The organism is Pseudomonas abietaniphila, assembly GCF_039697315.1.
Lineage (GTDB): Bacteria > Pseudomonadota > Gammaproteobacteria > Pseudomonadales > Pseudomonadaceae > Aquipseudomonas > Aquipseudomonas abietaniphila_B.
Genome location: NZ_CP155619.1, coordinates 5,511,554 through 6,421,699 on the forward strand (window position 1 = coordinate 5,511,554; position 910,146 = coordinate 6,421,699).

Below are 910,146 nucleotides of genomic sequence, written 5' to 3' on the forward strand. Positions count from 1 at the left end.
CTTCAATCGACGTTCAAGGAGGCTGCCGCAGTAGGCGAGGGGAATGTTGATCAGGCAGTAGAAGCCCGCGAGCATCAGGTAATCCTGCACGAACATGTAGTCGCTGGCGGCGAGGTTCTGCGCGGTGCGGGTCAGGTCGGCCAGGCCGACGACGGACACCAGCGATGAGGCCTTGATCAGCAGGATCATCTCGTTGACCAGCGCGGGCAGGGTCAGGCGCACGGCCTGGGGCACGCGGATGCGGATCAGCATCTGGCTCGCGCTCAGGCCCAACAAGCCCGCCGCTTCCAGTTGACCGCCAGGAATGGCAAGGAACCCACCGCGCATGATTTCGGCGGTGTAGGCGCCGGCCGCCAGCGACAGGCCAATGATAGCTGCCACGGTGGGCGAGACATTGGGCAGGCCGATACGCGGCAGGAAGTAATAGATGAACAGCAACTGCACCAGCAGCGGAATGCCACGGAACACGAAAATGTAGGCCCCGCCCAGACGGCGCAACAGGGGAATCGGCGACAGCCGCAGGCTGCCGACAACGATGCCGATGACAAACCCGATCGCCAGCGCGGCGATGGAAACCTGCAACGTCACCCACAGGGCGCCGAGCAGTAACGGTGCGTTTTGCTGCAGCAAGGGCCAATCAAACACGGTGTGACTCCAGCGTATAAATCAGATGCCAGACGCCGAACCCTGTAGGAGCGAGGCTTGTCCCGCGATCGGCTGCGAAGCAGCCGTAAATCCATCCGCCCCGGTCGTGTCAGATACACCGCATGCGTAGAATTCACGACGACTTCGTCGCCGATCGCGGGGCAAGCCACGCTCCTACAGAGAAGCGTGGCGTTGCTGAGAACGTGGCCTTACCAAGTTGGCTCAAAATCACCCTTCGGCACGTCCATCTCGGCGCCCAGCCATTTCTTCTGCAGCGCCGCCAGACGGCCGTCCGCGTGCATCTTGTTCACCGCAGCATCCAGTGCGGCGATCAGGCTGTCGGCGTCGGCATCTTTGCGGCCCAGGTAGGCGAAGTAGGATTTCTTGCCGAACGGCGGTTGCACCACTTTGTACAGATTGGCTTTCTGCGCCGCGACGTAGGAGATGTTCGGCAACGAGTTGGCCACGGCAACGATACGCTTGGCCGCCAGGTCGGCGTAGGCCTGGTTATTGTCGACGTACTCGCGAATGGTGACCTTCTCCGGCAGGGTCGCGGCGAAGGTTTTCAGCTCTTCCAACTGCGCAGACCCTTTACCGGCACCCACGGTTTTGCCCGCGATGTCCTCAGGCTTCTTGATGCTGTCGTCCTTGGCACCGACCATCAGCGCCACCGTGGCTTCGGCAATCGGTGAGACGAAGTGATAACGCTCTTTACGGGCTTTGGTGACGATGATCGGACCGGCGACCACGTCGAATTTCTTCGCCTCAAGGCCTGGCAGCACGCTTGGCCACGGCAGGTCGAGGAACTTGATCTTGACCCCCAGCTCCTTGCCCAGTTCTTCGAACAGCTCGGCGTTCAGGCCTTTCTGTTTACCCGCGTCGAGAAAGTCGAACGGGGCGAATTGCATTTCGGTACCGACCACCAATTCACCGGCTTTCTTCACGTCGGCCAGTTGGTCGGCGTGAGCGGCCAGAGGCACTGCCCCCAAGGCAAAAGCTGCCAGAGCGGCGGCGATGCTCAGGCTTTTGAACGTCTTACTGAACACTTTCTTACCAACGCAGGAATCGAGTTGCATGGGGTAACTCCTTCAGATGCAGTGTTGTCGTCGTTATGTGGGGCAGAGGTGGTAGCTCGTGCTGCAGTTAGCGTGCCATACCGGTATATACAACCACTCAAGCCTTCAGCCGAAGATTTTCCCCGGATTGAGAATGCCCTTGGGGTCGAAACTGCGTTTGAGCTCGGCCATTGTCTGCAACGCTTCGTCGCTGACCGAGTGATGAAGAAACTCGCGCTTGAGCAGACCGATGCCGTGTTCAGCGGAGACTGCGCCACCCAGTTCGCCGACCGCGCTATAGACCAGCTCCTCGATTTCGTAGACCGGCGCCGGTTGCGGCAGCGACTGGCAGTCCACGGTCAGGTGCAGGTTGCTGTCACCGATGTGGCCGAAATACACGCTGTGGTTACCGGGCCAGCGCTCATCCAGGCGTTGACGGCACAGGTCGGCGAAGTCCCCTATCTGACCGATCGGCAGGCTGATGTCGAAATTCAAAGGCGCCAGACGCACCGGGAATTCGCCGGTGGCTTCGCGGATCTTCCACAGGCTGCGAGCCTGGGTCTGTGACGTGGCGAGGATCGCATCGACAACTTCGCCCGCCTCGATGGCGGCTTCCAGCGTCTGTTCCAGCACGTCGCTGGCCGCCGAGGACTCCAGCAGCACGTACAGCGGATGATGGTCGGGCATCGGCGCGACCGGGTTTTCCAGCCACGACACACCCATGCGGAAGAAGTCCTGCCACATCAGTTCATACGCCTGCGGCGTCCCGGCGCTGCGCTGGATGCGACGCAACAACGCGACCGCGCTGGCGTAATCGGGCAGGGCGCAGAGCAGGGTGGTGGACTGCCCCGGCTGAGGCGCCATCTTCAACACCGCACGGGTAATCACCCCAAGGGTGCCTTCGCTGCCGATGAAGCACTGTTTTAGGTCATAGCCGCAGTTGTTCTTGATCATCTTGTTCATCAGGTTCAATACGCGACCGTCGGCGAGCACGACTTCCAGGCCGAGCACCAGATCGCGGGTCATGCCATATCGAATCACGGCATTGCCACCCGCATTGGTCGCAATATTGCCGCCGATCTGGCAGGAGCCGCGAGCGCCCAGGTCCAGCGGAAACAGGTAGCCGGCGTCGGCAACGGCCTGCTGGATTTCCTGCAGCGTGGTACCGGCTCTGACGGTGACCGTCGCCGCTGCCGTGTCGATTTCCTCGATGCCGCGCAGGCGATCCAGCGACAGCGCGATGTCGGTGGCGCGGGGCACCGCGCCGCCTGCCAGGCCAGTCATGCCACCTTGCGGCACGACCGATTGCCCGGCGGCGTTGCAGATGCGCAGGGCAACTGACACCTGTTCGGTGTCTTTGGGCAGGAGCAGCGCGGCTGGGCAGGTCGGCGCGTGGCGGGTCCAGTCGCTGTAGTGCCGCTGGCTGATGGCATCGCCGGTCAGCACCTGCGCATCGCCCAAGGCTGCACGTAACTGGGTGAGGGTCTGTTGCAGGTCGCTCATGTCATCCACTCACGGTAAAGGTGGCGTCAGGCTTGCGGCTGGCGCTCAATTGATTCAGGTCCGGCTGACCGAGCAGGGTCAGGGCCAGCCGCAGTTCGTTCGCCAGCAAATCCAGCGCATGGCCGGCGCCAGCTTGCCCGCCGACGGCCACGCCGTAGAGGGTGGCGCGGCCCAGCAACACGGCGTCCGCACCCAGCGCGCAGGCCTTCAGGACGTCGGTGCCGCGCCGGACGCCGCTGTCGAGGAGGATGCTGAGCTTGCCTTTGGCGACATCCGCGATGGCGGGCAGGCAATCGAGCGCGGCGGGGACGCCATCCAGTTGCCGACCGCCGTGATTGGTCACCACAATCCCGTCCAGCCCCAGGTTCACGGCCTGTTCGGCGTCTTGCGGGTGCATCACCCCCTTGAGCACCAGGCGATGAGGCCAACGCTCCCGCAAGCGGGCCAGGAACGCCCAGCTCAGCTGCTTCTCCATCTTTTCACCGATGAAATGTGCGGCGCCGGCAGCATTGCGCTGGTCGGCCGGCAGGTAGCGGTCGAGGTTGGCCATGCTCGGCATGCCGTGCGGCCACAGCGCCTGCCTGATCCAGCGCGGGTGGTGCAGGACGTCTAGCTTGTTGCGCAGGCTCAGTTGGCGAGGGCGAGCGAAGTTGCGCTTGTCCCATTCGCGGTTGCCCAGCAGCACGGCGTCGGTGGTCAGCAGCAAGGTTTTGCAACCTACCGCCTCGGCGCGCTGCAGCAAGTCCTCTTGCACCGAGGGGTCGCTCATGCTGTACAGCTGAAACCACAGGTTCACGTCGGGCACGGCGGTGACGATTTCTTCCATCGAGCGGGTCGAAACGGTGCTGAGGGAAAAGGGCAGGCCGCGCTCGGTGGCGGCGCGGGCAAGATGAATGTCGGCATCGCGGTGCAGCATGCCGTTGTAGCCAGTCGGTGCAATCGCCATCGGCAGCGCCAGTTGTCGCTCGAACAGCGTGCGGCGTGTGTCCGGGGTCTGCCAGGGAACCAGCGTCCTTGGCAGCAGGCTGACCTCGGCGAACGCCTGGCGATTGCGCGCCAGGGTCAGCTCTTCTTCGGCGCCGCCTTCCAGATACTCCCAGGCAAAATGCGGCAGGCGCCGACGGGCCATGTGAGCCAGTTCGGCAATGCTGTGCGCACGGAGAAAATCGGTACCGGCGTGATAGCGACGCATGACAATCCTTGGGGAAGCTGTATAGACAGCTAACGCAAGATGCAGGCCAGTTCAGCGCAGGAAGCTGGCGCTTGGGCTGCCATCATTCCTGCAGGAAAAACGCTTGGGCGTTGTCACCAAAAGTTGCACCGATTGAGGCCGGCCTGCCCGGTACTGGGGCGTCCCGAAACCCTGCGCGATCACTGTAGGAGCGTGGCTTGTCCCGCGATCTGGCGCGCAGCGGCAGCAAACCCGACGGACGCGGTGTGCCAGATAAAACCCAAGAGCCTAACCTTACTGCCGCTTCGCGCCAGATCGCGGGGCAAGCCGCGCTCCTACATGGATGGCGAAGGTTTACGCACGGCACATTAAATGCTTCACCTGTCTATACAGCTTGTCCGACCCTCAACCGACAGGAGCTCGCATGACCGCTCACACCCATCTCCCACTGATCGACATGGCCGGCGTTCGCGAAGGCGACCCGGCGGCGGTCTCCCGTGCCGGTGAGGCGATTCGCAAGGCCTGCGGCGAAACCGGGTTTTTCTACATCATCAACCATGGCGTGCCACAACCCGTGATCGACACCGCCATGGCAGCGGCGAAGACTTTCTTTGCCTATCCGGCGGACGTGAAGCGTCAGGTGGCGGTGAACAAACGTCACCGTGGCTGGCACGCACTGGGCGGTGCGCTAATGTACGAAGCGACCAAGCCGGACTTCAAGGAGTTCTTCAGCATGGGGCTTGAACTCCCGGAAGACGATCCCTCTGTGCTGGCGGGCGAGGCCTTGCGTGGCCCGAATCAATGGCCGGACTTCATGCCGGAGTTGCGCATGGCGCTGGACGCCTATTACGAAGAAATCGGCCTGGCCGGCGCCGACCTGCTCAAAGCAGTCGCGGTAGGGCTGGGGATCGAGCCCGGTTTCTTCGAGCCTAAATACGGCAAACGCTTGCAGCGCACACAGATGGTGTACTACCCGCCGCATCCGCCGATGGCCGAGACCGATCAGTTCGGCGTTGCACCGCATACGGACTACGGTTGCATCACGTTGCTGTATCAGGACAACAGCGGTGGTCTGCAGGTCCGTGAGCTTGGCAGCAACAACTGGATCGACGCCACGCCCATTGAGGGGAGTCTGGTGGTCAATGTCGGGGATCTGCTGGCGCGCTGGTCGAATGATCGCTTCCGCTCGACGTTGCATCGGGTGATCAATAAATCAGGGCATGAGCGGTATTCCATTGCCACGTTCTACGATCCGACGTATGGGGCGGTGGTGGATCCGTGTGATCTGGGGATCGATGCGGCGACCAGCCTTTACCCACCCGTGGCGGCGGGGAATTACATCCTCAAGCGCATCGATGATTCGATGGCGTATCGCAAGAAGGCGCAGTGACCTGCCTTTCATTTTTTTTGTGGGAGCGAGCTTGCTCGCGAATGCGGCGGGTCAGGTACATCGGAGCTAGAGGGTGTATCGCTTTCGCGAGCAAGCTCGCTCCCACAGGTACTGGGTGGGTCAGGCAACCTGTCTTTCACAGACATATCTCCATCGTCCGGATGCAGCCAAGAGCGAGCTCACTCCTACAGTGTTTTGCGTCAGGCATAAAAAAGGGGAAGCAGACCCAGATCTGCTTCCCCTCTTGCAGCTTGCAGCTGCTCTTTAAATGACCGCCAGAATCGCCTGGGTCACGGCCTCGATGTTGCGCGTGTTCAACGCCGCCACACAGATACGGCCAGTGTCCAGCGCGTAGATCCCGAACTCGTTGCGCAGGCGATGCACCTGCTCGGTGGTCAGGCCCGAGTACGAGAACATCCCACGCTGACGCGCCACGAAGCTGAAATCCTGGCCGGCGGCGTTGTTCGCCAGACGGTTCGTCATCTCTTCACGCATGGCACGAATGCGCAAACGCATTTCGGCCAGCTCTTCTTCCCACTTCTGACGCAGCTCAGGGCTGTTAAGCACGGCGGCGACGATGGTTGCACCATGGGTCGGCGGGTTCGAATAGTTGGTGCGGATCACACGCTTGACCTGCGACAGGACACGCGCGGTTTCTTCCTTGGATTCGGTGACGATCGACAGCGCGCCCACACGCTCGCCGTACAGCGAGAACGACTTGGAGAACGAGCTGGAGGCGAAGAAGGTCAGGCCCGAATCAGCGAACAGACGCACGGCGGCGGCGTCTTCGTCGATGCCGTCGCCAAAGCCCTGATAGGCCATGTCGAGGAACGGCACGTGGCCTTTGGTCTTCAGGACCTCCAGGACTTTTTTCCAGTCGTCCAGGGTGAGGTCAACGCCGGTCGGGTTGTGGCAGCAGGCGTGCAGAACCACGATCGAACCGGACGGCAGGTTCTGCAGGTCTTCCAGCATGCCCGAGCGATTGACGTCGTGGGTGGCGGCGTCGTAGTAACGGTAGTTCTGCACCGGGAAACCGGCGGTTTCGAACAGGGCGCGGTGGTTTTCCCAGCTCGGGTCGCTGATGGCCACAATGGCGTTTGGCGACAACTGTTTGAGGAAGTCAGCGCCGATTTTCAGGGCGCCGGTGCCGCCGACGGCCTGCACGGTCATCACGCGGCCAGAAGCCAGCAGTGGCGATTCGGCACCGAACAGCAGGGTTTGGACGGCTTTGTCGTAGGCGGCGATGCCATCAATCGGCAAGTACCCGCGCGGAACGTGTTGAGCGACGCGAATGTCCTCTGCTTCGGCAACGGCACGCAGCAGCGGAATTTTCCCTTCTTCGTTGCTGTAAACGCCTACACCCAGGTTGACCTTGGTGGTACGGGTATCGGCGTTGAATGCTTCGTTGAGGCCCAGGATAGGATCGCGTGGTGCCATTTCGACAGCGGAAAACAGGCTCATTTTTGCGGCGGCTCTGAATGGGAGTGAATGGGTCGCATCGCTCCGGCCGAATGCACTAGAGCGGTGCACAAACGGGGAGTCAGTATAGAGAGCATCGCGGGCGGGGGCGACAGGTCGGGGCTGGTTTTTTCCGGGTTTTTCCGATTATTTTCGACCATTAGTCATGTGACGCTGACTAATGTCCTGAGGATGGCTTGAAAGCTGGCGTTATGGACACCATTTGTAGTCCCATCATTCTTTTCTTCGTACGTCTTTTCCTTTGACGGGATCAGTCGTCCGCGCTCATTACGCTCTGGCCCGGAAGTCTCCTTCAGGCGAGAGCGAACACAGAGGTAGGTTATGTCCGAGTTTCAGCTCGTTACCCGTTTTGAGCCGGCCGGTGACCAACCGACGGCGATCCGCCAACTGGTCGAGGGCATCGACGCGGGGCTGTCGCACCAGACCCTGCTGGGGGTGACCGGTTCGGGCAAGACCTTCAGCATTGCCAACGTCATCCAGCAGGTGCAGCGCCCGACGCTGGTGCTGGCGCCGAACAAGACGCTGGCCGCTCAACTGTATGGCGAATTCAAGGCGTTCTTCCCCAACAATGCCGTTGAATACTTCGTGTCCTACTACGACTACTACCAGCCGGAAGCCTATGTGCCGTCGTCCGACACCTTCATCGAGAAGGACGCGTCGATCAACGACCACATCGAGCAGATGCGGTTGTCGGCCACCAAGGCGTTGCTGGAGCGCAAGGACGCCATCATCGTCACGACCGTGTCGTGCATCTACGGTCTGGGCAGTCCGGAAACCTACCTGCGCATGGTGCTTCACGTCGACCGTGGCGACAAACTCGACCAGCGCGCCTTGCTGCGCCGCCTGGCCGACCTGCAATACACCCGCAACGACATGGACTTTGCCCGGGCGACCTTCCGCGTGCGCGGTGACGTGATCGACATTTTCCCGGCGGAATCGGACCTGGAAGCCATCCGCATCGAGCTGTTCGACGACGAAGTCGAGAGCCTGTCGGCCTTCGACCCGTTGACCGGCGAAGTCATCCGCAAACTGCCGCGCTTTACCTTCTACCCGAAGAGCCACTACGTCACGCCACGGGAAACCCTGCTGGACGCGATGGAAGGGATCAAGGTCGAGTTGCAGGAGCGCCTGGAATACCTGCGCGGCGCCAACAAACTGGTGGAAGCGCAACGTCTGGAGCAACGCACCCGGTTCGACCTGGAGATGATCCTGGAGCTGGGCTACTGCAACGGCATCGAAAACTACTCGCGCTACCTGTCGGGTCGTCCTGCCGGGGCGCCGCCGCCGACTCTCTACGACTACCTGCCGCCTGACGCACTGCTGGTGATCGACGAATCCCACGTCAGCGTGCCGCAGGTCGGCGCCATGTATAAGGGCGACCGCTCGCGCAAGGAAACGCTGGTGGAATACGGCTTCCGGCTGCCGTCGGCGCTGGACAACCGGCCGATGCGCTTCGATGAATGGGAAAGCGTCAGCCCGCAGACCATTTTCGTATCTGCGACACCGGGCCCGTACGAAGGCGAGCACGCCGGGCGAGTGGTCGAGCAGGTGGTGCGTCCGACCGGTCTGGTCGACCCGCAGATCGAGATTCGTCCGGCCCTGACGCAGGTGGACGATCTGCTGTCAGAGATCCACAAACGCGTGGCGCTGGAAGAGCGGGTGCTGGTTACCACGCTGACCAAGCGCATGTCCGAGGACCTGACCGATTACCTGGCCGACCACGGCGTGCGGGTGCGTTACCTGCACTCGGACATCGACACCGTGGAACGCGTCGAGATTATCCGTGACCTGCGTCTGGGCACCTTTGATGTGCTGGTGGGGATCAACCTGCTGCGCGAGGGCCTGGACATGCCCGAGGTGTCCCTCGTGGCGATTCTCGACGCCGACAAGGAAGGCTTCCTGCGTTCCGAGCGTTCGCTGATCCAGACCATTGGCCGCGCGGCGCGTAACCTCAATGGGCGGGCAATCCTGTACGCCGACCGCATCACCGGCTCCATGGAGCGGGCAATTGGCGAAACCGAACGCCGTCGAGACAAGCAGATCGCCTTCAACCTGGAAAACGGCATCACCCCGAAAGGCGTGTTCAAGGACGTCACCGACATCATGGAAGGCGCCACCGTGCCCGGCTCGCGCAGCAAGAAGCGCAAGGGCATGGCCAAAGCCGCCGAAGAGAACGCCAAGTACGAAGCCGAGCTGCGTTCGCCGAGCGAGATCACCAAGCGCATTCGTCAACTGGAAGAGAAGATGTACCAGCTGGCCCGCGACCTGGAGTTCGAAGCCGCGGCACAGATGCGCGACGAAATCACCAAGCTTCGCGAGCGGTTGCTCGCAGTTTGATCGCAGGTTGAGCAAACGAGGAATTTCTGTGGGAGCGAATTCATTCGCGATGGTTGTACAGGCGGTGCACCTCTGGCGCCTGATCAATTTTTCGCGAATGAATTCGCGCCCGCAGGTTCTCTGCACGGCATACGGCTTGATGAGATCCCCGTAGGAGCGCGCTTGCCCGCGATTACGGTTTGACTGTCAATACATGAGTTGCAGGCAGACAGCTATCGCGGGCAAGCGCGCTCCTACAGGGAAAGACCTCAATGCGCCGCGCCACCCTTGATCCCCTGCGGCAGCTTCCTGGTCAGCATCACTGCCAGCATGCTGATCCCCAGTGCAATCCCGACGAAATGAAACGCATCGTTGTAGGCCATGATTGCCGCTTGCTGGTGGGCGATTTCGCTAAGCTTGCCCAGCGCGGCCGTCTCGTTGCCCAGCCGGTCCGTGAGTTGTGCCATGCGCTCAGCGACCTGCGGGTTGGCGGGGGAGATGGACTCTCGCAAGTAGTCAAAGTAAGTCTTGGTCCGTGCATCCAGCAGGGTCGCCAGCAAGGCAATGCCGATGGCGCCGCCGAGGTTACGCAGGATGTTGAACAGGCTCGACGCCGACCCTGCGTCCTGGGGCTGAATGAACGCCGTGGCAATCAGCGAGATGGTCACCATGATCAGCGGCTGACCCAGCGCGCGAACGATCTGGATCTGATTGAATTGCGGACCGGCGAAATCAGGGTTCAGCACGCCCGATGAAAAACTCGCGATCCCGAACAGGCCAAAACCCAAGGTGCAGAGCACCTTCGGCGAAATGATCTTCATCAGTTGCGGCACCAGCGGAATCAGAAACAGCTGGGGAATGCCCATCCACATGATCACTTCGCCGATCTGTTGCGCGTTGTAACCCTGTATCTGCGCCAGATAAAGCGGCAGCAAATAGATCGAACCGTACAGCCCAACGCCCATCCCGACACTGGAAATGCTCGACAGCCCGAAATTGCGGTTACCGAGGATGCCCAGATTGATCAGCGGTTTGGGTTTGGAGAACTGGATGATTACAAAGGTGATCAGGCTGAGCAGGGCGATGCTGCCCAGGCTCACGATGAGGTTGGATTCCAGCCAGTCCTTGCGATGGCCTTCCTCCAGAAACACCTGAAGACAGCCCAGGCCGACGCCAAGGGTGACAATGCCGGCGTAGTCGGTGCTCTTGAGCAACTCCCAATGCGGCGCCTTCTTTTCAAGCCCGTACATCAGACCGGCGATCATCACCAGACCTGGCGGGATGTTGATGTAGAAGATGTATTCCCAACCGAAGTTTTCCGTCAGCCATCCTCCGAGGGTGGGGCCGATGGAGGGCGCGAAGGTGGCAGTCATGGCAAACAGCGCCATGCCTTTTGCGCGATGGTGTTCGGGGAGTTTGATCAACGTCAGGGTAAACGCCAGCGGGATCAACGCGCCGCCTGTGAAACCCTGCATGGCGCGAAACACGATCATGCTCTCCAGGCTCCAAGCCATCGAGCAGAGCAGGGACGAGACCAGAAATCCCAGTGACACCCACACCGCCAACCGTCGCGCTGACAACAGCTGCACCAGCCAGGCGGTGAGCGGGATCATGATGATCTCGGCCACCAGATAGGACGTGGAAATCCACGAGCCTTCTTCGAGGGTCGCCGACAGCGCGCCTTGAATGTCCTTGAGCGACGAGTTGGTGATCTGGATATCCAGCACCGCCATGAACGCACCGAGCATCACGCTCATCACCGCGATCCAGTCGCGCCGGGTCGGCTCACCGACCGCGCGGATCAGCTCGTCACCGGCCACTGTGCGCGTCGTTTGCAGGTTTAACGTTGACCGAAACCGTCACCGACATGCCGGGACGAATCTTGCCGTGCAGCGGATTATCGGCCGCGAATGTCAACTTCACGGGAATGCGCTGCACGACCTTGGTGAAGTTGCCGGTGGCGTTGTCCGGTGGCAGCAGGCTGAACTGTGCGCCGGACGCGGCGAACAGGCTGTTGACCTGCCCCTTGATCGGCGTGCCGGGGAAACTGTCGAACGTCAGCTCGGCGGACTGGCCGATCTCCATGTGCTCGATCTGGGTTTCCTTGAAGTTGGCCTGCACCCAGATGTCTTCATCGGGCACGATGGACATCAGGTATGCACCCGCCTGCACGTACTGACCGTTGCGCGCCGCGCGCTGGCCGACCAAGCCGCTGATCGGCGAGTGGATCTCCGTGCGCTGCATATTGATCTCGGCTTGAGCCAGATCGGCGCGAGCGGTGGCGATCTGCGCGTCGAGGCGCTTGATATCGGCGTTCAGCGCGTTGACCTGCTGACGCTGGCTCTGCGCGTCGGCCTGGGCCTTGGTGACTTGAGAACGTGCGACATTGCTGTCGGCGGTCATGGTGGTGACCTGCGCTTCCGACACGAAGCCCGGCGTGCGCAGCTTTTGCAGGCGTGCCAGGTCGATCTGCGTGCGGCCGAGCGTGGCTTGATTAGCCTGCACTTGCGCGTCGCTGGCCGCGATGAGGCTGGACTGCTGGGTCAGCTTGCTTTGCGCCTGCAGACGTTCGGCTTCACGCGTGGCGAGGGTGGCCTGCGCGCGGTCGATCGCCAGACGGAAATCATCGGGTTCCAGACGCACCAGCAACTGACCTTTTTCGACGTGCTGGTTGTCCTGCACCAACACCTCGGTGACGCGCGCGCCTAGCTGGCTGGACACTCGGGTAATTTCGCCCTGTACGTAGGCGTTATCGGTGGTTTCATAAAAACGTCCTTTTAAATACCACTGGGCAAAGAAGGCGAGGGCGATCAACAGGACCACCCCGAAGAAGATGAACAGGCGGCGTTTCAGTTGGGCAGGCATGGTCATTCTGGATGATTGGAATGTAAGGAAATTTATCAGCAAAGAAGGTCTGGCACCTAGCCATCGTTGAAATAATGACTGGAAGTGATAATTCGGTATTCATTTATGGTGCCGAGTGATGGACGGGCTACGCTGAGTTTCCACCTGCGCGAATCTGTCCCGTGATCCGGTTCCGGCGCTGGAGCCGCGAGGGCTGCGCCTGTTAAGATTCTCGGCTTGTTCGACCTATTCGGAATTTTCCATGACCACCGTTCGTACCCGCATCGCGCCATCGCCTACCGGCGACCCCCACGTTGGCACGGCTTACATCGCACTCTTCAACTATTGCTTTGCCAAGCAACATGGCGGCGAATTCATCCTGCGCATTGAAGACACCGATCAGCTGCGCTCGACCCGCGAGTCCGAACAACAGATTTTCGACGCGCTGCGCTGGCTCGGCATCGAATGGAGCGAAGGCCCGGATGTCGGCGGTCCGCACGGCCCGTACCGTCAAAGCGAGCGTGGCGACATCTACAAAAAATACACCCAGCAACTGGTCGACGCCGGTCATGCCTTCCCGTGCTTCTGCACCGCCGAAGAGCTGGACCAGATGCGCGCCGAGCAGATGGCCCGTGGCGAGACCCCGCGTTACGACGGGCGTGCGCTGCTGCTGTCCAAGGAAGAAGTCGAGCGCCGTCTGGCGGCAGGCGAACCGCACGTCATCCGCATGAAAGTGCCGAGCGAAGGCGTGTGCATCGTGCCGGACATCCTGCGCGGTGAAGTCGAAATTCCGTGGGACCGCATGGACATGCAGGTCCTGATGAAGACCGACGGTCTGCCGACCTACTTCCTGGCGAACGTGGTCGACGACCACCTGATGGGCATCACCCACGTGCTGCGCGGCGAAGAGTGGCTGCCGTCGGCCCCGAAACTGATCCTGCTGTACGAATACTTCGGCTGGGAAAAACCGGCGCTGTGCTACATGCCGCTGCTGCGTAACCCGGACAAGAGCAAACTGTCCAAACGCAAGAACCCGACCTCGGTGACGTTCTACGAGCGCATGGGCTTCATGCCCGAAGCGATGCTCAACTACCTGGGCCGGATGGGCTGGTCGATGCCGGATGAGCGCGAGAAGTTCTCGTTGCAGGAAATGGTCGACAACTTTGACCTGAACCGCGTCTCACTGGGCGGTCCTATCTTCGACATCGAGAAACTGTCCTGGCTCAACGGCCAGTGGCTGCGTGAGTTGCCGGTCGAGGAGTTCGCTGCGCGTGTTCAGAAGTGGGCGTTCAACAGCGACTACATGATGAAAATCGCGCCGCACGTTCAGGGACGCGTGGAAACGTTCAGTCAGGTCGCACCGCTGGGTGGTTTCTTCTTCGCCGGGGTCGTCAACCCGGACCCGAAACTGTTCGAGCACAAGAAACTGTCGCCGGAGCAGGTGCGTCAGGTGATGCAGTTGATCCTGTGGAAGCTGGAATCGCTGCGTCAGTGGGAGAAAGACACCATTACCGGTTGCATTCAGGCGGTGGTCGAGCACCTCGAGCTGAAGCTGCGCGACGCCATGCCGCTGATGTTCGCCGCGATCACCGGTCAGGCCAACTCGGTGTCGGTGACCGATGCCATGGAAATCCTCGGTCCGGACCTGACCCGCTTCCGTCTGCGCCAGGCGCTTGACCTGCTGGGCGGCGTTTCAAAGAAAGAAAACAAAGAGTGGGAAAAGCTGCTCGGCGCCATCGGCTGAGTGACGCCCGACCGCCGTGCGTAGCCGAACCCGGGCGCACGGTGGCCGAGCAACTCCCTGATTCTTCAGGGGAGGGCGGTAAGTGATTGTTATCCCGGAAAATTCTTTTGGAATTTGTTGAAAAAAAGTTTGACAGGTATGTGGGTCGCACTTAATATGCGCCCCGTCCACACGGCAACACAGAAACACGGCGGCAACGCAGGGTGATCTGAGAGTGTAATGTGGGGCTATAGCTCAGCTGGGAGAGCGCCTGCATGGCATGCAGGAGGTCAGCGGTTCGATCCCGCTTAGCTCCACCAATTTAGAAGCGTCAAGGTTGGCTACACTGCCTTGAGGTTTGTACCGCAAAATCGGAACCAGCACCGATTCAGGTACACAAGGGTTACGTCCCCTTCGTCTAGTGGCCTAGGACACCGCCCTTTCACGGCGGTAACAGGGGTTCGAGTCCCCTAGGGGACGCCAGTTTTACCGAGTGATGCCAGCAGGCTGATCTCCGTCGAGAGACGTAAATCCGGGGCTATAGCTCAGCTGGGAGAGCGCCTGCATGGCATGCAGGAGGTCAGCGGTTCGATCCCGCTTAGCTCCACCAAATTTGCCAGGGTTCGTTAATGATGTTCATGACGAACCTGACTGAAGGTTTTGCGTCCCCTTCGTCTAGTGGCCTAGGACACCGCCCTTTCACGGCGGTAACAGGGGTTCGAGTCCCCTAGGGGACGCCACGATTTCTCGCTCTGCGAGACCAAGGGTCATTCGATTATTGAATGGCCCTTTTGTTTTTCTGGGGTTTTATTTTCCCTTCCTTCCGTTGATGACCACGGCTCGTGGTTTCACATCGCGACTTGCCATCCCGCATGATGCAGATAATATTACTGCCATCATCCCGGAGGCGGACATGAACGATAAAAAAGCACAAACCCGCGAACGTATTCTCAATGCGGCCAGCGTCGCATTGATCGCACGCGGCCCGGTCGAGCCCAGCGTCAACGAGATCATGGGCGCGGCGGGGCTGACAGTGGGTGGTTTCTACGCGCACTTCGACAGCAAGGAAGCCTTGATGCTCGAGGCGTTCAACCAGTTGCTCGGCGAGCGACGGGACATGGTTGCGAAAATAGACGACCAGCTTCCCGGCGAAGAGCGGCGCGCTCTGCTGGCCGCGTTTTATCTGTCTCGCAAACACCGTGATGCCGAAGATCACGCCTGTCCTCTGCCCACGGCGATCGGGGAGATGGCGCGTCTGTCGGATGATTTTCGCGGCGCGTTATCCGAACACATCGAGCTGATGGTCGCGCAGCTGGCCTCCAGCCCGGAAGAAACCGACAAGACCCTGGCTGACATTGCCCTGATGCTCGGCGGTCTGGCGCTGGCGCGAGCGCTGGGCCCCGGCGAGTTGTCAGACCGTGTGCTGCGTGCCGCCAAGTCGGCCATGCAGTGAGGCGTTCGCGACAGAGGCGGACTCTGCTGACGCGCTTTTGGTTACACTGCCCGCGAACGAACTAACGAGGGGCAGGAACGAGCATGGTCTGGGATCTGGCAACGCCATTCGTCATCGATCTGCACGTGGGCGAGGACGACATCGATGGATTGGGGCACGCCAACAATGCGGTGTACGTCACCTGGCTTGAGCGCTGCGCGTGGCGCCATTCACAGCAGTTGGGGCTCGATCTGACCGAGTACCGGCGACTGGATCGGGCCATGGCCGTGGTCCGGCATGAGATCGACTATCTGGCCAGCGCCTATCAGGACGACGAACTGCAATTGGCGACCTGGATCGTCGATTGGGATCAGCGCCTGAAGATGACCCGACGCTTTCAGCTCAGGCGGCCCAGTGACGGCGTGACGTTGCTTCGCGCGCAGACCACCTTCGTGTGCATCGAATTGTCCACGGGCAAGCCCAAACGCATGCCTGCTGAGTTCATCGAAGGGTATGCGCCTGCTTTACAGACGGTAGCGTCCTGACGTCCGGCGCCTTCGGCCCGTTCCCAAGCACGCCGCCACTGCGTAAACTGCCGGACTTTTTTCGAGTGTGACCCCATGCAAATTGCTCTGGCGCCCATGGAAGGCCTGGTCGACGATATTCTGCGCGATGTGCTGACTCAGGTCGGCGGCATCGACTGGTGCGTGACCGAATTCATCCGGGTGACCGAGCGTCTGTTGCCTGCGCACTATTTCCACAAGTTCGCCTCCGAGTTGCTGACGGACGCCAAGACCCGCGCGGGCGTGCCGCTGCGCGTGCAGTTGCTGGGTTCGGACCCTGTGTGTCTGGCAGAAAACGCAGCCTTTGCCGCCGAGCTGGGGGCTCCGGTGATCGACCTGAACTTCGGTTGCCCGGCCAAGACCGTCAACAAGTCGCGGGGCGGGGCGGTGCTCTTGAAAGAGCCCGAGCTCCTGCATTCGATCCTCAGCCATGTCCGCCGCGCGGTGCCCGCACACATTCCGGTCACCGCCAAGATGCGCCTCGGTTACGACAGCACCGAGCCGGCGCTGGATTGCGCCCGTGCGCTGGAAGCGGGTGGCGCCGAACACATCGTCGTCCACGCCCGGACCAAGGTCGATGGTTACAAACCGCCGGCGCACTGGGAATGGATCGGTAAGATCCAGGACGTGGTGAAGATTCCGATCATCGCCAACGGTGAAATCTGGACCGTCGACGACTGGCGTCGCTGCCGCGAAATCTGCGGGGCGCGGGACATCATGATCGGGCGCGGTCTGGTCGCACGTCCCGATCTGGGGCGGCAAATCGCGGCGGCAGAAGCCGGGCGCGAGGTCGTCGAGATGACCTGGGAGGAGCTGCAACCGCTGTTGCGCGTGTTCTGGCTGCAGGCATTGGCAAAGATGACCCGCGTGCAGGCGCCAGGGCGTCTCAAGCAGTGGGTGGTGCTGCTGACCAAAAGCTATCCCGAAGCCGTCGTCCTGTTCGATGCGTTGCGCCGTGAAACGGACTGCGAGCGCATCAGCCAGATGCTCGGTGTGGTCGAACAGGAAGCTGCCTGAAAAAATTTTCATAGCGACTCTTGAAACAGAAGTGACCGTCCCTATCTTGGGATTACGCGATGCCGAAGTCGGGTCGCGGAGACAACCACTTGCTGATTTATCAGGAGATTATCATGACTACCGCTTTCTCTCTGGCTCCCCTGTTCCGTTCTTCCGTGGGTTTTGACCGCTTCAACGACCTGTTCGAATCGGCGGCCCGTAACGAGTCGGCCAGCAGCTACCCTCCCTACAACGTCGAGAAACACGCAGACGACCAATACCGCATCGTCATCGCGGCTGCGGGTTTCCAGGAAGAAGACCTTGAGTTGCAGGTCGAGAAGGGTGTGCTGACCGTCACCGGCAGCAAGCGCGACAACACAGCGGAAGGCGTGACCTTCCTGCATCAGGGCATTGCCCAGCGCGCGTTCAAGCTGTCGTTCCGTCTGGCCGACCACATCGAAGTGCAAAACGCCGCACTGGCCAACGGCCTGCTGAACATTGACCTGTTGCGCCTGGTGCCTGAAGAGGCCAAACCAAAACGCATCCAGATCAATGGTCAGAAAACCCTGGCGCACTGATCCAGACGCCAGCCATAAAAAAGGCGCCCCTCGGGGCGCCTTTTTTGCGTGGGTTGACTGCCCGCTTATTGCCGCTGTGGGACTTACAGGACTCTTTCACGCAACAACGCTTCAAACCCCGCCACGGGCAGCGGCTCGCTGAACAGAAATCCCTGATAGAAGTGGCAATCCAGTTGTGCGAGAAAATCCAGTTGTTCCTGTTTTTCCACCCCTTCGGCGATGATTGCCAGATTAAGGCTGGCGGCCATGGCGACGATTGCGCGGACGATTTCGGCGTCGTTGGGGTCGCTGGTGGCGTCGCGAACGAATGACTGATCGATTTTCAGGGCGTCCACTGGCAGGCGCTTCAGGTAGGTCAGCGATGAATACCCGGTGCCGAAATCATCCATGGCGAAGCTGATGCCCATGTGTTTGAGCTTCAGCATTTTGGCGATGGTGTCGTCCAGATTCTGTATGACGATGCCTTCGGTGATTTCCAGTTTGAGCAGGCGATTGGGCAGTTCATAGGTGTGCAAGCAGCGTTCGACGCGCTCGACGAAATCCGACTGGCGAAACTGCCGTGGGCTGATGTTCACGCACAGGCTGAAATCGTCGACATTGATCAGCCCTTTGTGCAGCAATTCGCTGCCGGTTTTGCAGGCTTCTTCCAGAATCCAGTTGCCAACCTCAAGGATCATCCCGCTCTCTTCCATGACCTGAATGAACTGGTTGGGCGCCAGATGACCCAGGCTCGGGTGTTGCCAGCGCAGCAGCGCCTCGGCGCCGATGATGCGATTACCTCGGGTGTCCACCTGGGGTTGATAGGTGAGGCTGAACTCGCCGCGTGCCAGAGCCTGGCGCAAGTCGTTTTCCAGGCGCAAGCGGTCGCTGGCCGCCTTCTGCATGGTGCTGTGAAACATCTGTATCGCGTTACGGCCCGAGTCCTTGGCCCGGTACAGCGCAATGTCCGCGCGCTTGAGCAGGTCGGCCGGAGTCGAGCCGTGGTCGGGAATCAACGCCACGCCAATGCTGGGCGTGACCTGCAAGCGGTGACCGTCGAGAAACATCGGCTCGGAGAGCAGCTCACGCAAGGTGTTCGCCAGGCTTTGGACCTGATCGACGACCTCGTCCCGCGATCCCTCCAGTCCGCTGATCAGGACGACAAACTCGTCGCCTCCCAGCCGCGCCACGGTATCTTCAAGCCGAACGCTGGCTTCCAGTCTCGCGGTGATGATCTTCAGCACACTGTCGCCGACCGGGTGCCCCAGCGAATCATTGATGTGCTTGAAATGATCCAGGTCCAGGAACAGCAGGGCACCGCGCAGGCTGTGGCGTTTGAGCAGGGCAATCTGCTGGCTGAGGCGGTCCATCAGCAATGCGCGATTGGGCAGGTTGGTCAGGGAGTCGTGGTAGGCCAGATGCTGAATCTGGGCCTGCGCGTTCTTCAATTGACTGATGTCACGCGCGGTGATGAGCAAGCATGGGGTGTCGTCGAGCAACAGCGGGTCGATGGAGACGTCGACCGTGATGAGTTCACCGTTCTTGTTGCGCCCCAGCAACTCACGGTTACGCACTTTGCCCTGTTCTTCGATTTCCTGAATCAACCGCGTGCGTTGGGTGATGTCGGCCATGATCGAGAATTCGAACACCGTGCGGCCGACGACATCGCTGGCGCTGTAGCCGGACAGGCGAGAAAAGCCGTCGTTGACTTCGATGTACCGGCCGGAGTCCCGCTCGGTGATGATGATGGCGTCCGGGCTTGAGTGAAAGGCGCGGGCAAACTTCTCTTCACTGGCCTTGAGTGCCTGCTGTGCCCGCTTGTGTTCGGTGTTGTCGATGAAGGTGCTGAGCAGATAAAGGCCGTCGCTCAAGCTTATTTTCTGAGTGTAAAGCGTGCCGTCGTGTTCGCGGCCATCGCGGCTGCGCCACTGGCTTTCCAGGCTGGCGGCTTCGTCGCTGGCGAAGGTTCGGTCCAGCGCCAGTTGGCGTTGCAGGGAATCGATCCAGAGCCCGATTTCCAGCGTGGTACGGCCCATGCACTCGGCCATCGGCCAACCGAAGGTGGTCTCGAAATGGCGGTTGGCGTTGCAGATCAGGCCGTCTTCGAAGCGCGTGAGCAGGACCACGTTGGGGCTGAGGTTGAACAGGGTCGCGAAGTGTTTCTCCGATTCTTTCGCGGTCAACGCCAGGTCATTTGGTGTGAACAATGGGCTGTCAGCGGTTATGGGCATGTGATCACGAGCCTTCAGAGAGTCAAGCCGGTATGTCGATCAGTAAGCATCACCGCTCAGGCAACAGTTGCCTGGGCATCGAGCAGCGTCATGAACGCCTTGGCGGCGTTCGACAGCGTACGTTCCGTGTGAACAATGTAGCCTAGCTGGCGGCGCAGCTGTATGCCCGGCAATGGAATGCTGGCGACTTGCTCGTCGAGCATGGTTCTGGGGAGCACGCTCCAGGCCAGCCCGATGGACACCATCATCTTGATCGTCTCCATATAGTTGGTGCTCATGGCGATGTTGGGCTTGAGCCCTTGCGCCTCGCACAGGCCGCTGACGATGTGATGGGTGAAGGTATTGCCGCCCGGAAACACGGCAGGGTAGCGGGCGATGTCGGCCAGGCTGACATTCGGCATCGTGGCCAGCGGGTGTTCTGGGGCAGCCACAAAGTCCAGTGGGTCGTCCCAGACCCTGACCGCCTTGACCAGCGAATGGGGCTCCGGCGCCAGAGTGATCACCGCCAGTTCCGCGCGCCCGTGCAGGATCTCCTCATAGGCGACCTCGGAATCCAGAAACTCGATATCCAGCGCCACATCGGGATAAGCGCGGGTGAACGCCCTCAACACTGGTGGCAAGCGGTGCAGGCCAATGTGGTGGCTGGTCGCAAGGCTCAGGCGGCCGGTGACCTCGCCGGTCAGGTTGGTCAGCGCCCGCCGGGTATCGTCCAGTACGTTGAGGATCTGGTAGGCGCGGGGCAGAAGGGCCCGTCCGGCCTCCGTCAGGCTGACTTCCCGACCCAGACGGTCGAACAGGCGTACATTGAGTTGCTGCTCAAGCCCGGCAATGCGTTTGCTGATGGCGGGCTGAGTCAGGTGCAGGCGTTCACCGGCCCCGGAAAAGCTGCCGGTCTCGGCAATGGAAATAAAGGCATTGAGGTTCGCCAGGTCCATCTCGAATTCCTATTGGTTATCCAAAGCATGAAAAATATGAATTTGAGTTATTTAAGCATATTCCCTAGCATCTCCCCCACAAGCCAAGGGGTCTTTGAATCGTCACCGTGATGACGATGACCCAAGGCATAGAAACAAGCTGATGAGGAAATCGTCTGATGGCCGGCAAAACGCTCTACGACAAGCTCTGGGATTCGCATTTGGTCAAACAGCGCGACGATGGTTCGGCGCTGCTGTATATCGACCGTCACATCATTCATGAAGTGACCTCACCACAGGCGTTTGAGGGCTTGCGCCTGGCTGGCCGCAAACCATGGCGCATTGACGCCAACGTCGCCACCGTTGACCACAACGTGCCGACCACCCCGGACCGTAAGGACGGCGTCGACGCCATCGTCGATCAGGTGTCGCGCCTGCAGGTCAAGACCCTGGACGACAACTGCGACGAATACGGCATCACCGAATTCAAGATGAACGACGTGCGTCAGGGCATCGTCCACGTCATCGGCCCGGAGCAGGGCGCAACCTTGCCTGGCATGACCGTGGTCTGCGGCGACTCTCACACCTCGACGCACGGCGCCTTCGGTGCGCTGGCCCACGGCATCGGCACCTCCGAGGTCGAGCATGTGCTCGCCACGCAGTGCCTGGTCGCCAAGAAAATGAAAAACATGCAGGTGAAGGTCGAAGGCAAGCTGCCGTTTGGCGTCACCGCCAAGGACATCGTCCTGGCGATCATCGGCAAGATCGGCACCGCCGGCGGTAACGGCCACGCCATCGAGTTCGCCGGCAGCGCGATTCGCGACCTGTCCGTTGAAGGCCGCATGACCATCTGCAACATGTCCATCGAGGCAGGCGCTCGTGTTGGTCTGGTGGCCACCGACGAAAAGACCATTGCCTACGTCAAGGGCCGTCCTTTCTCGCCAAAGGGCGAGCAGTGGGACATGGCTGTCGAGGCCTGGAAAAACCTGGTGTCGGACGATGATGCGGTGTTCGACACCGTGGTCGAGCTGGACGCCACCCAGATCAAACCGCAAGTGAGCTGGGGCACGTCGCCGGAAATGGTCCTTGCGGTCGATCAGCATGTTCCTGATCCTGCGAAAGAAACCGATCTGGTCAAACGTGGCTCGATCGAGCGCGCTTTGAAGTACATGGGCCTCAAGGCCAATCAGGCGATTACCGACATTCAGCTGGATCGCGTGTTCATCGGTTCGTGCACCAACTCGCGGATCGAAGACTTGCGTGCTGCCGCCGACATCGCCAAAGGCCGCAAAGTGGCCTCGACCATCAAGCAGGCGATTGTCGTCCCGGGTTCGGGTCTGGTGAAAGAGCAGGCAGAAAAAGAAGGCCTGGACAAAATCTTCCTCGAAGCCGGTTTCGAATGGCGTGAGCCAGGGTGCTCGATGTGTCTGGCGATGAACCCGGACCGTCTGGAAAGTGGCGAGCATTGCGCGTCCACTTCCAACCGTAACTTCGAAGGCCGTCAGGGTGCCGGTGGTCGTACTCACCTGGTCAGCCCGGCGATGGCAGCGGCGGCAGCGGTCAATGGCCGTTTCGTCGATGTCCGCACCATGAGCCAGCAATAAGGAGCCCCGCATGAAGCCTTTTACTCAACACACAGGTTTGGTCGCTCCGCTGGATCGTGCCAACGTCGACACCGATCAGATCATTCCCAAGCAGTTCCTGAAGTCGATTCGTCGCACCGGTTTCGGTCCTAACCTGTTCGATGAATGGCGCTATCTGGATGTGGGTCAGCCATACCAGGACAACTCCAAGCGTCCGGTGAACCCTGATTTCGTGCTGAACCACGAACGTTATCAAGGCGCCAGCGTGCTGTTGGCCCGCGAAAACTTCGGTTGTGGCTCGAGCCGCGAGCACGCGCCGTGGGCGCTGGAAGAGTACGGTTTTCGCAGCATTATCGCGCCGAGCTACGCCGACATCTTCTTCAACAACAGCTTCAAGAACGGCCTGCTGCCGATCATCCTGAGCGAAGCAGAGGTCGACGAGCTGTTCAAGGTGGTCGAAGCGAACCCCGGTTATCAGCTGAAAGTGGACCTGCAGGCACAGACCGTGACCCGCGAAGACGGCACGGTACACACCTTTGAAATCGACGCGTTCCGCAAGCACTGCCTGCTCAACGGCCTGGACGACATCGGCCTGACCCTGGTGGATGGCGATGCAATCGCGACGTTCGAGGCCAAACACCGCGCTTCGCAGCCTTGGTTGTTTCGTGACTGATTGAATGTGTGTCGTCTGGACGATTCGCGAGCAAGCTCGCTCCCACAGGTTCGGCGTTGGACCTTGAATGAGGTGTTGAGGGGCAAGCTGACTCCACAGGTTCGGCGCTGGACATTGAATGAGATGTTGAGGGGCAAGCTGATTTCCAAAGGTTTGATGTTGGACCTGAGTAACGCGGTCCTGTGGGAGTGAGCTTGCTCGCGAAGATGGCCTGACAGTCACCCGACATGGTCGGATTGGTCGCAGGCCTGTGGTACCCGCTTTTTCAATCGGCGCTCCTGAAGCGCCGATGCACTTATTGAAACGAGGATGTTATGAGCAAGCAGATTCTGATTCTCCCAGGTGATGGCATTGGTCCGGAAATCATGGCCGAAGCGGTCAAGGTGCTGGAACTGGCGAACGAGAAGTATCAGCTGGGCTTTGAACTGAGCCACGACGTCATTGGCGGCGCAGCCATCGACAAGCATGGCGTGCCGCTGGCCGACGAGACGCTGGACCGTGCCCGTGCTGCCGACGCCGTCCTGCTGGGCGCTGTGGGTGGACCGAAGTGGGACGCCATCGAGCGCGACATTCGCCCTGAGCGCGGCCTGCTGAAAATCCGTTCGCAACTGGGCCTGTTCGCCAACCTGCGTCCGGCGATCCTGTACCCGCAATTGGCCGACGCTTCGAGCCTCAAGCCTGAAATCGTCTCGGGCCTGGACATCCTCATCGTTCGCGAGCTGACCGGCGGTATCTACTTCGGCGCGCCACGCGGCACCCGCGAGCTGGAAAACGGCGAGCGTCAGTCTTACGATACCCTCCCGTACAGCGAGAGCGAGATCCGCCGCATCGCTCGCGTCGGTTTCGACATGGCCCGTGTACGCGGCAAGAAACTCTGCTCGGTGGACAAGGCCAACGTACTGGCGTCCAGCCAGCTGTGGCGCGAAGTGGTCGAGCAAGTGGCCAAGGACTACCCGGATGTCGAGCTGAGCCACATGTACGTGGACAACGCCGCCATGCAACTGGTCCGCGCGCCGAAGCAGTTCGACGTGATGGTCACCGACAACATGTTCGGCGACATCCTGTCCGACGAAGCCTCGATGCTCACCGGTTCCATTGGCATGCTGCCGTCGGCGTCGCTGGACTCGAACAACAAGGGCATGTACGAGCCTTGCCACGGGTCGGCGCCGGACATCGCGGGCAAGGGCGTGGCCAACCCGCTGGCCACCATCCTGTCGGTGTCGATGATGCTGCGTTACAGCTTCAATCAGCACACCGCAGCCGATGCCATTGAGAAGGCCGTCAGCCTGGTGCTGGACCAAGGCCTGCGCACCGGTGATATCTGGTCCGAAGGTAATGCCAAGGTCGGTACGCAGGAAATGGGTGACGCCGTAGTCGCCGCGCTGCGCAATCTGTAATATCTCGGGCCCACTGCCGCAAGATCGAGTCGAAAGGCTCTCTGCGAGGAGGGGCCCCACTTTTAATTAAGGTGTAGTTGCGATGAAACGTGTAGGTCTGGTCGGTTGGCGCGGTATGGTTGGTTCCGTGCTCATGCAGCGCATGCTGGAAGAGCAGGATTTCGATCTCATTGAGCCGGTTTTTTTCACCACCTCCAACGTCGGCGGACAAGGTCCGTCGGTGGGCAAGGACATTGCGCCGTTGAAGGATGCCTACAGCATCGACGAGCTCAAGACCCTGGACGTGGTACTGACCTGTCAGGGCGGCGACTACACCAACGAGGTGTTCCCGAAGCTGCGTGAAGCAGGCTGGCAGGGTTACTGGATCGATGCGGCGTCGGCCCTGCGCATGCAGGACGACGCGGTGATCATCCTCGATCCGGTCAACCGCAAGGTCATCGACCAGCAACTGGATGCCGGCACCAAGAACTACATCGGCGGTAACTGCACCGTCAGCCTGATGCTGATGGGGCTGGGCGGCTTGTTCGAAGCCGGTCTGGTCGAGTGGATGAACGTCATGACCTATCAAGCGGCCTCCGGTGCCGGCGCGCAGAACATGCGTGAGCTGATCAAGCAGATGGGCGCGATCAACGCCTCGGTTGCTGACGAACTGGCGAACCCTGCCAGCGCGATTCTGGACATCGACCGCAAAGTGGCCGAAGCCATGCGCGGCGAGAGCTTCCCGACCGAGAACTTCGGCGTGCCGCTGGCGGGCAGTCTGATTCCATGGATCGACAAGGAACTGCCGAACGGCCAGAGCCGTGAAGAGTGGAAAGGTCAGGCAGAGACCAACAAGATTCTGGGCCGCTTCAAAAGCCCGATCCCGGTCGACGGCATCTGCGTGCGCATCGGCGCCATGCGTTGCCACAGCCAGGCGCTGACCATCAAGCTGAACAAGGATGTGCCGATTGCCGACATCGAAGGCATGATCAGCCAGCACAACCCGTGGGTGAAGCTGGTGCCGAACAACCGTGAGGCGAGCATTCAGGAACTGAGCCCGACGTCGGTGACCGGCACGCTGAACATTCCGGTAGGGCGTCTGCGCAAGCTGAACATGGGTTCGCAGTATCTGGGCGCGTTTACAGTGGGTGACCAGTTGTTGTGGGGTGCCGCTGAGCCGTTGCGTCGTATGTTGCGGATTCTGCTGGAGCGTTGATTCGCTTTTTGTGTTTCAAATAAAAAACCGCCTGTTAGGGGCGGTTTTTTTATGGGTTTGATTTGGGGGCGGCCTAGGTGTGTCTTATCCGTGTTTTTTGGCGGCGCGGGGAGGGTTTGGCCTAACGGCCAAACTGTTTCGCCTTCGGCGAGTTACTTGAAAGCCGGAATGCCGGACCATCCCCACGTAACTAAGGGTCAGGCTCCTGGTTTGGCCTCGACTTCGTCGAGGTACCGTAACGAAGGCGACGCTCCGTGGGCCCGCGCCGAACGGACATCCCTGTCCTGACGGCGCTCTCGCGGCATCCATGCCGCTCGACCCACTCCACGCCACCTGCGTTCAGCCTGCACCCAAGTCGCGTTTGGTGGTGTCTGGACTGTCGCGCACAAGAGGAGTGCGAGCTGGAGCTAACGCTCATCGCATCTCGATTCATGCATCCATCTCCCGCACGCCACTCTTTATTGTAGGAGCGTGGCTTGTGTCTGGGCCGCATCCGGACGATCTGCCGGGAACCGGCAGCAAGACCTGCGCATTCGCAGTGTCAGGAATAGTCGAGTCGCCTGATTTTGCTACCGCTGCGCGGTAGATCGTCCGGATGCGGCCCAGACACAAGCCACGCTCCTACAGGTATCGCGTCGCCCTGATATTCCTGCTCCTGCTGTTGATTTTGCTCTTCGACATCAATGGTCCAAAACGCCACCAATCGCGACTTGGCTGCAGGCTGAACCCAGGCGTAAAAAACGCCGCCGCAAGACTCTTCAAACCTGCTCCGGCGGCGGATCATCCTTACGCCGACGAAACAACGTCCCGCGTTTCCAGTGCTTCCCAAACCGGATCCCCGGCGCTTCGATGTAGCAATGGGTCAACATCGACACCACCACCACGGCGATGACCACAAAGAGCATCAGCAAGTTATCGTTCAGCGCAGTCCCCGTGCTCAGATAACGCACCATCGTGCCGCTGGTTTCGCCCGGCCGGTCGACCAGCCATGACAGGCCGCTGAACTTCGCCGCCAGCGTGATGACTGTCGCCAGCACGAATATCACCGCCGCATGGGTCAGGTAAATGGACAGCCACAACTTGCCCAGCGCCGGGAACAACCGCAGGCGCAGGAGTCCGGACACCAATCCGGCCTCATAAGAAAAAATCAGCACCGCCGCGCAGAACAGCAGCCCAAGCTCGATGGTCAGCGGCGGTTCGCCCTGCGTCATGACCCAGTAAATCGCTGCCAGCACACCCACCTCCAGCACCGTGGCGAATGCCGGACCCGGCACCGAGTCATGTAGCCGCACGTACAGGCGGTAAGTGATCGCGCCGGCAAAGAAACACGAAGCCCCCCACAGCACGTTGCGCGGGATCAGGTTGAAATCCTTGTACAGCGCGATGAACGCCAGGACGCACAGCAGTGAAAACAGCTTTCGCGCCAGGCCCGGCAGGGAGAACAGGATCAGCGCGAAGATCACCCACAGATAGAATTCGACACTGATGAACCAAGAGGGGTAGTTGAACGACAGGGCATTGAACGTCGGCCACCAGGCCTGGATCAGCAGTAGATTAGGCAGGATCTCGCTCGGCGCGCGGTCGCCGCTGAATGCCGGGTAATTCAGCGACAGGCCATATCGCTCCATCACCAGTTTCAGGCACTCGAACCCGATGAAAAACAGCAGCACGGCGACGTGCAAGGGCACCACGCGACAGGTTCGCGTGATCATGAACTCGCCCAGTTGGCGAGGCGTGGCCAGGTGACCGATGTAGCGCCGGTAAATCAGAAAACCGCTCAAGGCGAAGAAGAAGCCCACGAACTGGCTGGCGTTTCTGAAAAACGTCAGCTCCGTGATGCTGCGCTCAATGTGCGAGTGATGAACGATCAGCGCGACGGCACACAGGCCGCGAAAGCTGTCGAGCACGAGAAATCGCTTCATCTTACGGGTCCTTTTGCAGATGAGTGTAGACCGTGGATGGCAGGTGGCTATCGGCGTCTGATGTCGCCTGAGCTTAAGGAACAGCGTGTGAAAAAAACGCGAGGGATGGTTACCACCTTCGGCACTGGAGGCTGAATGGTCGGTGAGGCAACGAGGATGTCTGGAGCAGCCCGGGGATCCGGGGCAGAACGGAGTATGCCTGAGTGAACCGAGGAGCTGCCAGATTCAGCGGCGAAGGCGAGGCGTGCACTCGTGGCAAAATGTAAAGATCCCACAATATGGGATAGCAATTTACATATTGAGATAATTCTGTTTCCGGGTTTATAGTTCGCCCCGCATTCACTCATTAATAACAATCAGGTGAAGCCATGCAGGCGCAATTGATCGCGCTCGATTGGGGAACGACCTCCCTTCGTGCGTATCGACTCGGCGAAAACGGCCGGGTACAGGAACAACGCTCGCTCAGCGCGGGCATCATGCAATTGCCTTCTACCGCTCGCAGGGTTGCCGGCCAGCTGTGCAGCGACGGTTTTGAGCTGGCATTCGATGAAGCCTGTGGCGATTGGCTCGACGCCCAGCCGAGCTTACCGGTCATCGCTTGCGGTATGGTCGGCAGCGCTCAAGGATGGCGGGAAGCGGTTTACCAGCAGACGCCAGCTAGCGTTGCGGCGCTGAGTTCTGCGCTGGTGACGGTGCGCAGCGTGCGCGGCGTCAATGTCCACATTGTTCCTGGCGTGCTGCAACGCTCCGAACTGCCCAATGTCATGCGCGGTGAAGAGACGCAGGTTCTGGGCGTTCTCAGTGCGTTGCCCGCCGAAGAAAAGGCCAGGCCACTGTTGATCGGGTTGCCCGGCAGCCACTCGAAGTGGGTGAGGGCGGTCGACGGTCGCATCGTTCATTTCGATACCTTCATGACCGGCGAGGTCTATGCCGCGCTGTCCAGTCACACCATCCTCGGCCGCACGATGCAGCGCAGCGATGCGTTCGACGTCGTTGCCTTCGACCGTGGTGTCGCCGTCGCGCAATCTCCGGAAGGCGCCGCAGGCCCGCTCTCGACCATATTCAGCTGTCGCACCCTCGGCCTTACCGGCGCCTTGGCCGGTACCGCGCAACCCGATTATCTGTCCGGTCTGCTGATCGGCCACGAAATCGTGGCGTTGACCCAGTTGCTGCGCCAGCACGAGACCGATCTGCCGTCGGTGATTCTGATCGGCAGCGGCCCGTTGCTGGAGCGCTATCAGCGCGCACTCGACGCCAATGGCTTCCCACAGGTGACGCTGGCCGAACAGGCCACCGAACGAGGCCTGTGGCAGGTCGCGGTCCAGGCCGGTCTGATTTCATCCACTTCTGCGGCCGCTGCCCGGCCCCTTCACGTAGAGAACTGAGATGCTCAAACAAGCCCTCGCGCAAAACGGTCTGGTCGCGATTCTGCGCGGCCTGCGCCCCGAAGAAGCCCCGGCGATCGGTGACGTCCTGTACACCGCCGGTTTTCGCGTCATTGAAGTTCCGCTCAATTCCCCTCAACCGTACGACAGCATCCGTCTGCTGCGTCAGAGCCTGCCCGCCGATTGCCTGATTGGCGCAGGCACCGTGCTGACCCCTGAGCAGGTGCGTCAGGTCAAAGAAGCCGGTGGACAGGTCATCGTGATGCCGCACAGTGACCCCGAAGTGCTGCGTGCCGGCAAGGCCGAGGGCCTGTTCCTGTCCCCAGGCGTGGCAACTCCGACAGAGGCCTTTGCCGCCCTGGCTGAAGGGGCCGATGTGCTGAAAATGTTCCCGGCCGAGCAAATGGGGCCGGCCGTGGTAAAGGCGTGGCTGGCTGTGTTGCCGGCGGGCACTGTGCTGCTACCGGTTGGCGGAATCACTCCGGACAACATGAAGGTTTTCCTGGACGCCGGTGTTTCAGGCTTTGGTCTGGGTTCGGGGCTGTTTAAGCCTGGCCTGAGCGCCGCAGACGTCGCCGAACGCGCGAAGGGCTATGTCGCCGCCTGGAAACAGTACCGCCCCAACGGCAAGTAACTCGCATTGCGCATAGCGGCTTCGAGTAGCAGGCCGCGATTACCGGTTTCGAATAGCTTCGAATACAAGAGAGACAAGACATGAAAATCACCAAACTCACGACCTTCATCGTTCCACCGCGCTGGTGCTTCTTGAAAGTGGAAACCGATCAGGGTGTCACTGGCTGGGGCGAACCCGTGGTCGAGGGGCGTGCGCATACGGTTGCTGCGGCTGTTGAGGAACTGTCCGACTACCTGATCGGCAAAGACCCACGCAACATTGAAGACATCTGGACCGTGCTCTATCGCGGCGGCTTCTACCGGGGTGGCGCGATCCACATGAGCGCGTTGGCGGGTATCGATCAGGCGTTGTGGGACATCAAAGGCAAGGCACTCGGCGTGTCGGTCAGCGATCTGCTGGGCGGTCAGGTGCGCGACAAGATTCGTGTCTATTCGTGGATCGGCGGCGACCGTCCTGCCGATACCGCACGGGCGGCGAAAGAAGCCGTGTCCCGTGGTTTCACCGCCGTGAAGATGAACGGCACCGAAGAACTGCAATTCCTCGACACCTTCGAGAAGGTCGATCTGGCCCTGGCCAACGTCGCCGCCGTGCGTGATGCGGTCGGTCCGAACGTCGGCATCGGCGTCGACTTCCACGGTCGCGTGCACAAGCCGATGGCCAAAGTGCTGATGAAGGAACTGGACCCGTACAAGCTGATGTTCATCGAAGAGCCGGTGCTCAGCGAAAACTATGAGGCGCTGAAAGAGCTCGCGCCGCTGACCAGCACCCCGATTGCCCTGGGCGAGCGCCTGTTCTCGCGCTGGGACTTCAAGCGCGTGCTGAGCGAAGGCTACGTTGACATCATCCAGCCGGACGCCTCTCACGCAGGCGGCATCACCGAAACCCGAAAGATCGCCAACATGGCCGAGGCCTACGATGTGGCGCTGGCGCTGCATTGCCCGCTGGGTCCGATCGCGCTGGCGGCGTGCCTGCAACTGGACGCGGTCTGCTACAACGCGTTCATTCAAGAGCAGAGCCTGGGCATTCACTACAACGAGAGCAACGACCTGCTCGACTACATCAAGAACCCTGAAGTCTTCGACTACGACAAAGGCATGGTGAAGATCCCGAACGGGCCTGGCCTGGGGATCGAGATCAACGAGGAATACGTCAAGGAACGCGCGGCCATCGGCCACCGCTGGCGTAACCCGATCTGGCGCCATGCCGACGGCAGCTTTGCCGAGTGGTGATTGCTTGCGCGGCCTGACGCTGCAAACGCGCAGGCCCCATTCGCGAGCAAGCTCGCTCCCACAGGTTTTGTGTCAGCCAGACGTCCTCCTGACATCCCCGACTTCGGTGGGAGCGAGCTTGCTCGCGAAGCTTCTAAAACAGACACACACGAATCCAGACCTCAGATAAACATAAAAAGAGGCATTCCCCATGCGCACACAGACCTTGCCGGAGGCGCGGGCGATCACCGCCACGCCGACACGCAAACGCTTTTTCATCATGGTCCTGCTGTTCATCACCGTGGTGATCAACTACCTGGACCGTAGCAACCTGTCCATCGCCGCGCCCGCGCTGACCAGCGAGCTGAACATCGACCCGGTACACGTGGGCCTGGTGTTCTCGGCGTTCGGCTGGACCTACGCCGCCATGCAATTGCCCGGCGGTTGGCTGGTGGATCGCGTTCCGCCACGCATTCTCTACACCGTCGCGCTGGCCTTGTGGTCGATCGCGACCATCTTCCTCGGCTTCGTCGGCAGCTTCGTCGGCCTGTTCGTGCTGCGCATGGCGGTCGGCGCGCTGGAAGCACCGGCGTATCCGATCAACAGCCGCGTGGTCACCGCCTGGTTTCCGGAAAAGGAACGCGCCACTGCCGTCGGCTTCTACACCTCGGGCCAGTTCGTCGGCCTGGCGTTTCTGACCCCGGTCCTCGCCTGGTTGCAAGCCACGTTCGGCTGGCACATGGTGTTTGTCGCCACCGGCGGCGTGGGCGTGATCTGGGCGGTGATCTGGTACATGGTCTACCGCGAGCCGCGCGATTTCAAAGGCGTCAATCAAGGTGAAATCGATCTGATCAAGGACGGCGGCGGTCTGGTCGACATTCAGACCGACACCGAAAAAGCCAAGACCGGTTTCCGCTGGAAGGATCTGGGCATCGTCCTGACCCAACGTAAACTCTGGGGCATTTACCTCGGCCAGTTCTGCCTGAATTCGACGCTGTGGTTTTTCCTGACGTGGTTTCCGACCTATCTCGTGAAGTACCGCGGCATGGATTTCATCAAGTCGGGTCTGTTGGCGTCGTTGCCGTTTCTGGCGGCCTTCGTTAGCGTCCTGTGCTCAGGGTTCTTTTCCGACTGGTTGATCCGTCGCGGCCACACCGTGGGTTTTGCGCGCAAGCTGCCCATCATTGCCGGGCTGCTGATCTCCACGTCGATCATCGGCGCCAACTATGTGGAATCGACACCTCTGGTGATCGCGTTCCTGGCCCTGGCCTTTTTTGGCAATGGCCTGGCGTCGATCACTTGGTCGCTGGTGTCGACGCTGGCCCCGGCGCGTTTGCTGGGTCTGACCGGTGGCACCTTTAACCTGATCGGTAACCTGGCGGCCATTGCCACCCCGATCGTCATTGGCTTTCTGGCCTCAGGTGAGTCGTTCGCGCCCGCGATCACGTATATCGCTGTGTTGGCGTTGCTCGGAGCGCTTTCCTACATTCTGCTGGTGGGCAAGGTCGAGCGAATCGAGCTGGATAATCCGCGCTGACGATTGGCATGCACCCAAGCCGACGACGATAATGCCGCCGGCTTTCTGATTCGATAAGGCGTGATATGCAAGATTCTTCCGACACCACGAGCGAGACGGGTAAAGACACGGCGCCGACCGGCACGCAAACGCTGTTGCGGGGGCTGGGCGTGGTGCAGGCGGTCGCCAGCGGCGCCCGGGACCTCAAGGAAATCGCACGGCTGATCGGGACGACAAAAAGTACGACGCACCGGCTGGCCAGCTGTCTGGTGGAGGAACGTTATCTTCGCGTCTTGCCACAAGTGGGCTATCTGCTCGGGCCGAAGCTGATCGAACTGGGTTTTCAGGCGCGTGAAGAGTTGCCGTTGGCGATGCTCGCGCGTCCCTTCCTTGATGAGTTGTCGGCGCTGACGGGTGATACCATCCATCTGGCGATTCGTGACGGGGACGAGGTGCTGTATCTGCACAAGAACCCCGGACGTAATGGTCCGGAGATGCGTTCACGGGTAGGCCACCGGATGCCGCTGGCGCGCACCGGCATTGGCAAGGCGCTGTTGCTGGACAGCCCGGAAAGCGAATGGCGCCGACTGTATGACCTGAGCGTGCCGGAAGTGGCGAGGAACCCGTTGTGGCCTGCGCATCAGGAGCAGACCTGGGAACAGGTGCGCGACCGGATGCACGAGTACGTGAAGGGCGGTTACGCGTTCGATCTTGAGGACAACGAGCCGTCGATCCGCTGTGTCGCCGCGCCGGTTCGCGATGCCAGCAAACACATCGTCGCGGGGATCAGCATCGCCAGCACAGTGCCGTACATGCCGCTGGAAAAGATGGCCGAGCTGGTGCCGGTGATCAAGGAGACGGCGGCGCGCTTGTCGGCGGAGTTGGGTGGGTAGCGGGTACTGTTCGCGGTGTCGCGTGACCCTGTGGGACCGAATTCATTCGGGATGGGATGTTTCGGCCGATGAAAGTGTGTCGGATGCTTCGACCTCTCCCGAATGAATTCGGTCCCACAGGTTTCGCCCCACGCCATGCGGGGCGACTTGCGTTTACGCTTTCAACGTCGCCATATCGATCACGAACCGATACTTCACATCACCGGCAATCATGCGGCTGTACGCCTCGTTGATGTGCTGGATGTCGAGCATCTCGATGTCGCAGCTGATGTCGTGTTCCGCGCAGAAATCCAGCACTTCCTGAGTTTCTGCGATGCCGCCGATCAACGAACCCGCCAGTACGCGACGCTTCATCACCAGATTCGCCGCGTGCAGGGCTGGATCGACTGGCTCGATCAGGCCGACCAGAATGTGCACGCCGTCGAAGCGCAGGGTTTCCAGGTACGGGTTCAGGTTGTGCTGCACCGGAATGGTGTCCAGCAGGAAGTCGAAGTGGCCGGCAGCGGCTTTCATCTGCTCGGCGTCGGTGGATACGATCACGTGATCGGCGCCCTGACGACGGGCTTCTTCGGCCTTGCTCGCCGAGCGGGTGAACAGCGTGACTTCCGCGCCCATGGCTTTGGCGAATTTGATGCCCATGTGACCCAGGCCACCCATGCCCAGTACGCCAACCTTGTCACCGGCTTTCACGCCGTAGTGCTTGAGCGGCGAGTAGGTAGTGATGCCGGCGCAGAGGATCGGTGCAGCGGCGGCCGGGTTCAGTTTTTCCGGAATACGTACCACGAAGTGCTCGCTGACCACGATGCTGCTGGAATAGCCGCCCATGGTGTTGGTGCCGTCGATGCGGTCCGGCGTGGCGTACGTCAGGGTCGGGCCTTCGAGGCAATACTGCTCAAGATCCGCAGCGCAGGCTTCGCAGTGAAGGCAGGAGTCAACCATGCAGCCGACGCCGACCAGATCGCCAACCTTGTGCTTGCTGACGTTGGCGCCGACTTCAGTGACCTTGCCGACGATTTCGTGACCCGGCATCAGCGGGTAAACGGCGATGCCCCATTCGTTACGCGCCTGATGGATGTCGGAGTGGCAGACGCCGCAATACAGGATCTCGATCGCCACGTCGTCAGGGCGAGGGCTGCGGCGGTTGAAGGTCATGGGGGCGAGGGGAGTGGTGGCCGACTGGGCGGCATAACCGATGGCTGTGTACATGTGTAACCTCGCATAACGTTGACAGTGGAGGCGGTGCATTCTCCTCAGCAAGGCCTTGACCGGCCATGACCATTCCTCTGTGTGTCATGCCTAATCCTCCGAACCTGCCTGATTGGGTGATGCGCAGAGCGGCAGATCTGCGATCATTGCAGTGTCTAATCCTCCGTCACGGTTACTCATGCTCCTGACGTCCCGTTCCGATGCCAACGCCACGCTGGTTTCGCTGATCAAGCCCCTGTCCCACCGCCCGGGCTTTCTCGACAGTGGTTTGCCCGGTGTGCAGACCATGTCGTGGAGCTATTACGTTGCCAGTTGCCCGCAAATCTACGAGCCCAGCCTGATCATCCTCGCGCAGGGCAGCAAACTGGCGCGCCTCGGCGCGCGGACGTTTGAATACGGTGCTGGGCATTACCTGGTGCAGGCGCTGTCAGTGCCGTTCATGTGCGAAACCTTCGCCACCACGGAAGAGCCGTTGTACGGCGTTTCGGTCGCCATTGACCGCATCGTGCTCGGTGAGCTGGTGCAGGCCATGGCATTGCCCGTCGATGCCTCGGTCAAGGCGCAGACGCCGGAGTCCATGAACTCGGCCGAGCTGGACGCGCAGATGCGTGAGAGTGTCGAGCGGTTGCTGCGTTGCCTGCACGACCCGATGGATTGTCAGGTGATGGGCCCGGCTCTGGTGCGCGAGGTTTTGTATGCGGCGCTGCGCGGACCGCAGGCGGGCGTGTTGCGAGCGCTGGTGGAGCAACAGGGGCATTTCGCGAGGATCGCCGCTGCGTTGCAACACCTGCGCGATCACTACAGCGAAGCGCTGAGCGTCGATGACCTCGCGCGTTGCGCCAACATGAGCACCTCGACTTTTCATGAGCATTTCAAGCGCAGTACGTTGCTGTCGCCGGTGCAGTACCTCAAGCGCCTGCGTCTGTTGAAGGCGCAGCAAATGCTGATCGGCGAAGGCATGGGCGTGGCGCAGGTCGCGCACAAGGTGGGGTACCAAAGCACGTCGCAGTTCAGCCGCGAATACAAACGGTACTTTGATCGCAGCCCGGGAGAAGAGGGCGCCCAGTTGAGGGCTTCTGCGTGACGGCCCGCCGCTGAACATACTGTGGGAGCGAATTGATTCGCGAAAAATGTTTCATGCGATGAAGGCGTGTCGGCGTGACCTCCGTATCGCGAATGAATTCGCTCCCACAGTGAGGTTTCGTTACCCGTCATCGTCCGGTTGACGCCCACAAAAAAAGGCGCCAACCAGGGCGCCTTTCTCTTGTCGCTTGCAGTTCAACGCTTGCCGCTGCGTCTGTTACATATTCGGGTAAGTCGGCCCGCCCGCGCCTTCAGGGGTGACCCAGGTGATGTTCTGGGACGGATCCTTGATGTCGCAGGTCTTGCAGTGAACGCAGTTCTGCGCGTTGATCTGGAAGCGCTTGGCGCCGTCTTCCTGAGTCACCACCTCGTACACGCCCGCCGGGCAGTAGCGCTGCGCTGGCTCGTCGTACTTGGGCAGGTTGACGCTGATCGGGATGCTCGGGTCCTTCAACTTCAGGTGGCAAGGCTGTTCTTCTTCGTGGTTGGTGCCGGAGATGAACACCGAGCTCAGCTTGTCGAAGCTCAGTTTGCCGTCCGGTTTCGGGTAGTCGATCTTTTTCGAATCGGCTGCCAGCTTCATGCACGCGTAGTCAGGCTTGTTGTCGTGCAGGGTGAACGGAATCTTGCCGCCGAACAGGTTCTGGTCGATGAAGTTGAAGGCGCCGCCCAGCACCGGACCGAACTTGTGGATCGCCGCGCCGAAGTTGCGGCTGGCGAACAGTTCTTCGTGCAGCCAGCTGCCTTTGAAGGCTTCGACATAGGTGTTCAGCGCATCACCGCCTTGATTGCCGGCGAACAGCGCGTCTGCCACCGAATCGGCGGCCAGCATGCCCGACTTCATCGCGGTGTGGCTGCCCTTGATCTTGGCGAAGTTCAGCGTGCCCAGATCGCAACCGATCAATGCGCCGCCCGGGAAGACCATCTTCGGCAACGAGTTCAGGCCACCTTTGCAGATCGCGCGTGCGCCGTAGCTGATGCGCTTGCCGCCTTCCAGGTACTGCTTGAGGATCGGATGATGCTTGAGGCGCTGGAACTCGTCGAACGGCGACAGGTAAGGGTTGGCGTAGGACAGGTCAACGATCAGACCCACCACCACCTGATTGTTTTCCAGGTGGTAAAGGAAGGAACCGCCGGTGTTCTCGGTGCCCATCACGTCCAGTGGCCAGCCAGCGGTGTGCACCACCAGGCCTTGCTGGTGCTTGGCCGGGTCGATTTCCCAGATTTCCTTCAGGCCGATGCCGTAATGCTGGGCGTCGGCTTCGCTGTCCAGATTGAAGCGTTTGATCAGCTGCTTGCCGATGTGGCCACGGCAGCCTTCGGCGAACAGCGTGTATTTGCCGCGCAGCTCCATGCCAGGGGTGTACAGGCCTTCTTTCGGATGGCCTTCGCGATCGACGCCCAGATCACCGGTGATGATCCCGCGGACCACGCCGTTTTCATCGATCAGCGCTTCCTGAGCGGCGAAGCCGGGGTAGATTTCCACGCCCAGGTTTTCAGCCTGCTGCGCCAGCCAGCGGCACAGGTTGCCGAGGGAAATAATGTAGTTGCCTTCGTTGTGCATGGTCTTGGGCACGAACGCGCCAGGGACCTTGGTGCCCGCGTCGGCGCTGGTCAGCACATAGATGTCATCGCCTTTGACGGGCGTATTCAGCGGTGCGCCGAGTGCTTTCCAGTCAGGGAACAATTCATTTAAAGCGCGAGGTTCGAACACCGCGCCCGAAAGAATATGAGCGCCGACTTCAGAGCCTTTTTCCACCACGCAGACGCTGATTTCCTGGCCAGCTTCGGCGGCCTTCTGTTTCAGACGGCATGCGGCGGACAGCCCTGCGGGGCCGGCTCCGACGATGACGACGTCGAATTCCATAAATTCGCGTTCCACTGGCTATCTCCTGATCAAGGCTCAACGGGTATTTTTTTATAGGTTGCTCAACCGACGCACGTAAACGGTTTGCCCGCGCGTCATCTCAAAGGGGCGCATTATATCTACACCACCTTGCAGGTCCAATACAAACGTTTGTTTGAATCGGCTGAAACCCTGATAAATCATAGGGAGACGGCTCATGACTGGCGTTTTTGTCGTATTGACCGGAATAGGCGTTCCGGTCAAGATACGGGCGGTTTTGCGCTCGCCGTAGGCTGAACGTCAGACCGGAGAACGCCTCTAAAAGCAACGCGACGGTGTGCGCGCGATCCCCTTCGATGTCTCTGCAGGGCAGGCGGGGTGCAGTTTACACGCCGGGTGGTGGTATGGCTTGGATTGCCGGGAAGGCGCGGTTGTTTTTTGCCGAACTCACCGTTAAGCAACGACGAATACGCTGTTTTCAGAGGTGTTCTTTACACTGACGTGTAACCATCGCCAGGCCGGGCCTGGCGACTTCTTTTCACCGGAGAGTAACGAGGAATCCATGAAGGTTCTTGTAGCTGTCAAACGAGTGGTCGACTACAACGTCAAGGTCCGCGTCAAAGCGGATAACTCCGGCGTCGATCTCGCTAACGTCAAAATGTCGATGAACCCCTTCTGCGAAATCGCTGTGGAAGAAGCCGTACGCCTGAAAGAGAAGGGCGTTGCGACCGAGATCGTCGTTGTTTCCATTGGCCCGACCACCGCTCAGGAGCAGTTGCGCACTGCTTTGGCGCTGGGTGCCGACCGCGCCATCCTCGTTGAATCCGCTGACGAGCTGACCTCACTGGCCGTGGCCAAGCTGCTCAAGGCTGTTGTCGATAAAGAACAGCCGCAACTGGTCATCCTCGGCAAGCAGGCGATCGACAGCGACAACAACCAGACCGGCCAGATGCTGGCGGCCCTGAGCGGTTACGCCCAAGGCACCTTCGCCTCCAAAGTTGAAGTCTCTGGCGACAGCGTCAACGTCACCCGTGAAATCGACGCCGGTGCGCAGACTGTTTCCTTGAAGCTGCCCGCCATCGTCACCACCGACCTGCGCCTGAACGAGCCGCGCTATGCGTCGCTGCCGAACATCATGAAGGCGAAGAAAAAGCCGCTTGAAGTCCTGACCCCTGACGCACTGGGCGTGTCGACGTCCTCGACCAACAAGACCCTCAAGGTCGAAGCCCCAGCTGCCCGCAGCGCGGGTATCAAGGTCAAATCGGTGGCTGAACTGGTCGAGAAACTGAAAAACGAAGCGAAGGTGATCTGATGCCTATTCTCGTAATCGCTGAGCACGAAAACGGCGCAATTGCTCCTGCCACCCTGAACACCGTTGCCGCTGCTGCCAAGATTGGCGGTGATATTCACGTCCTGGTCGCTGGCCAAAACGTGGGCGCTGTTGGTGAAGCCGCCGCGAAAATCGCTGGCGTGGCCAAAGTGCTGGTCGCTGACAACGCGGCCTACGCCCATCAGCTGCCGGAGAACGTTGCGCCGCTGGTTGCCGAGCTCGCCCCCGGTTACAGCCACGTGCTGGCCGCTGCCACCTCCAACGGCAAGAACATCCTGCCGCGTGTTGCCGCCCAGCTGGACGTTGACCAGATCTCCGAGATCATCTCGGTGGAAAGCGCTGACACCTTCAAGCGTCCGATCTACGCCGGTAACGCCATCGCGACCGTTCAGTCGTCGGCGGCCATCAAAGTCATCACGGTTCGTGCCACCGGTTTCGACGCCGTTGCTGCTGAAGGCGGCTCTGCAGCAGTTGAGTCCGTTTCGGCTGCACACGATGCAGGTAAGTCATCCTTCGTCAGCGAAGAGTTGGCCAAATCCGATCGTCCTGAGCTGACCGCTGCCAAAATCGTCGTTTCTGGCGGTCGCGGCATGCAGAACGGTGACAACTTCAAACACCTGTACGCGCTGGCTGACAAGCTGGGTGCTGCGGTCGGCGCTTCCCGCGCAGCCGTCGACGCAGGTTTCGTACCCAACGACATGCAGGTCGGTCAGACCGGCAAGATCGTGGCGCCGCAGCTGTACATCGCTGTCGGTATCTCCGGCGCGATCCAGCACCTGGCCGGCATGAAAGACTCCAAGGTGATCGTTGCGATCAACAAAGACGAAGAAGCGCCGATCTTCCAGGTAGCCGACTACGGTCTGGTCGCGGATCTGTTCGAAGCTGTACCCGAGTTGGAGAAGCTGGTCTAAACCAGCCGTCTGACTTATAAAGAGAACCCGTTCGTTTCGGGCTGCTCGAAAGCGCTGATCATCGGCTGTTGTGATGATTGATGCCTTCCTCAGCCTCGACTGAACGGGTTTTTTATTGGGCCGAAAAAAGGATGCAGTTATGTGGTCGCCAAGGCAGACCCTGACGTCGCTGATCGCCGGGCTGATGTTGCCATCGATGGCAGCCGTCGCGGCGGGCAAATGCGAGCGGCTTGTTGTCACCGGCAGTCCCGATGCGCCTCCTTATCTGTGGCGCGACCCGCAAGATCCGAAGCATCTGATGGGCGCCAATGCCGACCTGCTCAAGGAGGCGGCGACTCAGATCGGCGTCAGGGTCGAGCTGCTGTTTGCCGGTAAACGCAGTCAGGCGCTGGAAGAAGTGCGCACCGGACGGATGGATCTGCTGGCTGACACACCGCTGAATGCCAGTGAGCTTGAGTCGCTGGATTTCATCCATCCGCCCATCGCGCAAAACGAGATCATGGTCTGGACGCGCGCGGGGCATGCGCAACCCTTCAATTCGCTGGCTGACTTGAATGGGCATTCGGGCGCGATCTCCGAGAAAACCCGCCTCACCTCGACGTTCGAAAACGCTTCCAAAGAGCATTTGACCCTCGCGAAACAGCCGAATCTGACTCAGGCGTTTCAGAAGCTCATGCTCGGGCAGGCGGAGTTCGTGCTTGCCGGACGCTACGCGGGCATGGCATTGACCCAGACCCTTGGGATGTCCAAGGACCTGCAGGCGCAACCCTTGCCCGTCGACAAGCCAGGACTGTATCTGGCGCTGTCGTTCAATTCGGCGTGCAACGATCCGTGGTTGCGCGGACAGCTGGCAAAAAAAATGACAGAATTGGCGGCTTCGGGCCGCTCCAGTGAAGCGGTCGCGCGCAACCTGGAGTTGTGGAAGGCTCAGTTGCAGCAGCCCGCCAGCACTCCCAATCAGTAGGAACGTTTTTTGAGCTTTCTTTTGAGAACACGACCTTTATTCGTTGCCATGGCCATCGCTTCATTGTTCGGCTGTGCGAACGATCCCGCGCCGAACGAGCAGCTGAAACTCACGGAGCAAGCCGTCGCCCAGGCGACTGCAGTGGGGGCCACTGATGACGAGCCTGACATGGTCACGGCGCAATCGAAGCTGACTCAGGCGCGGGCCGCCATGGCGAAGAAGTCCTATAAGGATGCCCGCATGTTGGCGGAGCAAGCAGAACTCGATGCGCGACTCGCCGAGGCGCGGGAGCTCACAGAGAAGAGTGACGAACAACTGGCACAAGTGAACGCGCGTCTGGATCGCTTGCGCAAGCAATTGGGAGCGGCGCAATGAACCGTCTTCCTCGTGTAGTGAGTGTTTGCCTGTTGTTGGCCAGTGCCGGGCTGTATGGCTGTGCGGGCCATCAGAACAGCGAAAGGGCATTGCAGAGCGCCAGTGCCGACTTCCAGAAAGTGAAGGGCGATACCAACGTGCTGCGCAGCGCGCCGAAGGACGTGATCCGTGCGGGTGAGCTGTTGGCCAAGGCCGAGCGTCTTTCAGGATATGCCGGCAGCTCCGACGACGTGAGCCATTACGCTTATCTGAGTAGCCGCTACAGCGCCATCGCTGCGGAGCACAGTCAGTTGCTGCTGAATCAGGAAAAACTTGCGCGTCTTGAGCTTGAACGTCAACGCCTGCAGTTGGCGCTGCGCGAGGCAAAACTTTCGGGTGCCCAGCAGCAAGGCAAATGGGCGCAAGACCAGGTCATCAGTCTCTCGACCCAGCAGAGCGAGCGGGGGTTGGTGATGACTCTGGGCGACATGCTGTTCGACACCGGGCGGGCTGAGCTCAAAAGCTCAGCGAACCGCACGGTGCTGAAGGTCGTGCAGTTCTTGCAGTTCAACCCCAAGCGCGTCGTGCGGATCGAGGGCTATACCGACAGCACCGGCGACAGTCAGGAGAATCTGCAATTGTCGCGTGACCGCGCACAGGCAGTTGCCGATGTGCTCTCGGACCTTGGCATCGAGGATGAGCGCATCCAGGTGGAAGGGTACGGCGACCAGTTTCCGGTTGACGTCAACACATCCGAGCGCGGGCGAGCACTTAATCGGCGTGTAGAAATCGTATTTTCTGACGAGAAAGGTCACCTCAGCGCCGCTCGCTGAAAAATATTTTCCTCAAAGCCCGGTTTTTTTTTCGAAATGCCGGGCTTTTTTGTTCGTAAAAACAGGTGATTTGGCAGGTATGCCACATAAAATTTTTTGTCACACTCATGTAGGGCTAGCCCTTACCTAAACTGTCCCCGTACACTTCTTAACTGTGCCGGTGATCTTTTGCGCTGATCGCCACGCTGCCGACCTGCGAATCTGCGAGGAGGCAGTTTGAAAGAGTGAAGTCGAGGGACGCAAAGTGACCAATCTTCTGCTGTATCAACGTATCGCCCAGCAGCTGGCCGACGATATTCGCCGGGGGGTATATCAGCCTGGCGAGCGTGTGCCGTCCGTGCGGAAAATGAGTTCTCAGCTCAACGTCAGTCATGCCACGGTATTGCAGGCGTATGCCAATCTTGAAGATCAGGGGTTGATCCGGGCGCGTCCCCAGTCCGGCTATTACGTTCACCAGACGCCCGCGCTGACGGCGCCGACGCCTGACATCGCGCGGGTTGAGCGGCCAGGCCTGGTGACCCGGGCCAGCATCATTCAACAGGTACTGGTGGAGGCGCGTCGCGAGGGCGTTTTTGCGTTCGGCGCCGCCGTGCCTCACATCGATTACCTGCCCCTGCGCGCATTGCATCAGCAACTGGCCAAGGTCACTCGTTTTCAGAGTCCGCGGGCCTTCAATTACATGTTCAGTCCGGGGTTCGAGCCGTTGCGCCGTCAGGTGGCGATCCGGATGCGGGATGCCGGCGTCGTGGTCGATCCTTCTGAAGTGGTGATCACCCACGGTTGCGTGGACGCGCTGCAGATGTCGCTGCGTGTGCTGACCCGTCCTGGTGATCTGATCGCTGCCGAGTCGCCGACCTATTACGGCCTGCTGCAACTTGCGGACTTACTGGGTTTGAAGGTGATCGAGATCCCCAGCGATCCCAACACCGGTATTAGTCTTGAGGCCTTGCAACTGGCGGCGAACCAGTGGTCTATCAAGGCGCTGGTGATGACCTCTCGGTTGAGTAACCCGCTGGGCAGCACAATGCCGGAAGAGCGGCAGAAGCATTTGCTGCGTCTGGCCTCGGATTTCGACATTCAGGTCATCGAGGATGATATCTACGGTGAGCTGATGTACGAGCAGAACAAGACCAAAGCGTTGAAGGCGTTCGATCGTCTGGGGCGCGTGATTTACTGCTCAAGTTTCTCCAAGACGCTGTCGCCGGGGGTGCGCATCGGCTGGATGATCGCGGGCAAATATCAGGCGGAAATCCAGCGCTTGCAGACATTCAGTACCCATTCGGCGTGCAGTGTGACGCAAATGGGGGTCGCGTCTTATCTTGAGAACGGCGGCTACGACCGGCACCTGCGCTACATTCGTCAGGAGCACCGCAAGAACCTGAGCGCGTTCCAGCTCGCCGTGCAGCAGATGTTTCCTGAGGGTACGCAAATCAGTCGCCCGGCGGGCGGATTCATTTTGTGGATCAGCCTGCCGGGCCGGGTTAACACGCAGGAACTGCATGTTCGTGCGCTGGAGCAGGGCATCAGCATCGCGCCTGGCTTGATCTTCAGCAATACAGAGCAGTTCAATCACTGCATACGGCTGAACTGTGGTTTGCCGTGGAATCGCGAAGCGGAGAGGGCGCTGATGACCCTCGGCATGTTGGCCAAGCAGCTCTGTCAGGACGCAGGTCAAACGTGGTGATTCAGATTCAGTGAACTCGCGCGTGTAACTGTTTTTCACATATTCGAGGGGCCGACCGACAGAGCATTCACTTGTCATCGGCCATGCAAAGAGCCAGCATATTGGCTTCTGCCTATTCCTGCCGTTGACGTTATGAAAACACTGCGTTGTCTGGGTGTGCTTTCGGTGCTTTTTCTGACGGCTTGTGATGCCGACAAGGCGCCTGCGCCACCCGCTAAAGTTGTCGCTACGGCGGCTGTTGCGGTCCCTGGGGTCAAAACGGTGCAGGCACCGGAGCCTGTAGAAAAAGCTGCGGCGACGCCCCCCGTGCATGAGGCGCCCCCGGTGCATGAATTGGCGCCTAACGTGTCCGCCGTTCGCGTCATGGCGGCCAGCAAGCCTGAACCGTCGAAGATTGATGTATCAAAAAAAGCATCGACGCCCGCCAAGGCGGCGGGAATCGAGCAAAAGACGCCCAGCGTGAACGCCAAATCCGCCAAGGTCAAAGCGGATAACGCCGAAGTCGCTAACCGCGCGCCCGTTGCAAACAAGAGCAAATCGCCTGCGCAGGTGGTCAAGGACACAAAACTGCCAAAGCCTTCTCTCGATCTGAGTTTGCCTCCCGAGATGGTCAAGCAGATGACGCCTCCACCCAATGTCATTACCGCTGGGGCAAAGTCCAAGTCCCCGTCTGGCGGCGCCAAGCCGCTGCTACCCAAAATGTTTCCGGACGGCAACAGTGACCCTGATTTCCAGCTTCAGGGCCGTTTATTGAGCAACGAAATGCAGTTGCAGCTGCGCAATGAGGCTCGCAAGGAGGTTGAGGGGGCTGCTGTGGATTTCACCTTCAAGCAGTAACCTGGCTCGACTCCGTACCGAATCCTTCATTTTCAAACGCGCGTTTTAGCGGGTAAGATCCTGTCTTCTCTCATTGCCTCTCAAGAGGATGTTTCCATGGAATGCCGTCCGGGCTGCGGCGCTTGCTGCATTGCGCCTTCGATTTCGTCACCGATCCCGGGCATGCCTCAAGGCAAACCTGCGGGAGAACGATGTCTGCATCTTTCAGTCGACATGCTGTGCGGCATCTTCGGCCAGCCTGAGCGGCCTCTGGTGTGCAGTCAGTTTGTTGCGGATCCCGAGGTGTGTGGCGGCAGTTCAGAAGAGGCTATCCGGATACTGGGGTGGTGGGAGCAGGCTACGTCGGTCGCATGAAGGCGATGAGTCGTTGAGTCGAGACAAATGAACTTCACAATAAGGAATAAGACAATGGGTTCGCTGTACCGGATTGCATTTGGAATTGGCATGACTGTATGGGTCGCCAGCGCTGCTCAGGCGGAGAGTTGGACGGTTGCCAAGAACGAGGACGGCATCAAGGTCTCTCTCAGCGATGTTTCAGGGTCGCAATACAAGGCCTACCAGGGCGTGACCACGATCAAGGCCAGCGTCGCGAAGTTACGCAGTTTGCAAGAGGATGTCGCGGGCGCTTGTGCATGGGTTCATGAATGCAAGACGCAAAAAATCCTGAAGCACGAAGGTGACAAGACCTGGACTTACTCCCAGTTCAATACCCCCTGGCCGGTCACCCCGCGTGATTCGGTGCTGCAGATCACCACGGTTGAAGGGGCCGACGGAAGCCTGACTCGCAACCTGCTGGGTCAGCCCACATATATTCCTGAAGAGAAGGGCTTTGTGCGCGTGACTCAGGTCGAAGGTTTCTGGAAGCTCGTTCCCAAAGGCGCCAACGAAACAGAGGTGACCTATCAAGTGCATACCGAGCCGGGCGGCAGCGTGCCGTCGTGGCTGGCCAACAAGTTTGTGGTGGACGCGCCGTTCAATACGCTCAAGGCATTGAAAGAGCGCGCAGAGAAGTAAAACCGGTACAGTTTTCTCCAAAATGAAAAAGGCTGCCACTGGCAGCCTTTTTTGTTTCCGTATTAACCGGGTAGCGAAACGCTTACTTGCGCTCGGCCAGTGGAACGATGTTCCGAGAAACTTCACCGGTGTACAGCTGGCGCGGACGGCCGATCTTGTACGGGCTGGACAGCATTTCTTTCCAGTGCGAGATCCAGCCGACGGTGCGTGCCAGAGCGAAGATCACGGTGAACATGCTGGTAGGAATGCCGATCGCCTTCAGGATGATGCCTGAGTAGAAGTCGACGTTCGGGTACAGCGAGCGCTCGATGAAGTACGGATCGGTCAGCGCGATCTCTTCGAGGCGCATGGCCAGTTCCAGTTGCGGATCGTTGGTGATGCCCAGCTCGCGCAGGACCTCATCGCAGGTCTGCTTCATGACCGTGGCCCGTGGGTCGCGGTTCTTGTAGACGCGGTGGCCAAAGCCCATGAGCTTGAACGGATCGTTCTTGTCCTTGGCCTTGGCAATGAATTTGTCGATGTTCGACACATCGCCAATTTCGTCCAGCATGGTCAGCACGGCTTCGTTGGCGCCGCCGTGGGCAGGGCCCCAGAGTGCGGCGATACCGGCAGCGATACAGGCGAACGGGTTGGCACCCGAAGAGCCGGCCATGCGGACGGTGGAGGTCGATGCGTTTTGTTCGTGGTCGGCGTGGAGGATGAAGATCCGGTCCATGGCCTTGGCCAGCGTCGGGCTGATCGGTTTGATCTCGCACGGCGTGTTGAACATCATGTGCAGGAAGTTTTCCGCGTAGCTCAGGTCGTTGCGCGGGTACATCATGGGTTGACCCATGGAGTACTTGTAAACCATCGCTGCCAGGGTTGGCATCTTGGCAACCAGACGGATCGCCGAGATTTCGCGGTGCTGCGGGTTATTGATGTCCAGCGAGTCGTGGTAGAACGCGGAGAGCGCGCCCACTACGCCGCACATGACGGCCATCGGGTGAGCGTCGCGACGGAAGCCGTTGAAGAACGTCTTCAGTTGCTCGTGCACCATGGTGTGGTTCTTCACGGTGACAACGAATTGGGCTTTCTGCTCGGCAGTCGGCAATTCGCCGTTCAGCAGCAGGTAGCAGGTTTCCAGGTAATCCGACTGTTCGGCCAACTGCTCGATCGGGTAGCCGCGATGCAGCAAAATGCCGTTGTCACCGTCGATGTAGGTGATCTTGGATTCGCATGAGGCGGTCGACATGAAGCCTGGGTCGAATGTGAAGCGTCCGGTGGCGGTCAGGCCGCGTACGTCGATTACATCGGGACCAACGGTGCCGGTCAGAATGGGCAGCTCGACGGGGGCTGCGCCCTCGATGATCAACTGCGCTTTTTTGTCAGCCATGTGGCCTCCTATTTATGCTTCAAATCATCAGACAGGCCCCCCACGCAGGGCCCGCATCACTATAGTGAGATAAATTCTAAAGTCAATTTGCCAAAAGTCTTGTGGCAGAAGGCTTTAAGGCGAGGTTTTCCTCGAATTTCCCTGCCATTTACGCCTTTTATTCCGCTAAAGCAATCAGCCATTAGGGGAGGGTATGCGCGTTGTCATTAGTTGGCTAACTGTCTATACTCGTTGCCCGACCGCCAGGGGCTTTGAGACCTGTTTTTCTGGGGGTCGCACTTCCTGGGTAGTGGGTACCTGACCAGTGCACTTCCCAACAACTTGCCCTGATTCCTAGGGGCTCTTCAGTGTGAAAAAAAGCCGTGAAAAGCCAACGACCTGTAAACCTAGACCTAAGGACCATCAAACTCCCCATTACCGCGATCACGTCGATCCTTCACCGTATCTCCGGCATCATCCTCTTCATCGGCCTCGCTTTCATGCTCTACGCACTGAGCGCGTCGCTGGGTTCTGAAGAAGGCTTTGCCAACGTGAAGTCGACCTTGACCAGTCCGCTGGCCAAGTTCATCGCATGGGGGCTTCTGTCTTCCCTGCTGTATCACCTGGTGGCGGGCATTCGTCACCTGATCATGGATACGGGAGTCGGTGAAACGCTGGAAGGCGGGAAGCTGGGCTCGAAAATCGTCATCGTCGTTTCTCTGGCGCTGATCGTTCTGGCGGGAGTTTGGATATGGTAACCAGCGTTACGAACCTGTCTCGTTCGGGCCTCTACGACTGGATGGCGCAGCGCGTCTCCGCTGTAGTGCTCGCGGCTTATTTCATTTTCCTGATCGGATACCTGATCGCGCACCCTGGCATCGACTACGCCACGTGGCACGCTCTGTTCTCCCATAACGCAATGCGCATCTTCAGTCTGCTCGCCCTTGTGGCCCTGGCCGCTCACGCCTGGGTTGGCATGTGGACCATCGCGACCGACTACCTGACTCCCATGAGTTTCGGTGAGTCCGCGACAGCGGTGCGTTTCCTGTTCCAGGCGGTGTGCGGCATTGCGATGTTCGCGTACTTCGTCTGGGGTGTGCAGATTCTTTGGGGTATCTGATTCATGGCTAAAATTAATACCATCTCGTTCGACGCCATCATCATTGGCGGCGGCGGCGCAGGCATGCGCGCTGCGCTGCAGCTGGCTGAGGGCGGCCATAAGACCGCTGTAGTCACCAAGGTCTTCCCGACCCGCTCGCACACCGTTTCCGCCCAGGGTGGCATCACCTGCGCCATCGCTTCGGCCGACCCGAACGACGACTGGCGCTGGCACATGTACGATACCGTCAAGGGTTCCGACTACATCGGTGACCAGGACGCTATCGAGTACATGTGTCAGGAAGGCCCGGCTGCGGTCTTCGAGCTGGACCACATGGGTCTGCCGTTCTCGCGTACCGAAACCGGTCGTATCTACCAGCGTCCGTTCGGTGGTCAGTCCAAGGACTTCGGCAAGGGCGGTCAGGCTGCACGTACGTGCGCTGCGTCCGACCGTACCGGTCATGCACTGTTGCACACCCTTTATCAGGGCAACCTGAAAGCGGGTACCACATTCCTGAACGAGTACTACGCGGTCGATCTGGTCAAGAACCAGGACGGCGCGTTCGTGGGTGTGATCGCTATCTGCATCGAAACCGGCGAAACCATGTACATCAAGGCCAAGGCCACTGTACTGGCCACCGGCGGTGCGGGTCGTATTTACGCGTCCACCACCAATGCCCTGATCAACACCGGTGATGGTATCGGCATGGCACTGCGTGCCGGTGTTCCGGTTCAGGACATCGAAATGTGGCAGTTCCACCCGACCGGCATCGCTGGCGCAGGTGTACTGGTCACCGAAGGTTGCCGTGGTGAAGGTGGTTACCTCATCAACAAGCATGGCGAGCGTTTCATGGAGCGCTATGCTCCGAACGCCAAAGACCTCGCAGGTCGTGACGTCGTTGCGCGTTCCATGGTCAAGGAAATCATCGCCGGCAACGGCTGTGGCCCGAATGGCGACCACGTCATGCTCAAGCTCGATCACCTGGGCGAAGAAGTGCTGCACAGCCGTCTGCCAGGGATCATGGAACTGTCCAAGACGTTCGCGCACGTTGACCCGGCGGTCGCGCCGATTCCTGTTGTTCCGACCTGCCACTACATGATGGGCGGCGTTGCCACCAACATTCACGGTCAGGCCATGACCATGGACGCCGAAGGCAAGGATCGCGTGATTCCTGGTCTGTTCGCGGTCGGTGAAGTGGCGTGCGTATCGGTTCACGGTGCCAACCGTCTGGGTGGCAACTCGCTGCTCGACCTGGTCGTGTTCGGTCGTGCTGCCGGTCTGCACCTGGAAAAAGCGCTGTCCGAGGGTATCGAATACGCCGACGCCAGCGACACCGACATCGATGTTGCATTGGGTCGTCTGAACGCGCTCAACGAGCGTACCGAAGGCGAAGACGTCGCCACGCTGCGTCGCGAGCTGCAGAACTGCATGCAGAATTACTTCGGCGTGTTCCGCACCGGCGAATACATGCAGAAGGGTATTGCCCAACTGGCTGATCTGCGGGCACGTATTGCCAACGTCAAGATCAACGACAAGTCCCAGGCTTTCAACACCGCGCGTATCGAAGCGCTGGAGTTGCAGAACCTGCTGGAAGTCGCCGAAGCAACCGCAGTGGCTGCTGAAGTGCGTAAAGAGTCCCGCGGCGCTCACGCCCGTGAAGACTTCGAAGATCGCGACGACGAAAACTGGCTGTGCCATACCCTGTACTACCCGGGCGAGAAGCGGGTTGCCAAACGTGCAGTCAACTTTGCGCCGAAAACCGTACCGGCGTTTGAACCGAAAATTCGGACTTACTAAGGGTGGCCGCTATGTTGAAAGTCGAAGTTTATCGCTACAACCCTGACACCGATTCGGCGCCCAAGACCCAGGTCTTCGACGTTGATACCGGTGGTAAGGACCTGATGGTCCTGGACGTGCTGGCGCTGATCAAAGAGCAGGACGAAGGCTTCTCGTATCGTCGCTCCTGCCGTGAAGGCGTCTGCGGTTCCGACGGCATGAACATCAACGGCAAGAACGGCCTGGCGTGCATCACGCCGCTGTCTTCCGTGGTGAAAGGCAACAAGCTGGTGGTGCGCCCACTGCCTGGTTTGCCGGTCATTCGTGACCTGGTCGTCGACATGAGCATCTTCTACAAGCAGTACGAGAAGGTGAAACCATTCCTGCAGAACGACACGCCGGCCCCGGCCATCGAGCGTCTGCAGTCGCCAGAAGAGCGTGAGAAGCTGGACGGTCTGTACGAGTGCATTCTGTGCGCTTGCTGCTCGACTTCCTGCCCGTCGTTCTGGTGGAACCCCGACAAGTTCCTCGGTCCAGCTGCACTGCTGCAAGCCTATCGTTTCCTGGCTGACAGCCGTGACACCAAGACCCAGGAGCGTCTGGCTTCCCTGGACGACCCGTTCAGTGTGTTCCGTTGCCGCGGGATCATGAACTGCGTGAACGTCTGCCCGAAAGGCCTGAACCCTACCAAGGCGATCGGTCACGTGCGCAGCATGCTTCTGAAGAGCGGTATCTGAGTTCGTAGCAGCATCGAAGCATTTGTAGATTTGTAAATGTTGTACCCGTAAACGCTGCGGCGCGGGCTTCAACCGGCGCCGTAGTTTTAACCTGAGCAGCAGTCATTTGGCCGCAGCTCTTATTTTGAAGAAATGAGACCAGCAGGGGCATCCGGGCTGGTACCCGGACTATCTGCGTGATCCTTAGCGGCTTGGTGCAGTCAGCGACTTGATACATTCGCTGCATGGACTTTCAAGTTTGCAACGGTGTCGACGCCGGTGGTGTCCCCTAACCGAGGGTGACCAAGCATGCAAGAAAGCGTGATGCAGCGCATGTGGAACAGCGCCCACCTTTCAGGTGGTAACGCTGCCTATGTGGAAGAGCTCTACGAGCTCTACCTGCACGACCCTAACGCTGTGCCAGAAGAGTGGCGCACCTACTTTCAGACGTTGCCGGCTGACGGCAGCACTGCCACCGATGTATCGCACTCTACGGTTCGCGATCATTTCGTGTTGCTGGGCAAAAACCAGCGCCGCGCTCAGCCGGTCTCCGCCGGTAGCGTGAGCAGCGAACACGAGAAGAAGCAAGTCGAAGTGCTGCGACTGATCCAGGCATTCCGTATGCGCGGCCATCAGGGTGCGCAACTCGATCCTCTGGGTTTGTGGAAGCGTACTGCGCCAGCTGACCTGTCGATCAACCATTACGGTTTGACCAACGCTGACCTCGATACCACCTTCCGTGCCGGCGACCTGTTCATCGGCAAGGAGGAGGCGAGCCTACGCGAAATCGTCGACGCTTTGCAGAAGACATATTGCCGCACCATCGGCGCCGAGTTCACGCACATCGTCGATTCCAACCAGCGCAACTGGTTCATGCAGCGCCTCGAAAGCGTGCGTGGCCGTCCAGCATACTCCGCCGACATTCAGAGCCACTTGCTCGAGCGCGTCACCGCGGCTGAGGGCCTGGAAAAATACCTGGGTACCAAATACCCGGGTACCAAGCGTTTCGGTCTGGAAGGCGGCGAAAGCCTGATCCCGATGCTGGACGAACTGATCCAGCGCTCCGGGTCCTACGGCACCAAGGAAATCGTGATCGGCATGGCCCACCGTGGCCGTCTGAACGTGCTGGTCAACACCTTCGGCAAGAACCCGCGCGAGCTGTTCGACGAGTTCGAAGGCAAGAAAAAGGTCGAGCTGGGTTCCGGTGACGTGAAATACCACCAGGGCTTCTCGTCCAACGTCATGACCACCGGTGGCGAAGTTCACCTGGCCATGGCCTTCAACCCGTCTCACCTGGAGATCGTTTCTCCGGTGGTCGAGGGTTCCGTGCGCGCCCGTCAGGATCGTCGTAATGACGCCACTGGCGAGAAAGTGCTGCCGATTTCCATCCACGGCGACGCTGCGTTCGCAGGTCAGGGCGTCGTGCTGGAAACCTTCCAGATGTCGCAGACCCGCGGCTTCAAGACCGGTGGCACGATCCACATCGTGATCAACAACCAGGTCGGTTTCACCATCAGCAACCCGCAGGACGCTCGCTCCACCGAGTACGCGACCGACGTTGCCAAGATGATTCAGGCGCCGATTCTCCATGTGAATGGCGATGACCCTGAAGCCGTCATGTTCGTGACCCAGCTGGCCATCGACTACCGCATGCAGTTCAAGCGTGACGTGGTAATCGACCTGGTCTGCTACCGTCGTCGCGGTCACAACGAAGCGGACGAACCTAGCGGCACCCAACCGTTGATGTACCAGCAGATCGCCAAACAGCGCACCACCCGTGAGCTGTACGCCGATGCGCTGGCTGCCAGCGGCGTTCTCAACGCTGAAGCGGCTCAGACCAAGGTCGACGAGTACCGCAACGCGCTGGACAACGGCATGCACGTGGTGAAAAGCCTGGTCAAAGAGCCGAACAAGGAATTGTTCGTCGATTGGCGTCCGTACCTGGGCCACGCCTGGACTGCGCGTCACGACACGCGTTTCGACCTCAAGACCCTCCAGGAACTGTCGGCCAAGCTGATGGAGCTGCCGGAAGGTTTCGTGGTTCAGCGCCAAGTCCAGAAGATCTACGAAGATCGCCAGAAGATGCAAGCCGGTGGCCTGCCAATCAACTGGGGTTATGCCGAAACCATGGCCTACGCCACCCTGGCGTTCGAAGGTCACCCGGTTCGCATCACCGGTCAAGACGTCGGTCGCGGTACGTTCTCGCACCGTCACGCCGTCCTGCACAACCAGAAAGACGCGAGCACCTACATTCCTCTGCAAAACCTGTATGCCGGTCAACCTCGTTTTGACCTGTATGACTCGTTCCTGTCGGAAGAGGCGGTACTGGCATTCGAATACGGCTACTCCACCACTTCGCCAAATGCGCTTGTGATCTGGGAAGCCCAGTTCGGTGACTTCGCCAACGGTGCACAGGTCGTGATCGACCAGTTCATCACCAGCGGCGAGCACAAGTGGGGCCGTCTGTGCGGTCTGACCATGCTGTTGCCACACGGTTACGAAGGTCAGGGTCCTGAGCACTCGTCGGCACGTCTGGAGCGTTACCTGCAACTGTGCGCCGAGCACAACATTCAGGTGTGCGTACCAACGACCCCGGCACAGATCTACCATCTGTTGCGCCGTCAGGTGATCCGTCCGCTGCGCAAGCCGCTGGTGGTGCTGACGCCGAAGTCCCTGCTGCGTCACAAACTCGCGATCTCGACGCTGGAAGATCTGGCCGAAGGCTCGTTCCAGACGGTCATCCCGGAAATCGACACCCTCGATCCGGCCAAGGTGACCCGTCTGGTTCTCTGCAGTGGCAAGGTTTATTACGACCTGCTGGAAAAACGCCGTGCCGAAGGCCGCGAAGATATCGCCATCGTGCGTATCGAGCAGCTCTACCCGTTCCCGGAAGACGACCTGATGGAGGCCATCGCGCCTTACACCAACCTGACCCACGTGGTCTGGTGTCAGGAAGAACCGATGAACCAGGGCGCCTGGTACAGCAGCCAGCATCACTTGCGTCGTAGCATCGGCAATCACAACCGCAACCTCGTTCTCGAGTACGCCGGCCGTGATGCTTCTGCTGCCCCTGCTTGTGGCTACGCTTCGATGCACGCCGAACAGCAGGAAAAACTGCTGAAAGACGCGTTCACTGTTTAACGCCTTCGCGCACTAGAAACCGAATTAAGGAATTACAGACAATGGCTATTGAGATCAAAGCCCCCTCTTTCCCGGAATCCGTTGCCGACGGCACCATTTCCAAGTGGCACAAACAGCCGGGCGAAGCGGTAAAACGCGACGAACTGCTGGTCGACATCGAAACCGACAAGGTGGTTCTCGAAGTACTGGCTGAAGCTGACGGCGTATTGGCGTCGATCGTGAAAGGCGAGGGCGACACCGTCCTGTCCAACGAACTGATCGCCACCCTGGACGCTGGCGCCACTGCATCGGCCGCGCCTGCTGCCGCAGCGGCCCCGGCTGCAGCGCCTGCCGCTGCTGCTGCACCTGCTCCTGCTCCTGCCGCCGCTGGCGACGAAGACGCCATCGGCGCTCCGGCTGCTCGCAAGCTGGCTGAAGAAAACGGCATTGCACTGGCCAGCATCAAGGGCACCGGCAAAGACGGTCGCGTCACCAAGGAAGACGTCGTTGCTGCCATTGAAGCGAAGAAATCCGCTCCGGCAGCGGCACCTGCTGCCAAGCCAGCCGCTGCACCGGCTGCTGCTCCTGTGTTCGCCGCTGGCGACCGCACCGAGAAGCGCGTTCCGATGACCCGCCTGCGTGCCAAGGTTGCCGAGCGTCTGGTTGAAGCTCAGTCCACCATGGCCATGCTGACCACTTTCAACGAAGTCGACATGACTGAAGTCATGGCCCTGCGTTCGAAGTACAAGGATCTGTTCGAGAAGTCGCACAACGGCGTACGCCTGGGCTTCATGTCGTTCTTCGTCAAGGCCGCCACCGAAGCGCTGAAACGCTTCCCGGCTGTCAACGCGTCGATCGACGGTTCCGACATCGTTTACCACGGCTATGCCGACGTCGGTGTTGCTGTTTCCAGCGACCGTGGTCTGGTGGTTCCGGTTCTGCGTAACGCAGAGCAGATGAGCCTGGCTGAAATCGAAGGCGGCATCGCCACCTTCGGCAAGAAAGCCCGTGACGGCAAACTGTCCATCGACGAGATGACCGGTGGTACCTTCACAATCACCAACGGTGGTACTTTCGGCTCGATGATGTCGACCCCGATCGTCAACCCGCCACAAGCGGCCATCCTGGGCATGCACAACATCGTTCAGCGCCCAATGGCAATCAACGGTCAGGTTGTAATCCGTCCGATGATGTACCTGGCACTGTCCTACGATCACCGCTTGATCGACGGTAAAGAAGCTGTGACGTTCCTGGTGACCATCAAGAACCTGCTGGAAGACCCGGCTCGTCTGTTGCTGGATATCTGATTCAAGGCAGCTGCAAGCCGCAAGCGCCAAGCTGCAAGAATAAGCAGCCTGGCGCTCGTGCTTGGGTCGTCGCAACATCCTAATGAACAGGCTGCAACTCGTCTGTAGAGCATCACGGATCAGCTTGCAGCGTGTGGCTTGAAGCTCGCAGCTAAAGAGGAACTCTTTTTTATGTCCCAGAAATTCGACGTGGTAGTGATTGGCGCAGGCCCTGGCGGTTATGTTGCCGCCATCAAGGCCGCGCAACTTGGTCTCAAGACTGCCTGCATCGAGAAGTATCAGGATAAAGAGGGCAAGCTCGCTCTCGGCGGTACCTGCCTGAACGTAGGCTGCATTCCTTCCAAGGCGCTGCTGGACAGCTCGTGGAAATTCTACGAAGCCAAGAACCAGTTCGGTGTTCACGGTATCTCGGTTGGCGACGTGAAAATCGACGTGGCCGCGATGATTGGCCGCAAGGCACAGATCGTCAAGGGTCTGACCGGTGGCGTTGCCAGCCTGTTCAAGGCCAACGGCGTCACTTCCCTGCAAGGCCATGGCAAGCTGCTGGCCGGCAAGAAAGTCGAGCTGACCAAGCCTGACGGCACCACCGAAGTCATTGAAGCCGACAACATCATCCTGGCTTCGGGTTCGCGTCCGATCGACATTCCACCGGCTCCGGTCGATCAGAACGTCATCGTTGACTCCACCGGTGCTCTGGAATTCCCGGCAGTGCCTGAGCGTCTGGGCGTCATCGGTGCGGGCGTTATCGGCCTGGAACTGGGCTCCGTGTGGGCACGTCTGGGTTCCAAGGTCACCGTTCTGGAAGCGCTGGAGAAGTTCCTGCCTGCCGCTGACGAAGCCGTCTCCAAAGAAGCACAGAAGACCTTCACCAAGCAGGGTCTGGACATCAAGCTGGGCGCTCGCGTCACTGGCTCGAAAGTCAACGGCAATGAAGTGGTCGTCAACTACACCGATAAAGACGGTGAGCAGAACATCACGTTCGACCGCCTGATCGTTGCCGTAGGCCGCCGTCCGGTGACCACCGATCTGCTGGCCTCCGACAGCGGCGTCGACATCGACGAGCGCGGCTTCATCTTCGTCAACGATCAGTGCGAGACCAGCGTTCCTGGTGTCTACGCGATCGGCGACGTGGTCCGTGGTCTGATGCTGGCACACAAAGCGTCGGAAGAAGGCATCATGGTTGTCGAGCGCATCAAGGGTCACAAGACCCAGATGAACTACGACCTGATCCCGTCGGTTATCTACACGCACCCGGAAATCGCATGGGTCGGTAAAACCGAGCAGACCTTGAAGGCCGAAGGCGTTGAGGTTAACGTCGGCAGCTTCCCGTTCGCGGCGAGCGGCCGTGCGATGGCGGCGAACGACACTGGCGGTTTCGTCAAAGTCATCGCTGACGCCAAAACCGACCGTGTACTGGGTGTACACGTCATCGGCCCAGGCGCAGCAGAACTGGTACAGCAGGGCGCGATCGGTATGGAATTCGGCACCAGTGCCGAAGACATCGGCATGATGGTCTTCTCCCACCCGACGTTGTCCGAAGCGCTGCACGAAGCTGCTTTGGCTGTGAATGGCCACGCCATCCACATCCAGAACAAGAAAAAACGCTAAGAAAAAAACCACGACGGACCGCCCGTCGTAGGCCTTGCTCGCAAGGCTTACCGCGGAAGGTCCGTTGGACTCGAACTCCCGGCGGGTTCCGGATCGGCACTCATGTGGCGGTCCAGGCCCTTCCGGGAGAAGCGGTCACAGGTGGTGCGGCACGCTTAGACGAGCAGCACCGAATGCGCAGTACCTAACGAAGACGGTAATAAGCATGAATCTTCACGAGTATCAGGGTAAGCAGCTGTTTGCTGAATACGGCCTGCCAGTATCCAAGGGCTTTGCAGTAGACACCCCGGAAGCAGCAGCAGAAGCGTGCGACAAGATCGGCGGAACCGAATGGGTCGTCAAAGCCCAGGTTCACGCGGGTGGTCGCGGTAAAGCGGGCGGCGTCAAGCTGGTTCGCAGCAAGGAAGACGCAGCTGCGTTCGCCCAACAGTGGTTGGGCAAGCGTCTGGTCACTTACCAGACTGATGCCAACGGCCAGCCAGTCACCAAGATCCTGGTTGAATCCTGCACTGACATCGCCAAAGAGCTGTACCTGGGCGCTGTAGTGGATCGTTCGAGCCGTCGTATCGTGTTCATGGCTTCCACCGAAGGTGGCGTGGACATCGAGAAAATCGCTCACGAAACTCCTGAGAAGATTCTCAAGGCCACGATCGATCCACTGGTTGGCGCTCAGCCATTCCAGGGTCGCGATCTGGCATTCCAGCTGGGTCTGGAAGGCAAGCAGGTCACTCAGTTCGCCAAGATCTTCGTCGGTCTGGCCAAGCTGTTCCAGGACCACGACCTGGCCCTGCTGGAAGTGAACCCGCTGGTGATCAAGGCTGACGGCGATCTGCACTGCCTGGACGCCAAGATCAACATCGACGCCAACGCCATGTACCGTCAGCCTAAGCTGAAGGCTTTCCACGACCCATCGCAAGATGACCCACGTGAAGCCCACGCTGCAAAGTTCGAACTGAACTACGTGGCACTGGAAGGCAACATCGGCTGCATGGTCAACGGTGCTGGCCTGGCCATGGGTACCATGGACATCGTCAACCTGCACGGCGGCAAGCCAGCCAACTTCCTCGACGTAGGTGGTGGTGCTACCAAAGAGCGCGTGACCGAAGCCTTCAAGATCATCCTGTCCGACAGCAACGTCGCCGCAGTACTGGTCAACATCTTCGGCGGCATCGTTCGTTGCGACATGATTGCCGAAGGCATCATTGGCGCGGTGAAAGAAGTCGGCGTGAAAATCCCGGTCGTTGTTCGCCTTGAAGGTAACAACGCTGACCTGGGCGCTAAAGTACTGGCAGAAAGCGGCTTGAACATCATCGCTGCTACTAGCTTGACCGACGCTGCTCAACAAGTCGTCAAAGCTGCGGAGGGCAAATAATGAGCGTCCTGATCAACAAAGACACCAAAGTTATCTGCCAGGGCTTCACCGGCTCGCAAGGTACTTTCCACTCCGAACAAGCCATTGCCTACGGCACCAAAATGGTTGGCGGCGTGACCCCAGGCAAGGGTGGCACCACTCACCTGAACCTGCCGGTGTTCAACACCGTTCGCGAAGCGGTAGAACAAACTGGCGCTACCGCCAGCGTGATCTACGTTCCGGCTCCTTTCTGCAAAGATTCGATCCTGGAAGCTGCTTTCGGCGGCATCAAGCTGATCATCTGCATCACCGAAGGTATTCCTACCCTCGACATGCTGGATGCCAAGGTCAAGTGCGACGAGCTGGGTGTTACCCTGATCGGCCCTAACTGCCCAGGCGTGATCACTCCGGGCGAGTGCAAGATCGGCATCATGCCAGGTCACATTCACTTGCCAGGCAAAGTCGGTATCGTGTCGCGTTCCGGCACCCTGACTTACGAAGCTGTGAAGCAGACCACTGACGCCGGTTTCGGTCAGTCCACCTGCGTCGGCATCGGTGGTGACCCGATCCCTGGCTCCAACTTCATCGACATCCTGAAGTTGTTCCAGAACGACCCACAGACCGAAGCGATCGTCATGATCGGTGAGATCGGTGGTTCGGCTGAAGAAGAAGCGGCTGCCTACATCAAGGCAAACGTGACCAAGCCAGTCGTTTCCTACATCGCCGGTGTGACCGCTCCTCCGGGCAAGCGCATGGGCCATGCGGGCGCGATCATCTCCGGCGGTAAAGGCACAGCAGACGAGAAATTCGCTGCACTGCAAGACGCAGGCGTAAAAACCGTGCGTTCGCTGGCAGACATCGGCAAAGCCCTGGCTGAGCTGACCGGTTGGGAAATGAAGAAGTAAGCATCGCTTGCTGATCATTGTCTGATCGACAAAGGCCACCTTCGGGTGGCCTTTGTGTTTTCCGGGATCACGAAACCCGGCCTGTAGGAGTGAGCTTGCTCGCGACCAGAGGTATCAGGCACCGCAAGACCGAATAGCGGCATAGCAATCAGCCGTTCGCCCGTGCGCTCCTATTTAAGCAGGCAGCCGCTCTCCCGAATGTTGTAGGTTTTTTCCGATATGCGACAGCCATGTGCATACATCGGTCGCCCCGCCCTGTATCGGTGCGAAAAATAGGGTAGGCTAGCCGCCATTTTGCGTGGCCGACCCCCATAAGGAGCCGCCGCGCGCAGACGGGTCTGTTCTAAAAGGACGGGCAGCATTTCCCTCACCCTCAGGGAAATCCTCTTCTTAATTCCGATTCAGCAGTGTGGTTTCTTTGATGAAAGTGTTGAAAGGTCAGGACATCCTGGCGCTTGGCTTCATGACGTTCGCGTTATTCGTAGGTGCTGGCAATATCATCTTCCCCCCTATCGTTGGTCTACAGGCCGGTCCGCACGTGTGGATGGCGGCGCTGGGCTTTCTGGTAACGGCGGTAGGCCTCCCGGTCGTGACCGTTGTCGCACTGGCCAAGGTCGGCGGGGCCATGGACGCGCTGAGCAGTCCGATCGGCAAAGTCGCCGGCACCGTGCTCGCGGCAGTCTGTTATTTGTCCGTGGGGCCGTTGTTCGCGACGCCGCGCACGGCCACCGTGTCCTTTGAGGTCGGCCTGGCGCCGATCACCGGCGAAAGCCCGCTGGCGTTGTTCCTGTACAGCCTCGTGTACTTCCTGCTGGTCTTCTGGATCTCGCTCTATCCCGGCCGCTTGCTCGACACCGTCGGGCGCTTCCTGGCGCCGTTGAAAATCATCGCACTGGCGGTATTGGGTATCGCAGCCTTCGCGTTGCCTGCCGGTGACGTCGGGATTGCACAGCCTGCGTATGTTGCCGCTCCGTTCTCCCAGGGCTTCATCAATGGTTACCTGACGATGGACACGCTGGGCGCGCTGGTGTTTGGCATCGTCATTGTCAATGCCATCCGCTCTCGCGGCGTGGAGTCTCCGAAACTGATCACGCGCTACGCGATCATTGCCGGTCTGATTGCCGGGCTGGGTCTTGCGCTGGTCTACATCAGCCTGTTCCGTCTCGGCGCCGGGAGCCATGCCGTCGCTGCAGGTGCCACCAACGGCGCAGCGGTGCTGCACGCCTATGTGCAACACACGTTCGGCACGCTGGGCAGCGGTTTTCTCGCGGTATTGATTTCCCTTGCGTGCCTGGTCACGGCGGTGGGCCTGACGTGCGCTTGCGCCGAGTATTTCAGCCGACTGCTGCCGCTTTCCTACAAGACCCTGGTGATCCTGCTGGCGGCGTTCTCGTTGTTGGTCTCCAACCTGGGCCTGACCAAGCTGATCCAGTTCTCCATTCCGGTGCTGACCGCTATCTATCCGCCGTGCATCGCATTGGTCGCTTTGAGTTTCTGCAAGGATTTCTGGCAGTCACAAGGACGCGTCGTTGCGCCGGTGATGCTGGTGTCGTTCGTATTCGGCACGGTCGACGCGGTCAAGGGGGCGGGGTTTGCAGATAACCTGCCTGATGCGCTGGCGCATTTGCCATTGAGCGAGCAAGGGCTGGCTTGGTTGATTCCGTCGCTGATCACGCTGTTCGTGGCGTTCGTGGTGGATCGCATGCTGGGTCGACGCAGCGAAGCGCTGGCCTGAGAGGAGGGCGGCGGCGTCAATTCATGGCGGCGCTGCTTAACTTGAAGGTATAAAAAATAAAGCCCGCGCAAGCGGGCTTTATTTTTGGGAAACTTTGGAACTTACTGCTTAGTTGGTGCAGGCGCCTGTTCGTTAGCCTCTTTTGCGCGCTCTTGAGCGGCTTCGGCATTCTTCTGGGCAGCTTCCTGACTTTCTTTGGCGGCGTCGTTCACTTTGTCTTGAGCCTTTTGCATCGACTCCTGAGACTGTTGGGCGGCCTTGTTGGCATCTTGCTGTTTATCCTCGGATTTTTTTTCGCACGCGGCGAGGCCCAAGGTGGCAGAAAGCATGAGGGCAATGGCTAAAGTCTTACGCATGGGTATTTCTCCTTATTGAACATCTACGAGCCTTCGAACGCATGCTTATTCCGTTAGTTCCATCGTGCGCCCCAATAAATGAATAACTGTTTCAATGCTGTTACGCGGGAAAGCGATTTCCTGCGGGTTAAACGATTTTGCTTGCGCTGTCACACACGATCTTAACGGGGGCAGTTAAAGACCTGACGAAGAATGCGCGATCACATTGCCCACGCTCTTGAAATCCCCGACCCAGCCCCCACCTTGATGACAACCCGCCGTTCGGCCTGAGCAGTGCACCGGACGGCTACCCCTATTTGTGTGGACTGATTGGAGTTTGATGACCATGAGTGTGGAAACTCAAAAGGAAACCCTGGGCTTCCAGACCGAGGTGAAGCAACTGCTGCACCTCATGATCCATTCGCTGTATTCGAACAAGGAGATTTTTCTCCGCGAGCTGATTTCCAACGCCTCCGACGCGGTGGACAAGCTGCGTTTCGAAGCGCTGTCCAAGCCCGAGCTGCTGGAAGGCGGCGCTGAGCTCAAAATCCGTGTGAGCTTCGACAAGGACGCTCAGACCGTCACCCTCGAAGACAACGGCATCGGCATGAGCCGCGAAGATGTGATCACCCACTTGGGTACCATCGCCAAGTCCGGCACTGCCGATTTCATGAAGAACCTGACCGGCGATCAGAAGAAAGACTCGCACCTTATCGGTCAGTTCGGCGTGGGTTTTTACTCCGCGTTCATCGTCGCCGATCAGGTTGAAGTGTTCAGCCGTCGTGCGGGTCTGCCGGCCAGTGAAGGCGTCCACTGGTCCTCCAGAGGCGAGGGCGAGTTTGAAGTCGCTACCGTGGAAAAGGCCGATCGCGGTACGCGCATCGTGCTGCACCTGAAGAAAGCTGAAGACGAATTCGCCGACGGCTACCGCCTGCGCAACATCATCAAGAAGTACTCCGACCACATCGCCTTGCCGATCGAGCTGCCGAAAGAGCAGGTCGCTGTCGAGGGTGAGCCTTCGCCTGTGCAGGAATGGGAAACAGTTAACCGTGCCAGCGCTCTGTGGACCCGCCCTCGCACCGAAGTGAAGGATGAGGAATACCAGGAGTTCTACAAGCATATTGCTCACGATTTCGAAAACCCGCTGGCCTGGAGCCACAACAAGGTCGAAGGCAAGCTGGAATACAACTCGCTGCTGTATGTGCCGGCCCGTGCCCCGTTCGATCTGTATCAGCGTGAAGCGCCGCGCGGCTTGAAGCTGTACGTGCAGCGCGTGTTCGTCATGGACCAGGCCGAGTCTTTCCTGCCGCTGTACCTGCGTTTCATCAAGGGTGTGGTCGACTCCAACGACCTGTCGTTGAACGTCTCGCGTGAAATCCTGCAGAAAGACCCGATCATCGACTCGATGAAGTCCGCGCTGACCAAGCGCGTGCTGGACATGCTGGAAAAACTGGCGAAGAACCAGCCGGAAGAATACAAAGGCTTCTGGAAAAACTTTGGTCAGGTCATGAAAGAGGGCCCGGCCGAAGACTTCGCCAACAAGGAAAAGATTGCCGGTCTGCTGCGTTTCGCGTCGACCTCCGACGACAGCGGCGAGCAAAGCGTTTCCCTGGCCGAGTACTTGGCCCGTGGCAAGGAAGGTCAGGACAAGATTTATTACCTCACCGGCGAAAGCTACGCGCAAGTCAAGAACAGCCCGCACCTGGAAGTCTTCCGCAAGAAAGGCATCGAAGTGCTGCTGCTGACCGACCGCATCGACGAGTGGCTGATGAGCTACCTGAGCGATTTCGACGGCAAGGGCTTCGTTGACGTGGCACGTGGCGACCTGGACCTGGGCAAGCTTGATTCCGAAGAGGACAAGAAAGCCCAGGAAGAAGTGGCCAAGGACAAAGAAGGTCTGATCGAGCGTCTGAAGGCCGCGCTGGGTGATACGGTCAGCGAAGTGCGCGTCTCGCACCGTCTGACCGACTCGCCTGCGATTCTGGCCATCGGCGAGCAGGACCTGGGCCTGCAGATGCGTCAGATCCTGGAAGCCAGCGGCCAGAAGGTCCCGGATTCCAAGCCGATCTTCGAATTCAACCCGACTCACCCGCTGATCGGCAAGCTCGACAACGAGCAGAGCGAAGAGCGCTTCGGCGAGCTGTCGCACATTCTGTTCGATCAGGCAGCGCTGGCCGCCGGTGACAGCTTGAAAGATCCGGCTGCTTACGTGCGCCGTTTGAACAAGCTGTTGGTAGAACTGTCGGTTTAACATTCGAGTGCAGACAAAACCCGCTTCGGCGGGTTTTGTCATTTGGTATTCCTTCATTCTCAACAGCAGGAGTCAGCAATGAGCAACGTAACTGTGCAGTCCGTGGTGTATCAGATTGACGGGCAGAGCTACGAAAGTCGTCTGGTCTTCAGCGAAGGCGCTAACGCAGTGCCAGGGCTGGTCATGGCACCTAACTGGATGGGCATCAGCGAAGACGCCGAGCAGATCGCCAAAGAGGTGGCGGGTAAAGGGTACGTGGTGCTGCTGGCTGACCTCTATGGCCAGAACGTTCGCCCGAAAAACGGCGATGAAGCAGCGGCGGCCATGATGCCGATGAAAAACGACCGCGCCTTGCTGAACAAACGCATGACGGCAGCGCTGGAGCAGCTGACCGCGCAGACCGTTGCAAAGGTGGACAAGGCAAGCCTTGCCGCATTTGGTTTCTGCTTCGGCGGCTGCTGTGCGCTGGAACTGGCACGCACAGGCGCGCCGCTGAAAGCCGCCGTGTCGTTCCACGGCACGCTGGACACCACAAACCCGGCCGATGCGAAAAACATCAAAGGCAAGGTCCTGGTATTGCACGGCGCATCCGATCCATTGGTGCCGAAAGAGCAATTGCCAGCGTTCGAAGCCGAAATGAATGCCGCCAACGTCGACTGGCAGCTGCTGAGCTACGGCGGCGCGTTCCACTCGTTCACCGATCCGCATGCCAACAACCCTGGCGTGCAGATGTACAACCCGACGGTGTCCAAACGTGCGTTCACTGCGATGCACAATCTGCTGGATGAGGTGTTCGCGGGCTAACACACGGTTGTAGGAGTGAGCTTGCTCGCGATTGCGTTGCGTCATGCTCTGATGTGGTGAATGAACGGACGCCATCGCGAGCAAGCTCACTCCTACAGGGATTACGGTTTATTTTTTGCCTGACGGCAACTCAATCCGCTCCACTTCTCCGGCCACTGTCGGCCAGTCTCCCGCCGCCCATTTCGCCCTTGCCTGATCGATCAAGGCCGGATCGCTGGCAACGAAATTCCAGTTCATCCTGCGTGGCCCATCCAGTGGCGCACCGCCAATCAGTACTGCATGGGATTCGCTTTCAGCGCTCAGTGTCGGTTCGTCACCTGCATCCAGTACGACAAGGCTGCGAGGCTCGACAGGCTCGCCATCCAGCGACATGTCGCCCGCTATCACGTACAACGCACGTTGCTCATGTTCTGTAGGAATCAGCAGGGTCGTTGCCGTCTGCATCTTCACTTCGGCATACAGCGTCGGCGACAAGACCGGAACCGGTGACTCAAGGCAAAAGCCGTTGCCCGCGATCATGCGGATGCTGATGCCCAGGGTGTCGCTGACGGGCAAGGTCGTGGCCGGATGGTGGCTGTAGTGGCCAGTGCCTTGCTCGTGAGTTTTGGGAGATGCCAGCCAGACTTGCAGGCCGTGCAGCCGCGACCCACTGTCGTGAAGCGCCTGCGGCGTACGTTCGATATGCGCGATCGCACTCCCGGCAGTCATCCAGCTGACCTCGCCCGGCATAACGTGTTGATCGCTGCCGAGGCTGTCCTTGTGCTGGATCTGGCCTTCGAACAGGTAGGTGAGGGTCGACAGGCCGATGTGCGGGTGTTGGCGGATGTCCATGCCGCGGCCCGGCCCGTAGGTGGTTTCCAGCATGTGGTCGAAGAACACGAAGGGTCCGACGCTGCGGCATTGAGCCGAAGGCAAGGGGCGCAGAATCGGCTGGCCTTCGACGTCTTCCGCGCGGGGTTTGATGGTCAGCATGGCGAGGCTCTCGTTGGGCGTGGCGACAGAATACAAATCATAAATCCAATCGTATGGATCGTCTGTGCTGCCGTTTCAAACCTATCGGATATTCCCCGCTCGGGTTGTTGAATTTTCGTTAGATAATTATCGGAAACCCCCTACAGAGATCATGGTTATAGCCGATATCTGGGGCGACAACCGACTGCTCTTTTTTCGATGCAGGGAATTTGGGAAGGACCCACTATGACCGTCAGAAACATGAATATCGCACCTCGAGCGGCTCTCGGCTTTGGCGTGCTTGCGCTGTTGGTTTTTGGGCTGGGCGTCTTTGCATTGATGCAGATGGCCAGCATGCGAAAGCAGTCGGATCTGGTGGAGAGCAAATGGCTGCCCAGCGTCATGGAGCTGGGCACGATGGGCCAGGACCTGATGCGGATCAGGACGTTGACGCTGCGGCTGATGCTCAACCGCGGCGCTGACGCATTGCAGGATAATTACACCAAAATCGATCATCTCAAGACCGGATTACAGTCCACCGAGCAAAATTATGTCGCGCTTATCGGGTCGCCCCATGAGCGAGAACTGTACGACGGTTTTGCCGCCGCGAAACAGGCCTACTTTCAGCGGCAAACTCGCGTCATGGACTTGTCCCGGCAAAATCAGATGGATGATGCCTTGCAGGTCGTCAACGGCGAAATGAATCAATACGCCGACAAAATGACCCAGGCGCTCAACGAACTGACGGCGATCAACAAGAAAGGCGCGGGTGAAGCGACCGATCTGGCCCAGCAAGTCTTCGGCAATGCCCAGAGTTGGGTGATGGGCATGATCGTGCTGACCGCGCTGATCACACTGGTGCTCGCGTGGGGGTTGACCCGCAGCATCGTGCAGCCGCTGGCCCAGGCGCTGGGCATCGCCCAGGTCATCGCAGCCGGTGACCTCACCGCTGATATCGTCGTTCAGGGGCGCGACGAACCCGCGCGGTTGCTGGAAGCGCTGAAGGCTATGCAACAAAGCCTGCGTCGTACGATTCTGCGGATCTCTGATTCGTCCAGTCAGCTCGCTTCGGCGTCGGAAGAACTGAGCACAGTGACCGAAGACTCCACGCGCGGTCTGCACCAACAGAGCCTGGAAATCGATCAGGCCGCCACGGCAGTCAACCAGATGACCGCCGCGGTGGAGGAGGTTGCGCGCAATGCCGTGGCGACATCCCAGGCGTCCGGCGAGTCGGATCGCATCGCTCAGCGCGGGCGCCATCAAGTGAGGGAAACGGTGGCGTCTATTGGTAGCCTGGCCCATGACGTCACTCAGGCGGGCGATCAGGTGGAAACCTTGGCGCAGAAGGTCTATGGCATCAGCAAGGTGCTGGACGTGATCCGTTCTGTGGCCGAGCAGACCAACCTGTTGGCGCTCAACGCTGCCATTGAGGCGGCCCGTGCGGGTGAAGCCGGCCGGGGTTTTGCGGTGGTCGCGGACGAGGTGCGTGCTCTGGCCCATCGCACTCAGTCGTCGACTCAGGAAATCGAGCAGTTGGTGGGCGATATCCGCCAGGGCACCGATCAGGCCGTGGCCGCCATGCAAGGCAGCAACACCCGTGCGCAATCCACGCTTGAACTGGCGCAGTCCGCCGGGGTTGCGCTGGACGAGATCGCAGCTGCTATTACCTTGATCACCGAACGTAACGTGGTCATCGCCAGCGCGTCCGAGGAGCAGGCGCAAGTGGCGCGGGAAGTGGATCGCAACCTGACCAACATCCGCGACATCGCGCTGCAGAGCTCGGCGGGTGCGAACCAGACCAGCGCTGCCAGCCATGATTTGTCGCGTCTGGCGACGGATCTGAATGGCATGGTGGCGGCGTTTTCGGTTTAAGCACAATGCGATTCATGTGCACGCGTGCGCTAACCCGCGAAAACGGGGTGTCAGTCGGCACTGGATCGTTCGGTCAGGCGCATCGCTAGCGAGCGTGCTTCTACAAAGGCGACCACTGGCCAGCCACAAAAAAGGCGCCCCGAAGGGCGCCTTTTTCAGTGCTGCGTCCGGCTGAATTACTTGCCGGTCCAGCGCTTCATCACCAGCGTGGCGTTGGTGCCACCGAAGCCGAAGCTGTTGCTCATGACCAGGTTGATCTCGGCGTTTTCGCGAGTCTTGGTCAGGATTGGCAGGTCAGCCACTTCCGGGTCCAGCTCGTCGATGTTGGCCGAGCCGGCCATGAAGTTGCCTTCCATCATCAGCATGCAGTAGATCGCTTCGTGAACGCCTGCGGCGCCCAGCGAGTGACCCGACAGGCTCTTGGTGGAGCTGATGGCTGGCGCGTTGTCGCCGAACACTTCACGCACACCTTTCATTTCCGCGACGTCGCCGACCGGGGTCGAGGTGCCGTGGGTGTTCAGGTAGTCGATCTTGCCGTCGACGGTGGACATCGCCTGCTGCATGCAGCGGATGGCGCCTTCGCCGCTTGGAGCGACCATGTCGTAACCGTCGGACGTTGCGCCGTAGCCGACCAGTTCGGCGTAGATCTTCGCGCCGCGGGCCAGCGCGTGTTCCAGCTCTTCGACCACGACCATGCCGCCACCGCCGGCGATGACGAAGCCGTCACGGTCGGCGTCGTAGGCACGCGAAGCCTGTTCAGGGGTTTCGTTGCGCTTGCTCGACAGTGCGCCCATGGCGTCGAACAGGAACGACTGGCTCCAATGCTCTTCTTCACCGCCGCCGGCGAACACGATGTCCTGTTTACCCATCTGGATCTGTTCCATGGCGGTACCGATGCAGTGAGCACTGGTGGCGCAGGCAGAAGCGATGGAGTAGTTCAGGCCCTTGATCTTGAATGGCGTCGCCAGGCAGGCCGAAACGGTGCTGCTCATGGTGCGGGTCACGCGGTACGGACCGACGCGCTTGACGCCTTTCTCACGCAGGATGTCCAGCGCTTCCATCTGGTTGAGGGTCGACGCGCCACCGGAACCGGCGATCAGGCCGGTCCGAGGGTTGGAGACCTGCTCTTCGGTCAGGCCGGAGTCGGCGACCGCGTCTTTCATGGCCAGATAGGCATAGGCGGCAGCGTGACCGACGAAGCGGTAGATCTTGCGGTCGATCAGCTCTTCGAGGTTGAGGTCGATGGAGCCGGAAACCTGGCTGCGCAGACCCATTTCGGCATATTCCGGATTGAAACGGATGCCAGGGCGGCTTGCACGCAGGTTGGCGGAAACGGTGTCTTTGTCATTGCCCAAGCAAGAAACAATGCCCAGACCAGTGATAACGACGCGGCGCATGCGGATACCCTTAGAAATTGTCAGTGGAGGTGAACACGCCGACGCGGAGGCCTTCGGCGGTGTAGATTTCGCGACCGTCCACGGTCACCGAACCGTCGGCGATGGCCAGGTTCAGTTTGCCTTTGAGGACGCGCTTGATTTGAATGTTGTACGTGACTTTTTTGGCAGTCGGCAAAACCTGACCAAAGAATTTCACCTCGCCCGAACCCAGCGCACGGCCACGGCCCGGCAGGCCTTGCCAGCCCAGGAAGAAACCGACCAGTTGCCACATGGCGTCCAGGCCCAGGCACCCCGGCATGACCGGATCACCTTCGAAGTGACAGGCGAAGAACCACAGGTCCGGAGTGATATCCAGTTCAGCGACCAATTCACCTTTGCCGTACTTGCCGCCTTCTTCGCTGATATGAGTGATGCGATCAATCATCAGCATGTTGGGGGCGGGCAGTTGCGCGTTACCTTGGCCGAACAGCTCGCCGCGACTGCAGCGCAGCAGATCTTCCCGGGTAAAGGCGTTTTGTTTGGTCATGCGAGCTCCTCGATAATCCTGTGCGGCAGGGTGTGACAATGCTTACCCCATCTGACCAGCGGGTCATTCCTCAGCTGGCAGCCTACTCATAGACTATTGCGTTGTAATGAAAGTCACAGCACAGGCGAAATGAATGTACACCTGTGCACTGAAATTTTCCGTCCGCGCGTCGGCGCAGTTCGATCACGGCACACAAGACTGCCGCAATTTATCATTTATCGCCAGTCGCAGATGCCTTAAAGGTCAGCCAACGCTGTAAAACCTGCTGTAAATCAGTACGTTTGAACGGTTTGGCGAGGTAATCGTTCATGCCTGCCGCCAGGCATATGTCGCGATCACCGTGCCGGGCGTTGGCGGTCAGGGCGATGATCGGCAGCGTTTCAAGCCCCGGTAGCTGGCGAATTCTGCGGGTGGCTTCGTAGCCATCCATGACCGGCAAGCGGCAATCCATCAGGATCAACGCGTATTTTTCCTGGCTGGCCATGCTCACGGCTTGCGCGCCATCCCCCGCGACACTCACCTGAAGCCCGAGGCTGCGCAGCATGGCTTCAACCACCGTGCGGTTGACCGGGTTGTCCTCGACCAGTAACACACAGCCATCGCGTTCCTGGGGAATTTCGCCGACCGCGCCCGGTTGCGGGGCGGGTTCTTCCTGCTGGACCCGTTGCAGCGGAATCTCCAGATGGAACACCGAGCCCAGTCCCTCGCTGCTTTCTGCGTACAGCGATCCGCCCATCCGTTCCGCCAGATTGCGCGCGATCGGCAGACCCAGCCCGGTCCCGCCGTAGCGCCTTGAAATAGAGTTGTCGGCCTGCTGGAACGCGTCGAACATGGACTCCAGCAGTTCCGGAGAAATACCGATCCCGCTGTCGCGCACCGCGCAGGTAAAGAGAATGTGTTGCGCGTCACTCTGACGCCAGGCGGTTTCGACCCGCACGCTGCCGAACTCGGTAAATTTCAGCGCGTTGCCGATCAGGTTGACCAGGATCTGGCGGATACGCGTCGGGTCACCTTTGACGCGCAGCAGATCCAGCCCAGGCTGCACATCCAGTTCGAGCGCCAGGCCCCGCTGTTGCGCATTGTGGGCAAACGCCTGAACCGAGGTCGCAATCAGGTCGGCCAGGTTGAACGAAATGTTTTCCAGCTCCAGCGCGTCACGCTCGAAGCGGGAGAAGTCGAGGATGTCGTTGATCACCCGCAACAGGTGCTCGGTGGACTCGGTGGCCAAGGCGGAATATTCAGCCTGCTCCTCGGTCATCTTCGTCGTTTCCATCAACTGCAGCATGCCGAGCACACCATTCATCGGCGTGCGCAGCTCATGGCTCATCATCGCCAGAAACTCGGACTTCGCGCGGTTGGCGCGCTCCGCCTCTTCGCGGGTTCTGATCAACTCGTCCATGGCTTGTTTCTGTTCACGACTGGCTTTCTCCAGGCCCAGCGCCAGGTTGTTGATATGGCGGGCAAGATCGCCCAGTTCGGCGTCGTCGGCCACCGGCAAGGGGGTGGTGTAGTCACCGTGCTGGATGGCCTTGACCGCATCGCTCATGGCACTGATGGGCTGAGACAGGCTGAGGGACAGGCGTCTGGCCAGGATGTAGGTAAAGAGGAGGGCAAACAACGCAAGGATCCCGGCCTTCAACAGGATTTCCTGTTCGCGCAGGTTGAACGCCTCGCTGGACATGCCCACCAGCACGCGCCCCAGATAGTCTTCGACGGGGACGCTGGCCATGTCGTCGCTTTCGTCCAGGCGATTGCCGTCCTGCTTGACCTGTTGCAGGCGGATGGGTGCCTGAAAGATTTCCATCTGCCGCGAATGCGCCCCGTCGGGCGCTTGCTCGACGTGCACCAGCACTTTGCCAGTGTTGTCCTGAACCTCGAGGAAGCGCACGTGGGGCGTGCTCATGGTGGCTCTCATCAGGCTCTCGAGGACGTCGTTGTTGCCCACGATCACGCCATATTCCGACGCCGGCGCCAGCTGGTTCGCGATCAACTGGCCGGTGTGGTTGAGCTCCTGACGCAGGTCCTGAATGCGCACTACGGTAAAGAAGCTGATCAATAACAGCGTCAGCAGCAGGGCCGGGCCCAGACTGAGAATTTGCGTGCGGGTGCTGATGTTCCAGCCACGTTGTGTCGTCATGGCCTGATTCCGGCTTTCGTGGGCTGCTTCATGTGAAGCGGCTCACGCAATAGAGACGGTGCAGGTGCACGGGTGTGCCATGGAATCGAATCTCATCGGGAAAGCGACCTCACAATAGCTCATCGGATGGGTTGCGGAATTTTCATCCGGGGCGCGCATCTTAACCGAGCTGTAGGTAATTTCATTGTGAAGAGTAGGGCTTCGGCGAGATGCGTGCCGCTGTCGTGTTTTGCCGCTGGTGGCGAGCCCGGCGCTCCGTATAATGCAGCCATCGCCAGTTCTGATGGCTCTAGATGGATTGTTTTATGACCCAACAGCAACCGATCGCAGTTCTGGGTGGTGGCAGCTTCGGGACAGCCGTGGCCAACCTGCTGGCCGAGAATGGCCACCGGGTCCTGCAGTGGATGCGTGATCCCGAACAGGCTGAGGCGATCCGCGTCAACCGCGAGAACCCGCGCTATCTCAAGGGCATCAAGGTGCTCGAAGGGGTCGAACCGGTCACCGACCTGCAGCGCGCATTGAGCGACAGCCAGCTGGTCTTCGTGGCATTGCCTTCCAGCGCGCTGCGCAGCGTGCTGACACCGCATGTCGATTTGCTGACGGGCAAGATGCTGGTCAGCCTGACCAAAGGCATCGAAGCCCAGACCTTCAAGCTGATGAGCGAGATCCTCGAAGACATCGCGCCGCAAGCGCGCATCGGTGTGCTGTCAGGGCCCAACCTTGCACGGGAAATCGCCGAGCACGCGCTGACCGCCACGGTGGTCGCCAGTGAGGACGAGGAGCTTTGCCGTGAGGTCCAGGCGGCGCTGCATGGCCGTACCTTCCGCGTGTATGCCAGCGCCGACCGGTTTGGCGTGGAACTGGGCGGGGCCCTGAAGAACGTCTATGCCATTATTTCCGGCATGGCCGTGGCGCTGGGCATGGGCGAGAACACCAAAAGCATGTTGATTACCCGCGCGCTGGCGGAAATGACCCGTTTCGCGGTCAGCCAGGGCGCAAACCCGATGACCTTCCTGGGCCTTGCCGGGGTGGGGGATCTGATCGTGACCTGTTCGTCGCCGAAGAGCCGCAATTATCAGGTGGGTTTCGCACTGGGTCAGGGGCTGAGCCTGGATGAAGCCGTGACCCGGCTGGGCGAGGTGGCAGAAGGCGTGAATACGCTTAAAGTGCTCAAGGTCAAGGCGCAGGAATTGCAGGTTTACATGCCTTTGGTCGCCGGGCTGCATGCGATTCTCTTTGAGGGCCGCACGCTGGAGCAGGTCATCGAGCTGTTGATGCGGGCGGAACCCAAGACTGACGTCGATTTCATCTCGACCAGCGGTTTCAACTGATTTCATTGCCCATCCGTTTTCACGTCCATGGAGAAGCCCTTGAACGAGTCAAAACTCAAGCAACACGAATCGATTCTGCTGCGCATCCTGTGGATGCTGGTGTTTTTAGTGGTCTGGCAGGTGGCCGAGCTTGTCCTGGCGGTCGTGGTGCTGGTGCAACTGGCGTACCGGTTGTTCTATGGGGCGCCCAGCCTGAGCCTGATGTCTTTCGGGGACAGCCTGAGCCAGTTTCTGGCGCAGATCGGTCGTTTCGGCACCTTCCACACCGATCAGAAACCCTGGCCATTCGCCGACTGGCCGGCACCGCGTCCGCCGGAAGGGGAAGCGCCCCACACCGTTCCCGCCGCCGCGCACCCGGTTCGCGATGAGGAACCGAAGCTATGAAAGTGTGGATTCTGCGTCACGGTGAGGCTCAGAACCGGGCGCGCACGGACGCTGAACGTGAACTGACGGACCACGGCCGCGAAGAAGTGCTGAGCAGTGCGGCGCATCTGCTGGGCCAGCCGTTGCGCTGGATCATCGCGAGCCCCTATGTGCGTGCGCAGCAGACAGCGGAACTGGTGCGCCAGGCCCTCGGGTTTACCGATGCGGTGGTCACGGTGCCTTGGCTGACCCCGGACAGCGACCCACGCAAGGCGCTGTCCAACCTGGACCTGTACGCCTCGGACAACGTATTGATCGTCAGCCATCAGCCGCTGGTGGGTTCGCTGATTGGTCTGTCGGTGCATGGCAATCTGCAAACCGCTGAGCCGATGCACACCGCCAGCCTGGCCGAGCTGGAAGCAGATTTCCCGCTGGCGGGTGCGATGGAGTTGGTCAGCGTTCGGCATCCCGTCTGAGCTGCGACCGTTTCACCAGCAGGCGTCTGCCCCAATCGATCGTGCAACTTCAATAACAAGGACAAACCATGAGCCTATGGCGTGCAACACCCAATCTTGATGCCCTCAATTCGATGCAGAAAAACACCATTGGCGAGATGCTCGACATTCGTTTCGAGGCCTTTGACGAACAATCCCTGACCGCCAGCATGGTGGTCGATCATCGCACGCATCAGCCTTACGGATTGCTGCACGGCGGCGCATCGGTGGTACTGGCGGAAACCGTGGGTTCGTCGGCCAGCTATCTGGTCATCGACACCAGCAAGTACTTCTGCGTCGGGCTTGAAATCAACGCCAATCACCTGCGCGGCTTGCGCAGCGGTCGGGTGACGGCGGTGGCGCACCCCGTGCATATCGGCCGTACCACCCACGTCTGGGACATCCGCCTGACCAGCGACGAAGGCAAGGCCAGTTGCATCTCCCGGCTGACGGTCGCGGTCGTTCCCCATGGTGAGCAGCCGCCCGCACGCTGATCGTGCGTGCGCATGACCGGAGTGTCATCGCCGATGGCAGTTCCGGTCATTGCCGCGTCACCCCGCGGCTGCGCACAATTGCCGCCTGTTCAAGGTTCTCTGGATGCGCCGGCATGACCCAACCTGTGTTTTTCGCTCACGCCAATGGCTTCCCCTCTGCAACCTACGGCAAGTTGTTCGCCGCGCTGGGTGATGAGTTTCAGGTGAAGCACCTGGATCAGCACGCCCATGACCCGCGTTTTCCGGTGACGGATAATTGGCCCAATTTGGTGGACGAGCTGGTTCACCACTTGCGCGAACAGCCGCAGCCGGTGTGGGGTGTGGGGCATTCACTGGGCGGTGTGTTGCATTACCATGCCGCCTTGCGCCATCCCGAGCTGTACCGTGGCGTGGTCATGCTCGACTCACCGGTCCTGACCCGTTTCGACCAATGGATGATCCGTGCCGCCAAGCGGTTTGGCTTCATCGACCGCATTACGCCTGCCGGTCGTACGCTTGGACGCCGCGAAGTGTTCAGCGATCTGGACGCCGCGCGCCGTTACTTTTCTGGGAAAAATTTGTTCCGTCGGTTCGACCCTGAGTGTTTTGAAGCGTATCTGCTGCACGGTTTGCAGCCCGATGGTGAGCAGTTGCGCCTGCGCTTCGATCCGGCCACCGAGATCAGCATTTATCGCAGCGTGCCGCACACCAGCCCTGGAATGGCGCGTCATTTGCGAGTGCCGCTGGCGATGGTCCGCGGCGAGCACAGCGACGTGGTGCGCCGGCATCACGCGATGTCAGTGAAAAGCATGCGCGAAGGCGAGTATCTTTCGGTACCGGGCGGGCACATGTTTCCGCTCGAGCACCCAGAGGATACCGCGCAGATGCTCAAGAACCTGTTCTCTCGCTGGTCCGCTCGCAGTCGCGCCGCCAACGACCTGCTGGCTGGCCAGCGAGCCCGCGCATGAGCTGTTCTGTCGAAGAGGTGCGTTTGAGTCTGCCGCACATCGAGCTGGCGGCGCATTTGTTCGGGCCGCAGGACGGTCTTCCAGTGATTGCCTTGCACGGGTGGCTTGATAACGCCAACAGCTTTGCGCGTCTGGCACCCAAGCTCAAAGGCCTGCGGATTCTGGCACTGGACATGGCGGGCCACGGTCATTCCGATCACCGCCCTGCAGGCGCCGGATACGGCCTGCCGGACTACGCCCACGACGTGTTGCAGGTGGCTCAGCAGATGGGCTGGGAGCGGTTTTCGCTGCTCGGGCATTCATTGGGCGCCATCGTTTCGGTGATCATCGCGGGTGCATTGCCTGAACGCATCAACCGTCTGGCCTTGATCGACGGCCTGATTCCGCCGCTGGGCGAGCCTGAAGGCGCCGCTGAGCGTATGGGCGCGGCGCTGCAGGCGCAACTGACGCAATCGAGCAAGCGCAAACCGGTTTATGCGGACATGGATCGCGCGGTCGAGGCGCGGATGAAAGGCGTGGTCGCGGTCAGTCGCGAGGCGGCCGAATTGCTGGCTCAGCGTGGCTTGATGCCGGTGCCTGGCGGTTACACCTGGCGCAGCGACAGCCGACTGACCCTGGCGTCGGCGACGCGTCTGACCCGCGCTCAGGCGCTGTCCTTCGTCAACGCAGTCCGCTGTCCGGCGCAGCTGGTGGTGGCGGAGGAGGGCATGCTGGCGCAGAACAAAGCGCTGCTGGAGAGTGTGCCGTTCGAGGTGACGGCATTGCCGGGCGGGCATCATCTGCACCTCAATGACGAGGCGGGTGCATCCGCTGTTGCAGACTGTTTCAATCGGTTCTTCGCCGTTCCTTGACTTGCGCAACGCAACTGTCGAGGCTGGGCGGGTTGAAACAGGAGACTGCATGATGGACCACCGCCCACGCCCGACGATTTCACCTTCCCGCACGCCGCACCATTGTGCGGCATTTGTTTGCCACCCGAATTTCACCCCATGAGCGCCCCTATGCATTTATCACGTGCGCTGGGGATGCTGCTGTGCCTGTCCGTTTACGCCAATGTCAGTCAGGCGGCGGATGTTACCGGCAGTCAGGACTTTGCCAATCTGCCACGACCGACGGATGCCGAGATCGTCGATTATCGGCCAGCCGCCGAGCTTGAACGTAACTACCCGATGGGCTCCATTCGCAAGATCAGCGGCCAGTTGCGTTTCGATGGCCAGGTCTCGTCGCGGGGCAACGCGACCTCCGTGACCTATGAATTACCGCCTGAACGCTCCGCCGACGAGGCGTTTACCGCTGCCCGTGAAGCGTTGCAGAAGCAGAACGCCCAGCTGTTGTTCTGGTGCCAGGCGCGTGACTGTGGTGAAAGCAGCCTGTGGGCCAACGAGGTGTTCGGCAATTCCAGGCTCTACGGTGCCGACAGCGGGCAGGCGTATTTACTGCTGCGCCTTGCCGCACCGGACAACGACACCCTGGTCGCGCTGTACAGCATCACGCGGGGTAATCGCCGGGCGTATCTGCACGTTGAGCAATTTCAGGCCAGCGCGCCGCTCGGGGAGTTGCTGCCCACGTCGGCGACCCTGCTGCGGGAGCTGAAAAGCTCGGGCGATTTGAACCTGCCCATGCTCACTGGTGCACCCGCCGAGCCGTGGATCACGTTGTTGTCACGTGGACTTAACCTGGACAGCACGATTCGCGTGACGCTCTCCGGCGCGCAGAACGATGCCTGGCGCGATGCGCTGGTCAGCAAAGGCGTTCGCGCGGCGCGGCTGGAGTCGGGCAGTGCACAGACGTCGGGACTGACCCTTGAACTGATTCGCTGAGACGCGCTCTATCAGAAGCGTTTCAGTGGGCCATGGGGCGAGCCGCAAGGTTCGCCGTTATGCTCATCATCTTGACTCCCTTAATCTGCGGAATAATCCATGCTCAATAACGATCGCCTGTTGGTGCAGATTCTTCTGCTGGCGTTGCTCGGTGCGTGTTTGTGGGTGATGGCTCCCTTCTGGTCGGCGCTGTTCTGGGGCGCAGTGCTGGCGTTTGCCAGTTGGCCGCTGATGCGCCTGTTGACCCGTGCGCTCAAAGGACGCGAGTCGCTCGCGGCAGGCATCCTCACCCTGGGGTGGATGCTGCTGGTGGCGGCACCGCTGGTGTGGCTGGGTTTCAACCTGGCGGATCATGTGCGCGACGCCACGGCCTTCGTGAAGGACGTGCAGGTCGACGGACTGCCAGATCCACCGACCTGGCTGGCCAGCATTCCCTTTGTCGGCGAACGGCTGGTGGGGTACTGGACGACGATCGACCAGCAGGGCGCGGCCATGCTGGCCAGCGTCAAACCGTATCTGGGACAGGTCGGCAACTGGCTGCTGGCGCGCAGCGCGCAGATCGGCGGCGGCATTCTCGAACTGACCCTGAGCCTGGTGTTCGTGTTCTTTTTCTATCGCGACGGGCCGCGTCTGGCAGCATTCGTGCTCAGCCTGCTGGAGCGGCTGATCGGTGATCGCGCGCAGTACTACGTCGATCTGGTGGCCGGGACCGTACAACGCGTGGTCAACGGGGTGATCGGCACGGCGGCGGCTCAGGCGGTGCTGGCGTTGATCGGTTTTCTGATCGCGGGTGTGCCCGGTGCGCTGGTGCTGGGGATCGGGACCTTTCTGCTGAGTCTGGTGCCGATGGGCCCGCCGCTGATCTGGATTCCGGCCACGGCCTGGCTGGCCTGGAAGGGTGAGTACGGGATGGCGATCTTCCTCGGCTTGTGGGGGACGTTCATCGTCAGCGGCGTCGATAACGTGCTCAAGCCTTACCTGATCAGCCGCGGCGGCAACCTGCCGTTGGTGATCGTGCTGTTAGGCGTGTTCGGTGGCTTGCTGGCGTTCGGCTTCATCGGTCTGTTCATCGGTCCGACGTTGCTGGCAGTGGCCTACAGCTTGTTGCTCGATTGGGTGGGTGACAGTCGGGCGCGGCAATTGCCGAAGTAGGCGAGAGCGCACTCTCAAAACCGCCGTCGGGCTATGTCCGGCGGCGGTTTTTTGTTTTCAGGCAGACGTACTGACGTATTTACCGGCCGTCGCGCTGCTGTTGAGGTTATAGCGATCGCTCAACGCCGCGACCATGCGGTTCAAGGCTTCAGTGGCCTGCGTCGTGGTCTGTTGCTGGCGGCTGCTGTCGGGCGTCATCGCGGCGGTCAATTCGTCGGCGGTGATGCTGCCGTCGCCGTCACTGTCCAAGCTGCTGAACAGATCGCTGGAATCCTGCGCGGGCGGTGGAGGCGGCGGTTGCTGTGTCTGCAGGCTGGCGGTCAGTTCGTCGAGGCTGACGTTGCCGTCCTGGTTGGTGTCCAGCGCATCGAACACTTGGGTGCTGTCGGCGCTGCTGTCCGAGCTGCTCAGCGCGGCGGTCAGTTCGTCACTGCTGACATTGCCATCACCGTCGGTGTCCAGGGCGCTGAGCAGGTCCTGCGCTTCATCGGCGGCGGAGCCTGCGTCCGTCTGCATGGGAGGCGGTGGCAGTGGGGTCATTGACGCCAGTTCGTCGGCATCCAGACTGTCGTCGTCATTACTGTCGAGGTCACTGAACGCTTTGCTCAAGCTGACGGTGATGCCGCCTTTGGAATCAGACGTCAGGGCCGAACTCAATTCGTCCTTGTCGATGCTGCCGTCGCCGTTGGTGTCGAGTTTCTTCAGCAATTCGTCGGCGAACTTCTTGCTGTTTGTGGTGCTGGTTGTACTGCTTGAGCTGACGTAACTGGAATAACTGCTGCTGCCGCTGACGCCTGTGATCATCGGACTGACTCCCCATCAGATGGATAAAACCGGCTCAGTGCACCGGCTTATGCAGCGTCTACGGGGCGCGTGTCGTGGGTATGTGGGGTTTGTAACGAGGGGCTTACGCAGGCGGGGCATGCATCGAGTTCACCCTGTGGGAGCGAATTCATTCGCGATACGGTGACGAATCTGACGCGGATGTACTGGATGTACCGGCCTCTCGCGAATGAATTCGCTCCCACAGAAACAGGCATTCGGCTCAAGCCGTCAGGGTTTCAGATTCGTGGCAGGTCCAGCACGGCTGTCAGACCGCCGCCCGGTGTCTCTTCCAGGCGAAGGTCGCCGCCCATGCGTCGGGCCGCTTCGCGGGCGATGGTCATGCCAATGCCGACGCCGCCCGAATTACGGTTGCGCGAGCCTTCGACCCGGTAAAAAGGCTCAAACACCGCTTCGCGCAGGTTGGCAGGAATACCGGGGCCACTGTCGACCACGCGCACCACCAGGCGGTCGCTGGCGTCTTCAATCATCACCCTGGCGTGCCCCGCGTAGCGCAGTGCGTTGTCGATCAGGTTGTTCAGGCAGGACCGCAGGGCCATGGGCTGCGATTTGAGGGGGCGACACGTGCCGCTGGCCTGCACGTCGTCGCCATTGTCCTGAGCGTTTTCGGTGAGCGATTCGATCAAGGCCTGCACATCGAAGTACTGCAGGGCTTCGCTGGTGCGCTGCTCGTTCAGGTAGGTCAGGGTCGCGTCGAGCATGGCGATCATGTCGTTCAGATCCTGGGTCATCTGCCCGTGCAGCTTGGGCTCTTCGATTTGCTCGACGCGCAACTTCAGCCGCGCCAACGGTGTGCGCAGATCATGGGAAACGGCGGCGAGCATGCGCCCACGTTGTTGTACCTGTTCGCGGATGCGTTCCTGCATGAGGTTAAAGGTCAGGGCCGCCTGACGGGCTTCGCGCGGACCATTGAGCGACAGCGGCAGGCTGTCGAGGTTTTCACTGAGGCGCTCCGCTGCCTCGCTCATGCGACGGATCGGCCGGCTCAGTGCCTTGGCGCCGAACCAGGCGGCGATCACCAGGCTGATCAGTTGAAACAGCAGGGGAATAAACGGAACCCCCAGAATCGGCGGGCGTCCGGGCGGGGGTGGTGGCGGGCGCAAGGCGTCCATCGCGCTGTCTGCAAGCGTGCCGTCCTGCCGGGCAGGAGGCGGTGGTTGCGGGGGATGCCCGGATTGCCCGGACTCCCAGCGCGCGTCGGGCGGTGGCATCTTCGGCCCGTAGTAGTGAAACCAGGCGAAGGCGAGCAGGTGTGCCAGGATGATCGCCAGCAGCGCACCCCCGAACAATCGGGCAAACAGTGTGTCGGCGGAGCGGATCAACCAATATCCCTGGCGTCGAACATATAGCCTTCGCCACGTACGGTCTTGATCAGTTGCGGGGACTTGGGGTCGTCACCGAGTTTTTGCCTGAGGCGCGACACCAGCAGGTCGATGCTGCGATCGAACGCTTCGATCGAGCGGCCACGTGCAGCATCCAGCAATTGCTCGCGGTTGAGGACGCGACGCGGGCGTTCCAGGAAGACCCGCAGCAACCGGAACTCGGCGTTGGAGAGCGGCACGACCAGCCCGTCCGGCGCGGTCAACTGGCGCAATACGCTGTTCAGGCGCCAGTTGTCGAAACGCAAGGTGGTGCGTTCTTCGGTGCGGTCGTCACGGACGCGGCGCAGGATGGTCTGGATCCGGGCCACCAGCTCACGGGGCTCGAACGGCTTGGCCATGTAGTCGTCGGCTCCCAGTTCCAGACCGATGATGCGATCGGTGGGTTCGCAACGGGCGGTCAGCATCAGGATGGGAATATCCGACGAACTGCGCAGCCAGCGGCACAGTGACAGGCCGTCTTCGCCCGGCAGCATCAGGTCCAGCACGACGACGTCGTAGGTTTCTTCTGCCAGTGCTTCTCGCATGGCGTTGCCATCGGTCACGCCGGTGCTCTGGATATTGAAGCGTGCCAGGTAATCGCACAGCAATTCGCGGATGGGGACATCGTCATCGACGATCAGCGCGCGGGTGGTCCATCGGCGCTCGTCAGCCTGTGCGTTGGCGGTATTGCTGTCTGAGGTTGTCTGCATGTTGCTGCCGCCATGTGATGCCGCCGGGGTGGGCCGCGGGTAAGTAACGACGCTGCCATGCTACTTCGCTGGCGAGCGGGGCGGAAGGGTGAGGGGGGCAGGTGTCGGTGGATTGTCGTGAATGTATCAAGAAATGTACAAGGATCGGGTTTCGGCGTTGCGCTGGGCTTTTCTGGCATCGGGGTTGTGGGTTTATCTGTTATCCAGGGTGGCGCTGATAGGTTTGGTTCTGCCTAACGGCAGAACAAATGCCCGCACCACCGCAAATACGGATATTGATCGTTCCCACGCTCCGCGTGGGGATGCATCGCAAGACGCTCTGCGTCCAAGTCGACGCGGAGCGTCAATCGGTGCGTTACCACGCGGAGCGTGGGAACGATCAAAAATAACCCCGGATCTATCCTCCAAACCAAGCCCCAGTGTAAATCCGCTTTTTACGGCCTCCGGTCCAACAAAACCGCCAGTCTTTACGCTTTCTTTATGCCCCGAACCCCCTCTCGGTCTCGTTCCTTTACACCCTGCGTGAGGACAATTCCTACACACGGCAATCGCCGTATGACGGAGAGTTTTTTCATGAGCGTTCTGGATGGGGTGTCACTGCTGTTGGCGGCAGGGTTGTTCGTGTACTTGCTGGTCGCGCTGCTGCGTGCCGGCCGGGTCGAGGAGTGACGGCCATGCACAGTTATGACTATCTGCTGATTCTGGCCTTCTTCGCGCTGGTGCTGCTGCCCGCGCCACTGCTGGGCCGTTTTTATTACAACGTCATGGAAGGCAACCGCACGTTTCTAACCCCGGTCATGGGTCCGGTCGAGCGCGTGTGTTATCGCCTGTCGGGCGTCGACCCCAAGGTCGAGCAAAACTGGAAAACCTACACACTGGCCCTGCTGGCGTTCAACCTGGCGGGTTTTGTCGCGTTGTTTGCGATCTTGCTGTTCCAGGGCGCCTTGCCGCTTAACCCCCAAGGCTTGCCGGGGATGGAGTGGTCGCTGGCGTTCAACACGGCGATGAGTTTCGTCACCAACACCAACTGGCAGAGCTACAGCGGCGAAGCCTCGCTGAGCTACCTCAGCCAGATGGCCGGGCTGACCGTTCAGAACTTCGTCAGTGCGGCCACGGGTATTGCGGTGCTGGTTGCGTTTTGCCGGGGCATCGGTCGTCGTTCGACACAGAATCTCGGTAACTTCTGGACCGACATGACCCGTGCGACCCTTTATGGGCTGCTGCCGTTGTGCATCATCATGGCGCTGTTTCTGGTCTGGCAGGGCGTGCCACAGACGTTCGCTCACTATGTCGACGCTATAACCCTGCAAGGCGCCGACCAGACTATTCCACTGGGCCCGGCTGCCAGCCAGATCGCGATCAAGCAACTGGGTACCAACGGCGGTGGCTTCTTCGGGGTCAACTCGGCGCATCCGTTCGAGAACCCGACCGCGTGGAGCAACCTGTTCGAACTGGTGTCGATCATCCTGATCCCGGTAGCGCTGGTGTTCACCTTCGGCCACTACGTCAAAGACATGCGTCAGAGCCGCGCCATCGTGGCCTGCATGTTCGTGCTGTTCCTGATCGGTGGTGCGACTGCGCTGTGGGCTGAATACCAATCCAACCCCGCGCTGAACATTGCATCGGTCGAGCAGACCGCGCCGATGGAAGGCAAGGAAACCCGCTTCGGCACCACCGCGACAGTGCTCTGGGCGACGGCCACAACAGCCGCATCCAACGGTTCGGTCAACGGCATGCATGACAGCCTTAACCCGCTGACCGGCATGGTCGCCCTGGCGAACATGATGGTCGGTGAGGTGATCTTTGGCGGCGTCGGTGCCGGTCTCTACGGCATGTTGTTGAACGTGCTGATCGCGGTGTTCCTGGCCGGTCTGATGATTGGCCGTACCCCGGAATACCTGGGCAAGAAGCTGCAGGCGCGAGAGGTGAAGCTGCTGGTCGCGACCCTGATCGTGATGCCGGTCGGCGTGTTGGTGTTCGGTGCGCTGGCGGCCTCGTTGCCAGGCCCGGCGGGTGCTGTGAGCAACCCGGGTGCCCACGGTTTCAGTCAGTTGCTTTACACCTACACCTCGGCCACGGCCAACAACGGCTCGGCGTTCGGCGGTTTCAGCGCCAACACCCTGTTCCACAACCTGATGCTCAGCCTGTCGATGTTCATCGGCCGCTTCGGCTACATCCTGCCGGTGCTGGCGTTGGCGGGCAGTCTGGCGGCGAAGAAGACGGCGCCTCTGGGCCAGAACAGCTTCCCGACCCATGGCCCGCTGTTCGTCACACTGCTGACCGTGACCATCCTGCTGGTGGGCGGCCTGACTTTCCTGCCGACCCTGGCGTTGGGCCCGATCGCCGAACACTTGAGCCTGGGCTTCTGAGGACTGAATCATGAATATGCAAGCTCCTGTAACAAAGAGTCCTGCCACAAGCGCCGACCAACAGCCGACTGCCGCACCGGTCAAGACCGGCTTTGCAGATCTCTGGCGTCCGGCGTTGATCCAGGCGTTCGTCAAACTCGATCCGCGCCAGTTGCAGCGCGCGCCGGTGATGCTGGTCGTTGAACTGACGGCCATTCTCACTACGATTCTGTGCCTGATCCCCAACCCGGCCGTGCCGACGTTCGTTGCGGTACAGATTGCCGTCTGGCTGTGGTTCACCGTGTTGTTCGCCAACTTTGCCGAAGCCTTGGCCGAAGGTCGCGGCAAGGCTCGCGCTGACAGCCTCAAGGCCGGTACTGAAGGCCTGAAAGCGCGTTTGCAAGGCGCCACTGGCGGCTTTCTGATGGTCAATGCCAGCACCCTGCGCAAGGGTGATGTGGTGCGCGTCGAAGCGGGGGAGTTGATCCCCGGTGACGGTGAGGTCATCGAAGGCATTGCCGCCGTCAACGAAGCAGCGATCACGGGCGAATCCGCGCCGGTGATCCGCGAGTCAGGCGGCGATCGCTCGGCGGTCACCGGCAACACGCGTCTGGTGTCTGACTGGCTGCTGGTGCGCATCAGCGCCAACCCTGGCGAGTCGACCCTGGACCGCATGATTGCGTTGGTAGAAGGCGCCAAACGCCAAAAGACTCCCAACGAAGTCGCGCTGGACATCCTGCTGATCGGCTTGACCCTGATCTTCCTGCTGGTGGTGGTGACCCTGCAGCCATTCGCCCATTTCGCAGGCGGCAACCTGCCGCTGGTGTTCCTGGTCGCGCTGCTGGTCACGCTGATTCCGACCACCATCGGCGGCCTGCTGTCGGCCATCGGTATCGCCGGGATGGACCGTCTGGTGCGCCTGAACGTCATCGCCAAATCCGGCCGTGCGGTTGAAGCAGCGGGCGACGTCCATGTGCTGCTGCTGGACAAGACCGGCACCATCACCTTCGGTAACCGTCGTTGCGCAGCGGTGTACGCAGCGCCTGGGATCACCGCCAAAGAGCTGGGTGAGGGCGCATTGCTGGCGTCGCTGGCTGACGACACAGCGGAAGGTAAATCGATTGTCGAGTACCTGCGTGCGCTGCACCCGATGATCGAGCCGGCGCCGAGCCAGCTGACTGCGGTGCCATTCAGCGCCGAAACCCGATTGTCGGGCGTCGACTACGACGGTCGGGTGTATCGCAAAGGTGCTGTGGATTCGCTGCTCAAATTCCTGGGCCGTGATCGCAGCGATCTGCCGCTGACCCTGTCGCGGGAAATCGACAAGATCGCCAAGACCGGCGGCACGCCGTTGCTGGTGTGCGGCGACGGCAAATTGCTGGGCGCCATTCACCTCAAGGACGTGGTCAAGCCGGGTATTCGTGAGCGTTTCGAAGAGTTGCGCAAACTGGGCATTCGCACCGTCATGGTGACCGGTGACAACCCGCTCACCGCCGCTGCGATCGCTGCCGAGGCCGGTGTTGACGACGTGCTGGCCGAGGCCACCCCAGAGAAGAAACTGGAGCGCATTCGTCAGGAGCAGAACGACGGTCGTCTGGTGGCGATGTGTGGCGACGGTGCCAACGACGCCCCGGCGCTGGCTCAGGCCGACGTCGGCATGGCGATGAACGATGGTACGCAAGCGGCCCGCGAGGCGGCCAACATGGTCGACCTGGACAGCGATCCGACCAAGCTGCTGGACGTGGTCCAGATCGGCAAGGAATTGCTGGTCACCCGAGGCGCACTGACGACCTTCTCGATTGCGAACGACGTGGCCAAGTATTTCGCGATTCTGCCGGCGCTGTTCGCGGCCATCTACCCGCAGTTGGGCGTGCTGAACGTCATGCACCTGGCCAGCCCGCAGAGCGCGATTCTCTCGGCCATCGTGTTCAACGCATTGATCATCGTCGTGCTGATTCCGTTGGCGCTGCGTGGCGTGCGGGTTCAGGCGGCCAGCGCCGCGCACCTGCTGCGTCGCAACCTGCTGATCTACGGTCTGGGCGGCATCGTCGTACCGTTTGTGGGCATCAAGCTGATCGACATGCTGCTCACCGGGCTGCATCTGGTTTAAGGGTCACGGCACTGCCTGCGCTGCGGGCGAACGATCGTCCGCAGCGCCTAACTTGATTGAGGATTGAATGATGTCCAGTGTATTGCGTCCGGCTGTGAGCCTGATCGTTCTGATGACCCTGATCACCGGCGTGGCTTATCCGCTGGTGGTCACCGGGGTCGCCCAGGTCGCGTTCCCGGAACAGGCCAACGGCAGCCTGGTGTATGACGATCAGGATAAGGTCCGGGGATCGGAACTGATCGCCCAGAATTTCACCGGAGAAGGGTGGTTCCATTCGCGTCCGTCAGCGGGCGCCTATGCGACCGTCTCCAGCGGTGCGAGCAACCTGTCGCCGAGCAACCCTGCCTTGGCGACGCGGATCACCGATGATGCGACCAAAGAGAAGGTTGATAATCAAGGGCCCGTGCCGTTGAACCTGCTGACCACCTCGGGCAGTGGTCTTGACCCGCATCTTTCTCCTGACGCGGCGGAATATCAGGTTGCGCGGATCGCGGCAGCCCGTAATCTGCCACGCGATTCGGTGCAAAAGCTGATTGCGGCCAACACCTACAGCCCGCTGATCGGGCCGCCGGTGGTGAACGTCCTGGCTTTGAATCAGAGCCTGGAAGCGCTACCGTCACAGTCAAGATAAACACCGGCCCTGTAGGAGCGTGGCTTGTCCCGCGATCTGCTGCGAAGCAGTAGTAAAACCAAGCGCCTGTGTAGTGTTAGACACACAACAACGATGCACTTGCTGCCGGTTCCCGGCAGTTCGCGGGACAAGTTGAAGCGCCACCCCGGCAGCTCCTACAGTGATGAGCGGCAGTACAACAACGTCATCAACGCAACAGGACAACCATCGTGAACACAAACAGCCGTGCTGACGCCTTGCTGGCCAATCTGCCCAGGGATGACCGTGGGCGGCTGAAGGTGTTTCTCGGCGCCGCGCCCGGCGTGGGCAAGACCTTCGCCATGCTTCAGGCGGCGCACACCCAAATGCGTCAGGGCGTTTCGTTGCTGGTCGGCGTTGTCGAGACCCACGGCCGCGCCGAAACCGAAGCCTTGCTGGGCGGCCTGCCGCAATTGCCGATGCTGCGCTCCGAATACCGGGGCGTGATGCTCGAAGAAATGGACCTCGACGGTTTGCTGCGCGCCAAACCGAAGCTGGTACTGGTCGACGAACTCGCCCACAGCAACGCACCGGGCAGCCGTCACGCCAAACGCTGGCAGGATATTCAGGAACTGCTCTCAGCCGGTATCGACGTCTACACCACGGTCAATGTTCAGCACCTGGAAAGCCTTAACGATCAGGTGCGCGGCATCACCGGTGTGCAGGTGCGCGAAACCTTGCCGGACTGGGTGCTGCAGGAAGCCTACGAACTGGTGCTGATCGACCTGCCGCCCCGCGAGCTGCTGGAGCGGCTGCGCGACGGCAAGGTCTACGTGCCGGAACAGGCGAGGGCGGCCATCGATGCATTTTTTACCCAGACCAACCTGACCGCGCTGCGCGAACTGGCCATGCAAACCGCCGCCGCACAGGTGGATAACGATCTGGCGCTGGGGTATCGGCAGTTGGGCCAGTCCGCGCCCGCGGTGCGCGGCCGGCTGCTGGTCGGTGTGGATGGCGACGCGCAGGCTGAACGGCTCGTGCGTCATGCCAGTCGCGTGGCACAGCGCAGGCACCTGCCGTGGAGCCTGGTGCACGTTGACAATGGCCGGTTTTTCGATGAACTGGCGCGCACGCGTTTGCAGAATGCGCAGCAACTGGCGGAACGGCTTGGCGGGGAAGTGGTGGTGCTGCGCGCCCCGGAAGTCGCGAAAACCCTGATTCAGCACGCCGCCGAACGTCGCGCCAGCCTGGTGCTGGTGGGGCAGTCACGGCCTTTGCTGCGTCGTCGGGTGTTCGGCGGCGGGCTGGCGGCACGTTTACTGCGCAACGCCCACGGCCTGGAGATCAACGTGCTGGACAGCGAGGCCCGTGCCGACCAGCCACGCTCGTCCACGCCCCGTGCGCTGCAATGGTTCGATTACCTGCTGGCGGTGGTGGCAACGGTCGGTGCCAGTGCCCTGGCGTGGGCGGTGTCCAGCGTGCTGGCGTTGCCCAACATCTCACTGGTGTTTCTGGCGGCGGTGTTGTTGGTGGCGGTGCGCAGCAGCGTCGGGCCCGCGATGGTCTGCTCGGTGCTGTCGTTTCTGGCGTATGACTTTCTGTTCATTCCGCCGAATTTCTCCCTGAGCATTCAGCGCGAGGAAGACGTGCTGACCTTGCTGTTTTTCCTGATGATGGCCGCGTTGACGGGCAATCTCGCCGCGCGCCAGCGTCGACAATTGCAGGCGTTGCGCGATACCCAGCAAGAAACCAGCGAACTGCTCGACCTGTCCAAACGACTGACCGCCGCAACAGATCGCCAGGCGGTGCTCAGCGCTGCCGAACAGCATCTGGCGGGCTGGAAAGAGTTACAGGTCTGCGTGCTCGACAGTGACAAGCAGCAGGGCTGGAAGGTTGAAGCAGGCGGCTCGGTCGAATTCTCCGAATTTGAGCGCGCGGCGGCAGACTGGGCCTGGCAGCACGGCCAACCTGCGGGCAGGGGTACCGGGACATTGCCGTCGGGCGATTGGTGGTGGCTGCCGCTGTGGGTCGACGATGCGCCGCTGGCGCTATTGGGCGTCAAACCGAAAGAAGGCGAGGCGTTCAGTCCCCAGCGTCGGCGGCTGTTGACGGCGTTGAGCCAACCACTGGGACAGGCGCTGGCCCGCGCACGACTCGCCGAAGACCTGGAAGCGGCGCGTCTGCATGGGGAAACCGAGCAACTGCGCAGTGCATTGCTGGCCTCGGTGTCTCACGACCTGCGCACGCCGTTGACGGCCATGCGCGGCAGCATCGACAGCCTGTTGGCGTTGGGCGAGGCCATTCCGCTGGAGGATCGCCGAGAACTGCTGGAAGGTACGCGCGATGAGGCCGAGCGCCTGGACCGTTACATCCAGAACTTGCTGGACATGACTCGACTCGGCCACGGCGCATTGAAGCTGGCGCGCGACTGGGTGTCGCCGGGGGACATCGTCGGCAGCACCTTGAACCGGCTGCGTGCGGTACTGTCGCCGTTGCAGGTCAGCACCGATCTGCCCGCGGACCTGCCGTTGCTGTACGTTCATGCCGCGCTGATCGAGCAGGCGCTGATCAATGTGGTGGAAAACGCCGCGCGTTTTTCGCCGGCTCACGGCCGTTTGCAGATGCAGGTGAGCGCAACCCACGATGAACTGATCTTTGCCGTCAGCGACGAAGGCCCGGGCATACCGGAGGCCGAGCGGGCGAAGATCTTCGACATGTTTTACACCGCTGCGCGCGGTGACCGGGGCGGACAGGGCACAGGGCTCGGGCTTGCGATCTGTCAGGGCATGGTCGGGGCGCACGGTGGGCGTATCAGCGTGGGTGACGGCATCGAAGGCAGGGGCACGTGCATCAGCCTGCATCTGCCGTTGCAGGCACAGCCTCAGGCAGAAATGGAGCAAGCAGTTTGATCGCGCACCGGGTTACGCTGGTGTACGGTAATGGGAAATCATGGGTAACGGGAAAAGCATGAACCAGGCGGCAACCATTCTGGTGATCGATGACGAGCCGCAGATTCGCAAGTTTCTGCGCATCAGCCTGTCGTCACAAGGCTACAAGGTCCTGGAGGCCGGCACAGGGACGGAAGGGCTGAGCCAGGCGGCGCTGAACAAGCCTGATCTGCTGGTGCTTGACCTTGGCTTGCCCGACATGGACGGTCAGGACGTCCTGGCGCAGTTTCGCGAGTGGTCGGCGGTCCCTGTGCTGGTGCTGTCGGTCCGAGCCAGCGAAGGTGAAAAGGTGCGCGCACTGGATTCCGGCGCCAACGACTACGTGACCAAGCCGTTCGGTATTCAGGAGTTTCTCGCGCGGATTCGGGCCTTGCTGCGTCAGGCACCGGAGACGGGGCAGGTGGAGTCGGCGTTGGTGATCGGTCCGTTGACCGTCGATCTGGCGTATCGACGCGTCATGCTGGACGCCGTCGAGGTTGCCCTCACGCGCAAGGAGTACGCGGTGCTGGCGCAGCTGGCGCGGCATCCGGGGCGGGTCATCACCCAGCAGCAACTGCTCAAGGACATCTGGGGGCCGACCCATGTCGATGACACCCACTACTTGCGCATCGTGGTCGGGCATCTGCGTCAGAAACTTGCGGATGACCCTGCCGCACCCCGGTTTATCGTGACCGAGGCGGGGGTGGGGTATCGGTTGGTGGAGAGCTGATTTCCGGGTCAAAAGAGAAAAGCGCGTTGCGCGATTAGGTCCAGAACAGTCTGGTGCAGGCTGAATATATCCCCGGTGGGAGTTAGCTTGCTGACGAATACGTCGTGTCAGGTATATCAATGGTGATTGACACACCGCCTTCGTCAGCAAGCTAACGCCTACAGGTTTGCGGCAGTCAGAAATCTCTCACTCCCGCCACTATTCGCTATTTCCCTCAATGCTCCCGCTCATAGCGATCCAGCGTGTCGCGCGCGATTTCGCGGCCGAGGGCGATGAGCTCCGGTGCTTTGTAGAATTCGAAGAAGCGGCACACGCGCTTGGGGACGTTGATCAGGATGTCCGGCGGGTAACCGGCGATCTTGTACTGCGCCAATGACGTCTGCATCACCTCGAAACTCTGGTTGATCAGGTCCAGCAGGGATGCGGGGCCCACGTTGTCGACGATGATCGATCCACTGGCAGACTTTGGCGCACCCGCCGCCTGGGGTGCTGCCGCCGGTTGCTGACCCTGCGGGTCGGCGGATTCCGGGTCGCTGCCACCCAGCCAGGGATTGGACGGCAAGGTGGCGGCGGTCGCCTTGAGGCTGTCCTGTTCGAGTCGCAAGACATCATCGCCCGCCACGTCCATTTTGCGACGAAACGGCAAGTGCGAACCGATGGAGCTGATCAGGCTGTCGAAGCGCTTTTTCACGGCAGGCGGGCGCTCGATCACGGGCAACTGGTACTGCTTCTGGTTGGTCGAGTTGAGGTTGACGGCCACGATCAGGTCGCAGTGGCTGGACACCACCGGCACGATCGGCAACGGGTTGAGCAGACCGCCGTCCACCAGGGTGCGGTTGCCCTGAACCACCGGCGTGAACAGGCTGGGAATCGCGGCCGAGGCGCGCATGGCCGAGTGCAGGTTGCCTTCCTGGAACCAGATTTCCTGTTGGTTGGTCAGGTCGGTGGCCACGGCGGTGTAGGGAATGCGCAGGTCCTCGATATTGATCTCACCGACGATCTCGCGAATCTGCCCGAAGACTTTCTCCCCACGAATGGCCCCAAGCCGAAAGCTGACGTCCACCAGGCGCAACACATCCAGATAATCCAGGCTCTCGATCCAGGCTTTGTATTCGGGCAGTTTTCCTGCGGCGTAGATCCCGCCAATCACTGCGCCCATCGAGCAGCCAGCGATGCAGGCAATGTCATAACCCCGGCGTTCCAACTCTTCGATGACCCCAATGTGCGCATATCCCCTGGCACCCCCGGAACCCAAGACCAGCGCAATTCTTTTTTTCATGTACAGGCTCCCCGTTGCAATGGTTCTACCCTACGCCCAAGGCCGCAGCGATTCATCTGGTCTTTGTCGAGAATCTCCCACGCCGTCGCGCACGAACGTGCGGATGTCGGCGTTGCCTGCGAAAAATGCCGGTATCTTTTTTGGATGGCGGATGTAATCTTAATGCGCGGGCAGGTGGCTGTGCTGTCCGGCCCTACTCATTTTCAAGCAGAAGGAGTCACCCGATGCCCTTGGTCAGAATCGACGTTGCTGCTCAAACCTCTTCCGACACCGTTACGGCGATTGGCGATGTCATCTACGAAGCGATGCTCAGCACGGCCAATGTGCCTGAACACGACAAGTTCCAGATCGTCCATCGCCATGCTTCGGAAGAACTGGTTTACCCGGCGGCGGGGTATCTGGGCGTGACGTACACCCCAAACATCGTGTTCATCCAGATTACCTGGAACGAGGGGCGAAGCATCGACGTCAAGAAAGCGTTCTACAAGGCCGTGGCGCAGGGGATTCACGACCGGACCGGGCTACGACAGGAAGACATCTGGATCAACCTGGTCGAGGTCAAACGCGAAAACTGGTCGTTCGGCAACGGCGACATGCAGTACGCCCCGAAGGACTGATCAATACCCGCGCCCACGCGCGGACGCGGGCGGCAGATCACAAGGCGTTCATGATCAACGCCGACGATAGAAATCGATAGGCTCGGACGGCCGAGTGTGGCACTTTTGCATCGCCGGGCCGTCAAAGCCGCATCATCGATTTCCATTGTTGAGGTAACACCGCATGAAAGCCTGGATCTGCCTGCCTTTGCTTGCCCTCGTTCTCACAGGCTGCGCTGGTAAAACCGCCTACCGCGACACCTGCGCCACGAATCTGGATGCCGCCTGGCATGAGCTGGATCTGGCCAAGGCGGAAGGTTTCGCCGGTACGGTCAGCTACTCGAAAGCCTTGTCGTTGCTGACAGGCGCCAAGACCCAGCAGCAATTCGAGGCGTTCGAGGGCTGTTCCGAGAAAGCCGAGAAAGCCCGTTTCTATATCCGTGAGTCCCGCGCCGGTCGGTAACTCGGGTCGGGTGCCACGTCATTCTCTGTGGGCGCGAATTTATTCGCGAGAGGCCGGTCCAGGCGCAGTAGCTTGATTGCCTGATCCATCTCATCGCGAATGAATTCGCGCCCACAGTGTTTTCATCCGCTGGAATTCTCTGATCAATCAGCGAGCCTTCACCTCCCGTAACAAATAGTCCCCAATCGCTTCATCCGCTCTGGCGAAAAGGCCTACGCTGAATTTAAAGTGGCGACACGTCTGGCATCTTCTGCAGTCCTACTAGCCATGAGCAGTCGCCTGGGGAGGCTTTCCAATGGGCAGAAAACTGGATGCTTGTCTAAACGCGATCAATGAAGTGGTGCTGGGCAAGGAGCCCCAGGTTCGTCTGGCCATGACGTGTCTGCTGGGCGGCGGCCATCTGTTGATCGAAGATTTGCCCGGCATGGGCAAAACCACGCTCAGTCACACGCTGGCGCGGGTATTGGGGTTGAGTTTTCAGCGCATTCAGTTCACTTCCGACCTGCTGCCGGGGGATATTCTCGGCACCTCGATCTTTGACCGGGAAACCGGCCAGTTCACCTTTCATCCCGGACCGATCTTCGCCGAACTGGTGCTGGCCGACGAGATCAACCGGGCGACACCGAAAAGCCAGAGCGCCCTGCTCGAAGCGATGGAGGAGGGTCAGGTGACCATCGAGGGTGCAACCCGTCTGTTGCCGGATCCCTTTTTTGTCATCGCCACGCAAAACCCGTTCAGCCAGGGTGGCACGTTTGCTTTACCCGAGTCGCAACTGGACCGGTTTCTGATGCGCTTGTCACTGGGCTATCCGGCGCGCTCGGCGGAAAAGGCCTTGCTGTTGGGCGAATCGCGACGCGAGTTATTACCGCGCATCGAGCCGATTCTCGACCACACTGAACTGGCCGCCCTGCAGGAAGAGGTGCGTCGGGTCCGGGCGAGCGATGCACTGGTGGATTACGTGCTGCGGTTGGTGGATGCGACGCGCAGCCAACCGCAATTTGCCTACGGATTGTCGCCTAGGGCGAGCCTGGCGATTCTGTCCGCTGCGCGGGCGTGGGCGCTGTTGGTCGGGCGTGATTACGTGATACCTGAAGACGTTCAGGCGATTTTGCCGGCGGTGATTGGCCATCGCCTGCGCGAGCGTTCCGATCCGACCGGGCACGGCGGCGGAGCGTTGGTTCAATGGCTGCTGCGTGAGGTGCCGGTGCTTTGATGCCACAGTTGAAACCGGTCTGGCAGCGCTGGGTGGGACGTCGTATTCCCCCGGCGTCGCGGATCGAGCTGGATCACCGCCGAATCTTCATACTGCCGACCCGGGTCGGCGGTACGTACGCGTTGGTGCTGTTTTTACTGTTACTGGTGTCGATCAATTACCAGAACAGCCTGGCCTATGGTCTGACCTTCCTCATGGTGTCGGTGGGGATCCTTGCGATCCTCCACACGTATCGCAACTTCAGCGGCCTGATCCTCAGCGCCAGCAATGCCCGTTCGGTGTTCGTCGGGGAGCCGGTGCAATTGCGCCTGCGGCTGGAAAGCAGCTCCAGCGGTCATCAGGCCATCGCGCTGGGCTGGGACAGCGAGCAACTGGAACAGACCGATGTCGATCCCGAGCGTCAGGTCGAAGTCGCATTGACGTTGCCCGCCGTTCATCGGGGGTGGTTGCGGGCGCCGCGTCTGCGGGTTGAAAGCGTGTTTCCGTTAGGTATTTTTCGCGCCTGGAGCTGGCTCGACCTGGAACAGACGGTGCTGATCTATCCGCGCCCGGTGCCCGGCAGCATGCCGTTGCTGAAAGGGGTGCAACCTCATGCCGAAGATGACGGTCAGGCCACGCAGGGGCAGGGCGTCGATGACTATCAGGGGCTGCGCGCGTGGCAGCCCGGCGATTCGATGCGCCGCATGCACTGGAAAGCCTGGTCGCGCGGGCAGGGGCTGATGGTCAAGGAGTTCACCGACCTCAGCGGTCACGACTTGTGTCTGGATTTCATGGCGTTGGGCGGCGACATCGAAGAGCGCCTGTCGCGCCTGTGTTACTGGGTGCTGGAATTGTCCCAGCGTCAGCAACCGTTCGCCTTGCGCCTGCCGGGTTTTCTGTCCGCCGTGGACAGCGGAGACGCACACCGTGAAGCCTGTTTGCGGCAATTGGCGCTCTACGGCGTGCGGGCATGAGCATGAGGTGGTCATGACGTCGACCCATCTTGCCCAACCGATTCCGCGCGTCAGCCTGAACTGGCTGTTGATCGCCCAGGCACTGGTCATCGTACCGTTCGCGCTGCACATTCCCGTTTCCCTGATCGTCTTGTGGCTGGCCTGCACGTTCTGGCGCATCCAGATCTTCCGCATGCGCGTGCCGATGCCGGGCACCTGGGTCAAGTCGGGTTTGCTGGTGGGAACAGCGGGCGGGATCTTTCTCGCGCGGGGCAGTCTGGTCGGGCTGGATGCCGGGGCGGCGCTGCTTATTGCTGCGTTCATCCTGAAAATGCTGGAGATGCAGACCCGGCGCGACGCGCTGGTGCTGATTTTCCTGGGGTTCTTTTGCGTTGCCGTGGGCTATCTGTTCGAGGACGCGATGCTTTGGGGGCTGTTCACGCTGCTGCCGATTGCGACCTTGCTGGCCGCGCTGATCGGGCTGCAACAATCGGCGGTGTCCAGTAAACCTGCGAGCACCTTGATGCTGGCGGTCAAGCTGCTGTTGCAGGCGGTGCCGCTGATGCTGTTGTTGTTTCTGTTCTTTCCGCGCCTGGATCCGTTGTGGTCGCTGCCGCAACCCAGCAACAAGGCGCTCACAGGGCTGTCCGACAGCATGGCGCCGGGCGACATCGCCGAATTGAGCAAGTCCGCTGCCCTGGTGTTCAGGGCCAGTTTCGAGGGGGCCACGCCGCCGCGCAATCAGCAGTACTGGCGGGGCCTGACACTGGAGCAGTTCGACGGCCGGCGCTGGTCGCAATCCTCCCGCGCGCAAGTGCCGGATGCGCCTGACTGGCACAGGGGAGGCGAAAAGCTCAGTTACAGCATTGTCATGGAACCGACCGGCAAACCGTGGCTGATGGCCCTGGATGTCGGTGAGGTCGAACTGGCCGGCGTTCGCCAGATGAGCGATTTTCGCTGGCAGCGGCGACGCCCGATCGATCAGTCGATGCTTTACAGCGTCACGTCCTGGCCGGATGCCGTGCGTGAAACCGTCCTGAACGAAGGCGGGCGGATGCAGAACTTGCAACTGCCCGCCAAGGGCAACCCTGAGACGCGCGAGTTCGCCGCCGATCTGCACCGCCGCTACGGCAAACCCGACGCGCTGGTGGACGCGCTGCTGTCTTACTTCACCGGGCAGCCTTTCCATTACACCCTCAAACCGCCCGCGCTGGGTCCCAACAGCATCGATGACTTTCTGTTCGGCAGCCGCGCCGGATTCTGCGCCCATTACGCAGGCGCAATGACTTACGTGCTGCGGGCCGCAGGCATTCCCGCGCGGGTGGTGGCCGGCTATCAGGGCGGCGAGCTGAACCCGGATGGCAACTACATCAGCGTGCGCCAGTTCGACGCTCACGCTTGGGTGGAATACTGGCAGGCGGGCGTTGGCTGGCGCAGTGTCGATCCAACGGCCGCCGTGGCACCTGCCCGGATCGAGCAAGGCCTGGAGCAGGCGCTGGCCGCCGATGAAGATTTCCTGGCGGACTCACCGATGTCGGCGCTGCGTTATCGGCATCTGGCCTGGCTCAATTCGATTCGCTTGAGTTGGGATAACCTCAACTACGGCTGGCAGCGCTGGGTCCTCGGCTATCAGGGACAGCAACAACTGCAGGTGCTGGGCCGCTGGTTCTCCGGGTTCCAGGCGCCGGTCTTTGCCGGGGGCGCAGTGGTCATCCTCGGGTTGATCGCGTTGTGGCTGTTCAAGCCGTGGCGACGGGAAAGCGATTCGCAACTCCGTTTGTTCAACGCTTTCGAACGACTGCTGGCGCGCCATGGTCTCAGACGTCAACAGGGCGAAGGCGCGCAAGCGTTCGCCGCGCGTGCTGCCCAGCGTTTTCCGACCCATGCGGACGCCATCGAAGGTTTTGCCCGCGAGTTCGAAGCGCAACGTTATGCCGGCGTTTCCGGTTCGGCCGCCCAATTGCGTCGACGTTTGAAATACCTGCGTCGCAGCTTGCCCTGGCGCCTGTCGGCAGTGAAGGACAGGCAGCGTTAACTGACACCATAGGAGTGCCTCATGTCTGCCATGGTCGATCACTTGATCGCCGAGATTCTCAGCCTCAACGTCAAGTTGCTGGCGTGTCATGCGCGCCTAGTCGCGTCCACGGACAGTGAGGCGCTGCATGATCTGCGCACCACTGTCCGGCGTCTGCGCAGCGTGCTTCGGCCCCTGCGCGGGTTGCCAGGCATGGAGCAGGTCGAGGAGGCTGCCAAAGGGGTGGGTGACCTCACGACGCCCCTGCGCGACATGCAGGTGCTGGCCGCTTACCTGCGCGTGCAGGGTATGGATCAGGCGGCCGTCAAACGGGAGAAGTATCTCGCGACAGCCTGCCCTCGGGTCGCCAGCTCGGCTGAGCTCAATCGCTTGTTCGGGGTGCTGGACCAGCTTCCTTCCTTTCTGCGCGCGCAACAGCGCCATGGTCTGCTCAAGAAGCTGCGCCAACGCATCGAAAAGCGCATGGACAAGCAGTGGAAGACCCTGCGTGAAGCCATGGCGGATCCCGCCCATGATCGACACCGTCTGCGGTTATTGATCAAGCGCGTCCGGTATGCGGCCGAAGCGTATCCCGAACTGAGCCACCAGCCAGACGGCATGCAGAAGCGCCTTAAATCGGCCCAAGGTGCGCTGGGTGACTGGCATGACCATCTGCAATGGCTGGCGCAGGCTGTGCAGCAAGCCGATCTGGCGCCCTGCGTCGCCGGTTGGGAACTGGGGATTCTGCGCGCCGAAGAGAAGTCCGACAAAGCGCTGGAGCGGCTGTTTCACGCCTGCTTTGGTGACGCGCCTGCACATTGATCCCGATCAGGCCGCAGGATTGGCGCAAATGAGCGCTGTCCTGTGGCCGATGCCTCGATAAGATCCTGCACTTCACTCACCGATTCGTTGGCTGCCACATGGAGTGCGCATGACATTCTCCCAATTGCTCGAAGCCGTTCGCGATAATCCGCAGTCGGTGACCATTCCCGCATCGTGGTCTCAGGGCCGTTCGTGTTTCGGGGGCCTGATCGCGGCGCTGCAGTTCGAGGCCATGCGCGCGAAGGTGCCGGTCGATCGGCCGGTTCGTTCACTGGCGATCTGTTTCGTCGGCCCTCCGGCGATCGACACGCCGATTTCATTCGACGTCGAAATCCTGCGCGAGGGCAAAGCGGTCAGTCAGGTGCTGGGGCGTGCCGTGCAGAATGGCGAAACCGTGACATTGATTCAGGGCAGCTTCGGCGCACCTCGCGAATCGATGATTGCGGTTGACGCCGAACCTGCGCCTGCGCTCAAACCCGTGGAGGATGTCCCGGCATTCCCGTTCATTCCCGGGGTGATGCCTGAATACCTGCGTTTTATCGACATGCGCTGGGCGTTGGGCGGTCTGCCGTACACCCACACGAAATCGCCGGCCATTGGGGGCTACGCGCGTTTGAAGGATGTTGAGGAGGAGAAACTGACCGAGGCGCATCTGCTCGCGCTCGTCGACAGCTGGCCGCCTGCCGTATTGCCGCACCTGAATAAGCCGGCGCCGGGCAGTTCGCTGACCTGGACCATCGAGTTTGTGCAGCCTTTGCCTGAGCTGACGACCCGTGACTGGACGCAATACAAGGCGGTGATCGAGCACGCGCGTGACGGTTACGGCCACGTGGCAGCTGGATTGTGGACGCCAAAAGGGGAGCTGGTTGCAATCAGCCGTCAGACCGTGACGGTGTTCGGATAGACGCCGCGATGTTGCACCGCAAGCATTTCAATTCGGGAACTCAATACGTGAGTCGCCCACCCGCCCGAGACCTTACTGGCCTCGGGTTTTGATGGCCTGCGCGGCGACCAGACCCAGCACGCCGATGGCGGCAGACGTCACGCTGGCACTCAGGGCGCCGTCGAGCAAGAGCAGGCCTGAGACGATCGACAGCGGAAACGCCAGGGACGACAGCACCAGATTGGACGGCAGGCCGGATTTGTTGGCGGCCGCGAAGAAGTCTTCAAGGTGCAGGTTGGTAATGAACTTGGGCATGATGATGACCTCGCAATGCCTGAATAAGAACCGTTTTCGATGGGTTCAGAATAGGCCCGCAACCGTGGGACGGCGAATCGAGGTTTGCTATCGGTGTGATAGGCGGCATGGGGGAAAGGTAATGGGTCTTACCTCGTCACCTTCAACTGCCCGATGGCCGTATTCAGTTCGCCCGCCAAGGTCGCCAGTTCATCGCTGGTACTGGCCGAGTCGACGGTCTGGCGCACCGTCCGTTCGGTGACGTCGCGGATGCTGACCACCGCGCGATTCATTTCTTCAGCCACCTGACTTTGCTGCTGCGCGGCCACCGCAATCTGGGTGTTGCTCTCACGCATTTGCGCGACCGCTTCGGTGATCGCTGCCAGTGCTTGCCCGGCTTCCCGCGCCTGCTGTACGCAGTCGTCGGCCTTGTACGAACTCTCCTGCATGAAGTCCACGGCATCGCGAGTGCCGGACTGCAGGTCCGACACCATGGTCGTGATTTCGTCGGTCGAGGTTTGCACACGTCTGGCCAGGTTGCGCACCTCATCGGCGACCACCGCGAATCCACGGCCCATTTCGCCGGCCCGTGCGGCTTCGATAGCGGCGTTGAGCGCCAGCAGGTTGGTTTGTTCGGCGATGCTGTGAATCACGCTGACCACGCTGTTGATCTTCTGGCTGTCCTCGGCAAGGCGCTGGATCATGCTGGCCGTTTGCTGCACGCCATTGGACAGCCCGGAAATCGACGCCTGCACCCGGTCTACCACCTCTTTACCACTGCCTGCGAGCGTGTCGGCATGTTGTGACTGGTCGCGGGTGGCGCTGGCGTGCTGGGCGATGTGATAGACGGTGGCGGTCATCTCGTTGATGGCGGTGGCGACCTGATCCGTTTCGCTCTGCTGGCCCAACATGCCCTGACGGACATCGCTCATGCCTGAGGCCAGATGCACCGCACCTTGATCCAGACGCGCCGCCGATTGCGCCACGGTGCCAACGATGCGTTGATAGCCCGCCTGCATGGCATTGAAGGCTTTGGCCATCTGTCCGACCTCGTCTTCACCGGCCAGCGGCACTCGGGCGGACAGGTCGCCACTGCGCTCGACGTGCAGCATCACGTCCTTGAGGGTGTTGAGGTGAGTCAGCAGGAAGCGGATCAACAGTTGTGAGGCCCCGAGCATGATGAGCATCAGCACGAACACGGCGATGGCGTAATGGCCGGCGTGCTCGGCCAGCAGTTGGTCGAACGAAGGAGGTGCGGCGAGGGGCGGGAGGCTTGGAGCTGCTTGCCCGCCAGGCCACGCCGCCAGCAGCTGTTGCCGGGCCTGATGAAACGCTTCGGCGTCGTCGGCTCGGGCGCGTTGTTCGATATGAAGGGCGTAAAGCACCAGCAGCAGGGTGGTGATGAACGCGACGGCGTTAACCGCCCAGAACTTGTATTTCAGCGAGATGTTGCTCAACCAGCGGCCCATGAGAAAGCTCTTCTGTGAGTTGCACGTGTCGGCGATGACACGTGGCAAGGCAAGGTGCCAGCATTCTCTCAGGGGAACCGGTCAGTCGCGTTGATCTGGATCAATGTCCGAATCCAGCTCGATCGCCGATGATTCGATCACCGGTAACGAGAAGAACGCGCGGGCGCATGCCGTCGTATGAGCGGCAACGTCGGCTTCGGTTTCCCCGCGGTGCAGCGCGACTTCGCGCAGTACTTCGGGAAGGTACGCCGGCTCATTGCGCCCGTTTTTCGGCTTGGGGCGCAGGCTGCGAGGCAGCAGGTAGGGGGCGTCGCTTTCCAGCATCAAACGGCCACGAGGGATGTCGCGCACCAGCGGGTGCAGGTGAGTGCCTCTTCGCTCGTCGCAGATCCAGCCGGTGATACCAATGTGCAGGTCCATGTCCAGGTAACTGAACAGCGCGCGCTTCTCCCCGGTGAAGCAATGCACCACCGCAGCCGGCAATTGATCCCGATAATCCCGCAAGATCGCCAACAGCCGTTGATCGGCATCGCGTTCGTGCAGGAACACGGGCAACTGAAGGGCGACCGCGAGGGCCAGGTGCGCTTCAAGGACCTTTTCCTGTTGCGGGCGGGGCGAGAAATCGCGGTTGAAATCCAGTCCGCATTCACCAACGGCACACACTCGATTTTCTTTTAACAAGGCATGCAACTGTTTCTCGGTCTCGACGGTCCAACCGCTCGCCGAATGGGGGTGTACCCCGGCGGTGCTGAACAACCGCTGGCCGCTTTCGTCCAGTTGGCGGCACATCTGCAACGCCTGTTCGCTGCCTTCGACGCTGGTGCCGGTGAGGATCAATTGAGCCACGCCCGCAGCGTAGGCCCGGTCGAGAACATCCCGCTCTTTGGCGGCGAAGCTTGGGTTGGTCAGGTTGACGCCGATGTCGATTAGTTGCATGGTGCACCTCAGGCCGGAGGCCGAGAAGAATACCAGAGCGATTGAAGCGATAAAAAAACAAGCAGTCTCAACTGCTTATAATTATTAGATCCCTGTGATGTTGTTGGCTGCAGAACCCGTCTGCGGCACGTGCGCCTGCCCAACACAGACTTCAAGCCCGTTTTTTCGGCATTTTCCCGGAGCGTCAATGATCCGAGCCTCGCTGATCTCGTTGCTGTGCCTGTTGCTGGTCCCCACCCACGCCAGCGCGCGCCCCGCCGGACCACCGGTCGTGATCAAGAAAACCCAGATCCGTGACCTTGCCGCCATTCGCAGCAGCAAAGTGCTTCGCGTATTGGTCAACCAGAGCCGCAACAGTTCCGGCGAAGTGCAGGGTGAGCCCATCGGCGTGGAGTATCGCCGTCTGCAAGCGTTCGAAAAGTACCTCAACGGTCACGCCAGAGATGGCCAGAAAGTCTCCATCAAACTGATTCCCAAAGCCAAGGACCAACTGCTTGCCGCGCTGCAGCGCGGGGAAGGCGACATGGTCGCACCCGGCGAACTGCTCGATGCCAGTGCCGCGCATTATGTCGATGCCACGGAGCCGGTGGTCAGCCATGTGCCGCTGGTGGTGGTCGGGGTGCGTGGCGAACGCAGTTTCAAACACCCGGAACAGCTCTCGGGCCGCACGCTGATGCTCGCCAATGGCAGCGCGGCTGACGAGGCCATTGTTCAACTCAACCAGAAACTGGCGTTGCGCAAGTTGCCGCCGGTGAAGATCGAATGGGTGGATCCCAGTCTTGCCGTCGAAGACGTGCTGGAGATGGTTGAGGCGGGTATCTATCACCTGACCGTGGTTGAGCGGCCAATTGCCGAGCGCTGGGCGCGGGTCATGCCCAAGCTGCGGATTGACCGTTCGGTGGCCTTGAGCGATCCCGGCGACATGAACTGGTATGTGCGCAAGGATGCCGTGATGCTGCATGCCACGGTCGACCGCTTCCTAGAGACCTACGAGCCGCCGGCGAATCAGGATGTGGCGTTCCAGAAAGCCTACAAGGACCTTTACCGCGTTCATTACCCGCTGGCCCGCGAAGACCGCCAGCGTCTGGAAAAACTGCGCCCGACCCTGCAACGTCACGCCGATGCACAAAAGATGGACTGGCTTGACCTCGCCGCGCTGGCGTTCAAAGAGTCAGCGCTCAATCCGGTGGCGAAGGGTGGCAGCGGCGCAACGGGGCTGTTGCAGATCACCCCGTCGGCGGCGCAGCGGGTGGGGGTGGACAACATTCATGATGTCGATGGCAACGTGCAGGCCGCGAGCAAATACCTGGCGATGATCCGACGCAAGTTTTTTGCCAGTCCGAAAATCAATGAACGCGAGCGGATGGCGTTCACGCTGGCAGCCTACAACCTTGGGCCTGAGCGGGTGCAAGCGATGCGCACTGAGGCAAAGCGTCAGGGCCTGAACCCCAATCAGTGGTTTTTTCAGGTCGAGCGCGTGGCGATGGAGCAGGTGGGGATGAACGTGGTGAGCTACGTTAACAGTGTGAATAAGTACTACCTGGCCTATGACCAGGAGCGCAGTTCACTGGAGAGTCCATCCGCACGGAAGGTGGCGGTAAGAGAATAATCGAATTAATCGATGCTTATGACGCGTTTTTTGCGATTTTCATATTTGTTAATCCGATTATCATGGCGCCAATCCTTCTTACCAAATGGAATTAAATGCCATGAACGCTACTCTCAAATCGCTGTTCTCCACTCGCGCCGGTTACGGCATCGCTGTCCTGCGCATTATCGTCGGCATCATTTTCATGGCTCACGGTAGCCAGAAACTGTTCGGCATGTTCGGCGGCTACGGCCTTGAAGGGACGGGTCAGTACATGGCCAGTCTGGGGCTGAACCCCGGTTACCTGATGGCGCTGTTGTCGGGCAGTGCGGAATTTTTCGGCGGCCTGGCGTTGTTCCTGGGCCTGCTTGTACGCCCTGCGGCGGTCGTGTTGATCGTAATGTTGGTGGTGGCGATTCTTTCGGTCCACATTCACAACGGTTTGTTCATGGCCAATAACGGGTTTGAGTTCGGTCTGGCGTTGCTGGGTGCTGCGATTGCGGTGTTGATCGAGGGCGCCGGGCGGGTGTCGCTGGATCGGTTGATTGCCAGCAAGTAACGGCTAGCGGTTTTTCTGAAGAATCCCGGTCTTTTGAGATCGGGATTTTTTTTGGGATGCTTTTTTGTGTTTTGGTTGGCGGTGAATGTCTGTTGTCTGTGTTGGCGCTGATGGGGCCTGGCTAACGCCAGACCTGTTTCGCCTTCGGCGAGTTACTTGATAACCCCAAGTAACCAAGGGTCCAGGCTCCCGGCTTGGCGACTCCTTCGTCGTCGTTCCTTCACTCCGGCGACGCTCCGTGGGCACGCCGCCATCGGCCATCCATGGCCGGGGGCGGCTCTCGCGGCATCCATGCCGCTCGGCCCACTGCGCTTCGCCTGCGTTCAGCCTGCACCCAAGTCGCGTTTTGTGGTGCCAGACCTGCTGCGGTATGAAGATCAAAAGCCACAGCGCGCTTTGCGCTGCTTAGATTCCACACCTCACTCGTTGAATAAACATGAAACCTGTAGGAGCGCGCTTGCCCGCGATCTGCCGGGAACCGGCAGCAAATCCTGTGTCTGCGGTTTACCTGACACTGCCGAGGTGTTTGGCCTTACTACTACTTCGCAGCAGATCGCGGGCAAGATGAAACGCCACCCCGGTCGCTCCCACGCCCTCCGGGCAGAAGCAGAGCAGGGCAGCAACCTTGCTCACTGTTCGCCTGGCCCTGGCTCTTGATGCAGCAGCAGTCCCGCTGCCATCTGATGCGACTCGGGTCCAGGCTGGGTGGAGGCGACGCGCAGCGCGCTTTTTATCCCTGATTCCGAGAAAAGCCACCCACCACCAATTGACAATCCCCAAGCCGCTTCTCTAGGATGCCGCTCATGCGCCGATTTAAACAGCTACTTGCGGGGCGCCTGATGTCGTGAAAACGCCGTCGAAATTCCGCTAAAGCGCTGGTTCGGTGTTGCCTCTCACCGCTGCCCAGCGGAACACTGAGGCAGAGAAAACACACGATGAGCATTCAATCCAATCCGCGCCCCCTCGTTCGTCTGGCGCCTATCGCCAGTCAATTCAATCGCCGTAATCCCAAAATCCTGCTGGGCGGTTCCCATCAGCCTACGCTGTTGCGGTACCTCGATGGCTGGCCCCGTCGTCAGAACGGCCCCCATGCGTTTCTCATCCAGTTCATCGACGCCAACGAATCCCTTGAACGCTTCACCAATGACCAGTTTGACCTGGCCGTCGTGCAGGCGCCTTGCGCCGAGCATGCAGACGCGGTGATCCGGCATCTGACGCGCATTGCCCGCCAGGGGCTGATCACGCGTTGCTGATGAAGGGGTTCTAAGGTAATTCACGCCAGACTGGCGCACGGCCAGGCCGCGTACAGGACAATCGACGACGTTTGTTCAGGTCGACGTAGATTCAAATCGTAGGGAAGCGGCGGGAGGGGGAGTGACTCTCTTCTGGCGTTTACCCTCGACTTCAGTAAACGCCCATATGCGATACAGACCGCTCGGCAGCAGGGCGCGGCCGCGCGGTGGTGAGGTAACTGCAAACGTTTCAGCGCACCATTAGCACCACGCGACCCCGGACCGGATCATCGTCCAGATGGTTATGCGCCTTGCCGAATTGCTCGAATGGCCAGGTGCGATGGATGTCCGGCTTGAGCAGGCCCTGAACGGTCAGTTCATTGATCGTCTCCAGCGCGCGCTTCATTGCAGGCCCATCCTGCTCGATACCCAGTTCAGGTTTGCCGGTGAAATTCTCCAGGCAATGCACGAAGAAACGCATGTTCTTCCGGAAAGCCTGCAATGCCGGGAACGGCGTCTTGTTGCCGCCGCGCAAGCCATACAACACGAGGCTGCCGCGTGGGGCGAGGACGTCGCCGAGCATCGACATCTGCATGCCGCCAAAGCCGTCGAACACCGCCTCGATACCTTGACCTTTGGTCAGTGCTTCGATGCGCAGGCAAATGTCGTCTTCCTCGGTCACGATCACACGCTCGGCGCCATTGGCCAGCAGGTATTCGCGGTCCTCGGCATGTTGGGTCGCCGCGATGACACGTAGGCCCAGCGCCTTGCCCAGCTGCACGAAGGCAATACCGGGGCTGTAGGCCGCGTCGGTCACCAGCACGGTCTGGCCGGGTTGCACCTTGGCCAGCTCGACGAAGGCGAAGTACGCCAGCAGCATCGGCGTGTAGTGAACGCTCGCCTCGACCGGGGTCAGGGCGTCGGGGTAACGGGTCAGCGCGTTGCGCGGAACCAGCACATGGTCGCCGCACACCGGGTAATCGTTGGCGCTCATGGCCTTGAAGCTGGCGACTTTATCGCCCACTTTCAGGTCGGTCACGTCGCTGCCGACGGCTTCAACGATGCCGGCCATTTCGCTGCCGATACCCGCAGGCAACTGGACGTTGGTCAGGGCAAGGTTCTGCCGCCACAACACATCGTCCCAGCTGATACCGATGGCTTCGGCACGAACCAGCACTTCCTGTGGACCCGGCAAGCGGTCAGGTTGCTCCTCGCAGCTGAGCACATCGGCTTTGCCGAAGCGGTGAAATTTGATGGCGCGGGACATTTCCAACCTCGTCTCATGTGATTAAGGATGTAATGACTGTATCGACGCAGGGCTATTCACACTATTTCTCTCTGTCGATACCCGACATGTCCGATATCAATTGCGATCTCGGGAACTGTCGATAGGGCACGGACGGGCGCACGCCGGGCCGTGTGGGTTTATGATTCGGGCGCGGGATACCCATCACCTTTTTGAACACCGGGGACTGACTATGTCGTGTGATGTGCGCTTCAAACAGGCGTGTGAGCAGTTGGGTTATGACTTCGACGGTGAGATCAGGATTGGCGGCAATTACGTGCCACTGGTCCGTCATGAGGATCAGATTTACATCAGTGGGCAGATTCCTCGCGTTGGCGACACGGTGGCCGTCATGGGGCGGGCCGGTGCTGATGTCACGCTGGAACAGGCGCAATTGGGCGCGAAAATCAGCGCCTTGCGCGCCATTGCGTTGCTGCAGCGCAGCCTGGGCAGCCTCGACAAGATCAGGCGCGTGCTGCGCATGACCCTCTTCGTGCAATGCACCGACACCTTCACTCAGCAGAGCGAAGTGGCCGATGGTGCGTCCGAGTTGTTGTTCTTCGTGTTCGGTGAGGTAGGCGCGCACACCCGCAGCTCGGTCGGGGTGTATCAGTTGCCGAAGAATGCCACGGTGGAGATGGACCTGATTGCCGTCGCCGAGTAACCAGGCTTATTCAGCTCTGTGTGGGGGAAGGCTTCGATTGGGTCTGCGGCTCATTTCCCCCATGCCGCCAACACAGACTCCACAAAATGCCTGACCTTGGGCAGGCGATAGCGGTCCTGCGGGTACATCAGCCACAGCGAGCGACTCGGGGGTTGATAACTCTGCAGAAGCGGCACCAGCCTGCCGCTCTCCAGGTCTTCGCTGATCAGTACGTCCGGCAGCATCGTCACGCCCATGCCAGCCAGTGCGGCCTGGCGCAGCGCTGGCGTGCTGTTGACGATCATGGGTCCGGACACCGGGATTTCCATCACGCCTTCAGGACCGGTGAGTTTCCATAGTTTATCGGCTGCTCGCCAGTCGTCACCGGCCGGGTAAGCGAACGAGAGGCAGCTGTGGGCGCGCAGGTCGTCTGCCGTCAGGGGCGTTCCGCGCCGTTCGAGGTAAGCCTTGGAGGCGCAGATGGTCAGCGTGTAGTCATTTAGCGGGCGTGCGATCAGCGCAGACGATTCGAGATTGCCCAGGCGAATGGCGGCGTCGAACCCGTGCTCCACGAGGTCCATCGACTGGTTACTCAGCACCACCTCGACTTTGATTTCCGGGTAGCGCAAGACGAAATCGCTGAGCATCGGCGACAAGCGTTCGGCACCGAACGCCGGTGGTGCGGTGATGCGCAACGTCCCGCTGGGTTCGGTCTGCAGGTGTTCGGCCATGCGTTCGGAATCTGCCACCAAGCCCAGCACCTCTACGCACCGACGGTAGTACTGAACACCGAATTCCGTGAGGTTCTGTCGACGGGTCGTACGTTGCAACAGGCTGACCCCGAGTCGTTGCTCCAGCGCTTTCAGGTGATTGCCGACCATCGTGGTGGACATTTCGCACTGCCGCGCCGCCGCCGTCATGCTGCCGCTCTCGACCACGCTGACGAACACGTTCATTGCCTGAAGGACGTCCATTATCAAGCCCTGCTTTAAAGTAACTCAAGAAAGGCGCTCTTTATACAACAAATCGGGTTAACGATACTGGCTTCACTGAACCGTGATGGAGCAATGGACATGACCGCCGCCTGCCTGATGAACACTTACAAACCGCTGCCCTTGAGCTTCGTCAGAGGTGAGGGCGCGCGACTTTGGGACGACAGCGGTCGCCAGTATCTGGACGCTGTGGCGGGCGTGGCGGTGACCAATGTCGGGCACAGTCACCCGTGGATCGTCTCGGCGATCAGCGAACAGGCCGGTTTGCTGCTGCATACCTCCAATCATTACCGCATCGACTGGCAACAACGGCTCGCCGCGAAGCTCACACAGCTGTCCGGGCTGGAACAGGTGTTTTTCAACAACTCGGGCGCTGAAGCTAATGAGACGGCGCTCAAGCTGGCTCGTTTGTACGGCTGGGCAAAAGGGATCGAGCAACCGCTGGTGCTGGTGATGGAAAACGCCTTTCATGGGCGCACGCTGGGTACTTTGTCGGCCAGCGACAATGGCGCAGTGCGCCTGGGGTATCAGCCGATGTCCGGGGAGTTCGTCAAAGTGCCGTTCGGCGACATGGACGCGATCAGACAGGCTGCACGGACTTACGGCGATCGCATCGTCGCGGTGCTGCTCGAGCCGGTTCAAGGCGAGGGCGGCGTCACGCTGCCGCCGCCGGGTTATTTGAAAGCCGTGCGGGCTCACTGCAGCCAGAACGGCTGGCTGATGATCCTCGATGAAATCCAGACCGGCATCGGCCGCACCGGGCACTGGTTTGCGTTTCAGCACGAAGGCATCGTGCCGGACGTCATGACCCTGGCCAAGGCGCTGGGCAACGGCATCCCGATCGGCGCCTGCCTGGCGTCCGCCGCGGTGGCGAGATTGTTCACGCCGGGCAGTCATGGCAGCACGTTCGGCGGCAATCCGCTGGCATGCCGGGTGGGCTGCACGGTGCTGGATATCGTCGAACAGCAAGGTCTGTTGAACAATGCGGCAGGTCAGGGCGAACGGCTCCTGACACGTTTGCGTGAGGTGCTGGCCGGGCATCCCGATGTGTTGCACATTCGCGGGCTGGGTTTGATGGTCGGCATCGAGCTGACCCGACCCATTCGTGACCTGTGCCTGACCGCCGCCCAGGACCACGGTGTGCTGATCAACGTCACGCGCGGACACACCATCCGGCTGTTGCCGCCGTTGATCATTGATGAAGGGGATGTGGAGCGGATCGTCAGCGGCGTAGTGGGGGCGTTGGGATAGTCGACGGGCTGCGCCTGGCTGGATGCCGTGGAAGCCTGGCTAACACACCGGGTCCCACGGCCCTGCGCCGGCTCAAAAACAGTGACTGAGTGGCGTTGGAAGAGCGGCTACTTCGCGGACAAGTTCATGATCATTGCCACCGTCAAGTACAGCCTGGGTGCGATGCTCGACAGGTCGGCGTATTCGTCGTCGGCGTGCAATCCGGCGCCGACCACGCCCATGGTTTCCAGCACGGCAGGCTTCTGGCTGTCAGGCACGTACGCGTATCCGGCGTCGGTGCCGAAACGCATGGCGATCGGTTCGAGGGTGCGGCCGATCTTGCCGTACAGCGTCTGGGCGGTTTTCGCGAGGCCTTCCGACGCGGGGTTCTTCACCAGCGGTGGGCGACCTTTGTCGAGGCGAAAACTCACTTCCGTTCCGTCGATCAGCTTGTTCTGCACGATGCGTTGACCGTCAGCCAGCACGCGGTCCGACTCGCTCAGGTCCGAATAGCGCATGTCGCCTTCGGCCGCTGCGCTGGAAGGGATGATGTTGCGCTTCTCGCCGCCCTTGATCAGCGTCCAGTTCACCGTCGTGCCTTTGGCCTGATCGCCAAGATCTTTAAGTTGAACCAGTTGATGGGCCAGTTCCATCGCCGCGTTGCGCCCGGCTTCAGGCGCGGAGCCTGCATGCGAGGACTTGCCTTTCACGTCCACGAACACTCCGTTGATGCCGTTGGTGGCGACGGTGACGGCGTCTTTGTCGGGCGGTTCGTACGAGAACACGTAGTCATGTTTTTTCGCCAGATCGGCGATGATTTTCTTCGAGCCCGACGAGCCTGTTTCTTCGTCCGGGTTGAACAACACGGTGATGGTGCCGAAGTCCTTGAACTTCTGATCCTGCAGCAGCTTGAGCGAGTGCAGCACCATGGCCACGCCGCCTTTCGCGTCGGCCACACCGGGGCCGTAGGCGTGCTGACCATCAACGCGGAACGGCCGTTTCGCCGCAGTGCCGGGTCCGAACACGGTGTCGTAGTGAATCATCAGCAAAAAGGTTTTAGTCCCGTTGCCCTTGATCGTGCCGACGATGTTGTCGCCTGCCGAGGGCGTGGCCGGTGTGGTTTCGACGGTCGCCCCCAGTGCCTTGAGCCGTTCGACCAGCACCGCGCTGACCGTCTTCAGTCCTGCGGCTTGTCCTGTGCCAGTGTCGATGTCCACCAGTTGTTTGACGGTTGCAAGGTAAGGGGTCTGTTCGGCTTCGGCTTTTTTGAGCAGTTGATCGGGCGGCAGGTCGGCGGCGAACGCCAGTGAGCAGAGCAGAGAGGCGGCGACCGCGGTCGCCAGAGAGGTACGTCGAACGAGCATGCTGGATCCCTCAGATGGTGTGCGAGTCATCTTCTGATACCTGAGCGGCCCGGCTCGTTCCCTGATGTCTGCAGACAGGCTCGCGTCATCGCTGACGCGAACCTTCCAGGTCAAGGCTGAAGCGAGGGCACAACCTGGGCGGGCGCCCCGGCAACCTGCTGCAACGCAGGCCGAAGCGCCGAGTCTTCCAGCTTCACGGGGGCCGACCTGACGGCGCCATCAAGGCTGCGGTAGCGCACGTACGTGTCGCTTGAGGACAGCACTTGACCTCGCTCCACATGGCGTTGGCCATTGATCACGTAACGAATGGTCTGTTCGCGTCCCGCGTTGCCTTGTGCCTGCAGGTCCTGAGCCAGGACTTTCATCGACTCATCGATACTGGCGTTCAGCACCGTGGTCACGTTCGCCAGATCGAGCTGGCCGTCGTCGATGCACGACGTTCCACATCGCCGGAACGACTGGCTGAAGACCTCAATACGCGCGTGATAGAGCGCCGAGCCGGCGATGTCCTGAAGCTCGACTTCGTTGAGCAGACTGAAGCTGCCACGGTCGGGCGCCAAAACGATGCTGGGGCGAACCACGAGCCGGCCGGCGATCGAATTCTGCGCTTGCTTGAGACCCGCTTCAGCGCTCGCTTGCCGGTAACGCTGCTGCAACTGGTTATCGAGGGGATTACCCGCCAGCAACGATGCCATTGGCTTGGCGTCTTTTTCGGCTTCACTGCGGGCGTTGCTCTCAAGCGCGCCACTGCCCATTTGCGAGTGAAGCGCGCCCAGCACCAGGAGTCCGGCAAGTCCCGCACCGTGCGCCGCATTGGCAGCGTTCTGGCTGGTCTGCTGGGCGGCCATCGCGGTCTTGGCGTCAATCACCATCGAGGCGGTGACGAAGTCCTTCGCCGGCATCTGCACGTCAACCTGCAGCCCGTGATCGTTGATGTAACGCATCGCAGCAGGGTCGTTGAAGCTTCGTGATGGCGCCGGGGACTGGGCGCAACCGCCCAGCATCAGCCCGAGTGCCGCCCCTATGCCAATGTGCAGGCCTGTCCTTAGGCTCAAGCGCTTCATTTATTGAACGCAGACAGGATTTGTTGACGGCTGCCATCCAGCGCCTGGTAGAAGGCATTGGACAGGTTGCTGTAACCCGGCTGGTCCCATTCACCCTGCGCAGGCTGCACCACGACAAACGGCTTGTACCACACCAGTCGGCTGTCCTTCGGATCGACCAGCATGCCAATCCCGCCGACTTGAGGGGTAGGAACGCTGGTCGGCACGACGCTGTAGTAACTGCGGAATGCACCGGTGGTGGTATAGGAAATCAACAGAACGCGGTCTACGCCGTATTTGCTTTTCAGGTCACTGATGTTGCGCGCCAGGTAGCCTTCGCGCTTTTCTGTTTCTTTGAATTTTGTCAGGTCGATCGCATCGGGAATGCGCTTGGCGTTGAGGCCTTTGGCTTTCAGGCTGGCGACCACTTCATCCGGCAGGCTTTCAAGGTCGTGCAATTCCCAGGCGCTGACCTGATCGCTGAGCTTGCTGTTCACGCCTTTGTTGATCGCCAGATCCAGCAGCCCCTGATTGCCGGTCAATGCCAGTTGTGGCGCTGGCAGCGGGCTCAAGGCGACGCCGATGATGGGGTCCTTGTCATTCCAGAATTGGGCGTCGAGGTCGATGGGTTTCTGGACGAAGCTGGAGCAGCCGGTCAGAACGGCGGAAGCGGACAGCAAAACGAAGACAAGGCTGTAGCGGATGAGGCGAGCGATCATGGGCAAATCCCTTTGAGTGGGTCGAACTTTCTGATGTCATGATGATGGCGTATTGCGGGTGGCATAGTGCCATAACTTGTGATTATTTGGCGCCAATTTTTTGATGAGCGGTCGTCCGTACCCATCCTGCGAACGAGACGACAGTGGTGTGACGGGCTTTCATACGCCGATGGCCGTAGAATCCTGCCTCTGAAATTGGGTTTTTGAGGTTGCAGAGGTGGAATTACAGCAGGGCTTCGTCCTGACTCGGCATTGGCGCGACACCGACGCGGGGACGGAGGTCGAATTCTGGCTGGCAACCGATCGCGGGCCCAGGCGCCTGCGGTTGCAGCCGCAGATCTCCACCGCCTTCATTCCCGAACAGCACCGCGAGCGTGCCGAAGCGGTGCTGCGCAACGAGAAGGGCGTCGAACTCAGGCCGCTGGAACTGTGCGATTTTCGCCATCGTCCCGTTCTGGGGTTGTACACCCGCCAGCATCGCCAACTGATGAACCTGGAAAAAGACCTGCGCCGTGCCAGCGTCGACGTCTACGAAGCCGATGTGCGTCCGCCCGAGCGTTACTTGATGGAACGCTTCATCACCGCGCCGGTGCAGTTCAGTGGCACACCGGACGCTCAGGGCGTGCTGCTCGACGCGCAGATGAGACCGGCCCCGGACTACCGACCGACGTTGAGGCTCGTGTCGCTGGACATCGAGACCACCGAGCGTGGCGAGCTGTATTCCATCGCGCTGGAAGGCTGCGGTGAGCGTCAGGTGTACATGCTCGGGCCGGCCAATGGCGATGTCTCTCAGGTCGATTTCAAGTTCGATTACTGCGACAGCCGCGAAGGGTTGCTGGAAAAACTCAATGAATGGCTGGCGCTGCACGATCCCGACGCGATCATTGGCTGGAACGTGGTGCAGTTCGACCTGCGCGTGCTGCACGAGCACGCCCGGCGCCTGAATGTACCGTTGCGCCTGGGGCGCGACGGTGAGGCCATGGGCTGGCGCGAGCATGGGGCGCGCAACAACCACTATTTTGCCTCGGCGGCGGGGCGTTTGATCATCGACGGTATCGAGGCGCTGCGGTCGGCAACCTGGAGTTTCCCCTCGTTCAGTCTGGAGAATGTCGCGCAGACGCTGCTGGGCGAAGGCAAGGCGATCAACAATCCGTACCAGCGCATGGACGAGATCAACCGCATGTTCGCCGAGGACAAGCCGTCGCTGGCGCGTTACAACCTCAAGGACTGCGAACTGGTCACGCGGATTTTCGAGAAAACCGAGCTGCTGACGTTTCTCCTGGAGCGCGCCACGGTGACCGGATTGCCCGCCGACCGCAGCGGAGGTTCGGTCGCGGCATTCGAGCATTTGTACATGCCCTTGATGCATCGCCAGGGGTTCGTCGCGCCGAATCTGGGCGAGCGGATGCCGGAGGCCAGTCCCGGTGGTTTTGTCATGGATTCGCGCCCCGGTCTGTACGAGTCGGTGCTGGTGCTGGACTACAAAAGTCTGTATCCGTCGATCATCCGCAGCTTTCTTATCGATCCGGTGGGCTTGATTGAAGGCCTCAAACATCCGGATGACAGTGACTCGGTTGAGGGCTTTCGCGGCGCGCGGTTCTCGCGCACCCGGCACTGTCTGCCGTCGATCGTTTCACGGGTAGCCGAAGGTCGCGAAGCGGCTAAACGCGAGCGCAACGCACCGCTTTCGCAAGCGTTGAAAATCATCATGAACGCGTTCTACGGGGTGCTCGGCTCCAGTGGCTGTCGCTTCTTCGACACCCGTCTGGCCTCGTCGATCACCCTGCGCGGGCATCAGATCATGCGTCAGACTCGCCAGCTCATCGAAGCGCAGGGTTACGAGGTTATTTACGGCGACACGGACTCCACGTTCGTCTGGCTCAAACGTCCCCACGGCCAGGAAGAAGCGGCGCAGATCGGCAAGGCGCTGGTCAAGGGCGTGAACGACTGGTGGCGCGAGCATCTGCGTGACGTCTATCAGCTGGAAAGCGCGCTGGAGCTGCAATTCGAAACCCACTTCAAACGCTTCCTCATGCCTACCATACGAGGGGCCGAGGAGGGCAGCAAAAAGCGCTATGCCGGCCTCGTCACACGGTCCAACGGCGAGGACGAAATGGTCTACAAAGGCCTGGAAACCGTGCGCACCGACTGGTCGCCCCTGGCGCAGGCCTTCCAGCAGGAGCTGTATCTGCGCATCTTCAACCGGCGTCCCTATCAGGATTACGTGCGCGACTACGTGCGTCGGACGCTCGCGGGGGAACTGGACGATCAACTGATCTACCGCAAACGCCTTCGCCGCCCGCTGGACGACTACGAACGCAACGTGCCGCCCCACGTGCGCGCCGCGCGAATCGCTGACGCGTACAACCACGAGCATGGCCGGCCTCTGCAATACCAGAATCGCGGGTGGATCAGCTACGTGATCAGCGTCGCAGGCCCCGAACCCCTGGAAGTGCGCAGCGCACCGATCGACTACGACCACTACATTACCCGGCAACTGCAACCGATTGCCGACGCGATCCTGCCGTTCGTGGACGACGATTTCGAAACGCTGATCGGTGGGCAGATGGGGTTGTTTTGAAGTGGGTGACCTCCCGGGGGCTTTCGCGAGCAAGCTCGCTCCCACAGATTCTGGGACTGCCACGGCATCTGGGTCTGCCCGCTACCTGTAGGAGACGTCGGAGGTTACGACGGCAGCGAATGCGGTGTGTCAGTCAACGGTGATGTCACTGGTCCACCGCCTTCGCCACTGTCGTAACCTCCAGCAGCTCCCACAGGTCTTACGGCAGCTACAGGTTCTGGGTCTGCCCGGTTGAGAGGTCTTGAGGCAGCAACAGATTCTGTGGTCTACCCGCTCCCTGTAGGAGACGTCGGAGGTTACGACGGCAGCGAATGCGGTGGGTCAGTCACCGTTAATGTCACTGGTCCACCGCATTCGCCACTGTCGTAACCTCCAGCAGCTCCCACAGGTTGTGTGGTGGCCACGACCTCTGGGTCTACCCGGTCCATGTAGGAGACGTCGGAGGTTACGACGACAACGAATGCTGTGGGTCAGACACCGTTGATGTCACTGCCGCATCGCATTCGCCACTGCCGTAACCTCCAGCAGCTCCCACAGGTTCTGGGACTGCCACGACATCTGGGCTTACCCGGTCTAGGTGGGAGACGTCGGAGGTTACGACGGCAGCGAATGCTGTGTGTCAGTCACAGTTTTCATGGTTGATCCCACACGCGGCTTTGTGGTTAGGGGAGGGTGATCCTGTACTCGTCCAGCTTGGCCTTCTGCTCCGCCAGCACGTACTTCTTGTTGGCAATCTGCGAGAACTTCACAAAGTCGGCCTTGGCGTCGTCCTTGTCGCCCAGATGGTCGTAGGCGATCCCGCGTGCGTAGTAACCCCAGGCGTAGTCCGGTTGGCGCTGAAGGCCGGTGCTGAAAGCTTCGGCTGCTTCTCGGTATTGACCCAGGTCCGTGAGCGCAAGGCCCAGATGGTAGTAGGTCGGCATGTGGAAGCCAGAACCCTTGCCAGCTTCACCCAACCCGTTGTCGAGGTTGTACTGCACCAGCTCGAGGGCTTTTTTCGGGTTGCCGGCGCCACGGTACATGTAACTCAAATCCAGGTTGTCGCGTGGGTCGGGCTTGACCGCCAGCTGCATGGATTTTTCCTTGGCAGTCACGGCTTCGGGAAAGCGCTTCAGGTTGTTATAGGCATCAGCCTGTACCGCGTAGATCACGCTTTGCAGTGAGGTGGGAAGCGCATTTTTCTGCAGGCACAATTCACCTTCTTGCAGCACCAGCGTGTAATTTTCGGCTTTTGACGCTTGAAGCTGATTACGGCAGTGAGCCAGGTTGGCTTTCTGCGGGTTCTGCATCCCGGCACACCCGGTGAGGATGACGGAGCAGGCGATCAATGCGGGCCAGCGAGCAGTCATGAAAAACATCCTTGTCAGTCCAGCAGGTGGGCGTTGAGGTCAGGGCGATAGACCTGCAACAGCGGCGCGGTCACGGTGCCTTGTAGCGAGCAGAACACGGTGGTGTGTCCGGCAAGCGGCGGTTTACTGTCACCTGTGTCAACCATCAGCACCCGGTCAACAAAACCAAATGGCGTGGCGACGCCGGGACCGGTCAGCCCCTGGGTGCGCCATTGGCCGATCGGGTCACCAACGCGGCGAATTTCTGCGCGGGTAATGGCTTTGCCCTGAGTCACGAAACGCGCGTTATCAACGATCAGCGGCTTGAGTTTTGCGGCAACTTCCTGCGGTGTGCCATCGGCCACGAACCCCCAGAACAGGAAGTTTCCGACGTCTTTAATGGTCTCGGCCTGGTTGTAGTAGCCGACCATGCGCACGCCGTTGATGGTCAGGGGCGTTTCGAAGTGTTGGTACGTGCCGCCTTCCTGCAGCGGACTCATGATAGTCGGCGCCTTGACCGAGCCATAATCGCTCAGTCGCAGGGTGTCGGCAGGCAGTCGGGCGTCGCGCAGGCTTTCGAAGAAACGCGCATCACAACGTGAGAATTCAGTGAACAGTTGTTCAGGCGTGGTGACGGTCTGGGCATGGGCCGTGGAGGCAACGGCGAGCAGGGCAACGCCGGTAAAAAGAGGGCGGAACATTTAAATCATCCGTGACGGGGAAAAGGAGTCTGTCGGCCTCCGGGTCGCGAACTTTAACGAAAGAGGCTTGGCGAGAGGGGGCATGGTTGCAGAAACGCCCCGTTAAGAACCTCGATGGCGATCATCCAGATCGCCATCGAGGGTTTGCATTATTTCGCGCCAGACAGCGCTGGCGACTTGTTCACCCGCTCTGCGGGCACCGTCAGAATCAACAGGCCGCCGACCACCAACACAACGACCATCAACCACACGGCGGACTCGGTGTTGCCGCTCAGTTGTTTGGCGTAGCCCACCAGATACGGGCCAAGAAAACCGGCGAGGTTGGCGAAGGAGTTGATCAGTGCGATCCCGGCGGCGGCCGCCGCGCCTCCCAGGATGGCGGTTGGCAGGTTCCAGAACAGCGCCGGAATGGCGAGGATCCCCATATTGGCGATGCACAGCGCGAAGATGCCCAGCGTCGGGTTGTGTTGCCAGACGATCGACAGGCTCAGACCGATTGCGCCCAGGGCGTACAACAGCATCAAGTGCAGGCGGCGCTCGCCGGTGCGGTCTGAATGACGGCTGACCAGAATCATGCTGACGACGGCAAAGAGGCTCGGCAGTGCCGACATCAGGCCGATGCTCAGGTCGTTCTTGACCCCCATGTTGTTGATCAGCGTCGGCATCCAGAAGCCCAGGCCGTACATGGCGAAAATGTCGCAAAAGAAAATCAGGCTCATGACCTGCACCAGCCGGTTGCCGAACAACACGCGCAAGGACATGTGGCTCTTCTGCTGCGACTCGGCGTCGATCAGCGTTTTCACATGGTGCCGCTCTTCAGGGGAAAGCCATTTCGCCGACTGCACGTTGTTGTCGAGCTTGGTCACCACCAACATCGCAATCAACACCGTCGGAATGGCTTCGATGATGAACAGCCATTTCCACGCCGCCAGCCCACCGACCCCTTGCATGGTTTGCAGGATAAGCCCCGAAATCGGCCCGCCGATGAACCCGGCCAGGGCGAGGGCGATGTAAAACACGCCCATGATCCGACCGCGTCGTTGCGACGGAAACCACAGGGTCAGGTAATAGATAACCCCGGGAATGAAGCCCGCTTCGGCAACCCCCAGCAGAAAGCGCACCAGATAAAACTGCCACGGCGAACTGACGAACATCGTCAGCGCGGAAATAATGCCCCAGGTCGCCATGATCCGCGCGATCCACAGGCGCGCGCCCACCTTGTGCAAAATCACACTGCTCGGCACTTCGAACAGGAAGTAACCGAGAAAGAACACGCCTGCGCCAAACCCGTATACCGCGTCGCTGAAGCCCAGTTCCTGAGCCATGTGCAGCTTGGCGAAGCCGACGTTGACCCGATCGATTGACGCAGCCAGATACCCCAGCATCAGGATGGGCAAAAGGCGCCAGGCGATCTTGCGAAAGAGGGTGTCTTCGTAAGTGGCAGCACCTGCCACTGTCCCCGCTGACGGGGATGCGCTGTGTGTGGTGTTCATGTTCTGGCCTTTTTCTTGGAGTTATCGGGTGCAGAGCGTTAACGGGGTTAAACGGTGATCCGTGAAGGCATCACATTCGATAAAAAGCACGGGCGTTGTTGGCGAAGATGTTGTCGACAGCGACTTGATCCAGGTCGGACACGGCATCGAGTACGCCCGCGAACAGCGTTTCGAAACGGGCGCTCAAGCCCGAGACCGGCAAGTTGCTGGCGAACACCGCGCGCTCGCTGCCGAAGATCGACAGTGCGTCGCGCAGGACCTGACGATTGGAGACCGGGTCCCAGCGGCCACCGCGCAAGCCCAGTTCCGAGAGCTTCACGTAGACGTTGGGCGCGTCCGCCAACGCTTCCATCCCTTCGCGCCACGCCGCCAGACCTTCTTCGGAACGGTCCAGCGGCAGGCCGGTGTGATTGAGGATGATGCGAATGCCGGGAAACTGCTTCGCCACATCTGCGGCTTCCAGCAGGTGCCAGAAGGGCACACGCAGGTCCCAAGACAATCCGAAGTTTTCCAGCTGCGACAGCCCTTCTAGCCAGGCGGGATCCTGGAGGGTGCCTGGCTGGCCTTGCACTGAAATACCCGGCGCTGAAGCCGTGACCGGTTTGGAGCGGATGCCACGCACGTGCGCAAAGGCCGTGTGTGCGGTCAGCACCTCGATCAGGTCGGGCTGGGTGAACGACACGTGTGGCACCAGCACCGTCGGCAGGCCGGTGCGTTCGCGCAACTGATGCAGCCACCGGGTCTCTTCAACCTGCTGGGTGCGCGAGCGCTCCGCCTCGATGTGCACCGTGCCCACGATGCGATAGCCCTCGGTGTCCGCGCGGTAGTCGTCTGGCAAATAGTTACGGCGAAGTTGTTCGTACGGTCCTAGGAAAAACTGCTCGCCCAGATAATCCTGCTGCAACCACGGATAGTTGCCTTGGGACAGATCCCAGCAATGATGATGCGCGTCGATCACCTCAAGGGTGCGCGGATCGCGGCGGTCGGGGTTCATGATCTGCACACGTCAGTGCGGGCGGGAGGAGTGAAGCGAAGCATGACAATGACCTCGATGACTGACTTGTTGTTATGGGATGAATATGGAGGCGTTCGTCATGCCGAACCAATGAGTATTTGAGACCCCTGGATAACGAGGGGTTATAGCGACACTTCACGGCATACCTTTTGCTTTGCTAGCTACCAGAAAATAAATAGCTAGCAATATGCACAAGGACCCTCATTCATGATTGCGACTTCACTCCGTGCGGTGATCACCACTCCCCATGCCGAGGCCAGTGCTGCCGGGCTGCGTATTCTCGAGGCCGGAGGGACGGCTATCGATGCAATGCTGGCTGCCAGCGCAATGCTCAGTGCCGTTTTCCCGCACATGACCGGGCTGGGCGGCGATGCGCTGTGGATGATCCACGACCGCAAGGTGCGCACCATCGTGGGGATCGGGCAGGCAGGCATGCGCTTGCCTGACGCGGGGAGCATAGGGTTGCGGGGACCGAGTTCGGTGGCTAGCACTGCCGGTGCGTTGGCCAGCTGGCAGACGGCGGCCAATATCAGCCGACATGAGTGGGGTTCGCGCTTCGGTTGGGCTGACGTGCTCGGTGACGCGGCAATGATGGCGGACCAGGGCGTGCCGGTGTCGCAGTCTCAATTGTTCTGGCAAACGTTGCGCCAGCCATTGATCGAGCAGTTGCCGGACTTGCACTCGCTGTGCCGCACAGAAGGCCGCTGGATGCGCGAGGGCGATGTGTTGCGTCAGCCGGCGCTGGCGAACACCTTGCGGCATCTCGCGCATCATGGCGTCGAGGACTTCTATCGGGGCGAACTCGCGACTGCCTTTGGCGAGGCATTCGGGCGGTTGGGGTGTGGGCTGACCCAAGCTGATTTGCGTGCGACCCAGGCGCCGGAGGTGGCGCCGATTTCAGTGCGTTACCGTCAGGGAGAGTTGTTCAACGTCGCGCCGCCGAGTCAGGGCCTGTACACCTTGCAGGCAATGGGTGCGTTGCAGCACAAGTCGCTGGCGGGGATCGGCAATGGCAGCGCGGCTTATTACCACCTGTTGGTGGAGGCGATCAAACAGGGCCTGCTGCGTCGTAACGCGGAGCTGTGCGACCCCTCGCACAGTGACTGGAACTTCGCGGCCAGCCTTTCCCCCGACAGCACTCGATCCTATGCCGCGGCGATAGACGATCAGCGGGCCTCGCCCTGGAACGAACCGGGTCGTCCGGCCGACACCATCTGGATGGCGGCCACGGACCAGGAAGGCCGCACTGCATGTCTGATCCAGAGCCTGTTTCATGACTTCGGCTCCGGTTGCATCCTGGGTGACACGGGCGTGCTTTGGCAGAACCGCGCGGCGGGCTTCAATGCCGACCTCGCGCATGTCAACGGTTGGGCGCCCGGCAAGCGTCCGGCGCACACGCTCAACCCGTCCAGCTATCTGGCGGATGACGGCCGCCGATTCTTCTTCGGAACCCAGGGCGGCGACGGTCAGCCACAGACCCAGATGGTGCTTGCCACGCAGTTGATCGATTACCGCCAGCCCGTTGATCGTGCGCTGCGCATGCCGCGTTTTCTGTTGGGTCGCAGCTTTTTCGACAGCACGGACAACCTGAAACTGGAAAGCGATATCAGCCCCGACAGCGTTGCGGGGTTGGCAGAGCGGGGCCATGAAGTGGAACTGATCCCGGCGCAAAGCCCGATGACAGGCCATGCAGGGATCATCAGCATCGAACGCGACGGTTTGCTTCACGCCATGCACGATCCCCGTGGCGAGGGGGTCGGGTTGGGGCTGAAGGCATAGCGGTGCCGATGGTTAAACGACCACCGCACGCCGGGTTTGCCGTGCCTCGGGCACTGGCGGATAATGCTGCCCGTTGCCCCGCCCGCCACCCCTGCGCGCGGCAGAAGGTTTTCTGCAGAAACGAGGAATGGATGGGCTTGAGCACTGTCACCGCCAAACAGCTTGAGGTTCAGCGCATCGTCGATGCGTTGTACAAGGCCATTGCCCAGCACCGCCTGCCGCCCGGCACACGGTTGATCGAAGCGCAGATCGTCGAAACCCTGCACGCCAACCGCAACCATGTGCAGGCCGCGTTGCAGCGCCTGGCCTTGCAGAAGGTGGTCACCATCGAGGCCAACCGTGGCGCGATGGTGTCGCAGCCGACGGCCAAGGAGGCGCGGGATATCTTCAGCGCCCGACGCGCCATTGAGCGCGCGATCGTCGAGTCCATCACCCCGGCGATCATGCGCAAGCAGCGCCAGCGCATCGCAACCCACATGAACAACGAGCGCAAGGCCACCAACGACACCGACCGCCGGGCGATCGTGCGTGAGCTGAGCGAGTTTCACCTGATGCTCGGCGCCATCTGCGGCAACAGCGTGCTCAGCGATATACTCGGCAACCTGATGGTGCGCAGTTCGCTGATCGTGGCGTTGTATCAGCGCAACGACGTGCCGTCCTGCGCGTCGGACGAGCATCAACAGATCATCACTGCCCTTGAAGAAGGCGACCATGAGAAGGCCGTTGCCGTGATGCTCGAGCATCTGGATGAGCTGGAAGGGCAGCTGGCGCTGGAAGCGTCGGCGCCTGAAGAGTTCAACCTCAAGCAAGCGTTGAGTGACTGAAGACGGCGTCTGATCGAAGCCACTCGCTTGATAAAAAAATCACCTGTGGGAGTGAGCTTGCTCACGAACGCGTCATTCGATGCGCGGGAGATGGGGTGGATGGACCGGCCCTTTCGTGAGCAAGCTCACTCCCACAGGGCATCCCCGACCTGCGGAATTGAGCCCCAAACTCGCGTTGAGTGAGTGATGTCAGTGCTGAAACACGTGTCTGAGCCATCGGGTATGAGCAACCGGCCTTGCGGCCGCTCAAACGTTCGCTTCCCGTGCTTGTAGCCCATCAGTGGTGCGCTGATTTCAGCAATGACTGCGGCAGGTGAGGCGGCATCGAAGACGATGAAGTCTGCGTTGCAGCCCGGCGTCAGCCCGTAATCTTTCAAGCGGAGCATTCGCGCAGACTCGCTCGAGACCCAGCCCATGCACTGCAGCAACTCCGCCGCCGTGCCCATCTGGCTGACGTTGGCGAACAGGTTGGCCTGGCGCACCAATGAGGCGTCGCCGTAGGGCGTGAACGGGTTGCCGATGTTGTTGGTCGACACCGAACAGGTGACCCCGCATGCGTGCAGGTGCGCCAGCGGTGCGAGGCCTCGAGGCTTGTTGTGAAAGTGCTCGCGGCCGGTCAGGAACAGGTCGGTGCTTGGCAAACAGGTCACTTGCACGCCGGCTTCGGCGAGACGTATCCCCAACCCGATCAACGTTTCCATCGGCAACGTCGACAGCTTGGTGACGTGCCCGACGGTTACCCGCCCACCCCAGTTGTGTTGCTCCGTGCAGCGCGCGACGTGCTCGATGGTCATCCCTTGGGGGTTGAGATCGAAGTCCAGGTGCAGGTCCAGATCGCAGTCGTATTCCATGGCGAGTTCGAACAATCGGTCGATCTGTGCCAGCGGATCGTTGTCGGTATAAGGGCAGCCGCCCAGCACCGACGCGCCATTCTCCAGGCCGTAACGCAAGAGCGCCTCGGTGCCGGGATTGTTGAGCATGCCTTCCTGCGGAAATACGCAGATCTCAAGCGTGATTGCCCACGCGTAATCGGCCTGCAAGCGGCGGATCGCATTGAAGCCGGTCAAGCCAATCTGCGGGTCCAGCTCGACATGGGTGCGCATGTGGGTGGTGCCTTGCAGGATCGCCTTGTCCAGCACCTGCCTTCCGCGCTGATACACATCCTGCTCGGTGAATTCAGCCTTGGCGGCACGTGTCTGTTGCACGGCTTCGGCCAGGGTGCCCGCCTGCAACTGGCAGCGCTGCATGATGCAGGCCTTGTCCAGGTGGATGTGGGTTTCGATCAACCCGGGCAGCAGCAGTTGACCCTTAAGATCGAGGGTTTCACAGGTCGTGATATCCCGACTCAGTGCTTCGACGAAGCGTCCGTTCTCAACGTAAAGCGTTGCGAGGCCGGACGCTTCGCCCACGCGGGCATGAGTAATGATCAAGGCGTTCATGCGCAGGCTCCTTCGCCCAGATAGGCCGCAGCCAGTTCAGTGTCTTCGCGCAGTTCGGCGGCGCTGCCGGACTTGATCACGCAGCCGGTTTCCAGAACATACGCACGGTCGGCGACTTGCAGCGCAAGGTTGGCCATCTGGTCCACCAGCAACAGTGTCACGCCTTCGTCGCGCAGGGCGGCCAGCGCGTCATACAGTTCGCCAATCATCGACGGCGACAGGCCCAGCGACGGTTCGTCCAGCAGCAGGATTTTCGGTTTCGCCATCAGTCCGCGACCCACCGCGACCATCTGTTGTTCGCCGCCCGAAAGCAGGCCGGCCGGGCTGTCGATCCGGTCACGCAAACGCGGGAAACGCGTGAGGATCGCTTCGATTTCCGCCTCGGCATCGAACGCTTCGCGCCGTGAATAACCACCCAGCAGCAGGTTGTCGCGCACGCTCAGGTACGGGAACACCTGACGACCTTCGGGGACCAGCGCCAGGCCCTGTCCCGCGATGCTGCTGGCGCTGGCCTGTTCGATGTTTTCGTTGTCCAGCAGGATGCTGCCGCCTGACGCACGATGCAGGCCCGCCAGGCACTGCAGGATGCTCGATTTGCCCGCGCCGTTGGCGCCGAGAATCGCCACCAGCTCGCCGGGGTTGACCACTAGATTGACCTTGTTCACCACGGGCGCTGCACCGTAGTCGATGACCAGATCCTTCACGTACAGGCGCGCGTCGTGACTGCCGTTCCAGGCTTCATCGCGGGGTGTCGCCTGATACTCGGTTCCGCCGAGGTAGGCGGCGATCACTCGCTCGTTCTGCTGCACTTCCAGCGGCGTGCCGACCGTGATCGGCTTGCCCGCGTCCAGCACCAGCAGGCGTTCGGACACCGACATGACCAGCGCCATGTCGTGCTCGACCAGCATCACAGTCAGACCATAGCCAGCCAGTTGCTTCAACAGGATCGCCAAGGCATCGGTGTCACGGCGGCTCAAGCCCGCAGCGGGTTCATCCAGCAGCAACACCGAAGGCGCCGTTGCCAGCGCCCGGGCAATTTCCACCAGGCGACGGTCGACGTGGGGGAGGTCGTCGGCGGCGATGTTCACCGCGCCGCGATAGCCCACCAGTGCCAGCAAGTCCAGTGCAAGCGAGCGTTGCCCGGCGGTGGCGCGATTGAAGATAAAACCCAGACGGCCTTTCTGCATCGCCACCAGCACGTTGTCCAGCACCGACATCTCGCCGAACAGCTGGGTGGTCTGGTAGGTCCGTGCGATCCCGGCGCGAGCCGTTTTCCAGGCGGGCAATCCGGCCAGCGGCTGGCCGAGTTCGATCTGTCCACTGTCCGGGGTGTAGAAGCCGCTGATCATGTTCAGCACCGTCGTTTTGCCCGCGCCGTTGGGACCGATGATGCTGGTGATGCTCCCGGCCGGCGCGTGCAAACTGACGCCCTGCGCCGCCTGCACGCCGCCGAAACGGATGCCGATGTCGCGAATGTGCAGGCCATCGCCCTGCGCGCGAGTGCTCAGGAAGTCAGCCATGCGTTTAGCGTTGATCTGGCCCGGCGGCGTCAGTAGCGTCGGTTTGATCCAGCGACGGGCGAGGGAGCCAAGCAGGCCGTTGGGGGCGATCCACAGCACCACCAGCAGCAACACCGAGAAAATCAGCAGGCGGTATTCGGCGAAATCCGACAGCAGTTCCGGCACCAGCACGATCAGCAAGGCGCCGAGCACCGGGCCGAACAAGGTGCCGCTGCCGCCGACAATCACAGCCAGTACGAACAGAATCGATTGTGAAAACGGAAACGACTCCGGGTTGATGAACATCAACAACGGGGCCAGCAAGGCGCCGGCCAGTCCCGTGAGCAGCGCTGACAGTGCGAAGGCCAGGGTTTTGCTCACGACCGGATTGAACCCCAGCGAGCGCGCAGCGATTTCCGACGCCTTCACCGCCCGCATTGCCTTGCCCCAGCCACTGTGGTGCACGCGCTGGTAAAACGCCAATGCGCCGATCATCAGGGCGGTGGCGATCAACGCCAGCAAGATCGACGGGTCCATGCCCGCAAACGCCGGCAACGGGATACCCATCAGCCCATTCGAACCGCCTGTGACGTCACGCCATTCGATCAGGCTGTGGTGCACGACAAACGAGAACGCGATGGTGATCATCGCCAGATAGGGGCCGGTGACGCGCAGCGCGGGAATGGCCAGCAACGCGCCGACACCACCGGCCACCACGCCCGCCGCTGGAACCGCCAGCCACAGCGGCAAGCCCGCGAGGGTCATCAATGCCGAGACGTAGGCGCCGATGGCATAGAAGGCGATGTGGCCGAAGGAGATTTGTCCGCTCAGGCCGATCAATACATTGAGGCCGATACCGACCACGGCGGCCAGTGCACACAGGGTGAAGACCAGCAGGGAATAGCTGTCGAGTGTGAAGATCGCAATCACGCTGACAAGGGCCAGCACGGCGATGGACGCAGGGCCTAACAGGGGTTTCATGTCTTTCATACTTTCACCAGTGCCTGGCTGCCAAACAGGCCGTTGGGACGAATCGCCAAGGCAAGAATCACCAGTGCGAAGGTAAAGATCTGGGTAAACGCCGAGCCGAAATACAGGGTGATCAGCGCTTCGGTCAGGCCGAACAGCAGCCCGGCCCCGAACACGCCGCCGGCGCTGGAGATGCCGCCGAGAATCGCCACCGCGAAGGCCTTGAGGCCGAACAACATGCCCATCTCGGCGTTGACGCTGAACAGCGGGGCGATCAGCAGACCTGCGATGGCCGCGAACACCGTCGAAACCGCAAAGGCGATGGCCACCACGCGATTGACGTTGATGCCCATCAGCATCGCTGCCTTGGGGTTCTGCACGCAGGCCTCCAGCACCTTGCCCAGACGCGTGTAGCGGCGCACCAGGAACAGCGCAAGGGCGATGGCCGCGCCCATCAACGGAATCAGCAGCTGCAAGGCGCCGATGCCGTTGCCGAACACCTCGACCTTGAGGTTCACCAGGCTGCTTTCAAATTGACGCGGCTCTTTGCCAAAGGTGAACAGCGCCAGGTTGTCCACCAGGATGCCGCCCGCCACCGTCGCCATCAGCCAGGCTTGGGAGCCACGGCTGTGGAACGGCCGCACCAGCCACCGTTCGATCACCAGGCCGTACAGCGCGCTGAGCAACAGTGTCAGCGGCAGCGCCAGCCACAGCGATAAACCCCACGTGATGCACAGCGTGTAGCCCAGCACGGCGCCGACCATCATCGCGCTGCCCTGAGCGAAGTTGACGGTGCGCGAGACCACATAGGTCAGGTGAAAGCCCAGGGCGAGCAGGGCGTACATGCTGCCCAGACCGAGGCCGGTGACGATGGCGGCGGTAAACATGGCGTGATTCCTTAGCGTGCGGTGATGGCGTCAATCAAGGCTTGAGCGGGACAATCTGGTCGCCGACGAAATGGGTGAACACGTAGTCGTCCGGCCCCAGTGCGTCATGTTTCTGTGCCGTGAACGGCTGCTTGTAATCCTTGATCAGGCCGTCGTAGTCGGTGATGCCGTAGAAGCCGTCGCGTACGGCTTTGCCGTCGGTGCTGCCCGCCTTTTCGATGGCCAGTGCGCTGAGGTGCAAGGCGTCATAGGCGTTGGCGATGCCGACCGCGGGTGTCACGTCCGCCAGGGTCTTGATCTGTGGGTAGGCAGTCTTCAACGAGGCCAGCAGGGCGTCGCCTTTGGCGTTGTTGTGCTCGGTGAACACGTACGTCTGGATGAAGTGCACGCGCGAGGCGCTCGGTCCAGCCAGTTCGCCGAAACGTCCACCCGCAGGGCCCCAGTGCGACACCACCGGCACGTCCCAACCCATGCGGTCCAGTGACTTGACCACCTGCGCCGAGGGGCCGACGTTGCCGACCATCAGCAGGGTGTCGGCGCCTGCATTTTTCAATCGGGTCAATTGCGGGACCACGTCCAGATCGCTGTCCTGAATGCGCTCGACACCGGCATTCTCAAGACCGCGTTTCTCCAGCGCGCGTTTGAAGCCAGCCTCGTTGGATTCGCCCCAGGGATTGTTGATGAGGATCATCCCCGGCTTCTTCATGCCCTGGTCAGCGCCATATTTCACCAGCGCTTCGTCAACGAGTTCGTCGACGGCCGAGACGCGGAACACGTAGTTATCCGCTGCGCAATTTTCGGTGATCTTGGTCCCGGCCGCCCAGATGCCCATGAACGGGACTTTCAGCTGGTTCGCCAAAGGCACGATGGCCAGCGAAACCGGCGTGTCGAGGCCGCCGAACAGCACGGTGACCTTCTCCCGCTGAATCAGCTCGCGGGCGGCGAGCATGCCTTTGGACGGGTTGCTTTCATCGTCCCGGCGCACCAGTTCCAGCGGGCGCCCCAACACCCCGCCGTGGGCATTGACCTCATCGATGGCCATGGTCAGACCACGGGTCAAGGCTTCCCCGGATTTCGCAGACTGCCCGGAGAGCGCCGCTACCAGACCGACTTTGATCGGCGGTTCTGCCGCCTGGGCGCCGGTGGACATCGCAAGGGTCAGAGAGAAGGCCGCAGCCGTGGGGGACAACAGACGCTGCAGGGTTGGAAGCCGGAATGACATGGGTAACGCTCCTGATTGCTAGCACTTGTAAAATTATTGCTAGCAAGTAGGATGCCAGTCCAAAGACGCCTTGAAAGCGCAGGTTGCGGCCATCATCGCCCGTGATATCGCTCCAAATTAAGGCGCTTCGCACCACGTAGAGGCATACGGACCGTCAGCGGTCATCATCGAGTCAGGAGAGCGGGTTATGTCAGAAGTGAATAAAGACGTTCAGATTGTTAGCAATTTTCTTGAGGCTTCGATGGCACCGGACCCGGTCCGCGCCGCGACTTTCATGAGCGACGACGTGAAGATTACATTTACCGGCGGGCGCGCCATGCCCGATCCGCAAACCATCACCGCGTTCAACGGTTCGCGCTATGCGTGGGTGAAAAAGGCACTGGGCAATTTCGACTGGATGGACCGGGGTGATCACACCGTGGTGTATTCCAACGGCACCCTGTACGGCGAATGGCCGGACGGCCGCAGCTTTTCCGGTAACCGTTACCTGGACCGGTTTGAAGTGCGCAATGGCAAGATCACCCGGATGGACGTGTGGAATGACAGCGCGGAATGGATGCTGATGCCTGAGATTGGTAAGGCCTGAGAATAACGTTCGTAGGCCAAAGCGCATCGAAAAACAAAATCAACAGCAGGAGCAGGAGCAGGAGCAAGAGCTGATCGTTCCCACGCTCCGCGTGGTAACGCATCGAGTGACGCTCCGCGTCGACGTGGACGCGGAGCGTCTTGCCATGCATTCCCACGCAGAGCGTGGGAACGATCAAAGCATCGGATATTGCGACTCGGGTGCAGGCTGAACGCAGGCGGCGGGCCCACGGAGTGTCGCCGAAGTGAAGGTACCTGGACGAAGTCGGGCCAAACCGGGAGCTTCAGACCCTTGGTTACTTGGGGTTATCAAGTGACCCGGCGAAGGCGGAACAGTTTGGCCGTTAGGACAAACCCGGCCCGCGCCGCGCAAAAAAAACCGGATAAGGCACACAATCCAGGAGCGGCTCACCACTTCTCGCCAACCTCAAACCCCTGCACAAAAAATATTTCTCATCCGCATGGAATAAACCCCCTTCGACAAACGTTTACCTTCACTGCCCACACCAATCGGTGACAGCAGCGGGAGCCTGGAAGGTTTCTGGCGTTTGCTCCCTACTCGAAAAACAATCAAGGAGTTCACCATGCTGAAGAACATCATCCTCACCGCCGCCGTGGCCCTGACCTGCGCTTCCAGCCTCGCGTTTGCAGCCAGCCCGGCGATGACCGGCAAGACCGACAAAGGCGAAGTGCTCACCGATCACAAGGGCATGACTTTGTACACCTTCACCAAAGACAGCGCCGGTAAGTCAGCCTGCAACGGCGACTGCGCCAAAGCCTGGCCGCCGTTGATGGCCGGTGCTGACGCGAAAACCGAGGGCAAGTACACGGTGGTGACCCGAGACGACGGCAGCAAACAGTGGGCCTACAACGGTATGCCGCTCTACACCTGGACCAAGGACACCAAGGCGGGCGACACCACCGGTGACGGCTTCAAAGACATGTGGAAAGTCGCTAAACCGTAAGCGCGAACCGGGTTTCACGCCTGCGGGATCCAGCGATATTTGATGGAAGAAAGGGCGACTGCAACTGGTCGCCTTTTTCATATCTGGAAAAGCAAGCGCTTGCGTGAAACGTTTCAGCTGTTCTAGAGTGTTTCGAATTGATTCTCCAAAGCAGTTCCCGAGCGCCGCCCGATCACGAGGTGGCCCAGGCATAAAAACAAAAAGCCTCGAGGATACACATGAACAGTTTGCCTGCTCTGTCTTCACGCGTTTTCATGGCGCCTGACGCACTACCTATCCACGCTGCGGACGCTCGGTCATGAGCGCCGTCCTCGCTGAGTCGCCGATGCCCGTGCTGGAAATGGCCGCCATTTCCAAGACCTTCAACGGCCTGCGCGTGCTCAAAAATGTCGCCCTCAAAGTCTATGCCGGTGAAGTCCATGCACTGATGGGCGAGAACGGCGCGGGCAAATCGACCCTGATGAAAATCCTCTCCGGCGCCTATCAGGCCGATGCCGGTGGCGAGATTCGCGTGGGTGGTCGGACGTTACCGGCGTTCGATCCGCTGACTGCGAAAGCCCAGGGCATTGCGGTGATCTATCAGGAGCTGAGCCTGTGCCCGAACCTCAGCGTCGCGGAGAACATTTACCTCGGGCGTGAGTTACGTCGGGGCTGGAGCATCGACCGCAAGGGGATGGAGGCGGGGTGCACCGATGTGCTGGCACGACTGGGCGCCGACTTCAAACCCTCGACCAAGGTCAGCGTGCTGTCGATTGCCGAGCGCCAATTGGTGGAGATTGCCCGCGCGCTTCACGCCGAGGCGAAGATTCTGGTGATGGACGAACCGACCACGCCGTTGTCTTCCCGCGAAACCGATCGCCTGTTCGCGTTGATCAAGCAACTACGTGATCAGGGCCTGGCGATCATCTACATCAGCCATCGCATGGCCGAAATCTACGAGTTGTCGGACCGGGTGTCGGTGCTGCGCGACGGTGAGTACGTCGGCATGCTGGCGCGTGACGCGTTGTCGGCGGATGCGCTGGTCAAGATGATGGTCGGCCGAGACCTGTCCGGTTTCTACAAGAAAGAACACGCGCCGTATGACCCTGGCGAAGTGGTGATGCGCGTGCGCGACATGGCCGATGGCAAGCGGGTGAAACCCTGCAGCTTCGATCTGCACGCGGGTGAAGTACTGGGCATCGCCGGGTTGGTCGGGGCAGGGCGCACGGAGCTGGCACGCCTGATCTTCGCGGCCGATCCACGCACCTCTGGCAGCCTTGAAGTCGCGGGCAAACCCGTGCCGGAGCTGCGTAATCCCACCGACGCGATTCGGGCCGGCGTGGTGTATCTCACGGAGGATCGCAAGGCCCAGGGCCTGTTCCTCGACATGAGCGTGCGCGACAACATCAACGTCTGTGCCTGCGTGCCGGACGCTCATGCCGGCGGTGTGCTGGATCGTGGGCGCGGCGCGCAACGGGCAGTCGAGGCGATCCGGTCACTGTCGATTCGCGTGGCGTCGGGCAAGGTCAACGTTGGTGCGTTGTCCGGCGGTAACCAACAGAAGGTGCTGCTGGCACGGTTGCTGGAAGTCAAACCTCATGTGCTGATTCTCGACGAGCCGACCCGCGGTGTGGACATCGGCTCGAAGTCCGAGATCTACCGGATCATCAACGAACTGGCCAAGGCCGGGGTCGGTATCGTGGTGATTTCCAGTGAGTTGCCGGAGATCATCGGCACCTGTGACCGCGTGCTGATCATGCGTGAAGGGCAACTGGTGGCGGAAGTCGGCGGCGCGTCGGGGCAAGAGATTTCTCAGGAACGGATCATCGATCTGGCGACTGGGGGTGAGCAGGTGGCTGTTCAAGCCTGAAACAACGGCAGTCCCCTGTAGGAGCTGACCGAGGTTACGAGGCCTGCGAAGCGGTGTGTCAGCCAATGAAGATAGTGGATCAGCTACCGCATCGCAGGCCTCCTAACGTCGGTCAGCTCCTACAGTGACCGTGTCATTGACACTTTCTACAACAATAAAAGGAGGCCAGGCCATGAGTCTGACCCTGGAAAACTCGCCAAGCGTGGCGGCCATCAGCAAGCGTGAACGTGTGCGCGAGCTGATGCGTACCATAGGCATGCTGCCGGTGCTGATCCTGCTTCTGGTGGGCTTCGCGCTGATGACCGACAGTTTCATGAGTTGGCAGAACCTGTCGATCATCACCCAGCAGGCCTCGGTCAACGTGGTGCTGGCAGCGGGCATGACCTTTGTCATTCTCACCGCCGGCATTGACCTGTCGGTCGGCGCGATCCTGGCAGCCTCTGCAGTCGTGGCTTTGCAAGCGTCGATGTCGCCGCAGTGGGGCATGCTCGGGATTTTCGCCGGAGTCGGGTTTGGCTTGCTGCTGGGCCTGGTGAACGGTGGGTTGATCGCCTTCATGCGCCTGCCGCCGTTCATTGTCACCTTGGGTGCTCTGACTGCCATGCGTGGCTTGGCGCGTCTGCTGGCGGACGACAAGACGGTCTTCAACCCTGATCTGCCCTTCGCGTTTATCGGCAACGACTCGGTGCTCGGCGTGCCGTGGCTGGTGATCATTGCGGTGGCCGTGATCGCCATTTCCTGGTTCATCCTGCGCCGCACGGTCATGGGCGTGCAGATCTATTCGGTGGGCGGCAACCCCGAAGCCGCGCGGCTGTCCGGGATCAAGGTGTGGAAAGTGCTGCTGTTCGTCTATGCCGTGTCCGGCGCGCTGGCCGGACTGGGCGCCGTCATGAGCGCGTCGCGACTGTTTGCCGCCAACGGCCTGCAATTGGGGCAGTCCTACGAGCTGGACGCCATCGCAGCGGTGATTCTTGGCGGCACCAGTTTTACCGGTGGCGTCGGCACCATTGGCGGCACGCTGATCGGCGCGCTGATCATTGCAGTGTTGACCAACGGCCTGGTGCTGCTTGGCGTGTCGGACATCTGGCAGTACATCATCAAAGGCATCGTGATCATCGGCGCGGTGGCCCTTGACCGCTATCGTCAGTCCGGTGCGCGAACCTGATTCATCGCTTTGGCGTCACGCGTTTCAAACTATGGCTCTGACAATAATCACAAGAGAGAAATCATGAACTTCAAACGCAAATTCCCTGCTGTCGTATCCCTGTGCCTGGCGGCGCTGTTGTCGCAAGGCGTCGAAGCCCGCGAATTGAAATCGGTGGGCATCAGTCTGGGTTCGCTGGGCAATCCTTACTTCGTGACCCTGGCCGACGGTGCCAAGGCCAAGGCGCTGGAGATCAACCCCAACGCCAAAGTGACCTCGGTGTCTGCCGACTATGACCTGAGCAAGCAGTTCTCGCAGATCGACAACTTCATCGCTGCCGGTGTGGACCTGATCCTGATCAACGCAGTCGATCCTAAAGCGATTGCCTCGGCGGTCAAGAAGGCACAGGCGGCCGGCATCAAAGTGGTTGCGGTGGACGTGAGCGCGGCGGGTGTCGATGCGACGGTGCAGACCGACAACGTCGAGGCCGGCAAACTGGCCTGCCAGTTCATCGTCGACAAGCTCTCCGGCAAGGGCAATGTGATCATCGAGAACGGTCCTCAGGTCACCGCCGTGACCGACCGGGTCACGGGCTGCAAATCGGCCTTTGCCGCCGCACCGGACATCAAGGTGCTGTCGGACGATCAGGATGCCAAGGGCTCGCGCGACGGTGGCTTGAATGCCATGCAGGGTTACCTGACACGCTTCCCGAAAATCGACGGCCTGTTCGCGATCAACGACCCACAAGCCATTGGCAGTGACCTGGCAGCCAGGCAACTGAAACGCAGCGGCATCGTCATCACCTCGGTGGACGGGGCGCCGGACATCGAGCACGCGCTGAAATCCGAATCGTCGATACAGGCATCGGCCAGTCAGGACCCTTGGGCCATGGCGCAACAAGCGGTGGTCATCGGCAATGACCTGCTCAATGACAAGAAACCGGCTGAAGCGGTGACCCAGCTCACGCCGAAACTGATCACCCGCGACAACGTCGGTTCCTACACCGGCTGGTCGAGCAAGCGCTAAAACGCTAAATCAGACACACCGCCAAGAGAGTGAACGCAGTGGTCAAGATGGAGGATGTGGCGCGACGGGCCCGGGTGTCGACGTCGACGGTGTCCCACGTGCTCAACGGCACGCGCAAAGTCAGCCCGGAAACGGTGGACGCGGTGCAGCAGGCGGTACGCGAGTTGGGGTACATCCCCAACACGCTGGCCCGCTCGCTGGCCCGCTCGCGCACCAATACCATTGGCGTAGCGATTTCGGCGCTGTCCAACCACTACTTCAGCGAGACCGTTCACGCCATCGAAACCGAGTGCGCGCGCCACGGCATCATGATGCTGTTCGTCGACACCCACGATGATCCCGTGCATGAACTGCACGTGGTCAAGGCGCTGCATCACCGTCGGGTCGATGGCATCCTGCTTGCGCCGTCCAGCGATCCGCAGCACGCCGCGTTGGAGTACCTGCAGGCCAACGCAATTCCCACCGTGCTGGTGGATCGCATGGCCACCGGAGGGTTCGATCAGGTCGGTGTGGAAAACCTGCAATCGACTCGCGAGCTGGTAGCGCATCTGATCGGTCACGGCCACCGGCGCATCGGCATGATTGCCGGGCACCGTGGGCTGAGCACCACCGAAGAGCGCATCGAAGGCTACCGTCAGGCGTTGGCGGATGGAGGCCTGGCGTTCGATGACGCGCTGCTGGTCGATGGCGAGTCCAACAGTGAGTCGGCACGGCTGGCCGCGCAGCAGTTGTTGGGGTTGCGTGCACCGCCGAGCGCGATCATGGCCGCCAATAACCTGATGACCATCGGTGCGATGCATGCGCTGCGGGACGCGAGGATCGCGGTGCCCGAGCAGATGGCACTGGTGGGATTCGACGATTTTGACTGGGCAGATTTTTTCCTCCCGCGCTTGAGCGTGATCGCCCAGCCCGTGCAAGCGTTGGGTGAGCGTGCGGTGCAGTTGCTGTTGCAGCGCATCGAGAGCCCGGAAGGACCGATACAGGCGGAGCGTCTGGCTGCGACGTTGCGCCTGCGAAATTCATGCGGATGCCCGTGAGTGCGGCCGCTGACAGGAAATAACGTTGATGAGTGAAGCTGTCTCTCTGGGCATTGATCTGGGCACCTCGGAGCTCAAGGCCATTCTGCTCGATTCACAGGGTAAAGTGCTGGCGCAGGCGGGCGCGCGGGTGAGCGTCGACCGCAGGCAATCCGGCTGGTCGGAACAGCATCCGGCGGATTGGTGGCAGGCGTGCCTGGCCGCGCTCGGGCAATTGCGTGCAGAGCACCCGACAGCGTGGGGGCGCATCGCGTGCATCGGGCTGTCCGGGCAGATGCACGGCGCGGTGTTGCTGGATGCCGCCAATCAGGTGCTGTACCCGGCCATTTTGTGGGACGACTCGCGCGCCGTGGCTGAGGCCGAGCACCTGAATCACGAGGGTGCCAACTACGCGCAACACACTGGCAGCCTGGCGATGGCGGGATTGACGGCGCCCAAGCTGCTCTGGCTGAAACACCACGAGCCGCAGGTGTTCGGGCAGATCGACTGCGTGCTGTCGCCCAAGGATTACTTGCGCCTGCTGCTGACGGGCGAACGCATCAGCGATATGTCCGATGCGGCGGGCACGCTCTGGCTGGATGTGGCGCGACGGGTGTGGCACGAACCCATGTTGCACGCCACTGGACTGACACTCGCGCAGATGCCGACCTTGCTGGAAGCCGATCAGCGATCCGGCGGCTTGACTGAAGCGTCTGCGCGGGTATTGGGTCTGCCGATTGGATTGCCAGTGGCAGCGGGCGGCGGTGACAACCCGGTGTCGGCCGTGGGCATTGGCGCGATCAATGCCGGCGATGCGTTCGTCACCTTGGGCACCAGCGCGGCCATCGTTGCGATCACCGATCACGCAGCGGGCAATCCCTTGAGCGCGGTGCACAGTTTTTGCCATGCGCTGCCCCATCGTTGGTACACCATGGGCGCCATGCTGGCCGGTGCCAGTTGCCTGCGCTGGGTGACGCGCCTGCTCGGCCAGCCGGACGAGCAAACCTTGCTGGCGCGGGTGCAGGCCGAGTTACCCGTCGAGCATTCGGTGGCTGTTGCCAATCCCTTGTTCCTGCCTTACCTGGCAGGCGAGCGAACGCCGCACAACGACCCGTTGCTGCGCGGCGGTTTCATGAACCTCGGACACGACAGCACGCCTGCGATGCTGGGGTACGCGGTGCTGGAAGGCGTCGGCTTTGGTCTGCTGGATGCAATGAATGCAGTGCTTTCAGCCGGTGCCACGATCAACGGCTGCGCCTTGGTGGGCGGCGGCGCGCGCAGTGAATACTGGGCGCAGTTGCTGGCCAACATTCTTGATCTCGAGGTCTACACCCTTCACGGCAGCGAGCTAAGCGCGTGCATCGGTGCGGCCAAACTCGGTTTTTTGGCGATCGGGCAGGGGAAGGATCTGTTGCAGTCGGGCATGCCGGTCAAGGCGAGGTATCAGCCCCAGTCCGCCGTTCAGCCCGTACTGCGCGAGCGCTATGCGAAGTTTCGGGGGTTGTTGTCGGCGGCGCAGGGTTTGCGATCGCGGTAGGCAAAGTCCGGGATCGCCGCAATAGGGGTGGGAGCAGTCCGAGGTTACGAGGGTCTGGGCCGCACTCGGACGAACGCGGTGGGTCATTCACCAATGCGGCCGCTGACCCACCGCATTCGCCAGCAAGCCGGCTCCCACAGGTTTTGCGTCCGTCGCGAACCATCGATTCGCCGCAGTAGGTGTGGGAGCAGTCCGAGGTTACGAGGGCCGCGAAGCGATAGGTCATCCGCACTCAATGGCACAGATCCACCGCCTTCGCGAGCAAGCGGTTGCGACCTAATGATCTCGGACACCATTCATGGGCGATACGATTCGCCTGTTAACGTTCGATCCGCCCTCAAGACTTCGTTTCTTTCGTCCCAAGCACGTCGCGAATACTGTCGATGACGTTGCCGTCCTTGATGACATCCTTCAGCCAGCCTTCAAGAGGCATATTGCCCCATTTGATCGCGCGCTCGATCAGGTAAGGCACCGGGCTTTGCGGTTCGGTTTGTTTGAAGAACTGTGCGACGCCCGCCAGCAGGGTGAATGCCTCATCGCGGGTGAGCGGGGTGGTGCGCAGCGGAGCCGTAACGCTCTCTTTGGCGGTCATGGTCATGGCGGGGCCTGCGGGGGGGAGATCGTTCGCTTGCGCAGTAGGCTCGGGATGAGCCAGCGGTTCAGGGACGTTCAGTTCAACGCCACGGTCCTTGAGCAGTTTTTCGGCCAGTTGCGCGGCACGGGACAGGATTTCGATCAAGGCGGCGAAACTTGGCGCCTCATGACCGAACAGCTGATCGGCTGTCACCTGCAACTGACGGCAGGCGTGCAGGCTGTCGTTGATTTCAGCCGCTTTACGCACGAAGTGCTCTGTGTCGGTCAGGACCACCGAGCGCTGGAAGATTTCGGCGTTGATCTTTCCTTCGTCCAGCGCGGTTCGCATGGCCTGTTGATTCTGCAGCGCCAGGTTTTCGATATGACGGGATTCGTCATAGCGCAACAAACCAAAGTGGTCCCCTTGGGTGATGGGTAAGCCGCCAACCACGTCGGCCAGTGTCGTTTTAAGCCATGCCAACCGCGCGGCGCGTTCTTCCAGGCCTTCATCGAGCGCCGGGTAGAGGTCATCCCAGAACCGCTGCAGAATCCGCTCGGCCAGGGTGAGACCGAAGGTGATCCCCACGAAGTGATATTTGTGCGCCAAGGCTTCACTGAGCCAGGCCACGAGCATCAGGTCTTTGCTCTGCCGAGCAAGGCCCTGTGCGGCCAGCGTGATCGTCAGGTCCCAATCCGATGATTTCAGATCGGTCTGCCAGTCACCCTGGGTCAGATAATCCGGGTCTGCCCGACGGGCCTCTTTGACGTTATCGAACAGCGTGGAAAAGCTCAGGTCTTCGCCGCTGCCTCCATCGATGGGCGCTGTCAGTTCGGTCAGTGAAAGGTCGTTGAGAAATTCAGACATGGTCAACTCGGGCATTTAAAAAGAACACCACGCCGATGGATTCGGCATGGTGTCGAATACGGACCCTCGCCAAGGGCGAAGGTCCATGGTGCTTACGCGATCACGCAAAAACCTTGTTGGCGGTACGGTCCCAGCCGCCAGTGACGTTACCGCCACCCTGGCCGTCGGCACGGCTCTGCTGGGTGTAGGTGGTTTTGATGCGCGCGAAGTTGAAGCTGATCTCTTCGATCGGCAGGTCGCTCACGGCCTTGTCTTCACCGTCCTGATTGCCTCCGGCAATGGCTTTGACCGACGAGACGACAACCTCTTCCAGGTTGATCGTGAGGTAGGTCAGCTTGTCGCCGCCAGCGCGGTTGACGTTCAGCTGGATCTTGGCAATGTGAGTGCCTTTGCAGCAGGCTTCGAACAGCTTCGCGGAGGCTTTGTCGACCGCTTTGCGAATGCTGAAATCGCTCAGCGCAACGCGCTCGGACGAAGCACCGCCCGAGGAACTTGCGGTTGCCGAAGTGGCTTGAGTAGCGCCGTACTCATAGCCCAGCACTTCGATCCAGTCCTTGTGCTTGTCGTCCAGTACTTCACCAGGAATCCCGTCGATCTGAATATATGCGTCAAATGCCATTTCTTACTTCTCCATTTCTTACATTTAAGGGCTTGCCTTACCTGCGGCCAGACCGCAGCCCCTCGGTTTGACCTTCTTGATCATTCAAGAGAGGTCGGTTGCCGCTGCCTCAGCCTCCGCACGCAGAGGCTCAGGCGCCGGTTTCTTCTGAGTGACTCGCGCGCTCAGTTGAGTGCGCGTACCTCGATTTCTACCCGCCGATTGGGCTCCAGGCATTGAATGAGTTGAGCTCTGGGCAACTGCATGTCGCATTTGACCAGTGGCTTCTCACTGCCTTCGCCCACGGCCTCGACCAACTCGGCGGGCACGCCCTTGCCGACCAGATAGGTCTTGATGGTCTGCGCGCGTTGCTTGGATACCTGAAGGTTGCCCTGCGGGTCGCCCAGTTGGTCGGCGTGCCCGGCGATGATGATCTTGCCGATGTTCGGGGTGCTCAACAGCTTGCCGGCAATGGCACTCAACTGGCTCTGGCCCTCGGTTTTCAGGCTTTGGAAGTCGGCTCGGGCAAACGCGAACAGGGTGTCCGATTCCAGGGTGATGGTCTCGATCGAGCGCAGCGATTGCGACAGCAGGCTGTTGATGTAATTGCGTGAGCTGGAAGTCAGGAATGCGTTGTCCAGAATCCTGGGCACATCGGGCTCGTGGATCTGATCGCTGTAGAAATTTACCTGACGGCTGGCCAGCTCATAGTCGGTACCTGAATTCGGAGCGGCAGCGTCGGCTGTCATGCTCTTGCCGGTCTGACGGGCAATGGCGGGGTACCAGTAATCAGGAATTCTGGCTTTGAGAAACGCAGGGTCGGCCTTTTCGCGTTGCGAGCGCGAGAGCATCACGTAGGTCTCCAGCGTGGCCTTGCCGAAATCGGCGATCGATTGAGCCCGGTTGTCATTTGGCAGGGCACGGGGCTCAACGCTGTCGACCCCGGTGACCGGTAGCAGGTCCTTGGCGTTACGTTGATAGACCTTGATGGTGGTCAGCAGGTACAGCGAGCGCGTCAGGTTGTCCGCCGTCGGTTTGAGCATCACGGTTTCGAGCCGGCTGAAATAGCGGCCGCGCAGCACAGGTTCGATTTTGTACCCTTGGTAAAGGCCCAGACGCAGACGCAACGGGACGCCCTGATCGTGATGCCGCGTGTAGTAATCAGCGGTCCAGAAACGCAAACGGTCGAGGGTCTGCCAGGCCGTGTACTGTTGCGGCGTTGTTTTGTCCTGAGCCGCCGCTGCCGCCAACTGCGTGGAAATCGTTTCGATCTCGGTCTTGTTGTTCCAGTATGACCAGCCCCACACGCTGCAAAGCAGCAGCGCGATCAGACTGGCGCCACCCACCCAGGCGGCCTTGCGGCGACGCTCGCGGAAGTTGGTGGTGTACAGCGCGACCAGATGCTGGTCCGGAATGATGACCTTGCGAAACAGGCTGTTGATGAACAGCGGTTGCGGCTGTGCGTTGCCATCGACCGACGCGTGCTCGGCCTCAAGGTGAAAGCGTTCGCTGACGTGCCGTGTGTGACCGCCCAGCTCCGGCGCATCGGCGTCCAGCGCACTGGTGAAATAGAATCCGCGCAGCAGCTCCGCGCTTTGATAGGGATTGGCACGGAGCAGGGCGTCGACGAACAGCTGCATCCGGGGTTTGAGCGCGGCCAACTCCAGCGGGAAGCGGTAAACGGCCGAGTCCTGACGGGTGATCTGAATGTCTTGCAATACCAGCTGCTGGCTGGCTACGCCTTGCCAGTACTGGATCAGCTCATCCATGGCCACGCCAAAACGCTGACCCCAATCGGCGGTTTCGTAATCCTTGTGCGTGAACGTTTTGCCCATCACTTCGCCACGTGCCACTTCGTCGAGCCGACGATAGAAAGCACTGAAACCGGGTACCAGGTCGCATTTAGTGAACACCAGATAAACCGGCAGACGCACTTCCAACAGCGAGTGGGTTTCCTGAATGCGCTCACGTAGACGTTTCGCCAGTCGCTCCTGATCCTCCAGCGAGGCCTGCAGAATGTCGTGAATGCTGACGGTGACGATCAGACCATTGAGCGGACGGCGCTGACGGTGTTGACGCAGCAATTGCAGGAACGCACGCCACTTGCCAGCTTCTTCCTGGTTGTTCATGTACCGCCCGGCAGTGTCCAGAAGGACCGCTTCGGAGCTAAAAAACCAGTCGCAGTTGCGCGTCCCGCCAAGCCCTGCAACCCGAACGCCTTCGCGTTCGGCATACGGGAAGTTCAGGCCGGACTGATACAACATGGTGCTTTTGCCTGCCGCAGGCTGGCCCACCACCAGATACCACGGCAATGCATATAGCGCGTCCTTGCCAGCGGTGCCGCGTGGCTTGTTGCTGTGCAGGCGGTCGATACTCTGCAACAGGCGCTCACGCAGCAGGCTGACCTCTTCGCGCTCGGCGGGGCTGGCGTTGAGCACAGCTTGATCGGCGTCGTCGCGCAGCAAACCCTCCAGGTTGTGGTGTCGCGACGCGCCTCGGTACAGCAGCAATACATAACCGGCCGACAGCAGCAGGAACAGCCCGATGCCTGCCAGCAGACTGTGCAACGAATTGAAGTCCAGCGCGCGACCGATGGCCCAGACCAGGAAGATCGTCAAAAAGAAGCAGACCCCCAGAATGTAGGGCTGGTAACGCAAGCAGTAATATTTGATCTTGTTCATACAGACTTCATATCCGGCGCGTCGACAAAGCGGTCGATGACGTCAAAGAGAGGGCGTTCCATGCTAGGAAATTCCGGCGGCTGATGGTGTTCGTCGAACGTCGCGAAATTGGCCAGCACGTCGTAGTTTTGGGTGTGGTCGCTGTTGCCCGTCAGCACGGCATAAAGACCGTGGGTGCTTCTGGAGGGGAAGCAGAACAGTTTCGGACGCATGAAATCGTCCGCCAGCAAGCTGACTTGCGGTGACACTCGGTGTGCATTCATCCGCGTCAGCCAGTCGACCCACAGGTCGGCAGTCGGGTTTTTCAATCCACGTTCGGCGGGCAGTGGCAGGCAAATACTTGGCGCATCCGCATGGCGCAACGGGCGACGCAGCGCAGAGAGCCGGGTCAGCACCGCGTGGGTAATGAACTCCGGATACGAATGCTTCAGCGCATCGGCGATGTCCCGCAGGTTGAAGTTGCGCAGAAACTTTTCGTGTACCTGGCGAAACAGCGCAAAGTCCTGCCCCTGCAAGGGGCGCAGCGCCTTGATCTTGTCGAACAGAAGCGCCGGCTGTTCTCCCTGTACACCCAGATGCAGCAGCGATCTGATCTGTGTGCAGAACAGTTCGCTCAACGTGAACGGGTTGATCAGGCGCTCGTTCTCCACGGCTTTCACGGTCTGAAAAATGAAGAACGGATAGCGTCGCTGGCTAGCATCCATCGAGCTGATCAAGCCTCCCAGCAGCCAGTTTCCAGAACGGGCCCGGTAGGAAAAAAAGCACAGTGGCAGACGGTCGAACAACGCGCGCCAGTCTTCGCGCGGATGAATCGCCGCTAGCGAGTCCTGAAGCCAGCCGTCGAATTCCCGGACTTCGTCAGCGGCGCCGTGCAGGCTGACGAAGTCGGCGCTGGCCGGTATTTTCCCGAAGCAACCAATCATTGGCCGCTCCTTGGGTGCAGGGCTGAACGCTTCACTTGGTTCGCCCGTCCGCGACGCTGACCGGCGTGTTCAGTGCGCTCAGCGCCTTGACGTTAGCCAGATCGGTCAACTTGACGCCGCCGTAGTTGCGCACGGCCAGGCTCACCTGGCCAGTTGCAGTGGTCCAGCTGAAGCGTTGCTGAATGCCGTCCAGATCGACGACCCGCGCGCTGTCGTTCATCCGCAGCAAGCCCCAGCGTCCGGGGTAATCGAACACGGTGATGCGTTCGCCCGTCAGCGTCACGACGTCCAGACGAGCGCCGGGTGCTGTGGTGGTGCCCGGCCAGGAGAAGCGGCTCCAACTGGTTTTGCCGTTGCGGTAGTGCTGTTCCTGACCGTCGAGGGTGAAGATGATGTCGGTGAAGTTAGCCGACGGCTCCAGCATGATCTCGAAGCCATTTTCCTTGTCGGACAGGCTGGCGATGACCTCGCCCAGAGAGCTGGCCTTGTCGATGCTGCTGACCATGTTCGGGTTGACCAGCGGCGCGGCTTTGGCGCTGCTGCTCATGCCCAGGCCTTCACCGCCCGACAGGTTGCCGATTTCATTGCGCTTGAAGTTGGGGAGCAGGCCTGATTCGGGGTCGACGAACCGCTGAAGATCCTTGACCGATGCCTCGTTGCGACTGCCGGCGGCGATCGGGTAGCGGTGGGCCATGACCTGTTCCCACGGCTTGGCAATCTGCTGCGCCCAGGCTTTGGCGATCTGCTGGCCGGCCGGGTCGCGCAGGGTTTCCCAAGCGAACTGGATCGGCAGGCTGAACAGACTTTGCAGCGACGCCGACAGGCTGCCCTGGCTGGTATCGACCGTGGTCTCCACGTAGTTACGGACGTTGGTCACTTCGCTCGGCTGGCCTTCCAGCGTTTCGCTGATCAACTGTTTGCTGCTTTTGCCGACATCCTGCGAGCGCTGGATGTTGTTCATCCGCACCTTGAGTTTGCGCAGCGCGGCCAGGTAACGATCCATGATCGTGCTGTCTGCGCCCTCGGCATTCTGGGCGGCAAACACGCGGGAGACCGGCTCGAAGCGCTTCGCCAGGCTGCCGTCGTCAACGGGCGGCAGCGGCGAGAGCAGTGCTGCCGAGGACTTATCACGGCTGTCGAAAAGTCCGGTGACCTTGCTCCAGAAGGTGTCCTGCGGTTGGGTGCCGGGTTGCTGCGCCTCGCGGGGCGCGGGCAGGTCCCACTGGGTGTTTTCATTGACCGCCGACAGGAGGGTCTTCACGGGAGAGTTCTGAACGTCGCTCAGCAACGACAGCTGTTCTGTCGCGTTCGCCATGTCGGTGAAATGACGCACGCCGACACCGTTGAGCAGTGTGTACCAGACCTGTGCGTAGTCACGCTTGTAGCGCGTCATGAACTCGCGCATGAAGTTGGCTTTCTGCACGATGCTGTCGCCGCCCTCACCATCGAGCACCCAGTCGGATTCGTTGCGCAAGTTGCCCGACACCAGTTTGATGAGTTCCGGTTTCACGAAACCCTCCCAGCCTTGCCGAGTAAAGATCGCGGGCACCGCCTCGGCGCCATACAGCAATTGGCGACCCGGTAACGGCACCAGGTCATTAAGGTTGATGGCCGGAAACTGGCGGCTGGATTCCAGCTGCAAACGCAGGTATTCACGGTCCACCAGCGAGCTTGAAATCATGAATGACTTGAGGCTCTTGCGCGTGCTTTCTACCAGTTGCTCATTGCGCGGCAGGGCAGGGGCCTGACCGTTCTTGAGCAACTGCACGTACATCGGCGTGTTGTCTTCGATCACCTGATCGCTGACCGGGCTGGCGTCGGTTGCCGTGCTGGCCCACGCCACCGGCAATGCGGCGCTGACGAACTCCGGATCCGGGTGCACGTTCGGTTGGGTCAACATCAGGTACAGCTTGAGCGAGTTGTAGGACTCGATGATCGACGCGACCTGCTGCTCGTCCAGACGGCCCAGCATCTCTTCCGACAACGACAGCCCACCGGTGGTGGCCGACAACTCGGCGGCATCATTGGCCGTCGCAGGATTGCGCAGGTCGGCCAGTGCGCTGTTGCGGGTCTTGCTCGCGGCGCCTTTGGCTATGCCCTTGAGGCGATTGCCGGCGTCGGAGGCGCTGCGCGGAATACTGCTCAGCGTCGGTTTGCCAGCGTTTGCATTGAGGTTCTGCACCGCCCGGCCAATCACTTTCTGACCTTTGGCCGCTGGTTCGATGGCCTTGCCGTTGCCCGTTGCGAGTGGGGTCTGCGGGTCCATTGCGTTGGCGAACTCGTTGAACGCGCGCATCTGCATTTGCAGTTTCAGCGCCACTGGTTCCAGCGCCTGGCTGCGCAGTTGTTGAAGGTAGGCAGACTGGGCGACGGCATAGATGTCCTCGCCCCGGTACAGCCCTGCGCTCAACTGCAACGGCACACCTTTGACGCGATGTTTTTCGATCAGCGCCAGTTCGTCGCGGAGCAATTCCAGCCCCTCACCCGCGGCCATGCGTTGAGCGCGGTCGGGAGCGTTTTCCAACTCGTCGATCTTGTGCTGCAGCGCCGCAATCCATTGCCGGTTGTTCTGGAACGCCAGCGCCTGCCAGCCAATAAAGGCCAGACCCACCAGTGCAGCGAGTGCGATCACGGCAGGGCTCAATGAAGTGTCACGCCCGGTTCTCGACTGATAACGGATCAGCTCTCGGTCGGGAAAGATGACGCGGCGGAACGTGTCGGTGATGAAATAACTGCGGTCGCCGACCTTTTTGCCGCTCGCTTCGGCAACTGCCAAGCTGTCTTGGGCAGGGTGCAGCGCGAACGACTCGGCCAAATCGTCTTCGTACACCTGGCTCAGTTGCTGATCAGTCTGCAAGGCGCTGGTGAAATAGAGGCCGCGCAACAGCAACGGGGTGCCATGGCTGGCAGGCTGAGTGAAGTGCTCCAGGAACTGTTCGAGCACACCCGACAGTTCGGCGAAGTAGTTCGGGAAATTAAGCAACGCACTGTTGGCATCGGACCCCAGAGTGATCATCTGAGCGTCGACGTGCCGCTGGATTCCGTTGTGCAGATTCGCCAGTTTTTTGTCGAGCACGGACCGCAGACCATGGTTGCGTATCTCTGACAGCCCGAATGTCATGCCCAGCGGCTGCTGACGCTCGGTAATGTCCAGCCCGTCGAATGCCTGATTGAAGCCGGGCAACTGGTCCGTCTTGCTCAGCATCAGGTAAATCGGTGGATTGGCGTCCAGGCAGCGCGCGTATTCTTCGATTCGGGATACCAACTGCGTGGCCATCTGGGCGCGTTCGTGCGCTGTAGCCGCTAGCAGTTCCGGCAGACTCACAACCAGTACCAGACCGTTGACGGCTGCCTTTTTACGCTGCTTTTTGAGTAACTGAAGAAATGCGGTGAACTCACTCGCGGACTGGTCGTCGCGCAGGTAACGTCCGGCCGTATCGATCAGCACCGCATCAGGGCTGAAGTACCAATCGCAGTGTTGGGTGCCACTGTCGTTATCGTTCTGACTGCTGGCGATGCTGGCAGACAGGCCCGAACGCGTGAGCAGGGAAGTCTTGCCCGCCGCTGACATGCCGATGACCAGATACCACGGCAAGTCATACAGGGCCGAAGAACCGCCGCCGCCCGCAGAGCGGTCGGCGCGCAGCATGGCAATCGCATGCTTGAGCCTGTCCCTGAGCACTTGTTGGTCGCGGAATTCACCGTTTGATTTCAGCGACCGGTCAACCTCGATCTGCACCAGGTTTTCAAGGTTGTGCTCGGTGCGGATGCGCTTGTACTGGCGCAGGACGATCACCAGCAAATAAAACGCGCTCACGATCGCCATCGTTTCGAGCACATGGTCGCGCGACCATTGCAGGCGCGGGGCCACGAACCAGCAAATCATCAGGCTTGCCAGCCACATCACGATGACGAGGAACCAAAAGCTTTTTAACGCACGAAGTAGTGTTTTCATGTCTTCCTGACTCGGTTACCTGACCATTGCTCAGGCACTGAACAGCTGGCTGATGTGTTCTGACAGTGCGGCGACGTCTTTGCCCAGCAACCAGTCCAGCGTCAGGTACACACCCACGCAGACCAGCGCGATGAGCGCCAGATAGAGCCAGACGGGGACTTCGTGTCGCAGCATCTGCGAGACCTGATCGGGCAGCGCCCAGTCGGGCGAAAGCGCTTTGGGGGTTTTGCGATAACGCGCGATGTCCTGACCGAGGGTGTTGGCCAGATAACGCAGCTGATCCTTTTCGCTAAGGCCGAACTTGCCTTCGAAACCCAGCGCCAGACACAGGTGATAGACCTCCAGCACATCAAGGTTGGTTTTGACATCTGCGCGCAGAGCGTCAATTTTTTCGAAGAAGCCCTGGCCCGCCAGATGCACGCCGAAATAGCGGAACTGCAACGGCGACAGCTCGAAGTGACGACGCAGTTCGTTGTCTCCCGAGCGCAACACGCTTTCATCCAGAAAGGCACACAGCGCGTATTGGGTGTCCTTGACTTGATCGACGCTGTAATTGGCGCTGCGGGCATCGCGTTCCAGCGTGGTGAAGAATGCGTCGACACTCGCTTCGAACGCGCTGATCGACGTGACCTGACGGCCGCGACGCACGATCAGCGCCATGCTGATGAAGTCCTGCACCAGATCTTTCAGGGTGGGTTTGGCGACAGGGGCGTTCGTTGCCCCCTGTATCACGGCTTCGTTCATTTGAGTACCGCCATCAGTTCAAGCTTGAGGTTGGTGAAGGCACTGGGTGCATAGAAAGAAATGGCCTGGGCACTCATCATGCGTTCGTAGACCCGACCATGAGGTTCGATGGAGAAATAATGGTTATCCAGCCGCACGGGAATGGCGTTTGGCAGGCGCGTGGAGTGATTGAGGGTGACCCCCGGCATGGCGCTGTTGACGACTACTTCGATGTCTTCCGGCGAGCCGACCTTGAAGGCGCGCGGCACGAGCTCCAGCAGGCTGGAGCCGGGCATGTCCGCGTGCACGGAAATGTAGAAATCCGCCTCGGCCAGACGCGGGTCATGCAACTGCCCTTGCCAGTACGACGGTTTGGTCTGCGTGAGGTTGATCACGATGCACTGGTTCGGAATCACGTTATCGAGCAGCACCCGGATCATCTCGTCCAGCTTGACCAGAGAAGCCGCCGGGTCGTGATGGTTGTACTCGGGAATGTCGTTGAGCTCAGTATCGAGGGAGAACGTCAGCAGCCCGCCCGCCAGCTCTGCCAGAAACAGGTACAGGCGCTCCGGGTGCAGGCGCGGGTGTGCCAGCAAATGGGCCAGGTTCGGGTAGGCGCGGTTCACGGTGTTGAGCAGCCAGAACAGCGTGACATCGCTGGAACCGAACTCGGCGATCTGGTCGGCACGCTCGCGGCGGCGACCCGACAATGCCTTGCTTTTGGATTGCAGCGCACCGAGCAGACGCTTGCCCAGGCCGATCAGGGTTTCGTGATTGCCGAGGTGCAAGGTCGGATGCACGAAGTGCGTGTCCAGATTGAAGCCGCCAATGTTGTTGCGTGACAACCGCGCGACCGGGCAATAGCTGTAGCCATCCAGTGTGTCGCCGTCGATCAGCATCACTACATTTAGGCGCAGGCTGGTGATTTCGTTTTCCAGGTCGCCTTCGTTGAGGTCGGGCAGGGTGTCGAATTGCTTGCGAAAGCGTCGCGCGCTCTTCTGCTCCTGTCCGTCCTCGACGTAGTTCAGACCGAACGGCTCAGGCAGTTTCAACGCGGCATAAACCTTGAAATCGTTGCCTTTGAGCAGCTCCCGAAGATCGCGGGCAGCAGGAAGCGGATCGTGCTGTGGGGCGTCGAACAGGGTCCCGTCGGGAAATACCAGTTTCAGCCGTTTGAGCTGCAGCGAACCATTCGCCAGCGCTTCCTCATCGATCTGCAACGCTTGAACGCCCCAGTGAAAGGGGGTATTGCGCAATGTCGACTCGGCCAGTTGGTGCTGGTGAAACTCATCCTGATATTGGAAATGTTGTGGCAAAAGGAACATGCCTTCAGACCACATCACGCGGCTCTGCTTACTCATGAACGCCTTCCAATAGTGAATCGAATTTTGACTGCATGCTCTTCTGTGCAGAATCGGTGGCGGTGTCTTCTGCTTTCTGCACCAGCGCGTCCTGCACCTGATGTGTCAGTGTCGGTTTCGCAGGGTTTTCGGGCATGGTGTTGCTCTTGGCCAGTTGGGCTTCAGTAGGCGGCTTTTTCAGGACGTCATCACCCCGCACTGCGACCATCTGGTTGTTGTCCACGAGTACGCGTAAACCGTCCGATGAAAACCAGATGCCGTCCTTGCGCAACGAGTTGGCGTCGAAGGCGACTTTCCAGCGGCTTTTCTCCTCCGAGCGGAAGAACGCCGCCACGCCGACGTAACTGGCGGCCTTGTTCAGCGGCCACCGGTTGTTCTGACCCATGCCGGGAAGCAGCGTGATCTCCTCGCTGTCGATCAACGTGTTGCCGAGCGCTTTTTGCGGGTCATCCCACAGTGAGTCGGCGTCGGTCGAGGCAAAGCGCTCAAGGGCCGTGAGCTGGTACACCCGCAAGACGACCGAGAGCGGTTTGCCCGACTCGTCGGGGTTCAGCTGATTGCCGCCGTCGGACGTCAGGATGACGTTCTCTTTGTCGCCGAACAGCATGTCGCCTGCCCAGGTGTCGTCCACGCGCTTGCTGGCCCGGTCAGTGATGCCGCAGGCCGTCAGCGCCATCATCATGGCCAGAACGGTCAAGCCTTTTGTCCAGCCTGCGCTGGTACGTTCCATGTTGTGCATCTTCATGACAGCTACCTATGAATGCTCAAATCAGGTCAGGCGGTAGGCGAAGTCGCCGTCGCTGCCCAGTTCGATGTCCAGACGTTGAATCGGTTTGTCCTGAGCCATGCGCTCCAGCACATGCTGGGCAAGTTCGGGCATGAGCGTCTTGGACAGAATGTTGTCGATGTTGCGGGCGCCGCTGTCGACCTCGGTGCATCGCGCTGCAATGGCCGCGACCAGCGATTCGTCGTACCCCAGCACCGCCTGATGATTGCGTTCGAAACGCTTGCGGATACGTTCCAGTTTCAGCCCCACGATGCTTTGCAGGATCGCGTCTTTGACCGGGTAGTAAGGCACGATGGACAGACGGCCCAGGAACGCCGGCTTGAACACCTGGTTCAGTTCGTCGCGCAGCCCCTCGACAATGTCTTCAGGGCTCGGTTGCTCGGCCGCGTTCAGGCACCACTGCATGATCCGATCCGTGCCGGTGTTGGAGGTGAGGATGATCACCGTGTTGCGGAAATTGATCTCGCGGCCTTCGCCGTCGTCCAGGACGCCCTTGTCGAAGACCTGGAAAAACAGCTCCAGCACGTCCGGGTGCGCCTTTTCCACTTCATCGAGCAGCACGACGCTGTAGGGCTTGCGCCGCACGGCTTCGGTCAGGACACCGCCTTCGCCGTAGCCGACATAGCCGGGCGGCGAGCCCTTGAGGCTGGAAACGGTGTGCGCCTCCTGGTACTCGGACATGTTGATGGTGATGACATTGCGCTCGCCGCCGTACAGCGTGTCGGCCAGCGCCAGTGCGGTTTCGGTCTTACCGACGCCGCTCGGGCCCAGCAGCAGGAACACGCCAATGGGCTTGTTCGGGTCTTCCATGCGCGCGCGGGAGATCTTGATGCGCTTGCCGATCTCCAGCAGCGCATGGTCCTGGCCCAGCACGCGCTCACCGAGCAGGGCGGGCAGACGTTGCACGGTCTCGATTTCATCGCGCAGCATCTTGCCCAGCGGGATGCCGGTCCAGCCAGAAATCACTTCGCCGATGGTGCCGCCGTCGACCAACGCATGGACCAGAGGCTGTTCGCCTTGAACGGCCGTCAGCTCGGCGCGCAGGGCAGCAATCTCATGGGCGTCCGGCGTCTCGCTGGCGCTGGCGCGAGCCAGTTTATCGACCAGTTCAAGCTCGCTTTTCCACTGGTGTACGAGGGTTTCACGGCGCTGCGTTGCCGCCTGCAACTCATCGTTGAGCGCTGCGAGACGACGGGAATGATCACTGCCCTTGGACGCTTCCTGTTGCAGCACCGTGATTTCCGACTGCACGTTTTCAATGAGCCGTTTACAGTCTTCCAGCGGGCCGGGTTGGGCGGACTGCGCCAATGCCACGCGCGCACAGGCGGTGTCCAGTACGCTGACCGCTTTATCCGGCAGCTGACGCCCGGTGATGTAGCGGTTGGACAGACGAACAGCCTGCACCAGCGCTTCGTCCATCACCGTGACTTTATGGTGCTCCTGCATTTTGCCCAGCAGGCCGCGAAGCATGTGAATGGCTTTGTCTTCGTCCGGCTCTTCGACTTTCACGACCTGGAAGCGGCGGGCGAGGGCGGCGTCTTTCTCGAAGTACTTCTTGTACTCCGCCCAGGTCGTCGCAGCGATGGTGCGCAACTCGCCGCGGGCCAGTGCAGGCTTGAGCAGGTTGGCGGCGTCGTTCTGACCGGCCTGGCCACCGGAGCCGATCAGCGTGTGCGCTTCATCGATGAAAAGAATGATCGGGTGCAGGCTGCGCTTGGTTTCTTCGATCACCGACTTCAGGCGATTCTCGAATTCGCCCTTCACGCCAGCGCCTGCCTGCAACAGGCCCAGGTCCAGCGTGTGAATCGCCACACCCTTGAGCACCGAAGGCACGTCACCCTGCACGATGCGCAGCGCCAGGCCTTCCACGACTGCGGTTTTGCCGACGCCCGCTTCACCGGTGAGGATCGGATTGTTCTGCCGACGGCGAGTGAGAATGTCCACCATCTGCCGCACTTCGAATTCACGACCGAGCACCGGATCGATCCGGCCTTCACGCGCGCTCTGCGTCAGGTTTATGGTGTACTGATCAAGAGCGGGCGTTTTGCCGTTGCCCGCGAGTGGCCGACCGGCGCTGGCGTCCAGGGTGCCCAAGGGTTGCGCCAGGCGCGACTCGGGGCTGTCTTGCACCAGTGCCGCGAGATTGACCCGCAGGTCGTCGGCGTTGATTTTCTCAAGCTCCGCTGCCGAGCCAATCACCACGCGGCGCAGTTCGTCGTCATCGAGCAACGCTTGTATCAGGTAGCCGGTACGGATCTGGCTCTGACCGAACTCGATCGAGGCCAACAGCCATGCCTGCTCGATCATGCGGGTAATGTGAGGTGAAAGAGCGGGCGTGCGGGTATTGCCCTTTTTGAACGTGCCCAGTGCCGTCACCAACTGCGCCTGCAAGCGCTCAGGCACGACATCGTAGTGACGCAGAATGGCCGGCAAATCGTTGTCGTCGCCTTCCAGCAACTGCAACAGCAAGTGTTCGACTTCAACGTCGTAATGATGCTCGGAAAGGCACAGGGCGGCAGCGCCTTCTGTGGCTGTGCGACTGGTTTCGTTGAGCTTGGCGAACAGCGACTTCAGGTTCACAGGGAGACCCCATCAAAAGGAATGTGGAAAACGGCGCAACGGTCAGGCTCGACCTCAACGCCCGGGCGTTTGAGCCAGCCCAGCCAGCCCAGTGCGACATTGCCCTGACGGCCCAGGCGGGCGAGGGGCATGGCCTCACGCGCAAGGGTCGGCGCAATCTGAAAGTCCAGATGGGCACCGACGTAAAAGCGCACCAGCTCGACCAGCCTTTGGTAATCCTCGGTGCCGGGCTGGAAGCGCTGATAGTCGGCGAGCTGCAACGGGCCGATGTCAATGCGCACACAAGACTGGTAATCCCAGACACGGTTGCCCGCCACGGCGCTTTGTCCCAGGACAGCATTCTTGCGCCCCAGTTGGGTCCACTGGCTCACATCGAGCTTCAGCCAGCGCCCCGCGAACTGGCTGACCTTGAACGGCAGCGAGAAATAAAAGCCGAGCATGACTTGCAGGTTCAATGCGTTGCGCGGCTTCTGCGTGAACAGGCCGGAGAAATAGCTGAACAGTTCCCTACGCAGAGGCGAGGATTGCTTGCCGAATTTGCGTTTCTGCGCCTCGGGGCCGAAGCCCACCAGATTCAACAGGTAGCGGTCGAAGTTCGAACTGCCATTGCGCTCGTACTCGATGTAGAACTTGTACTTCTGCCACGCTTCGTAAAACAGCGTGGTCATGCGATGGGAGAACAGGTCGAGAAACGCGTGCGCGGCGTCATCGCGATACTGAATGTGGCGCTCCATCAACAGCTCGGTGTACGGACGCGGCAGCACGCCGGACGGACCGACCAGCCCCATGAACGTGACCTGCACTTCGGACAGCGGCAGTCCGGCCGCCGAGACGTTGCCCTCGCGCTCGAATTTCAGATCGCTGACTTCGCTCGCCGGAAAGTTGAGCGACAACTGCGAACGGAAGCGCAGCGGGTCCTCATGGGGCCGTGTCTGCAGGTCCATGCGCCCGTTTCTGCTGTAGTGCAGGCGGAGCAAACGCACCAATTGAAAGAATTCGAATCGGTGCGGCTCAGCCCTTGCCTGGTCAATCAGACCAGGGGTTGATCGCCGGTTCGCGGGGGCCATTGGACCACTCTCTTTTCACGCTGCAAGGTGCGAAGGGTTAATTGGGTAAAACTGTTGATCGAGCAGTACTGTCCGAAGAAATGGTCCAGCACCATGCCGAACAGAAACACGCCGCTGCCGGTGTATTGGCTTTCATCGAGGGTGAGGGTGATGCCGACCCCGCGAACGAAGTTCGGGCGCGGGTGACCGATGCGCGCCACAACCGGCTCGCTGTTAACCGAAACGATGCCGTTGATCTGTTTGCGGATCGCCGAGGTGTTGCGGTAGTTGTACAGCGACAGCAGCTCCAGAAGGACTTCGCGTCCGTTGGACACCAGCGACATATGGTTCAGCGACAAGTGCGAGATCAGGCGCCAGATCACCCCGTTGCCCAGCGGCACGCGCACCGACGGGGTGGGTTTACGCAGGCAGCGAATGTCGTTGATCACCGAGTTGGCAGGCATATTGAAGTCCCCGCGCTCGCCGCCGAAGGGCAGCATCAAGGGAACGTCCCGGTTGCTGCAGGTGAGGCGGATGCTCAATGTGTCATTGTTGGAATCGATCAGTTCCAGATCACGGTCGACCACACGGATGAACACATTCGTGCCGTCGTTTTGCCGAGTTTGCACCGGGCGACGTCGAGCGATCCAGAAACTGTTACCGGACCCCTGATCGGCACGGGGTTCGAAAAACGGCGGGCAGGTGTCGACCTGATCGATCCCGCCAAGCTTCTTGACTCGCCGCACACGGTCAATGGACACCACCTCGGCCGACTCATGCAGGCGCACGTCCGGAGTCACGGCGTATTCGTGCTGTGCGTGCGTCAATTTGATCGGCTCGGCCTGTTGCCGGAACAGATTGATGATCGGCGTGCAATTGAGCTTGAAGTTGTTACGCCCGATGTTCTGCGTCAGGCGCGCCAGACGGTCGTTCAGGTCGTAGTCGGAAAAGTAGAAATTGATCTCGATCTTTTCCAGTGCCTTGCCCGCCAGGATGCGGCCGAAACCGGACAGGTCGAAGAACATGAACTTGTCCGGGAAGGTGAAGTACTCATGCAACAGGCGATAACCCAGGAATGAACGCTCCGAATAATCGACCAGCCCTTCATCCAGACCGTAACCCACGGCTTTCAGCGCGCCGACAGGCAACGTCACCTCACGGCTGCGGCCTTCATCCTCGAACGTGACGGTCGCTTTGGCCAGATTATTGAACAGCAACTCATACAGCTGCAGCATCAAGGTGCTTTCGCCATCGAGAAAAAAGCGAAGGCTGTCCAGTTCCATCTGCCCGAACAGCGCATCGGCAGTCGTGCTCAAGCCGATGCGCAGACGCGCGACCAAATCGGCGCTGTGGCCGTTGAAAGCCGAGCGCTCCATTTCAACAAAGGATGCCTGTTGCACGGTGATCGGCCAGAGCTCCACCGGGTAGCACGTACGGAACTTGCACACCACGCCGTCGACCGGATTGGCGTGCATCTCGGTATGCCGTGCGACACGATAGGCTTCGGTGACTTTTTCGTTCTTGCCCATGCTGAATTCGACAATGGACATCGACGGGGTCGGGCGCAGGTAGTGCGGGTACAGCACCTCAAGGAAGGACTCGACGATCTCCGGAAACTCATCGTCGAGCTTCTTGTGAACGCGGGCCGCCAGGAACGAAAACGCCTCGATCAAACGCTCGGTATGCGGGTCCTCACAGTTATCGCCCTCAATGAGCAACCGTGACGCAATTTTTGGATACTGGCTCGCGAACTCCTGGCCCAAAAAGCGCAGGTGCGACAGTTCCTTTTCGTAATAGGGGAGCAGGTCGTCGAGCATCAGTTGAGGTTCTGTACTTTGTATTCCTGGGTATTGACCTGCAGCACCGCGTCAAAGGAAACCTGACGCGAGATGTCTTGCAGGCGCAGTACGGCGTCCACGCGGAAGGTCAGCATGCGTTGGCCGGTTTGTTGTGCCAGTAGCTGTACTTTGACGCTTCGAAAGCGACGGTCGCCGACCGAGATCGCTTTCTCCAGTTGTCGCTGAATCAGCAGGCGGTCCTGCGGGTCGAGCACGCTCTTACTGGTGAAGTCAGGCATGCCGTAATCGAGGATCGTGCCGCTTAACCCGGTAAAACCGTCGAGCTCTTCAGCCACCAGAGACTGACGAGTGTTTACCAGGATCTCCAGGTCACGGACGATGCTGGCCTTGTAATCGGCCAGCGAACACAAGCGTTGCGACGACGCTTCGATGGACTGGTGTGGACGGTCGTCCAGCAACCTGTCCAGCAGTGACGGCAACAACTTGTGTTGGCTACTCATGATGCCTCCCTGGCAACGACATCGATCAGCCGCGTGTGGACTGTGGCAACTCTGCAACCAGTCGCAGGGACGCGGTCAGCTCGTCCAGTTGATAGTGCGGGCGCAGGTAGGTGACGGCCTTGTAGACGCCAGGTTTGCCAGGCACTTCGAAGACCTCGGCGCGCGCTTCGCGCAGCGGGAATTTCGCCTTCGCTTCCTGGCTCGCGGTGTCGTCGAGCAGCACGTAGCTGGACAACCACTTGTTCAGGAACAGTTCGACGTCCTTGCGCGACGCGAAGCTGCCGACCTTGTCACGCATGATCGCTTTCATGTAGTGAGCGATACGCGAGGTGGCGAAGATGTACTGCAGCTGTGCCGAGAGCCGCGCGTTGGCGTTGGCGATATCGGTGTTGTACTGCTTCTGTTTCTGCGTCGACTGCGTGCCGAAGAAAGCGGCGTAATCGGTGCCTTTGCAGTGCACCAGCGGGATGAACCCAAGGTCCGACAGCTCTTTTTCACGGCGGTCGGTGATCGCGATCTCGGTCGGGCACTTGAGTGCGATTTCGCCGTCGTCGGTTTTGAACGTATGCGTCGGTAAGCCTTCGACCAGACCGCCGCCTTCCACACCCCGAATCGCCACGCACCAGCCATAACGCGAGAACGCATCGGTGACGCGCGTGCCCAGTGCATAGGCGGCGTTCATCCACAGGTACTTGTTATGGTCGCGGCCATCGACGCTTTCGACGAAATTGAATTCCTCGACCGGCGTGGTATCCGGGCCATACGGCAGACGGCCCAGAACGTGGGGCAAGGTCAGGCCGACGTAGCGCGAGTCCTCGGAATTACGGAAGGACTTCCACTTGGCGTATTCGACGGTATCGAAGATCTTCGCCAGGTCACGCGGGCCGGACATGTCGGTGAACGAGTCCCAGCCGAACAGCTCAGGCGACGCCGCAGAAATGAACGGCGCATGGGCCGCAGCGGCCACATGGGAAATCTCTTCGAGCAGGTACATGTCTTCAGGGTTGCGATTGAACTCGTAATCGCCCAGCAGCATGCCGAAAGGTGCGCCACCAAAGGTGCCGTACTCTTCCTCGTAGATCTTTTTGAACAGCGCGCTCTGGTCAAACTCGGATGAGGCCTTGAGATCGCGAACCAGGTCTTTTTTCGAGGCATTGAGCAGATGAATCTTCAGCGTGGTGCTGGTTTCGGTCTGATCGACTTGATACTTCAGGCCTCGCCACGACGCTTCCAGCTGCTGGAACTCGCGAGCGTGCATGATCTCGTTCATCTGCTCGGAGAGCATCGAATCGATTTCGGCGATCCGCGCGTCCAGTACGGCGATCAGGTCTTTGCTGGGCGTCATCTCGCCTTCCAGCACCTGGCCGACCAGCTCGCCGATCAGGTCACGGGTGCGGGTGCGTTCGGTCTCGGAACGCGCGACACGGCTTTCGGAAATGATGCTGTCGAGCAGTGACGACTGTGGCGCGAAGTTTTCCACTTCAACCAGATCGGCGTCCTGCTGAGCCACGGTTTGTTTATCGTTCATCGTCGTGCTCCTGCTTACTCTTTGGCATCGGTGGCTGGAACGGCGGCTTCACGACCGAATTCCTTGCCCAGCGTTTTCAGCTTTTCAGTGTTCTGCAACACATCCATCAGCAGCTCTTCGAGCTTGTCGTTGCCGCCCATTTTGTTGCGCAGGTCAGCCAGCTTGTTGCGGACTTCCAGCAGCTTGCGCAGCGGCTCGACCTGCTTGACGACGTTTTGCGGCTCGAAGTCTTCCAGGGTGTTGAAGTTGAGCTCGACACCCAGTTGCGTACCGTTTTTCGCCAGCGTGTTATCCACCCGATACGCCAGACGTGGCTTGATGCCTTTGAGCACGCCGTTGAAGTTGTCGCGGTCGATAAAGATGAACTTGCGGTCCTTGAGCTTCGGCAAAGGCTCCAGCGGATTACCAGAGAAATCGCCCAGCACGCCGACGACAAAGGGCAGCTCTTTCTTTTCCTGAGCGTCGCCGATGTCCACGTCATAAGTAATGTGGACCCGAGGGGCGCGAACGCGGTCGAGTTTGTGCTGGGTACTTTCCTTCTTCGCCATCGTGATCTCCTGTGCGAGTAACTCGCTGCAAGTCATTTGCGTGCCGGCCCGACGTTGAGCCGGCCGCGTTACAGTCCTTCGATCGTCATCAGCAGGCGCTGACGGATCTCATCGTTCATTTCCATGATGCTGTCGCGCCCCACCAGCTCTTCAAAGCTGGCGTTGCCTGCAATCTGAGTACTGCTGCGGATCACCGAATCGTCCGGCAGCGTCGAACGCACCGGCGAGCTGATCACGCAGAAGGGCAGGTCGCCGAAGTCCTTCAAACGCTCGAAACTGACCGGGAACCGCAGACCTTCAAACAAACGGCCGAGCCCCGGCGATTTGCTGACGCAATAGAACAGCACCAGGTAATGCACGACGAAGCGATACAACTCGGCACTGCTGCGGTTCGGGTCTTTGATGACCTTGCGAAACTGCGCCAGATCGAAAGAGTTGAAACCCACTACCCAGCGCGTCGGGCTGGTGATGCGGATGGACTGGCCGCTGGGCTCCAGCACCTTGTCGTATTCAAGGGGGAACAGCTCAGGCGTAGTGCTGATCAGGTTAAGCGGCACTTCAAGTTCACTGACCAACTGGAACGGAGAGGCCGCGCCAATTCTGTCGTACAACGCTTTGAGCTCTTTGAAGTGATGCTGGGTTTCCCGGCCACTGCTTCGTTGTGCGCCTTGCAAGTATTCGCCAAACAGGTTCTGCGGACGGATCAGCAAGGACAGCGTCGCGAGATAGTCCGAAGCTTGCGCCTTGAGCACGTCGGAAATCGCTCGCGTCTGGCTTCGCAGCTTGATCAATGCTTCTACATCAAACGTCTGAGTCATCAATACATCGTCCTTGAACCCTTCGCTAAAGCCGCCCGGACAACCACAGGGCAATGAGAAGGGCTACGTATTTCTCAACCGGCACACCTGTTCGAGAAGTTCGATTTTGGACAGACAGCATCGCGAAATCGACCCGCGCAAAAAGATGGAAGTGGGGTGCTAGCACATCAATATTGTCTAGCCAGTAGCGTCAGCTCAGGCACCATTTCGTGTAGGAAAGTTCCTACGGGCGGCAAGTTTTTCTCGTTTTTGATACACATCGCAATGATGTCTGAGTGCTATTAGTTACGATTCTGATACACCTGCTTGCCGCTGAAAGCCTTATATATCAACGGCTACAGCGATTTTTTGGATCCCATCATGGCGCTCAAATAAAAGATGAAAAAGGTGAACCGGTTCACCTTGAACCCTGACGTCTCGACGGAATATTTGAAGCCGAAGCGAATGTTCGCTGAGCTCAGTGATGGCAACCTTGGCCGATGGCGGAGGCGGAGGCGAGGGACCAGGCCGAGATAGGCTTCGATTCGAAAACAGGCCTCGTTGCGAGGGCAAGGGTTACGCCAGAACCGGTATCACGGTATAACGCCGCCATCGTGCTGGCCGGTTTTGCGTGCTGAAGGAGAGCGTGCCACGGAGCTTGTTAAACCCTTGGCATTTTTCGAGATGACCGGGTAGCAGCGAACACGTCATAGGGAGTCTTATCAATGCAATGGTTGCGCCGTGTCAGAGCCTGTTTGAGTCGTAACGAACCTGGAAAGGCGTCAGAGTCGGCGGTGCGCCCGTCGCAGAGGCCAGAGGATCTAACGTCGAGCCGGGTGCAGCAGAACTTGAGCGGATTGCCGGTCAACATCGCGCCCGAGCCGCTCTCAATGCCTTTGCCCGGCTGTCCGCCGCTGATGGAACAGGACACCGAGCTGCGCAATCGGTATCTGGCCTACGTGACGCACGCTCAAGAGGTCGGTCCTCAACGGATGACAGAAGCCGACCGTGAAAGAGGGCGTCTGTTGGCGCGACAATGTCACAGCCGGGCGATCGACCTGTCTTGCGCGAAGGCGACTGAACAGTGGATCGGGATCTACGGGTACATGCAGTGTGCGGCCATCGCAGCGTTGTTCGCGGAAGGGCCGACATCGGTGACTTTCATCGAATATCGCAAGGACGTGGATCACTACAGGGATTGGCCGCAGGTCAGCGGGCAGGTTCAGGCCTTCGATCTGTACGTGGATTCGTTTACCGTCAGACGTCAATAAGACAATGTTTTGCGCCAGAGAACGGTCATGTGCTGCCGGTAATTCGCAGACCTCAAGTACTGCGTGCATCCTTGCAATCGTCGTAGACCCACGCGTGTTCGTCGGCACCACGTAGCAATTCCGCGATGCGCGCCATGTTCACGGTCGTTTCGCTGATGTTCTTCATATCAGCGTTTCGTATCGCGCCATCGACTCGGACAAACGCCTCGCGAGGAACGCGTTTGCGTGCCCCAGCGTGCGCAAGATCTGCCCCGACTCAACCAGATAATTCGCTCTCTTGGCGTGCGCCCACGTCGCGGGTACTGATTGAAGATTGGTGATCCGGTCACACAGCTTGATGGCCGCCGCTTCTTTCGAATGCGCAGCGATGGCCCGGAAATACCGGTCTTCGGAAAACGGCACGATCAGGTTTTTGCTCAAGCTCGCAACGACCGAGGCGACCTGTTCGCCAAAGCGTTCGGCTATCGCTGCCTGCGTGATGGACGTGTCCTCGATCACGTCATGCATCAACGCGGCGGGCAACGCAATTTCCAATGCACCGACTGACTCTTCGCGATCGGCAAAAATCAACTCGTTCGCCACCATTGCCACGTGCGTGGAGTAGGGCAGTTGGGTTCCGGTCATCGTCTGCCCGAGATGAGCCTGAGAAGCGAAAAGCCAGGCGTTGTTGTAGAGGTGTTGCAGGTCCGTGGTTTGCATTGAAGCTCCTGGGGGAATCGTTGGTGTTGATGCTGGCCCCGGCGCTCGCCATCAGGGCCGCGAACGCATTGATTCACGAAACGCTCTTAATGCAGGCGTCTCACCACCTGTTAATTCGATCGCAAACGTTGCATACGCCTCTTCAAGTTCGCCGTATTGCTGGAGGTTTTTTTCAGTGAAGAGATATCGACCAGGCACCTCTCGAGTTTCAAGTGGCTGGGAGATCTGCTCTGCCTTGGCCAGCGTTAACAGTGGCTTGAGAGCTGACCAAAGCCTGATGGCTTCCGGGTCCAGCGGGGCGTGCAACTGGAGTTGCGCTTCCAGTGCGATGGCTTTGGCTTTGAGTAGCGTGAGGTTCATGGTCGTACCCGAAGAAGCTGTCCGGATTGAGCATCCCGTCTGAGAGATTGACTCGCTGGCGGCTTACCTTCTCGAAAGGCTCTCTGGCGGCTGCCCATCCGGTAACTGGATTTTCAGCCCGTGTGCGTAGGATTATATAGCTGTCCCTCTTCTAGTTCCTGGCCTCTCGATGAGCAGCTCATCCAGCTGTCTGCGTCGGCATCTGGTGACGAACGTCAGTGCGGCGTTGAGATCTTTTTCAAAAAGGTCAAACTTTGCGCGATCAATTTCGTAATACTCTTCATATTCGATCATGTCATTTCTCACCGGAAATGCTATATAAAACTTTCCGGACGTTTCTTCTACTCCTAGTGAGAAGCGTTCCTCGCGGTTAAAGTAAGTGTCAGTAAATTTCATAAGGCCCTCTACGGTATGGACTCGTTGTAAATCGATCCGAAATAAATTCGTCTCTGTGGAATATGTTGTATCCGTCGGCTGATAGGCCATAGAGAATGTCCAAGTGGTAGGTCCCGCTCAGGATCGTCAGCTGGCACCTAGGGTGAAGACAATGGCTCTTCCCCCATGGATTAAGAGATCCATCAATAGTTCTTCCATCAATGAAGCATTCCTCCGACAGGGGAGTATCAATCTGACGAGGGGCGGGGTTTGCGCAATGAGTTTTGAGTACTTCAGACAGTGTTTAGCTCAATGCTCTCATTCTGCCCCCCGACCTGATGACCCCGCGCGGGTCGTTCAAATTATTAAACATGATCAGGAACGTAGTCAGGGCCGTTAAGCTTGTCCCGAACGTGGTGTGCTGTACGCACCAGGGGACCCCACAAGCCTGCATTGCTGTTCCAGGGAGCACCCGCCCAGCGCTGGTCAGCGGTCAACTCAGCCCTGCGTTCAACCAGGCGCTGTTTGAGAGTAACTGAGACAGCACTCAAATCAAGGGTGGGCAGCGCTGCATATGGCCCGTCTGGTTGCGCTGCCTTTTTCGTGAGGCAATAGCAATAGTACCAGATCCAGCGTTGAGCCATATAGACTGCTCGATTTGGGTCTGGATAACTTTCCAGCAGTTTTACCAAGGCCCGGACAAACTCTGCTGGGAATGAAGCGTCGCAGGCGTTGAATTGCGGCATGAACAACTGATCGAAAGCGACGACAACATTCTGAGGTTCGGCGTTGTCATCTTTGGTTTCGAGAAAATAAAAAGGCTCGCCTGCGAGGAATCTGTCGAATTCATCGTGATGCAACGCAAGCTCAAGTACGTTGGCAGTTTCCTTGTCCACGGGGTACTCCATTGTTGCGCTTGCTTTGCCTGAGGGAGGATGAGTTTATAAGGTAGTCATCAGCATACGAGTGTGTGTGTGCTTTAACCATACAATTTTTCTACCTGCCGACAGGCATCCCTGATGCGTCGCAGCACGCTCCCATCCACTGCTTGCGACCGCAGCGGAAGTGGCGGACACGCAGCTCTGATGTCGAGCGTGAGAGCAATCGCTTCTCCGCGAGTAATCGAGAGGCATGGCGTATCAAACTGACTATTCGAGGACGCTAGTGTGGTCGGTGAATGTTTTTTCCATTTCGCTGCCTTAAGAATGCAGAGCGAAGCGACCTATTAAGTGCGATTTAATGCTGCGCCAGTAAACGCGTTCTTTATCATCATCTCGCTAGTGGTACATCGTTGTTTTGTCGGAGATTTTAGAGTAATTGAGCAAGTCTCAATGTTTATGACGTGGCGTAAAAAAGAGAAGCTTAAAATAATTTAAAAGTCCAAATCGATTTTTTTTATTTTTTTGCTTTTTGCCAGCGCTCCGATGTCAGTTGCCTCGTCGGCACTAAGTTCTTTAAAAAAAATATCGAGGCAAGGGGCCAATAAAAACGTATCGATTTCACCATCGGTTGCATCATGCACCCAGTAGTAGACCTCACCCGTTAAGCAGCTGATACAGAATTGATCGCCTGTTGGTGATTCGCCGAACGTATAAGTATTGTTAGGTATCCTGCCCGAATACATCTGGTTGCGATAGTGTATGTTGTTTTCATTAGTGGTGTTTCCGTAAATAATATCAAGATAATAAGTATTTGCACCTATCCGTATCTTGGCGCCCCGAGTAAACATAATGCCTTCAATAAAATCGGCTGCTAGATCAATTAATATTTTGTTTGGGGTACAGCCCGCAGGGAAAAAATTGTGATTCAGGCGCGGTGTCGACGCTGTGCGTTGGGCTCCCAGCTTAATAATTATGCTTTTACTGATTTCTTTCATTTTGCTCTCAACTCAGACCCTGATCCGATGTGTGGATGTTGCCATTGAGACTGGATGGTATCAGCTGAATTGTTCTGCTATCAAGGCGATGCGGCGTCAGAGAGAACTGCCAGAGTAACTACATTCGGACGTTCGGGTGTCTAGCGTTACTTTTATTTCTGATTCTTGGCTTCTTTTGTCATTTCTTTCATCATTTTATATGATTCTGAGCCACGGACTCCGATAGCTGCCAATGCAAGCAGGAGTCGGTTCAGGAGGGGGTGGGCCATATTGACATCCCTTGTCGGTGTTTTAGTTGGGTTTCGCTGACCTAGTTATCCTGAGACCTGAATTCACGCATCCATTTCAGAGCTGGCGTCTCACCTCCCGTGAGCTCAATGCAAAAAGTTGCAAACGCCTGCTCTAACTGTTCGTACGCCTGAAGCCCTCTTTCGCTGAACCAGTATCGTCCTGGAATCTGTCCCCACTCCCAAGGCGTGGTGATTACCCCATCCTTAACAAGCTTCAGCAACGGCTTCAAATCAGCGTACAGTGCTGACGCTTCGACGTCTTTTTGTGAAAATTCAATGAGTGTTTCTTCTAATTTTCCTGCAGATATCTGAAGATCTTCGGTGTTCATTATTAGTTTCCAATGCTGTCAATATTTTTCGCTGGCGACCAATAGCTTCTGTTTGGAATCATATATTACATGGCGCCGCCGGTTCGTTCCTGGATAACCGCTGCCGAGCCGCCAGTAGGGTCAAGTCCCACAGGCTTGACGCCGTTTTCGGCATTCCATGCGGTGGCAAGACCCTCCTGCAACGTGGACAGGCAAGCCGGGAGGCCTTCGTAGAAATATTCGGCGATGGCCGCCAGTCCTAAGCCCATGAGGATCAGGTTGCCGACTTGCAAGCGAATACCGCTGCCGACCATGGCACCAGGAAGTGCGCCTGCACCGTGAGCGAGAAAGCCCACAGCGCCGCCCATTGCACCACCCACGGCCACGCTCCCCCCAGAATCATCATTTCCTGAACCAGTTTGAGCAACGCCGGCCAATGTCCGCGATGTTGATCGAGGTCTATTCGCGGGAGAGGTCCATTTGCGTCACCGGGTGAAAGAGACCCATTGCGTACACGACGTTATCGATCCGGTTGGATGGCTGATGAGTCGGACATTCATTTCGAAAGCACTTAAAAAAATTAGCTATGTAGTGTGATAACTGTATCTTTTGCTTTTGTCGGTTTTCCATATAGAGCAGGGACTCAACGTCCGTTAACTTTGGTAGAACCGGTCTATTTCAGGAGCGCGCTCATGCAGTTGGCGGGCAAGTTCTTGTATATGCTCGGACCATGCAACGTTTTCAACCCATTCTTCGGGCATTCCAGAGACGCCATACAGCGCTCCCGCCAGTTGGCCTGCGACCGCCGCGACGCTGTCAGCATCATCGGCCAGATTGGCAGCCAGCAGCACTGCATCTTTGAAATTATCGGTATTCCAGACGGCCCATAGCGCAGCTTCCAACGTATCGATGACATAACCTGAAGAGCGGATCTGATCGCGGTGTTTTTGTTTGTACTCGCCAGCGTTGATGATCGTCGCCCGAGCCTGTAGTGGCCGAACCATCGGCGTACACATTTCTATTTTGTCTGCACCGTTGAGCGCCAGATGCAATTGAGCGCTGAGAAGCTCACAGCAGCTCAATGCTTCCGGCGCTCGGTGAGTGGCCCGGCTTTGGGTCTGAGCATCTCTCCATGTGGAGGACAGCAAGTGGCGTCTGAAAATAGCAGTGGGCGCCAATCTGATAATCGAGCCATTTCCCGCCGTATCAGGGTCAATGTTGCCGATCCAGTCCAACCTTTGCTTAAGCCATCCATCCAGCGCCGCGCGCGTCGCATTGCCAATATCGAAACAGACGCCATTCACGCTGTTTTCCCCGTGCTTGTACCACTTACACAACCTGTCCAGATAGTCAGCTGTGTCGAACTTCTGATGCGCCAGATAGGTTTCTGCTAAGCAGAGCGCCATACTCGTGTCGTCCGTCCATTCCCCCGGTTTCAAATTAAACGGACCACCGCCAAGCATGTCGTTAATATGGTTTGCATCGCGTGGTAAAAATTCGAGGGTGGTGCCTACCGCATCGCCTATAGCCAGACCCAATAGAGCACCTTTGGCTCTGTCTAGAGACTGAGCATCAGTAAGAGAGGACGGACGAGACTTTTGCCACTCGGGCTCCACATAGCCTCTACTCACCGTTTCGCGTGGCGAAGCTGTCGGGAGCAAGTGGTTGTATCGGTAAGCGTATTCGGTAACGATCAGCGTCGAGCTGTGCAAGTCAATCATGGAATTTCTTCCAGTAGGAGATGGGTCGTGGAGCCAGATTCAATCCGGTTCAATACTTTGAAAGTCGTTCCGGGTGTGTACAATACTTCAGCCTCAGGAAGATGCGTAAGAAAGCTGATATCTTTGCCAGATACTCCGCGCACGACCATCTGTGTGTTGCCTTTAAATGGCGTTGTCGCTGATGAGCTAAAGAATGCCCTGTCCGCTTCCGTTGCTACCATGTGCATTCGGTCCAATACTGCTACTGCTTTTGGCAAATCGGGCCCGCGGTACGTTTCAAAACCGTTAAACCGCGGCAACCGTGCCGGCCCCTCTATTGCATGATGAGCAAAAGCTTCTATCTAAGGAGTGATCGTACCCGCGCGCACATTAAACTCCTTGTAAAAATCATTAGTAGAGTAGCCATACAGCGCGCCTATTTGCAGAAATGCGTGTCATCTCCGTAATTGTTGGAATGGTATCTGTCAGCTCAGAGGTTCTGACATGGTCAATTCCTTTTTATCGCGATGAATCGCCGATTACATTTTTGGGCAAGTCTCCGGGCCGAAGGTTATCTCGGTAATCGGCTCGGCCTGGGTGCTGGAGTAGCTGTAGGTGATCGTGTTCCCAAGCTCAAGCAAGAGTAGATAGGCCGTCTGGCTGCACAGCGCTTTCTGGATCTGCTGAGTCAGGTAGCTCTCGAAGTACCCCCGCTCGCCAGGGCGATTCTCAAAGCCATAAAGCGTGATGTTATAGAGCACGTTGTGATTGGCGTAGCTGATGTTGTCGATCCGGGTTATCGGGTCGAGCATGATGGGGACTTGTTTCTGTTGCTCGGCGATAACGCTCTTCAGCGCTTGCTCACTGTCTTGAGCGTACATAGGTGTGTTGCAGAAAATGGCTGCGGTAAGGGCAAGCGTCCAAGGCTAGGTCGGAGCGGGTTCATATCAACGTTCCTTGTCGTCAGTTGCACACGCGTCGATTCACGCGTGCGTCCTAAGGTTCTGTGGCGCAAACGAGTGCGCTCAAAACCCATGCTTTCGCAACGCCAAAGGCTCAGTCCGGCAGTTTTATCTTCAGCCCACGACCAGACTGTATCGCGACGTAGTAAGCATCCTTGAGGGCCCGTGCGAGATCGGGGTCTTCCTCTTCAAACTCCTTGGATGCAATGGCGCCGATGCTGAGCTGGTGGAGTTTGGATTTATCTTTCTCAACGCCTTCGAATACCGCCTTCACGTACTCCAGCTGTCGCAGGAGCATGTCATAGACAGGAAACTGCGGGCACCCGTTGCGACGGTCAATGGTTATGGCGATCGCTTTTTCGACATAGCCGAGTGGTGTGGTTGGATTCATGGTGTTCCTGGGCTGATCAATTTGAAGAGTTCTTTCTGTCCGGTCGTCATCTGCCGAGCGCCCCCTATTGCATCAAACGGCTGCGACGGAACGGACCAGGTATCAAGCACTGGCGCTGATGTGCTTCGCAGTAGCGTAACTTTCTCTGTGCTCTGATAAACATTCACGATTTTGGGTACAACGATGTCAGTTTTGTAAATCTGCCCGAGAGGGTTGATACCCAGTTGCGAAGGAATGATATCCGGAGTCGGAGAATACCACATACCCTGACGACCTCCGGGTACCTGATACTGCCAGAGCGTTTTGCCGCGATTGATGGTCTCGACGCTAACGGGTTTGGTGAAGTCCAATCCGTTCATGTAACCCTCGTAGTCTTTGGCCGCGTAGCCTTGGGACTCGAAGAAATTCACCGCGGTCTCTCTATTTCCCCGGATGTTTATATCCTGTATCAGATCGCCTGTCCGCCCAAACTTCTTGTTCAGATAATCGCGACGTGACACAGCAGGCTCAACGACTTCCTCAATGGGATTGACTGCCGGCTTGCTTGGCAGGAGATCATGTACGACCTCACGCTCAACCTTCTTCAGCGGCGCCACATCCTTCACCTGCAACTCCGGCTCAGCCAGAATCCTGCTCTGATTCTTACCCAGCCAGCTCGCAAACTCCTTGTTTGAAATACTCGCCTGAAGCGTGGCACTGCGCGTCGCAATGCTCTCCATGCTGTTCATCACGCCGGCCTTCATCTGCCCGCGCGTCAAATAGGTCACGATGGCCGTGAGCAGCAACAGAACCAATTGCTCCTGCCCGCGAGCGAGCTGTCTGGCAGCGCGTTCGGTACGTTCCTGGATCTGCGCTGAAGAGCCGCCAGTTGGATCAAGCCCTGCCGGTTTGAGTCCGTCTTCGGCATACCAGGCCGTTGCCAGACCTTCCTGCAGAGTGGACAAACAGGCTGGTAGCCCTTTGTAAAAGTATTCCGCGATTGCCGACAGGCCCAGCGCCATCAGGATCAGGTTGCCAACTTGCAAACCGATGCCAGCACCTGCCACTGCTCCCGGGGCAGCTCCGATCCCGAATGCCAGAGAGCCAGCAGCGCCGCCAACGGCACCACCCACCGCAACGCTCCCACCCAAAATCATCACCACTTCCTGCACCAGCTTGAGCAATACCGGCAGGATTTCCTTGATGTTGATCGACGCCCACTTGCGGGTAAGATCAGACTGCATGATCGGGTAGGAGAGGGCCATCGCCTGCCGGACATTGTCGATCCGGTGGCCACCCATCGCGCCATACGCCTGGTTCGCGCCATTGCTGACCCGGCGGGTGAAACCGTCCCAGCCGTCATGAGCGCTCTGCAAACCCTGGCTGACGCTCTGGTTCAGTTCGCTGAATTTATGGTCCAGGTTTCGTTCGATGTCGTCCCAGCTGGGGACGTGGGCTAAAAGGTCCATTTACACATCACTGTCCTTGAGTGAAAGCCGCTTGCCAGATATCGGCCATTAAGTTGCGATGTTCGATATCACCGAGCCACTAGTGGCAGGTAAGACCATCACTTGCGCATTAAATTTCAGAATGGGCTGCATTTTTCTCATCTACGTTACACTCGGCAATGATGTCATATGAATATCAACTTCCACTGATATACCCATAACCCACTGTCACACTTCAATTTAGTCGTTACCAAGGCTGCTGATTTTTCTCCGAATATTGCGGGAAGAGTGAACCCGAACACTGCGCATCACTTCGCAAAAAGCGGTTTTTGGGTTGACACGACGCAGCCCGCAGGTGTCTCCTTCCTCGCTTTCGAGCATCTGTAACATTTTTGAGACTGTGCTCCGATTCTCAATTTTGATGCACTGGTGGCACTTTCGTATTGTTTGGCGGTCGCATTGTCCAGCCGTGGCAATGCGCGCGCTCGTCGAACGACTTGAGCAGTCGCCTGGCAATGCAAACTGATCGCGCAGTGCACGTGTATTGGTCGGCGCATGAATAAACGCAGCGGTGGTCAGTGTCTTACACAGCGCTCGGAGCAGTGCTACGGGTGTTAGTGCGTTCGAGTGTCGATGCGCACTGGATTAATCAGTGATAGTGCGACGGGATAGCTGTTCCCCGGTTGCTCGTAACCTGTTGTTGCCGAGCATGGCGGTAGCGTTGTTCCCCATGCCTCCAAGGAGATACACATGTCGATGGACCTTGCCGCGTTGCTCTCACCTCAGAACCGGCGTCTGTTCAAGTTCAACAACCTGGCTAACCCTGAACAGCAATTGCTGATCGAGTCCTTCAAGGGACGCGAAGGGTTGTCGCAGGCATACAGCTTTGAACTGCTGCTGGTCTGCGAGGATTCCGGGGTCGAGCTCAAGTCCATGATGGGCCAGTTGGTTACCATCGAAATCGAACTCGCGACAGGGTCGCCGCGCTACCTGGCCGGTTACCTGACCCGCTTCGCCAGCATTGGCAGCGACGGCGGCATGGCGCGCTACACCGCGACCTTGAACCCTTGGTTCTCGATGCTGAAAAACCGGTTCGATACGCGGATTTTTCAAGGCAACACGGTCGAGGAAGTCGTCACTCAGGTCTTCGCCCTGTGCCCGGCGTTTTCCCGGCATGAGTTCCGCTTGACCAAACCTCAAAAGCGCTACACCTACATCACCCAGTACCGTGAAACCGACTTCAACTTTGTCCAGCGTCTGCTGGAAGAAGAGGGGATGTTTTACTACTTCGAGCACACCGCCGAAGGCCACACCATGATCATCTGCGATGATTCCAGCACGCTGGTGCCATTGCCTGAACAACCGCAGATCCGTTTTCACACCGCCTCCGTCACCGAGACTGCCGACTCCATCACCCAGTGGAGCGGCAACCGTCAGTTGCAGTCCGGCAAGATCGCCGTCCAGACCTTCGACTACCGCCAGCCGAAAAACCGGCTGCCCGTGTCGATGAACAGTCTGAACAAGCAGGGCGATGTCGAAAATTTCGAGATCTACGACTTCCCCGGCCAGTACACCCACGGCACCTACGACGAGGGTGAAGCGCTGGTCCGCCTGAGGGTCGAAGCGCTGGAGCTCAAGGGCAAAAGTTTCAGCGGCGCGAGCAACTGCCGTGCGATGAAACCCGGCTACACCTTCGAGCTGCTGCAGCACTACGACCACGATCAAGGCTCGGCCGAAGACCGCCAGTTTTTGCTGATGGGCGTTGAAAGCGAAGGCCACAACAACTACCTCAACGGCCATCAGGCGAGCTACTACAACACCTTCACCTGCGTGCGCAAAAAGATCCCGTTCCGTCCGCAACTGTCCACGCCACGGCCGACGATTCCCGGCCCGCAGACCGCCATCATCGTTGGCCCACCGGGCGAAGAAATCTTCACCGACGAACTGGGTCGCGTAAAAATCCAGTTTCACTGGGACCGCAACGGCCAATACAACGACCACAGTTCCTGCTGGGTCCGCGTCGCCCAATCCGGCGCCAGCGGCGGTTTCGGCAGCATCCAGATCCCGCGCGTGGGTGATGAGGTCGTCGTCGTTTTCCTCGACGGCAATCCCGATCGCCCGCTGGTCATGGGCAGCCTCTACAACAGCCAGAACACACCGCCCTGGTCGCTGCCCGCGAACAAAACGCAAAGCGGGTTTCTGACGCGGTCGACGAAAGGCGATGGCGGCACGGCGAACTTCTTCCGCTTTGAAGACAAGTCCGGCGCCGAGCAGATCATCATGCACGCCGAACGCAACATGGACACCGAGATCGAGGTCGACGAGAGCCATCACGTCGGCGCGAACCGAACCATTACCGTTGGCGGTACGCACACCGAGACGATCAAGAAAGACACCGTGATGAATGTGCAGGAAGGCTCGTTGACGATTCAGGTCGACAACCAGTTCATCCAGGTCAGTGCCAAGCAGCACATCATTCTTCAGGTGGGCGATAGCAGCATTACGCTGACGCCGGATGGGATTGAGATCAAAGGCAACACGATTTCGACGGTGAGCACCGGTACGACGCAGATCACCGGCGCGCCAGTGCGCGTGAACGATTAAAGGTGTGTAACGGATGACAAGGACCAGTATTTATGACCGTATCTCCGAGCGACGCCTGGCGCTTGAAGAGGCGGCGCGTGTTGAACAGCAAAGCCCTCCGCCCGTAATAGAGACTGAACCTGAGCCAGACCCCGTCGCGCCTCTGCGCGACACGCCCAGTCGGTTCAGCTTTGGCGGCTTTGACTTGTCGTTGCCTGAAGGCTTCAGCTTTCGAGATATCCAGACAACCATCGAGCACGAAGGCGAGCCTGTGGTGCTGACGATCAAGCGTCGAGACGTGCGTGAGGGCGCGACGCTGAGCGGACTGATGGACGAAGCGATGCAGACCTTCCGCAAGCTTTATCCCCAGTTACGGATCATCCGTGAGCGTGACTGCACACTCGCGGGTAGCGCCGCGAAAGCCGTGGATTTTCACTTCACAATGGGGCACGCGGAACGACATGGCAGGCTCGTGGGCAGCATTGTTCCGGTGGCTGAACGACAAGCATCCCAGTGGCTTAGCCTCTCGTGCGTGATTGACCCGGTCAAACCCAGCCTGAGCCTTTGGCTCGTCGACTTCGACAACATGCTCTCAGGCATGGTGACCCGCTGAACCCGATTTACTGATTTCAGGAATGAATTTCACATGGACTATGAGTTGCAGGAAGGCAGTGTTGCGCTGCCACAGGGATTTCAAGATCGCACAGTCAACATGTTTGTGCTCGGCGCAAGCATTCCGGCGCCCTTGAGCATCACCATTTCACGGGACAACCTGCTGCCCTCAGAGCTCCTCAATGCCTATGTGGACCGCCAGGTAAAAATGCTGGCTTCCAAGCTGCGTGGCTACACGTTGCTGGGCAAAAAAGCAGTGTCCCTGTCGACCATTGCGCCCATCGACGGCGTGCAGATCGACGCTTATTACATGAACGAAGGACGACCTTTCTTTCAGCGCCAGGCCGCATTTTTGATCGAGCCGGGCCGTGCGCTGATTTTCTCCACCACCGCTCAGGCTGACTTCAGTGCCCAGCAGAACGAGGACTGGCAAAACCTGTTGTCCAGCTTCCAGCCTCGTCATCACACTCCGGCCACGACCGACTCCAACGAACAGGAGTAACGCTCATGTTCGAAGCAGCCCGGTTCGGCGACGACATTTCACACACCAGCGCGCTTGGGGGATTCCTCATCGGCGCTGCGCTGGGGATCGCACTCGTTGCGACCGTCGCCATTGCGACCTTTACTTGCGGATTCGGCGTCGCTCTTCTGGCGGGCCTTGCAGCAGGCATAGGAGGTAGCCTGCTCACTGCCGCAGGGGAGGCGATAGGGAGTATGTTCTCATCGCCCTCCGGAACGATCGTCACAGCCTCACCCAATGTTTTCGTCAACAGCAGGCAGGCGGCGCACGTTGCGCTGAGTCTGGGAGCATGCAGCAAGCATCCGGGTCCGGTTCAGGTTGCCGAAGGTTCGACCAACGTATTCATCAACGGCACGGCGGCGGCGCGTAAGGGCGACAAGATCACCTGTGGCGCGACCATCTCCAGCGGCTCGGACAACGTGCTCATTGGAGGCGGCACTCAGCGGTATCTGCCGGTTGACGATGAGATCCCCGGCTGGCTGCGCACAACGGTAGACATATTGATGGCCGTCGCCGGTGCGGCGGGCGGTATCGCTCAGCTCATCAAGGCCGGCAGTCAAGCGGGCATGAAAGCCATCATGCCGTGCGTCATGAAATTCACCGCAGGCTTCGTTGCGGGCGAAGTTGCCAGTCGCTACGTCGTCGGCCCGGCCATCGAGGGTGCGATTGGTGGGCTGACGGGTAATCCGGTTGACCTGACCACCGGACGCAAAGTTATTCCCGATGAAACCGACTTCAGTCTGCCGGGCCTGATGCCGATTGAGTGGTCGCGTTTCTATGCCAGTGACCTGACCGTCGACAGCATCCTGGGGCGCGGCTGGGTCCTGCCATGGGAACAGAGCCTTCGCAGAAGCGGGTCCTTCGTCTATCTCACCGACAATCAGGGCCGCAGCGTTCCCTTCGTTAACGTGCAGCCGGGTGAGCGGGTGTACAACCCTCACGAGCAGGTCTATCTGGTCTGCACCGAGGGCGGTCACTACCTGCTGCAAACCCTCGACAACATCTTTTTCTACTTCGGTGAGGTCCCGGACGACAACACCGCCGTGCCGTTACAGCGCATCGAAAACGCACTCGGCCATTTTCTGCATTTCACCCGCACGGTCGATGGGGTGCTCACCGACATCAGTGCTACGGGTGGCACTCGTGTGCACCTGCATTACGACAACCCGCTGGGCCGCCTGACGGATGTCAGACGCGTTGCCGACAACGAAGCCGTTGAAACCCTCGTTCAATACCGCTACGACGACAACGGTCAGCTCACTGAGGTGATCAATCGGAACGGCGATTCGATGCGCCGCTTCAGCTACGCCGAAGGCGTCATGGCCAGCCACAGCAACGCGCTCGGGCTGAGTTGCAACTACCGTTGGGAAATTCTCGATAGCCAGCCTCGCGTGGTCGAGCACTGGACCAGTGACGGCGAGCACTTTCACTTTCGTTACGACTTCAAACAGCGCACTTCATGGGCGACCGACGTGCTGGGCCGTGAGCTGGAAGTCCACTACAACGCAGATCATCGCGTCATCGCCAGCCGTGATTACGGTGGCGAACACTACAAGATCGACATAGACGACAGCGGCAACATGACCGGCCTGACGCTGCCGGACGGCAATCGCCTGAAGCTCAAATACGACGAATATTCCCGACTCATTGAGGAAACTGACCCGCTGGGCCGTAGTGTCAAATACGCCTATCACCACCTGACCACGCTGGTGTCGTCGGTTTCGTACCCGGACGGCAGCGTCTGGAAGGCGCGCTACGACGACAAGGGCAACCTCATCGCCGAAATCGATGCACTCGGCCACAAAACCGAGTACCTCAACAGCGACGACGGTCTGCCGCACACTATCATCGACGCAACGCACAAATCCAAATACCTGTGGTGGAACGGCCTCGCGCAGGTGGAGCGTTTTCAGGACTGCTCAGGCAAAAGCACCTTCTACACCTACGACGACCGCGCTCACCTGATCGCGGTCACTGATGCGCTGAATCAAACGACAAAGCTCGAACGCAAACCCGACGGCGAAGTGCTGCGAATCGATCACCCAGACGGTACTGCAGAGTCCTTTACCTACAACGCCCTCGGCCAGGTCCTGACGCACACCGATGGCAAGGGCCAGACCACGCGTTTACTGCGCACCGCTCGCGGATTACCCAGCAGCCGACAGGACGCTAAAGGTCAGCGCATTCGATACGAGTACGACAAAGCCATCCGCCTCACCGCACTGGTTAACGAAAACAACACGGCCTATCAGTTTGCCTACGATGCTTCAGATCGCCTGATCGAAGAAAAACGCATCGACAACCTGACACGCCGTTTCAGCTACAACGTGGGCGGGCATCTGACGCGGGTCGATGAAATCGGCTATGGCGAGCGGGCCGAACGTCCACAGCGCAGCACTGAGTTTGAGCGCGACACAATTGGGCGTTTGCTTGCCAAGCTCAACGATGATGCACGTCAGGACTACACCTACGACGAAGGTGATCGCCTGCTGTCCATCGCGCGCTTGCCTACATCGATTGGTAAAAAACTCGGCGTCGGCGAAGAAACACTCTCGTTCGAATACGACCTCCTGGGCCGGCTAATCAAAGAGACCACACCCCAAGGCGCCCTGGACTACGAATACGATCCACTGAGCAACCTGACCACGCTGACCTTACCGACAGGCCAACACCTCAATCACCTGTACTACGGCAGCGGTCACCTGCACCAACTAAACCTCGACGGCCTGCTCATCAGCGACATGGAGCGCGATGACCTGCACCGCGAGGTCCTTCGCACCCAAGGCAAACTCACCAGTTGCTTCGGTTACGACGCCATGGGTCGCAAAAGCTGGCAGTTTGCATCGACGATGCCGGCTGAAAAGCTTTCGCAGATTCTGAACCCCGGCGACAACAGCCTACTGGTCGAACACGCGCAAAACCCGATCCACCGCCGCTACGAATACGACCCGGCCGGCGAACTGATCCGCACCCTCGACAAACTGCGCGGCGAGATCAAATACGAATACGAAGCCAACGGTCAGTTGCACAGCCGCGACACAGGCAAGCTCGCCGATAGCGAAGAGTTCAGGTACGACGCTGCGGCGAACAGGCTGAACTTCAACACCAGTCAGTTCGATCAGGTCAAAGACAACCGCATCAAGCGCTGGCGCGACCAGGAATATGCCTACGATGCGTGGGGCAACCTGATTGAAAAGCGGGTAGGGCTGAGCAAGCTGCAGACGTTCAGTTACGACTGCGAAAACCGTTTGGTCAAAGCTGAAATGCTGGTTAACGGCAAGCTTCAGAGCGTCGGCACCTACCGCTACGACAGCCTTGGGCGAAGAGTCGGGAAAACCTCCGAAATTGACGGCCAGACCGAACACAAGCATTTCCTTTGGCAAGGTCTGCGAATGCTGCGCGAAGAAACGCCGTGGCAGAGCAGTCTTTATGTCTACGAACCTGGTAGCTATGCACCGCTGGCGCGAGTGGACCAAAACGAAGGTGAAGAGAAGAAAAAGCTTTACTACTTTCACACCGACCAAATCGGCACGCCGCTGGAAATGACTGACGTTGATGGCAGCATTGTCTGGCAGGCGACGTACAAGGCTTGGGGCGAGGTTGAAACGTTTGCCGTCAACGACGTCGAGCAGAATCTGCGGTTTCAGGGTCAGTATTTCGACGACGAGACAGGGCTGCACTACAACACGTTTCGGTATTACGATCCGCAGGTGGGACGGTTTATTACGCAGGATCCGATTGGACTAAGTGGTGGGATCCACGTTTACCAATATGTCTTAAATCCCATCGACTACATTGACCCCTTGGGTCTTTCATTTAGTTCGGGTAAAGGTACACACAACGCCATCGCCACGCTTTATGATAGTGAAGGAAACGTAAAGGCGACCGGAGCTTGGCGCAGTGGCAACATGACGCCAGACGAGGCTGCGCTAGGTTTTCCAAAAAGCACACTTGCAACTCATACTGAAGCGAGGATTACCCGTGAACTACATCCGCAAGCAGTGGCAGGTGATCGACTCGTTATTGAAGGAGAATACCCTCCTTGCAATAGCTGTAAAGGTAAGATGAATAGCTTTAAAGGCGCTACGGGGGCAGATGTGGAGTATAAGTGGCCAGCCGGCAAGGGAGAGTCTGCAGAAACATGGAATGCCAAAGCGAAAGGCGCCAAGAAACTACCTATGTCAAGTTGTGGTTAATAAGGAAAAATATCAATGAAGAAATTCCTCGCCTCGGCGATAAAATGCTATAAAGAAGACGAAGTTTTAACCGTTGCATTGGGGGATGATGCCGAAGATCCAGATAATTTCTTAATTATTACGCGTCTAGACGACGAAGATAACGCTAGCGTAGATGATGGAATTGGCCTTCTGACAGATCAAGCTAAGTATGAGAAGTCCGGAGTTATAGCCAAGGTAATTTTGAGGTTGAATAAGCTGGAGATAGTAGTGAAACCTGAGTTTACGGAGTTTTATGGCTGCTCAAGTATTGTTGCGGAGTTTTTACCGAATGATAATGAGCTTTCCATAAATTACCTCAGTTTAAAAAAAGCGCTGCACCATATGTTTAGCGGTAGTCAAGTGGATTTTATTGTATAGCAGGTTAGACCATGTTCGGTCGTTTAATAGCGCGTCAGTGTTGTATCTCTTAATATAGAGTTTGCTTGACTTCTGGTGATGTTTAAGGGCGCAACGACCTGCACCGCGAGGTCCTTCGCACCCAAGGCAAACTCACCAGTTGCTTCGGTTACGACGCCATGGGTCGCAAACGCTGGCAGTTCGCATCGACGATGCCGGCTGAAAAGCTTTCGCAGATCCTGAACCCCGGCGACAACAGCCTGCTGGTCGAACACGCGCAAAACCCGATCCACCGCCGCTACGAATACGACCCGGCCGGCGAACTCATCCGCACCCTCGACAAACTGCGCGGCGAGATCAAGTACGAATACGAATACGAAGCGAACGGCTAACTACACAGCCGCGACACAGGCAAGCTCGTCGATAGTGAACAGTTCCGATAGGACGCTGCCGCGAACTGTTTGAACTTCAACACCAGCCAGCTTGACCGGTCAAAGACAACCGCATCAAGCGCCGGCTTACCATCGTTAAAACTCAAGCCAATAGGACCATGTTTTGTACGTTTTCAGCAGGTAAGCGCGACGCCCCGGCGCCGTTACCCGTGGTCCCGCAGCCTGAGCGCTGAGATCGAGGAGGCATCGCGTTTTTTACCGAATTCGCCGCGAATGCGCGCGATCTCTTCACGCAGCTTGTCCCGTACCAACATCTGGTCGTGCTCGGACAAGGATTCATACCAGCGGCGCTGAGCCGATCGGGTCGATGCGTCGTGCCCCCGGTCAGGAAGTGCGGACAGTATGGATTGAACAAAATCAGAGGCGGGGTCGGTTCCGTCCTCGGCGCGGTTATCCTTTGCGGCCGGGTCCATCGAGTTGCTCCTAATGACCGTCGTACGACGGGAAGGGGAATCACAGTCATCAAAAAATGGATGGATATCATCTTGCCTTGCGGTCATTAAAACAATACGGGCACTCGGGAAAAGTGACCGAGTCCGCAATGGGTCAATGCACCGCCCAGGACCGTGGCGCCGGTGTGTGAGTAAATTTCGAGATGCCTTTGACCCAGAAACGTCGGTGTGAGGTTTCATTGGGTGGCAGCAGCGGCTGGCTGGACCATTGATGCTGGCGCTTGGACTCTTCGCGCCATGCTTTCCACTCCATGGCTTCTGCGGTGTCTTTCGCTGCGCGTTCGTCATCGAACCAGCCAATCACAGAAACTTCGCCATGATCGCGGCCGTGTTCTACCAAGAGAAAAATGTCGTGCATACCTGTGCCTTTCACTGATCAAGTCCAGCCCACCTTTCGGGCTCTACTGATGGCTTATCGACACCGATGGAAGAATGTTTAGGTTTTGAAACACTCGCGCTGACCAGCGGTGCCGCGCGCCAGAGCGGCACACGATGGATCAGGGGTTGTTATTTAGGCAGGGGCGTCAGGATTTCCCCGTTGTCGTCCAGCAGGATGAACACCAGCAGTTTTGCCGGCTGGGTGGTGCTGGCGTTTCTGGATTCGTAGTGCTTCGAACCGGCAGGCTCGTACCAGGTCTGACCGGCCTTGTAAGTGATCGCTTTGCCGTCGTTGACCCGCGAAATCACCTCGCCCTCCAGCACATAGGCAATCGCACTGCCGCTGTGGCTATGGGGGATGGACACTTGCCCGGGTTTGTAGTCGACGGTCAGCACCGTGGCTTTTTTACCCGGCGCGTTGAGCATCGGGTGAGTCTCCAGCACGGTGACTTTCTCGTGTTCGGCATCGTGGGCTTGCGCGTTGAATGTCATTGGCAGCGAAAGGGTCAGGCAAGACAGGCTGGCTGCGAGCAATCTGATCGGGTTCATGATCGGTCCTCAGTGAACGAAGTGATAGATGACACGCTATGCCTGCGTGCCCATCCGTCACACCGCCAATCTGGGGAAAGATCATGAGGCCAATTTCAAATCGGGTACTTCACAGGACTGAAATGGGGTAATCCACGATCAGGCGAAACTCGTTCTGGTCACCCTCGGCCTGGTCGGCGTTGCCGCGATGCCACGCCTGACGGATACGAAACGACAGGTTTTTGGCCGGCCCGTCCTGTATCACGTACTTGGCTTCCAGGTTGGTTTCGTGGTGCTTGCCGTCTTCGCCGTAGCCATAGGCTCGGTAGGGGCTGTCGACGGCCATTTTGGTCCCGTCGATGTCGCGACCGTTGGCGTAGCGGGCCATGAAACTCAGCCCCGGAATACCGTAGGCGCTCATGGCCAGGTCATAGCGCGCCTGCCAGGATTTCTCGCCCGGGCCGTTGAAGTCGGAGTACTGAATGGAGTTGGCCAGGAAGATCGAATCGCCGGTCGTGCCCGGGCCGTTATCACCGAACGCTACATAGTCGAACGGCTCGTCCCCATGGACTTTCTGGTAGGCGAGGGTAAAGGTGTGACCGGCCATGAAGTTATAGGCCGCAGCCAATGACCACGTGGTGTTGTCGATGCTGCCCGCCTTGGCCTGGCCTTCATCGAGCGTGCGGTAAATGTTGAAATCGAACGTCAGCGACTGATCGCTCGGCATGGCCAGTACATAGTTGGCGTTACCGTAATACTGTCGCCAGATGTCCTCAAACTCCGATCCGTACAACTGGACGCTGAGGGCGTCATTGATCGCGTACTTGCCGCCAACGAAATCGACGCTGTTGGTCGTGACGTTGGCATAACTGGCAAACAGCTCATTGCTTGCGCTGGTGTGTTGTGGACCGTTGCCGGCCGTGAAGTGTCCGCCCTCAAGGTCCAAGCCGGTGATTTCACTGCTTTGGAGACTGAAGCCCGTCGCGGTTTGCGGGAAAAGCCGTGTACCGCCCGCTGCGAACACCGGTGCGGTGGGTTGCAAGGTTCCCCATTTGAGTTCGGTTTTGGATAGGCGCGCTTTAAGGGCGCCACCTGCGGTTGAAAACTCGTCTTCCGGACTGCCGCTGCTGTCCACCGGGATGTTGCCGGTGCCCGAATGCCCGGCGCCGCCATCCAGTTTCAGGCCGTACCAACCGTAAGCATCGACGCCGAATCCGACGGTGCCCGGCGTAAAGCCGGAACTGAAGTTGGCCATGGCCGCCTGGGACCAGTCCCGTCGGTCCCCAGCGCCACTCTTGCCGTCGCGATTGAAGTAATAGTTGCGTAACAGCACATTCAGTTTTGCGTCTTCGACAAAGCCTTTGGCATCGGCCTGATCACTGACGAAGGGTTCTGCTTCTACGGATTGGACATATCCTGCTGAAACCGCCAGGGCGATCAGGCTCAGGCTTATCACTCTCATAATGGCATTACCTCTAGGGTCTTTGAGGCAGCTTGCTATTACTTCAATCAGTAATAACGCCAACTGGCCCGCAAGACGCAAAGGATAATCGGTGATTTTCAGTTCGCCACTTTACGCGCGCAATCAACACGCCAACGGCAGGTTTTCTGACGATTGGTTTAGTTAACAGGCAATTAACCCGTTTTTCTAAAGTGGAGGTTCATCCATGGCACTGCGTTTCCGACGATCAGCGCGTACCCGGCAGGCTGCACCGTTCGATGTCGCTTTCGAACGCCACCTGGCGCACGAAACGATTGGTGAGCAGGCCGTTGAGGTTTTCATTGCTCGGTTTAGCAAAGTGTTCGGACATGGCCTGGCAGGATTTCCACTGAACGCTGATTACCCACACGTCACTGTCGTTTTCATCCTGGCTCAGGGCACTGTGCTGGCAACCGGGGAGGCGCTGGAGGTTGCTGACGACTGTGTTCAAGTATTCGCCCAGCTCTTGCGAGCGGCCGTGGGCTGCGTAAATTCGGACCGTATTGCTGGCTTCCTGGTTTTCCGGGGTCATGCAGGTTCTCCATCGCACCGAGATCGTTCTCAACCGTTGCCATATTAGTGGGGACCGGCGCAATTGCCAGTATCCAATAGAGCAATTGACCAGGAGACCAATCAAGGAGAGGGAGTCAGGAATGAATGATCGAGCTTGCTCACGGTTTTAGCGGATTCAACCCCGTGTGCGGGATGACAGTGCGCTGTCGTAATCAAGCTCGATAGGGGAGCGTGTGAGAGGGCGTAGAATTATTTACTGCCGCTGGATCCACCGCTGCCGCCGCTGGTGCCGCCACCGCCGCCGCTGCCGCCCATGCCATTATCGTTGCTCATGCCGCCACCCTGACCGGCAGTGCCATTGCCGTTCGAACTGCCCATGCCCTTGGTGCCGGGTGTGGAACTGTTTCCGGTTTTAGGGGTGCCGTCTGTGTCAGGACCCTGACTGCTGGTGCGTGGACCAGTGGTGTTCGAATCGACCGGGTCGGTCGGCCCCGTGGAGCCCGCGAAAGCGGAACCCGTCGCGACGGCGAGGAGGCTGGCCAGGGTCAGCGCGGTCAGTTTTGACTTGATCATGATGTGAATCCCTTTGTTGTCGTGGATACACATTGGTCTGGTGGCCGTCAGCAGACGTGCAGTCTTGCCGACAGACGGTCATCTGTTCGTGATGGCTGAAAAAAGCAGAGGCCGCAAAACCTCGAAACAAATCTGACGAAAGAGGCCATCGCGAAATAAACGCTGCCGAGGAAACCCGAGCGTGCGGGGCGGTCCTTTTGCCTTCTGATTGTCACAATTGAACCGAGAATGGGGCCTGTAGACCGCATATTTGTGCTCGATGTGGCGCATTGATATTAAATTCCCCCGAAGTAGACAACCCCCGTTTTCTTCAATGAAAACGGGGGTTTTGTTTTTACAGCCTGTAGGAAATCACCTACATCACGAGGCTAATTTCGACTGGTGTCTAAAGACTGTCATCAAACAGAAATGTTTCGGGTTTTAAATCTGCATCGGGTCTTCAACTGTGACCGCACAACACAAATTCTTCTGCTGAGGTATTGCCGTGAATCTGCTGACAAAAACACGCCTGTCGCTCCTGCTGGCTTCGATGTGCCTGACTGGAATGGCACACGCTACGGACGTCACTGGTGCTGGTTCGAGCTTCGTTTTCCCTGTCATCTCCAAATGGGCGACCGACTACAGCAAGAGCACTGATACCAAGATCAACTACCAGTCCATCGGTTCGGGCGGTGGTATCGCTCAAATCAAGGCGGCAACCGTGGACTTCGGCGCTTCCGATGCTCCTATGAAAGCCGAAGAGCTGGACTCGCTTAAGCTGGGTCAATTCCCTAGCGTGATCGGCGGTATCGTTCCGGTCATCAACGTGGAAGGCATCGAAACTGGCAAGCTGGAACTGAGCGGCAAGGTCCTGGCTGACATTTTCCAGGGCAAGATCACCAAGTGGAACGATCCAGCGATCGCTGCACTGAACAAAGGCCTGAAGCTGCCTGAAACCAACATCACCGTCGTTCACCGTTCTGACGGCTCGGGCACTTCGTTCAACTTCACCAACTACCTGGCCAAAGTCAGCCCGGACTGGAAATCAGCGATTGGCGAAGGCTCTGCCGTTCAATGGCCGGTCGGTGTAGGTGGCAAGGGTAACGAAGGTGTGGCTGCTTACGTAAAACAGATCAAAGGTTCGATCGGTTACGTTGAGTTCGCCTACGCCAAGACCAACAACATCTCCTATGCCAAGCTGGAAAACTCGGCTGGCAAGGTTGTCGAGCCTAGCGCCAAGGCCTTCGCAGCAGCCGCTGCCACTGCCAAGTGGGAAGACGCCAAAGACTTCAACCTGATCATGACCAACGCCCCGGGCGCTGACGCATGGCCAATCACGGCGACCACCTGGATCATCATGTACAAGGAACCGAAGAACGCCGAGAAGAGCGCTGCTGCGTTCGACTTCTTCAAATGGTCCCTGGAAAAAGGTCAGGCTCAAGCCGAGTCGCTGGACTACGTACCTCTGCCTAAAGAGCTGGTCAGCAAGATCGAAAACTACTGGAAAACCGAGTTCAAGAAGTAACTCGACGTTATCCGGCTTACCCCTGTCATCGAGCGCTCGGTGACAGGGTTTCCTTGCGAGTGGACCCACCATGACTGAAAACACCCAATATATGTCCGCTGTGATTCCGGATGTGACATCCGAGAGCGAAAAACGCGCGGCCCGCGATCACCGACACGACGCCTGGTTCCGGCGCACGATGCTGGGAGCGGCTCTGTTGGTGCTGCTATTGCTGGCGAGCATCGCCGGCTCGACACTCTGGGGCGGTGCCCTGGCGTTCAAAACGTTTGGCTTTGAATTTCTTACCAGCACTGAATGGGATGCGGTCAACGGCCATTTCGGCGCGTTGGTCCCGATCTACGGCACCTTGGTGACATCCTTTCTCGCGCTGCTGATCGCCGTTCCGGTGAGTTTCGGCATCGCGATTTTTCTGACTGAAGTGGCGCCGCCCTGGTTGCGGATGCCGATTGCCTCCGCGGTCGAACTGCTGGCGGGCATTCCTTCGATTATTTACGGCATGTGGGGCCTGTTCGTGTTCGGCCCGTTCATGGCCGAATACATGGCGCCCTGGATCAACGACAACCTCGGCGCGCTGCCGCTGATCGGTCAGATCTTCCAGGGTCCGCCACTGGGCATCGGCATGCTGACCGCCGGCATCGTCCTGGCCATCATGATCACGCCATTCATTACCTCGGTGATGACCGAAGTGTTCCGCAGCGTACCCATCGCGCTTAAAGAGTCGGCATACGCCCTCGGCGGCACGACCTGGGAAGTGGTCTGGGACATCGTTCTGCCTTACACGCGCTCGGCCGTGGTCGGCGGGATTTTCCTGGGCTTGGGTCGCGCACTGGGTGAAACCATGGCCGTGACCTTCGTGCTCGGTAACGCTCACCAGTTCTCCGCGTCTCTGATGATGCCGAGCAGCTCGATTGCGTCGGTGATCGCCAACGAGTTCAGCGAGGCTTATACCGACCTGCATCGCTCGTCGCTGATCGCGTTGGGCTTCCTGCTGTTTGTCGTCACTTTCATCGTGCTGGCGATTGCCCGTCTGATGCTGTCCCGTCTGTCGCGCAAGGAGGGTCTATGAGTAAGCCCGATAACGAAAACCTGTACCGGGCCCGCGCGTTCAAGAACATGATCGCGATGGTCCTCAGCTGCGGCGCCACCGTCTTCGGTTTGCTGTGGCTGGTGTGGATCCTGCTGACCACCATCATCAACGGTTTCCAGGCACTGAACCTGCGTCTGTTCACCGACATGACCCCGCCACCGGGTTCGGCCGGCGGTCTGGCCAACGCCTTTTACGGCAGCTTCCTGATGTCCGGCATCGGCCTGTTGATCGGTACGCCGATCGGCCTGATGGCCGGTATCTGGCTGGCGGAATTCGCCCGTCACTCCAAGCTGGGCAACGCGGTTCGCTTCATCAACGACATCCTGCTGTCGGCGCCTTCGATTGTGCTGGGCTTGTTCGTGTACACCGCCGTGATCCTGCCAGTCAGCGCTCTGACCAACCATCAGGTCGGCTTCTCGGCCATTGCCGGCGCGCTGGCCCTGGCCTTGCTGGTGATTCCGGTCGTGGTCCGCACCACCGATGAGATGCTCCAGTTGCAACCGTCGACCATGCGCGAAGCGGCACTGGCGCTCGGTGTGCCGCAGTGGAAGCTGACCCTGCAGATCGTGCTGCGCGCCGCCAAGGCGGGCGTGGTCACCGGTGTGCTGCTGGCACTCGCCCGCATCACCGGCGAAACAGCGCCATTGCTGTTCACCGCCTTCGGTAACCAGTTCTGGAGCAGCAACGTTCTCAAACCGATTGCAAGCGTTCCCGTGGTGATCTTCCAGTACGCGATGAGCCCGTTCGATGACTGGCATTCCCTGGCCTGGGCCGGTGCCTTGATTCTGACCTTGTTCGTACTGGTGCTGAGCCTCAGCTCCCGTCTTCTCCTTTTGCGCAATAAGGCATCCTGATGAATAACCTTTCCCTTGCCGACGAAAAAACCAAGATTCAGGTACGCGGCCTCGATTTCTTCTACAACGGTCATCGCTCGCTGAAATCGGTCGACATGACCATTCCAGAGAAGCGCATCACCGCAATCATCGGTCCGTCGGGTTGCGGCAAGTCGACCTTGTTGCGCGTGTTCAACCGCATCTATTCGATGTACCCGAAGCAGGAAGCCAAGGGTGAAGTGATCCTGAACGGCGAAAACATCCTGGCCCCTGGCTATTCGATGAACCGCCTGCGCAGTCACGTGGGCATGGTGTTTCAGAAGCCGGTCCCGTTCCCGATGTCGATTTACGACAACATCGCCTACGCCGTGCGTCACCACGAAAAACTATCCCGTCGCGAGATGGAAGAGCGTGTGGAAGAAGCCCTGCGTGGCGCGGCGTTGTGGGATGAGGTGAAAGACAAGCTCAAGCAAAGCGCGCAGAGCCTGTCCGGTGGTCAGCAACAGCGTCTGTGCATTGCACGGACCATCGCGCTGCGTCCACAAGTGTTGCTGCTCGACGAACCGACCTCGGCGCTCGATCCGATCTCCACCGGCCGCATCGAACAGCTGATCACCGAGCTCAAAGAGCAGTTCACCGTGGTCATCGTGACCCACAATATGCAGCAGGCGGCGCGCTGCTCGGATTACACCGCGTTCATGTTCATGGGTGAACTGATCGAGCACGGCGACACCGACACCATCTTCACCAAGCCGTCCAAGACCCAGACCGAAGACTACATCACCGGTCGTTTCGGTTGATGCCGTAGGCAACTGACGGCATGGACGCCGTCATCTGTAAGCGCGTGGGTTGTGTCTGGCCGTCTTTGTAGGAGCGTGGCTTGTCCCGCGATCTGCTGCGTAGCGGCAGTAACACCTGCATACGCCGCCAAACTGACACTACCGTATCGCCAGGTTTTACGACTGCTGTGCAGCAGATCGCGGGACAAGCCACGCTCCTACAGGATCGGGTTTCAAGCCATGCGCTTGGCGACTCGCGTTTCATCCCAGCGGGGCAGGGATGATCGTGCTGTGATCCCCCATGAACTGCTCCAGTCGTTTGCGCAGCCAGCGCTCTGCAGGATCGGTGTCCATCACGCTCAGCCAGACCATCGACAGCTCCAGATTGGGCGTGATGAACGGCAGCGGCTCTCCTCGCAATATCCCCGTCTTGTTCAACGCCAGCGTCAAGTGATCCGGCAGGTTACACAGCAGGTCCGTGCCGGCCATGAGAGCCGGCAGCGTGCTGTATTGCGGCACGGACAGCACCGCTTTGCGCTTGCGTCCGATCGCCGCCAGCCACTCATCCGCGAAGCTCGAAATATTGGCGACATGAGACACCACCACATGCGGGCGTGAGCAGTATTCGTCCAGCGTGATCGGTTCCTGCGAATCATCGGCCCGCGCGACCATCGGCTGCATGGTGCGCAGCAGTTTTCGCTTGGCATTGGCCGGCAGTTCGCGGGTCAGGCATACGGCGACGGTAATCTCACCGGACATGAGCAGATCTGAGACATTCCAGAAATTGACCTGTTTGATGACGATGACAATGTCGGGCGCTTCCTCGCGGATCGCGCGCAGCAAGGGCGGCAACAGGCTGTACTCGACGTCGTCGGACAGGCCGATGCGAAAGGTCATGTCGCTGCTGGCCGGATCGAAATCCCGGGTCAGGCTCAGGGCCACGGACATGGCGTCGAGCGCTGGCGACAGATGATGAATGATCTCGTTGGCCCGCGCGGTGGGCTCCATCCGGTGGCCTACGCGGATGAACAGCGGGTCGTTAAACAGCGCGCGGAGACGGTTCAAGGCGGCGCTGATCGTGGGTTGGCCGAGGAACAGTTTCTCGGCGGCACGGGTCACGTTGCGCTCCTGCATCAAGGTTTCGAACACCACCATCAGGTTGATATCGGCCTTGCGCAGCTCATTGCGATTCATACATCGTCCCCGTAGGCCGGCATGTGTCATCCATTTTGTAACGAAATGATGGGCAACAGTTTATGGATCGCCGTTGGTTCACGTCCAGCGCAACCCAATGTTTCGTGAATCAAGGGGCTAACCGATCAGGCGGGGATCAACGCCAGGAGACGTCGGAGGTGACGACGGCAGCGAATGTGCTGTGTCATTCAGCATCCATGCTCCTCTGGCGCCGCGTTCGTCTGATCTCGGCGACTTCAAGTCGTCTAATGCAGGTCTTGCGCCCACGTGGGATCAATCCCAATGAACTTCCTTCCAGCCTCGTCAGTCAGCATGGAAACGCTCATCATGAGGCTCGACATTCCATGCAGATTTCCTTGAAAGGTCAGGTTGCGCTGGTCACCGGCGCCAGTTCAGGGCTAGGGGCGGGCGCGGCAAAAGGGCTGGCAGACGCCGGAGCGGCCGTGGTGATCAACTACCACTCGCAATCCGAACCCGCTGAAAAGCTGGCTGAGCAGATACGTGCCGCAGGCGGACAAGCCATTGCCGTGGGTGCCGATGTATCGAAGGAGGACGAGGTCGAAACGCTGTTCGCCGAAATCATCAAGGCCTTTGGCAGGCTCGACATCCTCATTGCCAATTCCGGTTTGCAGAAAGATTCGCCCATCGCCGAGATGACCCTGGAAGACTGGAACACCGTCATCAACGTCAATCTCACAGGCCAGTTTCTCTGCGCGCGGGCCGCCCTGCGCCAGTTCGCCCGGCAAGAAATCCGTCCCGAGGTCTCCCGCGCTTTGGGCAAGATCATTCATATGAGCTCGGTGCATCAGGTGATTCCGTGGGCCGGGCACGTCAATTACGCGGCGTCCAAAGGCGGGGTGGACCTGCTGATGCGCAGCATCGCTCAGGAAGTCGGCGAGCAAAGGATCCGCGTGAACAGCATTGCGCCCGGCGCGATCCGTACCGCGATCAACACGAAGGCCACGTCCGGTGACGCTGAAAAGAAACTGCTGGAGCTGATTCCTTACGGGCGTGTTGGCGAAGCTGAGGACGTCGCCAATGCGGTGGTCTGGCTGGCGTCCGACGCGTCCGATTATGTCCACGGCACCACGCTGTTCATCGACGGTGGCATGAGCCTGTACCCGGAGTTCCGCAACAATGGTTAACCCTGCGGGACACCCTCAACAGCCTCAGAACGGCTTACGCGACGAGGCGCAGAACCCCATCGAGAACCACGGCATCATCGGTGACATGCGCAGCGCCGCACTGGTCGCCGACACCGGCAGCATCGATTTCTGCTGCTGGCCCGATTTCGACAGCCCCAGCATTTTCAGTGCACTGCTCGACACGCCGGACGCCGGGATCTTCCAGTTGTCCCCGCTGTTGCCCGACGCCCGCCGGCAGCAGCTGTACTTGCCGGAAACCAACGTCCTGATGACCCGCTGGATCGCCAAGGATGCGGTCGTTGAAGTCACCGATCTGATGCCGATTGCCTCCGATGTCGATGACTTGCCGCGCCTGGTCCGTCGCATTCATGTGCGCCACGGCACGGCGCGCGTGCGCATGCTGTGCCGGGTGCGCCACGATTACGGCCGTGCGGACACTCAGGCTCAGATGGCGGGCGAGGACGTGCTGTTCACTGCTCTTGAGCAACCAGCCCTACGCCTGTCAGCGACCACGGCCTTAACGATTGAAGGGCAGGCGGCCGTCGCCGAGTTTGAGATGGAACAAGGCGAAATCGCTGAGTTCATGCTGGGCGGTGCAGACGACGAGCAGGTCAAGGCCACTCGATGCGACTGCGACCTCAAGAGCACGGTGAATTTCTGGCAGCACTGGAGCCGGCATTCCAACTACCGGGGTCGTTGGCGCGAAACGGTCAATCGCTCGGCGCTGGCGCTCAAATTGTTGACCTCACGCAAACACGGCGGAATCGTCGCTGCGGCCACTTTCGGACTTCCGGAAGAAGAGGGCGGCGAGCGCAATTGGGACTATCGCTACACCTGGATTCGCGATGCGTCCTTTACGGTCTATGCGTTCATGCGCCTGGGATACACCGAAGAGGCCAACGACTTCATGAAGTGGGTGCGCGAGCGCATGGGCGATTGCTGCGAAGAATCCACCCGGTTGGGCATCCTCTATGCGCTGGACGGCCGTGAAGAACTTCCGGAAGAGAATCTTGAGCACCTGTCAGGTTATGGCGGCGCAACGCCGGTGCGCATCGGCAACGAAGCGTACAAGCAGACGCAGCTCGACATCTACGGCGAGTTGATGGACGCAGTTTACCTGGCCAACAAGTACGGTGAAGCGATCTCCCACGAAGGCTGGAAACATGCGACCCGGCTGGTCAATGATCTGTGCGAGACCTGGAACACCAAGGACGTCGGCATTTGGGAGATGCGCGGGGACGATCAGCATTTCCTGCACTCCAGGCTGATGTGCTGGGTGGCGCTGGACCGCGCGTTGCGCCTGTCGCTGAAACGTTCGCTGCCCGCACCTTTTGAAAAGTGGGACAAGACACGCCAGGCGATTCACGATGACATTTGGGAAAACTTCTGGGACCCGGAACTTGGGCATTTCGTCCAGCACAAGGGCAGCAAGAACCTGGATGCGTCGATGCTGTTGATGCCGCTGGTGAGGTTCGTCGGCGCCAGCGATCCCAAGTGGATCAAGACGCTGGAAGCCATCGAGCGCACGCTGGTGCGCGATGGCATGGTGTTCCGCTACCGCAACGACGACGATTACGGGGATGGCCTGAAGGGTGACGAAGGCGCCTTCGTGGCGTGCTCGTTCTGGTACGTCGAGTGCCTGGCGCGGGCCGGACGTATCGAGCAGGCGCACCTCGAGTTCGAGCAACTGCTGCGCTACGCCAACCCGCTGGGCTTGTATGCCGAAGAATTCGACACCCACGGCCACCATCTGGGTAACACGCCGCAGGCGTTGAGTCACTTGGCGCTGATCAGCGCGGCGAGTTTTCTTGATCGCAAACTCGAAGGCAGCCAGACGCTCTGGCAGCCCTGAACAGAGGAGAAGTGTCATGGCTCACGCGTTTAAGGTCGGCGATCACGTACGCTGGAACTCTGATGTCGGGCATGTGACAGGTAAGGTGACCAAGGTCCATACCAAGGACTGCGAATTCATGGGCCGCCACCGCCCCGCGTCGCAGGACGACCCGCAGTACGAAGTCAAAAGCGACAAGACCGGGCATCTGGCGATGCACAAGGAAGGGGCGTTGGAGAAGGCGTGAGTATGTTGGGTGAGCGCGTTTGGTAGCGCTTCAACCGTCGGCAAGCGCGCTCCTACGGCCAGTGGCCAGATCAAGGGCCTAAAACGTGTCGCTTGCCCGCTTCTGCCGAAGGCGTAGGAGCGTGGCTTGTCCCGCGATCTGCCGGGTACCGGCAGTAAACCCGGGGGATGCGGTCTTGCTGACACACCAAGTTGCCTGACTTTACTGCCGCTTCGCGCCAGATCGCGGGACAAGCCTCGCTCCTACAGCCTGCGGCAGAAGTCAAAAGCATTGAGACGTGTCGTTCGCCTGCGCCCAGAATCAAAGGCCTTGAAACGTGTCGCTGGTCCGCTTCTGCCGAAGGCGTAGGAGCGTGGCTTGTCCCGCGATCTGCCGGGGACCGGCAGTAAACCCGGCGGATGCGGTCTTTCTGACACACCGAGTTGCCTGAATTTACTGCCGCTTCGCGCCAGATCGCGGGACAAGCCACGCTCCTACGGCCTACGGCCAGAATCAAAAGCCTAGAACGTGTCGCTTGCCCTGCGGCCAGAATCAAAAGCATAGAAACGTTTCGCTCCCACGCTTCTGCTGAAGGTGTAGGAGCGCGCTTGCCCGCGATCTGCCGGGCACCGGCAGCAAACCCGGCTGATGCGGTCTTGCTGACACACCGAGTTACCTGACTTTACTGCCGCTTCGCGCCAGATCGCGGGACAAGCCACGCTCCTACGGCCTACGGCCAGAATCAAAAGCCTAGAACGTGTCGCTTGCCTGCTTCTGCCGAAGGCGTAGGAGCGTGGCTTGTCCCGCGATCTGCCGGGCACCGGCAGCAAACCCGGCTGATGCGGTCTTGCTGACACGCCGAGTTACCAGACTTTACTGCCGCTTCGCGCCAGATCGCGGACAAGCCTCGCTCCTACAGCCTGCGGCAGAAGTCAAAAGCATTGAGACGTGTCGTTTAGCCTGCGGCCAGAATTAAAGCTCAGAATCGTGTCGCTCCCACACCCTGCGGGCAGACGCATTACGCGCTACTTGGCCCTTAACTCATACCCCACCGGCAACGTTTGCAAATCGAACCGGTCGGCGATTGTTCCGCAATAACTGGTGCGCGCCAGGTACGCGCCAGGTCCTTTCAGATACGCGTCAATGTTTTCCACTTCCTCGCACAGTTCAAAGGTCCGGTTCTGCAGGACGCCCGCTGCCTGGGCCGAGCGCAGGGCACCGTTGGGGGTCCAGTCGGAGATGATCAGTGATCCCTGCGGGGCTGATTTTTCGTAGCTCAGGACGAACTGCTCGGCGGAGCGGTCTCTCAGGTAGGGCGTCATGAAATAGTGGATATCGTCCCTGAAGGGCAACGCTTCCTTGTGGGTTGGCAGATTGACGACGCCGCTTGAATAGATGGCGAAGACCGCCAGAATGGTCACCGGCGCCGCCAGCGGAGAGGCATTGACCAGCGTCGCAGCTGCGGTGCGTTGCAGCAGGGCCTGCAGTTGTATCACGCCGAGTATGCTCAACAGCACGGCGCCCGGCAGGAAGAAGGTGAAGCGATCGGTGACGTTGTAGGAGACGGCGAAGATGAAGTTCATCATCGCCGCGCACCATAACAGGCGTAATTTCGGGTTGTTGGGGAACACCACCAGCCCCAGCAATTGCGGCCCGATTAACGACAGCATCAACAGCATGACGGAGTTTTTCTCGTGCCACATGTCGTCGAAGCGGAACAGCGACCCTTGCCAGCTTTGTTCCATGGCGCGGTCGGGAATGCCGATCAGGTAGCGATGCCCGATGTCGTAAAGCCCGACGCCAGCTCGCAGCTCGTTGGCGACGCCGGGGAACGCCACGCTGAAGCCCAGTGCAAACCCAGGCAGCGTGATCAGTGTGCGCCATTTGTGCTGCCACAGCAGTTGCACGTACAGCGGAAACAGCACGATGAAGGTCAATTGATGAATCGCCGCTGCAAGCCCGGTCAACACGCCGATCAGGAACAACTTCTGCAACGCGCCCAGGCGAAACTTTTCATCGAACTGCAGCATGTAGGCCAGCGTGACGAGTACCGCGTGCAACAGGTAAACCTCTGCCTTGGTCGAGACCCAGAACACGCAATGGCACAGGATCGCGGCGGCGGCGGAGAGCAGAGCAAGCTCCGTCGTGGCGCCCACGCCTTTGGCCAGGCGGTACATGGCCCATGCCAGCGGTATCAGCAGCAGCGAGTTCATGAAACTCAGCACCAGCGGACCGAACCCGGCGTAAAGCGCGGTGGTCACGAACAGGTAAAGCGGATGGTCGAGCGGTCCCAGGGTCTGGCTGAAATACACGCCTTGGGACGCATCGGCGAGGAAGATGCCGTTGTCCATCCATTGAATCGGCCCGCTCGAGGCGAGAAAACTGGCGATGATTGCCCCGATCACCAGCAGCAACGGAATCACCGTTGCCGCTCGATAACGTACTGCTGCCATCATGAACTGCACTCCTGTCCCTGTCTTACGCTATGAATCGTGTGATTGAACCGGTTGGCCTTCGGGCGTTCTTTCGCCGTTGAGCCTGAACAACATCAGCGCGCCAATGGCCACGGCGAACCACAGCGTGGCCAGGCGAATCAGCACCGTGGCCGCCACCGCGTCGGCGCTGTTCATGCCTTTCCAGACCAGCAGGCCGACCATCACCGCTTCTGCGCCGCCGAGGCCGCCGGGCATGAAACTCACCGCGCCAGCCAGCATCGCGAGGGCGTACACGAACACCGCGAAGGTCAGCGGAATGTCGGCGCCCATCCACTTCAAAATCCAGTCGAAGGCCAGTGCTTCGGCGCTCCAGGCGATCACGCTGAGGATCGTCAGGCCGAGCATCAGGCGCAGGCGATGACACTGTTGGGCGTGCAGCAACACCTCTAGCAGGTGCCGCAGCAACCCGATGACTCTGCCGCCTTCGGTCGGCACCATCAGCGTCAGGCGTTCGAGCAAACGACGCTGCGACAGCACCAGCAAACCGACCATCACCAGTGCGACGCCGACCACGATCATGGGCAGCGCTTCGGGGTACAGCGACAAACCGAACAGCGTCAGCAGCACCACCGCGAACAGGTCCGACAGTCGCTCGCTGAAAAACGCCGCAAAGCTCTGCGGATACGGCACGCCCCAACGCTTGAGCAGCACGCCGCGCAGGGCTTCACCGGCCTTGCCGGGGGTGGTGGTCAAGGCGAATCCGGCGAGGTAAATGTTCAGGCTCGGGCGCCAGGGCATCGGGTGACCCAGCACCTTGAGGTAGGCCTGCCAGCGCACGAAACGCAGGCCGTAGTTGACCGAGGACATAAAAAGCGCGATGACGATGCCGACCAGACCGACTTCGCTCACCGCCGCGCCGACCGCATGCCATCCGCCCCACAGCGAGAAGCCCAGGTAACCCAGCGCTGACCCCACCACCGACAGCAACACGGCGCGGTAACGCCAGCCGGACAGGTGCAGCTGTTCCTGTGAGGCAACAGGGTTCACAGGTTCAGCCTCTTGAACACCGGTTGCGGGATCGAACGAATGATCAGCATGATCAAGCCCCAGAACCCCGGCGCGTAAAGGGTGGGTACTTTGTTGGCGATGCCTTTGACGATCCGTTGCGCCACTTGGGCCGGTTGCGCGAGCAGCGCGGCGGGCAGCGACAGGCCCTGAGTCATCGGCGTGTCCACGAACCCCGGTTTGATGGTGGTGACGTGAACCCCGACCTTGAACAGCCGCGCCTGCAAGCCTTCGCAATAGGTCGACACGGCGGCTTTGGCGCTGCCATACAGGTAGTTCGAAGGCCGTCCGCGGTCTGCTGCCACCGACGAGATGATCGCCAGGCTGCCGCAACGCTGGGTTTCGAACTGCATCGCCAGGCAGGTCAACAAGGCGATCACCGAGGTGCAATTGTTGGCGAACTCGCGCAAGGCGAGATTGACGTCGCGTTCGCAGGCTTTTTGGTCGGGCAGGGTGCCGTGGGCGATCAGGGCGATGTCGATCTGACCTAGGGCAGTCAGGCATCGTCCCAACATCAGCGGGTGAGCGTCGATGTCGTTGGCGTCCATCTCGTGCAGGGTCACGTTCTTCGCCCCGCGCGACTTGAGGTCGGCGGCGGTCTGCTGCAGTTTGTCGACGTTGCGCGCGACGAGGAAAAAATCGCTGCCTTCGCTGGCCCACAACCGGGCGCAGGCGCTGGCGATGGCCGAGGTAGCGCCGATGATCAGCACTTTTTTCGATGCGTTTTTCATAACAGTACGCGGCTCCAGAAACGGGACATCAGGGAGGGATCGCGCAGCGCTTCCAGTCGCTCCCAGGCGGGGTACGCCTGACGAAAGTCCGCGCCGCTCATATGGGCATCCTTGGCCGGATACAAGCGGCCTCCCGCAGCCCGGACGATGTCGTCCAGACGCGGGAATACAACGTTTTCCAGGTGTTCGCTCTGCGGGAAGTCCAGCGCCAGTGACGTGCCCGGCATCGGGAACGACAACAGGCCCGGCGAACGCACATCACCGCAACGTTTGAGCACGGCGAGAAACGAGCCTTGCCCGGAATCGGCAATCGCCCGCAACAGTTCACCCATTGCAGGCTCGGCATTGGTCGTCGGAATCACGCACTGATACTGCTGAAAACCCCGGCGACCGTAGATGCGGTTCCAGTGCAGGATCCGGTCGAGCGGGTAGAAAAACGGTTCATAGGCACTGCGTCCGAGGGTTCGTTGACTCGGGTGCACACGCCAATACAGGTTGTTGAGGGCACCAAGCGAAAGTTTGTTGATCAGCGAAACCGGCGGGGTGATCGGCATGCTGAGCTTCGGCCGCCGACCGACTTCAAGCGAGCCATATTGCGCGTGATCACCGACGATGAACACCCCGCGTCCGGTGTTGGCACTTTTGGCCAGGCAGTCGACCCACGCCACGCTGTACTCGTGTTTGTCGTCGAGTTCGTCGGACAGGCTGAAGAACTCCGCCAGATGGGCGAAGCGCACGGTGGTGGTGTCGATCTGGCTGGCGCGAATCGGCATCAACTGGAGTTCTGCCCAGTGAATGATCCCGGTCAGACCAAGACCGCCAATACTCGCTGAAAACAGCGATGCGTTGACGCTGGGCGAACAGACCATTTCCGGCTGCCCGTGGCGCAACAGCCCGAAGCTGCGAACGTGGCGGCCAAAGGTGCCGCGCACATGATGGTTCTTGCCATGCACATCGTTGGCGATGGCGCCGCCGACCGTGGCGTACTGGGTGCCCGGCGTCACCGGCAGGAACCAGCCGCGAGGAATGGCAACCGCCAGGACGTCGGCCAGCGTGATGCCAGCCTCGACCTTGAGCACGCCGCTGTCCCAATCCGCCTCGATCAGACGATCCAGCGAGCGCATGTGCAGCACCTGATCACTGGAGGCCAGGCAACTGTCACCGTAACTGCGGCCGTTGCCATAGGGCAGGCTGGTGCTGTGCTCGCCGATCACCTTGTCCAGATGCGCGGGCAGATCGTCCAGCCACACGCAGCTGTGGCCTCGCTGCGGATTGTGGGGAAACCGTCCCCAGGAATACAGCGGTGCGCTCATGCGGCAATCCAGAACATCAGGAGGAAGACAGCGCCGATCAACTGGCTGGTGCGGTCACGAATCGCGAACACCACCGGGTCTTCGTTCATCAGGCCGCGATGGGTCAGCATCCACACGCGGGTCACCCAGAACAGCAGAAGCGGGCAGGCCAGCCAGATGACATGAGGGGTGACGTACAGGGCAGTGGTTTTGGCGTCCTGGATGTACAGCGCCAGTACCATCACCGCCAGATAACCCGACGAGGCACCCAGTGAGGCGATCATGTCCAGATCGCCAGGGTAGTAGCCGCGTCCGCGGGCCATGGTGGTGACTTCGCGCACCCGCGCATCGCGTAATTCGGCGTAGCGTTTGACCATGGCGAGGCTGAGGAAGATGAACATCGAAAACGCCAGGATCCAGAAGGTCAGCGTCAGGTTGAATGCCGCCACCCCGGCGATGATCCGTGAGGTGTACAACATGGCAAGTACGATCACGTCTACCGCCATCAGGCGTTTGAGTTGCAGGGAGTAGGCGAGGGTCAGAGCGTAATACGCCGCCATCACGGCGGAGAACTGCCACGGTAAAAGCAACAGCGCTGCACCGAATGCCGCGAGCAATAGCGTGGGCACGGCGATCAACCCGGCCTTGATCGACAGGCGGCCGCTGGCGAAAGGACGATTGCATTTGCTCCTGTGGTGACGGTCGTCGCACAGGTCCAGCAAGTCGTTGAGGATGTAAACGCTGGAGGCGCAGAGGCCGAAGCAGAAGAAGGCAAACACTCCATCCCGCATCAGGTCGAACTGGGTGAAACGATGAGAGGCGAGCAAGGGCACGAAGATCAGGGCGTTCTTCAGCCATTGGTGCAAGCGCATCGCCCTGCGCCAGTCGCGCAGGCTGGCCGTGTTGGTGCGCAGGGTCGGCTCGACCTGAGCCATTGCCTTGACGCGCCCCTCGACGCCAGGATCCGGGTTAACCACGTAGGCCTGGCGAGACACCGTCCAGATCGGTAAATCATCTTTGGAGTTGCCGATGTAGTCGAAGCCGCCCTCGCCATAATGCGCAACTAACAGGTCGCGTTTGTTATTGCCGGACAAGTTACGGTTGGCGTTGGAGGCCAATACCAGATCGAACAGTTGTAAATGCTCGGCAATACGCTCCGCCAGGCTTACATGGCTGGCCGTGGCGAGCACAATCATTCGTCCGGTGGCCTTTTCGGCAGTGATCAGTTCAATGATCTGCGGGTCATACGGCAGCACGGCGACATCGATCTGCGTCTCCAGCGCCAGGCCTTCCTTGAGCGCAGCCTTGCCCTTGAGCAGCCAGCCCAGCAGTTTGTATACCTTCAACGGCTGGCTTCTGACGAAGGCCATCGCCGTTTCCATCAGCAGGTCCGAACGCAACAGAGTGCCATCCAGATCAACTACCAAGGGCGGGAAAGTTTCTTGAACTCTTCCCTGAATTCTTGCCATGTCGAATGCTCCGTAGCGAGTCCATCCGACTATAAACAAAAACGTTTTTTCACAACTTCATTTAAATTAAATGGCTTGCCGATACTCGGCGGGCCGTTGGCGTCAGAATAAACGGCGCACAGGTGAACAAACTTTTCGCGATGAGGGTTTCACTTTTGAAACACTCGGCGTCGATTAATTGGCGACCAACTAATGACTGTAAACCGGTTGAAACCCGGCCTTGCGCAAATTGTGTTGCGACAGCAGGCGCATGACGTAACCGATCTTGATGAGGGTCGGGCCGATGATGGTCATGGCGTGCAGACTGATCAGCTCAAACAGATTCAGCTGCAGATCCAGCAGGTAGGCGCCGACGATGCCCGTCAGCAGCATGGCCAGGCCGACCAGCAGAACCCGGGTGGAGAGGCGCAGGACGTTGGCGGGTTGGAGGAAGAAATCAAACATGGCGGTAACTCCTGTTCAGTGAAGGCATGGCCATTGCCGATGCCATTACTCAAGCTGTATCAGTATCCATGCCAGTTTTAGTGTGCTTGCAGATCATGAGGTTGCGTGCAGTGAGTCAAAACGACCTCTAATACTCGCTGTCGTTTTAACCTGCGCGGATGTCATAATGACCGCGTTTTCGCCTTCCTCATCTGGATCGCTGCATCTGGAGTCCGCATGACCAATCCCCTGTTGCTCGCGCTTGTACCGCTTGTTGCCGACCTCTCTCGTGATCTCCCGGATGACGAGCGCTACCGCCGGCTGTTGCGCTCATTGCGCCAGCTGTTGCCGTGCGATGCCGTGGCCCTGCTCAAGCTTGAGGACGATGTGTTCGTGCCGCTGTCGGTGGAGGGCCTGAGCCCGGACACGCTGGGGCGTCGTTTTCGTCTGGGCGAACATCCGCGCCTGGACATCATTGCGCAGAATCGTCAGCCGACGCGTTTCTCCACCGACTGCGACTTGCCGGACCCTTATGACGGGCTGGTGGACGGGCTGCACGGGCATCTGGAAGTGCACGACTGTCTGGGCTGTCCTCTGTATGTGCAGGACACGTTGTGGGGATTGATCACGCTGGACTCACTGGACCCCTCCAGTTTTGGCAGCGTCGATCTGGACAACCTGCAAGCGTTTGCCAGTCTGGCGGCAGCCACGGTGATGGCCAGCGAGCGCATCAACCAGTTGGCGCGCGGTTTCGAGGACCAGCGGCAACTGGCAGAGGTCTACAAGCGAGCGGCGGGCGGGCGAGGGCCGCGAGAGCTGATCGGACAAAGCGCGGTGCATAAACGTCTGCAACAAGAGATCCAGCTGGTGGGCAACAGCCCGCTGACCGTGCTGATCACCGGTGAAACGGGCGTCGGTAAGGAGCTGGTGGCCGAAGCCATTCACCTGCAATCGCCACGTGCGCAGAAGCCCCTCATCAGCCTGAACTGCGCCGCGTTGCCCGAAATGCTGGTCGAGAGCGAGCTGTTCGGCCACGTCAAAGGCGCGTTTTCGGGCGCCGTGAGTGGGCGAAGCGGCAAGTTTGAACTTGCCGATGGCGGTTCTATTTTTCTGGACGAAGTGGGGGAGTTGCCGCTGCCGGTTCAGGCCAAACTGCTGCGGGTCTTGCAGAGCGGACAATTGCAGCGCGTCGGTTCCGATCAGGAGCACCATGTTGACGTGCGCATCATCGCCGCGACCAACCGCGACCTCGCCGAAGAAGTCCGCGCCGGGCGTTTTCGTGCCGACCTCTATCACCGCTTGAGCGTGTACCCGCTGGTGGTGCCTCCGTTGCGCGAGCGGGGCCGCGATGCCTTGTTGTTGGCCGGTTACTTTCTGGAAGAAAACCGCGCGCGGATGGGACTGCGCAGCCTGCGCATGAGCGCCGAGGCGCAGAAGATGCTGCTGGCGTACCCATGGCCGGGCAACGTTCGTGAGCTGGAACACCTGATCAGCCGTGCAGTGCTCAAGGCGCTGTCGAGTCACCCTGAAAGGCCGCGAATCCTCACCATCGAGCCTCAGGCGCTGGGACTGGAGGACGACATGCAGATTCCAGCCACCGCGCCGCCAGCGCTTGCCAGCGCCTCTCCTGTGGTCAAGCCGGGAGAAGGGTTGAAAGAAACCGTCGATGCGTTCCAGACGGTGGTGATCAATGATGCGTTGGCGCGCCATCAGGGCAAGTGGGCCGAGGTAGCCCGGGAGTTGAACCTGGACCGGGCGAATCTCAGCCGGCTGGCGAAGCGGTTGGGGATTCGCTAGGTAGACAATTTTTCACACGCTGCAGCAGTGAATGCCATCCCTGTAGGAGTGAGCTTGCTCGCGAATGCGGCATGTCAGTCGCATTCATAGTGACTGGCGCTACGCATTCGTGAGCAAGCTCACCCCTACAGGGATCTACGTGGGGCCTGTGAGCGTGAACGCTTACACCTGGATATCGATTGCATTGAACACGCGGCAGAAACATGGATTTCTGTTAGCAACACCGAACCTGTGGGAGTGAGCTTGCTCACGAAGGCGCAATGCCAGTCGATATCAAAGTGACTGACATGCCGCATTCGCGAGCAAGCTCACTCCCACAGATCAGTCTGCTGACAACCGTCAACGTTCCGGACGGGTATGGAAATCCCCTTTTTCCGGCACCATTTCGGTGCCGGGTTCAAAGCCGGTCTTGGGGTTGCAGCCTTCGTCGACCGGGTCGCAGTCGGGCTCCACAGGGTCGGGAACCGTTTCCGGAAATGTTACGTCTTGCGCGTTTACGTCAGGGTTTTCGGGGCGTGAACCGCTCATGATCTCCTCCAGCCAAAGGCGACAGTGGTTGGAGGAGTCAAGCACATGGATGCCAAGGTCGTGGGATAAAAGGCCTCAGCGGTGGGCAATGTCTTCCAGTGCCAGGTTGCGCGTCCGTGGACCGAAGGCGCCGATGGTGATGATCACGATCAGCATGCTGATGACGATGAACGTCAGCACCCCTGGCGTGCCGAAATGGTCGAGGAACAGCCCGATCAGCAGGCTGCTGAACACGGTCGACAGTCGACTGAACGAGTAGCAGAACCCCACGGCGCGGGCGCGGATGTTGGTGGGAAAGAGCTCGCTCTGATACGAGTGGTACGCGAAGCTCAGCCAGGCGTTGCAGAACGTGATCATCACGCCGCAGACAATCAGCCCGGCCGCGGTGCTTTGCTGGGCGAACAAGGTGCCAAAGACCATGGCGCCCAGGGCGGAGCCGACGATTTGCCATTTGTTCTCGAAGCGGTTGGCGAACTTCACGAACAGCAGCGGGCCCAGCGGGTAGGCGAGGGTAATGATGAAGGCGTACGCCAGGCTGTGCGTCACGCTCACGCCTTGCCCCGAGAGCAACGCGGGCAGCCAGTTACCAAAGCCGAAGAAGCCGATGGCCTGGAACACATGGAACACGATCAGCATCAAGGCCCGGCGGCGATAGGGCGGCTGCCAGATGTCGGCGAAGCGGCCTTTGCCTTCCACCGCAACGCTGTGGGTCTGCGGTTCGTCCAGCGCCTGGCCATGGTCTTTCACGCAGCGTGCTTCGAGGTCATCCATGATCTTTTCGGCTTCGGCAAAACGCCCATGCTGAGCCAGCCAGCGGGGCGACTCGGGCAGCCGCGAGCGCAACCACCAGATGAACAGCGCAAACACCGCACTGGCCAGCACCACGAAGCGCCAACCGGCGATGCCAAACGGGTCTTGCGGCACCAGCCACCAGGACATCAGCGCCACCGAAGGCACTGACAGAAACTGGACGAAGAAGGCGAACGCGAACGCCGAACTGCGCATGCGCTTGGGTACCAGTTCCGACAGGTAGGCGTCGATGGTCACAAGTTCGATGCCCAGGCCGATGCCCACCAGAAAACGCATGCAGATGATCCCCAGCGCCGAGGTCTGCATGCCCATCAGCACGGTGGCGACGGTGTACCAGATCAACGCGAAGGTGAAGATCGCGCGGCGACCGAAGCGGTCGGCAATCGGGCTGAGCAAGCTGGCGCCGAGGAACAGCCCCAGAAAGGTCGCCGACGCGAATGCGGCCTGATCGGAGAAACCGAATACGCCTTGCGCACCGGTTGCAAAGAGACCGGCGCGAATCAGACCGGGGCTGATGTAGGCGGTCTGGAACAGGTCGTACAGTTCGAAGAAGCCGCCAATGGACAGCAGCGCCACCAGCTTCCAGATCGTCGCCACGGCGGGCAGACGGTCGATGCGGGCGGAGATCAGCGCGGCGCGAACCGGGTCGACGCCATCAGTGGGCTGTTGCGAGGCATCAGAGGTGCCAAAGGTTTGAGACGGGGAGGACATTATTGTTTTCCAGATCCGTGGGACGACGCATGTTAGAGCTTTTACAGAGATTCAAGACAAAACATTTCTGCGAGTTTAAGCTCCGTGGCTGATTAATAGCATTCGCCGGACTCCCGTGAAATACAGACTCCCGACCACCGCAACCGCTCCGTTCTGCCCCTCAGCCGTGACCGACAGCGTGGCCATCCCGGCCAACGCGTCCTTTCTGCGCAAAATGATGCTGTTTGTAGGCCCCGGCCTGCTGATCTCCATCGGCTACATGGACCCCGGCAACTGGGCCACGGCCATCGAGGCGGGCTCGCGTTTCGGTTATGCGTTGCTGTTCGTCGTGGTGCTGGCCAGCCTGTCGGGCATGGTCCTGCAGAACCTGTGCTCGCGACTGGGCATCGCCACCGGCCGCGACCTCGCCCAACTGTCCGCCGAGCGCTACAGCCATCGGGTCGGGATGGGGCAATGGATTCTGGCCGAACTGTCGATTCTGGCGACCGACCTTGCCGAAGTGCTGGGCGCCGCGCTGGCGTTTCATCTGCTGCTGGGGGTGTCGATTACCACGGGCGTGGCGTTGACCGCCTTCGACACGGTGATCGTGCTTGCGCTGCAAGGCGCCAACTTCCGTCGTCTGGAAGCGATCGTGCTGGGCCTGATCGCGACCATTGCCACCTGCTTCTTCATCGAACTGGTGCTCATCAAACCGTTCTGGCCGGACGTCGTCGCGGGCCTGAAGCCGTCGTGGGACGTGCTGAGCCAGCAAGAGCCGCTGTACATCGCCATCGGTATTCTGGGCGCCACCGTCATGCCGCATAACCTGTACCTGCACTCATCGGTGGTGCAGACCCGGGTCAACGGCACATCGGTGGAGAGCAAGGCCAGCGCGATCCGCTATGCGCGGGTCGACACCATTGCTTCGTTGAGCATGGCGCTTGTGATCAATGCGGCGATCCTGATCCTCGCCGCTGCGGCGTTCCACGGCACCGGCCATGCCGATGTGGTGGAAATCCAGGACGCTTACCACCTGCTCGACCCGCTGGTGGGCGGTGCACTCGCCAGCGTGCTGTTTGGTGTCGCGTTGCTGGCGGCGGGGCAAAGCTCGACCTTTACCGGCACCATCGCCGGTCAGGTCGTGCTTGAGGGTTTTCTCAATGCCAAGATTCCCTGCTGGCAGCGCCGCTTGATCACCCGTGCACTGGCATTGATCCCGGCGCTGATTGGCGTCATCTGGTTCGGTGACGGCGCGGTGGGCAAGATGCTGGTGCTCAGCCAGGTCGTGCTCAGCCTGCAACTGCCATTTGCGCTCTGGCCCTTGATTCGCTTCACCAGCGACAAACAACTGATGGGCCCGTTCGCCAACAACGCCGTGACCAAGACGCTGGCCTGGGGACTGTTCGGCTTGATCTCGGCGGCCAACCTGGCGTTGATGTTCTTCTGGATCAGCTGATCGTTCCAACGCTCCGCGTGGTAACGCCTATCCCGACGCTCCGCGTCCTGGGCGCATTGACGCAGAGCGTCAGGGTCTGCATGCCCACGCAGAGCGTGGGCACGATCAAAAGAGTTTGCCCGGCCTCTAGCCCTGATCGTTCCCACGCTCCGCGTGGTAACGCCGATCCCGACGCTCCGCGTCCCAAGCGCGTTGACGCAGAGCGTCAGAGGCTGCATGCCTACGCAGAGCGTGGGCACGATCAAAAAAGGGTGTGCCCGACCTTCAACTCAACAAAATCCCCCGCGCCATCCCCGTCGCGGCGATGACGATGATCACCATCAATGCCGCTTCCATGTGGCTGATGCGCGCGAAGCGCCGTGAACGGGAGGTATCGATGGGTTGGTTGCGCTTGAATGCGATGCGCCATTTGATCAGAGCAAACATCGGCACTACTTCCAGCGCGAGAATCGCGACGAATGCCGTCATTTTCAGGTGAAACAGCGGCTGATGCAGGTAATAGAACGAGCCTTTTTCCAGTCCCCCAAACGCCCGAAATGCACCTGTGATCAGCAGCAGCCCGGCCGACAACCCCCAGATGTTGTCGACCACGAACACATCTCGAAAAGAGCGCGGGTCGTCGGTGCGCAGCCGCCGCAGCGCCCGCCCTCGCGCCAGAACCGCCGCCAACGCAAAGCCGAAAGCCAACAAGTGCAACGCAGCCACAACCCATTTAATGAGCATGGTTCAACTCCCCCGAGCGATGTCTAAAGCAAGCGTCAACAGAGCAAGCTTAGCGGGTCGTGGGCGTTATGCCTTGTTGCTGACTTCACGACGTCGTTATTGAAAAGGTCCGATGCAAATCGATGTCATCTTTCATGTTTTTCGCTACTGCGCTTGCGGCTCGGGTGCACGAAGTCGATGTAAAAAGCGGAAATGCCAAACACCGATATTGCAGAAACAATAATCAGACCGATGACTGAGTTATCCACGTTGATAATCCATCAAGACGCCCGCAGGCAGAGACGCTATTGATCCCTTAAATACTCTGCGTCGCAATGAATACGACGGTATCTTTACGCGCGTGATGAGTACCATGACGCGACTTATACAACCCTGGCATCGGGCGGATATAAAACAACCGCAGCGCGAAGTTTGTCTGCACCGAAACAACTCATGCCCACGAACTCCTGATGGCTGACCGGCATGTATTGGCAATCCATCGCCAGACGTTGCTGACTGTGATCGACGTCAGGGTCATGCAAGTACACGAAGTCGGCGTCGCAGCCGGCGACCAGCACCCAGTGCGGGGCCTTGGAACGGGTGAGCCGATAGCTGCTGATCAGGACAAGCGCGAGCGCATGGCTCGTTTGCAGGTGCAGCAGGTCGAGTGCAGTGCTGCCCAAATGGCGCACCTGGCTGTCTGCCAGTTCGCGACTGAACTCCTCGTGCACCAGGCGCATGACCTCGCGTTTTTCCTCGCTGCGCACGCCTGCCAAAAACAGCGGGCCTTTGACCGACACCTGCAGCCCGACGTCGAAGCCACGGCGTAGCGCCGCCAGCGCCAGCCCCTGTGGGCTGCAGCCGCCATGGCCTGAGGTCATGAACACGGTTGTGGCCTCTCGCCAGATCTGCACCTCTTCATGGCGCTGCATGGAACGCCCTGGCTGCAAGGCCTTCATGGCCATCAACAGGCACGCGGGCCCACAACTGAAATCCAGCGTCTGCGCGTAGTAGGGCACTTGGCGAGGAACGCTCACGGCGAAATCGCGGATGCGCTTTTCGTAGCGCAGTGCCGGAGCATGGTCCGCGTAGTAGTCGTCGATGTGATCGAACAGGCGATAGCCGTTGCGCTCGTACAGGCGGATCGCCGACGGATTATCGGGCCGCACCTCAAGGCGCAGATAAGCGCACTCGCGGTCCATCGCGCAACGTTCTGCCTGCTCGAGCAATTGCTGGCCCAAACCCTGGCCACGAGCGTGTTCACTGATGGCCAGCGAGTACAGCCGGCCCAGCGAAGTGCCGCGATGAAACAGCACCAGCGCGTAACCCGCCAGCCGATCCTCGGCTTTTGCCACCAGCAGGCATGCATTGGCGCGACTGACCATCCACTGAAAGTTGCGCGCATTCAGCCGATCGGTTTCAAAACACTGATTTTCCAGGGCCAACAGTTCGTCTACATCGGACAGTTGGGCGAGGCGATATATAAAGTTCATGTCGGCGACCGTAAAGAGTGAGTAACGAAACGGGACATTTCTACAAAGCCATGGTTTATAGAAAGGACTTGTTTCCCGAAGGATCCACTCATGAATGCGGTGCCGGTGAAGACCGAAGTATCAACACACGCTCAACGTTCGGCAACTTTTAATATTGAATCGCTGCGTGCCATCACTGGCCAGAGCCAATTGCTCATTGTCGTGGAGCGTCTTGAGGACTGGGCATCCTACTTGCCCAGCGAAGACCTCATCACAGCGCAGGACTATCTCGAAAACCCGTTGCAAAGCACCGCCGGCAAACGGGTCCAGGTGATCAATCTGTGTCGCAGCTATCGCTACCTGGGGCATGGTTATTACTGCTCGTTGCTGGCCGAAGCGCGGGGGCACAACGTGATTCCGTCGGTGAAGACCATCAGCGAGCTGACGCGCAAATCCCTGTACAGCCTGTCGCTGGACGATCTGGATAAACGTCTGGAGCACGCGCTGCGCGATCACCCTTACGATGACACTGAAGGTTTCACCCTGACGCTTTACTTCGGACAGACCGACCTTGCCCCGTTGCAGGACCTGGCCAGACAAGTGTTCGAAGCTTTTCCCGCACCGATCTTGCTGGTGGAATTTCGCAAGCGCGACAGCTGGCACATCGCAGGGATCAAGACGGGGTCCATGACTCGCTTGCGTGATCATCAGCAGGACCAGTTCGCCCAGTCGCTGGACAGCTTCAGCCGCAAGATCTGGCGCCAGCCACGTTCGCGCCGCACGTTTCGCTATGACCTGGCGATCCTGCACGACCCCCAGGAGGCATTGCCGCCTTCCAACCGGACAGCCCTGGAGAACTTCATCCGCGTCGGCCAGCAACTGGGCGTCGACGTCGAGCTGATCGAGAAAAAGGATTACTCCAGACTCGCCGAGTACGACGCATTGCTGATTCGTGAAACCACCAGCGTAGACAACCACACCTACCGGTTCGCCAAGAAAGCCGAAAGCGAAGGCCTTGTGGTGATGGACGATCCGGCCTCGATCTTGCGCTGCACCAACAAGGTGTATTTGACCGACCTGCTCAAGCGTCATGGCCTGGGCATGCCCGCAACGGAGGTGCTGTACAAGGAACGACCCGATGAACTGGAGCAAGTGGCGAGGCGCCTGGGCTTTCCGCTGGTGCTGAAAATTCCCGACGGCTGCTTCTCCAAAGGGGTTATCAAGGTGCAGAACGCTCAGGAGATGCAGGAGGCAGCGAGCACGTTGTTCGAGCACTCAGTGCTGTTGCTGGCGCAGGAGTACCTGTACACCGAGTACGACTGGCGGATCGGGGTACTGAACCGCAAGCCGATTTTTGCCTGCCAGTACTTCATGTCCAAAGGGCATTGGCAAATCTACAACCACAAGGCCACAGCCGCCGACATCAACGGCGAATGCCGCACACTGGCCATTCACGATGCGCCCAAAGCGGTGGTGGATCTGGCTGTCAGGACCGCCAACCTCATTGGCGACGGCCTGTACGGGGTGGACCTGAAACAGTCGGGGGATCGAGTAGTGGTGATCGAGGTCAACGACAACCCTAACCTGGATGCGGGCATCGAAGACGCCTGGCTGCAGGACGATCTGTACGTGCTGCTCCTTGAAGAGTTCATACGCCGACTGGACGTCAAGCGTCGCGGTCTGGCGAGCTGAGGCCTTGATCAAGTACCACCGCCTCGAAGCGGGCACCTTGCGCGAATGCGCTGAACAGGACGCAAGCGTTCTATGGTTCAGTCATCCCGACACAGCGGAAAAGGCGATGCTGCTGGAGCGTTTTCATCTCGATGATCACGCGCTGGCGTCGGCACTGGACCCTGACGAAGTCTCGCGCATCGAGTTTCACCCCAACGCGTTGTTCATGATCTGGAAGCGCCCGGAAAACTATTCGGGCCAGGACAGCTTCTGTTTCGACGTTTCGTCGTTCGGGCTGTTACTGAGTCAGGAGCACATGGTGTTGATCTGCGCGGATGACAAGCAGATCAGCGATCTCACGCATTCGCGTCCCATGAGCGAGCCGCTGGATGTGGTGCTGGAAGTGCTGTTCCACAACATCCACCACTACCTGGGACACCTGAAGGTCATCAAGATGATCGCCCGTGAACTGCAACAGCAGTTCAATGCTTCGATGGACAGTCGCCATCTGGTGCAGATGTTCAACCTCAGCGAAAGCCTGGTCTATTACATCAACGCCATCGACAGCAACGGCTCGGTGCTGACCCGGCTGCGTAATCATGCCCACAAGCATCAGTACTCCAGCGACCGGCTGAGCCTGATCGAGGACATGATCATCGAGAACGAGCAATGCCATAAGCAGGCGAAGATCTACTCGACGGTGTTCGCAAGCCTCATGGATGCGCGGGGCAATCTGGTGAACAACAACACCAATAACCTGCTGCGCAAGCTGACGTTGATCAACGTGGTGTTCTTGCCGTTGAACCTGTTGGCGGGGATTGGCGGGATGTCGGAGTACAGCATGATGACCACGCCGATCCCTTGGTGGATCAGCTACCCGGCCTTGCTGGTGGGCATGGCCGGGTTGGGCGTGGCAATGGTGGTGGTGCTCAAACGATTGGCCAACAGCAAGGCGTGAGCGACGCGTTTTTGCTCAGGCGGTCAGTCCGACGCCTGAAGCCCTTTCTGCTTCATCACCAGGTTCTTTTCCTTCTTGTACTGCAGCGCGACTTCCGGCGCAGGGCCGCTCTTGCCGGTTTCCATCCACAGACGCATGCGGCTGGCGTCGGCGAAGTGCGTGAACTTGCCGAAGGCGTCGAGAATCACCACCGACACCTGACGGTTCGCCATGCTGGTCAGCAGTACCAGGCAGTGACCCGCCTGATTGGTGAAGCCGGTTTTGGTCAGCTTGATGTCCCAGTTGGATTTGCGGACCAGATGGTCGGTGTTGCTGAAACCCAGGCTGTAGGTCGGCTTGCGGAACGTCACGGTTTTTTCCGGGGTGGTGCTCAGCTCGCTCAGCATCGGGTAGCTGCGTGCCGCCAGCGCCAGCTTGGTCAGATCACGAGCGGTGGACACGTTGAATACCGAGAGGCCGGTCGGCTCCATATACACGGTGTGGGTCATGCCCAGCGCCTTGGCCTTGGCGTTCATCGCCTTGATGAACGCCGGATAGCCGCCCGGATAGCTGTGGGCGAGGCTCGCCGCGGCACGGTTTTCCGAGGACATAAGGGTAATCAGCAGCATGTCGTGGCGGTTGAGTTCGCTGCCCAGTTTGACCCGGGAAAACACACCTTTCATTTCGGCGGTCTGCGAAATGTCCACCTTGACCATCTCGTCCATCGGCAGCTTGGCGTCCAGCGTGACCATGGCGGTCATCAGCTTGGTCACCGAGGCGATCGGCACGATCACGTCCGGATTGCTCGAATACAGCACCTGGCCGGTTTTCAGGTCGGTGATCATGGCGCTGCCGGACGCCAGATGAAGATTGGCAGGGTCACGGTTGAAAGCAGCGGGTTCGTTCGCAAGGGCACTGGTGGAAAGTGCGGAGCCTGTAAGTGCAAACAATAGGCCGATAACGGATGCGCGAATTTTCAAGAGCAAAGCTCACTTATAAGAGGTAACGATGTGGAAGGTCGCAGTTTCATCAAGAGCGACAACAAGATCGGCGCATTTTAGGAGCATGTTTCCGAGTATGTCGATGGGGCGCACAGGACGTTTAAGTAATAAAAGCAGGTTGTATGGCATTCGTTCAGGTTAAGGATCCAAAAAGCCTGTATTTAAACGGGTTGCTTCGATATTCATGGCACTGCAGCCGGTCACCGATTAGCATTCCACGCCATTGATGCTCATCACTCACATTTGACCTAGGAGTTGCGCAATGCCCAAAGGGTTTATCAGCAAGGATTACGCCGCGTTGGTGTTCATCGCGGCGATCGTTGCGGTGCTCTTGCTTGTCACTGGCCTGTTCGTGAGACCTTCCGACTGGGCGGGCTGGATCCAGGCGATCGGTTTGATCGTCGGGCTGATGATGGCGGTGGCGGTGCCGGCGATTCAACGTCGCCAGGAACTGGCCGCTCAGCAAAAACAGGTACGCGACCGGGAAACCGGATACGCGCGGCGCATGCAGTACCTGTGCGGCGAACTCAATGAGCTGCTGGCCAAAATCACGGTCAACCTCGTTCACCTGCGCGCAACAGACCGCCATCGCCTGCAACGCACGCTGGAGGATTACCTGCACCGTCTGTTCGAATCGCACAAGCTGGACCAGAACGACGACCGCGTGGTCATTGCCCACGAACTGCGGCTGGTGGCCAACGAGATCATCGAAGAGATGGAAAGCGGCCGTTCCGACCGGGTCGTGCTGGGCGCTCTGGAAAAACGCCTGCAGAAGTTGGCACACCGTTGCCAGGTCAATGCCACTCAGGCCGAGAGAATCTGAGGGCGTCAAATCAAGGGCAAAAAAAAGCCCGCGTCAGGGGATGCGGGCTAAAGGGAAGTGCGGAGCAACGCACGATTTCAGGGAAGAGCGAATTCGGTTTCAGCTGTTGAGCTTGCGGGTTTCCATCTGCTGCGACAGCGCCTGGGCGGCCGGCAAGGACAGGAGTGGACCACTGACGGGCTCGCCGTTCTGCATCAGGTACCAGCAGGCCAGCAGACCGCGCTCACGAAGCTGTGCGGGAACTGCGCTGCCAACTACCGACATGATTTGAACCTTGGTCATAAGTGCCTCCATCAATCTATGGGGCTACTTTACGGCGCGATGACAACGAGCAGAAATCACTGCTCTCGATAGTCGTCATTGATGCGCCGGAGGTCAGATTTTTGGGAGGAGGAAGCGTAAGGGCGTGCGAACCGTCACACGGTCGCGTGGCGCCGACTTCAGAAAAAGCCTGTGCTGACGATTAGCTCGACGGTGACCGTGTCACCCGGTCAGTCAACGACCTGATCCAGCATGGCGATCACTTCAGATTCGGACAGCAGGCCTTTCTCGACCAGATTCTGCGTCAGCAAGGACACAAACTTGGCGGTGCGGTGGCCTTCCAGACTCTTGAGTTCGGTGAGGGCGTTGTAGACTTTGCTGGAGGTGCAGAGTCCGGTGGCGCGATGCGGGTTTTGTGTCGGCATGGACATCCCTTCTTATTGATGACTGACCCAATGGCTGCAGTAAGTGCAACTGTGCCGAGTATGAGCATCCCGATCGATCAGCACTGTTCTGGTCGCGACCTGTTTTATCGCAGTGAGCACATCGTCAGCTGTCCGCGAGATGAAAGAACTTTCATCTCGATGACTTCAAGCAGGCGAACAAGCGCAAAACACTTTGCGCAGAAAATAACAACCCCGCCTGTTGAGCGGGGTCGGGTATTCAGGTGACTGCCGATCGGCGACCGGCAACTGTCATTGCGGGTGCGCTGTTACCAGCGACCGCCGCCGTGATAATAACCATGCGGTGGGCCGTAGTAGCGGGGTGGGCCATAGTAACGAGGGCCGTACACAACCGGACGCTCAACGACGTAGGCTGGCTGGTAATAAACAGGCGGTGGCGGCGGCGCGTAATAGACAGGTGCCGGCGCCGCGTATACAGGTGCGGGCGCGGCATATACAGGGGCAGGCGCCGCATAGACAGGACCGGAAGCCACTGCCGCGCCCACTACACCGCCGACGACTGCGCCAATGACTGCCGCTCCACCCCAGCCCGGGCCGCCGCCATGGGCTTCAGCCTGACCTGCGAGGGCGAGGGCACCTAACAACAAGGCAACCTTGGGGATGTGACGAATCATGACTAATCCTCGATCAGTCCCGTTGTCGCGAGCCTGCGTTACGCTCAGGCACTGCCACGGGATAACTACTCAGACAACGAATTCCGGAATATCTGCGAAGCCGTTGCGTAAATTTTGTGTAAGGTATTCGATAACTATGATGACAATTGCTGCGTTGACAGGCGCAAGCAACTGAATTCTACGCCTTTCTCAAGGCGTTACCTAATACCGTTCAGGAGATTTCATGTCCGTTACTGCAAGCAAGGAAACGCTGTTGTGTATGTCGCTCGCTGGCCGACCGGGCAACTTCGGTGTGCGCTTTCATAACCATCTGTATCAACAGTTGGGCCTGAATTTTTATTACAAGGCTTTTTCTCCCACCGACCTGCCCGCCGCCATTGGCGGCATGCGTTCGTTAGGTATTCGCGGGTGCGGGGTTTCCATGCCCTTCAAGGAAGCGAGCATTGCCTTGGTCGACGAACTGGACGCGTCAGCGGCTGCCATCGACTCGATCAACACCATCGTGAACACCGACGGTCATTTAAAGGCGTACAACACGGACTACATCGCCGTCGCGCAACTCATCGAGACCCACAACGTGCCACGCACGCGGTTTGCACTGCGCGGCAGCGGCGGGATGGCCAAGGCGGTGGCGTGCGCCATGCGCGATGCCGGGTTCAGCGACGGGCTGATCGTAGCCCGTAATGAACAGGCGGGCCGGGCGTTGGCGCAAACCTGCGGGTTTGAGTGGCAAGCCGATCTGGGCAGTGAACGGCCACCGCTGCTGGTCAACGTCACGCCGCTGGGAATGGCCGGCGATCAGGCCGACACACTGGCGTTCGAGGCGGCGGCCATCGAAGCCGCCGATACGGCATTCGACGTGGTGGCGACGCCTGCGCGTACGCCCTTCATCCGCCACGCCGAACGGTACGGCAAGCGTTTGATCACGGGCGATCAGGTGGCGGCCATCCAGGCGCTGGAGCAATTCATTCTTTACACCGGCGTGACACCGACGCAGGAGCAGTACCAAGCGGCTGCAGCGTTTGCGCGGGGCGTCTGACCCGCGCTGCCTGACGAGCGGTTGCGCGATCAGCCTTCGAGTTTGGCCAAACGCTCTTCCAGCGCTGCAATCCTGCCTTCCAGTTCTTCCACCCTGTCCGCCAGCGCCGAGCCGCCACCGCTTGAGCGCTCGGGCGGGTTGTGGCGTGCAGCCAGAATGACCTCCATGTCGGCCGGATCCCCGAGCGCGTGCATGTAACGGTCTTCGCGCTGCCCGGCCTGTTTCGGGATCAAGACCGCCAGGCCGCGACCGATCAGGCGTTCCAGCTGATGAATGACCGCATCGGTGTCCTCGAAATCATGCATGCGGTTGCTGCGCGTCAGCAGCTCATGGACCGTCTGCGGGCCACGTAACAGCAGCAACCCGGTGAGAATGACCTGCGCGGGCACCAGCTCCAGGGTTTTGTCGACCCGGTGCTCCCAACGGTCGGCGCGGCTGCCCATGACCAGGCGAGTCAACTGCTGGCTTTCCAGCGCGCGCAAGCTCTGGCCGACCTGGCCGGGCGTAAGGTTCATCACCGGTTCGCGGCTGGTTTTCTGATTGCAGGCCAGCACCAGTGCGTTGAGCGTCAGCGGGTACGTTTCGGGATTGGTCGCCTGTTTTTCGATGAGGCAACCCAGAATGCGTACTTCGGTGCTGTTCAGTTTCAGCGTTTCTGAACCTTCGGCGGTGTTCTCGGCGTTGCTCTCAAAATCCGGCTCGGTCGACATGGCCCTTTCCCTAAGCGTTAAAAAGGCTATGAGGGTAGGGGCTGGATGAGGTAAAAGACAAGCCGCGTTCGCATGCTCGGCATGCCTTTCAATGCGATTCTTTCTATCAGGAACTGCCCATGACTATTTCCCTGTACGCCGCTTCGATTCCTGTCTTCAAGCAAATGCTGACCGCGCTGGGTGCTGTCCTGGCCAAGGGTGAAGCCCACGCCACGGCCAAAAACATCCAGCCAGACGCGCTGCTGCAGGCACGCCTGTTCCCGGACATGTTCCAGCTGGTTCGCCAGGTGCAGATCGCCGTCGATTTCGCCAAAGGTGCAGGCGCACGTCTGGCTGGCGTTGAAATGCCGAAGTATGAAGACACCGAAACCACCTTTGCCGACCTGCAGGCGCTGCTGTCCAAAGTCCTGGCGTTTCTTGACACCATCACGCCTGATCAGGTGAACGGTCACGAAGAGCGCGAAATCGTTCTGCGTCCGGGCACCGACAAGGAAAAGCGTCTGAGCACCCAGAACTACCTGCTGCATTACTCCCTGCCGCAGTTCTTCTTCCACGTCACCACCGCCTACGACCTGCTGCGCCACAACGGCGTTGAAGTCGGCAAACGTGATTACATGGGCACGTTCTGACCTGCTGTCCAGGCAGGCCGGACTGAACGTCTGAACTGCGCCGCCGTCTGAACCTCTCAGGCGGCGGTTATGCTCATTGCTCTGGATTCGCCGGCCCTCCGTGTGCCGGTCTCTGATACCATCCGCGTTCCGCTTATTGTCACCCTGACCGACCTCTCTTCACTGACGGGTCGTTTTGTCGTTCTGGAGTTTTAATGTTTTTCCCCATCTATCTGTTGTCGGCTGCCGGGTTCACGGTGCTGACCACGGAGTTCGTCATTGTCGGTCTGTTGCCGGCCATCGCGCGCGATCTGGCCGTCACGATCCCCCAGGCCGGCCTGCTGGTCACTTTGTTCGCCTTCACCGTGGCCTGTTTCGGTCCGTTCCTGACCGCGTACTTCTCGCGCTTCGAGCGCAGGCGCCTGTTTATTTCGGTGCTGATCATGTTCGGGGTCGCCAACGCGGTGGCGGCAATGGCGCCGAACATCGGTGTGATGGCGATAGCGCGGTTGATACCGGCGCTTGGTTTGCCGGTGTTCTGGGCGCTGGCCAGCGAGACCGCGGTTGATATCGTCGGACCGGATCACGCCGGACGCGCAATTGCCAAGATCGGCTTCGGCATCGTCTGTGCCACGGTATTCGGCATCCCGGTCGGTACGCTGATTTCCGACGCGTTCGGCTGGCGCAGTGCATTTGCGATTCTGTCGGTCGTGGCTTTCGCCAAGGCCCTGCTGTTGTTTATCTATCTGCCGCAGAGCGTGCACAAGGATCAGGCATCCTTTCGCAGCCAGTTCCGGATCCTGCGCAGCCCGGTCATGCAGGGCCACGTCCTGTTATCGGTGTTGGTGTTCAGCGGCATGTTCACCGCGTACACCTATCTGGCGGACATGCTCGAGCGTCTGGCCGGTTTCAATGGCACCGTCGTCGGCTGGTGCCTGATGGGCTTCGGTGCAGTCGGTTTGTTGGGTAACTCGCTGGGTGGACGTTTGGTGGATCGCCATCCGCTGATTGCCAGTCTGACGTTTTGCACGTTCATGATTGGCGGGATGGTCATGGTGGTGCCGAGCATGCATTCGCTTCCGGCGCTGGCCCTGGCCCTCGCGGTATGGGGCGTGACCCAGGCCGCCTTGTTCCTCGTCAGCCATGTGCGCTTGATGAAGGCAGCGCCACAGGCTCCGGCCTTTGCCGCTTCGCTGAACATTGCCGGGGCCAACCTGGGCATCGGCATTGGCGCGATCATCGGCGGTCGGGTCATCGATCACCTTGGCCTGGCCAGTCTGGGCTTCGCGGCGGCGGGGATCATTCTGTTGTCGATCCTGCTGGCGTTGCTGTTGATGACCGCCAAGCCACGCGCCGCTGACTGCGGCGCCTGATCAGTCGGTGAACAGCTGGCGCCGGGCACCCTCGGTGATGGCGACGATGCCGGGGTGCTTGACCTTGCGCTCGACCGAGATCGCGTAAAACGACTCGGTCACGGCGTCGGTCTGACCAATCAGCTCGACGTCGTACTGCTCCATCACTTCATCGGCTATCACGCTCGGCGCAATGAAAATGCCGCTGCCCGACTTGCCGAATGCCTTCATCAAGGCGCTGTCGTCGAACTCGCCAACGATCTTCGGCTGCACATTCTGCTCGGCGAACCAGCGCATCAAACGACTGCGCACGACCGTTTGCTGGCCGGGAATCAGGAGCGGGGCACCCTGCATGCCATGGGGGAAATCCTTGCCATACGTCGCTGCCAAGGCTCGTGTCGCGAAAAAGCTGACGCCACATTCCCCCAGCTTCTGGCTGTACCCTTTGATGTCCAGGTGTGAAGGCATGGGGCTGTCGGAAATCACCAGGTCCAGGCGCTGGATCGCCAGGTCCGCCAGCAGGCGTTCGAGCTGATCCTCCCGGCAGGTGATGCGTATCGGTTCGCTCAGCGCCATCGTCGGCGCGATCAGGCGATAGACGATCGACTTGGGCACGACATCAGCGACGCCTACGCGAAACAGGATCTGCTGCTCTTCCGGCTGTGCGCGCAGCAAGGCCTCGAGATCCCCGCCCAGTTGAAACATCTGCTCGGCATAGGGCAGGGCGGTGCGACCGGTTTCAGTCAGCTCCAGCTGACGCCCGACGCGCTTGAACAACTCTACGCCGTAGGTCTGTTCCAGCAGGCTGATCTGTCCACTGACGGTCTGCGGCGTCAGGTTCAACTGCTCGCATGCCCGCACGATGCTGCCGGTTTTGGCGACCACCCAGAAGTAATGCAGCTGTCGGTAATTGAGCATCTGTTGTCTCTGAACGTTGGATACTTCGTAAAAAACGAAGTATACGCCTTAAAAATACGAATTTTACTGAAGTGTTTGTCTCTCTAAACTGCCGGCTTATCTCCTCCAACAGAACCTGGACAACCGGTATATGGAATATCTTCTGCAATTGGCGGCCAGCCCCACGGCGTGGGTGGCCTTGGCGACCCTGGTGGTCATGGAAATCGTGCTGGGTATCGACAACCTGATCTTTATCTCGATCCTCACCAACAAGTTGCCGGTCCATCAACGCACCAAGGCGCGTCGTATCGGTATCAGCATGGCGTTGATCCTGCGTCTGGGTTTGCTGACCACTGTGGCGTGGATCGTTCAGTTGACCGAGCCCGTGATTGAAGTGTTCGGCCAGATGTTCTCCTGGAAAGACATGATCCTGATCGCCGGTGGTCTGTTCCTGGTGTGGAAGGCGACGACCGAGATCCACCACAGCGTCGACATCAAGAGCGAAGAAGAGAAGGCGATGTCCAACACCGTCGTCATGGGCATGGCCGCCGCAATCGGTCAGATCCTGATGCTGGACCTGGTGTTCTCCATCGACAGTATCGTCACCGCCGTGGGCATGACCGAACACTTGCCGATCATGATCATCGCCGTGATCTCCGCCGTGATCGTGATGCTGGTGGCCTCGGAGCCGTTGGCGAAGTTCATCAACGACAACCCGACTGTGGTCATGTTGGCGCTCGGCTTCCTGATCATGATCGGCATGACGCTGATCGCCGAGGGCTTTGGCGCCCATGTTCCTAAAGGCTATGTGTACACCGCCATGGCGTTCTCGGCCTTGATCGAGGGCCTGAACATGTTGGCTCGACGCGCCAGACAAAGGCGCCTCGAAGCCGAAGCTCAGGCAGAGAAAGCTTGACGGCAGGCTGGAATGAAAAACGGTCGGGGATGAGGTTCATCACCGACCGTTTTTTTTGCTGCGTTTTAAGGGCTGATCCTGAAGGTTCAATCTTGGTCAGTGCGCGGCGGCATGACGGTGTTTGGACGCTACAACCGGTGCCGCCTTTGCTGTGTCAGCGCTCCGGTAGTGCGGATGGTGGCGACGGGAAATTCGCAGCACACCCCATAGCATGGCTGCGGCAACCGCCAGCCAGCCAACGATCAACATCACAAGGGTCATTCCGAGGCTCATGGGTTCCTCCGGCTTCTTCGCTTTCGTCTCTTTGTAACCGACAGTCTAGTACGCCGGTTGTTGCTGAAAATTGACCGATGGTATGAAACGCATGACTGTTTTGTTCTATCGGCGCGTCCTGACTGCGTAATGAGGCTATACCCGAGGCGTTGGCGGCTCTATGATCGGCGTCCAGGCCGGGTCGTGGGTTGCCCGGCACCTGACAAGTGAGTGAAAAATGTCTCGATGGGATGTCTCTGGAACCAAACGGAAATGGTTGGCGCTGGGTATGGTCTTGGCCCTGGCCGGTTGTGCGGATCCCCATGCCTATAAACCGGGCGTTCCGGCGCAATACAAGCGCCTGCCAGACCGCGTCGAGATCAACTCGGTGCCCTTCTTCAGGGGCAAGGCCTATCAAAGCGGGCCCTTCGCACTCGCCAGCATGCTGAGCGTGCACGGTGTACAGACCACGCCGGGTTTGCTTGAGAAGCCGTTGAAATTGCCAGGCGCTGAAGAAAAGCTCGATCAGAACATGGCGAACCTGGCGCGCGAATACGGTTTCGTCGTATACCCCGTCGATCATCAGTTCCCTGACCTCCTGGCTCAAGTCTCGGCGGGTTACCCGGTGCTGCTGCGGTTCTCCGAAGGCTCGATGTGGTGGAAAGATCAACGCTATGGTGTGTTGGTGGGCTTCAATCAGAACAAGCGCACCGTGCTGATCTATACCGGGATGGGGCGCCTGACCATGAGTTTCGAAGAGTTCACCTCGGAGTGGGACAACGCTGGCAATTGGGCCGTGCTGGTGCAGAGCCCTCGTCAGCTTCCGGTCCCGGTCGATCGCGAACGCTGGCTCAGGGCTGCCAATGATCTGGCCCAGGCCGGACAAGAGCAGGCGGCGGGCGAAGCGGTCAAGACGCTCAATAACGCGCATTGATGATGCGCGTTATGGTCTCTGGGTGTTGAGTCAGAACCCAAGCTTATCCCGCAGGCTGTAATACCACGCACCCAGAGCGGTCAGCGGAGTCCGCAGAATCTGTCCGCCCGGGAAAGGGTAGTGAGGCAGGCCGGCGAACGCATCGAACCGCTCCGCCTGCCCGCGCAATGCCTCGGCCAGCACCTTGCCTGCCAGGTGTGTATACGTCACGCCGTGACCGCTGCACCCTTGGGAGTAATAGATGTTGTCGCCCAGTCGACCCACCTGCGGCAGGCGCGACAGGGTCAGCAGGAAGTTTCCCGTCCAGGCGTAATCAATCTTCACGTCCTTCAATTGCGGGAACGCCTTGAGCATCTTCGGGCGAATGATTGCTTCGATGTTCGCCGGGTCGCGCGCGCCGTAGACCACGCCACCGCCGAAGATCAGGCGCTTGTCACCCGAGAGCCGGTAGTAATCGAGCAGGTAATTGCAGTCTTCGACGCAGTAGTCCTGGGGCAGCAATGTGCTGGCCAGTTCTTCGCTCAGCGGCTCGGTGGTGATGACCTGCGTGCCGCATGGCATCGATTTCGCGGCCAGCTCCGGCACCAGATTCCCCAGATAGGCGTTGCCGGCAACGATGATGAACTTCGCGCGTACCTTGCCTTGCTCCGTGTACACCACCGGATTGGCACCACGCTCGATGCGAATCGCCGCGGACTGCTCGTAAATCGTACCACCCAGCGACTCCACGGCAGCCGCTTCGCCCAGCGCCAGGTTCAGCGGGTGGATGTGGCCGCCGCTCATGTCGAGCATGCCGCCAATGTACTGATCACAGGCCACCACTTCACGAATGCGTCGCTGATCCATCAATTCCAGCTGAGTGTGGCCGTAACGCTCCCAGAGTTTTTTCTGGGACTCCAGATGGCCCATCTGCTTGTCAGTGATCGCCGCGAATACGCCGCCGTCTTTCAGGTCGCACTGAATTTGATACTGCGCTACGCGCTCGCGGATAATGCGACCGCCTTCGAACGCCATCATGCCCATCAGCTGCGCTTGCTTGGGTCCGACGGTGCGCTCGATCACATCGATATCGCGGCTGTAACTGTTGACGATCTGTCCGCCATTTCGGCCGGACGCGCCGAAGCCGACTTTCGCTGCCTCCAGCACCGTGACCTTGAAACCGTTCTCCAGCAGAAAGAGTGCGCTCGACAGACCGGTGTAGCCGGCGCCGATGACGCACACATCAGTCTCCACTTCACCTTGCAATACCGGACGGGCAGGGGCGGGGTTGGCGGACGCAGCGTAGTACGACTGCGGATATGCGGTGTTGGTCATCCTGGAAGCCCCTGTCTAGTATATTTTACGAATGCGCCAATCCTACCTGAGATGAAAAGCCGCCACCAGCGGGTCGGGAGGATAAAGTGTCCTAAATATGTGCCACTTGCTTAGGGCTTCGGCTAAAAAATCAGAAATTTCAGGGGGTTATCAAAACGGCGCTGTTGACAGGCTGTTGAATATCAGTAGAATGCCCGTCCACAGCAGGCACGTAGCTCAGTTGGTTAGAGCACCACCTTGACATGGTGGGGGTCGTTGGTTCGAGTCCAATCGCGCCTACCAGACAAAATCCGCTCTGCTGGGCGGTATTAAAAAGGGCGACCCGAGTGGGTCGCCCTTTTTGCATTCTGAGTCGCATCAAGCGACGCGCAGTTATTCTGCTTTGCCCCGCGTGATCCGCCCGGCTTTGATCTCGTCGACGTAGGCTCGTAGCCGGTCGGCGTCCTTGTATTGTTGGTTCATCAAGTGGAGCACGGCGACGACGTCGACGTCCTTGACACGTTCAGCCAAACGACTGATTTCGCCCGCCGTGCTTTCCAGATTTGCCGCAATCGCGTTCAGGTCGCGCTTGAGCTCCAGCGCGGATTTCTTCATTCCCACGGTCATCTTCCTCAAAACCGAAAGGGCAGAGCGGATACCGAATCCGCCCTGCTCCTTTTATTAACAGCGCTTTGTAACAGGCGCGTGATGATACGCGACCTGTCGACGGTTTTGAGCTGCCACCATACAGGCGAGATTATCGTCCGGCCAAACGAGCAGATGGCTCTCGGTCTAGCCTCCTGCACCGCCAGCGCTGGAGGCGCCGCCTGACGAGCCTTTCGATCCGCTTCCTGTCGAGCCGCCGCCCGTCGTATCGCCACCGGGCAGGTCGGCATCATTGCTGCCGCCGGTTCCGTTGCTCATGGCGCCCGTATTCATACCACGACGAATACCGGTGGCGGGATCGCCTTTGTCCATGTCAGTCCCTTGCCTTTGAATATCGTTGCCCTGTGTCCTTGGGTCGAGGCCGGTTTGAGACGGCGGAGGACCCATGTCGGGCGAGGTGGAGCCAGCCATGGCCGCCAGTGAAGTAAACGTGAGGGCGCAACCCATCGCCAATGCCGCAATTGATCTGTTCATCAGGTGATCTCCATGTCTTTGGTCCTAACTGCACATTGGTCCTTCGGACTTCAAACATAGTGCCATCATCGCGACCAGCGGCAGTCGCATCTGACGTCCTCACGGTGTGTTCGCGCTGTCCAGCGATGACGGCAACAGTGGCGCGTCACCCAGGCTGCCTTCAATCTGACCCGCCACATAATAAACCCCGGCCAAGACGCCGAACTCCGGGTTGTCGATCAGGCTGCGCTTCTTCTCGTTGAGCGCGGCATAGAGGCTGTTGCGTAACTGCTCTTCCATTTCGGCTCGCTCGTTCTGGTGAGCGATAGCCCCGAACCCCGCCATGCCGGCAGAGATCATCAGCCCAGCGACGCGACCCACCGCTGCAGCAATGGCGCTGGCCGCCCCTCGCGGGGCGAGGCTGGCTTCGAGCTTCTCGCTGGAGTGAATCGCCACCGAAGAAATCCCGGCATCAGGCCGACCGGCGTCGGGTCCATTTGCCGCCTTATGAACCCGGTCGATGAGCGCGAGGTAGGCGGGCATCTTTGCCAGCGGTTCGGCGTGGGTCAACTGATACAGCGTTGCGTTGTCCGTGGAAGGTGGTGCCAGCGTGATGGCGGGAATCGCGTTCAAATGGGCGTCGAACTGCTCGCTCGGAATGTTGTAGCGCTGGGCAATGGGAGGCAGCTGCTGGCCCAGCAGTTGAATGTAGTAGGCCGTCGCCTGAGCGGTGACCGCATCGGGATCGATCTGCTCGGACACCGGGTCGAGCACCCGCTCGTGGTATTGGTCCTGCAGGTAGGCATCCAGCCGTTGCGCCGGTGTCTGCTCACCTTTCTGGCTGCTGACTTTGTACCAGCTGACTTTCACCGTGAGCCACTGCTGGGTCCAGTAGCCCGTAAACCAGGGGATGAAGTCGGACTCGGTACGCTGATAGACGCTGTCCATCCAGCTGTCCATGGTCTGCGTGGCGTAGCGCCGGGCAGGTGCGGTGGCGGTCTTCGACGCGGCCAGTATCTCCTGGTCGACCTGATGCCAGGTCTGGGGCGAAATCTGAACCGCAGCGGGCGCGGCTTTATGGGCGGACGTGCAGCCCGTCAGCATCACCAGCAGCGTAATGATCAGGGCGCGCACGTTCACGATGGCAATCCCTTGGGTGTGACGAGGGCGATGGATCCGACGACGTCGATCAGCGCGTCGCCCTGCGGTTTTTTCAGTATAGGGCGCGAAAAGTGCGGGGTGCCGGATGCACTGTGCGTGCTGTCCTCGCTGGCGGGCATTGGTCGCTGCAAAAAATTCGCATATTCATAGGGTTAGTGTGAAAAAAGACGTTGACAGCTATTTGAATATCCGTAGAATGCCGACCCACAGCAGGCACGTAGCTCAGTTGGTTAGAGCACCACCTTGACATGGTGGGGGTCGTTGGTTCGAGTCCAATCGCGCCTACCAAACAAAATCCGCTCTGCTGGGCGGTCCAAAAAGGGCGAATCGAAAGATTCGCCCTTTTTTGTTGTCCGCCATTTTCTCTCAATGTCTATCTTCCACGTTCAACCGTGCCGGTCCTCTCACGGCTTTTCTGCGGTTCTTACCGCCGGCGGTTCAGAAAAAAAATCCTGATTTTTCAATCTATCGCCTGGACCTTTTGCCACGATGCGCGATCATCAGTGCATGGATATCGAAAGGAGGTGCGTATGTTAAGTCGGTCCCTGACCCTCGCCATTCTGTTTGCCGTGTCCAGCCCGTTGCTGGCGGCGGACAGTGATACCCCGCTGGGCCAAGAGCGGGGCAGGTCTCGTCCGTTGATCATCATTGCCTCGAGTTCGGTGGACCCGACGTTGGTAAGCCTCAAGAAGAGCCTTGAAGAGCCGGCCAATAAAGAGGCTTTCGCTAAGCGCAGCATGGTGCTTTACACGATCGTGAACATGATCGGCCAGCGTAACGGCAAGGACATGGACGCCCAATCGACCATGGCGTTGATTCGTGATCTGAAGCTGGGCGCCCGGTCGGGCGATCAGGCACAGGTGATTCTGGTCGGCAAGGACGGGGAAACCAAGATAGACCACAAGGGCAATATCGATCCCAAGGAAATCTTCAGCACCATTGACCAGATGCCGATGGCCGAGAAGGAAGCCGCCGCGCCTGCGCCCGTTGCGCCCGCCGCCGAACCCAAATCGACAGCCCAGGGTGGGAAACCCGGTAAAGGAGGCAAGGCCGCGCCGGCCGCCCCCGCTGCGCAGCCCGATGATTGATCGGCTGTCAGTCAATGCACCTGCCGGCGCCGCGTTGAGTCTTTGCTGCTAATATCGCTCCTTTTTTATCGAAAGGACTGTCATGAAACACTGGGCGGGAGCTGTAGCGCTGGCAATGCTGGCGGGTTGCATGGGCTTGAATCAGACGCGTTCGGCGGGTCCGGCGCAGGTGTATTCCAGTCAAAAGCCAGCCGCTGCGGTCGCTGAATGCGTCAAAGTGACCTGGGCCAATGTGCAATTGTTCGGTGACGTCGCCGATGTGTTCATGGACAAAGGCAATCCGGGCGAATTCACCGTCTATACCACTGAAGGCGAATACTTCGCTGACGTGATGGGCAAGGGTGCGTCAACGACCATCAATTACTACGCGAAACCGGGCGCCAAGGCCGTCGACCAGCGCGGTGCGGTATTGGCGACCTGCCTGTAATCGACCAATCAGACGCAACAGTACGACGTTCATTCGCGGGGCCATGGCAGGGCGATGCCTGCGTATCGCATGACAGTGTTTCCCGCGAATGAATGTGCTCGTAATGTCATTGGCCGGCAATCGGACCTTCTGATTGGTTACACCGGCTTCCTCACATCGGTGGCGTCACGCCATTCTCTCCCGCGGAGACCGAGACGGCGTTCAATGCACCGTCTTCGGCTTTCTGTGCCTGCAAAACGACTTTCACGCCGGGCTTGAGCAGGCTTCGGTCGGCGGGCACCAGATTGACGATCGGCACGTCATCCGGGATGACAATCTTCTTTTGACCGCCCTTGTAGTTCACCGTGATGGTGCGACCGTTACTCATCACCAGGTCACCCACCGAGCCGTTGGTCATGGTGCTGTCCTTGCCCAGATCGAACGCCCGGTGACCATCGCCTGTGCCGGCCATTTCAGGCGGGAACACATGAACCTCGAGTGCCTTGAGCGTGCCGTCCGGCTGTGGAACCGCCGCTGAGCCGATGTAGCTGCCGGGTTTGATCTCGGACACCTGGGCAAGGGTCACGCCACGGACCTGGGTGTCCTTGGTCAAATTTATCTGCAGGTCCTCACCTCGGTTGCTATGCATCTTGAGCAGGTCTCCTTCGACGGCGGTAATCGCCCCGCGTACCCGAGTCGGCTTGGCATCATCGGCGTTCGAAGGTGCGGCGATCATCAGCGCCGACACCAGCAGGCTTGATACCAGAAAGGTGTCACGCAGTCGTTTGCCAGTGGTTGTTTTCATGGGATCACAGTCCTGTGTGGGTTAACGAGTGCCGAGCTTAGCGCTGCTGGTGAGTGGGGTGGATGACATCACTGTCAGAAATGCTCGACCGCGCCCGTTCGGCGCTCGACAGCATGCGTCGGACTGTCTTCCTTTACATAGATTAATTGCATAGTCATTTAGACTAAAAATGAATTTAAGTAATTAAAAATCAGATGATAGGGTTTTAAGCAGGTCCTGATTCCGTAACGAACGGTTATTAAGGATTTCAGGTGACCGCGCCCATTTCATTCATTTGGTAAAGGAACACCCATGGCCGTATTCGATCATCTGAGCCGCCGCCGTCTGCTGGGGTTGGCGGGCGCTGCACTGGCTTCACCCTTGTTGCTGTCGCTGCCGCGCGGGGTCCTGGCTGCCGATGAGCATGCCGAACATGCGGCCCATGGTGCAGAAGCGTCGGGTGAACCAGCGGGGACGGGAGATTTCATTCGGCTCGACCAGCCTCGTGCCCTCAAGCTCGCCATTAACCTCAATGCGGTGTGCCTCGCGCCGGTGGTGATTGCCCACGGGCAGGGGTTCTTCAAGAAGCACAATCTGGATGTCGAACTGGTGAACTTTGGCAACTCCACAGAAGTGTTGCTGGAGGCCATCGCCACCGGTAAGGCGGATGCAGGCATCGGTATGGCGCTGCGCTGGCTCAAGGCGCTGGAGCAGGGATTCGACGTCAAGCTGACGGCGGGTACGCATGGCGGGTGCCTGCGCTTGCTGAGTGCTGCCAACGGTGGGATCAGCCGGCTGGAAGACCTCAAGGGCAAGGCGATCGGCGTGACCGATATGGCCAGTCCCGACCGCAACTTCTTCTCAATCCTGCTGAAAAAACACGGCGTCGACCCGGTGCGCGATGTCGAGTGGCGGCTGTATCCCTCCGACCTGCTTGGAACGGCCCTTGAGCGAGGTGAAGTGCAGGCCGTCAGCGGCAGTGATCCGTTCATGTACCGGCTGATCAATGCCGGTAAGGCACGGGAGCTGTCGACCAATCTGGTGGAGGAGTACGCCAATCTCAGCTGCTGCGTGGTGGGCGTCACCGGCAAGCTGGCCAGGGACGAAAAGCGCGTAGTGGCTGCCTTGACGCAGGCGATTCTGGAAGCCCACGACTATTCGGTCAAACACCCTGAAGAAGTCGCCAAGGGATTTCAGGCATACGCCCTGAATACGACGACCGAAGAAGTGGTGGCCATTCTTCATGACCACACCCACGGCCATCATGCGGTCGGTGCTGCTTTGACGGCGGAAATCGCGACCTATGTACGGGATCTCAAGACCGTCGAAGTGATCCGTCAGAGCACGGATGCCAATACATTCGCCGGGGAGATCACTGCCGATGTCTTCAGCTGAGTGGGTAGAGGCAGTCACGCCGGTAAAGGCCTCATCGCCGCGTCTTTGGTTGTCAGGGCTGGTGGCTCCGTCGGCCTGGATTACAGCGGCGGCGTTGGTTGCGTGGTGGCCCAATGCGACGCGTCAGTGGCCGATGACGCAGGGATTGGCCAACCTTTGCCTGGGAATCGCCGCGCTGATTATCCTGGCGGTGATGCTAGGTCGATGGTCTGAGCGGCTGGGAAGGCGGATGCGGTCTTACGGCGCCTGGCTGATCGCTTTACCGATTGCGTTGAGCCTGTGGGAGCTGTTCACCGCCAAGCTCGGCTGGTTGCCGGTGCCGTTCTTCGCGCCGCCTCAGGCATTGTTGGACGTCTATGTCGAAGACTGGCCGCGCCTGGCCGACAGCCTGTTGCACTCGGCGATTCTCCTGGGCAGCGGCGTGGCGGTCGGTGCGCTGACCGGGTTTATTGCCGGGGTGGCCATCGGCTGGTCACGCAGCATCGGTTACTGGCTGCACCCGGTGTTGAGAATCCTCGGGCCGGTGCCCTCTACGGCGCTGCTGCCGCTGTGCTTTTTTCTGTTCCCCAGCAGTTGGAGCGCCAGCGTGTTTCTGATTGCCCTGGCGACCTGGTTTCCGGTGACGGTGCTGACCTGGTCCGGGGTATCGAGTGTCGATAAGGCCTACTACGACGTGGCGCGTACGCTGGGCGCAACGCAACGCTTTCTGATCTTCAAGGTGGCAATACCAGCAGCGCTCCCCCACGTGTTCGTCGGGTTGTTCATGGGGTTGGGCGCATCGTTCTCGACGTTGGTGGTGGCGGAGATGATGGGCGTGAAGTCCGGCATTGGCTGGTACCTGCAATGGGCCCAGGGTTGGGCGGCGTACGCCAACATGTATGCGGCGCTCTTACTCATGGCGCTGGCGTGTTCAGGCCTGATTTCCGCATTGTTTTTAATCCGTGACCGGCTACTGGCCTGGCAGCAGGGAGCAATGAAATGGTAAGCACCGCGCGTGCGGCAAGTGCCGGGCAAAGCCCAGGCCTGGCGTTGCACATCGATACACTCAGTCATGGATTTTCCCTGGAGGGGCACCGACTTCCGGTGCTGGAGCACGTATCGCTCGATGTGGCGCCGGGAGAGTTCGTCGCGCTCTTGGGGCCGTCCGGGTGCGGTAAATCCACGCTGTTGAGATTGGTCGCGGGTCTGGAAACGGCTGATCGAGGAACGTTGCAGGCTGACGGCACCGAGATCACGGGCCCCGATCCCAGTCGCGTGGTGGTTTTTCAGGACCCGACCCTCTATCCCTGGCGCAAGGTCTGGGACAACGTTGCCTTGGGCCTTGAAGCCCAAGGGTTACTCAAGACGACGCGAGGGAAGGTCGATCAGGCGCTGGCGAAGGTGGGCCTGAGTGAGTTCGCGCGTGCTTATCCGCGGCAATTGTCGGGCGGGATGGCGCAACGTGTGGCCTTGGCCCGGGCGCTGGTGAACGAGCCGCGCTTGCTGATTCTCGACGAACCGCTGGGCAAGCTCGATTCATTGACGCGCATCGCGATGCAGCAGGAACTGGTCGATCTCTGGCAGCGCCAGGGCTACACCGTGCTGCTGGTGACCCACGATGTCGAAGAGGCGTTGCTGCTGGCCAATCGCGTCATCGTATTCAGCGATCGGCCGGCAACGATCAAGGCTGAGCTCACCATCGAGCGCGACTACCCGCGACACCGGGACGATCCGTATCTGCTGGACTTGCGCAAAGAGATTCTCGGTCTTCTGGGGTTGGGCGAGCGCTGGTAGAAGTCGGCGAGCGCGCTGTTTCGAGTAACAGCGCGCTCGAGGTCTGGAGGGTTACTGCTGCAACGAGATGGCGGTGTTGGCCAGTTTCGGCTGATTGAACATGCTGACCAACACTTCATCAAGCACCGACGACGCGCCCCATGGACGTGGGTCGTTCAGGATCGCGACGACGACCCAGGTGTTGCCGTTGCTGTCGCGGCTGAAGCCGGCAATCGCACGGACGGTATTCAGGGTGCCGGTCTTGATGTGTGCTTCGCCCCGCAAGGCGGTCCGTTTCAGGCGTTTGCGCATGGTGCCGTCCATGCCTGCCAGCGGCAGCGAGCTCATGAACTCTGCCTGATAGGGGCTGTTCCACGCGGCTTGAAGCATCTGCGCCATTTCACGGGCGCTGACCCGCTCGGCGCGAGACAGACCTGAACCGTTTTCCATGACCAGATGCGGCGCGGTGATGCCTTTTTTCGCCAGCCACTGACGAATCACGCGCTGCGCGGCCTTGGCGTCGTCGCCGTCGGCCTCGTTGCGGAACTCCGATCCCAGGCTCAGGAATAGCTGCTGGGCCATGGTGTTGTTACTGAATTTGTTGATGTCGCGAATGATCTCGGCCAAGTCTGGCGAGTAGGCTTTGGCCAGCAACTTTGCGCCGCCAGGCACGACGTCCAGACGGTCCTTGCCGAGGATCGTGCCGCCCAGTTCCTGCCAGATGGCGCGCACGGCGCCGGCGGTGTAGGTCGGATGATCGAGCAGCGACAGATACGTCTGCGAGTTGCAGCCGTCGCCCAGTTGGCCGGACACCGTGACCGTAATGCCGCCATCGGCCTCCGGAACCGGGTTATACAGGACGTCGCCTGTGCACTTGTTCGAGGACAGCGCCTTGACCTGATTATTGATGTGGATCGCGGCAATCGGCGGCTCCACCGACACCAGAATCTTGCCGCCATCGTTGCGGGTCACGAAGCGCAGGGCCTTGAGGTTGACCATCAACGAATCCGGGCGAACCAGAAACGGCTTGTTCTTGTCATTGCCGTCGTCATCGAACACCGGCAATTGCGGCTGAATGAAGTGGCTGCGGTCCAGGACCAGATCACCCGTGATCTGTTGCACACCGTTGGCGCGCAGATCACGCATCAACAGCCAGAGTTTCTCCATGTTCAGCTTCGGATCGCCGCCTCCCTTGAGGTAGAGGTTGCCGCGCAACACGCCATTGCTCAGCGTCCCGTCGGTGTAGAACTCGGTTTTCCACTGATGGGTCGGGCCGAGCATTTCCAGCGCTGCGTACGTGGTCACCAGCTTCATGGTCGAAGCCGGGTTGACCGACACGTCGGCGTTGAACACGGTCGGGGTGCCTGGCCCGGTGACAGGCAACATGACCAGCGACAGGGCGTTGTTATCGAGCTTGCTCGCCTTAATGGCTTCTTGAACCTTGGGAGGCAGTGCGGTGTTGATCGGGGCAGCAGAAACGCAGAATGAAATCGGCAGGAGCAGGGAGGCGAAAAACAGGGGACGCAAAGACTTGATCATTCAATAAAACCCTACTGCGCAAAGGCGGGAACAGATGAGGGGATGGATTCCCTCGTGACGTAAAAAAGGAAGCCGAAAAATGTCGACCCTGAGGGCTGAAACATGGCGACCTGATAAAGCGGCATTATGCCCCAAGCTTTCGTGACTTGCGCCGGGGGACGGCCGTCAAACCCGGCTATTTTTTCAAATGCCACCGGATTGTCACGTTAAAACGCGATTTTCTGTGCTGCGTCATCGGCCGATGACGCGGGTTTCGGGCTTTTGTGCGGCCAAGCTGGTAGAGTGCCGCCCGATATTTTACTTTTGAGGATGTTTCCATGGCGACTAACCGTTCCCGCCGTCTGCGCAAAAAACTATGCGTGGATGAATTCCAGGAGCTGGGTTTTGAACTGAACCTGGATTTCAAAGAGAACCTGGACGATGCGGAGATCGACGCCTTCCTCGACGCCTTCCTGACAGAAGCGATGGATGCCAACGGTCTGGATTACGTCGGCGGCGATGACTTCGGTCTGGTCTGCCTCGCCAAACGTGGCTCGGTCACCGAAGAGCAGCGCGCAATCGTTGAAAGCTGGTTGAAGGCTCGTGAAGAGCTGACCAAGGTTGAAGTCACCCCGCTTCAGGACGCCTGGTACCCGGAAAAGCCAATCAACAAGCCTGCCTGATCGCAGTCGAGTTGTTGAAAAGGGAAGCAGGCGATGAGCCTGCTTTCCTTTTTTACGTTCACTGCTCTGTAAACCGCTTGCTTGTCGGCTGCCGCTGCATCAACAGTCCTTGTTCTAGGGCGGCCATTGCCTTCATCAACGCCTCGATGTGGGCCGAAATGATCGACGCTGAAGCGGCTGCGTCACACGCCTCTTCGAGTCGTTCACACAGATCAATGACGGTGCGTGCGCTGATGATCCGGGCCGCGCCTTTGATCTTGTGCGCGACGTCCTTGATCGCTTCTGTGCTGCCTCGCGCGCTCACTTCGCCCAATTCTTTGACATCGTCCCGACTGCTGGTGATCAGCTGGCTGATCAGGTGCTGAATCATTTCCGGACGGTTACCGGTCAATGCTACGATACTTGCCATGTCGAACGCCGCGACGTCTGGCGTCGGGTGCTGGCTGCCTGGTCTGGCGCCCACCCGAGACAATCGGTCGTTGAGCGCGGTCAGGCTGATCGGTTTGAACAGGCAGTCGTCCATTCCGGCGTCACGGCAGCGCTGCTTCTCCTCAGGCTGCGCGTTGGCGGTAAAGCCGAGCACGGTGCACGGTGCCTGTGTGTGCTCACGCTCATGGGTGCGTATGGCCCGCGTCAGGTCGTAACCATTCATCACCGGCATGTTGCAGTCGACGATCACCAGATCAAAACGGCGGGCCAGCCACCGCTCCAGGCCTTGAGCACCTTGTTCGGCGACATCGCAGCGATGGCCCAGGAAACCCAGCTGCTGGCACAGCAGCAGGCGATTGGCCGGATGATCGTCGACCACCAGAATGTCCAGCGTCGCGCAGGCGCGCTCATCGTTCTCCCGCACGGGTGCGAGATTCGCGACCGGATCGAGCGAGGTCAGTTCGAACATCATTCGAACCTGGGTGCCCTGGCCCGGCTGGCTTTCTAGGGACAGTGTGCCGCCCATCATTTCGCACAGGCTGCGGCAAATGACGAGGCCGAGCCCTGCGCCGGTCCGGGCGAGGTGGCCGCTGTTGTCGGCTTGTGCGAAAGGGGCGAAGAGGCGCAACTGGTCCTCTTCGGTGATGCCGATACCGCTGTCCTGAATGATGACTTCCAGACGGATCTGTTGCTCGTGAGGCGAGTCTTCAACCTGCAGGCTGATGCGGATCTGGCCCTGCTGGGTGAACTTGATGGCGTTGCTGATCAGGTTGGAGAGGATCTGTTTGAAGCGCAGGGGATCGATCAGCACGTCGACGTTGATCCGGCTGTCCAGATCCAGTTGCAACGTCAGGCTCTTTTGACGCGCGAGGCCATCGAACACCCTGACCACCGATTCCACGAGCTGGCGCAGGTTGGCGCGCTCGGGGCTCAAGGTCAGGCGCCCGGATTCGATGCGGGCGATGTCGAGAATGTCGCCGATCAGTTCCAGCAGGTCCTTGGCCGAACTGTAGGCGACCTCAATGGCGGGGCGATCGAGTTGACCTTGATCCGCCCGTTTCAGCGCGAGCTCCAGCATCCCGATGACCGCATTCATCGGCGTGCGTATCTCATGGCTCATGGTGGCTAGAAAGGTGCTTTTGGCGCGATTGGCGTCATCGGCTTGCTGCTTGGCGGTCTGCAATTCCTCGATCAACTGGCGTCGTTCACTGATGTCGATCCAGCCGCCGATGATGCCCTGCACCTTACCCAGCGAGTCGCGAAAAGGCAGGATCCAGTGATAGATGGTCAATGACCGGTCGCCGATGTGCAGTGATCGGTCAAGGATCAGTGGCGTGTCCTGCTCCATGACGGTCTGGTAGTCCGCGACATACTGTCGTGCTTCCTGGGCATCGCTCAGTACGCCATCCAGGATCGTCATTCCGATCACGTCTTCGCGTTTGGCGGAGAACGCGGTCAGGTAGCTTTCGTTGCACATCTGCAGCAGGCCATCGCGGTCGCGCACGTAGATCGGGTGCGGCGTGCCGTTGACCAGTGCGCTCATGAACTCGAACTGGTCGCTCAAAGCACGCTCGGCGCGTTCGCGTTGTTTGATCTGACGGCGCATCCAGGCATTCCAGGCCAGCGAGCCGAACAGCAGAAGGCTGGCGCCGGCGACGATCTGATAGACCAGCAGCTGGTAGTCCTGCCACCCGCCGCGGCCAGGTGGAATGTAGGTCCGCCAACGGTTGTTGATCACCGCGAGGTCTTCGGGGGCGATGCTCGACAGGGCCTTGTCGATAATGGCGCTGAGTTCCGTGGCATTGCGGGAGGTCGCCATGGCGATGCGGGCGGGCTCCTGGCCCACGGTGACGCGCATTTGCAAGGCATCGTGAAGGGCGCGAGAGGACAGGAAATAACTGGCGCTGAAAAGCGAGGTGATCGTGCCTTCCACTCGGCCGTGAGCGAGCATGTCGAGGGCCTGAGCGGGGTTGTCGACTTCCACGGGATAAATACCGGGGTAGGCCTGCTGCAGGTACGGCAGGATCGGGCTGCCCAGGGTCAAGGCGACGCGTTTGCCGTCCAGTTGGTCAAGGTTGGCGGGGCTGGAGGTTTGCTTGCGGGTCACCAGCACGAACGGATTGTCCATGTACGGGCGGCTGAAGTTGAAGCGATTCTCACGCTCGTCGCTCTGGACCATCGCACCGATCAGATCGGCCTGACCCTGACTGAGCCGGTTCATCATGTCGTTCATGCTGGGCGCGTGGGTGACCTCGAATCGCAACCCGGTCCGAAGTCTGATCAGATCGAGCAGGTCGGCGGTCACGCCGCGAAAATTGCCGCTGGCGTCAAAGAAGGTGAGCGGGGCGTAGGCATCATTTATCACCACCCGGATCGTTGGGTGCTGGGCGATCCAGCGCTCTTCACGCTGGGTCAGTTGCAACTTCTGATCGGTCAGCATCAGGTCGCTGCCAGCGCCCCAGCGCTTGGAAATGGCGATGCGCTCCTCAATGGGAATGCCCTTGAGGATCAGGTTCACGATCTCCAGCAACGGGGTGTTGTCGGTCCGCACCGCGAAGCTGAAACCATTGGCTTCGTGCTTGCCGAAATTGGCCATCTGCACGTTGTTGAGGTAACCCTTGTTGATGACGTAGTGCGTAGAGATGGCGTCGCCCAGGAAGACATCGGCCTGATTGAAGGCGACCGCGTTGATCGCGCTCTGAAACGAGGGAAAGGTCTGCAGGCGCGCTTTGGGGTACAGCGCCGCGATCTCTTCGGGGGGCAGGTAGTGATACGCCATGCTCAGCCGCAGGGCGTTGAGACCGTCGGTCAACGGGCGGCTTTCGCCGACGCGCGTCACCAGAACCGGTTGGTCGACCGCATAGGGCGATGACAGCGTGATGTTCTGGTCGGCCGCTTCGTAGCCATTGGCGCTGCCGAGGAGGTCGATCTCGCCGCTCGCCAACGCCTGGATGGCGAGGTCGCGGGATCCATAGCGCAACACCCTGACCGGCAGGTCCAGCGCGCGCCCGAGGATGCCGACGTAATCAGCCGTGAAGCCTTCGTAGTCGTGACCGGTGAGGGTCATGTCGAAAGGGGGGTAGTCCGGTGCTGAGGTGCCCAGAATCAATTCGCGTTTGTTGCGTACCCACTGCCATTGGGTTCGGTCCAGCGTCACGTCCATGTGCGCGGGGTTGGAGCGACTCAGCAGGGTATAGCGTTCGGCCGCAGCGGGGTCGGCCTGGGTTGTGATGCTCAGGCACACAAGTACGGCCGCTATCCAATAGTCCTTTATCCCCTTCGACATCCTGTTTCTCACACTAGCGCGTTGCGTTTTGCCATCTCGATAAGTTCTACCAGAGTCTTGGCTTTGAGTTTTTGCATCAGGCGGGTTTTGTATGTACTCACGGTCTTGTTGCTGAGAAACATGCCCTTGGCGATTTCCTTGTTTGTTCGGCCCTGGGCAAATAACTGCAATACCATCAGTTCGCGGTCATTGACCAGCTTGAAGCGTTCGAGTTCGTTTGGGTCGCCGACTTGTGCGGCGGCGGTGGCGAGCGCCTGGCTCGGAAAATAATTGTAGCCGGAAAGTACCGCTTTCACCGAACTCACAAGTTCAGTGAGGTCTTCCTGCTTGCAGACATAACCGGCGGCGCCCGATTGCATGCAGCGAATGGCGAACAGGCTGGGCGCTTGCGCCGTTAGCACGAGAATCTTTGCGGGAAGGTTCATCGCATTGAAGCGCGACAGCACTTCCAGGCCGTCCAGTTTGGGGATGCTGATATCGAGAATGATGAGGTCTGGCATGCATTCGCGCACCATCTGCATGGCGTCCACACCATTATCGGTCTCGCCGACAATCTCGTAATTTTCGTTTTCCAGCAGCATCCGGATGGCCATGCGAATGACCGGGTGATCGTCAATGATAAAAACTGAGTTCATGATTCAATCCATAACAAGCAGCGAAGAATGCGCGCACCATATCCCAGATGTTCGAAGGCGCACATGAAGAGAAAGGGCCTGCGGTGGTATATGGGAAAGATCCTACAAAAATTACCGCATTGACGTACGTCAATATCCATCGGGCTCATAAATGTTTAAAAAAGTCGAGGTTTTCCAAGCTGAAAAAGTTGTCAGGATAAATATGTTTATTTCGAATAGTCATGATCTCGCTCAGGCGTTTATCGGCGACGCACCATCTAAGCGATTGATTTTTTCACGCTGGAAACCTGTGCGAGATGGCTGCGAACAATTCAGCGTACAAACATAGTCGTTATTCGCAGTTGGGTGCAGTTAAGTGTCCGTGAAATGTTCAAGATGCGTCAGTGATCACCGTCCGTTTGCGCAATGAGTCGCAGGAGTTCCAGCGTGTTCAGTGGCTTGTTCAGGCTGCCCAATAATGGAACGCCTCGCGCCCGGGCCTGGCGTTCGATGTCGGCCAGTTGAGCCGCATCCAGGCCGCTGAGCAGCACGGCATGCTCGATCAATCCTTGCTGGCTGGCCTTCTCCACCAGATCGATACCGCACATGTCCGGCAGGCGCTGGTCGCACAGCAGCAGGTCATAGGGTTTGTCGCTCCGTTCTAGCGCGGCGAGCGCTTCATGGGCATTCAAGGCCGGTGTCAGCAGATAAAGGCCATGGTTGTTGAGCAAAATCTGCAGGGCGATGAGCTGGAACGGGTGATCTTCTACCAGCAGGATTCGCAGGTTGCGTTTGAACATCGGTCTTCCCAGGCTGAGCGACAAACCCTGATCGGGCGCAGCCACGGGGCAGGGCGCTCGACAGGAATGGTTGCGAATGAGGTCGGCGAGCAGGTAATGACTCGAGTCTGCCGGCGTTAACGAGCTGGCGGATTATTCGGCAGAGGTGTGAAGGCGGCGATAGGACGAGTCTGATTGGTGCGTGGGAAACATCCGAAGATTCGGTTTTCTTTTCCGGATGTCATGGAAAGAAAAGCCCGAACTCCTGACGGAATTCGGGCTGCTGAATGATCGGGCTGCTTCGGTCGCGTCGATCCTTGGCGGTTCAGATCGGGCTCGAACGGCCCGTCATCTCGCGAGCCATTTCGCTGGCGTAACTGTCAGTCATGCCTGCGATGAAATCGATGACCCGCAGGAAGGACGTGTGCAGGGGCGCCTTCGGGTCCGGCGCGCTGTTGCCCAACAGATCAAGAATGCGCCGGCTCTTGAAGGACGGGGTATGCCCCCCAAATTGCTCCAGTGCGGCGCCGCAGAACGCGTTCAACAGAATCTCCAGCGTGGTGTAGGCGCCAATCTCGTGCAGGGTCTTGCGTTTGTCCTGGAAGATTTTCTTGCGTGCCATGTCCTTGGCATTCAGAACGCAGCGCTTGGCCGGACCGTGCATATGTTCCACCAGGTCGCCCTGCAAAGTGCCCGCGAGCAACGCATCCTGTTGCTCGACGAAGGCGCGCGCGGCCGCGTTGGTCAGGTGTTCGATCGCTTTGCCGCGCAGGATGGCCAGCTTGCGTCGACGTGAATCACCTGGGCCGAGTTGACGATAGGTCTCGGGCAGATCGTCGCCCACCAGCCCCAGCAGCAGGGACTCCACTTCCGGGTAGGTCAGCAACTCCATCTCCAGCCCGTCCTCAAGGTCAATCAGGGCGTAACAGATGTCGTCGGCGGCCTCCATGAGGTAGACCAGTGGGTGGCGCGCCCAGCGCTGTTCTTCCAGCTGCGGAAGACCGAGTTTGTGAGCGATCTGCTCCAGGATCGGCAACTCGCTCTGATAGCAGCCGAACTTGTGCTTCTTGTACCCCAGAGAGTCGGCGTGTCGGGCCGTCCATGGGTATTTCAGGTACGTGCCCAGTGTCGCGTAGGTCAGGCGGGTGCCCCCTTCGAACTGGTGATATTCGAGTTGAGTCAGGACTCGGAAACCCTGCGCGTTGCCCTCGAAATTGAGGAAGTCGTTGCGCTCCACTTCGCTCATGCCGTCCAGCCAGCCGCGTCCGGCCGCTTGCTTGAACCAGTTGCGAATCGCGTCTTCACCGGAGTGGCCGAACGGTGGGTTGCCGATGTCATGGGCCAGACACGCCGATTGCACGACCATGCCCAGATCGCTTGGCTCGCACCAGTCGGGCAGGGCGCTGCGAAGGGTTTCGCCGACACGCATGCCCAGCGAGCGGCCCACACAGCTGACTTCCAGGGAGTGGGTCAACCGCGTGTGAATGTGGTCATTGCTGGTGACCGGGTGCACCTGGGTCTTACGCCCGAGGCGGCGGAAGGCGCCAGAGAAAATGATCCGGTCGTGGTCCTTGTGGAACGGGCTGCGCCCCAGTTCCTCAGGGCTGTGCAGGGTTTTGCCAAGGCGCTCGCGGGTGAGCAGGGTTTGCCAATCCAAGGCCGGTACTCCATCGGGTGATTACCGGCCTAGCTTCCCGGTTCGTCTACCGGGCTGCAAGCAGAAGATGGTGTCGAGGGCGGGATTAAAACCCTGCCGCGTCGACGTCGATCAGCAACAGGCGCTGTCCGTTATCAAAGAACTGCCCGGCGGTGAGGCAGTACTGGTTGCTGGTGGCGTCGCGGTAGGTGTTGGACAGCGTCAATCGGCGCTCATGCCAACCCTCGGCAAGCAGATGATAGAAGTACGGGCGCCACGACCAGTTATGGCCCAGGTAGCGGGTATCGGCCGTCCACGCCCCATTGCGCCGCTCCAGGTTGGGGGTGAGTTGCGTGCCGTGCCGGTCACACTGATAGAACCGCAGCAACCAGGGGTATTCCTGCACGTCCGGCAAGTCACCCAATGGCGCGTCGCCCTCGGCCCAGGCTTGCAGGCGCAGCATCAGCTGACTGAGCTGTTTGCGCAGGTTCATCAAGCGCTCGCGCTCGACCACTTTCTGCATCACGTAGCGATCGCGCAGTTCGGCGAATCGTTCGACAAACGCGTCGGCCGCAAAGAACTCCATTTCGGCTTGGGCGAAGAGAAAACCCTGCACATAGCGTGAGCCACACTCCAGCGCGAAGTGGAGTTCGGCCTCGGTTTCGACACCCTCGGCGATGATCCAGCAGCCGGTTTTTTCAGCCATCTGAGCCAGCGCTTTAACCACATCGCTGCTGGGTCCACCGCGGGCAGCGGCCTGAAACAGGCGCATGTCCAGCTTGAGAATGTCCGGCTGTAAGGCGAGGACGCGATCAAGCTGCGAGTAGCCGGCGCCGAAGTCGTCGATTGCGATGCGCGCGCCAGCTTCACGGTAACGCGCCACGACGTCACTCAAGCGCTGGCTGTCGCCGCCCAGTTCGGTAATCTCGAAGACAATTCGTTGAGCAGGGATGCCGTGACGCTGTAACTGTTTGAGGCTCGGCAATGGTTGGCCGGGGCGCAGGCGGCTGATCCAGCGAGGTGAAATATTAAGACTCAGGAACCAGTCGTGGGGGACCTCGTGCAAGCGCCCCAAGGCGTTATCCCGGATCAGGCGATCCAGTCGACGCAATTCGGCAGCGGGGCGTTTGGGGTCTGCGAACAGGGGGCCGACCGATTGCAGGCGGCCGTCATCCTGACGCAGGCGTCCCAAGGCTTCTACCCCTGCAATACGGCCTGTGGCGGTATCGATGAACGGCTGAAAGCAAGCTAGCGGTTGCCCATCGATCACATGGCCTCCTCATGAGTGGTTATTGGCTGTGTTGTTCTTGCACCACGCGCGCGACATTGCCAGACGCAACGACGCGCCTTTGTCCGATGTGAACCATTGGACAAAGGCGCGGGTCAGGTTTGTTTGCAAGAATGCAGCCAAAGGGCCAGCTCAAGGACGGCGATTGCGACCCTGAAGGACGAGCCTGATCAGCGGCATGAGGGTGGCGCTGAGTTTAACCAGCCGCGTGACGCTGCCGCTACGCTTGCTCCGCGCACCCTTGCCGGTCAGGAAACCCAGCAGGGAAACGATGCCGACTCCCCACAACGGCGCGTGTTTGATGCCAAGTGAACCGGGAAAGTCGTGGGCCATGCCGCGCATACGGTGCAACGGACGCATCAGCTGGGCCGATTCGTGACGAATCTCCTGGCGGTGCATTTCCATGCGCAGGCGAATCAACGCCTTTCGCAGTTCACGACGATTATGGGTCTGAGGCAATTCAGGCAGGCTCATGGCATCAGTCGCTCGCGGTCATTGGCCAGTTCTTCCAGCGTGGAATGGAAGGGTGAAGACTCATCGAAAATCGCTGCCTTTAAACGCATGGCACAGAACAGTGCGGCAAGCGTATAGAACGCGCACAGGCCGATGATGCCGGCCAGACGGTAGCTGTCCCACACCAGGATCAAAAGCAATGCCGACAGCCCGATGAGCAGCAGAAGGGCGAACACCAACGCCAGCCCGGCGAACAACAACAAGCTGACGGTGCGGGCTTTCTGTTCCTGCAATTCAATGCCGAAAAGCTCGACATGGCTGTGCAGCAGACCCAGAAATGCCGCGCCCAGACGGCGCGGCGAGGACGTGTGATCGGTCTCGGATGGACCTGTTCCCGGCGTCATATCAATCAGCGCCTTGTGGCCAGCAGGCCCAGAAGGAACCCGACACCGGCGGCAATGCCGACGGACTGCCATGGGTTGTTCTGAACGTATTCTTCGGTCGCAACGACCGCTTCCTTCCCGCGCTCGCGAAGGGTTTCTTCGGCAAGGGCCAGCGTTTCGCGGGCGCGCAGCAGACTTTCGTTGATTTGATCGCGCAGTACGTCAGCTTGATCGCCGGCGAGGGAGGCCGTGTGCGCCAGCAGTTTTTCCGTGTCGGCAACCAGTGTCTGGAAGTCTGCCATCAAAATGTCCTGGGCTTTCTCTGCTGATGGGCGAGCCATGGTGTTCTCCGTTGGGGTGGCAATATGGGATTTCGAGTATGGCGCATTACTGAAGGTTCATTCCAATTGCCGTAACTTGTCTGCATCGCGGCTGGTACAGCTTTTGCTGTGGGATGGTGCGCCAGGGAGGCGGCGCGCTCCAAAGAAGAGCGCGCAGTGTCGGCAACGTTGACGAGACGTTGCTTCATCACCTTAAAACCGAGAAAAACATTTAAGCGTTCGATTTTTCTGTCTGCCGTTGTGCACCAAAGCGGGTGGGTTTGGCTTTTTTCTGCTCCGTATTGGTGCTGATTGCGCGATAGGGCAGGGGCGTTGTTCCGCTTTGGTGCTTTTCATTAATTGCAGGCCTGCCCCTCGATGGAAAATGTTCAAAGTGCTGTGGACACCCTCGTCCACAGTACCAATACCCTGTTCATTCTGATCGGCGCTGTGATGGTTCTCGCCATGCACGCCGGTTTCGCCTTTCTTGAAGTCGGCACCGTCCGGCAGAAGAATCAAGTCAACGCACTGTCGAAAATCCTCAGTGATTTTGCGGTGTCGACCCTGGCGTACTTCTTCATTGGCTACTGGATTTCCTACGGCGTGAGCTTCCTGCAGCCTGCAGCGGTCCTGGCCACCGATCACGGTTATAGCCTCGTCAAGTTTTTCTTCCTGCTGACCTTCGCTGCGGCGATCCCCGCGATCATTTCCGGTGGTATCGCCGAGCGTGCGCGGTTCGCCCCGCAATTGTGCGCAACGGTGTTGATCGTGGCGTTTGTCTATCCCTTCTTCGAAGGGATGGTGTGGAATGGCAATTTTGGCCTGCAGTCGTGGTTACGAAACACGTTTGGGGCCAGCTTCCATGATTTCGCCGGCTCCGTGGTGGTGCACGCCATGGGCGGCTGGCTCGCATTGGCGGCGGTGATGTTATTGGGGGCGCGCAACGGCCGTTATCGCGATGGCAAACTGGTCGCGTATCCGCCCTCCAGCATTCCTTTTCTCGCTCTGGGGTCTTGGATTCTCATCGTCGGCTGGTTCGGTTTCAACGTGATGAGCGCCCAGACGCTGGACGGCGTGAGCGGCCTGGTGGCGGTCAACTCATTGATGGCGATGGTGGGCGGCACGGCGGCGGCCTTGCTCGTCGGTCGCAATGACCCCGGGTTCTTGCACAACGGACCGTTGGCAGGTCTGGTGGCGGTCTGCGCGGGTTCCGACCTGATGCACCCGGTCGGCGCCCTGGCCACCGGCGTTATCGCCGGTGCGCTGTTCGTCTGGTGTTTCACGGCCGCGCAGGTGCGCTGGAAAATCGACGATGTGCTGGGCGTCTGGCCGCTGCACGGCCTCTGTGGTGTGTGGGGCGGTATTGCTTGCGGCATCTTTGGCCAGACAGCGCTCGGGGGAATCGGCGGGGTCAGTCTGATCAGTCAACTGATCGGCAGCGCAGTGGGCGTGCTTATCGCGCTGGCAGGCGGGTTCCTTGTTTATGGCGTGATCAAGCTGTGCCTGGGGCTGCGATTGAGTCAGGAGCAGGAGTATTACGGCGCCGACCTGTCGATCCACAAGATCGGTGCCGTCAGCCACGATTGAGGCGTGGTGTTGCCACTTGGCTATGCTTATCCGCGAACGGGTAAGCACGGCCCTGCACAGTGTTGCGCCAGGCGCTTGCCCGTCGACCTTCCTGATTTGTCGCGATCCAGTGGATCGCGTCCGTAGTAGGAGCAGTCGATGGAACGCATTTATTCCCTTCAAGGGCTGAGGGGCGTCGCCGTGTTGGGCGTGGTGCTCTTTCACATGACCGCGGTGGAACACAAATATTCAGGCGGGGACATTCTGTTGCCGCCTTTCCTGGATTTCTTCCAGCTCGGTGTCGATCTGTTCTTTATTGTCAGTGGCTTCGTCATGGTGATCGTCAGCCGGGGGCGGTTCCAGAGCGTTGCCGAGTCAAAGCGTTTTTTGTTCAACCGCGTGTCGCGCATCTACCCGACCTATTGGCTGTATTACGGTCTGACACTGGCGATGCTTCTGGTGCAACCGGGCATGGTCAACAGCACCCACGGCTCGTCGAACCTGCTGATGTCATTCCTGTTGCTGCCCAACGATAAAGTGCTGCTGGTAATGGTGGCCTGGTCGCTGCTGTTCGAGCTGTGGTTCTACTTGGTGTTCACCGGCCTCATGTGCTTTCGCGAACGTTGGCTGCCTGCGTTTCTTGTCGGCTGGGCAGCGGTGCTGCTGACCTTCAATAGCTTGCAGAATTGGCAGGACTACAGCCCGGCCTTGCAAATCATGCTGCACCCCTATGGGCTTGAGTTCATCGCGGGCGTTGCGCTGGCGTTGCTGTTTTACAGTCGTCACAGCGCAAAGATTCCGACGTCGCTCGTCGGTGCTGCGCTGGTTGCCGCGTTGCTGCCGGGTATTGGACTGATTGGCTACTTCCGGTTGTTCGACGGCGTGGGCATGCTGCGGATGTTGGCGGTGAGTGCGGTGTTCGGCACGCTGATCTTGGGGATGGCGCTGTTGGAGCGTCGTCGGCACCTTCGAATGCCTGCTGTTCTGGTCGCGGTGGGGGACATGTCCTATACCGTGTACCTGTCGCATCTGCTGGTGCTGGGTGTGATCGGGCGTGTCTGGCAAATGGTTGGCGCGCGGCCTGACTCGCTGTTGGACAATGTGCTGTTCTCGGCGCTGATGATGACGGCGGTGTTGTGCTACGGCTGGGTCGGCTATCGCTGTTTCGAAAAACCGGTGCTGGACCGCTCCAACGATTTTTCCAGACGGCGCTTCAGGCTCGACGGCATTTCAGGGCGGGCCTAAACTGGCGTTCCCGTGTCTTGCTCGAAGGGTTTCGTCATGCCGCCGGAATGCCAACTGTTCGGTACGCTGGGTTGTCACTTGTGCGAAATCGCCGAGGCTGAGCTGATGCCCTTGGTCGAGCATGGTCTGCTGGTGGAATTGATCGATATCGCGGAAAGCGAAGCCATGAACGATGCCTATGGCCTGCGGATTCCGGTGTTGCGGCGCACTGACACCGGTGCCGAACTGGACTGGCCGTTCGACACCGGGCAGGTGGTGATGTTTTTGCGTTAGGCCAGAACGGCCTTACAGATACTGAGTGTCCACGACCATGGCCTTGGCCACGGCTTCTTTTTGCGCTTCGCTCATGCCATCCCAGACGTGAACCTTGGCGTAGTAGCCAAGGCCTGCGACGACGTAAAGGCTAAGAGTGAACACGATGAACACCGACATGAAGGTCCAGCGGCCGACATCGCGCTCTTCGTCAGAGAACGATTGCGAATAGCTTTCTTCGCTCTCGGCAGTGGTACCGGTGGACAGGCGTTTGATCCATTGAAACAGTTGACCCAGCATGGCGAAACCTCAAAGTTTGAAATAGAAAATCTGTCGTGGGCAGTGCAAGACACCGGGTGTCTCGAGTCTTCAGTGCCGACGTTGCAAGTCCGGCGTGGGCGCATGGCGCGCTGTACAAACGCTGAAAACGAAAAAAGCCCGTCGAGGACGGGCTTTCTTTTTATGAGTTCAGGTCTGGCAGGCGTTTTCGAGGTCGACCTTGAAAAGGGTCGTTTACGTTCGGTTTCGCGCCTGCTTGCCGATTTGGAAACATTTTAGAACAAATCAAATGCAGCATCTACCGCTGTCATGTAGATGTCAGACAACTGGTACGCGATTGCCCTGCGACATTTCGTCACGCGCACGGGTAAGGCCCAGAAACAGACGCTCTCCGGGGTGAAGAAGCTGCCTTGACCGCGTCGCTCGCACAAGCTGGAGACACTGGGTAATAATGCCGCGCTTGTCGCGTCTGCCATCCCGATCCGAGTTGACCATGTCCGAACCCGTTTTCACGCCCGCCCACCGTCAGGCCAGTACCCTTTATTTACCACCGGGACCGTGGCTGACGGTACTCGATTGCCTGTGCGAACGGTTCAGTGCCATCCCACGTGAGCAGTGGCTCGATCGTATTGCCCGTGGCCGCGTGCTGGACGGCGAGGGAAATCCGATTGCAGTGGACTTGGCGTACCGCGAGGGGCTGCGCATTCATTACTTCCGTGAAGTGCCCAACGAAACGCCGATCCCGGTGCAGGAGACGATCCTGTATGCCGATGAGCATCTGGTGGTCGCTGACAAGCCGCACTTTTTGCCGGTGACGCCCGCCGGCGAGTACGTCGAACAGACGCTGCTTCGACGCTTGATCCGCACGCTGGACAACCCGGACCTTGTGCCGCTGCACCGGATCGATCGACACACGGCGGGTCTGGTGTTGTTCTCCGCCAACAAGCAGACCCGTTCGGCTTATCAGGCCTTGTTTCCGACCCGTCAGATCGACAAGCGATACGAGGCCATTGCCCGTGCGCTGCCCGAACTTGAATTCCCGCGGGTGCACAAAAGCCGGCTGGTCGATGGCGAACCGTTCTTCCGCATGCAGGAAGGGGAAGGGCAGAGCAACACCGAAACCCGCATCGAAGTGTGCGAAAAAAATGGCGAATTGTGGCGCTATGGCCTGTACCCGGTGACGGGCAAGAAGCATCAGTTGCGGGTGCACATGGCGGCACTGGGAGCAGGGATCTGTAACGACCCGTTCTATCCCGAGGTGATCAAGGACGCGGCGGATGATTATGACAAACCATTGAAACTCCTGGCTCAGGGCTTGCGGTTTGTCGATCCGGTCAACGGCCAGGAGAGGATTTTCGAGAGCAGGATCACGCTGGATTGGTAAGGGCATCCGGGCATGGCATGGACCCTTCGAGAAGCCGTGTTTTTGTCAGGCACTCAGCATCTGTGGGAGTGCTCGGGCCTGCATATCATCCAGCTCACTGACCGCGACGGCCGTCTGCCGTCAGGCTGACCCGCATCCAGGCAAATTTGCCGCCACGAATCACCAGCACCTGATCCTGAGGAATCTCCAGCAAGGGGACTTCGGCGTCGGGCACCTCAGTCAACAGCGCCAGGCAGCTTCGTAGCACGCCCGCATGAGCCACCAATACGGTATCGCGCTGCAGCGACTTCAGCAGGCTGCCGACGCGTTCAAACACGTGGGGGTAGTTCTCGCCGTCCTTGGGGATGAAATTCAGCGGGTCGGCCTGACGCGCCTCGAAGCGTTCAGGCTGACGCTCGGCAATCTGCTGCCAGTCCATGCCTTCCCACTCACCAAAATTGATTTCAATCAGGCGGTCGTCAGTGCGGTAGTCCGCCACATCCAGGCCCAGTTGCCGGCGAATGATCTCCATGGTCTGTCGGGTTCTGCTCAACGGGCTAGCGATGAAGTCCACGGATGCATCCGCTGGCAACAACCACTTCAGGCAAGTGCCTGACACCACGGCCTGACCCTGGCCGACCTCATTAAGTGGAATGTCCTGGCGACCTTGCAGCAGGCGCCTGGCGTTCCAGTCGGTTTCGCCGTGTCGGATCAGGTAGAGCGTTGGAGCGTTGGGGTCATTGATATGCATTGAAAATTCCGGTCGAGAAAACGGTTTGTTCGTGGGTGTCCAGGGCTGCGTGAATTCTTAACGCAGTTTGCTTGGACAACGTTAATAAATAATAGAAATGATAAAAATTTGAACTGACTATCCCGGATGGGTTGCGCACTAGCGTTGAACCGATGGGCCGGCGACAGGGTCCGTAGATTCGTGCCTGGAAAACAAATCTGATTTGTGGCTCGCGCGCTGTTTGGCGTCGGGCGACATGGCGATACTTCGAAAGACGTTGATTTTTAAAAACTGGCCCACGGATGGCCGTCGCGAGGTTACAAGATGATTGTGTTGCGCCGATGTGCACTGCTGATGACCGCTGCCGCGTTGCTCAGCGCCTGCGGTGAGTCTTCCAAATTACCTTTTCAAGCCGGTGTTGGCCCCAAACCGCAACTGCCCGAACCCACCAGTTCTGTCATCCCAACCTTGAAAGTGTCCAAGGCGGTGGGCTGGAACGGCAGCGATACGCCGAAAGCGCCGGACGGCTTCAAGGTTCAGGCGCTGGCGGACAATCTTCAGCACCCGCGCTGGCTGTACAGCCTTCCGAACGGCGACGTGCTGGTGGCTGAGAGCAACACGCCACCCAAGCCTGAGGGCGTCACCGATGGCGGGACGGGGTTGATGGCCTGGGTCAAGCGCACGGCGTCGGGCATTGTGATGAGCCGCGTCGGCGCCGAAGCCCCGAGTGCCAACCGCATCACGATCCTTCGTGACGCTGATGGGGATGGCAAGGCCGAGGTGCACAAGGTGTTCATCAGCGGGCTTATGTCGCCGTTCGGCATGGCGCTGGTGGGCAATGAGTTGTTCATCGCCAACGCCGACGCGATCGTCAAGGTGCCTTACACCGACGGCCAGACCGAGATCAGCGCCACACCGGTAAAAGTCACTGATCTGCCGGCGGGCCTGAACCATCACTGGACCAAAAACATCGTGGCCAACCGTGACGGGTCGAAACTCTATGTCACGGTGGGCTCCAACAGTAACGTCGGCGAAAACGGGCTTGAGGCGGAAGAGGGCCGAGCCGCCATTTGGGAAGTCGACGTCAAGAGCGGGCAGAAACGCCTGTTCGCCAGCGGCCTGCGCAACCCCAACGGGCTGATCTGGAAACCGGGCAGCGATGAGCTGTGGACCGTGGTCAACGAGCGCGACGAAATCGGCAGCGACTTGGTGCCTGACTACCTCACGTCGGTGAAAGACGGGGCGTTCTATGGTTGGCCGTGGAGCTATTACGGCAATCATGTCGACAGCCGCGTGCAGCCGTCGCGTCCTGACATGGTCGCCAAAGCCATCGCGCCGGATTATGCGCTGGGCACCCATGTGGCACCGTTGGGCCTGACGTATTCCGATGCCCGAGGCATGCCACAAAACTTTGCCGAGGGTGTATTCGTCGGTGAGCACGGCTCGTGGAACCGCAATCCGCAGGCGGGTTATAAGGTGGTCTTCATTGGCTTCAAGGATGGTCAGCCTTCGGGGATGCCGGTGGACTTCCTGACCGGCTTCCTGAATGCCGATGGCGAGGCGCAAGGTCGGCCGGTGGGCGTGATCCTGGACAAGCAAGGGTCGTTGCTGGTGGCCGACGATGTGGGGAACCGGGTCTGGCGTGTGAGCCATGGTCGGTAGGAGAGGCTTCGGGATGCCGGGTTTTTGATGTTGGGCGGTAGTCGTCACCTGGCGTGCCATCGATCTGCGAGGTAAGGGCAGCGAAGCCGGCGACCGCAGTGCATCTGGGGCGTCGGTGCGGCTGGCTTTACTGCCGCTGCGCGCCAGATCGCGGCCGTCGTAACCTCCGACTGCTCCCACGCCCTCCGGGCAGAAGCGGAATCGCGGTCTGCCCTACGCCCTCCGGGCAGAAGCGGGATTGCGGCCTCCCCCACGCCCTCCGGGCAGAAGCGGGATTGCGGCCTCCCCCACGCCCTCCGGGCAGAAGCGGGATTGCGGCCTCCCCCACGCCCTCCGGGCAGAAGCGGAGTTGCGATAACCGCCCGATCGCGATCTGACGGTCTGCCGATTGTTTTGATCTGGCCAGAGGTCGTAGGAGCGTGGCTTGTCTCTGGGCCGCATCCGGACGATCTGGCGCGCAGCGGCAGTAAATCCAGTAGACGCGGTCTGTCTGATTCACCGCGCTAGATGATTCGAGACCGCCGCCAGGCTAAAGCGTCAGGTGCTCTCCCGCGCCAGGATCTCGTACCCGGTCACCACCACTTCGGACGGTCGCGGCAGACCTTCGCGGCGGGCGTTGGCGCCCGCCAGCAGCAGTTCACCCGCCCGACGGCCGATTTCATAAGGGTCTACCGCAATGGTGGTGATGCTGGGCGTGCAATAACGTGAAACTTCGAAGTCGCCGAATCCGGCCACCGCAATGTCACGCGGCACGTCCAGGCCACGGCGGTGACATTCCATGATTGCGCCAAAGGCTGACAGGTCGCTCACGCACATCACGGCGTCTGTGTCGGGCCACCTCTCAAGCAGCAGGGCCACGGATTCGCCGCCATGACTCATGGTGATCGGCGATTCCCCATGTTCGATGATCCGCGGTTCCAGCCCCAAGGCGCTCAACGCGATCAGGTAACCACGCTGGCGCTGTTGGCCGCGATGGTCGAGCATCGAAGCGCCTCCGATGAAGGCGATGCGCCGGTACCCCTTGTCGTGCAGATGACGAACCATGGTCGCGGCGGCGTCGGCGTTGGAAAAGCCCACCGACTGTTCGATGGGGTCGTCCGGCACGTCCCAGGTTTCGACCACCGGGACTTGCGCTTGGCGCAGCATCTGCCGGGTGCTGTCCAGGTGCGAGCTGCCGGTGAGCATCACCCCCAGCGGCCGATGCCGGAGCAGAGTGCGGACCAGTAGCGCTTCCTGTTCAAGGTGGTAATCGGTGTCGCCAAGTAACAGGCACAAGCCCTGCTTGCTGACCACGTCGTTGAGGCCGCGCACGGTGTCGGCGAAGTTGGAGCTGACCAGCGAAGGCACCAGGGCGACGACGAACTCGGAGCGTCCGCTCGACAGCATCCCGGCCGAGGCGTCCGGCAAGTAGCCGAGGCTGTCGATCGCCGCTTGCACCCGTTGAGTCGTCGAGGGCGACACATCCCGACCGGCCAGCACCCGCGACACGGTCATCTTGGAGACGCCCGCCAGTTTGGCGACATCGGCCATTCGCGGCACGGCGCCGGATTTTTCGGTTTCCTTGACACTCATAGCGTGTGGCGACTTCCTGAATGAGACGGGCGAGGGCGGGCAATCGAGCGCGCACCGGGGCGATTATATAGGCTGTAATTGACCGCCGGGTCGCTGCTGCGCATCTCGCGCGCGTTTTCAGACTACGCAAGGTTGCGCAAACCCGGCAGTTTAGGCTGCGCATTGGACGCGGTGCCTGCTTGTGGTGTATTCCGCCCACTGTTCCATTACTCAGTCCACCACTCACTCCATCACCGGTTGGCCCGATGAATTCTTCTACTCCTTCTCACCGTCATGTCATCGGTATGTGGTTGATGGCCAGCGTAGCACTGGCGTTTGCCAGTCACGACACGGTGTCCAAAGTCCTGATTCTTGCGCTTCCCGTGATATTCGTGGCGTGGGCCCGCTACCTGATTCACACGGTGCTGGTGACCAGTGTCATCCTCAGGAACCGGGCGAAGAGTGGGGAAAAGAAGGTTTTTCACACCCAACGTCCCTGGCTGCACCTGCTCAGGGCAGTGGTGCTGCTGGCCGACAGCCTGACCTTTTTATTCGGCCTCACCCATGTGCCGTTGGCGGAGTCGACAGCGCTGGTGTTTCTCGCGCCGGCCTTCGTCACACTCTTGTCGCCTTTGCTGTTCGGCATCAAGGCCGACCGCTTGCAGTGGCTGTCGGTGATCGTTGGCTTCGTGGGCGTCCTGGTGGTGATCAACCCGACGGGGGATGGCTTCTCGTTGTGGATGCTGTTTCCGCTGGCGACGGCGTTCTTCTTCGCGCTGTATCAACTGCTGACGCAACTGGCGAGCGAGTCTGACAGTCCCTGGGTGTGCAGCTTTTACGTCGGCGTGTTCAGCACCGCATTGCTGAGCCTTGCCGTGCCCTTTTTCTGGGTGTCGCCCAGTGCCTCGCAATGGGTGCTGCTGTTGATTCTCGGCGGCATGGGGTTGTCGGCGCACTTCCTGATTTCCAAGGCCTACCAGTACGCCTCGTCCTCATTGCTCGCGCCGCTGGGTTACTTGCAGATCGTGTTCGCAACCGGGTACGGCATGCTGTTTTTCGACAGTTACCCGGTCATGTCATCAGTGTTCGGCATGGTGCTGATCTGCCTGAGCGGATTGCTGGTGTACGTCAAGCGCGCATCGAACGCCCTGGCGAACTGAGCCTGCCCGGGCTCAGCGGGAAAACCGTCGCGCACCCGCCACACACAGAATCACGGCGACGGTCACCGCCAGCATGCCGAGGCTGACCTGCTCATGCAGCAGCGTCGCGGCCAGGGCCAATCCAAAAAACGGTTGCAACAATTGAAGCTGTCCGACGGCGGCGGTCCCACCCTGCACCAGACCCCGGTACCAGAACACAAACCCGATCAGCATACTGAACAGCGACACGTAGCCCAGGCTGAGCCAGGCGGGCAGCGAAATGTGCGCCAGCGAAGGCGGCGCGGTGAACCCGGTCAGGGTCAGCATGACCGGCAGTGACAAAATCAGTGCCCAGCAGATCACCTGCCATCCGCCCAGTGTCTTCGAGAGCTTCGCGCCTTCGGCGTAGCCGAGCCCGCACACTAGAATCGCCACCAGCATCAACAGGTCGCCGACGGGCGAGGCCGTTAGCCCCTGCGACACGGCAAAGCCCACCACCACTGCGCTGCCCAGTGTCGAAAACACCCAAAACACCGGCCTCGGGCGCTCGCCACCCCGCAACACGGCAAAGGCCGCCGTGGCCAACGGCAGCAGGCCGACAAAGACGATCGAGTGCGCCGAGGTTACGTATTGCAATGCCAAGGCGGTCAGCAGGGGAAAGCCGACCACCACACCCATGGCGACGATGAACAAGGGGAACAAGTGTGACGTTTCAGGGCGCTTCTGCTTCAGCAGCATGAGCATGCATAGCGCCACGACGCCCGCGATGGAGGCGCGGGCGACGGTCAGAAAGACTGGCGCGAACTCCAATACCGCAATGCGGGTTGCCGGCAACGACCCGCTGAAGATGATCACGCCGATCAGTCCGTTGAGCCATCCACTCGATGCCTTTTCGATGCGGCGGTGCTGCAGGTTCGATGCCTGTGCCATGTGCGACGGACTCGATGATGACCGGCAAACGAGGCGCGACGAATTTCGCGTTCGGTGAAGCGGTCGGTTGTGCGGAATCAATCCTAGGGCGCAGAATCATGACAATCAAAAAATTGTCATGGATACATCGCCCATGCCTCGTGCCCGCTACAAATCCATCGTCGACCGCTTCGCGAGCGAGATCGCATCCGGTGCGCTGCCGCCCGGCACACGTTTACCCACTCACCGACAGCTCGCCGAGCAGCAGGGGCTGGCGCTGGTGACAGCCTCGAGGGTCTACGCGGAGCTGGAAGCGATGGGCCTGATCAGTGGCGAAACAGGGCGCGGAACGTTCGTGCGGGAAATCGCACTGCCGCTCAGTCATGGCGTTGATCAACAGGCCACTGCTGCAGGCATGCTGGACCTCAATTTCAACTACCCGGCATTGCCGGGTCAGGCCGAGTTGCTGCGTGGCGGTTTGCGGCAGTTGGCGTTGTCGGGCGATCTAGAAGCCTTGCTCCGCTATCAACCGCACGCCGGACGAGGGCACGAGCGCGCCTGTATCGCCCGGCATCTGGGTGACCGAGGGCTGACGGTCGAGCCAGAGGAACTGCTGATCGTCAGTGGCGCGCAGCATGGACTGGCCACTGTGGTCATGGCGTTGTTAAAGCCGGGGGATGTGGTGGCGGTCGATGCGCTGACGTATTCCGGATTCAAGGTCATCGCCGAGGCGTATCGGCTGGAACTGGTGCCGATTCCGCTGACCGATCACGGCCCGGATCTGGAGGGTCTGGAGAGACTGTGTCACAAGCGACGGATCAAGGCTGTCTATACGATGCCGACCCTGCACAATCCCATGGGCTGGGTGATGGAGTTGCCGTGGCGCGAACGCTTGGTGAGTATCGCGCGGACTCATGGCTTGATGCTGATCGAGGACGCGGCCTACGCCTTTCTCGCCGACGAACCGCCGGCCCCCTTAAGGGCGTTGGCGCCGGAGCTCACGGTTTACGTTTCGGGTTTCTCCAAGAACATCGCCACCGGATTGCGGGTGGGGTATGTAGTCGCGCCGCTGCAATGGGTGCCCGCCATGGAGCGCGCGATCAGGGCGACCACCTGGAACACTCCGGGTGTCATGACGGCGCTGGTCTGCGGCTGGATCGAAGACGGCACGGTCGCCAGGTTGGAGGCGCAGAAACGCGACGATGCCCGGCACCGCCAGAAGCTGGCCACGAAGGCGCTGGCGGGGCTGGAAATTATCAGCCATCCGTCTTCGTATTTTCTGTGGCTGCCCTTGCCGGAGGAGGTGCGCGCCGATCAGGTGGCCGTTGCTCTGCTGTCGGAGAATATCGCTGTGTCGACCGCTGAGCCGTTCGCGATTTCCAGCCCGGTGCCCCATGCCATCCGTCTGGCACTTGGCTCCCTCGAACTGGAGGCCTTAGTGCAAGCCCTGCATAAAGTTCGCCAAGTCATCGGCAACTTTGCCTGGTGAGTTAGTCTGGATAAGCATATTGAAAAGTTGCTTTATTCGGGAAAACGTAAAGGACTCTTTCCGTGTACGTACCATTCGTGAAATCGATAGTGAACATCAAGGATTGAGAGTTCTTTTTTTCCAGCAAAGGAGCAGGATAGAGCCATACCGAACTGGCTTTAGAAGGATGCCCCGCGATGAGAATTTCAACGTTACTGACTCTTGTCGCTGTACTGGCAGGTGGCGCCGCTGCCACTGCTCCGGCCTACGCTTCCGACTACGTTTCCAAGGAGCAGGCCTGCCACTTCCTTCCCGTGGCAGACAGCACCTTTGCCCTGAAGCACACTCAGTCTGTCGGTGTTCTTTACAGTGAGAACACGGTCGCCACCCTTGAGTACCTTGAGCGTTACCACGCGGTTGCGTTGAAAGGGGTCAAGAACGGTGCACTGGATCCACGTATTCGCAATGCCTTCGTCAACAGTTCCGATCCCAAACTGGCCATTGAGTGGCTGCACGGGTCGTTAGCGAAGGAGTTTGCGTCGGTCACTGTCTACGAAAACCTGGATGCGCTGATGCAGGCGCGTCCGGATGTGGTGGTGATGCTCGACACTTACAGCCAGTTGGTGACTCAGCGTAACAGTCAAGTCGAGGCGCGGTTTGTTGCCAAGTTCTATGACTCGAACCTGCAGTACATCGGCAAGGCGGAAGGCGTAGGTGCGAAGGCGCTGACGTCGGTCTGGGTGCATGACAAGGCAGCGCCGGAGATCGCCGCTCAAATTGACTCTCAACGTGACCTGCAGATCAATGCGCTGAAGCAGTTCGACATGTCCCTAAAAGCCCTGGTGACCTCGGGTGAGGTGGCTCAGGTCGCCGGCAACTGACCGTCTGCTGGAATAAAAAAACCGCTGTCCTGACGACAGCGGTTTTTTATTTTGGACGACGCCTGATCAGTGACTGTCCGGCAAACCATAAGCGATCACGTAGTCCCCGCGATCCGCCGACTGGCGTGCACCGCCTGCCGTGATGACGATGTACTGTTTGCCGGTTTTCGGCGAGACAAAGGTCATCGGGCCGCCCTGGCTGCCCACGGGCAGACGGGCTTTCCAGGCTTCTTCACCGTTGGCGCTGTTGAAGGCGCGCAGGTAGTAGTCCTGCGTACCGGCGATGAAGATCAGGCCGCCTTGAGTGGACAGCGTGCCACCCAGCGTCGGCATGCCGATTGGCAGCTGCATGTGCATCTTGATGCCCATCGGGCCGGTGTCCTGCACGGTGCCGACCGGAACCTGCCAGGCAATCTTCTGCGTCTTCATGTCAATTGCGGTCAGGGTGCCGAACGGTGGCGCCTGACACGGAATGCCGACGACCGACAGGAAGCGGTTCTTGTTCACCGCATACGGCGTGCCTTTGAGCGGCACAGCGCCCATGCCAGTGTTCAGCGCTTCACCGCCCGAAGAGGCTTTAGCGTCCTTCTGCTGTGGCACCATCTGGCTCCACAGGCCCAGACGCATGTCGTTGACGAAGATGAAACCGTGTACCGGGTCCGTCGACAGGCTGCCCCAGTTCATGCCGCCCAGCGATCCCGGAAAGCTCAACGAAACGTCGGTGCCCGGTGCGGTGTACAGACCGTCATAACGCATTTTCTTGAACGAAATACGGCACAACAGCTGGTCGAACGGGGTCGCGCCCCACATGTCGGATTCGGTCAGCGTTTGCGCGCCGATTTCCGGCATGCCCACCGATTTCGGCTGCGTTGGCGAGTAAGGCTCGTTCGGGATGTTCGACGGCTTGACCGGGACTTCCTTGACTTCCGTCAGCGGCTGGCCGGTGTGGCGGTCCAGCACATAGATCTGACCGGCCTTGGTGCCGATGACGACCGCTGGCACCTTGCTCCCGTCCTTCTTGGTGAAGTCGATCAGGCTGGGTTGCATCGGCAGGTCGAAGTCCCACAGGTCATTGTGGACGGTCTGATACACCCACTTTTGCTCACCGGTGGTCGCGTTCAGCGCCAGCACCGAGGCGCCGTAGGTGTGATCCAGTTTCGTGCGTTCGACACCGTAAATGTCGGTGGACGAACTGCCCATCGGCAGGAATACGGTGTTCATGGCCGGGTCGTAAGACATCGGCGCCCAGCTGTTCGGCGTGCTACGTACGTAGGTGCTGTCGGCGGCAGGGGCTTTCTTGTCTTCAGGGTTGCCCGGGTCGAACGCCCAGCGCATTTCGCCGGTGACCACATCGAAACCACGGATGACGCCGCCTGGCATGTCGGTCTGCACGTTGTCGGCAACGCGACCGCCCACCACCACAGTGGTGCCCGCCATCAACGGTGCGGACGACAGTTGATAATAGGAGTCCGGGACGTTGCCAAGACCTGCTTTCAAATCCACCTGGCCGTTGTTGCCGAAGCCTTTGCAGAACTCGCCCGTGTCGGCGTCGACAGCGATCAGACGCGCGTCGATGGTGTTGGTCAGCAAACGACGCTGGCAGTTGGCACCGGCCGGGACGGTCACGGGAGCGGCTGGCGTGCTGCCGTCAGTGGGTTGAGAGACGGCGGCGGTCGCGTCGAAATATGCGAGACCGCGGCAACGCTGCCACACCGCCGACTTGGCGTTGATTTCGTTCTTCCACAGCTGTTTGCCGCTGTCGGCATCCAGGGCGATGACGTTGTTATGCGGCGTGCAGATGAACACCTTGTCGCCGATTTGCAGCGGGGTCATCTGGTCTTCCGCGCCGTTGCCGTCACTGATGGCGATGTCGCCGGTGCGGTAGGTCCAGACCGGCACCAGTTGGGACACGTTGCTGCGATTGATCTGGTCCAGCGCCGCAAAACGGCTGCCGCCTTCGTCGTTGCCATAATGCGCCCAGTTTTTCTGCGCCTTCGCCGGATCGACTTTGGTCAGGGCAGGGCCGTCACCGGTCGGCGACACCGACGCGTGAGGCTGAAACATGCCCCAGAAACCGGCTGCCATGGCGATCGCCAGCAGGCCGCTCAACAGATAACCGCCTCGGCCGCCCGGCAGACCATTAGCCTTGCGCAGTGTCGGGTAAACCAGCGCCACCAGCAGGCTCAATACCGCCAGCGCGAACAGGCGCGAGACCAGTGGCCAGAACACCAGCCCGGCATCCACCAGCGCCCAGATCACGGTCAGGACCATGACCGCGGCGAACAGCCAGGCGCCTGAGACGCGCTGTTTGAACAGCAGGAACGCCGAGGCGACCATGCCAAGACCGGCCAGCAGGAAATACCAGCTGCCGCCCAGCGTGACGAGGTAACCGCCACCTGCTGCGAAAAGTAATCCAAAAACAAGCACGCCCAGTGCGACGACCCAGATGGGCCAGCGACTGACGGATGCCGAAGGTCGAGACGTTGTCATGTTGCGTGATCCTGCTGACGCTGAGCGTTGTACGAACGCTCAAGGGATGGGGAGAACGGTTCTTCAGCACGACGGCCGCCCGGTTGTCAGCGCCGGACAGGTGTCGAATGGTAATTAACCAGTTAGTTAATTTGGTAAAGATATCAAAAAACGACCGGCCTGCGGCAAATTGTCCGGGATAAACAGTGTTGCGCAATGGGTAATAATGTCAGGGCAAACCGCCTTCCAATGGGCCACAACGCCTGTCCATTTGAACTATCGCGCTCGCCGGACGCCCTAAACTGCGAAATATTCAGCCGCAGCTGCACCAAGGGGCTTCCATGGACAAGCAGGAATTAAGCGACCGCTATCGCGGTTACATCGACTGTCTCAATCGTCAGGACTGGCCGGCACTGGGTGAGTTCGTCGATCAGGACGTTCATTACAACGGGCAACGTATCGGGTTGGCCGGCTATCGAAAGATGCTCGAGAACGATTTTCGAGCCATCCCGGATCTTCGGTTCAACATCGACCTGCTGATGACCGATCCGCCGCACGTGGCCGCGCGGCTGTGTTTCGACTGCACACCGGTAGGCGAGCTCTTCGGCGTGCAGGTCAATGGACGGCGTATTCAGTTCACCGAGAACGTGTTCTACGCGTTCAGGCAGGGGCGTGTGTGCAATGTGCATTCGGTCATCGACAAAGCAGTCATCGCATCGCAGCTTCTTCCCCCGACGTCAAATGACCGCTAGCCCCTACATAAGGAGCGAGTGATGAGGGCGCAGCGGGAATGCCTGCAGCGCCATCCGTGCGATGAGGTTCAGAGGGTTCACTTCAGTAAAGCGGTGCCAGCGGATCAGCTTCGGCCACTGTTCGCAGAATCGGTTGCGGGTGAGTCCGAGTTGGTCTGACGAGCGCCGGAACGGTCATCGGACAGAAATTCGCGCAGTCGTTGCTGCAAGCGCGGAATGGCCTGATCCATGTCCAGGAAGGCACTCACCGCCTTGATTTCCCAGCGCTGTCCCTCATCGCCAAATACCACTTGCTCGAAGGTTCCGGTCGGCACCTCGGCGACGAAGAACCAGGTGTCGAGGCCATTCACGCCCTGTCCGGGATACACCCGTTTCCAGACGATCCAGCCGGGATCAAGCGCCAGTCCGAACTCTTCGTGGGTTTCGCGCAGCGCGCATTGTTCAGGCGTCTCGTTGTCTTCACGGCCGCCACCGGGCAGGTCCCACAGACCGGGCCAGGGGATCGCCGGTGTGTCGTCGCGCAGATAGGTCAGTAGATGGCCTTCGCAGATCACGGCGATTTTGGCGCCGGAGAAGGGCGGGTGGGAAAGGGGTTGGGACATGCGACAGTTCACCTCAATGCGGCAACGTGAAGAACAGGGCGTCGAGGGCATGCAGTGAAATGTCACTTGAGCGTCTGCAGGGTAAACACATACCCTGAACCGCTCTCACTCATGCCCGGTCTCATCATGACCCACAGTGTCGTCTCGCTGCGATCCCTGTGACGCAGTGACTGACCGTAATGGCCCATCAAGAGGTTCGTTTCGTGACCAAAGCAGCTTATGTTCCCCCGAAAGTCTGGAAAAACGAGGCCGCGTCCGGTGGCCAGTTTGCAAGCATCAACCGTCCCGTGGCCGGTCCTACCCATGACAAAGAACTGCCCATCGGTGAGCATGCCTTGCAGCTCTATTCGCTGGCCACGCCGAACGGCGTCAAGGTCACCATCATGCTTGAGGAGCTGCTGGCGCTCGGGCACAAGGACGCAGAGTACGATGCCTGGCTGATTCGCATCGGCGAAGGCGACCAGTTCTCCAGCGGCTTCGTCGACATCAACCCGAACTCCAAGATTCCGGCACTGCTGGACCACAGCACTACGCCGCCGACGCGCGTGTTCGAGTCCGGTTCGATCCTGCTTTACCTTGCAGAGAAGTTCGGCGAGTTCCTGCCGACCGATCTGGCCGGGCGCACCGAAACCCTGAACTGGTTGTTCTGGCAGATGGGGGCGGCGCCGTATCTGGGTGGCGGGTTCGGGCATTTCTATGCGTACGCGCCGGAGAAGATCGAATACGCGATCAACCGCTTCACCATGGAGGCGAAGCGTCAGCTGGACGTACTGGATCGTCGCCTCGGCGAGAGCCGATACATTGCGGGCGATACCTTCACCATTGCCGACATCGCGATCTGGTCCTGGTACGGTCAGCTGGCGCTGGGCAACGTCTATTCGGCAGCCGAATTTCTGGCGGCCGAGGAGTACACTCATGTGCAGCGCTGGGCGAAAGAAATCGCCAAGCGACCCGCTGTGATCCGTGGCCTGCGAGTGAACCGGACTTGGGGTGATGAAGACAAACAGGTGCCAGAGCGGCATTCTGCTTCGGACATCAGCTGATCCCGTAGGAAACGTCCGAGGTTACGAGGGCATGGGCCGCATTTCGGACGAATGCGGTGGGTCAGCCAATAGTGATGTTGGCTGACTTGGCGCCTTCGCGAGCAAGCTCGCTCCCACAGAGGGTGTGTCAGCCGCGAATCCGGATTACGCCGCGATACCCGTAGGAGACGTCCGAGGTTACGAGGGCAGCGAATGCAGTGTGTCAGCCATGGTGATGTCGGCTGAGTTGACGCTTTCGCCAGCAAGCCGGCTCCCACAGGTTAGATGTCGACCACAAATCACCGGACCACACATGACCCGTGGGAGACGTCGGAGGTTACGACGGCAGCGAATGCGGTGGGTCAGCCAATGGTGATGTCGGCTGACTTGACGCTTTCGCCAGCAATCTGGCTCCCACAGAATCGATGCCCGGCACAAGCCTGTGTCACCCCACAGTCCAGACGGGGGGCAGCCGCGAATTCAAGTGACGTCGCAATCTCTGCAGGAGACGTCCGAGACGCCTGAAGGAGTGGTAATCTTCCTCGGTCCATCGTCAGGCGATGGTTGGAATCGTTGAGGAATGCACGGGCCATGATGAAAAACACTCCTTACCCGCAGGGCGTCGACACGCCGATGACCAGCAGCGCGATCTTCATGGTGGCGACGCTGGCGCCCGGTGAAGACGCTGCGCAGAAAGTCCGAAGCTGGTGCGCGGACATTGCCGGGCTCGTGCGCGCTGTCGGTAAGCGCGTACCGGATGGCAACTTATCCTGTGTGTGCGGTTTCAGCTTCAATGCCTGGGACCGGCTGTTCGGTAGTACCCGGCCTGCTTCACTGCACAACTTTCGCGAATTCGGCGTGGAAGGGCGCAAGGCAATCGCCACGCCGGGCGACATCTTGCTGCATCTGCGGGCCGACCGCATGGACCTCTGCTTCGAGCTCGCCACGCAACTGTTGTCACCTTTGGGCGACGCGGTTCAGGTAGTTGACGAGGTGCACGGATTCCGCAATTTCGACATGCGCAGCATGATCGGCTTCGTCGATGGCACCGAGAACCCGGTGGGCAACAGAGCCGTCGACGCGACCATTGTGGGTGACGAGGATCCGACGTTTGCCGGCGGCAGTTACGTGATCGTGCAGAAATACCTACACGACATGGAGGCCTGGAACCGTCTGACCGTAGAGCAACAGGAACTCGTCATCGGTCGCAAGAAACTGTCCGATATCGAACTCGACGATTCGGTAAAACCGAGCAACTCCCACAGCGCGCTGACGGTGATCGAAAAGGACGGAAAAGAGGTCAAGATCCTGCGCGACAACATGCCGTTCGGCCGTCCCGGCTCCAATGAGTTTGGCACCTATTTCATCGGCTATGCCCGCTCGCCCGAGCCCCTGGAGCAGATGCTGGAGAACATGTTCGTGGGTCGGCCTGTCGGCAATTACGACCGGTTGCTGGATTTCAGCAAAGCGGTGAGCGGGACGCTGTTTTTTGTCCCGTCCTCGGACTTTCTTGAAGCGTTGGGCGACTGACGGATCAGTCGCGTCATCCGTGGCCGCGTGAGGGGGCCGCAGCCTCGGATGACTTGCCTGTCAGCTTCTCAGGTCCGTGCGCTTGTCACCGGACGGCACCTTGTCCTTTTCATCCGGAAGAAACTCGCCTTCCAGTTGCAGTTCGCCAATGCGCACGTTCAGCGCCTGCTCGACATGGCTGACCGCTGGCTTGTCGTGCAGATCATCGACCAGCAGCCACAAGCGCGGCAGGTTCTGAAAATACGCATCGTCGATTTCCACGTCCCGGGTCAGTTCACGGTCGGCTCGCCAGAGGCACACGCGTTGTGCCGTCTCCGGGTCTTGAGGCCAACGCTCTGAGGTGGTCAGCCAGACTTCGTGATAGTCCTGCAGATCGATCTCTTCGAGTTTTTCCAGCGCAATAAATGTATTCACCGTGTCACCTGTAAGCGAGTGGATTCCATAAGCACAGCGTCGTGCGCGCTGTGCGTGCCCCCATGCATCAGCACCGTTCCAGAGGCGTACAGGGTATAGGGCCGACATTGAGCCCATGAGTTCCATGAATATGCCGTTCGTCAGACACTCGATGCGGGACCTGACCGTCACGCGAACGCAGGGCCAGTCGACAGCCGCTGTCCGACGAAAACCAAGACATACGGCCGAAAAGCCGGATAATGGCCGCCAAATCGTTTTCTCGTTTCGGTAATCCCCCATGGAAATCAAGGTCAACTTTCTCGACAATCTCCGACTTGAAGCCAAGTTCGATGACTTCACGGTGATTGCCGATCAGCCCATCCGCTACAAGGGCGATGGTTCGGCACCGGGGCCGTTCGATTACTTTCTGGCGTCATCGGCGCTGTGCGCTGCCTACTTCGTGAAGCTGTACTGCGACACGCGCAACATCCCCACCGAGCACATTCGTCTCTCGCAGAACAACATCGTTGACCCTGAAAACCGCTACAACCAGATCTTCAAGATTCAGGTCGAACTGCCGGCCGATATCTCCGACAAGGACCGCCAGGGCATCTTGCGCTCCATTGACCGCTGCACCGTCAAGAAGGTCGTGCAGGCTGGGCCCGAGTTTGTGATCGAGGAGGTCGAGAACCTGGACGCCGATGCCCAGGCGCTGTTGATGCCTGCTTCGACTTCAGAGTCCGGCACCTACATCGCGGGCAAGGACCTGCCGCTGGAGCAGACCATCGCCAACATGTCCGGCATCCTGGCGGGTCTGGGCATGAAGATCGAAATCGCCTCATGGCGCAATATCGTGCCCAACGTGTGGTCGCTGCACATCCGTGACGCTCACTCGCCGATGTGCTTCACCAACGGCAAGGGCGCCACCAAGGAAAGCGCGCTGGCGTCGGCGCTGGGTGAGTTCATCGAGCGGCTCAACTGCAACTTCTTCTACAACGATCAGTTCTGGGGCGAAGACATCGCCAACGCCGAGTTCGTGCATTACCCGGACGAGCGCTGGTTCAAGCCCGGCCCCAACGATGCGCTGCCGACCGAGATCCTCGACGACTATTGCCTGGCGATTTACAACCCGGACGGAGAATTGCTGGGGTCGCACCTGTACGACACCAACTCCGGCAACACGCAGCGTGGCATCTGTTCGCTGCCCTTTGTTCGCCAGTCAGATGGCGAGACTGTGTATTTCCCGTCCAACCTGATCGAAAACCTATACCTGAGCAACGGCATGAGCGCGGGCAACACGCTGGCCGAAGCGCAAGTGCAGTGCTTGTCGGAAATCTTCGAACGCGCGGTCAAACGCGAAATCCTCGAAGGTGAAATGGCGCTGCCGGACGTGCCGCAGGACGTGCTGGCGAAGTACCCGAGCATCCTAGCGGGCATCAAGGGTCTGGAGGAGCAGGGCTTCCCGGTGTTGGTGAAGGATGCATCGCTGGGCGGGGAATTCCCGGTCATGTGCGTGACTTTGATGAACCCGCGCACGGGCGGTGTATTCGCGTCTTTTGGCGCCCACCCAAGCCTGGAAATCGCACTGGAGCGCAGTCTGACCGAATTGCTGCAGGGGCGCAGTTTTGAAGGGCTGAATGACCTGCCACAGCCGACCTTTGAAGGCCAGGCGGTGATCGAGCCGAACAATTTCGTGGAGCACTTCATCGACTCCAGCGGTGTGGTGTCGTGGCGTTTCTTCAGTGCAAAGCCGGATTTCGAATTCGTCGAGTGGGACTTCTCCGGTTACGGCGAAGACTCCAATGCCCAGGAAGCGGCCACGCTGTTCGGTATCCTCGAAGGCATGGGCAAAGAAGTGTACATGGCGGTTTATGAGCACATCGGTGCCAAGGCCTGCCGCATCCTGGTGCCGGATTACTCGGAAATCTATCCGGTTGACGACCTGATATGGGACAACACCAACAAGGCCCTGCAGTTCCGCGCCGACATCCTGAACCTGCACAGCCTGAGTAAAGTCGGCCTGCGCACGCTGGCCAAGCGCCTGGAAGACAGCGAGCTGGACGATTACACCGACATCAAGACGTTGATCGGCATCGAATTCGACGACAACACGGCGTGGGGGCAGTTGACCATTCTGGAGTTGAGGCTGCTGATCTACCTCGCGCTGCAGAAGTTCGAACAGGCGAAAGATCTGGTAGAAGCGTTCCTGCAATACAACGACAACACGGTCGAGCGCGGCTTGTTCTACCAGGCCGTCAACGTTGTGCTGGAGATGGAACTGGACGACGATCTGGAACTGGCCGACTACGAGGTCAACTTCCGTCGCATGTTCGGTGACGAGCGCATGGACGCCGCCATCGGTTCGGTGAACGGCAGTATGCGTTTCTACGGCCTGACCCCGACCAGCCTGAAGCTCGAAGGGCTCGACCGGCACCTGCGGTTGATCGAAAGCTATAAGAAGCTGCATTCGGCACGGGCCGCCACCGTGGCGTCGTCCCGCTGACTGCAGTGACAGGAAAAGCACCCTCGGGTGCTTTTTTGTTGGGCGCATTGCGGCTGAGCATGCGCACGTTGAACGACCCGATGTCAGGAGGAAGACGAACATGAACAAAGACATTGAACGCATTAACGGGCAGTGCCATTGCGGCACGGTGCGTTTTGAAGTTCGGTTGACCGATGGGCTGCACTCCGCCCGCCGTTGCAACTGCTCGTATTGCCGCATGCGAGGCGCGGTGGTAGTGAGTGCGCAACTGTCGGATCTGACGATCACGGCCGGCGAGGAGGCGCTGACGCTTTACCAATTCAATACCGGCGCTGCAAAGCATTTCTTCTGCTCGGTCTGCGGCATCTACACCCACCATCAACGCCGCTCAAGCCCCGATCAATACGGGATCAACGCCGCGTGCCTGAACGGAATCAGCCCGTTCGATTTCGAAGAGGTGCCGGTCAATGACGGCGTGCTTCATCCGCTGGACAACCCGGAACGGGGAAAGGACGGGGTGGTCGGTACGCTGAAATTCATTCCGGTCGCACCCTGACCGGGGTCAGGTGCCTCTCGGCGTTTGTCTGGCCGCGCTCAATGGCGATTGATTGATCGCCGGTCGGGACCGTCGCCGGGGCGATTGATGGGGATGCGCCTCGGCTGGGTCTCGTCAGGCACGACCCGTAGCAGAAAGACAATCAGCAATCCGTTTTCGAACGTCGCACCCTGAACTTCGATGTGGTCCGCCAGGTGAAACACCAGGCGGAATGCGCCGTGGGCGATGCCCTGATGCAGGTAGGTCGCGCCTGCGTCGGTTTCGCGTTTGCCGCCACAAATGGTCAGCACACCTTTTTCGATTTGCAGGTCCAGCTCGTCTGCCGAAAGGCCGGCGGCGGCGACGACGATCCGGTAATGGTCGTCGCCATACCGTTCAACGTTATGAGGTGGATAGCAATGGGCTGTTTCGGTGTGCAGCGCCGACTCGAAAAAATCGTTGAAACGGTCGAAGCCCACTGACTGGCGAAACAGCGGTGCCAGTGTACTTGCAGTAGCCATGTCGCAATCTCCTGGGCGTGGCGCAAGTGATCAAGACGCGAGTCGCTTTTCGGCTCAGCACGCTACTCAGTAAGGCTCACCGGCAGGAAAACACAAGCGGCTCCGCGAAATTTCGTCGTCATCACACGCCGCATCCGGGGAACCGCACGCGCCATGATCAGGCTCAGACAGCGGCTTCGAAGATGTCGAGCAAGTCCTGCACGGTGCTTTCCAGATACTTGCCAGCCCGATAATCCGGTTTCACGGCGTCGCCACCGTCGATGACGGCGCGCGGTCGTTCGATGAACCGACCGACGGGCTGGAATTGATGGTTCAGCACCAGCACGAACGGGATCGAAATCCGCTCAAGGTTCAGGCGCTGTTTCAACTCGTTTTCGGCGCGTCCCTTGGTGATAACCCCGAGCTGGATGTTCGGTTGGGTGCGTTGCAGGTAGTCCATGACCGTGACGTTGATCTGGCAATCGGGGCACCACATCTCGCCTGCCACGAGCAGATGGAAATGACCTTTAACGTCGCGCAAGCGCTGCAGCGTTTGCGGTTTGATCGCCTCAGGTTCGGCAATTTTGGCCTGAATGGCCTGCACTGCGGCGATTTCTGACGGCAGGCCACGGCGGACAAACGCGTCAAAATCCTCGGCGAACTCGAACAGTTCCTGGTACGACTGCATGCTGATTACTCCAAGAAGGACAGGGCCACATCCCAGCAGAATTGTCGGCCAGCGGCAACCGCGTCGAGGCGTGCGGCTCGCTCGCAGCCATGGGTTGGCGCAGAGGGCTGAACGAACAGGAGGGTGCTCAAACGCTGCGGTATCAAACGTGACCCCGCCAGTATTTTGAATGCCTTCGACCAACCCTTGTCAGAAGGCGTAACCGTTACTGTGAGGTGCACCCATGAATCTGCCGAAGCGTATGCGCTACATCGAAATTACCCAGCCCGGCGGGCCGGACGTGTTGAATCTGGCGGAGGCGGATGTTCCGGCGCCTGCTGAGCATGAGCTGTTGATCAAGGTTCACGCGGCCGGTATCAACCGTCCTGACGTCATCCAGCGCGCAGGCCACTATCCCATGAAGCCTGGCATGAGCCCGGTGCCCGGCCTTGAAGTGGCCGGCGAAGTCGTGGCGTCGGGTTCGGCGGTTTCGGGTTTCAGTGTAGGCGACCGGGTCTGTGCGTTGACCAACGGTGGCGGCTACGCAGAGTACTGCGTCGTTCCCGCGACACAGGCGCTGCCGATTCCGGAGGGCGTCGAGATGATTCAGGCGGCGGCGATTCCTGAAACCTTCTTCACCGTCTGGGCCAACCTGTTCGAACTGGGCCAGGCCCGCGAAGGCTCAACCGTGTTGATCCATGGCGGCACCAGTGGCATCGGTACGACAGCGCTGATGTTGTGCAAGGCGTTAGGGATCAAAGCCTTCGCGACGGCGGGCAGCGAAGCGAAATGCGAGCAGATCCGCGCCTTGGGCGGCGAAGCGATCAACTACCGCGAAGCAGCGTTCGACGAGGTCATCGCCAGGCAAACCGGCGGCAAGGGCGTTGACGTGATTCTCGACATCATGGGCGGCAGCTATTTCGAGCGTAACCTGGCGTCGCTCGCCCGGCGTGGACGCTTGGTGGTCATCGGCTTTTTGGGCGGGGCCCACGTCAAGGACCTGAACCTGGCGGCGCTGAGCGATAAACAGGCCTCGGTCACCGGTTCAATGATGCGTTCGCGCAGTGTCGAGGAAAAAGCCGAGATTGCCCGCGCCGTGCACGCCACGGTCTGGCCGTTGCTGAAGCAGGGGCAATGCCTGCCGATCATCGACCGGGTCTACCCGCTGGCCGAGGCGGCCAACGCCCATCGGCGGATGGAAGAGGGCGATCACATCGGCAAGATTGTGCTGAAGGTCGTGTAGGGGATGCGGGATTGGCGCGCCGACGATGGGCCGGTGCGCCAGCGAAAACGGAATCAAGCGGGGTCAGCCACCCCTTCTACCAGCAACATGCGGTAATCAGCGCCTTTGAAGCGATGTTCACGCGCAGCCTGATAGGCCGGGCTGTCGTACCAGGCGCGGGCGGCGGCCATGTCGGGGAACCGCAGGATCGCAACGCCTTCAGCCGATGGACCTTCCAGCACGTCGAGCGCGCCGTAAAACGCCAGGCGAGTGATGTCGTGACCCGCGCGCGCGGCCGGTGCGGTGTCTGCGTACTGCTTCATTTCTGCGGCATCGGTGGTTTTTTCGCGGATAAAAATAACGTAGGCGGACATGCGGGTTCCTCGGTGAGTTCAGAAATAACCCCTGCGGTGGCAGGGGCCTTGTCGGATGTAACGCCAGTCCGTTTCAGCGCAGGGCGTCGACGATCGCTTTCGCCAGTGCGCCACCCGATGCCGGGTTCTGCCCGGTCATCAGGCGACCGTCAACGACGACCTTCTCCTGCCAGACATCGGCCGCCGAATATACGGCACCTTCGGCGCGCAGCGCATCTTCCAGCAGAAACGGAACATCCGCCTGGGCATAACCGAGCTCTTCAGCGTTCGAGAACCCGGTCAGCCTGCGACCCTGAACCAGCGGCGTACCGTCTTCCAGTTTGACACCCAGCAGGGCAGCAGGGCCGTGGCAGACGGCCGCGACGATCTTGCCTCCCTGCCAGGCGCGTTCGATGGCGCGCTGGATCTGCGGGTTGTTGGCGATGTCGACCATCGGGCCAAGGCCGCCAGGGAAGAAGATCGCGTCGTAATCCAGTACATCGACTTGCGACAGCGGGCGGCTGTTGCCCATGCGGCGGAACGAGGCGCTCTGGCGGAACGCCACTTGTGCGGGGTCCTTTTCGTCATATCCGTCTTCTGGCGGGGTGCCGCCCAGCAGCGAGGCGTATTCCACGGCGACGCCGGCTTGGGAAAAGACTTCATACGGGTGAGCGATTTCGGGGAAGAAATACCCGGTGCTGCGGCGGTTAGGGCCGATTTCAGCGGTGTTGGTCACAACGAACAGCACGTGTTTGATGCTCATGGTCATTTCCTCGAACGTTAAGAAGGTCTGGGTTGAATGTCAGCGTTGAAGCGCGTTGCATCGCAGCGATGCCGAATCGTCTCTCGCGGGAGTTGGTCGATCCGTCTGGATGCGCTAACTTTGCCCCATGCCCAGATATTCGAGAAATTTACTTATCTGATTTTAGATATTCACAGAGCATTATGAGTCATGCGATACGACCTCAATCTCTTACCGGTCTTCATGGCGCTGATGGAAGAGCGCAGCGTTACCCGCGCCGCTGCGCGTCTGGGCATTACCCAGCCTGCGTTGTCGAACGCACTCAATCGGCTGCGCGACACGCTCAAGGATCCGCTGTTCATCCGTGAGCGTTATGGCATCAAGCCTACGCAGTTCGCTGAGGAAATTGGCCCGGTGATCCTGGAAACACTGGCGAAGCTGGATGACGTCATTCTGGGACGCCAGCATTTCGATGCCGCGACCTCGACCCGTGTGTTCAACATTGCGCCGAACAGTTATGTCGAGATCGTGCTGATTCCGAACGTGGTGGCCAGGCTTCGTCAGTTGGCCCCCGCGATCAAGGTATCGTTGGCGCCCTTTGGCGCGGATCTGACCGAAGCAGGGTTGGTGTCAGGCACAACGGACATGGCACTGGGCCGGATTGTCGATCCGCCCGATAACCTGGTTGTTCAGCACCTGATGGACGACGGGCTGGCGTGCGTGGTGCGCGCCGACCATCCCGACATCGGCGACAGCCTGTCTCGGGAACAGTATGAGCAGCTGCGGCATGTCAACGTGTTGCCGCCGGGGCGCATGAGGGTCGGCCTGTTTCAGGCACTGGAGCGACAGGGATTGCGGCGTGAACTGGCGATCTCGGTGACGCATTTTCTGGCGGTGCCGGAAATCATTGCGGTCACCGACTACTGCGCGACGCTGCCTCGGCTGATCTGCAAGCAGATCGCCAAGGACCCGCGACTCAAGGTCATTGAATCGCCGGTGGACCTTGGCACCTTCCCCGTGGACATTGCCTGGCACGTTCGCTATCGCAACGACCCGGCGCACCTGTGGTTTCGCCAATTACTGGTCGAAACGGCTGCCGAGCTCATGAACCCGGACTGATCCGCAAAAAGGGGCCCGATGTCGGCTCACGCGTTTTCGTTGCCCGGCCGGGTGAACGAATAGCGGTCGATGTCGACCCGCAGCGTCCAGCCCTGATGCTGCCAGTAGCGCGCAGCGGACTCGTTGGTTTTGAACACGTCGAGGTGGCATTTGGCGATGCCCAGAGCTTCGAGGCTCGACAGGCAGCGCTCAACCAGTCGGTTGGCGATGCCCTGACGCCGATACTCCGGAAGCACCAACAGGTGCTGCAGGTAACCGCGACGCCCGTCGTGGCCAGACATGACGCAGCCGCAGAGGCCCGTTTCGCTTTCAGCCACGAATTCCGCCACGAAGCTAAGGCCAGGGTTACGTTGCAGATAGCGGGCGGTCGCATCGCGGGAATCGGCATCGCGCAACGAGATGCCGGGGGTGTCGCTCATGAGGGCGATGACGGCATCGTAGTCGTCCATTGTCATGACACGGATGTTGATCATGGGAAAACCTGTCGACAGTCGGGACGGGCAGGGTAGCAAAGCGTTGCGCTGCTGATGTGACAGCGGCGTGTCAGCTGCGCCACTGCGCGTGAAAGTCTCCCTCTATCAACCACCAATGCTTTGACTATTAGAACTCTGGCTGATCGGGTCTACCCTTGATCTAGCGTCGGCCAAGGCCGTCCAGTTGAACCTGATAAGGCGATAAGAATAAGCACCTTGTGCTACTGAGTTCCCTCATCGTCGTCTTGAGCCCGTAAGGCAGAGGCGCTCGATGGATATGACCAAAGGTAGATCAAAACATGGCAACTGAATCGAAATGCCCGTTCAACCACGCTGCTGGCGGCGGCACAACGAACCGCGACTGGTGGCCGAATCAACTGAACCTGAAAATTTTGCATCAGCACTCCTCGCTGTCTGACCCGATGGGTGAGGATTTCGACTACGCCAAGGAGTTCAAGAGCCTGGACTTCGACGCAGTGAAGAAAGACCTGCTGGCCGTCATGACCCAGTCGCAGGACTGGTGGCCAGCGGATTTCGGCCACTACGGCCCGTTCTTCGTGCGCATGGCCTGGCACAGCGCCGGCACCTATCGCACCGCCGATGGACGCGGTGGCGCCGGTTCGGGGCAGCAACGTTTCGCACCGCTCAACAGCTGGCCCGACAACGTCAGCCTCGACAAGGCCCGCCGCCTGATCTGGCCGGTGAAACAGAAGTACGGCCGCAAGATTTCCTGGGCGGACCTGATTGTCCTCACCGGGAACGTCGCGCTGGAGTCCATGGGCTTCAAGACCTTCGGTTTTTCCGGCGGTCGTCCTGACGTCTGGGAGCCTGACGAAGACGTGTACTGGGGTGCTGAGACCACCTGGCTGGGGGGTGAAGAGCGCTACGGCGCGCACAAGGAGATGGAGCAGCCCGGTCAAGGTGATCTGGTGGCCGAGCCGTCCAAGCACGGTGAAGAACACAGCCGTACCGATGGCGATCGTATCCTCGAAAACCCGCTCGCGGCGGTGCAGATGGGGCTCATTTACGTCAACCCGGAAGGCCCCGATGGCCATCCCGATCCGGTCAAGTCGGCCCATGACATCCGGGAAACCTTCGGCCGCATGGCGATGAACGACGAGGAAACCGTGGCGCTGATCGCCGGGGGTCATGCTTTTGGGAAAACACACGGTGCAGGTCCTGCCGACAACGTGGGGCCAGAACCTGAAGCCGCAGGTCTTGAAGAGCAGGGGCTTGGCTGGCGCAACGCCTTTGGCACCGGGAAGGGCGGCGATACCATCACGAGCGGCCTGGAAGTGACCTGGACGTCCACGCCCACCCGGTGGAGTAACGAGTACTTCGAAAACCTCTTTGGTTTCGAGTGGGAGCTGACCAAAAGCCCGGCGGGCGCCAATCAGTGGAGCCCGAAAGGCGGAGCCGGGGCTGGCAAGATTCCCCATGCCCACGACCCGAGCAAACGTCAGGAACCCAGGATGCTGACCTCGGACCTGGCCCTGCGCTTCGATCCGGCGTATGAGCAGATCTCGCGGCGTTTCCTGGCCAATCCCGATCAGTTGGCCGACGCGTTCGCCCGTGCCTGGTTCAAACTGACCCACCGTGACATGGGGCCGCTGGCGCGTTATCTCGGGCCGGAAACGCCCACCGAAGAACTGCTGTGGCAGGACCCGCTTCCCGATGTCAGCCATCCGCTGATCGACCATGACGATGCCACCGCGCTCAAGAGCAAGATCCTTGAGTCGGGTCTGACCGTCTCGCAACTGGTCTCGACGGCTTGGGCGGCGGCTTCCACCTTCCGTGGCTCCGACAAGCGCGGCGGCGCCAATGGCGGGCGCTTGCGTCTGGCACCGCAGAAGGATTGGGAAGCCAATCAGCCTGAGCAACTGGCGAACGTGCTACGGACGCTGGAGCGCATTCAGGGCGAGTTCAACGGCGGGGCCAGTGGCAAGAAGGTCTCACTGGCGGACCTGATCGTCCTCGCGGGTAACGCGGGTGTCGAGCAGGCTGCGAAAAATGCCGGTCAGACGGTCAGTGTTCGCTTCTCGCCGGGCCGCACCGACGCTTCCCAGGCCCAGACGGATGTCGAGTCCTTCGGCTTCCTGGAGCCAATCGCCGATGGTTTCCGCAATTACCTCAAAGGCCAGTATCGGGTGTCGGCCGAGAAGTTGCTCATCGACAAGGCTCAACTGCTGACCCTGTCTGCGCCGGAAATGACGGTGTTGCTGGGTGGCCTGCGCGTCTTGGGGGGCAACGTGGGAGGCAGCAAGCACGGCGTCTTCACCACGCGACCTGACGCGCTGACGAACGACTTCTTCAAGAACCTGCTGGACATGAGTGTGGAGTGGAAACCGACGTCGGCCAGCAACGACACTTTCGAGGCGCGCGACCGCAAGACCGGTGAGGTCAAGTGGACAGGCACCCGTGTCGATCTGGTGTTTGGCTCCCACGCGCAGCTGCGGGCATTGAGTGAGGTGTATGGCAGCGCGGACGCCCACGAGAAGTTCGTCAAGGACTTCGTGGCCGCCTGGGCCAAAGTGATGGAGCTGGACCGTTTCGACCTTCGCTGACACGCGGGCCGACCTGAAACACAACGCCTCCCATGTGGAGGCGTTGTCGTTTCTGGCCTGTGGCGCGCAGCGGCAGTCAGACCTGCAAACGCGGTCAACCTGATCCACCACCCTGGAAATTTGCATCTGATCCGTATTTTTTAGTCAAACCTGGCGCTGTATTGAAACAGCGATCCGCCTCACACTGGCAACCACTCCAGACCTCTTTGGCGAGGCTGACTGGAGGGATGATGCGGTGTGCACTCATCTGCACCGCAAACCTGTCATTGAGAGGAGGCCCTATGGCCAAGATGACGATTTTCCTGCTGGGCTTCCTGGCCCTGACCATCACCATTGGCATGCTGGCGACCATTCCGCCGGGCTGATGCAGACGCGGCGTCCCTGCAGCTCGGCCACACCACGCCACATTTGTTCAGCCTGCACACAGGTCGCTCTTTGTGGCGTCTGGGCTGCTGCAGTATGGAAATCAAAAGCCAGCGCGCGCCTTGCGCTGTTGAGATTCAACACCTCAATCGTTGAATAAACATAAAACCTGTGGGCGTTAGCTTGCTGACGAATGCCGTTGCTTCAATTAGCGATCAACCACCGGTCATGTTCATGAATCGGACCACCTGAGCATCATCATTGACTTCAAAGTTATGCCGATACGGTTTAAGTTTCATGGCTTCGATGATGGACTGTTCCAGTTTTCCCTGGTCGCCCGGAAAGTTGCGCAGCACGCTTTTCAAGTCTGCGGAATGTTCATTGCCAAGGCACAATAACAGGCGGCCTTCAACCGTCAGGCGCACGCGGTTACAGGTGGCGCAGAAGTTGTGGCTGTGTGGAGAAATAAATCCGATACGCATGTGGGGTGCGTCGGCCGGGCGACAATACCGCGACGGGCCGCGTGTGGATTCGGCGGAATCGATCAGCGTGTGTTTTTCGGCAATCAATCGGCGGACCTGATCGCTCGAAAAGAAAGATTCGGCACGGCTGTGTTCGCTGATGACGCCTAACGGCATTTCTTCGATGAAAGTGATGTCCAGGTGTCGGGCGATGGCGAAGTCGACCAGGTCGTTGATCTCGTGATCGTTGCGGCCCTTCATCACGACGCAGTTGAGTTTGGTGTTTCGAAAGCCTGCGTCCCACGCGGCGTCCAGTCCTGCGATCACTTTGTTCAGGTCGCCGGTGCGGGTCAGCTCCCTGAAACGCGCCGGCTCCAGGCTGTCCAGGCTCACATTCAACCGTTTCAGGCCCGCTGCGCGCAGGGGGTGTGCGAGTTTTTCCAGTTGCGAGCCGTTGGTGGTCATGCACAGTTCCTGCAACCCCGGCAGTCCGGCGATGCGTGCACACAGGTCGACGATGCCCGGGCGAACCAGTGGTTCTCCGCCCGTCAGGCGAATCTTGCGGGTGCCCAGCGCGACGAAACTCTGTGCGACCTGAAACAACTCCTCGGTGCTGAGCACCTGCTGACGGGGCAAAAACGTCATGTTCTCAGCCATGCAGTACACGCAGCGGAAGTCGCACCGGTCCGTGACCGACATCCTCAAGTAATCCACGTTCCTGGCAAAGCCATCGGTGAGCACGCGCTGGGACATGTCAGCCTCTTTTCGTTATGTGGCGCGGGAGGTGGGCGTGCATTTCAAACGTCTCGATAACGTGACCGCCCGCAACGCTCTATCAGGGGTGCAGACTAATGGGCGGCTATTCACCTGTCCAATCACTGATAATGACCAGACGATAAGCCGTATCTATGACGGGCGCTATTTAAACATTCGTAGCGGTGCTTAACCCTTATGTATAGGTTTTGCCGAGTGATAGACATCGCTTATTGTTTGGTCATTCCTAGCGATTGGACAGCGTTTTAGTGGGCGCGTACTGTCGGCTCAGGCCAGATTAGTTCACGAAGTTAGAACGCACTGGCTCCTCTTTTAATGAAGTAAAAAACGTTGTAAGTCCGTCCTTGATACAGGTCGCGTATTTGATTGCGCGACCCTGGAGAACTCGCATGAGCCAGGTTGATCGTTATAAGCCTTATAAAGGGGCTGCCGCTGGATGGGGCGCTTTAATTGCCGTGACCAAGAACTGGTTGGGCAGTGAAAACGCATTCAAGAACATTCGCGCGATGCTTAAAACCAACCAGAACGGTGGGTTTGATTGCCCCGGTTGCGCCTGGGGCGAGTCGCCGGAAAACGGCATGGTCAAGTTTTGCGAGAACGGCGCCAAGGCGGTGAACTGGGAAGCGACCGGTCGTCACGTCGATCCGGCGTTCTTCGCCAAATACAGCGTTTCGGCGTTGTTGGAGCAGTCCGATTACTGGCTGGAGTATCAGGGGCGTCTGACCCATCCGATGCGTTACGACGCGGCGACCGATCATTATGTGGAAACCAGCTGGGAAGAAGCGTTTGCACTGATCGCGCGTCACCTCAAGCAACTGGATTCCCCCGATCAGGCCGAGTTCTATACCTCGGGCCGTGCCAGCAATGAAGCCGCGTTCCTCTACCAGCTCTTCGTGCGCGCCTACGGCACCAACAACTTTCCGGACTGCTCGAACATGTGCCACGAGGCCAGTGCCGTCGGCATGTTCGAGTCCATCGGGGTGGGCAAAGGCACTGTCGTGTTTCATGATCTGGAAAAGGCCGATGCGATCTTCGTGATTGGCCAGAATCCCGGCACCAACCACCCGCGCGTGCTTGAACCGTTGCGCGAGGCGGTAAAGCGTGGCGCTCAGGTGGTGGTGTTCAACCCGCTGAAGGAGCGGGGGCTGGAGCGTTTTCAGCACCCGCAGCACCCGCTGGAAATGCTCAGCAACGGCTCGGAACCCACGAATACCGCGTACTTTCGTCCTGCTCTGGGGGGCGACATGGCTGCGACTCGCGGCATGGCGAAGTTTCTGCTGGAGTGGGAAAAACAGTCGCTGGCGACCGGTGGCGAACCGGTCTTTGACCGTGAGTTCATCCGCGATCAGACGTCCGGCCTGGATGAGTACCTGCGTGCCGTCGAAGCGACGCCCTGGTCGTTGATCGAAGCGCAGTCCGGCATGGCGCTTTCGGATATCGAAAGGGCGGCGCGAATGTACGCCAAGGCCAAGCGCGTGATCATATGTTGGGCCATGGGTCTGACCCAGCACACGCACTCGGTGCCGACCATTCAGGAATTGATCAACCTGCAGCTGTTGCGCGGCAACATGGGCCGCGAAGGGGCGGGCGTGTCTCCGGTGCGTGGTCATAGTAACGTGCAAGGCGACCGCACCATGGGCATCAACGAGATTCCGCCGACGTGGCTGCTTGACGCGATCGAAACCCGCTTCGCGTTCAAGGTGCCGCGCGAAGAAGGGCACAACACCGTGACTGCGATCAAGGCGATGGAAGAGGGCCGGTCCAAAGTCTTCATCGCCTTGGGTGGCAACTTCTCGCAAGCGACCCCGGACAGCCCTCGCACCCATGCCGCGCTGCGCAATTGCGACCTGACCGTGCAGATGTCGACCAAGCTCAACCGTAGTCATCTGGTGATCGGCAAGGACGCACTGATCCTGCCAGCCCTAGGCCGTACCGACATCGATCTGCAAGCGACCGGGCCTCAGGGCATCACGGTGGAAGACACCTTCAGCATGGTCCACATCTCCCACGGCCAACTGCGTCCCAAGTCCAGATTGATGAAGTCCGAGCCTGCGATCATTGCCGGCATCGCCGCCGCCACGCTGGGTGCGCACCCCATTGACTGGCACTGGGTGATCGAGGATTACAGTCGCATTCGCAACCTGATCGCCGACGTGATTCCGGGTTTCAGGAACTTCAACCAGCGACTGCTCAATCCGGGCGGTTTTCACCTCGGCAACGCAGTTGCCGACCGTCAATGGCACACCAGCACGCAAAAGGCGCGGTTCATTCCCAGCGCATTGCCCGAGCACCTGGTCAATGCCGCCATTCGCAGCCTCAAGGACACACCCGACCTGATCCTGCAGACTCTGCGCTCCCACGATCAGTACAACACCACCTTGTACGGGCTGGACGACCGCTATCGCGGGGTCTACGGCATGCGTGAAGTGGTGTTCGCCAACGAAGAAGACATCCGCCGTCTGGGCTTCGAACCGGGCGAAAAAGTCGACATGATTTCGCTGTGGAACGACGGGCGCGAGCGTCGGGTGTCAGGTTTCACTCTGATCGCCTATGACATCCCCAAAGGACAGGCGGCGGCGTATTACCCGGAAACCAACCCGCTGGTGCCGCTCGACAGTTACGGCGACCGCACGTTTACCCCGACCTCGAAGTTCATCGCCATCAAGTTCGCCAAGGCAGCGCAGAGCAGCGTGATTGTGTCTTCGGTCGCCTGACGCGCCGGGCGCCTGTTCGGGCGCCCGGCCTTTCAACGCTCAATCCGGTTCAGTGGCCGCAAGCCTGGCGCTTGCAACGGCAGGGCGGCGTGCACGCCTGCCGCGTCAAAAAGGGGATACCACCATGTTCAATATGCAGGCACTTGACCTGGCACGCATGCAATTCGCGTTCACGGTGTCGTTTCACATCCTGTTCCCGGCGATCACCATCGGCCTCGCGAGTTTTCTCGCGGTACTCGAAGGGCTGTGGCTCAAGACAGACAACCCGGTCTATCGCGAGCTCTATCAGTTCTGGTCGAAGATTTTCGCGGTCAACTTCGGCATGGGCGTGGTCTCCGGCCTGGTAATGGCGTACGAGTTCGGCACCAACTGGAGCCGGTTTTCTGATTTTGCCGGGAGCGTGACCGGACCCTTGCTGACTTATGAAGTGCTTACAGCGTTCTTTCTCGAAGCCGGTTTTCTGGGCGTCATGCTGTTTGGCTGGAACCGGGTCGGGCGCGGCCTGCATTTTTTTGCCACCGTGATGGTCGCCATCGGCACCCTGATCTCGACCTTCTGGATTCTCGCGTCCAATAGCTGGATGCAGACCCCTCAAGGCTTCAGCATCGTCGACGGTCGCGTCGTCCCGATGGACTGGCTGGCCATCGTATTCAACCCCTCGTTTCCGTTTCGCCTGGCGCACATGGCCATCGCCGCCTTCATCGCGACCGCTTTCTTCGTGGGATCGTCGGCGGCCTGGCACCTGTTGCGCGGGCATGACACGCCGCCTATTCGCAAGATGCTCTCGATGGCGATGTGGATGGCGCTGATTGTGGCGCCGATACAGGCGGTGGTGGGTGACGCCCACGGTCTGAACACCCTCGAGCATCAACCGGCGAAGATCGCCGCCATTGAAGGCCACTGGGAAAACGTGGGTAACGGACCGACTCCATTGGTGCTGTTCGGGTTGCCGGACATGGAGGCAGAAAAGACCCGCTATGCGATCGAGATTCCGTACCTGGGCAGCCTGATTCTGACCCACAGCCTGGACAAGCAGATCCCGGCGCTCAAAAGCTTTCCCAAAGAGGACCGGCCCAACGCGACGATCATTTTCTGGAGTTTCAGGGTGATGGCCGGCCTGGGCATGCTGATGATCCTGACCGGCCTGCTGGGCCTGGCGCTGCGTCGCAAAGACGCGTTGTACACGAACCGCTGGTTCTTGCGTCTGGCGCTGGTGATGGGGCCTTCCGGGTTGATCGCCTTGCTCGCCGGCTGGATCACCACCGAAGTGGGTCGTCAGCCCTGGGTTGTCTACGGGCAACTGCGCACGGCCGACGCCGTGTCCAACCACTCCGTCGCGCAGATGAGCATCTCGCTGGCGCTGTTCGTGATCATCTATTTCTCGGTATTTGCCGTTGGCATCGGCTACATGATGCGCCTGGTGCGCAACGGTCCGCAGCCGCACCACGACCATCCGCCCGTGGGCGGGCCCGGGCATGACCGCACGCCGCGCCGGCCGTTGTCCGCTGTCACCGAACCGCTGGAATCCAGCGACCACGCACACTGAAAAACAGGACTTCAATCATGGGTATTCAAGGCATAGACCTGTCGTTGATCTGGGCGTGCATCATCGCGTTCGGGGTCGTGATGTACGTGATCATGGACGGCTTCGATCTGGGTCTCGGCATTCTGTTTCCGCTGATCGCCGACGAGCAGGAACGCGACGTGATGATGAACACCGTCGCGCCGGTCTGGGACGGCAACGAAACGTGGCTGGTCCTGGGCGGCGCGGCCTTGTTCGGCGCCTTTCCGCTGGCCTATTCGGTGATTCTGGAAGCGCTTTACCTGCCGTTGATTCTGATGCTCGCAGGCCTGATCTTCAGGGGCGTGGCATTCGAGTTTCGCTTCAAGGCCAGCGCCGAAAAGCGCCACATCTGGGACATGGCGTTCATCGGTGGATCCTTGCTGGCGACGTTCTGTCAGGGCGTGGTCGGTGGCAGCTACCTGGCGGGCATCCCGGTGGTGAACCGACAGTTCGCCGGCGGCTCGCTCGACTGGCTCTCGCCGTTCCCGCTGTTTTGTGGCGCGGGGCTGATCGTGGCCTACGCGTTGCTCGGCAGCACCTGGCTGCTGGTCAAGACCGAAGGCATGCTCGAATCGAGAATGCGCCATTACACCCGACCGCTCGCGTTCGCGCTGGCCGGTGTGCTGGTCATCCTCTGCATCTGGACGCCGATCCTGCGCCCTGAACTCGCCACTCGCTGGTTGACGCCGGCGCACGGTACCGTGCTGGCCGTTCTGGTCGGGCTGGGCGTGCTGTCGCTGATCTTGCTGCTCAAGACGCTGAGCAAGCGTCACACGCACTGGCCGTTCGTGTTCACGCTGGCGCTGGTGTTCCTCAGCTACATCGCATTGCTGGTCAGCCTCTGGCCCAACATCGTGCCGCCCTCCGTCACCTTGTGGGACGCCGCCTCGCCGCCACAAAGCCAGCTGTTTGCGTTGATCGGCGCTTTGTTCATCCTGCCCGTCATCCTGATGTACACCTTCTGGAGCTACTACGTGTTTCGCGGCAAGGTGCGCATCGGTGAGGGTCACCACTGAGTGAGGTGAGAGGCATTGTTCGCTGCATGACATTTACTCCCGGCTGCATTTCTGTATAACTTGTACAAAACTATTCCTCTGTACAGTTTTATTGCAGCCTGCCAGTGGGCGTCCGATGACGGACGGCCACTGAAAGTTGGAGAAAATCATGCTCAAGCGTTTGCTGCTGTGGATGTTCGTCGGGTTGGCAGGGTGTTCAGGTGTCGATGTGCAGCAATACCGGCAGGAACAGCCGACGCTGGAGCTTCGCCAGTTTTTCACCGGGCATCTCGATGCCTGGGGCATGTTCCAGAAGCGTTCCGGAGAGGTCACCAAGCGCTTTGTCGTGAAGATCCATGGCTATCCCCGCGGCGACCAGATGATCCTCGAAGAAAACTTCACGTACAGCGACGGTACCCGGCAGCAACGGATCTGGACACTGACGCCTGACGGTGCGGGACGTTGGCGTGGACGTGCCGCCGACGTGGTCGGTGAAGCCCTGGGTGAAGTGGCGGGTAATACGCTGCACTGGACATACGTGCTCAGCCTGCCGGTGGACGGCAAGGTGTATCAGGTCGATTTCGACGACTGGATGTACCTGATGGACGACAGCACGATGATCAACCGGTCGACCATGAGCAAGTTCGGGGTCGAGGCCGGTCAGGTGACGCTGTTTTTCCGCAAACAACCTGAGCCGCCAACCCCGGTTACAGCGCCTGACGCGCAGGAGATCGAGCAATGACCCTTACCGAGTTGTGTGCCTGGGTGGCGTCCGGGCAGGGACCGCTGGAACTTGAGTTGCTGTCGATCGAGGGCGGCATTTATCTGCTGCAAGCGCGAGTCGGTTCAACGGTTCATCCGATCAAGAACCCCGCGGGGCAGGCGATGCAGCTTCGTTCGGTGACGCACGCCCGTGAGGTGCTCAAGGATTTGCCAGCGCCCGTGCCCTTCTATCTGGTGCATTGCGTGGTTCACACCGAAATGTGCGGGTTTGACCATGGGCCTCAAGAGCCTTTGCGCGTTCCCCTGGCGCTGGACTCGGCCTGGTGACAACGGTGCGCAGGCTGTGTCTGGTCCTGGGCGATCAGCTTTCTTTCGATCTGGCCGCGCTGCAAGACGCGGACCCTGCGGTGGACGAAATCCTGCTGGCGGAAGTGCTCGAGGAGGCCACCCACGTTGCGCATCATCCGCAGAAGATCGTGCTGGTGTTCAGCGCCATGCGTCATTTCGCGCAGGCACTGAAGCAGCGCGGCTATCGCGTGCATTACGTCACCCTGGAGGACGAGCACAACACCGGCTCGCTGGCCGGTGAGCTGCAGCGCTGGCAGACGCTGTTGCAGCCGCAGGAGGTTCATCTGACCGAGTGCGGTGACTGGCGTCTGGAGCTGTCACTCAAGCACGGTGGCCTGGTGACTCATTGGCACAGCGATACGCGCTTTCTCAGTTCCCGCGCCGATTTTGCCGCCTGGGCGAAAGGCAAGAAGCAACTGCGCATGGAGTTCTTTTATCGGGAGATGCGACGCAAGGGCCATGTGTTGCTCAACGGTGACGGCACTCCGGTGGGTGGCGCGTGGAATTTCGATGCCGAGAATCGCAAGCCGTTGCCCAAAGGCGTCACCGCGCCGTCGCCAGCGCGATTCCCTACGGACGCCATCACCGACGACGTGCTCGCGCTGGTCAGCAAACGCTTTGCCGATCATTACGGCTCGCTCAAGGACTTTGATTATCCGGTCGACCACGCGGGCGCGCAGACGCTCTGGGCGCATTTTCTCGATCATGGCCTGGCGTCTTTCGGTGACTATCAGGATGCAATGGCGACTGATGAGGCCTTTCTCTTTCACTCGCGCATCAGCGCGGCCTTGAATATCGGGCTGCTGGACGTGCGGCAGTTGTGTGCCGATGTCGAGGCCGCCTACTGGGCTGGGCGGGTTGCCCTCAATGCCGCGGAGGGCTTCATCCGGCAATTGATCGGCTGGCGCGAGTACGTGCGCGGCGTGTACTGGCTGCTGATGCCCGATTACGCCGAGCGTGACTTCTTCGGCAACAGCAGGCCGCTCCCTGAGTTCTACTGGACGGGCGAAACCCGCATGAACTGCATGAGCCAGGCCATCGGCCAGAGCCTGCAGCATGGCTATGCCCACCACATTCAGCGCCTGATGGTGACCGGCAATTTTGCGCTGCTGGCGGGAATTTCCCCTCCGCAGATCTGCGAGTGGTACCTGGCGATCTACATTGATGCCTTCGACTGGGTCGAGCTGCCCAACACGCTGGGCATGGTGATGCATGCCGACGGCGGTTATCTGGGCTCCAAGCCTTACTGCGCAAGCGGTCAGTACATCAATCGCATGTCCGATTACTGCCGGGGTTGTGCGTACAGCGTCAAAGAAAGTACCGGCGAGAATGCCTGTCCATTCAATGCGCTGTACTGGCATTTCCTGATGCGCCACCGTGATCTTCTGCAGCGCAATCAACGCATGGCGATCATCTACAAAAACCTGGGGCGCATGAGCGAGGACAAACAGCAGGCGCTGTGGCAGCGTGGCGAAGACCTGCTCGCCAGACTCGACGCAGGGCAGTCGTTGTGAAGAAGAGCGAATTGCCATCCAAGGTCTGCGTCGTCTGCGGGTTGCCCTTTACCTGGCGCAAGAAATGGGAGCGCTGCTGGGACGAGGTGCGCTACTGCTCCGAGCGCTGCCGCCGCAACCGGCGTTCATCGGCAGGCGATCACTCGTGAAGAATATCCAGTCGCTTCAAGCGTGAGGCCAGCGTCGTGGGTTTGACGCCCAGCAACTCTGCGGCGCCTCCTTTGCCAAACAACTTGCCGTTCGCCGCTTTGAGCGCGGCGTGGATGTTGTTGCGTTCCAGCTCGCGCATCTGGTCTTCGGTGAGGAAACCCTGTTCGGGGAGTGCGCTTTGGATGGCACTCGGGGCGGCCTTGGGTTCATCCGGCAGGTCGAGGTTAAGATCGGCACCGGTCGAGGTGATGAGCGCGCGTTCGATGACGTTCTGCAGTTCGCGGATGTTGCCCGGCCAGGAGTAATGCTGCAGGCGCTCGATGTCGCTGTTGCGCAGTCGGCGGCCAGGCATGTTCAGGCGTTTGCCGACTTGCTTCAGGAAGTGCGCAGCCAGCGGCGCGATGTCCATCGGGCGGTCGCGCAGGGCAGGGGACTGGATGGGAAAGACGTTGAGCCGGAAGTACAGGTCTTCACGAAAATGCTTGGCCCCGACTTCCTGTCGCAGGTCGCGATTGGTGGCGGCGATGATGCGCACGTCGACCTTGCGCGTGCGTTCTTCGCCGACGCGTTCGAACTGACCTTCCTGCAGCACCCGCAACAGTTTGCTTTGCAGCTCCAGCGGAATTTCGCCGATCTCGTCGAGGAACAGCGTGCCGCCGTCGGCCAGCTCGAAACGCCCGACGCGGTCGCGCACCGCGCCGGTGAACGCGCCGCGTATGTGGCCGAAGAACTCGCTCTCGAACAGCTCGGTCGGAATGGCCGCGCAGTTGACCCGGATCAGCGGGTGCGCGCTGCGACGGCTGGCCTGGTGAATGGCCCGAGCGATGAGTTCTTTGCCGGTGCCCGACTCGCCGTTGATCAACACGCTGGCGTCGGTAGGCGCGACCACGTCGATCTGTTTGATGATCTTCAGGATCGGCGCGCTCTGGCCAACGATCTCACGGAAGTTGTGCTCAATATGGATTTCTTCCTGCAAGTAGGCGTTCTGGTCTTCCAGGCGCTGCTTGAGGTTTTTCAGTTCGTCGAGGGCGGTCTGCAGTTGAGTTTCGGTGCTGCGCCGCTCGGTGATGTCGCGAAACACCACCACCGCCCCCGCGATACGGCCATCGGAGATCACCGGGGTGCTGGTGAATTCCACGGGGAAGAAGCTGCCGTCGCGGCGCCAGAACACTTCCTGTCGACCCTCATGCACCACGCCGTCGTGCACGGCCTTGTAGATCGGGCATTGCTCGACCGGATAGTGGCTGCCGTCCTCATGGCTGTGGTGATGAATGCGGTGGATGTTCTTGCCAATCATGTCCTTGACTTCCCAACCGAGCATGCGTGCCCCGGCGGGGTTGACGAAGGTCGCCAGGCCCTCGCTGTCGATGGCGTAGATGCCATCGCCCACCGAGCTGAGCAGCAACTGGTTGTCGCGTTCCGATTCCTGAAACAGGTTAAGGATGTTGCGCCACTCGATCAGGCCGCCGCGCATGGTGCGCTCGGTGTGAGCCTGATCCTGCTGGTACTTCTGCTGACTGGCCTCGCGCATGACCAGAATCAGCTGCGGGCTGTTTTTGACCTGCAGCGTCGTGGCGGAAATTTCCAGCTCGATGCGCTCGCCGGTCTTGATGTTGCAGCTCAAGTCGTCGGTCCAGCCTCGGCCCTTGTCCATCACCGCCTGCGTGAACACGATCAGATCCGCCAATTGATGACCGAACAGTTTGCTCACCGGCAACGCCAGCAGCTCTTGGCGCGGGTAACCGAGCAGCTTGCAGGCGGCGATGTTGAGGTCGCCGAAGTGGTCGGTGAACGGGTCGAGCAGGGCGATGGCTTCGGCGCAATGCTCGAACACCATGTGGCGGGAGGAATAGGCGAGGTCGGCCCAACCGATCAGCGAGTCTGGCTCGTTCATGATTACGAAATCTCGTGATGTGTCGCTACGAATATTCGTATTTCTACGGGAATGCGTAATGCCCTGAAAGCATCAGAACGCTGACAAATAACCGGATCAGATAGGGATCTTCTTCGAAATCAAGCAGTTAATGCCTGATGAAAACGGTTTTTATTTTTTGGCACGGCGTTCGCTCTACCCAAGTGTCACCCGGTGAACGATCCAGATCACCGATAACACCTGAACGGAGCGACGACATGCCAAGCGTAGACATCAACCACTATCAAGACGGCGACTTCCTGGTCAATTACGAAGAGAAGGTCTTCGAGGACGTCAAAGCCGAGCCGGGCGAAAAAGCCCTGCTGACCTTCCACACCATCGCATTCGAAGGGTCGATCGGCCTGGTCAACATGCTTCAGGCCAAGCGTCTGCTGCGCAAGGGTTTCGAAACCAAGGTGCTGCTCTACGGACCGGGCGTGCAACTGGGCGTGCAACGCGGCTTTCCGACGCTGGGCGCCGAGGCGTTTCCGGGTCACCTGGCGGTGAACAACCAGATCAAGGCGTTCATGGCCGAGGGCGGCGAGGTGTACGCCTGCCGCTTCGCGTTGCAGGCGCTGTACGGCCAGACCGAAAAGGCGCTGATCGAAGGCATCCGTCCGATCAACCCGCTGGACGTGATGGACCTGCGCCTGCTGATGCGCCGTGAGGGCGCGATGATCATTGATACCTGGACGGCCTGACGTCTCGGTGATCGTTCTCACGCTCTGCGTGGGAACGATCAGACCCTGTGGGAGCGAGCTAGCTCGCGAAGAGGTCCGCAACCGCCCTGCAAGAAGTGGCCTCAATCACTGTTACCTGAAACAACCAGGACAACCCCATGACCACCATCCGCGCCGCCGCCGTTCAGTTCAGTCCCGTGCTGTACTCCCGCGAAGCCACCGTCGCCAAGCTGTGCAATACCTTGCTCGAGCTGGGTCGCGAGGGTGTGCAGTTTGCGGTTTTCCCGGAAACCGTGGTGCCGTACTACCCCTATTTCTCTTTCGTCCAGCCGCCGTTCGCGATGGGCAAGGAACACCTGCAACTGCTGGAACAATCGGTCACCGTGCCCTCTGATGTCACCCGGCAGATCGGCGAGGCCTGCCGTGAAGCGGGCATCGTCGCGTCCATCGGCGTGAATGAACGCGAGGGCGGCACGATCTACAACGCGCAGTTGTTATTCGATGCCGACGGCACGCTGATTCAACACCGCCGCAAAATTACCCCGACCTACCACGAACGCATGGTCTGGGGGCAGGGCGACGGTTCCGGCCTGCGCGCAGTCGACAGCGCCGTGGGCCGCATCGGCTCGCTGGCCTGCTGGGAACATTACAACCCGCTCGCCCGTTACGCCTTGATGGCCGACGGCGAGCAGATCCACGTGGCGATGTTTCCGGGCTCTCTGGTGGGCGACATCTTCGCCGAGCAGATCGAAGTCACCATTCGCCATCACGCCCTCGAGTCCGGCTGTTTCGTGGTCAACGCCACGGCGTGGCTCGACGCCGATCAGCAAGGCCAGATCATGCAGGACACCGGCTGCGCCCTCGGCCCGATTTCCGGCGGCTGCTTTACCGCCATCGTCTCGCCGGAAGGCAAGTTACTCGGCGAGCCACTGCGCAAGGGCGAAGGCTGGGTGGTGGCCGACCTGGACCTGAAGCTGATCGACAAGCGCAAACGCATGATGGATTCAGTCGGGCATTACAGCCGCCCGGAATTGCTGAGCTTGCTGATCGACCGCACGCCGACGGCCAAAGTCCACGAGCGCGCTGCGCATCCCATGGCCTCGTCTCACACCGCGGCCACTGCCGAGGAGTTCGATCATGCAAACCAATGAGCTGCTCGCCGAGCTGCAATGCCACGGCGTGCGCTGGCCGGCTGCGCAAAACGGTCTCTCACGCCAAGGTGGCGCCGGGCCTTCGGACCACAAGGCGCTGACCTTTGGCGAGCGGACCATGATGGTGCCAATCCTCAATCAGGCGTCGCAAAGCTCGCCGTATCAGGCTCAACCCAGCGCTGATGGCAGCCTGGCGCTGATCTTCCGTGAAGGCCTGCAGGTCGGTCAGGTGAAAATGCCGGGCGTGCCGAATTTCTACAGCCGCAGCACCGCCGACGGCATTCCCTACTGGAAGATTGCGACCCTGCACAGCAGCGACGTGCTGGCGACCACCGTCTTGCAGCACTGCATTCGTTTCAATGATCGCAGCACCTCCTGCCAGTTCTGCGCCATCGGCCAGTCCCTGGCTGCGGGCAAGACGATTGCGCGTAAACGCCCGCAGCAACTGGCCGAGGTGGCAAAAGCCGCCGTCGAGCTCGATGGCGTCAAGCACATGGTGATGACCACCGGCACGCCGCAGACCCCGGACCGGGGCGCTGCGATCCTCTGTGAGTCGGCCGCTGCGGTAACGGCGGCCGTCGACCTGCCGATTCAGGCCCAATGCGAGCCCCCGGACGATGACATCTGGTTCGAGCGCCTCGCCGACAGCGGCGTCGTCTCGTTGGGCATGCACCTGGAAGCCGTCACCGATGAAGTGCGCCAACGGATCATGCCGGGCAAGGCCGAAGTCCCCTTGAGCCGCTATTTCGAAGCCTTCGAAGCGGCGGTCAAGGTGTTCGGTCGCGGTCAGGTCAGCACCTACATCCTTGCCGGCCTGGGCGACAGCGAACGCGCGATCACCGACATGAGCGAACGTCTGAGCGCCATGGGCGTGTACCCGTTCGTGGTGCCGTTTGTGCCCATCGACGGCACGCCGCTGGCGCATCACCCCAAACCCGACAGCGCGATGATGGCCCGACTGTACCCGCAGATTGGCGCCAGCCTGCGTCGCCACGGGTTGCACTCGGAAAATATCAATGCGGGCTGCGCCAAGTGCGGTGCGTGCTCGGCGCTGAAGAATCACGAATAGACCTTTTGCGCCTCGGGAGACGGATCATGCAGAACCTGGCCTTTGCCCTCGTAGACAGCACCTTCGAACCTTTTCGCGCCGGTGAACTGGTGGTCAAGCCCGCCACGGAACACTGGGAGAAACAGGCGTATTTCGCATTGCGTCGCTCGGTGTTTTCCGATGAGCAACAATTGCTGCCGCAGGACAAGGACAGCCACGACTTTCAGGCCATTGCCATTGTGGCGCTGGCGGGCAGTTGCGGCATGGCGGATCAGGTGGTCGGCGCTGTGCGTATCTATCAGCGTGAGCCGGGGCTGTGGTTCGGCGGGCGGTTGTGTGTGGCGCAGGCCTACCGCCGTCACAGCATGATCGGCAAGGCGCTGGTCAATGAGGCGGTCTCCCGGGCCAAAGACCTCGGGTGCGAGGTGTTCCACGCCACGGTGCAAGCGCCCAACGAGGCGTATTTTCATGCGCTGCAGTGGCGGACGCTGGAGCACCTCGAACTGCTCGGCCAGCCGCACTGCCTGATGCAGGCCGATCTGGCTAGCTACCCGCTGATGCCGCGTCAGGTTTCGCTGCGCGCGTTGAAGGTGGCTCGCCATGACTGACTCATTGGATTTGAGCGCGCTGCTCGACGTCCTGCGCAACACCCCGGCCATGCTGTCCAAACAGGCGATCCAGCAACCGGCGAAGTTGATTGGCTGCGCTGACAAACAGCTGACTCGCGCCCAGCTGTATGCACTGCCAGGCGACGACACTGCGGCCATTGCGTGTGGCGATCATTTTCAGCTGCTGGCGATCGAAGGCATGTTGCCGGGCTTCGTCAAGGCCGCGCCCTGGTTCGCCGGTTGGTCGGCGGTCATGGCCAATGTCAGCGACATCACCGCCATGGGCGGTCGCGCCACGGCGGTGGTCAATGCGTACTGGCACCACGACGATGTCGCCGCCCAGGAAATCCTCGCCGGCATCCGCGCCGCTTGCGACGCCTACGGCCTGATACTGGCGGGCGGGCACACCAGCCTCTCGGAACACAACCCGACGGCGTTGGCGGTGGCGATCACCGGTATTGCCAGCAAGCTGCTGTCGACGTTGCACGTCAAACCGGGTCAGGTCATCGCCATGGCAGTCGATCTGGAAGGGTATTGGCATGCCGACAGCACCTATTGGAAAGCCTTCGAAGGCGTTCCTGCCGAGCGTCTGCGCAGCAAGCTGGAAGTGCTGCCGCGACTGGCCGAAGCGCAAATGCTGCACGCGGCCAAGGACATCAGCAATGCCGGTGTGCTCGGCAGCCTGTTGATGCTGCTGGAGACCACCGGTTGCGGCGCAGACATCGATTTGCAACGGCTGCCGTGTCCTAACGATGCCGACGCTGATTTTGACTGGGCCCGCTGGCTGCAAGTGTTCCCCAGCTATGGCTTTCTCATGACCCTGGATGAAGCGGACTGGCCCAACGTTCAGGCAGCGTTCGCCTTCGAGGGTCTGCGTTGTGAGCGGATCGGCAGCGTCACCGACAGCGCCGAGCTCACCGTGCAACACGGCCTTCAACGCCGCACGTTCTGGGACCTCAACGAGCAGCCGTTCACCGGATTCGGTTATCGCGATCTCGACCTTTCCCCTTTGACTACCCATCAGGAGCACTGACATGCCCGCCGTCAATTTCAAGATCCGCTGGCCCAATGGCAAAGAGGCCGCGGGCTATTCGCCTTCCACAGTCATCTACGAGCATGTGCAGGAGGGCGCCTGCTACCCGCTGGCGGAGTTTCTGCAGCGCATCGAAGTCGGTCTGAACAACGCGTCCGAACGGGTCAAGGCGGTCAAGGGCTTCTACTGCAGCTCGGCCATGGACACCCTGAGTTCGCTCAAGGGCCAGGCTCACTATCAAGGGGACGGGCAGGTGGAAATTCTCAGCATGCGGACCGAAGGCGGCGGCCGGGTGACGGGCGCCGGGTGGAGTTCTTTTTGATTCAACACCATCCCCTGTGGGAGCGAATTCATTCGCGAGCGGCGGTACATCCGAACCATTTCGGTTGGTTTTGACACCGCATCGCGAATGAATTCGCTCCCACAGGAAGACCGCGATTCTGCCGCACAAATTGCCGTAGCCCATACATTTTGACTTTCATGACTTGCACCCTGGAGGCCCCGACCATGCCCAGTTCAATCACTACCCTCAAAACACCGCACCACAGCGTCATCATCGTCGGCGGCGGGCAGGCCGGGCTGTCGGCCAGTTACTACCTGCAACAGCAGGGCGTGGACCATCTGGTGCTGGAGAAACACAGCGTGACCCACACCTGGCGCAATCAGCGCTGGGACGCTTTCAGCCTGGTCACGCCGAACTGGCAGTGCGCGCTGCCAGGTTACCGCTACAGCGAGGAACATGGCGGCCAGGATCCCCACGGCTTCATGAAGAAAGACCAGATCAACGACTATCTGGCCGGCTTCGTCAAAACCGTTAACGCGCCCGTTCGTGAAGGTGTTGCCGTCAAGCGAGTAGTCCCGCGTGCCGCCGGTGGCTTCGAGGTGCACACCTCCCATGGCGAGTTCACCGCCGATCAGGTGATCTGCGCATCCGGCGGCTATCACACGCCGATCATTCCGCGTCTGGCCGAGCGTCTGCCGGTGGGCATCACCCAGATTCACTCCGAGCAATACCGCAATCCTCAAGCCCTGCCGCAAGGCAATGTGCTGGTCGTCGGTTCCGGTCAGTCTGGCGCGCAGATTGCCGAAGACCTGCACCTGGCAGGCCGCAAAGTCTTTCTGGCGGTAGGCGACGCACCCCGCTGTGCGCGTTTCTATCGTGGCAAGGACGTGGTCGACTGGCTCGCGGAAATGGGCTACTACCGGATCGGTGTCGACACTCATCCATTGCGCGAAGGCGTGCGCGACAACACCAACCACTACGTGACCGGCCGCGACGGCGGACGGGACATTGATCTTCGCAAGTTCGCGCTCGAAGGCATGGAACTGTTCGGTCGACTGGAAGGGTTGCAGGGTGACGTGTTGCAGTTTTCCGGCAATCTGAGCGACAGCCTGGACAGCGCCGACGCGGTCTATAACCGCATCAACGGCTCTATCGATAAATACATCGCCGAACACGGCATCGATGCGCCTGCGGGTGAGCGTTACGAGCCGGTGTGGACGCCCTCGCAAGAGCGCCGCGAACTGAATCTGGCGGAGCAGGGCATCACCAGCATCATCTGGTGCATTGGCTTCACCCCGGATTTCACGTGGGTAGAAGCCCCGGTGTTCAACGGTCGCGGGCATCCGGGTCACGTGCGTGGCGTGACGGCGCAGCCGGGCCTGTATTTCCTCGGCCTGCCATGGCTGTACACCTGGGGCTCAGGCCGTTTTTCGGGCGTGGCGCGAGATGCCGAGTACGTGGTGGAGCACATCGTCGGTGCCGTGGCGGAGCGTAAGGTCGCCAATCGATAAACGCGCTGAACGGTAGGAGCGTGCGTGTCGTGTTCCAGACGCAGCGCGCTCCTACAGGTCAGGGGACATTGACCCACTGACTGCCGCTCATCAGGCAACAGTGGCGTTCACCCTTGACGATCATTTGTAACGGGACAATACTTCGCTCAGATTCATATAGATGACTACATAACTACAACAGCGAAGCGCCTATGAACCGTCTATCCAGTGATGTCCGTCTGCCGCTCTATCAACGTCTGCGTGATCAATTGGCCGAGCAGATCGCCAATAACCGTTGGCGTCCGGGCGAAGCCATTCCTACTGAAGCCGCTTTGTCGAGCGAGTATTGCCTGTCCACCGGCACGGTGCGCAAGGCCATCGACATGCTGGTCAACGAAAACATTCTGGAGCGCCAACAAGGGCGGGGCACGTTCATTCGTCGCCCGCAGTTTCAGTCTTCGCTGTTTCGTTTCTTCCGTTTTCAAAGCGTGTCCGGCGAGCGTCAGGTGCCGGAGAGCCGCATTCTGTCCATCGAGCCGGTGATGGCGCCGTCCGCCGTGTCCCAAGCGTTGGGCCTGCCGCTCGACGCCCCGGTCATCCGCATGATCCGCTTGCGTCTGCTGGACGCGCAACCGGTGCTGGCCGAAGAAATCTGGCTGCCACAGGTTCAATTCCAGACCCTGCTGGACACGGATCTGAGCCGGCACGGTCCTTTGCTGTACCCCATCTACGAAGAGCTTTGCGGCCAGGTCGTTGCCTATGCCGAAGAGACGTTGACCGCCGAGTCGATCAGCGAGGTGCACGCGCGCCTGCTGCAAGTGCCGGTCAACAGCCCGGTGGTGGTGATTGAGCGCCTGGCGCGCAATTACGCTGGCCAGCCGCTGGAATGGCGCCGTTCGCGCGGGCACGCCAGTCATTTCCGCTACAGCGTGGATATTCGATAACACTGCCTGCCCGGTCCGACGCGAACGGGCCGGGGAACGCTGATCTTGTGGGAGCGAATTCATTCGCGAGAGGCCCTTGGGATCAAAACAACTCTGCCGTTTGGAAGATCTTTTCGCGAATGAATTCGCTCCCACAGGAACAGCGTTCGCCACCGGGATTTGCTTAAAGCCTGTCATTGAGAACGGGCTCAACAACACTGCCGCTTCACACCTTCATAAGGACAAGAACCATGTTCAACTGGTATCGCCAAGTCACTCCTCGGGAGCGTAAAACGTTCTGGGCCTGTTTCGGCGGATGGTCGCTGGACGCCCTTGAAGTCCAGATGTTCGGTCTGGCCATTCCGGCGTTGATTGCCGCTTTTGCCTTGAGCAAAGGCGATGCAGGCCTGATCAGTGGCGTGACACTGGTCACCTCGGCGCTGGGCGGCTGGGTGGGCGGGACGCTGTCCGACCGGTACGGTCGCGTGCGCACCCTGCAATGGATGATCCTCTGGTTCTCGTTTTTCACTTTTCTGTCCGCATTCGTCACCGGCTTCAGTTCGCTGCTGGTGGTCAAGGCCTTGCAGGGCTTCGGCATCGGCGGTGAATGGGCGGCCGGCGCGGTATTGATGGCCGAAACCATCAACCCGAAATACCGGGGCAAGGTCATGGGCACCGTGCAGAGCGCATGGGCCGTGGGCTGGGGGCTGGCGGTGGGCGTGTTCACCCTGATCTACTCCTTCGTGCCGGCCGATATCGCCTGGCGCGTGATGTTCCTGGTCGGCCTGCTGCCATCGCTGCTGATCATCTGGGTGCGTCGCAACGTCGAAGAACCCGACAGCTTTCAGCGCCTGCAGAAAGAAAAAGCCATTCCGCAGAGCTTCTTCAAATCCTTGGCCGGTATCTTCCGTCCTGAGCTGATCCGCGTGACGCTGCTCGGCGGCTTGCTCGGCCTCGGGGCTCACGGCGGTTACCACGCGGTCATGACCTGGCTGCCCACCTTCCTGAAAACCGAACGCAACCTGTCGGTGCTCAATTCCGGTGGTTACCTGGCGGTGATCATTTTTGCCTTCTGGTGCGGCTGCGTGGCCAGTGGCTTTCTGATTGACCGCATCGGTCGTCGCATGAACATCGTGCTGTTCGCCCTGTGTTGCGTCATCACCGTTCAGTGCTACGTGTTTCTGCCGTTGACCAACACCCAGATGCTGTTCCTCGGTTTTCCGCTGGGCTTCTTCGCGGCCGGCATTCCGGCCAGCCTCGGCGCGCTGTTCAACGAACTCTACCCGGCCGACGTGCGCGGAGCAGGGGTCGGCTTTTGCTACAACTTTGGCCGTGTGCTGTCGTCGGTGTTCCCGTTCCTGGTCGGCCACATGAGTGAGTCGATGTCGCTGGGTTCGGCCATCGGAATCGACGCCGGCATTGCCTACGGCGTTGCGGTGATCGCCGCGCTGTGCCTGCCGGAAACCCGCGGCCGCAGCCTGGAGGACAGCGCGGCTGTTGCCAAGGGTTCGGCGCGCAGCGAGAAGACCAGCGCCTGATGTTTTTCCTGCGCGGTGGCCGGGTTCAAACGCTTGGCGCCGCGCTTTATTCGATAGATGAGACCCATGTCCGATACCTTTCCCGCGTCGATTCTTGGCATCGACGGCCACGCACACGTATTCAGCAGGGAGCTGGATCTGACATCGGCACGACGCTATTCACCTGACTACGACGCCACGCTGGCGATGTATCAACACAACCTGCAGGGCCACGGATTGAGCCATGGCGTGCTGGTGCAGCCGAGCTTTCTCGGCACCGATAACCGTTACCTGCTCAACGCCCTGCGCCAAGCGCCGGAACAATTGCGCGGCGTGGTGGTGGTTGACCGCGAGATCAGCCGCCGTGAGCTGGACGAGATGGACCGCCTGGGTGTGGTCGGTATTCGTCTGAACCTGATGGGCAAGGCACTCCCGGACTTTTCCGAGCCTCAGTGGGCCGTGCTGTTCGGTCACATCGCCGAGCTGGACTGGCATGTCGAACTGCATCGTCATGTCGCCGATCTGCCGGGCTTGATCCGGGCCTTGATGCCGTTCGGCGTGAAGGTCGTCATCGACCATTTCGGCCGGCCGGATGCGCGGCTGGGCCTTGATCAGCCGGGGTTTCGCGAGCTGCTGGAATTAGGCCTCGGCGGCCGGTTGTGGATGAAAGTGTCCGGCATCTATCGACTCGAAGGCAGTGAGCCTGAGAATCTTGATTTCGCCCGCGCCGCGATACCGTTGCTGGTGCAGAGCTTCGGCCCGCAGCGGTTGGTCTGGGGCAGCGACTGGCCGCACACGCAGCATGAAAGCCGCGTGAGTTTTGGCTCGGTGGTCGAGCAGTTGCGGGCGCTGGAATGTTCGCCGCAAATCATGCGCTCATTGCTGATCGAAGCGCCGCAAGTGCTGTTCGGTTTCGCGGTGGTTGAGGCCTGAGTTGAAGACCGATTTCTAGATGCAGAGATGAACCTGTGGAAGTCAGCTTGCTCCCACAGGTACTGCATCTGCTGGCCCACTTGCAGTGTGTTCTCAGGCTACATCAACGGGTCTTCCACCCGCCGCCCAACGCCACCACCAAGCCCACACTGGCCTGCAACCGACTGGTGTCCACCACCTGCAACCGCCGTTGCGCCTGCAAGGCGGTGGTCTGTGCCGTCACCACGTCCAGGTAATTCACGGCCCCCGCTTCATAGCTGCTCATCGCCATGCGCTCGGCGCTTTGTGCCGCATCGACTGCCGCTTTCTGGTCTTGGGCTTCCTGCTGCAAATCACGTAGCTGACCGAGATTGTCTTCGACTTCGCGCACGGCCTTGAGCACCTGACTGTGATACTGCGCGGCTGCTTCTTCAAACTCAGCCCTGGCCTGTCGTTCGTTGGCGCTGCGGCGGCCACCGTCAAAGATCGGCAGGTTGACCAGCGGTCCCAACGCCCAATACCGGTTGGCCGCTGCGAGCAGGTTCCCGCTGCCTTGGGTCTGCCCGCCGAGCAGCCCAGTCAGGCTGAAATCCGGGTACCACGCCGCTTTCGCCACGCCAATATTGGCGTTGGCAGCGAACACCCGACGCTCGGCGGCCGCGATGTCCGGCCGCTGTTGCAACAGGCTGCCGGGGAGGGCTTGGGGAATCTCGGGAAGCGTGAGCGGCGCGGCGTCATGGACGAGGGCAAAGTCGCTCGGCAGCACACCCACCAATTCGGCGATGGCGTGTTCGCTGAGGTTGCTCTGGGCGGTGACATCGTCCAGTTGCGCCTGGGCTTCGGCCAACTGGCTCTGGGCGCGGGTCAGGTCCAGTTCCGACGCAATCTTGCCTTCGTAGCGGTCGCGTGTCAGTTGCAAGGCCTGGCGGTAGTCGTCCAGTGACGTCTTGAGAATCCGGCTTTGTGCGTCCAGTCCGCGGGCCTGCACGTAAAGTGTCGCGAGCTGGCGTTGCAGGCTCAGTCGCGCCACCGCCAGATCATCCGCCGAGGCTTGTGCCTGAGCATCACCGGCGGCGACCTGATTGCGAATCTTGCCCCACAGGTCCGGGTCGAAGTTCAGGCTGAAGCCCGCCGTGTCGCTGTTGTAGACCGAAGGCTGGGTGTCGCCGCGCAACGGCCGGCGATCCGACTGACGCTGTCGCAGCGGGGCGACGCTGGCGTTGACCTGAGGAAACAACCCGGCGTGCAACTGGCTGGCGTAGGCCTGCGAGGCATCGTAATGGGCCAGCGCTGCCGCAAGGTCAGGATTGGCCTTGAGCAGCTGTTGTTGCAGGTCGTTCAGTTGCTTGTCCTCAAAGACCTGCCACCACTGCGGCTGGATGCGGTCTGCGGGTTGCGCCGTGTGCCAGGGCCCGGCTTGCTCTTTGTAATGCGCGGGCAGTGGGATGTCTGGCGCATGGTACGTCGGTGCCAGCGAGCACCCCTGCAACGTCATCGCAATCAATAGCGCGAAGCCTTCAAGCCTTGGGCGCATGCTCACCTCCCGCGTCGGCCAACTGAACCGGGTCGTTTTCACGCAACGCATCGGGCGGGTTGTCGATCACCTTGTCGGCCGCCTGAAGCCCCTGATCGATCACCAGCCGATCTCCCAGGTCCATCGCGATATGGATGTTGCGCAGGTGCACATGCCCCGTCGTGTCCATGGTCGCCACCTGCGTGCCCTTGGCACGGAAGATCAGCGCGCTGGCAGGGATGCTCATGCCGTGGCTGCCAGCGCTCACCGGCAAGGTCGCGTCGGCGTAGTCGCCTGGCAGCAGGGCACCGTCTGGGTTGTCGGCAACGAATTGGGCGAGCAGGGTGCCGGAGCGCGGATCGATCGCCGTGGAGTCGCCCATCAGTGTCGCGGTATAGGTCTTGCCGGGGTGCTCGGGCACGCTCAGTCGCACCTGCATGCCTGGACGGATGACGCTGGCGTAATTCTGCGGAATCGGCACATACAAACGCAGGCGATGGGTGTCGGCCATGCTGAACAACGGCGTGCCACCGCCGTCGTCAGCCTTGATCAACTGACCGATGTCGGTGTTGCGCGCCGTGATGGTGCCGCTGAAAGGCGCGCGAATGGTCTTGTAGGCAGCAAGGTCGGACAGCCGCTGACAGTCGGCTGCGGCCGCTTGCATGTCGGCCTTTGCGGCGGTGGCTGCGGAGACTTTCTCATCCACTTCCTGTTGCGACACCGAATGCGTCGCCAGCAGATGTTGCCAGCGCGCGGCGGTGGTTTCGGCAATCCGCGCGGTGGCCTGTTGTTGCGCGAGGTGGGCGCGGGTCTGGGCCAGTTGCTGATCGAGTTCCGGGCTGTCGATCTGCGCGAGTACCTGACCGGCCTGAACCTGGGTGCCGATGTCCGCGCTCCAGTCTTTAAGGTAACCGCTGACCCGGGCGTTGATCGACGCCTTGCTCCACGCTTCCAGGCGCGCCGGCAGTTGCAGGGTGTCGCCCTGGGCGTTTTGCGATGGCGACACCACGGTCACCACTGGCACCGACTGGCTTTCGGTCCAGGCGGCGACAGCGTGTTCGTGCCGCGTGCGAGCCGCCAGCCCGTTGGCGACCAGCAACGCCGCCAGGGTCAGGCCGCCCACGCCGGTGAGCATCAGGCGCTTGCTCGAAGGGACTTTTTCAGACGACATGGGGTGTTTCTCCATCAATGGCGCGGGTTTCAGAGTCGGCAGACTTGGGCTGCGAATGGCGGTGTACAAGGCTGAAAACCACGGGCACGAACAGCAGGGTCGCGGTGGTGGCGAGAATCAGCCCGCCAATGACCGCGCGTCCCAGCGGCGCGTTCTGTTCCTGGGAAATTGCCAGCGGCAGCATGCCGATGATCATTGCCAGCGCGGTCATGCACACCGGGCGGAAACGGGTGTAGCCGGCCTCCAGCGCCGCCAGCAGCGCATCACCGTGTTCGGCCAGACGCTCGCGGCAGAAGCTCACCACCAGAATCGAGTTGGCGGTCGCCACGCCCATACACAGGATCGCGCCGGTCAGCGCAGGCACCGATAACGAGGTGCCGCTGAGGAACAATATCCAGACGATCCCGGCCAGCGCCGCTGGCAACGCCGTGATGATGACGAACGGATCGATCCACGACTGGAAGTTGACCACGATCAGCAGGTAGATCAGCACCACGGCGCCGAGCAGGCCCAGGCTCAGACCGCTGAAGGCTTCATGCAATGCGTCGATCTGGCCGTGCAGGCTGATCGTCGCGCCCTTGGGCCGCAGGTGTGCCATGTCGTCGATGACCGTTTGCACGTCCTTGGCTACGCCGCCCAGATCGCGGCCTTGCACGTTGGCGAACAGGTCCAGTGTCGGCTGGATGTTGTAATGCGTGACCACTGCGGGGCTGTCGACCCGCTTGATCGTCGCCAGGCCACCCAGGATCTGCGACTGACCGTCGCTGCCTGTAATCGGCAGGGCTTCCAGGGTCGGCAGGCTGTCCAGACGGTATTGCGGGGTGGCCGCGACCACCGAGTACGACACACCGTTTTTCGGGTTCAGCCAGTACGTCGGCGCCACCTGCGAGGTGCCGGCCAGCGAGGCGCCGAGGCTGGTGGTCACGTCCTTCTCGGTGATGCCCAGTTGCTTGGCGCGCAGGCGATCGACGTCCACTTGCAGGGAGGGGTAACCGGTGGACTGCTGAATGCGCAGGTCGGCGATGCCGGGAATGTGTTGCAACCGGCGTTGCAGTTCCACGGCGTAGGCCCGATTCGCTTCGCCGTCAGGCCCTGAGATTTTCAGGTCCAGCGGGGCCGGGGCGCCGAAGTTGAGGATCTGGCTGCTGATGTCGGCAGGCATGAACGCAAACTGGCTGCCGGGGAAGCTTTGCGGCAGCGCTTCACGCAGGCGTTTGACGTAATCGGCGGTCGGCGCGTGATTAGGCTTGAGTGTGACCTGAATGTCTCCGTCCTGTGGGCCGATGGTGCCGCTGCTGCTGTAGGCCATGTCGATGCCGCTGAGCGGAATGCCGATGTTGTCGATCACCGTATCCAGTTCATCGGCCGGAATAATTTCGCGAATCCGTTGTTCGATGCGGTCAAACGCGGCAGCGCTTTCTTCGATACGCGTGCCCAGCGGCAGGCGCACATGCATCGACAGCGCGCCCGCGTCGGTGGCCGGGAAAAAATCCTCACCCAGGCTCGGCAACAGGGCAAAGCTGGCGAGTACACAGGCGAGAAACCCCAGCAGAAAGGCCTTGCGCCGCTTCAGCGCCAGACCGAGCAGCCCATGGTAGGCGTCGCGGATCGCCGAAAAACGGTGTTCGAAGCCCTGCTGGAAACGCAGCGCGCCACGCAGCAATACGTTGCGCTGCCGACCATGCTGATCGCCCTCGTGGTGATTGATGAACGGATCTTCCGGATGATGCCCGGCGCCGCCTTCCAGCACGTGAGGCTTAAGCAGAAACATCGCCAGGGTCGGCACCAGTGTGCGCGAGAGCAGGAACGAGCTGCCCATGGCGAAGATGACCGCCAATGCCATCGGCCGGAACAGGTAACCGGCAATCCCCTGAAGCATGAACATCGGCACGAACACGATGCAGATGCACAGCAGCGAAACGAACGCGGGGCCGACGATCTGTCGCGCACCGTCCATGATCGCGTCCTTGACGGCCTTGCCTTGCTCCAGGTGCCAGTTGATGTTCTCGATGGTCACCGTGGCGTCGTCCACCAGAATCCCCACGGCCAGCGCGAGCCCACCGAGGGTCATCACGTTCAGTGTCTGGCCCGTGACCGACAGCAGGGCAATGGCCGACAGCACCGCCAGTGGAATCGATGCCGCGATGATCAGCGTCGAACGCCAACTGCCGAGGAACAGCAGGATCATCACGCTGGTCAGCAGCGCCGCGATGATGCCTTCCCGGGCCACGCTGCCGACGGACTCTTTCACAAAGACCGAGGCGTCGCCCAGCAGCGAGGTCTTCAAGGCGGGCGGCAGGGTTTCGTTGATCAGCGGCAGCATGTTGCGGATGTCGTCGACGATCGACAGGGTCGAAATATTGCCGTTCTTCAATGCCGGCATCAGCACCGCCCGACGCCCGTCGACCCGCACGATGTTGGTCTGCGGCGGCGAACCATCACGCACGTGCGCCACCTGGCCGATGGTGATCAGCGCACCGTCGACGGTCTTGATCGGCAAGTCGTTGAGTTCGTCGATGGCTTTCGGGCTGTTGTTCAGCAGCACGGTGTACTCGTCGCTGCCCATCTTGGCCGTGCCCACCGGAATGATCTGATTGCCCGCCGCCAGCGCGTTACCGACGTCTTGCGCCGACAGGCCCTTGGCAGCCAGCGCCTGCGGGTCGAGGTCGAGGGTTATCTGGCGTTGTTTCCCGCCCATGGGCGTCGGCATCGCCAGACCGGGCACGGCGCTGAGCGGCAGACGGATGCTGTTCTGCACCAGATCGCGAATCCGCGCTTCCGAGAGCGTCGGACTGGAAAAGGCCATCTGCAGAATCGGCACGGTCGAAGCGCTGTAGTTGAGGATCAGCGGCGGCGTGATACCGGCCGGCATCTGTTTCAGCACGGTTTGTGAAACCGCTGTCACCTGCGCGTTTGCGGTGCGGATGTCGACGCCCGGCTGGAAGAAGATCTTGACGATGCCCATGCCCGGCAGGGACTGCGACTCGATGTGCTCGATGTCGTTGACCGTGGTACTGAGCGAGCGCTCATAGGTGTAGATGACCCGACCGGCCATGGCGTCCGGCGACAATCCGGCGTACTGCCAGACCACCGCCACCACTGGAATGCCGATGTCGGGGAACACATCGGTAGGCGTCTTGAGGGCCGCCATGGGCCCGACAATACAGATGAAAATCGCCAACACGATGAACGTGTATGGCTTGAGCAATGCAGTCTTGACCAGCCCGAGCATGCCGGAAACCTCCCATTTCGAATGAGCGCAGTCTTGGTGCAGGCGCCTAACAGGCAGCTTTCAGCCGAATGAACAAATAGTTAGTCCGGCACACAAGGAGCTTTCATGGGGGATTCATTTGTTGTTCATCCGGCGCACGCGCAGCCTTGCTCCATCGAAATTCACCCTGCGCCACAGGGACTTTTTCAACTGCTGAGGGTTGTGTCATGAATGCCAAATCGTTGCTGTTTGTTCCGATGTTGGGTCTGGTCGCTGTGCTGTCCGCCTGCGCCGGTCCGATGCCTAAGGCTGGCCCAAGTGAGGCGTGGATCGGCTTGCAGGAAGAACCTTCCGGGGTACTGATGGCGGAGGATCTGGACGGAAAACGCTTGAATGACGGCCGTTATTTCGACGTCAAACCCGGGGCGCACACGCTGGACGTCGATCTGATCGTCGAGGGCAGCGGTGATGACGGGCAGATGAATTGTGAAGCGGGTATTCGCTTTGACCAGTTCAAGGCCGGTGAGCATTACAAACTGGTGGAGTCGAGTCTGGGCGAGGAGTATCGGGTGAAACTTGAGGATTCGAGCGGGCATCAGATCGGGCACAGCAAGGATTTCACCTGTATGCCGGGGTGACCTGACGTTTCTTTCACCACTGGTGTTTGTTGAGCCCATGGCGGGAACGTCATGGGCTTTTTTGTTAATGGTCCCCAACGCGTCCTGTTTCGTTTTGTTGCGTCGGATAGGCGTGTCCAAAGTGATCACCAATAATCCCCAGCGATTGACGCATGATGAACTCAACGAAAGGAAGCTGAGGGCCATGGGACCAGATGATCAAAGAATTGCAGATGAAGCGCTGCTATTCGCTAAAGCAAATAGAAGGGAGATTGCGAAGAGGCTGACGGATACTTCGATTTATGTGCCGGAAGAGTATCCCGTCTCTATATTTATGGCAGGCTCGCCCGGAGCGGGCAAGACAGAGGCTTCGCTGGAGTTTCTGGCCAGGTTCGAAGCCAGATCGGTCCGAATCGACCCTGATTTGTTGAGGGCTGAAATACCTGCCTACTCATCAGGCAATTCGTATCTGTTCCAGCGTGCCGTTTCGGTTTTGGTGGACAAACTTCACGACCAGGTTTTGAAGCAAAATCAGTCGTTCCTGTTGGATGGCACGTCGGCGAACTTCGAGACGGTAGCTCGTAATATTCCCAGGTCTTTGAGGAGGGGGCGATTCGTCCTGATTTTGTACGTTTATCAAGACCCTGAATTGGCGTGGAGATTTGTGACTGCAAGAGAGCAGGTAGAGGGCCGTAACATTCCTTTGAGCGAGTTTGTCCGACAGTATTTCAGCGCGCGCAACGTTGTGAACCGACTCAAGATAGAGTTCGGTCACGCGGTCACAGTCGACATTCTTATAAAAAATGAGAGCGGATCAACACGCCTCTACAAGGAGAATATCCAGCGCATTGACGATCACGTACCTGAAATCTATGATCAATCCTCGCTTGAAAGGACGCTGGACGACATGAGGGATATCAATGAACCCGTCTGAAAAGAACGACCAGGAAATGAAGAGGTCATTGTCTGACTTCGTCCGCAACGCGACCTCCGAAGAAAAGGAACGCGTTTATCAGGAGGTCATGAAGAAGGCGTGGGAGCGGCAGGATCGGATCATCGAGAAAGCCCGTAACATGTGACCTGAATTCGATACAACAAAGCCGCCCTTGAGGCGGCTTTGTTGTATCACCCCAACGCCAACACCTGCCGACACTCCAACACCAGACTCGCCCCGCCCGAAGGACTGTTGCCGATCCGCAATTTAAAACCATGCAGGTTGACGATCGCCGCGACGATAGACAAGCCAAGCCCGAAGCCGCTCTGCTGGTTGCCGGTTTCGCTGCGGTAGAAGCGCTTGAACACCGCCTCACGTTCGGCATCGGGAATGCCAGGGCCGGTGTCCTGGACTTCGATGAACGTGGTATCGCCTTCGGCTCGGGCGATGAGCAAGACCTGGCCACCGGGGGGGGTGAACTTGATCGAGTTGCTGAGCAGATTGGACAGGGCCTCGAACAGCAACGCCCTGTCACCGACCACAGGCGGCAGGTGCTCGGCTATTTTGAGTTGCAGTGCGACACGACCTTCTTCCGCGAGCGGCAGGTAGAAGTCGTACAGCTCGTGCAGCAAAGGCAAAGGGTCCATCTGACTGAACGCCGAACGGCGCTGGTGATCTTCCAGTTCCGAAATCCGCAACAGGCCTCGAAAACGTGCCATCAAGGTGTCGGCGTCGGCGATGACCTGCGCCATTTGTTCGCCTTGGGGCGAATCTTCTGCGGACTGTTGCTGAATGCGGTACAGCTGGGCACGCAATCGGGTGAGCGGGGTGCGCAGGTCGTGGGCGATGTTGTCGCAGACGCCTTTGACCTCGTTCATCAGGCGTTCGATACGGTCAAGCATGGCGTTCACGATATCCGCCAGCATGTCCAGTTCGTCGCGCCGATTCGAGACCGGCAAGCGTTTGGTCAGATCGCCCGTGACGATGGCTTCGGCGCTGGCCTGGATCGCACCGATACGCCGCAGCGGCCGTTGACGCAACAGGTGCCAGCCCAGCGCGCCGGGAATGATCGTCAGCGAGATACCCCACAGCAACGCGCGCAGGATCAGTGTGGTCACGGCAAACAGCGAACCGTTGTCACGCACCAGCACCAGCCAGCGATTGTCCATGGTGTGGATCGCGACGGCATCGCAGCTGGCGCGCGGCACGTCCGGATCATCGGAGTCGATGCAGGTGTCCAGTTCCTGAATTTCGCCGGTGAGCTTCAGTCCTTCAGGAATCTCGTGGACGGGTCCGCTGATCGGCTTCAAATCCTTGTCGAACAGGCCATAGGCATCGACGGAGCGGATGTCGAACTTATCGCTGGTGTGCAGAGCGTCGTCCAGCTGTGCACCCTCGAAGCGCGAGAACAACTGTTGGCGCTGCATCAGGGAGTGACGGGCGAGGGTGTTGAGGTAGCTGGTGACTTCCCAGTACAGCACCCCCATGAGGATGCTGCTCCAGGCCACGAACAGGAAACTGTACAGCGCCAGCAGACGGCTGCTGGAGGAGCGCCAGCCCTTAGACGGGTTCGGCAATGACATAACCTGAGCCTCGAACGGTACGTATCAGCGGCGTCAGGGTAGGGGGATCGATTTTCTTGCGCAAGCGACCGATGTGTACGTCGATCAGGTTGGTGCCTGGGTCGAAGTGATACCCCCAGACTTCTTCGAAGATCATCATGCGGGTGATGATCTGGCCGCTGTTGCGCATCAGGAATTCCAGCAGTTTGTACTCGGTCGGCAGCAGGTTCAGCGGCTGGCCGGCACGGCTGGCTTCACGGGTGATGAGGTTCAGTTCGAGGTCGCCGACCTTGAGCATGGTTTCGGCCTGGGTCACCGGGTTGCTGCGTCGCAGCAGGACCTCGACGCGGGCGGCCATTTCATCGGACGCGAAGGGTTTGGACAGGTAGTCATCACCGCCGGCACGCAGGCCACGGACGCGCTCGTCGACGTCGGACAGGGCGCTGATCATCAGGATCGGCGTGGCAATCCCCAACGCGCGCATGGTCGTGACAATGGCCAGGCCGTCGACTTCGGGGAGCATGCGGTCCAGGGTGATCAGGTCGTAGTCGCCGCTGACCGCGCGTACCAGGCCTTCGCGGCCGTTGTCGACCCAATCCACTTGAAGGCCGTGGCTGCTGAGTTCAGCAACGATTTCCTTCGCGGTGACGGCATCGTCTTCGATTGTCAGGATTCGGGTCATTGGGATGTCTGAACCACGTAGTGACTGAAGGCTTTATTTTGCCTTTAAACGTAGCCGGTATTTCTTAAAAATAATTTAAGAAGGTCCAGGTGCCTTGTTTTCCCGCTCAACACCGACTTGTAGGAGCGCGCTTGCCCGCGATTGCGGAGTGTCATGCGACAACAATGTTGCCGACTAACCGCAATCGCGGGCAAGCGCGCTCCTACAGGATCTCAAGTGCTCTTACGTGCTGCATCACCCTTGCGTTCTGTCTCTTCACGATCCAGGCCAGCGCGCTGCTTTTGCTGGGATGCCTGCTTCTGCGACCCCTGTTTCTTCGGCGCGCCACTTTCGCTGCGGATCTGCGCGTGGCTGATCAAGGCAAAGATAAAGCTGCCGCCGATGATGTTCCCGGCGAGCGTGGGGCCTGCGAAGACCATCCAGAAATCCTTCCACGGCAGTTCGCCGGCAAACACCAGGTAAGACACCTCGGCCGAACCGACCACGATGTGGGTGAAGTCGCCCAAGGCCATCAGGTACGTGATCATCACGATGATCGCCACTTTGGCTTCTTCCATGGACGCGATCATCCAGACCATCGTGGCGATCATCCAGCCTGAAATGATGCCTTTGGCGAACATGGTGCCGACATCGTTTTCCATGACCTTGCGGCCGATTTCCAGAAAGGCCAGGTCGGTCTTGCTGTCGAAAATCGGCAAGTGCAGCATGACGTAAGCCACCAGCAAGGTGCCGCACAGGTTGCCGACCAGCACCACCGACCACAGCCGTAACAGACGACCGATGTTGCTGAGGGTGAATTTGGTCATCACCGGCAGAACCGCCGTGATGGTGTTTTCGGTAAACAGTTGCTGGCGCGCCAGGATGACCGCCAGAAAGCCCGCGCTGTAACCCAGGCTGGCAATGGCGTGGAAACCTTCGCCGTCCGGCAGCCTGGAGTTGAGCAACCCCATGGCCATCAGGGACAAGCCCATGGTCAGGCCCGCCGCCAGCGCCGACCAGAACAGCGCCGCGACATTGCGCTCCAGTTCCTGATCGCCCTGCATGCGAATGGTCTCGTGCAGGACCGCGGCGCGGGGCGGCTGGTTTTCATCGATGTCGCGCTCTTCTTCGGGCGTGAGGCCCGGGGTCTTGCCGTCTTGTTCGCTGTCCATGGTCGATCTCGGTGTTCTTCAGGGAGGGAACGGCGAGTGCGGCCCGTTGGGGCCTGTGCCGTGCTGAAGGTTCAGACCCGATTCGTTTACCGTCGTTCGCCATGGCCTGCTGCTTGTACGCACGGTTTGTAGATGCGTATGTCGTCGATGGGGGCGTGTCAGGCTCCAACGATGTCGCCGGCATCCCGGATCGCGGGACAAGCCACGCTCTTACAGGTTTCAGTCAGCGAGTCCGGCGCTGTCAATCCGCACCACACCCGCCGCAGCCAGATCCTTCCACGCCTTGTCCAGCGAACCGTTCAGGTCGATGGCCTTGCACGCGTCGGCAATGATCCAGGTATTGAACCCTGCTGCCCGTGCATCCAGCGCCGACCAGGCGACGCAGAAGTCCAGTGCCAGCCCGACCACGAAGACGCTGTCGATGCCACGTTCCTTGAGGTACCCGGCCAGTCCGGTCTGGGTAGTGCGGTCTGCTTCGACGAATGCCGAGTAGCTGTCGATCCCGGCATTGCAGCCCTTGCGCAGAATCAGTTGTGCATGGGGGATATCGAGGTCGGCATGCAACTGCGCGCCATGGGTGCCCTGGACGCAGTGATCCGGCCACAGCGTCTGCGGGCCGTAGGGCAGGGTGATGCTGTCGAACGGGGTACGCCCGGCGTGGCTGGAGGCGAACGAGATGTGATCGACCGGGTGCCAGTCCTGAGTGATCACGACGTTGCGAAACTGCGCGCCGAGGCGGTTGATCACCGGCACCAGCGTATCGCCAGCCGTGACGGCCAGCGCGCCACCGGGCATGAAGTCGTACTGCATGTCGATGACCAGCAGCGCGCTGCGCGGGTCAGAGGGCAAGCGGTTGAGGGAAGCGGTCATCAGCCATGTCCTTGATGAAGTGTTTGAATCAAGTGCAGCCCTGTGGGAGCAGACCCCCACAGGAACTACCCGGTGCCCTCAGGCAAACACCCGAATCGGTGCGCCCGCGTGCCAGGCCTGGATATCCTCGATCATCTGACTGAAGAACATCCGGTAGTTGTTTTCGGTGACGTAACCCACGTGCGGCGTGGCCAGCAGGTTGGGCAGTGTGCGGAAAGGGTGATCCGCCGGCAACGGCTCGACGCTGTACACGTCGAGTGCGGCGCCAGCAATTTTCTTCTGCTTGAGGACTTCGATCAGCGCGTCTTCGTCAACGATCGGCCCGCGCGCGGTGTTCACCAGATACGCGGTCGGCTTCATGCGATTCAACGATTCGGCGTCCACCAGCCCACGGCTGCGATCGCTGAGGACCAGGTTCACCGAGATCACGTCCGATTGCTCGAACAGTGCCTGCTTGCTGACGTAGGTCACGCCGTGTTCGGCGGCGCGCTCTGCGGTCAGGTTTTCGCTCCAGGCGATCACCTTCATGTCAAACGCCAGGGCGTAGCGCGCGATCTTCTGGCCAATGCTGCCCAGCCCGACGATGCCCAGCGTCTTGCCATACAGGTCGCTGCCGATCCCGATCTGCCAGTTTCCGGCACGCAAGGAGTTGGCCTCGTCGACGATGTTGCGCGTAACGGCCATGATCAGTGCCCAGGTCAGTTCCGGGGCGGCGTATTTGTAGCTGTCGGTGCCGACGACGGTGATGCCCAAGCGTGCCGCAGCCTTGAGGTCCAGGGCGGCATTGCGCATGCCGCCAGTCACCAGCAGCTTGAGGTTGGGCAGTTGACTGAGCAGGGCGTCGTCGAAGACCGTGCGTTCGCGCATCACGCAGATCACGCTGAAGTCTTTCAAGCGGGCGGCCAGTGTCGCGGTGTCGGCAGGATAATCGTGAAGGAAGCTGACCTCGCCGATGGGCTTGAGCACTGTCCAGTCCACGACGTTTTCAGCCACGGATTGCCAGTCATCGAGCACGGCGATTCTCAGCGTGGAACCCTGAGTCATATCAGTTAGGCCTCGTTCAAGGAGCACATTGGATGTGTGGCGCTCACAGTACGCCTGAGCCCGTCGGAGTGGAACCCTGAAAGCGCCTGGGATCGAGCTCGGCTTCTGGGCAGTGGCGAGATTTCAAGCGTTATAGGGATACGCTGTGGGAGCGAATTCATTCGCGAAACAGGTTCCAGACGACACAAATACGTTGTCTGTGCCGACGCATCGCGAATGAATTCGCTCCCACAGGGGATGGGTGTCAGGCCTTGAGTGTCGCGGGGCCTGGCCATTGGGCCTAATTAAACAATCCTGCCGCGATGTTGATCGAGAACCCCAGAATAGAGGTGTTGAACAGAAACCCGATCAACGACTGCGCCAGCACCACTTTGCGCAAATTCCGGGTCGCGACACCCACGTCGGAAGTCTGTACCGCCACACTGAGGGTGAACGAGAAGTACAGAAAGTCCCAGTAATCGGGGTTCTGTTCGCCGTCGGCAAAGCGCAGGGCAGCGTCTTCGCCGCTCCAGGTGTAGAACATGCGCGCGTAATGGAGGCTGAAGATCACCCCGATCAACAGCCAGGAGCCGAGGATGGTGAAACCGGTGAAGGCGTAATGCAGCGCTTTGTCGCTGGCACTCATGCCCTTGATCCCGGCGAGCTCCAACACGATGGCGGCAAGGCTGGCGATGGCGGCGACGCAGACCACCATCAGCACCAGTCCGGCATTTTCATCCTCGACCTCGGCGATCCGTCTGACGTCCTCGGCGTTGGATTTGAACGTACGTACCATGATCAGAATCATGTAGATCCACCCGGCGACGTTCCAGGCGATCAGGCATTTGCTGGTCAGGGTGATCTGGGGAGCGATGAACGCAGATGCGATACCGGCCGCAGCACCAAGGGCAGTGGCGATAGTCAGGCGAGGGTGGGTCTGGGTGAGATGGGGCATAGACGACTTCACGGCAGTGATATGCGGCAAACATAGCATGCGCGGATCGACAAGGCGGCAGGGAAGAAAAACGGCGCGCAAGGGGTTACGCGCCGGTCGCCAGTTGGCAATGAACGTGGAACGGTTTCAAACAGCCTCAGCGGCTTAACGCACCAGGCAAGGCTGCTTGTTGTTGAATGACCAGTTGGGAACGAGGAACTGCATGGCCACGCTGTCATCGCGTGCACCCAGGCCCATGCCTTTGTACAGTTCGTGCGCCTTGGCCACCTGGTCCATGTCGATTTCGATGCCCAGACCCGGTTTCTTCGGCACCTGCACATTGCCGCCGACGATCTGCAGCGGCGCCTTGGTCAGACGCTGGCCGTCCTGCCAGATCCAGTGCGTGTCGATCGCAGTGATGTTGCCCGGAGCAGCTGCGGCGGCATGGGTGAACATCGCCAGCGAGATGTCGAAGTGGTTGTTGGAATGCGAACCCCAGGTCAGGCCCCACTCGTTGCACATCTGAGCGACGCGCACCGAACCCTGCATGGTCCAGAAATGCGGGTCGGCCAGCGGGATGTCCACCGATTGCAGTTGAATGGCGTGGCCCATTTCACGCCAGTCGGTGGCGATCATGTTGGTGGCGGTGCGCAGGCCGGTCGCGCGGCGGAACTCGGCCATCACTTCGCGGCCCGAGTAACCGTTTTCAGCGCCGCACGGGTCCTCGGCGTAGGCCAGCACCTTGTGCTGATCGCGGCACAGGCGGATGGCTTCTTTCAGCGACCAGGCGCCGTTCGGGTCCAGGGTAATGCGCGCTTTCGGGAAGCGTTCGGCCAGCGCCGTGACCGCTTCGATCTCGGCATCGCCGCTGAGCACGCCGCCCTTGAGTTTGAAATCTTCAAAACCGTATTGGGCGAACGCTGCTTCGGCCAGGCGGACCACGCCTTCCGGCGTCAGTGCCTCTTCGTGACGTACGCGGAACCACTCGTTGTCGGCGTCGTTCTCGGTGCGGTACGGCAGGTTGGTTTTCTTCTGGTCACCGACGTAGAACAGGTAACCCAGCATCTTCACTTCATCGCGTTGCTGGCCTTCGCCGAGCAGGGCCGCGACCGGCACTTCCAGGTGCTGGCCCAGCAGGTCAAGCACCGCCGCTTCGATGCCGGTGACGGCGTGAATGGTGATGCGCAGGTCGAAGGTCTGCAGGCCGCGGCCACCCGAGTCACGCTCGGCAAAGGTGCGGCGCACGTCGTTGAGGATCTTCTGGTAATTGCCGACGGTGCTGCCGACGACCAGGGAACGGGCGTCTTCCAGCGTTTGGCGGATTTTCTCGCCGCCTGGAATTTCGCCGACGCCGGTGTGGCCCGCGTTGTCCTTCAGAATCACGATATTGCGGGTGAAGTACGGGCCGTGGGCGCCGCTCAGGTTGAGCAGCATGTCGTCGTGGCCTGCAACCGGAATGACGTGCATCTCGGTGATGACTGGGGTGCTGCCGGAGTGCTGTGTGGTCATGGCTAAATCCTTGGGTTTACAGGGCGCCGCGAGGGCGCCGTCAAAACGAGGTTCAGAGTGTCAGGAGTGGCTGGGCGTGGCATCGACCTTCGCCACCGGCACGGCGCCGGGCTTGGGCTGAGTGCGTACGGTGAACACCAGAATCGCCGCGATGATCGAGGTGGCGGTGAGGCCATACAGGCCACCCTGGATTGATCCGGTCTGTTGTTCGAGGATGCCGAAGGTCGTGGGTGCAACGAAGCCGCCCAGGTTGCCCACCGAGTTGATCAGGGCGATGACGCCTGCTGCGATGCGCGCATCGAGATAGCCCTGCGGGATCGGCCAGAACAGCGACGACGCAGATTTGAAGCCCATGGCCGCAAAACAGATTGCCACGAAGGCAAACACCGGACCCCCCGTGGTGGACATGAACATCCCGGCGGCTGCGATCAGCAACGCTGCGGCGACCCAGGCTTGCTGGTGCTTCCACTTGGCGGACAGCGCGGCGAAGCCGTACATGCAGACGATGGCGATGAACCAGGGGATCGAGTTGTACAGCCCGACCTGGAAGTCGCTCAGGTCACCCATCTTCTTGATGATGCTCGGCAGCCAGAAGGTGGCCGCGTAGATCGTCAGCTGAATAAAGAAATACATCAGGCAGAACAGGATGATCTGCGGATCCTTGAGCAGCTTGCCGATGGACAGTTTCACCGGGCTTGCGGCTTCGCGGGCTCGTTGTTCGGCGTCAATCGCGTTGACCAGCGCATCTTTTTCGGCAGCGCTCAGCCATTTGGCGTCGTGCGGCTTGGAGTCCAGCCAGAACCAGACGAAGAAGCACAGCACCACCGAGAACATGCCCTCGATGAAGTACATCCACTGCCAGCCATGGAAACCCAGACCTTCGATCTGCAGCAACAGGCCGGAGAGCGGGCCGGAAATCAGCGAGGCGAACGCGGAACCGCTGAGGAAGATGGCGATGGCCTTGCCGCGCTCCACGCCAGGCAACCAGCGGGTGAAATAATAGATCACGCCCGGAAAGAAGCCGGCTTCGGCAACACCCAGCAGGAAACGCAGGATATAGAAGTGGGTTTCGGTCTGGATAAAGGCCATGCCGCACGCAACCAGGCCCCAGGTGAACATGATCCGCGTCAGCCAGATGCGTGCGCCGACTTTCTGCAGAAGAATGTTGGAGGGCACTTCAAACAGTGCGTAAGCGATGAAAAACAGGCCGGCACCGAAACCATAGGCGGCAGCGCCAATGCCCAGATCGTGTTCCATGTGACTACGAACGAAGCCGATGTTGACCCGGTCGATGTAGTTGACGATGAACATGATGACGAACAAAGGCAGGATGTGGCGTTTGACCTTGGACACCGCTGACAGCAACGCGGAATCGGGGGCGTCATTCACCCGGGATGAGGATGTGTTCACGCTGGTTAACTCCCACTGATTATTTTTATGCGGGTTGTTACTTCGATTGTGTGTGACAAGGTGTGTGCGCCTTGTTGCCAGTCATCATACAAGTACGATGGCGCTCTGCAAGCGATTTTGCGGGACTTGCGGGAAATATTTCGGCGGCATAGGCTTGCCTGTCTGACAAGTTGGATGAGTGCTTTCGCAGGCTTGTGAGGCCCGGATTTGCGAAGGCTGAAGAGGTGGAGGCGGTTGATCGAGGCGCACGGTCCGCGATGTTCTCTTGACCTGTCACATTGAAAAAATACAAGTGAGTCAACGCCGTTTTTTGGCTCATACCCGTCACTGATCGGACAATTTAGTCATGCAAACCTCTGAACGAGCGATTCCCAAGCGCCGCCAGCACAACCTGGCGACCGATCTGGTCACCGACCTCAGCCAGCGCATTCTGATGGGTTCGATCGCACCCGGCGAAAAGCTGCCTTCCGAAAGCGAGATCGTGCGCGAGCACGGCGTCAGTCGCACGGTGGTACGCGAGGCGATCTCCAAGCTTCAGGCGTCGGGGTTGGTGGAAACCCATCAGGGCAAGGGCACGTTCGTCCTTGCCCGCTCGGAGCAGAGCGGGTTGCATTTGAAGGTCGAGACGGCGTTCAGCGTGCGTCACATCATCGAGCTGAGGATGGGTCTCGAAACCCAGGCGGTCGCGCTGGCGGCGCAGCGTCGCACGCCCGATCAACTGACGAAGATGCGCGTGGCGCTGGACGATTATCAGGATTTGCTCGCCAAGGAAGACAGTTGCGTGGAAGCCGACCGGCGTTTTCACCTGTTGATCGCCGAGGCAACCGGCAATCCTTACTTCGTCGAGATCCTGCAGAATCTGGGCAGCGCAGTCATCCCTCGCAGCCGCATCGCTTCAAGCGAACGGGCGGGCAGCAGTCTCACCCATCATGCGTATCTGGCAAACCTCGAACATGAAGCGATACTGGCCGCCATTCGCAGGCAAGACCCGGATGCTGCGCGGGCGGCGATGTGGACGCACCTGAGCAACAGTCGCGAGCGGCTGGCGCCGGTGGAGTGACTGCATCACCGGCGAGCGCCCGAATCCCTGTGGAAGCGAATTCATTCGCGAAAAATTTGCCAGACGACAAGGATGTGTGGCCTGAACCGGCGAATCGCGAATGAATTCGCTCCCACAGTGGAGGCGTGCGGCTTTAATCTGCCGAACCCAAAACCCCCATCATCACGCCCATCTGCCACTCGAAATACGGGTTGAACGTCAGTCGCGCAAAGACCTTGCCCGGTTCGCGATGCCCCCAGTCCGAATACCACACCGGTTCGCCGTTCAAGCATTTTTGCATGTCCTCGGCCTGCTGACCGTTCCAGCAGATTCGCTGTTTCCCGTCCTTGCCGTACAGGGGATCATCCGGTGAAAACATCAAACCCATGTGCGAGAACTGGGCGATGCGGTTTTGCGGCAGGTAGTCATTGCGCACCAGCACCCGGGGCGTTTTCGCGGCGGTTGCGGGGGTGTCGCCGTACCAGATCAACCGACTCTCCGGGTGGCTGAATCGTGTATTGAACGAGTCGAGTACATACGCGGTGTCGAGCACCGAGTCGTGCTGGGTAATCGCGATAAATACGGGCTTGCTGTAGGGGCGGTCCGCCAGATGGTCCTGCGCCAGTTGCGCACTGCGGTAGAACTGGGCGAAGCCGTTGGTGGGCACATTCAGGTAACGCACTGGCGTTTGCATGGGACGGACACCGTCATTCGGACTCGCCAGCCAGGGCCGAAACCAGCCGATATATTGCGTGAGCCAGGCGTAGGTGTTTTCCGGCCTGAAGGCAGGGGAAAACAGCACCAATCCCTCAATTTCCGGGTGCTCGTAGGCGTAATCCAGCACCAGATTGGCACCAGTGGAAAAACCGCCGAGATACACTGCGGGCACCTCGCTTTTCATGATTTGCGCCTGCTCGCGCACCACCTGCTGCCATTGCTTCAAGGTCACATCGAGCATGTCCGCAGGCTTGCTGCCGTGCCCAGGCAACAAGACCGTGCGCACCAGAAATCCCTGCTCGGCGAGCGTTTGCCCGACATCGTTAAACGAAAAAGGTGAATCCCCAAGGCCATGCACCAGAAGAATGCCTCGCTTGGCAATGCCACGGGGCCGCCATTCACGAGGGGCATTCCACGACAGCTCCGCATTGTGGTCGTCGGTCTGAAACGTACGATTGGCCTGGAGCCACTCGAGGGTCTGTTGACGATACCCGGCAAAACTCGCCTGACCCAGCGGCACATCACTGGAGGCGCAGGCTTGCAGGGTGAGCAGTGAGAGGAGCAGGGCTAGGCGCGGTAGAGGCAAGTGGAAGTCTCGCAGGCTGGAGGTGGCAAAGCAGCAGTCGTTCTAAACGTCCAGTTGGTCAGGACGGATTCCGAAGGCCTTGGCAATCTTTTCACGTGTGGCTTTACGGGGGCGTGCTACCGACTCCTGTTGCGCATACGCCGGTTGCGAGATACCGAGCCTTGTCGCGACTTCTTCCTGCGTCAGGTCCAGGTGTTCTCGCCAAGCCCTGATAGGAGTGGAACCGTCGACGATCTGACTGACGACTTCATGCGGAATAAGATCATTCCCGCCGTGCTGATGGACGTATTCGTCATAAGGAATGACCACGAAGGCAGGTTTACCATCGGGACCGTTGATTATCTGAACGTTATTAGTAGGTGCGCTCATCGCGTTTCTTTATCTCCTGAATACTGACGATTTTGATGCCGCCGTCCCAATCGAACAGGACCCGATAATCGCCCACCCGCAGTCTGTATCCATAAGCGTGATTGGCCAGGTTTTTTACATTGACGACGTTGGGCATTTCTTCCAGTCGGGTGATTGCATCCCTGATCTGAACCTGATGTCGCGAATGCAATTTGAGGAGCTGTTTCACGGCCTTCCTTGTCCATGCGATCCTGTTCATAAGCTCCTATAAGACTTAAATAAGTCTACTGTTGATATTACTTATAGTGAGCCGGCCATGCTAGCGGTCAATCGCACTCAGACCAAGAATCAGGCAGACTCCCCCAACCAATAAAAACATGTCGTGATGTGTATGAATCTTCAATCGCCTCGCTCGAAGGACGTGCCCCATGTTTGCCCTTGATCATGCCCTGGCCCAGGACATCGTCGATCGGGCAATGGCGATCCTGCCGTGCAATGTCAACGTGATGGATTACCTGGGCATCATCATTGGCAGCGGTGAGGCCGAGCGGTTGTATACGCGTCATGAGGGCGCTCAATTGGTGTTGGCCAACAGCCGCGTGGTGGAGATCGATTCGCACACGGCCAAGCAGTTAAACGGCGTCCGACCAGGCGTGAACCTGCCGCTGATGCTGGATCAAAAGCTGGTCGGGGTATTGGGCATCACCGGCGAACCGGACCAGGTACGGGTGTACGCCGAGTTGGTCAGGATGACCGCCGAGATGCTCATGGAGCACCGTCGTCAGCAGGCCGATCAACAGTGGCGGCATCAGCGCAGCGAAGACCTGCTGTCGCGGCTGCTGTTGGGTGACAGTGCGCTGCACTTGATCGACGAGGCGGAACAATTCGGGTTGCAGCCGCAGTTGCCGCGTCAGGCCGTGCTGATCGAGCTGCCGTCAGAGGCGGCGTATGCCGGGCAGCTTGCGGCGTGGCTCAACGGCCGTTATGCCAACAGCTGGTGCGTGTCCTGCGAGCCCAGCCTGGTGTATTGGTGCCGCGCGGTCGGTAAAGACCGCGATGACGCGCTGCTGCTGGAACAGTTCGATGAGCAAGGCTGGCCGGTGTTGCGCATGGCGACGGTCGACCCTTCGGCGGATCTTGAGTCGCTGCGCAACGCCTGCGCCGCGGCCCGCGACCTGCTCGATTACGCCCGCCACGTTCAGCCGCAACAAAAACTGCTGCGCCTGGCGACTCACCGGCTGTCGGTGCTGTTCTGGCGCAACCGGCATGACTGGCTGGCCGAGGGCGTGGCCGAGCCGGTCATGAAATTGCAGGGCAACGGGCAATTGCTCGATACCTTGCGCGCCTGGTTCGATTACAGCGGCGAAAGCCAGGCCTGCGCCGATGCGTTGGGCATTCATCGCAACAGTTTGCGTTACCGGCTGGAGAAAGTGGCCGAGGTTAGCGGCTGCGACCCGTATCGCACCGATGACCTGTTGCGGCTGTACCTGGGCATGCAGATGGTGGCGCGGTGAAGCCGCGCGCGTGATGTTTTGTTCGGATGAACAACAGGATGGCTTGGCCGTTGTGCGAAGGTCAGGCGGAAAACATGGCCGGTAGTGAGAAGATCGCGACTATCGAACAAGGAGAACACCATGAAAATCGTCATTGCCCCGGATTCCTTCAAGGACAGCCTCAGCGCGCAAGGTGTGGCTCAAGCGATCGCTGCGGGTCTGCGTGACGTCTGGCCGGATGCACAGCTGATGGAATGCCCCATGGCCGATGGTGGTGAAGGCACCATCGAGGCGGTGCTGGCGGCGTGCGACGGGCAATGGATGAAAAACCGGGTGACCGGACCGCTGGGTCAGCCGGTGGAGGCGCAGTGGGGCTGGCTGGCCGACACCCGCACCGCCATCATCGAAATGGCCATGGCCAGCGGCTTGCAGTTGCTGACCCTGGAGCAGCGCGACGCCACGGTCACGACCACCTACGGCACCGGCGAGCTGATCGCCGCCGCGCTGGAGGCTGGCGCTCAGCGCATCATCCTGGCCATTGGTGGCAGCGCGACCAACGATGCGGGAACCGGCATGCTGTCGGCCCTCGGCGCGCGTTTTCTGGACAGCAATGACGAACCCTTGCCGCCGGGCGGGTTGGCGCTGAGCAAGGTCGTGCGGATCGAGATCGAGCACATGGACCCGCGCCTCAAGGATGTCCAATTCCAGGTCGCCGCTGACGTCAACAACCCGCTCTGCGGTGCGCAAGGCGCCTCTCATATCTTTGGGCCACAAAAAGGCGCGTCGCCTGAGCAGGTCCTGGCGCTGGATGCCGCGCTGGGTCACTTCGCCAAACAATCAGCCCGCGTGCTGGGCAAGGACGACAGTGAGCATCCCGGCAGTGGCGCCGCAGGGGGCATGGGCTTTGCGGCCAAGGCCTATCTCAACGCGTCGTTCCGGCCTGGCGTGGAAGTGGTGGCCGATCTCACCGGTCTGGCAGACGCCCTGGAAGGGGCCGATCTGGTGATCACCGGGGAAGGGCGTTTCGACGCCCAGACCTTGCGCGGCAAGACGCCTTTCGGTGTCGCCAAAATCGCCGGACGCGCGAACGTCCCTGTGATTGTACTGGCGGGCACACTGGGCGACGGTTATGCCGATCTCTACGAACACGGCATCAGCGCCGCCTTCGCCCTGACCAGTGGCCCGATGACGCTGGACCAGGCCTGTCGCAATGCCGCGACATTGCTGCATGACCGTGCTCGGGATCTGGCGCGCGTGTGGGCGCTGGCCGCGCGCTAGGCGTTCGACGCCGCCACTCATCATTCGCGGCGATCCATGGCGTACCGGCCAGGCCGACCGCAGGCATGAGCGTTTGGGTGGTTGTCATGAATGCGAGAGGTCGCCGTTGTTATTGTTGAAAGCGACCTTTCTCGTACAGCGGCTGGGGCCTGCGAATCAGTTGTCGCCCAGGCAGGCGTTGCCGTTGGTTTCGTAGCGCAGGGTGTGCGCCTTGCCCATGTGGTCCACATAACCCAGGTCCACCGGACGTACGCCGCAGAAGTTCAGCTTCGGTGCCTTGGTTACTTCGGCGATGTCGACCTGGGTGCCGTAGGTGTATTCCTGAACCTGCGGCATGTTCTTCACGTCGGCGTTCGCGGTCAGTGCGAAGCTGCTCAGCGCGGTCAGAGTCAGGGCGATCAGTGTGGTTTTCATGGTGGGCTTCCTCATATCGAGTGGATGACTTTCTTGAGCCCGTATGACGAAGCGCGGCGAGGGTTATTCCATACGCCAGAATATCTTTGTGCCCATGCAATAATCCGTGGGTTGAGCGTGTTCGCGAACGCAGCGGCGCAGCAAACAGATAACTGCCTGATGTCCGCCTGCTTCGCGAGCACGCTCGCAGGTGCGGGGTCTGGATACAACGTTGTGTATCGACGCGGACCCTGTAGGAGCCGTCCGAGGTGACGAGGGTCTGGGCCGCACTTCGGACGAATGCGGCGGGTCATTCACCGACGATGCCGCTGACCCACTGCATTGTTCAGCAAGCTGACTTCCCCAGGATAATCGCCATTGGCCGCAGGGCTTTACGACTGCTTCAGCTTCTCCAGCACCTGCTCGGTCGTCCACAACGCACTGGCGATGAACCGGAAGTTGATCAGCGCGGCATGGTAACCATCGCCTTCGGGTATTTGCGGGGCGGCGGTCGCATCACGTACCACAGCGACTTCGAAGCCTTGCTCGACCAGATCGCGCAGGTGAGATTCGACGCACAGGTTGGCGGCCATGCCGGCAAGAATCACCTGAGACACGCCTTTCTTGCGCAGTTGCAGGGTCAGGTCGTTGGTTTGCGGGCTGTACACTTTGTGCGGCGAACAGATGATGGTCTTGCCGTCGAGAATGAAAGGCTTGAACTGCGGCATGAAGTCAGCGCCGGAACTGTCGAAGCCGCTCAGGTCAAGCGGCGAAGCGCGGTCGAACATGCCGATGTCGTGCATCATTTTTTCCAGCGGTCCGCCGTGCTCCCACTCATGGTCGCAAGGGTAGTAATAGTGCGGCGAGATGGCGACCGCGATGCCGGCGTTCCTGGCGGCTTCGAACAGTTGGCCCAGGTGACCGACCACACCATTTTCAGTGACGCTGTTGCCCACCAGCGGCCAGGCCACGCCTTCGGGGCTTAGAAAGTCGACCTGCGGGTCGATCACGACCAACGCCGTGCGCGACAGGTCGAGCTTCATGCCGACCTCAGGCAATGCAGGGTTGATGGGGTCTTGATAGATCGCTTTGACGCTGTCGGGATGGCTGGAATCAGTGCTCATTGTGAGGCTCCTCGGATTGGAATAACCTCTTGCGGGCTCGGCCGACAGGTGCGCGGTGGTGGCCAGCAAGGAGGGTTATCCTCGACCAATGCGCCGCGGGAGTTTTGTCCCGGCGTCCGCCTTTTTTGCCCGAAGTGACTCAATGGACGCGTTATCCGAGTTTTTCGACCGAATCCACATGAACGGACGGCTGTTTTACGCCGGGACCGTGTTCGACACCCTGGACATCAACAAGCCCGACGGCACGGCCTTTATTCATATCGTGGAGAACGGTGGGCTGGATCTGATTCGTCCCGGACATCCGCGTATCGTTCTGGACGGACCGACGGTGTTGCTGTGTCCGAGCACCTGCCGCTACGCGCTGCAACCGACCACTGAACAGGGCGCCGAGATCCTCTGCGCGACGTTCGAGTTCGGGGTGAGCATGGGGCGTTCGTTTCCGCTGGGGGTGACCGACACGCTGGTGTTCCCGTTCAGGGACATTGATTCTGTGGTGCCCGTGATCCAGGCGTTGCTGGCCGAGTTCAGAGGGCAGCGTGCCGGGCATCGCAAAGGCTTGAGCGTGCTGTTCGAATACATTCTGATCGTGCTGGTGAGGCGGGCAATCGAGACCGGCATGATTGCCAGAGGCGGGCTGATCGCCATCCTCGATCCTCAACTGGGTAAGGCCATCAACGAGATTCACCTGAACCCCGACCGCGACTGGAGCCTCAAGGATTTGGCGCAAGTGGCCTGCATGTCGCGGAGCAAATTCTCGGCGCAGTTCCTCAAGGTGGTGGGCGTGTCGCCCATCGCCTACCTCACCGGCTGGCGGATGAAACTGGCCCGGGACCTGATGAAGCAGGGTGTGAAGCTGAAGGTCATTGCCGCATCGGTGGGCTACAGCTCACAGGCGGCGCTGACCCGTGCGTTCGTGCTGGAAATGGGCCTGCCGCCTGGGGAATGGCTCAAGCGGCAAGACTGATCAGGCGACGCTCAGTTGCACTGTCGGGATGGGCTTGCGCATCAACGTGCCCACCAGCACCGCGGCGAACAGACCGACGATTCCTGCGACCCACAACACCGATGCGAATCCCGTCACAAACGCCTGCTGCGCCAGCGGCTGAACCACCTCGCGAGCGCCGGCACTGACGGATTGCAAGGCAGCCGTCATGTCCCCGGCCACCACGCGGGACGCAATGAATTCGGCCTGATCAAGCCAGGCGGGCGCAGTGTTGTGCAGGTTGATGTCCAGCGCATTCAAGGTGTGGCTTGCGAGCAGCGCACCGTAAATGCCGACCGCCAGCATGATCGCGCTAAAACGCATGGTGGTGCTCATGCCCGACGCCATGCCGGTGCGTTCGCGGGGCACGCAGGCCATGATGTTTTTCTGCGTGTCCCCGTTGAGCAGACCTGCACCGGCGCCGGTCACCGCCATGGCCAGTGCAAACGCCGGGTAGCCGCCGATTGACGTTGCCCAGGCGCACAACAGGTTGCCGGCGCTGACCAGCGTCAGCCCCAACGCCATCATCGCCGCCGGCGACAGATGGCGCGACAGTCCTGGTCCCAGACGCGGGAAAAACAGCATGGTGATTGCGAACGGCAACATGCCAAGCCCTGAATCAATCGCGCTGAAACCCAGACCGTTCTGAAGGTAGAACGGAAGCAATGTCATCATCACCTGCGCGCACCCAGCGTAGGCAAACATCCCCAACAGTGCGCCGACGAACCTGGGCGATTTGAACAGCTGTAAGTCCACCATCGGGCGGCGTTGCACACGTTCAGCCAGAAAAAACAGTGCCAGCAGCAGGCCGCCGCCCATCAGGCGGGCAAAGGTCAGCGGGTTCTCCCAGCCGATCCGGTTGGCCTCGATCAGGCCCCAGATCAGGCTCAGCAGACTGGCACTGAAAAACAGGCTGCCCCACGGGTCGAGGCGCGCCGATTGTTCGTTGCGTGATTCACCGATGTTGCGCATCACCATGCTGAGCAGGATCAGGCCGACCGGCAGGTTGAGAAAGAAAATCCAGCGCCAGCCGAGCAGCTCGGCGATCAATCCGCCCACCGTCGGCGCAGCGGTCATCGCCACGCCCATGCACGCGCCCCAAAACGCCCAGGCCTTGGCCCGCTCGGCCTCGTCATGGAAGACATGGCCGATCGTCGCCAGTGCCGAGGTCAGCAGCAGGGCTGCACCGACGCCTTTGATGGCACGTGCAATGTCGAGCAGCAGGATAGTCGGCGCCGCGCCGCAGCCGACCGACGCCAGAATGAACAGCACCAGGCCGGTGAGCAGCATCTTCTTGCGTCCGAACCGGTCGGCGAGGCTGCCCGCAGGCAGCAGCAATGCCGCAAAGGCCAGCATGTAGGCGCTGACCACCCACTCAATGTCGGCGAACCCGGCGCCGAGGTCGCGCGCAATACTGGGCAGCGTCACCGCAACGATGTTGGTGTCGAGCACGATCAGCGAACACACGCCGGAGGCGGTGAGCAGTGTCATGCGAGGGCTGATGATTCGGGCGCTGGCTGACGGCATGGCGATGACTCCGGCGACAACTTAGGTTCTAGCTAATGTTTGCGATACTGGTCTGCAGGCTCACGCCTATTCTGGATTGGCCGCGGGTTCACAATACCGCTGGATGGCCTATGCTTCGTTACCCGAACCGAACGTTTTTATTACCTTTCAGGTAACGACCGATGGAAATTCGTCACTTTCGCTACTTTCTTGCCGTCGCCCGGCACCGACACTTCACCCGGGCAGCCGAGCAGTTGGGCATCGCGCCCCCCACGCTGACCCGGCAGATTCAAGACCTCGAAAGCGCGCTGGGCACTCGACTGTTCGTGCGCGAGCAACGGGAAGTCCGCCTGACCGATGCCGGTCGCGCCTTGCAGATCGAAGCGGAGCTGGCCGTGCGGCAATTCGAAACGGCGCAATACAACGTGCAGCGCGCCGGGCGTGGCGAGGCGGGGAGAATCGAGCTGGGGTATGTCGCGTCTGCGGTGTTCTCAGGTGTGCTGCAGCGTCAGGTCGGAGAGTTTCGCCAGCGCTACGCCGATGTCGATTTCATCCTCACCGAGTACCTCATGCCGGCCTTGCCCCGGATGATCGAAGAAGGGCGGCTGGACGTGGGCCTCATTCGTTCGCCCATGAGCCTGCCGGAGTCCGTCAGCGCGGTGAAGCTGCTGACCGAGGGCTTTGCTCTGGCGCTCCCGGCCAGCGCCTGGCTGTGCAAGCTCAAGGTGATCAACGCCATACACTTGCAGGCGGAGACATTCATCCTTCCCGAACAGATCTCCGGAACACTGGAAGTCGCCGCCCAAGGCGGCTTCGCCCCGACGCTGGGCCCGCAGCCCGGCGGTCTGGTGTCGGTGATTGCCTTGGTGAGTCTCGGGCAGGGCGTGGCGGTGGTACCGGAGTCAGTGGTCGATCACATCACCTTGCCGAACGTCGTATTCAGGCGCATCGAAGACTGTCAGCCGACCTCGTACCTGTCATTGATCCACCGGCGCTACGAGAAAGCGCCGGCGGTCACGCGCTTCATCGAGCACGTAAAAGCGTCTCGCGAGCGGTGATCAAGCGTGTCGGGCCAACAGGCCTTTTAGCACGCTCTCAAGGCCGACACGGCCTTTGCGCGGCAGGCCTTCGAAGCGAATCCAGCCTTCGTTGAAACCGTCGAGCATCTGCATGCGCGGCACCGGGTTGCTCATGCCTTGCGAGGTGAACAGTGCGTGCCAGGTCTCCCGAGGAACGACTTGCATGGTCACCGGCTTGCCCAGCAGTTCAGTGAACGTTTCGGCGATCTGATTGGGCGTGACGTGTTGCTCGCCCTCCAGTTCGACGATGCGTTTGCCGAACCACTGTTCCTGCAACAACTCGGCCGCGACGCGACCGACATCGGCCGTGGCAATCATCGGTACGGGCTTGTCCAGCGGTTGTAAAAAGCTTGGGATCACGCCGGTCTGAACGGCGGGCTCGACGTCCCACACGCAGTTTTCCATGAACCAACCGGGCCGCAGAAACGTCACGGGCAGTTCAAGCGAACTCAGGCGTTGTTCCAGGTATTGCAGTTGATTCAGCAGATTAGCCTGAGTGGCTTGGGCGCCGATGGTGGAGAGGCACACGACTTTGCCGGGACGAGCCGCGGCCAAGGCATCATGCAGGTGGGCGATGACCTTGCGGGTTTCTGGAAACCCTTCGGACGGTGAGAAATTGGGTGGCAACAGGACGAACACCGCCGTGCTGTTCTGAAAAGCCTGCGTCAAAGCAGACAGGTCGTCCACGTCGGCGATTGCGACATCGCAACCTTGCCTGGCCCAAGGCTGGCCTTTCTCGGCACTGCGCACCACCGCGCGCACCGGCTTGCCCGCTGCCAACAGGTGACGCGCGACTTCGCTGCCCACTTGCCCGGTGACGCCCATGATTGTGTACATGCTCAATACCTCATCGAGGGCGACCTCGCGTCGCCGATTCGGGCAGTATTACGCCGGCGTGGTTGATTCTCCGATAGCATGAGTGTCATTGAATGCATGCCAAGGAGTCACTAATGAGTTTTGACGGACGTTTGGCGAGCGGGATGGGGGTTCTGTCGGCCGTGGTCGATACCGGCAGTTTTGTGAAAGCGGCCGATGTGCTCGACATGACCCAGTCAGGCGTGAGCCGCGCCATTGCTCGCCTGGAGGCCCGGCTGGGCATTCGGCTGTTTGATCGCACCACGCGCTCAGTCAAGTTGACCGATGAGGGGCGACGGTTGTATGAGGACATCGCGCCGCTGCTGGCCGGCTTGGAAGAGGCAGCGACACTGGCGTCAGGCAGTGCCACGGCGGTACGAGGGCGTCTGCGGGTCAACGTTGATCCGTATTTTTCCCGGCTGATTCTGGCGCCGGCGCTGGGCGACTTCATGGCGACTTATCCTGAACTGGAACTGGATCTGCTGACTCGCGAGCAACTGGGCGATCTGGTTGCCGATGGGGTCGATCTGGCGGTGCGGTTTGGCGAGCAACCGTCGTCTTCGCTGATCGGGCGACAGTTACTCAAGACCCGCGTCTTGACTGTGGCATCGCCGGCTTACCTGAAAAAGCACGGTCGGCCAAAGCATCCCACCGACCTCGAAAGCCCCGAACATGTGTGTATCGATTTTCGGGATTCGCAGACCGGACGGCCGTTTCCGTGGGAATTTCATCGGGGCGCCGAGCGACTCATCGTCAATACGCGCGGGCGCCTGATGGTCAATGATGTGGGTACGATGCACCGCATCTGCGAAGAAGGGCAGGCCGTGGCGCAGGTGCTGGAGCTGGGGGTAGAGGCCGCGATCAGCGACGGACGGCTGATCGAGCTGTTTGCGGACTGGCCGGACGAGTACTTCCCACTGTACGCGTTGTACCCGTCTCGGCATTTGCCGCCGGCGAAAGTGCGCGCCTTTCTGGAATTCGTGGTCGCGCTGAGCCGCTGATTCCTCCCGCTGATGGGCTTAGCCTTTGGCGGCCTCTCCAGCTTCTTCGTCCATGCGGTCGGACTCGAACAGTTCCGCCAGTTCGGTTCTGGCCTCCAGCGCACTCTGCATGACTTTCGCGGCGTCGTCGTAGATCAGGTGCTGGCGATTGAGCACCTGTTCGTCGTGACGCTTGAACCGGGCGATGCGCGCGGCCGCCTGCGCTTCGCTCAAGCCCAGGCCGATCAGTGTGCGGCGGGTCATCTCAAGGCTGGAGTAGAAGGTTTCCCGCACGGCTTGCGCATCCAGGTCTATCAGACGATGGACGTGCTGGCGGTTACGCGCCCGGGCAATGATCTTCAGGTGCGGGTACAGCTTGCGCACCAACTCGGCGGTCTTGATGTTGGTGTCCGGATCGTCGGTGGCAATGACGAAATACTCGGCCTGATCAACCTTGGCCGCGCGCAGGATCTCCGGGCGCAACGGGTCGCCGTAAAACACCGGCACATTACCGAAGCTTCGGGTGAACTCGATGGTTTCCACCGACGTGTCCAGCGCCACGAACGGAATCTTCTGTGCGCGCAGGATACGCGCGACGATCTGGCCCATCCGGCCCATGCCGGCAATGACGACGCGAGGGTTGTCGGATTCGATTTCGCGGTATTCATCCGGCACGGGTTTGTGCACTGGCTTGGGCTTGAGCCAGCGCGCCAGGACCAGCAGCAACAGCGGAGTCAGCGCCATCGACAGGGTGATGGTCAGCACCAGCGTGTCGTACAGGCCCGCATCGAACAGACCTTTGTCACGACCGATCTGGAACACCACAAAGGCGAACTCACCACCGGCGGCCAGCACCAAACCAAGGCGCAACGCGCTTTGCTTGCCCAGACCACCGGCCAGACGACCGACCACAAACAGCAAGGGCAGCTTGAGGCCGATCAGCAAAAGGGTCAGACCTAGCACGAGAATCGGCGAACTGAACAACAATCCAATATTGGCGCCCATGCCGACGCTGATGAAAAACAGGCCCAACAGTAGCCCTTTGAACGGCTCGATCTGTGATTCAAGCTCATGGCGGTATTCCGAGTCAGCCAGCAGCAGGCCGGCCAGAAACGCGCCCAAGGCCATGGACACGCCGACCAGGTCCATCAGCCATGCCGTACCGATTACCACCAGCAACGCCGTGGCGGTGGACACTTCCTGCAGCTTGGTCTTGGCGACGATGCGAAACACCGGGCGCAGCAAGTAGCGACCGCCGACCACCACGATGGCGATGCCGCCCAGCACTTGCAGGGCGTGACGCAATGAGTCGCTGGAGGTGGCGTTGTGATCGCCACCCGCGAGCATCGGCACCAAGGCAATCAGCGGGATGGCGGCGATGTCCTGGAACAGCAAAATGGCGAAGGCGAGGCGGCCGTGCGGCGCGTTCAGTTCCTTGCGCTCGGCCAGGCTTTGCAGCCCGAACGCCGTCGATGACAACGCCAGGCCCAGACCCAGTACGACCGCGCTGTTCAGAGGCTGGCCGAAGCCGAAGAGGGCGACGGCGCCGATCACGACACCGGTGAGCAGCACCTGCGCCAGGCCAACCCCAAACACCGATTTACGCATGACCCAAAGCCGTTTTGGCGACAGCTCAAGCCCGATGATGAACAGCAGCAGGACTACGCCCAGCTCGGAGATGTGCGAAACGCTCTCCAGATCGCCGATCAGGCCGAGGCCTGCGGGACCGATGATCACGCCTGCGATCAGGTAACCGATGACCGCGCCCAGTTGCAGCCGTTTGGCCAGCGGTACGGTCACAACGGCGGCGAGCAGGAACACGACTGCAACCTGCAGCGGGCTGCCTTCATGGGGCATTGGGGACTCCTTAACAAAAACAGTGAAATTTCCTACACAACTGGGCGTATTAAACCACGTCATAGTGACAAGGAACGCCGACCGAGACGCTTCGCCGCAGGTTCGGCCGGCGCTTCGGGGTGCCAGCAGCGCTTCGAGGGCGTAACATGTCGGGCGCATTCGCGTCGCGCACACGATTTCGACCGTTTTCAGGAAACCGCAATGACCAACAAACAGCGTCTTATTTATTCGATCATCATCGCCCTGAGCGTGCTGGTCATCATGCTCGGCCTGTCGCACCTGCAGACTATCGGCGTGCTCGACGAGAAGACCTTCCAGTACATCGCCATTTTCGTCGCGGTGGTGGTTGTCGTCCTGAACGGCGTCTTGCGTCGCAAGGTCAAGCGCTGATTGCGGACACCTCATTCCGGCCACGTTTCTTTGACCGGTTTTCGGCGGGATCGGGCGTTTTTCTGCGCCCGCCAGAGGACTGCATCACTCGGTTACACAACCTCGCCTGAACTATTTTTTTCTCCGGGAACTCCAAAAATTCGCATGTCATAAAGCCCGCGAAGGGAAATGGAGTTCAAACATGATTAAACAACTTACCGCTGCCGTCCTTGCCACCGCTGCACTGACCACTGCTCAATTTGCCTTGGCAGACAAACCCGCCCCGGGTTGGATCACCATCGAAAAAGCGATCGAGAAGGCCAAGTCGGCGGGCTACACCGAGATCTACAAGATCGAAGCGGACGACCATGGTTACTGGGAAGGTGAGGGTCGCAAGGCGGACAGCCTGACGTATGAGTTCCGCATCGACGCCACCTCCGGCAACGTGTTGCGCGACCAGAAAGACTGATTCGACGGCGCTCAGCCGCTCGTTCGCGTCACCCGCGGGAACATCGCGCGATGTTCTCGCTCTGTGGCTTCCTGGCTTTACTCCTCCCATCGAATCCGACACCCTTGCCATCCTATTTCACGTCAGCAGGAAGCGGCGCATGAGTGTGCGGATCGAATTCAAAAGCAATCCAGACGAAGATGAACGCCTACAGATCCTTGAACCGCTCAAAGCGTACAACGCTGAGAAAGCGGGTGATGGGTTGTCGGAAAAGTTCGCGTTCTTTGTGCGAGACGAGAACACCGATGCGGTCTTGGGTGGTTTGCATGGACGGATCCTTTACCGCTGGCTGTTCATCGAATTGCTGGTCGTCCCCGAACAGGCGCGTGGGCAGCGGATGGGCAGCCAGTTGATGGACAGGGCCGAAGCATTTGCCCGTGAGCGGAACTGCGTCGGGATCTGGCTCGATACCTTCGATTTCCAGGCACCGGAGTTCTATCGCAAACACGGCTATGAGGAATTCGGCCATCTGGATGACTACCCGCCGGGCCACCAGCGCCTGTTCTTCCAGAAACGGTTGATGCCGTTGGTGAAGTGATCGGCGTTTACGCCGATCGCCCTGCCACAAGCCGATCAGTTACCGGAAACGCGCCGGACTGTAAGGCGCTGGATCGGTAAACGTCGGCTTGCCCGTCATCATGTCCGCCAGCAGTCGTCCCGTCACCGGCCCGAGCGTCAAGCCATGATGAGCATGGCCGAAGTTGAACCACAGACCCGGATGACGGGGCGCCTCACCGATGACCGGGCGCATGTCGGGCAAGCACGGCCTGCGCCCCAGCCACGGTTCGGCGTCCAGGCGCTCACCCAGCGGATAAAGCTGGCGCGCGATGGCTTCGCAGCGACGCAGCTGAATCTCGTTGGCGGGCGCATCACTGGCCGCGAACTCAACCCCGGTGGTCAGCCGAATGCCACGTGCCATGGGCGCCAGCACATAACCCGCCTGCGCGTCGATCACGGAGTGCTCCAGCGTGGCGCCTGGTTGTGACGCGTAGTGCATGTGATAGCCACGCTTGATCGCCAGCGGAATGCGATACCCGAACCGCGAAAACACGTCCGCCGATTGTGGACCCAACGCCACGACCACCTGCCGGGAATTGACCACCCCGTCCTCACTGTCGACCCGCCAACCTTCAGCCTGCTGACGCAGGCTGCGTGCATCACCTTTGAGCAGCACGCCGCCACGTTGCACAAACAAGGCGGCGTAACCGCGCACCAACGCACCGGGATCGGTCACGCTTTTCGGGTCGAGCCAATGGATGCCGCCCACGGCGCCGCTGAGGTTTGGCTCCCGATCACGTAATTGAACCGCATCGAGGATGTCGTAGCGCAATCCGTACGCAGCGTAGGTTTTAGCATCGGCGACGGCCAGATCGAATTCGCGCTGATCGCGGTAGAACTCGATCCAACCTTTGGCGCGCATCAAACCGGTCATGCCCGACGCCTCTGCCAGCAGGTCATGCTCCGTGACGCAGCGCTCGATCAGCGGCAGCATGGCGCGGCTTGCCTTGGCCAGGTTGTCGGGCGAAGACTGCCGCCAGTATTGCAGCAGCCAGGGCGCGAGGCGTGGCAGAAAAACAGGGCTGAAGCGCATCGACGACTGCTGGTTGAGACCGTAGCGCAGCAGGCGCGACCATTCGCGAGGGAACGCATAGGGAATGATGCTGGAACGCTCGATCAGGCCCGCGTTGCCATGACTGGTGCCCCGGCCGGGTTCGTCACGATCAAGCAAGATGACGCTCTGGCCTGCGGCTTGCAGGTGCAGTGCGGAACAGACGCCGACAATACCGGCGCCGAGAACGAGGGTCTGACAATCCATGGATCGATCCTTAATCGGCTGAAGGCGAACGTGAGGCAGTCGCCGTCGCGCAGTTTACCCATTTGCTGGCGCACAGTACTCTCCAGACGCTTACGTTCTGTTCGGCTTCCACTTCCAATAATCACACCGGAGCTTCAGATGTCTTCACCCCGCGATCCCGTAGACACCCAGTCGATTTCCTTCAGCGACCTGACCGAACTGCTGCGCCAGATATTCGTGCGCCACGGCACATCGGCTGAGGTGGCGGCCGTTTTGGCCGAAAACTGCGCCAGTGCGGAACGCGACGGGTCGCACAGTCACGGGATCTTTCGAATCAAGGGTTACCTGTCGTCACTGGCGGCAGGTTGGGTCGATGGCCAGGCCGTGCCGAAGGTCGAGGATGTCGGTGCCGGTTTCGTGCGGGTGGACGCAGGCGGTGGCTTTGCCCAGCCTGCGATGCAAGCCGCCAAGGCGCTGCTGATCGAGAAAGCACGCACGGCCGGCATTGCAATCCTGGCGATCCGCAACTCGCACCATTTCGCCGCGCTGTGGCCAGACGTCGAGCCTTTCGCTCAGGAAGGGCTGGTGGCGTTGAGCGTGGTCAACAGCATGACTTGCGTGGTCCCTCATGATGCGCAAAAACCGTTGTTCGGCACCAACCCGATTGCTTTCGCTGCGCCTCGTGCAGGGGGCCAGCCTATTGTTTTCGACATGGCGACCAGCGCCATTGCCCATGGCGACGTGCAGATTGCCGCGAGGGAAGGGCGCATGTTGCCACCGGGCATGGGCGTGGATCGCGCCGGACAGCCAACCGAAGACCCCAAGGCGATCCTGGACGGCGGCGCCCTCTTGCCCTTCGGCGGTTACAAAGGGTCGGCGTTGTCGATGATGGTCGAGCTGCTGTCTGCCGCATTGACCGGCGGCAACTTCTCATTCGGTTTTGACATGTCCACCAAACCGGGCGCGCAAACCCCATGGACCGGCCAGATGATCATCGTCATTGATCCGGACAAGGGCGGCGGTCACGCGTTTGCCGAGCGCAGCGAAGAACTGGTCAGGCAGATGCACGATGTGGGTCAGCAGCGCATGCCCGGCGATCGCCGGTACCGGCAGCGTGAACAATCCCTGGCAGAGGGAATCGTGCTGTCGACAGATGATTTGAATCGTCTCAGGGCACTTGCCAGCGTTTAAGCCCGCAGTATTGGCAGCCTGCCCGGACGCTTCAGAACAACCGGGCTTTCCTGGGCGACGTTCAGGCGCATCAGATGCTGGCTGTCGAGGGCCTCGTTGGACGATTTGCTGGCGTTGCCACATGGCATGGCCAGTGCGCTGGCACTGACAGCGGCCAGAATCAATGTCACCAGTAACGCGATGATGGTTTTCATGGTTTAGCCTCGCAAACAGGCGAAAGCGCTCCCGAAAGGCGGCGCTTATGAACCTTTGCAGGCTATGTCCCAGAGCCGTCCTGGCGTTATTCGAATACTGCCCCGTTCTTGCCTGATGCTGCTTCGTAGTGCTGACCATCGATGTCGACTGCTGAGAGAACAGGCTTTGTCGATCCACGACATCGGGCGACCGCTCGTCGAATCATGACTTGCGTTTAGAGGGCGATGAAAATACTGTATGTTTAAACAGTATTCAGTGAAAAGGGATCGACCATGCTCATGAATCAAGCCGAAACCAGCATTGCATTCAACGTCCAGGCCGCAGAGCCTACCTTCAGCAGCGTCTGGGGTAATGAGATGCAGCGCGAAGACTTCCTTGCCCTTGCAGCGGGAGTGCGTCAGCTCAGCGCCAGCCAGGTGGACCTGGCGTTCGTTTCGAACAACGAATTTTTTTCAGGTGGGCACGGGCCATCTGCGGCGGAATGATTCCCCCGCACATCGCTCGACAGGACTAAGGTATTGGACAGGATCCGGTTAGTAGCGCAGTGCAGTTGAGTGGCGGGCTCAGTGCTTCTGAGCCGATGCGGCTGCCACGGCAATCTGAAGCGCCGGCGCTTGGGTCTGATCGGCCTCCGGCTGACGCGCCTTGCCTGTTTTGATCAGGCTCAGGGCAATCAGAGTGCCTATTACGGATAGAACGCACCAACCGAGCAAAAATGTAATCACGTCTGGTCTCCGAACTGCAAAAATCGGGTTGCCATGAAAAATGACAAGCTCTCCATCCGAATCTATCGGCCATCATGGGGATTTCATGAGGCCCAAAAGCGCGCAGCTTGAACAATTGTCGGGTCGATCGCAACTCCCCCAGACCAATGGGGTCTTGCTTTAAACATAGTCAAACCAGAGGCCCATGTTTATGAAAGATCTTGGTTCACGCCTGAAAGAAGAACGCAAAAGCCTCGGACTCTCGCAACAGGAATTCGGCGCGATTGGGGGCGTAGAAGCCAATGCCCAGGGGAAGTACGAAAGCGGCGAACGCATTCCTCGTTCCGATTACCTCGCAGCGCTTGGAAAGAAAGGCGTTGATGTCCTTTACGTGCTCTCCGGCAAACGAACGCCGATCGCGACCGATACGCTCAACGATGCCGAGCGGGCAATCATTACCCATTACCGGGCACTGAGTGAGGACGATCAAGAGGCGATTTCTCAGCTCGCAACCTCGTTATCGGAATGCGCGACGGACGCTGCTGCCGCTTCGTCTGCATAACCCCTCCGCCGGGGACAGTGTCAAAGACCGTGTTGCCGATGAATATACGAAACGTATATGCTTCGTATATTCATCGCGAGGTCAAACATGGGACTGGTCAAGATTTCCGAACAGATGCACGACAACATACGCTCAGCCAGCGCGGCATTGAGCCGTTCGATCAACGCTCAGGCCGAACACTGGATGAGGGTGGGCATGCTTGCCGAACTCAATCCCGGGCTGAATTACAGCGATATCTGTCAGTTGTTGATTCGTGCTGAAGCCACGGGCGACACGCTACTGAGCGCACAGCCTGAAGAGGCGATTGTTCACCAACCCCAGATCAGGGCGGTGTCGCGATGAGCATCAGCATCAAAAGCGAAGCCGATCTGGTGGGACTGCGGGTGGCCGGACGGCTGGCTGCGGATGTCTTGGCAATGATCGCCCAGCATGTGAGACCTGGCATCAGCACCGAGGCGCTCGATGACATTTGCAACGATTACATCGTCAACGAGTTGAAAGTGATCCCGGCCAATGTCGGGTACCACGGTTTCACCAAGACCACGTGTATCTCACCGAACGCGGTGGTGTGCCACGGGATTCCGTCGGCGGACGATATCCTCAAGGAAGGCGATATCGTCAACATCGATGTCGCTGTCATCAAGGATGGCTGGTACGGCGACACCAGTCGGATGTATTACGTCGGAGAGGTCAGCCCGTTGGCCCGGCGTCTGGTCGAAACCACCTATGAGGCTACCTTGGCAGGTATACACGCGGTGAAGCCTGGCGCGACGCTGGGCGACATTGGCAATGCCATCCAGACCGTGGCTTACCGGGAAGGCTTCAGCGTGGTTCGCGAATACTGCGGGCATGGCATCGGGCGTAAATATCACGAAGAGCCGCAGGTGTTGCATTACGGAGCGGCCGGGAAGGGGTTGAAACTCAAACCGGGAATGGTCTTCACCATCGAGCCGATGATCAACGCAGGTAAACCCGGGACCCATGTTCTGGATGACGGCTGGACCGTGCTGACTCGAGATCAATCGCTGTCGGCACAGTGGGAGCACATGGTGGCGGTCACGCAGACGGGTTTCGAGCTGTTGACGCCTTGGCCGGATGGCACCGGCGATTACCCAGCGGTGTGAGGGCAGTCACATCCGGACGAATAAAGTCACAATTGTACGAGTGACGAAGTGCAGACATACCTTGTAGGCTCCTTCTCGTTCCCCTGTAGTGCTGCTGCCTGACCGGCTCAAGGATGATCAGATCGGCAGCACTAGGGGAGAACACCACGCATAAAAAACCGGCCGAAGCCGGTTTTTTGTGAGCGCCTGTTTTAGCCCTCTAACTGCTTCGCGGCGTCGACGCCCGCAGAGCTCAGCTTGACTGGGTACTTGAGGCTGCGTTCGCCCTTCTCAGGAATCTCGACACATCCGTCATGGATAAGACCTGCTTTTTGCAGTGCCTCCAGGGTGTCCGCGACTGCGTGTTCCCCCCTGTAATTATCCAGAACCTCTTTGCCCAGCCCCGCCGGATGCGCGTGCAACAACCGGGTCAGGACCTCTTTTTTAAGCGCGTTATCAATGGTCATATTTTCCTCGCTTTGCTGGTTTCATGAGCGCTGCTTGTAAATACCGACCACTGGATATGAGGATGGTTTGGACTTTTATCGTCTCACCTACGTTTCCACTGCACCTGCGTCACGCCGAGACCCTCTGCGTTAAGCATGGCCAGCCGAAAGGGGCCTGCCACGACACTGCCATTGAGTGTTCCGACGCCCGCGTGCAACGTGGCGAAGTGCAGCGCTTCGCTTTCGCAAAGGTGCCTCGCCTGATGAAAGAAATGCCTGGGTTCGCCCCGAAACCGGTAATGAATTTCAAATCCCTTGGAATCATTCATGGTTTTTGGCCCGTTGGACGTTGTGCACGTCACGCTGAATGTGAGTACTTGCCCGTGTACCTGAAAGCATGATCGCCGAATGCATCGACGGTGCTGTCACTTCATTTCGAGACCGATACAGGCTTGCCGTTACTGCTGGAGGGCCGTGATCGTGGTGCGTTTTCTCTGCCTGGGACGAGTAGCCTGCGCAACGCTACCGACCCCTGGAGAATTGCATTGTTTGGCGAGCTTTTGAACCGTGCGCCGATCAGCGGCAATGTGCCATATCTGTTTGGATGGAAGCGCCTATTCGTTCATGTGAAGCGCTTTGAGTCGCCACGCTTTTGGGGGTATGGCCGACACACATTCCTGGGAGATAGGCGAGGAGCCCCTTCGACCGACACGGTGTGTAGCGAAAGGGCAATTTGATGGCCCGCGGACGCGCTGTTTTCTGGAAAAATCCTTCTTTTTCAGGCAATTCCGGGACGAGGGTGTATGCGTAGAGTGGGTTTAGGCGTGGCGGCGTTTATGTTGATGGTGGCGGCACTGCCAACCCAGGCACGGGACATCAGCAAGCATGATCTGGAAATTTGCAAATGGGGCGCCGGCATGGCCGGTACGGCACAGCAGTCCAAACTCTCCGGTACGACGCTGTACAGCGCGCGAAAGAAGCTGCAGGTGCGGACGTTTTCCAAACCCTGGATGCGCAAGATGGCGTTGGGTATCACGGAGCAAACCTACAAAAGCCCGTCTCGTCTTAAACCGGCGGCGGTGAAACAGACGTATTACGACGGCTGTATTCAGCACGAGCTGGCGCGTAAGTAACTGGAATGTTTCTCTCGGCCCAGAGGCGCCTGGTGAAGGCGCCTCTGGGCGAATGGTTGACTCGGATTCAGACGTGACGTGATCAGTGGCAGTTGCCCGCCAGGTGATAATGCTGTGCTTCAGCGGCGGCAGCGTTGTCGAATTCAACCCGATTCTTCTCTGACACCGCGTTGTAGGACGGGCAGTCCGGACGGTGGTAAACCATGGTTTTCTTGTTGCCACGAATCGCCAGCGTCAGGTTCTTCCCGCTGTCTTCGCGGGCGGCCGTGGGTTTCATCGGGTTAGGCCGTGTTGTTTCAGGTTTCGCAGAGGCGGTGGACGGGCTGCCTCCAGTGAAGTCGGCGCTGAGGAAAATCGGCGCATGATCGGACACGCTGTCGCGCCCCTGCGCGTGGGTCATCGCCAGGTATTTGGGGTAGTTGAACACCTGAACGCTGTTGACCTTGATCGCCGAATGCTTGCTGACGAAGATGTTGTCGTAAAGGTTGGAGAATTTTCCATCGGTGGTCGACAGTGTGCTCGCGCCAGTGAGCACCAGGGGCCTGGCGCTGGCATCCAGATTGTCCCAGGCAGGCGAAGTCGGTGGGGTATTGAAGTCGCCCATCAGCATGATCTGGTTGTTGCCGGGGTAAGTGTCTTTCAGCCACGCCCAGTAGCTTGACAGTGCAGTGATTTCCGAGGCACGGTCGGACTGGCTCTTTCCGTACAGAATATGCACCGTGGCGACCACAAATGTTGTGCCGTCCTTGAGCGATTTGAAGCGTGCAGAATACGGTTCGCGTTCGAACGTGTCGTTGCGGTCAAGGTAGGTGACGGCGCCATCTTCGTAGGCAACCACGTCGTCACGCCACACAAAACCGTACATCTCCTTGTAGGACGATCGGCCAACCGCGTGTGACGCCATCGAACTCCAGCGCTTGCCGGTCTGCTTGGTCAGCTCCTTGGCCAGGACTTGCAGTGCGTCCTCGTTCATCAACTCCTGAACGGCGAGAAAGTCGACTTTTTGCGCGACTTTGGCAATGCCTTGAAAATCCTTGTTTGGCCGCACACTCAGGTGCTCCAGGTTCCAGGTGCCGATATTCACGTCGGCCGAAGCGGTCTGCAGGAAAGAAAGGGTCAACAGCAACGAAACAAAAAATCTGAGCATTGTTTTCCAACTACGGGCTGGTTAAAGCGATGGCGAGCGGAGTGGCTCGCCGGAAGGGCTGTTTTGATCGGTTCGGGTTACAACGGGGTGCTGATCAATCTTCCTTGGGCACGGTCCAGAAGATCTGTACACCGCCGTCATCTCGGTAGGCGAGGGTGACGTTGTCGTTTTCGGCGATTTCTTCGAGCAACTGATTCCAGTCATCTTCCTGCTCGTCAGGCAGGCGAAAGATCAACGCGGCGCGGGATTTCTGCGCGGTGGGCGAATTGATGATCTTTTGGATGCGAATGCCCAGGCGTTCGTAGGCACCCGGAAGTTCAGCGACTGAAGCGGCTTGTTTAGACACGGAAGGTATCCCTTGTTATTGCTGTATGTACATACAGTATTTCACTGTGGGACGTTTCGCAAGATTGGAGTAGGCCCAATCGGCGCCGGCACGTCATCTCCCTGTTTTTTCCTACCCTTTTTGATTCGCGAACCAAAGCCGATCGAGTCGATCAGATCCTATGTAAGCAATTCAGTTCGTAATGGCCGAAAAATTAAGGAGTTTTCATGAATATCAAAGGGTTGGGATTGCCTGTCGCATGGGTGTGCTGCGCGCTGCTTGCCGGGTGTTCGACGTCAACTGTGGTGACGCTGCAGAACGGCACTCAATACGTCACCAAGGATGCGCCGAAGACCAAAAGCAAGGACGGTTTTTACGAGTTCGAGGACATCTCCGGAAAGGCCGTGAAGGTGCGTGCGGACGAGGTGGCAACGGTTAAAGAAGAAGACTGAATCACTGAGGCGCCTGATCGAATCGATCAGGCGCCTCTTTTTGGGGGCACGGGTTTAAATCAGTATTCCCAGAACATCCGTTGCAGCTCTTTGCTGTCGTTGGTTTTTGTCAATCCCACCATCGCCAGAATCCGGGCTTTCTGCGGATTCAAATCATGAGCGACCACCCAGTCGTATTTGTCATCCGGCTGCTCTGCGTTGCGCAGTACGAAACCGCCGGCGTTGACATGGGAGGAGCGAATGATCTGTACACCGTCCTTGCGCAGCGCCTGAAGCGAAGGCACCACTTTCGACGACACGGACCCGTTGCCTGTGCCGGCATGAATGATTGCCTTGGCGCCTGATTGAGCCAGTGCCTTGTAGGCCGTGTCGGTGACGTTGCCGTAGGAGTACGCGATGTCCACCTGAGGCAGGCTGCTGATCTGGCGGATATCGAATTCCGAGTTCTGCGTATGACGTTTCGCGGGCAGGCGGAACCAGTAGGATTTGCCCTCGACCACCATGCCCAGCGCGCCCCATGGGCTTTTGAATGCTTCGGTTTTGATGTTGATCATCTTGCTGACGTCACGACCGGACTGGATCTCGTCGTTCATGGTCACTAACACGCCTTTGCCTTTGGACTCCGGGTTGCTGGCCACGGCAACGGCGCTGTACAGGTTGAGCATGCCATCCGCCGACATGGCAGTGCCTGGACGCATGGACCCGACCACGACGATAGGCTTCTCGGTTTTTTCCACGAGGTTGAGGAAGTAAGCGGTTTCCTCCAGCGTATCGGTGCCATGGGTGATGACGATGCCATCGACGTCCGGGCTATCGGCCAGTTCGGCCACGCGTTTGCCCAGTTGCAGCAGGTTCTCGTTGGTGATGCTTTCGGAGGCAATCTGTAGAACCTGCTCGCCCCGTACATTGGCCAGCGTCGCCAGCTCGGGTACGCCAGCGATCAGCTTGTCGACGCCGACCTTCGCGGCTTGGTAGGTCGCGCTGTTGGCGGTGCTGGCGCCTGCACCAGCGATGGTACCGCCTGTGGCGAGGATGACCACGTTGGCCAGTTTCGACTTCTGTTGCGGTGGCTGTTCGGCGGTGTCCGCCCATGTAATGCCCGGAACGAGGAGGAGGCAGAAGGCCAAGACGCCTGGTTTGAAGGTATTGACTGCAGCATTCATTGTTATTGTTCCCGCTGTGTAGTGACAGTGCCGTCCTGACACCGTTGGAGCCCGCTTTTCCAGATCGAGAAAAACGGAGTGCCCTCCGAGGGTGCAGAATCCATACCAATCGGGAAACGGTCCGAGCGACGTAGGAATACTCCCTGTTTCATTGAAGGGCTGGAGCGCTTGAGGTCGTCGGGCGTCCGGGTTGCCGAATATTCACGCGCACGACCATTCGGATAGCCGAATGGCAGCAACGGTCAATCTGCCCGACTTAGACGTCTGCGCGCTGCTGGAAGATCTGTCCTGTGCGGCGAGGGAAAGGTGAGCCACGTCGCACGTGACGAACCGCAGCGTTTACGCTGTTGACAAATCGTGCAGCGATTCTCATAGTTTCACTCACGCAAACGTTTGCGATTCGTCGAAGTCTGCGACACGACGCGCATCCGGTGCCGATAAAATAATCATAATGTCGGAGTGATTCCATGAAGCTGCCATTCGCTGCACGTCTTCTTGCTGTTGCCGTGCTCACCGCAAGTGCTGTAACCCTGCCTCTCTCTTCTGCCTACGCTGACGACGCGAAGAAACCCACCGTCGCGCTGGTGATGAAATCCCTCGCCAACGAATTCTTCCTGACCATGGAAGACGGCGCGAAAGCCTACCAAAAAGACCATTCTGCTGATTTCGATCTGATCTCCAACGGCATCAAGAACGAATCCGACACGGCCGCGCAGATTGATATCGTCAATCAGATGATCGTCAAGAAAGTCGATGCGCTGGTGATTGCACCTGCGGACTCCAAAGCGCTGGCGTCCGTGCTCAAGAAGGCTCAGGACGCGGGTATCAAAGTCGTCAACATCGACAACCAGCTCGATGCCGACGTGCTGAAAAGCAAGGGCATGGAAGTGCCGTTCGTAGGCCCGAACAACCGCAAAGGCGCCAAGCTGGTGGGTGACTACCTGGCCAAGCAACTGACGGCGGGCGATCAGGTCGGCATCATCGAAGGCGTGCCAACCACAACGAACGCACAGCAGCGCACGGCGGGTTTCAAGGACGCGATGGAGGCTGCGCAGATGAAAATCGTCTCCACGCAGTCGGGTAACTGGGAAATCGACAAGGGCAACGCCGTTGCATCGGCCATGCTCAACGAATACCCGAACCTGAAAGCCTTGCTGGCCGGTAACGACAGCATGGCGCTGGGCGCTGTGTCGGCTGTCCGTGCAGCGGGCAAGGCGGGCAAGGTGCAGGTCGTCGGCTACGACAACATCAACGCGATCAAGCCGATGCTCAAGGATGGTCGGGTCCTCGCGACAGCTGACCAGTTTGCCGCGCGCCAGGCTGTGTTCGGCATCGACACTGCCTTGAAAATGGTCAAGGGCGAAAAGCTCGACATCAAGGACGGTGTCATCGAGACCCCGGTCGAACTCGTCACCAAGCCTCAGTAAACCGGCTGTCCTAAAACACCTGTAAATACCGCCTGCCCGCAAGGGCAGGCGCGTGGAGAGCGTTATGTCAGCGTCTGCTCAGGCCGCTGTTCTATCTGTCAGTGGCATCGGCAAAACCTACGCCCAACCTGTTCTCGGTGACATCGACCTGACGCTGATGCGTGGGGAAGTGTTGGCGTTGACGGGGGAGAACGGCGCAGGCAAAAGCACCTTGTCCAAAATCATCGGCGGGTTGGTGACACCCACCACCGGCCAGATGCAGTTTCAGGGGCAGGCCTACGAACCGGCGAGTCGCACCCAGGCTGAAAAACTGGGCGTGCGCATGGTCATGCAGGAGTTGAATTTGCTGCCCACATTGTCGGTGGCGGAGAACCTGTTCCTTGACAACCTGCCCAGCCGTGCCGGTTTCATCAATCGCAAGAAACTGCGTGAAGACGCAATCAAGGCCATGGCTCAAGTCGGGCTGGAAGCGATCGATCCCGACACGTTGGTCGGTGAACTAGGCATTGGTCATCAACAGATGGTCGAAATCGCCCGCAACCTGATCGGCGATTGCCACGTTTTGATTCTCGACGAGCCGACAGCGATGCTGACGGCCCGTGAAGTAGAGATGCTGTTCGAGCAGATCACCCGCTTGCAGGATCGCGGCGTTTCCATCGTTTACATCTCCCATCGCCTGGAAGAGCTGGCCCGCGTTGCGCAGCGAATCGCAGTGTTGCGTGACGGAAAACTCGTATGCGTCGACGCAATGGCCAACTACAACAGCGAGCAGTTGGTGACCCTGATGGTGGGTCGCGAACTGGGCGAGCAGATCGATCTGGGACAGCGCCAGATCGGTCACGTGGCGCTGTCGGTCAAAGGCTTGAGCCGTTCCGACAAAGTCCGCGATGTTTCCTTTGACGTCCGCGCGGGCGAGATTTTCGGCATTTCGGGACTGATCGGTGCGGGCCGTACCGAGCTGCTGCGCCTTATCTACGGCGCGGATGCGGCAGACAGTGGCTCCATTGCAGTCGGCAGCCCGCTGAAACCCGTGCGCGTGAACTCGCCGGTGGATGCTGTTAGCCACGGCATTGCCTTGATCACCGAGGACCGAAAGGGCGAAGGATTGCTGCTGTCGCAGTCGATCAGCGCCAACATTGCGCTGGGCAACATGGAAGCGATTTCCAGTGCCGGCGTCGTCAATGGCGCCGCTGAAATGTCCCTGGCCAGACGTCAGGTGGACGCCATGCGCATTCGCAGTTCGAGCCCGACTCAACTGGTGTCGGAATTGTCTGGCGGCAACCAGCAGAAAGTCGTGATCGGCCGGTGGCTGGAGCGTGACTGTCAGGTGATGCTGTTCGACGAGCCAACGCGCGGCATCGATGTCGGGGCCAAATTCGATATCTACGCGCTGCTGGGTGAACTGACCCGTCAGGGCAGGGCGCTGGTGGTGGTTTCCAGTGATTTGCGCGAATTGATGCTGATCTGCGACCGCATTGGCGTGTTGTCTGCCGGTCGCCTCATCGACACCTTCGAACGCGATACCTGGACACAGGACGAACTGCTCGCTGCCGCCTTCGCCGGCTATCAAAAACGTGATGCGCTGCTGTCTGAAGCAGCGCCCAGGAACGACTGATGAAAACCTCGACTCCTTCGGCCGCGCTGCCTTCTCCCGGCAAGCGCAGCGGCAACTATTTTGGCCTGGGCACCTACCTGGGCCTGGCGGGCGCGTTGCTCGCCATGATCGTGCTGTTCTCGCTGCTCAGCGATCACTTCCTGTCCTATGAAACCTTCAGCACGCTGGCCAACCAGATCCCTGACCTGATGGTGCTGGCGGTCGGCATGACGTTCATTCTGATCATCGGCGGGATTGACCTGTCGGTGGGGTCGGTGCTGGCCTTGGCGGCGTCGGCCGTCAGCGTGGCGATGCTCGGTTGGGGATGGGGCGTGTTCCCGTCGGCGTTGCTGGGCATGGTCTGCGCGACGGCGGCGGGTACGCTGACCGGCTCGATCACCGTGGCGTGGCGCATTCCGTCGTTCATCGTTTCGCTGGGCGTGCTGGAAATGGCCCGAGGCGTGGCGTATCAGCTGACCGATTCTCGCACCGCCTACATTGGTGACTCGTTTGCCTGGCTCTCCAATCCGTTTGCATTTGGCATCTCGCCTTCGTTCGTCATCGCGCTGCTGGTGATCTTCGCGGCTCAGGCAGTCCTCACTCGTACGGTGTTCGGTCGTTACCTGATCGGCATCGGCACCAATGAGGAAGCGGTGCGTCTGGCCGGGATCAATCCGAAGCCCTACAAGATTCTGGTGTTCTCGCTGATGGGGCTGCTGGCGGGCGTTGCTGCACTGTTTCAGATTTCGCGCCTGGAAGCGGCCGACCCGAACGCGGGGTCAGGGCTGGAGCTGCAAGTGATCGCTGCCGTGGTCATCGGTGGCACCAGCCTGATGGGCGGACGTGGCTCTGTCATCAGTACGTTCTTCGGTGTGCTGATCATCTCCGTGCTGGCGGCGGGCCTTGCGCAGATCGGCGCAACGGAGCCGACCAAGCGCATCATCACCGGTGCTGTGATCGTGGTCGCGGTGATCCTCGACACCTACCGCAGCAATCGCGCACGGCGGCGCGGCTGATATGGCCACCATCAAAGATGTGGCTGCAATTGCAGGCATTTCGTACACCACCGTGTCGCATGTTCTCAACAGAACACGACCGGTGAGCGACGAGGTGCGCAAGAAAGTGGAAGCTGCCATTGTGCAACTGGACTACGTGCCCAGTGCCGTGGCGCGCTCCCTGAAAGCCAAATCCACCGCGACCATCGGGTTGCTGATTCCCAACGGCATTAACCCTTACTTTGCCGAGCTTGCTCGAGGCATTGAAGACTATTGCGAGCGTAACGGGTTCTGCGTGATTCTCTGCAACTCCGACGACAACCTGGACAAGCAACGCAATTATTTACGCGTGCTGCTGGAGAAGCGAGTGGACGGTCTGATCGTTTCGTCGGTGGGCGGCGGCGACAGTCTGGTCGACAGCCTGGCGTCGGTCAGGACGCCGATGGTCATCGTCGACCGTGATCTGGAAAACATCACCGCCGATCTGGTGCGCATCGACCATGAGCTGGGCGCTTATCTGGCCACCTCGCACTTGCTGGGGTTGGGGCATCGCCACATCGCCTGTATTAGCGGACCCGCTGAAACCAGCGTTGCCCGCATGCGTCTGGCCGGGTATCACCGCGCGATGCAGGAAGCGGGTATCGACGTTCCGGACAGCTGGGTCGTGGAGAGCGATTTCACCGGGCCCAGCGGCTACAGGGCTGCCGGCACATTGCTGGAAAACGATAGGCCGACGGCGATCTTTGCTGCCAACGATATGGTAGGGATCGGGGTGCTGCGTGCGGCGGCCGAACGCAACGTACGTGTCCCCGCCGATCTTTCGGTGATCGGCTTCGATGACATTCAGATGAGTCAGTACGTTTTCCCGGCGCTGACCACCGTGGGCCAGTCGATTCTGCAGCTGGGTGAGCGCGCCGCCGAGGTGTTGCTCAAGCGGATTTCGACTCGCGGCGACAGCGCGGTGCAGCAGCTGATTGTTGCCCCAAGCATCGTGCTGCGTGAATCCACTGCGCCGCCAACCAACGCATTCAACGAGTTTCGCTGAGCCGGGCCCCGTGTCCGGATTGAAGAGTAAAGACGTCATGCAAGCAAAAGTAGTGATAGTGGGCAGCCTCAACATGGACCTGGTGACGCGTGCACCGCGTTTGCCGCGCGCCGGTGAAACACTCGCCGGCCAGTCGTTCGTCACGGTGCCGGGCGGGAAGGGCGCAAACCAGGCGGTCGCCGCTGCGCGTCTCGGCGCCAGTGTGGCCATGATCGGCTGTGTCGGTGATGACGCCTACGGTGAGCAGCTGCGCGCCGCGTTGCTGGCGGAGGGCATTGATTGTCAGGCCGTGACTGCCATTGCCGGTGAGTCGACCGGGGTTGCCCTGATTGTGGTGGACGACAGCAGCCAGAACGCGATCGTCATCGTTGCCGGCGGTAATGGGCACGTCAGCGCCGGTGTGGTCGACAGTTTCGACGCATTGCTAAGCCAGGCCGAGGTGATCATCTGTCAGCTCGAAGTCCCGATGGCCACCGTCGGCCATGTCCTCAAGCGTGGGCGCGAGCTGAATAAGACGGTCATCCTCAATCCGGCTCCCGCCAGCGGTCCATTGCCAGCCGAATGGTACGCCTGGATTGATTATCTGATCCCGAACGAAAGCGAGGCCACGGCATTGACGGGGTTGCCGGTCGACAGCGTGGCGACGGCCGATGCCGCTGCCACTGCCCTGCTTGCGTCGGGCGTGAGCAAGGTCATTGTCACGCTGGGTGAGCAGGGGGCGTTATCCGCCAGTCAGGCAGGCTCTGCGCATTTCCCCGCGCCGAAGGTCAAACCGGTCGATACCACTGCCGCCGGTGACACGTTTGTCGGCGGATTCGCGGCGGCGCTCGCTGAAGGCAAATCCGAGCCGGACGCCATACGTTTCGGACAGATCGCCGCAGCGTTGTCCGTCACCCGTTCCGGCGCTCAGCCTTCCATTCCGACGTTCAACGAAGTCCAGGGTTATTAACCATGAAAAAAACACCACTGCTCAATATCGCGCTGTCACGGGTGGTCGCGTCGCTGGGGCACGGCGATGTCCTGATGATCGTCGATGCCGGGATGCCGGTGCCTGCGGGGGTCGAGCTCATTGATCTGGCCGTCACCCACGGGGTGCCTGACTTCGTCAGTGTGTTGAACACCGTGCTCGCCGAAATGCAGGTGGAAAGCCACGTGCTCGCAGATGAAATGCGTGAAAAGCAACCGCCGGCGCTGGCCGTGCTCGACACGCTTAACGCCGCAGGGCATCTGGGCGAGCAGCGTCTTGTCAGTCATGAAGCGTTGAAACAGTTGAGCCGCAACGCTCGCGCCATTGTGCGCACCGGCGAATGCCAGCCGTATACGAACATTGCACTGGTGTCCGGCGTCGTCTTCTGACGCCACCGCTTTCCGTGCCATCCTCAAGAAACAGGGAGTTTCCTATGCACACATGTCGTCACATTTTCGTTCACCTGATCAGGAGTGTTGCTCTGTTGGCCATTCTTTCCGCCACGGCTGTTCAAGCAGCCGAAAAACGCGATCTGATCATCGACACCGATCCCGGGGCGGACGACGTCGTTGCGCTGCTGTTGGCATTGGCGTCCCCTGAAGAACTGAATGTCATGGCGATCACCACGGTGGCGGGGAACGTGCGCATTGACAAGACGTCGCGCAACGCACGCCTGGCCCGAGAGTGGGCAGGGCGCGAGGAGGTTCCGGTTTACGCGGGCGCGGGTCGGCCGTTGGTGCGCACGCCGATTTATGCCGAGAACATTCACGGCAAGGAAGGCTTGCCGGGCGTAGAGGTGCACGAACCGAAAAAAGGTCTGGCGCAGGGTAATGCGGTGCAGTACCTGGTGGAGACGTTGCGCAACGCCGCGCCTCACAGCATCACCATTGCCATGCTGGGACCGCAGACCAATCTGGCCCTCGCGCTGGTTCAAGCGCCCGACATCACCCAGGGCATCAAGGAAGTGGTGGTCATGGGCGGTGCGCATTTCAACGGCGGTAACATCACGCCCGTGGCGGAATTCAACCTCTACGCCGATCCGGATGCCGCCAAGGTGGTCCTCGCCAGCGGGGTCAAACTGACCTATGTGCCGCTGGATGTGACGCACAAGATGCTCACCAGCGATCAGCGCCTCAAGCAGATCGAAGCCTTGAACAATCAGGCGGGCAAGCTGGTCGGCAGCATTCTCAATGAATACGTCAAGGCTGACATGGTGCATTACGGGCTGCCGGGTGGTCCGGTGCATGACGCCAGCGTCATCGCGTGGCTGCTGAAGCCGGAGCTGTTCAGCGGCAGGCAGGTCAACCTGGTGATCGACAGCCGCGAAGGCCCTGGCTTTGGTCAGACGGTCGCCGACTGGTATGACACGCTGGGACAGAACAAGAACGTGTTCTGGGTCGAAAATGGCGATGCCCAAGGTTTCTTCGACCTCCTGACCCAGCGTCTTGGACGTCTCAAGTAACCGCGGTCAGGCGTTGTCCAGCACCGCCGTGGAATAGCGCAGAAACACCTGATTCATGAAGTTCTGGGCGCCCGAGGTGCCCAGTTCCTTGACCAGCAGATCGACTGCGATGATGGCCAGCTCCTCCGGGCTTCCCGGGCTGTGTGCACAATGTCCCTGGGGCCATTTGGCCTTGATGTCCGCATCGATCGATACGATTGTCATGGTGTTTCATCCCTCTCGAAAACGGTCAATTCCTGCCATCGATACCCGCGCTTGAGGGTGCGAGCAGGGCGTGCAGTAAACCATCTTGTCTGGTTTTGCGCACTGCGACTTAGGCATGAACACCGATGCATGCCAGAATTGGCGACTTTCATGTCAGGGCCTTACCGGTGTCTATCGATCTTACCGATTCACGATCTTTTACCCTCGACGCTGTGAGGCAGATGATCGCAAGCGCAAATGACAATACCCATAATCAGTTAAGGGTCAGCCGTGATGGCAAGGCATGGCTGTCCAGCGCGGCAGTGGGTGGGGTTGATATCGAGGGCCTGTTGTTTCGCCTTGAAACCTGGGCTGCCGGCTCCGGCTGTGTTGGTCCTGTCGCCGCGAGCGATGCGGTCTGGGTGACGCAGATCTACAACGCGCTGCGGGATAACTGGGCTGAACCGCGCGTTGATTATGTGGATGTGTACTAGCGTTACCCTGCTCGGATTGAGTCAGTTCCTAAACGTTTTGTGACGATTTGTTTGCCCTGACCACGGCAGGTCTCCGGCAGACTCCGGCCTTCGTCGGCGACACGGCCAGCCGCGTCTTTAAGGGTGTCAACGAAACCCTGCGGATCGAGCGCTGTCGCACAGGTTCTGGTTCACGTTAAACGTAAGGAGCATATATGCCCTGGAAACATGCATCATCGGGTCTGGTTATGTTGGCAGCCGTGTTGGCGGGGTGCAGCAGTACCTCCGAGACGTCGAAACCTGCCGAGAGCGCGGTTGCTACCGAATCCGGTCATTCCCGTTGTGATGCTGGCGCCGCGCAATTCGCGGTGGGCAAACCGGCATCGGCGGCCTTGCTGGAGCAGGCGCGCGTCAAGGCGGGCGCACAGACGGCCAGAGTGCTTGGGCCCAACGACATGGTCACGCTGGAGTACCGATCTGATCGCCTGAATCTGAATACCGATCAGGCCACAACGGTCAATCGCGTCAACTGTGGCTAAGCACCGTTTTTGAGGCAAAAAAAACCCCGTCAGTGACGGGGTTTTTTTAGCACGCTCGGATTACTCCGGGCGAACCTGAGCGGCTTGCATGCCCTTTTGGCCTTTCTCAGCCACGAAAGAGACAGTCTGGCCTTCTTTCAGGCTTTTGAAACCGTCGGATTCGATAGCTTTGAAGTGTACGAACAGGTCGTCACCGCCACCTTGTGGAGTGATAAAGCCGAAGCCTTTTTCATCGTTGAACCATTTTACGGTGCCGGTTTGGCGATTAGACATGGTGTATCTCCAGAAACATAATTTTCAGTAGTGCTGTGTTGCTCAGGCCAACTGGGCACACGGTGGCTATCATAGTCGAATTGTGTGAATGCTGGACTTTTTCAGTAAGAACTTTGCGTCAGTGCCGCAAATATAGTGAGCAAAAAGCGCGGCCACTTAACTGTTTCAACCAGGAGATGAGCCGCCGTTCAGAGCAGTCCGAGTGACCGAAGCCCCCGTATTTCGCGGGCTTCGGTCATTCTTGGTAGATGTCTTGTCGGGAAGGCTGCGACCTTCTCATCGCGGAATGTAAATTTTTTATTTTTTGCCTTTGAGGCAGTTTTCGCTCACGGCTTTTTGCAGGCGAGAGGTCATTTCGGTACTCGGAGGCGTCGTTTTGTCATTCAACGAAGCGATCTCCTTGTCCGAGAAATTCTTGTTGATCTGTTGAGCGCCGCATTCGCAATGCGCTTGTACGGCCTTGGCGTCCATCCCCGGATTATTCTGGGTGGCGGCGGCGGAGCACTCATTCATGTAAGTCGTCTTGGTTTTTGCGTCCATGGCGGCATGAGCGCTGATCGGAAGAGTCAACGCCAACGGTGCAAGGAGGGCGGCAACACGTAGAAGCTTCATGGTGGTTTCCTTTTTGTCTGTGGAACCTGCGAAAGCACAGGTCTTTAACGGGCCTCGGTTAATCTGACGGCAGGGATTCGCACCAGTTCAGTGTTCGGAGCTTTCCCACAGTGACTGAAGAAAACTTTATAGCCGCAGCAACCGGGTTATATGACCCGCGACAGACGGGCTGTGCTAGGATGCGCGTCCTGTAGATTCGCTCGCGTCTCGCGGGGCAGGGATTGCTTGAAGCGATTCCTGTCGATTTCGTCAAATCCAGTCACTCTGGTTCGGTCCAACGGTTGGCCCTCGGGCTCCTGCCACTGTGAGGCAGGTACACCACCGAATCGCGTACTGGCTCTATCCCAACCCACGTGACCTTTGGTAGGGGTCACCACTAGGAGAGGAGGCGCCATGCCAACTATTACTCTTCCCGACGGCAGTCAACGTTCTTTCGATCACCCGGTATCCGTTGCCGAGGTCGCGGCCTCCATTGGCGCAGGCCTTGCCAAGGCCACCGTGGCCGGCAAGGTCAACGGTCAATTGGTCGATGCCAGTGACATCATTGCTGCCGACGCGAGTCTGCAAATCATCACCCCGAAAGACCAGGAAGGCCTGGAGATCATTCGTCACTCCTGCGCCCACCTGGTTGGCCATGCGGTCAAGCAGCTGTACCCGACCGCGAAAATGGTGATCGGTCCTGTCATCGATGACGGCTTCTATTACGATATCGCCTACGAGCGCCCGTTCACGCCAGACGACATGGCGGCGATCGAGCAGCGCATGCAGCAGCTGATCGAAAAGGATTACGACGTCATCAAGAAGGTCACTCCGCGCGCGGAAGTGATCGAAGTGTTCAAGGCACGTGGCGAAGACTACAAATTGCGCCTGGTCGAGGACATGCCGAATGAAACGGCGATGGGCCTCTACTACCACGAAGAATATGTCGACATGTGCCGTGGTCCGCACGTGCCGAATACCCGCTTCCTCAAATCGTTCAAGCTGACCAAGCTGTCCGGTGCCTACTGGCGCGGCGACGCCAAGAACGAGCAGCTGCAGCGCGTGTACGGCACCGCCTGGGCTGACAAGAAGCAACTGGCTGCTTATATCCAGCGCATCGAAGAAGCTGAAAAACGCGACCATCGCAAGATCGGCAAGCGTTTGGGCCTGTTCCACACGCAAGAAGAAGCGCCAGGCATGGTGTTCTGGCATCCCAACGGCTGGACGCTGTATCAGGTGCTTGAGCAATACATGCGCAAGACTCAGCGTGAAAATGGCTATCTGGAAATCAAGACGCCGCAAGTGGTTGACCGCTCGCTGTGGGAGAAATCCGGGCACTGGGCCAACTACGCTGAAAACATGTTCACCACCGAGTCGGAAAGCCGCGACTACGCGATCAAGCCGATGAACTGCCCTTGCCATGTGCAGGTGTTCAATCAAGGCCTGAAGAGCTACCGCGAGCTGCCGATGCGTCTGGCCGAGTTCGGTGCCTGCCACCGTAACGAGCCGTCGGGTGCGCTGCACGGCATCATGCGTGTGCGTGCGTTCACTCAGGATGATGCCCACATTTTCTGCACCGAAGAGCAGATGCAGGCCGAATCCGCTGCATTCATCAAGCTGACCATGGATGTCTATGCCGACTTCGGCTTCAAGGACATCGAGATGAAGCTGTCGACTCGCCCGGAAAAGCGTGTCGGTTCGGATGACTTGTGGGATCGCGCGGAAGCTGCGTTGGCCGCTGCGCTGGACAGCGCCGGCCTGCCGTACGATCTGCAGCCGGGCGAGGGCGCGTTCTATGGTCCGAAAATTGAATTTTCCCTCAAGGACTGCTTGGGTCGCGTGTGGCAATGCGGTACATTGCAGCTCGATTTCAACCTGCCAATCCGTTTGGGTGCCGAATTCGTTTCGGAAGACAACGGTCGTAAGCATCCGGTCATGTTGCACCGTGCGATTCTCGGTTCCTTCGAGCGTTTCATCGGAATTCTGATCGAGCACTACGAAGGTGCATTCCCCGCCTGGCTGGCGCCAACTCAGGCAGTGATCATGAATATCACTGATAAACAGGCAGATTTTGCCCTTGAGGTGGAAAAAACTCTGGCTGAAAGCGGGTTTCGTGCCAAGTCCGACTTGAGAAATGAAAAGATCGGCTTTAAAATCCGCGAGCATACTTTGCTCAAGGTTCCTTATCTCCTCGTTATCGGAGATCGGGAGGTTGAAACGCAAACTGTCGCTGTGCGTACCCGTGAAGGCGCAGACCTCGGCTCAATGCCGGTCGCTCAATTCTCGGAGTTTCTTGCACAAGCGGTTTCCCGGCGTGGTCGCCAAGATTCGGAGTAATTATTATTAAGCGTGAAATGAGACAAGATAAACGAGCTGCACCGAAGGCCCCGATCAACGAGAATATCTCGGCACGCGAGGTTCGGTTAATTGGCGCTGACGGCGAGCAGGTTGGCATCGTCTCGATTGATGAAGCGCTTCGTATAGCTGAAGAAGCCAAGCTCGATCTGGTAGAAATTTCTGCCGACGCAGTACCGCCTGTCTGTCGTGTGATGGACTACGGCAAATCGATCTTCGAGAAGAAGAAGCAGATTGCTGCGGCGAAGAAGAACCAGAAGCAGATTCAGGTTAAAGAAATCAAGTTTCGTCCAGGGACGGAGGAAGGGGATTACCAGGTAAAACTACGCAACCTGGTACGTTTCCTGAGTGACGGGGACAGGGCCAAGGTATCGTTGAGATTCCGCGGTCGTGAGATGGCCCACCAGGAGCTGGGTATGGAGCTGTTGAAGCGGGTCGAACAAGACCTGCTCGAATACGGCGCCGTCGAACAGCATCCTAAGATGGAAGGACGCCAGCTGATCATGGTCATCGCCCCGAAAAAGAAGAAATAACCACCAGGGCACGGCAGGCCTTGCGGTTATGTTTATCAACTGAATGCGGAGTATCCGAACATGCCAAAGATGAAGACTAAAAGTGGTGCAGCTAAGCGGTTTCTGAAAACCGCGAATGGCATCAAGCACAAGCACGCTTTCAAGAGCCACATCCTGACCAAAATGTCGACCAAGCGTAAGCGTCAACTGCGCGGAAGCAGCCTGCTGCATCCGTCTGACGTGGCAAAAGTCGAGCGCATGCTGCGCCTTCGTTAATTTTGATCAAGAATAGAGGAAGTAACTCATGGCTCGTGTAAAGCGTGGCGTCATTGCCCGTAAGCGTCACAAAAAAATTCTGAAACTTGCTAAAGGCTACTACGGCGCGCGTTCACGCGTATTCCGTGTTGCCAAGCAAGCGGTAATCAAGGCAGGCCAATACGCCTACCGTGACCGTCGTCAGAAAAAACGTCAGTTCCGCGCTCTGTGGATCGCTCGTATCAACGCTGGTGCGCGTGTCAACGGTCTGTCCTACAGCCGTTTCATCGCTGGCCTGAAAAAAGCGTCGATCGAAATCGACCGTAAGGTTCTGGCTGATCTGGCAGTGAACGAAAAAGCGGCGTTTGCTGCGATTGTCGAGAAAGCTAAAGCCACTCTGGCCTAAGTCCCCGGCAATCACCGGACCTCGTTACGGGGTTCGGTGTTAAACGTCATAGATAGGGGAAGAGCCTTGTAAGCTCTTCCCCTATTTCGTATCTGGAGTCTGTACATGGAAAACCTGGACGCGCTGGTCTCTCAAGCACTTGAGGCTGTGCAAAGCGCCGAAGATATCAATGCCCTGGAGCAAATCCGGGTTCACTACCTCGGCAAGAAGGGTGAATTGACTCAGGTGATGAAGACCCTGGGGAATTTGCCGGCTGAAGAGCGTCCGCAAGTCGGTGCGCTGATCAACGTTGCCAAGGAGCGTGTCACAGAGGTTCTCAATGCGCGTAAGGCGTCCTTCGAGGAAGCGGATCTTGCCGCCAAACTCGCCGCCGAATCGATTGACGTAACCCTGCCTGGCCGCGGACAGACCACTGGTGGTCTGCACCCCGTCACCCGGACTCTGGAACGTATCGAACAATTCTTCACCCACATAGGCTACGGCATCGCCGAAGGCCCTGAGGTGGAAGACGATTACCACAACTTCGAAGCGCTCAACATCCCAGGCCACCACCCGGCCCGGTCGATGCACGACACCTTCTATTTCAATGCGAACATGTTGCTGCGCACCCATACCTCGCCGGTACAGGTCCGCACCATGGAATCGAACAAGCCGCCGATCCGCATCGTCTGCCCAGGCCGTGTGTACCGTAGCGACTCCGATATCACTCACTCTCCGATGTTCCATCAGGTCGAAGGCCTGCTGGTCGACCGCGATATCAACTTCGCCGACCTGAAAGGAACCATCGAGGAGTTTCTGCGCGTGTTCTTTGAAAAAGAACTGGCAGTGCGTTTCCGCCCCTCGTATTTCCCGTTCACCGAGCCGTCCGCCGAAGTCGATATGGAATGCGTGATGTGCAGCGGTAAAGGCTGCCGCGTCTGCAAGCAGACCGGCTGGCTGGAAGTCATGGGCTGCGGCATGGTTCATCCGAACGTGCTGCGTATGTCCGGCATCGATCCGGAAGAATTCCAGGGCTTTGCTTTCGGCATGGGCGCAGAGCGTCTCGCCATGCTGCGTTACGGCGTCAATGACTTGCGCCTGTTCTTCGACAACGACTTGCGGTTCCTCGCGCAATTTCGCTAGGAACCCTGCGCGACGCCACCGGATGGGTGGTGTTCGTGCGGCGGTCAGGTCGCAGATCCGTAACGAATCTATCAGGAGAGCAGGATGAAATTCAGTGAACAGTGGTTGCGTGGCTGGGTAAGCCCGCAAGTCTCCCGTGACGAGCTGGTAGCGCGTCTGTCCATGGCAGGGCTGGAGGTCGACAGCGTGACCCCGGCCGCCGGAGTTTTCAGTGGTGTTGTAGTCGGTGAGGTCGTGAGCACCGAACAGCATCCAGACGCTGACAAACTGCGCGTTTGTCAGGTCAGCAATGGTTCGGAAACGTTTCAGGTTGTCTGCGGTGCGCCCAACGTGCGCCCGGGCCTGAAGATTCCTTTCGCCATGATCGGCGCCGAATTGCCGGGCGACTTCAAGATCAAGAAGGCGAAGCTGCGTGGCGTCGAGTCCAATGGCATGCTCTGCTCACAGGCTGAACTGCAAGTGGGCGAGGGCAACGACGGCCTGATGGAATTGCCGGCCGATGCACCGGTGGGCAAGGATTTCCGTGCCTACCTGGAGCTGGACGACGCCAGTATCGAAGTCGACCTGACGCCTAACCGTGGCGACTGCCTGTCCGTCGCCGGTCTGGCCCGTGAAGTGGGCGCGTTGTATGACGCGACCGTCACACGCCCGCAGGTTGCCGTTGTTCCAGCGGTCCACGATGAAGTGCGCCCGGTCGACGTCCTGGCCCCGGCTGCCTGCCCGCGTTACCTGGGTCGTGTCATTCGTAATGTTGACCTGTCGCGTCCGACCCCGCTCTGGATGGTCGAGCGCCTGCGCCGCTCCGACGTGCGCAGCATCGACGCCGCCGTCGACATCACCAACTACGTCATGCTCGAGCTGGGCCAGCCACTGCACGCATTCGACCTCGCCGAGATCAACGGCGGGATCCGTGTTCGAATGGCGGAAGAGGGCGAGAAGCTTGTTCTGCTGGACGGCCAGGAAGTCAGCCTGCGCGCCGACACCCTGGTCATCGCCGACCACCAGCGTGCGTTGGCTATCGCTGGCGTGATGGGTGGCGAACACAGTGGCGTAAACACTGCGACCACGCGTGACATCTTCCTGGAAAGTGCTTTCTTCGATCAGATCGCAGTCGCCGGTAAAGCGCGCTCGTATGGTCTGCACACCGACGCTTCGCACCGCTATGAGCGCGGTGTTGACTGGCAGCTGGCGCGTGAAGCGATGGAACGAGCCACGGGCCTGCTTCTGGAGATCACGGGCGGCGAAGCCGGTCCGATCATCGAAACCGTCAGCGAGCAATACCTGCCGTCGATCGCACCCGTGATTCTGCGCGCCGATCGTATCGAGCAGATGCTCGGCATGAAGATGGAAGCGACTGAAGTCGAGCGCCTGCTCTCCGGGTTGGGCCTTGACGTTGCCGCTGATACGGCCGGCCAATGGCGCGTTGAAGTGCCAAGTCACCGTTTCGACATCTCGCTCGAAGTCGACTTGATTGAAGAACTGGCGCGTCTGTACGGTTACAACCGCCTGCCGGTTCGCTATCCGCAGGCACGTCTGGCACCCCAGGCCCGCGCCGAAGCGCAGGGTGATCTGCCAGCGCTGCGTCGTCTGTTGGTCGCGCGGGGATACCAGGAAGCAATTACGTACAGCTTCATCGATCAGAAATGGTTCGAACTGTTCAATCCTGGCGTCGAACCGCTGCTGTTGGCCAATCCGATTTCCGCCGACATGGCGGCCATGCGTTCGTCGCTGTGGCCAGGTCTGGTCAAGGTGCTTCAGCACAACCTCAATCGCCAACAGGACCGCGTACGCCTGTTCGAAAGTGGTCTGCGCTTCGTTGGTCAACTGGAAGGTTTGAAACAAGAGCCTATGCTGGCAGGTGTGATCTGCGGCAGCCGTTTTCCTGAAGGTTGGGCGCAGGGGCGCGATGCCGTGGACTTCTTCGACGTCAAGGCCGACGTTGAAGCCGTGCTTGGCTTCGCAGGTGCACTGGATGACTTCCGCTTCGTCCCGGGCAAACACCCGGCGCTTCATCCGGGCCAGACCGCGCGCATTGAGCGAGACGGTCGCGAAGTCGGGTACATCGGCGCCTTGCACCCGGAGCTGAGCAAGACGCTGGGCCTTGATCGTCCGGTCTTCGTGTTCGAACTGGTCCTGGCTGATGTTGCGCAGGGGCGTCTACCGAAATTCCACGAATTGTCGCGCTTCCCTGAGGTCCGTCGTGACCTGGCATTGCTCGCAGATCGTGAGGTTGCGGCGACGGCGGTGATGGACGTTATTCGTGAAAATGCAGGGGAATGGCTGACAGACCTCAGGTTATTTGATGTTTATCAGGGTAAAGGCATTGATCCGCATAGAAAAAGCCTTGCAGTTGGCTTGACCTGGCAACATCCATCGCGCACTCTTACTGACGATGAGGTAAACGCTTCGACGCAGCAAATTCTCACCTCGCTTGAGGAAAGGTTAAACGCCACGTTAAGGAAGTAGCGTATGGGGGCTCTGACGAAAGCTGAGATGGCCGAACGTCTGTACGAAGAGCTAGGCCTGAATAAACGAGAAGCCAAGGAACTGGTTGAGCTGTTCTTTGAGGAAATCAGGCACGCTCTGGAAGATAACGAGCAGGTCAAATTGTCCGGATTCGGCAATTTTGACCTGCGAGATAAACGCCAGCGACCGGGTCGAAATCCCAAGACAGGGGAAGAAATTCCGATTACGGCTCGCCGTGTGGTCACCTTTCGCCCAGGGCAGAAACTGAAGGCCCGAGTTGAGGCTTATGCTGGAACCAAGTCATAACGACGAGCTACCGCCTATTCCCGGCAAACGCTACTTCACCATCGGTGAAGTCAGCGAGCTCTGCGCGGTCAAACCGCACGTTCTGCGTTATTGGGAGCAGGAGTTTCCTCAACTCAACCCGGTCAAGCGCCGCGGGAATCGTCGGTATTATCAGCGACAGGACGTGCTGATGATCCGACAGATCCGTGCGTTGCTGTATGACCAGGGGTTCACCATCGGCGGCGCCCGCTTGCGGATGTCCAGCGATGAGGTCAAGGATGATTCCTTGCAGTACAAGCAACTGATCAAACAAATGATCACTGAACTGGAAGATGTTTTGGTCGTGCTGCGCACCTGACGCCGTTCAATCAAAATACTTCCATCATTCAAAAGCTTAGGGTATATTCCTCGACGCTTTCGCAAGAAGCGACAACAGATTCACGCCTAGTCGGGGCGTAGCGCAGTCCGGTAGCGCACTAGCATGGGGTGCTAGGGGTCGAGTGTTCGAATCACTCCGTCCCGACCATATATTTCAATGACTTAGCCGCCTTTTGGTGGCTTTGTTGTTTCTAGGTCAGTGACTTTTCGAGTGACCCTGCCGTTTTTCATCATGCATTCCTCCTCTTCAGAATCGTCAGCGCTGGTGCGCGCGAGTCGGTTACTGATACCTTATTTGCCGCTGCAATCAGTTGATCCAGCTCTGCTGCTGAGTAGTGACTGGTGATGCTTCCGTTCTTGTGGCCCAGCAATGCCTTGCGATCCTCTTCTGTCACGCCTGCTGCACGCAGCCTTCTGCCAAAGGTGTGCTTCAGGTCGTGAACACGGATGCGCAAATACCCATCGTGAGCCTTGCGCAGGAACTTCTCCCCCCATTTCGCCGCCGCCCTGACTCGTGCCTTCTTCCAGGCCGAGTCATTCATGCGGTGAACGGTCGTTTCATTCCCTTCACTATCTGGCTTGCCAAACGGAAACACGTACAGCGGATGCTTGCCGCGCTGCTGCTCGATGACTGATTTTGCAACGTCATTCAAAATCACCAAGCGCTCATCCCGGTTTTTCACGCCGGCCTTCGCGCTTCGGCCGCCAAACCCGGCTGGGATCAGAAACACACTGGTCTTCAACTCGGGTACCGGAATTTCCCAATCCCACTGTAATTTGCACACCTCTTGCTCCCGGCAGCCGGTGTTCACCTTGAAAATTGCCATCGTCTGAAGGTGCGCCGGTAACTCAGCGAACAGAATCGATTGCTCATCCCGCGACAAAGGGTAGGGCTTTCGGGAGTTCGTCTTTTCGTCCAGCAGTGAAATCATCGGCACCACGTCCAGCCATGGGCGCCGCTCTTCGTCCCGCCACTTCCTTGCGCAAAGATTCAGAACCCTGATGACGCGTTGCAGCGCGATCACAGCGCGCACATGCTCTACGTAGATCTTGATGCCGGGGTTTGTGCTTGGGGATTCAAGGTCGAACCGCCCAGCAATGTCGTCCGACAGGTCTTTCAGCGCTTCTGTCAGCTCGTTTATTGCATCCAGCGACCGTTAGGCGGCATGAAATTTCCTTGTCAAATAGATTGCTCTCGTGGACTCAGGCCGGGTGATCATCGGTGGTAGCGCCAAATTTTCACTTTCTGCCGATGTTTTATGACTTTCGAAGCCGCCGAGGAGTGATAAATCCAAAGCACCTCGAATACGTACATCGGGCACGCGCCCAATAGCATGGCAACTGGTGAGGCTGACAAGGGATGATCAGATACGGTCACGACGTTCTTGAGTCCTGCCGCAAGAATCCAGAACCCGAACCAGAGCAAGAATATGATCTGTGAGGTGTGTCCACGGCTCACCTCTCGGGCTATCCAGGCTTCGTCAAACCGGTAGGTACGCAGAAATCTCAGTTCGCGAAGTCGGACGCCTCTCGCTAGTGATTGTTTTGAGCCTGCACGTCGACGAAACCGCGCTATAACCCACGTGGAAGAGCTTAGCGACACGCTCTTGAGCTTCCGCCATGCCAGAGTAGCTATGGCGACGGCGACCGTGCCAATGATGCCATCGGCACCGGCGTTCCAGATGCGGTCGAGAAAAGCCAAAGCTGATGAAAGGTCAATCTGCATGAGTGGAGTGATTTGCGTTGGTAAAGGGGCTTATGTTTCGGTGTGGTCAGGTTGCGGATCAAGCATCGCGAGCATCATTTGGTCATGCACCGCTCGTGTTGCCCTATAGAACATGCGTCGATCCAGCAGCAGGGTTTTCATGCAGCGAGCGAAGGCGAGATGTTTTGGCTCCGCGGATATAGCTACGACCCTGTCGCTGCTCGTGTACGTCACCCTCCAAGTGGTAACGCCTAATCAGGCCGTCGTCCCGTTTGGTGTGACCGAGGAGTTTGAAGGTGAGGGCAGACATTCCACATTCCTTGTTCGTTGCCTAGCTGAGATACCTAGGTTTCAGAGCTACTCGTAGCAGGACTCAAGGGTCTGGACTTCTCCAAGCGCCCATACGCGATGCTGTCGCGAGTCGTGTCCATTTGTTTGATCGAATCCGAGCGCAGCTCCGACATGCCAGCGAACGGTTAACGCTTTTTCTTTGGCATATCCGTTGAGATTTTCATCGATGCTCAGGTCGTTCACAAGGTGCTGAACTGCTGAGAAAAGGGCTGATCGCTCAAATACGGTGTTCGCATCGTCGAGAGCGTCAACGAGTGTGGAAAGCGCTTCAACCTTTGCCTTTATGTGGCTCATCTATCACTCCAGTAAACGATCGTGACCTGAACACGGGTATCCCGAATTTTGTCTCCATCCAGAATCTTGAGAGGGGACTTCGGTTCGGTGACACTGACTGAAACGAGGTATTCCTCTGTCACGCCGAACTCAGCTGCCCGCTCGTTGAAATCGCTCAGGATCTAGCTGACGCTGAGCCCCGCAACCTCGTAGCATCTTAATTTACGCATGAATTTTCCTTGTTTGTAAGCTTATCTCGGATGGTAGGGCAGTTGAGCACAGCGGGGCGAGCAGCGTCTATTCCCGATCTCTTACCATTTTGATGAAGTCCTCATTAGGTGGAACGTTCTCAACGGGGGTCGTGAGAAAGCGCGCTTCACGATGAATCATTGCGCTAAGCAATTCGCCAGGAGTGGCGCCATATTTCTCTGAAGTTTGACGAAGTGCTCATACGCTGGTGGGTCGATCGGAACCAGGTTATTCAATGACTTAGCCCAACCTTTTCAGGTCGGGCTTTTTCATGCTTCGGGGAAATTTCGGGACTTCATCTTTCTATGCCTGCCTCCCTTCAGCATTGTCAGAACCGGTCCTCTCAAATCGGTTGCCGACACCATATTTGCCTTTAACTCAAGCGGGTGTCTCTTAAGCCGATAGCCTTGAACTGCATTCCGCAGTGCATGGAGGCGTTATGAAGAGAATCGCAATCGCTGGGTTAGTCGCTTTGCTGTCGATAGTGTCGGTGTCCGCTTCGGCCTGTCCTAAGGGCACGCATCCGACTGGCGGGACAGGGTCCCATCACAAGGGCGGAACCTGCGTTTAATTGGAAGCCCAGCGGTGTGCTGGGCTTTTTGCCTCAGCTTCAAGCCGTCGCATTTGGAGCCGAAACCACGGTGTATGACAGCCCTTCCAGCGTGAAAAGGGTTCTCCACTCAAGATGGCCGGGCTTTGGCTCGCAGAGCAGCTGTACGGAGGACTCGTATACCGCTTCGACAATCGCGATATCGCCTGGCGCTGCCTCCTTGGCGTTGATCCAGTCAACACGTGCGGTCGCGGATGGATCGATGCGCGCCAGCCTGACCCAATCGCCTTGATAGAGCTGTTCATTGGAATCCGACACTTTTGTCCCTTCGCCAAAACCTATTGTGCGCAAGGCTACCTTGAGTTCGCAGACTTGCCCAACTCGATTGGAATGCTGCTTCGGCCCTTTCAGTAAGGGCGTGTCTATCATCCAGCGAGCCAGGCTAGCGATCATTTCGGCGCCAATTGACGCCGAAGACAAGGTATAAACCGGTCGTCTCCTATGTCTGATGGCTCATTGCTAGCCTCGTTTCCTTCTGCTATACCCGCTTGGCGGCTGTTAAGAAATCGAGACAGCGTTGAGGGATCGAGGTCCTAAAGTTGAACCAATCTTCAAACTTCCAGCTGTCGATAGATGAGCTGAACGCTATTGCCGAAATTGAGGCAACCACCAATATTTTAAAACTGATCGTGCGGCTGACGGGGCTGCGCTTCGCGGCGATCGTGAAGTTCTGCGACAAAGACTGGGTCGCGTGCAGCGTGAACGACGAGATTTGCCTGGGCATCAAGGATGGCGAGAGATTTCCGCTTGAATTCTCCATGTGCAGCAATTTGCTGGCTGACCCGTCAAATCTTGTCGTGGGCTGCATTAGCGAGAGTCCAGCGCACAAAGGCAACATTGCTGCTCAGCGCTACGGCTTTGAAAGCTCGATTTCCATTCCCATCTTTCTGCGGGACAACAGCTTGTTCGGGTCTCTGTGTGTGCTCGATCCAGACGCGAACCGATTGGAAGAGCGCGAAGCCGTCGATGTCCTTGTCATTTTTGCAAAGCTCGTCGGCAGTATCTTCCAGTGGCATTATGACCATTCTTACGAGAATGGTTTGGTTGAATCAGACATGGCCGTCTGATCCACCGTTTACACAAGCCGCCTATGGGCGGTTTTTTTATGCCTGGAAAAAAGCATGTGCCGCCATTGATAGTTTGCGCTCCGCGCTAATTACGGGTGATGCCCTCATTCGTGTCGCCGCAGAATGCCTTCTCGCACGCTCGGCAAACATAACTTCCCGCCCGCACCCGCTCTAGGAGTCAGGCTATAGCCCGTCGACGAAAACCGCCGCTCGTCGGAACATAAGCACTATCAAGAGGTTGGCTACTCAATGGGTTAGCCTAAGGAAATGGAATTTATGCGACCTAATGTTTTTGACGTACCCAATGCGCTCGATTTAATCAAAGAGCTTGATGAAGCCACTGAGCAGATGATGGCGATCGGCGTCGACAAGGTTGGCTGTCCCCAGTGGCAGGAGGCGTTTGATCGCCAGCAGCGTGCTTTTCGAAATTGGCGTGATTACCTTTATCTAAAGGCGGATGAGAAACCGCCCGTGAGCCTCCTCAACATCGCCTGACCGCTTACTCGGCGAGCGGGGCAGGGTGCGAAGTGTGAACAGTGTCTGGTGCCGGTATCTCGGTGCTATGCTGGCTGCTCATCGTATGGGAGCAGCGAAATTGAGAGTTTTCGCATTTCTTCGCGATCCAACCTTCGTGCTCGGCGTTCCATCGCTGGGGTTTGGGCTGGTTTATAACATACCGGCTTTGACCGGACTCGGGCTGTCACTCCTTGCGTGCGCGCTGATCGTCAACTGAGGGGCATCTAATGCGCCCATGCCAGGCCTGCTTGGAGCGGTACAGCCGTCATCCTTCCGGAAGCCAAATTCGCAACGGCGAGGTGCGTCCCGTTGTCTGCTCCCGTTATTCGGCGTGCGTTCTAACCGAAAACGCACCTTCGATCTGCTTTGTTTGAATTATTTGATCAGCTATTGCTCATAGATAGATGGAGTCGATAACCGATTGCTCCAGCAAAAAGGATTTTCCCTATGCAAACTGCAGACGATTTCCGTTTTACGGCCCACACGCTTTTGCTCGCGCTGGATGAATCCACCCTCAACATGATGAAGATGGTGTCCCGGTCATCCATGGGCAGTGTCGCCTGGAAATCGGCGGTTCTTTTGCAGCAGGCCTCTTTTGCCAGTCTGCATTCGCATCTGGATCTGCCCGAAGCGGTGCAGTTGATGCAGGAAGGCCGTTTTGTCTGATGCCAGAACCGGCAGGTCGCTGGAGCATGAGGCGGGTGCAGCGTGCAGGGATGCCGCCTTTGATGAGATCTGATCGGCGCACCATTCGCCCGAAACAAAACAGCCCGGCTTTGTGCCGGGCTGTTTTTACGCTTGATGCTGATACAGGCTGAGGCCGTCGCGCTTAGCGGCTCCCGTCACTCGTCATACCCAAGGTTAGGCGCCAGCCATCGCTCGGTGACGCGCATCTCCTGTCCCTTACGGGCGTTGTAGCTCTCCACTTGGTCCTTGTCGACTTTGCCAACGGCGAAGTATTGCGCCTGTGGGTGGGCGAAGTACCAGCCGCTGACGGCCGCTGCCGGGAACATCGCGTAGTGCTCGGTCAGGAACACGCCGCTGATGCCGGGTTTGCCTTCACCGTCCTGGGTCGGGTCCAGCAGGTCGAACAGCACGCCTTTCTCGGTGTGGTCCGGGCAGGCCGGGTAACCGGGGGCAGGGCGGATGCCGACGTATTTCTCTTTGATCAGGTCTTCGTTGTCCAGTTGCTCGTCGGTGGCGTAGCCCCAGTAGTCTTTACGCACTTGCTGGTGCAGCCATTCGGCGCAGGCCTCGGCCAGACGATCGGCCAGCGCTTTGACCATGATCGCGTTGTAGTCGTCGCCCTTGTCCTGATAGGCCTTGGACACTTCCTCGGCGCCGATGCCGGCGGTGGTAATGAAGCCGCCGACATAATCGGTCACGCCGCTGCCTTTCGGTGCCACGAAGTCGGCGAGCGAGAAGTTGGGCTTGCCGTCGGTCTTGATGATCTGCTGACGCAGGTGATGCAGTTTTGCCAATGGCTGGCCGTCATCGCCATACAGCTCCAGATCGTCATGGTCCACCTGATTGGCGGGCCAGAAGCCGAACACCGCGCGGCTGCGGATCAGTTTCTCGTCGATCAGTTTGCGCAGCAGTTCCTGGGCGTCGTTGAACAGCGAAGTCGCTGCTTCACCGACGACTTCGTCCGTGAGAATGCGCGGGTATTTGCCGGCCAGGTCCCACGAGATAAAGAACGGGGTCCAGTCGATGTAGTCGACCAGCACGTTGAGGTCGATGTCTTCCAGCACTTTGACGCCGGTGAACGTCGGTTTGACCGGCTGATAGCTGGCCCAGTCGAACTGTGGCTTCTTGGCAATCGCCGCGCTGTAGCTCAGCCGTTCGGTGCGGGCGCTGCGGGCCGAGGTGCGCTCACGCACTTCCACGTATTCGGCACGGGTTTTTTCGATGAAACCGGCTTTCAGTTCCTTGGACAGCAGCTGGGTCGCCACGCCCACGGCGCGCGAGGCGTCGGTCACGTAAATCACTGCGTCGTTGCTGTATTTGGGCTCGATCTTCACGGCCGTGTGCGCCTTGGACGTGGTCGCGCCGCCGATCATCAACGGCAGGCTGAAGTTCTGACGCTGCATTTCGCGGGCGACATGAACCATCTCATCCAGCGACGGCGTGATCAGACCGGACAGGCCGATGATGTCGCACTTCTCGTCCTTGGCGACCTGCAGGATTTTTTCCGCAGGCACCATGACGCCGAGGTCGACGATGTCGTAACCGTTACAACCCAGCACGACGCCCACGATGTTCTTGCCGATGTCGTGCACATCGCCCTTGACCGTTGCCATCAGGATCTTGCCCTTGGCCTCCGGTTTGTCGCCTTTTTCCGCTTCGATGAACGGGATCAAGTGCGCAACCGCCTGCTTCATCACGCGCGCGGATTTCACCACCTGCGGCAGGAACATCTTGCCCGAACCGAACAAGTCGCCGACCACGTTCATGCCGGCCATCAGCGGGCCTTCGATGACCTCGATGGGGCGTGCGAAGGACTGACGCGAGAGCTCGGTGTCCTCGACAATGTGGGTGGTGATGCCTTTGACCAGCGCGTGCTTGAGGCGCTCGTTGACCTCCCAACCGCGCCATTCCTCGGTTTCAGCTTCCTTGACCGAACCATCGCCCTTGAACTTGTCGGCAATCGCCAGCAACGCGTCGGTGCCGTTGGGGGTGCGGTTCAGCACCACGTCTTCCACCGCGTCGCGCAGCTCGGCAGGAATCTCGTCGTAGATTTCCAGTTGGCCGGCGTTGACGATGCCCATGGTCAGGCCGTTGCGGATGGCGTGCAGCAGGAACACCGAGTGAATCGCCTCGCGCACCGGGTTGTTGCCCCGGAACGAGAACGACACGTTGGAGACACCGCCGGACGTCAGCGCATACGGCAGCTCGTCACGGATGTAGGCGCAGGCATTGATGAAGTCGACCGCGTAGTTGTTGTGCTCCTCGATGCCGGTGGCGACGGCGAAGATGTTCGGGTCGAAGATGATGTCTTCCGGCGGGAAGCCGACTTCGTTGACCAGAATGTCATAGGAGCGTTTGCAGATTTCTTTCTTGCGCGCTTCGGTGTCGGCTTGACCAGCCTCGTCGAACGCCATCACCACCACCGCGGCGCCATAGCGCTTGCACAGTTTGGCGTGGTGGATGAACTGCTCGACACCCTCCTTCATGCTGATCGAGTTGACGATGCCCTTGCCCTGAATGCACTTGAGGCCTGCTTCGATCACTTCCCATTTCGAGGAGTCGATCATGATCGGCACGCGGGAGATGTCCGGTTCGCCGGCAATCAGGTTGAGGAAGGTCACCATGGCCTTCTTCGAGTCCAGCATGCCTTCGTCCATGTTGATGTCGATCACCTGCGCGCCGGCTTCGACCTGTTGCAGGGCGACTTCCAGGGCCTCGGTGTAGTTGTCTTCACGGATCAGGCGGGCGAAGCGGGCAGAGCCGGTGATGTTGGTGCGCTCGCCGACGTTGACGAACAGCGAGCTGCGATCAATGGTGAACGGCTCCAGACCCGACAGGCGACAGGCCTTGGGAATGTCCGGAATCGCACGCGGCGCGTAGCGGGCAACGATGTTGGCGATGGCTTTGATGTGTGCCGGCGTGGTGCCGCAGCAACCGCCGACGATGTTGAGGAAGCCGCTCTGGGCGAACTCCTCGACAACCTTGGCCATCTCGGCGGGCGCTTCGTCGTACTCGCCGAACTCGTTCGGCAGACCGGCGTTCGGGTGCGCCGACACGTGGGTGTCTGCCTTGTTGGACAGTTCTTCAAGGTACGGACGCAGTTCACTGGCGCCCAACGCGCAGTTCAGGCCGACCGAGATCGGGTTGGCGTGACGCACCGAGTTCCAGAACGCTTCGGTGGTCTGGCCCGACAGGGTCCGGCCAGACGCATCGGTGATGGTCCCGGAGATCATGATCGGCAGCTCGAAGCCGATCTCGTCGAACACGCCTTGCACGGCGAAGATCGCCGCCTTGGCGTTCAGGGTGTCGAAGATGGTTTCGATGAGGATCATGTCCGCACCGCCTTCGATCAGGCCCTTGGTGGCTTCGGTGTAGTTCTCCACCAGTTCATCGAAGGTGACGTTGCGGTAGCCAGGGTTGTTGACGTCCGGGGACAGCGAGCAGGTGCGGCTGGTCGGGCCGAGCACGCCCGCGACGAAGCGCGGCTTGTCCGGTGTTTCCAGGGTCTTGGCGTCCGCGACCTGACGCGCCAGGCGCGCGCCCTCTACGTTCAGTTCATACACCAGCGCTTCCATGCCGTAGTCGGCCTGGGAGACCTGAGTGGCGTTGAAGGTGTTGGTTTCGAGGATGTCGGCGCCGGCGTCCAGGTATTCCTTTTCGATCGCACCGATGACGTCCGGGCGGGTCAGGATCAGCAGGTCGTTGTTGCCCTTGACGTCGCTTGGCCAGTCGGCAAAGCGCTTGCCACGGTAGTCTTCCTCCTCCAGGCGATAGCTCTGGATCATGGTGCCCATGCCGCCATCGAGAATCAGAATTCGCTCTTTGAGAGCCTGCTGAAGTGCTTGAAGACGCGCGCTGCGATCTGACATGAAGAGTACCCGGATGAAGAAATACGAAATAAGGTGCTGCCGAAAAGTGCGAAATGATAGCAAACCTGTACGGTTTTAAACCGTCGCGCAATTTACATGAATTCTGCTCATGTTGATGGCCGCTCGCCACAGGTAGAATCATTGGGCATTTTTCACATTCAGGACACCGTTCCATGTTGCATCGCTTGTTCGCCACGGTTGTGGCTTTGATGTTTTGCGGTGCAGCGCTCGCGCAGTCGCCTCTTCCGCCATCATCCGTTTCGCACCCGGCTATTTCCTACAGCCGGGACATTCAACCGATCTTCACCGAGAAGTGCGTCGCTTGCCACGCGTGCAACGATGCAGCCTGCCAGTTGAACCTGGGCAGCGGTGAGGGGGCGTTACGCGGGGCGTCCAAAGTGCCGGTTTACCAGGGCGATCGCAGTCTGGCGGTGGCGCCGACGCGAATTTTCTATGATGCCCAGGGGCCAGAAGCCTGGCGCAAGAAGGGCTTTTACTCAGTCCTCGATGGCCAGAGTAACCAGGCTGCACTGATGGCGAAGATGCTGGAGTTGGGTCACAGCGCGCCGCTTGTGCCCAACGCCAGGATTCCGGACGACATCATGCTGGGGCTTAATCGCGAGAACATGTGCCCGCTCCCCCAAGAGTTCGAGGGCTATGCCAAGTCCCATCCCGGTCAGGGCATGCCGCTGGCGGTGACCGGCCTGACAGACGCGCAATACAGCACCTTGCAAAGCTGGCTCGCGGCCGGAGCGCCCGTGGAGCAGACGCCACTGCAGGCAAGTCCCGCTGAGGCGGCGCAGATCACCGAGTGGGAAACCCTGTTCAATCGGCCCGGCTCGACCGAGGCGCTGGTTGCGCGTTGGCTGTACGAGCACCTGTTTCTCGCGCACATTTATTTCACCGGCGGCGAGCCCGAGCATTTCTTTCAATGGGTGCGCTCACGCACGCCGAGCGGCCAGCCGGTGGATCTGATCGCAACCCGCCGTCCCGATGACGATCCTGGCACAACCTTCTATTACCGACTGATGCCGGTGCAGGGCGTCATCGTTCACAAGACCCACATCACCTATCCGATGGGCCCGCAGAAGCTGGCTCGGGTAAAACAGCTGTTCTACGGCGGTAACTGGCACGCCACCGAACTGCCGGGCTACAGCCCGCAGCGCCGCGCGAATCCGTTCGACACTTTCAAGGAAATCCCGGCAGTTGCCCGTTACCAGTTCATGCTGGATAACGCGGAATACTTCGTCAGAACCTTCATTCGTGGGCCAGTCTGTCGCGGTCAGATTGCGACGGATGTTATTCGCGACCACTTCTGGGCGCTGTTTCAGGAGCCCGCCCACGACCGCTACATCACCGACGCGGTCTATCGCGGCAAGGCCACGCCGCTGTTGGCGATGCCTGGGCAGAACGACGACGTCGGCAGCGTGCTGAGCCTGTGGCACGACTACCGGGACAAGCGTAATGAGTATGAGGAACTGCGCAGCGATGCCTACGCGGACATGCCGCCGCCGGGGTGGGCGACGCTGTGGGCGGGCAACGATAACGCGCTGCTGACGATCTTCCGCCACTTTGACAGCGCCACCGTCAACAAGGGCTTGATTGGCGATCTCCCAACTACGGTCTGGCTGTTCGACTACCCGCTGCTGGAGCGCACGTATTACCAGTTGGTGGTCAATTTCGACGTGTATGGCAACGTCTCCCATCAGGTGCAGACGCGGCTGTATTTCGACCTGATTCGCAACGGCGCCGAGGTCAACTTCCTGCGCCTGATGCCGGCGAACAAGCGCGACGACATCCTTGGCAGTTGGTACCAGAACAGCGGCAAGGTGAAGATGTGGATGGATTACCAAGCCATCGACGACGATACGCCCACGGGCATGAAGCTCGATGAAAAGGACCCCAAGCACGACTTCGAACGCAAGCTGGTGGAGAGGGCGGGGACGCTCAACGCTGCACCGGATCCGATCAACCGCTGCACCGGTGCCTATTGCTCCCGGCCTGGCATCGGGCCGGTATTCAGCGATGTCGAGCAGTCGCTCAGCCGACTGGTGTCGCGACCGGCCGCAGGCTTGCGGGTCATCGATAGGCTGCCGGAAGCGACGATGCTGCGGATTCAGGACGGCAGCGGCAAGCGCATCGTCTACAGCATGCTGCGCAATCGCGCGCACAGTAACGTGGCGTTTCTGTTGGGCGAGGCCTATCGCTATCAGCCAGGGCTGGACAGTTTGACGATCTATCCGGGCGTGCTCAGCAGCTACCCGAACTTCATCTTCAACATTCCGGCCAATGAGGTCAGTGCGTTTGTCGATGCAATGGAGCAGGCCCACGAGCACAAGGCGGCCTTTGACAAGATCGTCGAGCGCTGGGGCGTGCGTCGCAGCAACCCGTTGTTCTGGACGTATTTCCACGACCTGGATCACTACATCCAGGAAACCGAGCCGGCCGAGGCGGGTGTGCTCGATATGAACCGGTACGAAAACCTCTGATATGTAGGACCCGACATGCTCTGATCTTTTGCGAGAGTGAACTTGCTCACGAACACGTTCTGATCGTCACATCGACAGTGACGGCGCAGACGCCTTCGTGAGCAAGCTCACTCCCACTATTTTTTCGGGCTTGGCGCAACATCCGCTTCGTTCCCGCCAGCGCGGCGTGAAACCCGAAAACCCTTATAAAACATGGCCTGCAGCCATTATGCAGCCCGTCAGTCCCGCCGAACCTTTTTGCAAACATCGAAGTCGGACCCTGTGAGTCGTCCTGCAAGCGCGGCCTTTTTTGGAGGTCCTGATCGTGGGTCAAACCCGACGAAGCAAGAGGTTAGAGATGTTGATTTCGGTTCAAGCCCTGCGGGCACTCGCCGCGTGGGCCGTTGTGTGTCACCACTTCATGCAGATTTTTTTCGATTTTCATCCCAGCGGCCCGATCGGCCGGTTTTTTACTGAAAAGGGTGCCGTGGGTGTCGACATCTTCTTCGTCATCAGCGGTCTGGTGATCTACCTGTCGACGGTAGACAAGGACATACCCGCCAGTCGCTTCATGCTCAATCGCATCATCCGTATTGTCCCCGCTTATTGGCTCTACACCGTGGTGATGGGGTTATTGGTGGTCGTCGCGCACCCCTTGCTGCCGCACCAGGTCGTGGACTGGCAGAGCTTCATCCTTTCGCTGATGTTCATCCCGTCCGAGAACCCCGGTGGGTATGGGCTGTACCCGACGTTGAATGTGGGCTGGACGCTGAATTACGAAATGCTGTTCTATGTCCTGTTCTCGATGGTATTCCTGTTCCAGCAGCGCCTGCGCCCGTTGATCGTTGCCGCCGCGTTGTTCGCGGTGACCGATGTGCTCGGGCGTTCAGGGTTGATCAGCCGTTTCTATGCCAACGATATCGTTTATGAATTCCTGCTGGGCATCGGGATCGGGGTAATCTACCGCCGCGGCTGGATCTCTGAACGGCTGTGGCTGCCGTTGCTGGCCATCGGCGGTGCGTTGCTGACGATCAAGCAGCTTCCGCCAGACCTGCGCATCGTCAATTGGGGCCTGCCCAGCGCGGTGATCGTCGTAGCGTGCATTTCGCTGGAACCGTACATGCGCGGCAGTCGCCTGCTGAAAACCATGGGTGATTGTTCCTATTCGGTGTACCTGCTGCATGTGCTGGTGTTGTACGGTGGCTGGCTGGCCGCTCAGCGGTATGGTGTCAATCCATACGTGGCATTCGCCGTGTGCATCCCGGTGATCGCCCTTGGCGCCTGGCTGAGCTACGAGTGGATCGAGAAGGGATTGTACCGTCGGATGAAAGGCTGGCTGGACAGCAGAAGGGCGGTCAAGGAAGTGGCCGTTCCCTGACAGCTGGCGTCTCGCCACCGGTCTCGACAAAATTACCTGAGCGAAATACTAGGACTTTGTCAGTTGCCGTGGAATGGCGTAAACTCCGCCCCACGTCTGCGAGGAATTTTCATGACCGCTATTACTATTACCGATGCCGCCCACGATTACCTGGCCGATCTGCTGGAAAAGCAGAACACCCCCGGCATCGGCATCCGCGTGTTTATTACCCAGCCTGGCACCCAATACGCTGAAACCTGCATTGCTTACTGCAAGCCAGGCGAAGAAAAGCCGGAAGACAAGGCCATTGGCCTGAAGAGCTTCACGGCCTGGATCGATTCGTTCAGCGAAGCGTTTCTGGATGACGCGGTGGTCGACTATGCCACCGACCGCATGGGTGGCCAACTGACCATCAAGGCGCCAAACGCTAAAGTGCCGATGGTCAATGCCGACAGCCCGATCAACGAGCGCATCAATTACTACCTGCAGACCGAGATCAACCCGGGTCTGGCGAGCCACGGCGGTCAGGTCACCCTGATCGACGTCGTCGAAGAAGACGAGGCCAACATCGCCGTGTTGCAGTTCGGTGGTGGTTGCCAGGGTTGCGGTCAGGCTGACGTGACGCTCAAGGAAGGCATCGAGCGCACGTTGCTGGAACGCATTCCTGAGCTGTCCGGTGTGCGTGACGTGACTGACCACACTCAGAAAGAAAACGCTTACTACTGAGTGATTCTGCTGCACAAAAAGCCTCGACTGGTTCGGGGCTTTTTGTTGGGTACATATTCTGTGTAGGCGCATCGTGTCAGTCATGCGCGCGTTTTAAGGCCTGAACACATGCGCATGCCCGGCGCGATACAGCGATGACTCGCTGAACACCTCATTTCCCAGCACACGCCCCACCAGAATCAGCGCCGTACGCCTGAAACCCTTCTCCTGCACCTTTTGTTCGATATCAGCCAGCGTGCCGGTCACCCAATCCTGATCAGGCCAGCTGGCGCGATGAACCACGGCGATCGGGCAATCCGACCCGTAGTGCGGCGTTAGCTCGGCGACGATCTTTCCGAGATTACTGACCCCCAGATGAATCGCCATGGTCGCCTTGTGCCGCGCGAGGTCGCCCAGCGCTTCGCCTTCCGGCATCGCCGTCTTGTCGCCGTAACGGGTCAGAATCACGCTTTGAGAAATATCGGGCAGCGTCAGTTCGGTGCCCAGCAGCGCGGCGCAAGCGGCGGTGGCGGTGACGCCGGGGATGATTTCGAAGGGGATGCCCAACTCACGCAGGCAACGAATCTGCTCGCCAATCGCGCCGTACAAGCTCGGGTCGCCGGAGTGCACGCGCGCCACATCCTGGCCGTTTGCATGAGCAGATTTCATCAGGGTGATGATCTGCTCCAGATGCAACTCCGCACTGTTCGTCACCTGAACCGCCTGATGGCCTTCCAGCACGGCCTCCGGGACCAGCGAACCGGCGTAGATGATGACCGGACAGGTGCGGATCAGACGCTGGCCTTTGACGGTGATCAGGTCCGGATCGCCGGGGCCTGCGCCGATGAAGAAAACGGTCATGGGGTCTCCAGATTACTCACTCTTGTACTTCTGCACTCGGGGCAGGCACGATTTCTGTGGGAGCGAATTCATTCGCGAAAAATCGTCCAGGCATCTGCACATTCGGCGCCTGAAATTCCGATTCGCGAATGAATTCGCTCCCACAGGGAAATGGCATTACAACGTGGAAGCCAATGCGAAGGTCGCTTGGGAACTGTTGCGTCGTTCGATCACCAACTTCACGGGTGGGCCGTTTAACCGCGAAGCCATCGCCAGCGCCGCGCTTTCTGCCACGCCATAACAGCCGGTGTGGTCGAAAGCGATCTGTGAGCGGTGGCTCAGGTGCGGCTCGAAAACCGCCAGCTCCTCTGCGCTGAAAAACCCGAGCGGCAACTGGAGTTGTTCCGCCAGTTCCAGCAGTCCCACCTCGTCCGATTTGCGGTCGATGGAGGCGAGGGCGGTGACGTCGTTCAACGTCAGCTTGTGTTCCATCAGGCAGACTTCAATCAGCCCCAGCAGCACCGACGCGGGGCAGCCACGCTGGCAGCCCAGGCCGATCACGCGTATCGGCCGGTTGTCGGGTTCACTCATACGGCGTGGTTCAGGCTCGCGTGAGCTGATTGCGCGGCGCTGCGGCGAAACAGCCAGGCGCTGATCAGGCCCATCGCAATCCAGAACACCGCGTTGGTCAGCAACGAGGCGATCTTGAACTGTGCCTCCAGCGCTTGCGGCGCCAGTGCCGAGTGGACTTCCGGCTGAGGTGCGCCAACGACGTGTGGAATCACCAGGATCACGGCCCCCAGCACTTTCAATAGCCAGTGACGAGCGAACACGATCAGCGCCAGACCTACTGCCGTGGAGGCGGCGGTGCTCGCCCACCAGATTTGCCGCTGAGTCAGGTCTGCGGCCGCTGTGCCCGGCAACTCAGGGGGCAAGCCCAGGGTTGGCGCGAGGACGAACACGGCAAAACCGGCCAGTCCCCAGAGCGCGCCCTGGCGAGCGGTGGCCGGCGTGCGCAAGGTGTAAAGCGCTACCAGCATCAATGCGAAACCCACGGCAACCACCAGGTTCCCGCCCGCCGTGGACACTACGCGCTGCCAGCCATCTTCCGGCTCCCAGGCCTCGTCGTCGTGGACATGAGCGGCCATGGCGCCTTCAGCATGCGCGTGCTGTTCGGCGGCAGGGGCTTTCTCATAGGTTTCAGCTTCGTGGATCAAGGGGGCGACCCAGAAGCTTTGCAGCAGGGTCAGCAGCAGGGCAGCGAGCAGACCCGTGAAACCCGCCGTTTGAGCGATTCGCTTGAACATGGCGAGAGGTCTCAATGGCAAGGGAAGGCGGCGCTGTGACGGGTGTCGTGCGCAGCGTTGTGCACGGCGTCCAGGTGCGAGAAACCGGCGAAGTAAACCAGGCACGCGCCAAGGATCATCGCGCTGATGGCGGCGGTCAGGCGTTGGGTCTGAGTAGTGATGTGGCTGGATGTCTGGCTGGTGGTACTGATCGACATGGCGCTTCCCTCTGAGATGTCAGCGGACGGGAAGGCGCAAGGGACACGGCGGACGAGCGTCGGCCATGAACTCAACAGCGCCCGCCCACCGCGGGTTCGTTATGTGTCGTTGTCGGGCCGGTCTCCGGGCTTGCGAGGGACACGTGCAACTGCCACATGCCTTCAAGAATCGCCTTCCCATATCGCTACCGACACAGTGGATCTGACTCTTCACTCGCTTACCGTTGCGGGGGCAGCGCCGGACTTGCACACACCTTGAGGTCTGCGCGCACCGGTTTCCCGTTTCACCCTGTGAAGGGCACCCGTAACAAGGCGTGTAGGAGACCACGGTGTGGTGCCTCAGTCAATCGGGATGGCGTGGCGCGTGAGGGCATCGGGCCGGTTACAGGCTGAACCCATTGCCTCTCTTGGGGGACGATCTATCGAATATCGATAGCTTTAAAGGCCTTTAACGACGCATTTGCCCCGGAAACGACGTGCCGGGAAGAGGGCACTTGCGCGCCTGACGATATCGAATATAAATAGACTTATATCGATTATCGATACAGGTGAATCTTGAAAGCATCAGTCGATCTCTTCAGTTGCCTTTGGCAGGTTCAGTCACCCATGCCGGCCTTCGTCGCCAGGCTCCCGTCCCGTGCGCGTTGTGTGGTGATTGGTGCGGGGTACACCGGGCTGTCCACTGCGCTTGAACTGTCGGCGATTGACGGCGACGTGGTGGTGCTTGACGCACTGAACATCGGTGAGGGGGCTTCGGGCCGTAACGGCGGGCAGGTGATTCCCGGACTCAAGCTGAATCCCGATGAACTGGAGCAGCGGTTCGGGCAGTCGAAGGGCGCCGCGCTCACCGATCTGGTGGGCGGTGCAGCCCAACATGTGTTCGATCTGATCAAGCGTTTGGGCATTGAATGCGGCGCGCGTCAGGACGGCTGGATCCAGGCGGCCCATCACGACGCGGCGCTGGACAACCTGTTGAATCGCGCCGTTCAGTGGCAGTCGCGTGGCGGCGACGTGCAGGTACTCGATCAAGCGCAGACCACTCGGCTGTTGGGCACGTCTATTTATAAAGGCGCGCTGCTGGATCGACGGGCGGGGCAGCTGCAGCCTTATCAGTATGTCCAGGGGCTGGCCGCGGCAGCCAGATCGCGCGGGGTGAAGATTTTCGAACACTGCGCGGCGTTGCAGCTGCGACGTGGCGAAGGCGGATGGACCGTCACTACCGCTAGCGGTGAGATCCGTGCAGAACAGGTGGTCATTGCGACCAACGCCTACTCTTCGCCATTGCTGCCGGCGTTGCCGCACACCTACGTCACGTTGTGGAGCCTGCAAGCGGCCACGGCGCCGTTGTCCGCTGCGTTGCTCGACCAGGTGCTGCCGGGCGGGTTGCCGGTTTCCGACACCTTCCGTGTGCTGCGCTATTTTCGAAGAACCGACGACGGCCGCTTCGTGCTCGGCACCCGAGGTGCCTTTCGCGACGCGTTGAACGGCGGCGATGTGGCACGTGTACGGGCAGAAATGCTGGACATTTACCCGATGCTGGAAAATGTACCTATCACGCACTGCTGGTGCGGTCGTGTCGCGGTGCCCGCCGCCAGTATCCCTATGCTCAGCCAGCCCGAGCCGGGTTTGACTGTCGCCTTGGGCTACTACGGACGTGGCGTGGCCATGGCGACTCGTATGGGCGGACTGGTTGCTGACTTGGTCAACGGCTTGCCACCCGAAGAGAGCGCCTATCCGGTCACGCCGTTCAAGGCCATGCCCGCCGCGCCCTTGCATCGCAACGTGGCCCGGGTGGCGGCGAACGTCATGCGTTTTCAGGACCTGTTCGAACGTCGGGTCAGGGGAGGGAAGCGATGAGCCGAACACACGCAGAGGTCGGTGCAGAGATGACAGTGCCCGCGACTCAACCCCCACGCCGCTCTCGCGCCAAGGTGTTCGACGCCTGGCTCAACCTTCCGGGCGGGTTGATCACCTGCACCTTGATTCTGTTCGCGCTGGGGTTGTTGCTGTACATGAGCGTGCGGGTGAACGACGGGCAGATCATTGGCTCAGCCTTCAGTCTCGACAACCTGTGGTCGGCACTGACCGATCCGCTGACGCGGCTGGTCTTGCTGCGCTCGATCGTGCTTTCGGCCATCGTCACCGTCGCGACTGTGGTGCTGGCATTTCCAGTGGCGTACTTCCTCGCGTTTCGCGCCGGTCGCTGGCGCCACCTGCTGTTGTTTCTGGTGACCCTGCCGTTCTGGACCAGTTACCTGTTGCGGGTGTTCGCCTGGAAAATCGTCCTTGCCTATAACGGCGTGCTCAATTCGGCATTGATGCAGTTGGGGATGATCGATGCGCCCCTCAATGGCCTGCTCAATACGCCTTCGACCGTGGTGGTCACGCTCGCCCACGCTTACGCGGCGTTCGCCGTCCTGCCGTTGTACATCTGCCTGCAAGGCCTGCCGAAGAACCTGTTCGAAGCAGCGGCTGACCTGGGCGCCAAGCCCCATCAAGGGTTCTTCCGGGTGGTGTTGCCGTTGTCTGTGCCGGGCATTCTCTCGGCGGCACTGGTGGTGTTCGTGCCCACGGTGGGCGACTACGTCACTCCGGCGCTGGTCGGCGGCCCCAACAGCTCGATGATTGGCACCCTGATTCAGGCGCAGTTCGGCAAGGCCAACGACTGGCCCGCCGGCGCCGCGCTGGCCGTGATCAGCATGATCGCGATTGCAATCGTCGTGGTGGCGGCGCGCTGGATCATCACCCGCTGGAGTACGCGCACATGAACCGCTACCTGACGCGTCACTGGCTGGTGGTCTATGTGGCCGCTTACCTGGTGTTCCTGTACCTGCCGACGCTGCTGATTCCGGTCTTCTCGTTCAATGATTCCATCGCACCGGCCTTTCCGCTCAAAGGCTTCACCCTGCAGTGGTACCAGAGCCTGATGGACGATCCACGGCTGCGCAATGCGGCATTGAACAGCCTGATGGTCGCAAGCTTGGCGGCCGCGATTGCCACCGCTGCCGGGTGCCTGATCGCCTACGCGGACCTGCGTCGCAGTTCGCCGCTGGCGCGCGGCATCTCTTTGCTGGCGCGGCTGCCCATTTTGTTGCCGGGCGTGGTGTTGGGCATTGCGTTGCTGGTGGGAGTCAACCTGATCGGGCCGGGACCTTCGTTGGGCGCCATCGTGGTCGGCCACGTGTGTTTCTGCCTGCCGACCACGGTGGTGGTGATGCGCAGCCGGTTCGCTGCTTTTCCGCGCAGCCTGGAGGACGCGGCCATGGACCTGGGCGCGGACGAGTGGACGACGTTCCGCCGGGTCGCCCTGCCGCTGGCGCTGCCGGGCCTGTTGTCGGCCTTCATGCTGGCGTTCATCACCTCGTTCGACGAGTTCATCGTCGCGTTTTTTCTGGTCGGCACCGAACCCACCTTGCCGATCTACATCTGGAGCCAACTGCGTTTTCCCAAGCAACTGCCGAGCGTGATGGCGCTCGGCACGGTGATCCTCGTGGTCTCCGTGATTCTGGCTGCGCTGGCCGAGCACCTGCGGCGTCGCGGCACCCGTTCCTCTGCCAATTCCATAATGAAATAGCTCGGAGGTCTCATGAAAATCCGCATGACTGATTCACGCTCCTGGGTAATGGGGCTGAGTGCGTTTGCTCTTGGCGTCACGTTGTTGCAGCAGGGCGCACAGGCCGCCGACAGCGGCAAGCTCACCTATTTCACCTGGTCGGGGTACGAGTTGCCGCAGTTTCACGGCGACTTCGAAAAAGCCCATGCAGGGCAGGTCGATATTTCGGTGTTCGGCGATGACGACGACGCACTGTCCAAGGCGCGCGCGGGCTTCCATCCGGACCTCGCGCACCCGTGCTACGACAAACTGGACCGCTGGAAACAAGCCGGGCTGATTCAGCCGCTTGACCCCAAGCGCTTGAAAAACTGGGACCAGATCTTCCCGGTCCTGCAGAAGCTGCCGGGGATCGTCGACGCCGACGGCAAGGTCTGGATGGTACCGTGGGACTGGGGTAACACCTCGATTCTGTACCGCACCGACCTGGTGAAGAACCCCGAAGCGACGTGGAAAATGTTCTTCGACTCCGCGTCGCCCTACGCCGGCAAGATGGCGACCATCGATGCGGTGCACGATACGCCGCTGGTGGCCGCATTGCTGGCAGGGGTCGACCCGTTCAAGAAGATGGATGACAAACAGCTGGAGAAAGTCGGTGCGATGCTGCGCCAGCAACGACCGCTGATGTCGTCTTACACCACCGACATGACCTCGGTTGAGCAGAGCCTGGCGAGCGGGGAACTGGTCGCGGCCATGGCCTGGAATGCTTCGGCCACGGCATTGAAGAAACAGAACGTGCCGGTGGCGTTCATGAAGCCCAAGGAAGGCATGCTGACCTGGGTCTGCGGCATGGTGATGCTCAAGGACGCCAAGCATGTGGACCTGGCATACGACTTCATCAATGCACGCATGAACCCCGATTCCGGGGCGAGCCTGATCAATGAGTACGGCTACGGCAGCGCGAGCGAGGCCGCTTTCAAACAGGTTCCGGCCGCCAAGCTCGAAGAGCTTTCGCTGCCCAATGACCCGGAAACCATGCTGCGTGACACCGTGTTGACCAAGCCGATTCCGAGCAACGACGAGTTGGCCAAGCTGTTCGAGCGGGTCAAGGCGGGCGGTTGATAGCGCGCGTGATTCTGGCCGAAGGCATATAGAAGCACGCTTGCTCGCGTCCGTTGGGCAGAAGCGGATCGCGCAACGGAATCCAGTCCACTTTTTGAACGAGGAATTCGCTCGTGACAGACACCAGCGTGGTCAGCCTCAGAGGCGTCAGCAAGCGCTATACCGAGAGCATTCTCAGCGTCGACAACATCGATCTGGATATTGCCAGCGGCGAGTTCATCAGCCTCTTGGGGCCGTCGGGTTGTGGCAAGACCACCACCCTGCGCCTGATCGCCGGGTTCGAAGGGCCGACGTCGGGGACGATTTTCATCGATGGACAGGACCTCACCGACGCGCCGCCGTACGGGCGCCCGGTGAACACGGTGTTTCAGGACTATGCGCTGTTTCCGCACCTCAATGTGAGCGACAACGTCGGCTTCGGCTTGAGTCTGGCGGGCGTCGGCACGGGTGAGGCGCGCACGCGTATTCGCGACATGCTTGAACTCGTGGGGCTGGCGGACAAGGCCAAGGCGCGGGTTCAGGATTTGTCCGGCGGGCAACAACAACGCATTGCGATGGCCCGCGCTCTGGTTTGCAGGCCTCGGGTGTTGCTGCTGGACGAACCGTTGTCCGCGCTCGACGCGCACCTGCGGCAACACATGCAAGTCGAGCTCAAGCGCCTGCAATCCCAACTGGGGACGACCTTCGTGATGGTCACCCATGACCAGACCGAAGCGCTGTCGATTTCCGACCGCATCGCGGTCATGCGCAACGGCCGTATCGAGCAGGTGGCCGGTCCCGCCGCGCTCTACGATCAACCGGCCACCCCTTTCGTCGCCGGTTTCATTGGCGCGAGCAACCTGCTGCCCGGCGAGGTGACAGGCACCGACAGCCCTTTGTTCAGGGTGAGGGTCGGGGCAATGCAGATGATGGCGCGCAGTGATCAGCCGTTGCGTTCCGGGGATCGGGTCACGGTCTCGTTACGACCTGAAGACTTGCGCGTTGAAGCACGACCGACTCAGACCGATGCCTCGATGACCCAGGCCACGGTGGTGCAAACCCTGTTTCACGGGCGCTCGTTGCGTATTCAGGTCAGCGTGCCGGGTGTCGATGCCCTGACCCTCGACCTGCCGCGCGATGGCAATGCCCAACACAACGAGGCGTTGCGTCCGGGCGATGGCATTTACCTGAGCGTGGCGCCGGGCGTGGCCCGGGCATTTTCCGCCACGCCGGTTTGAACCGCAGATCTTTTCATTTTCCGTTCTTGCAGGGTGTGTTCATGACCACGATCTACCAGACACTGTCGCAACGCAGCGCCGCCGACTGGCAACAGCGCTTGAGCCAGTTCGACTACCGCATCAGCAACTTCATCGACGGCGAATACTGTGATGCGCTGAGCGGCGCCACCTTCGAGGTCGTCAATCCGGCGACGGGCAAGGTTCACGGCACGGCGCCGCGCAGCCGGGCGGAGGACGTCGACGCGGCGGTCAAGTCCGCCCGTCGCGCGTTCAAGTCCGGCAGTTGGTCCCGCCTGGCGCCGAGGGACCGGATGGCCGTGCTTTACCGTTTTGCGCAGTTGATCGAAGCGCAGGCCGAAGCCTTCGCCATGCTCGACGTGCTGGACATGGGCAAGCCGATCACCGACATGCTGGAAGTGGACGTGCCGTATTCGGCCCTGTCGTTTCAGTTCTTCGCCGAAACGATTGATAAGCTCGAAGGCGCGGTGACCAGCACCACGCCGGAGGCGCTGCATTACATCTTGCGCCAGCCGCTGGGCGTGGTCGGGTTGATCGTGCCCTGGAACTATCCGCTGTTGATGGCCGCCTGGAAACTCGCGCCGGCGCTGTCGATGGGCAATTCGGTGGTGCTCAAGCCCGCCGAGCAGTCGCCTTCGAGCGCTGTGCTGCTGGCCGATCTGTTCATGCAGGCGGGCGGACCGCCCGGCGTGTTCAACGTGGTGCAAGGGCTGGGCGCTGAAGCGGGTGAGGCCCTTGCGCTGCACATGAACGTCGACAAGATCGGCTTCACCGGGTCGGTCGACGTCGGCAAGAAAATGTTTGTCTACGCCGGTCAGTCGAACATGAAACGCGTGACCACCGAATGCGGTGGCAAAAGCCCCCAGATCATTCTGGCCGACGTCGCCGACCTTGATCGCGCGGTGAGTTACGCGGTGAATGGCATTTACGCCAATCAGGGCGAGGTGTGCAACGCAGGTTCTCGCTTGCTGGTGCAGGACAGCATTTACGACGCCTTCATCGAGCGCTTCACGTCGGTGGCGCAAGGGCGCTTCGTGCCTGGGGACCCGTTCGACCCGCGTACTCGAATGGGCTCGATGGTCTCATTCCAGCAGCAGAAGCGCGTGTTGGGCTACATCGACAAGGCCAACACCGAAGGCGGCCGACTGGTGTTCGGTGGCGGTGTGCCGCAGGGTCTGGAGCACGGCGCCTTTGTCAGTCCGACGCTCTATGCCGATGTCTCGCCTGACATGACCCTGGCCCGTGAAGAAGTGTTCGGCCCTGTGGCCGCCGCCATTCGGGTCCAGGGCCTGGAGCACGCGCTGGACATTGCCAACGACTCGATCTACGGCCTCGCGGCATCCGTCTGGACCCAGAACATCGACAAGGCGCTGACCTTCGCCCGCGATGTGGAAGCCGGGATCGTCTGGGTCAACTGTTTCGATCATGGCGACATGACGCAACCCTGGGGCGGTTTCAAGCAGTCGGGTAACGGCCGCGACCGTTGCCTGGAAGCCTTGACTCAGTATTCACAGACCAAGTCGGTCTGGGTGCATTTGGGCGGTTGACGAAGGTGTCGTGTCGGGTACAGTCGCTTTTTTGTCTGTACCCGCCGCGAGCGCCAGTCAGTCAATAACAACGCCATTCTCCGCGAGCGCCCATGAGCCTAGATTCCATGCCTGACGAAAAACTGCCTGCCGACAAAGTCGCGCCTGAAGACTCGCCGTTGTTCGCCAGCACGCTGGCCCGCGGTCTTGAGGTGATTATGGCGTTTCGTGCCGGCAATCCGAGCATGAACCTGCCCGAGATCGCCGCCGCGACCGGCATCACCAAAAGCGCGGCACAGCGCTTCGCTTTCACCCTTGAAGCCTTGGGCTACCTGCGCAAGGATCCGCAGAGCAAACGCTACCAGTTGACGCCACGCGCCTTGTCGCTGGGCTTTGGCTACCTGCAGACCGACAGCCTGATCGACCGGGCATCCCCGTACCTGCATCAACTCAACCGGGAATGCCACGAAAGCTGCAACCTGTCCGAGCCGGACGGGCACGAGATGGTCTTCGTCGCGCGTTTTCCCAGCCACAATCAGGTAATGATTCCGATGCCGTTGGGGCTGAGCCTGCCGATGTACTGCACTGCGTCGGGCCGCGCGTACCTGTCCCGACTCGACCCCCAGGCCTGCGCCGATCTGCTCCGCGCCATGCCGCGCCCGATGCACACCCATGCCACGATCACCGATCTCGACGCCTTGCTCGACACGATCGCCGAGGCGCGGGAGGAGGGCTACAGCAGCATTGAGGGCGAGTATTTTCTGGGAGACATTAGCCTGGCAGCGCCGATTGTCGATGCGGGTGGCACGCCGTTGGGCGCGATCAACATCTCGGTGCCGGCCAGCCGCTGGAGTTTTCAGGACGCGCGCAAAGCCTTCGGCCCTTCACTGATTCACACCGCGCATGCCATCTCCAGCGCGGGTTGGAGTCAGCGGGCGGGTGGGTTTCGCTGATGGCTGTCGGGATTTGCCGTTAGCAGGATTTGCGGCAAATGCATGACCTGTGGGAACGATCATCGTCATACATCAATCTCCCTCACTCCACTCCTACCGGATTCGCGTCCTCCGATGCTGTTGCTTTTCCAGCGCGATGGTCCGGTCACTACAAACTGCGACGTGCAAAATGCCCCACGTATACCGTTGCTCGTTGACCTTCGCCTGACCACTGCGTAGCCTTGCGCACTTGAGGTTCGCCGGCTCGGGTTTCTCGACACCGGCGCTAAGAAGGGAATGCGGTACATGCCGCAGCTGCCCCCGCAACTGTAAACGGTCATGTTCATTGCACAGCCACTGCGCGAGCGGGAAGGCGTGATGAATGCGATAGGCGTGACGACTGCGTCAGCCACTTCGCCGCCGTGAGCCAGGAGACCTGCCTCAAAGACGGGCTTGCTTTTCAGCAAGGCCCTGCGAATTCTCATTACAACCGGGCGGGGTGATCCGGTGGCGAATCGAATGGCGAGCCTGTCGGCATCGACGGCTGCGCGGTTCTCGTCCTGTTTGCCCGCCGCAACGCCATAGGGCATCCGATGAAAACACTGGCCAAACTTCCCGTCACCATCGTCACCGGCTTTCTCGGTTCGGGCAAAACCACCCTGTTGCGCCACATGCTCGATAACGCCGAGGGGCGCCGTATCGCGGTGATCGTCAACGAATTCGGCGAGCTGGGCATTGACGGCGAAATCCTCAAGCAATGCACCATCGGCTGCACCGAAGAAGAGGCCAACGGTCGCGTCTATGAACTGGCCAACGGCTGCCTGTGCTGCACCGTCCAGGAAGAGTTTTTCCCGGTGATGCAGGAGCTGGTCGCCCGCCGTGGTGATCTGGACCATATCCTCATCGAAACCTCGGGCCTCGCTCTGCCGAAACCGCTGGTTCAAGCCTTCCAGTGGCCTGAGATCCGCAACGCCTGCACCGTTGACGCCGTCATCACGGTGGTTGACAGCCCGGCTGTCGTTGCCGGCACGTTCGCGGCATTCCCGGATCAGGTCGACGCACAGCGCAAACTCGATCCGAACCTGGACCACGAGTCCCCGTTGCACGAGCTGTTCGCCGACCAGCTGGCGAGCGCCGACCTGGTCATCCTCAACAAGGCCGACATGCTCGATGCTGCTGCATTGGCCGCTGTGCGCGCTGAAGTGGCCGAAGAGTTGCCACCTGCGGTCAAAGTCATCGAAGCCAGCAAGGGCCAGTTGCCGATCAGCGTCCTGCTGGGGCTGGGCGCCGAGTCCGAGCTGCACATCGACGGCCGCAAAACGCACCACGATCATCACGACGGCGACGACCACGATGATCATGACCACGACGCGTTCGACTCGATTTCCATCTCGCTGCCGCAAGCCGACGAAGCACTGTTGCTCGACGCCCTGACCCAGGCGGTTGTCCAGCACGGCATCCTGCGCGTCAAAGGTTTCGCCGCGATTCCCGGCAAACCGATGCGTTTGCTGGTGCAGGGCGTAGGCACCCGTTTCGACAAGCACTTCGACCGTGCCTGGAAAGCGGACGAAGAGCGCCTGACCCATCTGGTGCTGATCGGCCAGGAACTCGACGCTGGCGTGCTTGAGTCCCAATTGCGCGCTGCCGTCACGGCGGCCGAGATCAAAGGCTAAGCCATGCACCTGCTGCGCACCCAGCCCGGTGGCTTTGTCCCCGACGACAGCATCGCTGACCTTGGACAGACCCCCGCCGAGCTGGTGATTCTGTGCAGCGGCGATTCCCAGCTGGCATTGCTCGCGGAAACCGCGCAGCAATTGACGGACGATTACCCCAGCCTGCGTCTGGCCAACCCCATGCAGGTGCAGAACCACGCGTCGGTGGACCTTTACGTCGATGAAGTGCTGCGTCATGCCAAGGTCATTCTCATTTCCTTGCACGGCGGCATTGGTTACTGGCGTTACGGCGTTGAACGACTGGTGGAGTTGGCAGCCAAGGGTGTGAAGCTGATTCTGGTGCCGGGCGACGATCGTCCCGATCCGGAACTCAGTGACCTGAGCACCGAGCCTGCCGAAGACCGTGACCGGCTCTGGCATTACTTGCGCCAGGGTGGCAAACAGAATGCGCTGGAGCTGTTCCGGTGCATCGCCAGTCGTTGGCTGGCTCGCGATTATTCCTGGGCCGAACCGCAGACGCTGCCGCGCACGGCGATTTATCACCCGGCCAAGGCCCATGCCGGTATTGCTGAGTGGCAGGCCGACTGGCGTATGGGTCATCCGGTGGCGGCTGTCCTGTTCTATCGCTCGCACCTGCAAGCGGCCAACACCGGTTTCATTGATGTCTTCTGCGAACGGTTGTTGGCGCAAGGCTTGAACCCGTTACCCATCGCCGTCGCCAGCCTGAAAGAGCCGGCGTGCCTGGCCGCCGTGCAGGACTGGCTGGACGAGACGGCGTGCGAGGTCATCCTCAACACCACCGGTTTTGCCCAGTCGAGCCCGGAGGCGCCGCATTTGCGCCCGTTCCGGCGCAATATTCCAGTCATTCAGGCGATCTGCGCGCAGGACAACGAGCCGGCCTGGCAGGCCAGTGAGCAGGGGCTTGGCTCCCGTGATCTGGCGATGCACATCGCGCTGCCGGAACTGGACGGACGCATCATCAGCCGTCCGATCAGCTTCAAGGGCCTGGCCTGGTACAGCGAGCGCAGTCAGTCCGACGTCGTCTGTTATCGCGCGCAACCGGGGCGCATGGACTTCGTCGCCGAGCTGGCACGGCGCTGGGTGTTGCTGGCACGCACCCCCAATGCTGACAAGCGCGTGGCGCTGATTCTGGCGAATTACCCGACCCGGGATGGCCGCATCGGTAACGGCGTGGGGCTGGATACGCCTGCAGCGGCGCTGAATATCCTCACCGCGATGCAGCGCGAAGGCTATCCCGTCGAAGGGCTGCCAGACAGTGGCACGGCCTTGATTCACGCCTTGCTCGGCGGCGTGACCAACGACCCGGACGGTCTCGATCAGCGGCCTTGCCATCAGAGCATGGCCATGGACGAGTATCTGGCCGCGTTTCAAGGGTTGCCCGAGGCCAATCGCACAGCGGTGATCGAGCGTTGGGGCCAGCCCGCGCAGGATCCGATGTGCCGCAACGGCCGGATGATGATCGCCGGGCTGCGCTTCGGCATGACCTTCGTGGGCATTCAACCGGCACGGGGTTACAACCTCGATCACAGCGCGGTGTACCACGATCCGGATCTCGTGCCGCCTCATGGCTATCTGGCGTTCTACTTCTGGCTGCGCAAAAGCTACGGCGCGCACGCCGTGATTCACGTGGGCAAGCACGGCAATCTGGAGTGGTTGCCCGGTAAGGGCGTCGGACTGTCAGAACACTGCTGGCCGGACGCGATTCTGGGCGCCATGCCGAACATCTACCCGTTCATCGTCAATGACCCGGGCGAGGGCGCTCAGGCCAAGCGACGTACCCAGGCCGTGATCATCGATCACCTGATGCCGCCGCTGACCCGTGCAGAAACCTATGGGCCGCTGCGCAATCTGGAACTGCTCGCCGACGAATATTACGAAGCCCAGTTGCTCGACCCGCGACGGGCACGCGAGCTGCAGAAAGACATTCTCCGTCTGGTCCGCGAAACCCACATTGATCGCGAACTGGCCCTGGAAGAACACCTCGACAGCGATGCCGACGCGGCAGTCTGGTTGCCACGGCTGGATACTTATTTGTGCGACTTGAAGGAGTCGCAGATTCGCGATGGTTTGCACGTGTTCGGCGAGTCGCCCAGCGGACGGCTGCGCATCGATACCTTGCTGGCGATCCTGCGCGTGCCCCGTGGTGATGGTCGTGGTGCGCAGGCGAGTCTCTTGCGCGCCTTGAGCAAGGCCATGGCCCTGGATTTCGACCCGTTGGACTGTGTGCTCGGCGAGCCATGGACCGGACCACAACCTCATGTACTGCATGAAGTGAGCACCGATCCGTGGCGTACGGTCGGCGATACGCGCGAGCGGCTGGAGCTGTACGCCGCCCGATTGATCGAGCAGATTGTCGTTGGCAGTGAATCAACTAATACGCTTGAAAACAATGAGTTAGCGGAAGTTGTTAATGCGGTAAAAGAGGTGGTGGCCCCTCGTCTGGACGCCTGTGGACCGGCTGAGATGCGGGGTTTGCTGGATGCGTTGAGCGGACGATTTGTGCCCGCCGGACCGAGCGGCGCACCCAGTCGCGGGCGGCTGGACGTGCTGCCAACCGGGCGCAACTTTTTCTCCGTGGACGTGCGCAACCTGCCGACCATGACCGCGTGGCGGATCGGCTTCCAGTCGGCCAATCTGTTGCTCGAGCGACACCTGCAGGACCAGGGCGACTATCTCCGCCAGTTGGGCTTGTCCGTGTGGGGGACGGCGACGATGCGCACGGGCGGTGACGACATCGCTCAGGCCATGGCGTTGATGGGCGTGCGTCCGGTGTGGGCAACCGGCAGCCAGCGGGTCGACGACTTCGAGATTCTGCCGCTGAGTTTGCTGGACCGCCCTCGGGTGGACGTGACGCTTCGCGTGTCCGGCTTTTTCCGCGATGCATTCGCCAACCTGATTCGTCTGTTCGATGCCGCGGTGCAAGCCGTGGCGGCGCTGGATGAGCCGGATGACATGAACCCGTTGGCCGCACGCGTTCGCCAGGAGCGCGCGCAACTCAAGCGTGATGGCTTGAGCGATGAGCAGGCGGCGAAGCAGGCGGGCTGGCGGATCTTTGGTGCTAAACCCGGTGCCTACGGTGCCGGCGTGCAAAACGCCATCGACGGCCGCCTGTGGCAGACCCGGGAAGACTTGGCCGAGGTGTACCTGAACTGGGGCGGATACGCTTATGGCGCCGCCGATGAAGGCACGCCGGCACGTGCCGATTTCGCCAAACGCCTGAGTCAGGTGCAGGCCGTGGTGCAGAATCAGGACAACCGCGAGCACGACCTGCTCGATTCCAACGACTATTACCAGTTCCAGGGCGGCATGCTGGCCGCTGTGGAGAGCCTGAGCGGCGACAAGGTCGCCAGCTACCATGGCGATCACAGCCAGCCCGATCTGCCGAAGATTCGCACCCTCAAGGAAGAACTGAACCGGGTGGTGCGGTCTCGTGCGGCCAATCCGAAATGGATCGAAGGGGTCAAGCGTCACGGCTACAAGGGCGCGTTTGAAATGGCGGCGACGGTGGATTTCCTGTTCGCCTTCGACGCCACCACCGAGCTGATCGACGATCACCAGTACGCGTTGCTGGCCGATGCTTATCTGCTGGATCCGTCGACCCGCGAGTTCATTCAGCAACACAACCCGGACGCCTTGCGTGACATGACCGAACGCATGCTTGAAGCGCAGCAACGCGGACTGTGGGAGGCGCCTGGCGCCTACCGCGAGGCGCTGGAAAACCTGTTGCTGGATATAGAAGAGAGCTGAGTGGACGGGTAATCGTCTGGGGGACCCGACTGGCACGGCTGCTTTTGATGCTGGCCGAAGGCCGTAGGAGCGTGGCTTGTCCCGCGATCTGGCGCGAAGCGGCAGTAAAATTAAGCGCCTTAGTCGTTTTGGATGCATCGCGCTCGGCAGGTTTGCTGCCGGGCTCCGGCAGATCGCGGGACAAGCCACGCTCCTAAGCCCTCCGGGCAGAAGCGGGCAGCGTCATACTTATTTTTGATGTACGAAATAGAGCTCGAACATGACCGACACCCCACATTTCCCGCTCGCCGCCGTGGTCGGCGCCGATGAGTTGAAGCTGGCGCTGTGCCTGACCGCCATCGATCCGAAAATCGGCGGCGTATTGATCGAAGGGCCGCGTGGCATGGCCAAGTCGACGCTGGCGCGCGGTTTGGCGGATCTGTTGGCGAGCGGGCAGTTTGTCACGCTTCCCCTAGGCGCAACCGAAGAGCGTCTGGTCGGCACACTGGACCTCGATGCGGCGCTGGGCGAAGGCCGGGCGAGCTTCTCGCCGGGCGTGCTGGCCAAGGCCGATGGCGGCGTGTTGTATGTCGACGAGGTCAACCTGCTGCCGGATCATCTGGTCGACCTGCTGCTCGACGTCGCGGCCAGTGGGATCAACTTGGTGGAGCGCGACGGCATCTCCCATCGCCACCCGGCGCGTTTTGTCCTGATCGGCACAATGAACCCGGAAGAGGGCGAACTGCGCCCGCAGTTGCTGGACCGGTTCGGGCTGAACGTCGCGTTGAGCGGGCAGACCCTGCCGCAGCAGCGTGGACAGATCATTCGTCGTCGGCTGGATTTCGACGCGGCGCCCGACGCATTCATCGAGCAATGGGCGCACGAACAGCAGGCCCTCAAGGCCCGTTGCGAAACCGCTCGCGGCCTGCTGGCGAGCATTGAACTGGACGATACAAGCCTGGCAACAATCACCGAACGGTGTTTTGCGGCAGGCGTCGATGGCCTGCGTGCGGACCTGGTGTGGCTGCGTGCGGCGCGGGCCCATGCGGCGTGGCGTGGCGCGTCGTCCATCACCGAGGACGATATTGATGCGGTGGCCGAGTTTGCCTTGCGTCATCGGCGGCGCGAACCTCAGGCACCTCAGTCCCCGACCTCCGCTGCGCAGGACAACCCGTCGCAATCGCCGCCAAAACCCCCTGAACAGGGTGAAGGCCACTGGGGTGAAATGCCCGCGCAGCCTGTGGCGACCGGTACGCGTCGCGAAGTGCCGAGCTGGCCAAAAAAGCCCTAGGCATCCGCCCTCGTGATTTGACGGGGGCGGATGCCAGCCCTCGACCCGGCAGACTCAGCGGTGGTAAAAGTGGCGCTGCACGTGCCGGTGTTGACGGCGCCATCGCCTGGCTGCCCACCTTGCTACGAGGACGCCCTAAAACCCGTCACGATCTGGTGCGGCAACCCAGAACCCGTCGCCCGCAAAGCTTATGGCTGGTGATCGTCGATGCGTCGGCGTCTACCCGACGCCATCAGGCGCTGAGTCAGACCAAAGGCTTCCTGGCCCAGTTGTTCGATGACGCCTACCGGCAACGCGCCCGGCTGGCGCTGCTCACCGCCAGCGGCGCGCGCGCACGTTGGCAGCATCAGGGGCTGAAGGCCGGGCCGTCGTTGCAGCCTTGGCTGAATGCCTTGGGTGCGGGCGGTGGCACGCCGCTATTTGACGCGATCGGACAGGCGAGTGACTGGCTGGACAAGCGTCACAAGCGCTACCCGGCCGAGGACCACCGGTTGGTGATCCTGACCGATGGCCGAGTCAAAGACATGCCGGCGCTTATCGCCTTTGATTGCCCGAGCCTGCTGATCGACATCGAGCTAGGCCCGATCCGGCTGGGCAGGGCGATTGAAATGGCGCGTCAGCTGGGGGCTGACTACCGGCACATCGATGAACTCGCTTGACGCCTCAGCCTTGCAGTTTTTCGATCAGACGATCATGCCCCAGGCCGAAGGTGGCCATGACCAGCACGCCGAGCACACCCAGAAGGGCGCCAAAGAACAACGCCGGTGCAAGGCCATAGCCATCGACGATGAGCCCACCGACCAGTGAGCCCGACGCAATCGCGATCTGAAAGGTGGTGACCAGCATCGCCGAGCTCGCTTCCGGTAACTGCGGTGAGGTGAGCTGCATCCAGCTGCTCAGTGCCAACGGGATAGCGCCATAGGCCACGCCCCAGACCAGCACCGACATGATCACGCCCAGACCGCTGCTGACCACGAATGGCAGCGTAACCAGCGAGAGGACCATCAGCGCGACGGCAGCGCCCAACGACAGTTGCAAATGGCGGGTGACGCTGGCCGACACCAGGAAGTTGGCGAGCATGCCGACCAGGCCGAAACCGAGGAGCGTCAGGGTGATGGTCCCGGCGCTGAAGCCCGCCTGTTGAACCAGAAACGGCGCGATGTAGGTATAAGAGGCAAAGTGCGCGCCGATGATCAGCCCCATCAGCAGAATGCTGCGCTGCGTGGTGTGCTTGCTGACGTAACGCAGCAAGGTCCTCACGCTCAGGCTTTCATTGGCGTGCAGTGAAGGCAGCGTCAGCGTTTGCGCCGCCAGCGCAATCAACGCCAGCGCTGCGGTCGCCAGGAACGAAGCGCGCCAGGAAAACAGCGTGCTGATGAACGTGCCAAACGGCACACCAAGTACGGTCGCGAAGGTAATGCCGGCGAAGATGATGGCGGTGGCTTTGGCGGCCTTGTCAGGGGTCACCAGACGTCCGGCCGCAGCGATCGCGATGGCCCAGAAACCGCCCAGCGCGACGCCGAGCAGCCCGCGCCCCAGCAGCATGCTCACCAGGTTCGGCGCCATGGCGCTGATCAGGTTGGAGGCCACCAGCAGCACGGCCAACAGAATCAGCAAGGAGCGACGATTGATCCGGCCCGCGCCGATCATCATGGCGGGCGCGGAGATCGCTGCCACGATGCCGGGGATCGTCACCATCAATCCGGCCGTGCCGTCGGTGACACCAAGTTCCTTGGCGATCTGCGGCAAAACACCGACTGGCAAGTATTCAGTCGTGACGAAAGCGAAAGCGCCAAGCGCCACGGAAAACACAGACATCCACTGACGCGTGCTCGAAGCCTTTACGTCGTGGTTAGGCATGTCAGCTGCAGACAGTTCTGCCGCTGACCCTGATTGAGCGTCATTCATGAAAGAGACCTCGGAAGTTGTTTCAAACGGCCGCACACAGGCGTTGCTGCTGCCGGTGATCGGCAGCAGGGCGCTTGAGTGAGCGTGGAGAAAGACGGCTGATGCGGTCGGTCGCAGCGATTTAATCGACGACGACCACGATGCGACCCAAGTGCTGGCTCTTTTCCAGGTAGTGATGGGCCTGGACCATTTCATCGAACTTGAATGTCTTCTCGATGAGAGGCTTCAAGGCACCGGACTCCAGTCCCCGGGAAATAAACTCCACCGCCTTTTTCTGGCTCTCAGGGTGTGTCGTGATCTCGAACAGGTTGTAACCCCGAATGATCGGTTTTTTCGCGATCACGTCCAGAATGGGCAGCGGCGTCACGTCGGTGCTGAGGGCTCCATAGATGAATACCGTACCGCCCGGCGTCAGCGCAGAGATCAGTTTGGGGAAGTGTGCGCCGCCGACGGGGTCGAAGATGATCGAGGCGCCTTTACCGTCAGTGATGCTCATCACCTCGGCGACCAGGTCCTGTTCTTCGGTGGCGATCACGTACTGCGCGCCGGCATCGAGCAATTGCTGACGCTTTTCCCGGGTGCGGGTCAATGCCACCGAGGTCGCGCCCATCATGTTGACCATCTGGATGGTGCCCACCCCAACGCTGCTGGAGGCTGCGTTGATCAGGACCGTGTCGCTCGGCGTGAGCAGGCCGGTCGCGATCAATGCGCCATAGGGCGTTATATAGGGGTTCCAGATGGACACTGCCTCTTCGAATGACAGCGTCGACAGGTGTTTGACCACTGCGTGCGCCGGGGCGAGGACTTCTTCGCCGTACATGCCGTAGTCGTTGAGGGAGAACGATGGGACAGTGCTGACCGCGTCGCCGGGTTTGACGTGGGTCACGTTGGCGCCTACCGCGCTAACGATCCCGGCACTTTCATACCCCAGGCGGGCAGGCAATTTGACAGGCTCGACGTATTCGCCGTGGCGCCACATGGATTCGGCGCGATTAAGGCCGATGGCCTTTACGCGGATCAGAACTTCGTTGTCAGAAGGGACTTGCGCGCCCACTTCTTGATACTGCAACACTTCAGGTGCGCCGTAGCGCTCGAACGTGATGATTCGCATGAGGATGTGCTCTTGAAGGTGATAAGTGACCCGCTCAAACTCACCGTTCGATGGGGATCTACTTGTTGACCGCCAGAGTAGTGCACATCCTGTTCAGCAAAAATCGCCCAGACCTCCGAACACTCAGGACAAAAGTTCTGCAATGAGTGTTCGGGGTCTTAGCGGGCAATCAGGCCGGCATGGTCCAAGGCTCGAGGCTGTAACCTTCACCGCTGATTTCCGCACGGGCCTGTTCCAGAACCTGCGCCAGTTGCTTGGGATCGGAGTAAGCGCTGCTTGGAATCTGTTTGCGACCGATTCGGGTGCTGGTGCGATCGATAACGGTCAGGCTCAGTTCGCCGTTACCGTCTTGTGGGGCCCAGGCCACGCACTGGAAGGGTTCGAAGGCGTGACCGGCGATCAGCAAGGCATCGTTAAAGCGCAAAGGGGCGTTCATGGAAAATCCTCAAGTGCCCGTATCAATTCATTCCCCGACGGCGGGCTTCCCGTTCGGTTGGATACTTGTACTGATGACCTGCGCCGGGGGGTAAGTCACACCGTATTTCGATTTTTTTCTGTTTATTTCGCTTTGCCGCACTTCTTTTATTGAATCGGCCGCGCTTTTTTACCGCGATTCGGGTGTTTCAGTACTGATCCAATGGCGTGATTACCTCTTTAATGCCTTTTAGGCAGGTTTAAGCACGTTTCGATCTTAGGCTTATAGTTAAACGGTCCAAGCGCGTGTCAAAAATTTGCTAATGTAACCACCAGGGTCGCCAAGACACTGTTTCTAAAAATGTTTTTTCTCCGGAATATTATTTGAATCCTGGCGCCAAGGAATTTCATATGCATGAACTGGCATCGATCCGCCGCCTGTTAATTGTCGAACCGTGTGAAGAGTGTCTGCGTTTGATTCCGGGGCTGCGCATCGCAGGTTGGGAGGTGGACAGCTGCACGCTCGAATCGGCAGCGTCACGCGCGTGTGACGTTGGACTCATCCGTTTGATGCCTCAGCACTTCGAGCAGCCGCAGCTGATCAAGGAGCTGATCACCCGCAGCAACACGGAATGGATTGCCGTGCTGACCGCCGAGGACTTGCGTCGCGAGTTGATCGGCGATTTTGTCTGCGAGTGGTTCTTCGACTTCCATACGCTTCCGTTCGATGTCGCCCGGGTTCAAGTCACCCTTGGCCGTGCCTACGGCATGGCGCGGTTACGCGCGCAGGGTGCCAGTTACGGTAACGGGCCGGAGCATGAATTGCTCGGAGAGAGTCGCCCGATCCGTGAGCTGCGCCGTTTGCTGACCAAGCTGGCACCCACTGAATCGCCGGTGTTGATTCGGGGCGAAACCGGCACAGGCAAGGAGCTGGTAGCGCGCACGCTGCACCAGCAGTCCCAGCGTCGAAACCAGCCATTCGTGTCAATCAATTGCAGTGCGGTGGGTGAGCATCAGTTGCAGGCCGAGTTGTTCGGCTACGAAGAAGACGGTTTCAGTGGCGGCCAGCAACGAAAGACCGGACGCATTGAAGCGGCCAACGGCGGAACTCTGTTCCTCGATGAAATTGGCGACCTGCCGCTTGATGTCCAGGCCAATCTGCTGCGCTTTCTGCAGGATCGACACCTCGAAATAAACGGTGAGCGCGTGGCGGTGGATGTGCGCATCCTTGCCGCGACCCATGTTGACCTGGAAGCGGCGATTCGCAAGAAACGCTTCCGTGAGGACCTGTATTACCGGTTGAACGTGCTGCAGGTCGGTACCGCTCCATTGCGCGAGCGGCATGGTGATCTGGCGTTGCTGGCCAATCATTTCGCGCATTTCTACAGTCAGGAAACCGGTCGGCGGCCCCGAAACTTCAGCCAGGATGCGTTGGTTGCCATGGGCAAACACGACTGGCCGGGGAACGTGCGTGAACTGGAGAATCGCGTGCGTCGTGGGCTGGTGCTGGCCGAGGGCAGGCAGATCGAGGCGTTTGACCTGGGCTTGCTGGGCGAGGAAGAAATCAGTTCGAGCATGGGCACGCTGGATGAGTATAAATGCCGAGCCGAACGCCAGGCCCTGTGTGACGTGCTCACGCGTCACAGCGACAACCTCAGCGTGGCGGCCAAGGTGCTGGGGATTTCGCGTCCAACGTTTTACCGGTTGCTGCACAAACATCAGATTCGATGAGCGAGCTAACGCCCGCAGGTCCAGGGTCAAACACGGGTCTGCGGACTGCACCCCAATAGTTCTTCCACCGCTTCAACCGCTCGTTCCATGCGGTAGCTCCAACTGCCTTCGATCACTTCGTAACGTTGCCCATGTCGGTGGAGCCACTCTCGACTGGCGTTGAAGAATGCCTGACGCTCGCTGAGCAGAGGCTGGCAGCGCTGACCGTCGCTCACCCATTCGACGCCGTCGGGCGAGAGCAGCAGGTGCAGATCGTAGCGCCGGGTCAGCAGTTCCTGTTCAAGCCAAGGCGGGCAGTTTCCGAACAACGTCCGACTCCACAGGATATTGCTCAGCAGATGGGTGTCGAGGATCAGCAGCTCCGGGGCCCGTGATCGTGCTTCGTCTTCCCGTGCCAACTGTCCGCGAGCGATGACCGGAATGTCCGCATAACAGGTGTCACGCTGGTCCTGCTCGATGAACTGGCGCACGTACTCACTGACCAACTCGCCGCCAAAGCGCTGCTGAAGGTGTTCGGCCAGCCAGCTTTTGCCGCTCGACTCAGGCCCTGCCAATACCAGAACGTGCATGCCGGACTTCAGCGTGCGAGCGCGGGATCGGCGCGCCAGTCACGCCATCCCTGCACGGCCAGCAACGTGAATAACGCGTACAGGGCCGCCGTCAGGTAGAGCGCTTTATAAAGGAACAGCCCGACAAAAATGACATCGAGCACGATCCACAGCGGCCAGCATTGCACGCGTTTCTGCGCCATCCACACTTGGGCGACGAGGCTGAAGCCGGTCAGTGCCGCATCCAGCCAAGGCTGCGCGGCGTCGGTGAAGTGCGCCATGGCCGCGCCCAATACCAGACTCACCGCGGCGCCTGCGGCCAGACTTGATGTCAGGGCGCCGCCGCTCAAGGACGTCACGCGGCGGCCGTCGACAACCTCGCCGCGCCGTGTCCACTGCCACCAGCCATACAATTGCAACACGGCGTAGACAACCTGCAGCAGCATGTCCGAATAAAGCTTCACGTCGAAAAAGATCCAGGTGTAGAGCAACACCATGACCAGTCCGATCGGCCAGCACCACGGGTTCTGTTTGACTGTCAGCCAGACGGCAATGACACCGAGTGCAGCGGCGAACAGTTCAAGCCCGGACATGAAGACTCCTATGGAAAGGGGAAACGGAGGAAAAAGGCCGACGATTGTAAGCCGTTTGTGAACCCTTGTGGCGTGCCGAGTCAAAGGGACGTGCTTGTGCATGGCTCATAGGAAAAAACATCACCGAACCGCCCTTGCGTCAAGGGCTGCGCGCCAATATCCATGCTAGAGCGTTCGCCGCGCAGGTCTGATAGGATCGCGGCGCTCGCGTGCTTGAGCCCGCAGTCTTGACTGTTCATGCGGTTTTTACATCGGACCGTTTAACGTGCGCTGAACAGTGCTCAAAACATATCAAGAGAGCTTCGCCACGAGCAGGCTCCATTCTGGGGGAATGATGGATCTTTGGACCGCCGCACAGGCGTTGATACTTGGGGTTGTAGAAGGATTGACGGAGTTCTTGCCGATCTCCAGCACCGGCCACCAGATCATTGTGGCCGACTTGATCGGCTTTGGCGGCGAGAGGGCAATGGCGTTCAACATCATCATTCAGCTGGGGGCGATCCTGGCGGTGATGTGGGAGTTCCGGCGCAAGATTGCCGACGTCGTCACCGGCCTTCCGACGCAGCCGCAGGCGCGTCGTTTCACCCTTAACCTGATCATCGGCGTGCTTCCGGCCGTTGTGCTCGGCGTGATGTTTTCCGACCTCATCCACCAATACCTGTTCAACCCGATCACCGTAGCGGCCGCATTGGTCATCGGCGGTTTCATCATGTTGTGGGCCGAGCGCCGCCAGCACGAAGTTCACGCCGAGTCCGTGGACGAGATGACCTGGGCCGATGCGCTTAAAGTGGGTTTTGCCCAGTGCCTGGCGATGATCCCTGGCACCTCGCGCTCGGGCTCGACCATTATCGGCGGGCTGCTGTTTGGGTTGTCTCGCAAGACAGCCACCGAGTTCTCGTTCTTTCTGGCGATGCCGACGATGATCGCCGCGTCGCTTTATTCGGGTTACAAGTACCGTCATCTGTTCCAGCCCGATGACTTCGCGGTGTTCGCGGTTGGCTTCATTACGTCGTTCATCTTCGCGATGATCGCCGTGCGAGCCTTGCTCAAATTCATTGCGACGCACAGTTATGCGGTGTTCGCCTGGTACCGGATCGCCTTCGGGCTGTTGATTCTGGCGACCTGGGCGTTCGGCTGGGTCGACTGGTCCAATGCGCAGCCGTGACGTGATGAATCCTCGCGTCCAACCGAATGCTGGAAAGCGTGCCGAGAAAACCTCCGTGCGCTGGCTCAAGTTCAAACTGTCGGTACTGGTGTTGCTCTGCGCCTTGCCAGCGTATGGGGTGCTGTCGATCGGGTTGCACGGTGGCAGCTGGTTGGCAGCGGCGATCTACCCGGTGATGAGCGTGATCGCGTTCGCACTGTATGGTCATGACAAAAAGCGGGCACGCACCCAGGGTCAGCGCACGCCCGAGAAGCTCTTGCATGCAGCGGAGTTGCTGGGTGGCTGGCCGGGGGCGCTGGTGGCGCAACAGGTTTTTCGGCACAAGACCCGCAAGGTGTCATACCAGGGCGTGTTCTGGCTGGTGGTTCTGTTGCATGAACTGTTCTGGATCGATCGTGTGCTGTTGGGCGGGAATTTTTTCGCCCGGCATTTTTTCTGATGCTCGCTGCGCCTGAGGCGCTAGAGCTTCAGGGCAACTTGTCGATGTTTGGGCAGTTTGCTCACCACCAACTGGTGCGAGCGGGTCAGGAGGTCACATAACTCGTCCCTGGCCATCGCGTAGGGGTGGGCAAGGGTGATCCAGTAGGCGCGCGCCAGATAGGGCGCCGGTCGGATGCCGGGCCGGTCGACATAACCCAGAAACAGGTCCGGGCCGACTTTGAACGCAAGGTCATTGCCCGCCAGTCCCATGACCGCAAACATCTTGGTTTCTGCGATGGAAAAGACGCGCACGCCGCCCCATTTGTAATCTTCTCGAGCGCCCGGGAGGCTGAGGCAAAAGGCAGCGACGTCTTCGGTGTCCATTGGGTTCTCCTGTTGAGGGAAGCGGGATTCCGGGTCCACGTTTTATCAGAATCGGCGAGCGAATGCCTGCCAGCGAGGAGGTAAGAAGGGGCTTGTTCGAGCGTTTCGATCAAGCCCTGTTTTTTGCCTGAATGCTTTTGCTATATACATGAGTGCCAACTGAAGTCGGTTGTAGGGGGCGCCACACGGCGAGAATTCTGGAGAGAAGCAATGCCTCTTACACGACGCGAGATTCTCCTCGGCGGCGCGGCGATCTGCGTGCCCGGCGCAGCCAGTGCGACGCTGGGGTTGCGCTGGAGCGGTGGACACATAGACCGCTTTTTTCCTCAGGCCAGCGCCGCCGAATCGACTCTGCCTGACACCCTCATCGACTCCATTCTGGAGCGTGGCGGTTGGTCCCCGTCAGCGGATGACAACACTCAAGGGGAGACACTCAAGACCGATTTCGTGAAGTCAGTGATCCTCGATTATCGAGACAAACCCCAGGAACGAAGCGCGCAGTCGGGTCTTGGCTTGCTGGCCCTGACCCTTAGCGTTGCACAATGGGGGATCGATGATCCTGACGGCTTGCCCCAAGATCCGGCGCAGAACGACTGGAAGGCGCAGACCAGCCACAACACGGGCAAGCATTTGATGAGCTACGGGGTCGGGGGCGTGGGTATCGCCCACCTCGATCAGGGTGACCTGCTCGCCTTCATGCGGTACGTGCTGGAAGCGGGCCTTGTTCCGGATGATCACCGGGCCGCTTTCACGCGTCTGACCGTCCCTTCGCTTTATCCCGCCACGCAAGGCGGTGTCTACGGTCAGTTACGCGCGGCAGGCGAATGTGCGCCGCTGGCGATCGATGTGGATCTGGACGGGGCGGTATTCAAGCATTTCAAGAACTCGCACAACGTTGGCTACTGCCAGAAATACAAGAATCCTTCCCTGACCTCCCTTGATTGGCAGACCTTCCGCACCTGGATACGCGCGGCGTTGCGGACCAAGGAGGGACAGCGCTGGGTGTTCCGGTTTTGGCTGGAGAAATACTGGGACAAGAGCCTTGCCCGCGTTCCGCCAGGGGAGGGGGCTACTGAAGAGTTGCTGATCAACGTGCGCATCCGCAACTCACTGCCAGCGTGCGCCGACAAAGCGGTGCTCGCGCCTGCGCTGGACGTGAATGCGCGGGTACAGAGAGAACTGGACGAGTACGCCAAGTGCGCACCCAGTGCCTACGATCGCCGGCGAGCGCTGATGCTCAGGCCAGTCGTGTTGTACAGGCACTTCACCGGTGCGCCGCCGTTGGGCACGACGCAACAGGCAAAATGATCGGGTCGTTTTACACGCCGCCTACCGAGTGGGCGGTGAACTCCGCCGCGACGTGGTCGATCCATGCACGCACCGCCGGCAGCGTGCCACGCCGCTGGGTGTAGGCGGCTTGAAGATTGCCGCTCGGCATCGACCAGTCCGGCAGCAAGCGCACCAGGGTCCCGTCCGAGAGCGCATCATGGCAGTTCATCATGGGCAGCATCGTCATGCCCAGTCCGGCTAAAGCGGCAGCCTTGCGGATCGGGAAGTCGTCGATGGCCAGGCGTGGCTCAAGGATCACTTCCTGGCGTCGGCCGTCCTGGTGCACCAATTGGTAGTGCACCTTGCGATCAGCCTCTATCGCGCCGAGCACCGGTAACTGATACAGGTCGTCCGGTGTGTGGATGTGTTTGTCGGCCATCAATGCGGGAGACGCGACCAGCACCGCCTTAGCCGGGGCCAGGTGACGAACGATCAGGCTCGGGTCTTCGTCGCCGACGTCGCGCACACGCAGCGCAACATCGATGCCTTCATTGACAAGGTCGACCCGACGATTCACCAGCAACAGCTCAAGCTGAACCTGCGGGTAATGGGCCAGAAATTCCGAGACCACGCCGCTCAGGTTCCAGTGCGTCATGCCGACCGGACACGACACGCGCAGGCGACCTCGGGGTTCGGCCGAAAGCGTGGCGACGGCCTCATCCGCCATCTCGGCTTCCAGCAGCATCGCCTGGCAGTGCTGCAGGTAGCGCTCGCCGACGGCGGTGAGCGCCAGTTTGCGCGTGGTCCGCTGCAGAAGGCTGGCATTGAGCCGTGTCTCCAGTTCAGCGATCCGCCGTGACAGCCGTGACTTGGGAATGCCCAGCGCGCGCCCGGCAGCCGCGAAGCCGCCGCACTCCACCACTTTGGCGAAATAGTAAAGATCGTTGAGGTCTTGCATCTTGTTCTCGATTGTCCTGCTGATGGGACAAACTATCGCATTTTTGCCGACTAATCAGCCATTCGCTTCCGGGGTAGGATTATCGCCACTTGATCGCCAAGCGGCGATTCTCACTTGGGAAGCACGTTATGAAACTTTTGCACATCGATTCCAGCATCCTTGGCGATCACTCCGCTTCGCGCCAACTGAGCCGCAGCGTCGTTCAGTCGTTCACCGCCACACAACCGGACACCCAAGTGGTTTACCGCGACCTGGCCAACGATGCGCTGAGCCACTTCTCCGGCGCTACCCTGGCTGCAGCCGGTACGCCAGCCGAAGGCCGTGACGCGGCACAGAAGCTGGAAGTGGAAACCAACGAAGCCACGTTGGAAGAATTCCTGTCGTCCGACGTTGTAGTCATCGGCGCACCAATGTACAACTTCACCATTCCTAGCCAACTGAAGGCATGGATCGACCGTATCACCGTTGCCGGTCGCACGTTCCGTTACACCGAAACCGGTCCGGAAGGTCTGTGCAAAGGCAAGAAAGTCGTGATCGTTTCCACCGCAGGCGGTTTGCATCAAGGTCAGCCGACCAGCGTCGGTCACGAAGACCTGCTCAAAGTGCTGTTCGGTTTCATCGGCGTGACCGACCTGCAGTTCGTGTTCGCCCACGGCCTGGCCTACGGTGACGAGCCGCGCGCCAATGCCATGACCGCTGCACAGAAACACATCGAAGAAACGCTGTTCGCCTGATTGCCGATGTGAGCGCTAATAAGCGGTAAGCGCTCTTCGCAACCCGCAGCACGCGCTCTTCGAACGAGCTAAAAGCCCCATCGCCCAAGGCCCCACGCCGACAGGTGAAGGGGCTTTTTTCGTTTTCGCGCGGGTTAAAGCACCGCGTTCAGCCAGGCGACAGCCTTTGCGATTTCTTTGCGCGTAAGCTTTTGCGTATCGCAGTAAAATTGCCGCAGATTCGGCCACTGCTTTCTTTGATTCGGCCAACGCCCTTTAATTTTCTGAGCTTGGCCCGCCTTGTGCACTATTGATCTAAGAACCTTTCTGAATGTTATCGATACTGATGTGTCAGATGGCTACAGACAGCGTTTTACAAGGACCTCAGGCCACAGGCGTCTGAATTGGAAAGCGCGGATTGATAAGGTGAGGGGCATTGCAATGATGCGTCTTTGTGCAGTGATGGTAATTAGCCTGTTCGGTAGCCTGCTTTCGGTGCAGGCCAGTGAGCTGGAGACCTGGAGCGTAGGCTTTCACGAGCTGACGTTCCTTGATCCGCTGGATTCACGGCCTATGCACGCCTACGCTTTTTATCCCTCGACCGACGAAGAAAAGGTCACCCGCGTCCAGGGTTATCCCATCGAGGCGACCGAAGACGCCAAAATCGCCATGGGGCGCTTTCCGCTGCTGATGCTGTCCCATGGCAACACCGGTACACCGCTGGCGCAGCACGACCTGGCGACATCATTGGCTCGCAAGGGCTTTGTCGTGGTCGCCGTATTCCATCCCGGCGATAACTACCTCGATCACAGTCGCCTCGGTAGCCTGAGCAACCTGTACGGGCGACCGCTGCAAATCTCAGAGGCCATCAGCGCGGCGTTGCTCGATCCGATGCTTTCTCCGTACATCAGTGCTCGACGAGTCGGCGTGATCGGCTATTCGGCGGGTGGGGAAACGGCGTTGATTCTGGCAGGCGCGCAGCCCGATCTGCAGCGTTTGCGTCATTACTGCACGCAACGCCCTCAGGACCGCGATGCCTGCAAGACGCAGGGCGAACTGCTGGCCGATCGTGACGATCTGCACGCGCAAGCCGACCCTCGCGTTGGTGCGCTGATGCTGATGGCGCCGCTGGGCTTGATGTTTGGCCGCCATACCCTGGCGGACGTTCATGTGCCGGTGCTGCTGTACAGCGGCGACGGGGATGAACTGCTGGCCATCGACAAGAACGCTGAGGCGCTGGCACGCAAGCTGCCTGAGGTGTCGGATTTCAAACTGCTGGCCGGTGCCGGGCACTTTGTTTTCATGGCGCCATGCGATGACGAACAACGTGCCACGCAGCCGGTGTTGTGCACTGATGCCATTGGCGTCGACCGTGAAGACATTCACCGTAACCTGAGCAGCGAGGCGGTGCGGTTTTTTGGGACCGCGTTAGGCACGCCGATCAGTACGGCTGGCATGCAGACGGCGGTGCATCGTCAGTAAGTCCCGCTGATGTAGAGTGTGCATTTCCACTGTCTGGAGTGATGCTGAGAGTTTGGTTTGTCCTAACGTACAAACTGTTCCGCCTTCGGCGGGTTACTTGAAAAGACACCAAGTCACCAAGTGTCCTGGCTCCTGGTTAGGCCCGACTTCGTCGGGTACCCGCACTCCGACGACGCTCCGTGGGCCCGCGCCGAACGGACATCCCTATCCTGACGGCGCTCTCGCGGCATCCATGCCGCTCGACCCACTCCGCGCCGTCTGCGTTTGGCCTGCACCCAAGTCGCGTTTTGTGGTGTTTGGCCTGCTGCGGTATGAAGATCAAAAGCCACGGCGCGCTTTGCGCCAATTGCTCGCAGGCCGAGTGCTGATCGCTACAGGCCCGAACGGAAAACCTCTTGAGACTGATCGATCAATGCCCCGACCGAATCACTTTCCCGCGCCGTTCGGCGATTTGACGGGCTTGGCCGTCGCGCTGTTTGCCGGTACGGGCTTCGCTGATCAGCGCAGGAATCAGGGGGCCTTCGGGGAGGTTCTTCCAGAATCGCGTCGGGAGGTGGCCTTGCATGACTTTGGGGTTCAGCCGTGCAGGGTTAAAGATGTGGCTGTAATAGGTCAGCCACAATTCGCCGTGAGGGTCGTCGGCGTTGCGCGCCAGTGACTGCCATGCGGCGGGGCACTGGCGCTTGTGGATCAAGCGCTCGCCGTCATAGAACACGCCATCCTTGGGCGTCGCAATCATCCAGCGGTGTTTGCCCATTCGCCCGACGAAGTGCTGGCTGGCGCTGTGCAGAATATCGTGGGCAGGCTCATGCCAGGCCACGTACTCGGGCAGCTTTTGTGTCTCCAGCAGCGCAGCCTTGACCTCCAGGTCTTTGCCAACGTTGCAGGGCGGCAAGGCGATAAAGCGCAGGAAGGCATGCAGGTGATGGGCCTCGCGACTGACTTGTTTGAGCCGACGGTGCACTTCGCTGCCCAGTTTGTCGCCCGCCAGCATGGCCGTCCGGTCGCCATGACTCACTCGCCACAACACTTCATACAGCAGACTCCAGCGCTGATCACCGCAATACTGCGCGGCGTTTTGCAGCAACTCCAGCAGCTCGAGCGGGACTCTTGCCTGGAACGGTCCGTTGTGTGGCGGGTAGTGGTCGTCGCTGGCGAACAGGTCGGCGTCTTCCTTCACGCTCCAGCTCACTTGATCCGGGTCGATCTGATGACTCAACAGCCAGCGGGCTTGCTGGCGCCAGGTGTCGAACAGGTCGTCGCAATCAAGAATGATCATGCCCACAGCGCCATTTGCTGAGGTTGCGGGCGGTTACGCAATTGCTCACGCAACGCGATGCTGGACGTGTCTGCCTGGCGCGGGTGGTAATCGCTGGTGATGATGAACGGCCTGGCTTTCGCCAACACGCAGCGCAAGCGCGTCAGGTCCTCGTACCGGATGCGACGCTGACGCCGCAGTTCGACCAGTCGCTTGGTCGTGCGAATACCGATGCCAGGGATTCGGGCGATCATGGCGGGCTCGGCGCGGTTCAGGTCGAGGGGAAAGACATCCCGGTGTTCGAGCGCCCAAGCCAGTTTCGGGTCGATGTCCAGCGCCAGATGCCCGGGGCCGTCCAGCAGTTCCTTGGCGTTGTAGCCATAACTGCGCAGCAGGAAGTCGGCCTGGTACAGCCGGTGCTCGCGTAACAGCGGCGGTGCAGCCAGCGGCACGCTCTTCGGGCTGTTGGGAATCGGGCTGAACGCCGAGTAATACACCCGCTTGAGACGGAAGTCGCCATAAAGGGATTCGGCGGTGTGCAGCAGCGTGCTGTCGTCCGTTTCATCGGCGCCGACGATCATCTGGGTGCTTTGCCCAGCGGGGGTGAAACGCGGCGCTTTCGGCTCGTTCAGCACGGTCTGCTGCCCGGTGTAGATGGTCTGCATCGCCTGCTTGATCGAGCCCATTTCCTTTTCCGGCGCCAGGGTTTGCAGACCGAGTTGGGTCGGCAGTTCAATGTTGACGCTCAGGCGATCGGCATAACGCCCGGCTTCTTCGATGAGTGCAGGGTCGGCTTCGGGAATGGTCTTGAGGTGAATGTAGCCGCGGAATTCGTGTTCCTCGCGCAGCAGCTTCGCCACCCTCACCAGTTGCTCCATGGTGTAGTCCGCCGAGCGGATGATGCCGGAGCTCAGGAACAGGCCGCTGACGCAGTTGCGACGATAGAAGTCCAGGGTCAGCGTCACGACTTCTTCCGGGGTGAATCGTGCACGGGGGACGTCGCTGGAGCGGCGATTGATGCAGTATTGGCAGTCGTACAGGCAGAAGTTGGTGAGCAGGATCTTCAGCAGCGAGACGCAGCGACCGTCGGGGGTATAGCTGTGGCAAATGCCCATGCCGTTGGTAGAGCCGATGCCGGACTTGCCCTCGGAACTGCGCTTGGGTGCGGCACTGCTGGCGCAGGAAGCGTCGTACTTGGCCGCATCAGCGAGGATGCTCAGCTTGTCGATCAGCTGCATGGGAATTCTCGATACTGTTTTTATGTACAGTATCGAGATGTTGCGTAATGGACAAGGCCTGAATGAATGGATAAGCGTCGCGGGTTACACCCGTGCAAGGGATAACCCATCCTGTCTCGCGCTTAGCTGATGCGCTGGACCAGATCCTTGAGTTCGCCGAAATTCTTCACCCGGTGAAAGTTGGTGTGGTTCAGGAATTCAGAGAAATCAGTGTCATGGCCATAACCGGCCACCTGCGCACCGGCACCTAGACCTGCCTGAACACCCGGCACGCTGTCTTCGACCAGCAGGCACTCTTCGGGCTTCAGGCCGAGCAAGTCGGCGGCGTGTTCGATGAGGATCGGAGAGGGCTTCCAGGCGTCCACTTCGTAGGCGCTGACAATCAATCCGTGGAAGACGTCCAGCAGGCCCACGGTGCTCAGGCAGGTTTCGATTTTGCTGCGCGGCCCGTTGGACGCCACGCATTTGGGCAGTGACAGCCCTCGGACAAATTCCACGGCGCCCGGCATTTCTTCAAGGCGTTCCTGCAGCAAGGGCAGGGTGCGCGCTCTGAAAGTGTTGACGATTTCGATGTTCGGCAGCCACGGGTAATCGCGGCACAACCCTTCCATGCACAGTGCGAACTGCACACCGCGAAAGCGCTCCAGTACGTGTTCGAGGCTCAACGAAACCTGATGTTCTTCCAGTATGTCGCGCAGAAGCCCGGCAGCGAGGCGTTCGCTGTCCACCAGGGTTCCGTCGCAGTCAAAAATGACGCCGGCAATGTTCAAACAGGATTCTCCCGAGTTGCGTGATCGTGTTTGGGGCGGTTCGACCGGCATTATCCAGAAAAGTTGAGAAAGGGATGTGAAGACTGACCTACGGTCGGGGTAAGCGCGCCGAACGAGGAGGTCGTCCGGCACGCCGATGACGCGCAGATTAAAGCTGAACGGGGGTGACGAGTGAACCGTCGGCGAAGTACGCGCTGACGTTGGCGAACACCAGATCGGCCATCGCCTGCCGGGTTTCGTAGGTGCCGCTGCCGATGTGCGGCGTCAGCACCACGCTGTCCAGCGACATCAGTTCGGCAGGCACATTCGGCTCGTCTTCAAACACGTCGAGGCCCGCGCCGGCAATCTCCGATTCCAGCAACGACGCCACCAGGGCTTTTTCGTCGACCACCGAACCGCGTGCCACGTTGATCAGGTATGACTTCGGCCCCAGGGCCTTGAGCACGTCACGGTTGATCAGATGCTGGGTGTCGGGACCGCCCGGCACGATGACGATCAGGTAGTCCGACGCCCGGGCCAGTTCCTGCAAGTCTGCATAGTGGGTGTAAGACACATCAGCGTACGGTTGGCCGCGTCGGAAGTACGCAATGTTCATCTCGAACGCTGCTGCCCGTTTGGCGATGGTCTTGCCGATCTTGCCCAGGCCGACGATGCCGCAGGTTTTGCCGCACAGGTCGTTGCCCAACGGAAATTTACCCGTGGGCCACTGGCCCGCGCGCACGAAACGTTCGGCCTGGCTGATGCGCCGCGAAACGCACAGCATCAGGGCCATGGCCGTTTCGGCAACGGCGTTATTCAGCACGTCGGGCGTATTGCTCAGCTGGATGCCACGGCGGGCCAGGTAGGCCGTGTCGACGGCGTCGTAGCCGACACCGAAGCTGTTGACGACTTGCAGGTTCGGCAAACGGTCCAGCAGGGCGTTGTCGGTGCCGTATACGCCGCTGGTGATCACGCCGCGGACCTTGTCGCCGTGCTCGGCGGCCCAGGCGTCGAGGTCCTTTATTTCCCAGCGATTGTGGACGGTGAAATCGCGGTCCAGGTTCTGCGTCAACGCCGCATGCATCGGCCCCCAGACCAGTACGTCGGCTTTCTTGTCGCTCATGTTTCCTCCTTGCGGCGCGGCGTCGATCAGTCGAGGCCACGCCTTTCTGTACACAGCTTTCACTGACGAAATCGCTTCAGCCGTTCTTGTTTAACACAGGTTGTGCTTCTGAACGCCCGGTTTTGAGCAGTTCGGCGATGGCCATGGTGACCATGGGTGCGAACAGCGCGAAGTACGAGCTGTCGATGCCGTACGGGTTGCCCGCCAAGAACCAGCCGATGGTCGAAAACACTGACAGAATCACGCCGGCCAGTGCGCCACGGCCGGTGCCGAATTTCGGCGCGTAGAAACACATCAGCACGATCACCGCGAGGGTGGCGCGCAGGGCTTTACCCAGAAAAGCGATCAACAGGATCTTGTCGGCGTACAGCGCCAGAATCAGCGGCAGGAAACCGATGACGATGATGGCCAGACGAATGAAGATCACCGACTTGCGGTCATTATTTTCCTTGTTGAAGAAGGGGTCGTAGAAGTCCTTCATCGCCAGCGTGGCAGAGGCCAGGGTGTTGGCCGAAATGCCGCCGAACAGCGCACCGGCCAGACCGATGACCACCAGGCTCGCCGAAAAAGTCGGCATGTGGGCGATGAGCACGGGAAATGCGTCGATGGACTTGATGCCCGGGTAAAGGTAGGCGCTGCACATCCCGATGCCCGCCGCCATCAGGCCGAAGGGGATCATCAGCGATGAGACATAAAAGCACGCGCGTTTGGCGGTTTTCTCGTCCTTGGTGCTGACCAGCGCTTGGATCACATATTGGGTCGCGAAGATCGAACCGATACCGCCGATCATCCAGGCAAAGATCTGGCCCCAGCCCACGCCCGTGAAGTCGAACATGGTCGCAGGCAGTCTGGCTTGCATGGCGCCGATGCCGCCCGTGGCGTTCAGGGCGAACGCCAGCGCGAGCACAATGCCGATGTACTTGATGACCGCGTGCACGAAGTTGGTGTAGACCACCGACCGCATGCCACCGACGCTGACGTAGAACACCGTGATGACCCCGACCAGCAGAATCGCCAGGGTCTTGTCGATGTTCAATACCGCCGCCAGCACGGCGCCGCCACTGGCGTACAGCGCCACCGACACGATGCTCAGGGCGCAGATGGTCAGCACGGACGCTGCGTAGCGTGTGCCTTGGCCGTAGTTCTGCGCGAGGATGCCGGAGATGGTGTTGAGGCCGGTGTCACGGTATTTCTTGGCCAGCACCAATGCCAACAGCAAGAAGCCCAGTGACAAGGCAACCAGGTTCCAGGCAGCGGAGATGCCGGCCTCGAAGCCTTTCTGTGCGGTGCCAATGCTCACCGAGCTGCCGATGAACTCCGACAGCAACAGCGCGCCGATCAGGAAGGGGGGGAAACTGCGTCCACCGCCGGTGAATCCGTCACTGCTCTTGGCGTGTTTACGCACGCTGTAGCCGATGTAGGACATGACAACGAAGTAGCCTGCGGTCAGGCAAAGGATGATTGTTATTCTTGGGTCCATGTTCTCTCCGTCCCCAGGTGACAGGGCGCGTGGTCGGGTGAGTCGAGCGGGTGTGGAATGTGTCCAAGCGCCTGTTGTTGTCAGACGACGTGGCGAGTTTCGGGCGCAGGTCTGGCGCAGGCCTTGCTGTGCCGGAGCATGCTATTGCGAATGTCGGGCGGGGCTGGAAGGGGAGAAGTCGGACGAAGAAGCCGAGCAAACGGCGGGTGCAGGGCGGAAGCGTGTGTGTATTTTCATTGTTATTAGAGGCTCGTGATCAACGTTGGAAGGCAACTCAATACGAAGCGACCGTTATACGTCATCGTACAACGTAGGGCAATCGTACGCCTGTGAGTGCGCTAATCAAGAGCCATTGATCTGTGCGCGCAAAGACGCAAGACGTCAGCGGACGCGTTATTGAAAATCTTTCTGGGGTCTAGGCCTGATCCGCGGGGATTCGCGTGCTCACGAGTGCGGTGAGTCAGCGCTTCTCTCCTGACTGGAATCACCGCCGTCGTAAGCACGCTGCCTCTGTGTGACTTATTGTCCGTTCAAGAGTGATTCAGTCGACATCACCTCGGCGTACGCAAACCCAAGCGCCGACATGAACGCCGCATGCACCTGAGCGGCCGGCACGGTGGTGCCATTGAACTCAAGGTCACGGCTGGCACAGGCATCGTGGATGACCCTGACCTTGTAGCCCATGTCTGCCGCTGCACGGGTGGTGGCGTCGATGCACATGTGGCTCATGGAACCGATCACCACCAATTCCTCGACACCTTCCTTGTCCAGCAGCGCTTTCAGACCGGTTTCCCGGAAGGAATTGGGGAAGTGCTTGAGGATTACCGACTCCTCCCCTTGGTTGATCACCCTGGGGTGCAGCTTCGCGCCTTCGGAATTCGGGGTGAAAAACGGCGCATCTTCGCGGGTGAACTCGTGACGGATGTGAACCACCAGGCCGTTGCTGTCCCGTGTTGCCTGAATGATCTTCGCCGCGTTGTCGGCGGCGGCATCGGCACCGACCAGAGGCCATTTGCCGCCAGGGAAGTAGTCGTTCTGGATATCGACTACGATGAGCGCTGATTTGGACATGTCTGCTTCCTCGGTTGGGATGGAATGGATGTGGGACCAGTATCGACCCTGCGCCGCGATGCGAGGATTGGCGACACCGACATTTGACGAGGGAAAACTGACAATGAACGTTGAAAGGGCAGTCGCCGACATCGGCCTGCTGATTTATCCCGGCTCACAGACGGCGGCGATTCATGGACTGACCGACTTGTTCGAAGTTGCCAACCGCATGGCCGATGAGCATGCCTCTGCACAACTGCCCCATTTGCGCGTCAGCCATTGGCAGGTCGATACGCAGTGTGAGCCTCAGCGAGTGTTCAGCAGTTCGTGGAGCGGGCAGAGCGGTCCGCTGGCTGCGGTGCTGATTCCGCCCTCGCTGATGGGTTTGCCCGACACTGAGGCAATGGAAGGGCTGTCGCGTTGGGTCAAGGCGCAGCACGCCGCAGGCGCCACCATCGGCACCGTCTGCCTCGGTGCTTTCGTGCTGGCGCAGACCGGGTTGCTCGATGGGCGTGCGGCCACCACGCACTGGACGCAGGCCAAGCCGTTGAGCGAACGTTTTCCCAGGATCAACGTGCATGCCGACAAACCGATCATCGACGATGGCGACATTATTACCACGGCGGGGCTGATGGCCTGGTCGGAACTGGGATTGCGTGTGGTTGACCGTTTTCTGGGGCCCAGCATCGCCACGGCGACCGCTCGTTTTCTGGTGATCGAACACAGCGACAGCGCACAACAGTGCGGCAGCAACTTCGCGCCGATTCTCGGTCATGGCGACGCCGCCATCCTGAGCGTTCAGCACTGGCTGCAAAGCACCGGGGCGCTAGAGGTTTCACTCGCAGAGATGGCACAGCGCGCCGGGCTGGAAGAGCGCACCTTTCTGCGGCGGTTTCGTGCCGCCACCGGCTTGAAGCCGACTGAGTACTGTCAGCACGTGCGGGTGGGCAAAGCCCGCGAAATGCTCGAATTCACCAACGGGACGGTGGATCACATCGCCTGGACCGTGGGTTACCAGGACCCGGCGGCCTTCCGCTCGACGTTCAAGAAAATCACCGGGCTTGCGCCCAGCGAATACCGGAACAAATTTGGTGTCGGTACGCCGGTGGTGACGGCGCGTGGCTGACACATGAGTCACTCGATTCCCGACGTTGTCCAACCCGGCAACTCACCTTGCGAAGGAGCGGCCATGCCTGCGAACGGATTCACGCGCCACGCCACGGCGTTTATCACGGTCACCCTGCTGGCGTTGCTCGCCGGTTGCGGCACCCAGCGTGGCCAGACGTCACCGCCGCCCCCTCCGGACCTGGTGCGCAGTGAGATCGTGCGGCTGTTGCCGGCGGGCGTGGCAGACCGTCAGGGATGGGCGACGGACATCTACACCGCGTTTGAAACGCAGAAAATCGATCCCACCGTCGAGAACCTCTGTTCAGCGGTGGCGGTGACCGAGCAGGAATCGAATTTTCAGGTCGACCCGGCCGTGCCGGGGATGGGCAAGATCGCTCAGGACGAAATCGATCGCCGGGCAAGCAAGGCGCACATTCCCAACCTGCTGGTGCGCAGCGCGCTGGACATCCGCTCGCCCACCGGCAAGACCTATAACGAGCGATTGAACGCCGCGCGCACCGAAAAAGACCTCAGCGCGATTTTTGACGATTTCATCGGCATGGTGCCGCTTGGGCGGACGCTGTTCGGGAACTTCAATCCGGTGCACACGGCCGGACCGATGCAAGTCAGCATCGACTTCGCCGAGCGTCAGGCGCAGGGTTATCCGTACCCGGTTGACGGCTCGATCCGACATGAGGTGTTCAGTCGTCGCGGCGGGATGTACTTCGGTATCGCCCACCTGTTGGGGTATCCGGTCAGCTATGACAAACCGATTTACCGTTTTGCCGATTTCAATGCCGGCTGGTACGCCAGCCGCAATGCAGCGTTTCAAAGCGCGCTGGCGCGTGTGTCGGGCAAGCGCCTGGCGTTGGATGGCGACCTGATCAGCTACGGTTTTGGGCCGTCATTGGGCCAGACCGAGTTGGCCGTTCGCAGCTTGCACACGCAACTGGGCATGCGCAATCCGACGATTCGCAGCCAGCTGGAGAAGGGCGAGACCCTCGCGTTCGAGGACACCGATCTCTATAAACAGGTGTTCGCCCTGGCGGACAAGGCAGCAGGCAAACCGCTGCCGCGAGCCATTTTGCCGGGTATCGTGCTGGAAAGTCCGAAGATCACCCGCAAGCTGACCACGGCCTGGTTTGCCCAGCGCGTTGAAGAGCGCCGAGTGCGCTGCATGACGCGGGCTTCGGGGAAGCTCAAGTAGCGGCAGTCGTCATTGGCTCGACGATCCACACGACCGCTGGTCCAAATCTCGGCACCCCTTGGCGATGCGCTTCTCGAAACTGTAATTGCCCTGCACATCAGGGCCTTTACAGCAGAGGTGCCTATGCCAGTCGATTCTGAATTCCCCACCAGCGTCCCGCCCGTTACTCCTACGTCTCCCGCTGAAGCCGATCTGGATCCGGATGCCATGGATGACGAGGACTTTCGCGAAGAACAGCAACGCGAGGAAGACAAGCAGCAGCGCCCGGTCGACTGGGACGAGCCGCCTTCGGCAGACGTGCCGCCCGTAGACGAACCCACACCGCTTTCCGATGACTTGCGCTAGCACAATACCGTCGGGCTGCCGGAGCGGGGTCAATGCCCTGTCTTCGGCTTTTTTGAGTCCGCATTTTCAAGGAGCCACTGGTTTTGAGTCTTGACCCCGTTAGTCCCTCCATCATTACGAGCAGCACCGGTGGCCCGTCCGTTCCGGATACACAAGCGGCCGAAGCGTTGTTGTTCGGTTCCCCCAAGGACCGCCTGGATTTCTACCGCAAAGAAATCCAGTACGAAACCGCCATTCTCTCCAACCGCACCAACGCCTATCTGTCTGCCCAGTCGTTTCTGGTGATCGCATTCGCCTCGTCGATGGCCAACCTCAACCCGGAGTGGGGCAAGTTGTTCACGTTGGTGGTGCCGCCTTTTCTGACGTTGTTGGGTCTGATCAGCTCGATGCACGCCTGGCCGGGCATTCGTGCAGCGTACGAGATCATCGACCACTGGCACTTCAAACAAAGCCAGTTGTTGCACAGCCAGCCTGCGATGGGGCTCGCCTATGACGATTCCCCCTTGTTCTGTGAGCATGAATCCAGCGAGAAGGGTTATCGCAAGTCGTTGTTGTTTTCCATGCGTACGCCTTGGTTGTTCAGCGTGTTCTGGTTCCTGCTCGGCGCATTCTCCATTTATGCGCAAACCACCGACATGGCCTTTTGAGTCAGCCCGTCGATGCAGCAGATGTGCGTAGCGTCCACACGGGAAGTGTGATTCAGCGCACATCGATGTCACGCTGGGCGCGAGGCATTCGAAGCCGTGACTACACTGGTTTATCGGTCTGGTATCAGGCGGGCAAGCGGGTGCCCGGCTTCAATTGACATGGAGGTGGTGAAATGCTGTTTACCCCTGAATTGCGCAGGACCCTGGAAAGTGCGTTCCTGCCCCTGGCCTGTGAGTGCACGCTCATGCCGGGCGGTGCGCTGATGGTGAAAATCTTCGAGCCCCAGACCGGCACCGTGGCGATGCTGGTCGAAAACGTGTCCATTGCCAATGTGACGACCATGCGTGGGGTCGCAGAGCTGGTGGCCGAACTGCGTTACGACTTGCGAACCTGTGTCACGCCGTTTGGTTCGACCCCTGCCTTCTTCGCGGCCTCTCGCGGTGCATGAAGCCTACCAGTACCGGTTCGAAGCGCCCCTGCGTAAATTATCTACACTTTCGACGGAACCTTTGTCGAGCGGTGATGTTATCTTGACACCAAAGGTAGGCGGAGGTATTTCGTCTCCATCGTTTGGCGTTAAAAAGCGCTTTGCATTTAACAGGTTAGGGAATGCCTCTCGGAACGGAGAGACTGTCTGACCGGTTTTCTTGTGCCCGCCGTCGCCGAATCACCACCGTATCGAAACGGCGTATACAACATTCAGGAGCCAACCCTATGGCAGTACTGCAGCAAACCACCGTCGACGCTCTCCGCCGTGCCGAAGCCCAGTTGTCCGAGCGCTGGCTGGCGGACCTTGAAGCCAGCGGCGCCACGCGCAATCTGAAGACCGAAGACCTGCATCAGCAGGCATCGGAGTTTCTGCATTTGCTCACCGCCGTGCTGGAAAAGGGTGGTTCGCACAGCATCACGACCGCTGAATGGGACGAGACGCGGCAGTTTCTGGAAAAGCTCTCTCATCAGCGGGCATTGGCCGGACAGGACTCGCAGCAGACCGCTCATTTTATCTTCGCGCTCAAAGGCGCGGTGTTTGCGCTGTTGCAACACACGTACAGCGAGCAGCCTGCGTTGCTCGCCGAACAGCTCTGGGAAATCTCCCAGTTGCTGGACACCTTGGGCATGCACACCATCCGCACCTTTCAGAAATCCCGCGAATCGGTGATCAAGCGTCAGCAGGAAGAACTGCTGGAGCTGTCTACGCCCGTGGTCAAACTGTGGGACGGCGTGCTTGCCCTGCCGATGATTGGCACCCTTGACTCCCAGCGCACGCAAGTGGTGATGGAGTCCCTGCTGCAACGGATCGTCGACACCGGCTCGGAAATCGCGATTATCGACATCACCGGCGTGCCGACCGTCGATACGCTGGTCGCCCAGCACCTTCTCAAGACCGTCACCGCGATCCGCCTCATGGGCGCCGACTGCATTATCAGCGGCGTGCGTCCGCAGATCGCGCAGACCATTGTTCATCTGGGGCTGGACCTCCAGGGTGTCGTGACCAAAGCCAACCTGGCCGACGCGCTGGCGCTGGCACTGCGCCGTCTGGGTCTGACGGTCTCCAAGGCTGCGGTATAAGGCCATGGAGCGCATTCCAATCCTGCAAATGGGCGACTTTCTGCTGGTCACCATTCAAGTCGACATGCATGACCAGCTCGCGCTGACGCTGCAGGACGACTTGTCCGAGCGGATCAGCCGAACGTCGGCACGGGGCGTACTGATCGATATCTCGGCACTGGACATGGTCGACTCGTTCATCGGTCGCATGATCGGCATGATTTCGGGCCTGTCGCGCATCATGGATGCCGAGACCGTTCTGGTCGGCATGCAGCCTGCCGTCGCGATCACGCTGGTGGAGTTGGGCATGACGCTGCCAGGCGTCAGCACTGCGCTGAATGTCGAGCGAGGCATGACGCTGTTGCGTGAGCGGGCCTATTCCCGATGAACGTGCGCAGCAGCGGCACCCAAGGCATTCATATAGAGCAGGATGTGGTGCTGGCACGGCAGCTGGCGCGCAAACTGTCGCAAGAGTGTGGCATGCGTCTGATCGACCTGACCAAGCTGGTGACGGCGGTCAGCGAACTGGCGCGGAACACCATGACCTACGGCCGTGGCGGCGACATGGACTGGCAAATCATCGAGGACGGCGCCCGTACTGGTTTACGCCTGACGTTTCGAGACGAAGGCCCCGGGATTCCCGACCTGAAGCTGGCGATGACCGACGGCTGGACGTCTGGCGGCGGATTGGGACTGGGCCTGACCGGGGCCAAGCGGCTGGTCGACGATTTCGAACTGGAAACGGCGCCCGGCGCGGGCACGCGAGTGACGATCTGCAAATGGACCTGAGATTGCACAGTAGCCTGACGCACGTGCTGCCGATCGAAGACAGCAGTCAGGTAGGGTTTGCCCGAAGGGCCGCGCAGAGACTCGCAGAGCAGTCGGGGTTCGATGACACGGACGCCGGTCGCGTGGCTTTGGTGGTCACTGAACTCGCCAGCAATATCCTCAAGCATGCCAGCAATGGTGAACTGCACCTGCGTGTGCTGCCGGGAAGTCCGCTGGGTATCGAGGTCATTGCCATTGATCGCGGTCAGGGTTTCGATCTGCAGGATTGCATGGCCGACGGGTTTTCCACGCGCGGCACGCAGGGCATCGGGCTGGGCTCAATGTTGCGTCAGGCGCAGGTATTCGACGTGCATACTGACACCAGCGGTACCGTGCTGCTGACGCGATTTTATCCCCGTCATTCTGCGGTCAGGGACCTGCGCGTGGGCGTGACCCAACATTCACTGCACGGCGATCCGGCCTGTGGCGACGCTTGGGAACTGGCAATCAAGGGTTCGCACGTGAGCATCCTGATGATTGACGGCCTTGGCCATGGCCCGGAAGCCGAAGACGCGGCAAAAGCCGGCGCCACCGCGTTCAATCGTGAGCCCTTTGCCGACCCGGGCGTATTGCTCGAAGAAATTCACCACGACATGCGCGGGACGCGCGGCGGCGCGGTCGCGGTGGCGCAATTCAATGGCGAGCAGGACCAATTGCGCTTTATCGGCATCGGGAACATCGGCGCCACGTTGATCACCGAGGACAAACCGCGAGGCCTGGTGTCACACCCCGGCATCGTCGGCCTGCAGTACCGCAAGGTTCCGGTGGTGGACCACGTTGATTGCACCGGGAAGTTGTTGATCCTGTACAGCGACGGTCTGCAATCTCGATGGAATCTTCGCGACTATCCAGGTCTGATGTACCGACACCCGGCGATTATCGCGGCCGTGCTGCATCGCGATTTTAGCCGGGGCAGGGATGACGTGACGGTACTGGTGATTGTTCTGGAGACGTTTGATGACTGACAACGCTGTCGACGGTGCCCCTGAGGCGTGCGCGGAGCTTTTGCAACTGCGAGAGGAGGCGGCAGCGCTGCGTGCCGAGCTTGATGAAACCAATCAGGGGGTTCTGGCGCTCTATGCCGAACTCGACATGCAGGCAGATCAGTTGCGTCAGGCGTCGGATCTGAAAAGCCGGTTTCTCTCGTACATGAGCCATGAGTTTCGAACGCCGCTGGGTTCGATTCTGAGTATCGCCAGCCTGCTGACGGATGAGCTGGACGGCCCGCTCAGTCCGGAGCAACACAAGCAGGTTGCGTTCGTCCGGACTGCCGCTCGCGAGCTCAGCGACATGGTCGATGACCTGCTCGATCTGGCGAAGATCGAGGCGGGGCGCATCAGTATTTCGGCCGCGTGGTTCGACATGCTCGACCTGTTTTCGGCCTTGCGCGGCATGTTCCGACCGATTGTCGACACCTCGGCGGTGGACCTGATTTTCGAAGAGCCGATGGGGCTGCCCCGGCTTTACACCGATGACAAGAAACTCGCGCAGATCCTGCGCAACTTCATCTCCAACTCCTTGAAATTCACCCAGCGCGGCGAGGTCCGTATCTCCGCCCGGCTGGAAGGTGAACATGAAGTGCGTTTCGCCGTCACGGACACCGGCATTGGCATTCCTGCCGAGCTTCACGGCGCCCTGTTCGAAGACTTCGCGCAAGTCGACTCCCCGTTGCAAAAGCGCCTTCGGGGCACCGGGTTGGGGTTGTCGCTGTGTAAACGATTCGCCGAGCTGCTGGGTGGTCGGGTTGGCCTGGAAAGCCAGCCTGGCGTCGGCTCGACGTTCTTTGTGGTCATCCCGTTGGCGTTGGCGCAGGAGCACGTTGATGAAAGCTGAAACCCGGTTGCTGATCGTCGACGACAACGCCGCGACGCGTTACGCGCTGCGTCGGCGAATGGAGCGCCATGGGTTCACAGTGCTGGAAGCGGGAACCGGTACCGAAGGGCTCAACCTGATCGCCGAGCAGATCCCGGACGCCTTGATTCTCGACGTCAACCTGCCGGACATGAGTGGCTTCGACATCGTCCGCCAGTTACGCGCCGAGCCGCGTACGGCGTTGCTGCCAGTGGTACACGTGTCGGCGGCGTCGATCCAGACCGGCGATATCGTCACGGGCCTTGAGGCGGGCGCCGATGCCTACCTCGTGCATCCCGTGGACGCCGACGTGTTGCTGGCAACCCTTCGAACGCTGCTGCGTGTACGCGACACCGAATTTGCCCTGCGCGAAAGCGAGAACCGTTTCCGCGAGATCTTCGTCAATGTCTCGGCGCCGATTGCCGTCATGGACGGTCATCTCAAGGTCCATGAATGCAACCACGCGTTCGCGCGTCTGATTGCACAAAGTTTTACCGAACAGTCCGTACTCAAGTGTTTTGCAGATGAGCAAGACTCCGTCATCGCCGGTCTGCGCGAGGCACTCGTCTCGGGAGAGCGCTGGAAGGGCTCACTGAGCATGCTGGTCGAAGGAGACCTGCGGGAAACGGAATGGCAGGTCTCGCCGTACCGTGCGACCGAATTAAGCCTAGTGTTCATCGAGGACCTCACCGAACACCGGCGCCGCGAACAATCCCATCTGCAACAACTGGACTCGGTCAACAACCAGTTGGCGCACGAGGTCGCGGAGCGTGCAAGAACCGAGCAACAGTTGCTTCAGGCGCAGAAAATGGATGCGCTCGGCCAGCTTACGGGCGGCATCGCGCACGATTTCAACAACCTGTTGACCGGTATCGTCACGGGTCTTGAACTGATCAAGAAACGCACCGAAGACGGGCGGCCCGAAAAAGTCCTGGCCTACGCCGATGCAGCGCTGGCCTCGGCCAGGAGTGCGGCGACGCTGACCCATCGATTGTTGGCATTCGCACGTCAGCAACCGCTGGATACACGTCCCATCGACGTGAATCAGAATGTCCGCTCTCTGGAGGACCTGATCAGACGAACCGTGGGCAAGCGCATCGGACTGACGCTTGAGCTGACCTCTCGCAGCGCGGTGGCGATGGTTGATTCCGGCCAGCTGGAGAGCTCAGTGCTGAACCTGGTCATCAACGCGCGTGACGCGCTGCCGCAAGGCGGTAACATCTGGATCAGCACGTACGAGGCCTATTCCCAGGGGAATTCACGCCTGGAAGACGGCCCGTACATTGCGTTGACGGTTCGAGACGACGGAGCGGGCATCGAGCACCACCTGATCGACAAAGTGTTCGACCCGTTCTTCACCACCAAACCGATCGGGGAAGGCACGGGCCTTGGGCTTTCCACCATTTACGGTTTTGCGCGCCAGACTGGCGGAGACGTGCACGTGCGCAGTGTCGTGGGGCACGGTACGGAAGTCACCTTGATGTTACCGGCTGCTGTCGATCAGACGGCAGTGCCGCCAGAACTGCCGGACAGTGTCGAACTTGGCGCGGGCGAGCATGTCCTTATTGTCGAGGACACAGCGTCTGTGCGCATGTTCGTCAATGAAATCCTGACCGACGCTGGCTACCGCTGCACGCAGGCCGGTGACGTGTCGACAGCGCTGTCGATGGCAGAGCATGACCCGTCAATCGATCTGTTGCTGACCGACGTCGGCATGCCGATGATGAACGGTCGGGAGCTGGCGCAACGCGTGCGTGTCTGGCGACCGGAGGTGCCGGTGCTGTTCATGACCGGTTACGCTGAAAATGCCCTTAACCGACAGCACTTTCTTGGGGAAGGCATGGACATGATCACCAAGCCGTTTCAAATGGTTGAATTCCTCAATAAGGTGAGGAAGATGCTGGATGGCTGACCCGTCAACCGGACATCCAGCGCAAGATGTACATATGGACGCGTAACATTTGTTAATCTGCGCGCCAATTCATTCGGTGCCAGCCATCGGGCACACACCTTCGGCGATTGTTTGCGAGACTCGCGGAAGGTGAAGGAGATCTAGTTTTGACCCTCAGCCAGGAACTTCACCAGAGCGCGATCGACAATTGCGCCCGTGAACCGATCAAGATTCCAGGCAGTATTCAGCCTCAAGGCTTTTTGCTGGTGATCGATGAGGCGACGATGACAATCGGTCAGGTCAGCGCCAACGTCGGCCGTTGGCTGGGGCTGGAACCCGAGACGCTCATCGGTGCGCCACTGACGCGGGTGTTCGACGACTGCCAGGATCTGCTGGCCCGGCTGGCCGCGCTGCCAGAGGAAGACCAGAACCCCTTTCATGTGGGCGATGTGCGCTTTCTTGAAGGCAGTCGTGCAGGTTTGCCAACGGCGATGATGGTTCATCGGCACGATCAGGTGTTGATTGCCGAGTTCGAGCCTTCCAGCGACATGACGACGGCCTACGGCAACGTCTACCCGCTGATGCGCACGTTCATCAGTCAGATGGAAGAGTCCGAAAGCATCGACGCGCTGTGCCAGCGCTCGGTGTCGGAAGTCAAACGCATCACCGGTTTTGGCCGGGTGAAGTCCTACCGCTTCGACGCCGAGGGCAATGGCCGGGTAAACGCCGAGATCGCCGACGCTGACTATCCGAATTATCTGGGTCTCAGTTTCCCGGCCTCCGATATCCCCTCGCAGGCGAGGGCGCTTTATCTGGCGAACCGCATTCGTGTCATCGAGGATGCGAACTATCAGCCGTCGCCCCTGATCCCGGCCAACAACCCGGTCACCGGCGCCCCGCTGGACCTGAGCTTCGCAACCCTGCGCAGCGTATCGCCCGTGCATTTGCAGTACATGCGCAACATGCAGACCCTCGCCTCGATGTCGATCTCCATCGTCGTGCGCGGGCAGTTATGGGGGTTGATTTCCTGTCACCACGCGACGCCTCGCTCCGTGAGTTTCCAGACCCGTACCGCCTGTGAGCTGCTGGGCAGCGTCCTGTCCCTGCAGATCGAAACCAAGGAGGCGCAGGCCAAAACCGAACGCATGCTCAGCTTGCGTCGGCAAATCGTACAGATGCTTGCCGCGATGGCGGATCTGGACAGCGTGACCGGTGGCCTGCGCTCGATGCCTGAGGTGCTGCTGGCCTTCGTCGAGGCCACCGGTGCTGCGGTGATCTCAGACTCGACGCTGGATGTGTACGGCGAAACCCCCGACCGGGAACAGATTGAGGCGCTGACCCGATGGCTCAGCCAGCGGGATACGCACGAGGTGTTCCAATCCGATAACGTCGGCCGTGACATTCCCGAGTTACCCCGGTTGAGCCAGTCGGTCAGCGGGGTGCTGGCCATGGCGATTTCCGAGCTGCATTCCAATTACATCATCTGGTTCCGCCCCGAGCAGACCCGGGTCGTGGACTGGGCCGGTGAACCGGAGAAGGTTATCACCGACAGCGGTTCCCTCAGCCCGCGTCATAGCTTTGCACGGTGGCGGGAAACCGTCCGCGGTTTTTCCCGGCCGTGGGACGAACTGGACACCGAGGGCGTGGTGGAATTACGCGCAGCGGTGTTGGGTATCGTGCTGCGCAAGGCGGAGGAAATGGCCTCCCTGGCTGAGGAGCTGAAGAAATCGAACAAGGAACTCGAAGCCTTCTCCTACAGCGTGTCCCATGACCTGCGTGCGCCGTTGCGGCATATCGCCGGTTACGCCGAACTGTTGGGGGATATCGAGGGCAGCAAGCTGTCCGCCCGTGGGGTGCGTTTCCTGGAGAACATCGGCGAGTCGGCGCGGTTCGCTGGCACGCTGGTGGATAATCTGCTGAGCTTCTCGCAGATGGGGCGCTCGGCCATGCGGTACTCGCAGGTCGATCTGAACGCCATGGTCGATGCCATCCGTAAGGAAATGCAGCCTGATTATGAAAGCCGCGACTTGCAATGGTCGATTCCCGAACCGTTGCCAGTGGTGATCGCCGACGCCGCATTTTTGCATCTGGCCATGCGCAACCTGTTGTCCAATGCCATCAAGTACACCCGCAATCAGGCGGCTGCCGTGATCGAGATCGGCAGCTACGAGGAGGACGGCCAGGTGGTGGTGTACATCCGCGACAACGGTGTGGGCTTCGACATGGAATACGCGGGCAAACTGTTCGGCGTATTCCAGCGTCTGCACCGCATGGAGGAATTCGAAGGCACCGGCATCGGGCTTGCCAGCGTGCGCCGTATCATCGAGCGGCACGACGGTTCGGTTTGGGCAAACAGCCAGTTAGGGCAAGGAGCCACTTTTTACTTTGCGCTGCCAAAGCGCAGTCTCAGCGTAACCCTTTGAGTGTCCGAGGAGACGCCCAATGTTAAAACCCATTCTGCTGGTTGAAGACAATCCCAACGATCTCGAGCTGACACTGGTCGCTCTTGAACGTAGCCAGTTGGCCAACGAAGTGATCGTGTTGCGAGACGGCGTCGAAGCGCTGGATTATCTCTTCCGGCGAAATCAGTACCAGGACCGTGTCGCGGGTAACCCGGCGGTGCTGTTGCTCGACCTGAAACTGCCCAGGCTGGATGGCCTTGAAGTCCTCAAGGCGATTCGCGAAAGCGACGAACTGCGCAGCATCCCTGTGGTGATGCTGACGTCCTCCCGTGAAGAACCCGATTTGCAACGCGCGTATTCGTTGGGAGTGAACGCTTACGTCGTCAAACCGGTCGAATTCAAGGAATTCGTCTCGGCAATCTCCGATCTCGGGGTTTTCTGGGCCGTTCTCAACGAGCCGCCGCCAGGCTCCCTGCGACTGGCACGCCGCCCGGGCTCTTGATTCGAGCGCTGATCCGGTCTGTGCTGTCCTGCTTTGTGCTGGCGGCGCGGGCCTTCATGAAATGAACGACGACTATTCATGCCGCTATCGCTGCTCAAATTGCTTCTGGTTGAAGACAGTCCGCATGATGCCGAACTGACGCTGCTCACGCTGGAAAACAGTGGGCTCAAAATAGACGCCACCCTGGTCTACAACCATCAGGACGTGGAACGAGAGCTGCTTGCTCAGCATTTCGATCTGATTCTCAGTGACTACCTGCTGCCCGGGTCTTCTGGTCCCGAGGTGCTCAATTGCGCATTGCGCCTCGCGCCCCATATCCCGTTCATCTTCCTTTCCGGGATTTTTGGCGAACAGCATGCCGTCGAGATGATGCGCATGGGCGCCATCGATTATGTCCTCAAGCAAAACCTGAAGATGCTGCCCAAGGCCGTCGTCCGTGCAGTCTCCGAAGTGCGCGAGCGGGAAAAGCGCCAGCGCGCCGAAGAGACGCTGCAAGATGCCGAGGTGCGCGCGCAGCTGGCCATCGAAGCGGCCGACATGGGTGTCTGGACCTACGATCCCGCGACCGACACGCTGCTGTGGGATGAGCGCTGCAAGACCCTTTATGGGTTGCCCGCCGATGCGCAGGTCAGCATGGCGTTCATGTTTGCGCGCTGCCATCCAGATGACCGTGATCTGCTACAGCGCAAGGTCGCCGCGGCGCTTGCGGGCGACACCGGCTTTCAGATCGAACACCGGTTGCTCGTGGAGGGCGATGAGGAGCGTTGGGTGTTCTCTAATGGCCGTTCTCTCTTCGAAGATGGCAAATGTGTGCGCTTCACCGGCGTCATGCAGGACATCAGCGAGCGCAAGCAGGCCACGCAGGCATTGCATCAACTCAACGAAATTCTGGGCGAGCGTGTCGTGCAGCGCACCCGTGAACGTGACCGTACCTGGGAGCTCTCCCGGGAGTTGCTGGGCGTGTTCAGTTTCGATCTGACACCCATTGCGCTCAACCCGGCCTGGGAAGCGACGCTGGGCTGGACGCGCGCCGATTTCAACGACCACAGCCTGGGCGAATTGATTCATCTGGACGATCTGGACGCCACCCTGCGCGAGACAGCCAGTGTCGCCAAAGGCAATGTCAGCACGCGTTTCGTCAATCGCATGCGCCACGCCGAAGGCGGGTATCGCTGGTTGTCCTGGACCCTCGTGCCGGACGAAGGACTGATGTATGCCGCCGTTCGCGACATCACCAGCGAGCGTGCGGTGGTCGATGAGTTGGCGGCCACCAACAAGCGTTTGCGTGACCAGATCCGCGAGCGTGAACGGGTCGAAGCGGCGCTCCAGCAGATGCAACGCCTGGAAGTGGTCGGGCAGCTCACGGCAGGGGTCGCCCACGACTTCAATAACTTGCTGACGGTGATCCTTACCAGCGCGAACTTTCTGGGTCGAGACCTGGAAAAAGGCGTGCTCACCAAGTCGCCGCAGCGCTTGCAGAACATCCGCGAAGCCGGCGAGCGTGGCGCCAAGCTGACCAGCCAGTTGCTGTCGTTCTCACGCCGGCAGCGTCTGGAGCCGGTCGCGCTGAACCTCAATGACACCATTGGCGGCATGCGCGAATTACTGGGCCGTGCGCTGGGTGGCAGCGTTTGGGTCGAAACGGAACTGGCTGAGGATCTGTGGAACGCGTTGGTCGATCCGACCCAGACCGAAATGATCATCCTCAATCTGGCGATCAACGCCCGCGACGCCATGGCGCAAGGCGGACAGCTGCACCTGAGCACCGGCAACGAAATCGTCTATCGCCTGCCGCAACGGCCTGAAGACCCGGACCCCGGCGCTTACGTGGTGCTCTCGGTGACCGACACCGGTTGCGGCATGAGCGAAGAAGTGCTGGCCAAGGCGTTCGAGCCTTTCTTCACCACCAAGGAAGTGGGGAAGGGGTCAGGCCTGGGGTTGGCGCAGGTTTTCGGTTTTGCCAAGCAATCCGGGGGTGGCGTAAGCATCGAAACCGCCGAGAATGCCGGCACGACCATCAAGGTGTATCTGCCCAGCATCGCCCGGTCTCCAACGCCGGCGGTCACTGCCTCCCACACGCCCGGCTACACGGACGCTGACGCGTTACACCGGACCATTCTGTTGGTGGACGACGACCCGGATGTGCGCGCGGTGACCTCAGCGATGCTCAGCTCGTTGGGTTACTCGGTGGTCGAAGCCGAGAACGGCAATGAAGCGTTGAAAAAGATCGATCCCGGCATCGATTTGGTGCTCACCGACTTCGCCATGCCAAACATGACCGGTGCCGAGCTGGCCGAAATCGTCCGGCGCGATTACCCGGGATTGCCCGTCATGTTCATCACCGGCTTTGCGGATATCGACATCCTCGAGGTCGATCAGCAACTGATCGTGCAGAAACCGTACAAGGAAGAAGAGCTGGCCAGGAAGCTGGCGAACGTATTGACGAAGACGGGTGCAGGCGTCGCATCTTAGGTGCAGCGACACAGGGCTGCCAACGGTCCGATGTCCGCCGCGAAGCATGCGGCCACCGCGATACCTGTGGGAGACGTCCGAGGTTACGAGGGTATGGGCCGCAATTCGGACGAAAGCGGTGTCTCGGTCACAGACGATGTCACTGTCCCACCGCATTCGCCACTGTCGTAACCTCCAGCAGCTCCCACAGGTCTTTGGGCCGTCATGACACCTTGGCCTGACCAGTCTGTGCGGGAGACTTCCAGCTGTTTGATGCGTGCCACAGCGCGTGGATGCAACGCGATTCCTGTAGGAGACGTCCGAGGTTACGAGGGTATGGGCCGCAATTCGGACGAATGCGGGGTGTCGGTCATCGACGATGTCACTGTCCCACCGCATTCGCCACTGTCGTAACCTCCAGCAGCTCCCACAGGTCTTTGGGCAGTCATGACACCTTGGCCTGACCGATCGGGCGGGAGACTTCCAGCTGTTTGATGCGTGCCATAGAGCTTGGATGCAACACAATACTCTTGGCAACTTCCAGCGGTTTGATATCCGCCGCGAAGCATGCGGCCACCGCGATACCTGTGGGAGACGTCCGAGGTTACGAGGGCAGCGAAAGCGTTGTGTCGGTCACCGACGATGTCACTGTCCCACCGCATTCGCCACTGTCGTAACCTCCAGCAGCTCCCACAGGTCTTTGGGCCGTCATGACACCTTGGCCTGACCAGCCTGTGCGGAGACTTCCAACCGTTTGATGCGTGCCGCCAAGCTTGGGTGCAACGCGATACTCATGGCAACTTCCAGCGGTTTGAGGTGTGCGTGCGAAGCATGCGGCCACCGCGATACCTGTGGGAGACGTCCGAGGTGACGAGGGTATGGGCCGCATTTCGGACGAATGTGGGGTGTCGGTCACCGACGATGTACCTGTCCCACCGCGTTCGCCACTGTCGTAACCTCCAGCAGCTCCCACAGGTCTTTGGGCCGTCATGACACCTTGGCCTGACCAGCCTGTGCGGAGACTTCCAGCCGTTTGATGCGTGCCACAGAGCTTGGATGCAACACAATACTCTTGGCAACTTCCAGCGGTTTGATCTCCGCCGCGAAGCATGCGGCCACCGCGATACCTGTGGGAGACGTCCGAGGTTACGAGGGCAGCGAAAGCGGTGTGTCGGTCACCGACGATGTACCTGTCCCACCGCATTCGCCACTGTCGTAACCTCCAGCAGCTCCCACAGGTCTTTGGGCAGTCATGACACCTTGGCCTGCCCGATCGGGCGGGAAACTTCCAGCTGTTTGACGCGTGCCATAGAGCTTGGTTTCAACGCGATACTCTTGGCAACTTCCAGCGGTTTGATCTCCGCCGCGAAGCATGCGGCCACCGCGATACCTGTGGGAGACGTCCGAGGTTACGAGGGCAGCGAAAGCGGTGTGTCGGTCACCGACGATGTACCAGTTCCACCGTATTCGCCATGGTCATAAACGCCAACAGCTTGCCGACCTTCCTCAATCATCCCGCGTCAGCACTTCCAGCAGTTCGATCTCGAACGTGAGGTCTGAATGCGGTTTGATGTGCGCGCCCATCGAGCGTTCGCCGTAGGCCAGGAGCGACGGCACCCACAGTTTGCGTTTGCCGCCAACTTTCATGCCCATGATGCCGATGTCCCATCCCTTGATCACGCGACCGGTTCCGATCACGCACTGGAAGGGTTTGCCTCGGTCCCAGGACGAATCGAACACGGTGCCGTCTTCCAGTGTGCCGGTGTATTGAGTGGTGATCAACGCGCCCTTGACCGCCGCTTTGCCGGTGCCTTCCAGCAGGTCGATGATCTGTAATTCGTCGTTCATGGCTAAATCCGTGACAGCGTGAGAGGGCTGGCGACGATGCTAAAGCCGCTCGCCCTGACTGGCAATCCTTGTCCCAGCAACGCCTATCCACTGTGGGAGCGAATTCATTCGCGAGACGAGCGTTCATTCACTGCACCGCCATCGCTTGATGCGTTTCCAAGAATGAAAAAACGGCGCGTCCTCTGCAGGCCGCGCCGTTTTTTCGTTTCAGCGGATCACGACTTCATCATGCGATGACGTCGCTGCTCCACTCGCCGTTCACCAGGCGCTTGAGGCCGAGCGGGTTGGCGTTTTGCAGGGCGGCCGGCAGCAGGCTGTCCGGGTAGTTCTGGTAGCAGACCGGACGCAGGAAGCGATCGATCGCCAGCGTGCCGACAGAGGTGCCCCGTGCATCGGAGGTCGCCGGGTATGGGCCACCGTGAACCATGGCGTCAGAAACTTCGACCCCGGTTGGGTAGCCGTTGACCAGAATGCGGCCCACTTTCTCTTCCAGCACCGGAACCAGCCACTGGTATTTCTGCAGGTCGGCGGTTTCACCGATCAGGGTGGCTGTCAGTTGACCACGCAGGGCCTGCAAAGCGGCTTTCAGTTCAGCGTCGTCAGCCACTTCGATCAGCAGCGTGGTCGGGCCGAAAACTTCTTCCTGCAACAGTTCGTCATCGTTGAGCAGCATGCTGACGTCCGCCTTGAACAGCTGAGCCTGCGCCTGACGACCTTCTTGCGGCTTGCCCGCCAGGTGAGTGACGCTCGGGTGCGCCATCAGCTTCTGAACGCCTTTGCTGTAGCTGCGCAGACCGCCTTCGTTGAGCATGGTCTGCGGCGCCTGGCCACCCATGTGCTCTTGAAGCTGTTCGGTGAATGCGGTCAGGGCAGGGGAGCGAATGCCGATCACCACGCCCGGGTTGGTGCAGAACTGGCCGGCGCCCATGACCACCGAAGCCGCGAGTTCACCCGCGATGGCAGCGCCACGGGCCGACAGTGCGCCTGGCAGCAGGACAACCGGGTTGATGCTGGACATTTCGGCGAAGACCGGAATCGGCTCAGGACGCGCAGCGGCCAGTTTGCACAGGGCGTCGCCGCCGTGCAGCGAACCGGTGAAGCCTACGGCCTTGATGGCCGGATGCTTGACGAGGCCTTCACCCACGCCGCTGCCGAAGATCATGTTGAACACGCCTTTGGGCATGCCAGTTTTCTCAGCAGCGCGAACGATGGCCTGGCCGACCAAATCCGCGGTCGCCATGTGGCCGCTGTGCGCCTTGACCACGACCGGGCAACCGGCGGCCAGGGCTGAAGCGGTGTCGCCACCGGCGGTGGAGAACGCCAGCGGGAAATTGCTGGCACCGAACACGGCAATCGGGCCGACGCCGATGCGCTGCTGACGCAGGTCAACGCGCGGCAGCGGCTTGCGATCAGGCAGTGCCAGGTCGATACGAGCGCCCAGGAAGTCGCCACGACGCAGGATTTTTGCGAACAGGCGCATCTGACCGCTGGTACGGCCGCGTTCACCCTGGATACGACCGGCCGGCAGCGCGGTTTCCTGGCAAACGAGGGCAACGAAGTCATCACCCAGTGCGTCGAGTTCGTCGGCGATGGCGTCCAGGAACTCCGCGCGGCGCGCCGGGCTCAGGTGGCGGAATTCAGCAAAGGCTTCTTTTGCAGCCAGGGCTGCGGCGTCGATTTCGCCGTCAGTGGCTTGGTGAAAGGTGTAGGGCAGGGCTTCGCCAGTGGTGGCATCGAGGCTCTTGTGGCGTGCTTCGCCGAGGCCGCTGCGGGCGCCGCCGATAAAGTTCTGACCGAGAACGGTAGGCATCTGCTTCTCCTGTTATTTTTGGGTCGAAACGATCAGGCGAGGCGCCTGACAGGGAATCTCTGGACGTGCATGAAGCAAAGCGACAATAACCCAAGGGTTATCGAAAGTTGACAGACATCATACAACTGCATCTTTTTGCCCGCAAGGCGCGGATCGTCCGGGAAACCGCGGCCAGCAATGTGGGAGCGAGCTTGCTCGCGAAGCGGCCTTCAAACAGGTTGCTCCCCGCGCAAGCGCGCTCCATCGGACGCGTATGCTTACGCGTTAGGCTCGTCGGTATTGATATAAGGCGGCACCTTGGCCAGCGGCAGGCGGCGTGCCTGCTCGATGCCGATGCCCGGACGTTCAGGCAGTGGTTCCAGCTTCTGTGGCTTACCCGTGATCAACGCACGCTCGACGGCCTCGACCACGCGGACATCGCGCCAGCCTTCGTCACCATCGGGCTCCGGTTCGCGGTTTTGCAGGATGCAGTCGGAGAAATACTGCGTCTCTCCACCAAACTGATCGACGACCGGGTGGCTGTGCTCGGTGGTGGTGCCATCAATGATCGCGCGGTAGGTGATCGCCACGCCTTTGCCAAAGCCGAAGCACGGCGACGCCTCGAACTCACCTTGCGTGCCGATCAACTGGAAACGTTGGCTGGACGGCAAGCTGTAGCTGACGGTAAACGTTGCCAGGCGTTCTTCGGCAAAACGCAGGGTGACGTTGACTGTGTCGAAGGTGTTGATCTCACGGCCCGGCGTCTTGATGCCCACCGCGTGCACTTCCAGCGGCTCGGCAGCGAACAGATTGCGCACGGCGTTGATCGGGTAAGGTCCCATGTCGGCGACCGGGCCAGCGTCGAATCCACTCTGCATGCGGTGATTGGCAGGGTCGGTTGTCTGCGCGAACGTTGCAGTGAACAGCCGTGGGTCGCCGATATCGCCAGCCCTGACGCGACTGATCATCTCCACCGTGCCCGGCTCAAAGTGCAAACGGTAGGCGACCATCAGTTTTGCGCCCGAGCGTTTGGCGGCTTCGGCAATTGCCAGGCAGTCTTCCTCGTTGCTCGCCATCGGTTTTTCCAACAGCACATGGATGCCGGCTTCCAGCGCAGGCACGGCGAATTCCCGATGACGAAAATTCGGCGTTGCCAGATATATCGCGTCGATCTCACCCGACGTCAGCAGTGTTTGAAACTCGTCGTAGTGATAACTCTTGAGGTCATACAGCGCGGCCAGTTCGTCGGCTTTCACCGGGTCGCCGGTGACCAGCGCAGTCATCACCGAGTTGTCGGTCTGTTCCAGTCCGGGCATGAACGCCCCTTGGGAAATCCAGCCCCCGGCGACCACCGCATAGCGAACCTTGCCGTTTGAGTCAGGCATGTGAAAAGCCTCCTTTATTCAGCGGACGAAGTGTCCGGCGCCTCTGTAGTCGGCAGGCGAGCGCGGCGGAAGTTCCCTTTCACCGCGTATCGTCGGGAAATGGCTACCCGACCTTTCCAGTGATTGGCTATTGGGAGCCGTGGCGTGCGGCGCTTAAGCTTGCGATCTGTCTTTGACAACGAGCGTCGCCATGCGCACCCCGATAGACCGTCCTCGCCTCGACTACCCCTCGGTTTCGCCGGTTGCGATCAAGGCCATGCAAACGCTTGAGCAGGCGGTGAATCGGCTGCCCCTTGAACCGTCGCTGGCAGCCTTGGTCAAGTTGCGTGTGTCGCAGCTTAATGGTTGTGCCTGGTCGGTGGACCGTTATACCCACGAAGCGAGCTTGCAAGGCGAATCGGAACGCAAGCTTTACGCGGTGGCCGTCTGGCGCGAATCGCCCTTGTTCAGCGAACGGGAGCAGGCGGCATTCGGCTGGACCGAAAGCGTCACCCGCATCGCCGACAGCCATGCTCCGGATCAAGATTACGCCTGGCTGTCGGCGCACTTCAGTGAAAGTGAGCGGGTTGATCTGACGCTGCTGATTTCGACGGTCAACAGCTGGAACCGATTGAGGATCAGTTTCGGGCAAGGCGTGGAGTGACGACACGCTGACAAGAAAGGCTTGCTCAAGTGATCTGAATCAGCAGATCCCGCAGCCGATCCAGCGCCGGGTCGATGTCCAGCGTTTCGATCGCGCCAAATCCAAGAATCAGCCCGTCGCGTGGCGTGGCGTCGGCAAAGAAGCCTGTCAGCGGATACAGCCCGATTTCGACCTTGCGCGCCAGTTCGACCAACAGCGGCAAATTGACCGGCACCTTGAACATCACCGCCATGTGAAACCCGGCGGTCGACGGAATCACTTCCATCCACGGTGAGAGATCCCCGGCAAACCGGGCCAGGATGCGTTCGCGACGGCCGGCGTAAATGGAGTGGCAGCGGCGAATGTGTTTGTTCAACAGGCCTTCGCCGATGAACTTCGTCAACGCCCATTGCGGCAATGTGCAGGTGTGCCAGTCCGTCAGTTGCTTGGCCTTGATGACCGCTTCGAGAATGGCCTCCGGTAGCACGGCATAACCGAGTCGCAATTCGGGCAGCAAGGTTTTGGAGAAGGTGCCGACATAGGCAACGACACCCAGCTGATCCATGCTTTGCAGGGAATCGGTCGGGCGGCCTTCGTAGCGAAACTCGCTGTCGTAGTCGTCTTCGATGATGATCGCGCCGATCCGGTTGGCTTTCTCCAGCAAAGCCTCACGACGTGCCACGCTCATGGGCATGCCCAGCGGCATCTGGTGCGACGGCGTGACGTAGATGACATGGGCGTTTTCAGGAATCTGCTCAACGACAATGCCTTCGCTGTCCACCGGGACGCTGACCACCTCGGCGCCTTGCGCCGCGAACAGTTGGCGCGCCGGTGTGTAACCGGGGTCTTCCATGGCGACGGTGCAACCCGGTTCGAGCAACACCCTGGCGATCAAGTCGAGCGCCTGTTGCGCGCCGTTGCACACCACAATGTCATCGGCCGTGCATTTCACACCACGGGCAAACGCAATGTGCCCCGCGATGGCACTGCGCAACGGCGGCAAGCCTTCTGGTTGGCTGTAAAAGCCACGGGCCTGAGACATCTGGCGCAACGCGTATTGCGTGCAGCGTCGCCACTCATCATGGGGAAACTGAGTCTTGGCGGTCGCGCCGCCGATGAAGTCGCAACGCAGCGTGCCTTCCAGCGTGGGGTGCCGCAGCGGCAGCGAGATGTCCTGCCATTTCTTTACCCGCGTGGCGCTGGCCAGTTCCGAGGTGGTCTGTCGGCGCTGCGTCGGCGCATTCAGTGCGTTGACGAACGTGCCGCTGCCAATTTTGCCGACCAGGTAATTCTCGTAGGTGAGACGGCCGTAAGTGTCCGAAATGGTCTTGCGCGAAAGGCCCAGTTGCGCAGCGAGCAGCCGGCTGGGCGGTAACTGAACGCCCGCTCCCAGGCGACCTGATTCGATGTTGTCGCGCAGTTGCTCATACAGCTGGTTCGCCAGGTCTTTGCGGCCTTGAATGACGATATGAAGTTCCACGAACGGCTCCCGAACGAGATGAGCTACGTTGGCCCACGATCTGGAATTCTAGTCAGCGGCCATCAAATCGGTATAGCTACGCAGTCAAAAATTCGAGGATTGGTCTCCTGTGCGCCGGGCATTGGTCAGGCGAAAACAGCCGGGATTGGCTGTCGCGTGGATCAGGTCAGGTCGTTAACGTGAACGCTCCGCACACCCGAACGAAGGGCGCCTCGTGAAACCTCGCCTGGATTACTACACCGCATCGCCCGAGGCACTCAAGGCCATCATGTTGCTGGAAGCGGCCAACTTCGACTTGTGTGTTGAAAAGCGTCTGATGGAGTTGATCAAGCTTCGGGTGTCGCAACTCAACGACTGCGCATTCTGTGCCGACATGCATGCCACGGAAGCGCGCAAGAACGGCGAAAGCCCGCGCCGTCTGCACAGTCTCGTGGTGTGGCAGGCTTCCAGTCTGTTCACCGAGCGTGAACGTGCGGCGCTGGCGTGGTGCGACGCGGTGACGTTGCTGGATCAGCCCTGCGTGTCGGATGCGTTGTATGAGCAACTCTGCGCGCAGTTCACCGAGCGCGAGGTGGTCGACTTGACGGTGGGCATCGCGACGATCAACTGCTGGAATCGGATTGCCGTCAGTTTTCGCAAGCAGCCAGCGTTGTAGGCGTTGATGTTGGGGGGCGTGGATCGGTCGATAATCCTGACTGTTCCGACAACCCGGGCATCGGCAAAATCACTCAATCCCGCTATCCTGCGCGCTGTTTTTTTAGATCGCCCCCACACAACAGCTTTCGACGGATATCAACCATGGAGTTCACCAGCGGCTTTTTGCTGAGCCTTTCCCTGTGCCTGGACATCGGCGTCGCCAACATCGCAATGATCACGCTCGCCATGCAGCGCGGGTATCTGCAAGGGTTCTGGCTGGGGCTGGGGACCTGCTTTGGCGATCTGTTTTACGCGATTCTGGCGCTGGCCGGGATGACGGTGCTGCTGCAATACGAGTGGGTGCGGTGGGCGCTGTGGATTGGCGGTTCGGTGTTGTTGATCGGCTTCGCCGTGAAGATGGTGATGTCGGCAATGAGCAGTCACAGCGGGCTGGCGATGGCGGGTGACGTCGACAATCGTTCAGGGCTCAGGGAGTTTTCACGAGGTGTGTTCCTGGCGGTGTCTTCGCCAACCGCGATCCTGTGGTTTGCCGCAGTGGGCGGCACGTTGATCTCTCGGGCGGGGGGACATGGCAGCCTGAGCACGGCGTTGTTTCTGTCCGGGTTTTTCAGTGCGGGTGTGGCGTGGTGTGTGTTCATCTGTTTTGCGGCCAGTCATGGCGGGCGTCTGCTGGGTGACAAGCTGCTGAAGGTGTCCTATTGGGTGTCGGCTGCGATTTTCTGTTATTTCGCGGTTTATGTGATTTTTTCGGGGTATCAGGAGTTCATCGTTAACGCCGCGCGATATTGAGGTTGGGCTTTTTTCATGTGGTTTGGGCATGCTTGTGAGTGGGGTGGGTCAGGGGCATGCCGAGTATCAGGCGTTACCGAGTCGCCTGGTTTTGCTACCGCTGCGCGGTAGATCGCGGGCAAGCGCGCTCCTACACGGATTGCAGCAGCCTTGATTCGTGCATCGGTTTCCCGGAATCCACTTTCAGTTGTAGGAGCGTGGCTTGTCCCGCGATCTGCCGGGAACCGGCAGCAAGACCCGTGCACGCTGGGTGTCAGGCCTGATCGGGTCGCCTGGTTTTGCTACCGCTGCGCGGTAGATCGCGGGACAAGCCACGCTCCTACAGGATTTGCGCCATTTGGTCGTGCGTCAATCGTCTGCATGCCGCTCTCAACGGTATGAGCGACCGGGGCAGTGTTCCACCTTGCCTGCGATCTGCCGGGAACCGGCAGCAAGACCTGTGCATGCTGGGTGTCAGGCCTGATCGGGTCGCCTGGTTTTACTACCGCTGCGCGCTAGATCGCGGGCAAGCGCGCTCCTACACGGATTGCAGCAGCCTTGATTCGTGCATCGGTTTCCCGGAATCCACTTTCAGTTGTAGGAGCGTGGCTTGTCCCGCGATCTGCCGGGAACCGGCAGCGAGATCTGCGCATGCTGGGTGTCAGGCCTGATCGGGTCGCCTGGTTTTGCTACCGCTGCGCGGTAGATCGCGGGACAAGCCACGCTCCTACAGGATTTGCGCCATTTGGTCGTGCGTCAATCGTCTGCATTCCGCTCTCAACTGTATGAGCGACCGGGGCAGCGTTCCACCTTGCCCGCGATCTGCCGGGAACCGGCAGCAAGACCTGTGCATGCTGGGTGTCAGGCCTGATCGGGTCGCCTGGTTTTACTACCGCTGCGCGCTAGATCGCGGGCAAGCGCGCTCCTACACGGATTGCAGCAGCCTTGATTCGTGCATCAGTTTCCCGCAATCCACTTTCAGGTGTAGGAGCGTGGCTTGTCCCGCGATCTGCCGGGAACCGGCAGCAAGACCTGTGCATGCGAAGTGTCAGGCATTAACGAGTCGCCTGGTTTTGCTACCGCTACGCGGTAGATCGCGGGACAAGCCACGCTCCTACAGGATTTGAGCATTTGATCGTGCATCAATTGTCTGCATGCCGCTCTCAACTGTATGAGCGACCGGGGCAGCGTTCCACCTTGCCCGCGATCTGCCGGGAACCGGCAATAAGACCTGTGCATGCGAAGTACCTGGCATTACCGGGTCACCCCATCCCCGCAGGCAACCCCACCATTTCCGTTCTTCATGCAACGTTTACGTCTATCAACGCTCATAGACATAGCAACGGCGTAGACAGGATCGTCCCGATCGCGCGTACAAGCGCCTGGGGCGACCTCTCCAAACCCCCTTTGAAGACGGAACCCTGGACCCTATGACCACACCGGACAAGCAGTACGTGGAATGGCTGGTTGAGCAGTCGATGCTCAACGCCGCAAAGCAACGCGCCAAACTCTATGGTGGCCAGGGCCGCCTATGGCAAAGGCCTTATGCATTGGCCCGGCCGCGAGATGCTTCAGCCATTGCATCGGTGTGGTTCACTGCGTATCCGGCATCGATCATCACGCGTGAAGGCGGTTCGGTGCTGGAGGCGCTGGGCGATGAAACGTTGTGGCACGCCTTGTCCGAAATCGGCATTCAGGGCATCCACAACGGGCCGCTCAAGGCTTCCGGTGGGCTGAAGGGCCGTGAGCGTACGCCGAGCATTGATGGCAACTTCGACCGCATCAGTTTCGAAGTGGATGATGAACTGGGCACCGATGCGCAATTCCTCAACCTGAGCCGTATCGCTGCCGCGCACAACGCGGTGATCGTCGATGATGTGATTCCGTCTCACACCGGCAAGGGGGCGGACTTCCGGCTGGCCGAACTCGCCTACGAGGAATACCCGGGCCTTTATCACATGGTCGAAATCAAGGAAGAGGACTGGCCGCTGTTGCCCGACGTCCCCGAAGGGCGTGACGCAATCAACCTGCCGCCCGCGACCGTCGATGCGTTGCGTGACAAGCATTACATCGTCGGTCAGTTACAGCGGGTGATTTTCTTCGAACCGGGCGTCAAAGAGACCGACTGGAGCACCACGCCCGTGATCACTGGCGTGGACGGCAAGGCGCGGCGCTGGGTGTATCTGCATTACTTCAAGGAAGGTCAGCCTTCTTTGAACTGGCTGGACCCCAGTTTCGCTGCCCAGCAGATGATCATTGGCGACGCGTTGCATGCCATCGACGTGATGGGCGCGCGGGTGCTGCGTCTGGATGCCAACGGCTTCCTGGGCGTTGAGCGCAAGGCCGAAGGCACTGCCTGGTCAGAAAGTCATCCGCTGTCGATTACCGGTAACCAGCTGCTTGCAGGCGCGATTCGCAAGGCAGGTGGCTTCAGCTTCCAGGAGCTGAACCTGACCATCGACGACATCGCCGCCATGTCTCACGGCGGTGCTGACCTGTCTTATGACTTCATCACCCGTCCGGCTTATCAGCATGCGTTGCTGACGGGCAGAACCGAGTTCCTGCGCCTGATGCTGCGCCAGGTGCACGAGTTCGGCATTGACCCGGCGTCGCTGATTCACGCGCTGCAGAACCATGACGAGCTGACCCTGGAGCTGGTGCACTTCTGGACCTTGCACGCCCACGACCAGTACCTCTACATGGGGCAGACCTTCCCGGGCAACATTTTGCGTGAGCACATCCGTGAAGAGATGTACGAGCGTCTCGCGGGCGAGCATGCGCCGTATAACCTCAAGTTCGTCACCAACGGGGTTTCCTGCACCACGGCCAGCATCATTACCGCAGCGCTGGGCATCCGGGATCTGGACGGCATCACGGCGGCGGACATCGACACGATCAAACACATCCATCTGCTGTTGGTGATGTTCAACGCGATGCAGCCGGGTGTGTTCGCGTTGTCGGGCTGGGACCTCGTCGGCGCCTTGCCGCTGCCTGCTGAGCAAGTCGCGCATTTGATGGGCGACGGCGACACCCGCTGGATTCACCGTGGCGCTTACGACCTGGTAGACATGGACCCTGACGCCGACGTCTCGACGGGCGGCATGCCCCGGGCCAGGACGCTGTACGGCAGCCTCGTGGAGCAGTTGCAAAGCCCGGATTCCTTCGCCTCGCAGCTGAAGAAAATCCTCGCCGTGCGCCGCGCCTACGACATCGCTGCCAGCCGACAGATCCTGATTCCGGATGTTGAGCATCCAGGGCTTCTGATCATGGTGCACGAACTGCCCGCCGGGAAAGGCACCCAGATCACCGCGCTCAATTTCAGCCCTGAAGCCATCGTTGAAACCCTGCACCTGCCCGGCATTGCCCCAGGCCCGGTGGTCGAAATCATCAACGAGCGGGTCGAAGGCGATTTGACGGAGGAGGGCGAGTTCACCATCACCCTCGACGCTTATGAAGGTCTGGCATTGCGGGTGGTGAGCATGGTCTCGCCGATGATGTAGTCATGCAACCCGTGAAGGCACCGACGCTTATTCACCTCTGGAGTTACCGCCTGACGTTCCTGCTCTCCGGCATGTCGTTGGGCGCCTGGGCGCCGCTGGTGCCGTTTGCCCGAGAGCGCGCCGGGCTTGAGGAAGCTCAGCTCGGGTTGTTGCTGTTGTGCTTCGGCCTAGGGTCCATGCTGGCAATGCCCATCGCGGGCGCGCTGACGACTCGCAAGGGCTGCCGGTTCGTGTCGTTGATAGGGGGTGCGCTGATTTGCAGCATGTTGCCGCTGCTGGCCACTCTTTCATCATTCTCGGCATTGGCAGTGGCGTTGGCGCTGTTCGGTGCGGGGTTGGGCAGTATTGATGTCGCGATGAACGTGCAGGGATTGATGGTGGAACGCGATCATGGTCGTCCGCTGATGTCCGGTTTTCATGGATTGTTCAGTCTGGGCGGGATTGCCAGCGCGCTGTTGATGAGCGTCTTGCTGTGGGGCGGTGCGTCGCCGCTGCTCGCCGTTTCGGTTGTCGTGGCGATGGTTGGCGGACTGCTGCTCTGGCACGCCCGGCATTTGCTGCCGTATGGCGCCGACGATCCCGCCGCACCTTTCGCCAGGCCGTCCGCCAAGGTGCTGGCGGTAGGCGTGCTTTGTTTCATTGCGCTGTTGGTCGAGGGCGCGGTGCTCGACTGGAGTGCCGTGTTCCTCAACCGGGCCCATCAGATTGATCTGTCGGTGGCCGGCAGCGCCTACGCGGTGTTCTCCCTGACCATGGCCGCCGGGCGATTCTCTGGCGACGCGCTCAGGAAACGGTTTGGCGCAGTGTCGCTGTTGATCGGCGGTGGTGTGCTGGTCATGGTCGGTTTTGCCATGGCGGTGCTGTTGCAACCGTGGCCGCTCTTCCTGCTGGGCTTTGCGTTGATCGGACTCGGGCTGGCGAACGCCTTCCCCGTTTACTGCTCTGTGGTCGGCGCGCAGACCTCGATGCCGGCCGGGCTGGCGATCGCGGTCATCACCGGCATCGGTTACTGCGGCATCTTGCTGGGACCCGCCCTGATCGGTTTCGTCGCTCACCTCATCGGGCTTCGAGACGCGCTGTTGTGTGTCGGCATTCTGATGGCAGCGCAGGTCCTCAGCGCACGCAGGATCACCCGACCCTGATCCCACTATTGCTTTGATCAATGTTCAACATTGATCGGCTCAAGTTCTGCTTTTTTCTCCAGAGGCTCAGCATGGCGGCACGCCTACTGAGCCTCCCCCTGGAGAACGTCTGATGAATCTTCGAATCGCTGCCCTGTTTGCACTGGTCGCCGCCCTGGCCGGTTGTGCCGTTCCTGGCGCTCCGCGTTATTCCGATGTGCCTGAAGGGCCGTTTCGAGCTTCTGCGGTCACCTCCAGCGTAGCGCTCAAGCATACCCAGACCGTTGGGGTGATTTTCACTGAGAACACCGTGGCCAATCTGGCTTACATGGCGCGTTACAACGCCACGGCGCAAGACGGTCTGGCCGCCAAACTGACTGACAGTCGCATCACTGAGGCCTACGTGAACAGCTCGGACCCTGAGCTGGCGATCAACTGGTTCGCCCAGTCGCTGGAGAAACAGTTCGCGACCGTGGATTTCTACGAGAACCTCGACGACGTCCTGGCCGCCCGGCCTGATGTGATCGTGCTGCTCGACACCCGTAGCAAGCTGGTGACCGAGCGCAGTTCTGACGTTCAGGCAAGCATCTCTGCCGAGTTTTTCGACGGCGATTTCAAGTTCATCGGCAAGGCTGAAGGCAGCGATGCCAAGTCGATGTCGCCGATCTGGAGCCACACCAAACGTGCTCCCGAAATTGCCGCCGACATCAATCAACAGCGTCAGGTGCAGATCAATGCGTTGCAGAAGTTCGATGCGTCGCTGGATTCGCTGATCAAGGCTGAGTCCTGATTCTGGACAAATCCACGACAGGAGTGCGCTTGCCCGCGATTGCGGTGGTCCTTTGACTGATTTGTCACAGGACCCATCGTGACCGCGGGCAATCGCGCTGCTACAGGTCTATGCAGGTCCCGACCATCCAGCCGAACCACCAACGCGCCCCGGCTCTGGTAGACTTCAGCGCCTTGAATCCAAGGGGCTTCCCATGAACGACACCGTTCGTCTTACCCAATACAGTCACGGCGCCGGGTGCGGCTGCAAGATTTCGCCCAAAGTCCTGGAAACCATTCTCGCCGGCAGCGGCGCGCAGAATCTCGATCCGCGTCTGTGGGTCGGCAACGCCTCCCGCGACGATGCTGCGGTCTACGCCATCGATGACGAAAAGGGCGTGGTTTCCACCACCGACTTCTTCATGCCCATCGTCGACGACCCGTTCGATTTCGGCCGTATCGCGGCCACCAACGCCATCAGCGACATCTACGCCATGGGCGGCGACCCGCTGATGGCGATCGCCATTCTCGGCTGGCCGGTCAACGTGCTGGCGCCCGAAATCGCCCGTGAAGTGATCCGGGGCGGCCGCGCAGTGTGTGACGCCGCAGGTATTCCGCTGGCAGGCGGTCATTCCATTGACGCACCCGAACCGATCTTTGGCCTGGCGGTCACCGGCCTTGTCGAAAAGCGCTTCATGAAGCGTAACGACACCGCGACCGTGGGCTGCAAGCTGTTCCTGACCAAGCCTTTGGGCATCGGCATCCTCACGACTGCCGAGAAGAAAGGCCTGTTGCGTGACGAAGACGTGGGTCTGGCCCGCGACGTCATGTGCACCCTGAACAAGCCCGGCAGCCGCTTTTCCAGGCTGGCAGGCGTCACCGCCATGACGGACGTCACTGGTTTCGGTTTGTTGGGGCATCTGGTGGAAATGGCCGATGGCAGTCAGCTCACCGCACGCCTGAATGCCGCCGCCGTGCCGCGCCTGGGCAGCGTCGATTTCTACATCGAACAGGACTGCATTCCTGGCGGCACGCACCGCAATTACGACAGCTACGGCGAACGCATCGGCACGCTGACCGAGGCACAGAAATTGTTGCTCTGTGACCCGCAAACCAGCGGTGGTCTGTTGATCGCGGTCGAGCCGTCCGGGGAAGCCGCGTTCCTGGCCATGGCCGACGAGCTGGGCTTGAACCTGTCGCCGATTGGCGAACTGGTTGAGCGACAGCGGCTCGCCGTCGAGGTGTCTTGATGCGCGACAACAGCGCCCACTTTCGCGACATCTTTCTCCACGACATTCCGATGATGGACGTGCGTGCCCCGGTGGAATTCACCAAGGGCGCGTTTCCGGGTGTGATCAACCTGCCGCTGATGAACGATGTCGAGCGGCAGAAGGTCGGTACCAGCTACAAGCAGGACGGACAGCAGGCGGCCATCGAACTCGGCCACAAACTGGTGTCGGGTGAGCTCAAGCAGGCACGCATCGAGGCCTGGGCGGCCTTTGCCCACGAGCACCCGGAAGGCTTTTTGTACTGTTTTCGGGGTGGACTGCGTTCGCAGATCACCCAGCAATGGCTGAAGACCGAGGCGGGCATTCAATACCCGCGCATCATCGGCGGCTATAAGGCCATGCGTAATTTCCTGATCGGGGTCACGGAGCAAGCCGTCGCCGAGTGTGATTTCGTGTTGATCGGCGGCCTGACCGGGACCGGCAAGACCGAAGTGCTGCAGCAACTGGACAACGCGCTGGACCTGGAAGGCCTCGCCAACCATCGTGGCTCGAGCTTCGGCAAACACGCGACGCCGCAGCCGGGGCAGATCGATTTCGAAAACCAGTTGTCGATCGACATTCTGAAAAAGCGCGCCAAGCACCTGCATCAGTTCGTGATCGAGGATGAAGGCCGGATCGTCGGCAGTCGCGCAGTGCCGCTAGAGCTGTACCGGACCATGCAGGCTGCGCCGTTGGTGTGGCTGGAAGACAGCTTCGAGGGGCGGGTCGAGCGGATTCTCAAGGATTATGTGATCGACCTGTGCGCCGAGTTCATTGAGGTCCAAGGCGTCGAGACAGGATTTGCAGGGTACGCCGAACGCTTGAAGCAAAGCCTGTCGAGCATCGTGCGGCGCCTGGGCGGAGAGCGTTATCAGCGTCTGTCTGCGATTATGGACAGTGCGCTGGAAGAGCAGGAACGCAGCGGCGACGTCGATCAGCACCGGGCCTGGATCAGCGCCATGCTGAGCGAATACTACGACCCGATGTACGTCCATCAGCGCGACAGCAAGAATGCACGCATCGAATTTGCCGGTGATCAGGCGGCGGTGGTTGAGTATTTAAGACACAGAACGGCTCGGTAAACCTGCCGATCTGTAAGGTGGTCGAGGTTGCTGCTGGGTGATGATATGTCCTGTGGGAGCGAATTCATTCGCGAGAGGCCAGTACAGTCGACGCCCTTCTGTCGCATGAAACACCGCATCGCGAATGAATTCGCTCCCACAGTCTGGATGGCGTGTCACCGCAGGACCTGTGTCAGCCCCCCGCGTTCAAAGGCAACGGGAGCACAGGTTCTGCGTACCGCCTTATAACACCGCAGCCCCGATCAAGCTGCTGACGACGCCCACTACCATGGTCAGCACGCCCACGGTCACCAGCACCTTGCTGTCGAAGGATTTGCGCAGCATCAGCAGCGACGGCAGGCTCACGCTCGGCAGGGTCATGAGCAACGCCACAGCCGGCGCGGTGCCCAGACCGAGGGTCATCAGCGTCTGCACGATCGGGATTTCGGCGGCCGTCGGGATCACGAACAGCGTGCCGACGATGGCCAGCGGCACCAGCCACAGCAGGCTGTTGCCCATGGCGCCATCCACATGCGGGAACAGCCAGACGCGTGCAGCACCCAAAATCAGCACCGCCACGACGTAGATCGGGATCGTGGTCCAGAACAGCTGCCAGAGGGTTTTGCCCCAACGGCTCAGCAGGCTGCCTTGCTCCGGCGCTTCCGCTTCAACCACGGCTTCCACGGCTTGTTCCGGCAATGCTTCGGGTCGTGAGATACGCTGGGCAACCAGCGAAACGCCGACTACCAGGACAATGCCCGCCACCAGACGCAACGCGGTGAAACCCCAGCCCAGAACGAAACCCATGAACACCAGCGTTGCCGGGTTGAGGACCGGATTGGCGATCCAGAACGCCAGTGCGGCGCCCACTGACACATTCTGCTTGCGCAGGCCCGCCGCGACGGGCGCTGCGCAGCAGCTGCACATCATGCCGGGCAGGGCGAACAGGCCGCCACGCACGGTAGAGCCCAAGCCCGCACGACCGAACATGCGCAGCAGCCAGTCACGCGGGATCAGCACTTGCAGCAGCGAACCGAGGATCACCGCCAGCACGGCCGCTTTCCAGATCGCCAGGAAATACACCTGAGCGTATGCCAGCGCAGCGGCCCACGGGTTCGCGGGGTTGTCATTGATGATCGAGCCGCCAATGTTATGCGTATCGGCGGCGACGAAGGACTTCAGGTAATACGGCGACCATTTGACATAGTACAGACCGATGGCGGCCACCAGCAGAAACACCAGAGGTTTCCACCAGAAAGACCAGCCACGGCGTTCAGTGGCGAGCGGGAGTGTGGACATGAGGGGCACCGGGGCAAGAAAACAGGGGCGCGATGATACGCTTTCGCAAACCAGTGTAGTAGGTGTTGCAACGTGTGTCGGGCGCGCGCGGGTCGTTCTCTGAAGCGTTCTGCGCAGCTGAGGCCACCGCTCACAAACCACGCCGGGCTGCGTCACCCCCCAAACACCAGCCCCGACGCCTTCAACAGCTCTCGCGTATACACCTGCTGGGGATTGGCAAAAATTTGCCGCGACGGCCCTTGCTCGACCACCTTGCCGTCCTTGATCACGATCAGGTCGTGGGCCAGGGCATGGACCACGGCCAGGTCATGGCTGATGAACAGGTACGTGAGGCCGTGGCGGATCTGCAAATCCCCCAGCAGCGCGACAATCTGCTTCTGCACCGTGCGATCCAGTGCCGAGGTTGGTTCGTCCAGCAGAATCAGGTCAGGCTCCAGCACCAGCGCTCGTGCGATGGAAATGCGCTGGCGTTGACCGCCGGAGAACTCATGGGGATAGCGATGACGCGTGTCCGGATCCAGACCGACTTCGCGCAATACCCGAATGACCGTTTGCTCCCGCGCCTGCGGCGTGCCGATGCCGTGGGTCAACAACCCTTCGGCGATGATCTGTTGCACGGTCATCCTCGGACTGAGGCTGCCGAACGGGTCTTGAAACACCACCTGCAAGCGCTTGCGCAGAGGGCGCATCCGGTCCTGGCTGTGCAGGCTCAGTTCCTTATTGCCGAAGCGGATGCCGCCCTCGGAATCGACCAGCCGCAAGATCGCTTGCCCGAGTGTGGATTTCCCCGAGCCCGATTCGCCGACGATCCCCAGCGTCTTGCCCTTGAGCAGCTCGAAACTGACCCCGTCCACCGCCTTGATGTACTGCCGCTGGCGGCTGAACAGGGGCTTGGGCAGGGGAAACCAGACTTTCAGTTCATCCACCGACAGCAGCGTTTGCGAATGCACGCTGGGCACGGGCTCGCCGTCCGGCTCGGCATTGATCAGCAAGCGGCTGTATGCATGTTGCGGGTGACTGAACAGGGTGTGACAGTCGGCTTCTTCGACGATTTCGCCGGCACGCATCACGCAGACCCGCTGTGCGATGCGCCTGACCAGATTGAGGTCGTGGCTGATCAGCAGCAACGACATCCCCAGCCGCGCCTGCAACGATTTCAGCAGCTCCAGGATCTTTACCTGCACGGTCACGTCCAGCGCGGTGGTGGGCTCGTCCGCAATCAGCAGGTCGGGTTCGTTGGCCAGCGCCATGGCAATCATCACCCGTTGCCGTTGACCTCCGGACAGCTGATGGGGATAGGCTTTGAGGCGGTGCTGAGGGTTGTGGATGCCGACCAGCGCCAGCAGTTCCAAGGTGCGCGCACGTGCCGCGTTGCCTTTGAGGCCCTTATGCATCGCCAGGATTTCGCCGATCTGCTTTTCCACGGTGTGCAGCGGGTTGAGTGAGCTCATCGGCTCCTGAAAGATCATGGCGATCCGGTTGCCGCGCAGGCCGCGTAGCTGGCTGTCGCTGGCATGCACCAGATCGAGGCCGTTGTAGCAGATGTTTCCTTGCGTGGTGACGGTCTTCTTGGGCAGCAGGCGCAGGATCGAGTGCGCCGTCACCGATTTGCCCGACCCCGACTCGCCTACCAGCGCCAGGCATTCCCCCCGGCGGATCGACAGGTCGATGCCGTGGACCACCTCGGTGCCATTGAAGGCTACGCGCAGCTTGCGGATCTCGATCAGGCTCTCATGTTTGGCGTCGTTCACAGTCGCACCTCAGGTTCGGGGATCGAAAGCGTCACGGCAGGCTTCGCCGATGAACACCAAGAGGGAAAGAATCAGCGCCAGCGAACAGAATGCTGTCAGGCCCAACCACGGCGCCTGCAAATTGCGCTTGGCCTGGCCAATCAGTTCGCCCAGCGACGCGCTGCCTGCGGGCATGCCGAAGCCCAGGAAGTCCAGCGCGGTCAGGGTTGCAATGGCCCCGGTGACGATGAAGGGCAGGTAGGTGAGGGTGCTGGTCATCGCGTTGGGCAGGATGTGGCGCAGCAGCAGCGCGCTGTCGGTCAGCCCCAGCGCGCGAGCGGCTTTGACGTACTCCAGATTGCGCCCGCGCAGGCATTCGGCGCGCACGACATCGACCAGTGCCAGCCAGGAGAACAGCGCCATGATGCCCAACAACCACCAGAAGCTCGGCTCGACGAAACCGGACAGAATGATCAGCAGGTACAGCACGGGCAATCCCGACCAGATTTCCTGCAGGCGCTGGCCGAACAAGTCCGCCATCCCGCCGTAATAGCCTTGAATCGCCCCGGCGAACACGCCGATCACCGTGCTGATGGCGGTCAGCAGCAAGGCAAACAGAATGGATACCCGTGTGCCGAACAGAACCCGCGCCATGACATCCCGTGCCTGATCGTCGGTGCCCAGCCAGTTGCGTGCGCTCGGTGGGCTGGGCGAGGGCGCCTTGAGGTCATAGTTGATGGTGTCGTAGCTGAACGGGATGGGCGCCCAGAGCATCCATCCACCTTGCGATTCAATCAGGTTGCGCACGTAATCGCTGGCGTAATCCGGCTCGAAGGGCAGTTCGCCGCCGAAGTCGGTTTCCACGTACTGATGCAGTGTCGGGTAATACAGGTGGCCCTTGTAACTGACAATCAGGGGCCGGTCGTTGGCAATCAGCTCGCCGCACAGGCATATCAGCAGCAAGGCAACGAAGATCCACAGGGACCACCAGCCACGCCGATTGGCCCTGAAATGCGCCATTCGGCGTTGGCTCTGCGGTGAAAATTCGAACATCAGGCGCTCCTCGCGGAAAAGTCGATGCGCGGGTCGACCAGGGTGTAGCAGAGGTCGCCCACCAGCTTGATCAGCAGGCCGAACAGGGTGAACAGGAACAACGTGCCGAACACCACCGGGTAGTCACGGGACACGGCGGCCTCGTAGCTCATGCGACCGATGCCATCCAGGCCGAAGATGGTTTCGATCAACAGGGAGCCAGCGAAAAACACCTCGATCAACGCCTGGGGAATCCCGGCCACCACCAGCAGCATGGCGTTGCGGAACACATGCCCGTACAACACCCGGTTTTCGCTCAGGCCTTTGGCCCGTGCGGTGACCACGTACTGGCGGCTGATCTCGTTGAGGAAGCTGTTTTTGGTGAGGATGGTCAGGGTGGCGAACCCGCCAATCACCAGGGCACTGACCGGCAAGACCAGGTGCCGCAGGTAGTCGCGCAGCTTGCCGAAGGTCGAGAGGCTGTCGAAGTCGTCCGACACCAACCCTTGCGCCGGAAACCAGCTCAGGTAACTGCCGCCGGCGAACACCACGATGAGCAGGATCGCGAACAGAAATGCCGGAATGGCGTAGCCGATGATGATCATCGTGCTGCTCCAGACGTCGAACCGGCTGCCGTGGTGCACGGCCTTGCGGATGCCCAACGGAATCGAGATCAGGTAGGTGATCAGCGTCGCCCACAGGCCCAGCGACAGGGTCACCGGCAGTTTCTGGGCAATCAGGCCAGTCACCGTCGCGCCGCGAAAGAAGCTGCTGCCAAAGTCCAGCTGCGCATAGTGGGTCAGCATCAGCCAGAGGCGCTCGTGCATCGGTTGGTCGAAGCCGTATTGGTGCTTGATTGCCTCCACCAGCGCCGGATCCAGACCTTGCGAGCTGCGGCTGACACTGCCGCTTGCAGCGACTTCACCACCGCCCCCGCCAATCCCGGCGTGCGTGCTCAAGCCCTGGACCCGCGCGATGGCCTGTTCCACCGGGCCGCCGGGCGCTGCCTGCACGATGAGAAAATTGACCACCAGAATGCAGAGCAACGTTGGAATGATCAGCAACAGGCGACGCATTGCGTAAGCCAGCATCTCAGCGCCCCTCGTTCTGAGCGGTGGACGGGTTCGGCGCACTGGTCTGCGGTGCCAGGCGCGCGGCCATTTCCTGATTGGTCAGCGCGGTCGGGCTGACCTGCCACCAACTGTCCAGGCCCACGTCATAGATCGGCTCAACCTTTGGCCTGCCGAATCGGTTGGCAAACACCACGGGCGTGCCTTGGGAGTAATAATTCGGAATCATGTAGAAACCCCACAGCAGCACCCGGTCCAGTGCGCGGGCGTAATGCAGCATGTCGTTGCGGCTGTTGGCGGTCACCAGCCCGTCGATGAGCGTGTCCACGGCCGGGTTGCGCAGCACCATGGCGTTGGAACTGCCGACCTGCCGCGCGCTCTGTGAGCCAAACAGGTTGTACAGCTCGCGACCGGGCGAGAGGATCGGATTGCCATTGTTGGGCAGCGTGACCACGATCATGTCGTAGTCCCGGGCGTTGAGACGGTTCATGTATTGCGCCGAATCGACGAGGCGAAAGTTCAGGGTGATACCGATCTGCGCCAGCACCCGCTTGTAGGGCAACACCAGACGATCGAACCCGCCCTGGCCGTCAAGAAAGGTGAATTCCAGCGGCTGACCCGCAGCGTTCACCAGGCGGTTGTTTTGCGGATGCCAGCCAGCCTCGGCCAGCAACTTCAGCGCCTGCAATTGCTTGTCACGGATGTAGCCGCTGCCGTCAGTTTTCGGGGCCTGCCAGACCTGGCTGAACACTTCGTCCGGTATCTGCCCGCGCAGCGGTTCGAGGATGCTCAGCTCTTGCGCGTCTGGCAGCGCGGTGGCCGCCATCTCGCTTTTGGGGAAATAGGTCTGCTCACGCACATAGAAGTTGCGCATGATCTGGCGGTTGACCCACTCGAAATCCCAGAGCATGGCCAGCGCTTCACGCACGCGGCGGTCTTGAAACATCGGTTTGTCAAGGTTGAACACGAAGCCTTGCCCGGCAACCGGGCGCCGTTTGGCCAGGATGGTTTTTTGCAGGCGGCCGTCCAGCAGGGTGGGCGCGGTGTAGCCCACCACGTAACCGGAGGATGAAAATTCACGGTTGTAATCGAAGCTGCCCGCCTGAACCAGCTGCCGGGCGACGTCGGTGTCGCCATAGAAATTCACGGTCAGGGTGTCGAAGTTGTACAGCCCGCGGCTGACCGGCAAGTCCTTGGCCCACCAGTCTTTGACGCGCTGAAAACTCACGCTGCGCCCGGCATCGACTCGGGACACACGGTACGGCCCGCTGCCCAAGGGCGGCTCGAAACCGCCGCCCTTGGTGAAGTCGCGGGTCTTCCACCAGTGCTCGGGAAGAATGCGCATGCTCGCAAGGTCCAGCGCCAACGTACGGTTGAGGTTGTTCTTGAAGTCGAAACGAATCTGTCCGGGCGCCTCGATCACCACGTCCTTGACGTCGCCGTATAACGGCCGGTAACTGAAGCTGCCTTGAGTGATCAGGGTCTGGTAGGTGTAACGCACGTCCTCGGCGGTGATCGGTGTCCCGTCATCGAAGCGCGCGTTGGGGTTCAAATAGAAGCGTACCCACAGGTTGCCGGGGTCGCGTTCAAGCTTTTCCGCGACCAGTCCGTAAACGGTGTAAGGCTCATCGAGTGAGCGATAGGCCAGTGGCGCGTAGACCCACGTGTCGATCTGGCTCACGGAAATCCCCTGATCCACATAGGGCGTCAGGTAGTTGTACTGGCCGATCTCCTCGGCCGCGCGGCTCATCGATCCGCCCTTGGGCGCGTAAGGGTCGACGTAATCGAAATGCTGGAAGTCGGCCGGGTACTTGGGCGGTTCGCCGTACACGGTCAAGGCATGCACGGGGGCGGCAATCGCCATCGGCACCCCGGACAGCAGCGAGATGAAAAACACCGCGGTGTAGAGCAGTGCGATGCCGGGCAGCAGGCGTCGCAACGAAAGAGGGGAGGCGCACATGTTTGGACAATCCTTGGTTTGCTGATCGACGCACTTCAGGCGCTGAGAAAAAATCCCCCGGCCGGGGAAGGTGGACGAAACCTGAAAGCCGGGGGCGCGATTTCGCAGAAGTACCCTGACGCGCCGGAGCATGAGCGCGTCAGGGGTCAGGCTTAGAAGTGGTAATTCATACGTGCGAACAACGTGCGGCCCAATGGATCGGTGTAGCGTGGGTCGTAGCCCGTCTGGAAGTTGTCGGTCTGGTTGGAGAACGGCGGGTTGCGGTCAAACATGTTCTTCATACCGACATCGATATCCAGCGCCTTGTCGAAGGTGTAGCCCGCCGACATGTCCCATACCGAATAAGATGCAACGCGGGAGTTGGTGGTTCGGTCCTGATCGTAGTAACCCGTGGTGAACCGGTTAGTGATCGAAGCGCGATACGGCCCCAAGTTCCAGGTTCCAACGAGGTTGTGTTTCCAGCGCGCCGAGACGCCGGTTCCCTGGTAGTCGCCTACGCGGTCGATGTACGCGCCGCCGATGGTTTCCTGATAGTCGTAACGATCAACGTAAGTGCCTTGCAGGTTCGCGCCAAATTGACCGTAAGGGGTGTTCGGGAACAGGTAGTCAAGGCTGACGTCCACGCCATTGGTTTTGACTTTGCCCAGGTTCGCCAAGCCAGTAATGATGTGGTCGATCGAGCCGTCGGCTGCGCGCACAATACGATCGGCGTACAGGTCTGGATTTTCGAACACTGAAGATTCCGGAAACTCTTCGATCTGGTTGGCGATCTTGACCCACCAAAAGTCCAGGCCAACTGACAGGTTGCGCACCGGTTGGTAGACGAAACCAAACGTAACGTTGCGGGCTGTTTCCGGTTGCAGGTCCTGATTACCACCCGTGCGGTTGTAGAACTGCAACCCGCAGTCACGGCCCGAGTTGCCGCCAGGCTGGACCACGCCGCCGGTACACAAGCGCGGATCGTCATACTTGCCAACGCTGTAGGTGGTGTAGTTTGGGTTGTTGAGTTCGTACAGAGACGGAGCCCTGAAGCCTTCGCTGTAAGCGCCACGGACCACCAGTTCCTTGAACGGCTGGAAGCGGAAGGAGTATTTCGGGTTGGTGGTGCTGCCGAAGTCGCTGTATTTATCGTGACGGACGGCCGCCGACAGTTCGAGGCTGTCCAGCACTGGCACATTCAGTTCGGCGTATTGCGCCTGAATGCTGCGGTCACCCGAGACGCTTGAGTCGGGATCGACGCCCAGGCTGTCCAGATCGCCGGCGAAGTCTTCGATGGTCTGGTGGAACTTCTCTTTACGGTATTCGCCACCCAAGGCAATCCCGGCCTCACCGGCGCCGAACCAGTTACCGATTTCGCGGCTGACGCGACCGTCCAGCGCACTGACGCGCCCGACTGAGGTGCTGTAAGCGCCGTGGTACTGATTCGCATCGATGTACGCCTGACCTTCCGGCGTTTGCGGGCCAAAGGGGTTCAGAATACCGTTGAGAATGCCATTGGTCAGAGCCGAGTCGCTGGCAAAACCGCCGGTTACGCTGTTGACGACTTTGCTCTGGTTGTACGACGCGCCGACGTTGTAATCCCAACCCGACACGTTGCCATCGAATGTCAGCAGCAAGCGTTGGGCAGTGTTTTGGTCCTTTTGCTCGCGGTCTCCTGCGGCGGTTTCACGCCAGCGGATGTCTACCGGATCGTTGGGATCGAGGGTGAAGTTGTTCGGCAGCGGGGTAATGCCGTTGCCGGGATAGAAGGGCGAAGTATTCGGCACGCTGATGCCGGTCAGTGGTTGTGGGGCGATGGTGGTGGCGTTGTTGTTGCGCGCCCAGAAGTACTCAAGGCTGACATTATGGTCGTCCGCCAATTTGCCGGTGGCCTTTCCGAAAAACGATGTTTTCTCGGTCTGCGGGATCAGGTCGATGGAATTTCGGGTGCTGTAGTTGCAGTTGCCTTGGCCTGCAATCAGGTTCGGGCCGTTACAGTTGCTGGCAGACAACGGGTTGGTGCTCGGGCCGCCGTTCTGACTGTAGTTGGCCGGGAACGGGGTCGGTGAGGTCGAATCCAGCCCTCGGCCAGGTACGTAGTCCTTGGCGAACGTACGGTCATTGGCGTCCAGATTTTGCTGGGTCGCGTAGTTGAACACGCCCATGACGTTGAACCGGTCTTGCTCCAGATCGCCAAAGCCCCAGCTGCCGCTCATGTCTTTGGTGCCGCCGCCACCGCTGGCGTCGGCCATGCTGCCACCCAGTTCCAGGTTGCCCTCAGTCAGGGATTTTTTGGTGATGAAGTTGATCACGCCGCCAATGGCGTCCGTGCCGTAGAGGGCCGAGGCGCCGTCCCGCAACACTTCGACACGGTCGATGGCGGCAAAGGGAATGGTGTTCAGGTCGACGGCGCCACCTTGAGAGTGTGTGCCGGACATCGAGTTGTTGGCCAGACGGCGGCCGTTGAGCAGGATCAACGTCTTGTTCGCACCGATGCCACGCATATCTGCAAACGACGCGCCGCCCGTCGCACTGCCAATCGAGCCGGCGGCGTTATCGATGGAGTTACTGCCGGTAATGCGCGAAATGATCTCGGCCGTCGTGGTGACGCCCTGCTTCTTCAGGTCTTCGGTGCGCATGATGGTGATCGGCACAGCGGTTTCAGCATCCACCCGGCGAATCGCCGACCCCGTGACTTCAACCCGCTTGAGCTGAGTGGTCGCGGGCACTGCGGCGGCAGCCGGAACGGCGGCCTCGCTGGCTGGTGCTGCCTCTACGGAGGTATCGGTGCTGTCCGCCGCGTGTGCCGAACTCATGCCCACGGCCAGGGCGCAGATCAATGCGCGCGGGTGCCGTCGTACTGCAACAACAAGAGGCTTGAGGGTAAAACCAGGAAAACTCATCAGCATGGTAATTTCCGACTTATTCCAGATGTTATTGAAATGGCCTTGTGAGCCCTCGTTGCTCCGACGCGGTTGTGGCGGTCGGGAAATCCACTTTTCAAGCAAGCCGCTCCCCTCCATGGCAAAACCACGGACGGCCGTTACATCGGGAGTTGGGTGTGCAGGGCTGCGTTCGGCGCAGCCCTCAGTTCATGGCGCGTTGATCATTTGGAGGTCATCACGGAAATCTTCGTGATCCCCGAGCGCTCGATCGACGCCATGGCCTTGGCCACCTGGCCATAGTTGACGCTGGTGTCCGCCTGCAATTGCACGCGCACCTCAGGGTCCTTGGCCTTGACGTCCTTCAGGCTGATCTCCAGTGACTCCGGGGCGATCTCGGACTTGGCGAGGTAGAACTTGCCGTCCTGATCGACGCTGACCACCACCGGGTCCTTCTTCTCGGCGGGCGCCACGGCGTCGGTTTTCGGCAGGTTGACCTTGATCGCGTTGGTCATCAGCGGCGCGGTGACGATGAACACCACCAGCAGCACGAGCATCACGTCCACCAGCGGCGTGACGTTCATTTCGCTGAGCACTTCATCGCTGTCTTGAGTGGAGAACGACATCAGCTCGCCTCCCGCACAGTCTGGCTGTGTTTGCTGGCAATCGGCTGCCGGTTGACGGCGAAGGCGCTGCGTTGGGCGAGGGCGTCGAAGTCGTGGGCGAAATCATCCATGTCAGCCACGGCCAGCTTCAGGCGACGCAGGAAGAAGTTGTAAATCAGCACCGCGGGTACCGCGACGGCGATGCCGACGCCGGTGGCAATCAGCGCATGGCCGATGGGACCCGCCACGGTTTCCAGGCTAGCCGAACCGCTGGCACCGATGCTTTGCAGCGCTTCCATGATCCCCCAGACCGTGCCGAACAGACCGATGAAAGGCGCGGTGCTGCCGATACTGGCAAGGATCGCCTGGCCGGCTTCCAGCGAGCGGCGCTCCTTCTGGATCTGCTGGCGCAGGTTGCGTTCCAGACGGTCCGAGCGGTTGATGGTGTGGGCCAGTTGCTGAGTGGTGCGCGGTGATTCGTCGACCGCCATGGCCTCGAACCCGCTGTTGGCAATGCGCGCCAGCGAGCCTGGGTACTGAGTGGCATGCTCGGCAGCAGTCAGCAGATCCGGTGCTGTCCAGAAGGCCTTGGTGAACTGTTTGTTCTGGGTTTTCAATTTCAGGTACTGGGCGGATTTGATCAGCAGCAGTCCCCAGCTCAACACTGAAAACACCACCAGTGCCCAAAGCACGCCAGGGACAATCATGGAAGAGAGCGATTCGTTCATGGTTACACCTCACCAGCTATATAAGGGTTGTCAGTCGTTTGCCTGCCGGGTCATTCCGGCAACTTGAAATCGATGGTCTGGGTCGCGAAGCCTTCAATTGGTGTGTCGCCGCGCTTGGCCGGAATGAACTTCCAGTTGCGCACCGTCTCCACCGCCGCGTCGTCCAGAACCTGTTTGCCGCTGGACTTGGTCACCTCGACACTGCCTGCGCGCCCGTTGGGCAGCACCTTGATGCGCAGAATCACGCGACCTTCCATACCTTTACGCAGCGCCGCGCCGGGGTATTCCGGTGGCGGGTTGCCGAGGCTGGCCAGCCCTGAAATCGCTGCCGACTCCTTGACCGGTGCCGCGGGCGCAGCCGGTGCAGCAGGCGCGGGCGTCGGTGACGGAGCGGGTGGCGCTGGCGTACTCGGTGCTGCGGGCACTGGCGGTGCGGGCGGCGCGGGCTTCTTCACCGGCTCCGGTTTTTTCACCGGTTTGGGCTTTTCCACCTTGGGCTTTTCGACCGGCTTGGGCGGCGGCTTGACCGCGTCCGGATCTTCCACCGGTTGCTCCGGTTCAGGTGGCGGCGGGGGTGGTGGCGGCGGCGGAGGTTCGGGGGGCGGAGGCTCCGGTGCCGGCGGTGTTGGACTAGTCAGCTCGACGGTCATCTCGGGCACTTGCGGCGCAACTTCCGGAACATCGGCTTTTGCTGTTTGTATGGCCCACCAGATGGCCCCGTGAATAAGGACCGAGGCGGCAATCAATAACACCACCTGTGGCCTGTTCAATCCGCCAGGGCGTGAAGTGTTTTCCTTGAAAGGTACACTCGGCCAGACCCCGGAAGTGTCATCCGGAGACGGATCGGGCAAGGCTTTCATTTTTACCGCGTCGTTCATTAAAGCTCCCTCGGGTCATTGAAGGGCAATAAGGTTCCGTTCAAACATTTCGTGAATGTTCGAATCCTTGGTGCGTGCACTTTCGTGAGGCGCAAAACACCCGTAAGCGGACAAAAGTGCGTCAGCTCTTTATCGGAAGAGAGGGTGCAGTGTGGGTTATGGAGACGACATTGATATTCCCTGGTTTCTTGTTGTGTACATGGATGTACGTTGCTGTGTCGAACTGCCTACAGAGGATTAATAGCAACCGCTATGCCAGCAAAGCGCTCTGCGGCGAGGTTTTCGACGCATTCTGTGCAGATGTCGCATTCCTGTAACTTTTTATCGAATCACCGGTTAACGTATTTACGTACACGGGTGAACCATTGGGACCAATGTTAAATTGGGCGCGAGTCTGCCCGATGAGCGTGGCGAATAACGTTCGCGAGAGCCCATGATTAAATGAACGGCCGGCGGTGCACCAAACTCGTTAATCGAGATTCGAATTGGTGCGTGATGGTTTAAATGTACATGGCTAATGTCCTGATTAAAGATGACTGTAGGGTCACTTACTTGTCGGGTGCCCTTTTTAAGGGCGAGCAATAGCGTCCATCGGCAAGTGATGGCTATTTAATATTCTTACTGTTTTCTATACGGGAATGTCCCGTTTATATAATTTCTTGTTGTCAGGTCGTTAGTGTCTTTTCCATCATCAAGTGCTGGAGTCGAATATCACGATTAACCGAAAGCAAAAATAAAAAGAAGCGCACGCGTGGGCACGCGAGACCTCAGGAATTGTGAGTAGTAAAAATCAGACGCTAAACAAGGACGCTTTGACGACGAGGCGACAGAACGGCGGCGTAGTGACCAAGGCGGCTTGAAGCGGAGCAGCGGGCACCGAGGGAAACGGCAGGGGTGTGGCGGGACACGGCTGAAGACAGCAGGGACAGGTCAGACACGAATCGAATTCCTTATCGACGGACGACAAACTGCTGGTTTGCGTCCTGCACTGTTAATGGACAGGGTGCTGTCCGTTTCCTGCACGTTGGTGCGTGTTGCGCACCGATTGGCAGCGTAGACTCACGGCTTTGTGGGGCGTTTGGGTCCGTTGGTGGTACTGACGTTCCACTTTTGAAATACCTTGAAAGAAATGTGCCAAAAAGCTGTCTTTCTGTAACATTTTTGATGCGGCGGCCGATTGACAGCACCCTCGGCTGCATCGACTGCCGATGTTTCCTGAATCCTGAGAGGGTTTTGATGAGCCAGTTTTTTCCTGAACGCCCCGGTTATCGCCAACTGCGTGAACGTTTTCTGAAGGCTGCGAACGATGTGGGCGCGACCTTGAATGAATACCCGCATCCGCTCCGAGGGCCCTTTGGCGAAACGCTGTTCACTGATGTGGCCTGGATCGGTGCACCGGATGCCCGCAAGGTGCTGGTGGCGTTAAGTGGCACACATGGCGTGGAGGGATATTACGGTTCCGACTGTCAGAGTCGCTGGCTTGAGGGTTTGAAGGGCCGCACGCTGCCTGAAGGCGTGGCGGTGCTGATGATTCACCTGATCAACCCGTGGGGCACGGCGTGGGTGCGCCGCGTTAACGAAGACAATCTTGACCAGAACCGCAATTACCTGGATTTCAGCCAACCGTTGCCCGACAACCGTGCCTACCACGATGTGCATGCCTTTTATAGCTGCGAGCAACTGCGCGGGCCGCAGCGTGATCAGGTCGATGCGCTGTTCAACGCCGCTGTCGCCGAGCGCGGCTGGTCAGGCTTGATGTCGGTGGTGGAAGCCGGGCAATACGCGTTCGCTGACGGGCTGTTCTACGGCGGAACGGGGCCGAGCTGGTCGAACCGGACGCTGCGCGCCATCGTCGAAAAACACCTGAACGGCGTCGAGGTGGCGGCCTGCTTCGACCTCCACACCGGGGCGGGGGATTACGGTCATCCGATGCTGATGAGCATCGTGGAATCTGCCTACCCTGCGCTGGCCGATGCCCAGGCGCTGTTCGGGCCGTGGTTGTTCACCCTCATCACCGGGGCCAACAAGGTCAGTGAAACCGGTGTGGCAGCGACCTCGACGGGGTACACCTCGCAGATGCTGCTTGACGCGTTGCCGGGTGTGCACCTGATGCCGTTCGTCATCGAGTGCGGCACATATCCCGGCGCGACCGTGCACGGGCATTTGCGTGACGATCACTGGCTGCACCTTCACGGCGACCCTCTGGACGAAACGGGCCGCGCGATCAAGCAAGGGTTGCTGGAGCAGTTTTACCCGGCCGACCCGGACTGGCAGGAAGTGGTGTGGGTGAGGACGCGGCAGATCTGGGAGAGGGCATTGGCGGCGTTGCCGGGCATCGCACGCTGAAACACCTGTAGGCGCGCGCTTGATCTGGGTGAATGTCCGCTCCGCTCAGGGCAGCCCGTCAACGAGGCGTTGGGTCAGCGCTGGCAATAACACCTCGCACGATGCCTCGATTTTCAGGTCCAGCAGGTCATCCGCCCGGGTTTTGCCCAGGTTGATCGCGATCAGTGGCTTGCCCTGATCGGCGACAGCGCGGCACAAACGAAACGCCGAATACGCCATCAACGACGAGCCGACCACCAGCAGCCCTTCGGCCTGTTCGACGCGGGCCATGGCTTTGGCGGCGGTGGGCGGTGCGACGTTTTCGCCGAAAAACACCACGTCCGGCTTCATCCGCTCGCCCCCGCAGTGAGGGCAGTGCGGGACCTGGAAGCGTTCTTCAAAGGCCGGCTCAAGAAGCGTGTCGCCGTCAGGCGCCTGAATGGCGTCGATACCGGCGAGGTAGGGATTCTGCTCCATCAGCGTCAGTTGAATCACGTCACGCTCAGTGCGCTGGCGACAGTCCAGACACAGCACCCAGTGCAGGCTGCCGTGCAGTTCGACGACGTCATGGCTGCCTGCCTGATCGTGCAGCGTGTCGACGTTCTGGGTGATGACACCGCTGATGATGCCGTGGCGCTGCAGGCTGGCCAGCGCTTCGTGCGCGGCGTTAGGTTGCGCGGCACGCACCCGTGGCCAACCAAGCATGGCCCGCGCCCAATAGCGACGACGGGCTTCGGGGGCGTTGAGGAATTCCTGAAACATCATCGGTTGGCGACCGCGACGCACGCCGTCGCTGTCGCGATAGTCAGGGATACCGGAGGAGGTGCTGATGCCCGCGCCTGTCAGGGCGACGAATGAACGGTCGTTCATCCAGTGCAGCAGGGATTCGACGTCGGCGTGGGCAGGTGTATCGAACATGCACAGGTCCTCGTGAAGGCGGCGGTGGGCCGATACTAAACGAGGTGATGCAAATGTGCTTGGTGCAATGTCGCGCTGCATGCGGTTGTTCGAATGGCCGTGCCCCTGTGGGAGCGAGCTTGCTCGCGAAGGCACCGGTTCAGTGAAGTTGAAGTCGACTGACACGCCGCTTTCCTGAGCAAGCTCAGTCCCACAGGTTCTAGGTCAGCTGCTGATTGGAGACTTAACTCACTAGCTCATATGCCCGGTGCAGTCTAGAGCGTATTGCGGGCGTCGCAGCGTCGCAGCGTCGCGGTTGCTCGGCGGGCCATGCCCCTGTGGGAGCGAGCTTGCTCGCGAAGGCGCCGGTTCAGTGAAGCTGAAGCCGACTGACACGCCGCTTTCCTGAGCAAGCTCAGTCCCACAGGTTCTAGGTCCGCTGCTAATTGGGAACTTAACTCAATAGCTCATATGCTCGGTGCAGTGTCGCGGGTACTGCGGGTACTGCGGGTACTGCGGTTGCTCGGCTGGCCGTGCGTCTGTAGGCGTGAGCTTGCTGGCGATTGCGAGGGTTCAGCCATTGCGTCGGCGACTGACACGATGCGATCGCCAGCAAGCTCACGCCTACAGGCCACCGGTGTTCATCAGATCGGCGCCGCCTCACGGAACTGCACCACGTTGCCCTCCGGATCAAAGCCGTCACAGGCCACAAAACCTCGGGCGGCGAACTGCGCGCCAGGTGCGTCGATCTGTCCACCCAGCGCAGCAGCGGCGGCTCGGGCATCGGCCAGACAGACGACGGGAAACACCAGCTTGACCGGCAGGTCGACCCGGCGTTCGGGGGGCGTGGTGATGTTCACGCGGTCGGCGACGTTTTTCGGGATGCCGTGAATGACCAGTTGATAGGTCGCCGACTCCAGCACGATCAACCGGGTTTCGGTGACCGTCTGGGTCATGCCGACCACCTCACGGTAAAAGGCCGCGACCCGTGGCAGGTCTTTGGCGAACAGCACGGCGCCGTGTTTGGGAAGGTCAGGGGATGCGGTCATGGTTCTTCCTTGAAGATGAAGTGTGGGCGCGCGGAAAGCGCATTCAGTCGAATTTTTTCAGGTAGGCGTCTGCCAGCTCGATCAGCCGGTCGCGGCCGAAACTCTTGCAATGGCCGCCATGCACCACACGAGCAGGCAGCGCTCGCAGGCGTTCCATGGTGCGCACGTAGTCCTCGACCGAGGAATGGGCGAGGTTGTCCAGCAATTCGCCATCATAAATGGCATCGCCGGAAAACAGCGTCTGGGTCGACGCTTCCCACAAGCCAATGCTGCCCGGTGAATGGCCAGGCAGGTGCAGCACTTCGAAATGGCGATTACCCAGGTCCACGACATCACCTTCTTCCAAGGTGCGCGTGACGTGGGCGGCCTGGATCTTCCAGCTGCTCAAGTCGTAGTCGGGTGAGGGCAGGGCGCTGATGATCGGCCCCAGACGTTCGCCGCCGAGGGTGGCGAGGCTGAAGTCGTTCGGGTCGAAATCGGGCTCGACCAGCGTGAAGTAACCGTCCGAACCACGCAGACCGTCGGCTTCGGCGCTGTGAACCAGGCACTGATCGAACTCATGATGACAGCCGACGTGATCCAGATGCACATGGCTGGCCACGGCACTGATGCGCTGGCTGAAGAGGTTCTTCGCCGCCTCGCGCAAGCTGCAGATGCCCATCCCTGTGTCGACCACGATGTCCTGATCGCGCCCGCGAATGTGCCAGATATTGCAGCGCAGCCACGGGGTGACATGGGGTTCGGTGATCAGCGTGATGGCGTCGTCGATCTTCTCGAGCGAATACCACTGGTCTGCGACTTTTCTCAACATGGCGCGTGCCTCGGCCCCGGTGAAAGAGAAGAACGACCGTCAGCGTCGCAGGTTGCCGGGGATTTTTGAACCACCCCGGCGGCTCTTTGTGGGTTCTTTTTCAGGTCGTGTGCGTTGGAGGCGGTTTGTCGGGCAAAAAATCAGTAATATGGCGCAACATCGGTGTGGGCCAGTCCTGTGCCGGGCCTTCACGACCATATTGATGAAACACCAGCCCCCGCCAACGCCGGGCGCGCTGGTCAGGAAATAGAGGGTGTCATGGGTAACGAGAGCATTAATTGGGACAAGCTGGGTTTCGACTACATCAAGACCGACAAGCGCTTCCTGTCCACCTGGCGTGATGGTCAGTGGGAAAAGGGCACCCTGACCGAAGACAACGTGCTGCACATCAGCGAAGGCTCGACCGCGCTGCACTATGGTCAGCAGTGTTTCGAAGGCCTGAAGGCCTATCGCGCCAAAGACGGCTCGATCAACCTGTTCCGCCCGGACCAGAACGCCGCCCGTATGCAACGCAGCTGCACGCGTCTGCTGATGCCCCACGTACCGACCGACATGTTCATTGAAGCGTGCAAGGACGTAGTGCGTGCCAACGAGCGCTTCATTCCCCCCTACGGCACCGGCGGCGCCCTTTATTTGCGTCCGTTCGTGATCGGCGTGGGCGACAACATCGGCGTGCGGGCTGCCCCTGAATTCATTTTTTCGGTGTTCTGCATCCCGGTCGGCCCGTACTTCAAAGGCGGCATGAAGCCTCACAACTTCGCGATCTCCAGCTACGACCGCGCCGCCCCTCAGGGCACCGGTGCCGCCAAGGTCGGTGGCAACTACGCCGCGAGCATGATGCCGGGCGCCGAAGCCAAGAAGAACGGCTTCGCCGACGCGATCTACCTGGACCCGCTGACCCACTCGAAAATCGAGGAAGTCGGTTCGGCCAACTTCTTCGGCATCACTCACGATGACCAGTTCATCACACCGAAATCGCCGTCCGTGCTGCCAGGCATCACCCGCCTGTCGCTGATCGAGCTGGCGGAGAGTCGTCTGGGCCTGAAAGTCACCGAAGGCGAAGTCTTCATCGACAAGCTGGACCAATTCAAGGAAGCAGGCGCGTGTGGCACTGCCGCTGTGATCACGCCAATCGGCGGGATCAGCTACAAGGACAAGCTCCACGTGTTCCACAGCGAGACCGAAGTCGGTCCGGTGACCCAGCGCCTGTACAAGGAACTGACCGGCATCCAGTTCGGCGAGATCGAAGGTCCTGCAGGTTGGGTCGTCAAGGTCTGAACCTGACCGTAGCGAACCCGCAATCAAAAACCACCGCCCTTTGGCGGTGGTTTTTTTTGGGGGTGGCGTTAGCGGCTTGTTTATGACGTCAAGGCGCGCAGGTGCACGGTGGGAGCAAATTCATTCGCGAATAATCTGCCAGGCGATCGAGATGTGGATTGCTAGCAAGTGGACTATGGTTCAAACGGGCAGAAGTCCCGACCTCGCAAGACCTGATAGACAAGAAGGTCAATAAAGAAGAAGGAAGCTTTATGTTCACACGCGCCGATTCTCGTCCCTTCCAGCGTCTCCAACCGCTGACCCTTTCCTTGAGTATGCTCGCGATCGGCACCGTTCCCGGCGCCTGGGCTGCAGATGCCGAATACCCCCATGCCCATGAAACCATTGGCACCGTCGAGCAAATCTACGACGGAGCCATGCTCCCTGACCTGGCCGTTAGCACCTATCGCAACATCGATCGACTGTTCCCGACCCACACCATCAAGGCTGGCAGTCATCCGTATGCGTTGCCCAAATCCGACAAGCCACTGGGCAACGTGCACTTCACCTACGAAGGCAAGAAATACGATCTGTACGACTATGTCGCGCTGGACAGTGTGACCGCGATGCTGGTGATCAAGGACGGCAAGATCGCCTACGAAACCTATCAGCGCGGCAACACTGAAAAAACCCGCTGGATGTCGATGTCAGTGGCCAAGTCCATCACATCAACCCTCGCCGCTGTGGCCATCCATGACGGCCTGATCAAAGGCCTCGACGCGCAGGTGGTCGATTACGTGCCGGAGCTCAAGGGCAGCGCGTACGAGGGCGTGACCGTGCGCGATGTGCTGATGATGTCTTCAGGCGTTAAATGGAACGAAACCTACACGGATCCGAAGTCCGACCGCCGTGCTTTGCTCAATGCGCAGATTTCACAAAAGCCGCGTTCGGCGGTGGCGCTGATGGCCAAACTGCCCAGAGCGGCAGAGCCCGGCACGGTAAATAACTACAGCACCGGTGAAACCCAGATCCTTGGTGAAATCGTCCGGGGTGCGGTGAAAATGCCGCTGGCCGATTACCTCTCGCAGAAGATCTGGCAACCGTTCGGCATGGAAAGCGACGCCAAATGGTGGCTGGATTCCACCAACGGCGTGGAGATCGGCGGCAGTGGCATCAGCGCCACGCTGCGCGACTACGGTCGGTTCGGCTTGTTCTTCATGAACAACGGCCAGATTGACGGGAAATCGATCCTGCCAGAGGGCTGGGTCAAGGAAGCCACGATCCCGACAACGCTCAAGGGCGGCAAGACGCTGGATTACGGCTACATGTGGTGGACCGCCTGGACCGACCCGTCGAAGAAGGATGGCGCATACGCGGCGGTCGGCATCCAGGGGCAGAACATCTACGTCAACCCGGCCAATAACGTGGTGATCGTCACGTTTGGCGCGCAGCCCAAGCCGGTCGACAAAGAGCCCATCGACCCTATGGTGTTCTTCGATGCGGTGGTCGCCGAGCTGAAATAGCGTTTCAGCGGACCCGGAGCCGCCGGGGTCAGGGCGGCTCTTGCTGAAGGTTACTGACCCAGGTTGCCGAGCAGGTCGGCCTGGACGATCTCGATCCAGTACTCGTCCGGATCGGCGATGAACGCCACGTGCTTCATGCCCTTGTCCAGACGCTTGACGAACGGCACGCCCAACGATTCGAACCGTGCACAGGCGGCTTCAATGTCAGGCACCGAAAAGCAGATATGGCCGAACCCGCGCGGATCCTTGTTGCCGTTGTGGTACTGCGAATCGTCGCTCTCCGTGCCCCAGTTATGCGTGAGTTCCAGCACCGATTCGCGGCTGAAGGTATGGCTCATGCGCGCCGACGTTTCGTCCGGCACCTCACCACCTTTCGTCATCGCCAGAAACAAAAGCGAGAACTTCGCCTCGGGAAAATCCACCTTGCGCAGCAACCGCATGCCCAGCACGCGGGTGTAAAAATCCAGCGAACGCTCGGGATCCTTGACCCGCAGCATGGTGTGGTTGAACACGTAATCCTGAGTGACGGCATCGGGCGTCAGGCAGACACCGGGTTGCGTTTCGCTGACGAAGGACATGGCAGGCTGCTCGTTGTGAGTGATCCGGCAGTTTAAAACCCTCACTCCCGGGCGGGTAATACCGGATTACTACGGTGTTTCAGAGGCCACACGTCGCCCTGTAGCAGCAGTTGGAAGTTACGACCGCCTCGATAGCGGTGTGCCAGACAGATCGCATTCGCGGCCGTCGTAACCTCCGACTGCTCCTACAACAATAATGGTCGCCTGATGCACCGCTTATAACCGCGCGGGAATACCGGATTACTACGGTGTTGCAGCGGCTACACATAACCCTGTAGGAGCAGTCGGAGTTTACGACGGCCGCGAATGCGGCGGGTCAGTCAACGATGATGTCGCCCACCTGACGCATTCGCCAGTTGGCCACTCAATGCCTATGTCCCACGCAAATCACCAAAGCGCCGCGATATCTGTAGGAGCAGTCGGAGGTTACGACGGCCGCGAATGCGGTGTGCCAGACAGAATGCCTTCGCGGCCGTCATCACCTCCAACTGCTCCTGCAACGATCACGGTCGCCTGATGCACCGCTTATAACCACGTAGTAGTGCGCTATTACCTAGTGCCCAACATCGCTACTACTATCAATTCAGCTTGATTGCACCGACAAAAAAAATAAGAAGGACAAAAGCCATGACAGACCTGAAGCTCGATCGTCGCCGCTTTTTGCAAGGAAGCGGCGGACTGCTCCTGGGAACCTTGCTGTTCGGTTCCGGCCCCATTGCACTGCTTGCTCCAAGCCGGACCTGGGCGTTGGAGATGAACACGCTGGACAGCAACACCGGCAGCAGACTGTTGCTGGTCATCCGTCGCATATTCCCTCACGACACCATGGAAGACGCGGTTTATGCGTTTTCCGTCAAAGCCCTCGATGAAAAAGCGGCTCAGGACCCGAGCGTCGCCGACACCTTGAAAAAGGGGCTCGCCGATCTCGACCAGCGTGCCGGTGGCGACTGGAGCAAGTTGCCTGAAGACAAACAGGTCGGGCTGCTCAAGGAAGTGCAGGGTGAACCGTTCTTTGCGCTGGTGCGCGGCGTGTCGGTCAACAGCCTGTACAGCAACGAACTGGCCTACAAGCACTTCGGTTATGAAGGCGCTTCCTTCCCCAAAGGCGGTTACATCCATCGCGGTTTCAACGACCTGAAATGGTTGCCGAACCCGCCTGTCGATGCCAGCCCGAATGTCCCTGCCTGAGGAGCGCAATCATGACGACCTACAACTTTGACGACGATTCCGTGGTGGTAATCATCGGCTCCGGCGCAGGCGGCGGAACCCTGGCGAACGAGCTGTGCCAGAAGGGCGTGCCGGTGGTGCTGCTGGAAGCGGGTGCGCGGCAATCGCCAGGCACGTTCATCAACGACGAATGGCCTTCGTTCGCGCAATTGGCCTGGGGCGACACCCGTACCACGTCAGGCAGCTGGCGCGTGGCGAAGGATTTTCCGAATCTGCCGGCCTGGATCTGCAAGACCGTGGGCGGGACGACCACCCACTGGGCGGGCGCCAGCCTGCGCTTTCAGGAGCACGAATTCCGCGCGCTCGACACTTACGGCAAAGTCGAGGGCGCCAACCTGCTCAACTGGCCCGTGAGCCTGGCGGAACTCGAGCCGTATTACGCCCGTGCCGAAGACAAGATGGGCGTGACCCGCACCAACAACATTGAAGGGCTGCCGGGCAACAACAACTTCAAGGTGCTGTACAACGGCGCACAGAAGATGGGGTACAAGGAGTGCTCGACCGGGCACATGGCGATCAACAGCGCGCCGCGTGCCGGGCGCGCCGGATGTCAGCAACTGGGCTTTTGCTTCCAAGGCTGCAAGATGGGCGCGAAATGGTCGACGCTCTACACCGAAATCCCCGCCGCCGAAGCCACCGGCAAGCTGGAACTGCGCGCCCAGTGCCACGTCGCGAAGATCGAGCACGACGACAAGGGGCGGGCGAGTGCGGTGGTGTATTTCGACGCGCAGGGCAAGGAGCAGCGTCAGAAGGCGCGGGTCGTCGCGGTGGCCGGGAACTCCATCGAAACCCCACGGTTGCTGCTCAATTCATCCAGCAGCCAGTTTCCTCACGGTCTGGCCAATGGTTCCGGGATGGTGGGCAAGCACTACATGCGTCACACCACGGGCAGTGTTTTCGCCTCATTCAACGAGGAGGTCCATTTCTATCGCGGCACGATTATGGCCGGGCTCATTGGTGACGAGATTCATCACAAGCCCGACCGCGGTTTCGTGGGCGGTTACGAGATGGAAACCGTCTCTCTCGGGCCATCGTTCCTGGCGGCGTTCTTCAACCCCGGCGCATGGGGCCGGGAGTTCACCGATGTGATGGAGCAGTACAGCAAGCTGGCCGCGATGTGGATCGTGGGCGAGGACATGCCCCAGGAGAGCAACCGCATTACCCTCAACGACAGCGTCAAGGACAAGTACGGCCTGCCGGTGCCCAACGTGCATTACGACGATCACCCCAACGATTTGGCCATGCGCGAGCATGCGTTCAAGCAGGGTGAGGCGCTGTATTCATCGGTTGGCGCGGTCAAGACGTTTCGCGTGCCGCCGTATCCGTCGACCCACAACCTGGGCACGTGCCGCATGAGTGAAAAAGCGCAGGACGGGGTATGCAACAAGCATGGACAGAGCCATGAAATCCCCAACCTGTTCATCTCCGACGGCAGCCAGTTCACCACCAGCGCCGGAGAAAACCCGACGTTGACCATCGTGACGCTGGCGATCCGGCAGGCGGAGTTCATCGCGGAGGCGTTGAAGACCAAGGCGGTTTGAAACCGTTGGAGTCCGTTGTAGCGGCGCGCGTGTTCTGGGGCCAGAGTACGCGCGCTTGCAAAAAACGCCGCCCTATTTGATTCCCAGCTTGGCGTCCAGCGACAGTCTGCCGGCGCCCTTGGCGATGATGATCAGCAGCAGTCCGGCCCAGGTCAGGTGCGTGGCCCAGGCGTCCGGGTAAACGAACACCTCGATCACGGTGGTCATGCCCAGCAACGCAAACGCCGACAATCGAGAAAACAAACCCAGTATCAGCAGCACCGGAAACAGGTGCTCGGCATAGGCCGCCATGTGCGCGGCGATTTCCGGGGGCACCAGCGGCAATTTGTATTCGGTGCGGAACAGCTCGTAGGTGCTGTCGGTGAGGGTCAGGAAGCCTTCCACCTTGGTCCGGCCGGACATCAGGAACACGCCGGCGATGGCGAAGCGTGCGACCAGCGACAGCAACGAATCGTTGATCAACAGGTGAAGCCGGTCTGCAATGCGGCCCCAGATTGCGCGCAGGGGTCTATGCCCCGCATCGTCGGTGCGTACGGTATCCATGGTGTTCTCCATTTGCCCTTGGGTTGCCCTTGATTAAGGGTTGTCAGGTTCGGGGGTGGGGCGTCAGGCGGGCTCGTTCGCTGCAAAGGCGTCGGCGCCGACCAGTCGTGTCAGCAGGTCCAGCATGTCCAGCGAGGGCTCGGCCTCAGTCGCCTGCTGCGCGGCGTGCTCCAGCGGTGCGCCCGCTTTGCAGGCATCGAGAAAGGCACATTCGCCGACCGTCAACGCGTGCCAGGTGACGACACCGCCACTGCGGACCAGCAGCGCGCCTTCGCCGTGCCAGGCGAGCGTCTCAGGCATCGGGGTCTGTTCGCGATTGTGTCGCCAGATCGTGAATACCGGCTGATCGGCAAACCATATCCATTGCGCGGCACGACGGGGTTTGAGCACCCGCCTGGCCAGCTCTTCAGGCGTCAGAGCGGCAAGGCGGATGACATCGACACCGGGTTCTTCCATCGCGGTATGGCACTGGTTCCACAGCAGATCGAGCCGCGCTACGTTGCCGAGATAGGGCATCTGCTGCGCGTGTTCGAACCGGTCGAGGAATACGGGAAACCCGTTGCCGTGGTACACCAGCCGCGCATCCACTGGCGGCGCATGACGGGCGTGAATAGCAGCCGCCGCCAGAAACCATTCGTTGCCCACCAGACGCTCCACCGTAGGGAAGTTGGCTTGCAAGGCATCCACCGCGCCTTTCATCACCGTGTTGCGGTACACCGAAAAACCGGGCTGGTCGGTCAGCAGAGTAAGGGTGTCCGCTTCGGGGTTGTACAACGCCTCGACGAAGAGGTCCTGGAAATCGGTCAGAGACGGTTGCATGGCAGACCCTCCAGCAGGGTTTGAGCACGGTCACGCTCCAGCAACAGCTCACCGAACGGCGGGATATGGTCGTCCCGTTCGATCAGCGTAGGTCGTGGGCCCACGCGCTGAATCAAGCGCTGGTACAAGGCCCAGACGGGTTCTGCCACCGGGGCGTCGTGGGAGTCGATCAGCAAGGCAGCACCTCCAGGGTCGGAACTGTGCCCGGCCAGATGAATTTCCATGATGGCCTCGCCGGGAAACGCGTCGACGTAAGCGTTGGCGTCATAGCCCATGTTGTGGGCGCTGAGAAACACGTTGTTGATATCCAGCAACAGGCCGCAGCCGGTGCGTGCGCTCAGCTCGGCGAGAAATTCGATCTCGCTGCACGCGTGACCTTCAAGCTGCACGTAGTGACTCGGATTCTCGACGGCGATGCGCCGCTGGAGAACGTCTTGCGTGCGCTGAATGTTGTCGGCAATTCGCTGCAGGGCTTGCCCGGTGCGAGGAAAGGGCAGCAGATCGGGGTGGTACTGACCCCGCCAGGTGGACCAGGCGAGGTGCTCGGAAACAAGGGCTGGCTGAACGCGGTCGATCAGTGTCTTGAGCCGCTGCAGGTGTTCAACGTCGGGCGCACAGTCGGCCGCCAGGGACAGTGACACACCGTGCAGCGACAGCGGGTGACGGCTGCCGATCGTTTCCAGCCATGCCAGGCGCGGGCCGCCGTCGATCATGTAGTTTTCCGGATGGACTTCAAACCACACACCCTTGGCAGCGCAGTCAAACGCGGCTTCGTAGTGGTCGGCCTTGAGGCCCAGTCCGGCACCCAGTGTGAGTGATGTGTTCATGATCGACGCCTGTCCTTGCGATGGTGTTGGCTGTGGTGCATCGCGCGTTCGCTTTCGCGAGCGCTCGACTTACATCGGGGTCAGCGAGCCCATGCCGTGCGGGGTTTTGATCGAGGTGCAGGTGCCGGCTGGAACGTTCTTCCAGGCGTTGGTCTGGTAGTCGGTCTTGGCAGTGCCTGCGCAGGTGGTGCCAGCGCCAGCCTTGCAATCGTTCTTGCCGGCCATGGCCACGCCGTAGCATTTTTCCATGGCAGGAGCGTCCATCTTTTCAGCGGCCATTGCGCCGGAAGCCATGGAAGCGAAAGCCAGAGCAGCGGCAGCGAGTTTGATGTTGTTCATGTTGTTTCTCCAATTACCTTGATTGAGGGTGGTCGCAGCACCGGCGTGTGAGTGACGCTGTGCATCTGATCCGAAAGGTAGTTCGCTGGAGAAACGAAGACGGTTACAGCCGGTTGCAAATATTTTGAAAAAACTTTCTGACGCGTCGTCGGGGTGAGCTGGAAACCCACCTCTATGGTGTTTTATTTCACCACACCGTATTCCACCAACAGGCTTTCCATCCAGTCCATGAACACCCGGCAACGTTGTGGCAGGTGGCGGCGGTGGGCGTAGAGCAGCGAAACAGGCATCGGTGCAGGTCGGTAGTCGGGCAGGATTTCCACCAGGCCGCCCCGTTGCAGTTGGTGTTCCCTGGACAACAGCGGCGCCTGAATGATGCCCAGTCCGCCGACGCAGGCAGCCTCGTAGGCTTCAACGTTGTTAACCTTGACGCTGCAGGGCATGGGGATGCGATGGTCCTTGCCGTCGCGGTGGTACTCGAACATCCCGTTGCCCGCGCCAAACGCGCTGACGTAATCGATCAGCAGGTGTTGTTGCAGGTCCTCCAGCGTGTGAGGCACGCCATAGCGTTCGGCGTAGTCGGCGCTGACGCAATTGATCATGTTGAGGTGACCGACATGCCGTGCGACCAGCGACGTATCGGACAACTCGCCCACGCGCATGACGCAGTCGAAACCTTCACGCACAAGGTCGACGCGGCGGTCGGTGCTGCTGATTTCCATCTCAATGAGCGGATGCCGGTCGATGAACTCCCTTAAGCGCGGCAGCACCAGCCTGCGTGCCACGGCCGTGGGCATGTCGACTCGCAGACGCCCGCTGAGCACCGCGTTGTCCTGGCGAAACAGGCTTTCGACTTCGTCCATCTGTGCCAGCAGGTCTTTGCTGCGCTCATACAGCACCTGGCCGTCCGGTGTGGTTTGCACCTTGCGGGTGGTGCGCAGCAGCAGGCGTGTGTTCATCAGTTGCTCAAGGGCACGAACCTGCTCGGACACGCTGGAGCGGGGAAGGCCGAGTGCGTCACTGGCCAATGTGAAGCTTGAAAGCTCGGCAACGCGAACGAAGGTCTTCAGCAGGTCGAGTTTGTTCATCGGCGTCACTCTTGATTGTTCGGTAATGACGATCAGTTATTTCGTTTGCTGGGAATTTATCGAAGTCTTATCGAACAATACTCTGCTCCTCACTGATTGAATACAGCCATATGAGGACACAACCATGAGCAACAAAATCGCGATCATCACCGGGGCCAGCCGTGGCCTGGGCAAGAGCACTGCGCTGCATCTGGCCAGGCAGGGCATCGACATCATTGGCACGTACCGCAGTCGCGAAGACGAAGCGCGGAGCGTTGTCGCCGAGATCGAAGCATTGGGCGGCAAGGCCAAGATGCTGCAGCTGGATGTCGGTGACAGCCGTGGGTTCGACACCTTCGCCACGCAGGTGTCGGCGCTGCTCAGTGCGTATTTCAAAGCTGAACGTGTTGATTTCCTGGTGAATAACGCGGGCATCGGTCTGTACGCCAGCTGCGCCGACACCACCGAGGCGCAGTTCGATCAGCTGATGAACGTGCACTTCAAAGGCCCGTTCTTCCTGACCCAGAAACTGCTGCCGCTGATTGCCGACGGCGGTCGCATCGTTAACCTGTCGTCCGGTCTGGCGCGTTTTTCACCGATCGGCTACGCCGCCTATGCCTCGATGAAAGGCGCGATTGAAGTCTGGACGCGTTATCTGGCCAACGAACTCGGCCCTCGGGGGATTACCGTAAACGCGTTGGCCCCTGGCGCGATCGAGACCGATTTCGGTGGCGGCACCGTACGCGACAACAAAGACGTGAATGACTGGGTGGCCGCGAACACCGCGATGAAACGGGCCGGTTTGCCCGATGACATCGGAGCGGCCATTGCGATGTTGCTGAGTGACGGCGGCCGCTGGATCACGGCGCAGCGCATCGAGGCGTCTGGCGGGATGTTCGTGTGACCTGACAACCATTGCCTCGCGTGCGGCTGCGGCTATCCGTTGATGTAGTAGATGCACAACGACAAGGTCACCAGCGAGCCCAAGGTGGAGATCAGGATCGTGCTGGACACCACCGAGGCCTCGCGCTTGTAATACTCGGCCAGCATGAACGGGCCGGTACCGGTCGGCAGCGCGCTGAGCAACAGCGCAGAGTTCGCCCACAACGGCGGCAGGTGAAAGACGTGAAACGCCAGGAACCAGGTCAGCAGGGGATGGGCGATCAGCTTGATCAGCACCAACAGGCTCGTGCCATGGCGCGGGCCTTGTTGTTTTTGGGCCAGGAACAGACCGAGGGAAATCAGCGCACACGGAGTCGTCGCCGCGCCCAACAGGCTGAGAAACTTGTCCAGTGCGCCGGGCAACGGTAGGCCGGTCGAGGCCCAGCACGCGCCGAGAATCGGCGACACCACCAGCGGATTCTTGGCCAGCGCCTTCAGCACTTTGAAGACGATGCGGTGCACCTGCGCTTCGCTTTGCAGGCCGATCTCGATGCACACCAGCGCGATGCCGAACAGCACACAGACCACCAGCAGCGACGCAATCAACGCCGGCTCAAGGCCGTTATGCCCGAGCACCATTACGCACAGCGGGATGCCGATGTAGCCCGTGTTCGCGTAAGAAGCACTGAGTGCGTCAATGCTGGCGTCGGCAAAGTGCCCGGCTTTCTTGCGTCGGATCAGCAGGGTGATGACAAACATCGCCATCGTGGAAAGAGTGAACACCGCGACGAATCCAGGGTGCCAGATCTGTTCCCAAGTGGCCGTTGCGGTCGCCGTGAACAGCAAGGCGGGCAGGCACAGCCAGACCACCATCCGGTTGATTTCGGACGCGGCAGTCGGGCCTAGACGGTTGGTGCGACGGCAGAGGTAACCGACCAGAATCAAGGCGAAGATCGGCAACAGCACATTTAAAACGGATGACATCGGATCTCGGCCCTTGGCGTTTGACGGCAACACGCTGAAACAAGCGGCAAAGAGTAGAGTCGGAAATCGTTAGCGTCCAACCTTTCTTGCCTGATGGGCGTCGATTCATGGGCGCCGAGCCTTGATCCAGAGCGGTCGGCGTGAAAGCGGGAAGGGCGCCCGAACGATCTCGGGCACCGGAGAGACTTATTTTTTGACGGGGGTAATGTCGGTGATCTGACCGTTGGTGGTCTGCACTTCGACGTACTTGTCGTTGATGCGCACCCATTGGCTTTGCTTGGCGGGCTCTTTCAGACCTTTGGCCTTCCAGTCTTTGATCGCTGCGCCAGGCCGCTGGAATTTCTCCGGCGCGCGGTCACCTTTTTCGAGATCGCGCAGGTTGTCTTTGGAGGATTGAACAGTCTGCGCAGGTGCATCGTCGGCCTGTACGGCGAAACTGGCGAGTGAAACACAGCCCAGGATCGTCAGACCGGCGATGAGCGATTTGTTTTTCATTCGAAGCTCCTTATCCAGTGCGTAATGCGCTGTTCACTACCTCCGACCTTGTCTGGCGTGAATCATTCCCTGGTTTACAAGGGTGTCACATGCATCCATACCGCTGCGGGAGCGAATTCATTCGCGAAACAGTGGGACATCCGACACCGTTTTGTCGCCCATACCGCTCGTGAATGAGCTCGCTTCCCTATGCCCGTTGTCAGCCCTGCAAGGCTGCGGCCACGCTCGCGGCCAATGGCGTTGTCGCCCGGCCAAGCAGTCTGCTCAACTGACGCCCGTCATCGAACAGCGCGCCCTTGGCCGCTGCCGCATCGGAGTTGGCCAGCAACTCAGCCACGAACGCCGGCAAACCGGCCTGCAGCAGCGCAGCTTTGTAGGCAGCCTCTGGCAGATCGGAATAAATCACCGGTTTGCCCGACTGACGACTCACCTCGGCGGCGAACTCCGTGAGGCTGTACGACGCATCGCCCGCGAGCTCATAGACACGACCGACCTGATCATCACGGGACGTCAAGACGGCCACCGCCGCATCGGCGTAGTCCGCGCGCGCCGCTGAACTGATTCGACCGTCGCCAGCGCTGCCGAAGTGCGCGCCGTGGGCCAGGTCTCCCGCAATGCCGGCGGTGTAGTTTTCGTGGTACCAGCCGTTACGCAACACGACGCCCGGCACGCCGGAGGCGGCGAGCGCCACTTCGGTCTGGCGATGTTCTTCCGCCAACCCCAGCAGCGACGTGTCGGCATGCAGCACGCTGGTGTACGCCAGCAATTCGACCCCGGCGCGTTTCGCCGCGTCGATCACGGCCTGGTGTTGAGCAACGCGTTGGCCGACTTCGCTGGATGAAATCAACAGAATCTTTTTCGCGCCTGCAAACGCGCCCTCCAGCGTGGCGGGTTGTGCGTAATCGGCCTGACGCACATGTACGCCTTTGGCCGCCAGATCCGCCGCTTTTTCAGGGCTGCGCACTGCCGCGACGATCTCTGACGCGGGGATTTGTTGCAGAAGGCGATCAATAACGAGGCGGCCAAGCTGACCTGATGCACCGGTGACGACAATCATGATGATTTCCTGCAGGGCAATGAATGTGCGATCAGCATAGACATCATGCTAACCTTTCGTAAGTACGTACAAAAAGGTAAGTGTCATGAACGATGTTTCCAGCCCGTCGGCGGAAAATGTTTCGCTGCTTGAGCGCATTCGCATGGGCGAGATCCTGGCGCGCGATTGCCCCTCGCGGGAAATCCTCAACCATGTCTGTAGCCGCTGGGGTGTGCTGGTGCTGGTGGTGTTGCTGGACGGCACGCACCGCTTCAGTGAACTGCGGCGCAAGATCGGCGGGGTCAGCGAAAAAATGCTCTCGCAAACCCTACAGAGTCTTGAACAGGACGGGTTCATTGATCGCAAGGCGCTGCCGGTGGTGCCGCCCCACGTCGAATACAGCCTGACCCCGCTGGGTGAAGAAGTGGCGATGCAGGTTAACGGGCTCACCACATGGATCGAACGAAACCTGCCACGCATCATGGACGCACGGCAGGCTCGCACGGATGCTGCTGAAGCGTCATAACGTGGCAGCGAGATCGACGGCCGCCGTTTTGGCGGTTTGGCGTGATTCAGCGTCGACGTCCGGGCCCAACAGGGTCTTCTCGATGACCACGTTGTACTGCTCGTCGATGCCCACCATTTCGCTCCAGGTCGTCAGGTACGCGATCTGATGTTCGGCGCGGTCCAAGGGCGCGCCGCGCGCCGCGATCACGACGACCTTGCGACCGTCGAGCAGGCCATTCAGGCCGCGCTCGTCGAACGTGAACAGCAGGTCTTTCTGGCTGACCACATCGATCAGGTGTTTGAGCTTGTAGGGAATGCCGAAATTCCACATGGGCACGGCGAACAGGATGATGTCGGCTTTGATGAAGCGCTGGGCGAGTTCAGTGATCTGCTCCCAGGCCTGTTTCTGTTCAGGCGTGCGCTCGACACCCATTATCCCGGCGTATTTTGCATCCAGCACCGCGCCGTCGAACTCCGGAAGTGGCATGTTCCAGACGTCCAGCGTGTCCACGGTGGCGATGGTGTGCCGCGCCTGCCAGGCCTCGATGAACGCGGTGGCGACTTCGATCGAGGCGGAGCGCTGTTTGCGGGGTGAGCTTTCGATGTACAGAAGATGGGGCATGTCGGTGTCCTTCCACGTGATGAGAGCGGCAGCATCAGTGATAGCAGAAGAATGCGTCGCGGGGCGTGTCCGGGGGCGGATGTCCCCGACAATCGGACACCCGCGCGCATGACCTTATAAAACCACCTGATTCCGGTACGGCAAATCCGGTCCCACCCGCGTGCAGGTTATCGCTGCGGCCGCCACGGCAAAATCGAGCATCTGCGTCAGCGTTTCGCGGTCCAGCGACGGCAGGCTGGCCGGGGTGTCGAGTCCGCGCTCGGTGAGAAACGTGATCAGCGCAGCCTGGAAGGTATCGCCGGCGCCCACGGTGTCGGCGGTTTTCACTTCGCGGGCCGGGACCGACCAGTGGCCCAACTCGCGGGTGAAGACCGTCGCGCCCTGGCGACCACGGGTCATGATCACCAGTTGGCAGTTGTGCTTGAGCCAGCCCTTGGCGACGGTTTCGGCGTCGATGTCGGGGTACAGCAGGTGCAGGTCTTCATCGCTGACTTTGATGAGGTGCGCGTGCTCGGCGAATTTCGCCACCTGACTGCGCCACAGCTCAATGCTCGGTGCCGGATTCAAGCGCACGTTGGGATCGAAAGTGATCAGACGTTTTCCGCTCTCGCGTTGCACCAGCGTCAGCAGCGCATCGGCCACCGGCTGCACCACCAGTGTGAACGAGCCGACATGCAGGCCGCGCACGCTCTCGTCCAGGGCGGGCAGGTGCTCTACGGTGAGCAGCCGGTCGGCGCAACCTTCGCCACGGAAGCTGTACTGCGGCGAGCCATCGGTACCGACAGCGACCATCGACAGCGTCGTGGGGGCGTCGAAGTGAATGAGGAAATCCTCACGCACGCCTTCTTCTTCAAGCACCGTCGCCAGACGCTTGCCCAGATAGTCGGTGGACAGTCCGGCAAAGAAACCGGCGTCCACGCCCAGACGGCGAAGGCCCACCGCGACGTTGAAGGGTGAGCCGCCTGCAACCGCCTGGTAGCCGATGCGGTTGCTCTTTGCATCGGCGTCCGGCTGACTGAAAAAGTCGAACAGTGCTTCGCCACAAACCAGGTACATAGGTGCTCCATAAAGGGCGTTGGTTAAACGCCCTGCAATTGATTGCGGTAGTGCTGATAAACCTGTTGATACGCCGCCACATGCTCTGGCACCGGGCGGGTTTCGCTGTCGGGATCGAGGCTCACGCAACGCTCACTCAGGGCGTGCAGTGACTCTCCGGCGCCATGGGCGTGCGAATGACACCAGGCGGCCTGGATTGCAGCGCCCAGTGCTGCGGCTTCGGTGCCCGTGGTGCAGATGACCGGGGTGTTCATGATGTCGGCAACGATCTGGCGCCAGATCGCGCTTTTTGCGCCGCCGCCGATCAGGCGGATGTTGGCGCTTTTGATGCCGCTGTCCCGCAGCAGGTCCAGGCCGTAGCGCAGCCCGAAGGTCGTGCCTTCGACTACGGCGCGGCACAGGTTCGCTTGATTCAGGTTGGTGCTGTCAAGTCCCAGAATGCTGCCGGTGGCATGGGGCAGGGCAGGCACCCGCTCGCCGTTGAGGAAGGGCAGCATGAGCACGCCCTGCGCGCCGATGGGCGAGGACGCGATCGCGGCATTGAACGTACCGATGTCCAGGGCAAACAGCTCGCGGATGGCGCTGGTGGCATTGGTCAGGTTCATGGTGCAGATCAGCGGCAGCCAGCCACCGGACGACGAACAGAACGTCGCCACCGACGGTTGAGCGCTGACGTTGGCTTCGTCGGCAAACGCATACACCGTACCGGACGAGCCCAGGCTCATGGTGATCGAGCCCGGTGCTATGTTGCCGGTGCCGATGGCGCCCATCATGTTGTCGCCGCCGCCGCTGGACACGATGGCATTGGGGTTGAGGCCCAGGCGCTCGGCAATCGCCGGCAGAATCGTGCCGACTGCTTCATGGGCCTCCAGCAACTCAGGCAATGCGTTGACCAGGCGGCCTGTCGGGTCGATGTGCTGCAGGATGTCGAGGTCCCATTCGCGGGTGCGCACGTTGAAATAGCCCGTGCCCGAGGCGTCGCCGAACTCGCTGCAGCAGCGGCCGGTCAGCCAGTAGTTGAGAAAATCGTGAGGCAACAGGATCTTGTCGGTACGCGCGAACAGCTCGGGGAACTGCTCCTTGGTCCAGAGCAGTTTTGACACGGTGTAGCCCGGCGCGATGGCGATACCCAGACGCTCCAGCGAACCCGCTTCGCCACCCAGGTAGTCCAGCAGACGGTCGTTCTCCGGTGCGGACTCGGTGTCGCACCACAGTTTGGCCGGGCGCAACACATGGCCCAACTCGTCGATCATCACCAGCCCGTGTTGCTGCCCGGACACGCCGATGCCTTGAATCTCGGCACCACTGATGCCGGCCTGAGCCAGGGCGGCGGCGGTCGCCTGCTCGAAGGCGTTGAGCCATTCCTGCACATCCTGCTCGCGGCGCCCGTTGGCACCGCTGATCATGTGATGCGCGCCCGAGCCTTCGCCCAGGACCTTGCCGCTGACGGCATCAAGGACGATCGCCTTGGTGCCTTGGGTGCCGCAATCAATGCCAAGAAACATGTTCACCTCGTGACCTCTGAAACTCAGACGGTTTTCGCCAACAGGTTTTCCAGGGTTTTACTGACGCCCAATTGCTTCAGGCTGTTCAGGTTGTGCTCGAACGATGCCACGAATTCAGCGGATTTCGGAATCGCCGCGCCGAAAATTTCTTCGACCTCAAGCAGGCGTTGAGTGACCAGCACGTCATCGGCCACCAGCGCCTTGCAGAAGTCGGCACGGGGGTCGACGACCTTGTAATCGACGCCGTTCTCGCCCTTGAAGTCGCCGTTCTTGTTGCCTTGCAGGTACAAGGCCCAGGCCGCGACCACCAGCGAGGCGCGGTCCATGTTGCCGCCGTCGACGATCAAGCGGTTGATGGTCGGCACGGTGAACTTGGGAAACTTCGACGAGCCGTCGGAGCACACGCGCTCCAGCTGGTCGGCAATGGCTTGATTGGAGAAGCGGTCGATCAGCGTCTGCTTGTAGTCGGTCAGGTCGATGCCCGGGACTGGCGCCAGTTGCGGGGTGACGTCCCGGTCCATGTAGGTGCGGATGTAATCGACGAACAACGGGTCGTTCATGGTTTCGTGAACGAAGCGATAGCCCTTCAACGCACCCAGATACGTCAGGGCGAGGTGGCTGCCGTTGAGCAGCTTGATCTTCATTTCTTCGTAAGGCGTCACGTCGTCGGTGAACTGCACGCCGACCTTTTCCCACGCAGGGCGGCCATTGACGAACTTGTCTTCCAGGACCCATTGCACGAACGGTTCGCAGACCACCGGCCAGGCGTCATCGATGCCTTTTTCGTCGTGCAGTTGCAGGCGATGCGCGGTGCTGGTCATCGGTGTGATGCGGTCGACCATGGCGTTCGGGAAACTGACGTGTTCGGCGATCCAGTCGTGCAGATCGGCGTCACGTAGTTTGGCGAACTTCAGCAGCGCCTTGCGGGTCACGGCGCCGTTGTGCGGCAGGTTATCGCAGGACATCAACGTGAACGCAGGCGTGCCTTCGGCGCGGCGTTTGGCGAGTGCTGCGCACAGGTAGCCGAACACGGTTTTCGGCGTGGCCGGGTGCTGCAGGTCGTGCTGGATCTGCGGCAGGTGGCTCATGAACTCGCCGGTGCTGTCGTCGATGCAGTAACCGCCTTCGGTGATGGTCAGCGAAACGATACGAATCTCGGGGCTGGCAAGCTTGTCGATCAGCGCCAGGTCATTGTCGGTGGACATCAGCATCTGGCTCATGGAACCGATGATGCGGGTTTCGGTGTCCGGGGTATCGCCCAGTTCGAACAGCGTGAACAGAAAGTCCTGGCTCTTCAGGGCTTCGAAATTGGCGCGGTCTTCTTCGCGCAAACTGACGCCACAGATGGCCCAGTCCAGATCCTCACCGGTGTTCATCAAGGCGTCGGTGTAGAACGCCTGATGCGCGCGGTGGAAGCCGCCGACACCGATGTGGGCGATGCCCTGACGACGGTCTTCAAGGGCGTAGGTAGGCAATGCAATGCCGGCACCCAGGTTTGAAAGATTCTGCTTGTTCAGTTTCATGACTACGGTCTCTGATTCTGTAATGTTCGTCGGCTCAGGCGGCGGCTTGCAGAGCCTTGCGAATGACCTGGCCCTGGGCGTCGAACAGATGGCAATGGGTGCTGTCCAGGTGCAGGTTCAGGGTCTCGCCGTACTGGCTGGCGAGGTCGCCGCGAATCCGCAGGGTCAGGGCTTCACCGGAAGCCGTGCGCACGTGGCAATAGGTGTCACTGCCCAGGCGTTCACTGACGTCGGCCACGACTTTGAGTTGGCAATCGCCTTCTTTGGCGAGCTCCAGGTGCTCAGGGCGAATGCCCAGGGTCACGGCATCGCCGACGCTCTGTTGCGCGTTGGTGAACGGCAGGCTGATGGTGGCGCCGGCGTCCAGCGTGACGTCGCAGCCGGTACTGCTGACGCGGCTGACCTTGCCTTTGAGAAAGCCCATTTTCGGTGTGCCGAGGAAACCGGCGACGAACAGGTTGGCCGGGTGGTGATAGAGCTCCAGGGGCGAGCCAACCTGCTCCACGCGTCCGCCGTTGAGCACGACCACCTTGTCGGCCAGGGTCATGGCTTCAACCTGGTCGTGGGTCACGTAAATCATGGTCGCTTCCAGCTCTTTGTGCAGGCGCGACAGTTCCAGGCGGGTCTGTACGCGCAGTGCGGCGTCGAGGTTGGACAGCGGTTCGTCGAACAGGAAGATTTTCGGGTTGCGCACGATGGCGCGGCCGATCGCCACCCGTTGACGCTGACCACCGGACAGCTGCTTGGGCTTGCGCTCCAGCAAGGGGCCCAGTTCCAGAATGCGCGCGGCCTCGGCAACTTTCTTCTCGACCTCGGCTTTCGGTGTGCCCGCCAGGTCCAGCGCGAAAGACAGGTTCTTGCCCACGGTCATGTGCGGGTACAACGCGTAGGTCTGAAACACCATCGCCAGGTCGCGCTTGGCCGGGGTGACTTGAGTGATCTCGCGGCCATCGAGTTCGATGCTGCCGCTGGTGACGTCTTCAAGGCCGGCGATCAGCCGCAACAGGGTCGATTTGCCGCAGCCGGACGGACCGACGAAGACCACGAACTCACGGTCTTTGACGTCCAGGTCGATGCCTTTGATGATCTGATGGCCGTCGAAGCCTTTTTGCAGATTTCTGATTGTCAGGTTAGCCATGTGGGGCTCCAGTTTTATTCTTCAAATACATCAGCTGTAGGAGTGAGCTTGCCGAGATCGTTCCCATGCTCCGCGTGGGAATGCATCCATTGACGCTCTGCGTCAGCTACTGGACGCAGAGCGTCCGGGCCAGGGTTCTTACGCTCCGCGCGGGAACCCTCGTGTTCTCGATCATTTCACCGCACCAAACGACAGGCCGCGGACCAGTTGTTTCTGGCTGATCCAGCCGAAAATCAGGATCGGTGCACACGCCAGGGTCGAGACCGCCGACAGCTTGGCCCAGAACAGCCCCTCAGGGCTTGAGTACGAGGCGATCAGCGCGGTCAGGGGCGCAGCGTTGGACGAGGTCAGGTTCAAAGACCAGAACGCTTCGTTCCAGCACAGGATCAGCGACAACAGCGCCGTCGAGGCCAGGCCGCCTTTGCAGATCGGGATCAGCACCCGGAAAATTTCTTGGCGCGTGGTGGCGCCGTCCAGCCGCGAGGCCTCGAGGATTTCGCCCGGGATGTCCTTGAAGTAGGTGTAAATCATCCAGACCACGATCGGCAGATTGATCAGGGTGTAGATCACGATCAGCGCGATGCGCGAATCCAGCAGGCCAAACGTCTTGGCCAGCAGGTAAATCGGCATCAATACGCCCACCGGCGGCAGCATCTTGGTGGAAAGCATCCACAGCAGCGTGCTCTTGGTGCGTTTGGTTTCGAAGAACGCCATGGAGTACGCCGCCGGTACAGCGATCAGCAGGCACAGGATTGTGGCGCTGAAAGAAATCAGGATTGAGTTCCAGGCGAAGTGGAAATAGTCGCTGCGTTCCTGAATGTGCAGGTAGTTTTCCAGCGTCGGCGTAAAGATGAACTGGGGCGGCGTGGCGAAGGCATCGATCTCGGTCTTGAAGCTGGTCAGCACCATCCAGAAGATCGGGAAGAAAATCAGCGCCGCGATCGCCCACGACAAGGTGCCGAGCAGCACGCTTTGCAGGCGGCGGGATTGTTTGAGCGTCATCATGACCTTGCCCTCAAGACTTGTCGGTGAGGTTTTTGCCGATCATCCGGATCAGGATGATGGCGGCAATGTTGGCAATGACCACGGCAATCAAGCCGCCTGCCGATGCCATGCCCACGTCGAATTGCAACAGCGCCTGGTTGTAGATCAGGTACGCGAGGTTGGTCGAAGCGAAGCCCGGACCGCCGTTGGTGGTGGTGAAGATTTCCGCGAACACCGACAGCAGGAAGATGGTTTCGATCATCACCACGACCGCGATGGGGCGCGCCAGGTGCGGCAGGGTCAGGTGCCAGAAGATCGCGATGGGGCCCGCACCGTCCAGGCGCGCGGCTTCTTTCTGTTCCTGATCCAGGGACTGCATGGCCGTCATCAGGATCAGGATGGCGAAGGGCAGCCATTGCCACGACACGATGATGATGATCGACAGCATCGGGTAGTTGGCCAGCCAGTCCACGGGCTGTGCACCGAACAACTTCCAGACCGAGGCGAGAATCCCGGACACCGGATGAAAAATCAGGTTTTTCCAGATCAGCGCACTCACCGTGGGCATGATGAAGAACGGCGAGATCAGCAACACGCGCACGATGCCGCGGCCCAGAAACTCACTGGCTTCCAGCAACGCCGAGATCAATACGCCGAGGATCACGCTGATGGCCAGCACACTGCCGACCAGCAACAGCGTATTCATGGCGCCCGGGAAAAAGCCTGCGTCCGTGACGAAGAACTCGAAGTTCTCCAGCCCGACGAATTCGTTTTCGCCCGGGTTCAGCAGGTTGTAGCGAATCAGCGAGAAGTAGATGGTCATGCCCAGTGGGACGATCATCCAGACCAGCAGCAACAGCACCGAAGGGCTGACCAGAAACCAGCCAGGTTTGGTGACACTGCCTTTGGCATGAGATGTGTCGTCGGCCGAGGCCGTACGCGGGGTAATGGTTGACGTGTTCATGATGACTCCGAACCGGGGCAAAAGCGTGAGCGTGGCAGCAGCGGCGGGGCGCCGACTGCTGCCGTGAAGCGACGGGCGTTATCCCTTTTTCGGGTAACCGGCTCGCTTCATCTCACGTTCGGACACGCTTTGTGCGTTGGTCAGTGCCTGATCGACGGAAGAGGTGCCCACCAGTGCTGCAGAGAACTGCTGGCCCACAGACGTACCGATCGACTGGAACTCAGGGATGGTCACCAGCTGGATGCCGACGTAAGGCACAGGCTTGAGGGTCGGCGCTTTTGGCGTCACCGCCTTGAGCGATTCCAGGGTGATGTCGGCGAACGGCGCAGCTTTTTTGTACGCATCGGTGTAGGTCGACGCGCGTGTGCCTGGCGGCACGTTGGACACACCGTCTTTCTCAGCCACCAACGCAGCGTACTCTTTGGAGGTCGCCCACTCGGTGAAGGCGCGCGCGTCCTTGTCGTTCTTGGCGCTGGTCGGAATGGCCAGGGCCCACGAGTACAACCAGGCAGAGCCTTTGTCGGTCACTTCGTGTGGCGCATAGGTAAAGCCTACGTTGTCGGCCACCTTGCTCTGGGACTTGTCGGTGACGAACGAGCCGGCGACGCTGGCGTCCACCCAGATGGCGCATTTGCCACTGTTGAACAGCGCGAGGTTTTCGTTGAAGCCGTTGCTCGAAGCGCCGGGAGGGCCGTCTTTCTTCATGACGTTGGTGTAGAAGGTCAGCGCGTTTTTCCATTCAGGCTGATCGAACTGCGGTTTCCACTGCTCGTCGAACCAGCGCGCGCCGAAGGCGTTGGCCACGGTGGTGATCAATGCCATGTTCTCACCCCAGCCGGCTTTGCCACGCAGGCAGATGCCGTACTGTTCTTTGGATTTGTCGGTGAGTTTGTCGGCGAATTCGGAAATCTGGGTCCAGGTCGGACGCTCCGGCATGGTCAGGCCGGCCGCCTTGAACAGGTCCTTGCGGTAGTAGGTGATCGAGCTTTCGGCGTAGAACGGCAGGGCAAAGAGCTTGCCGTCGACCGACAGGCCATCGCGCACGGACGGGAAAACGTCATCCAGCGCGTAGGACGCTGGCAGGTTGTCCATTTCTTTGAGCCAGCCTTTGGCGCCCCAGAGTGACGCTTCGTACATGCCGATGGTCAGAACGTCGAACTGACCGCCCTTGGTGGCGATGTCCGTGGTCAGGCGCTGGCGCAGCACGTTCTCTTCGAGGACGACCCACTTGAGCTTGATATCGGGATGCTGTTCTTCGAAGGTTTTCGACAGTCGCTGCATGCGAATCATGTCGCTGTTGTTGACGGTGGCGATGGTCACGTCGCCTGCTTCGGCCACAGTGGCCAGGGTTGAGAGTGTCAGACAGGTGCCAGCCAGCAGAACTTTTGCAGAGGTCTTCATTTATCACTCCTCTTCTGTGTCCCGAGGGACGGCAGAAGCTTGGTTATTGTTTTTGTTCCTTCCGGAGACATGGAAGAAGGTCAGTTGATTACAACGGTCTGCACGGACATTGACAAATCCTGCGACACACTGGAACTGATACTTTCTTGCACTGGGAGTTCAGGCGGCAACACACCGAAACTGCGTTCCGGCATGGCCCGGCGCAGTTCCAGCGTAGTAGAGGAAGACGGGAAGTGGGTGAATCAGTACAGGTTTTGCTCGGTGAGGCGCTGCACGGCGAGGCGTCGATAGTGCGAGGGTGTCATGCCTTTGAGCTGTTGGAAGCGCCGGTTGAAATTGGAAATATTGTTGAAGCCTGACTCGAAACACACGTCGGTCACCGGCTTCTCGCCATCGGCCAGCAGCTCACAGGACTTGCTGATGCGCAGGCGATTGACGAACTCAACGAATGTCCGTCCCGTGGCCTGTTTGAACACCCGGGAGAAATAGGTGGGCTTCATCCCCAAATGGTCGGCGACCTCTTCCAGGGTCAGCTCCCGCGCATAGTGGGTGAAGATGTAGTCGACCGCCTTGTTGGTGCGCTCGACCGCATGATCGTCCGACAGCTGCGAGGCGGTGGTGCCTGACAGCAGCTGGAAGTCGTCACTGGCGGCCAGCAACTCCAGCAGAATGAAGAAATGACCCAGACGGGTCATTCCCGAGGAATCGGCGATCTTCTGCATCAGCTTCATGGCCTGACGGACCGTGCGTTTGCAGCGAAACTCGATCCCGTACTGCGCCCGCTCCAGCAATGGCGCCAGGGTCTTGAGCTCGGCAAATACCTGATTACCGCTTTCCAGCAGTTCCTCGGTGAAGTTCACCAGCATGTCGCGCTTGGGAACGACCTCGTCTTCCTCGACCTGGCTGATCCAGTTATGCGGCAGGTTGGGCCCGGTGAGAAACAGCGTGCCCGGATAGAAGTTGCCGATGTAGTCCCCGACGAACACCTTGCCGGAGCTGGCGACGATCAGGTGCAGCTCGTATTCCTTGTGGAAATGCCAGCGCACCAGCGGGCAGGGAAAGCCATGTTCGCGATAGATGATCGACAAACCGTTATGGTCGTCCATCAGCTCGTAGGAAGGGTCGGTGATTTTTGTTGTTTTGGTCATGCTGTTGCCGGGATTCAGGGAGGCGCCTGGGCTTAATGTGCACTAATTGCTCCGGGGAATACAGCGACCCGGCCTCAAACGAAGACCACTTCGACCTTACCTTCCTTGCGTGAGCGTGGCGCTGGCTTTATCACGATCTGAACATCACGCCCAAGGCGTGCCAGGCATTCAATCATTTTCGTTTCGCTGATTCCCCTGAACTTTCCTCGCAACATCTCTGACACCTTGGGCTGTGTAATGCCCAGTATCTCGGCAGCCTGGGCTTGAGTCAGGTGTCGCGCCTTAAGGATGCTGCCGATCTTGGCGGCCAGTTGCGCCTTGACCAGCATCTCGTTTGCGTCGGCGATGCCGAGGTCGGCGTACACGTTACCGCTACCCTGCTCAATTTCAGTCATGGGTCAGTCCTTTCCAATGAGATTCCGCTGCCAGCAGTCGACTTTTGACGACAGCGATGTCGTGATGAGGTGTTTGTGATTTCTTCATGGATTTTTTCTGAAAGCAGTGAAGCACATAGACCGCATTGCCGAAACGCACGGTATAGATGGCGCGATAGGTGTTGCCATGGAAATCCTCGACAACCTCCAGAACACCCGCATGACCAAAACCTTTGAGCGGTTTGGTTTCTGAATGCTTGCCGCCTGTTTGCGCGATGTACAGGGCATAACCGAAAGTGGCCTGCACCTCCGGTGGCATACTGCTGAGATCCTTCCGGCTACTGGCCACCCAAAAAAGCGGTTTTTCAAATCCGTATGACATGGTCGAAATTATACCTATATGGGTATCAGGTCAACCCGTTGATTTCCCTCCAACGGGCCGGGGCCGTCACTATCGCGACCCATCGTCGTTAACGCTATGCAGGAAATGTAAGCTTATGAAAAAAATCCTCCTCATCGGCATCGGCGCGGGCAATCCGGAGCACATCACGGTTCAGGCGATCAAGGCGCTGAACCGGGCGAAGGTGTTTTTCATTCTCGACAAGGGCTACGCCAACGACGATCTGTTGCGACTGCGCCGGGATATTTGCGAGCGGTATATCGAGGGTGATGATTACCGGCTGGTTCAGGTGCGTGACCCTGAACGCGAAGACGATCCGCAGTCCTACCGCAACGGCATCGAGCAGTGGCATGCGCAGCGTGCGGCGCTGTTCGAGCAACTGATCGCCGACGAAGTTGGGGAAGAGGGGATTGGCGGGTTTTTAGTGTGGGGCGATCCGGCGTTGTATGACAGTACGCTGCGGGTCCTGGAGCGGGTGCTGGCGCGAGGCCGGCAGGTGTTCGACTACGAGGTGATTCCCGGTATCACCAGTGTTCAGGCCTTGGCGGCGCAGCACCGCGTGGTGTTGAACCGCGTCGGTGAACCCATCCAGATCACGACCGGTCGGCGTCTGGCTCGTCAGCACGGCGCCGAACTCGACAACGTGGTGGTGATGCTGGACGCGCACACCACCTTTGAACGGTTCGTCGATCAGGACCTTTACATCTACTGGGGCGCTTATCTGGGGACGCCGGATGAAATGCTGATTGCCGGTCCGCTGCGGGAGGTCTGTGAGCAGATCAAACGCACCCGCGACGCGGCGCGAGCAGAGAAGGGCTGGATCATGGACACCTATCTGCTACGACGCGCACTGGAGTGAACGCGTGTTGAGCAGCTGGGGCTCAGGCGTTGTTGTTTTTCGCCTCGATCCACTGCGCCATGTATTGCGTGCTCTTGTGCTGGTGATGACGAAGCATCGCGCCGGTGAAGTTGGCCGTACGGTGGGCCGGCAGGTTATCCCGCAGCTGGTTGATGCGTTCGATCAGCGATGCGCAGTGCTGCTCATGGCGAAAGCGCGCTTTCAGCACCGCGAAACCGTCGAGTTGCGCCTGCTGCCAACGGGTCTGGTCGTTGTACAGGGCGACCGCTTCGTCAGCGAACGACTGGGCGTCGGATGCGATGGCGCCGGGGAATGGCAGCTCGCCGCACATGGCTTCAGCGCCAATAGGGGTGGTTACGGTGGGTGTTCCGCACAGCATGGCATCGATCACCTTGCCCTTGATGCCGGCGCCAAACCGTACGGGCGCCAGCGAGACCCGCGCAGCCGACATCACTTCAAGGGCATCTTCAGCCCTGTTCATGATGTGAAACCCTTGGGCCGCGTTGTGCAGCGCGGTGGCCTTGGGCGGGGTGTAGGCGCCGTAGACATGGAGTTGCGCGCTCGGCAACTGCTGACGAATCAACGGCCAGAGGGTGTTTTTCAGCCAGAGCACCGCATCCCAGTTCGGTGCGTGGCGAAAGTTGCCGATGCACAGAAACGGAAGGCGTTCGCTGAAGCCTATGGCGTTGTCCGGTAGATCGCGCAGCATCAACGGGCACCAGTGAAGCAGGTCGGCCGGCACCTTGAAATGCGTCGTCAGCAGGTCGATTTCGACGTCGGACACCATCAGGTTCAAGTCGCTGCGATAGAACGACGCCAATTCACGCTGCGCCAGATCCATGGTCGCCATGCGTTGAAAAAGTGTCGCGTCAGGCGCGGCGAACACATCGCCAAAATGCTCGCGGCTGCCGTTTTCCTTCAATTGCTCCTTGAGCATCTGGTGCCGGGCGTGACGCAGGCTCTGCAGGTCGCATGTTTCCAGCACCCGCAACGCACCGGGGCAGTGTTTCTCTACCCTCCAGCCAAATTGCTCCTCCATCAGAAATTGATCGAACAACACCACATCCGGCTGCAGCTCTGAGACAAAGTGATCGAAGCTGCTGTTGTTGAGCTCGATTGCGACTTCGGTGATGCCCAGTGCCGCCAGGTCAGCCTTGTGCTCGCCCTCGTTGGCAGGGCTGGCAAAGGTGATTTGCCAGCCCTGCTCGAGGAAACATTCGATCAATTGCATGACGTGACCGCTGGCGGCCGACGAGCGCGGCTCCGGCCATACGTAGCCGATGATCAGAACATGGGTGTGGCGGGCGGCGGGGAGGTGTTCACTGGCCAAGGATGCTTTTCACTTTGTCGCGCAGTTGGTCAATGGAAAACGGCTTGCCAATCAGGTGCATGCCTGGCGGCAACTCGATGTTTTCGGCGTAACCGCTGGCAAACAGAATGGGCAGAGCGGGGCGCAAACCGGCTGCTTTTTTGGCCAGTTCGGTGCCGTCCATGTCGGGCAACCCTTTATCGGTCATCAGCAGATTGATCTTCGCCTCGGGGTCTTGCAGAAAAGCCAATGCCGCTTTGCCGTCGGCCGCTTCGAGCACGCGGTATTCGAGTTCTTCGAGCACGTCGACGATCAGCATCCGGACAATGCTGTCATCTTCAACCACCAGAATCGTGCTGGCTGGGTCGGACATGAAAATTTTCCTTGGAAATGACGGGGTCCTGATCAGGCGAGCTGCGCCCGATCGGCGAAATAACGACTTAATAAATCACCCGGCAATTGTGACAACTTCCCGGCATCGATGACACAATTCAAATGAGTGTAGTGGCGCTAAGGAATCACTCAAACGTATAGTGCGCAGAATTTTGTCCTACAGCTAATGTCTGAAAATTCAATCTTATATGTCAGAAGCTGGAGTTTTTTGCTGAAGTTTACGGCAAACTCCGTCGTTTAGACGAATTCGCCCTGGGGCCTTGCGATGATCCAAAACTCTGCAGTCGATGAGCAACGTTTCCGCAAACTTCTAAGCCGCAACGTCAGTTTGCCTTTGGCGGTCGGTGTGCTCAGCGGCGTTTTTTTCGTCGTACTGATCTCCTACCTGCTGTCGGTCATCCAGTGGGTCGAACACACTGACAGGGTGATCAACAACATTAACCGCTCCTTGAAGTTGTCGGTGGACATGGAGACCGGCATGCGCGGTTTCCTGTTGACGGGCGATGAGCGCTTCCTCGATCCCTACGAAGTCGCCAAGCCGAGCATCATTGCCGAGCTCAAAGGCCTGGAAGACCTGGTGGCGGACAACCCCGATCAAGTTGACCGCTTCAAGCGTCTGGCGGCGATGCAAGAGACGTGGAATCAGTTTGCACAGGAAATGATCACCCTGCGTCGTACCAACGGCGATTACGCGACACCGATTCAAAACCGCCGGGGCAAGCGGCTGGCCGACGAAATTCGTGAACAGTACGATCAGGCAACGAATATCGAGCATCAGTTGCGCCTGACGCGCAATAGCGATGTCACTCATACCACGGTCCTGGCGGTTACGCTCTACATCGCGTTCATCCTGATTGTCAGCGGTATCCTCGCGTGGGTCGGGCGTCGGGACCTGACCGCGTTGTCCAACACCTATACCGCCAATCTCAAGGCTCAACAGGAAGACGCCGAGCGTCTGGCGCAGGTTGCCTGGTTGCGCGACGGTCAGAGCCAGCTCGCCGAGCAAGTGATCGGGCAACTGACGTTGAACCTGCTGGGGCGCAACATTCTGCAGTTCTTCGCTCAATACCTCGGCGTCGTGGTGGCGGCGGTTTACGTGCGTCAGGAGCACGGCGGGCTGGTCCGTGTGGCTTCTTATGGGTTTTCGCGTCAGCAGGAACTGCAGGAACAGTCGATCCACAACGGTGAGGGCGTTGTGGGCAAGGCGGCCGAGCAGGACCGGATCGTTACGCTCAACGATGTGCCGCTGGATTACTTCAAGGTCACTTCGGGCCTGGGCGACGGTTCCCCGCGAAGCGTGGTGGTGGTGCCGACCAGCAACGACGATCAGGTCAACGGCGTGATCGAGCTGGGCTTCCTGCGCGAGCTGACCCCGCGTGACCTCGAATTCCTTGAACTGGTGGCTGAGAACGTCGGAACGTCCATCGAAGCGGCGCGCTATCGTCAGCGTCTTCAGGAGGTGCTGGCTGAAACCCAGCAGCTCAATGAGGAGCTGCAGGTGCAACAGGAAGAGCTGCGCACCGCCAACGAGGAACTGGAAGAGCAATCGCGGATCCTCAAGGAGTCCCAGGCGCACCTGGAAACGCAACAAGCGGAGCTTGAGCAGACCAACGAACAGTTGGCCGAGCAAGGCAAAGCGCTGGCAGAGCAGCGTGATGCGCTGGACCGCAACAACGAAGAGCTGAGCATTGCGCAGGTCGAACTCGAGGCGCGCGCCGACGAGCTGCAGCGGTCGAGCAAGTACAAGTCCGAATTCCTCGCAAACATGTCACACGAGCTGCGCACGCCGCTGAACAGCTCGTTGATCCTTGCCAAGCTGCTGGCCGAGAACCCGCAAGAGAACCTCACCGAGGAGCAGGTCAAGTTTGCCGAATCGATCTATTCGGCCGGCAACGACCTGCTGAACCTGATCAACGACATTCTCGACATCTCGAAGGTCGAGGCGGGCAAGCTCGATGTGCGCCCGGAAAACAGCAGCGTCAGTCGTCTGGTCGATGGCTTGCGCATGACGTTCGAGCCGCTGGCCGCTGACAAGCATCTGCAATTCTCGGTAGAAGTGCAGCCAGGCGCGCCCGTGTCGCTGTACACGGATCGCCAACGTCTGGAGCAGATCCTGAAGAATCTGCTTTCCAACGCGATCAAGTTCACTGAAACGGGCGCGGTCAGCCTGACCGTGTCGCGTCAGCCGGGCGAAGGCATCGCCTTCACCGTGCGCGACTCCGGTATCGGTATCGCCGAAGACCAGCAGGAAAGCATTTTCGAAGCCTTCCGGCAGGCCGACGGGACCACCAACCGTCGCTATGGCGGCACGGGCCTGGGTTTGTCGATTTCCCGCGACCTGGCCAAGCTGCTGGGCGGTTCGATTTCGGTCACCAGCGCGCCTGAACAGGGCAGTATTTTCACCCTCGTGCTGCCTGAGCAGTATATGGAACATTCGCTGAGCCAGTATGTGGAAGTGCCCCCCGCTGCGGTTCAGGTTGCACCGAAGCCAGCGCCCGTCGCCCCGGCTCCGGCTCCGGCGCCAGTCCCGGTCAGCCAGCCTATTCCGCGATTTGCCGATGACCGCGACCGGGCCCCGTTCAACAAGCGTTGCATTCTGGTGATCGAGGATGAGGTGCGTTTTGCCCACATTCTTTACGACCTGGCGCACGAGTTGGGGTACAACTGCCTGGTCGCCCATGGCGCAGACGAAGGGTTCGATCTGGCGTCGAGCTTCTTGCCCGATGCCATCCTCCTCGACATGCGTCTGCCGGACCATTCCGGGCTGACCGTATTGCAGCGCCTGAAAGAGATGCCGAGCACCCGGCACATTCCGGTGCATGTCATCTCCGTCGAAGACCGTCAGGAAGCGGCGTTGCAGATGGGTGCCATCGGCTATGCGGTCAAACCGACCACGCGCGAGGAGCTCAAGGACGTGTTCGCACGCCTGGAAGCCAAGCTGACGCAGAAGGTCAAGCGCGTGCTGCTGGTCGAGGACGATGCGTTGCAGCGCGACAGCATTGCCCGCCTGATCGGCGATGACGACATTGAAATCACGGCGGTCGGTTTCGCTCAGGACGCGCTGGAGTTGCTGCGCGACAATGCCTATGACTGCATGATCATCGACCTGAAACTGCCCGACATGCTCGGCAATGACCTGCTCAAGCGGATGTCGACCGACGAGATCTGTGCGTTCCCCCCGGTCATCGTTTATACCGGTCGCAACCTGACCCGTGATGAAGAAACCGAGCTGCTCAAATACTCGCGCACGATCATCATCAAAGGCGCGCGCTCCCCGGAGCGTCTGCTCGACGAAGTCACCCTGTTCCTGCACAAGGTCGAGTCGCAACTCTCGAACGAGCGGCAGAAGATGCTCAAGACCGCGCGCAGCCGCGACCGTGTGTTCGAGGGGCGCAAGATTCTCGTGGTCGACGACGACGTGCGCAACATCTTCGCCTTGACCAGTGCGCTGGAGCATAAGGGCGCCATCGTCGAGGTCGGCCGAAACGGCCTGGAAGCGATCGAGAAGCTCAACACGGTTGACGACATCGACCTGGTGTTGATGGACGTGATGATGCCCGAGATGGACGGTTACGAGGCCACCGCCGAGATCCGCAAAGACCCACGCTGGCGCAAGCTGCCGATCATCGCCGTCACCGCCAAGGCCATGAAGGACGATCAGGACCGCTGCATGCAGGCGGGATCGAACGACTACCTGGCCAAGCCGATCGATCTGGATCGTCTGTTCTCGCTGATTCGCGTGTGGCTGCCGAAAATGGAACGTATCTGAATGGATCGGATCAATTGACCACGCCCGCAGAAAGACCAGGTTTTATTGATGGCCAATGAGCGAAATACCGATATCGAATTGCGCTTGTTGATCGAGGCGATCTATCTGAAGTACAGCTACGACTTTCGCGATTATTCGGGCGCCTCGGTAAAACGACGCGTTGCCCATGCCTTGCGTCAGTTCGAGTTGAAGACCATCTCCGCCTTGCAGGAACGTGTGCTCCATGACCCTTCGGCGTTCATGCAGCTGTTGCAGTTCCTGACGATACCGGTCAGCGAAATGTTCCGTGACCCGACCCACTTCCTGGCGATCCGTCAGGAAGTGGTGCCGCTGCTCAAGACCTACCCTTCGGTGAAGATCTGGATTGCCGGTTGCAGCACGGGTGAAGAGGTTTACTCGATGGCCATTCTGTTGCGTGAGGAAGGGCTGCTCGACCGCACGATCATCTACGCGACCGACATCAACCCGACGTCCCTGGAAAAAGCCAAGCAAGGCATTTTCTCCATGGAGAACATTCGCGCGTACAACGAGAATTACCTCAAGGCGGGCGGCAAACGGTTGTTTTCCGAGTACTACACGGCCGCGTACGATTACGCGATTTTCGACAAGAGCCTGCGGGAAAACGTGACCTTCGCAGACCACAGCCTGGCCACTGACAGCGTGTTCTCCGAAACCCAGTTGATCTCCTGTCGCAATGTGCTGATCTACTTCAACAAGAAGCTGCAGGACCGGGCGTTCGGTTTGTTTCATGAGTCCTTGTGTCACCGCGGATTTCTGGTCCTGGGCAGCAAGGAAACCCTTGAATTTTCGGGCTATAAGGATCACTTCGAGCCCTTGGTCAAACAAGAGCGGATCTACCGAAAATCATGAGGACTTCCTTTCCGGGCAAGGCCCCGGATCAGCCTGCGCTGCCCAAGGTCGACGCGATCGTCGTCGGCGCGTCTGCGGGCGGTGTCGAGGCGCTGCTGAACATTTTTCGGCCATTGCCCAAGGGGTTCGGCCTGCCGATCATTGCGGTCCTGCATCTGCCCGAGCAACGCCGCAGCTTGCTGGCGGACGTGTTCCGCGCGCAGTTGGCGATACCGGTCAAGGAAGCGGACGACAAGGAATCCATCGCGCCCGGTACCCTGTACTTTGCGGCGCCCGGTTACCACCTCTCTGTGGAATCGGATTTCACGCTGTCGTTCAGTCAGGAGGAGCGTGTGTATCACTCGCGCCCCAGTATCGATTTTCTCTTCGAGTCGGCTGCCGATGCGTATGACGGCAGGCTCGCAGGGGTGTTGTTGACGGGTGCCAACAATGATGGAGCCCAAGGAATGGCACGAATCAAGGAATACGGTGGTCTTACCGTGGTCCAGGACCCGGCTCTGGCGTTGGCGCGCACCATGCCCGACGCAGCGCTGGCCCTGCATACACCAGACTTTCTCCTGCCTTTGCCCGACATAGGTCCGTTGCTTGTCGAGCTGGAACGAATTGCATGTTGAGTGAAATCAAAGCGAAGTTGCTGATCGTCGACGATCTGCCGGAAAACCTGCTCGCGCTCGAAGCGTTGATCAAACGCGAAGACCGCCAGGTGTACAAGGCGCTGTCAGCCGACGAGGCGCTGTCGTTGTTGCTGGAGCACGAGTTCGCCATGGCGATTCTCGATGTTCAGATGCCTGGCATGAATGGCTTCGAGCTGGCCGAAATGATGCGCGGCACTGAAAAGACCAAGAGCATTCCGATCGTCTTCGTCAGTGCCGCCGGGCGCGAACTGAACTATGCCTTCAAGGGCTACGAAAGCGGCGCGGTCGACTTCCTGCACAAACCGCTGGATATCCACGCGGTGAAAAGCAAGGTCAACGTGTTCGTCGACCTGTATCGCCAACGCAAGGCGATGAAACAGCAGGTTGAGGAGCTTGAACGCAGCCGTCAGGAGCAGGAAGCGCTGCTGCGTGAGTTGAAATCGACACAGAATGAGCTCGAGCACGCGATCCGGATGCGCGACGACTTCATGTCGATCGTTTCCCACGAGGTGCGCACGCCGCTGAACGGCCTGATCCTTGAAACACAGCTGCGCAAGTTGCACCTGGCCAAGGACAACGCGTCGGCGTTCACCATGGACAAGCTCAAGGCAATGGTGGATCGCGACGAGCGGCAGATCCAGAGCCTGATTCGCTTGATCGAGGACATGCTCGATGTGTCGCGCATCCGGACCGGAAAGCTGTCGATCCGCACCAGCCCGTTCGATCTGTCGGAGCTGGTGGTCAATCTGGTGGAAAGCTACGCCGCGCAGATTGCCGCAGCCGAGAGCGTCGTTACTTTGCACGCCAGTGAGCCTGTAATCGGTGTCTGGGACGAGTTCCGCATTGAGCAAGTGGTGGCGAACCTGTTGACCAACGCGTTGCGTTATGGCGCTCACAAGCCCATCGAAGTGCGCGTGTACAGCGAGGGCAGTGAAGCTCGGGTGGAAGTGAAGGACCAGGGAATTGGCATCAGTGCCGAGAACCAGAAGCGTATCTTCCAGCAGTTCGAGCGGGTGTCGGCCAGTCATGCGGTGTCTGGGCTGGGATTGGGGCTGTTCATTTCCGATCAGATCGTGGCGGCCCACGGCGGCACGATCAGCGTGGAAAGTGACGAAGGCTGTGGTTCGCTGTTCCGCGTCAGCTTGCCTCTCTGAACGGAATTCTGGCCTGACAGGTGCGGGCCAGAGCGGTGCCGGTCAGGTTTTCTGACACCGGCGCCCGGTACTCATGACCGTTAAGATAAATAACTGATTTTTCTGCGCAACCTCCAGCGCGGCCCATGGTCGTAATGGCAGCTATTTATAAGATCGAAGGCGTTCCAATGAGCTCTGATGCAGAAAATGTCGTCCTCATCGTCGAAGACGAGCCGCTGATTCTGATGCTGCTCTCCGACTACCTGTCGGGCGAGGGGTATCGTGTGTTGCAGGCGGAAAATGGCGAACAGGCATTCGAAATCCTCGCCACCAAACCGCACCTGGACCTGATGATCACTGATTACCGTCTGCCAGGCGGGGTATCAGGGGTGATGATCGCCGAGCCTGCGGTCAAGTTGCGACCCGAGCTGAAGGTGATCTTCATCAGCGGCTACCCGGCGGAAATCGTCGAGTCCGGCAGCCCGATCGCGCGCAAGGCACCGATTCTGGCCAAGCCGTTCACCATGGACACCTTGCACTCGCAGATTCAGCAGTTGTTGAATTAGTTTGCCGTACCTCGCCGCGGCCGCTGTGGGAGCGAATGCATTCGCGAAGATGGTCCAGACGATGGAGCGTCATCGACTGTACGGACCATTCGCGAATAAATTCGCTCCTACAGTAGCCACACGTAGCGCCTCAGCGCTCAGTCCTCAATCATCTCCCGCACCTTGGCGGTCAGCTGGTCGAATGCAAACGGCTTGGTGATCATCTGCATGCCGGTGTCGAGAAAGCCTGCGCGTACGCTGGCATTTTCCGCGTAGCCGGTGATGAACAGCACTTTCAGGTCAGGGCGCATCTGGCGGCCGATGTCGGCCAGTTGGCGCCCGTTCATGCCGGGCAGGCCGACGTCACTGATCATCAGGTCGATGCGCTGAGTGGACTCCAGAATCGGCACTGCGCCCACGGCGTCTCCCGCTTCCAGCCACGCATACCCCAACTCTCCCAGCACCTGACTCACCAACGCACGCACCGCCGGATCGTCCTCGACGATCAGAATGGTTTCGCCCGCCCGGGCTTCGACTTCCTGGCTATGGCCGTCGGTTTCGTCCTCTTGCTTGCTGCCATGGAAGCGGGGGAGGAACAGTTGCACCGTGGTGCCGTGTCCGACCTGACTTTCGATCGACACATGGCCGTGTGACTGCTTGGTGAAGCCGTAGATCATCGATAACCCGAGCCCGGTCCCTTGGCCAATGGGCTTGGTGGTAAAGAACGGATCGAACGCACGGCTGATCACGTTTTCCGGCATGCCGGAGCCGGTGTCGGTCACGCTGAGCACGACGTAATCACCCGGCAGCAGATTCTCGTACGCGTTGGTAAAGGTGCGGTCAAGCTTGCGGTTGAAGGTCTCGATCATCAGCATGCCACCGTTGGGCATGGCATCTCGGGCGTTGAGCACCAGGTTGAGCAGGGCGCTTTCCAGCTGGTTGGGGTCGGCTTCGGCTGTCCATAGTTCCGGCTCCAGACACATGTCCAGGCGAATGCTTTCGTTGACGCTGCGATGCAGCAACTCGCCCATGGAATGGACCAGTTCATTCATCTCCACCGGCTTGGAATCCAGCGACTGGCGGCGTGAGAACGCCAGCAGGCGGTGGGTGAGGGCGGCGGCGCGATTGGCAGAGGTCACGCCCAGGTCAATCAGGCCGTCCAGGTCTTCGGTCTTGCCGCGAGCCAGTCGGCGCCTGAGCAATTCCAGGCTGCCAATGATGCCGGTCAGCATGTTGTTGAAGTCGTGAGCGATGCCGCCCGTGAGTTGCCCGACGGCCTCCATCTTCTGCGATTGACGCAAGACTTCTTCGTTATGCCGCAATTGCGAGGTGCGCTCTTCGACCTGTTGCTCAAGGGTTTCGTTAAGCCGGCGCAGCTGGGTTTCGGCAAGCTTTCGCTCGGTGATGTCCGAGGTCACGCCGGCCAGCAGACTGACCCGGCCATTGCGTGCCCGGATGGCCCGTGCACGAACGTCCACCCAGTGCAGCGAGCCGTCGGCCCAGACGTTCCTGAACTCGATAATGAAATCATCGCCCGTGTCCAGGCTGCGTTGCAAGGCGGACTGCATGCGCGGCTGGTCTTCGGGAAACACCGATTCCAGCCATTGGTGATAGGTAAAGGGCGACTGTTCATTGCGCCCGAAGTGGACCTTGCTGATGTCCGAGCAGTCCAGTTCGAGAAACTCGGCTTCCAGCTGCCAGGAACCCAAACGACCTGCCTTCAGCGCGTGCTGAAGACGCCGCTCGCTTTCGGCGAGGTCCTCCATGCGGCTGCGCGCCTCGTACTGACGCCGCCGCCCTCTGACGGCAGTGGTCACCAGACTGACCAGGGTTGCCGGGTGAAACGGACGTTCAAGAAACGTAACATTGCCGAGCATCTTGCCCAGCCGCGCGGAAGGGTTCTGCTCCGGTCCCCCGTGGTGAGTCAGGAGTACGATCGGGAGGTCCGACCAGGCGGGCTGGTTAGCCAGCAGGCTCAGCAAAGGATTGAGATCGACCCCGCGCAAGGCTTCGTCGGCGACGATGGCAAGGCCTGCGCCCGAGATAAGCTCCTTGCACAGGCCGGCCAGGTCATGGGTGATGAGTGCCGGGAAACCTGCTTCCTGCAAAATCATCAAAGCAATCTGACTGTCCCTCCCGCGAGGCGCCAGGATCACTGCGCGTTCTGATAACTGTCCCGGTGTACTCACACTTCCTCATCCCGCAGCAGCGGATTGCTCTCGCCGAAATAATGGGGCACGCCGCGCAGCACACCCTGAAAGGCTTCCAGCGGCTCGCCGATGGTCAAACCGTTGCCACTGATGCGGTATTCGCGAATGGTCGATTCATGGGTTCCGGTGCGTTTTTTAATGATGGAGATTGCGCGCCGCACTTGGCCCAGTGCTTCGAAATAACGCAACAGCACGACCGTATCGGCCAGGTAAGTAATGTCCACGGGAGTGCGCATGTCGCCGACCAGCCCGTGCTGCGCCACGGTCATGAACGTCGAGGCGCCCTGACGGTTCAGGTACAGCAGCAGTTCGTGCATGTGCAGCACCAGCGCATTCTCTTCCGGCATCGCCGCCTGGTAGCCATTGAGGCTGTCGATGACCACAGTACTGATGTGCTTCTCGTCGACACTGCGACGCACGCGGTGCGAAAACTCGCCCGGTGACAACTCGGCGGCATCGACTTGTTCGATCAGCAGGTTGCCGGTGCGCTGCAGGGCGTCCAGGTCGATACCGACCTTTTTCATCCGCTCGAACAACAAGCCCAGTTCTTCATCGAAAATGAATAGCCCGACCTTTTCGCCCCGTGCCACGGCCGACGCAGCGAATACCAGAGAGATCAGCGATTTGCCGGTACCTGCCGGTCCCAGAATCAGCGTGCTGGAACCGCTGTCGATACCGCCCCCGAGCAATGCATCCAGTGCCGGATTGCCGCTGCTCAGCTGTCTGCTCGCGAATCGGTTACGGTGTTCGGCCGCCACCAGGCGTGGGAATACATGTATACCGTCTTCCATAATGTTGAAGTCGTGGTAGCCGCCACGGTATTTCTGACCGCGGTACTTGACCACCCGCAGGCGCCGCCGCTCGGCACCGTAGCCGGGCGTCAACTCCTCGAGACGAATCACCCCGTGGGCAACGCTGTGCACGGTCTTGTCCAGCAATTCCGTGGTCAGGTCATCGAGCAGTACCACCGTCGCGTCGTACCGGGCGAAGTAGTGCTTGATCGCCAGGATCTGACGGCGATAGCGCAACGAGCTTTGCGCCAGCAGGCGGATTTCCGACAGGCTGTCGATGATCACGCGCTTGGGCTTGACCCGTTCGACGACCTCGAAAATCTGGCGGGTGGCTTCACCCAATTCAAGGTCGGAGGAATACAGCAGGCTTTGCTGATGTTCGGCATTGAGCAGGTCTTCAGGTGGCGTCAGCTCGAACACCTCGATGTGTTCATCCAGATCCCAGCCATGGGATTGTGCACCGTCGCGCAGCTCGCGCTCGGTTTCAGACAGCGTGATGTAAAGACAGCGCTCTCCCGCCGTCGCACCTGCCAGCAAAAACTGCAGTGCAACGGTGGTCTTGCCGGTTCCGGGTTCTCCTTCGAGAAGAAATACATGACTGCGTGAAAGTCCACCCGCGAGGATGTCGTCCAGGCCCACGATACCGGTTGCCGCTTTTGATGTAGTCAAGAATCGCCCTCTTGCGACCTGAGAATGAGTGGGCGCCGATCGTTGCATGGCTCCCCTGGCAGCGGCGATGACCGAGGGTTCCGGTTCTGCGCTGCCATCACTCTGGACCGTAGTCACTTGTAACCGTTCAGTTTTTCCAATGGCAAATTGCAATCTGTTCCGACGAAACGCCCGTTGAAGTCCGGCAAATGGCGCAACCGTGGCCTGCGACGGTTATTGGCTGTTGATATAGTCCGGCATCATGGATTTCACCCCACACAGGCCACTCAAGGATCCTCGCCGTGTCTGATTACAGCGCTTTCAAGGTCGAGCTCACCGATCACATCGCCCACGTGCAAATCAATCGCCCGGAGAAGATCAACGCCATGAACGCGGCGTTCTGGAGCGAGATCATTGATATTTTTCAATGGATCGAAGACACGGACGCTGTGCGCGTGGTGGTGCTCAGCGGTGCGGGCAAGCATTTCTCCTCGGGCATCGACCTGATGATGCTTGCCTCGGTCGCCAATGAGCTGGGCAAGGATGTAGGCCGTAACGCACGGCTGTTGCGTCGCAAGATCCTGCAGATGCAGGAGTCGTTCAGTGTGGTGGACCGTTGCAGCAAGCCGGTGCTGGCCGCCGTGCAGGGCTATTGCATCGGCGGCGCCATCGACCTGATCAGTGCCTGCGACATGCGCTATGCGGCGGACGACGCGCTGTTTTCCATTCGCGAGATCGACATGGGGATGGCGGCCGACGTGGGCACCCTGCAGCGTCTGCCACGCTTGATCGGCGACGGCATGATGCGCGAGATGGCGTACACCGGACGCAACGTCAAGGCAGACGAAGCGCTGCGCATTGGTCTGGTCAATCGCACGTTCGCCGGTCTGCCTCAGTTGTTGGACGGCGTCTTCGAAATCGCCCGGGAAATTGCCGCCAAGTCTCCCATCGCCATCAGCGGCAGCAAACGCATGATCGGTTATATGCGTGATCACAGCGTGGACGACGGTCTCGAATACGTTGCCACATGGAACGCTGCCATGTTGCAATCGGCGGACCTGAAGCTGGCGATGGTTGCTCACATGGGCAAACAGAAACCGGTCTTCGATAATTGACCGGCGAACCCGATCTTCGCCGACGCCTGTCGCCGTCGAGCCTCGCGTGCAGAGCCTCGGGCGGTACAGGTCGCTGACTAGAGGAGTGCTTTCATGACACGCCCCAGGCGTTGGACCACCGCTGTGCTGGATACACAGGCGGCAGGCGGGTGGGCCGTGGTCCACAGTGATCAGGGTTTTATGCGGGACGACAACGGGGTGATGTTCCCCCGCGAATGGTTAAAGCGCCAGGAGCTGCCGCTGATCAGCGAACACGGCATTGGGCATTTCGACGGTGAGCCTGTCTACGTGCAGGTTCTCAGGCATCCGGTGGAACTGGAAGGCACGAGTTGGCAGACGTTGCGCCAGTTCATGCTGGCCGACGACGCCGATGTCTTTCAGAAGCTCGGCTATGCCGCGCAGATCAGCACCTGGGCGCGCGAACATCGGTTCTGCGGCAGTTGCGGTCAGCCGATGCAGCAAGTGCCGGGTGAGCGCGCGATGTACTGCAAGGACTGTGACCTGCGTTCGTACCCGAGAATCTCACCGAGCATGATTGTGTTGATCACCCGTGGCGATCAGGTGTTGCTGGCCCGTTCGCCGCGCTTCGTGCCGGGTGTCTACAGCACGCTGGCGGGGTTCGCAGAGCCTGGCGAGTCCGCCGAAGATTGCGTGCGGCGTGAGGTCATGGAAGAGGTGCAGATCAAGGTCAAGAATATCCAGTACAAGGGCAGCCAGTGCTGGCCGTTCCCGCACTCGATGATGCTGGGCTTTCATGCCGAATACGACAGTGGCGAGATAGTGCCGCAGGTGGACGAGATCGAGGACGCGCAATGGTTCAGCATCCATGACATGCCGCCATTACCAGCCAGCCGCTCTATTGCGCGTTACCTGATTGATCTGTATCTGGCCCAGCGCTTTGGCTCAGTGGAACCAGTGCTGCCAGGCCAGGCGGACGGTTAATCCCAGTACGACGGTGATGAAAACAGGGCGGATGAACTTCGCGCCGCCCTGAATGGCCGTTCTGGCGCCCAGAAAAGCGCCGACCATCAGGGCTGAACCCATGCAAAGGCCGATGGCCCAGTCCACGGACCCGTTGATCGCGAATATCGTCAGCGCGGCCGCGTTGCTGACGAAGTTCATGCTTCGCGCCACGCCGCTGGCCTTGACCAGATCGACCGGGTACATCAGCAACGTGCTCACCGTCCAGAACGCACCCGTGCCCGGGCCTGCTACGCCATCGTAAAACCCCAACCCGAGGCCTTGCGGCAGTTGCCATTGGGTCTTGATCGGCGCGTTGCTGTCCAGCGGCGCCTTCGGTGTTCCACCAAACAACAAATAGAGCCCGCAGCCGAATACGATCACCGGGAGCATCTGGTTCAAGAGCTCGGCCGGTAGATAATGCGCGACCACTGCACCGATCAAGGAACCGACCGCAGTGCCGATCAGCCCGCGCTTCCATTGCCCGGGGTGAAACAGCTTGCGCCGATAGAACGTGAACCCTGCAGTCGCCGAGCCGAAGGTCGAGCTGAGCTTGTTGGTGCCCAGCACCAGATGCGGCGGCAGGCCGGCGGTGAGCAGGGCAGGGGTGGTCAATAGACCTCCGCCTCCGGCAATGGCATCGATGAAGCCGGCCACGAAGGCGACGAGGGCGAGTACCACGAGCGTGGTGGGTTCAACGGTCAGTTCAAACGGCATGGACATGGGCTTACTGGGCAGTCAGGCAGAATGGCTGCCCGGAAGCGCGGCATTCTACCTGTAAGCCGAAGCGTATTGCAGAGCGATTCAATCTGTCAGGACGAACACCTTAGCTGTGGGAGCGATTTCATGCGAGAGGCCGGTACATTCGACGCAAATGCATTGACCATCAAACCGATTCGCGAATGAATTCGCGCCCACAGGGGGATGCATTCCCATACCGATTCCGGGGGTTGCGGGCTATCGCGGGTTCAAATATCCGAAACCTTCACCCAGCGCATCTCTTTCGCTGCCACCCGAATGGCGGTTGCCAGGCGCTCTACCTCAAGCGCTTCGGCGAAATCAGGGCCTTCGTTGCCTTGTCCGCACAGCGCCTTAATCAACGCATGCACTTCCAGTGTTTTCAGTTCGTTGTAACCCAGCTGATGCCCGGGCGCGGGGCAGAAGGCGGCATAGCCTGGTTGCGTCGGCCCTGCCAGAATCCGTTGAAACCCATCGCGACCCGGTGCGCCAGCGCGATACAGCCATAACTCGTTCAAGCGTTCCTGATCGAAGGAGAGCGTGCCCTTGGTGCCGCTGATCTCGAAGCTGAGGTGGTTTTTGTAACCATGCTTGAGCCAACTGCTGCCAAACGTGCCGCGCGCACCGTTGGCAAAGCGCAGCAGGGCGTAGGTCTGATCGTCGATGGCAATCGGACGATTTTCCTGACTGCCGAGCGTGGCGGGGCGCTGTGCATGAACGGTCTGGGAGTCTGCGCAGACCGCCTCGATATCACCCAGCAGGTAGCGGGCCATGGCCAGCAAATGACTGCCGAGGTCCGCCAGCGCGCCACCGGCATGGGCCTGTTCGCAGCGCCACGACCAAGGGTGCTGTGGATCGCCCATGAAGTCCTCACTGAACTCGCCCTGAAAGCTCACGATCTCTCCCAGATCGCCGCTCTCGATCATCTGCCGGGCCAGTCCGATCATGGGGTTGTGCTGATAGTTGTAACCGACCCGCGTCACCACACCAGCGGCCTTCGCTGCACGTTGCATTTCTCGCGCCTGTTCGAGGCTGACGGCCAGCGGTTTTTCGCAGTACACGGCTTTCCCCGCCCCGATGGCGGCCATGGCCATCGGGAAGTGCAGGTGATTGGGCGTCGTGATCGCCACCAGTTGCACCGCAGGATCGTTGATCAGCGCCTCCCAACTGGCGTGGCTGCGATCAAACCCCCAGGACCGGGCACACTGCTCGGCGCGCGCGGCATCGGCATCGGCCAGCGCAGCGAGTTTGAGGTTGACCGGGAGCTCGAAGGTGGTACGGGCATTGTGAAAAGCCAGACCGTGCGCCCGGCCCATGAAACCAGTGCCGATCAGGCCGACACCAAGATCCGGAAGAGACGATTCGCGCATAACAGCGTGTCCTTGAAGGAATGTTGTTGTGCGGAAAATGTATTCGTTCGGCGGGCGGGATGGAATCTTTATTCCATCAGAAAAGCCTCACATTGACCTCAGTCTGAGAGGCAGTCAGGGATTGAGTAGGCTTGGAACACCTTTGGGAATTGGGGTGACGCTGATGTTTTGGTTTGTCCTAACGTCCAAACTGTTCCGCCTTCGTGAACTGACCCCCGAAAGTTGGACAAAATTACTGACTCATTACCTGCTTTCGAAATTGCACCGGACTGAGGCCGTTGAGCGTCATGCTGATCCGCTCGTGGTTGTAGTAATGGATGTACTCGTCGAGCCCGGCCTCTAATTGCTCAACGGTGTCGAAGCGCTCAAGGTAAAAAAACTCGCTCTTCAGGGTACCGAAGAAGCGCTACATCACAGCGTTGTCGTAGCAGTTCCCTTTGCGAGACATGCTTTGTTGAAGGCCTATTTGGGCCAGCCGATGCCGGTAGTTGAGCTGACGATACTGCCACCCTTGGTCCGAGTGCAGCAACGGAGTCTGTCCTGGACCCAGTCGTGCCACAGCTTTTTCCAGCATTTTTGACACCAGTTCAAACACCGGCCGCCTGCTGGTCTGGTAAGCCACGATCTCTCGGGTACAAAGATCCAGCACGGGCGACAGGTACAGCTTTTGCCCGTTGACCTTGAACTCGGTGACATCGGTTACCCATTTCTGGTCGGGAAGGTCGGCCTTGAATTGGCGCGCCAACCGATTAGGCGCCGTCTCGCCCTCAGGACCTTTGTAGGAGCGATATTTCTTGATCCTGACCAACGATTTGAGCCCCATCATCTGCATCAACCGCTGTACCGTCTTGTGATTGGCATGTTCGCCTATCTGTCCCAGGACCGCAGTGATACGGCGATAGCCGTAGCGTCCCTTGTGCTCTTCATAAATGCGTCGCACGTGAGCCTTGAGCCCGGCGTATTTATCGCGGGCAACTGCCTTGGCCTGATAGTAGAACGTGCTTCGGGCCAGGCCAGCAGCACGCAACAGCCATTGCATCGAATGCTCATGCCTTAACCCCTGGATTATTTGCGCTTTTTGGCTCGCGCTGCATTCTGCTCCCGGATCAAGGCATCGAGCTTTTTTAAATAGGCATTCTCCGCTCGCAGGTAACCCAGCTCATCGAGCAGTTCCTGACGAGTACGCTCGTCATCGTCAGGGCAGGACTGTAGAGGTGTTTCAGGCGGTTTTTGAGGCATGGCAGGTTCTCTCTCGCGATGCGGTTTCAGCGCATTGATCCCTGCGGCATGATACAGCTTCCTCCATTCCCCGACGCAGTTCTGCCCGCGGATGCCAAAGAGGATGGCGGCTTGCTGGTCCGACAATCCATCCTGATCAATGCGCTGTAAAACATTGAGTTTGAACTGGGCGTCATAGCGGCTGTATTGCTTGGCAAGGCCGGGCAGACCGTGTTGCTGATAGCTGCGCACCCAGCGCTGCAGGATGGAGTGACCGATACCATTTTTGACTGCAACCCCGTTGGTGCTGCTGCCGGCCAGGCATTGTTTAACCAGCTTGAGTTTGAAGGCTGGATTGTACTTCGTCATGACTGTCCCCTCGGTTGGACTGGGTGTCCAACTTTCGGGGGTCAGTTCATGTCAGGCTCCTGGTTTGGCGACTCCTTCGTCGTCGTCCCCTCACTCCGGCGACGCTCCGTGGGCCCGCGCCGAACGGACATCCATGTCCTGACGGCGCTCTCGCGGCATCCATGCCGCTCGACCCACTCCGCGCCGCCTGCGTTCAGCCTGCACCCAAGTCGCGTTTTGTGGTGTCTGGCCTGCTGCGGCATGAAGATCAAAAGCCACAGCGCGCTGTGCGCTGTTTAGACTCAACACCTCAATCTTTGAATACACATAAACCCTGTGGGAGTCAGCTTGCTGACGAATGCGGTGTGCCGTTCACCTTTGATGAAACTGGTTGACTCCCATCGCGAGCGAGCTGATTGTTCCCACGCTCCGCGTGGTAGCACATTCAAGGACGCTCCGCGTCATCTGTGATGTCGCGTATGCTGTCAGGCTCTGCGACCCTCAAGAAACGAACTGATACCACGGGTTTGAGACCATAGAATTTTCCTCAGTCGACCGTCGGTGTTATCGATTCATGTTCAGGACAAGAACCCACCATCCACATTCAGCGCCACGCCGGTTGTGTAGCTCGACGCATCGCTGGCGAGGTACAACACGGTGCCTGCCATTTCACTCGGCGCCGCCACGCGCTTGAGCGGAATCTGCTGCAGCGCGGTATTGAGGATTTTCTCGTTGCTGACGAGCGCCGAGGCGAATTTGGTGTCGGTCAGGCCTGGCAGCAGCGCGTTGCAGCGAATACCGAACTGCGCGCACTCCTTGGCGAAGACCTTGGTCATGTTGATCACGGCCGCCTTGGTCACCGAGTAAATGCCCTGGAATGCACCCGGTGATACGCCATTGATCGACGCCACGTTGATGATGCTGCCGCCGCCGTGCTCGCGCATCAGCTTGCCCGCTTCGACCGACATGAAGAAATAACCACGGATGTTGACGTCGACGGTTTTCTGGAAAGCGCCGAGGTCGGTATCGAGGACGTTGCAGAACTGCGGGTTGGTGGCGGCGTTATTCACCAGAATGTCCAGCCGGCCAAACTCTTCACGAATGCGCGCGAAGACGCCGCCGATCTGTTCCATTTCGCCAATGTGGCAGGCAATTGCCGTGGCCTTTCCGCCGTCGGCAATGATCGCGTCGGCCACATGCTGGCAACCTTCGATCTTGCGGCTGGAGACGATCACATGGGCGCCTTGCTGGGCGAGCAGTTTGGCGATGGCCTCACCGATGCCGCGGCTGGCGCCGGAAACGAAGGCGATCTTGCCGTCGAGGTCGAACAGTTGGGTCTTGGACATGTTGTCTTCCTTATCGTGTCGCAATCTGGGAGTGTCGTGTCAGAGGCTGGAGCGGTCGATCACTTGCAGCGCCATGCGTTCCAGCAGCGTATTCATGTGAATGAACTGCGCGAAACGTTTGTCCTGAGTCTGGCCGTGGAAAAAGCGATAGTAGATCTGCTGCACGATGCCCGCCAGGCGAAACAAACCGTAGGTGTAATAGAAGTCGAAGTTGTCGATGCGGATGCCCGAACGTTCGGCGTAGTAGGCAACGAACTGCTCACGGGTCAGCATACCCGGCGCATGGCTGGGCTGACGGCGCATCAATTGCACCGGCGCCGGGTCGTCGGCCTGTATCCAGTACGCGAGGCTGTTGCCAAGATCCATCAACGGATCGCCCAAGGTGGTCAGTTCCCAGTCGAGCACCCCAATGATCTGCATCGGGTTGTCAGGGTCGAGGATCACGTTGTCGAAGCGATAGTCGTTGTGCACGAGGCTGGAGTGCGGATGGTCCTCAGGTTTTTTCTCGTCCAGCCAGCGCGCGACTTTCTCCCAACTGGGCGCATCCGGCGTGCGGGCCTTTTCGTAGCGCTCGGTCCAGCCCCGAATCTGCCGTTCGACATAACCCTGTGGCTTGCCCAGATCGCCCAGACCGCATGCGGTGTAGTCGACTTGATGCAGTTCCACCAGTTTGTCGATGAAACTTTTGCACAGGGCTTCGGTTTGCGTGGCATCAAGATTCAGTTCGGCAGGCAGCTCAGCGCGCAGGATGATGCCCTTGACCCGCTCCATGACATAGAACTCGGCGCCGATCACCGATTCGTCGGTGCAGTGCACGTAGGCCTTGGGGCAATAAGGAAAGGCGTCCTTGAGCTGATTCAGAATCCGGTATTCACGGCCCATGTCGTGGGCGCTTTTTGCCTTGTGCCCGAACGGCGGGCGGCGCAGGACGAACTCCTGTTCCGGGTACTTGAGCAGGTAAGTGAGGTTGGAGGCCCCGCCCGGAAACTGACTGATGTGGGCGGTGCCGCTCAGGCCTGGAATATGGGTTTTCAGGTAGGGATCGATCCGCGCTGCGTCGAGCTCTTCGCCGGATCGAACCTGGGTGGACTGGTCGGTTAGCGCCATGCTTATCCCTGCTGGTTATTTTGGATGGCCAGGATCATTGGCTAATCTAATGCGCGCCCGACGCCTTGAACAAGCAATCCATGGCCTTATTGGCGAGCGTGTTACAGGTCGATCAGCCGTTTTGATCAACGGTGGACGAAAACCATCGAGCAAAAAAAACCGAAGCCGCAAAGCTTCGGTTTTGAAGGCGAACGCGCGGTTCGCAGTGGAACGCGCGTCACTGCCTTACGATGGGAACAGGTCGCTCAGTTTCATTGCCAGCATCATGTCGCCTTCGGCGCGCAGCTTGCCGGCCATGAACGCCTGCATGCCGTCGGTCTCGCCGCTGACGATGCCTTCCAGTGTTTCGCCGTCCATCACCAGCGTGACTTGTGCGTCAGGGTTTTCGCCTTCCTGCAGCTCGCAGGTCTTGTCCTTCACGATCAGGGAGAAGTTTTTTGTTTCGTCGATACGAAAACCGAACACCAAGTCCAGGCCCGCAGCGGCTTCAGGGTTGAACTTGGCTTTCATCGCTTGTACGGCATCGGCTACGGAGGTCATGGTGTCATCCTTTTATATGAGTGATTGCAGGCACCTTGCGGGTGCGATTGGCCGGGCTCAGCGGTAGGTGATGAGCTCCGGCGCCTTCAACAGTTGCAAGTGCGCGTGACTGTTGAAGGAAGCCAGGGACACCTCGCGACCACGGAACTTCAAGTGGTTGAGCGAGGTGTTGACGATTTGCCAGTTGAGTTCGAACGCCTGGGGTGCAGGCATTTGGGTGATCAGGTGGAGCAGGGCGGTAATGGTGCCGCCGGACGTGAACACAGCGATGCGATCGCCGGGGCCTGCGCTGTCGAGGATCCTCTCGAGACCCGACTGGACCCGTGCGACGAAGGCCAGCCAGCTTTGCAGCGCGGGAGTGTCGTGTTGGCCGCCGAGCCAGCGCCCGATGATCAGGGCGAACAGGCGCTGGAACTCCGCGCGGTTGTGGGCGGCGTTACGCATGACCTCAAGGGCTTCGGGTTCTTCCGGCAGCATTGCGGGCAGCAGCGCACGAATCACCGCTTCGGCGTCGAATTCATTGAACGCGTTGTCGGTCTCCAGGATAGGGGTTTTCAGGCCGGCGGCGTCCAGTTGGGCCATCGCGGTTTCGGCGGTATGGCGTTGACGATACAGACTGCCGGAAATGCATCGATCGAACGTCAGTTCAAGCTGCGCCAGGTGCGCACCGAGCACTTCAGCCTGGCGAAAGCCGGTGGGCGACAGAACGTCGTAATCGTCTGCACCAAAGGAGGCCTGGCCATGTCTTATCAGATAGATGCTGCCCACGTCCGCGTCATCCCGGTACGCTGAAAGTGATGGGAGGTTATGAGGAGGGTGCAGGGTCTGTCAATAAAAAAACATACGCTTGTTTGAATTGTCCGATTGTCATGTCCTCAGGCCGTCAGGCGCTGGCTCCACGCGGGGCGCGCCGGTATGCTGGGCCCATTCGCGATTCTGTACACGACGTGGGTCAATGAAGGTTGACTCAGGTCTCAGGCATGTAGGCAAAGGAGCTTCTGTGGAGTTTATGTTCGATTACGCCAGCTTTCTGGCAAAAACCGTCACGGTGGTCATCGCGATCGTCGTGGTGCTGGTGGTCATTGCATCCATGCGCGGCCGGGGTCGTCGCGGCGCTGGCGGTCAGCTGCATGTGACCAAGCTCAATGACTTCTACAAGGGTCTGCGTGATCGTCTGGAAGGCTCGCTGCTGGACAAGGCGCGGCTCAAGGCGCTGCGCAAGTCCCAGGCCAAAGACCTGAAAAAAGAAAAGAAGCAGGCCGACGTCAAGCCGCGCGTCTACGTGCTGGATTTTGACGGTGACATCAAGGCGTCCGCCACCGAAAGCATGCGCCACGAGATCACTGCGGTGCTGAGCCTGGCCACCGAGAAGGACGAAGTGGTGCTGCGCCTTGAAAGCGGCGGCGGCATGGTCCACAGCTATGGTCTGGCATCGTCGCAACTGGCGCGGATTCGTCAGGCCGGTATTCCGTTGACGATCTGCATCGACAAGGTGGCCGCCAGCGGCGGGTACATGATGGCGTGCATCGGCAACCGCATCATCAGCGCGCCGTTCGCCGTGCTGGGTTCCATTGGCGTGGTGGCACAGTTGCCGAACGTCAACCGGTTGTTGAAAAAGCACGACATCGATTTTGAAGTGCTGACCGCGGGTGAATACAAACGCACGCTCACCGTGTTCGGCGAAAACACCGAGAAGGGCCGCGAGAAGTTTCAGCAGGACCTGGACATCACCCACGAGCTGTTCAAGAACTTTGTCGCCAGCTACCGCCCGCAGCTGCAGATCGATGAAGTCGCTACCGGCGAGGTCTGGCTGGGTATGGCCGCGAAGGACAAACAGTTGGTTGATGAGCTGAAAACAAGCGATGAGTATTTGTCCGAGAAGGCGAAAACCGCCGAGGTGTTCCACTTGCACTACGCCGAGCGCAAAAGCTTGCAGGAGCGTGTGGGGCTGGCGGCCAGCGGTTCGGTTGACCGTCTGGTGACCGGCTGGTGGAGCAAGCTGACGCAGCAGCGGTTCTGGTAACGCGAACTCCGTTTCTGTAGGAGCGTGGCTTGTCCCGCGATCGGTTGCGCAGCAGCCGTAATAGCTGCAAAGTTGGCAGTCACTGATACACCGCATTTACTTTATTTACTGCCGCTTGCGGCAGATCGCGGGACAAGCCACGCTCCTACATGAAGTGTTCATTGATTCAAATGAAAAAGCCCCGGCTTCTCACGAAACCGGGGCTTTTTGTTGCTTGCTGATCAGCGTCGGGTCAACGACGACGGAACAGCGGCAGTGGCTCGTCGGTCGCCGCCTGATAGGTGACCGAGAAGTCCCGAAGGCTTTGCAGCGCTTCGTATGGGTCTTTGTCGGCACGAATCGCGAAGGCGTCGAAACCGCAGCGATGCAGGTAGAACAACTGGTCGCGCAAGACGTCGCCAATGGCGCGCAGCTCGCCTTTGAAACCATAGCGGTCACGCAGCAGACGGGCGTTGGAGTAGCTGCGGCCGTCGGTGAACGCCGGGAAGTTCAGGGCAATGACCTGGAACTGGCTGGCGTCGTCGCCGATTTCCTCAGCTTCTTCATCGCTGTCCAGCCAGACACCCAGACCGCCATCGCGTGCTTTGAGTGCGTGACCGTGTTCGCGCCACAGAGACAGCGGCACGATCAGGTCGTCGCAGTTGGACAGGCTATCGAACTCGGTGTCCTTGGGCAGCAGGTGCCAGGTTTCGTCGATGACTTCGTTGTTCTTAATGATTCGCTGCATAGACGCGCTCCTTGAAAGGCTCGATGCCGATACGCTGGTAGGTGTCGATGAAGCGTTCGTCTTCGTTACGTTTTTCGACGTACACGTTGATCAGCTTCTCGATCACATCCGGCATAGCGTCCTGTGCGAACGACGGGCCAAGGATCTTACCCAGGCTTGCATCCCGGCTGGCGCTGCCGCCCAGGGAAACCTGGTAGAACTCTTCACCTTTCTTGTCCACGCCCAGAATGCCGATATGGCCGACGTGGTGGTGGCCGCAGGCGTTCATGCAGCCGGAAATGTTCAGGTCCAGTTCGCCGATGTCGAATAGGTAATCCAGGTCGTCGAAACGGCGCTGGATGGATTCGGCGATCGGGATCGACTTGGCGTTGGCCAGCGAGCAGAAATCACCGCCAGGGCAGCAGATGATGTCGGTCAGCAAACCGATGTTCGGGGTCGCGAAACCTTGCTCACGCAGCTCGCCCCACATCGTGAACAGCTGGCTTTGCTCGACGTCGGCCAGAATGATGTTCTGCTCGTGAGAAGTGCGCAGCTGACCAAAACTGTAGCGGTCGGCCAGGTCGGCGATGCCGTCCAGTTGCTTGTCGGTGACGTCGCCCGGTGCTACACCGGTCGGCTTCAGTGACAGGGTCACGGCCGCGTAGCCCGGCTTCTTGTGCGCCAGGACGTTACGCGAACGCCAGCGGGCGAAGCCTGGGTGCTCTTTGTCCAGTTGAGCCAGCTCTGCGCTGTAATCCGCCAGTGCCTTGTACTCAGGGTCGACGAAGTGCTTGGCGACCCGGTGAACTTCGGCCTCGGTCAGCGTCGTCTGGCCACCGCGCAGGTGGGCCATTTCCGCTTCGACTTTCTCGGCGAAGACTTCAGGCGTGAGCGCTTTGACCAGAATCTTGATCCGGGCCTTGTACTTGTTGTCGCGACGACCGTAGCGGTTGTACACGCGCAGGATCGCGTCGAGGTAGCTCAACAGGTCCTGCCACGGCAGGAACTCATTGATGAACGCGCCAACGACCGGCGTACGGCCCAGACCGCCGCCGACCAGTACACGGAAGCCCAGCTCGCCTGCGGCGTTTTTCACCGGCTCAAGGCCAATGTCATGGACTTCGATGGCGGCACGGTCAGAAGTGGAACCGTTGATCGCGATCTTGAACTTGCGTGGCAGGTAGGCGAATTCCGGGTGGAAGGTCGTCCACTGACGCACGATCTCGCACCATGGGCGCGGGTCAACCAGCTCATCGGCAGCGACGCCGGCAAACTGGTCCGTGGTGACGTTGCGCAGGCAGTTACCGCTGGTCTGGATGGCGTGCATCTGCACGGTGGCCAGTTCAGCGAGAATATCGGGAATGTCTTCCAGCGCCGGCCAGTTGAACTGCACGTTCTGGCGGGTACTGATGTGTGCGTAGCCCTTGTCGTAGTCGCGGGCGATTTTGGCCAGCATGCGGGTCTGGCGCGAGGTCAGCTGGCCGTAGGGCACAGCGACGCGCAGCATTGGCGCGAAGCGCTGGATATAAAGGCCGTTTTGCAGGCGAAGCGGGCGGAACTCTTCTTCACTGAGCTCGCCGGCCAGATAGCGGCGGGTCTGGTCGCGGAACTGCTTGACGCGGTCCTCGATGATCCGCTGATCGTACTCGTCGTATACGTACATGGTGGTCCTGTTCTCAGGCGGTTCACTGCTGCTTAGACGGCCGGAAACAGGCGATGCGTTGTCGCGAAAGTCTCAGGCCGCTGAACAAATCTGCGCGCACGGTCGCGCACTCCTGACGGAGCCGGGGGAGGTTACCAGTTTGCGAATATGCGCAAAAGTGATGTTTGAATATATGCAAAGAACCAAAAGTGATAAGCATCACGTCGGCTGCTCATAACCCCACTTGTGATAAGGACACGCCTCGACTTTACTCTGCTCAAGGCCGGGGTCAACCGTCCCGGGCCTGCTTCATCTGCAATCACCAATAAGACTGACAAGAGGCGATGCAATGAGTAACCACCACCCTAAAGTTGCCAAGTCCGACAGCCACGTGGATGCCTGGGCGATCTTTTTCATCATCATTCTCGTTGTGGGGGCCGCTGTTTTCTGGGTCAGCCACCAATAGCGCAAGCACCGCGTCTCCACGTTGGGTACGCCTTACCCGACGGCGGCCGATAGGGTATAAGCGGGCCTGATACGGGTCGGTTGTGTACTTATGGGTGGTGAGGCTTGGTGTCCATGATCAGGTTTTTCAGTGGCTGCCTCATTCTTGTCGTGGGTGGGCTGTGGTTCAGCGGTGCGTGGGCAGCTTCGGTGGTGTTCCTCAACCCCGGATCGGCGCCGGATCCGTATTGGTCCAGCTATTCGCGCTTCATGCAGGCGGCGGCCGACCGCTTGGGCATGAATCTGCAGATCTACTACACCGACCGTGACACGCGCACGCTGCTGACACTCGCCCGCAAGACGCTGCAAGGCAGCGATCGGCCGGACTATCTGGTGTTCTCCAACGAGCTGAACGTTGCGCCGGAGGTGCTGCGCCTGTCGGTCGGCAGCGGGGTCAAGCTGCTCGCGGTCAACAACACCTTCACGGCGGATCAACTGAGCATCCTCGGCGATTTGCGCAGTCGCTACCCGGACTTCCTGGGCAGCGTCGTGGCCAACGACGAAGAGGGCGGCTACCTGATCGCCAGGCGGCTGATCCAATCGCGAGCGCCCGTGCTTCCCGGACAGACCCTCGAGATGCTCGCGTTTTCCGGCACCAACAGCACACCGGTTTCCCTGCAACGGGAAAAAGGCCTGTACCGGGCCTTGGCCGAAAATCCCCAGGTCCGACTTCGGCAGATCGTTCTGGGTGGCTGGCGCCGCGACCGCGCTTACGAGCAGGCGCAGGTGCTGCTCAAGCGTTACCCCAATGTGAGTCTGGTCTGGGCGGCCAGCGACTTGATGGCGTTCGGGGTGATGGACGCCCTGCGCGAGGCGGGCAAACAACCGGGCAAAGACGTGCTGGTCGGCACGATCAATGATTCGACCGCCGCGTTGCAGGCGCTGCTGGAAGGGCGTTTGAGCGTGGTTGCCGGTGGACACTTCACATTGGGTGGCTGGGCGCTGGTTTTGTTGCATGACTACGACAAGGCCGATCAAGAGACCCGTAAGCCCATCGGCACCTGGCGGGTAAGCGCGATGCAGATCAGGGAACGCAGCGACAGTCTCAGCTTCATGCAGGCCAACAGCCGAGACGACTACGGCATTGATGTCCGCCAGTTCACTGAAGGACGCAGCCCGAAAGGCGTCGCTTACCCGTTCGTGCGGGTCGGTGCTGCGGACTGAGTCACGGCACGGCAAAGTGCAGGACCAGTTGCACAATGCCCATCAACGCCAGCGCCAAGATCGCCGTGAAGGCAACGCCCATGATCACGAAGTGCGACGGTTTGCCATGGGTGAAGTCCCGGGCGCGATTCTTGTGGCTCTGCACGCCAAAGGCGGCGGCCATGACGCTGTGCAGCATCTGCCAGAAGGTCGGGGGCTTTTGATCGTCCGGGCATTGGGGTGAATCATCGGATGGCTTGTCCATGGGCCTGCTCAAAAAGAGGAATGGCCCAGTGAAGAATAGACGTCATCTCAATAAAAAAGCCCCGGCGTCTCACGAAACCGGGGCTTTCCGTTTACAGCATCAGCGCGCTGTTACGCGACATCCACCAGAACGATCTCGCTGTCTTCGATGGCGGTAACCCGCAATACCCGCTCATCTTCAACCGCCACGCCGTCCCGCGCTTCGGCACGCAGACCGTTGACCTCGATGATCCCGGTTGCAGGCACCAGGTATGCCCGGCGACCTTCGTCCAGCGTGTATTCAGCCGTTTCACCGGCTTTCAGGTTGGCCGCGACCAAGCGGGCATTGGCCCGGATGCGGAGTTCGATGTCGTCGTCCGCTTTACCGCTGGCCAAGGTCACGAAACCTTCGCGGTTGCCTTTCGGGAACGGTTTGGCGCCCCAGGAAGGTGGAGCACCGACTTCGTCCGGCATGATCCAGATCTGGAAAATGCGCGTCTCTTTCGACTCCAGGTTGTATTCGCTGTGGGCCACGCCGGTCCCGGCGCTCATCACTTGCACGTCGCCTGCTTCTGTGCGGCCACGGTTACCCAGGCTGTCCTCGTGAGTGATCGCGCCTTCACGGACGTAAGTGATGATCTCCATGTCGCGGTGCGGGTGGCGTGGGAAGCCCGTGCCGGCCTGGATCACATCATCGTTCCACACCCGCAGTTGGCCCCAGCTCATGCGTGCCGGATCGTAGTAGTTGGCGAACGAGAAGTGGTGATGAGCGTTCAGCCATCCGTGGTCGGCGCCGCCAAGGGATTTGAAAGGTCGAAGTTGCAGCATGATCAGTTCCTCCATTAGCAGGGCCGGCCTAAGCAGCAGCGCCGCTGGTGATGACTCTTCAGTCGATGGAGCAATCATCTATCAATCATGTATCGATAAAAAGCGTAAGTTTTGCGTCATTATAATCGAAATATTAAATATGTCATAACGGCCTTTTATGCCTCTTTACCTGCACTTGATCGGCTAACTCCATGACCGCAAAGCATTTCGCTGGAGCTCGCGGGCGAATGGGGCGACCATAGGCGCCTTCCCGTTCAACGCTGATAGATGGAGCCCGCGTGTCGCACGATTTTCCAGCCGAGCCGCCCCACGAGCTAACCGCTGACTTGCCCCCCGACCTGACGGCGCCCGAGCGCTTGCCATTCTTCAAGCGGCTGCTGGCGCGGATGATCGGCCGAGGGTTGTCGCGCATGCAGGCCCAGCACGTTCCGTCCTGGAGACAGGGGCATGCAGACGGCTTTCTCAATGGTCACGCCGAGGGCATGGACGAGGGTTACGCCGAGGGTCGTCTGGACGGCATCGAAGAAGGGCGCCGGGTGTTGGTGATCCGCGACACACGTCCTGGGGAACACCGCGGGCCGAGGGTCGACGACCATCTGTTCGATGACTGGCGCCTGCCGCTGACCAACGAGCTGAAAAAGCGCATCAAGGCCGATGTGGCGCAAAAGCTCCCGTCCCATGCCCAGCCAACCGCCGCCCAGTGGAAGATGATTTTCAGTGATACGCCCTCGACCTATGTCATCGCCGGCGCCGGCGCGGGTAAATCGACATCGCTGGTCTTGCGTGTGCTGCTGCTCAATCACTATTTAGGTTTCGAACTGGACTCGATGACCGTGGTGACCTTCACCCGTGAGTCGCGCAAGGACTTCATCAACAAGCTCATCGAGATCATGGGGCTCTGGGGGCACGACCTGTCGCTGCGCCAGGCTCGAGCGGTGGTGCGCACCTTCCACTCGCGCATTCTGCCGCTGGTGCGCAGCTTGCCGGGCTTCGAGCAGCTTCAGGCCTTCGAAAACCTCAGCAGTCAGAATGCCAATCTGTCGGGTGGTGACCTGTTCGGCAACACACTGCTGGACGATGGCGCGGACAGCAACCCCTTCGACCTGCGCATCAACGATGCCCAGCGCCAGCAGATGAACCTCTGCTATCGGGACCTGTACGCCGCCAATCCGCGCTTTCGTGAAGTGATGGCGCCGCTGTATCGGCATTCATTGCAACTGAAGGAACTGGATCGCGATCATCCGGATGTGCAAAAGCGCATCACCGTCATGGGGCTGTCGTCCAAGCGCGATGAAGAACTGTGCGACGTCATCGAGGACCTGTGGATTCGCGCTGGCGCCTGGCCGATTCAGGGCGTCGAGCCGATGCGTCAGACGGTCGAAGTCAGCGGCTTGACCTTTCACGTACACGGCTATGCCGCCGAACTGGACGCCTGGATCGTGCTCGGTTTCGACCCGAGCGAAGACCAGCACCTGCGCCGCCCGGACGCCAAGCTGCCGGTCTGGGCCGAGTGGGTCATCAAACGCACGCTGTTTCAGGCGTTCTGCCGCAAGCCGGTGATCTGGCTCGAGAACTACGAGGCGTCGCGCGGCATGATGCAGTCGCTGTCGGGGGCGGCGGTCGCCGGGCCGGGCTTCGATTACAAGGTCAAAGGTGAACTGAGCGCTGCGCCGTTGCTGGACTGCTTTGTGGCCGCCGCCGGTTTCACCGAAAACCTGGGGCTGGATGTCCCTGATGCCGTGTCGCAGATGAGCTTCTCGGATCAGGACCCGGACCGGTTCTTCTTTGAGGCCTTGAGCCTGTTCTGGAAGGCGTTCGAGGACCATCTGCTGGAGCAGACCCCGCCGGTCATGACCTACAACCGGATGTTCTCGCTGTTTGGTGAAAATTCCCCGGAGAATCTCAAGCTGGTCAACGACGAGGGCTTGCGTCCGCTGTCGCACCTGATGATCGATGAGTTCCAGGACGTCTCGCCGCAAATCGTCTCGTGGATCCGCGCCAGCCTGAGGGAAATCCGCAGCCGTGGCCCAGCGTTGCATGTGGGCCGAGGCGCGCAGCGCTCATCGCTCTTGTGCGTCGGAGACGACTGGCAGTCAATTTACGGCTGGCGTGGCAGCTCGCCGAAATTCTTCATGGAGTTCCCCAAGGAGTTCCCGTCGCCAAGCACCACCAAAGTCATGCTCAGCGACAACTTCCGCAGCCACCAGCACATCATCGACGCGGCCGAACACATCGTGCGCGCTGCACCGGCGATCAGCGGCAAGAAGGCCCGAGCCAGCGGGCCGGTGCAGGAGCTGCTGCCGGTCAACGTGTTCGATCGCGATGACGATCAATTGGTGGCGAGTCTGATCGAGCATTACAACGCGGGTCACTCGGTGCTGCTGCTGTACCGCAAGGGGAGCGAGCGCAGCAAGTTGCCGGAGGCACTGCAATCGGTGATGAATACCGATTATGCGTTGCCGCCCGGCGAGCGGCGCCTTAAGCAACTGACGTATCACAGCTCCAAGGGTTTGCAGGCTGACGCGGTGTTCCTGCTCGGCGACTGCCAGCACCTGACCCAGTCACCGTACAAGAATCAGGTCTACCAGATGGCCGGGCTGGGCAAGGAGGGCGACCTTGAAGCCTTCGACAACGCGCAGAAGGACGAGGTGTTGCGCCTGGCGTATGTCGCGATCACCCGGGCGGTGCGTCATTGCTACTGGTTCATCGACGCGGCGGGCAACGACGACGCGGCCGTGCCAAAAGCATCTTCGCGGATTGCCGGGGACAAAGCCTTCTTCGAAGACCGACGAGGGGCCATGCGCAGCGATGAGGCCACCGTGTAGCCACGCGGTTTGTCGGCGGTGCAGCGGTGGCGGTCGTGAGACCGCCATCGCGCGGGCGGCCCGATTGGGGAGTTAGGGAGCGCAGTCTGAGACCGTGCGCAGGCGCAACAGCTTCGCGCCGTCGACCGGATCGGTCAGCCAATGCCCCGTGACGCCGAACGTCGTGTACAGGCGTTCCGGCGTCAGCACCTCGAAGGGTGAACCCAAGGCCACCAGACGCCCTCCGTCAAGGACCGCCAGACGGTCGCAGTCCAGCGCCTGATTGAGGTCATGAAGGGCGATGACAGTGGTGACGGGTAATTGATGAACCCGCCCGAGGATCGACAACTGTTGCTGGATATCCAAGTGATTGGTCGGTTCGTCCAGCAGTAAAATCTGTGGCCGTTGCGCCAGCGCCCGGGCGATATGCGCCCGTTGCCGTTCGCCTCCCGAGAGCGAATGCCATGCGCGGTGTTTCAAGTGCTCCAGGTTCACGTCGGCCATGGCTTGATCAACGATGTGCCGGTCGACATCGGTCCAGGGGGCGAGCGCTGACAGCCAGGGCGTCCGACCCAGTTCCACGGCCTGCTGCAACGTCAGGTGGTCGCTGGTTTGCGCGTGCTGTTCGACCACCGCCAGGCATTGTGCGATGTCCCTTCGGCGCAGGGTCGACAGGGATTTGCCCCGCAATAGCACGTCGCCCTGGGTCGGCGTTTTCAGCCCGGCCAGCAGCTTGAGCAGGGTCGATTTGCCAGATCCGTTGGGGCCGATGACACCGAGGTTTTCACCCGGCTGAATCGCCAGGCTGACGCCCTTGAGCAGTTGAGCGCCTTTGACCGCGTAGCTCACGTTGACTGCATTGAGCAGAGGCATACCCCCACGGCTGGCCGCGTGAATCGGGTTGGCAGCGTTCATCGGAGGCGGCTCCCACGGATCAAGATCAGGGCAAACACCGGGGCACCGACCAGTGCGGTGATCACGCCGATGGGCAGTACTTGTCCCTTGATCACGGTGCGGGACAGTGCGTCAGCGGCGATCATGAACAGTGCGCCGCTCAGCGCACTGAGCGGCAGCAAACGGGCATGGCGCACGCCCGCGATCATGCGAACGGCGTGCGGGACGACCAGCCCGACAAACCCGATCGAACCGACGATGGACACCATGACCGCGGTAATCAGTGCAGTGGTCGCGATGAGCGTGGCCTGAACCCGGCGCACGGGGATCCCCAGTGACGCCGCCGAGTCGGCGCCAAAGGTGAACGCATCCAGTGAGCGGCGATGCCACAGACAGACCGCCAGCCCGAGCAACACCACGGGCACCGCCAGGCTCACCGACGACCAGCGCACGCCGCTGAGGTTGCCGAGCAGCCAGAACATGATGCCGCGCGCCTGCTCGGCGTTGGCTGAGCGGGTGATCAGAAAGGACGTGAGGGCGTTGAATAACTGTGAGCCGGCGATCCCCGCCAGAATGATCTGGCCGGCCGCCGTCTCGCCGCGAGAGGCGCGGGCAAGCAAGGCCACCAGGGCAAAGGCGGCAATCGCGCCGACAAAGGCGCCGGTCGACAGGGAGACTGCCCCGGCGCCCAGACCGATGACCGCCACTAGGACGGCCCCTGTGGAGGCGCCCGCCGATATGCCCAGCAGATAAGGGTCGGCCAGCGGGTTGCGCAGCAGCGACTGCAAGACGACGCCGGAAATTGCCAGCCCCGCACCACAAGCCGCCGCGACAATGGCGCGGGTCAGGCGGTAGTTCCAGACAATGCCTTCGTCGATGAGGTCCACCCGGTAACCGGCCGCCCACAGCTTGTTCGCCAACACCTGAGCGATGACAGGCAGGCTGATCGACGTCTCGCCGATCGCAACGCCCGCCATGATTGCCAGCGCCAGTACGGCGCTGACCCACAGGCCGTGGCCCAGCCATCGACACACACTCATGCGGTTCATGGCGCAGAGGTGGCGCTTTGAACGGCAGCGCCGAGCTGCTCGATACCGTCGAACAGCCTCACGCTGGATTCCATTGCGCTGGCGTCCATGATCACGATGCGATTGTGCTTCACCGCGTCCATGTTGCGCGTCACCGGATCGGATTTGAGAAACGCCAGTTTCTTTTCATGATCGTCGGCCGGGAAGCGCCGGCGGTCCATGCGAGCGATCACCAGAATCGTCGGATTGGCCTTGGCGATGGTTTCCCAGCCAACGGTGGGCCACTCTTCATCGGAATCGATGACATTGCGCATGCCCAGCGTGTCGAGCATGAAATTGGGGATGCCCTTGCGGCCGGCGACAAAAGGGTCAGTGTCGAGGTCAGGGCTGGAAAACCAGAACACCGCCGAAACGTCGTGGCTGCCATGGTTTTTCGCCTGTTCAACGGCCTTGGCCAGACGCGCCTGATAGCCGGCGATCAGCTGTTGTCCGCGATCCTGTACGTAGAAGATCAGCGCCAGTTGAGCCAGGGTCTTGTACAGCGTCTCGACGTTGAAGGCCGCCAGGCGCGTGCCGTCCGCGCCCACCCGGTTGTTCTTGCCCTCACAGTCGGACGGCAGGATGTAGGTCGGGATGTTCAGGTCGTGAAACTGTTGCCGGGTACCGACTGCGCCTTGAGGTCCGACCATCCATTCGAACTGAACCGGGACGAAATCCGGGCGTTTGCCAACCACCGACTCGAAGCTGGGTGCGTTGTCGGCCAGGCGATCAATCGTATTGTTGGCGTCCTTGAATTGAGGCAGTACGTCGTTGAACCACAACGACGTGCCGATCACCTGTTGGCTGAGCCCCAGTGCGTAAAGCATTTCCGTTGCGGCCTGGCCGATGGTCACGGTTTTTTGCGGTGCCTGGGCGAATGTCAGCGGTACGCCGCAGTTGTCGACCGTCAGCGGGTAATGCGTTGACTCAGCGAGGAGCGGGCTAGACAGCGTCAGACTGGCGAGCAACAACCAAAGGCGGCGCAGCGACATGAGCGGGGATCTCCAGTAAACCTGTTGGCCGAAAGGGCAGGCACTGGAAAGCACATCCCGGCTCGCCGCTGAAAAGACAGGGCAAGTGCAGATCGCGAAAAAGACGCGCACGGGTGTCCTTCCCGGACACCCCGCCGGTGAATGATTGACGCTTGCCGGCAGGTCTCCTGACTGGCGCGTCCTCGCCCGGCTTCAGCCTTCCCGGTTTGACCCAGTGGCATTCTTGAAGCAGGGCTCAGCGCCTACAGTTGCGGGGACAGTTCCGTTTGAGCCTGGCAGAGCAGGGCCCGTGGATTCCCTATTAATTCCGAGTGGAAACCGGCGGCGGGGATACTAAACGATTCGCTGGCATGAGGCGAATGCACCGCCGGTCTATCGCTCACCGACGCTTCAATTCTGCAGACGAAACGGCCAGCCAACGACGCTCTTCGGCCGCGGCGTGGCGTAGGTGCGGACCTTCGAGGTCTTGAGGCCCAGACGTACCAGCGATTCGGCCAGTGCCACGGCCGCTGTCACGCCATCAACCACCGGAACACCGGCGCGGTCGCGAATCATCTGATCAAGGCCGGCCATTCCTCCGCAGCCCAGGCAGATCACTTCCGCTTTATCTCGGGTGACGGCTTCAACGGCCTGCTCGGCGATGGCTTCCAGCGCGCGGTCCGGTTTTTCCTCCAGTTCCAGCACGCTCATGCCGCTGGCGCGCACCGAGGCGCAACGCTCGTAGACGCCCGCCAGTTTCAGCCGGTCCTCGATCAACGGCACCGCCCGATCCAGCGTGGTCACCACCGAGTACTTGTGGCCCAACAGCATCGCCAGGCTTGCGGCCGCCTCGGTAATGTCCACCACGGGTACTTCCAGCAGCTCCTGCAGACCTTCGCGGCCGTGCTCGCCATAGCCAGCCTGAATCACCGCATCGTAGGGTTCGTCGTAGGACAGTACCCGGTCCATCACCGCGATGGCCGCCAGGTAGCTTTCGAAGTTGCCTTCCACCGACTCCGCACCGAAGCGCGGGGTCAGCCCGATGATTTCCGTGCCGGGAGACGCAACGCTGCGGGCCTGCTCGGCGATGGTCTGGGTCATCGATTCGGTGGTGTTCACGTTGACGATCAAAATACGCATGGGGGGACGACTCTCGCTTGCGATCAATGCTGGGTGCTTTGCACGGCAATGGCCTGGCCACTGACGTCTTTGAATGTGTTGCGCCGGTCGGCCAGCAACAGGTAAAGCGCCGCGCCAATGGCAGCGCCCATCAGCCAGGAAAACGGCGACACCGAATCGAAGGCCGGGACCAGCGCGGTAATCGTGGAAATGATTGCCGCCGGGATAAACGCCCAGACGGCACGCAGGTTGACCCCGCGCGAGTAGTGGTAGGCGCCGGCCGGATCTTCGGTGTAAAGCTGTGGCACGTTAACCCGTCCTTTGCGCAGCAGCCAATAATCGGCGGTGATCACGCCGTACAACGGGCCGAGCAGGGCGCCCAGGCCCGACAGGAAATACACAATCACCAGCGGGCTGTTGTAGAGGTTCCACGGCAGGATCAGCACCGCCACCGTTGCGCTGAGCATCCCGGCTCGGCGGAAGGTCAGGTAGCGTGGCGCCAGACTGCTGAGCACGAAGGCGGGTGCAACAAAGTTGGCCATGATGTTCACCGCCACGGTGACGATGAGAAACGCCAGGCAACCCAACACCAGGAAAAAGGTGCTCGGAATGCTCTTGATGATGTCCGTCGGGCTCTGGATGATCTGGCCGTTGATGGAGAACTGGGCGCCGCAGAGGATCACGGTGATGAACGCGAACAACAGCACGTTGACGGGCAGCCCCCAAAAATTGCCTTTGCGAATGGTTTTCTTGCAGGGGGCCGAGCGCGAGAAATCGCAGAAGTTAAGGATCAGCGTGCCGTAAATCGCCAGCCACAACGCGCTGCCCGCGAAGATACTGCGCCACATCTGAGCGCCTTCCAGTGGCGTTTTCGTTGACCAGGCGATCTGACCGTTGGCCTGGGTGAACATCCAGATGGCGAGGCTGGCGACGGTGAGCAGGATCACGGGACCGGCGAAGGCTTCATAACGGCGAACCATCTCCATGCCGTACGCAAGAATCACGAATTGCACGGCCCAGATGCTGACAAAGCACAGCCAGCCCAGGGTTGAAAGGCCGAGCCAGGCATCGTGATCGTAGTCGGCGAGCGCCGGGTCCAGGGCAGTGAGCAGAACCCTTAGGACGACAGAGGCCAGGTAAGTCTGAATGCCGAACCACGCGATGGCGATCACCGCGCGGATCAGCGCAGGAATGCGTGCGCCGAATATGCCGAAGCTGATCCGGCTGACTACGGGGAAAGGTACGCCGGTCTTCTGGCCCATGTCGCCGGTCAGGTTCATGCAGAGGTACACCAACGCTGCGCCGATGGCCAGAGACAGCATGATCTGCCAGCCACCAAGGCCCAATGCATAGAGGCCAATGGCGAACGAGTAATTGGCGAGATTGTGTACATCATTGGTCCACAGGGCAAAGATACTGTATCCACCCCATGTTCGGCCTTCAGTCTTGCTGGGCGCAAGATCAGGGTTGTACAGACGGGGACTGAGCGCCGGATGATCGACGGTCGCGGCCTGTGTGGCAAGGGCTGAATCCAGGGTGTTGTCTACTGGCATGTTCAACAATCTCCGGCGCTATTTGTATTTGTTTTTGTATACAGTGCGCAGGCAAGACTATCGGAAATGACAGATGAGTCAACGAGAAGGTTGCAGAAGGGGCAGGCACTGCCTTGAACGGTCACGTGATTCAGGGGCCGTCCAGAGGACGCAAGAGGCAGGCTTGCCTTCCACGGCCTCTGGCCAGCATCAACCGCCCGATTGCATTCAGGGTTTAGCGGGCACCGGCGCTTGTGCGGCGATGAACCCCTGATCCCGCATCGCTTGCCAGAAGCCATCCGGCACCGGGGCGTGAAGCGCGGTGACGTCTTCGATGAGGCGTGAAGGCCGGCTGGCACCGGGAATCACGGCAGCAACCAGCGGGTTGGCGAGCACGAATTGCAACGCCGCCGATTTGATATCGACCTGGTACTGCCGGGCGATTTCCTGAATGTGCGCGACCTTGTCGAGCATCGCTTGCGGCGCCTCCTGATACTCGAAATGCTTGCCGCCCACCAACACGCCGGAACTGTAGGGGCCGCCGATGACGAATTCGGCGTTGTGCTCACGGGCTTTGGCAAACAGACGCTGCAAAGGCTGGTCGTGGTCCAGCAACGAATAGCGCCCGGCCAGCAGGAAGCCGTCAGGCTGCGCTTCGGTGAGGTCCAGGGTCAGTTCGCAGGGTTCGACCCGGTTCACGCCCAGTCCCCAGGCCTTGATCACGCCTTCTTCGCGCAAACGCGTGAGGGTGCGGAAGGCGCCTTTGCGAGCAATGTTGAAATGCTCGATCCATTCGTCGCCGTGAGCGTCCTGCGCCACGTCATGCACGAACACGATGTCCAGCCGGTCGGTGTTCAGCCGTTCGAGACTGGCCGCAATAGAGCGCAGGGTGGCATCGGCCGAATAGTCGGTCACGATCTTGTTTTTCAACCCGTCGCTGAATGGGCCGCTGCGCGCGTCCGGGTCCAGTTCGTCGGAGATCAGCCGACCAATTTTCGTGCTGAGGGTGTACTGGTCGCGCGGCAGGTGCGCCAGTGCCTTGCCCAGTCGCTGTTCGGACAAGCCAGCCCCGTAGATCGGTGCGGTGTCGAAATAGCGAATGCCCTGGTCCCAGGCAGCGTGCACGGTGGCAGCCGCCTCATCTTCGCTGATGTCGCGAAACATGTTGCCCAGTGGCGCGGCGCCAAAGCCGAGGCGGCCGATGATCTTGTCGTGCAGACTCATTGAGGTGTCCTGTCTGGCGTCATGGAGGTCCGGGTGTACGCTGTGCAGCGAGCGCCCGGTGTTGTTTACTGATCGTTGATTGAAGCAGGAGTTCTGGCGGACAGCGGCTGATGCGGTGGAATCCATCGAACGCCGGTTTGCACCCTGGGACGCACCATGCAACTTTTCCCGGCGGTGGGGCTTCCAACGTTTCAGGCCGCAGCGATTATCCGGAATGGGAGGGCAGTAGATGAGCGAGCACATCATCCATTTCCATTGTGGGGTCGATCAGACCAGCACCGAGCATTTCCGCGATCGTTGCCTGGAGGCCCTTGGCAAGGGCGCGACCGGCCTGTTGTTGAACCTGTCCACCGCCGGCGGTAGTACGGCGCTGGGGTTCACGATCTATAACTTTCTGAAGTCTCTTAAGGTGCCGATCCGCGCGCTGAACAGCGGCAATATCGAATCCATGGGCATCGTCATCTACCTTGCCGCCGAGGAGCGCATCGCCTGCCCGCATTCGCGATTCCTGATTCACCCGATGACCTGGTACTTCAGCCAGAGCTCCGTCGATCATTCACGCATGCGCGAATACCTGCGCAGTCTCGACAACGACCTGCAGCGTTACGTGAACATTTACCTGAGCGAAACCGAGGGCGCAGCGCACCCGCTGGACATCGGTCGATGCCTGTCGGCGGAGGAGAAGGTCATTCGTGCCGAGGACTCGCTGGGCTGTGGGATTGCCCATCGTGTCGAGCAACTGCAATTTCCCGAGGACGCGGTCCACTGGACCGTCAGCGGAAGCTAAGCTGAACCTGTTGAACCGGGTCGTGACTGACCCACCTGAACATGAGGAACCTGCCATGCATACCCATTCACCGAAAGACCCGGACACAGCGCCTCAACGTGCCATTCATCCGGCGGAAGAGGGAGTAGAGGTGGACGTTGATAACGATCCGGGCAATGAAGACCCTGGGTCGCAGTTTGACCGAGACGCCACGGTGCCGTTGATCGATCCGGACGCGTGAGGGAGGAAAACAGCGGTAAGCCGATACTGGAAACAAAAGAGCGAGAGCTCTCGCCCTCGCTCGGTTCTCTGATCAGCAGCTAATCAGGATTTGCGGCCTGCGCCACCTTGTGGCATCGAGCCACCTTTTTTGCTCGCGTCATCGCGTTTCACGTCTGACGTTTTTTGACGGTCGTCTGCGACATTGCTGCCACCTGAAGCCTGGCCGCCTTTTTTGCCTGCGTCGGAGGCTTTCTGGCGATCGTTGGCGAAGTTGCCAGGGTTCGATTTTCCGGTGTTAGCCATGATTACGTACCTCTTGTTATGAGAAGGGCGAGTCATGTGGCCCGCACTATGTGGGATGGAACAAGCGGCAGTTGGTTTAAATAATTACGCGCCTACCAGACCAACGGCCTGATGGCACGGTGCTTACAGACGTGTCGGCGCGTTACTGGCAAACCTTTTCCGAGAGATCAATGCCGCCCGTGTGATGGCTCCACATCTCCAGCAGAAAATCCGTTTCTTCGTGCCGCAGCGTGCGCATCAGCGGCAGGTGTCGGGTGAGCAGGGCGTGAGCGTCCGCACCGTGCATGGGACAGCCGTCGATCGGATGCAACCAGTGGCACGCCAGCACCGCCCCGTCCGGTGTCAACGAGGCGGCAAGGCGTTCGATGACCTCGACGAACAATGCAGGCTCCAGGTAATACGCCCATTCGCTGATGACGATCAGATCAAACTGACCCTCGGGCCAGTCGCCCGGCAGGCATCCCTCGACGACCTGCGCGCCTTCGTACTGGCGCAGCCGCGCACGCGCCAACTCGACCGCGCGGGTGCTCATGTCCATACACAGCAACTGGTCGCAGCGCTGCGCCAGACGCAGGCTTAATTCGCCGTTCGCACACCCCGGCTCGAACACGCGCGCGTAGCGCTGACGAGGCAGGGCAGCAAGGGTGAGGTCGCGTTTACGCTGTTCGTACCAGCGGGTGCGAAAGGCCCACGGGTCATCGCTGTCGGCGAACAGTTCGTCGAAATAGTCGGCAGGCAGGCTCACAGGAACACCAATTCGAAAGGTTGAAGCAGTCGCTCCAGGGTGTCGGTGTCAAGCACGGGCGCGGCGCCGGTGCTGACATCATCGTGTAACTGGCTGGCGTGGGCGTTGATTGCCCGGCGCTTGCGTTGCAATTGCGCGTCGCTGAGCATGAATTTGCGCGCTTGCTGCCAGGGAATCCGCGGGTCGTTGGGTTCGGCCCAATGCCAGGCCCATACCGGAATCTCCAGCAAGGTGGCGCCCGTGTTCGCGACGGCCTGCGCAGCACAGTGACCGACGGCCTCATGGTCACAGTGGCCGTCGTGTCGCCACGTAGTGACGACCACGTCGGTCGGGCGCAAATCCTCGGTGAGCAGCGCGATCAAGGCGTCAGCGCGGTCGGCGACCTGACCGTCGCTCATCCCCAGCCTCTGCCAGGCGAGTCGCGGCAGATCGAAGCCAAGGGCGGTGACGGCCCGTTCGCTTTCCCGACGCCGTTCGGTACGCAGGCGCGATCGAGGCCATTGCGCGGAGTCCGGGTGGCTGCCCTCGCCATCGGTCACGGAAATCAACTGCACGTCTTCCTGCCGGTTGGCCATGGCTGCGAGCAGTCCGCCACAGGCCAGCACCTCGTCGTCGGGGTGAGGGGCCAGCACCACCAGTCGCGCTCCCGGTGGGACCAACTCGTCAATATCGATGGGGCGAACGCCGCTCAGCGCCACGCTGTTGCGCCATTCGCTCAACGGTGTGCCGCTGACGCCAAAAGGGGCTGTCTGACTCATAACGACCAATCCTCGGTTGTGCTGTGGGTCAGGAGTTGACCCAATTGCGCCAGATCCCGTTCCGCGTGGCTTTGCCGGATGAACACCGGCAGGTCCACGGCCAGGCGCGCAAAATGCGGATCGCGGCAGAACGGCGTCGCGCCCAGCGCACGGCCGACATGGCGACACACCTGTTCGACGGCCATTTCGACCTGGGCGCGAACCCGTTGCACGGGCAGTCGAGCGTCGTCAAGCGGGTGCGCATCGATCCATGCGGCACATTCCCTTAGGGCTGCAGAGGCACCCAACAGCGCGGCGTCCACCGACCCCAGATGCGCGTCGGCATGCGGATCAGCGCGGCCCTGCTGACGTTGCCGGTGAAGGGATCGCGCGAGCGTGACGGCCGCGCCATACCAAGACGCCGCGATCCCCGCGCCGCCTTGCCAGAAACCTGGACGCTCCAGATAAGCGCCGGATTCTCCGATGCAGTGACCTGTTGCGTGCTCAAAGTGAACATCGACGCTTGCCGTGCTGCCCATGCCCACCGCCTGCCAGCCTCGCGCATCGATGCTGATCCCGGGTTCATTGAGGCGTACAGCAATCAACTGCGGTTGATCCTGTTCGGTCCAGGCGGTGATCAGTGCGTAGTCGATCTGTTGTGCGCCGGAACACCAGGCCTTGGTGCCGTTCAGACGAACGTTATCGCCTTGTCGCTCACTGACGATGACCCGCGCCGTCGGCGGTTCGGCGGCCCAGACACCCCAGATGCCGGGATCGGGAAACGGCTCACCGCCGAGTTCTTGAAGGATGGCCAGTGCGTCGGTATGACCCTCGTAGAGTTTCAGCAACGCCAGGTCAATTCCAGCCACGTGAGCCAACTGCCGCCATCGAACCAATGTTTCTCCACCGCCCGGAAGCGGTAAGCGGTCCAGACCGCGCGCGATGCACACGCGCATCGCTTCGCAGAGTCGTTCGTCGGTCATGGGGGCATTGGGACGGCGGGCGAAAGCGGCCAGCACCGATTCAAGGCCTTCTACGTCATCTCGCATATTCAGTGTCTCCGCCAGGTTCAACGTCGACGCGAGGTGCGTGCGCTGTTCATGAAAGCCTGCTCATGAATGAGGCATCTGAGGGCGGGAGGGGTTCAAAAAATTCGATGACGGCGGCTGCTCTGATGGGGGCTGCTCCGTATGGCAGGTGCGTAATAGCGTATTTCGTCGAGGTCCCTGAAGAACGGAATGCGCCTGCGCGGTTTTGTCGCACCCGGCAGTCCGGCCCATGCGAATGCCATGGGACGTGACAAGGTAGAATGGCCCCCCATGAAATTCGTCCGAACCCACCAATCGCTCATTGCCTGGATCATGTACGGCCTCGTCCTGTTCAGTGGGCTGGTGTGCAGCCTGAGCCACGGGCAGATGCTGCGCGCGTTCAATCAGCTCAGCGCGGGCGTCGACTGCAGCGAGCATCACGAGCGCTCGGGGCACATGGACATGGCGCAGATGGGCGACCACGCCCAATTGATGAAACTGTCGATGACCGATTGTGCGTTTGCCGGCACGGTTGCAGTGTCGCTGGTGTTCTTCATCGGTCTGAGCTGGCTGATACGCCGTACGCATAATGGCGTTCCACGGTCCGATTACCGGCTGCGCAGGCCGCCTCGACAGACCTTTCCCGGAATCTCCCCGCAGGCGCCCTGAGCGCGCGGCGGCAGTAAAACCGGGGTATTTAGCGTTCGTCCCTTCTTCGCCGTTCCCGGCAGGGCGCTCCTGTCGGGGCGAGAAGCGAGACGAGTCAAGGCCGGCGTTGGCGCTGGCTGCTGCTTCAGAGAGTTCGTCACATGAATGATTTACTGACCCGCCGTCAGGTGGTCACGGGTCTGGGGCTGTTGGGCCTTGGGCTTCTCGCGGGTTGCGATGGATCGACCACTGCGCTCGATTTCAAATACGGCAAGGATCTGAGCAACAAGATCATGGGCCGTACCTTCAAACTCACCGACACCCACGGTGAGGTCAAGACGCTTTCCAGCTATCGCGGACTGATGCCGGTGGTGTTCTTCGGCTTCACCCAGTGCCCGTCGGTCTGCCCGACCGCCTTGGCGCGTGCGGTTCAGGCCAAGAAGTTGATGGGCGAAGACGGCAAGACCATGCAAGTGATCTTCATCACCGTCGACCCCGAACGTGATACGCCCGAGATACTCGACGCTTACGTCAAACAGTTCGATCCGAGCTTTGTGGCCCTGCGCGGCACGCTGGAACAAACTCAGGCCGTGGCCAAGGAATTTGGCGTGTTCTACGAAAAGGTCCCGGTCGGCGACACTTACACGATGTCCCACACCGCCACCAGTTTCGTGTTCGATTCGCGCGGTAACCTGCGTCTCGGCCTGTCGCCTTCGCTCTCCGCCAAACAATGCGCGGAAGATCTGCTCACTGTCATGGAGGTCTGCTGATGACTGCTCTGTTTTCCAATGCTGTCCGGGCTGTGGTGGTGTCGCTGTTGGCGGGCGGCAGCCTGTCGGCCATCGCACAAACCAAAGTGGAAGACGCCTGGGTGCGCACCTCTGTGCCAGGTCAGCCGTCCTCGGGCGCGTTCATGCGCGTGACCGCCGACAGCGACAGCAAGCTGCTCAGTGTCAGCTCGCCGGCCGCCAAGGACGTGCAGATTCATGAGATGAGCATGACCAACGATGTGATGCGCATGGGTCCAGTGGATTCGGTGGCATTGCCTGCCGGCAAGACCGTCTCGCTTGACCCGGACGGGTACCACGTGATGCTCATGGGGCTGGTCAAGCAGATCAAGGAGGGCGATCGGGTCCCGCTGACCCTCACGGTCGAGAACGACAAGGGCGTGCGTGAAACCATCGAGGTGCAAGCCCCCGCGCGCGCAATGATGGAAAAGATGGACATGGGCCACGATCACGACGCCATGAAGTGAAGTCAACCTGGAGGTGCCGGTTGCAATGACCGGCACCAATTTTTGGCGCAAATACGTCCTGTCAGTGGACGTTGAAGTGTCAGCTCCACCGCATTCGCGAGCAAGCTCCCTCCCACCGTATAAGCGTCTTCGTCAAATCGTCAGAACGACACGAACCCTGTAGGAGACGTCCGAGGTTACGAGGGCAGCGAATGTGGAGTGTCAGTCACCGTTGATGCTGCTGACCCACCGCATTCGCGAGCAAGCTCGCTCCCACCTTACTAGCGTCCTCCTCAGATCGTCAGAACGACACGGACCCTGTGGGAGACGTCCGAGGTTACGAGGGCAGCGAATGCGGAGTGTCAGTCACCGTTGATGCTGCTGACCCACCGCATTCGCGAGCAACCTCGCTCCCACCTTACTAGCGTCCTCCTCAAATCGTCAGAACGACACGAACCCTGTAGGAGACGTCCGAGGTCACGAGGGCAGCGAATGCAGAGTGTCAGTCACCGTTGATGCTGCTGACCCACCGCATTCGCGAGCAAGCTCGCTCCCACCGTATGAGCGTCCTCCTCAAGTCGTCAGCACGACGCGGACCCTGTAGGAGACGTCCGAGGTCACGAGGGCAGCGAATGCGGCGGGTCATCCAATGGTGATGTCGCTGACCCACCGCATTCGCGAGCAAGCTCGCTCCCACCTTACTAGCGTCCTCCTCAAATCGTCAGAACGACACAAACCCTGTAGGAGACGTCCGAGGTTACGAGGGCAGCGAATGCGGAGTGTCAGTCACCGTTGATGCTGCTGACCCACCGCATTCGCGAGCAAGCTCACTCCCACCATATGAGCGTCCTCCTCACGTCGTCAGCACGACGCGGACCCTGTGGGAGACGTCCGAGGTTACGAGGGCAGCGAATGCGGTGGGTCATCCACGGGTGATGTCACTGACCCACCGCATTCGCGAGCAAGCTCGCACCCACCGTATGGGCGTTCTCCTTACGTCGTCAGAACGACACTGATCCTGTAGCCTCACGCCCGAAACATCCCCACCAGCAGCACCAGATTCAACCCGATGATCAACAGCGCAATGGCGCAGGACAACGTCGTCAACACCGGGCCGGTCACGAAACTCCCCATCAGCTTACGGTCCGACACGAAGCGCACCAGCGGCACGATGGCGAACGGCAGTTGCATCGACAGGATAACCTGGCTGAGCACCAGCAGTTTGGCAGTGCCTTCGGCGCCGTACAGGCTGGTGACCACCACCACGGGGATGATCGCCAGGCCTCGGGTCAGCAGGCGGCGCACCCAACCGGGGAGTTTGAGGCTAAGAAAGCCTTCCATGACGATCTGCCCGGCCAGCGTCGCGGTGACCGTGGAGTTAATGCCTGACGCCAGCAGCGCCACCGCAAACAGCGCTGAAGCGATCCCCACCCCCAGCATCGGCGACAGCAGGTGATAGGCCTCCTCGATTTCCACGACATCGGTCTTGCCGGCCTTGTGAAACACCGTCGCGGCAGTGATCAGGATCGCGGCATTGACGAATAACGCCAGCGTCAGGGCGATGGTGCTGTCGGTGACCGCCCAGCGCAGGCCGATCCGGCGGCCTTCGTCGGTGCGTGGGTAAGCACGGGTCTGGACGATGGAGGAGTGCAGGTACAAGTTATGGGGCATGACCGTTGCGCCGATGATGCCGATGGCCAGGTAAAGCGCAGCCGGGTTGGTCACCACCTCAGTCTTGGGGATGAACCCGGCAAACAGCTCGGCCATGTCTGGACGGGCAAGGACCATCTGGATCGCGAAGCAGCCGAAGATGATCAACAGCAGCGCAATGACGAAGGCTTCCAGCGCCCTGAATCCTCTGCCCATCAGCAAAAATATGAGGAAGACGTCGATGGCGGAAATCACCGCGCCCCACACCAGTGGGATACCGAACAGCAGGTTCAGCGCGATCGCGGTACCGATGACTTCAGCCAGATCGCAGGCGATGATCGCGATTTCGCAGGCGATCCACAATGCAATGCAGACGGGACGGCTGTAACGTTCCCGGCACGCGCGGGCCAGGTCCCAGCCGGTCACGATGCCGAGTCGGGCAGACAGTGCCTGCAAGACGATCGCCATCAGATTGGAAAACAGAATGACCGAGAGCAGCAGGTAACCGAATTGCGAACCACCCGCAAGGTCCGTCGCCCAGTTGCCCGGGTCCATGTAGCCGACGGCAACCATGTACCCAGGACCGGTGAAGGCCAGCAGGCGCTTGAACCAGTTCCCGGTCTTGGGCACGGCAACACTGGCACTGGGCATGCCGCCGCCCAACGTGTCGTCGCCGGGATTGGCCCGGTTCTTTATCGGTTGCATCAGTCGCTGTCCCGCTCAGGTGAGGGCCGCCGTGCACACGGAGAGAGGTGCCGCTGCGCGCAGTGTGCGTAGCTTCGGTTGCGTAGCTAGGGTTAGCCTAATAACGTTTGAGCCGCCAGTGAATTTAGATAATCGCCAAAGCCTTCCTTGCACCGGCAATGCTTGCGCGCGCTGGTCACGACACTGTTTCGCGCGGTCCACACAATCGCCGCGCCGGTTCGCTCCAGATCTTGAACAAGGTGCACGTCCTCATGGGCCTTCAGCGCCCTGAACCCTCCGGCACGTCGGTATGCCGCCGAGGACACACCCAGGTTCGCGCCATGAACGTGTCGGTGTCCATCAACCGGGCGGTACAGCGCGTCGTAACGCAGGCGGACCTGTTCGGAGTGTTCGGACCAGTCCCCCACCTCGACGATTCCGCATACGGCATCGACCCCGAACGCCACCTGCTCGGAGAGCCACGCATAGGGCACCACGGTGTCGGCGTCGGTAAACGCCAGCCAGCGGGCGCCTCGCTCGAGCATCAACTGTGCCCCTGCCGCGCGCGTCATGCCCACATTACGGTGTTGGCAGGCGTGCACGAGTACACCATGGCTGCGGGCAATCCGTTCGGAGTCATCGGAACAGTCATCGAGCATGATCAGGATCTCCACCGCCTCGCCCCCCAGGTCTTCGTGACCGGAAGCGGCCACCAATGACTTGATGCAGTCATCCAGAAAGTCTTCTTCGTTGTGCGCGGGGACGATGATTCCAATCATGGGCAAGTCTCATGTCGGGGCTTGCGATGATCGCGTGGGCCTATCTATCTCGACGAGCGAGTGAAACATTGGTTTCAAGTTTTTTCGTTTACGAAGACGAGTTGTCGCGGCGAGGGGGAGAATTGAAGGCAGTTGAAAAAAGTTTGAATTAGTTGCGTTCGAGCCGCTCATACACCGTGAGTGCGAGAGCTCCCCCGGTGGTCTGTACGTCGCTGTCTTCCACCGGGGTTATCGATTCCCCAAACGCATCGACGCCGCTTAAAGCGGCGTCGATGCGTTTTTCGTTTCTGCTTTGCGAACAAATTCGACGGTTCAGGCGGCCTGCAGTGATTTGCCGATGGCTTCGTTGAACGCTGGCAGGTCATCCGGGGTGCGTGAGGTGATCAGCGTCCAGCCGTTGGCCGGGCATTCTTTGACTTGCGTGTCGACCCAGTCAGCGGCGTCGGCGTTCAGCAGATCGGTTCGCACGCTGGGGTAGGAGGTCAGTGTCTTGCCGGCGATAACGCCCGCATCGATCAACAACCAAGGCCCATGGCAGATCGCGGCGACGGTTTTGCCTGCCTTGGCGAACTCGCTGACCAGACGTTGCGCGTCGCGGTCCTGGCGCAGGGTGTCAGCGTTGACGGTGCCACCCGGAATCACCAGTGCATCGAATTGATCGGCCGACAAGCCTGCCAGCGTGGTGTCCGAGGTCACGCTGGTGTCTTTTTCAGTGTCCTGGAGGAAGGTCTGGGCGGCGCCGCCCTTGATTGTCGCGTGCGTCACCGTCGCGCCCATGTCTTTCAGCGCCTGCAGCGGCTTGAGCAGCTCATCGCGCTCGATGCCGGTGTTGGCGGTGATGATCAGAACCTTCTTGCCGTTCAGTTGGCTGCTCATGATGTGATTCCTCTGTAGTGAGATTGCACCCGCTAAAACGGGTGGTGTCGGCTCTCAGAGGGAATCGAAAAAGTGAAGTTCAGCCCGATTGCATCACCGGTATCGGCGTCGATCAGACACGACCCAGAGGCAAGGCCGGTTCACAAGCACTCGCGTGCCGCTTTTTCCAGAGCACTTTGACCGAACGCCGAGGCAAGCGGTGCGCGCTGATACAGGAACACACGGGTGTTGGGGTTGCCCTTGAACACTTCGAGAATATCGTCTTGCGACAACTTGCCGGAGATCAGCAGTTTGTAGTGACCCTTGCCCTCGGCCATCGTGGTTTCAGGCCTCAGTTTTTGCCATTTAGGGAAAACGCATTGGGCATAGTCCGCGGCGGGCTTGGGGGTTTCCAGTTTGACGGAAGGATTATTCGGGGTAGAACCACAGCCCGCCAGGCTCACGGCCAGCACACTTGTCAGCAGTAAAAGACGCATCTATTTCGTCCTGAAATCAGAGAGTGAGATGACTTTAGAAGGCCGCACGCGCTAGCGCCATATCAACTCAACATCATTGATGGTCCATGCCGCGGGCATTCGGAAGTGTTTGTTCTAGTTCGACTTGATACAAAAGGCGAAGTCGGTAAACGCTATCATTTGCGCTAGCACACTTCGAGCCTGTTACGAGTGGGCGCGTATGTTGACGAGCTAATGTCCAAATGAAAAGAGCGCCACCGAAAAAATCCTCGATGACCGTTCGTAGGAGCAAATGAATATTAGCCGCCGTTGGCGTGTTCACCCCAAGAACACCGTCCGGCACTGGATGATCCAGCCGCCGGATCTCACGGTACCTGTGCGCACACGGTCTCTGGGGGCCACACGCTGTTGTCTGCGTTGTCGCGAGATGTGCTGAAGCGTTGATTGCCCTGCGGCAATGGCCTTCGTTTTGCACCGGCTCTGTTTGCGGTTTATGACCAGAACAAGAAGGTGGAGGTAGTTATGCGATTCAAACAAGCAATCCTGGCGCTTGCCATCGGTGGGGTGCTGTCGGCATCCACCGTCCTGATCCCCGATCCGATCTCCCATTCCAGCGCATACGCCAAAGATGGTGGTGGTGGTGGTGGTGGTGGTGGTGGTGGTGGTGGTGGCGGCGGCGGTAATGGCGGCGGAGGCGGTGGCAACGGAGGCGGCGGCGGAAATGGCGGTGGCGGAGGCGGTCACGGTGGTGGCGGCGGAAATGGCGGTGGCGGAGGCGGCCACGGAGGTGGCGGTAACGGTGGTTCCGGCGGCGGCAGTGGCGGTGGCGGCTCAGGTGGTTCCGGCGGCGGCAACAGTGGCGGCGGTGGCAACAGCGCTGGCAACGGTCACGGCGGCAACGACCACGGCAATGATCACGGTGCTCGCGGCGATGACCATGGCAACCACGACGCGGGCCATCGCGGCGAACACGCACAAGCAGGCGATGATCATGGGGGTGTCCACCGGTCTGGAGAAATCGGCGACGACCATGGCGTCCACAGGGCGGGCGAGGTCGGCGATGACCACGGCGTGCACAGGGCCGGCGAAATCGGCGATGACCACGGCGTGCACAGGGCCGGCGAGATCGGCGATGACCGTGGCGTGCACAGGGCCGGCGAAATCGGTGATGACCGGGGCAACCATGCTCTGGGCGAAGTAGGAGACGATCGCGGCAATCATGCCAGAGGTGAGCCAGGCGACAACCGCGGCGGTGCCTGAGGTGTAAGGATCGGACCGGGCGAAGCCGCGAGTGTCGGCTTCCCGGGCCGGTCATGACCCAGTCGAGTCCCCAACATCTTGTGAATTTCCCCATGTCTGCGGGGCCTTGTCCCCGCAGCGAACAACGACCATGCCAACTCCCATTCTTAAATCGTTACGACTTTTTTCGGTGAAAACCGCGCCGTAGCTGCGTCGGCTTGCCATCGTTTTGCCTTTATCACGTCGTGCTTCAACTCTGGCAAGGGATTTGCCCCTTCACCCACTACCTGCAGGCGCTTCTCCGTGCGACGGGCCGCAACAAGCCGTCGATGCGCAGCGCTTAACCAGGGCAGTCGGATGAAACACAAATGCCCCTGTGCATGAGTTGAAGGTGAATCACATGAAACAACCTGCGCGTTTAAAGTTTCCCCCCATCCACGGGTTTCAGCTTTTGCGCGGATCGTCCGCGGTATTGATGGCCCTGACCATGGGTCTGACCGGTGTCCAGGCCGGGCCGATCGACAACGAAGATCAGCCGCCTCCCACCGACCCCTCGGCCTACTACGACCCTCCCGCCGATCCGGCCGCTGCACTGAATAATCTGCTGACACTGCCGGAAGCCAATGAAGGCGCTATCGATCTGCCGAACGATGTAAAAGGCACGCGTGCCACCACGAGGATCGAAAACGTCTTGCCGCCATCGGCGCAAACCAGCTTCAACTTTCCCACCAATGGCAAGCCGAGCCCGTTGTTCGGCGCACAGCCCTTCACCCAGCCGGTGTTGCTGTTCGAAGAGTTTGGCCCGACCAAACTCGACCCGACCGCCTCGCCGTCGCTGATCCCGTTCCCGGTGCCGACCCTCGGCCCAGGCCCCGCGCAGGATCCTACCAACGTCGCTCGCAGCGGTCCTTCGCCTGACGCACTGGCAGCGTTTCTCGCGCAACCGGGTCTGACGCCGTTCCCGACGCAGTTTGCCAACTCGCTGGACCGCAACCCGTGGCAGGCACAGATTCAGGATTTCCTGAACCGTCGCGTGGACGCGCCCGCCGAAGGGCGTCCGCCAGGAAAAGGCTGGTCACATCAGCGCTGGAATGAGTTCTACCCGCAGATCGCCTACAAGACCGTGCAAACCGGCGCTCATTCCAACAGTGGGTTTCGGGATCACCTGCAGTTGCACGATTACAAGGGCGGGGAGTGGGGACCTGGCGGGTTGAATTACTACCCGGATGGCAGCACCAACCACGGCGGTACCGCCAGTGGCATCGGCGTGCGTATTCACCCGTTGATGCCGATTCAGGAGCACAACTCGGTGTGGACGTTCGACGGCACGCTGCCGCCCAAACTGCTGATGGTGCGTTACGGCCAGCCTGTGTTGATGCGTCACTACAACGGCTTGCCGATCGATCCGTCGGCCAATAAAGGATTCGGTCTGCACACCATTTCCACCCACGAACACAATGGCCACAACCCGGCTGAAAGTGACGGGTACGCCAACGCGTTCTTCTTTCCGGGGCAGTACTACGACTATCGCTGGCCGATGCAATTGGCGGGTTACGACACCATTAACACCAACGCCAAGGACCCTCGCGCAGCGTTTCCTTGCGCGCCAGGTGAAACCCTGTGGGTCAACGACGATTCACCGGGCCTGAAGACCTGTGATCACGGCACGATCAAAATCCGGGGTGACTGGCGCGAAACCATGAGCACCCACTGGTTCCACGACCACATGATGGATTTCACCGCCCAGAACGTCTACAAGGGCAACGCGGCGATGATGAACTACTACAGCGCCCTGGACCGCGGTAACGAAGCCATCGACGACGGCGTCAACCTGCGTTTCCCCAGTGGCTCGACCCTGGCGTGGGGTAACCGCGATTACGACGTCAACCTGACGGTCGCCGACAAAGCGTGGGATCAGGCCGGGCAACTGTGGTTCAACCCGTTCAACACCGATGGCTTCCTCGGCGATGAAATGGTCGTGAACTGGGGCTACAAGCCTTACCTGGACGTGCGCGCCCGCAGCTACCGTTTTCGCATCCTCAACGGCTCGGTTTCGCGTTACGTGAAGATCGCCGTGGTGCGGGAAATCAAAGGCAACGGCGGTGAGTTTCCTGGTCCGAAAGACTCTGGCGTGTCCTACGCCCGTGTGCCTTTCCACATGATCGCCAACGACGGCAACATCATGGAACACACCGTGCCCTTTGACGGCACCATGGACCTGGACGGTGACGGCGACCTGAAAAACAACTTCGGCATTCTGCCGACCCAAGGCATCGCCGAACGCTACGACATCATCATCAACTTCTCGAAAAACGGCATCAAGGCGGGTGACAAGCTGTACTTCGTCAACGTCATGGAACACGAAACCGGCAAAGGACCGAAAGGCGAAGTGCCGCTGGCAGACGTGTTGTCCGAGAAATACCTGGCCGTCATCAAGCAAGGCAGCAAGGGGCCGCAGTGGGACAAGGGTGATCCGGTGGTGGGCAAGTTCATGCAGATCAACGTCAAGCCTTATACCGGGCAGGACCTGAGTATGGATCCGGTGGCGTACGAGCCGGCCAAACCGGGCAAGCCTGAAGGCAAGACGATGATTCCGCTGACCCTGCACCGCGACAACGCCGCTGACATCGCGCTGTTGGGCCAGGCACGCCATCGCACCTTTATCTTCGGTCGTTCCGACGGCACGGATTCGGTGCCATGGACCATCAAGACCGATGGCGGTCTGGGATTCAACATGGACCCACGCAGACTGTCTGCCGGTATGCACCTGGCCAACGGCCCAGAACCGGCGGGTTATCAAGGCACCGGTACGCTGGAAGTCTGGAAAATCCAGAACGGCGGCAACGGTTGGACTCACCCGGTGCATGTGCACTTCGAAGAGGGGATCGTCCTGAGTCGCGGCGGCAAGGCGCCACCTGAGTGGGAAAAATGGGCGCGCAAAGACGTCTACCGCATCGGTACCGACAGTGGCGACAACGTCGAGATGGCAATCCATTTCCGCGAATTCGCCGGGACCTACATGGAGCATTGCCACAACACCCAGCATGAAGACAACTCGATGCTGCTGCGTTGGGACATCGAACACCCCGGTCAATTCCAGCTGATGCCAACGCCGCTGCCCACTTGGGATGGCGTGGGGTATGTCGCTTCCGCGGCGTTGCCTACCTACCACGACGGTGATGGCAGCGGTCCTACGGTCAAGCTGGCGGCAGCGGTGACCACGCCCAGCAACTCGGGTGGTTCAACGTCGGGAGGTGGCGGCTCGGGTGGGTCGGGCTCTGGCGGATCGGGCTCCGGCGGATCGGGTTCCGGTAAAGGCAAATAGCGATCCGAGGGGTCGGGGAGGGTGACGTCATGTTCCAGATGCTTCGCAGCGCGGCCATTGCAGTGACCGTATCGATGATCGCCATGGTCTGGGGCAGTCTTCCCGGTGTGGCCGGTGAAACACCTTCGGCCACACCGTGGGGGCAAGACTTCTTTCCCAACACGGCATTGATCAATCAGGACGAACAGCCGGTGCATTTCTACGACGACCTGATCAAGGGCAAGGTGGTGGTGATCAACTTCATCTTCACGTCGTGCACCGACTCCTGTCCGCTGGAGACCGCGAGGCTGCGCCAGGTACAGAGGCTATTGGGCGACCGGGTCGGCAAGGACGTGTTTTTCTACTCGATCAGTATCGATCCCGAAACCGACACGCCAGCGGTGCTCAAGCAGTACGCCGCCAAGTTCAAGGTGGCGCCGGGCTGGCAGTTTCTGACCGGCAACAAGGACGACATTGTGGAACTGCGCCGCAAACTGGGGTTGTTCATCGAAGGCGTCGACAACGGCAGGACCACGGACCATAACCTCAGCTTGATCGTCGGCAACCAGACGACCGGGCGCTGGATGAAGGCCTCGCCGTTCGAGAACCCCTACATCCTGGCGGATCAACTGGGCAACAGTCTGCAGAACTGGAAAGTTGCCAGCGAACATCTGGACAGCTACGCGAATGCGCCTGACGTGCGTGCGCCGAGCCTGGGTGAACAGATCTTTCGTACCCGTTGCAGCGCCTGTCACACCTTGGGGCATGAAGGGGAGGAAGCAACCGGCTTGCGGGGCGTCGGACCCGATCTGCTCGGTGTGACCCGTCAACGCGACGGCTTGTGGCTGGGGCGCTGGCTCAAGGAACCGGACGTGATGCTGGCCGAGAAGGATCCGCTGGCCATGAGTTTGTACGAGGCCTACAACAAGGTGGCGATGCCCAACCTGCGGATGGCCGACAATGACATCGCCGAGGTCGTGCGGTACCTGGAGGAGGAGACGGACCGTCAGCAGCCGGTGACTCACATGGCAGGGGATGACCTGCATGCCGGGCACGCAGGTCATGAGGGGCATCATATGCAATGAGCTGTTTGCCTGGAGGGCCGTTGCCGGTCTGCTCGTTGTTGTTCGGTTTTAAGCGTTCATCGCGCACTGCTCGTTGACATTGCTCGTTTAGCGGATAAAGTGAGCGTAAACGAGCAATCGAGCACTGGGTGAATAAATGTCAAACCAACTGCAACGCGCCGCCTATTCAGTCCTCCTGCCAGCGTTTTCCGGACTGGAACTGGACGACACCGTGCGCCGTTATCTAAGCCGGGGCGGGGTGTCGATCCTGCTGGGTGAGACCCGCGATGAGTACCTGGCGCGCAACATGAGTTTCGAGCGGCGTCGCTCCGAGACTCATGCGCACTTCATGGGCATCGCCGAACAGGCTGCTGCCTGCGCGGACTCGCCGGTGCTGGTGGCAGTGGACCAGGAGCTGGGCGGCATCCAGCGCCTGCACCGGCTGGTGCCTGGCATGCCGTCGGCCGATGCGCTGAAAGGCATGAGTGCCGATGTGATTGAAGCGCGCAGCTACGAGATGGCCAGTTCGGCGCGGGTCATGGGTGTGAATCTGTTCCTGGCGCCGATTGTCGATGTGGTGACGGGCGTCAATCCGTGGTTGCACCATCGTAACCTGGGGCCAGACCCGGCCGAGGTCTCGCGTATTGCCTGTGCGTTCATTCGCGGCGTGCAGCGGGCCGGTGTCATTGCAACCGCCAAGCATTTCCCCGGTCATTACCAGACCGAGCACGACCCAGCAGTGGCGCGCGCAACCGTGCCCGGTCCGGTTGACGCGCTGGAGGATGGCCTGGATGTGTTCCGTCAGGTGATTGCGGCGGGCGTTCAGGCCGTCATGCCTGGACCGGCGGTGTTTCCGGCGCTGGATCCGTCGCAATCGGCAAGCACCTCGCAGAGAGTCATTGGCCTGTTGCGTGACACGCTCGCATTCGACGGCCTGATCATTTCCGATGACCTGGATGCAGTGTCGATTCTGCGTGACAACAGCATCACCGAAACCGCCGTGACCGCCTTGAAAGCGGGCGCGCACCTGTTGCTGGTGTCGAGCGAGTCGGGTCTGGACGGCATTGCCCAGGCAATCGTTGATGCCGTGGAAAACGGCGAGCTGGATCGACAGCAACTGCTCAATGCAGCGAACAGGGTCCGCCATCTCGCGCAGTCTTCCCGAGCGCAGGTCGAGTCCGGTTTGTATGTGTCGTACCCGATTTCCGGCGGTCATCTGACCCGTCGGGTGCCGCTGTGAACGAGGGGCAGCAAGACACCGGTTTGCGGTAGGCAGGAGCAGGGTTGCGCTGCACAATGCACCCACGCCAAAAGACCTCACCTGCCAAGAGTCTGCTGCCCATGTTCACACCTCTTACCTATGCACACCTGCTGCAAGTCGCTCGTCGTTCCAGTGCCGTGACTCAACCCTGTGCCTGCCTGGCCAAATCCTTCGCGGGATGGGAAGGGCTGCCGGTCTCGATCAAGGAGAGGCAGTTGCGTGAAATCGGCTCCTTGATCGCCGCCGAGGAAGAAGACCTGACCCTGAATGAATACCACCCGGGCGGGACCTCTTATTGGTCCGAAAAGGCGCCCATCGCTCCGCAATTCTTTCCCTACAACCGCTGCAAAGTCTGTGAGTGCGTGGACTGCGGCCGCGTCTATTTGCGTTACGCGGAAGCCGGGGCCTACCACATCGAGCAGCGTATTCGCAGCCTGGATCCGGCACTGATGGTCGATGTGGCGTTCGAAGGGGTCGGGCGTGCCTGAGGTTGCGTGGCGTCGCTCAATTTGACGCGCCGCTCTTCATTTGTGCTCCGCCAACGCAGGCTTTAACCTTCGCGGCATGCCTTTCACCACAAAAGGAAACGCCTGATGAGTTGGTCAGCGAAGCAGTATTCGATGTTCGAGCAGCAGCGCACCCGTCCGGTCCGCGATCTGGTGGCAGCGATCCCGACCCGGGACGTGAAGACGGCGATCGATCTGGGCTGCGGCCCGGGCAACTCCACCGAGGTGCTCGCTGAGCGTTTCACCGGCGCGCAGATTACCGGCATGGACAGCTCCGACGACATGCTCAAGGACGCCCGTCAGCGATTGCCAAACCTGAGCTTCGAGCTGGCTGACATTGGTCGCTGGAACCCGCCGCAGGCGTACGACGTTATCCTCGCCAACGCCTCCTTGCAGTGGGTGCCTGACCATGCGCAACTGTACCCGCGTCTGGTCAGCCGGCTGAATCCGGGCGGTAGCCTGGCCGTGCAAACCCCGGACAACCTTGATGAGCCGGCACACCGACTGGCGCGCGAGATCGCCGCGAACGGCCCGTGGGCGGACAAGATTGCCTCGGTCAAACACCCTGACCGGCATCCAGCGGCCTATTACTTCGAGCTGCTGCAACCGCACTGCGCGGATGTCGATGTCTGGCGTACGACCTATCATCACCCGTTGGCGGGCGGCCATGCCGCTGTGGTCGAGTGGTTCAAGGGCTCCGCGCTGAGGCCCTATCTGCAAAAGCTGGATGAGCGCGAGCAAAAGGCCTTTCTCGACGCGTACCTGATGGCGATCAGTCAGGCCTACCCAGCGCTGGACGACGGCACCGTGCTGTTGCCGTTCCCGCGTTTGTTCATCGTTGCTGTGCGCTGAGTGGAGCTTGCCATGACCGATGCCGAAAGCCCGCTGGCCTCGCGCCTGATTCGCAACTTCAACGACGTGCCCTTGCAGGACGAGCGGCGCGAGCCGCTTTATCAAAGTCAGTCGGCGCGCCTGGGTACGGGCACGGCGGCGCAGAAGCTGGGGGCGTCGGTGGACATCGTTCCTCCCGGCAAGCGTTCATGCCCTTACCACTTTCATTACGCGCAAGAGGAGATGTTCGTGGTCGTCGAAGGCCAGGGCACGCTGCGGGTCGCCGGGCAGATGCTGCCGATTAAAAGCGGCGACGTGATCTTCATTCCTCCTGGCCCCGAATACCCGCACCAGCTCATCAATACCTCGAGCGCGCCGCTCAAGTACCTCTCCATCAGCACCCGAGAAACGCCCGAAGTCTGCGAGTATCCCGATTCCGGCAAATATCAGGCGATGGTAACGATTAACGGGGCCCGGGCATTCACGGCGGTGCATCGTCCGCAAACCCGCCTGGATTATTGGGAAGGCGAGCCCTGATCTTCACACGTTCATGTCCTGTTGTTTGTGTAAGAGCGATTGGTTATAACGATAGATCGTTTCGGTCTACTGTCTTTATAAGAAAGGTCGCTATCCTGCGCGCCAGCTTTTTTTCGCAGTTGCGCATTCGTTAGGCATGACAATGGATTTTGGCAATATAGGTTTCGTCGTTGCAGGTTTGCTGGTCGGGTTCATTGTCGGCATGACAGGTGTCGGAGGCGGCTCGCTGATGACCCCGATCCTGCTGTGGTTCGGAATCAATCCGGCCACGGCCGTGGGCACCGATCTGCTGTACGCCGCCATCACCAAGAGCGGTGGCGTTCTGGTGCACAAAAAGAACGACAACATCGACTGGGGCATCACCGGTTGGCTCACGCTTGGCAGTGTCCCGGCTGCGGGGCTGACCCTGTGGTTCCTCAGCAGCCTGCACACCGCGCCTGAGGCAATGAACTCGGTGATCAAACAGGCGCTCGGTTTTGTGCTGCTGCTGACCGCGCTGGCCATCTTCTTCAAAAAGCGCTTGCTCGTCTTCGCCCACCGTCATGCCGGTGATCACTATCGCCTGAGCGACAAGAGTCTCAATACCTTGACCGTGGTGACGGGCGTGGTGCTGGGTGTCATGGTCGCGTTGACCTCCATCGGCGCGGGCGCGCTGGGCACCGTCGCGTTGTTCATCCTCTATCCTTTCCTCGACACACGTCGACTGGTCGGCACCGAGATTGCCCACGCCGTTCCCCTGACCCTGATTGCCGGGCTCGGTCACGCCAGCATGGGCAACATGAACTGGTCGATGCTGGGCTTTCTGTTGATGGGGTCGCTGCCGGGCATCTATATGGGCAGCCATCTCACGGGCCGAATTCCAGACGCCATCCTGCGTCCGTGCCTGGCCGTGATGCTGATTGCCATCGGCTACAAACTGGCGTTCTGAGTCGGGCCTCGCTGCCCTCGGTTGTAGCCTTTAGGAGACCTGATGGATGGAGATCATCGCCGAGCCCCAACTGATTCGCCTGGTCACAGAACGTCTTGTCCTGCGCCCGGCCCTGGGCGGTGATGCAGCGCAGATCCAGGCCTACAACATCAGCAACCGCAAGCATTTGCAGCCGTGGCAGCCAACGCGTCCTCCGGGTTTTTACGCGATCGAGAACATCATTCGTCGCATCAGTTTCATTGAGCACGAACGGCTCGCCGGACGCGGCCTGCACCTGTTGATCTGTGAGCGGGACAGTGGCGAGTTAATCGGAGAGTGCAACTTCAGCAACATCGTCCTCGGCGTTTTCCAGGCCTGTCATCTGGGCTATTCACTGGCTGAGCATGCACAGGGCAGGGGGCTGATGACGGAGGCGCTGCGCAACGCCATTGCCTACGTGTTCGAGGACCTGCAGTTGCATCGGATCATGGCCAACTATCGGCCCGAAAACGAACGCAGTGCACGGGTGCTGTCAGGACTGGGGTTCCAGCGGGAAGGCTTTGCCCGTTCCTACCTGAAGATCAATGGTGAGTGGGCAGATCATGTGCTGACGGCGCTGGTGAATCCCGTTCAGCTGTAGTGGTCACCTCTCATCAATACGCCGGGGATCATTCGGTCATACGAATGATCCCCGGCGCACGGTGACTCATCAGCAGAGCTTGTCGATAACGCGCAACCCAGGCTCCTTCTGCGCGCTGCCCCATTCACTGCTCAGGGTGTCGAGTACCTGACCAAGGAACTGCTTGTCGGCGGCAGCCTTCTTGCCGACGTAGCCCTGGCCCTTGCGGTACATCTTCAATCGCGCACGCATGTGCGGGTGTTGTTCGTCGAACTGTTGCTCCTCGGTGCACGCACCCAGGCCGTCCATATGCACATCACCTTTCTCACAGACCCAGAGAATATGGCTATCGAGGGAGTCCTTCTGCGCCGCGAACAGTCGAGCCAGTTGATCAATAGTAGGTTGATTGTTCAGATTCATGATCGGATACCCCTTTGTGCCTATTCGTTAATCTATCTGGTTAGTTCAAACGTAATGGCGAATCGTCCATCGATCCGCAGTCCTTTCCATCGCTGACAAACAAGGTCCGTCGGTACACAGAGCCGGTGCCGGGCGTTATGGATGTAGTGGAGAGAAGAGGCTGCTACGGAATGAGTCGATCCAGAGGAGAGAATCAGCGGGCGTCATGAGGACACTGGCGACGATGCGTGGTCGACCACAAGTGTCATGAGGACGTTTCGCCAGCGCTCGGCCTATGGGTCGATCATGCCGGTTCAGCTTCGTCAATCTGCCTTGTGGGCAGCACACATCCAGAGGATGTTCGACGGCTACGTCGAACGGGCCCGGAATACTTTTGCCAGCTCTCCCGATCGGGGAGACGCTTGAACTATGCCGTTACGAAAAAGCTTCGTCAACCATTTTGTAGTGAATATTTTCGCTCGCTACATATTTTGTAGTTTCAATACACAAAGGTCGATTCGTGACTACAAAGTCAGTGAAATCGGGGCTCTTAAAGGCACGGAAAGCTGTCTGGGGAAAATCAACAGGCGCGGAAGATTGCGTGTCAGGGCGAACTCGATACACAGTAACCGGTGCACCTGCCTGCTGACTTAACCCTACCTTTGAGGATGAATATGGATACCCTCGCCATTTCGACCCCCGTACTACCCAGCTATGACGACGTAGTCGCTGCCGCCAGACGCATTGAAGGCCACGCCCACAGGACGCCGGTCCTGACCTCGCGCACGGCGAACCGCGAGCTGGGCGCCGAGGTGTTCTTCAAGTGTGAAAACTATCAGCGGATGGGCGCCTTCAAGTTTCGTGGCGCTTTCAACGCGTTATCGAAGTTCGACGCCACGCAACGCAGGCACGGCGTGGTCGCATTTTCCTCCGGCAACCATGCGCAAGGCATCGCACTGTCGGCTCAACTGTTAGGCATTCCGGCCACCATCGTCATGCCCCACGATGCACCGGCTGCCAAGGTCGCCGCGACGAAGGAGTATGGCGCGACGGTCGTGGTCTACGACCGCTACACCGAAGATCGCGAGGCGATCGGGCGGCAACTCGCTCAGGAGCATGGCCTGACCTTGATCCCGCCTTACGATCACCCGGACATCCTTGCCGGGCAGGGTACGGCAGCGAAAGAACTGTTCGAAGAGGTCGGCGCACTGGACACGCTGTTCGTTTGTCTGGGGGGCGGTGGGTTGCTCAGCGGGTCGGCGTTGGCGACGCGCGCGCTGGCACCCGATTGCAGGTTATACGGGGTCGAGCCCGAAGCCGGGAACGACGGTCAGCAATCGCTGCGCAGCGGGAGCATCGTCAAGATCGACACGCCGAAAACCATCGCCGATGGCGCGCAAACCCAGTACCTGGGCAATTACACCTTCGGCATCATCAAGCGCGATGTCGACGACATTCTCACCGCCAGCGACGCGCAATTGGTCGAGGCCATGCGTTTCTTCGCCGAGCGCATGAAAATGGTGGTTGAGCCCACCGGCTGCCTGGGATTTGCAGCCGCGCGCGCCATGGCGAGCGAACTGAAGGGGCAGCGGGTCGGTGTGATCATCAGCGGCGGCAACATCGATCTGAACACTTACTCCAAGCTGCTGACGCGCTAGCCCTCGCAGCGCGAGCGAAGTGTCTGTGGCGGCCAGCGGCAACGGCTGGAGCGCGTTGCCGCTGACGCGCCGTGCGACGATCAGGCGGACTTGGCCACCCAGGCTTTCTGACGACGGTACAACACCAGTGTTGCCGATAGACCGCAGACTGCAGCGAACATCAGCCAGTAAGCCGGGGAAGCCTTGTCGCCAGTGGTTTGTACCAGGAACGTCGACATGGCCGGTGTGAAGCCGCCGAAAATCGCCGTGGCCAGACTGAATGCCAGTGAAAAGCCTACTACTCGCACGTTCTGCGGCATGACTTCGGTCAGCGCCGCCACCATCGCACCGTTGTACATCCCGAAGAAGAACGAGAAATACAGCAGAACCACCAGCAAGCGTTCGAAGCTGGCCGCTGCCGCCAGCCAATGCATGGCCGGGTACGCGGTGAAGATGCACAGCAGCGAGATGCCCAAGAGCAAAGGGCGGCGGCCGATACGGTCGGAAATCGCGCCACCGATCGGCAACCAGATGAAGTTGGTGAGCCCCACGAACAGCGTCACGATCAGGCTGTCAGTGGTGCTCAGGTGCAGCACGGATTTGCCGAACGTCGGGGTGTAAACGGTGATCAGGTAAAACGTCGTCGTGGTCATTGACGCCAGCAGTCCGCCGGCGAGCACTGTGCGCCAGTTGTCGCGCATCGAGCGGAACACCTCACGGGCGCCTGGGTGATGCGTGCGGGCCTTGAACGCCTCGGTTTCCTGAAGTGAACGACGAATCACGAAGATGAACGGGATGATCACGCAGCCGATGAAGAACGGCACGCGCCAGCCCCACGCAGCGATCTGGGTGGCGTCCAGCCAGGTATTGATGCCGTAGCCCAACGCCGCTGCGAGGATGATCGCGATCTGTTGACTCGCCGACTGCCAACTGGTGTAGAAGCCGGTACGGCCCGGCGTGGCGATTTCCGCCAGGTACACCGACACTCCGCCCAGCTCGGCCCCTGCCGAGAATCCCTGCAACAGACGCCCCAGCAAGACCAGAAAGGGCGCCGCCAGACCGATGCTGGCGTAGCCAGGCACCAATGCAATCAGCACGGTGCCGCAGGCCATGATCGAGAGCGTCACGATCAGCCCCTTGCGACGACCGACCCTGTCAATGTAAGCGCCCAGGATGATTGCGCCGAGCGGTCGCATGAGGAAACCCGAACCGAACACGGCGAAGGTCATCATCAGCGAGGCGAATTCGCTGGTCGCCGGGAAAAAGGTCTGGGCGATGTACGTGGCGTAGAAGCCGAACAGGAAGAAATCGAACTGTTCGAGAAAGTTGCCGCTGGTGACCCGAACGATGGCGGCGAATTTCGCCGCTCGCGGTTGGGGCGTTGGAGGTGTGGTATTCGTCATGGCTTCGGTGCGCTCGATATTGTTATTGGAATGAAAGGTCGGTTTGGCAGGACTCGGGATCAATCGCTGCCGGCGTTGATCGGGTTGGGTTGGCGTTTTTCGATGGAAAACTTGAGCAGCGCTGCGCTGCGGAAAATGCCGTGAGCGAATTTGCTGTAAGGCATCGTCAGAAAGAACGCCATGACGAACCCCAGGTGCAGGGCCAACAGCAGGCCAAGCGCGGCCGTTTCGCGAAACGCCAGCAAGGCCAGGCCACTGATGCTCAAGGCCAGCAGCAGGGCGATGAATCCGCGGTCCATGGGTTTCTGATGCGCGTCGCCCTGCGCGGGATTGCGCCGCAGGTTCAGCCACAGCAAACCGGCGGGGCCGATCAACAGACCGATGCCGCCCGCAATGCCGAGCAACACCGGCAGGCTGAGAACCGGGTAGGGCGCGTGCCAGTTCATCAAGAAGTGGTAGAGCGTGGCGACGCCGGTCGCGGCAAAGCACAGCATGAAGCCGTAAAAGGTCAGATGGTGGAAACGCCGCCGCCACAGGGTGAAGCGGTCGTCCTCGTTGTTGCAGCCTTGGCCGTGGCCGCCGTCCAGGTACTTCAGCTGCGCGACGTTGGCCGTGGCTTCCAGCGCGGCCGACGTTTTGATGGCCCCTGAGGCTTCCCCGGGGGTGACCTCGCGCCAGAACCGGCGCACGCCAATACCGAGCGCCAGCACTGCAAAGCCGAACACTGCACCGAACATCAGCGCCAGTGTGTTGTGCGGGAAAATGCCGTAGAAGTTTCCGCCGGGCATCGCGGTGAACAGGTTGCCCATGACCAGCAGCGCCAGGCACAGGAACAGCGCCAGCCCCGCACCCGTCGCCAGGGCGAGGGTCAAACCGTTGCGGTGATAGAGTTTGCCCAACGGTTTGGGCCAGGCGTATTCGGCGTAGGTCTCCAGTCGCACCTTCGCCATGGCCTTCGGCACGTTGACCGCGAACTCATGGGGCGCGGCGTATTGGCATGCGCTCAGGCAGGCGCCACAGTTGTGGCACAGGTTGGCCAGATAATGAATGTCCGCCTGGGCGAATTCCAGACGTCGGGTCATCGCCGGGAACACCGCGCAAAACCCCTCGCAATACCGGCAGGCGTTGCAGATGGTCATCTGCCGCTGCACTTCGCTTTCTTCCAGGTTCAGTACCGGGATCAACTGGCCCGGTGTCGAAGGATCAAACAGCTGCATGGTGCGATTCCGTATTCACTGGAGAAGAGGCAAAACCCGCGGAGGCAGCGGCTTGGGTGCCGGCTATTCGCCCAAAGGCAGTGCCGATGGCCATGCCGATGCCGGCGGTGTAGCCCTTGCCCAGTACGTTGCCGGCCATCATTTCTCCGGCGACGAAAAGGTTGGGGCTTGCCTTGCCCTTGAAGTGCACGGCGGCCGTTTCATCGGTTGCCAGCCCCAGATAGGTGAAGGTCACACCGGGTTTGAGCGGGTAGGCGTAGAAAGGCGGTTTGCTCAGCGGGCGGGCCCAATGTGTTTTGGCCGGAGTCAGGCCCTCGGTGTGGCAATTGTCCAGTGCCGTGTGGTCGAACGTGCCGACCTGGCAGGCGCGGTTGTAGCGCTCGACCGTGTCGACGAATGCGGCTTCGGGCAGACCCAATTTGCCTGCGAGTTCTGCCAGCGACTGTGCCTGAGTGCCGGGAAATACGGGCGGCATGAAGCGGCCGATGGCCTGCTGATCGATGATCGAATACGCCTGCTGTCCCGGTTGTCCGGCCACCAGTCGGCCCCAGATGGCGTAGCGTTTGGGCCAGAAGTCCTCGCCTTCGTCATAAAAGCGTTCGCCGTCGCGGTTGACCACCACGCCCAGTGATACGCAGTCGATGCGGGTGCAGATGCCACCGTCGTACAGCGGCGCGCGGGCGTCGATGGCGACCATGTGCGCCTGGGTCGGGTCGCCGATGATGTCGGCGCCCAGATCGATCATGCGGCGCAGCAGTACGCCGGTATTGAAGCGTGTCCCTCGGATCAGGAAATTATCGGACGGCCATTCACCGCGCTCATTCTGGCCCCAGGCTTCGCGCAGCCACTCCCGGTTGGATTCAAAGCCGCCGGCTGCGAGTACACACGTGCGCGCTTCGATGCGTTCGGCTGGCAGGCGCAGCCCGTCGACTTCACGTTCGGCGAGATGCGCAGCGACAAACACGCCGTCCTTGAGTTCGATATCGCTGACCTGGGCGTTGTAGCGGATTTTTACGCCCATGCGTTCGGCGCTGCGGAAATAGGCGTTGACCAGTGCTTTGCCGCCGCCCATGAAAAACGCATTGGTACGCGCCACATGCAGGGCACCGGACAGCGGTGGCTGGAAGTGCACGCCGTGGGAACGCATCCAGTCGCGGCACGATGACGACGCGCGAATGGCCAGGCGGGCGAGCTTTTCGTTGGTCAGGCCTTCTGTCACTTTGAGCAGGTCCTGCCAGTATTCTTCTTCGGGGTAAGCGTCCGCCAGCACGTCTTGCGGGGCATCGTGCATGCAGCGCAGGTTGCGCGTGTGCTGCGAGTTACCGCCCCGCCAGACCTTGGGCGAGGCCTCCAGCAGCATCACGCTCGCACCGGCCTCGCGCGCCATCAACGCAGCGCACAACGCTGCGTTGCCGCCCCCTATGACTAGAACATCGATCATTGTGTCTCCTCGAACGCTGGCAGTCAGACTCAGGCGCTGCAAGCGATGGAGGCACAGTAGGGAAAAGCGGGGCGGCCTCGAAAGACCGGATTCGCCGTGGGGGTGTTTAGTTTTAGTAAAGGGTCGAGCATGACCCAACCTCTTGATTACGCCGAGCGTTTTCTTGAGCAGGGCACCGCGCTGAGGGTGGGAGCCAGCTTGCTGGCGAATGTGGATTGTCATTCACCGTTGATGTACCTGATCCATCGCATTCGCTGCCCTCGTAACCTCGGACGTCTCCCACAGGAACGGCGTCGGCCCACTCATCAGTGTCCAAGCTTCAGGCTTGAGCGAAGCGAGCTGTTGCACAAATAGATGCGCAGAGTTCCGACCTTTGGGAGCCAGCTTGCTGGCGAATGCGGGTTGTCATTCACCGTTGATGTACCTGATCCATCGCATTCGCTGCCCTCGTAACCTCGGACGTCTCCCACAGGTATGCCGGCAATGGCGAAACATGGCCAGGCATCGAACCTGTTGGAGCTTGTTTGTTGGCCATCGGGCATTATCAGCCTTCTCCGATCCAGCTCGCGCCCGGCCATTGTTGCTGGCTGACCAGTTGCCGGGCGACGTCGGTGATGACCACACGGGTGGCCAGCGCCGCCGGTGAGAGTTCGTCGTCGGTCAGGGTCGCCAACAGATTGCGTCGTCCCACATGCTCGTCGGCGATCTGGACCAGCGACAGCCCCGATTCACCCTTGAGCGCCGCCGCCGCGCCGGGCTGAATGGTCGCTGCATGTCCGGCACGTACGGCGTTCATCAACACGGCCAGGCCGTCGATTTCCATGATGATGTTCGGGACGACACCGGCACGCTCGAACGCTGTCATCAAGGTCGAGCGCAAGCCATGTTGCGCACTCGGGGCCACCAGCGGCAGGTGCCCGAGCTCAGCCAGATGAACGCTGGCGCCGGTAGGGGAATCGGGCAGCGACGGCGAGGCGATGACAAACAGTTTTTCGTCGAGCAGCGGGGTGACGCTCCAGCGTTTTCCGCCTTCGAGCTGAAACAGGATCGCCAGGTCGATCTGCCGTGCATTGAGCTGAGCAGCGAGGTGCCCGGAAAGCATTTCCACCAGGTGCAACTGAATGTCCGGGTAGCGCGCACGCATGGCGTTGATCAGCGGCAGTGCCAGCACAGTGGCAGTGGTGGGCGGCAGACCGACGCTGACATACCCGCTCATGCGCCCGCGATGCGCCGCCAGAATGGCATTGTCGGCCTGGCGCAAGGTCAACTGCGCGTGATGCAGAAACGCCAGGCCTGCGCTGGTGGCCGTCACGCCGGTGGTGGTGCGATTAAGCAGACGGGTGCTGAGTTCGCTTTCCAGCTTTGCGATCTGCTGGCTCAGCGCCGAGACGCCGACGTCGAGTTCCAGCGCGGCGCGACCCAGGCTGCCGAGTTCGGCAATCTTCACGAAGTAGCGCAGTTGGCGTAGTTCCACAGGGACGGGCTCCATAAGCGTTCAAGACGTTCTAGCGTACAAAGGCGCGCAGCAGTGTACATGCACAGGTCGGCGCCGTTTGCGATGCCGTGCACCAATAAGCGCCTGCCGCGCGCGCGTAACGTCGCAATTCGGGCATTTTTTCGGGCGGATTTTGGATGCGGCAGCGCAGACTCACGAAGCGCATTGATGGCACTCTGCTTGCAGTGTTCCCACCCTACACGGAGGGAGATGCCGAATGTTTTCACTGCGCGCCAACAAACGCCGGGCCCATGACGATGATGCCCTGAACCTGTTGTTCGATGACCTGGACCTGACGGTGCAGCTTTCCGAACATTCGCCGCTGAATGCGCGTTTGAACGGCTTCAGCAAGACGTTGCACGAGCGTCTGGCCGAGAGTCTGGCGGCGTCCGTGGACATCGCCGCCCACGCGCCGGAGCTGGCGCGCATCGCCCGGGCCACCGAGCAGAGCGGACAGATGCTCGCCCAGGCTTCGGAACTGATCGCCAGCGCCAGCGAACAGGTCAGCACCTCGCTCGACACCGAGCTGGTTCCTGGCGCGGCACAGGTGGCCAAACTGTCCAGCGAAGTGACGCTCACCTTGCGCCAATGTCAGCAGACGGGTGAACAGGTACTTGATCAGGTTGACGCCATCGGCGCGAGCGAACAGAAGCTGGAGTCGGTGATCGGGCAGTTATTCGGTCAGCTCGAGGAGGTCAGCCAGGTGCTCGGTGTGATCGCCAGCATCTCGCAGCAGACCAACCTGCTGGCGCTGAACGCGGCAATCGAAGCCGCGCGGGCAGGGGAGCACGGGCGCGGTTTTGCGGTGGTTGCCGATGAGGTCAGACGACTGGCCGGGCACACCACCGAGTCTACCGCCCGCGTCAGCCAGATCATCGAACGCTTCCGTGCCGACATGGACCAGTTGGGGGCTGCCGGCAAGACCATGCACGCCGCCGTGGCCGATGGGCGGCAAGGCATGACCCGTATGGGCGAGGACCTGCTGAGCACGCAGGCGGCCATGGATCAACTGGATCAGCGGGTGGGTCATATTGCATCCGGCACCGAGCATATCGGCATCGCCGTGCACGCCATCAACCGCGATGTCCAGAACATCGCCGGAGTAGCGGCGGAGCTTCTCGGTAACGCAGGTCAGGTGTTGACCCACAGTGATGCGGTGCGCACCAGTGGCGATCACCTGTTGAATGGACTGGGCGGTTTCCGCCTGCAGATGCACAAGGCAATACAGGCCAGCGTCGAGCGTCTGGGCAGTGAGGCGGCGATGCACGGCGACGTGCAGGCAGCCGAGCGCTTCATGTTCGAGACATTGCAACGCGATCAGCGTTTCGAGTTGTTTTACATGGTGGACCGCAATGGCACGCAGGTCAGCGAGAACATCGGGCTGGAAAAAGACAGCGCGTCACCCAGCTGCAAGGGCCGCAACTGGTCTCAGCGTCCGTGGTTCAGGGAAGTGGCAGAACAGCTCACCAGCCACATCACGCCGGTGTACCGATCTTCGGCAACGGATGCGTTCTGCGTGACGGTGTCGGTGCCGATCTTTGCCGCGAACGGGCAATTGCACCGGGTGTTGGCGGCGGACGTGAGGCTGTCGGCGTTATTGTGAGACGGACAAACGGGACTTGGCGGGAGGGATGCAAAGCTTGTGGGAGCGAATTCATTCGCGATGCGTCAATACAGACGACAACACTGTGTCGTCTGAAAGCCTTTCGCGAGTGAATTCGCTCCCACAGGGTGACAGGAGATGCCGTCGGAACGGTTCTTGAACCCAAGAAACGTGCGAAGCGGTTAAGCCTGATCTCCCTTCTGCAGTTCAAACAGCAGCAATGAACGCGGCGTCACAGTGTATTCGGTGCCGAATTCAAACGTGTCCTTGCCTTTGATTTCGGGCTGATTGGTATCGATCAGGCTGGTCCAGTTCACACCTTCGGGTACCTCCGGCAGGGTGAAATTGACGCCTTCATGGTGCGAGTTGACCACCAGCAGCAAGGTCGCTTCGGAGCCACGACGACGAATGCCGGTTTCCTGCGCACGGCCGTCCATCAGCATGCCCAGGCAGCGGCCATTGGCATCTTGCCATTGCTCAATGGTCATCTCGTCGCCACTCGGCGACAACCAGGTAACGTCTTTCACGCCGAGGTCTTCGTTGTAGTCACCCACGAGGAAACGGCCGCGACGCAGGATCGGATACGCCATGCGCAGCTTGATCAGGCGTTTGACGAACTTGTGCAGCGCCTTGCCGTCTTCGTCCCAATCCCAGTTGACCCAGCCAATCTCGCTGTCCTGACAGTAGGCGTTGTTGTTGCCGTGCTGGGTGCGGGCGAACTCGTCACCGGCCACCACCATCGGCGTGCCTTGGGAAAACAGCAACGTGGCGAAGAAGTTGCGCATCTGGCGCAGACGCAGGGCGTTGATTTCCGGGTCTTCAGTCGGGCCTTCGACGCCATGGTTCCAGGAGCGGTTGTCGTTGCTGCCGTCCTGGTTGTTCTCGTCGTTGTCCTCGTTATGCTTGTCGTTGTAGGACACCAGGTCGTGCAAGGTGAACCCATCGTGTGCCGTGACGAAGTTGACCGATGCGTACGGCCGGCGACCGCGCTGGTTGAACATATTGCCCGAGGCCGTCAAACGGCTCGCGAGGTCGGCCAACTGACCCTCGTCGCCTTTCCAGAACGCGCGCACGGTGTCGCGGAATTTGTCGTTCCATTCGGCCCAGCCCGGCGCGAAGTGGCCGACCTGATAGCCGCCAGGACCGCAGTCCCAAGGCTCGGCAATCAGTTTGACCTGGCGCAGCACCGGGTCTTGGCGACAGGCCACGAGGAAGCTGTGGCGCTCGTCGAAGCCGTCGTGATAACGGCCAAGGATGGTCGCCAGGTCGAAACGGAAACCGTCGACGTGCATTTCGCTCGCCCAGTAGCGCAGTGAGTCAGTGACCATCTGCAGTACGCAAGGGTGGCTCAGGTCGAGTGTGTTGCCGGTGCCGGAATCGTTGATGTAGAAGCGTTTGTCGTCCGGCATCAGGCGGTAGTACGAGGCGTTGTCGATGCCGCGCATCGACAGGGTCGGGCCGCGTTCGTTGCCTTCGGCGGTGTGGTTGTAGACCACGTCGAGGATCACCTCAAGCCCCGCATGGTGCATGTGCGCAACCATCTCCTTGAACTCGGCGATCTTGCCGTGGGCGAGGAAACGCGGGTCAGGCGCGAAGAACGCGATGGTGTTGTAGCCCCAATAGTTCGTCATGCCCTTTTGCAGCAAGTGCTGGTCGTTGACGAACGCATGGATCGGCAGCAGCTCGACCGATGTCACGCCCAGACCTTTGATGTGCTGAATGACGTCATCGACCATCAAACCAGAGAACGTGCCTTTCAGCTCCTCGGGTACGGATGGGTGACGCATGGTGAAACCACGGGTGTGGGTCTCGTAGAAAATGGTTTTTTCCCACGGCACATTGACCCGCTGATCGCGGCCCCAGGTGTAGGCAGGGTCGATGACCTTGCACTTGGGCACGAAGGGCGCGCTGTCGCGTTCGTCGAAGCTCAGATCGTCGTCCGGGTGGCCGATGGTGTAACCGAACAAAGCCTCGGACCACTTCAGTTTGCCAACCAGTTGTTTGGCGTAGGGGTCGATCAGCAGCTTGTTGTGGTTGAAGCGGTGGCCGTTTTTCGGGTCGTAAGGGCCGTATACACGGTAGCCGTAAACCAGCCCGGGGTGAGCGTCGGGCAAATAACCGTGGAAAATCTCATCGGTATATTCGGGGAGTTCGATGCGCTCCAGTTCTTCCTCGCCGGTGGAGTCAAACAGGCACAGCTCGACCTTGGTTGCGTTGGCCGAAAAAATGGCGAAGTTGACGCCCAGGCCATCCCAGTTGGCGCCGAGGGGGAAGGGCAGGCCTTCACGAATGCGCGTCGCATTGACCTGCGGGCCGTCTGCCTGGGCGGATTCATTCTGGGGTGTTGTGTTCTTCTCTTGCTTGCTCATGTGTATTCCTGACGTGCGAATGATTTCCTGAGGGCGAACAACGCCTGTGTCGCAGGCGGGGACTGCGCCATTCCTGATCCATTGATAAAAACAGGCGGGTAGATGCCGCAGGGTGTATCGATCGTTTTCAGGCGATCCCTGCGGCAGAGGTTTGCTGCGCGATGGGTACTCGTCGGAGACGAATACTCAGGGCGCGGGTGGCTTGGCGGCCGGAGGTGCTTTTTTCGCTGCGGGTTTGGCGGCGGGCTTGGCCGCAGGTTTTGCAGCAGGCTTGGCGGCGGTCGCGTCGGCGCCGCTGGCGGCAACCTTCGGCTTGGCAGCAGGCTTTGTCGGTGCCTTGGCAGCAGGCTTGGCCGCTGGTTTAGGCGTGGCCTTTTCAGCAGGCTTTGCCGCCGCTTTGGCCGCAGGTTTTGCAGCTGCCGCTTTGGGCTCAGCCTTGCTGTCTGGCTTGGCCTTCGAGGCTTTGCCGGCAGCAGGTTTCTTCGGCGCTTTGGCCTCGGCGTCTGCCAGCTTGCGGGCCATTTCCCAATGGCGCGCATCCTGACCGTGAGGCTTGCCTTCCGTTTCCCAGATTTGGTGGGCTAGCTCGCTGATTCTCTTTTCGTCGGCACTCATCTCGACACTCCCGGGTATCACAAAGTTTGAATAAGCAGGTTTACAGAAAATTCCTTGAGCGCTGCGCTGAGCGACAATTCCTTGTTGGTTGTGACTGTAGCCTGCGAAAAAAGTCCCTTCCAATTTGGATTTGAATCAGCGAACGGCAGGATGATTCGTGTATCGCCCCAATTTGCTGCGTTGATGAATGGAGTTTGCGCGGTGCCCATTAGTTCAGCCGGCAAACGTGGAACCACAACAATAGCCCGCTTACCTCCTTTTTCCCGGGCAAATGCCAGGACGTGCGCAGCCTGTTCACCGATCACGTCAAGCGGTTGGTATCGACCTTCACTGAACAGGTCAGGGTATTGATTACGCAGCATGAGCACCTGCGCGATCAGTGCCTGTTTGATCCGGCCGTCCTGCCACTGGGCAAGCAACTCGGTGAGCGCCACGGACTCGCCCAAGGCGCGTTCGCGAGCGGGGTAATCCACCGGACGTCGATTGTCCGGATCCACCAAACTGAAGTCCCAGAATTCAGTGCCCTGATACAGATCGGGAACACCGGGCACGGTCATTCGCAGCAAAGTTTGCGCCAGACTGTTCAAGGCGCCCGCCGGGGCGATTCGATTGGCCGTGGCACCGATGGATTGACGCAAGGCGAGGGCATCGGGGCTCAGCAACAGGTGCTGCAAGAACTCACGGCAGGCCGTTTCATAAGCTTCGTTGGGCGCACTCCAGCTGCTCTGGAGTTTGGCTTCGCGCAAGGCTTTTTCCTGCCACTGCGTGAGGCGCTTGGCGTAGTCCTGAAAAGCGCTTTCACCCTCCAGGCCAAGCGGCCAACTGCCCAGAATGGCTTGGTAGAGCATCAGCTCGTCACCAGGGCTGATGTGGGTGTCGGCAGCCTTCAGCGGTGCCGAGAGTTGCTGCCAGCGCTCGACCTGTTCTGTGTACCAATCCGCCTGTTCACTGAGCACGGCAAGGCGTGTCCGAGTGTCCTCGCCGCGCTTGTGGTCGTGGGTCGCAGTGGTCAGCAGGTTGTCCGGAAAGTGTGCACCGCGTTCGATGCACACGTTGTGGAACGCTTCCACCGGTGCACTGAAATGTTGCGGATGAAAGCCCACATCGTTGCGCGACAGCAGCACCGCGGAGCGATAGAACGAGGTGTCTTCGACCGATTTGGCTGCCACTGGCGAGGTCAACTGCTGGAAGCGGTTGTGGGCTTTGCGGCGCATCTCGCGCAGAGGACCTGTCGGGTAGTCGCGCAGACGTTCGCCCCCCAGCCAACGCTGGAGGTAGTCGAGCACCGGCCAGTCGCCCTCGCTGAGCATCTCGCGTGCACCCGTCATCGCCTGCTGGAAGAAACGTTCATCCGCTTCGGAACGCCCGCTGGCGGTAATGTAAGTGCGATAGACCGGAAAATTGCTGACCAGTGCCAACAGTGAGCGGCGGATGGCGCCCAGGGTCAGGTCGCGGCTCATGACGTCACTGCGCGCCACTTGGAGCAATGCCTGGGCGAGGTTTTCGAAGTCCCCGGCCAGGGTGCCGTGAAGGACCAGATCCCGCGCCTCCAGCACCTCTTGATTGAAGTCTGCCGTGCGCCCGCTGATCCGGCTCCACAGTTCGCCCAGTACGGCTTCGCCTTTCGGATCGTGCTGCAGCAGCGACACTTGGTTCATGAACTCATAACCGGTCGTGCCGTCGACATTCCAGTCCTGGCGCAGTGGCTCATCGGGGCCCAGGATTTTCTCGACGAAGATCGGCACATGATCCAGTTCGGTGCCTGCCGGGCGCTGACTCAGCAGGCTGTCAACGCGTCGCCGCAGCTTGCGGCAATAGCCGCGTGGATCGGCGAGCCCGTCGATATGGTCAATGCGCAGGCCGTCTACCAAGCCTTCTGCGATGAGTTCGAAAATCTTCGCATGGGTGGCTTCGAACACCTGCGAACGCTCGACCTTGAGGCCGCCCAGTTCGTTGATGTCGAAGAAGCGTCGCCAGTTGATGTCGTCCCCGGCCGTGCGCCAGCTGGCCAGGCGGTAGTCCTGATGTTCGAGCAGACGGTGCAGCTGCTTGAAGCCTTCCGGCTGACGGGAGTCGAACTGCGCCAGCCCGGTTTCGATGGCGTGCGTCAGGTCCGGATGGGCCTTGAGCAGCGCCACAAGATCCGCCTTGATGTCCAGCGCTTCCTGGTAGGCGTCTGCGTGCTCGTCAAGCCGCGCAAAACGCTCCGCCAGTTGATCCAGTTCCGGACGGCTGGCGGCCTTCAGCAACGGGCCGTAGGTGCCCGGGTTGATGGGGAAGTGGTGCTGATAATGTTCAACGCGGAAACTGCCGTGCTCAGCATCGAAGCGTAACGGGACTTCGCCGTTCTGCAGCACGGTGCCGTAGTCGGTGCTGAGAAACGGCAGGAGCAGTTGCCCCTTGAGCAGCGGGTCAGGCGAATTCCACTGGATGTCGAAGAACTTCGCATACGGACTGCGTTGGCCCCATTCCAGCAGGTCCAGCCACCAGGGATTATCGGCCCCGCCGACGGCCATGTGATTGGAAACGATGTCCAGAATCAGCCCCATACCGTGTTCCCGCAGCGCGGCAACCAGGCGGCGCAATGCGGGCTCGCCGCCCAGTTCAGGGTTGATGACCCTCGGGTCGACCACATCGTAGCCGTGCATCGAACCCGCTCGCGCCTTGAGCAACGGCGAAGCGTACACGTGGCTGATGCCGAGCCTGGCGAAGTAGGGCACCAGGCGTGTCGCGTCATCCAGGGTGAAGTCTTTATGAAACTGCAGGCGTTGTGTCGCACGCAGGGACTTGAGGAGTGGATTGACAGACTGACTCATCGATCACGCTCCGCAGCTTGTTGGCGCGCCGAGGCCAGGATTTCCAGTCGTCGTGCAGCGTTGGTATTGTCCAGCAAGGTTGAGGTGTCTCCGGGTAATCGCCGACGCCAATTGGGATGGCTGTCGATGGTACCGGGCAGGTTGGCCTGCTCCTCTATTCCCAACGCATCTTCGATCGGCAGTAGCACGAGTGGCGCACGGGTGTGACCCAGATAGCGCACGCTGCCATCAATGAGGTCGCTGTCGTTGCTGTCGTACATCCCGTAGTTTTGCTTCAACGCCGCGCGCAGGCCATGACGCTCGCGTTCGCGGCCTTCGCGCCAGTGACGCTCGGTGTCGTCGTCGATATGGCCCAAGGTTTTGTTCCACTCAATGTCCAGTTCGCTCAGCCAGCCAGTCAACGTTGGCAGGTCATGGGTGCTGGTGGTCGCCAACGCGTCGTCTGACCATTTGATGATCGGTTTGAAATGCCCGTTGTCTTGTTCGAACAGCAGCACGCGCATGCCCAAGATGCCGCGGGTAGAGAGTTTTTCGTGCAGGCCCTCGGGCACCGTGCCGAGGTCTTCCCCCAGCACGACAGCCTTGTGGCGCCACGACTCCAGGCACAGCAGGCGCAGCATGTCGTCCAGCGGGTAATTCAGGTAAGCACCTTCGCTGGGCGGTGAACCCATCGGCACAACCCATAAGCGCTGCAGGCCCATCACATGGTCGATGCGCAGACCGCCGGCGTGGGCGAGGTTGGCCCGGAGCATTTCGATGAACGCGCGGAAACCATTGCGTTTGAGGCCCGTGGGCGAGAACGCCGAAATGCCCCAACTCTGACCCGAACGGTTGAGAATGTCGGGTGGCGCGCCGACGGTCAGCGCCGACAGCAATTCGTCCTGACGACTCCAGGCCTGGCTGCCCGCACCGTCGGCGCCGACCGCCAGATCGCCGATCAGGCCGACGCTCATGCCGCTGCTGCGCGCGGCCGTTTGCGCACGCTCCAGGCCCCGCGCAATCAGCCACTGAGCGAACGCATGGAAGCCGATCTGCTCGCTATGGCTGGCGGCGAATTCATCGATTGCCTTGCTGCGCGGGCTCTTGTATTGCTCCGGCCACTCGTGCCAGTTGCCGCTGATACCCAGCAACTCGCACTGGTCGCGCATGGCTTCGAACCGACAGTGGTTCTCCAGCGCTTCGCCGCCTGCATGGCGAAAACTGTTGAAGTCTTCATGCAGCGGATGGTCACTGCTGATGAACCCAGCGTACAGCGCGCGAAACACTTTCCATTTGGCCGAGGCAGCGGCAGGCCAGTCGATCAACGGCAGGTTTTCAAGGCGCTTGAGTTCTTCGCCAAGGCCCGTCTCCTCAATGGCCATGCGCACGGCGCGCTCACCCAGGATCGTGCCCGGTGCTGCGTACAGTGCGTTGAGGAACAGACGACTCGACGGTGAATACGGGCTGAAACGTTCGCTGTCATTGGCGAACATGGCGTGGACCGGACTGATCGCAATGGCGGCCGCGCCGCGCTCACCGGCCGAACGCGCAAAAGTTTCCAGGGCCTGGGTATCGCCAAACCCGCCGTCGCCTTCGCGGCGCAAATAGTACAGCTGCAACGTCAGGCCCCATGCACGGGGCACGGTAACGTCGGTGGCCATGGCCAGGGTGTAGGCGGTCTTCGGTGCGACAGCGATGGTCAGGTGTTGGCCATCAATCACCAGTTGCTGATAACCCACGGTCGCCAAGGCAGGCAACTCGGCCTTGGCGGTGAGTTTAGCATCGAGGCGAGCGCCGTCCTCCAGCTCCAGCACGAAGGGCGTCTCAGGCTTGAACCAGGGTGAGAGGTCAAGGTTGGTGCCATGGTCGACCGTCAGCAGCGGTGGAGGGGTTGTGGAAAGGCTCTGGTCTTGCAGACGCTTGAGGCTTGCGGTGATCTGTTCATCGTTTTCAGCCGGGTAGCCGAGGCCGTCAAGGACCCTGCGTAATGCCTCTGGGCTTACCCGTTGCGGTCGTGCGTTGGCGTCTTTCCAGTCGACCGATAATCCTGCCTCGGCCGCCAGCATTTCCAGTTGCTCATTGCTCATCCTGTTCCTCCACAACGTCACTCGATATCAGGCTGACAATGGCCGTGTATGGATTGAGGTTGCCGTGTTGGGAAAGTTCTGCCGATTTTGGATGGGATTCATGAAGAACATGCTGCACCTGGTGTTCGTCGATCTTGACCGTGTGCGCCCCAAGGTTGAGATCGATGCGCAGGGTGCTGCCATCACCCAACAGCCAGCGTGCGCTGACGGCTTTGTCGGCCAACACCTCGGCGCCAAGGGCCCTGGCCCCCGGCAGACGTGGCACGATGTGTTCGCGACGGATCTCCAGCAGCGTTCGATACAGTTCCAGCCAGCTGCGATGGTCCTGACCCTTGTCGGTTTCCAGCAGCAGAGCGTCCACGGCCGGGCGTGACGCCTCAAAGGTCTGAACGGCATTCGGGTCCGGGATGCGTTCGCGTTGAGCGGGGTCCGCGAATGCGGCGAAGTCGGCGAATTCGCCGCGGCGACCTTCGCGAACAGCATCGGCCAGCTCGTCATGGAAGTCAGTGAAGAACAGAAACGGTTCGCTGGCACCCCATTCATCGCCCATGAACATCAGCGGGATCATCGGTGACAGCAGCAGCAGGGCGGTCGCCGCGCGCAACGCTTCGGGCGGACACAGCTGCACCAGCCGCTCACCGAGGGCGCGATTGCCGATCTGGTCGTGGTTCTGCAGGAACAGCACAAAAGCGGTCGGTGACAGGTGCGCGCTCGGTTCGCCACGGGCGTGACCGTGGCGTGTGGACTCGCCCTGATACACGAAACCTTCGCCCAACAGGCGAGCGAGCTTGTGGGTGGGTTGCTGGGCAAAATCGGTGTAGTACGCATCCGTCTCGCCGGTCAACAGGACGTGCAGGGTGTTATGGCCGTCATCGTTCCACTGCGCGTCGTAACCCTGATCCATGCGGCTGGCTTCGTTGAACTCGTTCTCCAGCATCAGCCAGACATGGCGCTCCTTTGACGTCTTCTGCCGGACACGTTGCGCCAGTTCCTCAAGGAACGTCGGGTCTTCGATGGCGTGCACCGCGTCGAAACGTAGACCGTCGAAGCGATAGTCCAGCAACCACATCAGGCTGTTGTCGATAAAGAAGTCACGCACTTCACGACGCCGGAAATCAATGGCGTCGCCCCATGGCGTCTTCTTGTCGCTGCGGAAGAAGTGCTTGGCGTAGCTTCCCAGATAATTACCGTCCGGTCCGAAGTGGTTGTAGACCACGTCCAGGATCACCATCAGACCCAGCCCGTGGGCCGTGTCAATCAGGTGCCTGAGCTGCTCCGGTGTGCCGTAGGACGACTGGGGCGCGTATGGCAAGACGCCGTCGTAGCCCCAATTGTGGTCGCCGGGAAATTGCGCGATGGGCATCAGTTCGATGGCCGTGATGCCGGTATCGGCCAAGCGCTGCAGGTGGCGTTCTACCCCGGCAAAACCGCCCAGAGCGCCCACGTGCAATTCGTAGATGACCGCTTCATGCCAAGGGCGTCCGCGCCATTCGGCGTGGTGCCACTGATAGGCGTCCGGGTCGATGACCACGCTGTGGCCATGCACCTCGCCGACCTGAGCCCGGGAAGCCGGGTCAGGTACCAGAAGGTTTTCATCGATTTTGTAGCGGTATCGCGTGCCCGCCAGGCATCGTGTTTCGAGGACAAACCAGCCGTCTTCCTGCGGCAGCAGGGCCAGTGACGGCCCATCCTCTATCTCGACACTGACGTAATAGGCATCCGGCGCCCAGAGGGCAAACCGGGTGTGTTCGGGATCCAGCAAGACGGCGCCGTGGCGCCAGCTCTTATCCGTGCGCGAAGGCATCCGTTACCCCTTTTCCAGTTCATGAATCAGTATTGCAGCGCAGCACCCACGTTCTTCTTCAGCAGTTCCTGATAAAGGTCGGCATAGGGTTCAACCGCTTTGTGCCAGTCGAACGGGGCAGCCATGGCGCGGCAACGCATGGCGTTAAGCAGTGGTGGATTTGCGAAGACTTTGAATGCGCGTGTGAGCGCTTCGGTGTAGCTCTCCACCGTGGACTCGTCGAACAGGAAGCCGGTGCAACCGTCTTCGATGGTGTCGGCCAGGCCGCCCGTGCGGCGCGCGACCGGCAAAGAACCGAAACGCTGGGCGTACATCTGGCTCAGCCCGCACGGTTCATACCGCGACGGCATCAGCAGGAAGTCGCTGCCGGCAAACATACGGCGGGCGTCGGTTTCGTTGAAGCCGACGCGCACGCTGATCTGACCGGGAAAGCGGGCGGCGAGGGCGCGCATGGCGTCTTCTTCGTCCGGTTCACCGCGGCCGATGATCGCGATCTGGCCACCGTTGTTGACGATGTGCTCGGCGACGCCGATGGTCAGGTCCAGACCCTTCTGATAAACCAGGCGCGAGACGACCGCGAACAGCGGGCCGGTCGACGGTTCAAGCTCGAACAACTCACGCACGTGGTCAGCGTTGATCTCTTTGCGGGTCCACTCATTAGGACCGAAGCGGCAGATTAGGTGTTCGTCGGTCGCGGCATCCCAGCTTTCATCAATGCCGTTGGGAATACCGCTGAGCTGACCTCTGTTGGCCTTGCTCTGCAGGAAGCCTTCCAGGCCGCAACCGAAGTCTGGCGTGGTGATTTCCTTGGCGTACGTCGCGCTGACGGTGGTGATGTGACTGGCATAGGCCATGCCCGCCTTGATGAACGACAGACGGCCATAAAATTCCATGCCATCCGGCCCCAGCGCTTCGTCCGGAATACCCAGTTCGCGGCTCGATGCGGTGCTGACAAACCCCTGATACGCCAGGTTGTGAATGGTGAAGATGCTTGGGGTGGTTTGACCGCGCCACTTCATGTAAGCCGGGGCAAGGCCCGCTGGCCAGTCGTGGGCGTGAACGAGTTCCGGGCACCACTGGGTTTTCACCGCACCGGCGGCGAAGTCGGCGGCTGCCAGCCCCAGACGCGCAAACCGAATGTGGTTGTCCGACCAGTCGCGGCCATGGTTGTCGCCATAGGGGGTGCCTTCACGCTCATACAGTTCAGGGCAGATCAGAACATAAATGACCAGACCGTCTTTCATGTCCATACGGCCGATCTTGCAGGGAGGCAGTGCGGCATGGCCGCTCAGTTCGCTAATGATGTGGATCGGGTTACCGCTATTGATGACCTGTGGATAGCCGGGGATCAGCACGCGTACATCGTGTAGGTGGCGCATGGCGCGCGGCAGTGCAGCAGACACATCACCCAGACCGCCGGTTTTCACCAGATCGGCCATCTCCGAGGTGACGAACAGGATTTTCTTTCTGTTCGCCATCGACATGCCTGGTTGTACAGGGGGCAGTTGCAGCAAAGGTGCGCTCGTCGTTGCGAAGACCGGCAGATGGGTCAGCTCGCTGGCCGGCTGATTAAAACTCTCTCCCTTCTGGGTTTTGACAGCGGCACTAATCATCGTTTTCTCCCATTCGATACGCAGTGTTGGTACAGCACTAGATTTGTAATTGGCCATGTCCGTTGGCCACGCACACAAGACCTACGCAAAATCGATACCCATTTACCGACTGCATAGTGAAGGACAAGGTGAAAGCGGCCTCTGCTCGGGCTTCAACAAATAGCATAGGCGCTCTATTGTGCTGACCCAGCGCATTTGCAGAAGTTTCGACTTTTTTTCCGGGAAATGTCTGGCACGCGGGCTAGCACCTTTCTGTAGGAAAAAATTCATGTCGCTACACAAACTCCCTGACCGCGCAGTGCGCTGTTCTGGCGCACGCTGAGAGGGAAAAACCCCTCGAATACCGTCGGTCGGATTGTTCGACAATCAAACTGGTGCAGCTTGGCAAGCATAGCTACGGCTGGCTTTTTTGCGACCGGCCGGTCACAAAGTGAGACGTGTCGCCTTTTCTCGGTGCAGCAGGGATCAAATCTTGTGCGCAACGAGAAATTTCCTACTTCTGTATAGGGATATCTTGGTGCGCTCCACGGTAGAATCGTCGCCACGCGGCAAACGGCGTCCCTGCCTGTTGCCTGATACCCCCTGAGTTGTAGAGGAAGTCAATGCAAGCCCCTGAGGTTCTGGTCCTGCAAGCCAGCTACACCAACCCGGTCCACGCTGAAGCCATCGGTTTCCTGCTTAATCAATATGCTGAAGACGCCATGGGCGGCTGCGAATCCTTGTCGCTGGACACCCGTCAGCAATTGGCGATCGAGCTCGCCAAACGTCCCCATGCGTTCAGCGTGCTGGCGTTCATCGCGGGTGAGCCGGTCGGGCTGGTCAATTGTTTCGAAGGTTTTTCGACCTTTGCCTGCCGCCCCCTTGTGAATATCCATGACGTTGTCGTCATCGCGTCCGCACGAGGCCAGGGCATCAGCCAGAAAATGCTCACCAAGGTCGAAGAGATCGCGCGCCAGCGCGGCTGCTGCAAAATGACCCTGGAAGTGCTGGAAGGGAATGAAGTGGCGCTCGGCGCCTATCGCAAGCTCGGGTTTTCCGACTACCAGCTCGACCCGCAGATGGGCCGGGCGTTGTTCTGGCAAAAGACGTTGTAAGCGTCATCAGACAGCGGGTCTGATTCAAACCTGTGGGCGAATTCATTCGCGATGCATGCGTACGGCCGAGACCTCTTTTTTGAATGTTCCGGTGCTTCGCGACTAAATTCGCTCCGACAAATGATCCGCTGCGCAAACAGTGCCGTCCGATGTCGGACGGCTACATGATCCAGGTGTTGCTCCGGCAACACTGTTCAAAACATTTGTAACAGTTCTGTCCTGTGAGGTACTTCCCGCAGCAAGATAGGATCGCCTCCCGTATTCAACTCAGGACGCCCATGTCTCTTTCACTGGAACCTCCCAGTTGCCGATCCCGTTCGCTGAACGTTCTCGGCTGCCTTTCGCTGCTCCGCGCTGATCTGTGCCTCTCCAACACCCCATTTGCGTTCATCGTCCCGCTTAACGGCGCGTCGGTCGTGAGCGTGCCTGCCCTGTCGCCGTCGAAAAGGAATCACTGACCATGGAATGGATTGCGGATCCTACGGCCTGGCTTGGCCTGCTGACGCTCATCGTGCTGGAGCTGGTGTTGGGCATCGACAACCTGGTGTTCATTGCCATCCTCGCCGACAAGCTTCCACCGGAGCAGCGCGACCGCGCGCGGGTGCTGGGGTTGTCGCTGGCGTTGATCATGCGCCTCGGCCTGCTGGCGAGCATTTCCTGGATGGTGACGCTGACCGAGCCCTTGTTTGAGGTCTTTAGCAAGAGCTTTTCAGGCCGAGACCTGATAATGCTGTTCGGCGGCATCTTCCTGCTGTTCAAAGCGACGATGGAATTGCACGAGCGGCTGGAAGGGCATGTCGCGCAGAAGACCGGCAGCACGACCTACGCGTTGTTCTGGCCGATCGTCGCGCAGATTGTTGTGCTCGACGCCGTGTTCTCGCTTGACGCGGTGATCACGGCGGTGGGCATGGTCGACGAACTGTCGATCATGATGATTGCGGTCGTGTTCTCCATCGCCATCATGATCATCGCCAGCAAACCGCTGACGGCCTTCGTCAATGCGCACCCCACGGTGATCATGCTGTGCCTGGGCTTTTTGATGATGATCGGCTTCAGCCTGACAGCCGATGGTCTGGGATTTCACATACCCAAAGGCTATCTGTACGCGGCGATCGGTTTTTCAATCCTCATCGAGGTCTTTAACCAGATCGCGCGTTCGCGGCGCAAGCGCAGCCTCAAGGGGCATTTACCCCGTCGCGAACGCATGGCTCACGCTGTGCTGCGCCTTTTGGGCGGTCGCAAACCCGGTGTTGAGGAAGTGGGGGAGGACATCGTCGACATGCTGGAGGGCGACTCCGAGGAACCCGTCTTCGATCGTCGGGAGCGCGTCATGATCAGCGGTGTGCTGCAGCTGGCGCAGAAGCCGATTCGCAGCGTGATGACAGCGCGTACCGATGTCGACATGATCGACCTGAATGACGACGAAGCCGTTATTCGTCAGCGACTGGTGGCTTCGTCCTACTCAAGGCTGCCGCTGATACGCGGTGGGCGGGTGGAAGAGCCACTCGGCTTCGTGCACAAGAAAGAGTTGCTCAACGGGCTGCTCACGGGTTCAAGCCCCAGCCTTGAACACCTGACGCGCACCACGATCAATCTGCTCGACAGCTTTTCGATTCTCAATGCGCTCGACCAGATGCGTGCAGAGTCCACTCACATTGCCTTTGTGGTGAACGAGTTCGGCGATTTTGTCGGCATTCTCAGCATGACTGACATCCTGGAGTCCATTGCCGGAGAACTGCCGGATGCGAGTGAAGCGGACGGCCCGGATCTGGTGGAAGAGGGTGACAGCGTGCAGGTCAATGCGGCGATGAACCTGACTCATCTGCGCGAGCGAATCGGCTTCAAGGCCCCCGTCACCGATGAATATCAGACGCTGGCGGGATTGATCATGAGCCTGCTGGATCGTTTGCCGGCGTCGGGTGATGAAGTGATCTTGGATGGCTGGAGCCTGAAAGTGGTCCGAGTGCAGGAGCGTCGCGTGACCCGCGTACTGATGCGCAGGCTCTGATGGCAACGCGTGGATGAAAGAAGGCCTGCATTGCGCAGGCCTTCTTTTTAACATCGGAGCTTCTGAATGCCGGAGCTCCTTAATGTAGGCGCTCAGTACTGACAGATTACTGTTTGGCCACCTCGGGCGTCGCTGGAGGTTGTTTGGCAACCTTCTCCATCACCGCGAAATCACTCAAGCCCTTCTGCGCATAGGGGTCGCCAATCAGGCGTGGCCGAGCCTTGAAGTCCAGGCTGACGAGACTCTTGGTAGTGTCCAGTTCATCGAAGCTCAAACCTGCCAGCTGCGCCCAGGTGTGGACCAGATTGGAGCTGGTGTACGGACGGTCATGAATGCTGTCGAAGTTCCAGTCGTGTGTCTGCCGCCATTTGGGTGAGGCGTAGGCAATGAACGGCACTGTGTACATCGGGATCGTCGGTTTGGCTTCGTTTCTGCCGAGGGTGTTATGGCCAGCGGAATCGTAGACGTCCTCGCCATGGTCGGACAGGTACAGCAGGAAGCCGTTCGGGTCGGCCTTGGCGTAGGACTTGATCAGGCTGGACACCACGAAGTCGTTGTACAGCACGGCATTGTCGTAGCTGTTGTAGAGCTCCAGTTTGCTGTCATCGATCGCGGCGGGTACGCCGTCACGGCCGGTGAACTTTTCATAGTCCTGCGGATACCGGTACTGATAGCTCATGTGCGTGCCCAGCAGGTGGACGACGATCAGCTTGCGCGGTGCGGCATCGGTCAGCGCCTTGGCAAACGGTTCCAGCACATCGCCGTCGTACTGGCGGGCGTTCTGGTTGCGGTTGTTGTTCAGGTACACCTGCTCGTCAGCCTGTTCGGAAAACGTCGTGAGCATGGTGTTGCGCTTGGTCATCGTCTGCTGGTTGGTGATCCAGAAGGTTTTGTAACCCGCCTGTTTCATCACGCTGACGATTGAAGGTGTCTTCAGGTACAGGTCCGGGTTTTCTTCGTCGGCGAACGTTAGAACCTGTTGCAGGGCTTCGATGGTGTAAGGGCGCGGGGTGATCACATTGTTGAACACCTGCAGCTGATCTTTCATCGCGTCCAGGTTCGGCGTGGTCTGGCGTGGGTAGCCATAAAGGTGCATGCGACCCCGGTTAGTGGATTCGCCGATCACCAATACCAGCGTGGTGGGAAGACCGGCCTGCTGGTCCTTGAGGTTCTTCAACGGCGCAATGTTGCTGCTGCTGGTCAGCATGCCCTGCATGCTGTCCAGTTGCTGCGTGTAGCGGTGGTAGGCCACCAGCATTTGCCATGGCACCGCCGGTTCGATACGCGATTCGAACGCTTCGAGGCCCGATGCAGTGTCCTCGTGACGCGACATCTGTTTGGCCAGCGGGTAGCCGACGATGGCCACCAACAGTGCCGTCGAAACCACCCAGGCGCGGCCGCGTGGCATGTAAACCGGGCGCAGACGCGTCCACAGGAAAATCGCGAAGGCGGTGTGGGCGATGAATGCCAGCACGATCCACCAGGCGAAATACTGGGTCATGTACTCGCCCGCTTCAGAGATGTTCGACTCGAACATGATGAAGATGACGCTTTGCGAGAACTCTTGCTGGTAGATGAAGAAGTAGCCGAGGCTCGCCATCGAACACGCCCACAGCACAACGCCAATGACGGCCGCCATGATTCGGGTCTTGTTGGGGAACAGGAGCATGGGCGCGAGCCAGATGCCGCTCATCACGAACGCCTGACGAAACCCTGCGAAGCCGGTAATGCCGGTCAGCTGAATAAGCAGTTGGGTGATACCGGAAAAATACCAGAAGAAGACGAACAGCCAGACCAGGCCGGTCCAGTCAAAACCCTTCGGAGCCGGTGAGCTCCCTTTCATAGTTGCCATCAAGCGCTCCAGCTATGGATCTTTCGCGCGACTTGGCCAGGCCGTCGCGTCGTGCAGGCGTGAGGACCGGTCTGGACGACAGTGATCGGCAGACAGCTCACAGAGGTGCGGGAGTATGGTGAGGGGCAGGTGAAAAAAATGTGAGCCAGATGACACAATCGGGTTCTGGAAGCACGAAATCCTTAATTTTCAAGGAGCAGGAACATTACAGAATGTGTCTGGTCCGACCAAAGGCGATGGGAAGAGGCGGGTATCGTCAGCGCGAACGGGGTTCACAGGCGGGGTACGGCAAGCCGGCGGATCGGGCTTGCCGCGAACAATCTGAGGGAACGGGGGATCAGGCCTGCAAGGCGGTGCCGGGTGCTGCGAGCTGGGCGTGCTGCAACATCAGCGTCAGCTGGGCAACTTTCTTTTGCAACTGATCGCGTTCGGCCTTGAGCTGGCTCAGCTCGTCGCGACGAACGGTAACGTACAGAGTCTGTGGAACGCTTGCCGGTAGTACTGTGCCCATTGCTCACCTCGCAAATGGCGGGATTCAACTTCGTAAGGTTCAAGCAATGACGCTATCGCTACCCGACGTGTCCATGCTCCTACCTCTATCGGCGCGAATTCTGATTTCTTTTGAGAAAAAAAGGAACTTTTTTATTTTTTATTGTCGCGAACGTTTCCTGATCGCGAAAACCGGCGTCATAGGGCAGGCTTGACGCCTGAACATGAAACTATTTTCACCGGGAAACCTTCGTTTGCCTCCCCGGACTAACCCTACATGCGGCACTGGGCTATAAAATGAGGCACCCCTGTTTACGAATTAAGGAGCACCTCTACATGCAACTCGGGATTGTTGGACTAGGCCGCATGGGCGGCAACATCGCACGTCGACTGATGCTCAATGGCCACACCACTGTGGTCTATGATCGCGATGAGCAGTCTCGCACCGTGCTCGCCAACGAAGGTTCGACGCCAGCCAATGACCTCAAGTCACTGGTCGCCGCACTGGAAAAGCCGCGAGCCGTCTGGGTGATGTTGCCTGCTGGCGCTCCAACCGAAGACACCATCAATGTGCTTGCCGACCTGCTCGATAAAGATGACGTGATCATCGACGGTGGCAACACCTTCTACAAAGACGACGTTCGTCGTTCCATCGCGCTGAAGGAAAAAGGTCTGCATTACGTCGATGTCGGCACCTCCGGCGGCGTCTGGGGCCTGGAGCGCGGTTATTGCATGATGATCGGCGGCGAGACCGAGGTGGTTGATCGCCTGGACCCGCTGTTCAAGACCCTCGCGCCTGGCATCGGTAACATCCCGCGCACCAAGGACCGTGCGAAGGATGCCGATCCGCGTGCCGAGCACGGCTACATCCACGCCGGCCCTCCGGGTGCAGGGCACTTCGTGAAGATGATCCACAACGGCATCGAATACGGAATGATGCAGGCCTTCGCAGAGGGCTTCGACATTCTGAAGACCAAGAACTCGGACAACCTGCCGGCCGAACAACGCTTTGATTTGAACCTGGGCGACATCGCCGAGGTGTGGCGTCGTGGCAGCGTGGTCTCGTCCTGGCTGCTGGACCTGACTGCCGACGCACTGGCAACCGACCCGCAACTGAATGCGTACTCCGGCTCCGTGGCCGACAGCGGTGAAGGCCGCTGGACCATCGAAGCCGCCATGGAGCAGGCGGTACCGGTTCCGGTGCTGTCGACTTCGCTGTTTGCCCGCTTCCGCTCCCGTCAACAAAGCACGTACGGCGACAAAATGCTGTCCGCCATGCGTTTCGGTTTTGGTGGTCATAAGGAACCAAAATAATGGGTTTATCCCGCAGCAAGCAAAAGGCTCCGGTCGCTCCGGCGACCACGCTCTTCCTGTTCGGCGCCCATGGCGACCTGGTCAAACGGCTGTTGATGCCGGCGCTCTACAACCTGTTCCGTGACGGACTGGTTGGCGAGAACCTGCACATCGTCGGCGTTGACCACAACACCGTCAGCGACGCCGATTTCGCCAAAAAGCTTGAGGACTTCATTCGTCAAGAGGCGGCCAACAAGGTCGCCCAAGGTGGAGAAGAGCCTTTGGACCCGGCGCTGTGGGGCAGCCTTGCCAAACGGATCACCTACATCACAGGCGATTTTCTCGACGATGGCACCTACTCAGACATCGACGCGAAGATCAAGAGCACCGGCACGCAAAATGCGGTGTTCTACCTGGCGACCGCGCCGCGTTTCTTCAGTGAAGTGACCAAACGGCTCGGCTCCTCGGGGCTGATGGTCGAGGGCGACGACTATTTCCGTCGCGTGGTGATCGAGAAACCGTTCGGCCACGACCTGCCCAGTGCAGTCGCGCTGAACAACTGCTTGCTGAAGGTGATGAGCGAGAAGCAGATCTACCGGATCGACCATTATCTGGGCAAAGAAACGGTTCAGAACATTCTGGTCAGCCGTTTCTCCAACGGCCTGTTCGAGTCGTTCTGGAACAATCACTACATCGATCATGTGCAGATCACTGCGGCTGAAACCGTGGGCGTCGAAACCCGCGGCAGTTTCTATGAAACCACCGGCGCGCTGCGGGACATGGTGCCCAATCACCTGTTCCAGCTGCTGGCCATGGTTGCCATGGAACCGCCGGCAGCCTTTGGCGCCGACGCGGTGCGGGGCGAGAAGGCCAAGGTGGTCGGTGCGATCCGGCCGTGGTCGGAGATGGAGGCATTGGCCAACTCGGTGCGCGGTCAGTACAGCGAGAGCACGGTCGGTGACAAGAGCGTGCCGGGCTACCGTCAGGAAGATCGGGTTGACCCTCAGAGCAACACGGAAACCTACGTGGCGCTCAAGGTCATGATCGACAACTGGCGCTGGGTCGGCGTGCCGTTCTATCTTCGCACCGGCAAGCGCATGAGTGTGCGGGATACCGAGATTGCGATCTGCTTCAAACCTGCGCCGTATGCCCAGTTCCGTGACACGGACGTGGATCGGGTGGAACCTAACTTCCTCAAGATCCAGATCCAGCCTGACGAAGGCATGTGGTTCGACCTGCAGGCCAAAAAGCCGGGGCCAACCCTCGACATGCAGACCATCGAGCTGGGTTTCGCCTACAAGGACTTCTTCGAGATGCAGCCGTCGACCGGGTATGAAACCCTGATTTACGACTGTCTGACCGGAGACCAGACCCTGTTCCAGCGCGCCGACAACATCGAAAACGGCTGGCGTGCGGTGCAACGGTTCATTGATGCATGGGCCAAGGATCCGCACGTCGAGATGTATAACGCCGGTGAAGACGGCCCGTCAGGCGCCGATGAACTGCTGGCGCGTGACGGTCGCAGTTGGCAGCGACTCGGATGAGTGATTCCACGCAACCCCTCCGTTTCCTGTTGTCGGACATCGATGGCACGTTGCTGCGGCCCGATCACAGCCTGAGTCAGGCCAACATCGACGCCGTGCGTCAATTGCGCGAATCCGGCATCCATTTCACCATCGCCAGCAGCCGTCCACCGAGGGCCATGCGTCAGCAGATCGAAGCCTTGGGCATCGATCTGCCGACGGTGGCGTTCAACGGCGCCAACATCATCAGGCCCGATGGCAGCCTGCTCAAGGCTCACCGTATTGCGCCCGAAGCGGCACGGACCAGCCTTGAGTTGTTCGCCGCAGAGCGGGTGTCGGTGTGGGTGTTCGCCGACGATCAGTGGCTGTTGCTCGACCCGCAAGGGGATTACGTCGAGCATGAGCGCAACACGCTGGGGTACGACTTTGTTCAGGTCGAGCATTTCGATGGCTACCTCGATCGCATCGACAAGATCGTTGCCGCCAGCAAGGATTTCGAGCTGCTCAAGCGGCTTGAAGTCCAGCTCAACCCGCTGATCGCGGACACGGCGCGTGCGGCCCGCTCGCAGTCCTATTACCTGGACGTCACCGCGCTCGATGCCAACAAAGGCACGGCGCTGGAAACCTTGTCCGAGGAATTGGGCGTGGCGCTGGCGCACACGGCGGCCATTGGTGATGCAGGAAACGATGTGGCGATGTTCCTGCGTGCCGGGTTGTCGATCGCGATGGGGCAGGCGGAAACGGCGGTCAAGAGCCAGGCCAACTACGTCACCGGCAGCAATGTCGAGGACGGACTGGCAACGGCCATCGAGCGCTACATCCTGCCGCGCTGACGGCAGGCCCCGAATGACCTGTGGGCGTGAGGGTGCTCGCGAGGGCCGCCACGTTTCGCTGCCTGGCAGTGGAGCGTCGGCATTCATGATGACGCTCACGCCCGCCGGTTCTCCGGTTTCTTCGCGACCGAAGTCGTCGGCACAGCGGCTTGCTGTGACCGATGGTCGCGTACACCAAGAGGGAACATTGCCCCATGGCTGTATTGATTGAAGAGTATGCGCTGCTCGGCAACTGCCGGACGGCGGCGCTGGTGGCCCGCGACGGGTCGCTGGACTGGTTGTGTTTTCCGCGTTTCGACGCACCTGCCTGCTTTGCAGCCCTGCTGGGCGACAGCGACAACGGTCGCTGGAAAATCGCGCCCACTGAGCCCGGATGCCAGTCACGGCGCAGCTATCGCGATGGCACGCTGATTCTTGAAACCCTGTTCACCACCGACACCGGTCAGGCGATGCTGATCGACTTCATGCCGATGGAAACGGAGAGCAGCGTTGTACGCGTGGTGGTGGGGGTGACGGGGACAGTCGATTTCACGATGGATCTGGCGATCCGTTTTGATTATGGCAGTACAGTGCCGTGGGTCGAAAAGCGAGACCCTCACACCATGACCGCCGTGGCAGGTCCCGAGATGCTGGTGCTGCGAACGCCTGCCGAACTGCACCCACTCGATCATCACACGGAAAGTCGTTTTACCGTCACGGCGGGGCAGCGCTTCGGTTTTGCGCTGGCGTGGCAAGCCTCCCATGAGCCGGTGCGCGAGTCGTTCGATATCGAGCAGGCGTTGAAGCAGACTGAGGCTTTCTGGCGAGAATTTTCGGATCGCTGCCCGGATGTCGGGCCATGGACTGATCAGGTGAAGCGCTCGCTGATTACCCTGAAGGCCATGACCTATGCGCCTACCGGCGGCATCGTCGCGGCGGTCACCACTTCATTGCCCGAACAACTGGGTGGTGAGCGCAATTGGGATTACCGGTTCTGCTGGTTGCGGGATGCGACCATGACGCTGCTGGCGTTCATGAACCTGGGCTACTACGAGGAGGCGACGGCCTGGCGCAACTGGCTGTTGCGGTCGGTGGCGGGGAACCCGGAGCAGGTTCAGATCATGTATGGCCTGGGCGGCGAGCGGCGTTTGCCGGAGTACCAGCTGCCATGGTTGAGTGGCTATGAAGGTTCGCGCCCGGTGCGGATCGGCAACGCGGCGGCCACGCAGATGCAACTGGACGTGTACGGGGAAGTGGCTGATGCCATGACTCAGGCCCTGAAAAGCGGCTTGCCCCGCCTGCCGCGCAGCACGGAAATCCAGAAAGTCATCATGCCGTTCCTGGAGAACGTCTGGCACCTGCCGGATGCGGGTATCTGGGAAATTCGTTCCGAGCCTCGGCACTTTACTCACTCCAAGGTCATGGCGTGGGTTTCGTTTGATCGCAACGCCGGTGTGCTGGCGCAAAGTGATCATCCGGAAGAGCGCGAGCGAGGCCTGCATTACCGCAAGATCGCTGACGAAATCCATGCCGACGTCTGCAGCAAAGGGTTTGATGCGCAACTGGGCAGCTTCGTGCAGACCTACGGTGGCAAGGAACTCGATGCCAGCCTGTTGCAGATCGCGCTGACCGGATTCCTGCCAGTGGACGATCCTCGGGTCAGCGGCACCGTGGCGCAAATCGAGCGGTCGCTTATGCAGGATGGCTTGCTGCTGCGCTATGACAGTGAACGCAGCACCGATGGTGTGTCGGGCAGCGAAGGCACGTTCCTGGTCTGCTCGTTCTGGCTGGCGGATGTGTACGTGCTGCAGGGCCGCGATCAGGAGGCGAGCGACTTGTTTGATCGACTGTGCGGTCTGTGCAATGACGTCGGCCTGCTCGCCGAACAGTACGACCCGCGCGCACGCCGCATGCTGGGCAACTTCCCGCAAGCGTTCAGCCATATCGGTATCATCAATACGGCGTTGAACCTGCATCGGGTGGTGTGCCCGGTCAAGACGCGGGCTGCGGCAGACGTCGTAACAACCTGACGCGACGTCAGCCTGCAGACGTGAGCTTGCTCGCGACGTTCAACGCGCCTTGCGGAACGTAAAATTGATGCGCTGCTCACCCAGTTGCGGGTGCTCGGCCTGTCTGACCGGCATCACGCCGTGAAACCTCAGGCGGTCTTCGCCGCCCCAGACCACTACGTCGCCGTGAAACAGCGGCACCCGTTGAGTGGCGTCGGTGCGGGCCTGCCCGCCAAAAAGGAACATGGCCGGGATGCCGAGTGAAATCGACACCACCGGCCATTCATACCCAAGCTCGTCTTTGTCCTGATGCAACGACATTTTTGCGCCCGGAATGTAGCGGTTGATCAGGCAGGCGTCCGGGAGAAAATCGGCGAAACCCGCAGCGTCGGCGGCCGAGCGCGCCAGCTCAATGAACACCTCAGGCATCTCGGGCCAGGGCTGTCCTGTCTGTGGATCGATGCGGGTGTACTGATAGCCGCTGCGATCGGTGATCCAGCCAAACTGCCCGCAACTGCTCAGCCCCACCGACATCGTGTGGCCCCCGGGCGTGACCATGTTGCGGAAGGGCGCGCGGGTGAGCACTGACTCCAGAGCGGGCAGCAAGCGATCAATGAAGGGCAGGGCGAAGCCGCGAAACACAAAGGAGCGAGGGCCTATTTGTTCGGACGCCGAAGGTTGCGGCGTGTCGTCGTCGGCAAACAGGTCGAGGGTAGCGGGTGTCGTGCCTTTGCGTTGCATCATCGCGGCGTTACCGGTTGCAGAGAGTGTCAGAGTGCCTTGCTGACTTTGACATCGCTGATCACATCATCGCTGCCGCTGTGCATTTTTTGCAGCGCAGCCAGGGCTTCTTCGGCAGAAGGCGATTGCAACAGAGCAAACTCGAAGCGGCGTTCACCATTGAGCTTGTAGCTGATGGCATATTTGACGACAGGGGCAGATGCAGTCACGTTGTGTTCCTTGAAAAGCGGATGGAGGAGCGTGCAGCGACAAAGCTTTCACGCCTTGCGGTGTTTAATGCACACGACGATCAGCTCAGGCGCGATGAAGTACGGCGTACGATTTTGATCGAATGCGTGAACGTCGTTTTGCGACCGCCGTTTGTGTCCAGCTTGCGCCCGGCGGTATCGATGGTGATGTTCCAGAAGCCGGTGCTGGGCACCGCGATCTTGGCCGGGAAGCGATCAAATGCGCCGCCGTGATAGGTATGGCGCCCGCCGTTTTTGAAACTGCGGAAATTCGCGTCGCTCATCAGGCGTATGTTGCAGAGCTGGGAGCACTCGATGACGACCATGTCGTCTTCGTTGAGGTGCTCGCGCTGGTGTACGAATTTCATGGGTGTCTCCGGAGACAGGGCATTCTCGAAAACCCGAAACGATAGCACGGTGCGCGCTGGCATTGTTCGCAGGCGCATTGTTATCGTGGGATTAGCGGCAAAAAAAGTGAGACGAGCACGGACTTTATCGAGCTCCGGCTTGTCGTAGCACCTTTACTGGAGGGATTGTATGAAACTGGCTGTTGTTGTTCTGGCCCTGGCGATGACCGGTTGTGCTTCGGTGGCAGATATCGAGCACACGCCACCGACCATGAGTGTGATGTCGGGCAAGAACCCTCAGGAATACTCCGAGTGCTTCATCGCAAGAATCAGTGACAGTCGCAAGCCTCCGCAGATCGAGGCCCATCACGAGGGATTGCGCATCATCGTCCCGCAGAAATTCTCCAGCGAGACGCCGACCGCGATTGTGGATGTCGAGAAACGCTCAGGGGGCAGTTCAATCAAGCTGTTCGAAAGCGGTGGCAACAACCCGCTCAGGCCCAAGGATATACAGCACGCGGTGACCGCCTGCATTTCAGGGGCATGATGCCCCTTGGATTGACTGCTCGATCAGCTCAGGCTATTTGCACACCACGAGGACGGTGCGCGTCTTGTAGTTGCCGACATCGACACCCAGCGTCCTGTCGGCGTCTTTGGGTTGCGGCGTGCCGTTGGTGCTGACGATGTTGTAGCCAGTTCCCGCGCATGAGGCATCGGCCTTTTCATAACAGGCGGCCCAGGACATGGCTTCGCCGGAGCAGTCGATGCTCAGGGCTTGTTTGCCGTCTTTGAGGTAGGTGTCTTGTGCAGTTGCGCAGCCGGTCAGGCCCAGTACAACAAGGATGGACAGGTTCTTGATCATTTCTAATGCTTCGCGATGAGGGCCGGGTTCAATAAACAGCTTTTGTGAGACTGACAGGCTGTGCCATCGTTCCGGCATCATCCAAACAAATTTTCATGCTTGAACGCCGCTCAGGCCTGCTTGCGTGGCCTGAGCGGCAGGCCGCAAGCAAACTATTTGTCGCTGCGACGACGCGGAGCAGGTGTGTCCTCGAACACGGCGGCGACTTCCACAGCGCTGCTTTCGCTGTCGAAGGGGCCCGCGACGGCTTCCTGGTCGTGGCCGACAAGCCACCATTTGCCATCCTGCAGTTTCTTGATCTGGTACCCGTTTACAGTTTTGACTTCCGACATCGATCCATCTCGATTAGTGATTCAGGCCGTCATGATACGGTGCAATGGCATTATTTTCCTACGCAAACCAGCGAAGCGGGCTACGCTTGATCCTGTCATGAGGCGGTGGTTTTGAGGGGGATGGATGCCCTCATGCGAATGACAGGACGGACATCGAACGACCCTTCAACGGTAAAACGTTTGCGAGCAGCCATTGGCTGTTTGTTGATGTTCGGTGGTCGTAATATCCGGAAAGGTGCGGAACTATCTTCGCAACTATTCCTCTACCATGGCAGCGAACGGCCAGTGGCAGGCATTGTAACGTGATCGCCGCCTGATTAGACTGCGCCGCAACACCCCCAGCCCCATCAAGGACTTATATGATCAAGAAATGCTTGTTCCCTGCAGCCGGTTACGGCACTCGCTTTTTGCCAGCGACCAAAGCCATGCCTAAAGAGATGCTGGCAGTTGTCAACAAGCCACTGATCCAGTACGGCGTGGAAGAAGCACTTGCTGCGGGTTTGAATGAAATTTCCATCGTCACCGGTCGCGGCAAGCGCGCGCTGGAAGACCATTTCGACATCAGCTATGAACTGGAACACCAGATCAAAGGCACCGACAAAGAAAAATACCTGGTCGGTATCCGTCGTCTGATCGACGAGTGCAGCTTTTCCTACACTCGTCAGACCGAAATGAAAGGCCTGGGTCACGCAATCCTCAGCGGCCGCCCGCTGATCGGCAACGAGCCGTTCGCCGTGGTGTTGGCGGACGACCTGTGTGTGAACCTGGAAGGCGAAGGCGTTCTGGCCCAGATGGTCAAGCTGCACAAGCAATACAAGTGCTCGATCGTCGCGATCCAGGAAGTCGACCCGAACGAAACCAACAAGTACGGTGTGATCGCCGGTGAAGAGATCAAGCCAGGTCTGTTCCGTGTGACTGATATGGTCGAGAAGCCAAAGCCGGAAGACGCACCGTCGAACCTGGCGATCATTGGTCGCTACATCCTGACACCAGACATTTTCGAAAAAATCGAAAACACCGAGCCGGGCAAGGGTGGCGAAATCCAGATCACCGACGCCTTGATGAAACAGGCGGCTGAAGGCAACGTGCTGGCTTACAAATTCAAAGGCCAGCGTTTCGACTGCGGCGGCGCTGAAGGCTACGTTGAAGCGACCAATTTCTGCTTCGAGCACTTCTACAAGACCGGCAAATCCACTCAGTGATTTGGCAGTGTCGGTGATTTGACCGACAGCTGTACTGCAAACAAGGCCACCTTCGGGTGGCTTTGTCGTTTCTGTCCTACAGACCTTGCCGAGCGCGCTGGAGCGGTTATGCTAGCCCTCCTGCCTAGGAGAAAGAAATGAGCTACGACTTCGACCTGTTTGTGATCGGCGCCGGTTCCGGTGGTGTTCGCGCTGCACGTTTTTCCGCAGGCTTCGGTGCCCGTGTGGCGGTCGCCGAAAGCCGTTATCTGGGGGGGACGTGTGTCAACGTCGGTTGTGTGCCGAAGAAGTTGCTGGTCTACGGTGCGCATTTCTCCGAAGACTTCGAACAGGCCAAGGGGTTTGGCTGGACCAGCGGTGAGGCCGAGTTCGATTGGCCGACCCTGATCGCCAACAAGAATCACGAAATCCATCGCCTGAATGGTGTGTATCGCAATCTGCTGGCCAACAGCGGCGTGACCCTGATGGAAGGGCATGCGAAGTTGCGCGGCCCGCACGAAGTCGAAATCAACGGCCAGGTCCACACCGCCGAACACATCATGATCGCGACCGGTGGCTGGCCGCAGACGCCGGATATCCCAGGCCGCGAACACGCCATTACCTCCAACGAAGTGTTTTTCCTCGAACAGATGCCCAAGCGTGTCGTGGTGGTGGGCGGTGGTTACATTGCCGTTGAATTTGCCTCGATCTTCAATGGTCTCGGCGCCGACGTCACGCTGATGTACCGCGGTGAATTGTTCCTGCGCGGTTTTGACGGCAGTGTGCGCACGCACCTGCACGAGGAGCTGGCCAAACGCGGCATGGACATCTGCTTCAAGACCGAAATCGATGCAATCGAGAAGCTTGCGGACGGCACCTTGCAGCTGACGCTGAACGACGGCAGCAGCTTCAATACCGATTGCGTGTTCTATGCCACCGGACGCCGTCCGATGCTGGACAACCTCGGCATGGAAACCGTCAACGTCGAGCTCGACGACAAAGGCTTCGTCAAGGTCGATGAGCATTATCAGACCACTGAGCCGTCGATCATCGCGGTAGGCGACGTGATTGGCCGGGTTCAGCTGACACCGGTCGCGCTGGCAGAGGGCATGGCGGTCGCTAGACGTCTATTCAAGCCTGAACAGTACCGTGCCGTGGATTACAACCACATCCCCACCGCAGTGTTCAGCCTGCCCAACATTGGCACCGTCGGGCTCACCGAGGAAGAGGCTAAAAAAGCGGGCCACGAGGTGCAGGTTTTCGAAAGCCGTTTCAGGCCCATGAAGCTGTCGCTCACGAGCAATCAAGAGCGCACGCTGATGAAACTGGTGGTCGACACCCAGACCGATCGCGTACTGGGTTGCCACATGGTCGGCCCGGATGCCGGTGAGATCATCCAGAGCCTGGCGATTGCGCTCAAGGCTGGCGCGACCAAGCAGATTTTCGACGACACCATTGGCGTTCATCCGACGGCGGCCGAAGAGTTCGTCACCATGCGTACCGCGACACGCTGACACCGGGCGTCATTGCGCCGATGTCGCCCGGCCTCATGGATGAGGACCGGTTGAGCACTTGTTTCTGAAGGACGGACCCACTTTTTGACCAGCAAGAGTTTTTCGGCATCCATGCCCTTGAATCCCTCTGCGCCTGACGATCAACCGACCGATCAGCAGTCGCCCGCCATCGAAAAAGCGTTGCACGAGAGTGAGCGGCAGTTCCGCACGCTCGCGGACAACATGAGTCAGTTGGCGTGGATTGCCGATCCTGTCGGTCGGATTTACTGGTACAACGCGCGCTGGTACAGCTACACGGGCACGTCCCATGAAGCGATGATGGCGTTGGGTTGGCGATCACTTCATCACCCCGATCATCTGGAGCGTGTGGATTCCCGGATGCGCCGTTGCTTTGCCACCGGATCGATCTGGGAAGACACGTTCCCGTTGCGCGGCAAAGACGGTCTGTATCGTTGGTTCCTGTGCCGAGCACTGCCCATTCGGGATGAGCAGGGCGGTATCACTTATTGGCTGGGTACCAGCACCGACATTACCGCACAGGTCAAGGCAGAGGATGCGCTGCGTGAGCTCAATGAAAGCCTGGAGCGGCGTGTCGCGGAGCGGACGCGCGAGCTGGCGGCAATCAACGAGCGCTTGCAGATCGAGATCACCGAGCGTGCTCAGGCTGAAGAGGCGTTACGCCACGCGCAAAAGATGGACGCCATTGGGCAGTTGACGGGCGGCATTGCCCATGACTTCAACAACATGCTCACGGGTGTGCTGGGCGCATTGGACCTGATTCGGCGTCGAGTCGCTGCCGGGCGGGTGTCGGAGATTGATCGTTATATCGAGGCTGCGACGAGTTCGGCGAATCGTGCGGCCTCGCTGACCCATCGGCTGTTGGCGTTCGCAAGGCGCCAGTCGCTGAATACGCGCCCGGTGGACATCAATCACATGGTCGAGTCCATGGAGGAGTTGCTGCGGCGCACGATTGGCGAAAGCATTGAGCTGGAAATCGACCTGAACAGCTCGCTGCGGTTGACCCACACCGACGAGCACCAGCTTGAAAACGCACTGCTGAACCTGGTGATCAATGCGCGCGACGCCATGCCTGACGGCGGCCGTTTGCTGATCCAGACTGAAGTCGTGCATGTGGCCGTGCTGCACGATGCACTCACGCCGGGTGATTACGTGCGCTTGAGCGTGCAGGACACGGGCACCGGTATGTCCAGCGACGTCATCGCCCGCGCTTTCGATCCTTTCTTCACCACCAAACCCATCGGTCAGGGCACAGGCCTTGGGTTGTCGATGGTGTACGGCTTTATCAACCAGACCGGTGGCCAGGTGCAGATCGATAGCGCTGAAGGCCAGGGCACGCGCATCGACCTGTATCTGCCGTGTCACTTCGAAGCGAATGAGCGACAGGTGCCAACGAATGAAGACCCGGCCCCGCCTCGGGCCAGTCAGGGCGAGCGCGTGCTGGTCGTCGAGGACGAGCCGGATGTGCGGATGTTGGTGGTCGACGTGCTGCGCGAGCTCGGCTACTCGGTAGACGTGGCGTCGGACGGCGCGGCGGCGTTGCCGATCCTGCTGGGGTCTGGCCGTATCGATCTGTTGGTGACCGATGTCGGGCTTCCGGGCATGAATGGGCGGCAGCTCGCAGAAATCGCCCGCCAGCACCGGCCTGACCTGCGCGTGCTGTTCATGACGGGGTATGCGCGCAATGCCCAGGTGCGAGGAGACTTTCTCGAGAGTGGCATGGACATGCTGACCAAGCCCTTCAGTATCGACGAGCTGGCTCAGCGAGTGCGCGGTCTGATCGAAGCGCCGTCGGACGGCGCTTAGCTTTCGCTGGGGGATTGCACCGCAGGCTGTCCCGATCGCAGGTTTTCCAGTGCCACTTCGGTCTTGATCAAGATGAGTTCCAGTACCCGGTTCTGTTGATCGCGTTCGGTCAGTCGCTCCTGGAGTTTGTCGCTTTCCTTCGTCGCGTTACTCAACCGCTCCTGAAGCAGCGCGCATTGGGTGTGGGCCTGCAAATGCTGGTCTTTCAGCGAACGAATCTGTTCGTCCTTGTCTTGCAGGCGAGACTCCACGTCTTTGGCGGCTTGAGTGAGTCGCGCATTGTGTTTTTGCTCCGTCTGCAATGCCTGTTGCGTGCTGAGCAAAGTGGCCGTCTGGGTGCCCAGCTTGGTGGTTTGCAAGGCGTGGCGGTCGATCAGGTCGGCCAGTTGGCGTTGGGTCTGTTGCAGCGTCTCTTGCAGTTCTTTCTTTTCGGCATCCAGCCTTACCTGCACCTCCTCGATGTGTTCCTGCGCCTGTTCCCGCAGGCGACCCGCCAGGCGAGTGACAAGGCTCATTAGCTCGTCGTCGACCTGTGTGGGAGAGGCATCCACGTCAATTGCGTCAAGTTCGCGCATGAAGCGGTGGATGGTGGTTTTGGAGCCGGTATTGCCCATCTCGATACGTACCGCGTCGATACTGGGATTTTCACCGCGAGCAATCAACGCCAGCCTTGCGGATTGAACTTCTGCCTTGCTTATACCGCTGCGCGCCATGAATGCTCCTGTCGAAACGTACCGCGTTACGTATGTAGTGTTACATACCATTAATGCGCACTATTGTGCGCGATTCTTGGCCGGATGTCTTGGCGACTTGAACACATCAGGAAGAACTCGCTAGGCTACGGGCGAGTTTATGGCGGCGGAGGACGGGGCCATTCGTCTTGATAGAAGCCGGGCACGAAAAGGTGTCACTGATTTCTTCTATTAATAGAGTGGTTCTATAGCGAAAACCAATCACCAGCATGAGGTTTGCCAATGAGCCATCGCAGGTGATTGTGAGTAATATCCTCCCCATCGATTTGACACACCCAATTTTCCAACCCTAAGGAGATCCACCCGATGCCTATCATTAACAGCCAAGTAAAACCGTTCAAAGCGACCGCTTTCAAAAACGGCTCTTTCGTTGACGTTTCGGATGCTGACCTCAAAGGCAAATGGTCTGTGGTGTTCTTCTACCCAGCCGACTTCACCTTCGTCTGCCCAACCGAACTGGAAGACCTGGCTGACAACTACGACGCGTTCCAGAAACTGGGCGTGGAAATCTACTCCGTTTCGACCGACACCCACTTTGCTCACGCTGCCTGGCACAACACCTCGCCAGCGATCGGCAAAATCCAGTACACCATGATCGGCGACCCAACTCTGACCATCTCCCGCAACTTCGACGTTCTGATCGAAGAAGCAGGTCTGGCTGACCGTGGCACGTTCGTGATCAACCCTGAAGGTCAGATCAAAATCGTTGAACTGAACGACGGCGGTGTTGGCCGTGACGCTTCCGAGCTGCTGCGCAAGATCAAGGCTGCTCAGTACGTTGCTGCTCACCCGGGCGAAGTGTGCCCAGCCAAGTGGAAAGAAGGCGAGGCCACTCTGGCTCCGTCCCTGGACCTGGTCGGCAAGATCTAAGTCCCCATGACATTCATGGCCGGACCGGGAGCGATGAGCTCTAGCACGTAAACCGCATCGCCCCCAAAAAACGCCCGGGCGGTCATCGCCTGGGCGTTTTTATTTCCAGATTTAGAATTTTGAAGAAAAGGAAGCCGAATCATGTTGGACGCCAATCTTAAAGCTCAGTTGAAATCGTACCTGGAGCGGATCACTCGCCCAATCGAGATCGTCGCGTCCCTTGATGACGGCGCGAAATCGCAAGAAATGCTGGCACTGCTCAATGACATCGTCAGCAGCTCCAGTCAGATCACCCTGAACACCGATGGCAACGATGCACGCACACCGTCTTTCGCCCTTAACAGCCCGGGCCAGGACATCAAGCTGCGTTTTGCCGGCCTTCCGATGGGCCACGAATTCACCTCGCTGGTACTGGCATTGCTGCAAGTCGGCGGTTACCCGTCCAAGTCCAGTGAGGACACTCTCGAGCAGGCACGTGCCCTGACCGGTGAGTTCAAGTTTGAAACCTACTTCTCGCTGACCTGCCAGAACTGCCCTGATGTGGTTCAGGCGCTGAACCTGCTGGCCGTGCTGAACCCGAACGTGCAGCACGTCGCAATCGAAGGCAGCTTGTTCCAGCAGGAAGTCACTGACCGCCAGATCATGTCGGTACCCAGCATCTACCTGAACGGCGAGCTGTTCGGTCAGGGCCGCATGAACCTGGAAGAGATTCTGGCGAAGATCGACACCAGTGCCGGTGACCGTCAGGCCGAAAAGCTGAACGCTAAAGAGGCGTTCGATGTGCTGGTCGTCGGCGGCGGTCCAGCCGGTTCCGCTGCGGCGATTTACGCAGCGCGTAAAGGTATTCGCACCGGTGTCGCGGCTGAACGCTTCGGTGGCCAGGTGCTGGACACCATGGCGATCGAAAACTTCATCTCGGTGCAACACACTGAAGGCCCGAAACTGGCGGTCGCCCTTGAAGAACACGTCAAGGAATACGAAGTCGACATCATGAACCTGCAGCGCGGCGACCAGCTGATTCCGGGCAAGGACGGCCAACTGCATCAGGTCAAATTCGCCAGCGGTGGCGTGCTCAAGGGCAAGACCGTGATTCTGGCGACCGGTGCCCGCTGGCGCGAAATGAACGTGCCGGGTGAACAGCAATACCGCAACAAGGGCGTGGCTTACTGCCCGCACTGTGACGGTCCGCTGTTCAAGGGCAAACGTGTAGCCGTCATCGGTGGCGGTAACTCGGGCGTCGAAGCGGCGATCGACCTGGCCGGTATCGTGTCGCACGTCACTCTGCTCGAGTTCGACAGCTCGCTGCGCGCTGACGCCGTGCTGCAGCGCAAGCTGAACAGTCTTCCGAACGTGACCGTGCTGACCAGTGCGCTGACCACCGAAGTGACGGGCGATGGCCAGAAGGTCAATGGCCTGCGCTACAAGAACCGCACCACCGGCGACGAACTCAACATCGAGCTGGAAGGCATCTTCGTGCAGATCGGCCTGCTCCCGAACACCGAGTGGCTCAAGGGCACCATCGAGCTGTCGCCACGGGGTGAGATCGTTGTCGATCAACGCGGTGAGACGTCGATCCCAGGCATCTTCGCGGCTGGCGACGTGACCACTGTGCCGTACAAGCAGATCGTGATCGCGGTCGGCGAAGGCGCCAAGGCTTCCCTCAGCGCATTCGACCACCTGATCCGCACCAGCGCACCGGCTTGATGCCTGGCTGAGTCAGCAGAAACGAAAAAACCTCATGAGCGATCATGAGGTTTTTTTATGCGCGATTGCTTTTGCAGTCGCGCAAGCGCTCCTGCAGAGAGCGTTACGCGGTCATCATACCGGCGTTGGCTGGATGATCTCGACCCAGTAGCCATCCGGGTCCTTGATGAAAGCCAGGCTTTTCATCCGGCCGTCGGTCAGACGTTTCTGGAAGTCGACACCCAGCGCTTCAAAGCGCTCGCAGGCGGCATGCACGTCCGGCACGGAAACGCAGATGTGGCCGAAACCGCGGGGATCGGTATTGCCGTTGTGGTACGAGAATTCGGGATCCTTCTCGGTGCCATGGTTGTGGGTCAGTTCCAGAATGCCAGGGATGCCTTTCATCCAGACGTTGCGGGCCGCGTCGTCGGCCGGGATCTGCCCCTTGTCGACCAGCGCCAGGAAGTAGAGGCTGAACTCAGCTTCAGGAAAGTCACGCTTTTCGACCAGGCTGAACCCCAGCACGCGGGTATAGAAATCCAGCGAGGCGGTGATGTCTTTGACGCGCAACATGGTGTGGTTGAACACGAATTGCGCAGTGGCCGCGTCAGGTTGGGCGGTGACGCCAGGGAAAGTGTTCAGTTCGTGCAGGCTCATCGGTGACTCCAGGGTGGTCCTGTAAATGTTGCCTCATGATACGGGACGCGGCGCTCGAGCCAAAACCCAATGTGCAGAGGCGACGCCGGGCCTTGTGACCGTGGCGTGTCTGGCTCACACTTTCCGGCTCGACGTTCAGGTATCAGTCATGTTCTCTCCGTTACGCACGTTCATCCTGGCAGGTCTGTACCTGCCCTTGGGGCTCAACCTCGCCGTGGCGGCGGACGCCATGATCGTCTGGCCGAGTGACTGGGATGTGGAAGCCTTGCCCCAGTCCCCTTCGACGCCCGACCACCCCTCAGTGCAAATCCGTGAGCGAGCCGTCAAAAACGATCAAAACGGCGATCCGGCGATGGTGGTGGAGCTGACTCAGACCCGATTGCAGCCCGGTCATGACGTCAACGTGCAAGGCGTTTTGCTGGAAATGCGCAAGGCGGTGCAGGTCAACTTCGTTCGCAGTGGCTTTCAGAGTGTCTGCACAAAGATGAAAGACAGCACACTGAGCGAGATTCCGGCCATGGAGACGACCTGCACGATCACCCAGAACGGGGCGCATGTGATGACCCAGACGCTCGTGGCGGCAGCCAATAAAGAGATGGCCTGGTCGTTGTCATACGCGGGGTCGGCGCAGGGCTATGCCGCCAACAAGGAGGAGGTTTTGCGGATCCGGGACAGCCTTCGTCTGGATGTAACGCCCTGATGGAATTGAACGTCATCAAATCAAAGGCATAAAGAAGCCCGCCGAAGCGGGCATGGGGTGCTAATCCTTTAGCTGTGTCCATCCTGTAGAAGCGCGTGTGAAAAAAATGTGAAGAATCACGCCCTTCGGCGGACAGTGAAAGGGCGGGCACTCTTTGGTCGGTAATGCTCAGCACAGCGAGTTATTTTGGCGCCTGAAATCAGCTTGGCTGATAACACGAACTCATTACTCCTTTGTATTGAGCGCAGAGGGTTTGAATATCAGCATTGTACGGCGAGTGGGCTAAGCGCTGCGGGGTTATACGAAGTTGAACTCTATCTCCGGTAACAGCCACTCTTGCGTTTTGCCGATTCACTGGCTGTCAATAATTTGTCTGTTTAATTGCGCTTATAAAAAAGCCCCGAAGAACGGGGCATTTTTTATAAGGCTTTGCTATTGCAACAATGACGATCAGCCGCGCAACCAGGAATCGACGGTCTCGGCGCCGTACTGCTCTTTCCAGGCTTTCAGGCCGCGGTGATTTCCACCCTTGGTTTCAATCAGCTCGCCCGTGTGTGGGTTCTGATAAACCTTGACCACGCGGGCGCGGCGGCGTTTCGGGCCAGCCGGTGCAGCGGTGGCGGCAGACGGGTTCGGGTCGAGGATGGCGATAATGTCGCGCAGGCTCTTGTCGTAGGTGTTCATCAGAGCTTGAAGCTTCTGCTCGAACTCGATCTCCTTTTTCAATCCGGCGTCATTCTTCAGGCTCTCCAGCTGAGCCAGCTGTTCCTGAAGGGCTTTTTCTGCTGCGCGAAACTCGGCAAGTCTGGACAAATATAGTACTCCGGCGATAAATGGCTGTTGTCAGCCCAACGCAAGCTACATGGACGCACGTCAGGGTCCTGTGCTCATTTTGTCACTACCCCTATGCCTTGACGGATCATCATTTGAAGAAACTAACGTTGCGCTGCCAGCTTCACGTCCGTGGCGAGGGTAGTTGTGATGCGCGACGGGCAAATAATGCACGTTTTTTTCGAGTTGTAAAATAGGCGAGGTGCAATTGTTATATGAAAGATGACGGCAAACATAAGCCGGTCTGACAAAAACTGACAACATGGGTGTAAAGCCTTGTAAGTAATTTCTCAAACTAGGCCAATATCGGAAACTATAGGTGCGGCGCGCATTGCCAAAGGTGGCGAGATCTACAGCCCTTGTTGCAAGGCCGGGTCATCGGGGTTGAGCTGCTCGAGCTCAGCCAGGAGCACCTGGACTTTCTGCAACTGGCCGTTTTCTTGCCAGTAACGGATCAGCAGCGTTCTGGCACGGCGGTTGGCCGGTTCCCGCTGCAGGATGTCTTCCAGCTGCCGCTGCGCCGGCTCCAGTTGATGGAGATCATGAAGCGCCACCGCGAGATCGTAACGATAAACGGCGTTTTCGGGTTCCAGCTCTACCGCCTTCGCCATGGCCAGTAACGCGTACTCGTTTTGCTGATGCCGCAACAGCCATTTGCCGAGGGCATATTGGAGTAAAGCAGACTGTGGGTGCTTCTCGAGAAGCTGAGCCAGTTGCTGACGCGAACGGTCGGTCTGGCCGCGCTGGTCAAGCAGCTGAACCTGGGCGAGCGCTGCCTGAATGTTGTTGGGTTCCAGTTTCAGCGCAAGGTCCAGCGCGTCGAAGGCTTTTTGAATCGCGCCCGTGTTCACGAACAGCTTCGCCAGTTCCAGCTGGCTTTGACCGCTGGGCGGTTGTGAGGCCAGCGTGTTCTGATATTGCTCGGCGGCGTCCTGGACGCTTGCGTAATACAACCCCAGATCATCAGGCGTCAGGCCGAGCAGTGCGCGGACTGCGCAGAAGCGGACACCCTGATCGGGATCGTCCAGTAAAGGGCCGATCAGCACGCTGCGTTGAGCGTCTGGAACAATGGCGGCAACGGTATCGATGGCGGCTTGCTGGACAAGCGGAGCAGGGCGCTTGAGGTCGCCGTCGAGGATTTTCAGCGCCTGGGCGCTGGGATAATTGGCCAGCTCAGTGAGCAGTCCCGCGCGCCGAATGTCCGACAGGTCGGTTCTGCTCAATTGCTGATAAAGGACTCGCGCTGCGCCAGGTTTACCGTTGTGGGCCTGTTCCAGTGCTTCGGCATAGCTGTGATTGACCACCGGCGGGGGTGGCGGTGAGCGCCACCCATGGACCAGCAGGCCGACAGCAATGAGCAACGCCACTGCGCCCAGTGCGATTGCGGTCTGCCAGCGGCGGCGAGCTTTTAAAGAGGCCGGGGAGTGCGGCGAAGACGGGTTAGGCATACCGATTTCCGTTTCTGCGTGATCAGCAGCTTCGGGGAGAGAGGGTCGAGTGTCAAACGGCAATAACGCCCCTTAAAACGAAAAAGCCCCGAACCTTGTGAGCCCGGGGCCTTAAGGGCCGGTCGGCGGACCGCCCCTCAACGGTTTCAGTTGCCAGGTTTCAGGCGTTAGGCTGCCAGCCGCCACCGAGCGCTTTGTAGATCGCGACGATGCCACGATACAACTCAATCTCGGCCTGCGCCTGACTGTCTTCAGCCGCCAGACGTTCACGTTCGGCATCCAGCAGTACCAAGAAGTCAGCAGTCCCTTCCTTGTACTGAATGCTTGCCAGATTCGCCGCCGAACGGCTTGCCTCGCTCTGACGCACCAGCGACACCAGACGTTGCTGACGCTTGTCGTAATCGCTGAAGGCGTTCTCGGTTTCTTCCAGTGCCAGCAACACTTGCTGCTCGTAATTGGCCAGTGCCCCTTCGGCATCGGCGTTGGCGCCACGGATGCGCGCTTTCACGCTGCCCAGGTCAAACGCCGCCCACGTGATGCTCGGGCCAAGGCCCCAGGCCTGCGCGGCACCGGAACCGATCTGCGAACCACGGCTGGCGGTGAAGCCCAGAAAGCCGCTCAGGCTCACCCGTGGAAACAGGTCGGCGGTCTGCACGCCGATGCGCGCGGTTTGCGCCGCCAGTTGCCGCTCGGCGCTGCGCACGTCGGGACGGTTTTCCAGCAATTTGGTTGGATCGCCAATCGGCAAGGCCTTGGAGATTGCCGGCAGCTTGGCGGGCGCCAGGCTGACGGTCATGGCGTCCGGACGCTCACCGAGCAAGGTGGCGATACGGTTGCGCTCACGGACCTGTTCGGCCTGCAGCTGCGGAATGGTCGCCTCGACAGCGGCCAGCCGTGCGTCGGCCCGCACCACGTCGATTTCGTTGCCCACGCCTTCATCACGCAGTTGCACGGTCACGTTGCGCGAATCCTGCTGGTTCTTCAGGTTGTCCCGTGCAATGTTTTCGCGCAGCTGCGCGCCACGCAGCTGGCCATAGGCATCCACCAGCTCGGCGATCATCGTCACTTGCAGCTGATAAAGATTGGCCTCGGCCACTTGCTGATCCGCCTCACTGGCTTCCAGTTCGCGCTGGATGCGACCGAACAGGTCGATTTCCCACGCCATGTCCAGGCCCAGGTCGTAGCGTTCCTGGTTGACCCGGTGCTCGGTTTCACCCGGCACCTGAGCGCGGCCGATCTGGCTGCTGGCGCGGCTGGTGACCACCGGCATAGCATCGTTGCTGATGTCATCGCGGATGGCGCGAGCCGCTTTCAGGCGGGCAAATGCCACGCGCAGTTCACGGTTGCCTTGCAGGGATTGCGCTACCAGCTTGTTCAGGGTCGGGTCGTCGAACTGCTGCCACCAGATGGTTTCGGTGCGGCTGCGGTCGTAGGCGCCCTGTGCAGCGGCCTGAACGTTGGCCGCCGCGGTGTCCGGCTTCTTGTAGTCAGGGCCGACGGCGCAGGCCGCCAGCGCCAGGACCAACAGGCTCGGCAGGAAGAGTTTTGCAGCCTTCATCAATGAGCCTCCGGAGAGATGGTCTGAACGCGTTGCGCCTTGGCCGCCTTGCGTGCCTCTTTGCGTCCAACGTAGTTACGAATCAGCACATAGAACACAGGGGTCAGCAGCAGACCGAAGAAGGTCACGCCGAGCATCCCGGAGAACACCGCCACGCCCATGGCATGACGCATCTCGGCACCGGCACCGCTGGACAGAACCAGAGGTACCACACCCATGATGAACGCGAAGGACGTCATCAGAATCGGACGCAGACGCAGGCGGCACGCTTCCAGAACGGCCTCCAGCGGGGTCTTGCCCTTTTCCTGTTCATCCTTGGCGAACTCGACGATGAGGATCGCGTTCTTGCACGCCAGGCCCACCAGTACGATCAAGCCGATCTGGGTGAAGATGTTGTTGTCGCTGCCCGCGATGATCACACCGGCGATGGCCGACAGCAGGGTCATCGGCACGATCAGGATCACCGCCAGTGGCAGGCTCCAGCTTTCGTACAGCGCCGCCAGTACCAGGAACGCCAACAGGACGCAGAGCGGGAAGACCAGCAGCGCGGTGTTGCCCGACAGGATCTGTTGGTAGGTCAGGTCGGTCCACTCGTAGGTCATGCCGTTAGGCAGTTCCTCTTTGAGCAGCTTGTTCATGGCCGCTTCTGCCTGACCCGAGCTGTAGCCAGGGCCGGCCGCGCCGTTGATTTCGGCGGTGATGAAACCGTTGTAGTGCATCACGCGGTCCGGGCCGGACGTGTTGGTGACGTGCAGCAGGGTCGCCAACGGGATCATTTCACCCAGGTTGTTACGCACTTTCAGCTGACCGATCTGCTCGGCGTCCTGACGGAACTGTTGTTCTGCCTGAACGTTGACCTGATAGGTACGACCGAAACGGTTGAAGTCGTTGGCATACAGCGAACCCAGGTACACCTGAAGGGTGTCGAAGATGTCGCTGATGGCCACGCCGTGCGTCTTGGCTTTTTCGCGGTCGATGGCGGCGTCCACTTGCGGCACGTTCACGGTGTAGCTGGTGAACAAGGCGGCCAGTTCCGGCACGCTGCGGCTCTTGGCGATGACGTTCATCGTCTCTTTATAAAGCTCGTCGTAACCCAGGTTGCCACGGTCTTCGATCTGCAGACGGAAACCACCGATCGTGCCCAGTCCCTGTACCGGCGGCGGCGGGAAGATCGCCATGTAGGCTTCCTGGATCGACGCGTATTTACCGTTGAGCGCACCGGCGATGGCGCCGGCCGATTCACTGGCGGCCTTACGCTCTTCGAACGGCTTGAGCGTCACGAACACGATGCCGGAGTTCGGGCTGTTGGTGAACCCGTTGATCGACAGGCCAGGGAAGGCCACGGCGCTTTCGACGCCCGGTTGCTTCAAGGCGATATCGGACATGCGCTTGATCACGTCTTCGGTGCGGTCAAGGCTTGCGGCGTCCGGCAATTGGGCGAAGGCCACCAGGTACTGTTTGTCCTGCTGCGGCACGAAGCCGGTCGGCGTGCTCGAAAAACCCAGCCAGGTCAGAACGATGAGGCCTGCGTAGACCACCAGTGCCACGCCGCTGATGCGGATCACGCGCCCGACGGTGCTGACATAGCCGTTACTGGCCTTGACGAAGAAGCGGTTGAACGGACGGAACAGCCAGCCACCCAAGAGCTTGTCGAGGAAGCGCGAGAAAGCATCCTTTGGCGCATCGTGGGAACGAAGCAGCACGGCAGCCAGCGCGGGCGACAGGGTCAGGGAGTTGAACGCCGAGATCACCGTCGAGATCGCAATGGTCAGTGCGAACTGTTTATAGAACTGCCCCGTCAGACCGGAAATGAACGCCGCCGGTACGAACACGGCACACAGCACCAGCGCCGTTGCGATGATCGGGCCGGTCACTTCGCGCATGGCGATCTGCGTGGCCTCCATCGGCTCGTGCCCGAGCTCGATATTCCGCTCGACGTTTTCCACCACCACGATGGCGTCGTCCACGACGATACCGATCGCCAGTACTAGACCAAACAGCGACAACGCGTTGAGCGAGAAACCGAACAGGTGCATGACGGCAAATGTACCGATCAACGACACCGGCACAGCGGCCAGCGGGATGATCGAGGCACGCCAGGTCTGCAGGAACAGGATCACCACCAGCACCACCAGAATCAGTGCTTCGAACAGCGTGTGAACCACCGCTTCGATCGAACCACGGACGAAGATGGTCGGGTCATAAACGATGCTGTAGTCCATGCCTTCCGGGAAGTTCTTCTTGAGCAGTTCCATCTCGCCGCGCACTTCGTTGGAAATGTCGATGGCGTTGGAACCCGGACGCTGGAAGATCGGGATTGCGACCGCAGGTTGATTGTTCAGCAAGGAGCGCAGCGCGTACTGGCTGGAGCCCAGTTCGACCCGTGCGATGTCTTTCACGCGGGTGATTTCGCCGTTTTCGCCAGCGCGAACGATGATGTTTTCGAACTCTTCCTCAGAGACCAGACGGCCTTGAGTGTTGATCGACATCTGGAAGCTGGTGGCGCTCGGAGAGGGCGGTGCGCCCAACTGACCGGCTGCGACCTGACGGTTCTGCTCGCGGATCGCGTTGACCACGTCGGTGGCGGTGATGTTGCGCGAAGCGGTCTTGTTCGGGTCAAGCCAGACACGCAGCGAGTAATCGCCCATACCGAACAGCTGCACGTCACCGACACCGTTCAGGCGAGCGAGCTCGTCCTTGATGTTCAGGACCGCGTAGTTCGACAGGTAAAGCATGTCGTAGCGTTTGTCCGGCGAGGTCAGGTGGACCACCATGGTCAGGTCAGGAGAGGCCTTGTCCACGGTGATACCAATGCGGGTCACTTCTTCCGGCAGTTTCGGTTCGGTCCGGGTGACACGGTTCTGCACCTGCACTTGCGCGGTGTCCAGGTTGGTGCCCAGCGCGAAGGTGATGGTCAGGGTCAGCTTGCCGTCGGCAGTCGCCTGCGAGGACATGTACAACATGTTCTCGACACCGGTGATCGCCTGTTCCAGCGGCGCAGCCACGGTCTCACCGATGACTTTCGGGTTGGCGCCCGGGAAGTTGGCGCGCACGACCACGGTCGGCGGCACGACTTCGGGGTATTCGCTGATCGGGAGCTGGAACAGCGAGATGGCGCCGGCGATCAGGATCAACAGCGACAGCACCGCTGCGAAGATCGGCCGCGTAATAAAGAATTTGGAGAAATTCATTGAGTGAGTCCCTTAACCGCGTGGCGTAGCGGCAGCGGCAACCTTGGAGTCCAGTTTTGACTGGGCTTTGGGTTGATTGCTGGCATCAAGTGCTTGGCGTTGTTGTTGCAGTGCGGCGAGCGTTTCGGCACTGGCCATCGGGGTGTCTTGCGGGTCGATCGGCGAACCAGGGCGCACGCGCTGCAGGCCGCTGACGACGATGCGGTCGTCCTTGCTCAGACCGCTGCGTACGATGCGCAGGCCTTCAAGCTTCGGCCCCAGGTCAACGTTGCGATAGGTCGCTTTGTTGTCCTTGTCGACCACCAGCACGAACTTCTTGCCCAAGTCGGTGCCGACTGCTTCGTCTTTGATCAACATGGCCGAGTAGGTGCCGCTGCCGACCAGCTTCAGACGGGCGTAAAGGCCAGGGGTGTATTCGCCCTTGCTGTTGTCAAACACGGCGCGCCCACGGATGGTGCCGGTACGCGGATTGACCTGGTTGTCGACGAAGTTCATCTGGCCCAGGTGCGGGTTCTCGACTTCGTTGGACAGACCCATGTACACCGGCGTGGTTGCACCACGTTTGCCATCGCGCGCCAGCTGGTTGTACTTGAGGAACACGCGCTCGTCAGCGTCGAAGTAGGCGTAGACCTTGTCGGTGGAAACAACGCTGGTGAGGATGCTCTGATCGGCGGTAACGATGTTGCCGGCGGTGATTTCCGCACGGCTGACGCGGCCGGTGATCGGCGCGGTCACGCGGGTAAAGCTCAGGTTCAGGCGAGCGAGATCAAGCTGAGCCTGAATCGCTGCGACTGCAGCCTTGGATTCTTGCGCGGTGGTGGTCCGTGAATCAGCCAGCTCGGCCGAGATGGCATTGTTGGTGCGCAGACGTTCGCCACGCTGGGCTTCGTTGTTGCTGCGCACCGAGGCGGCTTTGGCCTGTTGCAACTGCGCTTCCAGACGATGCACTTCGGCTTCGAACGGGCGCGGGTCGATCTGGAACAACAGGTCGCCTTTCTTCACCAGTTCGCCGTCGGTGAAAGCCACCGAGTCGATCTGACCGGAGACTCGAGGGCGAACCTGCACGGTTTCCGGGGCTTCGAGGCGCGCAGTGACTTCGTCCCATTCGTTGACCGGCTGCTCAAGCACCTTGGCGACGTTGACTTTGGCCGCAGCTGGAGCCTGGGCTGCCGATTCCGGGCCTTTTCCGCAAGCACTGAGTACCACCAGAGCCAACGCGGCAAGGGGATAGCGCAAAGGAGTAAGTGACTGAATCATGGGAAAATCCGCCGATGTTATTTGAGATGGGCGGATTCTGTTCCCGAGGGTTTTATTGCACGAATCGAATACGACGAAGGTAACTATCAGTGGGAATGATATTTCCCGACGTGAAGGCTCTGGGACGGGTCTTAGCCGAGGCTGTCCGGATCTCCGAAGAACATCTGGATGCGCGAGCGCAACCACCGCTCACCAGGGTCATTGTCCTGAGAGCCGCGCCAGGCCATGTGCAGTTCGAACGTGCGCGATTCCAGCGGCAGTTCCTCGGACCGGACACCGCCTGCGGCGGTCAGCACATCGGCGGCGTAATCCGGCACGGTGGCGACGATGTCGGTGCCAGCGATCAGGGTCGCCAGGCCATTGAACTGTGGCACGGCCAGTACCACGTGACGCTTGCGTCCGATCTTCTCCAGGTATTCGTCGATGAAACCGCCCAGGTCGCCGGCAAATGAAACCAGCGCATGAGGGCGCGCGCAGAAATCATCGAGGCTGATGGCGCCAGGCATGGAGTCGGCGCGCAGCAGTTTGGGGCGGCTGCGGCGCAGGACCTTGCGCTTGGCGTTGGCCGGCAGGTCATCGGTGTAGCTGACGCCGATGGAAATTTCCCCGGACGACAGCAGCGAGGGCATCAGGATGTAATTGGTGCGACGCACCACCAGCACGATGCCGGGCGCTTCCGAACGCAGACGCTTGAGCAGCGAAGGCAGCAGGGCGAATTCGACGTCGTCGGACAGGCCGATGCGGAACACGGCGGTGCTGGTGGCCGGATCGAAATCGGCTGCGCGGCTCACGGCGGTGGAAATGGAGTCCAGCGCAGGAGAGAGCAGGCCGAAGATCTCAACGGCGCGCGCGGTCGGCTCCATGCTGCGGCCTGTGCGCACGAACAAGGGGTCATCGAACAAGCCGCGCAAGCGGGAGAGGGCAGCACTGATCGCCGGCTGGCCAAGGAACAGCTTCTCGGCCGCACGCGTGACGCTGCGTTCATGCATAAGGGTTTCGAACACGATGAGCAGGTTGAGGTCGACGCGACGCAGGTCGTTGCGATTCATGACGGGGGTCTCAGGGACATTGGTCGATACGTTGGCCGCCCGGGAGGCAGGCCTGTGTTCAGCTCAGGCACGAATATTACGGGGAAAAATTGATTCTCCGCACTGTTAAATTCATCCGCAAGCATACAAACGTGTTACCCATCACGCCCGTCGATAATTTGTGCTGAACCTTTTCGCCGGGGACCTGCCCCATCCATAGACGTGGCGGGTGGAGAAAACGTCCGCGGGCGCGGCAGTTTTCGCGCCAGTCAGCGTCACGTTCATCCGGAAATTGCCTCTCGGGTTGCAATGTCAGGATGAGAAAAGAACAATGAGCGCGCTTGAATACGTGAGCATTCGATGGTTATCTAATGACCGCCTATCAGCAACAGAATCGATGACAGGCATGTCGACTATTAATAGCCACTGATAGTGTTACCGGCAGAGCCCGGATAGAGTTCATGGCATCAAGGTTCATAAGGCGAGGTTCGAAATGTCCCGCACGATCCGTTTTCATCAGTTTGGCCCGGCCGAGGTGCTCAAAGTAGAAGAGCAGCAAGCCGCGTTGCCAGCACCCGGAGAGGTGCAGATACGCGTCCAGGCGATCGGTGTGACCTGGTACGACGTGCTGTGGCGACAAAATCTGGCTTCTTCCCAAGCTCGGCTGCCTGCCGGTCTGGGTTCTGAAATGGCCGGCGTGGTGACTGCCGTCGGCGATGGCGTGGCCGATCTGAAAGTGGGCGACAAGGTTGCCAGCTTTCCATCCGCTGACCCTAACGTTCACCCGGTGTATGGCGAGCTGATCACGCTGCCGCACACCTCCGTCACCCGTTATCCGGATGTGCTGACGCCCAATGAAGCGGCTGTTCACTACACGCCGATGCTGGTGGCGTACTTCGCATTCGTGGAACTGGCCCGTGCCAAGCCCGGCCAGACCGCGTTGGTAACTGACGCCAGCCATTGCGCAGGTCCTGCGTTCCTGCAACTGGGCAAGGCGCTGGGTATCAAGGTGATTGCCGCGACCAAAACCGAGTCGTGCCGTGAATACCTGCTGAAAATGGGCGCGGACAAGGTGGTGGTCACCGAAGAGCAGGATCTGCTCATGGCGATCAACAAATACACCGACAACCGTGGCGTGGACATTGTCCTCGACGGCCTGGGTGGCCCGCAGATGTCCATGTTGGGCGATGTATTGGCACCCCGTGGCAGTCTGATCCTTTATGGTCTGCAAGGCGGGAACCAGACTCCGTTCCCGGCGTGCGCGGCGTTCCAGAAAAACATTCAGTTCTTCGTTCACTGCGTGGGCAACTTCACCGGTAAGCCTGAACTGGGCATCAAGCAGGACGAAGAGGCCGTTAAACGTGCACTGCGTGATATCAACCAGTTGACCGCTGATCGGGTTCTGGTGCCTCAGATCACCAAAGTGTTTTCGTTCGATCAGATCGTTGACGCGCATCGCATGATGGATGGCTGCCCGGTGGGTGGTCGTGTGGTGGTGGAAGTCGAGCCTGCCTGAGCGCAATTCACCGCGCTCTGCTAACCGTTCGACGCCTTAGGCCGGGCGTCGAGAGGGATGATAAGGTTGCCGATTCACAGGTGCCCGTCCTCTCATTGATCGGCCACGCAATACCCGACAAAGCCTTCCCGGTTCATCAGGAAGGCTTTTTTGTTTATTCGCCTTTTATCAATAAACGCATTCAGCGGTGAGCCGTCTGTTGTTTTGTCTGGCGTTTTAAAGAGACGGCGGCGAACCGTTAAACACTTCTGTTTAAAGTGCGGCAGGGTTTAACCATTGACTGACAGGCAATACGTCATTGATCTGTACCTTGTAATTGTTTTTTAGATACCGATAATAAGGCGATCACTCATGCTCAAGGAACGAGTCATGCCTCATGCATTGTCATGGCCGGTTGTTTTATTATTTCGAATACCCGCCCGCACGGTTGCTTTCTCTCCTCCGGCACCAGTGCCGGTCCGCACCTATTGGCCTGTCAGGGGCGCAGCGTGTCGCCCCAGCGGACAAGGTCGGGTGTTGGCCTCGTTGCAGGTCAGTTGTTGACGATCCATACACTGGGTTATGTTTTTATATAACGACATTCACGAAGTGTCGATTCTGGTAATGCGACGCCTGTCGTAGCGGAATCGATGTGTTCGCTGTACCGGGTTATTCAGGTGTTGAAGTATGGGTTCTATTCACGAGCAGGCCATGAACTATGTCTATCAACAAGTGCTGCAACGCTTGTTGAGTTATTTCAATCGTGCCGAGCGCACCGCGCTGCAATTACTGATTCAACGTTTGATTGTTGCCGCTGGCGGTATCGAGAACATTGGAACGTATAAAGTATTGGTAGCATTCAGTGGTGGCAAGGACAGCGCCTACACGGTGGCCTTGATGCGTGCCGCGCAGTTGAGCATCGCCGGCCGGGCGCCGGCGACGTTCAATCTGCGTGTCGCCAATATGCGCCACGCCGGTATGACCTCGGCGGTCATGGCCAATATTCATCGCTGCTACTCCGCGCTGTTTCTGCACGACGATCCACGGGTCGAATTGCTGGTGGTCGATCACCAATACGTCCAGGCGTTCGAGCCCGACCTCCCGTTTTCCAGTGCCGGCCGGGAGCAGAACCGCTCTGACATGCTGCTGGGTGGACACCTGACCGCAGGTGATGCGAGAACGACGTTCTGCAACAGCTGTTATCTGGGGATGGCCGAGTTCCTTGGACGTGCCGCCTGCTGGGGGGACGGCGTGGATGCCGTACTCAGTGGAGACTCGCTTAAGGAGCAGAAGCAGTATGCGACCTGGATCATGCGCCTGGCACGGCATGAAGGGCAGGCGGTGGAGAACTGGCACAAGCTGGGCTTCATGACCGCGTTGAACACCATCGACAGTGTGGGGCGCGCCTACTACCGCGAACTGTACGGCGAAGAACCGCAACCCGCCGGGTTCATGCTGCGACCGCTCGGGTATCCCAACAAGCCCGTTGCGCCTGCGTTTCTCACCGTGGCCGACCTGATCGGGTTCCGGCTAGAGGAACGCTGGGGGTTGCTCACGGACTTCCTGGGCTTTCGTTTTGATGATCTGGCCTTCAGCTTCAGCGAGTCGGACTGCGCCAACCCGTTGCTGATGGCCCACATGCGCGGCTTGAAGGCGCAATTTGTCCAGGGTCGTGCGTACGCCGATGGCATTGCCGAGTACCTGGAACTGGCGGCAGGGATGATGCGCCGCAAACGCATGCCCAGGCGCCTGATCGAGCAGGCGCTGGCGGCGTACGATCATCCCGACAAGATCGAGGAGCGCCGCGCGCTGGCGTCGGGCTACGCACAGGAGGCATTTGGCCTGAGCGAGGCGCAACTGGTGTGCCTGTTGTTCGCGCCTTTCGTCGACGCCGGGGCGCAACTGGAAACATTCCTGCGCGTCTGTCACCCCGGCATGCTGGTGGCACTGGCGGACCTGCACAGGGCGCTGTCGGGGCATTCGGCGCCCGATCAGGTCATTCAGTGGCTGGTGGATGTCAGCGGGTTGAGTCTCAAAGGGCTGCAAAACCTGTATGAAAAGCGCCGGGTGGATTTCAGCGACGACAGCTCGATCATCGCGCGGGTGCGGGCCAGTGACCCGGACAAGGGCCACGTGATGACGGTCGATCTGCACACCGGCGAAGCGGTCTCGGAGCTGATCTCGGGGCGCTGACCGCATTCTTTCACACGCCCGGGCGCGGGGGCCTGGATTCAACCGCTGCCCGGTGCATTTTTGTCATCGACCCTGCGCCTTGCGCACGGATGGGGTGTCTCCAATGAATAACAACAAGACCGATTTTGCCTACCAGATGGTGTACCGCTACCTGTCGAGGCTGACCAATGAGCTGCCCGAAGGACCGGCGGTCAAGTTGCCGTCGCTGCGTTTGCTGGCACGCCGGCTGCGCGTGTCGATTTCCACGGTGCAGAACGCCTACTCGTTGCTGGAAAAGGAAGGCCGTATCTGTTCGGTGCCCAAGTCCGGTTATTACGCATTGCCTCAGCCGTGCAACGACGTCCATTGCGAAGGTGACGATGTGCTCGAACGCTATCAAGCGAGCGTCCGGCGCTCGGACATGTTTGTCTTCGGCGCCGATGAGCCGACGCTGCTTCAGTCACTGGACGGGGCGCTGTTGAACCTCGAGCGCGATCTCATGCGCCATTACCCTTGTCAGCCCGATCCGCGCTTTCAGCCGTTTGGCGACATCGAATTGCGTACGGCATTGGCGGCGTCCTACACCTCGTCCGCCGAACGTTGCTGGCACCCGGACAATGTGTTTATCGGCCCGGACAAGACCGGTGTGTTGAAAACCGTTTTGAAAGCCCTTCAGCTTCGTGACAGTGCAGTGCTGGTTGAATCCCCGTGCGGCTGGAGCGTGCTGCGTACGCTGCAGTCCTTCGGCATCCGGGTCATTGAGTGGTGCGCAAATCCCGAGGGCGTCGTCGACACCGATGAGCTGAGCGGATTGTTGCGCCATGGCGACATCAAAATGGCGATTCTGTCGTCGCGCATGACCCCTGTTCGAGGGCGCGTCATGGCACTGGAGCAGCGTCAGCGGCTGGCTCAGGTGTTAAACCGGCATGGGCTGTGGGTCCTGGAAAACGACAGCCAGGGCGGGCTGTGTTTTGACGAGCAGGTCGAGCCGCTGCACACCTTCATCGACCCCGAGCGGCTGATGATACTCGGGGCGTTCGACAAGACGATCGGTCTTGAAGCACCGTTTGGTTACCTGTTGAGCCGCCACTCGCGGCCTCTCTGGCATCAGCAGATGCTGCTGCGCTCGTTTCGCCTGCCGCCGATCAGACAGAAAGCCATCGCACGTTTGTACAGCTCCGGGCAGTTGGACCGTCATCTGCAAAGCTTGCGCATCAGCCTTCAGGAGCGGACGACCCAGCTGGGGATGATGATCGAACACTATCTGGGTGACGACGTGCGTTTCGAGCGCCCCGGTGGCGGGGCGACGCTCTGGCTGGACAGTGCGCATCGCGTCGACATGACGCGGGTGTTCGAGCGTTTGCTGGATCAACGCATCGTTGTCGCACCCGGGGAGCTGTTCAGCGTGCGCGGTCTGCATCAGCAAAGCCTGTGCCTGAGCGGTGCGGCGGACTGGAGCCAGAACATCGAATCAATGCTGGTGATCATCAGAAACGCACTGATGCAGGAACGTTTGGTCTAGCGACCCGCCGATCCGTTTTGTTTGCCAGAGACGGCATACAGCTGCTATCTGTATGCCTGTCCAGTATTCAACCTTCGGCCAGCGTTACTTCGTGACCTCTATTCTCCCGCTCGAACCCGGTTCCGGCCCTATGGCCAGTGAGCTGCCTGTTGCTGCACCGAGTCCGGTGGTCGACCCGCAAGCCGGGTATACGGTCGCCGTGCGGGCGCTGTGCGAATTCACTGCCAAGGCCGGGGATCTCGATCTGCGCTTCACACCATCTCCCACCGCGCTGGAAGGCATCGCAGGCCATCGCACGGTCGCGGCGCGACGAGGACCGCAGTACCAGCCCGAAGTGGCCGTGAGCGGTGTCTATCATGAATTGACGGTGCGGGGCAGGGCAGACGGTTATGACGCCGCGCTCAATCAGCTGGAAGAAATCAAGACCTACCGTGGCGACCTTGAGGCAATGCCCGACAACCATCGACAGTTGCACTGGGCGCAGGCGAAGGTCTATGGCTGGCTGATCTGTCAGCAACTTCAGTTGGCTGAGGTGAACGTTGCGCTGGTCTATTTCAATATCGTCAGCGAGCAGGAAACGGTGATTCGCGAGCGGTATTCAGCGGCGCAACTCAAAGCGTTTTACGAGGCGCACTGCGAGATCTTCCTGCAGTGGGCGCGGCAGGAAGTGGCCCATGTTCAGGAGCGCAATCAGGCGCTGACCGCGCTCAGGTTTCCGCATCCCGAATTTCGCAGCGGCCAGCGGGTTTTGGCCGAGTCCGTCTATAAGGCTGTCAGCACGGGGCGCTGTCTGATGGCGCAGGCGCCGACCGGCATCGGCAAGACCATCGGCACGGTGTTCCCGATGCTCAAAGCGGCGCCGAGTCAGAAGCTGGACAAGGTGTTCTTCCTCACTGCTAAAACCCCAGGCCGCAAGCTGGCGCTCGACGCCTTGAGCGTGATCGGCCGCAGCGCGCCGCAACTCAGCTTGCGGGTGCTGGAACTGGTCGCCCGGGACAAGGCCTGCGAGTACCCGACCAACGCCTGCAACGGTGACTCCTGCCCGCTGGCCAAAGGCTTTTACGACCGGCTTCCGGCCGCGCGCAGCGAGGCGTTGACCTCTCCGTGGCTGGATCAGGCGGGTCTGCGCGATGTCGCGTTGCGGCATCAGGTCTGTCCGTATTACCTGAGCCAGGAGTTGGCGCGTTGGGCTGACGTGGTCATCGCCGATTACAACTATTATTTCGACCTCAGCGCCTTGCTGTTCGGGCTGTGCCAGTTCAATCAGTGGCGCGTTGCAGTGCTGGTGGACGAGGCGCACAACATGGTGGAACGCGCCCGGCAGATGTACAGCGCAAGCCTCGATCAGCACGCGATGAACCAGGTGCGACAGGTGGCGCCGGAGCCGTTGAAGAAATCCCTGCAACGGGTCAATCGTGAATGGAACGCGCTGCACAAGGATCAGGTCGCGCCGTATCAGGCTTACCCCGGTACGCCCGCGAAGTTTCTCGCCAGCCTCACGCTGTGCGTCGCGGCGTTCGGCGATTACTTCAACGACCATCCGCAGGCGGCGAATGGTGAGCTGCAACGTTTCTACTTCGACGCCCTTCAGTTCGGGCGCATTGCCGAGTTGTTCGACGCGCACTATCTGTTCGATATCAGCAAACGAGAGACAGGCAAAAAAGCGCTCTCGCGGTTGACCCTGCGCAACGTGGTCCCGGCGGGATTCGTGCGCCCGCGCCTGACCGCCGCTCGGAGCACGGTGCTGTTTTCTGCCACGCTCAACCCTCGTCACTACTACCGTGATCTGTTGGGGCTGCCGGATAACACGGCGTGGGTCGACGTGGAGTCGCCGTTCCAGCGCGCGCAACTGGACGTGCACATCGTCAGTCGCATTTCCACGCGTTACACCCACCGGCAGGCCTCGCTTGGACCGATTGTCGCGCTGATGGCCGAGCAGTTTCAGGCGCGGCCGGGCAACTACCTGGCGTTTTTCAGCAGTTTTGATTACTTGCAACAGGTGGCCGACTTGATGGCGGCAACCCATCCGCACGTTCCAATGTGGCAGCAGTCCCGTGGCATGGCTGAAGCCGACCGGCAGGCGTTTCTCGACCGCTTTACCCCGGACAGCCAAGGCGTGGGTTTCGCCGTGTTGGGCGGCGCCTTCGGCGAAGGGATCGACCTTCCAGGCGCGCGCTTGATTGGCGCCTTCATCGCGACCCTGGGGCTGGCGCAGATCAACCCCGTCAACGAGCAACTTAAACACCGCATGGGCCTGTTGTTCGGCGCGGGTTACGACTACACCTATCTTTACCCCGGCATGCAGAAAGTGGTGCAGGCCGCGGGGAGGGTGATTCGCGGGCAAGACGATCGCGGCGTGGTGATGCTGATCGATGACCGTTTCGCCGAACGCAAGATTCAGCAATTGTTGCCCGCCTGGTGGCAACTTTGAAGGCGCTCTGCTAATTGTCTCAAGCGTTTACGGATCGATAGCCGAGCAGGGCGGTCCAACTGCCAGTAAACTGCCGCGCTGTAGCGGGTTTCAGGCTTTTTTCGCTTCGCCGAGCATCTTTTATTTTTCGTTAGTCATTACTAATCACGGTTTTCCATCCACGGAGGTTTCGCATGAGTATCAGTCCATTCGCAGGCAAACTGGCGCCTGCAGAATTGCTGGTCGATCTTCCTCGCCTGGTGACGGCGTATTACACCGGTCAGCCGGACGCTTCTGTCGCCACCCAGCGGGTTTCGTTTGGTACTTCTGGCCACCGTGGCAGCTCGTTCGACCTGAGTTTCAACGAGTGGCATGTGCTGGCAATCAGTCAAGCCATCTGCCTGTATCGCCAGGCGAACGGCATCGACGGCCCGCTGTTTCTCGGGGCCGACACCCACGCGTTGTCCACGCCTGCCGCCGCGTCGGCGCTGGAGGTCCTGGCCGCCAACGGTGTCAACGTGATGATTTCCGAAGGTGACGAGTACACACCGACGCCCGCCGTGTCCCACGCCATCATTTGCTATAACCGCGGCCGCACATCAGGGCTTGCGGACGGTATCGTCATTACGCCGTCGCACAATCCGCCGGAGAGTGGCGGCTTCAAATACAACCCTACCAATGGCGGTCCGGCCGACTCCCACATCACCAAGTGGATCGAAAACAAGGCCAACGAACTGCTCGCCGAGAAAATCGTCGGCGTGACCCGCGTGACCCTGGAAAAGGCGCTGCGCGCCGACACCACTCACCGCCATGACTACCTCAATACATACGTCGCCGACTTGAAAAACGTCATCGATATGGACGCGATTCGTGGCGCCAACCTGCGTCTGGGCGTCGATCCACTGGGCGGCGCGGGCGTGCGCTACTGGTCGGCGATCGGTGAGCACTACGGCCTGAACCTCGACGTGGTGAACAAGTTCGTCGACCCGACCTTCCGCTTCATGAGCGTCGACTGGGACGGCAAGATCCGCATGGACCCGTCGTCGAACTTCGCGATGCAAGGTCTGATCGGTCTCAAGGACCGTTTTCAGGTGGCCTTCGCCTGCGACCCGGACCACGACCGCCACGGCATCGTGACCCCGACCGGTGGCCTGCTGGCGCCGAACAATTACCTCGCGGTGTCCATCGACTACCTGTTCCAGAACCGCCCTGACTGGCGCGCCGACGCGGCAGTGGGCAAGACGGTGGTCAGCAGCGGCATGATCGACCGCGTGACTCAGCGTCTGGGTCGTCGCCTGTACGAGGTGCCGGTGGGCTTCAAGTTCTTCGCCGAAGGCTTGTATGACGGTTCATTGGGCTTCGGTGGCGAGGAGAGCGCGGGTGCGTCGTTCCTGCGCCGTGACGGTACGGTCTGGACCACGGACAAGGATGGTCTGATCCCGGCGTTGCTGGCGGCCGAAATCCGCGCTCGCAAGGGGCGTGATCCGAGCGAAATGTACAAGGCGCTGACGGATGAGTTAGGCGAACCGGTGTCGACCCGCGTTGAGGCCAAGGCCAACTTCGAGCAGAAGGCTTTGCTGAGCAAGCTGTCGCCGGAGCAAGTGACCTCGACGGAACTGGCGGGCGAGAAGATCACCGCCATCCTGAGCAAGGCGCCGGGCAACGATCAGGCGATTGGCGGTTTGAAGGTCATGACCGAGAATGGCTGGTTTGCAGCGCGTCCTTCGGGCACTGAAGACATTTACAAGATCTATGCCGAGAGCTTCAAGGGCGAGGAGCACCTCAAGCGCCTGGTGGCCGAGGCGCAGGTGTTGGTCGATGGCGCGATCGCGCCAAAATAAGCCCGCTTCCGGCACCGGGTCCCCGGTGCCTGCCCGATGTCAAGGGTGGCGTTGAACGACGCCATCTTCGACTCAGGCGTCTGCCCGTATGGGGCGATTGCCACCGCTCGTCCATCTCCGGGCACTCCTGACTCCCTCACGTATCCCATGTCTACGCGCGGTTATCGTGCGCAAAAACGAGGAGAGTCGAGATGGAGATCAATCCAAACGCGCCCGGCAACATTTCCCAGAAAGGCGTAAACAGCCAGGCCGACAACGAAACCGGCTTCGACCCGCGCGCGCAGGGCGGTGCGGGTCAACCAGACCCTGCGGATGAAGAGCTGGGATTCGACCCCGAGTCGCCTGATGTGTCCGATCCGGCTGTGGACCCTCTGCATCCCGCGCGAACCAGCAACGATCCTGATCCCTCTGCGGACGATCACAAGAAAACGGGCTCTGTGCCGGGCGGCCGTTGATCAGCCCTTGTGCGCGCCCGACACGTCGTCGGGCAATCCGGTTTGAGGGTCCCAGGACGCTCGCAGCTGACGCACAGACCCGCTCTGGCACGCTCCATGCGTTCTTTTATTTAATTCGGAACAAATAGATTCCGGCTTTGGTCAACCCATTTCGACACCCTGAATTCGGTAATCCCTATGAACCAGACGATCAATAATCTGACCGATACCTTGAGCGACAATCTGTACGAGAAAACCCGTGCTCAGTTGAATACGTTTCTCGATGAAACCAACGCATTGCTCGCTGCTGGGGATGCGCTGAATGAAGACCGGACCGCGCTGGCGCGGGAGCGGTTGGCAGCCTTTCTGAAGGGTTCTGCGGAGGCTGCGGTCCATGTGGAGGGGCAGCCGCCTGTCACTCGGGTTCTGAATGATGCCAGGCATTACGTCAAAGCCAATCCGTGGATTGCGCTAGGCGCGGCGGCGGGCGTCGGGCTGCTCGTCAGTCTGCTGCTTAAACGTAACCATCCTTGAGGAGGACTCTTCGTGAAGCGCCATCGCGGAATCTTAACGATGCGCAGAGAACCCGGGGGCCGGTTCTCGCTTGCCAGTTCGCATAAACGCTGTGAGAGCACGTCTGTGCCCTGGGCTCAATACCGTCTTGTCTCCGGCTTGTCGGGACATCAGGTCGATACGGACCTTGAGGTGTACCCGCGGGCGGGGAACGGACTGCAGAGATATGAAAGGGGGGCATGCATGAATGTCGACGAAGAGACTGTTCGTCAACTCGCGCAATTGATTTGGGAGACCGAAGGGCGGCCTGAGGGGCAGGACGCGCGGCATTGGGAGATGGCGACGAAACTCGCTGAATCGGCCGCCATGGCACCGGTGCGCAACGCTCATCGGGCGACCGTCAACACCCTGTTTCCGGCGCCTGATGAGGAGCCGGATCGTTAGTCAGCGTGAATCGACACCTGAGCGGTACCTGTGCTGGTGATCGGCTTGGATGAGCCGGTTCAGGCGTCACCCGACTGCAATTTGTCGAGCAGCGATCGTGCGAAGTCTTCCGAGGCGATGAAGTCCAGCGCTTCACGCAGCTTTACGGTCTCTTCCACGCCAAAGGTCTTGTCGAATACCTGAGACACGCGTTCGGAAATCTTGCGGGCTTCGGCGTATTTCTTCTGGCCCGCTTCCGTCAGCAGCACGCGCCGGCTGCGACGATCGGATTCGTCGACTTGCAGCTCTACCAAGCCATCGCGGACCAGGGGTTTGAGGGTATGGCCCAAGGCCGAAAGGTCCATGACCAGGACCTGAGCGAGATCGCGCATCTTGGGCTGACCGCTGCGCGCGATTTGCGACAGCAATGAATACTGGGTGGCTTTCAACCCGCAGGCCACGAAAGCGTCATCGTAGATTTGACCCAAGCGGCGAGAAGCCCGACGCACGGAGCCATTGGCGCAACTGCTGGCCATGGCGGGATCTGAACAAGATGTCGCGTGTTTCAAAGCGATGTTACTCATTGCGGACAAAGATAGGCGGGATTATGCCTGCCCAGTCATTCGGGACAAGGTTTTTTCGGCCCGCCGGTTGATGACACGGTGTCGCAGCTGCATGACCCATCACGTGCAATCAAGCCTGACTCGCGGCGTCCCGCGCGAATCGTTGCTCTGCGCGGCGCGCATCGGTCAGCGCCCAATACCACATCCCCAACCCGCCCAGGGTCAGCGCTGCGGCCGCATAGCCGGTGGCTGGCAAGCTAAAACCGGCGGCGATGACGATACCGCCGACCCACGGGCCAATGGCATTGGCGAGGTTGAACGCACTCTGCACCAGCGCGCCCGCCAGGGATTGAGCGTGGGGCGCGACGTCCATCAGGCGGGTTTGCAGTATCGCGGCAAGCCCCACGCCGCAACCGATGAAGAACACCAGCGGGATCAGCAGCCACAGGTTTTCAGGGCCGAGGGGTAAAGGGCGAGTACCAGTGCCGTGAAACCCAGTGAAATACCGGCGGCGCGCATGGTGGCGCGATCCGCCGCCCAGCCGCAGACCAGGTTACCGACCGTCGTGCCCAGGCCGAACACGGCCATGACCACGGGAATCATGAAGTTCGACGCGTGGGTCACTTCGATCAGGGTCGCCGCCAGGTAGGTGTAAACACAGAACACACCACCGAACCCGATACCCGCGATGCCCAGCGTCAGCCACACCTGCCGGGAGCGCAGCGCATTGAGTTCGCGCAGCGGGCTGGCATCAGCTTGCGCAGGCGAGGCGGGCGCCAGGCTGCGAATCAGCAAGGCGGTGATCGCCGCCAGCACCGCGACGATGGCCATGCCCCAGCGCCACCCGACGGTCTGGCCGATCCAGGTGGCGAACGGCACGCCGATGATGGTGGCGATGGTCAGCCCCATGAACACGCGGGACACCGCTTGGGCGCGCTGGTTTTTCGGGACCAGCGAGGCGGCGAGGAGCATCGCGACACCAAAGTAGGCGCCGTGAGGAAAGCCACTGAGAAATCGGAAGAACACCAACCACGGCAGGCTCGGTGCAATCGCGCTGAGGGCGTTGGCGATGCCGATGAAGGCCGCGAGCCCCACCAATAATGCCCGGCGCGGGAGCCTCACGCCCAACACCATGATCACCGGAGAGCCGACGACCACACCCAGTGCGTAGGCGCTGATGGCATGTCCGGTCAGCGGTTGGGTGGTCTGAAAGTCGCTCGCAATGAACGGCAGCAGCGTCATGGACGCGAATTCGGTCGTGCCAATCGCGAACGCGCCCATGGCGAGTGCGAAGAGCAGCCAGCCCATATGAAATTCATCGGGAGTAGTGGTGGTGGTATTCATCTGAGGAACTGACGTAGGAATGAAGGAAGACAGACGTCCTGTTATACCTGAAACCGGTTTCAGATCAACCCGAAACCGGTTTTGAGAACAGGCGCCGCACTGGAAGGATCAGCGCAAACGCTCGATCTTCTGCTGCAACATGGCTTTCACGTGCGCCCACTCATCGTCGATGATGCTGAACCGTACCGAATTACGCTTGCGGCCATCGGGCATGATGCGTTCATGGCGCACGATGCCTTCCTGCGTCGCGCCGATGCGCAGGATGGCCGCCCGGGACTTTTCGTTGAGCTCGTCTGTCGTGAACTGCACGCGCACGCACTGCATCACCTCGAACGCATACGTCAGCAGCAGGTATTTCATTTCGGTGTTCAGGCCTGAACGCTGGACCGACTGGCTCAGCCAGGTATGGCCGATTTCCAGCTTGCGGTTCTTGCGGTCGATCTTCCAGAAGCGTGTGCTGCCCACTATCTGCCCCGTGTCACGGCGTACGATGGCAAAGGGCATGACGGTGCCCGCCTGGCGCCCGGCCAGTGCGGTCGCGATATAGGCATCGACGGTCGCCGGTCCCGGCACGACCGTAACCTTCATATTCCAGAGCTCGCCATCCCCCGCAGCCTGCAACAGCCGCGCGGCATGTTCGGCCTGCAATGGCACCAACGCCACGGCGTCGCCGGTCAGCGTCACCGTTTCACTCGCTATCGGTTCTGCACTCATGCGCCGTCATCCCTTGGGTTTGGCGTTAGGCAATGCTGCGCCTTTGGGCCACAACATCCAGATTTGTCCTTGTTGTTTCATGTTGCCCGCCAGTTCGCCCGCGGCATCGCCGGTGCCCCAGAACATGTCGGCACGGACTTCGCCGGCAATAGCGCCGCCGGTGTCTTGCGCGGCAACGGGCCGAACCAGCGGCGTGCCGTCAGGTCGGGTCGAAGACAACCACAGCAGGCTGCCCAGCGGAATCACCTTGCGGTCGATGGCCACACTGTAACCGGCCGTCAGCGGCACATTGAGCGACCCGCGTGGGCCTTCGTTGCTGTCAGGGCGCAGGGTAAAGAACACGTAGCTCGGGTTGCTCCCCAGCAGCTCATTGACCCGCTCGGGATGGGCGATGGCCCAGTCACGAATCCGGCCCATCGACACCTCGTCCTTGGTCAACTGGCCTTGTTCCACCAGCCAGCGACCGACCGGTTTGTACGGATGGCCGTTCTGGTCGGCGTAGGCGATGCGCAGCTGCCGGCCGTTGTCGAGTTGCACCCGGCCCGAACCCTGAATCTGTAGGAATTGCAGGTCAATAGGATTTTCCAGCCAGGCGAGCACCGGTGCGTTAACGCCTTTCTCGCCGATGGTGGCGGCGTCGTCGTAAGGACGCAGGACACGACCGTCCAGGCGGCCGCGCAAGCGTTTGCCCTTGAGTTCAGGGTAGATGCTGTCGAGGTTGACGATGATCAGGTCATCCGGCACGCCATAGATCGCCACCGGGTGTTGATCGTTGTGCTGTTCGCTGCCTTTGTAAATCGGCTCGTAGTACCCGGTGATCAGGCCGTTGGCGCCATGCTCCGACGACCGCAGGCTATAGACCTGCAGCTGGTTCTTGAGAAAGTCGCGAACCGCAGCAGGGTTCGGTTGTACCTGTGCGGCCATGGCGCAGGTGGGGCCCCAGACCGGGTCTTTGGCCAGACGCTTGCACGCTGAAAACCAGCTGTTGTAACCCGCCATCAAGTCCTGGTCGCTGACGGCGGGCAGCTTGTCCCATTCCACGCTGACGTACGTCGTGGCCTCGGAAGGTTTGGTTTTGGGCGCGCCACCGTCGCAGGCAGCGAGCAGTGCGATCAGCGGAGCGAGGCAGAACAAAAAGCGGCGCCAGTGCAGGCTTGTGGTCATCACGCGGGGTGTTTCCTGAAAACAAAGTGAAGGCGGCTAGCTTGGTGAAAGGTGAGGGCGGCGTCAAATCCCGGAAGCGTCGCAGGGCGGGATCGACCTCGAGCCAGACCCGCCTTTGAGCCCGATATCATCCGCTTGTCGCACTTTTTGCCGATTTGCGGCTCTATCCATGGCCAGGACGTGACGATCCGCGTGACGTCCAGATGCTGAAGCTTGTGATCGATGGTCTGTGTTTCTTGCTGTTCTTACTTCCACCGCAGCGTTCGCGCAACGCTTGCGGTGTGCACGCTGATGCTCTGCGCCGCCGGTTGCACCCGACAGGACGGGCGCGACGTGGCGACACAATTCAGCGAAACCCGCCCTCAGGAGTTTTTCCAGACCAGCGTGGATCGCATGGCAACACTGGCCATGCACGACAACCTGGAAAGTTTGTATCTTTTGATGAACAAGCTGTACCTGCGCAACCCGGCAGAGTGGCGCAAGTCAGGATTCGTCGACGCGCGGTCCGCCGAGCGCAATGTGCGCAACGCCATCGAGCAGCGAACACCTTTGGCGCAATTGGGCAATCGCCGTGACCTTGCCGCCCTGAGCTATGCCTTGAGCCCTGAATTCCTCGGAGACCGTGTCGGCGCCTTTATCTACGCCATCGGCAGTATGCTGGTCACCGCGCACGGCGGGCGACTTGAGTTTTTCATGACCGACCAGATCAACCCCACATTTGTCAGCAACGCCGCGCGTAACATCGAGAAAGCCACCTGGTTGCTGAGCCAGCGCCAGAATGCCAACGGCGAGTTGATGCTGTTTTCGAACGAGATTTCGGAAGAAGGCAGCAACCTCAGTTTTGCCACCGAATTCGGCAAGATCGTCGCGCGCCTGGACCTGCTGACGCAGATGCTCGACGAGCGCTACCGACGGATCGGTCTGAACTACGCCCAGAGCCTGCTGTTCCTGAATTTCCTGCCGGTGCAGTGATCTTTCCAGCGGTGATGAAACCTTTCATCGCCGAGGCTCATCCTTCCTTTTTTTCAGTCGATAACTCTTTTGGCGTTGTGCAAAAACAACAACAAATTTTCAAGCCAAGGGGTCGACGATGTTTAAAACAGTGCAGGCGCGCTATACGGTCATATTTGTGGCGCTGATCGTCGTGATCGCGGTCATTACCGAACAGGGTATCGAATACCTCGTTACGCCCAAGGTTCGTGCTTCGCAAGAGCAACTGGTGCTCAATCAGGTCGATCAGATCGGCACGCGGATTCTCTCTGACCTGGCCAGGGTCGAAGCCCAGTCCCGGGCCATTACTCAGGCGGTGCCGCTGCTGGACAGCGATGCCATCGACAAGGTGCTGCCGGGTCTTGTCGACCAATACGGTGACGCCAAGGTCTTCGGCGGCGGCGTCTGGCCGATGCCGGACAAGCGCACGCCGGGTCGCAACAAACACAGCACGTTCTATCACCGCGATGGCAGCGGCCAACTGGTGGTGAGCACTTACTGGAACTCCGATCCGGCGCCCAACTATTGGGAACAGCCTTGGCACCGCGCCGGGCAGAACGCGCCCAAAGGCAAGTGCGCCTGGGCAGCGGCCTATCAGGACGAAGCCAGCCCGCAGCCGCGCACCAACTGCGCCATGGGCATCTACAAGGACGGCGCGTTGTACGGGGTGTCGACCATCGACGTCACGCTGGGCTTCTTTAACGGCCTGATTCAGGAGAAGGAAAAGGACATCCAGGGCCAGGTCATGATCGTCGAGCGTGACGGCAAGGTGCTGACCAACCAGAGCCGCATTCCCGGGGACATCATCCTCAAGAACATCTCGGCGTTCAGCGGCCAGTCGATGTTCGCCAAATCCATTCAGGACGGCCTGACTCAGGTTTCCGGCGACGCTGTGTATTCCCGAGAATACAAGGACCCGCAACTGGGCGACCTGACGTTCTTTCTGCGTCCGGTCGTCGGTACGCCCTGGTTGATTGCCACGTCGCTGCCGACGTCGATGCTCACCGCCAGCAGCACCGATGTGATGAAAACCCTCGGCTGGCTGCAGATCCCGCTGGTGCTTGTGCTACTGGCGGTGCTGGGTTTGGCCTTCAGTCGCCTGCTGGGCCGACTGACCGTGCTGCGCAACAACATCGACGCACTGTCCTCGGGTGAGGCCGATCTGACCCGGCGTATCCCGATCAAAGGCCAGGACGAACTGGATGCCGTGGGTCAGTCGGTGAACAAATTCATCGCCTTCCAGCAGGCCATGATCGTCGAGGTCCGCAGCGGCACCGAACAGATCTCCGCAGGCCTGGTGCAGTTGCAGGACCAGTCGCGCAACATCAACCAGATCCTCAATCGCCACGCGTCGGAAACCGATCAGGCTGTCACCGCGATCAACGAAATGAGCGCCACTGCCGACAGCGTTGCCGAAAGCGCCACGCAGACGGCCAGCTTTACCCAATCGGCCAACGATGCAGCGAAACGCTCGAGGGATGTGGTGGATGAGGCGTCGGTCAGCGTTCTGGCGCTGGTGGCCGAGGTTGAAGACGCGACCCAATACGTGCAGGAAATGCAGGTCGATGCCAAGCGCATTACCGATGTGCTCGGTGTGATCGGCGGGATCGCCCAGCAAACCAACCTGTTGGCGCTCAACGCGGCCATCGAGGCGGCGCGGGCGGGCGAGCAGGGCCGGGGCTTTGCGGTGGTGGCCGATGAAGTACGGGCGCTGGCGGGACGTACCCAACAGAGCACGTCGGAAATCAACGAGATGCTGGTGCGACTGGAACAGGGCGTGAGCACCGCTGTGGGCGCCATGCAGAAAACCAAGGTCAGTTGCCAATCCACCGCCGACCGCACCTCGCGGGTCAACGAAGGGCTGGACGGGATGGCAGGTTCGGTGCTGCGCATCCACGACCTCAGCGCCCATATCGCCACGGCCGCTGAACAGCAAAGCGCTGTGACCGAGGAGATCAATCAGAACATGGTCGCGATTAGGCACATGGTGGGGGAACTGGTCGGTTGCGGTCAGCAGACCGATACCAGCGTCGACGCACTGGTGGCGTCCAACGAAAGGCTGGTGGCGATGATTGATCGTTTCAAGGTGCGTTGAAACGATTCAGGCGTTAACCCTGTAGGCGTGAGTCTGCTCGCGATTGCGTTGATTCAGCCACCCTCAACGTGTCTGATGTACCGATCGCGAGCAAGCCCACGCCTACAGGTCTGGATGCTGCCGTTAACTCAATAACTCTCGCCGCGAATGTATTCCTGCATTTTGTCGATCAGTCTGGCCTGTTCGGCGATGGCGGCCTTGACCAGGTCACCGATCGACAGCAAACCCACCAGATGGCCATGTTCCACCACCGGCAGGTGGCGCAGGCGGCGGTCAGTCATGATCTGCATGCAGTGATCGACCGTCGCGTGCGGACCCACCGTTTTCACATCATGGGTCATGATTTCACTCACCGGCGTGCCCACCGAGGCGCGCCCGGCCAGTTCCATCTTGCGTGCGTAATCGCGCTCGCTGACGATCCCGACCACCTTGCCGCCCTGAACCACCGGTACGGCACCGATGTTCATCTCGGCCATCAATTTGATCGCGTCGATGACCATCTGGTCCGGTCTGACGGTATGAACTTCATCGTGGTGCTTGTCTTTCAACTTCAGTAGTTCGGCTACGGTCGTCATGCTGGCCTCTCCGGCGCGTATTTGTGAGCTCCGCCACCTTGTCGGGCGGTGCATACAGAATCGTAGAGAGATGGCATTCCGGCAAGTTCGAAAGCGCCATGGGGTGCGTGAAAATCGCGAACCGTGGGTTTGAGGGTCGTTTTCACACCACGCGGGCGTTGGTTTTGCTCGCCGCAACCGTTTCGCGCATGAAGGGCCGGGACGCAGCGGCAGCTTGCAAGGCAGGATCGTCCTGCCGTTGAGTGGCGTCGGAACAAGCGGGCTTCCAACGTGTCGGGAAAATAATCAGGCGGGTGTGTCCGGGGCCTTGCGCCTTGGCCGCGAGATCACCGATTCGATGTTCTTGCGTCCTATCAGCAATGGGCTTTTGGCCTTGCGTGAGGCGGGCATCTCGGCCAGCCATTTGTACATCACCAGGCAGTCGACCATCCCCAGCTTTGCGTGGCGATAGGCGCGGGGCAGGCGGCCGACGACCTCGAAACCGAGTTTTTTCCACAGCGCGACGGCGACCTCGTTGGTCGACACCACGGAATTGAATTGCATGGCAGAAAAGCCGCTGTCGACGGCCAGTTGCTGCGAGTGCTCGCACATCAACCGCGCGACGCCTCGGCCTCGCGCCGCCGGCGTGACCATGTAGCCGCAGTTGGACACGTGACTACCAGGCCCGGCTGCGTTGGCCTTGAGGTAATAGCTGCCGAGCAACACGCCGTCTTCCTCGGCGATCAGCGTGTGCAGCGGGTATTCGAGCCACAGGTGCAGGGCTTGCTCGTATGTCAGGCCAGGGTCGTAGGCGTAGGTTTCCTGAGCCTGGACCACCGCCTGGAACGTGGGCCAGAAACCCTTGAAATCTTCGGCGGTCATGGGGCGGAGTTGAATCATGGGTGTTCCAAGGAATTGAGAAAAGCCATTGTAGGAGCCGGCTTGCTGGCGAATGCGGTCAGCCATTCAACATCAGATTGTCTGGTCGGACGCATTCGCGAGCAAGCTCGCTCCCACAGGGGGAGGGATCAAGGCAGCCGTTACGACACCACGCGATAACACGGCACATACGCCGCGCCGCCAGGCAGTTTCATCCGATGCTGTTCGACGAAGGCCTGAAGCAATTTGTCCAGCGGCTTCATGATCTCGGCATCGCCATGAATCTCGTAGGGGCCATTCTCTTCGATCAGGCGGATGCCCTTGTCCTTGACGTTACCGGCGACAATGCCGGAGAACGCGCGACGCAGATTGGCCGCCAGCTCATGCGGTGGCAGATCGCGACGCAGTTGCAGGCTGGACATGTTGGCGTGGGTCGGATCGAACGGGCGCTGGAAGCTTTCTTCGATCTTCAGCAGCCAGTTGAAGTGGAACGCATCGGCCCGTTCACGGCGGAACAGACGCACCTCTTTCAGACCCTCGGTCATCTGGCGAGCGACTTCGGCCGGATCGTCAATGATGATCTGGTAGTGCTTGTGCGCTTCTTCGCCCAGCGTGGCGCTGACGAATGCGTGCAATTGCTCCAGATACGGCGCGGTGCTCTTCGGCCCGGTCAGGATCACCGGAAACGGCAGCCCCTGGTTGTCCGGGTGCATGAGGATGCCCAGCAGGTACAGGAACTCTTCAGCCGTACCGGCGCCGCCCGGGAAAATGATGATGCCGTGGCCGACGCGGACGAAGGCTTCCAGCCGCTTTTCGATGTCCGGCAGGATCACCAGTTCGTTGACGATCGGGTTCGGCGCTTCGGCTGCGATGATGCCCGGCTCTGTCAGTCCCAGATAACGCCCGCCATTGATGCGCTGCTTGGCGTGGGCAATGGTTGCGCCTTTCATCGGGCCTTTCATCACGCCGGGGCCGCAGCCGGTGCAGATGTCCAGTTTGCGCAGGCCCAGTTCGTGGCCGACCTTCTTGGTGTATTTGTATTCTTCGGTGTTGATCGAGTGACCACCCCAGCACACCACCATCTTCGGTTCGACGCCGGGACGCAGGGTGCGGGCGTTGCGCAGCAGGTGGAACACGTAATCGGTGATGCCTTGCGAGGTGCTGAGGTCGATGCGCTGGCTGTCCAGTTCGCTTTCGGTGTAGACGATGTCGCGCAGGGCGCTGAACAGCATTTCACGGGTGCTGGCGATCATTTCGCCGTCGACGAAGGCATCGGCAGGCGCGTTCAGCAGCTCCAGGCGTACGCCACGATCCTGCTGATGAATGCGGACTTCGAAATCCTTGTAGGCCTCGAGAATGGTTTTTGCGTTGTCGACATGGGCGCCGGTGTTGAGGATGGCCAGGGCGCACTGGCGGAAGAGGTTGTAGATGCTGCCTGAGCCTGCGGCGCTGAGTTGCTGGACTTCGCGTTGCGACAGCGTCTCCAGGCTACCTTTTGGACTGACCGAAGCGTTGATTACATGTCTTGGAGCCATTCTGAATTCCTTGAAAGCGATGCCGGCGAGCCATTGTCGGTCGCGGGCATTAGTACAGTGAACGAAACAACCGTTCACCCTTGGGGCCATTTTTTACATCGGTCGGTCAGGAAAGCAAACGTTGTGAGTGAAATCTTCGTGTTGAGCCTGCTGAGGCAGTCCGACGCAGATCCCTGTGGGAGCGAATTCATTCGCGAGAGTCCGGTACAGGTGACACTCGCTGTCGTCTGACACATTGCATCGCGAATGAATTCGCTCCCTCAGGGTATCCATCTTCCTTTTGGTCAGCGGCTTTTTGATTTTCAGCGCCGCCCCGGTATGCTGCACGTCGACGTCCAGACACCCGCGGCATCCTCGACAGCATGTGCTCACTTTCATGATCCTCAACGTTGCCATTTTCCTCATTACCCTGATCGTCATGGAAGGTGTCGGCTTTCTTGCGCACAAGTACGTCATGCATGGCTGGGGCTGGTTCCTGCACCGTTCGCACCATGAAGAACACCTGGGCGCGCTCGAAACCAACGACGTCTACCTGCTGGCGCTGGGCCTGGTCGCGGTCGGCCTGATCGTGCTGGGCAACGGCGGCCTCGACCCGCTGCAATGGGTGGGGGCGGGTGTTGCCGCCTTTGGCCTGATTTACGTTCTGGTCCACGATGGCATCGTCCACCGTCACTGGCCGGTGCGTCCTCAACCCCGCAATCGCTACCTCAAGCGCCTGTATCACGCCCACTTGATGCACCACGCGGTCAAGGGGCGCCGTAACAGTGTGTCGTTCGGCTTTCTCTACGCGCCGTCGATGCCGACCTTGAAAAAGCAACTGCGCGCGATGCGTGAAGCAGAGCGGGCCGCGTCTCGTGCCGATCGGTGCACACCTTCTATCACATCCGATCTGCAAAACGGCTGACTGCGCTCACCCCCTCACTTGGTGCTAAGTTTGACGCCTGAGTTTTCATCATCGAATGAACAGGAGTCATGTCATGGATCTGGGATTGTCGGGACGCAGGGCCATTGTCTGCGCGGCCAGCAAGGGCCTGGGGTTGGGCTGCGCGAAGGCGCTGGCCAAAGAAGGCGTCAATCTGGTGATCAACGCCCGGGGCGATGAAGCCTTGCAGGCCGCCGCAGCCGAGCTGCGCACGCTGGCGCCAGGCATTGAGGTGCGCACGGTCGCCGGTGACATCAGCCAGGCGCCCGTGCGGGATGCCGTGCTCGCTGCCTGTCCGCAGGTCGATATTCTGGTCAACAACGCCGGTGGCCCGCCGCCCGGCGATTTCCGTGACTGGCAGCGCGAGGACTGGATCAAGGCGCTGGACGCCAACATGCTCACGCCCATCGAACTGATCAAGGCCTGCGTCGACGGCATGGCTTCGCGCGGGTTTGGCCGCGTGATCAACATCACCTCGGGCGCGGTAAAGGCGCCGATCGACACCTTGGGCTTGTCCAACGGCGCACGCAGCGGCCTGACCGGCTTCATTGCAGGCCTTGCGCGTCAGCCGCAGTTGGCGGGCAAGAACGTCACGATCAACAACCTGTTGCCTAGGCCGTTCGACACTGAACGTCTGCAGAAGAACATCAGCCTGGCCGCCGACAAGCAGGGCATGAGTGTTGACGCGTTGGCCGATCAGCGACGCAAGGCAGTGCCTGCACAGCGATTTGGCACCGCCGATGAATTCGGCGCATTCTGCGCATTCCTGTGCAGCGCGCAGGCCGGTTTTATGACGGGCCAGAACCTGTTGCTGGATGGTGGCGGCTATCCCGGCACTTTCTGATGAAAGGTTTCATTCAGCGAGCGCATTTCGTCCTTCCAAGCGACGGGCAAGTGACGTAGAACAGAGAACCCCGGCGGCTTGATGACCTAAAGGCCGCGGTCCAGACGCTTTCATTCACTACTGGGAGATCAACGTGACTCAACCCGTGAAACAGCCAGCAGGCACAACCATCAGCTACAAACGTCCAGACGGTAAGGACGTTAGCGGTTACCTCGCCAGCCCGGCGAAGACCGAGGGCGCGCCCGCCATTGTGGTGATCCAGGAATGGTGGGGGCTCAACGATCAGATTCGCGGCGTCGCCGACCGCTTGGCAGCGGCCGGTTACCTGGCGTTGGTGCCGGACTTGTACCGAGGTGAGATGACGGTCGAAGAAGAAGAGGCGCATCACCTGATGAGCAAACTCGATTTCGCCGATGCAGCCTCGCAGGACATTCGCGGCGCCGTGCAATACCTCAAAGGCCACACGCAGAACGTGGGCGTCACCGGCTTTTGCATGGGCGGGGCGCTGACCTTGCTGGCGCTGAACTTCATCCCTGAACTGTCGGCTGGCGTGGTCTTCTACGGCATGCCGCCGCTGGAATACCTCGACCCCAAAGCTATCAAGGTGCCGGTTCAGGCGCACTGGGCGACGCAGGACGAGTTCTTTCCAGCAGAAAACGTCGACAAACTGGAAGAAAAACTCGGTGAGGGCGGGGTGGACATCGAGTTCCATCGCTATCTGGCGCACCACGGGTTCACCAACGAAGAGGCTGTTGGTTACGGACGGATTCCGGGCACACAGTACGACCCGGTCTGGGCGCAACTGGCGTGGGACCGCACGCTGACATTCTTCGGGCGCACGCTCTGGGGCTGATCACGGGTAATGCGGCAAACGTGTTAACGGAGGGAGCGAGGCGCGCGACGGGGTATGTCAGTCCCCCTGCCTGGACAGGCAGTTCGCGCGCTTCGCTGGCTTCAGCTGACATCTGCCAGCCAGTTCAAACACTCTGACGGCTAACGATCAGATCACGCCGCATGCGACACGGTCGCCACCACCGCCCAGCGGCATCGGCATGTCTGAGTGATTGTCGCCGCCCGCGTGAATCATCAACGCGTGGCCTTTGATGTCCGAGATTTTTTTCAACCGCGGCGCCAGCACCGGATAGGTCGCCATGCCGTCGGCCGTCACGTAGACCGCAGGCAAGTCGCCCAGGTGGCCTTCGCCATAAGGGCCGAGGTGTTTGCCGGCCTTTTTCGGGTCGAAATGCCCGCCAGCGGCCAGTGCCGCGCCTTTCTTCCCGTCTTTGGTGCCGACATCACAGCTGCCGTTTTCATGCACGTGAAAACCGTGAACGCCCGCGGGCAACGAACTCAATTTGGGGGTGAACACCAGCCCGTAGGCGGTTTCGCTGATGGTGACCTGACCGATAGGTTGCGGCGCGCCGTCAGCGCTGACCAGGTTCATGGGAACATCGAGTGTGGCCGCCTGGGCACCCAGTGAAAGCGAGCCGAGAAGACCGAGCCAGAGATAAGGTTTCATAAGCGTTCCATCGAAGGGATGAGGGTTCGACGTTCAGTTTGCTGAACGGCCCGCAGCGTTCGGGTGCTGCCTGGGTTTTGAGTGCTCAGTTCTCAGGAGGTTCGCGCCGAGTCTCGCTCAGCGCAGGTGCTGCGGCGGAATGGCATAGGTGCCGACGACATGGGCGACTGCGTCCGGCAACCCTTCGGAGTACAGCGACACCTCGCCGATGGCCAGGGTCTTGCCGACTTTCATCAACTGGCATTCCCCGATGATGCGCCGACCCGCTTCGGGTTTGCGCAGAAAGTTGATAGTGAGGCTGGTGGTGACAGCCAGCGGCACGATGCCGATGACCCCCAGCACCGCGACGTAAAGCGCAACATCGGCCACGGCCATCAGCGTCGGCCCGGACACGGTGCCGCCAGGGCGCAGGTCAGCATGATCGATCACCTGGGAGATCGTCGCCCGTTGATCACCGACCGCTTCGACGACGATCCGGGTCTGCGGAAACTCCCGGGCGATGAACGCCGAAATCTCTTCCTTGCTCGCCATGTTGCTCTCCTGCCTGTGCGGGGGACCAGACTCGATGAGCGAAGGCTTGTTTGTCAATACACGTTACGAGCGGCCTTTAGCACACGCGGTGGCGCGAATCAGGACTCAGGAAACACGACGAAACCTAGTGTTTCCTGGCCAGTTCGTTGCGCAGCATCAGCGCCGCAATGGCAAACATTCCGCTGTTTTGCTGACGGCAAGGCTCGCCTGCGTGCGTTGATGGCGCAGATGACTGGACTTGACCCGCGTCGATGTACTTGGCAGCGGTGTTGGACATCATTCATGCCTTGAGCCTGACCACGCCTTCTACCTCGACCGCCGCGCCTCCGGGCAGTGAATGCACGCCGATGGCTGAGCGTGCATGCCTGCCACGGGCGCCAAACAGTGCAGTCAGTACTTCCGATGCGGCGTTGATGACCTCCGACTGCGCCGCAAAATTCGCATCGCCCCGCACATAACCCGTGATGCGGACGACCTGCGCCACGCGGCCCAGGTCGCCGTCACAGGCGGCTGCGACGATAGAAAGAAAATTCGCCACACACAGGCGCGCAGCCTCGCGCGCCTGTTCCATCGACACCTGCTGGCCGACGATGCCGGTGTAGCGAATGTCCTGATTGAAGCGCGGCACCTGGCCCGAGACCCATAACAGGTCGCCATCGAGCACGCTCAGTTGAAAGTGCGCCGGAACGACGAACGTGTCCGGCATGAGCGGATACAACGCCTCCAGTCGGCTGCCGAAGGGCTCGGCGACTTCGCGCAGCGGCAACCACTGTGGCTTCGAGTCCTCAGCCATGGGCCTCTCCCGACGGCGTCTGGTTGTCGGCAAAGGCGCTGTAACCCCCGACGAAGCAGCCGCGCGGCGTGTTCGTCTGGTCCAGATCGAAACGTACGTAGATGTCTGAAGGGCGGCCCATGGCACGTCCCTGATGGATCAACACTGGCTCAGTGCTGCTCTCGATCAGGCCGTAGTTCAGCAGACCGAACGCCAGCGCAGTGGCGGCTATGCCGGTTGCGGCATCTTCCGGGTAGCCCGAAGCCTTGGGGAACTGGCGGCTGTCGAACTGCCGAGGTGCCCCGGGGTGAGGGCAAAACAGGTAAAAACCGGTGGAATCCAGGGCCTCGCACAGGGCCTCGATCCGAGCCGAGTCAGGGCGCGCTGCATCCAGCCGCTCGGGGGTTTTGACCGGAATCAGAGTTTTCACCCGACTGGTCGCGGCATTGAGAAACGGAAGATCGAGGATGTCTTCGGCGTCCAGACCGATCGCTCGGATGATCTGCTCGCGCAGCTCAGGTTTGCTCAGCGGCTCGATGACGCCGACAGGCTGGGAGATTTCAATAAAAGGAGGTTCGCCGGCCGTGTCATGAACCTGCGCGGTGACGGTGCCGCTTATCGTATTGATCGATAACTGATAGTTTTTCAGCTTGCCCAGGGTATGCAGCAGCCACACTGTGCCAATGGTGGCGTGGCCGCACATGCTCATCTCATGCAGCGGGACGAAGAAACGGAACTGATAATCGCTGCCGGTGCGTTCCCCTGCCGGAAACACAAAGCCGCTTTCATGGCCGTAGGCGCGGGCAATGGCTGTCATCTGCTCAGCATCAAGGCCTTCTGCGTCGATGACGATAGGTGCCGGGTTGCCACCGCCCTGGCTGGATTTGAAAACTTCTACAACGCGCACATCCTTCATGGTGACCTCGAAAACGGGAGACGGGGTCGATTGTGCCCAAGGGCTTTGTGACGGTCCCGCTCGATCGGGTCGCCGACCCGCACGTTTAGGCCAACGCCCCCGGATCAGCGCGGCTTGCGCATCTGGCTGGGCACTACGCCCAGATAACGCTTGAACAGGCGAGCGAGGTAGGAGGGCGAATCGATGCCCACCGCCAGACTGATGTCGAGAATCGACAGCGAGCTGGTGGAAATCAGCCGTGCGGCGGTTTCCACTCGCGTGCGGTTTGTGAAGTCCAGCAGGGTTTCGTCGGTGAACGCCTTGAACAGGCGGGTGAGGTGGCGCCGTGACAGGTGGAACTGATAGCCGATCAGGTCGACGGTCAAGTCGTCCTGCAGATTTTCCTGCACGTACCGCTGGATGTCGCGAACCAGCAGCGCGTGCTGCAGCCGCTCGGCAGGCTGCGGCTGAGGTTGTTGCGTGGCGATCAGCCGCGCGCATTCTTCGAACAGCAATTGATTGAGGTGTGGCAGCTGGCGCTGGAACGCGTCGGGCGAGGTCACCTGCCGCAGTTGATCATGCAGCAGCAGGATGCTGTCCAGGGCGTCGCTGCCTTGCCAGACCTCCGCGCGATGGGCCCGCTGCGCGAACGTGCGATAGCCCTCCAGGCGACCCTGACGCTCGATGTGGTCGGAGTCTACATACAGCGCAACGTGCTTTTCCCGGCCCGGCGCTGCCCGAGTGGAATGGGCGGAGTCGGCTGGCACCAGCGAGAACGACTGCCGCGACACATGCCGCGCCTGGGGGGTGTTTTCGGTCGACAGGAACAGTCCACCCTGACGCGGCAACAACAGCATATGGCAGTCGTGGGCATGCCAGTCCTGCGCATAGCCGCTGCTCTCGCTGATTTCAAACCGGAAGCGCTCGGACGACCGGCCGCTGAACTTGGGCGAAAGAGGGGCCATCGAGTCGACCTCGCTGATGTCAGTTAGCCGTTGCAATGAGCTGTTCGCTCCGGGGTGACGGAGCAGACAGGGATTTCCAGTAGCGCTCCCCGGCCGCATCATCGTACATCCCTTCCCAGCGGGCGACGACCAACACGGCCAGCGCGTTGCCGACGATGTTCAGCGCCGTGCGGGCCATGTCCATGATGCGGTCGACCCCGGCGATGAATGCCAGTCCCTCCAGCGGAATGCCGACACTGCCCAGAGTCGCCAGCAGCACCACGAAGGAAACGCCTGGCACACCGGCGATGCCTTTGGAGGTTACCATCAGTGTCAGCACCAGCGTGATCTGCTGGCCTAACGACAGGTCGATACCGTATAGCTGGGCGATGAACACCGCCGCAATGCTTTGATAAAGGGTCGATCCGTCGAGGTTGAACGAGTAGCCGGTGGGCACGACGAAGCCGCTGATTGCGCGAGGCGCGCCATAGGCTTCCATTTTCTCGATGATGCGCGGCAGTACGGTTTCCGAACTGGCCGTGGAATAGCCGAGGATCATCTCGGCCTTGAGGATGCGCATCAGCTTCCACACCGAAAACCCGCACGCCCGCGCCACCAGGCCGAAGATCACGATGCCGAAGAAGGCGATGGCGGCGTAGACCAGCGTGACGAGACGTGCCAAAGGCCACAGCGAGGCAAAGCCGAAGTTGGCGACGGTCACCGAAATCAGTGCGAAAACGCCAATCGGTGCACAGCGCATGATCATGTAGGTGATCTTGAACATGGTCTGCGACACCCCTTCCAGCACGCTTACCAGCGGCAGGCGCAGCTCGTCCTTGAGACTGGACAGGCCCAGGCCGAACATCACCGAGAAGAAGATGATCGCCAGCATGTCGCCGCGCACGATGGCGGCAAACACGTTGGGCGGCACCAGATTGAGCAGGGTGGTAATGAAGGCGTGGTTGGCCTGGACTTCGCTGGTGGTCTTCTCGTATTGGGAGATGTCGGTGGTGCCCAACTGGCTCATGTCGATACCGTGACCGGGCTGAAATACGTTGGCCAGCACCAGGCCGACGACGATTGCCAACGTGGTAATGATCTCGAAGTAGAGCAAGGTCTTGACGCCGATGCGGCCGAGCTTCCTGCTGTCGCCGACGCCTGCGATGCCGACGATCAGGGAAGAAATCACGATGGGGATCACGATCATTTTGATCAGCCGGATAAACAGGTCGCCTGCCGGTTGCAGCACGTTGCCGATCCACCAGCCCTTGTCTGCGCTGAAGTGGTTGAGCAGTGCGCCGACAGCGATGCCTAGCAGCAGACCGATGAGGATCTGCCAGGCGAGACTCAGTTTTGCCTTGGTCATGTCAGGTGTTCCCTTGCTGGTGAAGTCGAGGCGAAATACCGCAACGAGTCATGGCTCGCCGATGGCAGCTCGATGTTGAGCCGGTCTTTGGGCAGGGTCGGCGTCAATCGGGCCGATTGCCGACACGATTGGGCCACGCCCCGTGTTGACTTACCTGCCAGCGACACAAATTCACCGACCACGACAACCTGAGCGCAGGTGCGGCCCGACACGGTAGCGGCTGTTATCAAGCGGCGTGAAAACCAATACTCAACTAGTCTTGGCCTTCGATTCGGCAGTTCTCACGGACCCTGGCAGAGGGTGAGGGAGCAGGGCACGCATGCAGAAAATCGTCATAGGGATCGATCTGAGCACGACCACGTGCAAGGCCATTGCCTGGGATGTGCGGGGTATGTTGGTGGCGCAGGCGCGGGCGCCGCTGGCGTTGTCCCGGCCGGCGCCCAACGCTTACGAGCAAGACCCCGAAGACTGGTGGCGCGCCACGCAATGTGCGCTGAAATCGCTGATGCCAATGATCGAAGGCAAGGTCATTGCCGCGATCTCCGTGGTCAATCAGCGCGAAACGGTGGCGGTCACCGACGCCGAGGACCACCTGCTTCGGCCAGCCATTCTCTGGCTCGACGAACGCCGCAAGGACGAAGTGGCCGCGCTCTGCCAGCGTGTCGGTCACGAACGGCTGCACGCGATCACCGGCAAACCCCACGACTGGGCGCCCGCCATTTACAGCCTGGCGTGGATGGCGGATGCCGAACCGGAGCGGTTCAGGCAGATTCAACATGTGTACGAGCCTCACGCCTGGCTGGTGCGCAAGCTGACGGGCGAGTTCCTCACCAGTTGGGCCAGTGCCGATCCGTTCGGCGCGTTCGATATCCATCGGCATGAATGGGCCGAGGACGTGCTCAAGGCCCTGCCCATCCCGCTCAGCACCGCGTGTTTTCCCAACGCTTTGGCCCCCGGCACCGTGCTGGGCACAGTCAATGAGCAGGCGCAGGCGCTGACCGGGCTTCCTGCAGGCACGCCGGTGGTCGCGGGCGGTGGAGACGGTCAGGCGGGCGGACTGGGCATCGGCGTGGTCAGTGCCGGGACTGCGTACCTGAATCTGGGTACAGCGATTGTCTCGGGGGTGTATGCCGACGCGCCGAGGGTCGACGAGGCCTTTCGCACGATGTGCGCCATCGACCGACAAGGGTACGTGCTGGAAACCTCGCTGCGATCTGGCACGTTGCTGATCAACAGCCTGTTGCGGCAGTTTTTCGACATCGACGTGGTGGCCCAGCCTGACAGCCTGATTCGTCTGGAAATCGAGGCGTCGCGTGTGGCGCCTGGCAGCGCAGGTCTGATCCTGCTGCCGTACTGGAACGGTGTGATGAACCCCTACTGGGATCAGGACGCACGGGGGTGCCTGTTGGGGTTGTCGCCGGATCACGGACGCGCGGAAATCTACCGGGCGGTACTCGAAGGCATTGCCCTGGAACAAGCCGTTGCCACACAACGCATGGTTCAGGCCACGGGCGAGCCGGTGAACACGTTCGTGGCCATCGGCGGTGGGGCGGCCAGTCGCCTGTGGTGCCAGATCATCGCCGACATCACCGATCGCCCGGTGATCCGTGCCGCTACCCAGGAAGCCTCCAGCCTGGGCGCCGGCATTGCGGCGGCGGTGGGTGCGGGCTGGTACGCGGATTTTGCCAGCGCGGCGCAGGTCATGACCCAGGACGGCGAGACGTTCTTGCCGAACCCGGCCTTGCGCGAATTTCATCAGGAACTGTTGGCGCTCTACAGCGAGCTGTACCCAAGGCTGCGTGACCTGTATCCGCGCCTCGCGAAGCTCAACCGGCGCTGAAACCGCCATCGACCGTCAGCGTCACGCCATTGATCATCCCGGCATCGTCGCTGAGCAGGAAGGCGATCGTCGAGGCGATTTCGCTGGGCTGCACAAAACGTCCCAACGGAATGCGCGCAAGCATTGACGCGGCCTTGACCGGGTCGCTCCAGGCCTTGTCGGCCATCGGTGTCAGGGTCACCACCGGGTTCACGCTGTTGACCCGGATGCCGTGCGGCCCCAACTCCACGGCCATGACCCGGGTCATGGCGTCCAGCGCGGCCTTCGAGGCGCAATACGCCAGATGATCGCGGGTGCCCACGGCGGCGGCGAGGCTCGAAACGTTGACGATAGCGCCCGGCACACCGCGCTCGATCAGGTCCCGGGCGACTACCTGAGCCACCACCATGGGCGCTCGGGTGTTGACCGCCATCAAGTGATCGAACGTTTCCACCGACGTGTGGAGAAAAGACTCCAGCTCGACGACCCCCGCGCAGTTGACCAGCAGGTCGATCGGCAGCATCGAGGCGACGGCGGCCTGAGTCGCCGCAACATCCGCCAGGTCTACCACCAGGCTGTGTTCGCAGTAGGCAAGGTCGGCCGCATTGCGTCCCAGAGCGATGACCTCGGCGCCGCAACGTACCAGCCATTGCACGGTTTCATGGCCAATGCCTTTGCCGGCCCCGGTCACCAGAATGCGTTTGCCGACAAAGTCGTGAGTGGCCATGGCCGTTGCTCCCGCGTCAGTTGTCTTGTTCGAGCAGTTGCTGCGCGGCGCTTTCGTCGATTACCAGTTCGCGAACGACGTTGCGCAGCAGCACCGCACGGATGATTTCGGCTTTGTACGGCCCGCCGGACACCAGCACCACCTTGCCGATCTTGCGCAGGTCTTCCAGGTCCAGCGAAATGGCGCGCCGGTTGAGCGGGTGATTGACTTCGATGCCGTCGCGATCCAGCCATCGCCCGAGCAGATCGCCCACGGCGCCAGCGGCGCGCAATGAGCGAGCGTCTTCGGGATTGACCAGCCCCAGTTCCAGCATCAGCGAGCGTTCGCTGAGATCACCGACTGTCAGCAGCGCGAGGTCGGCCTGGCGCGCCTTGCCCAGCACATCCTGGACCGAGGCTTCTGCCAGGATCATGTCCCGGTAGGGCTCGGAGGGCGCGAACACCGGGGCCGCGAGGTAGTAATAAGAACCGCCGAACAGCCCAGCCAGGCTTGAGGCGATTTCCACGGTGTTGTTCGCCGATCCGTAATGCAGGCCGCCAAGCAACGACACCACGGTCATGTTCGGCAGCGCCCGGCCTTGCAGTTCACGCATCGCCTGACGCAGCGTGCGGCCCCAGCCCACCGCAATGATGCAGCCGTCGACCAGATAGTCCTCAATGCTCGGCGCGACGCCCACGCCGAGCACGCGAAAGATGGTCGAGGGGTCGTCCGGCGACGGCACCACCGTGACCCGCTCCAGACCAAACCGCTCCTGAATCCGTTCTTCGAGCTCGATGCACGAGGCCAGCGGCGAGTTGATGCGAATCTGTACCACACCGGTTTCGCGGCAGGTCGCCAGCGCTTTGTTGACCCGCACGCGGGTGATACCGAGGCGGTCGGCGATCTGCTGCTGGGTCATGTTGTTGACGTAGTAATACCAGGCGATACGAATGTTCAGTTGATCCTCCGCGTTCACCGTTTCGGTGTCGGCGGTCAGTTCCGAATAGCGATTCTGCACGGCAATGTCCTTGGTCAAGCCTGATTCGCGGCACGCCTTATTTCACCGCGCCCATGGTCAGACCTTGTACCAGATGCCTGGAAACCATCAACGCGAAAATAATCACCGGGAACACGATCAGTGTGCCGGTGGCCATGATTTCGCCCCAGGGCAAATCGTAGCCGCTCATGAAACTGGTCGCGGTCACTGGGGCCGTGCGCGCGACGTTGCGGGTCAAGACCAACGCGTAGAGCAGCTCGTTCCAGGAGAAGATGAACGAGAAGATCGCCGACACGGCAACACCCGGCATCGCCAGCGGCAGGGCGATGCGCCAGAAAATGGTGAAGCGCGACGCGCCAGACAGGCGAGCGGCCTCGTCCAGATCCTTCGGCACGCCGCGAAACTGGTCGGTGCAGATCCACACCACGATCGGCAGGTTGAAGGTCAGGTAAATCAGGATCAGCACCAGGTGCGTATCGATCAGGCCCAGGTTGCGCGCCATGAGAAAGATCGGCAGCGCGACGACGATCGGGCTGAGCATGCGGTTGGTGATGAACCAGAACCACAGGTCTTCCTTGCCCTTGAACTCGAAACGCGCCAGCGCATAGGCGGCCGGTGTGCCGAGGCCCACTGCCAGCAATGTGGTGCAGACGGCCACGATCAGCGAGTTGCCGAGGCTGTGCAGCACATCGCGCTCGAACAGCACTTTGACGTAGTTATCCAGGTGCGGCGTGAACGCCCAGATCGGCGGCGAGGCGAGCGCTTCAGCCTGAGTTTTCAAGCTGGTGGCGACCATCCAGTAAAAGGGGAAGACCGCGAACAGGAAGATCGCCAGCAGGCCGACCAGGTGCCACGCGTTGACCTTCATGCGAGGGCGCGTGTGCGCAGGGCTGCTGGCCATCGTCGGGATTTTTGCGGCAGGAACGGTGGCCATGTCAGATCTCCCGGTAAACGAATTTGATGTACAGGCGCGCGAGGACGATGGTCAGGATCAGCATCAGAATCGCCTGGGCCGAGGCCACACCCTGGTCGAACACCCGAAAGCCGACGCGCTGTATGTACACGCTCACCAGTTCGGTGGCAGCGCCCGGCCCGCCACGGGTCATGGTGAACACGGTGTCGAACATCTTGAGAATGTCAGCGGTGCGCAAAATCAGGATCACCGTGGCGCTGGGCAACAGGAAGGGCAGCTGTACGTAGCGCACGATCTGCCAACGGCTGCGGGTTTCCAGTCGCGCCGCTTCTTCGATTTCGTTGGGGACCATGGTCAGTCCGGCCAACAGCACCAGCGCGCAGAACGGGGTCCATTGCCAGATGTCCATCAGGGCCACGGCAATAAAGGCGTTGGTGGTGTCGCCCAACCATTCGACGGGACCGGCATTGAGCATCGCCAGCAACGCGTTGGCGACGCCGAAGTCTCGGTTGAAGATCAGCCGCCCGATCAGGCCGGCGACGGCAGGTGCCGTGGCCAGAGGAATGACCAGGCTCATGCGCGCCAACAGCTTGAACCCGGACAGGCCTGGCTTGTGCAGCATCAAGGCGATAATCAGGCCGAGCGCCAACTGAATCGGCACCACGGTAACCAGAAACAATCCGGTACGGCCCAGCGCTGCCCAGAACGAGGCGTCGTTGAGCACGTTGAGGTAGTTGTCGAAGCCGATGAAGGGCGTCGGGTCCTTGGGACGCGCCAGGTTGTACTGACGAAACGAGTTCACCAGCGCGAACACGGTTGGAAAAATGCCGATCAGCGCCAGCGCGACGGTGGCAGGCGCGAGGAAGGAGAAAGCCGCCCGGGTGTTGTTCCACAGCGTCGGGAACACCGGTTTTTTGTGGTTGGACATGTTGATTTGATTCTCCGGAGCTTTGCTTCTGCCGCAGGCGTAGGAGCGAGGCTTGTCCCGCGATCGGCGGGGGAACCCCGTCGTAAGCCCTGCTCACGCGGCAGAGTAGAAAAACCGCGTTCTCAGGGTCGCTGACGCTTTGCGCCAGATCGCGGGACAAGCCACGCTCCTACGGCCTGCGGCCAGAATCAGGAGCAGGTTGTTCCTCGTTTATTTCAGCAACTTCACCTTGCCGTCGTAGTAACCCGCTTTCTTGAGGATGTCCTCCATCTTGCTGCCAATCGCCTTGGCACCGGCTTCCACGCTGGACTTGCCGAGCATCATCGAGGTGCCGTTTTCGCCGACCACCTCGGAGATTTCAGGCCATTGCGGGAAGCGTGGGCGGTAGTCCGGAACGCCGCCTTCCCACGAGGTCACCATCGGCTGAACGAACGGGTATTTCTTCTGCACGTCCGGGTCTTTGTAGACCGACATCCGGCCACTGACGCCACCGGCTTCCAGGTACGGTTTGGCCATGGCTTCGGAAGTGACCCACTGGATGAACAGCCATGCCGCCGCTTTCTGTTTGTCGCCGGAATTGGCATTGACCCCGAGCGAGAAGCCGCCCAGCGCAGGCTTCAGACCCGCTGGCCCCTTGGGCTCGGTGGCGACGGCCAGGCAATCGGTGATCTTCGATTTCGCGGGATCGGCCAGGGTGCTGTAGAACGCCGACCATTCGGTGATCATCGCCACTTTGCCTTGGGCAAGGGCGTTCACCGCTTCGTTGTGGTCATAGTCGACGATGCCCGGCGGCATGAACTTCATCAGGTCCTGACGGAACTGCAGGCCTTCCTGGGAGGCTTTGGAATTGAGGTTGGATTTGAAGTTGGCGTCCAGCAGCGAGCCACCGAACGGCCAGAGGAAACGCATGAAGCTGTCCGCCGACTGGGTTTCGCCACGCCGCGACTGAAGGGCATAGGCGTAACGGTCCTTGGACTTGTCGGTGAGCTTGGGCGCATAGACCTTGAGCAACTCATCCCAGGTCGCTGGCGGTTTGTCGAAACCGGCGTCCTTGAGCATGCATTTGTTGTAGAACAACAGGCCCGAGTAATTATCGAAAGGCAGCCCGTAGGTCTGCTTGTCCCACGTGCCGAACGACTCCAGCAGGATCGGGAAGAACCCGTCGAGCTTCAGGTCCGGGTCCGCCAGCTTGGCGTCTTTGGTGAACGTGGTGATCGGTTCCAGCCAGCCATTGCCGGCGAACTCACCGATCCACACCACGTCGGTCAGCACCACGTCCAGCGGCTCAGTGCTGCTGAAGCGCAGCACTTCCTGCTCGCGGGTGTTCTCGTACGGGATGATTTCGTAGTTGACCTTGATCCCGGTCTTTTTCTCGAATTCCGGCAGCAGCTTGATGGCAGCGGCATAGCCGGGGCGATCCAGGAAAATGGCTTTGATTTCGGTGCCTTTGTAAGGCGCTGCGGCTTCTTCCAGCGTCCAGGCCTGTGCGGCGCCAGAGCCCAGCGCGACGGAAAGGGCGAGGGCATTCCATACCAGCTTCTTCATTACGTGACCTCATTATTATTGTGGGCGAGGGTTACGCGTTGTCTGCGCTCACGCGCATCGGGAGTTACAACTTCTTGTCAGTCGGCCTCTTGCTCAGCGTTGGGCAAAATGATCGTTTTCAGCGCGCCGTCGAGAAACTCCGAGGGATAGCTGAAGGCTTCCGTGGCTTGTTGAAGATCGAAGCGGTGGGTGACCAGGCAATCGACATCCACCGAGCCTTGCGCGACCAGTTGGATCGCCCGGTCATAGACATGGCCCATGCGGCGTGACAGGCGAATGTCCAACCCTTTTCGACGCAGCAATGAAGCGCTCAAGGGTGTGTATTGGTCGCCATCGGGAATACCCACCAGCACCACGCGACCGCCGATGCGCGCGGATTGCGCGGCAATCTGAAACCCCTCGGGCGAGTTGGTCGCTTCCAGCACCAGATCGACGCCCCGGCCATTGGTCCACTCGGCAATCGCGGCAGGGTCGGCGGCCACTTCATCGGCCCCCAACTGACGGGCTTTCTCGGTGCGGTAGTTGATCGGATCGATGGCGTAAATGGCTTTTTTGCACATCATCCGCGCCAATTGCAGCAGGCACAGACCGATAGGGCCGCAACCGATGATGGCGACCGTTTCGAACAGTTTTTTGCTGCCAGCCAGGTCCATCGCATGAATCGCCACGCCCAAGGGTTCGAGCATGACGGCTTGGACCGGCGTGAAGTGGTCGGGAACGGGGTAGATCTGGCTGGGCGAGACCACGATGTATTCGGTCATGGCGCCGTGGGTGTGGGGCGGCGAGCCCAGGAATTGAACATGCGGGCAGAGGTTCACATGACCGCGATGGCACCATTCGCACTGGCCACAGGGTTTGGCCGGATCGATGGCGACCAGCTGTCCGGCTTTCAAGCCCAGGGCGGGTTGATCCTCGACCACGCGACCCGCAAATTCGTGGCCGGCTATGAACGGCTGGGTGATGCGCGCGTGACCGATGGCGCCTTCCTTGTAGTAATGCAGATCGCTGCCGCACACCCCCACAGCGCTGACCCGCAACAACACTTCGTCGCCGACCGGCACTGGCACCGGCTTCTCACCGATACGGATGTCACGGATGCCATGGATGTATGCAGCCCGCATTCGGTGTGCTCCTTGACATTTGTATTTTTAGAATTACAAATGATCGTAGGACGAAATATTTTGCTGTCAAGTGCGCTACCGTTAATGAATCGGTATGTGTGCCTGGTCGCTGTTTGTAGGAGCGTGGCTTGTCCCGCGATCGACCGGAGACCGGTCGTAAAACCTGACATCTCGGTACATTTGAACACCGTGGTCACCGGTTTTACTGGCGCTTCGCACCAGATCGCGGCACGAGCCACGCTCCTACAGGTTTGCATACGGTCATCCAACAACAATAATTTCAGGGGACACGATTTTGACTGAGCTCAGTTTGAGTGGCGTCGAGAAAGCCTATGGCGACATCAAGGTGTTGCATGACATCCACCTGAGTATTGAAAGCCGCGAATTCGTGGTGTTCGTCGGACCGTCCGGGTGCGGCAAGTCGACCTTGCTGCGCTGCATCGCGGGCCTTGAGAGCATCACCCAGGGGCAGATCCGCATCGGCGCGCGTGACGTGACGTTTCTGGAACCGGCCGACCGCGGCGTGGCCATGGTCTTCCAGTCCTATGCGCTGTACCCGCACATGTCGGTCTACGACAACATCGCGTTCGGCCTCAAGATGCAGAAAATGCCCAAGGATCAGATCGAGGCCAAGGTGCGCAATGCCGCGCGCATTCTGCAACTCGATCCTTTGCTGGATCGCAAACCCAAGGCGCTGTCCGGCGGGCAGCGGCAGCGCGTAGCCATTGGTCGAGCCATCGTCCATGAGCCGGAAGTCTTTTTGTTCGACGAGCCGCTGTCCAACCTCGACGCCTCGCTGCGGGTGCAGATGCGCATCGAGATCGCCAAACTCCATGCCGACCTGCAAGCGACCATGGTCTACGTCACCCATGACCAGGTCGAAGCGATGACCCTGGCCGACAAGATTGTGGTGCTGAACAAAGGCCGCATTGAACAGGTCGGCTCGCCGCTGGAGTTGTACCATCATCCACGCAACCGCTTTGTGGCCGGTTTCATTGGCTCGCCGCAAATGAGCTTTTTGCAGGTGTCAGCGGCGGCGGTCAGTGCGCAAGGTGTCGAAGTGATCCTGCCCGGCGGAGGGCGACTGTGGGTGCCGGTGCTGGGCGAGGGTGTCAAGGCAGGTGATGCGCTGACCTTGGGATTGCGTCCTGAGCACCTGTCCGAACGTGGACAGGGCGACGCGCAGATTCCGGCGAAAGCGTTGGTGGTGGAGCACCTTGGCGGAGAGACGTTTACCCATGCCGAGACCGCTGATGGCAGCGACCTCATGATCAAGGGCGACGGCATGTCCCAGGTCAAGGCCGGCCAACAACTGGCCATTGGCGTGTCCGGTGGTCGATGCCACCTGTTCGACGGTCAGGGGCAGGCGTTGCCGCATCGGGCCCATTACACCGAGCGGTCGGCTGAAAAAAACCTGCAATCACCCGGCTCTGCAGCGGTGGCGGGGTAGCGACTGGCCGTTTGAAACGCCCCGAAAAGGCGATTCCAGAGCGGTTAGTCACATTTTTTGCTTCAGTGACGGCGTTGTCCGCCGATACAGCCCTGGGTCCGATGCGTTATCGGATGCGATGTTTTAAACCAAGGAGCTGTAGATGCGTATTACCAGTATTTTGATGTTGGCGGGCACCTTGCTGCTGACCGGTTGTTCGTCGCTGATGCAACCCGTCGACAACCAGACGGTGCAGCCAAGTGCCCAGGACGGCGCTCAGGTCGTGTTCATGCGCAGTGCGTTCACCGCCAAGGCGATCGATGCTTCGCTGTACGACGTAACCGGCGGCAAGACTCAGTTCGTCGGCATTCTGTCCAACGACACCAAGATCGCCTACCCGACCGCGCCAGGTCATCGCACCTTCATGGTCGTGTCCGAAGCCGCCGACTTCCTGGAAGCCGATCTGGCGCCAGGCAAGACCTACTACTCAATGGTCACTCCCCGCATGGGCATGTGGAAAGCGCGCTTCTCCCTGTGGCCGGTGGCTCGCGATCCAAAGGCTGAATACAGCCTGCAATCCAAGGATTTCAAGGACTGGATCGGTGACACCAAACTGGTCACCAACTCGCCAAAATCGCTGAACTGGTTTGAAACCCACAAGGCCGATGTCGAAGCCAAGCGCGTTGAATACTGGCCGGTCTGGCAGAAGAAAAGCGCCGCTGATCTGCAACTGCGCACCCTGCAGGCCGCTGACGGTCTGTAATCTGGCGTGAGTCCTGACGCCAGCAGGTCGCACGGCTGACCCATGTGGCAATCCTGTTGCCCTCGGTAAGCCGTGCAGCGCAAAGTGATTACTGCGCTTGAACCTGCGCCAGTGCGCCCAATTGATCCGGCTTGCCCGCTACCACCACCAGATAACGCCGCTGCTCGGGCGTGTCGTTCTGCACGATCTGGCGGATCGGGCCGATGGTGTTGACGATGGCCGACCCCGCCGGATTGGTCATGAACGCTGACAACGGCTGCAGGTTGCCACTGCCATCCGGCTTGTCCGCCAGCGCCAGGGTGTAAGGCTGCTTGGGTTCAAGACCCGTCACTGCCGCTTGCAGCACTTGTGTCAGGCCCTGACTGAACAGCGTGACACTGGTGGGTGCCTGATCCGCAGGCTTGCCAACAGCGTTCAAACTCAGGTGCGCCGCTTGCCCGGCCACGCCCAGCGGCTTGAGGTTATCGGTACCGTCACCTTTTTCCACCGCATTGGGCACATAGGCAATCGCTTGCGGCGCTTGGCCAATCGGGATGTTGGCGATCACCTTGTTGCTCAACGTGTCGATCACTGCAAACGCATCGGCGTTTTCCAGGCCCACATAGATACGGCTGCCGTCACCCGACGGCCAGATGCCGTGAGGCAGGTTGCCGACCGGGATCGTCGCGACTTTCTCAAAAGTGTCGGTGCGATAGACCTGCACCTGATTCAGCCCGCCCACGGTGATGTAGGCGAACGAGCCATTAGCGTTGTTGACCAGGTTGACGTGGTTGGCAATCGGCCCGATGTCCAGCGTCTTGATCAGCTTGAACGGAGGTGTGGCTTCAAACACCTGCGCTTTGCCGACATCCTTCAGCGTGAACCAGACCTGCTTGCCATCGGCTGACGCGGCGATGTTCGGGCAGAACGGGCTGGCCTGAGGCACGTGGCCAACGATCTTGTGATCCGCCACCGACACCACTACGGTCTCCGGGTTGAACGACGAGCAGACGTAACCGTATTTGCCGTCCGGCGAGAAAATCTGCATGCCGGGACCGGCCGGTGTCTTGATGCGGGTCTTTTCCTCGAAGGTCTTGGCGTCGATCACCGACACATAGTCCTCGCCGCGAACCGTCACCCACACCTCTTTTCCATTGGGCGTGAAAAACGCTTCATGAGGTGCACGCCCAACATAGGTCTTGTGCTTGACGGTATTGGTTTGCGTGTCGATGAATGACACCGAGTTGGTGCCGATGGACACTACCGCCAGTGTCTTGTGGTCGGGCGAGAAGCCCATTCCGTGCACCAGCACTTCGCCTTTGTAAAGTGGGCTCAGGTTACCCGGCTGCGGATCGCCGAGGCTGATCACCCCAAGCAGTTTGTTGTTCACCGGATCGGTGACCGACACGGTATTGGAGAACTGCTCGGCTGCATACAGGCGATCCTGATGAGAGACGGGAATGTCCCTGGCCGAGGCTTTGCCGGGGATCTGTCCGGCAAAACCGGGCATCGAAGCGGTCAACAATGCGCCGGTCAGCAGCGCCATGGGAAAGCGAGGGAAGTGCATGGGATTTCCTTCTTTTTGTGACGTCAGGGATGGAGGGTCAGGGCTGTGTCGCACGCGGTGCCTGGGTCGGCGAGGCGACAGAGGGCGGCAACGGATCGCCGATGGCCAGGCGCATCGCGGCAATTTCCTGCTGTTGTTCGACGATGATTTCCTGGGCCATGCGTTTGAGCTGTTCGTTGTGGCCGTACTTGAGCAGGGTCACGGCCATGTCGATGGCGCCCTGGTGATGGGCGCTCATCATCGCCACGAAATCGCGGTCGATGTCGCCGGTGGGTTTGCTGTCCATGCCGGCCATCATCGTTTCCATGGCGGCAGCGTTTTCGCTGAGGAAGGGAGCCTCGGCGCTCACGGGGTCGGGTGTGTTCCCGTGCTCGTGGCCTTCGTGACCCATGGCAACGGACACCGCGCTCACCAGAAGCAGTGCGACGCCGTAGCGCAGGGAATGGCGGGTGAGTCGTGACATGTGCGTTTCCTCCTGTCTGAAAGCGTTCACAGGCAGGACGCACGGCGGGGCGGGTTATTCCATCTGCGGGCGTGTTATTCGATCTCCGAAGCCGATTCCCCCAGATGGTCGATGTGCTTGAAGCGCTCGACCAGGAAGTCGATCAGGCTTCTCACGCGGGCGGACAAGTGCAATTGCTGCGGGTACACCGCATAGACGTCGGCACGGGTCGGGGTCTGGTCTTCGAGCACCAGTCGCAGGCGGCCGCTGCGGACATAGCGGGCGATGTCCCACTCGGCTCGCAGCAGAATGCCGTAGCCTTCCAGTGCCCAGTTCAGGGCGACCTCACCGTCGTTGCACCCCAGCGCGCCGCGCACCTTGATGTTCTGCGTCTTGCCGCCGTTGGTGAAACTCCACACGCCGTAAGGCGTTTCGTTTTGCCGCAAAAAAATGCAGTTGTGCTGTTGCAGGTCGGTCAGGCGGGTCGGCACGCCGTTCTTTTCAAGGTACAGCGGCGAGGCGCACAACAGGCGTCGGTTGGAGGCAATCTTGCGCGCATGAAACGCGGCGTCCGGCAGGGTGCCGAAACGGATGCCCAGATCGAAGCCATGGGTGGCGAGGTCCAGTGGGTGATCGCTGATTTCGAGCTGGATCTCCACCTCCGGATAGCGCGCGAAAAACGCCGCCAGCGCCGGGCCGATATAGCGGCGACCGAACCCCAAAGACGCATTGACGCGAATCAGGCCCTTGGGCGTCGCTCGGCTGCTGCTCACCAGTTGCTCGACTTCCTCGATCTGCGTGAGGATTCGCGCCGCGTGGGAAAAGTAAAGCTCACCCTCTGTGGTCAGGCTCATGGATCGCGTGGTGCGGTTGACCAGCCGAATACCGAGCCGCGCTTCCAGTGCGCTCAGTCGCTTGCTCACGGCAGGCGGTGTTACCCCCAGCTCCCGCGCGGTAGCGGCAAGGCTGCCTTGTTTGGCGAGGAGGTAGAAAAACTGCAGATCCAGGGACTGGTTCATTCGTAACTCAAAGTTATGGATGTAGTGATTCCGGGGCACTCACTGCGCGGCGCTTACTACATATACTCCGCTCACACCCCGCTTGACCAGCCTGCTTCAAGCGGTACAACAAAAACGTGACGAGAGTGGAGTTGATCATGAGCGCATACAAAATCGCAGCCATCCCAGGCGACGGCATTGGCGTCGAAGTCATTGCAGCCGGTGTCGAAGTGCTGCAGGCCTTGTCGGAAAAATCCGGCTTCGCGCTGGACTTCAAACACTTCGACTGGAACTCGGACAACTACCTGAAAAACGGCTACTACATTCCGGAAGGCGGTCTGGCTGAGCTCAAGACGTTCGACGCGATCTTCTTCGGCGCAGTCGGCGCCCTCAATGTGCCGGACCACATTTCCCTGTGGGGCCTGCGTCTGCCGATCTGCCAGGGCTTTGACCAATACGCCAACGTGCGCCCGGCACGGGTGCTGCCGGGGGTGAAAAGCCCGCTGCACAATGGCGAGCAGATTGACTGGGTGGTGGTGCGCGAGAACTCCGAAGGCGAGTATTCGGGCAACGGCGGGCGCGTACACCGTGGATTGCCGGAGGAGGTTGCCACCGAGGTGTCGGTCTTTACCCGGGCGGGTGTCGAGCGTATCCACCGTTTTGCGTTTGAACTGGCGCAAAGTCGCCCACGCAAGCACCTGACCATGGTCACCAAATCCAACGCCCAGCGTCATGGCATGGTCTTGTGGGACGAGATTTTCTACGAGGTCGCCAAGGACTTTCCTGACGTGAACGTCGACAAGGAACTGGTGGACGCAGTGACCACGCGCATGGTGCTCAAGCCGTCAACGCTGGACGTAATCGTCGCCACCAACCTGCACGCCGATATCCTTTCGGACCTCGCGGCGGCGTTGTCCGGCAGCCTGGGCATTGCACCGACGGCCAACCTCAACCCGTCACGTCAATTCCCGTCCATGTTCGAGCCGATTCACGGTTCGGCGTTCGACATCACCGGTAAGGGCGTTGCCAACCCGATTGCCACCTTCTGGACCGCAGCCATGATGCTGGAGCACTTGGGTGAGCCTGCTGCCGCCAAGCAGTTGATGTCGGCGATCGAGGCCGTGACTGAAAGCGGGGTGCACACGCCGGATCTGGGCGGTACGGCGACCACGCGGCAAATCACCGATGCCGTGCTGGCGCTGATCAACCGCTGAGTCGGCACACCGATTCAAAGTAATGCAGCTATCGCCGGGGGCAGGGCACGCACCTGACCCCTCGGTACCTCCTGACAACAATAAAAATCAGGGCCCTGTCATGAAAAGAATACTTGGCAAACTCTACGTACAAGTGCTCATCGCCGTCATTCTCGGCGCCATCGTCGGCGTGTTCGTCCCCGAAACCGCCACCGCGCTCAAACCCTTGGGCGACGCGTTCATCAAGCTGATCAAGATGTTGCTGGCACCGGTGATTTTCCTCACCGTCGTCTCGGGCATCGCCCGCATGGAAAGCATGAAAGAGCTCGGCCGCGTCGGCTTCCGCGCGCTGCTGTATTTCGAAGTCGTGTCGACCCTGGCGTTAGTGGTCGGGTTGGTCGTGGTCGACGTGTTCAAGCCGGGCGCCGGCATGAACATCGATGCCGCCACCCTCGACACCTCAAGCCTGGCGACTTACACCACCGCGGCCAAACACGCGTCGTTCATGGACTTCATCATGAACATCATTCCCGACACGATCGTCGATGCCTTCGCCAAGGGCAACGTGCTGCAGATTCTGCTGTTCTCGATCCTGCTGGGCGTCGCGCTGGCCCAGGTCGGGCCTCGCGGAAAAGTCTTTGTCGACGCGCTGGACAGCCTGATGCAGGGCATGTTTCGCATCGTCAACATGGTCATGCGTCTGGCACCGATCGGCGCATTCGGCGCCATTGCCTTCACCATTGGGAAGTATGGCTTCGGCTCGCTGTTCTCCCTCGGCAAACTCATGGCGTGTGTGTACCTGACGTGCGCGGTGTTCGTGATTTTTGTGCTCGGGCCCATCTGCCGTTACAGCGGTTTCAGCCTGTGGAAGTTCCTGCGATTCATCAAGGAAGAGCTGTTCACGGTGCTGGGCACCAGCTCATCGGAATCGGTGTTGCCGCAGATGATTTCGAAGATGGAGAAAGCCGGCGTGTCGAAACCGGTGGCCGGGATGATCATTCCCTCGGGCCTGACGTTCAACCCGGACGGTCAGGCGATCTACTACACCATCGCCGCGATTTTCATCGCGCAAGCCACCAACACACCACTGACCCTGACCGATCAATTGATCGTGCTGGCCGTGCTGATGTTTACCTCCAAAGGTTCGGCGGGCGTTACCGGCTCGGGTTTCATCATCCTGGCGGCCACCCTGGCATCGCTGGGCACCATTCCAGTGGCGGGGATGGTTCTGCTGCTCGGAGTCGATCGCTTCATGTCCGAGGCAAGGGCGATCACCAACACCATCGGTAACGGCGTAGGCACCATGGCCATCGCCAAATGGGTCGGCGCGCTGGACACGGACAAGATGAACAGGGCGCTCAACGGCGAGCCTGAACCGGAAAAGGCAGAGCCTGTCGCGCCCGAGAAACCGCCGGCTTCATCCGCGAGCACTGCCGGGTTGGCGCCGGCGCTTGGCCGCCTGTCTCGGGGCTAGCGCAACGTTGTTGCGGGCGTGCAGTGGATGAACGTCGATGAGTTCAGCCATTGCGCGTCCGGGTAATAGATGAACACCAGTTGACCCTCCTTCAAGGTGTCGATCACCGGCCTCGCAGCGGCCGTCGGCACCGCAGGACAACCATGGCTTCTGCCGATTCGCCCGTTTGCGCGGGCGAAGTCGTTGCTGACGTAATCGGCACCATGGATGACCACGTCACGTTCGAAGGCCCGGTCGTTGACCCCCGGTTCCAGGCCGTCCATGCGCAGCGAATAACCGTTGCGCCCCACGTAGGTCTCGCGGGTGCTGTAGAGGCCGATGCTGGAGGCCAGGCTGTCGGGTTCGTTGGAAAACTGCGTGGCCAGGTTTTCGCCGCTGTTGCGGCCATGGGCGACCAGTTCGTGAAAGAGCAGGGTGCGCGTGTCGAGGTCGAAGACCCACAGCCGCGGCTCGTTCGAGGGGCGCGAGTAATCGATGACCGCAAGTTTTGTGGTGGAGGTGCCGGACGTCGACATCCGGCATTGCGCCGATTGCACGGCCAGTTCGATGACCTGGGGATCAGCATCCGGCGCGGCACGGCTTAACGCGGCGCTCAATCCATACCCGCTTTCCGCGCAGGCCAGCGCCGGGCAGAGCGACGCTATCATCATCAGTAAAAACGGCTTGATTGCCATGCATAAGGCTCGCTGGGAAAGGGCATCGCTGCCCCTCAATATCGTTAACCGTGGGAGTCGGTTGCAAGCACCACCCGTCCCGCAAATGAAAGCCGTTGCATAAAGTTAAAACGCCACTATGCTGCTTCCAGCGAGCGCTTCTCTACTCGCTGTTGATCCGTGGCGTCTCCCTAAAACAACACCCCATAACCGGTCGACGACAGCTTGCGATGTTCCGACTTACCGCTGGCGAACAGGCCCTGACGGCGGCCCGGACGTAATGCGGATGCAGGCGCGATCGGCCTTGAACAGAAGGTTCGACGATGCGCCTTATTTCCCTTTCAATCTGCCTGCTGATGGCTGCGTTCGTTGGCCAGTCGCAGGCGGCTGACACGACCCCGGAGCCGGAGGCTGTGGTCAGCAAAGCGCAAGTGCTGGAAGAAAAAGCCGCTGACAAGGACGGTGCGACACCGGCCGTGCCCAAGAGCGAAATCATCACCAAGTCCGAAGCTCAGGCCGTTGACCCTGAGGGCGCGGCGTCGGTGGACGATGCCATCGTCTGCCTGTCACGCACGATCTATTGGGAAGCCAAGGGCGGTACCGATGCGGACATGTCGGCGGTGGCCAACGTCGTGCTCAACCGGTTGGGCCATGAGGGCTATCCGGACACGATCTGTGGCGTGGTCAAGCAGGGGTCGGAGAAGAAAGCCTGCCAGTTTTCCTGGTGGTGCGACGGGCGTTCCGATCAAGTGAAGGAAGACGATCGCTACGCCGCCTCCAAGGAAATCGCCCGCAAGGCCCTTAACCAGCAGCTCACCGACAGCACCAAGGGCGCGATGTACTTCCACGACCGCAACGTCAAACCCGCTTGGGCCAGCGAGTACATCAAGACGGCCGAAACCGGGAAGTTTCTGTTTTACAAACCGAAGGACGGGAAGGCGAAGTAGGGTGTAGATACCCCATTCCAGCCCATAGGTGCTCTGTCAAATTAACATTGTGCGCATTGACGCTTTCCCTGTGGGAGACGTCCGAGGTTACGAGGGTATGGGCCGCACTCGGACGAATGCGGTGGGTCGATTCTGTCTCCCACAGGGACCGAGTCAATGCGCGCAGCGAGGATGCAGTCCAGTCTGCGTAGTTGAGCGTGCTCGCGAATGCAGTGTTTCGTTCAACATGGATGCAACAGAAAGACCGCATTCGCGGCCGTCGTAACCTCCGACTGCTCCTACAGTGATCGAGTCAGTCCGCGCAAAACAGCGCCGGGCGTTCAAATGGTGGTTATTGCTTCACCCCAAACATCGCGGTCCAGTAAATGCCGGCGTCGCTTTTCGGGTCGGTCGCGTAGGCGGCGCCGAGGTCGCGGAAGTCCGGGTTCATCAGGTTGGCGCAATGACCGGGGCTGGCGAGCCAGCCTTCGACCACCTTGCGGGCGCTGTCTTGCCCGGCCGCGATGTTTTCACCGATCTGTTGCCCGAGATAACCCGCGAGCTCCGCACGATCGCCTGGCGTGCCGCCGTTGCGACCTTTGTGATCGAAATAATTGTTGTTGGCCATGGACCGGGTGTGCCCCTCGGCGGCCGTGGCCAGGGTGTCGTTCCAGACCAGCGGGGCGGCTGCCGAGAACGGTTGACCGCCACACTGATGCGGCACGCTGCGGGCAGTATTGATCAGCCCGAGTATTTTCTGCCCTTCGGCCTGGGAGTTGCCCAGCCCACCGGCCAGCAGGGGGCGCGCCAGCACGATACGCCAGTCACGATCATTGCGGCTGACGCCCACATCGACAAACTGCGGGTCCAATACCACCTGACAAAAGCTTTCCTGAATGGCCTTCATCGCCGAGGGCGCGTCACGCGGCCCGGACAATGAGATCGCCTGCACGGTCACCATGGGATAGGACGCACGAGCCAGCACCTGTTGCAGATCCACGCTGCCGGTGGGCGGCAGGTTAAGGCGTGGATCGGCGGTCAGGGGAGGGAGTTCCTGAGACACCACGTTGGCGCATGGCTGCGCTTGACTGCGAAAGCTGTTGATCGACTGCACCAGTTGCGTTTCTTCACTGGCCTGCGCGGTGCCGGTGAACATCACCAGCCATGAAAAGGCGGCAAGACCCATAGAAAATGATGTAAGGCGCATGAAGATCTCCCTTGAACTGACTGCGGCCATGATGCGCGATTTTGCCTGTATCGAAATAGTCTGAACCAAACAATCCATGGAGGTTGCAGTCGAGTGACCGCTTTTTGCAATCGTTGGGATGAAAATGGTGCCCGCTGCGTGGCCACTCGATGGGTTTGCAGAGGTCAGAACGCGGGGCGCTTTGTCATTGAGCGATCTCAAGGTAAGGCACGCCCGCCCATTCCTTCAACGCATGACTGTTATCACCTGAGCCCGTCTTCTTGGCGCCGGTGCGGATTGAGAGGATGAGCGCCTCGCTTCACTCATCCCCCATAAGGAATACCGCCATGACCCTCCAAGCCAAACTCGACGCCTTCAAAGCTGACTTCGTTGCGGGCAAACCACCCTACAACGCGCCTGCACCGGTACACGCGATCATGAAGCGTGCCACCGACGAGCTCATCGCTTCCGGGCAGGCCCAACGCACCCTGAAAGTGGGTGACAAAGCGCCGGTCTTCACCCTCAACGATCCGGACGGTAACCCGGTCTCCTCCACTGATTTGCTGGCGAAAGGACCATTGGTGATCAGTTTTTACCGGGGTGTCTGGTGCCCGTACTGCAACATGGAGCTGCAAGCACTGGAAGAAGCCTTGCCTCAGTACCGTGAACTGGGCGCGAACCTGGTGGCAATCTCTCCGCAGGTTCAAGCCAACAGCCGCAAATCGGTGCGCCAGAACCACCTGACCTTCCCGATTCTCAGTGACGTCAAAAGTCAGGTGGCCGAGGCTTTCGGTCTGCGCTTCAAGCTGCCGGACTACCTGATCGACCTGTACAAAGGCTTCGGCAATGACCTGCCGACCTTCAACGACGACGCCGGTTGGGTACTGCCGATGCCGGGCCGTTTCGTGATCGGCCAGGACGGGGTGATCAAGTACGCCGAGGTCAATCCCGATTACACTCTGCGTCCAGAACCGACCGATCTGTTGCCGGCCTTGCGCGGCTGAGCGGTGATGTGAAATCAGGCTGCCACCTACCGTGGCGGCCTTTTTTGCATGCAGGCTGTTGCTGCCGTCGGGTATCGGCGATGCTGCGTGCTGCCTCAAGAACGATTGAAGAAGGAATGCTGATGGACCGTCTGGCCGCGATGGAAACCTTTATCTGTGCCGTGGAAACCGGGTCGTTCTCGGCTGCCGCCAAGCGCCTGGGCGTTGGGCAGCCCGCCGTGTCGAAATCCATCGCCTCGCTGGAGCAAACCCTGGGCACGCGCCTGCTGCTGCGCACCACCCGCGGGCTGACGCCGACCGAAGCCGGGCAGGCTTATTACGACGCCGCACGGCTCACGGTCGATCATGCCAACGAAGCCGATGCCGCGGTACGTGGAGTGGGGGTGGGGCTTACCGGGCGATTGAGGATCAGTGCCGCGACCACTTTCGCCAGCCTGCATGTGGTCCCCTATCTGGGGCCATTGCTCAAGCAGCATCCAGGGCTGAATATCGAGGTGATTCTCGATGATCGCAGTGTTGACCTGGTGGAAGAGGGCATCGACGTGTCGTTGCGCATGGGCGTGCTGGATGATTCGTCGATGACGGCAAAGAAGATCGCTCAAGGACGGCGACGGGTGATCGCCACGCCCGCGTATCTGGCGTGCCATGGGGTTCCTCTCCATCCATGGGATCTGGAGGAGCATCAGGCGGTGGTCTATAACCGCGCCGGGGGCGGCGATACCTGGCTGCTGCGCCGGGGTGACGAAACACACAGCGCATCGGTGGGCGGACGTTTGCGCGTGTCGGCTGCGGAGGGGGTGCGCGCGGCGGTGAAGGCCAACCTCGGGCTGGCGATGGCCTCGGAATGGATGTTCGCGCCGGAACTGGCGAGCGGCGAAGTGGTGACCGTGCTGGATGACTGGACGTTACCGCCCGTAGACTTGTGGGCGGTGTTCCCGGCCGGGCGCATGACCAGCGCCAAGGCCCGGGTCTTCGTGGATTACGTCGCCGCGTTGCTGGGCCAATGAAAGCCCAGCCAGGCGATGGGCGGTTGCCGGGTCACAGCGTCGCTTTGACCTGCAAGCCGACGATCAGGGTGTTGTCGATGTCTTCACCATAGAACGCACCCGGTTCAATGATGTACTGCACCGATGGGCGCAGTGTCAGCCATGGCGCGATCTGTGCGCCGTACGTCATCTCCACCAGACCTTCGCCGCTGGCCAGGTCCGGGAAGTCCTGACCGTTGGCCAGCGCTGCGTTTTCCTGCACGTCCCGGCTGCGCGAGTTGAAGACCGCACGACCGTAACCGATGGCGACGGTGTCGTTGGGACGGGACACGAACGGTTTCTTCAGAGCAAAGCCGGTCGAATACCAGCGACGGAACGGCGCGGCTGCAGCGCTGGCGTTGGAGAACTGACCGAACACGCGGACGTTGCGGCCGCTGACATCGCTTGAATTCCAGATCGCCTGGTCCATGAGGAAATACGAGCCCTCACGGCCTGCGACTTCCTTGCTCGTGCCGATGCGCGGGGCGTCGGACGTGTCGTAGTAATAGCCGACGCGATACTCGCCGGGCATGTCGCCGAGCACGTTGTAGATCGCTTCGATGGGCAGAATGTTGCCCGTGCTGTCTTTAGGCGCCATGTCCCAGGCGCGACTGGATTGGCCGTTGCTGGCGGCGTCGACCTTGAAGGCAGCGACCTGCAATGCGAAGTTCGGTGTGAAGCGATACTTGGCCATGGCGCCCAAATGGGCGTTGGGATAGTTGCTCCAGCCGCTGCCGCCGGACATCGCCAGTGGATGACCGCAAAAACCGGCGTTCATGAAGTTGCACAGAATCCCGCTGCTCAGGCCGCCCAGGTCATTGCCCATCGCCATATAACCCAGCTTGACGTTCAGTGCCGGGCTGAAGAGGGTGTTTTCGTAGCTAAGCTCGGTCAGCCGCGTGTACAGGCCACCGTAGTTTTCCTGTACTGGCAGCCGGTTGCCCACCAGATCGCCGGAGCCGTCGTTGCCGCGCCGGTCGTTGATGGTCAACTGTATTTTGCCGCCGCTTTCCAGATCCAGCAGTTTGCCGAGATCGAACTGCGCACCCAGCTTGATGTTCTGTGAATAGCGGGTTCCGCGCTGTTTGCCGCCGTGGGCGTTGTAGACCGTCTCCCCGCTGTAGTCGCCGGTGATTTTCACGCCCTGCGCGGCCAGTCGGCTGCGGCTGCCATCCCAGTCACCTGTCATCGTCGACTGCTCCAGCCAGTCATCGGCCATGGTCGGCGCGGAGGCTGCCATGGCCAGCACGGAGCCGACGACCAGCGCCGTAGAGAGGCAACGGCGCGAACCGGATTCGAACGTGATATGCGAAGAATTGCTCATTGATCAACCTGGATGGCAGTAGGTCGTCACGGGGACGAAGGCGTAAAGAAGGAGGGCGGCACGCGGGCGCGCTCGCAAGCGGGCGCAATGAAACCACAAAATGGACTAACTGGTTAATCTGTTTTTGCGATGACGGGTATCGTCACTGTCCATAGTCATCAGGTTGCGGGAGGTGATTCAGGAATGACGGGGATTGAATGTTTAACTATGTGCGACAGGGGCCGGTATGCGGACCATGGCCGGTCCACCTTCCGGGCCCAGGCATCACGCCAGCGCCTGGATCAACCCCTTGAAGGCGGGCAGCGCCGGGTTGTCGTTATCCCTGCGTGACACGCGATACAACTCGGCATGCAACTGCGCATCGCTGAGCGGACGGAACGCCAGGTTTTCGCTGTGCAACTGCGTGGCCGAGGCCGGAACGATCGCCACGCCCAATCCCGCCTTGACCATGCTGACCACGGTATGGGTCTGGCCCAGGTGATAGACGTAACGCGGGGTGATGCCGGTCATGGCGAACAGCCCTGCGATGCAGTCATAGAAATACCGGCCTTCATCGGGCGCATACATCACGAACGGCTGCTGGTCGAGGTCGCGCACGGCGATGGCGGGTTTATGCGCGAGCGGGTGCTGCTGCGGCAGCGCAACCAGCAAGGGTTCGCGGCTGATCAGTTGCGCGTCGAGGGTGTCGTGATCACTGACGTGCCGGACAAATCCCACGTCGATGCGGTGGGCGGCCAACGCTTCGAGTTGCGCGCTGGACACCATTTCCTTGAGCGTGAACTGCAACCCCGGCAGTGCTTCGGCGGCACGAGCCAGCAGGGCGGGAATCATCTGGTACGCGCTGACGGCCGTGAACCCTAGCGTCAGGTTGCCTGCTTCACCCCGCGCCAGACGCCGAGCGCCATCCGCCGCCTGGTCCGAGAACGCCAGGAGATGCCGCGCGTCGCGCAGAAAACCCTGACCGGCTGCCGTCAGCCTCACCGAGCGGTTATTGCGTTCCAGCAACTGGATGCCCAACCCGCGCTCAAGCAACTGAACCTGCCGACTTAGCGGTGGTTGAGTCATGTGCATCCGGGTAGCCGCCCGCCCGAAATGCAGCTCTTCAGCGACGGCGACGAAACAACGCAACTGGTGCAATTCCACGATTCAATATCCGCATCAATCCATACAGTCTCTATGTTAGACCTGAATCGATATCGGCTCCTATCATCGGCGTGAGAGTTGTACGACAACAAAAACAAAATGCCCGCCTTCACAGAGCGGGCGGGAGACGCACCATGCTCAGTAAATCCCTTCCTGCGGATTTCGCCGACGCGCAAGCGAAGGTCGGCCGCCACCGTTTTCTCATTCTTTCGATGATCTTCATTGTCACCGTGGTCAACTACGCGGACCGGGCGACCATGTCCATCGCCGGCACGGGCGTGGTCAAGGACCTGGGGCTGGACCCGATGATGCTCGGGATGATTTTCTCGGCGTTCGCCTGGGCCTACGCGCTGGGGCAGATTCCGGGCGGCTGGCTGCTTGATCGCTTTGGCGCACGCCGGGTCTATGGCTGGAGCCTGGTCCTGTGGTCCTGTTTCACGATGGCGCAAGGCACTGTCGGCTGGTTCGGCCTGATGGGCGCTTCGGCTGCGATGAGCTTGTTCGCCATGCGCTTCATGTTGGGACTGGTGGAATCTCCGGCATTTCCCGCCAACAACCGCATTGTGTCGTGCTGGTTCCCCACCAGTGAGCGCGGTACCGCGTCAGCATTGTTCAACTCGGCGCAGTACATGGCGGTGGTCTTGTTCACCCCGCTGATGGCCTGGCTGACCCACGCGCTGGGCTGGGAGCATGTGTTTCTGTGGATGGGCGGGCTGGGTCTGGTGCTGAGCCTGTTCTGGTTCGCCCTGTACCGCGAACCCCACAGTGACAAGCGCCTGAGCAGCAAGGAGCTGGACTACATGCGCGAAGGCGGCGCCCTGGTGGATCTGGAACTCAACCGCAAGGAACAGAAGAACAAAGCGACGTTCAAGGAGATCAAGCAACTGTTCACCAGCCGTACGCTGTGGGCGATTTATCTGGGGCAGTACTGCATCACCGCGCTGACGTATTTCTTCATCACCTGGTTCCCGATTTACCTGATCAAGGGCCGTGGCATGACCATCATGGAAGCCGGCTGGGTCGCGGCACTCCCGGCGATCTGCGGCTTTTCAGGCGGCGTGCTGGGCGGGATGTTCTCGGACATGTTGATTCGTCGCGGCGTACACCCTTCGGTCGCGCGCAAGACGCCGTTCCTGATCGGGATGGTGATGTCCACCGTGTTGGTGATGGCGAACTTCGTCGACGCCAACTGGATCGTCATCGCCCTGATGGCCATCGCCTTCTTTGGCAAAGGCCTGGCGGCGGTTGGCTGGGCAGTGCTCTCGGACACTGCACCTAAAAATATGGTCGGCTTGAGCGGCGGCGTGTTCAACGGCATCGGCAACATTGCCGGGATCATCACGCCCGTGGTGATTGGGTACATCGTGGCGACCACCGGGTCGTTCAATATCGCGCTGTGGTTCGTGGCGGCACACGGGTTGCTGGGAGTATTCGCCTACGGCGTCCTGGCCGGCCGGTTCGAGCGGGTCGAATTGCGCTGATCCCTGCCGGCAAAGGTTCACATCGTTGCAGCATGCCCTAGGGCTGACCCGATGACCCATCGACGTCAGCCCTGTTTTCTTACGCCTGCGGTCGAACATGCGCGATGGATTCAACCCGCGCTGCGCGACGCAAAGACGTCCTTGAGCACCGGTACCGCCGACATCGCTTTCGGCCAACCCACGTAGAACGCCAGATGGGTGACGACTTCGGCGGCCTGCTCGCGCGTCAGACCGTTGTCCATCGCTCGGTTGAGGTGGAAGGTCAACTGAACCGACTGGTTCTGTGCAATCAGCGCCGCCACGGTGATCAGGCTTCGATCCCTTGGCGTCAGATCGGTGCGTCGCCACAGATCACCGAACAACACATCGTTGGTGTAGCGCGCCAGTTCCGGCGCCGTGGCACCCACTGAACCCTGAACCGCCGCACGGCGTTTGGCTTCGCTGTCCTCATCCAGCTTGAGCGGTTCGCTCGGCGGCGGTGTGATCTCATCGGGATCAAGACCCCGCTCGGTGAAGACCTGCTTCGCCACGCTCACTGCCGACATTGCGTTGGGCCAGCCGCTGTAAAACGCCAGATGGGTGATCAGTGCGGTGATTTCGCTCGGCTTCACGCTATTGTCCAGCGCCAGCTTGATGTGCCCGGTCATCTGCGGGGTCTGCCCGCTGGCCAGAAGGGCGGCTAGGGTGATCAGGCTTCGGTCGCGAGGGATCAGGTCCGGACGTTTCCAGACCTCTCCGAACAGCAAGTCCGTGGTGTAGCGGTAGAGCTGCGGTGTGACTTCAAGGACGTCCGGCGACGGTTTAGGGTCCGGCCGGGGCTTGCCTTCCTCAGCACCCGCCAAGGCCGAGAAGCACAGGGTGGCGAGGGTGGTTGTGATCAGCTTCATACATGGGCCTCCTGAAATAGATTTCCATCTTAGGTAACCCTGGCAGGCGGATTAAGGGGCGTAGGCGGGATGCCGTCATGAGCAGCGTTCACCAATGGAGAACGCTGCGTGTGCTGCAGAATTTCCCGGGACAAGCTCAGCGTCGCGGGTCAGCGGTTGACGGCTTTCTGCAAGTGAGCCGGGTAACGGTCGCCGACGATCTCGATGGCCTTGAGCGCCGAGTCGATCGCCTGCAGATCGGTGGCGGTCAGGACGACGTTGGCGGCACCGACGTTTTCCTCAAGCCGATTCAGTTTGGTGGTGCCGGGAATCGGCACGATCCAGGGCTTCTGCGCCAGCAGCCAGGCGATGGCGATCTGTGCGCGAGTGGCGCCTTTGCCGTCCGCAATCTTGCCCAATACGGCCACCAGCTGGGCATTGGCCTTGCGATTTTCTTCGCTGAAACGTGGCAGCCCTTTGCGGAAGTCGTCGTCAGCAAACGTGGTATCAGCGTCAATGGCGCCGGTGAGAAACCCTCTGCCCAGCGGGCTGAACGGGACGAAGCCGATGCCCAGTTCCTCCAGCAACGGCAGGATTTCCTTTTCCGGCTCACGCCACCACAACGAGTATTCGCTTTGCAGTGCCGCCACGGGCTGCACCGCGTGGGCGCGGCGAATCGCATCGGCTCCCGCCTCGGACATGCCAAAATGCCGGACCTTGCCCTCGGCGATCAGATCCTTGAGCGTCCCGGCCACGTCCTCAATCGGTATGTTGGGGTCGATACGGTGCTGATAAAACAGGTCGATGCGATCGGTCTTCAACCGTTTGAGCGACGCTTCGGCCACGGCGCGGATCGTTTCCGGACGGCTGTCCAGACCTTGCGGCGGTTCGCCGTTCTTGAAGCCGAATTTGGTGGCGATCACGATCTGGTCGCGAAACGGGGCGAGGGCCTCACCGAGCAGGGCTTCGTTGGTGTAGGGGCCGTAGGCTTCCGCGCTGTCGAAAAAAGTGACACCGCGTTCGAAGGCGCCGTGGATCAGTTTGATGGCGGCGGACTTTTCCGTCGCCGGGCCGTAAGCGAAGCTCAAGCCCATGCAGCCAAGGCCGATGGTGGACACCTGCAGACCGCCTTTACCGAGTGTGCGCTGTTGCATTTCTGTCTCCTTCGATAGGGTTCGAACTACCTTATATTGATGTACCCTCTTCAACAATCCGCCCAACGCTGCATGGCTACATGAGGGTAATTCATAAATGATTCGAGCCGACTTACCGGAACTGACGGCCTTCATCGCCATTGCCGAGCACCAGAGTTTCAGTGGTGCAGCCCGAGTGCTGGGCGTGTCGCCCTCGGCACTGAGCCATTCGATGCGCAACCTGGAGGCGCGGCTGGAGATGCGTCTTTTCAACCGCACCACACGTTCGGTGGCATTGACCGAGGCGGGCGAGCAATTGCTGCAGGGCGTGCGCCCGTTACTCAACGACCTCACCAATGTAGTCAACGAAGTCACTTCCGCGCGTAATACCCCGTCAGGTTCCATTCGGATCAGCGCTTCGGAATCGTCAATCAGAACCTTGATTCACAACGTCGTCCCGAAGTTTCTGGAGGATTACCCACAGATCCATATCGAGCTGATCGCCGACAGTCGGTTGGTGGACATCGTGGGCGATGGCTTCGATGCCGGCATCCGGATTTTCGACGATGTGCCCAAAGACATGATTGCGGTGCGCTTCGGCCAGGACATTCACTTTGGTGCGGTGGCCTCGCCCGCGTACCTGTCGCGGCATCCGGCGCCTCAGTTGCCCCATGACCTGAAAAAGCACCGTTGCATCCGCTTCAAGTTCGCCAGCGGCGCGCTGTTTCGCTGGGAATTCGAGTACATGGGGCAAAGCACCAGCATCGACGTCGACGGGCCGATGACGATGGACAACATCAACATGATGATTGAAGCCGCGCTGAACGGCATCGGTATCGCGTGGGCGCCGCTGACGCAGGTCGAAGACCATTTGAAGGAAGGGCGCCTGGTCCATCTGCTGCCGGAATGGAGTCCGACCTATCCCGGCGTGTGCCTGTATTACCCGGCCAACCGCCACCCGCCGATGGCCTTGCGGCTGTTTGCCGAAGCGGTAAGGGCGTGGGCGCAGTCACGACAGGCCAACTGAAGCCATTGGCATCGATCCACGGGAATCGGCTTTCTGACTTGAACCGGCGCACACCACGCACTCTGAATTTGCTTAATGGGGATCCTCAATGGCCCGTGACAGTTACAACGATCTTCTCGCGTTTCTGGCCGTGGCCCGGGAGCGCAGTTTTACCCGCGCGGCGGCTCAGCTAGGCGTGTCCCAGTCCGCGTTGAGCCACACCATTCGTGCGCTGGAGACGCGGCTCGGCGTGCGCTTGCTGACGCGCACCACCCGCAGTGTCGCGCCCACAGAAGCGGGAGAGCGGCTGTTCAACAGCCTGGCGCCGCGCTTCGAAGAAATTGACGCCGATCCCGCGGAAATTCTGGCGTTTCGTGACCAGCCGCGCGGGACGATTCGCATCACAGCGACGGACTATGCCGCGAATTCGGTGCTCTGGCCGCGCCTGCTGACGTTTCTCCCGCAATACCCGGACATCAAGGTCGAGATCATGACTGACTACGGGCTGACCGACATCGTCGCCGAGCGTTACGACATGGGTGTGCGCCTGGGCGATCAGGTGGCCAAAGACATGATTGCCGTGCAGATTGCACCGGACATGCGGATGGCGATCGTCGGTGCTCCCGGCTATCTCAAGGACCACCCGGCGCCTGAAACGCCGCAGGCGCTGACGCAACACAACTGCATCAATCTGCGCTTGCCAACCCATGGCGGGTGTTATGCCTGGGAGCTGAGCAAGGACGAAACCGAGGTTCAGGTGCGCGTCGACGGCCAACTGACATTCAACGGCGCTTATCAGATGCTTGAGGCGGCCTTGGCCGGGTTCGGTCTGGCATACATTCCCGAAGACCTCGCCAGACCCTACGTGACATCCGGCCGGCTGCAGTGGGTGCTGGAGGAGTGGTTTCCGACGTTCCCCGGATTTCACCTGTACTACCCGAGCCGCCGTCAGTCCTCCCGTGCGCTGACCTTGGTTGTGGATGCTTTGCGCTTGTCGAAGGGAACGGTTTAAAACCCTGATGACGCATCAATGCGCTTGATTCATGAGTGAGGCGAACACGATCCAGTGCCTGCCGCACTGCCTCACAACAACGCAAAACCTGTAGGAGACGTCCGAGGTTACGAGGGCAGCGAACGCGGTGTATCAGAAAAGCAGCGGTGTCTGCGCGGCAACACTGACAGACCCAGCGCCGGCTCTGCGCCAGAAGCGGGTATGATGCGCGGGTCTGCCCCTCCACGTGATCGTCGCCGTGGAGCCTTTGCCCAGAGTCAGGATTCTCATGTACACCATCACCCGCCTTGAAAACACGCCGCCCGAGTCGATCCAGAGTCAGATCATGCAGATGGTGGTCGATTACGTGACCGACATCAGCATGGTCGGCATTGTTGCGAGCAACCCGCTGTATCAGCTGTATCAGTACGGGGTCGGGCACGAAGTTCATCAGTATCTGCAAGCCATGAATGGCTCTCGGGGTTTTCCGGTCGAACTGATCGTCGCCCTGGACGACGAAGACCCTTCGATGGTCATCGGTTTCTTGTTGTACCTGCCGGTCCAGGACGACCCCGAGGCCTGCGCAGTGGCGTATATGGCGGTGCAAGCCAGCCAGCGTCGGCGCGGCATCGCCCGAGCGATGCTGCGCCAGATGGTCGAGCGATACACGCACGCCGAGCTGGCATGCTTTGTCAGCAAGGTGCCGTATTTCGAGGCTATGGGGTTTCAGGTTCTGGCAGCGCGCGGCCCGCAAGTCGTAATGAATACCCGCGACCGTCAGACCGATGGCTTGCTTGCGGTGCTGGACGTCGCGCCGATCTACAACTCGGTGGAAGTGCGCCAGATTCACGCCTATCTGCTTAAACAGAATGGCAAGCGGGCCATGACCGATGCCGAGAAACAGCGAGATCGCCACCTCGATCAGATGACGCGGCAGGCTCGATTACTGGTGCAGGAGCGATTGGGCGAATGAGGTGCTGAACGGGTGCACTCACATGTGCACTTCCACCGCCAATGGCAAATGGTCGGACAAATGAGTCCAGGGCCGGGTGCCCAGAATCCTCGGATTGTGGCTGGTGGCGTTACGTAGGTACACCCGGTCCAGGCGTAGCAACGGGAAACGTGCCGGATAGGTTTTCGCCAGTCGTCCATGACTGCGCTCAAAGGCCTCGTGCAGATATTCGCACCGGGCCAGGCGCTTGTTGCCCTGCAATTGCCAGTCGTTGAAGTCACCCGCGATGACCACAGGCGCATGTTCCGGCAACGAGTCGAGCAGCGCGCAAAGCAGATCAAGCTGCAATTGCCGATGGCTTTCCAGCAGGCTCAGATGGACGCAAATCGCATGCACCTCTTCATGCCCCGGGACCTGCAACACGCAGTGCAACAGCCCGCGCCGTTCGGGCCCCGTGATCGACACGTCCAGGTTGCGGTGATGCAGGATCGGATATTTGGAAAGCAGCGCGTTACCGTGATGCCCGTCGGGATACACCGCATTGCGGCCGTAAGCAAAATCGCTCCACATGCTGTCGGCCAGAAACTCATAATGGGAAGTCACGGGCCAATCCGAGAACCGCTCGGCATGCCGATCATGGCTGCCAAGCACTTCTTGCAAAAACACCAGATCGGCGCCTGTGCTGCGCACGGCTTCACGCAGTTCCGGGAGGATGAAGCGTCGGTTCAGTGCGGTGAATCCCTTATGGGTGTTGACCGTCAGCACGCGAAGTCGATGGACATCGCGTACGCCAGCCATGTCCGTAGGGGGAACACGGGTGCCTGCAGGGTCGGGGTTCACGCGCACGCTCCTGTCACGGTGGATGTGTTAGTTCCGACCCGGCTGCGACTCGGCAGTTCAGCTCGTTCCGCGGATGTCCGATCAGTATTCCGCTACACGCGTGTGTCTACGGTGGGACGGCGAGACAGCAGCACCGTCAAGGCCAGCGCGAGGACTGACAGCAGGGCGGCGAAGAAGAAGATCCAGCCGTACCCCATGCCGAGCGCAATCGCGCCCATCAACGGCCCGGCAATCGCCAGCGCCAGATCGAAGAACACCGCGTACGCACCCAACCCGGCACCGCGACTGCTGTTGGGCACCTGTTTGATCGCCTCGACACCGATGGCCGGGTACACCAGCGACAGGCCAAAGCCGGTCAGACCCGCCCCGATCAGGGCCACGGTAGTGCTCGGTGAGAGCCACAGCAACACCAGCCCGACGGTCTCCACCGACATGCAGGTGATGGCCGAGCGGAAGCCACCAAAACGGGTGATCGCGTTGATGAAAAACAGTCGGGCCACGATGAAGCAGATGCCGAACACCGTCAGGCACCACGCAGCGCCTTCCCAGCCACGGTTCACGTAATAGAGGGTGATGAAGGTGGTCAGGGTGCCGTAACCGATCGACGACAGGGTCAAGCTCAGACCATAAGGCGCCACGCGGCCGAACACTGACCAGAACGCCATGCGCTCGCCACGAACCACGGGCACCGGCGGCTTGTTTCGAATCAACAGCAGCGCGCCAACGGCCAGCGCAGTGAGCACCAGGCCTAAACTGACGAAGCCCAGTGCATCGACCATCACCACGCCCAACGGCGCACCAATGGCAATCGCGCCGTAGGAGGCGATGCCGTTCCAGGAAATGGAACGCGCTGTATGCTCAGACCCGACTTGCCCGATGCACCAACTGATGGTCCCGACCCCGATCAGCCCTTGAGACCCGCCAAGGATCAGCCGGGCGATCACCAGAATAATCAGGCTGGCCTGCGCAAATGACTCCAGCAAGATGGCCACCACCGTCAGCACACCGCTCAATGCGATACCGGAAAGCCCGTAAACAATTGCGCGTTTGGTGCCGATGGTGTCGCAGATCCTGCCAGCCACCGGGCGGCTGAGCAGGGTCGCCAGGTATTGCGATCCGATCACCAGACCCGCCACCACCGCACTGAATCCAAGCTGATTGTGCACATAGCCGGGCATGACGGCGATGGGCAAACCGATGCACAGGAAGGCAACGAACGTATAAAACACGATAGAAACGATTTGCAGCGTGATCGCCATTGAACTGGCGTTTGAAGCAGGCGTGTTAGGCGGCAGGGCGGCAGACATTGGACTCTTCGCTGGAGCGGTGGGAGTGCGTCATCATCGCGCGGGATCAACAGAAATGAAAGCAGGCTAACGATTTAAACCCGTCCTGTGCTTACGATGCCGTTGCGGCTGAACGAGGCATTCACGGGCGTTCGCCGATCCGCTAAGCCGGCGCCCATAAAAAAGCCCCGTCGCATGGACGGGGCTTTCGACAAAAGCGTAGCGGCTTAGAACACCACGCCCTGACTGCGCAGGTAGTCGTCATAGGTGCCGCTGAAGTCGGTCACGCCATTCGGGCTCAGCTCAATGATGCGCGTGGCCAGCGACGAAACGAACTCGCGGTCATGGCTGACGAAGATCAGCGTACCCGGGTAGTTTTCCAGCGCCAGGTTCAGCGCCTCGATCGATTCCATGTCCAGGTGGTTGGTCGGTTCGTCCATGACCAGAACGTTCGGTTTCTGCAGGATCAGCTTGCCGAACAGCATGCGGCCTTGCTCACCACCGGAGATGACCTTCACCGACTTGAGGATTTCGTCGTTGGAGAAGAGCATACGGCCCAGAGTGCCGCGAATGATCTGCTCGCCCTGCGTCCACTGGCCCATCCAGTCGAACAGGCTCACGTCGTCTTCGAAGTCATGGGCATGATCCTGGGCGTAGTAGCCCAGTTCAGCGCTTTCAGTCCACTTCACCGAACCTGCATCCGGGGTCAGTTCGCCCATCAGCGTGCGCAGCAGGGTGGTCTTGCCGATGCCGTTCGGGCCGATGATCGCCACGCGTTCGCCCGCTTCAACCGTGAAGCTGAAGTTTTTGAACAGGGTCTTGCCGTCGAAGCCTTTGGACATGTGCTCGATGGTCACCGCCTGACGGTGCAGCTTTTTGGTCTGCTCGAAGCGGATGAACGGGCTGACGCGGCTCGAAGGCTTGACCTCGGCCAACTGGATCTTGTCGATCTGCTTGGCGCGGGAGGTGGCCTGCTTGGCTTTCGAGGCGTTGGCCGAGAAACGGCTGACGAACGTCTGCAGTTCGGCGATCTGGGCTTTCTTTTTGGCGTTGTCCGACAGCAGTTGCTCGCGCGACTGGGTTGCGGCCGTCATGTACTCGTCGTAGTTACCCGGGAACAGGCGCAGCTCACCGTAATCCAGGTCAGCCATGTGGGTGCACACGCTGTTGAGGAAGTGACGGTCGTGGGAAATGATGATCATGGTGCTGTTACGCGCCGTGAGAATGGTTTCCAGCCAGCGAATCGTGTTGATGTCCAGGTGGTTGGTCGGTTCGTCGAGCAACAGCACTTCAGGATTGGAGAACAACGCCTGAGCGAGCAACACACGAAGCTTCCAGCCCGGCGCGACTTCGGTCATCGGGCCAAAATGCTGTTCCAGGGGAATACCCAGACCCAGCAACAGCTCACCCGCGCGGGATTCAGCGGTGTAGCCGTCCATTTCAGCGAACTCGGTCTCAAGCTCGGCCACGGCCATGCCGTCTTCTTCGCTCATTTCCGGCAGCGAATAAATGCGGTCGCGCTCGGCTTTGACTTTCCACAATTCCTCGTGGCCCATGATCACGGTATCGATCACGGTGAATTCTTCGTAGGCGAACTGATCCTGACGCAATTTACCCAGGCGCACGTTCGGCTCGAGCATGACCTGACCGCCAGACGGCTCCAGATCACCGCCCAGAATCTTCATGAACGTGGATTTGCCACAGCCGTTGGCGCCGATGAGGCCGTAGCGATTGCCGTTGTTGAATTTGACCGAAACGTTCTCGAACAGCGGTTTTGCGCCGAACTGCATCGTGATATTTGCTGTGGAAATCAATTACCTTACCTTTCAATAGCTTGGAAGTGACCAAGCGCCGCTTGGGCGTACATTGGTGAAGCGGATGAGCCGGTGAGCTCGCGCCTGTCACAATCTTCAGTGAATCCGACAGGCAAAAAAACCGCCTCAGCGTCGACCTTGTTCAGGGCGCTGGGCAGCTTGGATGCGGGATTCATGCCGGACAGTGGCGCGCATTGTCGCATAGCTGAGATGACAGATATACGGGGAGGAACGAGGCTGACCCAACGAAATCAGGCTGGCGGTCGTTTCAGGGCACCGGTGTGACGAAAAGCCGCTTTACGAAGAAAACCCGCTTTACGGAATGGCATCGCTCAGGAACGCCTTGATGATTGACTTAACGGAGGGGCTTACCTTCACTTCGCTCAACGCCTTGGCGGTAAACCATTTGCAGTCGGCGATTTCGTTTTTGGGGGCGGGCGTAACGATGAAGGTGACTGAGACTTCAAACACGTGATGCAGGACAGTCGCTGCTTCGAAGCGGGTGACATAGGACAGATCCTCAAGAATCAGGCCCGTCTCTTCACGTAGCTCACGTACGGCCGCTTGAGCGGGTGATTCTCCGGCTTCGACTTTCCCGCCTGGCAGGTTCCAGCGTGCCTTGGGCTTGCGCACGTACAGGATCTCGTTGTCCCGTCGGCAAATCACTGTGGCACGTTCTTTCATCGAGTGTTTCCTCCACCGTACAGCCTGTGAGATGCACCGAGGGTGCGAAGCGTCACGCAGCTGTCATAAAAGCTTCATAAAGTGGTTAGAAGCATTAACGGTGCCAACGTTCCCTGTTTCATCGGCCTGTACGGCCGGTCCTTTAACCTTAGCAGCGCTGCGCCCATGCAGCGTTTCGATCACGGCTTGGTGGGGGCCGCTTTCTTCTGATTTGAATGCGTGCGGTCGGTTTTCGACGGTTGGGTGTGTTTGACCGGAGCCTGCGTGCCGGCTGCTTTTTTATCGGTGCCTGCAGGCTCGGGGTTTGCGGGCTTCTTTTCGTAACCCTGGGCGTCACCGCCATTCCCTCCCGCCGGTGAAGAAGGGTTTACACCGGGCGGTAACGCTGATCCTCCCGCTTCGGCGGCCAGAGCATTGGATGCGAACAGGGCAGTGATGCCGAGGCTCAGAAACCCTGCCACCAGCAGGTGCGACAGTTTGGACGTGCTCATGATGCGTCTCCCGTCTGACTGATTTCTTATCCACGTTTAGGCATCTGTCGCGATGCCAATGTGCTGTCAACGCGACGAACGGGGGGGCGATCATCGCTGGGTGCGCGTTTGTGGCGCGTTACGCACAACGCTGGGGCCTGGGTACACAGCGGTTGTGGGGAACAGTAGCGACTTTTCGTGTCTGCATTAGCCCTCTGATTCCCTCCGTTGATGGCTAGCCCATTGATATTGGGTGCTTTTTCACTGCTGTTCTTGTTCGTCGATTCTGTGGCACACTTTCTGCTGTCTATTCCGTTGTTACATACTCAGTTCCGGTATAGCGGAATAAACACCTTCTTGCGGAGTTCATCACATGCATCGCGGACCTTCTTTTCTGAAAGCTTGTGCGTTTTTATTGGCAGCGACAGCAACGCTGGCGACCACGGTTCAAGCGGCTGACAGTAAGCTCGACAGCGTGTTGCAACGCGGCCATCTGGTGGTGGGCACGGGCAGCACCAACGCTCCGTGGCACTTCCAGGGCGCTGACGGCAAATTGCAGGGTTTCGATATCGACATCGCACGGATCGTTGCCAAGGGTCTGTTCAATGACCCGACGAAGGTCGAGTTTGTGGTGCAGTCGTCCGATGCGCGGATTCCGAACCTGCTGACCGACAAAGTCGACATGAGCTGCCAGTTCATCACCGTTACCGCCAGCCGTGCGCAGCAAGTGGCCTTCACCCTGCCGTACTACCGCGAAGGCGTGGCGCTGCTGCTGCCCGCTAACAGCAAGTACAAGGAAATCGATGACCTCAAAGCCGCTGGTGATGGCGTGACCGTCGCCGTGCTGCAGAACGTTTACGCAGAAGAACTGGTTCACCAGGCGTTGCCCAAAGCCAAAGTCGATCAGTACGACAGCGTCGATCTGATGTACCAGGCGATTAACTCCGGCCGTGCAGACGCGGCGGCCACTGACCAGTCTTCGGTTAAATACCTGATGGTGCAGAACCCTGGGCGTTACCGTTCCCCGGCGTTTGCCTGGAGCCCGCAGACCTACGCTTGCGCTGTGAAACGCGGCGATCAGGACTGGCTGAACTTCGTCAACACCGCGCTGCATGAAGCCATGACCGGCGTGGAATTCCCGACGTACGCCGAATCCTTCAAGAAATGGTTCGGCGTCGAGCTGCCGACTCCGGCCATTGGTTTCCCGATGGAATACAAGTAATCCGGCCCACATGACCGAACTGACGGGGCGGGGAAGGCCGTAGTGTCTTCACGTCCCAGGTACTGCTGACCATGAATTATCAGTTGAACTTTGCAGCCGTCTGGCGGGATTTCCCCAGTCTGCTGGCGGGGCTGGGTCTGGGCCTTGAGCTGGCGCTGATCTCCATCGCCATCGGCTGCGTGATTGGCCTGATGGCGGCGTTTGCGATGCTGTCCCGTTACCGGGCGCTGCGCGTGGTGTCGTCGGTGTACGTCACGGTGGTTCGCAATACGCCGATTCTGGTGTTGATCCTGCTGATCTACTTCGCCTTGCCCAGCTTGGGCATACGTATGGACAAGATTCCCTCGTTCATCGTGACGCTGTCGTTGTACGCAGGAGCCTACCTCACAGAGGTGTTCCGCGCCGGTCTGTTGAGCATTCACAAAGGCCAGCGCGAAGCCGGTCTGGCGATCGGCCTTGGCGAATGGCAGGTACGGGCCTACATCATCGTGCCGGTGATGCTGCGCAACGTGCTGCCGGCGCTCTCGAACAACTTCATCTCGCTGTTCAAGGACACGTCCCTGGCGGCCGCGATTGCTGTGCCGGAACTGACCTATTACGCGCGCAAGATCAACGTCGAAAGCTACCGGGTCATCGAAACCTGGCTGGTGACCACGGCGTTGTATGTCGCAGCCTGTTACCTCATCGCCATGCTTTTGCGCTACCTCGAGCAGCGCTTGGCGATTCGCCGATAGGAGGCCTGGGACATGTACGAACAACCGACCTGGTTGCATGAGTTGTGGATCGCCCGCGAGGCGCTTTGGGCTGGCTTTCTGACCAGCGTGCAGTGCGCCGGCCTGGCGATTATCTGTGGCACCGTCATCGGTGTGTTTGCCGGGTTGATCCTGACCTACGGCAAGTTGTGGGCGCGCCTGCCGTTTCGCTGCTACGTCGACCTGATCCGTGGTACGCCCGTGTTTGTGTTGGTGCTCGCCTGCTTTTATATGGCGCCGGCGCTGGGCTGGCAGATCAGCGCGTTTCAGGCCGGCGCACTGGGCTTGACGCTGTTCTGCGGTTCCCACGTCGCCGAAATCGTGCGCGGTGCCTTGCAGGCCATTCCACGGGGTCAACTGGAGGCGGGCAAGGCCATCGGCCTGACGTTCAGTCAGTCGCTGAGCTACGTGCTGCTGCCACAAGCACTGCGCCAGATCCTGCCGACGTGGGTCAACTCGTCCACCGAGATCGTCAAGGCGTCGACCTTGCTGTCGGTGATCGGCGTGGCCGAGCTGCTGCTCAGCACACAACAGGTGATCGCGCGCAATTTCATGACCCTGCAGTTTTACCTGTTCGCGGGATTTCTCTTCTTCGTCATCAACTACGCCATCGAGCTTCTTGGGCGGCAAATTGAAAAACGGGTGGCCTTGCCATGACACAGACTCAAACCGCGACCGCCGCACCGGCGTTGCTGAGCATCGAAGGGCTGCATAAATCCTACGGCCCGGTCGAGGTCCTCAAGGGCGTGGACCTGAAGATGAACAAGGGCAACGTGGTGACCCTGATCGGTTCAAGTGGCTCAGGCAAAACCACGCTGTTGCGTTGCGTGAACCTGCTGGAAGAGTTCCAGGGCGGGCATATCCGTCTCGAAGGGCAGGACATCGGCTACAGCGACGTCAACGGCAAGCGCGTGCGTCACCCTGAAAAGGTGATCGCGCAGCACCGGGCCATGACCGGCATGGCGTTTCAGCAATTCAACCTGTTTCCGCACCTTACGGCGCTGCAGAACGTGACCCTGGGGTTGCTCAAGGTCAAGAAGCTCCCCAAGGATCAGGCCGTCGCCCTCGCCGAAAAATGGTTGGAGCGTGTCGGTCTGCTGGAGCGGCGTAATCATTACCCCGGCCAGTTGTCCGGCGGGCAACAACAGCGTGTGGCGATTGCCCGCGCCATTGCGATGAACCCCAGCCTCATGCTGTTCGACGAAGTGACCTCGGCCCTCGACCCGGAACTGGTGGGAGAAGTGCTGAGCGTGATCAAAGGCCTGGCAGAAGAGGGCATGACCATGTTGCTGGTCACCCACGAGATGCGCTTTGCCTATGAAGTGTCCGATCAGATCGTCTTCATGAATCAGGGCCGCATCGAAGAGCAGGGGCCTCCCAAGACATTGTTCGAGCAGCCGAAGTCGGCGCGCTTGAGCGAATTCCTCAAGAACATCCGTTTTTAAACGCTCAATCAAAGGAGATTTTTTCATGAGCATTACTCGTTACGGCGCAGGCAGCACCGCAGGTGGCGGCCAGCCACGTCCATTCGCCCGCGCGGTAGAGGCCGACGGTTGGCTGCACGTCTCCGGTCAGGTACCGGCGGAAAACGGCGAGATCATTGTTGGTGGCATCGTTGAACAAACCCACAAGACGATGCAGAACCTGGTCGCGATTCTGACTGAGGCCGGTTATGGCCTCGAAGACGTGGTCCGTGTCGGGGTCTGGCTGGAAGACCCTCGGGATTTCTGGAGCTTCAACAAGGTCTTTGGCGAGTACTTCAAGCCAGAACACGCCCCGGCCCGCGCCTGTGTGCAGGCAAACATGATGGTCGATTGCAAGGTCGAGATCGACTGCATTGCTTACAAGAAGAAGGCGTAACGTCAGCGCGCCGGTCCCGATCACGGCGACGATCGACTGTGGGAGCGAATTTATTCGCGATGAGATAGGCCAGACGACCCATGTGCGTCGGTTTTACAGGCCTCTCGCGAATGAATTCGCCTCCCACAGGTTCGCGGCAGGCAGATGAGCGCAGGTGCAACCAATGAACGGTTGCTCGCTGTAAACTGCCAGCCTTTCTTCTTAAGAGACGCCTCGCTCAATGGAAAGCACCACCATGACCGAAGACACCATCAAGCGCCGGGCCCGTGGTCTGGACCGGGCGTTCGATATTCTTGATTTCCTCAAGGAAAAGGGCACGCCGCTGCGCCCCAATGAGATTGCCAGCGGGATCGGCAGTCCGAAGTCGACGGTGTATGAGTTGGTCAGCTCCCTGCTGGAGCGTCGCATTCTCGAAACCGTGGGCAAGGATGGTCACGTGTACTTGGGGCGTCAGCTGTATTTCCTCGGGCAAGCGCATCTGCGGCATTTCGATTTCACCCGCGAGGCTGAGGTCAGCCTGTGTGAAATCGTCGACCAGACCCGGGAAACCGCGCAGATGTGCCTGCTCAATGGCCGCAAATACACTGTGGCATTGATGAAGGAGGGCGCTCGGCATTTCCGGATTTCCTCCGACATCGGTGAAGACGCGCCGATTCCGTGGACCGCCTCGGGACGTCTGCTGCTCGGGCACCTGAGTGACCAGGAAATCATCGACCTCATCGACCCCGAGGATTACATCCTCCCGGACGGTCAGCGACTGCCGCTGGAGACCTTCCTTGCCGAGATTCGCAAGGCACACGACGAAGGCTTCTTCTCCTTCAACAGCATCGCCGACACCTTCACCCACTGCTTCGCCGCACCGGTGAGGGACAACCAGGGCATCTGTATCGCCACCCTGTGCATCGTCGCCCCTCGGGCCGATGCGACCGCACATTACGACGATTACCGACGGGTACTGATCAACAGCGCCAACAGCCTGGCCCGTCGCGTCAACGACTGACGGGATCGCCGACGACTCGCGATCCTTACCGAACAAGAACGCTGGAGAACAGACATGACGATTGCTTCACTGGAAAAAGGCGCCGCCAACCCGGGCGACCAGCTGGTACGGGATGTGAGCCTGCCCGCGCTGGTCATCCATGACAAGGCGCTGGAACACAACCTGCGCTGGATGCAGAAATTCGTCAGCGACAGCGGCGCGGAACTCGCACCCCACGGCAAGACCAGCATGGTCCCGGCTTTGTTTCAGCGTCAGTTGCAGCACGGCGCCTGGGGCATGACCCTGGCGACCGCCGTGCAGACCCGCGCCGCTTACGCGCACGGCGTTCGCCGCGTGTTGATGGCCAACCAGTTGGTCGGTGCCCCGAACATGGCGATCATTGCCGACATGCTCACTGATTCAATGTTCGACCTCCATTGCATGGTCGACCACCCGGACAACGTCCAGGCATTGGGCGAGTTCTTCGCGCAGAAGGGCCTGCACCTGAACGTGATGATCGAGTACGGCGTGGTTGGCGGCCGTTGCGGTTGCCGCAGCGAAGAAGAAGTCATGGCCCTCGCGGACGCCATCGCCGCACAGCCTGCGTTGAAGCTGACCGGCATCGAAGGCTATGAAGGGGTGATTCATGGCGATCAGGCCGTCAGTGGCATTCGCCAGTTCGCGGCGTCGCTGGTGCGCCTGGCCGTGACCCTGCAAGACAAAGGCGCGTTTGCGCTGGACCGTCCGATCGTGACCGCGTCGGGTTCGGCCTGGTACGACCTGATCGCCGAAGAGTTCGACAAGCAACAGGTACGCGACCGCTTTCTCAGCGTCCTGCGCCCTGGCAGCTATGTGGTGCATGACCACGGCATCTACAAAGAAGCGCAGTGCTGCGTGCTGGACCGTCGCCATGACCTGAGCGAAGGGTTGCAGCCGGCCATGGAAGTGTGGGCCCACGTGCAGTCGATGCCGGAGCCGGGATTTGCCGTGATTGCGCTGGGCAAGCGTGATGTGGCGTTCGATGCCGGGATGCCAAGCCCCCTCAAACGCTACAAGGCAGGCGTGGTGCCTGCCGAAGGCGATGACGTGAGGGCCTGCAAAGTGACTGCCGTGATGGACCAGCATGCGTTCATGACGGTTGCCCCTGGCGTTGAGCTGAAGGTTGGCGACATCATTTCCTTCGGGACGTCGCACCCTTGCCTGACGTTCGACAAGTGGCGAATGGGTTGCCTGGTGGACGACGACCTGAGCGTCATCGAATCCTTCGATACCTGCTTCTGACGGAGCCTGCGATGAGCGAAATGGTCAGTCACAGTCACCCGCGCGTTGCCTTGATCGGCGAATGCATGATCGAGCTGCAGCAGCATGCCAACGGCACGCTCAAGCAAAGTTTTGGTGGCGACACGCTAAACACTGCCGTGTACCTGTCGCGCCTGCTGGGTTCAGCGGCGCACGTGGATTACGTCACCGCCCTGGGTGACGACAGCTTCAGCGATGCCATGTGCGCGATCTGGGCGGAAGAGGACATCGGTCTGAGCCGGGTGCAGCGGCTGCCGGGGCGTTTGCCCGGGCTGTATTGCATCCAGACCGATGCCAACGGCGAGCGCCGCTTTCTCTACTGGCGTAACGAAGCGGCCGTGCGTGAGTGCTTCACCACGCCGGCTGCCGATCCCATCCTTGCGGCGTTGCCGGAATACGATGTGCTGTATTTCAGCGGTATCACGCTGGCGGTGTTGGGCGAGGTCGGGCGCGCGCGGCTGTTATCGACCTTGGGCGACGCCCGGGATCGCGGCGCTCGCGTGGTCTTCGACAACAACTACCGGCCGCGGCTGTGGCGCAGTGTCGATCAGGCGCGCCAGGCGTATCGCGCGGTCATGCACGAAGTCGACCTTGCGCTGCTGACCGAGGAAGACGAGCAGGCGTTGTTCGATTACACCGACAGTGAAGCGATCATGAGCGCTTACCGCGACATGGGTGTCAGTGAGGTGGTGATCAAACGGGGTGCGCAAAGCTGTCTGGTGCGCGCGGACAACCGTCGTTACGAGGTGCCCGCGCATCCGGTGCAACACGTCATCGACACCACCGCAGCAGGCGACTCCTTCAGTGCCGGGTATCTGGCCCGGCGTCTGCGTGGAGGCAGCCCGCAGGAAGCGGCGGAAGCCGGGCACCGTCTGGCGAGTCTGGTCATTCAGCATCCGGGCGCGTTGATTCCGCGCAGTGTGATGCCGGCTTGATCAATCCCGGTAAAACACCTGCACCAGGTGATAACCGAACTTGCTCTTCACCGGCCCATGCACGGTACGCAGCGGCTTTTTGAAAATGATCTGGTCGATCGCTCCGACCATCTGGCCGGGGCGAACTTCACCCAGGTCACCGCCGCGCTTGCCGGACGGGCAGGTGGAATACTTCTTCGCCAGCACATCGAAGGCTTCGCCCTTGGCGATTCGTTGCTTGAGCTGCTCGGCTTCTTCAGCCGTCTTGACCAGAATATGGCGGGCTTGAGCTTTCATGATGAAATCGCCTCGATAAAAAAGCCGCGCATTATGCCTTTACGGCACGAATTCAGGTAATTTCCTTCACCTTGGTCGGACGAGCGTACGCCAACCTTCGGCGAACGTTGGTATGGGTCGATGGTCGCATTTAAACAGTGTTGACCTGCTGTCTTCTTAAAACCTTTCTGTGCGGTGTGACTTATGGATTTCCCGGCGTTGTTGAAGGTTCTTGCCACCCAAGACGGATCGGATCTTTACCTCTCCACCGGAGCGCCGCCGTGCGCCAAGTTCAACGGCGTGCTCAAGCCGTTGGGCACCGAGGCGCTGAAGCCCGGCGATGTGGCGCTGATCGCCGACGGCATCATGGACGCCGAACAGCGCCTGGACTTCGAGCGTGAGCTTGAGATGAACCTGGCGTTTTCGTTGTCGGGAATCGGCCGTTTCCGGATCAACATCTTCAAGCAGCGCAACGAAGTGTCCATCGTCGCGCGCAACATCAAACTCGATATCCCGAAATTCGAAGACCTGCACCTGCCGCCGGTCTTGCTCGATGTGGTCATGGAAAAGCACGGCCTGGTGCTGTTCGTCGGTGCCACCGGCTCCGGCAAATCAACGTCTCTAGCCGCGTTGATCGACCACCGTAACCGCCATGCGAGTGGGCATATCATCACCATCGAAGACCCGGTGGAGTTCATTCACAAGCACAAGAAATCGATCATCAATCAGCGCGAAGTGGGGGTCGACACCCGCAGTTTTCACGCGGCATTGAAAAACACCCTGCGTCAGGCACCGGACGTGATTCTGATCGGGGAGATCCGTGATCGCGAAACCATGGAGCACGCGCTGGCGTTCGCCGACACCGGCCATCTGGCAATCTCGACGCTGCACGCCAACAATGCCAACCAGGCGCTGGACCGCATCATCAATTTCTTTCCCGAGGACCGCCGTCCGCAGTTGCTTCACGACCTGGGTAACAACCTCAAGGCGTTCGTCTCGCAGCGTCTGGTCAAAACCAAGGACGGCAAGCGCAGAGCGGCAGTGGAAGTGATGCTAGGGACGCCCACCATTCGCGACCTGATCCACCGCAACGAGCTGACCGAGCTTAAGGGCATCATGGAAAAGTCGACGAATCTGGGGATGCAGACGTTCGATAACGCGTTGTACGACCTGGCAGTCGAAGGCGCGATCACGGAGGACGAGGCGCTGAAAAATGCCGACTCGGCGAACAACGTGCGGCTGCGTTTGAAGCTTCACAACGAAGGTGGCGCCACTCATATCACCACACCGCCCCCGGCGCCGCAGCCTGCCGCGCAGGTGGACGTGAAGGATTGGGGGCTGGTGGATGAGCGGGACGAGCCGGGTTTTCAGGGCTGAGACTGGATATTTTCTGTAGGCGAGTGGCTTGTCCCGCGATCGGGGGAACTCGTCTTAAACCCTGAGCACAGGGTATGCCTGCACACTGGATCTGCCGAACTGGCTGGCGCTTCCGGATGCGGCGGCCCGGAGACAAGCCACGCTCCTACCATGCTGCTTACAGTGACTCACCTCCAGCCTTGGCCAGCAGGCCGGCGCCTACAAGGACGGCATCGACCTCAGGTTTACCGCGCCAGCCAACCACCATCGATGTTCCACGCCGCGCCGCGCACCTGTGCTCCGGCCTCGCTGCACAGGAACAACGTCAACTCGCCCAGTTGCGAGGGCGTGACGAACTCCAGTGACGGTTGCTTCTCGGCCAACAAGTCATGTTTGGCTTGCTCGATGTCGCCGGTTTCGGCGCCACGATCGTCGATCTGCTTCTGAACCAGTGGGGTGAGCACCCAACCCGGACAGATCGCATTGCAGGTGACCTGGGTGGTGGCGGTTTCCAGGCCGACCACCTTGGTCAGGCCGATGACGCCATGCTTGGCCGCGACATAGGCGGCCTTGCCTGTAGAGCCCACCAGACCGTGAACCGACGCGATATTCACGATCCGGCCCCAGCCTTTGGCTTTCATGCCCGGCAGCGCCAGGCGGGTGCTGTGGAACACCGAGGACAGGTTGATCGCAATGATCTTGTCCCAGCTCTCGACCGGGAAGTCTTCCACGGCATCGACGTGCTGGATACCGGCGTTGTTGACCAGAATATCCACGCCGCCGAATTCACGCTCGGCGTAGGCGATCATGTCGGCGATCTGCGCCACGTCGCTGACGTCCGCCGGGTGATGTCCGACCTTGCCGCCGTACTGCTTGACCTGCTCGATCACGGCCGACGCATCGCCAAAGCCGTTCAGCACAAGGTTCGCTCCGGCTTTGGCAAGGGTCAGCGCGATCCCCAGACCGATGCCGCTGGTGGAGCCGGTAACCAGTGCGGTTTTACCTTGCAGACTCATGTTCGATTCCTCATACGATACCGGTTGCATAGAAAGTGGCGATCACCACGAAGACCGCCAGGGTCTTGATGATGGTAATCCCGAAAATGTCCTTGTAAGCCTCGCGGTGCGTCAGCCCTGTTACGGCGAGCAGCGTGATGACCGCGCCGTTGTGCGGCAGGGTGTCCATGCCGCCACTGGCCATGGCGGCGACCCGGTGCAGGACTTCCAATGGAATGTTGGCGGCGTGCGCAGCAGCAATGAAACTGTCGGACATCGCAGCCAGCGCGATACTCATGCCGCCCGACGCCGAGCCGGTAATGCCGGCGAGCAAGGTCACGGTGATCGCTTCGTTGACCAACGGATTGGGGATGGCCTTGAGCCCGTCGGCCAGGACCAGAAAGCCCGGCAGGGAAGCGATGACCGCACCGAAGCCGTATTCCGACGCCGTGTTCATGGCCGCCAGCAGCGCGCCGCTCACCGCGCCTTTGCTGCCCTCAGCCAGCTTCGACTTCACGGCACCAAAGGCGAACAGCAGCACAAAGACGATCCCCACGAGCAAGGCGGCTTCCACGGCCCATATCGCGGTGATTTTGGAAATTTCGGTCTGAACGGGTGTCGCCATCCCGGGCAGCGCCAGCGTATGCGTCTTGCCGTACCACTGCGGAATCCACTGGGTGAACAGCAGGTTCATCACACCGACCAACAGCAGCGGCGCCAGCGCGACCCAGGGGTTGGGCAATTTGATGTCGGCGGCGGTTTCCGGCTCATTGCGCAACTCGGTGCCGTAGCCTTCGCCTGCGCGTTGTGCCTTGTTGCGCTGACGCTGCAGGAACAGCATGCCGGCGCAGAACACGAATACAGTGCCGATCAAGCCCAGCCACGGCGCTGCCCAGGCGGTGGTGTTGAAGAAGGTCGACGGGATGATGTTTTGAATCTGTGGCGTGCCGGGCAGGGCGTCCATGGTGAACGAGAAGGCGCCCAGCGCGATGGTCGCCGGGATCAGGCGTTTGGGAATGTTGCTCTGGCGGAACATTTCCGCGGCGAACGGATAGACCGCGAATACCACCACGAACAGCGAGACGCCGCCATAGGTGAGCAGGGCGCAGACGAGCACGATCACCAGCATGGCCTGGCGCGTGCCGAGCAGACGAATGGCCGCCGCCACGATGCAGCGAGAGAACCCCGACAGTTCGATCAGCTTGCCGAAGACGGCGCCGAGCAGGAAAACCGGAAAATAGAGTTTGACGAAGCCGACCATCTTGTCCATGAACACGCCGGTGAAGGCGGGGGCCACAGCCGATGGATCGGTCAATAACACAGCGCCAAGCGCCGCGATGGGGGCAAAAAGGATAACGCTGTAACCACGGTATGCAGCAAGCATCAGCAGCGCGAGGGCTGCCAGAGCGATGATCACACTCATCGAGTGTCTCCTGTTGTTTTTGTTATGACTGCGGTCCAGCCGCATACGGGAGGTATAGCTACTTTCGTGCCATTACGCTAAGTGATTGATTTGTATCATTTTTTATCATGACGCGATTACGCAATAGCCAATGATGTCTCTGATGAGAGACTTTTGCCCTTGCAAGCGTAGCGATCCTGCTCGTTAGCGCCAACAAATCAGCCGGCGATGCCTTGCCCCGTCGGTGTTTTGAGAATGTTCATGGAAAATCCCGACTCAGAGACACAACGTCTCATTACTGAGACTCGGCGATCCCCAGCGCGGCCATTTTCTTGTACAGGGTCGAGCGTCCCAGCCCCAGTTGGCGCGCAGCGAGGATCACATTGCCTCGGCACTGCGCCAGTTTTGCCTGAATCAACTCGCGATCGAAGCGCTCGCGGGCCTCGCTGTACGTCTCATCGGGCACTGGCGCAGGCGACTCTTTGACGCCTTCAATCGGCACCATCGTGCCGATGGCGGCGCGAATCTCGTCCGCGCCGAGCTGCAAATCGTCGCTGAGCAAGGCAGCGCGTTCCAGCACATTGCGCAACTCCCGGATGTTGCCCGGCCACGCGTGCTTGCCCAGCATCGCCATGGCGCTGGGTTGCAACTCATGCTGACTGCGCAGTTCTTCCAGGATCGCCTCGCTCAGCGCCGCGAGATCGTCCAGACGTTCGCGCAATGGCGGCACTGCGATGGGCAGCACGCTGAGGCGGTAGTACAGGTCCGCACGAAACTCCCCACGCTTGATCGCGGCTTCCAGATCCGTCGACGTCGCGGCAATCAGGCGCACGTCGCTCTTGATCATTTCGTTGGAGCCGACGGGCTCGTATTCCTTTTCCTGCAGCACCCGCAACAATTTGCTCTGCAAGGGCAGGGGCATGTCGCCGATTTCGTCCAGAAACAGCGTCCCGCCTTCGGCCAGATAGAGTTTGCCCTGCCGTCCACGCCGGTCTGCGCCGGTAAATGCGCCGGGCGCGGTGCCGAAGAATTCGGCTTCCAGCAGCGTTTCGGGAATCGCCGCGCTGTTGATGCTCACGAACGGCTTGTGGGCGCGGGGCGATGTGTTGTGGATCGCGTGGGCGAGCAATTCCTTGCCTGTACCGGTTTCGCCCAACAGCAGCACGGGGGAATCGGTGCTGGCGCTGCGTCGCGCGCGACGCTTGACCTCAAGGCTCGCTGCGCTGTTGCCGATGAAGTGCGCAAAACTGTATTTGGCCTGCCGGGCGCGCAGCAGCGAGCGCGTCGAGGCCAATTCCTGCTGCATACTCAGGTAACGTTTGAGCAACGGCGACAGCGCATGCAGTTCATCGAAGAGGGCAAAGCCGATCGCGCCGATCACGCCACCGACATCGTCATGAATCGGCAAACGCATGACCACCAGCGGGTCTTTGGCGGTGTCCATCATGTCCAGCAAGATAGGTTGGCCGTTACTGGCGACTTGTCGCAGCAGGCTGCCCGGGATCACTTTTTCGCATGGCTGGCCCACCGCCCGACTGGCGTCTTCCAAACCGAAGCGCCTTGCATAGCGCTCGTTGATCCAGACAATCCGCGCTTCCTTGTCCACGATCACAGTACCTTCACTGGACTGCTCGATGATTTCGAACAACGAACGAATGGCGAGCCGCCGTACGCGTCGGTAATCCTTGAGGCTGTCACTGTCTTTCATGCACTGTTCCGTCGTTTCCGTCCCCGGCATCTGGCCGCTCAGACTGCTGGTGATTGCTCTTTTCAGTTGAACCCCGGATGCGCTGCCGCCAGCAGTTCCTTGGTGTAGGGATGCTGAGGCGCGTCAAAAACATCGTGGCTGGCGCCTCGTTCGACGACTTTGCCGTCCTTGACGACGATCAGGTCGTGGGCGAGCGCCCGCACGACCGCCAGATCATGGCTGATGAACAGATAGGTCAGGCCATGCTTCTCCTGCAATTGACGCAACAGCGCCACCACCTGTTTCTGCACGGTACGATCCAGCGCAGACGTTGGTTCGTCGAGCAAAATCAAGGCAGGTTTGAGAACAAGCGCGCGAGCGATGGCGATACGTTGCCGTTGCCCGCCGGAAAACTCATGGGGATACCGATGTCGGCTCAACGGATCGATACCGACTTCCTCCAGCACACGAATCACTTCGGCCTCACAGCAAACCTTGTCCAGTTCGCTGTGGACTTCCAGGCCCTCGCTGATGATCTGCGCCACCGACATGCGAGGACTGAGGCTGCCGTAAGGGTCCTGGAAAACCACTTGCATCTGCTTGCGCCATGGCCGCATCTGCTTCTGGTTCAGGGTGTCCAGCGCGTGACCCTTGAAGCGGATACTGCCACGGGATTCCAGCAAGCGCAGGATGGCCTGACCAAGTGTCGATTTTCCTGATCCTGACTCGCCGACGATGCCCAGGGTCTTGCCGCGCTCGATGCTCAGACTGACGTCGTCGACCGCCTTCAGGTATTCGTGGTGGCGATTGAAGATGCCGCCGCCCAGTGAGAACCAGACACGCAGGTTATCCACTTCAAGTACTTTCTCACGCGTGTCGCGAGGCAGCGGCTCGCCCGCAGGTTCCGCGTCCAGCAACAACCGGCTGTAAGGATGCTGAGGGTTCTTGAACAGCAGATGGCAGTTGGATTGCTCGACGATTTCGCCTGCACGCATCACGCAGACCTTCTGGGCGATGCTATGAACCAGGTTGAGGTCATGACTGATCAGTAAAAGCGACATGTTAAGACGTTGTTGCAACTCCTTGAGCAGCAACAGAATCTTCCGCTGAACCGTCACGTCCAGAGCGGTGGTGGGTTCATCGGCAATCAGCAGTTCCGGCTCGCACGCGAGCGCCATGGCGATCATCACCCGTTGCCGTTGACCGCCGGACAGCTCGTGTGGATAGGCTTTTAGCCGCTTCTTGGGATGCTGGATGCCCACCAGTTCAAGCAGCTCCAGGATGCGAACCTTGGCCTCTCTACCGGTCAGCCCTTTGTGCAGCAGAAGCGTTTCGCCGATCTGTTTGGCGACAGTGTGCAGCGGGTTCAGCGAGGTCATCGGTTCTTGAAAGATCATCGCGATCTGGTTGCCGCGTATGCGTCGCATCGTTTTACCGTCTGCGCCCAGCAGTTCCTGACCGCGATAGGTGATGCTGCCCGTGCTGACCGTGCCGGCTTGGGGCAGCAGTTGCAGGATCGAGTGCGCGGTCACGGACTTGCCAGACCCGGACTCGCCGACCAGCGCCAGGCACTCGCCTGCAGGAATGTCCAGACTGAGGTTTTTAACCACAGCATTTCCATTAAAAGACACCGACAAGTCTCGGATTTCAATCAGGTTTTCAGACATGTCAGGACCTCGGGTCGAAGGCGTCGCGCAGCGCCTCGCCAATGAACACCAGCAACGACAGAATCAGCGCCAGGGTGAAGAAGGCGGTAAAGCCGAGCCAGGGCGCTTGAAGGTTTTGTTTGCCCTGACCAATCAATTCGCCCAGCGATGCGCTGCCTGCCGGCATGCCAAACCCCAGGAAGTCGAGGGCAGTCAGGGTCGAAATCGCACCGGTCAGAATGAACGGCAGGTAGCTCAGCGTCGCGTTCATGGCATTGGGCAGGATGTGCCGCATGATCACCTTGCGGTCATCCAGCCCCAGAGCGCGCGCCGCCTTCACGTATTCAAGGTTGCGTCCGCGCAGGAATTCGGCACGCACCACGTCCACCAGGGCGAGCCACGAAAACAGCGCCATGATCCCCAGCAGCCACCAGAAATTAGGCTCGACGAACCCCGAGAGAATGATCAGCAGGTACAGCACCGGCAACCCCGACCAGACTTCCAGCAGTCGCTGGCCGAGCAGGTCGACCCAACCGCCGTAATAGCCCTGCAAAGCGCCAGCGGCGATGCCGATCAAGGCACTGATGACGGTCAGTGCCAACGCGAACAGGATCGACACCCGTGAACCGAAAATGACCCGCGCCAGTACGTCCCGTGCCTGATCGTCGGTGCCCAGCCAGTTGATGGCGGAGGGCGGACTCGGAGCAGGTTTGTTCAGGTCATAGTTCGGTGTGTCATCGCTGAACGGGATCGGCGGAAACAGCATCCAGCCGTCGCCCTTGCTGATCAGTTGCCGTACGTAGTCACTGCGATAGTCCGGCTGGAAAGGCAACTGACCGCCAAACTCCTGTTCGGTGTAGCGTTTGAATGCAGGAAAGTACAAGGAGTGTTGATAGCTGAGCACCAACGGTTTGTCGTTGGCAATCAGCTCGCCGCACAGGCTGATGAGGAAGAGGCCGCAAAACAGCCACAGGGACCACCAGCCTCGGCGGTTATTGCGAAAGCGCTCGAAACGTCGGCGAGCCACCGGAGACAGTCTGCGCATCAAGCATTCCTCGCGCTGAAGTCGATTCGGGGGTCGACCAGGGTGTAGCAGATGTCCCCGACCAGTTTTATCAGCAGTCCGAACAGGGTGAAAATAAACAGGGAGCCAAACACCACCGGGTAATCCCTGGACACCGCAGCCTCGTAGCTCATGCGGCCCAGCCCGTCGAGGGAGAAGATCACCTCGATCATCAACGATCCGGCGAAAAACACGCTAATGAACGCCTGGGGAATGCCCGCTACGACCAGCAGCATGGCGTTCCGGAACACATGTCCGTACAGCACCCGCCGTTCGCTGAGGCCTTTGGCCCGCGCGGTGACCACATACTGGCGCGTGACTTCGTTGAGAAAGGAGTTCTTGGTCAGAATGGTCAGCGTCGCAAAACCGCCGATGACCAGCGACATCACCGGTAATACCAGGTGCCAGAAGTAGTCGGCGATCTTGCCCAGCGTCGTCATCTGATCGAAATTCTCAGACACCAGGCCCCGCACCGGGAACCAGCTCAGCGACGTGCCGCCGGCGAATACCACCACCAGCAACATGGCGAACAGGAACGCAGGCATGGCGTAGCCGATGATGATCGCCGTGCTGCTCCAGATATCAAAATGACTGCCGTGCTTGACGGCTTTTCGAATCCCCAGCGGGATCGACACCAGGTAGGTGATCAACGTCGCCCATAGGCCAAGGGAAATGGACACGGGCATTTTCTGCAGTATCAGGTCGGTGACCTTGGCGCCGCGGAAAAAGCTGTTGCCGAAGTCCAGTTGGGCGTAGCTCTTCAGCATCAGCCACAAGCGCTCATGCAGCGGCTTGTCGAAGCCGTACTGGTGTTCGATTTCCTTGATCAGTTTCGGGTCCAGGCCTCGGCTGGCACGAGATTGCCCTGCGTTCATGGTTTCGGTGTGTCCGGCGCCGATCGTGCCACCCGCCACACCTTGCAGCTTGGCGATGGCCTGCTCGACCGGGCCGCCCGGCGCCGCCTGCACAATAAAGAAGTTCACCAGCAAAATGGCCAACAGGGTGGGGATGATCAGCAGCAGGCGCCTCATCAGGTAGCCGAGCATTATTTGACCTCCGAAGGGATGGCCGACGCGCCCCGTTGCTGGGCGAATTGTTCGTTGGTCAGGGCTTGTGGGCTGATTTCCCACCAAGTGTCGATGGCTTCACTGTTGCTCGCCTGCACCTTAGGAATACCGAAGCGGTTCCACCAGACGGTCGAGGAGCCTGGCGGGTAATAGTTGGGAATCCAGTAAAAGCCCCATTGCAGCACGCGATCCAGCGCATGGGCGTAGTCGATCATCGCAGGCTTGTTGTCAGCCTTGGCCAGGCCGGTAATCAGCGAGTCGACGGCGGGGTCGCGCAGCACCATGTAATTGCTGGAGCCAGAGTCTTTCGCCACTTTGGAGCCGAAATTGTTGTACAACTCCATGCCGGGGGAGGTGGACACCCCGTACCCGGTCACGATCATGTCGTAGTCCCGCGCCATGACGCGGTTCAGGTATTGCGCCGAGTCGATCCGGCGGATTTCAAAGTCGATGCCGATCTGCGCGAGGTTGCGCTTGTACGGCAGCAGAATCTTTTCGAACCCGCTCTGACCATTGAGGAACGTGAAGCTCAAGGGTTCTCCGGCGGCGTTGACCAGCTTGTCGCCCTTGGGCATCCAGCCGGCTTCCTCCAGCAACGCCAGCGCTTGCAGCTGTTTGTCGCGAATGAACCCGGTGCCGTCCGTCTTGGGCGTATGGAACACAGTGGTGAACACTTCTGGCGGCACCTGACCGCGCAGGGGTTCGAGAATCTTGAGCTCGGATTCGGTGGGTAGCTCGGTGGCCGCCAGGTCGCTGTTCGAGAAGTAGCTGTTCTGGCGAACGTAGACGTTGCGCATCATCTGCTTGTTCGTCCACTCGAAGTCCCAGAGCATGGCCAGCGCCTGACGCACGCGGCGGTCCTGAAACTTCGGGCGGTCCAGGTTGAACACAAAGCCTTGAGAGCTTTGCACCGAGCCTTTCGCCAGATGAGCGCGCTGCAGACGGCCTTCGGCCAAGGCATCGCCATCGTAACCAATGGAATAACCGGTGGCGGAGTATTCACGGTTGTAGTCGTAACCACCGCCGCGCACAACCTGCCGCGCAACGTCGGTGTCGCCGAAGTATTCGACTTTGAAATGATCGAAGTTGTACATGCCGCGGTTGACCGGCAAATCTTTCGCCCACCAGTCGGCGTTGCGCTCGAACGTGATGCTGCGGCCTGGGTCGACCTGACCGATCCGGTAAGGACCGCTGCCGACAGGGGCCTCGAAGCCGCCGCCGTTGGCGAAGTCGCGGTCTTTCCACCAGTGCTCCGGGAAGACCGGGAGCGACGCGAGGTCCAGCGGCAGAGTGCGGCTCTCGTTGCTCTTGAAGTCAAAGCGGATTTGCGTGGGGGACTCGACCTCAACGCCTTGCACGTCGCCGAACTCGGTGCGATACGACAGGCTGCCTTGGGTCATGAGCAGGTTATAGGTGAAACGTACGTCTTCGGCGGTGATGGGCGTGCCATCTGCAAAGCGCGCCTTGGGGTTCAGGTAGAACCGCAGCGACATGCCGTCAGCGGCGCGCTCCATCTTTTCAGCGATCAGGCCGTACACCGTATAAGGCTCATCCAGCGATTTGACGGCCAGAGGGGAATAGAGCAGGCCGTTGACCTGCGACACGCCAGTGCCTTTGTCCAGATACGGCATGATGTGGTCGAACTGACCGATTTCCTGCGCCGAGCGACGCATGCTGCCGCCTTTTGGGGCGTCGGCGTTCACGTAATCGAAATGCTGGAAGTTGGCCGGATAGCGAGGGGCCTCGCCATAAACGGTCAATGCGTGTTGAGGGGCGGCGGACAGGGCTTGAAAACCTGAAACAAGGACCAGCGTTGCTACCATCAGCGATGAAAAAACAAAACGCATTACACGAATCCTGACTGATGTCGTGGCACAACATCAGGGTTGAAGGTCATGAGCAGGCGATTGCGGCGTGCTCTTTGGTTTTTATTCGTTACCTCCAGTGGCAAGGTACCGTAATGCCGTAATCTTTGTAACCGCACAATAGCGAGCGTTGATAACTTCTTTACCGTGCGGCACAGACTGGACGCATTTCAAGGGTTGATGACCCGGTTAACGGGCCAAAAGGAAGCAATTTCTTTGCCGGAATCGATACAGCAACGGTTTGCGGTGCGCTAAATACAAACGGCCCGCTTTTAAGGGCGGGCCGTTCAAGGTGTGGCTAGGGTGTGAATCAATCCTGACGACTGGTCACTTCCAGCAGGTGGTAGCCAAACTGGGTTTTTACCGGACCTTGCACCACGTTGACCGGGGCGCTGAACACCACGGTGTCGAATTCCTTGACCATCTGGCCTGGACCGAACGATCCGAGATCACCGCCTTGACGGCTGGATGGGCAGCTGGAGTTGGAGCGTGCCACTTCGGCAAAATCAGCGCCGCCTTCGATCTGAGCTTTGAGTTCGTTGCATTTCTCTTCGCTGGAAACAAGGATGTGGCGGGCAGTGGCTTTGGCCATTTGGAGTACTCCTGTCAAAAAAAGGAAAGAGCCTACCGGATTAAGGGAGCGTTTTCCCGAGAAAGTTCCAGCCCGGCAGTCGAACGGGCGAGTTGCCATCAGGGACCAGGCTCAGAGGTAAACGCGTCTACAGTCCTTTGCGGAACAATAATCCGGCATGATCAACATAAAGTTTTACCGGATCGACGCTTTTTCGAACGACTCCCGCAGTCTGGTTGATCGTGTCGACATGGTCCATCGGGTAATCGGAGCGTATGACTTTGCCCAGGTGCGAGCTGTAGCGTCCCACCAGGCCGTCGTTGAAAGCGGCCTCCCTCTCAAAAAGAAGCGCGTAACTGCGAAGTGCCAAGTGCAGTGGGTCAAAGGCATTGCGCCCTTCACTCACCAGCGAATGCTGAATGCAGCCACTCCAGGAGTAATAGTGCACGCCATCGACGCGCTCGGCACCTTCACCTCCCCACTCGGAGGGCAGGCCTTGTGGGTAGGCGCTGTTAAACCGCGCCACACCCTCGGTGGTCAGGGCATCCAGCGCCAACAGAGGGTCCTGCGGCAGTTCGGGTTTGCCCCCGAGCAGCGCAAGGAAATGCGCAAAGCCCAGGGTCAGTCGCGAAGCCAGTCGCTCGGGCATCTCACCGGGTAAAAAGGCGCGACGGACCCGGTCCGCGACTTCCGATCCATGGTTCGGGCCGCTGACGGAAGTCACCGAGGCGACCCATTCCGGCCTGACCGCAGCCGCATAACGAGCCGTCAGGGCGCCCTGACTGTGGCCGATCAAGTTGACTCTCAAATAGCCGGTGCGTTTGAGGAAACGTTCGATCTGATCCAGCAACTGCTCTCCGCGGGTCTCGTTGTCGTGAACGCCTGAAATGGTTGGCACGTGAACCCGGCAACCGGCTTTTTCCAGGGCCTGAACGATGCCGTGGAACATGGCGAATTCGCCGACACGCTCGAAACCGAACAAGCCGTGAACCAGCAGGAGGGGGTATTTGGTGGTGACGTCCGTGTACATGAGGATGACTCCCGTTTGCTTGCTGAGGCGCACGAGAGTAAAGGGCAGGACACGGCGCGCAACGCCCTGTGGCGGGGTGCTTTTCAAGGCGTGCAGCGTGTATCAAGTTGTTGGTTGGAGGCTAAGGCCCGGTCGGAAAGGCCTGAGCGACAAGCGCTCAGTGTCATGCCGCGACGTCCGAGTGACACAGGGCAGATTTCCCACAGGGTCGATCCAGAAGGTGACAGATGATTGCTGTCGTTGCGACACGTGCAAGAGAAGTCGGCCGTCGCGTTCTGACCGACTTCTCATGTGCAGATGTTACCTGTAGCGCAGTTTATTCACGGCCTCGCGCAGCAGGTGCTCGGTGCCGTCCCAGCCCAGGCAACCATCCGTCACTGACACGCCGTAGCGCAGCGATTCACTCAGCGGCTGACAGCCTTCGAACAGGTGACTTTCGAGCATCATGCCGATCAGCGTGTTATCGCCCGCCAGGCGTTGCTGCAACACATCGTTGAAGACCTGAGGCTGGCGCAGCGGGTCCTTGCCACTGTTGGCGTGGCTGCAATCGACCATGATTCGGGCGGCGATGCGGTTCTTGTCCAGGCTGGCGTTGACCTTGCCCACACTCTGGGCATCGTAGTTAGGCCCGCTGTGGCCGCCGCGCAACACGATGTGCGTGTCCGGATTGCCCTGGGTCTCGATGATCGCCGGATGACCGTGACGATCGATGCCGAAGTGACGGTGTGCGTGAGCGGCTGAGCGAATGGCGTCGCAGGCCACAGCAACACCGCCGTCGGTGCCGTTCTTGAAGCCGACCGGCATTTGCAGCCCGCTGGCCATCTCCCGGTGGATCTGCGATTCAGTGGTGCGCGCTCCGATCGCCACCCAGCTCAACAGGTCGTCGAAGTATCCGGCGGCCATCGGTTGCAGCAACTCGGTCGCAATCGGCAGGCCGAGTCGAATCATTTCGCGCATCAGGTGACGGGAGAGCGTAAGGCCACCGGCCATGTCATCGCTGCCGTCCAGATGCGGGTCGTAGGCCAGGCCTTTCCAGCCGACGGTCGTGCGAGGTTTTTCGACATAGGCGCGCATCACCAATAGCATCTGATCACTGACCTCGGTGGCGAGGTGTGCCAGGCGTTCGGCGTATTCGAGTGCAGATTTTGGATCGTGGATCGAGCACGGACCGACAACGACTAAAAGGCGGGTGTCTTCGCCGTTGAGAATGGCGCGCACGGATCGGCGATGAGCTTCGACTTGTGCGATCAATGCAACGTCCAGCGGCAGCTGGTTCTTGAGTGCCAGGGTGCTGGGCAGGCGTTGTGGAGCGGGGTGGCTGTCGATCAAGGTCACAGGACGGGACGGCAGGTCGGACAGGCTTTTTGCGACGACGGACGAATTCATGAGTAAGGCTTCCTGGTCGGCGGGCGCTTTCCCGCACGGACCTACTGGGGTGTTCGACAATTGGCCGTATGGGCTGAATGTGTGGATTTGCCACCTGTCAGTGACCGATCGGAGGCGGCAGGCTGTCCCGAACGGAGGTTGCTAAATCGCCATGCAAAGTCGATGTCGTTGCGGTAATAGGTGCTGTAGTTCATGTCATGTTCCTCGAATCGAAGCGTAAGTCAGGTTTTTGAAGGGCTAAAAAAACGAAACCCCCGGTCGGGAGGCCGACCGGGGGTAGAGTTATCTCTGGTTGGCGTCCCGTGATTCGTGGGCGCCGTTTGGGTATCAGGCGCGCCAGTGGCTAAACCAATACCCATAAAAATAAGAAGCAGGCGACGCGATGGTCATTGCATCCCACACAGCCATCTTCGCCACCGGGCGCGAGGCGTCGGCAGGGCGATGAAGCGATGAAAGGCTGGAAAGCAACATGTTCGGTCTCCGTTGAATGACGCCGAGCTTACTTCAGCGGCAGGCGGTTATTCAATTGGAAAATTCAATTGTATCGATTGATAACCTGCAGCCTGCTGCGTTGAAGTGGCCATCGCCGCGCGTGGCAGTAGAATGTCCCGACAATCCGCGGGAGCGTCTATCGTCGTGCGCGGATAACGAGTGATCAGGAGGATCCGCAGTGTCCACGAATGAGCAGCACGGCAACGAAGAGGGTCAGCGACAGCGATCAGAGCCTACGGTGTGGGCGGCGGCCCAATCGCAGTCCGTGGCGGGCGACCTTGCCGCCAACGTTCAGCGCCACTTGCGCTTCATGGAGATCGCCGCGGAGCAGGGTGTCGGGTTCCTGTTGTTTCCGGAGCTGTCGTTGACTGGCTACGAACCGGCGATGGCCAGCGACCTTGCCGTCACCGGACTGGACTCGCGGCTGCAGCCGTTAAAAGACATGGCCCAAGCGTTGAAAATGGTCACCGTGGTTGGAGCGCCATTGCTCGGCGGGACGCGAGGTGACGTCCGGATCGCGGCGCTCACCTTCGGCCTGGGTGGCGAAGTGAGCGTTTACACCAAGCAGCACCTGCACAGCGGGGAAGAGTCGGTATTCAAGGTTGGCGTGGGTGGCGCCCCGGTCGACATTGATGCGGAACACGTTCATCTCGCGGTCTGTGCGGATTTCAGCCATGCAGATCATGCGCAAAAAGCCGCCACAGCGGGCGCCACGATGTACGCGGCCAGCGTATTGATCTCAGGTCCCGGCTACGTGAAAGATTCGGACCTGCTCCGAGGTTATGCCAAGACCCACGGGATGCCGGTCTTAATGGCCAATCATGCCGGCGTCACCGGCGGCTGGCAGTCGGCCGGGCGCAGTGCGTTGTGGGATGAAACCGGGGAGCCGGTCGCAGAGATCGCAGGCGCGGGTGAGGGGTTGCTGGTTGCCACGCGTGGCGGAAGTGGGTGGAGCGCGCGCACCCTGACTGTTTCTATTTAAGTCGCGTGCTCTGATGATCGTAAAAGAAATGAGTCTGCATCTTGCCCTCGCCACGATCGAAGATCTTCCGTTCGCCCGAGAACTCACACGCGTCAACATGCGAGCGTATTACGCCCAATACGGCTTGATCTGGCAGCCTGCGGCGTTTGACGCTGAATGGCCTTTGCGCGAGAGCTACCTGATTCGCAGGGAGCGTTGTCTCGTTGGGTTTCTGGGTATCACGGTGGAGAAGAACTACCTGTATGTGCGCGATATCCAGTTGATAGAAGCGTATCGCGGCGAAGGTGTCGGGGCGTGGGCCATGGCGCGCATCGCGCAAATGGCGGCTGACAGAGGTTGTGAGCGCATACGATTGAAGGTGTTCAAGAGCAACCCGGCGACAGCGTTGTACCGCAGGCTCGGTTACGCGAACGTCGGGGAAGAAGCGGCGTTGCTCTGGATGGAACGCCTCGTGGACCCGCGTTAACAGGCGCACTGCGTCGTGTTGTTCCACTGCTGCGGTAAGCTTCTTTAATAGTGACTGCTGTATGAGTAGGCGATTAACACCAACTTTGCAGAAACATCCTACAAATAACAGGATTTAAATAACTTACTCTGCTTCGGCACCGCTGTTACTCACCGCTGTTGTGGGTATGACGCCGACTTTCATTCCCAATAGCACTGCGACTTTGTGCGACTCGCCACGCCGGCCTTTCTTGCGGCCAGAAAGTATTTGGTAAGTAGTGGCCGGGTCAACACTGTTTTCCCGTGCAAACTCTTGAACGGATTTACCTTGTTGTTCCAGCCAGGCCTTGGCTTGTGCTGCGGTGCGGATTCCGGGCATAGTTCAAAACCGTTCAAGTCTGTTTAAATTTATCTCGATTCTACCATTCGTAAGGATGGGGTCAACAAGGTTATGCATTCAAATGAGTGGAATAGGTGCCCGTATTAGGGAAGAACGCGAGCGCTTGGGGCTGTCGCAACGAGCATTCGGAGAAATTGGTGGAGTGGAACCCAATGCCCAGGGCAAATACGAGAGCGGGGACCGTACACCCAAGGCCGACTATCTGGCGGCGGTCGCGGCCAAGGGCGTCGATGTGCTCTACGTGTTGACAGGCACGCACACGCCAGCACCTGTCGACAACCTCAGCGAAGTTGAAGAGTGGGTGCTGGGCAGCTACAGGACACTGGTCAAAGAAGATCAGGACGCGATTCTGCGTCTGACCACAACACTCGCCGAATACAAGGCAAGCTACGCGCCGGAGAGGAAAGCCCTATCGGAGGAAGATTGATACTCATTGACGTCTGCAAGCGTGCGTTTGAAGATTTTTTGCAAGTTTCGTGGTCGATGGTGATAGGTTGTCTCGATATTGTTATCGATTCTCTGGCACGGCCGTTCGAGTGTTCTTTCGAGCTAGGTCATGCACTTTCTTTTTTGCTAAGGTGACGACCATTCGTCATAAATTGTTCGTGAGGTGTCTGCTTGATTAGGGTGCTGGTTGTCGATGACCACGATCTGGTTCGGACAGGTATCACGCGCATGCTCGCTGACATCGACGGTCTGCAGGTGGTCGGTCAGGCCGACTCCGGCGAGGAATCGTTGAAGAAGGCCCGCGAACTCAAACCGGATGTGGTGCTGATGGACGTCAAGATGCCTGGCATCGGCGGTCTGGAAGCCACACGCAAACTCTTGCGCAGCCATCCCGACATCAAGGTCGTGGCGGTCACTGTGTGCGAAGAGGATCCGTTTCCGACCCGTCTTCTGCAAGCCGGGGCAGCGGGCTACATGACCAAGGGCGCCGGGTTGACTGAAATGGTGCAGGCGATCCGTCTGGTGTTTGCCGGGCAACGCTACATCAGCCCGCAAATTGCTCAGCAACTGGCGCTCAAGTCATTCCAGCCACAGACCAGCAATTCGCCGTTTGATCTGCTGTCCGAACGGGAAATCCAGATCGCCCTGATGATTGTCGGTTGTCAAAAAGTGCAGACCATTTCCGACAAGCTCTGCCTGTCCCCAAAAACTGTGAATACCTACCGTTACCGTATCTTCGAGAAGCTTTCGATCGGCAGCGACGTCGAGCTTGCGTTGCTGGCCGTACGTCACGGCATGGTCGATGCCAGCGCCTGAAAATGACCCAGCCGTTTGATCCAAGTGCATTCCTGTCCACGTGCAGTGGCCGTCCCGGCGTGTATCGCATGTTCGATACCGAAGGACGGCTCCTTTACGTTGGTAAAGCCAAAAACCTGAAGAAGCGTCTCGCGAGCTATTTCCGCAAAACCGGCCATGCGCCGAAGACCAGTGCGTTGGTCGCGAGGATCTCGCAGGTCGAAACCACCATCACCGCCAATGAAACCGAGGCGTTGCTGCTGGAGCAGACCCTGATCAAGGAGTCGCGGCCGCCGTACAACATTCTCCTGCGCGACGACAAATCCTACCCGTATGTGCATTTGTCCGATGGTGAGTTTCCGCGGCTGAGCATTCATCGCGGCGCGAAAAAGGCCAAGGGCCGGTATTTCGGTCCCTATCCCAGCGCCGGTGCCATTCGTGAAAGCCTGAGCATTCTGCAAAAGACTTTTCATGTGCGTCAGTGCGAGGACAGCTTCTATAAGAACCGCACACGGCCCTGTCTGCAGTACCAGATCAAGCGTTGCAAGGCACCTTGTGTCGGCTTCGTCGAGCCCCAGGTGTATGCCGAGGATGTGCGTCACTCCGTGATGTTCCTCGAGGGCCGCAGCAACGCCTTGACCGACGAGTTGAACGCGCTCATGGAAAAGGCGGCGATGGACCTCAACTTCGAGCACGCCGCCGAACTGCGCGATCAGATTGGTCTGCTCCGACGCGTGCAGGATCAGCAGAGCATGGAAGGCGGAACGGGCGATGTCGATGTCGTGGCCGCGTTCGTCAACCCGGGCGGTGCGTGCGTCCACCTGATCAGCGTGCGCGGCGGTCGCGTATTGGGCAGCAAGAACTTTTTCCCTCAGGTGGGTATCGAGGAGGAGGTCGGTGAAGTCATGTCGGCCTTCCTGGCTCAGTATTTCCTGGGCGGCGGCGAGCGAGAGCTGCCGAGCGAAGTCATCGTCAACGTGGTCAATGAAGACTTCCCGGCATTGATCGAAGCCATCGAGGCGTCGCGCGGCCGTGAAATCACCATCAGCCATCGCGTGCGCGGTACCAGGGCTCGCTGGCAGCAGTTGGCGGTCACCAACGCGGAGCAGGCGTTGGCTGCCCGATTGGCGAACCGTCAGCATGTCGCGGCTCGCTTCGAGGCGCTGGCCGAAGTCCTGAAACTGGACGAGCCCCCGCAGCGTCTTGAGTGCTATGACATCAGTCACTCCAGCGGCGAAGCCACCGTTGCATCCTGCGTGGTATTCGGACCGGAAGGCCCGATCAAGTCGGACTACCGTCGTTACAACATCGAAGGCGTCACGGCGGGTGACGATTATGCCGCCATGCATCAGGCCCTGACCCGCCGATTCAGCAAGATCAAGGACGGTGAGGGCAAGCTCCCGGATATCCTGTTGGTGGACGGTGGCAAAGGCCAGTTGAACATGGCGCGCGACGTCATGAACGAGCTCGCGGTGCCTGATCTGATTTTGCTCGGTGTCGCAAAAGGCACCACCCGCAAGGCCGGCTTTGAAACCTTGTATCTGAATGACGCTGCCCACGAATTCACGTTGCGCGGGGACTCACCCGCATTGCATCTGATCCAGCAAATCCGGGATGAAGCCCACCGTTTTGCGATCACCGGACACCGTGCCCGTCGTGGTAAAACCCGGCGCACCTCAACGTTGGAAGGTGTCGCCGGGGTAGGGCCGACGCGTCGTCGGGACCTGCTCAAGCACTTCGGTGGATTGCAGGAACTGTCCCGCGCCAGCATCGAAGAAATTGCCAAAGCGCCCGGAATCAGCAAAAAGCTCGCAGAGTCGATTTATGCAAACCTGCACAGCGAGTAGAATGCCCGCTCACCTCGTAGCCAGTTGTGCCGATGAATATCCCTAATCTGATTACCGTATTACGTGTCCTGCTGATTCCGATCTTCATTCTATTGTTCTACCTGCCTTATTACTGGAGCTACATGGCGGCCAGTTCGGTTTTCGCATTGGCAGCGGCCACTGACTGGCTCGACGGCTACCTGGCCCGGCGTCTGGAGCAGAGCACGCCGTTCGGTGCGTTCCTTGATCCGGTCGCCGACAAACTCATGGTGGCCGTGGCGTTGGTCCTGCTGGTTCAGGCTCATGCCAATTTCTGGCTGACGTTGCCGGCTGCCGTCATCATCGGACGCGAGATCGTGATCTCGGCGCTGCGTGAATGGATGGCCGAGCTTGGCGCTCGTGCTCAGGTCGCGGTGTCAAATCTGGGCAAATGGAAAACCGCCGCGCAGATGCTTGCGTTGGTCATCCTCTTGGCTAACCCGCCCGCGTTCACGTTCTGGGTTGTGCTGGGTTACGTTCTGCTGATGGTCGCGGCGGGGCTGACCTTGTGGTCGATGGTGCAGTACCTCCGGGCCGCGTGGCCGCATCTGCGCACCACGACCGATGAAAAATAAGTTTTTTTAAATCAAGGGGTTGACGGGGTCATTTGAATCTATAGAATGGCGCCCACACCAAGCGGGAATAGCTCAGTTGGTAGAGCACGACCTTGCCAAGGTCGGGGTCGCGAGTTCGAGTCTCGTTTCCCGCTCCAGTTTGTACGCGTTTAGTGTTAGCGGTTAGAGCACTTAACGTTTGGGGCCGAGTAGCAAAATGGTTATGCCGCGGATTGCAAATCCGCTTACGCCGGTTCGATTCCGACCTCGGCCTCCACTATAAACGAGCTCTGTAGATCACTGATTTACAGAGCTTTTTTATTGGCGCTGTGAAAGCTTTTCTGTCTCATTTTGAGGCACATCAAGCTTGCTTCACTGGGAAGGGATGTATATATTCCCAGCTCTTGTCAGCCATGACAGCGACGTTACTACACGCTGAATGCGCTCTCGCCCTGATGGTGAAATTGGTAGACACACCGGACTTAAAATCCGTCGTCCGAAAGGATGTGCCGGTTCGACTCCGGCTCGGGGCACCAATTAGATCAGCCGCTTGTGGAGCAATCCTGAGCGGCTGAGTCGTTTCTGCGTTCTCGTCATTCACTTTCTTTCTCCAAGCGCTGGCTTGGCTGTTTCTGTAACCGCTCGGCTAGCGCGGCATAAATCGCAGCTGCCAGCTCCGGGGAATGGCGGCTGACACTACGGCCAACAGCAAAGTGGACAGTCCGCTCACGACCATGGCCTTGATCCCGAAGGATTGAGCCAGCAGTCCGCCGACGATGGCACCGGCCAGCATGCCCGCCCAGGGAATGAGCTGGACGCGCCAACCGTTGCGGCGTTCGCCCAGACACCAGCGCCCCAAACCTCGTCCAAACCTGGACAGCGCCCCTGTCACGTAGGTCAGCCCGATCGGCAGGCCGTTCACTTCCTCGACAACCGCATTGATCATCCCCATCGAGATGACGGCCAGGAGGAAGGGCGCGGCACCTTCACCTGACGCTCCGCACAGGCAGAGCAAGGCCCCAATCGCCATGAGCAATGGCCAGGCGCGTCGTCTGGAGAAACGGGCAGCGATGACCCCGAGCGCGTTGCCGATGACAAATGCTGCGATGAGCATGCCGATATGAAGGGCGAGGGCAGGGTTTGACTGGTCGATGGAAACCGCGAGGCGCGTGGTGTTACCGCTCATAAACGAGACGAAGTCACCGGTGACCATGAATCCGATCGCGTCCGTCATGCCCGCGATGATGGACAAGGTGCCGACAAACAGTAGCCCGACACGTCCCCTGAGGCGAGCGAATCGCTTGCCTGCCACATTTACGGTCATCGCGTCAGGAAGCACCGTCACCTCGTCAGAATCATCAAGCGCGTCGGGAAGAGCGGCTAGCTCGGCAGACGCCACTTTAGCAAGTCGTACGAGGAAAGGGGCGATCGAAACAGCACGGCAAGGGGCGGCATGCACTCCGTGAGGCGGGGCACTACGTCCTTACGACACTATTTCCCTTCCTGCTTCTCTCCGCTTGTGGTCGCTGCCTCCTTGTGCAGCGTCTCAGTCTCGGCGCCAGCGTTGGCGCCGGAAGATTCTTCCCCTTTTTTGTTGGCTTTCTCGTGATTGGATTCCTTGGGCTGCGTCTGATTGTCGACGGGCAGTGCAGTCTTGGGATCGTTATCTTGCGCGACCGCGAGTAACGGGCCGGCCGACAGGAGGCCCGTCAGTACGAAGGCAGTGATTAACCTGTTCACGATCGTAACCTCTTGAAGGATGTGTGGACTTTGAGGCGCTGAGGGCCTGAAGGTGCTGGCGAGCGGACGAGTGGAATGCTATCCGACACGCCAGCGCGCGATTCAGCGCGCGATTCAGCCCGCGATAATCGCCCGCAAAAACGGTGCAGTGCGGCTCGCCTTGGATTTAGCGACTTTTTCCGGCGTGCCGCTTGCGACGACATGACCGCCCTGATCGCCGGCCCCCGGCCCGATGTCGATCACCCAGTCGCTCTGCGCCACGACACGCATCTCATGCTCGACGACAATAACCGTGTGCCCGCCGTCAACCAGCGCATTGAGTTGCTTGAGCAGGCGGTCCACATCGGTCGGGTGCAGTCCTGTTGTCGGCTCGTCCAGCACGTAAAGCGTGGCGCCGCGCTGGGTGCGCTGCAGTTCCGTCGCCAGTTTGATGCGCTGCGCTTCGCCACCGGACAGCTCCGTCGCGGGTTGACCCAGCCGCAGGTAGCCCAGGCCGATATCACGCAGGACGGTCAGCGATCTGAGCACTGCCGGTTGGTCGACGAATACATCGACGGCCTGTTCGACGGTCAGTTGCAGGACTTGGGCAATGGTGAGGTTTTGCCAACGGATGGCCAGGGTGTCGGGGTTGTAGCGGGCACCATGGCAGGTCGGACAGGGCGCGTAGACGCTCGGCATGAAGAGCAGCTCGACGCTGACGAAGCCTTCCCCTTCGCACACCGGGCAGCGGCCTTTGGCAACGTTGAAGGAGAACTGTCCGGCGTCGTAACCGGCCGCCTTCGCGTCTTCGGTGGCGGCGAAGAGTTTACGGACGTTGTCGAACAGGCCGGTGTAGGTCGCCAGGTTGGAGCGAGGGGTTCTGCCAATGGGTTTCTGATCCACCTGGACCAGCCGCTTGATGGCGTCGAGCCCATCCGTAATGCGCCCGTCCGTGAACTGCGGCGCATCGTCCTCCAGACTGGGCTCTTCCTGGTCATTGTTGCTGGCAGCAGGGCGACCCAGTTCCGCTCCGACAAGTTCTAGCAGCGCCTGGCTGACTAGGCTGGATTTGCCCGAGCCGGAGATGCCGGTCACGGCGGTAAAGCATCCCAGCGGAAATTCGGCCGCGAGGTTGTTGAGGTTGTTTCGAGTAACGCCTTCCAGGCGCAGCCAGCCGGTAGCAGTGCGGCGCGAGGTACGCAGTTCGCTGTGCTCGCCGAACAGGTGCAGGCGGGTCTGTGACGCCTGAATCTGCGCCAGTCCTGCGGGTGGGCCGCTGTAAAGAACGCGACCCCCATGTTCGCCGGCAGCCGGGCCGACGTCGATCAGCCAGTCGGCGCGGCGCATGGTTTCCAGATCGTGCTCGACGACGAATAGGGAGTTACCGGAGGCCTTCAGTTGTTGAAGGGCAGCGAACAGCGCTTCGCTGTCCGCAGGGTGCAGTCCGGCCGACGGTTCGTCCAGCACGTAGATCACGCCAAATAATTGAGACCCTAGCTGAGTCGCCAGACGCAGGCGTTGCAGCTCGCCCGATGACAATGTCGGCGTGCTGCGGTCCAGGGCCAGATAGCCCAGGCCGAGGTCGGTCAGGGTGCTGACCCGCGCTAGCAGGTCTTGGGCAATACGCTGCGCCGCCAGGCGTTTCTCGATGGACAGGTTCGGCGTAGATCGGACATCAGGTGCGCTGTCGTGTGAGGCACCGCCGGCATTGACGCGTTGCTTGCGCGCTTTGTCGATTTGCTGACGGTCAAGGGTGTCGCCGTAGGGGTTGGCGTCGAACACGCCTTCGGCCACCGGGCGCAGCACTTCAGCCAGTCGCAGCAGCGGCATTTGCGAGAGTTCGCCGATGTCCAGACCGGCAAAGGTGACAGAGAGGGCCTCGCGTTTCAGTCGCTTGCCATCGCACAACGGGCAGGGGCTGCCGCGCATGAATTGCGATACGCGCTTCTTCATCAAGGCGCTTTGCGAGTGGGTGAAGGTGTGCAGCACGTAGCGGCGGGCGCCGGTGAAGGTGCCCTGATAGCTGGGCTCCAACTTGCGCTTGAGCGCCACTCGGGTCTCTTCAGGGGTAAGGCCTGCATACACCGGGACAGTGGGTTGCTCCTCCGTGAACAGAATCCAGTCCCGCTGTTTTTTCGGCAGATCACGCCACGGGATGTCGACGTCGTAACCGAGGGTGACGAGGATGTCGCGCTGGTTCTGCCCTTGCCACGCGAGCGGCCAGGATGCGACAGCGCGTTGACGAATGGTCAGGGAATCGTCGGGCACCATCAGATCTTCGGACACTTCGTAAACGCGGCCCAGCCCATGGCATTCAGGGCATGCGCCTTGGGGCAGGTTGGGCGAGAAGTCCTCGGCGTAGAGCATCGGTTGCCCGGCCGGGTAGTTACCCGCCCGCGAGTACAGCATGCGGATCAGGCTGGACAGTGTCGTGACGCTGCCGACCGAAGACCGAGTGCTCGGCGTGCCGCGTTGCTGCTGCAAGGCCACGGCTGGCGGCAGACCTTCGATGGAGTCGACGTTGGGCACGCCGACTTGATCAATCAAGCGTCTCGCATACGGCGCGACCGATTCAAAATAGCGGCGTTGAGCTTCGGCATACAGTGTGGAGAACGCCAGTGACGACTTACCCGACCCGGAAACACCGGTAAACACCACGAGCGCGTCGCGCGGGATATCGACGTCGACATCCTTGAGGTTGTGCTCGCGGGCCCCCCGCACGCGGACAAAGCCCGGTTGGTCAGGCGCGACGGTGAAAGAAGCAGGTGACTGTGTGTCGGCATCGTCAGGCAAAGGTGGCGCGGAGGTCATGTGTGGGCCTTGGGTTGCGGGTGGCAAGGAACAGATCTCAAGCGTCGAGCTTAATCGGCTTTGGGGACTTGTGGGGCATGGCCTGCATCATCTTGTTTGCCACCGGTCATGGGCTGCTCTTTACGGCTTTCGTCCGTGCGCTCGCGGTCGTCCGCGACGTCTGCCGGTGTTGCCGTGGGATCGTTGATTTCCTTGCCGGGAAATGAATGCTGTGTCATGCCTTTTCTCCTGTGGATTCGCGTATCGCTTCAGCGGCCTGCAGTCCCTTTAGAAATCCGGCCAGTGCCGCCTCTTCAAGCCGCAGACCCTTGCGTTGTCGTGAACGTGGCAGTTTCGCCAGTTCGCCGATGACGAAGGCTTCCAGAACCGCCGGGTGGATGTAGCATTTGCGGCACACTGCGGGGGTGTTCCCCAGCAGCCGGGCCACTTCCTTGACCATGGCAACGATATGTTTCTTCGCGTCGGCTTCCGGCTCCCAGTCCAGCTTGCGCAGCGCCGCCAGGGCCATTGCGCTGCCGGCCCAGGTTCGATAGTCCTTGGCAGTGAAATCAGCACCCGTGAGTTCGTGCAGGTACTGATTGATGTCTGAAGATGTGACTGTGTGGCGGTGGCCGTCCTCATCAAGGTACTGGAAGAGGTTTTGTCCGGGCAGCTCCATGCAGCGTTTGATGATATTGGCCAGACGCCGGTCGGTGACGCTGAGCTGATGTTCCACGCCGCTTTTGCCGCGAAACTCGAAGATGATCTTACTGCCGTGCACATCGACGTGCTTGTTGCGCAGGGTCGTCAGGCCGTAGGAACGGTTATCACGGGCGTACTGGCTGTTGCCGATGCGGATCAATGTCTGATCGAGCAAGGAGACCACCGCCGCCATGATCTTCTCACGCCCCATGCCGGGCACTGCCAGTTGTGCCTCCAGCTGCCTGCGAACCTTGGGTAGCACCGTGCCGAAGGCGATCATTCGGGAGTATTTGTTTTCATCCCGAATCTCCCGCCAGCGAGGGTGATAGCGATATTGCTTGCGACCCCGTGCATCGCGGCCGGTGGCTTGAAGATGACCGCGCGGATCGGCGCAGATCCACACGTCGGTGTAGGCGGGCGGGATGACCAGCGCATTGATGCGCTTGATCTCGGCTTCATCCCGAATGCGTTCGCCGTGTGTATCGAAATACACAAATTTGCCGCGCAGGATCTTGCGCGAAAACCCCGGCTGCCTGTCGTCGACGTAGTGCAGATCCTTGGGCAAATCTTCGATGAGGGTGGTGTCCGGCATGAGCGACAATCCTGAGTACTGGTCTTTGCATTGACCGTCCCGGTGCGCAGTGGTGCCGATTATTTGGTGCGGTTCGCGCTCTGCGTCAGGCGAGCAGCGCCACCGATTTGATTTGCGCCCAGAGCCGCTGTCCGGGATGCAGGTGCAACTGGTCCCGCGAATAGCGTGTGATGCGCGCCAACAAGGGAGTGCCTTCGGCATCGAGGCGCACCAGCACATGCGCTGCGTTATCGGCGGCAACTTCGCTGACGACCGTGACCGGCAGGCGATTGAGAATGCTGCTTTGGTCGTCCGGCTGCAGGTTAAGGCTGACGTCGCGCGCCTGAATCTTGAAACGTAGAGATTTGCCCGCTTCCAGTGACGCGTGCGCCACCCGAATCGACAGGTTGCTGGCCGGCAGGCGCACGGTCACCAGGTGATAGGCCGAGTCGTACGCGCTCACCTGACCCTCGATCACCACGCCAGCGTCATCGCCCATCGCCAGTGGCAGGTCCAGCCTGGCCAGTGTTTCGCCAATGGGCCCGCTGGCCAGCGCTTTCCCGTCACTGACCAGCACCAAGTGGTCGGCAAGGCGCGCGACTTCATCCTGGGAATGGCTGACGTAGAGCATAGGGATGTCGAGTTCGTCGTGCAGGCGTTCAAGGTACGGCAGGATTTCGCTTTTGCGGCGCGCGTCCAGCGCCGCGAGCGGTTCGTCCAGCAACAGCAGGCGGGGGCTAGTGAGCAAGGCGCGGGCGATACCGACGCGCTGGCGTTCGCCGCCGGAAAGCGTGTCGGGCTGACGCGTCAGCAGGTGATCAATGCCCAGTAATGCCGTGGCCTGATCGAGTTTGACCCTGCGTTCACTGGCCGCGATGCGCTGGAGGCCGAACTCCAGGTTGCCGCGCACCGTGAGGTGAGCAAACAGGCTGGCTTCCTGAAACACATAGCCGAGCGAGCGTTTGTGCGGGGCGAGAAAGATACCGTTGGCACTGTCTTGCCAGACCTCGCCGTTAACGCGAATGAACGCGTCTTTTGGCTTTTCAAGGCCTGCGATGCAGCGCAGGCAGGTGGTCTTGCCCGAGCCGGAATGGCCGTACAGCGCCGTGACGCCGCGCCCCGGAAGAGACAGGTCAACGCCGAGCGAGAAATTCGGGAAGTCCACGTTCAGCCGGACGTCGATGGAGGGCGTCATGGGGCAGTCAACTCCAGGCCGATTTGGTCTTGCCGCTGGAGTAGAGCACCAACAGAACCAGGAATGAGAACACCAGCATGGCGCCGGCCAGCCAATGGGCTTGTGTGTATTCCAGCGCCTCGACGTGGTTGTAGATCTGCGTCGACACCACGCGGGTTTTTTGCGGGATGTTGCCACCGATCATCAGCACCACGCCGAACTCGCCAACCGTGTGCGCAAAACCAAGGATCGCACCAGTGATGAAACCAGGGCGCGCGAGCGGAAGGATCACGGAGAAAAAGGTGTCCCAAGGGTCCGCACGCAGGGTCGCCGCGACCTCAAGAGGCCGAGGGCCGATCGCCACAAATGCATTTTGCAGAGGCTGTACGACGAAGGGCATGGAATACAAAACGGACCCGATCACAAGGCCGGTGAAGCTGAAAGTGAGGGTGCCGAGCCCCAGGCTTTGGGTTAACTGTCCCAGTGCACCATTCGGGCCGAGCAACAGCAGCAAATAAAAGCCGATCACCGTGGGCGGCAGTACCAGCGGCAACGCCACCACGGCGCCAATCGGACCTTTGAGCCAGGACCGGGTGCGCGCTAGCCATAACGCGATGGGCGTGCCGATAATCAGCAGGATCACGGTGGTCAGTGACGCCAGTTTCAGCGTCAGCCAGATCGCCGAGAGGTCGGCACTGTCCAGTGGCATTTACAGTTGATACCCGTAGGACTTGATGATTGCCGCGGCTTTCGGGCCTTTGAGGTATTCCATCAGCGCTTTGGCGGCGGGGTTGTCCTTGCCTTTGTTGAGGATCACAGCGTCTTGCTTGATCGGTTCATGCAGGTTCGCCGGTACGATCCAGGCCGAGCCGCCGGTCAACTTGCCGTCCTTGTAGACCTGGGATAGCGCGACGAACCCCAGTTCGGCGTTGCCGGTCTGTACGAATTGATACGCCTGGGCAATGCTCTGACCTTCCACGATCTTGGGTTTGGTTGCCTCGGTCAGGCCCAGTTTGTCGAGTACCTGAGTGGCGGCCAGGCCGTAAGGCGCGGCTTTAGGATTGGCGAGGGACAGGTGAGCGTAGGTGTTGTCCTTGAGCACCTGCCCCTTCTCATCCACATAACCGTCTTTGGCGGACCACAACGCCAGGGTGCCGACCGCGTAGGTAAAACGCGAGCCTTTGACGATCTCGTTTTCGCTTTCGAGCTTGGCCGGAGTGGTGTCGTCAGCGGCCAGGAACACCTCGAAGGGCGCGCCGTTCTTGATTTGGGTGTAGAACTGGCCTGTGGCACCGAAGGAAGCCACCAGCGTGTGACCGGTGTCTTTTTCGAAATCCTTGGCGATGGCCTGAATCGGGGCGGTGAAGTTAGCGGCTACGGCCACCTGCACTTCGTCGGCCAAGGCGCCTGTCGCCGAGAGGGCGGCAATGGCGATGGCCAGGGATTTAAGCGTGAGGCGAAGGGAGGTAGCGCGCATGAAACAGCTCCGTGGTGTTTTTATGAGGTGATGTCGGACGTCAACCGAATAACGGCCAAACGCTATGCAGTGAAATATATAGCGAGTGATCACCTCAAGGAAGCCTGTTTTTTTGCGTGCGTGGTCTGGCCCCGGTCAGTTTTTGACGCCCGCCAGTCGTTCGAGGGTTTGAATGGCGAGTTGGCGCGTCCATGCCTCAGCAGGCAATTGATGCTTGATCCCCACCGCCTGACCCGCCCAGAGGTTCATGAAGCCATCGTCGCCTTGAGGTTCGGCTTTGGCGCGCAGCGGCATCAGCGCGCCACCGGCGGTAGGGAAGGCCGGCGCGGCGGCGTTGATCGGACCGATCTCCCGCATGATGCGATTGACGATCCCGCGTGCGGGACGACCGGTAAACAGGTTGGTCACCGCGGTCTGGCTGTCGGTGGCGCCCCGCAGTGCCGCTTGATGCAGCTTCGAGGTTTTGGCTTCCGGGCAAAACAAATAAGCCGTGCCCAGTTGCACGGCCGAGGCGCCTAGCATGAAGGCCGCTGCGACACCGCGACTGTCGGCGATCCCGCCCGCTGCAATCACCGGCACGCTGACCGAGTCGGCGATTTGCGGGACGAGCGCCATGGTACCGACCTGGGTGTACAGCGCGTCGCTGAGGAACATACCGCGGTGGCCGCCCGCTTCGTTGCCCATGGCGATAATGGCGTCGCAGCCATGTTGCTCCAGCCACACGGCTTCCTCGACCGTGGTCGCAGAGGAAATCACCTTGGCCCCGACGGCCTTCACGCGCTTCACGTATTCAGCAGACGGCAGGCCGAAGTGGAAGCTGACCACTTCAGGTTTCAGCTCTTCCACCAGCGCGCAGCTTGCCTCATCAAAGGGGGCGCGGTTCGAGGTCGGCGTGGGTGCGTCGAAGTCCGCCCCCAGCTCCTGATAGTAAGGCTGCAACAAGTCCTTCCAGGCCTTGGCTGCCTCAGGGTTCACGTCCGGGTTCTGGTGGCTGAAAAAGTTGAGGTTCAAAGGTGCGCGAGTCCCCGCACGGATTGTAGCGACCTCTTCGCGGATCTGGTCGTGGCTGAGCATGGCGCAAGGCAGTGACGGCAGGCCGCCGGCTTTGCCGACTTCGATTGCCAGCGCGGATCCTGCTGCGCCTGCCATCGGCGCCAGCAGGATAGGCACCTCGATGCCAAGCAGTTTGAGGATGCGGGTGTCGGGCCAGGCGATCATGGGCAGATTCTCCAAGAGCGGAAAGAAGACGGGGGCTTCACGGGGTTCGACGCATGGGCCAGGAGCAAGCAAACTGGCGTCAATTGTCACCCGGTCAGAGGGTGAGTTGATTTAATAGCCGATCAGTCTAATATGCAACCCCATGAACGAGACGATCTCAACACCCAAGCGTCGTGGCCGTCCACCCAAGGTGGCGCGCGACGACCAGTTCGACACCCGCACGGCGCTGGTGCGCTGTGGCGTGGAAGTCCTGACTGAGCAAGGCTTCATGGCGACAGGTATCGACGGCATCCTCAAGCGCGTCGGTGTGCCGAAAGGATCCTTCTACCACTACTTCCCCAGCAAAGAAGTCTTTGGCCTCGAGGTGCTGGAAAGCTACGCCGGTTACTTCGCCAGGCGCCTTGACCGCTGGTTGCTCGACGAGACGCTGACGCCACTTGAGCGATTGGCAGGCTTCGTTCAGCACTCCAAGCTCAGCATGGCGCGTTACGACTACCGCCGTGGTTGCCTGGTCGGCAACATGGGCCAAGAAGTGAGCGTATTGCCGGAAGGTTTTCGTGAGGCGCTGGAGCGCACATTCCTCGACTGGCAGCGACGACTGAGTATCTGCTTCGAGGCCGCCAAGCAAGCAGGTGAGTTGCCCGCCAGCGCCGATTCACAAGCGCTGGCGGCGTACTTCTGGATTGGCTGGGAAGGTGCTGTGCTTCGCGCCCGACTGGTTCAAAGCGACAGCCCGATCAACATCTTCATTGCCGGATTTCTACGCGGCCTGCCGCGATGAATTTCGATTACCTGTTTATCCACGACCATTTATAGACGACCGGTCTATAACGGAGGCGCAGCATGTTCAATGCCATTTTGATCGACAAGGACGACAGCGGTTATCACGTCCAACTGACCGCCCTCGACGAAGCACGTTTGCCTGAGGGTGACGTCACGGTGTGCGTGGCCTACAGCACGCTCAACTACAAGGACGCGCTGGCCATTACCGGCAAAGGGCCGATTGTGCGCACGTTTCCCATGATCCCGGGCGTAGACCTTGCAGGAACGGTGGAACAGAGCAGCAACCCGGACTTCAAACCGGGCGATCAGGTGGTGCTCAACGGCTGGGGCGTCGGCGAGGGTCATTGGGGCGGTCTTGCGCAAATGGCGCGCCTTGAAGGCAAATGGCTGATTCCGCTGCCGGCCGCGTTCACTGCGGCTCAGGCCATGGCCATTGGGACTGCGGGTTACACGGCAATGTTGGCGGTCATGGCACTGGAAAAGAATGGTGTGACCCCGGATAAGGGCGAGATTCTGGTGACCGGTGCCAATGGCGGCGTCGGCAGTTTCTCCATCGCGATTCTGGCGAAGCTGGGTTACCAGGTTGTGGCCTCGACAGGGCGTCTGGAAGAAAGCGACTACCTCAAGCAACTGGGCGCAGCCGAGGTCATCGACCGGGCAACGCTCTCGCAACCGGGGCGTCCGCTGGCCAGGGAACGCTGGGCTGGGGCCATTGATTCGGTCGGCAGTCACACGCTGGCGAATATCTGCGCCAGCATGCGCTATTGGGGCACGGTCGCCGCGTGCGGCCTGGCACAAGGCATGGAGTTTCCGGCGTCGGTGGCGCCGTTCATTCTCCGCGGGGTGACGCTCGCCGGGATCGACAGTGTCATGCGGCCGCGTCAGGACCGCATAGACGCGTGGGCACGTCTGGCGACCGATCTGGACCCGGCGCGGCTGGCGCTGATCACCCATGAAATCGGCTTGGGAGAGGTGATTGAAACCGCGCACCGGCTCATGGACGGGCAGGTGCGTGGCAGGGTGGTGGTCAACACTCAGCGTTAATTAGCTCAGCGTGCTCGGGTGAGGCCGTAGATGAAGTCGCTCGACTGCAAGACCTTGATCTGAGCCATCGCCGGGTGTTTGGGATTGATCATCAGGCAGCGGGTCTGATCCGTTGTCGCCGAGGGCAGTATCAGCCCCAGATGCTCGGTGCGCTCAAGCCAGGCGGTGCCGAAATCCATGCTGGCTTTGTCGGCGGGCAGGGCATTCCAACCCGGCGGTAATTGCTGCCGGGTGGGTTCGTGGTACAGGGCCGGGTTGTCGGGCAGGTGCAGTTCAATGAGTTTCAAGGGCAGACACGGCACGTGGCCCGCCAGCATGACGGTGTCCAGGGCGCAGCCGGCGGTGCTCAGGCCGAGGTACAGCGCGGGATGATTGGGGTGGTTCCAGCGGCCGCCGTACAGCGCAGCGCCGGCGCCCGTGAGTTCGCCCACGACGCAGGCCTTGCCGATTCGCCAGGCCCGCATCAGACGACGCCGCCGTGCTGCAGCGCCGCCAGCGTGCGTCGCACCTGGATCGCGCCTATTTCGGTTTCGCACAGGGTGATCGGGGTCTGGTCGTTCAGAGCGCGGTTCGGGGTCATCATCCAGCGTCGGGCGGTGTCCTGATCTTCGAACACCTCCGCGGCGCGGACCGCCAGGGTGGCGACACGGTCCAGTCGTTCCGAACCCACCAGATCAAGCGGTCGCTGTTGTCGCTGACGACGCTCCAGCGTGGAAACCGATGTACTGAGCAGCGCCTCAAGCTGACTGTTGCTGAGCTGAAATGCACAGCGCACGGTTTTGACCCAGCCGGGAGGAAATCCGGTGCGAATGTAGGCCAGGCGTTCGGTTTCGTTGCGTGTATTGAGTTGATCGGCAATCAGCCAGAAGGCGGGGGCGGCGTTGTTGATCGAGGCGTGAGAAATCGCTGGCACGTCCATGCTCCTTGATTCAGATTCCAGAGTCCGGGACGTTACGCCCCTCTCAGCGTTTCTCAAGCGCCAAGCTGTTACAGGTATTTGCCTGAGCCTCGCGGTCCAGCAGCTTGCGTTTGCGTTCCGCGCCCCAGCGATAACCGCTAAGCCCGCCATCGCTGCGCACCACCCGATGACAGGGGATCGCCACCGCAATACTGTTTGCTCCACAGGCTTGTGCGACGGCACGAAACGATTTCGGCGCGCCGATCTGCCGGGCGATGTCCGCGTAACTGGCGGTGCTGCCCGGTGGAATCAGTGAAAGCGCGTGCCAGACCCGCTGCTGAAACGCAGTGCCCTGCAGGTCCAGCGGCAGGTTCAAGCCGACACCCGGCGCTTCGATAAAACCCACCACGTGGGCAATCAGTTGCTCGAATTCGCGATCCCCGCCTATCAGCGTGGCGGTGTGAAACTGGTCCTGAAGGTCCTCGACCAACCGGTTGGGGTCGTCGCCGAGCAGAATCGCGCACACGCCGCGCGGGCTTTGTGCAACCAGGATCGATCCTAGAGAGCATTCTCCAACGGCAAAGCGAATCGCCGTGTTGGCGCCGCCCTTGCGGTAGTCCGAGGGTTTCATGCCAAGCATTTTGTCACTGGCTTCGTAGAAACGGCTGTTTGAGTTGAAACCCGCGTCATACATGGCTTCCGTGACCGTGCTCGCTGTATTGCCGGGCGCTGTCAATCGCGTGCGCACCCGCTCCGCCCTGTGGGCATTGGCATAAGCTTTGGGCGTGAGGCCGGTCACCGATTTGAATACGCGGTGGAAATGCCACGGGCTCATTCCTGACTGCTCGGCGAGCTCATTCAGGCTGGGCGCTTGCTCGGCGTCCGCGATCTGCCGACAGGCTTGGGCGACCCGTGTGGCGTGCTGGCCAGCGAGGTGCGTCTGATCCGCCGAGGCGCGTTTACTGGGGTGATAGCCCGCCGCTTCGGCCTGGGCAGCGTTGTCGAAGAACTCGACGTTTTCTGGCTTTGGGAGGCGCGAGACGCTGCTGGGTCGGCAGTAGATGCCGGTGGTGCGCACCGCGTACACGAATTGGTGGTCAGCGGCAGGATCGCGCGCCAACACCGCGGCCCAGCGTGGGTCGTGTTCAGTGCGTTGAGCGTCTGCATTGGCTTTACTGCGGTGCATGGCGGTTACCTTGGGCGCGGTTACCTTCGGATAAAAAGGCTGCGACAGAGATTAGCCCCGGTGGAGGCCGATGGAACCCCGAGTCTTGCGCTCAAATTCATACGAGCATAGGCGGCAACGTGCCCAGCAGCGAAACCGCCGCCAGCGCCGCTGCGCCGAACAGGCATTCAAACAGCACGCTGATGCGCAGGACCGATACCCGGAGATCAGAGCCCCGGGCCAGGCTCCGGTTCAGCGCGGCAAGCGTCAGCATGCACAGCACCATTCCCACTTTGACGGCCAGTACCTGACCGAAACCGGACAATGCGGGTTCGGGCCAGAACGCGCCACTGAGGGCCCGAACATTGATCATGCCGGTCACGACGATCAGCGCGACAAGCCCATAACCCATGCCGCTGAAACGCAGCAGCACGGCCCGTAAATCGACTGCGCTGTCACCGATCAGCAGCACGGCAAGCATCAGCAGCCCGCCAAGCCAGGTGCCAACCCCGATCAAGTGCAGCATCTGATTGAAGATCAGCAGTTGGCCCGGCGCGCCGTCGTACATCGCGCCATGCCCCACGGGCGACAGGGTCAACAGCATCAACGTACTGACCAGCAGGCAGAGCCTGGGCCGCAATCGCGTCCCAAGCAAAGCGAGCAGCACGGCGAGCAGGCAAAGGATGAGATGGAGGATCCATACATGACCGAAAAAGGTATGGGCAAGCACTGACCGGATCGTCTCCAGGCTCACGGCGTCGTGCCAGTCATCTGCCATGTTCGCCGCCGTCAGCATCAGCCAGGTCACGGCACTCAGCAACGCCAGGCACGCGAGCCCGGCCATCGACCGGTCGAGACGACGGCCCGCACCGGTTTCAAAGGACGACAAGTAAGAGGCGAACAGAACGGAACGAAACAGTCCGACACCGAACAGCAGCAGGACGGCGCCGAAATGCATGAATCGGCACAGAATCAATCCATCTTGCATGGTGTTATGGCGTCACCTTGAACCGATAAACTCCTTCGCTCTTGTGCGTGTCCACCGACACAGCGTGCCACTCAACTTTGTAGCTGCCTGGCGCCAGCGGCACGGCGGGCACGACGATCAGGACTTTCTTGTTGGCCGGGTCGGTGCTGACACTTTGGGTCTGAATGATTTCAGTGCTGTCGCCGGGACCGTCGTGGCTGATGGCGACTTTGGTGAACTTCTCTTCGACGCCCTCGGAAAAGTTCAGGCGCAGCTCCTTGGGCGTGGTCACTTCACTGTCGGCCGCCGGAAGCTGGCTCTCCAGGTGAGCATGAGCGAAGGCAGCGGTGGTGGTCAGGCATGCCAGAAGGGATAGGCAGGAGAGGGCTTGCTTGAGGCGAACGGCAGACATCAAAGGCACCTTTGGTTGTGCGGCAGGGTATTGCAGCAACGTTCGTGACAGGAACCGATACGTGTCGATTCCGACAAATTCGAGCGCTACTAGACCAGAAAGTGTCTTCGGACTCCAGTTAATAACCGCATCGTCGACTCACGCCGGCAAGCCTTTCTGTGCAGTGCGCGCCATGATCTGCAGGTCTTCGAAAGGGTTCTTGCCGATCAGCATGAAAGCATGCGTCGGACTGGACCAATACACCACATTCAGCCCCATGCGTTCTTCGCTTGCCAGCCGCTCGCTGCCGGTTTTGGCCGTGGTAATGCACAACGCAAGCGGTCCATGACGAGCGTCGAGGTAGGTCAGCTGACCGATGAGCACGCCCTCGTAATCCAGAATCTGTGCGCGCCGGAATTCGGCGCCGGGCAGGGCGATTGCATCGGGCGTCAGCGGCAGGCCCAGTTGCTTGCCAACCGAGCTTAACTGCGCCAGATGGGAATGGGCGTCGGACGTCAGGTTTGCCAGGGTTTCCGGGGTGTACAAGGCCATGTATTCGGCCACCGAAGCGCGCCAGCCACCATCGGTTTCGGCGCTTTGCCAGTTCATGAACAGACGGTCAGCGGCGATACCGGCCACCACGAAACTCGCAGCGGTCGCAAGAAATCCACGGCGGCTCATGGTCGCCCTGTGCGGCGCTGCCTGCGGCGGCAATGCGTTGAGCATGGCTTGCAGGCGATCGGTAGGAGCTTGGTCCAGGACGGAGTCGAACGCGGTCCGGAACGGCAGGTCGCCGCACTTGAGCTGATCAAGGCGCGCGGCAACCGGCGCATCGGTGCGCAATAACTGGTCGATGAGCTGGCGCTGTTCGCGGTCCAGTTCGTCATCCAGGTAGGCCACCAACAGTTCGTCTGTCGGTGGCGAGTGTGCGTTGCTGTGTGTCATCGCCGTTCTCCTGTCGATTTATCCGACATGGCGCGTGGTGTTGCCGTTTCAGCCAGTTTCAAGCGTGCAGCGGCCAGTCGGCTCATCACCGTGCCAACCGGAATATGCAGGATTTCGGCAGTTTCTTTGTACGAAAGCCCTTCGACGTAAGTCAGGAAAACTGTCTCGCGTTGCGCCTCAGGCAGGGCGTTGACGCGCTTGATGACCTGCGCCGCCAGCACCTCGTCCTGCGCCTGGGTTTCGCCATCGAACGACAGCTCCTGCTCGGCGTCGACGAAACCCTGGCCTTGCCGCACCCGTTGTGAACGAAGCTCGTTGAGCCAGATCGAGTGCATGATCGCCAACAGCCAGCGATCCAGCCGGGTACCCGTCACGAACTGCTCGGCGCGTTCGAGCGCACGCACGCAGGTGGCTTGTACCAGGTCGTCCGCCAGGTGTTTTTGTCGAGACAGCACTAACCCGTAGCGCCACAGGCGTGGCAACAACTGGCCCAGTTCGCTACGAAACTCAGCGTCTCTGGCTATAACGGCCTCCCGATTTCACTCATCGCAAACTGTCGGTCACTCAGGTCTGGGGCGCGGCAGCAATGGCGTCGGCCAGATCTTCGTATTCTTCACAGGTCGTGCTGCACAGTGCCTTGATCTTCACCAGTTGTTCCTGGGCCAGATCCAGGCGTCCTTTGATGACATAAGCCTCACCCAGGTATTCACGCACTTGCGCATAATTGGGGTCCAGCGCCACCGATTTCAGGTAATAGCCAATGCCTTCGTCGGTACGGCCCAATTTGCGGGTCGCATATCCACGATAGTTCAGGGCTTTGGCCGTGTTCGGGTTTTTCAGCGTATCGAGCAACGCCAGGGCTTCTTCATAGCGGCCGTCCTTGGCGAGGCGATAAGCGTAATCAGTGCGATCGGCATCCGACGTCGCCTTGCTGGTCTGCATCGTGCACTTGCGGGTCTTGCTGTCCCATACCTGACCTTTCGGGCAATTGGGCTTGGGCGGGGCCGATTCGTCGCCAGAGGCGCGGGCCTGACCTGCGAGCAACGCCAGCGCCATGCAGGCGCCGAAAAACAAGGTGGTCCGATATCCAGCAGCAGCGTCGTGGCAGGTCTTCATGGGGGTCATGCTCCGTAACGATCCGATCAAGAAAGGGCAGTCAGGTATTAAACGTTCAATCGAGCCGGTTTATTCCCGGTGAATTCAATGATCAACCTCGCATGCTGCCGCGTTGCGGCCCCAGCATGCGGCGCAATGTGCTATCGCCGACGATGTAGTGGTGCCACAGCGCCGCACCGGCATGCAGGCCCGCCAGCAGAATGATCGCCCACGCCACGTTGTCGTGCAGGCCGCCCAGCGTGCCGCGCCACTCATGATCGACGAGGAACGGGGCGGGGATCGGGAACACACCGAAAAAATTGAACGGCTCACCCTGCGCCCACCGAAGCAGAAAGCCCAGCACCACTTGCGCCACCAATAACAGGTATAGACAGCCATGGCCGACTTTGGCCGCAATATTGACAGCCGGATGGGTGTCCGAAGCAGGACGGTTTCCGCCGAACAGTCGCCAGGCAATGCGGGCGACGATCAGCACCGCCATGGCGATGCCCAGCGAGATGTGAACCGACTGCAGACCCTTGCGCATGGGCGTGCCTTTGGCCAAGGTTTCCCAGAGATGTGCGCTGGCGAACATGAAGATCACCACGGCCGCAGTCGCCCAGTGGAAGCTGCGCGTCAGACGGTCGTATCGCTGGGAAGACCGGGTGGGGAGGCCCGAAATCGTGCTGTTCATGAAAGATCCCTGAGAGTGTTGAGTAATGAACACGCCAGCAGGAGAACTTATTCGGTAGGTTGCGAAGGAATTTTGCGCCATCAGCCGGGACACCCGGCGCGCGTGAAGGATTGCGTCGCGCAGGATGCAATCCTTCGGTGGACGTTGGGGCTCAGATCTTGAAAAAACTCACGCGCTCGGTCAGCACATCTGCCAGATTCGACAGCTCGCGACTCGAGCGTGCCACCTGATTGGACCCCACGGCGGTTTCCAGTGCCGAGTCGTGGATGCGGTTGATGTTGTGGCTGACGTCTTCCGCCGCCACGCCCTGCTGTGCCGCGGCACTGGCGATCTGGGCGTTCATGTCGTTGAGCGCGCCGACTTCATGGCGAATTTTCACCAAGGATGTTTGCGCTTCCTGAGTCTGCGCCACCGTCCGCTGCGCCATCTCGCGGCTTTCACGCATCAGATCGGCGGTCTTGCCCGCGCCACTCTGCAACTGGCCCACCATGTTGCGGATTTCTTGCGTGGATTCCTGGGTGCGTGTCGCAAGCGAGCGAACTTCATCAGCCACCACGGCAAACCCCCGGCCGGCCTCGCCGGCACGAGCAGCCTCGATGGCCGCATTAAGGGCCAGCAGGTTGGTGCGCTCAGCAATGGAGTTGATCACCGCAACAATGGTCTCGATGGCCTGGCTGTCACTGGAGACCTGAGTCACCGAATCGGCGGCGGTTTCCAGTTTTTCGGCGAGCGCGTGCATGGCCTGCGCAGTGTTCTCGACCATGCGCTTGCCGTGTTCGACTTCATGATCGGCAGTCTGTGTCGCGTTGGCGGCTTTCACGGCATAGCCTGCGACTTCCTTGACGGTGCTCGCCATCTGGTTGATCGCGGCGGCCATGTGCTCCGTCTCGCTGGCCTGCAGGCGCATTTGCTCGCTGTTACTGTCGGAGCTGGCGCGCAGTTGAGACGACGAGCCCATCAGCTCCATCGCGGCGGCACGCACCTGATGGATGGTGGCCGACAAGTGCGCGTTGGTGGTTTTCAGTGCGCCCATCACACTGTCGGGGAAGGGCGTGTCGATCCGGTCGGTCAGTTCGCCTGCGGCCAGGCGACGAATCGACGTCGCGACCTCATGGGGCTCGGCGCCGAGTGTCGATTTAATGCTGCGAATGATCAGCAGCGACGCGATGATGCCCAGCAACACGGCGATACCGGTCGACACCAGCATCAACGAGGCGAAATGCGCGGCCGTCACACGGACGAAGCCAATGTGCTCGCCGATGGACGTCTCTTCGAGATCGATCAGTGCATTGATACGGTTCAGCCATTCCTTGTAGGCGCCCGCCACTTCGGCCATCAGCACGGACTGCGCCCCTTCGATGTCACCCTGCTGACGCAAGCGCAGCGCCTTGTCGGTTGCGGTCAGGGCGCTGCGTTCGATGGCCTTGATGCTGCCGAGTAATGCCTGTTCCTGTGCGCTCGCGCTCTTGGTCTGGTAGATCTGGTCCATGGGTGCTGCCGAGGCCTGATACAGCGCGTTCAGGCGGTCGATGTCGCGCAGGTAGGTGGCCAGTCCCTGCTCATCGCGCACCAGCACGGCGTCGCGAATCGCGATTGCCCGGTCATGGACGCTGCCGCGGAAGTTGATTGCATAGCGCTGTTTGACGGTTGCGTCTTCGCTGACGTCTGTCAGGGTCGACTCGATCAGGCCGACGCGTTGGACGCCGACGAGTGTGACCAGAATCATCAGCGCCAGGACCAGACCAAAGCCCAGGCCCAGGCGTTTTGCAATCGTGAGCTGCTTAAACATATCCGTAACGAACCCCGATTCAGTGGTGATATTAGAGAGCTATCATTTGCGCACCTTATACACCGGGCAGATACCGGAGGCAGCTAGCTTTTTCTATGAGCGCGATAGTTTTTTTCCTGAACTGAGCCGTACCGGTGGGTGCTGGACGCATGGGTCGACGGCCGATGACGTTGTTGGTGCGTGCTGTCGAGGGAAGCTTGGAGGCTCGGCCCGGTTCTGCGAAGGGGCGAATGCCAACGTCCTGCGTTGCGCGCGTTCGCGGTTTGAAACTATCGTGGGTTTCTTTCAGGTCGGGGCGGGCCCGCTACGACCGTTTTTCCGCATAAAAAGGACCTGTCATGCGTTTTTCTCCCTTCGTCGAGCGAATTTCCGGCCATGGCGTAGCTGCCTGGGATATTCATCATGAAGCCTTCAACGCCCAGCGCGACGGCGCCGATGTGATCATCCTGAGCATTGGCGACCCCGATTTCGCCACGCCTGATTTCATCACGCAGGCGGCCATCGACGCGTTACGTGCCGGTGACACCCACTACGCCGACATTGCCGGCCGACCGGAACTGCGGCAGGCCATTGCCGAGCGCTATTCGCAACGACTCGGGCGGTGCGTGCTGGCGGACAACGTCATTACGGTGGCTGGCGCACAGAATGCGTTGTTCATGGCTTCGATGTGTCTTTTACAGGCGGGGGATGAAGTGGTCGTCCTCGATCCGATGTACGTCACGTATGAAGCGACGCTCAAAGCATCGGGCGCCACACTGGTGCGCGCGACATGCCTTCCCGAAGATGGCTTTCGTGTGCGTGAAGCGACGTTGAGAAGCGCCATTACATCGCGCACCCGCGCCATCTTTCTGTCCAACCCCAACAACCCCACCGGCGTCGTGCTGGATCGGCAGGAATTGCAGTTCATTGCCGACCTGGCCATCGCCCATGACCTGTGGGTGGTGGTCGATGAGGTCTACGAGAGTCTGTGCTATGAGCGCGAACATCTAAGCCTCGCCAGCTTGCCGGGGATGGAAAAGCGTTGTGTGGTCGTTGGCAGTCTGTCCAAGTCTCACGCCATGACCGGGTGGCGGATTGGCTGGATGGTCGCCGATGCCGAACTGATCGGCCACGCTGAAACCCTGGCGTTGAGCATGCTGTATGGCTTGCCGGGATTTGTGATGCAAGGCGCGCTCGCCGCAGTGAAGGCCCATGAGCCGGTCACACGCGTGATGCGCGAGACCTATCGGCGTCGTCGGGATCTGGTGGTGGGGCGCTTGAGCGATTGCCCAGGGCTGGCAGTCTTGGCGCCGGATGCCGGTATGTTCGTGCTGGTGGATGTGCGCGGAACCGGGCTCGGTTCGCTGGATTTCGCCTGGCGGCTGTTTCGCGAAACCGGTGTGTCCGTACTCGATGCGGCAGCGTTTGGTGAGCCCGCGCAGGGGTTTGTGCGGTTGTCGTTCACCTTGAGCGATGAGCAACTGGCCGAGGCGTGTGAAAGGATTGCCGGTTTTGTCAGTAAACTTCGCCGGGCTGTTTGATCGAGTGGAACTTGCCTGATTCTGCAAGTTATCAGCGAAAGTTATTCTAGTCGCTCGCAGTGTCGCGCCGGTTGAATGAACCGGATAGTGCGGATTAGATGAAAAATTATTTAATAAAAAAAGCCACCGCACAGACGTGAGGTGGCTAAAAAAGTCTTACCAAAGGAATGATGAAGTGGAGCAAGATTCGATTGCCTGATGCTGCGGAGTCACCAGGCAGTTGAGTCGTGTGCTTCATCGCCGACAACGGTAACACCGGATCGATGATTTCAACTATTACGAAGATCGATAGTGACTATCACGACTCGTTTCTGAACCGCTGGGCGGAAAAATGCTAAAAGTTTTTCGGTCCGGGGAGCACACCTGACACAAAAACGAAGCGTTTGGCGCTTCAGGAAACAATAAAGAAATGGGCTTGAAGCCCGTAGATTGACCGTGGATTTCAATACGGACTCGATGTATTTAGCCCATCTGCCATAGCCTATATTCCACCGTTTCAAACTTCGCCTGAACTCAGGAGGATGCCCCTTATCTTAGGGGTTGCGGAACGTTGGGCCTTAATTGAGACAGGGGATAATAATGACGTTTGTGAAATGGAACCTCATGACGCTTGCGGTTTCGCTGGGCGTGAGTCAACTGGCAACGGCAGGGGTTGTCAGTGATCAATCGGAGGCCAAGGGGTTCGTCGAAGACAGCAGCCTGACCGTCCACCTGAAGAACTATTATTTCAACCGGGATGGCAAAAACGGCGGCGGCGACCGTAAAGACTGGACGCAAGGCGTGCTGGGCAATTTCAGTTCGGGATTCACCCAGGGCACGGTCGGCTTCGGGGTTGATGCTTACGGTTACTGGGGCATCAAGCTGGATGGCGGCGCAGGCACAGCAGGCACGGGTAACTTGCCGGTCGATCGCCACGGCGAGCCTGAAGACGAATATGGCACCGCAGGCGGTGCGATCAAGATGCGTATCTCCAAGACAGAGCTGCGCTACGGTGATCTGATGCCGACGGCGCCGGTATTCGCCGCCGGGGGCTCGCGCCTGTTCCCGCAGACGGCTACCGGTTTTAACCTGTTGAGCAGCGACATCGCCGGGCTCGAGCTGGACGGCGGTCACTTCACCGGCGGTAACGGGCCGGTCACCACTAACCACGATCACGATATTTATGCGTCGTATGCGGGCGTCACGGCATCGAGCATTGACTATGCCGGCGGCAAGTACACGTTCAACGATAACCTGACGGCGAGCCTGTATGGCTCCAATCTCCAGGACGTCTGGGACCAGTACTACGGCAATATCAACTATACCCAGGCCATCACGGGTGATCAGTCGGTTAATTTCGACTTCAATATCTATCGCACCAACGATGCCGGCTCCGCCAAAGCAGGCGATATCAGTAACACGACCTGGTCGCTGGCCGCTGCTTATTCCTTCCTGACAGCCCATACCATAACCCTGGCTTACCAGAAAGTTCACGGTGATACACCGTTCGACTATGTGGCGTTCGGGATTAACGGCCCCGGCGATACCGCGGACTCGATCTTCCTGGCGAACTCGGTCCAATATTCCGACTTCAACGGTCCGGGTGAGAAATCCTGGCAGGCGCGCTATGACCTGAATATGGCGACTTATGGCGTACCGGGTTTAAGCTTCATGGCGCGCTATATCACCGGTGATGACATCGACGGTTCGCACATGCCGTCCAATAGCACCTACGTCAACTATGGGTATGGTGACGACGGTAAGCACCACGAGATTAACGTCGAGGCCAAGTATGTGGTCCAGTCGGGTCCTGCGAAGGACTTGTCGTTGCGTATGCGTCAGGCGTTCCACCGCGCGAACAGCGATCAGGCCGAGGGCGACGTGAACGAATTCCGTTTGATCGCCGACTACCCGATCAACGTGTTCTGATGCTTTAGCCACGACAAAAAAAGCCAGGCAGTCCGCAAGGGTGCCTGGCTTTTTCGTGCCTGCTTATAATCAATCAGGCGTGTGGTCGCCACGGATCGAGAAGTTCGACATGTGTTCCAGGCCCTTGATCAGGCCCGAATGGTCCCAACCGCTGCCACCCAGTGCCGCACAGGTGCTGAACACCTGCTGTGCATTGGCGGTGTTGGGCAGGTTCAGCCCCAGTTCACGTGCGCCTTCCAGCGCCAGGTTCAGGTCCTTCTGATGCAGGGCAATCCGGAAACCCGGGTTGAAAGTGCCTTTGATCATGCGCTCGCCGTGCACTTCGAGGATCTTCGACGACGCAAAGCCACCCATCAGCGCTTCACGCACCTTGGCCGGATCCGCACCGTTCTTTGAAGCGAACAGCAGGGCTTCGGCGACCGCCTGAATGTTCAGGGCAACGATGATCTGGTTGGCGACCTTGGCGGTCTGGCCGTCGCCATTGCCACCGACCAGGGTGATGTTCTTGCCCATGGTCTGAAACAACGGCAGCGCGCGATCGAAGGTGCCTTGGTTGCCGCCGACCATGATGCTCAGCGTCGCGGCCTTGGCGCCGACTTCACCACCGGACACCGGTGCGTCGAGGTATTGCGCGCCGGTGGCGTTGATCCGGGTGGCGAAGGCTTTCGTGGCCGACGGCGAAATCGAGCTCATGTCGATCACGACTTTGCCGGCGCCGGTGCCTTCGCTCAGGCCGTTCTCGCCGAACAGCACATCGTTGACCTGTGGGGTATCAGGCAGCATGACGATGATGAGTTCGGCTTCCTGCGCCACTTCACGCGGGTTGCTCAATACCGTTGCGCCGCCTTCGACCAGCGAGGCGGGCGGTGCGATGAAGTGCTTGGACAGAAACAGTTGATGACCTGCTTTTTGCAGGTTTTCTGCCATTGGCAGACCCATGATGCCGGTGCCGATGAATCCGATGTTAGCCATGAGATGTTCCTCTTGTTTATGCCTGATGCGGTCTCCTGTAGAAGCGTGGCTTGTCCCGCGATCGACCGGGAACCGGTCGTAAAATCAGCTCATGGTGTGCGTCTGGTACACCGCACGATGAGGTTTTACTGCTGCTTTGCAGCAGATCGCGGGACAAGCCACGCTCCTACGGGATTCGCGTTGTTATTGGAACGGCGAGCCTGTTCAGACCAAATTATGGGTTTTCAGCCACCCAAGGCCTGCTTCGGTGGTGGTCAGCGGCTTGTACTCGCAACCGATCCAGCCGCGATAACCGAGCTTGTCCAGGTGCCCGAACAGAAAGCCGTAGTTGATCTCGCCGGTGCCGGGTTCGTGGCGGCCGGGGTTGTCCGCCAGTTGCACATGGCGAATCACCGGCAGGTGCTTTTCCATGGTCCGGGCCAGATCGCCCTCCATGATCTGCATGTGATAAATGTCGTACTGCAACGACAGGTTGCGGCTGCCGACTTTCTCGCGGATGTCCAGCGCCTGCGCCGTGGTGTTGAGGTAGAAACCCGGAATGTCGAGGGTGTTGATCATTTCCATGACCAGGTCGATGCCCTGAGCCTGTAGCTTGTCCGCCGCGTACTTGAGGTTGTCGACGAAGGTCTTCTCGATCAGCGCGTCGTCGAAACCTTGTGGCTTGATCCCCGCCAGGCAGTTGACCTGGGTATTGCCCAACACTTTGGCGTAAGCAATCGCCAGATCGACGCCGGCATAGAACTCTTCGACCCGGTCGGGATGGCAGGCAATGCCACGCTCGCCTTTGGCCCAGTCTCCGGCGGGCAGGTTGAACAGCACTTGGGTCAGGCCGTTCGCATCCAGCTCGGCCTTGATCTGCGCGGAGCTGAAGTCATACGGAAACAGGTACTCGACACCGCTGAAGCCCGCGTTGGCGGCGGCTTCGAAGCGTTGCAGAAAGTCCAGCTCGGTGAAGAGCATGGACAGGTTGGCGCATAAACGGGGCATGGTGGGCTCCTTGTTCTCGCTCTTGTTTTGGGGGCGTCAATCAGTCCAGCAGGCTGATGGCAGTCGGGGCATCGTCGCGGTGTTCGGCCAGCGATTCGAATTCGTTGATCGCGTTGATCTCGGTGCCCATCGCGATGTTGGTCACACGTTCCAGAATGACCTCGACGACCACCGGAACGCTGTACTGCTGCATCAGGCTCGACGCTTCGGCGAGTGCCGCCTGAATATGCGCCGGATCGCTGACCCTGATCGCCTTGCAACCCAGGCCTTCGGCGACCGCTACATGGTCGACGCCATAGCCTTCCAGCTCCGGTGCGTTGATGTTGTCGAACGCCAGTTGCACGCAGTAATCGATGTCGAAGTTGCGCTGTGCCTGGCGGATCAGGCCCAGGTACGAGTTGTTCACCACAACGTGGATGTACGGCAGCTTGAACTGCGCGCCGACGGCCAGTTCTTCAATCATGAACTGGAAGTCATAGTCGCCAGACAACGCAACGACCTTGCGGCTCGGATCGGCTTTCGCCACGCCCAGCGCGGCCGGAATGGTCCAGCCGAGCGGGCCTGCCTGGCCGCAGTTGATCCAGTGACGCGGCTTGTAGACGTGCAGGAATTGCGCGCCGGCGATCTGCGACAGGCCGATGGTGCTGACGTAGCAGGTGTCCTTGCCGAAGTACTGGTTCATCTCTTCGTAAACACGTTGCGGCTTGACCGGGATGTTGTCGTAGTGCGTCTTTCGCTGCATCGTGCGCTTGCGTTCCTGGCAACTGGCGAGCCAGCTGCTGCGGTCTTTCAGCTTGCCAGCGGTGTGCCATTCGCGGGCCACTTCAAGGAACATCGCAAGGGCGGCGCCTGCGTCCGAGACGATGCCCAGGTCCGGCATCAGTACCCGGCCGATTTGCGTCGGTTCGATATCAATGTGGATGAACTTGCGGCCTTCGCTGTACACCGAGACGGTGCCGGTGTGGCGGTTCGCCCAGCGGTTACCGATGCCGAGCACCATGTCCGATTCCAGCATCGTGGCGTTGCCGTAGCGGTGTGAGGTCTGCAGACCGACCATGCCTGCCATCTGCGGGTGGTCGTCCGGAATCGTGCCCCAGCCCATCAGGGTCGGGATCACCGGGATGCCGGTCAGTTCGGCGAACTCCACCAGCGCGTCCGATGCATCGGCGTTGATGATGCCACCACCGGCGACGATCAACGGGCGTTCGGAGGCGTTGAGCATGGCCAGCGCTTTTTCGATCTGATTGCGACTGGCTTGGGGTTTGATGACCGGCAGCGGTTCGTAGGCATCAATGTCGAATTCGATTTCAGCCATCTGCACGTCGAACGGCAGGTCGATCAACACCGGGCCAGGACGACCGCTGCGCATCAACTGGAAGGCTTTCTGGAACACGTAAGGCACCTGGCCCGGCTCCATGACCGTGGTCGCCCACTTGGCGACCGGCGCAGCGATGCTGGCGATGTCGACCGCCTGGAAATCTTCCTTGTGCATGCGGGCACGGGGCGCTTGCCCGGTGATGCAGAGGATCGGAATCGAGTCGGCAGACGCGGAGTAGAGGCCGGTGATCATGTCAGTACCGGCAGGGCCGGACGTCCCGATGCAGACACCGATGTTGCCCGCGATTGCACGGGTGTAACCCTCGGCCATGTGCGAGGCGCCTTCGACGTGACGCGCCAGCACGTGATCGATGCCGCCGAGTTTCTTGAATGCGGCGTACAAAGGGTTGATGGCAGCGCCGGGGATACCGAACGCGGTATCGACCCCTTCGCGACGCATCACCAGAACGGCGGCTTCGATGGCTCTCATGATGGTCATTTGTTAGTCTCCTGAACTCGATAGTTTTTGTACGTAGTTCTTTAGTTTTTGTACGTCAGCAGCGTGATTTGAATTGAAGTTTTTGTGAATGGCTGCTTTTGGCAATTCTGTCGGTATCAGGAGTATCGAATGGATCGTTACACAGAGCTGCGCAGCTACGTGCTGGTTGCCACCCACGGCAGCTTTGCCGCTGCCGCGCTGGTCGAAGGCGTGACCCCGGTCATCATGGGAAGGCGACTCAGTGCACTGGAGGATCGACTGGGGGTGAAGCTGATTCACCGGTCAACGCGTGGCCTTACCCTGACCGACGCGGGGGATTCCTATCTGGAAAACGCCAAGCAGGTGCTGCAGTCATTCGAAGAGCTCGACGCAAGCATCAGCGAAAACGAAAGCAGTGTGCGCGGGCACCTGGTGGTGTCGGCCCCGGCAGGTTTCGGGCGTCAGCATGTGGCACCCCATGCGCCGGAATTCCAGGCACGCTTTCCGGACCTGCAGCTGTCCTTCAACCTCACGGACAACGTGGTCGATCTGGTGCGGGAGGGGTATGACATGAGCATTCGCATCGGCGAAGTGCTCGACCCCAACTACGTGGCCATCAAGCTGTTCGCCAACAAACGGGTGGTGTGCGGCTCACCGCAATACTTCGTCAAACACGGGTTTCCACAGGCGCTGGAGGACCTGGCCGAGCACAACTGCCTGTCATTCAACCTTCAGGGCGGACAGCATCGTGGCTGGACATTTCTGCGCGACGGCAAACAGGTGGCGGTCAAGGTGGCCGGGAATCTGTACTGCAACGACGGCGAGTTGCTGTACGACTGGGCCAAGCGCGGCCTCGGCCTGTGCTGGCGTTCAACGTGGGAAATCCAGAACGAAATCGACAGTGGCGCACTGGTGACGGTACTGGATGAATTCGCGCTGCCCAGTTACGACATTCAAGGCGTGTACCCGCAGCAACATTACCTCCCGGCGAAGGTGCGGTTTTTCATTGCGTTTCTCAAAGAGGTGTACAACCGGCCAGGGTATTGGAAGCAGGGGTGAATCGGCCTTGGGTTCGCGACATTGAGCAAAACGTTTCCTCTGTGGTAGCGAGCTGCTCACGAAGACTTGCGGCCAGACGATAGACCGGTATCGAATTGACCGACGCTTTCCTGAGCCAGCTCACTCCACAATGGACGTGTACCGCTGATTGATCGGCGATTGGGAGCGCTGCCCGTCAGATCAACTCCACCGAAACCGGCGGCAGTCCGCGAATTTCACCCACCGCCAAGCCCGGTCCTTTGGTCAGGTACATGCCGGTGTACGAGCCCGTCGTGATCACCAGGTCCGGCGTCACAGTCTGGCCGTTTTGCGTGTGGTGATTGACCAGCCATGGCAGCAAGCGGCGAGGGTCGCCGGCAGGGTTCGCGCCGTCACCTGGAACGATGTCCTCATCGGCGAAGGTAAAGGTCAGTGCAGGCTCGACGAAGGGAAAGCTGGCGTCGTACGGGACAAATTCGCCGACGATCAACGCGCCATGGTTCAGCAGATCGCCGAGTGCCAGCAGCGGTTCGATCTTCGGCCATGCGGCAAAACGACTCGACACCACTTCGATGGTCGCGCCCATGGAGCCGATGCTGCCCAGTATTTCTTCGTCAGCGTACGGCTGCTCGCGAGGGGCGAATTCACGGTTCAGGCGGAAGGCGATTTCCAGCTCCAGAATCGGCGACGGGTAGTCGACGCATTCCACCTGACTGCCACTGGCAAACAGGCCGTCGTCGGGCAGCAGCGCACCGTTGATGGGGCCGCCGTGAGTGGATTTTGAACCGACTTTCCAACCGCCAACGGTCGTCTCACGCAGGCGCAGGATTTCCCGCTGCAAGGTATAGGCGCTGGCAGCATCGGCGGGCACGTATTCAGGGCGAATCTCGGTGATTTTCTGACCGTTGCGCATGGCGTCGACGATCAATTCGGCAATGTTCGCTGGGTGAGACGGTTGATTCACGCGGGACTTCCTTCATGCAAGTGAATGGGAAGCGCCCACAGCCAAGACCTTTCAGAGCCGTGGAGCCACGCGCTCTACTCTAACCTGATTTGCTCACGAGCGCCGACACAGAGCGCTGGCCGGAGGACCGCTCGGTGACAGGCGTCGACAAAGTGCGTATCACTGAACATGAGTCCTCGATGCGCCGATCAATAACCGTTTACCCGTTATCACATTCATCACCCAACCGGGTGTACTCAAGTCTGTGCGAGACGCCTTTACTGTCCACGTATTCCATTTGAGCCTTGACCGGGCCGCATGCGTTGGTCGCCGAGTTAGCAGTGCTGATTCGCACCACCTTGGCGATGTCCAGGTCCTGCGTGTAGTCGTACTGAACGTCCTTGGCCGCTGAGGCCCCGGTCTGGCCGGCCGTATCGTTGGCCGACGCAAACAGACTGAACATCGACAAAGCGGCAAACAGTGCGTATTTCATGGCGGGCTCCAACCAAGCGACAGTGCAAGCGGCCACATCGGGAAAGCTTGCTGATGGCGTCATTTTAGGGAGGGCATCGGTTCGCGTAGAAATGCTGTCTGTCGATAGGCGTCATCACGTTTGATGATGCGCAGGAACCGGTGCTTTGCTTTCGGTAAAACACCTGTTGCCTGTTCCGAGAGGGATAACTTACGCCGGGCATTATTTTTTAACGCGACGGAATAAAAGCGGATCAAGCGCGTCTTGCAAGGGACATTCACTGAATGCATCACGTGTTCACACTTCCCCTGTTCGAGACACTGACTTTATGAAAACCCGTCCTTTGAAACAGAGCAAACTTCGCGCAGCGTTGGTGATCGCCACATTCGCCCTGACCTCGGTCGGTATGGCGAGTGCGGCATCGGCTGCGCCGGTCCACAACATCGTGCTGGTGCATGGCGCATTCGTGAATGGTGCTGGCTGGAAGCCGGTGTACGACATTCTGGTCAAGGACGGCTATCACGTCTCGGTCGCTGCGCATCCGCTGACGTCTTTCAATGATGACGTCACAGCCGTCAAACGCATTCTGGCGATGCAGGACGGTCCGACCATTTTGGTCGGGCACAGCTATGGCGGTGCGGTGATTTCCAATGCGGGTGAGGACGCGCACGTTGCCGGATTGGTGTATATCGCCGCCCACGCGCTGGATGTCGGTGAAACCGAAGCGGCGAACGGCAAGCTTTATCCCAATGCCACCAAGGCGGTGAAGAAGACCCACGACGGCTTCCTGTACCTCGATCCGGCGTTTTACCCTGCCGATTTCGCTGCTGACTTGCCCAAGGCTCAGGCAGAGTTCGAAGCCAATTCGCAATTCCTGACGTCAGCCTCTGTGTTCACCACGCCCGCCACGGTGGCCGCCTGGAAGACCAAGCCCAGTTGGTACGCAGTGGCCAAAGCAGATCGGATCATCAACCCGGACCTTGAACGCATGTACGCCAAGCGCGCCAACGCCCACACCATCGAAATCGACGGTGCGAGTCATGCGGTGTACGAGTCGCATCCCAAGGAAGTCGCTGCGCTGATCGAACAGGCCGCGCTGCACGCGCAGGACAAGCCGTGATTCGATTGTCTTAGCTGTCTGGCTTGCCGGCGAGAGCGCTCTCAGGAGCGCCACCGTCTGCAAGCCGGGCCGCTACGCCGCGCGGCTCACCCGCGCTTCGAGGTCCTTGCGAAACAGCTCCGGGCGGCTCAAGTAATGCCCGAATGCCAACACCTCCCACCGACCGTCGATCTCCAGGGCAAACGCCGGGACGCCTTGCGCGCCGATGCGTTGCATGACGGCCTGACTGCTTTCCAGATGCTGTTCGATACCGTCATCGAGCAGCGCCAGGAGTCGGCTTTCGAACGTTTGTGGGTCATAACCCAGCACTTCGGCCACGTCGACGATGACGGCAATATCGGCAATCGCGCGACCTTCCTGGTAATACGCGACCTGCAAACGCTTGAGCATCTCCACCCCGCGTCCCGACAGCGCTTCGGCGGCCAGCATCGCGGCGATCGGCAGCGAGGAATCGAGCACCACGTCGTCGCGTTCTTGAAGCCCCTTGACGTAAGCATCGCCAAACGTCTGTTTGCTGTAGAACGTGATGCGCGTTTCATGCGGGCGAACGAAGTCTCGCCATTCGGGGGACATGGTGCGGCGCTTGTCGCCCGAAAGCATGCCAATGCCATGTGGCTCAATATGAACCCCGGGGACGCTCAGGGCGGCGCTGATCATCGGCGCCGCGCCGTAACACCAACCGCAGAACGGGTCATACAGATAATGCAGGGTTGCAGTGCTCATGCCGGGTTCCTCCAGAGCGATAGGGGCGTTCAAACCAGGGCCGGGTAGTCGATGTAGCCGCGTGCATCACCGCCGAAAAAGCTGTTGCCGTCGGCCGGATTCAGCGGGTGGTTCCCTTGCAGGCGCGCTGGCAGGTCGGGGTTGGCAATGAAGGGGCGGCCGAAGGCGATCAGGTCGGCGCGGCCTTGCTGCAAGGCGCGTTCGGCGGTCTTCAGGTCGTAACCGCCCGCCAGCATCAGGACGCCTTTGAACTCGCTGCGCAGGCGCTCAATGATGGCGTCCCAGCGTGGATCGAATTGCTCGTCGCGCACGGTGCCGACCATGGCCGGTTCCACCAGATGCAGGTAGGCAAGGTTCAACGTGTCGAGCTGGCGCACGATGTAGCTGAAGGTTTCTTCCGGGGTTTCATCGCCCATGCCCATGAAGCGTCCCATCGGCGTCAGTCGCACGGCCACGCGATCTGCCCCGACCTCTTCAACGACTGCGCGAGTGACCTCCAGGACCAGTCGTGCGCGCTTTTCAAGGGAACCGCCGTATTCATCGGTGCGGCGATTACTCGCCGAGTTGATGAACTGATCCAGCAGATAGCCGTTGCCGGCGTGAATCTCGACACCGTCCATCCCTGCCAGCAGCGCGTTACGTGCGGCGACGCGGTAGTCCTCGATGATCGCTTGAATGCCTTTGACGGTCAGGGCTTGCGGGACCGGGACATCGCCCCAGACACCATTGCCGTGGTCATCGATGATGAAGGTTTTGCCCGGAACCGGCAGGGCGCTTGGCGCTACGGGCAACCCGCCCTCAGGTTGAAACACGGGGTGCGAGACGCGGCCGACATGCCACAACTGCAGAAAGATCCGCCCGCCCTCGGCATGCACCGCGTCACTGACTTGTTTCCAGCCCGCCACCTGTTCAGCGCTGTGGATGCCGGGTGTCCAGGCATAACCCTGGCCCTGCTGCGAAATCTGCGTGGCTTCGGTGACGATCAACGCTGCGGAGGCGCGCTGGCGGTAATACTCGACGTTCATCGGGGTCGGTACGTTGCCGGGTTGACCGGCACGGGAGCGGGTGAGCGGGGCCATGGCCACGCGATGGTTGAGCGTCAGGTTGCCGAGCTTGATGGGGGTAAAGAGTTTCATGATGGTTGCCTCGCAGTCTTGAAGGGGGGTAGTCGATGGCTCTACGGTAGGCGTTAGGGCGCGGCGGGAGAATCGGTCGACGGCGCAACGGTGCATCGCGTTTTGCGCAATGCTGACGGTTCAGACGCCCTTTCCAGACAGGCAAAAAAATGCCCCGCGAGGGCGGGGCGCTGACGAATGTTCACCGCACGCGTCACCGTGTGGGAAGTGGATCGATCCCCATGATCCGGTTGCCCATCGAGATGCCCCAGTCGACCATCTGCGCGCCGTTGCGTAATTGATCGTGTTGCCACGTATCAAGGGCCTTGCGCACGTCAGGTTGATGGTTGAGTGCCTGGGCCAAGGCAACCGCATTGGACGCCGCTTTGGCCGTGCTTCCTGCGGTGTGTGGCCTTGGAATGAACGCGGCATCGCCCGTCAGCAACACCCGGTCAAACACCATGCGAGGGACTTTAAGGTCCAGGATTGACTGCACGAAAATGTCCGGGGTGAGGCAAATCAGTTCAAGAAACGCGGGATTGATGCGTCCCTTGGCCAGCGCCCGGAAGGCGGCTTCCTGTGCGGGCGCCATGGCACCCGGCGGCACGGAATGCGGCCGCCGGCGCCCGGCATGATCAGTCAACGCGGCGTCCAGCTCGGCGCCGGGCGCGGCTTTCAGGTACCAGAGCCAGTTGAACCGGCGTTCGCCAACCCGGGTTGAACCGTCCGCGCCGGGGACCATGTACGTCAACATCAGCGACTCGGGGCTTTGCTGAAACACGAAATTTTCGTAGAGCAGGGCCCTGGTCTGGTCCGGTAGATCACGTTCGTCCACCAGCCCGCGCCACACCAGATAACCCGAGTAGTCGGGTTGCATATCCGGCAGCACGAGGCTGCGGACCGTGGAGTGCCCGCCATCCGCGCCAATCAGTAAATCGCCTTGTGCCTGCTTGCCGCCTTCGAAGGTGGCGGTGACACCGTGGTCGTCTTGCCGAACGTCGATCAGGGTCGCCCCACGGTGGTAATGCTCGCTCGGCAGACCCGACATCAGCGCCGCGTAAAGGGTGTTCCAGGACGTCTGTGTCTGAGGCATCAACTGGTTGTGACGGATCTTGCCAGCAGCATCCAGGAAGACCCGGTGCCGGGAGCGCACACCCAGCGCTTGGGTGTGCTGGATACCGGCGAAATCGAAGGCCCTCAACACGTCAGGTTGCAGCACGATGCCGCCGCCCCGACTGTCCAGGGCTGCGGGCGAGCGTTCGAATACCTCGACCTGCCAGCCAATCGCGCGCAACGCTGTCGCCGCGAACAACCCGCCCAGTGATCCGCCGATGACCAACGCTTTGCGCGCAGGCGCGGGTGATTGATGGGGAGATGAGTCGTTCATGGGGCTGCGCTCCTGGCGGGTTCAATGCCACCACACTAGGCCTGCTGCGGTGTTCGGAGAATCCGCCGCGTGCGCAAAAGGGTGTTGCGCCGGGTGCAAGAGCGATCAGCTCGACATCATCTCCTGCATAAACGCAATAAACGCCTTCACCCGCTTAGAGCCACGATGGTTGGGCAGGTACAACGCCGAGATTTCGCCTTTGGCGTTGTCCGGGTAGGCCGGGCTGTTTTCGAACAGCTCGACCAGCCGTCCGGCCTCGAGGTCCTGGTCGATCAGCCAGTCGGGGAGCAGGGCGATGCCGGTGCCTGCCAGCGCCAGTTCGCGCAGCACTTCGGCGTTGTTGCTTTTGAAGCGACCGTTGACGGAGACGCGGGTCTCTCCGTCGATCGAGAGAAAGGTCCAGGCTTGCTGAGGATTGCCGAAATTGAAGCGCAGGCAGTCGTGGTTGGAGAGCTCAGCCGGTGTCTGGGGCTTGCCGTGCTGCTCGAGGTAGCCAGCGCTGGCGATCACCCGTCGTCGAAACGTCCCGACCGGGCGGCTGACCACGCCGTCCATGGGCGCAGCGGAGCCCAGTCGAATCGACAGGTCGATACGCTCGCTGAACAGGTCAACGATGGTGTCGGTGAGGGTGATGTCCAGTTCCAGCCGAGGGTAGCGACTCATCAATACACCCAGCTGCGGCGCGATGATGGTCCGTCCGAAAGCGGTCGGCACCGAGATGCGCAAAGGGCCCGAAGGCTCGTCGTCGCTGTCCATCACGGTCGCATCGGCGTCCGCCACGTCTTCGAGAATCTTGCGTGCGCGCGAGTAGTAGGCAGCGCCTGCGTCGGACACCGTGACCTGGCGGGTCGAGCGGTTGAACAGCACCGTTCCCAGCTCGGCTTCGAGGGAATCGATCATGCGCGTCACACTGGACGTCGCCATGCCCAATTGCCGGGCCGCGGCTGAAAAGCCTTTGGCGTCGACGGTCTCCACGAACATCTTCAAGGCGAGCAACTTGTCCATTGACCTTCCGTCATACCTGCGCTGTGTGGGCGCAGTGTAGGCGGTCGGTGCGAGCTCGCCAACGGCAGTATCAGCGGTTGAGGCTCACTGACGGTGTCGTCGGCCAGTCAGGCATGTTCGCGACCCCCAGTACGTTTATTTTTCCCTGAGGGGTCACCCATACAAACAACGAACTGTCGTACTCGCTGGAAGCCGCGTGTTTAAAGCCCGTCTGTTTTTCAAAGTCACTGATACAGCCGCTGTGGGTGACCAGAATCAGATTGCGCCGGGCCTGTTTGTGGGAGAGCGCATCGTCACGCATGGTCTTTCCGCAATCTGCCAGCCATTGTTGGCTGACGGAGGGTGCATCAAACATGAACTGCGCGGTCTGTGCGGTTCGGGTAATCGGGCTGTGCATGATGTCCGTGTTACCCAGTCCCCATCCTGCATAGGAACGGCCCAGCTGCTGTGACTGCGTACTGCCAAGCCGGGTGATCCCGTCGGCCGGGCCCAGACATGCATTGCTGGAACGGTCGCAACGTTCGGCGTGCCGCACCAGGACGATCACATCGCCCTGGCGCCAATGCTCCATCAGGCTGATGACGCCCAGTGAGCGCGGGTTCCTCAGATCCAGGATGGCTGGCGACATTGGCCACACAATGAACCCCGTTGTCATGGTGACCATCAGCACGATGCCGAGGATGACCCACCGACGTGAACGATTTCTTCCTCGTTTGAACAGCCCGAGCGATCCGATTGAAAAGTTGGACATGGGTGTTACCTGATTACCGTTGTACGCGTGAAGACGGGGAGTGCGAGCGCACACTCGACCCGAGCATGCGATGAGCGCCAACTTAAAGATCAGGAGGTGGAGCGACGGTGAAGGCGCTGTGAAAAATTTGCGGGTCACGAAAGTGAAACGATCAGAAAGCGCATCAATGGCATCCGGGCGACGTTACTGAGCGACTACATTCCTATACGGAATCCATACTATAAAAAACATGAATTTTATTTATGGAGATCAGCCCTCTACTGTAGGCGGACAACACGCCAGAGGACCTGACATGAGCGTTCAGCCGCCATCCGCCACTGCACAACCGTTTGCAGCGGATCAACCCATCGCTGAGCAGTACTGGAAACGCAACCTGGCGGTTTGCGTTCTCGGTGCGTTCACCACGATTGTCGCCATGACGCTGTTGCTGCCGTTCTTGCCACTGTACGTCGAGCATCTGGGTGTCAGCGATCCTGCGGCCATCGTGCAATGGTCGGGCGTGGCGTTCGGTGCGACGTTTCTGTCAGCGGCCCTCACAGCGCCGCTCTGGGGGCGGTTGGGCGATCGCTACGGCCGCAAGTTGATGTTGATCCGGGCAAGCCTCGGGATGGCCATTGCGATGTCGCTGATTGGCCTGGCGGAAAACATTTACCAGTTGGTGGGGTTGCGCCTGCTGGCCGGTTTGTTGGGCGGGTACGCGTCGGGGGCGACAATTCTGGTGGCGACCCAGACACCCAAGGAGCGCTCCGGCTGGGCGCTCGGCATGCTGTCGTCGGGGATCATGGCGGGCAATTTGACCGGCCCCTTGATTGGCGGGCTCCTGCCGCCGCTGATCGGCATACGCAACACGTTCTTTCTGGCGGGCGGCGTGATCTTCCTGACCTTTCTCGCCACCTTGTTTCTGATGAAGGAAACGCCGCGTCGCAAACGCGCCGCTGGAGCACCCAAGCCTGTGACGGTGCGGGCATGGGATGTGATTCCGGATAAAAAGCCCGTCATCACGATGTTTGTGGTGGCGTGCCTGGTGATGTTCTCGATCATGTCCATCGAGCCCATCATCACGGTCTACCTGATCCAGTTGCACACCAAGAACGTAACGCTGATGGCGGGCGTGGTGATGTCCGCGACGGCCTTGGCCAGCGTCTTGTCGGCGTCGCGCATCGGCAAGCTGGCGGACCGAATCGGCCATTGGAAGGTGGTGGTCGGATGCCTCAGCGTAGCGGCCGTGCTGCTCATCCCGCAGGCATTCGTCAGCAACGAATGGCAACTGGTGGTGCTGCGCTTTCTCATGGGGATCGCGTTGGGCGGTCTGCTGCCGTGCATCGCCGCGATCATTCGTCACTCGGTGCCGGACATCGTGGCCGGCCGCATGTTGGGTTATTCCACCTCAAGCCAATACGTCGGTCAGGTGCTTGGGCCGCTGACCGGTGGTTATCTGGGCGGCCATTTCGGCATGCCGATCGTGTTCATTGTCACGTGCGTGCTGATGGCGGCGTGTGCGGTGGTGATGCTGGTGATGCGCCCGGTCAGGGTGTGATGACACCCATCACAGCACATGGGCCTCGCCTGCCGTAGACAGCCTCACGGTACTGCCAAGGGGTGGAATGTTGATGCCGGGGTTGCGCACATTCAGCGTGCGATGGGGGATCTGTTCACCGCCGGCGGTCGTTCTGGCGGCAAGTTCCAACGTCAGGATGCACGAGCTGCCGGTAAAGTCGATGTCCGTCACGCGCCCGACACTGTAGGGCCCCGTCTCGGCGGCATCGTGGGTGACGACGGTCAGTTGCTCAGGGCGCAGCAGAATTTGCGCGGCACCCTGTCGGCGGGGTTTGAGGACCGGCACCGAGCCCAGTTCGCAGGTGGCGATATCGCCCTCGACCCATGCAGGCAGAATGATCGCTTCGCCCAGAAACACGGCCGTTTCCTCGTCGACGGGATGGCGATACAACGCCATGGGGGACCCTGCCTGCACCAGCTTGCCTTGACGCATGACCGCCAGTTGATCGGCAAATGACAGCGCCTCTGCCTGGTCGTGGGTCACCAGAATCGTGGTGATGCCCGCGTCCGACAACAGTTTGCTGACCGCCTTGCGCATGCTGCTGCGCAGGCCGGTATCGAGCGCCGAAAACGGCTCGTCGAGGAGCATGATGCCGGGGTTTTGCGCCAGCGCTCGGGCCAGCGCGACCCGCTGCTGCTGACCGCCCGACAGTTCGTGTGGCCAGCGTTCGCCCATCGACTCATCGAGCGAGACCATCTCCAGTAACTCGGCAATGCGTCGGCGTCGGAACGCGCGATCACCCGTCAGGCCGAAACCGATGTTGGCCGCCACCGACAGGTGCGGGAACAGCGCACCATCCTGCGGTACGTAGCCGATGTTGCGCAGGTGCGCCGGAACCGCGCGGGTTTCATCGACCAGCCAGTCGCCCTGCAAGGCAATGCGTCCACGGTCCGGGAACTCAAAGCCCGCGATCATCCGCAATAACGTGGTCTTGCCTGACCCCGAAGGACCGACGATGGCGGTGCGACTGCCCGCAGGAATCGACAGGCTGACGTTGTCCAGCGCCCGGACATTACCGAAGGATTTATAAAGTGCGTGCAGCTCAAGAGCGTTCATCGGCCTGCCGTGCGTTTGGATTGGTGATAGAGAAGGGCGGTGAGCGGTAACGACAGCAGGACCATGATCAGGGCATACGGGGCGGCGGCCGCGTAGTCGATCTCACTGGTCATGGCCCAGAACCCGGTTGCCAGTGTGCGTGTGCCACTTGGCGAGAGAAGCAGGGTGGCGGTCAGCTCGTTGGTGATGGCCAGAAACACCAGTGCGGCGCCGGCTGCTGCACCCGGCGCGGCCAGGCGCAGGGTGATTAGCCAGAGGGCCTGCGTGGGTGTGCGGCCGAGGCTGCGGGCCATGTTCTCCAGCTCGACCGGTGCCTGGGCAATGCCAGCGCGCAGGCTTACCAGGGCGCGCGGCAGGAACATGAGCAGATAGGCCAGCAGCACAGTGATCACGGTCTGATAAATTGGTCGTGCTACCTTGATGGTGATGGTCACCAGCGCCAGCGCTACCACGATGCCCGGTAACGAACTGGTGATGTAGTTGCAGCTTTCCATCAGCCGGTTGAACCGACTTGGCGCGCGAATCGACAGCCAGGCAATGGGGAACGCAGCGGCCGTGATCAGCACCGCACCGACGGACGCCAGCATCAGGGTTTGTTGCACGGCGTCGAGCAACCCGTCCTGCTGCCAGACCTCGCTGCCACCGGCGATCAGCCAGCTCGCCAAGGTAATGAGCGGCACGCCCAGCGCCAGAAGAGACAGGCTGATCGGCAACAGCAGGCACAGCACGGTGGCCGTTTTCGACAACGGCCACAGCTGCGGTTGGCGTGCGCTGCCTGATCCCACACGGGCGTAACGCGCGTTGCCTCGGGCGGCCGACTCCAGCGTCAGCAACAACAGACACAGCAGCGCCAGCACACCGGCGAGCATGTTCGCGGCGGGGCCGTTAAAAGACGACTGGAACTGGTCGAAAATCGCCGTGGTGAAGGTGTCGAAACGAATCATCGCGAACAGGCCGTACTCCGCGAGCAGGTGCAGTCCTATCAGCAGCGAACCTCCGCAGATCGCCAGCCGCAGTTGCGGCAACACGATGCGCAGAAACACCGCCAGCGGTTTAAGTCCCAATGATTGGCCCACGTCCTCAATGGCGGGATCCAGTCGCCGCAAGGTCGCGGCGATGGGCAGGTAAAGAAAGGGAAAGTACGCCAGCACGGACACCAGCACTGCGCCCGGTAATCCGTGCAGCGAGGGCACCAGACTGACCCACGCATAGCTGTGGACGAAGGCCGGCACAGCGATGGGCGCGGTGGCGAGCAGAGACCACAGCCGACGTCCCGGCAAATCGCTGCGTTCCGTCAGCCAGGCCACCGCCAGAGACAGCGCGATGCACAGCGGCAAGGTGATCAGCACCAGCATCAGCGTGTGGAGCAAAAGCTCGGCGACCCGGGGTCGAAACACCAGCTGGACGATGCTGTCCCAGCCGCTTTGAATCGCGATGTAAATCACAAAACCCAAGGGCAGGAGCGCCAGCAGCGAGATGACCCATGAACTGCCGGTAATCCAGGCAGCAAAATGCCGCCCCTGTTTGCGCCTGCGCGAAATCGACGCAGGCGCAGAACCGGTCACGGGCGTGTTTGCCGGTGGGGACATACGTTCCAGTTGCACAGTCAGAGCAGTCCCGCCTGGGTCATCAAGTCCACGACCTTTTTACTGTCCAGTTTCGACGCGTCAACCGCGGGCGCATCGAGTTCGGCCAGTGGCGTCAGCTGGGCGTTGGAGGCCGCGCCCTGGCCGACCGCGTATTCAAAGGATTTGCCATCCTTGAGCACTGCCTGGCCTTCCTTGCCGGTGATCCATTTGATGAACGCCTGCGCCTGCTCCTGATGCTTGCTGGAGGCCAACACACCGCCACCGGAAATGCTCACGAACGCGCCTGGGTCCTTGTGCTTGAAGTAGTGCAGGGAGGTGTTCTTGCTGTTTTCGCCGGTCTTGGACTGATCGACGAAGCTGTAGTAGTGAAAGATCACGCCGCTGTCGATCTGACCGGCGTTGACTGCTTTGAGTACAGCGCTGTTGCCACGATAAGCCGTGAAGTTGGCTTTCATGCCTTTGAGCCACTGCAGGGTTGTCGCTTCGCCTTTCAGCGCCAGCATCCCGCCCACGATGGCCTGGAAGTCCGCGCCGGCAGGCGAAGCAGCCCAGCGACCTTTCCAGCTTGGCTCAGCCAGATCGAGGATCGACTTGGGCAGTTGGTCCTGGGTCAGTTTGTCCTTGTTGTAGACGAACACCGTCGAGCGCGCCGCGATGCCGACCCAGTTGCCGTGGGCCGGGCGGTAAGCCGAGGCGACTTGTGACAGGGTCGTCGGTGCGATCGGGGCGAACAGACCGGCGCCGTCGACGAGCACCATCGAGGGGGAGTTTTCGGTCAGGAAGACATCGGCCGGGGATGCCTTACCTTCCTGAACGATCTGGTTCGCCATCTCGGTGTCATCGCCGTTGCGCAATGTGACCTTGATGCCTGTCTCTTTCGTGAACCCCTCGACCCAGGCTTTGGTCAATCCTTCGTGCTGGGCGTTGTACACGACAAGGCCGTCGTCAGCCCAGGCGCCTGCGCTGGAGCAGGTCATGGCAACGAGCAATGCGGCTTTGAAAAAAGTGGGTCTGTGAAATGTCATTGTGAGGATTCCCGAGCAGGGTGGTAGAGGGGTCGATCCGTTAAAGCATCCAGCAAGGAGTGTAGAGCCAATCCGCTCAATGCGAATCATTAGCGCATGAGAGGGAGTGGCAAATTAATGTCGGGAATGAGAAAAAATCGTCAAAACGGTGTAGGCGTCTCGTCAATCTCGACGCAACGACCCCGTGACCGCTTCATTGACCTCTTCCTTACGTACAAACGTGCCCGCGACCTGCGGGCGTCAGCGGGCTGTCGAACGCGCCGGCAGCCAATTAACGAAACCATGACATAACGCCCCCGATAATGTGCGCCGACTAGCAGTAGTGCGAGCGACGGCACGGATATGTACGAAAACTGATGGATATCAAACACAGCCTTAAACAACGGATCGTGATTGTCTTTGCCCTGATGAGCGCATTAGTGGCGGGCGTGTTTGCGCTCGGCATTATCGCCACCGTACACATTGTCGAGACGCGGCTCACCACCATTAGCCTGGGCGGCAACCTGCATCGTCTGCTCAAGCAGGACCGCATCGAGGACTGGCGTCATCGTCCGGATAAAGACGAGTTGTTCTATGCCGACGACGGCGTGGGTGACGTGGCGATGAGTGATGATCTGAAAGACCTGAAGCCAGGCTTTCAGGAGTTCTTTCGGGGCAAGAAAGCCTATTACGCCATGGTCGAGTCTATCGGTGAGCGACGTTACGTTTTGCTCCGCGACCAGCGCAAATTCGAGAAGCGCGAACGCATTCTGTTCGCGGTGGTGTTGGTGGGGTTCATCCTCAGTGTCATGCTCGCGGTGCTGCTCGGACGCTTGCTTGCTTCGCGGGTCATGGCGCCGGTGTCACGTCTGGCCGGGCAGGTCCGGCACCGGGATCAACTGCTCGAAATGGCACCGACCCTGGCAGACGATTACGCGCGGGACGAAGTCGGCGCGCTGGCGAAATCCTTTGACGAAACGCTCGGCCGGCTGCGTGCTGCGTTGGGGCGGGAAAAACTGTTCACCAGCGACGTGAGTCATGAATTGCGCACGCCGCTGATGGTGCTCGCCACCTCCTGCGAGCTGTTGCTGGACTACCCCGGGCTCGACGACCGCTCGCGCACTCAGGTGCAGCGCATCAGCAAGGCGACCGCAGGCATGAACCAACTGGTCGAGACATTCCTGCTGCTGGCACGCACGGAAGGCAAACGTACGCCTGAGGGGCAGGGTTCGACCATTTCCCGGATGGCCGAGGAGTTGATCGAGGTGTGGCGCCAACCGATCGAAGAAAAGGGGCTGCAGTTCATCTGCGTGTCGTCCATTGACACCTCGGGGACCGCTGGATGCGGGCTGTACAACGCTGCTCTGCTGCGCTCGGTCATGGGCAACCTCTTGCGCAACGCCTGGCATTACACCGATCACGGCTTCATCCGCCTGACCCTGACCGATCAGGGTTTCAGTGTCGAGGACAGCGGTATCGGTATTCCACCGGAGAAGCAGCAGGCCATGTTTCAACCCTTCGTGCGGGGTGACGAGCAGCGTGGGGAAGGGCTGGGATTGGGTTTGTCACTGGTCCAGCGGATATGCGTCAATCAGCACTGGACCGTGACATTGACCAGCCGGGAGCCGGCCGGGTGTTGCTTTACCGTTGCGCTGGGGACGCCACGGTCGGTATCGGTGTAGCGTTCAGCGTTGGCTCTGGATGCAACGCCACCGAGGGATCCAGCCGGGCCCGCCCATAGAAGACCATGGCCGTGAGGAACATCGAGAACCATACGATGATGCCCGCCCAGGGGGTGTGCGACATGAAGTGCCAGCCCTGAAACACGCGTGTTGTTCCATAAACGGTCCCCAGGATCAGCGAGAATGCCAGCACCTTGCGAGCGTGGCGCCAACGGTAACGGCGCGCAACGAAAAACAACGCCAGCATCGTGAAGCCGCCAGAGGCATGACCACCCGGCCAGCAGCGGCCTTTACCGGCATCGTGCAGCAGGTTGAAGTTCTCGTACCACTCTTTCTGCTGCTCGGTCCCGCCATACAACGTGGTTTCCACCGGGCAGTAGATGCTGGTGTGGCTTTTGAAATAGTGGATCGCGCCGGTCGTGATGGAGAACGACAACACCACGAATAACAGGTCGCGCCGGTGGCGGGTGAGAAAACGCAACGCGGGGGCGATGCGGACCTTCTCCAGCCAAGCCATCATCCGGGCATGCTTCTCTGCCCTGAAACGCGGCCACAGAAACGAGAGGAGCGCTCCGATGATTGCCGCTTCACCTGTCCAGTTCGGGATGATCCTGGCCCACTTGTGCGTGATGGTCTCGAACAGTTTGCTGTGCTGCAGCGGGAAAGCGTGTGTGCTGGTGTTGTAGATCCAGTCGCTGAACCTGACGTCGAGCCCCGTCAGGTCGACGCTGACGAACAGCACCAGCGCCAGGAGCAGGGGAATACCGACATGATTGAAGTAAAAGCGGTTTCTGCTGTTGTGCACGATCACAGGTTCCGATGGGCTGTTGGATGAGAGGGTTGAGGTCGGCGGTTCAAGGGCGCTTGGCAAGGACCTTTCCCCAATCTTGCGCGTCGACAAACCCTAGCACGCGGGCTGCGTGTGTCTTCGGGTCAATGGAGACGATCAGCGATGAGCCGTACCCGATGGACGAAGGGGCTGGAGTGTTGAGGGATTGCTCAAGCGCAGCGACGCATTCGCTATGGGTGACAAGCACCATATTGCGATGATCGAGCTTGTGGTTAAGGACGTCTTCCAGCATCGATTTGCGGCAATTGATCAACCAGTCTTCGCCCGTACTCGTGCGATTGAATGCGTAGGCCGACGTTTGTTCGGTGCGTCGCAATGGACTGTTGTAGACGTCGACCTGGTTGAATCCCAGATTCTTGAACGCCAGGCCTACCTGTTGCGCCATCTGCCGGCCTTTGACGGTAATGCCGTCGCGCTGATCCAGGCAGGGATTCGTAGAATGGTCGCAACGCTCAGCGTGGCGCATGAGTACCACCAGATCGCCCCTGTCCCACAACGAGAAGAGATTGGCTTTCCGCGCATGATTCCCCTCGGCCAGGTCTGGAATGGCGGCAGGGTGCAATGCCAACGCCGACGCGACTCCCATCAGCAATAAAAACAACGCGAACAGACCCAGCCGTGCGGATTTTCTCAGCGCGTGGTAGCGCGCATTCAGTTCGCCCAGTGCGTGACTTAAGGTGGAGCTCATTGTGGATCCGTCTACCAAAAAAGTATGAATGAAGGGGCGCATAGAATTGAGGCGGTACTTCACAGCATCCACCCAGCGGCACGCGCTGACACTTCGTTGAATTCTGGTCGCGAGGGTAAAGGGATGGGGGTCAACGGCGAGTGAAGTGCATGTGAAAACTGCTTTCACATTTGCACGAACGGTTCATGTCAATGTGGGCAGACACAGCCACGGTTCAGTACGGCTCATGAATAATGGTCGACAGGTGATGTTCAATTTCAATGAGCTTGGTTGCACACGGAATGTGCACTCGCGCGGGATATTCACTCACGGTTTAAAACTTCGCAGTTGACCCAGGCTGACGTCCAATAATGTGATCGAAAAAGAGGCTGTCATTGTTCAGCGTGATATCAGGGCGGGTCACCTATATGAAAGACCGCAGTGTCTATGCCGTATTTCTTTTGTGCGGGTTACTGTTGTTTTTTGCGCTGGGCAATCATCAGTTACAGGACTCTACCGAGCCCAGGGTTGCCGGTATTGCAATGGAAATGCGCCTGAGTGGCAACTGGGTCACACCGACGTTGAACGGTGAGCCGTTTCTGGAAAAACCTCCCCTGAGTGTTTGGCTTGATGCCAGTGCAATCCGATGGTTTGGCGCAACGCCGCTTGCCGTGCGCCTGGCATCGGCGGGCGCAGGTCTGCTGACCCTGTTTTTGTTGTACTCGATGCTGTGCCGAATGGGGCGTCCGCGCTACGTCGCGCTAGGGGCGACGCTGTTGTTGGTGACGACGGCGACGTTCTGGGGCAACGCGCGTCAGGTGGGCGAAGATGCCTTGTTGACGTTGGGAGTGTCGATGGCGCTGTTGGCATTTCTCAACACGTGCGTGCAGCGCGACCGGGCTACCTTCCCCTTGGGTGACTGGCTTCTCTTTAGCCTGGGGATCGTCATTGCGACATTGAGCAAGGGCGTGCTGGGTCTGGCAATGCCCGGTGTGGTGATCTTCGCCTATCTGAGCATTGAAAGCGGGCAGCAAGGTCGCCTGGTGCTGCGCCACTGGTTTTATCCGTTGTTATTCACGCTGTTGGCGCTTGTGCCGCTGGCGGTGTGGTTGTGGCTGCTGTACGGGCAAGGCGGGATTGAATCGCTGAAGGCTGTGCTATGGACCAACAGTGTCGGACGCTTCGACGGCTCGTTTTCGGATGCCGGCCACTATGAGCCTTTCTACTACTATCTGAGCAAACTGCCGCAGGCGTTCCTTCCCTGGAACCTGCTGGTGTATCTGGGGCTGTGGCATTTCAGGAAACAGTGGCGAGCCAATCGCTACGTCTTGTTTTTCAGCGTGTGGCTGATCGCTCAGTTTCTGCTGCTGACGCTGGCCTCCAGTAAACGGATGGTTTATCTGATGTCGCTGACGCCGGCTGCGGCGGTGATCGCGATGGAGTACCTCGCGATGTGGCACGAACGCTTGCGTCAACGTGCCGACACTTCAATTAAAGTTCGCCGCGGGTTTCAGCATCGTCGAGGGTGGGTGACGAGCATGGTGGCTGTGGTTTGCGTTGCGTACCTGAGTGATGCGTATTGGCTGGCGCCTCGCGCGGATCTGAAGCTGTCATTTTTGCCACTGGCTGAACGCGTTCAGACCTTGCAGGCTCAGGGCAGGCATGTGGTGCTTTTTCAACCCAGTGAGCGGTTGGCAGGCGCCAGCGTGTTCTACAGTGAGAGTTTGCTCGACACGGTGCTGGACGAACATACATTGCAGGGCGTGCTCACGCGGGATGCGCACACAGTAGCGATCATGGAAAAGACCGAGGAGCCTCCGCAGCCATTGAGGATCGTGGACCGAATCACCGTCGGCGACCGCGTCTATTATTTCGTCAGCCGTTGAACGCTCAGCGGCCGGGCCATAGGAGTTTGTGTTGACATCGATTGGTTCTGAATTCTTGTCGGGCGTCACGCCGGCCCGGGCCAGGCGCCAGGCCTGGAGCGCGGGTGGGCTGGCCTTCCTGCTCTTCGTCGCCGCCAGTTGGCACCTGAGCATCATTGGATTCGACTCACGGTTCGTGCTGTTCGCCCAAGAGATGATGCGCCATGGGCCGGGCTTTTTCCCCACCACCTATGGCGAGCCTTATCCGGACTATTCGGCGTTTTCGACCTGGCTGATTTATCTCTTTTCCCTACCACTCGGCGAAGTGACCAGTTTCACGGCTTGGCTGCCCACCTGCATTGCCTCGGCAATCATGGTGGGGCTGATGTACCGCCTGTTGGCGCCCTATTCGCGACGCTGGGCGTGGTTGAGCATCGCGTTTCTGTTGCTGACCAACACGTTCATTACCGAAACCCGAGCGGTGTCCCTGGACCAGATGCTCGCGACCGTGTCGTTCTTTGTATTCCACCTGGCCTATGCGAGCGATCATTTTGGCTCAGCGCGACGGCTATGGGCGGTGTTCGCGCTTCTGGTGCTGGGGTTTGCGATTCGGGGGCCGATCGGCGTGGTTGTGCCGACTGGCGTGATGTGCAGTTACTACGTGCTGAACCGGCAATGGCGCCGATTATGGTGGTTCGGGCTCTCTGCGCTGGCGCTGTTGGCGACGTGCATGCTGATTCTGTTGCTGTTGGCGCGGCTCAGTGGCGGTGAGGCATTGCTGTCCGAGGTGCTGCGCATGCAGATCACCTCGCGACTGGATGGCAGCGAAGGCAGCAGTCCGTTGTTTTGGTATTTCGGCAGTTCGCTCGGCAACTATGCCTTGGCGTACCCCATGGCGCTTGTCGTGCTGGCGGTGGTAGGCGTCACGGGCCGGCGGCCGACCAGTGCAGCCCTGCATCTGCTGTATCTCGCGGCATTCGCCGGTCTGGTCGTGATGGTCGGACTGTCCGTGCCGCAGGCGAAAAAAGCCCGATACGTGCTGCCGATGCTGCCGATGGCCGCGATCATCGCGGCGTATCCGTTTCAGGTGCGCACAGGCCGGGTCTTCTGGTGGCTAAGGGGGATGACGCTGACGTTGTGCTGTTTCATTCCCGGTGCGTTGGTCGCCGGGTTGCTGGCGGCGCGTCCGCGCTTTCCGGAAGCACTGAGCGACATCGGCCCCGTGCTCGTGACGCTGGGCCTGTTGCAGCTGATTGCGTTGCCCTTGTTGATGCGCCCGCGTTTGCGTTTGTACGGGCTACCGGCGTGTGCGGTGCTGGCGGTCTGGATCAGTTACATCGGCATTTTCGAGAAAGCGGAGCGCACGCTGTACGACACCCGTCATTTCACCCAGGCGGTTCGCCAGGTCACACAAGCCGACAAGGCGCTGCTGGTGCTGCATTCGATGGGCAAAGACGCCAAGGCCATCAAGTTCATGGTCAATGTTGATGAGGACCTGCTGCCGCAGTTCACCGAGACACCTGAACAGTTGAGTGCGGTGCACGGGCCGGCGGATGTGGTGATGAGCAACAACGATTTCCAACGATTGCAGGGCACGCCATTAGGCGCCTTGCCGGTGTTGCTCAGCGGCCGGTTCGACAAGGAAGAGTACGTGCTGCTTCGGTTACCTGCGCAATGATCGCGTGGGTATAAAAAAGCGCGGCCTGGGTGACCAGGCCGCGCAGCGCACAGATTACACCGCGTGGTGGTTGGCCAGCAGTTCGTAAGGCGCCCACAGCTGCTGCGGGATAGGCAGGTTGCAGGAGTCGCCCCGGCCAATCGGGAAGTACTGGAAGCCGCGCTTGGCCAGGCGTTCGGTGTCATACAGGTTGCGGCCGTCGAAGATGACCGGTGACTTGAGCCGCTGCTGAATCAGGTCGAAATCCGGTGCCTTGAACTGCTGCCATTCGGTACAGACGATCAGCGCGTCGGCCCCCAGCAACACCGATTCCGGCGTGCCCATCAGGATCAGGTTGGGTTGTTCGCCATACAAACGCTGGGTCTCCTGCATGGCTTCCGGGTCGTAGGCGCGAACCGTCGCACCGGCGGCCCACAGGGACTCCATCAGCACACGACTCGGTGCATCACGCATGTCGTCGGTATTGGGCTTGAAGGCCAGCCCCCACAGCGCGAAGGTCTTGCCCTTGAGTTCACCCTTGTAAAATGCGTTGATGCGGTCGAACAGCTTGTTCTTCTGCCGCTCGTTGATGTCTTCGACCACATTTAGCAGATCGTTCGAGCAACCGGCTTCACGGGCGCTGTGAATCAACGCGCGAATGTCTTTGCCGAAGCAGGAGCCTCCATAGCCACAGCCCGGATAGATGAAGTCATACCCGATCCGTGAGTCGGCACCGATGCCCAGGCGCACGGACTCGACGTCGGCACCCAGGTGTTCGGCCAGCTCGGCAATCTGATTGATGAAGCTGATCTTGGTCGCCAGCATGCAGTTGGCGGCGTATTTGGTCAGTTCCGCGCTGCGCAGGTCCATGAACATGATGCGTTCGTGGTTGCGGTTGAACGGCGCGTAGAGCTCTCGCATGACGGGGAACACATCCGGGTTGCCGCAGCCGATGACGATACGGTCGGGGCGACGGCAGTCCTTGACCGCCGAGCCTTCCTTCAGGAATTCGGGGTTGGACACGATATCGAATTTCAGCAGACGGGCCGACTGGCGCAGGTGCTGCTCGATATGGCTGCGCAGGGCATCACCACTGCCGACTGGCACCGTCGATTTCTCGACAATGATCACCGGGGTCTCGCGGTGCCGGGCGATGGCGTCGCCGACCGCAAAGAAACCCCGCAGGTCAGCCGAACCATCGGGTCGGGAGGGCGTACCCACCGCGATGAACAGGACCTCACCATGTTCCACCGTGCGTTTTTCGTCGGTGGTGAAATGCAGCCGTCCGGCTTCAAGGTTCTCCCGAACCAGGTTTTCCAGGCCGGGTTCGTAGATGGTCACATGGCCTTTGCTCAGTTGCTCGACCTTGGCCGGGTCAATGTCCATGCACACCACGTCGTGGCCAACCTCAGCCAACACGGTCGCCTGCACCAGACCCACATAACCGCTACCGAAGACGCTGATTTTCATCGGGAAAGCTCCTTGTCACTGTCATTGCCGTTGTCGCAGCTACGCCGGAAATTGATCGTCACTACACCGAGCACGATCAGGGTCACACCCACTGTTCGAGGAACGGTGAGTGTCTCGTTGAAAAAGGGGAGCAGGGCTGCCAGTACGTACACCGCTGCGTAACTGATACTGAGCAGCGAATAGGCGCGGCTCAGGGGCACATCACGCAATGCGCCGAGCCAGCACAGCATGGACAGCGCGTACGCCGCGATCGCCGCCACCACCACACTGAGTGCGACCGGGTCGACGTTGCCGCCTTGTAGGTCTGCCAGCCAATGGGCCGGTTGTGGCAGGCGTTGCATGCTCCAGCGCATGCCCAGCTGTGCCGCGCTGACCAGCACTACGCTGCCCATGGCCAGGCTCAGGCCGCGGCGCGCGCTCACGCTTGACGCCCCAGCAAGACCACACCGACCAGAATGAGCGCCACGCCGAACCAGTGGCGACCGTCAACGAATTCATTGAACAGGTAGCGTCCGGTCAATGTGATCAGCACGAAATTCAGCGCCAGCATCGGGTATGCCACGCCGACGTCCATGCGCTGCAGCACCAGCAGCCAGAGCAACAGGCCTGCGCCCAGACACGCCAGCGCCAGCCATAACCAGCCGCTTCGCAGTGCGGTGCCAACGCCTGGGAACGCGTGCCCCCAACGCTCGACGGTCAGCTTCTGCGCAATCTGTCCCATGCACGTCAGCAGGCAGGCACACAGCAAGAGGCCGAACGTCATGACGGCGTCCTGTCGAAGATCATGATCGTGAGATTGCCTTCTTCATAACGCTTGCCATCCTGCGGCAGCAGGCTGAATTCGTAGGCGTCATCGACCGCGTTGCCGCGCATCACCACCGCGACCGCACCTTGCTGACGCGCCTTGGTCATCCACGCCTGAACCTGTTTCCAGTCGATTTCTCTGGGTTTGGGCTGTGGGTATGCAAGCCCGTATTCCAGTTCGCCACGGGTGTCGTAAAACACCACATCGTTGCGCTTGAGACGCCAGGACAGCGCAGCCGCCGCGCCGAGATCGTTACTCAGCAGGTGAGTGGCAGCGGCCAGCTCATCGACGTGGCGCATCACGAACTGGTCCGGCGTCTTGTTGAAGACGATGCTGTTGGGCAATGCCGCGGGGATCAGTGCGATGGTCAACCAGCTGCCGAACGCTGGCATCAGCCAGAAACGCAGGGGCCTGAGGCCCTGAAGCGCATTGGTCGCGATCCAGCCCAGCAACACGACAATCGCCAGTGTCAGGTGCTGAGGCTCCTGGTCATACACCGTTTTTTTGAACTGGATGAACAACAGCGCAGCCAGCACAATCACGCCAAAGGCGCTGTTGAACAGGCCGTTGATGCGCAACGCGGTGGTCTTCCCGGCGTTCAGGGTTTCGACCAGTGCATTCCCCATCAGCAGGGCCAGAGGCATCAGGCACGGCAAAATGTAGGTCGGCAGCTTGCCTTTGCTCAGGCTCAAAAAGGCCAGCGGCAGGATCAGCCACATCAGCAGAAAACCGCCATGGCTCTGGCGTCGTTGTTCCCAGGCTTGCTTGAACGTGCCAGGCAACAACAAGGCCCAGGGTACGCATGCGGCAACCAGCAGCGGCAAGTAGTACCACCATGGCTCGGCGTGCTGAGCGTCTTCGCCGGCAAAGCGACGGATGTGTTCGTGCCAGAAGAAGAAACGCCAGTAGTCAGGCTCACGGCCATGCACCGCCAGGACCCACGGCAGGCACACCAGCACGGCAACGACGATGGCCAGCGGACCGAAGGTCAGCAGCTCGCGCAGGCGTCGCTGCCAGACCATGTAGGGCAGGGCGACCACCACGGGCAAGGCCCAGGCCAGAAACCCCTTTGTCATGAAACCCATGCCGCAGGCAAAGCCGAGCAGGGCCCAGCACAGCAAACGCTGGCGCCCGACGCTGTGGATGGCGAACCAGAAGGTGACCAGCGTCAGGTTCACCCAGAGCGTGAATTGCGGGTCAAGGTTGGCATAACCCGATTGCCCCGCTACCAGGAAGAAGCTCATGAACAGCAGTGCGCACGTGAAACTTTTGCGCGGGTCTGCCCAGATGCGTCGCGCGATCAGCCAGGTCAACAGCACACTCAGGCCGGTGGTCAACGCGGACGCAAAACGCACACCGAAAAGGTTCTCGCCGAACACTGCTTGCGCCGCGGCGATCAGCCAGTAGCCCGCAGCGGGTTTTTCGAAATAGCGCAGCCCCATGAAATGTGGCGCGGCCCAGTTACCGCTGTGCAGCATTTCCTGGCTGATCTGGGCGTAGCGGGTTTCATCGGGAATCCACAGGCCGTGAGTGCCCAACGGCAGCAGATACGCGAGCAGGAATGCCGCCACCAGCACCGCAATGTTCTGATAACGGCTCATGGTTGCTGCACTCCCAGCCAGCCTTCACGCCCGTCCAGCGCGCCGCGCACCAGATGCCCCTGAGGCAGCACTTTGGGGTTGTCAGGCAGCAGGTTTCCCAGCGGCTGAAACCGTATATCCCGGTCTTTGGCCTGGGTCAGCAGGTGGCGGAACTGTTCGGCCATGACAATGCCTTCCACTTCCGCGTGCACGGTATAGACGTTCAGCTTCGAAGGGCTGAACTGGCGCAACAAGTAGGTATTGAAAGCGCGGGCATCGAGCTGAGGACCGACGACTTCGTCGAACGTCGGCAGGTCCACGGGAATCTGAGGCGTGCCGGGCTGACCGTCCGCGAGCAAAGGACGAAACAGGCCGAAGCCTCGGCAATCGCTGTTATAGCGGAAACCGAATCCTTGTTTGGCCTGCACGACGCGTTCATCCGCACGCCATCCGGCGGCGGCTGAACAGGTCACGGCATTGCCCAGAATGTCACTGAGGCAATCCACGCCACGGGCAATCTGAGCCGTGAGTTGGTTCTGCGTCCAGTTGCCCGCATGGGCCTGCCAGCCATGGTGATCCCAGGCGTGCAGGCCGACTTCGTGACCCGCGTCCTGGGCGCGGCGCATCAAGGGGCCCAGATCTCGACCGATGGGTTTGCCAGGCCAGGCAGTCCCGGCCAGCAAGATGTCCCATCCGTAAAGGCTTGCGGCTTTGGAGCGCAGCATTTTCCAGAAAAACTGTGGCCGTGCCAGGCGCCACAGATGACGGCCCATGTTGTCCGGGCCGACACTGAAAAAGAACGTGGCCTTGACCTGTGCTTCGTCCAGCAGGTCGAGCAGTCGCGGCACGCCGTCCCGCGTTCCGCGATAGGTATCGACGTCAATGCGCAAGCCTGCCTGCATCAGTTCGCTTCCGCTTTTTCAGCCATGGCTTCGCGCAGGAAGAAATCCAGGGTCTTGCCGATGGTTTCACGCAGCTCGATCGTGGGCTGCCAGTCGATCAGGCGACGCGCGTTGTTGATGCTTGGCTTGCGGTGGCTGACGTCCTGATAGCCCTTGCCGTAGAAGGACTGGCTTTCCACTTCCCGGAAACCGGCAAACGGCGGGAAGTTGTCCCGCAGCGGGTGCGCTTCGAACTGACGCAGCAACTCTTCACCCAGTTGACGAATGCTGGCCTCGTTATCCGGGTTGCCGATGTTGATGATCTGACCGTTGCAGCGGTCATCGCGGTTTTCGATGATGCGCGCCAACGCTTCGATGCCGTCGACCACGTCGGTGAAGCAGCGTTTCTGCGCGCCACCGTCCACCAGACGGATCGGTGTGCCTTCCACCAGGTGCAGGATCAGTTGGGTGATCGCGCGCGAGCTGCCGATGCGAGCGGAGTCCAGTCGGTCCAGGCGCGGACCCATCCAGTTGAACGGACGGAACAGGGTGAACTGCAGGCCTTTCTGCCCGTACGCCCAGATCACCCGGTCCAGCAACTGCTTGGAGACCGAGTAAATCCAGCGCTGTTTGTTGATCGGACCGACGACAAGGTTGGAGGTGTCTTCGTCGAAGTTCGCGTCCTGGCACATGCCGTAGACTTCCGAGGTCGACGGGAAGATCACGCGCTTGTTGTACTTGACGCAATAGCGAACGATTTTCAGGTTTTCTTCAAAGTCCAGCTCGAACACACGCAACGGGTTGCGGGTGTATTCGATCGGGGTGGCAATGGCCACCAGCGGCAGCACCACGTCGCATTTCTTGATGTGGTATTCGATCCATTCGGTGTGGATGCTGATGTCGCCTTCGATGAAGTGGAAATTCGAATGGCTGCGCAGGCGCTCGATGGCATCGGAGCCGATGTCCATGCCGTAGACTTCGTAGCGATCATCTTTGAGCAGACGCTCCGACAGGTGATTGCCGATGAAACCGTTGACGCCCAGGATCAGCACGCGAGTGCGCTTCAACTGACGCCGCTTCTGGCCGCCGACCAGCCGCGAACCCTCTACCAGACCGAACTCACGGGCCAGTTGCGCGCCGCTCAGATAGAGTCCGTCATCGCCGCGCTGCCCGGCAGTGATCAGCAGGGAGTCCTCGCCACAGGCAATGCGCAGCGGTTCACAGCTGATGACCGTGCCCGGCGCCTGGCCGTCGTTGCCTGATTGCACCTTGGCGCTCCAGACGATCATCTTGTGTTCACCCACCGGGCAGAATGCACCCGGGTAGGGTTGGGTGACCGCGCGCGTCAGGTTGTACAGCTGCGATGCGGGTTGCTGCCAGTCGATCAAGCCATCGGCGGGCGTACGTCGGCCAAAACAGGTCGCTTTGGATTCATCCTGTTCAGTGCCCGGCAACTGTCCCTTGCCCAGCAACGGAAGGGTTTCGGACAGCAGGTCGGCAGCGCTGGTGCGCAGCTTGGCATGCAGGGTCAAAGCCGTGTCGGTGGCGCTGATGCTCACACGTTGCTGAGCAACGATGGCGCCGGCGTCGGCGCGTTTGACCATGCGGTGCAGGGTCACGCCGGTTTCGGTCTCGCCGTTGACCAGCACCCAGTTGGCCGGCGCACGGCCACGGTAGCGTGGCAGCAACGAGCCGTGCAGGTTGAAGCCGCCGTTTTTGGCGCATGCCAGCAGGTTTTCGCTGAGCAGATGGCGGTAGTAGAACGAGAAAATGAAGTCAGGGGCCAGCTTGCCGATGCGTTCGATCCACAGCGGATGATTCGCGTCTTCAGGGGCGTGAACGGGGATGTTGTGCTGGGCGCATAGCTGTGCGACCGAGCCGAAGAAGGTCTTTTCCTTGGGGTCGTCGGCGTGGGTAAACACGGCCGAAATCTCATAGCCAGCGTTGAGCAGGGCTTCAATACCGACACAACCGATATCGTGATAAGCAAAAACTACGGCTTTGAGGCTCATGGTGCGACCTTATTCAAAATGGGAGCAGGGGCATCGACTTTCGGGGTAACGGAAACAGGCTGGCTGCGCACGACCTTCTCGATGAAAAAACGTGGACGCGCGCGTACATCGCTGTACATGCGACCCAGGTATTCGCCGAGCAGGCCCATGCCGATGAACTGTCCGCCGGTGAAGACGAACAGCACCGCGAACAGGACGAAGGTGCCGTGTCCTGCCCATGGCGCACCGAAGATCAGGCGCAGCACGATCAGCAGCGTCGCGAAGAGCACGCCGAGAAAGGCCATGATGAAACCGATGATGCTCAACAGCCGCAACGGCGTCGTGGTCATGCAGGTGACCAGGTCGAACATCAGATTGATTAGCTTCATTGCGCTGTATTTGGATTCCCCATGCTCGCGCTCAGCATGCATCACCTGTACTTCAGTGGTGTGACGGGCAAAGCTGTTGGCCAGAATCGGAATAAAGGTGCTGCGTTCCCGGCAGGCCAGCATCGCGTCAACGATGCTGCGCCGGTAGGCGCGCAACATGCAGCCGTAGTCGGTCATGGCCACGCCGGTGGAGCGTTGCACGGCCAGGTTGATGAGTTTTGAAGGCCAGCGTCGCAAGGCCGAATCCTGTCGATTGCCACGCACCGTGCCGATCACGTCGTAACCTTGCTCTGCAAGCGTGATCAGGCGAGGGATTTCTTCGGGCGGGTTCTGCAGGTCAGCATCCAGGGTGATCACGAGATCGCCTTTGCACTGCTCGAAGCCGGCCATGATCGCCGCGTGCTGGCCGTAGTTGCGGTTGAGGATGACCGCGACTACCGGGCTGCCATCACGCTGAGCAGCCTCGAGCAATATCTCGGCAGAGTCGTCACGACTGCCGTCGTCAACCAGAATGATTTCGCAGGGCTGGCTCACCTGCGCGCAGGCCGCTTCGGTACGGCGCAGCAGTTCCGGCAGGCTTTTTTCCTCGTTGTAGACCGGGATAACGATCGACACGCGGTTGATGGGGTACGGTTTCACGAGCGGACTTCCACAATGGATTCAATGGCGCTGACGACGCGGTCGACATCGGCCAGGGTCATGTCAGGGAACAAGGGGATGGAACACAGCCGCGACGAGTTCCATTCGGTCTCGGGCAAGCGCACGTCCGGGAATCGTTGGCGGTAGTAGCTGTGCAGGTGGGTCGCGATAAAGTGGATGCCGCTGCCGATGTTTTGCGCCTGCAGGGCTTTCATGAACGCATCCCGGTCCAGGCCGCAGCGCTCTGCGTCAATGCGCAGGATGAACAGATGCCAGGCGTGGTGCTGGTCGTAGCCCGGATGCGCCAAGGGTTGTACGGGGCTGCCGGCCAGACGTTCCAGATAATGATTCGCCAGTTCGGCGCGACGCGCATTGAGGGCGTCCAGACGTTCAAGCTGCACCAGGGCGATGGCGGCGTTGATGTCGGCAAGGTTGTATTTAAACCCCGGTTCGATCACCTCTGCCTGCGGTTTGCGCCCGTGGGTCAGGCGGTCATAGGCGTCGACGCCCAGCCCGTGGAATTTCAGGCGGCGCGCACGATCGGCCAGTTCAGGATCGTCGCTGACGAACATCGCGCCTTCGGCGCAGGTCATGTTCTTGATTGCATGAAACGAAAAGATGGCGGTGCCAGAAGCGCCGACCGGACGACCTTTGTAACGAGAGCCTGCGGCGTGGGCCGCATCCTCGATCACCGCAATGCCATGGCGTTCGGCCAAGGCATATAGGGGATCGAGGTCAAACGCGGCACCGGCGTAATGCACCGGAATGATGGCCTTGGTGCGCGGGGTGATGGCGCGCTCGATCAGTGCAGCGTTTGTCATCAGCGTGTCGCGGTCTATATCGACGAACACGGGGGTCGCGCCCAACAGGCAGATCATGTTGGCGGTGGAGACCCAGGTCTGCGAGGGCGTGATGACTTCATCGCCTGGACCGACGCCCAGCGCAAGCAGGGTGATGTGCATGGCACCCGTGGCTGAAGAAATCGCCACGGCCTGTTGCGCGCCGCAACGCTCGGCGAATTGCTGTTCCAGGCGCTGGCATTCCGGGCCCGTGGTAATCCACCCGGAGCGCAGCACACGGGTGGCGGCTGCCACTTCCTCGTCGCCCATGCTTGGGCGGGAAAAAGGAAGAAAATCCAGACTCATGTAGACCCTCCTGCACGTGTGTCGATGTTGAGGACGTTAACGAGGCGCGCAAGCAAAAACGCAAGCCGCCTGTCCCAAGAAGCTCGTTATTTAAAAATGTCGGCCGCATGGGCGTACAAATAAAGTGGGTGCTAGTGCTGCCCGATCCTTGGTGTAACGCATCTACTGCCCTGTTGAAGAGACGCAAGGTTGCGCACTTTCGTTATCGGAATAGTAGAAGATAAATTATGAAAATTCCGTTGATAGCGTGTTGTTGTTTCGTCCGGGAGAACAGTCAGGAACATACATTCACCCTTTTTTAGAGATGAAATGGAAAAGTCACAAATAGGGGCTATTCTTTACTCCCATTTTTTGGAACGTCCAGCGCTGCAAGGGTCGTAGAGCCCTCTGTTCCTCCGTCCTTCATAGTGAGACTACGCTCGCGAAGCTGAACAGAAACTGAAACGCCAAGAGGTGATGGCCCGTTCATCGCTGTAATCGCGAAGATTTAGCGATACGCAGCCGTATCAACGACAGCCAGAGCAGAGTGTTAATTCGGATAGGGACGGGAAGAGCGTGATGGCAAACGCTCGAAAGTTTAAATCGTAAGGCTGATCGATGGTTTATGCCGATCCCGTTTATCGATGTTTATAACGCGATACTGTTTTAGAGGGGAACACGAGTCATTCCCGAATAACATCGCGAGTGCCTTTCCATCATCCATAGTGCTGCTCCCATCCGGAAGCGATGTCAGTCCTTGATGGAATGACACGTTGCCTTAATTTCGTTTGTTAGAAAGGAACCAGATCGCTTGAATAGGCGCCTCTCCCATCGCCTGCAGGTCGTTTGAGCATGGATTTCCCGTCAGTCAGCCAGTCCATTTCCTTCGTTCATCCCATCAGCCTTACCCATGGAAAAAACGCCGAGGTCTGGGACGTCGACGGAAAGCGATACATCGATTTCGTCGGCGGTATCGGTGTGTTGAATCTGGGGCATTGCCACCCGAAGATCGTCGCGGCGATTTGCGAACAGGCGCAGCGCATGACGCATTACGCGTTCAACGCAGCCCCGCATGAGCCTTATCAGCTGTTCATTGAACGGCTCGCGGCGTTTATTCCGGTGAGTTACCCGGTCAGCGGCATGCTCACCAACAGCGGCGCCGAAGCGGCGGAGAATGCGTTGAAAATCGTGCGTGGGCATACCGGCAAGTCGGCGGTCATCGCATTCGATGGCGCCTTCCATGGGCGAACACTGGCGACGCTGAACCTCAACGGCAAAGTGGCGCCTTACAAGCAGAAAGTGGGCTCGCTGCCCGGGCCGGTGTTCCATCTGCCGTATCCAAGCGCGGACAACGGTGTGTCGACGGCCGAAGCCTTGAAGGCGATGGATCGGCTGTTCAGTGTGGAAATCGACATCGACGAGGTCGCCTGCTTCATCATCGAGCCGGTGCAGGGCGAGGGCGGTTTCCTGGCGCTGGACGTCGAGTTCGCCCACGCATTGCGCAGGCTGTGCGACGACAAGGGCATTGTCTTGATCATCGATGAAATCCAGTCAGGCTTTGGCCGCACCGGTCAGCGCTTTGCCTTCAGCCGTCTGGGCATCGAACCGGATCTGCTGTTGCTGGGCAAGAGCATCGCCGGCGGCGTCCCGTTGGGGGCGGTCGTCGGTCGCAAGGCCCTGATGGATACGTTACCCAAAGGCGGGCTGGGCGGGACTTACTCCGGAAATCCACTGGCGTGCGCAGCGGGCCTGGCCACGCTGGATGAAATGACCGATGCGCATCTCGCAGCCTGGGGCGAACAGTATGCAGTCACCTTGCTCACCCGGTACGAACAATGGCAGGCGCATAAACTGTCACCGTATCTCGGGCGGCTGACCGGCGTCGGCGCGATGCGCGGCATCGAGCTGCTGACCCCGGAAGGCAAACCGGCGACGGCACAAATGGCGCAGTTGCTGGCGAGCGCCAGGGAGCGCGGGTTGCTCTTGATGCCGAGCGGCAAAGCCCGTCACATCATCCGTCTGCTGGCACCGCTGACCATCGAGCCCGAGGTGCTGAACGAGGGGCTGGACATTCTAGAAGCGTGCCTGGCGGATCTCTGATCCGTCCTCGCCTTCAAAGAAAGAACCGCCGGCGTTTACATCCGCACGAAAATAAACGCACGTCTGTGTAAGCGCGCACTCTAAGCCTGCATTCACCGAATGAGGCCGTGCTCATGAGTGCCAAAACACCCACGCCAGATATCCAACCGCCGGCGTTTCCAGACGAAACGCCGGAATACCCACTGTCGGCCCCGATCAAACCAGATGATCCGGAGCGCCGTAGTGATCAGTCCAAGGCTGAAACGGAAGGCTGCGTTGAAGAGCAAGGGACCGTAGTTCCCCAGCGGCGAACGTAATAATCATTTGAGATGTGCGTGGTAACTGCATGTCATTCCTGATAATTGTGCTTGGAATGCGCGGTTAAACCCTGAAGAATGCGCCTTTTTATCGCGCGCGTTGGTCGCGCGAATTACCACGCTGATAACCCCAGCGGAGGAAGCGAATTTGAACCAGCTAAAACGCCTTCAGAGTGGCATTGAGGGACTGGATGAGTTACTGAAGGGCGGTTTCGTCGCCGGATCGTCGTACATCATTCAGGGGCGTCCGGGCTCGGGCAAAACCATCCTGGCCAACCAGATCGGCTTCAATCACGCGCGCGCGGGTGGACGGGTGCTGTTCGCCACGCTGCTCGCCGAACCGCACGAGCGTCTGTTTCAGTTTCTGTCGACCTTGAGTTTTTTCGACAAAGACAAGATCGGTGATCAGATCCAGTTCGTCAGCGCGTTCGACACGATGGAAAACGACGGCTTGGATGAAGTGGTCAAGCTGTTGCGCCGGGAAATCGTGCGCCAGAAGTCCACGGTGATGATTCTCGACGGTCTGCTGAACGCTCGGTCCAGGGCGGACTCGCCGCTCAATACCAAACGGTTTATCTCTGAGCTGCAAGGCCACGCCGCCTTCGCCGGCTGCACGGTGTTCTTTCTGACCAGTTCGCAACTGGATGATGGCAGTCCTGAGCACACCATGGTCGACGGTGTACTGGAATTGGGCGAAGAGCTGGTCGGGACCAAATCGATCCGCCGCATCAAGATGCGCAAGACGCGCGGCAGCGGCGCCCTTGCCGGGGCGCATGAGTGCGAGATTACGGAAGACGGGCTGGTGGTCTATCCGCGGCTGGAAAGTACCCTGACCGATTCGGCCATGCGTGACAGCGACCATTGCTCACTCGTGCCAAGCGGTCTGCCGTCACTCGATCCGCTGATCGGCGGAGGGTTGGTGACATCTTCCTCTACGTTGATCATCGGGCCTTCCGGGTCGGGCAAGACATCGTTTGGTATCCGTTTTCTGGGGCAGTCGACGGTGGACGCGCCAGGTCTGCATTTCGGCTTCTACGAGTCCCCGCAACGCCTGCGCATGAAGGCCGCGTCGCTGGGGCTGGATTTCGACAGCATGGAACGGTCCGGCGCTTTGACCCTCCTGTGGAAATCGACGGGTGCCGGTTTGATCGACAAAATGGCCCTCGAACTGCTGCGCGTGGTCGAAGAGAAGTCCATCAAGCGGGTCTTTCTCGACAGCCTGGGCGGAATGGCAAGGGTGGCGGCCGACACATCTCGCTTGCAGGGCCTGTTCACATCGCTGATGGGCGAGCTGCGGGCGCGTGATGTCACCGTGTTGGCGTCCTGGGAGGTGCAGAGTCTGTTAGGTGGGGAGATCAATGCGCCGGCGCCCGACATGTCCAGCATCGTCGACAATCTTTTACTTCTGCGTTTCCTCCAGCAAACGGCTGAACTTAAACGCCAATTATCCATTCTTAAAATCAGGGACAATCCCTACGATCCTTCGCTGCTGGAAGTCACCATCAGTGATCAGGGTCTTGACGTGAAAAAGGCTCATTTCCATGCCCTTGGCGACTCCCGTAACGCGTAGACACCGCGGTCGCCAATACGCTCGCGATGTGTCGAGCGGACCGAGGGCCCTATGACCACGATATTGATCGTCGACGACGAGTACCTGATTGCCGACATCCTGAGCTTTGCGCTCGAGGATGAGGGCTATCTCACCGTGACCGCCGGCAGCGGTCAGAGAGCGTTGAGCATTCTCGACCGGGAAAAGCCGCAATTGATTATCACCGACTACATGATGCCGGGCATGAACGGTATCGAGTTAGCCGAGGCCGTGCGGGCGCACAAGACGCTGGGGCAATTACCCATGATCTTGATGAGTGGCGCCCAGGCGCATCTGGGTGTGGCTCGCCCCGATCTGTTTGTGGATGTCTTCGACAAACCCTTCGAGATCCAGGCGGTGCTGTCCAGGGTCAAATCGCTGCTCGGCCCCGGCGTCGCCTGATCCCTTGGATGTCCAATCAATGAGTTGATCATCAGCGACCGTCTCCCCGCGGGCGCTTTAGTACGCGCTCGTCCGGATGAACGAAAATACCCGGAATCTCACAGAGGACCCAGAGTCGAGAGTTCATAACACCTAAAAGGAATGCACCATGATCTCCTCACTTGAACTCTGCCAAATCATCGAATCCTCATTCCTGCCCGCCAGATGCCAATGCTCGGTGGACGCAAGAGGGCTCATGTCTATCCAGTTGTATACCTCAGTCAGCGGGCATGCCGACTTCATGGCCACGGGCATCGAGGTGGCGACGCTCAATACCAGCCGAAGCATCGCCTCGCTGATCACCGGTCTTAAAGAAGACCTTCGACTGCGTTCATTGAGCGGCGGGTCGGCGCAGGGGATGGACCGCAGAGCGACTACGTTCGGCGGTTAGACGGCTCAGGCGACTGCCACGCAGACGATCATCCTCTTTCTCGGCCTCACCGATGCGCCTACCGCGACGGTGAATGGCCTGCCGTGGCACCGAAACCGTTCAATCGGGCGGAGCGTGTACGCACGCGCCCTTGTATGTTGTTTGTGGGTGAATCCATGCGCTGCGGCCCGACTATCGATCAACGTGCCCGGCCGCCGTTCTCTTGAATCTCCAGACGTTTAAGCCCTCAACAACCCATTGAACCGGTCACGGCTTCGACAGGGATGCGGTCATGCGCCTGCATTCACGGCGCGTCGTCAATAGCCACTGCTGAAAAACACTTTGTCCGCCGCGCGCGGAAAAAATACTGGCATATACCTCTTAATCTGAATATCGTGGCATATGCCACCTTTTCGGATGGGCGTCGTCGACTGTTTCGACCTGGATGTCGGTGAGGCCTCAACCGGGGGTTTGAACGGGTTGGGCCACGTACCACCGATTTTTTGATGTTCAACGCTTGTCTGGATACTTCCCATGCTTGGCCTTGTACGCGTTGCTTTGAGACGACCGTATACGTTCGTCGTGCTCGCCATCCTGATTCTGATCATCGGGCCGCTCACGGCCTTACGCACACCCACTGATATTTTTCCGGAGATTCGCATCCCGGTCATCGCGGTCATCTGGCAGTACACCGGCCTTGCGCCGGATCAGATGGCAGGGCGAGTCACCTCGCCGTTTGAGCGGGTGCTGACCACCACGGTCAACGACATCCGCCACATTGAAGCGCAGTCGCTCAACGGCTTCGGCATCGTCAAGGTGTTCTTCCAGCCGGGCGTCAACATCAGCACCGCCAACGCGCAGCTGACCTCTGTCGCTCAGGCGATTTTGCGTAACCTGCCGCCCGGCACGGTGCCGCCGTTGATCCTCAACTACAGCGCCTCGACCGTGCCCATCGTTCAGTTGGCATTGTCGGGCAAAGACCTCAGCGAGCAGAAACTTGGCGACCTGGGCCTCAACACGGTGCGGTTGATGCTGACCACCGTGCCGGGCGCTGCGCTGCCGTACCCGTTCGGCGGCAAGACTCGTCAGGTGCAGATTGACCTCGACCCTGCGCAAATGCAGGCCCGAGGCTTGTCGGCGCAAGACGTTGCGAACGCACTGGCCACGCAAAACCAGATCACCCCGGTGGGTACCGAGAAAATTGGCAGCTTTGAATACATGCTGCAGTTGAACAACTCGCCGGTCGCTTTCAAGGACCTGGAAGACTTGCCGATCAAGACCGCCAACGGCACCACGGTGTTGATCCGTGACGTCGGCACGGTGAAGGACGGCAACCCGCCACAAAGCAACATCGTGCACGTGAACGGCAATCGTTCGGTGTTGATTCCGGTATTGAAAACGGGGTCAGCATCGACGCTGGGCGTCATCGCCGGGATCAAGGACAAGCTTGCCGACTCCAAGGCGCAGCTGCCGGAAAACCTGAACATCGATTTGATCGGCGACCAGTCGTTGTTCGTCCGTGCCGCCATCAGCGGTGTCGCACGGGAAGGGCTGATCGCGGCCGCGTTGACCAGTCTGATGATCCTGCTGTTCCTTGGCAGCTGGCGTTCCACGGTGATAATCGCGGTGTCGATCCCGTTGGCGATTCTCTCGTCCATTACGGCGCTGTCGGCGCTCGGAGAGACACTCAACATCATGACCCTGGGAGGGTTGGCGCTGGCCGTGGGTATCCTGGTGGACGATGCCACCGTGACTATCGAGAACATCAACTGGCATCTGGAGCAGGGGAAACAGGTCGAGGCGGCAATCATGGATGGGGCGGCGCAGATCGTGACGCCAGCGTTTGTTTCGCTGCTGTGTATCTGCATCGTGTTCGTGCCGATGTTTTTCCTGGACGGTGTTGCCCGCTTCCTGTTCGTGCCAATGGCCGAAGCAGTGATCTTCGCCATGATTGCCTCGTTCATCCTGTCGCGAACGCTGGTGCCGACCATGGCCAACTTCCTGCTCAAACCGCACGCGCCGGGTGAGGAACATGGCGAAAAACCGGTCAGTCGCAACCCGCTGGTGCGCTTCCAGCGCGGGTTTGAAGCGCGGTTCGAGCGGGTTCGCGAGGGTTATCACGGCATGCTGGAAACCGCGCTGGAACATCGCCGGTCCGTCATGATCGCGATCTTCGCATTCGTCATCGCCTCGTTCGCGCTGGTGCCGTTTCTGGGCCGTAATTTTTTCCCGGCGGTCGACTCCGGGCAGATCCTGATGCACGTTCGTGCGCCGGTGGGCATGCGTGTGGAAAGCACGGCACGCATGATCACTGACGTGGAAAACACCATTCGGCGCGTGATTGAGCCGTCGGAACTCAAGGCGGTGGTGGACAACATCGGTCTGGCGGTCAGCGGCATCAACGCCGCCTACAACAACACCGGTACGGTGGGGTCGCAGGACAGCGACATTCAGATCAGCCTCAACGAGGACCACAAACCCACGGCGGACTACATTCGCCAGTTGCGCGAGCAATTGCCCCGCGAATTCCCCAACGCCGTCTTCTCGTTCCCGCCCGCAGATATTGTCGGGCAGATCCTGAACTTCGGTTCTTCGGCGCCGGTGGACGTGCAGATTGCCGGCAACAATCTGCCTGCCAACTTCGCCTATGCCAACACCTTGCTGCGCGAGATCCGGCGTGTCCCGGGCGTTGCCGACGCGCGCATCCAGCAGTCCCAGCAATTGCCGACGTTCAAAATCAACGTCGACCGCACCCGAGCGCAACTGGTGGGCATCAGCGAACGCGACATCACCAACAGCCTGGTCGTCAACTTCGCCGGTTCAAGCCAGGTTGCGCCGACGTTCTGGCTGAACACCGCCAACGGGGTGTCCTATCCGATCGTGTTGCAAACCCCGCAGTACAGCCTCGATTCGCTGGCACAGTTGCATAACCTGCCGCTGACGTCGGCCGTAGCGCCCGGATCGGCGGGAGCGGGGCAGATTCTGGGTGGCCTGGCGTCGGTGGAACGCACCCACAGCAACTCGGTGGTGAGCCAGTCCGATATCCAGCCGGTAGTGGAGGTGTTGACGTCGATACAAGGCCGGGATCTGGGGGGCGTGGCCGCTGAGATCCAGAAGATTCTCGCGGCGCACGCCAGTGAGATTCCCAAAGGCTCGAAGGTCACTCTGCAAGGGCAGGCGACCACGATGAACAACGCCTTCAGCGGCATGTTGTTTGGCCTGCTTGGCGCGGTGGTGCTGATCTACCTGTTGATCGTCGTCAACTTCCAGTCCTGGAGTGACCCGTTCGTGATCATTACCGCGTTGCCAGCGGCCCTGGCCGGGATTGTCTGGATGCTGTTCCTGACGCACACGCCGCTGTCGGTGCCCGCGCTGACGGGGGCGATCATGTGCATGGGTGTGGCCACTGCCAACGCCATTCTGGTCGTCAGCTTTTGCCGGGAGCGGCTGGCCGAGCACGGAAATCCCGTGCTGGCCGCGCTGGAGGGCGGATTCACCCGATTCCGTCCGGTTCTGATGACCGCCATTTCGATGATCATCGGCATGGCACCGATGGCGTTGAGCCTGGGCGAGGGTGGCGAGCAGAACGCGCCGCTCGGCCGCGCGGTCATTGGCGGCTTGAGTTTTGCCACGGTCGCCACGCTGTTCCTGGTGCCCATCATCTTCAGTCTTGTCCACGCACGCGATGCTCGTTCACGCGACCGCCACGCCACCGTGCAGACCAACGCAACACAAGGGTTTTGACATGCTCACTGACACTCCTGTAATCCATCCTCAACCGCGCCGCAGTGCGGGACGCGCAAGGCTCGGCATAGTGGTCGCACTGCTTGTGGTGGTCGCCATTGTCGCGGTCGGTATCGGCGTGCGCGCCAACGAGTCGAAGGACCTGAAGACCTGGACTGACACACAGGCGCTGCCCAGCGTGATTCTGGTCAGCCCGGTCGCAGCCGCCCAAGGTGCCGTGTTGATTCTGCCGGGCCGTCTGGAAGCCTGGTCACGCGCGGCGATCTTCGCCCGCGTCGGGGGCTACCTGAAGTCCTGGAAGGCGGACATTGGTGCGAAGGTCAAGGCCGGCCAGTTGCTTGCCGAAATCGATACACCCGAAGTGGATCAGCAACTGCTCCAGGCGCGCGCCGATCTGGCCGCGGCGAAGGCCAACGCCTCACTGTCCCAGACCAGCGCCAAGCGCTGGCAGGCGATGCTGGCATCGGACTCGGTGTCGAAGCAAGAAGTCGATGAGCGTAACGGTGATCTGGCCGCCAGGCAGGCGCAGGTGATGGCCGCTCAGGCCAACGTCGAGCGACTGACCGCGACCAAGGGCTTTCAGCGCTTGACCGCGCCGTTCGATGGCGTCGTCACCGCGCGTTCGACCGATGTCGGTGCTTTGATCAACGTCGGCAGCGACACCAGCGGTCAGGAGCTGTTCGCGGTATCGGACGTCAGCCGACTGCGTGTTTACGTGCAGGTGCCTCAGTCCTATGCGCCGCAGATCAAGGTCGGCACCAACGCCCGGCTGAGCGTACCCGAATACCCGGGGGAACCCTTCAATGCGACCGTGATTGCGTCGGCCGATTCAGTTAACGCGGCGTCGGGCAGCACGTTGGTTCAGCTTCAAGTCGATAACCCGGCGGGTCGTCTGTTGCCAGGTGCGTACACCAGCGTGCGTTTCGACCTGCCGGTACAGCCCAACGTTGTGCGTTTACCGGCCAGCGCCTTGCAGTTCGATGACCATGGCATGCGCGTCGCGACCCTCGATCAACACGACCATGTGCTGTTCAAGACCGTGACCATTGCCCGTGATTTCGGTGACACCGTGGAGATCGGCTCAGGCGTCACGGCAGCGGATCGTGTCATCGATACGCCGCCGGACGGCCTGAGCGATAACGATTCTGTTCAGGTGTCAAAACCTGCAGCGGCCAACACCGTCGCCGAGGCAAAACCTCATGGTTAAGCACAGCCTGTTGTTCATCGCCATGTTAGGAGTGGGTGCTTGTTCGTTGGCCCCGCATTACACAGTCCCCGAGACACCGGTGCCCGCGCAGTATAAAAACCAGGGCGCCTGGAGTCTGGCGGCGCCGAGCGACCAGATCAGCCGTGACGGATGGTGGCGCGTGTACCGCGATCCGCAACTCGATGCGCTGCAACAGCAGTTGCTGTCAAACAACCCTAATCTGAGTGCGGCGCTGGCGCATTACGCGCAGGCACAGGCGTTCGTGGCGCAGGTCAACTCGGCGCTGTTGCCAACGGTTAAGGGGTTTGGCAACGGCCAGCGCATTCGCCAATCGGATACCCGGCCGCTGCGCTCGACGACCACGGACAACGTCTACAACTCGGGCACGTTGGGGTTGCAGGTCGATTATGAAGTGGACTTGTGGGGCCGTGTACGTGACTCGGTAAACGCAGGAACCGATGAAGCACAGGCCTCGCTGGCTGATCTGGCGTCTGTACGCCTGAGCCTGCAAGCGCAACTGGCGGACAGCTACATACGCTTGCGTGGGCTGGACCAGCAAACCCGGTTGCTTGAGCAAACGACCGAGGCGTTCAGCAAGGCGGTCAACCTGACCCAGGGCCTCCATGATGGCGGCATCGTCTCGGGCCTCGATGTCGCGCGCGCCAACGCGCAGTTGTCGTCGGCCAGATCGCAGCTCAAACAGAACACCGTGCAGCGCGCCTTGCTTGAACACAGCATCGCTGCACTGACCGGCGCGTCGGCGTCCCAGTTCAGCATCAGCCCGTCGACGGATGCATTGCCGCTGGCGGTTGTCCCGACCGGCGTCCCGTCGACGCTGCTGCAGCGCCGGCCAGACATTGCCGCAGCCGAGCGTCGAATCGCAGCTGCAAATGCACGAATCGGCGTCGCACGCAGTGCTTTCTTCCCGACCCTCACGCTGAGCGCGCAGGGCGGTTACCAGAGCGACGAGTTCGCCCACCTGTTGAGCGCACCCAACCTGTTCTGGGCCATTGGCCCGGCGCTGGTTACGACCATTTTCGACGGTGGCCTGCGTCAGGCTCAGGTAGACGCCGCGAAGGCGGCGACGGACGAGGCGGGCGGCAAGTACCGGGCACAGGTGCTGACCGCGTTCGAGCAGGTGGAGGACAACCTGACGATCATCGATGGGCTGGGTTCGGCACTTGAAGATCAGCGTGCCGCCGCCGAAGCGGCGCAGTACAGCGAAAACCTGTCGTTGGCGCGCTACAAACAGGGGGCGGTGGGCTATCTGGACGTTGTGGTCGCACAAACCGCGTCGTTACAGGCACAGCGCAGCGTGATTGATCTGCAGACCCAGCAACTGGCTGCCAGCGTGGGATTGGTTAAAGCGTTGGGAGGAGGCTGGAACTCGACGGACCTGGCTGTTGAAGCAACGTCGAAGAAGGTCGATCCCGCAGCACGGATTCAATGACTGACAAGCGGTGCGCCGGCAGGGCATCGCCTTCGGCCAGAATCAAAGGCCTCCGCCTCTTGGGCAGAACCCGTGGAGGCGGAGGTGAATCAACGACTTACTGGAACAGCGCCTTGTGCTGGGTGACGAATGCCTGAACCGTCATCGGCGACTGACCGGTGACTTCACGGATGATGCTGTCTTCGCCTTCGAAGACGCCGTGTTGGTAATCCTGCGCCACTTCGATCAGGTGCTGTCTGAGGAAGGGCGGCAAACCGGCTTCGGTCATCTCCGCGTCGTATTGCTCAAGGGAAATCGGCACATAGGTGATCGTGCGTCCCAACACTTCGCCCACTGCATCGGCGACACCTTGCTGACTCAGTTCAACAGGCCCATTCAGGTTGTAGGTTTTGCCTGCGTGCGGCTGCGGGTTCATCAGAATGGCGGCGATCAAGCGCGCCTGGTCTTCGGCAGCGATCGGCGCGTGACGACCGTCGCCGAACGGCAGGCGGATCTCGCCACGCTCAACGATATGCTTGCGCCAGTGCGGATAGATCAGCCATTGAGCGAAGTAGGTCGGGCGCAGATGGGTCATTGCCAGACCAGACCAGTCAAAAACGCGCTCGGCCGTGTAGTGGTTCAAAGCGGCATTGCTTTTAGCAACCCGACGCGCCGAGATCTGGGACATATTCACAACGGACTTCACACCCGCTTCTTTCGCAGCGAGGGCAAAACGGGACGATGCTTCGATCAGGCCGGGCGCGATCGAATACACGAAGTAAGCGGTTTCGATGCCTTCCAGTGCCGCACGCAGGGCGTTGAGGTCCTGAAGATCACCGACGACGACTTCGGCGCCCAGTTCGCGCAATGATTGCGCGCGTTGATCGTCGGTGCGAACCAGTGCGCGGACCGGGACGTTTTTTTCGAGCAGCAGTTCGACGGTTTTACGGCCCGTGAAACCGGTTGCGCCGGCGACAAGAATGGTGGCTTGAGACATAAGACGATCCTCTGCAGAACAAACCGCTTGCGCGGTGGGTAGGTTTATATGAAGCTTGTAATCCACATTAGATGGTGGTCGCAATCTAAAGTCAACGGGTCGCCGGATCAAAGGTGAGTTCGATGCGTAAAACCAAACTGGAAACCGCGGCAACGCGGGTAAAAATCGTCGAGGCCGCACGAGCGGAATTCCGTCGGCATGGCATCAATGGCAGCGGGCTGACCGGATTGATGGCCGCAGCAGGTCTGACACAGGGAGGTTTTTACAAACACTTTGAGTCCAAAGCGCAGCTGGTCGCCGAAACCACAGAGGCGGCAGTGGATGACCAGGTCGAGCAACTGCGGCACATGGCTGAGCATGCGGGCGCGCAGCGTGCATTCAAGGCTTCGGTAGACGGCTACTTGTGTGCTGAACACCGCGACGGCGAAGCCGGTTGCCCGTATGCCGCGCTGGGCAGCGAGCTGGCCCGAGGCGACGAACAGGTGAGGGCGGTTGCAGTGGACGGCTTCGAACGAATGATCGAGCTGTTGTCAGGGCAACTGAGTGCGACGGCGGCATCGTCCACCCGGGATCAGGCACTGCTGGCCATGTGCGCGATGATGGGCGCGCTGACGGTGTCGAGGATGGCCAAAGGCGAGCCGCTGTCTGAGGAAGTGCTCGCCGTGGTCAATCGTCAACTGGTGGACCGCCTCACCGGTTGAAACGCTCCGCCAGGCTATGAAGGTAGTGGGCCATTTGCTCGAGTTCGCGGCTGATGGTTGAACCCTGTTGGGCCTGGCCCGCGCTCTGATCGCAGAGTTGGGCAATCCGGTTGATCTGCTGGTTGATGCTCTCGGCCACGTGGGTCTGTTCTTCGGACGCCGACGCCATTTGCTGGCTCATGCCGGTGATCCGTGTCACCGCCTGGCTTATCCCGCTCAACGCCTGCTGCACGGCCTCGACACTGGTCACGCTTTCCTGAGACATCGCTTGGCCTCGACTCGCTGTGGCCACAGCTCGGGAGGCGCCTTCGCGCAGTTCGCCGATGATCCCTTGTATCTGCTCGGTAGAGGTTTGCGTGCGGGACGCCAGCGAGCGCACCTCGTCGGCGACCACGGCGAAGCCACGACCCTGTTCGCCGGCCCTCGCGGCTTCGATGGCAGCATTGAGCGCCAGCAGATTGGTTTGCTGGGCGATGGAATTGATGACGTCAACCACACTGCCGATGGACTGGGTCGCGGTCGCGAGCTCACCTACGGCCTCGCCGATCTCCGTGACCGAGTTGGCCATGTGCCGAATGGCCAACAGGCTGTCGTCGGCCAACCCGCGGCCCTGTTGCGCCAGTGTGTCGGCCTCAAGCGCAGCGTGCGCGGTGTTTTGAACGTTATGGGTGACTTCCTGGATGGTCGCCGCCATCTGGGTGATTGCAGTCGCTGACTGATCGGTTTCATTTCGCTGCTGATCCAGCGCTTCCGCCTGAAGCAACGACAGGCTGGCTGACTGCCCGGCGCGCTGCTTGACGCCTTCGCCCGCATCGACCAGGCGGGTCAAGGCCGTCTGCAAGCGCGCTTCTTCACTGAGCATTGCCAGGTCGAGTTGCGCCTGCGGACCGCGGTTATCACTGTAGGTGAGCGCGATCAACGGATCGGTGAAGGCTTTCGGGTGGTCGCTGAGTATCGTCTTGAGCGTCCGGTTCTGACGGAGTTCCAGCGTCGCACTCAGCGCGATCAGGGTAATCAGCATCACGGCAAACGAAGCGTGGTCGGCCAGCAGGTAATTGCACAGTCCCAACACGATGGCGGCAATGATCAGTGGCAGTTGGCGCAGCAGGTAATAGCGGGCCGTGCTGACGGACGATACCGCGGATTTGCCTGCCCGAAGCCGCGCATACAAGGCTTCGGCGCGGCGGACCTGGTCACGGGTGGGCAAAGAGCGCACGGATTCATACCCGGCGACCTTACCGTCCTCGTACACCGCGGTAACGTAGGCGCTGACCCAATAGTAGTCGCCATTCTTGCTGCGGTTTTTCACCACGCCCATCCAGGGTTTGCCTTGCTTGATGGTCTCCCACATGTGGGCGAACACGGACGGTGGCATGTCAGGATGGCGGACCAAGTTGTGTGGCTGACCGATCAACTCCTCGCGGGTAAAACCGCTGAGGGTGACAAAGGCGTCATTGCAGTAGGTGATATGGCTGCTGAGGTCAGTGGTGGAGATGAGGCGCTCGCTGGCGGCAAAGGTACGTTCCTGCTGTGTGACGGGCATGTTCAAACGCATAAGATCACTCTTCCCTGAATAACCGACTTAGTGCCTGCCAGTAGGTGTAGCACAACATTTCCAACTGCAAGGCCATCGCGTGCAGCGGGCATCCGTTCCCGCTTGCAGCGCAGCAGTGGGGCGACGTCAGTTGCCGTCGGCGACCTTTCTTTCGATTTCGGCCGTTTTGCGATTGAGGTCCTCGACTTCCTGCTCTTTGACCCTGTTCGAGGACGGGGTGATGACTTCATCCACAGCGCGGGTGTCGTCATCAGGGTCTTGCAGATCGCGCTCGACCACGTTGACCGGCTTGCCGGACGCGTCGGTGGGCGGTGCATCCGGTTGAACGTGTGGGGTGCGGTCGTCATTGCTCATGTCGTTATCCTCCGGTGACATGCTGGTTGGATAACGGGGGAGGACGCGAGTTCGGGGTTTTTGCGAGATACCGGCCTGGCGCGGTAACGTCAAACGGCGGGCATAAAAAAGCCCGCTGGGGAGAACGGGCTTAAAGAGGATCAAAAGGAGTAGGTGCAGACTGACCCTTGTGGCGTGAATATTTTGTGAAAATGGATTTATAACTAATTCCCATTTAGGAGTAAGCGACGAACGGTCAAACGTCTCTGATGAAGATCTGGATCACGAAGTTCGGGCACCAGGGTTTTGCCAGAACGCCGGATCGGCACTCTTCAACCGTTCCACCGCATTGTTGATGTGGCTCAGCGCCGCATGTCGCGCGGCCTCGGGATCGCACGCTGCAATGGCGGTGTAAATCGCGAAATGTTCGACGCGCACGGTTTTGGCCATGTCCCGACGGCGTTCTTCGTTCGAGCGGGTGATGCGGATTGCCTCCTTGACGAACTGACCGATGAATTCGTGAAGGGAAGGGTAGAGCGGGTTGCCCGTGGCGTGGGACACCGACAGGTGAAAGGCCAGGTCCTCTTCTACGCCGTCACGTCCTTCGTGTTCGGCCAGATCGATGGCCTTCAGCGCGCGTTCAATCGCCTCCAGTTGCGCAGCGCTGTGCCGTTGCGCGGCCAGCGCCGCCGCTTCGCCTTCGATACCGCGCCTCAATTCCGTGACCCGCAACACGGCCTCGATCGAGCCGGTCACATCCAGATCAAGGGTGAACGCCTTGATGTGCGCACCTTCACAGACGACGGTGCCGCTGCCCTGGCGCACCTCGACGAGGCCCGCCGACTTGAGCCTTGAAATGGCTTCGCGAATCACCGTGCGGCTGACGCCATAGCGCTCGGACAGCACCGGCTCCGTCGGCAAACGCGAACCGGGCAGGGCTTCCCCGCTGGCAATGTGGGCTTTCAGCGCCGCAGTAACCTGATCGGCCAGCGTGCCCTTGGAGGCATCTTTCAAACTGGCCGGGGTGTTCGGTAACGAGGAAGGAGCGGGCTGGACCATAACAATCTCGTGCGTCAAATCAGAGAACGTTACTGCATTTTACGCACGACGTCCCGTGTCACAGACGCCTTGAATTCGTATGACGTATTATGTAACTTGTTTTTTCCGAACACGGCGCTCTGTGCCGATTCGTACGTCGCTGTAACGCTTGGTTCTACCCACAGACACCCCACTACAAAAACAAAGGGATGGGAAAGAGATGAGTGAATCACTGGCTCAAGACGCCGGCATTCCGGTTGTCGACGCTTCAGAAGACGCGGCTTATCGCAAAGCCGCCTGGCGGATTCTGCCGCTGTTGTTGCTGTGTTATCTGCTGGCCTACCTGGACCGGGTCAACGTCGGCTTCGCCAAGCTGCAAATGTCCGATGACCTGCATTTTTCCGAAGCGGTCTACGGCCTGGGCGCCGGGATCTTCTTCATTGCGTACTTCCTCGTGGAAATCCCCAGCAACCTGATCCTGCACAAAGTCGGGGCACGGTTGTGGATCGCTCGCATCATGATCAGTTGGGGTGTGATCTCCTCGTGCATGGCCTTCGTGACCACGCCGACCTCGTTCTACGTGATGCGTTTTCTGCTGGGGTTGGCGGAAGCCGGTTTCTATCCCGGCGTCATCCTTTACCTGTCGTACTGGTTCCCGACGCACCGCCGCGGAAAGATGTTCGCGATGTTCGCCACGGCAGTCCCTTTGTCCGGTCTGATCGGCGCGCCGCTGTCGGGCTGGTTGATGACCGCGTTCAACGGCGCCCATGGCTATGCCGGTTGGCAGTGGCTGTTTTTCATAGAGGGGTTGCCTTCGATTGCCGTTGGTATCCTGGTGATCTTCTGCCTCAGTGACCGGATCTCCCATGCCGGCTGGTTGACCCAGGCGCAAAAGACGCTGCTGCAGTCGCGCATTGATGCCGAAACAGACGGGCATGTCGCTCATAGCGTTCGAGAAGTGTTTCTCCAGCCACGCATGTGGCTGCTGACCGGCATCTACTTCTGCCTGATCGCCGGTTTTTACACGGTAGGTTTCTGGCTGCCGACCCTGGTCCGTCAAGCGGGCGTGACGGATCTTCTGCAGATCGGCCTGCTGACGGCGATCCCTTACGGCGCGGCTGTTGCCACCATGGTTCTGGTCTCGCGCAACGCCGATCGACTGCGTGAGCGTCGCTGGCACCTGGCGTTGACGGCCGTGGTCGGTGGTATTGGTCTGATCATCTCCGCGACCTGGAGTGACAATTTCACCGTCTCGATGATTGGCCTGACCCTCGGGGCAATGGGGGCGCTGAGCACTTTGCCGTTGTTCTGGCCGCTGCCGACTGCGTTTCTGGGCGGTACAGCTGCGGCTGCCGGTATCGCACTGATCAACTCGTGCGGCAACCTGGCTGGCTTTGTCTCGCCCTACTTGATGGGCTTTCTCAAGGACATGACGCACAGCACCACCATCGGCATGTACGTCATGGCCAGTGCACTGTTTCTCGGCGCGGCGCTGGTGTTCCGTATCCCCGCCAAACTTGTTAACCGCTGAGCATTAGGAGCCATCCATGAATATTCTCGTGACCGGTGCGGCTGGCTTTTTGGGCCGTCGCCTGATCGAAGCACTCCTGCAGCGCGGCGCGTTGAGCGATCGCCAGGGCGTCAAACAGACCATCCGCCGCATCGTGGCATTCGACGTGGTGCCGCTGAGCGGTATCGAGGATGAACGGGTGCAGGTCGTGTGTGGCGACATCGCCGACCCGCAAGTGCTGGAAGGACTGGTCAGTGCCGAAACGGACAGTGTGTTTCACCTCGCTGCAGTGGTGTCGAGTCAGGCCGAGCAGGATTTCGAGTTGGGCATGCGCATCAACTTCGCCGCCACGCAGAATCTTCTGGAGCGTATCCGCAGCCTGGGACATTGCCCAAAATGGGTGATGACCAGCTCAGTCGCGGTGTTCGGCGGTCAGTTGCCGGCGCAGGTCGAGGACAATCAGGTGTGGGCGCCGCAAAGCTCCTATGGCACTCAAAAAGCGATGAATGATCTGCTGCTTGCCGACTACAGTCGTCGGGGTTTCGTTGACGGGCGCAGCCTGCGCATGCCGACCATCGTTGTGCGGCCCGGCAAGCCCAATATGGCGGCGTCCAGTTTTGCCAGCGGGATCATCCGCGAACCCCTCAACGGACAGGAAAGCGTGTGTCCGGTACCGCTGGATACCCGTTTGTGGCTGATGTCCCCGGCGCAGGCAATCAGCAACCTGATTCACGGTCATGAACTGACAGGCGAGCAATTGAGGGCGGGCAGGGTGATCAACATGCCCGGTCTGTCGATTACCGTCGAGGACATGATCGATGCGTTGCGCCGCACGGCGGGCGATGAGGTGGCCCGCCGCATTCGTCTGGAGCGCAATCCTGCGATCGAGAAAATTGTCGGGTCGTGGCCGGGGTCGTTCACGGCACGTTATGCGAAGGGGCTGGGCTTTACCGCTGACCATGATTTCGCCGACGTGATCGGGCAATTCGTGGCGGAGTACCCGCCGCAAGACCGCTGATTTTCGCGTTTCCAGATGTCGCGTGGCCGTATAGGTTGGGGCGCTTAAACGTGCTCTAATCACCCCCACTCGAACGGGGGAACGGCCTGCAGCGTCATGCTGGGGTGTCCATTCTCCCGATACCCTCCGGTTTTTACATAGGGCTGTCATGGATACGGGGTCACGACTCAAGTTAGTGCGGGAAAGCTACAAGATGTCCCAGCGAGAGCTGGCCAGACGCAGCGGTGTCGCCAACGGCACCATCTCCTTGATTGAACTCAACCGCGTCAGCCCTTCGGTCAGCTCGCTGAAAAAGCTGCTCGAAGGGTTTCCCATGACCCTGGCCGACTTCTTCTCGTTCGACCAGCCTCCGCAGGAACAACGTTATGTCTTCCGCGCAGGCGAGCAACCCGATCTCGGCCGCGACGGCTTGCGCCTGTTGCTGATTGGCGCGTCGGTGCCAAGCCGTCAGATGCGGATGCTGCGCGAGCAATATGCACCTGGCGCAGGTTCGGGGGCTGAACCGATCGTGCATGCGCAAGGTGAGGAGTGCGGGCTGGTCACGCGTGGCACCATTGAGCTGACCGTCGACGGACAGATCAGCATTCTGAATGCCGGCGACGGCTACTACTTCCCGACCACGCTGCCACACAGCTTCCGTAATATCGGTCAGGATGAAGCCGAGATCATCAGCGCTAACACGCCTGCGAACTTTTGAAGGGATGGGCAAGAAAAACGGGCACAAAAAAAGCCGCTATTCCGTTATCTCAGACGGCGTAGCGGCTTGAAGGAGCGGTATCAAATCGGCGGATTTGATGGGTTTGAATGTACCGACTCACGTCACGCCCCGCCAGCCACCGTTTGACAAGACTGTATTTCCAGAAGCGAAACAATACTGTCGATTGACGCGGACAAATAGCGCAGACCTGTCTGCGCGTCGTGGTCAGCGGTGCTCATGTGTCGCGTCTGTTTCAGGGGCATCGTCCACCGCCGCGAGCCGGTATCCCACGCCATGCAGGGTGTGAATCAGCGGCACCTCGAAGCCGACGTCGACGACCTGCCTGATCTCATGAATGCGTGTGGCCACTCCGTTCTTGTTCTTCAGCATCCCGTCGCCCCACAAGACCGCTGCGATTTCAGACTGCGTCACGATGGCCGGGCTTCTGCGCATCAGCAGTGCGAGTACTTCAATGTTGGTGGGATTGAGTCTCAACGGTTTTCCGCCGCGAACCACCTTGCACTGCGTGACGTTGAGGCAAAGGTCTTCGATGGTGAGAATGTCGTGTGTGCTGGGCGGGCGGAACATGCGGGAGTGGTCTCTTGCGAACATTCGATTCGGCAGAGAGCGTACAACCGGTGATGTAAAAAAATAGTCCGGCCAGGGTGAAAGCCGTGTCGCACGGGCAATCCTGAATCAGTGGGCGTCTGCTCATCGTCAGCATTGATAACAGGCGTGCTGCCATCAACCGCCTTGATGCGAACTATCGGATCATGCGATTTCCTTTCGTTTCATCTGGCGACGAAGATAAGTCCCAAGAGCAAACAACATGACAGCTTGCTCACCTAAGTCCCTTATCTTTGGAGATACATCATGAAATATGTACTGTTCGCGGCACTCTCGTTGGCCAGCGTCTATGCCTCCGCTCAAGAGTCGGTCAGTTCGGTGAGCGATGCTCAGGTCAGCGCGCAAACTCAACGCTACAACCAGCATAAAGGGCTGGATGTGTCGAAAGTCATCAGCAGCACAACAGCTCAGGACGTTCAAAAAGTAGACGGCCCGGTCAATGCGCAAATCGTCTACCTCGACAGTGCCGGCGTGAAGCACACCCTTGATTACACCATCCAGGGCTACGGTCGTCAGAACGGGTAACGCGTAAACTGCCTTATGACGTATGAATTGCCTTTCACATGAACGCCGCTTCTACGATGCGGCGTTTTTTTTTGCGTGTTTTCGCAAACGCTGAACCTTTAGCGCCGGGCGGTATCCACTTTTCTCCGGCTGCCGATTCATCCCCGATGACGTTCCAGTTCTCTGCCAGCCGTCAGGCGGTCGCCGGAAAACGATGTGCCCGGGTTAAAACCCGAAGGCATGTACTGTGCAACTGCAGTTGGAGCCCACCATGCAGCCTTATGTCATCTGCCACATGATGTCGTCTCTGGACGGCCACGCACTTACCGACGGCTGGGATCGCCCTTTCAAAAATGCCGCCGGGCAGCTTTATGAAAAGCTGGCCAAGACCTTTGAATTCGACGCATGGATCTGCGGGCGCGTGACCATGCAGGAAGTGGCGCACGACGAAGGCTACCCGACAGGCCTGGCCACATCGCCGATTCCTCGGACGCCCCATTTCGTTGATCGCAACGCTGCCTCCTATGCCATTTCCATCGATCCTCACGGAAAAGTGGGCTGGAAAAACAATCAGGCGCTGGGCTCTCACGTGGTCGAGGTCCTGACCGAAGGCGTTTCGGACGATTACCTGGCGTACTTGCAATCCATCGGGGTGTCCTATCTGTTTGCCGGCAAAACCGATATCGACCTGAAGTACGTTGTCGACACGCTCCACAAGGAGCTGGGTTGCAAGCGCTTGATCGTCGAAGGCGGCCCGCACATCAGTGGTTCGTTCGTGAATGCCGGTCTGGTGGACGAGGTCAGTGTCCTGATTCTGCCGCTGGTGGATGGCCGGGGAGCGCACCCGGCATCCTTCGAGATTTCGCCGAGTGCGTGGAAGCAACCGGTTCACCTGACCCTGGCGTCGGCCGAGGTGCAGGAAGGCGGCGGGGTGTGGTTGCGTTACCGCCGTGGTTGATCGCTGAGCGCGAGGCGCCGCGCAGGTCTCACGTTGATTTGCCGGCGCCTGTCTCAGCGCCGGGCAGTCAACGAGACTGCATCGGGTCAGCGTGCAGCTTTATCCAGCATCGCCAGCAGCAAAACGTTAGCACCGGCTTCGGCCCAGTGAGGGTGAATGTATTCGGCTTCGTTGTGGCTCAAACCGTCGACGCAAGGCACGAAGATCATCGACGTCGGTGCGACCTTGCTGAGGTAGCAGGCGTCGTGGCCAGCGCCTGAAATCATCTTGCGATGGCTGTAACCCAACTCAATGGCGGCCTGCTCGACGCTGTCGATGCAGGCCGCATCGAAGGCTATGGGCGCGTACTGGAAGATCTGTTTTAACTCATGCTGTAACCCGATCTTCTCGGCAATGGCCACCACTTCACGACGCAGCTCCCAGTCGAGGATTTCCAGGACCGCTTCGTCGGGGTGACGGAATTCGACGCTGAACAACACGCGACCCGGCACGACGTTGCGCGAGTTGGGGAATACGTTGACCCAACCCACGGTGGCGCGCCCTTCGTCGCCCTGAGCGACACCCATCGCATTCACCGCTTCGACGACCCGCGACAGGCCGAGCAGGGCGTCCAGCCGATGACTCATCGGCGTTGTACCGGCATGGGCGCTGCGGCCAGTGAGTTCGATTTCGTACCAGCGCTGGCCTTGTGCGCCGGTGACCACGCCAATGGTGATGTCTTCGACTTCTAGAATGGGGCCTTGCTCGATGTGCAGTTCGAAGGCGGCGTGAATCTCGCGCCCGCCCATGGGCTCGGTGCCCACGTAGCCAATATGCTTCAGCGCCTCGCCGATGCTGATGCCCTTGGCGTCGGTGCGGGACAGGCCGTATTCGAGATCAAACACGCCGGTGTAGACGCCAGAAGCGATCATCGCCGGCGCGAAGCGCGAGCCTTCCTCGTTGGTCCAGTTGACCACCTCGATGGCGCGGTCGGTCTGGATGTTGTGATCGTTGAGCGTGCGGATCACTTCAAGGCCTGCGAGTACGCCGTAGATGCCGTCGAACTTGCCACCCGCTGGCTGGGAGTCGCCATGGGAGCCGGTCAGCACCGGTGACAGGCTCTCATCACGGCCAGGGCGGCGGGCGAACATGTTGCCCATGGCGTCGATGCGCAACGTACATCCCGCTTGCGTGGCCCAACGGGCGAACAGGTCACGGCCGACCCGGTCTTCTTCGGTCAGTGCCAGGCGCGAGACCCCGCCTTTGGGCGTGCCGCCAATCTGAGCCATTTCCATCAGTGAATCCCAGAAGCGGGCTGCGTTGATCCGGGGAAAACTTGTCATTGCCCAGGCTCCTGATCCTTGACCTTGTAGCGGAAGTTGCAATGCGTCGCGCCCTGCATGATGGTCTGCGTGCGCGTAAGTTCGACGTTGGGGTCGTAACCGACGATGAACACCTCGTCGCGGTTACAGGACAGCAGATGGCCGATCTCGCCAAGGCCCATCTCGTGGTACATCTCGGCATAGCGGCAGCGGTGCACGTCGTAGTCGTAGTGGGTCGCGTCGCTGGCGATGATTTCCACCTTCAGCGCGTCGTCCTTCTCCCACAATTCTTGCAGCGCTACAAAACCCTCCAGGTTCGGTCCATGGGGTTCGCGGGAAGCGAAGTACTCGCCGGCTTTGACGGCCGCCTGGGAAACAGCTTCGCCAATCACTGCCTGGGCGCTCTCTTTGCCATAGTCGCGCACCAGGATTTCGTAAATCGGCTTGATGATCTCAGCTTCGATTCGCCGCCGGGCCAGGATGCCCAGTTCACCTTCGACAGCGCTCATGTCGGTTCTCCTCGGTTCACGGTCAGAAAAGGGCGGCCCGTTCGATGCGGGATACCCCCTTGTTCTTGCTACAGCAGATGCTTCACGGTTTGCCGGAACGCACACTAGGCAATCATTCTATATTTATCAACTATCAAAAGTTCATAACCCTATAAGGGTAAGTGATTTGCGAATATATGCGCTTTTATAAGCATCATTCTGGGTTGTTCAGGCGGCTTAATTGGTTTTAAACTCAACACATGAAAAATATAGAACAGTTAAATAATGATCCTCCGCTACGGGCCGTTCGGACTTTCGAGGCGTTCGCGCGTCATGGTGGCGTCAATACCGCTGCCCGGGAGCTGGATGTCTCGCCCTCGGCCATCAGCCATCAATTGCGTCTGCTTGAGGAGTTTCTCGGCCAGGCGCTGACCTCACGGCAGGGGCGCAATCTGATCCTGACCGACGAGGGAAGGGAGTACTACCGGGCGATCCGTTCGGCATTTTCCGTGCTGCGCAGCGCCACCGAGCACGTTCGGGAAAAGTCGGCGACGCGGCAGGTCACCATCAGCCTGATTCCGATGTTCGGCATCAATCTCTTTATTCCACGGCTCGGCGAGTTTCTTGCCGAGAACACTGGCGTCGACGTCAACGTGACCTACGCCAATCACCGTAGCTACCCCAGCGACGCCGCTGACATCTCCATTCGCTTTGGCAGCGGGCTTTGGCCGGGTTACCACAGCGAGCCGCTTATTTCCGGGGACGTGACGGCGTGGTGCAGTCCGGCCTTTCTGGCGCGTCACGGCAGTATTGATACGCCGCAGGCATTGATCGATCTGCCATTGCTGCATGACGAGGAACGCGGTACGTGGGGGCAATGGTTGCAAGCTGCCGGAATCAGGCACCCGGCAGCGCTGCAAGGCCTGTTGTTCGAGGATGGCCAGCTCGCGCTGACCGCTGCACTTAATGGGCTGGGTTGCGCATTGCTGCGCGAGCCCTTGATCGCGCCGCTGCGTGATCGGGGGGAGCTGCTCAAGCTGTTTGACCAGACCCTCGACGACGGTCGCGCCTATTACCTGTGCCGCCGCGCTGATGGCGAGTTGTCCCGCGAAGGGTTGAATCTGTACAGCTGGCTCAAACGCGTGCTGCTGGCGTGAGGCCGACAGCAACGCGCTATTTTCAAACCCTCGTGCTCATCAATGTGTTTGGGCAGCAGGCGGTTTGTGTCATGGACCGTGCGTCATAGCTCCAGATGCAGCGGCTCAGTCCCGGCAGCAGGAAAGGCACAGCAAATCAGTGCTTCACCGGCGGGAATCGGAAACTCCGGCGGCTGAGCGTAGGTCACCGCGCCCTGCAGAATGTTGGTGCGACAGGTGCCGCAAGAACCCCCACGGCAGCCGAAGGGTGGCGCCAGGTCGCGTTGTTCGGCCAGCTCCAGCAGCGAGCCTCCGCCTGGGTTCCAGCGGGCCTCCTTGGTCGAGGCCATGAACATCACCGGCACTGACTCGCTGGAGATCGGCGCAAGTTCCACCACGGGTGCGGCGTTGCTCGCAGAGCGTTGCAGACTGGACGGACCGAACGCTTCGGCATGGATGCGCGAGTCGTTGATATCCAGTGCCCGCAGGCCGTCATACATCTGTTGCATGAAGCCTTGCGGGCCGCACAGATAAAAGTCGTAATCACCGAACGGCAAGAGCTCTTGCAGCAGGCTGACGTTCAAGCGGCCCTCTCGCTCGTAATCCACACCCTGTTCGGCACCGGTGACGTTACTCAAGGCCCGCACGTAGCGCAGCTTGCCTTCCGAGGCGGCGGCGAGCGCCGAGAATTCTGCCTGAAAGGCAAGCTGCGCCTTGTTGGACGCGGACTGAAACACCCACGTAGGTCGGAGATACCGGGTGCGCTGCCCCTCGTGAACCAGGTGCCGCGCCATGGCCAGTGCCGGCGTCACACCGACGCCCGCCGCGAGGAGCACCACTGAGCGGCGGACCGCAGCGTCGACGGTAAAGATCCCCGCCGGGGCGCGAGCCTCGATCAGATCGCCGACCTGCAGGTTGTCGTGCAGGTGCGTGGAGACAACGCCTTCACGTTTCACGCTGATGCGCAGCACATCGTCTGTCGGCGCGCTGGACAGCGTGTAGGTACGCACCAGTGGCTTGTCTTGTCCGGCAAGGGGGACACGAATCGGCAGATGCTGCCCGGCCAGGCGGGTCGGCACACCCACGCCGTCATCGGGCAGCAGGTGGAATGAACGGATGGTTTCGCTCTCCTGAACAATGTCGATGACCCGGTAGGGACGCCAGCTCTGTTGCAGGGCGGCTGCCTTCAGCCGCCTGTCCATGTCTTCCCAACTGCCCGTCATCAGCACGTTGGGCGATGTGCCGTTTTCCATGTCGACCCAACGCAACGGCAACCCGCCGGGACGGCGAATCACACGCTCGGGGAAAAAACGCCACATGCGTTCGGCGCCGATGAAAGCCAGGGTCTCAGCGGAATCGAGAATGACCTCGATGCGCCCGGTCATCTGCAGCAAGTCGCCAGTGCGCATGTCGACAAACACCAGGCCAGCGCGCGGGTTGATCAACAGGTTGCCGAGGGTGTTGAAGAACAGATTGCCATTGAAGTCCGGCACGGTCAGCGCGCCGTTTTCGTCCACCTTTACGAAGCCAGGCTTGCCGCCGCGATGGGAGACATCGACCTGGCACTGTCCGTCACGCATGACGTAGGAGGCGACGTAGAAAGAATCCGCGGCGGTTATCGTGGCGATGTCGTGTTCGTTCAGAGCGTCGGACTGGCTGACCTCGCCCGGCGGCGTGTCGTCGAAGGCGTAGCGACGAAGGTGAATATACCGCGGGCAATTGCCGTAGGACTGCGTCGGGTCGATCTCGAAGGCGGCGTCACTGCGGCGGCGTACGAAGCCATTGAGCCGGTTACGACGCCGGGTGTGCAGTTCCATGCCGAGCATGCCGATACCGTCGCCGTCCTCCATGCCCGCATCCGCGGGGTCCGCCGGTTCCCGAGGCAGATCGAGGACCAGCCGCCGTGGATCGGGCGAATGCATGAAACCCGGTTGTCCGGCACGCAGCGTAGCCCAGGGGTTGCCCTGCGGGTCGACGCTGCCCAGCACCACGAAAGGCAACTGGGCGTAAAACTCCCGATGCTGATCAGGCAGCCAGTCTCGGGCCATCTGCAGCTGACCGGGTTTGACCATTCGCTCGATTGCGCCGACGCTGTGCTGCAGACGCAACTCGCCCTCGTGCCAGGGCGACGTTTTGCTCTCTTCCGTGGGTGTGTGCATGGCGGCCATCTCGGCGAGGGAATGCGCCATCCTCCTGCAAAGGTCTGCAATGCAGAATATCTCTCTGACTTAATTCTGCATTTCACGGTGCGAAATGATCATTCGGAGAGCGATGACAAGCGCCAACGTTCAACACAACCCGAATGATGTTCCGGTGAGGATCGACATGGCGCAGGCCATGTTGGAGGGGTTGCCAGCCAGGTCTCCCTATTGCTGCGGATGAAATGCTGGATTGTAAACGCTGGTAATTCCGCAGTGAGTGCAGGGAGCCGACACTGGCGCCATCGACAGCAATCCCTTAAACCGCACGGTGTAGTCGCACCAAATCTGCCTTCGCCACGTGCTCTTATTCGGAGAACTTCATGGAATTCTTGCTCTATCTTGCCCTGGGCGCATGCGCCGGTGTGCTCGCCGGCCTGTTCGGCGTCGGCGGCGGCCTCATCATTGTCCCGGTGCTTGTTTTCAGTTTCACGGTGCAAGGTTTCGACAGTTCGGTATTGACCCATCTGGCGGTAGGCACCTCACTGGCAACCATCATCTTCACCACCATTCTGTCGGTACGCGCGCATCATCGTGCAGGCGCCGTGCAGTGGAACGTATTTGGCTGGATGACCATTGGCATTCTGATTGGCGCGGTGCTGGGTTCTTTCACCGCCAGCCGCATTGCAGGCCCCAATCTTCAGAAAATCATTGGTGTGTTCGCCATTGTGATGGCGATCAAAATGGCGCTGGATCTCAAGCCCAAAGTCGTCCGCGGAATTCCAGGTAAAAGCGCGTTGGCCGGTGCCGGCATCCTGATCGGTTGGGCGTCGGCCATCTTTGGAATTGGAGGGGGCTCTTTGACCGTGCCGTTTCTGACATGGCGCAGCCTCACAATGCAGCAGGCCGTGGCGACCTCGGCCGCCTGCGGGTTTCCGACGGCAATCGTGGGGACGATCAGTTTCATGTTGCTGGGCCGGCATGATCCATTATTGCCGGAGCACAGCCTGGGATTTGTGTACCTGCCTGCGCTGATCGGCATTGCGCTGACCAGCATGTTCTTCGCGCAATTCGGCGCGAAACTGGCACACCGTCTGTCACCCAAAATGCTAAAGCGATTGTTCGCCTTGATGCTGGTCGTCGTGGGGATCAGTTTTCTTGCATGAACTGACCTGTCCAATGCCTGCCTTGTCTGTTGCCCGACAGTCCAGGCGGCTTGCGCAGGTATCAGTCTGCCCTGAACTTGTCTCTGATTGTCTGGTGGAAATGCTCCACTAAAAAGTCGACAAAAACGCGGGTCTTGGCAGGCAAGGCTTTGCGCGCAGGAAAATAGACGGACACCGGACCCAGGTCCACGTACCAATCCGGCAATAATCGCGTCAACTCTCCGTTTTGCAGCCATGGCCAGGCGCGATCCACTGGCACCAGCGCCACGCCGTACCCCATTCGGGCGCAACTGCACAGCGCCTCTGGATCGTTCATGATCGCCGCCGGTTCGAGATTCAAATCGAACGTCTCCCCAGCGCGATTACGCAGGGTCCAGGAGCGCAGCCTGCCGGTGTCCGTCGATCGCATGACAACACCAGGCTGCCCCTGTAAATCTGCAGGTGTCAAAGGCAGCGGCCGACCCTTCAGCCATTCCGGTGAAGCGACTGCCACAAGGTGGAGTTTGGCGATCTCCCGCGCGACAACCCCCGGGGACAGCTCCATGCCTCCGCCAATGGCGACGTCGAACCCATCACCGATCAAGTCAACCCGGCGGATTTCCAGTTGCCAATCCGGTATCACGGCGGGGTAGCGTTGCTTGAAGAGTTTAAGCATGGGAAGGAGATGATCGTATGCCAGGGAAGGTGCCACGTTCACACGTAAGCGACCTGCAGGAACGTCGCGAGCGGCGCCCAGCTGAGCGATCGCGCCCTGAATAGTTTCCAGACTGCCGGCGACCTGGGAATAGAACGCCTCACCTGCTTCCGTCAGGGTGAGGCTCCGCGTGTTCCGATGGAATAGACGGGTTTCCAGTCTGGTCTCCAGTCGGGCGACATTTTTGCTGACGGCTGCGGCGGAGACGCCCATCTGGCGCGCCGCTTCGGAAAAGCTGCCGACTTCTGCAGCGCGAACGAATGACTCGAGACTCCCCAAGGTTTCCATGAGGTGCTCCAACGTTTGGTTGAAGCTGATTCTACCTGTTGAGGACTAATTCATCCCCGGGATTGCCTTCATAGTCCGCCTGTATTTCCTAACCACACAGGCGAATGAGATGAAAAAAATGCTGGTCACTGGCGCTACGGGTCGCCTTGGCAGTGCAATTCTAGAGTGTCTGCTGCAACGCTGCGCGCCAGCCAATATCGTGGCGCTTGCTCGAGACCACGATAAGGCACAGGTGTTGGTCTCGAAGGGCATCGAGGTCCGTTACGGCGACTACAGCGATTACGACACCCTCGTGAGCGCTTTTGAAGGTGTAGACAGAATCTATATGGTGTCGGCAGTGGCGTTCACGGACCGGACGGCCCAGCACAAGAATGTCATTGACGCTGCGCGTTTCGCTGGCGTTCGTCACGTGATCTATACCAGCATCCAGCGCACCAGTGATCATCTCTGTCCTATTGACGGCGTCACCGACAGCGACATTGCGACGGAAAGCATGCTGGAAAACTCAGGTATGTCGTTCACCATCGTCAGGCACCCTTTGTACGCCAACGATCTGCCCATGTTCATCGGCGCGCAGGCGGCACACGAAGGATTTTCTTGCCCTGCCGGTGACGGCCGGATCGCCCTGGCCTGTTACCAGGAACTTGCAGAAGCCGGTGCGATTCTGTTGAGCCAGGATTGCGATGAAAATCGTCGGTATTTGCTCAACAGCGGACAGACCTGGTCATTCAGCGACATCGCTGACGCACTGTCAGGCCTGACGGGGAAGCCGATTGCATATGAGCCCATTTCCTCTCCCGCTTTCATACTTGCGCGTGAAAGTGAAGGCTGGCCTGCACACGTCGCTCTGTTTCTGAGTGGTTGGTACGCGGCGATCAAAGCAGGCGCATTTGAAGAGACCGGTACTGCACTTGAAGCACTCTTGGGGCGTAAACCAAAGCAACTTGAGTCGCTGCTCAAAGATGCCTTTGGCCTTTAGCGCCTGCCTATGCTGCCGGACCCGACACCTGATGGAGGAGGGGCACGAGCGTCCCGAGTGATGAAGCGAACGCCCGCTGCTGGCCTGTTGAGCAGGCGAAACGCCGAGTAGAGTCTTCAACCCCGTTCTTTCATGGGCAGACGCTTGATCGAATAGGCGCGTTTTTCATCTTCGGAGTTGTAATACACGTTCTGTGTCGTGCTGAGGCTGTTGTGTCGCAGGTCGACCTGCAGGTCCTTCATGTCCCGGTGGGGAGCGTCGAACGTGGCCGAGGTATGCCGTAGCCAATGCAGTGAGGCCGCGCGCAGGCGAGCGACGTCTTCATCGGACCAGCCTTCGGCCTGCATACGCTCCAGCGCGCGATCAAAGACCTCCTGGAGCAACAGCCGAATATGCCGGTCCGACAAGCCTGCACGGCCGCGCCGTGTAGCAATCAGCGGCGTGGTTTCGCGAAAGCCGGGGAGTGGTGATAAGCCTTGGTGCACGCGCCAGCGCTTGAGGTAGTTTTCGATGTAGTCGTCGCGCACGCTGATTTTGCCGGCCTTGTTGCCTTTTCCGACCACGTGATACCACCAGTTTCCGGCGCCATCCTGACGCAGATCGCCCATGCAGGGTGTCCAGTTGTCTCGCCCGACCAGGTCTGAAACGCGCAGGTACATCGCAAAAATCGTCGCCACGATGAACAGCGTACGCTCGTATTTATCATCCTGAGCCGCCATCTGCTCCGCCGTTTCCAGCACGAAATCCCACTGAAGTGAGGTCAGAATGCGGGTGTCTTGATCACCGGTCGTGCGCTGCTTGTATTTGCTCTTCTGCTTAACGGCCCGGAACGGGTTGTGCTCGCAGAAGCCTTCATCGATTGCATGCTGAAAAAAGCTGCCGCAGACCGCAAAAATCTGCGCAATCGAGCCTTGTGCCGGCTTGTAATGCTCCTGGAGAAGAGGGCGATTTTCCTCCGTGGCGCGTTTGCGTTCTTCCTTGGAAGCCGACTGACTGAAGGGCTTCCAGCACTCGTTCAGAACAAAGGTATCGGTGGCGAGTTTCTTGCGCGCACCGAGTCTCACAAACCGGGATTTGACCACAGGCCCAATCCAGGTGGGGTCCGGCGCCAGACAGAACTCAAGAAACGCTTCGGCATGGGTACGGCGCATCTCCAGCAGCGGGACATTGGCTTTGGTAAGTGTCCAGAGCAACAGCCGTTCGACGTGGGTGCGATAGGAATTGAAGGTAGATTCGTTGCCTGCGTAGGATTTCAAGAAGCTGCGAACCGCGCGATACCCCTCAATAGCCTGTACTTCGGCGGGAAACGCCATCAGATAGTCAGTGACGGCTGGCAACTCCTGCTTGAGCGAGCTGAAGTTGAGCTCACCAAAGCGCGCATAGGTTTCAAAAAGGGGATGAGGTGTGGAAGGCGCTGGCATGGGGATCGCTTGGCGGGGCAATGGCGGAATGCCGAGTATGATCCGTTGCAAGGCATGGAGATGCAACATCCGGGGTTGATTGTTATCGGATATTGCATCTGTTGAAGAATATGCCTGATCTGCCGTTTAAATCCCGGACCTGGCTCAAGCCAGCATCGACATCAACCCGCCTTGACGATCCAGTTTTGCCAGGTCGTCGAAGCCGCCGATGTAGGCGTTCTCGATGAAAATCTGCGGGACGGTCCGTCGTCCACTGCGTTTGATCATTTCTTCACGTTTGGCCGGTTGGGTCTGAACGTTGATCTCTTTCATCGAGATGCCTTTACTGGCCAGCAGCGACTTCGCACTGCGGCAGTAGGGACAGGTTTCGGTGGTATACAGCGTGACAGTCTTCATGCTCGGTCCCCTGGGTGTAACGTGCTCAAGCGTCGATCGCCGGGAAGTCGATATCCGTCAGCGCGACGTTGTTCAGGTAGTTGGTCAGTGTCTGAGAGGCGACGTGGGCAATCACTTCGATGATTTTGGCGTCGTCGATGCCGGCCGCGCGGGCCACTGCGATCTGTTCGCTGCTCAGATGACCGCGGGTTTCAGTGATCTGCCGAGCGAGGAGGGCATAGTTGTCGAGTTTTCCTTCACGGGCGCTAAGGATTTCCTGCTGGCTGAACCCGCTTTTGCCTGCGAACAATGTGTGGGCGGCCAGGCAGTAGTCGCAACCGTTAACCTGAGAGGTGGCGAGGGAGATCGATTCTTTTTCCTGGGCGCTCAGGGACGTTTTGCCCAGTGCGGCGGAGCTTTGTACGTAATGGCTTAGAACGACAGGAGCGTGAGCCAGAACACGGAACACGTTGGGCAGGAAACCGATTTTCTTTTGCACGCCTTCCAGCAGCGGACGAGTGACATCGGTGGCGTTTTCAAGGCTTACAGAGCTAATGCGGGTCATGATGTTTCTCCAGACATTCAGCGCGGCATGCGCTGGGTATGGAGTTCATGCTATAGGCCGTCGCTGGTTGTCTGGATGCAAATAAGCGGTAATATGCGACTGATCGTCCAAAGTCAGTGCGAGGGTTATTGATGGATCGTCTGTCTACTTTGCTGGCCCGTTTCGGTGTCAATGCCGGAACCTTTTACAGCGGTGCGTTCTGCGGTATCTCGGCCTTCGACGGGGATCAGACCTGTGGCCATCTTCATCTGGTGCAGTCAGGCGAAGTCCTGTTGAAACTGGCCGATGAGCGCGAGATCGCTATTACTGAGCCGACGCTGATTTTCTTTCCTCGGCCGTACCGCCATCGCTTATTCGCCAAAGAGGGATCGGGGGCCCAGTTGGTGTGTGCATCGCTGGACTTCGCTGGCGGCTCGGGGAACGCGCTGGCAAGGGCGTTACCGGATCATCTGATACTCAAGCTGAACGAAATTCCGACCATGGCAAGCACCCTGGACTGGCTGTTCGCCGAGGCGTTCGATGACGTTTGTGGTCGGGACGCGGTGATGGACCGTTTGTTCGAGCTGTTGGTCATTCTGTTGTTGCGACACATCCTGAGCAGTGGTGATCAGCAACCGGGGATGATGGCCGGCCTGGCCGATGCGCGTCTCTCTAAGCCCTTGAGCCTCATGCACGACGCGCCGGGCAAAGCCTGGACGGTGGCTGAACTGTCGGTGGCTGCCAATATGTCGCGCGCCAGCTTTGCCGAGCATTTTAAGCGCGTGGTGGGGCAGGCGCCAGCCGACTATCTCGTGAGCTGGCGCGTCAGCCTGGCGCAGAAGCTGCTGCGTGAGGGCAAGCCCATCGCGCTCATAGCCGAGGAGGTGGGTTATGAAAGTCCTTCAGCGCTGGCCCGAGCATTTCGCCGCAAAACCGGTGTCAGCCCTCGGGAGTGGCGGGGATGAAGCCTGATGCTCATTGACGCGCTCAGAGGAACGTATAGCTGTAGTTGAAAATCAGCCGTGTCTGGTCGGTGTCGACCAATCCGGATCCGTCCGTGCGACTGATTTCGAGAGGGCAGGTCAGTTGATCACTTTGCCGTTGCCGCCCATTTGATCAGGGGCGGATGCCGCTAAGAACCGACACAAAACACACCGCGGTATTTCAATTGATGAAAGAGTGGATTCCGTTTTCTGGTCGTTCTCCCCAGTGATTTTAAAGCGGAAGATGGCCTCACTTGATCAGCGAAATCCATTCAAAACTGCAGAGGCTCATGCCGATGAAACGTGTACTCATGCTGCTCGCTAACGGCGTTGAACCCTTGGAAATGGCGGCCTTTACTGACGTACTGGGCTGGGCCAATTTGCTCGGCGATCAACCCATCGAGTTGGTCAACGCCGGCCTTCGCAGAAGCATCGTCACGACGTTTGGCCTGTCACTCAATCCCGCTTTTTTCTTACGGGATCTGGATGTCAGTCGCTTCGACGCGCTGGCCTTACCTGGCGGTTTTGAGCCCGCAGGGTTTTATGAAGAGGCCCTGAGCGACCCCTTCTTATCCGCTATCCGACATTTCGTAGAGGCAGGTAAAACCGTTGCCAGCGTCTGCGTTTCATCCGTGTGCCTGGGGGCCGCCGGCGTGCTGCGCGGCCGGCATGCGACGACCTATCACCAGGAGGGCGGGAAACGGAAACAGCAACTGGTCGAAACTGGCGCGCTGTTCGTGGATCGACCCGTTGTCGTTGACGGCAGGATCATCACCTCCACAGGGCCTGGCACAGCCACGGAAGTGGCGTTTCAGTTGTTGGAGCAGTTGACCAGCGCCGAAAACGCCGCTTTGGTCCGCAAGAAAATGCGTTTCGCAACGCCTGACCGCGGCTGGTATGAGACCCCGCAGGTGCCGTAAAGCAAACCCCGGTTCTACCGTGTGCTGAAGGCTGAGCGACCCGTACTGGAGTGGCAGGATCTCAATACGGATGAGTACCTGACTGGGCTTTCTTGCTTATTTCATCCAGAGGGACAAACGATGACCCATGAAAGTAATGCCGTAGATTATTACTATTGGCCAACTGCAAATGGTCAAAAAGTCGCTATTTTTCTCGAAGAGTCGGGTCGTCCTTACACGGTTCACCCCGTCGACATTTCGAAAGGAGAGCAGTTCTCCGCCGAGTTCGTCCGCATTTCACCGAACCAGCGAATTCCAGCACTCGTAGACAGTGAGGCCGGCGTATCGGTTTTCGAGTCCAGCGCCATCTTGCTTTATCTGGCACAGCGACGCCGCCAGTTTCTCCCGCTGGACGCCAAGGGTGCAGCAGACGTCCTTCAATGGTTGTTCTGGCAGGCCGCAAACCTGGGCCCGATCCTCGCACAGACGATTTTTTTCCTGAATTATGCCGCGGACGATTCGCCGCTGGCGGTGACCCGATTCAAAAAGGAAACCGAGCGTCTTTACAGGGTGTTGGAGCAGCAGTTCTCGGGTCGTCCGTTCGTTGCTGGAGAATATTCCATCGCTGACATGGCGATTTATCCCTGGGTTGTCATGCATGGGAAACAGGGCATCTCCCTACACGAATATCCTCACGTGGCGGCCTGGATGAAAAAGGTCGGAGAGCGGCCAGCCGTCGTTCGCGCCTACGCTAAAGGTGAAGCGATTCGTCCTGCGTCGCGGGTTGATGCGGAAAGAAGAATACTCAATGGGCTCCCCCCGATTTGAAATCGGGATCTCATCCGTTGATTCATCAATATAACGGCGCCGGTTATAGCAACACTTCAACAGCGCCCGAACAGGAGCGTTTGTGATGACTTGGAAAATGCTGATGTTCACTGCGGCTGCCATCGCGACCGGCGGGGTGACGGGTCTCTCCGTGATCGCACAGGCTGATTCACCTGCCGCCACAACTGAAGGCTCGCCCATCTTTGGCGTTACGCTGCCGCCTGGTTACCGCGATTGGCAGTTTGTCAGCATTGCCCACGAGGAGGGTGACAAGCCTGACATTCGGGTCATCCTCGGCAATGACATTGCCATGAAGGCGTTCAGAGAGGGAACACTTCCATTCCCCGATGGCGCCATCATCGCGCGATTGGCTTATAAATATGAGTCCTCTGCACGAAATAACGCCATCTTCGGGCGGGATCAATCATTCGTGGCGGGTGAGCCTACCAACGTTCAGATTGAGGTGAAGGACTCGAAACGATATGCCAGCACTGGCGGATGGGGATACGGACAGTTCGAAGATGGAAAGCCCAATCCGAGCGAAAAGGTGATCAACAGCTGCTTTGCTTGCCATACCAAACTGCCGCCAGCCACGGACCTGATTTTCACCACCTATTCCAAGTGAATGGACGCTGCGCGGGTTGGGGAATATTCCGATTACCGGGTCTCGATGCGAAGGGAGAACCGAGGAAATCGGAAGAGCCCACGAGGGGTCGCCCAGCGATCAAATGCTGTTGTCCTGTAGGGTCATCTTTCCCAGCACCAGGTCCATGAAGGCGGTTGACGCAGCGCTGTGATAGTTATTCTTTCTTCTCAGCAGTGCAGCGCCGCGTTGAGGTGCCTTATCCTGCATCGCCAGTTTGCTTAACGCTCTGTCCTGCGTCGCTATCGGCTCTGGAAGAATGGTGGCGACCCCGGTATGTCGAATGATCTCCAACAACGTGTTTACCGAGTTCACCTCGACCACGATTTTGGGAGTAATGCGGGCCTTGCTGAAGTATTCGTCAATACAGGTTCGTGTGACGAAGTCAGGCGTCAGCAACGCAAAATCCAATTGCGCGACCTCTTCAGTCGTCAAGGCCGTCGGGTGGTCGTACAGCGGGTGATCACGTCCGACCATTAATCCCAACGTTTCGACAAACGCGGGAATCGACTCGATGTCTGCGTTCCTTACTTCGTCAAACGCAATGGCGATGTCCAGCGAGTCATCGGCCAGCCCCATCTCAATATCACCCATCGACAGTTCGAAAATTTCCAGGTGGATATTGGGATACCGTCCGGCGTAATCGCGAACAATCGGTCCTACCAGGTAGGCCATGAAGGTCGGCGTCATGGCGAGTCTCAGCGTCCCCCGTGAAAGGTCTTTCACATCGTGTAATGCGCGCTTGCCCGCTGCCAGTTCCACGAGCACCCGGCGAGCGCACTCGATATACGCTTGCCCTGCATCAGTGGGGGTGACCGTGCGCGATGTCCGGTCGAACAAGACAACGCCGAGCATGTCTTCCAGCTGGCGAATCTGTTGCGAAAGGGTGGGCTGGGAAACGTGGAGCACCTCGGCCGCGCGGGTGAAACCGCCGTTATCAGCGACTGCCAACAGATAACGCAGGTGTCTTAGCAGCATCACATTCACCGTTCAGGGAGGGGCATTTGCGTAACAGTGTATATCGCAGCGCCAGCCGGTACTGAGTGACGTCGCAGCCTGAGTCGTGAGATCAAATCCGTCACTTGACCTCATCTTCAGCTGAGCATCCTGACCACGGGGCTGTGGCTGGCCAGGAGTGCAAGCATTTCTGATCTCATGCGTGATGGACGGGTGTACTCAAGGTCACGAAATCTCGGCTAAGGTCGGGTGTACACCGATGGTTTCGTCGAAGAGCCGCTTTGTCGCACCGGCTCTAAGGGCAATCGCCAAACCCTGGATGGATCCCCCCAGTGCTTCGACCATACTCACCCTCAACCCCCGCACTAGACAGGATGTGTCTTATAGGGAAGAGCAGCGGGCGTCGGCCACACAATCGGCTACCGGCGTGGTCTTCACAACATGAGCGATGTCCAGATGCATGCCATATTGATAGTGAACAGGAGCGGCTGTTTGACTTACTTCAACCGCGTAAGCGGATACAGAAGTCGTCAGGGTCAGGGGAATAAAGCGACCATTTAGTTCATGCCGCGCGTTTCGCTGTCACCAGTGAACTTATCAGCTTGCCGCTCTCTGATAGATGGTGGGCAACCCGGTTGCGAAGCCAGCGTTCGCCAGGATCGTTATCCAGTGTCGCGTTCCAGGACATTGACAGTTCAAGTTCCGGCACCACTATCGGCATCGGATCCATGCGCAGTCCGCCTTGTCCGATCATGGTGCAGGCCACATATTCTGGTACAACGGCGACCATGTCTGTCCCTTCAATCAGTGTTTTGAGTGCACTGTATTGCGGGACGGCAAGTACAACATGACGTCGACGTCCGAGCGAATTGAGTGACCGATCAATGGAGTCCGTTACTTCGCCATTCAGCGAGACCGAGACATGTGGACGTTTGCAATATTCGTCCAGGTCAAGATCGTGAGTGATCGAATTGGCGCTTAATACCATCGGACGGATTCCACGCAGACACTTTCTCTTGGCGTTGGCGGGCAGGTCGCGGCTGTGGCAAACGCCGAGCGATACCTCACCCGTCACCAGTTGATTGGGCATGGTCAAATGATCGGTGCGGCGCACGACAAAACTGACACTGGGCGCTTCCATTCTCAACTGGCGCAACAGGCTTGGCAGTAAGGAATATTCCACATCATCGGAAAGCCCGATACGGAAGACAGCATTGCTGGTTAATGGGTCGAATTCATTCACATGGCTCAGCGCTGCGGCCATAGTGTCCAGAGCGGGCGTCAAGTTCTGCTGGATTTCGAACGCACGACTGGTGGGTTCCATGGTGCGGCCGATCCGGATAAAGAGGGGATCATCAAAGTACTGGCGCAGACGGTTCAATGAAGCACTGATCGACGGTTGGCAAAGAAACAGCTTTTCACCGGCACGGGTCAGGTTGCGTTCGTGCATCAGCGTTTCGAAAACAATCAAAAGGCTGAAGTCGATTTTGCGGAGATCATTTCTGTTCATTGTCATCAACCTTCGGGCAGTCTTATTGTTGGATCACTTAGCCGGGGCTCAGCATTGACTATCAACTTCATCAAGGCGAGTGGAACTACTTTCTTTCGCCTGGGGGTCATTGCTTGTTGGCTTGGATCTAGAATAAGGGCCTAGGTATTAATAAACACTTCTACGTACGTTCATACGCTTTAGCGCATAAGTGGTAGCACCTCATACAGTTGTATACGTTTGTTTAGAAGGAGGGCGAATCGGACGGGATATGCAGATTAATACAACGTCGCGGCGTTATCGTCGTAACCGGAGAGAATACAGCGCGAAAGGGGAAGGCATGCGGGCGAGGGGAGACTGATGAGGGTATAAACACTGCCTCTTGGAGCGTCGACAGAGGGGTACAGCGCTGGACCTGAGCGTTCAGGCTCTTGCGAAAATGGCTTCGATGCAATCAATCATCACTTGACCATCGAACGGCTTGCTGAGGAAACCCACAGCGCCGGCATCCTCTGCACGCCTGCGCACAGTCTCCTCGGGGTAAGCCGTGATCAAGATCATGGGGATGTCCTGCCCGTTATTAATGAGTTCATCCAGCAGTTCCAGGCCTGTCATTCCAGGCATCTGCACATCTGAGATCAGGCAGTCGGTGTCGTCGCGATGCGTGGACGCCAAAAAGTCTTCAGCGGAGGCAAAAAGACAGGGTTTGTAGCCCAACGAACGCACAAGGCTGCTCAACGCGATGCGACCGGACGCGTCGTCATCAACAATGGAAATCACAGGTACTTTGCTCATGGTGTGCATCCTTATGCAGAGGCGGCGTCGATATTTGCCTCTTCGATTAATCCCACTGTAAGCGGCCATTCCTTTGAAAGAAATAATACACACGTATGTGCTTCTCAGCGTTTCTCTCCAATACCTAACGACTCGGCCATTCGAACCAAATCGGCAAACGACTTTGCCTGCATTTTTTTCATGGCATGACCGCGGTGGATCTTTACCGTGATTTCACTCAGGTTCATCTCGCTGGCTATTTGTTTGTTCATCAAACCCCGGGCGGCATAAGCCATGACTTCACGTTCCCGAGCCGTCAGCAATTGATAGCAGGCGTGCAACCCGGAGTCCTGTTTGCGGAGTTCTCGACGGGAGGCATCCGTGCGGTGCGCCGCGGATACCGCATCCAGCAAGTCCTGATCGCGGAAAGGTTTGACAAGAAAATCCAGAGCCCCCGCTTTCATTGCTTTCACTGACATTGCGATGTCGCCATGCCCCGTCATGAAGATGATGGGCAAATTGATGTTCGCCTCGATCAACTGACGCTGAAAATCCAGGCCACTTGATCCTTGCAGACGCACATCCAGCACCAGGCAGCTAGGTGCGTCCGGATCCGGTCGCTCGAGAAACTCTGCCGCAGAGGAGAATGTTTCGACGCGGACGCCCACTGAGCGGAACAGGCTGGCCAAGGCTTCGCGCATGGAGGCTTCATCGTCGACGACAAAGACGATTGGCGAAGTGTCGGTAGAACGATGGGGTGAAGTATCTCGGTTCAAGGTTGCTCCCACGGACTTATCGGTAATGACAAATGAAAAACGGCGCCATCTCCCGGTTCTGAGGTTGCCCAGATCCGGCCACCATGAGCCTCGATAATCGATCTGCAAATGGACAGCCCCATGCCCATTCCTTCCGGTTTTGTCGTATAGAAGGCCATAAACAACAGGGGCATACGATCGGCGGCAATGCCCGGGCCGCTGTCTTTGATCTCAAAAGAGATCGAGCCGGCGTCGGAATTCAGCAGGCGAAGGCGCAGGGCGCGACGCTTGATCTTTGCGTTGACCATTGCCTGCATGCCGTTCATGAGCAAATTGATGATGACCTGCTGCAGCTGGACTCGGTCGCCGGTCACCGAGACGGACTCAAGTTCAAAACCACGCTCCAGCTCCACCTTGTTGCGCTTGAGTTCCCTGTCGACGAGGGCCAGAGACTCATCGATGATTTCGACCAGGTTCAACGCGGCTTTCTGCGGTTCTGCTTTGCGAGCCATGGCCCGGATTCGCCGAATCACTTCACTCGCCCGGTGCGTTTCACTGACCATCCGTTCGATTGCGCTGCGTACTTCCCCTATATTAGGCGTGTCGCGGTTCAACCAACGCAGGCCGGCGGTGCCATTGGTGGCGACCGCCGCCAATGGCTGGTTGACTTCATGAGCGATGGATGCGGCGAGTTCGCCAAGCGTCGCAACCCGGCTGAAGTGAGCAAGCTGGGCTTCTGATCGGTGCAGTGCTTCCTCAGCCATCCTTGTGTCCGTAACGTCCATCAGTGCACCCACATATTCGCTGCCTTCGTCTCCATCCTTCACGCGCTGAGCCAACATCTGCAGGTGCTTGATCCGACCGTCAGCCATTGAAAGCCGATATTCCGTCTTGATGTAGGGATCTTTCTGCCAGGCCTTTTTGATGGCTGATTTGACGATCTCAATGTCGTCCGGGTGGGTTTTTTCCAGAATGCTGGTCAGTATGGGGAGTTCATCGGCATCGAATTCGAATATCCGCCGTGCTTCTTTTGACCAGTACATTTCACCGCTGGGGATTTTGAGACCAATGCTTCCCGTCTGGCTCAACCACTGTGCACCCGCGAGGAACGCCTCGCTGCGCTGGAGGGCTTCGATCGCTCGCTTGCGGTCGGAAATATCGTTGTGAGTGGCGAGAATGGCTTTCGGTTGATTGTCGGCTCCCCGCGACAACGAGCACCGGCTCACCACCGTCACGCAGGCTCCGTCGCGACAATGCTCGATCACTTCACCCTCCCAATGACCCGTCTCAAGAAGGCAAGTCATCATTTGGTCCCAGGTGGTCATCAGTTGGGGATTCAAGAGTGCGCGAAAGTCTTGACCCACTGCTTGAGATGTTGTCCAGCCATACAGCGCCTCGGCCCCTGCGCTCCATTTGGTGATGATGTGGTTCATGTCTCTCACGATGATTGCGTCATGGGTCTGTGCCAGCAGCCTTACCTGCTCCTGCAATTCATCGGTGGCGGATTTATTCTTGAGCGCCAGCACAGTCGTGATGCCGATCGCAGAGAGGCTGACGAGAAAACGCGCGAAACTGCCATCGTATAACTCAAAGCCGTGGCCTATCAGAAAAGCAGTCAGCGTCAGGCCGATGCAAACAAACGACACGCCTATGACGCCCCGTCTGGAGAACAGGTTGACAGAAATGAGTATGACGGCGACGTAGAGCACCGCAATCGCAACGTGGATGGAACTCGCGATGTCGATAACGAAGATGGCGCTTGAGAGAGCAACTGCCCCAAGCCGCTTTAGCTGGACGGAATTGACAAAAGAGCGGGACAACAATCTAACAGCCAGCGTCGGTTCAGTTATGATTTTCATCAATGCTCAGGCCTGCGGTGTCCGCAATTCACTACCGATAACCGTTTAAATCTTAGTCGGTAAAATCAGGACTCGCTAAACCGTTCGCCGGCGTCTGGATCGGTATCTCTAACTTGAGCAGTTGTCGTGTTGATAAAACATTCCACGGGACAAAATGCTGAAATCGTAAAAGTGCCGATTATTGTGAGTTAAGCGATGAGACCCGCTTTTTGGCAAAAAATCTGGCGCAGCACGCGCAACGGGCAGTGAATGTATTCGATCACCTGAGCGCTGTAGCTGGTGCCATTAATGCACCAGTTGCAAAAATGTTCGCAGTTGTTCGAGAGTATTTTGTACTGTGCCTCACCAATTCTTGAACAGGCGCGAACGACGATCTCATCGTTCGAAAAAGCAGGCTGGTCTTGATAAATCCAGATTGAACTCCCGTGGGCAAATTGATGGAGATCGGTGACTTCAATAGGGCCGGCCCGCAGGGATCCGCTTAATCCCGAGTAATGCGCCACCTTTCCGTTACCCAGGTAGATGCCGTGATGGACGTAGAATTTGCGTGGACTTATCAAATGGGATCCAGCGGGGATCAGGTCACGCCCCACTTCAACCCGTGTCAGCTTGGTAGGGGTGCTGTGATGCGTCGATGAAAGACCGCTCCCGGGCACACAGACATGCATTTCATTTTCAGAGGACTCGTTGCTCACGCAGGACGCAGGATTCACGTCGACCAAAGCAGACGTGAAGAACAGTGAAGACAATTTGCGGGTGATATCTGCGAGCCGCATGTTCATGACGAAACCCTCCATAACCTTAGAGAAAATCATATCTTTCAGGGGCTGGAGAAGCAGTCGTGCGCAGGTTTAGTCAGTTAGTCAGTCCATATGCGGCGCTCATACCTCTGTATGTATGGCCAGAGAATGGATGACAGCAGGCGGGGATTTCAGCAACCGTGCCCGGGTGCTAGAACTGATATACCGGAACAACGTGGCCGTTGTCTCATGTTGCGGTCAACTGCCAGGACGGGTTGGACAGTTTCCGGATAAGGAAATCAAACAGAACGTCTATCTTTGCCGGGCGGGTACGTGCCGAGGGCGTCACCAAGTACACGCCGCCCAGCTGCATTGACCAATCCGGTAGCACTCTTTGCAACCGACCGTCCCTCAAGTACTCGCTGGCGACGAATTCGGGCAGTTCAGCAATCGCAATACCTGAGAGTAACGCCGGGACGAGGGCATCCACATTGGTGACACGCAGAGAGCCCGTCGGCGTGACACTCACTTCGGTTCCCGCTTTGTCGTGCAACCGCCATACATCATTCTGGGCCCGATACGCGTAGCCAAGACAGTTTCGGCTCTCCAGATCCTGGGGGCGCTCAGGATGGCCGAAACGTTCCAGATAGGCTGGAGACGCAACAAGGTATCGGGAAACCGGAGCGAGTCGTCGAGCGACCAATGAGGAGTCAGGCAGCACGGCAATTCTGATTGCGGCATCAAAACCATCGCCAATCAGGTCGACAGAGGCGTCAGCGAGATGCAGGTCGATTGAGACTTCAGGATAGGCTTGGAGAAATTCCGGGAGGATAGGGGCGACCCATTTGAGTCCGAATGTCATCGGGATCGCCAGGCGCACCAGACCTTTCGGTTGTGACGACAGCTCCCGCGCCATGCCTTCGGTCTCTTCTGCGTCCCGATACAGCTGGCTGGCGCTCTCCGCGATGCTGCGACCGAACTCAGTCAATGCCAGTTGACGTGAGGTACGGTTCAGCAGTCGAGCCCCCAATCTGTCTTCAAGTCGGCTGACGCCGCGGGATACCGTTGCGACGGAAACGCCCATCACCCGCGCTGCGGCTGCGAAGGAGCGCTCTTCTGCGACCTTCGCAAACATCGCCAAGCCTTCAAAATCGGGCATCTTCGACATCGACATTTCTGCAATCATGGTTTGCAATCAATTCTATTTCGAAGGTGGTGCCATGTCGATAATCTTCAGGCACGCGCTTCCTGCGCTCAATTGAGGAAATGAAGATGTCACGTAAACTTGAAGGCAAAGTCGCCATTGTGACCGGTGGATCCACCGGGATTGGTTTGGCGACGGCTATTCAGTTTGCCAAGGAAGGCGCCTATGTCTACATCACCGGCCGACGTCAGGCTGAGCTGGACAGGGCGGTGCTGGAAATTGGCAACGCGAAAGGCGTTCGTGTCGACTCGTCCAAGCTCTCGGAACTGGATGCGCTCTATGCCCAGGTCAAGGCTGAAAAAGGCCAGATCGACGTGCTGTTTGTCAATGCGGGCGGCGGATCGTTGCTGTCCCTGGAGAAGGTGACTGAGGAACACTTCGACGACACCTTCGGACGTAACGTCAAAGGTGTGCTGTTCACTGTTCAGAAGGCATTGCCACTGCTCGCAAAAGGCGCCTCCGTGATTCTCACCGGTTCTACGGCCGCAAGCGGCGGTACTCCGGACTTTAGCGTGTACGCAGCTTCGAAAGCTGCGGTTCGGTCTTTTGCCCGTAACTGGATTCTAGATCTGAAAGGTCGCGATATTCGAATCAACACCCTTAGCCCCGGTCCGATCGAAACACCAGGTCTTGTAGAGTTGGCGGGGCCAGACAAGGCTCACCAGCAGGGCTTGCTTGATCACTTCGCGTCGCTGATCCCTCTGGGCCGAGTAGGGCGTCCGGAAGAAGTGGCCAAAGCCGCTGTGTTCCTGGCTTCCGACGACTCGAGCTTCATCAACGGCAGCGAAATGTTCGTCGACGGCGGTATTGCCCAGATCTGATCGGCTGACGTTGGCCATCCGAGATCTGTCGGTCTCGTGGATATTTGTAATACAACGCTTGATGAGGCGTTACCGCTTCATCAAGCGCCATTTACATGCCGTCATGGGTCGATGAAGGCGCACACTATCCGGCCAGGCGCTTCAAATTGCCCCGCGCAAGGTTTGTGAGGGTTTTCAAGGTCATGGCGAACAATAGCAATGTCACGCCTATCAGGAGCACGATTGCGACTGAGTCGGTGAATACGTTGGAAGTGTGTTGAGCGTATCTCAGCGCGCAGATCGCTGCTCCCGCTGAGGGAAAGCTTACCGCCGACCAAGAAATGCGAAATGGGCAGCAGATCGCCAGATACCGTATTCGGCCGATCACCACGGACAGCATGAAAATGGTGAGCACATAAAGGGCGCTCGCGAAGCGATCGACAGTGCCAGTGATGTTGACGTACGCCGAAAATCCAAGGGCGAATGGTGCCACGAGAATCATCAGTGACGGTTGAAGTGAATCCGGCAGAGGCTCTTCGAACAACAGCCGTGACATGACCAACGTGAACAATGGGACTGCGAAGAACAGGCCCAGGCCAAGGGAGAAGGTCAGCAACTCTTCCTGTCCATGTATCTGCAGGGTCGGGACCGACAGCGGTATGTCAATCAGGCCGACCATCGGGACAATCCAGGCCGGCGTTGCGTGCCCAGGCTGCTGACGGCTGCCGAGCCATCGCGAGATGATGACCCACGCGAATACAATCATTCCGAGCGTGCCGGCCACCCAAATCCATCTGGCCAGCCGAAGGCTGTATTCGGCGATCGGCATCGGGATTAATAACAAACTAATGAAGAAGGTGCCGAACAGATTTCCAGCGATAGGATGCTGAAATTCGGCTTTGACCGCGTCAAACCCCGTCGCCGCCTTGATCGCATACCCCGTTCCCATAAGGATGAATATAACGATCGCAAGCCCTCCAATGAGCTGGCCTATCCATAGGGGCGTGCCATACAGGCCATGAGCGAGGTTCCACGCTGACGCAAGACCGGTTATCCCCATGACTGATCCGAAAAGCGCAACAGGCAGATAGCTGAGGGTTCCCTCATGGGTGGATGCGAGCGGGGTGCCGTAAGCAACGATGGATTCATCGGAACGGAGTGGGCGGGGCGTATTGCTGCTCAATTTGGCGCACCCTCCATTGGGGTATTCACCATGGGTTCTCAATACGGTACCGGGGCTGACGTGACGGCCCCGGTGATCTCAACCTTTACGCCCCGACTATTATTGTGGAGGCGTTGTCTTGAAGCTCGGCAAATCTTGAATCGTTGCCCACCAATCGTGGAACCCGTCCACTGCGAATACCGTTTCTGCGTCCGGTGTCATTGCCAGATAGGCGCACGCTGGAGCGAGGTATAAGTCGCCAATCGACAAGGATTTTCCGGCAATGAAAGGGTCGCTGCCTTTAAGTTTCATCACTTCTGTCAGGACGAGTTTTGAGCCCTCAATGCTTTTTCGTAACGATTCGTCATTCTGGCCCCCGATGAAATCGGGGAACAGATAGTAACCGAACACCGAGGCCATGGAGCCATAGCCGTAGGAGTCATAGATCGCCTGTGCCATTTGGCTTCGAGCGCGATCGCGTGGGGTGTCCGGCGTGAGTGATGGGCCGGGCAAGACCGCATCGAGATAGCTCATGATTGCGCTGGTTTCAATCACCCTGAACCCGTCATGCTCGACAACAGGGACTTTCCCGAAGGCATGCCGTTTGAGGTGTTCGGGATGATGCGGTTCGCCTTTCATAACGTTGACCTGCAACTGGTCGAAATTCGCGCCTTTCTCCCTGAGCAGCATTTTCACGGTACGTACATAGGGACTGGCGTCAAAACCGTAAAGAGTGAGGCCCATGACGATTGCTCCAATTGAGTAAGTTGATTACCGGGTGCTGGCATCGAAATGCTGTCCTGCCAAGCTGGCCAGTTTATCGGGTGATGATGTAACGCTTACGATGGCCGCAACGCTTACCGCCACGACAGGTCGACACGTCAAGGAATTTCCTGATTGCGTGACCTTGGAAGGCAAGCCCATTTACTGTAGCGCAAGCCATTTTATAAACATCCCGACAGAGCAAAATAAAGTGTCATGTGCAATGAGCCAGAGGCGTTATTGCCGCGTCATAACCGGATGGCTTTAATGACGCAGCTTTTAAGCCTGTCGAGATTATTCCGTCGCGCAAAACAAACTAAGCTCATATTGAGTTATTCATCAGCTAACCCGATTGAAGTGCGCACGCCTGTTGGATCAATGAACGCGCAATGCCAGAGGCGTTCATCCGTATCATGAGGTGAGTTTCCGTTGGTCTGAACCGATTCAATCTCTCTAACGCGCGATCATGCCATTGTTTCTGATGATCTAGAATTTTGGACGAGCGCTTTAGTGAGTCCTATGCTAACGACGCTTTAAGTGCTTACGTTTCTCGGTTTTGCCAGCATACGCAGCGCAGGTAAACCCGACTTGGTACCCACCGTATCACCCAGAGGGTTACGCCGTGACCACGCCTTCCAGTGCTCTCGATTATTTCTATTGGCCCACGCCTAATGGTCAGAAGGTTGCGATCTTCCTTGAAGAGTCGGGATTACCGTTTACCGCTCATCCAGTCAATATCAGCAAAGGGGAGCAGTTCGCCGCTGAATTCACGCGCATTTCGCCCAATCAGCGCATTCCGGCGTTAGTGGACTCTGAGGCTGGTGTGTCGATCTTTGAATCGGGCGCTATCCTTTTGTACCTTGCCCAGCGAAGCGGCCAATTCTTGCCGACCGACGTCCACGGTTCGACGGAGGTCCTTCAGTGGCTGTTCTGGCAGGCAGCAAACCTGGGCCCCATCCTTGGGCAGACGGTCTATTTTCTGAACTATGCGCCCGAGCACTTGCCTGCACCTGTCGCTCGGTTCCGCAAGGAAACGGTGCGGCTTTATACCGTGCTGGAGCACCAGTTGGCTGAGCGTGACTTTGTAGCGGGGACGTATTCGATTGCCGACATGGCGATTTATCCGTGGGTCCTTCAGTACGACAAGCAGGGGATGACCCTGGATGATTTCCCCAACGTGGCTGCATGGTTGATGAAAATAGGGGAGCGTTCCGCTGTGATTCGTGCCTACGAGAAAGGCGAGCAAATACGCCCATCCGGGCAGACAGACGCTGACAGAACCAACCTTTACAAACTTGAATGAGGCACGTTGGTCGATAGGAAGAAATGCCCATACATGACAGCGATGCAGTATGGGCAGTTTTTCGTGATGTACATGTCTGGTCTAGGCCTTATGCTCGATGCACATGCAGCGCGCACTCGTCAGGCTGCAGCTTTACCGGGGCGCGCCTGCACCGCGCAGGTTGCGGGGTGCTCAACCAACGACTTGAAGCTGCGGCCGTCTGCATCCAGGGCATCGATCGATCCCGTCTCGATGTCGTACACCCAGCCATGCAGATTCACGGCGCCTTTTTCCTGAGCCAGGCGGACGCTTGGGTGAGTTTGAATATTCGCAAGCTGTGCGATGACATTCTCCCGCACCATCGAACTTACCTTCGCCGCTTCACTGATGTGCGACCTGGATTCGTTAATGACCTTGGCAGACTCAGCATGCTCCAACCAGCCAGCGACCGCCGGTAAATGGTCCATGCACTTGCACTTTGCAACCGCCGTCATCGCACCACAATCAGAGTGTCCACAGATGACGATATCGGTCACGCCCAGCACTGCGACTGCATATTCGACGGTGGCGGACACACCACCCGGGTGAGGGCTGTAGGAGGGCACGATGTTGCCCGCATTACGGATCACGAAAAGTTCGCCGGGTTCCTGCTGTGTCAGGAGTTCGGGTACAACCCGGCTATCAGAACACGTAATGAACAGAGTCCCTGGGTGCTGGGTGGTAGCCAGATGTTTGAACAGGTCTGTGCGTTGTGGAAATGCTTCTTTCTGAAACTTCAAAAAACCGTCAATAAGTGCTTTCATTTTTTAACGCCTGCGAATGGGACAATGAATTGAGAGATTAATTAGTGCAGCCTTCGCCCATCACGTCGTATTCCAGGACGTGAATACCGCCTTGCGAGTCTTTGTAAGTCATCTGTACAGGCGTTGGAGCGCAAACGCTGGCGGCAGGCGTTACGTTTACGACATGAGCGATATCCAGATGCATACCGTAAGTGTAGTGGACGACGTCCGGAGTGGCGGGCGCTTCTTGGGCGAACGCGGCTGCTGAAGAAGTAAGGGACAACGCCAAAAGCAGAAATTTTTTCATGGGGATTCCTCCATTCAAATTTGGTGTTTGGTCAGCAATGAATTAAGTGTGAAAAGCAGGCCTGCGTTGGCGCAGGCCGAATTAACTTTCCGGATGCATCCTTAGAAAGGACGCAGTGGCAGGAACTTGCCGTCTAGTGTAATAACTGCACGGTGGCCACCTTCTGGATCTTCAACTTTCTTCATGTCCAGTTTGAAGTTAATCGCGCTGATGATCCCGTCGCCGAATTGCTCGTGTACCAGCGCTTTCAGGGTGGTGCCGTAGATCTGAATCATCTCGTAGAAGCGGTAGATGGTCGGATCAGTGGGCACACCGGACAAGCTGCCGCGCAGCGGGATGATTTGAAGGCGGGCCACCGAATCAGCGTCCAGTTCAAGTTTGTCGCCAATCACTTTTGCTGCGCTGGCGGGCAGAGGATGCTGGCCGAGCAGGGCTGCGGTGACGTAGGCGAGGCCCAGGCCGGTGCCGTCAGTTAGATCCTGCCATGACAGGTTTTTACGAGCCTTGGCATCCAGAACTTTGGTGGTCAATTCAAGGCTAGTATCGTTGTAGGCGTGAGACTGTTGCATGGTGTTACCTCTATCAGTTTGGTTGGTTCGGTCGGTGTTGCTTCGTGTGAGGCAATCATCTTCCGATCCGTTGATAGCGTCCAAGACCGATATGCAATGCACTGCATAAGTACTACCAATAGATGCCAAGGGAGCGTTTATGGACGCGCGCAATCCAGACTGTCTGATGTTGATACCCAATGGTTACCCGGTGTGGATTGACGTTCCGCAGGCGAGCGTTGGCGGCACGGCTACAGCGATGCGTTTCGTCTTGCCCGTGCGCGCTCATAACCTCCCACTTTTGCATCGCAAGGAAACCAAGCTGGTAGTCGCACTCAGTGGCGAGCTGGAAATACGTACCGGGGACGGGCAAATAGCGTTCCTTGGACACGGCGATGCATTAAGGCTGGAGGCGGGGACAGCTCATCGAATCCACCAATATGGTGAGGCATCCAGCACGGTAGGGGTGGTGCTTTGGCCGGGGGGTGTCGAGCAAGCGTTTCGAGAAATCGCTGACGCAGCGCGGCAAGTGCCTTTCCTGCGCAGCGATATGGTTGAGATTCTCGATCGCTATGACGTGGTTTGGACCGTATCCTTCAAGCCGCCACAGGCCGAGAGTGAAAGGCTTTTTGGAACGGCCTTTCCAGGGTGGCTTCGCGAGTTACCGAGGGAAGCGGCGGCGCTGCTGCAATCGAGATGGGGAGAGGCATACGCCCTTGGTAGTGCATGAAGAGGAAGAAGTCCCTTTGCGCGCAAAGCAGGGTTCAGTCACATGATCCACGCATTCAACGGCTGCGGCCCAGCCAAGGCGCTGATCTCACAACGTGAAATATCCGGGTCTAGCAATTATCGGATATTGCATTTGTTGGAACGCACACCTCATTTGCCAGGCTTGCGTATTTCTGAGGCTAACCAGGCGTTCAAGGCCGGCTGCAGTATTGCCTTTCTAAGGGTAGATCACGCGCTTTTGAGGGTTTCCAGTCCTCCCAAACCCCTTGAAAGGCCTGTTGATATAGCCTGAAGCCCTTATATAACGTGGCTTCCAGGGCTTTTGGCGGGTTTATGCGAACACTGATACGCCGTGATCCGTCATTCCAGTCGGGGAAATCCGGCGGCATGGGCGCTTGAATTTGATGGCGTTAGCTCGCAGAACCTCAGCGGCATGTCCCGCACGATTTCGTCGCTGCGAACAGGCATGCCTGTAAATCAAGTCTGACCCAGACGCCGTGGACGTCACGCAGCGCGTTGGTGATTGAGCTGATTGGGTTTGCAGTGGTCGATGGGTCTGAGGGTGGGTATTCAGCGTTTCGTATTGCTGCGGATGAGATGGTGCTGATTGGTGTTGTGCACGATAGCGTGAATTATCCGACAGTGAGCGCAGGAAGCGGACGGGGATCACGGGATCGAGGCATGGATAGATCAATGATTGATGATGAGGCTGATAATAGTCCTCGGAACTAAAACGCGGGACGGCCGAACGTGGAAGAAAAATGTCGGTTTTTCATAGAGATATATCAATAATCTGCAAATGATTTTTAGTCGACGTTCAATGAATTACTTCCTTGAACTGGAAGTAATTTGTTGGACGGGGAGGAGAAGGAACTAATTTTTGGTCCTTAGACGCCGGTATCGTTAGGAAAAGGTTTCGCCGACCGAGCCCGCAATCTACCGGTCCCATTAGAAATCAGACGGTATTGATGGCAGGGGCAGCACTCGAGAAATTTGCTTGGCCCCGCGATTTCTCAGCAAATGGGCGTTCTCCCGCGAGCTCCCACAACTCAGTATTCATTCGGAACGTTGGATCTGCTAGGTGACTGCTTTTGGCTGTGCCGTCACTCAGCGGAGCGCCTCAAACGATTACTCGATTGAGCGTTTACACGTCGCTGCATAAGGGTATGTTGAAGAAACTCACCAGAGCGAGAGAATTGGCGCCATGGATAAAGGACATGAGCTACTTCAAGGGAATGCTTCGTCTCAGATTTCAGACGCCAGATTGGTCTGCCGTGGCTGGTCGGCAGGACAGAGTTTGATGGATGCGGAGTAGGCGTTTCTACACAGAGAGGACTGCCAACACTGTCATCCGGAATCCGAGTTCCGTGAAAAGCGCTCCACGAAATGCTGGACAGCATTAGAGGGTAGGGCTTCTCCTCGCACTTGGCCTCTCAAGAGCAGCGGCTGCTTCTGTTGCGAGCACTACATCGAGACTCCGATAAAAAAGGTTGATATGTCGCGACCAAGGAATTTGCAACGCGACCTGGTTGCAGAAATTTCACTGTAATAACCAGAGCGCCACGTTGCTAACTGCGACTGTCCTCATACCGATTCGCTGCGCGACAGCAGACAGCATAAAATTGCGGTATCTCACCCATCCAAACTATAATTTTGCGTGACGTGAAGAAGAGGGGAGTAAATTTTTAGGATAGGACATCGTCAGTTTCTGGCCACGCTCTTCATATGGGAGCTCTTATAAGCGCGTTCTGGAGCGCTGCGTTCTGCTGACGAAGATTAGAGTTGTCGTCCCTAAGAATATCCATAGCCTCACCTATACTCTGAAGTCTCCCTTTGAGCTCTGCTATATCCTGAGCTGCTTTACTCTTGAGAACTCTCAGCTGTTCTAGAATCTGATTCGCTTGGCGGAGCTCTTTTTGAAGATGTTCGGCTTTACGCCGCTCTTCATCGCGGATTCGGGCAGTTTCCATCATCAGATGGTTTTCCGTGTGCTCAAGATGCCTTGCGGCATCTTCATGTGCGCTGGAAGCTATTGCTGAAGCCTGAATCAATTGTTGATGCAAGCGCTGTACCTCACCTAAATGGAGCTCCTGTATAAACTCAACTTGGGCGCGATGAAGACAGTCAAGTCGATCAGTGTCATCGTGATGAGTCTGCGCTGCAATGCTGTGTTCTTTCAGCAAGATATCGTATTTTTCCTTCCAGTCGCGAACGCCTGAACTTAAGTGTTCAACATGCTCACCTAGTCGAGCATTTATAACGCGCAACTCCACGATTTCCTCGTCCCGTGTGAGAAGGGCCGCAACAAGATTGCTGTTTCTGAGCTGGACAGCTAGTTGTGCATTTTCTGTCATTTGGAGGTCAGAGTCGGACTTCTGTAATTTGCCCTGCAAGGCAACAGAGGCGGACTCAAGTGCTATTTGCCAGAGTTGGTCTATCTGGAGGCACAGCGTCTCGGGGATAGAGGGTCTATGTAACCGGGCGCTTATAGCAGGACCCGCAAATGACCAGAACCTTTTTATTTCATCCTGCACCAGATTGGGCGAGGCCTTTATTCCGTGGCGCTCGAAAATCAAATCACGCAGCGCGGACTGCCGGATCTCAAGGCCTTGCTCCAATAATTCTTGGGCATACGTGTGTATGAGTACTCGAGTTTTAGCCCGCCCCCCCTTTGCATCTGCGCTATTCATGATCTACTGCATTGTCAAAATTTATCACATTGATTGTGGAACATGGATTGAAGCTAAAATATCGCCTCGAAAAATCACAATTTAAAGACTGCGTTGAAATTTCCATCATGGTAGCAAAACCACTTAAATTGGGGGAAGCAATCATGGCGCGATGGGCAGTCTCAGAGTGACGCTCCCACGCAACAGCATTTGATCTTCGATCGGAATGTATTTTGCGACACTTTCTACCGAGCTGTTGCCAGCGAGGGTATTTACCAGTACCAAATTTCCAGTCTCAGCCGCGAGGTGGCTGAAACATGAGTGGCGTAACCAATGAGTGGACGCGGATTCAAGACTCAGCGCCAATTCGGGTAGGTCGCGGTCCCGCGCCAGCGACGCAGCCTTCTTCATGACCCGCTTCATGGCGGTAAGCACAGTAGCATTATGGGCTCGCTTTAAGCTGCTGTTGGCGGCCAAAAGCAACGGAGTTTCGTCATTTTCCGCTACAGTAGGCGACAATCCAAATTCAATTCGGTATCGAATTAAAGCGGAGTAAAGCTGCGAATTAATGGGCACCCGACGCAGCTTGCTTCGCCTGCCAATGATCTGAAGCCAGCACTCGTTAGCACCAGTTTCCTGAATGCTGTTCATATTCGCATTTGTTGCTTCAAATGTGCGGATACCTGTCAGATAGAACAGCGATACCATGAACAGATCCCGCGCCACCAACCTTTTATTCGTCGAATCCCTAGCGGCCTCGAGCATCAGTTGAATCCCGGAGATGGGAAGTTGGCGAAGTATGACTGGGAGGTGGATGAGCTCAGGTTTTTTGATCAGACGAAATGGATTTTCGATGCAGCATCCCCGTTCAATCATCCAAGTATACAACCCTCCAAGCTGGATGAGTGCGAGTCGTCGGGAGCTTGCGCTCAAGGGGCCGGCGAAGGGGCGCCATTCTGGATGAGAACGGGGGCGTTTGGTTGTGGATATCCAAAAATCTCTTGGCTGAGGATCCGACAGGAAAGTTGTATAGGCCTGAGCGTCTTCAACCGAGATTTCACGAAGATGCTTTCCGAGCATGTACCTAGCCCACAGTGCAAAGCGATCGGCTTCCTTACGCATTACCCTCAACGACTTTGCACAGGATGCTCTAGCCGCCCCCCACCTGAGGATCAATTGCTCATCACTGAGGTGTTCAGCATCACGCTTTTGTTGATCTTCGATATTCTTTTTCATCAACTGCGTCTCGGTATAGTCAACAGCTAAATGTCATAGGTTTATAAGGCGTAGGAGCGGATCGCAAATTTACATATTAGATCATTCGGCATCCCACGCAAGAGTGTGCTGGCCCTGTCGATGAACGGCGCATACTTCAATAAAGTTGACGCGCGCAACATCAATGATTGTTTTATTTTTAACTCTTATTGCTACGTGTGACGAATCGAAGTCGCAAGCGCTGCCGTATTAATACGTGTTTCGTATTTCTGTCAGCGCATTGAGCTAGGAAATAATTTATTCGTGTTCCGGAGGTTTTTGCTGTGTCTAATAAGCAAAAAATCTATCGACGAATGATGGATCCGTTATTGTTGAGTGCAGGCAGACAAAATCTGCGGGTGACGATAATGAAATCGAATGTAACGCCAAAAAACGCCATGCGTCGGCGCATTCTCGAGGCAGCCCGAACTCGAGGCGGGGCGACCGGTAATTTGTGGTGTGCGTGGAGCGAAAAGAGCCGTGCAAGTCTAGTGTTGCCATCGGATATTGCCCTTATCTACTGGCTAGCGCACTTAGAAATAGACCCCGATGTAGAATCGTTTCGTCTTGGGACCGCAGTCGACAATTTTGACTTTTCAATAAATAGGCGGTCAACAGGACCTTCCAAAGTGATAATCAGTGATCGAAGAACTCGTGAGGCTGTTACACAGGGTGTTATCTGCGTTCCGCATAGCGAAGTCCTGGCTAAGTCAGCTTTAGCTGTAAAGCTTATGAAGCCGATTGCGTTTGCTGCAGCTATTGCTCACAAGGAGTGCCTTGCTGCTGCAAACGCAGTACGTGCCCTCACCTCGGCCCAAAAAAAAGGTGTGCTAAACGATGTTTTGGATGGCTTACCAAACTTTGATCCTTCGGAGGTTTGCGGGGTATTCATGCGGCAGACAATTAAGGGCTTCTTAGAGGTGGATCTAGCAGATGGACCGTTTGGCCATCGGACGCCGTGGATGTGCCGGTCACTGCCGGAATCCGCTTACTGAGACGCTGGTTATGTCACTCAAGGGATCAGCGTTTGGAACATTCGATGACTGGCATAAGCCCGATTTAACCGGATTGTCAGATTATGAGTTGGACCAGTATCAGCGAAAGTATGAAGCGATGCGGCTTTACTGTTCAAACGCTACCATCAAGGAAATTAAGGATTGCACGGGCATAAGTAAGACCACTGTTTACTACTACTTACGCCGCTGTATGGAATGCGCGCCGGATGGTAGCTTGTGGGGATGCCGCGCACTGATTCCCCATCTCTTTATACATGGTTATAAACGTACCCTTCCCGCAAGGCGTAAGCTTTCGGAAGCAAAAGGCGGATTTTCCGGGATGCTGAGGCAGACCTTTGAGAAATTCCCGGGGTTGGAGGCGGATTTCATTAAACTCATCAAAGCATCGGTAACACCGAACAGTGTTAAGGAGTTCAGAAAGAGATCGTTTTCGTATCATAGAGATTTTCTCAAGTTGCTCGAGAAGTACGGTGCAAATGGTCATGAATGGCCATTCAATACTAAACATTTGGGTCTGCGTACGATATCTAAGTTTGTACAGGAGACGAAAAATAACCTGCATAACCTCTTTATAAAATTTGAGGGTGAAAGCGCAGCAAAAGCACATCTCGCTGTCGGGAGGTCAGCTAGACCTGCGTTGAAATTTACCGAGCCTTTCGATGCGGTGGAAATCGATGGGTATCACTGGGACTGCCACTCGGCGGTCCGATTTAAAACGCCTGATGGCTTGTATGTGAATGTCGGGATTAGCCGGCTATGGGTGGTCCTGATGGTCGATGTAGCATCATTTGCAGTACTCGCTTACAAGTGCGTATTTACCAGCGAGCCTTCCGCGCAGGATGTGGTTGATGTAATGCGTTACTCCATTTGTGGGCAACCTCGTCCCGATCCGGTGATTGATGGCTTGGTTTATCCAGAAAACGGCGGGTTGCCAAATGCCGTAATAAATGAATGCAAAGGAGCTTTGTTTTCGGTAGCTAAGTTCGATGGGGCGTTGGCCCACTTGTCTGAAAAAGTAAGCAATTTTGCTCGGAAAGAGCTCGGTTTTTTTTGGACGCTTGGTCCCCCTGGACACTTTGAGCGACGCGCGCATGTTGAGCACTTGTTTGCGCTCTTTTCTCAGAATGTGTTTTGTCGCTTACCCAGCACCACCGGCCACGGTCCTGGGAATGGAAAAGCTCCCAACGCAGAGCAGATTGCCAAACGAATTCCTATTCTGGCGGAAGAAATATTACATTTGTTGGACGTTGAGATCGCTCAGTACAATGCCAGAATGAGCGAAGGGCTGTGTTTTTTATCTCCTCTCGACTATTTGAGGGAAAAGATGGCTAAGGACAATAATCACTTTTTGCCTAGAACGCTGGGACGTCGGTGTCAGTCCACCGAGGTTCTTCAAACTAAGAAACTTGTTACCGTTCGAGGCAATACGAAAGGCGGGCGACGCCCATACATTCAATTCATGCGGGTTCGTTATAGCAGTCCGCTTTTGGCTGATGGGTGGGGGTTGATTGGCAAAAAATTGACTATTTTTATTGATGAAGCTGATTTGCGGGCGATTACCGCTTATACCCCAGACGGGTTTCTCTTAGGAAGGCTCGTGGCACAGGGGAAGTGGGCGGATACAAAGCATGATCTCAAGACTCGTATGGCCATTAATACCAAAATGGCCGACCGTGCATTGCAGGTCGCGTCGGAACAGAATCCTGTCCAAGTGTACCTTGCTGCGCTCAGCGCCAGCAGCAAATCCGGTGGTGACATTAATGCGCGGGATGCGACTGAGGCTGCACGCGTGGCTAACGAAGCAGGTATTGAACTGCAAATGACGGAAGCACCAGCTTATATCGTCAAAGATTCTGGAAAAATGCTTGAGTACTCCGACTCACTCATAATAGGGAAGCCTATCCCTGACTTGAACGACGTTATCAATAAAAAAAGGCGTGGGTCATGAAAGAAGATCTAAAGGTGCCGGAAGTGGACCGTGAGCGCTTACTCGAAGATCATCCGGTGGTGACTACCCGTTATACGTTGATTACGCCAATGATCGCCAAGGCTTACTCAATTATACGTGAGCGTGTCTTTGCCAGGCACACAGGCACGTTCATGTATGCAAGGCCAAGAATGGGGAAGACCAGATGTGCGACCATCATTCGAGATCTGCTCGCCGCCGAGTTTCCCCGGAAATATATTTTATATCATACCTGCGATGGCGATAAGGCCGGCAGACTGGTCGGTGACTTAGTCACGGCTCTTAAACTCCCGACAAAGTCTAAGGAGCCTTATAACCAATTGAAGGAGAAATTCCTTCTCCATGTGATCGTTGAGCTTGAAGAGCGCAATGGCAATCATTTTGTTTTGATTCTAGATGAAAATCAAATGCTCACGATCGAAGCTTACACTGAGCTATCGGTTATTCATAACAAACTTGAAAGCCGTGGAATCAATATGACTACCTTAGGCTTTGGACAATCCGAAATCTTGGGAAAGCAAAACCTGTTGTTCTCGCTGGGCGCGACCAACCTGGTCGCGCGATTTTTGTGCGAGCCCATCAAATTTGTGGGATGCCTCACGGTGGAGGACTTCACTTCTATTTTGAATGAGTACGATTCCAACAAGGAGTATCCGTTGGATTCGGGATGCACTTACACGCAATTCTTCCTCCCGCTTGCCTATGCCGCTGGCTTCAGGTTGGCCGGAGCAGCCGGTTTGATTTGGGCTGCGCTTACCAATACGGCAGGCGATGCAGGTGCCGCTGCACTGCCGTTGGAGCATACTCTCCGAATGGTTGAAGACATTTTGATGCGTAGCCGACACGCCGATAATTCCGACTTTTCCATCTCGAATGAGACGGTCGCTGTCGCCATCAACAAGAGCCTGATTCTTGATTTTGTCATGATCATGCAACAAGCCCCTAAGCAGGTTTGATCCAGATGAAAATCATTTACGGTCAATTTAATTACCTACCATTTGAGTCATCTTGGGCAGTATTCATCAAGGCTGGCGGATTGAATCTCATCCCCCCCCACAGCCTGATTAAGACGTTTTCAGATCGTGCTGGCGCGCGCTACTGGGCTGCCACGGATATGAACAGCGCGAGACTAGCCAGCGGGTTGGGGCTTTCAAAGGCGGCAATCAGCCGTTGTTTCATTGATCACGTGACAAGCGGGACGCAGCGAGAGTCGGCCGCGTTCATTCGCCATTGTCCACAGTGCATAGCCGCAGGCTACCATTCGGTCTTTTTTTTGCTACACATTTTTAAGAGGTGCCCTTGGCATGATGAACTGCTGACGCACTGTAGAAGTTGTTCGCGTGCCTGCTCGCCAGGCGGGATGTCGATCCGGGCGCAAAACGAGGCATTCAACGCCAGCATCCGTTGCGGACATTTTGCCTTTTGCTCAACGGGCTCGGTGCGACTGAGCGTGATCACAGCTGATCAGTGGCACGCTTACGCCAGTTTGGGACTGGCATTGCAGAAGTGGTTCAATGCGGCCCGAAAAATAAATAGCCCGCTCATTGACTATGCCAGCTCGCTTTATGACGCAGCTTACCTGGGTGGGTCAGTCCCCACCAGGCAGGAGCAGATGATCAATTGCGGCTTGCAGCTGGCACTTTCCGCTGTCGGACCTATTCCAGCTTCTCAAGCCATCTCATCTACTCCGTTGCCGCCCCTTGAAGTAAATACGACCCCCTATAGGGCCGATGATGCAGTCTTTCAACCTGATCATGAAACTCTGTTTGCAATGTACCGCAGTGTTCGGCACTACCTCTACAAGCGATATGTCAGAGCGCATGCGGCCTGCTATCGATACTTGACAACGCTCACGACCCAAGGCTTGCACGCACTCGACAGCACATGTGCTTGTACGGCATCTGCAGCATTTCTGGCTTGGCGGCTCGCGTTGCGGTATGACTACGGGGAAGGGGGACCAATCAACCTGACGGCGCCCTCACATGCGATCTTGCCGACCACCCAACGGCAAATCATGGCGCTGTGGATTACGCATTTTTACGCCATCTGGTCCGGCATTGAGCGGACTAACGCGAGCTGCTCGATGGAGCGGGATCGTTTTTCAGTTGCGCTTTCTTCCAATGTCCCGCCACTGACCTTGGGCAATGAGGTCGTCTGTATCTGTGGTTACGCCCATTCCAGGCTTCTGCAACTCACTACTGTCCATGTCGACCCGCAATGGTTGGTCAGCCAGAGCGCTGAGCGTTGCCAAAAGCGCCGCAGTACTGCTGATCAGTCAAATGTCCGTGCGCGTGAAACGGTACAATTTTGGTCGTACCAACCGCACCCGGCGACCCTTTTACGCTTTTGGTACAACCCCTATGTCAAGATGTGTCGCAACTCGCCGGTTGTTGCGGCGGGATGACAGACCAGTCAGGCCGCGCGGTAGAGCGTTTGTTGATCGCGAAGCGGCGTCGCGCTATTCGCTGACTCTTCGTAGTGGCTACCGTTGGATAGATCGATCATAAATACCGGCCCTCCGCTACTCTCACGCCATTCGATTGCCTGTACCGGAACAATTGACCAGGTGCCCGAGCTGTCGTGACTGGGCATTACACTCATGACGCGAGTCACGGTCGCATCAGTTGGCAGAGTTTGTAAAAGCTGCCGAAAATGGTCCACGCAGGAAACCAACATCATCCGCTGAAAATCGAAGCTGTTATCCCATTGTGTTATGCACACATACAGCCAAGGTACGGCCAGCTCCTGTTCGATGATCGCCCAATGCCTGCTGCCATCAGGGAAATGCAGGCTACTGCGAAGTTCAGCGCCTGGATGAGTTACGAACATACAGGCTACCCCGCATCCAAAATGAACACTATAGATTGTAGTCCTTTAGTGTTCAATGCCGCTTCATCGTTCCTTTTGCAGGAGTCGCAAATGGAACTGAACGATGCTGTTGGCCAAGCTTTGCGCAATGCACGTCTTCGTACGGGCTACACTCAGGAGGATTTTGGCAACATCAGCAGTCGAACCTACATCAGTTCACTGGAGCGGGGGACGAAAGCGGTAACTGTTAACAAGCTGACCGCGATTGCCGATATGATGGGCGTGCACCCACTTAGCATCTTGGCTGAGGGTTTTGTGCTGCAATCGGGTCATGATTTGGACGAACTGCTGGCACGCGTAAAAGCCGAACTGTCTGGGGGGAAGTGACACTACCCGCATATGCCTCATGTCGCGGCTGGCGCAGTCGCAGCCAGCTGTCGCTTCTAGTCATGACCTAAGTCAGGTTCGGCACTGTCATGGTTCGGCTGCGCTTCCCGAGATAGTAGCTGGCTTGCAGGGCTTCCCAGGAGTGATCCTGCTTGGAAGTAGCTCATAACGGTGCTGATGCTCCTGTGCTCGGTCATCGCCATAACGTCACCAATAGGCACGGATTGCCGTCCAGCCTCGGTCACAAAACCTGAGCGAAGGCTATGTGCCGCCCAGTCACCCTCAAGGCAGGCCAATTTCGCTCGACGCTGGACGATCCTGGCCACTTGGTCAGCCGACAGCCCGCTTTTGCTGACCTTGCCACCTTTATATAACCGTCTGAACAACGGTCCAGACTTGGCCGGGGCGACCTCTAGCCATGCAGCCAATGCTTGTGCGGCTGGACCACGCAAAGGCTTTTCACGACGCACGCCGCCGGTATCAGTCTTGGTTGCTCCCAGTGTGTAGATCCAGGTGTCAGCGTCCAGTTGCCGCACATCGTTGATCGTCAAACCGACCACTTCTGAACGCCTCCGACCGCCACCGCTCCAGGCCAAGAGAAGCAGGGCGCGATCGCGGATGCCACGGACACCATCCGTGCACGACGCCAACATGGCCTGCAGCGGCTCAAGCACTACGGCCGTCTTTTTCCTGACCTCAAGACCCTGGCGGACTTGTGCCTTGCGTGCCTCGCGCAGCAAGGTTTTGACCGCGACTGACGCGGTGGGGCTGGGCCATTTATTTACGTCGTGCCATTTACTGAGCACCGATAGGCGATGGCTCACCGTATTAAAGGCTAGCGCGCCGGATTTGCTTTTAACCTTGGCCGTGACTAGAGCGGCGTCTATCGCCGGCGGCAATAGGTGTGCCCAACCGCCATCTTCGAGCGGTCGGGCAAGGTGATCGAGGATGAACTGCAGTGCCACCGTTTCCGGCAACGGGCCGTCACCTAACACGCTCTCATAACGCAGACGCAGCCAGGCTGCCCAGTAGGCAAGGGCGCTCCGGTAACTGCGCACGGTATTGGCTGCAGTCCCCGCTGCGATGAAGGCCTGGGCAGCCTGCCGAGCATTTTCTGCGAGCGTATCCAGTGACAATGGGCCGTCGATCGCAGCTTTTAGTTGATTCGTTTTATTCATTACGTTCAACGTAGTAAAATACTATTTATCGAAAAATAGAGTCGGATAAACTTAATTTATCAGACCTAATATAGCTGGAGGCAGGTCATGGCGGTAGGAGTTCCCGAAGAAGAAGTATTTGCAGCAGCTGATGCGGTACTGGCGCGTGGCGAGCGGCCCACGGTCGAGCGCGTTCGCTTGGAACTCGGGCGCGGTAGTCCTGCTCGCGTTGGTAGCCTCTTGGATCAATGGTGGGACCGCCTGGCTCAACGTCTCAGAAGTGAAACTCGCCTTCCATCTTTGCCTTCCGAAGTGTCACAGGCGTTTGTCGCGGTCTGGCAGCAGGCCGTGCGCCTTGCCGAAGATGTGGCGGAACAGTCTCTAGACCAACAGCGTCAGGTCCTCATGGCCGAAAGAGCAGAAATCTTGGCAATCGAGGATGCGGCCCGGCAGGAGGCGGCTCAGTATCGTCAGCAGTCCGCAGCCGCGATCGCGCAACAGCAGGTTGCTGAGCGCCGGCTCGCTGATCTGGAGCGGCTGCTGGATCAAGGCCAGCGACAAATCGAAGACCTCACAGAGCAACGCGACGGGTTGAAAAAAGAAAGTGAAACTGAACGTGAGCGGATTCAGTCGCTTGAACGACAATTGCTGTCGGACCGGTATGACGCAGACCAGGCTCATAAAGCACAGGAGACCTATGTGAGAGGCGTGGAGGAGCGTGCCCACCGGGAGGTCGACCGTGCCCGCGAAGAGACAAAGGCGACTGGTTTACAGCTCAAGGAATCAGCGAAGCAATTGGTTCAACTGCAGCAACGGCTCGAGACGACGCTGCAAGCCTTGGACCTTCTTAAGCCAGAGCTGGCAGCCGAGAAGGCACTCGCAGCCCAAACCGCTAGGCAGCTGGCTGAGTGGGAAGCCAAATTCGCCGCACATTCCGTCCTTCTGGAAACCGCGAAGCATGCGGCAACGACGCAGCAAGCGAGGGCAGAAACCTTGGAGCAGATGGTGACCCATTTACGCTCACAGCCGCAGCCGACCCGCAACAGACGGGTCACCAAACCGGCGGCGCCAGAAGACTCTTAGACCTTAGAGCCAGATGTGTTCTGATCAGATATGTGAAACCGCTCTCGTCTGCGTGCCCGCGAGATAAATAATTCGAGTGACGGCTTCTGGCCGAAAGCTGACTCTGTTAGAGCTTCCTGAGCTGCACGATGTGTGTCGCTTAAGCGTCTTTGGTTCGTGTGAAGCCGCAGCGCAGGTAAAAAGTGCTTGCCTCGGCGGTGTCGCTGTAAAGACGCACACTTTCAAAGTGCAAAGCAGCATGGGCAAGCAAGGCGCTAACCAGTCGCCTGCCAATCTGTTGCCCTCGTGGCGCAGGAACCACGTAAACACGCCACAGCCTCCCTGTACTGGCATGCGTGAACGGATCAACAGACAGACCTCCAATGCCCACCAGTTGCTGGTCCAGATATGCTGCCATTAGGCATTCGTCTGGCGCAATGTCGAGAATCCAGACGTCTCAACGGTAAGTGTCGATGACAGAGGAGGGGTCGAGAAGCTGTTCAGGTTCTTGATCACCCTGGGTCATCGCCATATCGCGCATATCCGCGGCGGCACGAAAGCCGCTGCTGCTGAGTGCCTGGAAAGCTACCTGCAAGTGATGCTCGAAAATGATCTGCCACCGCTGGTTTTTGAGGGCGGAAGCGACGCAGATGCAGGTCGCCGAGGGGTGGATGCGCTGGTCGCGCACTCACCCGTCCCTACAGCGATTTTTGCTTACAACGATTTGCTCTCCTGTGGTGCTGTCAATCGCCTTCACGGCTTGGGCAAGCGCGTCCCCGAGGACATCTCTGTGGTGGGGTTCGACGATATACCCGCTGCGGCAAGCGAAACACTCTCGATTACGACGTTGAGGCAGGATCGAGAGGATCAAGCCAGAAAAGCAGTTAGCGCACTTCTAGTTCTCATGCGCGAGGGGGATTCTCAGGCGCAGATAATTGTTGTGCCTGTGGAGTTGATGGTCAGGCGACCAGTCTCCGCCCCGCGTAAGCCCTTTAGATAAGGAGAGGCGGCCGAAGCGGCCTCTTCACGTTATTTGAAGTATTTGTCGACGTAAGACTGAATCTCACGGTGCATGAAACGGCCCGAGTCATCAGCGCGCTCTTCCCATCCGAATACGCATGCCGTGACGATGCCGTCGAAGCCGGTTTTTGCCAGTGAGCTGAAGAACAGATCCCAGTCGATTTCGCCCTGATGCATGTCCATGTGCTGGTGCACGGTAACCTTCGCTCCGGGTGGGTTGACGATGTAGCGCAACCCCGATGACGCCTTGTGATTGTAGGTGTCGGCGATGTGCACGTGAGCGATCATCGAACCTGCGTCGGCGATCATTTTCGCCATGTCATCACCGAAGTAGAAGGTGTGCGGCGTGCAGTAGAGAAACTTGACGTTCTGGGATCCGATGCTTTTCAGCATGTCCAGGGCCGGGTGCAGCGTTTCGCACCAGTCTTCAGGATGGGGCTCGACGTTCAGCGTCACGCCTTCCTTTTCCAGCACCGGCACCAACTCTTCCATGGAGCGCCACCAGGCGGCTTCGCTGGATTCGTGACTGTGTGAACCGCCGCAGCAACTGACCTTATGGCCGCGGTCAGGGGAGGGGCCTCGACCGAATTCGGAGTTCATGGTCGTGCAACCCATCTCCACAGCAATCTGGATTGCCTCCTTCCAGTAATTGACGGCCGTCCGGCGCTCATCCTCGTGAGGGCTGGCCCAGCGGTACATTGGCAGCAACGAAGCGAGCTGCAGGTTGTGGTCACGCAGCGCCTTTTTAAACTCGTTGATGCGTTCCTTGTGCGCGCGAGGGCGAACCCACCATGGCAAGAAGTCGTCGCGGGGAGACAGCTCCAGGTATTCATAGCCCAGCTCAGCGGTATTGCGGCACAGCCCGGGCAGGCTGAGGTGACGATGCATGTAGGGATCGAGTGCGATTTTCATTGTTGTTCTCCATAGTAATTGCACACTGCGCGCTGGGGCGCATATTTAGGTCGGTCATGCGGTAGGCAGAGCCGCCAGGCGTCAGTAGGTGACCCAAACGGAGTCTTTGTCGGCGGATTCCACGCAGCGCTCGACCCAGCGGACCCCCTCGACTCCTGCGTCGATATCGGGGTAGCGGATGGCGGCCAGAGCCTCGACATCGCCTCGGTCGGCGGCATCCATTGCCAAGGCGAAGCGGTAGTAGAGGTTGGACCAGGCTTCGAAGAGGCCTTCTGGATGCCCGGCACCGATTCGGTCGTCGAGCAACGCATTGGCATGCAGATAACCCATGCCGCGCTCAAGAATCTGGGCGGGCTGTCCCTGCACTTCGAAACTCAGTTGGTTGGGGCGCTCGTCCCACCATTCCAGGCTGGCTCGTGAGCCAATGACACGGATCTTCTGCCCGTGCATGGAGCCTGCGTTGATTGCGCTGGACCAAACCATGCCCATCGCGCCGCCTTCGTACTCCATCAGGGTGTAAGCGTTGTCCTCCAGCGGCGCGCGACTGGCCACGAAGCTTTGACGGCTGCACATCAGGCGCTTGATTTTCAGGTCAGGCAGCATCACCTCTGACAGGTAGAGCGGGTGTGTTCCTACATCTCCAAGCACATAACTTGGGCCTGCCTGGCGGGGATCTACACGCCATTGGGTTGCCTGGCTCTGCGCTTCGACAGGCGCGCTGTGAAACCCGTGAGCGAACTGCATGTGCACCATGCGGATTTCGCCCAGCTCGCCTGCAGCAATCATCGCCCGAGCCTGCTCGATCAGCTGATGGCCTGCGTAACCATAGGTCACGCCGACCACTCGATTATTAGCTTTGGCCACGTTGCGCAGGGTCTCGGCCTGCTCGACGGTGAAACACAGAGGCTTCTCGCAAACCACATGCAGCCCGGCCTCAAGGGCCGCTTTCGTAATCGCGTAATGGGTGCCATTGGGCGTAGCAATTGATACTGCCTGAATGCCATCGGGGCGCTGGGCCTCCTGCTCAAACAGGCTCAAATAGTCTGCATAGCAGCGCTCGGGATCGACGCCCAATTGCTCACCAAACGCGCGACCTCTGGCCGGGTCGATGTCGAAGGCGCCCGCCGCGAGTTCAAAGCTTCGATCGCGCAGGGCTGCGCTGCGATGGATATAGCCAATCTGGCTCTGGCTGCCGCCGCCCACCATGGCCCAGCGGATTGGCCGGGAAATTCGTTTGCTGCCATTGATCATGTTGTTGTCCTTTTTATTCAGCGTCGTGGATCAGAAACCGGTGCGGGCGAGGAAGGCCCGGCTGGCGGCGACATCGTCAAGGCTGCCATTAGCGTTACGCGGATCGCGTTCTTGCTCGACGGTGATGTAGCCCTCATAGCCCAGCTCGTGAATCAGCCGATACAGCGCCGGATAATCGATAACGCCTCGGCCAATCGGGCACATGACACCCCTGCCGCAGGCGTCGAAAAATCTGATGCGTTCATTCATCACCTGATCGAACACGCTTTGGTTGATGTCTTTGAAATGGATGTAATCAAGGCGATGGGCGTAGGTGCGCAGCGATGCAATAGGGTCCATGCCGGCGTAGTAGAGATGCCCTGTGTCCAAGCACAAGCCGGCGACCTCATCCGGAATGTCGTCGACCAGTCGCCCCAGTTCATCGGCAAACTCGATATAGCCGCCTGCGTGAGGGTGGATCACCGGCCTGATGCCGTATTCCTTCCACGCGATGTCACAGATGGCGCGGATGTTATCCATCATGTCGTTCCAAGCCGCATCACTCAGTCGCGGAGCTCGATCGGAGTGCCCGGCGGCGTAGTCGCGCTCATCGTGTCCCCAGTCCATGATCACCAGATAGGGGCCCGCATACCGCTGCTTGGCTTCCTGTTCGATGGGCGGCAATGTCTTGAGCAGTGTGCAGATGTCGTGGGTCTGGCGAAGCAGAGCAGGCCGGTTTGTGGGGGTAGCCAAGTCATCAAAAATCGTCCCGGCAACGACATGCAGCTGATTTTCTGCTAGCGCAGAACTCACGACTGCAGCATCCAGCGGTAGGTAACCGTATGGCCCCAGTTCGATTCCCCGATAGCCAGCTTCGGCAGCCTCACTCAAGACACGGCGCCATGGCGGCAGAAATGGGTTTTTGACGTCGTCGACGCCCCAGCAGCATGGCGCGGTGGAAATGTGGATGGTCATGAAGCACTCCGCAATTGTTGTTTTTAGCGAGCGTTTAGCGTGTGAAAAGATGCTAGTGAGATGCGTCAGGGGGCGCTACGGGAGAGTGGCATAACCTGTCAAAACCCTTCATGATCTGAAAAAGAGATGTCAAAACATGTCAAAGACTGTCCGTCAAAAAATGCGTCCCACGATGGAAGATGTCGCTCGCGAAGCGGGCGTCAGCCTCTCTACTGTGGACCGGGTCCTGAACATGCGCGCCGATGTCCGTGCCGATACCGCTCAGCGCATCGCTGCGGCGGCAGCGCGATTGGGCTTTCATGCCAAGGGCGTCATCGAGCAGCGAGTGTTGAATGACCGACCCACTGTACGGCTTGGATTTCTGCTTCAAAAAAGCGGGGTGGCGTTCTATCAGGGGCTGGCGCAAGCGTTGTCAAACGCAGCTGCGACGTTCGCGCGGGCGCGTATTCGAGTCGTGATCGGCTACTTGGATGACCTTGATCCAGCCACTGTCGCCCAACGGATTCTGGCTTTGCGCAAACAAGTCGATGGTTTGGGTGTTGTGGCCGTGGACCACCCTGTGGTGCGTGAGGCCGTTGCCAAGCTTCGTGATGGCGGGGTTCCTGTGGTGGCGCTGATCTCTGAGCTATCGACTGCTGTCGGAGCAGGTTATGTGGGCGTAGACAACCGACTAATGGGGCGCACTGCGGGCTGGTTCATTTCTCAGCTGGCGGCGACGCCTGGTTCGGCCGCCGTGATGGTCAGCAGTCAGCGTTTTCAGTGCCAGGAGTTATGCGAATTCAGCTTTCGCAGCTTCCTGGCCGATCACTCCAGCGACTGGGATCTGCTCGCCTCGCGCCTGACGCTGGAAGACGATGAGTTCGCCTACGGCAACACACTGGATTTACTGGCCGGCGAGCCTGATCTTGTGGGGCTGTACATTGCTGGCGGCGGTATTGCCGGGGTGGTGCGTGCGTTGCGTGAACACAAGGTCCAAGGAGAACGTCTGCCGGTGGTGATCTGTCACGACCTGACCCCTTTGACCCGAGAGGCGCTGAAAAATGCCTTGGTGCAGGCTGTCCTGTCGCATCCAGTTGCAGCTGTTGCAGAACAGGCGGTGGGTGCTCTCGCTGAAGCAGTAACGAGTGCGTCAGAGTACGCAGTTGCGAGGGTGATGTTACCGATTCAGATCGATGTCCCGGAGAGTATCTGAGCGTTCAGCTGCGGTGCTTTAGCCTGATGTGTCAGCAAGGTTGCACGCCAGCGGGTACCAGAAAAAATAGCTTCCATACATCGTGAATATAAGTTCCATATTTCGTTTCGGTTGAAAAATAATCCGAATTTTCTTACACCCATACCAATCGGTACGGCGAGACAGCAAAATATTAGGAATCTGCTCATGCCTCGTATGTTGCTTTGCTTGAGTGTGCTTGTGTTCTCTCTGTGCCCATGCCGATCTCAAGATTGGGGTTACCGTAGGAAGTCCCTTCATGTTGCGGTCGTTCAGCGCGGTGAGTACGTAGAGCTTGGGAAACGACTGTTCCGAGTTTTGTCGTAGCGAGCCGTTGAGCAGGTCGATCATTTCTTTTTCACGTCCTTGCTTGCCCAGGTCGATCAGTTGACGGATACCCGGCTCGGTCGCTTGCAGAATCGGCTTGATGGTTTCAAACAGTGCGCGCTCGTCTGGATGATCGATGCTGGCTGAGTAGGCCGCCTGCGCTTCGCTGAATTTCTTGAGCTGGAGTGCCAGGCGACGGTTGCTGTCTTCGCGCATTTCCGGAGATGGATAGAGCGCCAGCTTCAGTGAGTTGACCCGCAGGCCCAAAATGGCTTCGCGCATGGCGCCCAATGCAGCCGAAGACGGAATGCCGCTCTGCTGAATAGTGCGATTGGTGTTGTCGATCACGGCCATCTTTAACAAGCCGTAGAGCCGACAATGACCACGATGGAAGCGATCAATGTGAAGCTGATCGCGGATCGTGCCGCGATGGAGATGTTGCGGATCATGGTGCAGACCTCTGCGCGAGATAAAGGATGTACCTTCCACGAATGTGGGAAATATACTTATGTAGGCATGGAGTCGAGACTCTTAAGTGTTTAATGAAACGATGTTTCGAAATATTGCTATTTTGGGTGTGTGCCGCTCAGAGCCTGTAGGCGTCGCAGAGCGCGTGATGGCGTGTCTTCCCCCGTCCGGTAGCTATCCACCTTCAGCTATCGGATAATGCCGGCCTGTTTCGCTTTCGACGTTCAGTTAGTCGCCAAGGAGAGTCAACGATGGTCAAAACGCGTCCGCGCCCAGCGGTCAACGGCGTGGCATCTGCCGATCGGGTGCTCACCGTTCTGTCCGCATTCAGCGTCGGGGATACTGCTTTGAGTCTTGTCGAGCTGGTTGAACGCACCGGCCTGATCAAGAGCACCATCATGCGGTTGATGGTTTCACTGGAGACGTATGGCTTCGTCAACCGGATGGCGGATGGTCGGTACATGCTTGCTAGCGAAGTGATGCGCCTGAACGCGGTTTATCAGGAGGCGCTGGATCTGGAACGGCACGTGGTGCCAAGGCTGCACCAGCTGACCGACGAAACGGGCGAGACGGCCTCTTTCTATGTGCGTCACGGCGCTTATCGTCTCTGTCAGTATCGGGTCAATTCACCGCATCGCCTGCGTTTGCACCTGCAGCCAGGGGACATGCGCCCAATGGATGGCGCGGCGGGCGCCGAGGCGTTGCGCACGCCGTTCAGTCGTGCAAAGGACGGGCTGGAGCCGCTCTATTCCAGTGGCGCCACTGATCCACATGCAGCGTCAGTGGCGTTGCCCATCTACGGCCCGTTACAGGAGATCGTGGGGGCGCTGGTCATTTCCGGGCCGGCGGCCCGGTTGACCGCCGACTACGCAAAATCCATCCGGGATGTATTTGTCGCAGTTGCGGAGGACCTGACTCGCAGTCTGGGCGGCAAATCCACCCGCGAGGAAAAAGGCGCGCTTAACGCCCCTGTCCCGAAAGCTATCAACTGAAGCCGTACAGGCTGACCGGGTTGTCGCGCAGGATACGTGTCAGGTCCTGCTCCGCCGGTGCCCACTGGTAGAGCAGATCGAGAATCTCTGCATCGTTGGGCTTGTTTTCGGTCGCAGTGGGGTGGGGCCAGTCGCTGCCCCACAGCATTCTTTCCGGGTTTATCTTCACCAGCGCCAGCGCTACCTGGCCAACGTCGCTATAGCTGGGCGCGCCAACCCTGGATCGGATGTATGGGCCTGACAGCTTGACCCACGTGCGCTGGTTGTTCAGCAATCGAGTGATTGCAGCGAACGCGGCCGACTTCACACCCTCTGGCTGAGGTACATGGCCCATGTGATCGATGACCAGCCGGGAGGGCAGTTTCGCTAGACGGCTTTCCAAATCGGTCAGTTGCGTGCCCGGCGCCACGACCTGCACGTTCCAGCCCAGTTCATTGACCCGCGCCGCGAGTTTTTCCAGATCGTCGAGGTTGGCTCCGCCGTAGCTCAGGTTGAAGCGTATGCCGCGAACGCCTGCCGCGTGGAGCTCTTGCAGCTCCTTGTCTGTAATTGTGCCCGCGACCACCGCAACGCCGCGTGCGTCGCCTTTCGCGTTGACCAGTCCATTGAGCATGACCCGGTTATCGGTGCCGTAGGTGGACGGAGTCACAATGACCATGCGCCTTACATGAAGGCGCTCCTGAACGTGACGGTAATCTTCCAATGAAGCATTGGGGGGCAGCAACGTCGCCCCCGGTGCTGCCGGATAACGATCATCGTACAGGTGCATGTGGCAATCCACGCTGCCTGCGGGAGGCACCAGCATCGAAGTGTTTTCGCCGCTGGAATAGCGGAATCCTGCGAATGCATTGAGCGACATGAAAGCCCCGAGTGAAACGCCACCCTGAACGAACTGACGACGGGTAATGGTCATGCTGAACTCTCATTATTGTTGTGAATTTCGAGGAAAAAAAAGGTGCTCAAGTCTGGCCCGAGCACCTTTCATCGCCAGTTCGCAGGTTCAGCTCGCTTTGATCGAACCGTGCTCCCCAACGGGCTGCCGTTTGTGCTTGCGGCCCATCAACAGAACCGCAATCCCCCCGGCAGCACACAGGGCGGCCAGCGGCAGCATTGCCAGGGCGTAGCTTCCGGTGGCGTCATGGATGGAGCCATAGACGTTGACCATCACACCCCCACCGATCAGGTTGGCCAAAGCGCCGATAGCAGCCAGACCTGCCGCCGCCGTGCTGCTCGATAGCCACGTCGACACCAGCGCCCAGAACGGTCCTTTCATCGAGTAGGCACCGACCAGAACCATCGTCAGCAGCACCACGGTGGCTGGCAGCGAGGAGGTCACCAGCGCCAACAGCAGGCCGGCAGCGATCAGCAATAGCGTGAGCGAGGTGTGCCAGCGACGTTCGTTGCTACGGTCAGAGCTGCGTCCCCATATGATCATGGCCACCGAAGCGATGCCGTAAGGAATAGCGTTGGTGAACCCGATCTCCAGGTTGGACAGGCCGAAGGTCTTGAGCAACTGGGGTGCCCAAACGCTCATCGTGCTGCCAGCCGCCGATGCGCCGGAGTAGATTAGCGCCAACACCCAGATGTCTTTGTGCTTGAGCAGCTTCCACAACGACATGTGACCGATGTTGGTTTTGCGCTGTTTCTCTTCATCGAGTCGGTTGACCAGCCAGGTGCGCTGCTCATCAGTCAGCCACTTTGCCTGCTCTGGGCGGTCGGTCAGCACGAACAGGCACGCGATACCCAGCAACACGGCCGGAATGCTCTCCAGAATGAACAGCCAGTGCCAGCCGCGCATACCCATCCAGCCATCCAGCGTCAGCAGGAAGCCCGACAGAGGCGAGCCCAGGAAGTTGGCCCCCGGGATGGCCACCATGAAGATCGCGACCATGCGAGCCCGGTACGCCGACGGCAGCCAATAAGTCATGTACAGCAACACGCCCGGAAAGAAACCCGCTTCTGCAGCGCCCAACAAGAAGCGCATGACATACAGCGAGTTGGCACCCTGAACGAAAGCGGTACCTGCGGAAATGATGCCCCAGGTGACCATGATGCGAGCGATCCAGATTCGTGCGCCGAATTTCTGCAGCGCAAGGTTGCTGGGCACTTCGATCAGAAAGTAGGAAACGAAAAACAGGCTGCTGGCAAAACCGAAGATGGCTGGCGTGAGGCCCAGGTCGTGGTTCATTTGCAGCGAGGCCATCCCGATGTTGCCCCGATCAATGATTGCGATCAGGTAACAGACGATCAGAAAGGGCAGCAGACGCCAGGCCACTCGATGCATCGTGGCGCGTTCGAGTTCGCTGACGGGGGCGGCGGAAGGCTTTACGGCCATTGTGCTCTCCTGTGTTTATTTTTTTGGAGAAACGGTTCGAAACGCACGCGTGCCACTGCGCAGCGGCACTTGTTCGATCAAGAGGTCAGTCATTCATTAGGTGACGGTTTACGACGCACCTTGGGTCCATGGCTTCGCCTTCCCAGATCTTGATGACCTGTTGCACGGCCAGCAGACCAACACGGTCGCGGGCCTCGCTGGTATTGGCACCCACATGCGGGGTCGCTACCAGGTTGGGCAGGGTCCACAGGTCGCTGTCGGCAGGTGGCGGCTCAGGGTGGAACGTGTCCAGGCCCGCACCTGCGATCTGCCCGCTGCGCAATGCCTCGACCAGCGCCGGAGTGTCGATCAGCTCGCCGCGCGCTGTGTTGATCAGAATGCTGCTCGGGCGCATGCGCTTGAACTGGGCGGTGCTGAACAGGTTGCGGTTCTGGTCGGTGAGCGGGCAGTGCAAGCTGATGATGTCGCTGCTCTCGATCAGCCTGTCGAAATCGTCTTCGCGCTCGACGTGCGCGCGATCAGGTAGGACTTTGAGGAAGGGGTCGTACACCTTGACCTTTATCTGCAGTGGAGCGACCAAGTCCATGAGAATCCCGCCAATCGAGCCGAGACCGATCAGCCCAAGGGTCTTGCCAAACAGCTCGGTGCCGTTGGCCGTCGCTTTGTCCCAGTGACCGGCACGCAGCCGCGCGTCTTGGTGGGCTGTCTGCCGTGCAACGCTGAACAACAGCGCAAATGCGTGCTCTGCCACCGACTGTGCGTTGGCGCCCAACGCGATGGTGACCGGCACGCCACGCTTTGCTGCGGCCTGAATGTCGATGGAGTCGTAGCCCACGCCGTGCTTGGCAATCACTTTGAGATTGGCTGACGCCTTGATCATTTCTGCCGTCAGCTTGCCCTGGCGAACGATGATCGCATCCGGCTGCTCGTCACGGATGATAGCGGTCAGCTCATCCGCGGGCAGGTAGGGCGTGGTGGGAATGATCCGGATGCCCAGGCTGTCCGCGTGGTGCATGGCATCGGCTGTCAGGGCAGGGCCTGTCAGCAAGATTTTGCGAGTCATGGATATCTACCTTGTTTTTATCGTGAATATCGACCCACGAGGTTGTCGTGTGCTGAGTTCAACCCTATCACAATGAAATGCCATTTCAATAACGAAAAGAAATCAGCGATGAAGGGTAGTGCGGGCTAGGTTAAAAAATCTTGAATGCTGATAAATGAAATGCAATTCTATTATTTCAGCCGGGTATTGCCCGTCGGCACCCCACAATTTTAAGAGAGAGATGCCATGTCCATCGGATTCCGAGTCCTGAATGCCACCCGTAAAGTCAGCGCGGAATGGATTTCACGCTACCGCGAAGTACCCGTCGCGAACGTCAGCGATTCCATGAACCGTATGACGGCCGGTGGTGCCCGTCTTCGGCCGATGCATCGTGAAGGTGTGCTGGCGGGCGCGGCGCTGACGGTCAAGGCGCGGCCGGGCGACAATCTGATGCTGCATTACGCAATCGACATCGCTCAGCCTGGCGATGTGATCGTGGTCGATGCAGGCGGCGATCTGAGCAACGCTCTGATCGGCGAGATGATGGTGGCCTATGCCGTCAAGCGTGGCGTGGCGGGCATCGTGATCAACGGCGCCATTCGTGATGCCTGCAGTATCGGTGCCGGTGATTTCCCGCTGTTCGCGGCGGGCATTTCCCATCGCGGTCCGTACAAAGACGGTCCGGGTGAAATCAACGTCCCTATCGCCATTGACGGCATGGTGATCGAGCCAGGCGATTTGATCATCGGTGATGATGATGGTCTGCTATGCATACCCTATGATCACGTGGCTGAGGTGTACGAACGCGCCACCTTCAAGCATCATGCCGAGCTCAAGCAGATGGATCAGATTGCCAAGGGCGAAAACGACCGCAGCTGGGTGATCGAAACGTTGAAGAAGAAAGGCTGTCAGCTGCCAGAGTAATCTGGCGCACTGCACGACCATGTGCGAGCCGCCTGCTGTCTATCCAGAGCGGGCGGCCTGTGGCCCGCTACAGAGGCCTGAATGACGCCCCAGACTCCTTCTCGTAAACAGTGGCCGACTCCCGTCCGGGCACTGGCTCACCGTGATTTCCAGGTTTATTTTTTCGGCCAGGCAATTTCCACGCTAGGCAAATGGGTGCAGCAGGTTGCGTTGACCTGGCTGGCCTATCACCTCACCGGTTCCGCCTCATTGCTGGGGCTGCTGACCTTTCTGTCGTTGGCTCCGCAGCTGTGCATCGGCCCGCTCGCTGGCGCCTGGACTGATAAGCACGACAAGCGTCGGCTCCTGTTGATCGCCCAGGCTTTGCTGGCTGCTCAGTCGCTGTTTCTGTCGGTGATGACCTGGCTTGGGGACATGAACAGCTACTGGCTCATCGCGATGGCGCTTGTGCTGGGGGTGCTCAATGCGTTCGAAACGCCTCTTCGTCAGGCATTGATCGGCAGCTTTGTTGCCGACCCGGCGGACTTGCCCAATGCTCTGGCGCTCAATGCCATGCTGATCAATGCGGCACGTTTCATTGGCCCCCCGCTGGCGGGAGCGCTCATTGCGTACAGCGGCGAGGCGTTGTGTTTTCTGATCACCGCCTGTGCATTTTCTCTGTTGCTGTTTGCCTTGATGAAGGTCAAAGGGGTGCCCTCGGCCCGGGTGGCTGGCAAGACGGGGCAGATCTTCCGTGAGGGCCTCATTTATATGTGGGGCACATTCGAAGTGCGCAGGCTGTTGCTAAGCGTGGTTGTGGTCAATTTGCTGTCGTCTATTTATGCCGTGTTGCTGCCCGTGATCACGCGCGTTTCCTATCAAGGCGATGCCACCACGCTGGGCTGGTTGTGGGGCGCGGCGGGAGCCGGGGCGTTCGTCGCCTCACTGTGTCTGGCGCTGGGTGGTTCGTTGCCACGCCTTGCCCGCTTCATCGTGATTGCCGCCGCGTGCTGCGCGTGCGGACTCACAGGTCTGGCGCTGAACATGCCGCTGGGATGGGCCATGCTGTCTCTGGCGATTCTGGGGTTTGGCATCACCGCCAGCAACGTCAGCAGCAACATGCTCCTGCAGAGCCAGGCACCTGCCGAGTTGAGAGGGCGTGTGGTCGCGTTCTACCTTTCCATGCGCTTTGGTTTCGAGGCGTTCGGCGGTCTGTTTGCGGGATTGGTGTCGGTCGTCTGGGGAGCCCCGGCGACGATGGGGGTCGCCGGGGTGTTGCTGCTGGGCTACATGCTGTTCGATCACTTCTACTGGCGAACTCGCTCACCGTCGCCGACTAGCACTCAGTAGCGGGTTCAGCGACGGTGTCAGGCTTTGCCTGCTGCCTGGCTGGATCGCCCAGCCACAGCATCAGGCAGGTGCCCAGCATCAGAATCGATGCCACGGCGTAGAACGGTCCGGAGTAGGACTGCGTAGCGTCCTTGATCAGGCCGATCATGAAGGGGCCGACGAACCCGCCGAGGTTACCGATCGAGACAATCAACGCCAAGCCGCCCGCCGCCGCACGCCCGGTCAGGAACGACGAAGGAATCGCCCAAAATGTGGCCTGGAACGACAGAATGCTGGCAACCGCCAAAGCCAGGCTGGCGATCTTCAAGCCCGGTTGATCGATTAACGCAGCTGCGACCAGTGAAACCGCTGCGAACGCGAGTGCGCCCACCACATAAGGCAGGCGGTGCTTGCTGCCGTTAGCCAGTCGCGCCCAGATCGTCATGGACACTGCGCCCAACACATAAGGCAGTGCAGCGACTAGGCCAACGGTGCTGTTCTCCATGCCCAGACTCTTGATGATCTGGGGCATCCAGATGCCGATACCGATCGAGCCGACGATGCAGCAGAAGTTGATGGCTGCCAGCACGAAAACCTTTGGATTGGTCAGCGCGCCGCGCAAGGTGTTGCCATGGGAGGCGCTGATCGAAGCCTGCTCGCTGCTCAGCTTGTTTTGCAGCCAGGTCTTTTCCCGCTCACTCAACCAGCGTGCCTTGGCCGGGGTGTCCACCATGACGAACAGGCAGGCAATACCCAGCAATACGGCGGGGATGGCTTCGGCGATCAGCAAAAACTGCCAGTTTTTCAGGCCCAGGATCCCGTGCATGTCCAGCAGCCATCCCGAAAGTGGGGAGCCGAAAATATTGGCTGTTGGGATGCCCAGCAGGAACGTTGCCGTGGCTTTTGCCCGCCATTTGCCCGGAAACCAGTACGTGAAGTACAGATACACGCCCGGCGTGAAGCCTGCCTCGGCAAGCCCCAGCAGGAAGCGCATGATGCTGAAGCTGACAGGGCCGGTGGCGAACGCTGTTCCCACCGAGATCAGCCCCCAGGTGATCATGATCCGTGCGATCCAGATGCGTGCGCCGAAGCGCTGCATCAGCAGGTTGCTCGGGATTTCGAAAATGAAGTATCCAAAGAAGAACAGGCCCGCCGCCCAACCGAACATGGTCGCGGTCAGGCCGAGGTCTTTGTTCATGCTGATGGCGGCAAAGCCGACGTTGGTTCGGTCGAGGTAGCTGATCACGTAACAGACAAAGATGAACGGTACGATACGCAGCAGAACGCGGCGCAGCAGCTTTTCACCTTCTGCATCGGAGAGTGTGGCGGTGGTCGTTGTGTGCGGAGTCATGGCGTCACTTCTTTTATCGTTGTTGTTAGAAGGCTTGTGGGCCTATGGCAGCCACTCAGCTATGTGAATACATCTGCAGGCCTTTCACCGGTGTTCGAACCTGCAGGATGGAGCCCGTCTCCGACTCGGTGATGAATAGCGTACGACCGTCATCGCCCCCGAACGCGAGGTTGGTATTGCTAATGCCTTCGCAGGACACATAGCGCTGAGTCGGTTCTCCGACCCTGGAGAGTCGCCAGACCGATCCAAAACCCGTATGAGCGATGTACAGATTGCTTTCGTCATCCAGCGCCAGACCGTCAGGGCCGCCGAGTCCGCCATGCAACTGCGCGAAGACGCCGACCTTGCTGATAATCGACCCGTTACCCAGCGGGATGCGCCAGATCTGTTGCGCGCGGGTCACCGCAATCAGCAAATGGTTGTGTTTGGGGTCGAACACGATCCCGTTCGGGCTGGGGACGGTATTGATGAGGCACGTGAGGTTACCGGCTGCATCCAGTTTGTAGACACGCCCGGTAGGATCCTGCAGGCCTGTCTGGCCCTGATCGGTGAAGTACATGTCGCCTGCCGGCGAGAACACCAGATCGTTCACCCCTTTGAAGCCTTCCGAGCCTGCCGATTCCAGAAACGCTTCGATCTTCCCGTTTTGCGGGTCAAGCAACATGATGCCGCGCTTGTAATCGGTGATGAAAATCCGACCGTCCTGATGAATTTTCAGGCCGTTGGGCCAACCGTCGTACTCACAGACCAGCGTCCACTCGCCCACTGGAGAAATCTTGAAGATCCGGCCATAGGGAATATCGGTGACGTAGAGGTTGCCATCTCTGTCAAAAGACGGGCCCTCCAGAAATGAATCGATGACTTTCCCCTGGCGATTGGCGTCAGCCCAGGTTGTGCGCCGCGGGTCGCGAAATCGCTCAGGCAGGCGGGTAAAAACAGTGGTTTCAGTGATAGTTGGGGCGGGGAAGAAGCTCATGAGTGCTCCTGAAGCGATCCGGCGGTGCGGACGCGAAATTTTATTAAAATAGAATTGCATTTCAAAAATAAATCATTTTTAGGTTGAGTGCGAGTGCTTTTGCAAGCGCGTCGTCGCTTGCCTGGATAGAGGTCTGGCGACGCAAAGGACGGCATGAAACCAATTTTTTGGAATATGATTTCGTTAGAGCGTTATGACTGCGAAGGCAGTCCCCACACCTAAAACAATATGCCGGATGATGGTAGGCCGACCTAGGGCTGCTTCTGGCCGATAGCTGTCACCGGCCAGCCTCAATTTTTTCATTTTCCGTGACCGTCCGGTACGCAGCCCTTTGGCTATAGATCTATACAAATATTGTCAGCGAAAGATACATCTGGCAGGCAATAAAGGTCGCCAACACTCAACAGGGTTCCGGGTGGTAGGGTCGTAAATGTTGAAATTTGTTGGACCAAGTATTCAGCTTCGGCCAGCGGCTTCGTCATCGGGACGTGATGGGCCGCGAAATTCACCCAGATGACGAACTCAATCAAATCGTCGCCCTTGAGCAGCTGAGATACTGGAATCCATCCCGCCTGAAGCTCGATGTTTTGAACGCTGGTCTTATGGTGGAGGTCAGTGCCGGAGTGCTTACACGTCAGCCAACATCTAAACGCTAGACCTGTGATAGAAGTTTTGAGGCATCCAGATTCGTGAGGCGAAGTGTGTGTGCCGACAACTGCCATGACTTCTAGTAGAAGGTCGGCTTTGATCAGCCAACCGCCCGAATGGCTGCTCATAGGATGGTGTGCGAAGCCATAGACCAGCTTTCCCCGCGAAAGACAGTCATGGCAGTGTGTAGTTGAAAGTAGGTTCAAGCCAGCTGGGCGGGGCTAAATCAGGCTGGTTAGTCCTACGCCCAGCCGCAAGGTCCAGCAGCTTTTGAACCAGCAGATCTGGTGCACTCATCATCACATTGTGGCCGGTGGCGATCTCAGTCCACGCCCAGTCTGGACGTGCCTGGACACGAGCCCGGCTACGTGCAAGTGGTTCATACGATGGAGTGGAGCAATACACGTATATCTTGGGTACGCTCATCCTGGAAGCGTTTGGCGCTACCAGCGAGTCTTCATAGGTCTTCAGCGGATGCGGTGTGCACCGTGCTTCGATTAACTCCTTGTGATCTTGAGACACAACGCCGAATGATTCAGCAGCGGGTACCGGTATCGAATGACCCTGTCCGAATCTGAGGGCATTGGTCAGATGGGCGCTCACCCGCGAAGGCGGCAGGTGGCAAAAAACGTTCTCGCCATGATCCAACACCAATGCATCGAGCATGACGAGACATCGAAGGGCTTTGGAGCATCGACTTGCAGCACCGATAGCAGGCACTCCGCCGTAGCTGTGCCCGACCAGCACAACGTCCGTCAAACCTTCATATTCGATGACGTTCATCACGTCCTGTATGTGGGTTTCTAGTCCCACCTTCACGTCCAGCAGATGCGAGCGCTCACCCAGTCCGGTCAACGTCGGAGCATAAGCCTTATGACCCAGCGCGCGCAGTTGATGAACCACGCTGTCCCAGCACCATCCACCGTGCCAAGCGCCATGAACAAGCACAAATGTCAGGGGAGCCGGGTGATCGCTCTTTGTATGAGTCATCTCAGGCTTCCTGACGCGCCCAGAAGCGCAGTGCGATCACGGCACTAATGGCCATTACGAAGAGAATGAGGATGACGCATGCGGGCCAGCCGCCCATGGCGTAGGCGAAACCCGGTACATAAGCGCCCACGCTGCCACCCGCGTAGTAGGCGCACACGTAAAGCCCTGCCGCAGAAGACTTGGCTTTCGCAGCGACTTTGCCAAGGTTGGTACCCGCAGCGGAGTTGCCTACGAACACGCCCATTGAAATGAGCGCCAAGCCTACAAAGGTCAACAGCAGGTAGGGTGTCAGTGTCAGCAGGAGACCGACCGCACTGGTCGTCAAAGCGATGATCAGGACTGTCCTGGAACCGATCTTGTCGATCCAACGGCCAGCGAAAGGCGTCGCGACCGCACCAAACAGGTTCAGTAAGAACATTGATCCGAGCTGCACAGTCGTGAGGTTGAATGGTGCACTGGCGAGGTGGAAGGTGATGAAGGTAAACACGGCAACGAAGACGAACAGCGTGTTAAAGCCAATGGCCCATACAGCGATGAGTGGAAGATTTTTAAAGTGACCCAGCATCGCCCTGATGCCTTGGCCAAAATGACGTTGCGCCACAAAATTTTGCGACGCAGGCAGGAGTGCCCAAACCGCAAATCCACCTAAAACCAATAGCACTGACTGGGCTACGAAGGCGTAGTGCCAATCAGTCCACGTCGCTACGAAACCTGCGACTACTCGTCCGGACACGCTTCCGAGAACGTTCCCTGCGATGTATGCAGATGTGGCTAGCCCGGAGTTCGGTCCCTTCCACTCCTCTCCAAGGTAGGCAAGTGCCACGGAAAAAATCCCGGGAATGAACAAGCCCTGGAGAAATCGCCACACTATGAGCTGATTCAATGTGCTGGATGTCGCTGCGAGCGCCATAGGAATGGCCAGGCCGAAGATGGCCATCACAATGACCCGTTTGCGACCGAGGGCATCGGCAATGAGCCCGATGATTGGCGCTGTCAGTGCCACAGCCAGGGTGGTGGCGGTGACAGTGATACTCACCGCACCAACGGATGCCGAAAAGGCCTTTGCCAATAAGGGTAAAAGGGGTTGCGTGACATACACCGCCAGAAAAGGGCAAAAACCACAGAGAGCGATTGCAAAAAGCTTGAGTGCGAGTTGCGTGGGCTGGGCGTTTGAAGGTGTCAGAGGATCTACAGATGCGCGAGTGTTCATGGCAGGAAACTTTCATCAGAAACAGATAGCTGCTAGCGTAATCTGACCTTTTATCGATGTGCGGCCAAGGACTATCGCGGAAATGCCAAGTGCGTCTTACCCTGATACACCTCTATCGGTTGAAACGGAGGTATCGCTTCTATCGCGCAGCTATCGACGTGGCACACAGCTGGGCTATCACGTGCATCGGCAAGGTCAGCTGCTTTACGCCTACCGAGGTCTGATGCAGGTCACGACCCTTTCCGGGCGATGGCTGGTTCCTCCGCAGCGCGCTGTATGGTTGCCGGCGTTTCGGGAGCATGCGATCGATGTCCTCGCTGACATCGAGATGAGAACCTTCTTCGTCGAGTCTTCCCGAATCATTAAACAATGTGGTGAAACAGCCTTGCAGGATGAGTTTGTGATTGAGGTCAACCCGCTTTTGCGCGAGTCAATCCTGGCAATGTTCCAGCCCAATCTCACGACACAGCGACTCGACTTGCTCTCACATATCGCCTTGTTGGAATTGCCGGAGGCAGGCGATGCAACGACGTTCATTCCAATGCCGAGCGATCCAAGGGCGCGCCGCGTTGCTGAGCTTGCGCTTGACGACATCCAGGGCATTAGGGATATCGACGAGCTGGCTACTGCGGCAGGTTCCTCGGCTCGAACCATCGCCAGGCTGTTCATGGCCGAGACAAACATTACTTTCAAAAAATGGCGACAGCGTGCGCGCATCCTGGCAGCACTTGAGATGCTTAATGCGGACAAGATGATGATCAAACAGATCGCTCATCGCGCAGGGTATGCGAGTGTTGCGGCATTCAGCGCGGCTTTCATGAAGGTGATAGGAATGACTCCTTCAGAGTTTCAAGCCCGTACCGGGAGTTGAGCGCCATGCCTGGCCAGCCATGTGAGTTCGATGTGTTAGCCCAAGTACGCAGGGACTACTCACTTTCAATAGGCATGTGTGCAGCATTTAGCGCAGGAATTTGTGCGAAGGTTTCAGCAATGAAGTCCATAAAGACGCTAGCACGTGTTGGGAGCAGTCGATTAGCCACATACAGAATCTGAACCGGGACAGGCGGCGCGCCGTATGGGGCCAGGATGACCTGAAGATCGCCGCTGGCCAGTCCCTTTTCAAACAACCAGCGTGGTCCATGACCAATTCCTAAACCAGCTCCTACCGCAGTTTGGACTGCCTCCGGCGAATTCACCCTGAAGCGTCCGTTCACCTCGACAACTTCGTCTCTGAAACGCCATGTCGTCCCTGAAGACAAAAGGGTATAGATCACACACGCATGATCTTTCAGGTCAAACGGTACTTTGGGAATACCGTGGCGTGCGATGTAACTTTTGTTAGCCACACACACGCGTTCGAACACGCCGATGCGCCGCACTCGCAGGGCACTGTCTTCAAGATGACCAATGCGGATGGCCAGCTCGGCACCTTCGTCCATCAAGTTGACGTAGCTGTCACTGATCTGCAAATCCAAGGAGAGGTCGGGGTATTGGTTTAGAAAGGCGGGAAGGTGAGGTAACAGAAAAGCATGAGCCAAGGCTGTTGGGCAGGCAACACGCAACAGCCCTGATGGAGCGACCTTGTCGCGCAGGGTCGATTCTGATTCTGCAACAGCATCAAGAATGCGACGTACCTCGGCGTAATACCGTTGTCCCTCTGGCGTTAGCACAAGTTTGCGCGTGGATCTGTGCAGCAATCTAGTTTGCAGGTGTTCTTCAAGCGCTGCAACGTACCGGCTTACATTGGGCTGACCTAGCCCGAGCTGGCGTCCCGCTGCGGAAAAGCTCCCTGTTTCCACCGCTCTTGCAAAGCACGACATCAACAAAAACCGATCCACTCTCACCTCGCATTCATGCTGTCACTGCATGAAGTATATACAGACTGGACGTCTTATCAGTTAGACCGCATGAATGCACTCTGTCGCTGACTTCACATCAGCAACGCATCACACAGCGACAGGAGCATTTATGTCTCGTTTGAATGGCAAACGTACGCTTATTACCGGTGGTACCAGTGGTATCGGCCTTGAGACGGCCAAGCAGTTTCTCGCAGAAGGGGCCCGCGTCATTGTCACGGGAGTCAATCCCGAGTCCATGGCCAGAGCCAAAGCTGAGCTGGGTAGCGATGTCGCCGTATTCGGCGCGGATTCGGGCAACGTAGAAGCGCAACGCAAATTGGCGCGCTATGTTCAGGATCAATACGGCGAGCTGGACGTTGCATTTCTTAACGCCGGAGTGTCGGTGTGGGTACCGATTGAGCAGTGGACCGAAGAGCAGTTCGACCGGTCTTTTGCGATCAATGTCAAAGGCCCTTATTTCCTGATTCAAGCGCTATTGCCGGTGTTCGCTAACCCAGCTTCCGTGGTGCTAAACACCTCGATCAACGCGCATGTGGGTGCGGCCAGTTCCTCCGTCTACGCCGCTACAAAGGCAGCCTTGCTTAACATGTCCAAAACGCTTTCTGGTGAGCTTTTGTCTGCGGGGGTTCGCATCAATGCGGTCAGTCCCGGGCCGGTGGATACGCCGCTGTACGACAAACTCGGCATCCCTGACGCGTACCGGGAGCAAGTGAACCAGCAAATCCTCTCTACCGTGCCATTTGGCCGCTTCGGCACGCCAGAAGAAGTTTCCAAAGCCGTGGTGTACCTAGCGTCGGATGAATCCAAGTGGACCGTAGGCACCGAGATCATCGTGGACGGCGGTCGCACGCTGAACGGCTGACTTTCACTTTTTTCTACAGGAAACCCAAAATGAAAAAGCTTATAGGCGGCCTGCTGGCAGCCGTCGTGATCGCGGCGTCTCTTGCGGTGCAGGCTCAGACGTTGGTCAATGACACTCACAAAAGCGCACTGATATTGATCGAGTACCAGAATGACTGGATGGCCACAACAGGCGGCATTAACTCCCAGTTTAAGGACCGCAAACAGTTTGATGACTCGGTGAAGAACTCAAAGCTTGTCCTGGCTGAAGCGCGCCGCCGTCACATGGAAATTATCTATGTGACCATGACCCTGGAACCTTCATTCAAGGTGCTGGGGCAGGCCAAATACGGACTGCGCGCCATGATGCCTCAATACAAATCGTTCCTTGGAAAACAGGCGGAATTCTTCCCAGGCTTCGAGCCGGCAGCCGGTGAGTACGTGATCCGTGAGCGAACCGGAAGCAGTGCCTTTGCCGGAACGTCGCTGGACAGCTACCTGCGCAACAATCACATCGAAGACATCTATCTGATGGGCTACTCCCTGCGTCAGTGCGTGGAATCGACGCTGCGAAATGCTCACGATCTTGGCTACAACACGAACGTGATCTATGACGCGTCAGCAGGCTTTTCCGAAGAGCAGCAGTCATCGTTTCTCACCGACATTTTGCCGTTCTACGGTAACGGGCTAACTGCCATGGATTTCATCAAGTCGGGAAGCTGACTGCGATTGGCAACCATGAATAACCCATGCCCACTGCGCATGGGTTTTCCATCACGCAATTGGGAATCCTCAGATGCTCACACTGATAAGTCATCCACTTTGTCCCTTTGTTCAAAGGGTCGCTATTGTGTTGCGCGAGAAGCGCATAGCGTTTGAAAGGCTGGACGTGGATCTTGAGGACAAGCCGGAGTGGTTTCTCGCGATATCCCCAATGGGCAAGGTCCCGGTTCTACGCGTCACTCCAGAAACCGGCGGACCTGTGGCACTCTTCGAGAGCACTGTCATCTGTGAATACGCCGAGGACATCCAGCCGCTGCCAGCCATGTATACAGGGACTGCATTGAAGAAAGCACTACAGCGTTCCTGGTGCAGCTTGGCGTCTGCGATGCTGGCTGACGCATGGGGCTTTTTGATTGCCACAGATCTGGATACGGCAGAACGATATGCTGGTTTATTCCGGCAAGACTTGGAAAGGTTCGAATCAGTGCTGACTTACGGTCCCTATTTTGCGGGGCCAGAGTTTTGGAATGGTGGATGCACTGGTCGCGCCGGTATTTCGGTATTTCGACATCGTGTCTTCGACGGCGTCTAAAGAACTGTTTGCTGATTTGCCTAAGATCTCAAGATGGCGTGCAGGCTTGTCTTCACGACCCAGCGTGCGGGCAGCAGTGAGTGAAGAATATGCCGAACGCTTTAAACACTACCTGACAAAGCGCCAGGCACTTGTGTTGTCGGAATGAGCGGATAGATCATTTTCCGTGAACAATTCTTGGCCAGCCATGGCAAACCACACGAGGCTTGGGCGGTGGCGATTGTGAAGGCCGCTATCGACCCGAATCTGCCCTTCAAGGAAGGGCAGTAGCCGCCTTTGATCTGAGCACCTCTAACATTTCGGTCAATACTGCACGGGACCGAAGTGTCCTCTATACCCGACCTGAGTGAGTACCAAACGATTAATGCATTGGATGCTTATCAGATCGTTCTCCAGCGGACGTCCAAACAGGGCAAAATTTTTGATTGTGTATGCCTCAGCGTATTTTTCCCGATCAGGATGACAGCGCCGCAGTGACATACCATAGGCGGTTTCAAAAGGATGGCCGCCAGTGCGAATCAAACTAAAGAACGACGGATAAATTATGCCGTCGAAGCCTGCTTCTTTGGCTGCTAATGCGATTGCTCTGGAAATTTCATAGGAGTGGGAACGTGCCAGGAAGAGCATATGGATAGCCATATCCAAGCTTTCGAATTCCGTCACGTCTTCTTCGAGTAGATGAGTAAGATCCAAAAGCCGTAAGTTCCGCTTAGGCTCCAGGGTAGCAACGTAGATGTCGTCATCTGTCGATGCTCGACATTCATGGATGCAAACGTCGATGTCCTGCGATCCGTACATGATAGGAAAGCCTGGCGAGTCGAGTCGCCCCTTTCCTGCGAGTGCGGTAGGCGGGCTGTCGTACTCTGCTGGATCACTTGGACGCTGTGGGCTGATTCGTAGGCGATAAAATTTCTGCCCCATTTCAAGTGTCTTTTCTGGGTATTCCTTCATTACGCGCTTGATGATTTTCGACCGCTTCAATTCGTCCTGAAGATCCTTAAGTGGCTCGACTTCGCCAACCATCCAAAGGCGTGGGCCGTAGTGGAAGAAGCCAATCTGAACAGCCTCCTCAAGAAGCCTGATGTCATCTTTGAGCCAGATCGAGGGCGATATATCGCTCCTCCCAAAGTGATGCTCGTTGCACTGAATTACAGGCGCTGCACCGTAGTCGCAACGGACGGTAGTACCACCCACAAAAAAACGCCATGCAAGAGCTTCAATAAGCTCCTTCGTAAGCTTTCGGCCTTCTCGGCTGTGGCAGTTCGGACATTTCACATGCTCCTCGGTGCCGAGCTTGAATGCATCTATCCGCAGTCCTTCATCCGTGAAGCATTGAGAGCAAAGGAGGGTTTGAGTCGTCTTCGCAGTTTCTTCTGGCATAGTCCTACCGTGGATACTCTTATGGGATGGACCTCAAACTTTAGACCAAGCGGATCGGTTCGGTTTTGGGCTCAGTTGAGCCGGTTGCTACCGTCCGCTTCTGGCCGATAGCGGCCACTCGGATGGCTGAGAAGCCCGTAATCGAGATGGACTACAACTACGCACGTGAAGTAGCCCAGTGCCGGTTGTGTCGAGCCTTCCGAAGTCATCATCTGCGTTCACTAATGATCTGAGTTGTCCGAAGCGCCGCACTCGCTCTGTGCATGGCCATCAGAAGAGGGATTTTCGAACGGGTTAGCTGTTCAGGTTCAAACTCTCGACTGCTGAAACCTCCGAATTGAGAAAAGTGCGCGCGGATTTCAGGATCTCGTCCGACAGAGCCGTTTTGCCGGTGGCGCGAGCGAGGGTCATGGCGCCTACCATCAATGAGTATTCGACCAGCGCGGCCTGGCGCCTGGCGGTTTCATCTTGCGGTGAGGCGCCGGGTTCAACGGTGGAGAGATAAGCGTCCATCAACGCCCGTAGCCCTTTGATGTAAGTCTGATGAAGCACGGACTGGTTGTCTTCGTGGGACATGTCACCAGAGAACGCCACAACAGGGCAGGTGTCGGCGGCATTGTCGCGCTTGGATGGCGCGAGGTAGTGATCGACGATCGCCTTTCGGGCTTTCCGTTTTTTACGGTGGCTGGCGATCTTTTCTTTCCAGGCGTTCGCTGACTGCTCGAATGCGTGAGTGCAGGCTTCCGTCGCCAGTGCCTCTTTGGATTCGAAGTGTCCATAAAAACCGCCATGGGTGAGGCCTGCTTCGTTCATGACTTCTGCGACGCTCACTCCATTCAGTCCACGCTCACGGTAGAGCCGGACGGCTGTTTCGGTGATGGCGACACGGTTCAATTCAGTTTGCTGTCGGGAAACTCTGGGCATGGGAACCTCTCCTCACGCGTAAATAGATTTTAGGTATCATATATAAGAGTTCGCTCACTGTCATGGTGAACAAAAGACCGGCGTTGCATTGAGCCCGGCCGAATCATTCCGATGCATCCGAGGTGCATCATAGTCGTTCTCATTCTCTTCAATAGATGATCGTTAAAATTTATTGAATAGATTTTCATGCTCATCTATTTTGGTTGCGAGAGATCTCGCAACCGTTGCGCGGTCATCACGGGCACAGCGTGGGGTTGCACATGAATGCACAAAACCAAGGCGTCAGTCGCTGGACAATGGCAGACTGGCGACTGCTCTTGATCGCTACCACGCTGTGTGTGTTGGTGGTCATGGACGCCAACATGGTCGCATTGGTGTTGCCGTCGATTTCCGACAGTTTCACCGCATCTTTCCAGTCACTGGAGTGGGTGATCAGTGCCTATATGATCACGTTCGCCTCGTGTCTGTTGCCTGCCGGCGGCTTTGCAGACCGGTTTGGCAGGCGGCGCATTTTGCTCACCGGATTGGCGATTTTTTGTGTCTCATCGGTGGCGTGTGGGCTTGCCGGAACGATCACCGCGTTGAACGTCGCGCGAGCGTTTCAAGGGGTGGGCGCGGCTCTTCAGCTCACGTCGGCGCTGGCCATCATCGGCAATGCTTTCGCGCACCGTCCGGTGGCTGCACGCGCATGGGGAATCTGGGGCACATGCATGGGGTTGACAATCTGCCTCTCGCCTCTGCTCGGAGGGTTCATCACTCAATTGATCGGGTGGAAGGCGATATTCCTGATCAACGTGCCGCTCGGGATGCTCATTGCGTATAGCGTGATTCGCTGGATACCCGAATCGAAAGCTGCGCTTCGTCGGCCGATCGATGTGATGGGCAGCGTGACATTTCCTCTCGCCCTGGCGCTACTGATCTGGGGGCTTATCTCTGTGAATGGAGATGGCTTGTTTAGCCTTCTCACGCTCGCCAAATTCAGTGTGAGCCTCGCGCTGTTCACGCTGTTCATTCTGATCGAAACGGCCCGGCAGCAACCAATGGTGGATTTTCGGTTGTTCAAGAATCCGCGTTTCTCGGCGGGTGTGATTGGCATGTTTGGGTATTCCGCTTCTGCACAGGTGTTGTTGAGTTTTTTTCCGCTGTATTTGCAGACCTGGTTCGATCTAACCCCGTTGATGGCAGGTGTTTCGATGCTGCCGTTCGCAGTTGCGATGGTCATTGGCCCCCACGCGGGCAACTTCATTGGGCGTGACAGGTCGGCGCATTGGCTTCTAACGGTTGGATTGGCGACTGTTTGCACTGGCAATACCCTCACTGCCTGTCTGGTGACGTCTTCCCATTACCTGTGGGTGGCGCTTGGAATGTCTCTGATCGGGTTCGGGGCGGGAATGCTTAACGGCACCACTCAGCGAGCCATCATGGGAGAAGCCCCACCCGAAAATACCGGGATGGTCTCCGGCATTGCCCAGTCCACTCGGTTTGCCAGTATCGTCCTGGCGGTAGGTATTCTGGGCGCTGCGCTGGCTCAACATGCCCATGCCGTTTTTGAAAGAGGGCCAGCGCGGTCGTTGGGGCTGCATTCGGCGGAAGCTCACCGGTTTCTGGATCAGGTGCTCACAGGAAATGGACGCAGTGCAGGGCTTTCCATCGACCCGTCGGTGCACGCGTCCGCACTGCTGGCTGCTCGACTGAGCAGCGCATCGGGGTTTTCTCTGGCGTTGATGATTGCTGCACTGATTGCGGGGACGTCAGCGGTGTTGATCTGGCGCCTGAGCCGGCGCCCATGATGCGATCTTCTTGAGCGCACGGGGCTGAGGAGTGAGCGGTGTCGATTCGAGGGTCTAAAGGCTGACCCCCTGGCGCTCGCTAGCCGTCTCGACGCGGCAAGTGCCAAAGGGTGCAGGATAGCGCTGGGAGGTCAGTCCTGGCCGACGCGGTTTTCTAGCGTGCCAATGCCTTCGATTTCGATGCGAACGCTATCACCCGGCTGAAGAAAACGCGGCGGTGTGAAACCGATGCCGACACCGACCGGCGTTCCGGTGCTGATGACATCGCCAGGCTTGAGTTCGATGCCCGCAGACAGGCATTCGATCAGTGCAGGAATGTCGAAAATCAATGCGTTCACATTCGCTTGCTGCCTCAACTCGTCGTTCACCCAGCACTTGATTGTGGCGCTCTTCGGGTTGAACTCATCAGCGGTAGCGATCCATGGGCCCATGGGGCAAAAGCCGTCTAGGGATTTACCGAGAAACCACTGGCGGTGGTTTTTTTGCAGATCGCGCGCCGTGACATCATTGATGATGGTGTAGCCCCAGACGTGGGCATACGCGTTTTCTTTCGATATGCCACGGCCGCCTTTGCCGATGATGACCCCCAGTTCCGCCTCGTAATCCAACTGTTGGGTGACGCGAGTGTGCGCAGGAATGGGTTCCAGATGGCCGATGACCGAGTCCGGTGTCTTGGTGAAAATCACGGGAAACTCAGGAGCGATCTCTCCGTCTTTTGCACTGTGATCGAAGCCGGATTTGCTGAATTCGGCCGCGTGTTCGTGATAATTCTTGCCCACGCAGAAGATGTTTCGCTTCGGTGCGAGTGGCGCCAGGACCTTAACGCCCTCAAGTGATTTGCCCGCCCCTTGAGCTCCAAGTCCGCCAGCAAGGTCTTCCCAATTCGCAATCAGCTCGTCCAGGCTTCCTGAAAATTGACCCTGAAGCTCTTTCAGCGGCCAGTAACGGCTAGTCTTGTCGTCGATCAGTGCAGGGGTAGGGCGATTGTATTCAGCTAAGACATTGGCAAATTTCATCGGCGTTCCTCAGCGGTTTTTGGAATTTCTCTGATACCAGCCCTATCGCTCATTCATGTGCTCATCGGGCTTGTCAGCGGAAAATACATGATGTAAAACATCTATTCAATAAATGTTGAGTAACATTTATTTTGAGTGGGACGCCGGTTTCGGTGTATCGCCACGACCCCAACCGTTCATGCCTGAAACAAGGAAATGCCATGCCTCTCGCCAGAATCGATGTTGCAGCAGACACCTCTGCCGAAACTGTCAAAATCATCGGCGCTGTCATTTATGAAGCCATGACCGGGGTCGCCAATGTCCCGGCCAATGACCGCTATCAGATCGTCACTCGCCATGCCAAGGATGAATTGATCTACCCGGAAGAAGGTTATCTGGGCGTAACGTACACGCCGCAGATCGTGTTCATTCAGGTGACCTGGAACGCCGGGCGCTCCATCGAGGTCAAGAAGGCGTTCTACAAAGCGATCGCTGACGGCATTCACGAACGCGCTGGCATTCGCAAGGAAGACGTGTTCATCACGCTGATCGATGTACAGCGTGAAGACTGGTCGTTCGGTAATGGCGAGATGCAGTACGCACCGAAACCTTGAATTCGTCGGTGGGCAAAAATGGCGCGGGCTGTGTACCGCGCCATTTTTTTTGAAAGAAAAAAGCGGAAAGATGCAAAAAAAACGGGCCGGTCGAGAACCCCGACCGGCCCATGGCAACCCTTTTACACGTTGCCATCCCCTGATGTTGTCAGCCACTGATGCAGCACGTCCGGTAAGGCCCCATTTCTTTCGGCGGATTGACGCAGGGCCTCACGTTCGATGATGCACCTGAGTCATGGCATGGACAAAGGCATCAATCGAGGAAAACCATTAACTGACTCAGTGGCTCTTGGCGTTGAGTGCAGCCACCAGCTTCTGCCCAAACTCATGATCGGAGAACGGTTGTTGAGCGGTGACCAGCTCACGGTCTACGACGACGTGCGGTTTCCAGGCTTCGCCGTTATCAACCACTGCGCCTGCCTTGGCCAGGGCGTCGTCGTTGTAGAACAGCACCGAACCTTTCAACTGGCCCGGCTCAAGTTGCTGTTCTTCGCCTTTCGAGAAGACGGAGACTTTGTAGCCAGCGTACGGCCAGCCCTTGGCCAGGGATTTCACTGCGTTGTCGTCACCGGAGATCAGTGCCTTGTCCAGTGCAACCGGGTCGTGGGCAGCTGCCAGCAGGGCGATAGGGCCGTGGCAGATGATGCCGGTCGGACGGCCGGTGCTGTGGAATTGTGTCAGGATCTTGCCCAGATCTTTGTCTTTCATCAGGTCTTGCATTGGGGCGTGACCGCCTGGCATGAACAGACCTTTGTATTCCGAGGTGCCTTTAGCCGCGACGGCGGACAGTTTCAGTGGGTGTTTCAAGCCGTCAAAGCTGGCAACAAACTTCAACGCTTCTTCGCGTTTGGCGGCATCTTTGTCGAAGAACATGTCATTGTTGGAGCTGACGTCCATCTGCGGCTCATTGCCTTGTGGGTCAGCGAATACCGGGGTATAGCCAGCGTCAACAATGGCTTTCAATGGGGTGGCAAGTTCGTTCAGGTAGTAACCTGTTTCGTACGTCTTGCCTTCTTTAAGATCAAGTGTCTTGGCGCTGGACATAACAACCAGTACTTTGCCTTTGGACGGCTCTGCTGCGTAAGCATTCGATACGGCCAGGCCCAGCGCAAGCAGAGCGCCGCCAACTTTCAGTAAGTTCATGATGCAGTTCCTGTTGAGTGTTAATAATCAGCGGTTTCATGGGAGTTGCTGGTGTCGCAATGAACCAGGTTGTTCTCCTGATTTGCGCTCAGGTTATGATCGAAGCCCTTATTGCTCCATGTCGTTTATCCACCTTTTTCGGACATGCCACGGCGGCCGAAAAGATGTCCGAAAAAGTTGGATATCCGACTTAGGTAAACGCGCGCGATGGTTGTAATCTCACCCGCAACTCCCGTGGCCGGCCCTTCACGCTGATGAAGCGCTTGTTAGCAGGCGAGCCATGTACCAGAGACTTCCACGGGATGATCATCCGACATTCGCATTTAACAGTTTCTGCTCAATCGATATTCAATGTCTTGCGCAATGGCCCTTCAGCGGGCGTTGACACATAGAGAGAGGCGGCTATGCAAACACTTTTAGTTAATGGTGTTGAGCGATCGGTTGAAGTGCCGGATGAGATGCCTTTGTTGTGGGTACTCCGGGATGTCATCGGTTTGACTGGAACTAAGTACGGGTGCGGAATTGCACAATGTGGCGCGTGCACGGTACACGTTGACGGACAACCTGTTCGTTCTTGTGTATTGCCAGTGTCGAACGTTTCCGGCAAGTCGGTCACCACCATTGAAGCGATTGAAAACGATGCCGTCGGCAAAAAAGTGCAAGAGGCCTGGCTGGCGGCCGAAGTGGTTCAATGTGGTTATTGCCAGTCAGGGCAAATCATGAGCACGGTTGCACTGCTGCATAACAACCCGCACGCCAGTGAGTCCGACATTGTGACGGCCATGTCGGGTAACTTGTGCCGCTGCGCGACGTACTCGCGCATTCGCAACACTATTAAAACAATCACACTTAGTTGAGGCGCCCCATGGCCAATTCAAGAGCATCCGTGGGGGCTGTGTCGCGCCGTCATTTCCTGCAAGTGTCGGCCGCAACGTTTGCCGGATTGACTGTCAGTGCCTGGCTGCCGGTTGCCATGGCGCGCAGCGCTGCCGCCGAAACGGTGGCCAACGCGCGCCTGGGCGATAACTCCGACGGTTTTGGCGCATTCGTGCGTATAGACATTCAAGGCAATGTGACAGTCATCTCGCCAAAAATCGAAATGGGGCAGGGCATTCAGACCGGCATTGCCATGATGGTCGCCGAAGAGCTTGAAGTGCCGCTGAGCCAGGTCACGATTCAGGAGGCACCGCCCAACGAAGCGCTGTATGCCGACACCATTCTTCATGGACAGGCGACCGGTGGATCGACGTCCACGCGTTATGTCTGGAATCCGTTGCGCACGGCAGGTGCCACCGCGCGGATCCTCCTGACCCAGGCCGCCGCCATACGCTGGAACATCGCCCCGAGCCAGTGCGTCGCGAAGGCCGGATTCGTGACAGCGCCCGATGGCCGGAAGCTGGGTTACGGTGAGCTGGTACGCGATGCTTCGCTGCTGCCTGCGCCGACCGATGTGCCACTCAAGTCGCCCGAGGACTTCACGCTGCTCGGCTCGCCTGCACAGCGGCTCGACACGCCGCACAAGGTCAACGGCCAGACCAGATTCACCATCGACCTCTCGGTCCCGGAAATGCGGTACGCATCGACCTCGGCGTGCCCGGTGTACGGCGGCAAGCTGAAAAGCGTCGACGATTCGGCTGCCCGGCGCGTGCCGGGGGTGGTCGATGTGGTCAAGCTCGATAATGCGGTGGCCGTGATCGGCGTTCACACCTGGGCCTGTTTCCAAGGCCTCAAGGCGCTGGAGATCGACTGGGATCTCGGCGAGTTCGCATCGATGAACTCTGAAATCATCGAAGCTGGGCTGGCCAAAGCGATCACCACCGACGGCGTGGTCGCCGTCGAAAAGGGCAACATTCGCAAAGCCCTCGACGGCGCTTCGTCGCGCTTCGAGGCGACGTACGAGCAACCGTTCTGGTCGCACTCGCCACTGGAACCCATGACCTGTGTCGTTCATGTCCGCCCTGACGGCTGCGACCTCTGGGTGGGCACCCAGGTGCCGGGAGCAGCGCAGGCGACGGCCTCGAAGGTCACCGGATTGCCGCCCGAGAGAATCGTGGTGCATAACCAACTGATCGGTGGGTCGTTTGGACGTCGTCTGGACTTTGATTTCATCACCCAAGCGGTGCAGATCGCGAAGCAGGTGCCGTACCCGATCAAGATGACGTGGACCCGTGAAGAGGACATGACTCATGACATGTACCGCCCTCACTACCTGGATCATCTGGTCGCCGCACTGGACGAACACAAGATTCCGAACGGCTGGGAGCACCGCATTGCCGGTTCTTCCGTCGTTGCGCGCTATGCGGGGAAGCTGCCTCCCACTGGCATCGACCGGGATATCGTCGAGGTCTCGAAAGAGCCTGTCTATGCACTCGCCAACCACACCCTGCGTTACATCCGCGAAGAGGCGAAAGTCCTGCCGGTGTCCTGGTGGCGGGGGGTGGGGCCGTTGCGGGGCACATATGCGCTGGAGAGCTTCATTGATGAGCTGGCCCACAATGCGGGTGTCGATCCGGTCCAGTACCGTTTGCAGGTTTGCGAAGACCCGCGTGCCCGTGCGGCGCTCAGCCTCGTCGCGGAAAAAGGCGACTGGAACCGGCCGTTGAAAAAGGGGGTGGGTCGGGGCGTTTCTGTCAGCGCTGTGTTCGGCAGCTATGTCGCCACGATGGTAGAGCTGGAGATGGTCGGGGAATTCGGCATTCGGATCACCCGACTGGTCAGCGCGGTCGACTGCGGGGTGGTAACGAACCCGACCTCAATCATGGCGCAGATCGAAGGGGGCACGCTGTTTGGCCTTTCGGCCTCCTTGTTCAATGAGATCACCGTGGCTGACGGTCGGGTCCAGCAGAACAACTTTCACAACTACCGGCAGATCAGGATGAGCGACGCCCCGCCGGTCGAAGTACACATTATCGCAAGCGAAGCATCGCCCGGCGGTGTAGGGGAGGCGGGCACGGCATTGATTGCGCCTGCGTTGGTCAATGCGTTGCATGCCGCTTCTGGCAAAAGGATTCGGCAATTGCCGTTGAAACGTTCCGGCTACTACATCGTCTAGGTGTTCCTATGAAAATCATTGCATCTTATGTGATTGCGTCGTCCCTGCTCGGCTGGGCTTTGTGGGCTACGGCGGCGGACGACGACGTGATCAAGCGTGGCGAGTACATCGCCAACACCGCTGACTGCGTTGCCTGTCACACCGTTCAGGGCGGGAAGAAGTTCGCGGGTGGACGTGAGTTCAAGCTGCCGTTCGGCTCGCTGTTTACCCCCAACATCACCTCGGACAAGGAAACCGGTATCGGCACCTGGTCCGATGATGATTTCGTCAGCGCCGTGCAACAGGGTGTGGGCAAGGACGGCAAGCATTACTACCCGGCCTTCCCTTACACCTCGTATACGTTGATGCCGCGCGAAGACATTCTGGCGATCAAGCAGTATCTGTTCAGCCTGCCGCCGGTCCACGAGAAGTCACGGCCTGACACGCTGGCGTTCCCGTTCAACCAGCGGTGGGGTATGGCCATCTGGAACTGGATGTTTTTCGACAACGCCCGTTTTGCCGTGACGCCTGAAAAGTCGGCCGAGTGGAACCGGGGTGCGTATCTGGTTGAAGGCCCTGGTCACTGTGGTGAGTGCCATACCCCGCGCAACCTGATGCAGGCGACGGTCAGTTCGAAAGCGCTCGGCGGTGCCGAGATCGAAGGCTGGCGTGCGTACAACATCAGTTCGGATGCGCAAACGGGTGTCGGGAGCTGGTCCATCGAAGAACTGACCCATTACCTGACCCATGGCTATCAGCAGGGTCGCGGCGTCGCCGCTGGGCCGATGTCCGAAGTGGTGGAGCATAGTCTCGGCAAGCTTGATCCTGCTGATGTGCGCGCCATTGCGGTTTACCTCAAAGACTCGAAACCGCAACAGGGCGGCGTACCGAGACCGGCACCGCGCAGCACGGCCACTCCGGTGTCAGGCACTGCCGATCCACAGATGGTGCTGGGTCAGAAAATCTTCGCCGACGCCTGTGCGGGTTGTCACAAGGTTACGGGTGAGGGCAATAACAGCGACGTCGCGACCTTGTCGGGCACCAAAACCGTCAATGACAAAACCGCCGCCAACCTGCTCGGCGTCTTGCTGACAGGCCACACCTATCCGGGCATGCCGCGTGATCACTTCATGCCGGATTTCGCCAAAAACTACAGCGATCAGGAGTTGGCGGCAGTGAGCACCTTTATCCTCCATCGCTTCGGGGACAGTGGCGGCACCATCACGGCTGAACGCGTTCAGGAACGGAAAAAAGAGCTCTGAGCAGGCTGCCTGTGTCAGGCGGCGGGAGGTTTCGTATGTCAGATATCACCGCTGTGCTGGACGCTATCCGGCAGCATCATCGCCGGGATAACGAGATGGTGCTGGCCACCGTTGTGAAGACGCTCGGCTCGTCCTATCGCAGACCCGGTGCGCGAATGATCATCCCGGCCGTCGGTACGGCGGTCGGGATGGTCAGTGGTGGGTGCCTTGAGACTGATCTGGTTAAAAAGGCGTGGTGGCGTACCTCGAACGGCGCGACCCTTTTGGTGTACGACACCAATGAGGACGGCGACACCATCGACGGCATTGCTTCCGAAGGTTTCGGAACGGGCTGTCACGGGCAGATTACGCTGCTGCTGGAGCGTGCTGGCGACCCCGGCGCGGCGCTGCTGATTGACGTTCTCGATCGTGTGGTCCGCGCGCGCAAACCGGCGGCGGTGGCCACGATCGTGTCGGGCAACGCGGGCGTCGGCGATCGCCTGGCGCTGGATGTTGATCACAACGTTGTTGGCGCTCTGGCGGATCCTGATCTGCAAATACTCGTCGAACAGCACCTGCTGAAAGCGTTGACGGCACGCAAATCGTCCTTCCATTCAGTTCCGCTCAAGCGGAGCACCGTTTCGTTTTTTCTGGAATACATTCAGCCTCCTCAACGCCTGGTGATCTTTGGCGCGGGCAACGACGTGCCGCCGCTGGTGCAGATTGCCAAAATGTGGGGCTGGCACGTGTCGGTGATTGACAGTCGCTCGCACTTCGCCAAAGCCTCGCGATTTCCTGACGCCGATGTGGTGCTGCACGCCCCGCTGAACGAACCTTTCGATTTCACGGAACAAGTAACGGGGGCTGCCGTAGCGGTCATGACCCACAGCCTGACCCAGGATCAACACTGGTTGGCCCATTGCCTGCGCGAAGACACGGCATACATCGGGCAACTGGGCCCGATCGAGCGAACCGAGCGGTTGCTCAAGGCCATGGCGCCTGTTGAGCGGGCCGCCGCCAATACCCGGCTTCACTACCCCATCGGCCTGGATATCGGTGGGGACTCTGCGCCATTCGTTGCGGTGTCTATCCTCGCGGAGGCCAATGCGGCCCTGGAAAAACGCAGCGCCTGCTCTAGCAGCGTTAAGCGTCGGATGACGGCGGACGCCGGTTTCCGTGCGTCAGGCTGATCGACCTGCACGACGTCGGATGATCGTCGTCGGGATGGGCGAAGAGGGTTGCGTGGCGTAGTATGGATACCGTCATCCATGCGCGACTGTAGGTACCTCTTGAATACCCAATTTCGGCCCCATCAAGGCTTCAGCATTCACAGAACGTGCAACGGTTCTGCGTTGCGCAAGGCGACTCGCCGGATTTCCTCTCTCTACGGCGCGGTACTCGCGCCCAGTGGCCTGCGCCAGACTCAGCATTCCCTGCTCGCCCACGTTGACCGCTCGAACAGCCCGACCCTGTCGGAACTCGCGAGCGATCTGGTGCTGGACCGCACGGCGCTTTCCCACAACCTCAAACCCCTTGAACGCGACGGCTACCTGGCCATCGTGCGCGACGCCAATGACAACCGCGTCAAGCGTGTGATGCTGACTGAGAAAGGCAAAGAGAAGCTGGCCGAGACGACCCGCTTGTGGAGCATTGCCCACAATCGTTTCGAGCGCCTGTATGGGAAGGAAAAGGCCGAGCTGCTGCGTGAAATGCTGGCGGACGTTTATTCGGACGAACTGACCGAGGCGTTCGAGCGGGCAGGGGCAGAGGGAGTGGTCGAAGGGTGAGCGCTCAGCGAATCGAAAGAGGTTCGCGCACTGACCGCTCAACCGGTGTCGATGACGCTGCTTTCGCCACCCTCGGCGTTGCACCAAGGGTGGATGTCCAAAACGTCTATCAGGAGGGGTCAGACGGGCTCATCCTGAAGCACGCGATGTTTCTTGAGGGCGATACGCCCCATCTTGCTTCGATCCAGCTGACCTTCCCACGCCGCAATGACCACTGCCGCTACTGCGTTGCCGATGATGTTGGTTAGCGACCGGCACTCGGCCATGAAGCGGTCTACACCCAGGATCAACACCATCGCCGCCACCGGAACGGTAGGCACCACTGCCAGACTGGCTGCAAGTGCAACGAACCCTGCGCCGACAACAGCGCCCGCGCCCTTGGAGGTGAGCATGGTCACCAGCAGCAGCGTGAGCTGTTGTTCGAGCGTCAGGTCGATGTTGGTGGCTTGGGCCAGGAACAGCACGGCCATCGTCATGTAAATGTTGGTGCCGTCCAGATTGAACGTGTAGCCGGTCGGTACCACGATGCCGACCACGCCTTTGGAGCAGCCCAGTCCTTCGAGTTTTTCGATCAGTTGCGGGAGTGCGGATTCCGAGGTGCTGGTGCCGAGCACGATCAACAGTTCGGATTTGATATGTGCCAGTAGCTTGAAGATGCTGAACCCCGCCAGTCGGGCGATCCCGCCCAACACGCACGCCACGAACACGAAAGCGGTCAGGTAGAACGTGCCGATCAGTTTGAACAGCGGCAGCATCGAGCCGATGCCGTATTTGCCGGTGGTGAAGGCGATGGCACCGAACGCGCCCAATGGCGCGACCCGCGCGATCATGCCGACGATCCGGAAGAAGACTTCGGAAGCCTGGCTGATGGAGTCGGCAAGTGGGCGGGCACGCTCGCCTATCAGCACCAGCGAGATGCCGAACATCACCGACACCAGCAGGATCGGCAGGATCTCACCCTTGGCGAACGCGTCGAAAAAGGTAACGGGAATGATATGGAGCAGGAATCCGGTGATGCCTTCACCGTGATCGGCCTGATTCACGAAGCCGCTTACGGCGCCGGCGTCGAGGGTTTTGATGTCGATGTTGAAACCCGCGCCGGGGTGTAGCAAATGGCCGAAGATCAAGCCGATCAGCAGCGCGAACGAGGACACCACTTCGAAGTAGAGCAGGGCCTTGCCTCCGACCCGGCCGACCTGCTTGATGTCGTGCATGCTGGTGATGCCGGACACCACGGTGCAGAAGATGATAGGGCCGATCACCATCTTGATCAGCTTGATGAACGCATCGCCCAGTGGCTTGAGTTCTACGCCAGTGTCGGGGCGCAGATGACCGATAATCACGCCCAGAACGATGGCGATGATCACCTGAATGTACAAGGTGCCCAGCAGTTTTCTGATAGTCATTGTTATTGTCTCTTCAGCTTTGTAAGGGGCCACGCGAAAACCTCTCCTTCACAAAACGGGTGAAGGAGAGAACGTGCGGGTCACACCGGAAATAACGACAGCGTCAAGTGCTCAGGTCACAAGGCAGGACGTGGCAGGTCGCTGTTTACTGCGCGGATTCAGGGGCTTCGTCTTCGCTCCACTCAGGGCTGTAACCGCCCAGCGTCGGGTGGTACATCTCGTCGCCCGAGTGCTGGGTGAACTCTACATTCAGGCGGTCTTCACGCAGCCCGAGGATGTCGATGCAGTGCTGGCAGAGCGCTTTGGCGACGTCCATGCGAAGTTCGGGCGTGCGGCCGCGGCGGATATCGCACATCAACACGGAGACGGGCACAGGCTCGCCGTCAACGGTTCTCCAGACGCCGCCTTCACCGGTTTCGCGGATCGCCACGCTGATTCTCAAGATGTCCACGGTCATCATGGCCGAGTAGGTCTTGCACATCTCATGTGCCAGCTGCTTCTTTTTTTCGACCGGGAATGTCCCGTTCACGTCGAGCTGAAGGTAAGGCATTTTTATTCTCCGCGTTCGATGGATTGATAGCTCCCACCGACGATTGACGGGAGGAGCTACGTGCGATTCATTCGGCATAATTCCCCGTAAATACGGGTCTTAATTGTAATAGGTGAATATGCACACAAATAATTTGATTGCATATGCACCTTTTGTCAACGCTTCGTTTTGCAAGCTGATCAGTGGGTGGCGGCGCAGGGGCGGAGCGGTGATGAAGGGGGACAGCGGAATGCGGACGTGCAGGCGCGGACGCGCCCGGATGACCTGGAGGTCATGGGCGGCCCGCTTTACCTAGCGTGTCGCGAGGGAGGAGGTGTCAGGCGAGGGGGATCAGGTCGAAATATCGACCATCTGTGCTTCAGTGATGCGCTTGATCGCTTGAGGGGACTGATTGAAGGCCCGCAGGAAGGAGCGTCTCATGCGCTCGCGGTCACCGAATCCGCAGTCGCGGGCAATGATGTCGAGGGAGTATCGGCCTTCTTCCATCATGATCCGCGCCGCTTCGACGCGCAGATGTTCAATGGCCTTGGCAGGAGACTGTCCGGTTTCATCGCGGAAAATCCGGCTGAATTGCCGAGGGCTCAGGTGAGCGACTCCGGCCAGTTCCTCGACCGACAATTCAGAGGCAAGGTTTTCCTTCGCATAGAGCAGCGTGGTCTGGATGCGGTCGGTTTTGGGATCGAGTTCCAGCAGGGTCGAAAACTGTGACTGGCCCCCGGATCGACGGTGGTGAACGACCATTTTCTTGGCCACGTTGCGAGCCAGTGTGGTGCCTAGATCCTTTTCCAGAATGGCCAGCGCGAGGTCTATGCCAGCGGTCATGCCTGCCGACGTCCATACGGCACCATCGATGACGAAAATCCGGTCTTCTTCCAGGTGAACGTCCGGAAAACTTGAGCGGAATTCGCGGGCGTGGGCCCAATGGGTGGTGGCGCGACGTCCGTCCAGCAGGCCCGCCTGAGCGACGACGAACGCGCCGGTGCAGACCGCCGTAATGCGTTTGGTGGTGGTGACCGACGAGCGCAGGAAGTCCAGCAGTCCTGCGGAGACGTTGTCAATTTGATTGTTGCCAATGACGATCAGCGTGTCGTAACGGGCGTCCTTGAACGACGTCGTTTCCATCCCGAACCCGAGGGAAGACCGAACAATGCCGCCGTGTTCAGACACCACCGCCAGGTCGTACGACGGGCCGTTCATGTCGTTCGCTGTTTCAAAGACCGCCGATACAGCAAGTCCCAGCACCTGAAAGCCAGGGTAAATCACCAGTCCGACACGAATCATCGTTTGCGCTCCCGTCAGACACATGGCGTGTCGGAAAAGGTTGTATGGGATAATTTCAGGTCATGCTCTCACAGTTTTTCATGCCCTGCTATAGGTGGCGTGATGCGATCAACGTGCATATCCAATGTTCCGGACTACGACTCAAAAGGTTGGATATCTGTCATTGAAGACGCAATTTAGGCTCCTTATCATCGATCCAGCTTGAGCACTGCGCCGGTCTACGAGAGATTAAGAGATGCATGATTCCGTACATATGGGCACCGCGCTGATCGCTGACGCTTCAGCGGGCATCGGTGCGCGTTATGCCTGTCGGCTCGCGGAGCGGGGCTACGACATCATTTTAGTCGCCCGTCACCGCGCACCACTGTACGAAATGGCTTCACAGCTGACGACCCGGACGGGCCGCAGCTTTGAGGTGGTCGAAGCGGACCTGGGGACGTTGGATGGGCTGGCTACAGTTGAGACAGTGTTGCGGACGGACTCCAGCATCACCCTGCTGGTCAACAACGTCAGCATTGATTACTCGACGCTGGCCCCAGTGATCGACTCGATCGCGCTGGAGCGCCTTATTGGCCTGAACATCACGGCAGTCGCCCGTCTCACTTGCGCGCTGGTTCCAAAGTTGGTGGCACGCCAGGGCGGCACGATCATTCAAGTCACGGACAACGTGAGTGATTCGCCGTTTTTACTGGGCAGTGTCTATGAGGGCATCAAGGCGTTCGTGCTGGCGTATTCACAGTCACTCAGGAAAGGACTGGTGGGCCAGGGCGTCAGGATTCAAACCGTGATGCCTGCCTCTGGCAGCGCGGGCACTGACATTGAGTCGACTGCTTATTCCGGGATCAGTACCTGTAACTGTTCCAACGCCGATGCTTTTGTGAAAGCGGCATTGGCCGGGCTGGATCGAAATGAATTCATGACCACGCCGGGAGTGGAGGATTCGGATTGGGTCATTTCAATGGGTGCCGATGGGTTATACCGGTTTCTTCGCCGTTCAATTTACCCCTGATAAGACGTCGTTACGTTAGTTGCATCGGCAACCGGTGCAGTGCAGTTCACAGTTAATCAAAAGAACTTTCCCTTTAACTGCGGGGAGACGATCCGTCGTCCCTGTTAATCAGAGTGTGAGTATATGAACATTGGAGTGCCGGCTGAAATACGGCCGAATGAAATGCGGGTAGCCGCCACCCCCGATACGGTGAAGAAACTCGTCAATCTGGGGCATTCGCTGCGGGTCGAAAGTGGCGCGGGCGCTGCGGCGCACTTTCCAGACAGTGCCTATGCCGCAGCGGGGGCGACCCTCGTTGAGGCCGATGCCGCGTTCGGCGCGCAAACAGTATTGAAAGTGCACTCGCCAGAAGACGATGAACTGCGCCTGATGAAACCCGGCACTGTCGTCATCGGCATGCTCGACCCCTTCAACGCCTCCAACATGCGCGCGCTGGCTGACGCCGGGTTGACTGCTTTCTCGCTGGAAGCCGCGCCTCGTACGACGCGGGCCCAGAGTATGGATGTGCTTTCCTCGCAGGCCAATATCGCCGGTTACAAGGCGACGCTGGTAGCCATGAGCATGTATCAGCGTTTCGTGCCGATGTTGATGACGGCCGCCGGGACCGTCAAGGCTGCCAGAATCCTCATATTGGGCGCTGGAGTGGCAGGTTTGCAGGCGATTGCCACCGCCAAACGCTTGGGGGCCGTGGTCGAAGCGTCGGACGTCCGGCCTGCGGCGAAAGAACAGATCGAGTCGCTGGGCGCCAAATTTCTAGACGTGCCTTACGAAACGGACGAGGAGAGAGAAGCGGCTGTGGGTGTCGGCGGTTACGCACGGCCCATGCCGGGCTCCTGGCTGGAGCGTCAATCGGCACTGGTGCATCAGCGCGCCATTCAGGCCGACATCATCATCTCTACGGCGCTGATTCCAGGTCGCACCGCACCGACGCTGATTCATGAGCACACCGTTGAAAAGATGAAGCCGGGTTCGATCATTGTCGATCTGGCCGCGGGGCGAGGGGCGCAGTACCAGGGCCGCGCCGGTGGCAACTGCCCACTGACGGAAGCCGACAAAGTGGTCGTTCGCCATGGCGTCCGCCTGGTAGGGCACACCAACTTTGCATCCATGTTGGCAACGGACGCTTCCGAATTGTATGCCCGCAACCTCCTTAACTTCCTGGCATTGATTACAGGCCCGGATGCCACTGTTTCTATTGATCCGGCTGACCCTATCGTCGCGGCGACGCTGTTTGCCCGTGATGGTCAGGTGTTGCGGACCCTTTAATCACTTAACGAGTAACGCATTATGGAAATCGTCAATCACGGCATCATTAATCTGATCATTTTTGTACTCGCCATTTACGTGGGCTACCACGTCGTCTGGAATGTCACCCCGGCACTTCATACCCCGCTAATGGCGGTTACAAATGCCATCTCTGCCATTGTCATTGTTGGAGCGATGTTGGCCGTTGGTCTTACTTCGACCAGGTTTGGACAGTTGTTTGGGGCGCTCGGGGTTCTGCTCGCTTCCATCAACGTCTTCGGCGGCTTTCTGGTTACACGCCGGATGTTGGAAATGTTCAAGAAAAAAGCCCTCGCACTTCCGATCCCTCGTGAAAAGGCGCCACGGTCATGAGTCCGAATATTGTTACTTTGCTCTATCTCATTGCCTCGGTGTGTTTCATTCAAGCGTTGAAAGGCCTGTCCAATCCTAAAACAGCGCGCATCGGCAACGCATTCGGCATGGCCGGGATGACCATAGCTGTGCTTACCACGCTGGCCATGATTCGCTTTCAGGCCATGACAAAGGGGAGCGGTGAAATCCAGGTGGGCTTGGGCCTGTTGGTGTTGTCTCTGGTTGTGGGCGGCGGTATCGGTGCGGTGCTGTCCGCTCGGGTGGAAATGACCAAAATGCCTGAGCTGGTGGCGGGCATGCATTCGCTGATCGGTCTGGCGGCGGTGTGTATCGCTTATGCCGTGGTGTCCGAACCGAGCGTATTCGGATCGAGCGAAGCGGGCGTCAGCATTCCTCGGGGCAACCGGGTCGAGTTGTTCCTCGGCGCGTTTGTCGGGGCCGTCACCTTCACCGGCTCGATCATCGCGTTCGGCAAGCTCTCCGGTCGCTACAACTTCCGGCTGTTCAAAGGCGCTCCGGTTCGCTTCCCGTTTCAGCACACCTTCAACCTGATCGTGGCGTTGATCGCACTGGCTTTGGGCCTCACGTTTGTCGTGACCCAGGCCTGGCTGCCGTTCGTGCTGATGACGTTCGCGGCCCTGGCGTTGGGCCTGCTCATCATCATCCCTATTGGCGGCGCTGACATGCCCGTCGTTGTGTCGATGCTCAACTCTTATTCGGGTTGGGCGGCAGCGGGCATAGGCTTCTCGTTGAACAACCCGATGCTGATCATCGCCGGTTCGCTGGTGGGGTCTTCAGGAGCGATCTTGTCCTACATTATGTGCAAGGCCATGAATCGCTCGTTCCTGAACGTGCTGCTGGGCGGCTTCGGTAACACGGCCGGTGGCGGTGCTGCCGATGTCGAGCAGGCCGAGCGTCCCGTGAAATCGGGCTCGGCAGAAGACGCCGCGTTCATGTTGAGCAATGCCCAGAGTGTGGTGATCGTGCCAGGTTACGGCCTCGCAGTGGCGCGTGCTCAGCACTCGCTTAAAGAGTTGACCGCTTTGCTGACGGCCAAGGGAGTGGACGTCCGCTATGCCATTCACCCGGTGGCAGGACGCATGCCCGGCCACATGAACGTGCTGCTGGCCGAGGCCGAAGTGCCCTACGAGCAGGTGCACGAGATGGAAGAAATCAACATGGAGTTCGGACAGACCGACGTCGTGCTCGTGCTGGGGGCCAACGACGTGGTGAACCCGGCAGCCAAGAATGACCCGAGTTCGCCGATCTCCGGCATGCCGATTCTGGAGGCGTACAAAGCGCGCACCATCATCGTCAACAAGCGTTCGATGGCGGCCGGGTATGCCGGTCTGGATAACGATCTGTTCTATCTGGACAAAACCCTGATGGTGTTCGGCGATGCGAAGAAAGTGATCGAAGACATGACCAAGGCTGTGGACTGAAACGACAACCCCGGAGCATTCAGATGACTCTGTTAAGACACATCCTGTTGACCTCGATCGCGACGTTGACCATCTGCGAAGCAGTCCAGGCGGCGCTGCCTGTTCAGCACATCGATTTCGACAAAATCAGCTTCACCACAACGCAGCTCGCACCGAATGTATACGCGCTGACCGGTTCGCCGGGAATGGACCCGTCTCATCCCGATGCTGCAGGTGGCCGAGTAAGCGTGCTGGTCGGTCCTCAGGGCGTGCTAATGGTCGATGCGTCCTACGCCCAACTCTCCAATAAGCTGCTCGCCACGATCAAGGCGATCAGCCCAGAGCCAGTTCGGTACCTGGTCAACACGCACTTGCACCGGGATCACACCGGCGGCAGCGGCAACATTGTCAAGGCGGGCGCGTTGCTTTTCGCGCGGGAAGAAGAACGCAACGAGTTGTCCGAACAGTTCGCATCCGCAACGGATGGGGCGTCGCAGGAAAGTCTCGCGAGATTGCCTACCGTGACGTACGGCGCAGGCGCTCCAGTCAAGATACGCATGAACGGAGAAGTCATCGACCTGATCCCTGTGCGACCCGCTCACACGGGGGGCGACACAATCGTTCGGTTCGAGAATGCCAACGTCATTATGACGGGCGACTTCTTCCGCAACTACGGGTACCCCTACATCGACGTCGAGAATGGCGGGACCGTGGAAGGCATGCTTGAAGCGCTGGATCAGACCGCCGAGCTGGCGGGGCCGGACACGCTTCTGGTGCCGTGCCATGGCACTGTCTATCACCGCTCCGACATTGTTGCCTACCGCGAACTGATCGTGGCGGTGGAAGAGCGCATCAGGCGTCTGATCGCAGCCGGAAACAGTCGCGCAGACGTAATCGCTGCCAAAGTGACGGCCCCTTACGACAGCAAAATCCCTGGTGGTCTTTACCACCAGCCGGATGGCACCGGGACCAGTGCAGACCGCTTTGTGGCGGAAGTGTTTGACCAGTTGCAGCGCGGCGGCTGAGGCTCACTGCGCCCGCGTTGCCGGTCATACAACAGAAGAGGGCGCGTTTATTCGCGCCCTTTTTTATGCGGGCGGCCCCCACCGCACCCGCGCCTTTTAGCCGTCCAGACACCTCTTTTTTTCGGTCAGTAAGGCCTTGTCCTAAAACGTTGGATATCTGACATTTCAGCTTTTCAGGGTAAGCCGTACTCTTTCTCTACCGACTCTTTCGGCCCAACAAATTTCTGGAGAAACACTATGAGCACTGCATCTAAAGGCACCGCACTGATCACTGGCGCTTCGGCAGGTATCGGCGCGGTTTACGCTGATCGTCTGATCAAGCGCGGCTATGATCTGATCCTGGTTGCACGCAACGAAAAACTTCTGAAAGAAGTGGCCGCTAAAATCGCAGTACCTGGTCGCACTGTCACGACCCTGGTCGCCGATCTGGCCAACAAAGAATCGCTGAAACAGGTTGAGAAAGTCCTGCGTGAAGACGCCAGCATCACTCTGCTGGTCAACAACGCCGGTGTCGGTTCCGTCGCTTCGATTCTCAAAGACAACGTTGAAGAAATGGACGCGATGATCGCCTTGAACATCACCGCGCTCACCCGTCTGACCTATGCAGTAGCACCGGCTTTCGTTGCTCGTGGCACAGGCACCATCGTTAACATTTCCTCGGTGGTCGGCATCGCCGTCGAAATGCTCAACGGCGTCTACAGCGCTTCGAAATCCTACGTACTGAGCTTCGGTCACACCCTGCAACGTGACCTGGCGGACAAAGGCGTTCGCATCCAGAGCGTATTGCCGGGCGCTACCGCTACTGACTTCTGGGACGTTGCCGGTTACGCGCCTCAGAAGGAAGGTGCGAACACCATGCGTGCCACCGATCTGGTAGACGCCGCTCTGGCCGGTCTGGATAAAGGCGAACTGGTCACCATTCCTGGCCTGCAAGATGCTGATGCTCAGGATTGGACTCAGTGGGAAGAAGGTCGCCGCGCGATCTCGAAAAAATTCAGCCACGCAAAACCTGGCGCTCGTTACGGCGTTTGATCCAACCGCCTCTTCGTTCGCGAAACCGAAGGGAGGTCACTCAGTTGGCCTGCCCTTCGGCATCGAGCCATCCTTAGCTCCTTCCGGAGCAGATCGACAGTCAGTCTTCTCAAGGCGCCGACCTTATCGGCGTCGAGGATTCGTTTACTCAAAGATTGGAGTTTGCAATGGCTTATCAAACGATCAACCCGACCACGAATCAACTGGTCAAAACCTGGCCGAACCACACCGATGCGCAGGTCGAAGACGCCCTGGCGTCCGCGCACCGTCTGTACAAATCGGAATGGTCCAAAGGCTCCATCCAGCCTCGCCTGGCGGTGCTGCGCAAGCTGGCCGACCTGATCGATGCGCGCAATGAAGAACTGGCGCGAATCATCACCCTGGAAATGGGCAAGCTGATTGGCGAAAGCCGTGGCGAGCTGCAAGTTGTGGCACAGATCGCACGTTTCTATGCCGACAACGCAGAGCGCTTCCTGGCCCCGGTGAGCGTCCAGACCGACCAAGGCGATGCGTGGATCGAACATCAGCCTATCGGCGTCCTGGTTGCCGTCGAACCCTGGAACTTCCCGTTCTATCAATTGATGCGTGTACTGGCCCCTAACATGGCCGCAGGCAACCCGATCGTTGCCAAACACGCGAGTATTGTTCCGCATTGCGCCAGTGTGTTCGAAGCACTGGTGACTGAAGCGGGCGCACCGAAAGGCGCCTGGACCAACCTGTTTGTCACGGCTGACCAGATCGGCACGCTGATCGCTGATCCACGGGTTCAGGGTGCGGCCATGACCGGTTCGGAAGGCGCAGGGAGTGTGATTGCCGCCCAAGCGGGCAAATACCTGAAGAAGTCCACCCTCGAAATGGGAGGCAACGACGTGTTCGTGGTGCTGGAAGACAGCGACCTGGACAAAGCGGTCGAGGTCGGTACGTTCTCGCGTCTTCACGTTGCCGGTCAGGAGTGCATCGGTGCCAAGCGCTTCGTCGTCCGCGAAGAAGTGGCTGACGCGTTCCTGAGCAAACTCACCGCTGCCTTCAAGGCCGTGAAGATCGGTGACCCGCTGGACGAAACCACCACCCTCGGCCCACTGTCGTCGGCTGGCGCCCGTGATGGTCTGATCAAACAGGTCAAGGCCGCTGTCAGCAGCGGCGCAACCCTGCACTACGGTGCCGGTGTGGTGGATCTGCCAGGTCACTTTTTCGAGCCTGCGATCCTGACAAATGTCACCCGCGACAACCCGGCGTATTTTGAAGAGTTCTTCGGTCCAGTCGCTCAGGTCTACGTCGTCAAGACCGACGACGAGATCGTCGAATTGGCCAACGACTCCAACTACGGCCTGTCGGGCGTGGTCTTCTCTAAGAACATCGAACGCGCCAAGTCGCTAGCTTCGCGCATCGAGACCGGCGCCGTCTGGATCAACACCTTCTCAAGCACTGCACCTGAGCTGCCTTTTGGTGGTGTTAAACGCTCCGGTTATGGCCGCGAGCTGTCCGAGTTGGGCATCAAAGAGTTCGTCAACCAGAAACTGGTGCTTGTCGCCAAGGCTTGATTCTCTTGAGTACTCCCGAGGCGTGTGGATCTACGCCCCGCTGGATGATTACCTTACGCCGGCACTCCCTGATCAAGGGTGCTGGCGTCATCTTTTTCATCGCATCAAACCTGAGAACGGACATGACCGCTATCGCAGTGTTGGGATTGGGAGCCATGGGATCGCGCATGGCCGCGAATCTGCTCAAGGCAGGACACGCCGTTACGGTCTGGAACCGCAGCCCTGACGCCGCCGACGCACTCGTCGCCACAGGGGCCACTTTGGCGGCGACGCCACGGGAAGCTGCGCAGGGCGCTTCGATCGTTCTGAGCATGGTTCGCGACGACATCGCGTCGAACGGCGTCTGGCTCGATCCGGAGCATGGAGCGTTCGGTGGTATGTTGTCTGACAGCCTTGCCATCGAGTGCTCGACGCTCTCGCCGCGCTGGATCAAAGCTTTGGGCGAAGCCGCGAACGAAGCGGGCATCCGCCTCATCGATGCGCCGGTCTCCGGTTCGCGTCCGCAGGCGGAGGCCGCGCAGTTGGTGTTCCTGGTCGGCGGGGATGAGGCAGATGTGGCGTTTGCCCGAGGCGTGCTCAGCAACATGGGATCGTCGATTCAGCATGTCGGTCCGTTGGGGGCTGGTACGCTGGTCAAGTTGACGACCAACGCCATGCTCGGCGTTCAGGTCACTGCGTTGGCCGAGCTGTTCGGCATTCTGGCCAAGAGTGGCGTGAGCCTTAAGGTTGCGTTTGATGCCGTGGGGGCCACGGCGGTTTCCAGCGTCGCCGCTCAGCGCAGTGTGGACTTGATGGTCGCGGGCACATTCGAGCCGCAGTTTCCGGTGGCGCTAATCGAGAAAGACTTACGTTATCTGGTGAACGTGGCGGGGAGTCCGGCCGCTGCGCCGACTATCGACGCCGCCCGTAAAGTCTTCGGCACCGGCATCGATCAGGGCTTTGGCGAGCAAAACATGACCAGTGTGGTTCAGGTGTTCGCAGCCGACTTTCCCTTCGGGCAGTAAAGCGATCGACATCCGGTTAAGCGCCATATGTTTCGACCGTACAAGACGGCCGCTGTCAGCCCGCTTGCTTGTCGAGATTGGTCTCATCGCGTGGGTAGGTAAGCTAATTGAAGGTTTGGGTTCGACATGAAACGCCGGGGTCAACCGGCATTTCTGCGCACGGTCTGCGGGGGCTGCCCGAGGGTACGCAAGAACGCCCGGCGCATGCGTTCACGGTCGGCAAAACCCGTTTCGTAGGCAATGGTCTCGACGGTATGCCGACCCTGTTCCAGCATCTGCCGGGCCGCCTCCACCCGTAAACGCTCCACGGCCTTTGCGGGTGTCTGACCCGTCTCTTCGCGAAAGGCGCGACTGAACTGACGCGAACTCAAGTTCGCCGCATCGGCCAGCTCATCCAGCGACAACGGGTTTTTCAGGTGGGATCGGGCGTAAGTGAGTGCGTTCTGGATGCGATCCGACTTGGGGGCCAGATCCAGCAGAGCCGAGTGTTGTGATTGCCCGCCAGCGCGGCGGTGGTAGAGCACGAACTGACGCGCCACCGATTGAGCCACGTCGAGACCGTGGTCGTCTTCGACCATGGCCAGTGCCAGATCGATGCCTGCGCTCATCCCGGCGGACGTCCACATCTGGCCGTCCTGAACGAAGATCCGGTCAGCCTCGACGTGAATGTCCGGATAGCGGCGCCCCAGCTCGCAAGCCACCATCCAGTGCGTGGTCGCTCGCCGGTTCGCCAGCAGCCCTGCCTGAGCAAGAATGAAGGCGCCTGTGCAAATGGAAGCGATTCGTCGCGAGGTGTGCATGGCGCCACGCAGGTAGTCGACCAGCGCCTCGGATGCCTCAGGACTCGCGGCCCCGCCACACACGATGACGCTGTCGAACGGGTCGTCTCCCAAGGGGGTGCTCAGCACCGAGACGGCCGCCGTTCCCTTGACCGGGCCGCCTGTTTCCGAACGGATCGAGACCTCGTAATGCTGTGCGCCAAGCACCCGGTCCGCGACTTCGAATACCGAACTGGCGGACAGGCAGACGAGCTGGAAGTCCGGATAGATGATGAAGCCGACCTTGTGCATAGCGAATGCTCGATGGCGATAAAGGTGGCAATTATGACATTTAAGCCATGAGGCGCAATGCCTATCATGGGCTCCCGAATGAAGCTCACTCCTTGGAGAACACCCATGTCACGTCTTACCAGCAAGATCGCTGTTGTCACCGGCGCCAGCTCTGGCATCGGCCTCTCTGTTGCTCAAACGTTTCTCGCGCAGGGCGCGGCTCGCGTCTACCTGACCGGACGCCGCAAAGCCGAGCTGGATCGCGCCGTCGCGTCGCTGAACGCCCGCTTCCCGGACGCCGGGCAAGGCCCACGTGCAGTGGGTGTACAGGGAGATGTCAGCCAGCCCGCGGACGTAGAGCGGCTGTACAGCCTGATCAGAGCCGAGTCCGAGCGCGTTGATGTCGTGTTCGCCAACGCCGGTTACGCGGAGCCCGCCCCGCTGGGCAGCCTGACCGAGGCGCACGTCGATGGATTGCTCAATACCAACGTCAAAGGCGTTATCTGGTCGGTGCAGGGCGCCTTGCCGCTGATGGGCGAGGGCAGCTCGATCATCCTCAGCGCCTCGATTGTCGCCAGTAAAGGCTTCGGCGACTGGAGCCTCTACAGCGCCAGCAAGGCCGCTGTCCGTTCGTTCGCCCGCACTTGGGCGTCCGACCTGAAAGGCAAGAACATTCGCGTCAACGCCGTGAGCCCTGGTGTGATCGACACCCCGGCCTGGAGCGAGTCGGATATGCCGAAAGAGCAAGTGCATGGCTTCTTCCAATTCGCCGCATCGGTCACCCCGATGAATCGAACTGGCCGCGATGAGGAAGTGGCAAAAGTCGTCGCCTTTCTGGCCTCCGACGACAGCAGTTTCGTGAACGGCAGCGAAGTGTTTGTCGATGGCGGGATGGCGCAGGTCTGAGCCTGTCGATCGGGTTTGATTCACATGTCTGCCAGTAAACAAAAAAGCTCCGGAAATCAATTCCGTGGCTTTTCGTTTATTGCGACCCTCAACTAGGCAGAGGCTACAGTGTCACGTCGTTTGAATGCTCTATTTCGGCGGCCTACCGTTGATTAAAGCTGGAAAGCGGCTATCGCGGCCGATCAGGATGACCACTAGACGCGGGTCAATCCCTATAGCGGATGCCGGAGAGTAGTTGTGTGCAGAGGCGGGGCGTCCGCTTCTGGCCGTTTGCAGCCGCTCGCTGTACATCAGCAGCTAGGAGAATCGCTACCTGCTGGTGGTTGGTGAAACGAGACTAGAAGCAGTGTCCAAGAGCAAGCGACAGATGCCGACTCTTTGGGCTGCGCTCATGCTTAGCTGATAGTCGAGGTTGATGATGCTTGTCCATCGATAAGGCGAAGACGCGGCGTCCACTAGGCTGAAAATGGTCACGCAGGAGTACCACGGAGGAACAAGTACAGAGCCATTTCATGCTGATCGGAGGCGAGTGGGGATAATCCCAGGCTGAAGCAAGCTCGCGACAGTCTCCACCAGTTTTCCTACTGGCCAAGGCTTCTGTAGAAAGACCACACCCTCGGGCAATTCAAAAAATTCCTGCTCGTACCCACTGGTTAAAATCACCGGAATGTCGGGCCATTTACTCCTGAACATTTGAGCAAGCTGTAGCCCGAGAATGTGACCGGGAACGCTGTGATCGGCGAGGAGCAATGAGCAGTGACCATGGCTGTCAAGGACATGCATCAAAGCATCGTCGGCCCGTTCGAAAAGCACGACCTTGGCCCGAATCCCCATGAGGATATCTGCCATCAGTTGCCTCAAAATATCATTGTCCTCCACCACGACGATTTCGCCATTTATGGGAAGCATGCCCGTCCATTCTGCAATCACGTGCGTAGTCCTTACGAATGAAGGTGCGTTTATATTGCGGAGTGCCCAGCGTGAGGGGCTGGAGGTCGGACAGCTGACGCGGTCTAAGAATGTCTGAATTCAGCATCAATCTTGAGGGGCGAGCCTAAGAGGAAACACGCGTTGCATTACGCTACAGCATTGTATAGGCGCACGCGCGGATCATTTTTGAGCGAAGAGGCAACTTTATTAGCGGAGAGCGGGAGAGGGGCCACGATTTCGCTGACTAAGGCCGCAATCTGCGCATGGAAGCAGATTCATCGTCGTAGTCGCCTACGGTCTGCAATCACAAACGGCAGGAGATTGCGTCCAGGTCGTCTCAGGGCGCCAGCTTTTGCCCTGAGTATCCACAGCCATCGGAATGTTCAAACTGCGATCTGCGGTCGATGGGAACTCGGTCGCTCCAACTGGTTTTGCAGGGGCTCTACGCATCGGCAAACGAGCAGCCTCATGGGTTTGATCCAGCCCGAGCGCATGAATGAGCATGATTCCGTAGGCTGATCTCAAAGATGTGCTGACGCGGCTGCCAACGCACCAAGCGTGTGAAATTACCGAATTGCTCCCGCGCAAATGGTGCGACCGTTTCATCACGGAGAGCGTCGGGTAGACGCTTGCCATTACATGAATTGAAGCGCTCAACATCCCGTGGTTGAATATCAATCACGCTGATCGTCTTGGCGGTTCATTTCCTTGACGATCACTTCGCCAATCATCAGCGCCCAAAGGTCTGCGTTGAGGGTTAGCAGTGAGAGTAAATCCCAATATACAGACTCTAGGCGACGCGAATTCATCACAGGTGCGCGAGTTGCCAATGTCTTAAGGGCATCGCGAAGGCCTATCTGGCTCGTTATCAGCGCGCGTAAATGCTCGTTGTCCAGCCGCTCAGTTTGCATCGCTTTCACTCACCGTCGAAGTCAATCTTCATAGTGCCATCAGGCAGAGCCCATGGCGTTGAGTATTTGATTCTCACCAAGCCATACGTCGGTAACATGCCGAGCACTCGCGTCCGTTGATAAGTGGCGGTTAAGTGTTCGTTCCGGGTACACGTTGGAGCGAGAGCGGCGCGGTACCCAGACGCATACAAAATTGAGATCGGATGCGAATGGGTGGGCAAGTCCGTGCATTTTGCCGGTTAACTAACCGATCTGACCATAAAGGCGAAGGTGTGATGAAGGCGTGTTTACTGGACGCTTACGATGGATCAGCAATATGCATTCTTGTTATATGCCTGATTCTGCGACACATCATGGCGTGAACATTCCCGCGATTATCCTGGCGTCTAGCAGGGCGTGGTGGGGCAGCGCCGCCGCGTCACTTGTCGGCGAAAGTGTCGTGGCATCGGTCGGATAATTTCGGACGTTCCTGGGCCAGCGTCCATTGTCGTAAGCGAGCTCGCAAAACAGCTCCCAGTCGTAGATAGGTGCGTCTGTGGCCACCTCGAGCTCTTCATCGAAGGTTGCCAAGAATTGGAGGAGTGCCTTCCTGGCCTCGATTATCGACATGGCGTGATCACCACGCCAAAGCTGCGGCAGTACGATCTCATTCACGAAATCACTACAGTCGTCTTCTCGCCAACCATCGAGCAATTCAACGTAGAATTCGCGACCGTTCTCAGAAACCAGTGCCAGCGATATCAGCTTCGCTGCTGATGAGAGCTGGGTAAACTCGCAATCAAGAAAGAGCCTCATGCTGTTGAAACTCCGGAATGACTAGGGCCCGTCTAAATATGGCGCATGAAGGTCTGCTGTGGGAGATGGCCCTCGAACATTTTGGCTCGGACGAACTGCTCCAAGTGGTTGTAGAGATGTGGAGCCATGTCACTCCGGCCAGGCCAGTGGTAGAGCACCTGACCACCAAACAGGTCAGCCAGGATGTTCTGAATCTACTGAAAATTGCTCAGGAACGGGTCGGGGCCTTCGTACCGGGTCGAGCGCCAGTTGCGGGCACAGTGACCTTATACGCTCGCCACGCCAGTGACCTAGCTGACGAGCTCATTACGCGACTGCCAAAGGCGTTACTTTCGCGGGCATGGAGAGGAGCCTGCCTCGAAATCGACATAGGCATTTAGAGTGTGGTCATGCGCCATAGGGTACCGTGGCGTAGCCATCCAACTAGAATTCCATTGAGCTTATTCCTGCTCCACTGAGATGTTTTATGAATGGTGATTTGACTGAAGAAGAGATGCGTCGTGCATTGTTTGGTACGGCTGAACCTGAAAGTCAGGTGCCTGCTGTTCCAGTTCAAGAGCCTGTGCCCGAGGTGGTATTCACGAGGCCGGTAGCAGCTCCCGTAGCCAAGAAGAAAGTGGCGAAAGCATTCACGCCACGGCTCAAGGTCACGCTGCGGGTCGGGAACGTTTTCGAGGGGGAAACGTACGAGCTGATTCATGAGGCTGACACGTTGAGCTCGCTGCTTGCTGAGCAAGAGGCTGTGAAGGCTGCCAGGAAGAAGTACAAATACGTAGAGGTCGTCTCCGTCAAATCGATGTAGACGCAAACCTGAGCTGAGGAGGGGGTCAATATTCCGACGTTGGCTGCTGGTTGGTGGGCCGCTGTCGCGGACGGCTGTCGTAAACCGAGCCTACGCGTGACCGCTACGTCTCGGCCCTCCCGGGCTTCCATCCTGCCACCTGCGCGCTCCGCTTGCGTTCGGTAACATCCCCACGTCTTCTGGTTGTTGTTGTTGTTGTTGTTGTTGTTGTTGAGTGTACCCAAGCTTATAGCTTAGAAATCTTGAGAGGATGGTGACTCCAAGCGACGTTTCGTATCTTTGCCAAGTGTGTGGATACCCCGGGCTTGAAGAGCTTCCGTATGACGAGGTTGCTTGCACTTCGTTTGGCATCTTCGCCTTCTGTAGCACGTTGTTTGGCTACGACGACGCCATATCGGCCCATGCTGATTTACGGAGGTCATGGATATTCAACGGTATGCCTCAGCGGAGCAGGGCTCAAGCGTCGCCGAAGGATTGGGATCCGGTCAGGCAAATCAATGCGGTCGACGAAGGCATTAGCCATAGCTGACGCCTTTACATCAGCATTTCGTGGTAATCGTTTATCGTGGCTGGTAGCTGCCTGTGGTTGTTGAGGTAATGCGCTTGCAGCAGACAGCTACTCGTCACCAGAAGAGCTCGGTTACAGCTCATGCACGCAGCCGCCCGCCTTTGCCCGATTGCTGCTCAACCAACAACCGAGCGGCGGATTGCCGCTGTTGCTCGACGCAGCGAATCAGGAAATTTTGATCACCACTTTGCCAAACGCTCCTTTTGCCAGATGTTCAAAAGCCTTGTGGGCGTCTTCAAACGCATAAGTCTGATCAATCACTGGGCGGATCGCGTGTACATTCAGGAATGCATTCATTCGCTCGAATGACGAGCGTGGTGCTACTGCGATGCCCCGGATCGTGGTCTGACGGAAGATCAGCGGCATCAGGCTCAACGTTGTCGCCTGCCCCGTCAGAAAACCGATCTGAGCGATCTTGCCAGCAGCCTTTGTTGCCAAAATCGACTGGTTCAAGCCTTCGCCACCCGCCACGTCCAGCAGAAGATCCACGCCTTTGCCATCGGTGAGTTTCAGGACTTCCTCTTCCCAGCGCGGATAGGTTCGATAGTTGATGCCAGCCACTGCGCCAAGCGCCTTGACCGCTTCAAGATTGGTGTCGCTGCTGGAGGTGACGATCACCTTGGCGCCAAGCGCGGTTGCGAGTTGTACGGCGAAAATCGAAACACCGCCGGTGCCCTGCACCAGTACGGTTTGACCCGCCTGGATCTGCCCATAGTCCACGAGCGAGAACCATGCGGTCAGGGCTGCGATGGGAAGCGTCGAGGCTTGTTCGTCGGACATGTTGGCTGGAGCACCCACAGCGCTGTCTTCGTGAATGATCATGTACTCGGCCAAACCACCAGGTAAGGGCATGCCGAAGCAGTAGTCGGGTTCGTTTGGCCCTGGCTCTCCGTCAATCCAGCGCGAGTAGAGGTGCGAATTGACCCGGTCGCCCACGCTGAACCGGCTGACGCCTTCGCCAACGGCCACGACAGTCCCTGAAGCGTCGCTGACCGGAATCAGTGGCTTCGGCACCAGGTGGGGTTCGTAGAAACCATCGATGATGGCCTTGTCGCGAAAATTCAACGAAACCGCACCCACTTTCACCAGCAGTTCGCCGGCTTTGGGTACAGGCGTAACCGCTTCGCCGAAAAACCAGATTATCGAGACCGAAGTCGTTTAGAAGCCATGCTTTCATGTGCCTTTCTCTCTTGAAGTGGTCTGTCGTCGGCATTGTCATCAAGCATGCTTGCCGGATAAATGCCCGATCAGGCACAGGATTGTTATTTTTGAAGATAACAATCAGAGTGAGCCCTTGAGCTAAAGGCGCAACAAAAGACAAGCGAGACGACACCATGGAATTGCTCCAGTCCATGCAGGTATTTGCCCGATTGGCAGAACTAGGCAGCTTCACCAGCGCCGCAGACGTGATTCAGATCGGTCGACCTTAAGTCACGCGAGCGATACAGGAGTTGGAGGCTTCGCTCGGCGTGCGTTTGTTTCAGCGCACCACCCGATCCGTGAGGCTGACCTCGGAAGGCGAGCAGTTCTACGAGCGCGTGCAATCGATTCTGGCCGAGGTCGCGAATGCAACAGCGATGTTCTCCTCCCCGCGTTCGACCGTGAGGGGGCGACTGCGAGTCGATATCCCTACGGCGTTTTCCGAACCTGGCCTCATCGAAAGCTTGCGCACCTTTACGACCAGCTTCCCGGCAGTCGAGCTTGCTTTGGGGGTCACTGATCGGACTGTAGATCTGGTTGCAGAGGGTGTGGACTGCGCGTTGCGTATCGGTGAGCTACCGAGTTCAAGCCTTGTCGCCCGGCGCATCGGTATGGCGACCATGGTCACCTGCGCGGCACCGCGATACCTGGAGGAACATGGCGAGCCCACAAGCCTGGAGGATTTGAACAGGCATCGAGGGGTCACTTTCTTATCCGGGCACAACCAACGCCCGCAGGCGTGGCGATTTATGGATGCAGGGCGCGAGCAATCGCATGTGAGTCGCCAAGGCATTACCGTCAACGAGTCCAACGCCTATGTCGCGTGCGGGGTCGCCGGCTTCGGCATCCTTCAGGCACCTGGGATTACATTGGATCGTCATCTGTCGGACGGAACGTTGGTTGAGGTACTACGCCCCTATCGCCCGCATCCCAGGCCTGTATCCGTGTTATACCCCAGCCGTGCGCATCTGGCGCCGCAGGTTGAGGTGTTCGTTGATTGGGTGCAAGAGCAATTCCCCCGGCTCTATGGACGGTGGCTGGAGGATCAGGCAGGTCATCCTGTTGCGCGTAAATGAATTTGCCAAAGGACTGCTTTCGACCCAAAGCGGGCCTTTCGGGCCGGTGCGCTCCACAAAATGTGATGAAGCGAAATCGTGGCGCGTGACGGTGCGGCGTGACGTTTTGAACGCGAGCCAGGATCACTTTTGGCGGTAACAGCGTCTGCGACAGGCAACCGAGGCGACGATACGGTTCAAGCGGGTCTATGTGAACTTCTCACGCGTCGAAATGAGGGTTAGGTCATTGGGCATGGAAGGCGCAGACTCGGCTAATGGTCTGCCGATAGCACTGCTCTCGCTGTAGCGACCCGGTTCAAAGGAACTACGAGATGAGCATGACCCCGGAACGCGTCGCCGAGCGCGTCGACGATTTAGTTGAGTCGGCCCTGCATGGTGCCAGCCGCGCTTATGCCCACCATAATGCGAAACAGGCCCTAAATTACATCGAACAGGTATTTGAGCTTGGGATCATTACTCCCGAGCAATTCCAAAGGCTGAACGCCGCCGTTGAGCAAACCGTCCGCGATTGGAAACCCCAGCGGGATGCTGACGGCCATCTTTTAAGCCCAGATCATAATCGCTAAGGGCGGCGAGGTGAGAGTGCTCTTCTGAGCCGCTTGGGCCGAGCATTTACCCGATTTGCTTGCGGCGCTCGGCACCTATTAGCGTTCGACGTACAGTCCGCTGTTACAGCAAATCGAGACAGACGAAATGGTCCGAATTGGATCGTTTGTTCGGTTATGCTAGCCATGGCGATGACCGTGTTGATTTCTACACACTGTGTTGAACGCTACACAATGTGGCGTTCTCTACACAGTCGGGCGCGTTACCGAGAAAATCGGAACAGCTTCCGAACCTTGTCACTTCCTTCGGCATGCGCGAGTGAGACCGAATTCTCTCACTAAGATCAAAGCGCCTCACGCGGGAATCAGGAACTTCTGCTCTGGGACCGGAGTAACCCCAATTGGAGATGTGAGCAGACGCGCTCACATCTTGGTCGCGGAGCTTGCCCACTACGCGTTCTTTCATACAGTAGATTTTCTGATGGCGATCTGCCGTTCTTCAACTACGAGCTCTACATTGCTAACGAGAGCGTTGTAACTATCTCCATCGCCACCTATGACACAATCGTGCTCCAGTGGCCGAAGCGTTTGAATGGTTTCCGGCTTCGATGATTAAGCCTCTGGTCCGGTTTAATCGAGCACACCGGCATTAACGGAGGTCTACCCACATTCAGCAGCCCAACAGTGACGGTGAGCGACATGCGTCAACGTGGCAGCAAATACGAGCAATGGATTGCGGCGGCCTCGTAACCCAAGAGCACTCGGGAGTTCTGAAAAACGGTGTGCAGTTCCACGCCAGCACGTACATCCCCACCAGGGGCGTGCAGGAGCTGGGCCTTGTGTTTGTTGGTCTCTACTCACCTAAGGGTGAGTTGATCTTTGAAGAGTGCCATGGGACCAGAGATCAATCACACGATGAGGCGCTACTTTGGGCGAAAGTGATGGCGTCGCGTGTACTCGGACCTGACGCTTAGCGGGATATATCAACAGTATGGTTTGCGCTCGATAAGGCCGTGTGGTGAGCGTCGCTGCCCATCGTTCGCTTGTCCACATACGTTGAATCAAGATGTTCGATCCCGCTGACCTTGGGGCTGGAGCCAGCAGTGAATGGGGGTATATCCGCGCAGGTAGATTTTTTTTAATTTTTTTCAGCCTCATAGATCCCAAAAAAAATCACAAAAATATAGGGAGAACTGTCTATGAATGCTCCTGCGCATTTTCTGATTCGGTATCGCCCGCGGGTGAAGCGAGAAGCTTTTATCTGCATTCTGTAGGTATGACTAACGCTCTAGCGTGGCACATGTCAGCGGTGGATGCAGGCTACGCAGGGATTCCGAAATAACGCTATGACAAGGTGCCCGAGGTGACGAGACTCAAAGCAGAGCGGCTGGGTATACCATTTGCTGCCTGTCGAGGCATGCAACAGGTGGGTCCAGCCAGCTGAAGCGCAAACTGCCCAGAAGCGGCTCTGGTGCGAATGAGGTAGGACGTGGCGCTTTCTGTTCTGCGAAATCATTCTATTGGTACAACGGCCTGACGTAAATCTGCTCGCTAGTGGATCACACCAGAATGGCCTAGGCGCTCCTCATTGAGAAGGTCGCAAGAGCGGATGGAACGAGGAACCAGTCCGAGCCGATGGAGCTTCAGCAAACAGGTGGTCGGAAAATGCTGTTGCAAACTTGATTCGGAAACGATCATTCCCTATATTGTGCGCCGTACGTTGGGCAAAGCCATCGCGCCCGTTTCGGCTGACGTGGTCTTGAACAGCGGCGCACCCTTCGGGGGCCGGCTTCCAGTTGGCATGGCTATCACTGCGTTGTTGCTAAGCGCGGCGGGTCACCTATCAGCCAGATGGGTGCTTGGTATCGATGAGCTACATCGAGGCGATTCTCTATCGTTAATGCAGCTTAATCCACGGCAAGACGGGCAGCCTTAGGCTAATTGGAGCAACTCGACCATGGTCATGGATTGACGCCTGAATGCGCCGCCTGCTCAGCAAACTGGGTATCATTATTTAGGAAATGATCACTTCCATAGTATGGGCGACGTCGAGAACCTTTCCTAAAGAAATTAAGCAATGTGTTATGTCGCGTGCGGCCAACACTTATACGTCATCGAGCGGATGGGATAACGAGAATGCCTTCAGTATACTTTTTTCTAGCACTGGCAGCTGGAGCGATGCTGCCATTGCAGGCGGTTGTTAACGCGCGACTGGCCCGGGCCGTCGATGGTCCTCTATGGGCCGCCGCAATCTCCGCCTTGGTAGTGTCAGTGGTTTTGGCCGGTATCGCGCTAGCATCTGGCAAGCCTTGGCCAAGGCCTGCGCTTATGGTCGGGCTACCTTGGTGGGCGTGGGTTGGTGGACTATGCGGGGCGGTGGTTCTTTCAGCTACGGCAGCGGTTGCACCTCGTCTCGGGGCTGGCTGTATGATCGCACTGATCATGGTAGGCCAAGTAGTTACTGCTCTAGCTTTGGATCGGCTGGGTTGGTTTGATATGGCTGTGCAATATTTGACTATAAAAAAACTGGTAGCAGCAGTAATTCTTATTTTCGGAGCCGTGCTGATGGGAATGTGAAAATGTTCGCTAAGGACAGAACGGCGCGGAGGACGTTGTATTTCAACGTCCAAAAATAATGGCAAACAGGCGTTTTCCTTGCATTCACGCCATGTGATCATGTCGATTTTACTTGGATAATCCAGTGCACGGTGCGCGGTTTGGAATAGGCGTTAGACAACGTGATGGATGCTTGATCAGGTTTGTGAAAACGCGCCGTACCACACGTAGACGTTCAGGATTTCGAAGCGGAATCCCCGGCTGCGGCTATATAACGGCAGCCTTCTTGAAGGTAGTGGTCGACTAGCCACAATCTATCTACCCCCCAAAACAGTTCATTTTCGATCCTGAACGTTGGTGATCCGAACACTCCCAAGGCGATGGCCTCCTCGGTAGCATGGCGAACGGCGATTTTGGTATCAAGGGATTCAAGAGCGTTCTGCACCGTTAATCCGTCAACCCCTGCGCTCCCTGCGATGTCAACCAATGTTGAGTTATTAGTTAAATCGAGGTCCTCAACCCATCGCGCATGCAGTAATGCCTTAGCGAGACGAGCGCGATCTTCTAGCTTGGCGCCATGTAACACACGCTGGGCGGGTACGGGATCAAACATTTGAAGATTCGACGTTATGCCTAATCCAAGCACCTTAGCCATCCGTGACACGTCAGTCCGGATGTAGTCGCTTTTTAAAGGCGTCTCCATAGCGGGTTTCAGCCCCATCACCTTAACCACAGCGACGCCTATGCGAAAGGGCCTCCATTCGACCTCTCGACCGTGTTTAGCGGCAAGCGTCTCAATGAGGTTAGAGGCGAGATAGGCATAGGGAGAAACGAGGTCAAAATAGAAAAATATTGGGCTCATAGCACGAGGCCTTTCAATGGTTCGAGCGCCGAAACGACGCAACCTAGACAGGGTAGCATTTGATTTCTGAGGACTAAATTTGTCAGCCGAAAATCATGATCAAAGGATGCAGACGATTATCAGGGACGCGCCGGCGAGAGCTTATCTGCGTAGTGATTGGCATCACCTGCGGTAATCGGTTGGCGTGACACCGACCTCGCGGCGGAAAACCTGAGAGAAATGGCTCGGACTGGAGTACCCAACCTCAGCACTTATATCTATGACGCTCATATTGGTTTGAAGCAACAGATGCTGCGCGCGCTTGATTCTCAGCCGGATAAAATACCGATGTGGTGAAAAGCCTGTTGAAGCTTTGAAAAGCCTGCTGAAATGGAATTCACTTAAATTTGCCACCTTGGCAAAAAAATGCAAATTGAAATCCTGTGAGAGCTGTTGGTGCATGGCACCGACTACGCGACGAAGCTTGTAGGCCTGCAACGCGGAAGGGTTGCGCGACCGACCGGAGCTGCACAAGTAAGCGCGTATCAGGTGCACTGCCAGGGCCTGCACGATCCCGCCGATCAATAAAAAGCTTGGCTCTGTCTCTTCCAACACCTCATGCTTCAGATGATGCAGCATCGATCTAACGGTTTCGTCCTGCCCTCCAGAGACGTCTTTAAACACCACCGGCAGGGATATCGGGCCAAGGTACTCTTTGGCGGCGGTGTTTATGTAGGAGAGGCCAAGGTAGACATGCATGACTTCGAATGTCTCACACTCATGGGTTGTCCAGCGCATCTCGTACGGTTCGTCGGTATTGGTCAGAAAGAAATCTCCAGCCTTGACTGAGACCGCCTGCCAACTGCCGCCGATCTCGCGCTCTTCAACTATCGCCGAACCGGCCAGCACGAACACCACGAGCGGTTCAACAACAGCAGGAACGAGGATTGGCTTCGCACTGGTGTGATGGCTAAAGAGCTGCACGACGGCATCCTTGATCTCTACGCGAGAACGTAATCCGTGAACGGCGCCCGGCAGATAACAGGGCATGGATGCAGGAGCTGTACGTGATGGTGTTTTCAAGGCGTTCGGCACTTCGATAGATCTTACGACGGGTTCGCAGCGAAGCCTCATTGAGCCTTTGCTGTGTTCTTTATCCCCGCCTGTCATCGCTGCCCCCGCCCGAATGGTTCACCAGAGCAAGATCGCGACATTGGGAGCAAATGTGCAAAAGATAACCGCCTGGTTTTGCGCGACAGTCATGCCGTGTTTTAGCGACGCGCAACCGCGCATATTGGCAGGCAGACTGCCCCAAAATATTCCTGGAGTACGATATGGTTGATTTCAACGCAGCTATTCCTCGCGAAGTTGAAGGCAAGGTCGCATTGGTCACAGGTGCAGCAAGTGGTATCGGTAAAGCAGTGGCTTTGCTCATGCACGCTCGCGGCGCGAAAGTCATTGCCGAAGACATGAATCGGTCTGTTGAAGATCTTGCGAGACCAGGTTTGGTTCCGCTGGTCTCCGATATTTCCAAAGATGGCGCAGCTGAACGTGCGGTGGGGCTGGCTGTAGATACGTTTGGTAAGCTCGACATTTTGGTGAACAACGCTGGGATCATCATGAATAAGCTTCTTGTCGACATGACCCGCGAGGATTGGGAGAGCATCCAAGCGGTGAACGCAACCGCAGCCTTCCTTCATAGCCGCGAGGCGGTAAAGGTGATGACCCCCAGGAAGAGCGGAGCCATCGTCAACATCGCGTCCTATGCCTCATATTTCACTTTTCCCACGATCGCTGCCTATGCCGCATCAAAAGGGGCATTGGCTCAATTGACTCGAACATTAGCCATTGAGGTCATTGAACATGGGATTCGTGTTAACGCAGTAGGCGTCGGCGATGTCGTCACTAACATCCTCAACTCGGTTGTTGAGGATGGACCTGGATTCCTTGCTAAGCATGGAGAGGCCGCGCCCATCGGGCGCGCCGCACAGCCAGAGGAGATAGCCGAGATTGTATCGTTCCTGGCGTCGGACCGCGCGAGCTTCGTGGTGGGCTCTATAGTAATGGCGGACGGTGGCATGACGGTATCCGCAGGTTGATTCCCTAGCATAGATCAAGGCCCTTGATCAGAGCCTGCTAGATGCTCGGCTAGGGCCCTTTCTTTGCGCCTAAACCATCAGGTCGGTGGCGCGTACCGTTTGCAAATGACCCCAAGGGTTCCCTATTTGAATGATGGACCGATCAGCGGCTGCAATAAAGGTTGGATTAGGAAGCGATCATTCTCTATGATTTAAGTATGACCAAAAAAATTGCCCCTTCATCCCGCCCTGGCCGCCCGCGCGAGTTCGACAGCGATGCTGTGCTTGATAAGGCCGTCTTGCGCTTCACTGAACATGGCTACCATGGATCGTCAATTTCTGACCTCCAAATAGCACTTGGGCTTACCGCAGGGAGTATCTATAAGGCCTGGGGCGACAAGCGCGGGCTTTTTTTGGCGGCACTAGAGCGTTACATCGAGGTTCGGACCCGGTCTATCGGGGACTGCCTTGCCGGCTGTCTATCTGCCCGCGACAAGATCCAAGCGTTGATGGAGCAGTATGTTCAATTGAGCATCGGCAAGTCCGGCCGTTCTGGATGCCTGGTGGTAGAGACTGCTGTTGAGCTTGCGGTTTCAGACGCTGAGATTGCCGAACGTGTGGCAGCTCAGCAAAAATCACGCGAAATGCAGCTGAAACGCCTAATCGAAGCAGCTCAGATCGAAGGATCAGTCAACTCTGACCTCGATAGCGTGTCTGTGGCAAGACTGATGCTTGCCGTTCAGCAGGGTATGAGAGTTCTGGGCAAAACCGGCACGTCATCGAAAGCCATGAACTCGATGGTGCATGAGTTGATGAGGCTGCTCGGCTGAAAAAAATTTACCCTATTTGGAAACGATCATTCTCTATTTGGAGGTTTTATGAATAATCACCCAGATCAGCCAAGGTTCGTGGGGACGGAATTTTTCGTCCGCACTAATTTTTGGGGAGTCTTTCAAAACGGCAGCGTTAAGGTCGGGGATGTCAATTTGCACTATGTTGAAGGCGGTGTCGGCAAACCGATTCTGCTGATACCTGGCTGGCCACAGAGTTGGTACGCCTGGAGATACGTTATGGCAGCGCTCGTGGATGCCGGACGTCGAGTGATTGCAATCGATCCTAGAGGCATGGGTGATAGCGATGCTCCTCCGCAAGGCTATAGCCTCGGTGAGGTAGCCGCTGAGATTCGCGAGTTTGCCAGCACGATCGGCTTGCTAGAGCAGGGCCCAATTGACTTGGCCGGGCATGATGTCGGAACCTGGATCGCATACGCATTAGCCGCCGACTGGCCCTCCGATGTTCGGAGATTGGCCGTGCTCGACGCACTGGTACCTGGCATATCGACGCCCCGAACCGACCTACCGCCTGCTGAGGCGAGTATCCGAAGCTGGCACTTTGCGTTCAATCAGCTTGATCAACTTCCCGAAATTCTCATCAGCGGTCGGGAGCAGGAATTTCTGACCTGGCTGTTTAAGGCAAAATCCATGCAATCTTGGACAATCGCTCCTGAGGACGTAGCGATCTATGCGCGACAACTTGCAGCACCTGGCGCCTTGCGCGCTGCCAGCTCTTACTACCAATGCGCGCTTTCTCCTGAAGGTGTAGCCGCCAACCGTAAGCGGTCGGAGACATTGCTAGAGATGCCGGTACTCGCGCTCGGAGCGGAGCGGGGCGCTGGTGACACCATTGTGAGCGCGCTACGAACTTTGGCCAAGGACGTGGAGGGCGGTGTAATACTTGGCGCTGGTCACTATTTGCCTGAAGAAGCTTCCAGCCGCGTCGCGGCCGAATTCGTCCGTTTTTTTGGCAGCGATACTGAATTTGAAGGAGGGTTTCATCGATGATTCAACGTTTAAAGAGAGATGCTTCAAACGGCCCCTTGCGAAGGCTGGGCGACATGGTGCTCTATCAGTTCCGCATGGGAACGAACCCGCGCAGAGTTTCCATTTATCTATCAGAAAAGGGTATTGACGTTCCCCGCTATGAACTTGACTACGCAAACCTGGAGCATCGCACACCCGAATATTTAATGATCAATCCTGCTGGACGTGCGCCTACATTGGTCACCGATGACGGTACAGTGATCACGGAAGCGGCGGCCATTGTCGAGTATATCGAGGAGCTTTTTCCTCAGCCGGCCATGATAGGCACATCCCCGGAACAACGCGCTAAGGTTCGTGCATTGGAGCGTATTGGAAATGACTTAATTGCGCGCAGCATGCTTTGGCTGTGGAACACGACCGACGCATTCCCTCGGAAAGAGCCGAAGCCTTCTAAAGCATTCGCGGAGATGCTTTACCGACATGTTCAGGAGTTACTGGATGTTTTGGAACTGACTATCGGCGAAAATGAGTTCCTGGCGGGGGATGCTCCCACGATCGCAGACTGCACTGTGTTCCCGATATTTCAGACAGCACGTGAGCGATTCAAACTTCCCTACGCTGAACACTATCCCCGTCTGAATGCCTGGTATGAGAATTTCCGCACTCGCAAAAGCGCTCAATATTGATGGCGTTTTTAGCAGAGACTTGACCCACTGAAAAGAAGATGCTGCCTAGTAGTTCACTAGGATAGTCCAGTGCAGGATGACCAGTGTGGCAGCCCGGGACGCGCGCCGGGCTGCTGCGACGTTTTGGTGAAATGCATCCTTGCGAACTGGCGATTTAAACCTGTGCCATGCCTCCATCGATGCAAAGTTCAGATCCCGCGATAAAGCTGCTTTCATCGCTGGCGAGGAACAGAGCCGCTGCGGCGACTTCTTCCGGCTTGCCGAGGCGTCGGAGTGGGATTAGGTCGGACACCGATTTTCTGACTTCCTCGGATACAGCATCGAACATCGGGGTATCTATAGGCCCTGGGCTGACCACGTTCACCCTGATGCCGCGCTCGGACAGTTCGTTGGTCCAAGTCCTGGCGTACGCCCGCAGCGCCGCTTTGCTGGCGCCGTAGGCTCCATACCCCGCAGTGCCGATAAAACCCGCAATCGAACCGATCAGCACCACGCTGGCGCCGGAGGGCATCAGCGGCAATACCTCCTTCATGACGAACAGAGGCGCTCGCGCGTTGGTATCGAATGTTTTGTCGAAATGCGCTTCGGACGTTTCGACAAGCGGGGAGTAGTCGGCGATTCCAGCGCTCATTACGAGGATATCCAACCGCTCTGAGCGTTTTTCGATGGCTTCAACGATCAAGCGCAGGTCCTCGCGCTTAGTAACGTCAGCCCTGATCCCCTGTGCCTGCTCGCCAAGCTCGGACAGCGCTTTATCCACTGATTCCCGGCTGCGACCTGTGATGAAGACAAAGGCGCCTTCCTCAATGAAGCGCTTAGCTGTCGCCAGCCCGATACCACTCGTACCACCAGTTACGAGGGCTATTTTTCCACTTAGCTTTGCCATGGGTGATCCTCCAGTTAGGTTGGCGATCAAGATATATTTTGTATACTGTGTGTCAATTACGCACTTGAAAGAGCCTAGATATACTCATGGATACCCTTAAGCCGAAAATTGCGGATCAGGTATTTGCCGAAGCGTTGGCGACTCGCCCAGTCCTTGACCAGATCGCGAACAAATGGTCAGTGTTAATCCTCACGGTGGTATGTACCGAGCCCGCGCGCTTCAACGCCATTAAGCGACGCCTTGAAGGCATCACTCATAAAGCGTTGACTGAAGCACTCCGGCGCCTGGAGAGAAACGGACTTGTCTCAAGACGAGTTATTACCGCGTCCCCCATTGCTGTGGAATATTCGATCACGCAACTCGGATTATCGTTGCAGAAGCCTTTTTCGGCACTGTTCGACTGGGCGGTACAGCATCAGCTAGATGTTGAAGAGGCACAGCAAAACTTCGATCTCCTAAATACCAAGCGAAGCGAAGCGGTACAGGCGGTTTAGCAGAACAACGCTAATGGGGGAGGGACATAAGGCTACGGCGTGCCGTGTGCGCGGTAGGCTCCTGAGATGTGATGGATGCTCACCAGTGCGAACGGTGGAGCGGGACCAATTATTGTTTGAGAATCCATTTCCTCTAGGCGGTACATCGGGCCATCGCGATATCTCTGCTGGGGAGGGTGCCAAACAAACGGCTATAATCTCGGCTAAATTGCGAATGGCTTTCATACCCTACTTTGAAACGTGCCTCAGTGACGTCCATTTGTTCTGAGATCATCAGGCGCCGAGCTTCATGCAGGCGCAGTTGCTTTTGATACTGTAAAGGACTCATGGCAGTAATGGCTTTGAAACGGTGGTGAAGGGTGGAGCTGCTTAGTTTCGCTAGGCGCGCCAGTTCACGAATATTCATCGGTGCGGCAAAATTGCGATTCAGCCAATCTATTGCATGGGTAATGCGATGTGTATGACTCCCGCCAATGGCAATTTCGCGCAGTAGATGGCCTTGCCGGCCCTGGAGCAAGCGGTAGTAAATTTCCTTGACCGCGAGCTGGGCAAGGGCGGGTATGTCACATGGATTATCCAAGAGTTTGACTAGGCGAAGGATTGCATCCAGCACCGACGCATCAATCTGGTCCAGATGCAGACCTCTACCGACATCTCCGGCAGGACCTCCTATGAGATCTGCTTCAATGACCATTTGTGCGATCTCCGCAGGGTCGATATCCAGCCTAATACACAGATATGGGTGCTCTGGGGTTGCTTCAATGACCCTCCCCGCCAGAGGCAAAGTAAGTGTAACTACAAGGTAATTCAGGGGGTCGTACACATAGCTTTGATTCCACAGACGCACCTCTTTGCGCCCCTGTGCAATGAAACACAGGCCGGGCTTGTGGATCGTATGGATCGTATCGGTTGGGGTATCGCTGCGAACAAAATTAAGTTGGGGGATATGAGTTGGAAATACGCCATATCCTTTAGCGATCCGTTCAATTGATGTGACAAGCTCCGCCCTGCGTGCTGCGATATTCGTGTCTCGAAGGCTCATCTCAGGCACCTTTGTTATTGATGTTTTCCAGACAACCTGTTTGCTCGACTTTACGAACATTGACGATTTTCACTCCCATAGCAAACGCTACAGGCCGATACTACATGCTGGAATGGCAGGCTCTAGCCAGCATCTTGAAATTCGCGAAGTTGCGTCTATGAAGGCGGTATTTGACTGGATGGTCAGGCGACGCCTTGAGCTTCCTAATACCTCCTAAACCATTCAGACAACCCTCCGCGCAAAACCATAGGAGCCTAGGGGCCACCTTTGACGGTAGTCGCATGTGGCGCTTCAGGCCACTGAAGACCAGGGTTCATTGGTTACATCTCGCTATCTTGTGCTGTTCAGGACGTCACGCGGCATCATCGGGGGTCCTAACCTCAAAATTCTCTAACCAGAAGGCATATGACGCAGGTAGGGTAAGCCAGGACGCTCGATCCAAACCAAGTGATTTAGCAGCCGCGTAAGGCCAGCGCGGATTGGCCAGCAGCGCGCGACCGACTGCAATGAGATCGGCGTGACCGTGTTGAATGGCCTCATCGGCTACCGTCGGTTCGCCAACCCCCCACGCTAACGCGACTGGTAAGTCGCACTCCTGGCGGATGCGTTTTGCCACAGGCGCCATGAACGCGGGTGCGCTCCAAGGGATAGTAGCTTCTGGCACGGAAAACCCGACGCTCACGCTCACGAAGTCAATACCTGCCTGCTTCAATAATTTGATGAGTTCAATTGACTCAGCCAATGTTTCTTCATCTCGACCATCGTATTCAACGACACCGAGCCTCGCCGAGAGCGGGAATTCGTCTGGCCAAACCTCGCGAACTGCTGAGAATGTTTCAAGGATGAATCTCGCTCTGTTTGCAAATGTTCCGCCGTAGATGTCTTTGCGGTGATTGGAGTGAGGAGAAAGGAAGCTATGCGCTAGAAACCCATGGGCGAAATGGAGTTCTAGCCATTCGAATCCCGCATTCAAAGCGCGTTGAGCGGCTTTAACGAAATCATCCTGCACCCGCGCAATGTCTGTAATGCTCATTGCTGACGGCACTTTCCAACTTTTTTGGCCGCCGAAAGCGATAGGCGAAGGTCCGATAGTCGCCCATCCATTGGGCTGCTCGTCTGCAATTTGATCGTCGCCCTCCCATGGGCGGTTGGCACTTGCTTTACGACCAGCATGCCCGATTTGAATCCCGGCCACCGCGCCCGCTGCTTTGATTGCCGCAACTGCAGGTCTAAACGCTTCCGCTTGTTGGTCGTTCCATAGACCGGTGTCCCCCCAAGTTATTCGACCTTCCGGCGACACTGCTGTCGCTTCGACTGTGATAAGCGCAGCGCCGCCAGCTGCGAGCTGCGCTAAGTGAGCTTTATGCCACTCGCCAATCACTCCATCTTTTACCGCGTACATGCACATGGGCGCCGCAACGATACGATTGCGCAAAGTAATACCCTTTAGCGTAAAAGGTTCGAATAGACTTGACATGATTTTCTCAACCTATTGAGACCCAGGACCAATTCAGCCATGACAGGGCTGACTCTTCAGCACAGACTACTAATGCGCGAGGGGCGCAAAAAGGCCCTCAGCAGACTCATACTGGTAACCTGTAGGACGCAATAGAAGCCCAGGCTTATTGCAACTCGTTCAAGATCCGTTAACTGGAGGTCCCATATGGATCTAGCGGCAATCAACGCTTTTGTCTCGGTCGGCGACAAAGGGGGCTTCCGCGCCGCCGCTGACGCATTGGGAGTCACGTCAGCTGCAGTAAGCAAGGCCGTGTCTCGGCTTGAAGCGCAATTAGGCGTAATGCTGGTAGCTCGCACGACGCGTGTTGTCCGCCTCACGAGCGCAGGAGAAATTTTCCATGCTCGGTGCAAGGGTATATTGGCTGATCTGGATCTGGCGGGAAAAGAAGCAGCAGAAAGCTCAGAATTCCCATTAGGCCGCCTGGTTATAAGCGCATCGAGAGCATTTGGCCGCTTACGAGTTTTGCCGGTAATTGCAGAGTTTGTGAAGCAATATTCTCAGGTGGAGGTTGAGGTTCGTCTAAGCGACCGGCCAGTCGATCTCGTTGCCGAAGGCGTCGACTTAGCGATCCGGATTGGTCATTTGCCTGATTCCAGGCTTATCGCTACACGTGTAGGCCAGACTCGGTACGTTGTATGTGGATCACCCGAATATCTCGCCAAAGCTGGCGTGCCGAGGCACCCCGATGAGTTATATCAACACTACATGGTTGGTTATGTCGCACCTGATACAGCCGTTCGGTTTGTTTACCACTTCCAAGACGACGGCATTGCGAGGACGATGAGCTTTCCTTCGCGAGTGACAGTAGACGATGGTGAAGCGCTCGTCGTAGCCGGTATCAAATCAGTTGGTCTTGTAATGGTTAACGACTACCTTGTAGAGCCCCACCTCAAAGATGGCAGCCTTGTCCGCGTTTTGTGCGAGTTTGAAATGCCACAGGTTCCAATCAGCATCGTTCTCCCCAATAGGAACCCGTTATCGGCCGTACGGGCGTTTTCCGCAATGCTCAGTCGCCATCTAGCGCGTTGAGCATCAATCCATTCATCATCGAGTACTCACGTTTAAATGATGGGCTAAGTGATCTCGATAAGATGAAGGCAAAACGTGGTATGGAATGCATAACTCCATCCAATCGTAAAAGATTACCCTCAGATGCCGGCTACATTTCAATCTCAATCTAATTGAGGATCTAGTCTGGATTGCATGACGCCTGCGTGCCTAAGCCCAAGCAGTACCTGCCAGTTGTCCCGCACACCGATTTGGTTTAAGCAAGACGATTCACGCAACGCCGATATGTGGGATGACGGCACACCAGGAATTGGTGAGTAGTGCAGATCCGAATATAGATTGGATTTGACAGGTGCTGGATTCGCCACGCGACATCAATGAGGCACATCCCGTCGTGTCGGTAGTGGCTAGCGTGATCCTAGTAACATGGAAGCTGCCGAGCGTCCTGTCACGGTCGGCAGAATTGAGCAATTATCCCGGACGAATCAGCTATCGATGAAGGAGGGATGGACGTAGCGTAGGGCTCACTATACACCGAGCTTCCCCCTCGATGCCCTAGCAATGGGGCGTCTTAGGTCGCTGGATTTGCAGTGATTTCGTCGGTTGCGGCTTTGGAGGTTGATATGTCAGTCAAATTGGGTCAATCGGATTTTGATCGAGGCCTGGAGCTCTTGAAGCGCATAGGTGGTAGCGACTTCGATGGACCTGTCGCTAAGCTGGCCGAAGTGTCCAAAGACATGGCGGAGCTAACTGTCGCTTTCCCCTACGGACAAATTTTGTCCAGAGGCCTGCTAGACCTGAGGACCCGTCAGATCTGCACCGTCAGCTGCCTGGCTGCGCATGGCTCCGCGCAGAACCAGCTGCGCTTTCACATGCACGGCTTATTGAACGCTGGAGGAACGCCGCAGGACTTGGTCGAGCTTATGTATTTGTCGACCGCATTGATCGGTTTTCCAACGGCAATAAATGCAATAGACATTTTGAGAGAAATCTTTAAAGCAAGGTCGATTTCTTATCGAGATACACCTACTGAATCTTCAACCTCGAACCCAGATCGGTATGTCAATGGGCTTTTGGCCTTTGAAAGGCTAATGCACTTGCCGGCAGAGGAATATGTCGGTGCGCTGACGAAATTGTCCCCAGAGATAGCTAAGTGGACGATGGAGTTTGAGTTTGGTGACGTTTTTGCTCGTTTGGGTCTTAGCCCCAGAGACAAACATTTCATTGCTATTTGCATGCTGGCAACGGTGGGTAATCGTCAAGTTCAACTTGGAACTCATTTGAAGGCCGCATTAGCATGCGGTACGACTGTAAATGAGATTTCCGAAGTTTTTATCCAGTTGAGTGCCTATGCGGGTTTCCCCACAGCGTTGAACGCTTTCTCCGTCCTAAGCGCGACCATGAATGAACCACATGTACCGCATGACAAATCAACTCATCCCCCATCCTCCAATGACGAGGGCAGTTCGCGGATGGAAAAGGGCTTCGCATCACTTGCTGCCACTTCCGGCGGGTCGGGCGAGGCTGTAGTACGGAGCTTTGATGACATCGCTCCTGATATTGGTCGCATGATCGTAGAGCATTCATACGGCGACATTTTTTGCCGCGACGGAATCGACCCAAAAACTCGGGAACTTACGGCTTGCGCTGCTCTAGCCGCTAAGGGAACCCGTACAACCGAGACGCCACTTCGCGTGCACGTCAAGGCGGCCCTCAAGGTGGGCGCAAGCAAGACCGAGCTTATTGAGACCATGCTAAATCTTCTTCCTTACTGTGGATACCCCGCCGTACAGGCTGCTTTACTTATTGTTACCGAAGAAATTAGCGATGGTTAAAGGCGGCCTGATGACCGATATCTGATTCATATCAAGCATGACTTATATCCAAAGCATCCAGGTGCCGTCGAGATAGCTTTTATTACTCGTTACCCGTTCCGGCCTACAAGAGCATTAATCAGGAAATCAGGCCCATGGGTAATGCGCCAATTAGCATGACGTCCCCTTAACGGAATGTAGACGAATTCACTCAAAGACAGCGGGAATGAAAAAATGAATAATATCGAGCAAAAAGTTGTGGCGATTACGGGGGCAAGCAGCGGTATCGGCGAAGCGACCGCACGCCTTTTAGCAAGCAGAGGTGCGAGTGTCGTGCTGGGAGCACGTCGTACTGACAAACTTGAGGCATTGGCGCGGGAGATTAGTGCAGAGGGCGGTGTCGCTCACGTGTGCCCGCTCGATGTCACCAGTCTGAGTGACATGCAGTCGTTTATTGGCTTCGCTGTTGAGCTGCACGGTCGTGTAGACGTCATGGTGAATAATGCCGGCATCATGCCACTATCCAAGCTTGAGGCGCTTAAGGTAAATGAATGGAACCAGATGATCGATGTAAATATCCGTGGAGTGCTTCACGGCATTGCGGCTACCCTACCACTGATGAGGCAACAAGGATCTGGTCAGATCGTCAATATCGCGTCTATAGGCGCGTATGCGGTGAGCCCAACGGCCGCCGTGTATTGCGCGACTAAGTACGCTGTCCGCGCTATTTCTGAGGGGCTTAGACAGGAAGTCGGAGGCGGTATACGCGTCACCGTAATCGCCCCTGGCGTAACAGAATCAGAACTGGCGGACAGCATCTCAGACGAAGGAGGCCGCGCTGAAATGCGTGAGTTTCGGAACATTGCCATTCCCGCCTCAGCCATTGCCCGTGCAATCGCGTATGCCATTGAACAGCCAGATGACGTTGATGTGAGTGAGTTGATTGTACGACCCACTGCGAGCCCATTCTGATGCTGTCATCATTTGCTGATAGATCGGGCATGCTCAAGGTCCCATGATGCCGAGACCAGTCTCAGAATTAATCTGCTGACCATTGACGGATGCCGAGTGCTGAGTCGGGTGGCACGCCGTTGAGGAAAGCCGTTCGCGTGGGCAATACCGCTTGGTTGACGTAGCCGTCCGACGAACTCATCTATCCACCTGAGTAAACAAGAATTTTCAAATGGCTTTCAAACGTGAACCATATTTTCCAAGTCAGCCAAAAGCGTTGGACTGTCGGTACTCCAGTTCAACCACTCCCTCGTCTTGGCGCTTGAGGCGGACATATCTTTACTCACAAAAGGAGTAAGCCAGCCAAAATGTGCCATTGCCTCTTCAGCGCTTACAGCGTCGACGGGAACCCCTACGGTATGCGCGATTGTCTGCGCAATGCTTTTGAACGAAATAGCCTCCTCAGCGGTAGCGTGATAGCGCGACCCTGGCTCACCCTTTTCTAACGCTAGCCGAAACAGCCGTGCGGTGTCGTTGATATGCGCTGCCGACCAATTATTAAACGTACCTTCGATGTACGCAGATACTCCAGTCTTTCGAGCCAACTCAACCAGATTCGTCACGAGGCCTTGTTTTCTGGTGTCATGGATCTGAGACAGCCGCATGACAGAGACATTGACACCTCGTTGCGATAGCTCCAACCCCGCCAATTCTGAAGCCACCCTCGGATTTGGGTGCTCAGAATGGAAGAAGCTTTCAATAGCTTTTTGGCCTGGTACTGCCGAGCCCATTGCAGTGCTTGAAGTGATCACAAGCGGGCGGTTGCTTCCTTCCAGTACGGTGCCGAGAGCAATGATTGCGCGTCGATCCTTCTGGCAATTTTCGGCAAAATTCGCGAAGTTATGATCAAACGCTGTATGAATCACAGCGTCACATTCACCGGCACCGCGCTGCAAACTTTGCAGGTCTTCAATATCACCCTGATGTGCTTGCGCTCCCATTTCCGCGAGCGCTCGACCCCCTGAATCGGAACGCGTCATCCCCAAAACATGATGCCCCGCATGAATTAGCTCTAAAGCGACCTGCGAGCCAATGAATCCTGTTGAACCTGTCAGAAAAATACGCATCATCGAAATCTCTAAGTGCTGAGTCGATAGCGTGCGCTTATGCTACATCCTGTAAAAGACGGTACATTATCAGGGTATAGGTTCTAACAGGATGAGCATGACTGGGCAGCCAACCGACACGCTTGGACGCTACTTGAAAGATTGCAGGGCACGACTCGACCCGTCAGTGTTCGGATTTCCGGCGGGTCGTCGCCGCACTCCGGGGCTACGCCGGGAAGAGGTAGCTGCGCGGGCGAACATCAGCCCCACTTGGTACACATGGTTGGAACAAGGGCGTGGCGGTAGCCCTTCAGCGGAGGTGCTGACCAGAATTGCGGAAGGTCTGTTACTAACTGATTCTGAGCGTGAGCACCTTTTTATGCTCGCTTTCGGTCATCCGCCAGAGGCGGTTTACAAGCCGCCTGAAGGTGTGACGCCCAAGTTGCAACGTCTAATAGACTCTTTTGAAACGAACCCTGCGATCATCAGGACAGCAACTTGGGATGTGCTCGCATGGAATCGAGCCGCAGCGGTGGTGCTTACCGACTATGCGACTTTACCGATTGATCAGCGAAATATCCTGCGTCTGATTTTTTGTAATCCCAAGATCCGAGCGGGACAAGTTGACTGGGAGGCAACGGCCCAGTTCGTGGTCGGCGCTTTCAGGGCAGATGCCATCCGTGCAGGTGCACAATCTGAGGTCGCCAAGCTAGCCGAAGAGCTTTGCTCAAAAAGCACCGAATTTGCCTCAATGTGGCGAGACAACGATGTGCGTGCTCGTGGCGACGGAGTTAAACGCCTACGACACGAAACACTTGGTTTGATCGAATTGGAATACTCCGGATTTGCCGTAGATGGCCGCCAGGATTTGGGTATGATCGTTTATAGCCCTTTAACGACATCAGAAGCTGATCGAATCCGAAGACTTATCCAAGGATCATAAAAAAGCCGGGCCTTTGCGTATATCATTACCTGCTGGCCGAAGTGTTGGGCGAGTCAATCAGGGATGCTTTCTTCACATGAAATCTATCTACGGAGATTGGTGAACGTCTAACGTCCTAATGTTTTCGAATGCTTACTCATCCGTAAGCAATTTATGAGCACAGGCAGCCTGCGCCAAATATCCATCACAGGGAGCGGCTTAAAATTTGAATCTACCCTTCTGACGACGGGAGTAGGCCGTTGCTACTCGGGCGTTTTGAGGGCTTAGAGGCTTCGGGGGCAGTTGTTCAGCAGCCTCGCCACGTTAATAAGCATGGCTAATGGTCGGTCCACCGGCTCGTCCTTTCGCATTAGGTGTCCTACCAAGTTGCTGATTTCGCCATCTGGCTCAGTGTCAAGGGCGCCCATGCCGGGTTGGTACCCTCTTTTACGGCCGTCAGTCTAAATGAGATTTGGGTTTACATTGTCGGCGCCACCCGCTGACCTTTTCATCTTGCCTTATCGGCAAGTCCTCATATGTTGGTCGCAGCACAGGAGATGTCCGCCATATAGATTTCATAGGACGCTTGAGGCGAGTTGCATCCCGCTTTTCGATCGGGGATCAAGGCCATCAGACTCACATTACCGGCCTGAATACACACAATCCTGCCTTTCTGTGCGATCAGAAATCCTTATCGTAACCCGGCGAATTAATTATTAGACGCAATCGTTGGAATGGCGGATATTTGAGTCACTACAACAAGAGGAACCGGCGATGCATAATAAAAAAGACGCCCTCACAGTCCACGATCGCACAATGCGGCTGAACGAGAATGCCGCTAAAACTCGCTCACAGAGTGAATTGGTAAACTCGTCGCGAGCGTTAAACCGCAAGATCGCCTGGCGAGTAGTGCCGCTCGCTGTGATTGGTTACATCATCGCGCAAATCGATCGAACCAATGTGGCCTTCGCAAAACTCCAGTTTCTGGATGACCTGTCATTTAACGACGCTATATATGGAATGGGGGCTGGGCTGTTTTTTGCCGGCTACTTCCTTTGTGAAGTGCCCAGCAACATTTTGCTCTCTCGCATCGGCGCCCGGTTGACGTTTACACGTATCATGATTTTGTGGGGAGCCTTGTCCGTTGGTATGGCGTTTGTCACCAACCCTACGCAGTTCTATGTCATGAGATTTTTGCTGGGAGCCGCGGAAGCAGGGTTTTTCCCAGGAATTATTCTCTATTTTAGCTATTGGCTGCCTAATGATATTCGAGGCAGAGCCATCGCGTTCTTTGCAATGGGCGCATCCATTGCAGGAATAGTCGGCGGCCCCCTGTCCGGTTGGTTGATGTCACTCGACGGTGTGCACGGCCTGCGTGGCTGGCAGCTTCTGTTTATTTATGAAGGTATTCCTGCAATTTTGCTGGGAATATTTTGCTATTTCTACGTCGATGATAAACCTAGTGATGCAAAGTGGCTGACGAAATTAGAGCGGGAACTACTCCAAGAGCGGCTGGCGGCTGAAGCACCAAGCAATCTAGCGGCTCATAAATCAATACGTAGCGCTTTCAAAGAGCCAACCGTTTATCTGCTTGCTCTAGCCTACTTGTCCATTCTCGCGGGAACCCAGGCGGTGTCGCTTTGGACGCCAACCCTGCTCAAACAACTCGGTATCGGCATCACAACGATCGGTTTGCTCGCAGCCATTCCGCCCGCCGCGGCCATAATTTCTATTTTCTTTGTGGGAAGAAGCTCTGATCGCCGGCAGGAGCGTAAATGGCATTTCGCGTTGCCATTGCTTATAGCAGGGGCAAGCCTTGGTGCTCTAGGCCTGGGTCCGATGTCTGTCGCGGGGACTGTCGTCCTCATGACTATCGTCGCCAGCGGTGCATGGTCGGCCCTTTCAGTGTTTTGGACTATCCCTTCGGCATTTTTGTCTACCAATACGAAAGCTGCGGGGATCGGGTTCATCAGCAGCGCGGGTGCGATTGGCGGATTCATGAGTCCCAATATCGTTGGATGGTCCACTGCTGTCACCGGGACGTTATTCGCAGGATTCGCGGTAATCGGCGCGATGCTGGGGCTGTCCGCGTTCGCCTTGGTCATCTGCCTGAACAGACGAGCAGTGAAATAAGCAATAGTCTAAATTTTTCAGTGCCTTTAAACGGTGTATTTTATGCATATCGTTTCCGTTGAATCTATCATTGTCGATTTGCCAACAGTCCGGCCACATAAGTTGTCGATGGCAACTATCAATAGTCAAGGTCTCGTCATTGTACGTGTGTATGATGCTGACGGTAATGTTGGGTTAGGCGAAGCCTCTGTAATCCCTCACTACGGTTCAGAAACGGTCGAAGCCATTAAAATTGTGATAGACGGCTATCTGGCGAAAGCAGTGATTGGCGTCAATCCAACTAATCTCGAACTCATACATCAGAAGATGAATGAGTCTCTAAAGGACAACTTCTACGCTAAAGCCGCCATAGAGATGGCGTGTGTGGACTTGGCGGCTCGACGTTTAGGAGTTCCGTCGTACGCATTGTTCGGAGGCGCTGTTAGGGACTCGCTGCGGGTGCTGCTTGTGCTCGGTTATGGCGAAGCTGCGCGCGATATAGCACTTGCTGAAGAGAAGCTTGAACAGCGCTTACATGACCTATTTTTGGTCAAGTTAGGAAAAGGGGCGTTGAAGGATGATGTTGAGCGAGCGATCGCAATCAAGCAAACATTGGGTAACCGAGCACGAGTTCACGTCGATGCCAACCAGAGTTGGGACGAAGCGGCCGCCACTTGGGCGATTGAGCGACTTGAAGCTGCCGGAATTGCAGTCGTAGAACAGCCGCTGCCACGTTCTAATGTCGAAGGCATGCAGCGTTTGACGGAGCGCTTCACGGTCCCGATCATGGCGGATGAGGCAATCGACAGCGTTGAGAGCGCGTTCAACTACGCCCGCTACAGCGCAGCAGACGCCTTCTCGATCAAGATCACGAAGCACGGCGGCATGCTTCCCGCTCGCAAAGTTGCGTCCATTGCAGAAGCAGCTGGTGTTTCACTTTTTGGAGGGACGATGCTGGAAGGGGGCATAGGTACAGCAGCGTATGCACAGTTATTTTCAACTGTGCGCAAGCTCGATTGGGGTTGCCAGCTATTTGGTCCGCTTCTGTTCGCAGACTCGATTACCATCGAGAAATTGCAATACGCCGACTTCCAGCTCCAAGTCCCGCATGGGCCAGGGTTTGGAATGACCATTGATGAAGACAAGCTAGCGTTCTACCGCCGTGACAGCGGTAGTTTTAAGCCCAATAACTAATCTGGAGAGATGTATGCCGTATATCATCGAGACGTGGGACAAACCTAATTCCTTATCATTGAGAATGCTAAATCGGCCAGATCATCTGCAATACCTTGCTAAGAATGCCAAGGTGCTGCTCGCCTGCGGCGCGAAGCTTAATCATGATGCCTCAGACCTCGGTGGCGGCCTGTATATCATAGACACTGAGAACGAAGCGGAGGCGCAAAAACTGATTGAGGAAGATCCGTTTTACAAAGCGGGGCTGTTTGAACGCGTCTCTGTGACGCGTTGGAGAAAGGCTTACGTCGCAGGCGTCTGTTATCTGGAATGATAACTATATGCTGAAGACTGCCCGGGAACATTTGGGCATTTCAAGTTATTCTCTCAGCGCTTCTACCAGTGGCTAGCCGCCTGGTGATAAAGTTTGAAACATAGCTCAATAAATCGATTGGTCGCAGGGGAGTTGCCTTCGCTTCGAAACGCGATGGCGACGTCGGATGTTGGCAGTTCCCCTACCAACTCCTCATATACAACACCGGGCACTGCCAGTTTTATTACCGACTCAGGTACAAGCGCAATACCGCGTCCAGCTCCCACCAGACCGACAATTGTCGCGAACTGGTGGGAACGGCTAGCAACCTGGGGCTCGAAACCCGCAGTTCGGCAAATATGCAGAGCGGTATCGTAAAATCCCTGGCCTTCCTTAAGATGGGTAGTAAGGAACGGTTCGTCTTTCAGCTCAGGCAAATTTATGCTCTTACCTGAAAGCCTATGCCCTTTTCTAAGACAGGCCACTACCCGCTCTTTTTTCACTACGATTGTGCTGATGCCTTCAGGTAGCTTTCCTAGTGGAAGCCGAACTAGTGCAATGTCGGTGCGGCCTTCTTCCAAGTAACTGATTTGAAACTCTTGGTCCGCCTCAAGTAAGCCCACGGACACATTGGGAGCTATGTCTTCGTAAGCTGCCAGCAGTTCTGGCAAAATACCTGAGTACGCCATTGATCCCATATAGCTGATTTCGAGCCGACCGACTTCTCCGCGCTGCGCGCGAACGGCCACGAGCACTGCCCGCTCGACCTGAGCGAGGACACGGCGGGCCTCAGTTAGAAATTCTTTCCCAACCGGCGTGAGGCTGACGTTTCGAGGTCCCCGGTCAAAAAGTTGGACTCCTAGCTCCCTTTCCAGACGTTGGATATGCTGCGTCAGAGCAGGCTGCGCGATGCGAAGCTTTTCCGCCGCGCGGCCAAAATGCAAGATTTCGGACAGTGTCACAAACGACCGTATCCACCGTAAGTCCATTGCACATACCTCAGCTTGGCTGAAAAATCATTAGAGTGTGCTGCTAAGTGTTGCCCGCAGCCCAGGATGAAGACGTCCTTCACTAATAAATCATGTATACACGTAAGAGTGAGCAGGTGAAATGATGCGTTCTTCTCTCATCCTTATTTCGGGTGCGAGATTCAAGAAGAATAACAGTAAGCGTACGGGCAAAAATCCTTTAGACCTCACGATTCGTTCCATGGGGAACTCGGATGAGTAGCGCGAACTATTTTAACGCGCAGCTCTCGGTCCATGGGCTTTGGGCCAATCCACTGGATGGTATGACGCTGACATGACGCGACCAGCCCGATTCCGGGAGTGGAAGGAACTGGCTGCGACTGAATCAAAACCAGCATTAACGGCTATAAAAAATTTAAGGGGGGTTGGTGCAAGCTGAATTGCTCGCTTCTAAATGAGCCGCCAGGTCAGGGAGCGTTAGCTCACCGTGATCACGAAAATCCCGGGCACTCACATCCGATCAACGTGTTCCACGCGTGGACTGAGGCCATTGCGAGGCTTTTCACTCGCTTGATTCATCGTCCGCTACCCACGAGCGACATCCTTTAGGATCTGATAGACCTCACAGCATTAAGGTCTGTCTTGGTTACATCCAAGGGGCCGCGCCTTTGGGCAAGAATGATTCAAGAAGCACAGGATCTCATGGGCAATGCCAAGCGGGGTTCATTCCCCGCTGAACTTCGGGAGCCCCGAGCGAGATCATGGGTAGGCGAGGGCGAGGCTCATACACGTGCCGTCTTATCGTCGAGAGCGCTATGCAAAACGCCGTGACTGCATTCAACGGATCGCAGAGGCTCTTCACTGACGTACTGCGCCGGCAACCAAGATTCGGCGCAACGCATTTCAGAACCCCGTCGAGGGTTCAGCTCTTTGGGCTGCTGCAATAGGGCACGATTACGATAATCACCTCACCGCTGGTGAGATGGCCCAACTAACGACAGTCTTTCAGCAGCGTCATCTGCTAGCGCACACGCAGGGCGTCGTGGATGACGATTACATCAGGAAAACCAGTGACACTCGGTATAAGTCCGGGCAGCGATTGGTGATCAAGCGGGAAGCTGTGACTGAGGCGCCTACGCTGGTCGAGCAATTGACGCGTGGTATGCGCGACGACGCAAAAACAAGGAGTAATGCCATGATCGGCTGCTTTTGGCCGATAGCTGTCATCACTTGGCCGTATTCTGTAGGCGTTGATACCAACCCGCATAAGGCGTGTTATCAACCATATCCCTATTCAGATCCGGCGCTCCGTAATCCCACCAAACCGGCTCTCGTTCTCGTAACGCCTCGTTGGCTGCCTGTACAGCCGCGCGGGCAGTCTTTATCTCGCCCGGCTCCATCAGCTCATTCACCAACCTTTGACGTTTGTCTTCATCAAGCGCCGGATTCGAATAACGCCACAGCCGTCCTCTGACAACAAAATACCGTCAATCAAGGGTCGTTAGATTCATGGTCTGAGCGTTAGGATAACGCTGAACTCAAGTGCCTTGATCGTCGAGATCCGAAGGTACAGACAGGGGTTCAATCAGATGAGGCCCTTGATTTCGCACGTTGCCCACATCCTTGCCGACTTTGTACCAATGAAATTCTTCAGTGGGTCGGCAGTGCTCAACCGCGATCTCAGCCGCACGCTCCGAGGACGTCTCAGAGTCTATCCATTTCCTCGCGTTCTCAGGTGCAAGCACCATCGGCTTACGGTCATGGATATCGACCATGTCTTCGTCACTTGCTGCCGTGATGATCACGGAGCCAACATGCTTGTCTGCTCACCGGTATGCGAATTAGAGAGGAGGCATCAATCTTTCGATGTTGGCTACCGTTTGGTGGCCCCATTTGCGGACGACTATCGTGAACTGAGCCAACGCGTTACCGCTTCGTCTCGGCCCTAACGGGCTTCCATCCTCCCACCTGCGCGCTCCGCTTGCCCATGACAACATCCCTGTATTGGCGGATCCGTAGTCGTACCATTTATCAAACCGTTTTCTCCTTCACTGAGTGGGTATCCTGTACGCAAAGGTATGGAGCTAAGCCTACCCGCAGCATACAACCGGGAGCGGTAAGTGTTCTTGGAGTTGTACGGACAGGCACCCGGCAATGGGTTGGTGGAGATGTTCCGATAGACAGTCATGGCAAGCCGTCGCATTTCTGAGACACTCCCGGTGAACGCGCCTCAAAATATGGTTCGCTCTGCAGCACCTCTTACATCAACTGCATCTTGAATTCGCCCACAGAAATGCGTCTGTGGCATACGTTGGGAGATCTGCTTGTCGACCGTTCCAGTGGATCAAAACAATGAGGGCCGCCTCTCACACTTGCTCAACGCAACTGAGCGGCTGAGCACGGCACGATCAGTAGACGAAGTCGTAGCCGTGCTGCGTGACACTGCGCGTGCAGCAGTTGGTGCAGATGGCATCGCGGTTGCTATTGAAGACGAGGGACGTTGTTCCTACATTGCGGAAGATGCTGATTCCCCGCTTTGGCAAGGTCAGACCTTCCAGGCTGACCACTGTATTTCGGGTTGGGTCATGCATCATCGTGAGACTGTTGCGATTCGTGACGTCCGGGTTGATTCTCGCATCCCGCAAGATGCTTATGCGCCAACGTTCGTCCGAAGCTTAGTCATGGTGCCCATAGGCAAGCCTGTTCCAGTCGCGGCGCTCGGAGCATACTGGTCAGAGGTTGGCGATCATGGTGGCGACACCATCATGCGACTGGAGAGTCTGGCGCGCCTTGCAACGATTGCCATCGAGAATGCACGGCTTACCCAGGCGCGTAATCGCGCGATGGCCATCGGGGCTGCGCAAACTCGCATTCTGGAACTGGCTGTCGAAGAAACTGCCCTCAGCATCACGCTTGATGCCATTGTTCGAGAGATGGATGCGATTTCCTCAGCCCGCTTCTTGGGAAGCATCATGCTGCTGGATGAAGCCGGCCAGCATTTGGAACACTGGTTAGGGCCTAGCCTTCCTGGCGCTTATAACGAAAGTGTCAAAGATATTGCCCTCAAAGCAGGTTCGAACTCCTGCGCCGCTGACGCGCTGTTTGACCCACGCACTAATCTTCCCGAGATGTCGAGTGGGCCGCTCTGGGTCAAGCTCCGCGCATTGGCCATGGAACAAGGTCTGCAAGTCTGCTGGTCAATCCCGATTCGCTCTGCGCAGGGCGCACTACTCGGTGCTTTCGTCATGCACCACCCTGATCTGCGTGAGCCAACGCCTGGCGACACTGAAATCATCGACTTCGTCACACAGACAGTGGCGCTCCTCGTGCATCGTGCTCGTACGGATGCCGAGATTCGCCGCAGTGAGGCTAGGCTGCGACTCGCGGTTGACCACGCCGACGTGGGGTTCTGGGACGTGGATTTCGTGCAGGACACACTGGTCTGGCCTTCGCAGACCAAAGCGATGTTCGGCATATCGGCTGACGTCCCCGTCACGCTTCAGGACTTCTATGATGGCTTGCACCCCGAGGATCGTGAAGCGACGATTGAGGCCTTTACCGCAGCTGTCGATCCTGAGCGTCGAGCGCTTTACGAAGTTGACTACCGTACGATTGGTCGGGAAGACGGCATTGTTCGCTGGGTAGCGGCAAAAGGTCGGGGTGTGTTCGATGCTGCCGGTCGCTGTCTACGGGTGACTGGCACTGCTATCGAGATCAGCGACCGCAAGGCTGCCGAGGAAGAACTGCGCGAGCTCAATGCCACCCTTGAAGGGCGGGTCTCTCAAGCCATCGCCGAGCGTGAAGAAGTCCAAAGAGCGCTGCGGCAGAGTCAGAAGATGGAGGCAATGGGTCAGCTTACTGGCGGTGTCGCCCATGACTTCAACAACTTGCTTACTCCTATTGTCGGGACGCTCGACTTGCTCCAACGACGAGGAGTCGGGGGAGACCGTGAGAAACGGCTCATCGTCGGTGCAATGCAGTCAGCTGAGCGCGCGAAGACGCTAGTGCAAAGGTTGCTTGCATTCGCCCGTCGCCAACCATTGCAACCGGTACCGGTCGACGTGGCACAATTAGTTCGCGATATGGGCGATCTTGTGGCCAGCACCACTGGCCCACAAATCAAGGTGGTCGTGGATTCACCGGATAATCTTCCGGCAGCGATTGCAGATCTGAACCAGCTAGAAATGGCGCTTCTGAATCTCTCTGTCAACGCACGCGATGCAATGGTGGAGGGAGGGACAATGCGCATCTCTGCCAGCACCGAATGGGTAGAGTCGGGGCATCGTTCTAGGTTGGCTACGGGCGAGTACTTGTGTCTGTCTGTGGCGGATAACGGCGTCGGCATGGATGCAGCAACACTTGCCCGGGCGGTTGAGCCATTCTTTTCAACCAAAGGCGTTGGCAAAGGGACTGGCCTGGGGCTTTCAATGGTGCACGGACTGGCATCACAGTTAAACGGTGCGCTGACTATCAGCAGCTCCCCAGGCCTTGGAACGAATGTGGAGTTGTGGCTTCCACGCAGCATGACTGTACCCACGGCACCTCTGCGCATCATCGAATCTCTCGAGCCTCGATTGACACGCGGTATCGCGCTATTGGTGGATGATGAAGAATTGGTGCGTACAAGCACTTCGTACATGCTGGCCGAGCTTGGCTATCGCGTAGTTGAGGCCGCGTCAGGCGAGGAGGCATTGGAATTGGTTTCAGCTGGGCAGCCACTGGATCTGGTCGTAACTGATCACCTCATGCCCGGTATCAGCGGCACCGTCTTGGCCGGTTTGATTCGAGACATTAGGCCTGGAGTGCCGATCCTGCTTGTTTCGGGTTATGCCGAAAGAGAGGGGCTCGATCCTAGCCTTCCGCGACTTACCAAGCCATTCCGTAAAGACGAACTGGCATCAAGCTTGTCTCAACTCCAGAATTGATGGGAGCTGAGGTTACGAGCGTCAGCTTTTCACTGTCAAAGGCCTCATCATGGCGGATGGTTCTGTAGAGGGGCCCTATTATCGAACCCATATCGCTAGCCGACCAACGAGTGATATGTCTATCTCGTGTTTGATGATACGTGGGACTGCAGAAAAACTTCGGCCTACAATTTCACCGCTCTGACTACATTGGGAGAACGCCCGTGCTCTCGGACTTAGAACTCAAACACTCACTGGAAACCGCATTTTTGCCGCAGAGATGTGTGTGCACCTTGATTCCTTACGGCTCAATCAACATCCAGATCTTTGATCATGGTTCGAGTGAGCCTCTGCTTACAATCGCAGGGATATCTCGGGTCGAGGTAACGTCGAGCCGTTCCCTAGCCAATCTTGTTGGCCAGATACGAGAGGAAATCCGCCTGAGGGAGCTTGTTGATGAGCGTAAGGTCGGCACAAGAAAGAGATAGAGCGGTTTACATCGTCAGTATCCGTTTGAACAAGATTCTAGAATCGACCGGAAGCGGACTTCCAATTTCTGTCCGGGCTTGCACCAGTCCTTGCAGCAGTAAAGATAGGGGGCCGACGCTGATGGATCAGCAATATGCATTCTTGTTATAGGCCTGCTTATGCGGCACATCATGGCCTGAACATTCCAGCAATTATCCTGGCGTCTAGCAGGGCGTGGTGGGGCAGCGCCGCCGCGTCACTTGTAGGCGAAAGTGTCGTGGCATCGGTCGGATAATTTCGGACGTTCCTGGGCCAGCGTCCATTGTCGTAAGCGAGCTCGCAAAACAGCTCCCAGTCGTAGATAGGGGCGTCTGTGGCCACCTCGAGCTCTTCATCGAAGGTTGCCAAGAATTGGAGGAGTGCCTTCCTGGCCTCGATCATCGACATGGCGTACTCACCACGCCAAAGCTGCGGCAGTACGATCTCATTCACGAAATCACTACAGTCGTCTTCTCGCCAACCATCGAGCAATTCAACGTAGAATTCGCGACCGTTCTCAGAAACCAGTGCCAGCGATATCAGCTTTGCTGCTGATGAGAGCTGGGTAAACTCGCAATCAAGAAAGAGCCTCATGCTGTTGAAACTCCGGAATGACTAGGGCCCGTCTAAATATGGCGCATGAAGGTCTGCTGTGGGAGATGGCCCTCGAACATTTTGGCTCGGACGAACTGCTCCAAGTGGTTGTAGAGATGTGGAGCCATGTCACTCCGGCCAGGCCAGTGGTGGAGCACCTGACCACCAAACAGGTCAGCCAGGATGTTCTGAACCTACTGAAAATTGCTCAGGAACAGGTCGGGGCCTTCGTACCGGGTCGAGCGCCAGTTGCGGACACAGTGACCTTGTACGCTCGCCACGCCAGTGACCTAGCTGACGAGCTCATTACGCCACTGCCAAAGGCGTTACTTTCGCGGGCATGGAGAGGAGCCTGCCTCGAAATCGACATAGGCATTTAGAGTGTGGTCATGCGCCATAGGGTACCGTGGCGTAGCCATCCAACTAGAATTCCATTGAGCTTATTCCTGCTCCACTGAGATGTTTTATGATTGGTGATTTGACTGAAGAAGAAATGCGTCGTGCATTGTTTGGTACGGCTGAACCCGAAAATCAAATGCCTGCTGTTCCAGTTGAAGAGCCTGTGCCAGAAGTCGTATTCGCGAGGCCGGTGGCAGCTCCCGTAGCCAAGAAGAAAATGGCGAAAGCTTTCACGCCACGGCTCAAGGTCACGCTGCGGGTCGGGAACGTTTTCGAGGGGGAAACGTACGAGCTGATTCATGAGGCTGACACGTTGAGCTCGCTGCTTGCTGAGCATGAGGCTGTGAAGGCTGCCAGGAAGAAGTACAAATACGTAGAGGTCGTCTCCGTCAAATCGATGTAGCCGAAGTATCCCGTCTCGGCTGATCCCAAGCGCCGAATGCAATATCCTTGCACACCGCAATCAACCTTCGAGCAGTGAGTAGAACGATGGGTTTTGAACAACTAGCTGAGTTACGTGACCGCCTGCGGGCTGAAAAAGAACCGCAAAAGGCTGACAGCGTGAGACACATCAAGCGCAAGTCTACGCCGCAGGCCAAGCCTCGCAACCAAGATCCAGCCGTCGCAGCAATCTGGCCATTGCAGAAGCATTTTCCATCGGCCTTCCCTGTAAATCCTGCCCCCAAGGTTCCGCTCAAAGAGGGCATTCTCAAGGATGCTGAGCAACACCTGGAGCTACTCGGATTGACCAGCGAGCAGCTGAAGCTGGGTATCTCGACTTGGTGCCGGGGCTCGCGGTACTGGGCAAGCATGGTGGAGGATGCGCCGCGCTTGGATTTGAGCGGTCAGCCAGCCGGCTTCGTTACGGCCACTCAGGCGATGCATGCGAAGCAGCAGGCTTCGAGGCAACGCGGCCAAGATCGACGACATCGTGCGAAGTCAAAAGAGGGTCGTCAGGCTCCAGTTGCTGTTGCTGCGGTAGAACAGACTGCGGACTGAATCCAGCTCATATGCGTCCGGGGGTGGAATCTCAGTGAGGCACTTCGCGATCATCAGCGTGACCTCACCCCAGCAGTTGGGATCGAGGGAGGAGCCTAACCGGGTGGCGCCAAAGACTGTTTGGCGCGAGGAGTTCTTGGCGTGGCCCGACGACGACCCCACCTACAGCGCTTGGTTGTCGGAAACCTTGGCTGGCTTTCGAATGTAAATCTCGAAGAAGACAGCCAATGTGATCGGCAACGAAATCCCGAACAGCATCATGCCAATCCACATCCCGGCGCCGATGTAACCTGCCACATCTGTCCCGTGCCATATACAAGGTAATGACCCGGATTTCCCGATGCTGCAACCGAGAGCAGCGTAGGCGTATCGACTCGCCTGCCACCATACGAAAAGGAGGAATGAGGGTATGCAGGCGAGGGCATATTTGCATCGTGTGGGCATTGCGTTCTCGTGGATTTTTCAAACTGCAAACCTGACGAGAAGGCACACAGTTCCATGGCTCACCCGCCCCAAGCATTTCTAGCATAAACGCCAGGCCGCGATAGTCGATCAGTGAGCCTTTTTCTGATCCGCCTTCACCGCGTCAAGCTCTGCTCTCAGTGCATCGTTCATCGCCACGAGGGTGCGTGTGTCGCCCTTGAGTCTTCTGATATCTGCCCAAGCTTCATGAAGCTCGTCTAGCAGCATCAAGCACTGGTTCTGGTAGCTCTCAAGTTCTGTGGGTACACCGAGGTCGTATGGAGAGTCTTCGGAGATGTGGGCTGTGTAAGTCATTGGAAATACCACGCGGAGTACAAATGTTCTCCGCGTAGGGTAATACCATGCACTGGATGGATCAACAGTGATTTGATTATCAGCAATAGAGGGTGTTGGAGTAGGGCCTGAGGGCTTCAGCACGCATCCAGGTGTCGACTGGTGTCTAAATTAAGGCGTGCCGCTTCGCGGACGGCTGTCGTGAACCGGGCCGCGACGGTGCCCGTCAGTCTCATCCCTATCGGGCTTCCATCCTCACGTCTACGGCCTTACAGGCCTGCGCGCTTCGCTTGCGCATGGCGGCCTAACCTTAGTCCAAGAGTGACTCCTCTCTATAGCCCCAGTCGATACTAGCCCCGGTTCATCGGTCTATTGGGTAAGTACCCTATATCCTGAAATCTACGTTACTTTCGATGGTAAGCTGACTGTGAGCCCCTTTTTCTGCCTCTGAGGAGCATCAATGGAATTGCGGCACCTGCGTTACTTCATAGCTGTGGCCGAGCACAAAAGTATTCGACTGGCATCGGAACGTATCCATGTCACCCAGCCCGCAGTTTCTCGCCAGCTCCACGACCTTGAGGCACAACTTGGTTTTGATCTGTTCAACCGGCATCCGCGCGGATTGACGCTAACCCCAGCGGGTGAATCGTTTTTATCGGATGTCCGGCAGATTATGAGTGATCTGGAAGCTGCAACCCGCAAGGCCAAGCGAATTTCTACGGGATGGGAGGGACGCTTACGTCTCGGATTTGTAGAGAACAGCAGTTGGGACGGCATCGTTCCCAAGGCGCTTAGGGCGTTCCAGATCGCCACCCCTAATGCGAGTCTCGAACTGACTCCTTTAAATACGCCCGAACAAATCCAGAGGATTGAAGACGGTACGCTCGATGGCGGCTTTGTGTACCGGTATTACTCTCTTTCTAAAGCCTGCGAAGCGCTGGAATTGGTAGAACACAATCTGGTTCTAGCCATACCAGCGGATTGGGATCTTGATGGTGATGACATCGCAATGACAGACATCGCGCAACGCCCGTTTATCACGTTCCCACGTTGGGTGTACCCCATCTACTACGACCGTCTCATGGCAGCTTGTAGCGACCTGGGTGTTAGCCTTCAAGTGATCCAGGAGGAACAGACCGAGTCAGCCATCCTGGCGCTGGTGGGCTCAGGCATGGGGGCTGCGCTGGTGAATTCGGCAAACCTGGGGCGACCTCCAGCGTCGGTCAGGTTTCTGAAAATGCGAGATTTGTCAGTGCCAATGCCACTGGTGTTCGCCTATAGAGCAAACAACGAATGCCCGCTACTTCAGAGATTGATTCAGGCGCTTACTGAAGCGACGTATAACTCTCGCAAGTAGGTGATGCCTTAAAGGCATCGCTGACCCCATAAAACGGCAATTTTCTCATGCAGTTTCCTGACGGATAGTGCGGGTAGCCACATACCACGCCCATATTTCAGTTTCAGGAGTGCTTGTATGACCAGCCAAGGATCACTTATCGCATCCACCGTGGATTTTTCTCGCGAGGGTTTTCAAAAAGGGGCGCTGATGCTGCCTCATTCCCACGACCGCTCGGCGTATGGTCGCATCCCGATACCGGTGGTCGTGCTCAAGCGTGGGGGAGGGCCGACCGTCCTACTTACCGGGGGAAATCATGGCGACGAGTTGGAAGGGCCAATCGCATTGATGAAGCTCATTCAGCGGATGAGCACGCTGGAAATTAACGGTCGCTTGATTGTCGTGCCGGGTCTCAACTTTCCGGCCTTCCAGAATGGAACCCGGACATCGCCCATCGACAAAGGCAATCTGAACCGGTTGTTCCCCGGGAACCGCAGCGGCAGCATCACGGAAATGATCGCACACTATGTCAACACGGAGCTGTTCCCGATCTCCGACGTCATTCTGGACATGCACGCTGGCGGCGTATCTTTCCAGCACGCGCCTGCGCTGCTGGCGTCACTTCCGGCTAACACGGCTCAACATGATGACTACCTGCGTCTGGTGGAGGCATTTGGCGCTCCCACCACTATGGTCATGAATCTTCTGGGTGAAGACCGTACATACGGTGCTGCCGCCGAACGTCAAGGAAAACTGTTTTTGTGTGGTGAGTTTGGTGGTGGCGCGTCTTGCAGCCCAGACAACCTGAAAATTGTCGAAGATGGACTGCATCGGGTTTTGCATAGCCTGGGTTTGATCAATGAAGCACCTGCGACTCCCGCTAAGCCGACGCGTTTGGTCAAGGTAGAGGATTCGGGACATTACTTGTTCGCCACTGCAAGCGGCGTTTTTGAACCCTGCTTCTCATTGGGTGATCGGGTTGAAAAGGGTCAACTGGCGGGCCGGCTTTTCGACATTGAAGCGCCCTGGAAGCCGGCAGAGGAGCTGTATTTTGGGCGGGCTGGCGAAGTCATGGTTCAGCGGACTTTTTCCCATGTGGCAGCGGGCGACTGCATCGCTGTGCTGGCTTCTCAGACTACTTGGCACTGACCACTGATCGCATCTGGAGTGTGTCTCATGAGCGTAATCCGTTCTGTAGATTCTGCGTCCAATGACAACCAGGGTTCTGTTTACAGTGCTGCCCTGTTTCTCATCTGCTTTGCTTTTTCGTATCTGGATCGCCAGATCGTGAGCATTCTTGTGCAGCCGTTGAAGGCAACACTGGGGATTACTGACAGCCAAATCGGAATGCTGCAGGGTTTCTCGTTCACGCTGTGTTATGCAACGGCGGGGATAATTGTCGCGCGCATGGTCGATCGATCAAATCGCGTGCATATCATTGCCGCGTGCGTGGCTATATGGGCGTGTTCCACAGCGTTGTGTGCGACCGCTACAAGCTTTGGCGAGTTGTTGGTCTGGAGAGCCGGGACAGCCATTGCCGAAGCGGCGCTAAGTCCTGCTGTGTTGTCACTTTTTGCCGACATGTGTGCACCGCGACGACTGAGTCGGGCCACCGGCATTTTCATGTTGGGGCCTTATATTGGCAGTGGGGTGGCACTAACCGGAGGAGGGGCGTTGCTGGGGTGGCTGAGTCAGCCGGGCAATGACTGGCTCGCCAGCACTTCGATGCATGCCTGGCAGATGGTTTTTCTGATCGTTGGCTTGCCCGGTCTCGTATTGGCCGCCGTCGTGTTCTTGACTGTGCGCGAGCCTGTAAGACGCGATCACGCAGATGAAGGTAAGAACACCGAGCTTGAGGTGGCGCCGCCGTTCAGTGAGGTGCTGCGAGAGCTGTTTGTTCGCAATCGCTTCTGCTTGCCGTACTTCTTTGGTTACGCCAGCTTGATCATGTTGTTTTATTCATTTACCGCCTGGTTCCCCACTGTATTGATTCGACACTTTGCCCTTGAGGCCAGCTACGTCGGGAAGATAACCGGCCCTCTGTACATGGTTGGCGGAGTTATCGGCGTCCTTACAGCGAGCGTGCTGGTCAGACGTGCCAAGGATGATCAGGCGCTCGCAATCGTGCTCAAAGTGGCCGCCTGCGCCTGTGCGGCGCTGCCCCCCCTGGCGTTGATTGCACCGCTGGCATCATTCAACGTTGCGGTCATCCTTTATGGGCTGTGTGCGTTTACTGCGAGCATCGTAATGGCACTGGCTCCTATCCCGCTTCAGATCGCAATTCCTAACAGAATGCGTGGCCGCTCCATTGCCCTGTTGGTTTTCATGACCAATGTGCTCGGTGGTGGAGTCGGGCCTTTTGCTGTCGGCTTCGTCAGCCAGCAACTGGGTGACACCGAAAATGCTCTCGGCATTGCCTTGGCCAGTGTTGCAACGGTTTCTGCTGTCCTTGCGGCAATACTGTACTTGAGTGCTGCGCTGGCCATTAAACGATCACAAACAAAACTGTTGCCATCTGTACAGACAAGCTAATGAGCCAGGTTAAGTGCAGGAGTTTTTATGAACCACTCTGATATCTATCACATTGGGGATCTACGAATTTCAAAGATCACCGAGCAGGTATTCAACGTTTTGGCCGTGGCTCAGCTTTATCCTCAAGCGACGTCCGAAATGCTGGAGGCGATCTCAACCAACGAGCAGATCAAGCCAGGCACACCGGCGGAAATGAGCATTCACAGCTGGTTGGTCGAAACACCTCAGTATCGGTTGTTGATTGATACGGCCTCTGGAAACTTCAAGGATCGTCCATTCAGCAGAATCTTTCATCAACTCAATAGCCCATGGTTGGTAAACCTCGAGCGAACTGGTGTGCGCCCAGAGGAGATCGACTTTGTCCTGCACACACATTTGCATGTGGATCACATCGGCTGGAACACAGTGTGGGACGGTGAAAGGTGGGTGCCGACTTTCACCAACGCCGTGCATGTTTCTTCGCAGGCAGAGCTCGATTTCTATGACACGCCTGCAGCGGCTCCCCGCCTCATGATCTTCGAGGACAGTATCAAGCCCGTGCTTGATGCTGGGCGCCTGGAAACTATCGATAACACCGGAAAAGAATACCTGCCTGGCATCAGGTTTCACCCAACGCCCGGTCACAGCCCTGGGCATATGAGTATCAGCATCAAATCGGGCGATGAGCTCGTGGTTTTTTGTGGTGACGTCATGCATACCCCACTGCAGGTTGCGCAACCGAAGTGGAACTCTGTTTTCTGTGGCCAGCCCATCGCTGCAAGGGTATCGAGACGGTGGTTACTGGAGCATGCAGCCGATGCTGATGCAACGGTATTCACCAGCCATTTTGCCGAGAGCTCGGTAGGCCATATCACAAAATCTGACGGGCGATACGTTTGGACTTTTATCTAGTCAACATGGAGAAATTACATGCAAGGCATCAGGAAAACTGGCAGCAACGCCCGACTCAGCCAAGTGGCGGTACATAACGGTATTGTTTATCTGTCGGGCCAAACATCTCAAATCATAGGCGGCGTTCAGGTACAGGCGGTCGATATTTTTTCAAAGATAGATCGGCTATTAAGCGATGCAGGTACGGACAGAACGAAACTGCTATCGGCGCAGATCTGGTTAACCGACATGGCAGACTTCGATGCCATGAATCAGGTATGGGAACAATGGCTTGAAGGCACTCAGCCTCCAGTGCGGGCCTGTCTTCACTCGATCTTGGCCAATCCTGGGTACAAAATTGAAGTTCAGGTCATCGCTGCATCGTAACCTCACCAGTCTGCGAGTGGAGTGGCCGTTAGAGTCACTTTCCACTCGTTTCTTATAGGTATGAATACAAGTGCGCATCACTAGCCGCCACAAGATGCTATGAATCGCGTGGCTACGGAGGTAAGCGAATCTCTGATTATGTAACAAAATCGCAATAAATCTCAAAGCGGGTGAGTCGCTGAAGTCTCACGATTCTGCTGCCGTTGTTCCTTTGAAGGATGCGAAGTGGGTTTATTCACCTTTGCTGCGTACTCAGCAGACCCTAGCTGGAGTGATGGTAGGCGCCGGAATCGCCGTCGACAAAGCTATGCTGTCAGCGACCCCTGATCCCCGGCTATTCGAACGTTCCGCTGGAATGGTCACCAACCTGACGTGGGATGAGGCCGGTGCAATATGGCCGGAAATGAAAAAGGGTCGGGATGCACAGATTGTCAACGATGCCAATTTTGGCTACCTCAATGGAGAATCGCTGAGTGATGTCTACAGGCGTGCCGCCAGTGCCATCGACGATTATGCAAAGATGAACAAGCGCATAGTGATCGTTCCCCACGAGCTGACCATCAAGGCGATGTTGGCCTACTTGCTGAACGGAAAAATCGACGACTCAGCGTTCAAGTACAAAGTGGAGAACGCCAAGCCCATAACCTTGCGTCGGGTGGATGGGAAGTGGGTGATGGATCACTGACCCTCAACTCACTTATCGGTTTGTAGAATCGGATGAGAGATGCGCGTGGTCATTGCCATGCGCATGGGTCTGCTTTGGAAGCCGCTTCCTGCCGATATAAGTGCCTTAGCAACCAACGTGCATGTATCGACTTGCGTGCTACCACAGCAGAAGTGAGTGAAGGCGAGCAGATGATTGCGTCTTTGTATCGTACGGCTATCTTCTTCACGAACTGGTTTCCTCTGGGCGCGAGTGTGGCGCGGTCTAAGCAACCAGCATCACGAAGGGGGGAGTGACCATAGCCGAGGAAGAGTAGGAAGCGCTCAAGGAGAACGTGCCAGCGAACTCGACCGAAGACAGAAAAGAGGCACCTGGAAAACTTAAACAAGAAGGATTTCGCCTGGTTCAAGCTGACGTCCAAATCAGGAGACTTTGACGTATTGCTCGGATAGGCAATGCGTGAAAGCCGTCACCCGTGAATTGAGCTCCTCTAGGTCAGCAATCACCTCCGCACCTGCCGACACATGGCCTCGGCTCATGGCGGCTTCCACAAGAGATTCAATTGTCCCCGCCAGTTCGACCTGGTTCGCGATAACCTCTGAAAATGCGGCTGTAAATTCGTCTTTCATGTCCAAATCCTTTTTGGCAGCCATACGCCTTAGGGAACCAAAGCCTCGGGTCAGTGCTCGCTCATCTGCACGATCTTTCCGACCCCTGCATCTTTTGCATGCTGGCGAACCTTTGCCTCGGCGCCCTGAATGCTTTTTGCCAGCTCAATGAGCCGCATAGCTTCTTGGTCTTGACCTGCTTCCGCCAAGCGCACTGAGGCGCTTAACAAGGAAGTGTAGGAGCTGTTCAGGGTCGAGGCGACCTCACGCATGCTTCTGATGAGCTCTGCTGTTGGCGCATTTGTACGTTCACGTTCGTTCACAAGCACATGCCTATTTAATGAGTGGAAAACCTTCGTTGTCATTAGCTTACCCAGGCGGTCTTGATCCCCCATCAGCAAGTTTAACGAGTGACCAATCCGCTACGGGGTTGTATTGCCCTTTATGAGATTGGTAGAGGCCAAACCGGTCAGCTCGGAGAAAGAACTCTGGCGGACTGCCTGCCTCTGGAACTGCATACTGATAGTCACGCGCCAAGGTCAGATGAGGTCGAAACTCTTTGTGCTCTTGATCCTGTCCGAACCTCAGCATTGCTTGCTCTAGCGCATACGACAGTCGCATTAGCTCTGGAGGAGCGTCTTCTGGCGTAAGCACCAACGCCTTTGATTTACGCCAAACCTCCAGGCGGTCAAGGACTAGCGTCAGTTGCTTCCCGGGTACTTTAATCTTCGAGGCGGTCGTGCAAATTTCTGCAATCTGGGCCTGATCAACTGATCCTAAAAAAAGCAGGGTGAGATGAAAATTAGCGGCGGGAACCGGGCGCCCCGCGCGTGGCGAGAGAAGCGCACGCCATTGGGAGATCGCCTTCCTTAGGGGAGCTGAGCATGTAAGCGCGAAAAACAGTCGCGATTGCGGTTCATTAATCAACGTCACATTTTGCTCCACACCAAGTTACTGTTCCTCTGGGCCTTCGTACTTCACTTCAACAGGCTCGATTAACTGGGGCCCTTGGTTACGAACATTGCCGACATCTTTTCCTACTTTGTACCAGTTGAAATCCGTGACGAGGCGGCATCCCTCAACCGCAATTTCCCTGGCCCGCTCAGGTGAGGTTTCGGGATCTATCCACTCGCGCGCGAACTCAGGTGCTAGCACCAATGGTTTGCGATCGTGGATGTCGACCATTCCCTGATCGCTCGCAGCAGTGATGATGACGAATCCGTCGCGCTCGTCCGGCTCCAACCCGGGGTGCACCTCAGCCAACCCCGCAAAAAACATCGGAATCTGCTCTTTCAACGTGATGAAGTAAGGCTGTTTCTTCTTAGGATCGATGGGATCTTTGATCCACTCGTACCATCCGTTAGCCGGTGCCAGAATGCGTCCGTTCGGCCAGAGCTGTTTGAAGAACTTTCCGGTCATGACCGTCTCGACCCTGGCGTTTATCGGATCAGGACGCGTGCCTTTGGCCCAGAACGGTGCCCATCCCCATTTCACCTTTTCGACACTCAACCCACCCGCAGTTGGACGGATAATCTCCACGCGTGTGGTCGGCGCGACGTTGTAGCGTTCAATCGGCCAGAGATCGTATCCATTGACCACCAGCTGCTTTGGAGCGAGCTCCTTGAGGTAGTGATCCATGGATTCGTAGATCGAGTACCGTCCACACATGCTGTCACCCGTCGAAATTTCCTGCTTATGAGATTGACCGCAAGCAGCGTAAATCGTTAACTGTATATACGTACAGTTAATCAATCTCAAGGTTTGCGTCATGAACGTCACGATCATCGGCCCAGTGGCAGCGGGCGGCGATAAACTGCCCCTTTACTCGTTTCATGTCCCTGCAGGCTTTCCATCGCCGGCGGCGGATCACATCGAGAAGCATATCTCCCTGGACGAGCTATTCGACATCCGCGCGCCTCATGTGTACCTCGTGAAGATCGATGGCGACAGCATGCAAGGCGCTGGCATCTACCATGGCGACCTGGTGATTGTTGATCGCAGCCTGTATGCCGAGCACGGTGACATCGTAATTGCGGCGCTCAACACCGAACCACTCTGCAAGCGTCTGCACATGCGTGAGAGCGAGGTGATCCTCATGTCCGAGAACCCCAAATATCCCGCGCGTCACGTGATGGAAGGGGACGAACTCGTCATATGGGGCGTCGTCAAATACAGCGTTCGCGATCATGACAAAACCTGAGCCGGTCTTTGCGCTGATCGACTGCAACAGCTTCTATGCGAGCTGCGAGCGCGTCTTTCGACCTGATCTTGCGAAGACTCCCATCGTCGTCCTTTCGAACAACGACGGCTGCGTGATCGCGCGTTCCTACGACGCAAAACCATTTGTTAAGATGGGCCAGCCGTTTTTCCAGATCAAAGATCATCTACGTCGCAATGGCGTGGTCGCATTTAGCAGCAACTACGCGCTCTACGGCGATATGAGTGAGCGCGTCATGATGATTATCGAGTCCATGGTGCCGGCCCTTGAGGTGTATTCAATTGATGAAGCCTTTGCTGATCTGACAGGTGTGCCGGGCGATCTCACAGCGTTTGGCCGTAAGCTACGAGCGACCATTTTCAAGTACACCGGCATCCCAGTAGGTGTCGGGATTGCGCGTACCAAGACCTTGGCCAAGCTAGCGAATCACACAGCCAAGCGGCTGCTCGACAAGACAGGTGGTGTCGTCGATCTCTGCGATCAGTTCAAGTGTGACTGGACGCTTCGCAACACCGAGGTAGGTGAGGTCTGGGGTGTCGGTAAACGGATGAACGCGCACCTTGAGGTCATGGGCATCAAGACTGCGATGGACTTGGCGAAAGCCGATGCCTGGACACTCCGGCAGAAATTCAGCGTCGTGATAGAGAAGACGGCTCGCGAGCTTGCCGGCACGTCATGCCTTGAGCTCGGAGAAGCTGATCCGCCCAAACAAGAGATCTGCTGCAGCCGGATGTTCGGCAGTCGCTTGACCGACATTGAGTCGATCAAAGAAGCCGTGGCCACGTATACACAGCGCGCGGCTGAAAAGCTTCGGGCGCAAAACTCACTGTGCAAGAAGATCCGCGTCAGCATCCGTACAGGGATGTTCAATCCCGAAGAGGCCAAGTACGCCAATGGCGCTTTGGTCGAGTTGCCGTACCCCACCAACGATGTGCGACTCATGACCAAGGCTGCCACCGAGGCGGTGAATCGCCTGTTTAGGCCAGGTTTCAAGTACAGCAAGGCCGAGGTCTTGCTGATGGATCTGCGTCAGCCTGGTGAGTTCACCGATGACCTATTCGCTCATTCACAGCCAGCCATTGCCGATACATTGATGGGAGTCCTGGATGACATCAATAGCAGATGGGGAAGAGGAACGCTCCGTGTTGCCAGCGTGCCCAGAAACCCTGGATGGGCCATGCGTCGCGACTTGATGAGCCAGAGCTATACGACTCGGCTGGATCAGCTGTGGACGGTCAAAGCCATATAGGGAAGGGGCAAGAGGAAGCCGACATGAACAATCCAAACCAAAATCTACGCAGAGATTTGCAGGGTCTTGCTGCCGACCTCAAGTGGTCGGCCGTTGAGCTTGTGCGTATTGCAGAGCGATTGAGTCAAGCCGGCAATGACCCCGACGCTCAAGCTCTGCATCGTATGATTGCCATATTCCAGCGTGAAGAGGGTCGTCTTCAATGCTTGGTGACAGACGTTGCTGAGGGGCGCATCGTTCATGTCGATGCAGTGCCGGGCTGACCCTGATCCTGTCCGAATAATTCCATGCTGTCGTAGCTATCTATCATCCCTGCGGCAGGACGCTTATGGGAAAGTCGAAATTTCACATGCGGTGATGCGGTTTTATCTCCGCACCTGGCTGATCCTGCTGAGGGCGTGGAATTGGCATCCTTCCAGTGCACTGCGCGCGAAGCGAGGGGCGAGGGGCGAAGCGCGGAGACGCAATTCCGTAGGTATTACTTCCGACCGCTAGGGCCAGCGGTCGACCAATATCACCACTCCATCAAATTGCCTTCTGGAAATACCAGCACAGGTGGGGGAACGATCCCCGGCTAGGTTGGGAGAATTATGCGCTTGCGCGGTGACCTAATGGCTGAGATGTGTAGCAGCGTTGAATTTGGTGGTGCAGATAACGCCAGGCTGGTTGTTCACAAATACGAAGTCGGCATTCAATTGGCGGCAGAGAGAGGCAATGATCCTCATGCCTAGGGATTTACTTTTGCGAGGATCAAACCCGCTGGAAAATCCTTTGCCCTTGTCAGCCACGGTCAAAACCATCAACTCTTTTTCTGGTTTCATAGTGATGGATACTGACCCGAAGGACGGGGAGGCGTAGGCATACTTAAGAGCGTTGGTGGCCAGTTCATTTACCAGTAACGCTAGTGGAATAGCAGTGTCGAGCGATAAGCGTGCCGGGGTTATGTCGAGTTCAAATGTGATCTCATGAGATGCCGTCGCTCGAATACCCGCAACCACCTGGGACAGATACGTTGCCACGTTTACGCTACCGACCTCATCAGTTTGATAGAGCCGTTCATGTACAGCGGCGATGCTCATGATCCGGCGAGAAGTGTCCATTAGCGCGGTTTGCGCCTCTTTGTCATGCACCTGCCGAAGCTGGAGCTGGATCAGGCCTACGATGAGCTGAAGATTGTTCTTCGTCCTGTGATTGACTTCTTTAAGCAGCATTTCTTTTTGCTCAAGCAGAAGGGTTTTCTGACGGAGCGACCGTCTCAACTCCAACTGCGCCATTACCTGGTTTGCCAATGTCTTTAACGCTGACTGCTGCCGTGAGGTAAGCAGCCGAGGGGATCTATCCAGCACACAAAGCGTTCCGATTCCATGTCCATCTGGTGTTTCCAGCAAGCAGCCCGCATAAAAGCGAAGTCCTTCGTCCGCTGTCACCAGAGGGTTTGTACACATCCGAGGATCATCCCGCAGATCGGAGATCATCGTGATACCTGGCTGCAGGAGCACATGCCTGCAGATCGAAACATCCAGCGGAGTCTCCCTGATCCCTAGGCCTACCTCAGCTTTGAACCATTGTCGATGGTCTTCGATCAGATTCACGACTGAAATCGGGGCTTCGCAAATTTCGGCCGCCAGTTCCACGAGCTCGTCAAACTCTGATTCACGTGGAGTATCGAGTATTTCGTAACTGCGCAGGGCGGCAAGTCGCTCCACAGATTCAGCAGGATCATCTTGATTTGGCATGAGCATTCGCTGGTTCCCAGGATTGACGGCCAGCAAGCGTCGTTACGGTCTTGGAGGCTCCCCAAATTGGAGGGGGCTATTCAGTGCAGGCTGATAGCTAACGTGGTTGATGTGACTCTCTGACCTTCAAAATCGACCAGAGTTTGGTGGGCATCAAAGCTCGACAGCGGCTGGGGCTGCGTCGGATGGGGGGACGTTGCCTGGATTAGGGCGATAGTGGGGAATAGCTGCTGCGGTCAACGAACCTAAAGTGCCAACCGGTCTGGGCACAGGGTGCTTATTGGCTGCACAACTCTTAGCGCGTGTGAAGTCCTCCTCCACCGCAGACAAAGGTTGGCGTCTGCCGCAGCCGACGCAGACGATTTGTCTATCTAGCAAACTAGCAAAATCCATTCAGCCATCCAGGCACTCAGAATCTCTTTTTTAGCACCCATACTTCATTCCTAGTTGGATCCTACTTGCATTGACTGTAGATCACCCAACCATAGGTCGAACGGCCTGCCGACGCGTGGCATTTGCAAAAAAGACGCCGAGATAAGAGCGCCGCGATTCCGATACTCGTCGTCCCGCTAGGAAACCTGACTAAGGGTGTGGAACCATCGTGCCACTATTTCCTCAAAAGGGGTTGGAGGCATTGTGCACCTCTTAACCAGGCCATGGACGATTCTGGCATTCACGAACAGGCATCCCAGAGGACATCTATGCAAAACAATCCGATCACTACGACGCTCCTTCATACGATCCTAAAAAACCAACATGCCATTACGGATGCGTTGGTGAAAATCGCTGATTGGGTCGAGGTGGCGGAGAACAACGATGCCAAGGCTGTTGCCCATTCTGTTCGGCGGTCGCTGAAGGGCGTCGATGATAGTCGACTAATCCTTGGGCAATGCATCAGCGAGATCATGAGGGCTTCAAGCATCGAGCGAGAAGAACTGCCGTTCACGAGGTAGATCTTGTGAGTGCGATTGGGTGAGTCTGATGTCCTAAGGGTTATGAAGCGGGTGGTTTTGTTATGGAAATTGCCGGGGCCCATCCTCTTTGCCCGCCAGATCCCTCAGCATGATTTCCAAGGTAGCTTCAAAAAGGAGGTACAGCCGTTTGGCCTGCTCATCGGTGATAACTCCGCTCAACTTCAATCCTTTGACCGTATCCTCTACCGCGATGGACGTGTGGAGTGCTTGAGTGGGAGAGATACAGCTCCGCAAATTTTTCAAAGCTTTCTCTGCCGCATCCAGTGCAGCTGAGGGCAGAAAAGGTTCTTCATTAAGCGTGACCATTAGATTAAGCCTTTGCTGCCAGGATTGCGTACGTCGATGCAACCATCGAAGTGACAGGCGCAGTCAGTCTGTATGAAGCTGTGAGTTGTGGGCGTTAGGTAAATTCAATGATTCAGATGGACTACTGACGGCCTTCGGCTAGGAGTGAAACAATTCCTGCCACTAACTGGGGCGCAGGTAAGCAAGTGCTAACGAATTGGGAAGGGATTTTGCCAATTGAGGGCTCGATCGTCGTCGTCGAGGACGACGATATCCTCCGCACGGTAATGACCGAGATCCTCACGGACATAGGTGCGCATTATGTGGCTTTCGTGACTGCTGATGACGCACTAATCCACATGCTAAAGAATGCTGATGGCACCGCATTGGTGATTGCAGATCACGGCGTACCAGGGCAGATCAGGGGCGCTGAGTTTCTGAGCATGGTGGCTCAGCGTTGGCCTGGGCTACCCTCCATCCTAACAAGTGGATATGAGCTGGATGCGTCGCTGGTGCCAGAGAAAACCGTCTACCTTCAGAAACCTTGGTCGATTGATGTTCTGGTGATAGCAATCGCAGAGCTGCTACAGCCCGGTATTCCTGTCCGCCGGATTTGACCGACGCGCTCCACCGCGCTTCGAGACCTCTGAAGTTACTGGCCTTTGAAGTTCTTCCTGAAACCTCGCAAGTTCAATCCGAACAGGCATATTTGAAGAGCGATCAGGGCGTAAGCGTGAGCTGGCCATCCCCAGACGATCCAGAGAGCATTGCTCAGGATGAAACACCAAAAACCTATCATTCGCCGACGGGCCGGCTGTGAGCCGATCAGCCATGCGGCTAAAACCGTAACGAGCATCGCGGGCCATTGCACCCAGTCAACGGTATTCAATACGCCGCCCCGCTTTTAGACAAAAAAGTAACTAGCAGATCTATCTCAAGGTGCATGAGCTGCACTCCGTTCTGTTGCGGCTTTGTTCCTGAGAAATCCCCTCAGGTTCATTCCACATAACATCATGTCCAGCAAGGCTAGCGCATAAGCCTCGACGTAAAGTCCCCAGATAACCCAAAGCACGTTGCCAACGATAAAGCCTAGGAAGGCGATCTTCCTGCGCTCGGCACGCTGAGATCCAACAAGCCATGACGCCAAGACAATCACCACCATGGCTGGCCACTGGACAATATCCATGATGGGGGCGGGCGCTCCGTTCTTGTGGTTTTGAACTAACTGATGAGAGCCTCCATTGGCCTGTGTAGTAAGGCCTCTGGTGAGCACAACGAGCTAAGGGGCAGTCAGGGCACCAGATCTCTTGAGGTTACTCGCAACCATGCCGAGAACTCATCTTCTGGGAGGGGGCCTGAAAGAAAACGTTCAGTCTTCTTTGTGTTCGGCAGCAGTGAGTCAGCCACTCCCACTATGCGGAGATGTTGAGTTCCAGCTTCAAGGATGATTTGACCGGAAAAAAGATGGAAACATCTGCCGCTAACTCGGTCGATAGAGCGGAATGGGCGAGCTATCGCCCGATTACAGCCGCCCTATCGGACGGGCCAAACGGAGACTCATGATGATTCGTAACAAAACTCTATGTCATCTGACCTTTGCTGCCTTGTGCGGCTTGAGCAGTTTCAGCTACGCCGCTGAGGAACCGAGCGTGACGATGGACAGGCCTGGTGCGGGCGTCAGGCAGATCAAGGAAGGAGACAATGTGCCTGATGAATTTCAACGTCCGAGCTTGGCGGTAAAGGATTGGCAGAAACACCACCTGAGCGCACCTGGCAAAGATGAGCAGTGGGTCAAGATTCAGGACAAATATGCACTGGTCAGCATCCCCACCGGCACGATTAAGCAAATGGTTGATCAGTCCAAATAGCACCGCACTTATCAGGCTGCGCTCCGAGCGCAGTGAGATTAAATAGAACGAACTCGCATGCAGTGGGCAGAGTCCATTTTTGAGAATGACACTTTGCCCAGCATCCAGGAGAACAGAGATGAGTGATTATCCAATCCCGCCGTTTAAGCCCCAGCAGCAGTCCGTTCCAGGCGATCAGAGCAAGATGGAACCGTACCCCGATTGCGGCGAGTCAAGCTATAAGGGCTCAGGTCGCCTGATTAACAAGATTGCCCTGATCACCGGGGGTGACAGCGGAATAGGTAGGGCTGTTGCCATCGCTTTCGCGCGCGAGGGTGCGGATGTCGCTATTTCTTACCTCGATGAGCATCAGGACGCCAAGGAAACCGCAAGGTGGGTCGAGGAGGCAGGCAGGCAATGCATCCTGTTGCCGGGCGACCTTGCAGACAAAGCGCATTGCTCAGCAATTGTTGATGCAACGGTCGAGAAATTTGGCCGTATCGACGTCCTAGTCAACAACGCCGCCTTTCAGATGACCCACGAAACGCTGGAAGAGATTCCTGACGAAGAATGGGTGAAGACTTTCGATATCAACATCACCGCCATGTTCCGCATCTGCAAGGCTGCGCTGCCATCGATGCGGGCAGGCAGTTCCATCATCAATACGAGCTCGGTGAATTCCGACTCCCCAAAGCCTACCTTGTTGCCTTATGCGACGACCAAGGGAGCTATTGCTAACTTCACCGCCGGGCTTGCCCAAATGCTGGGGCCTAGAGGAATTCGAGTGAACAGCGTCGCTCCAGGCCCGATCTGGACGCCATTGATCGTTTCGACGATGCCTGAAGAGGATGTGAAGACCTTCGGTGAGGAGACACCATTGGGCAGGCCTGGTCAGCCGGTCGAAGTGGCTCCTATCTACGTACTTCTCGCTTCTGATGAAGGGAGCTACATCTCTGGTTCGCGCTACGCTGTAACTGGCGGCAAGCCAATCCTCTGAGCGGATATCCCCCCTTCATGAATGCTCATGACCAGGAAATGCAGAACAGGCGTCATCCAGTCGATGAGGATATTGCACTCCAGCGCCAAATCTGGCGCTTCCAGCGGGTGGGTTGGTACGCGCTGGTCGCGGTTGTTCTGCTGACGCTGTTTGGCCTTTTCTCACATGGGTTACTTAGCTCGACGACAGCAACGTCTGCGCAAAAGGATCTAACGGTGGACTACGAACGGTTCCACCGCAGCGGGGGCGTTAATGCGATGGTTATCCATAGTCGCGGAGAACCCGGTAAGCCTCACACTGTTGTCCTCGGTAACGCCATGATGCAGGGATTCAGCATCGACTCCATTCAGCCTCAGCCCGTCAGCTCAGCGGGTACTCGACAGGGGCTGAGATTGACCCTGATTGGCGATGGGAACGGTGAGAGTGTGCTCTATCTGGCATGGCGAAGTGACGGCTTGGGCCTTTACGAAAGCGACATCTCAGTCGAAGGCGGTGGCCACGTTTCCTTCAACCAATTCATTTACCCGTAGGTAGAAAAACATGGACGCGGTCTTGCGGGCAGGTGCCATCTATATAGCTCTAATGGTGCTGTTTCGAATTTCGGGTCGTCGCTCGTTAGGCGAGATGACTTCATTCGATTTTGTGCTGCTATTGATCATCGGTGAGGCAACCCAACAAGCACTGTTGGGCGACGATTTCTCGATCACCAATGCCATCCTGGTCATCGTTACGCTTCTGTCCATAGACATCGGTTTTTCCCTCTTGAAAAGACGCTCGAAGCGCATAGGGAAGTTGATCGATGGAGGGCCCACCATTGTGGTGGAGAACGGCATTTTCTTGCGCCATCGCATGCATGAGTCCAGGGTTCAAGAAGACGACATCATGCAAGCGGCGCGGCTAGGGCAGGGAGTTGAGAACGTTGACCAAGTCAAATTCGCCATCATCGAGCGCAATGGCAAGATTTCGATTATCACTCGGTGAGCAGGCCGTTTTCCACAGCAGCGATAGGGCATTCCAGTAACAGGCTGCGGTGTCTCTCCTGAGTGCTTTAGGCGGTCGTCTATGGGCATGAGGCCGGCCGCCGATCTGTGATCGCCAGCGCAAGCCCCTATTTGCTAACCCTTGCTATGCTCTTCAGAGGTCGGAGGTTCTGCAACACCCCGTGGCCCCGCGATGCCCCAGATGACCAGGCCAACGACTGGAAGCACCAATAGCAGAATCGCCCATCCGACTTTTGTTCCTGAAGATTTTGTCGTGTGCCAGACACTCGCGATGGCCCATAGGTCGACCAACAGTACGATCACGGCCAGCGCGGCCCAGAAAAATGTCACCTCCATCTCACACCTCCTTTGCCAATTACACAGCAGGCACAGTCGCAAATGAGTCGATTTCCGGCAGCGCGATATCGCTGCCGCCCGGCGTCAGAATGACCTTACGGCAGTCTTCCTTTTTCTTGTCGAAAATCTTGTAGCCCTCAGCCGCCTGCTCCAGCGACATGCGGTGGGTAATGATCGCTTCAGGTTCCAGATGGCCCATCTCGATATGCTCAAGCAGTTCCGGGAGGAAGCGCTGAACGTGCGTCTGGCCCATCTTGAACGTCAGCCCTTTATCGAACGCATCGCCGAAAAGGAAGCCGTGGATGAAACCCGAATACACACCGGGAACGCTGACCACGCCACCCCGTCGCACTGCTGCGATGCATTGGCGCAGCGCTTTACCGCTGCTGCCTTCGAGCTTGAGCGTGGCCAGGACCGTTTCGGTGGTGCTGCCTTTGGCTTCAAAACCGACGGCGTCGACGACGCCATCGACACCGCGCATGCCAGGCGTCTGGCGAATGATGGTATCCGCCGGGTCGTCGTCTTCATCGAAATTGATCGGGATCACCCCGTAAGTTCGCTGGGCATACGCAAGGCGGTAGGGGTGATGGTCGACCATAAAAATACGGTCGGCGCCTAGCATTCGAGCGACCGCAGCGCTGAGAAGCCCGACCGGGCCGGCGCCATAAATGGCAATGCTTGAGCCTTGACCAATACCGGTATTCGTCACGGCCTGGAACGCAGTGGGGAGGATGTCGGAAAGGAACAACACCTTCTCATCGGCCAACGTCCCTGGCACTTTGAATGGCCCGGTATTGGCTTTTGGCACCCGTACATACTCGGCCTGACCGCCGGGAATGCCGCCGTACAGGTGGCTGAACCCGAACAACGCAGCGCCTGGGGGAATTGCCTTTTTATTGATGATCGCACCGCGTCCGGTATTGGTGGTCTCACAGGCGGCAAAAAGGTCTTGCTGGCAGAAGAAACAGTCACCGCACGCGATTACGAAGGGAATGACAACCCGATCACCGGGTTGGACAGCCGTCACCGCAGATCCGGTCTCCTCGACGATGCCCATGAACTCATGGCCGAAAATGTCGCCATGCTCGACGGTCGGTATCTTGCCTCTGTACAGATGCAGATCCGAGCCGCAAATAGCGGTAGCAGTAACGCGCAGGATGATGTCGTCGGCGTCTTGAATCGTGGGGTCTGGAACGGTGTCCACTTTCACGTCATGCGCGCCATGGTAAGTCAGTGCTCTCATATCGATCTCCGCAGTTTGAAGGGCCTGTAATTAGCGGAGCGGGTATGAGCGCTATTAGTTCATGAAGTTGATAGGCAGCGGGGATCAGCGGTAGGGCTCGCGAACTGATTTCACGAAGCCTTCAGCTCGCTTGTAAGTATCTGAGACGAAGGTATTGCTCACGTGTCCAAAATCAAGCCAAGCCTAAAAGAGGTGCGCGTGATGGTCGAGGACATTGTTTACTACCTGAGGCAGCACTCACTCCTGCTGGCAACGGCTGAATCTTGTACGGCGGGCCGGGTAATCGCTTTGCTTGCCGAGGTTCCTGGTAGCGGCTCACTGGTCGAGTGCGGATACGTGGTTTATTCGCCCGAGGCCAAACAACGGCTGCTAGGGGTTCGTGCAAAGACTATTGAGCATTTCAACCTCACCAGTCTTGAGGTGGCCAGGGAGATGGCGCTGGGCGTCCTTCAGGATAGTCCTGCAACGGTCGCCATAGCGACCACTGGACTGTGTGGGAATGAGGATGTCGATGGTATCCCTGCGGGAACTGTTTGCTTTGCTTGGGGGTTTCAGAGCGACGGTCGCACAAATGTGTTCGCGCGTAGAGAGCGTTTCTTTGGGGACAGGAAAGAGATGCAACAAATGGCGGCGCTCCATGCACTCAAGCTTTTGCCTCATTTTCACCAAAGGATGCTCGCAGGCGAAACCAGCTGAGCATAGTCTCAGTGCATCTTCACACACTCATTTTGCTGTCGTCTCGCTCTCATTTGCGTGGGGTTGCTCCTCAGATTTGCCTAATACGTAGCACGGGTGAAGCTGCCCGTTCGAATGAGTCTTCACTACGACGCTGAGGAGCTTCCCGCCGTCCTGAAGCGTCACATTTGCATCGTTCGCGGATAAGGCGCCAATCACGTCGGATGCTTCAGACCATTAAAAAAGCTCTCCCGTGACTGCGGAAAACTCATCCGCACGGGGCAGGCTTCATGCAATCAACCCTTGGTCTTCGCTGGGTCTGCACTGCGCGGATAGGTACGCTCTTCCTGGATTGTCCCGTCTTCCTTGTGGACTTTGAGCGATGCCGTTTTGTCCGAGAGAAATTCGCCTGCGAGCATCATGATCTCTGCCTTTGTAGTAGCTGTTTTTGACGCTCGCTGGGCACCCTGCTTTGTCAGCGCCCATCCGCTCTCAGATTTGGTGATGTGATAATTGTCCACCATGTTTCTCCCGCGTTGATTGCCACCTAGTTAGGGCTACCCATATTTTAGGCAGCCACTACAGGCCGACCTCAAAAAGGCCGACCCTTTGTGGTTTTGCGAATTGTCATATCAGCTTTTCGGCATCATTTTGCGGCATCGCCGCCATGAGCTTTCGACAGTGCCTGAGCTTCGGACAGATGCGCTTTCAGCCTTGGCAGCGTCTCAGTTGCAAAGGCTTTCAGATCCGCATCCTTACCGTTTGCAGCTTCTTCTTCGAACAATTTGATCGTGGCTTCATGAGCCTTGACCTGATTGTTCGCGTAGGCCTGGTCAAAAGATTTTGCGCTTCGCAGTTCCAGAATCATGGCCTTGGCCTTATCCATCAGCTGGGCGTCATCGGACACTTTCAGGTTCTTGGAGGTCGCCAGCGTTTTGAGTTTGTCGTTGGCGGCGGAGTGATCCTTGATCATCATTTCAGCGAAGCTCTTCACGTCGGCAGCTGTACCTTTCTCTTGAGCAAGCTTGCCAGCTTCGACTTCGGCTACACCCTTCGCAGACGCGTCTTCCACGAAGTCATCGTTGTCTTGAGCCGCATAGGCTCCTTGGCTTGCGATCCCGATAAGAATCGCCAGCACAGAGGTACGTACTAAGTTGGTCATATGATCATTCCTTTGCTGATAAAAGATGGGTGCCCCAGGCACCTGAATCTCGACTGGCTAATTTTTTCACGGTTCCGAGAATCTTCATCAACGGTCAGCAAGCGTGTCGGTAACCGTCAAAAAGTGCATTTCGTCGGCGTGCTTCGTGCGCGCTCGAACGTCCCTCGTTTTTGCAGGGTCGAGTGTTTACTGGCGCGCAGTCGCCCAGTACACCATTGACTAACCCCTTCATTGGATGAGGATGTAATCATGGCAAGAACCACCGTTGACGATCTGTTTATCCACGAACTGTCCGACGTTTACAGCGCGGAGAAGCAAATCACCAAGGCGCTTCCGCGACTGGCCCGTGCGGCGACTAACCCTAAACTTTCAGAGGCGTTTACATCCCACCTGGAGGAGACCCAAGGTCAGATCGAACGCATTGATCAACTCGTTGAACAGGCCGGACTGAAGCTCAAACGCATGAAGTGCGTGGCCATGGAGGGGCTGGTCGAAGAGAGCAAAGAGTTACTCGATGAAATCGAGAAAGGCGAGGTGCTGGACGCAGCGCTGATTGGTGCCTGCCAGAAAGTTGAGCACTATGAAATTGCCAGCTACGGCACGCTGATCGCGATGGCCAAACATCTCGGGATGACCGACGCGGCTAACCTTCTGGCTGAGACGCTGGCAGAGGAGAAGTCGGCTGATGAGAAACTGTCGGCTATTGCTGAGCAGGGCGGGAACCAAGCGGCGACGATGACCAAGAAGTGAGTAGGGTCTCGTGGGTTTAAGTATTTTTATGAATTTGCAATGGGGCGCATTAGCTTGGCAATACCCCGTTTTTTGCACTAAGTCATGACCGTGCCATAGGCATCTAAAGAGAAGTTCGCGTGCAGCCAGTTGCGTGTATTTATGCAGCGAGGATCTGCTCGTCTCATGAAAAGTTCTGATGGGAGAATCATCATGTTTCTTCACAACAAACGACTTCAATACACCGTGCGAGTAGCCGAACCGAACCCCGGTTTGGCGAATCTGCTTCTTGAGCAATTCGGCGGGGCCCAAGGTGAACTTGCAGCCGCTACCCGCTACTTCACCCAAGCGCTGGCTGAGGAAGATCCAGGCCGCAAAGATCTGCTGCTCGACATCGCGACGGAAGAATTGAGCCACCTTGAAATTATTGGCTCGATCATCGTGATGCTGAACAAAGGCGCTAAAGGCAAGATGGCAGAGGGCGTCCAAGAGGAGGGCGAGCTGTACAGAGATATCAATGGTGCGGGCAATGACTCACACATCACCAGCCTGCTCTACGGTGGGGGTGCGCCATTGGTCAATTCTGCGGGTGTTCCCTGGACGGCGGCCTACATCGATACCATCGGTGAGCCTACGGCTGATTTCCGCTCGAACATCGCCGCTGAAGCCCGCGCAAAGATCGTCTACGAACGACTCATGAACGTCACTACCGATCCCGGCATCAAAGACGCTCTCGGCTTTCTGATGACCCGCGAGATCGCTCATCAGTTGTCATTCGAAAAAGCACTTCATTCTATCCAGCCGAACTTTCCTCAAGGAAAGCTTCCGGGCATGCCTGAGTTCTCTCGCACCTATTTCAGCATGTCCAATGGCGAGCCGAACGTCCGGGGGCCTTGGAACAGCGATGCCGAGTTTGAGTACGTCGAGAATCCGCATCCAGCTGTAGACGGAGGTGACGGAACGGCGTCGGTGACCCTGAGCGAAGACGACTCCGTAACGCTCACCATGATGAAAGAGCGAACCAAATCCGACACAGAGAATGATCCGGTGACCGGCGCAGACCTGGGTTCTGGATTGGCCCAGGGAGTCAAGGAGTGAGCGGCGGTGTGAACGTCCGCGACTGATCCGCGCAAGCCGGCATGAATAAACACTGTGAGGGTGACAGCCATGAGTGCATCGACAAAGACCACCATTACGAGCGGCGACGCCGATGGAGCAGAACGCCAGATAAGCTATGAGGCGTATTTGCGACGCTTCGAGGTTGAAGCGGCGGCCTTCGAAAGAGGGTTCAAAACGGCGTTGTTCATCGAGCAGTTCAAAGCGGGTTTGCTGCCAAACGCGGATCGCAAAAGCCAACGCCTGCAGTAGCCGTTCATCTCATTTTGGTAAAAATTCGAAAACGAGATCACTGGTTTATGACTCAGATCTTTTGAGTCTCCATTTGTAACTCCTTCACTTGCCCGCATTTGATGCGGGCTTTTTTTTGCTCTTCGCAAGGTATGTGTCTTCGGCAAGCCTGCACGCACGCGCGAACAGCCACGTGAGAAGTCCTAGGAAGTTGCACCGATGAGGACATGAGCGACGCAGAGGGGAATAATTTGGTCGCCGCAGCTCATCCAACGCAACTTTACGTAGAAGCTAACGACCCCGACGTTGTGCCGGGGTCGTCTCTGTGTCGCGCCTCCGGCATCGCGGTAAAGCCACACGCCAGTCAGCAGCGGATTGTCGCCATTCTGCTGTTCAAAAAGGGAATTTTTTCTGTGGCGGACAATCTTTGGCTTATCAGAAGGAGCATGCCAAGGAGTAAAAATGGCTCAGGAAAAACATTACCGCGTCGACTACCTGCTGAATGGGAACTACAAGACCTTTTACATCCGCGCCTCCAAAATGGACAACGCCGAAGCCTGGCATTGGGCGACCGTCGACGCTGGTGTGGGGCAGTTGCCAAAGTACAGAACTGACCCGGTTACGAAGCTCAGCAAGCCGCAGGCTGAGAAGCATGGCATCACTGATGTGGAATGGCGCTCGGCTTGAGTATCCCTGACGGTCGACCCTCTGCATATTTGGGCAGTTCTGTCTTAAGTCCCCGCCGGTGGTAAGAGGCGACTCTGGGGAATTGGGCCTCAGCAACATGGGCAGCGTGTGTTTCGATGCTGGACGACCGTCAAGGGTGCTGTGACCCGAATGTCCACTCGTGGATCCCAAGGGGTTCACTGAATGGAATTTTTTGCGTCCATCTGTACAAAAGATGTGACTCGCAAATCATTGCTGCAGGCTTACGTACGTTGATCAGAGTTCGCTGACTTCTCCAGTGGCTACGGCCACAGAGGCGAGCCCGTTTCCCATATCAGTGATCGAGTTTTGAAAATTGGCGAAACACTGGGAAAGCGATTGCCGTGAGTCGACAGTTTGGTCGCCCGTCAGGTGCTTTACATGGGCCAACTCGAATTGCTCAAGCTCATTGACCGCATCGCGCAGTGATCGTAGCAAGGACGCGATCTGGGTAATGTGTACTGCGTTGGCTGAAGTCATGCGCGCTCCTGGAGATGCGAAGACCGGAAACATTTGGACACCATGAGTTCTTTCGCGTGCGTAGCAAATTGGCTAAACAGACAGCGTATGGTCGCCAGGCATTTGCCCACTTAAATATCTCGAATCTTCCGGTAACACGAGAGTCCACCATGAACAACAACAAGGAGTTTTCGTCATGGCAATATCACCCCTAGAGCTGCGCCACATCGTTGAGTGTGGATTTCTGCCCATGCAATGCCGATGCTCGATTGACGAGAGAGGATTTTTATCGATTGATCTGGTCGACCCAGCCTCTGGCAGGAATCTCGTAGCAGGCGGCATATCGGTTGCTGAACTCAGCACGAGTCGCGCCATTGCGAATTTCATTGCCGAATTGAAGACTAAGGTCGCCTCCAGCTCCGATGCGAATATCAGAAATACTGCGTAATCGCGCGGTGTACCCAGGTGCTGTGGATAGCTGAGAGAACTTTTGGTTTGGGTACGCTGAGAGTAGGATCAGGCATCGGCATGGGAGGGAAGGCGATGCAGTCAGGATCAGTCAAAGTGGTGCTCACATTGGGGGCTCTGATTTCCTGCATCGGTGCTATTTACGCTTTCCGAGTTGTTGCGGATGAGGTCAGCTATCTCTACATCATCTTGAAATTGCCGGTTGAAGCCCACTCTGATGTCGTTTCAACATCTTGGCTGCTCCCCGCCTCAACGCAAGATACGCCCTCCATGGTCTCCCAGGATGCGATCCGAGAAGTCCTCGGGACGAGTTCTATTATGGCGATCAATGGTGTTTCAGAAGGGGGGCGGTAGTTTTTCTTCACACCCTTTTCACAATAGGTGAGCTAGCTTTTTGATGATGCTCCTGCAAGAAAACTTAAGCCCGCTCCCCCATCGCGGGTTTTTCTTTGCCTCCAATTTGATCGTTTGAGATGACGAGTGATGTCTGGCTCAGCATGTTTGGCAGCATGTCTACAACTCTGAGCGTCCGGCGTTGGCTGTATGCCCGGCGACTCCGCTACCCGGTTGCTTGATCAGGCACAGTCTGCAAGATGTTCAGAAAAGGAGCAGACGTTTTCCTTTGGACGCCGACTTGCCAACGCAGACGCTGCTGGGTGTTGGTGCTAAAGGCGATTTGGTTATAGATAACTCGCTCAGCTCACAAGCGCCTAGGATGGCTCGAATCACGCTTTCTTGAGCAAGTCGATTATTTTCTGATGACCCTTGGCAGGTATGTCATGGTCAGCAGTTTTCTAAGGTCTTAGCGATCTGCGCGACAATCTCAGAGTTGGCGGGCCTAGCTCTGTTGCCCTCACCACTTTGCGATTCATAGCTGGCACCATCTAGGGCTAGGATCACCGGACGTAACCGCTATTCCCTAAAGTGCGGGCTCCGTCCGGCTGCCAAGATATTAACGAGGTTGTGAATGGATCAAGAAAACACTGCACCACCATCTCCAGCACAGCTTCAGTCACACGAGTTTTCAGCAGACGCTTCTGAACGTCTGCAACTCGCATTGGAGGCCGGCGCGATAATCGGCACTTGGGTGTGGGACATTCCAACTGATTCCGTGACTGCTGATGAGCGGTTTTCCCGCTCATTTGGCCTGTCGGCTGAACGGTGCAAAATTGGAATTCCTATCGCAGAGGCATTTTCGTCTATTCATCCCGACGACGTTGATCGCGTTGCTAGAGAAATACAGGAAACGATGGAGCGCGGGGGTGCATATCGATGCGAATACCGCGTTCGCCAAGACGACGGGAATTACCGGTGGGTCGAGGCTAGTGGACGCGCCGAGCTTAATGCAGACGGAGAGGCCATTCGTTTTCCTGGGGTGCTGGTTGACATCGAACCGCGCCGAGCGGCAGAAGCGGATCGGGACAGAATGTCCACGTTGCTGCGAACATTTGCTGCTGCTGTCCCAGGTGTTGTTTATGCAAAGGATTTGGAGGGCAGGATGCTGGTGGCCAACCATGGCACGACTGCGCTAATTGGGAAACCACCGGAGTTTTACCTGGGTAAGACGGATCTGGAGTTCTTGCCAGACAAGACCCAAGCGCGCCAGATAATGGAAACGGATCAGCGCATCATGCGAAGTGGTAAGGCAGTACAGATTGAAGAGTCTGTCGATATGCCTGATGGATCGGCAACGATATGGCTCTCGGCAAAAGCCCCGCTGTTGGATGACTCTGGCGAAATCATCGGGCTGATCGGTTCGTCAATCGACGTGACTGCGCGAAAAAAGGCAGAAACTGCACTTCTGGAGCTCAATCGCGATTTGGAAGCTCGTGTGACTGAAGTCGTGGCTGAACGTGAAACCGCTCACGCCGCGCTGCGTCAATCACAGAAAATGGAAGCGATTGGGCAACTCACCGGCGGTATCGCCCATGACTTCAATAACCTCCTTGCTGGTATTACAGGCAGTCTGGATCTGATCAAAATGCGCCTGAATCAAGGCCGTACTGCCGATGTTGAGCGCTATGTCTCAGTTGCGTACGGGGCGGCGCAAAGGGCAGCAGCGTTGACTCACCGGCTGTTGGCCTTTTCCCGTCGTCAAACCTTGCTCCCTGAACATACCGATGTTCATACCTTGATCGCCGAGATGGAGGAGCTCATTCGCCGAACTGTCGGGCCGACCATTGATTTGCAAGTTGACCTGACGGCTATGTCGAGCACTTGCCTTGTCGATCCAGCTCAAGTGGAAAACTCTTTGCTCAACTTGTGCATAAACGCGCGGGATGCGTTAGGGGAGGGTGGAAAGATTTCGATCAGCACTTTCAATCAAGTACTCGAACAAGGGCCCGAACTTGATGCTGAGCTGCTTCCAGGAGCGTATCTGACTATCTGTGTTGCTGACGACGGTGCAGGGATGAGTCCAGAAACTCTTTCCAAAGCCTTCGAGCCTTTTTTCACAACCAAGCCGGTGGGCGCAGGAACGGGACTAGGGTTGTCCATGGTCTACGGTTTTGTGAAGCAATCGGGCGGACAGATGAAGATTGACTCCGAGGAAGGGGTAGGAACGCGTGTCTATTTGCAATTGCCAGTTGAGGCCGCCCAGGCTGAGGCCGCTAAGCAGACCGCGCCGAAGACGGACATAAATCTGATCTTGTCAGGGGAAACAGTGCTCGTCGTTGATGACGAACCGTCCGTTCGGATGTTTGTAAGTGAGGCTCTCGGAAGCTCTGGTTATAGAGTCATTGAAGCCGCTGACGGGCTCGCGGGACTTCAGCTCCTCCAATCAGACACCCCCATTGACTTGCTTGTCACCGACATAGGCCTTCCTGGTGGAATAGGCGGGCGTCGTATGGCCGACTCAGCGCGTAAATCTAGGCCGGGCCTGCCAGTGTTGTTCATGACCGGGTACGCCGAACCCGCCGTAGTAGGGAACCAACCCCTAGAGGCTTCCACGGCCGTATTGACCAAGCCCTTTGCGTTGCAGGCACTCAACTCAAATGTGAATGCGCTGCTTCGTAAAATTTAGTCGATTAGTTTTTTCGCTGTTGGGTGGAGTCTCAGGTCGCACTTCTAGCAACTGCTACATGTCCAAGATCTACTAATATTACTGACGTCATTAGGATAAAAGGAGCATCACATGTCCCGTCTCGCAGAATTCCGCAAACTTGAACAACAGCTTGCCGCCCAATTGGCCGAGCTGGAAACACTGAAAAACGACACCGGCCTGAAGAAGGAAATCGAGTTTGAAACCAAACTGCGCGACCTTTTGGGTGAGTACAGCTTCAGTCTCCGTGACATAGTCAACATCCTGGATCCGCAGGCAGGCAAAGTCCGTAAAGGGGCACCGGTCGTGGCGGAGAAAACGACTCGCAAGGCACGCTCTGTAAAAGTCTACAAGAGCCCGCTTACAGGTGAAGTCGTAGAGACCAAGGGCGGCAACAACAAACTGCTCAAGGCATGGAAAAATCAGTTTGGTAGCGTGGAGGTTGAGTCTTGGCTGATCAAGTGATCTGCTGACCTAACGTTGAGAGCCGCCTTAATGGCGGCTTTTTTGAGAGTACAATTTGGCGGAAAGGGCGCACGCCGAGGCTCTTGCTGGAAACGGTAGCACATGGAACATCTGACCTGGCTTCATGAGAAAATCCAAATTAACAGCGGAGCTACTAACTGACTAAGGATGCAGCATCCGTGGCCACGACCACTCATAAATACAACTTCGCAGTGGCGAATCGGATGGCGGGGAATGAGCAGGAAATCGCCGACGCGACGTGAGGCAAGCGGCGCGCGCAGGCCTAAGGCCGCAGGTGTAACTGATGGAAGCCCAGAGTGCCAAGACGCGTCGCCGCTTGGTTCACTACAGCCGGCCACCGCTAGGAAAACACCAAGACCAACATTTTTCCATTAAAGCGCTTTCAGCATCCTCTCCAATTGTTCGGTGCTCCCACATGCTGAGCAGGGCCACCGGATTAGCCCGCAAACGATCACCAAGATCAAATGCCCATCGCAACCATACGAGCTTGTAGCTGATTCGCAGTAAACCAGCGCATCGCAATTGTTGGAGAGGTGGCGCTGGTGGCGGCAGTGACCTCAGTCAAACAACCTCACTAGCAGCAACTCAATCTGAGCGCCTTTGTATCTAGCTTTTAAAGCTTCCAGCCTTGCTGCTCGTCGGTCGCCAGTGACGAGGCTAAGTCCGTGAAAGGCATAAACGAGTTCCTGGTGCTCGCTGACTTCCCGCTCCACCGCCAGCCAGGCCGTGTGTACGCGACGAGCTATGTCGTTGCACTCCTTGCTAAGGCTTTGCGATTCAATCAGCTTATTCGCGTGAACCGTTACCCTTAGCTCGCTTACCTTTTGCTCAAGCTCGGCCAGGTGCACTGTAAGCATCGCTGTCTGATCAAGAGATACTGATCGCCCATCTAATTAAATCGTGTCGTCCTGAGGGCAGTAGATCGCTAGAGGCCCGTCTCCGCCACCCGTGCAATCCAGCGCAAGCACATTCTCCAAGGGTAGAGGGTTTGGGACTTCGAAATCGGAGCGCACACGCCTATCTGGGATGCGAATTTTATCGTCTCGCAAAGCGGCGTCGTCGGAGGATTAATAATTCGCTAAGCTACCTATTCACTGATAAAAATTCCAAACCATCGATTACTCATGGACTATGGCGCCATTTGCGGCCTCTCCGTGAGGCCTGCGCTCGCAGCTTTAGGAGCCCGTGAATGAACATCAAGATTGAGGCGCTGATCGCCCGTAAAATCGGCTTCGCCTCTCACCAGAACGCGGTTCCGCTCGTACGCGAGCTGAGCATCTGGAATCAGGAAGAGACAAATCTTGAAAACCTGGTCCTGTCCCTAAGCACCGATCCCGACTTCGTTGAGAGCCGAACTTGGCATATCGACCGGCTTAACTCCGGCGATCGCCTCAGCATCACTGAACGCGATATCAAGCTCAACGCAGGATACCTGTCGGGACTGAGCGAAAGTTTGACCGCTGATGTCGTGCTGCGCCTGTCCCAAGGCGAAAACCTGATTACTGAACAGCGCTTCCCCACCGAACTGCTATCATGCACGGAGTGGGGCGGTTTGAGCGCAATGCCGGAATTGCTGGCTGCTTTCTGCATGCCCAATGATCCAGCAGTTGATCGTGTGCTCAAAGCCGCATCTCAAGTGTTGCGTCGGGCAGGCAAGAAAGACGGGATCGATGGTTATGAGAGCAAATCGCGCACCCGGACCTGGGAGTTAGCCTCCGCTATCTGGTCAGGGGTGTGCAGCTTTCAATTGAGCTATGCATTGCCTCCGGCCAGCTTCGAACAACAGGGTCAGAAGATCAGGCCCCCGAGTGTTGTGCTGGAAAACGGTGTCGCGACGTGTCTCGACACTGCCTTGCTGTTCGCCGCGGCGCTGGAGCAAGCCGGACTAAACGCCTTACTTCTGATGACAAAAGGGCATGCATTCGCTGGCGTCTGGTTACAGCCTCAAGAGTTCTCGCAGCTGCTGACCGACGAAGCCTCGGCAGTGCGCAAACGCCTTGATCTGAAAGAGATGGTGGTTTTCGAAACTACCCTGGCAACACAAGCCCATCCGCCAAGCTTCAGCCAGGCAGTCGCAGCAGCCGAACGGCAGCTCGATGATGAGCAGTTCATCATGGCGATCGATTTGCACCGTGCCCGCATGCAGAAGATTCGTCCGATAGCGTTGGTGTCATCGGTAGAGACCCCTAATGCCACCGCCGATGCGTTGCCCGCTGCCGAAGGGTTGGAAGATGCTCCGACTCTCCCTGGATTCGATGTCGAAATCACTGAAGCTGATGGCGGGCCTGCTGGAAAACTCACGCTTTGGCAACGCAAGCTCCTCGACCTGACGACTCGGAACCGCCTGCTGCACCTGCCGGACAGCGCCAAAGGCGTGCGCTTGCTCTGCCCAGATCCAGCCGCCCTTGAGGACCTTCTCTCCAGCGGCGGACGCATCCGCGTAGTACCTGTGCCCGACCTGAAAAGCAGCGGCCGCGATATTGCGCTGTATGAGCAGCAGAACAATGAAAGCCTGGTCGATGAAGTCGCTCGTCAGGCGCTCGGCCGTGGAGAAGTCCTCGCGAGCCTGGAAAAGGCCAAGCTTGAGGCCACGCTGATCGAGCTGTTCCGTAAGGCACGGAGCGACCTGGAGGAGGGTGGAGCGAACACCCTGTTCCTAGCCATCGGTTTCCTCAAGTGGAAGAAAAGCGCAGACGATCCCAAGACGTATTCAGCGCCGCTGATCTTGCTACCGGTGAAGCTTGAGCGCAAAAGCGCTTTGTCGGGCGTGACGCTGAGCCTGCTCGATGAGGAACCACGTTTCAACCTGACGCTGCTTGAACTGCTACGTCATGATTTTGAACTGGCGATCCCCGGGCTAGATGGCGAGCTACCGAGCGATGAAAGCGGCATCGACGTCACAGGCATCTGGAATATGGTGCGGCGAGCGGTACGCGACGTGCCTGGTTTCGAGGTAAGCACAGAGCTGGTCCTTGGCACATTTTCGTTCGCCAAATACCTGATGTGGAAAGACCTCAACGCCAACGCGGCGCAGTTGCTGCAAAGCCCTCTGGTCAAGCATCTGCTTGAGCCTGATCAGGAGGGTGAGGGGTTTGCCGGTTCAGAAGACTTCCCTCGACCTGAGCGTCTCGATTCCACAGTGACGCCTGCTCAGCTGTTTGCCCCGTTGCCTTCCGACTCTTCCCAGCTTGCTGCGGTAGTGGCGTCCGGTGGCACGCGCAGCTTCGTCATGGACGGCCCTCCCGGTACCGGTAAATCACAGACCATCGCCAACATGATTGCCCACAACCTGGCCTTGGGTCGTCGCGTGCTGTTTGTGGCAGAAAAGCGAGCGGCCCTGGACGTGGTTTATCGTCGATTGGCAGAAAAGGGGCTGGGCGAGTTCTGCCTGGAGCTGCATTCGAGCAAAGCGTCGAAGGTTGAAGTGCTCAAGCAGCTGGATCGTGCGTGGGATGTGAGTGACGCTTTGAGTGCCGAGGAGTGGGAACATGAAGCTGCTCGGCTGCAAACCCTTCGTTCGCGACTCAACCAGTTGGTCGACGTCCTGCACCGACGTTGGGATAACGGTCTTTCCCTGCACCAGGCGATTGGCCGGGTAGTTCGCGACCATAATTCACAGACGCCGAAACTGGTCTGGGCCCCGGCCACTCAGCACGATGCAGCCGAATACGGCAATCTGCTGGACCTCGCGCGGAGACTCGGCCTTAACGGCGTTGCCGCACGTGACCTTTCAGGCAAGTTTGGTGCTCTGTCTCAGACCCAATGGTCGAACGCTTGGCAGTCACAGATGGCAAGCACATCGCGTGAGTTGCCGCAGGCCCTGGACGCTTTGAATGCGGCCAGCGAACGGTTGTTAGGCCTGACGCATCTGGCATTGCCTATAGCCGAAGTCTTGCAGGTCCAACAGCTCAATGAGCTGGTGACCCTGATCACTCAATCCCATGGCGTGAACCTTTCGTTCGCGTTCGCACCCGATGCGGTCACGCGTATCGACGCGGCTCGCCGTACATGCCAGTTGATCGAGAGCTACAAGGAGCTTGAGGAAAGCCTCTCGCTGAATTACGCCGACGAAGCCTGCCGCCGCATTCCTTTCGAGGCGATGCACAGCGACTGGCGAGAAGCAGAAGGCAAGTTCTGGTTCCTGGCCTCTTTCGCTAAGAAAAAGGTGGCCAAGAAGCTTGCCTCCCTTGGCGGGGCAGCAGGGATTCCGGATACGCTCAGCGACCTCGCTATTTTCGAGCGCCTGCATACACAGCTGTCGGAGCTGGACGCATTGTCGGGAGACATGCAGTCGATCCCGGGTTGGCAAGGCCTGTCCAGCGACACTGCTCGCACATTGCGCGCCGTCACCCTGGCTGAGAGTCTGCGAGGCCTGCTGAGTGCTTTAGCGGAATCACCCGACCATCTGGTTTCATTGCGCGGCGCAGTCGCGCGTCTGGTGATCGACGCGAATGAGATGTTGGCGCCAGGCGGACAAATCGCTACCGCGCTGTCGGCATTGCAGCAGGCTTTGTCCCGCTACGACGATGCAGCTCGTATCTTCGCAGGACTGGCCGGAACGAATCCAGACGCGCACGTTGCGGTTGCTGCGTTACGCGCTACCTCCTTGTCCATCCAGCAGCAGGAAGAACAGCTCAAGGCCTGGTGCGATTGGTGCCGAGTGCGGGAGCAGGCGACGGAAGCCGGGCTGGCGACGCTGGCTCAAGCGTTGGAAGCAGGAAGCCTGTTGCCTGCGGCAACTGAGGAAACTTTTGTCACAGCCTACGCACACTGGTTTGCGACGCAGGGCATCGACGGCGAGCCGCTTCTGAGAAACTTCGTCGCTGCCGAGCACATGAGCGACATTAGCGCTTTCATTCGCTTGGACGACGAACTCGCTAAACTGACGGTCCGCTACATTCGGGCGAAATTGTGTGGCGTGATCCCTTCCAAGAACGACATTCCGAAGAGCAGTGGCTGGGCCATTCTTAAACACGAGTTGCAAAAGTCTCGCAGGCACAAGCCTGTCCGCCAGTTGGCGATTGAAATGGGCGACGCACTGAATCGCTTGGCTCCGTGCATGCTCATGAGTCCGTTGTCGATTGCGCAGTTCCTGCCCGCCGACCAGCCTCCGTTTGATCTGGTCATCTTCGACGAGGCTTCGCAGATCGCACCATGGGATGCGATCGGTTCGATTGCTCGGGGTAAACAGGTGGTTATCGCCGGTGACCCTCGTCAGATGCCGCCTACCAACTTCTTCAGCCGTGGCCCGAATGCTGGTGACGATGACACCGCAGAAGATATGGAGAGCATCCTGGATGAGTGTCTGGGGGCAGGGGTGCCGAGCCACAGCCTCAGCTGGCACTACCGCAGTCGGCATGAAAGCCTGATTGCGTTCTCCAACCATCGTTACTACGACAGCAACCTGATTACCTTCCCGGCGGCAGAGACCCGTGCCAGTGCAGTCGAGTGGCGCCGGGTTGAAGGCGTCTACGCGAAAGGGAAAGGGCGGTACAACCAGGCTGAGGCAGAGGCCATCGTCAGTGAGACCGTCAAGCGTCTCACTGATCCAGCATTTGTCGCGGCGGGGCATTCGATCGGGATCATCACGCTCAACTCCGATCAGCAAAAGCTGATCAACGATCTGCTGGATACGGCACGCAAGCAGTACCCGCAAATCGAGCCGTTTTTCCAGGACACGCAGACTGAACCCGTGGTGGTTAAAAACCTGGAAACGGTCCAGGGTGATGAGCGGGATCTGATCATGCTCGGGATTGGGTATGGGCCGACCGAGCCTGGTGCTCAAGTCATGTCGATGAACTTCGGCCCGCTCAACAAAGACGGCGGATGGCGCAGGCTGAACGTTGCTATTACCCGTTCGCGCCGAGAGATGCTGGTGTTCTCGTCCTTCGATCCGTCAATGATCGACCTGAACCGGACCAACGCTCGCGCCGTCCGCGATTTGAAGCACTTCATTGAGTTTGCTCAGCGCGGCCCGAGAGCGCTGGCCGAAGCGGTCCACGGATCTGTCGGCGGTTACGACTCTCCGTTTGAAGAAGCCGTTGCCCAAGGCCTGAGGCGTTTCGGTTGGCAGGTGGTCCCGCAGATCGGGGTGTCGCGCTTCCGAATTGATCTAGGCATCGTACACCCTGATCGCCCGGGTGATTATCTGGCGGGCGTTGAGTGCGATGGCGCGACTTACCACAGCGCTGCCACCGCACGAGATCGTGACAAAGTCAGGGGAGCGATCCTCAAGGGCTTGGGATGGAACCTGGTGCGTTTGTGGTCCACAGAATGGTGGGTGGACAAGGAGGGCGCTCTCCAGAAGCTGCACGCTGCTCTCAACCACCCTCTGGCTCAATCTCGGCTGGCGGTCGATCCAATTCAGGCGGATGAGCCCGTGACTCCATCGGTTGTTATCGACTTTGCCGTCGAGTCCGAGACCGATGAGGTCATGGAAGCTTTGATCGAATCCCCGGTCGCGCTCAGCGACGAGCCGTCAGTGGAGATAGCGCAGACTCGCATCGCTCGGTCCTACGGCGGTCAAACCACTGCTGGGCGACAAGGTGAATATCGAGTGGCCGATCTTTCGTCTCTCGCCCCTTTGATCCAGGCTGAGCAGTTTCATGTACCTGAGTACACTCCAGTGCTCCGTCAAATCATCGAGGAAGTCCTCCGCCAGGAAGCGCCAATTCTCGACGCGCTCCTGGTCCAGCGCGTAGCGCGTGCGCATGGCTTCCAACGATCCGGTCGACTGATCCGCGACCGAGTATTGGAGTTGGCCGATCAACACTATCACGTGCAACAAGCGGGCTTTGAAGAGGTATTCGTCTGGCACGCCGAAGGCGACGTGACGGAGTGGTCGACTTACCGTGTTCCGGTGTCCGCCAATGATGCGCGCTCGATTGAGGAGGTCGCGGCAGAGGAACTGCGCATTGCGGCAAGCACCATTGATGCGCCTGACCCTGCATTGGAGGTTGCGCGTTTGCTCGGGGTAAAGCGGCTTACCGGGGCTGCGCGGCAGAGGATAGAGCGGATTCTGAATGCGTAAAAAAGTATCTTGTGCAACACCGGGCTCCGTTGCCTGCGCAAGACTTCAGCAAGCCACGCTTAAGCGAGTATCCGTCACGCGGATCGTCTGAGTTCCACATTTAGCTGACGCTCACAGCGTGGCAGGCGCGGAAATTGAAATTCGCTTGAGCAGGCGATGAAGCGTGCCGACATGATGCTTGGGAAGATGAACACGCAATATCCGGGTCTGGTGTTTATCGGATATTACAAATAGGGATGAACCTCGTCCGCGTTCCAGATGGCATCATCTTGCCGCCGATCGCTGATTGCGATGATGCGCGCAAGCTATTCTGGATGAACCGACTATCTATGCTTTCACATTCTCTGCTACTTCCTCGTCGCAAGCGATGAGCTAAAGTTGGGAGGGGGGCATTTCCCGAGATACCTTGACAAGCGGCTGAAGTCGACAGCGTTGATGGCGCGACGCCCTCCGAATTGCTATACGTATTCAATCCGCAAATCAGAATGGTGCGAAATGTATGAACACAACCTTTTTTCAAGAGGCCCTAAAGGCTGCCAAGCAGGCTCCTAGGGTGTACTTCGCACCGATAATAGGCGCTTTCAAGGGGATCAGAGCAGAGCTGGAACGTCTGGATCGACAATCGCGCGGCCGCTGAAAAGCACTTGTTGACGGAAGGGCGCGCCTTCCGCCTTAGTCGGCGCCTATCTGCTCTTCGGGCGTTCCAGCTTGTGTCGGCGGGCCTCAGCCAATCAATCAAAAGCCAAGACTTGGTCGATAGGTAGAGAGGTCTCACCCTACGTTGATGTTCCAGCCATCGACGGGGTTCCTACGCCAGTTCTCACCGCTGGAAGGCAACTGGGTTCGCGCTCTCTATGCGGATCCTATCTCACCAGAAGGTCGTGTCAATAGAAGTCAGCGAAGCTGCAAGCTCCCGTGCGCTGATCCATTTACCAATTCCCTCATGAATTCTGGTTGGCGATGTCCGGACATGAATCCTGCTGCAAGTCAGCATCTGAAAAGCTGAGAACCAGCACACCGTCCAGGCTGACGCACGTCAAAGGCCGAACTCAATGGCGGCAGGAAGTAATTCTTAAACTGGAAAGGAAACGCCAACCTTGTGATCGAAAGGGAAAGGACGCAACCGAGGTAGGAAGTAATTTGTGAACTCGGAGGGAAAATGCCGCAGTCTAGAAGTTAGTTCCGCAAACGTCCAACAAATTACTTCCGAGGACTCACAATGACTATCCCTTGGCACGCTATAATTCCCGGCCTCATCCTTGGCTGTATCATCGGAGAAATCTGGATTCGGCTTCAGATTTGGCGTCGTCGTCGACGTTCATCCTCCACGCCACCATAGGGAGCTTCGTATAATTTCTGTGCCGTTATGGTACTTGCGGCCAACGGCCAGAATCGTCGATCGGGAAAATCGCCTCGCGCCCGATCGGCGATTTAGCCATAACGGCCATTATACGAGGCCCCTACAGCCTCTCTGACCGCTTTTCCCACCACAACCTCCCCGAACC

The 910,146-nt window shown here is 59.3% G+C and carries 827 protein-coding genes, 10 tRNA genes, 17 pseudogenes and 3 riboswitches (1 of these 857 running past the window's edge); of the genes and pseudogenes, 429 read left to right on the forward strand and 425 right to left on the reverse strand.

Features of this window, described 5'->3' with window-relative positions; translation table 11 throughout:
* The 4 genes from ABDX87_RS24190 to ABDX87_RS24205 form a co-directional block, all read right to left on the reverse strand.
* Positions 1-645: the 5' portion of an amino acid ABC transporter permease gene (locus ABDX87_RS24190; RefSeq protein ID WP_346830150.1), read on the reverse strand. It extends 15 nt beyond the left edge of the window; only the first 645 of its 660 coding nucleotides appear in the window; it begins with the start codon at positions 643-645; its stop codon lies beyond the left edge, outside the window.
* Positions 646-854: 209 nt separating this feature from the next.
* Positions 855-1,721, reverse strand: coding sequence for a transporter substrate-binding domain-containing protein (locus ABDX87_RS24195; RefSeq protein WP_346830151.1), 867 nt, complete (start codon positions 1,719-1,721; stop codon positions 855-857).
* A gap of 105 nt (positions 1,722-1,826) precedes the next feature.
* Complete coding sequence (locus ABDX87_RS24200) at positions 1,827-3,203, reverse strand: FAD-binding oxidoreductase (protein ID WP_346830152.1); 1,377 nt, start codon at positions 3,201-3,203, stop codon at positions 1,827-1,829.
* Between the two features lies 1 nt (position 3,204).
* Positions 3,205-4,395 carry an alpha-hydroxy acid oxidase gene (locus ABDX87_RS24205; protein WP_346830153.1) on the reverse strand — a complete coding sequence of 397 codons (1,191 nt, stop codon included), beginning with the start codon at positions 4,393-4,395 and terminating at the stop codon, positions 3,205-3,207.
* A gap of 403 nt (positions 4,396-4,798) precedes the next feature.
* On the opposite strand from ABDX87_RS24205, the gene ABDX87_RS24210 reads away from it, so the two are divergent.
* On the forward strand, positions 4,799-5,764 hold the full coding sequence (locus ABDX87_RS24210) for an isopenicillin N synthase family dioxygenase (RefSeq protein ID WP_346830154.1): 966 nt from the start codon (positions 4,799-4,801) through the stop codon (positions 5,762-5,764).
* A gap of 264 nt (positions 5,765-6,028) precedes the next feature.
* Here the strand turns inward: ABDX87_RS24210 and ABDX87_RS24215 are convergent, their stop codons facing one another.
* Complete coding sequence (locus ABDX87_RS24215; protein WP_346830155.1) at positions 6,029-7,225, reverse strand: amino acid aminotransferase; 1,197 nt, start codon at positions 7,223-7,225, stop codon at positions 6,029-6,031.
* A 339-nt stretch (positions 7,226-7,564) separates the two neighbouring features.
* On the opposite strand from ABDX87_RS24215, the gene uvrB reads away from it, so the two are divergent.
* Complete coding sequence (gene uvrB / locus ABDX87_RS24220; RefSeq protein ID WP_346830156.1) at positions 7,565-9,580, forward strand: excinuclease ABC subunit UvrB; 2,016 nt, start codon at positions 7,565-7,567, stop codon at positions 9,578-9,580.
* Positions 9,581-9,828: 248 nt separating this feature from the next.
* On the opposite strand, the gene ABDX87_RS24225 is transcribed toward uvrB, so the two are convergent.
* Positions 9,829-11,319 carry an MDR family MFS transporter gene (locus tag ABDX87_RS24225; RefSeq protein WP_346833609.1) on the reverse strand — a complete coding sequence of 497 codons (1,491 nt, stop codon included), beginning with the start codon at positions 11,317-11,319 and terminating at the stop codon, positions 9,829-9,831.
* A gap of 49 nt (positions 11,320-11,368) precedes the next feature.
* The gene (locus tag ABDX87_RS24230) at positions 11,369-12,424 is read right to left on the reverse strand and encodes an HlyD family secretion protein (RefSeq protein WP_346830157.1); all 1,056 of its coding nucleotides are present in this window, start codon (positions 12,422-12,424) and stop codon (positions 11,369-11,371) included.
* Between the two features lie 241 nt (positions 12,425-12,665).
* Here ABDX87_RS24230 and gltX point away from each other — a divergent pair, with 241 nt between their 5' ends.
* The 9 genes from gltX to ABDX87_RS24275 all read left to right on the forward strand — a co-directional run bounded on the left by gltX (position 12,666) and on the right by ABDX87_RS24275 (position 17,695).
* Positions 12,666-14,147 carry a glutamate--tRNA ligase gene (gene gltX, locus ABDX87_RS24235; protein WP_346830158.1) on the forward strand — a complete coding sequence of 494 codons (1,482 nt, stop codon included), beginning with the start codon at positions 12,666-12,668 and terminating at the stop codon, positions 14,145-14,147.
* Between the two features lie 223 nt (positions 14,148-14,370).
* Positions 14,371-14,446, forward strand: a tRNA-Ala gene (locus tag ABDX87_RS24240).
* A gap of 87 nt (positions 14,447-14,533) precedes the next feature.
* A tRNA-Glu gene (locus ABDX87_RS24245) sits at positions 14,534-14,609 on the forward strand.
* Positions 14,610-14,660: 51 nt separating this feature from the next.
* Positions 14,661-14,736: transfer RNA gene (locus ABDX87_RS24250), tRNA-Ala, on the forward strand.
* Positions 14,737-14,790: 54 nt separating this feature from the next.
* Positions 14,791-14,866 (forward strand) — tRNA-Glu (locus tag ABDX87_RS24255).
* Positions 14,867-15,039: 173 nt separating this feature from the next.
* Entirely contained in the window at positions 15,040-15,579 is a 540-nt protein-coding gene (locus tag ABDX87_RS24260) for a TetR/AcrR family transcriptional regulator (RefSeq protein ID WP_346830159.1), read from the forward strand.
* Between the two features lie 83 nt (positions 15,580-15,662).
* Entirely contained in the window at positions 15,663-16,103 is a 441-nt protein-coding gene (locus ABDX87_RS24265) for an acyl-CoA thioesterase (RefSeq protein WP_346830160.1), read from the forward strand.
* Positions 16,104-16,178: 75 nt separating this feature from the next.
* Complete coding sequence (locus ABDX87_RS24270; protein ID WP_346830161.1) at positions 16,179-17,138, forward strand: tRNA dihydrouridine synthase; 960 nt, start codon at positions 16,179-16,181, stop codon at positions 17,136-17,138.
* A gap of 113 nt (positions 17,139-17,251) precedes the next feature.
* Positions 17,252-17,695 carry an Hsp20 family protein gene (locus tag ABDX87_RS24275; RefSeq protein WP_346830162.1) on the forward strand — a complete coding sequence of 148 codons (444 nt, stop codon included), beginning with the start codon at positions 17,252-17,254 and terminating at the stop codon, positions 17,693-17,695.
* An 83-nt stretch (positions 17,696-17,778) separates the two neighbouring features.
* On the opposite strand, the pseudogene ABDX87_RS24280 reads toward ABDX87_RS24275, so the two are convergent.
* Both ABDX87_RS24280 and ABDX87_RS24285 read right to left on the reverse strand, forming a co-directional pair.
* Positions 17,779-19,857, reverse strand: a pseudogene (locus ABDX87_RS24280) (putative bifunctional diguanylate cyclase/phosphodiesterase); the annotation flags it as partial.
* 104 nt (positions 19,858-19,961) lie between these two features.
* A complete protein-coding gene (locus ABDX87_RS24285) occupies positions 19,962-20,840 on the reverse strand; it encodes a LysR family transcriptional regulator (RefSeq protein WP_346830163.1) in 879 nt (292 codons plus the stop codon).
* A gap of 158 nt (positions 20,841-20,998) precedes the next feature.
* Here ABDX87_RS24285 and leuC point away from each other — a divergent pair, with 158 nt between their 5' ends.
* The 4 genes from leuC to asd all read left to right on the forward strand — a co-directional run bounded on the left by leuC (position 20,999) and on the right by asd (position 25,667).
* Entirely contained in the window at positions 20,999-22,423 is a 1,425-nt protein-coding gene (gene leuC, locus ABDX87_RS24290; protein ID WP_346830164.1) for a 3-isopropylmalate dehydratase large subunit, read from the forward strand.
* Positions 22,424-22,433: 10 nt separating this feature from the next.
* A complete protein-coding gene (gene leuD / locus ABDX87_RS24295; RefSeq protein ID WP_346830165.1) occupies positions 22,434-23,075 on the forward strand; it encodes a 3-isopropylmalate dehydratase small subunit in 642 nt (213 codons plus the stop codon).
* Between the two features lie 314 nt (positions 23,076-23,389).
* Entirely contained in the window at positions 23,390-24,472 is a 1,083-nt protein-coding gene (leuB, locus tag ABDX87_RS24300; RefSeq protein ID WP_346830166.1) for a 3-isopropylmalate dehydrogenase, read from the forward strand.
* Positions 24,473-24,554: 82 nt separating this feature from the next.
* Entirely contained in the window at positions 24,555-25,667 is a 1,113-nt protein-coding gene (gene asd / locus ABDX87_RS24305) for an aspartate-semialdehyde dehydrogenase (protein ID WP_346830167.1), read from the forward strand.
* Between the two features lie 758 nt (positions 25,668-26,425).
* On the opposite strand, the gene ABDX87_RS24310 is transcribed toward asd, so the two are convergent.
* Entirely contained in the window at positions 26,426-27,589 is a 1,164-nt protein-coding gene (locus tag ABDX87_RS24310) for an acyltransferase family protein (protein WP_346830168.1), read from the reverse strand.
* Positions 27,590-27,957: 368 nt separating this feature from the next.
* Here ABDX87_RS24310 and ABDX87_RS24315 point away from each other — a divergent pair, with 368 nt between their 5' ends.
* From ABDX87_RS24315 to ABDX87_RS24335, 5 genes are all read left to right on the forward strand, one after another.
* Positions 27,958-28,974, forward strand: coding sequence for a 2-dehydro-3-deoxygalactonokinase (locus ABDX87_RS24315; protein WP_346830169.1), 1,017 nt, complete (start codon positions 27,958-27,960; stop codon positions 28,972-28,974).
* 1 nt (position 28,975) lies between these two features.
* The gene (locus ABDX87_RS24320; RefSeq protein ID WP_346830170.1) at positions 28,976-29,608 is read left to right on the forward strand and encodes a 2-dehydro-3-deoxy-6-phosphogalactonate aldolase; all 633 of its coding nucleotides are present in this window, start codon (positions 28,976-28,978) and stop codon (positions 29,606-29,608) included.
* A gap of 80 nt (positions 29,609-29,688) precedes the next feature.
* A complete protein-coding gene (gene dgoD / locus ABDX87_RS24325; protein ID WP_346830171.1) occupies positions 29,689-30,837 on the forward strand; it encodes a galactonate dehydratase in 1,149 nt (382 codons plus the stop codon).
* 190 nt (positions 30,838-31,027) lie between these two features.
* Positions 31,028-32,353 (forward strand): MFS transporter, encoded by a 1,326-nt coding sequence (locus ABDX87_RS24330; RefSeq protein WP_346830172.1) that lies wholly within the window; start codon positions 31,028-31,030, stop codon positions 32,351-32,353.
* A 65-nt stretch (positions 32,354-32,418) separates the two neighbouring features.
* Positions 32,419-33,225, forward strand: a complete 807-nt coding sequence (locus ABDX87_RS24335; RefSeq protein ID WP_346830173.1) for an IclR family transcriptional regulator — start codon at positions 32,419-32,421, stop codon at positions 33,223-33,225.
* Between the two features lie 153 nt (positions 33,226-33,378).
* On the opposite strand, the gene ABDX87_RS24340 is transcribed toward ABDX87_RS24335, so the two are convergent.
* Entirely contained in the window at positions 33,379-34,431 is a 1,053-nt protein-coding gene (locus ABDX87_RS24340; RefSeq protein WP_346830174.1) for an NAD(P)-dependent alcohol dehydrogenase, read from the reverse strand.
* A gap of 178 nt (positions 34,432-34,609) precedes the next feature.
* Between ABDX87_RS24340 and ABDX87_RS24345 the strand changes: the two genes are divergently transcribed.
* Positions 34,610-35,515 (forward strand): AraC family transcriptional regulator, encoded by a 906-nt coding sequence (locus ABDX87_RS24345; RefSeq protein ID WP_346830175.1) that lies wholly within the window; start codon positions 34,610-34,612, stop codon positions 35,513-35,515.
* A 216-nt stretch (positions 35,516-35,731) separates the two neighbouring features.
* Here ABDX87_RS24345 and ABDX87_RS24350 read toward each other — a convergent pair whose 3' ends face one another.
* Positions 35,732-37,396, reverse strand: coding sequence for an electron transfer flavoprotein-ubiquinone oxidoreductase (locus ABDX87_RS24350; protein WP_346830176.1), 1,665 nt, complete (start codon positions 37,394-37,396; stop codon positions 35,732-35,734).
* A gap of 526 nt (positions 37,397-37,922) precedes the next feature.
* On the opposite strand from ABDX87_RS24350, the gene ABDX87_RS24355 reads away from it, so the two are divergent.
* The 9 genes from ABDX87_RS24355 (at position 37,923) to ABDX87_RS24395 (ending at position 45,287) form a co-directional block, all read left to right on the forward strand.
* The gene (locus ABDX87_RS24355; protein ID WP_074753422.1) at positions 37,923-38,672 is read left to right on the forward strand and encodes an electron transfer flavoprotein subunit beta/FixA family protein; all 750 of its coding nucleotides are present in this window, start codon (positions 37,923-37,925) and stop codon (positions 38,670-38,672) included.
* Positions 38,672-39,601, forward strand: a complete 930-nt coding sequence (locus ABDX87_RS24360; protein ID WP_346830177.1) for an electron transfer flavoprotein subunit alpha/FixB family protein — start codon at positions 38,672-38,674, stop codon at positions 39,599-39,601. Before ABDX87_RS24355 ends, ABDX87_RS24360 begins: the two co-directional genes overlap by 1 nt.
* Before the next feature lie 139 nt (positions 39,602-39,740).
* Entirely contained in the window at positions 39,741-40,565 is an 825-nt protein-coding gene (locus ABDX87_RS24365; protein ID WP_346830178.1) for a substrate-binding periplasmic protein, read from the forward strand.
* 21 nt (positions 40,566-40,586) lie between these two features.
* Positions 40,587-40,940 carry a DUF4398 domain-containing protein gene (locus tag ABDX87_RS24370; RefSeq protein WP_346833610.1) on the forward strand — a complete coding sequence of 118 codons (354 nt, stop codon included), beginning with the start codon at positions 40,587-40,589 and terminating at the stop codon, positions 40,938-40,940.
* Complete coding sequence (locus ABDX87_RS24375; RefSeq protein ID WP_346830179.1) at positions 40,937-41,752, forward strand: OmpA family protein; 816 nt, start codon at positions 40,937-40,939, stop codon at positions 41,750-41,752. Before ABDX87_RS24370 ends, ABDX87_RS24375 begins: the two co-directional genes overlap by 4 nt.
* 244 nt (positions 41,753-41,996) lie before the next feature.
* Positions 41,997-43,436, forward strand: a complete 1,440-nt coding sequence (locus ABDX87_RS24380; protein ID WP_346830180.1) for a PLP-dependent aminotransferase family protein — start codon at positions 41,997-41,999, stop codon at positions 43,434-43,436.
* 132 nt (positions 43,437-43,568) lie between these two features.
* Positions 43,569-44,273, forward strand: a complete 705-nt coding sequence (locus ABDX87_RS24385; RefSeq protein WP_346830181.1) for a translation initiation factor 2 — start codon at positions 43,569-43,571, stop codon at positions 44,271-44,273.
* A gap of 96 nt (positions 44,274-44,369) precedes the next feature.
* The gene (locus tag ABDX87_RS24390; RefSeq protein ID WP_346830182.1) at positions 44,370-44,627 is read left to right on the forward strand and encodes a YkgJ family cysteine cluster protein; all 258 of its coding nucleotides are present in this window, start codon (positions 44,370-44,372) and stop codon (positions 44,625-44,627) included.
* Between the two features lie 54 nt (positions 44,628-44,681).
* On the forward strand, positions 44,682-45,287 hold the full coding sequence (locus ABDX87_RS24395; protein ID WP_346833611.1) for an START domain-containing protein: 606 nt from the start codon (positions 44,682-44,684) through the stop codon (positions 45,285-45,287).
* 82 nt (positions 45,288-45,369) lie between these two features.
* Here the strand turns inward: ABDX87_RS24395 and gltA are convergent, their stop codons facing one another.
* Positions 45,370-46,659: a citrate synthase gene (gene gltA, locus ABDX87_RS24400; RefSeq protein WP_346830183.1), complete on the reverse strand. Its 1,290-nt coding sequence runs from the start codon at positions 46,657-46,659 to the stop codon at positions 45,370-45,372.
* 362 nt (positions 46,660-47,021) lie between these two features.
* Here gltA and sdhC point away from each other — a divergent pair, with 362 nt between their 5' ends.
* From sdhC to brnQ, 10 genes are all read left to right on the forward strand, one after another.
* Positions 47,022-47,396 (forward strand): succinate dehydrogenase, cytochrome b556 subunit, encoded by a 375-nt coding sequence (gene sdhC, locus ABDX87_RS24405; RefSeq protein ID WP_346830184.1) that lies wholly within the window; start codon positions 47,022-47,024, stop codon positions 47,394-47,396.
* Positions 47,390-47,758 carry a succinate dehydrogenase, hydrophobic membrane anchor protein gene (sdhD, locus tag ABDX87_RS24410; RefSeq protein ID WP_074753413.1) on the forward strand — a complete coding sequence of 123 codons (369 nt, stop codon included), beginning with the start codon at positions 47,390-47,392 and terminating at the stop codon, positions 47,756-47,758. The genes sdhC and sdhD overlap by 7 nt, the downstream gene beginning before the upstream one ends.
* Before the next feature lie 3 nt (positions 47,759-47,761).
* On the forward strand, positions 47,762-49,534 hold the full coding sequence (sdhA, locus tag ABDX87_RS24415; RefSeq protein WP_346830185.1) for a succinate dehydrogenase flavoprotein subunit: 1,773 nt from the start codon (positions 47,762-47,764) through the stop codon (positions 49,532-49,534).
* Between the two features lie 11 nt (positions 49,535-49,545).
* Entirely contained in the window at positions 49,546-50,250 is a 705-nt protein-coding gene (locus ABDX87_RS24420; protein ID WP_062381079.1) for a succinate dehydrogenase iron-sulfur subunit, read from the forward strand.
* Positions 50,251-50,538: 288 nt separating this feature from the next.
* Positions 50,539-53,370 carry a 2-oxoglutarate dehydrogenase E1 component gene (locus ABDX87_RS24425; protein ID WP_346830186.1) on the forward strand — a complete coding sequence of 944 codons (2,832 nt, stop codon included), beginning with the start codon at positions 50,539-50,541 and terminating at the stop codon, positions 53,368-53,370.
* A 41-nt stretch (positions 53,371-53,411) separates the two neighbouring features.
* Positions 53,412-54,656 (forward strand): 2-oxoglutarate dehydrogenase complex dihydrolipoyllysine-residue succinyltransferase, encoded by a 1,245-nt coding sequence (gene odhB / locus ABDX87_RS24430; RefSeq protein ID WP_346830187.1) that lies wholly within the window; start codon positions 53,412-53,414, stop codon positions 54,654-54,656.
* A gap of 171 nt (positions 54,657-54,827) precedes the next feature.
* Positions 54,828-56,264: a dihydrolipoyl dehydrogenase gene (gene lpdA / locus ABDX87_RS24435; RefSeq protein WP_346830188.1), complete on the forward strand. Its 1,437-nt coding sequence runs from the start codon at positions 54,828-54,830 to the stop codon at positions 56,262-56,264.
* Positions 56,265-56,469: 205 nt separating this feature from the next.
* The gene (gene sucC / locus ABDX87_RS24440) at positions 56,470-57,636 is read left to right on the forward strand and encodes an ADP-forming succinate--CoA ligase subunit beta (RefSeq protein ID WP_074753407.1); all 1,167 of its coding nucleotides are present in this window, start codon (positions 56,470-56,472) and stop codon (positions 57,634-57,636) included.
* On the forward strand, positions 57,636-58,520 hold the full coding sequence (gene sucD, locus ABDX87_RS24445; RefSeq protein WP_074753406.1) for a succinate--CoA ligase subunit alpha: 885 nt from the start codon (positions 57,636-57,638) through the stop codon (positions 58,518-58,520). Before sucC ends, sucD begins: the two co-directional genes overlap by 1 nt.
* Before the next feature lie 421 nt (positions 58,521-58,941).
* On the forward strand, positions 58,942-60,255 hold the full coding sequence (gene brnQ / locus ABDX87_RS24450) for a branched-chain amino acid transport system II carrier protein (protein ID WP_346830189.1): 1,314 nt from the start codon (positions 58,942-58,944) through the stop codon (positions 60,253-60,255).
* A gap of 101 nt (positions 60,256-60,356) precedes the next feature.
* Here brnQ and ABDX87_RS24455 read toward each other — a convergent pair whose 3' ends face one another.
* Positions 60,357-60,611, reverse strand: a complete 255-nt coding sequence (locus ABDX87_RS24455; protein WP_346830190.1) for a hypothetical protein — start codon at positions 60,609-60,611, stop codon at positions 60,357-60,359.
* A gap of 325 nt (positions 60,612-60,936) precedes the next feature.
* Here ABDX87_RS24455 and htpG point away from each other — a divergent pair, with 325 nt between their 5' ends.
* Positions 60,937-62,841, forward strand: a complete 1,905-nt coding sequence (gene htpG / locus ABDX87_RS24460) for a molecular chaperone HtpG (RefSeq protein WP_346830191.1) — start codon at positions 60,937-60,939, stop codon at positions 62,839-62,841.
* A gap of 78 nt (positions 62,842-62,919) precedes the next feature.
* Entirely contained in the window at positions 62,920-63,645 is a 726-nt protein-coding gene (locus ABDX87_RS24465) for a dienelactone hydrolase family protein (protein ID WP_346830192.1), read from the forward strand.
* A gap of 108 nt (positions 63,646-63,753) precedes the next feature.
* On the opposite strand, the gene ABDX87_RS24470 is transcribed toward ABDX87_RS24465, so the two are convergent.
* Entirely contained in the window at positions 63,754-64,617 is an 864-nt protein-coding gene (locus ABDX87_RS24470) for a pirin family protein (protein WP_346830193.1), read from the reverse strand.
* A 240-nt stretch (positions 64,618-64,857) separates the two neighbouring features.
* Between ABDX87_RS24470 and ABDX87_RS29345 the strand changes: the two are divergent.
* Both ABDX87_RS29345 and ABDX87_RS29350 read left to right on the forward strand, forming a co-directional pair.
* A pseudogene (locus ABDX87_RS29345) lies at positions 64,858-65,562 on the forward strand (MCP four helix bundle domain-containing protein); the annotation flags it as partial.
* Between the two features lie 201 nt (positions 65,563-65,763).
* Positions 65,764-66,468: a methyl-accepting chemotaxis protein gene (locus ABDX87_RS29350; RefSeq protein WP_431061276.1), complete on the forward strand. Its 705-nt coding sequence runs from the start codon at positions 65,764-65,766 to the stop codon at positions 66,466-66,468.
* A 176-nt stretch (positions 66,469-66,644) separates the two neighbouring features.
* Here ABDX87_RS29350 and fabB read toward each other — a convergent pair whose 3' ends face one another.
* The 3 genes from fabB to ABDX87_RS24490 form a co-directional block, all read right to left on the reverse strand.
* A complete protein-coding gene (gene fabB, locus ABDX87_RS24480; RefSeq protein WP_074753401.1) occupies positions 66,645-67,865 on the reverse strand; it encodes a beta-ketoacyl-ACP synthase I in 1,221 nt (406 codons plus the stop codon).
* Between the two features lie 10 nt (positions 67,866-67,875).
* Positions 67,876-68,391 carry a 3-hydroxyacyl-[acyl-carrier-protein] dehydratase FabA gene (fabA, locus tag ABDX87_RS24485; RefSeq protein WP_299613895.1) on the reverse strand — a complete coding sequence of 172 codons (516 nt, stop codon included), beginning with the start codon at positions 68,389-68,391 and terminating at the stop codon, positions 67,876-67,878.
* 211 nt (positions 68,392-68,602) lie between these two features.
* On the reverse strand, positions 68,603-70,528 hold the full coding sequence (locus ABDX87_RS24490) for a response regulator (protein WP_346830195.1): 1,926 nt from the start codon (positions 70,526-70,528) through the stop codon (positions 68,603-68,605).
* Between the two features lie 305 nt (positions 70,529-70,833).
* Between ABDX87_RS24490 and ABDX87_RS24495 the strand changes: the two genes are divergently transcribed.
* The 8 genes from ABDX87_RS24495 (at position 70,834) to ABDX87_RS24530 (ending at position 77,129) form a co-directional block, all read left to right on the forward strand.
* Positions 70,834-71,859, forward strand: a complete 1,026-nt coding sequence (locus ABDX87_RS24495) for an NAD(P)H-dependent glycerol-3-phosphate dehydrogenase (protein WP_346830196.1) — start codon at positions 70,834-70,836, stop codon at positions 71,857-71,859.
* 27 nt (positions 71,860-71,886) lie between these two features.
* The gene (locus ABDX87_RS24500) at positions 71,887-72,243 is read left to right on the forward strand and encodes a DUF4389 domain-containing protein (RefSeq protein WP_346830197.1); all 357 of its coding nucleotides are present in this window, start codon (positions 71,887-71,889) and stop codon (positions 72,241-72,243) included.
* The gene (gene sixA, locus ABDX87_RS24505) at positions 72,240-72,698 is read left to right on the forward strand and encodes a phosphohistidine phosphatase SixA (RefSeq protein WP_346830198.1); all 459 of its coding nucleotides are present in this window, start codon (positions 72,240-72,242) and stop codon (positions 72,696-72,698) included. The genes ABDX87_RS24500 and sixA overlap by 4 nt, the downstream gene beginning before the upstream one ends.
* A 68-nt stretch (positions 72,699-72,766) precedes the next feature.
* Positions 72,767-73,210 carry a hotdog fold thioesterase gene (locus tag ABDX87_RS24510; protein WP_346830199.1) on the forward strand — a complete coding sequence of 148 codons (444 nt, stop codon included), beginning with the start codon at positions 72,767-72,769 and terminating at the stop codon, positions 73,208-73,210.
* Positions 73,211-73,323: 113 nt separating this feature from the next.
* Entirely contained in the window at positions 73,324-74,157 is an 834-nt protein-coding gene (locus ABDX87_RS24515) for an alpha/beta fold hydrolase (RefSeq protein WP_346830200.1), read from the forward strand.
* Positions 74,154-75,008 (forward strand): alpha/beta fold hydrolase, encoded by an 855-nt coding sequence (locus tag ABDX87_RS24520; protein WP_346830201.1) that lies wholly within the window; start codon positions 74,154-74,156, stop codon positions 75,006-75,008. Before ABDX87_RS24515 ends, ABDX87_RS24520 begins: the two co-directional genes overlap by 4 nt.
* A 150-nt stretch (positions 75,009-75,158) precedes the next feature.
* Positions 75,159-75,977 carry a DUF4892 domain-containing protein gene (locus ABDX87_RS24525; protein ID WP_346830202.1) on the forward strand — a complete coding sequence of 273 codons (819 nt, stop codon included), beginning with the start codon at positions 75,159-75,161 and terminating at the stop codon, positions 75,975-75,977.
* Between the two features lie 99 nt (positions 75,978-76,076).
* Positions 76,077-77,129: an AI-2E family transporter gene (locus tag ABDX87_RS24530; RefSeq protein WP_346830203.1), complete on the forward strand. Its 1,053-nt coding sequence runs from the start codon at positions 76,077-76,079 to the stop codon at positions 77,127-77,129.
* 57 nt (positions 77,130-77,186) lie between these two features.
* Here ABDX87_RS24530 and xopAW read toward each other — a convergent pair whose 3' ends face one another.
* From xopAW to ABDX87_RS24545, 3 genes are all read right to left on the reverse strand, one after another.
* Entirely contained in the window at positions 77,187-77,933 is a 747-nt protein-coding gene (xopAW, locus tag ABDX87_RS24535; protein WP_346830204.1) for a XopAW family type III secretion system calcium-binding effector, read from the reverse strand.
* 257 nt (positions 77,934-78,190) lie between these two features.
* Positions 78,191-79,294: a sensor histidine kinase gene (locus ABDX87_RS24540; protein WP_346830205.1), complete on the reverse strand. Its 1,104-nt coding sequence runs from the start codon at positions 79,292-79,294 to the stop codon at positions 78,191-78,193.
* Entirely contained in the window at positions 79,291-80,043 is a 753-nt protein-coding gene (locus ABDX87_RS24545; RefSeq protein WP_346830206.1) for a response regulator, read from the reverse strand. Before ABDX87_RS24545 ends, ABDX87_RS24540 begins: the two co-directional genes overlap by 4 nt.
* A 573-nt stretch (positions 80,044-80,616) precedes the next feature.
* Here ABDX87_RS24545 and kdpF point away from each other — a divergent pair.
* The 6 genes from kdpF to ABDX87_RS24575 all read left to right on the forward strand — a co-directional run bounded on the left by kdpF (position 80,617) and on the right by ABDX87_RS24575 (position 88,747).
* Positions 80,617-80,712 (forward strand): K(+)-transporting ATPase subunit F, encoded by a 96-nt coding sequence (kdpF, locus tag ABDX87_RS24550; protein WP_037009437.1) that lies wholly within the window; start codon positions 80,617-80,619, stop codon positions 80,710-80,712.
* 5 nt (positions 80,713-80,717) lie between these two features.
* Entirely contained in the window at positions 80,718-82,412 is a 1,695-nt protein-coding gene (kdpA, locus tag ABDX87_RS24555) for a potassium-transporting ATPase subunit KdpA (protein ID WP_346830207.1), read from the forward strand.
* Positions 82,413-82,428: 16 nt separating this feature from the next.
* Complete coding sequence (kdpB, locus tag ABDX87_RS24560; protein ID WP_431061277.1) at positions 82,429-84,501, forward strand: potassium-transporting ATPase subunit KdpB; 2,073 nt, start codon at positions 82,429-82,431, stop codon at positions 84,499-84,501.
* 70 nt (positions 84,502-84,571) lie between these two features.
* Positions 84,572-85,132, forward strand: a complete 561-nt coding sequence (gene kdpC, locus ABDX87_RS24565; RefSeq protein ID WP_346833612.1) for a potassium-transporting ATPase subunit KdpC — start codon at positions 84,572-84,574, stop codon at positions 85,130-85,132.
* 209 nt (positions 85,133-85,341) lie between these two features.
* Complete coding sequence (locus ABDX87_RS24570) at positions 85,342-87,999, forward strand: sensor histidine kinase KdpD (protein ID WP_346830209.1); 2,658 nt, start codon at positions 85,342-85,344, stop codon at positions 87,997-87,999.
* A 58-nt stretch (positions 88,000-88,057) separates the two neighbouring features.
* Positions 88,058-88,747 carry a response regulator gene (locus ABDX87_RS24575; RefSeq protein WP_346830210.1) on the forward strand — a complete coding sequence of 230 codons (690 nt, stop codon included), beginning with the start codon at positions 88,058-88,060 and terminating at the stop codon, positions 88,745-88,747.
* A 214-nt stretch (positions 88,748-88,961) separates the two neighbouring features.
* Here the strand turns inward: ABDX87_RS24575 and ABDX87_RS24580 are convergent, their stop codons facing one another.
* Positions 88,962-90,026, reverse strand: a complete 1,065-nt coding sequence (locus ABDX87_RS24580; protein ID WP_346830211.1) for a patatin-like phospholipase family protein — start codon at positions 90,024-90,026, stop codon at positions 88,962-88,964.
* A 224-nt stretch (positions 90,027-90,250) separates the two neighbouring features.
* Between ABDX87_RS24580 and ABDX87_RS24585 the strand changes: the two genes are divergently transcribed.
* From ABDX87_RS24585 to ABDX87_RS24615, 7 genes are all read left to right on the forward strand, one after another.
* Positions 90,251-90,643 (forward strand): tautomerase family protein, encoded by a 393-nt coding sequence (locus ABDX87_RS24585; RefSeq protein WP_346830212.1) that lies wholly within the window; start codon positions 90,251-90,253, stop codon positions 90,641-90,643.
* 163 nt (positions 90,644-90,806) lie between these two features.
* Positions 90,807-91,085, forward strand: coding sequence for a hypothetical protein (locus ABDX87_RS24590; protein ID WP_346830213.1), 279 nt, complete (start codon positions 90,807-90,809; stop codon positions 91,083-91,085).
* A gap of 295 nt (positions 91,086-91,380) precedes the next feature.
* The gene (locus ABDX87_RS24595; protein ID WP_346830214.1) at positions 91,381-92,298 is read left to right on the forward strand and encodes an AAA family ATPase; all 918 of its coding nucleotides are present in this window, start codon (positions 91,381-91,383) and stop codon (positions 92,296-92,298) included.
* Positions 92,298-93,251 (forward strand): DUF58 domain-containing protein, encoded by a 954-nt coding sequence (locus ABDX87_RS24600; protein ID WP_431061177.1) that lies wholly within the window; start codon positions 92,298-92,300, stop codon positions 93,249-93,251. Before ABDX87_RS24595 ends, ABDX87_RS24600 begins: the two co-directional genes overlap by 1 nt.
* 13 nt (positions 93,252-93,264) lie before the next feature.
* A complete protein-coding gene (locus tag ABDX87_RS24605) occupies positions 93,265-95,265 on the forward strand; it encodes a transglutaminase TgpA family protein (RefSeq protein WP_346830216.1) in 2,001 nt (666 codons plus the stop codon).
* Between the two features lie 21 nt (positions 95,266-95,286).
* A complete protein-coding gene (locus tag ABDX87_RS24610) occupies positions 95,287-96,066 on the forward strand; it encodes a CHAD domain-containing protein (RefSeq protein ID WP_346830217.1) in 780 nt (259 codons plus the stop codon).
* Between the two features lie 109 nt (positions 96,067-96,175).
* Entirely contained in the window at positions 96,176-96,970 is a 795-nt protein-coding gene (locus ABDX87_RS24615; protein ID WP_346830218.1) for an acyl-CoA thioesterase, read from the forward strand.
* 72 nt (positions 96,971-97,042) lie between these two features.
* Here ABDX87_RS24615 and ABDX87_RS24620 read toward each other — a convergent pair whose 3' ends face one another.
* The 3 genes from ABDX87_RS24620 to ABDX87_RS24630 all read right to left on the reverse strand — a co-directional run bounded on the left by ABDX87_RS24620 (position 97,043) and on the right by ABDX87_RS24630 (position 99,648).
* On the reverse strand, positions 97,043-97,264 hold the full coding sequence (locus tag ABDX87_RS24620) for a hypothetical protein (RefSeq protein ID WP_346830219.1): 222 nt from the start codon (positions 97,262-97,264) through the stop codon (positions 97,043-97,045).
* A 128-nt stretch (positions 97,265-97,392) separates the two neighbouring features.
* The gene (locus tag ABDX87_RS24625; protein ID WP_346830220.1) at positions 97,393-98,712 is read right to left on the reverse strand and encodes a methyl-accepting chemotaxis protein; all 1,320 of its coding nucleotides are present in this window, start codon (positions 98,710-98,712) and stop codon (positions 97,393-97,395) included.
* 81 nt (positions 98,713-98,793) lie between these two features.
* On the reverse strand, positions 98,794-99,648 hold the full coding sequence (locus ABDX87_RS24630; protein WP_346830221.1) for a TatD family hydrolase: 855 nt from the start codon (positions 99,646-99,648) through the stop codon (positions 98,794-98,796).
* Between the two features lie 187 nt (positions 99,649-99,835).
* Between ABDX87_RS24630 and ABDX87_RS24635 the strand changes: the two genes are divergently transcribed.
* The 3 genes from ABDX87_RS24635 to ABDX87_RS24645 all read left to right on the forward strand — a co-directional run bounded on the left by ABDX87_RS24635 (position 99,836) and on the right by ABDX87_RS24645 (position 103,048).
* Positions 99,836-101,257 (forward strand): transglycosylase SLT domain-containing protein, encoded by a 1,422-nt coding sequence (locus ABDX87_RS24635; RefSeq protein ID WP_346830222.1) that lies wholly within the window; start codon positions 99,836-99,838, stop codon positions 101,255-101,257.
* A 100-nt stretch (positions 101,258-101,357) separates the two neighbouring features.
* A complete protein-coding gene (locus tag ABDX87_RS24640; protein ID WP_346830223.1) occupies positions 101,358-101,795 on the forward strand; it encodes a DoxX family protein in 438 nt (145 codons plus the stop codon).
* Positions 101,796-102,730: 935 nt separating this feature from the next.
* Positions 102,731-103,048 carry a class I SAM-dependent methyltransferase gene (locus ABDX87_RS24645; RefSeq protein WP_346830224.1) on the forward strand — a complete coding sequence of 106 codons (318 nt, stop codon included), beginning with the start codon at positions 102,731-102,733 and terminating at the stop codon, positions 103,046-103,048.
* Between the two features lie 229 nt (positions 103,049-103,277).
* Here ABDX87_RS24645 and ABDX87_RS24650 read toward each other — a convergent pair whose 3' ends face one another.
* Positions 103,278-104,294, reverse strand: a complete 1,017-nt coding sequence (locus tag ABDX87_RS24650; protein WP_346830225.1) for a zinc-dependent alcohol dehydrogenase family protein — start codon at positions 104,292-104,294, stop codon at positions 103,278-103,280.
* 211 nt (positions 104,295-104,505) lie between these two features.
* On the opposite strand from ABDX87_RS24650, the gene ABDX87_RS24655 reads away from it, so the two are divergent.
* Positions 104,506-104,976, forward strand: a complete 471-nt coding sequence (locus ABDX87_RS24655; protein ID WP_346830226.1) for a RidA family protein — start codon at positions 104,506-104,508, stop codon at positions 104,974-104,976.
* 50 nt (positions 104,977-105,026) lie between these two features.
* Here ABDX87_RS24655 and ABDX87_RS24660 read toward each other — a convergent pair whose 3' ends face one another.
* Positions 105,027-105,929: a LysR family transcriptional regulator gene (locus ABDX87_RS24660; RefSeq protein WP_346830227.1), complete on the reverse strand. Its 903-nt coding sequence runs from the start codon at positions 105,927-105,929 to the stop codon at positions 105,027-105,029.
* 99 nt (positions 105,930-106,028) lie between these two features.
* Here ABDX87_RS24660 and ABDX87_RS24665 point away from each other — a divergent pair, with 99 nt between their 5' ends.
* The gene (locus tag ABDX87_RS24665) at positions 106,029-107,198 is read left to right on the forward strand and encodes an aspartate aminotransferase family protein (protein ID WP_346830228.1); all 1,170 of its coding nucleotides are present in this window, start codon (positions 106,029-106,031) and stop codon (positions 107,196-107,198) included.
* Between the two features lie 107 nt (positions 107,199-107,305).
* Here ABDX87_RS24665 and ABDX87_RS24670 read toward each other — a convergent pair whose 3' ends face one another.
* The 3 genes from ABDX87_RS24670 to ABDX87_RS24680 form a co-directional block, all read right to left on the reverse strand.
* Positions 107,306-108,541 (reverse strand): M20/M25/M40 family metallo-hydrolase, encoded by a 1,236-nt coding sequence (locus tag ABDX87_RS24670; RefSeq protein ID WP_346830229.1) that lies wholly within the window; start codon positions 108,539-108,541, stop codon positions 107,306-107,308.
* Between the two features lie 110 nt (positions 108,542-108,651).
* Positions 108,652-109,596, reverse strand: a complete 945-nt coding sequence (locus ABDX87_RS24675) for a hypothetical protein (RefSeq protein ID WP_346830230.1) — start codon at positions 109,594-109,596, stop codon at positions 108,652-108,654.
* Between the two features lie 5 nt (positions 109,597-109,601).
* Positions 109,602-110,303 carry a hypothetical protein gene (locus tag ABDX87_RS24680; RefSeq protein WP_346830231.1) on the reverse strand — a complete coding sequence of 234 codons (702 nt, stop codon included), beginning with the start codon at positions 110,301-110,303 and terminating at the stop codon, positions 109,602-109,604.
* 217 nt (positions 110,304-110,520) lie between these two features.
* Between ABDX87_RS24680 and ABDX87_RS24685 the strand changes: the two genes are divergently transcribed.
* Positions 110,521-112,884, forward strand: coding sequence for a DNA polymerase II (locus tag ABDX87_RS24685; protein WP_346830232.1), 2,364 nt, complete (start codon positions 110,521-110,523; stop codon positions 112,882-112,884).
* Between the two features lie 662 nt (positions 112,885-113,546).
* Here ABDX87_RS24685 and ABDX87_RS24690 read toward each other — a convergent pair.
* From ABDX87_RS24690 to ABDX87_RS24705, 4 genes are all read right to left on the reverse strand, one after another.
* A complete protein-coding gene (locus ABDX87_RS24690) occupies positions 113,547-114,233 on the reverse strand; it encodes a tetratricopeptide repeat protein (RefSeq protein ID WP_346830233.1) in 687 nt (228 codons plus the stop codon).
* 14 nt (positions 114,234-114,247) lie between these two features.
* A complete protein-coding gene (locus ABDX87_RS24695) occupies positions 114,248-114,913 on the reverse strand; it encodes a hypothetical protein (RefSeq protein ID WP_346830234.1) in 666 nt (221 codons plus the stop codon).
* 149 nt (positions 114,914-115,062) lie between these two features.
* Complete coding sequence (locus tag ABDX87_RS24700; RefSeq protein ID WP_346830235.1) at positions 115,063-116,406, reverse strand: MFS transporter; 1,344 nt, start codon at positions 116,404-116,406, stop codon at positions 115,063-115,065.
* Positions 116,407-116,476: 70 nt separating this feature from the next.
* On the reverse strand, positions 116,477-117,400 hold the full coding sequence (locus tag ABDX87_RS24705; protein WP_346830236.1) for an amidohydrolase family protein: 924 nt from the start codon (positions 117,398-117,400) through the stop codon (positions 116,477-116,479).
* Between the two features lie 228 nt (positions 117,401-117,628).
* Between ABDX87_RS24705 and ABDX87_RS24710 the strand changes: the two genes are divergently transcribed.
* Both ABDX87_RS24710 and ABDX87_RS24715 read left to right on the forward strand, forming a co-directional pair.
* Positions 117,629-119,200: a gamma-glutamyltransferase family protein gene (locus ABDX87_RS24710; RefSeq protein WP_346830237.1), complete on the forward strand. Its 1,572-nt coding sequence runs from the start codon at positions 117,629-117,631 to the stop codon at positions 119,198-119,200.
* 131 nt (positions 119,201-119,331) lie between these two features.
* Entirely contained in the window at positions 119,332-120,024 is a 693-nt protein-coding gene (locus ABDX87_RS24715; RefSeq protein WP_346830238.1) for a GntR family transcriptional regulator, read from the forward strand.
* Positions 120,025-120,149: 125 nt separating this feature from the next.
* Here ABDX87_RS24715 and ABDX87_RS24720 read toward each other — a convergent pair whose 3' ends face one another.
* The 4 genes from ABDX87_RS24720 to ABDX87_RS24735 are packed head-to-tail and all read right to left on the reverse strand — an operon-like array spanning position 120,150 to position 126,040.
* A complete protein-coding gene (locus tag ABDX87_RS24720; protein WP_346830239.1) occupies positions 120,150-121,463 on the reverse strand; it encodes an amidohydrolase family protein in 1,314 nt (437 codons plus the stop codon).
* A complete protein-coding gene (locus tag ABDX87_RS24725; RefSeq protein ID WP_346830240.1) occupies positions 121,460-123,943 on the reverse strand; it encodes a branched-chain amino acid ABC transporter ATP-binding protein/permease in 2,484 nt (827 codons plus the stop codon). The genes ABDX87_RS24720 and ABDX87_RS24725 overlap by 4 nt, the downstream gene beginning before the upstream one ends.
* Positions 123,944-123,948: 5 nt before the next feature.
* Entirely contained in the window at positions 123,949-124,818 is an 870-nt protein-coding gene (locus tag ABDX87_RS24730) for a branched-chain amino acid ABC transporter permease (protein WP_346830241.1), read from the reverse strand.
* A gap of 34 nt (positions 124,819-124,852) precedes the next feature.
* Positions 124,853-126,040, reverse strand: coding sequence for an ABC transporter substrate-binding protein (locus tag ABDX87_RS24735; protein WP_346830242.1), 1,188 nt, complete (start codon positions 126,038-126,040; stop codon positions 124,853-124,855).
* Between the two features lie 187 nt (positions 126,041-126,227).
* Here ABDX87_RS24735 and ABDX87_RS24740 point away from each other — a divergent pair, with 187 nt between their 5' ends.
* From ABDX87_RS24740 to xylB (ABDX87_RS24770), 7 genes are all read left to right on the forward strand, one after another.
* On the forward strand, positions 126,228-126,626 hold the full coding sequence (locus ABDX87_RS24740) for a nuclear transport factor 2 family protein (protein ID WP_346830243.1): 399 nt from the start codon (positions 126,228-126,230) through the stop codon (positions 126,624-126,626).
* Between the two features lie 583 nt (positions 126,627-127,209).
* Positions 127,210-127,590: a COG4315 family predicted lipoprotein gene (locus ABDX87_RS24745; protein ID WP_346830244.1), complete on the forward strand. Its 381-nt coding sequence runs from the start codon at positions 127,210-127,212 to the stop codon at positions 127,588-127,590.
* A 298-nt stretch (positions 127,591-127,888) separates the two neighbouring features.
* On the forward strand, positions 127,889-129,439 hold the full coding sequence (locus ABDX87_RS24750) for a sugar ABC transporter ATP-binding protein (RefSeq protein ID WP_346830245.1): 1,551 nt from the start codon (positions 127,889-127,891) through the stop codon (positions 129,437-129,439).
* Between the two features lie 172 nt (positions 129,440-129,611).
* Entirely contained in the window at positions 129,612-130,604 is a 993-nt protein-coding gene (locus ABDX87_RS24755) for an ABC transporter permease subunit (protein ID WP_346830246.1), read from the forward strand.
* A gap of 63 nt (positions 130,605-130,667) precedes the next feature.
* The gene (locus ABDX87_RS24760; RefSeq protein WP_346830247.1) at positions 130,668-131,609 is read left to right on the forward strand and encodes an ABC transporter substrate-binding protein; all 942 of its coding nucleotides are present in this window, start codon (positions 130,668-130,670) and stop codon (positions 131,607-131,609) included.
* Between the two features lie 38 nt (positions 131,610-131,647).
* Positions 131,648-132,646, forward strand: a complete 999-nt coding sequence (locus tag ABDX87_RS24765) for a LacI family DNA-binding transcriptional regulator (RefSeq protein WP_346830248.1) — start codon at positions 131,648-131,650, stop codon at positions 132,644-132,646.
* A 28-nt stretch (positions 132,647-132,674) separates the two neighbouring features.
* Entirely contained in the window at positions 132,675-134,162 is a 1,488-nt protein-coding gene (gene xylB / locus ABDX87_RS24770) for a xylulokinase (RefSeq protein WP_346830249.1), read from the forward strand.
* 337 nt (positions 134,163-134,499) lie between these two features.
* Here xylB (ABDX87_RS24770) and tssA read toward each other — a convergent pair whose 3' ends face one another.
* The 15 genes from tssA to ABDX87_RS24845 form a co-directional block, all read right to left on the reverse strand.
* Entirely contained in the window at positions 134,500-135,600 is a 1,101-nt protein-coding gene (gene tssA, locus ABDX87_RS24775) for a type VI secretion system protein TssA (protein ID WP_346830250.1), read from the reverse strand.
* Between the two features lie 100 nt (positions 135,601-135,700).
* Positions 135,701-136,219 (reverse strand): Hcp family type VI secretion system effector, encoded by a 519-nt coding sequence (locus tag ABDX87_RS24780; RefSeq protein ID WP_285424777.1) that lies wholly within the window; start codon positions 136,217-136,219, stop codon positions 135,701-135,703.
* A gap of 164 nt (positions 136,220-136,383) precedes the next feature.
* A complete protein-coding gene (gene tssM, locus ABDX87_RS24785) occupies positions 136,384-138,879 on the reverse strand; it encodes a type VI secretion system membrane subunit TssM (protein WP_346830251.1) in 2,496 nt (831 codons plus the stop codon).
* A complete protein-coding gene (gene tagF / locus ABDX87_RS24790; RefSeq protein WP_346830252.1) occupies positions 138,876-139,802 on the reverse strand; it encodes a type VI secretion system-associated protein TagF in 927 nt (308 codons plus the stop codon). Before tagF ends, tssM begins: the two co-directional genes overlap by 4 nt.
* A 31-nt stretch (positions 139,803-139,833) precedes the next feature.
* Positions 139,834-143,757, reverse strand: coding sequence for a type VI secretion protein IcmF/TssM N-terminal domain-containing protein (locus tag ABDX87_RS24795; RefSeq protein ID WP_346830253.1), 3,924 nt, complete (start codon positions 143,755-143,757; stop codon positions 139,834-139,836).
* Positions 143,758-143,787: 30 nt separating this feature from the next.
* The gene (gene icmH, locus ABDX87_RS24800; protein WP_346830254.1) at positions 143,788-144,501 is read right to left on the reverse strand and encodes a type IVB secretion system protein IcmH/DotU; all 714 of its coding nucleotides are present in this window, start codon (positions 144,499-144,501) and stop codon (positions 143,788-143,790) included.
* Positions 144,498-145,841 carry a type VI secretion system baseplate subunit TssK gene (gene tssK, locus ABDX87_RS24805; protein WP_346830255.1) on the reverse strand — a complete coding sequence of 448 codons (1,344 nt, stop codon included), beginning with the start codon at positions 145,839-145,841 and terminating at the stop codon, positions 144,498-144,500. Before tssK ends, icmH begins: the two co-directional genes overlap by 4 nt.
* On the reverse strand, positions 145,834-146,586 hold the full coding sequence (gene tssJ, locus ABDX87_RS24810; protein ID WP_346830256.1) for a type VI secretion system lipoprotein TssJ: 753 nt from the start codon (positions 146,584-146,586) through the stop codon (positions 145,834-145,836). The genes tssK and tssJ overlap by 8 nt, the downstream gene beginning before the upstream one ends.
* Positions 146,587-146,610: 24 nt before the next feature.
* Complete coding sequence (tssH, locus tag ABDX87_RS24815) at positions 146,611-149,208, reverse strand: type VI secretion system ATPase TssH (protein WP_346830257.1); 2,598 nt, start codon at positions 149,206-149,208, stop codon at positions 146,611-146,613.
* Positions 149,205-150,275, reverse strand: a complete 1,071-nt coding sequence (tssG, locus tag ABDX87_RS24820) for a type VI secretion system baseplate subunit TssG (RefSeq protein WP_346830258.1) — start codon at positions 150,273-150,275, stop codon at positions 149,205-149,207. Before tssG ends, tssH begins: the two co-directional genes overlap by 4 nt.
* Positions 150,239-152,071, reverse strand: a complete 1,833-nt coding sequence (tssF, locus tag ABDX87_RS24825) for a type VI secretion system baseplate subunit TssF (protein WP_346830259.1) — start codon at positions 152,069-152,071, stop codon at positions 150,239-150,241. The genes tssG and tssF overlap by 37 nt, the downstream gene beginning before the upstream one ends.
* Positions 152,071-152,553 carry a type VI secretion system baseplate subunit TssE gene (tssE, locus tag ABDX87_RS24830; RefSeq protein ID WP_346830260.1) on the reverse strand — a complete coding sequence of 161 codons (483 nt, stop codon included), beginning with the start codon at positions 152,551-152,553 and terminating at the stop codon, positions 152,071-152,073. Before tssE ends, tssF begins: the two co-directional genes overlap by 1 nt.
* Before the next feature lie 25 nt (positions 152,554-152,578).
* A complete protein-coding gene (gene tssC, locus ABDX87_RS24835; RefSeq protein ID WP_093458282.1) occupies positions 152,579-154,081 on the reverse strand; it encodes a type VI secretion system contractile sheath large subunit in 1,503 nt (500 codons plus the stop codon).
* Positions 154,082-154,095: 14 nt separating this feature from the next.
* Positions 154,096-154,629 (reverse strand): type VI secretion system contractile sheath small subunit, encoded by a 534-nt coding sequence (gene tssB / locus ABDX87_RS24840; protein WP_093458283.1) that lies wholly within the window; start codon positions 154,627-154,629, stop codon positions 154,096-154,098.
* 68 nt (positions 154,630-154,697) lie between these two features.
* Positions 154,698-155,447: a hypothetical protein gene (locus ABDX87_RS24845; RefSeq protein WP_346830261.1), complete on the reverse strand. Its 750-nt coding sequence runs from the start codon at positions 155,445-155,447 to the stop codon at positions 154,698-154,700.
* A gap of 815 nt (positions 155,448-156,262) precedes the next feature.
* Between ABDX87_RS24845 and ABDX87_RS24850 the strand changes: the two genes are divergently transcribed.
* The gene (locus tag ABDX87_RS24850; RefSeq protein ID WP_346830262.1) at positions 156,263-156,697 is read left to right on the forward strand and encodes a hypothetical protein; all 435 of its coding nucleotides are present in this window, start codon (positions 156,263-156,265) and stop codon (positions 156,695-156,697) included.
* A gap of 162 nt (positions 156,698-156,859) precedes the next feature.
* On the opposite strand, the gene ABDX87_RS24855 is transcribed toward ABDX87_RS24850, so the two are convergent.
* The 11 genes and pseudogenes from ABDX87_RS24855 to ABDX87_RS24905 form a co-directional block, all read right to left on the reverse strand.
* Positions 156,860-157,396, reverse strand: coding sequence for an HD domain-containing protein (locus ABDX87_RS24855; RefSeq protein WP_346830263.1), 537 nt, complete (start codon positions 157,394-157,396; stop codon positions 156,860-156,862).
* Between the two features lie 51 nt (positions 157,397-157,447).
* Positions 157,448-157,756 (reverse strand): hypothetical protein, encoded by a 309-nt coding sequence (locus tag ABDX87_RS24860; protein WP_346830264.1) that lies wholly within the window; start codon positions 157,754-157,756, stop codon positions 157,448-157,450.
* Between the two features lie 132 nt (positions 157,757-157,888).
* Positions 157,889-158,152 (reverse strand): hypothetical protein, encoded by a 264-nt coding sequence (locus ABDX87_RS24865; RefSeq protein ID WP_346830265.1) that lies wholly within the window; start codon positions 158,150-158,152, stop codon positions 157,889-157,891.
* Between the two features lie 344 nt (positions 158,153-158,496).
* Positions 158,497-159,039 carry a hypothetical protein gene (locus ABDX87_RS24870; protein WP_346830266.1) on the reverse strand — a complete coding sequence of 181 codons (543 nt, stop codon included), beginning with the start codon at positions 159,037-159,039 and terminating at the stop codon, positions 158,497-158,499.
* Between the two features lie 464 nt (positions 159,040-159,503).
* A complete protein-coding gene (locus ABDX87_RS24875) occupies positions 159,504-160,007 on the reverse strand; it encodes an SMI1/KNR4 family protein (protein WP_346830267.1) in 504 nt (167 codons plus the stop codon).
* A gap of 310 nt (positions 160,008-160,317) precedes the next feature.
* A complete protein-coding gene (locus ABDX87_RS24880) occupies positions 160,318-160,626 on the reverse strand; it encodes a hypothetical protein (protein WP_346830268.1) in 309 nt (102 codons plus the stop codon).
* A 71-nt stretch (positions 160,627-160,697) separates the two neighbouring features.
* Positions 160,698-161,139: pseudogene (locus ABDX87_RS24885) on the reverse strand (DUF6861 domain-containing protein); the annotation flags it as partial.
* Between the two features lie 119 nt (positions 161,140-161,258).
* Positions 161,259-162,326, reverse strand: coding sequence for an ADP-ribosylarginine hydrolase Tri1 (gene tri1 / locus ABDX87_RS24890; RefSeq protein WP_346830269.1), 1,068 nt, complete (start codon positions 162,324-162,326; stop codon positions 161,259-161,261).
* A gap of 518 nt (positions 162,327-162,844) precedes the next feature.
* On the reverse strand, positions 162,845-163,186 hold the full coding sequence (locus tag ABDX87_RS24895) for a hypothetical protein (protein WP_346830270.1): 342 nt from the start codon (positions 163,184-163,186) through the stop codon (positions 162,845-162,847).
* A gap of 175 nt (positions 163,187-163,361) precedes the next feature.
* A complete protein-coding gene (locus tag ABDX87_RS24900; protein ID WP_296185872.1) occupies positions 163,362-163,658 on the reverse strand; it encodes an immunity protein Tsi6 family protein in 297 nt (98 codons plus the stop codon).
* Positions 163,655-165,106, reverse strand: coding sequence for a polymorphic toxin type 46 domain-containing protein (locus tag ABDX87_RS24905; RefSeq protein WP_346830271.1), 1,452 nt, complete (start codon positions 165,104-165,106; stop codon positions 163,655-163,657). The genes ABDX87_RS24900 and ABDX87_RS24905 overlap by 4 nt, the downstream gene beginning before the upstream one ends.
* A 729-nt stretch (positions 165,107-165,835) precedes the next feature.
* On the opposite strand from ABDX87_RS24905, the gene tssI reads away from it, so the two are divergent.
* From tssI to ABDX87_RS24935, 6 genes and pseudogenes are all read left to right on the forward strand, one after another.
* Positions 165,836-167,689: a type VI secretion system tip protein TssI/VgrG gene (tssI, locus tag ABDX87_RS24910; RefSeq protein WP_346830272.1), complete on the forward strand. Its 1,854-nt coding sequence runs from the start codon at positions 165,836-165,838 to the stop codon at positions 167,687-167,689.
* A gap of 13 nt (positions 167,690-167,702) precedes the next feature.
* Entirely contained in the window at positions 167,703-168,281 is a 579-nt protein-coding gene (locus tag ABDX87_RS24915) for a hypothetical protein (protein WP_346830273.1), read from the forward strand.
* A 33-nt stretch (positions 168,282-168,314) separates the two neighbouring features.
* Positions 168,315-168,782, forward strand: a complete 468-nt coding sequence (locus ABDX87_RS24920) for a DUF1795 domain-containing protein (protein WP_346830274.1) — start codon at positions 168,315-168,317, stop codon at positions 168,780-168,782.
* 5 nt (positions 168,783-168,787) lie between these two features.
* Positions 168,788-172,996, forward strand: a complete 4,209-nt coding sequence (locus tag ABDX87_RS24925) for an RHS repeat-associated core domain-containing protein (protein ID WP_346830275.1) — start codon at positions 168,788-168,790, stop codon at positions 172,994-172,996.
* A 15-nt stretch (positions 172,997-173,011) separates the two neighbouring features.
* Entirely contained in the window at positions 173,012-173,395 is a 384-nt protein-coding gene (locus ABDX87_RS24930) for a hypothetical protein (protein WP_346830276.1), read from the forward strand.
* An 89-nt stretch (positions 173,396-173,484) separates the two neighbouring features.
* Positions 173,485-173,888 (forward strand): annotated as a pseudogene (locus ABDX87_RS24935) (type IV secretion protein Rhs); the annotation flags it as partial.
* Positions 173,889-173,969: 81 nt separating this feature from the next.
* Here the strand turns inward: ABDX87_RS24935 and ABDX87_RS24940 are convergent.
* The 6 genes from ABDX87_RS24940 to ABDX87_RS24965 all read right to left on the reverse strand — a co-directional run bounded on the left by ABDX87_RS24940 (position 173,970) and on the right by ABDX87_RS24965 (position 177,750).
* The gene (locus ABDX87_RS24940) at positions 173,970-174,239 is read right to left on the reverse strand and encodes a hypothetical protein (protein WP_346830277.1); all 270 of its coding nucleotides are present in this window, start codon (positions 174,237-174,239) and stop codon (positions 173,970-173,972) included.
* A gap of 133 nt (positions 174,240-174,372) precedes the next feature.
* Positions 174,373-174,636, reverse strand: a complete 264-nt coding sequence (locus tag ABDX87_RS24945) for a hypothetical protein (RefSeq protein ID WP_346830278.1) — start codon at positions 174,634-174,636, stop codon at positions 174,373-174,375.
* Between the two features lie 149 nt (positions 174,637-174,785).
* Complete coding sequence (locus ABDX87_RS24950) at positions 174,786-175,205, reverse strand: cupin domain-containing protein (protein WP_431061178.1); 420 nt, start codon at positions 175,203-175,205, stop codon at positions 174,786-174,788.
* A 109-nt stretch (positions 175,206-175,314) separates the two neighbouring features.
* A complete protein-coding gene (locus ABDX87_RS24955) occupies positions 175,315-176,646 on the reverse strand; it encodes an OprD family porin (protein ID WP_346830279.1) in 1,332 nt (443 codons plus the stop codon).
* Positions 176,647-176,872: 226 nt separating this feature from the next.
* Complete coding sequence (locus ABDX87_RS24960) at positions 176,873-177,196, reverse strand: antibiotic biosynthesis monooxygenase family protein (protein ID WP_346830280.1); 324 nt, start codon at positions 177,194-177,196, stop codon at positions 176,873-176,875.
* A gap of 230 nt (positions 177,197-177,426) precedes the next feature.
* Positions 177,427-177,750 carry a hypothetical protein gene (locus tag ABDX87_RS24965; protein ID WP_346830281.1) on the reverse strand — a complete coding sequence of 108 codons (324 nt, stop codon included), beginning with the start codon at positions 177,748-177,750 and terminating at the stop codon, positions 177,427-177,429.
* A 484-nt stretch (positions 177,751-178,234) separates the two neighbouring features.
* On the opposite strand from ABDX87_RS24965, the gene pstS reads away from it, so the two are divergent.
* From pstS to pstB, 4 genes are all read left to right on the forward strand, one after another.
* Positions 178,235-179,254 (forward strand): phosphate ABC transporter substrate-binding protein PstS, encoded by a 1,020-nt coding sequence (gene pstS, locus ABDX87_RS24970; RefSeq protein WP_346830282.1) that lies wholly within the window; start codon positions 178,235-178,237, stop codon positions 179,252-179,254.
* 70 nt (positions 179,255-179,324) lie between these two features.
* Complete coding sequence (gene pstC, locus ABDX87_RS24975) at positions 179,325-180,320, forward strand: phosphate ABC transporter permease subunit PstC (protein ID WP_062387617.1); 996 nt, start codon at positions 179,325-179,327, stop codon at positions 180,318-180,320.
* Positions 180,317-181,195, forward strand: a complete 879-nt coding sequence (pstA, locus tag ABDX87_RS24980; RefSeq protein ID WP_346830283.1) for a phosphate ABC transporter permease PstA — start codon at positions 180,317-180,319, stop codon at positions 181,193-181,195. The genes pstC and pstA overlap by 4 nt, the downstream gene beginning before the upstream one ends.
* Positions 181,195-181,974, forward strand: a complete 780-nt coding sequence (gene pstB / locus ABDX87_RS24985) for a phosphate ABC transporter ATP-binding protein PstB (protein ID WP_081567049.1) — start codon at positions 181,195-181,197, stop codon at positions 181,972-181,974. The genes pstA and pstB overlap by 1 nt, the downstream gene beginning before the upstream one ends.
* A gap of 240 nt (positions 181,975-182,214) precedes the next feature.
* Here pstB and ABDX87_RS24990 read toward each other — a convergent pair whose 3' ends face one another.
* Positions 182,215-183,147 carry a LysR family transcriptional regulator gene (locus ABDX87_RS24990; protein ID WP_346830284.1) on the reverse strand — a complete coding sequence of 311 codons (933 nt, stop codon included), beginning with the start codon at positions 183,145-183,147 and terminating at the stop codon, positions 182,215-182,217.
* Positions 183,148-183,491: 344 nt separating this feature from the next.
* On the opposite strand from ABDX87_RS24990, the gene ABDX87_RS24995 reads away from it, so the two are divergent.
* The 3 genes from ABDX87_RS24995 to ABDX87_RS25005 are packed head-to-tail and all read left to right on the forward strand — an operon-like array spanning position 183,492 to position 186,370.
* Positions 183,492-184,292: an SDR family oxidoreductase gene (locus tag ABDX87_RS24995; protein ID WP_346830285.1), complete on the forward strand. Its 801-nt coding sequence runs from the start codon at positions 183,492-183,494 to the stop codon at positions 184,290-184,292.
* The gene (locus tag ABDX87_RS25000; RefSeq protein ID WP_346830286.1) at positions 184,285-186,144 is read left to right on the forward strand and encodes a glycoside hydrolase family 15 protein; all 1,860 of its coding nucleotides are present in this window, start codon (positions 184,285-184,287) and stop codon (positions 186,142-186,144) included. Before ABDX87_RS24995 ends, ABDX87_RS25000 begins: the two co-directional genes overlap by 8 nt.
* A 16-nt stretch (positions 186,145-186,160) precedes the next feature.
* Positions 186,161-186,370, forward strand: a complete 210-nt coding sequence (locus ABDX87_RS25005) for a DUF2945 domain-containing protein (RefSeq protein ID WP_346830287.1) — start codon at positions 186,161-186,163, stop codon at positions 186,368-186,370.
* Between the two features lie 1,004 nt (positions 186,371-187,374).
* On the opposite strand, the gene ABDX87_RS25010 is transcribed toward ABDX87_RS25005, so the two are convergent.
* The 6 genes from ABDX87_RS25010 to ABDX87_RS25035 all read right to left on the reverse strand — a co-directional run bounded on the left by ABDX87_RS25010 (position 187,375) and on the right by ABDX87_RS25035 (position 193,785).
* Positions 187,375-188,802 carry a DUF2723 domain-containing protein gene (locus ABDX87_RS25010; RefSeq protein WP_346833614.1) on the reverse strand — a complete coding sequence of 476 codons (1,428 nt, stop codon included), beginning with the start codon at positions 188,800-188,802 and terminating at the stop codon, positions 187,375-187,377.
* A 30-nt stretch (positions 188,803-188,832) separates the two neighbouring features.
* Entirely contained in the window at positions 188,833-189,831 is a 999-nt protein-coding gene (locus ABDX87_RS25015; protein ID WP_346830288.1) for a lysylphosphatidylglycerol synthase transmembrane domain-containing protein, read from the reverse strand.
* Positions 189,828-190,580, reverse strand: coding sequence for an SDR family oxidoreductase (locus tag ABDX87_RS25020; RefSeq protein WP_346830289.1), 753 nt, complete (start codon positions 190,578-190,580; stop codon positions 189,828-189,830). Before ABDX87_RS25020 ends, ABDX87_RS25015 begins: the two co-directional genes overlap by 4 nt.
* Complete coding sequence (locus ABDX87_RS25025; protein ID WP_346830290.1) at positions 190,577-191,893, reverse strand: FAD-binding oxidoreductase; 1,317 nt, start codon at positions 191,891-191,893, stop codon at positions 190,577-190,579. Before ABDX87_RS25025 ends, ABDX87_RS25020 begins: the two co-directional genes overlap by 4 nt.
* The gene (locus tag ABDX87_RS25030; RefSeq protein WP_346830291.1) at positions 191,890-193,341 is read right to left on the reverse strand and encodes a UbiA family prenyltransferase; all 1,452 of its coding nucleotides are present in this window, start codon (positions 193,339-193,341) and stop codon (positions 191,890-191,892) included. Before ABDX87_RS25030 ends, ABDX87_RS25025 begins: the two co-directional genes overlap by 4 nt.
* A gap of 189 nt (positions 193,342-193,530) precedes the next feature.
* Positions 193,531-193,785 carry a transmembrane sensor/regulator PpyR gene (locus ABDX87_RS25035; protein WP_346830292.1) on the reverse strand — a complete coding sequence of 85 codons (255 nt, stop codon included), beginning with the start codon at positions 193,783-193,785 and terminating at the stop codon, positions 193,531-193,533.
* A 216-nt stretch (positions 193,786-194,001) separates the two neighbouring features.
* On the opposite strand from ABDX87_RS25035, the gene norR reads away from it, so the two are divergent.
* Positions 194,002-195,561 (forward strand): nitric oxide reductase transcriptional regulator NorR, encoded by a 1,560-nt coding sequence (gene norR / locus ABDX87_RS25040; protein WP_346830293.1) that lies wholly within the window; start codon positions 194,002-194,004, stop codon positions 195,559-195,561.
* Between the two features lie 339 nt (positions 195,562-195,900).
* Here the strand turns inward: norR and ABDX87_RS25045 are convergent, their stop codons facing one another.
* Together ABDX87_RS25045 and ABDX87_RS25050 are read right to left on the reverse strand one after the other, a co-directional pair.
* Positions 195,901-196,089 (reverse strand): hypothetical protein, encoded by a 189-nt coding sequence (locus ABDX87_RS25045; RefSeq protein WP_346830294.1) that lies wholly within the window; start codon positions 196,087-196,089, stop codon positions 195,901-195,903.
* Between the two features lie 75 nt (positions 196,090-196,164).
* A complete protein-coding gene (locus tag ABDX87_RS25050; protein WP_346830295.1) occupies positions 196,165-197,610 on the reverse strand; it encodes an MFS transporter in 1,446 nt (481 codons plus the stop codon).
* 178 nt (positions 197,611-197,788) lie between these two features.
* On the opposite strand from ABDX87_RS25050, the gene ABDX87_RS25055 reads away from it, so the two are divergent.
* Positions 197,789-199,045, forward strand: a complete 1,257-nt coding sequence (locus tag ABDX87_RS25055) for an Nramp family divalent metal transporter (protein ID WP_431061278.1) — start codon at positions 197,789-197,791, stop codon at positions 199,043-199,045.
* Positions 199,046-199,309: 264 nt separating this feature from the next.
* Here the strand turns inward: ABDX87_RS25055 and ABDX87_RS25060 are convergent, their stop codons facing one another.
* Positions 199,310-199,768, reverse strand: coding sequence for a DUF2214 family protein (locus ABDX87_RS25060; RefSeq protein WP_346830297.1), 459 nt, complete (start codon positions 199,766-199,768; stop codon positions 199,310-199,312).
* A 362-nt stretch (positions 199,769-200,130) separates the two neighbouring features.
* Positions 200,131-201,240 carry a GNAT family N-acetyltransferase/peptidase C39 family protein gene (locus ABDX87_RS25065; protein ID WP_346830298.1) on the reverse strand — a complete coding sequence of 370 codons (1,110 nt, stop codon included), beginning with the start codon at positions 201,238-201,240 and terminating at the stop codon, positions 200,131-200,133.
* Between the two features lie 90 nt (positions 201,241-201,330).
* On the opposite strand from ABDX87_RS25065, the gene ABDX87_RS25070 reads away from it, so the two are divergent.
* Positions 201,331-202,911 carry a RimK family protein gene (locus tag ABDX87_RS25070; protein ID WP_431061179.1) on the forward strand — a complete coding sequence of 527 codons (1,581 nt, stop codon included), beginning with the start codon at positions 201,331-201,333 and terminating at the stop codon, positions 202,909-202,911.
* 4 nt (positions 202,912-202,915) lie between these two features.
* A complete protein-coding gene (locus tag ABDX87_RS25075) occupies positions 202,916-203,848 on the forward strand; it encodes a magnesium transporter CorA family protein (RefSeq protein WP_346830299.1) in 933 nt (310 codons plus the stop codon).
* A gap of 23 nt (positions 203,849-203,871) precedes the next feature.
* On the opposite strand, the gene pbpG is transcribed toward ABDX87_RS25075, so the two are convergent.
* A complete protein-coding gene (pbpG, locus tag ABDX87_RS25080) occupies positions 203,872-204,807 on the reverse strand; it encodes a D-alanyl-D-alanine endopeptidase (RefSeq protein ID WP_431061180.1) in 936 nt (311 codons plus the stop codon).
* 283 nt (positions 204,808-205,090) lie between these two features.
* Between pbpG and ABDX87_RS25085 the strand changes: the two genes are divergently transcribed.
* A complete protein-coding gene (locus tag ABDX87_RS25085; RefSeq protein WP_346830301.1) occupies positions 205,091-205,651 on the forward strand; it encodes a hypothetical protein in 561 nt (186 codons plus the stop codon).
* 99 nt (positions 205,652-205,750) lie between these two features.
* Here the strand turns inward: ABDX87_RS25085 and ABDX87_RS25090 are convergent, their stop codons facing one another.
* The 3 genes from ABDX87_RS25090 to ABDX87_RS25100 form a co-directional block, all read right to left on the reverse strand.
* Positions 205,751-205,933, reverse strand: coding sequence for a hypothetical protein (locus ABDX87_RS25090; RefSeq protein WP_081567013.1), 183 nt, complete (start codon positions 205,931-205,933; stop codon positions 205,751-205,753).
* Positions 205,934-206,142: 209 nt separating this feature from the next.
* Positions 206,143-206,337, reverse strand: coding sequence for a hypothetical protein (locus ABDX87_RS25095; RefSeq protein ID WP_074753309.1), 195 nt, complete (start codon positions 206,335-206,337; stop codon positions 206,143-206,145).
* A gap of 287 nt (positions 206,338-206,624) precedes the next feature.
* Entirely contained in the window at positions 206,625-206,990 is a 366-nt protein-coding gene (locus tag ABDX87_RS25100) for a hypothetical protein (protein WP_346830302.1), read from the reverse strand.
* A gap of 223 nt (positions 206,991-207,213) precedes the next feature.
* Between ABDX87_RS25100 and ABDX87_RS25105 the strand changes: the two genes are divergently transcribed.
* Positions 207,214-208,029, forward strand: a complete 816-nt coding sequence (locus tag ABDX87_RS25105; RefSeq protein WP_346830303.1) for a shikimate 5-dehydrogenase — start codon at positions 207,214-207,216, stop codon at positions 208,027-208,029.
* 29 nt (positions 208,030-208,058) lie between these two features.
* On the opposite strand, the gene ABDX87_RS25110 is transcribed toward ABDX87_RS25105, so the two are convergent.
* On the reverse strand, positions 208,059-208,739 hold the full coding sequence (locus ABDX87_RS25110; protein ID WP_346830304.1) for a YceH family protein: 681 nt from the start codon (positions 208,737-208,739) through the stop codon (positions 208,059-208,061).
* Positions 208,740-208,858: 119 nt separating this feature from the next.
* Here ABDX87_RS25110 and ABDX87_RS25115 point away from each other — a divergent pair, with 119 nt between their 5' ends.
* The 3 genes from ABDX87_RS25115 to ABDX87_RS25125 all read left to right on the forward strand — a co-directional run bounded on the left by ABDX87_RS25115 (position 208,859) and on the right by ABDX87_RS25125 (position 210,720).
* The gene (locus ABDX87_RS25115) at positions 208,859-209,368 is read left to right on the forward strand and encodes a DUF1993 domain-containing protein (protein ID WP_346830305.1); all 510 of its coding nucleotides are present in this window, start codon (positions 208,859-208,861) and stop codon (positions 209,366-209,368) included.
* A 69-nt stretch (positions 209,369-209,437) separates the two neighbouring features.
* Positions 209,438-209,563 carry a hypothetical protein gene (locus ABDX87_RS25120; RefSeq protein WP_346830306.1) on the forward strand — a complete coding sequence of 42 codons (126 nt, stop codon included), beginning with the start codon at positions 209,438-209,440 and terminating at the stop codon, positions 209,561-209,563.
* Entirely contained in the window at positions 209,563-210,720 is a 1,158-nt protein-coding gene (locus tag ABDX87_RS25125) for an MFS transporter (RefSeq protein ID WP_346830307.1), read from the forward strand. The genes ABDX87_RS25120 and ABDX87_RS25125 overlap by 1 nt, the downstream gene beginning before the upstream one ends.
* On the opposite strand, the gene nhaR is transcribed toward ABDX87_RS25125, so the two are convergent.
* The gene (gene nhaR, locus ABDX87_RS25130) at positions 210,721-211,617 is read right to left on the reverse strand and encodes a transcriptional activator NhaR (RefSeq protein ID WP_346830308.1); all 897 of its coding nucleotides are present in this window, start codon (positions 211,615-211,617) and stop codon (positions 210,721-210,723) included.
* A gap of 130 nt (positions 211,618-211,747) precedes the next feature.
* Here nhaR and ABDX87_RS25135 point away from each other — a divergent pair, with 130 nt between their 5' ends.
* Positions 211,748-212,512 (forward strand): TerC family protein, encoded by a 765-nt coding sequence (locus tag ABDX87_RS25135; protein ID WP_346830309.1) that lies wholly within the window; start codon positions 211,748-211,750, stop codon positions 212,510-212,512.
* Positions 212,513-212,608: 96 nt separating this feature from the next.
* Here ABDX87_RS25135 and ABDX87_RS25140 read toward each other — a convergent pair whose 3' ends face one another.
* Entirely contained in the window at positions 212,609-212,785 is a 177-nt protein-coding gene (locus tag ABDX87_RS25140) for a hypothetical protein (protein ID WP_346830310.1), read from the reverse strand.
* A gap of 217 nt (positions 212,786-213,002) precedes the next feature.
* Between ABDX87_RS25140 and ABDX87_RS25145 the strand changes: the two genes are divergently transcribed.
* Positions 213,003-213,698 carry a cysteine peptidase family C39 domain-containing protein gene (locus ABDX87_RS25145; RefSeq protein ID WP_431061181.1) on the forward strand — a complete coding sequence of 232 codons (696 nt, stop codon included), beginning with the start codon at positions 213,003-213,005 and terminating at the stop codon, positions 213,696-213,698.
* Between the two features lie 30 nt (positions 213,699-213,728).
* Here ABDX87_RS25145 and ABDX87_RS25150 read toward each other — a convergent pair whose 3' ends face one another.
* The gene (locus ABDX87_RS25150) at positions 213,729-215,012 is read right to left on the reverse strand and encodes an NAD(P)/FAD-dependent oxidoreductase (RefSeq protein ID WP_346830312.1); all 1,284 of its coding nucleotides are present in this window, start codon (positions 215,010-215,012) and stop codon (positions 213,729-213,731) included.
* A gap of 205 nt (positions 215,013-215,217) precedes the next feature.
* On the opposite strand from ABDX87_RS25150, the gene ABDX87_RS25155 reads away from it, so the two are divergent.
* Positions 215,218-215,294: transfer RNA gene (locus tag ABDX87_RS25155), tRNA-Val, on the forward strand.
* Positions 215,295-215,384: 90 nt separating this feature from the next.
* Here ABDX87_RS25155 and ABDX87_RS25160 read toward each other — a convergent pair.
* The 3 genes from ABDX87_RS25160 to ABDX87_RS25170 all read right to left on the reverse strand — a co-directional run bounded on the left by ABDX87_RS25160 (position 215,385) and on the right by ABDX87_RS25170 (position 217,250).
* A complete protein-coding gene (locus ABDX87_RS25160) occupies positions 215,385-215,606 on the reverse strand; it encodes a hypothetical protein (protein ID WP_431061182.1) in 222 nt (73 codons plus the stop codon).
* Between the two features lie 177 nt (positions 215,607-215,783).
* Complete coding sequence (locus ABDX87_RS25165; protein ID WP_346830314.1) at positions 215,784-216,131, reverse strand: hypothetical protein; 348 nt, start codon at positions 216,129-216,131, stop codon at positions 215,784-215,786.
* A gap of 99 nt (positions 216,132-216,230) precedes the next feature.
* On the reverse strand, positions 216,231-217,250 hold the full coding sequence (locus ABDX87_RS25170; RefSeq protein ID WP_346830315.1) for a hypothetical protein: 1,020 nt from the start codon (positions 217,248-217,250) through the stop codon (positions 216,231-216,233).
* Between the two features lie 232 nt (positions 217,251-217,482).
* Here ABDX87_RS25170 and ABDX87_RS25175 point away from each other — a divergent pair.
* From ABDX87_RS25175 to ABDX87_RS25185, 3 genes are all read left to right on the forward strand, one after another.
* Positions 217,483-217,559, forward strand: a tRNA-Val gene (locus ABDX87_RS25175).
* A gap of 242 nt (positions 217,560-217,801) precedes the next feature.
* Positions 217,802-218,359 (forward strand): DUF4174 domain-containing protein, encoded by a 558-nt coding sequence (locus ABDX87_RS25180; protein ID WP_346830316.1) that lies wholly within the window; start codon positions 217,802-217,804, stop codon positions 218,357-218,359.
* An 82-nt stretch (positions 218,360-218,441) separates the two neighbouring features.
* Positions 218,442-218,786, forward strand: coding sequence for a 2-oxoacid ferredoxin oxidoreductase (locus ABDX87_RS25185; RefSeq protein WP_346830317.1), 345 nt, complete (start codon positions 218,442-218,444; stop codon positions 218,784-218,786).
* 151 nt (positions 218,787-218,937) lie between these two features.
* Here ABDX87_RS25185 and ABDX87_RS25190 read toward each other — a convergent pair whose 3' ends face one another.
* On the reverse strand, positions 218,938-219,570 hold the full coding sequence (locus ABDX87_RS25190; protein WP_346830318.1) for a hypothetical protein: 633 nt from the start codon (positions 219,568-219,570) through the stop codon (positions 218,938-218,940).
* 291 nt (positions 219,571-219,861) lie between these two features.
* Between ABDX87_RS25190 and ABDX87_RS25195 the strand changes: the two genes are divergently transcribed.
* From ABDX87_RS25195 to ABDX87_RS25205, 3 genes are read left to right on the forward strand one after another with little or no spacing between them, the layout of a single operon-like run.
* Positions 219,862-220,944, forward strand: coding sequence for an ABC transporter substrate-binding protein (locus ABDX87_RS25195; RefSeq protein WP_346830319.1), 1,083 nt, complete (start codon positions 219,862-219,864; stop codon positions 220,942-220,944).
* Positions 220,931-221,929, forward strand: coding sequence for an ABC transporter permease (locus ABDX87_RS25200; protein WP_346830320.1), 999 nt, complete (start codon positions 220,931-220,933; stop codon positions 221,927-221,929). Before ABDX87_RS25195 ends, ABDX87_RS25200 begins: the two co-directional genes overlap by 14 nt.
* Positions 221,923-222,717, forward strand: a complete 795-nt coding sequence (locus tag ABDX87_RS25205) for an ABC transporter ATP-binding protein (RefSeq protein WP_346830321.1) — start codon at positions 221,923-221,925, stop codon at positions 222,715-222,717. Before ABDX87_RS25200 ends, ABDX87_RS25205 begins: the two co-directional genes overlap by 7 nt.
* A 51-nt stretch (positions 222,718-222,768) precedes the next feature.
* Here ABDX87_RS25205 and dacB read toward each other — a convergent pair whose 3' ends face one another.
* Positions 222,769-224,235 carry a D-alanyl-D-alanine carboxypeptidase/D-alanyl-D-alanine endopeptidase gene (dacB, locus tag ABDX87_RS25210; RefSeq protein ID WP_346830322.1) on the reverse strand — a complete coding sequence of 489 codons (1,467 nt, stop codon included), beginning with the start codon at positions 224,233-224,235 and terminating at the stop codon, positions 222,769-222,771.
* 317 nt (positions 224,236-224,552) lie between these two features.
* On the opposite strand from dacB, the gene ABDX87_RS25215 reads away from it, so the two are divergent.
* Positions 224,553-224,897 carry a YggL family protein gene (locus ABDX87_RS25215; RefSeq protein ID WP_346830323.1) on the forward strand — a complete coding sequence of 115 codons (345 nt, stop codon included), beginning with the start codon at positions 224,553-224,555 and terminating at the stop codon, positions 224,895-224,897.
* Between the two features lie 58 nt (positions 224,898-224,955).
* Here the strand turns inward: ABDX87_RS25215 and ABDX87_RS25220 are convergent, their stop codons facing one another.
* From ABDX87_RS25220 to ABDX87_RS25255, 8 genes are all read right to left on the reverse strand, one after another.
* Positions 224,956-228,612, reverse strand: coding sequence for a transporter substrate-binding domain-containing protein (locus tag ABDX87_RS25220; protein ID WP_346830324.1), 3,657 nt, complete (start codon positions 228,610-228,612; stop codon positions 224,956-224,958).
* An 8-nt stretch (positions 228,613-228,620) separates the two neighbouring features.
* Positions 228,621-229,247 carry a response regulator transcription factor gene (locus ABDX87_RS25225; protein WP_346830325.1) on the reverse strand — a complete coding sequence of 209 codons (627 nt, stop codon included), beginning with the start codon at positions 229,245-229,247 and terminating at the stop codon, positions 228,621-228,623.
* Positions 229,248-229,627: 380 nt separating this feature from the next.
* Positions 229,628-230,026 carry a response regulator gene (locus tag ABDX87_RS25230; protein ID WP_346830326.1) on the reverse strand — a complete coding sequence of 133 codons (399 nt, stop codon included), beginning with the start codon at positions 230,024-230,026 and terminating at the stop codon, positions 229,628-229,630.
* 304 nt (positions 230,027-230,330) lie between these two features.
* Positions 230,331-231,662 (reverse strand): deoxyguanosinetriphosphate triphosphohydrolase, encoded by a 1,332-nt coding sequence (locus tag ABDX87_RS25235; protein ID WP_074753290.1) that lies wholly within the window; start codon positions 231,660-231,662, stop codon positions 230,331-230,333.
* An 85-nt stretch (positions 231,663-231,747) separates the two neighbouring features.
* A complete protein-coding gene (locus tag ABDX87_RS25240; RefSeq protein WP_346830327.1) occupies positions 231,748-232,911 on the reverse strand; it encodes an EAL domain-containing protein in 1,164 nt (387 codons plus the stop codon).
* A gap of 150 nt (positions 232,912-233,061) precedes the next feature.
* Entirely contained in the window at positions 233,062-233,403 is a 342-nt protein-coding gene (locus ABDX87_RS25245; protein ID WP_346830328.1) for a hypothetical protein, read from the reverse strand.
* Positions 233,400-233,786, reverse strand: a complete 387-nt coding sequence (locus ABDX87_RS25250; protein ID WP_346830329.1) for a phage holin family protein — start codon at positions 233,784-233,786, stop codon at positions 233,400-233,402. Before ABDX87_RS25250 ends, ABDX87_RS25245 begins: the two co-directional genes overlap by 4 nt.
* Positions 233,787-233,791: 5 nt before the next feature.
* Positions 233,792-234,106, reverse strand: coding sequence for a DUF883 family protein (locus ABDX87_RS25255; protein WP_346830330.1), 315 nt, complete (start codon positions 234,104-234,106; stop codon positions 233,792-233,794).
* Positions 234,107-234,463: 357 nt separating this feature from the next.
* Here ABDX87_RS25255 and ABDX87_RS25260 point away from each other — a divergent pair, with 357 nt between their 5' ends.
* The 3 genes from ABDX87_RS25260 to ABDX87_RS25270 all read left to right on the forward strand — a co-directional run bounded on the left by ABDX87_RS25260 (position 234,464) and on the right by ABDX87_RS25270 (position 237,169).
* Positions 234,464-235,672: an ammonium transporter gene (locus ABDX87_RS25260; protein WP_346830331.1), complete on the forward strand. Its 1,209-nt coding sequence runs from the start codon at positions 234,464-234,466 to the stop codon at positions 235,670-235,672.
* Between the two features lie 138 nt (positions 235,673-235,810).
* Entirely contained in the window at positions 235,811-236,896 is a 1,086-nt protein-coding gene (locus ABDX87_RS25265) for an acyltransferase family protein (protein WP_346830332.1), read from the forward strand.
* A 36-nt stretch (positions 236,897-236,932) separates the two neighbouring features.
* A complete protein-coding gene (locus ABDX87_RS25270) occupies positions 236,933-237,169 on the forward strand; it encodes a glutaredoxin family protein (protein ID WP_346830333.1) in 237 nt (78 codons plus the stop codon).
* A gap of 12 nt (positions 237,170-237,181) precedes the next feature.
* Here the strand turns inward: ABDX87_RS25270 and ABDX87_RS25275 are convergent, their stop codons facing one another.
* Complete coding sequence (locus tag ABDX87_RS25275; RefSeq protein WP_346830334.1) at positions 237,182-237,448, reverse strand: hypothetical protein; 267 nt, start codon at positions 237,446-237,448, stop codon at positions 237,182-237,184.
* A 472-nt stretch (positions 237,449-237,920) separates the two neighbouring features.
* Here ABDX87_RS25275 and ABDX87_RS25280 point away from each other — a divergent pair, with 472 nt between their 5' ends.
* Positions 237,921-238,811: a pseudouridine synthase gene (locus ABDX87_RS25280; RefSeq protein WP_346830335.1), complete on the forward strand. Its 891-nt coding sequence runs from the start codon at positions 237,921-237,923 to the stop codon at positions 238,809-238,811.
* 94 nt (positions 238,812-238,905) lie between these two features.
* On the opposite strand, the gene ABDX87_RS25285 is transcribed toward ABDX87_RS25280, so the two are convergent.
* Positions 238,906-239,541 (reverse strand): histidine phosphatase family protein, encoded by a 636-nt coding sequence (locus tag ABDX87_RS25285; protein ID WP_346830336.1) that lies wholly within the window; start codon positions 239,539-239,541, stop codon positions 238,906-238,908.
* Between the two features lie 303 nt (positions 239,542-239,844).
* Between ABDX87_RS25285 and ABDX87_RS25290 the strand changes: the two genes are divergently transcribed.
* Positions 239,845-241,182 carry a PQQ-dependent sugar dehydrogenase gene (locus ABDX87_RS25290; RefSeq protein ID WP_346830337.1) on the forward strand — a complete coding sequence of 446 codons (1,338 nt, stop codon included), beginning with the start codon at positions 239,845-239,847 and terminating at the stop codon, positions 241,180-241,182.
* Positions 241,183-241,719: 537 nt separating this feature from the next.
* Here ABDX87_RS25290 and ABDX87_RS25295 read toward each other — a convergent pair.
* Complete coding sequence (locus ABDX87_RS25295) at positions 241,720-242,754, reverse strand: LacI family DNA-binding transcriptional regulator (RefSeq protein WP_346830338.1); 1,035 nt, start codon at positions 242,752-242,754, stop codon at positions 241,720-241,722.
* A gap of 245 nt (positions 242,755-242,999) precedes the next feature.
* On the opposite strand from ABDX87_RS25295, the gene ABDX87_RS25300 reads away from it, so the two are divergent.
* On the forward strand, positions 243,000-243,893 hold the full coding sequence (locus ABDX87_RS25300; RefSeq protein WP_346830339.1) for a DMT family transporter: 894 nt from the start codon (positions 243,000-243,002) through the stop codon (positions 243,891-243,893).
* A 12-nt stretch (positions 243,894-243,905) separates the two neighbouring features.
* Here ABDX87_RS25300 and ABDX87_RS25305 read toward each other — a convergent pair whose 3' ends face one another.
* Positions 243,906-244,802 carry a DMT family transporter gene (locus tag ABDX87_RS25305; RefSeq protein ID WP_346830340.1) on the reverse strand — a complete coding sequence of 299 codons (897 nt, stop codon included), beginning with the start codon at positions 244,800-244,802 and terminating at the stop codon, positions 243,906-243,908.
* A gap of 133 nt (positions 244,803-244,935) precedes the next feature.
* On the opposite strand from ABDX87_RS25305, the gene ABDX87_RS25310 reads away from it, so the two are divergent.
* Together ABDX87_RS25310 and ABDX87_RS25315 are read left to right on the forward strand one after the other, a co-directional pair.
* A complete protein-coding gene (locus tag ABDX87_RS25310) occupies positions 244,936-246,270 on the forward strand; it encodes a PLP-dependent aminotransferase family protein (RefSeq protein WP_346830341.1) in 1,335 nt (444 codons plus the stop codon).
* Positions 246,271-246,446: 176 nt separating this feature from the next.
* On the forward strand, positions 246,447-247,130 hold the full coding sequence (locus ABDX87_RS25315; RefSeq protein WP_346830342.1) for an ATPase: 684 nt from the start codon (positions 246,447-246,449) through the stop codon (positions 247,128-247,130).
* A 66-nt stretch (positions 247,131-247,196) separates the two neighbouring features.
* Here the strand turns inward: ABDX87_RS25315 and ABDX87_RS25320 are convergent, their stop codons facing one another.
* Positions 247,197-249,620: a glucose/quinate/shikimate family membrane-bound PQQ-dependent dehydrogenase gene (locus ABDX87_RS25320; RefSeq protein WP_346830343.1), complete on the reverse strand. Its 2,424-nt coding sequence runs from the start codon at positions 249,618-249,620 to the stop codon at positions 247,197-247,199.
* A 320-nt stretch (positions 249,621-249,940) separates the two neighbouring features.
* On the opposite strand from ABDX87_RS25320, the gene ABDX87_RS25325 reads away from it, so the two are divergent.
* Positions 249,941-250,351: an ester cyclase gene (locus tag ABDX87_RS25325; RefSeq protein ID WP_346830344.1), complete on the forward strand. Its 411-nt coding sequence runs from the start codon at positions 249,941-249,943 to the stop codon at positions 250,349-250,351.
* Between the two features lie 104 nt (positions 250,352-250,455).
* Here the strand turns inward: ABDX87_RS25325 and ABDX87_RS25330 are convergent, their stop codons facing one another.
* The gene (locus ABDX87_RS25330) at positions 250,456-250,953 is read right to left on the reverse strand and encodes an NUDIX hydrolase (RefSeq protein WP_346830345.1); all 498 of its coding nucleotides are present in this window, start codon (positions 250,951-250,953) and stop codon (positions 250,456-250,458) included.
* Positions 250,954-251,156: 203 nt separating this feature from the next.
* On the opposite strand from ABDX87_RS25330, the gene yghU reads away from it, so the two are divergent.
* Both yghU and ABDX87_RS25340 read left to right on the forward strand, forming a co-directional pair.
* Positions 251,157-251,996: a glutathione-dependent disulfide-bond oxidoreductase gene (gene yghU / locus ABDX87_RS25335; protein ID WP_346830346.1), complete on the forward strand. Its 840-nt coding sequence runs from the start codon at positions 251,157-251,159 to the stop codon at positions 251,994-251,996.
* A gap of 570 nt (positions 251,997-252,566) precedes the next feature.
* On the forward strand, positions 252,567-253,505 hold the full coding sequence (locus tag ABDX87_RS25340; protein ID WP_346830347.1) for a Dyp-type peroxidase: 939 nt from the start codon (positions 252,567-252,569) through the stop codon (positions 253,503-253,505).
* A gap of 60 nt (positions 253,506-253,565) precedes the next feature.
* Here ABDX87_RS25340 and ABDX87_RS25345 read toward each other — a convergent pair whose 3' ends face one another.
* Positions 253,566-253,919, reverse strand: a complete 354-nt coding sequence (locus ABDX87_RS25345) for a hypothetical protein (protein ID WP_346830348.1) — start codon at positions 253,917-253,919, stop codon at positions 253,566-253,568.
* A gap of 277 nt (positions 253,920-254,196) precedes the next feature.
* Between ABDX87_RS25345 and ABDX87_RS25350 the strand changes: the two genes are divergently transcribed.
* Positions 254,197-256,401: an OsmC domain/YcaO domain-containing protein gene (locus ABDX87_RS25350; protein ID WP_346830349.1), complete on the forward strand. Its 2,205-nt coding sequence runs from the start codon at positions 254,197-254,199 to the stop codon at positions 256,399-256,401.
* A 100-nt stretch (positions 256,402-256,501) separates the two neighbouring features.
* Positions 256,502-256,936: a GFA family protein gene (locus tag ABDX87_RS25355; RefSeq protein ID WP_346830350.1), complete on the forward strand. Its 435-nt coding sequence runs from the start codon at positions 256,502-256,504 to the stop codon at positions 256,934-256,936.
* A gap of 38 nt (positions 256,937-256,974) precedes the next feature.
* Here ABDX87_RS25355 and ABDX87_RS25360 read toward each other — a convergent pair whose 3' ends face one another.
* Positions 256,975-257,436, reverse strand: coding sequence for an Hsp20 family protein (locus tag ABDX87_RS25360; protein ID WP_346830351.1), 462 nt, complete (start codon positions 257,434-257,436; stop codon positions 256,975-256,977).
* A gap of 163 nt (positions 257,437-257,599) precedes the next feature.
* Entirely contained in the window at positions 257,600-258,103 is a 504-nt protein-coding gene (locus ABDX87_RS25365) for a thioredoxin family protein (RefSeq protein ID WP_346830352.1), read from the reverse strand.
* A gap of 223 nt (positions 258,104-258,326) precedes the next feature.
* Between ABDX87_RS25365 and ABDX87_RS25370 the strand changes: the two genes are divergently transcribed.
* Complete coding sequence (locus ABDX87_RS25370) at positions 258,327-259,325, forward strand: NAD(P)H-quinone oxidoreductase (protein WP_346830353.1); 999 nt, start codon at positions 258,327-258,329, stop codon at positions 259,323-259,325.
* Positions 259,326-259,378: 53 nt separating this feature from the next.
* On the opposite strand, the gene ABDX87_RS25375 is transcribed toward ABDX87_RS25370, so the two are convergent.
* Complete coding sequence (locus ABDX87_RS25375; protein ID WP_346830354.1) at positions 259,379-259,678, reverse strand: DUF1330 domain-containing protein; 300 nt, start codon at positions 259,676-259,678, stop codon at positions 259,379-259,381.
* Between the two features lie 73 nt (positions 259,679-259,751).
* A complete protein-coding gene (locus ABDX87_RS25380; RefSeq protein WP_346830355.1) occupies positions 259,752-260,420 on the reverse strand; it encodes a type 1 glutamine amidotransferase domain-containing protein in 669 nt (222 codons plus the stop codon).
* Positions 260,421-260,609: 189 nt separating this feature from the next.
* On the opposite strand from ABDX87_RS25380, the gene ABDX87_RS25385 reads away from it, so the two are divergent.
* The gene (locus ABDX87_RS25385; protein WP_346830356.1) at positions 260,610-261,518 is read left to right on the forward strand and encodes a LysR substrate-binding domain-containing protein; all 909 of its coding nucleotides are present in this window, start codon (positions 260,610-260,612) and stop codon (positions 261,516-261,518) included.
* Between the two features lie 26 nt (positions 261,519-261,544).
* Here ABDX87_RS25385 and ABDX87_RS25390 read toward each other — a convergent pair whose 3' ends face one another.
* Entirely contained in the window at positions 261,545-261,991 is a 447-nt protein-coding gene (locus tag ABDX87_RS25390) for a GNAT family N-acetyltransferase (RefSeq protein WP_346830357.1), read from the reverse strand.
* A gap of 299 nt (positions 261,992-262,290) precedes the next feature.
* Here ABDX87_RS25390 and katG point away from each other — a divergent pair, with 299 nt between their 5' ends.
* Positions 262,291-264,555, forward strand: coding sequence for a catalase/peroxidase HPI (gene katG / locus ABDX87_RS25395; RefSeq protein WP_346830358.1), 2,265 nt, complete (start codon positions 262,291-262,293; stop codon positions 264,553-264,555).
* A 578-nt stretch (positions 264,556-265,133) separates the two neighbouring features.
* Here katG and moaA read toward each other — a convergent pair.
* Positions 265,134-266,132 carry a GTP 3',8-cyclase MoaA gene (gene moaA / locus ABDX87_RS25400; RefSeq protein WP_346830359.1) on the reverse strand — a complete coding sequence of 333 codons (999 nt, stop codon included), beginning with the start codon at positions 266,130-266,132 and terminating at the stop codon, positions 265,134-265,136.
* Between the two features lie 410 nt (positions 266,133-266,542).
* On the opposite strand from moaA, the gene ABDX87_RS25405 reads away from it, so the two are divergent.
* The 7 genes from ABDX87_RS25405 to ABDX87_RS25435 all read left to right on the forward strand — a co-directional run bounded on the left by ABDX87_RS25405 (position 266,543) and on the right by ABDX87_RS25435 (position 274,160).
* Entirely contained in the window at positions 266,543-268,867 is a 2,325-nt protein-coding gene (locus tag ABDX87_RS25405; protein ID WP_346830360.1) for an FdhF/YdeP family oxidoreductase, read from the forward strand.
* A gap of 124 nt (positions 268,868-268,991) precedes the next feature.
* Positions 268,992-270,413, forward strand: coding sequence for a cytochrome ubiquinol oxidase subunit I (locus ABDX87_RS25410; RefSeq protein ID WP_346830361.1), 1,422 nt, complete (start codon positions 268,992-268,994; stop codon positions 270,411-270,413).
* 17 nt (positions 270,414-270,430) lie between these two features.
* Positions 270,431-271,447, forward strand: a complete 1,017-nt coding sequence (cydB, locus tag ABDX87_RS25415) for a cytochrome d ubiquinol oxidase subunit II (RefSeq protein WP_346830362.1) — start codon at positions 270,431-270,433, stop codon at positions 271,445-271,447.
* Between the two features lie 148 nt (positions 271,448-271,595).
* Positions 271,596-272,168 (forward strand): DUF3833 domain-containing protein, encoded by a 573-nt coding sequence (locus ABDX87_RS25420; RefSeq protein ID WP_346830363.1) that lies wholly within the window; start codon positions 271,596-271,598, stop codon positions 272,166-272,168.
* A complete protein-coding gene (locus ABDX87_RS25425; protein WP_346830364.1) occupies positions 272,165-272,476 on the forward strand; it encodes a DUF6482 family protein in 312 nt (103 codons plus the stop codon). The genes ABDX87_RS25420 and ABDX87_RS25425 overlap by 4 nt, the downstream gene beginning before the upstream one ends.
* On the forward strand, positions 272,473-274,011 hold the full coding sequence (locus ABDX87_RS25430; protein WP_346830365.1) for a cryptochrome/photolyase family protein: 1,539 nt from the start codon (positions 272,473-272,475) through the stop codon (positions 274,009-274,011). Before ABDX87_RS25425 ends, ABDX87_RS25430 begins: the two co-directional genes overlap by 4 nt.
* Complete coding sequence (locus ABDX87_RS25435) at positions 274,008-274,160, forward strand: DUF2256 domain-containing protein (protein WP_346830366.1); 153 nt, start codon at positions 274,008-274,010, stop codon at positions 274,158-274,160. Before ABDX87_RS25430 ends, ABDX87_RS25435 begins: the two co-directional genes overlap by 4 nt.
* Here the strand turns inward: ABDX87_RS25435 and ABDX87_RS25440 are convergent.
* On the reverse strand, positions 274,151-276,055 hold the full coding sequence (locus ABDX87_RS25440) for a sigma 54-interacting transcriptional regulator (RefSeq protein ID WP_346830367.1): 1,905 nt from the start codon (positions 276,053-276,055) through the stop codon (positions 274,151-274,153). The two genes, ABDX87_RS25435 and ABDX87_RS25440, sit on opposite strands and share 10 nt — an antisense overlap.
* A gap of 236 nt (positions 276,056-276,291) precedes the next feature.
* Here ABDX87_RS25440 and ABDX87_RS25445 point away from each other — a divergent pair, with 236 nt between their 5' ends.
* The 10 genes from ABDX87_RS25445 (at position 276,292) to ABDX87_RS25490 (ending at position 285,739) form a co-directional block, all read left to right on the forward strand.
* On the forward strand, positions 276,292-276,774 hold the full coding sequence (locus ABDX87_RS25445; protein ID WP_062387355.1) for an MSMEG_0572/Sll0783 family nitrogen starvation response protein: 483 nt from the start codon (positions 276,292-276,294) through the stop codon (positions 276,772-276,774).
* 137 nt (positions 276,775-276,911) lie between these two features.
* The gene (locus ABDX87_RS25450) at positions 276,912-277,904 is read left to right on the forward strand and encodes a Nit6803 family nitrilase (protein WP_346830368.1); all 993 of its coding nucleotides are present in this window, start codon (positions 276,912-276,914) and stop codon (positions 277,902-277,904) included.
* The gene (locus ABDX87_RS25455; protein WP_346830369.1) at positions 277,891-278,973 is read left to right on the forward strand and encodes an MSMEG_0568 family radical SAM protein; all 1,083 of its coding nucleotides are present in this window, start codon (positions 277,891-277,893) and stop codon (positions 278,971-278,973) included. The genes ABDX87_RS25450 and ABDX87_RS25455 overlap by 14 nt, the downstream gene beginning before the upstream one ends.
* Positions 278,974-278,999: 26 nt before the next feature.
* On the forward strand, positions 279,000-279,560 hold the full coding sequence (locus ABDX87_RS25460; protein ID WP_346830370.1) for an MSMEG_0567/Sll0786 family nitrogen starvation N-acetyltransferase: 561 nt from the start codon (positions 279,000-279,002) through the stop codon (positions 279,558-279,560).
* A complete protein-coding gene (locus ABDX87_RS25465) occupies positions 279,553-280,593 on the forward strand; it encodes a sll0787 family AIR synthase-like protein (RefSeq protein WP_346830371.1) in 1,041 nt (346 codons plus the stop codon). The genes ABDX87_RS25460 and ABDX87_RS25465 overlap by 8 nt, the downstream gene beginning before the upstream one ends.
* A gap of 1 nt (position 280,594) precedes the next feature.
* Positions 280,595-280,915 carry an MSMEG_0570 family nitrogen starvation response protein gene (locus ABDX87_RS25470; protein ID WP_346830372.1) on the forward strand — a complete coding sequence of 107 codons (321 nt, stop codon included), beginning with the start codon at positions 280,595-280,597 and terminating at the stop codon, positions 280,913-280,915.
* A 185-nt stretch (positions 280,916-281,100) separates the two neighbouring features.
* Complete coding sequence (locus ABDX87_RS25475) at positions 281,101-282,387, forward strand: MSMEG_0569 family flavin-dependent oxidoreductase (RefSeq protein WP_346830373.1); 1,287 nt, start codon at positions 281,101-281,103, stop codon at positions 282,385-282,387.
* 191 nt (positions 282,388-282,578) lie between these two features.
* Complete coding sequence (locus tag ABDX87_RS25480) at positions 282,579-283,310, forward strand: GntR family transcriptional regulator (protein ID WP_346830374.1); 732 nt, start codon at positions 282,579-282,581, stop codon at positions 283,308-283,310.
* A 230-nt stretch (positions 283,311-283,540) separates the two neighbouring features.
* Complete coding sequence (locus tag ABDX87_RS25485; RefSeq protein WP_346830375.1) at positions 283,541-284,827, forward strand: MFS transporter; 1,287 nt, start codon at positions 283,541-283,543, stop codon at positions 284,825-284,827.
* 66 nt (positions 284,828-284,893) lie between these two features.
* Entirely contained in the window at positions 284,894-285,739 is an 846-nt protein-coding gene (locus ABDX87_RS25490; RefSeq protein ID WP_346830376.1) for an amidohydrolase family protein, read from the forward strand.
* A gap of 103 nt (positions 285,740-285,842) precedes the next feature.
* On the opposite strand, the gene ABDX87_RS25495 is transcribed toward ABDX87_RS25490, so the two are convergent.
* Genes ABDX87_RS25495 through ABDX87_RS25505 form a run of 3 tightly spaced genes read right to left on the reverse strand, consistent with a single transcriptional unit; the run spans position 285,843 to position 291,634 of the window.
* Positions 285,843-287,252 (reverse strand): efflux transporter outer membrane subunit, encoded by a 1,410-nt coding sequence (locus ABDX87_RS25495; RefSeq protein ID WP_346830377.1) that lies wholly within the window; start codon positions 287,250-287,252, stop codon positions 285,843-285,845.
* Complete coding sequence (locus ABDX87_RS25500) at positions 287,236-288,402, reverse strand: efflux RND transporter periplasmic adaptor subunit (protein WP_346830378.1); 1,167 nt, start codon at positions 288,400-288,402, stop codon at positions 287,236-287,238. The genes ABDX87_RS25495 and ABDX87_RS25500 overlap by 17 nt, the downstream gene beginning before the upstream one ends.
* Entirely contained in the window at positions 288,392-291,634 is a 3,243-nt protein-coding gene (locus ABDX87_RS25505; protein WP_346830379.1) for an efflux RND transporter permease subunit, read from the reverse strand. The genes ABDX87_RS25500 and ABDX87_RS25505 overlap by 11 nt, the downstream gene beginning before the upstream one ends.
* Before the next feature lie 206 nt (positions 291,635-291,840).
* On the opposite strand from ABDX87_RS25505, the gene ABDX87_RS25510 reads away from it, so the two are divergent.
* The 3 genes from ABDX87_RS25510 to ABDX87_RS25520 all read left to right on the forward strand — a co-directional run bounded on the left by ABDX87_RS25510 (position 291,841) and on the right by ABDX87_RS25520 (position 293,309).
* A complete protein-coding gene (locus ABDX87_RS25510) occupies positions 291,841-292,251 on the forward strand; it encodes a hypothetical protein (protein ID WP_346830380.1) in 411 nt (136 codons plus the stop codon).
* A gap of 121 nt (positions 292,252-292,372) precedes the next feature.
* Positions 292,373-293,164 (forward strand): zeta toxin family protein, encoded by a 792-nt coding sequence (locus ABDX87_RS25515; protein WP_346830381.1) that lies wholly within the window; start codon positions 292,373-292,375, stop codon positions 293,162-293,164.
* Complete coding sequence (locus tag ABDX87_RS25520) at positions 293,151-293,309, forward strand: hypothetical protein (protein WP_346830382.1); 159 nt, start codon at positions 293,151-293,153, stop codon at positions 293,307-293,309. The genes ABDX87_RS25515 and ABDX87_RS25520 overlap by 14 nt, the downstream gene beginning before the upstream one ends.
* Before the next feature lie 46 nt (positions 293,310-293,355).
* Here the strand turns inward: ABDX87_RS25520 and ABDX87_RS25525 are convergent, their stop codons facing one another.
* From ABDX87_RS25525 to ABDX87_RS25560, 8 genes are all read right to left on the reverse strand, one after another.
* Complete coding sequence (locus ABDX87_RS25525) at positions 293,356-294,747, reverse strand: sensor histidine kinase (RefSeq protein WP_346830383.1); 1,392 nt, start codon at positions 294,745-294,747, stop codon at positions 293,356-293,358.
* Positions 294,725-295,408 carry a response regulator transcription factor gene (locus tag ABDX87_RS25530; RefSeq protein WP_346830384.1) on the reverse strand — a complete coding sequence of 228 codons (684 nt, stop codon included), beginning with the start codon at positions 295,406-295,408 and terminating at the stop codon, positions 294,725-294,727. The genes ABDX87_RS25525 and ABDX87_RS25530 overlap by 23 nt, the downstream gene beginning before the upstream one ends.
* Positions 295,409-295,620: 212 nt before the next feature.
* The gene (locus ABDX87_RS25535) at positions 295,621-296,559 is read right to left on the reverse strand and encodes a formate/nitrite transporter family protein (protein ID WP_346830385.1); all 939 of its coding nucleotides are present in this window, start codon (positions 296,557-296,559) and stop codon (positions 295,621-295,623) included.
* 219 nt (positions 296,560-296,778) lie between these two features.
* Positions 296,779-297,429: a bifunctional nicotinamidase/pyrazinamidase gene (gene pncA / locus ABDX87_RS25540; RefSeq protein WP_346830386.1), complete on the reverse strand. Its 651-nt coding sequence runs from the start codon at positions 297,427-297,429 to the stop codon at positions 296,779-296,781.
* A gap of 78 nt (positions 297,430-297,507) precedes the next feature.
* Positions 297,508-298,473 carry a D-2-hydroxyacid dehydrogenase family protein gene (locus ABDX87_RS25545; protein ID WP_346830387.1) on the reverse strand — a complete coding sequence of 322 codons (966 nt, stop codon included), beginning with the start codon at positions 298,471-298,473 and terminating at the stop codon, positions 297,508-297,510.
* 280 nt (positions 298,474-298,753) lie between these two features.
* The gene (locus ABDX87_RS25550; protein WP_346830388.1) at positions 298,754-299,407 is read right to left on the reverse strand and encodes a DUF1345 domain-containing protein; all 654 of its coding nucleotides are present in this window, start codon (positions 299,405-299,407) and stop codon (positions 298,754-298,756) included.
* Positions 299,408-299,551: 144 nt separating this feature from the next.
* The gene (gene gudD, locus ABDX87_RS25555; protein WP_346830389.1) at positions 299,552-300,895 is read right to left on the reverse strand and encodes a glucarate dehydratase; all 1,344 of its coding nucleotides are present in this window, start codon (positions 300,893-300,895) and stop codon (positions 299,552-299,554) included.
* Positions 300,896-300,955: 60 nt separating this feature from the next.
* On the reverse strand, positions 300,956-302,305 hold the full coding sequence (locus tag ABDX87_RS25560; protein ID WP_346830390.1) for an MFS transporter: 1,350 nt from the start codon (positions 302,303-302,305) through the stop codon (positions 300,956-300,958).
* Between the two features lie 346 nt (positions 302,306-302,651).
* Here ABDX87_RS25560 and ABDX87_RS25565 point away from each other — a divergent pair, with 346 nt between their 5' ends.
* Positions 302,652-303,365: a FadR/GntR family transcriptional regulator gene (locus ABDX87_RS25565; protein ID WP_346830391.1), complete on the forward strand. Its 714-nt coding sequence runs from the start codon at positions 302,652-302,654 to the stop codon at positions 303,363-303,365.
* 133 nt (positions 303,366-303,498) lie between these two features.
* On the opposite strand, the gene ABDX87_RS25570 is transcribed toward ABDX87_RS25565, so the two are convergent.
* From ABDX87_RS25570 to ABDX87_RS25580, 3 genes are read right to left on the reverse strand one after another with little or no spacing between them, the layout of a single operon-like run.
* Complete coding sequence (locus ABDX87_RS25570) at positions 303,499-304,647, reverse strand: alpha/beta fold hydrolase (protein WP_346830392.1); 1,149 nt, start codon at positions 304,645-304,647, stop codon at positions 303,499-303,501.
* A 42-nt stretch (positions 304,648-304,689) separates the two neighbouring features.
* On the reverse strand, positions 304,690-305,016 hold the full coding sequence (locus ABDX87_RS25575; RefSeq protein ID WP_346830393.1) for a helix-turn-helix domain-containing protein: 327 nt from the start codon (positions 305,014-305,016) through the stop codon (positions 304,690-304,692).
* Positions 305,000-305,254: a type II toxin-antitoxin system RelE family toxin gene (locus ABDX87_RS25580; RefSeq protein WP_346830394.1), complete on the reverse strand. Its 255-nt coding sequence runs from the start codon at positions 305,252-305,254 to the stop codon at positions 305,000-305,002. The genes ABDX87_RS25575 and ABDX87_RS25580 overlap by 17 nt, the downstream gene beginning before the upstream one ends.
* Positions 305,255-305,423: 169 nt before the next feature.
* Here ABDX87_RS25580 and ABDX87_RS25585 point away from each other — a divergent pair, with 169 nt between their 5' ends.
* Both ABDX87_RS25585 and ABDX87_RS25590 read left to right on the forward strand, forming a co-directional pair.
* Positions 305,424-306,509: a sugar diacid recognition domain-containing protein gene (locus tag ABDX87_RS25585; protein ID WP_346830395.1), complete on the forward strand. Its 1,086-nt coding sequence runs from the start codon at positions 305,424-305,426 to the stop codon at positions 306,507-306,509.
* Positions 306,510-306,629: 120 nt separating this feature from the next.
* A complete protein-coding gene (locus tag ABDX87_RS25590) occupies positions 306,630-307,766 on the forward strand; it encodes a glycerate kinase (RefSeq protein ID WP_346830396.1) in 1,137 nt (378 codons plus the stop codon).
* A 156-nt stretch (positions 307,767-307,922) separates the two neighbouring features.
* Here the strand turns inward: ABDX87_RS25590 and ABDX87_RS25595 are convergent, their stop codons facing one another.
* Complete coding sequence (locus ABDX87_RS25595; RefSeq protein WP_346830397.1) at positions 307,923-308,180, reverse strand: DUF2790 domain-containing protein; 258 nt, start codon at positions 308,178-308,180, stop codon at positions 307,923-307,925.
* Between the two features lie 371 nt (positions 308,181-308,551).
* Positions 308,552-309,283, reverse strand: a complete 732-nt coding sequence (locus ABDX87_RS25600) for a cysteine hydrolase family protein (protein WP_346830398.1) — start codon at positions 309,281-309,283, stop codon at positions 308,552-308,554.
* A gap of 142 nt (positions 309,284-309,425) precedes the next feature.
* On the opposite strand from ABDX87_RS25600, the gene ABDX87_RS25605 reads away from it, so the two are divergent.
* A complete protein-coding gene (locus ABDX87_RS25605; protein ID WP_346830399.1) occupies positions 309,426-310,247 on the forward strand; it encodes a helix-turn-helix domain-containing protein in 822 nt (273 codons plus the stop codon).
* On the opposite strand, the gene ABDX87_RS25610 is transcribed toward ABDX87_RS25605, so the two are convergent.
* Positions 310,248-311,792 carry an MFS transporter gene (locus ABDX87_RS25610; RefSeq protein ID WP_346830400.1) on the reverse strand — a complete coding sequence of 515 codons (1,545 nt, stop codon included), beginning with the start codon at positions 311,790-311,792 and terminating at the stop codon, positions 310,248-310,250.
* A 161-nt stretch (positions 311,793-311,953) separates the two neighbouring features.
* On the opposite strand from ABDX87_RS25610, the gene ABDX87_RS25615 reads away from it, so the two are divergent.
* On the forward strand, positions 311,954-312,829 hold the full coding sequence (locus tag ABDX87_RS25615; protein ID WP_346830401.1) for a LysR family transcriptional regulator: 876 nt from the start codon (positions 311,954-311,956) through the stop codon (positions 312,827-312,829).
* On the opposite strand, the gene ABDX87_RS25620 is transcribed toward ABDX87_RS25615, so the two are convergent.
* Entirely contained in the window at positions 312,830-313,687 is an 858-nt protein-coding gene (locus ABDX87_RS25620) for an NmrA family NAD(P)-binding protein (protein WP_346830402.1), read from the reverse strand. It lies immediately after the preceding gene.
* A 113-nt stretch (positions 313,688-313,800) separates the two neighbouring features.
* Here ABDX87_RS25620 and ABDX87_RS25625 point away from each other — a divergent pair, with 113 nt between their 5' ends.
* Positions 313,801-314,706 carry a LysR family transcriptional regulator gene (locus tag ABDX87_RS25625; protein ID WP_346830403.1) on the forward strand — a complete coding sequence of 302 codons (906 nt, stop codon included), beginning with the start codon at positions 313,801-313,803 and terminating at the stop codon, positions 314,704-314,706.
* Positions 314,707-314,724: 18 nt separating this feature from the next.
* Here ABDX87_RS25625 and ABDX87_RS25630 read toward each other — a convergent pair whose 3' ends face one another.
* Positions 314,725-316,542, reverse strand: a complete 1,818-nt coding sequence (locus tag ABDX87_RS25630) for a monovalent cation:proton antiporter-2 (CPA2) family protein (RefSeq protein WP_346830404.1) — start codon at positions 316,540-316,542, stop codon at positions 314,725-314,727.
* 201 nt (positions 316,543-316,743) lie between these two features.
* On the opposite strand from ABDX87_RS25630, the gene ABDX87_RS25635 reads away from it, so the two are divergent.
* From ABDX87_RS25635 to ABDX87_RS25645, 3 genes are all read left to right on the forward strand, one after another.
* Positions 316,744-316,932, forward strand: coding sequence for a hypothetical protein (locus tag ABDX87_RS25635; RefSeq protein ID WP_062387252.1), 189 nt, complete (start codon positions 316,744-316,746; stop codon positions 316,930-316,932).
* A 181-nt stretch (positions 316,933-317,113) separates the two neighbouring features.
* A complete protein-coding gene (locus tag ABDX87_RS25640) occupies positions 317,114-317,380 on the forward strand; it encodes a PepSY domain-containing protein (protein ID WP_346830405.1) in 267 nt (88 codons plus the stop codon).
* A 139-nt stretch (positions 317,381-317,519) separates the two neighbouring features.
* Complete coding sequence (locus tag ABDX87_RS25645) at positions 317,520-317,957, forward strand: GNAT family N-acetyltransferase (protein WP_346830406.1); 438 nt, start codon at positions 317,520-317,522, stop codon at positions 317,955-317,957.
* 39 nt (positions 317,958-317,996) lie between these two features.
* Here ABDX87_RS25645 and ABDX87_RS25650 read toward each other — a convergent pair whose 3' ends face one another.
* Entirely contained in the window at positions 317,997-319,235 is a 1,239-nt protein-coding gene (locus ABDX87_RS25650) for an NAD(P)/FAD-dependent oxidoreductase (RefSeq protein WP_346830407.1), read from the reverse strand.
* A gap of 138 nt (positions 319,236-319,373) precedes the next feature.
* Here ABDX87_RS25650 and ABDX87_RS25655 point away from each other — a divergent pair, with 138 nt between their 5' ends.
* Positions 319,374-320,405, forward strand: a complete 1,032-nt coding sequence (locus ABDX87_RS25655; RefSeq protein WP_346830408.1) for an Ldh family oxidoreductase — start codon at positions 319,374-319,376, stop codon at positions 320,403-320,405.
* Here ABDX87_RS25655 and ABDX87_RS25660 read toward each other — a convergent pair.
* Positions 320,402-320,599: a hypothetical protein gene (locus tag ABDX87_RS25660; protein ID WP_346830409.1), complete on the reverse strand. Its 198-nt coding sequence runs from the start codon at positions 320,597-320,599 to the stop codon at positions 320,402-320,404. The genes ABDX87_RS25655 and ABDX87_RS25660 overlap by 4 nt on opposite strands.
* A gap of 273 nt (positions 320,600-320,872) precedes the next feature.
* Here ABDX87_RS25660 and ABDX87_RS25665 point away from each other — a divergent pair, with 273 nt between their 5' ends.
* The 4 genes from ABDX87_RS25665 to map all read left to right on the forward strand — a co-directional run bounded on the left by ABDX87_RS25665 (position 320,873) and on the right by map (position 322,990).
* The gene (locus tag ABDX87_RS25665; RefSeq protein ID WP_346830410.1) at positions 320,873-321,085 is read left to right on the forward strand and encodes a hypothetical protein; all 213 of its coding nucleotides are present in this window, start codon (positions 320,873-320,875) and stop codon (positions 321,083-321,085) included.
* 430 nt (positions 321,086-321,515) lie between these two features.
* Positions 321,516-321,866 carry a helix-turn-helix domain-containing protein gene (locus tag ABDX87_RS25670; protein ID WP_074753211.1) on the forward strand — a complete coding sequence of 117 codons (351 nt, stop codon included), beginning with the start codon at positions 321,516-321,518 and terminating at the stop codon, positions 321,864-321,866.
* 87 nt (positions 321,867-321,953) lie between these two features.
* Positions 321,954-322,208, forward strand: coding sequence for a ParD-like family protein (locus ABDX87_RS25675; RefSeq protein WP_346830411.1), 255 nt, complete (start codon positions 321,954-321,956; stop codon positions 322,206-322,208).
* The gene (map, locus tag ABDX87_RS25680) at positions 322,205-322,990 is read left to right on the forward strand and encodes a type I methionyl aminopeptidase (RefSeq protein ID WP_346830412.1); all 786 of its coding nucleotides are present in this window, start codon (positions 322,205-322,207) and stop codon (positions 322,988-322,990) included. Before ABDX87_RS25675 ends, map begins: the two co-directional genes overlap by 4 nt.
* A gap of 191 nt (positions 322,991-323,181) precedes the next feature.
* Here the strand turns inward: map and ABDX87_RS25685 are convergent, their stop codons facing one another.
* Entirely contained in the window at positions 323,182-323,436 is a 255-nt protein-coding gene (locus ABDX87_RS25685) for a hypothetical protein (protein ID WP_346830413.1), read from the reverse strand.
* Between the two features lie 83 nt (positions 323,437-323,519).
* Positions 323,520-323,744 (reverse strand): DUF6555 family protein, encoded by a 225-nt coding sequence (locus ABDX87_RS25690; RefSeq protein WP_346830414.1) that lies wholly within the window; start codon positions 323,742-323,744, stop codon positions 323,520-323,522.
* A gap of 474 nt (positions 323,745-324,218) precedes the next feature.
* On the opposite strand from ABDX87_RS25690, the gene ABDX87_RS25695 reads away from it, so the two are divergent.
* A complete protein-coding gene (locus ABDX87_RS25695; RefSeq protein WP_346830415.1) occupies positions 324,219-324,548 on the forward strand; it encodes a hypothetical protein in 330 nt (109 codons plus the stop codon).
* An 82-nt stretch (positions 324,549-324,630) separates the two neighbouring features.
* Here ABDX87_RS25695 and ABDX87_RS25700 read toward each other — a convergent pair whose 3' ends face one another.
* Together ABDX87_RS25700 and ABDX87_RS25705 are read right to left on the reverse strand one after the other, a co-directional pair.
* Positions 324,631-325,695 (reverse strand): endonuclease/exonuclease/phosphatase family protein, encoded by a 1,065-nt coding sequence (locus ABDX87_RS25700; protein WP_346830416.1) that lies wholly within the window; start codon positions 325,693-325,695, stop codon positions 324,631-324,633.
* A gap of 94 nt (positions 325,696-325,789) precedes the next feature.
* Complete coding sequence (locus ABDX87_RS25705; protein WP_346830417.1) at positions 325,790-326,041, reverse strand: DUF1654 domain-containing protein; 252 nt, start codon at positions 326,039-326,041, stop codon at positions 325,790-325,792.
* A 206-nt stretch (positions 326,042-326,247) separates the two neighbouring features.
* Between ABDX87_RS25705 and ABDX87_RS25710 the strand changes: the two genes are divergently transcribed.
* Positions 326,248-326,472, forward strand: coding sequence for a YgdI/YgdR family lipoprotein (locus ABDX87_RS25710; protein ID WP_346830418.1), 225 nt, complete (start codon positions 326,248-326,250; stop codon positions 326,470-326,472).
* A 59-nt stretch (positions 326,473-326,531) separates the two neighbouring features.
* On the opposite strand, the gene ABDX87_RS25715 is transcribed toward ABDX87_RS25710, so the two are convergent.
* On the reverse strand, positions 326,532-327,635 hold the full coding sequence (locus ABDX87_RS25715; protein ID WP_346830419.1) for an asparaginase: 1,104 nt from the start codon (positions 327,633-327,635) through the stop codon (positions 326,532-326,534).
* 467 nt (positions 327,636-328,102) lie between these two features.
* On the opposite strand from ABDX87_RS25715, the gene ABDX87_RS25720 reads away from it, so the two are divergent.
* From ABDX87_RS25720 to ABDX87_RS25750, 7 genes are all read left to right on the forward strand, one after another.
* Positions 328,103-329,062 carry a sugar ABC transporter substrate-binding protein gene (locus tag ABDX87_RS25720; protein ID WP_346830420.1) on the forward strand — a complete coding sequence of 320 codons (960 nt, stop codon included), beginning with the start codon at positions 328,103-328,105 and terminating at the stop codon, positions 329,060-329,062.
* Positions 329,063-329,126: 64 nt separating this feature from the next.
* Entirely contained in the window at positions 329,127-330,677 is a 1,551-nt protein-coding gene (locus tag ABDX87_RS25725) for a sugar ABC transporter ATP-binding protein (protein WP_346830421.1), read from the forward strand.
* A complete protein-coding gene (locus tag ABDX87_RS25730; RefSeq protein ID WP_346830422.1) occupies positions 330,677-331,672 on the forward strand; it encodes an ABC transporter permease in 996 nt (331 codons plus the stop codon). The genes ABDX87_RS25725 and ABDX87_RS25730 overlap by 1 nt, the downstream gene beginning before the upstream one ends.
* 1 nt (position 331,673) lies before the next feature.
* Complete coding sequence (locus ABDX87_RS25735) at positions 331,674-332,696, forward strand: LacI family DNA-binding transcriptional regulator (protein WP_346830423.1); 1,023 nt, start codon at positions 331,674-331,676, stop codon at positions 332,694-332,696.
* Positions 332,697-332,733: 37 nt separating this feature from the next.
* On the forward strand, positions 332,734-333,645 hold the full coding sequence (gene rbsK, locus ABDX87_RS25740) for a ribokinase (RefSeq protein WP_346830424.1): 912 nt from the start codon (positions 332,734-332,736) through the stop codon (positions 333,643-333,645).
* A gap of 2 nt (positions 333,646-333,647) precedes the next feature.
* Positions 333,648-334,052 (forward strand): D-ribose pyranase, encoded by a 405-nt coding sequence (gene rbsD, locus ABDX87_RS25745; protein WP_346830425.1) that lies wholly within the window; start codon positions 333,648-333,650, stop codon positions 334,050-334,052.
* A gap of 44 nt (positions 334,053-334,096) precedes the next feature.
* Positions 334,097-335,125: a nucleoside hydrolase gene (locus ABDX87_RS25750; RefSeq protein ID WP_346830426.1), complete on the forward strand. Its 1,029-nt coding sequence runs from the start codon at positions 334,097-334,099 to the stop codon at positions 335,123-335,125.
* A gap of 6 nt (positions 335,126-335,131) precedes the next feature.
* Here the strand turns inward: ABDX87_RS25750 and ABDX87_RS25755 are convergent, their stop codons facing one another.
* The gene (locus tag ABDX87_RS25755; protein ID WP_346830427.1) at positions 335,132-335,329 is read right to left on the reverse strand and encodes a hypothetical protein; all 198 of its coding nucleotides are present in this window, start codon (positions 335,327-335,329) and stop codon (positions 335,132-335,134) included.
* 167 nt (positions 335,330-335,496) lie between these two features.
* Between ABDX87_RS25755 and ABDX87_RS25760 the strand changes: the two genes are divergently transcribed.
* Together ABDX87_RS25760 and ABDX87_RS25765 are read left to right on the forward strand one after the other, a co-directional pair.
* Positions 335,497-335,802, forward strand: a complete 306-nt coding sequence (locus tag ABDX87_RS25760) for a hypothetical protein (RefSeq protein ID WP_431061279.1) — start codon at positions 335,497-335,499, stop codon at positions 335,800-335,802.
* Between the two features lie 194 nt (positions 335,803-335,996).
* Positions 335,997-336,320, forward strand: coding sequence for an I78 family peptidase inhibitor (locus tag ABDX87_RS25765; RefSeq protein ID WP_346830428.1), 324 nt, complete (start codon positions 335,997-335,999; stop codon positions 336,318-336,320).
* Positions 336,321-336,380: 60 nt separating this feature from the next.
* Here the strand turns inward: ABDX87_RS25765 and ABDX87_RS25770 are convergent, their stop codons facing one another.
* Together ABDX87_RS25770 and ABDX87_RS25775 are read right to left on the reverse strand one after the other, a co-directional pair.
* Complete coding sequence (locus tag ABDX87_RS25770) at positions 336,381-336,593, reverse strand: cold-shock protein (RefSeq protein WP_003179963.1); 213 nt, start codon at positions 336,591-336,593, stop codon at positions 336,381-336,383.
* A 297-nt stretch (positions 336,594-336,890) separates the two neighbouring features.
* The gene (locus ABDX87_RS25775) at positions 336,891-337,205 is read right to left on the reverse strand and encodes a hypothetical protein (RefSeq protein WP_346830429.1); all 315 of its coding nucleotides are present in this window, start codon (positions 337,203-337,205) and stop codon (positions 336,891-336,893) included.
* Between the two features lie 393 nt (positions 337,206-337,598).
* On the opposite strand from ABDX87_RS25775, the gene thrS reads away from it, so the two are divergent.
* The 9 genes from thrS to ABDX87_RS25820 all read left to right on the forward strand — a co-directional run bounded on the left by thrS (position 337,599) and on the right by ABDX87_RS25820 (position 345,111).
* A complete protein-coding gene (thrS, locus tag ABDX87_RS25780) occupies positions 337,599-339,521 on the forward strand; it encodes a threonine--tRNA ligase (RefSeq protein WP_346830430.1) in 1,923 nt (640 codons plus the stop codon).
* A complete protein-coding gene (gene infC, locus ABDX87_RS25785) occupies positions 339,521-340,072 on the forward strand; it encodes a translation initiation factor IF-3 (protein ID WP_177418420.1) in 552 nt (183 codons plus the stop codon). Before thrS ends, infC begins: the two co-directional genes overlap by 1 nt.
* 60 nt (positions 340,073-340,132) lie before the next feature.
* Positions 340,133-340,327, forward strand: coding sequence for a 50S ribosomal protein L35 (gene rpmI / locus ABDX87_RS25790; protein WP_002553160.1), 195 nt, complete (start codon positions 340,133-340,135; stop codon positions 340,325-340,327).
* Between the two features lie 28 nt (positions 340,328-340,355).
* Positions 340,356-340,712: a 50S ribosomal protein L20 gene (rplT, locus tag ABDX87_RS25795; protein WP_002553161.1), complete on the forward strand. Its 357-nt coding sequence runs from the start codon at positions 340,356-340,358 to the stop codon at positions 340,710-340,712.
* Between the two features lie 105 nt (positions 340,713-340,817).
* Positions 340,818-341,834 (forward strand): phenylalanine--tRNA ligase subunit alpha, encoded by a 1,017-nt coding sequence (gene pheS, locus ABDX87_RS25800; RefSeq protein WP_081566857.1) that lies wholly within the window; start codon positions 340,818-340,820, stop codon positions 341,832-341,834.
* Positions 341,835-341,918: 84 nt separating this feature from the next.
* The gene (gene pheT / locus ABDX87_RS25805) at positions 341,919-344,300 is read left to right on the forward strand and encodes a phenylalanine--tRNA ligase subunit beta (RefSeq protein ID WP_346830431.1); all 2,382 of its coding nucleotides are present in this window, start codon (positions 341,919-341,921) and stop codon (positions 344,298-344,300) included.
* A 3-nt stretch (positions 344,301-344,303) separates the two neighbouring features.
* Entirely contained in the window at positions 344,304-344,606 is a 303-nt protein-coding gene (gene ihfA / locus ABDX87_RS25810; protein WP_002553164.1) for an integration host factor subunit alpha, read from the forward strand.
* Positions 344,587-344,943, forward strand: a complete 357-nt coding sequence (locus ABDX87_RS25815) for a MerR family transcriptional regulator (protein ID WP_074753187.1) — start codon at positions 344,587-344,589, stop codon at positions 344,941-344,943. Before ihfA ends, ABDX87_RS25815 begins: the two co-directional genes overlap by 20 nt.
* A gap of 91 nt (positions 344,944-345,034) precedes the next feature.
* Positions 345,035-345,111 (forward strand) — tRNA-Pro (locus ABDX87_RS25820).
* 82 nt (positions 345,112-345,193) lie between these two features.
* On the opposite strand, the pseudogene ABDX87_RS25825 reads toward ABDX87_RS25820, so the two are convergent.
* The 3 genes and pseudogenes from ABDX87_RS25825 to ABDX87_RS25835 form a co-directional block, all read right to left on the reverse strand.
* Positions 345,194-345,985, reverse strand: a pseudogene (locus ABDX87_RS25825) (tyrosine-type recombinase/integrase); the annotation flags it as partial.
* A gap of 1,040 nt (positions 345,986-347,025) precedes the next feature.
* On the reverse strand, positions 347,026-347,313 hold the full coding sequence (locus ABDX87_RS25830) for a hypothetical protein (protein ID WP_346830432.1): 288 nt from the start codon (positions 347,311-347,313) through the stop codon (positions 347,026-347,028).
* 838 nt (positions 347,314-348,151) lie between these two features.
* Complete coding sequence (locus tag ABDX87_RS25835) at positions 348,152-348,544, reverse strand: hypothetical protein (protein ID WP_346830433.1); 393 nt, start codon at positions 348,542-348,544, stop codon at positions 348,152-348,154.
* Positions 348,545-348,690: 146 nt separating this feature from the next.
* On the opposite strand from ABDX87_RS25835, the gene ABDX87_RS25840 reads away from it, so the two are divergent.
* From ABDX87_RS25840 to ABDX87_RS25850, 3 genes are all read left to right on the forward strand, one after another.
* Positions 348,691-349,218, forward strand: coding sequence for a GAF domain-containing protein (locus ABDX87_RS25840; RefSeq protein WP_346830434.1), 528 nt, complete (start codon positions 348,691-348,693; stop codon positions 349,216-349,218).
* A gap of 276 nt (positions 349,219-349,494) precedes the next feature.
* Positions 349,495-349,713: a hypothetical protein gene (locus ABDX87_RS25845; RefSeq protein WP_346830435.1), complete on the forward strand. Its 219-nt coding sequence runs from the start codon at positions 349,495-349,497 to the stop codon at positions 349,711-349,713.
* Between the two features lie 468 nt (positions 349,714-350,181).
* Complete coding sequence (locus ABDX87_RS25850) at positions 350,182-350,400, forward strand: hypothetical protein (RefSeq protein ID WP_346830436.1); 219 nt, start codon at positions 350,182-350,184, stop codon at positions 350,398-350,400.
* Between the two features lie 176 nt (positions 350,401-350,576).
* Here ABDX87_RS25850 and metH read toward each other — a convergent pair whose 3' ends face one another.
* Positions 350,577-354,290 (reverse strand): methionine synthase, encoded by a 3,714-nt coding sequence (metH, locus tag ABDX87_RS25855; RefSeq protein ID WP_346830437.1) that lies wholly within the window; start codon positions 354,288-354,290, stop codon positions 350,577-350,579.
* A gap of 173 nt (positions 354,291-354,463) precedes the next feature.
* Here metH and ABDX87_RS25860 point away from each other — a divergent pair, with 173 nt between their 5' ends.
* The 3 genes from ABDX87_RS25860 (at position 354,464) to nfuA (ending at position 358,841) form a co-directional block, all read left to right on the forward strand.
* Positions 354,464-356,779 (forward strand): fatty acid cis/trans isomerase, encoded by a 2,316-nt coding sequence (locus tag ABDX87_RS25860; RefSeq protein ID WP_346830438.1) that lies wholly within the window; start codon positions 354,464-354,466, stop codon positions 356,777-356,779.
* Positions 356,780-357,116: 337 nt separating this feature from the next.
* Complete coding sequence (locus ABDX87_RS25865) at positions 357,117-358,136, forward strand: acyltransferase family protein (protein ID WP_346830439.1); 1,020 nt, start codon at positions 357,117-357,119, stop codon at positions 358,134-358,136.
* Positions 358,137-358,247: 111 nt separating this feature from the next.
* Positions 358,248-358,841: a Fe-S biogenesis protein NfuA gene (gene nfuA / locus ABDX87_RS25870; RefSeq protein WP_074756821.1), complete on the forward strand. Its 594-nt coding sequence runs from the start codon at positions 358,248-358,250 to the stop codon at positions 358,839-358,841.
* 93 nt (positions 358,842-358,934) lie between these two features.
* Here nfuA and cobM read toward each other — a convergent pair whose 3' ends face one another.
* The 4 genes from cobM to ABDX87_RS25890 all read right to left on the reverse strand — a co-directional run bounded on the left by cobM (position 358,935) and on the right by ABDX87_RS25890 (position 361,164).
* Positions 358,935-359,681, reverse strand: coding sequence for a precorrin-4 C(11)-methyltransferase (cobM, locus tag ABDX87_RS25875; protein WP_346830440.1), 747 nt, complete (start codon positions 359,679-359,681; stop codon positions 358,935-358,937).
* A 156-nt stretch (positions 359,682-359,837) separates the two neighbouring features.
* The gene (locus tag ABDX87_RS25880) at positions 359,838-360,251 is read right to left on the reverse strand and encodes a cobalamin biosynthesis protein (RefSeq protein WP_346830441.1); all 414 of its coding nucleotides are present in this window, start codon (positions 360,249-360,251) and stop codon (positions 359,838-359,840) included.
* Positions 360,248-360,967: a CbtA family protein gene (locus ABDX87_RS25885; RefSeq protein WP_346830442.1), complete on the reverse strand. Its 720-nt coding sequence runs from the start codon at positions 360,965-360,967 to the stop codon at positions 360,248-360,250. Before ABDX87_RS25885 ends, ABDX87_RS25880 begins: the two co-directional genes overlap by 4 nt.
* Positions 360,968-360,978: 11 nt before the next feature.
* Positions 360,979-361,164, reverse strand: coding sequence for a CbtB domain-containing protein (locus tag ABDX87_RS25890; protein ID WP_346830443.1), 186 nt, complete (start codon positions 361,162-361,164; stop codon positions 360,979-360,981).
* A gap of 98 nt (positions 361,165-361,262) precedes the next feature.
* Positions 361,263-361,485: riboswitch (cobalamin riboswitch) on the reverse strand.
* Positions 361,486-361,770: 285 nt separating this feature from the next.
* On the opposite strand from ABDX87_RS25890, the gene ABDX87_RS25895 reads away from it, so the two are divergent.
* The 11 genes from ABDX87_RS25895 to ABDX87_RS25945 all read left to right on the forward strand — a co-directional run bounded on the left by ABDX87_RS25895 (position 361,771) and on the right by ABDX87_RS25945 (position 376,899).
* Positions 361,771-363,021: an NAD(P)/FAD-dependent oxidoreductase gene (locus tag ABDX87_RS25895; RefSeq protein ID WP_346830444.1), complete on the forward strand. Its 1,251-nt coding sequence runs from the start codon at positions 361,771-361,773 to the stop codon at positions 363,019-363,021.
* Complete coding sequence (locus ABDX87_RS25900; protein WP_346830445.1) at positions 363,018-363,932, forward strand: ABC transporter permease; 915 nt, start codon at positions 363,018-363,020, stop codon at positions 363,930-363,932. The genes ABDX87_RS25895 and ABDX87_RS25900 overlap by 4 nt, the downstream gene beginning before the upstream one ends.
* Positions 363,929-364,738, forward strand: a complete 810-nt coding sequence (locus ABDX87_RS25905; RefSeq protein WP_346830446.1) for an ABC transporter permease — start codon at positions 363,929-363,931, stop codon at positions 364,736-364,738. The genes ABDX87_RS25900 and ABDX87_RS25905 overlap by 4 nt, the downstream gene beginning before the upstream one ends.
* 24 nt (positions 364,739-364,762) lie before the next feature.
* Complete coding sequence (locus ABDX87_RS25910; protein ID WP_346830447.1) at positions 364,763-365,836, forward strand: ABC transporter substrate-binding protein; 1,074 nt, start codon at positions 364,763-364,765, stop codon at positions 365,834-365,836.
* Between the two features lie 113 nt (positions 365,837-365,949).
* Complete coding sequence (locus tag ABDX87_RS25915) at positions 365,950-367,053, forward strand: ABC transporter ATP-binding protein (protein ID WP_346830448.1); 1,104 nt, start codon at positions 365,950-365,952, stop codon at positions 367,051-367,053.
* Between the two features lie 41 nt (positions 367,054-367,094).
* Positions 367,095-368,618, forward strand: a complete 1,524-nt coding sequence (locus ABDX87_RS25920; protein ID WP_346830449.1) for an aldehyde dehydrogenase — start codon at positions 367,095-367,097, stop codon at positions 368,616-368,618.
* A gap of 92 nt (positions 368,619-368,710) precedes the next feature.
* On the forward strand, positions 368,711-369,550 hold the full coding sequence (locus tag ABDX87_RS25925; RefSeq protein WP_346830450.1) for an IclR family transcriptional regulator: 840 nt from the start codon (positions 368,711-368,713) through the stop codon (positions 369,548-369,550).
* 221 nt (positions 369,551-369,771) lie between these two features.
* Positions 369,772-369,987, forward strand: a riboswitch (cobalamin riboswitch).
* 135 nt (positions 369,988-370,122) lie between these two features.
* Positions 370,123-371,202: a cobalamin biosynthesis protein CobW gene (gene cobW / locus ABDX87_RS25930; RefSeq protein WP_346830451.1), complete on the forward strand. Its 1,080-nt coding sequence runs from the start codon at positions 370,123-370,125 to the stop codon at positions 371,200-371,202.
* A gap of 3 nt (positions 371,203-371,205) precedes the next feature.
* Positions 371,206-374,970 (forward strand): cobaltochelatase subunit CobN, encoded by a 3,765-nt coding sequence (gene cobN, locus ABDX87_RS25935; protein WP_346830452.1) that lies wholly within the window; start codon positions 371,206-371,208, stop codon positions 374,968-374,970.
* Between the two features lie 259 nt (positions 374,971-375,229).
* Positions 375,230-376,240, forward strand: a complete 1,011-nt coding sequence (locus tag ABDX87_RS25940) for an ATP-binding protein (RefSeq protein ID WP_346830453.1) — start codon at positions 375,230-375,232, stop codon at positions 376,238-376,240.
* Positions 376,241-376,341: 101 nt separating this feature from the next.
* Entirely contained in the window at positions 376,342-376,899 is a 558-nt protein-coding gene (locus ABDX87_RS25945; RefSeq protein ID WP_346833616.1) for a vWA domain-containing protein, read from the forward strand.
* Positions 376,900-376,903: 4 nt separating this feature from the next.
* Here the strand turns inward: ABDX87_RS25945 and ABDX87_RS25950 are convergent, their stop codons facing one another.
* The 3 genes from ABDX87_RS25950 to ABDX87_RS25960 all read right to left on the reverse strand — a co-directional run bounded on the left by ABDX87_RS25950 (position 376,904) and on the right by ABDX87_RS25960 (position 379,695).
* Complete coding sequence (locus ABDX87_RS25950; protein ID WP_346830454.1) at positions 376,904-378,148, reverse strand: MFS transporter; 1,245 nt, start codon at positions 378,146-378,148, stop codon at positions 376,904-376,906.
* A 121-nt stretch (positions 378,149-378,269) separates the two neighbouring features.
* Positions 378,270-379,259 carry a zinc-dependent alcohol dehydrogenase family protein gene (locus tag ABDX87_RS25955; RefSeq protein ID WP_346830455.1) on the reverse strand — a complete coding sequence of 330 codons (990 nt, stop codon included), beginning with the start codon at positions 379,257-379,259 and terminating at the stop codon, positions 378,270-378,272.
* A gap of 169 nt (positions 379,260-379,428) precedes the next feature.
* Entirely contained in the window at positions 379,429-379,695 is a 267-nt protein-coding gene (locus tag ABDX87_RS25960; RefSeq protein ID WP_346830456.1) for a hypothetical protein, read from the reverse strand.
* A gap of 389 nt (positions 379,696-380,084) precedes the next feature.
* Here ABDX87_RS25960 and ABDX87_RS25965 point away from each other — a divergent pair, with 389 nt between their 5' ends.
* Positions 380,085-381,404 carry a sigma-54 dependent transcriptional regulator gene (locus ABDX87_RS25965; protein ID WP_346830457.1) on the forward strand — a complete coding sequence of 440 codons (1,320 nt, stop codon included), beginning with the start codon at positions 380,085-380,087 and terminating at the stop codon, positions 381,402-381,404.
* A gap of 26 nt (positions 381,405-381,430) precedes the next feature.
* Here ABDX87_RS25965 and ABDX87_RS25970 read toward each other — a convergent pair whose 3' ends face one another.
* Together ABDX87_RS25970 and pnuC are read right to left on the reverse strand one after the other, a co-directional pair.
* Entirely contained in the window at positions 381,431-381,973 is a 543-nt protein-coding gene (locus ABDX87_RS25970) for an AAA family ATPase (protein ID WP_346830458.1), read from the reverse strand.
* An 8-nt stretch (positions 381,974-381,981) separates the two neighbouring features.
* Complete coding sequence (gene pnuC / locus ABDX87_RS25975; protein WP_346830459.1) at positions 381,982-382,545, reverse strand: nicotinamide riboside transporter PnuC; 564 nt, start codon at positions 382,543-382,545, stop codon at positions 381,982-381,984.
* A gap of 334 nt (positions 382,546-382,879) precedes the next feature.
* On the opposite strand from pnuC, the gene ABDX87_RS25980 reads away from it, so the two are divergent.
* Positions 382,880-383,710, forward strand: a complete 831-nt coding sequence (locus ABDX87_RS25980) for an undecaprenyl-diphosphate phosphatase (RefSeq protein WP_346833617.1) — start codon at positions 382,880-382,882, stop codon at positions 383,708-383,710.
* 4 nt (positions 383,711-383,714) lie between these two features.
* Entirely contained in the window at positions 383,715-384,149 is a 435-nt protein-coding gene (locus ABDX87_RS25985; RefSeq protein ID WP_346830460.1) for a DUF1294 domain-containing protein, read from the forward strand.
* A 20-nt stretch (positions 384,150-384,169) separates the two neighbouring features.
* Here the strand turns inward: ABDX87_RS25985 and ABDX87_RS25990 are convergent, their stop codons facing one another.
* Positions 384,170-384,514, reverse strand: a complete 345-nt coding sequence (locus tag ABDX87_RS25990; protein WP_346830461.1) for an MmcQ/YjbR family DNA-binding protein — start codon at positions 384,512-384,514, stop codon at positions 384,170-384,172.
* Between the two features lie 210 nt (positions 384,515-384,724).
* On the opposite strand from ABDX87_RS25990, the gene ABDX87_RS25995 reads away from it, so the two are divergent.
* Entirely contained in the window at positions 384,725-385,822 is a 1,098-nt protein-coding gene (locus ABDX87_RS25995; protein ID WP_346830462.1) for a hypothetical protein, read from the forward strand.
* Positions 385,823-385,832: 10 nt separating this feature from the next.
* Here ABDX87_RS25995 and ABDX87_RS26000 read toward each other — a convergent pair whose 3' ends face one another.
* Positions 385,833-386,741: a LysR substrate-binding domain-containing protein gene (locus tag ABDX87_RS26000; protein ID WP_346830463.1), complete on the reverse strand. Its 909-nt coding sequence runs from the start codon at positions 386,739-386,741 to the stop codon at positions 385,833-385,835.
* A gap of 128 nt (positions 386,742-386,869) precedes the next feature.
* On the opposite strand from ABDX87_RS26000, the gene ABDX87_RS26005 reads away from it, so the two are divergent.
* Together ABDX87_RS26005 and ABDX87_RS26010 are read left to right on the forward strand one after the other, a co-directional pair.
* Positions 386,870-387,475 carry an FMN-dependent NADH-azoreductase gene (locus tag ABDX87_RS26005; protein WP_346830464.1) on the forward strand — a complete coding sequence of 202 codons (606 nt, stop codon included), beginning with the start codon at positions 386,870-386,872 and terminating at the stop codon, positions 387,473-387,475.
* A gap of 420 nt (positions 387,476-387,895) precedes the next feature.
* A complete protein-coding gene (locus ABDX87_RS26010; protein ID WP_346830465.1) occupies positions 387,896-388,936 on the forward strand; it encodes an alpha/beta hydrolase family protein in 1,041 nt (346 codons plus the stop codon).
* A gap of 409 nt (positions 388,937-389,345) precedes the next feature.
* Here the strand turns inward: ABDX87_RS26010 and ABDX87_RS26015 are convergent, their stop codons facing one another.
* From ABDX87_RS26015 to ABDX87_RS26040, 6 genes are all read right to left on the reverse strand, one after another.
* Positions 389,346-390,215: a TIGR03915 family putative DNA repair protein gene (locus tag ABDX87_RS26015; RefSeq protein WP_346830466.1), complete on the reverse strand. Its 870-nt coding sequence runs from the start codon at positions 390,213-390,215 to the stop codon at positions 389,346-389,348.
* Positions 390,212-391,432, reverse strand: a complete 1,221-nt coding sequence (locus ABDX87_RS26020; protein ID WP_346830467.1) for a putative DNA modification/repair radical SAM protein — start codon at positions 391,430-391,432, stop codon at positions 390,212-390,214. Before ABDX87_RS26020 ends, ABDX87_RS26015 begins: the two co-directional genes overlap by 4 nt.
* A 122-nt stretch (positions 391,433-391,554) precedes the next feature.
* On the reverse strand, positions 391,555-392,202 hold the full coding sequence (locus ABDX87_RS26025; protein ID WP_346830468.1) for an HAD family hydrolase: 648 nt from the start codon (positions 392,200-392,202) through the stop codon (positions 391,555-391,557).
* 148 nt (positions 392,203-392,350) lie between these two features.
* Positions 392,351-393,304: a 2-hydroxyacid dehydrogenase gene (locus ABDX87_RS26030; RefSeq protein WP_346830469.1), complete on the reverse strand. Its 954-nt coding sequence runs from the start codon at positions 393,302-393,304 to the stop codon at positions 392,351-392,353.
* Between the two features lie 76 nt (positions 393,305-393,380).
* The gene (locus tag ABDX87_RS26035) at positions 393,381-394,784 is read right to left on the reverse strand and encodes a sodium:solute symporter family protein (RefSeq protein WP_346830470.1); all 1,404 of its coding nucleotides are present in this window, start codon (positions 394,782-394,784) and stop codon (positions 393,381-393,383) included.
* A 519-nt stretch (positions 394,785-395,303) separates the two neighbouring features.
* Positions 395,304-395,855, reverse strand: a complete 552-nt coding sequence (locus ABDX87_RS26040) for a cysteine hydrolase family protein (RefSeq protein WP_346830471.1) — start codon at positions 395,853-395,855, stop codon at positions 395,304-395,306.
* Positions 395,856-395,958: 103 nt separating this feature from the next.
* Here ABDX87_RS26040 and ABDX87_RS26045 point away from each other — a divergent pair, with 103 nt between their 5' ends.
* From ABDX87_RS26045 to ABDX87_RS26110, 14 genes are all read left to right on the forward strand, one after another.
* The gene (locus ABDX87_RS26045) at positions 395,959-396,960 is read left to right on the forward strand and encodes a GlxA family transcriptional regulator (protein ID WP_346830472.1); all 1,002 of its coding nucleotides are present in this window, start codon (positions 395,959-395,961) and stop codon (positions 396,958-396,960) included.
* 63 nt (positions 396,961-397,023) lie between these two features.
* The gene (locus tag ABDX87_RS26050) at positions 397,024-398,148 is read left to right on the forward strand and encodes a DUF1615 domain-containing protein (RefSeq protein ID WP_346830473.1); all 1,125 of its coding nucleotides are present in this window, start codon (positions 397,024-397,026) and stop codon (positions 398,146-398,148) included.
* 123 nt (positions 398,149-398,271) lie between these two features.
* Entirely contained in the window at positions 398,272-398,493 is a 222-nt protein-coding gene (locus ABDX87_RS26055) for a hypothetical protein (protein ID WP_346830474.1), read from the forward strand.
* Between the two features lie 110 nt (positions 398,494-398,603).
* A complete protein-coding gene (locus tag ABDX87_RS26060) occupies positions 398,604-399,140 on the forward strand; it encodes a hypothetical protein (protein WP_346833618.1) in 537 nt (178 codons plus the stop codon).
* Between the two features lie 173 nt (positions 399,141-399,313).
* Positions 399,314-399,589 (forward strand): DUF1652 domain-containing protein, encoded by a 276-nt coding sequence (locus ABDX87_RS26065; RefSeq protein WP_346830475.1) that lies wholly within the window; start codon positions 399,314-399,316, stop codon positions 399,587-399,589.
* A 266-nt stretch (positions 399,590-399,855) separates the two neighbouring features.
* Positions 399,856-400,710, forward strand: a complete 855-nt coding sequence (locus ABDX87_RS26070) for an STAS domain-containing protein (RefSeq protein ID WP_346830476.1) — start codon at positions 399,856-399,858, stop codon at positions 400,708-400,710.
* 4 nt (positions 400,711-400,714) lie between these two features.
* Positions 400,715-401,077, forward strand: a complete 363-nt coding sequence (locus tag ABDX87_RS26075; RefSeq protein WP_346830477.1) for an STAS domain-containing protein — start codon at positions 400,715-400,717, stop codon at positions 401,075-401,077.
* The gene (locus tag ABDX87_RS26080; protein WP_074756768.1) at positions 401,074-401,478 is read left to right on the forward strand and encodes an anti-sigma regulatory factor; all 405 of its coding nucleotides are present in this window, start codon (positions 401,074-401,076) and stop codon (positions 401,476-401,478) included. The genes ABDX87_RS26075 and ABDX87_RS26080 overlap by 4 nt, the downstream gene beginning before the upstream one ends.
* The gene (locus tag ABDX87_RS26085; protein WP_346830478.1) at positions 401,469-402,482 is read left to right on the forward strand and encodes an ATP-binding protein; all 1,014 of its coding nucleotides are present in this window, start codon (positions 401,469-401,471) and stop codon (positions 402,480-402,482) included. Before ABDX87_RS26080 ends, ABDX87_RS26085 begins: the two co-directional genes overlap by 10 nt.
* Positions 402,475-403,350, forward strand: a complete 876-nt coding sequence (locus ABDX87_RS26090) for a sensor histidine kinase (RefSeq protein WP_346830479.1) — start codon at positions 402,475-402,477, stop codon at positions 403,348-403,350. The genes ABDX87_RS26085 and ABDX87_RS26090 overlap by 8 nt, the downstream gene beginning before the upstream one ends.
* Positions 403,340-405,280, forward strand: coding sequence for a response regulator (locus tag ABDX87_RS26095; RefSeq protein ID WP_346830480.1), 1,941 nt, complete (start codon positions 403,340-403,342; stop codon positions 405,278-405,280). Before ABDX87_RS26090 ends, ABDX87_RS26095 begins: the two co-directional genes overlap by 11 nt.
* A 146-nt stretch (positions 405,281-405,426) precedes the next feature.
* On the forward strand, positions 405,427-407,682 hold the full coding sequence (locus ABDX87_RS26100) for an ATP-binding protein (RefSeq protein ID WP_346830481.1): 2,256 nt from the start codon (positions 405,427-405,429) through the stop codon (positions 407,680-407,682).
* A 19-nt stretch (positions 407,683-407,701) separates the two neighbouring features.
* Entirely contained in the window at positions 407,702-408,163 is a 462-nt protein-coding gene (locus tag ABDX87_RS26105) for a response regulator (RefSeq protein ID WP_346830482.1), read from the forward strand.
* Positions 408,164-408,241: 78 nt separating this feature from the next.
* The gene (locus ABDX87_RS26110) at positions 408,242-410,635 is read left to right on the forward strand and encodes a response regulator (RefSeq protein ID WP_346830483.1); all 2,394 of its coding nucleotides are present in this window, start codon (positions 408,242-408,244) and stop codon (positions 410,633-410,635) included.
* A gap of 1,485 nt (positions 410,636-412,120) precedes the next feature.
* Here ABDX87_RS26110 and ABDX87_RS26115 read toward each other — a convergent pair.
* The 3 genes from ABDX87_RS26115 to ABDX87_RS26125 form a co-directional block, all read right to left on the reverse strand.
* Positions 412,121-412,462: an FKBP-type peptidyl-prolyl cis-trans isomerase gene (locus tag ABDX87_RS26115; RefSeq protein WP_346830484.1), complete on the reverse strand. Its 342-nt coding sequence runs from the start codon at positions 412,460-412,462 to the stop codon at positions 412,121-412,123.
* A gap of 226 nt (positions 412,463-412,688) precedes the next feature.
* Entirely contained in the window at positions 412,689-414,272 is a 1,584-nt protein-coding gene (locus ABDX87_RS26120) for an aldehyde dehydrogenase (NADP(+)) (protein ID WP_346830485.1), read from the reverse strand.
* 257 nt (positions 414,273-414,529) lie between these two features.
* Complete coding sequence (locus ABDX87_RS26125; protein WP_346830486.1) at positions 414,530-415,636, reverse strand: Gfo/Idh/MocA family protein; 1,107 nt, start codon at positions 415,634-415,636, stop codon at positions 414,530-414,532.
* Between the two features lie 190 nt (positions 415,637-415,826).
* Between ABDX87_RS26125 and ABDX87_RS26130 the strand changes: the two genes are divergently transcribed.
* The gene (locus tag ABDX87_RS26130; protein WP_346830487.1) at positions 415,827-416,279 is read left to right on the forward strand and encodes a carboxymuconolactone decarboxylase family protein; all 453 of its coding nucleotides are present in this window, start codon (positions 415,827-415,829) and stop codon (positions 416,277-416,279) included.
* Between the two features lie 25 nt (positions 416,280-416,304).
* Here the strand turns inward: ABDX87_RS26130 and ABDX87_RS26135 are convergent, their stop codons facing one another.
* Positions 416,305-417,738, reverse strand: a complete 1,434-nt coding sequence (locus ABDX87_RS26135) for a PLP-dependent aminotransferase family protein (protein ID WP_346830488.1) — start codon at positions 417,736-417,738, stop codon at positions 416,305-416,307.
* Positions 417,739-417,952: 214 nt separating this feature from the next.
* Between ABDX87_RS26135 and ABDX87_RS26140 the strand changes: the two genes are divergently transcribed.
* The 7 genes from ABDX87_RS26140 (at position 417,953) to mnmH (ending at position 426,902) form a co-directional block, all read left to right on the forward strand.
* Positions 417,953-418,393 carry a carboxymuconolactone decarboxylase family protein gene (locus tag ABDX87_RS26140; RefSeq protein WP_346830489.1) on the forward strand — a complete coding sequence of 147 codons (441 nt, stop codon included), beginning with the start codon at positions 417,953-417,955 and terminating at the stop codon, positions 418,391-418,393.
* 143 nt (positions 418,394-418,536) lie between these two features.
* Positions 418,537-419,184 (forward strand): LysE family translocator, encoded by a 648-nt coding sequence (locus tag ABDX87_RS26145; protein ID WP_346830490.1) that lies wholly within the window; start codon positions 418,537-418,539, stop codon positions 419,182-419,184.
* 1,409 nt (positions 419,185-420,593) lie between these two features.
* Positions 420,594-422,663 carry a maltose alpha-D-glucosyltransferase gene (treS, locus tag ABDX87_RS26150; RefSeq protein WP_346830491.1) on the forward strand — a complete coding sequence of 690 codons (2,070 nt, stop codon included), beginning with the start codon at positions 420,594-420,596 and terminating at the stop codon, positions 422,661-422,663.
* Between the two features lie 2 nt (positions 422,664-422,665).
* On the forward strand, positions 422,666-423,805 hold the full coding sequence (locus ABDX87_RS26155; RefSeq protein WP_346830492.1) for an MFS transporter: 1,140 nt from the start codon (positions 422,666-422,668) through the stop codon (positions 423,803-423,805).
* A gap of 112 nt (positions 423,806-423,917) precedes the next feature.
* Positions 423,918-424,574, forward strand: coding sequence for an ATPase (locus ABDX87_RS26160; RefSeq protein ID WP_346830493.1), 657 nt, complete (start codon positions 423,918-423,920; stop codon positions 424,572-424,574).
* Positions 424,575-424,767: 193 nt separating this feature from the next.
* Complete coding sequence (gene selD, locus ABDX87_RS26165; RefSeq protein ID WP_346830494.1) at positions 424,768-425,802, forward strand: selenide, water dikinase SelD; 1,035 nt, start codon at positions 424,768-424,770, stop codon at positions 425,800-425,802.
* Positions 425,802-426,902, forward strand: a complete 1,101-nt coding sequence (mnmH, locus tag ABDX87_RS26170; RefSeq protein WP_346830495.1) for a tRNA 2-selenouridine(34) synthase MnmH — start codon at positions 425,802-425,804, stop codon at positions 426,900-426,902. Before selD ends, mnmH begins: the two co-directional genes overlap by 1 nt.
* 222 nt (positions 426,903-427,124) lie before the next feature.
* On the opposite strand, the gene ABDX87_RS26175 is transcribed toward mnmH, so the two are convergent.
* From ABDX87_RS26175 to ABDX87_RS26215, 9 genes are all read right to left on the reverse strand, one after another.
* Complete coding sequence (locus ABDX87_RS26175; RefSeq protein WP_346830496.1) at positions 427,125-428,180, reverse strand: permease; 1,056 nt, start codon at positions 428,178-428,180, stop codon at positions 427,125-427,127.
* A gap of 152 nt (positions 428,181-428,332) precedes the next feature.
* Positions 428,333-429,931 carry an ABC transporter ATP-binding protein gene (locus ABDX87_RS26180; RefSeq protein ID WP_346830497.1) on the reverse strand — a complete coding sequence of 533 codons (1,599 nt, stop codon included), beginning with the start codon at positions 429,929-429,931 and terminating at the stop codon, positions 428,333-428,335.
* Positions 429,932-429,940: 9 nt separating this feature from the next.
* Positions 429,941-430,963, reverse strand: a complete 1,023-nt coding sequence (locus ABDX87_RS26185; protein WP_346830498.1) for an ABC transporter permease — start codon at positions 430,961-430,963, stop codon at positions 429,941-429,943.
* Positions 430,963-432,033: a microcin C ABC transporter permease YejB gene (locus ABDX87_RS26190; RefSeq protein WP_346830499.1), complete on the reverse strand. Its 1,071-nt coding sequence runs from the start codon at positions 432,031-432,033 to the stop codon at positions 430,963-430,965. Before ABDX87_RS26190 ends, ABDX87_RS26185 begins: the two co-directional genes overlap by 1 nt.
* 1 nt (position 432,034) lies before the next feature.
* On the reverse strand, positions 432,035-433,876 hold the full coding sequence (locus ABDX87_RS26195; protein WP_431061280.1) for an extracellular solute-binding protein: 1,842 nt from the start codon (positions 433,874-433,876) through the stop codon (positions 432,035-432,037).
* 248 nt (positions 433,877-434,124) lie between these two features.
* Positions 434,125-436,860: a TonB-dependent receptor gene (locus tag ABDX87_RS26200; protein WP_346830501.1), complete on the reverse strand. Its 2,736-nt coding sequence runs from the start codon at positions 436,858-436,860 to the stop codon at positions 434,125-434,127.
* Between the two features lie 197 nt (positions 436,861-437,057).
* Entirely contained in the window at positions 437,058-437,459 is a 402-nt protein-coding gene (locus ABDX87_RS26205; protein WP_074756720.1) for an ExbD/TolR family protein, read from the reverse strand.
* Entirely contained in the window at positions 437,459-438,166 is a 708-nt protein-coding gene (locus tag ABDX87_RS26210) for a MotA/TolQ/ExbB proton channel family protein (protein WP_346830502.1), read from the reverse strand. The genes ABDX87_RS26205 and ABDX87_RS26210 overlap by 1 nt, the downstream gene beginning before the upstream one ends.
* Positions 438,167-438,216: 50 nt before the next feature.
* The gene (locus ABDX87_RS26215; RefSeq protein WP_346830503.1) at positions 438,217-439,044 is read right to left on the reverse strand and encodes an energy transducer TonB; all 828 of its coding nucleotides are present in this window, start codon (positions 439,042-439,044) and stop codon (positions 438,217-438,219) included.
* A gap of 1,236 nt (positions 439,045-440,280) precedes the next feature.
* Here ABDX87_RS26215 and ABDX87_RS26220 point away from each other — a divergent pair.
* Positions 440,281-441,390, forward strand: coding sequence for a DUF2817 domain-containing protein (locus ABDX87_RS26220; protein WP_346830504.1), 1,110 nt, complete (start codon positions 440,281-440,283; stop codon positions 441,388-441,390).
* A 45-nt stretch (positions 441,391-441,435) separates the two neighbouring features.
* Here ABDX87_RS26220 and ABDX87_RS26225 read toward each other — a convergent pair whose 3' ends face one another.
* The 3 genes from ABDX87_RS26225 to ABDX87_RS26235 all read right to left on the reverse strand — a co-directional run bounded on the left by ABDX87_RS26225 (position 441,436) and on the right by ABDX87_RS26235 (position 444,126).
* On the reverse strand, positions 441,436-442,239 hold the full coding sequence (locus tag ABDX87_RS26225) for an NAD-dependent protein deacetylase (protein ID WP_431061281.1): 804 nt from the start codon (positions 442,237-442,239) through the stop codon (positions 441,436-441,438).
* A 671-nt stretch (positions 442,240-442,910) separates the two neighbouring features.
* The gene (locus ABDX87_RS26230) at positions 442,911-443,315 is read right to left on the reverse strand and encodes a VOC family protein (RefSeq protein ID WP_346830506.1); all 405 of its coding nucleotides are present in this window, start codon (positions 443,313-443,315) and stop codon (positions 442,911-442,913) included.
* Positions 443,316-443,358: 43 nt separating this feature from the next.
* The gene (locus ABDX87_RS26235; RefSeq protein WP_346830507.1) at positions 443,359-444,126 is read right to left on the reverse strand and encodes an MBL fold metallo-hydrolase; all 768 of its coding nucleotides are present in this window, start codon (positions 444,124-444,126) and stop codon (positions 443,359-443,361) included.
* Positions 444,127-444,384: 258 nt separating this feature from the next.
* Between ABDX87_RS26235 and ABDX87_RS26240 the strand changes: the two genes are divergently transcribed.
* Both ABDX87_RS26240 and ABDX87_RS26245 read left to right on the forward strand, forming a co-directional pair.
* Positions 444,385-445,404, forward strand: coding sequence for a branched-chain amino acid aminotransferase (locus ABDX87_RS26240; RefSeq protein WP_346830508.1), 1,020 nt, complete (start codon positions 444,385-444,387; stop codon positions 445,402-445,404).
* Positions 445,405-445,655: 251 nt separating this feature from the next.
* On the forward strand, positions 445,656-446,906 hold the full coding sequence (locus ABDX87_RS26245; RefSeq protein ID WP_346830509.1) for a serine hydrolase domain-containing protein: 1,251 nt from the start codon (positions 445,656-445,658) through the stop codon (positions 446,904-446,906).
* A 50-nt stretch (positions 446,907-446,956) separates the two neighbouring features.
* Here the strand turns inward: ABDX87_RS26245 and gloA (ABDX87_RS26250) are convergent, their stop codons facing one another.
* Positions 446,957-447,484 (reverse strand): lactoylglutathione lyase, encoded by a 528-nt coding sequence (gene gloA, locus ABDX87_RS26250; protein ID WP_346830510.1) that lies wholly within the window; start codon positions 447,482-447,484, stop codon positions 446,957-446,959.
* A 627-nt stretch (positions 447,485-448,111) separates the two neighbouring features.
* Between gloA (ABDX87_RS26250) and ABDX87_RS26255 the strand changes: the two genes are divergently transcribed.
* A complete protein-coding gene (locus ABDX87_RS26255) occupies positions 448,112-448,672 on the forward strand; it encodes a tat (twin-arginine translocation) pathway signal sequence (protein ID WP_346830511.1) in 561 nt (186 codons plus the stop codon).
* Positions 448,673-448,683: 11 nt separating this feature from the next.
* The gene (locus ABDX87_RS26260) at positions 448,684-450,252 is read left to right on the forward strand and encodes a GMC family oxidoreductase (RefSeq protein ID WP_346830512.1); all 1,569 of its coding nucleotides are present in this window, start codon (positions 448,684-448,686) and stop codon (positions 450,250-450,252) included.
* Between the two features lie 72 nt (positions 450,253-450,324).
* On the opposite strand, the gene ABDX87_RS26265 is transcribed toward ABDX87_RS26260, so the two are convergent.
* The 5 genes from ABDX87_RS26265 to ABDX87_RS26285 all read right to left on the reverse strand — a co-directional run bounded on the left by ABDX87_RS26265 (position 450,325) and on the right by ABDX87_RS26285 (position 453,868).
* Positions 450,325-450,795, reverse strand: a complete 471-nt coding sequence (locus ABDX87_RS26265; RefSeq protein WP_346830513.1) for a DoxX family protein — start codon at positions 450,793-450,795, stop codon at positions 450,325-450,327.
* A 63-nt stretch (positions 450,796-450,858) separates the two neighbouring features.
* Positions 450,859-451,614, reverse strand: a complete 756-nt coding sequence (locus ABDX87_RS26270) for a DNA-binding domain-containing protein (protein ID WP_346830514.1) — start codon at positions 451,612-451,614, stop codon at positions 450,859-450,861.
* Positions 451,599-452,441 (reverse strand): MNIO family bufferin maturase, encoded by an 843-nt coding sequence (bufB, locus tag ABDX87_RS26275; RefSeq protein WP_346830515.1) that lies wholly within the window; start codon positions 452,439-452,441, stop codon positions 451,599-451,601. Before bufB ends, ABDX87_RS26270 begins: the two co-directional genes overlap by 16 nt.
* Before the next feature lie 69 nt (positions 452,442-452,510).
* Positions 452,511-452,780 carry a BufA1 family periplasmic bufferin-type metallophore gene (locus ABDX87_RS26280; protein ID WP_346830516.1) on the reverse strand — a complete coding sequence of 90 codons (270 nt, stop codon included), beginning with the start codon at positions 452,778-452,780 and terminating at the stop codon, positions 452,511-452,513.
* Positions 452,781-452,962: 182 nt separating this feature from the next.
* Positions 452,963-453,868, reverse strand: a complete 906-nt coding sequence (locus ABDX87_RS26285) for a LysR family transcriptional regulator (RefSeq protein WP_346830517.1) — start codon at positions 453,866-453,868, stop codon at positions 452,963-452,965.
* Positions 453,869-453,992: 124 nt separating this feature from the next.
* Between ABDX87_RS26285 and ABDX87_RS26290 the strand changes: the two genes are divergently transcribed.
* Positions 453,993-454,751: an SDR family NAD(P)-dependent oxidoreductase gene (locus ABDX87_RS26290; RefSeq protein ID WP_346830518.1), complete on the forward strand. Its 759-nt coding sequence runs from the start codon at positions 453,993-453,995 to the stop codon at positions 454,749-454,751.
* 32 nt (positions 454,752-454,783) lie between these two features.
* On the opposite strand, the gene ABDX87_RS26295 is transcribed toward ABDX87_RS26290, so the two are convergent.
* The 3 genes from ABDX87_RS26295 to ABDX87_RS26305 all read right to left on the reverse strand — a co-directional run bounded on the left by ABDX87_RS26295 (position 454,784) and on the right by ABDX87_RS26305 (position 457,265).
* Positions 454,784-455,713, reverse strand: coding sequence for an AEC family transporter (locus ABDX87_RS26295; RefSeq protein ID WP_346830519.1), 930 nt, complete (start codon positions 455,711-455,713; stop codon positions 454,784-454,786).
* Between the two features lie 186 nt (positions 455,714-455,899).
* Complete coding sequence (locus tag ABDX87_RS26300; protein ID WP_346830520.1) at positions 455,900-456,208, reverse strand: RcnB family protein; 309 nt, start codon at positions 456,206-456,208, stop codon at positions 455,900-455,902.
* Between the two features lie 199 nt (positions 456,209-456,407).
* Positions 456,408-457,265 carry an SDR family oxidoreductase gene (locus ABDX87_RS26305; RefSeq protein WP_346830521.1) on the reverse strand — a complete coding sequence of 286 codons (858 nt, stop codon included), beginning with the start codon at positions 457,263-457,265 and terminating at the stop codon, positions 456,408-456,410.
* 85 nt (positions 457,266-457,350) lie between these two features.
* On the opposite strand from ABDX87_RS26305, the gene ABDX87_RS26310 reads away from it, so the two are divergent.
* Positions 457,351-457,770 (forward strand): winged helix-turn-helix transcriptional regulator, encoded by a 420-nt coding sequence (locus ABDX87_RS26310; protein ID WP_346830522.1) that lies wholly within the window; start codon positions 457,351-457,353, stop codon positions 457,768-457,770.
* Here ABDX87_RS26310 and ABDX87_RS26315 read toward each other — a convergent pair.
* The 11 genes from ABDX87_RS26315 to ABDX87_RS26365 all read right to left on the reverse strand — a co-directional run bounded on the left by ABDX87_RS26315 (position 457,765) and on the right by ABDX87_RS26365 (position 468,848).
* Entirely contained in the window at positions 457,765-458,373 is a 609-nt protein-coding gene (locus tag ABDX87_RS26315; protein WP_346830523.1) for an FMN-dependent NADH-azoreductase, read from the reverse strand. The two genes, ABDX87_RS26310 and ABDX87_RS26315, sit on opposite strands and share 6 nt — an antisense overlap.
* 114 nt (positions 458,374-458,487) lie before the next feature.
* The gene (locus ABDX87_RS26320) at positions 458,488-459,429 is read right to left on the reverse strand and encodes a carbohydrate kinase family protein (RefSeq protein WP_346830524.1); all 942 of its coding nucleotides are present in this window, start codon (positions 459,427-459,429) and stop codon (positions 458,488-458,490) included.
* A 23-nt stretch (positions 459,430-459,452) separates the two neighbouring features.
* The gene (gene xylB / locus ABDX87_RS26325) at positions 459,453-460,934 is read right to left on the reverse strand and encodes a xylulokinase (RefSeq protein ID WP_346830525.1); all 1,482 of its coding nucleotides are present in this window, start codon (positions 460,932-460,934) and stop codon (positions 459,453-459,455) included.
* A 23-nt stretch (positions 460,935-460,957) separates the two neighbouring features.
* A complete protein-coding gene (locus tag ABDX87_RS26330) occupies positions 460,958-462,457 on the reverse strand; it encodes a mannitol dehydrogenase family protein (protein WP_346830526.1) in 1,500 nt (499 codons plus the stop codon).
* Positions 462,458-462,491: 34 nt separating this feature from the next.
* The gene (locus tag ABDX87_RS26335) at positions 462,492-463,595 is read right to left on the reverse strand and encodes an ABC transporter ATP-binding protein (protein WP_346830527.1); all 1,104 of its coding nucleotides are present in this window, start codon (positions 463,593-463,595) and stop codon (positions 462,492-462,494) included.
* 171 nt (positions 463,596-463,766) lie between these two features.
* Complete coding sequence (locus ABDX87_RS26340) at positions 463,767-464,600, reverse strand: carbohydrate ABC transporter permease (RefSeq protein ID WP_346830528.1); 834 nt, start codon at positions 464,598-464,600, stop codon at positions 463,767-463,769.
* A gap of 10 nt (positions 464,601-464,610) precedes the next feature.
* Positions 464,611-465,543: a carbohydrate ABC transporter permease gene (locus tag ABDX87_RS26345; protein WP_346830529.1), complete on the reverse strand. Its 933-nt coding sequence runs from the start codon at positions 465,541-465,543 to the stop codon at positions 464,611-464,613.
* 78 nt (positions 465,544-465,621) lie between these two features.
* Positions 465,622-466,944: an ABC transporter substrate-binding protein gene (locus ABDX87_RS26350; protein ID WP_346830530.1), complete on the reverse strand. Its 1,323-nt coding sequence runs from the start codon at positions 466,942-466,944 to the stop codon at positions 465,622-465,624.
* 242 nt (positions 466,945-467,186) lie between these two features.
* Positions 467,187-468,092, reverse strand: coding sequence for an AraC family transcriptional regulator (locus tag ABDX87_RS26355; RefSeq protein WP_346830531.1), 906 nt, complete (start codon positions 468,090-468,092; stop codon positions 467,187-467,189).
* A gap of 74 nt (positions 468,093-468,166) precedes the next feature.
* Positions 468,167-468,487 carry a helix-turn-helix domain-containing protein gene (locus ABDX87_RS26360; RefSeq protein ID WP_346830532.1) on the reverse strand — a complete coding sequence of 107 codons (321 nt, stop codon included), beginning with the start codon at positions 468,485-468,487 and terminating at the stop codon, positions 468,167-468,169.
* Positions 468,480-468,848, reverse strand: coding sequence for a type II toxin-antitoxin system RelE/ParE family toxin (locus tag ABDX87_RS26365; RefSeq protein WP_346830533.1), 369 nt, complete (start codon positions 468,846-468,848; stop codon positions 468,480-468,482). The genes ABDX87_RS26360 and ABDX87_RS26365 overlap by 8 nt, the downstream gene beginning before the upstream one ends.
* A gap of 115 nt (positions 468,849-468,963) precedes the next feature.
* Here ABDX87_RS26365 and cobF point away from each other — a divergent pair, with 115 nt between their 5' ends.
* Entirely contained in the window at positions 468,964-469,725 is a 762-nt protein-coding gene (gene cobF / locus ABDX87_RS26370; RefSeq protein WP_346830534.1) for a precorrin-6A synthase (deacetylating), read from the forward strand.
* A gap of 22 nt (positions 469,726-469,747) precedes the next feature.
* On the opposite strand, the gene ABDX87_RS26375 is transcribed toward cobF, so the two are convergent.
* The gene (locus tag ABDX87_RS26375; RefSeq protein ID WP_431061183.1) at positions 469,748-471,055 is read right to left on the reverse strand and encodes a glycosyltransferase; all 1,308 of its coding nucleotides are present in this window, start codon (positions 471,053-471,055) and stop codon (positions 469,748-469,750) included.
* Positions 471,045-471,407 carry a response regulator gene (locus ABDX87_RS26380; protein ID WP_346830535.1) on the reverse strand — a complete coding sequence of 121 codons (363 nt, stop codon included), beginning with the start codon at positions 471,405-471,407 and terminating at the stop codon, positions 471,045-471,047. The genes ABDX87_RS26375 and ABDX87_RS26380 overlap by 11 nt, the downstream gene beginning before the upstream one ends.
* Before the next feature lie 285 nt (positions 471,408-471,692).
* On the opposite strand from ABDX87_RS26380, the gene ABDX87_RS26385 reads away from it, so the two are divergent.
* From ABDX87_RS26385 to ABDX87_RS26405, 5 genes are all read left to right on the forward strand, one after another.
* Entirely contained in the window at positions 471,693-475,196 is a 3,504-nt protein-coding gene (locus ABDX87_RS26385) for a response regulator (protein WP_346830536.1), read from the forward strand.
* Between the two features lie 48 nt (positions 475,197-475,244).
* Positions 475,245-476,066 (forward strand): CheR family methyltransferase, encoded by an 822-nt coding sequence (locus ABDX87_RS26390; RefSeq protein WP_346830537.1) that lies wholly within the window; start codon positions 475,245-475,247, stop codon positions 476,064-476,066.
* On the forward strand, positions 476,063-476,680 hold the full coding sequence (locus ABDX87_RS26395; RefSeq protein WP_346830538.1) for a chemotaxis protein CheB: 618 nt from the start codon (positions 476,063-476,065) through the stop codon (positions 476,678-476,680). Before ABDX87_RS26390 ends, ABDX87_RS26395 begins: the two co-directional genes overlap by 4 nt.
* Positions 476,674-477,855, forward strand: coding sequence for a hybrid sensor histidine kinase/response regulator (locus ABDX87_RS26400; RefSeq protein ID WP_346830539.1), 1,182 nt, complete (start codon positions 476,674-476,676; stop codon positions 477,853-477,855). The genes ABDX87_RS26395 and ABDX87_RS26400 overlap by 7 nt, the downstream gene beginning before the upstream one ends.
* Before the next feature lie 167 nt (positions 477,856-478,022).
* Complete coding sequence (locus ABDX87_RS26405) at positions 478,023-478,400, forward strand: response regulator (protein WP_062381871.1); 378 nt, start codon at positions 478,023-478,025, stop codon at positions 478,398-478,400.
* A gap of 137 nt (positions 478,401-478,537) precedes the next feature.
* Here ABDX87_RS26405 and ABDX87_RS26410 read toward each other — a convergent pair whose 3' ends face one another.
* Together ABDX87_RS26410 and ABDX87_RS26415 are read right to left on the reverse strand one after the other, a co-directional pair.
* Positions 478,538-480,568 carry a response regulator gene (locus ABDX87_RS26410; RefSeq protein WP_346830540.1) on the reverse strand — a complete coding sequence of 677 codons (2,031 nt, stop codon included), beginning with the start codon at positions 480,566-480,568 and terminating at the stop codon, positions 478,538-478,540.
* Positions 480,565-482,097, reverse strand: coding sequence for an ATPase domain-containing protein (locus ABDX87_RS26415; RefSeq protein ID WP_346830541.1), 1,533 nt, complete (start codon positions 482,095-482,097; stop codon positions 480,565-480,567). Before ABDX87_RS26415 ends, ABDX87_RS26410 begins: the two co-directional genes overlap by 4 nt.
* A gap of 233 nt (positions 482,098-482,330) precedes the next feature.
* On the opposite strand from ABDX87_RS26415, the gene ABDX87_RS26420 reads away from it, so the two are divergent.
* Complete coding sequence (locus ABDX87_RS26420) at positions 482,331-483,143, forward strand: crotonase/enoyl-CoA hydratase family protein (RefSeq protein ID WP_346830542.1); 813 nt, start codon at positions 482,331-482,333, stop codon at positions 483,141-483,143.
* A gap of 93 nt (positions 483,144-483,236) precedes the next feature.
* A complete protein-coding gene (gene nudC / locus ABDX87_RS26425; RefSeq protein ID WP_346830543.1) occupies positions 483,237-484,085 on the forward strand; it encodes an NAD(+) diphosphatase in 849 nt (282 codons plus the stop codon).
* On the opposite strand, the gene ABDX87_RS26430 is transcribed toward nudC, so the two are convergent.
* The 7 genes and pseudogenes from ABDX87_RS26430 to ABDX87_RS26460 form a co-directional block, all read right to left on the reverse strand.
* Positions 484,047-484,820, reverse strand: coding sequence for a TSUP family transporter (locus ABDX87_RS26430; RefSeq protein WP_346833620.1), 774 nt, complete (start codon positions 484,818-484,820; stop codon positions 484,047-484,049). The two genes, nudC and ABDX87_RS26430, sit on opposite strands and share 39 nt — an antisense overlap.
* 251 nt (positions 484,821-485,071) lie before the next feature.
* The gene (locus tag ABDX87_RS26435; protein ID WP_346830544.1) at positions 485,072-486,211 is read right to left on the reverse strand and encodes a Gfo/Idh/MocA family protein; all 1,140 of its coding nucleotides are present in this window, start codon (positions 486,209-486,211) and stop codon (positions 485,072-485,074) included.
* 232 nt (positions 486,212-486,443) lie between these two features.
* Positions 486,444-487,798, reverse strand: a pseudogene (locus ABDX87_RS26440) (IS3 family transposase).
* Between the two features lie 557 nt (positions 487,799-488,355).
* Positions 488,356-489,123 carry an SDR family oxidoreductase gene (locus ABDX87_RS26445; RefSeq protein ID WP_346830545.1) on the reverse strand — a complete coding sequence of 256 codons (768 nt, stop codon included), beginning with the start codon at positions 489,121-489,123 and terminating at the stop codon, positions 488,356-488,358.
* A gap of 39 nt (positions 489,124-489,162) precedes the next feature.
* Positions 489,163-490,230, reverse strand: coding sequence for a phosphotransferase family protein (locus ABDX87_RS26450; protein ID WP_346830546.1), 1,068 nt, complete (start codon positions 490,228-490,230; stop codon positions 489,163-489,165).
* 225 nt (positions 490,231-490,455) lie between these two features.
* Entirely contained in the window at positions 490,456-490,770 is a 315-nt protein-coding gene (locus tag ABDX87_RS26455) for an SCP2 sterol-binding domain-containing protein (RefSeq protein WP_346830547.1), read from the reverse strand.
* Between the two features lie 57 nt (positions 490,771-490,827).
* A complete protein-coding gene (locus ABDX87_RS26460; RefSeq protein WP_346830548.1) occupies positions 490,828-491,538 on the reverse strand; it encodes a histidine phosphatase family protein in 711 nt (236 codons plus the stop codon).
* Between the two features lie 232 nt (positions 491,539-491,770).
* Here ABDX87_RS26460 and sohB point away from each other — a divergent pair, with 232 nt between their 5' ends.
* The gene (gene sohB / locus ABDX87_RS26465; protein WP_346830549.1) at positions 491,771-492,793 is read left to right on the forward strand and encodes a protease SohB; all 1,023 of its coding nucleotides are present in this window, start codon (positions 491,771-491,773) and stop codon (positions 492,791-492,793) included.
* A gap of 232 nt (positions 492,794-493,025) precedes the next feature.
* Here sohB and ABDX87_RS26470 read toward each other — a convergent pair whose 3' ends face one another.
* On the reverse strand, positions 493,026-493,520 hold the full coding sequence (locus ABDX87_RS26470; RefSeq protein ID WP_346830550.1) for a DUF934 domain-containing protein: 495 nt from the start codon (positions 493,518-493,520) through the stop codon (positions 493,026-493,028).
* On the reverse strand, positions 493,504-495,162 hold the full coding sequence (locus tag ABDX87_RS26475) for a nitrite/sulfite reductase (RefSeq protein WP_346830551.1): 1,659 nt from the start codon (positions 495,160-495,162) through the stop codon (positions 493,504-493,506). The genes ABDX87_RS26470 and ABDX87_RS26475 overlap by 17 nt, the downstream gene beginning before the upstream one ends.
* A 558-nt stretch (positions 495,163-495,720) precedes the next feature.
* On the opposite strand from ABDX87_RS26475, the gene ABDX87_RS26480 reads away from it, so the two are divergent.
* The gene (locus tag ABDX87_RS26480; protein ID WP_346830552.1) at positions 495,721-496,809 is read left to right on the forward strand and encodes an ABC transporter substrate-binding protein; all 1,089 of its coding nucleotides are present in this window, start codon (positions 495,721-495,723) and stop codon (positions 496,807-496,809) included.
* Between the two features lies 1 nt (position 496,810).
* Here the strand turns inward: ABDX87_RS26480 and ABDX87_RS26485 are convergent, their stop codons facing one another.
* On the reverse strand, positions 496,811-497,053 hold the full coding sequence (locus tag ABDX87_RS26485) for a DUF2970 domain-containing protein (RefSeq protein ID WP_346830553.1): 243 nt from the start codon (positions 497,051-497,053) through the stop codon (positions 496,811-496,813).
* 110 nt (positions 497,054-497,163) lie between these two features.
* Positions 497,164-497,859: a pirin family protein gene (locus ABDX87_RS26490; protein ID WP_346830554.1), complete on the reverse strand. Its 696-nt coding sequence runs from the start codon at positions 497,857-497,859 to the stop codon at positions 497,164-497,166.
* A gap of 386 nt (positions 497,860-498,245) precedes the next feature.
* On the opposite strand from ABDX87_RS26490, the gene ABDX87_RS26495 reads away from it, so the two are divergent.
* Complete coding sequence (locus ABDX87_RS26495; protein ID WP_431061282.1) at positions 498,246-500,684, forward strand: UvrD-helicase domain-containing protein; 2,439 nt, start codon at positions 498,246-498,248, stop codon at positions 500,682-500,684.
* A gap of 72 nt (positions 500,685-500,756) precedes the next feature.
* Here ABDX87_RS26495 and ABDX87_RS26500 read toward each other — a convergent pair whose 3' ends face one another.
* From ABDX87_RS26500 to ABDX87_RS26525, 6 genes are all read right to left on the reverse strand, one after another.
* The gene (locus ABDX87_RS26500; RefSeq protein WP_346833621.1) at positions 500,757-501,536 is read right to left on the reverse strand and encodes an ABC transporter ATP-binding protein; all 780 of its coding nucleotides are present in this window, start codon (positions 501,534-501,536) and stop codon (positions 500,757-500,759) included.
* Positions 501,537-501,574: 38 nt separating this feature from the next.
* A complete protein-coding gene (locus ABDX87_RS26505) occupies positions 501,575-502,597 on the reverse strand; it encodes a FecCD family ABC transporter permease (RefSeq protein ID WP_346830556.1) in 1,023 nt (340 codons plus the stop codon).
* Positions 502,598-502,602: 5 nt separating this feature from the next.
* Positions 502,603-503,616, reverse strand: coding sequence for an ABC transporter substrate-binding protein (locus tag ABDX87_RS26510; RefSeq protein ID WP_346830557.1), 1,014 nt, complete (start codon positions 503,614-503,616; stop codon positions 502,603-502,605).
* Between the two features lie 140 nt (positions 503,617-503,756).
* Positions 503,757-503,954, reverse strand: a riboswitch (cobalamin riboswitch).
* A gap of 52 nt (positions 503,955-504,006) precedes the next feature.
* A complete protein-coding gene (locus ABDX87_RS26515) occupies positions 504,007-504,735 on the reverse strand; it encodes an aspartate/glutamate racemase family protein (RefSeq protein ID WP_346830558.1) in 729 nt (242 codons plus the stop codon).
* A 23-nt stretch (positions 504,736-504,758) separates the two neighbouring features.
* Positions 504,759-506,267, reverse strand: coding sequence for an NCS1 family nucleobase:cation symporter-1 (locus ABDX87_RS26520; protein ID WP_346830559.1), 1,509 nt, complete (start codon positions 506,265-506,267; stop codon positions 504,759-504,761).
* A gap of 207 nt (positions 506,268-506,474) precedes the next feature.
* Positions 506,475-507,470 (reverse strand): aldo/keto reductase, encoded by a 996-nt coding sequence (locus tag ABDX87_RS26525; RefSeq protein WP_346830560.1) that lies wholly within the window; start codon positions 507,468-507,470, stop codon positions 506,475-506,477.
* Positions 507,471-507,699: 229 nt separating this feature from the next.
* Between ABDX87_RS26525 and ABDX87_RS26530 the strand changes: the two genes are divergently transcribed.
* Both ABDX87_RS26530 and ABDX87_RS26535 read left to right on the forward strand, forming a co-directional pair.
* Positions 507,700-508,257 (forward strand): ATP-dependent Clp protease proteolytic subunit, encoded by a 558-nt coding sequence (locus ABDX87_RS26530; RefSeq protein WP_346830561.1) that lies wholly within the window; start codon positions 507,700-507,702, stop codon positions 508,255-508,257.
* A 55-nt stretch (positions 508,258-508,312) separates the two neighbouring features.
* Positions 508,313-508,477: a hypothetical protein gene (locus ABDX87_RS26535; protein ID WP_346830562.1), complete on the forward strand. Its 165-nt coding sequence runs from the start codon at positions 508,313-508,315 to the stop codon at positions 508,475-508,477.
* 83 nt (positions 508,478-508,560) lie between these two features.
* Here ABDX87_RS26535 and ABDX87_RS26540 read toward each other — a convergent pair whose 3' ends face one another.
* From ABDX87_RS26540 to ABDX87_RS26555, 4 genes are all read right to left on the reverse strand, one after another.
* Positions 508,561-508,761 (reverse strand): general stress protein, encoded by a 201-nt coding sequence (locus tag ABDX87_RS26540; RefSeq protein ID WP_346830563.1) that lies wholly within the window; start codon positions 508,759-508,761, stop codon positions 508,561-508,563.
* A gap of 142 nt (positions 508,762-508,903) precedes the next feature.
* The gene (locus ABDX87_RS26545; protein ID WP_346830564.1) at positions 508,904-509,506 is read right to left on the reverse strand and encodes an SAM-dependent methyltransferase; all 603 of its coding nucleotides are present in this window, start codon (positions 509,504-509,506) and stop codon (positions 508,904-508,906) included.
* Positions 509,503-510,264 (reverse strand): PIG-L deacetylase family protein, encoded by a 762-nt coding sequence (locus ABDX87_RS26550; RefSeq protein WP_346830565.1) that lies wholly within the window; start codon positions 510,262-510,264, stop codon positions 509,503-509,505. Before ABDX87_RS26550 ends, ABDX87_RS26545 begins: the two co-directional genes overlap by 4 nt.
* Positions 510,261-511,292 (reverse strand): acyl-CoA dehydrogenase family protein, encoded by a 1,032-nt coding sequence (locus ABDX87_RS26555; RefSeq protein ID WP_431061184.1) that lies wholly within the window; start codon positions 511,290-511,292, stop codon positions 510,261-510,263. Before ABDX87_RS26555 ends, ABDX87_RS26550 begins: the two co-directional genes overlap by 4 nt.
* Before the next feature lie 270 nt (positions 511,293-511,562).
* Here ABDX87_RS26555 and ABDX87_RS26560 point away from each other — a divergent pair, with 270 nt between their 5' ends.
* The 3 genes from ABDX87_RS26560 (at position 511,563) to ABDX87_RS26570 (ending at position 513,174) form a co-directional block, all read left to right on the forward strand.
* Positions 511,563-511,940, forward strand: coding sequence for a DUF2946 family protein (locus ABDX87_RS26560; RefSeq protein ID WP_346830566.1), 378 nt, complete (start codon positions 511,563-511,565; stop codon positions 511,938-511,940).
* Between the two features lie 140 nt (positions 511,941-512,080).
* Positions 512,081-512,689, forward strand: coding sequence for an SCO family protein (locus ABDX87_RS26565; RefSeq protein ID WP_346830567.1), 609 nt, complete (start codon positions 512,081-512,083; stop codon positions 512,687-512,689).
* Positions 512,689-513,174, forward strand: coding sequence for a copper chaperone PCu(A)C (locus ABDX87_RS26570; protein WP_346830568.1), 486 nt, complete (start codon positions 512,689-512,691; stop codon positions 513,172-513,174). The genes ABDX87_RS26565 and ABDX87_RS26570 overlap by 1 nt, the downstream gene beginning before the upstream one ends.
* 1,005 nt (positions 513,175-514,179) lie before the next feature.
* On the opposite strand, the gene ABDX87_RS26575 is transcribed toward ABDX87_RS26570, so the two are convergent.
* The 4 genes from ABDX87_RS26575 to ABDX87_RS26590 all read right to left on the reverse strand — a co-directional run bounded on the left by ABDX87_RS26575 (position 514,180) and on the right by ABDX87_RS26590 (position 517,618).
* A complete protein-coding gene (locus tag ABDX87_RS26575) occupies positions 514,180-515,454 on the reverse strand; it encodes an Nramp family divalent metal transporter (protein ID WP_346833623.1) in 1,275 nt (424 codons plus the stop codon).
* 146 nt (positions 515,455-515,600) lie between these two features.
* The gene (locus ABDX87_RS26580; protein ID WP_346830569.1) at positions 515,601-516,266 is read right to left on the reverse strand and encodes a glycosyltransferase; all 666 of its coding nucleotides are present in this window, start codon (positions 516,264-516,266) and stop codon (positions 515,601-515,603) included.
* Between the two features lie 312 nt (positions 516,267-516,578).
* Complete coding sequence (locus ABDX87_RS26585) at positions 516,579-517,142, reverse strand: type 1 glutamine amidotransferase domain-containing protein (RefSeq protein ID WP_346830570.1); 564 nt, start codon at positions 517,140-517,142, stop codon at positions 516,579-516,581.
* A 140-nt stretch (positions 517,143-517,282) separates the two neighbouring features.
* Positions 517,283-517,618, reverse strand: coding sequence for a hypothetical protein (locus ABDX87_RS26590; RefSeq protein ID WP_346830571.1), 336 nt, complete (start codon positions 517,616-517,618; stop codon positions 517,283-517,285).
* Between the two features lie 501 nt (positions 517,619-518,119).
* Here ABDX87_RS26590 and ABDX87_RS26595 point away from each other — a divergent pair.
* The 9 genes from ABDX87_RS26595 (at position 518,120) to ABDX87_RS26635 (ending at position 527,886) form a co-directional block, all read left to right on the forward strand.
* Positions 518,120-518,857 carry a hypothetical protein gene (locus ABDX87_RS26595; RefSeq protein ID WP_346830572.1) on the forward strand — a complete coding sequence of 246 codons (738 nt, stop codon included), beginning with the start codon at positions 518,120-518,122 and terminating at the stop codon, positions 518,855-518,857.
* 454 nt (positions 518,858-519,311) lie between these two features.
* Positions 519,312-522,161, forward strand: a complete 2,850-nt coding sequence (locus ABDX87_RS26600) for a multicopper oxidase domain-containing protein (RefSeq protein WP_346833624.1) — start codon at positions 519,312-519,314, stop codon at positions 522,159-522,161.
* Between the two features lie 38 nt (positions 522,162-522,199).
* Positions 522,200-523,225, forward strand: coding sequence for an SCO family protein (locus ABDX87_RS26605; protein ID WP_431061283.1), 1,026 nt, complete (start codon positions 522,200-522,202; stop codon positions 523,223-523,225).
* A gap of 136 nt (positions 523,226-523,361) precedes the next feature.
* Positions 523,362-524,444 (forward strand): glycoside hydrolase family 3 N-terminal domain-containing protein, encoded by a 1,083-nt coding sequence (locus ABDX87_RS26610; RefSeq protein ID WP_346830573.1) that lies wholly within the window; start codon positions 523,362-523,364, stop codon positions 524,442-524,444.
* A gap of 101 nt (positions 524,445-524,545) precedes the next feature.
* Positions 524,546-524,953: a hypothetical protein gene (locus ABDX87_RS26615; protein ID WP_346830574.1), complete on the forward strand. Its 408-nt coding sequence runs from the start codon at positions 524,546-524,548 to the stop codon at positions 524,951-524,953.
* 105 nt (positions 524,954-525,058) lie between these two features.
* A complete protein-coding gene (gene tam, locus ABDX87_RS26620) occupies positions 525,059-525,823 on the forward strand; it encodes a trans-aconitate 2-methyltransferase (RefSeq protein ID WP_346830575.1) in 765 nt (254 codons plus the stop codon).
* Between the two features lie 12 nt (positions 525,824-525,835).
* On the forward strand, positions 525,836-526,339 hold the full coding sequence (locus tag ABDX87_RS26625) for a cupin domain-containing protein (protein ID WP_346830576.1): 504 nt from the start codon (positions 525,836-525,838) through the stop codon (positions 526,337-526,339).
* A gap of 142 nt (positions 526,340-526,481) precedes the next feature.
* Positions 526,482-527,267, forward strand: a complete 786-nt coding sequence (locus ABDX87_RS26630; RefSeq protein WP_346830577.1) for a sulfite exporter TauE/SafE family protein — start codon at positions 526,482-526,484, stop codon at positions 527,265-527,267.
* Between the two features lie 46 nt (positions 527,268-527,313).
* Positions 527,314-527,886, forward strand: a complete 573-nt coding sequence (locus ABDX87_RS26635) for a GNAT family N-acetyltransferase (protein ID WP_346830578.1) — start codon at positions 527,314-527,316, stop codon at positions 527,884-527,886.
* A 69-nt stretch (positions 527,887-527,955) separates the two neighbouring features.
* On the opposite strand, the gene ABDX87_RS26640 is transcribed toward ABDX87_RS26635, so the two are convergent.
* Positions 527,956-528,285 (reverse strand): hypothetical protein, encoded by a 330-nt coding sequence (locus ABDX87_RS26640; RefSeq protein WP_346830579.1) that lies wholly within the window; start codon positions 528,283-528,285, stop codon positions 527,956-527,958.
* A 653-nt stretch (positions 528,286-528,938) separates the two neighbouring features.
* On the opposite strand from ABDX87_RS26640, the gene ABDX87_RS26645 reads away from it, so the two are divergent.
* Complete coding sequence (locus ABDX87_RS26645) at positions 528,939-529,922, forward strand: threo-3-hydroxy-L-aspartate ammonia-lyase (RefSeq protein WP_346830580.1); 984 nt, start codon at positions 528,939-528,941, stop codon at positions 529,920-529,922.
* 80 nt (positions 529,923-530,002) lie between these two features.
* On the opposite strand, the gene ABDX87_RS26650 is transcribed toward ABDX87_RS26645, so the two are convergent.
* The 4 genes from ABDX87_RS26650 to ABDX87_RS26665 all read right to left on the reverse strand — a co-directional run bounded on the left by ABDX87_RS26650 (position 530,003) and on the right by ABDX87_RS26665 (position 535,436).
* A complete protein-coding gene (locus ABDX87_RS26650) occupies positions 530,003-531,304 on the reverse strand; it encodes an MFS transporter (protein ID WP_346830581.1) in 1,302 nt (433 codons plus the stop codon).
* Between the two features lie 59 nt (positions 531,305-531,363).
* Complete coding sequence (gene tcuB / locus ABDX87_RS26655) at positions 531,364-532,521, reverse strand: tricarballylate utilization 4Fe-4S protein TcuB (protein WP_346830582.1); 1,158 nt, start codon at positions 532,519-532,521, stop codon at positions 531,364-531,366.
* The gene (gene tcuA, locus ABDX87_RS26660; RefSeq protein ID WP_346830583.1) at positions 532,508-533,962 is read right to left on the reverse strand and encodes an FAD-dependent tricarballylate dehydrogenase TcuA; all 1,455 of its coding nucleotides are present in this window, start codon (positions 533,960-533,962) and stop codon (positions 532,508-532,510) included. The genes tcuB and tcuA overlap by 14 nt, the downstream gene beginning before the upstream one ends.
* A 544-nt stretch (positions 533,963-534,506) precedes the next feature.
* Entirely contained in the window at positions 534,507-535,436 is a 930-nt protein-coding gene (locus ABDX87_RS26665; protein WP_346830584.1) for a LysR family transcriptional regulator, read from the reverse strand.
* 478 nt (positions 535,437-535,914) lie between these two features.
* Between ABDX87_RS26665 and ABDX87_RS29355 the strand changes: the two are divergent.
* Together ABDX87_RS29355 and ABDX87_RS29360 are read left to right on the forward strand one after the other, a co-directional pair.
* A pseudogene (locus tag ABDX87_RS29355) lies at positions 535,915-536,502 on the forward strand (methyl-accepting chemotaxis protein); the annotation flags it as partial.
* A 294-nt stretch (positions 536,503-536,796) separates the two neighbouring features.
* Positions 536,797-537,060, forward strand: a complete 264-nt coding sequence (locus ABDX87_RS29360; protein WP_431061284.1) for a PDC sensor domain-containing protein — start codon at positions 536,797-536,799, stop codon at positions 537,058-537,060.
* A gap of 182 nt (positions 537,061-537,242) precedes the next feature.
* Here ABDX87_RS29360 and glgX read toward each other — a convergent pair whose 3' ends face one another.
* The 6 genes from glgX to glgA all read right to left on the reverse strand — a co-directional run bounded on the left by glgX (position 537,243) and on the right by glgA (position 548,343).
* Positions 537,243-539,429, reverse strand: coding sequence for a glycogen debranching protein GlgX (glgX, locus tag ABDX87_RS26675; RefSeq protein WP_346830586.1), 2,187 nt, complete (start codon positions 539,427-539,429; stop codon positions 537,243-537,245).
* Positions 539,430-539,615: 186 nt separating this feature from the next.
* Complete coding sequence (locus tag ABDX87_RS26680; protein WP_346830587.1) at positions 539,616-540,044, reverse strand: DUF2934 domain-containing protein; 429 nt, start codon at positions 540,042-540,044, stop codon at positions 539,616-539,618.
* A 17-nt stretch (positions 540,045-540,061) separates the two neighbouring features.
* On the reverse strand, positions 540,062-542,860 hold the full coding sequence (locus tag ABDX87_RS26685; RefSeq protein WP_346830588.1) for a malto-oligosyltrehalose synthase: 2,799 nt from the start codon (positions 542,858-542,860) through the stop codon (positions 540,062-540,064).
* Complete coding sequence (gene malQ, locus ABDX87_RS26690; RefSeq protein ID WP_346830589.1) at positions 542,857-544,926, reverse strand: 4-alpha-glucanotransferase; 2,070 nt, start codon at positions 544,924-544,926, stop codon at positions 542,857-542,859. The genes ABDX87_RS26685 and malQ overlap by 4 nt, the downstream gene beginning before the upstream one ends.
* The gene (treZ, locus tag ABDX87_RS26695) at positions 544,916-546,730 is read right to left on the reverse strand and encodes a malto-oligosyltrehalose trehalohydrolase (protein WP_346830590.1); all 1,815 of its coding nucleotides are present in this window, start codon (positions 546,728-546,730) and stop codon (positions 544,916-544,918) included. The genes malQ and treZ overlap by 11 nt, the downstream gene beginning before the upstream one ends.
* A gap of 26 nt (positions 546,731-546,756) precedes the next feature.
* Positions 546,757-548,343, reverse strand: coding sequence for a glycogen synthase GlgA (gene glgA, locus ABDX87_RS26700; protein ID WP_346830591.1), 1,587 nt, complete (start codon positions 548,341-548,343; stop codon positions 546,757-546,759).
* Between the two features lie 602 nt (positions 548,344-548,945).
* Here glgA and ABDX87_RS26705 point away from each other — a divergent pair.
* Positions 548,946-549,437, forward strand: a complete 492-nt coding sequence (locus ABDX87_RS26705; RefSeq protein ID WP_346830592.1) for a GNAT family N-acetyltransferase — start codon at positions 548,946-548,948, stop codon at positions 549,435-549,437.
* A gap of 460 nt (positions 549,438-549,897) precedes the next feature.
* Positions 549,898-551,445, forward strand: a complete 1,548-nt coding sequence (locus ABDX87_RS26710; protein WP_346830593.1) for a TerC family protein — start codon at positions 549,898-549,900, stop codon at positions 551,443-551,445.
* Positions 551,446-551,551: 106 nt separating this feature from the next.
* Here ABDX87_RS26710 and ABDX87_RS26715 read toward each other — a convergent pair whose 3' ends face one another.
* Positions 551,552-553,297 carry a phosphoethanolamine transferase CptA gene (locus ABDX87_RS26715; protein ID WP_346830594.1) on the reverse strand — a complete coding sequence of 582 codons (1,746 nt, stop codon included), beginning with the start codon at positions 553,295-553,297 and terminating at the stop codon, positions 551,552-551,554.
* A gap of 337 nt (positions 553,298-553,634) precedes the next feature.
* Positions 553,635-553,808, reverse strand: a complete 174-nt coding sequence (locus ABDX87_RS26720; RefSeq protein WP_346830595.1) for a DUF6026 family protein — start codon at positions 553,806-553,808, stop codon at positions 553,635-553,637.
* 314 nt (positions 553,809-554,122) lie between these two features.
* Here ABDX87_RS26720 and gnd point away from each other — a divergent pair, with 314 nt between their 5' ends.
* The 4 genes from gnd (at position 554,123) to ABDX87_RS26740 (ending at position 559,444) form a co-directional block, all read left to right on the forward strand.
* A complete protein-coding gene (gene gnd, locus ABDX87_RS26725) occupies positions 554,123-555,100 on the forward strand; it encodes a phosphogluconate dehydrogenase (NAD(+)-dependent, decarboxylating) (RefSeq protein ID WP_431061185.1) in 978 nt (325 codons plus the stop codon).
* Entirely contained in the window at positions 555,100-556,623 is a 1,524-nt protein-coding gene (gene zwf / locus ABDX87_RS26730) for a glucose-6-phosphate dehydrogenase (RefSeq protein ID WP_346830597.1), read from the forward strand. The genes gnd and zwf overlap by 1 nt, the downstream gene beginning before the upstream one ends.
* Positions 556,620-557,435 carry an HAD family hydrolase gene (locus ABDX87_RS26735; RefSeq protein WP_346830598.1) on the forward strand — a complete coding sequence of 272 codons (816 nt, stop codon included), beginning with the start codon at positions 556,620-556,622 and terminating at the stop codon, positions 557,433-557,435. Before zwf ends, ABDX87_RS26735 begins: the two co-directional genes overlap by 4 nt.
* 194 nt (positions 557,436-557,629) lie before the next feature.
* Positions 557,630-559,444: a glycoside hydrolase family 15 protein gene (locus tag ABDX87_RS26740; protein ID WP_346830599.1), complete on the forward strand. Its 1,815-nt coding sequence runs from the start codon at positions 557,630-557,632 to the stop codon at positions 559,442-559,444.
* A 39-nt stretch (positions 559,445-559,483) separates the two neighbouring features.
* Here the strand turns inward: ABDX87_RS26740 and alkB are convergent, their stop codons facing one another.
* The 3 genes from alkB to ABDX87_RS26755 form a co-directional block, all read right to left on the reverse strand.
* Positions 559,484-560,164 (reverse strand): DNA oxidative demethylase AlkB, encoded by a 681-nt coding sequence (alkB, locus tag ABDX87_RS26745; protein WP_346833626.1) that lies wholly within the window; start codon positions 560,162-560,164, stop codon positions 559,484-559,486.
* A 29-nt stretch (positions 560,165-560,193) separates the two neighbouring features.
* Positions 560,194-560,373 (reverse strand): hypothetical protein, encoded by a 180-nt coding sequence (locus tag ABDX87_RS26750; protein WP_074750304.1) that lies wholly within the window; start codon positions 560,371-560,373, stop codon positions 560,194-560,196.
* Positions 560,374-560,453: 80 nt separating this feature from the next.
* On the reverse strand, positions 560,454-560,759 hold the full coding sequence (locus tag ABDX87_RS26755) for a DUF1883 domain-containing protein (RefSeq protein WP_346830600.1): 306 nt from the start codon (positions 560,757-560,759) through the stop codon (positions 560,454-560,456).
* Positions 560,760-560,928: 169 nt separating this feature from the next.
* On the opposite strand from ABDX87_RS26755, the gene ABDX87_RS26760 reads away from it, so the two are divergent.
* Positions 560,929-561,285: a hypothetical protein gene (locus ABDX87_RS26760; protein WP_346830601.1), complete on the forward strand. Its 357-nt coding sequence runs from the start codon at positions 560,929-560,931 to the stop codon at positions 561,283-561,285.
* Positions 561,286-561,318: 33 nt separating this feature from the next.
* On the opposite strand, the gene ABDX87_RS26765 is transcribed toward ABDX87_RS26760, so the two are convergent.
* Positions 561,319-561,600, reverse strand: a complete 282-nt coding sequence (locus tag ABDX87_RS26765) for a hypothetical protein (protein WP_346830602.1) — start codon at positions 561,598-561,600, stop codon at positions 561,319-561,321.
* A 152-nt stretch (positions 561,601-561,752) separates the two neighbouring features.
* Positions 561,753-561,932, reverse strand: coding sequence for a hypothetical protein (locus ABDX87_RS26770; RefSeq protein WP_074750312.1), 180 nt, complete (start codon positions 561,930-561,932; stop codon positions 561,753-561,755).
* A 359-nt stretch (positions 561,933-562,291) separates the two neighbouring features.
* On the opposite strand from ABDX87_RS26770, the gene galU reads away from it, so the two are divergent.
* From galU to ABDX87_RS26790, 4 genes and pseudogenes are all read left to right on the forward strand, one after another.
* Positions 562,292-563,134 carry a UTP--glucose-1-phosphate uridylyltransferase GalU gene (gene galU, locus ABDX87_RS26775; protein ID WP_346830603.1) on the forward strand — a complete coding sequence of 281 codons (843 nt, stop codon included), beginning with the start codon at positions 562,292-562,294 and terminating at the stop codon, positions 563,132-563,134.
* 137 nt (positions 563,135-563,271) lie between these two features.
* Positions 563,272-564,627, forward strand: coding sequence for a glutathione-disulfide reductase (gene gorA, locus ABDX87_RS26780; protein WP_346830604.1), 1,356 nt, complete (start codon positions 563,272-563,274; stop codon positions 564,625-564,627).
* 84 nt (positions 564,628-564,711) lie between these two features.
* Positions 564,712-566,007 (forward strand): annotated as a pseudogene (locus tag ABDX87_RS26785) (ATP-binding protein); the annotation flags it as partial.
* 135 nt (positions 566,008-566,142) lie between these two features.
* Positions 566,143-566,451, forward strand: a pseudogene (locus ABDX87_RS26790) (response regulator); the annotation flags it as partial.
* Here the strand turns inward: ABDX87_RS26790 and ABDX87_RS26795 are convergent.
* On the reverse strand, positions 566,448-567,164 hold the full coding sequence (locus ABDX87_RS26795; protein WP_346830605.1) for a DNA-binding protein: 717 nt from the start codon (positions 567,162-567,164) through the stop codon (positions 566,448-566,450). The pseudogene ABDX87_RS26790 and the gene ABDX87_RS26795 overlap by 4 nt on opposite strands.
* Positions 567,165-567,509: 345 nt before the next feature.
* Between ABDX87_RS26795 and ahpC the strand changes: the two genes are divergently transcribed.
* Complete coding sequence (gene ahpC, locus ABDX87_RS26800; protein WP_062381274.1) at positions 567,510-568,073, forward strand: alkyl hydroperoxide reductase subunit C; 564 nt, start codon at positions 567,510-567,512, stop codon at positions 568,071-568,073.
* 141 nt (positions 568,074-568,214) lie between these two features.
* Positions 568,215-569,777 (forward strand): alkyl hydroperoxide reductase subunit F, encoded by a 1,563-nt coding sequence (gene ahpF / locus ABDX87_RS26805; protein WP_346830606.1) that lies wholly within the window; start codon positions 568,215-568,217, stop codon positions 569,775-569,777.
* Between the two features lie 114 nt (positions 569,778-569,891).
* On the opposite strand, the gene gloA (ABDX87_RS26810) is transcribed toward ahpF, so the two are convergent.
* Positions 569,892-570,413 (reverse strand): lactoylglutathione lyase, encoded by a 522-nt coding sequence (gloA, locus tag ABDX87_RS26810; protein ID WP_346830607.1) that lies wholly within the window; start codon positions 570,411-570,413, stop codon positions 569,892-569,894.
* Positions 570,414-570,482: 69 nt separating this feature from the next.
* Here gloA (ABDX87_RS26810) and ABDX87_RS26815 point away from each other — a divergent pair.
* A pseudogene (locus ABDX87_RS26815) lies at positions 570,483-571,113 on the forward strand (DUF4946 domain-containing protein).
* A 450-nt stretch (positions 571,114-571,563) separates the two neighbouring features.
* Here ABDX87_RS26815 and ABDX87_RS26820 read toward each other — a convergent pair.
* From ABDX87_RS26820 to ABDX87_RS26845, 6 genes are all read right to left on the reverse strand, one after another.
* Positions 571,564-571,926 (reverse strand): histone-like nucleoid-structuring protein, MvaT/MvaU family, encoded by a 363-nt coding sequence (locus ABDX87_RS26820; RefSeq protein WP_346830609.1) that lies wholly within the window; start codon positions 571,924-571,926, stop codon positions 571,564-571,566.
* Positions 571,927-572,294: 368 nt separating this feature from the next.
* On the reverse strand, positions 572,295-573,392 hold the full coding sequence (locus tag ABDX87_RS26825; RefSeq protein ID WP_346830610.1) for a tetratricopeptide repeat protein: 1,098 nt from the start codon (positions 573,390-573,392) through the stop codon (positions 572,295-572,297).
* A 160-nt stretch (positions 573,393-573,552) separates the two neighbouring features.
* Positions 573,553-574,950, reverse strand: a complete 1,398-nt coding sequence (locus ABDX87_RS26830) for an efflux transporter outer membrane subunit (protein WP_074750330.1) — start codon at positions 574,948-574,950, stop codon at positions 573,553-573,555.
* On the reverse strand, positions 574,950-578,141 hold the full coding sequence (locus ABDX87_RS26835) for an efflux RND transporter permease subunit (RefSeq protein WP_346830611.1): 3,192 nt from the start codon (positions 578,139-578,141) through the stop codon (positions 574,950-574,952). Before ABDX87_RS26835 ends, ABDX87_RS26830 begins: the two co-directional genes overlap by 1 nt.
* Before the next feature lie 12 nt (positions 578,142-578,153).
* The gene (gene mexE / locus ABDX87_RS26840) at positions 578,154-579,398 is read right to left on the reverse strand and encodes a multidrug efflux RND transporter periplasmic adaptor subunit MexE (protein WP_346830612.1); all 1,245 of its coding nucleotides are present in this window, start codon (positions 579,396-579,398) and stop codon (positions 578,154-578,156) included.
* A 131-nt stretch (positions 579,399-579,529) separates the two neighbouring features.
* On the reverse strand, positions 579,530-580,447 hold the full coding sequence (locus tag ABDX87_RS26845) for a LysR family transcriptional regulator (protein ID WP_346830613.1): 918 nt from the start codon (positions 580,445-580,447) through the stop codon (positions 579,530-579,532).
* A 472-nt stretch (positions 580,448-580,919) separates the two neighbouring features.
* Between ABDX87_RS26845 and ABDX87_RS26850 the strand changes: the two genes are divergently transcribed.
* From ABDX87_RS26850 to ABDX87_RS26885, 8 genes are all read left to right on the forward strand, one after another.
* Positions 580,920-581,942 (forward strand): zinc-dependent alcohol dehydrogenase family protein, encoded by a 1,023-nt coding sequence (locus ABDX87_RS26850; protein WP_346830614.1) that lies wholly within the window; start codon positions 580,920-580,922, stop codon positions 581,940-581,942.
* Positions 581,943-582,608: 666 nt separating this feature from the next.
* Complete coding sequence (locus ABDX87_RS26855) at positions 582,609-584,114, forward strand: hypothetical protein (protein ID WP_346830615.1); 1,506 nt, start codon at positions 582,609-582,611, stop codon at positions 584,112-584,114.
* A 103-nt stretch (positions 584,115-584,217) separates the two neighbouring features.
* Positions 584,218-585,615, forward strand: coding sequence for a PLP-dependent aminotransferase family protein (locus ABDX87_RS26860; protein ID WP_346830616.1), 1,398 nt, complete (start codon positions 584,218-584,220; stop codon positions 585,613-585,615).
* 130 nt (positions 585,616-585,745) lie between these two features.
* A complete protein-coding gene (locus ABDX87_RS26865) occupies positions 585,746-588,046 on the forward strand; it encodes an ATP-dependent DNA helicase (RefSeq protein ID WP_346833627.1) in 2,301 nt (766 codons plus the stop codon).
* 173 nt (positions 588,047-588,219) lie between these two features.
* Positions 588,220-589,866 carry a phosphoglucomutase (alpha-D-glucose-1,6-bisphosphate-dependent) gene (gene pgm / locus ABDX87_RS26870; RefSeq protein WP_346830617.1) on the forward strand — a complete coding sequence of 549 codons (1,647 nt, stop codon included), beginning with the start codon at positions 588,220-588,222 and terminating at the stop codon, positions 589,864-589,866.
* Between the two features lie 191 nt (positions 589,867-590,057).
* On the forward strand, positions 590,058-590,321 hold the full coding sequence (locus tag ABDX87_RS26875; RefSeq protein WP_346830618.1) for a DUF6021 family protein: 264 nt from the start codon (positions 590,058-590,060) through the stop codon (positions 590,319-590,321).
* A 177-nt stretch (positions 590,322-590,498) separates the two neighbouring features.
* Positions 590,499-590,834: a glycine zipper domain-containing protein gene (locus ABDX87_RS26880; RefSeq protein ID WP_346830619.1), complete on the forward strand. Its 336-nt coding sequence runs from the start codon at positions 590,499-590,501 to the stop codon at positions 590,832-590,834.
* A gap of 222 nt (positions 590,835-591,056) precedes the next feature.
* A complete protein-coding gene (locus ABDX87_RS26885) occupies positions 591,057-591,257 on the forward strand; it encodes a DUF2934 domain-containing protein (RefSeq protein ID WP_346830620.1) in 201 nt (66 codons plus the stop codon).
* Positions 591,258-591,316: 59 nt separating this feature from the next.
* Here the strand turns inward: ABDX87_RS26885 and ABDX87_RS26890 are convergent, their stop codons facing one another.
* The 5 genes from ABDX87_RS26890 to mltA all read right to left on the reverse strand — a co-directional run bounded on the left by ABDX87_RS26890 (position 591,317) and on the right by mltA (position 595,021).
* Positions 591,317-591,772, reverse strand: a complete 456-nt coding sequence (locus ABDX87_RS26890) for a MarR family winged helix-turn-helix transcriptional regulator (protein WP_346830621.1) — start codon at positions 591,770-591,772, stop codon at positions 591,317-591,319.
* 157 nt (positions 591,773-591,929) lie between these two features.
* Entirely contained in the window at positions 591,930-592,226 is a 297-nt protein-coding gene (locus ABDX87_RS26895; protein WP_346830622.1) for a hypothetical protein, read from the reverse strand.
* An 8-nt stretch (positions 592,227-592,234) separates the two neighbouring features.
* Positions 592,235-593,107 (reverse strand): MFS transporter, encoded by an 873-nt coding sequence (locus ABDX87_RS26900; protein ID WP_346830623.1) that lies wholly within the window; start codon positions 593,105-593,107, stop codon positions 592,235-592,237.
* Positions 593,108-593,251: 144 nt separating this feature from the next.
* Positions 593,252-593,857 (reverse strand): GNAT family N-acetyltransferase, encoded by a 606-nt coding sequence (locus ABDX87_RS26905; RefSeq protein ID WP_346830624.1) that lies wholly within the window; start codon positions 593,855-593,857, stop codon positions 593,252-593,254.
* A gap of 6 nt (positions 593,858-593,863) precedes the next feature.
* Complete coding sequence (mltA, locus tag ABDX87_RS26910) at positions 593,864-595,021, reverse strand: murein transglycosylase A (protein WP_346833628.1); 1,158 nt, start codon at positions 595,019-595,021, stop codon at positions 593,864-593,866.
* A gap of 291 nt (positions 595,022-595,312) precedes the next feature.
* On the opposite strand from mltA, the gene ABDX87_RS26915 reads away from it, so the two are divergent.
* The 3 genes and pseudogenes from ABDX87_RS26915 to ABDX87_RS29370 all read left to right on the forward strand — a co-directional run bounded on the left by ABDX87_RS26915 (position 595,313) and on the right by ABDX87_RS29370 (position 598,106).
* Positions 595,313-595,993, forward strand: a complete 681-nt coding sequence (locus tag ABDX87_RS26915; protein ID WP_346830625.1) for a hypothetical protein — start codon at positions 595,313-595,315, stop codon at positions 595,991-595,993.
* Between the two features lie 118 nt (positions 595,994-596,111).
* A pseudogene (locus ABDX87_RS29365) lies at positions 596,112-597,233 on the forward strand (HAMP domain-containing protein); the annotation flags it as partial.
* 27 nt (positions 597,234-597,260) lie between these two features.
* Positions 597,261-598,106 carry a methyl-accepting chemotaxis protein gene (locus tag ABDX87_RS29370; protein ID WP_431061285.1) on the forward strand — a complete coding sequence of 282 codons (846 nt, stop codon included), beginning with the start codon at positions 597,261-597,263 and terminating at the stop codon, positions 598,104-598,106.
* A gap of 128 nt (positions 598,107-598,234) precedes the next feature.
* On the opposite strand, the gene ABDX87_RS26925 is transcribed toward ABDX87_RS29370, so the two are convergent.
* The 3 genes from ABDX87_RS26925 to ppnN all read right to left on the reverse strand — a co-directional run bounded on the left by ABDX87_RS26925 (position 598,235) and on the right by ppnN (position 601,074).
* Positions 598,235-598,681 carry a CBS domain-containing protein gene (locus ABDX87_RS26925; protein ID WP_346830627.1) on the reverse strand — a complete coding sequence of 149 codons (447 nt, stop codon included), beginning with the start codon at positions 598,679-598,681 and terminating at the stop codon, positions 598,235-598,237.
* Between the two features lie 285 nt (positions 598,682-598,966).
* A complete protein-coding gene (locus ABDX87_RS26930; protein ID WP_346830628.1) occupies positions 598,967-599,560 on the reverse strand; it encodes a GNAT family N-acetyltransferase in 594 nt (197 codons plus the stop codon).
* Between the two features lie 140 nt (positions 599,561-599,700).
* Positions 599,701-601,074, reverse strand: coding sequence for a nucleotide 5'-monophosphate nucleosidase PpnN (gene ppnN, locus ABDX87_RS26935; protein WP_346830629.1), 1,374 nt, complete (start codon positions 601,072-601,074; stop codon positions 599,701-599,703).
* A 376-nt stretch (positions 601,075-601,450) separates the two neighbouring features.
* Here ppnN and ABDX87_RS26940 point away from each other — a divergent pair, with 376 nt between their 5' ends.
* From ABDX87_RS26940 to ABDX87_RS26950, 3 genes are all read left to right on the forward strand, one after another.
* On the forward strand, positions 601,451-601,978 hold the full coding sequence (locus ABDX87_RS26940; RefSeq protein ID WP_346830630.1) for a sterol desaturase family protein: 528 nt from the start codon (positions 601,451-601,453) through the stop codon (positions 601,976-601,978).
* A gap of 73 nt (positions 601,979-602,051) precedes the next feature.
* Entirely contained in the window at positions 602,052-602,840 is a 789-nt protein-coding gene (locus ABDX87_RS26945) for an SDR family oxidoreductase (RefSeq protein ID WP_346830631.1), read from the forward strand.
* Positions 602,841-602,973: 133 nt separating this feature from the next.
* Entirely contained in the window at positions 602,974-603,693 is a 720-nt protein-coding gene (locus ABDX87_RS26950; protein WP_346830632.1) for a dienelactone hydrolase family protein, read from the forward strand.
* A 147-nt stretch (positions 603,694-603,840) separates the two neighbouring features.
* On the opposite strand, the gene sodC is transcribed toward ABDX87_RS26950, so the two are convergent.
* The 6 genes from sodC to gltP form a co-directional block, all read right to left on the reverse strand.
* Positions 603,841-604,359: a superoxide dismutase [Cu-Zn] SodC gene (gene sodC / locus ABDX87_RS26955; RefSeq protein WP_346830633.1), complete on the reverse strand. Its 519-nt coding sequence runs from the start codon at positions 604,357-604,359 to the stop codon at positions 603,841-603,843.
* 117 nt (positions 604,360-604,476) lie between these two features.
* Entirely contained in the window at positions 604,477-604,890 is a 414-nt protein-coding gene (locus ABDX87_RS26960; RefSeq protein ID WP_346830634.1) for a PaaI family thioesterase, read from the reverse strand.
* 280 nt (positions 604,891-605,170) lie between these two features.
* On the reverse strand, positions 605,171-605,683 hold the full coding sequence (locus ABDX87_RS26965) for a RidA family protein (RefSeq protein WP_346830635.1): 513 nt from the start codon (positions 605,681-605,683) through the stop codon (positions 605,171-605,173).
* Complete coding sequence (locus ABDX87_RS26970; RefSeq protein WP_346830636.1) at positions 605,676-606,578, reverse strand: PhzF family phenazine biosynthesis protein; 903 nt, start codon at positions 606,576-606,578, stop codon at positions 605,676-605,678. The genes ABDX87_RS26965 and ABDX87_RS26970 overlap by 8 nt, the downstream gene beginning before the upstream one ends.
* Positions 606,579-606,682: 104 nt before the next feature.
* Positions 606,683-607,522 (reverse strand): AraC family transcriptional regulator, encoded by an 840-nt coding sequence (locus ABDX87_RS26975; RefSeq protein ID WP_346830637.1) that lies wholly within the window; start codon positions 607,520-607,522, stop codon positions 606,683-606,685.
* A 19-nt stretch (positions 607,523-607,541) separates the two neighbouring features.
* Positions 607,542-608,867: a glutamate/aspartate:proton symporter GltP gene (gene gltP, locus ABDX87_RS26980; RefSeq protein WP_346830638.1), complete on the reverse strand. Its 1,326-nt coding sequence runs from the start codon at positions 608,865-608,867 to the stop codon at positions 607,542-607,544.
* A 319-nt stretch (positions 608,868-609,186) separates the two neighbouring features.
* Between gltP and ABDX87_RS26985 the strand changes: the two genes are divergently transcribed.
* Complete coding sequence (locus ABDX87_RS26985; RefSeq protein ID WP_346830639.1) at positions 609,187-610,707, forward strand: xylulokinase; 1,521 nt, start codon at positions 609,187-609,189, stop codon at positions 610,705-610,707.
* On the opposite strand, the gene ABDX87_RS26990 is transcribed toward ABDX87_RS26985, so the two are convergent.
* The 6 genes from ABDX87_RS26990 to ABDX87_RS27015 form a co-directional block, all read right to left on the reverse strand.
* Entirely contained in the window at positions 610,694-611,413 is a 720-nt protein-coding gene (locus ABDX87_RS26990; RefSeq protein WP_346830640.1) for an SDR family oxidoreductase, read from the reverse strand. The two genes, ABDX87_RS26985 and ABDX87_RS26990, sit on opposite strands and share 14 nt — an antisense overlap.
* 16 nt (positions 611,414-611,429) lie before the next feature.
* On the reverse strand, positions 611,430-612,428 hold the full coding sequence (locus tag ABDX87_RS26995) for a sugar-binding transcriptional regulator (RefSeq protein ID WP_346830641.1): 999 nt from the start codon (positions 612,426-612,428) through the stop codon (positions 611,430-611,432).
* Positions 612,429-612,447: 19 nt separating this feature from the next.
* Positions 612,448-613,323, reverse strand: coding sequence for a carbohydrate ABC transporter permease (locus tag ABDX87_RS27000; protein ID WP_346830642.1), 876 nt, complete (start codon positions 613,321-613,323; stop codon positions 612,448-612,450).
* Position 613,324: 1 nt separating this feature from the next.
* Complete coding sequence (locus ABDX87_RS27005) at positions 613,325-614,230, reverse strand: carbohydrate ABC transporter permease (RefSeq protein WP_346830643.1); 906 nt, start codon at positions 614,228-614,230, stop codon at positions 613,325-613,327.
* Positions 614,231-614,440: 210 nt separating this feature from the next.
* Positions 614,441-615,775: an ABC transporter substrate-binding protein gene (locus tag ABDX87_RS27010; RefSeq protein WP_346830644.1), complete on the reverse strand. Its 1,335-nt coding sequence runs from the start codon at positions 615,773-615,775 to the stop codon at positions 614,441-614,443.
* A gap of 77 nt (positions 615,776-615,852) precedes the next feature.
* Positions 615,853-616,896: a zinc-dependent alcohol dehydrogenase gene (locus tag ABDX87_RS27015; RefSeq protein WP_346830645.1), complete on the reverse strand. Its 1,044-nt coding sequence runs from the start codon at positions 616,894-616,896 to the stop codon at positions 615,853-615,855.
* A 295-nt stretch (positions 616,897-617,191) separates the two neighbouring features.
* On the opposite strand from ABDX87_RS27015, the gene ABDX87_RS27020 reads away from it, so the two are divergent.
* Complete coding sequence (locus ABDX87_RS27020; protein WP_346830646.1) at positions 617,192-618,346, forward strand: ABC transporter ATP-binding protein; 1,155 nt, start codon at positions 617,192-617,194, stop codon at positions 618,344-618,346.
* A 142-nt stretch (positions 618,347-618,488) separates the two neighbouring features.
* Entirely contained in the window at positions 618,489-619,088 is a 600-nt protein-coding gene (locus tag ABDX87_RS27025) for a hypothetical protein (protein WP_346830647.1), read from the forward strand.
* An 88-nt stretch (positions 619,089-619,176) separates the two neighbouring features.
* Here the strand turns inward: ABDX87_RS27025 and ABDX87_RS27030 are convergent, their stop codons facing one another.
* The 3 genes from ABDX87_RS27030 to ABDX87_RS27040 all read right to left on the reverse strand — a co-directional run bounded on the left by ABDX87_RS27030 (position 619,177) and on the right by ABDX87_RS27040 (position 622,095).
* Complete coding sequence (locus ABDX87_RS27030) at positions 619,177-620,634, reverse strand: YncE family protein (protein ID WP_346830648.1); 1,458 nt, start codon at positions 620,632-620,634, stop codon at positions 619,177-619,179.
* Positions 620,635-620,671: 37 nt separating this feature from the next.
* Positions 620,672-621,097, reverse strand: a complete 426-nt coding sequence (locus ABDX87_RS27035; RefSeq protein WP_346830649.1) for a DUF305 domain-containing protein — start codon at positions 621,095-621,097, stop codon at positions 620,672-620,674.
* A 74-nt stretch (positions 621,098-621,171) separates the two neighbouring features.
* Entirely contained in the window at positions 621,172-622,095 is a 924-nt protein-coding gene (locus tag ABDX87_RS27040) for a LysR family transcriptional regulator (protein ID WP_346830650.1), read from the reverse strand.
* Positions 622,096-622,232: 137 nt separating this feature from the next.
* On the opposite strand from ABDX87_RS27040, the gene ABDX87_RS27045 reads away from it, so the two are divergent.
* Entirely contained in the window at positions 622,233-623,288 is a 1,056-nt protein-coding gene (locus ABDX87_RS27045; RefSeq protein WP_346830651.1) for a tartrate dehydrogenase, read from the forward strand.
* A 100-nt stretch (positions 623,289-623,388) separates the two neighbouring features.
* Positions 623,389-624,741: a dicarboxylate/amino acid:cation symporter gene (locus ABDX87_RS27050; protein ID WP_346830652.1), complete on the forward strand. Its 1,353-nt coding sequence runs from the start codon at positions 623,389-623,391 to the stop codon at positions 624,739-624,741.
* Here the strand turns inward: ABDX87_RS27050 and ABDX87_RS27055 are convergent.
* A complete protein-coding gene (locus ABDX87_RS27055; RefSeq protein WP_431061186.1) occupies positions 624,738-625,415 on the reverse strand; it encodes a murein L,D-transpeptidase catalytic domain family protein in 678 nt (225 codons plus the stop codon). The two genes, ABDX87_RS27050 and ABDX87_RS27055, sit on opposite strands and share 4 nt — an antisense overlap.
* Before the next feature lie 335 nt (positions 625,416-625,750).
* Here ABDX87_RS27055 and ABDX87_RS27060 point away from each other — a divergent pair, with 335 nt between their 5' ends.
* On the forward strand, positions 625,751-626,341 hold the full coding sequence (locus ABDX87_RS27060) for a cell wall hydrolase (RefSeq protein WP_431061286.1): 591 nt from the start codon (positions 625,751-625,753) through the stop codon (positions 626,339-626,341).
* A gap of 331 nt (positions 626,342-626,672) precedes the next feature.
* Here the strand turns inward: ABDX87_RS27060 and ABDX87_RS27065 are convergent, their stop codons facing one another.
* Entirely contained in the window at positions 626,673-627,527 is an 855-nt protein-coding gene (locus ABDX87_RS27065; protein ID WP_346830654.1) for a CAP domain-containing protein, read from the reverse strand.
* A gap of 326 nt (positions 627,528-627,853) precedes the next feature.
* Between ABDX87_RS27065 and ABDX87_RS27070 the strand changes: the two genes are divergently transcribed.
* On the forward strand, positions 627,854-628,510 hold the full coding sequence (locus ABDX87_RS27070) for a peroxiredoxin-like family protein (RefSeq protein WP_346830655.1): 657 nt from the start codon (positions 627,854-627,856) through the stop codon (positions 628,508-628,510).
* 122 nt (positions 628,511-628,632) lie between these two features.
* Positions 628,633-629,517: a LysR family transcriptional regulator gene (locus ABDX87_RS27075; protein WP_346830656.1), complete on the forward strand. Its 885-nt coding sequence runs from the start codon at positions 628,633-628,635 to the stop codon at positions 629,515-629,517.
* A gap of 31 nt (positions 629,518-629,548) precedes the next feature.
* Here ABDX87_RS27075 and ABDX87_RS27080 read toward each other — a convergent pair whose 3' ends face one another.
* Positions 629,549-630,775, reverse strand: coding sequence for a carbohydrate porin (locus tag ABDX87_RS27080; RefSeq protein ID WP_346833630.1), 1,227 nt, complete (start codon positions 630,773-630,775; stop codon positions 629,549-629,551).
* Positions 630,776-631,123: 348 nt separating this feature from the next.
* Positions 631,124-632,002 (reverse strand): LysR family transcriptional regulator, encoded by an 879-nt coding sequence (locus tag ABDX87_RS27085; RefSeq protein WP_346830657.1) that lies wholly within the window; start codon positions 632,000-632,002, stop codon positions 631,124-631,126.
* 134 nt (positions 632,003-632,136) lie between these two features.
* Here ABDX87_RS27085 and ABDX87_RS27090 point away from each other — a divergent pair, with 134 nt between their 5' ends.
* Positions 632,137-633,483 carry an MFS transporter gene (locus ABDX87_RS27090; RefSeq protein ID WP_346830658.1) on the forward strand — a complete coding sequence of 449 codons (1,347 nt, stop codon included), beginning with the start codon at positions 632,137-632,139 and terminating at the stop codon, positions 633,481-633,483.
* A 110-nt stretch (positions 633,484-633,593) separates the two neighbouring features.
* Here the strand turns inward: ABDX87_RS27090 and ABDX87_RS27095 are convergent, their stop codons facing one another.
* Together ABDX87_RS27095 and ABDX87_RS27100 are read right to left on the reverse strand one after the other, a co-directional pair.
* Entirely contained in the window at positions 633,594-634,370 is a 777-nt protein-coding gene (locus ABDX87_RS27095) for a carboxymuconolactone decarboxylase family protein (RefSeq protein ID WP_346830659.1), read from the reverse strand.
* Positions 634,371-634,519: 149 nt separating this feature from the next.
* On the reverse strand, positions 634,520-635,503 hold the full coding sequence (locus ABDX87_RS27100; RefSeq protein WP_346830660.1) for an aldo/keto reductase: 984 nt from the start codon (positions 635,501-635,503) through the stop codon (positions 634,520-634,522).
* 97 nt (positions 635,504-635,600) lie between these two features.
* Here ABDX87_RS27100 and ABDX87_RS27105 point away from each other — a divergent pair, with 97 nt between their 5' ends.
* The 3 genes from ABDX87_RS27105 (at position 635,601) to ABDX87_RS27115 (ending at position 638,452) form a co-directional block, all read left to right on the forward strand.
* Positions 635,601-636,509, forward strand: a complete 909-nt coding sequence (locus ABDX87_RS27105) for a LysR family transcriptional regulator (RefSeq protein ID WP_346830661.1) — start codon at positions 635,601-635,603, stop codon at positions 636,507-636,509.
* Between the two features lie 88 nt (positions 636,510-636,597).
* On the forward strand, positions 636,598-637,500 hold the full coding sequence (locus ABDX87_RS27110) for a LysR family transcriptional regulator (protein ID WP_346830662.1): 903 nt from the start codon (positions 636,598-636,600) through the stop codon (positions 637,498-637,500).
* A 268-nt stretch (positions 637,501-637,768) separates the two neighbouring features.
* Complete coding sequence (locus ABDX87_RS27115; protein ID WP_346830663.1) at positions 637,769-638,452, forward strand: GNAT family N-acetyltransferase; 684 nt, start codon at positions 637,769-637,771, stop codon at positions 638,450-638,452.
* A gap of 18 nt (positions 638,453-638,470) precedes the next feature.
* Here ABDX87_RS27115 and ABDX87_RS27120 read toward each other — a convergent pair whose 3' ends face one another.
* The 5 genes from ABDX87_RS27120 to ABDX87_RS27140 all read right to left on the reverse strand — a co-directional run bounded on the left by ABDX87_RS27120 (position 638,471) and on the right by ABDX87_RS27140 (position 643,546).
* On the reverse strand, positions 638,471-639,229 hold the full coding sequence (locus ABDX87_RS27120; protein WP_346833631.1) for an endonuclease/exonuclease/phosphatase family protein: 759 nt from the start codon (positions 639,227-639,229) through the stop codon (positions 638,471-638,473).
* A gap of 134 nt (positions 639,230-639,363) precedes the next feature.
* The gene (locus tag ABDX87_RS27125) at positions 639,364-640,578 is read right to left on the reverse strand and encodes an MFS transporter (RefSeq protein WP_346830664.1); all 1,215 of its coding nucleotides are present in this window, start codon (positions 640,576-640,578) and stop codon (positions 639,364-639,366) included.
* A 206-nt stretch (positions 640,579-640,784) separates the two neighbouring features.
* Complete coding sequence (locus ABDX87_RS27130) at positions 640,785-642,371, reverse strand: ABC-F family ATPase (RefSeq protein ID WP_074750477.1); 1,587 nt, start codon at positions 642,369-642,371, stop codon at positions 640,785-640,787.
* A 315-nt stretch (positions 642,372-642,686) separates the two neighbouring features.
* Positions 642,687-643,055, reverse strand: coding sequence for an NUDIX hydrolase (locus ABDX87_RS27135; RefSeq protein ID WP_346830665.1), 369 nt, complete (start codon positions 643,053-643,055; stop codon positions 642,687-642,689).
* 179 nt (positions 643,056-643,234) lie between these two features.
* Positions 643,235-643,546 (reverse strand): hypothetical protein, encoded by a 312-nt coding sequence (locus ABDX87_RS27140; protein ID WP_346830666.1) that lies wholly within the window; start codon positions 643,544-643,546, stop codon positions 643,235-643,237.
* A gap of 352 nt (positions 643,547-643,898) precedes the next feature.
* Here ABDX87_RS27140 and ABDX87_RS27145 point away from each other — a divergent pair, with 352 nt between their 5' ends.
* The 8 genes from ABDX87_RS27145 to ABDX87_RS27180 all read left to right on the forward strand — a co-directional run bounded on the left by ABDX87_RS27145 (position 643,899) and on the right by ABDX87_RS27180 (position 650,572).
* Positions 643,899-644,747 carry a transporter substrate-binding domain-containing protein gene (locus ABDX87_RS27145; RefSeq protein ID WP_346830667.1) on the forward strand — a complete coding sequence of 283 codons (849 nt, stop codon included), beginning with the start codon at positions 643,899-643,901 and terminating at the stop codon, positions 644,745-644,747.
* A gap of 71 nt (positions 644,748-644,818) precedes the next feature.
* Positions 644,819-645,481, forward strand: a complete 663-nt coding sequence (locus ABDX87_RS27150) for an amino acid ABC transporter permease (protein WP_074750485.1) — start codon at positions 644,819-644,821, stop codon at positions 645,479-645,481.
* A gap of 12 nt (positions 645,482-645,493) precedes the next feature.
* Positions 645,494-646,156: an amino acid ABC transporter permease gene (locus tag ABDX87_RS27155; protein WP_346830668.1), complete on the forward strand. Its 663-nt coding sequence runs from the start codon at positions 645,494-645,496 to the stop codon at positions 646,154-646,156.
* The gene (locus ABDX87_RS27160; RefSeq protein ID WP_074750489.1) at positions 646,153-646,944 is read left to right on the forward strand and encodes an amino acid ABC transporter ATP-binding protein; all 792 of its coding nucleotides are present in this window, start codon (positions 646,153-646,155) and stop codon (positions 646,942-646,944) included. Before ABDX87_RS27155 ends, ABDX87_RS27160 begins: the two co-directional genes overlap by 4 nt.
* A 25-nt stretch (positions 646,945-646,969) precedes the next feature.
* On the forward strand, positions 646,970-647,359 hold the full coding sequence (locus tag ABDX87_RS27165) for a RidA family protein (protein WP_346830669.1): 390 nt from the start codon (positions 646,970-646,972) through the stop codon (positions 647,357-647,359).
* Positions 647,360-647,594: 235 nt separating this feature from the next.
* On the forward strand, positions 647,595-648,359 hold the full coding sequence (locus ABDX87_RS27170; protein ID WP_346830670.1) for an IclR family transcriptional regulator: 765 nt from the start codon (positions 647,595-647,597) through the stop codon (positions 648,357-648,359).
* Between the two features lie 54 nt (positions 648,360-648,413).
* Entirely contained in the window at positions 648,414-649,619 is a 1,206-nt protein-coding gene (locus tag ABDX87_RS27175; RefSeq protein ID WP_346830671.1) for an amino acid deaminase, read from the forward strand.
* A gap of 11 nt (positions 649,620-649,630) precedes the next feature.
* Complete coding sequence (locus tag ABDX87_RS27180; protein WP_346830672.1) at positions 649,631-650,572, forward strand: sugar kinase; 942 nt, start codon at positions 649,631-649,633, stop codon at positions 650,570-650,572.
* Here the strand turns inward: ABDX87_RS27180 and ABDX87_RS27185 are convergent, their stop codons facing one another.
* A complete protein-coding gene (locus ABDX87_RS27185; RefSeq protein ID WP_081568400.1) occupies positions 650,573-650,848 on the reverse strand; it encodes a peptidylprolyl isomerase in 276 nt (91 codons plus the stop codon). It lies immediately after the preceding gene.
* Between the two features lie 183 nt (positions 650,849-651,031).
* Between ABDX87_RS27185 and ABDX87_RS27190 the strand changes: the two genes are divergently transcribed.
* The gene (locus ABDX87_RS27190) at positions 651,032-652,204 is read left to right on the forward strand and encodes a PilT/PilU family type 4a pilus ATPase (protein WP_346830673.1); all 1,173 of its coding nucleotides are present in this window, start codon (positions 651,032-651,034) and stop codon (positions 652,202-652,204) included.
* A gap of 224 nt (positions 652,205-652,428) precedes the next feature.
* Here ABDX87_RS27190 and ABDX87_RS27195 read toward each other — a convergent pair whose 3' ends face one another.
* The 11 genes from ABDX87_RS27195 to ABDX87_RS27245 all read right to left on the reverse strand — a co-directional run bounded on the left by ABDX87_RS27195 (position 652,429) and on the right by ABDX87_RS27245 (position 665,366).
* Entirely contained in the window at positions 652,429-653,199 is a 771-nt protein-coding gene (locus ABDX87_RS27195; RefSeq protein WP_346830674.1) for a 3-hydroxybutyrate dehydrogenase, read from the reverse strand.
* Positions 653,200-653,209: 10 nt separating this feature from the next.
* Complete coding sequence (locus ABDX87_RS27200) at positions 653,210-654,601, reverse strand: GntP family permease (protein WP_346830675.1); 1,392 nt, start codon at positions 654,599-654,601, stop codon at positions 653,210-653,212.
* Positions 654,602-654,875: 274 nt separating this feature from the next.
* The gene (locus tag ABDX87_RS27205; protein WP_346830676.1) at positions 654,876-656,288 is read right to left on the reverse strand and encodes a sigma-54 interaction domain-containing protein; all 1,413 of its coding nucleotides are present in this window, start codon (positions 656,286-656,288) and stop codon (positions 654,876-654,878) included.
* A gap of 62 nt (positions 656,289-656,350) precedes the next feature.
* Positions 656,351-657,934, reverse strand: coding sequence for an ABC transporter ATP-binding protein (locus ABDX87_RS27210; RefSeq protein WP_346830677.1), 1,584 nt, complete (start codon positions 657,932-657,934; stop codon positions 656,351-656,353).
* A 1-nt stretch (position 657,935) separates the two neighbouring features.
* Entirely contained in the window at positions 657,936-658,958 is a 1,023-nt protein-coding gene (locus tag ABDX87_RS27215; RefSeq protein WP_346830678.1) for an ABC transporter permease, read from the reverse strand.
* Positions 658,958-660,022: a microcin C ABC transporter permease YejB gene (locus ABDX87_RS27220; RefSeq protein WP_346830679.1), complete on the reverse strand. Its 1,065-nt coding sequence runs from the start codon at positions 660,020-660,022 to the stop codon at positions 658,958-658,960. The genes ABDX87_RS27215 and ABDX87_RS27220 overlap by 1 nt, the downstream gene beginning before the upstream one ends.
* Complete coding sequence (locus ABDX87_RS27225) at positions 660,022-661,890, reverse strand: extracellular solute-binding protein (RefSeq protein WP_346830680.1); 1,869 nt, start codon at positions 661,888-661,890, stop codon at positions 660,022-660,024. Before ABDX87_RS27225 ends, ABDX87_RS27220 begins: the two co-directional genes overlap by 1 nt.
* A 328-nt stretch (positions 661,891-662,218) precedes the next feature.
* Positions 662,219-662,500 (reverse strand): peptidylprolyl isomerase, encoded by a 282-nt coding sequence (locus ABDX87_RS27230; RefSeq protein ID WP_074750513.1) that lies wholly within the window; start codon positions 662,498-662,500, stop codon positions 662,219-662,221.
* 127 nt (positions 662,501-662,627) lie between these two features.
* On the reverse strand, positions 662,628-663,509 hold the full coding sequence (locus ABDX87_RS27235) for an esterase/lipase family protein (RefSeq protein WP_346830681.1): 882 nt from the start codon (positions 663,507-663,509) through the stop codon (positions 662,628-662,630).
* A gap of 300 nt (positions 663,510-663,809) precedes the next feature.
* Positions 663,810-664,895, reverse strand: a complete 1,086-nt coding sequence (locus ABDX87_RS27240; protein WP_346830682.1) for a 3-deoxy-7-phosphoheptulonate synthase — start codon at positions 664,893-664,895, stop codon at positions 663,810-663,812.
* Positions 664,896-665,222: 327 nt separating this feature from the next.
* On the reverse strand, positions 665,223-665,366 hold the full coding sequence (locus ABDX87_RS27245; protein WP_346830683.1) for a hypothetical protein: 144 nt from the start codon (positions 665,364-665,366) through the stop codon (positions 665,223-665,225).
* A gap of 259 nt (positions 665,367-665,625) precedes the next feature.
* Between ABDX87_RS27245 and ABDX87_RS27250 the strand changes: the two genes are divergently transcribed.
* A complete protein-coding gene (locus ABDX87_RS27250) occupies positions 665,626-666,369 on the forward strand; it encodes a carbon-nitrogen hydrolase family protein (protein ID WP_346833632.1) in 744 nt (247 codons plus the stop codon).
* 28 nt (positions 666,370-666,397) lie between these two features.
* A complete protein-coding gene (locus ABDX87_RS27255; protein ID WP_346830684.1) occupies positions 666,398-666,835 on the forward strand; it encodes a GNAT family N-acetyltransferase in 438 nt (145 codons plus the stop codon).
* Positions 666,836-666,958: 123 nt separating this feature from the next.
* Here ABDX87_RS27255 and ABDX87_RS27260 read toward each other — a convergent pair whose 3' ends face one another.
* Entirely contained in the window at positions 666,959-667,192 is a 234-nt protein-coding gene (locus ABDX87_RS27260; RefSeq protein ID WP_346830685.1) for a DNA-binding protein, read from the reverse strand.
* 82 nt (positions 667,193-667,274) lie between these two features.
* Here ABDX87_RS27260 and ABDX87_RS27265 point away from each other — a divergent pair, with 82 nt between their 5' ends.
* The 7 genes from ABDX87_RS27265 to ABDX87_RS27295 all read left to right on the forward strand — a co-directional run bounded on the left by ABDX87_RS27265 (position 667,275) and on the right by ABDX87_RS27295 (position 671,410).
* A complete protein-coding gene (locus ABDX87_RS27265) occupies positions 667,275-667,640 on the forward strand; it encodes a helix-turn-helix domain-containing protein (RefSeq protein WP_346830686.1) in 366 nt (121 codons plus the stop codon).
* A 191-nt stretch (positions 667,641-667,831) separates the two neighbouring features.
* Positions 667,832-668,476 (forward strand): response regulator transcription factor GacA, encoded by a 645-nt coding sequence (gacA, locus tag ABDX87_RS27270; RefSeq protein WP_346830687.1) that lies wholly within the window; start codon positions 667,832-667,834, stop codon positions 668,474-668,476.
* Between the two features lie 2 nt (positions 668,477-668,478).
* Complete coding sequence (gene uvrC / locus ABDX87_RS27275) at positions 668,479-670,302, forward strand: excinuclease ABC subunit UvrC (RefSeq protein ID WP_346830688.1); 1,824 nt, start codon at positions 668,479-668,481, stop codon at positions 670,300-670,302.
* Between the two features lie 32 nt (positions 670,303-670,334).
* A complete protein-coding gene (gene pgsA / locus ABDX87_RS27280; protein ID WP_346830689.1) occupies positions 670,335-670,895 on the forward strand; it encodes a CDP-diacylglycerol--glycerol-3-phosphate 3-phosphatidyltransferase in 561 nt (186 codons plus the stop codon).
* 61 nt (positions 670,896-670,956) lie between these two features.
* A tRNA-Gly gene (locus tag ABDX87_RS27285) sits at positions 670,957-671,032 on the forward strand.
* Positions 671,033-671,077: 45 nt separating this feature from the next.
* A tRNA-Cys gene (locus ABDX87_RS27290) sits at positions 671,078-671,151 on the forward strand.
* A 172-nt stretch (positions 671,152-671,323) separates the two neighbouring features.
* Positions 671,324-671,410, forward strand: a tRNA-Leu gene (locus ABDX87_RS27295).
* Positions 671,411-671,520: 110 nt separating this feature from the next.
* Here the strand turns inward: ABDX87_RS27295 and ABDX87_RS27300 are convergent.
* The 9 genes from ABDX87_RS27300 to ABDX87_RS27340 form a co-directional block, all read right to left on the reverse strand.
* Positions 671,521-672,198, reverse strand: a complete 678-nt coding sequence (locus ABDX87_RS27300; RefSeq protein ID WP_346833633.1) for a YoaK family protein — start codon at positions 672,196-672,198, stop codon at positions 671,521-671,523.
* Between the two features lie 167 nt (positions 672,199-672,365).
* A complete protein-coding gene (locus ABDX87_RS27305; RefSeq protein ID WP_346830690.1) occupies positions 672,366-672,614 on the reverse strand; it encodes a hypothetical protein in 249 nt (82 codons plus the stop codon).
* 114 nt (positions 672,615-672,728) lie between these two features.
* Positions 672,729-675,404, reverse strand: coding sequence for an excinuclease ABC subunit UvrA (locus ABDX87_RS27310; RefSeq protein ID WP_346830691.1), 2,676 nt, complete (start codon positions 675,402-675,404; stop codon positions 672,729-672,731).
* A gap of 50 nt (positions 675,405-675,454) precedes the next feature.
* Entirely contained in the window at positions 675,455-675,622 is a 168-nt protein-coding gene (locus ABDX87_RS27315; RefSeq protein WP_346830692.1) for a hypothetical protein, read from the reverse strand.
* Positions 675,619-676,677, reverse strand: coding sequence for a DNA topoisomerase IB (locus ABDX87_RS27320; RefSeq protein WP_346830693.1), 1,059 nt, complete (start codon positions 676,675-676,677; stop codon positions 675,619-675,621). The genes ABDX87_RS27315 and ABDX87_RS27320 overlap by 4 nt, the downstream gene beginning before the upstream one ends.
* An 85-nt stretch (positions 676,678-676,762) precedes the next feature.
* On the reverse strand, positions 676,763-677,851 hold the full coding sequence (gene modC, locus ABDX87_RS27325; RefSeq protein ID WP_346830694.1) for a molybdenum ABC transporter ATP-binding protein: 1,089 nt from the start codon (positions 677,849-677,851) through the stop codon (positions 676,763-676,765).
* A gap of 7 nt (positions 677,852-677,858) precedes the next feature.
* Positions 677,859-678,539 carry a molybdate ABC transporter permease subunit gene (gene modB / locus ABDX87_RS27330; RefSeq protein ID WP_346830695.1) on the reverse strand — a complete coding sequence of 227 codons (681 nt, stop codon included), beginning with the start codon at positions 678,537-678,539 and terminating at the stop codon, positions 677,859-677,861.
* Positions 678,540-679,307 carry a molybdate ABC transporter substrate-binding protein gene (gene modA / locus ABDX87_RS27335; protein WP_346830696.1) on the reverse strand — a complete coding sequence of 256 codons (768 nt, stop codon included), beginning with the start codon at positions 679,305-679,307 and terminating at the stop codon, positions 678,540-678,542. It abuts the gene before it with no gap.
* A gap of 135 nt (positions 679,308-679,442) precedes the next feature.
* On the reverse strand, positions 679,443-680,525 hold the full coding sequence (locus ABDX87_RS27340) for an NAD(P)H-dependent flavin oxidoreductase (protein ID WP_346830697.1): 1,083 nt from the start codon (positions 680,523-680,525) through the stop codon (positions 679,443-679,445).
* Between the two features lie 142 nt (positions 680,526-680,667).
* Between ABDX87_RS27340 and ABDX87_RS27345 the strand changes: the two genes are divergently transcribed.
* Entirely contained in the window at positions 680,668-681,306 is a 639-nt protein-coding gene (locus ABDX87_RS27345; protein WP_346830698.1) for a TetR/AcrR family transcriptional regulator, read from the forward strand.
* A gap of 62 nt (positions 681,307-681,368) precedes the next feature.
* Positions 681,369-682,352 carry an MDR family oxidoreductase gene (locus tag ABDX87_RS27350; protein ID WP_346830699.1) on the forward strand — a complete coding sequence of 328 codons (984 nt, stop codon included), beginning with the start codon at positions 681,369-681,371 and terminating at the stop codon, positions 682,350-682,352.
* A gap of 5 nt (positions 682,353-682,357) precedes the next feature.
* Here the strand turns inward: ABDX87_RS27350 and ABDX87_RS27355 are convergent, their stop codons facing one another.
* From ABDX87_RS27355 to ABDX87_RS29375, 11 genes and pseudogenes are all read right to left on the reverse strand, one after another.
* Positions 682,358-682,816 carry an RES family NAD+ phosphorylase gene (locus tag ABDX87_RS27355; protein ID WP_346830700.1) on the reverse strand — a complete coding sequence of 153 codons (459 nt, stop codon included), beginning with the start codon at positions 682,814-682,816 and terminating at the stop codon, positions 682,358-682,360.
* Positions 682,816-683,265: a type II RES/Xre toxin-antitoxin system antitoxin gene (parS, locus tag ABDX87_RS27360; RefSeq protein WP_346830701.1), complete on the reverse strand. Its 450-nt coding sequence runs from the start codon at positions 683,263-683,265 to the stop codon at positions 682,816-682,818. Before parS ends, ABDX87_RS27355 begins: the two co-directional genes overlap by 1 nt.
* Before the next feature lie 49 nt (positions 683,266-683,314).
* Positions 683,315-684,436, reverse strand: coding sequence for a bifunctional DNA-binding transcriptional regulator/O6-methylguanine-DNA methyltransferase Ada (gene ada / locus ABDX87_RS27365; protein ID WP_346830702.1), 1,122 nt, complete (start codon positions 684,434-684,436; stop codon positions 683,315-683,317).
* Between the two features lie 97 nt (positions 684,437-684,533).
* The gene (gene copD / locus ABDX87_RS27370) at positions 684,534-685,403 is read right to left on the reverse strand and encodes a copper homeostasis membrane protein CopD (RefSeq protein ID WP_346830703.1); all 870 of its coding nucleotides are present in this window, start codon (positions 685,401-685,403) and stop codon (positions 684,534-684,536) included.
* A gap of 4 nt (positions 685,404-685,407) precedes the next feature.
* Entirely contained in the window at positions 685,408-685,794 is a 387-nt protein-coding gene (gene copC, locus ABDX87_RS27375; RefSeq protein WP_346830704.1) for a copper homeostasis periplasmic binding protein CopC, read from the reverse strand.
* A gap of 138 nt (positions 685,795-685,932) precedes the next feature.
* Positions 685,933-686,718 (reverse strand): anti-sigma factor family protein, encoded by a 786-nt coding sequence (locus ABDX87_RS27380; RefSeq protein ID WP_346830705.1) that lies wholly within the window; start codon positions 686,716-686,718, stop codon positions 685,933-685,935.
* Complete coding sequence (locus ABDX87_RS27385; protein WP_346833634.1) at positions 686,715-687,212, reverse strand: RNA polymerase sigma factor; 498 nt, start codon at positions 687,210-687,212, stop codon at positions 686,715-686,717. Before ABDX87_RS27385 ends, ABDX87_RS27380 begins: the two co-directional genes overlap by 4 nt.
* A 70-nt stretch (positions 687,213-687,282) precedes the next feature.
* Complete coding sequence (locus tag ABDX87_RS27390) at positions 687,283-687,774, reverse strand: tetratricopeptide repeat protein (RefSeq protein ID WP_431061287.1); 492 nt, start codon at positions 687,772-687,774, stop codon at positions 687,283-687,285.
* Positions 687,775-687,925: 151 nt separating this feature from the next.
* Positions 687,926-688,507: a cytochrome b gene (locus tag ABDX87_RS27395; protein WP_346830707.1), complete on the reverse strand. Its 582-nt coding sequence runs from the start codon at positions 688,505-688,507 to the stop codon at positions 687,926-687,928.
* A 151-nt stretch (positions 688,508-688,658) separates the two neighbouring features.
* Positions 688,659-689,843 carry a methyl-accepting chemotaxis protein gene (locus ABDX87_RS27400; protein ID WP_431061288.1) on the reverse strand — a complete coding sequence of 395 codons (1,185 nt, stop codon included), beginning with the start codon at positions 689,841-689,843 and terminating at the stop codon, positions 688,659-688,661.
* Positions 689,835-690,296: pseudogene (locus tag ABDX87_RS29375) on the reverse strand (MCP four helix bundle domain-containing protein); the annotation flags it as partial. The gene ABDX87_RS27400 and the pseudogene ABDX87_RS29375, both read right to left, overlap by 9 nt.
* 338 nt (positions 690,297-690,634) lie before the next feature.
* Between ABDX87_RS29375 and ABDX87_RS27405 the strand changes: the two are divergent.
* Both ABDX87_RS27405 and ABDX87_RS27410 read left to right on the forward strand, forming a co-directional pair.
* A pseudogene (locus ABDX87_RS27405) lies at positions 690,635-691,801 on the forward strand (pyridoxal phosphate-dependent aminotransferase); the annotation flags it as partial.
* Positions 691,802-692,395: 594 nt separating this feature from the next.
* Positions 692,396-693,724 carry an OprD family porin gene (locus ABDX87_RS27410; protein ID WP_346830709.1) on the forward strand — a complete coding sequence of 443 codons (1,329 nt, stop codon included), beginning with the start codon at positions 692,396-692,398 and terminating at the stop codon, positions 693,722-693,724.
* 69 nt (positions 693,725-693,793) lie between these two features.
* On the opposite strand, the gene ABDX87_RS27415 is transcribed toward ABDX87_RS27410, so the two are convergent.
* The 3 genes from ABDX87_RS27415 to gcl form a co-directional block, all read right to left on the reverse strand.
* Positions 693,794-694,696 carry a 2-hydroxy-3-oxopropionate reductase gene (locus ABDX87_RS27415; protein ID WP_346830710.1) on the reverse strand — a complete coding sequence of 301 codons (903 nt, stop codon included), beginning with the start codon at positions 694,694-694,696 and terminating at the stop codon, positions 693,794-693,796.
* A 204-nt stretch (positions 694,697-694,900) separates the two neighbouring features.
* Positions 694,901-695,683, reverse strand: coding sequence for a hydroxypyruvate isomerase (hyi, locus tag ABDX87_RS27420; RefSeq protein ID WP_346830711.1), 783 nt, complete (start codon positions 695,681-695,683; stop codon positions 694,901-694,903).
* Between the two features lie 40 nt (positions 695,684-695,723).
* Complete coding sequence (gene gcl, locus ABDX87_RS27425; protein ID WP_346830712.1) at positions 695,724-697,499, reverse strand: glyoxylate carboligase; 1,776 nt, start codon at positions 697,497-697,499, stop codon at positions 695,724-695,726.
* A 129-nt stretch (positions 697,500-697,628) separates the two neighbouring features.
* On the opposite strand from gcl, the gene ABDX87_RS27430 reads away from it, so the two are divergent.
* On the forward strand, positions 697,629-698,537 hold the full coding sequence (locus tag ABDX87_RS27430; RefSeq protein ID WP_346830713.1) for a LysR family transcriptional regulator: 909 nt from the start codon (positions 697,629-697,631) through the stop codon (positions 698,535-698,537).
* Positions 698,538-698,712: 175 nt separating this feature from the next.
* Here ABDX87_RS27430 and ABDX87_RS27435 read toward each other — a convergent pair whose 3' ends face one another.
* Together ABDX87_RS27435 and ABDX87_RS27440 are read right to left on the reverse strand one after the other, a co-directional pair.
* Positions 698,713-699,480 (reverse strand): 2-keto-4-pentenoate hydratase, encoded by a 768-nt coding sequence (locus ABDX87_RS27435; protein ID WP_346830714.1) that lies wholly within the window; start codon positions 699,478-699,480, stop codon positions 698,713-698,715.
* Positions 699,481-699,679: 199 nt separating this feature from the next.
* A complete protein-coding gene (locus tag ABDX87_RS27440) occupies positions 699,680-699,952 on the reverse strand; it encodes a DUF2790 domain-containing protein (protein ID WP_346830715.1) in 273 nt (90 codons plus the stop codon).
* Between the two features lie 307 nt (positions 699,953-700,259).
* On the opposite strand from ABDX87_RS27440, the gene ABDX87_RS27445 reads away from it, so the two are divergent.
* Positions 700,260-701,051, forward strand: coding sequence for an alpha/beta fold hydrolase (locus ABDX87_RS27445; RefSeq protein ID WP_346830716.1), 792 nt, complete (start codon positions 700,260-700,262; stop codon positions 701,049-701,051).
* A gap of 72 nt (positions 701,052-701,123) precedes the next feature.
* Here ABDX87_RS27445 and ABDX87_RS27450 read toward each other — a convergent pair whose 3' ends face one another.
* The 5 genes from ABDX87_RS27450 to ABDX87_RS27470 all read right to left on the reverse strand — a co-directional run bounded on the left by ABDX87_RS27450 (position 701,124) and on the right by ABDX87_RS27470 (position 706,032).
* Positions 701,124-701,774 (reverse strand): DsbA family protein, encoded by a 651-nt coding sequence (locus tag ABDX87_RS27450; protein WP_346830717.1) that lies wholly within the window; start codon positions 701,772-701,774, stop codon positions 701,124-701,126.
* Positions 701,775-701,803: 29 nt separating this feature from the next.
* Positions 701,804-702,910: an alkene reductase gene (locus ABDX87_RS27455; protein ID WP_346830718.1), complete on the reverse strand. Its 1,107-nt coding sequence runs from the start codon at positions 702,908-702,910 to the stop codon at positions 701,804-701,806.
* Between the two features lie 193 nt (positions 702,911-703,103).
* Positions 703,104-704,276, reverse strand: a complete 1,173-nt coding sequence (locus tag ABDX87_RS27460) for an FAD binding domain-containing protein (RefSeq protein ID WP_346830719.1) — start codon at positions 704,274-704,276, stop codon at positions 703,104-703,106.
* Between the two features lie 105 nt (positions 704,277-704,381).
* On the reverse strand, positions 704,382-705,281 hold the full coding sequence (locus ABDX87_RS27465) for a LysR family transcriptional regulator (RefSeq protein ID WP_346830720.1): 900 nt from the start codon (positions 705,279-705,281) through the stop codon (positions 704,382-704,384).
* Between the two features lie 70 nt (positions 705,282-705,351).
* Positions 705,352-706,032, reverse strand: a complete 681-nt coding sequence (locus ABDX87_RS27470; RefSeq protein WP_346830721.1) for a histidine phosphatase family protein — start codon at positions 706,030-706,032, stop codon at positions 705,352-705,354.
* Between the two features lie 292 nt (positions 706,033-706,324).
* Between ABDX87_RS27470 and ABDX87_RS27475 the strand changes: the two genes are divergently transcribed.
* On the forward strand, positions 706,325-707,569 hold the full coding sequence (locus ABDX87_RS27475) for an MFS transporter (RefSeq protein WP_346830722.1): 1,245 nt from the start codon (positions 706,325-706,327) through the stop codon (positions 707,567-707,569).
* Between the two features lie 9 nt (positions 707,570-707,578).
* Here ABDX87_RS27475 and ABDX87_RS27480 read toward each other — a convergent pair whose 3' ends face one another.
* From ABDX87_RS27480 to ABDX87_RS27490, 3 genes are read right to left on the reverse strand one after another with little or no spacing between them, the layout of a single operon-like run.
* Positions 707,579-708,646 carry an ABC transporter ATP-binding protein gene (locus ABDX87_RS27480; protein WP_346830723.1) on the reverse strand — a complete coding sequence of 356 codons (1,068 nt, stop codon included), beginning with the start codon at positions 708,644-708,646 and terminating at the stop codon, positions 707,579-707,581.
* Complete coding sequence (locus ABDX87_RS27485) at positions 708,643-710,235, reverse strand: ABC transporter permease (protein WP_346830724.1); 1,593 nt, start codon at positions 710,233-710,235, stop codon at positions 708,643-708,645. Before ABDX87_RS27485 ends, ABDX87_RS27480 begins: the two co-directional genes overlap by 4 nt.
* 17 nt (positions 710,236-710,252) lie before the next feature.
* Positions 710,253-711,260: an iron ABC transporter substrate-binding protein gene (locus ABDX87_RS27490; protein ID WP_346830725.1), complete on the reverse strand. Its 1,008-nt coding sequence runs from the start codon at positions 711,258-711,260 to the stop codon at positions 710,253-710,255.
* 356 nt (positions 711,261-711,616) lie between these two features.
* Here ABDX87_RS27490 and ABDX87_RS27495 point away from each other — a divergent pair, with 356 nt between their 5' ends.
* Positions 711,617-712,921 carry a sensor histidine kinase gene (locus tag ABDX87_RS27495; RefSeq protein WP_346830726.1) on the forward strand — a complete coding sequence of 435 codons (1,305 nt, stop codon included), beginning with the start codon at positions 711,617-711,619 and terminating at the stop codon, positions 712,919-712,921.
* On the opposite strand, the gene ABDX87_RS27500 is transcribed toward ABDX87_RS27495, so the two are convergent.
* Positions 712,881-713,729: a phosphatase PAP2 family protein gene (locus ABDX87_RS27500; protein ID WP_346833635.1), complete on the reverse strand. Its 849-nt coding sequence runs from the start codon at positions 713,727-713,729 to the stop codon at positions 712,881-712,883. The two genes, ABDX87_RS27495 and ABDX87_RS27500, sit on opposite strands and share 41 nt — an antisense overlap.
* 46 nt (positions 713,730-713,775) lie before the next feature.
* Complete coding sequence (locus ABDX87_RS27505) at positions 713,776-714,459, reverse strand: histidine phosphatase family protein (protein WP_346830727.1); 684 nt, start codon at positions 714,457-714,459, stop codon at positions 713,776-713,778.
* Between the two features lie 407 nt (positions 714,460-714,866).
* On the opposite strand from ABDX87_RS27505, the gene ABDX87_RS27510 reads away from it, so the two are divergent.
* Positions 714,867-716,324: an ArnT family glycosyltransferase gene (locus ABDX87_RS27510; protein ID WP_346830728.1), complete on the forward strand. Its 1,458-nt coding sequence runs from the start codon at positions 714,867-714,869 to the stop codon at positions 716,322-716,324.
* 31 nt (positions 716,325-716,355) lie between these two features.
* Entirely contained in the window at positions 716,356-717,981 is a 1,626-nt protein-coding gene (locus tag ABDX87_RS27515; RefSeq protein WP_431061187.1) for an ArnT family glycosyltransferase, read from the forward strand.
* Between the two features lie 54 nt (positions 717,982-718,035).
* On the opposite strand, the gene ABDX87_RS27520 is transcribed toward ABDX87_RS27515, so the two are convergent.
* Genes ABDX87_RS27520 through arnB form a run of 8 tightly spaced genes read right to left on the reverse strand, consistent with a single transcriptional unit; the run spans position 718,036 to position 726,860 of the window.
* Positions 718,036-719,430, reverse strand: coding sequence for a UDP-glucose dehydrogenase family protein (locus tag ABDX87_RS27520; RefSeq protein ID WP_346830729.1), 1,395 nt, complete (start codon positions 719,428-719,430; stop codon positions 718,036-718,038).
* Positions 719,427-719,852, reverse strand: coding sequence for a 4-amino-4-deoxy-L-arabinose-phosphoundecaprenol flippase subunit ArnF (gene arnF, locus ABDX87_RS27525; protein WP_346830730.1), 426 nt, complete (start codon positions 719,850-719,852; stop codon positions 719,427-719,429). Before arnF ends, ABDX87_RS27520 begins: the two co-directional genes overlap by 4 nt.
* Entirely contained in the window at positions 719,849-720,193 is a 345-nt protein-coding gene (gene arnE / locus ABDX87_RS27530) for a 4-amino-4-deoxy-L-arabinose-phosphoundecaprenol flippase subunit ArnE (protein ID WP_346830731.1), read from the reverse strand. Before arnE ends, arnF begins: the two co-directional genes overlap by 4 nt.
* The gene (gene arnT, locus ABDX87_RS27535) at positions 720,190-721,836 is read right to left on the reverse strand and encodes a lipid IV(A) 4-amino-4-deoxy-L-arabinosyltransferase (protein WP_346830732.1); all 1,647 of its coding nucleotides are present in this window, start codon (positions 721,834-721,836) and stop codon (positions 720,190-720,192) included. The genes arnE and arnT overlap by 4 nt, the downstream gene beginning before the upstream one ends.
* A complete protein-coding gene (gene arnD, locus ABDX87_RS27540; protein WP_346833637.1) occupies positions 721,833-722,720 on the reverse strand; it encodes a 4-deoxy-4-formamido-L-arabinose-phosphoundecaprenol deformylase in 888 nt (295 codons plus the stop codon). Before arnD ends, arnT begins: the two co-directional genes overlap by 4 nt.
* Positions 722,717-724,708 carry a bifunctional UDP-4-amino-4-deoxy-L-arabinose formyltransferase/UDP-glucuronic acid oxidase ArnA gene (gene arnA / locus ABDX87_RS27545; RefSeq protein WP_346830733.1) on the reverse strand — a complete coding sequence of 664 codons (1,992 nt, stop codon included), beginning with the start codon at positions 724,706-724,708 and terminating at the stop codon, positions 722,717-722,719. Before arnA ends, arnD begins: the two co-directional genes overlap by 4 nt.
* Positions 724,705-725,715: an undecaprenyl-phosphate 4-deoxy-4-formamido-L-arabinose transferase gene (gene arnC, locus ABDX87_RS27550; protein ID WP_346830734.1), complete on the reverse strand. Its 1,011-nt coding sequence runs from the start codon at positions 725,713-725,715 to the stop codon at positions 724,705-724,707. The genes arnA and arnC overlap by 4 nt, the downstream gene beginning before the upstream one ends.
* Positions 725,712-726,860 (reverse strand): UDP-4-amino-4-deoxy-L-arabinose aminotransferase, encoded by a 1,149-nt coding sequence (gene arnB, locus ABDX87_RS27555; protein WP_346830735.1) that lies wholly within the window; start codon positions 726,858-726,860, stop codon positions 725,712-725,714. Before arnB ends, arnC begins: the two co-directional genes overlap by 4 nt.
* Positions 726,861-727,691: 831 nt before the next feature.
* Here arnB and ABDX87_RS27560 point away from each other — a divergent pair.
* From ABDX87_RS27560 to ABDX87_RS27590, 7 genes are all read left to right on the forward strand, one after another.
* Positions 727,692-728,939 (forward strand): 2-aminoadipate transaminase, encoded by a 1,248-nt coding sequence (locus ABDX87_RS27560; RefSeq protein WP_346830736.1) that lies wholly within the window; start codon positions 727,692-727,694, stop codon positions 728,937-728,939.
* Between the two features lie 444 nt (positions 728,940-729,383).
* Positions 729,384-730,805: an ATPase domain-containing protein gene (locus tag ABDX87_RS27565; protein WP_346830737.1), complete on the forward strand. Its 1,422-nt coding sequence runs from the start codon at positions 729,384-729,386 to the stop codon at positions 730,803-730,805.
* Between the two features lie 51 nt (positions 730,806-730,856).
* Entirely contained in the window at positions 730,857-731,225 is a 369-nt protein-coding gene (locus ABDX87_RS27570; protein ID WP_346830738.1) for a response regulator, read from the forward strand.
* 148 nt (positions 731,226-731,373) lie between these two features.
* The gene (locus ABDX87_RS27575) at positions 731,374-731,655 is read left to right on the forward strand and encodes a DUF1652 domain-containing protein (protein WP_346830739.1); all 282 of its coding nucleotides are present in this window, start codon (positions 731,374-731,376) and stop codon (positions 731,653-731,655) included.
* 513 nt (positions 731,656-732,168) lie between these two features.
* Positions 732,169-735,378, forward strand: a complete 3,210-nt coding sequence (locus ABDX87_RS27580; protein ID WP_346830740.1) for an efflux RND transporter permease subunit — start codon at positions 732,169-732,171, stop codon at positions 735,376-735,378.
* A 1-nt stretch (position 735,379) separates the two neighbouring features.
* On the forward strand, positions 735,380-736,585 hold the full coding sequence (locus ABDX87_RS27585) for an efflux RND transporter periplasmic adaptor subunit (RefSeq protein WP_346830741.1): 1,206 nt from the start codon (positions 735,380-735,382) through the stop codon (positions 736,583-736,585).
* The gene (locus ABDX87_RS27590) at positions 736,578-738,035 is read left to right on the forward strand and encodes an efflux transporter outer membrane subunit (RefSeq protein ID WP_346830742.1); all 1,458 of its coding nucleotides are present in this window, start codon (positions 736,578-736,580) and stop codon (positions 738,033-738,035) included. Before ABDX87_RS27585 ends, ABDX87_RS27590 begins: the two co-directional genes overlap by 8 nt.
* Positions 738,036-738,132: 97 nt before the next feature.
* Here ABDX87_RS27590 and ABDX87_RS27595 read toward each other — a convergent pair whose 3' ends face one another.
* On the reverse strand, positions 738,133-739,011 hold the full coding sequence (locus ABDX87_RS27595) for an NmrA family NAD(P)-binding protein (RefSeq protein WP_346830743.1): 879 nt from the start codon (positions 739,009-739,011) through the stop codon (positions 738,133-738,135).
* A 122-nt stretch (positions 739,012-739,133) separates the two neighbouring features.
* On the opposite strand from ABDX87_RS27595, the gene ABDX87_RS27600 reads away from it, so the two are divergent.
* Complete coding sequence (locus ABDX87_RS27600; protein ID WP_346830744.1) at positions 739,134-739,712, forward strand: TetR/AcrR family transcriptional regulator; 579 nt, start codon at positions 739,134-739,136, stop codon at positions 739,710-739,712.
* Here the strand turns inward: ABDX87_RS27600 and ABDX87_RS27605 are convergent.
* The 4 genes and pseudogenes from ABDX87_RS27605 to ABDX87_RS27615 all read right to left on the reverse strand — a co-directional run bounded on the left by ABDX87_RS27605 (position 739,702) and on the right by ABDX87_RS27615 (position 742,659).
* Entirely contained in the window at positions 739,702-740,733 is a 1,032-nt protein-coding gene (locus tag ABDX87_RS27605) for a methyl-accepting chemotaxis protein (protein ID WP_431061289.1), read from the reverse strand. The genes ABDX87_RS27600 and ABDX87_RS27605 overlap by 11 nt on opposite strands.
* Before the next feature lie 252 nt (positions 740,734-740,985).
* Positions 740,986-741,267: pseudogene (locus ABDX87_RS29380) on the reverse strand (PAS domain-containing protein); the annotation flags it as partial.
* A 126-nt stretch (positions 741,268-741,393) separates the two neighbouring features.
* A complete protein-coding gene (locus ABDX87_RS27610; protein ID WP_074750718.1) occupies positions 741,394-741,621 on the reverse strand; it encodes a hypothetical protein in 228 nt (75 codons plus the stop codon).
* A 261-nt stretch (positions 741,622-741,882) separates the two neighbouring features.
* Positions 741,883-742,659: a FadR/GntR family transcriptional regulator gene (locus tag ABDX87_RS27615; RefSeq protein ID WP_346830746.1), complete on the reverse strand. Its 777-nt coding sequence runs from the start codon at positions 742,657-742,659 to the stop codon at positions 741,883-741,885.
* Positions 742,660-742,858: 199 nt separating this feature from the next.
* Between ABDX87_RS27615 and ABDX87_RS27620 the strand changes: the two genes are divergently transcribed.
* The 3 genes from ABDX87_RS27620 to ABDX87_RS27630 all read left to right on the forward strand — a co-directional run bounded on the left by ABDX87_RS27620 (position 742,859) and on the right by ABDX87_RS27630 (position 745,863).
* Positions 742,859-744,169, forward strand: a complete 1,311-nt coding sequence (locus ABDX87_RS27620; protein ID WP_346830747.1) for an MFS transporter — start codon at positions 742,859-742,861, stop codon at positions 744,167-744,169.
* A 16-nt stretch (positions 744,170-744,185) separates the two neighbouring features.
* On the forward strand, positions 744,186-745,166 hold the full coding sequence (gene denD / locus ABDX87_RS27625; RefSeq protein ID WP_346830748.1) for a D-erythronate dehydrogenase: 981 nt from the start codon (positions 744,186-744,188) through the stop codon (positions 745,164-745,166).
* A 148-nt stretch (positions 745,167-745,314) separates the two neighbouring features.
* Complete coding sequence (locus ABDX87_RS27630) at positions 745,315-745,863, forward strand: cupin domain-containing protein (protein WP_074750725.1); 549 nt, start codon at positions 745,315-745,317, stop codon at positions 745,861-745,863.
* 225 nt (positions 745,864-746,088) lie between these two features.
* On the opposite strand, the gene ABDX87_RS27635 is transcribed toward ABDX87_RS27630, so the two are convergent.
* Positions 746,089-746,451 carry a winged helix-turn-helix domain-containing protein gene (locus ABDX87_RS27635; RefSeq protein ID WP_346830749.1) on the reverse strand — a complete coding sequence of 121 codons (363 nt, stop codon included), beginning with the start codon at positions 746,449-746,451 and terminating at the stop codon, positions 746,089-746,091.
* A gap of 285 nt (positions 746,452-746,736) precedes the next feature.
* Here ABDX87_RS27635 and ABDX87_RS27640 point away from each other — a divergent pair, with 285 nt between their 5' ends.
* Both ABDX87_RS27640 and ABDX87_RS27645 read left to right on the forward strand, forming a co-directional pair.
* Positions 746,737-747,015, forward strand: coding sequence for a DUF2790 domain-containing protein (locus ABDX87_RS27640; protein ID WP_346830750.1), 279 nt, complete (start codon positions 746,737-746,739; stop codon positions 747,013-747,015).
* Positions 747,016-747,265: 250 nt separating this feature from the next.
* On the forward strand, positions 747,266-747,952 hold the full coding sequence (locus ABDX87_RS27645; protein WP_346830751.1) for a dihydrofolate reductase family protein: 687 nt from the start codon (positions 747,266-747,268) through the stop codon (positions 747,950-747,952).
* Positions 747,953-748,038: 86 nt separating this feature from the next.
* On the opposite strand, the gene ABDX87_RS27650 is transcribed toward ABDX87_RS27645, so the two are convergent.
* Together ABDX87_RS27650 and ABDX87_RS27655 are read right to left on the reverse strand one after the other, a co-directional pair.
* Positions 748,039-749,274: a Zn-dependent hydrolase gene (locus ABDX87_RS27650; protein WP_346830752.1), complete on the reverse strand. Its 1,236-nt coding sequence runs from the start codon at positions 749,272-749,274 to the stop codon at positions 748,039-748,041.
* Entirely contained in the window at positions 749,271-749,762 is a 492-nt protein-coding gene (locus ABDX87_RS27655; protein ID WP_346830753.1) for an L-2-amino-thiazoline-4-carboxylic acid hydrolase, read from the reverse strand. Before ABDX87_RS27655 ends, ABDX87_RS27650 begins: the two co-directional genes overlap by 4 nt.
* 239 nt (positions 749,763-750,001) lie before the next feature.
* Between ABDX87_RS27655 and ABDX87_RS27660 the strand changes: the two genes are divergently transcribed.
* Entirely contained in the window at positions 750,002-750,898 is an 897-nt protein-coding gene (locus tag ABDX87_RS27660; protein WP_346830754.1) for a LysR substrate-binding domain-containing protein, read from the forward strand.
* Positions 750,899-750,981: 83 nt separating this feature from the next.
* Here ABDX87_RS27660 and ABDX87_RS27665 read toward each other — a convergent pair whose 3' ends face one another.
* Positions 750,982-753,066, reverse strand: a complete 2,085-nt coding sequence (locus tag ABDX87_RS27665; RefSeq protein ID WP_346830755.1) for a pyridoxamine 5'-phosphate oxidase family protein — start codon at positions 753,064-753,066, stop codon at positions 750,982-750,984.
* Between the two features lie 332 nt (positions 753,067-753,398).
* On the opposite strand from ABDX87_RS27665, the gene ABDX87_RS27670 reads away from it, so the two are divergent.
* Positions 753,399-754,181, forward strand: a complete 783-nt coding sequence (locus ABDX87_RS27670; RefSeq protein WP_346830756.1) for a sulfite exporter TauE/SafE family protein — start codon at positions 753,399-753,401, stop codon at positions 754,179-754,181.
* A gap of 61 nt (positions 754,182-754,242) precedes the next feature.
* On the opposite strand, the gene ABDX87_RS27675 is transcribed toward ABDX87_RS27670, so the two are convergent.
* Complete coding sequence (locus tag ABDX87_RS27675; RefSeq protein ID WP_346830757.1) at positions 754,243-755,163, reverse strand: LysR family transcriptional regulator; 921 nt, start codon at positions 755,161-755,163, stop codon at positions 754,243-754,245.
* Between the two features lie 109 nt (positions 755,164-755,272).
* On the opposite strand from ABDX87_RS27675, the gene ABDX87_RS27680 reads away from it, so the two are divergent.
* Entirely contained in the window at positions 755,273-756,142 is an 870-nt protein-coding gene (locus ABDX87_RS27680) for an SDR family oxidoreductase (protein ID WP_346830758.1), read from the forward strand.
* A 116-nt stretch (positions 756,143-756,258) separates the two neighbouring features.
* On the opposite strand, the gene ABDX87_RS27685 is transcribed toward ABDX87_RS27680, so the two are convergent.
* The 3 genes from ABDX87_RS27685 to ABDX87_RS27695 form a co-directional block, all read right to left on the reverse strand.
* Positions 756,259-757,563, reverse strand: a complete 1,305-nt coding sequence (locus ABDX87_RS27685) for a tyrosine-type recombinase/integrase (protein ID WP_346830759.1) — start codon at positions 757,561-757,563, stop codon at positions 756,259-756,261.
* Positions 757,564-757,707: 144 nt separating this feature from the next.
* On the reverse strand, positions 757,708-757,959 hold the full coding sequence (gene grxC, locus ABDX87_RS27690) for a glutaredoxin 3 (RefSeq protein ID WP_346830760.1): 252 nt from the start codon (positions 757,957-757,959) through the stop codon (positions 757,708-757,710).
* Between the two features lie 25 nt (positions 757,960-757,984).
* Positions 757,985-758,503 (reverse strand): carboxymuconolactone decarboxylase family protein, encoded by a 519-nt coding sequence (locus ABDX87_RS27695; protein ID WP_346830761.1) that lies wholly within the window; start codon positions 758,501-758,503, stop codon positions 757,985-757,987.
* Between the two features lie 131 nt (positions 758,504-758,634).
* Here ABDX87_RS27695 and ABDX87_RS27700 point away from each other — a divergent pair, with 131 nt between their 5' ends.
* The 4 genes from ABDX87_RS27700 to ABDX87_RS27715 all read left to right on the forward strand — a co-directional run bounded on the left by ABDX87_RS27700 (position 758,635) and on the right by ABDX87_RS27715 (position 761,817).
* Positions 758,635-759,447 (forward strand): AraC family transcriptional regulator, encoded by an 813-nt coding sequence (locus ABDX87_RS27700; protein WP_346830762.1) that lies wholly within the window; start codon positions 758,635-758,637, stop codon positions 759,445-759,447.
* 272 nt (positions 759,448-759,719) lie between these two features.
* A complete protein-coding gene (locus ABDX87_RS27705) occupies positions 759,720-760,385 on the forward strand; it encodes a DJ-1/PfpI family protein (RefSeq protein ID WP_346830763.1) in 666 nt (221 codons plus the stop codon).
* A 120-nt stretch (positions 760,386-760,505) separates the two neighbouring features.
* Entirely contained in the window at positions 760,506-761,192 is a 687-nt protein-coding gene (locus tag ABDX87_RS27710; RefSeq protein WP_346833638.1) for a glutathione S-transferase family protein, read from the forward strand.
* An 85-nt stretch (positions 761,193-761,277) separates the two neighbouring features.
* Positions 761,278-761,817, forward strand: a complete 540-nt coding sequence (locus ABDX87_RS27715) for a cytochrome P460 family protein (protein WP_346830764.1) — start codon at positions 761,278-761,280, stop codon at positions 761,815-761,817.
* A gap of 99 nt (positions 761,818-761,916) precedes the next feature.
* Here the strand turns inward: ABDX87_RS27715 and cynR are convergent, their stop codons facing one another.
* The 8 genes and pseudogenes from cynR to ABDX87_RS27760 all read right to left on the reverse strand — a co-directional run bounded on the left by cynR (position 761,917) and on the right by ABDX87_RS27760 (position 769,577).
* On the reverse strand, positions 761,917-762,813 hold the full coding sequence (cynR, locus tag ABDX87_RS27720; RefSeq protein WP_346833639.1) for a transcriptional regulator CynR: 897 nt from the start codon (positions 762,811-762,813) through the stop codon (positions 761,917-761,919).
* Between the two features lie 175 nt (positions 762,814-762,988).
* A pseudogene (locus ABDX87_RS27725) lies at positions 762,989-763,122 on the reverse strand (hypothetical protein); the annotation flags it as partial.
* 232 nt (positions 763,123-763,354) lie between these two features.
* Positions 763,355-764,302, reverse strand: coding sequence for a LysR family transcriptional regulator (locus ABDX87_RS27735; protein WP_346830765.1), 948 nt, complete (start codon positions 764,300-764,302; stop codon positions 763,355-763,357).
* A gap of 402 nt (positions 764,303-764,704) precedes the next feature.
* Entirely contained in the window at positions 764,705-765,076 is a 372-nt protein-coding gene (locus ABDX87_RS27740; protein ID WP_346830766.1) for a response regulator transcription factor, read from the reverse strand.
* A 104-nt stretch (positions 765,077-765,180) separates the two neighbouring features.
* Positions 765,181-765,831, reverse strand: a complete 651-nt coding sequence (locus ABDX87_RS27745; RefSeq protein WP_346830767.1) for a response regulator transcription factor — start codon at positions 765,829-765,831, stop codon at positions 765,181-765,183.
* Complete coding sequence (locus ABDX87_RS27750) at positions 765,828-767,669, reverse strand: PAS domain-containing sensor histidine kinase (RefSeq protein WP_346830768.1); 1,842 nt, start codon at positions 767,667-767,669, stop codon at positions 765,828-765,830. Before ABDX87_RS27750 ends, ABDX87_RS27745 begins: the two co-directional genes overlap by 4 nt.
* A gap of 188 nt (positions 767,670-767,857) precedes the next feature.
* Entirely contained in the window at positions 767,858-768,451 is a 594-nt protein-coding gene (locus ABDX87_RS27755) for a lecithin retinol acyltransferase family protein (protein ID WP_346830769.1), read from the reverse strand.
* Positions 768,452-768,656: 205 nt separating this feature from the next.
* Positions 768,657-769,577: a LysR family transcriptional regulator gene (locus ABDX87_RS27760; RefSeq protein ID WP_346833641.1), complete on the reverse strand. Its 921-nt coding sequence runs from the start codon at positions 769,575-769,577 to the stop codon at positions 768,657-768,659.
* 104 nt (positions 769,578-769,681) lie between these two features.
* On the opposite strand from ABDX87_RS27760, the gene ABDX87_RS27765 reads away from it, so the two are divergent.
* Positions 769,682-770,434 carry an SDR family oxidoreductase gene (locus ABDX87_RS27765; RefSeq protein WP_346830770.1) on the forward strand — a complete coding sequence of 251 codons (753 nt, stop codon included), beginning with the start codon at positions 769,682-769,684 and terminating at the stop codon, positions 770,432-770,434.
* A gap of 124 nt (positions 770,435-770,558) precedes the next feature.
* On the opposite strand, the gene ABDX87_RS27770 is transcribed toward ABDX87_RS27765, so the two are convergent.
* Both ABDX87_RS27770 and ABDX87_RS27775 read right to left on the reverse strand, forming a co-directional pair.
* On the reverse strand, positions 770,559-771,596 hold the full coding sequence (locus ABDX87_RS27770) for an SLAC1 anion channel family protein (RefSeq protein ID WP_346830771.1): 1,038 nt from the start codon (positions 771,594-771,596) through the stop codon (positions 770,559-770,561).
* A 99-nt stretch (positions 771,597-771,695) separates the two neighbouring features.
* A complete protein-coding gene (locus ABDX87_RS27775) occupies positions 771,696-772,319 on the reverse strand; it encodes a glutathione S-transferase family protein (RefSeq protein WP_346830772.1) in 624 nt (207 codons plus the stop codon).
* Positions 772,320-772,959: 640 nt separating this feature from the next.
* Between ABDX87_RS27775 and ABDX87_RS27780 the strand changes: the two genes are divergently transcribed.
* A complete protein-coding gene (locus ABDX87_RS27780) occupies positions 772,960-773,640 on the forward strand; it encodes a glutathione S-transferase family protein (protein WP_346830773.1) in 681 nt (226 codons plus the stop codon).
* A 119-nt stretch (positions 773,641-773,759) separates the two neighbouring features.
* On the opposite strand, the gene ABDX87_RS27785 is transcribed toward ABDX87_RS27780, so the two are convergent.
* The 3 genes from ABDX87_RS27785 to cynS all read right to left on the reverse strand — a co-directional run bounded on the left by ABDX87_RS27785 (position 773,760) and on the right by cynS (position 775,277).
* Positions 773,760-774,422 (reverse strand): carbonic anhydrase, encoded by a 663-nt coding sequence (locus ABDX87_RS27785; RefSeq protein ID WP_346830774.1) that lies wholly within the window; start codon positions 774,420-774,422, stop codon positions 773,760-773,762.
* 37 nt (positions 774,423-774,459) lie between these two features.
* A complete protein-coding gene (locus ABDX87_RS27790) occupies positions 774,460-774,708 on the reverse strand; it encodes a DUF2790 domain-containing protein (RefSeq protein ID WP_346830775.1) in 249 nt (82 codons plus the stop codon).
* 101 nt (positions 774,709-774,809) lie between these two features.
* The gene (cynS, locus tag ABDX87_RS27795) at positions 774,810-775,277 is read right to left on the reverse strand and encodes a cyanase (protein WP_346830776.1); all 468 of its coding nucleotides are present in this window, start codon (positions 775,275-775,277) and stop codon (positions 774,810-774,812) included.
* A 139-nt stretch (positions 775,278-775,416) separates the two neighbouring features.
* On the opposite strand from cynS, the gene ABDX87_RS27800 reads away from it, so the two are divergent.
* The gene (locus ABDX87_RS27800) at positions 775,417-775,986 is read left to right on the forward strand and encodes a cupin domain-containing protein (RefSeq protein WP_346830777.1); all 570 of its coding nucleotides are present in this window, start codon (positions 775,417-775,419) and stop codon (positions 775,984-775,986) included.
* Between the two features lie 1,720 nt (positions 775,987-777,706).
* Here the strand turns inward: ABDX87_RS27800 and ABDX87_RS27805 are convergent.
* Together ABDX87_RS27805 and ABDX87_RS27810 are read right to left on the reverse strand one after the other, a co-directional pair.
* Positions 777,707-778,675 carry a DNA-binding protein gene (locus ABDX87_RS27805; RefSeq protein ID WP_346830778.1) on the reverse strand — a complete coding sequence of 323 codons (969 nt, stop codon included), beginning with the start codon at positions 778,673-778,675 and terminating at the stop codon, positions 777,707-777,709.
* A 141-nt stretch (positions 778,676-778,816) separates the two neighbouring features.
* Complete coding sequence (locus ABDX87_RS27810) at positions 778,817-779,890, reverse strand: tyrosine-type recombinase/integrase (protein WP_346830779.1); 1,074 nt, start codon at positions 779,888-779,890, stop codon at positions 778,817-778,819.
* A gap of 302 nt (positions 779,891-780,192) precedes the next feature.
* Here ABDX87_RS27810 and ABDX87_RS27815 point away from each other — a divergent pair, with 302 nt between their 5' ends.
* Genes ABDX87_RS27815 through ABDX87_RS27830 form a run of 4 tightly spaced genes read left to right on the forward strand, consistent with a single transcriptional unit; the run spans position 780,193 to position 785,294 of the window.
* Entirely contained in the window at positions 780,193-780,903 is a 711-nt protein-coding gene (locus tag ABDX87_RS27815; protein ID WP_346830780.1) for a hypothetical protein, read from the forward strand.
* Positions 780,842-782,872 (forward strand): helix-turn-helix domain-containing protein, encoded by a 2,031-nt coding sequence (locus tag ABDX87_RS27820; RefSeq protein WP_346830781.1) that lies wholly within the window; start codon positions 780,842-780,844, stop codon positions 782,870-782,872. Before ABDX87_RS27815 ends, ABDX87_RS27820 begins: the two co-directional genes overlap by 62 nt.
* The gene (locus tag ABDX87_RS27825; RefSeq protein ID WP_346830782.1) at positions 782,869-783,846 is read left to right on the forward strand and encodes an AAA family ATPase; all 978 of its coding nucleotides are present in this window, start codon (positions 782,869-782,871) and stop codon (positions 783,844-783,846) included. Before ABDX87_RS27820 ends, ABDX87_RS27825 begins: the two co-directional genes overlap by 4 nt.
* A 5-nt stretch (positions 783,847-783,851) precedes the next feature.
* On the forward strand, positions 783,852-785,294 hold the full coding sequence (locus ABDX87_RS27830) for a hypothetical protein (RefSeq protein ID WP_346830783.1): 1,443 nt from the start codon (positions 783,852-783,854) through the stop codon (positions 785,292-785,294).
* 8 nt (positions 785,295-785,302) lie between these two features.
* Here ABDX87_RS27830 and ABDX87_RS27835 read toward each other — a convergent pair whose 3' ends face one another.
* Positions 785,303-785,719 (reverse strand): hypothetical protein, encoded by a 417-nt coding sequence (locus ABDX87_RS27835; protein ID WP_346830784.1) that lies wholly within the window; start codon positions 785,717-785,719, stop codon positions 785,303-785,305.
* A 90-nt stretch (positions 785,720-785,809) separates the two neighbouring features.
* Here ABDX87_RS27835 and ABDX87_RS27840 point away from each other — a divergent pair, with 90 nt between their 5' ends.
* Positions 785,810-786,085 (forward strand): helix-turn-helix domain-containing protein, encoded by a 276-nt coding sequence (locus ABDX87_RS27840; RefSeq protein WP_346830785.1) that lies wholly within the window; start codon positions 785,810-785,812, stop codon positions 786,083-786,085.
* A gap of 56 nt (positions 786,086-786,141) precedes the next feature.
* Here ABDX87_RS27840 and ABDX87_RS27845 read toward each other — a convergent pair whose 3' ends face one another.
* Positions 786,142-787,272 (reverse strand): site-specific integrase, encoded by a 1,131-nt coding sequence (locus ABDX87_RS27845; protein ID WP_346830786.1) that lies wholly within the window; start codon positions 787,270-787,272, stop codon positions 786,142-786,144.
* A 78-nt stretch (positions 787,273-787,350) separates the two neighbouring features.
* Between ABDX87_RS27845 and ABDX87_RS27850 the strand changes: the two genes are divergently transcribed.
* On the forward strand, positions 787,351-788,325 hold the full coding sequence (locus ABDX87_RS27850) for a DNA-binding protein (protein ID WP_346830787.1): 975 nt from the start codon (positions 787,351-787,353) through the stop codon (positions 788,323-788,325).
* A 139-nt stretch (positions 788,326-788,464) separates the two neighbouring features.
* Here ABDX87_RS27850 and ABDX87_RS27855 read toward each other — a convergent pair whose 3' ends face one another.
* Entirely contained in the window at positions 788,465-788,722 is a 258-nt protein-coding gene (locus ABDX87_RS27855) for a GNAT family N-acetyltransferase (RefSeq protein ID WP_431061188.1), read from the reverse strand.
* A gap of 78 nt (positions 788,723-788,800) precedes the next feature.
* Between ABDX87_RS27855 and ABDX87_RS29385 the strand changes: the two genes are divergently transcribed.
* Positions 788,801-789,304: a substrate-binding domain-containing protein gene (locus tag ABDX87_RS29385; RefSeq protein ID WP_431061290.1), complete on the forward strand. Its 504-nt coding sequence runs from the start codon at positions 788,801-788,803 to the stop codon at positions 789,302-789,304.
* A gap of 29 nt (positions 789,305-789,333) precedes the next feature.
* On the opposite strand, the gene ABDX87_RS27865 is transcribed toward ABDX87_RS29385, so the two are convergent.
* The 3 genes from ABDX87_RS27865 to ABDX87_RS27875 all read right to left on the reverse strand — a co-directional run bounded on the left by ABDX87_RS27865 (position 789,334) and on the right by ABDX87_RS27875 (position 792,441).
* Complete coding sequence (locus ABDX87_RS27865; protein ID WP_346830789.1) at positions 789,334-790,236, reverse strand: sugar phosphate isomerase/epimerase family protein; 903 nt, start codon at positions 790,234-790,236, stop codon at positions 789,334-789,336.
* A gap of 81 nt (positions 790,237-790,317) precedes the next feature.
* Positions 790,318-791,487 carry a Gfo/Idh/MocA family protein gene (locus tag ABDX87_RS27870; RefSeq protein WP_346830790.1) on the reverse strand — a complete coding sequence of 390 codons (1,170 nt, stop codon included), beginning with the start codon at positions 791,485-791,487 and terminating at the stop codon, positions 790,318-790,320.
* Positions 791,488-791,517: 30 nt separating this feature from the next.
* Complete coding sequence (locus ABDX87_RS27875) at positions 791,518-792,441, reverse strand: TIM barrel protein (protein ID WP_346830792.1); 924 nt, start codon at positions 792,439-792,441, stop codon at positions 791,518-791,520.
* 136 nt (positions 792,442-792,577) lie between these two features.
* Here ABDX87_RS27875 and ABDX87_RS27880 point away from each other — a divergent pair, with 136 nt between their 5' ends.
* Positions 792,578-793,633, forward strand: a complete 1,056-nt coding sequence (locus ABDX87_RS27880; protein WP_346830793.1) for a LacI family DNA-binding transcriptional regulator — start codon at positions 792,578-792,580, stop codon at positions 793,631-793,633.
* A gap of 18 nt (positions 793,634-793,651) precedes the next feature.
* Here the strand turns inward: ABDX87_RS27880 and ABDX87_RS27885 are convergent, their stop codons facing one another.
* Positions 793,652-794,332 (reverse strand): MCP four helix bundle domain-containing protein, encoded by a 681-nt coding sequence (locus ABDX87_RS27885; protein WP_431061189.1) that lies wholly within the window; start codon positions 794,330-794,332, stop codon positions 793,652-793,654.
* 365 nt (positions 794,333-794,697) lie between these two features.
* On the opposite strand from ABDX87_RS27885, the gene ABDX87_RS27890 reads away from it, so the two are divergent.
* Complete coding sequence (locus ABDX87_RS27890) at positions 794,698-795,438, forward strand: IclR family transcriptional regulator (protein ID WP_346830795.1); 741 nt, start codon at positions 794,698-794,700, stop codon at positions 795,436-795,438.
* Here ABDX87_RS27890 and ABDX87_RS27895 read toward each other — a convergent pair.
* The 3 genes from ABDX87_RS27895 to ABDX87_RS27905 form a co-directional block, all read right to left on the reverse strand.
* The gene (locus ABDX87_RS27895) at positions 795,431-796,351 is read right to left on the reverse strand and encodes an amidohydrolase family protein (RefSeq protein WP_346830796.1); all 921 of its coding nucleotides are present in this window, start codon (positions 796,349-796,351) and stop codon (positions 795,431-795,433) included. The genes ABDX87_RS27890 and ABDX87_RS27895 overlap by 8 nt on opposite strands.
* Before the next feature lie 87 nt (positions 796,352-796,438).
* Complete coding sequence (locus ABDX87_RS27900) at positions 796,439-797,773, reverse strand: MFS transporter (protein ID WP_346830797.1); 1,335 nt, start codon at positions 797,771-797,773, stop codon at positions 796,439-796,441.
* Positions 797,774-797,858: 85 nt separating this feature from the next.
* Positions 797,859-798,836, reverse strand: a complete 978-nt coding sequence (locus ABDX87_RS27905) for a hydroxyacid dehydrogenase (RefSeq protein WP_346830798.1) — start codon at positions 798,834-798,836, stop codon at positions 797,859-797,861.
* Between the two features lie 225 nt (positions 798,837-799,061).
* On the opposite strand from ABDX87_RS27905, the gene ABDX87_RS27910 reads away from it, so the two are divergent.
* The gene (locus ABDX87_RS27910; protein ID WP_346830799.1) at positions 799,062-799,739 is read left to right on the forward strand and encodes an RraA family protein; all 678 of its coding nucleotides are present in this window, start codon (positions 799,062-799,064) and stop codon (positions 799,737-799,739) included.
* An 81-nt stretch (positions 799,740-799,820) separates the two neighbouring features.
* Positions 799,821-801,068, forward strand: coding sequence for an MFS transporter (locus tag ABDX87_RS27915; RefSeq protein ID WP_346830800.1), 1,248 nt, complete (start codon positions 799,821-799,823; stop codon positions 801,066-801,068).
* Here the strand turns inward: ABDX87_RS27915 and ABDX87_RS27920 are convergent.
* From ABDX87_RS27920 to ABDX87_RS27935, 4 genes are all read right to left on the reverse strand, one after another.
* Positions 801,055-802,398: an MFS transporter gene (locus ABDX87_RS27920; RefSeq protein ID WP_346830801.1), complete on the reverse strand. Its 1,344-nt coding sequence runs from the start codon at positions 802,396-802,398 to the stop codon at positions 801,055-801,057. The two genes, ABDX87_RS27915 and ABDX87_RS27920, sit on opposite strands and share 14 nt — an antisense overlap.
* A 55-nt stretch (positions 802,399-802,453) precedes the next feature.
* Positions 802,454-803,374, reverse strand: coding sequence for an SMP-30/gluconolactonase/LRE family protein (locus tag ABDX87_RS27925; RefSeq protein ID WP_346830802.1), 921 nt, complete (start codon positions 803,372-803,374; stop codon positions 802,454-802,456).
* Positions 803,375-804,196: 822 nt separating this feature from the next.
* Positions 804,197-805,012, reverse strand: a complete 816-nt coding sequence (locus ABDX87_RS27930) for an alpha/beta fold hydrolase (protein ID WP_346830803.1) — start codon at positions 805,010-805,012, stop codon at positions 804,197-804,199.
* A 1-nt stretch (position 805,013) separates the two neighbouring features.
* Complete coding sequence (locus tag ABDX87_RS27935; protein WP_346830804.1) at positions 805,014-806,222, reverse strand: MFS transporter; 1,209 nt, start codon at positions 806,220-806,222, stop codon at positions 805,014-805,016.
* A 223-nt stretch (positions 806,223-806,445) separates the two neighbouring features.
* On the opposite strand from ABDX87_RS27935, the gene ABDX87_RS27940 reads away from it, so the two are divergent.
* Positions 806,446-807,093 carry an AraC family transcriptional regulator gene (locus ABDX87_RS27940; protein ID WP_346830805.1) on the forward strand — a complete coding sequence of 216 codons (648 nt, stop codon included), beginning with the start codon at positions 806,446-806,448 and terminating at the stop codon, positions 807,091-807,093.
* 55 nt (positions 807,094-807,148) lie between these two features.
* On the opposite strand, the gene ABDX87_RS27945 is transcribed toward ABDX87_RS27940, so the two are convergent.
* Positions 807,149-808,060 (reverse strand): LysR family transcriptional regulator, encoded by a 912-nt coding sequence (locus tag ABDX87_RS27945; protein ID WP_346830806.1) that lies wholly within the window; start codon positions 808,058-808,060, stop codon positions 807,149-807,151.
* Positions 808,061-808,190: 130 nt separating this feature from the next.
* On the opposite strand from ABDX87_RS27945, the gene ABDX87_RS27950 reads away from it, so the two are divergent.
* The 3 genes from ABDX87_RS27950 (at position 808,191) to ABDX87_RS27960 (ending at position 810,236) form a co-directional block, all read left to right on the forward strand.
* A complete protein-coding gene (locus tag ABDX87_RS27950; protein ID WP_346830807.1) occupies positions 808,191-808,943 on the forward strand; it encodes an SDR family oxidoreductase in 753 nt (250 codons plus the stop codon).
* A gap of 29 nt (positions 808,944-808,972) precedes the next feature.
* Positions 808,973-809,644 carry an isochorismatase family cysteine hydrolase gene (locus ABDX87_RS27955; protein WP_346830808.1) on the forward strand — a complete coding sequence of 224 codons (672 nt, stop codon included), beginning with the start codon at positions 808,973-808,975 and terminating at the stop codon, positions 809,642-809,644.
* 73 nt (positions 809,645-809,717) lie between these two features.
* Positions 809,718-810,236 (forward strand): glutathione S-transferase family protein, encoded by a 519-nt coding sequence (locus ABDX87_RS27960; RefSeq protein ID WP_346830809.1) that lies wholly within the window; start codon positions 809,718-809,720, stop codon positions 810,234-810,236.
* Between the two features lie 303 nt (positions 810,237-810,539).
* On the opposite strand, the gene ABDX87_RS27965 is transcribed toward ABDX87_RS27960, so the two are convergent.
* Positions 810,540-811,616, reverse strand: coding sequence for an RES family NAD+ phosphorylase (locus ABDX87_RS27965; RefSeq protein ID WP_346830810.1), 1,077 nt, complete (start codon positions 811,614-811,616; stop codon positions 810,540-810,542).
* Positions 811,617-811,910: 294 nt separating this feature from the next.
* Positions 811,911-812,540, reverse strand: coding sequence for a TetR/AcrR family transcriptional regulator (locus tag ABDX87_RS27970; protein WP_346830811.1), 630 nt, complete (start codon positions 812,538-812,540; stop codon positions 811,911-811,913).
* Between the two features lie 362 nt (positions 812,541-812,902).
* Between ABDX87_RS27970 and ABDX87_RS27975 the strand changes: the two genes are divergently transcribed.
* Complete coding sequence (locus ABDX87_RS27975) at positions 812,903-814,330, forward strand: MFS transporter (protein WP_431061190.1); 1,428 nt, start codon at positions 812,903-812,905, stop codon at positions 814,328-814,330.
* A 131-nt stretch (positions 814,331-814,461) separates the two neighbouring features.
* Here ABDX87_RS27975 and ABDX87_RS27980 read toward each other — a convergent pair whose 3' ends face one another.
* A complete protein-coding gene (locus ABDX87_RS27980; protein WP_346830813.1) occupies positions 814,462-815,346 on the reverse strand; it encodes a fumarylacetoacetate hydrolase family protein in 885 nt (294 codons plus the stop codon).
* 200 nt (positions 815,347-815,546) lie between these two features.
* On the opposite strand from ABDX87_RS27980, the gene ABDX87_RS27985 reads away from it, so the two are divergent.
* Positions 815,547-815,939: a tautomerase family protein gene (locus ABDX87_RS27985; RefSeq protein WP_346830814.1), complete on the forward strand. Its 393-nt coding sequence runs from the start codon at positions 815,547-815,549 to the stop codon at positions 815,937-815,939.
* Between the two features lie 279 nt (positions 815,940-816,218).
* Here ABDX87_RS27985 and ABDX87_RS27990 read toward each other — a convergent pair whose 3' ends face one another.
* Complete coding sequence (locus ABDX87_RS27990; protein ID WP_346830815.1) at positions 816,219-817,082, reverse strand: type 1 glutamine amidotransferase domain-containing protein; 864 nt, start codon at positions 817,080-817,082, stop codon at positions 816,219-816,221.
* 404 nt (positions 817,083-817,486) lie between these two features.
* Here ABDX87_RS27990 and ABDX87_RS27995 point away from each other — a divergent pair, with 404 nt between their 5' ends.
* From ABDX87_RS27995 to ABDX87_RS28015, 5 genes are all read left to right on the forward strand, one after another.
* A complete protein-coding gene (locus ABDX87_RS27995; protein ID WP_346830816.1) occupies positions 817,487-817,939 on the forward strand; it encodes a (2Fe-2S)-binding protein in 453 nt (150 codons plus the stop codon).
* A gap of 8 nt (positions 817,940-817,947) precedes the next feature.
* Positions 817,948-820,134 (forward strand): xanthine dehydrogenase family protein molybdopterin-binding subunit, encoded by a 2,187-nt coding sequence (locus ABDX87_RS28000; RefSeq protein ID WP_346830817.1) that lies wholly within the window; start codon positions 817,948-817,950, stop codon positions 820,132-820,134.
* Between the two features lie 8 nt (positions 820,135-820,142).
* A complete protein-coding gene (locus ABDX87_RS28005; protein WP_346830818.1) occupies positions 820,143-821,375 on the forward strand; it encodes a c-type cytochrome in 1,233 nt (410 codons plus the stop codon).
* 35 nt (positions 821,376-821,410) lie between these two features.
* Positions 821,411-822,544 (forward strand): XdhC family protein, encoded by a 1,134-nt coding sequence (locus ABDX87_RS28010; protein ID WP_346830819.1) that lies wholly within the window; start codon positions 821,411-821,413, stop codon positions 822,542-822,544.
* Positions 822,545-822,643: 99 nt separating this feature from the next.
* A complete protein-coding gene (locus ABDX87_RS28015) occupies positions 822,644-823,141 on the forward strand; it encodes a MarR family winged helix-turn-helix transcriptional regulator (protein ID WP_346830820.1) in 498 nt (165 codons plus the stop codon).
* Between the two features lie 119 nt (positions 823,142-823,260).
* Here ABDX87_RS28015 and dctA read toward each other — a convergent pair whose 3' ends face one another.
* From dctA to ABDX87_RS28030, 3 genes are all read right to left on the reverse strand, one after another.
* A complete protein-coding gene (gene dctA, locus ABDX87_RS28020) occupies positions 823,261-824,547 on the reverse strand; it encodes a C4-dicarboxylate transporter DctA (RefSeq protein ID WP_346830821.1) in 1,287 nt (428 codons plus the stop codon).
* A gap of 145 nt (positions 824,548-824,692) precedes the next feature.
* Entirely contained in the window at positions 824,693-825,097 is a 405-nt protein-coding gene (locus tag ABDX87_RS28025) for a hypothetical protein (protein WP_346830822.1), read from the reverse strand.
* Between the two features lie 330 nt (positions 825,098-825,427).
* The gene (locus ABDX87_RS28030; RefSeq protein WP_346830823.1) at positions 825,428-826,378 is read right to left on the reverse strand and encodes a GlxA family transcriptional regulator; all 951 of its coding nucleotides are present in this window, start codon (positions 826,376-826,378) and stop codon (positions 825,428-825,430) included.
* 253 nt (positions 826,379-826,631) lie between these two features.
* Here ABDX87_RS28030 and ABDX87_RS28035 point away from each other — a divergent pair, with 253 nt between their 5' ends.
* From ABDX87_RS28035 to ABDX87_RS28070, 8 genes are all read left to right on the forward strand, one after another.
* Entirely contained in the window at positions 826,632-827,387 is a 756-nt protein-coding gene (locus ABDX87_RS28035) for an SDR family NAD(P)-dependent oxidoreductase (RefSeq protein ID WP_346830824.1), read from the forward strand.
* A gap of 123 nt (positions 827,388-827,510) precedes the next feature.
* Entirely contained in the window at positions 827,511-828,653 is a 1,143-nt protein-coding gene (locus tag ABDX87_RS28040; protein WP_346830825.1) for a Re/Si-specific NAD(P)(+) transhydrogenase subunit alpha, read from the forward strand.
* 21 nt (positions 828,654-828,674) lie between these two features.
* Positions 828,675-829,004, forward strand: a complete 330-nt coding sequence (locus ABDX87_RS28045; RefSeq protein ID WP_346830826.1) for an NAD(P) transhydrogenase subunit alpha — start codon at positions 828,675-828,677, stop codon at positions 829,002-829,004.
* Positions 829,001-830,446, forward strand: a complete 1,446-nt coding sequence (locus ABDX87_RS28050) for an NAD(P)(+) transhydrogenase (Re/Si-specific) subunit beta (protein ID WP_346830827.1) — start codon at positions 829,001-829,003, stop codon at positions 830,444-830,446. The genes ABDX87_RS28045 and ABDX87_RS28050 overlap by 4 nt, the downstream gene beginning before the upstream one ends.
* Before the next feature lie 23 nt (positions 830,447-830,469).
* Complete coding sequence (locus tag ABDX87_RS28055; RefSeq protein ID WP_346830828.1) at positions 830,470-831,450, forward strand: MBL fold metallo-hydrolase; 981 nt, start codon at positions 830,470-830,472, stop codon at positions 831,448-831,450.
* Positions 831,451-831,687: 237 nt separating this feature from the next.
* A complete protein-coding gene (locus ABDX87_RS28060; RefSeq protein WP_346830829.1) occupies positions 831,688-832,482 on the forward strand; it encodes an SDR family NAD(P)-dependent oxidoreductase in 795 nt (264 codons plus the stop codon).
* 167 nt (positions 832,483-832,649) lie between these two features.
* Complete coding sequence (locus ABDX87_RS28065; RefSeq protein ID WP_346830830.1) at positions 832,650-834,023, forward strand: NAD-dependent succinate-semialdehyde dehydrogenase; 1,374 nt, start codon at positions 832,650-832,652, stop codon at positions 834,021-834,023.
* Positions 834,024-834,145: 122 nt separating this feature from the next.
* Positions 834,146-835,027: an NAD(P)-dependent oxidoreductase gene (locus ABDX87_RS28070; protein WP_346830831.1), complete on the forward strand. Its 882-nt coding sequence runs from the start codon at positions 834,146-834,148 to the stop codon at positions 835,025-835,027.
* Between the two features lie 140 nt (positions 835,028-835,167).
* Here ABDX87_RS28070 and ABDX87_RS28075 read toward each other — a convergent pair whose 3' ends face one another.
* On the reverse strand, positions 835,168-836,097 hold the full coding sequence (locus ABDX87_RS28075; RefSeq protein ID WP_346830832.1) for a GlxA family transcriptional regulator: 930 nt from the start codon (positions 836,095-836,097) through the stop codon (positions 835,168-835,170).
* Between the two features lie 105 nt (positions 836,098-836,202).
* Here ABDX87_RS28075 and ABDX87_RS28080 point away from each other — a divergent pair, with 105 nt between their 5' ends.
* Positions 836,203-836,982 carry an SDR family NAD(P)-dependent oxidoreductase gene (locus ABDX87_RS28080; protein WP_346830833.1) on the forward strand — a complete coding sequence of 260 codons (780 nt, stop codon included), beginning with the start codon at positions 836,203-836,205 and terminating at the stop codon, positions 836,980-836,982.
* A gap of 510 nt (positions 836,983-837,492) precedes the next feature.
* On the opposite strand, the gene ABDX87_RS28085 is transcribed toward ABDX87_RS28080, so the two are convergent.
* The 3 genes from ABDX87_RS28085 to ABDX87_RS28095 all read right to left on the reverse strand — a co-directional run bounded on the left by ABDX87_RS28085 (position 837,493) and on the right by ABDX87_RS28095 (position 839,618).
* Positions 837,493-837,912 carry a response regulator gene (locus tag ABDX87_RS28085; protein WP_346830834.1) on the reverse strand — a complete coding sequence of 140 codons (420 nt, stop codon included), beginning with the start codon at positions 837,910-837,912 and terminating at the stop codon, positions 837,493-837,495.
* Positions 837,913-838,586: 674 nt separating this feature from the next.
* A complete protein-coding gene (locus ABDX87_RS28090) occupies positions 838,587-838,832 on the reverse strand; it encodes a hypothetical protein (protein WP_346830835.1) in 246 nt (81 codons plus the stop codon).
* Positions 838,833-839,174: 342 nt separating this feature from the next.
* Positions 839,175-839,618, reverse strand: coding sequence for a hypothetical protein (locus ABDX87_RS28095; protein ID WP_346830836.1), 444 nt, complete (start codon positions 839,616-839,618; stop codon positions 839,175-839,177).
* A gap of 466 nt (positions 839,619-840,084) precedes the next feature.
* Between ABDX87_RS28095 and ABDX87_RS28100 the strand changes: the two genes are divergently transcribed.
* Positions 840,085-840,420: a hypothetical protein gene (locus tag ABDX87_RS28100; protein ID WP_346830837.1), complete on the forward strand. Its 336-nt coding sequence runs from the start codon at positions 840,085-840,087 to the stop codon at positions 840,418-840,420.
* A gap of 733 nt (positions 840,421-841,153) precedes the next feature.
* Here the strand turns inward: ABDX87_RS28100 and ABDX87_RS28105 are convergent.
* A pseudogene (locus ABDX87_RS28105) lies at positions 841,154-842,165 on the reverse strand (zinc-dependent alcohol dehydrogenase family protein).
* A 157-nt stretch (positions 842,166-842,322) separates the two neighbouring features.
* Between ABDX87_RS28105 and ABDX87_RS28110 the strand changes: the two are divergent.
* From ABDX87_RS28110 to ABDX87_RS28120, 3 genes and pseudogenes are all read left to right on the forward strand, one after another.
* Positions 842,323-843,264: pseudogene (locus ABDX87_RS28110) on the forward strand (LysR family transcriptional regulator).
* Between the two features lie 311 nt (positions 843,265-843,575).
* The gene (locus ABDX87_RS28115; RefSeq protein ID WP_346830838.1) at positions 843,576-843,830 is read left to right on the forward strand and encodes a hypothetical protein; all 255 of its coding nucleotides are present in this window, start codon (positions 843,576-843,578) and stop codon (positions 843,828-843,830) included.
* A 2,115-nt stretch (positions 843,831-845,945) separates the two neighbouring features.
* Positions 845,946-846,386 (forward strand): DMT family transporter, encoded by a 441-nt coding sequence (locus ABDX87_RS28120; protein WP_346830839.1) that lies wholly within the window; start codon positions 845,946-845,948, stop codon positions 846,384-846,386.
* Positions 846,387-846,600: 214 nt separating this feature from the next.
* Here the strand turns inward: ABDX87_RS28120 and ABDX87_RS28125 are convergent, their stop codons facing one another.
* Complete coding sequence (locus ABDX87_RS28125) at positions 846,601-847,227, reverse strand: 2-hydroxychromene-2-carboxylate isomerase (RefSeq protein ID WP_346830840.1); 627 nt, start codon at positions 847,225-847,227, stop codon at positions 846,601-846,603.
* 162 nt (positions 847,228-847,389) lie between these two features.
* The gene (locus ABDX87_RS28130) at positions 847,390-848,256 is read right to left on the reverse strand and encodes a helix-turn-helix domain-containing protein (RefSeq protein WP_431061291.1); all 867 of its coding nucleotides are present in this window, start codon (positions 848,254-848,256) and stop codon (positions 847,390-847,392) included.
* 284 nt (positions 848,257-848,540) lie between these two features.
* Between ABDX87_RS28130 and ABDX87_RS28135 the strand changes: the two genes are divergently transcribed.
* The 4 genes from ABDX87_RS28135 (at position 848,541) to ABDX87_RS28150 (ending at position 851,790) form a co-directional block, all read left to right on the forward strand.
* A complete protein-coding gene (locus ABDX87_RS28135; protein ID WP_346830842.1) occupies positions 848,541-849,305 on the forward strand; it encodes an SDR family NAD(P)-dependent oxidoreductase in 765 nt (254 codons plus the stop codon).
* Positions 849,306-849,502: 197 nt separating this feature from the next.
* Entirely contained in the window at positions 849,503-850,114 is a 612-nt protein-coding gene (locus ABDX87_RS28140; RefSeq protein ID WP_346830843.1) for a TetR/AcrR family transcriptional regulator, read from the forward strand.
* A gap of 48 nt (positions 850,115-850,162) precedes the next feature.
* Positions 850,163-851,125: an alpha/beta fold hydrolase gene (locus ABDX87_RS28145; RefSeq protein WP_346830844.1), complete on the forward strand. Its 963-nt coding sequence runs from the start codon at positions 850,163-850,165 to the stop codon at positions 851,123-851,125.
* Positions 851,122-851,790, forward strand: coding sequence for a glutathione S-transferase family protein (locus ABDX87_RS28150; protein ID WP_346830845.1), 669 nt, complete (start codon positions 851,122-851,124; stop codon positions 851,788-851,790). The genes ABDX87_RS28145 and ABDX87_RS28150 overlap by 4 nt, the downstream gene beginning before the upstream one ends.
* Positions 851,791-851,944: 154 nt before the next feature.
* On the opposite strand, the gene ABDX87_RS28155 is transcribed toward ABDX87_RS28150, so the two are convergent.
* Positions 851,945-852,676: an SDR family NAD(P)-dependent oxidoreductase gene (locus ABDX87_RS28155; RefSeq protein WP_346830846.1), complete on the reverse strand. Its 732-nt coding sequence runs from the start codon at positions 852,674-852,676 to the stop codon at positions 851,945-851,947.
* An 86-nt stretch (positions 852,677-852,762) separates the two neighbouring features.
* On the opposite strand from ABDX87_RS28155, the gene ABDX87_RS28160 reads away from it, so the two are divergent.
* Entirely contained in the window at positions 852,763-853,170 is a 408-nt protein-coding gene (locus ABDX87_RS28160; protein ID WP_346830847.1) for a winged helix-turn-helix transcriptional regulator, read from the forward strand.
* Between the two features lie 133 nt (positions 853,171-853,303).
* On the opposite strand, the gene ABDX87_RS28165 is transcribed toward ABDX87_RS28160, so the two are convergent.
* Together ABDX87_RS28165 and ABDX87_RS28170 are read right to left on the reverse strand one after the other, a co-directional pair.
* On the reverse strand, positions 853,304-854,212 hold the full coding sequence (locus ABDX87_RS28165) for an AraC family transcriptional regulator (protein ID WP_346830848.1): 909 nt from the start codon (positions 854,210-854,212) through the stop codon (positions 853,304-853,306).
* A gap of 352 nt (positions 854,213-854,564) precedes the next feature.
* Complete coding sequence (locus ABDX87_RS28170; RefSeq protein WP_346830849.1) at positions 854,565-855,689, reverse strand: NADH:flavin oxidoreductase/NADH oxidase; 1,125 nt, start codon at positions 855,687-855,689, stop codon at positions 854,565-854,567.
* Positions 855,690-855,875: 186 nt separating this feature from the next.
* Here ABDX87_RS28170 and ABDX87_RS28175 point away from each other — a divergent pair, with 186 nt between their 5' ends.
* The 3 genes from ABDX87_RS28175 to ABDX87_RS28185 all read left to right on the forward strand — a co-directional run bounded on the left by ABDX87_RS28175 (position 855,876) and on the right by ABDX87_RS28185 (position 859,525).
* Positions 855,876-856,760, forward strand: a complete 885-nt coding sequence (locus ABDX87_RS28175) for a LysR family transcriptional regulator (protein ID WP_346830850.1) — start codon at positions 855,876-855,878, stop codon at positions 856,758-856,760.
* A gap of 602 nt (positions 856,761-857,362) precedes the next feature.
* Positions 857,363-858,574, forward strand: a complete 1,212-nt coding sequence (locus tag ABDX87_RS28180; RefSeq protein ID WP_346830851.1) for a carboxymuconolactone decarboxylase family protein — start codon at positions 857,363-857,365, stop codon at positions 858,572-858,574.
* 213 nt (positions 858,575-858,787) lie between these two features.
* A complete protein-coding gene (locus ABDX87_RS28185; protein ID WP_346830852.1) occupies positions 858,788-859,525 on the forward strand; it encodes an SDR family oxidoreductase in 738 nt (245 codons plus the stop codon).
* A gap of 218 nt (positions 859,526-859,743) precedes the next feature.
* Here the strand turns inward: ABDX87_RS28185 and ABDX87_RS28190 are convergent, their stop codons facing one another.
* Entirely contained in the window at positions 859,744-860,631 is an 888-nt protein-coding gene (locus ABDX87_RS28190; protein WP_346833643.1) for an SDR family oxidoreductase, read from the reverse strand.
* Positions 860,632-860,728: 97 nt separating this feature from the next.
* On the opposite strand from ABDX87_RS28190, the gene ABDX87_RS28195 reads away from it, so the two are divergent.
* The 4 genes from ABDX87_RS28195 (at position 860,729) to ABDX87_RS28210 (ending at position 865,151) form a co-directional block, all read left to right on the forward strand.
* Complete coding sequence (locus ABDX87_RS28195) at positions 860,729-861,553, forward strand: helix-turn-helix transcriptional regulator (RefSeq protein ID WP_346830853.1); 825 nt, start codon at positions 860,729-860,731, stop codon at positions 861,551-861,553.
* A 753-nt stretch (positions 861,554-862,306) separates the two neighbouring features.
* Positions 862,307-863,665, forward strand: a complete 1,359-nt coding sequence (locus ABDX87_RS28200; protein ID WP_346830854.1) for an MFS transporter — start codon at positions 862,307-862,309, stop codon at positions 863,663-863,665.
* 42 nt (positions 863,666-863,707) lie between these two features.
* Entirely contained in the window at positions 863,708-864,838 is a 1,131-nt protein-coding gene (locus ABDX87_RS28205; RefSeq protein WP_346830855.1) for a muconate cycloisomerase family protein, read from the forward strand.
* A 13-nt stretch (positions 864,839-864,851) separates the two neighbouring features.
* A complete protein-coding gene (locus ABDX87_RS28210; RefSeq protein WP_346830856.1) occupies positions 864,852-865,151 on the forward strand; it encodes a YciI family protein in 300 nt (99 codons plus the stop codon).
* A gap of 62 nt (positions 865,152-865,213) precedes the next feature.
* Here the strand turns inward: ABDX87_RS28210 and ABDX87_RS28215 are convergent, their stop codons facing one another.
* Both ABDX87_RS28215 and ABDX87_RS28225 read right to left on the reverse strand, forming a co-directional pair.
* Positions 865,214-866,092, reverse strand: coding sequence for a LysR family transcriptional regulator (locus ABDX87_RS28215; RefSeq protein ID WP_431061191.1), 879 nt, complete (start codon positions 866,090-866,092; stop codon positions 865,214-865,216).
* A 1,544-nt stretch (positions 866,093-867,636) separates the two neighbouring features.
* Entirely contained in the window at positions 867,637-867,903 is a 267-nt protein-coding gene (locus ABDX87_RS28225; RefSeq protein WP_346830858.1) for an SOS response-associated peptidase family protein, read from the reverse strand.
* 624 nt (positions 867,904-868,527) lie between these two features.
* On the opposite strand from ABDX87_RS28225, the gene ABDX87_RS28230 reads away from it, so the two are divergent.
* Positions 868,528-871,023, forward strand: a complete 2,496-nt coding sequence (locus ABDX87_RS28230; RefSeq protein ID WP_431061292.1) for an ATP-binding protein — start codon at positions 868,528-868,530, stop codon at positions 871,021-871,023.
* Positions 871,024-871,226: 203 nt separating this feature from the next.
* On the forward strand, positions 871,227-871,490 hold the full coding sequence (locus ABDX87_RS28235) for a DUF1652 domain-containing protein (protein WP_346830860.1): 264 nt from the start codon (positions 871,227-871,229) through the stop codon (positions 871,488-871,490).
* Positions 871,491-871,659: 169 nt separating this feature from the next.
* Here the strand turns inward: ABDX87_RS28235 and ABDX87_RS28240 are convergent, their stop codons facing one another.
* Complete coding sequence (locus tag ABDX87_RS28240; protein WP_346830861.1) at positions 871,660-872,103, reverse strand: hypothetical protein; 444 nt, start codon at positions 872,101-872,103, stop codon at positions 871,660-871,662.
* 466 nt (positions 872,104-872,569) lie between these two features.
* Here ABDX87_RS28240 and ABDX87_RS28245 point away from each other — a divergent pair, with 466 nt between their 5' ends.
* A complete protein-coding gene (locus ABDX87_RS28245) occupies positions 872,570-872,905 on the forward strand; it encodes a hypothetical protein (protein ID WP_346830862.1) in 336 nt (111 codons plus the stop codon).
* An 86-nt stretch (positions 872,906-872,991) separates the two neighbouring features.
* Positions 872,992-873,501, forward strand: coding sequence for a ProQ/FinO family protein (locus ABDX87_RS28250; RefSeq protein ID WP_346830863.1), 510 nt, complete (start codon positions 872,992-872,994; stop codon positions 873,499-873,501).
* 552 nt (positions 873,502-874,053) lie between these two features.
* Here the strand turns inward: ABDX87_RS28250 and ABDX87_RS28255 are convergent.
* Positions 874,054-874,278 carry a hypothetical protein gene (locus tag ABDX87_RS28255; RefSeq protein ID WP_346830864.1) on the reverse strand — a complete coding sequence of 75 codons (225 nt, stop codon included), beginning with the start codon at positions 874,276-874,278 and terminating at the stop codon, positions 874,054-874,056.
* Positions 874,279-874,717: 439 nt separating this feature from the next.
* On the opposite strand from ABDX87_RS28255, the gene ABDX87_RS28260 reads away from it, so the two are divergent.
* The 6 genes from ABDX87_RS28260 to ABDX87_RS28285 all read left to right on the forward strand — a co-directional run bounded on the left by ABDX87_RS28260 (position 874,718) and on the right by ABDX87_RS28285 (position 880,067).
* Positions 874,718-875,614, forward strand: coding sequence for a LysR family transcriptional regulator (locus ABDX87_RS28260; protein WP_346830865.1), 897 nt, complete (start codon positions 874,718-874,720; stop codon positions 875,612-875,614).
* A 117-nt stretch (positions 875,615-875,731) separates the two neighbouring features.
* Positions 875,732-876,742: a succinylglutamate desuccinylase/aspartoacylase family protein gene (locus ABDX87_RS28265; RefSeq protein ID WP_346830866.1), complete on the forward strand. Its 1,011-nt coding sequence runs from the start codon at positions 875,732-875,734 to the stop codon at positions 876,740-876,742.
* Positions 876,743-876,769: 27 nt separating this feature from the next.
* Positions 876,770-878,125 carry an MFS transporter gene (locus ABDX87_RS28270; RefSeq protein ID WP_346830867.1) on the forward strand — a complete coding sequence of 452 codons (1,356 nt, stop codon included), beginning with the start codon at positions 876,770-876,772 and terminating at the stop codon, positions 878,123-878,125.
* A gap of 27 nt (positions 878,126-878,152) precedes the next feature.
* The gene (locus ABDX87_RS28275) at positions 878,153-879,016 is read left to right on the forward strand and encodes an MBL fold metallo-hydrolase (protein ID WP_346830868.1); all 864 of its coding nucleotides are present in this window, start codon (positions 878,153-878,155) and stop codon (positions 879,014-879,016) included.
* 18 nt (positions 879,017-879,034) lie between these two features.
* The gene (locus tag ABDX87_RS28280; RefSeq protein ID WP_346830869.1) at positions 879,035-879,382 is read left to right on the forward strand and encodes a RidA family protein; all 348 of its coding nucleotides are present in this window, start codon (positions 879,035-879,037) and stop codon (positions 879,380-879,382) included.
* A gap of 211 nt (positions 879,383-879,593) precedes the next feature.
* Positions 879,594-880,067 carry a histidine phosphatase family protein gene (locus tag ABDX87_RS28285; RefSeq protein WP_346830870.1) on the forward strand — a complete coding sequence of 158 codons (474 nt, stop codon included), beginning with the start codon at positions 879,594-879,596 and terminating at the stop codon, positions 880,065-880,067.
* A 401-nt stretch (positions 880,068-880,468) separates the two neighbouring features.
* On the opposite strand, the gene ABDX87_RS28290 is transcribed toward ABDX87_RS28285, so the two are convergent.
* The 4 genes from ABDX87_RS28290 to ABDX87_RS28305 are packed head-to-tail and all read right to left on the reverse strand — an operon-like array spanning position 880,469 to position 882,322.
* A complete protein-coding gene (locus tag ABDX87_RS28290) occupies positions 880,469-880,675 on the reverse strand; it encodes a hypothetical protein (protein ID WP_346830871.1) in 207 nt (68 codons plus the stop codon).
* Between the two features lie 50 nt (positions 880,676-880,725).
* A complete protein-coding gene (locus ABDX87_RS28295) occupies positions 880,726-880,977 on the reverse strand; it encodes a hypothetical protein (protein WP_346830872.1) in 252 nt (83 codons plus the stop codon).
* A gap of 46 nt (positions 880,978-881,023) precedes the next feature.
* Positions 881,024-881,587 carry an RNA 2',3'-cyclic phosphodiesterase gene (thpR, locus tag ABDX87_RS28300; RefSeq protein ID WP_346830873.1) on the reverse strand — a complete coding sequence of 188 codons (564 nt, stop codon included), beginning with the start codon at positions 881,585-881,587 and terminating at the stop codon, positions 881,024-881,026.
* Between the two features lie 18 nt (positions 881,588-881,605).
* Entirely contained in the window at positions 881,606-882,322 is a 717-nt protein-coding gene (locus tag ABDX87_RS28305) for an SOS response-associated peptidase family protein (RefSeq protein WP_346833645.1), read from the reverse strand.
* A gap of 100 nt (positions 882,323-882,422) precedes the next feature.
* On the opposite strand from ABDX87_RS28305, the gene ABDX87_RS28310 reads away from it, so the two are divergent.
* Genes ABDX87_RS28310 through ABDX87_RS28320 form a run of 3 tightly spaced genes read left to right on the forward strand, consistent with a single transcriptional unit; the run spans position 882,423 to position 884,384 of the window.
* Positions 882,423-882,854 carry a LexA family protein gene (locus tag ABDX87_RS28310; RefSeq protein ID WP_346830874.1) on the forward strand — a complete coding sequence of 144 codons (432 nt, stop codon included), beginning with the start codon at positions 882,423-882,425 and terminating at the stop codon, positions 882,852-882,854.
* On the forward strand, positions 882,841-884,121 hold the full coding sequence (gene umuC, locus ABDX87_RS28315; protein WP_346830875.1) for a translesion error-prone DNA polymerase V subunit UmuC: 1,281 nt from the start codon (positions 882,841-882,843) through the stop codon (positions 884,119-884,121). The genes ABDX87_RS28310 and umuC overlap by 14 nt, the downstream gene beginning before the upstream one ends.
* 23 nt (positions 884,122-884,144) lie before the next feature.
* The gene (locus ABDX87_RS28320) at positions 884,145-884,384 is read left to right on the forward strand and encodes a hypothetical protein (protein ID WP_346830876.1); all 240 of its coding nucleotides are present in this window, start codon (positions 884,145-884,147) and stop codon (positions 884,382-884,384) included.
* A gap of 345 nt (positions 884,385-884,729) precedes the next feature.
* Here the strand turns inward: ABDX87_RS28320 and ABDX87_RS28325 are convergent, their stop codons facing one another.
* Positions 884,730-885,863 carry a sensor histidine kinase gene (locus ABDX87_RS28325; RefSeq protein ID WP_346830877.1) on the reverse strand — a complete coding sequence of 378 codons (1,134 nt, stop codon included), beginning with the start codon at positions 885,861-885,863 and terminating at the stop codon, positions 884,730-884,732.
* A 695-nt stretch (positions 885,864-886,558) separates the two neighbouring features.
* On the opposite strand from ABDX87_RS28325, the gene ABDX87_RS28330 reads away from it, so the two are divergent.
* Complete coding sequence (locus tag ABDX87_RS28330) at positions 886,559-886,810, forward strand: hypothetical protein (RefSeq protein ID WP_346830878.1); 252 nt, start codon at positions 886,559-886,561, stop codon at positions 886,808-886,810.
* Positions 886,811-886,870: 60 nt separating this feature from the next.
* Here the strand turns inward: ABDX87_RS28330 and ABDX87_RS28335 are convergent, their stop codons facing one another.
* Positions 886,871-887,137 (reverse strand): hypothetical protein, encoded by a 267-nt coding sequence (locus ABDX87_RS28335; RefSeq protein WP_346830879.1) that lies wholly within the window; start codon positions 887,135-887,137, stop codon positions 886,871-886,873.
* Between the two features lie 185 nt (positions 887,138-887,322).
* Between ABDX87_RS28335 and ABDX87_RS28340 the strand changes: the two genes are divergently transcribed.
* On the forward strand, positions 887,323-887,733 hold the full coding sequence (locus tag ABDX87_RS28340; protein WP_143024551.1) for a response regulator: 411 nt from the start codon (positions 887,323-887,325) through the stop codon (positions 887,731-887,733).
* Between the two features lie 35 nt (positions 887,734-887,768).
* Here the strand turns inward: ABDX87_RS28340 and ABDX87_RS28345 are convergent, their stop codons facing one another.
* Together ABDX87_RS28345 and ABDX87_RS28350 are read right to left on the reverse strand one after the other, a co-directional pair.
* Positions 887,769-887,972, reverse strand: coding sequence for a hypothetical protein (locus tag ABDX87_RS28345; RefSeq protein WP_431061293.1), 204 nt, complete (start codon positions 887,970-887,972; stop codon positions 887,769-887,771).
* A gap of 78 nt (positions 887,973-888,050) precedes the next feature.
* Positions 888,051-888,302 (reverse strand): hypothetical protein, encoded by a 252-nt coding sequence (locus ABDX87_RS28350; RefSeq protein ID WP_074759372.1) that lies wholly within the window; start codon positions 888,300-888,302, stop codon positions 888,051-888,053.
* 373 nt (positions 888,303-888,675) lie between these two features.
* Between ABDX87_RS28350 and ABDX87_RS28355 the strand changes: the two genes are divergently transcribed.
* The 4 genes from ABDX87_RS28355 to ABDX87_RS28370 all read left to right on the forward strand — a co-directional run bounded on the left by ABDX87_RS28355 (position 888,676) and on the right by ABDX87_RS28370 (position 890,941).
* On the forward strand, positions 888,676-888,984 hold the full coding sequence (locus ABDX87_RS28355; protein WP_167362137.1) for an RcnB family protein: 309 nt from the start codon (positions 888,676-888,678) through the stop codon (positions 888,982-888,984).
* A gap of 118 nt (positions 888,985-889,102) precedes the next feature.
* Positions 889,103-889,960 (forward strand): SDR family oxidoreductase, encoded by an 858-nt coding sequence (locus ABDX87_RS28360; protein ID WP_346830881.1) that lies wholly within the window; start codon positions 889,103-889,105, stop codon positions 889,958-889,960.
* Positions 889,961-889,977: 17 nt separating this feature from the next.
* Positions 889,978-890,490 (forward strand): hypothetical protein, encoded by a 513-nt coding sequence (locus tag ABDX87_RS28365; RefSeq protein WP_074758815.1) that lies wholly within the window; start codon positions 889,978-889,980, stop codon positions 890,488-890,490.
* A 10-nt stretch (positions 890,491-890,500) separates the two neighbouring features.
* On the forward strand, positions 890,501-890,941 hold the full coding sequence (locus ABDX87_RS28370) for a DUF421 domain-containing protein (protein ID WP_346830882.1): 441 nt from the start codon (positions 890,501-890,503) through the stop codon (positions 890,939-890,941).
* 134 nt (positions 890,942-891,075) lie between these two features.
* Here ABDX87_RS28370 and ABDX87_RS28375 read toward each other — a convergent pair whose 3' ends face one another.
* Together ABDX87_RS28375 and ABDX87_RS28380 are read right to left on the reverse strand one after the other, a co-directional pair.
* Positions 891,076-891,297 (reverse strand): PLDc N-terminal domain-containing protein, encoded by a 222-nt coding sequence (locus ABDX87_RS28375; protein ID WP_074758819.1) that lies wholly within the window; start codon positions 891,295-891,297, stop codon positions 891,076-891,078.
* Positions 891,298-891,316: 19 nt separating this feature from the next.
* Positions 891,317-892,540, reverse strand: a complete 1,224-nt coding sequence (locus tag ABDX87_RS28380; protein WP_346830883.1) for a zinc-dependent alcohol dehydrogenase — start codon at positions 892,538-892,540, stop codon at positions 891,317-891,319.
* Between the two features lie 201 nt (positions 892,541-892,741).
* Here ABDX87_RS28380 and ABDX87_RS28385 point away from each other — a divergent pair, with 201 nt between their 5' ends.
* Complete coding sequence (locus ABDX87_RS28385; protein ID WP_346833646.1) at positions 892,742-893,236, forward strand: CinA family protein; 495 nt, start codon at positions 892,742-892,744, stop codon at positions 893,234-893,236.
* A gap of 275 nt (positions 893,237-893,511) precedes the next feature.
* On the opposite strand, the gene ABDX87_RS28390 is transcribed toward ABDX87_RS28385, so the two are convergent.
* Together ABDX87_RS28390 and ABDX87_RS28395 are read right to left on the reverse strand one after the other, a co-directional pair.
* Entirely contained in the window at positions 893,512-893,736 is a 225-nt protein-coding gene (locus ABDX87_RS28390; protein ID WP_074758933.1) for a DUF2188 domain-containing protein, read from the reverse strand.
* Between the two features lie 125 nt (positions 893,737-893,861).
* Positions 893,862-894,377: a DUF4142 domain-containing protein gene (locus ABDX87_RS28395; RefSeq protein WP_346833647.1), complete on the reverse strand. Its 516-nt coding sequence runs from the start codon at positions 894,375-894,377 to the stop codon at positions 893,862-893,864.
* Between the two features lie 249 nt (positions 894,378-894,626).
* Between ABDX87_RS28395 and ABDX87_RS28400 the strand changes: the two genes are divergently transcribed.
* The 4 genes from ABDX87_RS28400 (at position 894,627) to ABDX87_RS28415 (ending at position 897,140) form a co-directional block, all read left to right on the forward strand.
* The gene (locus tag ABDX87_RS28400) at positions 894,627-895,127 is read left to right on the forward strand and encodes a ferritin-like domain-containing protein (protein ID WP_074758827.1); all 501 of its coding nucleotides are present in this window, start codon (positions 894,627-894,629) and stop codon (positions 895,125-895,127) included.
* A 192-nt stretch (positions 895,128-895,319) separates the two neighbouring features.
* On the forward strand, positions 895,320-896,204 hold the full coding sequence (locus ABDX87_RS28405; protein ID WP_074758829.1) for a manganese catalase family protein: 885 nt from the start codon (positions 895,320-895,322) through the stop codon (positions 896,202-896,204).
* A gap of 69 nt (positions 896,205-896,273) precedes the next feature.
* Positions 896,274-896,474, forward strand: coding sequence for a hypothetical protein (locus ABDX87_RS28410; protein ID WP_074758831.1), 201 nt, complete (start codon positions 896,274-896,276; stop codon positions 896,472-896,474).
* 441 nt (positions 896,475-896,915) lie between these two features.
* Positions 896,916-897,140: a DUF6555 family protein gene (locus ABDX87_RS28415; protein WP_074758833.1), complete on the forward strand. Its 225-nt coding sequence runs from the start codon at positions 896,916-896,918 to the stop codon at positions 897,138-897,140.
* Between the two features lie 255 nt (positions 897,141-897,395).
* Here ABDX87_RS28415 and ABDX87_RS28420 read toward each other — a convergent pair whose 3' ends face one another.
* Positions 897,396-897,638 carry a hypothetical protein gene (locus ABDX87_RS28420; protein ID WP_074758835.1) on the reverse strand — a complete coding sequence of 81 codons (243 nt, stop codon included), beginning with the start codon at positions 897,636-897,638 and terminating at the stop codon, positions 897,396-897,398.
* A 175-nt stretch (positions 897,639-897,813) separates the two neighbouring features.
* Here ABDX87_RS28420 and ABDX87_RS28425 point away from each other — a divergent pair, with 175 nt between their 5' ends.
* The 4 genes from ABDX87_RS28425 to ABDX87_RS28440 all read left to right on the forward strand — a co-directional run bounded on the left by ABDX87_RS28425 (position 897,814) and on the right by ABDX87_RS28440 (position 908,641).
* Positions 897,814-898,065: a DUF1652 domain-containing protein gene (locus tag ABDX87_RS28425; RefSeq protein WP_074758837.1), complete on the forward strand. Its 252-nt coding sequence runs from the start codon at positions 897,814-897,816 to the stop codon at positions 898,063-898,065.
* A 987-nt stretch (positions 898,066-899,052) separates the two neighbouring features.
* A complete protein-coding gene (locus tag ABDX87_RS28430) occupies positions 899,053-901,107 on the forward strand; it encodes a hybrid sensor histidine kinase/response regulator (protein WP_346830884.1) in 2,055 nt (684 codons plus the stop codon).
* Between the two features lie 111 nt (positions 901,108-901,218).
* Positions 901,219-901,590, forward strand: a complete 372-nt coding sequence (locus tag ABDX87_RS28435; protein ID WP_346830885.1) for a histone-like nucleoid-structuring protein, MvaT/MvaU family — start codon at positions 901,219-901,221, stop codon at positions 901,588-901,590.
* 1,210 nt (positions 901,591-902,800) lie between these two features.
* On the forward strand, positions 902,801-908,641 hold the full coding sequence (locus ABDX87_RS28440; RefSeq protein ID WP_346830886.1) for a DUF3320 domain-containing protein: 5,841 nt from the start codon (positions 902,801-902,803) through the stop codon (positions 908,639-908,641).
* The last annotated feature ends 1,505 nt before the right edge of the window (positions 908,642-910,146 follow it).

What these genes read in the sequence shown, in the direction of transcription:
- ABDX87_RS24195 (WP_346830151.1), bottom strand. Translation starts at nt 1,721, where the DNA reads ATGCAACTCGATTCCTGCGTTGGTAAGAAAGTGTTCAGTAAGACGTTC.
- ABDX87_RS24200 (WP_346830152.1), bottom strand. Translation starts at nt 3,203, where the DNA reads ATGAGCGACCTGCAACAGACCCTCACCCAGTTACGTGCAGCCTTGGGC.
- ABDX87_RS24205 (WP_346830153.1), bottom strand. Translation starts at nt 4,395, where the DNA reads ATGCGTCGCTATCACGCCGGTACCGATTTTCTCCGTGCGCACAGCATT.
- ABDX87_RS24210 (WP_346830154.1), top strand. Translation starts at nt 4,799, where the DNA reads ATGACCGCTCACACCCATCTCCCACTGATCGACATGGCCGGCGTTCGC.
- ABDX87_RS24215 (WP_346830155.1), bottom strand. Translation starts at nt 7,225, where the DNA reads ATGAGCCTGTTTTCCGCTGTCGAAATGGCACCACGCGATCCTATCCTG.
- uvrB (WP_346830156.1), top strand. Translation starts at nt 7,565, where the DNA reads ATGTCCGAGTTTCAGCTCGTTACCCGTTTTGAGCCGGCCGGTGACCAA.
- ABDX87_RS24230 (WP_346830157.1), bottom strand. Translation starts at nt 12,424, where the DNA reads ATGCCTGCCCAACTGAAACGCCGCCTGTTCATCTTCTTCGGGGTGGTC.
- gltX (WP_346830158.1), top strand. Translation starts at nt 12,666, where the DNA reads ATGACCACCGTTCGTACCCGCATCGCGCCATCGCCTACCGGCGACCCC.
- ABDX87_RS24260 (WP_346830159.1), top strand. Translation starts at nt 15,040, where the DNA reads ATGAACGATAAAAAAGCACAAACCCGCGAACGTATTCTCAATGCGGCC.
- ABDX87_RS24265 (WP_346830160.1), top strand. Translation starts at nt 15,663, where the DNA reads ATGGTCTGGGATCTGGCAACGCCATTCGTCATCGATCTGCACGTGGGC.
- ABDX87_RS24270 (WP_346830161.1), top strand. Translation starts at nt 16,179, where the DNA reads ATGCAAATTGCTCTGGCGCCCATGGAAGGCCTGGTCGACGATATTCTG.
- ABDX87_RS24275 (WP_346830162.1), top strand. Translation starts at nt 17,252, where the DNA reads ATGACTACCGCTTTCTCTCTGGCTCCCCTGTTCCGTTCTTCCGTGGGT.
- ABDX87_RS24285 (WP_346830163.1), bottom strand. Translation starts at nt 20,840, where the DNA reads ATGGACCTGGCGAACCTCAATGCCTTTATTTCCATTGCCGAGACCGGC.
- leuC (WP_346830164.1), top strand. Translation starts at nt 20,999, where the DNA reads ATGGCCGGCAAAACGCTCTACGACAAGCTCTGGGATTCGCATTTGGTC.
- leuD (WP_346830165.1), top strand. Translation starts at nt 22,434, where the DNA reads ATGAAGCCTTTTACTCAACACACAGGTTTGGTCGCTCCGCTGGATCGT.
- leuB (WP_346830166.1), top strand. Translation starts at nt 23,390, where the DNA reads ATGAGCAAGCAGATTCTGATTCTCCCAGGTGATGGCATTGGTCCGGAA.
- asd (WP_346830167.1), top strand. Translation starts at nt 24,555, where the DNA reads ATGAAACGTGTAGGTCTGGTCGGTTGGCGCGGTATGGTTGGTTCCGTG.
- ABDX87_RS24310 (WP_346830168.1), bottom strand. Translation starts at nt 27,589, where the DNA reads ATGAAGCGATTTCTCGTGCTCGACAGCTTTCGCGGCCTGTGTGCCGTC.
- ABDX87_RS24315 (WP_346830169.1), top strand. Translation starts at nt 27,958, where the DNA reads ATGCAGGCGCAATTGATCGCGCTCGATTGGGGAACGACCTCCCTTCGT.
- ABDX87_RS24320 (WP_346830170.1), top strand. Translation starts at nt 28,976, where the DNA reads ATGCTCAAACAAGCCCTCGCGCAAAACGGTCTGGTCGCGATTCTGCGC.
- dgoD (WP_346830171.1), top strand. Translation starts at nt 29,689, where the DNA reads ATGAAAATCACCAAACTCACGACCTTCATCGTTCCACCGCGCTGGTGC.
- ABDX87_RS24330 (WP_346830172.1), top strand. Translation starts at nt 31,028, where the DNA reads ATGCGCACACAGACCTTGCCGGAGGCGCGGGCGATCACCGCCACGCCG.
- ABDX87_RS24335 (WP_346830173.1), top strand. Translation starts at nt 32,419, where the DNA reads ATGCAAGATTCTTCCGACACCACGAGCGAGACGGGTAAAGACACGGCG.
- ABDX87_RS24340 (WP_346830174.1), bottom strand. Translation starts at nt 34,431, where the DNA reads ATGTACACAGCCATCGGTTATGCCGCCCAGTCGGCCACCACTCCCCTC.
- ABDX87_RS24345 (WP_346830175.1), top strand. Translation starts at nt 34,610, where the DNA reads ATGCTCCTGACGTCCCGTTCCGATGCCAACGCCACGCTGGTTTCGCTG.
- ABDX87_RS24355 (WP_074753422.1), top strand. Translation starts at nt 37,923, where the DNA reads ATGAAGGTTCTTGTAGCTGTCAAACGAGTGGTCGACTACAACGTCAAG.
- ABDX87_RS24360 (WP_346830177.1), top strand. Translation starts at nt 38,672, where the DNA reads ATGCCTATTCTCGTAATCGCTGAGCACGAAAACGGCGCAATTGCTCCT.
- ABDX87_RS24365 (WP_346830178.1), top strand. Translation starts at nt 39,741, where the DNA reads ATGTGGTCGCCAAGGCAGACCCTGACGTCGCTGATCGCCGGGCTGATG.
- ABDX87_RS24375 (WP_346830179.1), top strand. Translation starts at nt 40,937, where the DNA reads ATGAACCGTCTTCCTCGTGTAGTGAGTGTTTGCCTGTTGTTGGCCAGT.
- ABDX87_RS24385 (WP_346830181.1), top strand. Translation starts at nt 43,569, where the DNA reads ATGAAAACACTGCGTTGTCTGGGTGTGCTTTCGGTGCTTTTTCTGACG.
- ABDX87_RS24390 (WP_346830182.1), top strand. Translation starts at nt 44,370, where the DNA reads ATGGAATGCCGTCCGGGCTGCGGCGCTTGCTGCATTGCGCCTTCGATT.
- ABDX87_RS24395 (WP_346833611.1), top strand. Translation starts at nt 44,682, where the DNA reads ATGGGTTCGCTGTACCGGATTGCATTTGGAATTGGCATGACTGTATGG.
- gltA (WP_346830183.1), bottom strand. Translation starts at nt 46,659, where the DNA reads ATGGCTGACAAAAAAGCGCAGTTGATCATCGAGGGCGCAGCCCCCGTC.
- sdhD (WP_074753413.1), top strand. Translation starts at nt 47,390, where the DNA reads ATGGTAACCAGCGTTACGAACCTGTCTCGTTCGGGCCTCTACGACTGG.
- sdhA (WP_346830185.1), top strand. Translation starts at nt 47,762, where the DNA reads ATGGCTAAAATTAATACCATCTCGTTCGACGCCATCATCATTGGCGGC.
- ABDX87_RS24420 (WP_062381079.1), top strand. Translation starts at nt 49,546, where the DNA reads ATGTTGAAAGTCGAAGTTTATCGCTACAACCCTGACACCGATTCGGCG.
- ABDX87_RS24425 (WP_346830186.1), top strand. Translation starts at nt 50,539, where the DNA reads ATGCAAGAAAGCGTGATGCAGCGCATGTGGAACAGCGCCCACCTTTCA.
- odhB (WP_346830187.1), top strand. Translation starts at nt 53,412, where the DNA reads ATGGCTATTGAGATCAAAGCCCCCTCTTTCCCGGAATCCGTTGCCGAC.
- lpdA (WP_346830188.1), top strand. Translation starts at nt 54,828, where the DNA reads ATGTCCCAGAAATTCGACGTGGTAGTGATTGGCGCAGGCCCTGGCGGT.
- sucC (WP_074753407.1), top strand. Translation starts at nt 56,470, where the DNA reads ATGAATCTTCACGAGTATCAGGGTAAGCAGCTGTTTGCTGAATACGGC.
- sucD (WP_074753406.1), top strand. Translation starts at nt 57,636, where the DNA reads ATGAGCGTCCTGATCAACAAAGACACCAAAGTTATCTGCCAGGGCTTC.
- brnQ (WP_346830189.1), top strand. Translation starts at nt 58,942, where the DNA reads ATGAAAGTGTTGAAAGGTCAGGACATCCTGGCGCTTGGCTTCATGACG.
- ABDX87_RS24455 (WP_346830190.1), bottom strand. Translation starts at nt 60,611, where the DNA reads ATGCGTAAGACTTTAGCCATTGCCCTCATGCTTTCTGCCACCTTGGGC.
- htpG (WP_346830191.1), top strand. Translation starts at nt 60,937, where the DNA reads ATGAGTGTGGAAACTCAAAAGGAAACCCTGGGCTTCCAGACCGAGGTG.
- ABDX87_RS24465 (WP_346830192.1), top strand. Translation starts at nt 62,920, where the DNA reads ATGAGCAACGTAACTGTGCAGTCCGTGGTGTATCAGATTGACGGGCAG.
- ABDX87_RS24470 (WP_346830193.1), bottom strand. Translation starts at nt 64,617, where the DNA reads ATGCTGACCATCAAACCCCGCGCGGAAGACGTCGAAGGCCAGCCGATT.
- ABDX87_RS29350 (WP_431061276.1), top strand. Translation starts at nt 65,764, where the DNA reads ATGACCGCCGCGGTGGAGGAGGTTGCGCGCAATGCCGTGGCGACATCC.
- fabB (WP_074753401.1), bottom strand. Translation starts at nt 67,865, where the DNA reads ATGCGCCGCGTCGTTATCACTGGTCTGGGCATTGTTTCTTGCTTGGGC.
- fabA (WP_299613895.1), bottom strand. Translation starts at nt 68,391, where the DNA reads ATGACCAAACAAAACGCCTTTACCCGGGAAGATCTGCTGCGCTGCAGT.
- ABDX87_RS24490 (WP_346830195.1), bottom strand. Translation starts at nt 70,528, where the DNA reads ATGACGACACAACGTGGCTGGAACATCAGCACCCGCACGCAAATTCTC.
- ABDX87_RS24495 (WP_346830196.1), top strand. Translation starts at nt 70,834, where the DNA reads ATGACCCAACAGCAACCGATCGCAGTTCTGGGTGGTGGCAGCTTCGGG.
- ABDX87_RS24500 (WP_346830197.1), top strand. Translation starts at nt 71,887, where the DNA reads ATGGAGAAGCCCTTGAACGAGTCAAAACTCAAGCAACACGAATCGATT.
- sixA (WP_346830198.1), top strand. Translation starts at nt 72,240, where the DNA reads ATGAAAGTGTGGATTCTGCGTCACGGTGAGGCTCAGAACCGGGCGCGC.
- ABDX87_RS24510 (WP_346830199.1), top strand. Translation starts at nt 72,767, where the DNA reads ATGAGCCTATGGCGTGCAACACCCAATCTTGATGCCCTCAATTCGATG.
- ABDX87_RS24515 (WP_346830200.1), top strand. Translation starts at nt 73,324, where the DNA reads ATGACCCAACCTGTGTTTTTCGCTCACGCCAATGGCTTCCCCTCTGCA.
- ABDX87_RS24520 (WP_346830201.1), top strand. Translation starts at nt 74,154, where the DNA reads ATGAGCTGTTCTGTCGAAGAGGTGCGTTTGAGTCTGCCGCACATCGAG.
- ABDX87_RS24525 (WP_346830202.1), top strand. Translation starts at nt 75,159, where the DNA reads ATGCATTTATCACGTGCGCTGGGGATGCTGCTGTGCCTGTCCGTTTAC.
- ABDX87_RS24530 (WP_346830203.1), top strand. Translation starts at nt 76,077, where the DNA reads ATGCTCAATAACGATCGCCTGTTGGTGCAGATTCTTCTGCTGGCGTTG.
- xopAW (WP_346830204.1), bottom strand. Translation starts at nt 77,933, where the DNA reads ATGATCACAGGCGTCAGCGGCAGCAGCAGTTATTCCAGTTACGTCAGC.
- ABDX87_RS24545 (WP_346830206.1), bottom strand. Translation starts at nt 80,043, where the DNA reads ATGCAGACAACCTCAGACAGCAATACCGCCAACGCACAGGCTGACGAG.
- kdpF (WP_037009437.1), top strand. Translation starts at nt 80,617, where the DNA reads ATGAGCGTTCTGGATGGGGTGTCACTGCTGTTGGCGGCAGGGTTGTTC.
- kdpA (WP_346830207.1), top strand. Translation starts at nt 80,718, where the DNA reads ATGCACAGTTATGACTATCTGCTGATTCTGGCCTTCTTCGCGCTGGTG.
- kdpB (WP_431061277.1), top strand. Translation starts at nt 82,429, where the DNA reads ATGCAAGCTCCTGTAACAAAGAGTCCTGCCACAAGCGCCGACCAACAG.
- kdpC (WP_346833612.1), top strand. Translation starts at nt 84,572, where the DNA reads ATGTCCAGTGTATTGCGTCCGGCTGTGAGCCTGATCGTTCTGATGACC.
- ABDX87_RS24575 (WP_346830210.1), top strand. Translation starts at nt 88,058, where the DNA reads ATGAACCAGGCGGCAACCATTCTGGTGATCGATGACGAGCCGCAGATT.
- ABDX87_RS24580 (WP_346830211.1), bottom strand. Translation starts at nt 90,026, where the DNA reads ATGAAAAAAAGAATTGCGCTGGTCTTGGGTTCCGGGGGTGCCAGGGGA.
- ABDX87_RS24585 (WP_346830212.1), top strand. Translation starts at nt 90,251, where the DNA reads ATGCCCTTGGTCAGAATCGACGTTGCTGCTCAAACCTCTTCCGACACC.
- ABDX87_RS24590 (WP_346830213.1), top strand. Translation starts at nt 90,807, where the DNA reads ATGAAAGCCTGGATCTGCCTGCCTTTGCTTGCCCTCGTTCTCACAGGC.
- ABDX87_RS24595 (WP_346830214.1), top strand. Translation starts at nt 91,381, where the DNA reads ATGGGCAGAAAACTGGATGCTTGTCTAAACGCGATCAATGAAGTGGTG.
- ABDX87_RS24600 (WP_431061177.1), top strand. Translation starts at nt 92,298, where the DNA reads ATGCCACAGTTGAAACCGGTCTGGCAGCGCTGGGTGGGACGTCGTATT.
- ABDX87_RS24605 (WP_346830216.1), top strand. Translation starts at nt 93,265, where the DNA reads ATGACGTCGACCCATCTTGCCCAACCGATTCCGCGCGTCAGCCTGAAC.
- ABDX87_RS24610 (WP_346830217.1), top strand. Translation starts at nt 95,287, where the DNA reads ATGTCTGCCATGGTCGATCACTTGATCGCCGAGATTCTCAGCCTCAAC.
- ABDX87_RS24615 (WP_346830218.1), top strand. Translation starts at nt 96,176, where the DNA reads ATGACATTCTCCCAATTGCTCGAAGCCGTTCGCGATAATCCGCAGTCG.
- ABDX87_RS24620 (WP_346830219.1), bottom strand. Translation starts at nt 97,264, where the DNA reads ATGCCCAAGTTCATTACCAACCTGCACCTTGAAGACTTCTTCGCGGCC.
- ABDX87_RS24625 (WP_346830220.1), bottom strand. Translation starts at nt 98,712, where the DNA reads ATGGGCCGCTGGTTGAGCAACATCTCGCTGAAATACAAGTTCTGGGCG.
- ABDX87_RS24630 (WP_346830221.1), bottom strand. Translation starts at nt 99,648, where the DNA reads ATGCAACTAATCGACATCGGCGTCAACCTGACCAACCCAAGCTTCGCC.
- ABDX87_RS24635 (WP_346830222.1), top strand. Translation starts at nt 99,836, where the DNA reads ATGATCCGAGCCTCGCTGATCTCGTTGCTGTGCCTGTTGCTGGTCCCC.
- ABDX87_RS24640 (WP_346830223.1), top strand. Translation starts at nt 101,358, where the DNA reads ATGAACGCTACTCTCAAATCGCTGTTCTCCACTCGCGCCGGTTACGGC.
- ABDX87_RS24645 (WP_346830224.1), top strand. Translation starts at nt 102,731, where the DNA reads ATGAGCATTCAATCCAATCCGCGCCCCCTCGTTCGTCTGGCGCCTATC.
- ABDX87_RS24650 (WP_346830225.1), bottom strand. Translation starts at nt 104,294, where the DNA reads ATGTCCCGCGCCATCAAATTTCACCGCTTCGGCAAAGCCGATGTGCTC.
- ABDX87_RS24655 (WP_346830226.1), top strand. Translation starts at nt 104,506, where the DNA reads ATGTCGTGTGATGTGCGCTTCAAACAGGCGTGTGAGCAGTTGGGTTAT.
- ABDX87_RS24660 (WP_346830227.1), bottom strand. Translation starts at nt 105,929, where the DNA reads ATGGACGTCCTTCAGGCAATGAACGTGTTCGTCAGCGTGGTCGAGAGC.
- ABDX87_RS24665 (WP_346830228.1), top strand. Translation starts at nt 106,029, where the DNA reads ATGACCGCCGCCTGCCTGATGAACACTTACAAACCGCTGCCCTTGAGC.
- ABDX87_RS24670 (WP_346830229.1), bottom strand. Translation starts at nt 108,541, where the DNA reads ATGCTCGTTCGACGTACCTCTCTGGCGACCGCGGTCGCCGCCTCTCTG.
- ABDX87_RS24680 (WP_346830231.1), bottom strand. Translation starts at nt 110,303, where the DNA reads ATGATCGCTCGCCTCATCCGCTACAGCCTTGTCTTCGTTTTGCTGTCC.
- ABDX87_RS24690 (WP_346830233.1), bottom strand. Translation starts at nt 114,233, where the DNA reads ATGACTGCTCGCTGGCCCGCATTGATCGCCTGCTCCGTCATCCTCACC.
- ABDX87_RS24695 (WP_346830234.1), bottom strand. Translation starts at nt 114,913, where the DNA reads ATGTTCCGCCCTCTTTTTACCGGCGTTGCCCTGCTCGCCGTTGCCTCC.
- ABDX87_RS24700 (WP_346830235.1), bottom strand. Translation starts at nt 116,406, where the DNA reads ATGAACACCACACACAGCGCATCCCCGTCAGCGGGGACAGTGGCAGGT.
- ABDX87_RS24705 (WP_346830236.1), bottom strand. Translation starts at nt 117,400, where the DNA reads ATGAACCCCGACCGCCGCGATCCGCGCACCCTTGAGGTGATCGACGCG.
- ABDX87_RS24710 (WP_346830237.1), top strand. Translation starts at nt 117,629, where the DNA reads ATGATTGCGACTTCACTCCGTGCGGTGATCACCACTCCCCATGCCGAG.
- ABDX87_RS24715 (WP_346830238.1), top strand. Translation starts at nt 119,332, where the DNA reads ATGGGCTTGAGCACTGTCACCGCCAAACAGCTTGAGGTTCAGCGCATC.
- ABDX87_RS24720 (WP_346830239.1), bottom strand. Translation starts at nt 121,463, where the DNA reads ATGAACGCCTTGATCATTACTCATGCCCGCGTGGGCGAAGCGTCCGGC.
- ABDX87_RS24725 (WP_346830240.1), bottom strand. Translation starts at nt 123,943, where the DNA reads ATGAAACCCCTGTTAGGCCCTGCGTCCATCGCCGTGCTGGCCCTTGTC.
- ABDX87_RS24730 (WP_346830241.1), bottom strand. Translation starts at nt 124,818, where the DNA reads ATGTTTACCGCCGCCATCGTCACCGGCCTCGGTCTGGGCAGCATGTAC.
- ABDX87_RS24735 (WP_346830242.1), bottom strand. Translation starts at nt 126,040, where the DNA reads ATGTCATTCCGGCTTCCAACCCTGCAGCGTCTGTTGTCCCCCACGGCT.
- ABDX87_RS24740 (WP_346830243.1), top strand. Translation starts at nt 126,228, where the DNA reads ATGTCAGAAGTGAATAAAGACGTTCAGATTGTTAGCAATTTTCTTGAG.
- ABDX87_RS24745 (WP_346830244.1), top strand. Translation starts at nt 127,210, where the DNA reads ATGCTGAAGAACATCATCCTCACCGCCGCCGTGGCCCTGACCTGCGCT.
- ABDX87_RS24750 (WP_346830245.1), top strand. Translation starts at nt 127,889, where the DNA reads ATGAGCGCCGTCCTCGCTGAGTCGCCGATGCCCGTGCTGGAAATGGCC.
- ABDX87_RS24755 (WP_346830246.1), top strand. Translation starts at nt 129,612, where the DNA reads ATGAGTCTGACCCTGGAAAACTCGCCAAGCGTGGCGGCCATCAGCAAG.
- ABDX87_RS24760 (WP_346830247.1), top strand. Translation starts at nt 130,668, where the DNA reads ATGAACTTCAAACGCAAATTCCCTGCTGTCGTATCCCTGTGCCTGGCG.
- xylB (WP_346830249.1), top strand. Translation starts at nt 132,675, where the DNA reads ATGAGTGAAGCTGTCTCTCTGGGCATTGATCTGGGCACCTCGGAGCTC.
- tssA (WP_346830250.1), bottom strand. Translation starts at nt 135,600, where the DNA reads ATGTCTGAATTTCTCAACGACCTTTCACTGACCGAACTGACAGCGCCC.
- ABDX87_RS24780 (WP_285424777.1), bottom strand. Translation starts at nt 136,219, where the DNA reads ATGGCATTTGACGCATATATTCAGATCGACGGGATTCCTGGTGAAGTA.
- tssM (WP_346830251.1), bottom strand. Translation starts at nt 138,879, where the DNA reads ATGAACAAGATCAAATATTACTGCTTGCGTTACCAGCCCTACATTCTG.
- tagF (WP_346830252.1), bottom strand. Translation starts at nt 139,802, where the DNA reads ATGATTGGTTGCTTCGGGAAAATACCGGCCAGCGCCGACTTCGTCAGC.
- ABDX87_RS24795 (WP_346830253.1), bottom strand. Translation starts at nt 143,757, where the DNA reads ATGAAAACACTACTTCGTGCGTTAAAAAGCTTTTGGTTCCTCGTCATC.
- icmH (WP_346830254.1), bottom strand. Translation starts at nt 144,501, where the DNA reads ATGAACGAAGCCGTGATACAGGGGGCAACGAACGCCCCTGTCGCCAAA.
- tssK (WP_346830255.1), bottom strand. Translation starts at nt 145,841, where the DNA reads ATGAGTAAGCAGAGCCGCGTGATGTGGTCTGAAGGCATGTTCCTTTTG.
- tssJ (WP_346830256.1), bottom strand. Translation starts at nt 146,586, where the DNA reads ATGAAGATGCACAACATGGAACGTACCAGCGCAGGCTGGACAAAAGGC.
- tssG (WP_346830258.1), bottom strand. Translation starts at nt 150,275, where the DNA reads ATGGCCCCCGCGAACCGGCGATCAACCCCTGGTCTGATTGACCAGGCA.
- tssF (WP_346830259.1), bottom strand. Translation starts at nt 152,071, where the DNA reads ATGCTCGACGACCTGCTCCCCTATTACGAAAAGGAACTGTCGCACCTG.
- tssE (WP_346830260.1), bottom strand. Translation starts at nt 152,553, where the DNA reads ATGAGTAGCCAACACAAGTTGTTGCCGTCACTGCTGGACAGGTTGCTG.
- tssC (WP_093458282.1), bottom strand. Translation starts at nt 154,081, where the DNA reads ATGAACGATAAACAAACCGTGGCTCAGCAGGACGCCGATCTGGTTGAA.
- tssB (WP_093458283.1), bottom strand. Translation starts at nt 154,629, where the DNA reads ATGGCGAAGAAGGAAAGTACCCAGCACAAACTCGACCGCGTTCGCGCC.
- ABDX87_RS24845 (WP_346830261.1), bottom strand. Translation starts at nt 155,447, where the DNA reads ATGACTCAGACGTTTGATGTAGAAGCATTGATCAAGCTGCGAAGCCAG.
- ABDX87_RS24855 (WP_346830263.1), bottom strand. Translation starts at nt 157,396, where the DNA reads ATGCAAACCACGGACCTGCAACACCTCTACAACAACGCCTGGCTTTTC.
- ABDX87_RS24860 (WP_346830264.1), bottom strand. Translation starts at nt 157,756, where the DNA reads ATGAACCTCACGCTACTCAAAGCCAAAGCCATCGCACTGGAAGCGCAA.
- ABDX87_RS24865 (WP_346830265.1), bottom strand. Translation starts at nt 158,152, where the DNA reads ATGAAATTTACTGACACTTACTTTAACCGCGAGGAACGCTTCTCACTA.
- ABDX87_RS24870 (WP_346830266.1), bottom strand. Translation starts at nt 159,039, where the DNA reads ATGGAGTACCCCGTGGACAAGGAAACTGCCAACGTACTTGAGCTTGCG.
- ABDX87_RS24875 (WP_346830267.1), bottom strand. Translation starts at nt 160,007, where the DNA reads ATGAAAGAAATCAGTAAAAGCATAATTATTAAGCTGGGAGCCCAACGC.
- ABDX87_RS24880 (WP_346830268.1), bottom strand. Translation starts at nt 160,626, where the DNA reads ATGAACACCGAAGATCTTCAGATATCTGCAGGAAAATTAGAAGAAACA.
- tri1 (WP_346830269.1), bottom strand. Translation starts at nt 162,326, where the DNA reads ATGATTGACTTGCACAGCTCGACGCTGATCGTTACCGAATACGCTTAC.
- ABDX87_RS24895 (WP_346830270.1), bottom strand. Translation starts at nt 163,186, where the DNA reads ATGTACGCTCAAGACAGTGAGCAAGCGCTGAAGAGCGTTATCGCCGAG.
- ABDX87_RS24900 (WP_296185872.1), bottom strand. Translation starts at nt 163,658, where the DNA reads ATGAATCCAACCACACCACTCGGCTATGTCGAAAAAGCGATCGCCATA.
- ABDX87_RS24905 (WP_346830271.1), bottom strand. Translation starts at nt 165,106, where the DNA reads ATGGACCTTTTAGCCCACGTCCCCAGCTGGGACGACATCGAACGAAAC.
- tssI (WP_346830272.1), top strand. Translation starts at nt 165,836, where the DNA reads ATGTCGATGGACCTTGCCGCGTTGCTCTCACCTCAGAACCGGCGTCTG.
- ABDX87_RS24915 (WP_346830273.1), top strand. Translation starts at nt 167,703, where the DNA reads ATGACAAGGACCAGTATTTATGACCGTATCTCCGAGCGACGCCTGGCG.
- ABDX87_RS24920 (WP_346830274.1), top strand. Translation starts at nt 168,315, where the DNA reads ATGGACTATGAGTTGCAGGAAGGCAGTGTTGCGCTGCCACAGGGATTT.
- ABDX87_RS24925 (WP_346830275.1), top strand. Translation starts at nt 168,788, where the DNA reads ATGTTCGAAGCAGCCCGGTTCGGCGACGACATTTCACACACCAGCGCG.
- ABDX87_RS24930 (WP_346830276.1), top strand. Translation starts at nt 173,012, where the DNA reads ATGAAGAAATTCCTCGCCTCGGCGATAAAATGCTATAAAGAAGACGAA.
- ABDX87_RS24940 (WP_346830277.1), bottom strand. Translation starts at nt 174,239, where the DNA reads ATGGACCCGGCCGCAAAGGATAACCGCGCCGAGGACGGAACCGACCCC.
- ABDX87_RS24945 (WP_346830278.1), bottom strand. Translation starts at nt 174,636, where the DNA reads ATGCACGACATTTTTCTCTTGGTAGAACACGGCCGCGATCATGGCGAA.
- ABDX87_RS24950 (WP_431061178.1), bottom strand. Translation starts at nt 175,205, where the DNA reads ATGAACCCGATCAGATTGCTCGCAGCCAGCCTGTCTTGCCTGACCCTT.
- ABDX87_RS24955 (WP_346830279.1), bottom strand. Translation starts at nt 176,646, where the DNA reads ATGAGAGTGATAAGCCTGAGCCTGATCGCCCTGGCGGTTTCAGCAGGA.
- ABDX87_RS24960 (WP_346830280.1), bottom strand. Translation starts at nt 177,196, where the DNA reads ATGACCCCGGAAAACCAGGAAGCCAGCAATACGGTCCGAATTTACGCA.
- ABDX87_RS24965 (WP_346830281.1), bottom strand. Translation starts at nt 177,750, where the DNA reads ATGATCAAGTCAAAACTGACCGCGCTGACCCTGGCCAGCCTCCTCGCC.
- pstC (WP_062387617.1), top strand. Translation starts at nt 179,325, where the DNA reads ATGACTGAAAACACCCAATATATGTCCGCTGTGATTCCGGATGTGACA.
- pstA (WP_346830283.1), top strand. Translation starts at nt 180,317, where the DNA reads ATGAGTAAGCCCGATAACGAAAACCTGTACCGGGCCCGCGCGTTCAAG.
- pstB (WP_081567049.1), top strand. Translation starts at nt 181,195, where the DNA reads ATGAATAACCTTTCCCTTGCCGACGAAAAAACCAAGATTCAGGTACGC.
- ABDX87_RS24990 (WP_346830284.1), bottom strand. Translation starts at nt 183,147, where the DNA reads ATGAATCGCAATGAGCTGCGCAAGGCCGATATCAACCTGATGGTGGTG.
- ABDX87_RS24995 (WP_346830285.1), top strand. Translation starts at nt 183,492, where the DNA reads ATGCAGATTTCCTTGAAAGGTCAGGTTGCGCTGGTCACCGGCGCCAGT.
- ABDX87_RS25000 (WP_346830286.1), top strand. Translation starts at nt 184,285, where the DNA reads ATGGTTAACCCTGCGGGACACCCTCAACAGCCTCAGAACGGCTTACGC.
- ABDX87_RS25005 (WP_346830287.1), top strand. Translation starts at nt 186,161, where the DNA reads ATGGCTCACGCGTTTAAGGTCGGCGATCACGTACGCTGGAACTCTGAT.
- ABDX87_RS25010 (WP_346833614.1), bottom strand. Translation starts at nt 188,802, where the DNA reads ATGGCAGCAGTACGTTATCGAGCGGCAACGGTGATTCCGTTGCTGCTG.
- ABDX87_RS25020 (WP_346830289.1), bottom strand. Translation starts at nt 190,580, where the DNA reads ATGAAAAACGCATCGAAAAAAGTGCTGATCATCGGCGCTACCTCGGCC.
- ABDX87_RS25025 (WP_346830290.1), bottom strand. Translation starts at nt 191,893, where the DNA reads ATGAGCGCACCGCTGTATTCCTGGGGACGGTTTCCCCACAATCCGCAG.
- ABDX87_RS25030 (WP_346830291.1), bottom strand. Translation starts at nt 193,341, where the DNA reads ATGGCAAGAATTCAGGGAAGAGTTCAAGAAACTTTCCCGCCCTTGGTA.
- ABDX87_RS25035 (WP_346830292.1), bottom strand. Translation starts at nt 193,785, where the DNA reads ATGTTTGATTTCTTCCTCCAACCCGCCAACGTCCTGCGCCTCTCCACC.
- norR (WP_346830293.1), top strand. Translation starts at nt 194,002, where the DNA reads ATGACCAATCCCCTGTTGCTCGCGCTTGTACCGCTTGTTGCCGACCTC.
- ABDX87_RS25045 (WP_346830294.1), bottom strand. Translation starts at nt 196,089, where the DNA reads ATGAGCGGTTCACGCCCCGAAAACCCTGACGTAAACGCGCAAGACGTA.
- ABDX87_RS25050 (WP_346830295.1), bottom strand. Translation starts at nt 197,610, where the DNA reads ATGTCCTCCCCGTCTCAAACCTTTGGCACCTCTGATGCCTCGCAACAG.
- ABDX87_RS25060 (WP_346830297.1), bottom strand. Translation starts at nt 199,768, where the DNA reads ATGCTCATTAAATGGGTTGTGGCTGCGTTGCACTTGTTGGCTTTCGGC.
- ABDX87_RS25065 (WP_346830298.1), bottom strand. Translation starts at nt 201,240, where the DNA reads ATGAACTTTATATATCGCCTCGCCCAACTGTCCGATGTAGACGAACTG.
- ABDX87_RS25070 (WP_431061179.1), top strand. Translation starts at nt 201,331, where the DNA reads ATGAATGCGGTGCCGGTGAAGACCGAAGTATCAACACACGCTCAACGT.
- ABDX87_RS25085 (WP_346830301.1), top strand. Translation starts at nt 205,091, where the DNA reads ATGCCCAAAGGGTTTATCAGCAAGGATTACGCCGCGTTGGTGTTCATC.
- ABDX87_RS25090 (WP_081567013.1), bottom strand. Translation starts at nt 205,933, where the DNA reads ATGACCAAGGTTCAAATCATGTCGGTAGTTGGCAGCGCAGTTCCCGCA.
- ABDX87_RS25095 (WP_074753309.1), bottom strand. Translation starts at nt 206,337, where the DNA reads ATGCCGACACAAAACCCGCATCGCGCCACCGGACTCTGCACCTCCAGC.
- ABDX87_RS25100 (WP_346830302.1), bottom strand. Translation starts at nt 206,990, where the DNA reads ATGATTCGTCACATCCCCAAGGTTGCCTTGTTGTTAGGTGCCCTCGCC.
- ABDX87_RS25105 (WP_346830303.1), top strand. Translation starts at nt 207,214, where the DNA reads ATGTCCGTTACTGCAAGCAAGGAAACGCTGTTGTGTATGTCGCTCGCT.
- ABDX87_RS25110 (WP_346830304.1), bottom strand. Translation starts at nt 208,739, where the DNA reads ATGTCGACCGAGCCGGATTTTGAGAGCAACGCCGAGAACACCGCCGAA.
- ABDX87_RS25115 (WP_346830305.1), top strand. Translation starts at nt 208,859, where the DNA reads ATGACTATTTCCCTGTACGCCGCTTCGATTCCTGTCTTCAAGCAAATG.
- ABDX87_RS25120 (WP_346830306.1), top strand. Translation starts at nt 209,438, where the DNA reads ATGCTCATTGCTCTGGATTCGCCGGCCCTCCGTGTGCCGGTCTCTGAT.
- ABDX87_RS25125 (WP_346830307.1), top strand. Translation starts at nt 209,563, where the DNA reads ATGTTTTTCCCCATCTATCTGTTGTCGGCTGCCGGGTTCACGGTGCTG.
- nhaR (WP_346830308.1), bottom strand. Translation starts at nt 211,617, where the DNA reads ATGCTCAATTACCGACAGCTGCATTACTTCTGGGTGGTCGCCAAAACC.
- ABDX87_RS25135 (WP_346830309.1), top strand. Translation starts at nt 211,748, where the DNA reads ATGGAATATCTTCTGCAATTGGCGGCCAGCCCCACGGCGTGGGTGGCC.
- ABDX87_RS25140 (WP_346830310.1), bottom strand. Translation starts at nt 212,785, where the DNA reads ATGAGCCTCGGAATGACCCTTGTGATGTTGATCGTTGGCTGGCTGGCG.
- ABDX87_RS25145 (WP_431061181.1), top strand. Translation starts at nt 213,003, where the DNA reads ATGTCTCGATGGGATGTCTCTGGAACCAAACGGAAATGGTTGGCGCTG.
- ABDX87_RS25150 (WP_346830312.1), bottom strand. Translation starts at nt 215,012, where the DNA reads ATGACCAACACCGCATATCCGCAGTCGTACTACGCTGCGTCCGCCAAC.
- ABDX87_RS25160 (WP_431061182.1), bottom strand. Translation starts at nt 215,606, where the DNA reads ATGAAGAAATCCGCGCTGGAGCTCAAGCGCGACCTGAACGCGATTGCG.
- ABDX87_RS25165 (WP_346830314.1), bottom strand. Translation starts at nt 216,131, where the DNA reads ATGAACAGATCAATTGCGGCATTGGCGATGGGTTGCGCCCTCACGTTT.
- ABDX87_RS25180 (WP_346830316.1), top strand. Translation starts at nt 217,802, where the DNA reads ATGTTAAGTCGGTCCCTGACCCTCGCCATTCTGTTTGCCGTGTCCAGC.
- ABDX87_RS25185 (WP_346830317.1), top strand. Translation starts at nt 218,442, where the DNA reads ATGAAACACTGGGCGGGAGCTGTAGCGCTGGCAATGCTGGCGGGTTGC.
- ABDX87_RS25190 (WP_346830318.1), bottom strand. Translation starts at nt 219,570, where the DNA reads ATGAAAACAACCACTGGCAAACGACTGCGTGACACCTTTCTGGTATCA.
- ABDX87_RS25195 (WP_346830319.1), top strand. Translation starts at nt 219,862, where the DNA reads ATGGCCGTATTCGATCATCTGAGCCGCCGCCGTCTGCTGGGGTTGGCG.
- ABDX87_RS25200 (WP_346830320.1), top strand. Translation starts at nt 220,931, where the DNA reads ATGTCTTCAGCTGAGTGGGTAGAGGCAGTCACGCCGGTAAAGGCCTCA.
- ABDX87_RS25205 (WP_346830321.1), top strand. Translation starts at nt 221,923, where the DNA reads ATGGTAAGCACCGCGCGTGCGGCAAGTGCCGGGCAAAGCCCAGGCCTG.
- dacB (WP_346830322.1), bottom strand. Translation starts at nt 224,235, where the DNA reads ATGATCAAGTCTTTGCGTCCCCTGTTTTTCGCCTCCCTGCTCCTGCCG.
- ABDX87_RS25215 (WP_346830323.1), top strand. Translation starts at nt 224,553, where the DNA reads ATGGCGACTAACCGTTCCCGCCGTCTGCGCAAAAAACTATGCGTGGAT.
- ABDX87_RS25220 (WP_346830324.1), bottom strand. Translation starts at nt 228,612, where the DNA reads ATGTCGAAGGGGATAAAGGACTATTGGATAGCGGCCGTACTTGTGTGC.
- ABDX87_RS25225 (WP_346830325.1), bottom strand. Translation starts at nt 229,247, where the DNA reads ATGAACTCAGTTTTTATCATTGACGATCACCCGGTCATTCGCATGGCC.
- ABDX87_RS25230 (WP_346830326.1), bottom strand. Translation starts at nt 230,026, where the DNA reads ATGTTCAAACGCAACCTGCGAATCCTGCTGGTAGAAGATCACCCGTTC.
- ABDX87_RS25245 (WP_346830328.1), bottom strand. Translation starts at nt 233,403, where the DNA reads ATGAGCCTGCCTGAATTGCCTCAGACCCATAATCGTCGTGAACTGCGA.
- ABDX87_RS25250 (WP_346830329.1), bottom strand. Translation starts at nt 233,786, where the DNA reads ATGACGCCGGGAACAGGTCCATCCGAGACCGATCACACGTCCTCGCCG.
- ABDX87_RS25255 (WP_346830330.1), bottom strand. Translation starts at nt 234,106, where the DNA reads ATGGCTCGCCCATCAGCAGAGAAAGCCCAGGACATTTTGATGGCAGAC.
- ABDX87_RS25260 (WP_346830331.1), top strand. Translation starts at nt 234,464, where the DNA reads ATGGAAAATGTTCAAAGTGCTGTGGACACCCTCGTCCACAGTACCAAT.
- ABDX87_RS25265 (WP_346830332.1), top strand. Translation starts at nt 235,811, where the DNA reads ATGGAACGCATTTATTCCCTTCAAGGGCTGAGGGGCGTCGCCGTGTTG.
- ABDX87_RS25270 (WP_346830333.1), top strand. Translation starts at nt 236,933, where the DNA reads ATGCCGCCGGAATGCCAACTGTTCGGTACGCTGGGTTGTCACTTGTGC.
- ABDX87_RS25275 (WP_346830334.1), bottom strand. Translation starts at nt 237,448, where the DNA reads ATGCTGGGTCAACTGTTTCAATGGATCAAACGCCTGTCCACCGGTACC.
- ABDX87_RS25280 (WP_346830335.1), top strand. Translation starts at nt 237,921, where the DNA reads ATGTCCGAACCCGTTTTCACGCCCGCCCACCGTCAGGCCAGTACCCTT.
- ABDX87_RS25285 (WP_346830336.1), bottom strand. Translation starts at nt 239,541, where the DNA reads ATGCATATCAATGACCCCAACGCTCCAACGCTCTACCTGATCCGACAC.
- ABDX87_RS25290 (WP_346830337.1), top strand. Translation starts at nt 239,845, where the DNA reads ATGATTGTGTTGCGCCGATGTGCACTGCTGATGACCGCTGCCGCGTTG.
- ABDX87_RS25295 (WP_346830338.1), bottom strand. Translation starts at nt 242,754, where the DNA reads ATGAGTGTCAAGGAAACCGAAAAATCCGGCGCCGTGCCGCGAATGGCC.
- ABDX87_RS25300 (WP_346830339.1), top strand. Translation starts at nt 243,000, where the DNA reads ATGAATTCTTCTACTCCTTCTCACCGTCATGTCATCGGTATGTGGTTG.
- ABDX87_RS25305 (WP_346830340.1), bottom strand. Translation starts at nt 244,802, where the DNA reads ATGGCACAGGCATCGAACCTGCAGCACCGCCGCATCGAAAAGGCATCG.
- ABDX87_RS25310 (WP_346830341.1), top strand. Translation starts at nt 244,936, where the DNA reads ATGCCTCGTGCCCGCTACAAATCCATCGTCGACCGCTTCGCGAGCGAG.
- ABDX87_RS25315 (WP_346830342.1), top strand. Translation starts at nt 246,447, where the DNA reads ATGAGAATTTCAACGTTACTGACTCTTGTCGCTGTACTGGCAGGTGGC.
- ABDX87_RS25320 (WP_346830343.1), bottom strand. Translation starts at nt 249,620, where the DNA reads ATGACAACGTCTCGACCTTCGGCATCCGTCAGTCGCTGGCCCATCTGG.
- ABDX87_RS25325 (WP_346830344.1), top strand. Translation starts at nt 249,941, where the DNA reads ATGGACAAGCAGGAATTAAGCGACCGCTATCGCGGTTACATCGACTGT.
- ABDX87_RS25330 (WP_346830345.1), bottom strand. Translation starts at nt 250,953, where the DNA reads ATGTCCCAACCCCTTTCCCACCCGCCCTTCTCCGGCGCCAAAATCGCC.
- ABDX87_RS25340 (WP_346830347.1), top strand. Translation starts at nt 252,567, where the DNA reads ATGATGAAAAACACTCCTTACCCGCAGGGCGTCGACACGCCGATGACC.
- ABDX87_RS25350 (WP_346830349.1), top strand. Translation starts at nt 254,197, where the DNA reads ATGGAAATCAAGGTCAACTTTCTCGACAATCTCCGACTTGAAGCCAAG.
- ABDX87_RS25355 (WP_346830350.1), top strand. Translation starts at nt 256,502, where the DNA reads ATGAACAAAGACATTGAACGCATTAACGGGCAGTGCCATTGCGGCACG.
- ABDX87_RS25360 (WP_346830351.1), bottom strand. Translation starts at nt 257,436, where the DNA reads ATGGCTACTGCAAGTACACTGGCACCGCTGTTTCGCCAGTCAGTGGGC.
- ABDX87_RS25365 (WP_346830352.1), bottom strand. Translation starts at nt 258,103, where the DNA reads ATGCAGTCGTACCAGGAACTGTTCGAGTTCGCCGAGGATTTTGACGCG.
- ABDX87_RS25370 (WP_346830353.1), top strand. Translation starts at nt 258,327, where the DNA reads ATGAATCTGCCGAAGCGTATGCGCTACATCGAAATTACCCAGCCCGGC.
- ABDX87_RS25375 (WP_346830354.1), bottom strand. Translation starts at nt 259,678, where the DNA reads ATGTCCGCCTACGTTATTTTTATCCGCGAAAAAACCACCGATGCCGCA.
- ABDX87_RS25380 (WP_346830355.1), bottom strand. Translation starts at nt 260,420, where the DNA reads ATGAGCATCAAACACGTGCTGTTCGTTGTGACCAACACCGCTGAAATC.
- ABDX87_RS25385 (WP_346830356.1), top strand. Translation starts at nt 260,610, where the DNA reads ATGCGATACGACCTCAATCTCTTACCGGTCTTCATGGCGCTGATGGAA.
- ABDX87_RS25390 (WP_346830357.1), bottom strand. Translation starts at nt 261,991, where the DNA reads ATGATCAACATCCGTGTCATGACAATGGACGACTACGATGCCGTCATC.
- katG (WP_346830358.1), top strand. Translation starts at nt 262,291, where the DNA reads ATGGCAACTGAATCGAAATGCCCGTTCAACCACGCTGCTGGCGGCGGC.
- moaA (WP_346830359.1), bottom strand. Translation starts at nt 266,132, where the DNA reads ATGTCCCAGCGCGTGCTCACCGATGGCTTTGCCAGGAACGTGGATTAC.
- ABDX87_RS25405 (WP_346830360.1), top strand. Translation starts at nt 266,543, where the DNA reads ATGAGCCAGGTTGATCGTTATAAGCCTTATAAAGGGGCTGCCGCTGGA.
- ABDX87_RS25410 (WP_346830361.1), top strand. Translation starts at nt 268,992, where the DNA reads ATGTTCAATATGCAGGCACTTGACCTGGCACGCATGCAATTCGCGTTC.
- cydB (WP_346830362.1), top strand. Translation starts at nt 270,431, where the DNA reads ATGGGTATTCAAGGCATAGACCTGTCGTTGATCTGGGCGTGCATCATC.
- ABDX87_RS25420 (WP_346830363.1), top strand. Translation starts at nt 271,596, where the DNA reads ATGCTCAAGCGTTTGCTGCTGTGGATGTTCGTCGGGTTGGCAGGGTGT.
- ABDX87_RS25425 (WP_346830364.1), top strand. Translation starts at nt 272,165, where the DNA reads ATGACCCTTACCGAGTTGTGTGCCTGGGTGGCGTCCGGGCAGGGACCG.
- ABDX87_RS25440 (WP_346830367.1), bottom strand. Translation starts at nt 276,055, where the DNA reads ATGAACGAGCCAGACTCGCTGATCGGTTGGGCCGACCTCGCCTATTCC.
- ABDX87_RS25445 (WP_062387355.1), top strand. Translation starts at nt 276,292, where the DNA reads ATGCCAAGCGTAGACATCAACCACTATCAAGACGGCGACTTCCTGGTC.
- ABDX87_RS25450 (WP_346830368.1), top strand. Translation starts at nt 276,912, where the DNA reads ATGACCACCATCCGCGCCGCCGCCGTTCAGTTCAGTCCCGTGCTGTAC.
- ABDX87_RS25455 (WP_346830369.1), top strand. Translation starts at nt 277,891, where the DNA reads ATGCAAACCAATGAGCTGCTCGCCGAGCTGCAATGCCACGGCGTGCGC.
- ABDX87_RS25460 (WP_346830370.1), top strand. Translation starts at nt 279,000, where the DNA reads ATGCAGAACCTGGCCTTTGCCCTCGTAGACAGCACCTTCGAACCTTTT.
- ABDX87_RS25465 (WP_346830371.1), top strand. Translation starts at nt 279,553, where the DNA reads ATGACTGACTCATTGGATTTGAGCGCGCTGCTCGACGTCCTGCGCAAC.
- ABDX87_RS25470 (WP_346830372.1), top strand. Translation starts at nt 280,595, where the DNA reads ATGCCCGCCGTCAATTTCAAGATCCGCTGGCCCAATGGCAAAGAGGCC.
- ABDX87_RS25475 (WP_346830373.1), top strand. Translation starts at nt 281,101, where the DNA reads ATGCCCAGTTCAATCACTACCCTCAAAACACCGCACCACAGCGTCATC.
- ABDX87_RS25480 (WP_346830374.1), top strand. Translation starts at nt 282,579, where the DNA reads ATGAACCGTCTATCCAGTGATGTCCGTCTGCCGCTCTATCAACGTCTG.
- ABDX87_RS25485 (WP_346830375.1), top strand. Translation starts at nt 283,541, where the DNA reads ATGTTCAACTGGTATCGCCAAGTCACTCCTCGGGAGCGTAAAACGTTC.
- ABDX87_RS25490 (WP_346830376.1), top strand. Translation starts at nt 284,894, where the DNA reads ATGTCCGATACCTTTCCCGCGTCGATTCTTGGCATCGACGGCCACGCA.
- ABDX87_RS25495 (WP_346830377.1), bottom strand. Translation starts at nt 287,252, where the DNA reads ATGCGCCCAAGGCTTGAAGGCTTCGCGCTATTGATTGCGATGACGTTG.
- ABDX87_RS25500 (WP_346830378.1), bottom strand. Translation starts at nt 288,402, where the DNA reads ATGTCGTCTGAAAAAGTCCCTTCGAGCAAGCGCCTGATGCTCACCGGC.
- ABDX87_RS25505 (WP_346830379.1), bottom strand. Translation starts at nt 291,634, where the DNA reads ATGCTCGGGCTGGTCAAGACTGCATTGCTCAAGCCATACACGTTCATC.
- ABDX87_RS25510 (WP_346830380.1), top strand. Translation starts at nt 291,841, where the DNA reads ATGAATGCCAAATCGTTGCTGTTTGTTCCGATGTTGGGTCTGGTCGCT.
- ABDX87_RS25520 (WP_346830382.1), top strand. Translation starts at nt 293,151, where the DNA reads ATGAACCCGTCTGAAAAGAACGACCAGGAAATGAAGAGGTCATTGTCT.
- ABDX87_RS25525 (WP_346830383.1), bottom strand. Translation starts at nt 294,747, where the DNA reads ATGTCATTGCCGAACCCGTCTAAGGGCTGGCGCTCCTCCAGCAGCCGT.
- ABDX87_RS25530 (WP_346830384.1), bottom strand. Translation starts at nt 295,408, where the DNA reads ATGACCCGAATCCTGACAATCGAAGACGATGCCGTCACCGCGAAGGAA.
- ABDX87_RS25535 (WP_346830385.1), bottom strand. Translation starts at nt 296,559, where the DNA reads ATGGACAGCGAACAAGACGGCAAGACCCCGGGCCTCACGCCCGAAGAA.
- pncA (WP_346830386.1), bottom strand. Translation starts at nt 297,429, where the DNA reads ATGACCGCTTCCCTCAACCGCTTGCCCTCTGACCCGCGCAGCGCGCTG.
- ABDX87_RS25545 (WP_346830387.1), bottom strand. Translation starts at nt 298,473, where the DNA reads ATGACTCAGGGTTCCACGCTGAGAATCGCCGTGCTCGATGACTGGCAA.
- ABDX87_RS25550 (WP_346830388.1), bottom strand. Translation starts at nt 299,407, where the DNA reads ATGCCCCATCTCACCCAGACCCACCCTCGCCTGACTATCGCCACTGCC.
- gudD (WP_346830389.1), bottom strand. Translation starts at nt 300,895, where the DNA reads ATGACCACACAGCACTCCGGCAGCACCCCAGTCATCACCGAGATGCAC.
- ABDX87_RS25565 (WP_346830391.1), top strand. Translation starts at nt 302,652, where the DNA reads ATGCAAACCTCTGAACGAGCGATTCCCAAGCGCCGCCAGCACAACCTG.
- ABDX87_RS25575 (WP_346830393.1), bottom strand. Translation starts at nt 305,016, where the DNA reads ATGAGCGCACCTACTAATAACGTTCAGATAATCAACGGTCCCGATGGT.
- ABDX87_RS25580 (WP_346830394.1), bottom strand. Translation starts at nt 305,254, where the DNA reads ATGAACAGGATCGCATGGACAAGGAAGGCCGTGAAACAGCTCCTCAAA.
- ABDX87_RS25585 (WP_346830395.1), top strand. Translation starts at nt 305,424, where the DNA reads ATGTTTGCCCTTGATCATGCCCTGGCCCAGGACATCGTCGATCGGGCA.
- ABDX87_RS25590 (WP_346830396.1), top strand. Translation starts at nt 306,630, where the DNA reads ATGAAAATCGTCATTGCCCCGGATTCCTTCAAGGACAGCCTCAGCGCG.
- ABDX87_RS25595 (WP_346830397.1), bottom strand. Translation starts at nt 308,180, where the DNA reads ATGAAAACCACACTGATCGCCCTGACTCTGACCGCGCTGAGCAGCTTC.
- ABDX87_RS25600 (WP_346830398.1), bottom strand. Translation starts at nt 309,283, where the DNA reads ATGAGCACTGATTCCAGCCATCCCGACAGCGTCAAAGCGATCTATCAA.
- ABDX87_RS25605 (WP_346830399.1), top strand. Translation starts at nt 309,426, where the DNA reads ATGGACGCGTTATCCGAGTTTTTCGACCGAATCCACATGAACGGACGG.
- ABDX87_RS25610 (WP_346830400.1), bottom strand. Translation starts at nt 311,792, where the DNA reads ATGCCGTCAGCCAGCGCCCGAATCATCAGCCCTCGCATGACACTGCTC.
- ABDX87_RS25615 (WP_346830401.1), top strand. Translation starts at nt 311,954, where the DNA reads ATGGAAATTCGTCACTTTCGCTACTTTCTTGCCGTCGCCCGGCACCGA.
- ABDX87_RS25620 (WP_346830402.1), bottom strand. Translation starts at nt 313,687, where the DNA reads ATGTACACAATCATGGGCGTCACCGGGCAAGTGGGCAGCGAAGTCGCG.
- ABDX87_RS25625 (WP_346830403.1), top strand. Translation starts at nt 313,801, where the DNA reads ATGAGTTTTGACGGACGTTTGGCGAGCGGGATGGGGGTTCTGTCGGCC.
- ABDX87_RS25630 (WP_346830404.1), bottom strand. Translation starts at nt 316,542, where the DNA reads ATGCCCCATGAAGGCAGCCCGCTGCAGGTTGCAGTCGTGTTCCTGCTC.
- ABDX87_RS25635 (WP_062387252.1), top strand. Translation starts at nt 316,744, where the DNA reads ATGACCAACAAACAGCGTCTTATTTATTCGATCATCATCGCCCTGAGC.
- ABDX87_RS25640 (WP_346830405.1), top strand. Translation starts at nt 317,114, where the DNA reads ATGATTAAACAACTTACCGCTGCCGTCCTTGCCACCGCTGCACTGACC.
- ABDX87_RS25645 (WP_346830406.1), top strand. Translation starts at nt 317,520, where the DNA reads ATGAGTGTGCGGATCGAATTCAAAAGCAATCCAGACGAAGATGAACGC.
- ABDX87_RS25650 (WP_346830407.1), bottom strand. Translation starts at nt 319,235, where the DNA reads ATGGATTGTCAGACCCTCGTTCTCGGCGCCGGTATTGTCGGCGTCTGT.
- ABDX87_RS25655 (WP_346830408.1), top strand. Translation starts at nt 319,374, where the DNA reads ATGTCTTCACCCCGCGATCCCGTAGACACCCAGTCGATTTCCTTCAGC.
- ABDX87_RS25660 (WP_346830409.1), bottom strand. Translation starts at nt 320,599, where the DNA reads ATGAAAACCATCATCGCGTTACTGGTGACATTGATTCTGGCCGCTGTC.
- ABDX87_RS25665 (WP_346830410.1), top strand. Translation starts at nt 320,873, where the DNA reads ATGCTCATGAATCAAGCCGAAACCAGCATTGCATTCAACGTCCAGGCC.
- ABDX87_RS25670 (WP_074753211.1), top strand. Translation starts at nt 321,516, where the DNA reads ATGAAAGATCTTGGTTCACGCCTGAAAGAAGAACGCAAAAGCCTCGGA.
- ABDX87_RS25675 (WP_346830411.1), top strand. Translation starts at nt 321,954, where the DNA reads ATGGGACTGGTCAAGATTTCCGAACAGATGCACGACAACATACGCTCA.
- map (WP_346830412.1), top strand. Translation starts at nt 322,205, where the DNA reads ATGAGCATCAGCATCAAAAGCGAAGCCGATCTGGTGGGACTGCGGGTG.
- ABDX87_RS25685 (WP_346830413.1), bottom strand. Translation starts at nt 323,436, where the DNA reads ATGACCATTGATAACGCGCTTAAAAAAGAGGTCCTGACCCGGTTGTTG.
- ABDX87_RS25690 (WP_346830414.1), bottom strand. Translation starts at nt 323,744, where the DNA reads ATGAATGATTCCAAGGGATTTGAAATTCATTACCGGTTTCGGGGCGAA.
- ABDX87_RS25695 (WP_346830415.1), top strand. Translation starts at nt 324,219, where the DNA reads ATGCGTAGAGTGGGTTTAGGCGTGGCGGCGTTTATGTTGATGGTGGCG.
- ABDX87_RS25700 (WP_346830416.1), bottom strand. Translation starts at nt 325,695, where the DNA reads ATGCTCAGATTTTTTGTTTCGTTGCTGTTGACCCTTTCTTTCCTGCAG.
- ABDX87_RS25710 (WP_346830418.1), top strand. Translation starts at nt 326,248, where the DNA reads ATGAATATCAAAGGGTTGGGATTGCCTGTCGCATGGGTGTGCTGCGCG.
- ABDX87_RS25715 (WP_346830419.1), bottom strand. Translation starts at nt 327,635, where the DNA reads ATGAATGCTGCAGTCAATACCTTCAAACCAGGCGTCTTGGCCTTCTGC.
- ABDX87_RS25720 (WP_346830420.1), top strand. Translation starts at nt 328,103, where the DNA reads ATGAAGCTGCCATTCGCTGCACGTCTTCTTGCTGTTGCCGTGCTCACC.
- ABDX87_RS25725 (WP_346830421.1), top strand. Translation starts at nt 329,127, where the DNA reads ATGTCAGCGTCTGCTCAGGCCGCTGTTCTATCTGTCAGTGGCATCGGC.
- ABDX87_RS25730 (WP_346830422.1), top strand. Translation starts at nt 330,677, where the DNA reads ATGAAAACCTCGACTCCTTCGGCCGCGCTGCCTTCTCCCGGCAAGCGC.
- ABDX87_RS25735 (WP_346830423.1), top strand. Translation starts at nt 331,674, where the DNA reads ATGGCCACCATCAAAGATGTGGCTGCAATTGCAGGCATTTCGTACACC.
- rbsK (WP_346830424.1), top strand. Translation starts at nt 332,734, where the DNA reads ATGCAAGCAAAAGTAGTGATAGTGGGCAGCCTCAACATGGACCTGGTG.
- rbsD (WP_346830425.1), top strand. Translation starts at nt 333,648, where the DNA reads ATGAAAAAAACACCACTGCTCAATATCGCGCTGTCACGGGTGGTCGCG.
- ABDX87_RS25750 (WP_346830426.1), top strand. Translation starts at nt 334,097, where the DNA reads ATGCACACATGTCGTCACATTTTCGTTCACCTGATCAGGAGTGTTGCT.
- ABDX87_RS25755 (WP_346830427.1), bottom strand. Translation starts at nt 335,329, where the DNA reads ATGACAATCGTATCGATCGATGCGGACATCAAGGCCAAATGGCCCCAG.
- ABDX87_RS25765 (WP_346830428.1), top strand. Translation starts at nt 335,997, where the DNA reads ATGCCCTGGAAACATGCATCATCGGGTCTGGTTATGTTGGCAGCCGTG.
- ABDX87_RS25770 (WP_003179963.1), bottom strand. Translation starts at nt 336,593, where the DNA reads ATGTCTAATCGCCAAACCGGCACCGTAAAATGGTTCAACGATGAAAAA.
- ABDX87_RS25775 (WP_346830429.1), bottom strand. Translation starts at nt 337,205, where the DNA reads ATGAAGCTTCTACGTGTTGCCGCCCTCCTTGCACCGTTGGCGTTGACT.
- thrS (WP_346830430.1), top strand. Translation starts at nt 337,599, where the DNA reads ATGCCAACTATTACTCTTCCCGACGGCAGTCAACGTTCTTTCGATCAC.
- rpmI (WP_002553160.1), top strand. Translation starts at nt 340,133, where the DNA reads ATGCCAAAGATGAAGACTAAAAGTGGTGCAGCTAAGCGGTTTCTGAAA.
- rplT (WP_002553161.1), top strand. Translation starts at nt 340,356, where the DNA reads ATGGCTCGTGTAAAGCGTGGCGTCATTGCCCGTAAGCGTCACAAAAAA.
- pheS (WP_081566857.1), top strand. Translation starts at nt 340,818, where the DNA reads ATGGAAAACCTGGACGCGCTGGTCTCTCAAGCACTTGAGGCTGTGCAA.
- pheT (WP_346830431.1), top strand. Translation starts at nt 341,919, where the DNA reads ATGAAATTCAGTGAACAGTGGTTGCGTGGCTGGGTAAGCCCGCAAGTC.
- ihfA (WP_002553164.1), top strand. Translation starts at nt 344,304, where the DNA reads ATGGGGGCTCTGACGAAAGCTGAGATGGCCGAACGTCTGTACGAAGAG.
- ABDX87_RS25815 (WP_074753187.1), top strand. Translation starts at nt 344,587, where the DNA reads ATGCTGGAACCAAGTCATAACGACGAGCTACCGCCTATTCCCGGCAAA.
- ABDX87_RS25830 (WP_346830432.1), bottom strand. Translation starts at nt 347,313, where the DNA reads ATGAGCCACATAAAGGCAAAGGTTGAAGCGCTTTCCACACTCGTTGAC.
- ABDX87_RS25835 (WP_346830433.1), bottom strand. Translation starts at nt 348,544, where the DNA reads ATGATCGCTAGCCTGGCTCGCTGGATGATAGACACGCCCTTACTGAAA.
- ABDX87_RS25845 (WP_346830435.1), top strand. Translation starts at nt 349,495, where the DNA reads ATGCGACCTAATGTTTTTGACGTACCCAATGCGCTCGATTTAATCAAA.
- ABDX87_RS25850 (WP_346830436.1), top strand. Translation starts at nt 350,182, where the DNA reads ATGCAAACTGCAGACGATTTCCGTTTTACGGCCCACACGCTTTTGCTC.
- metH (WP_346830437.1), bottom strand. Translation starts at nt 354,290, where the DNA reads ATGTCAGATCGCAGCGCGCGTCTTCAAGCACTTCAGCAGGCTCTCAAA.
- ABDX87_RS25860 (WP_346830438.1), top strand. Translation starts at nt 354,464, where the DNA reads ATGTTGCATCGCTTGTTCGCCACGGTTGTGGCTTTGATGTTTTGCGGT.
- ABDX87_RS25865 (WP_346830439.1), top strand. Translation starts at nt 357,117, where the DNA reads ATGTTGATTTCGGTTCAAGCCCTGCGGGCACTCGCCGCGTGGGCCGTT.
- nfuA (WP_074756821.1), top strand. Translation starts at nt 358,248, where the DNA reads ATGACCGCTATTACTATTACCGATGCCGCCCACGATTACCTGGCCGAT.
- cobM (WP_346830440.1), bottom strand. Translation starts at nt 359,681, where the DNA reads ATGACCGTTTTCTTCATCGGCGCAGGCCCCGGCGATCCGGACCTGATC.
- ABDX87_RS25880 (WP_346830441.1), bottom strand. Translation starts at nt 360,251, where the DNA reads ATGAGTGAACCCGACAACCGGCCGATACGCGTGATCGGCCTGGGCTGC.
- ABDX87_RS25885 (WP_346830442.1), bottom strand. Translation starts at nt 360,967, where the DNA reads ATGTTCAAGCGAATCGCTCAAACGGCGGGTTTCACGGGTCTGCTCGCT.
- ABDX87_RS25890 (WP_346830443.1), bottom strand. Translation starts at nt 361,164, where the DNA reads ATGTCGATCAGTACCACCAGCCAGACATCCAGCCACATCACTACTCAG.
- ABDX87_RS25895 (WP_346830444.1), top strand. Translation starts at nt 361,771, where the DNA reads ATGCCGGCCTTCGTCGCCAGGCTCCCGTCCCGTGCGCGTTGTGTGGTG.
- ABDX87_RS25900 (WP_346830445.1), top strand. Translation starts at nt 363,018, where the DNA reads ATGAGCCGAACACACGCAGAGGTCGGTGCAGAGATGACAGTGCCCGCG.
- ABDX87_RS25905 (WP_346830446.1), top strand. Translation starts at nt 363,929, where the DNA reads ATGAACCGCTACCTGACGCGTCACTGGCTGGTGGTCTATGTGGCCGCT.
- ABDX87_RS25910 (WP_346830447.1), top strand. Translation starts at nt 364,763, where the DNA reads ATGACTGATTCACGCTCCTGGGTAATGGGGCTGAGTGCGTTTGCTCTT.
- ABDX87_RS25920 (WP_346830449.1), top strand. Translation starts at nt 367,095, where the DNA reads ATGACCACGATCTACCAGACACTGTCGCAACGCAGCGCCGCCGACTGG.
- ABDX87_RS25925 (WP_346830450.1), top strand. Translation starts at nt 368,711, where the DNA reads ATGAGCCTAGATTCCATGCCTGACGAAAAACTGCCTGCCGACAAAGTC.
- cobW (WP_346830451.1), top strand. Translation starts at nt 370,123, where the DNA reads ATGAAAACACTGGCCAAACTTCCCGTCACCATCGTCACCGGCTTTCTC.
- cobN (WP_346830452.1), top strand. Translation starts at nt 371,206, where the DNA reads ATGCACCTGCTGCGCACCCAGCCCGGTGGCTTTGTCCCCGACGACAGC.
- ABDX87_RS25940 (WP_346830453.1), top strand. Translation starts at nt 375,230, where the DNA reads ATGACCGACACCCCACATTTCCCGCTCGCCGCCGTGGTCGGCGCCGAT.
- ABDX87_RS25950 (WP_346830454.1), bottom strand. Translation starts at nt 378,148, where the DNA reads ATGAATGACGCTCAATCAGGGTCAGCGGCAGAACTGTCTGCAGCTGAC.
- ABDX87_RS25955 (WP_346830455.1), bottom strand. Translation starts at nt 379,259, where the DNA reads ATGCGAATCATCACGTTCGAGCGCTACGGCGCACCTGAAGTGTTGCAG.
- ABDX87_RS25960 (WP_346830456.1), bottom strand. Translation starts at nt 379,695, where the DNA reads ATGAACGCCCCTTTGCGCTTTAACGATGCCTTGCTGATCGCCGGTCAC.
- ABDX87_RS25965 (WP_346830457.1), top strand. Translation starts at nt 380,085, where the DNA reads ATGCATGAACTGGCATCGATCCGCCGCCTGTTAATTGTCGAACCGTGT.
- ABDX87_RS25970 (WP_346830458.1), bottom strand. Translation starts at nt 381,973, where the DNA reads ATGCACGTTCTGGTATTGGCAGGGCCTGAGTCGAGCGGCAAAAGCTGG.
- pnuC (WP_346830459.1), bottom strand. Translation starts at nt 382,545, where the DNA reads ATGTCCGGGCTTGAACTGTTCGCCGCTGCACTCGGTGTCATTGCCGTC.
- ABDX87_RS25980 (WP_346833617.1), top strand. Translation starts at nt 382,880, where the DNA reads ATGGATCTTTGGACCGCCGCACAGGCGTTGATACTTGGGGTTGTAGAA.
- ABDX87_RS25985 (WP_346830460.1), top strand. Translation starts at nt 383,715, where the DNA reads ATGAATCCTCGCGTCCAACCGAATGCTGGAAAGCGTGCCGAGAAAACC.
- ABDX87_RS25990 (WP_346830461.1), bottom strand. Translation starts at nt 384,514, where the DNA reads ATGGACACCGAAGACGTCGCTGCCTTTTGCCTCAGCCTCCCGGGCGCT.
- ABDX87_RS25995 (WP_346830462.1), top strand. Translation starts at nt 384,725, where the DNA reads ATGCCTCTTACACGACGCGAGATTCTCCTCGGCGGCGCGGCGATCTGC.
- ABDX87_RS26000 (WP_346830463.1), bottom strand. Translation starts at nt 386,741, where the DNA reads ATGCAAGACCTCAACGATCTTTACTATTTCGCCAAAGTGGTGGAGTGC.
- ABDX87_RS26005 (WP_346830464.1), top strand. Translation starts at nt 386,870, where the DNA reads ATGAAACTTTTGCACATCGATTCCAGCATCCTTGGCGATCACTCCGCT.
- ABDX87_RS26010 (WP_346830465.1), top strand. Translation starts at nt 387,896, where the DNA reads ATGATGCGTCTTTGTGCAGTGATGGTAATTAGCCTGTTCGGTAGCCTG.
- ABDX87_RS26015 (WP_346830466.1), bottom strand. Translation starts at nt 390,215, where the DNA reads ATGATCATTCTTGATTGCGACGACCTGTTCGACACCTGGCGCCAGCAA.
- ABDX87_RS26020 (WP_346830467.1), bottom strand. Translation starts at nt 391,432, where the DNA reads ATGCAGCTGATCGACAAGCTGAGCATCCTCGCTGATGCGGCCAAGTAC.
- ABDX87_RS26030 (WP_346830469.1), bottom strand. Translation starts at nt 393,304, where the DNA reads ATGAGCGACAAGAAAGCCGACGTACTGGTCTGGGGGCCGATGCATGCG.
- ABDX87_RS26035 (WP_346830470.1), bottom strand. Translation starts at nt 394,784, where the DNA reads ATGGACCCAAGAATAACAATCATCCTTTGCCTGACCGCAGGCTACTTC.
- ABDX87_RS26040 (WP_346830471.1), bottom strand. Translation starts at nt 395,855, where the DNA reads ATGTCCAAATCAGCGCTCATCGTAGTCGATATCCAGAACGACTACTTC.
- ABDX87_RS26045 (WP_346830472.1), top strand. Translation starts at nt 395,959, where the DNA reads ATGAACGTTGAAAGGGCAGTCGCCGACATCGGCCTGCTGATTTATCCC.
- ABDX87_RS26050 (WP_346830473.1), top strand. Translation starts at nt 397,024, where the DNA reads ATGCCTGCGAACGGATTCACGCGCCACGCCACGGCGTTTATCACGGTC.
- ABDX87_RS26055 (WP_346830474.1), top strand. Translation starts at nt 398,272, where the DNA reads ATGCCAGTCGATTCTGAATTCCCCACCAGCGTCCCGCCCGTTACTCCT.
- ABDX87_RS26065 (WP_346830475.1), top strand. Translation starts at nt 399,314, where the DNA reads ATGCTGTTTACCCCTGAATTGCGCAGGACCCTGGAAAGTGCGTTCCTG.
- ABDX87_RS26070 (WP_346830476.1), top strand. Translation starts at nt 399,856, where the DNA reads ATGGCAGTACTGCAGCAAACCACCGTCGACGCTCTCCGCCGTGCCGAA.
- ABDX87_RS26075 (WP_346830477.1), top strand. Translation starts at nt 400,715, where the DNA reads ATGGAGCGCATTCCAATCCTGCAAATGGGCGACTTTCTGCTGGTCACC.
- ABDX87_RS26080 (WP_074756768.1), top strand. Translation starts at nt 401,074, where the DNA reads ATGAACGTGCGCAGCAGCGGCACCCAAGGCATTCATATAGAGCAGGAT.
- ABDX87_RS26085 (WP_346830478.1), top strand. Translation starts at nt 401,469, where the DNA reads ATGGACCTGAGATTGCACAGTAGCCTGACGCACGTGCTGCCGATCGAA.
- ABDX87_RS26090 (WP_346830479.1), top strand. Translation starts at nt 402,475, where the DNA reads ATGACTGACAACGCTGTCGACGGTGCCCCTGAGGCGTGCGCGGAGCTT.
- ABDX87_RS26095 (WP_346830480.1), top strand. Translation starts at nt 403,340, where the DNA reads ATGAAAGCTGAAACCCGGTTGCTGATCGTCGACGACAACGCCGCGACG.
- ABDX87_RS26105 (WP_346830482.1), top strand. Translation starts at nt 407,702, where the DNA reads ATGTTAAAACCCATTCTGCTGGTTGAAGACAATCCCAACGATCTCGAG.
- ABDX87_RS26110 (WP_346830483.1), top strand. Translation starts at nt 408,242, where the DNA reads ATGCCGCTATCGCTGCTCAAATTGCTTCTGGTTGAAGACAGTCCGCAT.
- ABDX87_RS26115 (WP_346830484.1), bottom strand. Translation starts at nt 412,462, where the DNA reads ATGAACGACGAATTACAGATCATCGACCTGCTGGAAGGCACCGGCAAA.
- ABDX87_RS26120 (WP_346830485.1), bottom strand. Translation starts at nt 414,272, where the DNA reads ATGCCTACCGTTCTCGGTCAGAACTTTATCGGCGGCGCCCGCAGCGGC.
- ABDX87_RS26125 (WP_346830486.1), bottom strand. Translation starts at nt 415,636, where the DNA reads ATGCCTGACTCAAACGGCAAGGTTCGCTATGCGGTGGTCGCCGGGGGC.
- ABDX87_RS26130 (WP_346830487.1), top strand. Translation starts at nt 415,827, where the DNA reads ATGCGCACCCCGATAGACCGTCCTCGCCTCGACTACCCCTCGGTTTCG.
- ABDX87_RS26145 (WP_346830490.1), top strand. Translation starts at nt 418,537, where the DNA reads ATGGAGTTCACCAGCGGCTTTTTGCTGAGCCTTTCCCTGTGCCTGGAC.
- treS (WP_346830491.1), top strand. Translation starts at nt 420,594, where the DNA reads ATGACCACACCGGACAAGCAGTACGTGGAATGGCTGGTTGAGCAGTCG.
- ABDX87_RS26155 (WP_346830492.1), top strand. Translation starts at nt 422,666, where the DNA reads ATGCAACCCGTGAAGGCACCGACGCTTATTCACCTCTGGAGTTACCGC.
- ABDX87_RS26160 (WP_346830493.1), top strand. Translation starts at nt 423,918, where the DNA reads ATGAATCTTCGAATCGCTGCCCTGTTTGCACTGGTCGCCGCCCTGGCC.
- selD (WP_346830494.1), top strand. Translation starts at nt 424,768, where the DNA reads ATGAACGACACCGTTCGTCTTACCCAATACAGTCACGGCGCCGGGTGC.
- mnmH (WP_346830495.1), top strand. Translation starts at nt 425,802, where the DNA reads ATGCGCGACAACAGCGCCCACTTTCGCGACATCTTTCTCCACGACATT.
- ABDX87_RS26175 (WP_346830496.1), bottom strand. Translation starts at nt 428,180, where the DNA reads ATGTCCACACTCCCGCTCGCCACTGAACGCCGTGGCTGGTCTTTCTGG.
- ABDX87_RS26185 (WP_346830498.1), bottom strand. Translation starts at nt 430,963, where the DNA reads ATGTTCGAATTTTCACCGCAGAGCCAACGCCGAATGGCGCATTTCAGG.
- ABDX87_RS26190 (WP_346830499.1), bottom strand. Translation starts at nt 432,033, where the DNA reads ATGCTGGCTTACGCAATGCGTCGCCTGTTGCTGATCATTCCAACGTTG.
- ABDX87_RS26195 (WP_431061280.1), bottom strand. Translation starts at nt 433,876, where the DNA reads ATGGCGATTGCCGCCCCCGTGCATGCCTTGACCGTGTACGGCGAACCG.
- ABDX87_RS26200 (WP_346830501.1), bottom strand. Translation starts at nt 436,860, where the DNA reads ATGCTGATGAGTTTTCCTGGTTTTACCCTCAAGCCTCTTGTTGTTGCA.
- ABDX87_RS26205 (WP_074756720.1), bottom strand. Translation starts at nt 437,459, where the DNA reads ATGTCGTTCTCCACTCAAGACAGCGATGAAGTGCTCAGCGAAATGAAC.
- ABDX87_RS26210 (WP_346830502.1), bottom strand. Translation starts at nt 438,166, where the DNA reads ATGAACGAATCGCTCTCTTCCATGATTGTCCCTGGCGTGCTTTGGGCA.
- ABDX87_RS26215 (WP_346830503.1), bottom strand. Translation starts at nt 439,044, where the DNA reads ATGAACGACGCGGTAAAAATGAAAGCCTTGCCCGATCCGTCTCCGGAT.
- ABDX87_RS26220 (WP_346830504.1), top strand. Translation starts at nt 440,281, where the DNA reads ATGAGCCAGTTTTTTCCTGAACGCCCCGGTTATCGCCAACTGCGTGAA.
- ABDX87_RS26225 (WP_431061281.1), bottom strand. Translation starts at nt 442,239, where the DNA reads ATGAACGACCGTTCATTCGTCGCCCTGACAGGCGCGGGCATCAGCACC.
- ABDX87_RS26230 (WP_346830506.1), bottom strand. Translation starts at nt 443,315, where the DNA reads ATGACCGCATCCCCTGACCTTCCCAAACACGGCGCCGTGCTGTTCGCC.
- ABDX87_RS26235 (WP_346830507.1), bottom strand. Translation starts at nt 444,126, where the DNA reads ATGTTGAGAAAAGTCGCAGACCAGTGGTATTCGCTCGAGAAGATCGAC.
- ABDX87_RS26240 (WP_346830508.1), top strand. Translation starts at nt 444,385, where the DNA reads ATGGGTAACGAGAGCATTAATTGGGACAAGCTGGGTTTCGACTACATC.
- ABDX87_RS26245 (WP_346830509.1), top strand. Translation starts at nt 445,656, where the DNA reads ATGTTCACACGCGCCGATTCTCGTCCCTTCCAGCGTCTCCAACCGCTG.
- gloA (WP_346830510.1), bottom strand. Translation starts at nt 447,484, where the DNA reads ATGTCCTTCGTCAGCGAAACGCAACCCGGTGTCTGCCTGACGCCCGAT.
- ABDX87_RS26255 (WP_346830511.1), top strand. Translation starts at nt 448,112, where the DNA reads ATGACAGACCTGAAGCTCGATCGTCGCCGCTTTTTGCAAGGAAGCGGC.
- ABDX87_RS26260 (WP_346830512.1), top strand. Translation starts at nt 448,684, where the DNA reads ATGACGACCTACAACTTTGACGACGATTCCGTGGTGGTAATCATCGGC.
- ABDX87_RS26265 (WP_346830513.1), bottom strand. Translation starts at nt 450,795, where the DNA reads ATGGATACCGTACGCACCGACGATGCGGGGCATAGACCCCTGCGCGCA.
- ABDX87_RS26270 (WP_346830514.1), bottom strand. Translation starts at nt 451,614, where the DNA reads ATGCAACCGTCTCTGACCGATTTCCAGGACCTCTTCGTCGAGGCGTTG.
- bufB (WP_346830515.1), bottom strand. Translation starts at nt 452,441, where the DNA reads ATGAACACATCACTCACACTGGGTGCCGGACTGGGCCTCAAGGCCGAC.
- ABDX87_RS26280 (WP_346830516.1), bottom strand. Translation starts at nt 452,780, where the DNA reads ATGAACAACATCAAACTCGCTGCCGCTGCTCTGGCTTTCGCTTCCATG.
- ABDX87_RS26285 (WP_346830517.1), bottom strand. Translation starts at nt 453,868, where the DNA reads ATGAACAAACTCGACCTGCTGAAGACCTTCGTTCGCGTTGCCGAGCTT.
- ABDX87_RS26290 (WP_346830518.1), top strand. Translation starts at nt 453,993, where the DNA reads ATGAGCAACAAAATCGCGATCATCACCGGGGCCAGCCGTGGCCTGGGC.
- ABDX87_RS26295 (WP_346830519.1), bottom strand. Translation starts at nt 455,713, where the DNA reads ATGTCATCCGTTTTAAATGTGCTGTTGCCGATCTTCGCCTTGATTCTG.
- ABDX87_RS26300 (WP_346830520.1), bottom strand. Translation starts at nt 456,208, where the DNA reads ATGAAAAACAAATCGCTCATCGCCGGTCTGACGATCCTGGGCTGTGTT.
- ABDX87_RS26305 (WP_346830521.1), bottom strand. Translation starts at nt 457,265, where the DNA reads ATGATTGTCGTCACCGGTGCATCAGGTCAGCTTGGCCGCCTCGTTATT.
- ABDX87_RS26310 (WP_346830522.1), top strand. Translation starts at nt 457,351, where the DNA reads ATGAACGATGTTTCCAGCCCGTCGGCGGAAAATGTTTCGCTGCTTGAG.
- ABDX87_RS26315 (WP_346830523.1), bottom strand. Translation starts at nt 458,373, where the DNA reads ATGCCCCATCTTCTGTACATCGAAAGCTCACCCCGCAAACAGCGCTCC.
- ABDX87_RS26320 (WP_346830524.1), bottom strand. Translation starts at nt 459,429, where the DNA reads ATGTACCTGGTTTGTGGCGAAGCACTGTTCGACTTTTTCAGTCAGCCG.
- xylB (WP_346830525.1), bottom strand. Translation starts at nt 460,934, where the DNA reads ATGTTTCTTGGCATTGATTGCGGCACCCAAGGCACCAAGGCGATCGTC.
- ABDX87_RS26330 (WP_346830526.1), bottom strand. Translation starts at nt 462,457, where the DNA reads ATGAAACTGAACAAGCAGAATCTTTCAAACCTGGGTGCCGGCATTGCA.
- ABDX87_RS26335 (WP_346830527.1), bottom strand. Translation starts at nt 463,595, where the DNA reads ATGGCTAACCTGACAATCAGAAATCTGCAAAAAGGCTTCGACGGCCAT.
- ABDX87_RS26340 (WP_346830528.1), bottom strand. Translation starts at nt 464,600, where the DNA reads ATGATGACGCTCAAACAATCCCGCCGCCTGCAAAGCGTGCTGCTCGGC.
- ABDX87_RS26345 (WP_346830529.1), bottom strand. Translation starts at nt 465,543, where the DNA reads ATGAACACGTCAACCATTACCCCGCGTACGGCCTCGGCCGACGACACA.
- ABDX87_RS26350 (WP_346830530.1), bottom strand. Translation starts at nt 466,944, where the DNA reads ATGAAGACCTCTGCAAAAGTTCTGCTGGCTGGCACCTGTCTGACACTC.
- ABDX87_RS26355 (WP_346830531.1), bottom strand. Translation starts at nt 468,092, where the DNA reads ATGACCAAAACAACAAAAATCACCGACCCTTCCTACGAGCTGATGGAC.
- ABDX87_RS26360 (WP_346830532.1), bottom strand. Translation starts at nt 468,487, where the DNA reads ATGACTGAAATTGAGCAGGGTAGCGGTAACGTGTACGCCGACCTCGGC.
- ABDX87_RS26365 (WP_346830533.1), bottom strand. Translation starts at nt 468,848, where the DNA reads ATGTCATACGGATTTGAAAAACCGCTTTTTTGGGTGGCCAGTAGCCGG.
- cobF (WP_346830534.1), top strand. Translation starts at nt 468,964, where the DNA reads ATGAAAAAAATCCTCCTCATCGGCATCGGCGCGGGCAATCCGGAGCAC.
- ABDX87_RS26380 (WP_346830535.1), bottom strand. Translation starts at nt 471,407, where the DNA reads ATGTCCGACCCAGCCAGCACGATTCTGGTGGTTGAAGATGACAGCATT.
- ABDX87_RS26385 (WP_346830536.1), top strand. Translation starts at nt 471,693, where the DNA reads ATGATCCAAAACTCTGCAGTCGATGAGCAACGTTTCCGCAAACTTCTA.
- ABDX87_RS26390 (WP_346830537.1), top strand. Translation starts at nt 475,245, where the DNA reads ATGGCCAATGAGCGAAATACCGATATCGAATTGCGCTTGTTGATCGAG.
- ABDX87_RS26395 (WP_346830538.1), top strand. Translation starts at nt 476,063, where the DNA reads ATGAGGACTTCCTTTCCGGGCAAGGCCCCGGATCAGCCTGCGCTGCCC.
- ABDX87_RS26400 (WP_346830539.1), top strand. Translation starts at nt 476,674, where the DNA reads ATGTTGAGTGAAATCAAAGCGAAGTTGCTGATCGTCGACGATCTGCCG.
- ABDX87_RS26405 (WP_062381871.1), top strand. Translation starts at nt 478,023, where the DNA reads ATGAGCTCTGATGCAGAAAATGTCGTCCTCATCGTCGAAGACGAGCCG.
- ABDX87_RS26415 (WP_346830541.1), bottom strand. Translation starts at nt 482,097, where the DNA reads ATGCAACGATCGGCGCCCACTCATTCTCAGGTCGCAAGAGGGCGATTC.
- nudC (WP_346830543.1), top strand. Translation starts at nt 483,237, where the DNA reads ATGACACGCCCCAGGCGTTGGACCACCGCTGTGCTGGATACACAGGCG.
- ABDX87_RS26430 (WP_346833620.1), bottom strand. Translation starts at nt 484,820, where the DNA reads ATGCCGTTTGAACTGACCGTTGAACCCACCACGCTCGTGGTACTCGCC.
- ABDX87_RS26435 (WP_346830544.1), bottom strand. Translation starts at nt 486,211, where the DNA reads ATGCGCGAATCGTCTCTTCCGGATCTTGGTGTCGGCCTGATCGGCACT.
- ABDX87_RS26445 (WP_346830545.1), bottom strand. Translation starts at nt 489,123, where the DNA reads ATGTCCAAGACCCAACTGTTCGACCTCGACGGCAAGATCGCCTTCGTT.
- ABDX87_RS26450 (WP_346830546.1), bottom strand. Translation starts at nt 490,230, where the DNA reads ATGGCGCTAACCGACCAGTCCACCCAGGTTCGATCCGGCGAAGAGCTC.
- ABDX87_RS26455 (WP_346830547.1), bottom strand. Translation starts at nt 490,770, where the DNA reads ATGACCTCCGTAGCCGATGCCGTACAAGCGATGAAAGCCAAGTTCAAC.
- ABDX87_RS26470 (WP_346830550.1), bottom strand. Translation starts at nt 493,520, where the DNA reads ATGCAGCGAATCATTAAGAACAACGAAGTCATCGACGAAACCTGGCAC.
- ABDX87_RS26475 (WP_346830551.1), bottom strand. Translation starts at nt 495,162, where the DNA reads ATGTACGTATACGACGAGTACGATCAGCGGATCATCGAGGACCGCGTC.
- ABDX87_RS26480 (WP_346830552.1), top strand. Translation starts at nt 495,721, where the DNA reads ATGATCAGGTTTTTCAGTGGCTGCCTCATTCTTGTCGTGGGTGGGCTG.
- ABDX87_RS26485 (WP_346830553.1), bottom strand. Translation starts at nt 497,053, where the DNA reads ATGGACAAGCCATCCGATGATTCACCCCAATGCCCGGACGATCAAAAG.
- ABDX87_RS26490 (WP_346830554.1), bottom strand. Translation starts at nt 497,859, where the DNA reads ATGCTGCAACTTCGACCTTTCAAATCCCTTGGCGGCGCCGACCACGGA.
- ABDX87_RS26495 (WP_431061282.1), top strand. Translation starts at nt 498,246, where the DNA reads ATGATCGGCCGAGGGTTGTCGCGCATGCAGGCCCAGCACGTTCCGTCC.
- ABDX87_RS26500 (WP_346833621.1), bottom strand. Translation starts at nt 501,536, where the DNA reads ATGCCTCTGCTCAATGCAGTCAACGTGAGCTACGCGGTCAAAGGCGCT.
- ABDX87_RS26505 (WP_346830556.1), bottom strand. Translation starts at nt 502,597, where the DNA reads ATGAGTGTGTGTCGATGGCTGGGCCACGGCCTGTGGGTCAGCGCCGTA.
- ABDX87_RS26510 (WP_346830557.1), bottom strand. Translation starts at nt 503,616, where the DNA reads ATGTCGCTGCGCCGCCTTTGGTTGTTGCTCGCCAGTCTGACGCTGTCT.
- ABDX87_RS26515 (WP_346830558.1), bottom strand. Translation starts at nt 504,735, where the DNA reads ATGCGTATTTTGATCGTCAACGTGAACACCACCGAATCGATGACCCAG.
- ABDX87_RS26520 (WP_346830559.1), bottom strand. Translation starts at nt 506,267, where the DNA reads ATGCCAGTAGACAACACCCTGGATTCAGCCCTTGCCACACAGGCCGCG.
- ABDX87_RS26525 (WP_346830560.1), bottom strand. Translation starts at nt 507,470, where the DNA reads ATGAGTCTGCACGACAAGATCATCGGCCGCCTCGGCTTTGGCGCCGCG.
- ABDX87_RS26530 (WP_346830561.1), top strand. Translation starts at nt 507,700, where the DNA reads ATGAGCGAGCACATCATCCATTTCCATTGTGGGGTCGATCAGACCAGC.
- ABDX87_RS26535 (WP_346830562.1), top strand. Translation starts at nt 508,313, where the DNA reads ATGCATACCCATTCACCGAAAGACCCGGACACAGCGCCTCAACGTGCC.
- ABDX87_RS26540 (WP_346830563.1), bottom strand. Translation starts at nt 508,761, where the DNA reads ATGGCTAACACCGGAAAATCGAACCCTGGCAACTTCGCCAACGATCGC.
- ABDX87_RS26550 (WP_346830565.1), bottom strand. Translation starts at nt 510,264, where the DNA reads ATGAGTCAGACAGCCCCTTTTGGCGTCAGCGGCACACCGTTGAGCGAA.
- ABDX87_RS26555 (WP_431061184.1), bottom strand. Translation starts at nt 511,292, where the DNA reads ATGCGAGATGACGTAGAAGGCCTTGAATCGGTGCTGGCCGCTTTCGCC.
- ABDX87_RS26560 (WP_346830566.1), top strand. Translation starts at nt 511,563, where the DNA reads ATGAAATTCGTCCGAACCCACCAATCGCTCATTGCCTGGATCATGTAC.
- ABDX87_RS26565 (WP_346830567.1), top strand. Translation starts at nt 512,081, where the DNA reads ATGAATGATTTACTGACCCGCCGTCAGGTGGTCACGGGTCTGGGGCTG.
- ABDX87_RS26570 (WP_346830568.1), top strand. Translation starts at nt 512,689, where the DNA reads ATGACTGCTCTGTTTTCCAATGCTGTCCGGGCTGTGGTGGTGTCGCTG.
- ABDX87_RS26575 (WP_346833623.1), bottom strand. Translation starts at nt 515,454, where the DNA reads ATGCCCAGTGCCAGTGTTGCCGTGCCCAAGACCGGGAACTGGTTCAAG.
- ABDX87_RS26580 (WP_346830569.1), bottom strand. Translation starts at nt 516,266, where the DNA reads ATGATTGGAATCATCGTCCCCGCGCACAACGAAGAAGACTTTCTGGAT.
- ABDX87_RS26585 (WP_346830570.1), bottom strand. Translation starts at nt 517,142, where the DNA reads ATGAGCAGCCAACTGAACGGCAAGAAGGTTCTGATCATCACCGCCAAC.
- ABDX87_RS26590 (WP_346830571.1), bottom strand. Translation starts at nt 517,618, where the DNA reads ATGCGTCTTTTACTGCTGACAAGTGTGCTGGCCGTGAGCCTGGCGGGC.
- ABDX87_RS26595 (WP_346830572.1), top strand. Translation starts at nt 518,120, where the DNA reads ATGCGATTCAAACAAGCAATCCTGGCGCTTGCCATCGGTGGGGTGCTG.
- ABDX87_RS26600 (WP_346833624.1), top strand. Translation starts at nt 519,312, where the DNA reads ATGGCCCTGACCATGGGTCTGACCGGTGTCCAGGCCGGGCCGATCGAC.
- ABDX87_RS26605 (WP_431061283.1), top strand. Translation starts at nt 522,200, where the DNA reads ATGCTTCGCAGCGCGGCCATTGCAGTGACCGTATCGATGATCGCCATG.
- ABDX87_RS26610 (WP_346830573.1), top strand. Translation starts at nt 523,362, where the DNA reads ATGTCAAACCAACTGCAACGCGCCGCCTATTCAGTCCTCCTGCCAGCG.
- ABDX87_RS26615 (WP_346830574.1), top strand. Translation starts at nt 524,546, where the DNA reads ATGTTCACACCTCTTACCTATGCACACCTGCTGCAAGTCGCTCGTCGT.
- tam (WP_346830575.1), top strand. Translation starts at nt 525,059, where the DNA reads ATGAGTTGGTCAGCGAAGCAGTATTCGATGTTCGAGCAGCAGCGCACC.
- ABDX87_RS26625 (WP_346830576.1), top strand. Translation starts at nt 525,836, where the DNA reads ATGACCGATGCCGAAAGCCCGCTGGCCTCGCGCCTGATTCGCAACTTC.
- ABDX87_RS26630 (WP_346830577.1), top strand. Translation starts at nt 526,482, where the DNA reads ATGGATTTTGGCAATATAGGTTTCGTCGTTGCAGGTTTGCTGGTCGGG.
- ABDX87_RS26635 (WP_346830578.1), top strand. Translation starts at nt 527,314, where the DNA reads ATGGAGATCATCGCCGAGCCCCAACTGATTCGCCTGGTCACAGAACGT.
- ABDX87_RS26640 (WP_346830579.1), bottom strand. Translation starts at nt 528,285, where the DNA reads ATGAATCTGAACAATCAACCTACTATTGATCAACTGGCTCGACTGTTC.
- ABDX87_RS26645 (WP_346830580.1), top strand. Translation starts at nt 528,939, where the DNA reads ATGGATACCCTCGCCATTTCGACCCCCGTACTACCCAGCTATGACGAC.
- ABDX87_RS26650 (WP_346830581.1), bottom strand. Translation starts at nt 531,304, where the DNA reads ATGACGAATACCACACCTCCAACGCCCCAACCGCGAGCGGCGAAATTC.
- tcuB (WP_346830582.1), bottom strand. Translation starts at nt 532,521, where the DNA reads ATGCAGCTGTTTGATCCTTCGACACCGGGCCAGTTGATCCCGGTACTG.
- tcuA (WP_346830583.1), bottom strand. Translation starts at nt 533,962, where the DNA reads ATGATCGATGTTCTAGTCATAGGGGGCGGCAACGCAGCGTTGTGCGCT.
- ABDX87_RS29360 (WP_431061284.1), top strand. Translation starts at nt 536,797, where the DNA reads ATGGTGGACCGCAATGGCACGCAGGTCAGCGAGAACATCGGGCTGGAA.
- glgX (WP_346830586.1), bottom strand. Translation starts at nt 539,429, where the DNA reads ATGAGCAAGCAAGAGAAGAACACAACACCCCAGAATGAATCCGCCCAG.
- ABDX87_RS26680 (WP_346830587.1), bottom strand. Translation starts at nt 540,044, where the DNA reads ATGAGTGCCGACGAAAAGAGAATCAGCGAGCTAGCCCACCAAATCTGG.
- ABDX87_RS26685 (WP_346830588.1), bottom strand. Translation starts at nt 542,860, where the DNA reads ATGAGTCAGTCTGTCAATCCACTCCTCAAGTCCCTGCGTGCGACACAA.
- malQ (WP_346830589.1), bottom strand. Translation starts at nt 544,926, where the DNA reads ATGAGCAATGAGCAACTGGAAATGCTGGCGGCCGAGGCAGGATTATCG.
- treZ (WP_346830590.1), bottom strand. Translation starts at nt 546,730, where the DNA reads ATGCCTTCGCGCACGGATAAGAGCTGGCGCCACGGCGCCGTCTTGCTG.
- glgA (WP_346830591.1), bottom strand. Translation starts at nt 548,343, where the DNA reads ATGATTAGTGCCGCTGTCAAAACCCAGAAGGGAGAGAGTTTTAATCAG.
- ABDX87_RS26705 (WP_346830592.1), top strand. Translation starts at nt 548,946, where the DNA reads ATGCAAGCCCCTGAGGTTCTGGTCCTGCAAGCCAGCTACACCAACCCG.
- ABDX87_RS26710 (WP_346830593.1), top strand. Translation starts at nt 549,898, where the DNA reads ATGGAATGGATTGCGGATCCTACGGCCTGGCTTGGCCTGCTGACGCTC.
- ABDX87_RS26715 (WP_346830594.1), bottom strand. Translation starts at nt 553,297, where the DNA reads ATGGCAACTATGAAAGGGAGCTCACCGGCTCCGAAGGGTTTTGACTGG.
- ABDX87_RS26720 (WP_346830595.1), bottom strand. Translation starts at nt 553,808, where the DNA reads ATGGGCACAGTACTACCGGCAAGCGTTCCACAGACTCTGTACGTTACC.
- gnd (WP_431061185.1), top strand. Translation starts at nt 554,123, where the DNA reads ATGCAACTCGGGATTGTTGGACTAGGCCGCATGGGCGGCAACATCGCA.
- zwf (WP_346830597.1), top strand. Translation starts at nt 555,100, where the DNA reads ATGGGTTTATCCCGCAGCAAGCAAAAGGCTCCGGTCGCTCCGGCGACC.
- ABDX87_RS26735 (WP_346830598.1), top strand. Translation starts at nt 556,620, where the DNA reads ATGAGTGATTCCACGCAACCCCTCCGTTTCCTGTTGTCGGACATCGAT.
- ABDX87_RS26740 (WP_346830599.1), top strand. Translation starts at nt 557,630, where the DNA reads ATGGCTGTATTGATTGAAGAGTATGCGCTGCTCGGCAACTGCCGGACG.
- alkB (WP_346833626.1), bottom strand. Translation starts at nt 560,164, where the DNA reads ATGCAACGCAAAGGCACGACACCCGCTACCCTCGACCTGTTTGCCGAC.
- ABDX87_RS26755 (WP_346830600.1), bottom strand. Translation starts at nt 560,759, where the DNA reads ATGAAATTCGTACACCAGCGCGAGCACCTCAACGAAGACGACATGGTC.
- ABDX87_RS26760 (WP_346830601.1), top strand. Translation starts at nt 560,929, where the DNA reads ATGAAACTGGCTGTTGTTGTTCTGGCCCTGGCGATGACCGGTTGTGCT.
- ABDX87_RS26765 (WP_346830602.1), bottom strand. Translation starts at nt 561,600, where the DNA reads ATGATCAAGAACCTGTCCATCCTTGTTGTACTGGGCCTGACCGGCTGC.
- ABDX87_RS26770 (WP_074750312.1), bottom strand. Translation starts at nt 561,932, where the DNA reads ATGTCGGAAGTCAAAACTGTAAACGGGTACCAGATCAAGAAACTGCAG.
- galU (WP_346830603.1), top strand. Translation starts at nt 562,292, where the DNA reads ATGATCAAGAAATGCTTGTTCCCTGCAGCCGGTTACGGCACTCGCTTT.
- gorA (WP_346830604.1), top strand. Translation starts at nt 563,272, where the DNA reads ATGAGCTACGACTTCGACCTGTTTGTGATCGGCGCCGGTTCCGGTGGT.
- ABDX87_RS26795 (WP_346830605.1), bottom strand. Translation starts at nt 567,164, where the DNA reads ATGGCGCGCAGCGGTATAAGCAAGGCAGAAGTTCAATCCGCAAGGCTG.
- ahpC (WP_062381274.1), top strand. Translation starts at nt 567,510, where the DNA reads ATGCCTATCATTAACAGCCAAGTAAAACCGTTCAAAGCGACCGCTTTC.
- ahpF (WP_346830606.1), top strand. Translation starts at nt 568,215, where the DNA reads ATGTTGGACGCCAATCTTAAAGCTCAGTTGAAATCGTACCTGGAGCGG.
- gloA (WP_346830607.1), bottom strand. Translation starts at nt 570,413, where the DNA reads ATGAGCCTGCACGAACTGAACACTTTCCCTGGCGTCACCGCCCAACCT.
- ABDX87_RS26825 (WP_346830610.1), bottom strand. Translation starts at nt 573,392, where the DNA reads ATGCCTAACCCGTCTTCGCCGCACTCCCCGGCCTCTTTAAAAGCTCGC.
- ABDX87_RS26830 (WP_074750330.1), bottom strand. Translation starts at nt 574,950, where the DNA reads ATGAAGGCTGCAAAACTCTTCCTGCCGAGCCTGTTGGTCCTGGCGCTG.
- ABDX87_RS26835 (WP_346830611.1), bottom strand. Translation starts at nt 578,141, where the DNA reads ATGAATTTCTCCAAATTCTTTATTACGCGGCCGATCTTCGCAGCGGTG.
- mexE (WP_346830612.1), bottom strand. Translation starts at nt 579,398, where the DNA reads ATGATTCAGTCACTTACTCCTTTGCGCTATCCCCTTGCCGCGTTGGCT.
- ABDX87_RS26845 (WP_346830613.1), bottom strand. Translation starts at nt 580,447, where the DNA reads ATGAATCGCAACGACCTGCGTCGCGTCGACCTCAACCTGCTCATCGTG.
- ABDX87_RS26850 (WP_346830614.1), top strand. Translation starts at nt 580,920, where the DNA reads ATGTCCCGCACGATCCGTTTTCATCAGTTTGGCCCGGCCGAGGTGCTC.
- ABDX87_RS26855 (WP_346830615.1), top strand. Translation starts at nt 582,609, where the DNA reads ATGGGTTCTATTCACGAGCAGGCCATGAACTATGTCTATCAACAAGTG.
- ABDX87_RS26860 (WP_346830616.1), top strand. Translation starts at nt 584,218, where the DNA reads ATGAATAACAACAAGACCGATTTTGCCTACCAGATGGTGTACCGCTAC.
- ABDX87_RS26865 (WP_346833627.1), top strand. Translation starts at nt 585,746, where the DNA reads ATGGCCAGTGAGCTGCCTGTTGCTGCACCGAGTCCGGTGGTCGACCCG.
- pgm (WP_346830617.1), top strand. Translation starts at nt 588,220, where the DNA reads ATGAGTATCAGTCCATTCGCAGGCAAACTGGCGCCTGCAGAATTGCTG.
- ABDX87_RS26875 (WP_346830618.1), top strand. Translation starts at nt 590,058, where the DNA reads ATGGAGATCAATCCAAACGCGCCCGGCAACATTTCCCAGAAAGGCGTA.
- ABDX87_RS26880 (WP_346830619.1), top strand. Translation starts at nt 590,499, where the DNA reads ATGAACCAGACGATCAATAATCTGACCGATACCTTGAGCGACAATCTG.
- ABDX87_RS26885 (WP_346830620.1), top strand. Translation starts at nt 591,057, where the DNA reads ATGAATGTCGACGAAGAGACTGTTCGTCAACTCGCGCAATTGATTTGG.
- ABDX87_RS26890 (WP_346830621.1), bottom strand. Translation starts at nt 591,772, where the DNA reads ATGGCCAGCAGTTGCGCCAATGGCTCCGTGCGTCGGGCTTCTCGCCGC.
- ABDX87_RS26900 (WP_346830623.1), bottom strand. Translation starts at nt 593,107, where the DNA reads ATGGGCTGGCTGCTCTTCGCACTCGCCATGGGCGCGTTCGCGATTGGC.
- ABDX87_RS26905 (WP_346830624.1), bottom strand. Translation starts at nt 593,857, where the DNA reads ATGAGTGCAGAACCGATAGCGAGTGAAACGGTGACGCTGACCGGCGAC.
- mltA (WP_346833628.1), bottom strand. Translation starts at nt 595,021, where the DNA reads ATGACCACAAGCCTGCACTGGCGCCGCTTTTTGTTCTGCCTCGCTCCG.
- ABDX87_RS26915 (WP_346830625.1), top strand. Translation starts at nt 595,313, where the DNA reads ATGCTCTGCGCCGCCGGTTGCACCCGACAGGACGGGCGCGACGTGGCG.
- ABDX87_RS29370 (WP_431061285.1), top strand. Translation starts at nt 597,261, where the DNA reads ATGATCGTCGAGGTCCGCAGCGGCACCGAACAGATCTCCGCAGGCCTG.
- ABDX87_RS26925 (WP_346830627.1), bottom strand. Translation starts at nt 598,681, where the DNA reads ATGACGACCGTAGCCGAACTACTGAAGTTGAAAGACAAGCACCACGAT.
- ABDX87_RS26930 (WP_346830628.1), bottom strand. Translation starts at nt 599,560, where the DNA reads ATGATTCAACTCCGCCCCATGACCGCCGAAGATTTCAAGGGTTTCTGG.
- ppnN (WP_346830629.1), bottom strand. Translation starts at nt 601,074, where the DNA reads ATGGCTCCAAGACATGTAATCAACGCTTCGGTCAGTCCAAAAGGTAGC.
- ABDX87_RS26940 (WP_346830630.1), top strand. Translation starts at nt 601,451, where the DNA reads ATGATCCTCAACGTTGCCATTTTCCTCATTACCCTGATCGTCATGGAA.
- ABDX87_RS26945 (WP_346830631.1), top strand. Translation starts at nt 602,052, where the DNA reads ATGGATCTGGGATTGTCGGGACGCAGGGCCATTGTCTGCGCGGCCAGC.
- sodC (WP_346830633.1), bottom strand. Translation starts at nt 604,359, where the DNA reads ATGAAACCTTATCTCTGGCTCGGTCTTCTCGGCTCGCTTTCACTGGGT.
- ABDX87_RS26960 (WP_346830634.1), bottom strand. Translation starts at nt 604,890, where the DNA reads ATGGCGAGCAAGGAAGAGATTTCGGCGTTCATCGCCCGGGAGTTTCCG.
- ABDX87_RS26965 (WP_346830635.1), bottom strand. Translation starts at nt 605,683, where the DNA reads ATGGCTGAGGACTCGAAGCCACAGTGGTTGCCGCTGCGCGAAGTCGCC.
- ABDX87_RS26970 (WP_346830636.1), bottom strand. Translation starts at nt 606,578, where the DNA reads ATGAAGGATGTGCGCGTTGTAGAAGTTTTCAAATCCAGCCAGGGCGGT.
- ABDX87_RS26975 (WP_346830637.1), bottom strand. Translation starts at nt 607,522, where the DNA reads ATGGCCCCTCTTTCGCCCAAGTTCAGCGGCCGGTCGTCCGAGCGCTTC.
- gltP (WP_346830638.1), bottom strand. Translation starts at nt 608,867, where the DNA reads ATGACCAAGGCAAAACTGAGTCTCGCCTGGCAGATCCTCATCGGTCTG.
- ABDX87_RS26985 (WP_346830639.1), top strand. Translation starts at nt 609,187, where the DNA reads ATGCAGAAAATCGTCATAGGGATCGATCTGAGCACGACCACGTGCAAG.
- ABDX87_RS26990 (WP_346830640.1), bottom strand. Translation starts at nt 611,413, where the DNA reads ATGGCCACTCACGACTTTGTCGGCAAACGCATTCTGGTGACCGGGGCC.
- ABDX87_RS27000 (WP_346830642.1), bottom strand. Translation starts at nt 613,323, where the DNA reads ATGGCCACCGTTCCTGCCGCAAAAATCCCGACGATGGCCAGCAGCCCT.
- ABDX87_RS27005 (WP_346830643.1), bottom strand. Translation starts at nt 614,230, where the DNA reads ATGTCCAACCACAAAAAACCGGTGTTCCCGACGCTGTGGAACAACACC.
- ABDX87_RS27010 (WP_346830644.1), bottom strand. Translation starts at nt 615,775, where the DNA reads ATGAAGAAGCTGGTATGGAATGCCCTCGCCCTTTCCGTCGCGCTGGGC.
- ABDX87_RS27015 (WP_346830645.1), bottom strand. Translation starts at nt 616,896, where the DNA reads ATGCGGGCTGCATACATCCATGGCATCCGTGACATCCGTATCGGTGAG.
- ABDX87_RS27025 (WP_346830647.1), top strand. Translation starts at nt 618,489, where the DNA reads ATGCGTATTACCAGTATTTTGATGTTGGCGGGCACCTTGCTGCTGACC.
- ABDX87_RS27030 (WP_346830648.1), bottom strand. Translation starts at nt 620,634, where the DNA reads ATGCACTTCCCTCGCTTTCCCATGGCGCTGCTGACCGGCGCATTGTTG.
- ABDX87_RS27035 (WP_346830649.1), bottom strand. Translation starts at nt 621,097, where the DNA reads ATGTCACGACTCACCCGCCATTCCCTGCGCTACGGCGTCGCACTGCTT.
- ABDX87_RS27040 (WP_346830650.1), bottom strand. Translation starts at nt 622,095, where the DNA reads ATGAACCAGTCCCTGGATCTGCAGTTTTTCTACCTCCTCGCCAAACAA.
- ABDX87_RS27045 (WP_346830651.1), top strand. Translation starts at nt 622,233, where the DNA reads ATGAGCGCATACAAAATCGCAGCCATCCCAGGCGACGGCATTGGCGTC.
- ABDX87_RS27050 (WP_346830652.1), top strand. Translation starts at nt 623,389, where the DNA reads ATGAAAAGAATACTTGGCAAACTCTACGTACAAGTGCTCATCGCCGTC.
- ABDX87_RS27055 (WP_431061186.1), bottom strand. Translation starts at nt 625,415, where the DNA reads ATGGCAATCAAGCCGTTTTTACTGATGATGATAGCGTCGCTCTGCCCG.
- ABDX87_RS27060 (WP_431061286.1), top strand. Translation starts at nt 625,751, where the DNA reads ATGGCTGCGTTCGTTGGCCAGTCGCAGGCGGCTGACACGACCCCGGAG.
- ABDX87_RS27065 (WP_346830654.1), bottom strand. Translation starts at nt 627,527, where the DNA reads ATGCGCCTTACATCATTTTCTATGGGTCTTGCCGCCTTTTCATGGCTG.
- ABDX87_RS27070 (WP_346830655.1), top strand. Translation starts at nt 627,854, where the DNA reads ATGACCCTCCAAGCCAAACTCGACGCCTTCAAAGCTGACTTCGTTGCG.
- ABDX87_RS27075 (WP_346830656.1), top strand. Translation starts at nt 628,633, where the DNA reads ATGGACCGTCTGGCCGCGATGGAAACCTTTATCTGTGCCGTGGAAACC.
- ABDX87_RS27080 (WP_346833630.1), bottom strand. Translation starts at nt 630,775, where the DNA reads ATGGCAGCCTCCGCGCCGACCATGGCCGATGACTGGCTGGAGCAGTCG.
- ABDX87_RS27090 (WP_346830658.1), top strand. Translation starts at nt 632,137, where the DNA reads ATGCTCAGTAAATCCCTTCCTGCGGATTTCGCCGACGCGCAAGCGAAG.
- ABDX87_RS27095 (WP_346830659.1), bottom strand. Translation starts at nt 634,370, where the DNA reads ATGAAGCTGATCACAACCACCCTCGCCACCCTGTGCTTCTCGGCCTTG.
- ABDX87_RS27100 (WP_346830660.1), bottom strand. Translation starts at nt 635,503, where the DNA reads ATGCAACAGCGCACACTCGGTAAAGGCGGTCTGCAGGTGTCCACCATC.
- ABDX87_RS27105 (WP_346830661.1), top strand. Translation starts at nt 635,601, where the DNA reads ATGATTCGAGCCGACTTACCGGAACTGACGGCCTTCATCGCCATTGCC.
- ABDX87_RS27110 (WP_346830662.1), top strand. Translation starts at nt 636,598, where the DNA reads ATGGCCCGTGACAGTTACAACGATCTTCTCGCGTTTCTGGCCGTGGCC.
- ABDX87_RS27115 (WP_346830663.1), top strand. Translation starts at nt 637,769, where the DNA reads ATGTACACCATCACCCGCCTTGAAAACACGCCGCCCGAGTCGATCCAG.
- ABDX87_RS27120 (WP_346833631.1), bottom strand. Translation starts at nt 639,229, where the DNA reads ATGGCTGGCGTACGCGATGTCCATCGACTTCGCGTGCTGACGGTCAAC.
- ABDX87_RS27125 (WP_346830664.1), bottom strand. Translation starts at nt 640,578, where the DNA reads ATGTCTGCCGCCCTGCCGCCTAACACGCCTGCTTCAAACGCCAGTTCA.
- ABDX87_RS27135 (WP_346830665.1), bottom strand. Translation starts at nt 643,055, where the DNA reads ATGAAAGAACGTGCCACAGTGATTTGCCGACGGGACAACGAGATCCTG.
- ABDX87_RS27140 (WP_346830666.1), bottom strand. Translation starts at nt 643,546, where the DNA reads ATGAGCACGTCCAAACTGTCGCACCTGCTGGTGGCAGGGTTTCTGAGC.
- ABDX87_RS27145 (WP_346830667.1), top strand. Translation starts at nt 643,899, where the DNA reads ATGCATCGCGGACCTTCTTTTCTGAAAGCTTGTGCGTTTTTATTGGCA.
- ABDX87_RS27150 (WP_074750485.1), top strand. Translation starts at nt 644,819, where the DNA reads ATGAATTATCAGTTGAACTTTGCAGCCGTCTGGCGGGATTTCCCCAGT.
- ABDX87_RS27155 (WP_346830668.1), top strand. Translation starts at nt 645,494, where the DNA reads ATGTACGAACAACCGACCTGGTTGCATGAGTTGTGGATCGCCCGCGAG.
- ABDX87_RS27160 (WP_074750489.1), top strand. Translation starts at nt 646,153, where the DNA reads ATGACACAGACTCAAACCGCGACCGCCGCACCGGCGTTGCTGAGCATC.
- ABDX87_RS27165 (WP_346830669.1), top strand. Translation starts at nt 646,970, where the DNA reads ATGAGCATTACTCGTTACGGCGCAGGCAGCACCGCAGGTGGCGGCCAG.
- ABDX87_RS27170 (WP_346830670.1), top strand. Translation starts at nt 647,595, where the DNA reads ATGACCGAAGACACCATCAAGCGCCGGGCCCGTGGTCTGGACCGGGCG.
- ABDX87_RS27175 (WP_346830671.1), top strand. Translation starts at nt 648,414, where the DNA reads ATGACGATTGCTTCACTGGAAAAAGGCGCCGCCAACCCGGGCGACCAG.
- ABDX87_RS27180 (WP_346830672.1), top strand. Translation starts at nt 649,631, where the DNA reads ATGAGCGAAATGGTCAGTCACAGTCACCCGCGCGTTGCCTTGATCGGC.
- ABDX87_RS27185 (WP_081568400.1), bottom strand. Translation starts at nt 650,848, where the DNA reads ATGAAAGCTCAAGCCCGCCATATTCTGGTCAAGACGGCTGAAGAAGCC.
- ABDX87_RS27190 (WP_346830673.1), top strand. Translation starts at nt 651,032, where the DNA reads ATGGATTTCCCGGCGTTGTTGAAGGTTCTTGCCACCCAAGACGGATCG.
- ABDX87_RS27195 (WP_346830674.1), bottom strand. Translation starts at nt 653,199, where the DNA reads ATGAGTCTGCAAGGTAAAACCGCACTGGTTACCGGCTCCACCAGCGGC.
- ABDX87_RS27200 (WP_346830675.1), bottom strand. Translation starts at nt 654,601, where the DNA reads ATGAGTGTGATCATCGCTCTGGCAGCCCTCGCGCTGCTGATGCTTGCT.
- ABDX87_RS27205 (WP_346830676.1), bottom strand. Translation starts at nt 656,288, where the DNA reads ATGAAAGACAGTGACAGCCTCAAGGATTACCGACGCGTACGGCGGCTC.
- ABDX87_RS27210 (WP_346830677.1), bottom strand. Translation starts at nt 657,934, where the DNA reads ATGTCTGAAAACCTGATTGAAATCCGAGACTTGTCGGTGTCTTTTAAT.
- ABDX87_RS27215 (WP_346830678.1), bottom strand. Translation starts at nt 658,958, where the DNA reads ATGCGCAGACTGTCTCCGGTGGCTCGCCGACGTTTCGAGCGCTTTCGC.
- ABDX87_RS27220 (WP_346830679.1), bottom strand. Translation starts at nt 660,022, where the DNA reads ATGCTCGGCTACCTGATGAGGCGCCTGCTGCTGATCATCCCCACCCTG.
- ABDX87_RS27225 (WP_346830680.1), bottom strand. Translation starts at nt 661,890, where the DNA reads ATGCGTTTTGTTTTTTCATCGCTGATGGTAGCAACGCTGGTCCTTGTT.
- ABDX87_RS27230 (WP_074750513.1), bottom strand. Translation starts at nt 662,500, where the DNA reads ATGGCCAAAGCCACTGCCCGCCACATCCTTGTTTCCAGCGAAGAGAAA.
- ABDX87_RS27235 (WP_346830681.1), bottom strand. Translation starts at nt 663,509, where the DNA reads ATGTACACGGACGTCACCACCAAATACCCCCTCCTGCTGGTTCACGGC.
- ABDX87_RS27240 (WP_346830682.1), bottom strand. Translation starts at nt 664,895, where the DNA reads ATGAATTCGTCCGTCGTCGCAAAAAGCCTGTCCGACCTGCCGTCCCGT.
- ABDX87_RS27245 (WP_346830683.1), bottom strand. Translation starts at nt 665,366, where the DNA reads ATGTTGCTTTCCAGCCTTTCATCGCTTCATCGCCCTGCCGACGCCTCG.
- ABDX87_RS27255 (WP_346830684.1), top strand. Translation starts at nt 666,398, where the DNA reads ATGAGTCTGCATCTTGCCCTCGCCACGATCGAAGATCTTCCGTTCGCC.
- ABDX87_RS27260 (WP_346830685.1), bottom strand. Translation starts at nt 667,192, where the DNA reads ATGCCCGGAATCCGCACCGCAGCACAAGCCAAGGCCTGGCTGGAACAA.
- ABDX87_RS27265 (WP_346830686.1), top strand. Translation starts at nt 667,275, where the DNA reads ATGAGTGGAATAGGTGCCCGTATTAGGGAAGAACGCGAGCGCTTGGGG.
- uvrC (WP_346830688.1), top strand. Translation starts at nt 668,479, where the DNA reads ATGACCCAGCCGTTTGATCCAAGTGCATTCCTGTCCACGTGCAGTGGC.
- pgsA (WP_346830689.1), top strand. Translation starts at nt 670,335, where the DNA reads ATGAATATCCCTAATCTGATTACCGTATTACGTGTCCTGCTGATTCCG.
- ABDX87_RS27300 (WP_346833633.1), bottom strand. Translation starts at nt 672,198, where the DNA reads ATGACCGTAAATGTGGCAGGCAAGCGATTCGCTCGCCTCAGGGGACGT.
- ABDX87_RS27310 (WP_346830691.1), bottom strand. Translation starts at nt 675,404, where the DNA reads ATGACCTCCGCGCCACCTTTGCCTGACGATGCCGACACACAGTCACCT.
- ABDX87_RS27315 (WP_346830692.1), bottom strand. Translation starts at nt 675,622, where the DNA reads ATGACACAGCATTCATTTCCCGGCAAGGAAATCAACGATCCCACGGCA.
- ABDX87_RS27320 (WP_346830693.1), bottom strand. Translation starts at nt 676,677, where the DNA reads ATGCCGGACACCACCCTCATCGAAGATTTGCCCAAGGATCTGCACTAC.
- modC (WP_346830694.1), bottom strand. Translation starts at nt 677,851, where the DNA reads ATGACGCCCTCCATCGACGTCCGGCTGAACGTGGACTTCCCGAATTTC.
- modB (WP_346830695.1), bottom strand. Translation starts at nt 678,539, where the DNA reads ATGCCACTGGACAGTGCCGACCTCTCGGCGATCTGGCTGACGCTGAAA.
- modA (WP_346830696.1), bottom strand. Translation starts at nt 679,307, where the DNA reads ATGCGCGCTACCTCCCTTCGCCTCACGCTTAAATCCCTGGCCATCGCC.
- ABDX87_RS27340 (WP_346830697.1), bottom strand. Translation starts at nt 680,525, where the DNA reads ATGATCGCCTGGCCCGACACCCGCATCCTCAAACTGCTTGGCATCGAG.
- ABDX87_RS27345 (WP_346830698.1), top strand. Translation starts at nt 680,668, where the DNA reads ATGAACGAGACGATCTCAACACCCAAGCGTCGTGGCCGTCCACCCAAG.
- ABDX87_RS27350 (WP_346830699.1), top strand. Translation starts at nt 681,369, where the DNA reads ATGTTCAATGCCATTTTGATCGACAAGGACGACAGCGGTTATCACGTC.
- ABDX87_RS27355 (WP_346830700.1), bottom strand. Translation starts at nt 682,816, where the DNA reads ATGCGGGCCTGGCGAATCGGCAAGGCCTGCGTCGTGGGCGAACTCACG.
- ada (WP_346830702.1), bottom strand. Translation starts at nt 684,436, where the DNA reads ATGCACCGCAGTAAAGCCAATGCAGACGCTCAACGCACTGAACACGAC.
- copD (WP_346830703.1), bottom strand. Translation starts at nt 685,403, where the DNA reads ATGCAAGATGGATTGATTCTGTGCCGATTCATGCATTTCGGCGCCGTC.
- copC (WP_346830704.1), bottom strand. Translation starts at nt 685,794, where the DNA reads ATGTCTGCCGTTCGCCTCAAGCAAGCCCTCTCCTGCCTATCCCTTCTG.
- ABDX87_RS27380 (WP_346830705.1), bottom strand. Translation starts at nt 686,718, where the DNA reads ATGACACACAGCAACGCACACTCGCCACCGACAGACGAACTGTTGGTG.
- ABDX87_RS27390 (WP_431061287.1), bottom strand. Translation starts at nt 687,774, where the DNA reads ATGGCGCTGGCGTTGCTCGCAGGTCAGGCCCGCGCCTCTGGCGACGAA.
- ABDX87_RS27395 (WP_346830707.1), bottom strand. Translation starts at nt 688,507, where the DNA reads ATGAACAGCACGATTTCGGGCCTCCCCACCCGGTCTTCCCAGCGATAC.
- ABDX87_RS27400 (WP_431061288.1), bottom strand. Translation starts at nt 689,843, where the DNA reads ATGGCCGAAGTGGCGGGCGCCTACAAGGAATGGCTGAACCGTATCAAT.
- ABDX87_RS27410 (WP_346830709.1), top strand. Translation starts at nt 692,396, where the DNA reads ATGACGTTTGTGAAATGGAACCTCATGACGCTTGCGGTTTCGCTGGGC.
- ABDX87_RS27415 (WP_346830710.1), bottom strand. Translation starts at nt 694,696, where the DNA reads ATGGCTAACATCGGATTCATCGGCACCGGCATCATGGGTCTGCCAATG.
- hyi (WP_346830711.1), bottom strand. Translation starts at nt 695,683, where the DNA reads ATGCCCCGTTTATGCGCCAACCTGTCCATGCTCTTCACCGAGCTGGAC.
- gcl (WP_346830712.1), bottom strand. Translation starts at nt 697,499, where the DNA reads ATGACCATCATGAGAGCCATCGAAGCCGCCGTTCTGGTGATGCGTCGC.
- ABDX87_RS27430 (WP_346830713.1), top strand. Translation starts at nt 697,629, where the DNA reads ATGGATCGTTACACAGAGCTGCGCAGCTACGTGCTGGTTGCCACCCAC.
- ABDX87_RS27440 (WP_346830715.1), bottom strand. Translation starts at nt 699,952, where the DNA reads ATGAAATACGCACTGTTTGCCGCTTTGTCGATGTTCAGTCTGTTTGCG.
- ABDX87_RS27445 (WP_346830716.1), top strand. Translation starts at nt 700,260, where the DNA reads ATGAAAACCCGTCCTTTGAAACAGAGCAAACTTCGCGCAGCGTTGGTG.
- ABDX87_RS27450 (WP_346830717.1), bottom strand. Translation starts at nt 701,774, where the DNA reads ATGAGCACTGCAACCCTGCATTATCTGTATGACCCGTTCTGCGGTTGG.
- ABDX87_RS27455 (WP_346830718.1), bottom strand. Translation starts at nt 702,910, where the DNA reads ATGAAACTCTTTACCCCCATCAAGCTCGGCAACCTGACGCTCAACCAT.
- ABDX87_RS27460 (WP_346830719.1), bottom strand. Translation starts at nt 704,276, where the DNA reads ATGAACGACTCATCTCCCCATCAATCACCCGCGCCTGCGCGCAAAGCG.
- ABDX87_RS27465 (WP_346830720.1), bottom strand. Translation starts at nt 705,281, where the DNA reads ATGGACAAGTTGCTCGCCTTGAAGATGTTCGTGGAGACCGTCGACGCC.
- ABDX87_RS27470 (WP_346830721.1), bottom strand. Translation starts at nt 706,032, where the DNA reads ATGTCCAACTTTTCAATCGGATCGCTCGGGCTGTTCAAACGAGGAAGA.
- ABDX87_RS27475 (WP_346830722.1), top strand. Translation starts at nt 706,325, where the DNA reads ATGAGCGTTCAGCCGCCATCCGCCACTGCACAACCGTTTGCAGCGGAT.
- ABDX87_RS27480 (WP_346830723.1), bottom strand. Translation starts at nt 708,646, where the DNA reads ATGAACGCTCTTGAGCTGCACGCACTTTATAAATCCTTCGGTAATGTC.
- ABDX87_RS27485 (WP_346830724.1), bottom strand. Translation starts at nt 710,235, where the DNA reads ATGTCCCCACCGGCAAACACGCCCGTGACCGGTTCTGCGCCTGCGTCG.
- ABDX87_RS27490 (WP_346830725.1), bottom strand. Translation starts at nt 711,260, where the DNA reads ATGACATTTCACAGACCCACTTTTTTCAAAGCCGCATTGCTCGTTGCC.
- ABDX87_RS27495 (WP_346830726.1), top strand. Translation starts at nt 711,617, where the DNA reads ATGGATATCAAACACAGCCTTAAACAACGGATCGTGATTGTCTTTGCC.
- ABDX87_RS27505 (WP_346830727.1), bottom strand. Translation starts at nt 714,459, where the DNA reads ATGAGCTCCACCTTAAGTCACGCACTGGGCGAACTGAATGCGCGCTAC.
- ABDX87_RS27510 (WP_346830728.1), top strand. Translation starts at nt 714,867, where the DNA reads ATGAAAGACCGCAGTGTCTATGCCGTATTTCTTTTGTGCGGGTTACTG.
- ABDX87_RS27520 (WP_346830729.1), bottom strand. Translation starts at nt 719,430, where the DNA reads ATGAAAATCAGCGTCTTCGGTAGCGGTTATGTGGGTCTGGTGCAGGCG.
- arnE (WP_346830731.1), bottom strand. Translation starts at nt 720,193, where the DNA reads ATGACGTTCGGCCTCTTGCTGTGTGCCTGCCTGCTGACGTGCATGGGA.
- arnT (WP_346830732.1), bottom strand. Translation starts at nt 721,836, where the DNA reads ATGAGCCGTTATCAGAACATTGCGGTGCTGGTGGCGGCATTCCTGCTC.
- arnA (WP_346830733.1), bottom strand. Translation starts at nt 724,708, where the DNA reads ATGAGCCTCAAAGCCGTAGTTTTTGCTTATCACGATATCGGTTGTGTC.
- arnB (WP_346830735.1), bottom strand. Translation starts at nt 726,860, where the DNA reads ATGAGTCTGGATTTTCTTCCTTTTTCCCGCCCAAGCATGGGCGACGAG.
- ABDX87_RS27560 (WP_346830736.1), top strand. Translation starts at nt 727,692, where the DNA reads ATGGATTTCCCGTCAGTCAGCCAGTCCATTTCCTTCGTTCATCCCATC.
- ABDX87_RS27570 (WP_346830738.1), top strand. Translation starts at nt 730,857, where the DNA reads ATGACCACGATATTGATCGTCGACGACGAGTACCTGATTGCCGACATC.
- ABDX87_RS27575 (WP_346830739.1), top strand. Translation starts at nt 731,374, where the DNA reads ATGATCTCCTCACTTGAACTCTGCCAAATCATCGAATCCTCATTCCTG.
- ABDX87_RS27580 (WP_346830740.1), top strand. Translation starts at nt 732,169, where the DNA reads ATGCTTGGCCTTGTACGCGTTGCTTTGAGACGACCGTATACGTTCGTC.
- ABDX87_RS27585 (WP_346830741.1), top strand. Translation starts at nt 735,380, where the DNA reads ATGCTCACTGACACTCCTGTAATCCATCCTCAACCGCGCCGCAGTGCG.
- ABDX87_RS27590 (WP_346830742.1), top strand. Translation starts at nt 736,578, where the DNA reads ATGGTTAAGCACAGCCTGTTGTTCATCGCCATGTTAGGAGTGGGTGCT.
- ABDX87_RS27595 (WP_346830743.1), bottom strand. Translation starts at nt 739,011, where the DNA reads ATGTCTCAAGCCACCATTCTTGTCGCCGGCGCAACCGGTTTCACGGGC.
- ABDX87_RS27600 (WP_346830744.1), top strand. Translation starts at nt 739,134, where the DNA reads ATGCGTAAAACCAAACTGGAAACCGCGGCAACGCGGGTAAAAATCGTC.
- ABDX87_RS27605 (WP_431061289.1), bottom strand. Translation starts at nt 740,733, where the DNA reads ATGCTGATTACCCTGATCGCGCTGAGTGCGACGCTGGAACTCCGTCAG.
- ABDX87_RS27610 (WP_074750718.1), bottom strand. Translation starts at nt 741,621, where the DNA reads ATGAGCAATGACGACCGCACCCCACACGTTCAACCGGATGCACCGCCC.
- ABDX87_RS27615 (WP_346830746.1), bottom strand. Translation starts at nt 742,659, where the DNA reads ATGGTCCAGCCCGCTCCTTCCTCGTTACCGAACACCCCGGCCAGTTTG.
- ABDX87_RS27620 (WP_346830747.1), top strand. Translation starts at nt 742,859, where the DNA reads ATGAGTGAATCACTGGCTCAAGACGCCGGCATTCCGGTTGTCGACGCT.
- denD (WP_346830748.1), top strand. Translation starts at nt 744,186, where the DNA reads ATGAATATTCTCGTGACCGGTGCGGCTGGCTTTTTGGGCCGTCGCCTG.
- ABDX87_RS27630 (WP_074750725.1), top strand. Translation starts at nt 745,315, where the DNA reads ATGGATACGGGGTCACGACTCAAGTTAGTGCGGGAAAGCTACAAGATG.
- ABDX87_RS27635 (WP_346830749.1), bottom strand. Translation starts at nt 746,451, where the DNA reads ATGTTCCGCCCGCCCAGCACACACGACATTCTCACCATCGAAGACCTT.
- ABDX87_RS27640 (WP_346830750.1), top strand. Translation starts at nt 746,737, where the DNA reads ATGAAATATGTACTGTTCGCGGCACTCTCGTTGGCCAGCGTCTATGCC.
- ABDX87_RS27645 (WP_346830751.1), top strand. Translation starts at nt 747,266, where the DNA reads ATGCAGCCTTATGTCATCTGCCACATGATGTCGTCTCTGGACGGCCAC.
- ABDX87_RS27650 (WP_346830752.1), bottom strand. Translation starts at nt 749,274, where the DNA reads ATGACAAGTTTTCCCCGGATCAACGCAGCCCGCTTCTGGGATTCACTG.
- ABDX87_RS27655 (WP_346830753.1), bottom strand. Translation starts at nt 749,762, where the DNA reads ATGAGCGCTGTCGAAGGTGAACTGGGCATCCTGGCCCGGCGGCGAATC.
- ABDX87_RS27660 (WP_346830754.1), top strand. Translation starts at nt 750,002, where the DNA reads ATGAAAAATATAGAACAGTTAAATAATGATCCTCCGCTACGGGCCGTT.
- ABDX87_RS27665 (WP_346830755.1), bottom strand. Translation starts at nt 753,066, where the DNA reads ATGGCGCATTCCCTCGCCGAGATGGCCGCCATGCACACACCCACGGAA.
- ABDX87_RS27670 (WP_346830756.1), top strand. Translation starts at nt 753,399, where the DNA reads ATGGAATTCTTGCTCTATCTTGCCCTGGGCGCATGCGCCGGTGTGCTC.
- ABDX87_RS27675 (WP_346830757.1), bottom strand. Translation starts at nt 755,163, where the DNA reads ATGGAAACCTTGGGGAGTCTCGAGTCATTCGTTCGCGCTGCAGAAGTC.
- ABDX87_RS27680 (WP_346830758.1), top strand. Translation starts at nt 755,273, where the DNA reads ATGAAAAAAATGCTGGTCACTGGCGCTACGGGTCGCCTTGGCAGTGCA.
- ABDX87_RS27685 (WP_346830759.1), bottom strand. Translation starts at nt 757,563, where the DNA reads ATGCCAGCGCCTTCCACACCTCATCCCCTTTTTGAAACCTATGCGCGC.
- grxC (WP_346830760.1), bottom strand. Translation starts at nt 757,959, where the DNA reads ATGAAGACTGTCACGCTGTATACCACCGAAACCTGTCCCTACTGCCGC.
- ABDX87_RS27695 (WP_346830761.1), bottom strand. Translation starts at nt 758,503, where the DNA reads ATGACCCGCATTAGCTCTGTAAGCCTTGAAAACGCCACCGATGTCACT.
- ABDX87_RS27700 (WP_346830762.1), top strand. Translation starts at nt 758,635, where the DNA reads ATGGATCGTCTGTCTACTTTGCTGGCCCGTTTCGGTGTCAATGCCGGA.
- ABDX87_RS27710 (WP_346833638.1), top strand. Translation starts at nt 760,506, where the DNA reads ATGACCCATGAAAGTAATGCCGTAGATTATTACTATTGGCCAACTGCA.
- ABDX87_RS27715 (WP_346830764.1), top strand. Translation starts at nt 761,278, where the DNA reads ATGACTTGGAAAATGCTGATGTTCACTGCGGCTGCCATCGCGACCGGC.
- cynR (WP_346833639.1), bottom strand. Translation starts at nt 762,813, where the DNA reads ATGCTGCTAAGACACCTGCGTTATCTGTTGGCAGTCGCTGATAACGGC.
- ABDX87_RS27735 (WP_346830765.1), bottom strand. Translation starts at nt 764,302, where the DNA reads ATGAACAGAAATGATCTCCGCAAAATCGACTTCAGCCTTTTGATTGTT.
- ABDX87_RS27740 (WP_346830766.1), bottom strand. Translation starts at nt 765,076, where the DNA reads ATGAGCAAAGTACCTGTGATTTCCATTGTTGATGACGACGCGTCCGGT.
- ABDX87_RS27750 (WP_346830768.1), bottom strand. Translation starts at nt 767,669, where the DNA reads ATGAAAATCATAACTGAACCGACGCTGGCTGTTAGATTGTTGTCCCGC.
- ABDX87_RS27755 (WP_346830769.1), bottom strand. Translation starts at nt 768,451, where the DNA reads ATGAACATGCGGCTCGCAGATATCACCCGCAAATTGTCTTCACTGTTC.
- ABDX87_RS27760 (WP_346833641.1), bottom strand. Translation starts at nt 769,577, where the DNA reads ATGTCGAAGATGCCCGATTTTGAAGGCTTGGCGATGTTTGCGAAGGTC.
- ABDX87_RS27765 (WP_346830770.1), top strand. Translation starts at nt 769,682, where the DNA reads ATGTCACGTAAACTTGAAGGCAAAGTCGCCATTGTGACCGGTGGATCC.
- ABDX87_RS27775 (WP_346830772.1), bottom strand. Translation starts at nt 772,319, where the DNA reads ATGGGCCTCACTCTTTACGGTTTTGACGCCAGTCCCTATGTACGTACC.
- ABDX87_RS27785 (WP_346830774.1), bottom strand. Translation starts at nt 774,422, where the DNA reads ATGAAAGCACTTATTGACGGTTTTTTGAAGTTTCAGAAAGAAGCATTT.
- ABDX87_RS27790 (WP_346830775.1), bottom strand. Translation starts at nt 774,708, where the DNA reads ATGAAAAAATTTCTGCTTTTGGCGTTGTCCCTTACTTCTTCAGCAGCC.
- cynS (WP_346830776.1), bottom strand. Translation starts at nt 775,277, where the DNA reads ATGCAACAGTCTCACGCCTACAACGATACTAGCCTTGAATTGACCACC.
- ABDX87_RS27800 (WP_346830777.1), top strand. Translation starts at nt 775,417, where the DNA reads ATGGACGCGCGCAATCCAGACTGTCTGATGTTGATACCCAATGGTTAC.
- ABDX87_RS27805 (WP_346830778.1), bottom strand. Translation starts at nt 778,675, where the DNA reads ATGAATAGCGCAGATGCAAAGGGGGGGCGGGCTAAAACTCGAGTACTC.
- ABDX87_RS27810 (WP_346830779.1), bottom strand. Translation starts at nt 779,890, where the DNA reads ATGAAAAAGAATATCGAAGATCAACAAAAGCGTGATGCTGAACACCTC.
- ABDX87_RS27820 (WP_346830781.1), top strand. Translation starts at nt 780,842, where the DNA reads ATGGACCGTTTGGCCATCGGACGCCGTGGATGTGCCGGTCACTGCCGG.
- ABDX87_RS27825 (WP_346830782.1), top strand. Translation starts at nt 782,869, where the DNA reads ATGAAAGAAGATCTAAAGGTGCCGGAAGTGGACCGTGAGCGCTTACTC.
- ABDX87_RS27830 (WP_346830783.1), top strand. Translation starts at nt 783,852, where the DNA reads ATGAAAATCATTTACGGTCAATTTAATTACCTACCATTTGAGTCATCT.
- ABDX87_RS27835 (WP_346830784.1), bottom strand. Translation starts at nt 785,719, where the DNA reads ATGTTCGTAACTCATCCAGGCGCTGAACTTCGCAGTAGCCTGCATTTC.
- ABDX87_RS27840 (WP_346830785.1), top strand. Translation starts at nt 785,810, where the DNA reads ATGGAACTGAACGATGCTGTTGGCCAAGCTTTGCGCAATGCACGTCTT.
- ABDX87_RS27850 (WP_346830787.1), top strand. Translation starts at nt 787,351, where the DNA reads ATGGCGGTAGGAGTTCCCGAAGAAGAAGTATTTGCAGCAGCTGATGCG.
- ABDX87_RS27855 (WP_431061188.1), bottom strand. Translation starts at nt 788,722, where the DNA reads ATGGCAGCATATCTGGACCAGCAACTGGTGGGCATTGGAGGTCTGTCT.
- ABDX87_RS27865 (WP_346830789.1), bottom strand. Translation starts at nt 790,236, where the DNA reads ATGAAAATCGCACTCGATCCCTACATGCATCGTCACCTCAGCCTGCCC.
- ABDX87_RS27870 (WP_346830790.1), bottom strand. Translation starts at nt 791,487, where the DNA reads ATGATCAATGGCAGCAAACGAATTTCCCGGCCAATCCGCTGGGCCATG.
- ABDX87_RS27875 (WP_346830792.1), bottom strand. Translation starts at nt 792,441, where the DNA reads ATGACCATCCACATTTCCACCGCGCCATGCTGCTGGGGCGTCGACGAC.
- ABDX87_RS27880 (WP_346830793.1), top strand. Translation starts at nt 792,578, where the DNA reads ATGTCAAAGACTGTCCGTCAAAAAATGCGTCCCACGATGGAAGATGTC.
- ABDX87_RS27885 (WP_431061189.1), bottom strand. Translation starts at nt 794,332, where the DNA reads ATGGCCGTGATCGACAACACCAATCGCACTATTCAGCAGAGCGGCATT.
- ABDX87_RS27890 (WP_346830795.1), top strand. Translation starts at nt 794,698, where the DNA reads ATGGTCAAAACGCGTCCGCGCCCAGCGGTCAACGGCGTGGCATCTGCC.
- ABDX87_RS27895 (WP_346830796.1), bottom strand. Translation starts at nt 796,351, where the DNA reads ATGACCATTACCCGTCGTCAGTTCGTTCAGGGTGGCGTTTCACTCGGG.
- ABDX87_RS27900 (WP_346830797.1), bottom strand. Translation starts at nt 797,773, where the DNA reads ATGGCCGTAAAGCCTTCCGCCGCCCCCGTCAGCGAACTCGAACGCGCC.
- ABDX87_RS27905 (WP_346830798.1), bottom strand. Translation starts at nt 798,836, where the DNA reads ATGACTCGCAAAATCTTGCTGACAGGCCCTGCCCTGACAGCCGATGCC.
- ABDX87_RS27910 (WP_346830799.1), top strand. Translation starts at nt 799,062, where the DNA reads ATGTCCATCGGATTCCGAGTCCTGAATGCCACCCGTAAAGTCAGCGCG.
- ABDX87_RS27915 (WP_346830800.1), top strand. Translation starts at nt 799,821, where the DNA reads ATGACGCCCCAGACTCCTTCTCGTAAACAGTGGCCGACTCCCGTCCGG.
- ABDX87_RS27920 (WP_346830801.1), bottom strand. Translation starts at nt 802,398, where the DNA reads ATGACTCCGCACACAACGACCACCGCCACACTCTCCGATGCAGAAGGT.
- ABDX87_RS27925 (WP_346830802.1), bottom strand. Translation starts at nt 803,374, where the DNA reads ATGAGCTTCTTCCCCGCCCCAACTATCACTGAAACCACTGTTTTTACC.
- ABDX87_RS27930 (WP_346830803.1), bottom strand. Translation starts at nt 805,012, where the DNA reads ATGACTCATACAAAGAGCGATCACCCGGCTCCCCTGACATTTGTGCTT.
- ABDX87_RS27935 (WP_346830804.1), bottom strand. Translation starts at nt 806,222, where the DNA reads ATGAACACTCGCGCATCTGTAGATCCTCTGACACCTTCAAACGCCCAG.
- ABDX87_RS27940 (WP_346830805.1), top strand. Translation starts at nt 806,446, where the DNA reads ATGCAGGTCACGACCCTTTCCGGGCGATGGCTGGTTCCTCCGCAGCGC.
- ABDX87_RS27950 (WP_346830807.1), top strand. Translation starts at nt 808,191, where the DNA reads ATGTCTCGTTTGAATGGCAAACGTACGCTTATTACCGGTGGTACCAGT.
- ABDX87_RS27955 (WP_346830808.1), top strand. Translation starts at nt 808,973, where the DNA reads ATGAAAAAGCTTATAGGCGGCCTGCTGGCAGCCGTCGTGATCGCGGCG.
- ABDX87_RS27960 (WP_346830809.1), top strand. Translation starts at nt 809,718, where the DNA reads ATGCTCACACTGATAAGTCATCCACTTTGTCCCTTTGTTCAAAGGGTC.
- ABDX87_RS27965 (WP_346830810.1), bottom strand. Translation starts at nt 811,616, where the DNA reads ATGCCAGAAGAAACTGCGAAGACGACTCAAACCCTCCTTTGCTCTCAA.
- ABDX87_RS27970 (WP_346830811.1), bottom strand. Translation starts at nt 812,540, where the DNA reads ATGCCCAGAGTTTCCCGACAGCAAACTGAATTGAACCGTGTCGCCATC.
- ABDX87_RS27975 (WP_431061190.1), top strand. Translation starts at nt 812,903, where the DNA reads ATGGTCGCATTGGTGTTGCCGTCGATTTCCGACAGTTTCACCGCATCT.
- ABDX87_RS27980 (WP_346830813.1), bottom strand. Translation starts at nt 815,346, where the DNA reads ATGAAATTTGCCAATGTCTTAGCTGAATACAATCGCCCTACCCCTGCA.
- ABDX87_RS27985 (WP_346830814.1), top strand. Translation starts at nt 815,547, where the DNA reads ATGCCTCTCGCCAGAATCGATGTTGCAGCAGACACCTCTGCCGAAACT.
- ABDX87_RS27990 (WP_346830815.1), bottom strand. Translation starts at nt 817,082, where the DNA reads ATGAACTTACTGAAAGTTGGCGGCGCTCTGCTTGCGCTGGGCCTGGCC.
- ABDX87_RS27995 (WP_346830816.1), top strand. Translation starts at nt 817,487, where the DNA reads ATGCAAACACTTTTAGTTAATGGTGTTGAGCGATCGGTTGAAGTGCCG.
- ABDX87_RS28000 (WP_346830817.1), top strand. Translation starts at nt 817,948, where the DNA reads ATGGCCAATTCAAGAGCATCCGTGGGGGCTGTGTCGCGCCGTCATTTC.
- ABDX87_RS28005 (WP_346830818.1), top strand. Translation starts at nt 820,143, where the DNA reads ATGAAAATCATTGCATCTTATGTGATTGCGTCGTCCCTGCTCGGCTGG.
- ABDX87_RS28010 (WP_346830819.1), top strand. Translation starts at nt 821,411, where the DNA reads ATGTCAGATATCACCGCTGTGCTGGACGCTATCCGGCAGCATCATCGC.
- dctA (WP_346830821.1), bottom strand. Translation starts at nt 824,547, where the DNA reads ATGACTATCAGAAAACTGCTGGGCACCTTGTACATTCAGGTGATCATC.
- ABDX87_RS28025 (WP_346830822.1), bottom strand. Translation starts at nt 825,097, where the DNA reads ATGCCTTACCTTCAGCTCGACGTGAACGGGACATTCCCGGTCGAAAAA.
- ABDX87_RS28030 (WP_346830823.1), bottom strand. Translation starts at nt 826,378, where the DNA reads ATGATTCGTGTCGGACTGGTGATTTACCCTGGCTTTCAGGTGCTGGGA.
- ABDX87_RS28035 (WP_346830824.1), top strand. Translation starts at nt 826,632, where the DNA reads ATGGGCACCGCGCTGATCGCTGACGCTTCAGCGGGCATCGGTGCGCGT.
- ABDX87_RS28040 (WP_346830825.1), top strand. Translation starts at nt 827,511, where the DNA reads ATGAACATTGGAGTGCCGGCTGAAATACGGCCGAATGAAATGCGGGTA.
- ABDX87_RS28045 (WP_346830826.1), top strand. Translation starts at nt 828,675, where the DNA reads ATGGAAATCGTCAATCACGGCATCATTAATCTGATCATTTTTGTACTC.
- ABDX87_RS28050 (WP_346830827.1), top strand. Translation starts at nt 829,001, where the DNA reads ATGAGTCCGAATATTGTTACTTTGCTCTATCTCATTGCCTCGGTGTGT.
- ABDX87_RS28055 (WP_346830828.1), top strand. Translation starts at nt 830,470, where the DNA reads ATGACTCTGTTAAGACACATCCTGTTGACCTCGATCGCGACGTTGACC.
- ABDX87_RS28060 (WP_346830829.1), top strand. Translation starts at nt 831,688, where the DNA reads ATGAGCACTGCATCTAAAGGCACCGCACTGATCACTGGCGCTTCGGCA.
- ABDX87_RS28065 (WP_346830830.1), top strand. Translation starts at nt 832,650, where the DNA reads ATGGCTTATCAAACGATCAACCCGACCACGAATCAACTGGTCAAAACC.
- ABDX87_RS28070 (WP_346830831.1), top strand. Translation starts at nt 834,146, where the DNA reads ATGACCGCTATCGCAGTGTTGGGATTGGGAGCCATGGGATCGCGCATG.
- ABDX87_RS28075 (WP_346830832.1), bottom strand. Translation starts at nt 836,097, where the DNA reads ATGCACAAGGTCGGCTTCATCATCTATCCGGACTTCCAGCTCGTCTGC.
- ABDX87_RS28080 (WP_346830833.1), top strand. Translation starts at nt 836,203, where the DNA reads ATGTCACGTCTTACCAGCAAGATCGCTGTTGTCACCGGCGCCAGCTCT.
- ABDX87_RS28095 (WP_346830836.1), bottom strand. Translation starts at nt 839,618, where the DNA reads ATGAGGCTCTTTCTTGATTGCGAGTTTACCCAGCTCTCATCAGCAGCG.
- ABDX87_RS28100 (WP_346830837.1), top strand. Translation starts at nt 840,085, where the DNA reads ATGAATGGTGATTTGACTGAAGAAGAGATGCGTCGTGCATTGTTTGGT.
- ABDX87_RS28115 (WP_346830838.1), top strand. Translation starts at nt 843,576, where the DNA reads ATGAGCATGACCCCGGAACGCGTCGCCGAGCGCGTCGACGATTTAGTT.
- ABDX87_RS28120 (WP_346830839.1), top strand. Translation starts at nt 845,946, where the DNA reads ATGCCTTCAGTATACTTTTTTCTAGCACTGGCAGCTGGAGCGATGCTG.
- ABDX87_RS28125 (WP_346830840.1), bottom strand. Translation starts at nt 847,227, where the DNA reads ATGAGCCCAATATTTTTCTATTTTGACCTCGTTTCTCCCTATGCCTAT.
- ABDX87_RS28130 (WP_431061291.1), bottom strand. Translation starts at nt 848,256, where the DNA reads ATGCCCTGTTATCTGCCGGGCGCCGTTCACGGATTACGTTCTCGCGTA.
- ABDX87_RS28135 (WP_346830842.1), top strand. Translation starts at nt 848,541, where the DNA reads ATGGTTGATTTCAACGCAGCTATTCCTCGCGAAGTTGAAGGCAAGGTC.
- ABDX87_RS28140 (WP_346830843.1), top strand. Translation starts at nt 849,503, where the DNA reads ATGACCAAAAAAATTGCCCCTTCATCCCGCCCTGGCCGCCCGCGCGAG.
- ABDX87_RS28145 (WP_346830844.1), top strand. Translation starts at nt 850,163, where the DNA reads ATGAATAATCACCCAGATCAGCCAAGGTTCGTGGGGACGGAATTTTTC.
- ABDX87_RS28150 (WP_346830845.1), top strand. Translation starts at nt 851,122, where the DNA reads ATGATTCAACGTTTAAAGAGAGATGCTTCAAACGGCCCCTTGCGAAGG.
- ABDX87_RS28155 (WP_346830846.1), bottom strand. Translation starts at nt 852,676, where the DNA reads ATGGCAAAGCTAAGTGGAAAAATAGCCCTCGTAACTGGTGGTACGAGT.
- ABDX87_RS28160 (WP_346830847.1), top strand. Translation starts at nt 852,763, where the DNA reads ATGGATACCCTTAAGCCGAAAATTGCGGATCAGGTATTTGCCGAAGCG.
- ABDX87_RS28165 (WP_346830848.1), bottom strand. Translation starts at nt 854,212, where the DNA reads ATGAGCCTTCGAGACACGAATATCGCAGCACGCAGGGCGGAGCTTGTC.
- ABDX87_RS28170 (WP_346830849.1), bottom strand. Translation starts at nt 855,689, where the DNA reads ATGTCAAGTCTATTCGAACCTTTTACGCTAAAGGGTATTACTTTGCGC.
- ABDX87_RS28175 (WP_346830850.1), top strand. Translation starts at nt 855,876, where the DNA reads ATGGATCTAGCGGCAATCAACGCTTTTGTCTCGGTCGGCGACAAAGGG.
- ABDX87_RS28180 (WP_346830851.1), top strand. Translation starts at nt 857,363, where the DNA reads ATGTCAGTCAAATTGGGTCAATCGGATTTTGATCGAGGCCTGGAGCTC.
- ABDX87_RS28185 (WP_346830852.1), top strand. Translation starts at nt 858,788, where the DNA reads ATGAATAATATCGAGCAAAAAGTTGTGGCGATTACGGGGGCAAGCAGC.
- ABDX87_RS28190 (WP_346833643.1), bottom strand. Translation starts at nt 860,631, where the DNA reads ATGCGTATTTTTCTGACAGGTTCAACAGGATTCATTGGCTCGCAGGTC.
- ABDX87_RS28195 (WP_346830853.1), top strand. Translation starts at nt 860,729, where the DNA reads ATGACTGGGCAGCCAACCGACACGCTTGGACGCTACTTGAAAGATTGC.
- ABDX87_RS28200 (WP_346830854.1), top strand. Translation starts at nt 862,307, where the DNA reads ATGCATAATAAAAAAGACGCCCTCACAGTCCACGATCGCACAATGCGG.
- ABDX87_RS28205 (WP_346830855.1), top strand. Translation starts at nt 863,708, where the DNA reads ATGCATATCGTTTCCGTTGAATCTATCATTGTCGATTTGCCAACAGTC.
- ABDX87_RS28210 (WP_346830856.1), top strand. Translation starts at nt 864,852, where the DNA reads ATGCCGTATATCATCGAGACGTGGGACAAACCTAATTCCTTATCATTG.
- ABDX87_RS28240 (WP_346830861.1), bottom strand. Translation starts at nt 872,103, where the DNA reads ATGAGGCTCTTTCTTGATTGCGAGTTTACCCAGCTCTCATCAGCAGCA.
- ABDX87_RS28245 (WP_346830862.1), top strand. Translation starts at nt 872,570, where the DNA reads ATGATTGGTGATTTGACTGAAGAAGAAATGCGTCGTGCATTGTTTGGT.
- ABDX87_RS28250 (WP_346830863.1), top strand. Translation starts at nt 872,992, where the DNA reads ATGGGTTTTGAACAACTAGCTGAGTTACGTGACCGCCTGCGGGCTGAA.
- ABDX87_RS28255 (WP_346830864.1), bottom strand. Translation starts at nt 874,278, where the DNA reads ATGACTTACACAGCCCACATCTCCGAAGACTCTCCATACGACCTCGGT.
- ABDX87_RS28260 (WP_346830865.1), top strand. Translation starts at nt 874,718, where the DNA reads ATGGAATTGCGGCACCTGCGTTACTTCATAGCTGTGGCCGAGCACAAA.
- ABDX87_RS28265 (WP_346830866.1), top strand. Translation starts at nt 875,732, where the DNA reads ATGACCAGCCAAGGATCACTTATCGCATCCACCGTGGATTTTTCTCGC.
- ABDX87_RS28270 (WP_346830867.1), top strand. Translation starts at nt 876,770, where the DNA reads ATGAGCGTAATCCGTTCTGTAGATTCTGCGTCCAATGACAACCAGGGT.
- ABDX87_RS28275 (WP_346830868.1), top strand. Translation starts at nt 878,153, where the DNA reads ATGAACCACTCTGATATCTATCACATTGGGGATCTACGAATTTCAAAG.
- ABDX87_RS28280 (WP_346830869.1), top strand. Translation starts at nt 879,035, where the DNA reads ATGCAAGGCATCAGGAAAACTGGCAGCAACGCCCGACTCAGCCAAGTG.
- ABDX87_RS28290 (WP_346830871.1), bottom strand. Translation starts at nt 880,675, where the DNA reads ATGAAAGACGAATTTACAGCCGCATTTTCAGAGGTTATCGCGAACCAG.
- ABDX87_RS28305 (WP_346833645.1), bottom strand. Translation starts at nt 882,322, where the DNA reads ATGTGTGGACGGTACTCGATCTACGAATCCATGGATCACTACCTCAAG.
- ABDX87_RS28310 (WP_346830874.1), top strand. Translation starts at nt 882,423, where the DNA reads ATGAACGTCACGATCATCGGCCCAGTGGCAGCGGGCGGCGATAAACTG.
- umuC (WP_346830875.1), top strand. Translation starts at nt 882,841, where the DNA reads ATGACAAAACCTGAGCCGGTCTTTGCGCTGATCGACTGCAACAGCTTC.
- ABDX87_RS28320 (WP_346830876.1), top strand. Translation starts at nt 884,145, where the DNA reads ATGAACAATCCAAACCAAAATCTACGCAGAGATTTGCAGGGTCTTGCT.
- ABDX87_RS28325 (WP_346830877.1), bottom strand. Translation starts at nt 885,863, where the DNA reads ATGCTCATGCCAAATCAAGATGATCCTGCTGAATCTGTGGAGCGACTT.
- ABDX87_RS28330 (WP_346830878.1), top strand. Translation starts at nt 886,559, where the DNA reads ATGCAAAACAATCCGATCACTACGACGCTCCTTCATACGATCCTAAAA.
- ABDX87_RS28335 (WP_346830879.1), bottom strand. Translation starts at nt 887,137, where the DNA reads ATGGTCACGCTTAATGAAGAACCTTTTCTGCCCTCAGCTGCACTGGAT.
- ABDX87_RS28345 (WP_431061293.1), bottom strand. Translation starts at nt 887,972, where the DNA reads ATGCTCGTTACGGTTTTAGCCGCATGGCTGATCGGCTCACAGCCGGCC.
- ABDX87_RS28350 (WP_074759372.1), bottom strand. Translation starts at nt 888,302, where the DNA reads ATGGATATTGTCCAGTGGCCAGCCATGGTGGTGATTGTCTTGGCGTCA.
- ABDX87_RS28355 (WP_167362137.1), top strand. Translation starts at nt 888,676, where the DNA reads ATGATGATTCGTAACAAAACTCTATGTCATCTGACCTTTGCTGCCTTG.
- ABDX87_RS28360 (WP_346830881.1), top strand. Translation starts at nt 889,103, where the DNA reads ATGAGTGATTATCCAATCCCGCCGTTTAAGCCCCAGCAGCAGTCCGTT.
- ABDX87_RS28365 (WP_074758815.1), top strand. Translation starts at nt 889,978, where the DNA reads ATGAATGCTCATGACCAGGAAATGCAGAACAGGCGTCATCCAGTCGAT.
- ABDX87_RS28370 (WP_346830882.1), top strand. Translation starts at nt 890,501, where the DNA reads ATGGACGCGGTCTTGCGGGCAGGTGCCATCTATATAGCTCTAATGGTG.
- ABDX87_RS28375 (WP_074758819.1), bottom strand. Translation starts at nt 891,297, where the DNA reads ATGGAGGTGACATTTTTCTGGGCCGCGCTGGCCGTGATCGTACTGTTG.
- ABDX87_RS28380 (WP_346830883.1), bottom strand. Translation starts at nt 892,540, where the DNA reads ATGAGAGCACTGACTTACCATGGCGCGCATGACGTGAAAGTGGACACC.
- ABDX87_RS28385 (WP_346833646.1), top strand. Translation starts at nt 892,742, where the DNA reads ATGGTCGAGGACATTGTTTACTACCTGAGGCAGCACTCACTCCTGCTG.
- ABDX87_RS28395 (WP_346833647.1), bottom strand. Translation starts at nt 894,377, where the DNA reads ATGACCAACTTAGTACGTACCTCTGTGCTGGCGATTCTTATCGGGATC.
- ABDX87_RS28400 (WP_074758827.1), top strand. Translation starts at nt 894,627, where the DNA reads ATGGCAAGAACCACCGTTGACGATCTGTTTATCCACGAACTGTCCGAC.
- ABDX87_RS28405 (WP_074758829.1), top strand. Translation starts at nt 895,320, where the DNA reads ATGTTTCTTCACAACAAACGACTTCAATACACCGTGCGAGTAGCCGAA.
- ABDX87_RS28410 (WP_074758831.1), top strand. Translation starts at nt 896,274, where the DNA reads ATGAGTGCATCGACAAAGACCACCATTACGAGCGGCGACGCCGATGGA.
- ABDX87_RS28415 (WP_074758833.1), top strand. Translation starts at nt 896,916, where the DNA reads ATGGCTCAGGAAAAACATTACCGCGTCGACTACCTGCTGAATGGGAAC.
- ABDX87_RS28420 (WP_074758835.1), bottom strand. Translation starts at nt 897,638, where the DNA reads ATGACTTCAGCCAACGCAGTACACATTACCCAGATCGCGTCCTTGCTA.
- ABDX87_RS28425 (WP_074758837.1), top strand. Translation starts at nt 897,814, where the DNA reads ATGGCAATATCACCCCTAGAGCTGCGCCACATCGTTGAGTGTGGATTT.
- ABDX87_RS28430 (WP_346830884.1), top strand. Translation starts at nt 899,053, where the DNA reads ATGGATCAAGAAAACACTGCACCACCATCTCCAGCACAGCTTCAGTCA.
- ABDX87_RS28435 (WP_346830885.1), top strand. Translation starts at nt 901,219, where the DNA reads ATGTCCCGTCTCGCAGAATTCCGCAAACTTGAACAACAGCTTGCCGCC.
- ABDX87_RS28440 (WP_346830886.1), top strand. Translation starts at nt 902,801, where the DNA reads ATGAACATCAAGATTGAGGCGCTGATCGCCCGTAAAATCGGCTTCGCC.